Origin of the sequence: Streptomyces sp. SM18, assembly GCF_002910775.2 — a bacterium.
Classification (GTDB): domain Bacteria; phylum Actinomycetota; class Actinomycetes; order Streptomycetales; family Streptomycetaceae; genus Streptomyces; species Streptomyces halstedii.
The window spans coordinates 3376497-4281104 of sequence record NZ_CP029342.1; the positions used below are offsets into that span (position 1 = coordinate 3376497).

Annotated in this window: 839 protein-coding genes, 21 tRNA genes, 3 rRNA genes, 1 other RNA gene, 14 pseudogenes and 4 riboswitches (1 of these 882 cut by a window edge); of the genes and pseudogenes, 398 read left to right on the forward strand and 480 right to left on the reverse strand. The window is 71.5% G+C overall.

Features of this window, described 5'->3' with window-relative positions:
• Positions 1-84: 84 nt before the first annotated feature.
• Positions 85-420 carry a YbaB/EbfC family nucleoid-associated protein gene (locus B9S64_RS14990; RefSeq protein ID WP_103490562.1) on the reverse strand — a complete coding sequence of 112 codons (336 nt, stop codon included), beginning with the start codon at positions 418-420 and terminating at the stop codon, positions 85-87.
• A 371-nt stretch (positions 421-791) separates the two neighbouring features.
• On the opposite strand from B9S64_RS14990, the gene B9S64_RS14995 reads away from it, so the two are divergent.
• Positions 792-1580 carry an SLATT domain-containing protein gene (locus B9S64_RS14995; RefSeq protein WP_103490561.1) on the forward strand — a complete coding sequence of 263 codons (789 nt, stop codon included), beginning with the start codon at positions 792-794 and terminating at the stop codon, positions 1578-1580.
• Between the two features lie 102 nt (positions 1581-1682).
• Here B9S64_RS14995 and B9S64_RS15000 read toward each other — a convergent pair whose 3' ends face one another.
• The 3 genes from B9S64_RS15000 to B9S64_RS15010 form a co-directional block, all read right to left on the reverse strand.
• Positions 1683-2336 carry a hypothetical protein gene (locus tag B9S64_RS15000; protein ID WP_103490560.1) on the reverse strand — a complete coding sequence of 218 codons (654 nt, stop codon included), beginning with the start codon at positions 2334-2336 and terminating at the stop codon, positions 1683-1685.
• Between the two features lie 255 nt (positions 2337-2591).
• Positions 2592-3311: a GntR family transcriptional regulator gene (locus B9S64_RS15005; protein ID WP_103490559.1), complete on the reverse strand. Its 720-nt coding sequence runs from the start codon at positions 3309-3311 to the stop codon at positions 2592-2594.
• Positions 3312-3528: 217 nt separating this feature from the next.
• Positions 3529-4920, reverse strand: a complete 1392-nt coding sequence (locus B9S64_RS15010) for an aspartate aminotransferase family protein (RefSeq protein WP_103490558.1) — start codon at positions 4918-4920, stop codon at positions 3529-3531.
• Between the two features lie 221 nt (positions 4921-5141).
• On the opposite strand from B9S64_RS15010, the gene B9S64_RS15015 reads away from it, so the two are divergent.
• Positions 5142-7145: a serine/threonine-protein kinase gene (locus B9S64_RS15015; protein WP_103490557.1), complete on the forward strand. Its 2004-nt coding sequence runs from the start codon at positions 5142-5144 to the stop codon at positions 7143-7145.
• Between the two features lie 32 nt (positions 7146-7177).
• Here B9S64_RS15015 and B9S64_RS15020 read toward each other — a convergent pair whose 3' ends face one another.
• The 3 genes from B9S64_RS15020 to B9S64_RS15030 all read right to left on the reverse strand — a co-directional run bounded on the left by B9S64_RS15020 (position 7178) and on the right by B9S64_RS15030 (position 10458).
• Positions 7178-8662 (reverse strand): helix-turn-helix domain-containing protein, encoded by a 1485-nt coding sequence (locus B9S64_RS15020; protein WP_181012233.1) that lies wholly within the window; start codon positions 8660-8662, stop codon positions 7178-7180.
• Between the two features lie 313 nt (positions 8663-8975).
• Positions 8976-9470 (reverse strand): hypothetical protein, encoded by a 495-nt coding sequence (locus B9S64_RS15025; RefSeq protein ID WP_103490555.1) that lies wholly within the window; start codon positions 9468-9470, stop codon positions 8976-8978.
• A 97-nt stretch (positions 9471-9567) separates the two neighbouring features.
• Entirely contained in the window at positions 9568-10458 is an 891-nt protein-coding gene (locus tag B9S64_RS15030; RefSeq protein WP_103490554.1) for a glycoside hydrolase family 19 protein, read from the reverse strand.
• A 290-nt stretch (positions 10459-10748) separates the two neighbouring features.
• Between B9S64_RS15030 and B9S64_RS15035 the strand changes: the two genes are divergently transcribed.
• Complete coding sequence (locus B9S64_RS15035; RefSeq protein ID WP_103490553.1) at positions 10749-11189, forward strand: helix-turn-helix transcriptional regulator; 441 nt, start codon at positions 10749-10751, stop codon at positions 11187-11189.
• Between the two features lie 13 nt (positions 11190-11202).
• Positions 11203-11622 carry a VOC family protein gene (locus B9S64_RS15040; RefSeq protein WP_103490552.1) on the forward strand — a complete coding sequence of 140 codons (420 nt, stop codon included), beginning with the start codon at positions 11203-11205 and terminating at the stop codon, positions 11620-11622.
• 107 nt (positions 11623-11729) lie between these two features.
• Here the strand turns inward: B9S64_RS15040 and B9S64_RS15045 are convergent, their stop codons facing one another.
• Positions 11730-12617: a glycoside hydrolase family 19 protein gene (locus B9S64_RS15045; protein ID WP_374936059.1), complete on the reverse strand. Its 888-nt coding sequence runs from the start codon at positions 12615-12617 to the stop codon at positions 11730-11732.
• Between the two features lie 256 nt (positions 12618-12873).
• Here B9S64_RS15045 and B9S64_RS15050 point away from each other — a divergent pair, with 256 nt between their 5' ends.
• Positions 12874-15135, forward strand: coding sequence for a serine/threonine-protein kinase (locus B9S64_RS15050; RefSeq protein ID WP_109492057.1), 2262 nt, complete (start codon positions 12874-12876; stop codon positions 15133-15135).
• Between the two features lie 88 nt (positions 15136-15223).
• Here B9S64_RS15050 and B9S64_RS15055 read toward each other — a convergent pair whose 3' ends face one another.
• Complete coding sequence (locus B9S64_RS15055) at positions 15224-16507, reverse strand: adenylosuccinate synthase (RefSeq protein WP_103491826.1); 1284 nt, start codon at positions 16505-16507, stop codon at positions 15224-15226.
• A gap of 186 nt (positions 16508-16693) precedes the next feature.
• Here B9S64_RS15055 and B9S64_RS15060 point away from each other — a divergent pair, with 186 nt between their 5' ends.
• Both B9S64_RS15060 and B9S64_RS15070 read left to right on the forward strand, forming a co-directional pair.
• Positions 16694-17551 carry a diacylglycerol kinase gene (locus B9S64_RS15060; RefSeq protein ID WP_103505000.1) on the forward strand — a complete coding sequence of 286 codons (858 nt, stop codon included), beginning with the start codon at positions 16694-16696 and terminating at the stop codon, positions 17549-17551.
• 577 nt (positions 17552-18128) lie between these two features.
• Positions 18129-19856 carry a hypothetical protein gene (locus tag B9S64_RS15070; RefSeq protein ID WP_103505255.1) on the forward strand — a complete coding sequence of 576 codons (1728 nt, stop codon included), beginning with the start codon at positions 18129-18131 and terminating at the stop codon, positions 19854-19856.
• A gap of 133 nt (positions 19857-19989) precedes the next feature.
• On the opposite strand, the gene B9S64_RS15075 is transcribed toward B9S64_RS15070, so the two are convergent.
• Positions 19990-20532, reverse strand: coding sequence for a GbsR/MarR family transcriptional regulator (locus B9S64_RS15075; RefSeq protein WP_103492319.1), 543 nt, complete (start codon positions 20530-20532; stop codon positions 19990-19992).
• Positions 20533-20625: 93 nt separating this feature from the next.
• Between B9S64_RS15075 and B9S64_RS15080 the strand changes: the two genes are divergently transcribed.
• Both B9S64_RS15080 and B9S64_RS15085 read left to right on the forward strand, forming a co-directional pair.
• The gene (locus B9S64_RS15080; protein ID WP_103492320.1) at positions 20626-21591 is read left to right on the forward strand and encodes an ABC transporter ATP-binding protein; all 966 of its coding nucleotides are present in this window, start codon (positions 20626-20628) and stop codon (positions 21589-21591) included.
• A complete protein-coding gene (locus B9S64_RS15085; RefSeq protein WP_103492321.1) occupies positions 21588-23252 on the forward strand; it encodes an ABC transporter permease in 1665 nt (554 codons plus the stop codon). The genes B9S64_RS15080 and B9S64_RS15085 overlap by 4 nt, the downstream gene beginning before the upstream one ends.
• A gap of 35 nt (positions 23253-23287) precedes the next feature.
• Here B9S64_RS15085 and B9S64_RS15090 read toward each other — a convergent pair whose 3' ends face one another.
• The 16 genes from B9S64_RS15090 to B9S64_RS15165 form a co-directional block, all read right to left on the reverse strand.
• Entirely contained in the window at positions 23288-24493 is a 1206-nt protein-coding gene (locus tag B9S64_RS15090) for a cytochrome P450 (RefSeq protein WP_103492322.1), read from the reverse strand.
• 26 nt (positions 24494-24519) lie between these two features.
• Positions 24520-25191, reverse strand: a complete 672-nt coding sequence (locus tag B9S64_RS15095; RefSeq protein ID WP_103492323.1) for a response regulator transcription factor — start codon at positions 25189-25191, stop codon at positions 24520-24522.
• A complete protein-coding gene (locus tag B9S64_RS15100) occupies positions 25188-26510 on the reverse strand; it encodes a histidine kinase (protein ID WP_103492324.1) in 1323 nt (440 codons plus the stop codon). Before B9S64_RS15100 ends, B9S64_RS15095 begins: the two co-directional genes overlap by 4 nt.
• A 119-nt stretch (positions 26511-26629) precedes the next feature.
• Complete coding sequence (locus B9S64_RS15105; RefSeq protein ID WP_103492325.1) at positions 26630-27505, reverse strand: S9 family peptidase; 876 nt, start codon at positions 27503-27505, stop codon at positions 26630-26632.
• Between the two features lie 128 nt (positions 27506-27633).
• Positions 27634-28821 (reverse strand): kynureninase, encoded by a 1188-nt coding sequence (kynU, locus tag B9S64_RS15110; protein ID WP_103492326.1) that lies wholly within the window; start codon positions 28819-28821, stop codon positions 27634-27636.
• Positions 28814-29662, reverse strand: coding sequence for a tryptophan 2,3-dioxygenase family protein (locus tag B9S64_RS15115; protein WP_103492327.1), 849 nt, complete (start codon positions 29660-29662; stop codon positions 28814-28816). Before B9S64_RS15115 ends, kynU begins: the two co-directional genes overlap by 8 nt.
• Before the next feature lie 151 nt (positions 29663-29813).
• Positions 29814-30227, reverse strand: a complete 414-nt coding sequence (locus B9S64_RS15120) for a DUF3151 domain-containing protein (RefSeq protein WP_028442037.1) — start codon at positions 30225-30227, stop codon at positions 29814-29816.
• Between the two features lie 3 nt (positions 30228-30230).
• Positions 30231-31718 carry an MFS transporter gene (locus B9S64_RS15125; protein ID WP_103492328.1) on the reverse strand — a complete coding sequence of 496 codons (1488 nt, stop codon included), beginning with the start codon at positions 31716-31718 and terminating at the stop codon, positions 30231-30233.
• A 256-nt stretch (positions 31719-31974) separates the two neighbouring features.
• Positions 31975-33171, reverse strand: coding sequence for a MalY/PatB family protein (locus B9S64_RS15130; RefSeq protein WP_103492329.1), 1197 nt, complete (start codon positions 33169-33171; stop codon positions 31975-31977).
• 88 nt (positions 33172-33259) lie between these two features.
• Positions 33260-34282: a class II fructose-bisphosphate aldolase gene (fbaA, locus tag B9S64_RS15135; protein ID WP_031084011.1), complete on the reverse strand. Its 1023-nt coding sequence runs from the start codon at positions 34280-34282 to the stop codon at positions 33260-33262.
• Between the two features lie 190 nt (positions 34283-34472).
• Complete coding sequence (gene pyrE / locus B9S64_RS15140) at positions 34473-35012, reverse strand: orotate phosphoribosyltransferase (protein WP_093527235.1); 540 nt, start codon at positions 35010-35012, stop codon at positions 34473-34475.
• A gap of 87 nt (positions 35013-35099) precedes the next feature.
• On the reverse strand, positions 35100-35894 hold the full coding sequence (locus B9S64_RS15145; RefSeq protein ID WP_103492330.1) for an aldose epimerase: 795 nt from the start codon (positions 35892-35894) through the stop codon (positions 35100-35102).
• Positions 35895-35972: 78 nt separating this feature from the next.
• Positions 35973-37013, reverse strand: a complete 1041-nt coding sequence (locus B9S64_RS15150) for an SRPBCC domain-containing protein (RefSeq protein WP_181012358.1) — start codon at positions 37011-37013, stop codon at positions 35973-35975.
• A gap of 109 nt (positions 37014-37122) precedes the next feature.
• Positions 37123-38721 carry a polyamine aminopropyltransferase gene (locus B9S64_RS15155; RefSeq protein ID WP_103492331.1) on the reverse strand — a complete coding sequence of 533 codons (1599 nt, stop codon included), beginning with the start codon at positions 38719-38721 and terminating at the stop codon, positions 37123-37125.
• A 77-nt stretch (positions 38722-38798) separates the two neighbouring features.
• Positions 38799-39320 (reverse strand): DUF2617 family protein, encoded by a 522-nt coding sequence (locus B9S64_RS15160; RefSeq protein WP_103492332.1) that lies wholly within the window; start codon positions 39318-39320, stop codon positions 38799-38801.
• 333 nt (positions 39321-39653) lie between these two features.
• Entirely contained in the window at positions 39654-39950 is a 297-nt protein-coding gene (locus tag B9S64_RS15165) for a hypothetical protein (protein ID WP_103492333.1), read from the reverse strand.
• 127 nt (positions 39951-40077) lie between these two features.
• On the opposite strand from B9S64_RS15165, the gene B9S64_RS15170 reads away from it, so the two are divergent.
• Entirely contained in the window at positions 40078-41265 is a 1188-nt protein-coding gene (locus B9S64_RS15170; RefSeq protein ID WP_103492334.1) for a pyridoxal phosphate-dependent aminotransferase, read from the forward strand.
• A gap of 166 nt (positions 41266-41431) precedes the next feature.
• Here the strand turns inward: B9S64_RS15170 and B9S64_RS15175 are convergent, their stop codons facing one another.
• From B9S64_RS15175 to clpB, 3 genes are all read right to left on the reverse strand, one after another.
• The gene (locus B9S64_RS15175; protein ID WP_103492335.1) at positions 41432-41992 is read right to left on the reverse strand and encodes a YbjN domain-containing protein; all 561 of its coding nucleotides are present in this window, start codon (positions 41990-41992) and stop codon (positions 41432-41434) included.
• Positions 41993-42063: 71 nt separating this feature from the next.
• The gene (locus tag B9S64_RS15180; RefSeq protein WP_228867982.1) at positions 42064-43242 is read right to left on the reverse strand and encodes an MFS transporter; all 1179 of its coding nucleotides are present in this window, start codon (positions 43240-43242) and stop codon (positions 42064-42066) included.
• Between the two features lie 501 nt (positions 43243-43743).
• Complete coding sequence (gene clpB, locus B9S64_RS15185) at positions 43744-46392, reverse strand: ATP-dependent chaperone ClpB (RefSeq protein WP_103492337.1); 2649 nt, start codon at positions 46390-46392, stop codon at positions 43744-43746.
• Between the two features lie 143 nt (positions 46393-46535).
• Between clpB and B9S64_RS15190 the strand changes: the two genes are divergently transcribed.
• Positions 46536-46937, forward strand: a complete 402-nt coding sequence (locus tag B9S64_RS15190) for a pyridoxamine 5'-phosphate oxidase family protein (RefSeq protein WP_103492338.1) — start codon at positions 46536-46538, stop codon at positions 46935-46937.
• Positions 46938-47037: 100 nt separating this feature from the next.
• On the opposite strand, the gene B9S64_RS15195 is transcribed toward B9S64_RS15190, so the two are convergent.
• Positions 47038-47358 (reverse strand): hypothetical protein, encoded by a 321-nt coding sequence (locus B9S64_RS15195; RefSeq protein WP_028442023.1) that lies wholly within the window; start codon positions 47356-47358, stop codon positions 47038-47040.
• Positions 47355-47711, reverse strand: coding sequence for a 5'-nucleotidase (locus B9S64_RS15200; RefSeq protein ID WP_239085008.1), 357 nt, complete (start codon positions 47709-47711; stop codon positions 47355-47357). Before B9S64_RS15200 ends, B9S64_RS15195 begins: the two co-directional genes overlap by 4 nt.
• A gap of 141 nt (positions 47712-47852) precedes the next feature.
• Here B9S64_RS15200 and B9S64_RS15205 point away from each other — a divergent pair, with 141 nt between their 5' ends.
• Positions 47853-48833, forward strand: coding sequence for a helix-turn-helix transcriptional regulator (locus tag B9S64_RS15205; RefSeq protein ID WP_258037939.1), 981 nt, complete (start codon positions 47853-47855; stop codon positions 48831-48833).
• 304 nt (positions 48834-49137) lie between these two features.
• Positions 49138-50007 carry a helix-turn-helix transcriptional regulator gene (locus tag B9S64_RS15210; protein ID WP_258037940.1) on the forward strand — a complete coding sequence of 290 codons (870 nt, stop codon included), beginning with the start codon at positions 49138-49140 and terminating at the stop codon, positions 50005-50007.
• A 32-nt stretch (positions 50008-50039) separates the two neighbouring features.
• Here B9S64_RS15210 and B9S64_RS15215 read toward each other — a convergent pair whose 3' ends face one another.
• The 4 genes from B9S64_RS15215 to dnaK form a co-directional block, all read right to left on the reverse strand.
• A complete protein-coding gene (locus B9S64_RS15215) occupies positions 50040-50486 on the reverse strand; it encodes a heat shock protein transcriptional repressor HspR (RefSeq protein ID WP_028442019.1) in 447 nt (148 codons plus the stop codon).
• Between the two features lies 1 nt (position 50487).
• Positions 50488-51687 (reverse strand): molecular chaperone DnaJ, encoded by a 1200-nt coding sequence (gene dnaJ / locus B9S64_RS15220; RefSeq protein ID WP_103492341.1) that lies wholly within the window; start codon positions 51685-51687, stop codon positions 50488-50490.
• A 93-nt stretch (positions 51688-51780) separates the two neighbouring features.
• On the reverse strand, positions 51781-52431 hold the full coding sequence (gene grpE, locus B9S64_RS15225) for a nucleotide exchange factor GrpE (protein ID WP_103492342.1): 651 nt from the start codon (positions 52429-52431) through the stop codon (positions 51781-51783).
• Positions 52428-54281, reverse strand: a complete 1854-nt coding sequence (gene dnaK, locus B9S64_RS15230; RefSeq protein ID WP_103492343.1) for a molecular chaperone DnaK — start codon at positions 54279-54281, stop codon at positions 52428-52430. The genes grpE and dnaK overlap by 4 nt, the downstream gene beginning before the upstream one ends.
• A gap of 471 nt (positions 54282-54752) precedes the next feature.
• Between dnaK and B9S64_RS15235 the strand changes: the two genes are divergently transcribed.
• The 3 genes from B9S64_RS15235 to B9S64_RS15245 all read left to right on the forward strand — a co-directional run bounded on the left by B9S64_RS15235 (position 54753) and on the right by B9S64_RS15245 (position 58930).
• Complete coding sequence (locus B9S64_RS15235; RefSeq protein WP_374936088.1) at positions 54753-55394, forward strand: sugar transferase; 642 nt, start codon at positions 54753-54755, stop codon at positions 55392-55394.
• Positions 55395-55485: 91 nt separating this feature from the next.
• Complete coding sequence (locus B9S64_RS15240; RefSeq protein WP_103492344.1) at positions 55486-57753, forward strand: (Fe-S)-binding protein; 2268 nt, start codon at positions 55486-55488, stop codon at positions 57751-57753.
• 259 nt (positions 57754-58012) lie between these two features.
• Entirely contained in the window at positions 58013-58930 is a 918-nt protein-coding gene (locus tag B9S64_RS15245; protein WP_103492345.1) for a Yip1 family protein, read from the forward strand.
• Between the two features lie 126 nt (positions 58931-59056).
• On the opposite strand, the gene B9S64_RS15250 is transcribed toward B9S64_RS15245, so the two are convergent.
• Together B9S64_RS15250 and dcd are read right to left on the reverse strand one after the other, a co-directional pair.
• Positions 59057-59557 carry a phosphoribosyltransferase gene (locus tag B9S64_RS15250; protein ID WP_093678396.1) on the reverse strand — a complete coding sequence of 167 codons (501 nt, stop codon included), beginning with the start codon at positions 59555-59557 and terminating at the stop codon, positions 59057-59059.
• Positions 59558-59563: 6 nt separating this feature from the next.
• On the reverse strand, positions 59564-60139 hold the full coding sequence (gene dcd / locus B9S64_RS15255) for a dCTP deaminase (RefSeq protein ID WP_028442011.1): 576 nt from the start codon (positions 60137-60139) through the stop codon (positions 59564-59566).
• Positions 60140-60630: 491 nt separating this feature from the next.
• Here dcd and B9S64_RS15265 point away from each other — a divergent pair.
• Positions 60631-60704, forward strand: a tRNA-Gly gene (locus B9S64_RS15265).
• Between the two features lie 120 nt (positions 60705-60824).
• On the opposite strand, the gene B9S64_RS15270 is transcribed toward B9S64_RS15265, so the two are convergent.
• The 9 genes from B9S64_RS15270 to B9S64_RS15310 form a co-directional block, all read right to left on the reverse strand.
• Positions 60825-61880 (reverse strand): hypothetical protein, encoded by a 1056-nt coding sequence (locus tag B9S64_RS15270; RefSeq protein WP_103492346.1) that lies wholly within the window; start codon positions 61878-61880, stop codon positions 60825-60827.
• Between the two features lie 73 nt (positions 61881-61953).
• Positions 61954-62226, reverse strand: coding sequence for a hypothetical protein (locus B9S64_RS15275; protein ID WP_014046978.1), 273 nt, complete (start codon positions 62224-62226; stop codon positions 61954-61956).
• Positions 62223-62951, reverse strand: a complete 729-nt coding sequence (locus tag B9S64_RS15280) for a hypothetical protein (RefSeq protein WP_103492347.1) — start codon at positions 62949-62951, stop codon at positions 62223-62225. Before B9S64_RS15280 ends, B9S64_RS15275 begins: the two co-directional genes overlap by 4 nt.
• 12 nt (positions 62952-62963) lie before the next feature.
• A complete protein-coding gene (locus B9S64_RS15285; protein WP_103492348.1) occupies positions 62964-64985 on the reverse strand; it encodes a hypothetical protein in 2022 nt (673 codons plus the stop codon).
• A complete protein-coding gene (locus B9S64_RS15290; protein WP_219818796.1) occupies positions 64972-65217 on the reverse strand; it encodes an S-type pyocin domain-containing protein in 246 nt (81 codons plus the stop codon). Before B9S64_RS15290 ends, B9S64_RS15285 begins: the two co-directional genes overlap by 14 nt.
• 226 nt (positions 65218-65443) lie before the next feature.
• Complete coding sequence (locus tag B9S64_RS15295; protein WP_103492349.1) at positions 65444-66328, reverse strand: hypothetical protein; 885 nt, start codon at positions 66326-66328, stop codon at positions 65444-65446.
• Positions 66325-68502, reverse strand: coding sequence for a hypothetical protein (locus B9S64_RS15300; RefSeq protein WP_103492350.1), 2178 nt, complete (start codon positions 68500-68502; stop codon positions 66325-66327). The genes B9S64_RS15295 and B9S64_RS15300 overlap by 4 nt, the downstream gene beginning before the upstream one ends.
• A complete protein-coding gene (locus B9S64_RS15305) occupies positions 68499-69422 on the reverse strand; it encodes a hypothetical protein (protein ID WP_103492351.1) in 924 nt (307 codons plus the stop codon). The genes B9S64_RS15300 and B9S64_RS15305 overlap by 4 nt, the downstream gene beginning before the upstream one ends.
• Position 69423: 1 nt before the next feature.
• Entirely contained in the window at positions 69424-70215 is a 792-nt protein-coding gene (locus B9S64_RS15310) for a Crp/Fnr family transcriptional regulator (RefSeq protein WP_103492352.1), read from the reverse strand.
• Positions 70216-71041: 826 nt separating this feature from the next.
• Here B9S64_RS15310 and B9S64_RS15315 point away from each other — a divergent pair.
• From B9S64_RS15315 to B9S64_RS15335, 5 genes are all read left to right on the forward strand, one after another.
• Positions 71042-71236, forward strand: coding sequence for a type II toxin-antitoxin system Phd/YefM family antitoxin (locus B9S64_RS15315; protein ID WP_103492353.1), 195 nt, complete (start codon positions 71042-71044; stop codon positions 71234-71236).
• Positions 71237-71267: 31 nt separating this feature from the next.
• Positions 71268-71633, forward strand: coding sequence for a hypothetical protein (locus tag B9S64_RS15320; protein WP_103492354.1), 366 nt, complete (start codon positions 71268-71270; stop codon positions 71631-71633).
• Positions 71630-71953: a hypothetical protein gene (locus B9S64_RS15325; protein ID WP_258037942.1), complete on the forward strand. Its 324-nt coding sequence runs from the start codon at positions 71630-71632 to the stop codon at positions 71951-71953. Before B9S64_RS15320 ends, B9S64_RS15325 begins: the two co-directional genes overlap by 4 nt.
• A 401-nt stretch (positions 71954-72354) precedes the next feature.
• Positions 72355-72537: a DUF6243 family protein gene (locus B9S64_RS34755; protein WP_103492383.1), complete on the forward strand. Its 183-nt coding sequence runs from the start codon at positions 72355-72357 to the stop codon at positions 72535-72537.
• A 354-nt stretch (positions 72538-72891) separates the two neighbouring features.
• Positions 72892-74121 carry a helix-turn-helix domain-containing protein gene (locus B9S64_RS15335; protein WP_103492356.1) on the forward strand — a complete coding sequence of 410 codons (1230 nt, stop codon included), beginning with the start codon at positions 72892-72894 and terminating at the stop codon, positions 74119-74121.
• Positions 74122-74371: 250 nt separating this feature from the next.
• On the opposite strand, the gene B9S64_RS15340 is transcribed toward B9S64_RS15335, so the two are convergent.
• From B9S64_RS15340 to B9S64_RS15355, 5 genes are all read right to left on the reverse strand, one after another.
• Positions 74372-75265: a phosphotransferase gene (locus tag B9S64_RS15340; RefSeq protein ID WP_103492357.1), complete on the reverse strand. Its 894-nt coding sequence runs from the start codon at positions 75263-75265 to the stop codon at positions 74372-74374.
• Complete coding sequence (locus B9S64_RS15345; protein WP_103492358.1) at positions 75249-76148, reverse strand: aldo/keto reductase; 900 nt, start codon at positions 76146-76148, stop codon at positions 75249-75251. Before B9S64_RS15345 ends, B9S64_RS15340 begins: the two co-directional genes overlap by 17 nt.
• Entirely contained in the window at positions 76145-77329 is a 1185-nt protein-coding gene (locus tag B9S64_RS15350) for a cupin domain-containing protein (protein WP_103492359.1), read from the reverse strand. Before B9S64_RS15350 ends, B9S64_RS15345 begins: the two co-directional genes overlap by 4 nt.
• 14 nt (positions 77330-77343) lie before the next feature.
• Entirely contained in the window at positions 77344-77487 is a 144-nt protein-coding gene (locus B9S64_RS34475; protein WP_176724422.1) for a hypothetical protein, read from the reverse strand.
• A 124-nt stretch (positions 77488-77611) separates the two neighbouring features.
• Positions 77612-78136, reverse strand: coding sequence for an ATP-binding protein (locus B9S64_RS15355; protein ID WP_103492360.1), 525 nt, complete (start codon positions 78134-78136; stop codon positions 77612-77614).
• A 178-nt stretch (positions 78137-78314) separates the two neighbouring features.
• Here B9S64_RS15355 and B9S64_RS15360 point away from each other — a divergent pair, with 178 nt between their 5' ends.
• The 5 genes and pseudogenes from B9S64_RS15360 to B9S64_RS35045 form a co-directional block, all read left to right on the forward strand.
• Complete coding sequence (locus B9S64_RS15360; protein ID WP_103492361.1) at positions 78315-79481, forward strand: helix-turn-helix transcriptional regulator; 1167 nt, start codon at positions 78315-78317, stop codon at positions 79479-79481.
• A 19-nt stretch (positions 79482-79500) separates the two neighbouring features.
• Positions 79501-80226 carry a 5-formyltetrahydrofolate cyclo-ligase gene (locus B9S64_RS15365; RefSeq protein WP_103492362.1) on the forward strand — a complete coding sequence of 242 codons (726 nt, stop codon included), beginning with the start codon at positions 79501-79503 and terminating at the stop codon, positions 80224-80226.
• A gap of 549 nt (positions 80227-80775) precedes the next feature.
• A complete protein-coding gene (locus B9S64_RS15380; RefSeq protein ID WP_103492363.1) occupies positions 80776-81522 on the forward strand; it encodes a hypothetical protein in 747 nt (248 codons plus the stop codon).
• Between the two features lie 132 nt (positions 81523-81654).
• Positions 81655-81903 carry a hypothetical protein gene (locus tag B9S64_RS15385; protein WP_103492384.1) on the forward strand — a complete coding sequence of 83 codons (249 nt, stop codon included), beginning with the start codon at positions 81655-81657 and terminating at the stop codon, positions 81901-81903.
• Positions 81900-82078, forward strand: a pseudogene (locus tag B9S64_RS35045) (DNA-binding protein); the annotation flags it as partial. The gene B9S64_RS15385 and the pseudogene B9S64_RS35045, both read left to right, overlap by 4 nt.
• An 81-nt stretch (positions 82079-82159) precedes the next feature.
• Here the strand turns inward: B9S64_RS35045 and B9S64_RS15395 are convergent.
• Positions 82160-82588 (reverse strand): hypothetical protein, encoded by a 429-nt coding sequence (locus tag B9S64_RS15395; protein ID WP_258037943.1) that lies wholly within the window; start codon positions 82586-82588, stop codon positions 82160-82162.
• A gap of 86 nt (positions 82589-82674) precedes the next feature.
• A complete protein-coding gene (locus B9S64_RS15400) occupies positions 82675-82935 on the reverse strand; it encodes a hypothetical protein (RefSeq protein WP_181012360.1) in 261 nt (86 codons plus the stop codon).
• Between the two features lie 178 nt (positions 82936-83113).
• Between B9S64_RS15400 and B9S64_RS15405 the strand changes: the two genes are divergently transcribed.
• The 6 genes and pseudogenes from B9S64_RS15405 (at position 83114) to B9S64_RS15430 (ending at position 88861) form a co-directional block, all read left to right on the forward strand.
• Positions 83114-83647, forward strand: a complete 534-nt coding sequence (locus B9S64_RS15405; RefSeq protein ID WP_103492365.1) for a VOC family protein — start codon at positions 83114-83116, stop codon at positions 83645-83647.
• 749 nt (positions 83648-84396) lie between these two features.
• A complete protein-coding gene (locus tag B9S64_RS15410) occupies positions 84397-84744 on the forward strand; it encodes a transcriptional regulator (RefSeq protein ID WP_103492366.1) in 348 nt (115 codons plus the stop codon).
• Positions 84741-85416: pseudogene (locus B9S64_RS15415) on the forward strand (nucleotidyl transferase AbiEii/AbiGii toxin family protein). Before B9S64_RS15410 ends, B9S64_RS15415 begins: the two are co-directional and overlap by 4 nt.
• A 388-nt stretch (positions 85417-85804) precedes the next feature.
• Positions 85805-86020: a DUF6243 family protein gene (locus B9S64_RS15420; RefSeq protein ID WP_103492367.1), complete on the forward strand. Its 216-nt coding sequence runs from the start codon at positions 85805-85807 to the stop codon at positions 86018-86020.
• A gap of 424 nt (positions 86021-86444) precedes the next feature.
• Complete coding sequence (locus tag B9S64_RS15425; protein WP_103492368.1) at positions 86445-87674, forward strand: serine hydrolase; 1230 nt, start codon at positions 86445-86447, stop codon at positions 87672-87674.
• Positions 87675-88027: 353 nt separating this feature from the next.
• Positions 88028-88861 (forward strand): PIG-L family deacetylase, encoded by an 834-nt coding sequence (locus tag B9S64_RS15430; protein WP_103492369.1) that lies wholly within the window; start codon positions 88028-88030, stop codon positions 88859-88861.
• 79 nt (positions 88862-88940) lie between these two features.
• Here B9S64_RS15430 and B9S64_RS15435 read toward each other — a convergent pair whose 3' ends face one another.
• From B9S64_RS15435 to B9S64_RS15450, 4 genes are all read right to left on the reverse strand, one after another.
• A complete protein-coding gene (locus B9S64_RS15435) occupies positions 88941-89807 on the reverse strand; it encodes an alpha/beta fold hydrolase (RefSeq protein WP_103492370.1) in 867 nt (288 codons plus the stop codon).
• A gap of 165 nt (positions 89808-89972) precedes the next feature.
• On the reverse strand, positions 89973-90806 hold the full coding sequence (locus tag B9S64_RS15440) for an NAD(P)H-binding protein (protein ID WP_103492371.1): 834 nt from the start codon (positions 90804-90806) through the stop codon (positions 89973-89975).
• 286 nt (positions 90807-91092) lie between these two features.
• A complete protein-coding gene (locus B9S64_RS15445; RefSeq protein WP_103492372.1) occupies positions 91093-91869 on the reverse strand; it encodes a polysaccharide deacetylase family protein in 777 nt (258 codons plus the stop codon).
• A gap of 386 nt (positions 91870-92255) precedes the next feature.
• A complete protein-coding gene (locus B9S64_RS15450; RefSeq protein ID WP_103492373.1) occupies positions 92256-92852 on the reverse strand; it encodes a hypothetical protein in 597 nt (198 codons plus the stop codon).
• A gap of 1110 nt (positions 92853-93962) precedes the next feature.
• Between B9S64_RS15450 and B9S64_RS15455 the strand changes: the two genes are divergently transcribed.
• Positions 93963-94709, forward strand: coding sequence for a DUF1838 family protein (locus tag B9S64_RS15455; protein ID WP_103492374.1), 747 nt, complete (start codon positions 93963-93965; stop codon positions 94707-94709).
• A 103-nt stretch (positions 94710-94812) separates the two neighbouring features.
• Here B9S64_RS15455 and B9S64_RS15460 read toward each other — a convergent pair whose 3' ends face one another.
• From B9S64_RS15460 to B9S64_RS15475, 4 genes are all read right to left on the reverse strand, one after another.
• On the reverse strand, positions 94813-95334 hold the full coding sequence (locus B9S64_RS15460) for an IPT/TIG domain-containing protein (RefSeq protein WP_103492375.1): 522 nt from the start codon (positions 95332-95334) through the stop codon (positions 94813-94815).
• 592 nt (positions 95335-95926) lie between these two features.
• Positions 95927-97009, reverse strand: a complete 1083-nt coding sequence (locus B9S64_RS15465; RefSeq protein ID WP_103492376.1) for a lytic polysaccharide monooxygenase — start codon at positions 97007-97009, stop codon at positions 95927-95929.
• Positions 97010-97353: 344 nt separating this feature from the next.
• Positions 97354-97704 (reverse strand): transcriptional regulator, encoded by a 351-nt coding sequence (locus B9S64_RS15470; RefSeq protein WP_103492377.1) that lies wholly within the window; start codon positions 97702-97704, stop codon positions 97354-97356.
• A complete protein-coding gene (locus tag B9S64_RS15475) occupies positions 97701-98534 on the reverse strand; it encodes a hypothetical protein (protein ID WP_181012361.1) in 834 nt (277 codons plus the stop codon). The genes B9S64_RS15470 and B9S64_RS15475 overlap by 4 nt, the downstream gene beginning before the upstream one ends.
• A gap of 483 nt (positions 98535-99017) precedes the next feature.
• Here B9S64_RS15475 and B9S64_RS15480 point away from each other — a divergent pair, with 483 nt between their 5' ends.
• From B9S64_RS15480 to B9S64_RS15490, 3 genes are all read left to right on the forward strand, one after another.
• A complete protein-coding gene (locus B9S64_RS15480; RefSeq protein ID WP_103492378.1) occupies positions 99018-99221 on the forward strand; it encodes a cold-shock protein in 204 nt (67 codons plus the stop codon).
• A 405-nt stretch (positions 99222-99626) separates the two neighbouring features.
• Positions 99627-101111, forward strand: coding sequence for a DEAD/DEAH box helicase (locus B9S64_RS15485; RefSeq protein WP_109492058.1), 1485 nt, complete (start codon positions 99627-99629; stop codon positions 101109-101111).
• Positions 101112-101321: 210 nt separating this feature from the next.
• A complete protein-coding gene (locus B9S64_RS15490) occupies positions 101322-101627 on the forward strand; it encodes an SCO5918 family protein (protein WP_103489505.1) in 306 nt (101 codons plus the stop codon).
• Positions 101628-101755: 128 nt separating this feature from the next.
• On the opposite strand, the gene B9S64_RS15495 is transcribed toward B9S64_RS15490, so the two are convergent.
• On the reverse strand, positions 101756-102109 hold the full coding sequence (locus B9S64_RS15495) for a hypothetical protein (RefSeq protein WP_028441530.1): 354 nt from the start codon (positions 102107-102109) through the stop codon (positions 101756-101758).
• A gap of 255 nt (positions 102110-102364) precedes the next feature.
• Here B9S64_RS15495 and B9S64_RS15500 point away from each other — a divergent pair, with 255 nt between their 5' ends.
• The 3 genes from B9S64_RS15500 to B9S64_RS15510 all read left to right on the forward strand — a co-directional run bounded on the left by B9S64_RS15500 (position 102365) and on the right by B9S64_RS15510 (position 105560).
• Positions 102365-102742: a MerR family transcriptional regulator gene (locus B9S64_RS15500; RefSeq protein ID WP_103489504.1), complete on the forward strand. Its 378-nt coding sequence runs from the start codon at positions 102365-102367 to the stop codon at positions 102740-102742.
• A 389-nt stretch (positions 102743-103131) separates the two neighbouring features.
• Entirely contained in the window at positions 103132-104796 is a 1665-nt protein-coding gene (locus tag B9S64_RS15505) for an ABC-F family ATP-binding cassette domain-containing protein (RefSeq protein WP_103489503.1), read from the forward strand.
• An 80-nt stretch (positions 104797-104876) separates the two neighbouring features.
• Positions 104877-105560 (forward strand): class E sortase, encoded by a 684-nt coding sequence (locus B9S64_RS15510; protein WP_109492225.1) that lies wholly within the window; start codon positions 104877-104879, stop codon positions 105558-105560.
• Positions 105561-105609: 49 nt separating this feature from the next.
• Here B9S64_RS15510 and B9S64_RS15515 read toward each other — a convergent pair whose 3' ends face one another.
• From B9S64_RS15515 to B9S64_RS15535, 5 genes are all read right to left on the reverse strand, one after another.
• On the reverse strand, positions 105610-108033 hold the full coding sequence (locus B9S64_RS15515; protein ID WP_103490714.1) for a glycoside hydrolase family 65 protein: 2424 nt from the start codon (positions 108031-108033) through the stop codon (positions 105610-105612).
• Entirely contained in the window at positions 108033-108332 is a 300-nt protein-coding gene (locus tag B9S64_RS35415) for a hypothetical protein (protein ID WP_103490715.1), read from the reverse strand. The genes B9S64_RS15515 and B9S64_RS35415 overlap by 1 nt, the downstream gene beginning before the upstream one ends.
• 201 nt (positions 108333-108533) lie before the next feature.
• Positions 108534-109289, reverse strand: a complete 756-nt coding sequence (locus B9S64_RS15525; protein WP_103490716.1) for a transglycosylase family protein — start codon at positions 109287-109289, stop codon at positions 108534-108536.
• Between the two features lie 197 nt (positions 109290-109486).
• Positions 109487-110218, reverse strand: coding sequence for a peptidoglycan recognition protein (locus B9S64_RS15530; RefSeq protein WP_103490717.1), 732 nt, complete (start codon positions 110216-110218; stop codon positions 109487-109489).
• Between the two features lie 99 nt (positions 110219-110317).
• Positions 110318-110962, reverse strand: a complete 645-nt coding sequence (locus B9S64_RS15535; protein ID WP_028441536.1) for a ScbR family autoregulator-binding transcription factor — start codon at positions 110960-110962, stop codon at positions 110318-110320.
• 102 nt (positions 110963-111064) lie between these two features.
• Between B9S64_RS15535 and B9S64_RS15540 the strand changes: the two genes are divergently transcribed.
• Complete coding sequence (locus B9S64_RS15540) at positions 111065-112018, forward strand: ScbA/BarX family gamma-butyrolactone biosynthesis protein (protein WP_103490718.1); 954 nt, start codon at positions 111065-111067, stop codon at positions 112016-112018.
• Here the strand turns inward: B9S64_RS15540 and B9S64_RS15545 are convergent.
• Complete coding sequence (locus tag B9S64_RS15545; RefSeq protein ID WP_103490719.1) at positions 112012-112773, reverse strand: SDR family NAD(P)-dependent oxidoreductase; 762 nt, start codon at positions 112771-112773, stop codon at positions 112012-112014. The genes B9S64_RS15540 and B9S64_RS15545 overlap by 7 nt on opposite strands.
• 18 nt (positions 112774-112791) lie before the next feature.
• Positions 112792-113382 carry a ScbR family autoregulator-binding transcription factor gene (locus B9S64_RS15550; RefSeq protein ID WP_103490720.1) on the reverse strand — a complete coding sequence of 197 codons (591 nt, stop codon included), beginning with the start codon at positions 113380-113382 and terminating at the stop codon, positions 112792-112794.
• Positions 113383-113583: 201 nt separating this feature from the next.
• On the opposite strand from B9S64_RS15550, the gene B9S64_RS15555 reads away from it, so the two are divergent.
• Positions 113584-114492: a zinc-binding dehydrogenase gene (locus B9S64_RS15555; RefSeq protein WP_109492059.1), complete on the forward strand. Its 909-nt coding sequence runs from the start codon at positions 113584-113586 to the stop codon at positions 114490-114492.
• A gap of 168 nt (positions 114493-114660) precedes the next feature.
• Here B9S64_RS15555 and B9S64_RS15560 read toward each other — a convergent pair whose 3' ends face one another.
• Together B9S64_RS15560 and B9S64_RS15565 are read right to left on the reverse strand one after the other, a co-directional pair.
• Complete coding sequence (locus B9S64_RS15560) at positions 114661-116145, reverse strand: DEAD/DEAH box helicase (protein ID WP_109492060.1); 1485 nt, start codon at positions 116143-116145, stop codon at positions 114661-114663.
• Between the two features lie 243 nt (positions 116146-116388).
• Positions 116389-116592, reverse strand: coding sequence for a cold-shock protein (locus B9S64_RS15565; RefSeq protein ID WP_028441541.1), 204 nt, complete (start codon positions 116590-116592; stop codon positions 116389-116391).
• 568 nt (positions 116593-117160) lie between these two features.
• On the opposite strand from B9S64_RS15565, the gene B9S64_RS15570 reads away from it, so the two are divergent.
• The 4 genes from B9S64_RS15570 to B9S64_RS15585 all read left to right on the forward strand — a co-directional run bounded on the left by B9S64_RS15570 (position 117161) and on the right by B9S64_RS15585 (position 120492).
• Positions 117161-118225 (forward strand): NAD(P)-dependent oxidoreductase, encoded by a 1065-nt coding sequence (locus B9S64_RS15570; protein WP_103491898.1) that lies wholly within the window; start codon positions 117161-117163, stop codon positions 118223-118225.
• Between the two features lie 118 nt (positions 118226-118343).
• A complete protein-coding gene (locus B9S64_RS15575) occupies positions 118344-119075 on the forward strand; it encodes a glycosyltransferase family 2 protein (RefSeq protein ID WP_103491896.1) in 732 nt (243 codons plus the stop codon).
• Entirely contained in the window at positions 119072-119716 is a 645-nt protein-coding gene (locus B9S64_RS15580) for a DUF2064 domain-containing protein (RefSeq protein ID WP_103491895.1), read from the forward strand. The genes B9S64_RS15575 and B9S64_RS15580 overlap by 4 nt, the downstream gene beginning before the upstream one ends.
• Positions 119713-120492, forward strand: a complete 780-nt coding sequence (locus tag B9S64_RS15585; RefSeq protein ID WP_103491894.1) for a bifunctional 2-polyprenyl-6-hydroxyphenol methylase/3-demethylubiquinol 3-O-methyltransferase UbiG — start codon at positions 119713-119715, stop codon at positions 120490-120492. The genes B9S64_RS15580 and B9S64_RS15585 overlap by 4 nt, the downstream gene beginning before the upstream one ends.
• Positions 120493-120808: 316 nt before the next feature.
• Here the strand turns inward: B9S64_RS15585 and B9S64_RS15595 are convergent, their stop codons facing one another.
• Entirely contained in the window at positions 120809-122077 is a 1269-nt protein-coding gene (locus tag B9S64_RS15595; protein ID WP_103491892.1) for a molybdopterin-dependent oxidoreductase, read from the reverse strand.
• A gap of 227 nt (positions 122078-122304) precedes the next feature.
• On the opposite strand from B9S64_RS15595, the gene B9S64_RS15600 reads away from it, so the two are divergent.
• From B9S64_RS15600 to B9S64_RS15610, 3 genes are all read left to right on the forward strand, one after another.
• Entirely contained in the window at positions 122305-123723 is a 1419-nt protein-coding gene (locus B9S64_RS15600; protein ID WP_103491891.1) for a hypothetical protein, read from the forward strand.
• Between the two features lie 208 nt (positions 123724-123931).
• A complete protein-coding gene (locus B9S64_RS15605) occupies positions 123932-124150 on the forward strand; it encodes a hypothetical protein (protein WP_103491890.1) in 219 nt (72 codons plus the stop codon).
• 37 nt (positions 124151-124187) lie between these two features.
• Positions 124188-125036 (forward strand): GNAT family N-acetyltransferase, encoded by an 849-nt coding sequence (locus B9S64_RS15610; protein WP_103491889.1) that lies wholly within the window; start codon positions 124188-124190, stop codon positions 125034-125036.
• A 34-nt stretch (positions 125037-125070) separates the two neighbouring features.
• Here the strand turns inward: B9S64_RS15610 and B9S64_RS15615 are convergent, their stop codons facing one another.
• The 3 genes from B9S64_RS15615 to B9S64_RS15625 form a co-directional block, all read right to left on the reverse strand.
• Entirely contained in the window at positions 125071-125505 is a 435-nt protein-coding gene (locus B9S64_RS15615) for a hypothetical protein (protein WP_103491888.1), read from the reverse strand.
• Between the two features lie 58 nt (positions 125506-125563).
• Complete coding sequence (locus B9S64_RS15620) at positions 125564-127288, reverse strand: SpoIIE family protein phosphatase (RefSeq protein ID WP_103491887.1); 1725 nt, start codon at positions 127286-127288, stop codon at positions 125564-125566.
• Between the two features lie 102 nt (positions 127289-127390).
• On the reverse strand, positions 127391-128179 hold the full coding sequence (locus tag B9S64_RS15625; RefSeq protein WP_103491886.1) for an alpha/beta hydrolase: 789 nt from the start codon (positions 128177-128179) through the stop codon (positions 127391-127393).
• A 289-nt stretch (positions 128180-128468) separates the two neighbouring features.
• On the opposite strand from B9S64_RS15625, the gene B9S64_RS15630 reads away from it, so the two are divergent.
• From B9S64_RS15630 to B9S64_RS15640, 3 genes are all read left to right on the forward strand, one after another.
• Positions 128469-128954 (forward strand): peroxiredoxin, encoded by a 486-nt coding sequence (locus B9S64_RS15630; RefSeq protein WP_103491885.1) that lies wholly within the window; start codon positions 128469-128471, stop codon positions 128952-128954.
• Positions 128955-129059: 105 nt separating this feature from the next.
• Positions 129060-129581 carry an NfeD family protein gene (locus B9S64_RS15635; RefSeq protein ID WP_103491884.1) on the forward strand — a complete coding sequence of 174 codons (522 nt, stop codon included), beginning with the start codon at positions 129060-129062 and terminating at the stop codon, positions 129579-129581.
• A 165-nt stretch (positions 129582-129746) separates the two neighbouring features.
• Entirely contained in the window at positions 129747-131198 is a 1452-nt protein-coding gene (locus tag B9S64_RS15640; RefSeq protein ID WP_103491883.1) for a flotillin family protein, read from the forward strand.
• Positions 131199-131276: 78 nt separating this feature from the next.
• Here B9S64_RS15640 and B9S64_RS15645 read toward each other — a convergent pair whose 3' ends face one another.
• The 3 genes from B9S64_RS15645 to B9S64_RS15655 are packed head-to-tail and all read right to left on the reverse strand — an operon-like array spanning position 131277 to position 133920.
• A complete protein-coding gene (locus B9S64_RS15645) occupies positions 131277-131936 on the reverse strand; it encodes a response regulator transcription factor (protein ID WP_103491882.1) in 660 nt (219 codons plus the stop codon).
• Positions 131933-133090, reverse strand: a complete 1158-nt coding sequence (locus tag B9S64_RS15650; protein ID WP_103491881.1) for a sensor histidine kinase — start codon at positions 133088-133090, stop codon at positions 131933-131935. The genes B9S64_RS15645 and B9S64_RS15650 overlap by 4 nt, the downstream gene beginning before the upstream one ends.
• Entirely contained in the window at positions 133087-133920 is an 834-nt protein-coding gene (locus tag B9S64_RS15655) for a CPBP family intramembrane glutamic endopeptidase (RefSeq protein ID WP_103491880.1), read from the reverse strand. The genes B9S64_RS15650 and B9S64_RS15655 overlap by 4 nt, the downstream gene beginning before the upstream one ends.
• Before the next feature lie 627 nt (positions 133921-134547).
• Between B9S64_RS15655 and B9S64_RS15660 the strand changes: the two genes are divergently transcribed.
• The 4 genes from B9S64_RS15660 to B9S64_RS15675 all read left to right on the forward strand — a co-directional run bounded on the left by B9S64_RS15660 (position 134548) and on the right by B9S64_RS15675 (position 137732).
• Positions 134548-135018 carry a cation:proton antiporter regulatory subunit gene (locus tag B9S64_RS15660; protein ID WP_014047041.1) on the forward strand — a complete coding sequence of 157 codons (471 nt, stop codon included), beginning with the start codon at positions 134548-134550 and terminating at the stop codon, positions 135016-135018.
• Positions 135019-135020: 2 nt separating this feature from the next.
• A complete protein-coding gene (locus tag B9S64_RS15665; RefSeq protein WP_103491879.1) occupies positions 135021-136391 on the forward strand; it encodes a cation:proton antiporter in 1371 nt (456 codons plus the stop codon).
• A 235-nt stretch (positions 136392-136626) separates the two neighbouring features.
• Positions 136627-137133, forward strand: coding sequence for a nitroreductase family deazaflavin-dependent oxidoreductase (locus B9S64_RS15670; protein WP_103491878.1), 507 nt, complete (start codon positions 136627-136629; stop codon positions 137131-137133).
• Positions 137134-137276: 143 nt separating this feature from the next.
• Complete coding sequence (locus B9S64_RS15675) at positions 137277-137732, forward strand: tellurite resistance TerB family protein (RefSeq protein WP_028441562.1); 456 nt, start codon at positions 137277-137279, stop codon at positions 137730-137732.
• A gap of 159 nt (positions 137733-137891) precedes the next feature.
• Here B9S64_RS15675 and B9S64_RS15680 read toward each other — a convergent pair whose 3' ends face one another.
• Positions 137892-138965, reverse strand: coding sequence for a CdaR family transcriptional regulator (locus tag B9S64_RS15680; RefSeq protein ID WP_103491877.1), 1074 nt, complete (start codon positions 138963-138965; stop codon positions 137892-137894).
• Between the two features lie 307 nt (positions 138966-139272).
• Here B9S64_RS15680 and B9S64_RS15685 point away from each other — a divergent pair, with 307 nt between their 5' ends.
• The 4 genes from B9S64_RS15685 to B9S64_RS15705 all read left to right on the forward strand — a co-directional run bounded on the left by B9S64_RS15685 (position 139273) and on the right by B9S64_RS15705 (position 149396).
• On the forward strand, positions 139273-139911 hold the full coding sequence (locus tag B9S64_RS15685; protein ID WP_103491876.1) for a hypothetical protein: 639 nt from the start codon (positions 139273-139275) through the stop codon (positions 139909-139911).
• Positions 139912-140021: 110 nt separating this feature from the next.
• Positions 140022-142142: a hypothetical protein gene (locus B9S64_RS15690; protein ID WP_103491875.1), complete on the forward strand. Its 2121-nt coding sequence runs from the start codon at positions 140022-140024 to the stop codon at positions 142140-142142.
• 364 nt (positions 142143-142506) lie between these two features.
• On the forward strand, positions 142507-147372 hold the full coding sequence (locus B9S64_RS15700) for a DNA repair ATPase (protein WP_103491874.1): 4866 nt from the start codon (positions 142507-142509) through the stop codon (positions 147370-147372).
• Between the two features lie 20 nt (positions 147373-147392).
• Positions 147393-149396 carry an NAD(P)-binding protein gene (locus B9S64_RS15705; RefSeq protein WP_103491873.1) on the forward strand — a complete coding sequence of 668 codons (2004 nt, stop codon included), beginning with the start codon at positions 147393-147395 and terminating at the stop codon, positions 149394-149396.
• A gap of 116 nt (positions 149397-149512) precedes the next feature.
• Here the strand turns inward: B9S64_RS15705 and trpS are convergent, their stop codons facing one another.
• Entirely contained in the window at positions 149513-150571 is a 1059-nt protein-coding gene (trpS, locus tag B9S64_RS15715; protein WP_103491872.1) for a tryptophan--tRNA ligase, read from the reverse strand.
• A gap of 337 nt (positions 150572-150908) precedes the next feature.
• Positions 150909-151037, reverse strand: coding sequence for a DUF6126 family protein (locus tag B9S64_RS34760; RefSeq protein ID WP_219818790.1), 129 nt, complete (start codon positions 151035-151037; stop codon positions 150909-150911).
• Between the two features lie 222 nt (positions 151038-151259).
• Here B9S64_RS34760 and B9S64_RS15720 point away from each other — a divergent pair, with 222 nt between their 5' ends.
• The 3 genes from B9S64_RS15720 to B9S64_RS15730 all read left to right on the forward strand — a co-directional run bounded on the left by B9S64_RS15720 (position 151260) and on the right by B9S64_RS15730 (position 153623).
• Positions 151260-152354 (forward strand): LLM class flavin-dependent oxidoreductase, encoded by a 1095-nt coding sequence (locus tag B9S64_RS15720; RefSeq protein WP_103491897.1) that lies wholly within the window; start codon positions 151260-151262, stop codon positions 152352-152354.
• A 5-nt stretch (positions 152355-152359) separates the two neighbouring features.
• Positions 152360-153019 (forward strand): FMN reductase, encoded by a 660-nt coding sequence (locus B9S64_RS15725; protein ID WP_103491871.1) that lies wholly within the window; start codon positions 152360-152362, stop codon positions 153017-153019.
• A 181-nt stretch (positions 153020-153200) separates the two neighbouring features.
• Complete coding sequence (locus B9S64_RS15730) at positions 153201-153623, forward strand: universal stress protein (RefSeq protein WP_103491870.1); 423 nt, start codon at positions 153201-153203, stop codon at positions 153621-153623.
• A gap of 118 nt (positions 153624-153741) precedes the next feature.
• Here B9S64_RS15730 and B9S64_RS15735 read toward each other — a convergent pair whose 3' ends face one another.
• Positions 153742-154152, reverse strand: coding sequence for a hypothetical protein (locus B9S64_RS15735; protein WP_103491869.1), 411 nt, complete (start codon positions 154150-154152; stop codon positions 153742-153744).
• 128 nt (positions 154153-154280) lie between these two features.
• Between B9S64_RS15735 and B9S64_RS15740 the strand changes: the two genes are divergently transcribed.
• The 3 genes from B9S64_RS15740 to B9S64_RS15750 all read left to right on the forward strand — a co-directional run bounded on the left by B9S64_RS15740 (position 154281) and on the right by B9S64_RS15750 (position 156520).
• The gene (locus B9S64_RS15740; RefSeq protein WP_103505157.1) at positions 154281-155174 is read left to right on the forward strand and encodes a hypothetical protein; all 894 of its coding nucleotides are present in this window, start codon (positions 154281-154283) and stop codon (positions 155172-155174) included.
• A 130-nt stretch (positions 155175-155304) separates the two neighbouring features.
• Positions 155305-156255 carry an NADP-dependent oxidoreductase gene (locus tag B9S64_RS15745; protein WP_103488642.1) on the forward strand — a complete coding sequence of 317 codons (951 nt, stop codon included), beginning with the start codon at positions 155305-155307 and terminating at the stop codon, positions 156253-156255.
• 22 nt (positions 156256-156277) lie between these two features.
• A complete protein-coding gene (locus B9S64_RS15750; protein WP_103488641.1) occupies positions 156278-156520 on the forward strand; it encodes a DUF2630 family protein in 243 nt (80 codons plus the stop codon).
• Between the two features lie 383 nt (positions 156521-156903).
• Here B9S64_RS15750 and B9S64_RS15755 read toward each other — a convergent pair whose 3' ends face one another.
• Positions 156904-157347: an RNA-binding S4 domain-containing protein gene (locus B9S64_RS15755; protein WP_103488640.1), complete on the reverse strand. Its 444-nt coding sequence runs from the start codon at positions 157345-157347 to the stop codon at positions 156904-156906.
• A 133-nt stretch (positions 157348-157480) separates the two neighbouring features.
• Positions 157481-159541, reverse strand: coding sequence for a PhoX family phosphatase (locus tag B9S64_RS15760; protein ID WP_103488639.1), 2061 nt, complete (start codon positions 159539-159541; stop codon positions 157481-157483).
• Positions 159542-159834: 293 nt separating this feature from the next.
• Between B9S64_RS15760 and B9S64_RS15765 the strand changes: the two genes are divergently transcribed.
• Positions 159835-161751, forward strand: coding sequence for a VWA domain-containing protein (locus B9S64_RS15765; protein ID WP_109492061.1), 1917 nt, complete (start codon positions 159835-159837; stop codon positions 161749-161751).
• Here B9S64_RS15765 and B9S64_RS15770 read toward each other — a convergent pair.
• Together B9S64_RS15770 and B9S64_RS15775 are read right to left on the reverse strand one after the other, a co-directional pair.
• Positions 161676-162959: a cell wall metabolism sensor histidine kinase WalK gene (locus B9S64_RS15770; protein ID WP_103493029.1), complete on the reverse strand. Its 1284-nt coding sequence runs from the start codon at positions 162957-162959 to the stop codon at positions 161676-161678. The two genes, B9S64_RS15765 and B9S64_RS15770, sit on opposite strands and share 76 nt — an antisense overlap.
• The gene (locus B9S64_RS15775; RefSeq protein ID WP_037632668.1) at positions 162956-163609 is read right to left on the reverse strand and encodes a response regulator transcription factor; all 654 of its coding nucleotides are present in this window, start codon (positions 163607-163609) and stop codon (positions 162956-162958) included. The genes B9S64_RS15770 and B9S64_RS15775 overlap by 4 nt, the downstream gene beginning before the upstream one ends.
• Positions 163610-163756: 147 nt before the next feature.
• Here B9S64_RS15775 and metG point away from each other — a divergent pair, with 147 nt between their 5' ends.
• Positions 163757-165361: a methionine--tRNA ligase gene (metG, locus tag B9S64_RS15780; protein WP_103493028.1), complete on the forward strand. Its 1605-nt coding sequence runs from the start codon at positions 163757-163759 to the stop codon at positions 165359-165361.
• Between the two features lie 63 nt (positions 165362-165424).
• Here the strand turns inward: metG and B9S64_RS15785 are convergent, their stop codons facing one another.
• Both B9S64_RS15785 and aspS read right to left on the reverse strand, forming a co-directional pair.
• Positions 165425-166192, reverse strand: a complete 768-nt coding sequence (locus B9S64_RS15785) for a hypothetical protein (protein ID WP_103493027.1) — start codon at positions 166190-166192, stop codon at positions 165425-165427.
• Between the two features lie 283 nt (positions 166193-166475).
• Positions 166476-168293: an aspartate--tRNA ligase gene (gene aspS, locus B9S64_RS15790; protein WP_103493026.1), complete on the reverse strand. Its 1818-nt coding sequence runs from the start codon at positions 168291-168293 to the stop codon at positions 166476-166478.
• Positions 168294-168468: 175 nt separating this feature from the next.
• On the opposite strand from aspS, the gene B9S64_RS15795 reads away from it, so the two are divergent.
• Positions 168469-170592 carry a SpoIIE family protein phosphatase gene (locus B9S64_RS15795; protein ID WP_103493025.1) on the forward strand — a complete coding sequence of 708 codons (2124 nt, stop codon included), beginning with the start codon at positions 168469-168471 and terminating at the stop codon, positions 170590-170592.
• Here B9S64_RS15795 and B9S64_RS15800 read toward each other — a convergent pair.
• The 3 genes from B9S64_RS15800 to B9S64_RS15810 all read right to left on the reverse strand — a co-directional run bounded on the left by B9S64_RS15800 (position 170587) and on the right by B9S64_RS15810 (position 173292).
• Complete coding sequence (locus tag B9S64_RS15800; protein ID WP_103493024.1) at positions 170587-171648, reverse strand: AI-2E family transporter; 1062 nt, start codon at positions 171646-171648, stop codon at positions 170587-170589. The two genes, B9S64_RS15795 and B9S64_RS15800, sit on opposite strands and share 6 nt — an antisense overlap.
• Positions 171649-171734: 86 nt before the next feature.
• Complete coding sequence (locus B9S64_RS15805; protein WP_103493023.1) at positions 171735-172691, reverse strand: pirin family protein; 957 nt, start codon at positions 172689-172691, stop codon at positions 171735-171737.
• 160 nt (positions 172692-172851) lie between these two features.
• Positions 172852-173292 (reverse strand): SseB family protein, encoded by a 441-nt coding sequence (locus B9S64_RS15810; protein WP_103493022.1) that lies wholly within the window; start codon positions 173290-173292, stop codon positions 172852-172854.
• Between the two features lie 165 nt (positions 173293-173457).
• On the opposite strand from B9S64_RS15810, the gene B9S64_RS15815 reads away from it, so the two are divergent.
• From B9S64_RS15815 to B9S64_RS15830, 3 genes are all read left to right on the forward strand, one after another.
• Positions 173458-175284, forward strand: coding sequence for an acyl-CoA dehydrogenase (locus tag B9S64_RS15815; RefSeq protein WP_103493021.1), 1827 nt, complete (start codon positions 173458-173460; stop codon positions 175282-175284).
• A gap of 429 nt (positions 175285-175713) precedes the next feature.
• Positions 175714-177012, forward strand: coding sequence for a M18 family aminopeptidase (locus tag B9S64_RS15825; RefSeq protein ID WP_103493019.1), 1299 nt, complete (start codon positions 175714-175716; stop codon positions 177010-177012).
• Between the two features lie 104 nt (positions 177013-177116).
• Positions 177117-177338 carry a DUF6458 family protein gene (locus B9S64_RS15830; protein WP_028441589.1) on the forward strand — a complete coding sequence of 74 codons (222 nt, stop codon included), beginning with the start codon at positions 177117-177119 and terminating at the stop codon, positions 177336-177338.
• 30 nt (positions 177339-177368) lie between these two features.
• Here the strand turns inward: B9S64_RS15830 and B9S64_RS15835 are convergent, their stop codons facing one another.
• Positions 177369-179180 (reverse strand): NHL domain-containing thioredoxin family protein, encoded by a 1812-nt coding sequence (locus B9S64_RS15835; RefSeq protein ID WP_103493018.1) that lies wholly within the window; start codon positions 179178-179180, stop codon positions 177369-177371.
• Positions 179181-179244: 64 nt separating this feature from the next.
• Here B9S64_RS15835 and B9S64_RS15840 point away from each other — a divergent pair, with 64 nt between their 5' ends.
• Complete coding sequence (locus B9S64_RS15840; protein ID WP_103493017.1) at positions 179245-179736, forward strand: LURP-one-related/scramblase family protein; 492 nt, start codon at positions 179245-179247, stop codon at positions 179734-179736.
• Positions 179737-179814: 78 nt separating this feature from the next.
• Here the strand turns inward: B9S64_RS15840 and B9S64_RS15845 are convergent, their stop codons facing one another.
• Complete coding sequence (locus B9S64_RS15845) at positions 179815-180606, reverse strand: carbon-nitrogen family hydrolase (protein WP_103493016.1); 792 nt, start codon at positions 180604-180606, stop codon at positions 179815-179817.
• A gap of 190 nt (positions 180607-180796) precedes the next feature.
• On the opposite strand from B9S64_RS15845, the gene B9S64_RS15850 reads away from it, so the two are divergent.
• On the forward strand, positions 180797-181621 hold the full coding sequence (locus tag B9S64_RS15850; protein ID WP_103493015.1) for a maleylpyruvate isomerase family mycothiol-dependent enzyme: 825 nt from the start codon (positions 180797-180799) through the stop codon (positions 181619-181621).
• 109 nt (positions 181622-181730) lie between these two features.
• Here the strand turns inward: B9S64_RS15850 and B9S64_RS15855 are convergent, their stop codons facing one another.
• Both B9S64_RS15855 and B9S64_RS15860 read right to left on the reverse strand, forming a co-directional pair.
• Positions 181731-183038, reverse strand: coding sequence for a nitrate/nitrite transporter (locus B9S64_RS15855; RefSeq protein WP_103493014.1), 1308 nt, complete (start codon positions 183036-183038; stop codon positions 181731-181733).
• Positions 183035-183718 (reverse strand): GntR family transcriptional regulator, encoded by a 684-nt coding sequence (locus B9S64_RS15860; protein ID WP_103493013.1) that lies wholly within the window; start codon positions 183716-183718, stop codon positions 183035-183037. The genes B9S64_RS15855 and B9S64_RS15860 overlap by 4 nt, the downstream gene beginning before the upstream one ends.
• A gap of 122 nt (positions 183719-183840) precedes the next feature.
• Between B9S64_RS15860 and B9S64_RS15865 the strand changes: the two genes are divergently transcribed.
• From B9S64_RS15865 to B9S64_RS15875, 3 genes are all read left to right on the forward strand, one after another.
• Positions 183841-185151: an AAA family ATPase gene (locus B9S64_RS15865; RefSeq protein ID WP_103493012.1), complete on the forward strand. Its 1311-nt coding sequence runs from the start codon at positions 183841-183843 to the stop codon at positions 185149-185151.
• A gap of 16 nt (positions 185152-185167) precedes the next feature.
• Positions 185168-185629 (forward strand): hypothetical protein, encoded by a 462-nt coding sequence (locus B9S64_RS15870; protein ID WP_037841271.1) that lies wholly within the window; start codon positions 185168-185170, stop codon positions 185627-185629.
• Positions 185630-185803: 174 nt separating this feature from the next.
• Entirely contained in the window at positions 185804-186655 is an 852-nt protein-coding gene (locus tag B9S64_RS15875; protein ID WP_051673986.1) for a D-alanyl-D-alanine carboxypeptidase family protein, read from the forward strand.
• A gap of 66 nt (positions 186656-186721) precedes the next feature.
• Here the strand turns inward: B9S64_RS15875 and B9S64_RS15880 are convergent, their stop codons facing one another.
• Together B9S64_RS15880 and B9S64_RS15885 are read right to left on the reverse strand one after the other, a co-directional pair.
• The gene (locus B9S64_RS15880; protein WP_103493011.1) at positions 186722-186910 is read right to left on the reverse strand and encodes a DUF397 domain-containing protein; all 189 of its coding nucleotides are present in this window, start codon (positions 186908-186910) and stop codon (positions 186722-186724) included.
• A 5-nt stretch (positions 186911-186915) separates the two neighbouring features.
• Positions 186916-187797 (reverse strand): helix-turn-helix transcriptional regulator, encoded by an 882-nt coding sequence (locus tag B9S64_RS15885; RefSeq protein ID WP_103493034.1) that lies wholly within the window; start codon positions 187795-187797, stop codon positions 186916-186918.
• Between the two features lie 249 nt (positions 187798-188046).
• Here B9S64_RS15885 and B9S64_RS15890 point away from each other — a divergent pair, with 249 nt between their 5' ends.
• Positions 188047-188556, forward strand: coding sequence for an ATP-binding protein (locus tag B9S64_RS15890; protein ID WP_103493010.1), 510 nt, complete (start codon positions 188047-188049; stop codon positions 188554-188556).
• Here B9S64_RS15890 and B9S64_RS15895 read toward each other — a convergent pair.
• From B9S64_RS15895 to pdhA (B9S64_RS15905), 3 genes are read right to left on the reverse strand one after another with little or no spacing between them, the layout of a single operon-like run.
• On the reverse strand, positions 188543-189961 hold the full coding sequence (locus B9S64_RS15895) for a dihydrolipoamide acetyltransferase family protein (protein WP_103493009.1): 1419 nt from the start codon (positions 189959-189961) through the stop codon (positions 188543-188545). The two genes, B9S64_RS15890 and B9S64_RS15895, sit on opposite strands and share 14 nt — an antisense overlap.
• 10 nt (positions 189962-189971) lie before the next feature.
• Entirely contained in the window at positions 189972-190952 is a 981-nt protein-coding gene (locus tag B9S64_RS15900) for an alpha-ketoacid dehydrogenase subunit beta (RefSeq protein ID WP_028441605.1), read from the reverse strand.
• A 2-nt stretch (positions 190953-190954) separates the two neighbouring features.
• Positions 190955-192103 carry a pyruvate dehydrogenase (acetyl-transferring) E1 component subunit alpha gene (gene pdhA, locus B9S64_RS15905; protein WP_103493008.1) on the reverse strand — a complete coding sequence of 383 codons (1149 nt, stop codon included), beginning with the start codon at positions 192101-192103 and terminating at the stop codon, positions 190955-190957.
• Between the two features lie 346 nt (positions 192104-192449).
• Between pdhA (B9S64_RS15905) and B9S64_RS15910 the strand changes: the two genes are divergently transcribed.
• The 3 genes from B9S64_RS15910 to B9S64_RS15920 all read left to right on the forward strand — a co-directional run bounded on the left by B9S64_RS15910 (position 192450) and on the right by B9S64_RS15920 (position 194841).
• Positions 192450-193109 (forward strand): response regulator transcription factor, encoded by a 660-nt coding sequence (locus B9S64_RS15910; protein ID WP_028441607.1) that lies wholly within the window; start codon positions 192450-192452, stop codon positions 193107-193109.
• Between the two features lie 255 nt (positions 193110-193364).
• Complete coding sequence (locus tag B9S64_RS15915) at positions 193365-193754, forward strand: pyridoxamine 5'-phosphate oxidase family protein (RefSeq protein WP_258038000.1); 390 nt, start codon at positions 193365-193367, stop codon at positions 193752-193754.
• Positions 193755-193836: 82 nt separating this feature from the next.
• On the forward strand, positions 193837-194841 hold the full coding sequence (locus tag B9S64_RS15920) for a phosphotransferase (RefSeq protein WP_103493006.1): 1005 nt from the start codon (positions 193837-193839) through the stop codon (positions 194839-194841).
• Between the two features lie 15 nt (positions 194842-194856).
• On the opposite strand, the gene B9S64_RS15925 is transcribed toward B9S64_RS15920, so the two are convergent.
• A complete protein-coding gene (locus B9S64_RS15925) occupies positions 194857-196476 on the reverse strand; it encodes a protein kinase (protein WP_103493005.1) in 1620 nt (539 codons plus the stop codon).
• Positions 196477-196773: 297 nt separating this feature from the next.
• Here B9S64_RS15925 and B9S64_RS15930 point away from each other — a divergent pair, with 297 nt between their 5' ends.
• From B9S64_RS15930 to B9S64_RS15955, 6 genes are all read left to right on the forward strand, one after another.
• Positions 196774-198414 carry a protein kinase gene (locus B9S64_RS15930; RefSeq protein WP_103493004.1) on the forward strand — a complete coding sequence of 547 codons (1641 nt, stop codon included), beginning with the start codon at positions 196774-196776 and terminating at the stop codon, positions 198412-198414.
• A gap of 526 nt (positions 198415-198940) precedes the next feature.
• Complete coding sequence (locus tag B9S64_RS15935) at positions 198941-199321, forward strand: hypothetical protein (RefSeq protein ID WP_258037999.1); 381 nt, start codon at positions 198941-198943, stop codon at positions 199319-199321.
• Positions 199322-199440: 119 nt separating this feature from the next.
• Positions 199441-200073, forward strand: a complete 633-nt coding sequence (locus B9S64_RS15940; protein WP_103493003.1) for a PadR family transcriptional regulator — start codon at positions 199441-199443, stop codon at positions 200071-200073.
• A 150-nt stretch (positions 200074-200223) separates the two neighbouring features.
• Positions 200224-200991, forward strand: a complete 768-nt coding sequence (locus tag B9S64_RS15945) for an ABC transporter ATP-binding protein (RefSeq protein ID WP_103493002.1) — start codon at positions 200224-200226, stop codon at positions 200989-200991.
• The gene (locus B9S64_RS15950; RefSeq protein WP_103493001.1) at positions 200988-203846 is read left to right on the forward strand and encodes an FtsX-like permease family protein; all 2859 of its coding nucleotides are present in this window, start codon (positions 200988-200990) and stop codon (positions 203844-203846) included. The genes B9S64_RS15945 and B9S64_RS15950 overlap by 4 nt, the downstream gene beginning before the upstream one ends.
• A 172-nt stretch (positions 203847-204018) precedes the next feature.
• Positions 204019-204567, forward strand: a complete 549-nt coding sequence (locus B9S64_RS15955) for a bacterial proteasome activator family protein (RefSeq protein WP_103493000.1) — start codon at positions 204019-204021, stop codon at positions 204565-204567.
• A 195-nt stretch (positions 204568-204762) separates the two neighbouring features.
• Here the strand turns inward: B9S64_RS15955 and B9S64_RS15960 are convergent, their stop codons facing one another.
• The 7 genes from B9S64_RS15960 to pdhA (B9S64_RS15990) all read right to left on the reverse strand — a co-directional run bounded on the left by B9S64_RS15960 (position 204763) and on the right by pdhA (B9S64_RS15990) (position 213879).
• Entirely contained in the window at positions 204763-205752 is a 990-nt protein-coding gene (locus B9S64_RS15960; RefSeq protein WP_103492999.1) for an NAD(P)H-quinone oxidoreductase, read from the reverse strand.
• A gap of 80 nt (positions 205753-205832) precedes the next feature.
• On the reverse strand, positions 205833-206912 hold the full coding sequence (locus tag B9S64_RS15965) for a TrkA family potassium uptake protein (protein WP_202446088.1): 1080 nt from the start codon (positions 206910-206912) through the stop codon (positions 205833-205835).
• A gap of 20 nt (positions 206913-206932) precedes the next feature.
• On the reverse strand, positions 206933-208723 hold the full coding sequence (locus tag B9S64_RS15970) for a molybdopterin-binding protein (RefSeq protein ID WP_258037998.1): 1791 nt from the start codon (positions 208721-208723) through the stop codon (positions 206933-206935).
• Entirely contained in the window at positions 208720-209595 is an 876-nt protein-coding gene (locus B9S64_RS15975; protein WP_103492998.1) for an NTP transferase domain-containing protein, read from the reverse strand. Before B9S64_RS15975 ends, B9S64_RS15970 begins: the two co-directional genes overlap by 4 nt.
• 560 nt (positions 209596-210155) lie before the next feature.
• Positions 210156-211688 carry a dihydrolipoamide acetyltransferase family protein gene (locus B9S64_RS15980; RefSeq protein WP_103492997.1) on the reverse strand — a complete coding sequence of 511 codons (1533 nt, stop codon included), beginning with the start codon at positions 211686-211688 and terminating at the stop codon, positions 210156-210158.
• On the reverse strand, positions 211688-212722 hold the full coding sequence (locus B9S64_RS15985; protein ID WP_103492996.1) for an alpha-ketoacid dehydrogenase subunit beta: 1035 nt from the start codon (positions 212720-212722) through the stop codon (positions 211688-211690). The genes B9S64_RS15980 and B9S64_RS15985 overlap by 1 nt, the downstream gene beginning before the upstream one ends.
• Positions 212719-213879, reverse strand: coding sequence for a pyruvate dehydrogenase (acetyl-transferring) E1 component subunit alpha (pdhA, locus tag B9S64_RS15990; RefSeq protein WP_103492995.1), 1161 nt, complete (start codon positions 213877-213879; stop codon positions 212719-212721). Before pdhA (B9S64_RS15990) ends, B9S64_RS15985 begins: the two co-directional genes overlap by 4 nt.
• 211 nt (positions 213880-214090) lie before the next feature.
• On the opposite strand from pdhA (B9S64_RS15990), the gene B9S64_RS15995 reads away from it, so the two are divergent.
• Positions 214091-214612 carry an Lrp/AsnC family transcriptional regulator gene (locus tag B9S64_RS15995; protein WP_078552031.1) on the forward strand — a complete coding sequence of 174 codons (522 nt, stop codon included), beginning with the start codon at positions 214091-214093 and terminating at the stop codon, positions 214610-214612.
• Positions 214613-214658: 46 nt separating this feature from the next.
• Here the strand turns inward: B9S64_RS15995 and B9S64_RS16000 are convergent, their stop codons facing one another.
• Positions 214659-215252, reverse strand: a complete 594-nt coding sequence (locus tag B9S64_RS16000) for a TetR/AcrR family transcriptional regulator (protein WP_103492994.1) — start codon at positions 215250-215252, stop codon at positions 214659-214661.
• A gap of 122 nt (positions 215253-215374) precedes the next feature.
• Between B9S64_RS16000 and paaN the strand changes: the two genes are divergently transcribed.
• Positions 215375-217075, forward strand: a complete 1701-nt coding sequence (gene paaN, locus B9S64_RS16005) for a phenylacetic acid degradation protein PaaN (RefSeq protein WP_103492993.1) — start codon at positions 215375-215377, stop codon at positions 217073-217075.
• 92 nt (positions 217076-217167) lie between these two features.
• Here the strand turns inward: paaN and B9S64_RS16010 are convergent, their stop codons facing one another.
• The 3 genes from B9S64_RS16010 to B9S64_RS16020 are packed head-to-tail and all read right to left on the reverse strand — an operon-like array spanning position 217168 to position 220141.
• On the reverse strand, positions 217168-217890 hold the full coding sequence (locus B9S64_RS16010; protein ID WP_103492992.1) for a TrmH family RNA methyltransferase: 723 nt from the start codon (positions 217888-217890) through the stop codon (positions 217168-217170).
• Positions 217887-219248, reverse strand: coding sequence for an HTTM domain-containing protein (locus B9S64_RS16015; RefSeq protein ID WP_374936096.1), 1362 nt, complete (start codon positions 219246-219248; stop codon positions 217887-217889). Before B9S64_RS16015 ends, B9S64_RS16010 begins: the two co-directional genes overlap by 4 nt.
• Positions 219161-220141 (reverse strand): DUF5819 family protein, encoded by a 981-nt coding sequence (locus B9S64_RS16020; RefSeq protein ID WP_103493031.1) that lies wholly within the window; start codon positions 220139-220141, stop codon positions 219161-219163. Before B9S64_RS16020 ends, B9S64_RS16015 begins: the two co-directional genes overlap by 88 nt.
• A gap of 115 nt (positions 220142-220256) precedes the next feature.
• Between B9S64_RS16020 and paaA the strand changes: the two genes are divergently transcribed.
• The 5 genes from paaA to B9S64_RS16045 are packed head-to-tail and all read left to right on the forward strand — an operon-like array spanning position 220257 to position 223949.
• On the forward strand, positions 220257-221411 hold the full coding sequence (paaA, locus tag B9S64_RS16025; RefSeq protein WP_258037997.1) for a 1,2-phenylacetyl-CoA epoxidase subunit PaaA: 1155 nt from the start codon (positions 220257-220259) through the stop codon (positions 221409-221411).
• The gene (gene paaB, locus B9S64_RS16030; protein WP_028441630.1) at positions 221408-221698 is read left to right on the forward strand and encodes a 1,2-phenylacetyl-CoA epoxidase subunit PaaB; all 291 of its coding nucleotides are present in this window, start codon (positions 221408-221410) and stop codon (positions 221696-221698) included. Before paaA ends, paaB begins: the two co-directional genes overlap by 4 nt.
• On the forward strand, positions 221695-222396 hold the full coding sequence (paaC, locus tag B9S64_RS16035; RefSeq protein ID WP_103492990.1) for a 1,2-phenylacetyl-CoA epoxidase subunit PaaC: 702 nt from the start codon (positions 221695-221697) through the stop codon (positions 222394-222396). Before paaB ends, paaC begins: the two co-directional genes overlap by 4 nt.
• Positions 222390-222887, forward strand: coding sequence for a 1,2-phenylacetyl-CoA epoxidase subunit PaaD (gene paaD, locus B9S64_RS16040; protein WP_103492989.1), 498 nt, complete (start codon positions 222390-222392; stop codon positions 222885-222887). The genes paaC and paaD overlap by 7 nt, the downstream gene beginning before the upstream one ends.
• Positions 222888-223949, forward strand: coding sequence for a 2Fe-2S iron-sulfur cluster-binding protein (locus B9S64_RS16045; protein WP_103492988.1), 1062 nt, complete (start codon positions 222888-222890; stop codon positions 223947-223949).
• A gap of 159 nt (positions 223950-224108) precedes the next feature.
• Here the strand turns inward: B9S64_RS16045 and B9S64_RS16050 are convergent, their stop codons facing one another.
• The 4 genes from B9S64_RS16050 to B9S64_RS16065 form a co-directional block, all read right to left on the reverse strand.
• Positions 224109-224453 (reverse strand): rhodanese-like domain-containing protein, encoded by a 345-nt coding sequence (locus B9S64_RS16050; protein ID WP_028441634.1) that lies wholly within the window; start codon positions 224451-224453, stop codon positions 224109-224111.
• A 46-nt stretch (positions 224454-224499) separates the two neighbouring features.
• The gene (locus B9S64_RS16055) at positions 224500-225444 is read right to left on the reverse strand and encodes a J domain-containing protein (RefSeq protein WP_103492987.1); all 945 of its coding nucleotides are present in this window, start codon (positions 225442-225444) and stop codon (positions 224500-224502) included.
• Between the two features lie 58 nt (positions 225445-225502).
• The gene (locus B9S64_RS16060; RefSeq protein ID WP_103492986.1) at positions 225503-226981 is read right to left on the reverse strand and encodes a DUF2252 domain-containing protein; all 1479 of its coding nucleotides are present in this window, start codon (positions 226979-226981) and stop codon (positions 225503-225505) included.
• Between the two features lie 217 nt (positions 226982-227198).
• Entirely contained in the window at positions 227199-228434 is a 1236-nt protein-coding gene (locus B9S64_RS16065) for a hypothetical protein (protein ID WP_258037996.1), read from the reverse strand.
• Between the two features lie 84 nt (positions 228435-228518).
• On the opposite strand from B9S64_RS16065, the gene B9S64_RS16070 reads away from it, so the two are divergent.
• Positions 228519-228971 (forward strand): MarR family winged helix-turn-helix transcriptional regulator, encoded by a 453-nt coding sequence (locus tag B9S64_RS16070; RefSeq protein ID WP_103492985.1) that lies wholly within the window; start codon positions 228519-228521, stop codon positions 228969-228971.
• Between the two features lie 420 nt (positions 228972-229391).
• Here B9S64_RS16070 and B9S64_RS16075 read toward each other — a convergent pair.
• A tRNA-Leu gene (locus B9S64_RS16075) sits at positions 229392-229474 on the reverse strand.
• A 312-nt stretch (positions 229475-229786) separates the two neighbouring features.
• Between B9S64_RS16075 and B9S64_RS16080 the strand changes: the two genes are divergently transcribed.
• The 6 genes from B9S64_RS16080 to pknB all read left to right on the forward strand — a co-directional run bounded on the left by B9S64_RS16080 (position 229787) and on the right by pknB (position 237813).
• Entirely contained in the window at positions 229787-230647 is an 861-nt protein-coding gene (locus B9S64_RS16080) for a DUF3662 and FHA domain-containing protein (RefSeq protein WP_103492984.1), read from the forward strand.
• A 10-nt stretch (positions 230648-230657) separates the two neighbouring features.
• Positions 230658-231173 (forward strand): FHA domain-containing protein, encoded by a 516-nt coding sequence (locus tag B9S64_RS16085; RefSeq protein ID WP_028441640.1) that lies wholly within the window; start codon positions 230658-230660, stop codon positions 231171-231173.
• 129 nt (positions 231174-231302) lie between these two features.
• Positions 231303-232772, forward strand: coding sequence for a PP2C family serine/threonine-protein phosphatase (locus B9S64_RS16090; RefSeq protein ID WP_103493030.1), 1470 nt, complete (start codon positions 231303-231305; stop codon positions 232770-232772).
• A 23-nt stretch (positions 232773-232795) separates the two neighbouring features.
• Positions 232796-234196 carry an FtsW/RodA/SpoVE family cell cycle protein gene (locus B9S64_RS16095; RefSeq protein ID WP_103492983.1) on the forward strand — a complete coding sequence of 467 codons (1401 nt, stop codon included), beginning with the start codon at positions 232796-232798 and terminating at the stop codon, positions 234194-234196.
• Positions 234193-235650, forward strand: a complete 1458-nt coding sequence (locus B9S64_RS16100) for a penicillin-binding protein 2 (RefSeq protein ID WP_103492982.1) — start codon at positions 234193-234195, stop codon at positions 235648-235650. The genes B9S64_RS16095 and B9S64_RS16100 overlap by 4 nt, the downstream gene beginning before the upstream one ends.
• Before the next feature lie 168 nt (positions 235651-235818).
• On the forward strand, positions 235819-237813 hold the full coding sequence (pknB, locus tag B9S64_RS16105; RefSeq protein ID WP_103492981.1) for a Stk1 family PASTA domain-containing Ser/Thr kinase: 1995 nt from the start codon (positions 235819-235821) through the stop codon (positions 237811-237813).
• 148 nt (positions 237814-237961) lie between these two features.
• Here the strand turns inward: pknB and B9S64_RS16110 are convergent, their stop codons facing one another.
• The 5 genes from B9S64_RS16110 to B9S64_RS16130 all read right to left on the reverse strand — a co-directional run bounded on the left by B9S64_RS16110 (position 237962) and on the right by B9S64_RS16130 (position 241896).
• Positions 237962-238699 (reverse strand): class E sortase, encoded by a 738-nt coding sequence (locus tag B9S64_RS16110; protein ID WP_103492980.1) that lies wholly within the window; start codon positions 238697-238699, stop codon positions 237962-237964.
• Between the two features lie 36 nt (positions 238700-238735).
• A complete protein-coding gene (locus B9S64_RS16115; protein WP_109492062.1) occupies positions 238736-240244 on the reverse strand; it encodes a class E sortase in 1509 nt (502 codons plus the stop codon).
• Positions 240241-240879: an aminodeoxychorismate/anthranilate synthase component II gene (locus B9S64_RS16120; RefSeq protein WP_103489941.1), complete on the reverse strand. Its 639-nt coding sequence runs from the start codon at positions 240877-240879 to the stop codon at positions 240241-240243. Before B9S64_RS16120 ends, B9S64_RS16115 begins: the two co-directional genes overlap by 4 nt.
• A complete protein-coding gene (locus B9S64_RS16125) occupies positions 240876-241061 on the reverse strand; it encodes a hypothetical protein (protein WP_093531589.1) in 186 nt (61 codons plus the stop codon). The genes B9S64_RS16120 and B9S64_RS16125 overlap by 4 nt, the downstream gene beginning before the upstream one ends.
• Positions 241062-241128: 67 nt before the next feature.
• Positions 241129-241896 carry a DUF881 domain-containing protein gene (locus B9S64_RS16130; RefSeq protein ID WP_181012198.1) on the reverse strand — a complete coding sequence of 256 codons (768 nt, stop codon included), beginning with the start codon at positions 241894-241896 and terminating at the stop codon, positions 241129-241131.
• 136 nt (positions 241897-242032) lie between these two features.
• Between B9S64_RS16130 and crgA the strand changes: the two genes are divergently transcribed.
• A complete protein-coding gene (gene crgA / locus B9S64_RS16135) occupies positions 242033-242287 on the forward strand; it encodes a cell division protein CrgA (RefSeq protein ID WP_028441650.1) in 255 nt (84 codons plus the stop codon).
• A gap of 261 nt (positions 242288-242548) precedes the next feature.
• Here the strand turns inward: crgA and B9S64_RS16140 are convergent, their stop codons facing one another.
• Positions 242549-243448: a rhomboid family intramembrane serine protease gene (locus B9S64_RS16140; RefSeq protein WP_103489938.1), complete on the reverse strand. Its 900-nt coding sequence runs from the start codon at positions 243446-243448 to the stop codon at positions 242549-242551.
• Positions 243449-243650: 202 nt separating this feature from the next.
• Positions 243651-244178 carry a peptidylprolyl isomerase gene (locus tag B9S64_RS16145; RefSeq protein WP_103489936.1) on the reverse strand — a complete coding sequence of 176 codons (528 nt, stop codon included), beginning with the start codon at positions 244176-244178 and terminating at the stop codon, positions 243651-243653.
• A gap of 381 nt (positions 244179-244559) precedes the next feature.
• Here B9S64_RS16145 and B9S64_RS16150 point away from each other — a divergent pair, with 381 nt between their 5' ends.
• On the forward strand, positions 244560-245285 hold the full coding sequence (locus tag B9S64_RS16150) for a DUF5324 family protein (RefSeq protein ID WP_103489942.1): 726 nt from the start codon (positions 244560-244562) through the stop codon (positions 245283-245285).
• A 69-nt stretch (positions 245286-245354) separates the two neighbouring features.
• Here the strand turns inward: B9S64_RS16150 and B9S64_RS16155 are convergent.
• Positions 245355-245427: transfer RNA gene (locus B9S64_RS16155), tRNA-Ala, on the reverse strand.
• A 173-nt stretch (positions 245428-245600) separates the two neighbouring features.
• Here B9S64_RS16155 and B9S64_RS16160 point away from each other — a divergent pair.
• Together B9S64_RS16160 and B9S64_RS16165 are read left to right on the forward strand one after the other, a co-directional pair.
• A complete protein-coding gene (locus B9S64_RS16160) occupies positions 245601-246149 on the forward strand; it encodes a DNA-binding protein (RefSeq protein WP_103489934.1) in 549 nt (182 codons plus the stop codon).
• A gap of 107 nt (positions 246150-246256) precedes the next feature.
• Positions 246257-247618, forward strand: a complete 1362-nt coding sequence (locus B9S64_RS16165) for a serine/threonine-protein kinase (protein WP_103489933.1) — start codon at positions 246257-246259, stop codon at positions 247616-247618.
• Between the two features lie 16 nt (positions 247619-247634).
• On the opposite strand, the gene B9S64_RS16170 is transcribed toward B9S64_RS16165, so the two are convergent.
• Together B9S64_RS16170 and B9S64_RS16180 are read right to left on the reverse strand one after the other, a co-directional pair.
• Positions 247635-248978: a hypothetical protein gene (locus B9S64_RS16170; RefSeq protein ID WP_103489932.1), complete on the reverse strand. Its 1344-nt coding sequence runs from the start codon at positions 248976-248978 to the stop codon at positions 247635-247637.
• 290 nt (positions 248979-249268) lie between these two features.
• Entirely contained in the window at positions 249269-249403 is a 135-nt protein-coding gene (locus B9S64_RS16180) for a DLW-39 family protein (RefSeq protein WP_003958712.1), read from the reverse strand.
• A 284-nt stretch (positions 249404-249687) separates the two neighbouring features.
• Between B9S64_RS16180 and B9S64_RS16185 the strand changes: the two genes are divergently transcribed.
• Together B9S64_RS16185 and B9S64_RS16190 are read left to right on the forward strand one after the other, a co-directional pair.
• A complete protein-coding gene (locus tag B9S64_RS16185) occupies positions 249688-250053 on the forward strand; it encodes a DUF6344 domain-containing protein (protein ID WP_028441657.1) in 366 nt (121 codons plus the stop codon).
• A 218-nt stretch (positions 250054-250271) separates the two neighbouring features.
• Positions 250272-250673: a DUF732 domain-containing protein gene (locus tag B9S64_RS16190; RefSeq protein ID WP_103489930.1), complete on the forward strand. Its 402-nt coding sequence runs from the start codon at positions 250272-250274 to the stop codon at positions 250671-250673.
• 227 nt (positions 250674-250900) lie between these two features.
• Here B9S64_RS16190 and B9S64_RS16195 read toward each other — a convergent pair whose 3' ends face one another.
• The 10 genes from B9S64_RS16195 to dnaA form a co-directional block, all read right to left on the reverse strand.
• The gene (locus B9S64_RS16195; RefSeq protein WP_181012125.1) at positions 250901-251881 is read right to left on the reverse strand and encodes a hypothetical protein; all 981 of its coding nucleotides are present in this window, start codon (positions 251879-251881) and stop codon (positions 250901-250903) included.
• Between the two features lie 132 nt (positions 251882-252013).
• Positions 252014-252087, reverse strand: a tRNA-Ile gene (locus B9S64_RS16200).
• Positions 252088-252158: 71 nt separating this feature from the next.
• On the reverse strand, positions 252159-252755 hold the full coding sequence (locus B9S64_RS16205; RefSeq protein WP_103488873.1) for a DUF3566 domain-containing protein: 597 nt from the start codon (positions 252753-252755) through the stop codon (positions 252159-252161).
• A gap of 93 nt (positions 252756-252848) precedes the next feature.
• Complete coding sequence (gyrA, locus tag B9S64_RS16210) at positions 252849-255464, reverse strand: DNA gyrase subunit A (RefSeq protein ID WP_103488872.1); 2616 nt, start codon at positions 255462-255464, stop codon at positions 252849-252851.
• Between the two features lie 46 nt (positions 255465-255510).
• The gene (gene gyrB / locus B9S64_RS16215) at positions 255511-257580 is read right to left on the reverse strand and encodes a DNA topoisomerase (ATP-hydrolyzing) subunit B (RefSeq protein ID WP_103488871.1); all 2070 of its coding nucleotides are present in this window, start codon (positions 257578-257580) and stop codon (positions 255511-255513) included.
• 368 nt (positions 257581-257948) lie between these two features.
• Positions 257949-258452 (reverse strand): DUF721 domain-containing protein, encoded by a 504-nt coding sequence (locus tag B9S64_RS16220; RefSeq protein WP_103488870.1) that lies wholly within the window; start codon positions 258450-258452, stop codon positions 257949-257951.
• A 122-nt stretch (positions 258453-258574) separates the two neighbouring features.
• Positions 258575-259705, reverse strand: a complete 1131-nt coding sequence (gene recF, locus B9S64_RS16225; protein ID WP_103488869.1) for a DNA replication/repair protein RecF — start codon at positions 259703-259705, stop codon at positions 258575-258577.
• A 51-nt stretch (positions 259706-259756) separates the two neighbouring features.
• On the reverse strand, positions 259757-260635 hold the full coding sequence (gene gnd / locus B9S64_RS16230; protein ID WP_028441664.1) for a phosphogluconate dehydrogenase (NAD(+)-dependent, decarboxylating): 879 nt from the start codon (positions 260633-260635) through the stop codon (positions 259757-259759).
• A gap of 131 nt (positions 260636-260766) precedes the next feature.
• Positions 260767-261897: a DNA polymerase III subunit beta gene (gene dnaN / locus B9S64_RS16235; protein WP_028441665.1), complete on the reverse strand. Its 1131-nt coding sequence runs from the start codon at positions 261895-261897 to the stop codon at positions 260767-260769.
• An 873-nt stretch (positions 261898-262770) separates the two neighbouring features.
• Positions 262771-264546: a chromosomal replication initiator protein DnaA gene (gene dnaA, locus B9S64_RS16245; RefSeq protein ID WP_103488868.1), complete on the reverse strand. Its 1776-nt coding sequence runs from the start codon at positions 264544-264546 to the stop codon at positions 262771-262773.
• Positions 264547-264927: 381 nt separating this feature from the next.
• Here dnaA and rpmH point away from each other — a divergent pair, with 381 nt between their 5' ends.
• The 9 genes from rpmH (at position 264928) to B9S64_RS16290 (ending at position 271817) form a co-directional block, all read left to right on the forward strand.
• On the forward strand, positions 264928-265065 hold the full coding sequence (rpmH, locus tag B9S64_RS16250) for a 50S ribosomal protein L34 (protein WP_014047156.1): 138 nt from the start codon (positions 264928-264930) through the stop codon (positions 265063-265065).
• An 18-nt stretch (positions 265066-265083) separates the two neighbouring features.
• Entirely contained in the window at positions 265084-265455 is a 372-nt protein-coding gene (rnpA, locus tag B9S64_RS16255; protein ID WP_103488867.1) for a ribonuclease P protein component, read from the forward strand.
• Positions 265452-265811, forward strand: a complete 360-nt coding sequence (yidD, locus tag B9S64_RS16260) for a membrane protein insertion efficiency factor YidD (RefSeq protein ID WP_103488866.1) — start codon at positions 265452-265454, stop codon at positions 265809-265811. Before rnpA ends, yidD begins: the two co-directional genes overlap by 4 nt.
• Positions 265812-265814: 3 nt before the next feature.
• On the forward strand, positions 265815-267083 hold the full coding sequence (gene yidC / locus B9S64_RS16265; RefSeq protein WP_103488865.1) for a membrane protein insertase YidC: 1269 nt from the start codon (positions 265815-265817) through the stop codon (positions 267081-267083).
• A gap of 14 nt (positions 267084-267097) precedes the next feature.
• The gene (locus B9S64_RS16270) at positions 267098-267607 is read left to right on the forward strand and encodes a R3H domain-containing nucleic acid-binding protein (protein WP_103488864.1); all 510 of its coding nucleotides are present in this window, start codon (positions 267098-267100) and stop codon (positions 267605-267607) included.
• 108 nt (positions 267608-267715) lie between these two features.
• Positions 267716-268432, forward strand: a complete 717-nt coding sequence (gene rsmG / locus B9S64_RS16275; RefSeq protein ID WP_028441669.1) for a 16S rRNA (guanine(527)-N(7))-methyltransferase RsmG — start codon at positions 267716-267718, stop codon at positions 268430-268432.
• 294 nt (positions 268433-268726) lie between these two features.
• Complete coding sequence (locus B9S64_RS16280; RefSeq protein WP_078552045.1) at positions 268727-269803, forward strand: ParA family protein; 1077 nt, start codon at positions 268727-268729, stop codon at positions 269801-269803.
• Positions 269800-270897, forward strand: coding sequence for a ParB/RepB/Spo0J family partition protein (locus B9S64_RS16285; RefSeq protein WP_103488863.1), 1098 nt, complete (start codon positions 269800-269802; stop codon positions 270895-270897). The genes B9S64_RS16280 and B9S64_RS16285 overlap by 4 nt, the downstream gene beginning before the upstream one ends.
• Before the next feature lie 302 nt (positions 270898-271199).
• Positions 271200-271817 (forward strand): GNAT family N-acetyltransferase, encoded by a 618-nt coding sequence (locus B9S64_RS16290; RefSeq protein ID WP_030625998.1) that lies wholly within the window; start codon positions 271200-271202, stop codon positions 271815-271817.
• Between the two features lie 121 nt (positions 271818-271938).
• Here B9S64_RS16290 and trxA read toward each other — a convergent pair whose 3' ends face one another.
• The 7 genes from trxA to B9S64_RS16325 form a co-directional block, all read right to left on the reverse strand.
• Positions 271939-272274 (reverse strand): thioredoxin, encoded by a 336-nt coding sequence (gene trxA / locus B9S64_RS16295; protein WP_028441673.1) that lies wholly within the window; start codon positions 272272-272274, stop codon positions 271939-271941.
• Between the two features lie 42 nt (positions 272275-272316).
• Complete coding sequence (gene trxB / locus B9S64_RS16300) at positions 272317-273288, reverse strand: thioredoxin-disulfide reductase (protein WP_103488862.1); 972 nt, start codon at positions 273286-273288, stop codon at positions 272317-272319.
• 126 nt (positions 273289-273414) lie between these two features.
• Complete coding sequence (locus B9S64_RS35055) at positions 273415-273918, reverse strand: hypothetical protein (protein WP_258037687.1); 504 nt, start codon at positions 273916-273918, stop codon at positions 273415-273417.
• 440 nt (positions 273919-274358) lie between these two features.
• Positions 274359-275063: an RNA polymerase sigma factor SigM gene (sigM, locus tag B9S64_RS16310; protein ID WP_103488860.1), complete on the reverse strand. Its 705-nt coding sequence runs from the start codon at positions 275061-275063 to the stop codon at positions 274359-274361.
• Positions 275064-275089: 26 nt separating this feature from the next.
• The gene (locus tag B9S64_RS16315; protein WP_103488859.1) at positions 275090-276790 is read right to left on the reverse strand and encodes a protein kinase family protein; all 1701 of its coding nucleotides are present in this window, start codon (positions 276788-276790) and stop codon (positions 275090-275092) included.
• Positions 276791-276915: 125 nt separating this feature from the next.
• On the reverse strand, positions 276916-279072 hold the full coding sequence (murJ, locus tag B9S64_RS16320) for a murein biosynthesis integral membrane protein MurJ (RefSeq protein WP_103488858.1): 2157 nt from the start codon (positions 279070-279072) through the stop codon (positions 276916-276918).
• A 50-nt stretch (positions 279073-279122) separates the two neighbouring features.
• A complete protein-coding gene (locus B9S64_RS16325; protein ID WP_103488857.1) occupies positions 279123-281417 on the reverse strand; it encodes a DUF6049 family protein in 2295 nt (764 codons plus the stop codon).
• A 179-nt stretch (positions 281418-281596) separates the two neighbouring features.
• On the opposite strand from B9S64_RS16325, the gene B9S64_RS16330 reads away from it, so the two are divergent.
• Entirely contained in the window at positions 281597-283039 is a 1443-nt protein-coding gene (locus B9S64_RS16330; protein ID WP_103488856.1) for a CCA tRNA nucleotidyltransferase, read from the forward strand.
• A 133-nt stretch (positions 283040-283172) separates the two neighbouring features.
• On the opposite strand, the gene B9S64_RS16335 is transcribed toward B9S64_RS16330, so the two are convergent.
• The 3 genes from B9S64_RS16335 to B9S64_RS16345 form a co-directional block, all read right to left on the reverse strand.
• Complete coding sequence (locus B9S64_RS16335; protein WP_103488855.1) at positions 283173-284462, reverse strand: MFS transporter; 1290 nt, start codon at positions 284460-284462, stop codon at positions 283173-283175.
• A 132-nt stretch (positions 284463-284594) separates the two neighbouring features.
• A complete protein-coding gene (locus tag B9S64_RS16340; protein WP_103488854.1) occupies positions 284595-285677 on the reverse strand; it encodes an inositol-3-phosphate synthase in 1083 nt (360 codons plus the stop codon).
• Between the two features lie 62 nt (positions 285678-285739).
• Positions 285740-286441, reverse strand: a complete 702-nt coding sequence (locus B9S64_RS16345; RefSeq protein ID WP_103488853.1) for a PadR family transcriptional regulator — start codon at positions 286439-286441, stop codon at positions 285740-285742.
• Positions 286442-286827: 386 nt separating this feature from the next.
• Here B9S64_RS16345 and B9S64_RS16350 point away from each other — a divergent pair, with 386 nt between their 5' ends.
• Positions 286828-289500 (forward strand): transglycosylase domain-containing protein, encoded by a 2673-nt coding sequence (locus B9S64_RS16350; RefSeq protein WP_181012124.1) that lies wholly within the window; start codon positions 286828-286830, stop codon positions 289498-289500.
• A 141-nt stretch (positions 289501-289641) separates the two neighbouring features.
• Complete coding sequence (locus B9S64_RS16355; RefSeq protein ID WP_109492063.1) at positions 289642-291147, forward strand: glycosyltransferase family 87 protein; 1506 nt, start codon at positions 289642-289644, stop codon at positions 291145-291147.
• A 31-nt stretch (positions 291148-291178) separates the two neighbouring features.
• On the opposite strand, the gene B9S64_RS16360 is transcribed toward B9S64_RS16355, so the two are convergent.
• The 3 genes from B9S64_RS16360 to B9S64_RS16370 all read right to left on the reverse strand — a co-directional run bounded on the left by B9S64_RS16360 (position 291179) and on the right by B9S64_RS16370 (position 293951).
• A complete protein-coding gene (locus tag B9S64_RS16360) occupies positions 291179-292210 on the reverse strand; it encodes an alanine racemase (protein ID WP_037878142.1) in 1032 nt (343 codons plus the stop codon).
• An 80-nt stretch (positions 292211-292290) separates the two neighbouring features.
• Positions 292291-293409, reverse strand: coding sequence for a peptidoglycan bridge formation glycyltransferase FemA/FemB family protein (locus B9S64_RS16365; protein WP_103492275.1), 1119 nt, complete (start codon positions 293407-293409; stop codon positions 292291-292293).
• Between the two features lie 185 nt (positions 293410-293594).
• Positions 293595-293951, reverse strand: a complete 357-nt coding sequence (locus B9S64_RS16370) for a membrane protein (RefSeq protein ID WP_030626011.1) — start codon at positions 293949-293951, stop codon at positions 293595-293597.
• Positions 293952-294235: 284 nt separating this feature from the next.
• Here B9S64_RS16370 and rpsF point away from each other — a divergent pair, with 284 nt between their 5' ends.
• The 4 genes from rpsF (at position 294236) to rplI (ending at position 295948) form a co-directional block, all read left to right on the forward strand.
• The gene (rpsF, locus tag B9S64_RS16375; protein WP_028441690.1) at positions 294236-294526 is read left to right on the forward strand and encodes a 30S ribosomal protein S6; all 291 of its coding nucleotides are present in this window, start codon (positions 294236-294238) and stop codon (positions 294524-294526) included.
• Positions 294527-294597: 71 nt separating this feature from the next.
• Positions 294598-295203, forward strand: a complete 606-nt coding sequence (locus B9S64_RS16380) for a single-stranded DNA-binding protein (RefSeq protein ID WP_103492274.1) — start codon at positions 294598-294600, stop codon at positions 295201-295203.
• A gap of 43 nt (positions 295204-295246) precedes the next feature.
• The gene (gene rpsR / locus B9S64_RS16385) at positions 295247-295483 is read left to right on the forward strand and encodes a 30S ribosomal protein S18 (RefSeq protein WP_003967857.1); all 237 of its coding nucleotides are present in this window, start codon (positions 295247-295249) and stop codon (positions 295481-295483) included.
• Between the two features lie 18 nt (positions 295484-295501).
• A complete protein-coding gene (rplI, locus tag B9S64_RS16390) occupies positions 295502-295948 on the forward strand; it encodes a 50S ribosomal protein L9 (RefSeq protein WP_014155197.1) in 447 nt (148 codons plus the stop codon).
• 184 nt (positions 295949-296132) lie between these two features.
• Here the strand turns inward: rplI and B9S64_RS16395 are convergent, their stop codons facing one another.
• A complete protein-coding gene (locus B9S64_RS16395) occupies positions 296133-297470 on the reverse strand; it encodes an MATE family efflux transporter (RefSeq protein WP_103492273.1) in 1338 nt (445 codons plus the stop codon).
• A 476-nt stretch (positions 297471-297946) separates the two neighbouring features.
• Between B9S64_RS16395 and dnaB the strand changes: the two genes are divergently transcribed.
• The gene (dnaB, locus tag B9S64_RS16405; protein ID WP_181012354.1) at positions 297947-299404 is read left to right on the forward strand and encodes a replicative DNA helicase; all 1458 of its coding nucleotides are present in this window, start codon (positions 297947-297949) and stop codon (positions 299402-299404) included.
• A gap of 161 nt (positions 299405-299565) precedes the next feature.
• Here dnaB and B9S64_RS16410 read toward each other — a convergent pair.
• A pseudogene (locus B9S64_RS16410) lies at positions 299566-299856 on the reverse strand (integrase core domain-containing protein); the annotation flags it as partial.
• A gap of 81 nt (positions 299857-299937) precedes the next feature.
• Between B9S64_RS16410 and B9S64_RS16415 the strand changes: the two are divergent.
• A pseudogene (locus tag B9S64_RS16415) lies at positions 299938-300386 on the forward strand (transposase); the annotation flags it as partial.
• A gap of 152 nt (positions 300387-300538) precedes the next feature.
• On the opposite strand, the gene B9S64_RS16420 reads toward B9S64_RS16415, so the two are convergent.
• Positions 300539-301792 carry a hypothetical protein gene (locus B9S64_RS16420; protein ID WP_103492270.1) on the reverse strand — a complete coding sequence of 418 codons (1254 nt, stop codon included), beginning with the start codon at positions 301790-301792 and terminating at the stop codon, positions 300539-300541.
• A gap of 200 nt (positions 301793-301992) precedes the next feature.
• Between B9S64_RS16420 and B9S64_RS16425 the strand changes: the two genes are divergently transcribed.
• Complete coding sequence (locus B9S64_RS16425; protein ID WP_103492278.1) at positions 301993-302328, forward strand: hypothetical protein; 336 nt, start codon at positions 301993-301995, stop codon at positions 302326-302328.
• 23 nt (positions 302329-302351) lie between these two features.
• Positions 302352-302681, forward strand: coding sequence for a hypothetical protein (locus B9S64_RS16430; protein WP_258037933.1), 330 nt, complete (start codon positions 302352-302354; stop codon positions 302679-302681).
• Positions 302682-303134: 453 nt separating this feature from the next.
• Here B9S64_RS16430 and B9S64_RS16435 read toward each other — a convergent pair whose 3' ends face one another.
• The gene (locus B9S64_RS16435; protein ID WP_103492268.1) at positions 303135-303701 is read right to left on the reverse strand and encodes a dihydrofolate reductase family protein; all 567 of its coding nucleotides are present in this window, start codon (positions 303699-303701) and stop codon (positions 303135-303137) included.
• Positions 303702-303937: 236 nt separating this feature from the next.
• A complete protein-coding gene (gene def / locus B9S64_RS16440) occupies positions 303938-304600 on the reverse strand; it encodes a peptide deformylase (protein ID WP_103492267.1) in 663 nt (220 codons plus the stop codon).
• 112 nt (positions 304601-304712) lie between these two features.
• Here def and B9S64_RS16445 point away from each other — a divergent pair, with 112 nt between their 5' ends.
• A complete protein-coding gene (locus tag B9S64_RS16445) occupies positions 304713-305291 on the forward strand; it encodes a winged helix-turn-helix domain-containing protein (protein WP_103492266.1) in 579 nt (192 codons plus the stop codon).
• A 30-nt stretch (positions 305292-305321) separates the two neighbouring features.
• On the opposite strand, the gene B9S64_RS16450 is transcribed toward B9S64_RS16445, so the two are convergent.
• Entirely contained in the window at positions 305322-306047 is a 726-nt protein-coding gene (locus tag B9S64_RS16450; protein WP_103492265.1) for a dienelactone hydrolase family protein, read from the reverse strand.
• Between the two features lie 190 nt (positions 306048-306237).
• Here B9S64_RS16450 and B9S64_RS16455 point away from each other — a divergent pair, with 190 nt between their 5' ends.
• Together B9S64_RS16455 and B9S64_RS16460 are read left to right on the forward strand one after the other, a co-directional pair.
• Entirely contained in the window at positions 306238-306723 is a 486-nt protein-coding gene (locus tag B9S64_RS16455; RefSeq protein WP_103492264.1) for a MarR family winged helix-turn-helix transcriptional regulator, read from the forward strand.
• The gene (locus B9S64_RS16460) at positions 306720-308021 is read left to right on the forward strand and encodes an MFS transporter (protein WP_103492263.1); all 1302 of its coding nucleotides are present in this window, start codon (positions 306720-306722) and stop codon (positions 308019-308021) included. The genes B9S64_RS16455 and B9S64_RS16460 overlap by 4 nt, the downstream gene beginning before the upstream one ends.
• 59 nt (positions 308022-308080) lie before the next feature.
• Here B9S64_RS16460 and B9S64_RS16465 read toward each other — a convergent pair whose 3' ends face one another.
• Positions 308081-308521, reverse strand: a complete 441-nt coding sequence (locus B9S64_RS16465) for a MarR family winged helix-turn-helix transcriptional regulator (protein WP_103492262.1) — start codon at positions 308519-308521, stop codon at positions 308081-308083.
• Positions 308522-308747: 226 nt separating this feature from the next.
• On the opposite strand from B9S64_RS16465, the gene B9S64_RS16470 reads away from it, so the two are divergent.
• Complete coding sequence (locus tag B9S64_RS16470) at positions 308748-310127, forward strand: serine hydrolase (protein ID WP_103492261.1); 1380 nt, start codon at positions 308748-308750, stop codon at positions 310125-310127.
• A 97-nt stretch (positions 310128-310224) separates the two neighbouring features.
• Here B9S64_RS16470 and B9S64_RS16475 read toward each other — a convergent pair whose 3' ends face one another.
• The 3 genes from B9S64_RS16475 to B9S64_RS16485 all read right to left on the reverse strand — a co-directional run bounded on the left by B9S64_RS16475 (position 310225) and on the right by B9S64_RS16485 (position 312392).
• Positions 310225-311388 carry a winged helix DNA-binding domain-containing protein gene (locus tag B9S64_RS16475; RefSeq protein WP_103492260.1) on the reverse strand — a complete coding sequence of 388 codons (1164 nt, stop codon included), beginning with the start codon at positions 311386-311388 and terminating at the stop codon, positions 310225-310227.
• A 62-nt stretch (positions 311389-311450) separates the two neighbouring features.
• Positions 311451-311903, reverse strand: a complete 453-nt coding sequence (locus B9S64_RS16480) for a GNAT family N-acetyltransferase (RefSeq protein ID WP_028441703.1) — start codon at positions 311901-311903, stop codon at positions 311451-311453.
• 30 nt (positions 311904-311933) lie between these two features.
• Entirely contained in the window at positions 311934-312392 is a 459-nt protein-coding gene (locus B9S64_RS16485; RefSeq protein ID WP_028441704.1) for a MarR family winged helix-turn-helix transcriptional regulator, read from the reverse strand.
• Positions 312393-312532: 140 nt separating this feature from the next.
• Here B9S64_RS16485 and B9S64_RS16490 point away from each other — a divergent pair, with 140 nt between their 5' ends.
• On the forward strand, positions 312533-313750 hold the full coding sequence (locus tag B9S64_RS16490) for an MFS transporter (protein WP_103492259.1): 1218 nt from the start codon (positions 312533-312535) through the stop codon (positions 313748-313750).
• On the opposite strand, the gene B9S64_RS16495 is transcribed toward B9S64_RS16490, so the two are convergent.
• The 4 genes from B9S64_RS16495 to B9S64_RS16510 all read right to left on the reverse strand — a co-directional run bounded on the left by B9S64_RS16495 (position 313731) and on the right by B9S64_RS16510 (position 316548).
• Positions 313731-314219, reverse strand: coding sequence for a DUF2269 domain-containing protein (locus B9S64_RS16495; protein ID WP_103492258.1), 489 nt, complete (start codon positions 314217-314219; stop codon positions 313731-313733). The genes B9S64_RS16490 and B9S64_RS16495 overlap by 20 nt on opposite strands.
• A 119-nt stretch (positions 314220-314338) precedes the next feature.
• Positions 314339-314818 (reverse strand): NUDIX domain-containing protein, encoded by a 480-nt coding sequence (locus B9S64_RS16500; protein ID WP_103492257.1) that lies wholly within the window; start codon positions 314816-314818, stop codon positions 314339-314341.
• Between the two features lie 158 nt (positions 314819-314976).
• Positions 314977-316101: a cystathionine gamma-lyase gene (locus B9S64_RS16505; RefSeq protein WP_103492256.1), complete on the reverse strand. Its 1125-nt coding sequence runs from the start codon at positions 316099-316101 to the stop codon at positions 314977-314979.
• 69 nt (positions 316102-316170) lie between these two features.
• Entirely contained in the window at positions 316171-316548 is a 378-nt protein-coding gene (locus tag B9S64_RS16510; RefSeq protein WP_028441709.1) for a phage holin family protein, read from the reverse strand.
• Between the two features lie 79 nt (positions 316549-316627).
• Here B9S64_RS16510 and B9S64_RS16515 point away from each other — a divergent pair, with 79 nt between their 5' ends.
• From B9S64_RS16515 to B9S64_RS16530, 4 genes are all read left to right on the forward strand, one after another.
• Entirely contained in the window at positions 316628-316945 is a 318-nt protein-coding gene (locus B9S64_RS16515) for a cupin domain-containing protein (protein WP_103492255.1), read from the forward strand.
• Positions 316946-317073: 128 nt separating this feature from the next.
• Positions 317074-317280: a DUF5326 family protein gene (locus B9S64_RS16520; protein ID WP_028441711.1), complete on the forward strand. Its 207-nt coding sequence runs from the start codon at positions 317074-317076 to the stop codon at positions 317278-317280.
• 305 nt (positions 317281-317585) lie between these two features.
• Positions 317586-318356, forward strand: a complete 771-nt coding sequence (locus B9S64_RS16525; RefSeq protein WP_277816146.1) for an IclR family transcriptional regulator — start codon at positions 317586-317588, stop codon at positions 318354-318356.
• Between the two features lie 101 nt (positions 318357-318457).
• Entirely contained in the window at positions 318458-318895 is a 438-nt protein-coding gene (locus tag B9S64_RS16530) for an SsgA family sporulation/cell division regulator (protein WP_019992482.1), read from the forward strand.
• A gap of 38 nt (positions 318896-318933) precedes the next feature.
• Here B9S64_RS16530 and B9S64_RS16535 read toward each other — a convergent pair whose 3' ends face one another.
• Complete coding sequence (locus tag B9S64_RS16535) at positions 318934-320289, reverse strand: YibE/F family protein (RefSeq protein WP_093531653.1); 1356 nt, start codon at positions 320287-320289, stop codon at positions 318934-318936.
• A gap of 71 nt (positions 320290-320360) precedes the next feature.
• Positions 320361-320494: riboswitch (TPP riboswitch) on the forward strand.
• Between B9S64_RS16535 and thiC the strand changes: the two genes are divergently transcribed.
• Positions 320487-322355: a phosphomethylpyrimidine synthase ThiC gene (gene thiC, locus B9S64_RS16540; protein WP_103492254.1), complete on the forward strand. Its 1869-nt coding sequence runs from the start codon at positions 320487-320489 to the stop codon at positions 322353-322355. Its footprint overlaps the riboswitch before it by 8 nt.
• Positions 322356-322703: 348 nt before the next feature.
• Positions 322704-323891, forward strand: coding sequence for a DUF4241 domain-containing protein (locus B9S64_RS16545; protein WP_258037932.1), 1188 nt, complete (start codon positions 322704-322706; stop codon positions 323889-323891).
• A gap of 308 nt (positions 323892-324199) precedes the next feature.
• On the opposite strand, the gene B9S64_RS16550 is transcribed toward B9S64_RS16545, so the two are convergent.
• The 3 genes from B9S64_RS16550 to B9S64_RS16560 form a co-directional block, all read right to left on the reverse strand.
• Positions 324200-325021 carry a hypothetical protein gene (locus tag B9S64_RS16550; RefSeq protein WP_103492253.1) on the reverse strand — a complete coding sequence of 274 codons (822 nt, stop codon included), beginning with the start codon at positions 325019-325021 and terminating at the stop codon, positions 324200-324202.
• A gap of 181 nt (positions 325022-325202) precedes the next feature.
• Positions 325203-326276, reverse strand: a complete 1074-nt coding sequence (locus tag B9S64_RS16555) for a metallophosphoesterase (protein ID WP_258037934.1) — start codon at positions 326274-326276, stop codon at positions 325203-325205.
• 159 nt (positions 326277-326435) lie between these two features.
• Positions 326436-327548 carry a LacI family DNA-binding transcriptional regulator gene (locus B9S64_RS16560; RefSeq protein ID WP_037631854.1) on the reverse strand — a complete coding sequence of 371 codons (1113 nt, stop codon included), beginning with the start codon at positions 327546-327548 and terminating at the stop codon, positions 326436-326438.
• A 425-nt stretch (positions 327549-327973) separates the two neighbouring features.
• Between B9S64_RS16560 and hisC the strand changes: the two genes are divergently transcribed.
• From hisC to B9S64_RS16585, 5 genes are all read left to right on the forward strand, one after another.
• Complete coding sequence (gene hisC / locus B9S64_RS16565; RefSeq protein ID WP_103492251.1) at positions 327974-329053, forward strand: histidinol-phosphate transaminase; 1080 nt, start codon at positions 327974-327976, stop codon at positions 329051-329053.
• A 333-nt stretch (positions 329054-329386) separates the two neighbouring features.
• Positions 329387-330898, forward strand: a complete 1512-nt coding sequence (locus tag B9S64_RS16570; RefSeq protein WP_103492250.1) for a cytochrome ubiquinol oxidase subunit I — start codon at positions 329387-329389, stop codon at positions 330896-330898.
• A gap of 18 nt (positions 330899-330916) precedes the next feature.
• Positions 330917-331918 carry a cytochrome d ubiquinol oxidase subunit II gene (gene cydB, locus B9S64_RS16575; protein ID WP_103492249.1) on the forward strand — a complete coding sequence of 334 codons (1002 nt, stop codon included), beginning with the start codon at positions 330917-330919 and terminating at the stop codon, positions 331916-331918.
• Between the two features lie 48 nt (positions 331919-331966).
• Complete coding sequence (gene cydD, locus B9S64_RS16580; RefSeq protein ID WP_103505075.1) at positions 331967-335485, forward strand: thiol reductant ABC exporter subunit CydD; 3519 nt, start codon at positions 331967-331969, stop codon at positions 335483-335485.
• A gap of 72 nt (positions 335486-335557) precedes the next feature.
• Positions 335558-337267, forward strand: coding sequence for a GAF domain-containing protein (locus B9S64_RS16585; protein ID WP_103492814.1), 1710 nt, complete (start codon positions 335558-335560; stop codon positions 337265-337267).
• A gap of 107 nt (positions 337268-337374) precedes the next feature.
• Here B9S64_RS16585 and B9S64_RS16590 read toward each other — a convergent pair whose 3' ends face one another.
• The 4 genes and pseudogenes from B9S64_RS16590 to B9S64_RS16610 form a co-directional block, all read right to left on the reverse strand.
• Positions 337375-338220: a Cof-type HAD-IIB family hydrolase gene (locus B9S64_RS16590; protein ID WP_103492815.1), complete on the reverse strand. Its 846-nt coding sequence runs from the start codon at positions 338218-338220 to the stop codon at positions 337375-337377.
• A 142-nt stretch (positions 338221-338362) separates the two neighbouring features.
• The gene (locus B9S64_RS16595) at positions 338363-339274 is read right to left on the reverse strand and encodes an LLM class flavin-dependent oxidoreductase (RefSeq protein ID WP_103492816.1); all 912 of its coding nucleotides are present in this window, start codon (positions 339272-339274) and stop codon (positions 338363-338365) included.
• Positions 339275-339284: 10 nt separating this feature from the next.
• Positions 339285-339848 (reverse strand): RNA 2'-phosphotransferase, encoded by a 564-nt coding sequence (locus B9S64_RS16600; RefSeq protein ID WP_103492817.1) that lies wholly within the window; start codon positions 339846-339848, stop codon positions 339285-339287.
• Positions 339849-340165: 317 nt separating this feature from the next.
• A pseudogene (locus tag B9S64_RS16610) lies at positions 340166-341050 on the reverse strand (alpha/beta fold hydrolase); the annotation flags it as partial.
• A gap of 249 nt (positions 341051-341299) precedes the next feature.
• Here B9S64_RS16610 and B9S64_RS16615 point away from each other — a divergent pair.
• The 6 genes from B9S64_RS16615 to B9S64_RS16640 all read left to right on the forward strand — a co-directional run bounded on the left by B9S64_RS16615 (position 341300) and on the right by B9S64_RS16640 (position 346161).
• Entirely contained in the window at positions 341300-342289 is a 990-nt protein-coding gene (locus B9S64_RS16615) for an ABC transporter ATP-binding protein (RefSeq protein ID WP_103492842.1), read from the forward strand.
• Complete coding sequence (locus tag B9S64_RS16620) at positions 342279-343187, forward strand: ABC transporter permease (protein WP_103492820.1); 909 nt, start codon at positions 342279-342281, stop codon at positions 343185-343187. Before B9S64_RS16615 ends, B9S64_RS16620 begins: the two co-directional genes overlap by 11 nt.
• Positions 343184-344095 carry an ABC transporter ATP-binding protein gene (locus B9S64_RS16625; RefSeq protein ID WP_103492821.1) on the forward strand — a complete coding sequence of 304 codons (912 nt, stop codon included), beginning with the start codon at positions 343184-343186 and terminating at the stop codon, positions 344093-344095. The genes B9S64_RS16620 and B9S64_RS16625 overlap by 4 nt, the downstream gene beginning before the upstream one ends.
• Before the next feature lie 30 nt (positions 344096-344125).
• On the forward strand, positions 344126-344845 hold the full coding sequence (locus tag B9S64_RS16630; protein ID WP_103492822.1) for an ABC transporter permease: 720 nt from the start codon (positions 344126-344128) through the stop codon (positions 344843-344845).
• Between the two features lie 274 nt (positions 344846-345119).
• Positions 345120-345812, forward strand: a complete 693-nt coding sequence (locus tag B9S64_RS16635) for a hypothetical protein (RefSeq protein ID WP_103492843.1) — start codon at positions 345120-345122, stop codon at positions 345810-345812.
• 264 nt (positions 345813-346076) lie between these two features.
• Positions 346077-346161 (forward strand) — tRNA-Ser (locus B9S64_RS16640).
• A 179-nt stretch (positions 346162-346340) separates the two neighbouring features.
• Here the strand turns inward: B9S64_RS16640 and B9S64_RS16645 are convergent.
• From B9S64_RS16645 to B9S64_RS16685, 9 genes are all read right to left on the reverse strand, one after another.
• Positions 346341-347159, reverse strand: coding sequence for an HAD family hydrolase (locus B9S64_RS16645; RefSeq protein ID WP_103492823.1), 819 nt, complete (start codon positions 347157-347159; stop codon positions 346341-346343).
• Positions 347156-348433 carry a serine--tRNA ligase gene (gene serS, locus B9S64_RS16650; protein WP_103492824.1) on the reverse strand — a complete coding sequence of 426 codons (1278 nt, stop codon included), beginning with the start codon at positions 348431-348433 and terminating at the stop codon, positions 347156-347158. The genes B9S64_RS16645 and serS overlap by 4 nt, the downstream gene beginning before the upstream one ends.
• Before the next feature lie 571 nt (positions 348434-349004).
• Positions 349005-349940: a prephenate dehydratase gene (gene pheA, locus B9S64_RS16655; protein ID WP_103492825.1), complete on the reverse strand. Its 936-nt coding sequence runs from the start codon at positions 349938-349940 to the stop codon at positions 349005-349007.
• A 57-nt stretch (positions 349941-349997) separates the two neighbouring features.
• On the reverse strand, positions 349998-351230 hold the full coding sequence (efeB, locus tag B9S64_RS16660; RefSeq protein ID WP_103492844.1) for an iron uptake transporter deferrochelatase/peroxidase subunit: 1233 nt from the start codon (positions 351228-351230) through the stop codon (positions 349998-350000).
• 83 nt (positions 351231-351313) lie between these two features.
• The gene (locus B9S64_RS16665) at positions 351314-353464 is read right to left on the reverse strand and encodes a copper resistance CopC/CopD family protein (protein ID WP_103492826.1); all 2151 of its coding nucleotides are present in this window, start codon (positions 353462-353464) and stop codon (positions 351314-351316) included.
• 17 nt (positions 353465-353481) lie between these two features.
• Positions 353482-353922 (reverse strand): copper chaperone PCu(A)C, encoded by a 441-nt coding sequence (locus tag B9S64_RS16670; RefSeq protein ID WP_103492827.1) that lies wholly within the window; start codon positions 353920-353922, stop codon positions 353482-353484.
• Complete coding sequence (locus B9S64_RS16675) at positions 353919-354575, reverse strand: SCO family protein (protein WP_103492828.1); 657 nt, start codon at positions 354573-354575, stop codon at positions 353919-353921. Before B9S64_RS16675 ends, B9S64_RS16670 begins: the two co-directional genes overlap by 4 nt.
• A gap of 45 nt (positions 354576-354620) precedes the next feature.
• Positions 354621-355355 carry a YcnI family protein gene (locus B9S64_RS16680; protein ID WP_103492829.1) on the reverse strand — a complete coding sequence of 245 codons (735 nt, stop codon included), beginning with the start codon at positions 355353-355355 and terminating at the stop codon, positions 354621-354623.
• A 101-nt stretch (positions 355356-355456) separates the two neighbouring features.
• Positions 355457-356281 carry a hypothetical protein gene (locus B9S64_RS16685; RefSeq protein WP_103492830.1) on the reverse strand — a complete coding sequence of 275 codons (825 nt, stop codon included), beginning with the start codon at positions 356279-356281 and terminating at the stop codon, positions 355457-355459.
• A 311-nt stretch (positions 356282-356592) separates the two neighbouring features.
• On the opposite strand from B9S64_RS16685, the gene B9S64_RS16690 reads away from it, so the two are divergent.
• On the forward strand, positions 356593-357177 hold the full coding sequence (locus B9S64_RS16690; protein ID WP_103492831.1) for an ATP-binding protein: 585 nt from the start codon (positions 356593-356595) through the stop codon (positions 357175-357177).
• A gap of 90 nt (positions 357178-357267) precedes the next feature.
• Here the strand turns inward: B9S64_RS16690 and B9S64_RS16695 are convergent, their stop codons facing one another.
• Both B9S64_RS16695 and B9S64_RS16700 read right to left on the reverse strand, forming a co-directional pair.
• Positions 357268-358731, reverse strand: coding sequence for an aminopeptidase P family protein (locus B9S64_RS16695; RefSeq protein WP_103492832.1), 1464 nt, complete (start codon positions 358729-358731; stop codon positions 357268-357270).
• Between the two features lie 98 nt (positions 358732-358829).
• Complete coding sequence (locus B9S64_RS16700; RefSeq protein ID WP_103492833.1) at positions 358830-360254, reverse strand: PP2C family protein-serine/threonine phosphatase; 1425 nt, start codon at positions 360252-360254, stop codon at positions 358830-358832.
• Between the two features lie 595 nt (positions 360255-360849).
• On the opposite strand from B9S64_RS16700, the gene B9S64_RS16705 reads away from it, so the two are divergent.
• A complete protein-coding gene (locus B9S64_RS16705) occupies positions 360850-361530 on the forward strand; it encodes a bifunctional DNA primase/polymerase (RefSeq protein ID WP_103492834.1) in 681 nt (226 codons plus the stop codon).
• A 483-nt stretch (positions 361531-362013) separates the two neighbouring features.
• On the opposite strand, the gene B9S64_RS16710 is transcribed toward B9S64_RS16705, so the two are convergent.
• The 3 genes from B9S64_RS16710 to B9S64_RS16720 all read right to left on the reverse strand — a co-directional run bounded on the left by B9S64_RS16710 (position 362014) and on the right by B9S64_RS16720 (position 364753).
• Positions 362014-362979 (reverse strand): DUF5926 family protein, encoded by a 966-nt coding sequence (locus B9S64_RS16710; RefSeq protein ID WP_103492835.1) that lies wholly within the window; start codon positions 362977-362979, stop codon positions 362014-362016.
• 167 nt (positions 362980-363146) lie between these two features.
• Entirely contained in the window at positions 363147-363854 is a 708-nt protein-coding gene (locus B9S64_RS16715; RefSeq protein ID WP_103492836.1) for an ATP-binding protein, read from the reverse strand.
• Positions 363855-363925: 71 nt separating this feature from the next.
• Positions 363926-364753, reverse strand: coding sequence for a glycerophosphodiester phosphodiesterase (locus B9S64_RS16720; protein WP_103492837.1), 828 nt, complete (start codon positions 364751-364753; stop codon positions 363926-363928).
• 195 nt (positions 364754-364948) lie between these two features.
• On the opposite strand from B9S64_RS16720, the gene B9S64_RS16725 reads away from it, so the two are divergent.
• Both B9S64_RS16725 and B9S64_RS16730 read left to right on the forward strand, forming a co-directional pair.
• Entirely contained in the window at positions 364949-366439 is a 1491-nt protein-coding gene (locus B9S64_RS16725; protein WP_103492838.1) for a S1C family serine protease, read from the forward strand.
• Positions 366440-366499: 60 nt separating this feature from the next.
• Positions 366500-366584: transfer RNA gene (locus tag B9S64_RS16730), tRNA-Ser, on the forward strand.
• Between the two features lie 70 nt (positions 366585-366654).
• Here the strand turns inward: B9S64_RS16730 and B9S64_RS16735 are convergent.
• Complete coding sequence (locus B9S64_RS16735) at positions 366655-367134, reverse strand: hypothetical protein (protein WP_103492839.1); 480 nt, start codon at positions 367132-367134, stop codon at positions 366655-366657.
• A 226-nt stretch (positions 367135-367360) separates the two neighbouring features.
• Here B9S64_RS16735 and B9S64_RS16740 point away from each other — a divergent pair, with 226 nt between their 5' ends.
• From B9S64_RS16740 to B9S64_RS16755, 4 genes are all read left to right on the forward strand, one after another.
• Positions 367361-367726: a hypothetical protein gene (locus B9S64_RS16740; protein ID WP_028441751.1), complete on the forward strand. Its 366-nt coding sequence runs from the start codon at positions 367361-367363 to the stop codon at positions 367724-367726.
• 275 nt (positions 367727-368001) lie between these two features.
• Positions 368002-368316 carry a hypothetical protein gene (locus tag B9S64_RS16745; protein ID WP_093821525.1) on the forward strand — a complete coding sequence of 105 codons (315 nt, stop codon included), beginning with the start codon at positions 368002-368004 and terminating at the stop codon, positions 368314-368316.
• Positions 368317-368766: 450 nt separating this feature from the next.
• Positions 368767-369321: a SigE family RNA polymerase sigma factor gene (locus B9S64_RS16750; RefSeq protein WP_103492840.1), complete on the forward strand. Its 555-nt coding sequence runs from the start codon at positions 368767-368769 to the stop codon at positions 369319-369321.
• A gap of 241 nt (positions 369322-369562) precedes the next feature.
• The gene (locus tag B9S64_RS16755) at positions 369563-371209 is read left to right on the forward strand and encodes a long-chain fatty acid--CoA ligase (RefSeq protein WP_103492841.1); all 1647 of its coding nucleotides are present in this window, start codon (positions 369563-369565) and stop codon (positions 371207-371209) included.
• 145 nt (positions 371210-371354) lie between these two features.
• Here the strand turns inward: B9S64_RS16755 and B9S64_RS16760 are convergent, their stop codons facing one another.
• Positions 371355-375707 carry a PAS domain-containing protein gene (locus tag B9S64_RS16760; protein ID WP_109492064.1) on the reverse strand — a complete coding sequence of 1451 codons (4353 nt, stop codon included), beginning with the start codon at positions 375705-375707 and terminating at the stop codon, positions 371355-371357.
• A 276-nt stretch (positions 375708-375983) separates the two neighbouring features.
• Positions 375984-376460 carry an SSI family serine proteinase inhibitor gene (locus B9S64_RS16765; protein ID WP_103490384.1) on the reverse strand — a complete coding sequence of 159 codons (477 nt, stop codon included), beginning with the start codon at positions 376458-376460 and terminating at the stop codon, positions 375984-375986.
• 301 nt (positions 376461-376761) lie between these two features.
• Here B9S64_RS16765 and B9S64_RS16770 point away from each other — a divergent pair.
• A tRNA-Ser gene (locus B9S64_RS16770) sits at positions 376762-376852 on the forward strand.
• 227 nt (positions 376853-377079) lie between these two features.
• A tRNA-Arg gene (locus B9S64_RS16775) sits at positions 377080-377152 on the forward strand.
• An 84-nt stretch (positions 377153-377236) separates the two neighbouring features.
• Here B9S64_RS16775 and B9S64_RS16780 read toward each other — a convergent pair.
• The 6 genes and pseudogenes from B9S64_RS16780 to B9S64_RS16800 form a co-directional block, all read right to left on the reverse strand.
• Entirely contained in the window at positions 377237-378103 is an 867-nt protein-coding gene (locus tag B9S64_RS16780) for a GNAT family N-acetyltransferase (RefSeq protein WP_103490385.1), read from the reverse strand.
• A gap of 88 nt (positions 378104-378191) precedes the next feature.
• Positions 378192-378356: a hypothetical protein gene (locus tag B9S64_RS34480; RefSeq protein ID WP_181012221.1), complete on the reverse strand. Its 165-nt coding sequence runs from the start codon at positions 378354-378356 to the stop codon at positions 378192-378194.
• A pseudogene (locus B9S64_RS16785) lies at positions 378353-378808 on the reverse strand (radical SAM protein); the annotation flags it as partial. The pseudogene B9S64_RS16785 and the gene B9S64_RS34480, both read right to left, overlap by 4 nt.
• 66 nt (positions 378809-378874) lie before the next feature.
• Positions 378875-379711: a protein kinase gene (locus B9S64_RS16790; RefSeq protein WP_103490386.1), complete on the reverse strand. Its 837-nt coding sequence runs from the start codon at positions 379709-379711 to the stop codon at positions 378875-378877.
• A gap of 75 nt (positions 379712-379786) precedes the next feature.
• Positions 379787-380230 (reverse strand): hypothetical protein, encoded by a 444-nt coding sequence (locus tag B9S64_RS16795; protein ID WP_030626080.1) that lies wholly within the window; start codon positions 380228-380230, stop codon positions 379787-379789.
• Positions 380231-380481: 251 nt separating this feature from the next.
• A complete protein-coding gene (locus tag B9S64_RS16800; protein ID WP_103490387.1) occupies positions 380482-380736 on the reverse strand; it encodes a hypothetical protein in 255 nt (84 codons plus the stop codon).
• 93 nt (positions 380737-380829) lie between these two features.
• Here B9S64_RS16800 and B9S64_RS16805 point away from each other — a divergent pair, with 93 nt between their 5' ends.
• The gene (locus tag B9S64_RS16805; RefSeq protein WP_103490388.1) at positions 380830-381573 is read left to right on the forward strand and encodes a helix-turn-helix domain-containing protein; all 744 of its coding nucleotides are present in this window, start codon (positions 380830-380832) and stop codon (positions 381571-381573) included.
• A gap of 2 nt (positions 381574-381575) precedes the next feature.
• Positions 381576-382046 (forward strand): NUDIX domain-containing protein, encoded by a 471-nt coding sequence (locus B9S64_RS16810; RefSeq protein WP_103490403.1) that lies wholly within the window; start codon positions 381576-381578, stop codon positions 382044-382046.
• Positions 382047-382828: 782 nt separating this feature from the next.
• Here B9S64_RS16810 and B9S64_RS16815 read toward each other — a convergent pair.
• Positions 382829-383485 carry a DUF4232 domain-containing protein gene (locus B9S64_RS16815; RefSeq protein WP_103490389.1) on the reverse strand — a complete coding sequence of 219 codons (657 nt, stop codon included), beginning with the start codon at positions 383483-383485 and terminating at the stop codon, positions 382829-382831.
• Positions 383486-383708: 223 nt separating this feature from the next.
• On the opposite strand from B9S64_RS16815, the gene B9S64_RS16820 reads away from it, so the two are divergent.
• From B9S64_RS16820 to B9S64_RS16850, 7 genes are all read left to right on the forward strand, one after another.
• Positions 383709-384257, forward strand: coding sequence for a YciI family protein (locus B9S64_RS16820; protein WP_103490390.1), 549 nt, complete (start codon positions 383709-383711; stop codon positions 384255-384257).
• 159 nt (positions 384258-384416) lie between these two features.
• Positions 384417-385316 (forward strand): DUF2797 domain-containing protein, encoded by a 900-nt coding sequence (locus tag B9S64_RS16825; protein WP_103490404.1) that lies wholly within the window; start codon positions 384417-384419, stop codon positions 385314-385316.
• A 50-nt stretch (positions 385317-385366) separates the two neighbouring features.
• Positions 385367-386242, forward strand: coding sequence for an amidohydrolase family protein (locus tag B9S64_RS16830; protein WP_103490391.1), 876 nt, complete (start codon positions 385367-385369; stop codon positions 386240-386242).
• 199 nt (positions 386243-386441) lie between these two features.
• The gene (locus tag B9S64_RS16835; RefSeq protein ID WP_103490392.1) at positions 386442-387182 is read left to right on the forward strand and encodes a response regulator transcription factor; all 741 of its coding nucleotides are present in this window, start codon (positions 386442-386444) and stop codon (positions 387180-387182) included.
• 4 nt (positions 387183-387186) lie between these two features.
• Positions 387187-388947 (forward strand): cell wall metabolism sensor histidine kinase WalK, encoded by a 1761-nt coding sequence (locus B9S64_RS16840; protein WP_103490393.1) that lies wholly within the window; start codon positions 387187-387189, stop codon positions 388945-388947.
• 26 nt (positions 388948-388973) lie between these two features.
• Positions 388974-390278, forward strand: a complete 1305-nt coding sequence (locus tag B9S64_RS16845) for a bifunctional glycosyltransferase family 2/GtrA family protein (protein ID WP_103490394.1) — start codon at positions 388974-388976, stop codon at positions 390276-390278.
• Positions 390275-392482, forward strand: coding sequence for a glycosyltransferase family 39 protein (locus tag B9S64_RS16850; RefSeq protein WP_103490395.1), 2208 nt, complete (start codon positions 390275-390277; stop codon positions 392480-392482). The genes B9S64_RS16845 and B9S64_RS16850 overlap by 4 nt, the downstream gene beginning before the upstream one ends.
• Positions 392483-392511: 29 nt before the next feature.
• On the opposite strand, the gene B9S64_RS16855 is transcribed toward B9S64_RS16850, so the two are convergent.
• Positions 392512-393390 (reverse strand): endonuclease/exonuclease/phosphatase family protein, encoded by an 879-nt coding sequence (locus tag B9S64_RS16855; RefSeq protein ID WP_181012222.1) that lies wholly within the window; start codon positions 393388-393390, stop codon positions 392512-392514.
• A gap of 256 nt (positions 393391-393646) precedes the next feature.
• Between B9S64_RS16855 and B9S64_RS16860 the strand changes: the two genes are divergently transcribed.
• A complete protein-coding gene (locus B9S64_RS16860; protein ID WP_103490396.1) occupies positions 393647-395230 on the forward strand; it encodes a DHA2 family efflux MFS transporter permease subunit in 1584 nt (527 codons plus the stop codon).
• 107 nt (positions 395231-395337) lie between these two features.
• A complete protein-coding gene (locus tag B9S64_RS16865) occupies positions 395338-396111 on the forward strand; it encodes a TetR/AcrR family transcriptional regulator (protein WP_103490397.1) in 774 nt (257 codons plus the stop codon).
• Positions 396112-396174: 63 nt separating this feature from the next.
• Here B9S64_RS16865 and B9S64_RS16870 read toward each other — a convergent pair whose 3' ends face one another.
• The 5 genes from B9S64_RS16870 to B9S64_RS16890 all read right to left on the reverse strand — a co-directional run bounded on the left by B9S64_RS16870 (position 396175) and on the right by B9S64_RS16890 (position 401856).
• The gene (locus B9S64_RS16870) at positions 396175-397125 is read right to left on the reverse strand and encodes an NAD(P)-dependent oxidoreductase (protein ID WP_103490398.1); all 951 of its coding nucleotides are present in this window, start codon (positions 397123-397125) and stop codon (positions 396175-396177) included.
• Position 397126: 1 nt separating this feature from the next.
• Positions 397127-397597 carry a PPOX class F420-dependent oxidoreductase gene (locus B9S64_RS16875; RefSeq protein ID WP_103490399.1) on the reverse strand — a complete coding sequence of 157 codons (471 nt, stop codon included), beginning with the start codon at positions 397595-397597 and terminating at the stop codon, positions 397127-397129.
• 194 nt (positions 397598-397791) lie between these two features.
• Positions 397792-398607, reverse strand: coding sequence for a YceI family protein (locus B9S64_RS16880; RefSeq protein WP_103490400.1), 816 nt, complete (start codon positions 398605-398607; stop codon positions 397792-397794).
• 181 nt (positions 398608-398788) lie between these two features.
• Positions 398789-401320: an MFS transporter gene (locus tag B9S64_RS16885; protein WP_103490401.1), complete on the reverse strand. Its 2532-nt coding sequence runs from the start codon at positions 401318-401320 to the stop codon at positions 398789-398791.
• Between the two features lie 23 nt (positions 401321-401343).
• Positions 401344-401856, reverse strand: a complete 513-nt coding sequence (locus B9S64_RS16890) for a MarR family winged helix-turn-helix transcriptional regulator (RefSeq protein ID WP_103490402.1) — start codon at positions 401854-401856, stop codon at positions 401344-401346.
• Positions 401857-402633: 777 nt separating this feature from the next.
• On the opposite strand from B9S64_RS16890, the gene B9S64_RS16895 reads away from it, so the two are divergent.
• Positions 402634-402849 (forward strand): hypothetical protein, encoded by a 216-nt coding sequence (locus tag B9S64_RS16895; protein ID WP_103492298.1) that lies wholly within the window; start codon positions 402634-402636, stop codon positions 402847-402849.
• A 229-nt stretch (positions 402850-403078) separates the two neighbouring features.
• Here B9S64_RS16895 and B9S64_RS16900 read toward each other — a convergent pair whose 3' ends face one another.
• The 8 genes from B9S64_RS16900 to B9S64_RS35065 all read right to left on the reverse strand — a co-directional run bounded on the left by B9S64_RS16900 (position 403079) and on the right by B9S64_RS35065 (position 407872).
• The gene (locus B9S64_RS16900; protein ID WP_028441776.1) at positions 403079-403945 is read right to left on the reverse strand and encodes an RNA polymerase sigma factor SigF; all 867 of its coding nucleotides are present in this window, start codon (positions 403943-403945) and stop codon (positions 403079-403081) included.
• Between the two features lie 234 nt (positions 403946-404179).
• Positions 404180-405037: an RNA polymerase sigma factor SigF gene (locus tag B9S64_RS16905; protein WP_028441777.1), complete on the reverse strand. Its 858-nt coding sequence runs from the start codon at positions 405035-405037 to the stop codon at positions 404180-404182.
• A 186-nt stretch (positions 405038-405223) separates the two neighbouring features.
• A complete protein-coding gene (locus tag B9S64_RS16910; RefSeq protein WP_103492297.1) occupies positions 405224-405517 on the reverse strand; it encodes a Dabb family protein in 294 nt (97 codons plus the stop codon).
• A 10-nt stretch (positions 405518-405527) separates the two neighbouring features.
• Positions 405528-405692, reverse strand: coding sequence for a hypothetical protein (locus B9S64_RS34485; protein ID WP_167344453.1), 165 nt, complete (start codon positions 405690-405692; stop codon positions 405528-405530).
• A gap of 499 nt (positions 405693-406191) precedes the next feature.
• A tRNA-Ser gene (locus tag B9S64_RS16920) sits at positions 406192-406276 on the reverse strand.
• Positions 406277-406354: 78 nt separating this feature from the next.
• Entirely contained in the window at positions 406355-406783 is a 429-nt protein-coding gene (gene tadA, locus B9S64_RS16925; protein WP_103492296.1) for a tRNA adenosine(34) deaminase TadA, read from the reverse strand.
• 81 nt (positions 406784-406864) lie between these two features.
• On the reverse strand, positions 406865-407428 hold the full coding sequence (locus tag B9S64_RS16930) for a hypothetical protein (protein WP_103492295.1): 564 nt from the start codon (positions 407426-407428) through the stop codon (positions 406865-406867).
• 216 nt (positions 407429-407644) lie between these two features.
• Positions 407645-407872: a hypothetical protein gene (locus B9S64_RS35065; RefSeq protein WP_239085240.1), complete on the reverse strand. Its 228-nt coding sequence runs from the start codon at positions 407870-407872 to the stop codon at positions 407645-407647.
• A 117-nt stretch (positions 407873-407989) separates the two neighbouring features.
• Here B9S64_RS35065 and upp point away from each other — a divergent pair, with 117 nt between their 5' ends.
• Entirely contained in the window at positions 407990-408625 is a 636-nt protein-coding gene (upp, locus tag B9S64_RS16940; RefSeq protein ID WP_028441782.1) for a uracil phosphoribosyltransferase, read from the forward strand.
• An 81-nt stretch (positions 408626-408706) separates the two neighbouring features.
• Here the strand turns inward: upp and B9S64_RS16945 are convergent, their stop codons facing one another.
• The 4 genes from B9S64_RS16945 to B9S64_RS16960 form a co-directional block, all read right to left on the reverse strand.
• A complete protein-coding gene (locus B9S64_RS16945) occupies positions 408707-409306 on the reverse strand; it encodes a LytR C-terminal domain-containing protein (protein ID WP_103492293.1) in 600 nt (199 codons plus the stop codon).
• Between the two features lie 142 nt (positions 409307-409448).
• Positions 409449-409745 carry a type II toxin-antitoxin system VapB family antitoxin gene (locus tag B9S64_RS16950; RefSeq protein ID WP_003955420.1) on the reverse strand — a complete coding sequence of 99 codons (297 nt, stop codon included), beginning with the start codon at positions 409743-409745 and terminating at the stop codon, positions 409449-409451.
• A 211-nt stretch (positions 409746-409956) separates the two neighbouring features.
• Positions 409957-411504, reverse strand: coding sequence for a M28 family metallopeptidase (locus B9S64_RS16955; protein ID WP_103492292.1), 1548 nt, complete (start codon positions 411502-411504; stop codon positions 409957-409959).
• Positions 411505-411616: 112 nt separating this feature from the next.
• Positions 411617-412228 carry an HhH-GPD-type base excision DNA repair protein gene (locus tag B9S64_RS16960; RefSeq protein ID WP_103492291.1) on the reverse strand — a complete coding sequence of 204 codons (612 nt, stop codon included), beginning with the start codon at positions 412226-412228 and terminating at the stop codon, positions 411617-411619.
• A 107-nt stretch (positions 412229-412335) separates the two neighbouring features.
• Here B9S64_RS16960 and B9S64_RS16965 point away from each other — a divergent pair, with 107 nt between their 5' ends.
• The 4 genes from B9S64_RS16965 (at position 412336) to cobM (ending at position 417344) form a co-directional block, all read left to right on the forward strand.
• The gene (locus B9S64_RS16965; protein ID WP_103492290.1) at positions 412336-414246 is read left to right on the forward strand and encodes an SMI1/KNR4 family protein; all 1911 of its coding nucleotides are present in this window, start codon (positions 412336-412338) and stop codon (positions 414244-414246) included.
• 94 nt (positions 414247-414340) lie between these two features.
• Positions 414341-415078, forward strand: a complete 738-nt coding sequence (locus B9S64_RS16970) for an SDR family oxidoreductase (protein ID WP_258037935.1) — start codon at positions 414341-414343, stop codon at positions 415076-415078.
• 245 nt (positions 415079-415323) lie between these two features.
• Positions 415324-416595, forward strand: coding sequence for a precorrin-6y C5,15-methyltransferase (decarboxylating) subunit CbiE (gene cbiE / locus B9S64_RS16975; RefSeq protein ID WP_103492289.1), 1272 nt, complete (start codon positions 415324-415326; stop codon positions 416593-416595).
• The gene (cobM, locus tag B9S64_RS16980) at positions 416595-417344 is read left to right on the forward strand and encodes a precorrin-4 C(11)-methyltransferase (RefSeq protein ID WP_103492288.1); all 750 of its coding nucleotides are present in this window, start codon (positions 416595-416597) and stop codon (positions 417342-417344) included. Before cbiE ends, cobM begins: the two co-directional genes overlap by 1 nt.
• 70 nt (positions 417345-417414) lie before the next feature.
• On the opposite strand, the gene B9S64_RS16985 is transcribed toward cobM, so the two are convergent.
• A complete protein-coding gene (locus B9S64_RS16985) occupies positions 417415-418536 on the reverse strand; it encodes a cobalt-precorrin-5B (C(1))-methyltransferase (protein WP_103492287.1) in 1122 nt (373 codons plus the stop codon).
• A gap of 14 nt (positions 418537-418550) precedes the next feature.
• Here B9S64_RS16985 and B9S64_RS16990 point away from each other — a divergent pair, with 14 nt between their 5' ends.
• The gene (locus tag B9S64_RS16990; protein ID WP_103492286.1) at positions 418551-419312 is read left to right on the forward strand and encodes a cobalt-precorrin-6A reductase; all 762 of its coding nucleotides are present in this window, start codon (positions 418551-418553) and stop codon (positions 419310-419312) included.
• A gap of 6 nt (positions 419313-419318) precedes the next feature.
• Here B9S64_RS16990 and B9S64_RS16995 read toward each other — a convergent pair whose 3' ends face one another.
• The 3 genes from B9S64_RS16995 to B9S64_RS17005 form a co-directional block, all read right to left on the reverse strand.
• Complete coding sequence (locus tag B9S64_RS16995) at positions 419319-420893, reverse strand: precorrin-2 C(20)-methyltransferase (protein WP_103492285.1); 1575 nt, start codon at positions 420891-420893, stop codon at positions 419319-419321.
• 5 nt (positions 420894-420898) lie between these two features.
• Positions 420899-421525 carry a precorrin-8X methylmutase gene (locus B9S64_RS17000; protein ID WP_028441792.1) on the reverse strand — a complete coding sequence of 209 codons (627 nt, stop codon included), beginning with the start codon at positions 421523-421525 and terminating at the stop codon, positions 420899-420901.
• A gap of 74 nt (positions 421526-421599) precedes the next feature.
• The gene (locus B9S64_RS17005) at positions 421600-422904 is read right to left on the reverse strand and encodes a cobalamin biosynthesis protein CobG (protein ID WP_109492226.1); all 1305 of its coding nucleotides are present in this window, start codon (positions 422902-422904) and stop codon (positions 421600-421602) included.
• A gap of 360 nt (positions 422905-423264) precedes the next feature.
• Positions 423265-423337, forward strand: a riboswitch (cobalamin riboswitch).
• 88 nt (positions 423338-423425) lie between these two features.
• Between B9S64_RS17005 and cobN the strand changes: the two genes are divergently transcribed.
• Entirely contained in the window at positions 423426-427025 is a 3600-nt protein-coding gene (gene cobN, locus B9S64_RS17010; protein ID WP_103491027.1) for a cobaltochelatase subunit CobN, read from the forward strand.
• Positions 427026-427086: 61 nt separating this feature from the next.
• Here cobN and B9S64_RS17015 read toward each other — a convergent pair whose 3' ends face one another.
• The 3 genes from B9S64_RS17015 to B9S64_RS17025 all read right to left on the reverse strand — a co-directional run bounded on the left by B9S64_RS17015 (position 427087) and on the right by B9S64_RS17025 (position 428973).
• The gene (locus B9S64_RS17015) at positions 427087-427350 is read right to left on the reverse strand and encodes a hypothetical protein (RefSeq protein WP_103491026.1); all 264 of its coding nucleotides are present in this window, start codon (positions 427348-427350) and stop codon (positions 427087-427089) included.
• A gap of 178 nt (positions 427351-427528) precedes the next feature.
• Positions 427529-428323, reverse strand: a complete 795-nt coding sequence (locus B9S64_RS17020; RefSeq protein ID WP_258317570.1) for an adenylate/guanylate cyclase — start codon at positions 428321-428323, stop codon at positions 427529-427531.
• Entirely contained in the window at positions 428320-428973 is a 654-nt protein-coding gene (locus B9S64_RS17025) for a hypothetical protein (RefSeq protein ID WP_237520901.1), read from the reverse strand. Before B9S64_RS17025 ends, B9S64_RS17020 begins: the two co-directional genes overlap by 4 nt.
• Before the next feature lie 109 nt (positions 428974-429082).
• Here B9S64_RS17025 and B9S64_RS17030 point away from each other — a divergent pair, with 109 nt between their 5' ends.
• The 3 genes from B9S64_RS17030 (at position 429083) to B9S64_RS17040 (ending at position 432751) form a co-directional block, all read left to right on the forward strand.
• Positions 429083-429766, forward strand: a complete 684-nt coding sequence (locus B9S64_RS17030) for a Crp/Fnr family transcriptional regulator (protein WP_103492777.1) — start codon at positions 429083-429085, stop codon at positions 429764-429766.
• Positions 429767-430142: 376 nt separating this feature from the next.
• Positions 430143-431423, forward strand: a complete 1281-nt coding sequence (locus tag B9S64_RS17035) for an LPXTG cell wall anchor domain-containing protein (protein ID WP_103492778.1) — start codon at positions 430143-430145, stop codon at positions 431421-431423.
• A gap of 482 nt (positions 431424-431905) precedes the next feature.
• Complete coding sequence (locus tag B9S64_RS17040; RefSeq protein WP_103492779.1) at positions 431906-432751, forward strand: LLM class flavin-dependent oxidoreductase; 846 nt, start codon at positions 431906-431908, stop codon at positions 432749-432751.
• Positions 432752-432798: 47 nt separating this feature from the next.
• Here the strand turns inward: B9S64_RS17040 and B9S64_RS17045 are convergent, their stop codons facing one another.
• The gene (locus B9S64_RS17045; RefSeq protein ID WP_103492780.1) at positions 432799-433692 is read right to left on the reverse strand and encodes a phosphorothioated DNA-binding restriction endonuclease; all 894 of its coding nucleotides are present in this window, start codon (positions 433690-433692) and stop codon (positions 432799-432801) included.
• Positions 433693-434228: 536 nt separating this feature from the next.
• Here B9S64_RS17045 and B9S64_RS17050 point away from each other — a divergent pair.
• Positions 434229-434504 (forward strand): hypothetical protein, encoded by a 276-nt coding sequence (locus tag B9S64_RS17050; RefSeq protein ID WP_258037978.1) that lies wholly within the window; start codon positions 434229-434231, stop codon positions 434502-434504.
• Positions 434505-434643: 139 nt separating this feature from the next.
• Here B9S64_RS17050 and B9S64_RS35070 read toward each other — a convergent pair whose 3' ends face one another.
• The gene (locus tag B9S64_RS35070; RefSeq protein WP_258037979.1) at positions 434644-435231 is read right to left on the reverse strand and encodes a hypothetical protein; all 588 of its coding nucleotides are present in this window, start codon (positions 435229-435231) and stop codon (positions 434644-434646) included.
• 503 nt (positions 435232-435734) lie between these two features.
• A tRNA-OTHER gene (locus B9S64_RS34490) sits at positions 435735-435828 on the reverse strand.
• Between the two features lie 232 nt (positions 435829-436060).
• Here B9S64_RS34490 and B9S64_RS17060 point away from each other — a divergent pair.
• From B9S64_RS17060 to B9S64_RS17070, 3 genes and pseudogenes are all read left to right on the forward strand, one after another.
• On the forward strand, positions 436061-439084 hold the full coding sequence (locus B9S64_RS17060; protein WP_146060153.1) for a restriction endonuclease: 3024 nt from the start codon (positions 436061-436063) through the stop codon (positions 439082-439084).
• 93 nt (positions 439085-439177) lie between these two features.
• A complete protein-coding gene (locus tag B9S64_RS17065) occupies positions 439178-439672 on the forward strand; it encodes a GntR family transcriptional regulator (protein WP_308460772.1) in 495 nt (164 codons plus the stop codon).
• Positions 439669-440242 (forward strand): annotated as a pseudogene (locus tag B9S64_RS17070) (HD domain-containing protein). The gene B9S64_RS17065 and the pseudogene B9S64_RS17070 overlap by 4 nt, the downstream one beginning before the upstream one ends.
• Here B9S64_RS17070 and B9S64_RS17075 read toward each other — a convergent pair.
• Positions 440230-440701, reverse strand: a pseudogene (locus tag B9S64_RS17075) (NUDIX domain-containing protein). The pseudogenes B9S64_RS17070 and B9S64_RS17075 sit on opposite strands and share 13 nt — an antisense overlap.
• A gap of 259 nt (positions 440702-440960) precedes the next feature.
• On the opposite strand from B9S64_RS17075, the gene B9S64_RS17085 reads away from it, so the two are divergent.
• Complete coding sequence (locus B9S64_RS17085; RefSeq protein ID WP_375153031.1) at positions 440961-441257, forward strand: tyrosine-type recombinase/integrase; 297 nt, start codon at positions 440961-440963, stop codon at positions 441255-441257.
• Between the two features lie 68 nt (positions 441258-441325).
• On the opposite strand, the gene B9S64_RS17090 is transcribed toward B9S64_RS17085, so the two are convergent.
• A tRNA-Ser gene (locus B9S64_RS17090) sits at positions 441326-441413 on the reverse strand.
• Positions 441414-441567: 154 nt separating this feature from the next.
• On the opposite strand from B9S64_RS17090, the gene ffs reads away from it, so the two are divergent.
• The 6 genes from ffs to B9S64_RS17120 all read left to right on the forward strand — a co-directional run bounded on the left by ffs (position 441568) and on the right by B9S64_RS17120 (position 450745).
• Positions 441568-441664, forward strand: an RNA gene (gene ffs, locus B9S64_RS17095) — signal recognition particle sRNA small type.
• Positions 441665-441741: 77 nt separating this feature from the next.
• Positions 441742-444072: a DNA polymerase III subunit gamma and tau gene (locus B9S64_RS17100; RefSeq protein ID WP_109492065.1), complete on the forward strand. Its 2331-nt coding sequence runs from the start codon at positions 441742-441744 to the stop codon at positions 444070-444072.
• A gap of 207 nt (positions 444073-444279) precedes the next feature.
• Positions 444280-445533, forward strand: coding sequence for a phosphoribosylamine--glycine ligase (gene purD / locus B9S64_RS17105; RefSeq protein WP_103490975.1), 1254 nt, complete (start codon positions 444280-444282; stop codon positions 445531-445533).
• 450 nt (positions 445534-445983) lie between these two features.
• Entirely contained in the window at positions 445984-447747 is a 1764-nt protein-coding gene (locus B9S64_RS17110) for a hypothetical protein (RefSeq protein ID WP_103490976.1), read from the forward strand.
• 430 nt (positions 447748-448177) lie between these two features.
• Positions 448178-449641, forward strand: coding sequence for a N,N-dimethylformamidase beta subunit family domain-containing protein (locus tag B9S64_RS17115; RefSeq protein WP_103490977.1), 1464 nt, complete (start codon positions 448178-448180; stop codon positions 449639-449641).
• A gap of 177 nt (positions 449642-449818) precedes the next feature.
• On the forward strand, positions 449819-450745 hold the full coding sequence (locus B9S64_RS17120; protein ID WP_103490991.1) for a phosphoribosylaminoimidazolesuccinocarboxamide synthase: 927 nt from the start codon (positions 449819-449821) through the stop codon (positions 450743-450745).
• 44 nt (positions 450746-450789) lie between these two features.
• Here B9S64_RS17120 and B9S64_RS17125 read toward each other — a convergent pair.
• The 8 genes from B9S64_RS17125 to B9S64_RS17160 form a co-directional block, all read right to left on the reverse strand.
• A tRNA-Gly gene (locus tag B9S64_RS17125) sits at positions 450790-450862 on the reverse strand.
• A gap of 22 nt (positions 450863-450884) precedes the next feature.
• Entirely contained in the window at positions 450885-451508 is a 624-nt protein-coding gene (locus B9S64_RS17130; protein WP_103490978.1) for a response regulator transcription factor, read from the reverse strand.
• The gene (locus B9S64_RS17135) at positions 451505-452782 is read right to left on the reverse strand and encodes a sensor histidine kinase (RefSeq protein WP_103490979.1); all 1278 of its coding nucleotides are present in this window, start codon (positions 452780-452782) and stop codon (positions 451505-451507) included. The genes B9S64_RS17130 and B9S64_RS17135 overlap by 4 nt, the downstream gene beginning before the upstream one ends.
• Positions 452783-452854: 72 nt before the next feature.
• Entirely contained in the window at positions 452855-453667 is an 813-nt protein-coding gene (locus tag B9S64_RS17140; RefSeq protein WP_103490980.1) for an ABC transporter permease, read from the reverse strand.
• The gene (locus B9S64_RS17145) at positions 453664-454608 is read right to left on the reverse strand and encodes an ABC transporter ATP-binding protein (protein WP_103490981.1); all 945 of its coding nucleotides are present in this window, start codon (positions 454606-454608) and stop codon (positions 453664-453666) included. The genes B9S64_RS17140 and B9S64_RS17145 overlap by 4 nt, the downstream gene beginning before the upstream one ends.
• Before the next feature lie 163 nt (positions 454609-454771).
• Positions 454772-454844, reverse strand: a tRNA-Gly gene (locus B9S64_RS17150).
• 79 nt (positions 454845-454923) lie between these two features.
• A tRNA-Gly gene (locus B9S64_RS17155) sits at positions 454924-454995 on the reverse strand.
• 153 nt (positions 454996-455148) lie between these two features.
• Positions 455149-455484, reverse strand: coding sequence for an Lsr2 family protein (locus B9S64_RS17160; RefSeq protein WP_028443338.1), 336 nt, complete (start codon positions 455482-455484; stop codon positions 455149-455151).
• 371 nt (positions 455485-455855) lie between these two features.
• On the opposite strand from B9S64_RS17160, the gene purS reads away from it, so the two are divergent.
• From purS to purM, 9 genes are all read left to right on the forward strand, one after another.
• Positions 455856-456104 (forward strand): phosphoribosylformylglycinamidine synthase subunit PurS, encoded by a 249-nt coding sequence (gene purS / locus B9S64_RS17165; RefSeq protein WP_103490982.1) that lies wholly within the window; start codon positions 455856-455858, stop codon positions 456102-456104.
• The gene (gene purQ, locus B9S64_RS17170) at positions 456101-456781 is read left to right on the forward strand and encodes a phosphoribosylformylglycinamidine synthase subunit PurQ (protein WP_103490983.1); all 681 of its coding nucleotides are present in this window, start codon (positions 456101-456103) and stop codon (positions 456779-456781) included. Before purS ends, purQ begins: the two co-directional genes overlap by 4 nt.
• Entirely contained in the window at positions 456778-459027 is a 2250-nt protein-coding gene (gene purL / locus B9S64_RS17175) for a phosphoribosylformylglycinamidine synthase subunit PurL (protein ID WP_103490984.1), read from the forward strand. The genes purQ and purL overlap by 4 nt, the downstream gene beginning before the upstream one ends.
• A gap of 101 nt (positions 459028-459128) precedes the next feature.
• Positions 459129-459653 (forward strand): helix-turn-helix transcriptional regulator, encoded by a 525-nt coding sequence (locus B9S64_RS17180; protein WP_103490992.1) that lies wholly within the window; start codon positions 459129-459131, stop codon positions 459651-459653.
• Positions 459654-459678: 25 nt separating this feature from the next.
• Positions 459679-460551: a M23 family metallopeptidase gene (locus tag B9S64_RS17185; protein WP_103490985.1), complete on the forward strand. Its 873-nt coding sequence runs from the start codon at positions 459679-459681 to the stop codon at positions 460549-460551.
• Positions 460552-460706: 155 nt separating this feature from the next.
• Positions 460707-461507: a maleylpyruvate isomerase family mycothiol-dependent enzyme gene (locus tag B9S64_RS17190; protein WP_103490986.1), complete on the forward strand. Its 801-nt coding sequence runs from the start codon at positions 460707-460709 to the stop codon at positions 461505-461507.
• 36 nt (positions 461508-461543) lie between these two features.
• Entirely contained in the window at positions 461544-462359 is an 816-nt protein-coding gene (locus B9S64_RS17195) for an META domain-containing protein (protein WP_103490993.1), read from the forward strand.
• Between the two features lie 457 nt (positions 462360-462816).
• Positions 462817-464343, forward strand: a complete 1527-nt coding sequence (gene purF / locus B9S64_RS17200; RefSeq protein ID WP_103490987.1) for an amidophosphoribosyltransferase — start codon at positions 462817-462819, stop codon at positions 464341-464343.
• Between the two features lie 60 nt (positions 464344-464403).
• The gene (purM, locus tag B9S64_RS17205) at positions 464404-465477 is read left to right on the forward strand and encodes a phosphoribosylformylglycinamidine cyclo-ligase (protein WP_103490988.1); all 1074 of its coding nucleotides are present in this window, start codon (positions 464404-464406) and stop codon (positions 465475-465477) included.
• A 200-nt stretch (positions 465478-465677) separates the two neighbouring features.
• Here purM and B9S64_RS17210 read toward each other — a convergent pair whose 3' ends face one another.
• Positions 465678-465929: a DUF3073 domain-containing protein gene (locus B9S64_RS17210; RefSeq protein WP_028443348.1), complete on the reverse strand. Its 252-nt coding sequence runs from the start codon at positions 465927-465929 to the stop codon at positions 465678-465680.
• A gap of 322 nt (positions 465930-466251) precedes the next feature.
• Complete coding sequence (locus B9S64_RS17215; RefSeq protein ID WP_103490989.1) at positions 466252-467334, reverse strand: Glu/Leu/Phe/Val dehydrogenase dimerization domain-containing protein; 1083 nt, start codon at positions 467332-467334, stop codon at positions 466252-466254.
• A 176-nt stretch (positions 467335-467510) separates the two neighbouring features.
• Here B9S64_RS17215 and B9S64_RS17220 point away from each other — a divergent pair, with 176 nt between their 5' ends.
• Both B9S64_RS17220 and bldC read left to right on the forward strand, forming a co-directional pair.
• On the forward strand, positions 467511-468356 hold the full coding sequence (locus tag B9S64_RS17220) for a hypothetical protein (protein WP_093530834.1): 846 nt from the start codon (positions 467511-467513) through the stop codon (positions 468354-468356).
• Positions 468357-469046: 690 nt separating this feature from the next.
• The gene (gene bldC, locus B9S64_RS17230; RefSeq protein WP_003949541.1) at positions 469047-469253 is read left to right on the forward strand and encodes a developmental transcriptional regulator BldC; all 207 of its coding nucleotides are present in this window, start codon (positions 469047-469049) and stop codon (positions 469251-469253) included.
• 560 nt (positions 469254-469813) lie between these two features.
• Here bldC and B9S64_RS17235 read toward each other — a convergent pair.
• The 3 genes from B9S64_RS17235 to hrpA all read right to left on the reverse strand — a co-directional run bounded on the left by B9S64_RS17235 (position 469814) and on the right by hrpA (position 474369).
• On the reverse strand, positions 469814-470104 hold the full coding sequence (locus tag B9S64_RS17235) for a DUF6274 family protein (RefSeq protein ID WP_181012265.1): 291 nt from the start codon (positions 470102-470104) through the stop codon (positions 469814-469816).
• A gap of 142 nt (positions 470105-470246) precedes the next feature.
• A tRNA-Asp gene (locus B9S64_RS17240) sits at positions 470247-470321 on the reverse strand.
• A gap of 118 nt (positions 470322-470439) precedes the next feature.
• Complete coding sequence (hrpA, locus tag B9S64_RS17245; protein ID WP_103490990.1) at positions 470440-474369, reverse strand: ATP-dependent RNA helicase HrpA; 3930 nt, start codon at positions 474367-474369, stop codon at positions 470440-470442.
• Between the two features lie 415 nt (positions 474370-474784).
• On the opposite strand from hrpA, the gene B9S64_RS17250 reads away from it, so the two are divergent.
• The 3 genes from B9S64_RS17250 to B9S64_RS17260 all read left to right on the forward strand — a co-directional run bounded on the left by B9S64_RS17250 (position 474785) and on the right by B9S64_RS17260 (position 477072).
• On the forward strand, positions 474785-475321 hold the full coding sequence (locus B9S64_RS17250) for a hypothetical protein (RefSeq protein WP_103505067.1): 537 nt from the start codon (positions 474785-474787) through the stop codon (positions 475319-475321).
• A gap of 63 nt (positions 475322-475384) precedes the next feature.
• Positions 475385-476230, forward strand: a complete 846-nt coding sequence (locus tag B9S64_RS17255; RefSeq protein ID WP_103491625.1) for a DsbA family protein — start codon at positions 475385-475387, stop codon at positions 476228-476230.
• Positions 476227-477072: a cytochrome c biogenesis CcdA family protein gene (locus B9S64_RS17260; protein WP_103491626.1), complete on the forward strand. Its 846-nt coding sequence runs from the start codon at positions 476227-476229 to the stop codon at positions 477070-477072. The genes B9S64_RS17255 and B9S64_RS17260 overlap by 4 nt, the downstream gene beginning before the upstream one ends.
• 39 nt (positions 477073-477111) lie before the next feature.
• On the opposite strand, the gene B9S64_RS17265 is transcribed toward B9S64_RS17260, so the two are convergent.
• The 4 genes from B9S64_RS17265 to B9S64_RS17280 form a co-directional block, all read right to left on the reverse strand.
• Positions 477112-477188 (reverse strand) — tRNA-Phe (locus B9S64_RS17265).
• A gap of 22 nt (positions 477189-477210) precedes the next feature.
• Positions 477211-477285 (reverse strand) — tRNA-Asp (locus tag B9S64_RS17270).
• Positions 477286-477324: 39 nt separating this feature from the next.
• A tRNA-Glu gene (locus tag B9S64_RS17275) sits at positions 477325-477397 on the reverse strand.
• Between the two features lie 80 nt (positions 477398-477477).
• Complete coding sequence (locus tag B9S64_RS17280) at positions 477478-479004, reverse strand: metallophosphoesterase (RefSeq protein WP_103491627.1); 1527 nt, start codon at positions 479002-479004, stop codon at positions 477478-477480.
• 186 nt (positions 479005-479190) lie between these two features.
• Between B9S64_RS17280 and B9S64_RS17285 the strand changes: the two genes are divergently transcribed.
• From B9S64_RS17285 to B9S64_RS17305, 5 genes are all read left to right on the forward strand, one after another.
• Complete coding sequence (locus B9S64_RS17285) at positions 479191-479544, forward strand: metallopeptidase family protein (RefSeq protein ID WP_028443355.1); 354 nt, start codon at positions 479191-479193, stop codon at positions 479542-479544.
• A 294-nt stretch (positions 479545-479838) separates the two neighbouring features.
• On the forward strand, positions 479839-480402 hold the full coding sequence (locus B9S64_RS17290) for a hypothetical protein (RefSeq protein ID WP_103491628.1): 564 nt from the start codon (positions 479839-479841) through the stop codon (positions 480400-480402).
• Positions 480403-480640: 238 nt separating this feature from the next.
• Complete coding sequence (locus B9S64_RS17295; RefSeq protein WP_258317571.1) at positions 480641-482860, forward strand: DEAD/DEAH box helicase; 2220 nt, start codon at positions 480641-480643, stop codon at positions 482858-482860.
• Between the two features lie 310 nt (positions 482861-483170).
• Positions 483171-483244: transfer RNA gene (locus B9S64_RS17300), tRNA-Lys, on the forward strand.
• 422 nt (positions 483245-483666) lie between these two features.
• The gene (locus B9S64_RS17305; protein ID WP_258037866.1) at positions 483667-483906 is read left to right on the forward strand and encodes a helix-turn-helix domain-containing protein; all 240 of its coding nucleotides are present in this window, start codon (positions 483667-483669) and stop codon (positions 483904-483906) included.
• Between the two features lie 30 nt (positions 483907-483936).
• Here B9S64_RS17305 and B9S64_RS35075 read toward each other — a convergent pair whose 3' ends face one another.
• The 42 genes from B9S64_RS35075 to B9S64_RS35420 all read right to left on the reverse strand — a co-directional run bounded on the left by B9S64_RS35075 (position 483937) and on the right by B9S64_RS35420 (position 510573).
• Complete coding sequence (locus B9S64_RS35075; RefSeq protein ID WP_258038027.1) at positions 483937-484071, reverse strand: hypothetical protein; 135 nt, start codon at positions 484069-484071, stop codon at positions 483937-483939.
• Positions 484068-484205 carry a hypothetical protein gene (locus B9S64_RS34495; protein WP_181012427.1) on the reverse strand — a complete coding sequence of 46 codons (138 nt, stop codon included), beginning with the start codon at positions 484203-484205 and terminating at the stop codon, positions 484068-484070. The genes B9S64_RS35075 and B9S64_RS34495 overlap by 4 nt, the downstream gene beginning before the upstream one ends.
• Positions 484202-484369 carry a hypothetical protein gene (locus B9S64_RS17310; RefSeq protein WP_308460775.1) on the reverse strand — a complete coding sequence of 56 codons (168 nt, stop codon included), beginning with the start codon at positions 484367-484369 and terminating at the stop codon, positions 484202-484204. The genes B9S64_RS34495 and B9S64_RS17310 overlap by 4 nt, the downstream gene beginning before the upstream one ends.
• A 142-nt stretch (positions 484370-484511) precedes the next feature.
• A complete protein-coding gene (locus B9S64_RS17315; protein WP_103493397.1) occupies positions 484512-485762 on the reverse strand; it encodes a helix-turn-helix domain-containing protein in 1251 nt (416 codons plus the stop codon).
• Positions 485763-485903: 141 nt separating this feature from the next.
• On the reverse strand, positions 485904-486140 hold the full coding sequence (locus B9S64_RS17320) for a hypothetical protein (protein WP_374936099.1): 237 nt from the start codon (positions 486138-486140) through the stop codon (positions 485904-485906).
• A 24-nt stretch (positions 486141-486164) separates the two neighbouring features.
• The gene (locus B9S64_RS17325) at positions 486165-486395 is read right to left on the reverse strand and encodes a hypothetical protein (RefSeq protein WP_103493395.1); all 231 of its coding nucleotides are present in this window, start codon (positions 486393-486395) and stop codon (positions 486165-486167) included.
• Between the two features lie 6 nt (positions 486396-486401).
• Positions 486402-487427, reverse strand: coding sequence for an N-acetylmuramoyl-L-alanine amidase (locus B9S64_RS17330; protein ID WP_109492066.1), 1026 nt, complete (start codon positions 487425-487427; stop codon positions 486402-486404).
• Between the two features lie 65 nt (positions 487428-487492).
• The gene (locus B9S64_RS17335; protein WP_103493400.1) at positions 487493-487870 is read right to left on the reverse strand and encodes a hypothetical protein; all 378 of its coding nucleotides are present in this window, start codon (positions 487868-487870) and stop codon (positions 487493-487495) included.
• Positions 487871-488317, reverse strand: coding sequence for a hypothetical protein (locus B9S64_RS17340; protein WP_103493401.1), 447 nt, complete (start codon positions 488315-488317; stop codon positions 487871-487873).
• Between the two features lie 13 nt (positions 488318-488330).
• Positions 488331-491093: a hypothetical protein gene (locus B9S64_RS17345; RefSeq protein WP_103493402.1), complete on the reverse strand. Its 2763-nt coding sequence runs from the start codon at positions 491091-491093 to the stop codon at positions 488331-488333.
• 10 nt (positions 491094-491103) lie between these two features.
• Positions 491104-493068 carry a phage tail tape measure protein gene (locus B9S64_RS17350; RefSeq protein ID WP_146060178.1) on the reverse strand — a complete coding sequence of 655 codons (1965 nt, stop codon included), beginning with the start codon at positions 493066-493068 and terminating at the stop codon, positions 491104-491106.
• Positions 493068-493364: a hypothetical protein gene (locus B9S64_RS17355; protein WP_258038028.1), complete on the reverse strand. Its 297-nt coding sequence runs from the start codon at positions 493362-493364 to the stop codon at positions 493068-493070. The genes B9S64_RS17350 and B9S64_RS17355 overlap by 1 nt, the downstream gene beginning before the upstream one ends.
• 20 nt (positions 493365-493384) lie before the next feature.
• Complete coding sequence (locus B9S64_RS17360; protein ID WP_103493403.1) at positions 493385-493786, reverse strand: hypothetical protein; 402 nt, start codon at positions 493784-493786, stop codon at positions 493385-493387.
• Between the two features lie 13 nt (positions 493787-493799).
• Complete coding sequence (locus B9S64_RS17365) at positions 493800-494213, reverse strand: phage tail tube protein (protein WP_103493404.1); 414 nt, start codon at positions 494211-494213, stop codon at positions 493800-493802.
• Positions 494214-494276: 63 nt separating this feature from the next.
• Entirely contained in the window at positions 494277-494726 is a 450-nt protein-coding gene (locus B9S64_RS17370; RefSeq protein ID WP_258038029.1) for a DUF3168 domain-containing protein, read from the reverse strand.
• Complete coding sequence (locus B9S64_RS17375; protein ID WP_103493406.1) at positions 494723-495139, reverse strand: HK97-gp10 family putative phage morphogenesis protein; 417 nt, start codon at positions 495137-495139, stop codon at positions 494723-494725. The genes B9S64_RS17370 and B9S64_RS17375 overlap by 4 nt, the downstream gene beginning before the upstream one ends.
• Before the next feature lie 2 nt (positions 495140-495141).
• Positions 495142-495315: a hypothetical protein gene (locus B9S64_RS34500; RefSeq protein ID WP_181012428.1), complete on the reverse strand. Its 174-nt coding sequence runs from the start codon at positions 495313-495315 to the stop codon at positions 495142-495144.
• 2 nt (positions 495316-495317) lie between these two features.
• A complete protein-coding gene (locus tag B9S64_RS17380; RefSeq protein WP_103493407.1) occupies positions 495318-495668 on the reverse strand; it encodes a phage head closure protein in 351 nt (116 codons plus the stop codon).
• Positions 495665-496255, reverse strand: a complete 591-nt coding sequence (locus B9S64_RS17385; RefSeq protein WP_103493408.1) for a hypothetical protein — start codon at positions 496253-496255, stop codon at positions 495665-495667. The genes B9S64_RS17380 and B9S64_RS17385 overlap by 4 nt, the downstream gene beginning before the upstream one ends.
• Positions 496256-496271: 16 nt before the next feature.
• Complete coding sequence (locus B9S64_RS17390) at positions 496272-496862, reverse strand: hypothetical protein (protein ID WP_103505099.1); 591 nt, start codon at positions 496860-496862, stop codon at positions 496272-496274.
• Complete coding sequence (locus tag B9S64_RS17395; protein WP_103493410.1) at positions 496862-497194, reverse strand: hypothetical protein; 333 nt, start codon at positions 497192-497194, stop codon at positions 496862-496864. The genes B9S64_RS17390 and B9S64_RS17395 overlap by 1 nt, the downstream gene beginning before the upstream one ends.
• 1 nt (position 497195) lies before the next feature.
• Positions 497196-497564 (reverse strand): hypothetical protein, encoded by a 369-nt coding sequence (locus tag B9S64_RS17400; protein WP_103493411.1) that lies wholly within the window; start codon positions 497562-497564, stop codon positions 497196-497198.
• A gap of 12 nt (positions 497565-497576) precedes the next feature.
• The gene (locus tag B9S64_RS17405; RefSeq protein ID WP_103493412.1) at positions 497577-498440 is read right to left on the reverse strand and encodes a P22 phage major capsid protein family protein; all 864 of its coding nucleotides are present in this window, start codon (positions 498438-498440) and stop codon (positions 497577-497579) included.
• Between the two features lie 14 nt (positions 498441-498454).
• Positions 498455-499189, reverse strand: a complete 735-nt coding sequence (locus B9S64_RS17410; protein ID WP_103493413.1) for a hypothetical protein — start codon at positions 499187-499189, stop codon at positions 498455-498457.
• Between the two features lie 51 nt (positions 499190-499240).
• A complete protein-coding gene (locus tag B9S64_RS17415; protein WP_258038032.1) occupies positions 499241-500017 on the reverse strand; it encodes a hypothetical protein in 777 nt (258 codons plus the stop codon).
• Between the two features lie 149 nt (positions 500018-500166).
• Positions 500167-501639 carry a phage portal protein gene (locus B9S64_RS17420; protein WP_103493415.1) on the reverse strand — a complete coding sequence of 491 codons (1473 nt, stop codon included), beginning with the start codon at positions 501637-501639 and terminating at the stop codon, positions 500167-500169.
• A gap of 9 nt (positions 501640-501648) precedes the next feature.
• Positions 501649-503283, reverse strand: a complete 1635-nt coding sequence (locus B9S64_RS17425) for a hypothetical protein (RefSeq protein ID WP_103493416.1) — start codon at positions 503281-503283, stop codon at positions 501649-501651.
• On the reverse strand, positions 503267-503692 hold the full coding sequence (locus tag B9S64_RS17430) for a hypothetical protein (RefSeq protein WP_103493417.1): 426 nt from the start codon (positions 503690-503692) through the stop codon (positions 503267-503269). Before B9S64_RS17430 ends, B9S64_RS17425 begins: the two co-directional genes overlap by 17 nt.
• Positions 503693-504287: 595 nt before the next feature.
• Positions 504288-504440 carry a hypothetical protein gene (locus tag B9S64_RS34505; protein WP_181012429.1) on the reverse strand — a complete coding sequence of 51 codons (153 nt, stop codon included), beginning with the start codon at positions 504438-504440 and terminating at the stop codon, positions 504288-504290.
• Positions 504441-504538: 98 nt separating this feature from the next.
• Positions 504539-505012 (reverse strand): hypothetical protein, encoded by a 474-nt coding sequence (locus B9S64_RS17445; protein WP_103493419.1) that lies wholly within the window; start codon positions 505010-505012, stop codon positions 504539-504541.
• Positions 505013-505177: 165 nt separating this feature from the next.
• Positions 505178-505399, reverse strand: coding sequence for a MerR family transcriptional regulator (locus B9S64_RS17450; protein ID WP_103493420.1), 222 nt, complete (start codon positions 505397-505399; stop codon positions 505178-505180).
• A 14-nt stretch (positions 505400-505413) separates the two neighbouring features.
• The gene (locus B9S64_RS17455; protein ID WP_103493421.1) at positions 505414-505971 is read right to left on the reverse strand and encodes a GIY-YIG nuclease family protein; all 558 of its coding nucleotides are present in this window, start codon (positions 505969-505971) and stop codon (positions 505414-505416) included.
• A 227-nt stretch (positions 505972-506198) separates the two neighbouring features.
• Entirely contained in the window at positions 506199-506465 is a 267-nt protein-coding gene (locus B9S64_RS17460) for a hypothetical protein (protein WP_103493422.1), read from the reverse strand.
• A 193-nt stretch (positions 506466-506658) separates the two neighbouring features.
• A complete protein-coding gene (locus tag B9S64_RS17465; protein ID WP_103493423.1) occupies positions 506659-506871 on the reverse strand; it encodes a hypothetical protein in 213 nt (70 codons plus the stop codon).
• A gap of 95 nt (positions 506872-506966) precedes the next feature.
• A complete protein-coding gene (locus B9S64_RS17470; protein WP_103493424.1) occupies positions 506967-507548 on the reverse strand; it encodes a hypothetical protein in 582 nt (193 codons plus the stop codon).
• Complete coding sequence (locus tag B9S64_RS17475) at positions 507548-508054, reverse strand: hypothetical protein (protein WP_103493425.1); 507 nt, start codon at positions 508052-508054, stop codon at positions 507548-507550. The genes B9S64_RS17470 and B9S64_RS17475 overlap by 1 nt, the downstream gene beginning before the upstream one ends.
• On the reverse strand, positions 508051-508443 hold the full coding sequence (locus tag B9S64_RS17480) for a hypothetical protein (protein ID WP_181012430.1): 393 nt from the start codon (positions 508441-508443) through the stop codon (positions 508051-508053). The genes B9S64_RS17475 and B9S64_RS17480 overlap by 4 nt, the downstream gene beginning before the upstream one ends.
• Positions 508444-508624: 181 nt before the next feature.
• Complete coding sequence (locus tag B9S64_RS34510) at positions 508625-508774, reverse strand: hypothetical protein (RefSeq protein ID WP_181012431.1); 150 nt, start codon at positions 508772-508774, stop codon at positions 508625-508627.
• Entirely contained in the window at positions 508771-509685 is a 915-nt protein-coding gene (locus B9S64_RS17485; protein ID WP_103493427.1) for a winged helix-turn-helix domain-containing protein, read from the reverse strand. The genes B9S64_RS34510 and B9S64_RS17485 overlap by 4 nt, the downstream gene beginning before the upstream one ends.
• Complete coding sequence (locus tag B9S64_RS17490) at positions 509685-509984, reverse strand: hypothetical protein (RefSeq protein WP_103493428.1); 300 nt, start codon at positions 509982-509984, stop codon at positions 509685-509687. Before B9S64_RS17490 ends, B9S64_RS17485 begins: the two co-directional genes overlap by 1 nt.
• On the reverse strand, positions 509981-510205 hold the full coding sequence (locus B9S64_RS17495; protein WP_103493429.1) for a hypothetical protein: 225 nt from the start codon (positions 510203-510205) through the stop codon (positions 509981-509983). The genes B9S64_RS17490 and B9S64_RS17495 overlap by 4 nt, the downstream gene beginning before the upstream one ends.
• Positions 510202-510573, reverse strand: coding sequence for a hypothetical protein (locus B9S64_RS35420; RefSeq protein ID WP_308460776.1), 372 nt, complete (start codon positions 510571-510573; stop codon positions 510202-510204). Before B9S64_RS35420 ends, B9S64_RS17495 begins: the two co-directional genes overlap by 4 nt.
• Before the next feature lie 175 nt (positions 510574-510748).
• Between B9S64_RS35420 and B9S64_RS17505 the strand changes: the two genes are divergently transcribed.
• On the forward strand, positions 510749-510976 hold the full coding sequence (locus B9S64_RS17505; RefSeq protein ID WP_103493430.1) for a hypothetical protein: 228 nt from the start codon (positions 510749-510751) through the stop codon (positions 510974-510976).
• 54 nt (positions 510977-511030) lie between these two features.
• Here the strand turns inward: B9S64_RS17505 and B9S64_RS17510 are convergent, their stop codons facing one another.
• From B9S64_RS17510 to B9S64_RS17555, 11 genes are all read right to left on the reverse strand, one after another.
• Positions 511031-511678, reverse strand: a complete 648-nt coding sequence (locus B9S64_RS17510) for a hypothetical protein (protein ID WP_103493431.1) — start codon at positions 511676-511678, stop codon at positions 511031-511033.
• Positions 511679-511754: 76 nt separating this feature from the next.
• On the reverse strand, positions 511755-511916 hold the full coding sequence (locus B9S64_RS34515; protein ID WP_181012432.1) for a hypothetical protein: 162 nt from the start codon (positions 511914-511916) through the stop codon (positions 511755-511757).
• Positions 511917-511924: 8 nt separating this feature from the next.
• A complete protein-coding gene (locus tag B9S64_RS17515; protein WP_103493432.1) occupies positions 511925-512200 on the reverse strand; it encodes a hypothetical protein in 276 nt (91 codons plus the stop codon).
• The gene (locus B9S64_RS17520) at positions 512197-513189 is read right to left on the reverse strand and encodes a hypothetical protein (RefSeq protein ID WP_103493433.1); all 993 of its coding nucleotides are present in this window, start codon (positions 513187-513189) and stop codon (positions 512197-512199) included. Before B9S64_RS17520 ends, B9S64_RS17515 begins: the two co-directional genes overlap by 4 nt.
• Entirely contained in the window at positions 513186-513791 is a 606-nt protein-coding gene (locus tag B9S64_RS34520; protein WP_181012433.1) for a hypothetical protein, read from the reverse strand. Before B9S64_RS34520 ends, B9S64_RS17520 begins: the two co-directional genes overlap by 4 nt.
• Before the next feature lie 73 nt (positions 513792-513864).
• A complete protein-coding gene (locus B9S64_RS17530; protein ID WP_103493434.1) occupies positions 513865-514044 on the reverse strand; it encodes a hypothetical protein in 180 nt (59 codons plus the stop codon).
• A 59-nt stretch (positions 514045-514103) separates the two neighbouring features.
• Complete coding sequence (locus tag B9S64_RS17535; RefSeq protein ID WP_103493435.1) at positions 514104-515720, reverse strand: DEAD/DEAH box helicase; 1617 nt, start codon at positions 515718-515720, stop codon at positions 514104-514106.
• 359 nt (positions 515721-516079) lie between these two features.
• Complete coding sequence (locus tag B9S64_RS17540; protein ID WP_103493436.1) at positions 516080-518731, reverse strand: bifunctional DNA primase/polymerase; 2652 nt, start codon at positions 518729-518731, stop codon at positions 516080-516082.
• Positions 518728-518937, reverse strand: a complete 210-nt coding sequence (locus B9S64_RS17545) for a hypothetical protein (RefSeq protein WP_103493437.1) — start codon at positions 518935-518937, stop codon at positions 518728-518730. The genes B9S64_RS17540 and B9S64_RS17545 overlap by 4 nt, the downstream gene beginning before the upstream one ends.
• Positions 518930-519163, reverse strand: a complete 234-nt coding sequence (locus B9S64_RS17550) for an AlpA family transcriptional regulator (RefSeq protein WP_258038033.1) — start codon at positions 519161-519163, stop codon at positions 518930-518932. Before B9S64_RS17550 ends, B9S64_RS17545 begins: the two co-directional genes overlap by 8 nt.
• Positions 519160-519456 carry a hypothetical protein gene (locus B9S64_RS17555; protein ID WP_141707767.1) on the reverse strand — a complete coding sequence of 99 codons (297 nt, stop codon included), beginning with the start codon at positions 519454-519456 and terminating at the stop codon, positions 519160-519162. The genes B9S64_RS17550 and B9S64_RS17555 overlap by 4 nt, the downstream gene beginning before the upstream one ends.
• Positions 519457-519713: 257 nt before the next feature.
• On the opposite strand from B9S64_RS17555, the gene B9S64_RS17560 reads away from it, so the two are divergent.
• Together B9S64_RS17560 and xerC are read left to right on the forward strand one after the other, a co-directional pair.
• The gene (locus B9S64_RS17560; protein ID WP_146225111.1) at positions 519714-520130 is read left to right on the forward strand and encodes a helix-turn-helix domain-containing protein; all 417 of its coding nucleotides are present in this window, start codon (positions 519714-519716) and stop codon (positions 520128-520130) included.
• A gap of 371 nt (positions 520131-520501) precedes the next feature.
• Positions 520502-522061, forward strand: a complete 1560-nt coding sequence (gene xerC, locus B9S64_RS17565) for a tyrosine recombinase XerC (RefSeq protein ID WP_103493439.1) — start codon at positions 520502-520504, stop codon at positions 522059-522061.
• 663 nt (positions 522062-522724) lie between these two features.
• Here xerC and B9S64_RS17570 read toward each other — a convergent pair.
• The 3 genes from B9S64_RS17570 to B9S64_RS17580 are packed head-to-tail and all read right to left on the reverse strand — an operon-like array spanning position 522725 to position 525244.
• Positions 522725-523519 (reverse strand): WbqC family protein, encoded by a 795-nt coding sequence (locus B9S64_RS17570; RefSeq protein WP_103493440.1) that lies wholly within the window; start codon positions 523517-523519, stop codon positions 522725-522727.
• On the reverse strand, positions 523461-524129 hold the full coding sequence (locus tag B9S64_RS17575) for a YdcF family protein (RefSeq protein WP_103493441.1): 669 nt from the start codon (positions 524127-524129) through the stop codon (positions 523461-523463). Before B9S64_RS17575 ends, B9S64_RS17570 begins: the two co-directional genes overlap by 59 nt.
• A 14-nt stretch (positions 524130-524143) precedes the next feature.
• Positions 524144-525244 (reverse strand): helix-turn-helix domain-containing protein, encoded by a 1101-nt coding sequence (locus B9S64_RS17580; RefSeq protein ID WP_103493442.1) that lies wholly within the window; start codon positions 525242-525244, stop codon positions 524144-524146.
• A gap of 153 nt (positions 525245-525397) precedes the next feature.
• On the opposite strand from B9S64_RS17580, the gene B9S64_RS17585 reads away from it, so the two are divergent.
• From B9S64_RS17585 to B9S64_RS17605, 4 genes are all read left to right on the forward strand, one after another.
• The gene (locus B9S64_RS17585; RefSeq protein ID WP_103493457.1) at positions 525398-525826 is read left to right on the forward strand and encodes a hypothetical protein; all 429 of its coding nucleotides are present in this window, start codon (positions 525398-525400) and stop codon (positions 525824-525826) included.
• A gap of 8 nt (positions 525827-525834) precedes the next feature.
• Entirely contained in the window at positions 525835-526230 is a 396-nt protein-coding gene (locus B9S64_RS17590; RefSeq protein ID WP_103493443.1) for an ATP-binding protein, read from the forward strand.
• A gap of 520 nt (positions 526231-526750) precedes the next feature.
• Entirely contained in the window at positions 526751-527872 is a 1122-nt protein-coding gene (locus B9S64_RS17600) for an adenosylhomocysteinase (RefSeq protein ID WP_103493444.1), read from the forward strand.
• A gap of 5 nt (positions 527873-527877) precedes the next feature.
• The gene (locus B9S64_RS17605) at positions 527878-528420 is read left to right on the forward strand and encodes an NUDIX hydrolase (RefSeq protein ID WP_103493445.1); all 543 of its coding nucleotides are present in this window, start codon (positions 527878-527880) and stop codon (positions 528418-528420) included.
• 665 nt (positions 528421-529085) lie between these two features.
• On the opposite strand, the gene B9S64_RS17610 is transcribed toward B9S64_RS17605, so the two are convergent.
• The 5 genes from B9S64_RS17610 to B9S64_RS17630 all read right to left on the reverse strand — a co-directional run bounded on the left by B9S64_RS17610 (position 529086) and on the right by B9S64_RS17630 (position 533142).
• Positions 529086-530324: a mannosyltransferase family protein gene (locus B9S64_RS17610; protein WP_181012434.1), complete on the reverse strand. Its 1239-nt coding sequence runs from the start codon at positions 530322-530324 to the stop codon at positions 529086-529088.
• A 569-nt stretch (positions 530325-530893) separates the two neighbouring features.
• Positions 530894-531394, reverse strand: coding sequence for a SigE family RNA polymerase sigma factor (locus B9S64_RS17620; RefSeq protein ID WP_093532311.1), 501 nt, complete (start codon positions 531392-531394; stop codon positions 530894-530896).
• A gap of 421 nt (positions 531395-531815) precedes the next feature.
• On the reverse strand, positions 531816-532037 hold the full coding sequence (locus tag B9S64_RS17625) for a hypothetical protein (RefSeq protein ID WP_028443362.1): 222 nt from the start codon (positions 532035-532037) through the stop codon (positions 531816-531818).
• A 161-nt stretch (positions 532038-532198) separates the two neighbouring features.
• On the reverse strand, positions 532199-532354 hold the full coding sequence (locus tag B9S64_RS34525) for a hypothetical protein (protein ID WP_181012435.1): 156 nt from the start codon (positions 532352-532354) through the stop codon (positions 532199-532201).
• 473 nt (positions 532355-532827) lie between these two features.
• Positions 532828-533142: a hypothetical protein gene (locus tag B9S64_RS17630; protein ID WP_103493446.1), complete on the reverse strand. Its 315-nt coding sequence runs from the start codon at positions 533140-533142 to the stop codon at positions 532828-532830.
• A 214-nt stretch (positions 533143-533356) separates the two neighbouring features.
• Between B9S64_RS17630 and B9S64_RS17635 the strand changes: the two genes are divergently transcribed.
• From B9S64_RS17635 to B9S64_RS17655, 5 genes are all read left to right on the forward strand, one after another.
• Positions 533357-533430 (forward strand) — tRNA-Met (locus B9S64_RS17635).
• A gap of 206 nt (positions 533431-533636) precedes the next feature.
• Positions 533637-534383, forward strand: a complete 747-nt coding sequence (locus B9S64_RS17640) for a MerR family transcriptional regulator (protein ID WP_103493447.1) — start codon at positions 533637-533639, stop codon at positions 534381-534383.
• 42 nt (positions 534384-534425) lie between these two features.
• A complete protein-coding gene (locus B9S64_RS17645) occupies positions 534426-535649 on the forward strand; it encodes a PP2C family protein-serine/threonine phosphatase (protein ID WP_103493448.1) in 1224 nt (407 codons plus the stop codon).
• A 260-nt stretch (positions 535650-535909) separates the two neighbouring features.
• Positions 535910-536063, forward strand: a riboswitch (cyclic di-AMP (ydaO/yuaA leader).
• Between the two features lie 11 nt (positions 536064-536074).
• On the forward strand, positions 536075-537118 hold the full coding sequence (locus B9S64_RS17650; RefSeq protein ID WP_103493449.1) for a M23 family metallopeptidase: 1044 nt from the start codon (positions 536075-536077) through the stop codon (positions 537116-537118).
• A 285-nt stretch (positions 537119-537403) separates the two neighbouring features.
• Positions 537404-538348, forward strand: coding sequence for an aldo/keto reductase (locus tag B9S64_RS17655; RefSeq protein WP_103493450.1), 945 nt, complete (start codon positions 537404-537406; stop codon positions 538346-538348).
• Between the two features lie 71 nt (positions 538349-538419).
• Here the strand turns inward: B9S64_RS17655 and B9S64_RS17660 are convergent, their stop codons facing one another.
• The 4 genes from B9S64_RS17660 to B9S64_RS17675 all read right to left on the reverse strand — a co-directional run bounded on the left by B9S64_RS17660 (position 538420) and on the right by B9S64_RS17675 (position 543874).
• Positions 538420-539910: a PrsW family intramembrane metalloprotease gene (locus tag B9S64_RS17660; protein ID WP_103493451.1), complete on the reverse strand. Its 1491-nt coding sequence runs from the start codon at positions 539908-539910 to the stop codon at positions 538420-538422.
• A gap of 59 nt (positions 539911-539969) precedes the next feature.
• Positions 539970-540911 carry a tRNA (guanosine(46)-N7)-methyltransferase TrmB gene (gene trmB, locus B9S64_RS17665; RefSeq protein WP_374936100.1) on the reverse strand — a complete coding sequence of 314 codons (942 nt, stop codon included), beginning with the start codon at positions 540909-540911 and terminating at the stop codon, positions 539970-539972.
• Positions 540912-540915: 4 nt separating this feature from the next.
• Complete coding sequence (lhgO, locus tag B9S64_RS17670; RefSeq protein ID WP_103493453.1) at positions 540916-542169, reverse strand: L-2-hydroxyglutarate oxidase; 1254 nt, start codon at positions 542167-542169, stop codon at positions 540916-540918.
• 178 nt (positions 542170-542347) lie between these two features.
• Positions 542348-543874, reverse strand: coding sequence for a sporulation protein (locus B9S64_RS17675; protein WP_103493454.1), 1527 nt, complete (start codon positions 543872-543874; stop codon positions 542348-542350).
• Between the two features lie 958 nt (positions 543875-544832).
• Here B9S64_RS17675 and B9S64_RS17680 point away from each other — a divergent pair.
• Entirely contained in the window at positions 544833-546944 is a 2112-nt protein-coding gene (locus B9S64_RS17680) for an asparagine synthase-related protein (RefSeq protein ID WP_107498629.1), read from the forward strand.
• Between the two features lie 191 nt (positions 546945-547135).
• Positions 547136-550789 (forward strand): BTAD domain-containing putative transcriptional regulator, encoded by a 3654-nt coding sequence (locus B9S64_RS17685; protein WP_146225112.1) that lies wholly within the window; start codon positions 547136-547138, stop codon positions 550787-550789.
• Here B9S64_RS17685 and B9S64_RS17690 read toward each other — a convergent pair.
• Positions 550776-552902, reverse strand: coding sequence for a sigma-70 family RNA polymerase sigma factor (locus B9S64_RS17690; protein WP_258317572.1), 2127 nt, complete (start codon positions 552900-552902; stop codon positions 550776-550778). The genes B9S64_RS17685 and B9S64_RS17690 overlap by 14 nt on opposite strands.
• A 195-nt stretch (positions 552903-553097) precedes the next feature.
• Positions 553098-553904 carry a TetR/AcrR family transcriptional regulator gene (locus tag B9S64_RS17695; protein WP_103493214.1) on the reverse strand — a complete coding sequence of 269 codons (807 nt, stop codon included), beginning with the start codon at positions 553902-553904 and terminating at the stop codon, positions 553098-553100.
• Positions 553905-554235: 331 nt separating this feature from the next.
• On the opposite strand from B9S64_RS17695, the gene B9S64_RS17700 reads away from it, so the two are divergent.
• Together B9S64_RS17700 and B9S64_RS17705 are read left to right on the forward strand one after the other, a co-directional pair.
• The gene (locus tag B9S64_RS17700; RefSeq protein WP_103493215.1) at positions 554236-555717 is read left to right on the forward strand and encodes an NAD(P)/FAD-dependent oxidoreductase; all 1482 of its coding nucleotides are present in this window, start codon (positions 554236-554238) and stop codon (positions 555715-555717) included.
• Between the two features lie 347 nt (positions 555718-556064).
• Positions 556065-557732 carry a SpoIIE family protein phosphatase gene (locus B9S64_RS17705; RefSeq protein WP_103493216.1) on the forward strand — a complete coding sequence of 556 codons (1668 nt, stop codon included), beginning with the start codon at positions 556065-556067 and terminating at the stop codon, positions 557730-557732.
• 16 nt (positions 557733-557748) lie between these two features.
• Here the strand turns inward: B9S64_RS17705 and B9S64_RS17710 are convergent, their stop codons facing one another.
• A complete protein-coding gene (locus tag B9S64_RS17710; protein WP_103493217.1) occupies positions 557749-559038 on the reverse strand; it encodes an MFS transporter in 1290 nt (429 codons plus the stop codon).
• A 142-nt stretch (positions 559039-559180) separates the two neighbouring features.
• Here B9S64_RS17710 and B9S64_RS17715 point away from each other — a divergent pair, with 142 nt between their 5' ends.
• The 5 genes from B9S64_RS17715 to B9S64_RS17740 all read left to right on the forward strand — a co-directional run bounded on the left by B9S64_RS17715 (position 559181) and on the right by B9S64_RS17740 (position 566285).
• Positions 559181-559738 (forward strand): MarR family winged helix-turn-helix transcriptional regulator, encoded by a 558-nt coding sequence (locus B9S64_RS17715; RefSeq protein WP_103493218.1) that lies wholly within the window; start codon positions 559181-559183, stop codon positions 559736-559738.
• Between the two features lie 673 nt (positions 559739-560411).
• Positions 560412-561937, forward strand: a 16S ribosomal RNA gene (locus tag B9S64_RS17725).
• Between the two features lie 305 nt (positions 561938-562242).
• Positions 562243-565366: ribosomal RNA gene (locus B9S64_RS17730) — 23S ribosomal RNA — on the forward strand.
• Between the two features lie 96 nt (positions 565367-565462).
• Positions 565463-565579: ribosomal RNA gene (gene rrf / locus B9S64_RS17735) — 5S ribosomal RNA — on the forward strand.
• The 16S, 23S and 5S rRNA genes sit together here, the layout of an rRNA operon.
• A gap of 133 nt (positions 565580-565712) precedes the next feature.
• A complete protein-coding gene (locus B9S64_RS17740) occupies positions 565713-566285 on the forward strand; it encodes a GNAT family N-acetyltransferase (protein WP_103492084.1) in 573 nt (190 codons plus the stop codon).
• A 56-nt stretch (positions 566286-566341) separates the two neighbouring features.
• Here B9S64_RS17740 and B9S64_RS17745 read toward each other — a convergent pair whose 3' ends face one another.
• From B9S64_RS17745 to B9S64_RS17780, 8 genes are all read right to left on the reverse strand, one after another.
• Entirely contained in the window at positions 566342-567901 is a 1560-nt protein-coding gene (locus tag B9S64_RS17745) for a type IV secretory system conjugative DNA transfer family protein (protein ID WP_103492083.1), read from the reverse strand.
• Between the two features lies 1 nt (position 567902).
• Entirely contained in the window at positions 567903-569321 is a 1419-nt protein-coding gene (locus B9S64_RS17750; protein ID WP_103492082.1) for an ATP-binding protein, read from the reverse strand.
• A 58-nt stretch (positions 569322-569379) separates the two neighbouring features.
• Positions 569380-570930, reverse strand: a complete 1551-nt coding sequence (locus tag B9S64_RS17755) for an SCO6880 family protein (protein WP_103492081.1) — start codon at positions 570928-570930, stop codon at positions 569380-569382.
• Positions 570927-572258, reverse strand: a complete 1332-nt coding sequence (locus tag B9S64_RS17760) for a hypothetical protein (protein WP_103492080.1) — start codon at positions 572256-572258, stop codon at positions 570927-570929. Before B9S64_RS17760 ends, B9S64_RS17755 begins: the two co-directional genes overlap by 4 nt.
• Positions 572248-573114, reverse strand: coding sequence for a hypothetical protein (locus B9S64_RS17765; protein WP_103492079.1), 867 nt, complete (start codon positions 573112-573114; stop codon positions 572248-572250). Before B9S64_RS17765 ends, B9S64_RS17760 begins: the two co-directional genes overlap by 11 nt.
• A gap of 188 nt (positions 573115-573302) precedes the next feature.
• Complete coding sequence (locus tag B9S64_RS17770; protein WP_014047394.1) at positions 573303-573611, reverse strand: hypothetical protein; 309 nt, start codon at positions 573609-573611, stop codon at positions 573303-573305.
• Positions 573612-574120: 509 nt separating this feature from the next.
• Complete coding sequence (locus B9S64_RS17775; RefSeq protein WP_374936083.1) at positions 574121-575029, reverse strand: aldo/keto reductase; 909 nt, start codon at positions 575027-575029, stop codon at positions 574121-574123.
• A gap of 77 nt (positions 575030-575106) precedes the next feature.
• Entirely contained in the window at positions 575107-575958 is an 852-nt protein-coding gene (locus B9S64_RS17780; protein ID WP_103492078.1) for a helix-turn-helix transcriptional regulator, read from the reverse strand.
• A 208-nt stretch (positions 575959-576166) separates the two neighbouring features.
• On the opposite strand from B9S64_RS17780, the gene B9S64_RS17785 reads away from it, so the two are divergent.
• On the forward strand, positions 576167-576694 hold the full coding sequence (locus tag B9S64_RS17785; RefSeq protein WP_308460761.1) for an ATP-binding protein: 528 nt from the start codon (positions 576167-576169) through the stop codon (positions 576692-576694).
• Positions 576695-576842: 148 nt separating this feature from the next.
• On the opposite strand, the gene B9S64_RS17790 is transcribed toward B9S64_RS17785, so the two are convergent.
• On the reverse strand, positions 576843-578432 hold the full coding sequence (locus tag B9S64_RS17790; protein ID WP_181387629.1) for an adenosine deaminase: 1590 nt from the start codon (positions 578430-578432) through the stop codon (positions 576843-576845).
• A 169-nt stretch (positions 578433-578601) separates the two neighbouring features.
• On the reverse strand, positions 578602-579225 hold the full coding sequence (locus tag B9S64_RS17795) for a histidine phosphatase family protein (protein ID WP_103488447.1): 624 nt from the start codon (positions 579223-579225) through the stop codon (positions 578602-578604).
• Positions 579226-579542: 317 nt separating this feature from the next.
• Here B9S64_RS17795 and B9S64_RS17800 point away from each other — a divergent pair, with 317 nt between their 5' ends.
• The 5 genes from B9S64_RS17800 to B9S64_RS17820 all read left to right on the forward strand — a co-directional run bounded on the left by B9S64_RS17800 (position 579543) and on the right by B9S64_RS17820 (position 584406).
• A complete protein-coding gene (locus B9S64_RS17800) occupies positions 579543-579944 on the forward strand; it encodes a hypothetical protein (RefSeq protein WP_308460728.1) in 402 nt (133 codons plus the stop codon).
• Positions 579938-581713 carry an alpha/beta hydrolase gene (locus B9S64_RS17805; protein WP_103488446.1) on the forward strand — a complete coding sequence of 592 codons (1776 nt, stop codon included), beginning with the start codon at positions 579938-579940 and terminating at the stop codon, positions 581711-581713. The genes B9S64_RS17800 and B9S64_RS17805 overlap by 7 nt, the downstream gene beginning before the upstream one ends.
• A gap of 74 nt (positions 581714-581787) precedes the next feature.
• Positions 581788-582267 (forward strand): hypothetical protein, encoded by a 480-nt coding sequence (locus B9S64_RS17810; protein WP_374936015.1) that lies wholly within the window; start codon positions 581788-581790, stop codon positions 582265-582267.
• Between the two features lie 81 nt (positions 582268-582348).
• Positions 582349-583371: a bifunctional lytic transglycosylase/C40 family peptidase gene (locus tag B9S64_RS17815; RefSeq protein WP_103488445.1), complete on the forward strand. Its 1023-nt coding sequence runs from the start codon at positions 582349-582351 to the stop codon at positions 583369-583371.
• Positions 583372-583671: 300 nt separating this feature from the next.
• Positions 583672-584406 carry a phosphatase PAP2 family protein gene (locus B9S64_RS17820; protein WP_103488444.1) on the forward strand — a complete coding sequence of 245 codons (735 nt, stop codon included), beginning with the start codon at positions 583672-583674 and terminating at the stop codon, positions 584404-584406.
• A gap of 238 nt (positions 584407-584644) precedes the next feature.
• Here B9S64_RS17820 and B9S64_RS17825 read toward each other — a convergent pair whose 3' ends face one another.
• Complete coding sequence (locus B9S64_RS17825; protein WP_103488443.1) at positions 584645-584836, reverse strand: hypothetical protein; 192 nt, start codon at positions 584834-584836, stop codon at positions 584645-584647.
• 154 nt (positions 584837-584990) lie between these two features.
• On the opposite strand from B9S64_RS17825, the gene B9S64_RS17830 reads away from it, so the two are divergent.
• Both B9S64_RS17830 and B9S64_RS17835 read left to right on the forward strand, forming a co-directional pair.
• Complete coding sequence (locus B9S64_RS17830) at positions 584991-585881, forward strand: hypothetical protein (RefSeq protein WP_181012098.1); 891 nt, start codon at positions 584991-584993, stop codon at positions 585879-585881.
• A 98-nt stretch (positions 585882-585979) separates the two neighbouring features.
• Positions 585980-586192, forward strand: coding sequence for a hypothetical protein (locus tag B9S64_RS17835; protein WP_181012097.1), 213 nt, complete (start codon positions 585980-585982; stop codon positions 586190-586192).
• A 477-nt stretch (positions 586193-586669) separates the two neighbouring features.
• Here the strand turns inward: B9S64_RS17835 and B9S64_RS17840 are convergent, their stop codons facing one another.
• Positions 586670-587053: a metal-sensitive transcriptional regulator gene (locus B9S64_RS17840; protein WP_103488440.1), complete on the reverse strand. Its 384-nt coding sequence runs from the start codon at positions 587051-587053 to the stop codon at positions 586670-586672.
• A gap of 188 nt (positions 587054-587241) precedes the next feature.
• Here B9S64_RS17840 and B9S64_RS17845 point away from each other — a divergent pair, with 188 nt between their 5' ends.
• Positions 587242-587862, forward strand: a complete 621-nt coding sequence (locus tag B9S64_RS17845; RefSeq protein ID WP_093526302.1) for a DUF47 domain-containing protein — start codon at positions 587242-587244, stop codon at positions 587860-587862.
• Between the two features lie 5 nt (positions 587863-587867).
• A complete protein-coding gene (locus B9S64_RS17850) occupies positions 587868-588866 on the forward strand; it encodes an inorganic phosphate transporter (protein ID WP_103488439.1) in 999 nt (332 codons plus the stop codon).
• 198 nt (positions 588867-589064) lie between these two features.
• On the opposite strand, the gene pstB is transcribed toward B9S64_RS17850, so the two are convergent.
• The 11 genes from pstB to mshD all read right to left on the reverse strand — a co-directional run bounded on the left by pstB (position 589065) and on the right by mshD (position 601078).
• Entirely contained in the window at positions 589065-589841 is a 777-nt protein-coding gene (pstB, locus tag B9S64_RS17855; protein WP_028439573.1) for a phosphate ABC transporter ATP-binding protein PstB, read from the reverse strand.
• A gap of 72 nt (positions 589842-589913) precedes the next feature.
• Entirely contained in the window at positions 589914-590996 is a 1083-nt protein-coding gene (pstA, locus tag B9S64_RS17860) for a phosphate ABC transporter permease PstA (protein ID WP_103488438.1), read from the reverse strand.
• Positions 590993-591988, reverse strand: coding sequence for a phosphate ABC transporter permease subunit PstC (gene pstC, locus B9S64_RS17865; protein ID WP_103488437.1), 996 nt, complete (start codon positions 591986-591988; stop codon positions 590993-590995). The genes pstA and pstC overlap by 4 nt, the downstream gene beginning before the upstream one ends.
• Positions 591989-592158: 170 nt before the next feature.
• Positions 592159-593295 (reverse strand): phosphate ABC transporter substrate-binding protein PstS, encoded by a 1137-nt coding sequence (gene pstS, locus B9S64_RS17870; protein WP_103488436.1) that lies wholly within the window; start codon positions 593293-593295, stop codon positions 592159-592161.
• Positions 593296-593830: 535 nt separating this feature from the next.
• The gene (locus B9S64_RS17875) at positions 593831-594232 is read right to left on the reverse strand and encodes an NUDIX hydrolase (RefSeq protein WP_103488435.1); all 402 of its coding nucleotides are present in this window, start codon (positions 594230-594232) and stop codon (positions 593831-593833) included.
• On the reverse strand, positions 594229-595209 hold the full coding sequence (locus tag B9S64_RS17880; protein ID WP_103488434.1) for a CHAD domain-containing protein: 981 nt from the start codon (positions 595207-595209) through the stop codon (positions 594229-594231). The genes B9S64_RS17875 and B9S64_RS17880 overlap by 4 nt, the downstream gene beginning before the upstream one ends.
• On the reverse strand, positions 595196-597445 hold the full coding sequence (locus tag B9S64_RS17885) for an RNA degradosome polyphosphate kinase (RefSeq protein WP_103488433.1): 2250 nt from the start codon (positions 597443-597445) through the stop codon (positions 595196-595198). The genes B9S64_RS17880 and B9S64_RS17885 overlap by 14 nt, the downstream gene beginning before the upstream one ends.
• 287 nt (positions 597446-597732) lie before the next feature.
• Positions 597733-598746 (reverse strand): hypothetical protein, encoded by a 1014-nt coding sequence (locus B9S64_RS17890; RefSeq protein WP_103488432.1) that lies wholly within the window; start codon positions 598744-598746, stop codon positions 597733-597735.
• Complete coding sequence (locus B9S64_RS17895; protein ID WP_103488431.1) at positions 598743-599639, reverse strand: ATP-binding cassette domain-containing protein; 897 nt, start codon at positions 599637-599639, stop codon at positions 598743-598745. Before B9S64_RS17895 ends, B9S64_RS17890 begins: the two co-directional genes overlap by 4 nt.
• On the reverse strand, positions 599636-600046 hold the full coding sequence (locus tag B9S64_RS17900; protein WP_103488430.1) for a GntR family transcriptional regulator: 411 nt from the start codon (positions 600044-600046) through the stop codon (positions 599636-599638). Before B9S64_RS17900 ends, B9S64_RS17895 begins: the two co-directional genes overlap by 4 nt.
• 108 nt (positions 600047-600154) lie before the next feature.
• On the reverse strand, positions 600155-601078 hold the full coding sequence (gene mshD, locus B9S64_RS17905; RefSeq protein ID WP_103488429.1) for a mycothiol synthase: 924 nt from the start codon (positions 601076-601078) through the stop codon (positions 600155-600157).
• Positions 601079-601448: 370 nt separating this feature from the next.
• On the opposite strand from mshD, the gene B9S64_RS17910 reads away from it, so the two are divergent.
• Together B9S64_RS17910 and B9S64_RS17915 are read left to right on the forward strand one after the other, a co-directional pair.
• On the forward strand, positions 601449-603266 hold the full coding sequence (locus B9S64_RS17910) for a bifunctional UDP-sugar hydrolase/5'-nucleotidase (RefSeq protein WP_103488428.1): 1818 nt from the start codon (positions 601449-601451) through the stop codon (positions 603264-603266).
• Positions 603267-603437: 171 nt separating this feature from the next.
• Positions 603438-604337, forward strand: a complete 900-nt coding sequence (locus B9S64_RS17915) for a phosphatidylinositol-specific phospholipase C (protein ID WP_103488427.1) — start codon at positions 603438-603440, stop codon at positions 604335-604337.
• A gap of 8 nt (positions 604338-604345) precedes the next feature.
• On the opposite strand, the gene B9S64_RS17920 is transcribed toward B9S64_RS17915, so the two are convergent.
• The 6 genes from B9S64_RS17920 to B9S64_RS17940 all read right to left on the reverse strand — a co-directional run bounded on the left by B9S64_RS17920 (position 604346) and on the right by B9S64_RS17940 (position 609928).
• Positions 604346-605758 carry a HAMP domain-containing sensor histidine kinase gene (locus tag B9S64_RS17920; protein ID WP_103488426.1) on the reverse strand — a complete coding sequence of 471 codons (1413 nt, stop codon included), beginning with the start codon at positions 605756-605758 and terminating at the stop codon, positions 604346-604348.
• The gene (locus tag B9S64_RS17925) at positions 605755-606486 is read right to left on the reverse strand and encodes a response regulator transcription factor (RefSeq protein WP_103488425.1); all 732 of its coding nucleotides are present in this window, start codon (positions 606484-606486) and stop codon (positions 605755-605757) included. The genes B9S64_RS17920 and B9S64_RS17925 overlap by 4 nt, the downstream gene beginning before the upstream one ends.
• A 46-nt stretch (positions 606487-606532) precedes the next feature.
• Positions 606533-606703 (reverse strand): hypothetical protein, encoded by a 171-nt coding sequence (locus tag B9S64_RS34530; RefSeq protein WP_181387630.1) that lies wholly within the window; start codon positions 606701-606703, stop codon positions 606533-606535.
• A gap of 14 nt (positions 606704-606717) precedes the next feature.
• Positions 606718-607803 carry a S1C family serine protease gene (locus B9S64_RS17930; protein ID WP_103505187.1) on the reverse strand — a complete coding sequence of 362 codons (1086 nt, stop codon included), beginning with the start codon at positions 607801-607803 and terminating at the stop codon, positions 606718-606720.
• A gap of 247 nt (positions 607804-608050) precedes the next feature.
• Complete coding sequence (locus B9S64_RS17935; RefSeq protein WP_028439557.1) at positions 608051-609094, reverse strand: LacI family DNA-binding transcriptional regulator; 1044 nt, start codon at positions 609092-609094, stop codon at positions 608051-608053.
• A 24-nt stretch (positions 609095-609118) separates the two neighbouring features.
• Positions 609119-609928 (reverse strand): response regulator transcription factor, encoded by an 810-nt coding sequence (locus B9S64_RS17940; RefSeq protein ID WP_103488485.1) that lies wholly within the window; start codon positions 609926-609928, stop codon positions 609119-609121.
• 308 nt (positions 609929-610236) lie between these two features.
• Here B9S64_RS17940 and B9S64_RS17945 point away from each other — a divergent pair, with 308 nt between their 5' ends.
• From B9S64_RS17945 to B9S64_RS35550, 8 genes are all read left to right on the forward strand, one after another.
• Positions 610237-611151, forward strand: a complete 915-nt coding sequence (locus B9S64_RS17945; RefSeq protein WP_103488486.1) for an alpha/beta hydrolase — start codon at positions 610237-610239, stop codon at positions 611149-611151.
• A 53-nt stretch (positions 611152-611204) separates the two neighbouring features.
• The gene (locus B9S64_RS17950; protein ID WP_028439554.1) at positions 611205-611459 is read left to right on the forward strand and encodes a MoaD/ThiS family protein; all 255 of its coding nucleotides are present in this window, start codon (positions 611205-611207) and stop codon (positions 611457-611459) included.
• Between the two features lie 10 nt (positions 611460-611469).
• Positions 611470-613137, forward strand: a complete 1668-nt coding sequence (locus B9S64_RS17955) for a hypothetical protein (protein WP_103488487.1) — start codon at positions 611470-611472, stop codon at positions 613135-613137.
• 208 nt (positions 613138-613345) lie between these two features.
• Positions 613346-614056, forward strand: a complete 711-nt coding sequence (locus B9S64_RS17960) for a DUF2993 domain-containing protein (protein ID WP_103488488.1) — start codon at positions 613346-613348, stop codon at positions 614054-614056.
• Between the two features lie 365 nt (positions 614057-614421).
• Positions 614422-614502, forward strand: coding sequence for a putative leader peptide (locus tag B9S64_RS35545; protein WP_350310325.1), 81 nt, complete (start codon positions 614422-614424; stop codon positions 614500-614502).
• Between the two features lie 153 nt (positions 614503-614655).
• Positions 614656-615495, forward strand: a complete 840-nt coding sequence (locus B9S64_RS17965) for a sulfurtransferase (protein ID WP_028439551.1) — start codon at positions 614656-614658, stop codon at positions 615493-615495.
• A 48-nt stretch (positions 615496-615543) separates the two neighbouring features.
• On the forward strand, positions 615544-615831 hold the full coding sequence (locus tag B9S64_RS17970; RefSeq protein ID WP_028439550.1) for a DUF1416 domain-containing protein: 288 nt from the start codon (positions 615544-615546) through the stop codon (positions 615829-615831).
• A 148-nt stretch (positions 615832-615979) separates the two neighbouring features.
• The gene (locus B9S64_RS35550) at positions 615980-616510 is read left to right on the forward strand and encodes a DUF3099 domain-containing protein (RefSeq protein WP_258037659.1); all 531 of its coding nucleotides are present in this window, start codon (positions 615980-615982) and stop codon (positions 616508-616510) included.
• A 153-nt stretch (positions 616511-616663) separates the two neighbouring features.
• Here B9S64_RS35550 and B9S64_RS17985 read toward each other — a convergent pair whose 3' ends face one another.
• Positions 616664-617026: a DsrE family protein gene (locus B9S64_RS17985; protein WP_103488489.1), complete on the reverse strand. Its 363-nt coding sequence runs from the start codon at positions 617024-617026 to the stop codon at positions 616664-616666.
• 315 nt (positions 617027-617341) lie between these two features.
• On the opposite strand from B9S64_RS17985, the gene B9S64_RS17995 reads away from it, so the two are divergent.
• The 3 genes from B9S64_RS17995 to B9S64_RS18005 all read left to right on the forward strand — a co-directional run bounded on the left by B9S64_RS17995 (position 617342) and on the right by B9S64_RS18005 (position 619437).
• Complete coding sequence (locus tag B9S64_RS17995) at positions 617342-617914, forward strand: FABP family protein (RefSeq protein ID WP_103488490.1); 573 nt, start codon at positions 617342-617344, stop codon at positions 617912-617914.
• 76 nt (positions 617915-617990) lie between these two features.
• Positions 617991-618440: a Fur family transcriptional regulator gene (locus tag B9S64_RS18000; RefSeq protein WP_103488491.1), complete on the forward strand. Its 450-nt coding sequence runs from the start codon at positions 617991-617993 to the stop codon at positions 618438-618440.
• Between the two features lie 31 nt (positions 618441-618471).
• Positions 618472-619437: a folate-binding protein YgfZ gene (locus B9S64_RS18005; RefSeq protein WP_103488492.1), complete on the forward strand. Its 966-nt coding sequence runs from the start codon at positions 618472-618474 to the stop codon at positions 619435-619437.
• Positions 619438-619506: 69 nt separating this feature from the next.
• Here B9S64_RS18005 and dtd read toward each other — a convergent pair whose 3' ends face one another.
• Positions 619507-619956, reverse strand: coding sequence for a D-aminoacyl-tRNA deacylase (dtd, locus tag B9S64_RS18010; protein ID WP_103488493.1), 450 nt, complete (start codon positions 619954-619956; stop codon positions 619507-619509).
• A gap of 115 nt (positions 619957-620071) precedes the next feature.
• Here dtd and B9S64_RS18015 point away from each other — a divergent pair, with 115 nt between their 5' ends.
• The 3 genes from B9S64_RS18015 to B9S64_RS18025 all read left to right on the forward strand — a co-directional run bounded on the left by B9S64_RS18015 (position 620072) and on the right by B9S64_RS18025 (position 623169).
• Positions 620072-620758, forward strand: coding sequence for an ABC transporter substrate-binding protein (locus tag B9S64_RS18015; protein ID WP_103488494.1), 687 nt, complete (start codon positions 620072-620074; stop codon positions 620756-620758).
• 54 nt (positions 620759-620812) lie between these two features.
• Positions 620813-621781 carry an asparaginase gene (locus B9S64_RS18020; protein ID WP_103488495.1) on the forward strand — a complete coding sequence of 323 codons (969 nt, stop codon included), beginning with the start codon at positions 620813-620815 and terminating at the stop codon, positions 621779-621781.
• Between the two features lie 137 nt (positions 621782-621918).
• On the forward strand, positions 621919-623169 hold the full coding sequence (locus B9S64_RS18025; RefSeq protein WP_103488496.1) for a GNAT family N-acetyltransferase: 1251 nt from the start codon (positions 621919-621921) through the stop codon (positions 623167-623169).
• 187 nt (positions 623170-623356) lie between these two features.
• On the opposite strand, the gene B9S64_RS18030 is transcribed toward B9S64_RS18025, so the two are convergent.
• The gene (locus B9S64_RS18030; protein WP_103505188.1) at positions 623357-624130 is read right to left on the reverse strand and encodes an ABC transporter permease; all 774 of its coding nucleotides are present in this window, start codon (positions 624128-624130) and stop codon (positions 623357-623359) included.
• Positions 624123-625112, reverse strand: coding sequence for an ATP-binding cassette domain-containing protein (locus B9S64_RS18035; RefSeq protein ID WP_181012209.1), 990 nt, complete (start codon positions 625110-625112; stop codon positions 624123-624125). The genes B9S64_RS18030 and B9S64_RS18035 overlap by 8 nt, the downstream gene beginning before the upstream one ends.
• A gap of 81 nt (positions 625113-625193) precedes the next feature.
• Here B9S64_RS18035 and B9S64_RS18040 point away from each other — a divergent pair, with 81 nt between their 5' ends.
• The gene (locus B9S64_RS18040; protein ID WP_103490165.1) at positions 625194-626015 is read left to right on the forward strand and encodes a TetR/AcrR family transcriptional regulator C-terminal domain-containing protein; all 822 of its coding nucleotides are present in this window, start codon (positions 625194-625196) and stop codon (positions 626013-626015) included.
• 262 nt (positions 626016-626277) lie between these two features.
• On the opposite strand, the gene B9S64_RS18045 is transcribed toward B9S64_RS18040, so the two are convergent.
• From B9S64_RS18045 to B9S64_RS18065, 5 genes are all read right to left on the reverse strand, one after another.
• A complete protein-coding gene (locus B9S64_RS18045; RefSeq protein ID WP_103490164.1) occupies positions 626278-627006 on the reverse strand; it encodes an HAD family hydrolase in 729 nt (242 codons plus the stop codon).
• On the reverse strand, positions 627003-627335 hold the full coding sequence (locus tag B9S64_RS18050) for a hypothetical protein (protein ID WP_028439537.1): 333 nt from the start codon (positions 627333-627335) through the stop codon (positions 627003-627005). Before B9S64_RS18050 ends, B9S64_RS18045 begins: the two co-directional genes overlap by 4 nt.
• A gap of 317 nt (positions 627336-627652) precedes the next feature.
• Positions 627653-628732: a MerR family transcriptional regulator gene (locus B9S64_RS18055; protein WP_103490163.1), complete on the reverse strand. Its 1080-nt coding sequence runs from the start codon at positions 628730-628732 to the stop codon at positions 627653-627655.
• A gap of 164 nt (positions 628733-628896) precedes the next feature.
• Positions 628897-629418, reverse strand: coding sequence for an ATP-binding protein (locus B9S64_RS18060; protein WP_103490171.1), 522 nt, complete (start codon positions 629416-629418; stop codon positions 628897-628899).
• Between the two features lie 249 nt (positions 629419-629667).
• Positions 629668-630498, reverse strand: coding sequence for a class I SAM-dependent methyltransferase (locus B9S64_RS18065; RefSeq protein WP_181012208.1), 831 nt, complete (start codon positions 630496-630498; stop codon positions 629668-629670).
• A gap of 61 nt (positions 630499-630559) precedes the next feature.
• On the opposite strand from B9S64_RS18065, the gene B9S64_RS18070 reads away from it, so the two are divergent.
• The gene (locus B9S64_RS18070) at positions 630560-631159 is read left to right on the forward strand and encodes a TetR/AcrR family transcriptional regulator (RefSeq protein WP_103490162.1); all 600 of its coding nucleotides are present in this window, start codon (positions 630560-630562) and stop codon (positions 631157-631159) included.
• Positions 631160-631312: 153 nt separating this feature from the next.
• Here B9S64_RS18070 and B9S64_RS18075 read toward each other — a convergent pair whose 3' ends face one another.
• The gene (locus tag B9S64_RS18075; protein ID WP_181012207.1) at positions 631313-631735 is read right to left on the reverse strand and encodes a hypothetical protein; all 423 of its coding nucleotides are present in this window, start codon (positions 631733-631735) and stop codon (positions 631313-631315) included.
• A gap of 69 nt (positions 631736-631804) precedes the next feature.
• Here B9S64_RS18075 and B9S64_RS18080 point away from each other — a divergent pair, with 69 nt between their 5' ends.
• From B9S64_RS18080 to B9S64_RS18095, 4 genes are all read left to right on the forward strand, one after another.
• Positions 631805-632428 (forward strand): TetR/AcrR family transcriptional regulator, encoded by a 624-nt coding sequence (locus B9S64_RS18080; RefSeq protein WP_103490161.1) that lies wholly within the window; start codon positions 631805-631807, stop codon positions 632426-632428.
• 568 nt (positions 632429-632996) lie between these two features.
• Entirely contained in the window at positions 632997-633449 is a 453-nt protein-coding gene (locus B9S64_RS18085; protein ID WP_103490160.1) for a helix-turn-helix domain-containing protein, read from the forward strand.
• A gap of 30 nt (positions 633450-633479) precedes the next feature.
• Positions 633480-634193: a hypothetical protein gene (locus B9S64_RS18090; protein WP_103490159.1), complete on the forward strand. Its 714-nt coding sequence runs from the start codon at positions 633480-633482 to the stop codon at positions 634191-634193.
• Positions 634194-634541: 348 nt separating this feature from the next.
• On the forward strand, positions 634542-634877 hold the full coding sequence (locus tag B9S64_RS18095) for a DUF2516 family protein (RefSeq protein ID WP_103490168.1): 336 nt from the start codon (positions 634542-634544) through the stop codon (positions 634875-634877).
• Here B9S64_RS18095 and B9S64_RS18100 read toward each other — a convergent pair.
• The 4 genes from B9S64_RS18100 to B9S64_RS18115 all read right to left on the reverse strand — a co-directional run bounded on the left by B9S64_RS18100 (position 634859) and on the right by B9S64_RS18115 (position 639710).
• Positions 634859-636205, reverse strand: a complete 1347-nt coding sequence (locus B9S64_RS18100; RefSeq protein ID WP_103490158.1) for a PP2C family protein-serine/threonine phosphatase — start codon at positions 636203-636205, stop codon at positions 634859-634861. The genes B9S64_RS18095 and B9S64_RS18100 overlap by 19 nt on opposite strands.
• A gap of 281 nt (positions 636206-636486) precedes the next feature.
• Positions 636487-637548, reverse strand: a complete 1062-nt coding sequence (locus tag B9S64_RS18105) for a C40 family peptidase (protein WP_103490157.1) — start codon at positions 637546-637548, stop codon at positions 636487-636489.
• Positions 637549-637798: 250 nt separating this feature from the next.
• Entirely contained in the window at positions 637799-638590 is a 792-nt protein-coding gene (locus tag B9S64_RS18110) for a class I SAM-dependent methyltransferase (protein WP_103490156.1), read from the reverse strand.
• 277 nt (positions 638591-638867) lie between these two features.
• Positions 638868-639710, reverse strand: a complete 843-nt coding sequence (locus tag B9S64_RS18115) for an oxidoreductase (protein ID WP_103488562.1) — start codon at positions 639708-639710, stop codon at positions 638868-638870.
• 66 nt (positions 639711-639776) lie between these two features.
• On the opposite strand from B9S64_RS18115, the gene B9S64_RS18120 reads away from it, so the two are divergent.
• From B9S64_RS18120 to B9S64_RS18130, 3 genes are all read left to right on the forward strand, one after another.
• A complete protein-coding gene (locus tag B9S64_RS18120; RefSeq protein ID WP_103488563.1) occupies positions 639777-640442 on the forward strand; it encodes a LuxR family transcriptional regulator in 666 nt (221 codons plus the stop codon).
• A 234-nt stretch (positions 640443-640676) separates the two neighbouring features.
• On the forward strand, positions 640677-642062 hold the full coding sequence (mshA, locus tag B9S64_RS18125) for a D-inositol-3-phosphate glycosyltransferase (RefSeq protein ID WP_103488564.1): 1386 nt from the start codon (positions 640677-640679) through the stop codon (positions 642060-642062).
• Between the two features lie 78 nt (positions 642063-642140).
• Positions 642141-642650, forward strand: coding sequence for a YbjN domain-containing protein (locus tag B9S64_RS18130; RefSeq protein ID WP_103488565.1), 510 nt, complete (start codon positions 642141-642143; stop codon positions 642648-642650).
• Here the strand turns inward: B9S64_RS18130 and B9S64_RS18135 are convergent.
• Entirely contained in the window at positions 642628-643659 is a 1032-nt protein-coding gene (locus B9S64_RS18135; protein WP_103488566.1) for a phosphotransferase family protein, read from the reverse strand. The two genes, B9S64_RS18130 and B9S64_RS18135, sit on opposite strands and share 23 nt — an antisense overlap.
• A 165-nt stretch (positions 643660-643824) precedes the next feature.
• On the reverse strand, positions 643825-644841 hold the full coding sequence (locus B9S64_RS18140) for an EamA family transporter (RefSeq protein ID WP_219963721.1): 1017 nt from the start codon (positions 644839-644841) through the stop codon (positions 643825-643827).
• Between the two features lie 252 nt (positions 644842-645093).
• Between B9S64_RS18140 and B9S64_RS18145 the strand changes: the two genes are divergently transcribed.
• Complete coding sequence (locus tag B9S64_RS18145) at positions 645094-645606, forward strand: MarR family winged helix-turn-helix transcriptional regulator (protein WP_103491292.1); 513 nt, start codon at positions 645094-645096, stop codon at positions 645604-645606.
• Positions 645607-645640: 34 nt separating this feature from the next.
• Here B9S64_RS18145 and B9S64_RS18150 read toward each other — a convergent pair whose 3' ends face one another.
• Together B9S64_RS18150 and B9S64_RS18155 are read right to left on the reverse strand one after the other, a co-directional pair.
• Positions 645641-645883 carry a hypothetical protein gene (locus B9S64_RS18150; protein ID WP_028439517.1) on the reverse strand — a complete coding sequence of 81 codons (243 nt, stop codon included), beginning with the start codon at positions 645881-645883 and terminating at the stop codon, positions 645641-645643.
• The gene (locus B9S64_RS18155; RefSeq protein WP_030624998.1) at positions 645880-646128 is read right to left on the reverse strand and encodes a hypothetical protein; all 249 of its coding nucleotides are present in this window, start codon (positions 646126-646128) and stop codon (positions 645880-645882) included. Before B9S64_RS18155 ends, B9S64_RS18150 begins: the two co-directional genes overlap by 4 nt.
• Before the next feature lie 237 nt (positions 646129-646365).
• Here B9S64_RS18155 and B9S64_RS18160 point away from each other — a divergent pair, with 237 nt between their 5' ends.
• From B9S64_RS18160 to B9S64_RS18180, 5 genes are all read left to right on the forward strand, one after another.
• Positions 646366-647034 carry an O-methyltransferase gene (locus B9S64_RS18160; protein WP_103491291.1) on the forward strand — a complete coding sequence of 223 codons (669 nt, stop codon included), beginning with the start codon at positions 646366-646368 and terminating at the stop codon, positions 647032-647034.
• A 167-nt stretch (positions 647035-647201) separates the two neighbouring features.
• The gene (locus B9S64_RS18165) at positions 647202-648071 is read left to right on the forward strand and encodes an MOSC domain-containing protein (RefSeq protein WP_103491290.1); all 870 of its coding nucleotides are present in this window, start codon (positions 647202-647204) and stop codon (positions 648069-648071) included.
• Between the two features lie 67 nt (positions 648072-648138).
• The gene (locus tag B9S64_RS18170; RefSeq protein WP_093531756.1) at positions 648139-648405 is read left to right on the forward strand and encodes a CopG family transcriptional regulator; all 267 of its coding nucleotides are present in this window, start codon (positions 648139-648141) and stop codon (positions 648403-648405) included.
• Positions 648402-648845 (forward strand): PIN domain-containing protein, encoded by a 444-nt coding sequence (locus B9S64_RS18175; protein WP_103491289.1) that lies wholly within the window; start codon positions 648402-648404, stop codon positions 648843-648845. Before B9S64_RS18170 ends, B9S64_RS18175 begins: the two co-directional genes overlap by 4 nt.
• 353 nt (positions 648846-649198) lie before the next feature.
• Positions 649199-650079, forward strand: a protein-coding gene (locus B9S64_RS18180) for an IS5 family transposase (RefSeq protein ID WP_103490709.1) whose coding sequence is annotated in 2 segments (ribosomal slippage) — positions 649199-649559 and positions 649559-650079 — 882 coding nt in all. Because the reading frame shifts where the segments join, the coding sequence is not laid out codon by codon here.
• Positions 650080-650260: 181 nt separating this feature from the next.
• Here B9S64_RS18180 and B9S64_RS18185 read toward each other — a convergent pair.
• From B9S64_RS18185 to B9S64_RS18195, 3 genes are all read right to left on the reverse strand, one after another.
• Positions 650261-650704: a hypothetical protein gene (locus tag B9S64_RS18185; protein WP_103490708.1), complete on the reverse strand. Its 444-nt coding sequence runs from the start codon at positions 650702-650704 to the stop codon at positions 650261-650263.
• Between the two features lie 120 nt (positions 650705-650824).
• Complete coding sequence (locus B9S64_RS18190) at positions 650825-651580, reverse strand: GntR family transcriptional regulator (protein WP_103490707.1); 756 nt, start codon at positions 651578-651580, stop codon at positions 650825-650827.
• Between the two features lie 368 nt (positions 651581-651948).
• Entirely contained in the window at positions 651949-652338 is a 390-nt protein-coding gene (locus B9S64_RS18195; RefSeq protein WP_308460751.1) for an NUDIX domain-containing protein, read from the reverse strand.
• A gap of 94 nt (positions 652339-652432) precedes the next feature.
• Between B9S64_RS18195 and B9S64_RS18200 the strand changes: the two are divergent.
• Positions 652433-653203: pseudogene (locus tag B9S64_RS18200) on the forward strand (GntR family transcriptional regulator).
• Positions 653204-653427: 224 nt separating this feature from the next.
• On the opposite strand, the gene B9S64_RS18205 reads toward B9S64_RS18200, so the two are convergent.
• The gene (locus B9S64_RS18205; protein WP_103490706.1) at positions 653428-654189 is read right to left on the reverse strand and encodes a phosphoglyceromutase; all 762 of its coding nucleotides are present in this window, start codon (positions 654187-654189) and stop codon (positions 653428-653430) included.
• 240 nt (positions 654190-654429) lie between these two features.
• Between B9S64_RS18205 and B9S64_RS18210 the strand changes: the two genes are divergently transcribed.
• A complete protein-coding gene (locus tag B9S64_RS18210) occupies positions 654430-655746 on the forward strand; it encodes an MFS transporter (protein ID WP_103505175.1) in 1317 nt (438 codons plus the stop codon).
• 63 nt (positions 655747-655809) lie between these two features.
• Here the strand turns inward: B9S64_RS18210 and B9S64_RS34535 are convergent, their stop codons facing one another.
• Positions 655810-655956 (reverse strand): hypothetical protein, encoded by a 147-nt coding sequence (locus tag B9S64_RS34535; RefSeq protein WP_176712300.1) that lies wholly within the window; start codon positions 655954-655956, stop codon positions 655810-655812.
• Positions 655957-656154: 198 nt separating this feature from the next.
• Positions 656155-656832, reverse strand: coding sequence for a phosphate signaling complex protein PhoU (gene phoU, locus B9S64_RS18215; protein ID WP_103490705.1), 678 nt, complete (start codon positions 656830-656832; stop codon positions 656155-656157).
• A gap of 247 nt (positions 656833-657079) precedes the next feature.
• Here phoU and B9S64_RS18220 point away from each other — a divergent pair, with 247 nt between their 5' ends.
• On the forward strand, positions 657080-658348 hold the full coding sequence (locus B9S64_RS18220) for a cell wall metabolism sensor histidine kinase WalK (RefSeq protein ID WP_103490704.1): 1269 nt from the start codon (positions 657080-657082) through the stop codon (positions 658346-658348).
• The gene (locus B9S64_RS18225) at positions 658345-659025 is read left to right on the forward strand and encodes a response regulator transcription factor (RefSeq protein ID WP_028439509.1); all 681 of its coding nucleotides are present in this window, start codon (positions 658345-658347) and stop codon (positions 659023-659025) included. Before B9S64_RS18220 ends, B9S64_RS18225 begins: the two co-directional genes overlap by 4 nt.
• A gap of 140 nt (positions 659026-659165) precedes the next feature.
• Here B9S64_RS18225 and B9S64_RS18230 read toward each other — a convergent pair whose 3' ends face one another.
• Positions 659166-659798, reverse strand: coding sequence for a DUF461 domain-containing protein (locus B9S64_RS18230; protein WP_103490703.1), 633 nt, complete (start codon positions 659796-659798; stop codon positions 659166-659168).
• A gap of 636 nt (positions 659799-660434) precedes the next feature.
• Between B9S64_RS18230 and B9S64_RS18240 the strand changes: the two genes are divergently transcribed.
• From B9S64_RS18240 to B9S64_RS18285, 10 genes are all read left to right on the forward strand, one after another.
• The gene (locus B9S64_RS18240) at positions 660435-660917 is read left to right on the forward strand and encodes a CarD family transcriptional regulator (protein ID WP_003953493.1); all 483 of its coding nucleotides are present in this window, start codon (positions 660435-660437) and stop codon (positions 660915-660917) included.
• Between the two features lie 328 nt (positions 660918-661245).
• On the forward strand, positions 661246-662010 hold the full coding sequence (gene ispD / locus B9S64_RS18245; protein ID WP_103490710.1) for a 2-C-methyl-D-erythritol 4-phosphate cytidylyltransferase: 765 nt from the start codon (positions 661246-661248) through the stop codon (positions 662008-662010).
• On the forward strand, positions 662000-662509 hold the full coding sequence (ispF, locus tag B9S64_RS18250; RefSeq protein ID WP_103490702.1) for a 2-C-methyl-D-erythritol 2,4-cyclodiphosphate synthase: 510 nt from the start codon (positions 662000-662002) through the stop codon (positions 662507-662509). The genes ispD and ispF overlap by 11 nt, the downstream gene beginning before the upstream one ends.
• A 152-nt stretch (positions 662510-662661) precedes the next feature.
• Positions 662662-663279, forward strand: a complete 618-nt coding sequence (locus tag B9S64_RS18255; RefSeq protein WP_103490701.1) for a GNAT family N-acetyltransferase — start codon at positions 662662-662664, stop codon at positions 663277-663279.
• A 69-nt stretch (positions 663280-663348) separates the two neighbouring features.
• Entirely contained in the window at positions 663349-664860 is a 1512-nt protein-coding gene (locus B9S64_RS18260; protein ID WP_103490700.1) for an ABC transporter substrate-binding protein, read from the forward strand.
• A gap of 4 nt (positions 664861-664864) precedes the next feature.
• Entirely contained in the window at positions 664865-666577 is a 1713-nt protein-coding gene (locus B9S64_RS18265) for an ABC transporter permease subunit (RefSeq protein ID WP_109492067.1), read from the forward strand.
• 122 nt (positions 666578-666699) lie between these two features.
• Entirely contained in the window at positions 666700-667977 is a 1278-nt protein-coding gene (locus tag B9S64_RS18270) for an MFS transporter (RefSeq protein ID WP_258038014.1), read from the forward strand.
• 60 nt (positions 667978-668037) lie between these two features.
• Entirely contained in the window at positions 668038-669435 is a 1398-nt protein-coding gene (cysS, locus tag B9S64_RS18275; protein ID WP_103493176.1) for a cysteine--tRNA ligase, read from the forward strand.
• A gap of 107 nt (positions 669436-669542) precedes the next feature.
• The gene (gene rlmB, locus B9S64_RS18280; RefSeq protein ID WP_103493175.1) at positions 669543-670499 is read left to right on the forward strand and encodes a 23S rRNA (guanosine(2251)-2'-O)-methyltransferase RlmB; all 957 of its coding nucleotides are present in this window, start codon (positions 669543-669545) and stop codon (positions 670497-670499) included.
• Between the two features lie 551 nt (positions 670500-671050).
• Positions 671051-672649 (forward strand): DoxX family membrane protein, encoded by a 1599-nt coding sequence (locus B9S64_RS18285; protein WP_103491984.1) that lies wholly within the window; start codon positions 671051-671053, stop codon positions 672647-672649.
• Between the two features lie 151 nt (positions 672650-672800).
• On the opposite strand, the gene B9S64_RS18290 is transcribed toward B9S64_RS18285, so the two are convergent.
• The 3 genes from B9S64_RS18290 to B9S64_RS18300 all read right to left on the reverse strand — a co-directional run bounded on the left by B9S64_RS18290 (position 672801) and on the right by B9S64_RS18300 (position 675578).
• A complete protein-coding gene (locus B9S64_RS18290; protein WP_103491985.1) occupies positions 672801-673523 on the reverse strand; it encodes a nucleotidyltransferase family protein in 723 nt (240 codons plus the stop codon).
• A 49-nt stretch (positions 673524-673572) separates the two neighbouring features.
• On the reverse strand, positions 673573-673989 hold the full coding sequence (locus tag B9S64_RS18295; RefSeq protein ID WP_028439498.1) for a hypothetical protein: 417 nt from the start codon (positions 673987-673989) through the stop codon (positions 673573-673575).
• A 452-nt stretch (positions 673990-674441) separates the two neighbouring features.
• Positions 674442-675578 carry an ABC transporter ATP-binding protein gene (locus tag B9S64_RS18300; protein WP_103492016.1) on the reverse strand — a complete coding sequence of 379 codons (1137 nt, stop codon included), beginning with the start codon at positions 675576-675578 and terminating at the stop codon, positions 674442-674444.
• Positions 675579-675755: 177 nt separating this feature from the next.
• Here B9S64_RS18300 and B9S64_RS18305 point away from each other — a divergent pair.
• Positions 675756-675829, forward strand: a tRNA-Thr gene (locus B9S64_RS18305).
• 46 nt (positions 675830-675875) lie between these two features.
• Here B9S64_RS18305 and B9S64_RS18310 read toward each other — a convergent pair.
• The 15 genes from B9S64_RS18310 to B9S64_RS18380 form a co-directional block, all read right to left on the reverse strand.
• Positions 675876-677273 (reverse strand): tyrosine-type recombinase/integrase, encoded by a 1398-nt coding sequence (locus B9S64_RS18310; protein ID WP_103491986.1) that lies wholly within the window; start codon positions 677271-677273, stop codon positions 675876-675878.
• Positions 677274-677340: 67 nt separating this feature from the next.
• Complete coding sequence (locus B9S64_RS18315; protein WP_103491987.1) at positions 677341-677547, reverse strand: helix-turn-helix domain-containing protein; 207 nt, start codon at positions 677545-677547, stop codon at positions 677341-677343.
• A gap of 172 nt (positions 677548-677719) precedes the next feature.
• Positions 677720-678892 carry a DUF3631 domain-containing protein gene (locus B9S64_RS18320; protein ID WP_103491988.1) on the reverse strand — a complete coding sequence of 391 codons (1173 nt, stop codon included), beginning with the start codon at positions 678890-678892 and terminating at the stop codon, positions 677720-677722.
• On the reverse strand, positions 678889-679242 hold the full coding sequence (locus tag B9S64_RS35085; protein ID WP_103491989.1) for a hypothetical protein: 354 nt from the start codon (positions 679240-679242) through the stop codon (positions 678889-678891). The genes B9S64_RS18320 and B9S64_RS35085 overlap by 4 nt, the downstream gene beginning before the upstream one ends.
• Positions 679239-680138: a bifunctional DNA primase/polymerase gene (locus tag B9S64_RS18330; protein ID WP_103491990.1), complete on the reverse strand. Its 900-nt coding sequence runs from the start codon at positions 680136-680138 to the stop codon at positions 679239-679241. Before B9S64_RS18330 ends, B9S64_RS35085 begins: the two co-directional genes overlap by 4 nt.
• Positions 680139-680225: 87 nt before the next feature.
• Positions 680226-680618 (reverse strand): hypothetical protein, encoded by a 393-nt coding sequence (locus tag B9S64_RS18335; protein ID WP_103491991.1) that lies wholly within the window; start codon positions 680616-680618, stop codon positions 680226-680228.
• A 383-nt stretch (positions 680619-681001) separates the two neighbouring features.
• A complete protein-coding gene (locus B9S64_RS18340) occupies positions 681002-683137 on the reverse strand; it encodes an FtsK/SpoIIIE domain-containing protein (protein ID WP_103491992.1) in 2136 nt (711 codons plus the stop codon).
• Between the two features lie 176 nt (positions 683138-683313).
• Positions 683314-683637, reverse strand: coding sequence for a hypothetical protein (locus tag B9S64_RS18345; RefSeq protein ID WP_103491993.1), 324 nt, complete (start codon positions 683635-683637; stop codon positions 683314-683316).
• An 85-nt stretch (positions 683638-683722) separates the two neighbouring features.
• The gene (locus tag B9S64_RS18350) at positions 683723-684052 is read right to left on the reverse strand and encodes a hypothetical protein (RefSeq protein WP_103491994.1); all 330 of its coding nucleotides are present in this window, start codon (positions 684050-684052) and stop codon (positions 683723-683725) included.
• Between the two features lie 153 nt (positions 684053-684205).
• The gene (locus B9S64_RS18355; protein ID WP_103491995.1) at positions 684206-684583 is read right to left on the reverse strand and encodes a DUF6251 family protein; all 378 of its coding nucleotides are present in this window, start codon (positions 684581-684583) and stop codon (positions 684206-684208) included.
• A gap of 115 nt (positions 684584-684698) precedes the next feature.
• A complete protein-coding gene (locus B9S64_RS18360; RefSeq protein ID WP_103491996.1) occupies positions 684699-685097 on the reverse strand; it encodes a DUF3307 domain-containing protein in 399 nt (132 codons plus the stop codon).
• A gap of 19 nt (positions 685098-685116) precedes the next feature.
• A complete protein-coding gene (locus tag B9S64_RS18365) occupies positions 685117-685455 on the reverse strand; it encodes an RRQRL motif-containing zinc-binding protein (RefSeq protein ID WP_103491997.1) in 339 nt (112 codons plus the stop codon).
• Positions 685452-685745: a hypothetical protein gene (locus B9S64_RS18370; RefSeq protein ID WP_103491998.1), complete on the reverse strand. Its 294-nt coding sequence runs from the start codon at positions 685743-685745 to the stop codon at positions 685452-685454. Before B9S64_RS18370 ends, B9S64_RS18365 begins: the two co-directional genes overlap by 4 nt.
• On the reverse strand, positions 685745-686881 hold the full coding sequence (locus tag B9S64_RS18375; protein WP_103491999.1) for a hypothetical protein: 1137 nt from the start codon (positions 686879-686881) through the stop codon (positions 685745-685747). The genes B9S64_RS18370 and B9S64_RS18375 overlap by 1 nt, the downstream gene beginning before the upstream one ends.
• The gene (locus tag B9S64_RS18380; RefSeq protein WP_103492000.1) at positions 686881-687135 is read right to left on the reverse strand and encodes a DUF6284 family protein; all 255 of its coding nucleotides are present in this window, start codon (positions 687133-687135) and stop codon (positions 686881-686883) included. Before B9S64_RS18380 ends, B9S64_RS18375 begins: the two co-directional genes overlap by 1 nt.
• Positions 687136-687905: 770 nt before the next feature.
• On the opposite strand from B9S64_RS18380, the gene B9S64_RS18385 reads away from it, so the two are divergent.
• The gene (locus B9S64_RS18385; RefSeq protein WP_103492001.1) at positions 687906-689036 is read left to right on the forward strand and encodes a helix-turn-helix transcriptional regulator; all 1131 of its coding nucleotides are present in this window, start codon (positions 687906-687908) and stop codon (positions 689034-689036) included.
• Here B9S64_RS18385 and B9S64_RS18390 read toward each other — a convergent pair.
• The 12 genes from B9S64_RS18390 to mgtE form a co-directional block, all read right to left on the reverse strand.
• Positions 689020-689796: an NUDIX domain-containing protein gene (locus B9S64_RS18390; RefSeq protein WP_103492017.1), complete on the reverse strand. Its 777-nt coding sequence runs from the start codon at positions 689794-689796 to the stop codon at positions 689020-689022. The two genes, B9S64_RS18385 and B9S64_RS18390, sit on opposite strands and share 17 nt — an antisense overlap.
• A 593-nt stretch (positions 689797-690389) precedes the next feature.
• The gene (locus B9S64_RS18395; protein WP_103492002.1) at positions 690390-690671 is read right to left on the reverse strand and encodes a gas vesicle protein K; all 282 of its coding nucleotides are present in this window, start codon (positions 690669-690671) and stop codon (positions 690390-690392) included.
• Positions 690672-690712: 41 nt separating this feature from the next.
• A complete protein-coding gene (locus B9S64_RS18400) occupies positions 690713-690952 on the reverse strand; it encodes a gas vesicle protein (RefSeq protein ID WP_164347779.1) in 240 nt (79 codons plus the stop codon).
• Positions 690939-691853: a GvpL/GvpF family gas vesicle protein gene (locus B9S64_RS18405; RefSeq protein WP_181012338.1), complete on the reverse strand. Its 915-nt coding sequence runs from the start codon at positions 691851-691853 to the stop codon at positions 690939-690941. Before B9S64_RS18405 ends, B9S64_RS18400 begins: the two co-directional genes overlap by 14 nt.
• Positions 691850-692221: a gas vesicle protein gene (locus tag B9S64_RS18410; protein WP_093531710.1), complete on the reverse strand. Its 372-nt coding sequence runs from the start codon at positions 692219-692221 to the stop codon at positions 691850-691852. The genes B9S64_RS18405 and B9S64_RS18410 overlap by 4 nt, the downstream gene beginning before the upstream one ends.
• A gap of 12 nt (positions 692222-692233) precedes the next feature.
• On the reverse strand, positions 692234-693184 hold the full coding sequence (locus B9S64_RS18415) for an SRPBCC family protein (RefSeq protein ID WP_103492003.1): 951 nt from the start codon (positions 693182-693184) through the stop codon (positions 692234-692236).
• Positions 693185-693189: 5 nt separating this feature from the next.
• A complete protein-coding gene (locus B9S64_RS18420; protein WP_103492004.1) occupies positions 693190-693735 on the reverse strand; it encodes a hypothetical protein in 546 nt (181 codons plus the stop codon).
• Positions 693719-694054 (reverse strand): gas vesicle protein GvpG, encoded by a 336-nt coding sequence (locus B9S64_RS18425; RefSeq protein WP_103492020.1) that lies wholly within the window; start codon positions 694052-694054, stop codon positions 693719-693721. Before B9S64_RS18425 ends, B9S64_RS18420 begins: the two co-directional genes overlap by 17 nt.
• Before the next feature lies 1 nt (position 694055).
• Positions 694056-694838, reverse strand: a complete 783-nt coding sequence (locus tag B9S64_RS18430) for a GvpL/GvpF family gas vesicle protein (protein ID WP_103492005.1) — start codon at positions 694836-694838, stop codon at positions 694056-694058.
• Positions 694839-694841: 3 nt separating this feature from the next.
• A complete protein-coding gene (gene gvpJ, locus B9S64_RS18435) occupies positions 694842-695330 on the reverse strand; it encodes a gas vesicle protein GvpJ (RefSeq protein WP_103492006.1) in 489 nt (162 codons plus the stop codon).
• Between the two features lie 28 nt (positions 695331-695358).
• A complete protein-coding gene (gvpO, locus tag B9S64_RS18440) occupies positions 695359-695691 on the reverse strand; it encodes a gas vesicle protein GvpO (RefSeq protein WP_103492021.1) in 333 nt (110 codons plus the stop codon).
• Positions 695692-695924: 233 nt separating this feature from the next.
• Complete coding sequence (mgtE, locus tag B9S64_RS18445) at positions 695925-697292, reverse strand: magnesium transporter (protein ID WP_103492007.1); 1368 nt, start codon at positions 697290-697292, stop codon at positions 695925-695927.
• Positions 697293-697593: 301 nt separating this feature from the next.
• On the opposite strand from mgtE, the gene B9S64_RS18450 reads away from it, so the two are divergent.
• Together B9S64_RS18450 and B9S64_RS18455 are read left to right on the forward strand one after the other, a co-directional pair.
• Positions 697594-698502 carry an aminoglycoside phosphotransferase family protein gene (locus B9S64_RS18450; protein ID WP_103492008.1) on the forward strand — a complete coding sequence of 303 codons (909 nt, stop codon included), beginning with the start codon at positions 697594-697596 and terminating at the stop codon, positions 698500-698502.
• Between the two features lie 91 nt (positions 698503-698593).
• Positions 698594-699070 carry a GNAT family N-acetyltransferase gene (locus B9S64_RS18455; RefSeq protein ID WP_103492009.1) on the forward strand — a complete coding sequence of 159 codons (477 nt, stop codon included), beginning with the start codon at positions 698594-698596 and terminating at the stop codon, positions 699068-699070.
• A 42-nt stretch (positions 699071-699112) separates the two neighbouring features.
• Here the strand turns inward: B9S64_RS18455 and B9S64_RS18460 are convergent, their stop codons facing one another.
• Positions 699113-700315, reverse strand: coding sequence for an NAD(P)-binding protein (locus B9S64_RS18460; protein ID WP_103492010.1), 1203 nt, complete (start codon positions 700313-700315; stop codon positions 699113-699115).
• Positions 700316-700468: 153 nt separating this feature from the next.
• On the opposite strand from B9S64_RS18460, the gene B9S64_RS18465 reads away from it, so the two are divergent.
• Entirely contained in the window at positions 700469-701176 is a 708-nt protein-coding gene (locus B9S64_RS18465; protein ID WP_103492022.1) for a pentapeptide repeat-containing protein, read from the forward strand.
• Positions 701177-701294: 118 nt separating this feature from the next.
• Here B9S64_RS18465 and B9S64_RS18470 read toward each other — a convergent pair whose 3' ends face one another.
• Together B9S64_RS18470 and B9S64_RS18475 are read right to left on the reverse strand one after the other, a co-directional pair.
• Positions 701295-701792 (reverse strand): hypothetical protein, encoded by a 498-nt coding sequence (locus B9S64_RS18470; RefSeq protein ID WP_028439486.1) that lies wholly within the window; start codon positions 701790-701792, stop codon positions 701295-701297.
• A 341-nt stretch (positions 701793-702133) separates the two neighbouring features.
• On the reverse strand, positions 702134-702709 hold the full coding sequence (locus tag B9S64_RS18475) for a TerD family protein (protein ID WP_028439485.1): 576 nt from the start codon (positions 702707-702709) through the stop codon (positions 702134-702136).
• Positions 702710-702880: 171 nt separating this feature from the next.
• Here B9S64_RS18475 and arfB point away from each other — a divergent pair, with 171 nt between their 5' ends.
• Positions 702881-703315, forward strand: coding sequence for an alternative ribosome rescue aminoacyl-tRNA hydrolase ArfB (gene arfB, locus B9S64_RS18480; RefSeq protein ID WP_028439484.1), 435 nt, complete (start codon positions 702881-702883; stop codon positions 703313-703315).
• An 87-nt stretch (positions 703316-703402) separates the two neighbouring features.
• Here the strand turns inward: arfB and B9S64_RS18485 are convergent, their stop codons facing one another.
• On the reverse strand, positions 703403-703909 hold the full coding sequence (locus B9S64_RS18485; protein WP_103492011.1) for a flavin reductase family protein: 507 nt from the start codon (positions 703907-703909) through the stop codon (positions 703403-703405).
• Between the two features lie 425 nt (positions 703910-704334).
• On the opposite strand from B9S64_RS18485, the gene cdgB reads away from it, so the two are divergent.
• On the forward strand, positions 704335-706011 hold the full coding sequence (gene cdgB, locus B9S64_RS18490) for a diguanylate cyclase CdgB (protein ID WP_103492012.1): 1677 nt from the start codon (positions 704335-704337) through the stop codon (positions 706009-706011).
• Positions 706012-706143: 132 nt separating this feature from the next.
• Positions 706144-707109, forward strand: coding sequence for a carbohydrate-binding protein (locus B9S64_RS18495; RefSeq protein ID WP_103492013.1), 966 nt, complete (start codon positions 706144-706146; stop codon positions 707107-707109).
• Between the two features lie 149 nt (positions 707110-707258).
• On the opposite strand, the gene B9S64_RS18500 is transcribed toward B9S64_RS18495, so the two are convergent.
• The 3 genes from B9S64_RS18500 to B9S64_RS18510 form a co-directional block, all read right to left on the reverse strand.
• Positions 707259-708191: a 1-phosphofructokinase family hexose kinase gene (locus B9S64_RS18500; RefSeq protein ID WP_103492014.1), complete on the reverse strand. Its 933-nt coding sequence runs from the start codon at positions 708189-708191 to the stop codon at positions 707259-707261.
• 152 nt (positions 708192-708343) lie between these two features.
• A complete protein-coding gene (gene nagA / locus B9S64_RS18505) occupies positions 708344-709492 on the reverse strand; it encodes an N-acetylglucosamine-6-phosphate deacetylase (RefSeq protein ID WP_103492015.1) in 1149 nt (382 codons plus the stop codon).
• Positions 709492-710424, reverse strand: a complete 933-nt coding sequence (locus tag B9S64_RS18510; protein ID WP_103505111.1) for an ROK family protein — start codon at positions 710422-710424, stop codon at positions 709492-709494. Before B9S64_RS18510 ends, nagA begins: the two co-directional genes overlap by 1 nt.
• 174 nt (positions 710425-710598) lie before the next feature.
• On the opposite strand from B9S64_RS18510, the gene B9S64_RS18515 reads away from it, so the two are divergent.
• The 3 genes from B9S64_RS18515 (at position 710599) to otsB (ending at position 713179) form a co-directional block, all read left to right on the forward strand.
• The gene (locus B9S64_RS18515) at positions 710599-711864 is read left to right on the forward strand and encodes an extracellular solute-binding protein (RefSeq protein ID WP_103490250.1); all 1266 of its coding nucleotides are present in this window, start codon (positions 710599-710601) and stop codon (positions 711862-711864) included.
• A gap of 10 nt (positions 711865-711874) precedes the next feature.
• Positions 711875-712126: a DUF3263 domain-containing protein gene (locus B9S64_RS18520; RefSeq protein ID WP_103490251.1), complete on the forward strand. Its 252-nt coding sequence runs from the start codon at positions 711875-711877 to the stop codon at positions 712124-712126.
• Between the two features lie 168 nt (positions 712127-712294).
• Positions 712295-713179: a trehalose-phosphatase gene (gene otsB / locus B9S64_RS18525; RefSeq protein WP_103490252.1), complete on the forward strand. Its 885-nt coding sequence runs from the start codon at positions 712295-712297 to the stop codon at positions 713177-713179.
• A 70-nt stretch (positions 713180-713249) separates the two neighbouring features.
• Here the strand turns inward: otsB and B9S64_RS18530 are convergent, their stop codons facing one another.
• Positions 713250-714626: a trehalose-6-phosphate synthase gene (locus B9S64_RS18530; protein WP_103490253.1), complete on the reverse strand. Its 1377-nt coding sequence runs from the start codon at positions 714624-714626 to the stop codon at positions 713250-713252.
• 104 nt (positions 714627-714730) lie between these two features.
• Complete coding sequence (locus tag B9S64_RS18535) at positions 714731-715681, reverse strand: glucosyl-3-phosphoglycerate synthase (RefSeq protein ID WP_103490270.1); 951 nt, start codon at positions 715679-715681, stop codon at positions 714731-714733.
• A 154-nt stretch (positions 715682-715835) separates the two neighbouring features.
• Positions 715836-715964, forward strand: a riboswitch (SAM riboswitch).
• An 18-nt stretch (positions 715965-715982) separates the two neighbouring features.
• Here B9S64_RS18535 and thrC point away from each other — a divergent pair.
• The 12 genes and pseudogenes from thrC (at position 715983) to B9S64_RS35090 (ending at position 727772) form a co-directional block, all read left to right on the forward strand.
• Positions 715983-717278: a threonine synthase gene (thrC, locus tag B9S64_RS18540; RefSeq protein ID WP_103490254.1), complete on the forward strand. Its 1296-nt coding sequence runs from the start codon at positions 715983-715985 to the stop codon at positions 717276-717278.
• A 27-nt stretch (positions 717279-717305) separates the two neighbouring features.
• A complete protein-coding gene (locus B9S64_RS18545) occupies positions 717306-717581 on the forward strand; it encodes a MoaD/ThiS family protein (RefSeq protein ID WP_028439471.1) in 276 nt (91 codons plus the stop codon).
• Positions 717582-717996: 415 nt separating this feature from the next.
• On the forward strand, positions 717997-718203 hold the full coding sequence (locus tag B9S64_RS18550) for a cold-shock protein (protein ID WP_003967346.1): 207 nt from the start codon (positions 717997-717999) through the stop codon (positions 718201-718203).
• Between the two features lie 407 nt (positions 718204-718610).
• A complete protein-coding gene (gene groL, locus B9S64_RS18555) occupies positions 718611-720233 on the forward strand; it encodes a chaperonin GroEL (RefSeq protein ID WP_103490255.1) in 1623 nt (540 codons plus the stop codon).
• A 329-nt stretch (positions 720234-720562) separates the two neighbouring features.
• Positions 720563-723229 (forward strand): glycoside hydrolase family 9 protein, encoded by a 2667-nt coding sequence (locus B9S64_RS18560; protein ID WP_374936050.1) that lies wholly within the window; start codon positions 720563-720565, stop codon positions 723227-723229.
• A 145-nt stretch (positions 723230-723374) separates the two neighbouring features.
• Positions 723375-723764, forward strand: a complete 390-nt coding sequence (locus tag B9S64_RS18565; protein ID WP_103490256.1) for a PadR family transcriptional regulator — start codon at positions 723375-723377, stop codon at positions 723762-723764.
• The gene (locus tag B9S64_RS18570; protein WP_103490257.1) at positions 723761-724387 is read left to right on the forward strand and encodes a hypothetical protein; all 627 of its coding nucleotides are present in this window, start codon (positions 723761-723763) and stop codon (positions 724385-724387) included. Before B9S64_RS18565 ends, B9S64_RS18570 begins: the two co-directional genes overlap by 4 nt.
• A gap of 408 nt (positions 724388-724795) precedes the next feature.
• Positions 724796-725000, forward strand: a pseudogene (locus tag B9S64_RS18575) (zinc-binding dehydrogenase); the annotation flags it as partial.
• A gap of 94 nt (positions 725001-725094) precedes the next feature.
• Complete coding sequence (locus B9S64_RS18580) at positions 725095-725871, forward strand: helix-turn-helix transcriptional regulator (protein WP_258037779.1); 777 nt, start codon at positions 725095-725097, stop codon at positions 725869-725871.
• A complete protein-coding gene (locus B9S64_RS18585) occupies positions 725868-727184 on the forward strand; it encodes an MFS transporter (RefSeq protein WP_103490258.1) in 1317 nt (438 codons plus the stop codon). Before B9S64_RS18580 ends, B9S64_RS18585 begins: the two co-directional genes overlap by 4 nt.
• Before the next feature lie 101 nt (positions 727185-727285).
• Positions 727286-727546 carry a hypothetical protein gene (locus tag B9S64_RS18590; RefSeq protein WP_258037780.1) on the forward strand — a complete coding sequence of 87 codons (261 nt, stop codon included), beginning with the start codon at positions 727286-727288 and terminating at the stop codon, positions 727544-727546.
• Positions 727536-727772 carry a hypothetical protein gene (locus B9S64_RS35090; protein ID WP_103490259.1) on the forward strand — a complete coding sequence of 79 codons (237 nt, stop codon included), beginning with the start codon at positions 727536-727538 and terminating at the stop codon, positions 727770-727772. The genes B9S64_RS18590 and B9S64_RS35090 overlap by 11 nt, the downstream gene beginning before the upstream one ends.
• 156 nt (positions 727773-727928) lie before the next feature.
• On the opposite strand, the gene B9S64_RS18600 is transcribed toward B9S64_RS35090, so the two are convergent.
• The 5 genes from B9S64_RS18600 to B9S64_RS18620 form a co-directional block, all read right to left on the reverse strand.
• A complete protein-coding gene (locus tag B9S64_RS18600) occupies positions 727929-728282 on the reverse strand; it encodes a PRC-barrel domain-containing protein (protein WP_028439462.1) in 354 nt (117 codons plus the stop codon).
• A gap of 162 nt (positions 728283-728444) precedes the next feature.
• The gene (locus B9S64_RS18605) at positions 728445-728615 is read right to left on the reverse strand and encodes a hydrophobic protein (RefSeq protein WP_103490260.1); all 171 of its coding nucleotides are present in this window, start codon (positions 728613-728615) and stop codon (positions 728445-728447) included.
• Positions 728616-728731: 116 nt separating this feature from the next.
• Positions 728732-730303 (reverse strand): PTS transporter subunit EIIC, encoded by a 1572-nt coding sequence (locus B9S64_RS18610; RefSeq protein WP_103490261.1) that lies wholly within the window; start codon positions 730301-730303, stop codon positions 728732-728734.
• Positions 730304-730339: 36 nt separating this feature from the next.
• Entirely contained in the window at positions 730340-731302 is a 963-nt protein-coding gene (gene murQ, locus B9S64_RS18615) for an N-acetylmuramic acid 6-phosphate etherase (RefSeq protein WP_103490262.1), read from the reverse strand.
• Between the two features lie 92 nt (positions 731303-731394).
• Entirely contained in the window at positions 731395-732312 is a 918-nt protein-coding gene (locus B9S64_RS18620; RefSeq protein ID WP_103490263.1) for a MurR/RpiR family transcriptional regulator, read from the reverse strand.
• A 127-nt stretch (positions 732313-732439) separates the two neighbouring features.
• Between B9S64_RS18620 and B9S64_RS18625 the strand changes: the two genes are divergently transcribed.
• Both B9S64_RS18625 and B9S64_RS18630 read left to right on the forward strand, forming a co-directional pair.
• Positions 732440-732805 (forward strand): hypothetical protein, encoded by a 366-nt coding sequence (locus B9S64_RS18625; RefSeq protein ID WP_103490264.1) that lies wholly within the window; start codon positions 732440-732442, stop codon positions 732803-732805.
• Positions 732802-733068 (forward strand): annotated as a pseudogene (locus B9S64_RS18630) (DUF4031 domain-containing protein); the annotation flags it as partial. The gene B9S64_RS18625 and the pseudogene B9S64_RS18630, both read left to right, overlap by 4 nt.
• Positions 733069-733159: 91 nt before the next feature.
• Here the strand turns inward: B9S64_RS18630 and B9S64_RS18635 are convergent.
• Both B9S64_RS18635 and B9S64_RS18640 read right to left on the reverse strand, forming a co-directional pair.
• Positions 733160-734440, reverse strand: a complete 1281-nt coding sequence (locus B9S64_RS18635) for a Cmx/CmrA family chloramphenicol efflux MFS transporter (protein WP_103490273.1) — start codon at positions 734438-734440, stop codon at positions 733160-733162.
• Between the two features lie 72 nt (positions 734441-734512).
• Complete coding sequence (locus B9S64_RS18640) at positions 734513-735157, reverse strand: hypothetical protein (protein ID WP_103490265.1); 645 nt, start codon at positions 735155-735157, stop codon at positions 734513-734515.
• Between the two features lie 166 nt (positions 735158-735323).
• Between B9S64_RS18640 and B9S64_RS18645 the strand changes: the two genes are divergently transcribed.
• The 5 genes from B9S64_RS18645 (at position 735324) to B9S64_RS18665 (ending at position 740152) form a co-directional block, all read left to right on the forward strand.
• Positions 735324-736073, forward strand: a complete 750-nt coding sequence (locus tag B9S64_RS18645) for a LamB/YcsF family protein (RefSeq protein ID WP_103490274.1) — start codon at positions 735324-735326, stop codon at positions 736071-736073.
• On the forward strand, positions 736070-736714 hold the full coding sequence (locus B9S64_RS18650; protein WP_103490266.1) for an allophanate hydrolase subunit 1: 645 nt from the start codon (positions 736070-736072) through the stop codon (positions 736712-736714). The genes B9S64_RS18645 and B9S64_RS18650 overlap by 4 nt, the downstream gene beginning before the upstream one ends.
• Positions 736711-737724, forward strand: a complete 1014-nt coding sequence (locus B9S64_RS18655; RefSeq protein ID WP_103490267.1) for a biotin-dependent carboxyltransferase family protein — start codon at positions 736711-736713, stop codon at positions 737722-737724. Before B9S64_RS18650 ends, B9S64_RS18655 begins: the two co-directional genes overlap by 4 nt.
• A gap of 124 nt (positions 737725-737848) precedes the next feature.
• Positions 737849-739255 carry a lipase family protein gene (locus B9S64_RS18660; RefSeq protein ID WP_103490268.1) on the forward strand — a complete coding sequence of 469 codons (1407 nt, stop codon included), beginning with the start codon at positions 737849-737851 and terminating at the stop codon, positions 739253-739255.
• Between the two features lie 207 nt (positions 739256-739462).
• The gene (locus B9S64_RS18665; protein ID WP_103490269.1) at positions 739463-740152 is read left to right on the forward strand and encodes a copper homeostasis protein CutC; all 690 of its coding nucleotides are present in this window, start codon (positions 739463-739465) and stop codon (positions 740150-740152) included.
• A gap of 139 nt (positions 740153-740291) precedes the next feature.
• Here the strand turns inward: B9S64_RS18665 and B9S64_RS18670 are convergent, their stop codons facing one another.
• Both B9S64_RS18670 and B9S64_RS18675 read right to left on the reverse strand, forming a co-directional pair.
• Positions 740292-742388 (reverse strand): UvrD-helicase domain-containing protein, encoded by a 2097-nt coding sequence (locus B9S64_RS18670; RefSeq protein ID WP_103488766.1) that lies wholly within the window; start codon positions 742386-742388, stop codon positions 740292-740294.
• Between the two features lie 288 nt (positions 742389-742676).
• Positions 742677-743294, reverse strand: a complete 618-nt coding sequence (locus B9S64_RS18675) for an SMI1/KNR4 family protein (protein ID WP_103488765.1) — start codon at positions 743292-743294, stop codon at positions 742677-742679.
• A gap of 175 nt (positions 743295-743469) precedes the next feature.
• On the opposite strand from B9S64_RS18675, the gene B9S64_RS18680 reads away from it, so the two are divergent.
• Positions 743470-743655: a hypothetical protein gene (locus B9S64_RS18680; RefSeq protein WP_103488764.1), complete on the forward strand. Its 186-nt coding sequence runs from the start codon at positions 743470-743472 to the stop codon at positions 743653-743655.
• A 37-nt stretch (positions 743656-743692) separates the two neighbouring features.
• On the opposite strand, the gene B9S64_RS18685 is transcribed toward B9S64_RS18680, so the two are convergent.
• Positions 743693-745348 (reverse strand): DNA repair helicase XPB, encoded by a 1656-nt coding sequence (locus B9S64_RS18685; protein WP_103488763.1) that lies wholly within the window; start codon positions 745346-745348, stop codon positions 743693-743695.
• A 181-nt stretch (positions 745349-745529) separates the two neighbouring features.
• On the opposite strand from B9S64_RS18685, the gene B9S64_RS18690 reads away from it, so the two are divergent.
• From B9S64_RS18690 to B9S64_RS18705, 4 genes are all read left to right on the forward strand, one after another.
• Entirely contained in the window at positions 745530-746363 is an 834-nt protein-coding gene (locus B9S64_RS18690) for a uracil-DNA glycosylase (protein ID WP_103488762.1), read from the forward strand.
• Positions 746364-746456: 93 nt separating this feature from the next.
• On the forward strand, positions 746457-747818 hold the full coding sequence (locus tag B9S64_RS18695) for an ATP/GTP-binding protein (protein ID WP_103488761.1): 1362 nt from the start codon (positions 746457-746459) through the stop codon (positions 747816-747818).
• Positions 747763-748299: an RloB family protein gene (locus B9S64_RS18700; protein WP_103488760.1), complete on the forward strand. Its 537-nt coding sequence runs from the start codon at positions 747763-747765 to the stop codon at positions 748297-748299. The genes B9S64_RS18695 and B9S64_RS18700 overlap by 56 nt, the downstream gene beginning before the upstream one ends.
• A gap of 216 nt (positions 748300-748515) precedes the next feature.
• On the forward strand, positions 748516-749475 hold the full coding sequence (locus B9S64_RS18705) for a hypothetical protein (RefSeq protein WP_103488759.1): 960 nt from the start codon (positions 748516-748518) through the stop codon (positions 749473-749475).
• A gap of 31 nt (positions 749476-749506) precedes the next feature.
• On the opposite strand, the gene B9S64_RS18710 is transcribed toward B9S64_RS18705, so the two are convergent.
• Positions 749507-751990, reverse strand: a complete 2484-nt coding sequence (locus B9S64_RS18710) for a helicase C-terminal domain-containing protein (protein WP_109492068.1) — start codon at positions 751988-751990, stop codon at positions 749507-749509.
• A gap of 64 nt (positions 751991-752054) precedes the next feature.
• Here B9S64_RS18710 and B9S64_RS18715 point away from each other — a divergent pair, with 64 nt between their 5' ends.
• Positions 752055-753254: a hypothetical protein gene (locus tag B9S64_RS18715; protein WP_109492069.1), complete on the forward strand. Its 1200-nt coding sequence runs from the start codon at positions 752055-752057 to the stop codon at positions 753252-753254.
• Between the two features lie 118 nt (positions 753255-753372).
• Here B9S64_RS18715 and B9S64_RS18720 read toward each other — a convergent pair whose 3' ends face one another.
• From B9S64_RS18720 to B9S64_RS18750, 7 genes are all read right to left on the reverse strand, one after another.
• Complete coding sequence (locus B9S64_RS18720) at positions 753373-753582, reverse strand: hypothetical protein (RefSeq protein WP_103489056.1); 210 nt, start codon at positions 753580-753582, stop codon at positions 753373-753375.
• On the reverse strand, positions 753579-754001 hold the full coding sequence (locus tag B9S64_RS18725) for an ATP-binding protein (protein ID WP_103489057.1): 423 nt from the start codon (positions 753999-754001) through the stop codon (positions 753579-753581). The genes B9S64_RS18720 and B9S64_RS18725 overlap by 4 nt, the downstream gene beginning before the upstream one ends.
• A 124-nt stretch (positions 754002-754125) precedes the next feature.
• On the reverse strand, positions 754126-755337 hold the full coding sequence (locus B9S64_RS18730) for a helix-turn-helix domain-containing protein (protein WP_103489058.1): 1212 nt from the start codon (positions 755335-755337) through the stop codon (positions 754126-754128).
• A gap of 157 nt (positions 755338-755494) precedes the next feature.
• Positions 755495-756490: an ABC transporter substrate-binding protein gene (locus tag B9S64_RS18735; protein ID WP_103489059.1), complete on the reverse strand. Its 996-nt coding sequence runs from the start codon at positions 756488-756490 to the stop codon at positions 755495-755497.
• Between the two features lies 1 nt (position 756491).
• Positions 756492-757361, reverse strand: a complete 870-nt coding sequence (locus B9S64_RS18740) for an ABC transporter ATP-binding protein (RefSeq protein ID WP_103489060.1) — start codon at positions 757359-757361, stop codon at positions 756492-756494.
• The gene (locus tag B9S64_RS18745; protein ID WP_030624806.1) at positions 757358-758446 is read right to left on the reverse strand and encodes an iron chelate uptake ABC transporter family permease subunit; all 1089 of its coding nucleotides are present in this window, start codon (positions 758444-758446) and stop codon (positions 757358-757360) included. Before B9S64_RS18745 ends, B9S64_RS18740 begins: the two co-directional genes overlap by 4 nt.
• A complete protein-coding gene (locus B9S64_RS18750; protein ID WP_103489061.1) occupies positions 758443-759453 on the reverse strand; it encodes an iron ABC transporter permease in 1011 nt (336 codons plus the stop codon). The genes B9S64_RS18745 and B9S64_RS18750 overlap by 4 nt, the downstream gene beginning before the upstream one ends.
• A gap of 241 nt (positions 759454-759694) precedes the next feature.
• Here B9S64_RS18750 and B9S64_RS18755 point away from each other — a divergent pair, with 241 nt between their 5' ends.
• Positions 759695-760324 (forward strand): HAD family hydrolase, encoded by a 630-nt coding sequence (locus tag B9S64_RS18755; protein WP_103489062.1) that lies wholly within the window; start codon positions 759695-759697, stop codon positions 760322-760324.
• 10 nt (positions 760325-760334) lie between these two features.
• Here the strand turns inward: B9S64_RS18755 and B9S64_RS18760 are convergent, their stop codons facing one another.
• Positions 760335-760571: a hypothetical protein gene (locus B9S64_RS18760; RefSeq protein WP_103489063.1), complete on the reverse strand. Its 237-nt coding sequence runs from the start codon at positions 760569-760571 to the stop codon at positions 760335-760337.
• A 167-nt stretch (positions 760572-760738) separates the two neighbouring features.
• On the opposite strand from B9S64_RS18760, the gene B9S64_RS35430 reads away from it, so the two are divergent.
• Positions 760739-761122, forward strand: coding sequence for a cold-shock protein (locus B9S64_RS35430; RefSeq protein WP_028439436.1), 384 nt, complete (start codon positions 760739-760741; stop codon positions 761120-761122).
• Positions 761123-761293: 171 nt separating this feature from the next.
• Here B9S64_RS35430 and B9S64_RS18770 read toward each other — a convergent pair whose 3' ends face one another.
• The 4 genes from B9S64_RS18770 to B9S64_RS18785 all read right to left on the reverse strand — a co-directional run bounded on the left by B9S64_RS18770 (position 761294) and on the right by B9S64_RS18785 (position 764925).
• Positions 761294-762199: a 1,4-dihydroxy-6-naphthoate synthase gene (locus B9S64_RS18770; protein ID WP_103489064.1), complete on the reverse strand. Its 906-nt coding sequence runs from the start codon at positions 762197-762199 to the stop codon at positions 761294-761296.
• The gene (locus B9S64_RS18775; RefSeq protein WP_103489065.1) at positions 762159-762911 is read right to left on the reverse strand and encodes a futalosine hydrolase; all 753 of its coding nucleotides are present in this window, start codon (positions 762909-762911) and stop codon (positions 762159-762161) included. The genes B9S64_RS18770 and B9S64_RS18775 overlap by 41 nt, the downstream gene beginning before the upstream one ends.
• A 67-nt stretch (positions 762912-762978) precedes the next feature.
• Complete coding sequence (locus B9S64_RS18780) at positions 762979-763461, reverse strand: DUF2771 domain-containing protein (RefSeq protein ID WP_103489066.1); 483 nt, start codon at positions 763459-763461, stop codon at positions 762979-762981.
• A gap of 27 nt (positions 763462-763488) precedes the next feature.
• Positions 763489-764925, reverse strand: coding sequence for an MFS transporter (locus tag B9S64_RS18785; protein WP_103489098.1), 1437 nt, complete (start codon positions 764923-764925; stop codon positions 763489-763491).
• 462 nt (positions 764926-765387) lie between these two features.
• On the opposite strand from B9S64_RS18785, the gene B9S64_RS18790 reads away from it, so the two are divergent.
• The 3 genes from B9S64_RS18790 (at position 765388) to B9S64_RS18800 (ending at position 770761) form a co-directional block, all read left to right on the forward strand.
• Positions 765388-766323, forward strand: a complete 936-nt coding sequence (locus tag B9S64_RS18790; protein WP_103489067.1) for a DUF3027 domain-containing protein — start codon at positions 765388-765390, stop codon at positions 766321-766323.
• Between the two features lie 198 nt (positions 766324-766521).
• Complete coding sequence (locus B9S64_RS18795; protein ID WP_103489068.1) at positions 766522-769707, forward strand: sacsin N-terminal ATP-binding-like domain-containing protein; 3186 nt, start codon at positions 766522-766524, stop codon at positions 769705-769707.
• Positions 769708-769909: 202 nt separating this feature from the next.
• Positions 769910-770761, forward strand: a complete 852-nt coding sequence (locus B9S64_RS18800; RefSeq protein ID WP_103489069.1) for a DUF5707 domain-containing protein — start codon at positions 769910-769912, stop codon at positions 770759-770761.
• 85 nt (positions 770762-770846) lie between these two features.
• Here B9S64_RS18800 and B9S64_RS18805 read toward each other — a convergent pair whose 3' ends face one another.
• Together B9S64_RS18805 and B9S64_RS18810 are read right to left on the reverse strand one after the other, a co-directional pair.
• Positions 770847-773246 carry an HAD-IC family P-type ATPase gene (locus B9S64_RS18805; RefSeq protein ID WP_103489070.1) on the reverse strand — a complete coding sequence of 800 codons (2400 nt, stop codon included), beginning with the start codon at positions 773244-773246 and terminating at the stop codon, positions 770847-770849.
• Positions 773247-773378: 132 nt separating this feature from the next.
• Positions 773379-773669 (reverse strand): DUF2530 domain-containing protein, encoded by a 291-nt coding sequence (locus tag B9S64_RS18810; RefSeq protein ID WP_103489071.1) that lies wholly within the window; start codon positions 773667-773669, stop codon positions 773379-773381.
• A gap of 196 nt (positions 773670-773865) precedes the next feature.
• Here B9S64_RS18810 and B9S64_RS18815 point away from each other — a divergent pair, with 196 nt between their 5' ends.
• The gene (locus B9S64_RS18815) at positions 773866-775323 is read left to right on the forward strand and encodes an NCS2 family permease (RefSeq protein WP_103489072.1); all 1458 of its coding nucleotides are present in this window, start codon (positions 773866-773868) and stop codon (positions 775321-775323) included.
• A gap of 39 nt (positions 775324-775362) precedes the next feature.
• Here B9S64_RS18815 and B9S64_RS18820 read toward each other — a convergent pair whose 3' ends face one another.
• Positions 775363-775575: a hypothetical protein gene (locus B9S64_RS18820; RefSeq protein WP_176712302.1), complete on the reverse strand. Its 213-nt coding sequence runs from the start codon at positions 775573-775575 to the stop codon at positions 775363-775365.
• A gap of 134 nt (positions 775576-775709) precedes the next feature.
• On the opposite strand from B9S64_RS18820, the gene B9S64_RS18825 reads away from it, so the two are divergent.
• The gene (locus B9S64_RS18825; protein ID WP_103489099.1) at positions 775710-776150 is read left to right on the forward strand and encodes a MarR family winged helix-turn-helix transcriptional regulator; all 441 of its coding nucleotides are present in this window, start codon (positions 775710-775712) and stop codon (positions 776148-776150) included.
• An 86-nt stretch (positions 776151-776236) separates the two neighbouring features.
• Positions 776237-777568: an MFS transporter gene (locus tag B9S64_RS18830; protein ID WP_028439423.1), complete on the forward strand. Its 1332-nt coding sequence runs from the start codon at positions 776237-776239 to the stop codon at positions 777566-777568.
• A gap of 58 nt (positions 777569-777626) precedes the next feature.
• On the opposite strand, the gene B9S64_RS18835 is transcribed toward B9S64_RS18830, so the two are convergent.
• Complete coding sequence (locus tag B9S64_RS18835; RefSeq protein WP_103489073.1) at positions 777627-778802, reverse strand: DUF2776 family protein; 1176 nt, start codon at positions 778800-778802, stop codon at positions 777627-777629.
• A gap of 373 nt (positions 778803-779175) precedes the next feature.
• Positions 779176-780171, reverse strand: a complete 996-nt coding sequence (locus B9S64_RS18840) for an aldo/keto reductase (protein WP_103489074.1) — start codon at positions 780169-780171, stop codon at positions 779176-779178.
• 115 nt (positions 780172-780286) lie between these two features.
• On the opposite strand from B9S64_RS18840, the gene B9S64_RS18845 reads away from it, so the two are divergent.
• Positions 780287-780793, forward strand: a complete 507-nt coding sequence (locus tag B9S64_RS18845; RefSeq protein WP_103489075.1) for a zinc ribbon domain-containing protein — start codon at positions 780287-780289, stop codon at positions 780791-780793.
• An 85-nt stretch (positions 780794-780878) separates the two neighbouring features.
• Here B9S64_RS18845 and B9S64_RS18850 read toward each other — a convergent pair whose 3' ends face one another.
• Positions 780879-782072, reverse strand: a complete 1194-nt coding sequence (locus tag B9S64_RS18850; RefSeq protein ID WP_258037704.1) for an MFS transporter — start codon at positions 782070-782072, stop codon at positions 780879-780881.
• A 57-nt stretch (positions 782073-782129) separates the two neighbouring features.
• Positions 782130-782905, reverse strand: a pseudogene (locus B9S64_RS18855) (SDR family oxidoreductase).
• Positions 782906-783113: 208 nt separating this feature from the next.
• Between B9S64_RS18855 and B9S64_RS18860 the strand changes: the two are divergent.
• The 3 genes from B9S64_RS18860 (at position 783114) to B9S64_RS18870 (ending at position 785670) form a co-directional block, all read left to right on the forward strand.
• Positions 783114-784478, forward strand: a complete 1365-nt coding sequence (locus B9S64_RS18860; protein WP_103489076.1) for a rhodanese-like domain-containing protein — start codon at positions 783114-783116, stop codon at positions 784476-784478.
• An 89-nt stretch (positions 784479-784567) separates the two neighbouring features.
• Positions 784568-784933 carry a rhodanese-like domain-containing protein gene (locus tag B9S64_RS18865; protein WP_103489077.1) on the forward strand — a complete coding sequence of 122 codons (366 nt, stop codon included), beginning with the start codon at positions 784568-784570 and terminating at the stop codon, positions 784931-784933.
• A complete protein-coding gene (locus B9S64_RS18870; protein ID WP_103489078.1) occupies positions 784930-785670 on the forward strand; it encodes a sulfite exporter TauE/SafE family protein in 741 nt (246 codons plus the stop codon). Before B9S64_RS18865 ends, B9S64_RS18870 begins: the two co-directional genes overlap by 4 nt.
• Before the next feature lie 122 nt (positions 785671-785792).
• Here the strand turns inward: B9S64_RS18870 and B9S64_RS18875 are convergent, their stop codons facing one another.
• Complete coding sequence (locus B9S64_RS18875; protein ID WP_103489079.1) at positions 785793-786071, reverse strand: metal-sensitive transcriptional regulator; 279 nt, start codon at positions 786069-786071, stop codon at positions 785793-785795.
• 195 nt (positions 786072-786266) lie between these two features.
• Between B9S64_RS18875 and B9S64_RS18880 the strand changes: the two genes are divergently transcribed.
• Both B9S64_RS18880 and B9S64_RS18885 read left to right on the forward strand, forming a co-directional pair.
• A complete protein-coding gene (locus B9S64_RS18880; RefSeq protein ID WP_103489101.1) occupies positions 786267-787136 on the forward strand; it encodes an ABC transporter ATP-binding protein in 870 nt (289 codons plus the stop codon).
• Between the two features lie 3 nt (positions 787137-787139).
• Entirely contained in the window at positions 787140-788480 is a 1341-nt protein-coding gene (locus tag B9S64_RS18885; protein WP_103489080.1) for an FtsX-like permease family protein, read from the forward strand.
• A gap of 70 nt (positions 788481-788550) precedes the next feature.
• Here B9S64_RS18885 and B9S64_RS18890 read toward each other — a convergent pair whose 3' ends face one another.
• The 4 genes and pseudogenes from B9S64_RS18890 to B9S64_RS18905 all read right to left on the reverse strand — a co-directional run bounded on the left by B9S64_RS18890 (position 788551) and on the right by B9S64_RS18905 (position 790832).
• Positions 788551-789450 (reverse strand): hypothetical protein, encoded by a 900-nt coding sequence (locus tag B9S64_RS18890; RefSeq protein WP_103489081.1) that lies wholly within the window; start codon positions 789448-789450, stop codon positions 788551-788553.
• Complete coding sequence (locus tag B9S64_RS18895) at positions 789429-789611, reverse strand: hypothetical protein (RefSeq protein ID WP_093532033.1); 183 nt, start codon at positions 789609-789611, stop codon at positions 789429-789431. Before B9S64_RS18895 ends, B9S64_RS18890 begins: the two co-directional genes overlap by 22 nt.
• A gap of 207 nt (positions 789612-789818) precedes the next feature.
• Entirely contained in the window at positions 789819-790061 is a 243-nt protein-coding gene (locus tag B9S64_RS18900) for a DUF397 domain-containing protein (protein ID WP_093532034.1), read from the reverse strand.
• Positions 790058-790832, reverse strand: a pseudogene (locus B9S64_RS18905) (Scr1 family TA system antitoxin-like transcriptional regulator). Before B9S64_RS18905 ends, B9S64_RS18900 begins: the two are co-directional and overlap by 4 nt.
• Positions 790833-790950: 118 nt before the next feature.
• Here B9S64_RS18905 and B9S64_RS35100 point away from each other — a divergent pair.
• The 4 genes and pseudogenes from B9S64_RS35100 (at position 790951) to B9S64_RS18925 (ending at position 794896) form a co-directional block, all read left to right on the forward strand.
• Positions 790951-791366, forward strand: a pseudogene (locus B9S64_RS35100) (hypothetical protein).
• Between the two features lie 168 nt (positions 791367-791534).
• A complete protein-coding gene (locus tag B9S64_RS18915) occupies positions 791535-792578 on the forward strand; it encodes a hypothetical protein (protein ID WP_103489082.1) in 1044 nt (347 codons plus the stop codon).
• Between the two features lie 111 nt (positions 792579-792689).
• Positions 792690-793646, forward strand: a complete 957-nt coding sequence (locus B9S64_RS18920; protein WP_355973115.1) for a phosphotransferase — start codon at positions 792690-792692, stop codon at positions 793644-793646.
• Positions 793647-794254: 608 nt separating this feature from the next.
• Positions 794255-794896, forward strand: coding sequence for a TetR/AcrR family transcriptional regulator (locus B9S64_RS18925; protein ID WP_028439408.1), 642 nt, complete (start codon positions 794255-794257; stop codon positions 794894-794896).
• A gap of 77 nt (positions 794897-794973) precedes the next feature.
• Here B9S64_RS18925 and B9S64_RS18930 read toward each other — a convergent pair whose 3' ends face one another.
• Together B9S64_RS18930 and B9S64_RS18935 are read right to left on the reverse strand one after the other, a co-directional pair.
• Complete coding sequence (locus B9S64_RS18930; protein WP_103489083.1) at positions 794974-795927, reverse strand: endonuclease/exonuclease/phosphatase family protein; 954 nt, start codon at positions 795925-795927, stop codon at positions 794974-794976.
• Between the two features lie 264 nt (positions 795928-796191).
• Complete coding sequence (locus B9S64_RS18935; protein WP_093532037.1) at positions 796192-796890, reverse strand: GDSL-type esterase/lipase family protein; 699 nt, start codon at positions 796888-796890, stop codon at positions 796192-796194.
• A gap of 58 nt (positions 796891-796948) precedes the next feature.
• Here B9S64_RS18935 and B9S64_RS18940 point away from each other — a divergent pair, with 58 nt between their 5' ends.
• Positions 796949-797974, forward strand: a complete 1026-nt coding sequence (locus B9S64_RS18940; protein ID WP_103489084.1) for a hypothetical protein — start codon at positions 796949-796951, stop codon at positions 797972-797974.
• 157 nt (positions 797975-798131) lie between these two features.
• Here the strand turns inward: B9S64_RS18940 and B9S64_RS18950 are convergent, their stop codons facing one another.
• On the reverse strand, positions 798132-798533 hold the full coding sequence (locus B9S64_RS18950; protein ID WP_103489085.1) for a PPOX class F420-dependent oxidoreductase: 402 nt from the start codon (positions 798531-798533) through the stop codon (positions 798132-798134).
• A 134-nt stretch (positions 798534-798667) separates the two neighbouring features.
• Between B9S64_RS18950 and B9S64_RS18955 the strand changes: the two genes are divergently transcribed.
• From B9S64_RS18955 to B9S64_RS18970, 4 genes are all read left to right on the forward strand, one after another.
• Positions 798668-799219 carry a GNAT family N-acetyltransferase gene (locus B9S64_RS18955; protein ID WP_103489086.1) on the forward strand — a complete coding sequence of 184 codons (552 nt, stop codon included), beginning with the start codon at positions 798668-798670 and terminating at the stop codon, positions 799217-799219.
• 118 nt (positions 799220-799337) lie between these two features.
• Positions 799338-801164: a GAF domain-containing SpoIIE family protein phosphatase gene (locus B9S64_RS18960; RefSeq protein WP_103489087.1), complete on the forward strand. Its 1827-nt coding sequence runs from the start codon at positions 799338-799340 to the stop codon at positions 801162-801164.
• On the forward strand, positions 801161-801826 hold the full coding sequence (locus tag B9S64_RS18965) for a class I SAM-dependent methyltransferase (RefSeq protein WP_103489088.1): 666 nt from the start codon (positions 801161-801163) through the stop codon (positions 801824-801826). The genes B9S64_RS18960 and B9S64_RS18965 overlap by 4 nt, the downstream gene beginning before the upstream one ends.
• Before the next feature lie 89 nt (positions 801827-801915).
• Positions 801916-802341, forward strand: coding sequence for a DUF4259 domain-containing protein (locus B9S64_RS18970; protein ID WP_103489089.1), 426 nt, complete (start codon positions 801916-801918; stop codon positions 802339-802341).
• On the opposite strand, the gene B9S64_RS18975 is transcribed toward B9S64_RS18970, so the two are convergent.
• The 8 genes from B9S64_RS18975 to B9S64_RS19010 all read right to left on the reverse strand — a co-directional run bounded on the left by B9S64_RS18975 (position 802326) and on the right by B9S64_RS19010 (position 809675).
• The gene (locus tag B9S64_RS18975; protein ID WP_103489090.1) at positions 802326-802820 is read right to left on the reverse strand and encodes a DinB family protein; all 495 of its coding nucleotides are present in this window, start codon (positions 802818-802820) and stop codon (positions 802326-802328) included. The two genes, B9S64_RS18970 and B9S64_RS18975, sit on opposite strands and share 16 nt — an antisense overlap.
• Before the next feature lie 90 nt (positions 802821-802910).
• Positions 802911-804029, reverse strand: a complete 1119-nt coding sequence (gene serC, locus B9S64_RS18980; protein ID WP_103489091.1) for a phosphoserine transaminase — start codon at positions 804027-804029, stop codon at positions 802911-802913.
• A gap of 120 nt (positions 804030-804149) precedes the next feature.
• Positions 804150-805397, reverse strand: a complete 1248-nt coding sequence (locus tag B9S64_RS18985; protein ID WP_103489092.1) for a cytochrome P450 — start codon at positions 805395-805397, stop codon at positions 804150-804152.
• Positions 805394-806629, reverse strand: coding sequence for a cytochrome P450 (locus B9S64_RS18990; protein WP_103489093.1), 1236 nt, complete (start codon positions 806627-806629; stop codon positions 805394-805396). The genes B9S64_RS18985 and B9S64_RS18990 overlap by 4 nt, the downstream gene beginning before the upstream one ends.
• Complete coding sequence (locus B9S64_RS18995) at positions 806626-807291, reverse strand: ATP/GTP-binding protein (RefSeq protein ID WP_103489094.1); 666 nt, start codon at positions 807289-807291, stop codon at positions 806626-806628. The genes B9S64_RS18990 and B9S64_RS18995 overlap by 4 nt, the downstream gene beginning before the upstream one ends.
• On the reverse strand, positions 807272-807643 hold the full coding sequence (locus B9S64_RS19000; RefSeq protein WP_103489095.1) for a DUF742 domain-containing protein: 372 nt from the start codon (positions 807641-807643) through the stop codon (positions 807272-807274). Before B9S64_RS19000 ends, B9S64_RS18995 begins: the two co-directional genes overlap by 20 nt.
• The gene (locus B9S64_RS19005; protein ID WP_028439393.1) at positions 807640-808077 is read right to left on the reverse strand and encodes a roadblock/LC7 domain-containing protein; all 438 of its coding nucleotides are present in this window, start codon (positions 808075-808077) and stop codon (positions 807640-807642) included. The genes B9S64_RS19000 and B9S64_RS19005 overlap by 4 nt, the downstream gene beginning before the upstream one ends.
• A complete protein-coding gene (locus tag B9S64_RS19010) occupies positions 808074-809675 on the reverse strand; it encodes a sensor histidine kinase KdpD (RefSeq protein ID WP_103489096.1) in 1602 nt (533 codons plus the stop codon). Before B9S64_RS19010 ends, B9S64_RS19005 begins: the two co-directional genes overlap by 4 nt.
• A gap of 436 nt (positions 809676-810111) precedes the next feature.
• Between B9S64_RS19010 and B9S64_RS19015 the strand changes: the two genes are divergently transcribed.
• Together B9S64_RS19015 and B9S64_RS19020 are read left to right on the forward strand one after the other, a co-directional pair.
• Entirely contained in the window at positions 810112-811935 is a 1824-nt protein-coding gene (locus B9S64_RS19015) for an LCP family protein (RefSeq protein ID WP_109492070.1), read from the forward strand.
• Positions 811936-812106: 171 nt separating this feature from the next.
• A complete protein-coding gene (locus tag B9S64_RS19020; protein WP_103489495.1) occupies positions 812107-812964 on the forward strand; it encodes a hypothetical protein in 858 nt (285 codons plus the stop codon).
• On the opposite strand, the gene B9S64_RS19025 is transcribed toward B9S64_RS19020, so the two are convergent.
• The 3 genes from B9S64_RS19025 to B9S64_RS34545 form a co-directional block, all read right to left on the reverse strand.
• Positions 812952-813812 carry an aldo/keto reductase gene (locus tag B9S64_RS19025; protein WP_103489494.1) on the reverse strand — a complete coding sequence of 287 codons (861 nt, stop codon included), beginning with the start codon at positions 813810-813812 and terminating at the stop codon, positions 812952-812954. The genes B9S64_RS19020 and B9S64_RS19025 overlap by 13 nt on opposite strands.
• Positions 813746-814957: a JmjC domain-containing protein gene (locus B9S64_RS19030; RefSeq protein WP_103489493.1), complete on the reverse strand. Its 1212-nt coding sequence runs from the start codon at positions 814955-814957 to the stop codon at positions 813746-813748. Before B9S64_RS19030 ends, B9S64_RS19025 begins: the two co-directional genes overlap by 67 nt.
• Before the next feature lie 86 nt (positions 814958-815043).
• Positions 815044-815205 (reverse strand): hypothetical protein, encoded by a 162-nt coding sequence (locus B9S64_RS34545; protein WP_181012168.1) that lies wholly within the window; start codon positions 815203-815205, stop codon positions 815044-815046.
• A gap of 376 nt (positions 815206-815581) precedes the next feature.
• Here B9S64_RS34545 and B9S64_RS19035 point away from each other — a divergent pair, with 376 nt between their 5' ends.
• Positions 815582-816808 (forward strand): helix-turn-helix domain-containing protein, encoded by a 1227-nt coding sequence (locus B9S64_RS19035; RefSeq protein ID WP_103489492.1) that lies wholly within the window; start codon positions 815582-815584, stop codon positions 816806-816808.
• Positions 816809-816818: 10 nt separating this feature from the next.
• Positions 816819-817301, forward strand: a complete 483-nt coding sequence (locus tag B9S64_RS19040; RefSeq protein WP_103489491.1) for an NUDIX hydrolase — start codon at positions 816819-816821, stop codon at positions 817299-817301.
• A gap of 60 nt (positions 817302-817361) precedes the next feature.
• Here B9S64_RS19040 and B9S64_RS19045 read toward each other — a convergent pair whose 3' ends face one another.
• Positions 817362-818249: a LysR family transcriptional regulator gene (locus tag B9S64_RS19045; RefSeq protein WP_103489490.1), complete on the reverse strand. Its 888-nt coding sequence runs from the start codon at positions 818247-818249 to the stop codon at positions 817362-817364.
• A 115-nt stretch (positions 818250-818364) separates the two neighbouring features.
• On the opposite strand from B9S64_RS19045, the gene B9S64_RS19050 reads away from it, so the two are divergent.
• The 10 genes from B9S64_RS19050 (at position 818365) to B9S64_RS19090 (ending at position 830424) form a co-directional block, all read left to right on the forward strand.
• Positions 818365-819426 (forward strand): DMT family transporter, encoded by a 1062-nt coding sequence (locus B9S64_RS19050; protein WP_109492071.1) that lies wholly within the window; start codon positions 818365-818367, stop codon positions 819424-819426.
• A complete protein-coding gene (locus tag B9S64_RS34550) occupies positions 819404-819571 on the forward strand; it encodes a hypothetical protein (RefSeq protein ID WP_181012147.1) in 168 nt (55 codons plus the stop codon). The genes B9S64_RS19050 and B9S64_RS34550 overlap by 23 nt, the downstream gene beginning before the upstream one ends.
• A gap of 243 nt (positions 819572-819814) precedes the next feature.
• Entirely contained in the window at positions 819815-820621 is an 807-nt protein-coding gene (locus B9S64_RS19055) for a TIGR03084 family metal-binding protein (RefSeq protein ID WP_103489231.1), read from the forward strand.
• Positions 820618-822321: an acyclic terpene utilization AtuA family protein gene (locus B9S64_RS19060; RefSeq protein ID WP_103489232.1), complete on the forward strand. Its 1704-nt coding sequence runs from the start codon at positions 820618-820620 to the stop codon at positions 822319-822321. Before B9S64_RS19055 ends, B9S64_RS19060 begins: the two co-directional genes overlap by 4 nt.
• On the forward strand, positions 822318-823916 hold the full coding sequence (locus B9S64_RS19065) for an acyl-CoA carboxylase subunit beta (protein WP_103489233.1): 1599 nt from the start codon (positions 822318-822320) through the stop codon (positions 823914-823916). Before B9S64_RS19060 ends, B9S64_RS19065 begins: the two co-directional genes overlap by 4 nt.
• A gap of 8 nt (positions 823917-823924) precedes the next feature.
• Positions 823925-825937: a biotin carboxylase N-terminal domain-containing protein gene (locus B9S64_RS19070; RefSeq protein ID WP_109492072.1), complete on the forward strand. Its 2013-nt coding sequence runs from the start codon at positions 823925-823927 to the stop codon at positions 825935-825937.
• Positions 825934-827094, forward strand: coding sequence for an acyl-CoA dehydrogenase family protein (locus tag B9S64_RS19075; RefSeq protein ID WP_103493212.1), 1161 nt, complete (start codon positions 825934-825936; stop codon positions 827092-827094). The genes B9S64_RS19070 and B9S64_RS19075 overlap by 4 nt, the downstream gene beginning before the upstream one ends.
• A 258-nt stretch (positions 827095-827352) precedes the next feature.
• On the forward strand, positions 827353-828930 hold the full coding sequence (locus B9S64_RS19080; protein ID WP_103493211.1) for a 4-coumarate--CoA ligase family protein: 1578 nt from the start codon (positions 827353-827355) through the stop codon (positions 828928-828930).
• A gap of 157 nt (positions 828931-829087) precedes the next feature.
• Entirely contained in the window at positions 829088-829825 is a 738-nt protein-coding gene (locus B9S64_RS19085) for an enoyl-CoA hydratase family protein (protein WP_103493210.1), read from the forward strand.
• A complete protein-coding gene (locus tag B9S64_RS19090; protein ID WP_103493209.1) occupies positions 829813-830424 on the forward strand; it encodes a TetR/AcrR family transcriptional regulator in 612 nt (203 codons plus the stop codon). The genes B9S64_RS19085 and B9S64_RS19090 overlap by 13 nt, the downstream gene beginning before the upstream one ends.
• A 15-nt stretch (positions 830425-830439) precedes the next feature.
• Here B9S64_RS19090 and B9S64_RS19095 read toward each other — a convergent pair whose 3' ends face one another.
• Entirely contained in the window at positions 830440-831549 is a 1110-nt protein-coding gene (locus B9S64_RS19095) for a citrate synthase 2 (RefSeq protein WP_030624671.1), read from the reverse strand.
• 290 nt (positions 831550-831839) lie between these two features.
• Here B9S64_RS19095 and pdxH point away from each other — a divergent pair, with 290 nt between their 5' ends.
• Entirely contained in the window at positions 831840-832466 is a 627-nt protein-coding gene (gene pdxH / locus B9S64_RS19100) for a pyridoxamine 5'-phosphate oxidase (RefSeq protein WP_028439380.1), read from the forward strand.
• A gap of 382 nt (positions 832467-832848) precedes the next feature.
• Positions 832849-834222 (forward strand): PAS domain-containing protein, encoded by a 1374-nt coding sequence (locus B9S64_RS19105; protein WP_103493208.1) that lies wholly within the window; start codon positions 832849-832851, stop codon positions 834220-834222.
• 351 nt (positions 834223-834573) lie between these two features.
• On the opposite strand, the gene B9S64_RS19110 is transcribed toward B9S64_RS19105, so the two are convergent.
• Positions 834574-835329 (reverse strand): SIS domain-containing protein, encoded by a 756-nt coding sequence (locus B9S64_RS19110; RefSeq protein WP_103493207.1) that lies wholly within the window; start codon positions 835327-835329, stop codon positions 834574-834576.
• A 199-nt stretch (positions 835330-835528) separates the two neighbouring features.
• Between B9S64_RS19110 and B9S64_RS19115 the strand changes: the two genes are divergently transcribed.
• Positions 835529-836221 carry a metal-dependent transcriptional regulator gene (locus B9S64_RS19115; RefSeq protein ID WP_103493206.1) on the forward strand — a complete coding sequence of 231 codons (693 nt, stop codon included), beginning with the start codon at positions 835529-835531 and terminating at the stop codon, positions 836219-836221.
• An 854-nt stretch (positions 836222-837075) separates the two neighbouring features.
• A complete protein-coding gene (locus B9S64_RS19120) occupies positions 837076-837984 on the forward strand; it encodes an alpha/beta fold hydrolase (RefSeq protein WP_103493205.1) in 909 nt (302 codons plus the stop codon).
• A gap of 70 nt (positions 837985-838054) precedes the next feature.
• Here B9S64_RS19120 and B9S64_RS19125 read toward each other — a convergent pair whose 3' ends face one another.
• From B9S64_RS19125 to B9S64_RS19135, 3 genes are read right to left on the reverse strand one after another with little or no spacing between them, the layout of a single operon-like run.
• Positions 838055-839695, reverse strand: a complete 1641-nt coding sequence (locus B9S64_RS19125; RefSeq protein WP_103493204.1) for a transporter — start codon at positions 839693-839695, stop codon at positions 838055-838057.
• Positions 839692-840507: an ABC transporter ATP-binding protein gene (locus B9S64_RS19130; RefSeq protein ID WP_103493203.1), complete on the reverse strand. Its 816-nt coding sequence runs from the start codon at positions 840505-840507 to the stop codon at positions 839692-839694. The genes B9S64_RS19125 and B9S64_RS19130 overlap by 4 nt, the downstream gene beginning before the upstream one ends.
• Positions 840508-840544: 37 nt before the next feature.
• Positions 840545-841240, reverse strand: a complete 696-nt coding sequence (locus tag B9S64_RS19135; RefSeq protein WP_258038016.1) for a bifunctional DNA primase/polymerase — start codon at positions 841238-841240, stop codon at positions 840545-840547.
• A gap of 245 nt (positions 841241-841485) precedes the next feature.
• Here B9S64_RS19135 and B9S64_RS19140 point away from each other — a divergent pair, with 245 nt between their 5' ends.
• Both B9S64_RS19140 and B9S64_RS19145 read left to right on the forward strand, forming a co-directional pair.
• Positions 841486-842868: a transcriptional regulator gene (locus B9S64_RS19140; protein WP_103493202.1), complete on the forward strand. Its 1383-nt coding sequence runs from the start codon at positions 841486-841488 to the stop codon at positions 842866-842868.
• A 155-nt stretch (positions 842869-843023) separates the two neighbouring features.
• A complete protein-coding gene (locus B9S64_RS19145) occupies positions 843024-844469 on the forward strand; it encodes a hypothetical protein (protein ID WP_181012415.1) in 1446 nt (481 codons plus the stop codon).
• Positions 844470-844615: 146 nt separating this feature from the next.
• Here the strand turns inward: B9S64_RS19145 and B9S64_RS19150 are convergent, their stop codons facing one another.
• The gene (locus B9S64_RS19150; RefSeq protein WP_103491674.1) at positions 844616-845887 is read right to left on the reverse strand and encodes an ABC transporter substrate-binding protein; all 1272 of its coding nucleotides are present in this window, start codon (positions 845885-845887) and stop codon (positions 844616-844618) included.
• Between the two features lie 174 nt (positions 845888-846061).
• Here B9S64_RS19150 and B9S64_RS19155 point away from each other — a divergent pair, with 174 nt between their 5' ends.
• A complete protein-coding gene (locus B9S64_RS19155; protein ID WP_028439369.1) occupies positions 846062-846508 on the forward strand; it encodes a hypothetical protein in 447 nt (148 codons plus the stop codon).
• Positions 846509-846536: 28 nt separating this feature from the next.
• Positions 846537-847436 carry a formyltetrahydrofolate deformylase gene (gene purU, locus B9S64_RS19160; RefSeq protein ID WP_103491672.1) on the forward strand — a complete coding sequence of 300 codons (900 nt, stop codon included), beginning with the start codon at positions 846537-846539 and terminating at the stop codon, positions 847434-847436.
• A gap of 71 nt (positions 847437-847507) precedes the next feature.
• Here the strand turns inward: purU and B9S64_RS19165 are convergent, their stop codons facing one another.
• Positions 847508-848746 carry a zf-HC2 domain-containing protein gene (locus B9S64_RS19165; protein WP_103491671.1) on the reverse strand — a complete coding sequence of 413 codons (1239 nt, stop codon included), beginning with the start codon at positions 848744-848746 and terminating at the stop codon, positions 847508-847510.
• Positions 848743-849324 (reverse strand): RNA polymerase sigma factor, encoded by a 582-nt coding sequence (locus tag B9S64_RS19170; RefSeq protein ID WP_103491670.1) that lies wholly within the window; start codon positions 849322-849324, stop codon positions 848743-848745. The genes B9S64_RS19165 and B9S64_RS19170 overlap by 4 nt, the downstream gene beginning before the upstream one ends.
• A 291-nt stretch (positions 849325-849615) precedes the next feature.
• On the opposite strand from B9S64_RS19170, the gene B9S64_RS19175 reads away from it, so the two are divergent.
• From B9S64_RS19175 to B9S64_RS19185, 3 genes are all read left to right on the forward strand, one after another.
• Positions 849616-849990: an STAS domain-containing protein gene (locus B9S64_RS19175; RefSeq protein ID WP_028439365.1), complete on the forward strand. Its 375-nt coding sequence runs from the start codon at positions 849616-849618 to the stop codon at positions 849988-849990.
• A gap of 69 nt (positions 849991-850059) precedes the next feature.
• Positions 850060-850584, forward strand: coding sequence for an EF-hand domain-containing protein (locus B9S64_RS19180; protein WP_103491669.1), 525 nt, complete (start codon positions 850060-850062; stop codon positions 850582-850584).
• A gap of 448 nt (positions 850585-851032) precedes the next feature.
• Positions 851033-851515 (forward strand): ATP-binding protein, encoded by a 483-nt coding sequence (locus tag B9S64_RS19185; RefSeq protein ID WP_103491668.1) that lies wholly within the window; start codon positions 851033-851035, stop codon positions 851513-851515.
• Between the two features lie 114 nt (positions 851516-851629).
• Here the strand turns inward: B9S64_RS19185 and B9S64_RS19190 are convergent, their stop codons facing one another.
• Positions 851630-852625, reverse strand: coding sequence for a GlxA family transcriptional regulator (locus B9S64_RS19190; protein WP_103491667.1), 996 nt, complete (start codon positions 852623-852625; stop codon positions 851630-851632).
• 62 nt (positions 852626-852687) lie between these two features.
• Between B9S64_RS19190 and B9S64_RS19195 the strand changes: the two genes are divergently transcribed.
• Entirely contained in the window at positions 852688-853110 is a 423-nt protein-coding gene (locus B9S64_RS19195; RefSeq protein ID WP_103491666.1) for a DUF2809 domain-containing protein, read from the forward strand.
• A gap of 78 nt (positions 853111-853188) precedes the next feature.
• A complete protein-coding gene (locus tag B9S64_RS19200) occupies positions 853189-854511 on the forward strand; it encodes an MFS transporter (protein WP_103491665.1) in 1323 nt (440 codons plus the stop codon).
• A gap of 38 nt (positions 854512-854549) precedes the next feature.
• Here the strand turns inward: B9S64_RS19200 and B9S64_RS19205 are convergent, their stop codons facing one another.
• From B9S64_RS19205 to B9S64_RS19225, 5 genes are all read right to left on the reverse strand, one after another.
• A complete protein-coding gene (locus B9S64_RS19205; protein ID WP_103491673.1) occupies positions 854550-855734 on the reverse strand; it encodes an NAD(P)/FAD-dependent oxidoreductase in 1185 nt (394 codons plus the stop codon).
• Between the two features lie 93 nt (positions 855735-855827).
• On the reverse strand, positions 855828-856412 hold the full coding sequence (locus tag B9S64_RS19210; protein ID WP_103491664.1) for a hypothetical protein: 585 nt from the start codon (positions 856410-856412) through the stop codon (positions 855828-855830).
• Between the two features lie 9 nt (positions 856413-856421).
• Positions 856422-857333: a zinc metalloprotease HtpX gene (gene htpX / locus B9S64_RS19215; protein WP_103491663.1), complete on the reverse strand. Its 912-nt coding sequence runs from the start codon at positions 857331-857333 to the stop codon at positions 856422-856424.
• Between the two features lie 74 nt (positions 857334-857407).
• Entirely contained in the window at positions 857408-858076 is a 669-nt protein-coding gene (locus B9S64_RS19220; protein ID WP_103491662.1) for a pyridoxal 5'-phosphate synthase, read from the reverse strand.
• A gap of 191 nt (positions 858077-858267) precedes the next feature.
• Positions 858268-858915: a TetR family transcriptional regulator gene (locus B9S64_RS19225; protein WP_103491661.1), complete on the reverse strand. Its 648-nt coding sequence runs from the start codon at positions 858913-858915 to the stop codon at positions 858268-858270.
• A 345-nt stretch (positions 858916-859260) separates the two neighbouring features.
• Between B9S64_RS19225 and B9S64_RS19230 the strand changes: the two genes are divergently transcribed.
• Together B9S64_RS19230 and B9S64_RS19235 are read left to right on the forward strand one after the other, a co-directional pair.
• Positions 859261-860070, forward strand: a complete 810-nt coding sequence (locus B9S64_RS19230; RefSeq protein WP_103491660.1) for a VOC family protein — start codon at positions 859261-859263, stop codon at positions 860068-860070.
• A gap of 203 nt (positions 860071-860273) precedes the next feature.
• Positions 860274-862649 carry a PQQ-binding-like beta-propeller repeat protein gene (locus B9S64_RS19235; RefSeq protein ID WP_109492073.1) on the forward strand — a complete coding sequence of 792 codons (2376 nt, stop codon included), beginning with the start codon at positions 860274-860276 and terminating at the stop codon, positions 862647-862649.
• A gap of 70 nt (positions 862650-862719) precedes the next feature.
• Here the strand turns inward: B9S64_RS19235 and B9S64_RS19240 are convergent, their stop codons facing one another.
• Positions 862720-863499, reverse strand: a complete 780-nt coding sequence (locus tag B9S64_RS19240; protein WP_258037800.1) for a hypothetical protein — start codon at positions 863497-863499, stop codon at positions 862720-862722.
• 236 nt (positions 863500-863735) lie between these two features.
• On the opposite strand from B9S64_RS19240, the gene B9S64_RS19245 reads away from it, so the two are divergent.
• Positions 863736-864254, forward strand: coding sequence for a hypothetical protein (locus B9S64_RS19245; RefSeq protein WP_103490573.1), 519 nt, complete (start codon positions 863736-863738; stop codon positions 864252-864254).
• A gap of 119 nt (positions 864255-864373) precedes the next feature.
• On the opposite strand, the gene B9S64_RS19250 is transcribed toward B9S64_RS19245, so the two are convergent.
• From B9S64_RS19250 to B9S64_RS19265, 4 genes are all read right to left on the reverse strand, one after another.
• The gene (locus B9S64_RS19250) at positions 864374-864568 is read right to left on the reverse strand and encodes a sigma-like protein (RefSeq protein WP_103490574.1); all 195 of its coding nucleotides are present in this window, start codon (positions 864566-864568) and stop codon (positions 864374-864376) included.
• 227 nt (positions 864569-864795) lie between these two features.
• Positions 864796-867750 (reverse strand): BTAD domain-containing putative transcriptional regulator, encoded by a 2955-nt coding sequence (locus B9S64_RS19255; protein ID WP_103490575.1) that lies wholly within the window; start codon positions 867748-867750, stop codon positions 864796-864798.
• Positions 867751-867929: 179 nt separating this feature from the next.
• Positions 867930-868754: a MerR family transcriptional regulator gene (locus B9S64_RS19260; RefSeq protein WP_103490576.1), complete on the reverse strand. Its 825-nt coding sequence runs from the start codon at positions 868752-868754 to the stop codon at positions 867930-867932.
• A gap of 358 nt (positions 868755-869112) precedes the next feature.
• Complete coding sequence (locus tag B9S64_RS19265) at positions 869113-869316, reverse strand: cold-shock protein (RefSeq protein ID WP_003967102.1); 204 nt, start codon at positions 869314-869316, stop codon at positions 869113-869115.
• 285 nt (positions 869317-869601) lie between these two features.
• Here B9S64_RS19265 and B9S64_RS19270 point away from each other — a divergent pair, with 285 nt between their 5' ends.
• The 4 genes from B9S64_RS19270 (at position 869602) to B9S64_RS19285 (ending at position 874444) form a co-directional block, all read left to right on the forward strand.
• Positions 869602-870480, forward strand: coding sequence for a menaquinone biosynthetic enzyme MqnA/MqnD family protein (locus B9S64_RS19270; protein ID WP_103490577.1), 879 nt, complete (start codon positions 869602-869604; stop codon positions 870478-870480).
• A gap of 381 nt (positions 870481-870861) precedes the next feature.
• The gene (locus tag B9S64_RS19275; protein WP_103490578.1) at positions 870862-872544 is read left to right on the forward strand and encodes a serine/threonine-protein kinase; all 1683 of its coding nucleotides are present in this window, start codon (positions 870862-870864) and stop codon (positions 872542-872544) included.
• A gap of 72 nt (positions 872545-872616) precedes the next feature.
• Positions 872617-873816 carry a cyclic dehypoxanthinyl futalosine synthase gene (gene mqnC, locus B9S64_RS19280; protein WP_028439347.1) on the forward strand — a complete coding sequence of 400 codons (1200 nt, stop codon included), beginning with the start codon at positions 872617-872619 and terminating at the stop codon, positions 873814-873816.
• Between the two features lie 7 nt (positions 873817-873823).
• Positions 873824-874444: a hypothetical protein gene (locus tag B9S64_RS19285; protein ID WP_103490579.1), complete on the forward strand. Its 621-nt coding sequence runs from the start codon at positions 873824-873826 to the stop codon at positions 874442-874444.
• Positions 874445-874546: 102 nt separating this feature from the next.
• Here the strand turns inward: B9S64_RS19285 and B9S64_RS19290 are convergent, their stop codons facing one another.
• A complete protein-coding gene (locus B9S64_RS19290) occupies positions 874547-875470 on the reverse strand; it encodes a DUF3152 domain-containing protein (protein WP_103490580.1) in 924 nt (307 codons plus the stop codon).
• A 421-nt stretch (positions 875471-875891) separates the two neighbouring features.
• Between B9S64_RS19290 and B9S64_RS19295 the strand changes: the two genes are divergently transcribed.
• Positions 875892-876584 carry a demethylmenaquinone methyltransferase gene (locus tag B9S64_RS19295; RefSeq protein ID WP_103490581.1) on the forward strand — a complete coding sequence of 231 codons (693 nt, stop codon included), beginning with the start codon at positions 875892-875894 and terminating at the stop codon, positions 876582-876584.
• Positions 876585-876682: 98 nt separating this feature from the next.
• Here the strand turns inward: B9S64_RS19295 and B9S64_RS19300 are convergent, their stop codons facing one another.
• Positions 876683-877201 carry a GNAT family N-acetyltransferase gene (locus tag B9S64_RS19300; protein ID WP_028439342.1) on the reverse strand — a complete coding sequence of 173 codons (519 nt, stop codon included), beginning with the start codon at positions 877199-877201 and terminating at the stop codon, positions 876683-876685.
• A 96-nt stretch (positions 877202-877297) separates the two neighbouring features.
• Here B9S64_RS19300 and B9S64_RS19305 point away from each other — a divergent pair, with 96 nt between their 5' ends.
• Entirely contained in the window at positions 877298-878584 is a 1287-nt protein-coding gene (locus tag B9S64_RS19305; RefSeq protein ID WP_103490582.1) for a geranylgeranyl reductase family protein, read from the forward strand.
• Positions 878585-878632: 48 nt separating this feature from the next.
• On the forward strand, positions 878633-880159 hold the full coding sequence (gene mptB, locus B9S64_RS19310) for a polyprenol phosphomannose-dependent alpha 1,6 mannosyltransferase MptB (RefSeq protein ID WP_374936060.1): 1527 nt from the start codon (positions 878633-878635) through the stop codon (positions 880157-880159).
• A gap of 80 nt (positions 880160-880239) precedes the next feature.
• Here the strand turns inward: mptB and B9S64_RS19315 are convergent, their stop codons facing one another.
• Complete coding sequence (locus tag B9S64_RS19315) at positions 880240-881082, reverse strand: C40 family peptidase (protein WP_103490584.1); 843 nt, start codon at positions 881080-881082, stop codon at positions 880240-880242.
• A gap of 826 nt (positions 881083-881908) precedes the next feature.
• Between B9S64_RS19315 and B9S64_RS19320 the strand changes: the two genes are divergently transcribed.
• From B9S64_RS19320 to recQ, 15 genes are all read left to right on the forward strand, one after another.
• Positions 881909-882268, forward strand: coding sequence for an NADH-quinone oxidoreductase subunit A (locus B9S64_RS19320; protein WP_003992243.1), 360 nt, complete (start codon positions 881909-881911; stop codon positions 882266-882268).
• 18 nt (positions 882269-882286) lie between these two features.
• Positions 882287-882841, forward strand: a complete 555-nt coding sequence (locus B9S64_RS19325) for an NADH-quinone oxidoreductase subunit B family protein (protein ID WP_028439338.1) — start codon at positions 882287-882289, stop codon at positions 882839-882841.
• On the forward strand, positions 882838-883554 hold the full coding sequence (locus tag B9S64_RS19330; protein WP_103490585.1) for an NADH-quinone oxidoreductase subunit C: 717 nt from the start codon (positions 882838-882840) through the stop codon (positions 883552-883554). Before B9S64_RS19325 ends, B9S64_RS19330 begins: the two co-directional genes overlap by 4 nt.
• Positions 883554-884876, forward strand: a complete 1323-nt coding sequence (locus tag B9S64_RS19335) for an NADH-quinone oxidoreductase subunit D (RefSeq protein WP_103490586.1) — start codon at positions 883554-883556, stop codon at positions 884874-884876. The genes B9S64_RS19330 and B9S64_RS19335 overlap by 1 nt, the downstream gene beginning before the upstream one ends.
• 29 nt (positions 884877-884905) lie before the next feature.
• Entirely contained in the window at positions 884906-885730 is an 825-nt protein-coding gene (gene nuoE / locus B9S64_RS19340) for an NADH-quinone oxidoreductase subunit NuoE (RefSeq protein ID WP_103490587.1), read from the forward strand.
• Entirely contained in the window at positions 885730-887103 is a 1374-nt protein-coding gene (gene nuoF / locus B9S64_RS19345; RefSeq protein WP_103490588.1) for an NADH-quinone oxidoreductase subunit NuoF, read from the forward strand. Before nuoE ends, nuoF begins: the two co-directional genes overlap by 1 nt.
• A complete protein-coding gene (locus B9S64_RS19350) occupies positions 887100-889628 on the forward strand; it encodes an NADH-quinone oxidoreductase subunit G (RefSeq protein WP_103490589.1) in 2529 nt (842 codons plus the stop codon). The genes nuoF and B9S64_RS19350 overlap by 4 nt, the downstream gene beginning before the upstream one ends.
• Positions 889625-891028, forward strand: a complete 1404-nt coding sequence (gene nuoH / locus B9S64_RS19355; protein WP_103490590.1) for an NADH-quinone oxidoreductase subunit NuoH — start codon at positions 889625-889627, stop codon at positions 891026-891028. Before B9S64_RS19350 ends, nuoH begins: the two co-directional genes overlap by 4 nt.
• Positions 891029-891050: 22 nt before the next feature.
• A complete protein-coding gene (gene nuoI, locus B9S64_RS19360; protein ID WP_228872374.1) occupies positions 891051-891617 on the forward strand; it encodes an NADH-quinone oxidoreductase subunit NuoI in 567 nt (188 codons plus the stop codon).
• Positions 891614-892495 (forward strand): NADH-quinone oxidoreductase subunit J, encoded by an 882-nt coding sequence (locus B9S64_RS19365; RefSeq protein ID WP_103490592.1) that lies wholly within the window; start codon positions 891614-891616, stop codon positions 892493-892495. The genes nuoI and B9S64_RS19365 overlap by 4 nt, the downstream gene beginning before the upstream one ends.
• Positions 892492-892791 (forward strand): NADH-quinone oxidoreductase subunit NuoK, encoded by a 300-nt coding sequence (gene nuoK / locus B9S64_RS19370; protein WP_028439329.1) that lies wholly within the window; start codon positions 892492-892494, stop codon positions 892789-892791. The genes B9S64_RS19365 and nuoK overlap by 4 nt, the downstream gene beginning before the upstream one ends.
• A 12-nt stretch (positions 892792-892803) precedes the next feature.
• Positions 892804-894699 (forward strand): NADH-quinone oxidoreductase subunit L, encoded by a 1896-nt coding sequence (gene nuoL, locus B9S64_RS19375; protein WP_103490593.1) that lies wholly within the window; start codon positions 892804-892806, stop codon positions 894697-894699.
• Positions 894700-894703: 4 nt separating this feature from the next.
• Positions 894704-896314, forward strand: a complete 1611-nt coding sequence (locus B9S64_RS19380) for an NADH-quinone oxidoreductase subunit M (RefSeq protein ID WP_103490594.1) — start codon at positions 894704-894706, stop codon at positions 896312-896314.
• Positions 896311-897975: an NADH-quinone oxidoreductase subunit NuoN gene (gene nuoN / locus B9S64_RS19385; protein WP_181012235.1), complete on the forward strand. Its 1665-nt coding sequence runs from the start codon at positions 896311-896313 to the stop codon at positions 897973-897975. Before B9S64_RS19380 ends, nuoN begins: the two co-directional genes overlap by 4 nt.
• Before the next feature lie 117 nt (positions 897976-898092).
• Positions 898093-900096, forward strand: a complete 2004-nt coding sequence (recQ, locus tag B9S64_RS19390) for a DNA helicase RecQ (RefSeq protein ID WP_103490622.1) — start codon at positions 898093-898095, stop codon at positions 900094-900096.
• Positions 900097-900114: 18 nt separating this feature from the next.
• Here the strand turns inward: recQ and B9S64_RS19395 are convergent, their stop codons facing one another.
• The 4 genes from B9S64_RS19395 to B9S64_RS19410 all read right to left on the reverse strand — a co-directional run.
• Positions 900115-900732, reverse strand: coding sequence for a Uma2 family endonuclease (locus tag B9S64_RS19395; protein ID WP_103490623.1), 618 nt, complete (start codon positions 900730-900732; stop codon positions 900115-900117).
• A gap of 163 nt (positions 900733-900895) precedes the next feature.
• Positions 900896-902125: a fumarylacetoacetase gene (fahA, locus tag B9S64_RS19400; protein WP_103490596.1), complete on the reverse strand. Its 1230-nt coding sequence runs from the start codon at positions 902123-902125 to the stop codon at positions 900896-900898.
• Positions 902126-902241: 116 nt separating this feature from the next.
• Entirely contained in the window at positions 902242-904266 is a 2025-nt protein-coding gene (locus tag B9S64_RS19405; RefSeq protein WP_103490597.1) for a CocE/NonD family hydrolase, read from the reverse strand.
• Between the two features lie 9 nt (positions 904267-904275).
• Positions 904276-904608, reverse strand: partial view of a peptide MFS transporter gene (locus B9S64_RS19410; protein ID WP_103490598.1) — the final stretch only. Its footprint extends 1167 nt past the window's final position; only the last 333 of its 1500 coding nucleotides appear in the window; the start codon falls outside the window, past its right edge; it ends in the stop codon at positions 904276-904278.

Sequence of the window (904608 nt, forward strand, 5' to 3'; positions counted from 1 at the left end):
TAGCCGGTACGGGCGGGTAGCTACAGGGGCCCGGCCCGCCGGGACCGCCCCCGGTCAGGGACCCGGACAGGGACCGGCCGGGGGTCAGAAGGGGAGCCCCGGCATGCCGCCGAGGCCCTGGGCCAGCGGGCCCAGCTTCTGCTGCTGGAGCTGCTGCGCGTTCGCGTTCGCCGCCTGCACCGCGGCGACCACGAGGTCCGCGAGCGTCTCGGTGTCCTCCGGGTCCACCGCCTTGGGGTCGATCACCAGGCCGCGGAGCTCGCCGGACCCCGTCACGGTGGCCCGCACCAGGCCCCCGCCCGCCTGTCCCTCGACCTCGGTCCTGGCCAGCTCCTCCTGGGCCGCCGCGAGATCCTGCTGCATCTGCTGGGCCTGCTGGAGGAGCTGCTGCATGTTGGGCTGGCCACCACCGGGAATCACGGTCACTCCTGGCACATCGACGACGGATTGTTTCGGTACGCCGAGCCTACGTGTTCGCCGGACGGTCCGCCCCACCCGCCAGAGAGCAACTCTTTCGAGTGAGTTTCAAAAACGGGCTGTCGTGCTCCTATACCTGACCAGAGGCCGGGCCCAGGCGGGAATCCCGCGATTTCGACCCCGTGGCCCACCATTCGGCGGTAGGAAGGGCAGGCGTATCCGTACACATACGCACACCGCAGGTAACGCAGAGTTACGCGGGTGGGGCCCAGGTCATATGCCGTGATCCGTCCCTCCCGTGTCCGTCCAGCCGTGCCGGTCCGCGTCACCACGCGCCGGTACGCGCCGAACTCAGAGTGCAGAGGAGTGCCCCGGTGAGTCAGCCGGAGATGCAGCCCGAAGGGCCGCCCCGCAAGGAGTCCGGCGCGGGATCCAGCGCTGATACCGGAAGCGAACCCTCCGGTTCGCGTCACGGCTCGGGGCCGCGCGACCTGACCGCCCGTCCCTTCCCCCTCGGGGACTGGGGCGAGCCCGCCGAGCGGCTGGACGAGCTGTACCGCTGGGTCGAGGCGGGCGCTCTCCAGACCGCTGACTGGTATCTGCACGACCGGGTCCGCAAACGCCGTCTGGCCCGGCTGCTGCGCCTCGGCACGGCCGTCGGCGTGGTCGCGGGCGCCGCCCTTCCGCTGCTGGACCTGACCGGCGATCTGCGCGGGTCGGCCGGCTGGGGCTATCTGTCGCTGCTGCTGGGTGCCGCGTGCATGGCGTACGACCGGTACTTCGGCCTGACCTCGGGCTGGATAAGGGATCTGGCGACGGCGCAGGCCGTACAGCGGCGCCTCCAGACGCTCCAGTTCGACTGGTCGTCGGAGTCCGTACGGGAGGTGCTCGGCCCGACCGAGGGCACCGCCAGCGAGGCCGCGGAGCGGTGCCTGGGGGTGCTGCGGCGGTTCTCCGAGGACGTCACCGAGCTGGTCCGCATGGAGACGGCGGACTGGATGGTGGAGTTCCGGGCCGGTCCGGCGCCCATGGGCGTGCAGTCCCTGGTCTCGGGCGCGGCCGGTGGCCGCCCCGAGCAGGGCGGGCACCCCGGCCGTCTCACCATGCCCGCGGCGGTCCGGCCGAACATGCCGCGCCAGCGACCGCCGGAGCCGCCCCGGTAGGGGCCCGGCTGCCCGGACGCTCCGGTCCCCGGGTCCGGGGCCCGGACCCGGGCTTCACCGGAGCCGGCCTGGACCCAGGGTCCGGGGCGGCTCCGGTACCGGTCAGCTGAAGACGATCATCGAGCCCTGGGCGAGGCTCCGGGTGGCCGCGGCGTGCAGCCCCAGCCACACATGGCGCTCGCGGGCGAACGGGCCGTCGTCGTGCAGGATCGGTCCGGCCGGCTCTTCGAGCGTGGTCGGGCCGATGGGCGGGAGCGGGGCCATCGGCGGGTTGGCCGGGTCGATCCCGATGGACGGGGCGACGGACTCCAGGTCCCGCAGCAGGCCGTGCGAGGACCCCAGGGGACCGCCACCGCCCTCCAGCAGCCCGTCGTCGTAGAGCGGGACGGGGAAGTCCACCGGGACGTACGAGCCGGCGTGGTCGAAGTGCCAGACCAGGTGCGACTGCTGCGCCGCCTGCTCGAACATCTCCAGCAACTGCTCGTAGTCCCCGCCCAGCTCACCCACGGGGGTGACGGCGAGGCCGCTCAGCTGGAGCAGATGGGCTCGGCGCAGCAGGTGCAGGGCGTCGTAGTCGAAGCCGGCCACCGGGGCGACGTCCCCGGTGAGTCCGGGCATGTAGGCGTAGACGGGGACGGGGGGCAGCCCTGCCTCGCCCAACGCCTTGTCGTAGACGGCGATCTCTTCGGCGAAGGGGTTGTCGGGGCTGTGGCACAGCACATCGACGAGGGGGACCAGCCACAGGTCACAGGCCACGAAGTCTCGCTCTCCAACGGGTTCGTGCGGTGGTCGGGACAGCGTAATGCCGCCCGGACCCGGCGCACAGGGTGCGGGGGCCCCGGAGGTGCGCTCCGGTCGCCGCCCCGGCGCGACCACGGGGCCGGGCCGGGTCCGCCTCCGGGCCGCCGGAGCCGGGTTCGGGCCGCCGCGTCCGCCTCCGGGCCGCCGGAGCCGGGCCCCACCAGGGCCGCCGGGGTGACGGTTCCCGGTACGGCCCGGATGCGGGGGATGTCAGTTCCGGGGGTGGCCCGGGTGCGGGGGGTCGCCGGCGGCCAGCCGGTCCGCCCAGTTCAGCCCGTGCGCGTAGTAGGCGTCCAGCACCTCCCGTACGGCGTCGCCGTCGGCGGTGGTGATCGCCTCCACCAGCTCCGGGTGGCCGTTCCACAGCCAGTCGCGCACATCGGCGTCCCCGCGCAGGTAGGGGACGGCGAAGACCCATGCCTGCACCCGCAGCCGGTGGAGGAAGTCGGTGAGGTACGGGTTGGTGACGACCGCGCCCAGCTCGCGCCAGAACCGCAGGTCGTAGCCGATGAGGATGTCGAGGTCGCCGCCGCGGGCCGCGCGCGCGGCCTCCTCGGCCCGGCGGCGTACGGAGACCAGGGCGGTCTGGTGGGCGGCGAGCAGGCCGTGCACCGCGCCGGTCCCGTCGAAGAGGCCCCGGAAGACCGCGTCGATGACCAGCGCGCGGGCGTCCACCATCGACCGGTAGTCGGCGACGGTGAACTCCCGGACCCGGAAGCCGCGGTGCTGGTCGGACTCCAGCAGCCCTTGCGCGGAGAGGTCGAACAGCGCCTCGCGGACGGGGGTCGCGGACACCCCGTACTGCTCCGCGATCTGTTTGACGGTGAACTCCACGCGCGGCTGGAGACGCCCCGCGAGCACCTCGTCACGCAGTGCGTCGGCGATCTGCTCCCGCAGGGTGCTGCGGTTCACAGGTCCGCTCGCAGGCATGACGTGCCCCTCTCCCGTTTTCGGCTTGGGTCACCTTAAGCCAGGCGCCTGCCCGGATCCGGGCACGAGAACCGGGCGGGCACCCGGCACGGGGGCATCAGGCGCGGGCCGCGGCGCACGGGGGCACCGGGCGCTGATCACCCGGCACGGGCGGCCGCCCCGGCGGTGGGTTCGGCCGGGGCGTGCCGTGAGGGCGCCTACACGGTCCGGCGCCGCCTCACACCGCCTCCACGGTGTGCTCGTCGGCGGCGAAGAGCGCCGTGTCCAGGGCGGCCAGGCCCTCCTTCGCCTCCTCCTCGGTGATGTTGCAGGCGGGGACGACGTGGGTGCGGTTCATGTTGATGAAGGGCCACAGGCCGTTCTTCCTGCACGCCGCCCCGAAGGCCGCCATCGGCGCGTTGGCCTCGCCCGTCGCGTTGTACGGGACCAGGGGCTCGCGGGTCTCCCGGTCCCGGACCAGCTCCAGCGCCCAGAACGCCCCCAGGCCCCGGACCTCGCCGACCGACGGGTGGCGCTCGGCCAGCTCGCGCAGGCCGGGACCGAGCACGTGCTCGCCCAGGTGGGCGGCGGCCTCGACCGTCCTCTCCTCCTCCATGACGCGCAGGGTGGCGACGGCGGCGGCACAGGCCAGCGGGTGACCGGAGTAGGTGAGTCCGCCGGGGTAGGGGCGGGTCTCGAAGGTGGCGGCGATCTCCGCGTTGATGGCGACGCCACCGAGCGGCACGTAACCGGAGTTGACGCCCTTGGCGAAGGTCATCAGGTCCGGTACGACCTCGTCGTGGTCGGCGGCGAACCACCTGCCGGTGCGTCCGAAACCGGCCATCACCTCGTCGAGGACGAAGACGATCCCGTACCGGTCGCAGATCTCCCGGACGCCCGCGAGGTATCCGGGCGGCGGCGGCATGATGCCCGCGGTGCCCGGAACGGTCTCCAGGACGACGGCGGCGACGGTGGACGGGCCCTCGAAGGCGAGGGTGTCCTCCAGGTGCCGCAGCGCGCGGGCGCACTCCTCGGCCTCGGTGGAGGCATAGAAGGGCGAGCGGTAGAGGAACGGCGCCCAGAAGCGGACGACCCCCGCCGAGCCGGTGTCGGACGCCCAGCGGCGCGGGTCGCCGGTGAGGTTGATCGCGGTGGAGGTGGCGCCGTGGTACGAGCGGTAGGCGGAGAGCACCTTCGTACGCCCGGTGTGCACCCGGGCCATCCGGACGGCGTTCTCGACGGCCTCGGCACCGCCGTTGGTGAAGAAGATCTTGTCCAGGTCGCCGGGGGTGCGCTCGGCGATCATGCGGGCCGCCTCGGAGCGCGCCTCGATGGCGAACGCGGGCGCGAACGTGGTGAGTCTGCCCGCCTGCTCCTGGATCGCGGCGACGACGGCGGGGTGCTGGTAGCCGATGTTGGTGAAGACGAGCCCGCTGGTGAAGTCCAGATAGCGGTTGCCGTCGTAGTCCCAGAAATACGCCCCCTCGGCGCCGGCGACGGCGAGCGGGTCGATCAGACCCTGGGCGGACCAGGAGTGGAACACATGCGCGCGGTCGGTGGCCTTGACGGCCGCGCCCGCGGCGGGATCGGCGTACGGGGCACGGGGCGCGCGAGGGGCTTCAGGGGTCATGCGGTGAGCGTAGGCGGCCGGAGTGCCCGATCTCCAGGTCCGTGCGCGCGGCCTGAGGACGCGGGTCCGGCCAGGGTGCCGGAGCCGCGCCGCTCCGGGCGCGCCGGGCCACGGACGGGGGGTCGCGCACCGGTCCCCGGGCTGGGCGGGGGCGCGGGGCGCGCCGCTATTCTCGGGGCACTGCCGTGCGCACGGCGGCCGTACGGGGGAGGAAACGCGCCATGGAGAAGCTGGGCAACGGCGACCCGCAACGTATCGGCCGGTACCGCCTGTTGGGGCGCCTGGGCGCCGGAGGCATGGGCCAGGTGTTCCTGGCTCGCTCCGACCGGGGCCGTACGGTCGCGATCAAGGTGGTCCGCCCGGAGCTCGCGGAACAGCAGCAGTTCCGCGACCGTTTCCGGGCGGAGGTGCGGGCGGCCCGCCAGGTGGGGGGCGTCTGGACCGCGCCGGTGCTCGACGCGGACACCGACGCGCCCGTGCCGTGGGTGGCCACCGGTTACGTCGCGGGGCCCTCGCTCCACCGGATCGTCTCGGGCCGGCCGGGCGCCCCGGCCGGGTCGGGGGCGTACGGCCCGCTCCCCGAACGCTCCGTCCGGGTCCTGGGCTCCGGGCTCGCGGGCGCCCTCCAGGACATCCACCGCGCGGGAATCGTCCACCGCGACCTCAAGCCCTCCAACGTGCTGGTCACGATCGACGGCCCCCGGGTCATCGACTTCGGCATCGCCCGCGCGCTGGACACCGTCACCGAGGCGGGCCTGACCCGCACGGGGGCGCTGATCGGCTCGCCCGGATTCATGTCGCCCGAGCAGGTGCGGGGTGAGCGGGTGACGGCCGCGTGCGACGTGTTCTGCCTCGGTTCGCTGCTCGCGTACGCGGCCACCGGGCGGATGCCGTTCGGGGTGGCGGACAGCGGGGTGCACGCGCTGATGTTCCGTATCGCGCAGGAGGAACCGGACCTCACCGGCGTACCGGTGGACCTCGTCGAGCTGGTCCAGGACTGCCTGGCCAAGGATCCCGCCGCACGGCCTTCCACGGACGCGGTCCTGGACCAGCTGGGCGAGACGGAGACGGCGGAACCCTGGCTGCCCGGCGCGCTGATCGCCCAGCTCGGGCGGCACGCGGTCGGACTGCTGGACGCCGAGGACCCCGAGGACCCGCGGGACTCCCAGGACGCGCGGAACCCGCAGGATCCCCAGGACGCGCAGAACCCGCAGAGCCCCCCGGGCCACCAGGACCCGCAGAACCGTCCGGGCCACCAGGACCCGCAAGACCTCCAGGACCCGCTGCAGGACCCGGAGAAGACCCCGCCCGGCGGTCCGGCGGGCGCTCCCGCCGCGTCCGGTCACGCCCCTGGACCGGTCCGGCCCGCCGGTCCGGCCGAGGACCTTCCGCCCGTGGGCCCGCCGGTGCCACCGCACAGCACCCCCCACCACGCCCCGCACAGCCCCGAAGTGCCGCACCCGCACGCCGGGATACCGCCGGGGAACCCTCCGTACTCCGGGATACCGGCCCAGCAGCCGCCGCCCGCCGCCGGATACCCGGCCCCCACCCTGGTCGGCCCGGCCGGACCGCCCCCGGCCTACGGCTACCCCCGGCCGAACGCCCCGGCGTACGCCCACGGCCACGGGCAGGCGCCCGGGTACGCACCGCCCCCGCAGCGCCGCCGTACGGGACCGGCCGTCGCATTGGTCGTGGTGGCCGTGCTCGTCGCGATCGGGGCCGGCTGGACGGTCTTCGCCTTCATGAAGGACGGCGGCCACACCACGAACTCCCCGGCGCACACGTCCACCCGCTCCCCGTCGGCCGGTCCCTCCGCCGGCGTCCGGGGCGACGGGGAGGACAAGGGCGACGGCCAGGACGACGACGGGGCCGTCCCGTCCGGCTACCTCGGCACCTGGTCCGGCGCCATCGACGGCGGTGCCGGGCGCTCCACCCGCCGGCTCGTCATCCAGCAGGGCGAGGTCGGGGACACGGTCCTGTCCCTCACCGCCGAGGGCCCGCTCGACACCGGCGGTTCCTACCACTGCGTGTTCCAGGCCGCGTTGGAGGCCGAGCCCGCCTCCGGCTCCCCGGTCCGCGTCGGCCCGTCCGAGGTCACCTCCGGCGAACCGGCCACGTCCTGCACCCCGGGCAAGCCGACCGTGCTGACGCTGCTGCCCGACGGCAGCCTGCGCCGGGAGATCCCGGAGACCGGTGAGAGCCTGACGTACACCCGCTCGGACTGACGCCACTGCCGCTGGAGCGGGCTCCCCCGCGTCTACGCGAGGAGGTCCGCCGCCCGGAACGCCGTCCACAGGTCGTAGCGCGCACTCGGCGTCCGGAGCAGCGACCGGTGCAGCACCGCTTCGAGCCGGACGAGGCGCTTGCGCGTCCCCGGCACGGAGATGCCCAGCTCGGCCGCCGTGGGGGCGAGTTGGGCCTCGCAGCGCAGCCAGGTGCGCAACGTCTCCTCGGCGGTGGGGCCGGCCGGGGCGATCTGGCGCAGTTGCTGGGCCGCCCAGTCCTGGATGCCGGGGCCGGACAGCACCGCGTCGAGGTCGGGGGCCGCCGTGTGCTCCCGGCGGACGTCGGGGCGGTGCCGGGCGGGGGCGGCCCTGATGCAGAGGGCCAGGTCGAGGGCGGCCTGCCCGGCGAGCCGGTTCAGGTCCAGGCCGAGCAACTCCCCGATCAGCCTGAGGCGGGCGGCGAGGGTGTTGCGGTGGATCTTGAGGTGCTGGGTGGCGTGGGAGGAGAACGCCAGCCAGGACGCCAGGGTGGCCGCGAGTTCCTGGCTGCCCGGGTCCTGGGAGCGGCGGGGGAGGTGGGTGAGCAGCGGGGCGAGCAGCGCGTCCGCCCACCGGGCCCCGGCCGCTCCGGCGACCAGGGCCGGTTCCGGCGCGCTGCCGAACCGGGCGTGCCGGTCCGGGAGTCCGCGGGCCACGGCCAGGGCGTGGAAGGCCTGGCGGTAGGCGCCCGCGGTGTCGGAGAGCGGTACGGCCTCGCTGACGCCGACGACGCAGTCGTCCACCAGCTCGGCCACGGTCCGGTCGAGCGGGGCGCCGTCTCCCCGTCCGGCCCCCGCTCCCCGCCCGCCCGGCGTGGACACCGCGTCCGGCTCCACGGGCATGATCAGGATCAGATGGCGCGCGTACACCGGGCAGCGCACGATCCACGTCCGGCCGCCGGAGGCGTCGGCGCAGATCCGGGCCACCTCGTCCCGCTGTCCGCCCGTGCACTCGACCACGCACACCCGGACGGGGTCCGGGAGTCTCGGCCGCAGCGCGCCCGCGACCTGGTGGGCGATGGACAGCTGGCCCGTCATGAGCAGATGCAGGACCGCCTCGCGCCCCCGGAACTCCGCGAGATCGACGCGCCGCCGCTTGCGCTCCACGCTCTCCGACGACCAGGCCAGGCCGAGGGGCATCGTCGCGTCGGCGAGCAGGGTGGCCAGCCGGTCGGGCACCGGCCGGGGGGCGACGACGGCGAGGAGGGTGTCCCGGCCTTCGCCCGCGCCGTCGAGGGGCAGCAGCAGCGCCGTACGCCCGCCGGCCTCCAGGGAGTAGGCGCGGGCGCCCCGTACCGTCAGCTCCCGCACCGCCCGGGAGGCGAGTTTCGCGGCGTCCTGGCCCGGCCACCGTGCCGTACCGGCCACGGCCTGGAGGACCGTGCCGTCGCCGTCGAGGAGTCCGGCCCATCCGTCCGCCCGCCGGGCCAGCCAGCCCAGCAGCTCCGGCGATCCGCCCGTGCGGGCCAGCCGGTACATCCGCAGTACGTCGTCGGCCCGTTCCCGCGCGCGCACCCGTCCCCCGCTCTGCCGACCGAACCGAACCGGAGTGCAGGGTACCGGTTCGGCTGTGCGCTCTGATACCCCTCGGCCGCCCTCACCGTGCGACCTGAATCTCCCGGCCCGGGGCCCGGTCACCCTAGAGTCCCCAGGGGCCCGGGACTCTCCGGAAGGCGTCGGGGAATGCCCGGGGGCACGGCGGCAGCGGTCCACGGGGGTGGTCGCTGTCGTCGGCCGCCGGCCGGCGCGCGGACACCGTCCACGCCCCCGTCCGACGCGGGCCGGGGCGTCCTCAGACCGGCAGCGTGGACGCGTCACCGACCGCCGCCAGCAGCCAGATGGGGAACTCGGGGTCGGCCTGTCCCACGGTCAGCCCCAGCCACCGTCCGCCGGCCCCCGGCGCGTCGGCCGGCGGCCGCCAGAGCTGCATGCTCCCGGCCAGATTGCTGAGCTGGCCCAGGGGCTCCGGTACGGGAGAGGCCTCCTCCGCCAGATACGGCCAGAGGTCGACGGTCTCCGGTTCGCCCCACCGCTCGGTCAACGCCGTCGCCACCGCGCTGAACTCCGCCTCGATCGCGTCCTCCGACGCCTCCACCGTCTCCGTGGAGGCGTCGTCCCAGAAGTCCTGCCCGGCCCGCACGATCAGCAGATGGTGCCCGGGGCCGCTGCTGCGTACACCGCTGTCCTCGCTCTCCTCCCCGGCCGGGAAGGGCAGGGCGAGTACGTCGTCGATCAGGGCGAGCGAGGCCTTCGGGCCGGTCGGCGGTGTGCCGCTGTCCGTTGTCATGGTGGGTGATCCTGCCAACCGCCGTGCCCGGCCGACGAATCGGGGGCGCACCCGGCGGTCGCCGGGCACGCCCCCTTTCCTCGGGGTGGGGCCGAGGTCAGCAGCTCAGGTTCGAGCCGGGGGTGGTGCCGAGGATCTGGACGAACGACTGGTAGGTGTTGACCCGGCTCTGGACCTGGCCGGGGTTGCCGCCGTTGCACTCGATGCTGCCGTTGATGGACCGGATGGTCTCACCGAACCCGGCACCGTTGACCATGGCGTTGTGGGGGGTCATGGTGCCGGGGCCGGACTGGGTGTTCCAGTACCAGAGGCCGGTCTTCCAGGCCACGGCGGCGTCCTGCTCCACCAGCCAGGGGTTGCCCAGCAGGTCGATGCCGAGGGCGTCACCGGCGGCCTTGTAGTTGAAGTTCCAGCTGAGCTGGATGGGGCCGCGGCCGTAGTAGGCGGCCTGGCCGGCCGGGCAGCCGTAGGGCTGGTTGGTGTCGCAGTAGTGGGGGTAGTTGGAGGTGTCCTGCTCCACGATGTGGACCAGACCGCCCGTCTCGTGGCTGACGTTGGCGAGGAACGCCGCCGCCTCCTGCTTCTTGACGGTGTCGCTGCCGGTGTTCGCGAAGCCCGGGTAGGCGCTCAGCGCGGCGGTGAGGCCCTTGTACGTGTAGAAGGAGTTCCGGTTCGGGAACATCTGGTTGAACTGCGCCTCGCTGACGACGAATCCCGAGGGGTCCGGCTCCTCGGTACCGCCGCCGCCCGAACCGCAGACGCCCTGGTCGGCCCAGACGTCCGAGGCACCCGGACGCTCGTTCTGCGTCCACCACTTCGCCAGCCAGTTGTGCCCGTTGTACGAGGCCGTACCGCCGCCCGTGTACACGGACGAGGCGTTCCAGGCCGGGGCGCAGGTGGCCGCCGAGGCGCTGGTGGCGGGGAGGAAGACCAGCATCGCGACGACCGCACCGATCGCGGTGAGCAGGCTCATGACACGTTTGACCACGTGAACGACTCCTTCGGCGCGGCACAGCCGGGAGGTGTGCCGCCATGGGGGTGCGCCCAGCCAACCGTCGATGGTCTGAACCTGTCAAGGTCTAGACCAGCACCGGCGCATGATTCTCACCCGTTCGGCGGCACGGGGCCGTCCGGACCGAACGCGGCGCACAGAACCGGCCAGTCCCCCTTGCGGAACCAGCCACTCCCTCCACGCGGAACCCGCCGGTCCCCGTGCGCGGAACGGGAGTCGGGAGCCGTGGAGGCGGCCGGCCCGGCTCCGCGTGGCACGATCGCACGGTGACCAGCAGACCCGCCGAAGCCCAGCGCCTGCGCGACCTCGCACGGCTGCGCCGCGTCCGCGACCGGATCGACCGGGAGTACGCGCGGCCCCTGGACGTGGAGGCGCTCGCCCGCGACGCGGCCATGTCGGCCGGACACCTCAGCCGCCAGTTCCGGCTCGCCTACGGGGAATCGCCGTACTCCTACCTGATGACGCGGCGCATCGAGCGGGCGATGGCGCTGCTGCGCCGTGGCGACCTCAGCGTCACCGAGGTCTGCTTCGAGGTCGGCTGCTCCTCGCTCGGCACCTTCAGCACCCGTTTCACCGAACTGGTCGGTGTGCCGCCCAGCGTCTTCCGGCGGCAGGGGGCGAACGTGACGGCGGGGATGCCGCCGTGCGTGGCGAAACAGGTGACCCGACCCGTCAGGAATCGAGAAGCGCCACCCGCCGGGCCGTAGCTAGCGTGGCCTCATGGACACCACAAACCTCACCATTCACACCGCCGCCCTCCCGCACGACGACCCGGAGGCCTCCCTCGCCTTCTACCGCGACGCCCTCGGCTTCGAGGTACGCAGCGACGTCGGCAGCGGGAAGATGCGCTGGATCACGGTCGGCCCCGCCGGCCAGCCCGGCACCTCGATCCTGCTGGCACCCCCGGCCGCGGACTCCGGCGTCACCGAGGACGAGCGCCGCACCGTCACCGAGATGATGGCCAAGGGCACCTACGGCTGGATCATGCTGGCCACCACGGACCTCGACGGCGTCTTCGAGCGGGTGCAGGCCCGCGACGCCGAGGTCGTCCAGGAGCCGACCGAGCAGCCGTACGGAGTACGCGACTGCGCCTTCCGCGACCCGGCCGGCAACCAGGTCCGCATCCGCGAGGTGCGCTGAACCCGCCGCCCCGGCCCGCCCGCCCGGCAGCCCACGGGGACGGACCCATGGCACCCCGCCCACCGGGCCGGTGCCATGGGCCTCACGGGACGCGTCGGCGGGGTGCGTCAGCAGGTCAGCCCGGAGCCCGGGGCCGTGCCGATGATCCCGGTGATGCGCTCGTAGCGTTCGACCCGTGACGCCACCGACTCCGGGTTGCCGCCGTCGCACTCCAGCGCGCCGTTGAGCGAGCGGATGGTCTGGCCGAAGCCCGCGCCGCCCACCATCGCCTCGTGCGAGGTCATCACGCCGGGTCCGTTCTGGGTGTTCCAGTACCAGAGGGCGGTCTGCCAGGCCACGGACGGATCGCGCTCGACCAGCCACGGGTCGTTCAGCAGATCCAGGCCGAGGGCGTCACCGGCGGCCTTGTAGTTGAAGTTCCAGCTGAACATGATCGGGCCGCGGCCGTAGTACGCCTCCCGCCCCGCCGGACAGCCGTAGGGCTGGGTGTCGTCGCACTTGCGCCCGTAGTTGGCCTCGTTGATCTCCTTCACGTACCGCAGCCCGACCGACTCGAAGTCCGCGTGCGTCAGGAAGGCGGCGGCCTCCCGGGCCCGGGTCTGCGGGGTGCCGGTGTTGGCGAAGCCCGGGTAGGCGGCCAGCGCGTCCACCAGGCCCTGATACGTGTAGAAGGGGTCGCGGTCCGGGAAGATCGCGTCGAACTGCGCCTCGCTGACGACGAAGTCCGACTCCCCTCCCGTGCACGCCCCCCGGTCGGCCCAGACGGAGGCCGCGCCCGGATTCTCGTTCCGCGTCCACCACCGCGCGCTCCAGTTGCGCCCGTGGTGGGAGACGGTGCCCCCGGCGGCGTAGTCGGTGGTGGCGCTCCACAGCGGCGCGCAGGCCGAAGCGCCGTCGGCGGGCGCGGCGGTGGCGGTCCCCACGGCTCCGGGCAGGAGGACGGCCGTGGTGACGACGGCGCTCAGTGCGGTCAGGAACCTCTTGATGTGTTTCAGCGCTGCTCACTCCTTCGGGGCGGCGCGCCGAGCACCCCGGCGGGCCGACGTGACGTGCGGTCACTCAACGCCTACTGGTCTGGACCTGTCAAGGTCTAGACCAGCCGTACGGCGGACGGACGCGCGGACGGACGCGCGGACGAACACGCGGACGGACATGCGGACGAATCCGCTCCGGCGTCCGCCGCGTAACGGAACGGCACCAGCGGCGACGCTCCGCCCACCTGCGGCGCAGCCTCTGTGCGAGGATCCGAGGGTGGACCAGCTGACACATGACGACCCGTCACACATCGGCCCCTACCGCCTCCTTGCCCGTCTGGGCGCGGGCGGGATGGGTGAGGTGTACCTGGCGCGTTCCGGCGGCGGGCGGACCGTCGCCGTCAAGCTCGTACGCTCCGAGCTCGCGACCGAGCCCGAGTTCCGCAGGCGCTTCGCCCAGGAGATCGCGGCGGCCCGCCGGGTCGGCGGGAGGTGGACCGCGGCGGTGCTGGACGCGGACACCGACGCCGCCGCCCCCTGGGTCGCGACGGCGTACGTCCCCGGGCCCTCGCTGCACGCGGTGCTCGCCGGGCGCGCGGAGCCGCTGCCGGAGCGGTCGGTGCGCATCCTCGGCCACCGGCTGGCCCAGGCGCTCACGGCGGTCCACACCGCCGGGCTGATCCACCGCGACCTCAAACCGGCCAACGTCCTGGTCACCATCGACGGCCCGCGGGTCATCGACTTCGGGATCGCCCGCGCGCTGGACGCGGTGACCGCCGACGGCAAGCTGACCCGTACCGGAGCGGTGATCGGGTCGCCCGGATACATGTCGCCGGAGCAGGTGCGCGGCGAGACGCTCACCCCCGTCAGCGACGTCTTCTCGCTGGGCTCGGTCCTGGCATTCGCCGGTACGCGGCGGCATCCGTTCGGCTCCTCGGAGAGCGGCATGCACGCGGTGATGTACCGGATCGCCCAGGAGGAGCCGGACCTGACGGGTCTTCCCGAGGGCCTGACCGAGCTGGTCGGGGCCTGCCTGGCGAAGGACCCCGCTGAGCGGCCCTCGCCGGAGGAGGTGGTGGCCCGTACCGAGGAGGTGGCCGCGGACACCGAACCCTGGCTGCCGGCCGGCCTGATCGCGGAGCTGGGCCGCAAGGCCGCCGAGCTGCTGGACTCCGACGGCCCCGCGCACCGGGTGCCCGCCCGTCCCGCCGGGCCGCCGCCGGGCGCGACGCCCCCGCCGCCCACGACGGCGCCCACGACCGGGGTGACGCCGCCCCTCCCGGCCGCCCCGCCCACCCCGTTGCCGTCGTCCCCGGCACCCGTGCCGATGCCCGCCGCGGCGCCCACGCCGCCGCCCCCGAGCACACCGCCGGTCCCGTCGGCCGAGCCGACTCCGCCACCGGTGTCCGCGCCCGCCGCCGCGTCCCCGCTCTCCGCCCCGGACCCGACGCCGCCACCGGCCGGCGGGCAGGCAGGGGCGGCGGGGGTGCCGGCCGGAGCCCCGGCCCCTCCCGGTCCCGCACAACACGGCGCGCCCGCCCCGCCGCTCGGGGTCTTCGGCGCTCCGCTCACCACCCCCACCGACCTCGGCGGACCGGGGCCCGGCCCCGGAACCGTCCGCAAGCGGCGTACCGCGCTGATCGTCACCACGGCGGTCACCGTCGTCGCCCTGCTGGCCGGCGGCATCGTCTACGCGGCGATGAACAGCGGGTCGGACACGGACGACGGCAAGGGCGGGCAGGCGGCCCCGTCCGCCTCGCGGTCCCCGAGCACGACACCGTCCCCCGACACCACCACCGAGGACGCCTCCCCCTCGGAAGTGGCCGCCGATCCCTCCGGGGCGGTGGAGGGCGTCATCGCCGAGGAGTACCTGGGCGTCTGGGAGGGGCACGGCAAGGACAGCGAGCAGCGGCCCGTCTCCTTCCGCCGCCTCACCATCACCCAGGGCGGGGTGGGGGCCGACGTCGTCACGACGTTCAACTCGTTCGACAGCGCGCTGTGCAACGGCGCCGCCGAGCTGGTCTCCTTCGACAACCTGATGGTCGTCGAGTCCCGGGCGACCAGCTCCATCCCGGAGGACGCCTGCTCCGACGGGGGCCGGCAGACCATCCGCGCAGCCGGTGACGGCACGCTCATCTGGACCGACGACGACGGCGAGAGCGCGACCCTCACCAAGAGCACCGCGAACACCACCCCGGTCCCGGCCGAGTTCCTCGGCACCTGGGAGTACGTGGAGACCGGCGGTTCGCCGTCCCCGGACACCACCACCCTGGTGCTGAGCCAGGGCGCCTACGGCGAGGTGGTCGCCGAGTACACCAGCGACGGGCCCTCCTACCACTGCGAGCAGGAGAGCGTTCTCGTCTACGCGAACAGCAAGGAACTGCGGCTCGGCCCGCAGACCGTGACGGCGGCCGAACCCGAGGACAAGTGCGAGGGCGGCGGGACCCGCACGGTGCAGATGAAGGGCGCCGACGGGCTGTCCCTCACCTGGGTGGGCTCCGACGACGACGCCCCGGCCACCTACCGGCGCAAGGACTGACCCGCTCCACCGTCCGTACGGCACGGGCCCCCGGCGCGTGTGCGCCGGGGGCCCGTGCCGTGAACGACTCCTCGTACGTCAGCGACGGCTAGAGGAAGGAGTTGATCTCGATGGTCTCGGTCCGGCCGGGGCCGACGCCGATCGCGGAGATCGGGGCGCCGGACATCTCCTCCAGCGCCTTCACGTAGGCCTGCGCGTTCTTCGGCAGGTCGCCGAAGGTCTTGGCCTTCGTGATGTCCTCGGACCAGCCGGGCAGCATCTCGTAGACCGGCTTCGCGTGGTGGAAGTCGGTCTGGTTGTACGGGACTTCCTCGACGCGCTTGCCGTCGATCTCGTACGCCACGCACACCGGGATGCGCTCCCAGCCGGTCAGCACGTCCAGCTTGGTGAGGAAGAAGTCGGTGAGCCCGTTGACCCGGGTCGCGTACCGCGCGATCGGGGCGTCGAACCAGCCGCAGCGGCGGTCACGGCCGGTGGTGACACCGCGCTCGCCGCCGATGCGCCGCAGCGCCTCGCCGTCCTCGTCGTGCAGCTCCGTCGGGAACGGACCGGCACCGACACGCGTGGTGTACGCCTTGAGGATGCCGATGACCCGGCTGATCTTCGTCGGGCCCACACCGGAGCCCGTGCAGGCGCCGCCCGCGGTCGGGTTCGACGAGGTGACGAAGGGGTAGGTGCCGTGGTCCACGTCCAGCAGCGTGCCCTGGCCGCCCTCGAAGAGGACGACCTTGCCCTCGTCGATGGCGTTGTTGAGGATCAGCGTGGTGTCGGCGACGTACGGCTTGATCTGCTCCGCGTACTGGAGCATCTCCTCGACGATCCTCCCCGACTCGATCGCGCGCCGGTTGAAGACCTTGGCGAGGAGCTGGTTCTTCTGCTCCAGCGCCGCCTCGACCTTCTGCTCCAGGATCGACTCGTCGTAGAGGTCCTGGACGCGGACGCCCACACGGTTGATCTTGTCGGCATACGTCGGACCGATGCCGCGTCCCGTGGTGCCGATCTTGCGCTTCCCGAGGAAGCGTTCCGTCACCTTGTCGACCGTGACGTTGTACGGAGTGATCAAATGAGCGTTGCCACTGATCAGGAGCTTGGACGTATCGACGCCGCGCTCGTTCAGGCCGCTCAGCTCGGAGAGCAGGACCGCCGGGTCGACGACGACACCGTTACCGATGACCGGGGTACACCCCGGCGACAGGATTCCGGAGGGGAGGAGATGCAGTGCGTACTTCTGGTCGCCGACGACCACCGTGTGGCCGGCGTTGTTGCCCCCCTGGTAGCGCACCACATAGTCGACAGATCCACCGAGGAGATCGGTGGCCTTCCCCTTGCCCTCGTCACCCCACTGAGCACCGAGCAGCACAAGTGCGGGCACAGGCGTACACCCCTTCCGGGCGGGGCATGTCCAAGGTCAGGGGGCGTACGTAAAGGTCGTACCCACCGTACGACGATGTACGGCACAGCCTGAGCCGTCGAACCGGGTGCCCCGGAATAGACGAAGCCCCTGGCGCAATAGCGCAAGGGGCTCTTGCACCAAGATGCTACCCGAGGAAGGACCGAGGTGTCGGCTGCAGAGCCCCCCGGCGACGGCGAGCACCAGCTACTCGTACTCATCGACCCCCTGGCGCGCCGTAGCGACGGGGAGTCGGTCCGCATCGCGAAGGACGTGCTGAGCGCGGGTGCGGACGTGAAGATCTGCCTTCCGGACGGCGCGGAGGAGTTCGCCCGCGCCCTCGCCCGGAGGGGGGCCCGGCGGCCGGTGGTGGTCGGCGACGACCACGCCCTGCTCCGGGCGGTGACCCAGCTCCACCGCGAGCGGGAGCTGGCCGGAAGTGCGCTCTGCCTGGTCCCCGTGGGCGCCGCGCCGTCGCTGGAGCTGGCGCACGCGCTGGGCGTGCCCCGGGGCGCGGTGGCGGCGGCGCGCACGGCGCTCGACGGCACCGCGCGCCGGCTCGACCTGCTGGTGGACGACAGCGACGGCGTCGTCCTGGGCGACCTGCGCATCCCGGCCCCGGAACCGGACGACGGCCCGAACCATCCGGGGGTCACGGCGGTCCGGGACACCTGGCGCACCCTGATATCGGCCCTGGTGCGGCCTTCCCCGCAGCCGCCGTCCTCCGCCCTCCCGCCGCGCGCGCACCGGCTGCGGGTCGAGGCGGACGGGGTGCTGCTGAACGACCTGGACCGGACGGTCGACGCCCTCTCGGTGACGCCGGGGGGCGACGGCGGTCCGGCGCATGTGGTGATCCGCACGACGTGCGGCGACACGGTCACGGCGCGGGCCGAGGCGGTGACGGTCTCCGGCCCGGATTTCCGCTACCGCGCCGACATACAGTCCGCGGGCCCGGTCCGCACCCGCACCTGGACGGTGCTCCCCGGGGCCTGGGGGCTGGTGCTGCCGACGACGCCCGGGGGATGATCGGCACCGCGAGGACCGGGGCGGGCGGGGAGGCGGCACGGTGGGGGACACACCTGAACGGACAGGGCCCACGCGGCCCGGGACGACCGAGCCGTCCGGGACCGCCGGGCCGGCGGCGGACGGGACGGCGGGGCCGGGGGCACCCGGTACGCCGGGGACCATAGGGCCAAGGACACCCGGTACGCCGGGGGCGACGGGTCCGGGAGCGGCCGGTACACCGGGCGCCACGGGGCCGGGGGCACCCGGTACGGCAGGCGCGACGGGGCCGGAGGCGGCCGAGGCGTCCGCGACCGCACCCGGGCCGGACACGGCGACCGCCCCGGAAGCGCCCGAGCCACGGCCGCCGGCCCCCGAGCCCGGCCCGCCGGAACCGGCCCCCGCATCGGTACCCGCACCGGCTCCGGCACCCGGACCCGCATCGCCCGCCACCCCGCAGACCCCCACGGCCCCTGGCACCCCCGCGTCCCCCGCCCCACCTGACAGCCCCGAGTCCCCCGACGCCCCGGCCCGGACGGCGCTCGACCTGCCCGGGACGGCCGCGGCGCTGGGACGCGCGCGGCGCCGCGCCTCGTACTGCGTGAACGCGGGCCTCGCGCTGCTGGCCGCCGCCCTCACGGTCGTCGTGGCCTCCGCGTCCGCCTCCGCCGAGGAGCTGGCGGCCGTCCTGGGGCCCTGGTGCTTCTCGCTCGGCGCCGGTGCCCTGGGTCTCGGTCTCTGGCTGCGGGGGCGGGTCCGGCGCATGCGCCGGGTGCTCGGGTCGAGGCCCTGGACCGCTCATGCCTCGGTCGCCGTCCAGCGCGGTGGGAGCGGCGCCGCCGTCGTCCTGGCGGGCGGCCCGCGGGGAGACGAGCTGCTGGTGCTCGCGCCCCTCACCACCCAGTGGCGCTACCACCTGCTCACCGACACGGCCGGCGTGCTGTGGTGGTGCGGCGATCCGCGTTCCGGGGGCGTGCTGGCCCCGCCCGGCGGCGAGGAGCTGATCCGGGCCCGCCCGCTGGGCGCCCGCCGGGCGCGCAGGACACTGGACCTGCCGCAGGTACGGGCGCTGAGCCACCGCCCACCGCCCCGCCAGCCGCACGCGCCCGCCGACCGCCCCGGCTCCCTCTGGCTCACCGTTCCGCCGGAGAAACCGCCTCGCCGACGCCGGTGGCGGCCCGGCCTGACCTGGCTCGCCCTCCTCGTCGCGGGCCTAGTCGGTGTCGTGCTCGCGACCGTCTGGGCGGAGCAGTCGGAGAGCGACCCGCGGATCGACCTCACCGTGCTCAGCGAGCGGAGCGACGGCCACTGCGTGGTGCGGTGGAACGACCCCTTCGACCACCAGCGGCGCACCGGGACCTATCAGTGCGACCCGGACCGGGACCCGCTGCTGGACGACTGGGAGAGCGGCTTCGTCGTGTCGTACGGGCCCTGGAAGGGCGACCTGTACAACGCCGATCTGGAGGGGACGTCCGCCTTCACCGTCATGGACACCGTCGGGGTGGGCGGTCTGCTGTGTGCCCTGGTGGGGCTGGTCGGCGGCGCGGTCCATCTGATCAGGCGCAGGGGGCGGGCCGCCGCCGGCCCCCTTCCCGCCCCGGCGTACGCGGGCGTGGACCCGCTGTCCGGGCGGCCCTGGTCCGGCGGGCCCGCCGCACCACCGCTGACGTACGCCGTGTGCGCCGCCGCGGCCACCCGGCAGGCGGCCCTGCGCGGTTCCGACGCGCCCCCGGGCCGACCGGGTGCCGGGGTGCGGACCGGGCCGTGGTGGCGGGTGCCCGTCCTGCTGGAGGCGACCGGGCTCACCAGGGCCCTCTACCCGCTGGCCTACCTGGTCGGCATCGGCACCCTCACCCTGGTCCGGCCGGGAACCGTCTCCGGGCCGATGCAGGTGCTCGCGGTGGTCCTCGGCGCCTTCGGCCTGTACTCGCTCCTGCGCATCCTGCGTGAAGGCGTCCCGCTCGCCCGGCAGTTGACCCGCCAGGCCGACGGACCGGTCGCCGAGACCCCGCGCTACGTCCTGCTGGAGGAACCGTCCGGCACCGGGACCGACCCCGTGCTGCTGCTCTTCCCGGCCGACGCCGACGACTCCGCTCCCCCACGGGCCGTGCTGCGGCTGCTGGCCCCCGGCCCGCGCAAGCGCCCCTGGGCCGGGCTGCCCGCCCCGGTCGGCACGGCCGAGCTGCGCGGACGGCGGGAGGAGCCCTTCTGGGCCGTGCCCTGGATCGACGGCCGCCCCCACTGGCCCGCCGACGCGTACGAGGAGCTCGACCTGGCCGACCCGGAGACCGCGCGGTACCTGGAGGAGCTGGTACCGGCCCGCCGCTGACCGGCCCCTCCTCAGACCTCGACCAGGAGTTCCCGCAGCCCCCGGATCACGTATCCCGGCTTCCACTCCGGCTCCGCGGCCAGTCGCATCCCTGGCGGGCGGAAGGCGTCCCGGGACCGAGGCGGGTCTCACCTCACCGTGCGGCCCCGCTCCGCTCACTCCGGCTCGCGCGCCACCGCTCCATCACGCCGGTCATCTCCTCCTGGAGGAACGCGAAGAAGTCCGCGGTCTCCGCGATCCGCGCACCGGCGGGCGTGTCCTCGCCCAGGGAGCGCGCACCGTCCCTCAGCGTGCGCTCCCAGCGCGTCAGCACATGGTCGCGGTCGGCGAACGTCTCGTACCAGATCTCGTCGTGCAGCCGGTAGCGGTCGCGGCGGGAGCCCGGTTCGCGCTCCCGGCCGACCATGCTGACCTGGGTGAGATAACCGACCGCGCCGGAGACGGCCGCCGGGCTGATCCGCAGTTGTTCGCCGATCTCCGCGGAGGTCATGCATCCGTCGTCGTCCGCGAGGAGGGCCGCGAAGACGCGGGAGGCCATGCGCTGCATCCCCGCCTCCGTCATCTCCGCCGCGAAACGCTCGACGAAGCGCGAGACCGCCTCTTCGTCCCGGCCCGCCGTGTCTTCGGCCCCGCCGCCGGACCCCGTGGCCGCCGCCTCTCCGGTCCCGCTGGTCATCGCTCCGCCGCCTCCCGTGCCCTGGTCACCGGCCCCGACTTTATACGCTTCCTTAACTTCACAAGTTTGTGAATCTCACGTACGTTCAGAATCATGACGAAGGCAATCAGCGTCGCCGGACTGCACAAGTCGTTCGGGCCCACCCGCGCACTGGACGGCCTGGACCTCACCGTCGAGACCGGCGAGGTCCACGGCTTCCTGGGACCCAACGGCGCAGGGAAGTCGACGACCGTCCGGATCCTGCTGGGGCTGCTGCGCGCCGACTCGGGCGCCGCCCGGCTGCTGGGCATGGACCCGTGGCACGACGCGGTGGAGCTGCACCGGCGCCTGGCCTACGTCCCCGGCGACGTGGAGCTGTGGCCGGGGCTCACCGGCGGCGAGGCCATCGACCTGCTCGGGCGGCTGCGCGGGGGCTGCGACAAGCGGCGGCGGGACGAGCTGATCGAACGCTTCGGCCTCGACCCGACGAAGAAGGGCCGGGCCTACTCCAAGGGCAACCGTCAGAAGGTCGCCATCGTCGCCGCGCTGGCCTCCGACGCCGAGCTGCTGCTGCTCGACGAACCGACCTCGGGTCTGGACCCCCTGATGGAGGTGGTCTTCCAGGACGTGGTCCTCCAGGCGAAGGAGGCGGGCCGGACCGTGCTGCTGTCCAGCCATGTCCTGGCCCAGGTCGAGAAGCTGGCCGACCGGGTCAACATCATCCGCCGCGGCAGGACCGTGCAGTCCGGATCGCTGAGCGAGATGCGGCATCTGACGCGTACGACGATCGAGGCGGAGACTGCCCGCCCGGCCACCGGGCTCGACCGGCTGCCCGGGGTGCACGACCTGGTGCTCACCACCGAGGACGGGCCCCGGGTGCGGTTCACCGTGGACGGCGCCCATCTGGACGGCGTGGTCGGCCGGCTCGCCACCTACGGGGTCCGCGCCCTGGTCAGCCACCCACCGACCCTGGAGGAGCTCATGCTGCGGCACTACGGCGACGAGCTGGCCGCGGGCGGACACGGAGGCACGCACGACGGCGCCCACTCCACGGGCCAGGACGGAGGCGGCCCCCGATGAGTGCCACCGCCACAGACCGGCGCGCGGCCCCGGGGGCCCGCACCGCCACGCCCGCCGGTACCACGGCCGGCACCCGCGCCCTGCTCCGGTTCGCGCTGCGCCGGGACCGCGTCCGGCTCCCCGTGTGGATCCTCGCGCTGTCCCTCGGCACCGTCGCCACGGCCTCCAACTACGCCACCCTGTACGCCGGCCCGGAGGCCCGCGCCTCCCTCGCCGCCACGCTGGGCGGTCCGGCGGGCCTCGCCATGACAGGGCCTCGGCACTACCTGGACGACTACACCGCCGGGGCGATGACCGGCCATCAACTGCTCGGCTTCATGGCCGTCATGGTCGGCCTGATGAACGTGCTGACCGTCACCCGTCACACCCGCGACGAGGAGGAGACCGGCCGGGCCGAACTGGTCCGCTCCACCGCCGTCGGACACCACGCGCCTCTGGCCGCCGCACTCCTCGTCGCGGTACTGGCCGACCTCGCGCTCGCGGTGGTCACCGCCCTCGGACTCGGCGCCCTGGACCTCGGTCCCGGCGCCGGGCCGCTGCTCCTGGGCTGTGCGTACGCGGCGGTCGGCGCCGTCTTCGCCTGCGTCGCCGCCGTCACCGCGCAGATCACCGCCCACACCCGTGCCGCCTCGGGCATGGCCCTGGCCGTCGTCGGTCTCGCCTACGTCCTGCGGGCCGCCGGGGACTCCGGCGGCGGCGAGGCGCTCTCCTGGCTCTCCTGGCTCTCCCCGATCGGCTGGGTCCAGCGCACCTACGTCTACGTGGACGACCGCTGGTGGCCGCTGCTGCTCTGCCTCGCGCTCGGCGTCCTCTGCGCCGCCGCGGGGTTCGCCCTGTCCACCCGGAGGGACGTGGGTGCCGGACTGCGTGCCGTCCGCCCCGGCAGCCCGGTGGCGCCGGACGCCCTGCTGCGGCCGCTCGGCCTCGCCTGGCGGCTGCACCGCCCCCTGCTGGCCGGATTCGCCGCCGGGTTGTTCCTGATGGGCGCGATGTACGGATCGGTCCTCGGCCAGGCCGACACGATGCTGAAGGACATCGACGGCCTCCAGGACGCGCTGCGCGGGTCCGGCGGCGCGACGACGGCTGAGGCGTTCGCCTCGATGGTGACGGTCGTCCTCGCCGTCGTCGCCTCCGTGTACGCGGTCACCGCCGCCCTGCGGCCGCGTACCGAGGAGAAAGCGGGCCGCGCCGAACCCCTCCTCGCGACCGGGCTGTCCCGTACCCGCTGGCTGGGTGGCCATCTGGCCGTCGCGCTGACGGGCGGCACGTTCCTGCTGGTGCCGGCCGGGCTGGGCATCGGTGTCGCCGGAGCGATGGCGACCGGGGAGGCGGAGCTGGCACTCCGGCTGCCGGCCGCGGCCCTGGCGTACGCACCGGCGCTGTGGGTGAGTGTCGGGGTCGCCGCCGCCCTGTTCGGGTGGCTGCCCCGGGCGGTCGCCGCGGCCTGGGCCGTACCGGTGTACGCCTTCGTCTGCGGATACCTGGGTGAACTGCTGCGGTTCCCGGGCCTGTTGAACGCCCTGTCCCCCTTCGGCCAGATCCCGCGACTGCCGGCCGAGGGGATGGACTGGACGCCGCCGGCCGTTCTCACCGCTCTCGCGGCGGCCCTGCTGTGGCTCGGTGTGGAGGGCTTCCGGCGCCGCGACCTGGAGATGAGGTAGCCCGGGGACGGCCGTCCACGGCGGCCGGCCCCGCCTCAGACCTCGACCAGGAGTTCCCGCAGTCCCCGGATCACGTACCCCGGCTTCCACTCCGGCTCCGCGGCCAGTCGCATCCCCGGCGCCCGGCGCAGCAACTCACCGAAGGAAGCGGCCAGTTCCAGCCGGGCGAGCGGCGCCCCCAGGCAGTAGTGGATGCCCGCACCGAACGAGATGTGCGGGTTGTCCCGCCGGGCCAGGTCCAGCGTCCCGGCGTCCGGGAAGCGCTCCGGGTCCCGGTTGGCCGAGGCGAAGAGCAGGGCCACCTGGGAGCCGCGCGGGATGACGGTGCCGTCCACCTCGATGTCGTCCAGGACCCACCGCGCGAACATGGGTACCGGGGTGTCGTACCGCAGCAGTTCCTCCACGGCGGTCGGCAGCAGATCGTGGTCTCCGCGCAGCAGGGCCAGTTGCTCGGGGTGGCGGAAGAGCATCCACCAGCCGTTCACGGTGGCGTTGACCGTCGCCTCGTGGCCGGCGTTCAGCAGCAGCACACAGGTGGAGACGATCTCCTGCTCGCTCAGCCGGTCGTCCTCGTCGTGGGCGGCGATGAGCGCGCTGATCAGGTCCGGGCCGGGGTCGGTGCGCCGGGCGGCGATCAGGTCCGCCAGATACGCGGAGAACTCCACCGACGCCCGGACGGCGGCCCGCGCGGTCTCCTCCGGCGGGTTCAGCTCGAACATGCCGCAGATCGCCGCCGACCACGGGCGCAGCAGGTCCCGGTCGGACTCCGGGACACCCAGCATCTCAGCGATGACCGCCACCGGCAGCGGTTCGGCGACCGCCGTGAGCAGGTCGCCGCCGCCCGCCTCCACGAACCGCCCGACGAGTCCGGCGGCCAGCCGCTCCACGGTCGGGGCGAGCGCCTCCACCCGGCGCGGGGTGAACGCCTTGGCCACCAGCCGCCGGATCCGGGTGTGGTCGGGGGCCTCCAGGTCGAGGATCCCGTTCCCGTTGAGCGTGTGGAACGGCTCGTGGTCGGCGGGCGGCGGGGTGAGGCCGAACTCGTCGTGGGTGAAGCGGTGCAGATACGTCCGGCCGAGCCGCCGGTCGCGCAGCAGCCCGGACACGTCGGAGTAGTGCGGGATCAGCCACTGCCGGGTCGGCTCGAAGTAGTGCGCCCGGCCGGCGGCGCGCAGCGCGGCGTAGGCGGGGTACGGGTCGGCGACGAACGCCGGTGACCAGGGGTCGAAGGACACATGCATGGGCCGACGCTACCGGGGGCCCGGCGCTATCCGGGGGTGACCAGCCGCGCCTCGTACGCGAACACCGCCGCCTGGGTCCGGTCCCGCAGGCCCAGCTTCACCAGGATGCGGCTGACGTGCGTCTTGATCGTCGACTCGGCGACCACCAGGTGCGCGGCGATCTCCATGTTCGACAGGCCCTGGGCGATCAGCACGAGCACCTCCGTCTCCCGCTCGGTCAGGTCACCGATCCGGGCCATGGCGGGCGGCCTGGGTGCCTCGGCGCGCTTGGAGAACTCGGTGAGCAGTCGCCGGGTCACGGTGGGCGCGAGCAGCGCCTCCCCGGACGCCACCACCCTTACGCCGTCCGCGAGTTGGCGTGCCGAGGCGTCCTTCAGCAGGAAGCCGGAGGCGCCGGCCCGCAGCGCCTGGTAGACGTACTCGTCGAGGTCGAAGGTGGTCAGCACCAGCACCTTGGCGTCGGCGTCGGCCGCGACGATCTCCCGGGTCGCCTCGATGCCGTTGAGCTCGGGCATCCGGATGTCCATCAGCACCACGTCGGGGCGCAGGGCGGCGACCTGTGACACGGCCTGCCGGCCGTCGACGGCCTCTCCGACGACCTCGATGCCCGGCATCGCGTTGAGCAGGACGGAGAATCCCTCGCGGACCATCATCTGGTCGTCGACGATCAGCACCCGGATGGGGTCGGACCCGCTCATGCCGCCTCCTCCTGGCCCGTGTGGTCCCGCTCGGTCCGCACGGGCAGGAACACGGTGACCTCGTACCCGCCGTCGTCGGTCGCGGCGGCCGTCATCTCACCGTTCAGCATCGCCACCCGCTCCCGCATCCCCGTGAGCCCGTGTCCGGCCCCCGGCGAGGGCTTCACCAGGCCCCTGGCGGGCCCGTTGACGATACGCAGTCCCAGCCCGCCGAGCACGTACCCGACCTCCACCTTGGCCGACGCTCCGGGCGCGTGCCGCAGCGAGTTGCTCAGCGCCTCCTGGACGATCCGGTACGCCGACAGCTCGACGCCCTGCGGCAGTTCGCGTACCGCGCCGGTCACGGTCTTCTCCGTCTCCAGCCCCGTCTCACGGACGTTGTCCAGCAGCCGGTCGAGCTGCGCGAGGGTGGGCTGCGGGGCGTCCGGCGCCTCGTAGTCCTCCGACCGTACGACGCCCAGCACCCGGCGCAGCTCGGTGAGGGCGGCGACCGCGTTCTCCCGGATGGTGACGAAGGCCTGCTCCAGCTCGGGCGGCGGGTTCTCCACCCGGTACGGGGCGGCCTCGGCCTGGATCGCGACGACGGACATGTGGTGGGCGACGACGTCGTGCAGTTCCCGCGCGATGGTGGTGCGCTCCTCCAGCAGGGTGCGCCGGTCGCGCTCCACCGCGGTGACGGTGCGCTGCACGGTCACCTCCCGCTTCGCGTCCCGCCGGGCCTGCGCCAGGGTCACGATGAGCAGGGCCAGCCCGGAGACGAAGGCCATGGCGAAGGTGGTGGAAGAGGAGGAGGGGTGCCCGCCGATGTTCCCCAGGAAGGAACCGGTGACCAGGGTGATCAGCCATGTCCAGACGGCGGTACGCGGACGGGTGCGCGCCGCGACGACGATCAGCACCCCCAGGTGGCAGACGAACGTGGTCGGCGCCCAGGGCCAGCCCCCGCTGCCCACCACGGCCACCAGCGGCGTCAGGACGATCGACGCCCAGAACGCGAGGACGGGACGGACCAGGGTCATCAGCAGCGTGCCCGCCGGCAGGAACGCGGTGATGACGGTCGCGATCCCGAAGGGGGAGTACGTGTTCGCGTCGAAGACGCCCTGCGCCAGCGCGATCAGCACGACCAGACCCACCACCGCGTGCGGGAACCAGACGACGACCTTGCGCAGGGGCTCGGGCAGCCGCCGGATCACCGGTCCGTCGGCGCCCAGGGGGCCCAGGGGGCGGTAGTCGAGCACGTTCTGGAACAGGTCCTGCCGCAGGCCCGCTATCGCCCCTGCGGCCAGGAGGTGCTCCGGGCTTCTGGTCTTGGTCTCGGTCACGCTTCCACGGTAGGCGGCGGCCCGGCCGGGGTCGTCAGCAGTGATGTGGATCCTGTGCCGTCCGTCGCAAGGACTACCGGGCCCACACGCCACCCGCGCCGGGGCCGCCCGGCCCGGACCTACCAGGCCAGCTGGTCGATCTCCTCGGCGACCACCGCGCAGGCGTCCGCCGACGGGTCGATGAGCGGGAAGTGGCCGATCCCCTCCAGCAGCGTCAGCCCGGCCGGTTCCCCCGCCTTCGCCGTCGCGTCCACGAACGCCTCGGTCACCGCCTGCGGCACCGTGAGGTCCCAGGTGCCCTGTACGACGGCGGTCGCGATCCCGGTCGGCAGCAGCGCGGCCGGATCGACGTACGCCCGCCGCTCCTCGAACCGCTCTGCCCCGCCCAGGAGTTGACGCACCGCCCCGGAGCACACGTCCCGTTCGACCGCGCTGGTGAAGTCACCGATCGGCGCCAGCGCGACGACCCCCCGCCACCGCGGCGGCGCGGGCAGCCGCCACGGCGAGTCCCGCGGCAGTACGTGCCGGGCGGCGGCCCACAGCGCGAGCTGACCGCCCGCCGAGTGGCCGGTGACCACGGTCCTGCCGACGTCGGCGCCCGGCAGCTCCCGGGCGGCCAGCTCGGGCAGCGCGTCCATCGCCGCGGCCACGTCGTCGAACGTCTCGGGCCAGCGTCCGGCGACGGGCCCCTGGCCGCCCTGGCGCGGGATCTCGCCGCCGCGCCGGTACTCCACGGCGGCCACCGCGAGTCCGCGCCGCGCCAGGAAGTCCGCGAAGGGGGACAGGTGGCGCCGGTCGTACGGGGCCCGCCAGGCACCGCCGTGCAGCACCACGACGAGCGGCGCCCCGTCCCGGCCGTCACGCGGGGCGAAGAAGTCGATCACCTGGTCGGGGTGGCCGCCGTAGGCCGCGGTCCGGTCCGGGGCGACCTCGGGATGCGCGAACGCCGACTCGGTCTCCGCGGCGTCCCGATCACGCGCGGCAGAATCCGACATGCTGCTCCACCCGTCCTCCGCATATGCCCAACTGGGCCGAACTGCGGGGACGGTATCAGGACGGGCACGGGTCCGGTCACACCCCCGTGCGGGGAACGGGTGACCGGACCCGGCCCTTCACACGGCCGCTATGCCTCCAGCACCTCGGCCAGGGTCCGCGCCGCCCGCTCCGCGTCCGCGAAGCCGACGTACAGCGGGGTGAAACCGAAGCGCAGGATGTCCGGGCGGCGCAGGTCCCCGACCACCCCACGCCCGATGAGCGCGCCCATCACGGCCTCGGCGGTCTCGCACCGCAGCGACACCTGGCTGCCGCGCTCCGCGTGCGCGGCGGGGGTGAGGCGGCCGACCCGGCCCTCCGGGACGTACGCCTCGACGCACTCCAGGAAGAAGTCCGTCAGCGCCAGCGACTTGGCCCGCACGGCCTCCAAGGTGACGCCCTCCCACACGTCGAGCGACGCCTCCAGCGCCAGCATGGAGAGGATGTCCGGGGTGCCGACCCGGCCCCGTACGGACCCCTCGGCGGGCGTGTAGCCCGGCGTCATCCCGAACGGGTCGGCGTGCGAGGTCCAGCCGGGCAGCGGCGAGTCGAAGGCCTCCTGATGGCGCTCCGCGACGTACAGGAAGGCCGGCGAACCGGGGCCGCCGTTCAGGTACTTGTAGGTGCAGCCGACCGCCAGGTCCACGCCATGGGCGTCCAGCCCGACGGGCAGGGCCCCCGCGCTGTGGCACAGGTCCCAGACCGCCAGGGCCCCCGCCGCGTGGACGGCGGCGGTGAGCGCGGGCAGGTCCAGGAGCCTGCCCGTGCGGTAGTCCACGTGGTTGAGCAGGACCAGGGCCGTCCGTGGGCCGAGTGCCCCGGGGACGTCGAGCGGGTCGGCCACGACGAGCCGATGGCCCGTCATCCGGGCCGCCGACTCCGCGATGTACCCGTCCGTGGGGAACGTCGTCGCGTCGAGCACGATCTCGTCCCGGTCACCGGGCGCGAGGCGGCTCGCCGCGACGACCGCCTTGAAGACGTTCACGCTGGTGGAGTCACCGACCACGATCTGGCCGGGGGCCGCCCCGACGAGCGGGGCGATCCGGTCCCCGATCCGCTCGGGCGCGGTCCACCAGCCGCTCTCGTCCCAGGAGCGGATGCGCAGTTCGCCCCACTCGCGGGTGAGGACGTCCCGCACCCGGTCCGGGACGTGGGCGGGCAGCGCGCCCAGCGAGTTCCCGTCGAGGTAGACGGTGTCGTCGAGGGCGAACAGCTTCCGGCGGGAGGCGAGTTCGTCGGCGGAGTCGAGCGCCTGTGCGCGCTCCCTGAGGTCAGACATGGCTGCGCGCCGTCCACAGCTCGGGGAACACGCTCTTGGTGGCCCGCTTCTCCAGCCAGGCGACCCCGGCCGACCCGCCGGTACCGGTCTTGGAGCCCATCGCGCGGCGGGTGGCGGTGAGGTGGTCGTTGCGCCAGCGCCACACCAGTTCACCGACGTCGGTCAGCACCTCACCGAGCCGTACCAGCTCGGCGTTCTGGTCCGGGTCGGCGTAGATCTCCGCCCACACGGCCTCGACCGCGGGGGACGGCTCGTACTTCTGCGACAGGTCCCGGTCCAGCACCGACCGCGGCACGGGGTATCCGCGCCGGGCGAGCAGGGCGAGCGCCTCGTCGTACAGACCGGGCTCGTGGAGCGCCTTCTCCAGCTCGGCGTGGACCCGGGGCGCGCCCCGGTGCGGCACCAGCATGGACGCGGACTTGTCACCGAGCAGGAACTCCATCCGCCGGTACATGGCCGACTGGAATCCGGATCCCTCGCCGAGCGAGCCGCGGTAGGAGTTGAACTGGGCGGGGGTAAGGCCGGCCAACGGCTTCCAGGAGGCGTTCAGCGCCTCCAGCTCCCGCAGCGAGCGCTTCAGCGCGTCCCGGGCGGCGGGGACACGGTCCTCGCGCAGCGCGTGTGTGGCGGTCTCCCACTCGTGCACGATGACCGTGAACCACAGCTCCATGACCTGGGTGGTGACCAGGAAGACCATCTCGCCGGGATCGTCCGAGCGCAGGTGCTGGAGGTGGGTCAGGACGTCCGCCTGGACGTAGTCCTCGTACGGGGTCGTTCCCGCGAAGTCGAGGTGCGGGGTGTCCGCACCGGTGGCTTCGGGGTCGGGGTGAAACGTCGACATCGCTGTCTCCTCGACACAAGCTTCCGGGTAGCGGTCCGCCCCTTCCTGTGAGGTGGTGGAGCTCCGGTCCCCTGTCGGCATCCTAGACCCGGCCGGCCGAGGACGCCTCGGGCCCCGCAGGCGGTGCCCGCGGGGCCCGGCAGCCGTGAGATCAGCCGAGGGTGTTGGCGGCGGTCTCCGAGGACTCGCGCAGGAACGTCGAGCAGCGCTCGTACTCGGGCTGCTCGCCGATGGCCTGGGCGGCACGCGCGAGGGCGTGCAGCGCACGCAGGAAGCCGCGGTTGGGCTCGTGCTCGAACGGGACGGGACCGTGCCCCTTCCAGCCGGCCCGGCGCAGGGCGTCGAGCCCGCGGTGGTAGCCGGTGCGGGCGTACGCGTACGACTCGACGACCCGGCCGCCCTCGAACGCCTCGTCGGCGAGCTGCGCCCAGGCCAGGGAGGACGTGGGGTACTTCGCGGCGACGTCGGCGGGCGCCGTGCCGGCGGCGAGCAGCTCACGCGGCTCCGGGTCGTCGGGCAGATGGGTCGGGGGAGGGCCCCCGAGCAGGTTCTCGTGGATCGACATGGTTCAAGTGTGCCTGGATCCGCGTTCCGGCTCCAAGGGCGGGGCCGAGACCCCGCAGTGCGTGGCGCACGCGGGCCGGGGTTCCGGTGTCAGCGGCGCCCGTACGGTCCACCAGGCGATGACCGAGCCCGCGACGAGCAGCCCGGCGCACATGGGCATCGCCCGCCGGAACGTCGAGGCGAACTCCCCGGCGTCCCGGTACGCCTCCGGCCCCATCCCGGCCAGCAGCGGCAGCGCCGCCACCGCGAGCAGCCCGGCGGCACGGGCCGCCGCGTTGTTGATCCCGCTGGCGAGCCCGGCCCGCGCGGTGTCCACTGCGGCCAGCACGCTCGCGGTGAGCGGGGCCACCAGGATCACCATGCCGGTGCCCAGCACCAGCACGGCGGGCAGCACGTCCCGTACGTAGGAGGCGGCCGGGCCGACCCGCAGCATCAGCAGCATCCCGGTGGCGGCCAGCAGCGGCCCCACGGTCAGCGGGACACGGGGCCCGATGCGCCGGCCGAGGTCCCCGGCGGACGCGGAGAAGAGCAGCATCAGCACCGTCGTGGGCAGCAGGGCCGTGCCCGCGCCCAGCGCCGAGTAGCCGGCGACGACCTGGAGCTGGATCGCGGAGAGGAAGAAGAAGCCGCCGAGCGCCGCGTACACGCAGAAGGTGACGACGTTGACCGCGGTGAACTGCCGGGACGAGAAGATCGACGGCGGAACCATCGGATCGGCCAGCCGCCGCTCCAGCCGTACGAAGGCGGCGCCGAGCAGCACCCCGGCGACCACCGCCCCGACGACGACCGCCGACGCGCCCTGCGCCGGGATCTCGATCAGGGCGTAGGTGACCAGGGCGAGGGCGAGAGCGGCGAACACCGCCCCCCGCACGTCGAAGCGCCCGTGTGCCGCCGGGTCCCGGGACTCCGGTACGTGGTGCAGGGCGACGGGCACGCAGATCGCGGCGAGCGGCAGGTTGAGCAGGAACACCCACCGCCAGCCCGGCCCGTCCACGAGCCAGCCCCCGACGAACGGCCCGATCGCCGACCCGACCCCGCCGAGCCCCGACCAGAGTCCGACCGCGCGGGCCCGGTCGTCCTCGTGGAAGCTCGCCTGGATGAGCGCCAGCGAACCGGGGGTGAGCAGGGCCCCGCCCATGCCCTGGAGCGCGCGGGCCCCGACGAGGACGGCCGCGTTCGGCGCCAGCCCGCAGCACAGGGAGGCCACGGCGAACCAGACGATCCCGACGACGAACACCCGCCGCCGCCCGAACCGGTCCCCGAGCGCACCCCCAAGCAGGATCAGCCCGGCCAGGGTGAGCATGTAGGCGTTGACGGTCCACTGGAGCGCGGCGAGATCGGTACCGAGGTCCCGGCCGATCCGGGGCAGGGCGACGTTGACCACGGTGGAGTCGAGCATGGCCATGCTCGAGCCCAGCACGGTCGCCAGAATCACCCACCGCCCGGTGGCCGACCCGACCCGGATCCCGTCACCGTCCGCGACACCATCCATACGAGCAGCATCCCCGCCCCCCACCAACCCGGCATCCCCACCCAGGCCTGCCCCCTTCCCACCTGGCCAATTTCCGGCCCGGCCAATCCAGCCCCTCCGGCGCTTGAGGAGCGGGGGCGAGGGGCAGAGCCCCCAACCCCAGCCCGTCCGGCCAACCCCAGCCCGTCCGGCGCTTGAGGACAAAGGGGGCCCGGGGGCGAAGCCCACGGTTCCGGGAAGGGGCGGGGAGGGGAACAGCTAGCCGCAGGCGCCCCCCCTACCGCACCGCCCCCACCCCCCGCACCAACGCCTCCACCCCCGCCACCACCTTGCTCCGAGGACACCCCGCGTTCAGCCGCAGAAACCCCGGCGCCCCGTACACCGCCCCCGGCATGATCGCGACCTTCTCCCGCTCGATCAGCACCCGCTGCAACACCTCGTCGTCCACACCGCCCCCACCATCCGCACCGGCCCCCACGCCCACACCCAGCGGCCGCAGATCGATCCACGCCAGATAGCCCGCCTGCGGCGGCTCCCACGCCAGCTCCGGGAACGCCCCGTTCAGCCGCTCGGCGATCAGTGCAAGGTTCCCCGCGACGTACGACCGGGCCGCGTCCAGCCACGCCGCGCCCTCCCGGTACGCCGCGATGTGCGCGGTCAGCGACAGCACCGCAGGGGAGGCGAGCCCCTCGGCCGTCTCCATGCGGCGCAGGAACTCCGCCCGGTCCGCCGGGTCACCGATGAAGCCGTACGACCCCGTCAGCGCCGGGAAGTTGAACGCCTTCGACCCGGACGTGATCACCGCCCAGCGCCCGTCGCCCCCGATCCGCGTCCACGGCACGTGCCGGTACCCGTCGTGCACGAAGTCCGCGTGGATCTCGTCGCTGATCACCGCGACCCCGTGGCGCCGGGCGAGCGCGTCCATCTCCCGCAGTTCGTCCTCCGTCCACACCCGCCCCGTCGGGTTGTGCGGCGAGCACAGCACGAACACCTTGGCGTCCGCCCGCGCCAGCTCCCGTTCCAGAGCCTCGGTGTCCCCCAGCGGTACGCCGCGCAGCTCCCGCCCGAGCCCGGTGACCGCCTTGCGGAACCCGTCGTACGTGGGGGTGTGGACGACGACACCGTCCCCCTCGGCCGTCCACATCTGGAGCAGCTGTGAGAGCTGGCTGAGCACGGACGGCCCGTAGACCAGCCGGCCGGTGTCCACCTCGGTGGAGTACCGGGTCGCGTACCAGTGCGCGACGGCCGACCGGAAGTCGTCCTGCTGCCAGGTGGTGTAGCCGAGGACCCCGTGGTCGAGCCGGGCGCGCAGCGCGGTCAGCACCTCGGGCGCGGTCGCGAAGTCCATGTCGGAGATGGTGAACGGCAGCAGCCCGTCCACCCCGAACCGGTCGGCGACCCCGTCCCACTGGACGCACCAGGTGCCCCGGCGGTCGATGACGGTGTCGAAGTCGTAGCGCGCAGACGTACTCACAGCGGTTCCCTCAGGTCGTCCGGACGCACCACGGGCCCGGCTTCCCCACGAGGGGGGACACCGGGCCCGTGACGTCCTGCGTGGGTGCTTACTTCAGCTTGGTGCCCGTGGAGCGCAGGTTCGCGCACGCCTCGGTGACACGCGCGGCCATGCCCGCCTCGGCGGACTTGCCCCAGCTACGCGGGTCGTAGACCTTCTTGTTGCCGACCTCGCCGTCGACCTTCAGCACGCCGTCGTAGTTGCGGAACATGTGGTCCACGATCGGGCGGGTGAAGGCGTACTGGGTGTCGGTGTCGAGGTTCATCTTCACGACGCCGTTCTCCAACGCGGTGGCGATCTCCTCGGCCGTGGAGCCGGAGCCGCCGTGGAAGACGAAGTCGAACGGCGACGTCTTGCCGTACTTCGCGCCGACGCCCTCCTGGAGGTCCTTGAGGAGCTCCGGACGCAGGACGACGTTGCCCGGCTTGTAGACGCCGTGGACGTTGCCGAAGGACGCCGCCAGCAGGTAGCGGCCCTTCTCGCCCAGGCCGAGCGCCTCGGCGGTGCGCAGCGCGTCGTCGACGGTCGTGTACAGCTCGTCGTTGATCTCGTGGGTGACGCCGTCCTCCTCGCCGCCGGTCGGGGTGATCTCGACCTCAAGGATGATCTTGGCGGCGGCGGCCTTCGCGAGCAGCTCCTGGCCGATGGCCAGGTTGTCGGCGAGGGTCTCGGCCGAACCGTCCCACATGTGGGACTGGAACAGCGGGTTCTGGCCCTTGGCGACGCGCTCCGCGGAGACGTCGAGCAGCGGACGGACGTAACCGTCCAGCTTGTCCTTGGGGCAGTGGTCGGTGTGCAGGGCGACCGTGATGTCGTACTTGGCGGCGACGACGTGCGCGAACTCGGCCAGGGCGACCGCGCCCGTGACCATGTCCTTGTTGTACTGGCCGCCCAGGAACTCGGCCCCACCGGTGGAGATCTGGACGATGCCGTCGCTCTCCGCCTCCGCGAAGCCGCGCAGCGCAGCGTGCAGGGTCTGGGTCGACGTCACATTGATGGCCGGGTAGGCGAACTTGCCTGCCTTCGCCCGGTCGAGCATCTCGGCGTAGACCTCGGGGGTTGCGATGGGCATCTGTCCGCTCCTTGGGATGTGCGGGTGTGCGTGCTGGTCCCTGACCTGGGGGGCGACGTCATCGTCACCCCCCATCCTTCCAGACTCCCGCTCAGGCTCCACCCCGCCGTGGCCACCGGATGCGGGGCGAGCGCGCCCGAGGGGCGGAGGGTTTCACGTGAAACCCTCCGCCCCTCGGGAAACGCGCAGGTCAGGCCAGGCCGAGGTCGGCCACCGAGTACACCTGCACATAGGGCAGACCGGCCTCGGCGACGGCCGGCGCGGCTCCCCGCTCCACGATCACGGCGACCGCGACGACCTCTCCACCGGCCTCGCGCACCGCCTCGACCGCGGTCAGCGGCGATCCACCGGTCGTCGAGGTGTCCTCGACGACGAGGCAGCGGCGCCCCTTGACGTCGGTGCCCTCGATGCGGCGCTGCATCCCGTGGGCCTTCTGGGCCTTGCGGACGACGAACGCGTCCAGGCTCTTCCCGCGCGCCGCGGAGGCGTGCAGCATCGACGTGGCGACCGGGTCGGCGCCCAGGGTGAGACCGCCGACGCAGTCGTAGTCCAGCTCGGCGGTGGCGTCGAGCATCACCTGTCCGACCATCGGCGCGGCCTGGCCGTCCAGCGTGATCCGGCGCAGGTCGATGTACCAATCGGCTTCCAGCCCCGAGGAGAGGGTCACCTTGCCGTGCACCACGGCCTTGTCCTTGATCTGCTGGAGCAGCTCAGTACGTACGTCAGTCATGCTCACGAGGGTAAGCGCTGGCGGCACCGCCCCTTCCCCGCGGTCCCGCCGGACTCCATGGGTGCGGGGGCGCGGGGCGCGAGCGCTTCAGAGCCGGGTCCAGCTCCAGGTGGTCGCGATCTCCAGCGGTTCGATCGGGGTGACCAGCCGGGGGTCGGTGTTCAGCCCGTTCGGCGGCCCTGACTGGGGTTCCACACAGACGGCCTCGTCCTGCTCGTCGTAGATCACGACCCATTCGTTCCTGCTCTTCACCGTGAGCTCCAGCTGCTCGGGCCAGGTGAGCGTCACCGCGACGCCGTCCGGCATCCCGAAGCAGTCGTCCCAGGGGCCCGGCCGGGGTTCGATCCGGCGGCCGGTCGGCAGGTGGTCCTCGCCACGCTCCTCCTGCCACGCGGCCTCGAAGTCGATACGCACGTCCTGCCCACCGGTGTTACGGAGGAACCAGGGGTGCCACCCGGCCTGGGCCGGGAAGGAGTCCCCGTACGTCTCGACACCGAGGCGGAGCGTCAACGCGTCCTCGGTCAGCTCGAAGGTCTGGGTCACCCGGCCCTCGTACGGCCACGGGTCGGCCAGGTCGTAGAAGAAGGCCGCTTCCGCCTCGCCCTGCCGGGCGGGCTGCCAGGCGGTGTCGCGGCCGGTGCCGTGGATGGCGTGGGGCGGGGAGTTCAGCGGCATCTGGTGGAGCTCGTCACCGTTGCGGAACCGGCCGTTCTCGATGCGGCCGCACCACGGCACCATCGGGAAGCAGCCGTAGCGCTCGCCCTGGCGCAGCAGTTCGGTGCCGCCGATCCGGAAGCTGCTGATCCGGCAGCCGTGGACGGGGTCAACGGTCAACTCGGCGTCACCGGCGGTCAGCCGGACGCTCTTCGTAGCTCTGCTCACGCTATGACACTACTGGCGCGGAGAACGCCCTTCTCGCCGCCACCGGCCCTCGACGCCCCCGCGCCCCTGTCCTCACCGTCAACGGCGTCGCCGCAGGGCCCGGCCGACGACCACGGCCGAGGCGATCGCCAGAGCGGCCGCCGGAGCGATCCAGCGCAGGGTGATGCCCGCGACGCCCGATTCGGGCGACGGTACGGGGGCGTACCGGCCGCGCGGCGGGGCGTGGTCCACCTCCTCCGTGCTGCGGCCGATCATCGTGCGGCGGGCGTGCGCGGCCTCGGCCGGCGGCTCGTCCGGCACGGTGAAGTCCAGCTCCTCGGAGGGGTCGAGCGACGACGGCGGCACGGGTGCGTCGAACACGGATTCCGTGCCGGGCTTCCCGCCCGTGGTGCCCGAGTCACCGGACAGATCCGGATCGGCGGGCGGGGCGGGCTCGGAGGACGCCGCATCGCCGTCGCCAGGCGCGCTCTCGGACGAGGGCTCGGCCTCGTCCGACGCCGCAGTCCCTCCAGAACGCTCGGCGGGAGATCCGTCCTCGGACGAGGAGGCCGCGTCGTCGGGTACCGCGCCGGACGCCCCGGCCTCGGACGCCCCGGCCTCGGGCTGCCCGGACTCGGGCTGCCCGGCCGAGGAAGACGCCTGGTCGCCCGGAGACGGCTCCGCCGCCTCGCCCGCCTCCCCCGATGCCAGGGACTCCGTCACCAGTTGCCGCGTAAAGCGGTCCAGCAGCCGGTGGGACGCGGCGAGTGCCGCCGTCTGCTCCAGGTCCACGATGCGGCCGTCACCGCTCGCCGTCCCCGCGAACCCGATGGTCGTACCGCCGTCCGTCGGCACGAGGCTCATGATCAGGGCCAGCTTCGCCGAGCCGGTGCCCCGGGCCTCCACGCCGTCGCCCGCCACCGAGAACGTCTCGCCACCGTCGGTGGCCCGCAGGGTCAGCGCCCCCCGGTAGGTGATCGTGTGACTGCCGATCCGCACCTTCAGCCGGCCCGCCAGGGGGCTCGACGCGACGTCCGCGTCCTGCTGGAACCCCGGGACGCACCGGGCGACGCGGGCGGGATCACTCAGCGTCCGCCGAAGGGACGCGACCGGAACCGGAACGAACACCTCATGCTCCATACCCACCGAGCCTACTCAGCCGCAGCCGTCCCGTCAGCGCTTCCCCACCCCGCTTCCCGACAACCTCGACGCCCCGCCCCGTGCGGACACCGGGCACACGCCTCCCCGCTCACGGCTCCTCCCAGTACCGCGGGTGCACCAGCGTCGAGGGCAGGGGCTCCCGCTGCCGGACCCGCTCCGCCGAGCGCCCGGCCGCCAGCAGCTCCCGCTCCCCCAGCGACCGCAGTCCCGGGGAGCCCGGGTCCAGCCGCAGCCGCTCCACCGGATCACGGCCGGCCAGCACGAACCCCCAGTCCTGCGGGGACCTGGTGGCGTCCCTGGACCGGTCCGGGCCCGCGGCGAAGCCGTCGAGCCGCCCCTCGACGCTGTACGGGCGGGTGGAGAGGCCGCCCGCCCGCATCGACGCCTCCACCGTCCAGAACGTCGCGGGCCTGCTGCCGAGCGGTCCCGCGTGCACCACCAGCCGCCCGCCCGGCTCCAGGGCGGCCACGACCAGGCCGTAGAACTCCGCCGAGTACAGCTTGGTGCTGGCCGTGATCCCGGGGTCCGGCAGGTCCGAGACCACCACGTCGTACCGTCCGTGCGGGGCGCGCAGCCAGGTGAACGCGTCCCCGGTGACGGCCGTGAGCCGTGGGTCGTCGTAGACGTGCGCGTTGAGCCCGGACAGCGCCGGGTCCGTACGGGCCAACCGGGTGACGGCGGGATCGAGCTCCACGACCAGGACCGACTCGACGTCCGGATAGCGCAGCACCTCGCGCGCGGCCAGCCCGTCGCCCCCGCCCAGGATCAGCACCCGCGCGTGCCGGCCCGCCATGGCCGGATGCACCAGCGCCTCGTGGTAGCGGTGCTCGTCCCGCGAGCTGACCCGCAGCCGGCCGTCCAGATAGAGGTCGAGGGAGTCCCGGCCCGCCCCGGTGAGGACGACCTCCTGCACCCCGGTCTGCACGGCGACCCGCACGCCCTCGCCGTAGACCGCGCGCCGCGCCGCCCGCTCGAAGTCGTCGACCAGGACCGTCGCCGTGGCCAGCAGGGCGATCACCGTCACGTTGACCGTGATCAGCACCCAGCGGGAGCGGCGGTCCAGGTCGCGCCGGAACACCCACAGCACCAGCGCCCCGCCCGCCGCCGCGTTGACGGCGCCGGTGACCAGCGCGCCGGTGAGCTGGCCCATCACCGGCAGCAGCAGGAACGGGAAGGCGAGCCCGCCCACCAGCGCGCCCACGTAGTCGGCGGCGAAGAGATCGGCGACCGCACCACCCGCGTCCTGCCGGTCGACGCGCTGGATCAGCGTCATCAGCAGCGGGATCTCCGCGCCGATGAGGACACCGATGGCGAGCGAGAACCCGACCAGCGCGTACCGCGACTCCCCGAGCCAGGCGAACGAGGCGTACAGCACCAGCGCCGAGGTCCCGCCGATCAGGGCGAGAGCGGCTTCGAGCAGGCCGAATCCGACCGCCGCCCGGCCGCGTAAACGTTTCGCGAGAAGGGAGCCGATGCCCATCGCGAACACCATCACGGAGAGCACCACGGAGGCCTGGGTGACCGAGTCCCCGATCAGATAGGAGGCGAGCGCCACCAGCTCCAGCTCGTACACCAGACCGCAGGCGGCACAGACGAACACCACGGCCAACACCAGGAACCGGCCGGTCCGCGGCCGTACGGGCAGCCGCGCCGCGTCCCCTCGCAGCGACATCTGCTGGTCGATCATGAAAGAAACGCTACGTCACGACGCCGTCGCGGTTTGTCACCCACACGGGTGCAAGTGACGCACCGGCGCCGACACGGTCACGACACCGGCGCCGGCGTCCGGACACCGACCCGGGTCCGGGTCACGACCAACTGGCCCTCCTGCGGGTACGCGTGCCAGGTCCGCCACCGCACCTGCCCCTCCGTGCGCTGGGCCAGCATCGCGGTGAACGCGTGCGGACTGCCGGGGAACGTCCCGGCGAGGCCGTGCGGATGGTCGGCGACCAGGGCGAGCAACTCCTGGGCGCGCCCGGCGAACGAGCCCTCGGAGAGCGTCTCGACGCGCGCCGCGAACTCGTACTCCCAGTCACCGAGCCGCTTGGCGACCCCGAGGGGCAGAGGGGTGCTGCTGCCCGGCATGCAGGCGACCGTCTCGGAACAGGAGCCCCGCTCCTCCTCCAGCAGCACTTGGTGGGAGGCGCCCAGCAGCCTCATCTGAAGTGTGGCGCCCGCCAGTTGGAGATCGAGTACGGCGAGGGCGGGCAGTGGCTCACGGCCCAGCGCCCAGGCGAGGTCGGCGGCACGGGTGTCGGAATAGGAGGTCTGGAGGGTCGTGAGCATTGGATCGGCTCCGCACACACTGTGGAACATGGACAGGGGGTGCCCCCGGCGCCGCGCACGTGGGGGAATGGGAGACGCCCGAACCGGCCCAACTGGGCTCCGGGGGCTGAATGTTCTTTACAACGAGGAAATCATGAAGTAAGCGACACTCGCAGCTTTTTTGGCCAACTCACCACGGTTTCCATCCCCTCGGGGGCAGACCGGTTCATCTGTTCCCGAAGAGCCCCGACGGGGCGTGCGGAACCCGGCCCCGGCCAACAGAAAGGTGCCCGGCGGCAGTTGCGCCACCGGGCACCTCAGGGCCGTACCCCCGCGCCTTCCGAAGGCGCGCGGTCAGTCACCGCCTCCGCCACCGCATCCCCCGCCCCCGCAGGAGTGGCCGCCGCCTCCGCACGAGTGGCCCCCGTGATGCGAGCCGTCGTGCGATCCGCTGTCCCCGGCCCACCAACTGCCGCCGGAACCACCGGACCCGCCGTCGGAGCCACCCGCCCCGTCGAAGCCACCGCGCCCCCTGCGACGGCCGCCACGCCCGGCCGGGTACTTCGCCGGGCGGCGTGCCGCCCGTGAGGCGAACGTCGTGATCCCCAGGACCACGAGCGCGACGCACACGATGATGACGATCGGTTCCATCGGACCCCCCATCCTTCTTCTCCCCCGAAGCGAGGTCCCCGCTCCTGTGTGCCCGGCACATTCCCGCGGCCCCTGCGGACCAAAGCCCACTTGAGCAACTCCAGAGCTTCGGCCCAGGATGGCGCCCATGACACAGGGACGACCGCTGCTCAACCGCCGCCTCGCCGCGTTCGGCACGACGATCTTCGCCGAGATGTCGGCACTGGCCGTGCGGACCGGCTCCATCAACCTCGGCCAGGGCTTCCCCGACACCGACGGCCCCGAGGAGATCCGCGAGGCCGCCGTACGGGCCCTGCGGGCCGGCCACGGGAACCAGTACCCGCCCGGACCGGGGGTCCCGGAACTGCGCACCGCGATCGCCGGACACCAGCGGCGCCACTACGCGCTGACGTACGACCCGGACAGCGAGGTCCTGGTCACCGCGGGTGCGACGGAGGCCATCGCCGCCACCCTGCTGGCCCTCGTGGAGCCCGGGGACGAGGTCATCGCCCTGGAGCCCTACTACGACTCCTACGCCGCCTGCGTCGCCATGGCGGGCGGCACCCGGGTGCCCGTCACGCTCCGGCCCGACGGCGGCGCCTTCCGCCTCGACCTGGACGAACTCCGCGCCGCCGTGACCCCCCGCACCCGCCTGATCCTCCTGAACACCCCGCACAACCCCACCGGCACCGTCCTCACCCGCGAGGAGCTGGCCGCGATCGCCGAGCTGGCCCTCGAACGCGATCTGCTGGTGGTCACCGACGAGGTCTACGAGCACCTGGTGTTCGAAGGGGAGCACATCCCGCTCGCCTCCTTCCCGGGCATGCGCGAGCGCACGGTCACCATCAGCAGCGCCGGCAAGACGTTCTCGTTCACCGGCTGGAAGATCGGCTGGATCACCGCGAGCCCGGAGCTGGTGAACGCGGTGAAGTCCGCCAAGCAGTTCCTGACGTACGTCTCCGGCGGCCCGCTCCAGTACGCGGTCGCCGAGGCGCTGCGGCTGCCGGACTCCTTCTACGACGAGTTGCGCGACGGACTGCGCGCCAGGCGGGACCTGCTGAGCGACGGGCTCGCGGACGCCGGGTTCGGGGTGCACCGGCCCGCCGGGACGTACTTCGTCACCACCGACATCCGTCCGCTGGGGGGCGAGCGGGACGGGGTCGCGTTCTGCCGCGCGCTGCCGGAGCGGTGCGGGGTGGTCGCCGTCCCGAACGCGGTCTTCTACGACCACCACGAACAGGGCGCGCCCTTCGTGCGCTTCGCGTTCTGCAAGCGGATGGACGTCCTGGAGGAGGCGGTCGCCCGCCTGAAGACCCTGGCGGCCACCGGGCGGTGAGCCCGCGAGCCGCCCCGGTGAACGTACGCGCCGCCCCGTGCACGTACGCGCGCACCGGTGGGCCGGCCCCGCGCGCGCCAGGGTCCCGGACGGCGGCGAGCCCGGTCGGGGGCCGTGGTCCTGAGGACCACCGCCGCCCCGGCCGGGCTCGCGCCGCGGTGCCGGATCAGGCCTCCGGGGTCTGCTCCGTGCCCGCGTCGCCGGTCTCGGACTTCTTCTCCGCGGGCTCCAGCCCCAGGCGCTCCACGAGCCACTTGTCGAACTCGATCGAGGCGCGGACCCAGCTGACCGTCGAGGAGACGAAGTGCTCCAGGCTGACGCCGGTGCCGATGAGCATCTGCGCCTCACCGATCAGGCGGACGGAGGCGGCAGCGCCCTCCTCGCCCTCGTGGGAGTGCGTGTAGACCTTGGGCCACAGGGTGCGGCGGTTCCAGTCGTCGATCGCGTCCAGCAGGACGGCGCGCTGGTCCGCCGCGTGCGGGCGGTCGTAGAACGTACGGACCGAGAAGACCTGCTGCTCCGCCTCGCCGCGGAACATGAAGTACGTGCGGAACTCCTCCCACGGCGCGGCGAGGTCGCCCTCGTCATCGACGACGTACTTCAGCTCCATCTGCTCGAGAAGCTGCTTGACGAGGTCCTGGTCCGGGACGACGGGGCCCTCGGGTGCCGTCGGCTGCGGCTCGGGCTGGCCCCCGAAGCTGGGGATCGAGGACGGGTCGATAGACATCGCTGGGTACTCCTGTGGATCGCTCGTGGTTTCCTGCTCCCGACCCTAGCCGCGATCGGCGGTCGGCAGTCCTACGCCCTCAGGGGAATCGTCCCCGTGCCGGTGTCACGGGCCCGCGCCCAGCCGACCGCGACCAGGACCGCGCAGAGCGTACCCAGCAGTCCCGCCCCGGCGATGGTGGCCGCCGACGACCCGGAGAGCTCCGTGATCACCCCGCCCGAGGCGACCCCGATGCCCTGCATGGCGATCAGCCCCGATCGCGCCAGCCCCAGCGCCTGTCCGCGCTGGTCCACCGGCGTGAGGAGGACAAAGGTGGCTCCGGCGGTGATCTGGTACGCCGAGCACACGCCCGACAGCATCAGCAGCAGCACCGCCGCCCCGACGCCGGGACCCGCCCAGTAGAAGACCAGCGGCAGGTTCGCGCCGATCGCCAGCGGCCCCAGCAGCCTGCGCCGCCGGTCGTCCCCGACGCCCGTCCGGCCCAGCACGGCGGCGCCCACCACCATGCCCGCCGGGTGCGCGGCCAGCAGCAGTCCGACCGAGGCCCCGCCACCGCCGGCCTCCTCGGCGAAGGGGGCCGCCAGGCCCTCCGGAAGGACGATGAAACCGGCCAGCCAGCCCAGGGCGACCAGTGAACGCAGCCTCGGGTCCGCCCAGATGAGCGCGACCGCGCTGCGGACCTGGAGGTGCACCCGCTTCTGTCCGGTGGCCGCGCCCTCGACGGGCCGCGCCTTCACACCGAACCGGATGAGCGCCGCGGAGAGCAGGAAGGTCGCCGCGTTCAGTCCCAGGGAGACATGGCTGCCCAGCCACACGACCAGCACACCGCCACCGGCGAAGCCGACCAGCTGCCCGGCCTGATGGGTGATCAGCATGACCCGCTGGCCGCGCTCGTAGCGGTGCGCGCCGAGCACGCTGGGCAGCAGGGCTCCCTGGGCGGCGCCGAAGGGCGCCTCGGCGAGCTGCGCGAGCACCAGAAGACCGGCGAGCAGCGGGAGGGGCGTCCCGGGCAGGGCCATCAGGCCGACGATGACGGCACGCACCAGATCGCATCCGACCATGACCGTGCGCCGGGGGAACCGGTCCGCGAGTCCGGACAGGAGGACCCCGGACAGCAGGGCGGGCAGGGTCGTCAGGGCATAGGTCGCCGCGGTCCAGCCCGCCGACTCGGTGCGTTCGAAGACCAGCAGCGAGAGTGCCACTCGGGCCAGCTGGTCACCGAGGACCGACTGGGCATATGCCGTCCACAAGGTACGGAATTCACCGAGGCGAATGAGATTGTCTCTTTTGCAATCTTCCGAGTCGGGACTTATCTCATCAGGTTTCCGTTCCGTCATGCGCGCAGCCTACCGGCTGGCGAATTCGCCCTAAACCCTCGTGACATCTCCGGAAAGGGGGCCCGGAGTGTCCCGGTATTGAACGGAATTCGGCCGGTCCGAGGCGAGTCGGCACCCTTGAATGCGTGGGCACGGGTATGTATAGCTGCGATACAAATCGCGCCCGGAGCACCCGGCATTCAGCCACACAATGGAGATTTTCGGCGCGATTTCGCGGGCGCTCCCCCGGCCGGACCGCCAGACATCGGTGTCAGATGCACGCTTCGCCAGCCCCGGCGCGCGCCCCCGGCGCCCCGGGACGCCCACCTCCCGCCGTACACACAGCTGTCCCCGGCCCGGACGTCCAGCTTCCGGGCCGGGGACAGCACGGCGGACACACGGCCCGCCGACGGGCTACAGCGTCTTCGCCCCGGGCTACAGCGTCTTCGCCCCGGAGCCGGACGCGGCCGCCGTTCCTGACTCCGCCGACGACGAGGCCCCCGACGCCGACCCCACGATCAGGCCGTCCCCGGCGCGGTCCACCCGCACCGTGTCCCCGTCCTTGATCTCGCCCGCGAGGATCTCCTTGGCGAGCCGGTCACCGATCGCCGTCTGGATGAGCCGGCGCAGCGGCCGGGCGCCGTAGGCCGGGTCGTTGCCCTCCTCCGCCAGCCAGGCCAGCGCCTCCGGTGTGACGTCGAGGCTGATCCGCCGGTCGGCCAGGCGGTCGGCGAGGCGGTCCACCTGGAGGCCCGCGATGTGGGCCAGCTCGTCGCCGGACAGGGCCGAGAAGACGACCAGGTCGTCGAGCCGGTTGAGGAACTCCGGCTTGAACGAGGCCCGGACGACCTCCAGCACCCGTTCCTTCTTCACCTCCGGCTCCGTCAGCGGGTCCACCAGGAACTGGCTGCCGAGGTTCGACGTCAGCACCAGGATGGTGTTGCGGAAGTCCACCGTCCGTCCCTGCCCGTCGGTGAGCCGCCCGTCGTCGAGCACCTGGAGCAGGATGTCGAAGACCTCGGGGTGGGCCTTCTCCACCTCGTCCAGCAGGACGACGCTGTACGGGCGGCGGCGGACCGCCTCCGTGAGCTGGCCGCCCTCCTCGTAGCCGACGTATCCGGGCGGGGCGCCGACGAGGCGGGCGACGCTGTGCTTCTCGCCGTACTCGCTCATGTCGATGCGGATCATGGCCCGCTCGTCGTCGAACAGGAAGTCCGCCAGCGCCTTGGCCAGCTCGGTCTTGCCGACCCCGGTCGGGCCGAGGAAGAGGAAGGAACCGGTCGGCCGGTCCGGGTCGGCGATCCCGGCCCGGGTGCGCCGCACGGCGTCGGACACGGCCCGCACGGCCTCGGTCTGGCCGATCAGCCGCCGGCCCAGCTCCGTCTCCATCCGCAGCAGCTTCTGGGTCTCGCCCTCCAGGAGCCGTCCCGCGGGGATCCCGGTCCAGGCGCCCACGACGTCCGCGATGTCGTCCGGGCCGACCTCGTCCTTGACCATGGTGTCCCTGGCCGCTTCCTGCTCGGCCTCGTCGGCCTCGGCCAGCTCCCGTTCCAGCCCGGGGATCTCCCCGTACAAGAGCTTGGAGGCGGTGTCGAAGTCCCCGTCGCGCTGGGCGCGTTCGGCCTGGCCCCGCAGGTCGTCGAGGCGCTCCTTCAGCTCACCGACCCGGTTGAGGCCCTGCTTCTCCTTCTCCCAGCGGGCGGTGAGACCGCGCAGCTCCTCCTCCTTGTCGGCGAGGTCGCGGCGGATCTTCTCCAGGCGCTGCTTGGACCCTTCGTCGGTCTCGTTCTTGAGGGCCAGCTCCTCCATGTGCAGCCGGTCCACGGCACGCTGGAGCTCGTCGATCTCCAGCGGGGAGGAGTCGATCTCCATACGGAGCCGGGACGCCGCCTCGTCCACCAGGTCGATGGCCTTGTCGGGGAGGAAGCGCGAGGTGATGTAACGGTCGGAGAGCGTCGCCGCGGCCACCAGCGCGGAGTCCGCGATCTGGACCTTGTGGTGGGCCTCGTAGCGGCCCTTGAGTCCGCGCAGGATCGCGATGGTGTCCTCGACGGACGGCTCGGCGACCAGGACCTGCTGGAAGCGGCGTTCCAGCGCCGGGTCCTTCTCGATGCGCTCGCGGTACTCGTCGAGCGTGGTGGCGCCGACCATGCGCAGCTCACCGCGGGCGAGCATCGGCTTGAGCATGTTGCCCGCGTCCATCGCGGAGTCGCCGCCGGCGCCCGCCCCGACCACGGTGTGCAGCTCGTCGATGAAGGTGATGATCTGGCCGTCGCTCTCCTTGATCTCGGAGAGGACGGTCTTGAGCCGCTCCTCGAACTCACCGCGGTACTTGGCGCCCGCGACCATCGCGCCGAGGTCCAGCGAGACGAGCCGCTTGTTGCGCAGGGACTCCGGCACGTCGCCCTTGACGATGCGCTGGGCGAGGCCCTCCACCACGGCCGTCTTGCCGACGCCGGGCTCACCGATGAGCACGGGGTTGTTCTTCGTCCGGCGGGAGAGCACCTGCACCACGCGGCGGATCTCCTGGTCCCGGCCGATGACCGGGTCGAGCTTGCCCTCGCGCGCGGCGGCGGTGAAGTCGGTGCCGAACTTCTCCAGGGCCTTGTACTGCCCCTCGGGGTCGGGAGTGGTCACCCGGCGCCCTCCCCTGCTCTTCTCGAACGCGTCCAGCAGCTTCTCGGCACTGGCTCCCTGTGCCTGGAGGATCTCACCGGCGCGGCCGCCCCGCGCCGCGACGGCGATCAGCAGGTGCTCGGTGGAGAGGTAGTCGTCGCCCAGCTCCTTCGCGCGCTGGTCGGCGTCGGCGAGGACGGCGAGCAGGTCACGGCTGGGCTGGGGCGGCCCGACGGTCGACCCGGTGACGCTGGGCAGCGAGCCGAGGAACCGCTCCGTCTCCTCGCGTACGGCCACCTGGTCGGCCTCGACGGCGGCCAGCAGGTCGGTGACGTTCGCGTTGTCCTCGCCCGCGAGCAGCGCCAGCAGCAGATGGCCGGAGGTCAGGTCGGGGTGTCCGTCCTTGACGGCCCTGCTGGTGGCCGCGTTGAGGGCGTCCCTGCTCTTGTTGGTCAGCTCGGCGTCCACGGGCGCTGTCTCCTCCTTGTACGGGAACGGGTGCTCCGGAGAACTGTGACTCGGTCAACGGGTACAAAGTTGAGTCTAGTCCACTCAAGCTTGAAACGCCGCCACCCCGCGGTCGCCGGAGCCCCTCTCTCTAGGCTGACCCCATGCCTGACGTACGCAACCCCGGACCCGACTACCTCGCCTTCTGGCGGGAGCGCCATGTGTGCACCCTGACCACGCTCCGCCCGGACGGGACCCCGCACGTGGTGCCGGTCGGCGTGACCTACGACCCGGACACCCGGACGGCCCGGGTCATCACGAGCGGGAAGAGCAGGAAGGTGGCCCACGTCCTGGCGGCCGGCCCGGACGGGGCACGGGTCGCGGTCTGCCAGACGCAGGGGCGCCGCTGGGCGACGCTGGAGGGGCGCGCGGTGATCCGTACGGAGCCCGAGCAGGTCGAGGACGCGGTACGGCGCTACGCGGCGCGGTACGAACGCACTCCGGCGCACAACCCGCACCGGGTGGTCATCGAGATCGCCGTGGACCGGGCGCTCGGCAGGGGCTGAACCGCCCCGGGGCAGCACAACGGCGCCATCGTGTTCAGGTCACGATGGCGCCGTTGTGTGGGGGAAGCGCCTGAACGACATGGAACGACGGGGGAATCGTTCAGGCGCTGCGGGGGGTGGCGGAAATGGCTTCTTGTTCGAACAGCTCGTGGTCGCGCTGATCGAGATTGACGAAGATCATGCCGTACCTCACGGCACAGCGGACCGGTTGCGGGGCACCCCGGGGCCGACGGAGGCACCGGTAGGCGCGGATGTCGTCCTCGGCCTCCATCACGACGACGATCGGCTCTCCGAACAGGGTGACCATCAACGAATCGCCCTGACGCGTCAGCGCCGTGAGCAGATCGATGAAGTGCCACCCTGACCGGTACGCCGTCGCCATCTCGCGGCGGAAGGTACGGTCGTCCGGCGGGGTGGTCATGCGACCGAGCCGGCCGGAGTGGACCAGGCGATGTCACCGGACTGGGCACCCCAGGCGATGTCACCGGACTGCGCGCCCCATGCGATGTCACCGGACTTGGCGCCCCACGCGATGTCACCGGGCTTGGCGCTCCACGCGATGTCGTCCGACGCGGACACGGCGCGGACGTTCCAGGCGATGTCGCCGGACTGGGCGCCCCACGCGATGTCACCCGGCACACCTGCGGCCTCGGCACTCCAGGCGATGTCACCCGGTACCGCTGCGGCCTCCCCGCCCCAGGCGATGTCGCCCCCGCCCGCCAGTCCAATGCCCAGGGCTGCAACGAACGAGGCGGCAAGCGCCGAGCGAAGCATTCGCTTATACATAGTCGGCTTCGTCCTCACTTGTGGATTCTTCGTCCCCCGCACCAAAGACGATGTCTCACCCAGGCACTCGAACACCACCGAGTCGATGCATCATGTTCCTGAATGTTCAGGAACCTGGGGGGTGGAGATATGACCACAAGCTACATAAAGCCGACACATCCTCACGGGATCACCGAACTGTGTGACGAAGGGGGCCGTCTGTACGCCAGCGCGCTTCGCTCCGGCCGCATCGCCCGCTCCGAGGCGGCGACGGCTCCGTGCCTCATCGACTTCGCCCTGCTGCACCCCGATCCGGACGACGCGGAATGGCTCCGTCCGGTCCCGCCGTCCGCGGCGCTGGCCAAACACCTGCACCCGCTCGAACGGGAGATCCAGGACCGCCGGCGGCGATCCGTGCTGCTCACGGAGTCCTTCGAGCCGTTCATGGACATCAGCGCCCAGGACCCGCCGACCACCCACGCCATCACCGTCCTGGAAGGCGCCAACCGGATCAACGCCGCCCTGGACCTCGCCACGGCAGAGTGCCGGACCGAGGTGCTCACCGTCCAGCCCGGCGGCGGCCGCAGCGAGGACCGCCTCAGCGAGGCCCTGGAGCGCGGACTGTCGGTCGTGCACCGCGGAGTACGCCTCCGTACGCTCTATCAGCACACCGTGCGGCACAGCCCCGGCACACTCGCGTACGCGGAACGCATCGCCGACGAGAACGTGGAAATCCGCACACTCGAAGAACTCATCGAGCGCCTCATCATCTTCGACCGCACCGTCGCGTTCATTCCCGCCACGGACGACCGCCAAATCGCTCTGGAACTCCGCCATTCGGGCCTGGTCGAATATCTCGTCAAGGTATTCGAGCAGCTGTGGGCGCGCGCCGCGCCGCTGCTGGAGGAAGTGAAGTACCAACCGACTCCCCTCGGCATCAGCGGAGTTCAGCGCTCGATTGCCCAACTCCTCGTCGAAGGGCATGTGGACGACTCGATCGCACGCCGCCTCGGAATGAACGTCCGCACCTGCCGCGCGCACGTGGCCAAACTGAACGCGGCGCTCGGCAGCAACAGCCGGGCCCAACTCGGCTACCTGATCGCGCAGTCGGGAATCCTGAACCAGGAGTGACCGGGGTCCCGCCACCGGACGCCGCCGCGCCGGGGGAGGGACACGGCCTCGCCGTGGAAGCGCCGGAGGAGTTCCCCGCTCCCACGGCAGGCCCCACGATCCTCCCGCGGCTAGGCTTCCACCACCGTCATCTTGTTGCACTGCAAAAAGTGGGGGGTCCCAAATTCACGCGGACAGGGCAAAACCGGCGCACACACACAGCAACCGCGAGCTGTGCGACCCGGCGATCCGCCTGTACGAGGAGGCGCTGCGCGCGGGCCGTCTGCCCCGCGCCGCCCTGGCCTCGGCCCCGTGTCTGCTGGACATGGCCCTCGTCCAGCCCGACCCGGGCGACGCCGCGTGGCTGCGCCCGGTCCCGCCGTCCTCCGCGCTGGCCCACCTGCTGCAGCCCATCACCCGGGAGATAGACGAGCGGATACGGCTGACGGCCGCGCTGGCCGGGGCGCTGGCGCCACTGGCGAGGGTCGCGGACGAGGACCCCAACCTCGCGATCACCGTGCTCGAAGGGCGCTCGCTGATCATCTCCGTGCTCCGGGAGGCCTCCACCCACGCCAAGGAGGAGGTCCTGACCGCACAGCCGGGAGGCAACCGGCTCACCCACAACATGCGCCAGGGCCTGGAGAACGCCCGCACCGCGATCGCCTCGGGCGCCCGGCTGCGCCACCTCTACCAGCACCCGGCGCGCTACAGCCCCGGTCTGAAGGACTACCTGGCCCAGGTGCCCGCCGACCGCCTCCAGGTGCGGACTGTCGAGCAGACCGTCGACCGGCTCATCATCTTCGACCGTGCCGTCGCCTACGTCCCGGCGACCCCCTCACGGGACGCCGCCCTGGAGATCCGGCACCCGGCGCTCGTCGCCTATCTGACCCAGGTCTACGAGGTCCTCTGGGCGCAGGCCACCCCGCTCACCCGGCAGTTGCCGGCGACGGTCCCCGGCCTTCCGGTGACCGCCGTCCAGCAGAGCGTCGCCCGGCTCCTGGCCGAGGGCGACGTCGACGACGTGGTGGCCCGCAAGCTGGGCATCAGCGTCCGCACCTGCCGCGCGCACATCTCCAAGCTCATGCAGACCCTCGACGCCCGCAGCCGCACCCATCTGGGCGCGCTGCTCGTCCGGTCCGGTGTCGCGGGCACCGAAGCCGGGGAGACGACGCGAAGGCCCGCCGCCGGAGCCTGAACTCCGGGGCGGGCCCGAGGCGCCGAACGCGGTCAGTCCGCCTGCCGCTTGGGCCGCCAGACCACCAGGGCGCTCGTCTGCTGCACGTCCTGGTAGGGCACCAGGTCCCGGCGGTAGGAGGCGTGCACCTGGGCCTCGCGCTGCTGCATGGCCACGGCCGCGCCGTCCACCGCCGCCGAGAGCTCGGCGACGCGCTGCTGGAGCGCGGCGACCTGGTTCTCCAGCTCGATGATGCGCTTGATGCCCGCGAGGTTGATGCCCTCGTCCTGCGACAACTGCTGGACGGTGCGCAGCAGTTCGATGTCGCGGGCCGAGTAGCGCCGGCCGCGCCCGGCCGTGCGGTCCGGCGAGACCAGGCCGAGGCGGTCGTACTGGCGCAGGGTCTGCGGGTGCAGGCCGGAGAGCTGGGCCGCGATCGAGATCACGTACACCGGTGATTCGTCGGTCAGCTGGTACGGATTACGTCGACGGCCGTCCATCTCAAGCTCCCTTCGCCGCCTGGAACAGCTCCGCCCGCGGGTCCTCCCCCGCGGTCGCCTTGCGGAAGGCCTCCAGGGCGTCCTGTGCGTCCGCGCCGAGGTCCTTGGGTACGGACACCTCGACCGTGACCAGCAGGTCGCCCCGGGTGCCGTCCTTGCGCACGGCGCCCTTGCCGCGGGCCCGCATCGTACGCCCGTTCGGTGTGCCCGCGGGCAGTTTCAGGGTGACCGGCGGGCCGCCCAGGGTGGGCACCCGCACCTCGCCGCCGAGCGCCGCCTCCACGAAGGTGACGGGCACGGTGACCGTGAGGTTGTCGCCCCTGCGGCCGAAGACCGGGTGGGCGTCGACGTGGACGACGACGTAGAGGTCGCCGGCCGGGCCGCCGCGCTCGCCCGGACCGCCCTTGCCGCGCAGCCGGATCCGCTGCCCGTCGGTGACGCCGGCCGGGATCCTCACCTGCATCGTGCGGGCCGACTTGGCCCGGCCGCTGCCCTTGCAGACCTCGCAGGGGTCCTGGGCGATGAGCCCGCGGCCCTTGCAGTCCACACAGGGGTCGGTGAGCGAGAACCCGCCGCCGGTGCCGCGCGAGACCTGCCCCGTACCGACACAGGTCGGGCAGACCCTGGGGGTGCCGTTCTTGTCGCCGGTGCCCGAACAGGCCTTGCAGGGCGCCTGGCTGGACATCCGCAGCGGGACCGTGGCCCCGTCGACCGCCTCGGTGAAGCTGAGCGTCACCTCGGACTCGACGTCCTGGCCGCGCCGCGGCTGGACACGGGTGCCCGCGCCGCCGCGGTTGAACAGGCCGCCGAAGACGTCGCCCAGTCCACCGCCGCCGAAGCCGCCGGCACCGCCCTGGCCACCGCCGGGCGGGGCCCCGCCGCCTCCGAAGAGGTCACCCAGGTCGAAGTTGAAGTTGCCGCCCGCGCCGCCCCCGCCGCCGGGACCCGCCCGGAAGCCTCCGTTGCCGAAGAGGGCGCGCGCCTCGTCGTACTCCTTGCGCCTCTTGGGGTCGCCGAGGACGTCGTTGGCCTCGGAGATCTCCTTGAAGCGCTCCTCCGCCTTCGCGTCACCCTTGTTGGCGTCCGGGTGGTACTCGCGGGCGAGCTTCCGGTAGGCCTTCTTGACCTCGGCGTCGGTGGCGTCCTTGGGGACGCCGAGGACCTTGTAGTAGTCCTTCTCGACGAAGTCCTTCGTGCTCATCGACGTCCCTCCTTCCGGACGATCGGCCGTGCGGCCGGCCCTGTGGCCGGCCGCACGCCCTGTCGGTGTTCACCGCGGTGGTCGGACCTGATGTCAGACCTCCTCGGTGCCACCGCTCTCCTCGTCGTCCGCTTTCTCTTCCTTGGCCGCCGCGGGCGCGGCGCCCGGCTGCGGCTCGGCCACGGCCACCCGCGCGGGGCGGATGGTCCGTTCCCCGATGCGGTACCCAGGCTGCAGGATCGCCACGCAGGTCGTCTCGGTGACGTCCGGCGCGTAGCTGTGCATCAGGGCCTCGTGGATCGTCGGGTCGAAGGGCTCGCCCTCCTTGCCGAACTGCTGGAGGCCCAGCTTCGCGACCACCGTCTCCACGGACTCGGCCACCGACTTGAAGCCGCCGACGAGCTCGCCGTGTTCCCGTGCCCGGCCGATGTCGTCGAGCACGGGGAGCAGTTCGCTCAGGAGGCCCGCGACCGCGACCTCCTTGACCGCCACCCGGTCGCGCTCCACGCGCCGCCGGTAGTTCTGGTACTCGGCCTGCAGGCGCTGGAGGTCTGCCGTGCGCTCACCGAGCGCCGTACGGACCTGGTCCAGCTGAGCCGTCAGTGCCGCTGTCTGCTGCACGTCCCCGGCCGGGGCCGCCTCCTCCTTGTCGGAGGGGGTGGCGGCCTTCGGCTCGGCTTCGTCGGAGCCGGTGCCGGAGGGGACGTCGGGCTCCTCTTCGAAGCCCGGAGTCTCCTCGGTCACGCCGCACCGCCCTTCTGGTCCTTCTCGTCGTCCACGATCTCCGCGTCGACGACATCGTCGTCGGCCTTGCCCTGGGCGTCACCCGCGGCGTCCGCGCCGGGCGTGGCACCCTCGCCCTGGGCACCGGCGTACATCGCCTGGCCCAGCTTCTGGGAGACGGCCGCGACCTTCTCGGTGGCCGTGCGGATCTCGGCGGTGTCCTCGCCCTTGAGCTTCTCCTTCAGCTCGGTGAGCGCGGCCTCCACCTCCGTCTTCACGTCACCGGGGACCTTGTCCTCGTTGTCCTTGAGGAACTTCTCCGTCTGGTAGACGAGCTGCTCGCCCTGGTTGCGCGACTCGGCGGCCTCGCGGCGGCGGTGGTCCTCCTCCGCGTACTGCTCGGCCTCCTCACGCATCCGGTTGACCTCGTCCTTCGGCAGCGAGGAGCCGCCGGTGACGGTCATCTTCTGCTCCTTGCCGGTGCCGAGGTCCTTCGCGGCGACGTGCATGATGCCGTTGGCGTCGATGTCGAAGGCGACCTCGATCTGCGGCACACCGCGCGGGGCCGGCGGCAGACCGGTCAGCTCGAACATCCCGAGCTTCTTGTTGTACGCCGCGATCTCGCGCTCGCCCTGGTAGACCTGGATCTGCACGGACGGCTGGTTGTCCTCGGCCGTCGTGAAGATCTCGGAGCGCTTGGTCGGGATCGTGGTGTTGCGCTCGATGAGCTTCGTCATGATGCCGCCCTTGGTCTCGATACCGAGGGACAGCGGGGTGACGTCGAGGAGCAGGACGTCCTTGACCTCGCCCTTGAGGACACCCGCCTGGAGCGAGGCGCCGATGGCGACGACCTCGTCCGGGTTGACGCCCTTGTTGGCCTCGCGGCCGCCGGTCAGCTCCTTGACGAGCTCCGCGACGGCGGGCATACGGGTCGAGCCACCGACGAGGACGACGTGGTCGATCTCGGTGAGCTGGATGCCCGCGTCCTTGACCACGTTGTTGAACGGGGTCTTGCAGCGCTCCAGCAGGTCCGCGGTGAGCTGCTGGAACTGCGAGCGCGTGAGCTTCTCGTCCAGGTGCAGCGGGCCCTCGGCGGACGCCGTGATGTAGGGCAGGTTGATCGTGGTCTCGGTCGAGGACGACAGCTCGATCTTCGCCTTCTCCGCGGCCTCGCGGAGACGCTGGAGAGCCATCTTGTCCTTGGACAGGTCCACGCCGTGCCCGTTGGCGAACTGCTTCACCAGGTAGTCGACGACCCGCTGGTCCCAGTCGTCACCACCGAGGTGGTTGTCACCGTTGGTGGCCTTCACCTCGACGACGCCGTCACCGATCTCCAGGAGGGACACGTCGAAGGTGCCGCCACCGAGGTCGAAGACGAGGATCGTCTGGTCGTCCTTGTCGAGCCCGTACGCCAGCGCGGCGGCGGTCGGCTCGTTGACGATGCGCAGGACGTTCAGACCCGCGATCTCACCGGCCTCTTTGGTGGCCTGGCGCTCGGAGTCGTTGAAGTACGCCGGGACGGTGATCACCGCGTCGGTGACCTTCTCGCCCAGGTACGCCTCCGCGTCCCGCTTCAGCTTCTGCAGGATGAAGGCGCTCATCTGCTGCGGGTTGAAGTTCTTGCCGTCGAGCTCGATCTTCCAGTCCGTGCCCATGTGGCGCTTGACCGAACGGATCGTCCTGTCGACGTTGGTGACCGCCTGACGCTTGGCCACCTCGCCGACGAGCACCTCGCCGTTCTTCGCGAAGGCGACGACGGACGGCGTGGTCCTGGCGCCCTCGGCGTTGGTGATGACGGTGGGCTCGCCGCCTTCGAGAACGCTGACGACGGAGTTAGTCGTGCCCAGGTCGATGCCGACCGCACGTGCCATTTCGATTCCTCCAACTGACTACTTGAGTGGATCTGGCTCAAGGATGCATCACACCGGCGACAGAGTCAAAGGACTTGAGCGGGCAGGACTCAACTTAAATGCAGGTAACCGCATCCACCAGGCGTTTTCACGGAGAACCGCGCACACGGCCCGCTCCCGGCGCACGCTTCCCGCGACACCGGAGGGCGTCGCGCGTCACACACTCCCCACCCACCATCGCACCGTGGGATTGTTCTGTCACAAATTGCGGCGAGCCGGTCAAATACGGCACACCCATGGACCACCGGGCAGGTGCGGATGCGAAGCGCGAGGCGGACCACGGTACGGAGCACGAAGAGCCCCACCGCATACGCGACGGCGACAAGGGGCGGCGAGGGACACACCACGGCCGCACGGCAGGACCTCGGGCGGGAGGAGGCGCCGTGGCGCGCCCCGGGGCGCGCCACGGCCGTACGAGAGACCCTGGCACGCGTGACGGCGGCAGGGGTGACCCTGGGGCCGGCACGGGCGGCCCTGGAGCGCACGGCCGTCTCGCTGGCCGGGCGCGCGGCCTCGGTGACCAGGAAGCGGGCCCTGGACCTGGCGCTCGGCTCGGCCCTGCTCCTCCTGGCCGCGCCCGCCCTCGCGCTCACCGCCCTGACCCTGGCCGTACGCGCGCCCCACGGCCGGGGGTCGGTGCTCCTGCGCGAGGCCCGCGTCGGCATGGGCGGCCGCCCGTTCGAGCTGCGCTCGCTGCGCACCCGGCGGTTCCGCCTCGACCTGCTGTCCCGGCTGCCGCACGTCGTACGCGGCGACCTCTCCCTGGTCGGTCCGCCGCCCCTGCGCCCCGACGACCCTGCGCTGAACGCCCCGCGGACCGACCCCTGGCGGCGGGAACTGCGCCCCGGACTGACCGGCCTGGCCCAGGTCCGCGCCCGCTCCGGAATGCCCTGGGACGAACCCGCGCTCCTGGACGCGCACTACGCGGAGCATCATGGGACAGGTCTCGACCTGGCGATCCTCGTGCGGAGCGCGCGCATCCACCTGCGCACCGAACTGCGTGAAGCCCGCCGGGGCAAGGCACGCCTGAGCGACACAGATCACCGCCCGCCCGGCTACAGCGGGGTGGACTAAATGGATAGTGTCAGCACAGACTGATTAAGTTACTGCTTAGTAATCACTTGTACGTGCTGGATCCCACCTCGCAGGCCCGAGGAGCCCCCAAATGCAACTCGCCGCGATCATCGTGTCGCTGGTGCTGACGGTCGTCGGCGTTGCGCTCATCGCCCGAGCCGTCGCGCAGATCTACCGATTCGTCCGGATCGGACAGCCGGTACCGGCAGGCAGTCGCACCGACGACCCGAAGCAGCGCACGATCACCCTGGCCAAGGAGTTCCTCGGCCACACCCGGATGAACCGGTGGGGCATCGTCGGCTTCGCGCACTGGTTCGTCGCCATCGGCTTCCTGACCCTGCCGCCGACCCTGCTCCAGGCCTACGGGCAGCTCTTCCGGGCCGACTGGGTGCTGCCGGTCATCGGCGACTGGCTGCCGTTCGAGCTGTACATCGAGTTCATCGGCCTCATGACCGTGCTCGGCATCGTCACGCTGATGGCCATCCGGCTGCTCAACCTGCCGTCCCGGGCCGGCCGCAAGTCCCGCTTCGCCGGCTCCAAGGCCTGGCAGGCGTACTTCGTCGAGTACGTCATCCTCGTCATCGGCCTGGCGATCCTCACCCTGCGGGGCCTGGAAGGCGCGATCCACCACGTCGACGGCTACGGGGCCTCGTACTTCGTCTCGTACCCCCTGGTGCTGGCCTTCAAGGGCCTGGGCCTCGGCACCCTCCAGAACCTCATCTACTTCGTCGCGATGATCAAGATCGGCACCTCGCTGATCTGGATGATCACCGTCTCGCTCAACACCAACATGGGTGTCGCCTGGCACCGCTTCCTCGGCTTCCCGAACATCTGGTTCAAGCGGAACGCCGACGGCGAGGCCGCGCTCGGCGCGCTCCAGCCCATGACCTCGGGCGGCCAGGAGATCGACTGGGAGGACCCGGCCGAGGACGCCGTCTTCGGTGTCTCCCAGGTCGAGCAGTTCTCCTGGAAGGGCATCCTCGACTTCTCCACGTGCACCGAGTGCGGCCGCTGCCAGTCGCAGTGCCCCGCCTGGAACACCGGCAAGCCGCTCTCCCCCAAGCTCCTGATCATGTCCCTGCGCGACCACGCGCACGCCAAGGCGCCGTATCTGCTGGCAGGCGGCGGCAAGGACATGGAGGGCACCGAGAAGGCCACCGCGGAGCAGCTCAAGGACGTTCCCGCCACCGCCCTCGCGGAGGCCGAGCGCCCGCTGATCGGCACCGCCGAGGAGAACGGCGTCATCGACCCGGACGTGCTGTGGTCCTGCACCACCTGCGGTGCGTGCGTGGAACAGTGCCCGGTGGACATCGAGCACATCGACCACATCGTGGACATGCGCCGCTACCAGGTGATGATCGAGTCCTCGTTCCCGTCCGAGGCGGGCACGATGCTCAAGAACCTGGAGAAGAAGGGCAACCCCTGGGGGCTGGCCAAGAAGCAGCGCGTCGCGTGGACCAAGGAGGTCGACTTCGAGGTGCCGGTCGTCGGCAAGGACGTCGAGGACCTCAGCGAGATCGACTACCTGTACTGGGTCGGCTGCGCCGGTGCCCTGGAGGACCGCGCCAAGAAGACCACCAAGGCCTTCGCGGAGCTCCTGCACATCGCCGGGGTCAAGTTCGCGATCATGGGCGGCGACGAGAAGTGCACCGGTGACTCGGCCCGCCGCCTCGGCAACGAGCCGCTGTTCCAGCAGCTCGGCCAGGAGAACGTCGCGATGCTGAACATGGCGTTCGGCGAGGACGACGACGACCCGGAGACGAAGAAGCCGAAGGCGTCGAAGAAGATCGTCGCGACCTGCCCGCACTGCTTCAACACGATCGCGAACGAGTACCCGCAGCTCGGTGGCGAGTACGAGGTCATCCACCACACCCAGTTGCTCCAGCACCTGGTGGACGAGGGCAAGCTGATCCCGGTCACCCCGGTCGAGGGTCTGATCACGTACCACGACCCGTGCTACCTGGGCCGGCACAACAAGATCTACACGCCCCCGCGCGAGATCATCGCGAAGGTCCCGGGTCTGCGGAACGAGGAGATGCACCGCCACAAGGAGCGCGGCTTCTGCTGCGGCGCCGGCGGCGCGCGGATGTGGATGGAGGAGCGGATCGGCAAGCGCGTCAACAACGAGCGCGTCGACGAGGCCCTCTCGCTCAACCCCGACATCGTCTCCACGGCCTGCCCGTTCTGCCTCGTCATGCTGACCGACTCGGTCAACGGCAAGAAGAACGACGGCCAGGCGAAGGAATCGATCCAGGTGGTCGACGTCTCGCAGCTGCTCCTGGAATCGGTGAAGGCCCCCGCCGATCCGGCGGGCGAGGAGGAGCCGGCCGGCCAACCGGAGCCCGAGCCCGTGAAGTAGGGCGGCGCCCACCTCGACCGGAAGCGGCCGGACCTGCCTCGGGGGCAGGACCGGCCGCTTCCGTATGCCGGAGGCCTCCTGGGGGATGCCCGAGGCCCGCGCCCTGGCGCCTCCTGGATGCCCGAGGCCCGTCGGGGTGCCCGAGGCCCGTCGGGGAGCCCGCCCCCGGTCCCCTAGGGGATGTCACAGGTAGGACGCAAAGGCCGCCGGTTCCCCGGCCCCCGGTACCCCACACGCCCGGACCAGGTACGTTCGACGGGTGGCTGGATTCAGGATCGGACGCGGCCGGGACAACCGCACACCGCAACAACACCCGCGGCAGCAACAGCCGTACGGGCAGGCGCCGTCGCCGCCGTACGGCGGTCAGTCGTGGCCCCCGGCGGGCGGCGGGGCACCGTACGGCGGCCCCCAGGGCGCCGGGTACGGCGGCGGACACGGGGGCGGCTCGGCCCCGTACGGCGGGGGGAACGGCGGGCAAGGGGAGCCCGAGTACTTCGGCGACCCGTACCACCAGCCCCCGCAGCACGACCCGTACGCCAACGCCCCCGGACACACCCAGGCGTTCCGCCTCGACGAGGACCCGTACGGCGACGGCAGCACCTACCAGGCCGGCAGCGCCCCCGCCCCGCCCTCGGGCCCCCGGCTCGGCTGGAAGCAGCTGCTCAGCGGCATCGTGCTGCGCCCGGGACCGACGTTCTGGCAGATGCGCGACTACCCGGTGTGGGGACCCGCGCTGATCGTGACGTTCGTCTACGGTCTGCTCGCGCTGTTCGGCTTCGACCAGGCCCGGGACGAGGCGATCCACGCGGAGGTCTCCACCGCGGCCCCGTACGTGATCTTCACGGGCGTCGGCTTCGTCATCGGCGGCCTGGTGCTCGGCGCCGTCACACACACCCTGGCCCGCCAGCTCGGCGGCACCGGCTCCTGGCAGCCGACCGTGGGCCTCTCCATGCTGATCATGTCGATCACGGACGCGCCCCGGCTCGTCTTCGCCCTGTTCCTGGGCGGCGAGAACTCCCTGGTGCAGATCATCGGCTGGGTCACCTTGCTCGCGGCCGGCGCGCTGTTCACGTCGATGGTGAGCAAGTCGCACGACCTGCCGTGGCCGAAGGCCCTGGGCGCCTCCGCGATCCAGCTGATCGCGCTGCTGTCGATCATCAAGCTCGGCACGATCTGACGGCTCCGCGCGCGTGTGACGACGTGGCGATGTGACGAAGGGCCCGGTCACCCTGTGTGGTGACCGGGCCCTCCGTCATGAAGTCACGAGGTCACGCACTCCCCCGCTCCCCAGGCGTGCGCCCGCCTAGGCGTCGAGGACCTGTCCCCGACGGCGTACGACGGGCTTCTCCACACTCCACGGGAAGTTGATCCACCGGTCGGTCTTCTTCCACACGTACTCGCACTTCACGAGCGACTGCGGCTTCTCGTAGATGACCGCGCTGCGCACCTCGGCCACGTGATCGATACAGAAGTCGCGGACCAGCTTCAGCGTCTTCCCGGTGTCGGCGACGTCGTCGGCGATGAGGACCCTCTTGCGGGTGAAGTCGATGGCGTTCGGAACCGGCGCCAGCATCACGGGCATGTCCAGGGTGGTCCCCACGCCGGTGTAGAACTCCACGTTCACCAGGTGGATGTTCTTGCAGTCCAGCGCGTACGCCAGACCACCCGCGACGAACACCCCGCCCCGCGCGATGCTCAGCACGACGTCGGGCACGTACCCGTCGTCGGCGACCGTCTGCGCCAGCTCGCGTACGGCGTGCCCGAAGGCCTCGTACGTCAGGTTCTCCCGCTCCTCAGCAGCCATACCGCATCACACCTGGGTCCGATGGAAGTTCATGTACGAACGCGAGGCGGTCGGCCCCCGCTGCCCCTGATACCGCGACCCGTACCGCTCGGAGCCGTACGGGAACTCCGACGGCGTGCTCAGCCGGAACATGCACAGCTGCCCGATCTTCATACCGGGCCAGAGCTTGATCGGAAGGGTCGCCAGATTCGACAGCTCCAGCGTCACGTGGCCCGAGAACCCGGGGTCGATGAACCCGGCCGTGGAATGCGTCACCAGCCCGAGCCGCCCCAGCGAACTCTTGCCCTCCAGCCGCGAGGCGAGATCATCGGGGAGCGACACGACCTCGTACGTGGACGCCAGGACGAACTCCCCGGGGTGCAGGATGAACGCCTCGTCACCGTCCGGCTCGACCATGCGGGTCAGATCGACCTGCTCGACTGCGGGATCGATGTGCGGATAGCGGTGGTTCTCGAACACCCGGAAGTAGCGGTCGAGCCGCACGTCGATGCTCGAAGGCTGCACCATCGAAGCGTCGAACGGGTCAATGCGGACCCGCCCGGCGTCGATCTCGGCCCGGAGGTCCTTATCTGAGAGAAGCACGCACCGAGGATACGCAGAACGCGCGAGCCGCCCCCAACCGGACCACCCGCGCGCGTCTGCTCCCCTCACCTGCTACCGACCCGCTACCGGGCCGTCACCGCTGCTCGGCCCCCACGGGCACGGCCTGCCTCAACCGGGCACACCGCGGACACCGCAACAGCCGTCCGGGCCCGATCCGGCCGGACCCGAGCTGCTGCATCGGGAACGACGAGGTAGCGAAAACGTGCCCTTCGGCACAGCGGACGACGGTGCGCTCCATCGACTCCATCAAGTCCCTTCCCCAACCAGCCATGGACGAGACCGCCACATTAGGGGATGAACGGGACGCCACTCCACGCGGCACTCCGCCCACCCACGCTACGCCCCCAACTCCCGCCCCCGACAACCGCGTCCACCCCACGAACGCCACACAGACCCACCGGCGGAGACGCCGGGGGCCTGCGATGGGGTAGAGTGTGCGGCGATGCGGTGCCACTCATACGGCGCGCTTCGCGGGTGTAGTTTAATGGTAGAACATGAGCTTCCCAAGCTCAGAGCGCGAGTTCGATTCTCGTCACCCGCTCCATGAAGAAGCCCCCGGCCAGCGGCCGGGGGCTTCTTCATATCTAGACCTTTCAAAACCCTGCGGCATTTTTCGTGCCAGAACGACGAGCTCCCGAGCGCGGGCGGCGGGCCATGTAGGGGCTCAGGACTCCCTCAGCTCCATAGCCCGGCCCCTCAGTTCGTCGAGCACATCAACGCTCCGGAAAATGGTCTGAATGGATGTGTTGATCTGCCGGGAGGGGCGGCGCAGCTGACGGCTGGAGGAGCCAAACATGCTGATCACTGCCATGACCTCACGGAAGTTGCCCGCTGCACCCTGTGCTTCCTCGGCGGCCGTGCCGACCTGCTCCAGCACCTCCTCCGCGCCCTCAGGCCATTCTCGGCGCGGCGTGCTCGCCGCCCATTCGAGGAACGCCCGGAACGCTTCGACGTTGGTCCCCATACGCGCCGCGAAGCGCTCGGCCGCCGCCAAGAGGTCTTCGGCCGGCCCTTCGATGGCTTTGGCCAGGCGGTTGATCACAGCCATCCGCTTGTTCATCGAGGCCCCCGGGTGGCTAACACGGGCCATTTCCTCGCCGATCAGCTCCATCATCTCCCCGAGATCCGTCAGGGCGGACTCCACGTCGGCCATGTCACCGGAGATGGCTTCAAGCTGCGCTTCCGCCTCGACGACCAGATCAAACAAGCCGGGGGAGTCATCGTCGCCCCCTGCGGCAAGTTCCGGACGGGTCCCGGAAGACGCCTCTTTGGGAAGCGACAGGACGCTGTCCCCGCCGAGCGCCTGCGTCAGTACGCCCGTCAGTTGCCGCAGGGCGGTGGCGGTGTCGGCAGGTGGTGACGGGAACGGGACCCGAAGCGTCGTTCCGGGGCCCAGGGGCTGCTCAGTTCCGTCCGTGACATGGACCGTGCACCGCCCGAGGGCCTGTCGCGCCGCGAGGACGGAGGACAACTCCGTCCCGGATCCGCCGAGGTCGGCGACGACCACGTCTGCTTCGGTCAGCATGCGGTGCAGTTGGTCCATGGGCAGGCCAGCCTCCGTGAGCCTGTCCGCTCGTAGGAAGGTGATCCCGAGCTGAGCACACGCGGGACGCACGATGTCCTCGAAGAGGACGTTGTACCGAGGCTGTTCCGCCGGCGGGAATTGACCGGGAGGGTCGACGACAGCGGTGGTCCCGCAGATGGCGAGGCAGGTGGGCATGGCACGCTCCTTCACAGTGGTCGGGTGGCCCGGTCGGTGGCCGTACCAGGCACCGACCGGGTGGAGAGCGAGGTCAGTCGAAGAGAGTGAGCGCCACTCCGTCTGCGACCTCATCGGCGAAGACCGGGCGTTCCTCGATGCCCAGTGCGCTCAGGAGGTCCACGGTGAGCACGCGGTGGCGTCGGCCGACGCGCACAGTGGGGCACGGAAAGGACTCTTGGGCGACCAGCCGGTAGGCCGTACCCAGGCACATTCCGAAGGCGCTAGCCGCCGTTCGCAGATTGACGCTGACCGGGAGGTTGAAGATCTCGCGGAAGGTGAGGGGTGTCACGACGCGGTCGGTCATCCGTTCCTCCGTACTCGGCGCAGGGAGACAGTGGCAACCTGGCGGCCCCGGCCAGAGAATCCGACGCTCGTGGCGGTGTCGGCCGCTCCCCAGGCCCGAGCCAGGGCCCCTAGGCGTAAACCTTCGACCCGGTGAGCGGGAACGGTGATCCGCACCGTGGGCGAGAGCCCGGGACGGCGTCGGACCGGGTCGTAGTCCACCTGCCAGCAGTCCGCCGCCCCCGCTTCGACGGGAGCGCCGCCAGCCCGCTCCACGTCTTCCGCGGGCTTCTCAAGACGGGCGTGGCGCCATACGCCGTACACGCGTGAGCAGGCCGAACGCAGCACCGTACTGCCAGGGTCAGGGTCATCCGCCGCCAGACCGACCAGCGCTTCGAGGTAGCAGGTGATCAGTTCGGCCTCAACGTCGTCCCGTTCGGCGTGGAGGCGCCAGGTGATCTTGTAGGCGGTGCGCCGGAGCCCCGGGAGCCCCAACCAGACGACGGCCTCCGGCCAGTCGGCCCCGACGGTGTCGGAACGGACGCGCTCCGCGATCTGGTGCCACAGGCTCGCACGTGCCTCGGGGTGGACTGAGCGGTCGTAAAGCAGTTGACGGGCCCGTACCAGGGTCAGGGGCACGTCGGCCTGTTCCGAACCGTCGTGGAGTCGTAACGGGGGCGTCGGCTCGCTGTCGGCGCAGCGACGCTCAACGGCGGCGAAGATGCTGGGGTGCGGGGGAAGTGACATCGGTCCTCCTGATCAATCGGAGTTCGAGACAGGTGATTCGGCGCGCCACGCGGCCAGCGCACGGGCTGCCAGCTCCTTGCCAGGCAGCGCGTCCGGGCCCCGCTCGACGGCCAGGAGCCAGCGGAGGAAACCGGGTTGGCGGGCGCCCACCAGACCGTCGAGGAGCTCGCTCAGTGCCCGGGACGGGTGCTCCGCGCCGGCCGCCTCGGTGCACCAGTCGAGGAGGGCATCGCGCATAGCCGCGAAGGAGGCCGCCTCGTTGAGGGCATGTGCTGCCAGCTGAACTGTGCCGGATGCCGACTCGGCGTCGGCGAGCATCTGGTCGCTCCACCACGCGAGGTCCGTGTCCACCATCAGGGGAAAGCAGAGGGCCGTCAGCAGGCTGGGAACGTCCTCCGCCCGCGACCAGTCATGCATCCATCGCAGGACGGTTGTCCTGGCGTCGGAGTCCCCGGCTTCGAAACGCCGCACCAGCGTCTCCACGAGGAAGAGGACGGATGGGGCGTCCGTGTCGCCGTTCAGGGTTGTCATGAGCTGTTGCAGCAATCGCAGGGCTTGCTCTTCCGTCAGGTGGCCGCGGTCCAGGTGACAGGCGTGAAGCACTGTTTCGCGCAGCGGCGCCTCGGTGGCGACACTCCACTGTTCGAGCAGCTCAGCCGCTGCCCGCCCGACTGCCGGGTCCTGAACTGCCGTCCCCAGGCACCACCCCGCCACCTGAGGAGCCAGGCGTGACGGGGCCAGCGCCAGGTCGTGCAGGTGTTCCATGGACCGGCCTCCGGTCGCCACCGCCATGGCGGCGACCGCCCGCCCGGCCCGTTCGACCTGCTCCGCCTCGGGGCCGGGACAGGCGAGCCAGGAGTGCAGCAGGGGCACGAGATCCGTGTGATCACGGCACAGGACCTCCCACACGGCCTCGCTCACAGAGGGCCAGAAAAAGGACACCGCGTCTATGCTCGCCTCCACGTCGCCCCGGGCACAGTGGGCCCCGAGAAGCCGCAGAGTCTCAGGCCACCGGCGGGTCCCGGACGGCGCGCGACCGGGCGAAATCCGGACATCGGTCTCCTGCTCCCCTCCCGGTCCCGCCAGTCGGAGCAGATCCCGGGCCCGCTCCGTCACGACGCCGCGATGCAGCCCCCCGTAGACGGTGACCGCGAGCAGGTCGGCGCGCAGAGTGGGATCCGTCTGAGCCCGGGCGACAACTTCGGCGCCCTCGGTCCGGGCAACGTCGCGCACTACCTCGGCACCGCCCGCTCCGCCGGCGACACCCAGCCGGAGCACGGCCTCCGCCGCTCGTGCCGCGTAGCGGGGCGGAAGCCCTTCGGGCAACAACTCATCGAGCTGACCCGGTTCCAGGGCCCGCAACCACCCGGCAAGTTCTCCCTCGTTCGAGGAGCCGTCGGCTAGGTGGGCGCTGAAGACCTTGCGCGGGTCCGGTGGCAGGTGGTGCACCACTGGCATGCCCAGGTGGTCCGCCAAGGTACCGGCCAGCCCTGGGACATCTGCCAGCACGATGACCAGATGCGCCCCGGCCTCGGCCAGGGGGCTCTCCATGCGGGAGAGATCCCATGCCCGGAGCGCGAATGGGTCCGAGGGCTCTGTCACCAGGTATCCGTGCACTCCCTGGGCCCGAGGGCTCCACCGGGAGAAGTTGACGGCCCCGTCCACCTGGACAAGCACGGGGTTTTCATGCCCATGGGCCAGCAGGTTGAGGGCGTGGGTCTCACGTCCCGACCCCGGCTCTCCAAGAAGCACGGTGATGCCTGAGTCGAGCGCGGCAAGCGCGTCCTCGAAGCCGGGCGGCGGCACAAAGCGCCGTCTTGCGGTCTCCACGTGCTTGGCTCGTACGGGACCCTGCCGCATCGGCCCTGCTGCCGTGCCACCCTCGGCCGGGTGGGACACGGCGTGCCGCTGGCCGCCCGTCACCAGACCCGTGTTGACGGTGCTGTGCGGAGCGACGACGACCATCTCCCGGCCGGCCAGGGCTGCTACGAGGGCATCGAGGTCACTGCCTCGGGGAATCTCAGACGTGTCCATCGGTTCCACCGCCGACGTGGCCGGAAAGCTCGATGGCGGTGACGTGCTGGCCGCCGTGGACGGTGCCGGTGTTGATGATCCCGCGTTCAGCGTTCAGGACCGTCGCCACAGGGGCCTCCGTCGCGGCGCCGACGTCGGGGAGCGCGCGGCGGGCGGCCACCGACTCGGCGTTCTCCGCCGGCCGGGGGAACTCGATGATGTCGTCAGTACGTCGATTCTCTTCTGCTCGCATGTCGCCCTTCAATCCTCTGGACACCCGGAAATCGGATCGGGCACCCCTCTCCTGGACGCATCGAGAATCCCGCGTCTCGGTGCGCGCGTCCGCTCACGAGACCCAGAAATCAGGTGACCGCAGTCACAGAAAGGAACAAGCTGAACCTCGATACAAAAAGGGCGAGTGCGCTGCTCGAAGGCAGCGCACTCGCCCATTCATTCGATTGCCGAGAAGAACCTCTGACTCAGATGTCCCTGCCTGGAACGGGACGCCCGAGCGCGGAGATCCGGTCCCGGAGCACGTAGGAAATCTCTTTGCGCTCCTGATCCGTCAGCGTGCCCAGCAGTACGGCCAACTCCTCCTGCCAGTCACTGCGCGGAGGGCTCAGCAGACTCTGGTGGTCGACCGCCCAGTCCAGCACTTGACGCACCTGGTCAGGATGTCTGAGGAGCCAGAGCGCCGCCAGCGACGCCGGCCCGGCCTGCAGCGCCTGGAGGCAGAACTCGTACTCCCCACGACGGCTGGCTGTCCAGGAGTAGCGGACTCCCTCGTCCGCGTCCTGGCCGATGAGGAGTTCCTCACCGCTTTCACGGAGCCGTACGTCGAACACCCGGTAGCTCAGGCCGGCCTCGTCCAGCCGCTGTGGCCCGCCGAGGTACTGCATGATCTCCGGGGCCCCCAGCCCGCTGCCGGCCACTGCCTGCGCCTCGGCCAGGTGATGCAGGGCACCGGTGAGACGGGTACGCACGACATGCCAGCCGTGCGCGGTCCTCGTACGCACGACTCGTACGGGGTCATGGACCCACCACGACACCCAGAGATCCACCGATTCCGTTCCGTACACAGTGGGGAGGCCGGCCGCCTGCGAGTCCACGTGCTCGGTCGTGTCCACCCGGAAGACGTCGGTGTACCGTCCGCCCAGGCCGGGCGGAGCCGCCTCCGCCGACGCGGGCCCGTAGGCTCCGGCATCGTCAGGATCCCCACCGTGGCCAAGGAATCGGTAGTCCCCGGCATCGTCCCTGAGCACCAGGGACCAGTCCCTGGCCGTGGACCAGCGCTGGCGGAGGATTGCCTTCCAGGGCGGGCCGGCGACCCGGACATAGAGACGCTCGGTCGACTCGTCGTTCACGCTGCCTCTCCTCGCTCACCGGCGCGCCATCTGCTGAGCGAAGCCCGCGCCGTGTTCAGTCCGGGCCATCCGTCAGCGCCCGCCTCGTCCATTTCGACGAAAAGTCGGAATTCACCGAATTGCATGCCACGAGCCAATACGGTGAACAGGTTCTCCACCGCGCGGAACTGCGTTTGGTCCCATCGCGCCCAGTCGGCCCAACGCAGCAATGCCGCGCAGGTTGCATCGAACGAACTCTCCGTGTTCAGCGCGCGGCGGATGAATTCGACTGTCGCCTCCGCCTCCGGAGTTGCGTCCGCGAGTCCCCGCATGAACCATCCCGGGGACTGAAGCAACTGGCTGAACAGCAAAAGCACCTGTTCCACGTCCAATCGCTCTGCGCTCAGCCATTCCATGAGCCGGGCGAACACCTTCGCCTCGTTACCGGCCTGGAAAAGACTCATGATCGCTACCCGCACGGCCAGCAGGACCTTTCCATCGTCATCCTGATCCGTCCCGCCAGGACGGCTCCGCACGCCAAGGAGGAGATCGTGAAGAAGCCGCAGGGCCAGGTCCGGTCGGGCAAGCCCGAATCCCGCACCGCAGGTGTACGCCACTGTCGTCCTCAGGTGGACGCCAGTCGACAGGCTCCAGCGCTGAAGGCGATAGCGCACCTCCGCGACCAGCACCGGGTCCTCGGCCGCGATGCCCAGCGCGTTCGCCGCGATGAGTTGGCTGGTCGTGCGGTCCGACTCGGCGAGTGCCTGGATGTGCCGCAACGCACGTCGTCCACCTCCCCACCTCGCCGCCCTGCCCATGAACTGGCCGACTGGTCGGGTCAGTTCGGTGGAGCGCTCGACTGTGCGCAGCCACTCGACCAGAAGGTCCGACAACTGTCCGTACTCACGCCACACGTGTCTGAGCACTGCTTCGGCCTGCCGGTGCCTGACAAACACAACCCCCTGCACACTGTGCGCGTAGGCACCCTCTGTACTGATGGCGCGGTCCTGACGGACGGCGCGAACGCCGTGCAGCAGGTCGGTCAGGGACCGCCGGAAGACAAAGTCCGGGTTCGGCCGCTCGCCCTTTTCGGCTCCCGAGGAGTCCGTCGGCGGCAGTTCCTCCGTCAGACGCCCTTCGGACAGCTTCAGCAAGCGGGTGGCTTCGTCCCTGACGAGCCGGTGGTCCAGGCCCTCGTAGACGGAGGCGGCCAGGAGAAACGCCAGCGCGTCCGGGTCTCCGCGTAACTTCCGTAAAAGTTCCGGAACTTCCTGTTCTGCTCGGTAGCTCAGCCTATCTCCCAAGTCACCCAGCGCGTCCGGGTCGCCGTCAGCCGCCGTAATGGCCGTCACCAGCTCCACCACCTCGGCCGGCACCAACTCAGGCACCAGCAGGTCGCTCAGCTCATGGCTCCGGCTCAGTGCCGACAGCAGACGCTCCCGCTCCCGCTGGTCCGGGACCATTTCCTCGAAATAGCTGCCGAAGACAATGGCCGGCGGTGGTGGTACACACCGGATGGGCCGGACGTGCAACTGCTGTTCGAGGCGGCGCAGCAGCGCCGCGTCATCAGGCAGCGTGATCACCATGTGGGCCTTGGCCTGCTTGAGCTGTGAGCGCACATGCCCCAGTACACCGGGGCCGAGGGGGCGGGAGGGGAAGAGCCCGTCCATCAGGTATCCCCGGGCCGAGGGATCGGTGGGCCGCCAGCGGTCCAGTTCGGTCACGCTGTCCAACGCCCGCAGCTGGGCCCCGTCCCCGCAGCGTTCGCGCAGGAGGTTGAGCGCCGCGGTGCGGCGTCCCGACCCCGGACGCCCGGCCAGGAAGAGCGGTCCTTCCTTCAACTCCTTGAGTGCTTCCCCGAACCAGTCGGGGCGCGCGAACCCGAAGGCGGCGGCCTGCACCTCCGACTCCGGGACGGGCCCCTCGCGCAGCCTCCCTTCCCCCGGTCCCTTCCCTTCGTTCTCGGATCCGTTGTGCACGCGCTGGCCACCGTGGATGGCTCCGGAGTTGATGTTTCCCCGTGGGGCGTACACGAACGAGAGCGAACCTCTCCTGTCCGCGCCGATCGCGTCGAGCAGCTCGGGAATGTCAGGCTCGGCCTCGGTACGCGACGGTCCGTCGCCGGGGGGCGGCTTCGGGGCAGCCGGTTCCAAGCCGGGCAGCTCCGCAGGTTGCGGCTCTTCGTCCGGGGTCACTGCCGCCCCTGGTACTTGTTGCCGCGGACCTGGTCCCCTTGGAAGCCGCGGACACGCCCGGCCTTGTTGCCCTCGACGTGATCGCCGGCGACATGGTGGTTGGCCACGCTCTGTCCACCGTGGACCGTGCCGGTGTTGATGTTGCCGCTGGGGGCGCTGTTCCTCACCTGCGGAGTCGGCGTGTCGTCGTGCGGCGGCGGACCGACGACTTCCGCCGCAGGCTCCTCGGTGGCGGCGACATCCGAGGGATCCTCGTAGAGCGGCCCCGAAGGCTGGGGTACGTAGACCCAGGCCCGCTGGGAGAACGGCTTGCCCTCGACCGTCGCCGCCACCTCCACGAAGTGGTCGGGGTGGCGTCCGGTGTACCCGCTGGCGACAGCGTCCTCGTAGCAGCGGTCGGAGAGGATCGCCGCGACGTGGGTGATGTTCTCCTTGTGAGAAGCGAGCACTGCCTTGACAGGTCGGGAGTCGAGCAGGCGGTGCGTGTCATTACGCGCCTTGCCGTTGCCGCTGAACTCGTCGCCGGTATCGGGCAGCGGGCCGACGTGCACACTGGCGCGGAGCCTGATGGGCACCGCCCCGCAGGACAGGACGTTGTAGTCGGTGAGCACGTCCTGGAGCGTGAGCAGCAGCGGGTGGATCACGAAGGGCATCCGAGCAGGGTCAAATCCGAAGACGTAGCCGTCGCCGGTCGAGGCGGGGAAAACGCGCTCCTCCCAGAGGTCCCCCAGTTCAGCCCTGGACAGCGCGGCCTTGAGAAGGTCGGGCACAGCCCGGCTGACGGCTTCGTGCTCGATTGCGGGGCGGCCCGTGAAGTCCTTGGCGTCCACGGCCAGGATGCCCCGGTAGTCGGGCAGCAGCCGACTGTGGGTGTAAGGACGGACGATTCGCCCGGGCAATTCTCCGGTGAACTCGCGCATATCACTCCTCTGTGAAGCCCACCCGACCTCTCGGAGATCGGGCCGGGGCATTCATGCGTGCGGTGGCTCGCATTTCGAGCTTCACAGTGGGCGTGGAAACGGTCTGCGCCGCAGGACCGGATGAGGGGTGACGTGGAGCACACCGCGCTCCGGAGTCGACGATCTCTCGCAGCGCGTCCACGTCGATCACGTCGATCCGCCCTTTCCCAGCCTCCACCCGGTCCTGTCCAAGCTGTTCCAGCGCCTTGCTGACAGCCTTGCGGCCTACCCCTATGTGCAGTGCCAGGTCCTCCCTGGTGAGGTCGAAGGACCGCTCTCCGTCAGATGCCTCGACCAGTCGAAGCAGAGCCACGGCGAGCCGCTCGTGCACCGCCCCGTCATGGATCTCGGTCTGCTCCAACAGGCGACGGGAGGACATCACCGCGAGCGGATAGGCGAGTCGGCGATCGTCCACCAGGCGCCGAAAATCATCCCCAGAAACGATGGAAGCTTTGCAATCGCTCATTGCCCACACGCTGGCCATGCGCATGCCTGCACCTTGCAGCGCCATCTCACCAAGAATCTCACCAGGTCCACGGAAGGCGAGAAGCCTCTGCCGCCCGTCGCGGTCGGTGCGTACTACCTTCACCAGTCCACTGACCAGTGCAAGTACGTGGGTTCCCTTGTCGCCCTGACGTAGCAGCGCTCGACCGGCCAAGTAGGTCTGGGGCGGATACCGAGTCAGCTCTGCCCACTCCTCGCACGGCACTAGAGCACGAAGAGGCGACAGCGAGAGAGGGTGACCTTCGCTCATGCGATCACAGTAGAGGAGGAGCCCTCCGAGTGAGTGCCGAATTCTGCATTCCGTGCTCGCGGCAGGCTCAAGAGGCTGGAGCTCTTCCACTCGGCGAGCCTTCCGCCGGGAACGACCGAGCGCACCCCGCAGCACAGTCCCCTTGCTCGCAGCAACCACTCGAACGCGGCGAGCTGGGGGTATGACGTCGGCCTGCTCACTCCGGCGGGCAACGCCGCACCCTTCTCGTACAGAAGTGCCTTACCTGCGCCGCTGCCTGCCTGCCCGCCGCACGGGAACACTTCGGTGCACGCGGTGAGACCCCGCGTCTTGCTCTCCTTCGCCAACAGCGACGAGCGCTACCGTCGCCCTACGTCACCTCCTGCACAGCGCTGACTGACGCCCGCCCGTTCCACTCTGACCTTCTGAACATCACGGACGCAGTGGTCTCGGAGTTCTCCGCGGAGGACCGTTCCGCTGGGTATGAAAGGGCGAGGTCGCACCGGCGTCCGGCCGTGCCACAACATGACAGTATCGGTGGTAAGGCGCGGTCAGCACCGGTCCCGATACGGCACACGGATCCGAGGAGCATCAGCCTGTTCCTGGCATATCGCTCGCTTAGGTCCAGGTGACCCCCCCAAGCTCAGAGCGCGAGTTCGGTTCCGATTCTCGTCACCCGCTAATGAAAAAGCCCCAGGCCACCGGCTTGGGGCCTTGTTGTTGCTCAAGCCCGATCGAACACCCCGCGTGTACTCGTTCTGCACCCAACGCGTCCGTCCGCTTCTTCAGGTTGCCAGCACCTCGCAAGCACATAGGCAACTATGATAGTTGCTATACGCTTCAGCGTATGGAGACGAAGACGTACACGACCATCGACCTGCGCAAGGGGATGGGCGAGATCCTGGACCGGACCCGGATCGCCGGCGAGGCGGCCGCCATCACCCGCAAGGGAAAGACGGTCGCCTACCTGGTGCCGGCCGAGTGGTTCGAGCAGATGGCCCGTCGGCACCAGTCGCACGAGGACCGGCACGAGGCTGCCTGACCCACCCTCCATACCAAGGAGTTTGCACACTATGCCCGCCCATGCACTCCACTTCGATGGGTACGACGGGGAGCCCCTGCGGTTGCCACCCATGCCCGAACACACCTCCCAAGCACTTCGGTTGGCGATTCAGGAACACACTCCGCACCTCCTCCCGGACTTTGAGGCGCACTGGAAGCGCGTCATCGGCGATGCCTTCAACATCACGCCCGTGCCCGCTTTCATGCGCCTGTGGTGGACGCAGTACGCCATCGCGCGAAATCCGGTTCTCGACTCGCACCTTCGCGACCTCGAAGCCCGCGCCGCCAAGTCCGAGAACCCCGAGGAGTCCACTCGGCTTCTGGAGGAGTACAGCCGCCTCCGGCACGAAGCTGCCGAGAGGAAGCCCGGAGAGTGACCGACGAACCACCCCGTCCGCCTTGGCAAATGGACTGGACGAAGCAGGCGCAGCACGACTTCCAGAACATGCCCGCCGAAGGCAGTGACCTGGTCATGAGTGCCCGTGCGGAACTGAACACGGCCGAAGACCCGTACTTCTGGGGGATCGACGCCGATGCCTCGCTCCCGCACTGGATGACCGTCCGACCGCTGGCCTCTACAAGCCCCGGCGGCCCCCACATCGTGGACATGGCCGGCGGACGCGGCTGGCTCATCTACACCTTCATCCGGCGTCACGCCGACCCACAGATCGTCGTCACCGAAGCCTTCTGGGCCTGACGTCTGCGCCACCGGAGCGTCTGCAGCACAGGTGGCTCCCGTTCCGTATTCCGTCACCCGCTCCAGCACAGAACCTCAGACTGATGCCCCACAGTCGACGTGCCCATCCGTGCCCAGCAGAGCGGACAACAGCGGTCAGATACGGCTCTCAGAGACAGGGGCCCATCCACCTGCCCGCTGCAAAACCCCAGCTCAAGTCCCCTCTGGCAGCCCAAGCACCGTTGATTCCCAAGCTTAGAGCGCGAGTTCGATTCTCGTCACCCGCTCCATGAAAAAGCCCCAGGCCGGTGGTCGAGGGCTTCTTTGTTGTCCGGACTTCAACGCGTGCCGTTCGCGTGTCGTCACTGCCGACCCCACCTGAACCTCGTCCTCGGACCTCGAAGGGTGAACGCCCTGCCGGGATCCCCCGAGGCCGCCAGCGCAAGAGGCTGTCCCGCGCCGAACGGCAGAACAGCGGCCCGCACCGCAACCTCGACCGCAAGAGCGCCGCCGACCAGAAAGCAGAACTCGTACGCAAGATGCGCGAGAAGGCAGCCACAGCCGAGGCCACACGGCAGACGGGCAACGACACCACACAGAGCTGACACACCACTGCCGACTGATGATGTTCGGCGTCGATGGAGGCCCGCGGAAGGCTGTGCGGGGCGACCGCAGCTGCTGAGCCCCCCCCCAGAGGACGGACGAGAGAACGACAGCCCTACGCGACAGCGCTTCCGCGAACGAGTCGCCGGCCACGGCGCCGGCCTCCCCCGCAGCACCTTCCGGCCTGCCCTCGCCCGGCGAGCCGCTCACGGTGGCCAGGGAACACATCTGCGGTACCCACGCCGCGGCAACTCGCCCCCCGCGCGACCCGCGTCATGGGTACCGTGCTGATGACGAACTCTGTACGGGCGGAACGGCCATCGCGCCGGAACGTCCGGCGGCTGAGAGGTGTCCTCATGCTGGAGGAAGCCGAGGAGATCGGCAGGCGCGTTCACCGAGCGAGGCTGCGGTTGGGTATACCGCAGGCCGACCTGGCGACGGCCCTGGGAAAGTCGCAAGGCTGGGTGTCGAAGATGGAACGTGGCCTGATCGAGCTGGACAGGGCCGGGCTGCTCAACCAGGTGGCCGCGGAGCTGCACGTCCATCCGAACGACCTGATCGGGCGCCCGTACAGCACCTCTCCCGACGACAACCAGTGGCAGGTCGCCGCCTCATCGATTCTGCGCGAGCTGCGCGGCTACGACCTCATCCCTGTCTTCGACGGGGCTCCGCGGTCCGCATCACAGCTGTGGCGTGAGGTGACCCGACTGCACCGCCTGCGGGACACCGCTTCCAACGTGGCGATTCTCCGCGTTCTCCCGGACCTGTTCCGCGAGGCGCGCGCCCTGGCTGAGGAGTCGGAGGGGCACGAGCGGGAGGAGGCGTATGCCATCTACGCCGTGTGCTGCAAGTTCGCGCACACCGCCGCCCACTCCCTCGGGCACCCCGAGCTGGTGGCCATGGCCTGCGAGCGGGCCGCGTGGTCAGCCAGGTTGTCGGGAGATCCTGTGCTGCCCGCGGTCGCCGACTGGATGAGGGTCTGGGACATGTGGGCGACGGCTGACTGGGCCGACGCTCTGGCGCTCTCGGACAAGGCGATCGCCTCGGTGGAGCGGGAGTACGACCGTGGCGAGCCGCTGGCCGTTCGGGCCTGGGGCACGCTGCAGCTGCGGGCTGCGGTCTCCGCCGCCCAAGCCGGCCGCGCCTCGGAGGCCGAGGACCGGATCGGACATGCGAAGGACGCCGCAGAACGCATGGACGCGTATGTCGGGGCACCGGTGTACGACCGGCATTCGCTGACGTTCTCCGCCGGGAACGTGCAGATCCACGCGATCAGCGTGGCCCTGGAAACGGGCGAGCAGGGCAAGGCACTGGAGATGCACCGCCGTACCAGCCCGGAGCTGGTGGGATCGCTGCCCAACTCCCGCCAAGGGCACCACCACATGGACGTCGCGCGCGCCTGGCTGTGGGACGGGAACCGAGGAAAGGCCCTGGCCGAGTTGGAGACGGCTGAGCGGATCGCGCCTCAGCTCGTACGGAACCACCCCATCGCCCGCTCGACGCTTCGCAGCATCGTCTACGCGGAACGAGCAGCCACGCGGGAGAAGCTGCGGCGCATGTCCGACCGCTTCCACCTGGACGGATAGAGATCGTATTCCTCCGGCTCATACTGGGGATCGCCCTGTCCTGTCTTCGGGGCATGACGCGACGACATGCTGCCGGGTGCAACGGCTCACCGCAGCGGCCGGCATCCAGTGACCGCGCTCAAGCAGACCGGACGCGCTCGACTGTCGCGCGCACCCCCGGCATCTTCCGTCCGGAGACAGCCGTGCCGTCCACACGGCCGGCTCCGGGCCTGCCTACCGATCTCCACACCGGCCCGGCGGGGTGAACCGCTCAGCGCCCGGCCATCTCGCCGGGCGCCGCCCGCGGCCAGACCTCTTCGGCCCGCCGCCGCAGCGCCGGAACCAGTTCGAGGTTGTCCCCGCGCTCCGCGCTCTGGAGCAGTTCGGTGATCACCACCAGCTCTGCGAAACGCCCCGCGTCGCTGTCGAGGATGTCCGCGAACTCCCGCCGTACCCGTGCCGCCGTCTCCGGCTCCACAAGGCTGTAGGCGTGCAGCAGCGCCGCGTCGTAGCCGGCCGGGGCGATGCCCCAGCCTTCCCAGTCCAGTACACCCACTTCGGGACCCGCGAGATTGGCCCAGTGAAGGTCGCCGTGCGCGGTGGACCACGCGGGAGGAACCGTTGGCACCGGTCCGCCGAGAACAGCGAGGTACTTCGGCATGGCCCGGTCCAGGTATGCCTGACGTACGGCCGCGCGCTCGGTGCGTACGGCCGAGAGGCAGCCGAGGGCCGTACGCAGGTCGCTCCACCAGGCCGTCGTCAGACGGGGCCCGGTCGCGAGCACGGGGGCGGACGAAACGGTTTGGCCGACAATGTGGTCGTAGAGCTCTGCCTTGTACGCGTCCTTCCCCTCCGTCCACTGCCGTACGACGTGAAGGCGGGGACGCGGCACCTGCCGGGGCACCAGCCGTTCGGCGTCCTCCGGTCCGGTCCACAGCTTGCCGCTCGCGTGGTCCACCGGGCTGTGGACCACGCGCAGCCATCCGAGCCCGTACGCCCCGGTGACGGGCTTGCCCAGTGTGCGTCCGCGCCATCCCCATGCTTCGCGCGGTCCTTCCTCGGAACCCGCAGGGCGGCCAGGAACCACGCCGAGGGCGCCGCTCGCCACGGTATGAGCCGTGTGCATGCGGGCGACGACCTCGGGATCGTCAGGTTCCGAGAACATCGATGACCTTTCGCAGGTGCTCCGGTGACAGCCGCTCCCGGGCAACCGCGCACCAGGCGTCAGCCCAGTGTGCCGGGGTGCTCGCCGACAGGAGCACGCGTGACATCCCTGGAGCCGACAGAACAATCAGGAGAGCGGCCTGGACCGGGGTGGTCGAGGGGTCGATGAGGCGTACGAGGTCCGGCGTCATCAGGGCGGGCAGTGCACCGCCGTCGAGTGGTGCGGACGCGAACACGTCGAGACCGGCCTCTCGCGCCTGGTGCAGTGGGCCGACCCTCTCCAGCGCTGCCGCCACCGGGCCGAGGTGTACGAGGGAGACGGGCATCTGCACGGCGTGGAAGTGATGGTGCGGCCCGCCCACCCGTTGTGCCAGGGAGACGAGATCGGACACAGTGAACAGTCCGCTCGACAACCCCGTCCAGGTAGCCACGCCGTAGCCGCGGATCGTACCGGCGTCCGCCGTGCTCTCCATCTCCTCGAACACGGAGGCGAGCGATCGCAGCACCTCGTCCCGGCTCCCTGTGCCGTGTTCCGGATTGTGCGCGAAGACCAGCTCGGGCGCGCGGCCGAGACGGGCATGGCTGAGGGCGAGCTGCCAGGCGATGTACGGACGGCTGAGGCAGTGGTTCCGCTCACTCCGGCCCCCCGGCAGAACTCCGGCGCTGATCGCCGCCTGCCGGTCGGCGGCCGGTACGAAACCGACCTTGGTCGAGATTCCGACTTGCGGATGCCGGTCGAGCACCGGACGCAATGGCGTCTCGGCCACGCCCTGGGCATAGTTCGGGGCCGTATCGATCCACTTCACTCCGGCCGCCACCGCGGCGGACACCGCCGTGCTCACGTCGCGGCAGCGATAGGTGCCCAGGGCAAGGGCCCCGCTCACGCGGTCTTCTCCACGGCCGCCAACTCGCCGTCGATCAGCTGGCTCACCAGGAGTGCCGCCTGTCCGACGCGAATGCCGGCGGCTCGGGCGAGTACGTCGAGCCGATAGGCCCCGCCCCTGACGAGGAGGGACAGAAGTGGCTCGGTCCCCGAGGCGAAGGTCCATTCCTCTCCGCCCGCCACCAGGACCGCGTTGCCCTCGGCATCCCTGCTGAGGCGGGCCCGGGAGGTCACCAGGCGCACCGCAAGTCCTGGATCGGCGGGCACACCTTCGACATAGGGCAGGGATGGGGCGAGGCGGGAGCGTTCCGTGGCGTCCCGGACAGAGAGGTAGCGGTCGAGCAGCCCGTCGTCGCCGAACTCCTTCGTAAGAAGATCGCCCAGCGTCCTGACGAACTCCGCCTTCTCCTCCTCGGTCCCGAAGCGGGGGAGGTCGCTTCGCACGCAGATCTCCCGGCGCAGGTCTTCGGAGATCCACCGGAGCAGGTCCGCACCGGTCGTCGTCTGCATGCCGCAGGTGAGGTGCAGCGAGTGCACGCCTTCCGAGGCGGCGACCGCGTGCCACCAGCCGCGCGGCAGGTAGAGCATGTCGCCGGCGTTCAGGACGAGTTCGACGAGCGGCTCGTCCGGGGGTGGCTCCGGAACGTCGGTGTCACGGTGGAGCGGTGCTTGCCGGGTAGGCCCGTAGACCCGCCACCGCTTGGCTCCGTCGATCTGGAGGGCAATCACGTCGTGGTCGTCCCAGTGCACCCCGAAACCCTCCTCAGGCGTCCAGGAGGCGTACGCGTTGACCTGGATCCCTGTACGAAGGTGCCGTTCCAGTTGCTGTGCGAGTTCGCCGACACCAGGGTGCAGTTCGTCGACGGCGTCCAGAACGAGGGTGGCGCCGTCGGCGAGGTGCCGGTGGAGTTCCGAGGGCTTGAGCTGGTGCCACACGGTGTTGCGCCGAGTGGTGACCGGGACGGTGTAGGCGTGTTGGGGCAGCGCTTCGCCGCCCATGGACAGGCGCAAGCGGGGCGGTTCGAGGCGGTGGTGAGTGAGCAGGACGTTCAGGTCACCCCAGCCGAGCAGGCCGTCGAAGCGGCCGGGCTCGCCCGGGAAGTGGCGGTAGGTGCGGCCGTACACCTGGGTGAGGAAGTCCTCACCCAGGTGCGCGACCACCGGAGATACGACGGTGGTCATCGGTGCCGGCCTTTCTAGTCGTTGTTGTCGGAGCGGCCGGTGGAACCGCCGTCCGAGGGCTGCTCCGCCCTCGAACGCGCGGCGGCGATCCGGCGACGGGCGACCAGCAGGCCCTCGCCCTCCTGACCGTCGGTGGCGGTCACGCTGTGCTGGGACATGTCTGTCTCTCTTCCTGTGGGGTTGGGAGCGGGCCGTTACCAGCTCCCTGGACGACGCTCCCGTCGCGTGGGGTCCGTCTCGGACCGCCCAGGAGCGTCGTGGCCTGATTCCGGAACGCCGGAGTCAGGTGGTCTGCGGGAGGGAACCGGTGCGCGGGCCGCGCCCGGTGGCGGCCGCCCGGTGAGTTGCCCCGGGCAAGCACGTGCTTGCGTACGGCGGGTGCGAGGACTGAGGCGACGAAGACGAAGAAGCGCCGACTTCGAACCAGACGGACTTCCCGTACGTCGTCGGCCGCGAGCCCCATGCTTGCGCGAGCGCGGCGACCAACGGGAGCCCACGCCCGCCTTCGGCGTCAGGGCCGACCGGCGCCGGCATGGGGAGGAGATCCCGTCCCGAGTCCTCGACCTCCAGTCGCACGCGGGCCCCGTTCCAGCCCACCGATACCTGGCAGCCCTTCCGCGTGTGCGCCACGGCGTTCCCGATGACCTCGCCGGCCAGCAGTTCCAGCGTCTCGACGTCGTCTTCCGTGAGCGGCACACACCAACCGCGCACCAGCGCGACCACCCGACGACGGGCGCCGGGCACAGCAGCGATGTCCGAGGGGACACGAAAAGACGAAGGATTCAAGGCGGTTGTCAGGTACGGCATGGAGGGCGAACCTTCCTGGCTGCGTGCGTGGGAGTTCCACACAACCGCCCACAGCAGACGCTGCCCAGAGCACAATGGACGCACCAATGCGGCATCCGTGCGTCACACCCCTGCCTCACCTGGGCATCCGCACAGCCGCACGTCCGTTGCAGGGCAGGCGAACCGGGGAGAACGCATCATGGCGCAGCACCGCAACGGCTTAGCGGCGCGTCGCCGAACCGTTGGCCTCACTCAGGAGGGTCTCGCCGAACACATGGGGGTGGACCGCTCCACCGTCACCCGCTGGGAATCCGGCCGCACCGCCCCACAGCCCTGGATGCGGCCTCGCCTTGCCCGCCTCCTCCGCGTCGACGCCGACGGCCTCGACGATCTACTCACCGCCAGATCGGCGGGCGAAACCCGGGGAAGCGAGGCCCTCGACCACGCGATGCGTCACCCCGAGCGCATCTCTCTGCCCGCCGTCGCGACACTCCGCTCCCACTTCGACGACTGCGCCGAACGCTACGACCGTATGCCTTCCGCCGGCCTCATCGCGGAAGCAGCGAGACAGCTCAACCGCATCGCCCATCTCTCTTCCGCCGCGCCACGCGGACGTGTCCAAAGGGAACTTCACGTACTGCACGCCGACGCCTGCACCCTCATGGGCCAGCTTGTCTGGGATGCCTCCCAACGGCATGACCACGCCACCGCGAAGTCGTATTACGAGCAGAGCGCCGACCTCGCACGCCACCTGCGTGACGCGACGCTCGAAGCGCACGCCCTGCTGCGCACCTGCTACGTCGCCTTGTACGGCGCTCGCGACGCACACACCGGACTCGCTCTGGCCGAGCGCGCAGCGGAAGGCGCCGAACGGACGAGCCCCGCCCTGTCCGGGCTGGCGCTCCTGCATGTCGCCGAGGCCCACGCCATGCTGCGGTCCGCCTCCGCCTGCGAACGTGCTCTCTCCCGCGCCGAACGCCGACTCGCTCGTGCGGACGGAAGCGACGCCGCCGCCGAGCTGGTCTCACCGACCCAGTTCGGCCGCCTCGCGGGCTCCTGCTATCTCTCCCTCGGAGAACACGGACGCGCCGAGGCGCTGCTGTCCGATACGGCGGAAGAACTGCGGGACAGGCGGAAATCACGCGCGATCGTACTGGGGAACCTTACGCTCGCCCGCATCCGCCAAGGCGAGGTCGAAGCGGCGGTGGTCAGCCTCATCGAGGCGATCACCGAGTTGGAGGCCACTCGCGGCGGCGGAGGCATGAACATCGTCTTCGGAGCCGCACGCGAACTGCGTCCCTGGCGGCACGAACCCCTCGTCGCCGAGGCCCACGACCGCTTGCTCGGCTTGATGACGGCAGCGTAGAAGAACGAAGGAGACTCCGGTGGCAGCCAACCCCCTGGATCAGGCCAAGCAAGCGGTACGCACACAGGTCTGGGACGCCCTGACAGCCGCGGACGCCGTCCATGACGCCTCCGTCCACGGCCGCATCCCGAACTTCAAGGGCGCGGAAGAAGCCGCTGCTCGACTCGCAGCGCTCCCGGCCTGGCAGCGCGCGAGCGTGGTCAAAGCCGTACCCGACAAAGCCCAGCTCCCGGTCCGGGCAAAGGCGTTGGAGGCGGGCAAGACGGTCTACATGGCCGTACCGAAGCTGGCCGGCCTCAAGCCCTTCTATCTCCTCGACCCGGCCGCCCTCACCGTCCCACCCGCCGAGGCGGCAGCCAGCCGCACCGCCGCCTCCATCGCCCCGACCGTCGAGGTCGACGCGCTCCGTCCGCTCGACCTGATCATCCTTGGCAGCGTCGCCGTCAACCGTGACGGCGCCCGCGTCGGCAAGGGGGCCGGCTACTCCGACATCGAGTTCGCGCTGCTCACCGAGGCCGGCCTGGTGACGCCGGAGACCGTCGTCGTCACCACCGTCCACGCACTTCAGGTGACCGCCACTCCGATCCCCACCACGAAGCACGACGTCAGCGTCGACCTCATCGTCACCCCCGGTGAAACCATCATCTGCCCGAACCCACACCGCCCTTCCGGCGTCCACTGGTCCGACCTCACGGCGGAGAAGATCGCCTCGATCCCGGCACTGGCGGCGCGACACATGGTGTGACCCCCGAAACGAGGCGGCCCTGATCCGGCGCGGTAGAACTTCCCCGACCTCACCAAGGCGGCTCGCTCCGCGCGGCTGGGGCGGTCGGCTCCACGGCTTTAGCCACCTCCCCGGTTCGGGTCCCGCGTCGAGCAGGACCAGGGGGCCAGTCGTTCAAATTCCGGGCAGGATCACAGCCTGCCCGAGTTGCCGGCCAGCGTACGGCCCCCTGATCATGCTCGACCCCAAACCGGGCAGGACACCGACCAAACCCGCTCCGCCGACCTTATTGATCAGACACTCATGGGGTCCTCGTCCAGGACGTAGCGGACGCGTGGGCCACCGAAGTGGCTGCGAGGGATGTGCGGTTGGCGCTGGCGTCTGCGGAAGAAGCGACGGATCTCCGCGGCGAGTTCGGTCTCAGCCGGCAACAGGGGCGGAGGGCGTCGGTAAGCGCGTCGACCTGGTCGGCGGTGGCGACGGGTCGTTCGGCTGCGGTTTCCTTTCCCGCGCCCCGAATACGGCAGGGATTGCAGGAATTGCGTCCGAAGTCTGGTCTAGGTTTTGCCTGTGAACCACAGCCGTTCCAACGCCGACGCGCCCCGCGGGCCTGACTTGCCGCCGTATCAGGTAGTCCTGGCAGAGACTGATTGGAGTTCGCTCCAGACGGCTTTCGGGAGTGGTGAGGACCTTCCCAAGGTCCTTGCACGGCTGTTCACGCCCGATGCCAAGACCCAGGTCACCGCTTTGTCGGAGCTGGGTGAGATGGTCGGCCACCAGAACACCATCTACGAAGCCACTGCCCCCGTCGCCCTGTATGTCGCCGGCATCCTCACCCACCCGGCGGCTACCACCCCCCGGCCCTATCGCAACGTTCCCGTCCGCGCGGCCCTGTTGAACTGGTTGGCTTCCACGGCCTACGACGCCTCCGACGAGATTGTTGGCCGCACGGAGCAGTACTTCCCTGGCCACCTCACCCCCGGCACCATCGTGGCGTCCTTCCGGGACCTGCGCCCGATGCTTTATCGGGCCGTCTCGCCCTTCCTGCAGGACAGCCACGCGGACGTGCGCGAAGCCGCCGTTGTCGCCGCGCTCATCCTCGCCGAGCACCCCGCGCTCGCCGAGCACCGCGATCACCTCGCCGTGCACGCGCGCGCCATCCTGGACACCAGCAGCGACGACCCCAACCGGCGTGTTGCCTGGAAGGCACTCGAAGCATGGGGCCACGACGTCACCGACCCTGAGCCTTTTTTGGAGGAGCCCTGGGACTGGCGGTCATATAGCGATGGCCGCGGCGATCTCGAACCGCCCTTCTGACCGATACGCGCATGGCCTGCGGGCGGAGTACTCCCACGCCGGAAGCCACACCCTCCAGTCGCGAAGCCTTGACCGGAACGGTCGGTGCCGCAAACCCAAGACCTCTCGCGCATACTCCAGCATGCTTGGCGTATGTCCTCAACGACTCGCATTACCGTCACACTCCCCAGCGCTCAGGTGGCGGAGCTTCGCAAGCTCACGGACAACGTCTCCGGCTATGCAGCGGAAGCCGTAGCCCGCCAGATCCGGCACCAGCTTCTGGGCGACGACCTTCGCCGATACGAGGAAGAGCACGGAAGCTTCAGCGACGAGGAGCTCGCCGAGGCCCACTCGAAGATCTTTGGCGCCGTCGGTTCCACCAAGGGGTCGGACGCAGCGTGAGCGAGCGCATCGAGACCGTTGTCCTGGACTCGGAAGGGCTCTCCGCCTGGATCGCGCAGGACCGCAGGTTTCTCGCGATGTTGCAGGTCTTCCACGGCATGGGAGCTGACCTCGTGATCGGGCGAACACCATCGTGGAAGTCAGTCACTCCCGTACCGACATCCCCCGTCCGAACCCAAGCTCGGAGCGCGAGTTCGATTCTCGTCACCCGCTCTTGAAACGAAGAAGGCCCAGTCGCTGACCTGGGCCTTCTTCGTCACCGTTCCGGAGGAACCGGAGTTCGCGGATCGTCGATGTTCACTGTGATCTCGAACCCCGAGGTCGAGCTGAACGTAGCGATGTTGCCGGACAGCTGAATTCGATCAAACGGATTGGATTCAGCGAAGAACATCGCCCAGATCAGCGCACGGTCGGCAGTCAGACGTGCGATGAATCCCTCCGAACCGTACGAACCTTCTCCGCCCCACAGAAACCCCTCACCTCCCAGGTCCACAGCGACAAGCCCATCGACCGCAGACACCCAGGATGGATCGCCTTCCAGCATCTCGTCGAGCTCGAACGGGGAGCTCACCGAGAAGCCACTCGGCGCGGCAGAGTCGAAGGCAACGTCATAGGAGTGCCCGTCGACATAATGGAGTGCGTCCTTGATGGGAAGCTCAAAGTCTTCCCACAGGCGTTCGATCATAGTCATTTCTTATTCTTACACTTCCCAGTTGCGCACGCGCTGTGGCCTCTCCTTGAGTCCGGTCGGGGGAAACCGGCTCACCCAGTTCATTTCTTTTCCGCGCGGAATTCATGCGCCTTTGGGGATTGCTGTGCCCAGGTCCGTCCGGTCGTCGAATCAGGGTGAACCGCATTCGGGTCGACACGTTCGATGATGACCGGCCGCCCTACTTCACGTGCCGCATCAAGCCTTCGATTGTCGTACGACACCAGCTGGCCGTCCACCTCCATGACCTTCGACGCCGTACCGGGGCGTCGCCAGTCCCACTCCCCCGAGCGCATCTTCTCCACATAGTCGTTCAGGGACACAGTGAGCGTTTTTCAACCTCAGGCTGACGGGGTTGGGGTCAAAGGCGGGTCTGGAGCAGCACGAGCAGTCGTGAGGTAGTACCGGTTGCGCCCCAAGCACACTGCTGTCTAGGACAGAAGCTGACCTAGCTCACGCCTACCGTCGCTGCTGGCAACCAACATCAGCGAAAGGACCGTGATGCCCGAGCAGACCAGCCCCGCGCCGGAGGGTTACACCACCGTTGCTCCCTGGGTCGTCACCGACGACACGGGGGCCTTTCTCGACTTCGTCACCCAGGCGTTCGGGGGCGAGGAACTCGGGCGGGTGTCGACCGAGGATGGCTTGATCGGTCACGCTGAGATCCGAGTCGGCGACACCGTCGTGTTGGCTTTTGACCGTCACACGGAATGGCCCGCCATGCCGAGCCTGCTGCGCGTATGTGTCGCGGATGTGGACGAGGCGTTCTCACGGGCCGTCACAACTGGCGCCCATGTCGTCACTTCCCTGGCCGACGACGCCTTCGGACAGCGCGGAGGACGTATCAAGGACCCCTTCGGCAACATCTGGTGGGTGGTCAGCTGCGTTGAGGACATCCCTGAGGGCGAGATGTGGAAGCGGCTGCAGGACCCCGTATACGCCGAGGCCATGCGCGTGGCTCAGGAGACACTCGACGCCGAGCTCAGCGGTAAACGCCACGGGCGCAGCAGTGCACCCGTCAGGACAACCAGCTAGATCCACGACGTCGGGGTTGGCATGCGCCAGGCCGGTAGCCAAGCAGCGTTTTCATTCTGCTTCGGCAGCTTGCCAGTTGGCCTGACACAGGGGTGAAGCCCCTGGTAGATGAGTTTTCGACCAAAAATTCCATCTTTACCAGAGGCTTCAGGTGCTTGTTTACCCCTCCGGCTGGACGCGTCCAGTTCCCGCCTCCGGTGAGGTCAGCAAGCGAAGGGCCCGGCCCCCGTATCTCTTTCGCGGTCCTGCAATGGGAGCCGCTGGCCTCTGGGCCCGGTATGACTGTGTCCCCCTGTCGACTGGATGACCTGGGGGTGGTGTCGCCAGCCCCGGAGGCAGTCACAGACGCTGATGAGGGGTCCGGCCACCGTCCGGTCCCGCGTGATGCCGGACCCGACATGACGAAGCTGCGCGGCAACCAAATCCGCATCATCACCCTCTGACCAGCCGGCCCGCCCGGAGCACGCGTCGCACTGCCAACTCTCGTGTCCCATCCGTGCCCAGCAGGGCGGACAACAGTGGTCAGATACGGTCCCAAAGACCGGGAGCCGCCCACCTGCCCATCACGAAATCGCAGGTCAGGGCCTGCAACGGCCCAAGCACCGCTGATTCCCCAGCTCAGAGCGCGAGTTCGATTCTCGTCACCCGCTCCATAGGAAAGCCCCAGGCCGCGGCCCGGGGCTTCTTCGTATGCGGCACCTTGTCACTGTCCGGTCGGCCTCGGAGGCCTTTTCCTGGATAATCGGCGTATGGCATCACAGCCCAGCCTTTCCGATCTCCGCCGCACCACGTTCGCACGGCGCCTGCCCGCGGCGCTGTCCGAGCTTGCCGGCCCCGAGCACGGCACAGTGAGCCTGCCCCTTCACCTGGCGTGGTCGGGACTGACCACGTTCGACCTCGATCAGCCCCGGCTACGGATGAGCTGCTACCGCATCGTCCTGGCCGAGGGCCGGCACGACGACCTGGTCCGGTACCTCAATCGCGGCCTCCTCATCAGCCTGTGGCCGATACTGCGCACACTGATCAGCCGTGACGTCCGTGAGGTCTGGGAACGCTCCTTCGACGAACTCGTCCACAGCCCCCAGGCCGCTGCGTGAACCTCACCGACCTGCACCGTCGCCTGCTGACAGACGTACTCGCCGTAGGCGGCACCTACCCTCTGGCGCTCACCGGCGGCTACGCGGTTCAGGCACACGGCTTGGTCGACCGGCTCAGCCAGGACCTCGACGTCGCGACCGAGAACCCCGACCGCATGGAGGACATCGCCACTGCCGTACGAGCGGGTCTGGAACAACGCGGATGGCAGGTAGCCGCCACTCTGGAAACAGACCCGCTCTCCGCACGCCTGATCGTCACCGATCTCGTCAGCGGTGAAGAGTGCGAGGTCGACATCCTCAAAGAAGCTCTCTGGCGACCGCCCGTACATACCGAGTACGGCCTGGTGCTGTCCCTCGAAGATGTCGTCGGCACCAAGGTCCGCGCCCTGGCCGACCGCGGACTCGCCAGGGACCTGATCGACGTACAGGCCGCCGCAGACCGCTGGAGCCCACGTCGAACTCGAGGAACTCGGACGTCGCCACGCCCGCGACTCCTTCGACCTGAGCGAGCTTCAAGTGCACTTGGGCGGAGCCGACTGGATCGACGACACGGAGTTCGCCGCCTACGGACTCGACGAGCAAGCAATCGCCAGGTTGCGGCAGTGGGCACAGACATGGGGCGACGACATCGGCGAACGGCTCCAGGAGCTGGAAGCTCCGCACGAAGACTGATGGCCGCATAGAGCCGGATGCTTGGCAGGATACCCATCAGGCTACTCAGACCTCGGTGACCGAGCCGCTTTTGTGCCAGGTCAGAGCCGCTTCGGCCGTCCCAAGGCCGTTGATTCCCCAACTCGGAGCGCGAGTTCGGCTCTCGTCGCCCGCGCCACGAGAGAGCCCGGACCGGCGGTCGTGGCCTCTTTGTTGTCTCTGGAATTCGACGCGTGGTTGTCTGGACTTCGACGTGTGCCATGCGCGTGTCGTCACCGTCCCTGGCCTCGGCACGACCTCGCTCTCGATCTCGAAGACTGGGCACTGCCGGCGTCCCCGACATCGCCGCGCCCGTCCGCCACCGGCTAATCCGTAGACCAGATCACTTCAGACCCTTCCCGGAGAACCCATGACCGTGAGCAAGAACATCAACAACCCCGTGGGCATGGGCGGCGGCCAGCGCAAGAGGCTGTCCCGCGCCGAACGGCAGAACAACGGCCCGCACCGCAACCTCGACCGCAAGGGCGCCGCCGACCAGAAAGCGGAGCTCGTACGCAAGATGCGTGAGAAGGCAGCCGCAGCCGAGGCCACAGGGCAGACGGGCAACGACACCGCGCAGAGCTGAACACCTCACTACTGCCGCAAGGTGACCCAGGGCAGGGCTCGGACCGCAACGCACGGTCCGGGCCCTGTTGCCGTACCGGGGCCCGGTACGGGGCCCTGCTGCCGTACCGGGTGCGGTCGGCCCCGTTCAGCTCTCGGGTCACCACCGCGCCTCAGCATCCCTGCCCTGCGGGGTCACCGATGTCCTGCCTCCTGGTCCACGTCTGCTCGGCGCCCTGCGTCTCCGACCCTCCCTCCAACGCCGAGGACCACGTGCGGGTGGCGTACACAGGCGATGGGTCCACGGGCCGAACGCTGTGGAAGCCCTCACGGCCGGGGGTGGTGCTGGATGTACCCCGTTTCCGCAGGCTGGGGCCATCGAGCGGGCGGACGGTCCGCGACATGCTCAAGGGGTCGCCGAGGAAGCCCTGTTGGAAGGAAGTCCCGTGTCCGTTCGTCTTCACACCTCCGCCCGGAACAAGCCGAGCAGCCAGCCGAACAACCGGCGCGGCCGCCGCGTGTTGTCGGTGGTCGCCGCGCTGGCGGTCCTGGGTGGCGGTCTCGCTGTGGGCGGGTCCCTGGCCTATGGCGCCCAGGGCCGTGCCGGTCACCGCGACGCCGTGAGCGAGGGCGCGAAGGACCTGGTGCGCGAGGACGGTTTCCCCGCCGTGCTGGCCGCCGTCGAGGGCCGGGACGGACGGGTCCGTGACTACACGGCCGGCACCGGTGACCTGGAGACCGGCGCCACCGTGCCGGTGAACGGCCAGGTGCGGGCCGGTAGCAACACCAAGCCCTTCACGTCGGCGGTCGTGCTCCAGCTGGTCGGTGAGGGCACGGTGGACCTGGACGAACCGATCGAGACGTACCTGCCGGGTCTGGTGCACGGCGACGGCATCGACGGGTCGCGGATCACCGTACGGAACCTGCTCCAGCACACCAGCGGCCTGCCCGACTACACCCGGTCGCTGCCCCCGAACCCGTTCGAGATCCGCGACACGTACTACAACCCGCGCGAGATGCTCGACCTCGCCCTGGGTGAGAAGGCCGTGTTCGAGCCCGGCGCGAAGTGGCAGTACAGCAACACCAATTACGTCCTCGCCGGGCTCCTCGTCGAGAAGGTCACCGGCCGCCCCTTCGGTGAGGAGATCACGAACCGGATCATCCGTCCCCTCGGTCTGAAGGACACCTACTGGCCGGACGCGGGCGAGCGCGGCATCCGGGGCAGCCACCCCAAGGGCTACGGGGCTTCCACGCCCGGCAACCCGCTGGAGGACATCACCCGCCTCGACCCGTCCCAGGCGTGGGCCGCCGGACAGCTCGTCACCACGCCGCGCGACCTCAACCACTTCTTCTCCGCCCTGCTCGGCGGCGAGGTGCTGGACGCCGCCGAGCTGAAGGAGATGACGACCACGGTTCCGGCCACGGAGGGCTCTCCGACGCCCGGCACCGAATACGGCCTGGGCCTCTTCCGTACCCCCCTGTCCTGCGGTGCCGATCTGTGGGGCCACGGCGGTTCCATCCACGGTTACGAGACCTTCGGCGGCGTCACGGACGACGGCCGCGCGGCCACGGCGGCCGTCACGGCACTGTCGAGCGCGGTGGCCGCCGAGCCCGAAGAGATGATGGAGGCGCACCAGCACGTACAGGACCTGGTGGACACGGCCATCTGTCAGTAGCCGCCCCCAGCCACCACCCACCTGCCACCCACCGCGTCGCTGCCCGACGGTCCCGGGCGGCGACGCGGTCGCCGTTGCCCGGGAGCCCGGGAGCCCGGTACGAGACAGCGGCGCGGCCCCGGCCTCCTCGCGACGCCGACACCTGGAGGGCCGAGCGGCCGCGCCGGGAACAACCCGTCCGGTCGGCACGGTTGCAACCGAGGGACCGGCGCCGCACGGGCGGGGAACATGGAGACCACGCGGGGACACGGAGTCCACGAGGCCGTCCGCCCCACCAGGCCCCGGGCCCGCGAGCGCGGAACGACCGCCGCGCACCCGGACCGAGACGTAGTTCCGCAGGAGGACTGTTTTCCATGACCGACCGGCCCTTGACGCTCATGGCAGTACACGCCCACCCCGACGACGAGGCCACCAGCACCGGTGGGATCCTCGCGCGGTACGCGGCGGAAGGCATCCGCACGGTCCTCGTGACGTGTACCGACGGCGGTTGCGGTGACGGACCCGGGGGTGTCAAACCAGGCGACCCGCGACACGATCCCGCGGCCGTCGCCTCGATGCGCCGTCAGGAACTCCAGGCGAGCTGTGACGTCCTGAAGATCAGCGATCTGGAGATGCTGGACTACGCCGACTCCGGGATGATCGGCTGGCCGAGCAACGAGGCCCCCGAGTCCTTCTGGCAGACCCCGGTGGAGGAGGGCGCCGCCCGCCTCGCGGAACTCATGCGGCACTACCGGCCCGATGTGGTCGTCACCTACGACGAGAACGGCTTCTACGGCCACCCCGACCACATCCAGGCCCACCGCATCACCATGGCCGCGCTGGAGATGACCGCGCTGACCCCGAAGGTGTACTGGACGACGATGCCCCGCTCGCAGATGCAGCGGTTCGGGGAGACCATGCGCGAGTTCGGTGAGGACATGCCGGAGCCGGATCCCGCCGAGGCCGCCGCGCTGGCCGAGATCGGTCTCCCCGACGACGAGATCACCACATGGGTGGACGCCTCCGCATTCAGTGATCAGAAGTTCGACGCGCTGGCCGCCCACTCCAGCCAGGGCGAGAACATCTTCTTCCTCAAGATGGGCAAGGAGAGGTTCCGCGAGTGGATGGGCACGGAGACCTTCGTCCGTGTCAAGGACGCCACCGGAGCGGCCGTACCCGAGAACGACCTCTTCGCCGGACTGCGCTGATCCGTCCGGCCGGCCGGGGGCCCCTCTCCTCAGGGCCCCTTCTCGGGGCTGCCTCAGGGCCCCTCCTCAGGCAGCCTTCTCAGGTCGCCTCGGGGGAGGCCCGGGTCCCACCCGCGGTGGCGATGAGGGCAGCCACGTATGCGGGGGCTTCGTCAACCAGGAGATGACCCCCGCGGGGCACCACCTCAAGCTCGATGCCGAACGCCTTGCGCACGGCCGGGCCGAGGCGTCGAGGCGGCAGGAAGGTGTCGTGCTCACCCGCGATGACACAGCGGCGAAGCCGCGTCGGGGGCACATCCGCGACCCCTGGGGATCCGCTGGAGCGGACGTGCCGCCCGACGAGGGTCATCCATTCCACCAGCTCGGCGCGTGGCTGGTGGCCGGGTGCGTGCATGGTTCGCAGGAGCCGGGCACTGCGTTGCGGCGTCGGGCGCACATACCAGGCGGCTGATACGGCCATCACGCCGGGGCTGACGCGGAGCCTGGTCAGTCCGCCTGGACACACGAGTACCTGTCGTTCGACGCCCGGCGAGGCGCACGAGACGGCGACCGCCGCGCCGAAGGAGTGCCCCAGGACCGTCACGGGCCCGACCGACAACTCCTTCAACGTCTCGGCCAGCCAGGCGCCGTACCAGGAGAGTCTGCCGTCGGCCGGTCCGCGTTCGGTGGAACTGAGGCCCGGCTGCCCCGGTATGTCCACGAGGAGGACCCGGTGTCCGGCGGTGACCAGAGCGGTCGCCAACGGCAAGGAGGAAGCGGCGTTGAAATTGGTTCCGGGGAGAAAGACCACCGTCGTCGAGCCGGAGCCCGCAGCCACGATGTGCGTGGGCGCCCCCTTGGCGGTCACCTCCACCCGCTCGTGCGGAACCGTCCACCGTTCGAGCTGATCGGCGCACCAGTCCTGGACGGACCGACGGCCCCTCTCGTCACGGTAGATCGACCCCATCCCGCGAGTATGCCCTGCCTGGACCGGCACCAGGGAGGTCCTGCGCGGACGGCCCCTCCGGGCACCACCCCGCAGGCCCCCCACGGCCCCCACAGCCCGTCCGGCACCAACCGCTCACCCATCCCGCCCCATCCAACAGCCCACCCACCCAGACGAGATGACCTCTCAGGCGAAGGCGCCAGCATTCTCCGAGGCCCATTCCAGAAAGGCCCTGGCCGGGGAGCCGGTGATCCGGGAAACGGTGTCACGCACGGTGAGCAGCTCATCGTTGAGATCGCCGCCCGTCAGGTCGAGCACCGCGTCGGCGGCTTCGTCGCCGAGGAAGGCGGCCATCCCCCGATGGGCCTCCTCCCGGCTGATCTCGGCGAACGGCACCTCCCGCCCCAGTACCGCCGCGATAGCCTCGACCTGCTGACGAGCGGTGATCCGCTCCGGGCCGGTCAGGGCGTACGTCCGCTCCCGGTGGCCGGGCTCGGTCAGCGCGACCCGGGCCACCGACGCGATGTCCGCGGGGTGGATCGTGGGGAGGCCGACGTCCGCGTAGGGCACACGGACCGTTTCGTGCCCGCGGATCGCGTCCGCCCACCACAGCGCGTTCGAGGCGAACTGGGTCGGCCGCAGGATGGTCCACGCCATGCCGCTGTCCTTGAGCAGACGCTCGACGGCCGAGTTCTCGCCGGCGGGGCCGAGATGCGGATGCGTCTCGACGGTGATGGACGACACCAGCACCACGTGTTCCACGCCCGCTCGCCCCGCCGCATCGAGGATGTCCGCGTCCGCCCCCACCCGTGACACGTGGAACAGTGAACGCACGTCCTCCAGCGCCGAGTTCAGCGAGGCTGCCCGTGCGAGGTCGCCCTCGACCGCTTCGACCCTCTCCGGAAACACGGCCCTCGCGGGGTCACGTGTGAGCCCCCTCAACGGTCCGGCGTCGAGCGCGTGCAGCTCCTTCACGAGGGCTCGTCCAATATTTCCGGTGGCCCCGGTCACAAGTATCACGAGGTCTTCTCCCGTCGTCCGGCAGCGGCAGCGGCACCCGTAGTGGTCGGTGCCGGCCTGACGCTAAGACCTCAACCAAACTTGACGTCAAGGCGGTTCGGGTATCCGGCAGATGGGGGCAGATGGGGACCGCTCCAGGATCGGGGGTGAGACATCTCCGGGCGCTCACGGCATCTACAGAGGAGCGGGCGTTCCGGCGGCTCTCGTCAGGGGTGGGTTCTGCTGTTCGTGCCCGTCCGCCCGTACCCGGTGGGCGGGTTCGGACGCCCGTGCGGGCGATCCTCACTCACCGCACCGGGAAGCCGAAGGAGTAGCCCTCCTGCTTCAGCCAGGGCAGCACCTCGCGCAGGGCGGCCAGGGTCTGGGAGCGTTCCCCTCCCGCGTCGTGGAAGAGGACGGTCGGCCCGTTGGAGATCTCGCTCTTGACGGTGGCGACCATGGTGTCCACGCCGGGGTGCTCGAAGTCCTTGGTGTCGACGTTCCAGCCCAGCGGCCGCATGCCCCGGGACGCGGCGAGATGACGGCTGTACGGGGTGAAGGCACCGCCCGGGGCCCGGTAGTACTGCGGCCGGACGCCTCCGGATGCCTTGGTGATCATGCGTTCGGCGTCGAGGATCTGCTGGCGCTGGTAGGCCTCGGACTTGGTGTCCATGGCGGTGTCGTGCGAGACGGTGTGGTTGCACAGCCGGTGTCCGTCTGCCACAACGGCCTTGACCAGGTCCGGGTACGCCTCGGCCTGCGTGCCGACCATGCAGAACGTGGCCTTCACGCCGCTGTCCTTCAGCAGTTCCAGCACCTGCGGCGTCCAGACCGGGTCCGGTCCGTCGTCGATGGTGATGTTGACACCCTTGGCACCGCGGTCCGATGCGTGCGCGATGTCCTCCGCGACCTTGGCCACCTGGTCCTGCGGCTGGGCCTCCGGCGCCGAGGCGCTCGCTTGAGGCCTTCCTCCGGCGGGGTCGGCCTGGGCGGTCCACACCGAGGCGGCAGCGGCCACCGCCGTCACCCCGAGCGCCGCTGCGAGGAGCCGGCTGTGCCATGCCCTTCCCTTGTGCTTCGCCATGTCCGCCCGCCCCTTTGCTGCCTCCGCCGATGCCGTGCACCCATGAAGACACACGAACACCCCAGCAAGATCCCCCGGTTACCGTTCGCGGACGAACCTGCAGGGGGCCGGCGACAAACACAGGAGTTCCGCGACAGAGGAGGGCCCCCTTCCGCGGCCACGCCCCGTCCGGACACCGTCGCCGCGGAACCCGAGGCGCCCGACCACGCGGAACGCCCGCCCACGCGGAACGCCCGCCCACGCGGAACGCCCGGCTGGGAGGTACCAGCCGGGCGTTCTGGCTGAGCCGCTGACATCAGCCGCTTGACCAGCAGGTTGCTACGCCCTCTTGAATTCGCTACCGGGAAGGGGGCTCATGCCGCCGGCGTGGCTTCTAAGCCACCGGCTCAGATCGTCGGTGTGTCATCGACGATCTCCTTGTGCGGTTCGACAATGAACTTCCAGCCCTCGCTGGGCTCCAGGAACCGCACGCGGGTCGGGTAGATGTCCAGGGCGCGGCGGTCGCGGTTCTGGCTGTTGTTCTTCCGGCCCCGGACCGGCTCCTCGTAGAGGTCGATCTTGACGTCCGGGACGGCGACGACTTCCTCGCTCCAGCGCTGGACGACCCCCGCGCCGAACGCGTCCCGGGCGGCGGAGTAGAGGGCCCCGAGGGCCTCCGTGTTCCCGTTGGGCACGAAGAGAGCAAGGTTCAGGAGGACACCGGCGCTCTGGATGACCTCGATTTCCTCCCCCGCCGTGTCCGCGATCCAGATACCGCCTTCTTCGGCATTGTCCGGGAGGACGTGGACTTCCTCGCCGAAGACCGTCCTCGCCGCGAAGGACCCTCCCTCGAAGTTCTTACCCGGCTCCGTCAGGAAAGCCGGGGCGTAGCAGTCGAGAGGAAGGCCCTCCATCCCTGCCGAGACGAAGATGCCGTCCTGAAGGCCCAACTCCGAAATTTCTTCGGCCGTAAGACGTCGAGCCGTAACCTTCTCAGTGTGCACGCCATTCCCCTTTTAATCGTGGCGTCCGGTGAATTCATCAATACTCTACCACGAAAATGATCAACGACTTGCTGTCGTACATGTCTTCACGATCACGACACTACGGGCCAATCAGTCGGGTTAATCCCTTCCGGGAGAGAGGGCGGAAGGCTCCTCCCGCATCACCTCCGCACGGTGGTACACACAGAGCAATGCGGCGGCTCCATTCAGGAGGTGATCCCCTCGCTTCAGCGCTGCTTTCGACGACGAAGTCGGCCGCCAAGCAGCAGTCACCGGGAGTTCCCACGCGATGACCGCGCCGCCGACTACGAGCCGTGTGGACACGGCACGGGCGGCTCTCCGGCGGCCCGGCGGTCCGGCGAAGGCTGTCTTCGGAGCGACGGCGGAACCGACCGCGCCACCGGCCGGCCGGCACATCTGCGGAGCCGTATGCGTAAACAGCGAATCGGCAACAGCGAATCGGCAAGGTCGGCAGCGGTGGCGTCCTCCGAACAAAAGAGGAGGGCGGCAGGCCCGTCGCCCGACATGGGGCAGAAGCTCGGACCGTGGAACGCACAACACCGGAGCCGGAACGGATATCATCCGTCACGTCATCTCGCGGGAGCATTCCGGCTCCGAGTTCGCGGCAGCCGGTCGACGAACATCGCCCCACGCGATGCGCGCATGTACGAGTCCGACGCGAGCCGCAGCGTTCCCGATCCTCTCGGACTCCCCCTGGACAGAATACGCCGGCACTCCGACCAGTAGTGAAGAAACGACATCCGGATTCGTATATCACCGAGATGCGCACCCTCAATCCCAGAATGGGATGAATCGCCACGACGGAAAGTGAGAATCTTGTGCGAATTACGGAGATCGAGATCGTCACGGCGAAATGAAACGCCGTCCTCGACTCCCGAGACGACTCGCGCCACCTACCCGGTGCATCTCCCGCGTCGACTCGGAGTACGGACCTCCCCGCCTCTGTCCGTAGACATCGTTTGCCTGTGAACACGGTCGGCTCTTCCCCGGCCCGGTCACGCGGCGGGAGCGGCTTCTTCCGGACGCCTTCCGGACCGGCCGGGGTGTTCCAGGTCCCGGCGGGGGTCGCGGCCGCGCAGAGTGGTCCGTATGACGACACCCGCAGAGCTGCTCCGCTCCCTCGCCCGTACCCGCGCCTCGCTCGACGGCGAGGAGGTCACATACTGGTGGTCCGGAGACGTGTACTCCTGGGCCCCCGACCAGCCCTACCAGCGGCTCTTCGGTTTCGAAGGGCTCAACGTCGCCCGTCTGGCGCAGGACCCCGAGGCCGGCCCCGACTCCTACCAACTGCTCACCCGTGAGGCCGCCTTCTACCTGGACCCCGTCACCCGGGAGATCCTGGAGACCTGGCAGGACCTGCCGGTGGTCCACGTCTGGAACGACCCGGCGAACCAGAAGTGGCGCCCTTTCCCGGTTCCGACGACCGAACTCGGCGGACAGGTCTGCTTCAGCCTGGAGATCCCGCTCGCCTACCCCTCGCCGCTGCCGGTCGCCCAGTACCCCGTCCACTCGTCCGGTGACACGTACAAGGCCCTGGAGCTCTTCCAGTTCTTCGCCGACCGTACCGACCTGGCCGGTCCGGCCCCCGGTGTCCCGGCCACCATGTCGTGGACCCGGATGTCCCCGTGGCTCCCGTGGATGGCCCGCGGCCAGGCGCCCGGCGGCCTCACCTTCCACTGCCGGGGCCGCAAGCTGGGCTCGTACGCCGAGGTCCCCGAGCGCACCCGTGCCTACATCGCCGACCGTCACCCGGAGTTCGCCCACGCCCCGGAGGCGTGGAGCGAGCCGAACGAGACCAGTTGGACGTACTTCCGCAGGCTCCATCCACCGAGGTAGCCGCCGGGCTTCCCTTCACCACCGGCCCGTCCCGTCCCGGCCGACGCCCCGGCCTGGAGGGGACTTCCGCCGACGCCGGTCCCCACCAGGCCCAGCGACCCGGTCACTCGGTGACGGTGAAGGGTGTGTCCGCCCGCTTGTCGCTGTCCAGCCCCTTGACCTCGATCGACTTCTGCGAGCGGTCCGCGTAGGTCGGGGGAACCTTGATCTCCGCGACGAAGCCACCTTCGTCGGAGGCCGTGACGTCCCGGAGGTCCCAGCTCGCGGCGTAGGCGCCGTTGAACGTGATCCGTACGCGCTCGTCCGCCGCGAAGCCCGAGCCGGTGAGGGTGATCTTCGAACCCGCCGGGCCGCTGTCCGGGGTCGCCTCGATCCGGGCGTTCGCCGACACCTCCGGGGCCGGGCTCTCGACGGGCAGGGTCTGGACCGGCTGCGCCTCCGACGGTTCCTCGGACGGGGACTCCGAGGTGGACGTGGACGGGGAGGCCGAGCTGATCGACTCCTGGGTGGAGGTGACCGCGGCCGGGCCGGGTTGCGCGGCGGGCCTGTCGTCGCCGCCCACCGCCACAGCCGTGATGACCGCGGCCACGACGGTGGCCGCGGCAGTGACCAGTGCCGCCGTCACCGCGCCCCTGTTCGTCCCGCCGTGCGGGACGGCGGGCGCGTTGGCCGGCGGAGGCGGTACCGAGGGGAGCGGCGGGTGCGCCGGGGGCGGAGGCGGGGGATGTGCGCCGGGTGAGTGGCCCACGCCGCCGGGTTCGGACACCGTGCAACCTCCAGAGTCAGTGGCCTGATCGGCTGATAACTCTAGCGACTATGACGGGTCGTCAACTCACTAATTAACGCCCGCTATTGGTCTCCATGCACGTCCCGGCGTCGCGGCCGAGTCCGGGTCGCGGCAGAAGGGCTGCTTCGACCGGCGCCGCGGAAGCGCGCGAACCCCCACGGGCCCGCGACGGCCGGCTGAGCCGTGCGGTGTGCCGCCCGAGCACGGTCCGGGGCGGGCGGACCGGCCCGCGGGCGAGAGGCACACACCGCCCCTCGCCCGTGGGCGGGGCCCTCCACCGCCGGCCACCGGTCCGTGCGTGACCGACGGTGGCCGCCTCCCGCGCGCCTACCGCACTCCGGTCGGCGCGTGTCGGCACAGGTCACGGCCGCGACCTGCACGGATACCCCACGCCCCCCCCCAGGCCCCGGGGCCCGATCACGTCACGACGTCACGACGTCACACAGCCGATCGTCCCCGCCGGGAAGTTGTTGCCCGACGAATTGGCGGTGAATCCGAAGGTGACACTGCCGTCCGGGGCGATCACCCGGTTGTGGTCCACGTTGCGCACGGTCACGGTCCCGTCCGACCCGGTCGACAGCGTGCCGTTCCAGACGGAGTTGATCTGTGTGCCCGTACCGAGCTTCCACTGGACGGCCCAGCCGTTGCGAGGCTCCGTACCGTGGTTCATGACCTCGACGGACGCCTGGAAGCCACCGTTCCAGGAGCTCTCGACGTTGTACACGGCCATGCAGGAACCGGTGTGCTCAGGGTCCGTCGGCGTCGGGGTGGGAGTCGGGGTCGGCGTGCCGTTGCCGGAGTCGCCGATGCCGGTCACCTCGCCCTTGCCACCGTCGAAGACGATGTCCGAGCAGGAGAAGAAGTTCTCCTGGCTGTCCGAGCGCACCCACTGGATGAACATCAGCGCGTCACCGGAGCGGCCCGAGGGGAGCGTCAGGTCCCAGTAGTAGTGGCCGCCGTTGGCGCCCGGCGAGCCCTGCTGCGGCGGGTTGGAGACGGTCTGCACCAACTGGAGGTCGTTCCAGCCCAGCGCGGACGTGGGCGACCACGACGGCTTGGTGACGTACACCCGGAAGTCACCCGGGTGGGCGGCCCAGTTGCTGTACTGGAGCTGGATCCCGGCACCGGAGGTCAGGTGCGTCCTGGGCCAGTCGGCGCGTGCGGCGTTGTAGGCGGAGAAGTCGTACGGGGAGCGGTCACCGGCGCTGCACAGCGTGCCGTCCGGCACGTAACCGGCGCCACGCCCGCCCGCGTTGGAGTCGAGCACGGCGAACCAGTTGTACAGCGCGTTCGCGCCACTCTTGCTCAGTGCGTCCCGGCAGGCCGGGTTCGTCGGGTTCAGGGCGCCGGTACCGCTGAGGGCGTCCACCTGACACAGATAGGTGCGCGAGCCCGGCATCATCGCGACACCGTGGGCCTCCGCCTTGCCCTGCCAGAGGGCGGTGAGGCCTAAGGCGCCGAGCAGGGTGGCCAGCACCGCTGCCAGGGAGATGAGTCTGCTGCGTCCAGCCATGGAGGGAAGTCTCCTTTTCCGAAGAGGTGCGACGAGTCGTCGGAGGCATTGCGTAGCGGTGTGCCCGAGGTCCGGGAGCCTGGTCCGTTCGCGGGTGCGGGCGAGGTGTCGTCCGCGCCTTCGGAGTGGGAGCGCTCCCATCATTCGGCTTGGGACGGACTGTAGAAGCGAATCGTGTACCTGACAAGACTGTGCGCAGCGGACCCTCGAAGGAATTCCGGGACCCTCACGTGAGGCCCGGTCCCGGCCCGCCCCCCGGCCCCCTCACGCGCTTCCGCTTCCGCCTCCGCGCCCCGCCCCCGTCACCCGCCGGGGCCGCACGGCGCGGAGCCGGCTCCGGCGGCTCACGGGCGCACGTCCAGGCGGTCGACGAGTGCGCGCAGGGCCCGGAGTTCGGTGTCGAGCGCCTGCGCGCCGTCCCGGGTGAGGGTGATCCACGTACGGGGGCGGCGGCCCGCGTACCCCTTCTCCAGGGTGATCAGTCCCGAGTCCTCCAGCACCTTCAGATGCCGGGAGAGGTTGCCGTCGGTGACGGCCAACTGCTTCTTCAGGAAGCCGAAGTCGACGCGCTCCACCTCGCGGGCGACGGCGAGGACACCGAGCCGTACGCGCTGGTGGACGGTGTCGTCCAGCGCCCGGGTCGGATGCGGGTTCTCGTGATCGTCCCGCGCTGCCGGCGGGTCCTCGACGCTCATGGAACGACGGTACGCGGGACGTCGGCGACCGGTCCGGTCCGCCGCCGGGCCGCCGCCCGCAGGACCAGGCCGGGGACCAGCAGGACCGCTGCCAGCAGGAGCGCCTTGGTCCCCGGTCCGTCGAGCGCGCCCGGCTGCGCGGGATGGACCCAGGGGAGCCACCCCGTGCCCCAGGAGGCGCCCAGATACCCGGTGAGGAGCAGGGCGTGCGCCACCCCGGCCGCCGCCGTGGCCCAGCTGCGCTCGGTCAGACCGAGAGCGAGAAGGCCGATGCCGACCAGGTACCACGGAGTGGCGTACGTGGCCTCCAGCATTTCCACCTCCCAGGGCTGGTTCCGGCCGAACAGGAGCGCTCCCAGAGCCGCCGCGACCGCCACGGCGGCGACCGCGACGGCACCGGCCCATCCCCACAGCCGGGGGACGACGCCCCGCTTCTCGCCGCGCACCCGGTACCAGCGGGCACAGACGATCCACGCGAGGGGAAGCAGCGCGAACCAGACTCCCCACCCCGCGAAGCGCAGGACCGCCCCGTCGAACTCGCCCTGGAGGCACGGGGTTCCGGGCTCGTGGACCACACACAGCCCCGTCAACTCCGCGTAGGCGAAGGCCGGGTAGGAGGCGACGTAGCGGCCGTGCGCACCGAAGTTGTACGCGTACTCGGCGATCGGCGCGGCCGCCAGCGCCAGGAGACCGAACCCGAGCAGGGGAACCCACGAACCGTTCACCTGCGTACGGGTCCTGGCCCGCAGGCCTTCCGTCGCCGCCAGCAGACCGGCCGCACGCTCCCCGGCCCCGAACGCGTCCGGGCCGCTCGTCGCGGATGTCTCCATGGATGTCCCCCGGTGGTCGTTCTCCTACGTGGACACGCGGCCGGTACGTGGCCGGTACGCGGTAGGCCGCCGGACCGGCGGCACCACCAACTTTGCGTCACAAAGTACATGGCGGTCAAGAGCGAGCAGGGACCCGAGCGAGGACGCGGACGGGGGCGGGGAGCGAGGACGCGGGCGGGAAACACTCCACCCAGGGTGGATACATATCTGTGCCCGCCGGATGAGAAAGGGGAATGACGCGCGATGAAGATATTCGAAACGACGGACCAGGCATAATTCAGTACCACGCGGAGCCGATCTCACCGTGGTACTGTCGAAGTCAGTTGCAGTTGTGGTTCCCAAAAACTCCAAGTGCTTCTACGGCGGTTCCCATCGCCGAGGAGCGCTTTTGTATGTCCGGTCATCCACCGGTCGGGGCGATCATCACGCGACACGGATTCCGCACAGTGCGGATTCCGGGCACAGCCCCGAAGGAGATTTGACATGGCATCTGGCACCGTGAAGTGGTTCAACTCGGAAAAGGGTTTCGGTTTCATCGAGCAGGACGGTGGCGGCGCTGACGTGTTCGCCCACTACTCGAACATCGCCGCCCAGGGCTTCCGTGAGCTCCAGGAAGGCCAGAAGGTGAACTTCGACATCGCGCAGGGCCAGAAGGGCCCGACGGCGGAGAACATCGTTCCCGCCTGATCAGACGCGCAGCACGAGCTGGGGCCCGCACCTTGGGTGCGGGCCCCGGCTCGTTTCGTTCGAGGGCGCCTTCCGACCGCGTCCGCCCTCGCGCCCCGCCCCGCGGCGGCGGCCCCCGCCCGACCCGGCGGACCCCCACCCGGGCGGCCCGGCACCCTGTGTTCCGTACGAGATCGTGCTCCGGAACCAGGCCCCGCCCAGAGGACTTCACGCATCCGGACCGGGACGCCGATTCCTCCACCGGCCGGACCCGCTTTCTTTTTCGCCCAGGCTTTCGCTTCCGATTTTCTTCCGGCCCGCCTGGCTTCTGTTCTCACTTTCGTTCCGGCTCGTTCTCGCGATTCGCCGTGCTGCTCATTCGCTGCGGGAATACCTTGATACGTGCCTCGTCGAGGAAGGTTCCGCATGAACCGCACGCGTACGAACCGCAGCACCCGCACGAACAGTAATCGCACGGATGACCGCTCCTCCCGGACCCGTGGGGACGGCGGCCGTTCCGGCGCTTCCCGGCCGGGCGGCAACGGTCGCCGGTCCGCCCCGGTGCGGGGCGAGTTCGCGCTCCCGAAGACCGTCACCCCCGCACTGCCCGCCGTCGAGGCCTTCGCCGATCTCGGCATGCCCGAACAGCTTCTCGCCGCGCTCGGGGCCGAGGGCGTGACCGTACCGTTCCCGATCCAGGGGGCGACCCTGCCCAACACCCTCGCGGGCCGTGACGTCCTCGGCCGTGGCCGGACCGGCTCCGGCAAGACACTGGCCTTCGGGCTGGCGCTGCTCGCCCGTACCGCCGGGCGGCGCGCCGAGCCCCGGCAGCCGCTCGCCCTGGTTCTCGTCCCCACCCGCGAGCTGGCCCAGCAGGTGACCGACGCGCTCACGCCGTACGCCCGTTCCGTCCGGCTGCGGCTGGCCACCGTCGTCGGCGGGATGTCGATCGGCAGGCAGGCCGGTGCGCTGCGCACCGGTACGGAGATCGTCATCGCGACGCCCGGCCGGCTCAAGGACCTCATCGACCGTGGCGACTGCCGGCTGGACCAGGTGGACATCACCGTCCTGGACGAGGCCGACCAGATGGCCGACATGGGCTTCATGCCGCAGGTCACGGCGTTGCTCGACCAGGTCCGCCCGGGGGGCCAGCGCATGCTGTTCTCCGCGACCCTGGACCGCAACGTCGATCTGCTGGTCCGCCGCTACCTGACCGATCCGGTCGTGCACTCCGTCGACCCCTCGGCCGCCACGGTCACGACGATGGAACACCACGTCCTGCATGTGCACGGCTCCGACAAGCACGCCACGACGACCGAGATCGCGGCGCGCGAGGGCCGGGTGATCATGTTCCTGGACACCAAGCACGCCGTCGACCGGCTGACCCAGGACCTGCTGAACAGCGGGGTGCGGGCCGCCGCGCTGCACGGCGGCAAGTCACAGCCGCAGCGCACCCGCACCCTGACGCAGTTCAAGTCCGGGCACGTCACGGTGCTGGTCGCCACGAACGTTGCCGCACGCGGCATCCACGTCGACCACCTCGACCTGGTCGTCAACGTCGATCCGCCGACCGACCACAAGGACTACCTGCACCGGGGCGGCCGTACCGCCCGCGCCGGGGAGTCCGGCAGCGTCGTCACCCTGGTCACCCCCGGCCAGCGCCGGGCCGTGACCCGGCTCATGTCGGACGCCGGTATCCGGCCGCTGGTCACCCAGGTCCGTTCCGGCGAGGCCGAGTTGAGCCGGATCACCGGCGCCCAGGCACCTTCCGGTGTACCGGTCGTGATCGCCGCCCCGGTCACCGAGCGGCCCAGGCGCGCCGGCGCGTCACGCCCCCGGCGCGGGCGCCCCGCGCAGTCCGCGCGCCGCGCCGCGACGCCGCGGCGTCCCGCCTTCGACCCGGCGGCCTGAGACCGTGTCCCTGACGTCCGTCCCCGTAGGAGGCGCCTTGTGACATCGCTTCAGACGCGACCGCAGCCGGCGGGGTCCCGCTTCCCCGACGCATCGGGAGCGTGCCGTCCCGGAGGTCGGGGACGGCACGACCGTCGAGGTGGCCCTCGCGCCGTCACCGTCTGAACCGCGCTCCCGGCTCCGTACCCCCTCTACCCGCTGTGAGGCATCATGCGCTGTGTCATCGCCCGTTTCCCGTTCGATCTGACCAAGGGCGGCGTGCTGGAATCGATGCGGTCGGTCAAGCCCGAGCCGATCACCGGTGAGTCCGTGACCATCGGCCGCCGTCAGTACCCCGCCAAGCAGGTGGGCGAGGTCGTCACCCGCCAGGACCGCCGGGACTTCAGCGCCGGTGAGGTCATCCGGGCCATGACCCTCCTCGGGTTCACCTGCCACACGCTGCCCGCGGCCGCGCCGGCGCGGGCCCTCAGCCCGCTGGAGCGGGCCTCCGCAGACCTCGGCACGCCCACCGGCTGACCCCGCCCGCCCGGCGCGGCCGGGTGCCCGGCAGACGACGAGGGCCCGGCCACCTGGTGTGGCCGGGCCCTCGCGGTGTGCCGGAGCGCCGCCCGGCGGGCAGCGCTCCGGCGCTCGCGTCCGACAGGTCAGTGGTAGCTGAAGTCCCCCATGGTCCAGGCGCTCACGTCCTCGATCGAGACCCGGTACATCCCGCCCGTCTCGGGGATGCCCACCGTGCCCTGGAGGATGCGTGCGACGTGGAAGTGCAGATGTGTGGGCGGCCCTTCCGCGGGGCCGCGGGCGGTGAAGGCCTTCGCGAACTCGCCCAGCTGGGCCGAGTCCGTCAGCACCTCCGACACCCGCTGCCGCCAGACCGCTTCCGGGGCCAGCCGGCCGGTGATGACCGCGCCACCGGTGACGACGGTCAAGGACATCTGATTGCTTTGCCCGGACTCCACCATGGCGGCGACGTCGACGAGCAGTTCGTCAGGCTGTGACATGACAGCGGATTCTATCCGGCGGGTCCACCGGCGTCCGGGGCGCACCGGCCTCGCCCCCGCGCCGCTCGCCCTCCGGCGCACCGGACACCACCGCCGCCGCCGCGGCGCACCGGCCGCGCCCTGTCTTCCCTCCAGCGTGCGAAACCGGACGTCGGCCGGTCACCGGTACCGGGGGATGGTGTTGTATTCCTTTCGGGGCCCCGGTGCCGTACGGCGTCGAGGCCCCCGACACGCGTCCCCCACGAAGAGGTGCAGATGACAGCGGAAAGTCCGCTCGGCGGCAGGCTCGACGACGACGACTACCCCGCCTACACGATGGGCAGGGCGGTCGAGATGCTCGGCACCACCGCCGGTTTCCTCCGCGCCCTCGGGGAGGCCAGGCTCATCACCCCGCTCCGCTCCGAGGGCGGCCACCGGCGTTACTCCCGGTATCAGCTGCGGATCGCGGCCCGCGCCCGGGAACTCGTCGACCAGGGCACCCCGATCGAGGCCGCCTGCCGCATCATCATCCTTGAGGACCAGCTCGAAGAGGCCCAGCGCATCAACGCCGAGTACCGGGCGGCGGCGGGCGGAACGGACACCGGCACCGGCACGGACGCGGGCACCGGCACCGGCACCGGAACCACCGGCTGAGCACGGCCCCGTACCCCTCCCCGGCGGACCCCGCCACCCTCGCCGTCCTCGCCGCCCCGGCCCGGCGAGGGTCCGCCCCCGCCCGGAAAACCACCGCCCCGGCCGGGACCGCTGCGCTACAGTCGTAGGGTCCTGTCGTCTCCGATAGAGGTGGACGTTGCGCATCTGAGGTCCGCGATCATCGCGCGGTACGGCTCCTGCCGTGACCCGTCACGCCGCCGCCGGCTTTCCGGCCGCCCCGTGACCCCCGCGTGGATGCGACCTCGGTGCCCTGCCCGTCCCCGGCCTCCGGAGACCGGACGCACCCCCCGTTCCTCACCTGGCCCGGTCGCCGCGTGGTGCTCGCATACGAAGCCCCTGTTCACACGCTGACGCCTGCGAGGATCACCATGTCCCAGCCACTCGCCCCCGCCACCTCCCTCACCTGCTCCGCGCTGTCCTTCCGGTGGCCGGACGGCACCGAGGTCTTCGACGGCCTGTCCCTCACCGTGGGCCACGGCCGCACCGGCCTCGTCGGCACCAACGGCTCCGGGAAGTCCACCCTGCTGCGGCTGCTGGCCGGCCGGCTGCGGCCCTCGGCGGGATCGGTCACCGTCGGCGGCCGCCTCGCCTACCTGCCGCAGAACCTCACCCTGGACACCTCGCTCCGGGTGGACGCGGCCCTCGGCATCGCCGAGCGGCGGGCCGCGCTGCGCGCCATCGAGTCCGGGGACGCCGCCGTCGAGCACTTCGAGACGCTCGGCGACGACTGGGACGTCGAGGAGCGCGCGCTGGCGACGCTCGGCACGCTCGGCCTCGACGGCATCGGCCTGGACCGCACCGTCGGTCAGCTGTCCGGCGGCGAGAGCGTGCTGCTGCGCCTGGCCGCCCTGCTGCTGGAACGCCCCGACGTCCTGCTCCTCGACGAGCCGACCAACAACCTCGACGTGTTCGCGCGCCGCAGACTGTACGAGGCCGTCGACTCCTGGCGCTCCGGCATCCTCCTCGTGGTCAGCCACGACCGTGACCTGCTGGAACGCGTCGACCGCATCGCCGACCTGCGCGCCGGCTCGGTGAGCTGGTACGGCGGCGGCCACTCCGCGTACGAGGAGGCGCTGGCCACGCAGCAGGAGGCCGCCGGACGGATGCTGCGGGCCGCCGAGTCCGACGTGCGCCGGCAGAAGCGCGAGCTGGAGGAGGCCCGGACCAAGGTCGCCCGGCGGCAGCGCCACAACAAGAAGATGGACGCCCAGAACCGCGCCCCGAGGATCGTCGCGGGCGCGCACAAGCGGTCGTCGCAGGAGGCGGCGGGCAAGCTCAAGGGCCTGCACGAGGACCGCCTCCAGGAGGCACGGGAGCGGCTCGACGAGGCCTCCGACGCGATCCGCGACGACGCCGAGATCCGGGTGCGGCTCCCGCACACGGCCGTCCCGGCGGGCCGTACGGTCCTCACCGTGGAGGGGCTGCGGCCCCGCTTCGGCGCACTGCGCGAGGGCTCTCTCCAGGTACGGGGTCCCGAGCGCGTCGCGCTGATCGGCCGCAACGGCGCCGGCAAGACGACGCTGCTGCGCACGCTCACCGGGGAGCTGGCCCCACGGGAGGGCCAGGCGAGGACGTTCGTACCGCTGAGGTTCCTGCCCCAGCGTCTGGACGTGCTGGACGACGCCCTCGGCGTCGCGGCGAACGTCTCGCGGGCGGCGCCCGGGGTCCCCGACAACCAGATCCGTGCCCAGCTCGCCCGCTTCCTGTTCAAGGGGGCGCGCGCCGAGCAGCCGGCGGGGACCCTCTCCGGTGGCGAGCGCTTCCGCGCGGCCCTCGCCTCGGTACTGCTCGCCGAACCGGCTCCGCAACTGCTGATGCTGGACGAGCCGACCAACAATCTGGATCTGGCCAGTGTCCGGCAGCTGACGACTGCGCTGGAGGCTTACGAGGGCGCGCTCGTGATCGCCGGGCACGACCTCGGCTTCCTCGAATCGGTCGGCATCACCCGGTGGCTGCTCGTCGGCGAGGAGCTGACGGAGACCACGGCGGAGGAGGTGCGCGACCTGCTGGAATCCCCCAGCGCGCGCGACTGAGGGCGGGCCGGGTGTGTACTGGGAGGCGGAGGCGCGCACCACGGCCGTCCTCCCACCGGCAACGGATGCGGATCTTCCCCATGTATCCACGTCACGGACCGAAGAATCTTCCCCGGGCCTTCGCGGGCGCCGCCGTCCTCGTGCTGGCGGCGGCCGGCCCGGCCGCCGCCGGCGCCCCGCAGCCGCCCGCCCCGGTGGCCGCCGCCCCGGCCCCGTCGCCGACACCGGCCCCCGCGGACCGCACCGATCCACGCACCGCGACCGCGACCCTGGACATCCCGGCCATCGGCGTCGGCGGTCTGCGGGTCGTCCCGTACAAGGGCACCCCGGACGACCGGCCGGGCACCCGCGTCCAGGACCGCGGCGAGGCCGCCAGCCCGTACGGCGAGCGGGGCGGGGTAGGCCCGGGTGAGAAGGGCAACTACCTGGTGACCGCCCACCGGATCGTCGCCGGCGGCCCGCTGCGCGAGCTGCCCTCGCTGGACACGGGCGACTCCGTCTTCGTCACGCAGGGCGGCACGGTGTACGAGTACCGGATCACCGGGACCCGTACGACGTCCTTCCGCTCCGAACGCTCCCTGGCAGCCCAGCGGGCCGAGGTGCCGGGTGCTCCGGGCGAGAAGCCCACCAAGGCGATGATCACCGTGTCGACCTGCGCGACCCCGGAGGACGACGCGGCCGGGAACCACTGGCGCGACGGCAACGACAACCCGGAGCACCGGATCGACAAGATCGGCGTCCTGGTCGCCTCGAAGCCCTCCTGACCACGGCTCCCCCGGCCTGTCAGACCTCGTCCTGTCAGACCTCGTCCTGTCAGGCCTCGTCGGGCAGCTCCAGCCAGCGGGACGTGCCCGGTTCGACGACGTACGTCTGTCCGTCCAGCCGGACACGGACCGCGGGACGGCCCGAGTCCGGCACGGCGATCCTGAGCCGCTCGGTCCGCAGCCGCAGGTCCACGTCCCAGTGCCGCCGGAAGCGCAGGCGCACCCGGAACTTCGACAGCTGGGGCACCAGGGCCGGGCTGAGCCAGAGGGCGTCGTCGCGGATCTCCAGGCCCGTCAGCCCGCGCTGGACGAGGTCGAGGGTGCCGGCCATCGCACCGAGGTGGATGCCCTCCTCCGTCGTACCGCCCTGGAGGTCCGCCACGTCCCCGGTCAGCGCCTCCTCGCAGTGGCGCCACGCGTCGTCGCGGTTGACCCGGGCCAGTACCAGGGCGTGGACGAGGGAGCTGAGCGTGGATCCGTGGCTGGTGCGGGCCGCGTAGTAGTCGACGGTGTCCCGCCAGGTCGCGTCGTCGAGTTCGTACCCCAGGCCCTGGAAGAGGGAGGCGAGTTCGCGGGGCGAGAAGATGTAGCCGAGCATCAGCACGTCGGCCTGTTTGGACGCCTGGTAGCGGTTGACGGTGTCGCCCTCGGCCTCCAGGATCCGGTCCAGCCGCCGGATGTCCCCGTACCGGGCCCGGTAGCCGTCCCAGTCGAGTTCGGCCAGCTCCCCGTACCCGGCGAACTGGCTGATGACGCCGCGGTGCCAGGGCACGTGCAGCCGGCGGGAGATGTCCTCCCAGCGCTCCCGCTCGGCGGGGTCCGCCCCGACCTGCTCGAACAGCTGCCGGCATCTGTTCTCGGGCAGGTCGCGGCAGAGGTCACCCGCCCGTGCCAGCACCCAGGCCGCCATCACGTTGGTGTACGTGTTGTCGTCGAGGCCCGGCCGCTCGGCGTCCGGATAGGCGTCGTGGTATTCGTCGGGCCCCATCACGCCCCGGATGCGGTACCGCTCCAGGGACTCGTCCCACTCGGCGCTGTCGGCCCAGAAGCGGGCGACCTGGAGCAGGGTCTCCGCCCCGTTGCCGTACAGGTAGTCGGTGTCGCCGGTGGCCTGGCAGTACTGCCACACGTTGTAGGCGACGGCCGAGCCGACGTGGTGCTGGAGGTGCGAGTGGTCCGGCAGCCAGCGTCCCGAGTTCGGGTTGAGGTGGAGCTGCTGGGTCTCCTCGCGTCCCTCGTCGGCGCTCTGCCACGGGAACATGGCGCCGACCCGCCCCGCCGCACGCGCGGCCCGGCAGGCGGCGGGCAGCCGCCGGTGCCGGTAGTCGAGCAACGCCCGTGACACCTCCGGGAGATGGAGGTTCAGGAAGGGCAGGACGAACAGCTCGTCCCAGAACACATGGCCCCGGTACGCCTCCCCGTGCAGCCCCCGGGCCGGTACGCCGACGTCGAGTTCGGCGGTGTGCGGGGAGAGCGTCTGGAGCACGTGGAACAGGTGCAGCCGCAGGATGCGCCCCGGTTCGCCCGGCACCTCGAGACGGGCCTGCTGCCACAGGTCGGACCAGGCCGTGTGGTGCGAGGCCAGCAGCGGCGGGTACGCCGGGGCGCGGCCCACCGCGGAGACGGCGGCCCGCAGCGGGCTGCCGATGGCCGGGTCACGGGAGGTGTAGAGCGCGACGGTCTTGTCCACGACGGCCGGGGAGCCGGGGGCGATCGGCAGCAGGAGGGTCTGCCGGGTGCCCCGGGCCAGCAGTTCGGGGGCGGCCCGGTGCTCGCCGCCGTTCTGCCCCGGCCCGCAGGCAGCCACCGTACGGGCGGCCAGGGCGATGCCGATGTCCGACTCCACGGTGCGGCACCGCAGCCACACGGTGGAGCCGTGCTCCGTACCCGTCTCCCAGGCGGTCAGATGGCGGTCGGCCAGGTCCCGGTAGCGGGGCACCCCCCGGTTGCGTACGTCGCCGTCGAGTGCGGCCACCACCTCCAGCTCCCCCGACCAGCCCTCGGCGGTGAACACCGTGTGCAGCGCGGCGAGATGGGGGTCGCCCATGTGCACCAGGCGGTCCTGTTCCACGGTGAGCCGGCGGCCGAACGCGTCCTCGTAGACGGACCGGCGGCTCAGGGTGCCGCCCCGCAGGTCGAGCCACTGCCGGTGCTCGACGAGGGACGGGTGGTCGGGGTGCAGCCAGGGTCCGGGCGAGGTGTCGGCGGGCCGCAGGCGGTAGCGCAGCGGCAGCCAGTTGGGCAGGTTGACCAGGTCCTCGTTCTCCACGTCCCGGCCCTGGACGTCGGAGACCAGCCGGTTGTAGCAGCCCGCCACATAGGTGCCCGGGTAGTGCGACTCGCCCGCGTGCGTCTCGGGGGCTGCGCCCCGGGTCGCGAAGTAGCCGTTGCCCAGGGTGCACAACGCCTCGCGCAGACGTTCCTTCGCCGGTTCGTACCCCTCGTACGCCCAGGTCCAGTCCGGTCGTGCCATCAGCCGGCCTCCCAGCCGGGCAGCAGCTCCCCGGGGTCGGCCACGACGGCGTCCGCTCCGTGCCGCCGCAGGTCGTCGGCGCTGTCGTCCGTCTCCGTGCGGTCCGCTCCCACCACCTCCTGGGGTGAGCGGCCGTCCACAGGGCGCCGGTGGTCGTCTCTCCCGTCGGGGCGGGCGTCGGGTGCCTTCTTCCTGGCCGCAGCGCGTCTTGGGGTGGAATCGGTGATCACTCCGTCGGTGTCGAAGACGACGGCGCGAACGGTTCGCGGGGCGCCGACCGGGGACGATGAGGCTGCCATGGACCGGACCCCCGGGTGAGAAGTCGGAGTGGGGCGCTGTGCCGCGGTGCTGTCCACCCCGCCACGGAGCTTCCGGGCGCGGGGCCGGTACCGGGTGTCAGCGGTAAGGGCTTCGGTCGTGCGGGCTTCGGTCGTACGGGCGTCAGGCGTACGGGCTTCGGTCGTACGGGCGTCAGGTGAACCGCGTCAGGCGTACGGGCGTCAGGCGGTGAGCTGGAGGATCTGGCCGGGGTAGATGAGGTCCGGTCCCTCGTCCAGCAGTGAGCGGTTCAGCTCGTACAGGGCGTCGGTGCCGCCGTGGGTCTGGGCGCGCTCGGCGATCACGGAGAGGCAGTCGCCCGGTTCGACGACATAGGTCTCGTCACCGACGAGGTCGTGGGGGTAGGTGACCGCGGCGCTGCCGGAGTCGTCGGCGTGGCTCGTGGAGGCGTTCTCGGAACCGCCGGTCGCACCGGTCGAACCGTGCGAACCGCTCGTGCTGCCGGAGGACTGCTTCTCCGGAGTGGCCTGGACGGTGCCGCCGGACGAGGAGCCGCCGTTCGCCCCGAGCCGGCCGCAGGTCGGCCAGGCGCCCATGCCTTGCGAGCGGGCGACGCGTTCTCCGACGGCGATCTGTTCCGAGCGGGTCGCGAGGTCGGCGCGGGGTGCGTACTGTCCGCCGCCGTAGGCCCGCCAGGTGGAGGGCGAGAACTGGAGCCCGCCGTGGTAGCCGTTGCCGGTGTTGATGTTCCAGCGGCCGCCGCTCTCGCACTGGGCGATGCGGTCCCAGTCGGTGCCCGCCGTGACGGTGGGGAAGAGGACGGCGCGGGCGGGGGCCGCCTGCGAGACCTGCGAGGGCGCGGCCTGGGCCGGGACGGCGGCGGCGCTGCGGCCGGAGAGGCCCAGCACGCTCAGGAGGATGAGCAGAAGAGCGAGCGCGGCTTCGACGGGCCGCTTGGCGAGGGGTGATGCCGGCATGACGGTATTCCTCCGCTGTGCTCCAGAAGGTGTGCTCGGGCACGAACAGATAAGCCGCCAGTATGGTTTTCAGGTGGCTGCGACGCGTCCGCGGACCGTCATTTCACCCAGGTGGTGGCCCGGCCGGAACACGTCCCGGGCCCGTCCGGAGCCGTGCCGCGGGGCGGCCGTGGAGCGGGCCGGCGGGCGGCCGCGCGTCATCGACGGGGGGTCCGCAGTCTCGCCATCTCCTCCCGGATCGCCGGGAGTTGGGCGTACAGGGCGTCACCCGGGCAGTTGGTCTCAAAGGTGTCGCGGTGGCCGGAGACGACATGGAGGTGGACCACCTGGCCCCGGTGGAACAGGCTGTCGTCGTTCGATGACACCATGCGGACGGTGCCGCGCGGGTCGATGCCCGGACGCAGCTTCCACGCGGCCACCTTCGCGATCCCCTCGATGAGCGCCTTGGGCACCGGTACTCCGGGGGCGAAGTCGCCGATGGCCGCGATCCCCACGCTGTGTTCGTTGAAACCGGTGGTGTGGGCGCCCCGTACGGAGCGCCCGATGCCGCCGCCCCGCCCCTCGTAGACGGTCCCGCAGCGGTCGACGACGAAGTTGTAGCCGATGTCGTCCCAGCCCTCGCTCCGGACGTGGTCCTCCTCCATGGCCCGGAGCATCCTCGGGACGTCGGCGCAGTCGTAGTCGTTGCGGTGTCCGGTGTGGTGGACGAAGACCGCGTTGACCTCGCCCGTGTAGCTGGCGTGCTCCTTGACCAGGCTCTCGTCCGCGTGCCACTGGGCCCGGCCGACGATCGCGGGGCGCGGAGCCGCAGGTGCGGCCGGCTTCGCGGAGGCCCGCTCGGGCGCGAGGAACCGTACCGGCGCGTCCCGGAACACCAGGAGGGCCAGCGGCACGACCGCGGCGGCCAGGGCTGTTCGGCGAAGCCACATAGCCTCACACTGACCGCTGACCAGCCGTTTCGCAGGTGTGGGCCACCCGGACGGGTGATGTGGGGAGGGGCTCGGGCGTCGCCCGCGGCGGCCTCGCGGTCAGGAGGCGGCGGCCACCCTGTTCTCCTCCATGATGCGTTCCGCGCGGTGCGGGGAGGTGTCCAGCCGTGCCAGCACCCCGGGAACCACGGCGTTGGGAAGGATCAGTTCGAACAGGGCCGAGATCTCGGAGACCAGGTCCGGTGGTTCGCTCATCGACTCCGTGACCAGCTGGACGCCCGTCCAGGCCCCGACGAGGAGCCGAGAGGTCGCCTCGGGGTCCACGTGCGGGAGGAGTTCGCCCCGCTCCTTGGCCTCGACGAGCAGACCGGCGCCGAGGCTGATCCAGTCGGGCCAGCGGGTGCCGAACAGGGAGCGCGCCCGCGGGTCGATGGAGAGGCGTATCGAGGCGCTGAGCATCGGTTCGCGGGGCAGGCGGTAGGCGAGCAGAAGGGCTATGTCCACCCATTCCTGCAGCTTGAAGGTCTGCGGGGAGACTCCGTCGGAGGTCACCGCTTCCTGGAGCACCCCGCGCGCCAGCTCTTCCTTGGAGGTGAAGTGGAAGTACAGCGCACCCCGGGTCAGACCCGCCCGCTCAAGGATCGCGGCGATGGTGGCGGCGTCGTACCCGTGCTCGTCGAAGACCTCGGCGGCGGCTTCCAGGAAGATTCTGCGCGTCCGGATCGCCCGTTGCTGCCTTGCCAACCTGCGCTCCCCTTGATCGTGGATGTGCGCTTCAAAAAAAACCGGTGAGCCGGTATCCTACCAGCGCCCTTTCAATCGTTTTGCGCCACGTCCGGGGGGACTGTGTCCGAGGTTCCTGTTTTCCGCCCCGCTCCGCACCCCGACGCGAGGGGCACGGACGCGGTACCCAAGGAATACGCCCACCTCAGCCGCGATTCGGCGCTTCTCGTCACCGGTTGGCGCCGCCGGGAAGATGGCGTGTTCTCGCTCACCGTGCGCTGGCCTGCCCCCGAGGGGGAGATGCCGTACGACCCCCGTGTGCTGACCCAGACCGTCCGCCAGACCGGCCTGGTCATCGCGCACGCCGAGTACGGAGTGCCGCTCTCGCACCAAACCCTGCTGCACTCCTTCGACTTCACCGTCGTGCCCGGCTTCCGCGTCCCCTCGGACGAACCGGCGGCGCTGACCGTCGAGATCGCCCTCGCCGAGCCCAAGAAGCGGGGACGCGCGGTCGGTTCGCTCGGGATGGACATCCGCCTGTTCCACGACACCGTCATGGTGGCGAGAGCCGACTGCGACTTCGGCTGGATATCCCCGGCCGTCTTCCGCCGCCTCCGCGGTGAGCACCCGACGGCCGGCTGGAACACCTGGGAGCTTCCCGATCCGATCGACCCCCGCGCGGTCGGCCGCGTCACCGCTCACGATGTGGTCCTGGCACCCGGAGACGGCCCGCACCACTGGCAGTTGCGCAACGACGTGGACAACGTCCTGCTCTTCGACCACCCGGTCGACCATGTCCCCGGGCTGGTCCTGATGGAGGCCGCGCACCAGGCGGCCAACGCGTTCCTGCACCCTTCCCCCTTCGACATGACCGCCTTCTCCAGCAGCTTCGAGCGCTACGTCGAGTTCGACCGGCCCTGCTGGATCACGGCGGAGGCGGTCTCCGGCCCCGGCCGGACCACCGTACTGGTCACGGGGACGCAGGACGGCGATCCGGTGTTCCGGGGCCGGTTGACCGGATCAGTCACCGGACACCGCGACGACTACGGGCACACGGCCCCGGCTCCCGCTCACTGATTGACGAACCCGCCGTCCACCGGCATGACCGTGCCCGTGAGGAACGGGCAGCGGTCGCTCAGCATCCACGCGGCGGCGGCGCCGATCTCCGCGGGATCGGCCGTACGGCCTTGCGGGGTCATGCCGTTGACCATCTCCTCCAGACCGGGGTTGCGCCCGAACCAGTCCGCCGTGATCTCGCTGCGGGTGGTTCCGGGGGCGACGGCGTTGACCCGGACGCCCTGCTTCGCGTACTCGTCCGCGGCGGCCCGGGTGAGGCCGACGACCGCGTGCTTGGCCGCTATGTAGGCCGCGGCGGCCGGTATCGCCACCAGCCCGCCCACGCTGCTGTTGTTCACGATGGAGCCGCCGCCGCCCTCCAGCATGGCCGCTATCTCCGGGCGCAGGCAGTTCCAGACGCCGCGTACGTTGGTGTCCATGACCGCGTCGTAGACGTCGTCGCCCATGAGGTGCAGGGGCGTCCGGTCGCCGCCGAGCCCCGCGTTGTTGAACGCGCCGTCCAGGCGCCCGAAGGTCTCGACCGCGAACTCCACCGCGCGGACCGCGTCCTCGGCCACGGTGACGTCGCAGACGACGTACGCCGCCTCCGCGCCCTGGCCCTTCAACTCCTCGGTCAGCGCCGCCAGTCTGTCCTCTCTTCGCGCGGCCAGGACCACACGCGCGCCCTCCTGGGCGAACACGCGTGCCGCCGCCGCGCCGATTCCACTGCTCGCCCCGGTGACAAGGACGGATTTGCCGTTCAGAAGATCGCTCATGGGCGCAGTCTCGCAGCGTTATTCGGCCGGGACCATGGCGGATATCCGCGGAAGCATGAGATTCCAGAACTGGGTGAGGGCGTAGTCCGGCGACCACTCCACGTCGAAACGGCCGAGTGCCTGGACGCCCACCACCGCCGCCGTCACCGCCGACACGGCGTCCTCCAGCGGGACATCGGGGGACAGCGTGCCCTCGCGGCGGGCCCGGGTCAGCGTCGAGCGGACCCAACCGCGCCATGTCCGCCACAGTGTGACGTCCTCCATCCAGGTGGCGTCGGCGGCGAGGCCGAACCCGGCCCGCAGCACGACGTCTTCGGCGAGCCGGCAGGCCAGGAGGTGCGACGTGGAGACCAAGTGCCCCAGCGGCGGCGGCTGTTCACAGCGCGGCAAGGCGACGATGTCCCCGAGTGCCTGGGCCGCCGACTCCTCGACCGCCCGGCCGAGCGCCCGCTTGCTGCTGAAGTGGAAGTGCAGCGCCCCGCTGCTGACCCCCGCTCCGCGACTGATCTCGGTGAGGGACGAGAGCGCGTACCCGCTCCGGTCGAAGGCGACGGCGGCCGACCGGATGAGCTCCTGCCGGGTACGTACCGCACGGTCCTGCTTGGCCATCCTGCCGCTCCGGTGAGTACGGGGATCCGAGGACTACAGGGGTGCCCGCCCGGCTCTTCCCGGCGCGCGGACACTCAGAGTGACCACTCTAACAAACCGGACGGATTGTTTCGGCCGACTTCCATGAACCCGTTGTCCCCGTTGTCCACAGGCCACGGGCTCCCCCGGCCGCCCCGCAGCGGTCCGCGATACCGTGCGGCCATGCTCGCCATCCAGTTCGACCGCTTCGGCGGTCCCGAAGTGCTCCGGCCCGTCGAACTCCCCTCCCCCGCGGTGGGGGACGGTGAGGTGCTGCTCACCGTGGAGGCCGCCGGGGTGAACTTCGCGGACACCCACCAGGTGGACGGTTCCTACCTCGACGCCTCCGCGCTGCCGTACGTCCCGGGCAGTGAGGTCGTGGGGCGTACGCCGGACGGCCGGCGGGTGCTGGCCCGGGTCTCCGGGGGCTACGCGGAGCAGGTGGCCGCCAAGGAGTCCGCGCTCGTGGAGGTCCCCGAGGAGCTCGGTGCCGCCGAGGCCCTCGCCCTGCTCATGCAGGGGTTGACGGCCTGGCACCTGCTGCGGACCGCGGCCCGGCTCCGTGAGGGGGAGACCGTCGTCGTGCACTCCGCGGCGGGCGGGGTGGGCAGTCTCGCCGTCCAGCTGGCGAAGGAGTTCGGTGCGGGGCGGGTGCTCGCCCAGGCGTCCACCCCGGCCAAGGAGCGGCTCGCCCTGGAGCTCGGGGCGGACGCGGTGGCCGCCTATCCCCTGGCCGAGAAGGCGGACGTCGTCCTGGACGCGGTGGGCGGCGAGCTCTTCGACCGTGCACTGGAGTCGATGGCGCCCTTCGGCCGGCTCGTGACCTACGGCAACGCCGCCCGCGCCGGCTTCACCCCGGTCGATCCGGCCCGGCTGGGGCGGCTGCCCGCGTCGGTGGTGGGTTTCTGGCTGCGGCCCGCCCTGGCGGCTCCGGGTGGCGTCAGCGGGCCGCTCGGCGAGCTCTTCGAGCTGGTGGGCGCGGGGCGCCTCAAGCCGGTGACGGGGCCCGACTACCCGCTGGCCGAGGCCCGGCGCGCCCACGAGGACCTGCTGGCGCGCCGGACGGTCGGCAAGGTGGTACTGCGGCCATGAGGCGGCCGGGCCGGGCCCGTGGGTCCGCGCGGGCAGGTGCCGTGCGCGGGCGGGCCGCCTCCGGCTTCCGCCGCGGCCGGTTTCTGCCGCGATCCCGCCTCTGCCGCGCGGCCGGGCTTCTCCGTGGGCCGGCGTGTGCCGCGGCCCGGCCTTCGCGCCGCCCGGCGGCTACCCGGCCCGGTTCGCGCGGCGCTGGGCGGCTGCGGCCCGGGCCTCGGCGGTCGCCGTGCCCGCGTGGGAGCGGCGGCCCTGCGGGGGCTTGCTGCCGCGTCGCCGCTGCGGACCGGGAGCGCCCTTGGTGGACCGCTCGGTCGACGGGGCCGCGCCCGCCACGGGGACGCCCGAGGGCGCCCGCGCCCCCGTGATGCGGCTCAGCTCGGCCTCACCGGAGCGGACCCGCGCGGTGTGCGGGGTGATTCCGGCGTCGGCCATCAGACGGGCCACCTCGCGGCGCTGGTCGGGCAGCACCAGCGTGACAACCTGCCCGGACTCCCCGGCGCGGGCGGTACGGCCGCCCCGGTGCAGGTAGTCCTTGTGGTCGGCGGGCGGATCGACGTTGACGACCAGGTCGAGGTGGTCGACGTGGATGCCGCGTGCGGCCACGTTCGTGGCGACCAGCACGGTGATGTCACCGCTCCGGAACCGTTCCAGGGTGCGGGTGCGCTGCGGCTGCGACTTCCCGCTGTGCAGGGCGGCGGCCCGTACCCCGCTGCCGAGCAGATGGGCGGTGAGCCGGTCCACCGAGTGCCTGGTGTGCAGGAACATGATCACCCGGCCGTCGCGCGCCGCGATCTCGGTCGTCGTGGCGTACTTGTCGGCGCCCTCGACGTAGAGCACGTGATGCTCCATCGTCGTCACCGCACCGGCCGCCGGGTCGACGGAGTGCACCACCGGGTCGTGCAGGTACCGCTGGACCAGCTGGTCCACCTCGCGGTCCAGGGTGGCCGAGAACAGCATCCGCTGGCCGTCGGGCCGTACCAGGTCCAGCAGTTCGGTGACCTGGGGCAGGAAGCCCATGTCGGCCATCTGGTCGGCCTCGTCGAGGACGGTCACGGTGACCCGGTCGAGCCGGCAGTCGCCCCGGCCGACCAGGTCGGACAGCCGGCCCGGGGTGGCGACGACCACCTCGGCGCCGTCGCGCAGGGCGGCCGCCTGCCGGCTGAGGGACACACCGCCGACGACCGAGGCCGTCCGCAGCTTGAGGGAGCGCGCGTACGGGGCGAGGGCGTCGGTGACCTGCTGCGCCAGCTCCCGGGTGGGCACCAGGACCAGGGCCAGCGGACGGCGGGCGTCGGCGCGGCGGCCTGCGGTCCGGGCCAGCAGGGCGAGGCCGAAGGCGAGCGTCTTGCCCGATCCGGTGCGCCCGCGGCCCAGCACGTCGCGTCCGGCGAGCGCGTTCGGCAGGGTGGCCGCCTGGATCGGGAAGGGCTCCGTCACCCCCTCGGCCACGAGGGCCGCCAGCAGCGGCGCGGGCATGTCCAGGTCGCCGAACGCCTCCACGGGGGGCAGCGCCGGGACGACCGGTTCCGGTGCGGTGAATTCACCCGTTCCGGTGGGGGTGCGGCGGCTCCCGCCGGACGCGCCGGCGGATGATCCACCGGAACCCTTCCGGTCGGACCGGTCATGCGTGCGGGTTATGCGATCCCGGTTCACAGAGAACCTTCCCTCGAATGGCGCGTGCCGAGGGATTCCTTCCGGTCGGGCCGCACCCTTTTTCGGTGCGCGGCCCCGGGAATCGCCGGAAACGAGCCGGTGACAGAGACGAATGCGTACTGCGGGGCCCGCCCGGCGCCGACGACCCGGCATGTGCGGCGTCCGGGACCGGGCGGGCGGAAAAACGGGCTGGGACCCGTCACCCGGAGGTGCGGGTCCCAGCCGTGTCATACGCCTGAGCGATCAGACGAGGGTGATGTTCTCCGCCTGCGGGCCCTTCTGACCCTGCGTGACGTCGAAGCTGACCTTCTGGCCTTCCTGGAGCTCACGGAAGCCCTGGGCGAGGATGTTCGAGTAGTGGGCGAAGACGTCGGCGCCTCCACCTTCCTGCTCGATGAAGCCGAAACCCTTTTCCGAGTTGAACCACTTCACGGTTCCGGTTGCCATATTTTTCTCCTTCGGGGCGTTGCCCGTGGGTCCGCACTGTGCGTTCCCTACGTCGCCGCACATGATTACCCCGACCGGCAGGGACCGGAAATACAAAAGCGCACCCACCCGAGTGAAAAAGGGGCGGTGCACCTGAAGTCTTGGGAACCACAACTGCAACTCCGGCCCAGGGTAGCACGATTCCGTCGGAGCCGAGCCGAAAACTATATCACTCCGCCCGCACGTCCGCGCACGCCACCCTCCATAAATGGAGAGCCGCGCCCATCAATTCCGGTACCTTCGAAAAATTCCCCCGCCGGCGCGCGCGGCCGCACTCCCCCCGGACCTTCCCCGGACCTTCCCCGACCAGGGCGGGGACCCCGTTCAGCTGACCGACCGGTCAGTTGTCGCGTGACCCGCCGAAGGGCCATACTGCACGCGTAGCCCTTCACGCATCCCCCGTCGTGAAGGGCTACATTCACGCGCGGACCCATCCGGTGCGTAAGCGCCCTCGGCCGTGCGGCGCACCGCGTCCGACGCCGCGCGCTGATCCACCGGGCGCGGCCGCGCAGCCCTTAGCGTGGCGCTCATGCGTGTACTGGTCACCGGCGGAGCCGGGTTCATCGGGTCACAGATCGTCCAGGCCCTCGGCTCGGCGGGGCACGAGGCGGTGATGTTCGACGCGCTGCTGCCCTCGGCCCATCCGGCGGGTGCGCACCGGCCCCCCGCTCAGGGACTGACGGTCGGGGACCTGCGTGACCGGGAGGCGGTGGCCGGGGCGCTGGCCGGGATCGACGCCGTCTGTCACCAGGCGGCCATGGTCGGGCTGGGCAAGGACTTCGCCGACGCTCCGGAGTACGTCGGCCTCAACGACCTCGGTACCGCGGTGCTCCTCGCCGAGATGGCCTCGGCCGGGGTGCGCGACCTGGTGCTGGCCGGCTCGATGGTGGTCTACGGCGAGGGCCGTTACGACTGCGCCCGGCACGGCACCGTACGGCCGGGGCCGAGGGCGGCGGACGATCTGCGGGCGGGCCGGTTCGAGCCCCGCTGCCCGTCCTGCGGAGCGGAGTTGAGCCCCGGCCTCGTCACGGAGGACGCGCCCGCCGATCCGCGCAACGTCTACGCGGCCACCAAGCTCGCGCAGGAACACCTGGCGTCCGCCTGGGCGCGGGCGACGGGCGGGCGCGCGATCTCGCTGCGGTACCACAACGTGTACGGGCCCGGGATGCCGCGCGACACCCCGTACGCCGGTGTCGCCTCCTTCTTCCGCTCGGCGCTGGCCCGTGGGCAGTCCCCGCGGGTCTTCGAGGACGGCGCGCAGCGGCGCGACTTCGTGCATGTGCGGGACGTCGCGGCGGCCAACACCGTGGCGCTGACGGCCCTCGCGGAACGTGAGCCGGGCGCCTTCACCGCGTACAACACCGGAAGCGGTGAGCCGCACACCATCGGTGAGATGGCGTCCGCGCTGGCCTCGGCCCACCAGGGCCCCGCGCCGGTCGTCACGGGCGAGTACCGGCTCGGGGACGTACGGCATGTGACGGCGGACTCACGGCGGCTGCGGGACGAGCTGGGCTGGAAGCCGGAGGTCGGCTTCGCGGAGGGTATGGCGGAGTTCGCCACGGCCCGGCTACGGGCGGGGGCCGCCGGGGAGTGACCACACGTCAGGACAGGGCCGCCGCGACGGTCCCGTCCTGGCCGCCACCCGGTCGACGTCCCCGTTTCGCGGGAACCCGAAGCCCGAAATGCCGCTTTCGTCTCCGTAGGGTGAGCGCGTGACCGATACCTCCCTCACCGGTGCGCCCGCTCCCGCCGGCGCAGACATCGTCCTCCCCTGTCTGGACGAGGCGGACGCCCTGCCCTGGGTGCTCGGCCGCGTTCCGGACGGCTGGCGGGCCGTCGTGGTCGACAACGGATCCACCGACGGCTCCGCCGACCTCGCGCGTGCGCTCGGCGCGACCGTCGTGCACGAGCCGCGCCGGGGCTTCGGAGCCGCCTGCCACGCGGGCCTGCTCGCCGCCACCGCCCCGTACGTCTGCTTCTGCGACTGCGACGGCTCCCTGGACCCGGCCCTGCTGCCCGGCTTCGTCGACCGGATCGCCGCGGGCGAGAGCGATCTGGTCCTCGGCAGACGCCGCCCCCGAGGCCGTGGCGCCTGGCCCGCGCACGCCCGCCTGGGCAACGTCGCCCTCGCCCGGATGCTCCGCGACCGCACCGGGCTGCGGCTGCGCGACCTCGGGCCGATGCGGGCCGCCCGCCGCGAGGCGCTGCTGGAGCTGGGCCTGACCGACCGCCGCAGCGGCTACCCCCTCCAGATGGTGGTCCTCGCGGCGGACGCGGGGCTGCGCGTCACCGAGACCGACGTCCCCTACCTCCCCCGTACCGGCAGGTCCAAGGTCACCGGCACCTGGCGGGGCACCTGGCACGCGGTACGCGACATGCGCGAGGTGCTGCGCCGGCCCCCGGCGGCGACGGCGCACCCCGTACGGACGGGTGCCGCCCGGTGAACCCGGGGCCGACGACGGTGCTCGTCATCGCCAAGGAACCGGTGCCCGGCCGCGTCAAGACCCGGCTGACCCCGCCGTACAGCCCCGAGGAGGCGGCGCGGATCGCCGCCGCCTCGCTCACGGACACCCTGCGGACCGTGTCCGCGCTGCCCGCCCGCCGCCGCGTCCTCGTCCTGGAGGGACGGCCGGGCCCCTGGCTGCCGGAGGGCATCGAGGTGCGCCCGCAGGGGCCGGGCGGCCTGGACGCGCGCATCGCGGCCGCCTTCGCCCGGTGCGACGGCCCCACCCTCCTCATCGGCATGGACACACCCCAGCTGACCGCCGCCGACCTGGCCCCCGCCCTGTCCGACGACGGCTGGGACGGCTGCGACGCCTGGTTCGGACCGGCCGAGGACGGCGGCTTCTGGGCGCTCGGGCTGGCCGTGCCCCGCCCGGAACTGGTCCTCGGGGTGCCGATGTCGCTCCCCCGCACCGGGGCGCTCCAGCGCGCCCGGCTGACCGGTGCCGGGCTCACCGTGCGCGATCTGCCGCTCCTGCGTGACGTGGACGACGCCGAGGACGCGGCACACGTCGCCGCGGCGGCCCCGCACGGCGAGTTCGCCGCCGTCCTCGCCCGGTCGGCCGGGGCGGTGGCCGGATGAGCACCACCCTGCCGCCCCCCGGCCCCGGACGTTCCGCCGCCTGGGCCACCGACCCGTACGCGAACGCCCTGCGCACCGGCCGCGGCCCGCTCTTCCTGCGCCGTACGGACGGCTGGCTGCTGCCGCTGGACGTCGAGCGCTGGTGCGGCGCCGCCGACGCCACGGACCTCTCGGCGCTCCGCCGCTGCGAGGGACCCGTCATCGACATCGGCTGCGGCCCCGGGCGGCTCGTCTCGGCGCTCGCGGCCCGGGGGCACCGCGCGCTGGGCATCGACGTCAGCGAGGCGGCCGTCGACCACACCCAGCGGCTCGGCGGCTCGGCGCTGCACCGCAGTGTCTTCGATCCGCTGCCCGGCGAGGGCCGTTGGGGCACCGCCCTGCTCCTCGACGGCAACATCGGCATCGGCGGGGATCCCGGCGCGCTGCTGTGCCGGACCGCCGCCCTGCTCGCCCCGGGCGGCCTCCTCATCGCCGAGAACGCGTCGCAGGACGTCGACGAACACGTACGGGTCCGGCTGGACGACGGCCGCGCACCGGCCGCCGCCCCCTTCCCGTGGGCGCGTCTGGGCACGCCGGCCCTGCTCCGGCACGCGCGGCGGCAGGGGTGGCGGCCCGCCGATCAGTGGGAGTCCGGCGGCCGTGCCTTCGTCGCCCTGCGCCTGGACCGGGCGGTGCGCGCGGCGAGCCAGAGCGCCGACAGGACGAACAGCACCGCGGTGATCAGCAGCCAGTTGCCCAGGAACCTGTCGGGGGACATTCCGCTCGCCGGTTCGTAGCGGGTGGCCCGCCGGGTGATCAGGGGCCACCAGAGCAGCAGGAGCAGTCCCGACAGGAGGGCCGGCACCCGGACGAAGTTCACCAGGTCGTTCCGGCGGCCCGGCGGTCCGGCGAGGGCCCGGTCCGCCAGCGTGTACAGCGGCAGCAGCACCAGGTCGTGGACGAGCGCGGCGCCCACGAACCAGAGCACCACCAGGTAGGTCGGGCCGCCACCGTCCAGCAACCGCACCCCGGCGTACCCCGCCAGCGCGAACGACGCGGCCATCAGGACCAGGTGCGGCGGCCCCGCCCCGTACCAGCGGCGCGGCACGCGCATCACAGCCCTCCGAAGGTCATCCGGGTCACCCATTTCGTGTTCATCACCCCGGGCGCGGCGGGCACGATCACCCGCGCCGGGTACCCGTGGTCCAGGGACAGGTCCGCGCCGTTGACGCCGAGGGCCAGCAGCGAGCGGGGGTCGCGCACCTGGTTGTCCCGGAGCGCGACGGTACGGAACGGCCCGGCGCGCTGGACGGACTCCACCAGCACGTCGGCCGCCCCGTCCGGGTGTCCCGCGCGTACGGCCAGGTCGCGCAGCCGCACCCCGCGCCACCGCTGGTTGGAGGTCGACCAGCCCTCCACGCAGGCGATGGGCAGCGCGGCGTCGTACTGGTCCATGGCGAGCAGATGCGCCCGGGTGAGGCGGAACTCCCCGGCCGGTCCGACGAGGGTGAGCCGCCACCCGTCGCCGGTGTCCGCCGCCGTGACGCCCACCGACGCGGCCGTCTTGTTGATCTGGAAGCCGTCGGGGCCGCTGCCCGGCTCCGCGCCGCCGCGCGGGGTGAGCAGCGCGAGGCGCCGCGGCACTCCGTCGAAGCTGCGGCCCCCCGTGGTGATCAGCAGGAGCAGCGATCCGGCACCGACCACGGCGAGCGCCCCGCGCCGGGAGACGGTCGGCTCCGCCGGGGCCGGGGAGGCGAGTTCGTCCGTGTCCGGGCGGGTGACGCCGTGGCGCAGGACCCGCAGGGCGCGGGGCAGCTTCAGCCCGACGTGCGCGAGGAACGCGGCCATGAAGACCCACGCCCCGTAGAAGTGCAGCGGGTAAAACGACCCGGGGAACAGGTACTCCAGCTGGATGTTCAGCACGCCCGTCACGAGTTCGAAGAGCACCCCGCCCACCAGCAGGAGCAGCGAGATCCGCTCCAGGGCGCGCGCCGGGGACGCGGCCGGGGGCAGTGCGAAGAGCTTCGGGATCACCGACCAGAGCTTGGCCAGCACCACGGGGACGAGGACGACACCCACGGTGACGTGCAGCCCCTGGGTCAGCCGGTACAGCCAGCGGGGACCGGTGGGCCAGGCGAAGAGGTAGAAGCCCAGCCAGCCCTTCTCCGGGGTCTTGTCGTTGACCGCCGCGAGGTCGGGGTTGTACGCCGCGTAGGACAGCAGACCGGTCACGAACACCACCGTGATCCCGGCGAGGAGCACGAGTCCGAGGACCGCGGTGAACCTGACCCCGCGCACCGGGCTGCGCCAGAAAGCGGGGTTGGAGGGGATGGCTCGTGCGCGGAGCCGCGCACGGGCCGTCCGACGTGGTGGATCGCCCATGGGCCGACGTTATGCGGGGACCCGGTCGCGGAGGGCGTACGACTCCTGACCGGAGCCCGACGTCCCTCCGCAGGCCGTATCGCGGGCCGGGGATCCGGCGGCCGGGGGGTCTGGCGGCCGGGGGGATCCGGCGGCCGGGGCTTCCGGCGGCCCGGGGGATCCGGCGGCCGTGTGACACCCCGGCGTCGTACCGGCCTCGGCGCCCGCCGGGTGCATAGCCTGCCGGCGTGAAGACCGAGGAGCGCGGTGACCCCGTCCGTACCGCCGAGGAACCCGCCGGCCCCGACGAACCCGGCGGGCGGCGCCGGGACCTGACGGCGGCGGCCGCGGGGGTCCTGCTGGTGGTCGTGGCCGTGGTCGTGGGCCGGGCGGTCCAGGACGCGAACGGCAGCCTCCAGGTCCACTGGCCACCGCTGCTGGCCTCCTGGGACCCGCACGTGGGACCCGGCACCCCGGCCGCCGTGGCCGTCGCCGTCGCCGTCCTCGCGTACGGACCGGGGCTCGCGGCCCGTACGCCCTGGCGGCGGTTGCTGCTCGGCGCGTGGGCGACCGCCCTGGCCTGGATCTTCTCGCTGGCCCTGATCGAGGGCTGGGACCGGGGTGTGGCCCGCAGGCTCACCACCAAGCACGAGTACCTCCGCGTCATCGACCGCTTCGACGACGTCCCGGCCGCCCTGCGCGGCTTCACCGACCACATCGTGATCGGCCCCCCGGGCAACTGGCCCGCCCATGTCGCGGGCCATCCCCCGGGGGCCACGCTCACCTTCGTCGGCCTGGACCGGATCGGGCTCGGGGGCGGGGCGTGGGCCGGGGTCTGGTGCATCGTCCTCGGCGGCTCCGGCGTGGTGGCCGTGCTGATCGCCCTGCGCGCCCTGGCCGACGAGCGCCTCGCCCGCCGTGCCGCCCCGTTCCTCGCGCTGGCCCCGTTCGCCGTGTGGACGGGCACCTCGGCCGACGGCTACTTCGCGGGGGTGGCCGCCTGGTCCGTCGCCCTGCTCGCCCTGGCCGCGACCGGGACGGCCCGGCGCCCGGCGGCCGCCGCCCTGGGCTCCGGGCTGCTGTTCGGGGTGACGTGCTACCTCAGTTACGGTCTGACGCTCGTCGCGGTCATCCTCCTCGCCGTGCTCGTCCTCGCCCGGTCCGCGCGCCCGGTGCCGCCGTTCCTCCTCGGCGCGCTGGTGGTGCCCGCCGCCTTCACCCTGGCGGGTTTCAACTGGTGGGAGGGGTACCACCTGCTGGTCGAGCGCTACTACCAGGGCGCGGGCGGCGTCCGCCCGTACGCCTACTGGGTCTGGGGCAACCTGGCCTGCGCCACCCTCGCCGCCGGTCTCGCCACCGTCGCCGGGCTGCGCCGGGCGGCCTCCCGGGCTCCGGGAGCCCTGCGCGCCCTCGGCCCCGGCCGGGGCACCACCACGGCCACCGCCGAGCAGTGCGCGGCCCTACTGGTCCTGGCGGCGCTGCTGGCCCTCGCCCTCGCGGACCTCTCCGGGATGAGCAAGGCGGAGACCGAACGCATCTGGCAGCCCTTCGTGCTGTGGCTCCTGCCCGCGGCCGCGCTCCTGCCGGGGCGCGGGACACGCGGCTGGCTGGCCGCGCAGGCGGCCGTGGCCCTGCTGATCAACCATCTGCTGTGGACGGGGTGGTGAGAGGCGAGGGACGGGGTGGTGAGAGGCGAGGGACGGGGTGGTGAGGGGCGAGGGACGGGGTGGTGAGGGGCGGTGGACGGGGCGTGAGAGCGTCTGTCACACGCCCCCGCGCGCTTCCACGAGCCCCCCGATTGCGGACCCGTCCGGGAGCCGGTTACGTGGAGCGAGGGACCCCGCAGGCACATGCACGTACCAGGAGGTACGACAGATGCCCATGTCACCGAAGAACTCCAAGGCCGGACTGGCCCTGAACCTGGGCAGCAGCGCGCTCGCCATCGTCCGCACGGTCAAGCAGGTGCGGCGGGCCAGGGGCACCCAGGACGCCCTCACCGTCCTCAACACCCTGGCCGGACTCCTGCCCCTGATCACCTCGGCCCTGCTCGTGCTGCGCCGGCTGCGCGGGCGCTCCCAGGAGCCCGCGCGATGACCCCATGAACCGGCCGGGCGCGGGGTAATGCTGAGCCGTGCCGAACTTCGAGATCACCACCGCGAGCGCCGACGACATCACGATGCTGGGCGACTGGGCCCATGACGAGGGCTGGAACCCAGGGCTCGACGACGGCCACGCGTTCTTCGGCGCCGACCCGCACGGCTTCCTGATCGGCCGCCTCGACGGCGAGCCCGTCACCTCCGTCTCCGTGGTGCGCTACGGCGGCTCCTTCGGTTTCCTCGGCTTCTACCTGACCCGTCCGTCGCTGCGGGGCAGGGGGTACGGGCTGCGCACCTGGCAGGCCGGGACCGCCCGGCTGGCGGGGCGCGTCGTCGGCCTCGACGGGGTGCCCGCGCAGCAGGACAACTACCGCCGCTCCGGCTTCCGCAGGGCCTGGGGCAACGCGCGGTACGAGGGTGCGGTGCCCGCCGGGATCGCCCCGCCCGCGGGGGTGACCCTCACCGACGCCCGCACCCTGCCCTTCGTACGGCTGGCCGCCTACGACCGGCGGTTCTTCCCCGAGCCGCGCGACAGCTTCCTGGCCCCCTGGATCACCGCGCCCCGGCGCACCGCACTGGCCGCCCTCCGGGACGGAGAACTCGCCGGGTTCGCCGTGCTGCGCGCCTGCCGCGAGGCCTCCCGGATCGGGCCCGTGCACGCGGACTCCCCGGAGGTGGCCGCCGCGCTGGTGAGCGCGCTGGCGTCCGGAGCGCCGGACGTGCCGGTGGCGATCGACGTGCCGGACGTCAATCCGGCGGCCGTCCGCCTCGCGGAACAGCTCGGCCTCACCCCGTCGTTCGACACCGCGCGGATGTACACGGGGCCGGTCCCGGAGTTCGACCGGGCGGGCGTCTTCGGCATCACCAGCCTCGAACTGGGCTGAGCGCGCGGGCCGTGCCGCGCCCAGGCCGTGGCGCTCAGGCCGTACGGCCCGTGCCCGTGCCCGCCTCCGACTCCGCCGCCGCCGGTATGCGCCCCCGCAACCGCTCCAGCACCCGGTCGCGCAGCAGCTCGTACTCCTCGCGCAGGCGCGTGAACTCCGCCGGACGCTCGATCACCGTCCCGCCCACCACATGCTCGTGCGACGCGAACTGTTGCCGCGTCAGGTCGATGTCCACCCCCATGCCCAGGCGGTTCCACCAGTGGTAGTCCACCTGCTGGCCGTCGACCAGCACCTCACCCCGGATCAGCTGACCGCCCAGCAGGTCGTTGAGCACCATGGCGGTGACCCCGCAATGGTCCCGGGCCGGGTTGGCGGGGTCCCAGTGCGGCCGGTGCGCGGGGGTGGTGGTGTCGGCGTCCCAACTGCTGCGGACGGCCGCTTCGATGTCCGTGAGGAGAAGAGGTTCCATGCCGCCGATGCTCTCAGCCGCCATTGACAACGGGCCCCGGCGGAAGGCCGGGCCGCGGTCAGTCGTCGTCGCCGAGGGGCGGCACGCCTTCGTGGACCCGCGACGCGAGCACCGCGATGTCGTCCTCCGCGTCCTCCCCGAACCGGTCCAGGGCCTCGTCCAGGAGGTCTTCCAGCAGCCCGCTCGTGGGCATCGTGAGACCCGCCAGCCGCCCCACCGACACGTCGATGTCCTCCCCGCGCCGCTCCACCAGGCCGTCGGTGTACATGAAGAGCACGGTGCCCGGTCCGCACGGGACGGCCGTCGTGACGTACTCACCGAAGCCGGTGCCCAGCGGCGGCCCGACGGGCATGCTGATCACACGGGCGTGCGCGGCCCCCGGCTCGATGAAGACCGGTGGCAGATGTCCGGCGCTCGCCAGCCGGCACGTGCCGCCGAGCCGGTCGACCACCGCGAGCAGGCAGGTGGCCGCCCGGTCCACGCCGGAACGTCCCACCGCCTCGTCGAGGCGCGTCAGGATGCGGTGCGGCTCCATGTCGTCCTCGGCCACGGCACGCAGGATCGACCGGTAGTGGCTCATCGCCACCGCCGCCTCGACACCGTGTCCCATCACGTCGCCCATGGCCTTGAGGTGACGGCCGTCGCGCAGGGAGATGACGTCGAACCAGTCACCGCCCACCACCGCCCCCTCCTCCGCGGGCCGGTAGCGGCTCGCGACCTGCACATGGGGGTGGGGCCCCTGTGGTTCGGAGAGCAGCGAGCGCTGGAGTTCCTTGGCGATGGTGTGCTCGTGCGCGTAACGGCGGGCCTGGTCCAGGTCGACGGCGGCCCTGACGGCCAGTTCCCTGGCGATGACCACGTCCCCGCCCTCGGTGAAGACGGGCGAGTCCCCGGTCCGTGCCAGGGCGAGGACGCCCAGCGGCCGCCCCCGGGTGGTGAGCGGCACGACCACGGCCGAGTGCAGTCCGATGGCCCGGTAGGCCGCCACCCGGTGCGGGGTCGGTGCGGCACGGCCGAGCTGCTCGTCGCTGAAGAGGTTCTCGATCACCGGCCGGTTCGCCTCCAGGCAGCGCGGCACGGCGGCGTCCGCCTGGTAGTCGATGTACTCGCCCGGGTCCCCGAACTGGCCGGTGACGTCCGGGATCCCCGGGCCCGTGGCCATCGCCGCCCGGCGCAGCCTCAGCACCCCCTCCGGCGGCCGGCGAACCGCGTGGCCCACCTCCGGCGGGAAGACCTCGACCACGGCGGCGTCGGCGAGCGCGGGCACCACGAAGTCCGCGAGCTCCTGGCAGGTGGTGTCCATGTCCAGCGTCGTGCCGATGGAGACCGCCGCCGTGTCCAGGAGCGTCAGGTAGCGCCTGGCCCGCTCCAGCTCCTTCTGCTGGTGGCGCGCGACGCTGACCTCCAGCACGACCCCGACCAGTCCGCGTACCTCGCCCTCCTCCTCCAGGCGGTGGTACGCCCCCTGCCAGAAGCGCTCGCCCTCGGGGACGGTCGCCCAGGTGCGGCCGCTGGACATCGCCTCGCGTGACTTGCCGTCGGCCAGGACCGCCTTCATCACGTCCTCGTCCACATCCAGCTCGGGCAGCACGTCTTCGACGGTCCTGCCCAGGTGTGCGGCGGCGGGGAGCCCGTTGAGCCGTTCGAGTGCCGGGTTCACGTACAGGTAGCGCAGCTTCGTGTCGAACACGGCCATGCCCGCCGGACTGCCGTGCATCACGGCGGTCACCTTCGCCACGTCAAAGGGCGGGGGCGGGTCGGCGGCGGGCTGTTCGGCCGGCAACGGAGCCTCCAGGGTGTGCGGGTACCGGGCAGGACCGTCCCGGTGCGGCAGGTACCGGGCGGCCGGATCCGGACCGCCCGCCGTGCCGCCTTTCTCCGCCTTTCATCGTCCGCCGCCCTGTTCCACCTCGCATCCCCGCAGGCCCCGGCCGACCGCCCCGGGCCGGTCCTCCGCACCCCGCTCCGCCTTCTGTCCCCGGGTGTCCACGTCGGCCAGACACAGCGTGCCGTCGGCCGCCGAGGCGCCGGACGGCAGGCCGAACGCGGCCTCGACCGGCGCCGGTACCGGGGCCAGGCCCAGCAGTCCCGCCACGAGTGTCCGTGTCAGGTGGTGCCAGGCCGGCGCGCGCCGGAGCATCGCGTGGTCGCTGCCGGGGACGGTCACCAGGCAGGTACGGGCGCCGGCCCTGCGTGCGCGCGCCGTGAGCGACTGGGCGGCGAGCGGGCTGGTCACGCGGTCCCGGGTGCTGTGCAGCAGGACGACGTCACGCCCCGCGAGCTGCGTCACCGGGTCGCCGGGCGGACACCAGGAGGCGAGGCCCACCACCGCGCGGACCAGGGGGTGGCCGGCGGCGTGGAGCGCGGCGCGTGCGCCCATCGAGTGGCCGAGCAGGACCACCGGGACGTCTCCGGCCTCGCGCCGCAGCCGGTCCAGCGCCCGTACCGCGTCGTCCACCGGGTCCTGCCGGGTGCCGTTCCAGCCCCGGTGGGCGTAGCGGACGCGGCGTACCCGGACCTCGGGGCCGCCCCGCACCGCGCGGGTCACCCCGTGGAGGAACGGCAGCATCCGCAGGCCGGGCAGGTTCATGGGGCCGGGCGGGGGCGGTGCCAGACCCGTCTCGTAGCCGCCGTGGAGGATGAGCACCGCTGCCGACGGCGGACGCTGGATCACACAGACCTCCCGTTCGGGGCGCGGGGACCCCTGCCCCGCTCTCTCCTGTCCCATATTCGGCCCCGGAGAACCCGCGGATGGGTGGAACATGTCCATGTGCCGGAAGTGGCGTGCACTGTACGAGTCCCGTCCCCGGCCCCGTACGGGAATACCCGTACGGAAAGTCCCTTACGGCGCGTCCCGCACGAACAGTCCCGCACGAAGAATCCCGTACCGCGAGTCACGTACCGCGAGTCACGTACAGCGAGTCACGTTCGGCGAGTCCCGTACGGAAACAAGAGGAGCACCCATGGCATCAGGACCCGAGATCGGCCTTCCGGCACCCGACTTCACGCTGCCGGGCGGCACATGGACCGGGGACGCCTTCGAGCGGGGGGAGCACACGCTCTCCGACGCGCGCGGCCGGTCCGTCGTCCTCGCCTTCTATCCCGGCGACGACACGGCCGTCTGCACCAAGCAGCTCTGCGCCTATTCCTCCGGGTTCGAGACCTTCGAGGAGCTCGACGCCGAGGTCTGGGGGATCAGCCCACAGGGTGTGGACAGCCATGAGGCGTTCGCCCGCGCCCATGGGCTCCGCATGCCGCTCCTGGCCGACACCGGAAGGGACGTCGCCCGCGCGTACAAGGTGGCCGCGCCCGGTATCGGCGTGCGGCGCTCCGTGTTCCTGATCGGGCCGGACGGGGTGCTGCGGTGGAAGCACGTCGCGCTGCTCGGGGCCACGTTCCGGTCGGTCGACACGCTCGCGGCGCGACTCTCCGGCATCAAGAACGGATAAAGACTGCCGGGCTCCGGCAGTATCTCTTCACCAGGGTGTATGGGATCATTCAACCAGTTCGACGTAAATACTTCGGGGGAAGTCAGAAGTCGGGGGAGTGATCACATGACCGTCTTTCTCGGTCTCGGCATCGCGGGAATCGTTCTCCTCGTCCTGTCGTTGATCTTCGACGGAGTTCTCGAAGGGCTCGTGGGCGACGCGCTGGGCGGCCTGCTGAACGGCTTCTTCGACGGCCTGCTCTCCCTCCCCGTCATAGCCGGTTTCCTGTCCATGCTCGGCTTCGGCGGGGCGATCGTGCTCGGCACCACCGGGGTGGGCACGACCGGCGCCGTCGTGGTCGGCGCGGTCGCGGGCCTCGTGGCCGGCTGGCTGACCTGGAAGCTCAGCAAGGCGTTGATGCGTGACCAGACGGCCGCCACGCCACGCGGTGAGGACCTCGTCGGCACCTCCGGATCGGTCGTGACACCCATCCCGGCCGACGGCTACGGGGAAGTCCTGCTGCGTCTCGCGGGCCAGACGGTGAAGTACTCCGCGAAGAGCCCGCTGCCCATCGCGCGGGGCGCGGAGATCTGGGTCGAGGCCATCCTCTCGTCCACCTCGGTCACGGTCCGCCCGGTAGAGCGATGACCGTCGCCCGGCGCCGATTACCGTCGCGCGCCGAGCACCGCCCGGCGCGGAACCACCACCCGCGCACCGAGCGCGGAACGCCACGCCACCCACCCCTACGCACCTCCGCATTCCGAACAGTCCGAACAAACTGCCCCCCGTAGGGAGGCAGGGGGGACATCTCTCATGAGTCCAGTAGTGATCGCCATCATCGGCGTCGTCGTTCTCGTCGTGCTCCTGGCCCTGGCCGTGATCACCCGGTACAAGGTCGCGGGACCCAGCCAGGCCTTCATCATCACCGGCCGGCGCGGCAAGAAGTCCACCGACCCGGTGACCGGCCGCACCAGCATCGACAACAGCGGGCAGAAGGTCGTCGTCGGCGGCGGTGTCTTCGTCGTGCCGTTCGTCCAGCAGAAGTTCACGCTCGACCTCTCCAGCCGGCACATCCCCGTCGCCGTACGCGGCGCCGTCACCCTGCGCGGGGTGAAGTCCAACCTCGAAGGCGTCGCGATCGTCAAGGTCGGCGGCAGCGAGGACGCCATCCGGGCCGCCGCCCAGCGCTTCCTCCAGCAGCAGGACGGCATCGTCGGCTTCACCCAGGAAGTGCTCTCCGGCGCGCTGCGCGCCATCGTCGGCCGGATGTCCGTCGAGGACATCATCCGCGACCGTGCCGCGTTCGCCGGCCAGGTCGCCGAGGAGGCCGAGGCCAGCCTCTCCGGCCAGGGCCTCATCCTGGACGCCTTCCAGATCCAGGACATCACCACCGAGGGCTCCTACCTGGAGGACCTCGGCCGCCCGGAGGCCGCCCGCGCCAAGCAGGAGGCCGACATCGCGGAGGCGATCGCCCGCCGCGCCTCGGAGCAGGCCCGGCTGAAGGCGGCCGAGGAGATCGCCGTCGCCGAGCGGACGTTCTACCTCAAGCAGGCCGAGATCAAGGCGGAGACGGAAGCCGCCGCCGCCAAGGCCAACGCCGCCGGGCCGCTCGCCGAGGCCGCCCGCCAGCAGGAGGTCCTCAGCGAGCAGGAGAAGGTCGCCGAGCGCCAGGCCGCGCTGACCGACCGCGAGCTGGACACCAAGGTCCGCAAGCCCGCCGACGCCGCCCGCTACCAGGCTGAGCAGGAGGCCGAGGCCCGCCGTATCGCCCAGGTCAAGGAGGCCGAGGCCGAGGCCGAGCGCGCCCGCCTGACCGGTCAGGGTGAGAAGCTCCACCGCTCCGCGCTCGCCGACGCGGTACGCATCGAGGGTGAGGCGGAGGCCGCGGCCATCGCCGCGAAGGGCTCCGCCGAGGCCGAGGCCATGCAGAAGAAGGCCGACGCGTTCGCGCAGTACGGCGACGCGGCGGTCCTCCAGATGCTCGTCGAGGTGCTGCCCACCGTCGTCGCCAAGGCGTCCGAGCCGCTGGGCGCCATCGACAAGATGACGGTCATCTCCACGGACGGCGCCAGCCAGCTGTCGCGTACGGTCACGGACAACGTCGCCCAGGGGATGGAGCTGCTCAGCTCGACCACGGGCGTGGACCTGGGCGCGCTGCTCCAGGGCCTCAAGGGCAAGGTCGCCCAGGCGGCCGTGCCCGCGCCCGCGACGGCCTCCTCGTCCTCGGCCGCTTCCGACGGCGAGCCGATCGAGATCAAGGACTGACAAGCCACGCCCCGTCCCCACCCAGGGCCCGGCCGCGACACCGTGACGGTGTCGCGGCCGGGCCTGTGTGTGCGGCCGTCAGGTCACCAGACCTTGACGGTAGGCGTAGACGACCGCCTGGACCCGGTCGCGGAGCCCGAGCTTGGTGAGGATGCGCGAGACGAAGGTCTTGACGGTCTCCCGGCTGATCACGAGGGTCGCGGCGATCTCGTTGTTGGAGAGCCCGTTCGCGATGAGGCGGAGCACCTCCAGTTCGCGGGGGGTCAGCGGGAGGTCCTGCGGGGTGTCCTCGGTGGGCCGGATGCGGGCCGCGTACCTGCCCACGAGCTGACGGGTCACCTCCGGGTCCAGCAGGGCCGCGCCCATCGCCACGGTCCGGATGCCCTGGAGCAGTTGCACCGGCGGCGCGTCCTTGAGCAGGAACCCGCTGGCTCCGGCGCGCAGCGCCTCGTACACGTACTCGTCCAGGTTGAACGTCGTCACCACCAGCACCTTGACGGGGTGCGTCACCCCCGCCCCGGCCAGCAGACGGGTGGCCTCGATGCCGTCGAGCACCGGCATACGGATGTCCATCACCACGACGTCCGGGCGCAGTTGACGGGCGAGATCGACGGCACTCCGCCCGTCCCCGCACTCCCCCGCCACCTCCAGGTCGGGCTGCGCGTCGACGATCGTCACCAGGCCGGTGCGGATGAGCGCCTGGTCGTCGCAGATCAGGACCCGGATCGGGTCGGTCACGCCGAGCCTCCCACCGGTATGCGCGCCCGGACGACGAAGTCGCCGTCCTCCGCCCGCCGGCCTGCGCTGAACTCGCCGCCCAGGACGTCCACGCGTTCCCGGAGCCCGGCGAGGCCCTTGCCACTGCCGCCGGGTCCCTCGGTCCTGCCGCCGGAACCGTCGGTACCGACCTCCACGGTGATCTCCTTCTCGCCGTGGCGGACCTGGACCGAGGTGCGGCTGCCACGGGCGTACTTGAGTGCGTTGGTCAGAGCTTCCTGTACGACCCGGTAGGCCACGAGGTCGGCGCTGCCGGTGGAGACCGCCGGGGTCCCCTCCTCGGTGAACTCCACCGGCTGCCCGGCCCGCCGCGTCTGCTCCACGAGGGTGAGGACCCGGCCGGCGGCCGGCGTCCGGGTCTCGGAACCGTGGTCGGGGTTGAGCAGGTCGAGCAGGTGGCGCAGGTCCGTGATGGCCCGCCGGCCGGTGTCCGACACGGCGGCCAGGCTCTCGTCGAGACGCTCGGGCGCCGCGGTCAGATAGCGCGCCGCCTCGGCCTGCACCACCATCGCCGTCACATGGTGGGTCACGACGTCGTGCAGTTCGCGGGCGATACGGGTGCGCTCGGCGGTGCGGCTGTCCTCGGCGACCCGCACCCGGCGCTCCGCCTCCGCGGCCCTGGCGAACCGGAGCCAGGCCCCGATCCCCCAGGCGAGCGCCAGCGCCAGGTAGAACGTCACGAACTCTTCCACCGGGTCGCCCGGACCGATCCGGTGGAGCGCCACCGCCAGCGGGACGTACGCCACCGAGAAGAGCAGCACCGTGGGGCGCCGGTTCCGCTCCAGGTAGGACCCCACGGTCACCAGGGCGATGGGGAGCGCGGTGCCCGCGAGCGTGTGGTAGCCGCGCAGCTGGTCGAGGGAGAAGCCGGCCGCCACCAGGGCGAGACAGCTGACCGGCCACCGGCGCCGGGCGGCGAGCGGGAAGCACTGGAGGGCGATCGCCACGACGGCCAGCGCGTCGAAGGGGCGGGTCGGCAGGCCGCCGATCTCCGTACCGTTGCTGCGGAACGCCGGCAGGAACGAAGCGGCGAAGAGCACGACCGCGAGCGGGACATACCAGACCTTGACGCCCAACCGGCGCCCGAACTCCGGGACATGGCGCAGCACGGTCATCGGACGAGTGTAGGGGCGGCGGCGGCACGGTCGGCACGGCGGCGGGGCACCAGGTTGCCGCGCCGGTGGGCCAGCCACAGGAAGCCGATCGTCATCAGCGCACCGAACAGCACCGAGTACAGGCTGCCCTCGGGGCCGAACGCGCCACCGCTGATCAGCTTCGGCCCGGACGTCGTGGTGTCCAGCAGCCCTTGCGGGGTGTTGTTGCCGGAGACCTCGGTGCTGAAGATGCCGGCCGCCGCGAAGTTCCAGCCGAAGTGCAGGCCGATCGGCAGCCACAGGCTACGGGTGGCGATGTACGCGGCACCGAGCATGCCGCCGGCCTCGATCGCGATGGCGACGGCGCCCCACAGATCGGCGTGCGGGTTCATCAGGTGCACCAGGCCGAAGACCAGGCCGGACAGCGACAACGCGATCCAGGTACCGGTGCGCTCCTCGACGAGCCGGAACAGGACACCGCGGAACATCACCTCCTCGGTCGCCGCGGCGGCGGCCATGAAGCCGACCAGCCCCACCGCGCCCGTCACCGAGCCGAGTCCGTGGATCTCGTAGTGCCCCAGGAAGGCGATGTTGGCGATGACAACCCCGAACAGCGCGACCCCGATCAGCGTCCCCCGCCCGAGCGCGGACCCGGCGCCCTTCCGCGCCACCTCGGTGGACGGCCGGTGCTCGGTCCTGCGGACCACCCAGCCGTAGACGAGCACGGAGACCACGGCGACCAGGAGGCCGAGCCCGAAGGTGATCCACGGACTGCCGTCCAACGCGTTGACCGCGTTTCCACCGATCATCGAGACCGCCACCACGGCCAGGACCTGCCAGACCACCCTCATGAGAACCCCCTCGTCAGACCCACGGCCCAAGCGCCGCGACCGACGTGAACGCTACGGATCCGGCGCCCACGGGTCGTCACCTCACGGTGGACACCTGGGCGTAGCTCGGATGGGGGACGGGGCGGGTTCGGCCGTGCGCCGTCCGGCGGGGCGAAGGCATCCCCGCGCAGGCGGGGGGCAGCGCATGCGCGGACCGGAGAGCGAGCGCGGGAAGGGACCGTCCCCGTGTACGGGGCGGCGGACGGTACGCGCTTCGGTCTCGAAGCTGATGGGGTCATCCCCGCGTGCGCGGGAAGCAGGTCATCCCCACCCGGCTCACGATCGGGTACGAGGGGTCATCCCGCGTGCGCGGGGAACAGACTGCGTGGCCTGGAGGTTACCGCAGGCCTCGGCGGTGCCGGAGCGCTTCCGGTGATCGCGGCGGCGAACGGGGCCCAGCCCCTTCCTCTCCGGAGGGCCGGCCGGGTCAGCCCGTGCCGACCGGCGTCGGGTGGCGGTCTCGGCGGGGTGTTCCCGGAGCCTCGGGCCCGCGCCCCCCGGGGGCATTGACGTGGCCCGATAAGGTAATGGCCGACTAAAGAAATGATCAAATGCACCACCTTACCGCGCGCTCCTCAGGAGGAAGCCATGGGAACCCACCGCACATCTCTGCCCGGCGTCGGCGTGCAGTACGACTACACCACCGAATCGGGACAGCACATCTCCGTGGTCGTCCATCACGACGGACGGCGGTTCCTCGGGTTCTACGAGAAGGACGACCCTGATTCGTGCCGGCTGTCGGTACCCCTGACGACGGCCGAGGCCACCGGGCTCGCGCACCTCATCGACGCCGCGCCGATCGACGCCGTGCGCACCGAGGGGATCGACCTCGTCACCGAGCACATTCCGCTCGGGACCCGTTCGCCGTACGGCGGGCGGCTGCTCGGGGACACGAAGGCCCGTACCCGTACCGGGGCGTCCATCGTGGCTGTTCTGCGCACGCACAGTGCGCATCCGTCTCCGGGGCCGGACTTCCGGCTCGCCATCGGGGACACGCTTGTCGTTGTAGGAACGCGTGAGGGCGTGGACACGCTCTCCGAGATCATCGCGGAGGGCTGACCGTGCACGACACGACCGCACTGCTGGTGGAGCTGGGCTCCGTCATTCTGGGGCTCGGCATCATCGGACGCTTTGCCGGGCGGATAGGGCTTTCGCCCATTCCCCTGTACCTTCTGGCCGGACTGGCCTTCGGGGAAGGCGGGCTGCTACCGCTCGGCGCAAGTGAGGAGTTCACCGCCATCGGCGCCGAGATCGGCGTCATTCTTCTGCTTCTCCTGCTCGGACTGGAGTACAGCGCCTCCGAGCTCGTCACCAGTCTCAAGACGCAGTACCCGTCCGGAGCCGTCGACTTCGTGCTGAACGCGACGCCCGGCGCCATCGCCGGCCTGATGCTCGGATGGGGCCCCGTGGGCGCCGTCGCGCTCGCCGGTGTCACCTGGATCTCGTCCTCCGGTGTGATCGCCAAGGTGATGACGGACATGGGCCGTCTCGGTAACCGCGAGACCCCCGTCATCCTCGGTGTCCTCGTCATCGAGGACCTGGCCATGGCCGTCTACCTCCCGCTGCTCACCGCGATGCTGGCCGGTGTCGGTCTGGCCGGTGGCAGCATCGCCCTGCTGATCGCGCTCGGCACCGTCGGGTTCGTGCTCTACCTGGCGCTGCGCCATGGGCGGCTCATCAGCCGTGCCGTCTCCTCGGACAACCCCGAGATGCTGCTCCTCGTCGTGCTCGGGCTGACCGTCCTGGTCGCCGGTGTGGCACAGCAGCTCCAGGTCTCCGCCGCCGTGGGCGCCTTCCTCGTGGGTATCGCCCTGTCCGGTGAGGTCGCCGAGGGCGCCCGCAAACTGCTGACGCCGCTGCGCGACCTGTTCGCCGCCGTCTTCTTCGTCTTCTTCGGGCTGTCCACCAACCCGGCCGAGATCCCGCCGGTCCTGCTCCCGGCCGCCCTGCTCGCGGTCGTCACCATCTTCACCAAGATCGGCACCGGCTGGTACGCCTCGCGGCGCGCCGGCATCGGCCCCCGTGGCCGTTGGCGCGCGGGCGGCACGCTGGTCGCCCGTGGCGAGTTCTCGATCGTCATCGCCGGTCTGGCCGTGGCGACGGAGCCGAGGATCGGGCCCATCGCGACCGCGTATGTGCTGATCCTGGTGATCGTCGGGCCGCTCACGGCCCGTTGGACCGAGCCCGTCGCCTCCAAGCTCCAGGCGGTGCTCGCCGGTAAGGGGAAGGGCGCCGAGAAGGCCACGGCGGCCGAGGTGAAGGCCGTACCCGCTCCGGCGGGCGACGAGCCGAACCCCTCGCACGACAAACCGGCCCCGTCGCACGACGAACCGGCGCCCTCGCACGACGAGCCCGTCTCCGCGCGCGACAAGCCGAGGCCCTCGCACGACGACCTGACGCCCGAGCACGCCGGGCGCGACGCCGCCGACTGAACGACCGCGCCGGGCGGCCCGGCGTACAGCCCGGCTGGTCTCCGACCCCGCGGCTCTGCGTACGGCCCCGCGGCTCGGGCGTACGGCCGAGCGGGTAGACGGGCGGCGACGGAACTGACGCCGAGGTGATGTCGTTTCGGGACCCCCGATCCGTGGCAGGCACGCTTGGACTATGCAACGTTTGCATGGTCCAAGTGTCTTTTGACCGCCCTTCCACCGGATCGAGGTACCCCCTGTGACGCCCCCGCCCGCCGCCCCCGGTCCCCGCCATCCCGCGCCGCCGGCCGGCTGGAGGCGAACGGTGGCCCGGCTGCCCGTCCACCTCTTCCGCATGGGTCTCGGGCCGCTGTTCCGGAGGCGTCTGCTGCTGCTGGTGCACACCGGACGCGTCACGGGCGAGCAGCGCCGGACGGTGCTCGAAGTCGTGGCGGCGGAGCGGGTGGACGGGCGCAGGGCGTGGACCGTGGCGTCCGGATTCGGCGCGCGGGCGCACTGGTACCTCAACCTCCGGGCGGCCCCGCAGGCCGTGGCGCAGGTCGGGCGCGTCTACCACGCGGTGTCGGCCCGCTTCCTCACGCCCGAGGAGGGCGGGAGGTCGATGACCCGGTACGCGGAGCGGCATCCCCGTACCGCGCGCCGGCTCTGCGCGTACCTCGGGCACCCCGTGGACGGTGGCACCGAGGGCTACCGGCGGGCGGGCGAGGTCCTCCCGTTCGTCCTCCTGGTGGAGGACCACCCCTGAGGGCCGGACGGGCGGAGGATCACCCCGACACATTCCGGCCACAGCCCCTCACACGGTCGTGGGGGAGCGCGTCCGGCAACTTCTACACCGCTGTAGAGTTTCCCTGGTTCCGCACCACACATACCGCACCGTATGGAGACGTCATGGCCCTTTGGGATCGGATCAAGGAATCCGCGTCGTCGATGCAGCAGCAGTTGGAGGCGAAGAAGAACGACCTGAAGAGCGGGGCGTTCCGGGACGCGAGCATGGCCATCTGCGCCCTGGTCGCCGCCGCCGACGGTTCCATCGACCCGTCCGAGCGGCAGCGGGTCGCCGACCTGATCTCCGCCAACGACGTCCTGCGCAACTTCCCGGCGGAGGACCTCCAGCGGCGTTTCAACGGGTACGTGGACCAGCTCACCGCCGACTTCGCCTTCGGCAAGGTCAGTGTGCTCCAGGAGATCGCCAAGGCGAAGAAGAAGCCGGCCGAGGCGCGTGCCGTCATCCAGATCGGCATCGTCATCGGGGGCGCCGACGGCGACTTCGACGCGTCCGAGCGGGCCGTCGTGCGGGAGGCGTGCTTCGCGCTCGACCTGCCGCCGCACGAGTTCGACCTGTAGGCACCACCGTCAGGCACCGGGCGCGGTACGGGGTACGTCCCGCGCCCGCGCCCGTACGCCGGGCGCCTCTGGGCGGTCCACCCCACCGTCCGCGCCCGGCAGGCCGGGGGCGCCACCCCCCTGCGCGCCCCCGGCCGGCTCCCCGCCGCGCGTCCGCGCTCAGAGTTCCTTCGCCGGCCAGTCCAGCAGCCGGGCGCCGATCACCGCCGTCTGGAGCGAGTAGCGGTGGATCGGGTCGGACGGGTCGGACCCGGTCAACTGGTGGATGCGCTCCAGCCGGTACGTCAGCGCCCGCACGCTGAGCGCCAGCCGGCGGGCCGTCTCGGCGGCCACACAGCCCGCGTCGAAGTACACCGACAGCGTCTCCAGCAGGGGTTCCGCGCCGCCCCTCGCCTGCTGGAGCGGGCCGAGTTCGCTGCGCACCAGATCGGCCATCGCCTGCCGGTCCCGGGTCAGCACCGGGTAGACCAGCAGATCGGCGGAGTACAGCACCGGGTCGTCGAGCCCCATCCGCTCCGCCATGTCCAGCGCCTCCAGCGCCTCGTCGTACGAGTGGACGACACCGCCCGGACCCCGGTGCGGGCGGCCGACCGCGACCTGGCCGCCGTCCGTCGCCGCGTGCGCCTGCTTGGCGAAGTACCGCAGGACGTCGGGCTGACTGCCGGGCGCGATGCAGACGAGACGCCCGTCCTTCGTGGTCAGCAGGATCTTCCGGCCGCTGAACCGGGTGAGCAGGGCGGCTTCCACACTGCGCGACGCGGCGTCGCTCTCGGTGTACGCCTCCGGGCCCGCCGCCACCGCGACGGCGTGCGCCCGCGACAGCCGCAGCCCGAACCGGGTGGCGCGTTCCGCGAGCCGCCCCAGGTCACTGCGCCCGTACAGCAGGTCGTCGATGAACTCCCGGCGCGCGGCCTCCTCGCGGCGGACCGTCAGCCGCTGGGCCCGCTCGAAGCCTTCCGCGAAGGCGTCGACCGCCTGCTCCACGGCCGCCAGCACGGCGTCCGTGGCCGCCGCGTCCGTCCCCCTCGCCGTGGCGGGCCAGGACGCCCGGGTCTCCGCAAGATGGAGCCGTACCAGGGCCCGCAGTTGATGGCCGGCCTCCGCGGATTCGCGGCCCAGAGTCCGCCGGGACTCCAACTCCTCCCGGGTGAGCCGGCGGCCGGTGCCGGCGACCTCGCCCAGGATCTCGGCGTAGCCCCCCAGAAACCTGTCCGGGATCTCCGGTTCCGCCACGTCCCGCTCCTCCTTGTACGTAACAGCTATGTCATTGCGGCAACGCCCGGGAAGACGTGCCGATGCCCGGCAACCCGGTTCTGGCAAGTTTGCCGGAACCCGGCAATGCGCCGGAACGCGGCCCGATGGCACGATCAGCTCAGCAACACAACGGGGGAACCACGGGGGAACATCGGGGGACACGGGGGAAAAATCCCGGCCGTTGCGGGGTCGTTGACGCGATGCCGCAGCGCCGGGGCCCTCTCGCCCGCCACCGGACGGCCCCCGAATCGTACAAGGGTGCGCCACGGCGCAGGGGGTGGACCGGATGAACGAATTCCTTTCCGCGGCACTCGCCTTTCCCGCCGTCCTCTTCGGCGCCGCCCTGGTCGTCGTCATCTGTTTCTGGCTCCTGGTACTGGCAGGGGCCGCCGGGCACGACTCCTTCGACACCGACCTCGACGCCGACACGGTCGGTCTCGGTGGCGTGCCGGTCTCCGTCTCGCTCTCGCTGCTGGTCCTCGTCTCCTGGTTCGTCAGCCTGACGGGATCCGTTCTGGTGCTCCGCAGCGACGCCACGGGAACCACACGGGCCCTGCTCCACGTCTCCGTGCTCGTAGGGGCACTGTTCATCGCCTGGGGGGTGGTCCGTATGGTCCTGCGCCGGTTCCGCAGGTACTTCCCCGCGGAGCCTCCACCATCCCGGCAGGACTTCGTGGGGCAGATCTGCACGGTCCGCACGGGTACGGTCGGTGCCGACTTCGGGCAGGCGGAGGTCGCCGCGGCCGACGGCTCGACCGCGATCGTCCAGGTCCGGCAGCCCGAGCAGCCGAGTACACCGGGCGAGCCGCTGACCTACGGCAGCACGGGACTCCTCTACGCGTACGACGCCGAGGGTGAGTTCTTCTGGGTCTCGCCGTACGACGCCGCGCTCGCCCCACGCCCCGTGCCACGCGAAGCGGGCTGACGTCCCGCCCGCCGTCCGGGCCGGCCTCCGTGCCGGCTCCCGGCCCGGCATGCCCCGAAACCGGCGTGCCGCCCACTTCCTCCTCATCTCACCAGCCGTCAAGGACTGACATGGATGCCATCTCCTTGGGCGTCGGCGTGCTGATCGCCGTTGTCCTGCTCATCGTCATCACTCTGGTCTTCGTCGTCACCCGGCTCTTCCGCAAGGTCGAACAGGGCAAGGCGCTGATCATCTCCAAGACCAAGAAGGTGGACGTCACCTTCACCGGCGCGGTCGTCCTGCCGGTCCTCCACAAGGCCGAGACGATGGACATCTCGGTCAAGACGATCGAGATCCGTCGCACCGGACGTGAGGGGCTGATCTGCCAGGACAACATCCGCGCCGACATCCACATCACGTTCTTCGTCCGGGTCAACAAGACCGTCGAGGACGTCATCAAGGTCGCCCAGTCCATCGGTACCGAGCGGGCCAGCGACAAGATCGCCATCCAGGAGTTCTTCGTCGCGAAGTTCTCGGAGGCGGTCAAGACCGTCGGCAAGCAGCTCGACTTCGTCGATCTCTACACCAAGCGCGAGGAGTTCCGGGACCGGATCATCCGGGTCATCGGGACCGACCTGAACGGCTACCACCTCGACGACGCCGCGATCGACTTCCTCGAGCAGACGCCGATGGTCCAGCTCGACGGGGCCAACATCCTGGACGCGCAGGGCATCCGCAAGATCACCGAGCTGACGGCGATCGAGCACGTGCGGACCAACGAGTTCCAGCGCACCGAGCAGAAGGAGATCACCCGGCAGGACGTCGACGCCCGCGAGACCATCCTGGAGCTGGAGCGCCGGCAGGCCGAGGCGGAGATCAAGCAGCGCCGCGAGGTCGAGACGCTGCGGGCCCGTGAGGAGGCCGTCACGGCCCGGGTGCAGGAGGAGGAGCGGCTCGGTGCGCAGAGCGCGTTCATCCGTACCGAGGAGCAGCTCGGCATCCAGCGGGAGAACCAGGCCCGGGAGGTCGCGGTCGCGCAGAAGAACCGCGAGCGGGTCATCGCCGTGGAGAACGAGCGCATCGAGAAGGACCGGATGCTGGAGGTCATCGGGCGTGAGCGCGAGACCGAGCTGAACCGGATCGCCGCGACGAAGGAGGTCGAGGCCGAGCGCCGTGAGGTCGCGGACGTGATCCGGGAGCGGATCGCGGTGGACCGTACGGTCGCCGAGCAGGAGGAGTCGATCCGCACTCTGCGGGCCGTCGAGGAGTCGGAGCGCACCCGCAAGTCCGTGATCATCGCGGCGGAGGCGGAGGCCCAGGAGAAGCTGGTCAAGGACATCAAGGCGGCGGAGGCCGCGGAGGCGGCCGCGACGCACCTGGCGGCCGAGCAGCTGACGCTCGCCGAGGCCCGGCTGAAGACCGCCGACCTCGACGCGCAGGCGAAGCTGCGGCTGGCGGAGGGCATCCAGGCGGAGTCCGCCGCGCCGGGGCTGGCGGAGGTCCAGGTCCGGGACGCGCAGGCCGACGTCACCGAGAAGGCCGGCCTCGCGGAGGCCCAGGCGACCGAGGCACGGCTCAAGGCCGAGGCGGAGGGCGCGCGGCTCAAGGCGCTGGCGGCCGCGGAGGGTACGCAGGCCCAGGCGTCGGCGGACGCGGCGGTCATCGGCGAGAAGCTGAAGGCCGAGGCGGAGGGCCTCACGAAGAAGGCGGCGGCGATGGCCGCGCTGGACGAGGCCTCGCGCGGACACGAGGAGTACCGGCTGCGGCTGGCCGCGGAGAAGGAGATCCGGCTGGCGGAGTTCGACGTCCAGCGGCAGGTGGCCGAGGCGCAGGCGACGGTCCTGGCGACGGGGCTGGAGAACGCGGACATCGACATCGTCGGCGGGGACTCGGTCTTCTTCGACCGGCTCGTCTCGTCGATCTCGCTGGGGCGGAGCGTGGACGGCTTCGTCGAGAACTCCAAGACGGCCCAGACGCTCGCCGGGCCGTGGCTGGACGGCAGCGCGTCCTTCACGGACGACCTGACCCGGGTGCTGGGGTCCGTCTCCTCGGGAGACGTGCAGAACCTCACGGTGTCGGCGTTGCTGATGCGGCTGATGCGGGGGACGTCGGGGGCGGCCACGGGTCAGGTACGGCAGTTGCTGGCGGCGGCGGAGGAGCTGGGGCTGGCGGGGATGACGGTGTCGTCGCTGGCCGGGGGTACGGGGGCGGCTGTCGCCGCCGAGCCTTCGGTGAACGGGGCGGGGGTGTAGGCCTCCGGCCGGGTCCGGGGTCGCCCGGGGCGCCGGGTGGGCGTTCGGGCGGGGCCCGGACCGGGGGTGCGCCCTCACCGGCGCGGGGGTTCCGTCCTCAAGCGCCGGACGGGCTGGGATGGCGGGCCTCGACCAGGGGGCGCGCCCTCACCGGCGCCAGGGTTCCGTCCTCAAACGCCGGACGGGCTGGATGGTGGCCCTCGACCGGGGGGCGCGCCCGCGCCACCGCGAGGGTTCCGTCCTCAAACGCCGGACGGGCTGGATGGTGGCCCGGAGGGTGGTGGGTCGGAGCGTGGGGGCCCGGAGCGTGGTGGGCCGGTGGGTGTTGTCAGTGTGAGTGGAAATTTCGTAGGGAGCCGTACGCATGGAACGTGACACCACACTCACCGATGGCGGTGCCTACGACGTGCTCCGGCGGCGGCTGGCGGCGCGGGCCGATGAGCTCGTCCGGCGGGCCGAGGCGCTCAACGCGCGCCGGACCGAGGAGTTCGGGTCCACCGGGCTGCGGCTGCTGGCCACCGAGCAGGTGCACACCGAGCGGGCCTCGCTCGCCCGCGACCTGGTGGCGGTCGGCGGACGGCTGCTGTTCGGCTTCGAACGCGGCCCCGGGGTCGGCGGTGAGGCCCAGGTCGGTGACGTCCTCGTCCTCCGCGAGGCCGGCCTGGACGAGGTGGTGGGCGAAGGGCCGCTGGCCGACGAGGCGTTCGTACGGGAGTTCGCGGGCCTGCACCGCTACTTCCGGGACGCCCGGCTGCTGCGGCTGCGGCGGGTCAACGGGCGGCTGATCGCCGTCTTCCGTACCGGGGAGAACGCCGAGGACGTCCGGGTCCTGCGGTGGGCCCTGGGCCCGGACGGGACGCCCGGGGAGTTCCTGGACGCGCGCGGCGAGAAGGACCACGTCTTCCCGCCCTCGCACGACTTCGACTGGACCCCGGCCGGACGGGAGGCCCACCGGACCGGCCGGCACCCGCACATCGCGGTGGCCGAGGGGGCGCTCTTCGTCGACACCCTCGGCGGCACGCTCACCGTCAAGACCGAGGACGACACCGAGACCCCCGACGGCATCTACGAGGAGCCCGTCGACGAGCCCCTCCAGTCCCTCGCGGACGCCGACGTGGAGTACGCGCGGGCCGGGCCGCTGGTCCTGCTGCGGGTGCGCCCGTACAAGGAGGAGGCCTGGCGGTACCTGGTCTTCAACACCCTGCTCGGCCGGGTCCAGCGGCTCGACGCGATCGGGCCGTCGTGCCACCGGCTCCCCGAGGACCAGGGGATCATCTTCCCCGGCGGCACCTACCTCACCACCGGGGCCGCCAAGACGTTCGACACCGCCGAGGAGCTGACCGACCCCGTCTTCGAGGGCGCCGTCCGCTCGCCCAACGGCGAGGACGTGCTGTACGTCTTCCGGTCCCGCGACGAGAGCCGCACCCTGCTCCTGCCCTACAACCTGATCCGCCAGGAGGTCGCCACCCCGCTGCTCGGCCGGGGCCACGCCCTCCTCGACGACGGCACCCTCGTCCTGCTGAAGGGCGGCGAGGACGGTCCCGCCCGCGTCCACCCGACGCAGCGCTGGCAGACCCCGTTCGTCTCCGACACCTACGCCGCCGCGCACCCCGCCGGGACCGGCCCGCTCGCCCGGACCGGCAACGCCGACCTGGTGCGCGGGATCTCCGACTGCCTCGCCCTCGCGCACGGCGTACGCGACATGACGCCGACCGCCGCCGTGTACGCCCGGCTCGTCTCCGACTGCGCCCGCGCGGGCGACCGCTACCACTGGCTCACCGACCCCGAGCTGGGCGGGCTCGCCGAGCCCCTCGCGGAGATCGGGGCCACCGCGGGCCAGGTCCTCGCCGAGTTCGAGACGGTGCGGGAGCTCACCCGGCAGGCCGCCGACGCCCTCAACGAGACGGCGGCCCGGCTCACCGCCCTGGTCCGCCGCATCCGGGGCGAGGCCCCGCGCTCGGCCGCCGCCTGGGTCGAGCAGCTCACCGAACTACGGCGTACGCACGGCCACTTGTCCACCCTCGCGGAGATGCGGTACGCGGACACCGAGCGGATCGCCGAGCTGTCCGCCGAGGCCGAGGACGACCTGGAGTCGGCCGCCCGGCGGGCCGTCGCCTTCCTCTCCCGGGACGACGCCTTCGCCGGGTACCACGAGGAGCTGACCGCGCTCACCGCCACCGCCGAGGAGCTGGCGGCGGTCGCGGACGCCTCGGAGGTGGCCGACCGGCTCACGGAGATCACCGAGGGGCTGGGGACCGTCACGGACGTGGTGGCCGGGCTCGACATCGGGGACGCCACCGTCCGTACGTCGATCCTGGAGCGGATCGCCGGGGTCCTGGGGGACGCCAACCGGGCCCGTGCCACCCTCGACGCCCGCCGCCGGGAGCTGCTGTCACGGGAGGGGCGGGCCGAGTTCGCCGCCGAGTTCGCCCTGCTCGGGCAGGCCGTCACCGGGGCGCTGGCCGCCGCCGACTCCCCCGAGTCCTGCGACGAGCAGCTGGCGCGGCTGCTGCTCCAGCTGGAGAACCTGGAGTCCCGGTTCGCGGAGTCCGACGACTTCCTCGGCCGGCTGTCCGAGCGCCGGACCGAGGTGTACGAGGCGTTCTCGGCCCGCCGCCAGACCCTCCAGGACGCCCGCGCCCGCCGCGCCGAACGGCTCGCGGACTCGGCCGCCCGGGTGCTGGAGACGGTCACCCGGCGCCTCGCCGCCCTGGAGGACCTGGACGCGGTCCACACGTACTTCGCCTCCGACCCGATGGTCGCCAAGGTCCGGCGCACCGCCGACGAGCTGCGCGAGCTGGGCGACCCGGTGCGCGCCGAGGAGCTGGACGGGCGGCTGAAGGCGGCCCGCCAGGAGGCCGGGCGGGCGCTGCGGGACCGCGGTGAGCTGTACGCGGACGGCGGCACGGTGCTCAGGCTGGGCCGCCACCGGTTCGCGGTGAACACCCAGCCCTTCGACCTCACCCTGGTCCCGCACGGGGACCGGCTCGCCTTCGCGCTGACCGGCACCGACTACCGGGCCCCGGTCACGGACCCGGAGTTCGCCGCGACCCGCCCGTACTGGGACCGGCTGCTGCCCTCCGAGTCGCGGGAGGTCTACCGCGCCGAGTATCTGGCCGCCCGGCTGCTGGACGAGCACGGCGCCGCCGCCCTCGCGGGTACGGAGGACCTGGCCGCGCTCGTCCGGGAGGCGGCCGCCGCCGCGTACGACGAGGGCCACCAGCGGGGCGTGCACGACGAGGACGCCACCGCGATTCTGACCGTCCTGCTGCGGCTGCACGCCGGCGCGGGGCTGCTGCGGTTCACGCCCGCCGTGCGCGCCGCCGCGCAGCTCTTCTGGGCGCACGACGCGGACGAGGCGCTGCGGACGTCCTGGACGCGCCGGGCGGTGTCGCTGGCGCGGGCCCGCGACACCTTCGGGCTCGCCCCGGCGATCACGGTCCTCCAGGAGGAGTGGGCGGCGGTGATGGGGGCGGGGCAGGCGGCCGCCGTGTACCTCTTCGAGGAGCTGACGAGCGGTCCGGCCGGATTCGCCACCAGCGCCGCGACCCGTACCTTCCTGGAGAAGTTCCGCCGGGCGACGGGGACGTCGGCGTACGACGAGGACCTGGCCGCGCTCCACGACGACCTGCCGGCCCGGCGCCAGCTGGTCGAGGGCTGGCTCACCTCGTACGCCGCCGCGAGCGGTGCCGACGCGGACGCCGGTGACCTCGCGGAGGCCGCCGCCGTGGAGCTGTGCCCGAAGCTGGAACGGTACGACGTGGACGCCCCGCTCACCGCGACCGTGGAGGGGCTGCTCGGCGACCACCCCCGGATCGAGCGGGGCACCCTTCCCGTACGGCTCGACGAACTCCTCGCCCGCACCGCGGAGTTCCGGGCCGAGGCGGTCCCCGGGTTCCGGGCGTACCAACGGCTGCGCACCACCCTCGTGGAGAGCGAGCGCACCCGGCTGCGGCTGGACGACCACCGGCCGCGCGTGATGTCGGCGTTCGTCCGCAACCGGCTGCTGGACGAGGTGTACCTGCCACTGATCGGGGACAGCCTCGCCAAGCAGCTGGGCACCGCCGACGCGGACCGGCGCACCGACTCGCAGGGCCTTCTGCTGCTGGTCTCCCCGCCGGGTTACGGCAAGACGACGCTCATGGAGTACGTCGCCGACCGGCTCGGCATGGTCCTGGTGAAGGTCGGCGGGCCGAACCTCGGCCACGAGGTGACTTCCCTGGACCCGGCGCAGGCGCCCGGGGCGACGGCCCGCCGGGAGGTCGAGAAGATCAACTTCGCGCTGGAGTCGGGCAACAACACCCTGCTCTACCTGGACGACATCCAGCACACCTCGCCCGAGCTGCTCCAGAAGTTCATCCCGCTCTGCGACGCCACCCGCCGGGTGGAGGGGGTGCGGGACGGCGAGCCGCGCAGCTACGACCTGCGGGGGAAGCGCTTCGCCGTGGTCATGGCGGGCAACCCGTACACCGAGTCCGGGGAGCGGTTCCGGATCCCGGACATGCTCGCCAACCGGGCCGACGTGTGGAACCTCGGCGAGGTGCTGAGCGGCCGGGAGGACGTCTTCGCGCTGAGCTTCGTCGAGAACGCCCTCACCGCCAACCCGGTCCTCGCCCCGCTCGCCGGCCGTTCCCGCGACGACCTCGGGGTGCTCGTGCGCATGGCGTCCGGGTCGGACCTCGCGGCCCGCGCCGACCAGTTGGAGCACGCCTACGCCCCGGCGGAGCTGGAGCGGATCGTGGCGGTCCTGCGCCATCTGCTCACCGCCCGGGAGACCGTCCTCGCGGTGAACGCGGCCTACATCGCCTCGGCGGCGCGGACGGACGCGACGCGCACCGAACCGCCGTTCCGGTTGCAGGGTTCCTACCGCGACATGAACAAGATCGCCGAGCGGATCGAGCCGGTGATGAACGAGGAGGAGCTGGACGCCGTCGTCGACGACCACTACGCGGGCGAGGCCCAGACCCTCACCACCGGCGCCGAGGCGAACCTGCTGAAGCTGGCCGCCCTGCGGGGCCGGCTCACCGGCCGGCAGGCCGAGCGCTGGGCGGCGATCACCGCCTCGTACGTACGCGCGCAGGCGCTCGGCGGACCGGAGGAGGACCCGCTCACCCGGGCGGTCGCGGCCCTGGGGCTGCTCGCGGACCGGGTCGCGGCGGTGGAGACGGCCATCGACCGGGCGGCCGACCCCCGCCGTCTCCTGGCGGGCCCGGGGCCGGTCCACGACTGACAGGAGGAGGGTCACCAGGCATGCTGGGTTTCGTGTCCCCACTACCGCACCAGTCCCAATCCCCCGCAGGCGGCGGCCACATGCTGGTCTGCGGCGACGACGCGCTCGCCCGGCGGCTCGCCGTGGAGCTGCGCTACGTGTACGGCGAACGGGTCACGCTGCTCCTCCCGCCGGACCGCGACCTCTCCTCCCGGCCCGAGTTACCCCTCACCCAACGGGCCCGCGCCGCCGCCCTGTTCGGCCGGATGTCGGCGGCGATGAACCGCGCGGGCGCGGCGGGCGGGGCCGGTGACGGCGACACCAACGCCGGGGTCGAGGCCGTCCGCATCATGGAGGCGCACGAGCCCTCGGACGAGGTGCTGGAGGAGGCGGGCGTCGACCGGGCGGCCGCGCTCGCCCTGGTCTACGACGACGACGAGCTGAACATACGGGCCGCCCTGACGGCCCGTCGGCTCAACCCGCGTCTGCGGCTGGTCATCCGGCTCTACAACCGCAAACTGGGCCAGCACCTGGAGACCCTGCTCGACCAGGCCGCGGCCCTCGCCGTGCCCGGCCTGGACCCGGAGCTGCTGGACGCCTCCACCACCGTGCTGTCCGACGCCGACACCGCGGCCCCGGCGCTGGCCGCCACGGCGGTCACCGGCAGCAGCAAGGTCATCCAGGCCGAGGGCCTGCTCCTGCGCGCCGCCGAACGCACCCCGCCCCGGCAGGGCGAGCTGGCCGACCCCGGACTGTGCACCCTGGCGCTCCTGTCGTCCACCACCCATGACCCGGCGGGCGCCGAGGGCTCCGACAGCAGCGGCGACGAGGGCCCCCAACTCCTGCCCGACCAGGCGACGGTGGCCGCCGCCACCGGGCGGGGCACGGTGGTCCTGGAGGCCATCAGCCACGCGGGGCCCGACCGGGTCGCGGTCCGCATGGGCGGCCGTGGCGCGCCGCTGAGCCACATCTTCTCGCGCCGGCTGCGCTGGTCGGCGCTGGGCGTGATGGCCGCCGCCGTGGCGCTGGCCATCGCCTCCGTCGTCACCACCGGCGACAGCCCGCTGCACGCCACCTACCTCACCCTGCTCGACCTGCTCGCGATGGGCGATCCGGCCGAGGACGGGCCGGATGCCCGCCAGATCATCCAGCTGCTGTCCGGGATGGCCGGGCTGCTGCTCCTGCCGCTGCTGGTGGCCGCCGTCCTGGAGGCCTTCGGGTCCCTGCGCAACGCCTCCTCGCTGCGCCGGCCCCCGCGTGGTCTGTCCGGGCACGTGGTGCTGCTCGGCCTCGGCAAGATCGGCACCCGGGTGCTGGTACACCTGCGGGAGCTGGACATCCCCGTGGTGGTCGTCGAGGAGGACCCGGACGCGCGGGGCATCCCGCTGGCCCGGGGCATGCACGTGCCGACGGTCATCGGCGACGTCACCCAGGAAGGGGTCCTGGAGGCGGCCAAGATCCGCCGGGCGCGGGCCCTCCTCGCCCTGACCAGCGTGGACACGACCAACCTCGAAGCCGCGCTGTACGCCCGCCACGTCAAGCCCGACCTGCGGGTGGCCCTGCGCCTGTACGACGACGAGTTCGCCACCGCCGTCTACCGCACCCTGCGCACCGCCCACCCGCAGGCGCTCACCCGCTCCCGCTCGGTGTCCCACCTGGCCGCGCCGTCGTTCGCGGTCGCCATGATGGGCCGGCAGATCCTCGGGGCGGTCCCGGTCGAACGCAAGGTGATGCTGTTCGCCGCCCTGGAGGTGGGCGCCCACCCGCAGCTGGCGGGCCGCACCGTCGAGCAGGCCTTCCGGGCCGGCGCCTGGCGGGTCCTGGCGCTGGACGCCACCCCGCCGCGCGACCGCCAACCCGATCTGGCCGCGGTACCGCCGTACGACCCTTCGGAGCCGGAGGCGGCCGCCCGGCCCTCCGGGCTGGTCTGGAACCTCCACCCGGGCTATGTGCTGCGCCCGGAGGACCGGGTCGTCATCGCCGCGACCCGGCGCGGCCTGGCGGAGCTGCTGCGCGGGCAGCGGACGGCGACGGCGGGGCGGTAGGCGGAGCCCGGGGCGGGCGGTGGCGGTGGCGGAGGGCCCGGGGGGCGGGGTCCGGGGGCGGGGTCCGGGGGGGCCGGTTCCCGACCCGGGCCGGACTCCGCGCCCGGGTCCGGGCGTCAGCGGAACATGCCCATGGCCTCCCGTACCTCCGTCAGGGTCGCCTCGGCCACGGCGTTCGCGCGCTCGTTCCCGGCGCGCAGGATGTCCCGTACCTGGCCCATGTCCTGGGCGTACTCCGCCCGCCGGGCACGGATGGGGGCCATCTTCGCGTTGACCGCGTCCGTCACGGTCCGCTTCAGCGCGGCGGCCCCGCCGTCGCCGATCTCCTCGGCGACGGCGTGCGGGTCGCGGTCCAGGCAGAGCGCGGCCAGCAGCACCAGGCCGGCCACCCCGGGCCGCGTCGCGGGCTCGTAGGTGATGTGCCGGTCGGCGTCGGTGGTGGCGCCCTTGATCAGCCGGGCGGTCTCGTCCTCGCTCGCGCCCAGGGCGACGGAGTTGCCGCGGCTCTTGCTCATCTTGGTGCCGTCGGTACCCAGCAGCAGGGGCGTGGCGGAGAGCAGGGCGTCGGGTTCCGGGAAGACGGGACCGTACCGCTCGTTGAAGCGCCGGGCGACGGTACGGGTGATCTCCAGGTGCGGCAGCTGGTCCTGCCCCACGGGCACGAGGTTGCCCTTGCAGAAGAGGATGTCGGCGGCCTGGTGGACCGGGTAGGTGTACATGAGCCCGCTGACGGCCGCCTGCCGGGAGTGGGCGATCTCGTCCTTCACCGTGGGGTTGCGGCCCAGCTCGGCGACGGAGACGAGCGAGAGGAACGGCAGGAGCAGCTGGTTGAGGGCCGGTACCGCGCTGTGGTTGAAGACCGTCGTCCGGGCGGGGTCCACACCGATCGCCAGGTAGTCCAGCAGCAGGCCCTCCACGTACTCGCCGAGCCGCTCGGCGACGTCCCGGTCGGTGAGGACCTGGTAGTCGGCGATGAGGACGAACACCTCCGCGCCGAGGTCCTGGAGCCGCACCCGGTTGTGCAGGGTGCCGAAGTAGTGGCCGAGGTGCAGGGCGCCGGTCGGCCGGTCGCCGGTGAGGATCCGGAAGCGTCCGGGGTCCACGGCGATCTGCCGCTCCAGCTCGGCGCTGCGGAGCGCGGCGGGGGTCATGGGCTGGTCGGTGACGGTGGTCACAGGTCTCTCCTCGCGAGGTGGATGCGTGGAGGACGGCCCGCCCGAGGCGCCGGGCGACGAAGAAGGGCCGTCCATGTCGAACGGCCCTTGTTCCGTGCGTGCAGATGAGGTGGCCGCTCCTAGGAGGAGCGCCACCAGGTGCGGCACGGGACGGAGGTCATGGGGTGAGTGTAGCGGCCACGGGTCGGCGGGCGGGAGGAACGGCGCACGTGATCCCGCTCGCGTCGCGGAGGTGGCCGTACCGGGGCGATCCTGGAAGGGCGGCCGGGAAAGGCCGCCACGGGCCACGGGCCGCACCGGCCGGAGGGTGACCGGCCGCCCGCCGCCGTACGCGGGGCTACTTGTCGGCGCCGCCGCCGACGTAGAACAGCAGCATGACGAAACCGGCGAAGAGGTGCGTCGCGAAGACGTAGACGAAGACGCGCAGCATGACACCGCGCTCCTTCCAGCGTTCGCTCTCGCTCATCGGCGCTCCTCCTTCGACCCGCCCGCCCCGCCCCGGCCGGGCGGCCCGTCCAGCGTACGCAGCCCGGCCGCGCGGTCCCCGGGCGGTGGCCGCGCGGCCGGGAATAGGGGACGGGGGTGCCCCGTTGTAGGGTGTGTCGCATAGTTCAACGTTCAACCACTTATTCGTACGGACGCCACACGTACGGATGCCACACGTTCGGCACAGATGGAGGCGGGCGCCATGCAGTTCGGGATCTTCACCGTCGGGGACGTCACCCCGGACCCCACGACCGGCAGGACGCCGAGCGAGCACGAGCGGATCAAGGCGACCCTCGCGATCGCGCAGAAGGCGGAGGAGGTGGGCCTGGACGTCTTCGCGACCGGGGAACACCACAACCCGCCGTTCGTCCCGTCCTCACCGACGACGACGCTCGGCTACATCGCCGCCCGCACCGAGAAGCTCATCCTCTCGACCTCCACCACCCTGATCACCACCAACGACCCGGTGAAGATCGCGGAGGACTACGCCACGCTCCAGCACCTCGCCGACGGCCGCGTCGACCTGATGATGGGCCGCGGCAACACCGGGCCGGTCTACCCGTGGTTCGGCAAGGACATCCGTCAGGGCATCCCGCTCGCGATCGAGAACTACGCGCTGCTGCACAAGCTGTGGCGCGAGGACGTCGTGGACTGGGAGGGCACGTTCCGTACGCCGCTCCAGTCCTTCACGGCGACCCCGCGCCCGCTGGACGGCGTCCCGCCGTTCGTCTGGCACGGCTCCATCCGCTCCCCCGAGATCGCGGAGCAGGCCGCCTACTACGGCGACGGCTTCTTCCACAACAACATCTTCTGGCCCATGGAGCACACGAAGAAGATGGTGGACCTCTACCGGCGCCGCTACGCCCACTACGGCCACGGCACGGCCGAGCAGGCCATCGTGGGCCTCGGCGGCCAGGTGTTCATGCGGAAGAACTCGCAGGACGCGGTCAGGGAGTTCCGCCCGTACTTCGACAACGCGCCGGTCTACGGACACGGGCCCTCCCTGGAGGACTTCACCCGGGAGACCCCGCTGACCGTCGGTTCCCCGCAGGAGGTCGTCGAGCGCACCCTGACCTTCCGCGACGCCGTCGGCGACTACCAGCGCCAGCTGTTCCTGATGGACCACGCCGGGCTGCCGCTCAAGACCGTCCTGGAGCAGCTCGACCTGCTCGGCGAGGAGGTCGTCCCCGTGCTGCGCAAGGAATTCGCCGCCCTGCGCCCGGCCGGTGTGCCGGACGCCCCCGTCCACCCCGCGGTCACCGCGGCCCGCGCCGCGACCGCCCCGAAGGAGGTCTGAACACCGTGTTCGCCACCGCCCCGCTGCGCGTCGTGGCCGTCTCGGCCGGTCTGAGCAGCCCCTCGTCCACCCGGCTGCTGGCCGACCGGCTCGCCGAGGCCACCCGTGAACGGCTGGCCGCCGACCAGGACCGCGCCGTCGAGGTCCAGGTCGTCGAGCTGCGCGATCTGGCCGTCTCCATCGCCAACCACCTGGTCACCGGCTTCCCGCCGGCCGACCTGCGGGAGGCGATCGACGCGGTGACCGGCGCGGACGGCCTGATCGCCGTGTCGCCCGTCTTCACCGCCTCGTACAGCGGTCTGTTCAAGTCCTTCTTCGACCTGATCGAGAACACCGCGCTCACCGGCAAGCCCGTCCTGATCGCGGCGACCGGCGGCACGCCCCGGCACTCGCTGGTCCTGGACCACGCGATGCGCCCGCTCTTCGCCTACCTGCGGGCCGTCACCCTGCCGACCTCGGTGTACGCGGCGTCCGAGGACTGGGGGGCGCCGGGCGACGAGTACGCCGAGGGCCTGCCGTCCCGGATCCGCCGTGCGGGCGGCGAGCTGGCCTCGGCCGTCACCGGACGGACCGTCTCCGGGGCGACCCGGGCGGCCACGCTCGACGACGGCGAGGACGCGGTCGTTCCGTTCGCCCAGCAGCTCGCCGCACTGCGGGTGAACTGACCCGTCCGGCCCCGGCCGACACCGCCGGGGCGGCCGTCGAGACACACGGGAGCCGAGACACACGGGCACAGAGCAACGCAAGGGGCCTACGGGCCCTTTGTGCCCGGTTTGGCTCGTGTTATTACGGATACACGCAACATGGGGCACGTGCCGTACGGGTCCCGAGGAGCTGGAGGCGGACATGGGCAGGATCGTCGTCGGTGTGGACGGCTCGGAGCAGTCGATCAAGGCGCTGCGCTGGGCGGTGCGCCAGGCGGAGCTGACCGGGGACTCGATCGAGGCGGTCAACAGCTGGGAGTACCCCGCGACCAGTTGGGCGTCCATGATGCCGGGCCTGCCGGAGGACTTCGACCCGCAGGCGGTGGCGACCGTGGCGCTCAACGAGGCGCTGGAGGAGGCCCTCGGCGCCGAGGGCGCGGCGGAGGTGGAGAAGGTCGTCGTGATCGGCAACGCCGCCCAGTCCCTGCTGGAGCGGGCCAAGGGCGCCAACCTGCTGGTCGTCGGCGCACGCGGCTACAGCGGCTTCAAGGCCACCCTCCTGGGCTCGGTCAGCCTGCACGTCACCCAGCACGCCCGCTGCCCGGTCACCGTCGTCCACGAGTGACGCCCCGTCCCCGTGCGACGAGCGGGCCCCCACGCGATCACGCGTGGGGGCCCGCCGTCGTACCGGACGGCGCGTCACGAGCCCGGCCCGTCCGGCACCTTCGCCGGGCGCGCGGCCGTCACGGCGACCGCGTGTGGGCGAGGTAGAACGCGTAGACGGTCACCCCCGCGCCGACCCCCAGTCCGAGGACGGCCGAGGACAGCACGCTGTGGTGGTGCAGGCTGAAGAGGTAGCCGATCACGATCGCGGTGACGGCCCCGTAGGCCGCGGCCCGTGGCTCGGCCGGCAGCCTCCCCTGCACCCGTCCCAGGGCGAAGCACAGCACGGCGAAGGCCACACCGGAGGCGACGCCGAGCCAGATCAGCCCCCCGGTGGTCGGGCCGCCGTCCCGGTGGATGTAGAACGCCCAGAAACCGACGATCACGCCCAGCACCGCCGGCAGCCACCAGCCGATCGCGTGGTGCGGATGCCGGTCCGGCGTCCGGGCGCGGGTCCCTCCGCGCCGGGGCAGCGTTGCGTGTGTGGCCATGGCGGCAGCTCCCTCTCTCGCCCGTGGACCTCTCCGTCTCTCCAGGGCACACCCGGCCGCGCGCCCCGGCAACTCGAACGGCGTACGGCCCGGAGCGCGCGGCCGCCGCACGGGATTGGCTGGGGGCTGTGCGGACCTACCTCTCAGCGGCCCTGTCGGCGGTCCTGGTCGTCCTGCTCGCCCTGCTGGTCCCGTTCGGCGCCCTCGCCGCCTGGGTCGATCTGGAACTCGACGACACCGACCGCTACCTCGCCGCCGTCTCCCCGCTGGCCTCCGACCCCGGCGTACAGGACACCGTCGCCACGCTCGTCACCGACGCGGCGATGAAGAACATCGACGTGGGCCCGCTCCAGGACACCCTCGGGGACTTCCTGTACGACACGGCGCGGTCCTTCACCACGACCGAGGCGTTCCAGCGGGCCTGGGACGGTGCCAACCGGACCGCGCACCAGGCCGTGAAGGCCGACCTGCACGGCGACAACGGGCGGGCGGTGACCATCGACCTGGCGCCCGTGGTCGAACGCGTCCGGCAGGAGCTGATCGACGACGGGGTGCCGTTCGCCGACCTGATCCCCGTACGGCACACCACGATCACCCTGCTCCCCGCCGACCGCGCGGACGAGCTGCGGAGCACCTTCCGGTTCCTGCGGGACGCCGGCGTGTGGCCTGCCGTCGGCACGGCGGTCCTGCTCGTCCTCGTCGTGGGCCTCGCGTCCGTACGGCGCGGGCTCCGGGGCGCCCTGGGCGCCACCGCCGTCGCGGGCGCGGGCCTCGCGCTCGGCGCCGTACTGCTGCGTCTCGCGGTCGCGGCCGGCCGGAGCAGGGTGCTGGACCAGGTGCCGTCCGACGACCGGGACGGGGCCTCGGCGGTCTACGACGCGCTCACCGCGTCGCTGCGGACGACCGTGTGGGCGGTCCTGGCGGCGGGGCTGGTACTGGCGGTGGGCGGAGGGGCCGGACGGTTCCTGGCGGGGCGGAGGGCGAGGAGGGCGGAGAGGGCGGGACGGGCCGGGGGCCGGTAGGGGTGCGGGGCCGGTAGGGGTGCGGGGCCCGGTGGGGGCGCGGTGGGGCGTCGGGTTCCGACATGCGCGGGCGCGGGGGCCGGGCGAGAGTAGGAGGCGGGGCAGGGGGGCCGAGTGAGAGGTGGGCCGGATGCGAGCCGTCGCCGTCAGCGCGTGGGGCGCGGAACCCTCGCTCGTGGTGGTCCCCAAACCCGACCCCTCGGCCGGCGAGGTACGCGTGAAGGTCGAGTACGCCTCCCTCAACCCCCTGGACTGGCAGACGGCCGACCGAAGCCCGGACGGGACGGCTCCCCACAGCTTTCCGCTCCTCGTCGGGACGGACTTCGCGGGGCGGGTGGACATGATCGGCGGCGGTGACAACCTCTTCCGCGTCGGCGACCCGGTGTTCGGCCGGCTGACGGCACCCCCGGCGGGACGCTGCGGCGCGTACGGCGAGTACCTGTGCGTGGCGCAGGACGCGCCGATCGCCCTGGTCCCGGACGGGCTCCCGCTCCAGCACGCCGCGGCGCTCCCGTCCGCCGGGACGGCCGCCGCGCAGATCCTGGGGGGCACGGCCGTACGCGACGGGCGGAGCCTGCTGGTCATCGGCGCGGCGGGTGGGGTGGGCAGCTTCCTGACCCAGCTCGCCGCGGCCCGCTCCCTCGGGGTCGTCGCCGCCGTACGGGGTGACGAGAAGCGGCGGATGGCCGCGCTGGGCGCCGCCGCCACCGTGGACACGACCGCGGGCCCCGACGAGCTGGCCTCCGCGGTGGCGGACCTGTACCCGGAGGGGGTCGACGCGCTCGTGGACCTGGTCTCCACCGACCCGGCCGCCTTCGCCGCACACACCGCGCTGGTACGGGACGGCGGTGTCGCCGTCACCACCCGAGGCGTTCCGGGGCCGCCCGGCGTCGCCTGGGTGGACTTCCGGCTGGACCCGGCGGACTCCGGGGGAGAGCTGCTCGGCGCCCTGGCCGAGGGAGCCGCCCGAGGCGAGCTGCGCGTGCCCATCGAGGTGGAACTCCCCCTGGAGAAGGCCCCGCAGGCACTCGCCCAGAACCGGGCGGGCGGGGCACGCGGCAAGACCGTCTTCGTCGTCTGACTGTGTAAGGAGCGCCGCCGCCATGGGCGAACACGACATCATCGAGCACATCGACGGGCTGGTCGCCGAGGAGCGCGACCTACGGGCCCGCTCCACACTGGACGGCCTCTCCGACGAGGAGCGCTCCCGGCTGCGGGAGGTGGAGATCCGGCTCGACCAGTGCTGGGACCTGCTGCGGCAACGACGGGCCCTCAGCGAGTTCGGCGACGACCCCTCGAAGGCGACCCTGCGCCCCGCGGGCGAGGTGGAGGACTACCGGGGCTGACGGACGACGGACCGCGGACGCCGGACCGCGGACGGCGGACGGCGCACGCAAGCGGTGGCACCGGTCCGAGAGCGCTGAACCGCTGCGTGAGCACTGCTCGCCGCCGCGAGCACCGCGCCGCCGTGTGAGCACCGCTCTGTGCCGTGAGCACCGCACCGCCGCGCAAGTACCGCACCGCCGCGCGAGCACTGCACCGCCGCCTGAGCACAGCTCAGCGCCGCGAGCACCGCACCGCCGCGCTAACACCGCACCGCCGCGTGAGCACCGCTCAGCGCCGCGAGCACCGCACCGCCGTGTGAGCACCGCTCAGCGCCACGAGCACCGCACCGCCGCGCGAGCGTCGCACTGTGCCGCGAGCGGCCGCACCCGCGCCGGGCGCGCCGTCAGGTGGTGGTGTCGCGGCCCCGGCGTGCGGCGCGCTGGGGGTTCTGTGCGCCATGGAGGCCCTGGAGGCGTTCGATCTCGCGGCGGTCCCGCTTGGTCGGACGTCCGGCACCGCGATCGCGGACCGGCACCTGGATCGCCGTCTCGCGCGGCGGCGGGGGCGGGCTGTTGTCCACAAAACATTCCACGGCGACCGGTGGGCCGACCCGCTTCTTCACGATCTTGGACACGACCACGATCCGGTCCCGGCCCGCGTGCCGGAGCCGCACCTCGTCGCCCGCGCGGAGGTTCTGGGCCGGCTTGGCCCGCTCGCCGTTGACCCGGACATGGCCCGCCCGGCAGGCGGCGGCCGCCTGGGCGCGGGTCTTCGTCAGCCGGACCGACCAGATCCACACGTCGACCCGGACGCTGCCCGCCGCCTGTGGTGCCTCACCGGAAACCATGCACCCGACTCTAATGCGGTGAGGCACCCCGGCGGGGCCGGGAACCGAAGCCGGCCCCCGGCACGTCCACCGCACCCCCGCCACGTCCCCTCCGCGCCCCTCCGCGAGGACGGGACGGCCGGGTCCGGTGGGATCAGACGCCGATGTCCCCGCCGTCCTTGCGCCACACGGCCACGACCGACGGCCGGACGATCCGGCCCGGTCCGTCCGGCCACGTGCTGGCCGGCTTCTCCACGGACGCGCCGTCGATCTCGCCCGGGTGCTGGACCGCGACCAGGACCCTGCGGTCCTGGATCACCGGTCCACAGGTCTCCGCCCCGGTCGGCATGGTCAGGAACTGCTTCAGCTCGCCACGCCGCTCACCCGCCGTCGCCACCCCGAACAGCCCGTCGTGCGAGCCGAGCTGGTTGCCGTCCGTGGAGATCCACAGGTTGCCGTGGTCGTCGAAGGCCACGTTGTCCGGGCAGGAGATCGGGCTGACCCGCTCCTTCGGGAAGCCGGAGAAGTACGTCGACGGGTCCTTCGGGTCGCCCGCGACGAGGAAGAGCCGCCAGGCGAAGCCGTCACCCGCCGGATCGTCCCAGTTCTCCGCCAGTTCCAGGATCTGGCCGTGCTTGTTGGCGTCGCGCGGGTTGGCCTCGTCCGCGGCCGCCTTGCCCGCCTTGCCCCGGTCGGTGTTGTTGGTGAGGGCGATGTAGACCCGGCCCGTGCGCGGCGAGGGCTCGACGTCCTCGGGGCGGTCCATCTTGGTGGCCCCGACCTTGTCACCGGCCAGGCGCGTGAAGACGTACACCTCCTCCGCGGTCATCCCCGGCACGTGCGAGGTGTCACCGGTGGCGAGCGGGATCCACACACCGCTGCCGTCGAACTCACCGTCCGTGGGCAGCTTTCCGGTGCCGTCGATCTCCTCGGCCGGGGAGTCCCCGGTCAGCTTGGCGACGTACAGGGTGCCCTCGTCCAGCAGGGTCAGGTTGTGCGCGCGGGCCGCCCGGGAGGTGCCCTTCTTCATCTTCTTGCTGGAGACGAACTTGTAGAAGTAGTCGAACTTCTCGTCGTCGCCCATGTAGACGACGGGCCGGCCGTCCGAGGTCAGCCGGGGCTGGGCGGCCTCGTGCTTGAAACGGCCGAGCGCGGTCCGCTTACGGGGCGTGGAGTCCGGGTCGTACGGGTCGAGTTCGACGACCCAGCCGAAGCGGTGCGCCTCGTTGGGCTCGCGCGACAGGTCGAAGCGCTTGTCGAACCGTTCCCACTTGCGCTCGGTCTCGCCCGTGCCGATGCCGTAGCGCTTGTCGGTGTCGCTGGAGCCGTTGGCGAAGTACTGGTTGAAGTTCTCCTCGCCGTGCAGCGTGGTGCCCCACGGGGTGGTGCCGCCCGCGCAGTTGTTCAGCGTGCCCAGCACCTTCGTGCCGGTGCGGTCGGCGGAGGTACGCAGCAGCGGGCTGCCCGCGGCCGGGCCGGTGACCTGGAACACGCTGGTGGCGGTGAGCCGGCGGTTCAGCGGGTGGCGGTTGACCGGGGTGAGCTTGCCGCTGCGGTTCTCCTCCTGGACCACGACCACGGAGAGTCCGTGCGCCGCCCAGGCGATCTCCACCTGTTCACGGGTCGGACTGGCCGGATCGTAACCACGGAACATGAGGTTCTCGTCCGTGTACTCATGATTGGCGACCAGCACCTGGCGCCCCCGCTCGCCCTGGAGCGGCAGCAGGGACAGGAAGTCGTTGTTGTAGCCGAACTGGCCCGCCTGCGCCTTGGCGGTCTGCTTGTCCGGCTGGAAGGCGGGGGCCCCGCGCAGGATGGGTTCGCCCCAGCGGATCACCACGTTCTGGCCGTAGCCGTCCGGGACGCTCACCTGGTCTCGCGTGTTGGGCGCGACGGGCGAGAAGCGCAGGCCGCGTGCGCCGGACGCGGTGGGCTTCGGCTTCTTGCCGGGGTGCCCCGCGAGCGGTGCGGCCTCGGCCTCGGGGGCACCCCCGCCCACGAGCGTGGCGGTTCCGGCGGCGGCCGCGACGGTCACCACCGCGGCGGCGCGCATCATCGACCGGCGCGAGAGGGCACCGGCGATGACATCGCCGGCGTACTCGTTGTCGCTGGTGTTCGGTACTTCCTTGAAGCAGGCGTCCCCGCAGCGGTAGCGGCAGGTCAGCGCAGAGCGCCCGCCGGGGTGCGAGCCGATGAGCGGCAGCAAGTTCCGCACGTTTTCCGTCCCTCCGTCTGTGTGTCGTGCGTGACGCTAGGGGGGCGTTCACGCCACACGAGGGACGGCCGGTGAACGGGGGGTGAAGCCCCGGCCACCGCTGGCCTTCCCCGGCGGCCCCCGCGTCAACACCGGGGCGCCCGGTACCCGGTCGGAGGCCTGTGGGCACGGGTGCGGGCCGCGCCGCCGAACGGCCGGATCCGGCCGCTAACCTTACGTATCCGCCCTGGCCAGGGATCAATTCCCGCAGTACGGACATTTATCGCACCCAACTCATGCGAAAGGCCTCGCCCATGGGCATTCGGAGCTTGCTGCGCAAGGTGTTCGGCCGCACGGAGCAGGACGAGCCGACCACGGCCACCGTCCCGCCGCAGGCCGAGCGCACCCCGCCCACGGAGCCGGAGGCGGAGACGGCCTCTTCGGCCTCTTCGGCCTCCCCCGCGTCTTCGGCATCTTCGGCGTCTTCTGGGTCCGAGCCCACGAAGGCCTCGGTACCGGCCCCGGCCTCGCCCTCGGACCGGGCCACCACCCGTGCCGACGATGAGAAGGGCGAGCGGGCGGACGGAGACGGGGCGGCCGCGGACCTCGTGGCCGCCGCGTTCGACAAGCCGTCCACGCCGACGGTCCCGGCGCAGGCGTCGGGCCCTGACGGGCCACGGTCCGCCGCGACGACCGGGGCCACGGCCGAGGCGATCAGGATCGACTTTTCCCCGGAGGCGGAGCCGGAGAACGAGCCGGAGCCGGAGCCGGAGGGGCAGACCGAGTCGGAGTCGGAGCCGTTGCAGAAGTCGGAGCCGACGCCGGAGCGGGAGGCCGGGCCCGGTTCCCCTGCCGCGCCGGTGTCCCCGCCGGAGGCCGACGCGGAAGCGGTCGAGGTCATCGCGGTCGTGTCGGCCGAGACGGTCGTGTCGGCCCAGGTGCCGGAGGCGGCCGAGGTTGCGGAGACTACCGAGGTGGCAGAGGTCGCAGAGGTGGCCGCTGCGGCCGAGGTAGCCAAGCCGTCCGAACCGGCCGGTGAGCCGGAGGCGGCCCCCGAGACCGCCCCCGAGGCCGGAAAGCCCGACGCCCCGGAAGCCGTCCCCGCCGCTGCGGCCGTCGAGGACACCGCGCCCCCCGCACCCGGGGCCGCAGCCGAGCCCGTCGGAACGGACGAGCCCGCAGAACCGGCCGAGGCCGCCACGGATCGGACCACCGAGCCCGAGCCCGCCACCGCCCCGGCCGCCGAACCCGAGCCGCAGGCCACGGCCCGGCCCGCGGAGCCGACCGAAGTCACCGCCCCGGCCGCCGAGCCGGAGGCAGCACCCGAGCCTCAGGCCGCCCCCGTCGAAACCGACAAGCGCGAGCCGGTCCAGGCCGCCGAGCCCGAGGCAACACCCGAACCTCAGCCCGCCCCCGCCGAGGAGGCACCCGCCCAGGAGGCCCCCGCACCGCAAGCGCCCCCCGAGGAGGCCCCGGAGCCCACCGCCCCGGACCCTGCCCCCGCCGCCGCCCCCGCGAGCACCCCCGCCCACACCCCCGCCGTCGCCCTCGCCCAGGTCAAGGCCGCCGCGCCCGCCCTCGTCGATCCCTACAAGGCGGCGCAGGCCAAGCTCAAGGCGCTCGGGCTCACCGGGCTGCGGGCGACCGTCTACCTGGTGCTCGACCGGTCCGGGTCCATGCGGCCGTTCTACAAGGACGGCAGCGCCCAGCACCTGGGCGACCGGACCCTGGCCCTCGCCGCGCACCTGGACCAGGCCGCCACCGTGCCCGTCGTCTTCTTCTCGACCGACATCGACGGCACCGGCACCGTCGAACTCACCGCGCACGAGGGCCGGATCGACACCCTGCACGCGGGCCTCGGCCGGCTCGGCCGGACCCACTACCACCGGGCCGTCGAAGAGGTCGTCGCCCACTACGAGGCGTCCGGCGCCACCGGCCCGGCCGTCGTGATCTTCCAGACGGACGGCGCCCCGGACGCCAAGGTCGCCGCCAGGCAGGCGCTCGCGGACGCGGCACGGCTGCCGCTGTTCTTCCAGTTCGTCGCGTTCGGTGACGAGGACGCCAAGGCGTTCGACTTCCTGCGCAAGCTGGACGCCCCGAACGCCGGGTTCTTCCACGCGGGGCCCGCCCCGCGTGACGTGCCCGACGCGGTGTTCTACCGGGAGGTGCTCGCCGGACTGCCGGACTGGGCCGCCGACCGGGGTTTCCTCCCCGAGGACCCCGAGGACTGATCAGCCGGGGACTGATCCACCGGCAGCCGTACGGTCACGGCGAGCCCTCCCTCCGGGCAGGGTTCCGCCGTGGCCGTACCGCCGTGCGCCACCGCGATGGACCGTACGATCGACAGCCCGAGGCCCGAGCCCCGGCCCATCCGGTCCCGCCCCTCACCGCGCCGGAACGGCTGGAAGAACCCCGCGATGTCCGCCTCCGCGACCTCCGGACCGGTGTTGCGGACGACCAGCTCCCCGCGCGCCGACAACGAGACGTCCACCGAGCCGTCGGGCACGTTGTACCGGACGGCGTTGGACAGCAGGTTCGCCGTGAGCTGGGCGAGCAACTGCCGGTTCCCCCGCACCACACAGGGCTCGATGGCCACCGTGACCCGAGGGCACGGCCCCGGGCGCCCCGCCGCCGGCACCGGCTGCGCGGCCTCCTCCGCGACCACCCGCGCCAGATCGACGTCCTTGCGCTCGCTGTTCGCCAGCCCCCGTTCGCTGCGCGCCAGCACCAGCAGCCCCTCGATGAGCCGCTCGCTGCGCCGGTTGTTGTCCAGCAGCGTCTGCCGGGTCCGTACGAGGTCCTCCGGGGACGGGTCGTCGAGCCCGATCTGGATCGCGGCCCGCTGGGTGGCGAGCGGGGTCCGCAGCTCGTGCGAGGCGTTGGCGATGAACCGCCGCTGGCTGTCGAACGCCTTCTCCAGCCGGGCCAGCAAGGCGTCCAGGGTCTCGCCCAGCTCCTTCAGCTCGTCGTCGGGTCCGCCGGCCGCGATCCGCTGGTGCAGGGTGTGCTCGGAGAGCTCACGGGCCTTCGCCGTCATCGCGTGGACGGGCCGCAGCACCCTCCCCGCCGTCCACCAGCCGACGCCGACCGCGCACCCCGTCATGACGAGCAGCGCGGCGACCGACCAGTACAGCAGCTCACTGCTCGCGGCGTCGCTGACGTCGTCGGTGACGTCGTAGACCGTGGGCGGTCCCAGCCGGCCACGGCTGTGCAGCGGGCCGTTCACCGCGAAGCCCGGCTGGACGACCGCCGCCGAGGTCGCGATGGCGCGCGCCTGCGAGTCCGTGCCGGCGCGCGAGGCCAGGTTGACCGTGGCGAGCAGCGCCGTGCCGAGCACCAGGAACACCCCGCCGTACACCAGGGCGATCCGCGTCCGGATCGTGGAGTGGCGGCCCTGCCCGCCGTCCGTGCGCCGCGAGCGTCCCGGCAGCCGCCTCACAGGGCGTACCCCACGCCCTGCACCGTGCGGATGAGCTGCGGCTCCCCCAGCTTGGCCCGCAGCTTGCTCATGCAGACCCGGACCGCGCCGGTGAACGGGTCGGCGTTGGCGTCCCAGGCACGCTCCAGCAGCTCTTCCGCGCTGACGGCCGCGCCGTCCGCCTCCAGCAGCAGTTGCAGCACGGTGAACTCCTTCGGCGACAGGTCCAGGTCGCGCCCGTCCCGGGTGGCGGCGCGGCGCACGCTGTCGAGCCGGATGCCGTGCCGCTCCAGCTGGGGCGGTACGGGACGGGCACTGCGGCGGCGCAGCGCCCGCACCCTGGAGACCAGTTCGGGGAACTCGAAGGGTTTGCTCACATAGTCGTCGGCGCCCAGGTCGAGCCCCTCCACCCGGTCCTCCATGGTCCCCGAGGCGGTGAGCATCAGGATCCTCGTCCGGGAGCCGGACGCGACGAGTTTGCGGGCCACGTCGTCGCCGTGCACCCGGGGCAGGTCACGGTCGAGGACCACGACGTCGTAGTCGTGCAGTCCCAGGTAGGCGAGCGCCGCGTCCCCGCTGTAGACGGTGTCGACGGCGAAGCCCGCCCGCCGCAGTCCGGTGGCGACGAGCTCCGCCAGGATCTCCTCGTCCTCGGCGACCAGTACCCGCATGGTGTTGTCCCCTGCCTCGTGCACGCGTGCCCACTCCTCCCAGGATGCGTCTTTGGTACGGGAAATGATGTTTCGCAAAGCTCTCCTCGGCCGGGGCCGGGTTTATCGATGTGAGTGGATCTCCTGCGGGCCGTTAGGATTTCGACCATGGCGGCCACTGGATCCGAGAAGCAGGGGGCGAAGGCGTACTACGTCTCGACCCCCATCTACTACGTCAACGACGCTCCTCACCTGGGCCACGCCTACACGACCGTCGCAGGCGACGTGCTCACCCGCTGGCACCGCCAGCGTGGTGAGAAGGTGTGGTACCTCACCGGCACGGACGAGCACGGTCAGAAGATCATGCGCACGGCCGAGGCGAACGACGTCTCGCCCCAGGCCTGGTGCGACAAGCTCGTCGAGGAGGCGTGGAAGCCCCTCTGGGAGCACCTCGACATCGCGAACGACGACTTCATCCGTACGACGGAGAAGCGGCACACCGACCGTGTGCAGGAGTTCGTGCAGGACCTGTACGACAAGGACCAGATCTACAAGGGCGGGTACGAAGGCCCGTACTGCGTGGGCTGCGAGGAGTACAAGCTCCCCGGCGACCTCATCGAGGCCGAGGACGGCACCCCGCTGTGTCCGATCCACAAGAAGCCGGTGGAGATCCTCAAGGAGGAGAACTACTTCTTCAAGCTCAGCGAGTACGGCCCGAAGCTCCTGGAGTTCTACGCGGCCAACCCCGGCTTCATCCAGCCCGAGTCGGCGCGCAACGAGGTCGTGAACTTCGTCGAGCAGGGTCTTCAGGACCTTTCGATCTCGCGTTCCACGTTCGACTGGGGCGTCCCGGTGCCGTGGGACACCAAGCACGTCATCTACGTGTGGGTCGACGCGCTGCTCAACTACGCGACGGCGGTCGGCTACGGCGCCAACCAGGAGAAGTTCGACGCCACCTTCCCGGCGGACGTGCACCTGATCGGCAAGGACATCCTGCGCTTCCACTCGGTCATCTGGCCGGCGATGCTGATGGCGCAGGGGCTTCCGCTGCCCGGCAAGGTCGTCGCCAACGGCTGGCTGATGGTCGGCGGCGAGAAGATGTCCAAGTCGAACCTGACGGGCATCAAGCCCCAGGACCTCACCTCGCACTTCGGTGTGGACGCCTACCGCTGGTACTTCCTGCGGGCCATCGCCTACGGCAGCGACGGGTCGTTCTCCTGGGAGGACTTCGCCGCCCGCTACACCTCCGAGCTGGCCAACGACTACGGCAACCTGGCCTCGCGCGTCGCGGCCATGGTCGGCAAGTACTTCGGCGGCGCGCTCCCGGAGGCCACGGCCGCCGGTGACGCGGAGCAGGCGGTCCGGGACGGGCTCGCGCGGGCCGTCGCCACGGCCGACGAGAAGATCGGCGAGGAGCTGGACTTCCAGGGCGGCATCCTGGCGGTCTTCGACTTCGTGAAGCAGGTCAACGGCTACATCACCGAGCAGGAGCCCTGGAAGGTCGCCAAGGACGACTCGCCGGAGGGCAAGGCCCGGCTCGCGGCGATCCTGTACACGGCGGCCGAGTCCCTGCGCGGGGTCGCGGTCCTGCTCAACGCGGTGATGCCGGAGACCTCGCAGAAGCTGTGGGAGTCCCTCGGCGCGGAGGCCTCCCTCGGCGCTCTGCGCGACCAGCCGGTCCAGGACGCGGGCCGCTGGGGCCAGCTGCCCGCGGGCGCGACGGTGACCAAGGGCGCGGTGCTCTTCCCGCGCCTGGAGGAGAAGCCGGCGTAGGCACCGGTACGCACGACGCGGGCCCGGGACCGTCATCGGTCCCGGGCCCGCGCGCGTACGGGGTCACCGGCTCAGCGACGCGGCGTCCCCCATCACGATCACCGGGTGCTTCGCCGGGTCCAGGGTGCGCAGGAGTTCCGTCATCCGGTCCTCGGGGAGCGAGACGCACCCCTGGGTGGGCCCTCCGTGGTCGACATGGAGCCAGATCCCGCCGCCCCGCTCCTCCCCGAGCGGCCGGGTGCGGTCCAGCGGGCTGACCCCCGAGACCCGGTTGTAGTTGATGGCGACCACATAGTCGAAGGAGCCGTCGAGCGGCTCCCCGAAGAACCCCTCGCCGCTCACCGCGAACCGCGGATGCTCGTCGTACGGGAGCAGCGCCCCCGGGTCCGGGAGGCGGCCGCCCGCGTCGGTGAGGCCGAACACTCCCACGGGTGACCGGAGATCGTCCGCGAGATGGTGGTCGGACCAGCCCTTCATCCCGTTGTGGGCGGACCATGGGCCGGCCCCGGGTCTCCAGCCGATGTCGGGGCCGTCGCGGGTGTAGAGCACGACGGCCGAGCGGTTGGAGTCCACTCCGTCGCCGGTCACCACGACGGCCTGGTGGGCCTCGGCCGGAATCTGTGCCCGGGTCTGCGGCCCCAGCCCGGGGATCTCCGCGGGGCGGGCGGGGGCCACCGGGGCGGAGGCGGAGGGCGACACGGACGGCGCCGCCGAGGACTCGGGGCCGGCCGCGCCTCGGGGTGCGGAGGTCTCCGCCGCCCCGGCGGAGCAGCCGGCGACCAGCAGGAACAGGGCGACGAACAGGACGTACGGACGGCGTAGGACGGACACGGTGCGCGGCTCCTCGTGAGGGGGCGGTCGCTGTCTTTTCGGTGGCAGTCTTTGCCGGGCCCGGCTGGACCGAATCCGAACCGGGGCCATCCGGCTGTACCCGGTCCGTGTACCCGCCCTCCGCGACGTCCCACACCGCCGCGCAGCCCCGTCCGGGCCGCACATGGAACAGTCCCCGGCCGGTCGGCCGGGGACTGTTTCACGTGGAACCGAAGCGGAACCACTGACACCTACTTCGCGGCCTGGACCGCTGACACCTGCGCGCGGCCGGAACCGCTGACGCCTACTTCGCGCCGGTGTCCCTCGCCACCGAGTCCTTGGCCTCGGCCTTCTCCTTCGCCCCCGCCACCGGCTTGCGGAGCTGGATGTTCAGCTCGCGCAGCCGGGTCTCGTCGAGGACCGTGGGGGCGCCCATCATGAGGTCCTGGGCGTTGCCGTTGAGCGGGAAGGCGATGGTCTCGCGGATGTTGGGCTCGTCGGCCAGCAGCATGACGATGCGGTCGACGCCCGGCGCGATGCCACCGTGCGGCGGGGCGCCGAGGCGGAAGGCGCGCAGCATGCCCGCGAACTCCTGCTCGACGGTCTCGCGGTCGTACCCGGCGATCTCGAACGCCTTGATCATCAGCTCGGGCTCGTGGTTCCGGATGGCGCCGGAGGACAGCTCGATGCCGTTGCAGACGATGTCGTACTGCCAGGCGAGGATGTCCAGCGGGTCCTTCGTCTCCAGGTCCTCCAGGCCGCCCTGGGGCATCGAGAAGGGGTTGTGCGAGAAGTCGATCCGGCCGGTCTCCTCGTCCTTCTCGTACATCGGGAAGTCGACGACCCAGCAGAACCGGAAGACGCCCTCCTCGAAGTGGCCGGACCGCTTGGCGGCCTCGACCCGGACGGCCGACATGATCTTGGAGACCTCGTCGAACTCGCCCGCGCCGAAGAAGACCGCGTGGCCGGGGACGAGGGAGAGGCGCTCGGTGAGCGTCTTGACGTCCGCCTCGGTGAGGAACTTGGCGATCGGGCCCGCCAGGGTGCCGTCCTCGCCGACGCGCACCCAGGCCAGCCCCTTGGCGCCGTGCTCGACGGCGTACGCGCCTAGGCCGTCGAAGAACTTGCGGGACTGACCCGCGGTGTCCGGCACCGGCAGGGCGCGGACGTGCTTGCCGGCGAAGGCCTTGAAGCCGGAGTCCGCGAAGACGTCCGAGAGGTCCACCAGCTCCAGCTTGGCCCTCAGGTCCGGCTTGTCGTTGCCGTACTTCAGCATCGACTCGCGGAAGGGGATGCGCGGGAACGGCGAGGTGACGTGGCGGCCGTTGCCGAACTCCTCGAAGAGTTCGGTCATCAGCTTCTCGATCGGCTGGAAGACGTCTTCCTGCTCGACGAACGACATCTCGACGTCGAGCTGGTAGAACTCGCCCGGCGAGCGGTCGGCGCGGGCGTCCTCGTCGCGGAAGCAGGGCGCGATCTGGAAGTAGCGGTCGAAGCCCGAGATCATCAGCAGCTGCTTGAACTGCTGGGGCGCCTGCGGGAGCGCGTAGAACTTGCCCGGGTTCAGCCGGGAGGGGACCACGAAGTCACGGGCGCCCTCGGGGGAGGTCGCGGTGAGGATCGGGGTCGCCATCTCGTTGAAGCCGAGGGCCACCATCTTGGAGCGGATGGAGGCGATCACGGCCGAGCGCAGCATGATGTTGCGGTGCATGCGCTCGCGCCGCAGGTCCAGGAAGCGGTACTCCAGGCGCCGCTCCTCGTTGACCCCGTCCTCGGTGTTGATCGTGAAGGGCAGCGGGCCGGCCTCGCCCAGCACCTCGACCTCGCCGACCTCGATCTCGATCTCACCGGTCGGCAGCTCGGGGTTGACGTTGTCGGCGCCCCGCGCGGAGACCGTGCCGTCGATCCGGACAACGGTCTCCTTGGTCAGCTTGGACAGCGCCTCGTTGGCGGGGGTGCCGGGGCGTGCGACGAGCTGCACCAGACCGTAGTGGTCGCGCAGATCGATGAAGAGGATGCCGCCCAGGTCTCGGCGATTGTGCAGCCAGCCGCTCAGCCGGACGTCGGTGCCGACGTCAGAGGCGCGGAGCTCGCCGCAGGTGTGGGACCTGTACCGATGCATCGTCGTTCATCCAGTCTTCGCGGTCGGGGAGGAGTGACACCCCAGGCTACCGCCCGTAGGCGCACCCCTTCATAGCCATTACGGGCACGACGCCCTCCGGCGTGCCCGCCCGGGGTGTGTTCGGGCGGGGGCCCCTCGGTGGCGTGCCCGGAGCAGACCTCCATAAAGTGGGGCAATGCGCACCGAGGAGATCCTGGCTGCGATCGGGACCGGTCTGTGGAGCTGGGACAGCGCGCAGGAGACGGTCTCGCTCGACGCGGAAGCGGCCCGGCTGCTCGGTCTGCCCGCCGAGCCGGTCACCCGCTCCACCGAGGAGGTGCGCCGCCTCTTCCACCCGACGGACCTGGGCGAGATCGACGGGGTGGTGAACTTCGCGATCGCCGAGAGCACCGTGGCCGAGGCGCGGCTGCGGGTCGTGGACGAGCGCGGTGACGTCGTACGCACGGTACGCAGCAGGTCGAAACCGGTCACCATGGACTCGCACGGCGGCCCCCACCGGTACGTCCTGGCGGGCACCCTCCAGGAGGTGGCCCAGCCCTCCGCGTCCGGCTCCGCCGGCACCCCGGTCACCGGGGACTGGCGCCGCTCCCGCGAGGCCTTCCTCCTCGACGCGGGGCGAGCGCTGGCGGAGGCGGGCTCCACCGCCGAGGTGCTGCGGGTCGCCGGTTCGCTCTCCATGCCGGGCTTCTCGCTCGACGGCCTCGCGGTCTTCGGCGTCTCCGGCGACCATCTGACGGTCGTCGGACACCACGGGCACGAGGCGGGCGACGAGAAGCCGTTCACCGACATGCCCCTGGAGACCGCCTACCCGGCCGCCGAGGTGGTGCGCACCGGGCAGGCGATCTACCTCTCCTCGCCCGACGAGTACCGCCGCCGCTTTCCCGCCACCTGGCCCCTGGCCAGCAATTTCGGCCGCCGTTCCTGGGCGTTCCTGCCGCTCATCGCCTCCGGCCACACCATGGGCGCCTGGATGGCCGGATTCCGGCACAGCGTCTCCTTCACCCCCGACGAGCGCTCCGTGCTGTCCACGGTGGCCCGGATGCTGGCCCAGGCCCTGACCCGCGCCGGGGCGGCCGAGACCGAGCGCGAGCTGTCGCTGGGGCTCCAGAAGACGATGATGCCGACCCTGGGGCCCGGCGTGCCCGGCCTGTCGGTGGCGGCCCGCTATGTGCCGACCGGGGGCGGTCTCCAGATCGGCGGCGACTGGTACGACGTGATCCCGCTGCCCAACGGCCGTATCGCCCTGATCATCGGAGACGTCCAGGGGCACGACGTGCGGGCCGCCGGGCTGATGGGCCAACTGCGGATCGCCCTGCGCGCCTACGCCTCCGAGGGCCACCGCCCCGACGCCGTCCTCTCCCGCGCCTCCCGCTTCCTGTCCGGCCTCACCGACGCGTACGAGCCGTCCGCCGGAGAGGACGGGATCACCGCCGCCCGCTTCGCCACCTGCCTGTACGCCGAGGCCGATCCGGACAGCGGCACCCTCGACATCGCGCGGGCCGGCCACCCGGACCCGGTGGTGGTCAGCGCCGACGGGACCGCGGTGATCCGGCAGACCGCGGGAGGGCTGCCCCTGGGCGTCGAGGCGGACAGGGACTACCCGACGACCCAGATCGTCCTGAGCCCGGGTGAAACGATCATGCTGTGCACGGACGGGCTGATCGAGACGGGCGGCCATGACATGGCCACCGGCTGGGACCGGCTCCGGCCGATCCTGGAGCGGCCGGTGGACGATCTGGAGGAGCTGGCCGACGCGCTGGTCCAGGCCGTGCACGGCCCCGGCTCGCACTCCACGACGGGCCCGCTGGTGGACCGGCGCGAGGACGATATCGCGTTGCTGGTGCTGCGCCGGGACGCCGGGCGCACGCGCGAGCGCCCGGGGCGGCGCTCGGCCATGACCATCGCCCAGGCCGAGCCCGAGCGGGTCGCCGCCGCCCGGCAGCAGGTGCGCGAGATGCTGCACGACTGGGCGGACGCGGAGCAGGTGGACTCGGCGGAGCTGATGGTCTCCGAGATGTCCACGAACGTGCTGGTCCACACGGACGGCGACGCCCTGCTCGTCGCCGAGGTGAGCGGCGAGCGGGGCGGGCGGCGGCTGCGCGTCGAGGTGGCCGACGCCAGTGACGAACTGCCGCACACGCGACGGCCCGGCGAGATGGCGTCCAGCGGCCGGGGGCTGATGCTGATGGAGATGCTCGCCGACACCTGGGGGGTGGACCCGCAGGGGGCGGGCAAGTGCATCTGGTTCGAGCTGTACGAGTCGCCGGAGCCGGGGAAGTCCGGCGAGCGCGCGTCATGAACCGTGCGGGTCGCCGTTCCCGTTCCCGTTGCGCAGCTCCCCGATCACGCCGAACACCGCCGCGCAGAACGGCACCGCGAGCAGCATCCCCAGCAGGCCCGCCACGCTCGCGCCCGCGGTCAGGGCGATCAGGATCGCGGCCGGATGCATCTGGACCGTACGGCTCTGGATGACCGGCTGGAGCACGTGCCCCTCCAGCAGTTGCACGGCGAGCACCACCCCCAGCGCCCAGAGCGCGATCACGAACCCCCGGTCGGCGAGGGCCACCAGGACGGCGACGGTGCCGGAGACGAAGGCCCCGAGATACGGGATGTACGCCCCCACGAAGACCAGCGCCCCCAGCCCCACCGCGCCCGGGACCCGCAGGATCAGCAGGCCGACGGTGATGCACACCGCGTCGATGAGGGCGATGAGCGTGGTTCCGCGCATGAAGCCCTGGACGGCGCCGAAGGCCCTGCGCCCCATGGCCTCGACCAGGTCGCCGCTGCCGCGTGGGGCGACCCGGTGGGCGAGGCGGGCGGCCCGGTGGGAGTCCCGCAGGAAGAAGAAGGTCAGCAGAAGGGCCAGGACGGCGGTGGCCACCAGGGTGGTGAGGACGCTGAGCCCGGTGAGCAGCCCGCCCGCGGCGCTCGCGCCGAACTTCTCGACGAGGCCCTTGGCGTTGTCGGCGAGGTCGTCCGTGTTGGCGACGCCCGCGATGTCGAAGTGGTCGATGACCCACTGCGCCGCCTCTTTCAGCGACCTGACGATCCGGTCACCGCTGTCGACGACCGCGGTGACGACGATGTAGCCGGCGCCGCCGACCACCGCGACGAGCGCGGTGCAGGTGAGCACGGCGGCCAGCGACCGGTTCACCCGGCGCTCGGTCAGCCAGTGGTGGACCGGGCCCAGCAGCGCCGTACCGAGGAGGGCGAGCAGGACGGGGGTGACGGCGGTCTTGAGCTCGACGCACAGCCAGACGGCCACCGCCGCGACACCGGCGACCAGCAGCAGCACACCGCACCAGGCGGCGGTCCGCCGCGCGCTCTCGGGCAGGAGGGGCTTCCGGGGAGGCATCCCCCCACCTGATCACGGGGTGCGGACCGCGAGCCGGGGCACGGGCGTACGGGCGACACGCGGTCACCCGTACGCCGGACGGCCCGTCACATGCCGTGCACGGAGGGGACGGTGCCTAGGCGGCCCGCCTGGAAGTCCTCGAACGCCTGCCGCAGCTCGTCCTGGGTGTTCATCACGAACGGCCCGTAGTGCGCCATCGGCTCCCGGATCGGACGGCCGCCGAGCAGGACGACCTCCAGGTCGGGGGTGTTGCCGTCCTGGGTCTCGTCGGCCCGTACGGTCAGCGACGAGCCGGAGCCGAAGACCGCGGCCTGCCCGGTGTGCACGGGGCGGCGCTCCTGGCCGACGGATCCGCGTCCGGCGAGGACGTAGGCCAGGCCGTTGAACTCCTCCCGCCAGGGCAGCGTCACCTCGGCGCCGGGCCGGACCGTGGCGTGGATCATGGTGATCGGGGTGTGGGTGATGCCCGGTCCCTCGTGACCGTCGAGGTCACCGGCGATGACGCGCAGCAGCGCGCCGCCGTCCGGGGAGGTGAGGAGCTGCACCTGGCCGCCGCGGATGTCCTGGTAGCGCGGGGCCATCATCTTGTCGGCCTTCGGCAGGTTCACCCAGAGCTGGAGGCCGTGGAAGAGGCCGCCGGACATGACGAGGGCCTCGGGCGGCGTCTCGATGTGGAGGAGGCCCGAACCGGCCGTCATCCACTGGGTGTCGCCGTTCTCGATGGCTCCGCCGCCGCCGTGGCTGTCCTGGTGGATGAAGCTGCCGTCGATGATGTAGGTGACGGTCTCGAAGCCGCGGTGCGGGTGCCACGGCGTTCCCTTGGGCTCGCCGGCCGCGTACTCCACCTCACCCATCTGGTCCATCATGATGAACGGGTCGAGGTGCCGGTAGTTGATCCCTGCGAAGGCGCGCCGCACCGGGAAGCCCTCGCCCTCGAAGCCGGACGGCGCGGTCGTCACGGTCAGCACGGGACGGGCCACGGCGTCCGCGGGGGCGGCGACCTTGGGCAGGGTCAGCGGGTTTTCGACGGTCACTGCGGGCATGGAAGCCACCTCCGGAAGTCTTGCGTCCAATTTAGTTGAACGGTGAACATCCTGCAAGGCGGCCCTCATTCCCGGACGGCGCCCGGGGGCGCACACGGACACGGCGAGGGCCCGGACCGTCCACCCGGTCCGGGCCCTCGCCGACGCTCCGTCGCGCGTGTCAGCCGTACATGCGGCGCATGGCGAAGTCGACCATCTGCTCCACCGCCTTGGCGTCGAAGACCATGCGGTGGTCGCCCTCCATGTCCAGGACGAAGCCGTACCCGGTCGGCAGCAGGTCGATCACCTCGGCACCCGTGATCACGAAGTACTTGGACTCCTTGCCCGCGTACCGGCGCAGCTCCTTGAGCGTGGTGAACATCGGGATCACCGGCTGCTGGGTGTTGTGCAGGGCCAGGAAGCCGGGGTTGTCACCGCGCGGGCAGTAGACCTTGGACGTCGCGAAGATCTGCTGGAAGTCCTCCGCGGAGAGGGAACCGGTCGTGAAGGCCCGAACCGCGTCGGCCAGGGACGGTGGCGAGGGCTCGGGGTACAGCGGCTGTTCGCCGTAGCCGCCGCCCATCGGCTGCTGCGCGCCCTGGTTCTGGTCGTAGCCATACATGCGGCAAAGAGTAATCGGACACATCTCTGGCTTGAGGGGTTGCGTCTTATTACTGACGGGTAGCATCATCGTAGGGGCCGGCTGACACGTCCGGGCCGTCCCACCGCCCGATCCTCATCTCCCCGGGGCGCCGAGCGCCACTGCTATTGATTACGGAGCCTTGCCATGGGGCACTACAAGTCGAATCTCCGCGACATCGAGTTCAACCTCTTCGAGGTCCTCGGGCGGGACAAGGTGTACGGCACCGGTCCGTTCGCGGAGATGGACGTCGACACCGCCAAGTCGATCCTGGACGAGGTCAACCGCCTCGCGGAGAACGAGCTCGCCGACTCGTACGCCGACGCCGACCGCAACCCGCCGGTGTTCGACCCCGCGACCAGCACCGCGCCCGTCCCGGACTCCTTCAAGAAGTCCTACCAGGCGTTCATGGACTCCGAGTACTGGCGCCTGGGGCTCCCCGAGGAGATCGGCGGCACCACCTCGCCCCGCTCCCTGATCTGGGGTTACGCGGAGCTGCTGCTCGGCTCGAACCCGGCCGTGTGGATGTACTCCTCCGGCCCGGCCTTCGCGGGCATCCTCTTCGACGAGGGCAACGAGGCACAGAAGAAGATCGCCGAGATCGCCGTCGAGAAGCAGTGGGGCTCGACGATGGTGCTGACCGAGCCGGACGCCGGTTCGGACGTGGGCGCCGGCCGCACCAAGGCGGTCGAGCAGGAGGACGGCTCCTGGCACATCGAGGGCGTCAAGCGCTTCATCACCTCGGGCGAGCACGACATGTCCGAGAACATCCTCCACTACGTGCTGGCGCGTCCCGAGGGCGCGGGCCCGGGCACCAAGGGCCTCTCGCTCTTCCTGGTCCCGAAGTACCACTTCGACTGGACCACCGGCGAGCTGGGCGAGCGCAACGGCGTCTACGCGACGAACGTCGAGCACAAGATGGGCCTCAAGGCCTCCAACACCTGCGAGATGACCTTCGGCGACCAGCACCCCGCCAAGGGCTGGCTCATCGGCGACAAGCACGACGGCATCCGCCAGATGTTCCGCATCATCGAGTTCGCCCGCATGATGGTCGGCACGAAGGCCATCGCGGCGCTGTCCACGGGCTACCTCAACGCGCTGGAGTACGCCAAGGAGCGCGTCCAGGGCACCGACCTGTCGCAGTTCATGGACAAGACGGCCCCCAAGGTCACCATCACCCACCACCCCGACGTGCGCCGCGCGCTCATGACGCAGAAGGCGTACGCGGAGGGCATGCGCTCCCTGGTCATGTACACCGCCTCCGTGCAGGACGCGATCCAGGTGGCGGAGGCCGCGGGCGAGGACGCCAAGGCGCTGCACGGCCTCAACGACCTGCTGCTCCCGATCGTGAAGGGCTACGGCTCCGAGAAGTCCTACGAGCAGCTCGCGCAGTCGCTCCAGACCTTCGGCGGCTCCGGGTACCTCCAGGAGTACCCGATCGAGCAGTACATCCGCGACGCCAAGATCGACACCCTGTACGAGGGCACGACCGCGATCCAGGGCCAGGACTTCTTCTTCCGGAAGATCGTCCGCGACCAGGGCGTCTCGCTGAACGCGCTGTCCGAGGAGATCAAGAAGTTCCTCGCCGAGGCGCAGGGGCACGAGGAGCTGTCCGGCTCGCTGGACCGCCTCGCCAAGGCGGCCGGGGACCTGGAGGCGATCGTCGGCACGATGATCAACGACCTCACGGCGACCGGCGAGGACGTCAAGAACATCTACAAGGTCGGCCTCAACACCACCCGCCTGCTGATGGCGTCCGGTGACGTCGTCGTCGGCTACCTGCTGCTCAAGGGCGCGGCGGTCGCGGCCGAGAAGCTGCGGAACGCCTCCGCCAAGGACGTCCCCTTCTACCAGGGCAAGATCGCCGCGGCGAAGTTCTTCGCGGCGAACGTCCTGCCGGGCGTCTCGGCCGAGCGCGCGCTCGCCGAGTCCGTGGACCACACGCTGATGGACCTGGACGAGGCGGCGTTCTAGCCTCGCGCCACCCCACGCGGCGCACGCACGAAGACGGCCCGTCCCCGGCAGGGGGCGGGCCGTCCGTGTGCGGTGGGCGCGTGGCCCGTGCGGTGGCGCGCGGGGGTTCGCGTATGCGGCTCGGCCCACGGCCTGGCCCCTGCCCCGGACCGCCCCGTCACGCTTGCGCCCCGCCGTGACCGGCCAGATCCGGACGGTTACGGACCGGCGCCGAATCCCTGGTCGGGGCGGCCCGCCGAGCGGTCGGCCATCCCCCTCGCGGCACCGTCCGCCGACGGTATCCGGCCGACGCGGACCGGCCATGCCCCCTGGAGGAGGCCGTGAGCGCCGTCCAGGGGCTGAGCGGCGACGACACGTTCCGGACGATCACGGGCGGCGGTGACCGTCCGCCGTGAACCCTCCCGGTCGGCCGTCGTTAAAGTGAAGAACATGAGCTCTTCCCCCCGCTTCGACCGCGGGCACACCGACGATCTGATGTCCTTCCTGATGGCCGGCCCCTCCCCGTACCACGCCGTCGCCACCGCGGCGGCCCGGCTGGAGAAGGCCGGATTCCGGCAGGTCGAGGAGACCGCGGCCTGGGACGCCTCGGCGGGCGGGAAGTACGTGCTGCGCGGCGGCGCGCTCGTGGCCTGGTACGTGCCCGAGGGCGCCCGGCCCCACACCCCGTTCCGGATCGCGGGGGCCCACACCGACTCCCCGAACCTGCGGGTCAAGCCGCGCCCCGACACGGGTGCCTACGGCTGGCGCCAGGTCGCCGTCGAGATCTACGGCGGGACGCTCCTGAACACCTGGCTCGACCGGGACCTCGGCCTGGCGGGACGGCTGTCGCTGCGGGACGGTACGCACCGGCTGGTCGACATCGACCGGCCGCTGCTGCGGGTGCCGCAGCTCGCGGTCCACCTGGACCGGTCCGCCAACCCCGACGGCCTCAAGCTCGACCGCCAGCGGCACATGCAGCCGATCTGGGGTCTGGGCGAGGTCGAGGAGGGCGATCTCATCCGCTTCGTCGCCGGGGAGGCGGGCGTCGAGCCGGAGGACGTGACCGGCTGGGACCTGATGCCGCACCCCGTCGAGGCGCCCGCCTACCTGGGCCGGGACCGCGAGCTGCTCGCCGGGCCCCGGATGGACAACCTGCTCTCGGTGCACGCCGCGACGGCCGCACTGGCGGCCGTGGCCGGGCAGCCCGACGACGAGCTCCCGTACATCCCCGTGCTGGCCGCCTTCGACCACGAGGAGACCGGCTCGCAGTCCGACACCGGCGCGGACGGCCCGCTCCTCGGCACCGTCCTGGAGCGCTCAGTCTTCGCCCGTGGCGGCGGTTACGAGGACCGGGCGCGGGCCTTCGCCGGGACCGTCTGCCTCTCCTCCGACACGGGCCACGCGATCCACCCGAACTACGCGGAGCGCCACGACCCCACACACCAGCCGATGGTCAACGGCGGACCGATCCTGAAGGTCAACACCAACATGCGGTACGCGACCGACGGCAGCGGCCGGGCCGTGTTCGCGGCGGCGTGCGAGAAGGCCGGCGTGCCGTGGCAGACGTTCGTCTCCAACAACTCGATGCCCTGCGGCACGACGATCGGCCCGATCACCGCCGCCCGCCACGGCATCCAGACCGTCGACGTCGGCGTCGCGATCCTGTCCATGCACAGCGCCCGCGAGCTGTGCGGAGCGGACGACCCCCACCTCCTGGCGAACGCCCTCGCGGCGTTCCTGGCGGGCTGACACACCGCCAACTCCCTCCGGTCCGGCGCATGCACGGCACCGGGCCGGGTACGCGACGTCGTACACCGGCCCGGAGTCACCGGGCCGTCGAGGAGGCGGTATTCATGGGACTCGGAGGATGCATCGTCCTCATCGGTGCGGGGGCGATCCTGGCCTTCGCCACCGACTGGGAGATGGACACCGTGAACGTGGACCTGGTCGGCTGGATCATGATGATCGTCGGCGTCATCGGCGTCTTCGTCTACGCGAGCATCATGCGCCGCCGCCGCATGCTCGTGCCGCCGACCACCACGGTCGTACCGGACGACGAGCGGCGCCTGATGTAGGCCGCTCGTCCTGCCCGGCTCCCCCGTACGTCAGCCCCGGTCGTCCATCCCGGCCAGCACCAGCGGCAGCCGGGAGGCGCCGTCCGCGGTGACGTGGACGGGGACGCCCCAGTCCTGCTGGTGCACATGGCAGGCGGGGTACTCGTTCGCCGGGTCGTCGTCGCAGGACGCGGCCATCGCCGAGACGTGCAGGACGCCCTCGGTGACCCCCTCGGCGAGGACCAGGTCACGGCCCAGGTCGGTGCCCGGCCCCGAGCCCTCGGCCAGCAGCTCCGGCGGGGTCGAGGAGACCAGCAGCCGGGTCGAGGGTCCGTAGCGGGTGTCCAGCTTCTGTCCCGCCGGCGCCTGGAAGACGACGTCCAGGCGGAGCGTGCCCGGCGCGATCGCGGTGGCCGCCCGCTGGGTGCGGTGGGCCCGGTCCGCGACCCGGACGGCCTCCTCGGGGAGCCGTAGCCGGGTCAGCCGGTGCCGGGCGGACTCCACGACCACCAGATCACCCTCGACCAGCACGGCGTCGGACGGCTCGCGCAGGTCGGTGGCGAGCGTCGTGACCTCACCGCTCTCCGGGTCGAACCGCCGCAGGGCGTGGTTGTACGTGTCGCTGACGGCGACCGAGCCGTCGGGCAGCGCGGTGACTCCCAGCGGGTGCTGGAAGAGCGCCTGGCCGGCGGCGCCGTCCCGGTGGCCGAAGTCGAAGAGGCCGGTGCCCACGGCGGTGTGCACCGCGCCGTCCCGGTCCACGTACCGCAGCGCGGAGGTCTCCGAGTCCGCGACCCAGAGCCGGTCCTCGGTGGCGGCCAGCCCGGACGGCTGCGCAAACCACGCCTCGGGGCCCGGCCCGTCGACCAGCCCCTCGTTGGTCGTCCCCGCCGCGACCCGTACGGTGCCGCTCTCCGGGTCGTACGTCCACAGCTGGTGCACACCCGCCATGGCGATCCACAGCCGGTCGCCGAACCAGGCGATGTCCCACGGCGAGGAGAGGTCCACCTCGGTGGCGGGCCCTTCGGTGGCCGAGCCCTGCCACCACTGACAGCCGGTGCCCGCCAGCGTGGTGGTGGTGCCGGTGGCCGGGTCGAGGGCCCGGATCGCGTGGTTGACCGTGTCCGCGACGGCGATCCGGCCGTCCGGCAGCAGCGCGAGCCCCTGCGGCTCGCTGAAGCGGACCTTGTCCGGCCCGCCGTCGGCGAACCCGCGCTCGCCGGTACCGAAGTGCCCACGGACCGTCTCGCCGTCCGCGTCCAGCTCGACCAGCCGGTGCCGGGTGGTGTCGGAGACCAGGAAGCCGCCGTCCGCCAGGGCCAGCGCCTTGCCCGGGAAGCGCAGATGGGTCGCCACCGGCTCCGGGGCGACGTACGGGCCGTCGCCGCGCCGCAGGGTGCCCTTGGCCGCGTGCTCCGCCTCCAGCTCCTCGACCAGCTTCTCGATGGCGTGCGCGTGCCCCTCACCCGCGTGCTGGGCGACGACGTACCCCTCGGGGTCCACCACGACCAGCGTGGGCCAGGCCCGCACGGCGTACTGCTTCCAGGTGGCCAGCTCCGGGTCGTCCAGGACGGGGTGGTGCACCTCGTAGCGCTCCACGGCGTCCACGACCGCCTGGTGCTCCGCCTCGTGCACGAACTTGGGCGAGTGGACGCCGATGATCACCACGGTGTCGCGGTGCTTCTCCTCCAGCTCGCGCAACTCGTCCAGGACGTGCAGACAGTTCACACAGCAGAAGGTCCAGAAGTCCAGGATGACGATGCGTCCCCGCAGGTCGGCGAGGGTGTACGAGCGGTCTCCGGTGTTGAGCCAGCCGCCCTTGCCGATCAGTTCGGGGGCGCGGACGCGTGCACGTGCTGTCATGCCACCAGTCAACCTCACCGGGACCTGCCCGCATTCCGCCGGGGCATCCGGGAACCTGTGACACATGAGACTTCTCGTACGCGAGCGTATGTTCGCCATCGGTGACGACTACTGGATCGAGGACGCGGACGGGCGCAAGCTCTTCCTCGTCGACGGCAAGGCCATGCGGCTGCGGGACACCTTCGAGCTGAAGGACACCGAGGGCCGGGTCCTGGTGGAGATCCGCCAGAAGCTGATCAGCCTGCGCGACACGATGCTCATCGAGCGCGAGGGCGAGGAGCTCGCCAAGGTCAAGCGGAAGCGGCTCTCCCTGCTGCGCAACCACTACCGGGTCTCGCTGGTGGAAGGCACCGAACTCGACGTCAGCGGCAAAATCCTGGACCGTGAGTTCGCCATCGACTACGACGGTGAACTGCTGGCCCAGATCTCCCGGCGCTGGCTCACCGTCCGTGACACCTACGGCATCGACATCGTGCGCGAGGACGCCGATGTGCCGCTGCTGGTCGCGGTGGCCGTGTGCGTGATCGTCCTCGCCGACAAGGAACGCGAGGGCTGAACCCGAATGGCCCCTGTTTCACGTGAAACAGGGGCCAGGGGAAACAGGGGCCAGGGGATGAGGAACGCCCCCAGGCGCTCAGCGGCGCGCGGCGAGGCCCAGGCGGCGGTCCTTGAGGGCGGGGAACTGCTCACGGATCGTGCCGGTCCTCGCCGGGTCGAACTCCACGGTGAGCACCTCCTCGTCCGGTCCGGCCTCGGCGAGCACCTCGCCCCAGGGGTCCACGACGATGCTGTGCCCCGCCTGCTGGATGTCCGCGTGCGTGCCCGCCGAGCCCACGGCCAGGACGTACGCCTGGTTCTCCACGGCCCGCGCCTTCGCCAGCAGCGTCCAGTGCGTACGGCGGCGCTCCGGCCAGCCGGCCACCACCACCAGGGTCTCGGAGCCCGCGTCGATCAGGCCCCGGAACAGCTCGGGGAACCGCAGGTCGTAACAGGTGGCGAGGCCGATCACGGTCTCCGGGAGGGCGACGGAGACCAGTTCCTCGCCCGCGCCCATCATCACGGCCTCGCCCTTGTCGAAGCCGAAGCGGTGGATCTTGCGGTATGCGGCCGCCCGCTCCCCCTCGGGCGAGAAGACAAGGGAGGTGTTGTAGAGCGTGCCGTCCTCGGCCCGCTCGACGAACGAGCCCGCGTGCAGCCAGACACCGGCCTCGGCGGCGGCCTTCGCCATCACGTGGTGCGTGGGGCCGAGCAGCGGCTCTGACTCGGTCTCGAACGCGGTGTAGTTGAACGCGCCGACCGGCCACAGCTCGGGAAGGACGACCAGATCCACTCCCCGCTGGGCGACGACCAGTGAAGCCGCGCGTTCCCTACGGGAATTGACCGACTCGTCCGGGTTTACAGCGATCTGGATGAGGGAGGCGTGCACACTACCACCGTCCTGGCAGGGGAGAGGTCAACACCGGCCTACGATCGTCACACGAAAGCACTGCCGGGGTGCTCGCTCGCAGCGTAACTTAGCGAGCGAACCACCCACGCCACCCGCCGTCAGTACCGGCCAGCCCGCCGGAACTACCTGCTCTTCAGCCCATGCACCGCAGAACCGCACGAGGGGTCCCGTGACCGTCCATCCCAGCCTGCAAACCTACGCCGACGCCTGGACCCAGTCCATCGAGTCGATAGCCGAGCTGGTGAAGCCACTCACCGAGGGGGAGTGGAATCGCCGTACGCCCTGCCCGGGGTGGTCCGTGCGGGACATCGTCTCGCACGTCATCGGGATGGAGTGCGAGCAGCTCGGCGATCCGCGTCCGATCCACTCGCTGCCGCGCGACCTCTACCACGTGCAGAACGACCTCCAGCGGTACATGGAGATGCAGGTGGACGTCCGGCGCCATCACACGGCGCCGGAGATGACCTCGGAGCTGGAGTACGTACTCATCCGGCGCATGCGCCAGCTGCGCAACGAGTCGCGCGCCCCCGAGACCATGGTGCGGGCGCCCCTGGGCACCGAGCAGACGTTGGAACTGGCCCTCCACATGCGCGCCTTCGACGTCTGGGTGCACGAGCAGGACCTGCGGACGACGTTGGGGCAGCCGGGCGGCCTGGACTCCCCCGGTGCGCTGATCGCCCGGGACATCCTGCTGGACGCCCTGCCGAAGGTGGTCGCCAAGGACGCGGGCTCGCCGCCCCATTCGGCCGTGGTCTTCGATGTGAACGGGCCGGTGGAGTTCCTGCGCACGGTCCGGGTCGACGCCGAGGGCCGCGGTTCGGTCGACGGTTCGCCGTCGCTGGGTCCGGCGGCGACCCTGGCCATGGACTGGGAGACGTACTACCGGCTGGCCTGCGGGCGGGTGCGGCCGCAGGCGGTGGAGGACCGGATCAAGATCGAGGGCGATCAGGCTCTCGCGGCGGCGATCCTGGACAACTTCGCCGTGACGCCGTAGCCGGCCCCACCCTCCGCGTGCGGATGACCGCTGTCCCTTGTCCGTGCCCTCGGCAGGGCGCGGACAGGGGACCAGCGGTCCGCGGAGAGACCTCCCCGTACCCGGCGCCTCACACGGGCACGTGCACGGCCTCCACCCGGCTGACCACGTGGTGGTCGCGTTCGCGCCGCGTGGCGCGGGCGTGCAGGCGCAGGATCTGCGCCACTCCGAGCGCCTCCAGGACGAACACCGAGGCGAACGCCACGCGGTAGTTGTCCCCGGTCGCGTCCAGCAGGACGCCGACCGCGAAGAGCGTGGTCATCGAGGCGATGAAGCCGCCCATGTTGACGATCCCGGACGCGGTGCCCTGGCGCTCCGGCGGGTTGGCGGGCCGCCCGAAGTCGAAGCCGATCATCGACGCCGGACCGCAGGAGCCGAGCACCACGCAGAGCGTGATCAGCAGCCACATCGGCGCGTGGTCGCCCGGGTAGAAGATCGTGGACGCCCAGAGCAGTGCCGTCATCGCGACCGTCCCGAGGGCGAGCGGGGCGCGCGCCGCGTGGTGCCGGGCGATGACCTGCCCGTAGACCAGCCCCACCACCATGTTGGAGAGCACCACCAGGGTGAGCAGTTCACCGGCGGTCCCCCGGCTCAGCCCTTGTGCCTCCACCAGGAAGGGCATGCCCCACAGCAGCAGGAAGACCATGCCGGGGAACTGGGTCGTGAAGTGCACCCACATCCCCAGCCGGGTGCCCGGTTCACGCCAGGACGCCGCGATCTGCTTCCGCACGAACGCCGCCCCGGCGTGTTCGGCGGGCGGCGGCTCATGGCCTTCGGGGTGGTCCTTCAGGAAGAGCAGCAGCAACACCAGCACCACCACACCCGCCAGCGAACTGCCGACGAACGTGGTGGTCCAGCCGAACCCGTGCAGGGCGCGCGCGATGACCAGGGTCGAGACGAGGTTGCCCGCCATCCCGAAGAGCGCCGCGACCTGGCTGATCATCGGCCCGCGCCGGGCCGGGAACCACCGGGAGCCGAGCCGCAGGACGCTGATGAAGGTCATCGCGTCGCCGCAGCCAAGCAGGGCACGGGAGGCGAGCGCCATGCCGTACGAGGGGGAGAGCGCGAAGCCGAGCTGCCCCAGGGTGAACAGCACGGCGCCGAGGGCGAGCACCTTCTTGGTGCCGAGCCGGTCGACCATCAGGCCGACGGGTATCTGCATGCCCGCGTAGACGAGCAGTTGGAGGATCGAGAAGGTGGACAGCGCCGAGGCGTTGACGTCGAACCGGTCCGCCGCGTCGAGTCCGGCGACCCCCAGGCTCGTACGGAAGATGATGGCGACGAAGTAGACGGCGACGCCGATGCCCCAGATCCAGACGGCACGCCGGCCGCCGGGTGGGTCACCGGGCAGCGAGAGGGTGGGGGCGGCGGACGTCATCGGTCGTCACCCCGCACCAGCACCTTGACCCGGCTGACATGGCGGCGGACGACCAGCGCGGCGCCCTCCGCGTCACCGGCCCGGATGGCGTCCAGCAGCTCCCCGTGCTCGGTGATGTTGGCGGCGATCCTGTCCGGGTGCGCCTCCATCACCGCGACCCCCATCCGCAACTGCCGGTCGCGGAGCTGGTCGTAGAGGCGCGAGAGGATCTCGTTGCCCGCGTTGCGCACGATCTCGGCGTGGAAGCAGCGGTCCTTGACGGACACGGCGGCCAGATCACCGGCGTGGGCGAGCTGCCGCTGCTCCTCCAGGAGTTCCTCCAGCCGGGCCACGAGCTTCGGGGAGGCCGGGACCGCCTTGCGGGCGGCGAACTCCTCCACCAGCAGCCGGGTCTCCACGACGTCCGAGATCTCCTGGGCGGAGACGGCCAGCACCAGCGCACCCTTCTTCGGGTAGAGCTTGATCAGCCCTTCGACCTCCAGCCGGAGCAGCGCCTCCCGGACGGGCGTACGCGAGACCCCGACGGCCTCCGCGAGGTCGCCCTCGGTCAGGAGCGTGCCGCCCTCGTAGCGGCGGTCCAGGACGGCTTCCTTGATGTGGGTGTAGACCCGCTCGGCGGCGGGAGGGCGCTTGACGGGAGGCGACGACGGACGTACGGGGGCGGAGGGTGCGGCAGGCATGCACACAGCATAGATACAACAGGTACGCATCGGCTCCCGCGTCCGGATCCTGGACCGCCGCGGCCCGGCCCAGCGGTCCTGCGCCCCGCCCGCGCCCGCACGGCGTGCGCTACGTTGATGCGGTGACAGGCCACGCCATCGAAGAGGTACGTCTCACCGCGTTCAAGAGCTTCCGCGGCGCGGTGCTCCCGCTGGCACCCCTGACCGTCCTCATCGGACGCAACAGCAGCGGCAAGTCCAACGCCCTCGACGGTCTGGAAGTCCTCTCGCGACTGGCCCGTGGCGACGACATCAGCGAGGCGATCGACAGCCGGCGCAGCGCGGCGGGTCCGGTGCGCGGCGGGCTGAGCGGTTGCGTGCCGCACGGCTCGGACCGGTTCTCGCTCGGGTGCACGGTCACGACCGAGCGCGGCCCCGTCACGCTGGATGTGACGATCCAGGTGGAACCCGGGGTCCGGATCATCGAGGAACGGATCACCGGCCCCACTCCCGGTGGCATCCGCCCCCTTCTCACCAGCGGAGACGTGACACCGCTCCGCCCGGACATCCACGCCTCGTGGCACAACGGGAAGCCGGGCCGGAACCCACGTGCCCTGTTCCGGGGCACACGGCTGCTCACCTCACAACTGCCTCTGCGTCTCTCCGGCGACAGCGAGGGCGAGCGGGACACCGGCTGGGCGGCCGAGTCCTTGCTGACCGCGCTGACCGGGGCCTTCCACCTCGATCCCGTACCGCATCTGATGCGCCAGTACGTACAGGCCCGCGACTCCCGTCTCCGCAGGACGGCGGAGAACCTCTCGGCGGCGATCGGCGACATCAAACGTCATGACCAGGAGACCTTCACGAACCTCGTCGGCCTCCTCCGAGGCCTGGCCGATCACGACATCGAGCGACTCGTCGTCACCAGGTCCGAGCTGGGAGACGTCATGCTCGCGCTCGACGAGGGCCCTCTGGGGCTCACCCCCGCCCGCGAGATGAGCGACGGCATGCTCAGGTTCCTGGCGGTCACCACCTCGCTGCTGACCGGCGGTGAAGGGCTGGACCTGGGGCTCGTACCGGACGCCGGGTCCGAGCGCTCCCTCACCCTGGTCATCGAGGAGCTGGAGAACGGCCTCCACCCGTCCCAGGCCACGGAGGTGCTGCGCCTGGTACGGGAAGCGGCCGCCGAAAGCGCCACTCGGGTCCTGATCACCACCCACAGCCCCGCCCTGCTCTCCGCCCTGAGCGGCGACGACCACCAGGGGGTCATCGTCTGTTCGCGGGACCGCTCGACCGGCGCCAGCCTCCTGACCCGGCTCACCGAACTCGACGGCTACGCCTCGGCCATGGGCTCCGGGCCGCTGGGGGACGTGGTGACCCACGGCAGACTGGCCCGGGAGGACCGTGGCGAGCGGGACTACTCGGAGTTCGACCGGCTTCTCGGGATCGGGTGAACCAGTGGCTCGGGGGGTGGAGTTCGTCGACACGTCGATCCTGTGCAACCTGCTGGAGGTGCCCGGGAAGTGCCAGGACCGCAAGCGGGCGGTAGAGGAGCTGAAGAGCAAGCGCGAACGCCGGGAGACCGACCTTCTGTTGCCGGTCACAGCCGTTATCGAAACGGGTAACCACATCGCCCAGGTCTCCGACGGCCGATCGCGCCGTTCGTGCGCGGAACGGTTCTCCGGCGTCCTGGTCACGGTCATCGAGGGCAAGGCGCCCTGGGCGCTCAACGAGGTCGAATGGGACGGCGCCCATCTGCGGGCCCTGGTGGCCGGCGGCAGTACCGGCAGCAGTCTGATCGAGCACGCCTGCAACCGGCTCGGCTGCGGCGACCTGAACATCCTGATCGAGCGGGACCGGTATCTCGCCCGCACCTCCGGCGTCCGGGCCACCATCTGGACGCTGGACGAGTTGCTCAGCTCGTACAGCTGACCGCCGCCGCCCCCTCGGGCATATTCACCCGTCCGTGCGTACAGCCCCCGGGCCACCTCATGAGTCTCACCACTGAGCGCACCGCCTCCGTGCCGGTGCCCGGCAGAGACATTTGGAGCGTTGACCTTGATACACGGCATTACGGGCGCTCGTCGCGCATCGGTCGCGACCGTGATCGCCCTGACCACGGGCGCCCTCCTCGCGGGCGGGGCGTTCGCCTCCGGGGCCCAGGCCGCGGCCCCGCCGACGCCCTCGATCACCGCCAAGGGCGGTTTCGTGATGAACGACGGCACCGGAAAGACGCTGTACACCAAGGCCGCCGACACCCGGCGCCCGACCGGTTCCACCACCAAGATCATGACGGCCAAGGTGGTCCTGGCCCAGAAGAACCTGAATCTGGACTCCAAGGTCACGATCCAGAAGGCCTACAGCGACTACATCGTCTCCAAGAACGCCTCCTCGGCCCGGCTGATCGTCGGGGACAAGGTGACGGTGCGCCAGCTGCTGTACGGCCTGATGCTCCCCTCCGGCTGTGACGCGGCCTACGCGCTCGCGGACAAGTTCGGCTCCGGCAGCACCCGCGCGGCCCGGGTGAAGTCGTTCATCGGCAAGATGAACTCCAGCGCCAAGAGCCTGGGGCTGAAGAACACCCACTTCGACTCGTTCGACGGCATCGGCAGCGGCAAGAACTACTCGACGCCCCGCGACCTGACGAAGCTCGCGAGCAACGCGATGAAGAACTCCACGTTCCGCGCGATCGTGAAGACCAAGTCGACCAAGCAGAAGGTCACCACCAAGAGCGGCGGCTACCGCTACATGGAGTGGGCCAACACCAACCCGCTGCTGGGCGGGTACAGCGGCGCGATCGGCGTGAAGACCGGCTCGGGCCCGACCGCGAAGTACTGCCTGGTCTTCGCCGCGACCCGCAAGGGCAAGACGGTGATCGGGACGGTGCTGACGTCGTCCTCGGTGAGTACCCGGACGGCCGACGCGAAGAAGCTGCTGGACTACGGGTTCAAGAAGTAGCCGCGCCGCGGTGTGGAGAAGGGGTCCGGCCCGCGCGACGCGGGCCGGACCCCTTCGCCGTGTGCGCTACGGCTGCCGGCGCAGGTCCGCCGTGAAGGCGTCCCAGGCGGCGGCCGCGACGGTGACGACAGGCCCTTCGGCCCGCTTGGAGTCGCGGAGGGCGACGGTACGGGGGATGTTGCGGGCGACCTCGACGCATTCTTGCCCTGAGTTGCCGCCGCTGTAGCTGGACTTGACGAACTTGTACCCGAGCACGCGGTCTACAGCTCCTTGAGGATGTCGTTGATGAGTCCGACCGAGTTGTGCTGTGCGAGCGCCAGACGCGAGACCCGCCCGAAGAGGCTGCCGTGTCGGTGTGCATCAGTATCGCTCTCCAACCAGAGCGTGGTCGAGGTCGTATCCATGTGAACCACGTCCAATGCTCCCGGCTCGGCGAACGAAACGATGGTGAAGGCGCTCGTCATCCCAGGATGGGCGCCCGCCAGGTGCGGCAGGATCTGCAGCTTCACATTCGGTCGCCGCGCCATGTCGAGCAGTCGCCCCAACTGCTCCCTCATCACATCGCGCCCTCCGACTAGTTGGCGCAGAGCCCCCTCGTGCACCACCGCCCACAGCTCAAGTGGCTGTTCGCCGGTCAGCCGCGCCTGTCGAGACATCCGGCCCGCGACAAAGGGTTCGATTTCATCGGGGTCTTCCCAGGAACCGTTTCCCACTGCCAAGGCCCTGGCGTAATCAGGCGTCTGCAACAGGCCGGGAACGATGGCGAGCTGCCACGTACGCAGGCTGGTGGCGATGTCTTCCAGAGCCACGTACTCGACCATGGACTGGAGTCCGGGGTACTGGTTCCACCATCCGCTGGCCTTTCGACGCTCGCGATCGGTCTTGGCCAGGGCGAGAAGCCTGGCGACGACATCCTCGTCGGTCTCGCCGTAGAGATGACACAGGGCCCTGATGTCCGGGTCCCGTATCGGCACCAGGCCACGCTCGATCTTGGCCACCTTCGCGACCGAGGCCGTCAGCGCTTCCGCCGCGTGGGACTGGCGCAAGGAGCGCGCCTCCCGCAGCCGGAGCAACTCGCCGCCGAGACGACGTCCCAGCACCGTTGAAACCGTCCGGCCCCGATCAGGCCTGTTGCCTGCCACATCGCATCCCCTCGCCAAGTTCCCCAAGTCTGGGACGCATTCTCCTCGAACACCAACTAGGGCAGAGAACTTTCTGCCCGAACTTATTGCTGCACACTCGACCACACCGCTACTGTCGGTGTTCCACCGCTCGCACAGCGGAACCACCCAGCGGAAGTGCACCGCCCTGCCCTGCTCCGGGCCGCCCCGGCCCCCCGCACCGCAGGTACCGGCATCGCCACCGCCCGCACCCCACGGAGGCACGCGTCCATGACCGCAGCCCAGGAAGTCCCCGCGCCCGAACCCGTCCTCCGCCGGGACCGGCTCGACTACACCCCCACGTCCCGCAGCGTCTCCCTCTCCCGGCACCGCGTCACCCGGCTGGTGACCCAGTGGGGGTATCCGCACCTGGCCTGCGACGCGGCGTTGCTGGTCAGCGAGTTGGCGACGAACGCCCTGCTGCACGGCTCGCTCCGGGGCCGGCTCTTCCGGGTGGAGCTGACCCTCACCGCCGCCGCGCTCCGGATCGCGGTCAGCGACCCGCGCGGGGAACGGTTGCCGGGCCTGCGCGCGGCCGAGGACGACGAGTGCTACGGGCGGGGCCTCATGATCGTGGCGCGGCTCGCCGACGACTGGGGCGTCGAGCCGCGTGCCGTGGGCAAGACGGTCTACGCCGAACTCTCCGTGCGGCGACCGGTGCCGGACATGCCGATGGGCCCGCACGTACTCCGCGCGGGCCCATCCGTCACACGTACCGCAGGGGCCGTCAGGCCCAGGTGATCAGCCGCTTCGGCTGTTCCAGGATCGCCGCGACGTCCGCGAGGACCTTGGAGCCCAGCTCGCCGTCGACCAGCCGGTGGTCGAACGACAGGGCCAGCGTGGTCACCTGGCGGGGCTTCACCTTGCCCTTGTGGACCCACGGCTGGAGCTTGATGGCTCCGACCGCGAGGATCGCGGACTCACCCGGGTTGAGAATCGGGGTGCCCGTGTCCACGCCGAAGACGCCGACGTTGGTGATGGTCACCGTGCCGCCCGCCATCGCCGCCGGGGACGTACGGCCCTCGCGGGCCGTGGAGACCAGTTCGCCCAGCGCCTCCGCGAGCTGCGGCAGGGTCTTCTCGTGCGCGTCCTTGATGTTCGGCACGATCAGACCGCGCGGGGTGGCCGCGGCGATGCCCAGGTTGACGTAGTGCTTCTGGACGATCTCCTGGGCGGCCTCGTCCCAGGAGGCGTTGACGTCCGGGTTGCGCTTGATCGCGACCAGGAGGGCCTTGGCGATGATCAGGAGCGGGTTGACCCGCACCCCTGCCATCTCCTTGTCCTCCTTCAGCTCCGCCACCAGCTTCATCGTGCGCGTCACATCGACGGTGACGAACTCGGTGACGTGCGGGGCCGTGAAGGCGCTGCCGACCATGGCCTGGGCGATGGCCTTGCGCACCCCCTTGACCGGGACACGGGTCTCCCGGGCGCCCTGGACGGAGACCACGGTCTCCTCGGGGGCGGCCGGTGCCGGCTCGACGGCGGGTGCCGGCTGTACGGGCGCGGCCGGCTGGGCCGGAGCCGCCGCCGCGTGGACGTCCTCACGGGTGATGATGCCGCCCTCACCGGTCGGGGTGACCGTGGCGAGGTCGATCCCCAGATCCTTGGCGAGCTTGCGCACCGGCGGCTTGGCCAGCGGGCGGCCCTCCAAGACCGGTGCGGGGGCGGGCTCGGCGGCGCGGCCGTTCAGCTCGGCCTGGACGGCGGCGGCGGCCGGGCCGGGGACCGCGACGCCCTTGCGGGCCCGCCGCTTGGTGGAGCTCTCGGCCACGCCGTACCCGACGAGCACCGGCTGACGGCCCTTGGGGGCCTCCTCCGCCTCGGGTTCCGGTACGGCCTCCTGTACGGGTTCCGCTTGCGCCGGGGCGTCACCGCTGCCGGGGGCCACGTCCACGGCGATGATCACCTCGCCGACGTCCACGGTCGTGCCCTCGGGGAAGCGCAGCTCGTGCACCACCCCGTCGAACGGGACCGGCAGCTCGACAGCGGCCTTGGCGGTCTCGACCTCGCAGACCACCTGGCCGTCGGTGACGGTGTCGCCGGGCTGGACATACCACTTGAGGATTTCCGCCTCGGTCAGTCCCTCGCCCACATCGGGCATCTTGAACTCACGGAAGCGGGCAGACGTATCGGTCATCGTCGTCACGAACCTCTCCTCAGTACGCCAGCGAGCGGTCGACGGCGTCGAGCACCCGGTCCAGGCCCGGGAGGTACTCGTCCTCCAGCCGGGCCGGCGGGTACGGGGCGTGGTAGCCGCCGACCCGCAGAACGGGGGCTTCGAGGTGGTAGAAGCAGCGCTCGGTGATCCGGGCGGCGATCTCGGCCCCGGAGCCGTAGAACACCGGCGCCTCGTGGACCACCACGAGCCGGCCGGTCTTCTCGACGGACGCCTGGACGGCGTCGAAGTCGATCGGGGACATCGACCGCAGGTCCAGGACCTCGATCGACTTGCCCTCCTCCTGCGCGGCGGCGGCCGCCTCCAGGCAGACCTTCACCATCGGGCCGTACGCCACCAGGGTGAGGTCGGTGCCCTCGCGGACGGTGGCGGCGCTGTGCAGCGAGCCGGGGATGGCCTCGGTGTCCAGCTCGCCCTTGTCCCAGTACCGGCGCTTGGGCTCGAAGAAGATGACCGGGTCGTCGCTCTGCACGGCCTGCTGCATCATCCAGTAGGCGTCGCTCGCGTTGGACGGCGAGACGACCTTCAGGCCGGCGACGTGCGCGAACAGGGCCTCGGGCGATTCGCTGTGGTGCTCGACGGCGCCGATGCCGCCGCCGTACGGGATGCGGATGACGACCGGCATCTTGACCTTGCCGAGCGCGCGGGCGTGCATCTTGGCGAGCTGGGTGACGATCTGGTCGTACGCCGGGAAGACGAAGCCGTCGAACTGGATCTCGACGACCGGGCGGTATCCGCGCAGGGCCAGGCCGATCGCCGTACCGACGATGCCGGACTCCGCGAGGGGGGTGTCGATGACCCGGTCCTCGCCGAAGTCCTTCTGGAGGCCGTCGGTGATCCGGAAGACCCCGCCGAGCTTTCCGACGTCCTCGCCCATGATCAGGACCTTGGGGTCGGTCTCCAGGGCCTTGCGCAGCGACTCGTTGAGCGCCTTGGCGATGGACATTTTCTGGGCGGCCATGGCTAGTTGCCCTCCTCGGCGAACGATGCCTGGTAGGCGGCGAACTGGGCGCGCTCCTCGTCGACGAGCGGGTTGCCGTCGGCGTAGGTGTGGTCGAACATCGCCAGCGGCTCGGGGTCGGGCATGTTGCGCACGGCCTCGCGGACGCGCTTGCCGAGGGCCTCGCTCTCCTCGTCCAGCGCGGTGAAGTACGCGGCGTCGGCGATCTCCTGCTTCTCCAGGTACGTACGGAGCCGGAGGATCGGGTCCTTCGCCTCCCAGGCCGCCGTCTCCTCGTCCGCCCGGTACTTGGTCGGGTCGTCGGAGGTGGTGTGGGCGCCCATCCGGTAGGTGAACGCCTCGACGAGGGTGGGGCCCTCGCCCCGGCGGGCGCGCTCCAGCGCCGACCTGGTGACGGCCAGGCACGCCAGCACGTCGTTGCCGTCCACCCGGACGCCGGGGAAGCCGTAGCCCTGGGCGCGCTGGTAGAGCGGCACCCGGGTCTGCTTCTCGGTCGGCTCGGAGATGGCCCACTGGTTGTTCTGGCAGAAGAAGACCACCGGGGCGTTGTACACGGCGGAGAAGGTGAAGGACTCCGCGACGTCGCCCTGGCTGGAGGCACCGTCACCGAAGTACGCGATCACGGCCGAGTCCGCGCCGTCCTTGGCGACGCCCATGGCGTAGCCGGTGGCGTGCAGGGTCTGCGAGCCGATGACGATCGTGTACAGGTGGAAGTTGTTGCTGTTGGGGTCCCAGCCGCCGTGGTTCACACCGCGGAACATGCCGAGCAGGTTGGTGGGATCGACCCCGCGGCACCAGGCGACGCCGTGCTCGCGATAGGTCGGGAAGACGTAGTCGTCGTCGCGGAGCGCCCGGCCCGAACCGATCTGCGCGGCCTCCTGGCCCAGCAGCGAGGCCCACAGGCCCAGCTCGCCCTGCCGCTGGAGCGCGGTGGCCTCGGCGTCGAAGCGGCGGGTCAGGACCATGTCCCGGTACAGACCGCGCAGCTCGTCGCCGCTCAGATCGATCGCGTAGTCGGGGTGCTCGACCCGCTCACCCTCCGGCGTCAGCAGCTGTACCAGCTGCGGCTCGGCGTTCTGCGGCTTCTTCGCGGCGCTGGTCCGCTTGCTGCTGCGTCGCGGTTTGCGCGCGGCAGTGCTCTCCACGGTCACGTGCGTGCTCCTCCGTCGGTCCGGCCCCCGGGATGGCCGGGCAACCAGTGCGGCTCGCCCGCGTCCGTACCCGTGCACGGGGTGGGTGCACTCGGCCGGAAACAGGCGTGACAGGTGCCCCGGCGAGCGCCCTGCAACAAGCACGTTACCCAGTGCTTCGCATAACTGCGAAACACCCTGTGACCTGCGATTTTGCTTGGATTTCCAAGTAAATCGAAAAAATCGCGAAGCCCTGCTGGTCACAGCGCTGACAACAGGACCCGGGGCCGCCGGAACAACCGCACGGTATCCCGGCCGCAAGCGCCAGGGAAGGGCGGACGGGAAAGGAGTGTGTGAGACTTCGTTTGTGCGTGAAGACGGAAAAATCACTGTATTCCTTCTCGACGACCATGAAGTCGTCCGCCGGGGAGTCCATGAGCTGCTCTCCGTCGAGGAGGACATCGAGGTCGTCGGCGAGGCGGGCACCGCCGCCGACGCCCTGGCGCGCATCCCGGCGACGCGTCCGGACGTGGCCGTCCTGGACGTACGGCTGCCGGACGGCAGCGGGGTGGAGGTCTGCCGCGAGGTCCGCTCCGCCGACGAGAACATCAAGTGCCTGATGCTCACCTCCTACGCCGACGACGAGGCCCTCTTCGACGCGATCATGGCCGGGGCCTCCGGTTACGTCCTGAAGGCGATCCGCGGCACCGAGCTGCTGAACGCGGTGCGCGACGTCGCGGCCGGGAAGTCGCTGCTCGATCCGGCGGCGACCGCGCGGGTGCTGGAGCGGCTGCGCGAGGGACGCACCGGCAGGGGCGACGAGCGACTGGCCGGCCTGACGGACCAGGAGCGCAAGATCCTCGACCTCATCGGCGAGGGGCTGACCAACCGGGTCATCGGCGAGCGGCTGCACCTCGCCGAGAAGACGATCAAGAACTACGTCTCCAGCCTGCTCGCCAAGCTGGGCATGGAGCGCCGCTCGCAGGCGGCCGCGTACGTGGCCCGCCTCCAGGCCGAGAAGCGCTGAGTACCCCTGACGGCCGGGCCGGGACTTTGGTCCCGGTCGGCTCGGGGCCGCCGACTCTTACCCGGTTCCTACAGGTACCGGACAGTGGGAGCCATGCCTTCTCCCCGCCCCTTCGACACCGGTACCGGCCTCGGCCCGGCATCCGGCTCCGGACCCCTCACCGGCCCCCACCACGGTTCCGGTCCTGATTCCGTTTCCGGCTCCGGGACGGGTCCGGGTCCCGGTTCCTCCTCGGCTCCGGAGAGGCGGCGGGCCATGGAGCTGCTGGCCCGGGTCCGCTACGGACGGCTGGCCACGAGCATGCGGGCGCTGCCGCTGCTGGCCGTGGCCCGGCACCAGGTGGTCGAGGGCCGGGTGCTCCTGCGGATGCACCGGGGCCTGGGCTACCACGAGTCCTGCGACGGCAGCGTGATCGCCTACGGGGCGGACAACTTCGACTCGGCCCCGGCGCCGGGCGACCCCGACGGCCTGTGGTCCGTGCACTTCACGGGCCCCGCGGAGCTCACGGACCCCGCCCCCGGCGAGCGCGCCCTCTTCGGCGCGGAGCCGTCCCGGGTGAACGGCGAACCGTTCGATCCGGTGTACATCCGGCTGGAACCGCACGTGGTCCGCATGCACACTCTGAGATTCGGCGCAAGTCCGTAAAACCAGCCACTCAGGGTCACCTAACATGTGGCGAGTGCCGCGCTCATCTGTGACTTTTCCACCTGTTCCTCCGGTCGGCGAGGTGCTGCGCCGCTACCCCCGTGCCGGTGAGCCCCTCGCCTGCGAGCCGCTCACCAAGGGGCTGCTGAACCACGGTTACCGGGTCTCCACCACCCGGGGGACGTACTTCCTCAAGCACCATCTCGACAAGCACCACCTCGACGACGCAAGCGGCGACCACGCCACCATCGTCCGCCAGCACCGCGCCACCCAGCGGTTGCATTCGCTGGGCGTCCCCGTCGCCCCGCCCCTCGCGGACACGGACGGTGACACGGTGACCGTCATCGAGGGGCGCCGCTATGCCCTGCACCCGTGGGTGGAGGGCCTCCACCGGGACGGCGGCCAGCTCACGACCGACCAGTCCCGGCGCCTCGGGGCGCTCCTCGGCGCCGTGCACACCGGCCTCGAGCAAGTGATGGGAGCGGCCCCGCCACCGGCCGTACGGGGGCAGAGTCCGGACCCCACCGACACGTTCGCGCTGATCGACGACCTGCTGGCGTCCGCCTCCGCGCACGGTACGGGCCCCCGGGACGCCTTCGACGAGCTGGCCGTGCACCGCCTCGTGGAGCGCCGCGCCCTGCTCGAACGGCACGCCCACCGGCGCCCGCCCCCGCCCGGGGAACCCGCCCGGGGATGGGTGCACGGCGACTTCCACCCGCTGAACCTGCTCTACCGGGGCGCCGACCCGGTGGCGATCGTGGACTGGGACCGGCTCGGCGTCCAGCCCCGCGCGGAGGAGGCGGTCCGGGCCGCGGCGATCTTCTTCGTCCGGCCCGGCGGAGAACTGGCCCTGGAGAAGGTACGGGCCTACGCCCGCGCCTACCGGCGCTCGGCCGGTGCCTCGGCGGCCGAACTCGCGGCGGCGGTGCACCGGGTGTGGTGGGAGCGGCTGAACGACTTCTGGATACTGCGCTGGCGCTACCGCCTGCACGACCGCAGGGCCGACCCGCAGTTCCCTGCGGTGTCGGCCCTGGCGGTGTGGTGGACGCGCGAGTACGAGACGGTCAGCGAGGCCTTCACGGGGTGAGGCCCGGCCCCCGCCCTACGGGGCGGTGTTGCCGGTGGTGGTGTTGCCCGCGGCCGCGCCGGCCGCGGCCCCGGCCGCCGTACCGGAGTTCGCCCCTTCCGAGCCCCCCTGGTTGCCGGACTCGCCGCCGGCGCCCCCCTCGGAGTCGCCGGGCTCGCCGGACGACCCGTCGGAGTCACCGGAACCGCCCTCCGTCGCCGTGCCGCCGTCGCTCGTCCCCGGATCGGGGGAGGAGGTGGGCTCCGTCGGTTCCTCGGTCGCCTTGGTCGGGGTGTCGGACGGCTGCCAGGAGGGCTGCCGGGTACGCCAGTTCTGGTTGCCCGAGGAGTTCTCGGGCTCCTTCGTCGCCTCGTCCGTCGCCTCGTCGGACGGTTCCGCCGAGGATGCGTCGGGCGACGGGGAGGTGGTCGCGGTGGGGGTCGTCTGTGTCTCCGGCGCGTCGTTCCCGCTGTTCGCGGCGTTGACCGCGAACGCCACCCCGGCACCGATCGCGACCAGGGCGAGCACGACGAAGAGCCACATCTTGCTGCGGCCACCGCCGCCGTTGTGGCCCCCACCGGTGTACGCCCCGTCGTCGGGGTTCATCGGCGGCAGGATGGGGCCCTGCGAGGTGTCCCCGTGCATGGGGTGCGGCATGGCGGTCGTGTGGCCGCCCATGTTCATCGCCGCGGTGTGACCGCCGTCGGCGCCCATGACCGGGCCGGTGTTCCACGTACCCGTGTGCCCGCCCTGCACCTGGAGCATCTGCAAGGCGTACTGGACCAGGCCACGCATCTCCTCGGCGCTCTGGAACCGGTCGTCCGGCTCCTTCGCCAGGGAACGCATGACCATGCCGTCCAGCTCCGGCGGCACGGCCTCGTAGACGTCCGACGGCGGTACCGGGGTGTCCTGGACGTGCTGGTACACCACCGACAGCGGCGTCTCGCCGGTGAACGGAGGCCGCATGGCCAGGAGTTCGTAGAGAAGGCAGCCGGTGGCGTAGAGGTCGGACCGGTGGTCGACCGCCTTGCCGAGCGCCTGCTCCGGGGAGAGGTACTGGGGCGTGCCCATGACCATGCCGGTCTGCGTCATCGTCGACTGGGCGCCGTGCAGCGCACGGGCGATGCCGAAGTCCATGACCTTCACCGCACCGGAGTTGGTGATGATCACGTTGGCCGGCTTGATGTCGCGGTGCACGATGCCGTGCTGGTGCGAGTAGGCCAGCGCCTCCAGCACGCCCGAGACGATGATCAGCGCCTGCTCGGGCGGCGGGGCCTCGGCGCTGATCAGCAGGTCGCGGATGGTGCGCCCCTCGACCAGCTCCATCACGATGTAGGGCACGGTCGCGCCGCCCACGACGTCCTCGCCGGAGTCGTACACGGCGACGATCGCATGGTGGTTGAGCCCGGCGACCGACTGCGCCTCGCGGGTGAAGCGTGCCTTGGAGACGGGGTCCTCGGCGAGATCGGAGCGGAGCAGCTTCACCGCGACGGTGCGTCCCAGACGCACGTCCTCCGCGGCGAACACCTCCGCCATCCCGCCCCGGCCGAGCCGGTGGGACATGCGGTAACGCCCGTCTCCGACCACACCACCGACACCCCAGGAGTCGGTGCCATCCGAAACTCCGCCGCCGTTTGCTTCGGAATCGGGTGCCATCAGTCCTCGCCGTCGTATCTGTCCACGCGTCCGCGCGTTCTCACGGTGTGCTGCATTGCCACGTCACGCTACAGCCTTCGGCCCACGTGCCGATTCCGAGAGTGACCGGTCATCCAATCGGCTGGCGCGGCGCCCGCGCAAATCCGGTGGGTTTCCTGTAACGCTTCCGAGACGCTTCTTGTGCGGAGGGTCACGGAACGGGCACCCGGCTTGACGTGTCGGACCCCTCGGGCAGACTTGGCCCGTAACAGGGATCAGTATCACCGCGTCCGTGGGCGCCCAGGGGGATGGCAAGTCATGAGCCAGGACGGCGCGCACGGAACACACGGGCGGTACGCGGGCGGAGCCGTCGCCGGAGGACGCTACCAACTGCGCGACCTGCTCGGCGAGGGGGGCATGGCCTCCGTCTACCTGGCGTACGACACGGCGCTGGACCGCCAGGTCGCCATCAAGACGCTCCACACGGAGCTGGGGCGCGAGCAGTCGTTCCGCGAGCGGTTCCGCCGTGAGGCCCAGGCGGTGGCCAAGCTCCAGCACACCAACATCGTCTCGGTGTTCGACACGGGCGAGGACGAGCTCGGCGGCGCGCTGATGCCGTACATCGTCATGGAGTACGTCGAGGGGCAGCCGCTCGGCTCCGTGCTCCAGTCGGACATCCAGCAGCACGGGGCGATGCCGGCCGACAAGGCGCTCAAGGTGACGGCCGACGTCCTCGCCGCCCTGGAGACCAGCCACGAAATGGGCCTGGTCCACCGGGACATCAAGCCCGGCAACGTCATGATGACCAAGCGCGGTGTGGTCAAGGTCATGGACTTCGGCATCGCCCGCGCCATGCAGTCGGGCGTCACCTCGATGACCCAGACCGGCATGGTCGTCGGCACGCCGCAGTACCTCTCCCCCGAGCAGGCGCTCGGACGCGGGGTGGACGCGCGCTCCGACCTCTACTCGGTCGGCATCATGCTCTTCCAACTCCTCACCGGGCGTATCCCGTTCGACGCGGACTCGCCGCTCGCCATCGCGTACGCACATGTGCAGGAGGAACCGGTCGCGCCGTCCAGCATCAACCGGTCGGTCACCCCCGCGATGGACGCGCTGGTCGCCCGCGCACTCAAGAAGAACCCGAACGAGCGCTTCCCCAGCGCCGCGGCCATGCAGGACGAGGTCACGCGGGTGCTCAACGCGGGCACCCAGCCGGGCGCCCCGGTGATCATCGGCGGCAGCGGGCCGGTGAACAGCGGTTCGGGCGTGGGTTCGGCGGTCTTCCCGCCGGTCGACCAGTCCGGGCCGATCCCGCAGCACGGTGTGCAGACGCCGTACCAGCCGGGTCCGCACCAGCCGGGCCCGTACGCCCCGACGCCCACCCCGGGATACGGATACCCGCAGGCGCCCCAGCCCTACGGAACGCCCTCACCCCTCGCGCACCAGACCCCGCCGCCCTACACGATGTCCCCGCAGCCCGTGACGGGCGGCGTGGGCGGACCGGGCGGGTCGGGCGGCGGCTCGAAGCGGAACATGCCGGTCATCGTGGGGTCGGTCGTCGTCGCCCTGCTCGCCGTGGGCGCGCTCATCGGGGCGCTGGTGATGGACGGCGACAAGGACAACGGCAAGGACGGCGATCCGGGGACCAGCGATTCGGCGGCGGCCGGGGAGCACAAGCCGCCGGAGCGCAACCGCACGATGAAGCCCGAGAAGTGCACGGACGCGCAGGAGGACACGAACGACCCGGCGAAGGTCCAGGCGCCGAGCTTCATCTACAAGGACATCCTCTCGGCGAAGAGCTGCATCGACGCGGCCGGCTGGACGGTCAAGGTCATCGAGGTGCCGGGCAACACGTACGCCGAGGACCAGATCATCGACCAGTTCCCCACGGCGGGCGCCGCGGTGTCCGAACGGGGCGCGCACTTCGAGCTGCGCATCGCCACGGGGGACCCGGCCTGAGGGGCCCCTGTCCGGCCCCGGGCGGCCGGGCCGTTGGGGCGGGGCTGATGCCCGGCGGGTGCGGGTTGGTGTGAACGGGTGACGCCAGGATGCCGGACATATCGGCACATGTGACCCTGATTACATGCCTCCAGGACCCCTGGCCCCCTCACGCCCGTCCCGACGCGCGGCCTGCCTGGCGTTGGCAGCAGGGATGGCGCTCGGGCCGGTGACCCTGGCGCACGCGGACGGGGGGACCGCCGTCCGGGCCGGCCACGAGCGCGTGCCCGTGGCCGCCTCCGACGACACCGCCGCCCCTCAGCCGGGCCCGCCCCCTTCCGGGTCGCCCGCCCCTGAACCACCCCTTCCCGGCCCGTCGGCTTCCGGGGCGCCGGCTCCCGAACCGTCCGCTTCAGAGGCCCCGGTCTCCGGCGCCTCCCCTTCCGGATCACCCGCCGCCGGTCCGCCCGCGTCCGGCTCCTCGACCGGCTCGGCCTCTCGGTCGGGCCCCTCGACCGACCCGGGATCCGCGACCGACCCGGGATCCGTGAAGGGCTCGGGATCCGCGACCGGCTCGGACTCCACGGGCGAGAGCCCGCTGGCCGGCCGGTCCGCCGGGGAGGGCCGGGCGCGGCCCGGACGGACGTCGGCCCCGTCCGAAGTCGCCCCCACCGGCACCTCGGTGGACGAGGTGCCGCCCGAGGCCGATCCGGGCGACACGGACACCGGCGAGGCCGATCCGGGCGTGGTGCCCGCGTTCACGCCACCGCCCGAGGCGTTCCCGGAGCCGGGACAGACCGCGCGACAGCGGCAGGCGCTCGTCCACCTCGACACGCATCAGGTGAAGCAGGCCTTGCTGGGGACCGGAATCATCCTGGTCGGACTGGGGACCGGATTCCTGGGGCTCCGCATGCGCCGTACCCGCTGACACCGGCCGAAACGGCAACCGCCCGACGGCCCGAGCTGCTTGCGACGACGTTCCGGGCGGCTCGCGGCCACGCCCCGGGCGGCTTGCGGCGATGAGCATACTCGGTATACATACTCAGTATGTCGATCCGTCACGGGCTGCTGGCCCTCCTGGAGCGAGGGCCCCGATACGGCTCCCAGCTCCGCACCGAATTCGAGTCCCGTACGGGCTCCACCTGGCCGTTGAACGTCGGCCAGGTCTACACGACCCTCAGCCGGCTGGAACGTGACGGCCTGGTCGCGCAGGACGGTGAGGACGACGCGGGGCACGCGCTCTACTCGATCACCGACGAGGGCCGCGTCGAACTGCGCAGCTGGTTCGAGACCCCCGTCGACCGTGCCAACCCGCCCCGGGACGAGCTGGCCATCAAGCTCGCCATGGCCGTCGGGGCGCCCGGGGTCGACATCCGGGCCGTCATCCAGTCCCAGCGCGGTCACACGGTGAAGGCCATGCAGGACTACACCCGGCTGAAGGCGCGCGCGCTCGCCGACGTACCCACCAACCGCGACGAGGTGGCGTGGCTGCTCGTGGTGGAACAGCTGATCTTCCAGGCGGAGGCGGAGGCGCGGTGGCTGGACCACTGCGAGTCCCGCCTCGTGCGCCTCGCCGAAGCCGCCGCCACGGAGCCCGCCGCCCGTACGGGTACGCCCGCCGAGCGCCGGTCCGCGAAGGCCGGGGGCGCCGGGGGCGCCCGTACGGGCACTCGCCGCTGACGACCCGCCACCCGGCGTTCGGCCACCCGGCCACCGGCCACCGGCCACCGACCCGATCACTCGGCACGGATCGCCGCCCGCGTACCGCCGGCCGCGAACCACTGCCCGTATACCACCGTCCGTATGTTCGTCCTAGGGGGAACCACCCGCATGTCCTCGTCCGTCCCCGCCCCGTCCACCGGCCTGTCCGTGGACGAGCCGGTCCTCGAACTACGGGCGCTGACCCGTACGCACGGCTCCGGCGTCGCCGAGGTGCACGCCCTGCGCGGCGTCAACCTGTCCGTGCGCGCCGGAGAGCTCGTCGCCGTGATGGGCCCCTCGGGCTCCGGCAAGTCCACCCTGCTGACCCTGGCCGGCGGTCTCGACACCGCGAGCGGCGGGGAGGTCGTCATCGAGGGCCAGGCCCTCTCCTCGCTCAGCCGCAAGGGGCTCGCCGCCCTGCGCCGCCGCAGTGTGGGCTACGTCTTCCAGGACTACAACCTGATCCCCGCCCTCACCGCGGCGGAGAACATCGCCCTGCCCCGCGAGCTGGACGGCGTCTCCGTGCGCAAGGCACGCAAGGAGGCCATGGCCGCCCTGGAGGAGATGCGCCTCACGGAGATCGCCGACCGCTTCCCGGACGAGATGTCCGGCGGTCAGCAGCAGCGGGTCGCCATCGCCCGTGCCCTCGTCGGCGACCGGCGCCTGGTGCTCGCCGACGAGCCCACCGGGGCCCTCGACTCCGAGACCGGCGAGGCCGTCCTCGCCCTGCTCCGCAACCGCTGCGACCAGGGGGCGGCCGGAGTCATGGTGACGCACGAACCCCGGTACGCGGCCTGGGCGGACCGGGTCGTCTTCCTGCGGGACGGGTCGATCGTGGACCAGACGTCGTCGTCCGGCGGCGCCGAGACACTGCTCACCGCTGAGGGTGCCGAGTGAGGCTCCTGACCGGCTGGCGGGCGGCCCTTCGGATAGCCCGGCGCGACGCCCTGCGGTCGAAGGGCCGCAGCGCCCTCGTCGTCGCGATGATCGCCCTGCCCGTGCTCGGCGTCACCGCCATCGATGTCACCTACCGCAGCACCACGCCCACCAAGGCCGAACAGCTCACGTCGGAGATGGGCGCGGCGGACGCCGTGTTCAGCTCGTCGAACATCGGGCCCGCGCCCGTGGAGCAGATGCCCGACGCGATGAACTGGGCCCCCGTCGAGGAGAGCCCGGCGGTGCCGTACGCCGAGAGCCCCGTACCCGCCGACGTACCGGGCGCCATCCCGAAGGGCTCGCGGTACGTCACCGAGCAGAGCGTGCCCGCCACCGTCACCACCCGCCACGGCATCGCCCCCACCGAGATCGTCGAGCTGCGCACCTCCGACCCGGTCGTCCGGGGCAAGATCGACCTGGTCGAGGGGGCGTACCCGGACGGCAAGGGCGAGGCCGTCGCGACCACCGCCTTCCTGAAGTCCACCGGACTGGGCATCGGGTCCCGCACCACGCTGCGCGGCCCCGAGCAGACGTACACGATCACCGGATCCGTGGAGCTGCCCGCCGACCTCGCGAAGCAGGCGCTGTACGCCGACCCGGGGACGGTCATCGCGCCTTGGGAGGCGGCCGCCCGACGGGACAAGGAGGTGACACCGCCGCAGTCCGGCGACGTGGACTGGCTGGTCCGGGGACCCGCCGGGGTGGGTATCACCTGGTCCGACGTGCTGGCGGCCAACAAGAAGGGCGTCCTGGTGCTGTCCCGCCAGGTCGTCCTCGACCCGCCGCCCGACTCCGAGATCCCGAGGGCCGCGCACGCCGGACAGAGCTTCGAACCCGAGGAGCTGAAGATCAGCGCCGCCCTGGTGACCGTCATCGCCATGGCGGTCCTGGAGATCGTGCTGCTGGCCGGTCCCGCGTTCGCCGTCGGCGCCCGCCGCTCCCGCAGGCAGCTCGGCCTCGTCGGTACCTGCGGCGGCGACCGGAGCCACATTCGGGCGGTGGTACTGGCCGGCGGTGCGGTGCTCGGCGGAGTCGGCGCCGTCACCGGGGTCGCCGCGGGCGTCGGGCTGACTGCCGCCTTCCGGCCGCTGATCGAGGACTGGGCCTCCCAGCGCTTCGGCCACCTCGACATCCGTCCGTGGGAGCTGCTGGCCATCGCGGCGATCGGCCTCGTCACCGGTGTCCTGGCGGCGCTGGCGCCCGCGATCGTGGCCGGCCGGCAGTCCGTACTGGAATCGCTCACCGGCCGCCGCGGAACACGCCGGAGCTCCCGCGTCCTGCCGATGGTGGGCTGTGTGGCCCTGGTGGGCGGGGTCGCCGTCGCCGTCTTCGGTGGCACGACCGACACCACGGCCCTGGTCGCCGCGGGTTCCGTGGTCGCGGAGCTCGGACTGCTCGCCTGTGTCCCGGTCGTCGTGGGGTTCCTGGGCCGACTCGGTACCCGGCTGCCGCTCGCCCCCCGGATGGCCCTGCGCGACGCCGCCCGCAACCGTGGGCGTACGGCACCGGCGGTCGCGGCGGTGATGGCCGCGGTCGCGGGCACGATGGCCGTCGCCACGTACACCACCAGCGTCTCGGCGGAGCACGACTACGACTACGTCCCGGTGCTCACCCCCGGCACGGTCGCCCTGGTCACCTCGGGCCCGTCCGACGCCGACCAGCTCGCTCCGGCCCGTGCGGCGGTGGAACGGACCCTGGCGGTCACTGGGGAACGCGGCGACTTCGGCCGGGTCTGGGCCGGCTCCGACTGCTCCGTGTACTTCGAGAAGGAGAACGACTGCGGCACGCTCGAACTGATCAAGCCCAAGGGCGAGGGCCACGACTGTCCGTTGCAGGGGCCGGGCGCCAAGAAGCTCGCCGAGAGCCTCTCCGCCGACGCGCACAAGAAGCTGATGTCCTCCCCGGCCTGCACCGACGAGTACATCTCGGTGACCGCGCTCGACACGGGTGAGAGCAAGATCGTGGTGGGCGACGCCACGGTACTCACGTCGTACGTGAAGCTCGACGACCCCGCCGCGGCCGAGGCGCTGGAAGCCGGCACGCCCGTCCTCCTGAACTCGGCGTACGCGAAGGACGGCGAGGTGACCCTCAAGGCGGTCCGCACGTACAGCGAGCAGGACAAGGAGAACCGGAAGGCCCACCCGGGCAAGGCCGAGGTCACCACGGACCGGCTCAAGGCGTACGTCGCCCCCGCGCGGTACGCCGCCACCCCGGGGATCCGGATGATCCTGCCGCAGAAGGCCGCGGACCGGCTCGGACTGCACACGAAGTCCTACGGCACCTTCTACTCCGTGACGCGCCCGCCGACGGACGCCGAGACGCAGAGCCTGTGGTCCACGTTCGCCCAGAGCGGCGACCGTGTCTACCTCCAGGCGGAGAGCGGAAACTACGGCCGGGAGGACGTGGTCCTGCTGTTCCTCGCCCTGTTCGCGGGCATCGTGACGCTGGGCGCCGCGGCGATCACGACGGGCCTGGCCAAGGCCGACGCGGAAGCGGACCTGACGACGCTCAGCGCGGTGGGCGCGCCCCCACGGCTGCGGCGCGCACTCTCCGGGTTCCAGTGTGTGGTGGTCGCCCTCACCGGGGTCGTGCTCGGCACGCTGGCCGGTGCGGTTCCCGCGGTGGCCCTGCGCCTGATCGATCTGCGCAAGGCCATGGAGGCGATGCGGGACCAGCCCATGGACTCCGCCTATACGCCGATCGTGCTGCCGTGGGACACCATCGGGCTACTGGTCGTGGTCGTCCCCGTGCTGGCCGGGCTGCTCGCGGCCGCTCTGGCCGGGTCACGACTGGCCCTGACGCGGCGCGCGGGATGAGACGGGGACCGTCGGCGGCCGGCCGGTCCTCCGGCTGACCGGCCGCACCGGCTGGTTCAGGGTGTCCGTCGGTGCCCCGTGGGTGGCCCCTGGGTGCCCCCTGGAAAAGTGGATCATGCTTTTCCCGGGGGCACCACCGCGACGTACCACCGGTGTGGGAGACAATGGCGGCATGGAGATGCCGAGGAATGAACGGTCGCAGGAGCACCCCCAAGTCCTCGTGGTGGGGCAGGACGGAATGGCCATCGGCGGCGGTGGCGGTGACGAGGAATCGCGTGAGATTCCGGTGACGGAGATGGTCGAGCAGCCCGCGAAGGTCATGCGCATCGGCAGCATGATCAAGCAGCTCCTCGAAGAGGTCAGGGCGGCTCCTCTCGACGAGGCGAGCCGGGTCCGGCTGAAGGAGATCCACGCGGGCTCGGTGAAGGAGCTGGAGGACGGGCTGGCGCCCGAACTCGTGGAGGAGCTGGAACGCCTCTCGCTGCCGTTCACCGAGGACTCCGTCCCGTCCGAGGCGGAGCTGCGGATCGCGCAGGCCCAGCTGGTCGGCTGGCTGGAGGGCCTGTTCCACGGCATCCAGACGGCTCTGTTCGCCCAGCAGATGGCGGCCCGCGCGCAGCTGGAACAGATGCGGCGCGCCCTTCCTCCGGGTGCGATCCACGACGAGGAGAAGGACGGCCCGGACCCGCACGGCCCGGCGCGCTCCGGCCCGTACCTCTGATCCGTACTTCCTGTATGCGCGTATGCCGTATGCGCGTATGCCCGGTACGCCCAGTACACCCGTGCGTGACAGGACCCGGCACACATGCTGTGTGCCGGGTCCTGTCGCGTTGCCTGAGGCCGGGGGCCGCAGGTGTGGGGCCGCGGGCCGCGTGCGGGGTGGGGTCGAGCTGCGGGAGTCAGGTCGCAGCGGGAGTCAGGTCGCAGCGGGGGTCAGTAGGAGCACCTTGCCGATGTGGGTGCTCGACTCCAGCACGCGGTGTGCCTCCGCCGCGTTCGCCATCGGCACCGTGCGGTCCACGATCGGCCGGACGACGCCTTCGGTGATCAGCGGCCACACGTGCTCGCGTACCGCCGCGATGATCGCGGACTTCTCCGCGAGCGGCCGGCCCCGCAACGACGTGGCCGTGACGGCGGCACGCTTGGTCAGCAGCGCGCCCAGGTTCAGCTCGCCCTTGGCTCCGCCCTGGAGACCGATGATGGCCAGCCGGCCGTTGACCGCGAGAGCACGGACGTTCCGGTCCAGGTACGCGGCCCCGACGATGTCGAGGATGACGTCCGCACCCGCGCCGTCCGTCGCCTGGCGCAGCTCCTCGACGAAGTCCTGCTCGCGGTAGTCGATGAGGATGTCGGCGCCCAGCTCCTTGCACCGGGCCAGCTTCTCGGGGCCGCCCGCCGTCACCGCGACACGTGCGCCGACGGCCTTGGCGAGCTGGATCGCCATCGTGCCAATCCCACTGGAGCCGCCGTGGATCAACACGGTCTCACCGGGGCGCAGATGAGCCACCATGAAGACGTTGGACCAGACGGTCGCGGTCACCTCGGGCAGCGCCGCGGCGACCGCCAGATCGACGCCCGCGGGTACGGGCAGCAGCTGGCCGGACGGCACGGCGACCTTCTCCGCATAGCCGCCCCCCGCCAGCAGAGCGCACACCTCGTCGCCCACGGACCAGCCGGTCACTCCCGGACCGAGCGCGGCGACACGGCCCGCGCACTCCAGCCCGGGGTAGGGGGAGGCGCCGGGCGGCGGGTTGTAGAAGCCCTGCCGCTGGAGGACATCGGCCCGGTTGACGGCGCTGGACACGACCTCGACGAGGACTTCGCCCTCGCCGGGTACGGGATCAGGCACCTCGGCCCATACGAGCGCCTCGGGGCCACCGGGTTCGGGGATCGTGATCGCATGCATGGCCGCGAGGCTACTCCGTACCGCCCCGCATACCGTTCCGACCTGCCCTGTCCTGGTCCCCCGAGGCGCGGCCTCCGGCCTTACGGTCGTGGGTGGGGCTGCTGCGGGTGGGCCATGTGCGGGCCGGGGAGGGGCGAGGCACGCACGATCGTGATCAACCGGTCCGTGAGCTGGAGCGGGCTCGCCGCCGGATCGTCGTAACCCAGCAGTCGGTGACCACGGAGCACCGTCACCACCAGGTCGTCGGTCTCCCGGACGCTCTTGCCCACCTCGGCCTTTATCACCGGCCGTTCGACGAGGTCGAGGCCGCTGCCCTGCTGGATGAGGTCTTCCATCACCGTGCCCGCGCTGGGGCTCAGGACCGAGAGGCCGAGCAGACGGCCTGCCGCGCTCGCGCTGGTGATCACGGCGTCGGCACCGGACTGCCGCAGCAGCGGTGCGTTCTCCTCCTCACGCACGGCGGCCACAATCTTCGCGCCCCGGTTGAGTTGACGTGCGGTCAGGGTCACCAGCACGGCCGTGTCGTCGCGTTGGGTGGCGATGATGATCTGGCGCGCCTTCTGGACCTCCGCCCGCAGCAGCACATCGCTGCGCGTCGCATCGCCCAGTACACCGACGAACCCCTCCGCGTTGGCGGCCTCCAGCACCTTGCTCGCCGGGTCGACCACGACGATCTGTTCCTTCTTCAGGCCCGTCGCGCAGAGCGTCTGGATGGCCGAGCGGCCCTTCGTGCCGAAACCGACGACAACGGTGTGTTCACGCAAGTTCGTTCTCCAACGGTTCAGGCGGAAGTCCTCCCGGGTCCGTTCCGTCAGGACCTCCAGGGTGGTGCCGACCAGAATGATCAGGAAGAGCACACGCAGCGGTGTCACCAGCAGGACGTTGGCCAACCTGGCGGAGTCGCTGTACGGAGTGATGTCGCCGTAGCCGGTCGTCGACAGAGTCACCGTCGAGTAGTAGGCGGCATCAAGGAGATCGACCTTCTGGTCCGCGCTGTCGTGGTACCCGCCCCGGTCGGCCCAGACGATGAAGATCGTTATGGCCAGCACCGCCAAGGCCATCGCGAGCCGCTTGGCCACCTGCCGCAACGGCCTGTCCATCACACGCCGAGGCAGAAGCACACGCGTGGGCACCACGTGCTCGTCCGCACGCCTGGCCATCGCGTCCTGGCCGGGAAGTTTCACGTGAAACACCCTTCCGTCCACGGCTCAGCCGAGGTCCACGGTAGATCGAGAATCTCCACCTCGGCGCCGGACCGTACCCCGCCCGGAGGCACGACGGCCAATCCATCGGCAGCGGCGATCCCACGCAGCATGGCGGGTCCGCTGTAGTGCAGAGGCATGACGCTGTCCGCACGGTGCACCACGGGGATCAGCCGGGTGTCGAGCGGATGGCCCCGCACCTCTTCACGCACCGGCGGGTGGTACGAGTCCTGAGCCGGCCGCCCCGCGATCCCCCGCAACAGAGGCTCGGCCAGCGTCATCAGTCCGGCCACGGCGGCCAGCGGATTCCCGGGCAGCCCCACCACGTAGGGGCCCCCGTCCGCCAGCCGTGCCAGGAGCATCGGATGGCCGGGACGCACTGATACACCGTCCACGAGCAGTTCCGCACCGATCTCGGCGAGCACGGGGTGGACATGGTCGACGGGTCCGGCGGCGGTTCCGCCGGTCGTGAGCACGAGATCGGCATCCGAGGCGGTGAGGGCGCGCCGGAGCGCTTCCGCGTCGTCGCCGAGCCGCTGAGGAGCGCTGACCTCGGCGCCCAGTGAACGGAGCCAGGGGCCCAGCATGGGACCGAGAGCGTCCCGGATGCGCCCACCCTGGGGAAGCCCGGCCGTAAGCAGCTCGTCCCCGAGGACGAGCACGTCCACCCGGGGCAGCGGTACGGCCACGAGCGCGTCGTACCCGGCAGCGGCCGCCAGCCCGAGAACCGGTGGGGTCACCACGGTTCCGGCGGGCAGGAGCTGGTCGCCGGACCGGCACTCCTGACCGCGGGGACGGATGTCCTGCCCGGGGACGACGGCGCGGGTGGCATGGAGCAGGCCCTTCACCTCGTCGAACCGGGCGTGCTCGCTGCGGATGACGGCGGTCGCCTCGGCGGGGATACGGGCTCCGGTGGCGATGCGCACCGCCTGGCCGTCGAGGAGCGGCTCCCCCTTCCCACGCCCGGCGAGAAGTCCTTCGCCCATGCGTACGGCCCAGGGGCCGGGCCCGGCGACGGCCCAGCCGTCCATGGCCGAGGTGTCGAAGGACGGAAGATCCGTGAGGGCGACAACGCCCTCGGCCAGTACATGGCCGAGGGCACGCTCCAGGGGGAGCCGGTGGGCAGCGAGAGGCGCGGCCCGCCCCAGCCGCCTCGCCAGCGCCCGCGCGTCATGCCAGGAGGTGACAGAGGCGGCGGGGAGGGTGGAGCCCGGCGCGACCGGACTGCCGGGCACGGCCGGGCTGCCGGGCTCGGCCCGCTGGCTCAGCTCAGCTTGCTTGCCCGGCTCGGTTTGCCGGCCCGGGTGAGCTGGGCTGGTCTGCCCGCTCTCGGGGCCCGGATCGCCCGGATAAGAGTCGGCGCGGAAGGAGTTCCCGCCCGGATGGGAGTCGGTGCGGCAGGAGTTGGTGCCCGAGGGCGACGAGCCGAACGGTTCCGGGCGACGCGAAGCCGTGGTGCCGAGCCGCTCCGGAGCGGAGTGGGCGTGGGCCTCGTGGGGCTGTCGCCGTCCCACGAGTGCCAAGGCCTCCTCCACGGCCCGCTCTTCAGCGGCCCGCCTCTCTGCGGCCCGCTCCTCAGCCGTCAGTTCCTCGGTCGCACGGGCCTCGGCGGCCGGCTGATCGGCCGTGCAGGCCTCGGGCGGGGCGGCCTCGGTGGTGGCGGCCTCATCGGTACGGGCCCTGGTGGTGGCGGCCTCGGTGGCTCGCCCTTCGGGGGCCCGGTCCGCAGGCGACAGGGAGCTGCGGGGCTCGCCTCCACGCGGCGTCATGGAGTGCCGGTCTCTCTGCCGGCCTCCGTCTCTTCCGCCCAGCGGAGGGCGAGCGCGGCGGCCTTGTCGGCCGCCTCGGCCACCGCCTCGGCCGCGGCCTCCGGACTCTTGCCCTTGCTCGCCGCCGCCGCCGCGAACCCCACCAGGAAGGTGGTCAGCGGAGCGGCAGGCCGGGCTACGCCGTGGGCGGCGTCACGGGCGAGATCGAGCAGGACATCGGTATCGACGTCGAGCTCGATGCCCAGCTCGTTCTTGACTGCGGTGATCCATTCGTCCAGCACGGTCCCATGCTCCCTGATCCGCGCGCGGGCGGCGGCAAGGTCCTCCCAGGTGTCGCAGTCGAAGGAGGCGTGCGGACCGGCCTCGACTCGCGCCATCTCCATCTCGGCGGTGAGCAGACGCAGGGGGAGCCCGGCGAGGCTGCCGTGTTCGGTGGCGAGGAGCGCCAGTTCCCGGCGGAGCGGCTCGGCCCGGTAGGCGGCGACCAACGGCTGGTCCCTGCCCTCGGGATCGGTGCACATGGCTCCCTCCCAGGCGCCTGTCCCGGCTGCCGCCAGCAATGTGCGCACGGTCTCCTCGGCCAGGAACGGGAGGTCGGCGGAGAGCACCAGGACCATCTCGCCGTCCGTCTGCCGCACCCCGGCGTCCAGGGCCGCCAAAGGGCCACCGCCCTGGGGGACTTCGCGGGTCCATACGACCGGACGCCGGGTGGGCCTGCGGCCACCCACCACCACGGTGGTCCCGGCACCGACACAGACGGCGAGCACCCGGTCGAGCAGGGACCGGCCGCCCACCCTGAGCCCTGGCTTGTCGGCGCCACCGAGCCGCCTCGCGGCCCCGCCGGCGAGAACGATGGCGTCATACGCGGTCATGCCCCCGAGTATGCGTGCCTCTCACCTTCCGGAACCCGACCGGGGTCGGGAATCACGCCCGCCGTCACGGCAGCCCCGCCACTGACGCGCCACGGCCCCTCGGCAACCACCCTCACCTCCACAATCACCCCGCCCCTGCCCAACCGCCCGCCCACCCACCGGCCGGGAAGCAACCACCGGTGCTGACCGACCGGGAGCGCGCCCGACCCCGGGGGGTGCCTGACCCGGGGGTTGCCTGACCCAGGGGTTGCCTGATCAATGCTCGACCGGCCAGGAGCCGACTGAGCGCTGAAACCGACCGATCAGCGCGGCCCCGCCAGAGCCGCCCCCGCCAGAACCGAGTCGGCCCGGACCGCCCCGACCGGAAGCTCGCCCCTGACCTGAAGCTCGACTCCGCCCGGAAGCCGACCGGCCGGTGGCCGGCCCTCCCCGAGCCGACGAGTCCTCCCCCGAGCTGATCGGGCGAACTGACCGACCGGCAACGGTCCCGGACACCGGACCCGCGCCCCGGGCCCTCAGCCCTCAGCCCTCAGCCCTCAGCCCCCGGAAGCCTGGCGCAGTTACAACGCGCGAAGCAGCAGTGCCGGCTGCTCCACACAGTCCGCCACGTATCTCAGGAAACCACCCGCCGTCCCACCGTCGCAGACCCGGTGATCGAAGGTGAGCGAGAGCTGCACGACCTGGCGGACCGCCAGCTCCCCCTGATGCACCCAGGGCTTGGCAACGATCCGGCCGACCCCCAGCATCGCCGCCTCGGGGTGGTTGATGATCGGGGTCGATCCGTCGACACCGAACACCCCGTAGTTGTTCAGCGTGAAGGTCCCACCGGTGAGCTGCGCCGGAGTCAGCTTTCCGGCCCGTGCCGCCTCGGTCAGGCGGCCGATCTCCTCACTGATCGACTCGGCGTTCCGGGAATGGGCGTCCTTCACGACCGGGACGACCAGGCCCCGTTCCGTCTGGGCGGCGAAGCCGAGGTGGACCGCGGGCAGTCGAACGATCTCCCGTGCGTCCGTGTCCACGGTCGAGTTGAGTTCGGGGTAGCGCGACAGGGCCGCCGTGCAGATCCGGGCCAGCAGGGCAAGCACCGAGATCTTGGGAACCGCTCCTCCGGAACCCGTCCCCGCACCGTTCATCGCGGCTCTTGCCGCCATCAGCTCGGTGGCATCGGCATCCACCCAGCATGTGGCATCGGGGATCTCGCGCCGACTGCGCGACAGCTTGTCCGCGACCGCGCCCCGGACTCCGCGCAGAGCGATCCGCTCGCCCGCCGCCACCGGCTCCGATTCCGAAACCGAACGGACCTCGGAGGTGGCGGAGCGTTCGTCGTCGGCCCCCCTGATCGCGGATTCGACATCCGCGCGCAGGATCAGGCCGTCACGCCCCGAACCCGCGATGTGCCGAAGATCGAGACCGTGTTGCCGCGCCAGCCTGCGGACCAGCGGAGAGACGACCGCCACCGGCCCCCGGTCCTCGTCGGCCCCCTCCACATGCCCGGAATCCGCCGCCGAAGCGGGCACGGGTGCGGATGCCGAGGCGGGCGCGGATGCGGATGCCACAGTGGATGCGGCCGTCGGCGGCTCACCGGCACCGAGCCCCGCCGAAGAGGTAGGCGAAGACGAGGGCGTGGGCGCGGGCGCGGGCGAAGGCGGCGCCGTGAACGCGCTCGGCCTGACGCGCCGGCGGCGCGCTGCCGGGGCCGCCGTGCCGTAGCCCACCAGCACGTTCCCCGAGGACTCTCCTGCGGGTCCCGTACCGTCGCCGGACGGTCGGGTGCCCTCGCCAGATCCGTTGTTCCGGCCGGCGGACGGCCCGGAAGCCGAGGTCCCCCGTACCGCCGCGCCTTCCGCCGATTCCACCGCGACGGTCAGCAAGGGCGCCCCGACCGGGAGCTCGGCGCCTTCCTCACCGAACCGCGCCGTCACCACACCCCCGTACGGGCAGGGCACCTCGACCATCGCCTTGGCCGTCTCGACCTCGACGACCGGCTGGTCGATGGTGACGACATCGCCGACGTCCACCAGCCAGCGCACGATCTCGGCCTCGGTGAGCCCCTCTCCGAGGTCCGGCAGCTTGAATTCGAGCACCTGCGCCATCAGCTCTCGGCCTCCCACTGAAGACGGGCCACGGCGTCCAGCACCCGGTCCACGCCCGGAAGATGGTGCCGCTCCTGCATGGGCGGGGGGTACGGGACGTCGAAGCCCGCCACCCGCAGCACCGGGGCCTCCAGATGGTGGAAGCACCGCTCGGTGACCCGAGCCGCTATCTCACCACCGGGACCGCCGAAGCCGGAGGACTCGTGGACGACGACCGCCCGCCCCGTGCGCCGGACGGAAGCCGCGACGGTCTCGTCGTCGAACGGCACGAGCGACCGCAGGTCGACGACCTCCAGGTCCCAGCCCTCGGCCGTGGCGGCCTCCGCGGCCTCCAGGCACACCGGCAGGGACGGCCCGTACGTGATCAGGGTCGCGCTGCGTCCGGAGCGCCGGACGACGGCCCGCCCTATCGGCTCCACAGCCACGGGCGCGTCCGGTGACCAGGCCGTCTTCGACCAGTACAGCCGCTTCGGCTCCATGAAGACCACCGGGTCGTCGGAGGCGATCGACGCCCTCAGCAGCCCGTACGCGTCCTCGACCGTGGCCGGCGCGACGACGTGGAGACCGGGCGTCGCCATGTAGTACGCCTCCGAGGAGTCGCTGTGGTGCTCGACCCCACCGATCCCGCCGCCGTACGGAATCCGGACGGTGATCGGCAGGGGCATCGCGCCCCTGGTCCGGTTCCGCATCTTGGCGACATGGCTGACCAGCTGCTCGAACGCCGGATAGGCGAACGCGTCGAACTGCATCTCCACCACGGGCCGCAGCCCGTACATCGCCATACCGACCGCCGCGCCGAGAATCCCCGCCTCGGCGAGCGGCGTGTCCGTACAGCGGTCGTCGCCGAACTCCTTCGCCAGCCCGTCGGTGACCCGGAAGACCCCGCCGAGCGTGCCGACGTCCTCACCCAGGACGTGGACCGACGGATCCTCGGCCATCGCATCGCGCAGGGCCCGGCCGAGGGCCTGCGCCATGGTGGTCTGCGCGGCCCGCCCGGTCCGCTCGCCGGTCGCCGCCGTGGCGGTGGTCGTCATCGTCCGTCCTCCGGTTCGCTCCCGTGCGGGCCCTGCTCGGCCTCCAGCTCGTCCCGCAGCCGCCTCTCCTGCTCACGCAGCTGCGCCGTCCGCTCCTCGAAGACGTCGGAGAAGAGATCCATCGGGTCCAGCGGCGGATCGGCGTTCATCTGGTCCCGGAGATCCGCCGCCATCCGTTCCGCCGCTTCACGGACCGTCCCGGCGCTCTCCTCGTCCAGCAGCCCCCGTCCGGTGAGCTCCCGCTCCAGCAACCGGATCGGGTCGTGCGCCCGCCACGCCTCCACATCGGTGTCCTCGCGGTACCGCGAGGCGTCGTCGGCGTTCGTGTGGGCGTCCATCCGGTACGTCACCGCCTCGACCAGCGTCGGCCCCTCGCCGCGCCGGGCCCGCGCCACGGCCTCGCCGAGCACCTGGTGCACCGCCGCCGCGTCGTTGCCGTCGACCAGCCGGCCCGGCATCCCGTACCCGACGGCCTTGTGGGCCAGGGAGGGGGCGGCGGTCTGCTTGGCCAAGGGCACCGAGATCGCGAAGCCGTTGTTCTGCACGAAGAAGACGACCGGGGCACGCCAGACGGCGGCGAAGTTCAGTGCCTCGTGGAAGTCGCCCTCGCTCGTCCCGCCGTCGCCGACCATGGCGAGCGCCACCACGTCGTCGCCCTTGAGCCGGGCCGCGTGGGCGAGGCCCACCGCGTGCGGCAACTGGGTGGCCAGCGGGGTGCACAGCGGGGCGATGCGGTGTTCGCGGGGGTCGTACCCGGTGTGCCGGTCGCCCCGCAGCAGCGTCAGCGCCTCGACCGGGTCCAGGCCCCGTGTCACGGCGGCGAGCGTGTCGCGGTAGCTGGGGAAGAGCCAGTCCCGCTCCTCCAGCACGAGGGCCGCGGCCACCTCGCACGCCTCCTGCCCGGTGCTCGACGGGTACACCGCGAGCCTGCCCTGCTTGGTCAGGGCGGTGGCCTGGGCGTTGTACCGGCGGCCGCGCACCAGCTCGGTGTAGAGCCTGAGCAGCAGATCGGGATCCACGTCGGCCGCGGCGTCCGTACCGAGCACGCGGTACGGCTCGGGGTCCGGGAGCAGCGGCGCGGGATCGGTGAGCGGCTTCCACGCCGGGGGCGGCGTGGGGCGGTAGGCGGCTGCGCCGGCCAGCTCTTGGACCGTCATGACAAGCACCTCCTGGCATCGAGGTATATCGAGGGGTGGCGAAATCCGCAGAAATGTCGAGGCGTGGGAGAGACGCCGGTGTGGTGCGTCTCACCTACCGATTGTTCGGTCGCGCGCTCATTTTGGCTACAGGCACCCTCAGCCTGTGGACAAACGGTTCTCCACAGCCTGGGATAGGGGCAGGTCGTCCACAACAGGGAGGCACCGGCAGATGGCACCTGAACAAATGGCCGAGAGGGACGGAGATCCCGAGCCGGTGGCGCCCCCGCGTCCGCTGGATTCCGTCGACCGGGACATCCTCCGCATCCTGCGGACCGACGGGCGCGCCTCGATACGCGCCGTGGCCGAGCGGGTCCACGTGTCGCGGGCCAACGCCTACGCCCGGATCAACCGGCTCGTCGAGGACGGCGTGATCCGCGGATTCAGCGCGCGGGTGAACCACGAACGGGCCGGGCAGGCGGCCTCCGCGTACATCACGCTCAAGATCGTCCAGAACTCGTGGCGCACCGTGCGCGAACAGCTCCAGGCTCTGCCGGGTGCCACCCACATCGCTCTCGTCAGCGGCGATTTCGACGTACTGCTCCTGGTCCACACCCCGGACAACCGGGCCCTGCGCGAGCTGGTCCTGACCAAGATCCAGGCCATTCCCGAGGTGCTGTCCACCCGCACCCTGCTGGTGTTCGAGGAGACCGATCTGGGACCGCGCCCCGGCCGCCCGGCCGAGCTCGCATGACCCGCTCGGGCACGCGCAGGCGCGTGCCCCGTGCGGTGCGCGAGGGTCAGCGGCCGGCCCGCATGCCGTCGAACGCGAGCCGTACGACGGTGTCGGCGAGCTGCTCCCGTTCGGGGGACCCCTCCGGCTGCGGGCGGTACCACTCGACCAGCGAGTTCACCATCCCGAACAGCAGCCGGGTGGCCATCCGTATGTCCACGTCGGCGCGGAGATCGCCGTCCGCCACGGCGGCCTCCAGCAGCGCCGAGACCCGCTGATCGAACTCGCGCCGCCGGTCCAGGGCCCAGCGCTCGGTCTGCGTGTTGCCACGGACCCGCAGCAGCAGCGTGACGTAGGCAAGCTCGTCCATCAGCACCTCGACCGTGCGGCGCGTGACGTACTCGACCCGCTCGACGGCCCGCCCCCGCACCGCTCCGGGCTCGTCGAGGATGCCGAACAGTCCGTCCAGGGCCCGGGTCACCGCCCGGCGGAGCAGCTCTTCCTTGCCCGCCACGTGGTGGTAGATCGACGACTTGGAGATGCCCGCCGCCTGGGAGAGGTGCTCCATGGAGGTGCCGTCGTAGCCGCGCTCGTTGAAGACATGGACGGCGACGGCGAGGAGGGTCTCCGGTGTGTACGTGTCGCGCTTGGCCGTGGTCATGAACGCGATCCTCCCCCATGAGTTGTCCACAGGTTTCCCTGGCCCCTTGTCCCGACCGATCGTTCGGTTACTCTAACTCCGTCCGCACATCCCTGCCCGGCTCGACGAGGAGTTGGTCCGTCATGGCCGCCGCGCTTTCCCACGAGAAGCTGTCCGAGACCCACCGTCCGACGCTCGACCAGGCCCTCGACGCCATCCGCACGCGCGCGTACTGGTCCCCGCACCCCGAGCACCCGAAGGCCTACGGCGAGGGCGGCGTGCCCGGCAGCCTGGGCCCGGCGGAGGGCAAGGCCGCCTTCGACGCCGTGCTGCACACCCGGCTGGACCTCGGCCAGCCCGGCACCGACGGCTGGACCGGCGGCGAGGTCTCGCCGTACGGGCCGGAGCTCGGCGTCGAGTACCCGCACATCGACCCGGACGTCCTGCTCCCGGCGATGAGCGGCGCCATGGGCTCCTGGCGCGCGGCGGGTCCGGAGACCAGGGCCCTGGTCTGTCTGGAGATCCTCGCCCGGATCAACGCCCGTACCCATGAGCTGGCCCATGCCGTGATGCACACGAGCGGCCAGGCCTTCGTGATGGCGTTCCAGGCGGGTGGCCCGCACGCCCAGGACCGCGGCCTGGAGGCCGTGGCCTACGCGTACGCGGAGCAGACGCGTACGCCGGAGGCGGCCGACTGGTCGAAGCCGCAGGGCAAGCGCGACCCGCTCCGGCTGCACAAGTCGTACACGGCGGCCGGCCGCGGCGTCTCCCTGCTGATCGGCTGCAACACCTTCCCCACGTGGAACGGCTACTCCGGCCTCTTCGCGTCACTGGCGACCGGTAATCCGGTGCTGGTCAAGCCGCATCCGCGCGCGGTTCTGCCGCTCGCCCTGACCGTTCGCCTGGCCCGCGAGGTGCTGACCGAGGCGGGGTTCGACCCGAACCTCGTGGCGCTGGCCGCGGAGCGGCCGGGCGAGGGCATCGCCAAGTCCCTGGCTCTGCGCCCCGAGGTCAAGATCATCGACTACACCGGCTCCAGCTCCTTCGGGGACTGGCTGGAGGCCAACGCCGGGCAGGCGCAGGTCTACACGGAGAAGGCCGGCGTCAACACGGTCGTCATCGACTCCACCGACGACTACCGGGGCATGCTCTCCAACCTGGCCTTCTCGCTCTCCCTCTACAGCGGCCAGATGTGCACCACCCCGCAGAACCTCCTCATCCCCCGGGACGGGATCACGACCGACGCGGGTGCCAAGACCTACGACGAGGTCGTCACGGACATCGCGGAGGCCGTCGGCGGCCTCCTCGGTGACGACGCGCGGGCCAACGGCCTGCTCGGCGCCCTGGTGAACCCGGACGTGAAGGCCCGCCTCGAAGCGGCCGCGGGACTGGGGGAGGTGGCTCTCGCCTCGCGCGCCGTGGCCAACCCGGACTTCCCCGACGCCGTGGTGCGCACGCCGGTCGTCGTCAAGCTCGACGGCGCCAAGCCCGACGACGGCGCGGCCTTCCTGTCGGAGTGCTTCGGGCCGGTCTCGTTCGCGGTGGCCGTCGATTCGACCGCCGACGCGCTGACTCTGCTCCGCCGCACGATCCGGGAGAAGGGGGCGATGACGGTCGGCGCGTACACGACGTCGCCCGACGTGGAGCGCGCGGTGGAGGAGGTCTGCTTCGACGAGTCGGCCCAGCTCTCGCTGAACCTCACGGGCGGGGTGTACGTCAACCAGACCGCGGCGTTCTCCGACTTCCACGGTTCGGGCGGAAACCCGGCGGCCAACGCGGCGCTGTGCGACGGGGCCTTCGTGTCCAACCGGTTCCGGGTGGTGGAGGTGCGCCGCCAGGCCTGAAACCCGGCCCATCGGGTGACCGGGGGCGGAAGCCCCGGGTGGCCAGGTCATCCACCCGGCAATCCGGTCACCCGGTCATCCGGCAACCTCGGTCATCGGTCCTGCGGGCGCGGGATGTCCGCGTACCGCTGCACCCACGCGTGCATCGCGATGGCCGCCGCGGCACCGGCGTTGATCGACCGCGTCGAACCGAACTGCGCGATCGAGCAAACCATCGAGGCGTGGGCTCGCGCCTCCTCCGTGAGCCCCGGGCCCTCCTGGCCGAAGAGCAGCACACAGCGCCGGGGCAGCTCCGTCCGCTCCAGGGGCACGGCACCCGGCAGGTTGTCGATGCCGATGACGGGCAGCCCCTCGGCGTCCGCCCACGCGGTCAGATCCGCCGTGTCCGGGTGGTGGCGTACGTGCTGGTAGCGGTCGGTGACCATAGCTCCGCGCCGGTTCCAGCGCCGCCGGCCGACGATGTGGATCTCCTTCGCGAGGAAGGCGTTGGCGGTACGCACCACCGAGCCGATGTTGAAGTCATGGCTCCAGTTCTCCACCGCCACATGGAAGTCGTGGCGCCGCAGATCGAGGTCGGCGACGATCGCCTCCCGCGTCCAGTAGCGGTAGGCATCACCCACGTTGCGCCGGTCGCCGTGGGCGAGCAACTCCGGGTCGTAGCGCTCGCCCTCCGGCCAGGGCAGGGGGTGCGGCCCGACGCCGATCTCGGGGCCGTAGCCCTCGTCGTACTGGATCGGCTCCGCCGACGCCTCGGACACCACTGCCGCTCCGGTCACGTCGGGCTGGTCTTGTGTACTGCCGGTCTCGCTGGTCACCCGACGAGCGTATGGCCAGGGTCGGCGCCGGGCGGAAGGGCCTCCTGGCCGTCGCCGCCGCCGGGTCGTCGCGGTCGGGGAATCCGGGTACCGCTGCCGTCCGCACGGGAGAACAGCCTCCGCCGGCCGTGTGTCGCTCTGCCGCCGAGCCAGACCAGGAACACCGTGGGCAGGAAGACCGCGTCCGCGGCGATCATCGCCAGCGAGAAGAAGGGCAGTCCGAGTATGACGGCGATGCCCGCGTGCTCACCGATCATGAGGACGAGCAGGACGTTCTTGACCTTGCGGTTGAACAGGGTGAACGGGAAGGCGACCTGCACCACGACCGTCAGGTACGTCAGCGCCATGACCACCAGCGCGCTGGAGGCGAACACACCGGAGAGCCCCGGCCAGGGGGTGAAGTAGTCGAGGTTGAGCGGGTAGTAGAGCGCTGTGCCGTCCTGCCAGCGGGAGCCCTGGATCTTGTACCAGCCCGCCGTCGCGTAGATGAGGCACACCTCGGCCATGATCACGAGGAGCGCGGCATGGTGGGCGAGGTTCGCCAGGACGTCGAGGAGGAGGCGCGGCTCACGCGCCGACGGCAAGCGGTTCAGGCCCCACCAGGCACCGTTCCCCAGCCACAGGATCCACAGGAGGACGGGGAGCCACCAGGTGCCGCCCAGGCCGCCCATCAGCGTCGCCGGCAGCAGAACCACACCGAGTACGGTCCACAGGGCCGGGCCCACGCGGTCAGGAGCCGGGCGCCCGCCCTCCGCGACCCGTACGGCGTTCCGGGCCTCCCTGCGCGCGTCCAGGGACCAGACCCGCGCGCAGCGGGTCAGCACCAGGTAGATCGCCATCAGGTGGATGACGTTGTCGCCGCCGTCGCCCATGAAGATGCTGCGGTTCTGCAGGGACAGGACACCCGCCATGAACACCACGGACGTGGCACGCGTACGCCACCCCACCATCAGAAGTCCGGCCGAGACCAGGGTGACGGCATAGACGACCTCGAACCAGAGCGCGCTGTCCGACCACATGAGGACGGTGAAGGCCTCGTTGTCCGAGATCAGCTGCCGCGCCATGTCCCAGTGCCACGGGCTGTCGGGCCCGTACAGCTCACGCCGGTGCGGCAGCTCACGCAGCAGGAACAGCAGATACGTGGCGGACACACCGATCCGGAGCACGGCGCTCTGGTACGTGCCCAGCGGCGCGGCGGTGACCCGCTGCACCGCGCGGGCGAGCGAACGATCGACCCGCCGTACCACGCCGCCGGCCTGGGTGGACGCGCTCACTCCGCCCCCTCCGTGCCGACGGACGCCTGGCCCTGGCCCTGGCCAGAGCCTTCCGGGAGGTCGTCGTCGGTGACGTTCCACCATGGGAGCGCCCGGTAGACCGGCTCGGTACTGATCTTCTCGTCGCTCCACGCCGGTGCGCCGACCGCCGTCACGGCGGACCGGATCTGGATGCGCTCGATGCTGCCGCCGTACCCCTGCTGGGACAGACGCAGCATCACGATGCGGCGCATGTAGCGCTCGGACAGTTCCCCGCGCAGCCCGTTGGGGCGGTTCTCCTCGGTGTGGGAACCGGTGTAGAAGTCCCAGGCGCGACGCAGCTCGTTCTGGTGGACGTGGCTGGGAAGCAGGCTCCCCCGTATCGCCTCGCCGTCCTCACGCGAGAGGTTCACCCACCGCGTGGTGCGGCGGCCGTCCGCTCCCTCGACATCGGCCCGCGCCTCCACGGCGACGTTCTGCTGGAGCGGGTTCGGGGCGAACAGCTTCCAGTTCTGCTCGAACTCGGGGTAGATCCAGTCGTCGAACGCCTCGCCGTGCTGCTTCGTCAGCGTGTTGGAGGGAGCGACGTGCAGAAAGACCATGGCCAGTTGTCCACAGGCCAGCAACCCGAAGACGGACAGCGCCAACGCCGCGACGACCTGGTACGGAAGGGAGAGACCGGCTATCCCGGCCCCTTCGCGGGGTCCGGCGGACGGAGTGTCCGGCGGCTTGGCGTCCTCCGGAGACGCCGGGCCCCCCTTCGGGTTCTCCGGGTCTCCTCCGCCCGGTGCCGCGGCCTCTCCCGGACCCCGTGCCGTACCGGCCGCCACCCCTGTGCCCTGGGGGCGGACCGGTCCGGCGCCGGGCGGGCCCGCGCTCGGAGCTCCCGGCTCGGCCTCGTCACCGGAGCCCTGGAGGCCGACGTCAGGCGGGCTCGTCACCTCCGGCCAGGCCGGCTTCCTCTCGCCGTCGGCGCGCCCGCCGTGGTCCGCATCCATCCCGCCCCGCTCACCGCCGATCACCGGTCAGTTATCCACAGGGTTGACACCCTACGGGCCTCCGACTCACCATTGAAGCCAATGAACCGAACGATCGGTCGGTAGGGAGCCTGGCATGGTGGCAGTGACTGCGGGCCGGACGGCGCAGGGGGCAGCGGGCGTGAAGGAGGCCGCAGCCCCGCAGGAGGAGGCGGCCTTCGACGCAGCGGTGGCGGCCGACGAGCGGATCGAGCCGCGCGACTGGATGCCTGAGGCCTATCGCGCGACGCTGGTTCGCCAGATGGCCCAGCACGCCCACTCCGAGATCATCGGTATGCAGCCGGAGGCCAACTGGATCACCCGCGCGCCGTCACTCCGCCGTAAGGCCATCCTGATGGCCAAGGTGCAGGACGAGGCCGGCCACGGGCTCTACCTCTACAGCGCCGCCGAGACGCTCGGTACCAGCCGCGAGGAGTTGCTCGACAAGCTGCACGCGGGACGCCAGCGCTATTCATCGATCTTCAACTACCCGACCCTGACCTGGGCGGACGTGGGCGCGATCGGCTGGCTGGTGGACGGCGCCGCGATCACCAACCAGGTGCCGCTCTGCCGCTGTTCGTACGGCCCGTACGCACGGGCGATGGTGCGGATCTGCAAGGAGGAGTCGTTCCACCAGCGCCAGGGGTTCGAGCTGCTGCTCGCTCTCAGCCGGGGCACCCCGGCCCAGCACGAGATGGCCCAGGACGCGGTGAACCGCTGGTGGTGGCCGTCGCTGATGATGTTCGGGCCGCCCGATGACGCCTCGGCCCACTCGGCGCAGTCGATGGCCTGGAAGATCAAGCGGCACTCCAACGACGAGCTGCGCCGTCGCTTCGTGGACATCTGCGTCCCGCAGGCCCAGGCCCTGGGACTCACCCTCCCGGATCCCGACATCCGGTGGAACGAGGAGCGCGGGCAGCACGACTACGGCGAGATCGACTGGACGGAGTTCCAGGAGGTTCTCAAGGGCAACGGCCCGTGCAACGACCAGCGGCTCGCCCAGCGGCGCGAGGCCCACGAAGAAGGCGCTTGGGTCCGCCAGGCCGCGGCCGCGTACGCGGACAAGCACAGGGACAAGCACAAGGCACAGGGCGAAAGCCCGGGCGAGGGCCCCGGAGCGGTGAGGCCCTCCGACGGTTCCGCCACCGCCGCCACCCCGCCCGACCACCCCGGTGCGGGCGCACCGTCCACCGGCCCATTCCCGTCCACCGGCCCCGAAGCGACCGCACAGCCCATGGAGGCGACCACATGAGCAGCTCGACCGACTGGCCGCTGTGGGAGGTGTTCGTGCGCTCCCGGCGCGGACTGTCCCACACCCACGCCGGCAGCCTGCACGCCCCGGACGCCGAGATGGCCCTGCGTAACGCACGCGACCTCTACACCCGCCGCTCGGAGGGGGTCTCCGTCTGGGTGGTCCCCTCGACGGCGGTCACCGCTTCCTCCCCGGACGAGAAGGACTCCTTCTTCGAGCCCGCCGGGGACAAGCCCTACCGCCACCCCACGTTCTACGAGATCCCGGAAGGGGTGAAGCACCTGTGACCGCCGCCCTCGCCCTGGGCGACGACGCACTGGTGCTCTCGCACCGGCTGGGGGAGTGGGCAGGTCACGCTCCCGTGCTGGAGGAGGAGGTGGCACTGGCCAACATCGCCCTGGACCTTCTGGGTCAGGCCAGGACGCTGCTCTCCTTGGCGGGGGACGAGGACGAGTTGGCCTTCCTCCGTGAAGAACGCTCCTTCCGCAACGTCCAGTTGGTCGAGCAGCCGAACGGCGACTTCGCCCACACCATCGCGCGCCAGCTCTTCTTCTCCGTCTACCAGCACCTCCTGTACGAGCGACTGGCCGCCGGTGACGGCGCGTTCACCGACCTCGCGGCGAAGGCCGTCAAGGAGGTCGCCTACCACCGCGATCACGCCGAACAGTGGGTGCTGCGCCTCGGTGACGGCACGGCGGAAAGCCACGAGCGGATGCGGCGTGGCCTGGACGCCCTGTGGCGGTACACCGGAGAGCTGTTCGAGCCTGTCGAAGGCGTAGACATCGACTGGAGGGCGCTGGAAGGCGACTGGCTGTCCGCCGTCACCTCCGTCGTCGGCCGAGCCACCCTGGCCCTTCCCACGGGCCCCCGGGCGGGGTCCTGGACCGCGGGGGCGGGCAGGCAGGGACTCCACACCGAACCGTTCGGGCGGATGCTCGCGGAGATGCAGCATCTGCACCGCAGCCACCCGGGGGCGTCATGGTGACCGGGACCCGGCTGGAGGCGGAGGTCCGCCGGCTCGCCGGCTCCGTGCCGGACCCGGAGCTTCCGGTGCTGACGCTGGAGGAGCTGGGTGTGCTCCGGGACGTGCGGATGCAGGGACCGGACAGGGTCACCGTCCATCTCACCCCCACCTACACCGGCTGTCCGGCCATCGAGACCATGTCGGCCGACATCGAGCGGGTGCTGCACGAGCACGGGGTGCCCGAGGTCTCCGTGGTCACGGTGCTCGCCCCGGCCTGGTCCACGGACGACATCAGCGACGAGGGGCGGCGCAAGCTCGCGGAGTTCGGCATAGCGCCGCCCCGCCCGCACCGCGGCCCGGACGGGCCGGTGCCCGTGAGCTTGTCGGTGCGCTGCCCGCACTGCGGTTCCACCGACACGGAGCTGCTGAGCCGCTTCTCCTCCACGGCCTGCAAAGCGCTGCGCCGCTGTGTGGACTGCCGAGAGCCGTTCGACCACTTCAAGGAGTTGTAGATGTTCCATCCGCTCCGGGTCAGCGCGATCGAACGGATCACGGACGACGCGGTGGCCGTCACCTTCGCCGTGCCACCCGAACTGCGCGAGACCTTCCGCCACACTCCCGGCCAACACCTGAACGTGCGCTACCGCGTCGACGGCAAGGAGATACGCCGTTCGTACTCGATCTGTGCGCCGGCCGCCGAGGAGCCCGACGCACCGGTGGTCCAAGTGGGCATCCGCCTGGTCGACGGCGGTGCGTTCTCCACGTACGCCCTGAAGGAACTCGCGGTCGGCGACGAGGTGGAGGCGATGGCCCCTACGGGCCGCTTCGTCCTGGAGCCGCGCCCCGGGCACTTCGCCGCGATCGTCGGTGGAAGCGGCATCACACCGGTGCTGTCCATCGCCGCGACGCTGCTGGCACGCGAGCCGGCGGCCCGCTTCAGCCTGGTCCGGAGCGACCGGACCGCCGCGTCGACGATGTTCCTCGACGAGGTGGCCGACCTCAAGGACCGTTACCCGGGTCGCTTCCATCTGGTGACGGTGCTGTCCCGGGAGGACCAGGCGGCCGGGCTGCCGTCCGGGCGGCTGGACCACAAGCGGCTCAGGGGGCTGCTCCCCGCGCTGCTTCCGGTGCCGTCCGTGGACGAATGGTTCCTCTGCGGTCCGCTCGGCCTGGTCCGGCAGGCGGAGGGCGCGCTGCGCGAACTGGGCGTCGACCGGTCCCGTATCCGGCAAGAGATCTTCCACGTCGCCGAGGACGGTCCTGGGCGGTCGGCGGCGACCACCACGACGGCACCGACGGCGAGCACGCTCACCGCCACCCTGGACGGCCGCTCAGGGAGCTGGCCCGTCCAGGACGGTGAATCACTGCTGGAGACGGTGCTGAGAAGCCGTGCGGACGCCCCCTATGCCTGCAAGGGCGGTGTGTGCGGGACCTGCCGCGCCTTCCTGGTCTCGGGCGAGGTGCGGATGGACCGCAACTTCGCGCTGGAACCGGAGGAGACCGGGGCGGGCTTCGTACTGGCCTGCCAGTCGCACCCCGTCACCTCGGAAGTGGAGCTGGACTTCGACCGCTGACGGCCGGGCTGCGGCACGCCGCCGCGTGGGGCGCCTCCCGGGTGTGCCCCGCTGCGGTGAACGACGAGCGCGGGGGCAGGGCCCTGTCCCGGCCCTGCCCCTCCCGTCCGCGCGCGTCCAGCCGCGCGCGTGCCAGCCGGGGGCCTCGCAGTCACGCAGTCAGAGGACGAACGCCGAGTTGCCGGTGTCCGTGACCATCGGGCGGCCGGCGCCGTCCCACGCCAGCATCCCGCCCTCGACGTTCACCGCGTCAACACCCTGCTGCACGAGGTACTGGGTGACCTGGGCGGAACGGCCGCCGACCCGGCACATCACGTGCACGCGGCGACCGTCGTCGGCCGCCTCGGTCAGCTCGCCGAAGCGGCCCACGAAGTCACTCATGGGAATGTGCAGCGCACCCTCCACATGACCGGCCGCCCACTCGTCGGCCTCCCGGACGTCCAACACGAAGCCGTCCGACGGCACCGCCGCGACGTCCACCGAGGGCAGCGGGGCGAAATTCATGGGTCATGCCTTCTCTCGTACGTACGCGCCAGGGTCACCGGAAACGCTACTGCACCAGTTCCGCCAGCTCGGTCTCTCGCTGCGACACCTCGGCCAGAAGCTTCTCGCCAATCTCGTCGAGCAACCGGTCGGGGTCGTCCGGGGCCATCCGCAGCATCGACCCGATGGCGCTCTCCTCCAGCTCCTTGGCGAGAACCGTGAGCAGTTCCTTCCGGCGGCTCAGCCACTCCAGCCGCGCGTACAGCTCCTCGCTCTCGCTCAGCCGCCGCTCCGGTGCCACGGGCCCGGCGGCCCACTCGGCGGCCAGCTCCTTCAGCAGCTCCACATCGCCCCGGCCGTACGCCGCGTTGACCCTGGCGATGAACTCGTCCCGGCGGGTCTGCTCCGCCTCGTCCGGTGCCAGGTCGGGGTGGGCCTGGCGGGCCAGCTCCCGGTAGAGCTTGCGCGCCTCCTCGCCCGGCCGGACCCGCTTCGGCGGGCGGACCGGCTGCTCGGTGAGCATGGCCGCGGCCTCCGGCGAGAGACCCTCGGAGTCCATCCAGTCGTGGAAGAGTTCGTCGACACCCGGCATCGGCATGACGATGGCCCGTGCCTCCTGCGCCTTGCGCAGATCCTCGGGATCCCCGGTCTTCGCGGCGCGCGCCTCCGCGATCTGGGCGTCCAGCTCGTCCAGCCGCGCGTACATCGGGCCGAGCTTCTGGTGGTGCAGCCGGGAGAAGTTCTCGATCTCCACGCGGAAGGTCTCCACCGCGATCTCGAACTCGATCAGCGCCTGCTCCGCCGTGCGGACCGCCTTCGCGAGCCGCTCCTCGGGCCGCGGCTCACCGGTGCCGTCCGCCGTCGTGCCACCGGGTTCTCCCGCGGGCGTATCGGTGGCGCCGGGAGCCGTGCCGTCGGGCTCGCCCCCGGCCTCGTGCGGCTGCGGCCGGTCCTGGCCCTGCCGTTCTTCGTCGTTCTGGGTGGCCGGCACCCCGGCGGCTTCGTGGGTCACCCGTCCAGCGTATGGCCACCGGTCGTTGGCCAAGGACGCGCGGCGGCCCAGAGGCCGCTCATACGCCGGACTCGGCGGCTATCCGCCCCGCCCTGACGGCCCGGACGAGCTCGTCGTGGTCGGCCTCCGTCCGGTCCGCGTAGGCCACCGCGAAGCCGGCGATCGCCTCGTCCAGCTCGCAGTTCTTCCCGCAGTAGCCCGCGAGCAGCCGGGGGTCGGCGCTGTGCGCGTGCGCACGGGCCAGCAGGGCCCCCGTCATCCGCCCGTAGTCGTCGACCTGGCCGGCCGCCAGGGCTCCCGGGTCCACGCTGCCCTTGCGGTTCCTGAACTGCCGTACCTGGTAGGGCCTGCCGGCCACCTCCGCCCAGCCGAGCAGTATGTCGCTCACGACCTGCATCCGCTTCTGGCCGAGAACCACCCGGCGTCCTTCGTGCGGCACGTCCGGCACGTCGAATCCGGCCTGCGGAAGGTACGGCGAGAGCGCCGAGGGACGGGCCTCCTTCACCTGGAGGACCAGCGGCTCCCCCCGGTGGTCGAGCAGCAGCACCACGTACGACCTCGTCCCCACGCTGCCCGTACCGACCACGCGGAACGCCACGTCATGGATCGCGTAGCGGGCGAGCAGCGGGACGCGGTCCTGCGACACCGTGGCGAGATACCCCTCAAGTCCCGCCGCCACGGCCGCGGCCTCCTCGTCCGGCACCCGGCGCAGCACCGGCGGCGCGTCGACGAAACGGCGGCCCCCGTCCTCGGATTCCTCCGTGGACTTGGCGGCGAACCGCGCGCTGGTGTTGTTCCGGGCCTTGGCCGACACCCGCTCCAGCGTCCCCAGCAGGTCACGCGCGTCGGTGTGGGAGACCAGCTCCTCGTCCGCGATGGCGTTCCACGCGTCCAGCGCGGGCAGCCGGGCCAGCAGGCGCATCGTGCGCCGGTACGCGCCCACCGTGTCGTACGCGCCCCGGCGGCAGGTCTCCTCGTCCGCGCCCGCCTCCCGGCCGGCGAGCACCAGTGAGGCGGCCAGCCGCTTGAGGTCCCACTCCCATGGACCGAAGGCGGTCTCGTCGAAGTCGTTCAGGTCGATGACCAGGCTTCCGCGCGCGTCGCCGTACAGCCCGAAGTTGGCCGCGTGCGCGTCGCCACAGAGCTGGGCGCCCACGCCGGTGACCGGGGTGCCCGTCAGATCGTGGGCCATCAGTCCGGCCGAGCCGCGGAGAAAGGCGAACGGAGTCGCCGCCATCCGCCCCACCCGGATCGGCGTCAGGCCGGGAACCCTGCCCCGGTTGGACTCCTCGACCGCCCGTACGGCGTCCGGCCGGTCGGCGGGCGGGTCCAGACGGCTGTGCGCCGCACGCGGCACCCGGAGACGCAGCGCCTTGCCGGCCGCCTTCAGGGAGCCCGCACCGGATGCCCCCGGCCCCGCCCCTCCCCCGGCCGGACGTGGCGCGAATCCGGGCACGGCCGGAATACGCGGCCGCGTCCCCGTCCGTCGCTTCGGCACCGCTACCGGCACCGCCCCAGCCACATCGGTTCCGCTCATGGAGCGTCGCCTCCCCCGTCCTCGCCCGGCTGCGTTTCCCCTCGATCGCGATGACGGTACAGGCGCCCCGCGAACGCCGTCTTCCCCTGTGGACGACTCGGTCGGAAGCCTGTGGACAACCGCCGCCCGACTGCCCGGGAGACAGACCGCTCGACCATCTGAGAGACAGACCGCCCGTCACAGCCTGGACAACCCGGGGGTACGGCGTCGGAACCGCTCAGACCCCGACCGCCTCCTCCATTTCCTCCTCCGCCGATGCCTCCGCCGATGCCTCCGGCACAGCACCCGCCGGCAGTACGGAGGTGGCAGAGGTGGCAGAGGTGGCGGAAGCAGCAGGTGAGGCAGAGGCGGCAGAGGTGGCGGAGGAGCCACCGTCCGTCCCCGCCTGTGCCCGTAGGTCCGCGCCGCGACGGTCCGTGTCACGTCGATCCGCGTCGCCACGGTCCCCGACGCCACGGTCCGCAACGCGACGGCGCCCCGCCTCCGCCACGCCCGCGCCACCCACGAGGGCGAGGCCTGCCACGAACCAGAGCGCCAGCACCAGCACGTGCCCGCCCAGCCCGTACCCGTCGAAGTACACGTGGCTGCGCAGTCCCTCGACGAAGCCCGCGCCGTTCCAGAACGCGTGCAGGGCGCCGAAGAACCCCGGCTGGAGCTCCGGCCGGAAGATGCCGCCGGAGCTCGTGAAGTTGAGCATGACGAAGAGGGCCATCACACCGAGCGTGGTCCACCGCTTGAGGAAGGTGTGCAGCCCCACCCCGACCAGCAGGATGCCCGCCGAGTACAGCCACGCCAACGCCCAGAGCCCGGCGAGCCCGTGGTCCACGAGTCCGAACAGCGGCCCCGCGAACACCACGCCGATCAGGCTCACCACGAGCGAGGCACCGAGCGCCAGCGCCGCCCTGACACGCAGCGCCAGTACCGCTCCGGCGCCTCCGATCACGGCGACCGACGCGTACGAGCCGATGCTGACGGCCACCATCAGGAAGAAGAGGCCCTGTCCGGTCGGGTCTCCGTCCGCCGTCGGCGCCACATCGGTCACGTCGAGGGGCGCGCCCTGCCCGGACGCGACCTCGGTGAACACCTTCTGGACCACCGTGGCGCTCGTCTCCGACGAGGCGGTCGCCACCAGCAGCTCCGGACTCGCCCCCGGCAGATAGGCACCGTAACTCCGCTGTGTCATCAGGTGGTTCACCGCGGTGTCGCGGTCGGCTACCGTACGCACACTCAACGCACCGTCGCCTTTGTCCTGCAAGGTCTGTGCGAGCACCTGGGCGCTCGCTCCCGATCCGACGACGTCCACCCTCAGGTCGTGCGGCTCCGGAGCGTGGAAGGCACCCAGATAGGCAAGCCCCATACCGATGCACATCAACAGCGGCGTGACGAGATGGCTGAGCACATGACGCAGCGCCCCGGCATTCGCGCCGGGGGCCGCACTCGGACCTGTGGGCATTCGGCCGGCCCTTCCCATAGTTGGTTTTTACAACTCCAATATTCGTTGTACCATACATCTAATTGCAGGAGAAAAGGTGATCTTGTGACAGGCGCCCACCGGGAACGCGAAGAGTCGCTGGACGTCATTCAGCGCGAACTGACCGCCTTCGCGCGCCGTGCACGCGCGACCGCGGCACGGCTGCACCCGGACCTGCCTCTGGTCTCGTACACCCTGCTCGCCCACATCGACTACCGACAGGGCTGCCGCGCCACGGACCTGGCGGCTCACTACATGCTCGACAAGTCCACGGTCAGCCGACAGGTCGCAGCCCTGGAAAAGCTCGGCCTGGTGGAGCGGCACCCGGACCCGGACGACCATCGCATCCAGGTACTGCACCCGACCGCCAGCGGCACCCGGGCCCTCGCCTCGACCCAGGCCAGCCGACGCGCCGCCTACCGGGAGCGCCTCGGCTCATGGACGGCGGACGACCTCGCGCAGTTCGCCGACTACCTCTTGCGTTACAACTCGACCGGAGGCGGCGCCAACGCTTCCTAGGGACCTTCGCCCGACGACGGTCGCCACCCCCCACAGTTGGCCCTGACGCTCCGTGACAGTCTCGCCACACTCGGTGTTTCACGTGAAACCGTCTCGGCCAACTCGCGAGCGATCTCCGCCGCGGACAACCGGCCGCGCAGCGTCGACCGACACGTCAACACCACGACACGAAGGGCCTGTTCGAAGGCGTCGGCGCCGCAGACCGCCGACCGCAGGTGTAACTACCGTCACACTCTTGCCCCTCGGCCGCCCTGCCCACCTGCCCCACCCGCCGACCCGCCCGCACCGGGAGTCCCGGACACGCCGGACTCCGAACACCGACGAGCCCTGAGCACCAAGAGCCCCCGACACGACGAAGAGGGCCCATCGTTTTCACGATGGGCCCTCTTCGTCTACCGGACGCCTCACGGTGTCCTGCTGTGCGCGAGGGGGGATTTGAACCCCCACGTCCCTAAGGACACTGGCACCTGAAGCCAGCGCGTCTGCCGTTCCGCCACTCGCGCAAGTGGTGTTTCCGGGCTCTCCCACCGTGTGGTGCGAGCTCCTGGCGACATCCGAAGATTAGCACGTCGGCAGGGGCGGATTCACATCCGTTGTTTCGCCGGACCCGTGAAGGGAAGCGGGAACCCGGGGCGTCCACCCCCACTCCTTCTGAGTGCGCCCGGAGTGCGGGACACTGGCAGGAGGCCACCTCTACGATCCGTGTGAGAGGTGACACTCATCCACCGTGCGGACAAGGGGAACCAGCCGATTTCCCGGCGCGTGGATACGATCAGTAAGCAGTACAGGGACGACGACACCGGAGGAGGTGCCCCATGGGAGTCATGAAGCGTTTCGAGCAGCGTCTCGAAGGTCTGGTCAACGGCACCTTCGCCAAGGTCTTCAAGTCCGAGGTGCAGCCGGTCGAGATCGCCGGCGCCCTCCAGCGCGAGTGCGACAACAACGCGACGATCTGGAACCGCGAGCGGACCGTCGTGCCCAACGACTTCATCGTAGAGCTGAGCACCCCCGACTACGAGCGCCTCAGCCCGTACTCGGGCCAGCTCGGCGACGAACTCTCCGGCCTCGTCCGGGACTACGCGAAGCAGCAGCGGTACACCTTCATGGGCCCGATCAAGGTCCATCTGGAGAAGGCGGACGACCTCGACACCGGTCTCTACCGCGTCCGCAGCCGGACCCTGGCGTCGAGTTCGTCACAGCAGCAGGGCCCCTCCGGCGGCCCCGCCCCCTACGCCCAGCCGAACCCGCCGTCCACCCCGCAGGGACCGGGAGGGTACGGCTATCCGCCGGCCTCCCCTCCGCCCATGCCCGCGGCCCCGCCGCCGGGCGGCCGCCCCGGGGCACCGGCCGGCGACTGGCGCGCGCAGCCCGCGTCCGCACCAGCGCCCGACGCCCAGGTGCGGCGCTGGATCGAGATCAACGGCACCCGCCACCAGATCTCCCGCCCGACGTTGGTGATGGGACGAAGCACCGACGCCGACGTGCGGATCGACGACCCCGGCGTATCGCGCCGGCACTGTGAGATCCGGACCGGAACGCCCTCGACGATCCAGGATCTCGGGTCCACCAACGGCATCGTGGTGGACGGGCAGCACACCACCCGCGCTACGCTCCGCGACGGCTCGCGGATCGTCGTGGGCAGCACCACCATCGTTTACCGGCAAGCCGAAGGGTGAAGCGGGGGCAATGTCAGAGCTGACCCTGACGGTCATGCGGCTAGGTTTCCTGGCTGTTCTGTGGCTATTCGTGATCGTGGCCGTCCAGGTCATTCGCAGCGATCTGTTCGGAACGCGCGTCACGCAGCGCGGCTCACGCCGCACTGCCAACGACACGCGCCCGCAGCAGGCTCGCCAACAGCAGGCGGCGCCGCCCCAGCAGCGCCAGCAGTCCGGGCGCCAGCGGCGGGGCGCGCCCACCAAGCTGGTCGTCTCCGAGGGCACCCTGACCGGCACCACGGTCGCGCTCCAGGGCCAGACCATCACCCTGGGCCGGGCGCACGACTCAACGATCGTGCTGGACGACGACTACGCGTCCAGCAGGCATGCCAGGATCTACCCGGACCGTGACGGCCAGTGGATCGTCGAGGACCTCGGGTCCACCAACGGCACCTATCTCGACCGGACCCGGCTCACCACCCCGACACCTGTTCCGCTGGGCGCGCCGATCCGCATCGGCAAGACCGTCATCGAGCTGCGGAAGTAGTACGACAATGAGCGAGCGGAGCGAGCGAGCCGCGGCGGTCCTGAACCTGGACCCCGTCCGGCTCCCGACCGGAGGGTGGGCAGTGTGGCTCGAGACCGGCTGTACCCCGAGCCGACGGGCGAGGTGCGCATGAGCTTGTCGCTGCGCTTCGCCGCCGGATCGCACAAGGGCATGATCCGGGAAGGCAACGAGGACTCGGGTTACGCCGGCCCGCGCCTCCTCGCCATCGCCGACGGCATGGGCGGCCAGGCGGCCGGCGAGGTCGCCAGCTCCGAGGTGATCTCCACCCTCGTCCAGCTCGACGACGACGTACCGGGATCCGACCTCCTCACCTCGCTCGGCACGGCGGTCCAGCGGGCCAACGACCAGCTGCGCGTCATGGTCGAGGAGGACCCCCAGCTGGAGGGCATGGGCACCACGCTCACCGCCCTGCTCTGGACCGGCCAGCGCCTCGGCCTGGTACACGTCGGCGACTCCCGCGCCTACCTGCTGCGCGACGGCGTGCTGACACAGATCACCCAGGACCACACCTGGGTGCAGCGCCTCGTCGACGAGGGCAGGATCACCGAGGAGGAGGCCACCACCCATCCGCAGCGCTCGCTGCTGATGCGTGCGCTGGGCAGCGGCGACCACGTCGAGCCCGACCTCTCCATCCGCGAGGTCCGCGCCGGTGACCGCTACCTGATCTGCTCCGACGGCCTCTCCGGCGTCGTCTCGCACCAGACGATGGAAGAGACCCTGGCCAGCTACCAGGGCCCGCAGGAGACCATCCAGGACCTCATCCAGCTCGCCCTGCGCGGCGGCGGCCCGGACAACATCACCTGCATCGTGGCCGACGTCCTGGACGTCGACAGCGGCGACACCCTCGCCGCGCAGCTCAACGACACCCCGGTCGTGGTGGGCGCCGTCGCCGAGAACCAGGCGGCCCAACTGGCCGACGGCCGGGCCATGGAGACACCCGCCGGGCGCGCGGCCGGCCTCGGCCGCCCCGTCCCGCCGCCCTCCGGAGGCTTCGGCCCGCCCGGCAGCGGCGAGGACTACGGCTCCGGCCCGGACGGCGCCTTCGACGCCTACACCGACGACGACTTCGTCAAACCCCGCGGCGGCCGCAGGTGGCTGAAGCGCTCGGTCTACATCGTGCTCGCGCTGGCCGTCATCGGCGGCGGCGTCTACGGCGGCTACCGCTGGACGCAGAACCAGTTCTACGTGGGCGTCGAGGACGACAACGTCGCGCTGTACCGGGGCATCAGCCAGGACCTCGCCTGGCTCGACCTCTCGAAGGTCGAGGAGAGCACCGGCATCGAACTGAAGTACCTCCCGCCCTACCAGCGCAAGCAGGTCGAGGCGACCATCGCCGAGGGCAACCTCGCCGACGCGCGCGAGAAGGTCGACGAGCTCAAGCTGCAGGCCTCCGCCTGCGAGAAGGACGCCAAGCGCCGCGCGGCCGAGGCGGAGGCCGCCAAGAGCCAGGACGAAGACGCCGACAGCACGTCCGCCAAGTCCCCCACCGAGGGGTCCAAGAAGACCGCGACTCCCACTCCCGGCCCCAGCCTCTCGGAGGAAGAGAAGAAGCTGGTCCCGCAGTGCGGTAAGCAGTAAAGCCGTAGGGGGCCTTCAGCACCATGAGCGTTGTCACCAACACCACCACCATCGGCGCGATCGACGCGCCGAGCCGCCGCAACACCGAGTTGGCGCTGGTCGCCTTCGCCGTCCTGATCTCGGTGTTCGCGTACGCCAACGTGGGCCTCGCCCTCAACGGTGAACTGCCCGCCGGCATGCTCGGATACGGGCTGGGCCTCGCCCTGCTCGGCGGTGTGGCGCACCTGGCCGTACGGCGGTTCGCCCCGTACGCCGACCCGCTGCTGCTGCCGCTGGCGACCCTGCTGAACGGGCTGGGGCTGGCCATCATCTGGCGCCTGGACCAGTCGGAGCGCATGCAGGCGCTCAAGACCTACGCGCCCGCGGCGTCCAACCAGCTGATCTTCTCCGCGCTGGGCGTGGCCCTGCTCGTCGCCGTACTCGTCGCACTCAAGGACCACCGCATCCTCCAGCGCTACACCTACATCTCCATGGTGGTGGCGCTGGTCCTGCTGATCCTGCCGATGTTCTTCCCCGCCGTGAACGGCGCGAAGATCTGGATCAGGCTCCCCGGACTCGGCACGATCCAGCCCGGTGAGTTCGCCAAGATCGTCATCACCGTGTTCTTCGCCGGCTACCTCATGGTCAAGCGCGACGCGCTGGCCCTGGCCAGCCGCCGCTTCATGGGTATGTACCTCCCCCGTGGACGCGACCTCGGACCGATCCTGGTGATCTGGGCGCTGTCGATCCTCGTCCTGGTCTTCGAGACCGACCTGGGATCGTCCCTGCTGTTCTTCGGCATGTTCGTCGTCATGCTGTACGTCGCCACCGAACGCACCAGCTGGATCGTCTTCGGTCTGCTGATGTCCGCGGTGGGGGCCGTCGGTGTGGCCTCGTTCGAGCCGCACGTCCAGGACCGCGTCACCGCCTGGCTCGACCCGTTCGCGGGCTGGGGAAAGATCGCCGCCAGCGAGCAGATGGCCAAGTCCCTGATGGCCTTCGGGTCCGGCGGCACGCTCGGCACCGGCCTCGGCCAGGGCAACTCCGACCTGATCGGCTTCGCAGCCAACTCCGACTTCATCCTCGCCACGGTCGGCGAGGAGCTCGGCCTGGCGGGCATGATGGCCGTCCTGCTCGTCTACGGCCTGATCGTCGAGCGCGGTGTCCGCACGGCCCTCGCCGCCCGCGACCCGTTCGGCAAGCTGCTGGCGATCGGCCTCTCCGGTTCCTTCGCCATCCAGGTCTTCGTCGTCGCCGGCGGTGTCATGGGGCTCATCCCGCTGACCGGTATGACCATGCCGTTCCTCGCGCAGGGTGGTTCGTCCGTCATCGCCAACTGGGCCCTGGTGGGCATCCTGCTGAGAATCAGCGACACCGCCCGCCGTCCCGCGCCGGCCCCCGCGCCCTCGCCGGACGCCGAGATGACCCAGGTGGTCCGGCCGTGAACAAGCCGCTCCGGCGGATCGCCGTGTTCTGCGGAATCCTCGTCCTGGCCCTGCTCGTGCGCACCAACTACCTCCAGTACGTCCGTGCCGACGAGCTGAACACCAACGAGCACAACCGCCGGGTGCAGATCGAGCGGTACGCCCACGAGCGCGGCGACATCATCGTCGACGGCGAACCGGTCACCGGTTCCGTCGAGACGACGGGCAGCGACTTCAGGTACAAGCGGGTCTGGAAGGACGGCGCCATGTGGGCGCCCGTCACCGGATACTCCTCGCAGGCCTTCGACTCCTCGCAGTTGGAGAACCTCGAGGACGGCATCCTCAGCGGCAACGGCGACCAGTTGTTCTTCGACCGGACGCTGTCGATGTTCACTGGCGAGAAGCGGACCGGCGGCAACATCGTCACCACCCTCGACGCCGCCGCGCAGAAGGCCGCCTTCGAGGGGCTGGGGAAGAAGAAGGGCGCCGTCGCCGCGCTCGACCCGCAGACGGGGGCGATCCTGGCGCTGGCCAGCACCCCCTCGTACGACCCGTCCGTCTTCGCCGGCAACTCGCTCAAGGACGCCGAGGCCCGGCAGAAGCTCCTTGACGACAAGGACAAGCCGATGCTGAACCGGGCCCTGCGGGAGACCTACCCGCCCGGCTCGACGTTCAAGGTCGTCACCGCCTCCGCCGCCCTGGAGAACGGCCTCTACAGCGACATCGACGCCAAGACGGACTCCCCGCTGCCCTGGCGGCTGCCGCAGTCGACCAACCTGCTCCAGAACGAGGGCAGCATCCCCTGCGAGGACGCCTCCCTCCGGGACGCCCTGCGCTACTCCTGCAACACCGTCTTCGGCAAGATCAGCGACGACCTCGGCAACGAAAAGATGATCGAGCAGGCCGGCAAGTTCGGCTTCGGCGAAGAGGTGTTCACCCCGGTCCGCGCCGACGCCAGCGTCTACCCGAAGGACAACCGGCCACAGAACGCCATGGCGGGCATCGGCCAGGCGTCCAACCGCGCGACGCCCCTGCAGATGGCCATGGTGGCCTCCGCGATCGCCAACGACGGCAAGCTCATGGAGCCGTACATGGTCGCCCAGCGGCAGGCACCCAACCTGGACGTCATCTACACCCACGACAAGAAGCAGCTCAGCGAGCCCCTCTCGGCCGAGAACGCTCAGAAGGTCCAGCAGATGATGGAGACGGTCGTCGAGGAGGGCACGGGAACCAGTGCCCGCATCGACGGCGTCACTGTCGGTGGCAAGACCGGAACCGCCCAGCACGGCCTCAACAACAGCGAGAAGCCGTACGCCTGGTTCATCTCGTACGCCAAGACCGACAGCGGCTCACCGGTCGCCGTCGCGGTGGTCGTCGAGGACGGCGAGGCCAACCGGGACGACATCTCCGGAGGCGGCCTCGCCGCACCGATCGCCAAGAGCGTCATGAAGGCCGTACTCGACGGAAAGAAGTGACTCCCGTCACAAGTTCTGTCCGGTCCAGCACATTGGGATACCGGTCGGATATCAGCTGACGGGTGCGGGGCGATCACTCCGGGCAAGCCCGGTAGCGTAAGCGCGAACAGCGCACCGCCGGACCACACACGGGTGCGGTCGGGACTGACGGAGAGGGCTGGATCAGTTATGGAAGAGCCGCGTCGCCTCGGCGGCCGGTACGAGCTGGGCTCGGTGCTCGGCCGTGGTGGCATGGCCGAGGTCTACCTCGCGCACGACACCCGGCTCGGCCGCACCGTCGCCGTGAAGACGCTGCGGGCCGATCTCGCCCGTGACCCGTCCTTCCAGGCCCGGTTCCGCCGGGAGGCCCAGTCCGCCGCCTCGCTCAACCACCCGGCGATCGTCGCCGTCTACGACACCGGCGAGGACTACGTCGACGGGGTGTCCATCCCGTACATCGTCATGGAGTACGTCGACGGCTCCACGCTCAGAGAGCTGCTGCACTCCGGACGCCGTCTGCTGCCCGAGCGGACCCTGGAGATGACGGTCGGGATCCTCCAGGCGCTGGAGTACTCGCACCGCGCCGGGATCGTCCACCGCGACATCAAGCCGGCGAACGTCATGCTGACGCGCACCGGCCAGGTCAAGGTCATGGACTTCGGCATCGCCCGCGCCATGGGCGACTCCGGCATGACGATGACCCAGACCGCGGCCGTCATAGGAACCGCCCAGTACCTCTCGCCGGAACAGGCCAAGGGCGAGCAGGTCGACGCGCGCTCCGACCTGTACTCCACCGGCTGTCTGCTGTACGAACTCCTCGCGGTGCGGCCCCCGTTCGTCGGGGACTCACCCGTGGCGGTCGCCTACCAGCACGTGCGCGAGGAGCCTCAGCCGCCGAGCACCTTCGACCCCGAGATCACGCCCGCGATGGACGCGATCGTGCTGAAGGCGCTCACCAAGGACCCCGACTACCGCTACCAGTCGGCCGACGAGATGCGCGCCGACATCGAGGCCTGCCTCGACGGCCAGCCGGTCGCCGCCGCGGCGGGGATGGGCGCGGGCTACGGCGGTTACGACGGGTACGGCAACGACCAGCCCACCGCGGCCATGCACCCGGCGGACGCGGGCGGCGCCCCGACCTCCATGCTGCCCCCGGTCAACCCGGACGACGGCGGGTACGGCTACGACGACCGCGCGGGCCGCCGGCGCCAGCAGAAGAAGAGCAACACCTCGACGATCCTGCTGATCGCCGCCGGCGTCCTCGTCCTCGTCGGCGCCGTCCTGATCGGCCGCACCGTCTTCGGCGGCGGCAACAACGACGGGGACGGCATCGCCGCGCCGAGACTGGTCGGCACCACGGTCGAGAAGGCGAAGGCCCTCGCGCTCAACACCGGGGTGGAGCTGAAGGTCGGCTCGGAGGAACCGTGCGAGGACCAGCCCAAGGGCAAGATCTGCAGCCAGGACCCCGCCGTGGACGCCTCGATGAAGAAGGGCGAGACCGTCACCGTCGTCGTCTCCACCGGCGCGCCCAAGGTCGAGGTCCCGGACGTCCTGGAGAAGTCCGAGGCCAGCGCGCGGAAGATCCTGGAGGAGAAGGGCTTCTCGGTCAAGGTCGAATCGGTCGAGTCGGAGAGCACCCCCGACTCGGTCATCAAGCAGAGTCCGGAACCCGGTGACAAGGCCGAGAAGGAGTCCGAGGTCACCCTCACCGTGGCCAAGGAGAAGCTCCTGGACCTGCCGGTGCTCAACCGTTCGTACGACGAGGCGGTGTCCCAGCTCAACGGCATCGGTTTCAGCAACATCTCGTCGCAGGAAGTCGACTCGGAACAGCCGGCGGGCACGGTCGTGGGCCAGACTCCCGAGGGCCCGAGCAAGCAGGCCAAGGACGTCCAGATCGTCCTGAAGGTCTCCAAGGGGCCCGCGGAGCCGGAGCAGGTGACCATCCCCGGGGACCTCACCGGCAAGAGCTACCAGGACGCGAAGTCCCAGCTCGAAGGCATGGGTCTGGTGGTCGCCCTGGCCCCCAACTCGTCGGACAAGCCGAACGCCATGGTGGTGCGGTCCGACCCGGGCGGGAACAGCCAGATCGCCAAGGGCGAGACGGTCACCCTCACCACCATCGGCGGCGGGGGAGACCAGGGAGGCGCCAACTTCATCGGCGGCCTGTCCGGGCGGTCGCACTAGCCCCGCCCCGTCACACACGCGGGAGGGCCCCGGCCACCACCTCGGTGACCGGGGCCCTCCCACGTCCGGCGTCCGGCTCTTCCGGCGGCGCCGGGGCCGTCGCGTTCCGGGGCCCTTACGGCGGCGGGCCCCGGGGTGCCTCGACGCCCTAGCGCAGCTCCGCCGGCTTCGTGCGGTCGCTGTCCACCTTCTCCGTGCGGACCAGCTCGCCCCAGACGATGTAGCGGTACTTCGACGTGTAGACCGGCGTGCACGTGGTCAGCGTGATGTAGCGGCCCGGCTTCTTCACCCCGGACTCCTTCGGCACCGGCGCGATCGCGTCCACGTTGTACTTGGAGGTCTCCGGCAGCTCCGCGTAGACCTTGTAGACGTACCAGGTGTCCTTGGTCTCGAAGACGATCGCGTCGCCCTTCTTGACCTTGTCGATGTTGTGGAACCTGGCGCCGTGCCCGTCGCGGTGCGCGGCGAGCGTGAAGTTGCCCTCCTCGGCCGAGGGCAGGGCCGACTTCACCGGATCCGTGTAGTAGCCGGCGATGCCGTTGTTGAGGGTCGCGGTGTCGGTGCCCTTCTTGACCAGCACCTCGCCGTTCTTCATGGCGGGCACGTGCAGGAAGCCGATGCCGTCCTTGGTGTCCAGCTCACCGGGGCCCCGGCCCTCCGCCCAGTGGTCGCGGACGGTGTCGCCCTGCTTGCCGGCCTCGCGGTCGGCGAGCACGTTGGTCCACCACAGCGAGTAGACGACGAAGAGGCCGAGCACCAGGCCCGCGGTGATCAGCAGTTCACCGAAGAGGCTGACCGCCGCCGCGACGGGGTGGCGGCGTACGCGCCGCACCGGGGGCGCCGGTACCTCGGCACGCTCTTCCTGCTCGGTCGTCCTCGCTGCCACCGCACCCGCCCCTGTCGTGATGTCGCCCGGTCCGCTTCAGCCGACGAGCGCGTCGGGCTTCCCCTTGTCGCGCGGCCGTTCGTCGACCATCTTGCCCCACACGATCATTCGGTACGTACTCGTGAATTCCGGCGTACACGTCGTCAGGGTGATGTACCTGCCCGGAGCGGTGAACCCGGAACCTTCCGGTACTTCCTTGATCACCGAGATGTTGGACGGCGCCGTCTGGGGAAGGATGCTGGTCATCTCGTACGTGTAGTACGCGTCCTGGGTCTCGACCACGATGGGGTCGCCGGGCTTCAGCTTGTTGATGTAACGGAACGGCTCGCCGTGGGTGTTGCGGTGGCCGGCCACCGCGAAGTTGCCCTCCTCCGCGGAAGGCATCGCGGTCTTGAGCGTGCCCTCGGCGTAGTGCCCCACCATGCCGCGGTCGAGGACCTTCTCCTTGTCGATGCCCTCGGCGATCGGCGCGACGACGTCCAGCTTCGGGATGTGCATGATGGCGAACCCCTGGCCGGGCTCGAAGGCACCCGGCGTACGCGACCCCTTCGCCCACTCGTCCTGGATCTTGTGGGTCTCCCGGCCGGCGATCTGGTCGGCGCGGACGTTGGTCCACCACAACTGGTAGGTGACGAACAGCAGCATCAGCACGCCGAAGGTGATGAACACCTCTCCGGCCACCCGGCTGGCCACGACGGCCGGGCTGTCCTTGGCGGCGCGCGCCGCCCGCCGCGCCTCCAGGCGTGACATCGGCACCGGCGGCTTCCCGGCGGGCTCCCGCACGGCGGGGCGGGGTTCCGGCCGTCGCCGCCCACGCCCCTTCGCCGCCCGCCTGCGCTCGGCCCGGCCTCCGGTCGGCACGGCCTCCGGCACGGGAGCGTCGGCCGGGGAGCCGGGGTCACCGTCGCCGTCCGCGTCCCGGGGGCCGGCGGGGCGCGGGTCCACGGTCTCGTCGGGGACGGCGGGCACCACGGGCCGCCGCGCCTCGAACGGCTCGGAGCCGGGGACGATCACCGGCATCCGGGCGGTCACCGGGTCGGTCCGGGGCGCCGCGGCCGGCCGGTCGGCCCGGTGGCCCCGAGAAGGCCGCTCCGGCAGCGGAGGGGCCTGCCGGGCCTCCGGAACCTGCGGGGCCTGAGGGGTCTCGGGGGTCTCGCGCGGCTGGTGTGGTGGGTGGACGTCAGGTGCCCGATACGCCTGGTGGGGCTCGCGGGCGTGAGGAATGGCCTGAGAAGCGGCCCCAGGGGCCGATTCCGGCCCCTGCGGGCCGTACCAGTCCCGCTGGTACCCCTCGGGGTCGTACCACTCGCCAGCGGCCTCCAGCGGGTTCGCGGCCGCCGGCGGACCCTGCGGCGGCGCGGCGGGCCCGCCCTCCGGGGTGTCCTCCGCCCGGAACCAGGGCGGGGTGTGCTGCCCCGGGAGGGGGTCGTTCAGCGGGTCCGCGAGCTGGTCGACCGCCGCCTCGAACGTGCCGTCGGCCCCGTACGGCCCCCGCGCGTACGGGTCCTGGTGACCGGCGTCGGGTCCGGGGCGGGCCGGGGTCACGCGAGGGCCTTGCCCACCACCGGGGCCAGTCCCGCCGACCTGGCGACGGCCCCGGAGTCCCCGCAGCGCGCGAGCCAGTTGGCGAGCATCAGGTGGCCGTGCTCCGTGAGCACCGACTCCGGGTGGAACTGCACACCCTCCACCGGCAGTTCGCGGTGGCGCAGCCCCATGACGATGCCGTCGGCCGTACGGGCCGTGACCTCCAGCACCTCGGGCACGGTCGCCGGTTCGGCGGCCAGCGAGTGGTAGCGCGTCGCGGTGAACGGGGACGGCAGCCCGGCGAACACGCCCTCGCCCTCGTGGAAGACGGGGGAGGTCTTGCCGTGCAGCAGCTCCGGGGCCCGGCCCACCACTCCGCCGTACGCCACGGCCATCGACTGCATGCCCAGGCAGACCCCGAAGACCGGCACCCCGGCACCCGCGCAGTGGTGCACCATCTCGACGCAGACACCCGCCTGCTCCGGCGTACCGGGGCCGGGCGAGAGCAGGACGCCGTCGAACCCGTCCTCGGCGTGCGCGGTGGTCACCTCGTCGTTCCGCGTCACCTCGCACTCGGCGCCGAGCTGGTAGAGGTACTGGACGAGGTTGAAGACGAAGCTGTCGTAGTTGTCGACGACGAGGATGCGCGCGCTCACCGGGCGGCCCCCGCTCCGGCGCCCTGGCCGTCCACCGTCACGTCGCCGAACGGCAGCAGCGGCTCCGCCCAGGGGAAGACGTACTGGAACAGGGCGTAGACGACGGCCAGGACCAGGACGAGTGAGATCAGCCCGCGAACCCACACGTTGCCCGGAAGATGCCGCCAGATCCAGCCGTACATGCTGTCCCCTCCATTCGGTACGGCACCAGACTAAAGGGCCGGGGTGCGGGAGCGGGACGGATACGGGCTACTCCACAGGCCGCGCGTAGTGGAGGTCGACCGTGCCGGAGTAGCCGGGGAGGGTGGTCCTGTCCTTCTCCTCGACCTTCCAGCCGAGCCCGTAGGCCTTCACGTACAGCTGGTAGTTCTGGATGGACGGGGAGTCGTCGAGGGCGCGCCGGAGCGCACCCTGGTCGCCGACCGCGGTGATCCGGTACGGGGGTGAGTAGACCCGGCCCTGGAGGATCAGCGTGTTGCCGACGCACCGCACCGCGCTGGTGGAGATCAGCCGCTGGTCCATCACCTGGACGCCCCGGGCCCCGCCCTCCCAGAGCGCGTTGACGACGGCCTGGAGGTCCTGCTGGTGGATGACCAGGTCGTTCGGCTGCGGTTCGGGGTAGCCGGGGTTGGCGGTGGCGTCCGGCGGGGCGTCGTCCAGGGTGACGGTCAGCGCCGCCCCCGTGAGCTTGGTCGTGCCCGCCGCCTTCTCCAGCGCGTCGAGCTTCGCGTCCTCCGCCTCGGTGCTTCCGTCGTCGCGCCGGGCGAGGGCGTCGATGTCCGCCCGCACGGCGGCGGTCGAGGCGTCGAGCTCGGCGTTGTTCTCGCTGCGCTGCTGGATGAGGTCGGAGAGCTTCAGCAACGAGGAGTCGGTGCGGATGTCCGTCCCTTTCGCCGTGTTCGCACTAGTGACGAAGATCAGTCCGGCAAGGGCGAAAACGGCGGCCGTGAGCGTTTGGACCGGCCACCGGGACATGCGCCGGGCCGGGCCTTGAGGAGAGTCGGCGGAATTGCTCAACGTACCCTTATCTCCTTAGGCGCCACGGAAGCACTACGCTAACGGACGCCCCGGGGAGGCAGCATTCCCCCTCGCGCCCCGGCGCCAGCCACAGATCCCTGCGCGGTCACGCAGCGCATCGACAGGAGAGTCCCTCGTGCCGAAGTCACGTATCCGCAAGAAGGCCGACTTCACGCCCCCTCCGGCGAAGCAGTCGACCAACATAAAGCTGACCAATCGCAGTTGGGTGGCGCCGGTGATGCTGGCGCTCTTCCTGATCGGACTGGCCTGGATCGTGGTCTTCTACGTGACCGAGGGCGACATGCCGGTCGGCGCGCTGGGCAACTGGAACATCGTCGTGGGCTTCGGCTTCATCGCCGGCGGCTTCGGTGTCTCCACGCAGTGGAAGTAGTCGCCCCGCCCCTGCCCTGAAGTTACCCACAGAGTTATCCACAGGCGGGGGAAAAGGTCAGACGATCTGTGGATAACTTCCGCCCGGGTTGACGCCGATGTGACCGCACACCGCGCACTCTCTCGCACACCGGGCCGATACGCCCCTTGTCCTGCCTGGAAAAACCCAGCTCAGCGACAAGGGGCACATCTGTTCCCCACGTCATGCACAAGATCCGACACACTCTGTGGACAACTCTGATCAATGAGCGACCGATTCCGCTCAGATGAGGACAGAGGTACGAACGAGGACGGTCGCCACGACCGCCAGCAGCACCAGGGCGAAGGCGCCGAACTGCACGGCGTTCCGGTGGGCCCGGGGCGCGTGCACCAGGGCGACCGCCAGCACCGCACCGGCGAACAGGCCCCCCAGGTGCGCCTGCCAGGCGATCGAACCCCAGGGGTTGAAGGTGAAGATCAGGTTCACCACGAGCAGCACGATCACCGGCCGCATGTCGTAGTTCAGCCTGCGCATCAGGACAGCCGTGGCACCCAGCAGCCCGAAGACCGCGCCGGAGGCACCGAGCGATCCCTGCGCGGGGTCGGAGACCGCGTAGGTCAGCGCGCTGCCCGCGAGGCCCGAGACCAGGTAGAGCGCGAGGTACCGCACCCGGCCCAGGGCGGCTTCCAGGGGCCCGCCCAGCCACCACAGGCCCAGCATGTTGAACGCGATGTGCCACACCTCCTGGTGCAGGAACATCGCCGTGAACAGGCGGTACCACTGCCCCTCGGCCACGCCCTCGATCCCCGCCGACGGGTCGCCCAGGTAGGCCCGGCCGAACAGCAGCAGCTGGTCGACGAGGGACGTGTCGGCCAGGACGGCGACGAAGACCGCGAGATTGACACCGAGGAGGATCTTGGTGATCAGCCGCGGATCGGCGGCGACACTGCCGCCCGCCAGGGTGCGGGGTCTGCTCGCGGCCGGGTGGTGCCCCGTGCCCGAGCCCGTACGCACGCACTCCGGGCACTGGAATCCGACCGAGGCGTCGATCATGCAGTCCGCGCAGATCGGCCGGTCGCACCGCACGCAGCGCACGCCCGTCTCCCGGCCCGGATGCCGATAACAGGTGGGCGGAGCGCCCGCAGCCGCGGCCCCGTCCTGGTCGTCCGGCTGCTGCTCCATCGGTCACGGCCCCTTCGGTCCTCGTCCCGGCGATCGTCGCGACGCACGCCCCGGGAGGGAGCACAGCCGTGCCCGCCCCCGTTCGTCCGTCGTGTAGCAGTACGGACGAACAGGGCGATTGGTTCCCGAACCGGCCCCGCCCTCGGGCCCCCGGTCCGTCCTCAGGCCGCCGGTCCGTCCTCGGCCCGCCGGCCCGCCGGTGTCAGCGGGTCTCGATCACGACCGAGTCGAGCACCACGTCCCGCAGCGGACGCTGGGTGCGCGGATTGGTGGGCACGGCCGCGATGGCGTCCACGACCCGGCGGGCCGCCTCGGTCGTCACCTGGCCGAAGATGGTGTGCTTCCCGGTCAGCCAGGCCGTGGGGGACACGGTCACGAAGAACTGCGAACCGTTGGTGCCGGGCCCCGCGTTGGCCATCGCGAGCAGATACGGCCGCGTGAAGTCGAGGTCCGGGTGGAACTCGTCGGGGAACTCGTAGCCGGGGCCGCCCGTGCCGTTGCCCAGCGGATCCCCGCCCTGGATCATGAAGTCGCCGATGACCCGGTGGAAGACGGTGCCGTCGTAGAGCCGGTCCGTGGACCTCGTCCCGGTCGCCGGGTCGGTCCACTCCCGGCCTCCGGTGGCGAGCTCGACGAAGTTCCTGACCGTCCTGGGCGCGTGGTCCGGCAGGAGCCGGACCACGATGTCGCCCTGGCTGGTCCTCAAAGTGGCGTGAAGCTGCTCGGCCACGGCCCGCCTTCCGTACGTCTGCGCTGCGTCGACCGATCCTCGCACGCGCGGCGCCCGGCACCGCCCGCCTCGGCCGCCGCCCCTCCTTCCCCACGGCGCTCACGGACACACGGCCGGAACCGGACCCGCGGCACCCCCGGCACCGGCGCCCCCGGGCACGCGCGCCCGCACGACACGTACGGCCAAGTGCGCGCCCCGTCGGCGCGCACCGGCGCCCGCCGTGGCATGGTCGTCGGGACGCTCCCCTCGCACCCTCTTGACCGGGCCGTGCCGACCTTGACCCGGATGCCCGCCTCACCTGGCGCCCCGGGCCTCGGCGGGCATGATTTCGACATGGGTGGACAGGCGGAGTACCTACCCGCCACCAAGGAGGAGGATCTCGTGACCCGCATCGACAGCGTGCGCGCCGCTACCTACTCGGCGAAGGACAGCGCGCAGCACGCCGCGGACGTGGTGGCGCCCTACGCCGACACGGCCAAGGAGCAGGCCGCCCGCTACGCCCAGGAGGCCCGCGCCCGGCTCGCGCCCAAGGTGTCGAAGGCAGCCGCGCAAGCCCGTGTCCAGTACGACGCGCGCCTCGCCCCACGTATCGAACAGGCGCTGACCCATGTACCGCCCAAGGTCGACGAGGCGGCACAGCGCGCCGCGGCACGCACCCGCCAGGCGGCCCGGAGCGCCGCCGACTACACGGTGCCGCGCGTCGAGTCGGCGGTGGCGGCGAGCCGGCCCGTGGCCGAGGAGGCGACCGCCCGCAGCACGGCCGCGCTGGCCGCGCTGCGCGGCCAGGTGACGGCCAAGGAGATCCACAAGATCGTCCGCAGGCACGAGCGGCGTGCCCGGTGCGGCCGGTTCGCCAAGGGCGCCCTCCTGCTGGGCGTGCTGGCCGGTGGCGCGTTCGCCGCCTGGAAGTGGTGGGACAAGCAGGCCAACCCCGACTGGCTGGTCGAGCCCCCGGCGCCCACCGAGGTCTCCGAGAGCCGCGCCCCGCTCAGCTCGGTGGACGGCAGCGGGACGACGCCGGCCGCCCACGAGGCCCGGACCGGACGGGCCGGGGCCGACGCCGGCGAAGGCTCCCCGGACGGCGTCGACCGGGACGAGCGCTCCTGACCCGGCCGACGGGCACACACGAAGACGCCCTCCGAACTGCGTTTCAGCAGTTCGGAGGGCGTTTCTCTGTGGAGCCTAGGAGATTCGAACTCCTGACATCTGCCTTGCAAAGGCAGCGCTCTACCAACTGAGCTAAGGCCCCGGGGAAAGACCGACGGCACCGGACACCCGCGTGCCACGACGTCTGTCGCAGAACAGAGTACCGGGTCACCCCCTGGATCCTGCAAAAGCATGGGGGCTCCCCGTCCACAACCACTCTCCGTAAGATGCACGACGAGCTTCGCGGCAGCGAAGCCATGCGAAGGGGAGACGCACATGGACGCAGCGCAGCAAGAGGCGACGGCGAGAGCCCGGGAGCTCCAGCGCAGCTGGTACGGGGAGCCGTTGGGGGCGCTCTTCCGCAGGCTCATAGACGACCTGGGCCTCAACCAGGCCCGCCTCGCCGCGGTGCTCGGGCTGTCCGCCCCGATGCTCTCCCAGCTGATGAGCGGCCAGCGGGCCAAGATCGGCAACCCCGCGGTCGTCCAGCGCGTCCAGGCGCTCCAGGAGCTCGCCGGCCAGGTGGCGGACGGCAGCACCAGCGCCGGGGAGGCCGCCGAACGCATGGAGGAGATCAAGAAGTCCCAGGGCGGTTCGGTCCTCACCGGCTCCGGGCAGGCCACCACCGGCGGCGGGGCGCCCACCGTCCGGCGCGTGGTCCGGGAGATCCAGTCCCTCCTCCGGTCGGTCGCCGCGGCGGGCGACATCATCGAGGCCGCGGACTCCCTCGCCCCGACCCACCCCGAACTGGCAGAGTTCCTCCGGGTGTACGGAGCGGGGCGCACCGCCGACGCGGTCGCGCACTACGAGGGCAACCAGAGCTGAGAAGGCCCTGAGACCGTCGGCGCGGGGTTCTGTCACGACAGGGCCCTTCGCGGTATCCCGACGGCCGGGGACGGGGCGGGACATGGACGGGGAGCGGGCACAGCGCAATGGGTGAGGTCTTCGCCGGTCGGTACGAACTGATCGATCCGATCGGACGCGGGGGAGCCGGTGCCGTCTGGCGCGCCTGGGACCACCGGCGCCGCAGGTACGTGGCGGCCAAGGTCCTCCTGCAGAGCGACGCGCACACCCTGCTGCGCTTCGTCCGCGAGCAGGCCCTGCGGATCGAGCATCCACACGTCCTGGCCCCCGCCAGCTGGGCCGCCGACGACGACAAGGTCCTGTTCACGATGGACGTCGTCAGCGGGGGCTCGCTGGCCCACCTCGTCGGCGACTACGGGGCGCTCCCGCCGCGTTTCGTCTGCCTGTTGCTCGACCAGTTGCTGTCCGGCCTGTCCACCGTGCACGCCGAGGGTGTGGTGCACCGCGACATCAAGCCGGCCAACATCCTGCTGGAGGCCACCGGGACCGGCCGGCCGCACCTGCGCCTCTCCGACTTCGGTATCTCGATGCGCAAGGGCGAGCCGAGGCTGACCGAGACCAACTACGTGGTGGGCACGCCGGGTTACTTCGCGCCCGAGCAGATGATGGGAGCCGAACCCGACTTCCCCGCCGACCTGTTCGCGGTCGGCCTGGTCGCGCTCTACCTGCTCCAGGGCAAGAAACCCGACGCCCAGGCGCTCATCGAGCACTTCGCCGCGCACGGGACCTCCGGTGCGCCCCAGGGAATGCCGGAGCCCCTGTGGCAGGTCCTCGCGGGGCTGCTCCAGCCGGACCCCCACGCCCGTTTCCGTACGGCCACCGGAGCGCGCAAGGCGCTCGCCGCCGCGGTGGAGATGCTGCCGGAGCCCGGCCCGGACGACGAACCGGTGGAGGTCTTCGACCAGATCGGGCCGCTGCCGGCCGGATTCGGGCCCGACGGCCCCGTGAGCGCCCCCCGGACGTCCGTACCGAGCGCGCCCGGTGACGCGTCCGCCGCGACCGCCGGCCTGGTGTCACAGCAGCCCCACGGGGCCGGCGGCCGGCCGGAGGGCACGGCGCCGCCCGTCTCCATGTCCGAGACGGGCAGCTTCCACCTCGCACCGCCCCCGCCGCGGCCCGCGCCCCTTCCCGGCCACGCGCAGCCGCACACCCCGGCCCCCGTCCCCTCCTTCGCGGCACCGGACCACGCCGTCGCGCCGGGACCCGCCCCGGCCTCCCCGGCCCCGGCTCCCCCCGGTACGGCCTCCACCCACGCCTACACCGACCCGTACCCGCCGGCCGCCGCCCCGCCCCAGGCCCCGCACGCCGTGACGGCGCCCCAGGCGGCACCCCGGAGGAGGCCGGGACCGCCCCGTGCCGTGGCGGTCCCGGTCCTGGTCGTGGCTCTGATCTGTTTCGCGGTGGGCATCTGGGCGCTGACCCAGACCTGACCGGTCCGGACGGCGCCTACCGGGCCTGGGGCGACCGGCCGTCGTACGGCGGCCGCCCGTCCGCTCCCGGAGGCGTCGGACCGGCGACGGCCCGGCGCCTGGCCAGCAGCGTCCACACCCCCAGCCCGAGGACCAGCACGGAGCCCGCGCCGATCCCCCCGGCGGCCACCATCGTCATCCTGCCGCTCTTCTCGGCCTCCGGGGCGCTCTGCCCGGTCCTGGCCATGTCCCGGTCGGCGCCGCTGACCCCGAAGATCCCCGCGTCCCCCGCGTAGGGACTCGGAAGGGCCTTGCCCCGGACGGTGATCCGCAGCGTCAGCCCGATGGGGGTGTCCCCGTAGTGCTCGGCGACCGCGGGGTCGAGCGTCACCGACAGGTAGTACCAGCCGGCGAACCGCATGGCGGAGACGGCCGAAGCGGCGTCGTAGCGGTTCTGGTACGCCACCGGGGGCAGCGGGTCCAGGGCCACCGAGGCCGGCTTCCCGGAGTACGACGTGGTGGCCCCGCCGACGTGCCCGAGAGCCGGGTTGTCGAGCGCGACCGACAGCGCGTTGCCGTGGTACTCGGTGGACTGGTTGTTGTTGCTCAGCCCGGCCGTCGCGAAGATCTGCTGGCCCCAGTCCACCGGCACCCGGTAGAAGCGGGTCTGCCCCGGGGCGACGGTGTCCGCCCACTCGCCGGTCTCCAGGCTGGTCGCCTCGTAGAAGCCGCTGCCCCCGGACCGCTTCTGCCGGCCGGTGGGCGGGGTCGGCGAGGCCGAGGGCCACGTCTCCGGAGCCTCGGTCGGCAGCGCGTCGCCGGACTTCAGGCCCGGCTCCGTGACGTACCGCAGTTCCAGGTCCCATTCCACGGGGGACGAGGTCGCCTTGGACTGCCGCTCGATCAGGACGTTGTACGCGCCGGCGGCGGCACAGGGACCGGTGTCGTCCTTCTCCACCGTCCGGTACGCGTACGCGGCCACGGGGCGCGGGAACTCCGCCGACTTGAAGAGCCCGTCCCCGGAACCGCACCGGCTGTCGTCGAGGTCGCGGATGCTGACGGTGATGCCGTCGCCGTACGCGACCTGTCCGGCGCCCCTCGGCACGGCGACCGCGGAGACGTAGGCATCGGTCCGGTCGTCGAGGTCCACGCGGTAGTAGAGCTTCTCGCCCGGCTTGATCGAGCTCTTGTAGACCGACCCCGGCGTCAGCTCGGCCGCGTCGGCGTTGGTCTCCGTGCCGCGGACCGTCTTCGCCGCCGGATCGAAGGCGTACGCCCCGGGGCCGTCGGCCGCCTCCGCCTGCCCCGGCAGCACCGCCACCGCGCACACCGCCGCGACCGCCGCCGACCACACCCGGCCGCTGCTGCGCTGCCTGTTCACGCGCTTCCCCTCGTCGTCTGCGTACCCGACCGGCGACGGCCGCGTACGACGACGAGCCCCCCGGTCGGTGCGACCGCGGCGCCCGCTGCGCCGGCGGTCGCGCTGCCGGTCCATCCTGCCCCGGCCGTACCACCGCTGTCTGCGGCCCCGGCCGAAACGCCACTCCTGCCCCACCCTGGTCACGTGCCGAGGGGCCGAGAGCACGGCTGTCGCGGTCCCGCAACAGGAGCCGGACAGCACGAGGCCCCGGCCGCTGAGCGACCGGGGCCTCGGATCAGACTGTTCCCGTCTCACACACCCGAACCTGCGGGCACGGAGTCGGTCGCCTCCGTCCACAGATCCTGCTCGGCGCGATCCGCCTGGATCTGGCGGTACACGAGGAGCCCGCCGATGGCGGCCAGTGCGACCAGGAGAAGCTTCTTCACCGCGCGACCTCGTCTTTCCTTGACGTAAGGGACTTCTGCCGCCCGACTATACACACCGGCCGATACCGTTCGGTGACCTGCCCGGAAGCCTGTGACCGACCCGTATCAAGCGGTTCCGGGACGGCCCGGAAGCGGCCCCCGGACAGTTTTCCGGAGGCGGTTGCACCAGAAGAGTGGTGTTCATCGGAAGATCGGCGCAGCGCGGGCGTCGGTGCCCGGATTCGGGCCCCGGATCCACATCATCGGAAAGGTAAGCAAACCGGACCACCTGAAAGTGAGGGGCCATGAGCGCCTTCAAGGCCAAGAGCCTCTGGACCGCCTTCGTCACCGTCCTCTTCGCACTCCTCGCCTCGCTGGGCTTCGCCACCACCGCCCAGGCCACGGTCACGGAGCCCGCGGTCACGCCCCAGAAGCACACGGGTGCGGCCCCGGCAACCGTGACCACGCCCTCGGTGCGATGGACCCTTCCGCGTGACAGGGCGCTGCCGCCCACGATGAAGCAGCGTATCCGCGCCGAGGCGCACGGCTCCTCACCGGCCACCCGGCAGCTGTCCTCCACGGACTCCGCCGCCACCGCCCGCACGACGCACGGCGCCCTCACCGCCCTCGGCTCGTCCCCCGCCCGGGACTCGGCCCCACCGCCACCCTGAGCACGCCGTGGCGACACCGCGAGGCCCCTGGACCGGTTCACCCCGGCAGGGGCCTTCTTCATGCCCTCACACGCCCGCCGACGGGCTCCGCCCGGAGCGCACGGTCCGCGATGTGGACACAACACCCGTCCACAGCACGGGCCTTCGCGTTTTCCGCCCGCGGAGTTCATCGTTCCGCGATGCTGGTTCCTTCACCACGCCCGTCCTTGGGGGACTCCATGCGCACCCGCACCACCACGGCCGTCGTCGCGGCCGGTCTGCTCCTCGCCGCCCTCACCGCCTGCGGCACCGAGACCGCCGGGGCCGAGCCGGCCACCTCGCCCAGCCTCAGCGAGGAGGAGCTGACCGGCCTGCCCGACACCACACCGCAGCAGGAAGCCGCGTTCGTCGCGGCGCTCGACTCGATCGACAAGGACATCGCCCACGGCGACGCCGACAAGGCGGTCGGCCGAGGACGCAACCAGTGCCGCACCATCCACGACTGGCCGGACGACGAGGCGAAGCAGATCGACCAGGCCGCCCAGCGGTTCACCAGCCCGAAGCACCCCGACGCCCGCGCCCCCGAGACCGCGGGGAAGATCAACGCGGCGGCACACGCGCACCTCTGCCCCGCCTTCTGACGCGGGCCGCGCAGGCGACGGCCCCGACACCCGGAGCACGCCCCCCACCCGCTGCCGCCCCGCGCTCCGACGGCCGGGCCCACACGCCGGCCGGACCCACGCGGCCGGCGGCGGCGGGCGGGCAGCCACCCGGCACCTCCACGCCGAGCCGCCGCTCCCTCGCCGTCAGACGCGGGACGCCGGGCACAAGAGGTCCGGGGGCTCCGGCGCCCGCCCGCCGGGGCCGCTCACCGAGGCCGGTACATGTTCATCACGAGGTTCTCGTCGGTTCCCTCGTCCCCGGTGAACAACGCGTACGGATGGTCGTCCCCGTACGGAGGCCGCCGTCCCGCCTGCTCGGGACAGAAGTCCAGCAGGGACACCCCCAGGTCGATCTCCTCGGCGAACGGCTCCTTCAGCATCCTCAGCTCCTCCACCTCAAGGTGCAGGTCACATGCCGGGCAGTCGAAGACGAGGGGCGTCATCAGAACCGTGTCAGCCGTCTCGGAGACGTGCGTCTCGCCACCGAGCCATCCCCGCGACGAGCAGGCCGGACAGGTGGCGGGCTCGTCGTGCTCGATGTACCCGGGTGACGAGACGTTGGCGATCGCCGCCAGCACGAGCTCGCGGTCTTCCTCGCCGAAGTGCGCGTAACGGTCCGAGAAGACGTGCCGGGCCCTCGCGAGCTTCCCCTCCAGCCGCACCCGTGCCTCCGCGACCCGGATGTCGAGCAGCTTGTCGTGCAGCCCCTGGTACCGGCCCCAGAAGTCCCCGAGAGGCGGGAGTTCGGGAAGCAGCCTGTCGGCCAGCCGCAGACAGGTGGTGAAGACCGCGTTGACCTGGGACGCGTCGTGGAAGGCCGCGTGGGCGACTCCGTTACGGGCCTCCGCGACCGGCACCAGCTCCTGCCGGGAGACGGGCATGCTCCCCTTCAGGATCCCGGAGACCCGGACGTACGCCTCGACGAGGCCGATCGTCTTCGTCTGGCTTCGGGGCCCGGAGGCATGGACCCCGTGACCCGTCGCGTACAGCAGCGAGCTGAAGTCCCTGCCGTCCACGATCAGCGCCGGGTGGAGGGCGGCCAGATACGCCTTGAGGAGGTGTTCGGCCGCCACCCCCGCGTGATGGACCGCCATGTCCGAGACCAGGGGGCCGTCGGAGAAAGCCGTGAAGGCGGCGGCCATCCACTTCTGAGACGAGTACCAGAGCCGCTGGGCGTCCTTGTTCATGGTCGGGACAGTAGGGCCCCGGCCCCGCGCACGGGCTGTATTTTCCCCACCCGGGCGAACGGGCCCCGCACATGAAGAAGCCCGGTAGGTCCTGGGGACCTACCGGGCTTCTCACCTGGCGCTTCGCCACTGTGGGGCTAACAGGATTTGAACCTGTGGCCTCATCCTTATCAGGGATGCGCTCTAACCAACTGAGCTATAGCCCCGCCGCGCTGCTGCGCTGACTTCTGAAGATTAGCGCACGTCGGGGCCAGTCCCAAAATCGATACCCCGCGGCCTACTCGTCCTCGGCGAGCGTCAGCTCGACGCCGCCCACGAAGCCGGCCGACAGGTTGTAGATGAACGAGCCCAGCGTCGCCAGCGCGGTGGCCAGCACCACGTCGATCACCGCGATGACCGAGGTGAAGATGAGCACGCGCGGCAGCGAGAGGAACGACTGCAGATCGAAGCCGCTGCTCTCCGTCGAGCCGGTGGCCTCGCTGATCGTGCCGCCCACCGTCTCGAAGACGCCCATCGCGTCCATCACCATCCACAGCACGGCGGCCGCGACCACCGTGCAGATGCCCAGCGCGATGGACAGCAGGAAGCTGACCTTCATCACCGACCACGGATCGGCCTTGGACACCCGCAGACGGGCCTTACGGGTACGCGGAGTGGTCCGCGCCCCCGTCCGGGGCAGCCGGGTCGCCTGCGCGCCGTCCGCGCCCCGCGCTCCCCCATGGGTTCCGCCGCCCTGCGTACCGCCCCCGGGGGACGGGTACGCCTGCGGCGGGTGGTAGGGCCCCGCAGGACCCGATGCGGGCTCACGCTCGCCAGGCAACGGCCCGGTCGCGTACCCCTCGTACTGGGGCTGTGGCCCCCGAGTCTCCGTCACAGTGCCCCCTTGGGAGTCCGTGGCAGGGCCACGGGCACCGTTCGCTCCTGCTCCCGAAGCGGCCGGACCGGCGCCCGTGGCTCCACTCACGCTCTACTCCTCGTGCTCCCCGGCCGAAGGCTCCGTGCCCTCGGCCACGCTCTCGGCATGGGCCTCGACCGTGTCGCCTTCGGCCTCTTCGGTCCCTTCGACCTCTTCGGCCTCACGACCCGCCTCGGCGTTGCGCGCGATGCCGACGACGGCATCACGCTTGCCCAGATTGATCAGTTGGACGCCCATGGTGTCACGGCCCGTCTCCCTGACTTCACTGACTCGCGTACGGATCACACCACCGCCGAGCGTGATGGCGAGGATCTCGTCCGACTCCTCCACCACCAGCGCGCCCACGAGGGATCCCCGGTCCTCGACGATCTTCGCGGCCTTGATGCCCAGACCACCACGGCCCTGGACGCGGTACTCGTCCACGGCGGTCCGCTTCGCGTACCCGCCGTCGGTGGCCGTGAAGACGAACGTACCGGGCCGGACGACATTCATCGAGAGCAGTTCGTCGCCTTCGCGGAAACTCATGCCCTTCACCCCAGAAGTCGCGCGGCCCATCGGACGCAGCGCGTCGTCCGTCGCCGTGAACCGGATCGACTGGGCCTTCCTGCTGATGAGCAGCAGGTCGTCCTCCGCCGACACCAGCTCCGCGCCGATGAGTTCGTCGTCCGCGCCGCTCTCGGTCTCCCGGAGGTTGATCGCGATGACACCACCGGAGCGCGGCGAGTCGTAGTCCTTCAGCGACGTCTTCTTCACCAGACCGCCCTTGGTCGCCAGGACCAGGTACGGCACCGCCTCGTAGTCGCGTACGGCGAGGATCTGCGCGATCCGCTCGTCCGGCTGGAACGCCAGCAGGTTCGCGACGTGCTGACCCCGCGCGTCCCGGCCGGCGTCCGGCAGCTCGTAGGCCTTCGCCCGGTACACCCGGCCCTTGTTCGTGAAGAACAGCAGCCAGTGATGGGTCGTCGAGACGAAGAAGTGGTCGACGATGTCGTCTTCCCTGAGCTTCGTGCCCCGCACACCCTTGCCGCCCCGCTTCTGCGAGCGGTAGTCGTCCGTCTTGGTGCGCTTCACATAACCGCCACGGCTGATCGTGACGACGATGTCCTCCTCGGCGATCAGGTCCTCGATGGACATGTCGCCCTCGAAGGGCACCAGCTTGGAACGCCGGTCGTCGCCGAACTTGTCGACGATCGCGGCCAGTTCCTCGCTGACGATCTTCCGCTGGAGCTCCGGCGAGGCGAGGATCGCGTTGTACTGGTCGATCTTCGTCTGGAGTTCGTCGTGCTCGGCGGTGATCTTCTGGTGCTCCAGCGCGGCCAGCCGGCGCAGCTGCATCTCCAGGATCGCGTTCGCCTGGATCTCGTCGATCTCCAGCAGGCCCATCAGGCCCTCACGCGCGATCTCCACCGTGTTGCTGCGGCGGATGAGGGCGATGACCTCCTCGATCGCGTCGAGCGCCTTGAGCAGGCCGCGCAGGATGTGCGCCCGCTCCTCGGCCTTGCGCAGCCGGAAGCGGGTGCGCCGGACGATGACCTCGATCTGGTGCGTCACCCAGTGCCGGATGAACGCGTCGATCGACAGGGTGCGGGGCACACCGTCGACGAGCGCCAGCATGTTCGCGCCGAAGTTCGTCTGCAGGTCGGTGTGCTTGTACAGGTTGTTCAGCACGACCTTGGCGACCGCGTCACGCTTCAGCACGACCACCAGACGCTGGCCCGTGCGCGAGGACGTCTCGTCGCGGACGTCCGCGATCCCGCCGATCTTGCCGTCCTTCACCAGGTCGGCGATCTTCTGCGCGAGGTTGTCGGGGTTGGTCTGGTACGGAAGCTCCGTGACGACCAGGCACTGCCGGTTCTGGATCTCCTCGACCGCCACGACCGCCCGCATCGTGATCGAGCCACGGCCCGTGCGGTAGGCCTCCTCGATGCCCTTGCGGCCCACGACCAGGGCGCCCGTCGGGAAGTCCGGGCCCTTGATCCGCTCGATCAGGGCGTCCAGGAGGGCTTCCTGCGAGGCCTCCGGGTGCTCCAGGTACCACTGGGCGCCCGCCGCGACCTCACGCAGGTTGTGCGGGGGGATGTTGGTCGCCATACCGACCGCGATACCCGCCGAACCGTTCACCAGGAGGTTCGGGAACCGCGCCGGCAGCACCGTCGGCTCCTGGTTGCGGCCGTCGTAGTTGTCCTGGAAGTCGACGGTCTCCTCGTCGATGTCCCGGACCATCTCCATGGACAGCGGCATCATCTTGCACTCGGTGTACCGCATGGCGGCGGCCGGGTCGTTGCCCGGGGAACCGAAGTTGCCGTTGGAGTCCACCAGCGGCATCCGCATCGACCACGGCTGCGCCAGGCGCACCAGCGCGTCGTAGATCGAGGAGTCACCGTGGGGGTGGTACGTACCCATGACGTCACCGACGACGCGGGCGCACTTGTAGAAGCCCTTCTCGGGCCGGTAGCCGCCGTCGTACATCGCGTACAGCACCCGGCGGTGGACGGGCTTGAGGCCGTCCCGCACGTCGGGCAGCGCACGCGAGACGATGACGGACATCGCGTAGTCGAGGTAGGAGCGCTGCATCTCCGTCTCGAGCCCCACGGGCTCGACACGCATGCCCACGCCCTCGACGGCGGGCACCTCTTCGGGCGTCACGGGGGAATTCTCGTCGGCCATTGCTGGTCAAAGTCCTTTCGAGCTGCGGCTTGCTGGTACGGCCGACTCAGATGTCGAGGAAGCGGACGTCCTTGGCGTTGCGCTGGATGAACGAGCGCCGCGCCTCGACGTCCTCGCCCATCAGCACGGAGAACAGGTCGTCCGCCTGCGCCGCGTCGTCCAGCGTGACCTGGCCCAGCACACGGTGGTCGATGTCCATCGTGGTGACGCGCAGCTCCTCGGCGTTCATCTCGCCGAGGCCCTTGAAGCGCTGGATCGAGTCCTCCTTGATCCGCTTGCCGTTCTGCTTGCCGAGCGCCACCAGGGCGTCGCGCTCCCGGTCGGAGTAGGCGTACTCGAAGTCGTCGCGGCCCCACTTGATCTTGTAGAGCGGCGGACGCGAGAGGTACACGTGCCCCGCCTCGACCAGCGGACGCATGAAGCGGAAGAGGAAGGTCAGCAGCAGGGTGTTGATGTGCTGGCCGTCGACGTCGGCGTCCGCCATCAGAATGATCTTGTGATAGCGGAGCTTCTCGATGTCGAAGTCCTCGTGGACACCGGTGCCGAACGCCGAGATGAGCGCCTGGACCTCGGTGTTCTGGAGGATCTTGTCGACCCGGGCCTTCTCGACGTTCAGGATCTTGCCGCGGATCGGCAGGATGGCCTGGTACATCGGGTTGCGGCCGGACTTCGCCGAACCACCGGCGGAGTCACCCTCGACGATGAAGATCTCGCACTTCGTCGGGTCGTTGGACTGGCAGTCGCTCAGCTTCCCCGGCAGCGAGGCGCTCTCCAGGAGCCCCTTGCGGCGGGTCAGGTCGCGCGCCTTGCGGGCCGCCACGCGGGCGGTCGACGCCGCGATGCCCTTGCGGATGATGTCGGCGGCCTCGTTGGGGTTCCGGTCGAACCAGTCCGTCAGCTGCTCGTGGACGACCTTCTGCACGAAGGTCTTGGCCTCCGTGTTGCCCAGCTTGGTCTTCGTCTGGCCCTCGAACTGCGGCTCGCCCAGCTTCACCGAGATGATCGCCGTCAGGCCCTCGCGGACGTCCTCGCCGGTGAGGTTGTCGTCCTTCTCGCGCAGCAGCTTCTTGTCACGCGCGTACCGGTTGACCAGGGAGGTCAGCGCCGCACGGAAGCCCTCCTCGTGGGTGCCCCCCTCGTGCGTGTGGATCGCGTTGGCGAAGGAGTAGACGCCCTCGGTGTACTGCGCGTTCCACTGCATGGCGATCTCGACCGAGAGGAGGCGCTCCTTGTCCTCGGACTCGATGTCGATCACCGACTGGTGGATGACGTCGCCCTTGCGGGAGTTCAGGTACTTGACGAAGTCGACGATGCCGTCTTCGTAGTGGTACGTGACCGTACGGGTCGACTCCTCCTCGGACACCTCGACCGCTTCGGCGCTGTCCGCGCCCGCCGTCGCCTTGGCCGACTCGCGCTCGTCGGTGAGCTTGAGGGTGAGGCCCTTGTTCAGGAACGCCATCTCCTGGAAGCGGCGCGAGAGGGTCTCGAAGGAGTACTCGGTGGTCTCGAAGACGTCCGGGTCGGCCCAGAAGGTGACGATCGTGCCCGTCTCCTCGGTGGCCTCGTGACGGGCCAGCGGGGCCGTCGGGACACCGAGCCTGTAGTCCTGGGTCCAGCGGTAGCCGTCCGTCCTGACCTCCACGGACACCCGCGTGGACAGGGCGTTGACGACGGACACGCCCACACCGTGCAGACCGCCGGAGACGGCGTAACCGCCGCCGCCGAACTTGCCGCCCGCGTGCAGGACGGTCAGCACGACCTCGACGGCCGGCTTGCCTTCGGACGGCACGATGCCGACCGGGATACCGCGGCCGTTGTCGACCACGCGTACGCCGCCGTCGGCCAGGATCGTCACATCGATGGTGTCCGCGTGCCCGGCCATCGCCTCGTCGACCGAGTTGTCCACCACCTCCTGCACGAGGTGGTGGAGGCCGCGCTCACCGGTGGAACCGATGTACATGCCCGGTCGCTTGCGGACCGCGTCCAGGCCCTCGAGGACCGTGATCGCGCTGGCGTCGTACGAGGCGGGCGCCTCGCCGTGCTCACCGGCTGTGGACGGGATGTTCTCGTTGGGGTTGCCGGAATCGGCCACGAAGCGCCCTTTCTGGCACAGCACAGGCCGTTCTCCGGGCAGGCGGGAGCGGCTGCGTCGTTCGGCTTGTATCGACGACTCCCGCGCGAACGCGGGATTGTGTGCCCAGTCTACCGGTAGCGCCGACATGAATGGGGGTTTGCCGGTACCTGAGTACGCATGTGCCGCCCTGAATGAGCGGCTGACGACTCCCCATATTCAGGATGGGGGGCGGGGAGGCTCACGAGGGCGTTGAGCGCTTCGGGCTGTCAACCTCCGGCTACCGTGAGGGACGCCTCATCGACGTCGCCCGGTGCGAACCGTCACAGACCGCGCGTCCCGGCGGCCCGACAGGGTCCCCAGGGCCGGTACCCAGCGGGCACGACGGGCCGGGCGGGAGGGAAAAGGCCTGGTCAGCCGTAGGTGTCCCCGGGGCCACGGCTCCCGGGGGCGCGCAGCGGGCCGAAACCCCGCTGCGGGCCTCCCGGTCCCGTCACCTTGATCATCCGCACCGTGCCGTGGCCCAGATCGGTGTTCAGCCGTGCCACCAGCTGCGGCGCCAGCAGCCGGAGCTGCGTCGCCCACGCCGTGGAATCGCACCGCACCGTGAGAACCCGCTCCCGCGGATCGTCGTCGTACCGCAGCGGCACGCAGTGTTTGGCCAGATCGTCACCCACGATCTGCGGCCAGCGGCCCATCACACCGCCCACCGCGGCCGGCGTCTCCCAGCCGCGCTCGGTGATCAGCCGGTTGATCGCCGACCCCAGCGGCAGCGGATCACGGCCGTCGGAGCGCGCCCCCGACCGCAGTCCCCCGCCCCGCCTGGCCTGCCTGCGCTGCTGCGCCGCCGTGCCCCGGGCCCGCGCCTGCTCCTTCGCCGCCCGCAGCGCGACCCGCGCCAGATCGACGCCGGACATCTCGGGCTCCGTCGCCGCCCCGCGAGCCGCGCCCGGAGTCGGCCCGGACGGCCCGGCACCAGATCCGGATCCAGGTCCCGAGGCGGGCTCGGACGGCAGGCCGCCGGTCGCCGGTGATCCGCTCACAGCCGCTCCACCACACCCTCGGACACGGCGTAGCGCGCCCCCGCCAGCACCCCGGGGACGTCGTCGTCCACCGCCGCCGTCACCAGCACCTGCTCGCCGGGGGCCACCAGCTGGGCCAGCCGCTCACGGCGCCGCGTGTCCAGCTCGGCGAACACGTCGTCCAGGACCAGCACCGGCTCGTTGCCCTCGCCGCGCAGCAGCTCGTACGAGGCCAGCCGCAGCGCCAGCGCGTACGACCAGGACTCGCCGTGGCTCGCGTACCCCTTCGCGGGCATGCCCCGCAGCCCCAGCACCAGGTCGTCGCGGTGCGGGCCCACCAGGGTGACCCCCCGCTCGATCTCCTGCTTACGGGCCTGGGCGAGCGCCGCGATCACCTGCTCGTACAGCTCCTCGCGGGTACGGGAGAGCGCCACGTCGGCGCCGAGCGAGCTGCGGTACTCCAGGGTCACCGGTCCGCCGCCCGGCGCGACGTCGGCGTACGCCTTGTCGGCCAGCGGCTGGAGGGTGGCGATCAGGTCGAGCCGCTGGGCGAGCAGCTCCGCGCCGACCCGGGCCAGGTGCTGGTCCCACACGTCCAGGGTGGACAGGTCCATCGACCTGCCGCCGTGGCGGCGGGCCATCGCCGCGGACTTCAGCAGGGTGTTGCGCTGCTTCAGCACCCGCTCGTAGTCGGACCGGACCCCCGCCATCCGCGGGGAACGGGCCGTGACCAGCTCGTCGAGGAAGCGGCGGCGCTCCCCCGGGTCGCCCTTCACCAGCGCCAGGTCCTCCGGGGCGAACAGCACGGTCCTGACTATCCCCAGCACGTCGCGTGGTCTGACCTGGGACGACCGGTTGACGCGTGCCCGGTTGGCGCGGCCCGGGTTGAGCTCCAGCTCGATGAGCTGCGAGCGCTCGCCCTGGGTGACCGCGGCCCGGACGACGGCGCGCTCCGCGCCCATCCGCACCAGGGGGGCGTCGGACGAGACCCGGTGGCTGCCGAGCGTCGCCAGATAGCCGACCGCCTCGACCAGGTTGGTCTTGCCCTGGCCGTTGGCCCCGACGAACACGGTGACGCCCGGGTCGAGAGGGACCTCGACCCGGGCGTACGAGCGGAAGTCGGCCAGCGAGAGATGCGTGACGTGCATGGTCGCCGGCCTTCCGTTCCCGCTTCGTGCTGTGCTGTGTGCTGCCGCGTACTACTTCTTGTTCTCGACCGCGTGGCCGCCGAACTGGTTGCGCAGTGCGGCGATCATCTTCATCTGCGGGGAGTCGTCCTGCCGCGAGGCGAAGCGCGCGAAGAGGGACGCGGTGATCGCGGGCAGCGGCACCGCGTTGTCGATGGCGGCCTCGACCGTCCACCGGCCCTCGCCGGAGTCGGCGGCGAAACCGCGGAGCTTGTCCAGGTGCTCGTCGTCGTCCAGCGCGTTGACCGCCAGGTCGAGCAGCCAGGAACGGATGACCGTGCCCTCCTGCCAGGAGCGGAAGACCTCGCGCACGTCCGTGACGGAGTCGACCTTCTCCAGCAGCTCCCAGCCCTCGGCGTACGCCTGCATCATGGCGTACTCGATGCCGTTGTGGACCATCTTCGCGAAGTGGCCGGCGCCGACCTTGCCCGCGTGGACCGAGCCGAAGTCGCCCTCGGGCTTCAGCGCGTCGAAGACCGGCTGGACCTTCGCGACGTTCTCGTCGGTGCCGCCGTACATCAGGGCGTAGCCGTTCTCCAGGCCCCAGACGCCGCCGGAGACGCCGCAGTCGACGAAGCCGATGTCCTTGATGCCCAGCTCGACGGCGTGCTTCTCGTCGTCGGTCCAGCGGGAGTTCCCGCCGTCCACGACGACGTCGCCCGGGGAGAGCAGCTCGGCCAGCTCGTCGACGGTGGACTGGGTCGCGGCACCGGCCGGAACCATCACCCATACGACGCGCGGGCCCTTGAGCCTGCCCACCAGCTCTTCCAGGCTGTGGACATCGGCGACGTCCGGATTGCGGTCGTAACCGATGACGGTGTGGCCTGCGCGGCGGATGCGCTCGCGCATGTTGCCGCCCATCTTGCCGAGACCGACGAGACCGAGCTCCATCAGAGATTCCTTAAGCGTTGTGCCGATTCGTACCCGGCACCGAGCCTACGCCCGGCCGGAGGCGGCGCGGCGGGCGTGCTCAGCGCTGAACACGCCCGCCGGGGGCCGCCGTGACAGGAACGACCGCCGGGTCAGCCGGAGAGGCGGACCGGCATGATCAGGTACTTGTAGGCGTCGTCCGCCTCGGCGTCGACGGCCGGGCGGCCGCTGAGCAGCGCGGGCTTGGTCGACGTGGTGAAGGAGAGCTGGGCGACCGGGGAGTCGATCGCGCTGAGCCCGTCCAGCAGGAAGGTCGGGTTGAAGGCGATGGAGATGTCGTCGCCCTCCAGGACGGCGTCGACCCTTTCCACAGCCTGTGCGTCGTCGCTGGAACCGGCCTCCAGGATCAGCACCCCCTGCTCGAAGCTCAGCCGCACCGGGGTGTTCCGCTCGGCGACGAGGGCCACGCGCTTGACGGCCTCGACGAACGGCGCCGTCTCGATGACCGCGACCGAGTTGAACTCGGTGGGGAAGAGCGTGCGGTACTTCGGCAGGTCGCCTTCGAGCAGCCGCGTCGTCGTCCGGCGTCCGGCGCCCTCGAAACCGATGAGCCCTTCGCCCGCGCCCGATCCGGAGAGCGCCAGGGTGACCGTGTCACCGCTGGTGAGCGCCTTGGCGGTGTCCAGCAGAGTCTTGGCGGGCACCAGGGCGACCGCCGAGGCGTCCGCGTTCTCCGGCTTCCACAGGAACTCACGGACCGCGAAGCGGTAGCGGTCGGTCGACGCGAGGGTGACCGTGTCGCCCTCGATCTCGATCCGGACGCCCGTGAGCACCGGCAGGGTGTCGTCGCGACCCGCGGCGATGGCGACCTGGGCGGCGGCGGAGGCGAAGACCTCACCGGGGACGGTGCCGGTCGCCGTCGGCATCGTCGGCAGGGCCGGGTACTCCTCCACGGGCAGGGTGTGGAGGGTGAACCGCGAGGAGCCGCAGACCACGGTGGCCCGCACCCCGTCGGTGGAGATCTCCACCGGGCGGTTGGGCAGGGCGCGGCAGATGTCGGCGAGCAGCCGGCCGGAGACCAGGACCGTGCCGTCCTCCTCGATCTCGGCGTCCACCGAGACCCGGGCCGACACCTCGTAGTCGAAGCTGGAGAAGCTGAGCGCTCCGTCCTCGGCCTTCAGCAGAAGACCCGCGAGAACGGGCGCCGGCGGACGGGCCGGGAGGCTGCGGGCCACCCAGGCCACCGCCTCCGCGAGTACATCGCGCTCCACCCGGATCTTCACCGGAACCGCCTCCTGCTGTTGCTCGCTCGCCCTGCTGGCCTTCGTCGTCTGACGGGGCTCCCTGCCGAAGGGCCGGGGAGACCACCGGGGTCCAGTCTGACGCACGGCACCGACACTCGTCGCTGCTCGGGGTCAAGTCGCGACAAGAGGCTCGTGGCGCTCCACGGCCGAGTTGTGCACAGGCCCCACTTCGAAGCGGATTCCTGGCTAACTCTGAGTGGTAGTAGTAGTAGGCCCTGTGGAAACCGTGGATAACGGTGTTTGCGCAGGTCAGTCGCGGTTTTTTGTCCACCGCACCTGTGGGTGGGACCAGTGGACAACTAGGCGTCTCTGTGGACACGCGAAAGTTCTGCACACCCGATGCACAGGCGGGGCGTACTTCTCCCCAGGGCTGTCCCCAGCTTTACCCACGTTCCCCACAGCTCAATCGCCGGTCCCGGTGTGACGCCTTTCACTCTCGACGGTGAAAGCGGGTGTCGGGTTGCCGAACAGTGGACAGGCCTGTGGGGAACCTGGGGAAACCTGGGGACAACAGCGGTTTGCCTGTGGGCCGACGGTGGACAACCGAGGCGGGCCTCTGTGGAGCCGGAGTCTGTCCACAGGCTGTGGATCACTGTTGACCACAAATCCCCAGGCACATGACCTGGCCTGATGGAGTATCGGCAGAGCGCCCTGTGGACGCAATATGGACAACTTCCCGGTCCCCAGGCTGTGGACGCGGGTTTCGCCGTTTTCCTGTGGAGAAGACGCAGGTGGCGGCAGGTATTCGAACAGGACCGGGGCCCGAGACGGCGAAGGGCGCCCCGCGAGACCTCTGTACTCGGTCCTCGCGGGGCGCCCTCGGCGCGGTGTACGGCCTGTCCGGCGCTGCCGTCAGCCGTTCTTGATGCGGTTGGTCAGCTCGGTGACCTGGTTGTAGATGGAGCGGCGCTCGGCCATCAGCGCGCGGATCTTCCGGTCGGCGTGCATGACGGTCGTGTGGTCGCGGCCGCCGAACTGCGCGCCGATCTTGGGCAGGGAGAGATCGGTCAGCTCCCGGCACAGGTACATGGCGATCTGCCGGGCCGTCACCAGCACACGGCTGCGCGAGGATCCGCAGAGATCCTCCACGGTCAGCCCGAAGTAGTCGGCGGTGGACGCCATGATGGCCGGCGCGGTGATCTCGGGCGCCGTGTCCTCGCCCCCCGGGATGAGGTCCTTCAGCACGATCTCGGTCAGTCCCAGATCCACCGGCTGGCGGTTGAGACTCGCGAACGCCGTGACGCGGATGAGGGCGCCCTCCAGCTCGCGGATGTTGCGCGAGATCCGCGAGGCGATGAACTCCAGTACCTCCGGCGGCGCGTTGAGCTGCTCCTGCACCGCCTTCTTCCGCAGGATCGCGATGCGCGTCTCCAGCTCGGGCGGCTGCACATCGGTGGTGAGGCCCCACTCGAAGCGGTTGCGCAGCCGGTCCTCCAGGGTCACCAGCTGCTTCGGCGGCCGGTCCGAGGACAGCACGATCTGCTTGTTGGCGTTGTGCAGCGTGTTGAAGGTGTGGAAGAACTCCTCCTGCGTCGACTCCTTGCTCGCCAGGAACTGGATGTCGTCGACCAGGAGGATGTCCACGTCGCGGTACCGCTTGCGGAAGGTGTCGCCCTTGCCGTCGCGGATCGAGTTGATGAACTCGTTGGTGAACTCCTCCGAGCTCACGTACCGCACCCGGGTGCCCGGGTAGAGGCTGCGCGCGTAGTGCCCGATGGCGTGCAGCAGGTGCGTCTTGCCGAGCCCCGACTCCCCGTAGATGAACAGCGGGTTGTACGCCTTCGCGGGGGCCTCGGCCACCGCCACGGCCGCGGCGTGCGCGAAACGGTTGGACGCGCCGATGACGAAGGTGTCGAAGAGGTACTTCGGATTGAGCCGGGCATGGGGTTCGTTCGTCCCCGGGGCCGGCGCGGACTGCGAACCGGGCGGCCCGCCCGCCCGTCCGGGGCCGCCCTGGAGGTGCGGGGGCTGCTGCTCCTGCATGTCGTGGCGGTCGCGCCCGTCGCGCTGCGGCTCGTAGCCCTGGCGCTCGGGCGGCTGCGGCCGGTAGTCGTGCTGCGGCTGCTGGGGGCGCGGGCTCCCGTACGGGTCCCGGTCCTGATATCCGCCGTGCCGGGGCTGCCAGGACAGGTCCTCCTGGGCGCGCGGCCAGGCACCGGGGCGCTGCTGGTAGTCCGGGTAGGCGGGACGCGCCGTGGGCATGCCGTCGTCGGACGGGCGGTGCCCGTAACCGTCGTACACGTCGTCGTGCGGCGGCTCGTCCCGCGGCGGCGGTCCCTGGTAGTGGTGGGACTGCGGCCCCTGGGGCTGGTGCGGCTGGTGCATGGGGGGCGCGGGCGGGGAGGGGGGCTCGTTCGCGGAGTCGTCGACCGTGATCGCGATCCGGATCGGGCGGCCGCACTCACGGGTGAGCGTCTCGCTGATCAGCGGTGCGAGCCGGCCCTCCAGGACGCGCTTGCCCCACTCGTTGGGCACGGCCAGCAGCGCGGTGTCCGCCACCAGCGCGAGCGGCTGGCAGCGCTCGATCCACTGCTTGTCCTTCGGTTCGATGCCCTGCTGGCCCTCCCCGAGGAGTTGGTCCAGCACGCGTGGCCACACTGCGGCAAGATCGGCGGGTACATCAGCCACAAGGCACGCTCTCTCGCATGTCCCACGAATATGTGGTTCTCGGGACGGGATGGGTCGGGTCGGGTGAGGCCCGGCAGGGGGGAAGGAAAGGAACCGGAGTTCAGCCACGGTAGTCAGCCCGACCCGCGCGGTTCAAGTCGTTGTCCACAGGCTGTGTACAGAACGGGGTGGCGCGGAGCTGGTTTGACCGAACGGCGTGGCCGCACGTACCGTGACGAGGTCGAGTTGTCGATGGCTGCTGCCGCCTGCCTCCGATGGGCAAAGATCACGATCTGTGATTGTGAAGCGGTGCACTAAGGCGTTTACGCGAGTTCCTCGTGGGCGCACGGTGACAGCCAGGCGATGTCCCGCCAACACACGAATCATTTCTGGAGCCCCCGAGTGAGCAAGCGCACCTTCCAGCCGAACAACCGTCGTCGCGCCAAGACCCACGGCTTCCGGCTGCGTATGCGTACCCGTGCCGGCCGCGCGATTCTTGCGAACCGCCGTGGCAAGGGTCGCGCCAACCTGTCCGCCTGATCGCGGCCAGGTCATGACGTGCTGCCTACCGAGAATCGGCTGAGGCGGCGCGAGGACTTCGCGACCGCGGTACGCCGGGGACGTCGGGCCGGCCGCCCGTCGCTCGTCGTACATCTACGCAGCGGTGCCACGGACCCGCACGCGCCGGGGGAGAGTCTTCCCCCACCGCGTGCGGGTTTCGTCGTCAGCAAGGCGGTGGGCGGAGCGGTCGTCCGCACCGCGGTGAAGCGCAGGCTTCGCCACCTGGTGCGCGATCGGCTGGCTCAGCTGCCCCCCGGTAGCCTTGTTGTCGTACGAGCGTTGCCCGGGTCGGGCGACGCCGATCACGCTCAGCTGGCCCGAGACCTGGACGCCGCTCTGGAGCGGCTGCTGGGAGGGGGCGCGCGATGAAGTACCCGCTGCTGGCTCTCATCAAGCTGTATCAGTGGACGATCAGCCCGCTTCTCGGGCCTGTCTGCCGTTACTACCCGTCGTGTTCCCACTATGGATATACGGCGATCGACCGGCACGGTGCGATCAAAGGAACGGCGCTGACCGCATGGCGCATCCTGCGTTGCAATCCGTGGTCACCCGGCGGCGTGGATCACGTACCGCCACGCACACGCCCGCGTTGGCACGAACTGCTGCGCAGCCATGTGGGTCGCGGCAAGGGCGGGGAGTCCGCCGCCGCTGTGCCTGCCCGGGAGTCGGTGTCCGACTCCTCGAGCCCGGCCACAGAGACCTCGCCCAATGCTCAAGGAGCCTGATTAGTGGACACGATTGCCAGTCTGTTCAGCTTTATCACCTGGCCCGTCTCGTGGGTCATCGTCCAGTTCCACAAGTTCTACGGTTGGATCTTCGGTGACGACACCGGCTGGGCCTGGGGCCTGTCCATCGTGTCCCTGGTGGTCCTGATCCGGATCTGCCTGATCCCGCTCTTCGTGAAGCAGATCAAGTCGACCCGCAACATGCAGGTGCTCCAGCCGAAGATGAAGGCGATCCAGGAGCGCTACAAGAGCGACAAGCAGCGTCAGTCCGAAGAGATGATGAAGCTGTACAAGGAGACCGGGACCAACCCGCTCTCCTCGTGCCTTCCCATCCTGGCGCAGTCGCCGTTCTTCTTCGCCCTGTACCACGTGCTCTCGGCCATCGCCTCGGGCAAGACGATCGGTGTCATCGACCAGCCGCTGCTCGACAGCGCCCGGCAGGCACACATCTTCGGCGCTCCGCTGGCCGCGAAGTTCATGGACAGCCAGGACAAGGTCGCGGCGCTCGGCGCCTCCCTGACCGACGTCCGTGTCATCACCGCGATCATGATCGTGATGATGTCGGCGTCGCAGTTCTTCACCCAGCGCCAGCTGATGACCAAGAACGTCGACCTGACGGTCAAGACCCCGTACATGCAGCAGCAGAAGATGCTGATGTACGTCTTCCCCCTGATCTTCGCGGTCATGGGTATCAACTTCCCCGTCGGTGTCCTCGTCTACTGGCTGACCACCAACGTCTGGACCATGGGTCAGCAGATGTACGTGATCAACCAGAACCCGACCCCGGGCAGCAAGGCGCAGGAGCAGTACCTGAACCGGCTGCTGAAGAGCGTGACGGCACACGGCGAAGTGCGGGGCAGGACGCGGCGCAACACCGTCAAGCGGATCGTGGCCAAGGGCCCGGACCGCAACGACCTGGAGCGGAAGTTCATCACCGGTCTCGGCAAGCTGGGCCTCGCCGCCCAGGAGGACGGCACGGTGGAGAAGAGCGAGACGGCCCTCGCCGAGGCCGAGGGCGGCACCGCGCCGAAGCGGCAGCAGCCCAAGCGTCAGACCAAGGCGAAGCGCCAGACGGCCGTTGCCCAGACCGGGGCGGCCAAGGAGTCGGAAGAGCCCGGAACCGGCTCCAAGACCTCGCTGACGAAGCAGGACGCACCCCAGGACGACAAGCCGAAGTCGGCGGGCAAGTCCGCCGCGTCCGGCTCCTCACGGCAAGCCAAGTCCGGACAGCGCAAGGGCCCGCAGCGGCCCAAGCACCCGTCCAAGAAGTAAGAAGGAGTCCATCCGTGACGGAAGCCACCACCACCACAGCCGCTGAGGGCAGCGACACCCTGACCCGCCTCGAACAGGAAGGGGAGATCGCGGCCGACTACCTCGAGGGTCTGCTCGACATCGCCGACCTGGACGGCGACATCGACATGGATGTGGAGGCGGACAGGGCCGCTGTTTCGATCATCAGCGACTCGGCGCGCGACCTGCAGAAGCTTGTGGGGCGTGACGGCGAGGTGCTGGAGGCCCTTCAGGAGCTGACGCGCCTGGCCGTTCACCGTGAGACCGGTGACCGCAGCCGCCTCATGCTGGACATCGCCGGCTTCCGCGCCAAGAAGCGTGAAGTGCTCGCCGCACTGGGCGCCAAGGCCGCGGACGAGGTCAAGAGCTCGGGCGAGCCCGTGAAGCTGGAGCCGATGACGCCGTTCGAGCGCAAGGTCGTCCACGACGCGGTCGCCGCGGCGGGCCTGCGCAGTGAGTCCGAGGGCGAGGAGCCGCAGCGCTTCGTCGTCGTGCTTCCGGCCTGACCGGATCCTTGTACGCTCGGCCCCGTCTGTTCGCAGGCGGGGCCGATCTTTGTCAGCCTGTTTGTCACCACCCACAGTGCGCTAGTGCGGTATGGAAGGACGGTCCCCGTGACGGAGGAAGCAGAGCTCCCCGAGGCGCCCGAGGAGGCGCGGACGGTCTTCGGGGAGTTCTTCCCGGAGGCTGTCCGGTACGCGGAGCTCCTCGCGGACGCCGGGGTGAAGCGGGGCCTGATCGGTCCTCGTGAGGTGCCGCGGCTGTGGGGACGCCACCTGCTGAACTGCGCGGTGCTCTCCGAAGCCGTACCCGAAGGCGTCACCGTCTGCGATGTGGGGTCGGGGGCCGGGCTGCCGGGCATCCCCCTGGCGCTGGTGCGCCCCGACCTGAAGATCACCCTGCTTGAGCCCTTGCTGCGGCGGACGAACTTCCTTCAGGAGGTCGTCGAGCTGCTGGGCCTGGACCATGTGACGGTGGTGCGCGGCCGGGCCGAGGAGGTGCTTGGGACACTTCCGCCCGTCCACGTGGTGACGGCGCGCGCCGTGGCTCCGCTCGACCGGCTCGCGGGGTGGGGCGTTCCCCTGCTGCGGCCCTACGGGGAGATGCTGGCGCTGAAGGGTGGCACGGCCGAGGAGGAGATCCAGGGGGCACGGGCCGCTCTGAGCAAGCTCGGAGTGGTGGAGACCGAGGTGCTGCACGTCGGTGAAGGGGTCGTCGAGCCGGCGTCCACGGTGGTGCGGGTCGTGGTCGGAGAGAGCCCGGGCGGTGTGCGGTTCGCTGCGAAGCGGGCCAAGGCCGCGCGGGCCGGCCGCGTGCGTCGGCGGCGCTGAAGACGGCGACCGCTGCCACGGGGGCTTTATTCGATGCCCCTTTTGTGATTGTTCTGGTTGATGCTCCGTGAAAGCGGCGATATGCACTCCTTGCGGAGTGTCGAAACCGTGCGGCTCGGCGGCAGAGGCATCGTGTTTCACGTGAAACGTCGCTCTCTGCTGCAGGGAATTATCGGTCGCGGTCGTGCGGCTGCCGTACCGCGCGACCGCAAGCCCGTACGGGCTACGGAGTTGTCCACAGACGCGGATTCATCCACAGAAGAGTCGGCCTCGCTGGTTCGCCGCCCCGAAAGCATGGCAGGCTCTATTCATTGCGAGCCTGAAGTCGAGGAGAGTGAATCCTTGCGGTCCGACGCCGACACCGCGGGGCCGATGACCGATCCGGTCCCCGGTCCCCGTACCGAGTCCTCTGGGGACGGTGTTTCACGTGAAACACCGCCGCCGATGGACGACACACCCATCGGTCGGGCGGCCCAGCTGGCTGTCGAGGCCCTCGGCCGCGCCGGCGAGGGCCTGCCCCGCCCCGACCGTACCCGCGTCATGGTGGTCGCCAACCAGAAGGGCGGAGTGGGCAAGACGACCTCGACGGTCAACCTTGCGGCCTCCCTCGCGCTGCACGGTGCGCGCGTCCTGGTGGTGGACCTCGACCCGCAGGGGAACGCTTCCACCGCTCTGGGGATCGACCACCACGCGGAAGTCCCGTCCATCTATGACGTCCTGGTGGAGAGCATGCCTCTCTCCGAGGTGGTTCAGCCGGTCCCGGACGTCGAAGGCCTCTTCTGCGCCCCGGCCACCATCGATCTCGCCGGTGCGGAGATCGAGTTGGTGTCCCTGGTGGCGCGGGAGAGCCGGCTGCAGCGCGCGATTCAGGCGTACGACCAGCCGCTGGACTACATCCTCATCGACTGTCCGCCCTCGCTCGGCCTGCTGACGGTCAACGCGATGGTGGCGGGCGCCGAGGTGCTCATCCCGATCCAGTGCGAGTACTACGCCCTGGAGGGCCTCGGCCAGCTGCTGCGCAATGTCGACCTTGTGCGGGGGCACCTGAACCCGGACCTTCATGTGTCGACGATCCTGCTCACCATGTACGACGGCCGCACGAGGCTCGCCTCGCAGGTGGCGGAGGAGGTGCGCAGTCACTTCGGCAAGGAGGTGCTGCGGACGAGCATTCCCCGCTCGGTGCGTATCTCGGAGGCTCCGAGTTACGGGCAGACCGTCCTGACCTATGATCCTGGCTCCAGCGGGTCTCTCTCGTACCTTGAGGCGGCCCGCGAGATCGCCCTGAGGGGTGTCGGGATCCACTACGAGGCTCAGCATGCCCAGACGGGCGTTCAGAACCACCAGCAGAGCAATTCGGAGGGCATGCAGTGAGTGAGCGTCGTAGAGGGCTGGGGCGTGGGCTCGGCGCGCTGATCCCGGCAGCTCCCCAGGAGAAGCAGATGGCAGCTCCTGGAGCCGGTGTGGGCGCCGCTGGGGCGAGCACGGTCCGGTCCGCGGAGCGGGGAGTGGCCGCGGCCAAGGTGACGGGACTGGCACCGGGCCGGACCGTCCCCGAGCCGAGCGCTCCTGCGGGTCTGGAGAGTGTCGTGGGAGGGGCCGACTCGGCCGGGGCATACTTCGCCGAGATCCCGCTCGATCAGATCACGCCGAACCCGAAGCAGCCTCGTGTGGTCTTCGACCAGGACGCTCTCGCCGAGCTGGTCACCTCCATCAAGGAGGTCGGGCTTCTTCAGCCGGTGGTCGTGCGGAAGACGGCCGACGACCGCTATGAGCTCATCATGGGTGAGCGGCGCTGGCGCGCCTGCGGTGAAGCCGGGCTGGAGGACATCCCGGCGATCGTCCGTGCGACCGACGACGAGAAGCTGCTTCTCGACGCGCTCCTGGAAAACCTGCACCGGGCGCAGTTGAACCCTCTGGAAGAGGCTGCGGCGTACGACCAGCTGCTCAAGGACTTCAACTGCACGCATGACCAGCTGGCGGATCGCATCGGCCGGTCCCGCCCGCAGGTGTCCAACACGCTTCGGCTGCTTCGGCTCTCCCCGCCGGTGCAGCGCAGGGTTGCCGCCGGGGTGCTCTCGGCCGGACACGCACGGGCCCTGCTGTCCTTGGACGACTCCGAGGAGCAGGACCAGCTGGCGCACCGCATCGTGGCGGAGGGCCTCTCCGTGCGGGCGGTCGAGGAGATCGTGAACCTTCGTGGCTCCGAGCTCGCCGGTGCCGCGAAGCCGCGAGGCCCCCGGGCAGGAGGCCGTGTTTCGCCGGCGCTGACGGACCTGGCCTCCCGGCTCTCGGACCGGTTCGAGACGCGGGTGAAGGTCGACCTCGGGCAGAAGAAGGGCAAGATCGTCGTCGAGTTCGCTTCGATGGAGGACTTGGACCGTATTCTCGGCAGTCTCGCCCCGGGTGAGGGGCGCATCCTGGAGCGGAGCGCCGAAGAGGAAGAGACCGGCGAGGACGAGGGCTGATCAGCCCGAGTGGACGGGCGGGCTGTACTCCGGGGAACCCTGGAGCACGGCCCGCCCTTTGCTTTCTCTCGGTATCCGCATCACGTCTGGGTGGATACGATGCGTCCTGGTATGCCGTATCCACCACCGTGATCCACCTCAGAGGAGGCGGGGGCCGTGCGATCAGTGCATCGCAGCCACCTGATGACAGTTGGGTTGGGGATTGGGGCTGTCGGAGGCTTCGTCGGCAGTCTGTTCCGAGAACGGAATGCGCTGGCGGCCGCGCGTGACGCGGCGGGCGAAGGAAGCGAGGAACCGCCTACATGGGGCGTCGGCTTGTACCGCTCACCTTGGACAACCTGTCGGACCTTCCCCGGCGTTGCCGCTCGTGCGTCTTCTGGGAGCTTGATCCGGTCAGCGGGGAAGCCGCGGTAAAGGCCGGTCGGCCGGCGGCGGAGAAGGAGTCCTGGATCTCGGCCGTGCTGTTGGAGTGGGGCTCCTGCGGGCGCGTCGTCTATGTGGACGATGTCGCCGCCGGCTTCGTGCTCTACGCGCCACCCGCCTATGTGCCGCGGTCCACGGCGTTTCCCACCAGCCCGGTCTCCCCCGACGCCGTCCAGCTGATGACCGCGCTGATCCTTCCGGGATTCCGAGGACAGGGGCTGGGCCGCGTGATGGTGCAGACGGTGGCCAAGGACCTGCTGCGACGGAACTTCCGGGCAGTCGAGGCCTTCGGCGACGCCCGATGGAAGGAGCCCGCCTGTGTGCTACCCGCAGAACATCTGCTGGCGGTCGGCTTCAAGACGGTCCGCCCTCATCCGGCGTACCCGCGGTTGAGGCTGGAGCTGAGGACGACGCTGTCCTGGAAGGAAGACGTCGAACTGGCGCTGGACAGACTGCTGGGAGCCGTTCAGAAGGAACCCGCGCTGAGACCGCTCTGACCCGGCCCGGCGAGGGGCCCTGCGCAAGAGGGCCCGCTGCCGCTGAAGGTGGATGGGTACGCAGAACGGGTCCGCCCCGAAGGGCGGACCCGTTTCACGTGAAACATCGTTCCCGTAGCTTCTACTCGGTGACGATGAAGGGCTCAAGGTCGCGAAGGATCGCGGCCTTCGGCTTGGCGCCGACGATGGTCTTGGCGACCTCGCCGCCCTGGTAGACGTTGAGGGTGGGGATGGACATCACGCCGTACTTGGCGGCGATGGCCGGGTTCTCGTCGATGTTGAGCTTGACGATCTCGATCTGATCGCCGTGCTCAGCGGCGATGGCCTCCAGAGAGGGAGCGATCTGGCGGCACGGGCCGCACCAGGCAGCCCAGAAGTCCACCAGAACGGGCTTCTTGCTCTTCAGGACATCCTCGTCAAAGGAGTCGTCGGTTACGTTCTTCAGGGCGCCGGCCACGGCGTCCTCCTTAACTTCGTGGGGTGTGGGTGAGGAGAGGCTTCAGGCTGCGGGCGTCTTCTCCGGCTCGGCGGGCTCTTCGTCGGTGAGCGCGGCCAGGAAGCGCTCTGCGTCGAGAGCGGCGGAGCAGCCGGTGCCGGCAGCGGTGATGGCCTGCCGGTACGTGTGGTCGACGACGTCGCCCGCGCCGAAGACACCCTTGAGATTGGTCCGGGTCGAGGGAGCCTCGACCTTGAGGTAGCCCTCGTCGTCGAGCTCCAGCTGGCCCTTGAAGAGCTCCGTGCGCGGGTCATGGCCGACGGCGATGAACAGACCGGTCACCGGCAGCTCAGAGGTCTCACCGCTCGTGGTGTTGCGCAGGGTGAGGCCGGAGAGCTTCTGGTCGCCGTGCACCGTGGCGACCTCGCTGTTCCAGGCGAACGTGATTTTCGGGTCGGCGAAGGCACGCTCCTGCATGGCCTTGGAGGCACGCAGGGAGTCACGGCGGTGGACGATCGTGACGGACTTGGCGAACCTGGAGAGGAACGTCGCCTCTTCCATGGCCGTGTCGCCGCCACCGACCACCGCGATGTCCTGGTCCTTGAAGAAGAAGCCGTCACATGTGGCGCACCAGGACACACCGCGTCCGGACAGCGCGTCCTCGTTCGGCAGGCCCAGCTTGCGGTGCTGGGAACCGGTGGTGACGATCACTGCCTTGGCGCGGTGCACGGTGCCCGCGGTGTCCGTGACGGTCTTCACGTCGCCGGTGAGGTCCACGGACACCACGTCGTCGGGGATCAGCTCGGCGCCGAAGCGCTCGGCCTGGGCGCGCATGTTGTCCATGAGCTCAGGACCCAGGATGCCGTCCTGGAAGCCCGGGAAGTTCTCCACGTCGGTGGTGTTCATCAGCGCACCGCCGGCGGTGACGGCGCCCTCGAAGACCAGCGGCTTCAGCGACGCGCGAGCGGTATACAGGGCGGCGGTGTAACCGGCCGGCCCGGAGCCGATGATGATCACATTGCGGACGTCGCTCACGGGTTTCTTCCTCGTCTCTGCGGACTGCCTACTGCCTACTGGGGGCTGTACACGACTCTCACCCCACCCAACGGATCCTACGGGGCACACATTCCCGAAGTGCCGTACCGGCTTCTTGTGCGGCCCTCAGGAACGTGCGTAGGCGTGGGAGAGGAGGAGGTGGGCCTTGGGAGCCGGTGTGGCCCCGGTGCAGGCGGCGTCGACGACATAGGCCTGTACGCGGCTCGGGTCGGTCACATGAGGCAGCACCACCAGGAAGGCGGGCGTGCCCTCGTAGACGCCCTTTTCCAACGCCAGGGCGGGTGCCTCGCGCCCGGTGCCCTGCTGGACGCACGGTGGCACGTCCACGACGGAGGCGAGCAGCGGACTGCCTGAGATGCCGGTGTCGGGGAGCGTGTTCTGCGGAGACGACTTCGTGGCCATGGAGGGCTCACCCCTATCGAGGCCCGGCGTCTCGGCGCCCGAGGCATGGGAGGCCGACGCCTCCTCCAGGAGCGTGCGGACCTGGCCCTCCAGCGTGGAGTCGGCGAAGTCGTGGAGGGCGCCGGCCCTGGTCCCGGAGGCTTGGTCCGAGGCCTTCATCGCCGCGTTCTCGGACGTCTGCGCAGAGTGCAGCAAGAAGGCGCTCACGCCGACGACCGCCGCACCGAACGCGGTCCCGAGTATCAGAGTGCGGCGACGGCGTCGCGCCGGGCCTCGCCCAGGGCCGGTGGCCGCCGCAGGCCGCCCTGCGGGACGGGCGGTCGCTGGGCCGTCCATCGCCTGTCGGTGTGTTTCACGTGAAACCGAGTCTGTGACGACGGATGGCTTGGGAGCGGGACGTGACTCGGCAGCCAGAGCGGCATCGATGCGCTCGGCGATCTCTCCCGGCATGCGAGGAACAGCAGGCAGGTCTCCGAGGAGCGACCGGATCTCTTCCAGCGAGGCGTGGATGTCGCCGCACTCCGCGCAGGTGTCGATGTGACGCCGGAGCGCCGCGGCCCGCGGGGCGGGTACGAGACCCTCGGCCAGGTCGGAGAGCTCGGAGACGTCCGGGTGCTGGGTCGCGCCGGCTGTGTCAGCTGCGGATGTCATGCGTGACCACCTCCACCCTTCACCGCGGCAGGGTCACTGGTGCCTGCGTCTCGTGGTATCGACGGTGGTGGGACGGATGCTCCCCGCGTCCGGTTCCTCTCCATGGTGCTGTCTCCGCTCCCTTCTCCTCTGTTCCGCAGATGGGTGAGAAGGGGAACCAGTCTGGCCCGGCCTCGTGCGCAGCGGCTCTTCACCGTGCCGACCGGGACATCGAGGATCCGGGCGGCTTCCGCGACGGGATAGGCCTGCATGTCCACCAGGACGAGAGCGGCTCGCTGTTCGGCGGGGAGGGTGGCCAGGGCCCCGAGCAGCTCACGGTGCAGAGCGTGCCGTTCGGCGGGGGCCTCGGCGGACTCGTGCGGCTCCAGGAGCTGATCGAGCCGTTCGGCGTCGTCCACGGGCGCGGTCTTGCGTGAGGCAGCCTTGCGGGCCCGGTCCAGGCACGCGTTCACGGTGATCCGGTGCAGCCAGGTGGTGACGGCGGAACGGCCACGGAAGGTGTGTGCGGCACGGAAGGCGGAGACGAGAGCGTCCTGGACAGCGTCGGCCGCTTCCTCGCGGTCTCCGAGCGTGCGGAGGGCCACGGCCCAGAGGCGGTCACGATGGCGGCGCACGAGCTCACCGAAGGCGTCCGGTTCGCCCGCGACATGCTGGTCCAGGAGTTCCTGGTCGCTGGTGTCGGCGAATCTGGCGTCGTCCAACGGTGAGCCCCCTCCCCCGGGTGCCGTCAGCTGGTGATCTTGATGTCCGAGACCTTGCCGCGGTATTTGCCGTCATCGCTGCTGTACGGCACCTTGGTCAGCCAGACCAGAAGATAGCGCGCCTGCACCGGCTTGTCGGGTGTGAGGGAGACCTTCGTTCCCGACCCGTGGGCGACCTTGGTGAAGCCGCCCGGCAGCTGGGGGATCGAGGAGCTGTCCGTCGCCCTCAGCTCGACCGAGGTGTCGCCGCCGAGGAACGAGACGTCGACCTTGCCCACGCGCTGGACCTTGCCGAGGTCGAGGACGACACCGACGCCTTCCTTCAGCCTGCCGAAGTCCGCGGTGTAGTAGCCGTCGGTGGGCCAGTAGGACGTGGCGTCCCCGTCATAGAGGTTCTTGATCGAGTCCGGCTTCTCGGAGCCGTCACCCAACGGGTCGTAGTCCTGCGCTCCGGCGATGGCGACGGGCTTGCTGGGCTCGACGTCCTTGTGGTCGTCGTTGTCGTCCTCGGTGTTCTGCGTGGTGGTCGGCTCGGTGGCGTCCTTGCCGTGGTCCAGCACGGTCTCCGCCAGCTGCCAGCTGCCCAGTCCGAGCGCCGCGATGAGAAGGGCGGACACCGCCCACTTGAGCACTTTGCCGGTGCGACTCTGCAGCGGCGGCGGGGGCGCCTGCATGACGGGCTGTGTGGCGGCGGCGGGGCCGGCGGGAGGCCGTCCGTAGGTGCCCTGCTGGTAGGTGGTGCGCTGGTACTCGGGGGGCGCGGCGAAGACGGGCTCGGGCGGCAGGACGCGGGGCATGGCGGCGACGGCCTTGGCCAGCTCGTCGGGTGTCGTGCAGGGCTGTTCCTGCCGTGACGCAGTCGCTCCGTCGTTGGCGAGCGCGCGCATGGCGAGCTCCGAGAGGCCCCGGTGGACGCCCGCCCTGACCTGGTCCGGCGGGATCAGCCCCAGGTCCTTGGGGAGGCCGGTGAGACCGTAGGCGTCGCTCTCGTACGGCCAGCGGCGGGTGAGCGCCGCGTACAGAAGGGCGCCGATGGCCTCGGTGTCCGTCCGCAGCGGGTGCTGGGCGGTGACCCCACGCAGCGCGGCGTTCACCGCGAGGCCGCGGATGCGGTACTGCCCGGTGGAGCTGCGCAGCACGGCCCCCGGTGTGAGCCGCAGATGTGACAGGCCCTCCCGGTGGGCGGCTGCCATCGCCTGGGAGATCTGGCTCACGAGCTGGTACGCGTCGTGGGCCTCGAACGGTCCGGCGGCCAGCAGGGCGGTGAGCTCGGTGGCGTCCGGGAGCCATTCGTGGACGACGTAGACGAGATCGTCCTCCTCCACGGCGTCCAGGACCTGGACGAAGCGGGGGTCGCCCAGCAGGGCGGAGGACCGTGCGGCGGCCAGCACCGAGCGGGCGCGCGGATGGTCGGCGGGGAGCAGGTGAACGCCCACAGCACGGCGCAGCTTCTCGTCGACGGCCCGCCAGCTGCTGAATCCGTCCAGTCGGGTGACGCACTCCTCGAGGCGGTAGCGCCTGGCCAGCTTGTGGCCGCTGTGCAGGTCGGGGGCCGCCGGGACGGCCTCCGAGCTCGTCCGCCCGCCGCCTTCGCCGTCAGGGTCTGCGCCCTTGGTGTCCTGGGCTTCTGCCGTCCCGTCGGCCGTGGCCTCGTCCGCCTTGGCGGTCAGCGGCTTGTCGCCGCTGTTGTCGGCCACGTCGACGGCAGCCGTGCTACGTTCCGCCACCGTCGTTCCTGCCTCCCCATCCGTTGCGCGATGCAAGCCAGCTCTGCACAGGCCAATTGTGCCCACACTCCGGCGCTATGCACGACACGCGGCGTCCGGCGATGGTTGTGCGACGCGTCGGTACTTCAGCGTCCGAGCCGTCCCCGGACCATGCCGACCATGCCGTTGAGCTCCTCGATGCGCATCTTCCGCGCCGCGACGTAGAAGACGCCCAGCAGGACCACGCTGCCGCAGACCAGAGCCACCACCGAGCCGCCGGCACCCTCGCCGAGCACCTCCAGCAGGGCGAAGCCGACGGCGCCGCCGATCACCGCCGCCGGAACCGCGGCGAGGCAGAGACGGGCGTACGTGCGGATCACCCGGGCTCCGTCGAGATCGCCGCCGAGACGGTTGCGCAGGCGGCGCCAGGCGACCCCGACGCCGACCGCGTAGGCCAGGCCGTAGGCGGCGGCCATCCCGATGACGGCCCACCGGGCCGGAAGGACGACGTAGAACAGGGCGGAGACGGCGGCGTTGACCGCTGCCACGATGACGGTGTTGTAGAAGGGCGTGCGGGTGTCCTCGTACGCGTAGAAGCCACGCAGCACGACGTACTGCACGGAGTACGGGATGAGGCCGAGCCCGAACGCCATGAGGATGAAGCCCATGGACCGCGCCGCCTCGGTGCCGCTGGAGGCGTAGAGCAGGGTGCACATCGGCAGACCGAGTGCCAGGAAGGTGAACGCGACCGGCACGATCGCCACCGCCGAGTTCCGGAGCCCCTGCGAGATGTCGTCGCGGACGGCGCCGGGGTCGTTGTCGTGCGCGGCGCGGGAGATGCGGGGCAGCAGGGCGGCCATGACCGAGACGGTGATGATCGCCTGGGGCATGCCCCAGATCAGCTGGGCGTTGGAGTACGCGAGGAAGCCCGTGCCGTCCTTGCCGGAGAGCTTGCCGGCGGAGGTCGCCAGCTGGGTGACCACGATGACGCCGGCCTGGTTCGCCAGGACGAAGAGGACCGTCCACTTGGCGAGCCTGAACGTCTTGCCGAGCCCGTGGCCCTTCCAGTCGAAGCGCGGGCGGAAGCGGAACCCCGCCTCACGGAGGTACGGGATCATGGCCAGGGCCTGGACCACCAGGCCGAGCAGGGTGCCGATGCCGAGCAGGCGGACACCTTCCGGCGGGATGGTCTCGACGCCCATCCGGGACTCCGCCGACGAGCCGTAGACCCAGATGAAGAGTCCGAACGTGACGATCATGACGATGTTGTTGAGGACCGGGGTCCACATCATCGCGCCGAACCGGCCGCGGGCGTTGAGGATCTGCCCCATCACCACGTGGACGCCCATGAAGAAGATCGTCGGCAGGCAGTAGCGGGCGAAGGTGACGGCCACGCTGTTGGCGGCCGCGTCGTTCGCGATGGTCGGCGACATCATGTGGATGAGCCACGGGGAGGCGAAGACGGCCAGCGCCACGATCGCGCCGAGCGTGACCATCACCAGCGTGAGCAGCCGGTTGGCGTAGGCCTCGCCGCCGTCCGCGTCGTCCTTCATGGACCGGACGAGCTGGGGGACGAAGACCGAGTTGAGTCCGCCGCCCACGGTGAGGATGTAGATCATCGTCGGCAGGGTGTAGGCGATGGTGAAGCTGTCACCGAGCAGCGCCGCGCCGAGAGCGGCGGTGATCACCAGGCTGCGGACGAACCCGGTGAGCCGGGACACCAGGGTGCCGGCCGCCATCAGCGCGCTCGACTTCAGGATTCCGGAGGCGCGGCCGCCGGACTTCGGCGGCGTGGGAGCCGGAGCGGCCTCGGGCTCGACCGGTGGCGCGGGAGGCCGCCCCGACGCCTCCTGGTCGCGGAAGAGATGCGCGAAGGCATCCGGTTCGGCGGGAGAGTCGGAGGCCCGGGTGACCAGGTCGTCCACTCCCACGTACTGGGTGGCCGCGTCGTCCCCGTACGGAAGGTGCCGGGAGGGGCCTGCGGGCTCCGGTGGCGGTGTCTGGGCCCAGAGGCGGGGGTCCGGGGGGTACTGGGCCGCGGGAGGCTGCTGGTAGAGCGCCTGCGGCTCCTGGTAGGTCCCGGGGGGAGGCGGCGGGTGGGAGGCACGGTCGTAGAGGGCCTCGGCGACCGGGTCCTGTGCCACGAGATCCTGGGAGCGGTACGGATCGTGGTCGTACGCGTGCTGAAGGTACGGGTCGGGCACACCTCCGCCCTGGCCGGAGCCCGGAGGCACCGGCGGACCGCTGGACGACCCAGCTCCGCCCGCGCCCTGGCCGCGGTCACCGTCGTACGGCGCGTTCATCCGAAACCCCACCTCATTGTCCCCGGCCGACCGGCCCCGACCGACATCGCTCAAGGGTCCACTTTCTCACCCGTCCCCGACGGGTTCCCGCTTTCCGGACCGGTGTCCGGTGTCGGGTCACTCGGCTGCTCGGGTTCCCCACCGTCGTTCTCCGCCGTGTCGCCCGCCGCCGCGCGCTTGCGCTGGGTGTACATCCTGATCCCCGCGAGGACGAGCAGCAGCAGACCGCCCGCGATCACCAGGAGCACGGTCGGGGTGACCTCGGAGACCTTGACCGTGAAGGACATCTCCTCGCCGTAGGGCGTCCCGTCCTGGGTGAAGAGCCGCGCGGTGACCTGAGCCTGACCGTTGGCGTTGGCGGAGGCGTCGAACTTCACCGACTGGCTGTGCCCGCCCGCGATCCTGACCGGCTGCTCGGCCACCGCACCACCGTCGTTCAGCTTGAGGCGGGTGGCGTTGCTCGACGTCAGCCGGAGCACGAGGTGATCGATGCCCTGGACGAGCTTGTTCTGCACGGTGACCGGGATGGTCGCGCTGCGTCCGGACAGGGTGACGTCGGACTTGGTGATGAGCTGCACCTCGCTGGTGAGGCTCTGCAGATAGGTGCGGACCGCGTCACGGTACCGCTGGGCTTCCAGCGGGCTGCCGCGCCAGGACGTGGACACGGCGCGGTTGACGGCGTTCCCGAACGGGGTCACCACCCGGTCGGGCTGGGTGAGGATGACCTGGAAGCTGTTGAGCGAGTCCTGCGTCGTGCGGATGTCCTGGAACGCCTGGGTGGGCAGTTCCTGGCCGCGGAGCTTCTTCGGGTACGCGGAGGCCTTGGGCACCTTGGTGGTGGCGCGGGCGTCGGGCTTCTCCTCGGCCGCCGCCACCAGGTCCAGGGGCTGCGTCCAGCGCTCGTCCTTGAGGGCCTGCAGGGCTCGCGCCATCGTCTGCGCCTGGGCCGCCGTGGGCGTCCGTTGCGGGGCGACGAGGATACTGCGCTCCTTGTCGGGAGCCTGCTCGGTCAGAGCGAGCGTCTGGGCGAGGAACTTCTGCACGGCCAGCGTCGAACTGCCCGCCTTGGCCATGTCGCCCTGGAAGGCGGTGGAGAGACGGTGGTCGGCGACGACCGCCGTGGTGCCGCCTCCGACGGGCCGCGCCGCGGTCGGGGTGTAGGACAGGCCGCCGGACTCTTCGAGGCTGTCGCTCCTGGCGATCACCTTGTGCGCTCCGGCGGAGGTGGCCACGTCGACGACGGACGGATCGATCGCGCCGTCGACCGGCCAGGCGAAGTCCGTGGACGGCTTCACATGGAGGATCGTCTCCACCGTCGTGCCCGCCACCTCGGTCGCCGTCTGCAGGTGGCTGAGCGTGCCCGAGACGTTCTTGCCGCGGTGGGCGATGGACGCGAGATCCGGGTCGGCGAAGGGCAGCGCCACCACGGTGGCGTCCTTGACCGCCGACTGCAGCGAGGTGAGCCACTGCTTGGCGATGGCCTGGTTGGTCCCGGCGACCGTGGTGTCACCGGTCTTGACGCGGTAGTTCTTCGTCATCGCGTCGACGGAGGCCAGCAGGTCCGGATCGATCACCCATGTCGCGGGGAGCCCGCTGCCGAGCGAGACCATCTGCTCCAGCCGGCCACCGGGAGCGAGTTCGAGGGCGAGATCGTCGTCGGCGAAGACCGGGGTCTGCTGCTCGTCCGAGCCCGTCTCCGCGGTGACGTGCGCGGAAGCGATCAGCGGCCAGAGGAAGGTCAGCTTGGTCTTGCTCCCGGTGTCCTCGGGCTGCCACGGCAGGAAGGTCCGCTGGATGCCCAGCACCTGGTCGTAGCGGGCGTCGGAGGTCTGCCCGGTGAGGGACACCCCGAGCTGGTAGACGCCCTCCTCGTCCAGCCCCAGCTTGTCCACCGGGACCGCGAGGGTGAAGTCCTGGCTCACCCCGGAGGCGAGCTCGGGGACCTTCAGCGTGTACGGGTCGCCGAGCGGGGCGGGGTCGGTGCCGGGCAGATAGCCGGTGCGCGCGGCGCTGTCGTCGACCGCTGTCCGGCCGGACAGCCTCGGGCCGACGAGCAGATCGACCTCGGCGTCGGTGACCGTCTTCTTGCCCTTGTTGGTCAGCGTGCCCGAGACCGTCAGGGTGTCGCCGTCGGTCGGCGCGCTCGGGGACAGCGTGTCCAAGGACACGGCGACCGTTCGTGAGCCGCTGGGGGTCTTGTCCGTGACGGCCTGCGCCGGGAGGGCCGCCGGGCCCGTCAGCAGTCCCGCCAGGAGGGGCGCCCCGACGAGCAAGGTGGCCGTGCGCCGGAGCCACCGGCGGGCAGGGGAGGTAGTCGTCCCCTGAGAGTCTGCCGCCTCGGCCACGCGTACCCGTCCCTCGTCGTCGTCGGCTGGTGTCGGTCCCTGCCGGTCTCTGCGTCCACGCATGGTAACGATGCGGCCGAGGGCTGAGTGCCGCGGACCGTGTCCCATGATCGGGACAAGGACCCGGGGCCCGGAAACGATGCGGTCCGGGTCGGCCGGTGCACGTACCCTTTTCTGTTGTGCCGAACGCCAATGAAGACAACCTCAATGCACTCAGCCAGGTGCAGCACCGCGCGGTCAGCGAACTGCTGCGGGTGTCCCCGGTCGCCGACGACCTCGCCCGCCGGTTCGAGGAGGCCGGCTTCGGTCTCGCCCTGGTCGGAGGGTCGGTCCGGGACGCGTTGCTCGGCAGGCTCGGCAACGACCTGGACTTCACGACCGACGCCCGCCCGGACGACGTGCTCAAGATCGTGCGGCCGTGGGCCGACGCGGTGTGGGAGGTCGGGATCGCGTTCGGCACCGTCGGCTCGCAGAAGGACGGCTACCAGATCGAGATCACGACCTATCGGTCGGAGTCGTACGACCGGACCTCGCGGAAGCCGGAGGTGGCCTACGGGGACTCCATCGAGGAGGACCTGGTACGCCGCGACTTCACGGTCAACGCCATGGCCGTCGCTCTTCCGCAGAAGGAGTTCATCGACCCCCACGGCGGCCTGGAGGACCTGGCCGCGCGGGTGCTGCGCACTCCGGGCACACCCGAGGAATCCTTCTCCGACGACCCGCTGCGCATGCTGCGGGCCGCCCGCTTCGCGGCGCAGCTCGACTTCGAGGTGGCGCCCGACGTTCTCGCGGCGATGACGGACATGGCCGGACGTATCGAGATCGTTTCCGCCGAGCGTGTCCGGGAGGAGCTGAACAAGCTGCTGCTCTCGGCCCACCCCCGTAAGGGCCTGGGTCTGCTCGTGGACACCGGGCTGGCCGACCGCGTGCTGCCCGAACTCCCCGCGCTCCGGCTGGAACGTGACGAGCATCACCGCCACAAGGACGTCTACGAGCACTCGCTGACCGTGCTGGAGCAGGCGATCGATCTGGAGGAGGAGGGCCCGGACCTCGTGCTGCGGCTCGCCGCTCTGCTCCACGACATCGGTAAGCCGAAGACACGGCGCTTCGAGAAGGACGGCCGGGTCTCGTTCCATCACCACGAGGTGGTGGGGGCCAAGATGACCAGGAAGCGGATGGCGGAGCTCAAGTACTCCAACGACATGGTCAAGGACGTCTCGAAGCTCGTGGAGCTGCACCTGCGCTTCCACGGCTACGGGGACGGGGAGTGGACCGACTCCGCGGTGCGCCGGTATGTGCGGGACGCGGGACCGCTGCTGGACCGGCTGCACAAGCTGACACGCTCGGACTGCACGACACGGAACAAGCGCAAGGCGAATGCCCTGTCGCGTACCTACGACGGCCTTGAGGAGCGCATCGCGCAGCTGAAGGACCAGGAGGAACTGGACGCGATCCGCCCGGACCTGGACGGCAACGAGATCATGCAGATCCTGGGGGTGGGTCCTGGCCCCATGATCGGCAAGGCGTACTCCTTCCTCCTGGAGCTGCGGCTGGAGAACGGACCCATGGAACGTGACGCGGCGATCGCGGCGCTCAAGGAGTGGTGGGCCCAGCAGAACTGAGTCCGGTGGCGCATGTTTCACGTGAAACACGCGCCACCGGGCCGCCCGGCACGGTGCGCATCCGGGGCCCCGCCGCCCGGCCGGCCGGCACAGTGGCCGTACGGGGCCGTTGTTTCACGTGAAACAACGGCCCTCACTCCTTGAGGCGGGAGCTTCGCGAGGCTGTGACGGCGCGAAGCCGGTGCGCCATCGCCGCCGACACGGCGGCATAGAGCAGCGCCACGGTGACCACCACGGTGACCGACCGTCCATCGGCGGGAAGCGCCAGGGCCGCCACTCCGGCAGCCGCGACGAAGGCGACGTTGAACAGCACATCGTACAGCGAGAAGACCCTGCCGCGGAAGGCGTCGTCGACGGACGTCTGTACCTCGGTGTCGGTCGCGATCTTCGCCCCTTGGGTGACCAGGCCGAGGACGAATGCGGCCACCAGCATCGGAGCGGGTGCGAAGGGCAGTCCCAGCGCGGGTTCCAGGACAGCGGCCACGCCCGCGCATACCGCCATCCAGCCGTACCGGCCGAAGCGTCCGACGGCCCAGGGAGTCATCGTGGCGGCCACGAAGTAGCCCGCCGCGGAGAAGCCGAGTGCCAGGCCGAGCAGGGCGAGACCGTCGGACTCGGTGTCCGCCCAGGCGTACCGGCACAGCATCAGCAGCATCACGGTCAGGGCCCCGTAGCAGAACCGCATCACCGTCATCGCGGCGAGGACGCGAGCGGCGTCCCTGCGCTCCGCGAGGTGATGGAAGCCGGCGACGAGACCGCGCGCGGTGGTGGCGAGAGCCTCCACCATCCGGACGTGCGGCTGGTCTTGATCCGGACCCAGGAGGGTGCGGGGCAGCGTCATGGAGGCGAGCGCCGAGAGGAGATAGAGCCCGGCGCCCAGCAGGACCACCGCGGCGTCGGACCCGTCCGTCAGCAGCCGGATGGCCAGGGCCAGTCCCCCGCCCAGGGTGGCGGCCAGGGTGCCGGCCGTAGGGGAGAGGGAGTTGGCCACCACGAGCCGGTCGGCGTCCACCACGCGGGGGAGGGCGGCGGACAGCCCCGCCAGGACGAAGCGGTTGACGGCCGTCACGCAGAGGGCCGAGACGTAGAACGCCCAGTCCGGAACGGAGCTCAGGAGCAACAGGGCGGTACAGCACGCGAGTACGGCGCGCAGCAGGTTGCCGTACAGGAAGACCTGACGGCGTGGCCAGCGGTCCAGCAGGACGCCCGCGAACGGGCCGACGAGTGAGTACGGAAGCAGCAGGACCGCCATGGCCGAGGCGATGGCGCCGGGTGTCGTCTGGTTCTCGGGAGAGAAGACCACGTACGTGGCGAGGGCGACTTGGTAGACGCCGTCGGCCGACTGGGAGAGAAGCCGTACGGCCAGGAGACGACGGAAGTTCCTCAGGCGTAGGAGGACACCCAGATCACGCACGACAGGCATGTGGGCAAGGGTCACACACGCGAGGGGTCCCCGGGCGGTCGGACTGCCCGGGGACCCCTCGCACGTCGAGCGGGCGGAGTGCCGCCGCTCCTCATCCCGATCCGGGTGCGGCGGAAGCCCGCACCGCTGGAATCAGCGCTCGGCGTCGCCGTTGATGAACTTCTCGACGTTCTCGCGGGCCTCGTCGTCGAAGTACTGGACCGGCGGGGACTTCATGAAGTACGAGCTCGCGGAGAGGATGGGACCACCGATGCCGCGGTCCTTGGCGATCTTCGCGGCGCGCACGGCGTCGATGATGACACCGGCGGAGTTCGGGGAGTCCCAGACCTCCAGCTTGTACTCCAGGTTCAGCGGAACGTCACCGAAGGCACGGCCCTCAAGGCGCACGTACGCCCACTTGCGGTCGTCCAGCCAGGCCACGTAGTCCGAGGGGCCGATGTGGACGTTGTCCGCGCCCAGTTCACGGTCGCGGATCTGCGAGGTGACGGCCTGGGTCTTCGAGATCTTCTTGGACTCCAGACGCTCACGCTCGAGCATGTTCTTGAAGTCCATGTTCCCGCCGACGTTCAGCTGCATCGTGCGGTCGAGGATGACGCCCCGGTCCTCGAAGAGCTTCGCCATCACGCGGTGCGTGATGGTCGCGCCCACCTGGGACTTGATGTCGTCACCGACGATCGGGACACCGGCCTCGGTGAACTTGTCCGCCCACTCCTTGGTGCCGGCGATGAACACCGGGAGGGCGTTGACGAACGCGACCTTGGCGTCGATGGCGCACTGCGCGTAGAACTTCGCAGCCACCTCGGAACCGACGGGCAGGTAGCAGACGAGGACGTCGACCTGCTTGTTCTTGAGGATCTGGACGACGTCGACCGGCGCCTCGGCGGACTCCTCGATCGTCTCGCGGTAGTACTTGCCCAGGCCGTCGTGGGTGTGGCCACGCTGGACGGTCACGCCGGTGCTGGGCACGTCGGCGATCTTGATGGTGTTGTTCTCGCTGGCGCCGATGGCGTCCGCCAGGTCGAGGCCGACCTTCTTCGCGTCGACGTCGAAGGCGGCGACGAACTCGACGTCCCGCACGTGGTAGTCGCCGAACTGGACGTGCATCAGGCCGGGCACCTTGCCGGCCGGATCGGCGTCCTTGTAGTACTCGACGCCCTGCACCAGCGAGGCGGCGCAGTTGCCCACGCCGACGATGGCTACGCGAACCGAACCCATGCCGATTGCTCCCTGTGTGTTCTCTGTGGTCCCCGACGAAGCCGTGCGGTTCTGAGGGGGTGTCACTTGGTGTCGTCGGACGGATCCGGCCGGGTGTTGTCCCGGTGCCGGGGCAGGCCGCCCGTCTCTCCTGATGTGTCGTGCTGAGTGGAGCCCTCGGGCGAGGATCGGCGCTGATCCCGTCCCGATCGCTCGCTCTCGATGAGCTCGTTCAGCCAGCGCACTTCGCGCTCCACGGACTCCATGCCGTGCCGCTGCAGTTCAAGCGTGTAGTCATCGAGCCGTTCCCGGGTGCGGGCCAGCGAGGCGCGCATCTTCTCGAGGCGCTCCTCCAGCCTGCTGCGCCGGCCTTCGAGCACGCGCATCCGCACGTCGCGCTCCGTCTGCCCGAAGAAGGCGAAACGAGCCGCGAAGTGCTCGTCCTCCCAGGCGTCGGGGCCGGTGTGCGACAGCAACTCCTCGAAGTGCTCCTTACCTTCTGCCGTCAGCCGGTAGACGATCTTGGCGCGACGCCCCGTCAGCGAGGACGTGGGGGCGACCCCACGGACCGTGGCGGGCGGGGCAGCCGGATCGCTCCCGGTCTCCTCGATCAACCAGCCGTTGGCGACCAGCGTCTTGAGGCAGGGATAGAGCGTGCCGTAGCTGAACGCGCGGAAGATCCCCAACGAGGTGTTGAGGCGTTTGCGCAGCTCGTACCCGTGCATCGGGGACTCCCGGAGCAGGCCGAGCACCGCGAATTCGAGGATGCCGGAGCGTCTGCTCACCTTCGCGTCCTCCTTCGCCGGTGCTCCCGCGGAGCTCGTGAACCCACCGTATGCCGTGCTGATGTATCGAGTCGATACATCAGCACGATAGATCGGCCCGTGATGTTCGACAAGAGGGGGATTCGTGAGCGGCGTCACATTGGTGATTCGTAGGGAGCGACTTGCGTTGTTTGGGGTGAAGTTCGGTCCCAGGAGGTTTTTGACCGTGCGTAGTCTGTGCGGCATGCAGACCACCGGGAACCGCGCGGCGTCCTCGCGCGTCAATCAACGCGGACTGCCGGACGCACCGCGAAGGAGCCTTCCGCGGGAAGCGTCCGTCATGCGGGGGGACCGGATCTCAACTGCCGCTTCCAGGCGCTCTCGCCTGCCCGAGGAGTAGTCGTTCGATGAGCGAGCACCGTCGCAAAGCGCCGCAACCGCAAGGTGGCGGACGTGCCGCGGCCAGACGAGCCGCCCAGCAGCCCGCCGGACGCCGAGAGTCGTCACGCAGGGCGACCTCGGCGTCACCTTCCGACGCCCATGATGACGAACCGTCGTACGGCGGTCGCGCCGAGGCCCGCCGGGCCGCCCAGCGCGGCAGGCGCCGGGGCGGTGGAGACGCCGCCGGGCCCGAGGGCCGCCGGTCAGGCAAGAAGAAGCTGATCGACTACCCGCGGGCCGGCAAGCACGGCGTACGGCGATGGGTTCCGTCGTGGAAGCTGGTCTCCGGACTGTGCCTGGGCTTCCTCGGCCTCATGATGGGCGCGGCCGGCATCGCCTACGCCCTCGTGGTGCCCCCGCAGGTGAAGGACATCGCCACGGCCCAGAACAACGTCTACTACTGGGCCGACGACACGGAGATGGTCGCGACCGGTGGGTCCGTCAACCGCCAGGAGATCAGCTACGCGCAGATCCCCGAGGCCATGCGGAACGCCGTCATCTCGGCGGAGAACAAGTCGTTCGACGACGACAAGGGCATCGACCCCATGGGTATCGGCCGCGCCTTCTGGAACATGGCCAAGGGGGGTGACACCCAGGGTGGTTCGACGATCACCCAGCAGTACGTGAAGAACTCGATGCTCTCCCAGGAGCAGACCCTCAGCCGGAAGTTCAAGGAACTCTTCATCACCCTCAAGGTCGGCAAGACCGTCCCCAAGGAAACGGTGATGGCCGGCTACCTGAACGTCTCCTACTACGGCCGGGGCGCCTCGGGAATCCAGGCCGCCGCCCGCACGTACTTCGGCAAGGACGCCGTCGATCTCAACCCGAGCGAGTGCGCCTTCCTGGCGACCCTGCTCAAGGGCCCGAGCTACTTCGACCCCGCCGGGCACCCGGAGATCGACCCGGTCAACATGTCGGAGAAGGCCAACACCGAGAGGGCCACGAAGCGCTGGAAGTGGATCCTTGACGAGGAGGTCAAGGACAACAGGCTGAGCGCCGCGGAGCGCGCCAAGTACACGACGTTCCCGGAGCTCAAGGAGCCGAAGAAGGACGCCGTGCTCGGTGGCCAGACCGGTTACCTCGTCGATCTCGCCACCGACTACTTCCTCGCGCACAACAAGGAAGGCATCACCGAGCAGCAGCTGGCCCAGGGCGGATACGAGATCCACACGACCTTCGAGAAGAAGAAGGTCAAGGAGCTCGAAACGGCCATCAAGAGGGTCTACAAGGAAAAGATCGACGTGAAGAAGCGGCCCGACCTGGACTCGCACGTCCAGTTCGGCGCCGCCTCGGTGGACACCAAGACGGGTGCGATCCTCGCCACCTACGGCGGTCAGGACGCGACCAAGCACTACACCAACAACGCGGACACGACGGGCGCGCAGGTCGGTTCGACGTTCAAGCCGTTCGTCCTGGCCGCCGGCATGGAGTACGGGGTCCGCAATCCCGAAGGCGGCCGCGAGCAGGGGGCTTCCGAGCGCACGCCGGTCTCGCCGAAGAGCATCTACAACGGCAACAACAAGCTTGAGATCAAGGAATACGACGGCACGGTCTGGAAGAACGACGACGGCAACCCCTGGTACCAGACCAACGACGGCGACCACGACCACGGCGACATCACCCTGCGGGAGGCGATGGAGCAGTCCGCCAACTCCCCGTTCGTCCAGCTCGGTATGGACGTCGGCACCGACAAGGTGAAGCAGGTCGCGATCGCATCGGGGCTGCGGGACGACAACTACATGGCCGACGCGACCGTGCCCTCGTACTCGATCGGCACGTCCTCGCCCAGCGCCATCCGCATGGCCGGCGCCTACGCCACCTTCGCCACCAGCGGCAAGCAGAACGAGCCCTTCTCCGTCACCGAGGTCAAGCACAAGGGCGAGACCGTCTACCGGCACGAGAAGGCCACGAAGACCGCGATGGACAGTGCCATCGCCGACAACGTCACCGATGTGCTCAAGAGCGTCGTCGAGCGCGGCACCGGCCAGCCCGCCCAGCTCGCGGGCAGGGAAGCGGCCGGCAAGACGGGTACCACGGACGGCAACCTCTCCGCCTGGTTCGTCGGGTACACCCCGCAGCTGTCGACCGCCGTCAGCATGTTCCGCCTGGACGACGACGAGTCCGCGAAGGACCGCAAGTTCGAGAAGATGTTCGGCACCGGCGGCGAAGCGAAGATCCACGGTAACTCCTTCCCCGCCCAGATCTGGCACGACTACATGACCGGCGCCCTCAAGGGCGAGAAGGCCGTGAGCTTCCCGAAGCCGGAGCCCTGGGGCAAGCAGGTCTGGGGTGGCGGCGCCGTCAGCCCGAGCCCGACCCCGAGCCCGGACCCCTCGGAGTCGGAGCCCAGCGAGACCCCCGAGACGCCCCCGCCGTCCCCGTCGTCCCCGGCTCCTCCCTCGCCCAGCAACACGTGCGGGATGTGGGGCTGGGACTGCAACGAGGACGACGGCGGTACCAACAGCGGCAACGACAACGCCGGAACCACCGACGGGAACGCCAACAGCGGATCCGACGCCGGTGCCTCGGACGGAGGTGCCGACGCCGGGACCAGCGAGGGTACGGCCGAGGGTGCCAACAGCGGCGCCAACAGCGGGAACACCGGCCGACCAGGAGGAGGCCTCTTCGGAGGGGGATAGCGCCTCGCGCGGATCCCCGCCGGGAACCCGCGCGTACACGTGACGAGAGCCCGCCCGCACCCGCCAGGTGCCGGCGGGCTCTTCCGTGTCCCGGGCACGGTCCGCGCCCCGCGCACAGCGCCGTACGGCAGGATGTGCGGCATGCCAAGCCCAGAAGAGACGAGTGCGCACCAGGACAGGCCGGTCGTACGGCCGACGCGGCAGGACGAGGTCGCGGCGGCCGGCAGCGAGCTGATCGGCGGCCCTGTGGGCCGCTGGGCGCGTACCGGCGCCGGTCCGCTCACCCCGGTGCGCGTCATGGTGCTCGTCGCGATCGGGATGTTCGCCCTCGGCATGGTGCAGAAGGTCCCCTGCTACGACTGGGCGTGGTTCCGGGGCGCGAGCTCGCAGTACACGCACGCGTGCTACTCCGACATCCCGCACCTCTACGTGGGACGGGGCTTCGCCGACGGCCTGATCCCGTACGCCGACCGGCTCAACGGCGACATGGCCTACCTCGAATACCCGGTGCTCACCGGGCTGTTCATGCAGGTCGCGGCCTGGCTGACGCTGACGCCCGACTCCGACCCCATGCAGCAGCGCGAGCAGATGTACTGGATGGTCAACGCGGGCATGCTCATGGTCTGCGCCGTGGTCATCGTCGTCTGTGTCGCCCGGACGCACCGGAACCGCCCGTGGGACGGGCTCCTGGTGGCCCTCGCGCCGGCGTTCGCCCTGACCGCGACGATCAACTGGGACCTGTTCGCCGTCGCGCTGACCGCGGCCGCGATGCTCATGTGGTCCCGGGGCCGGGCCCTGGCCTTCGGCATCCTCATCGGCCTGGCGACGGCGGCCAAGCTCTACCCCGTGCTGCTGCTGGGTCCCCTGCTGGTGCTGTGCCTGCGGGCCGGGAGGCTGCGCGACTTCTCCAGAGCGCTGTTCGGGGCCGTGGCGGCGTGGCTGGTGGTGAACGTGCCGGTCATGCTGGCGGCCCCCGAGGGATGGAAGAAGTTCTACACCTTCAGCCAGGAACGGCAGATCGACTACGGCTCGTTCTGGCTGCTCATCACCCAGCGCACCGGGAAGCCCATCGACGTCTCCACCGTCAACACGGCCTCGGTGCTCCTGATGATCGTGCTGTGCGCGGGAATCGCCGGGCTGGCCCTCAGCGCCCGCCGCCGGCCGCGCTTCGCCCAGCTGGTCTTCCTCGTGGTGGCCGCGTTCGTCCTGACCAACAAGGTCTACTCACCGCAGTACGTGCTGTGGCTGATCCCGCTCGCCGCGCTGGCCCGGCCCCGCTGGCGGGACTTCCTGATCTGGCAGGCCTGCGAGGTCGCGTACTTTCTGGGGATCTGGATGTACCTCGCGTACACGACGAGCGGGGACAAGCACCAGGGCCTGCCGCAGGAGGGCTACCAGGTCGCGGTCGTCCTCCATCTGCTGGGGACGCTGTACCTGTGCGCCCTGGTCGTCCGGGACATCCTGATGCCCGAGCGGGACCCGGTACGGCGCGACGGCTCCGACGACCCGTCGGGCGGGGTGCTCGACGAGGCCCCGGACCGGATCGCCCTCGCCGGGCCCCCGCAGCCCTCCGCCGGGGACCGGGCGCCCGCGGCCGAGGGACAGCCGGTGGAGTGGGGCGCCGCGGGCGGGCCGCCCGCGCGCTGAGCGGGCGCGGGCCGCCGACGGCGCGGACGCCCTAGTGGTCCACCAGACGGTCGAACTGGGTGGTGGTGTGGCGCAGATGGGCCACCAGTTCGTCGCCGACCCTCGGCTCCTGCGCGTCCGACGGGACGAACAGGATCGACACCTGCATGTGCGGCGGCTCGGCGAACCAGCGCTGCTTGCCCGCCCAGACGAACGGCGACAGATTGCGGTTGACGGTGGCCAGACCGGCACGCGCGACGCCCTTGGCACGCGGCATCACCCCGTGCAGCGCCTTCGGAGCCTCCAGGCCGACACCGTGCGACGTGCCGCCCGCGACGACCACCAGCCAGCCGTCGGAGGCGGCCTTCTGCTGGCGGTAGCCGAAGCGGTCACCCTTGACCACGGGGGTGACGTCGAGCACCGCGCCGCGGTACTGCGTCGCCTCGTGGTCGCCGAGCCAGAGCCGCGTACCGATGCGGGCCCGGAAGCGGGTCTGCGGGAACTGCTGCTGCAACCGCGCCAGCTCCTCCGCCCGCAGGTGGCTGACGAACATGGTGTGCAGGGGCAGCCGGGCGGCGCGCAGGCGGTCCATCCAGGCGATGACCTCCTCGACGGCGTCCGAGCCGTCGGTGCGGTCCAGCGGCAGGTGCAGGGCGAACCCTTCGAGGCGTATGTCCTCGATCGCCGCGTGCAGCAGGCCGAGCTCCTCCTCCTTCACGCCGTGGCGCTTCATCGAGCTCATGCACTCGATGACGACCCGGGCACCCACCAGGGCGTGCACACCGTCCACCGAGGAGACCGAGCGGATGACGCGGTCGGGCAGCGGCACCGGCTCCTCGCCCCGCCGGAAGGGCGTGAGCACCAGCAGGTCGCCGCTGAACCAGTCCTTGATCCGGGCGGCCTCGTAGGTGGTGCCGACGGCCAGGGTGTCGGAGCTGAAGCGGATGGCCTCGTCGGCCAGCCGTTCGTGGCCGAAGCCGTATCCGTTGCCCTTGCAGACGGGCACGAGACCGGGGAACTGGTCGAGCACGGATTTCTGGTGCGCCCGCCAGCGCGCGGTGTCGACATAGAGGGAGAGCGCCATGGCCGGCCCGGAACCTTTCTGGTGGCTGCGAGGGAGTGGGGGGAAGGAGAAGCTGGGGTGGAGCGGGGTTGTGCGGGGGGTCAGCGGCGGGACATATACATGTCGAGCGCCTTGTGCAGCAGCTTGTTGAGGGGGAAGTCCCACTCACCGACGTACTCGACGGCTTCCCCGCCGGTGCCGACCTTGAACTGGATCAGGCCGAACAGATGGTCGGTCTCGTCCAGGGAGTCGCTGATGCCGCGCAGGTCGTAGACGGTCGCGCCCATCGCGTACGAGTCGCGCAGCATCCGCCACTGCATGGCGTTCGACGGCCTGACCTCGCGGCCGATGTTGTCGGAGGCGCCGTACGAGTACCAGACGTGCCCGCCGACGACGAGCATCGTGGCGGCAGAGAGGTTCACGCCGTTGTGCCGGGCGAAGTAGAGCCGCATGCGGTTCGGGTCCTCGGTGTTGAGGACCGTCCACATGCGCTGGAAGTAGGAGAGCGGGCGGGGGCGGAAGTGGTCGCGCACCGCGGTGATCTCGTACAGCCGCTGCCACTCGGCCAGGTCCTCGTACCCGCCCTGGACGACCTCGACGCCGGCCTTGTCGGCCTTCTTGATGTTGCGTCGCCAGAGCTGGTTGAAGCCCTTGAGCACGTCTTCGAGGGAGCGGTTGGCCAGCGGCACCTGGAAGACGTAGCGGGGCTGTACGTCACCGAATCCGGCGCCGCCGTCCTCGCCCTGCTGCCAGCCCATCTTCCGCAGCCGGTCCGAGACCTCGAAGGCCCGCGGTTCGATGTGGGTGGCCTCGACGTCGCGCAGCCGCTTGACCTCGGGGTCCTGGATGCCGGCCTTGATGGCCGCCGAGTCCCAGCGGCGGATGACCACGGGCGGGCCCATCTTCACCGAGAAGGCGCCCTGCTGCTTGAGGTGCGCGAGCATCGGCTGGAGCCAGTCGTCCAGGTTCGGGGCGTACCAGTTGATGACCGGGCCCTCGGGGAGGTACGCGAGGTAGCGCTTGATCTTGGGCAGCTGGCGGTAGAGCACCAGGCCCGCGCCGACCATCTCGCCGGTCTTGTCGAACCAGCCGAGGTTCTCCGAGCGCCATTCGGTCTTCACGTCCGCCCACGCCGGGACCTGGCAGTGACTGGCCGAGGGAAGACTCTGGATGTACGCCAGATGCTCTTCTCGGCTGATGGTCCTCAGGGTCAGGCTCATGCGGGGCGCTCCTCGGCAGGTGTGTCCCCATCGGTCAGGGGCTCCGGCTCTCGCGCCGAAGCCTACTGTGGCCGAGGGACGCCCGGCCCGGCCCCGTCGGGACCGGGCCGGGCGTCCGCGGTGGCGCACCGCCCGCCGGAGTGTCGCGCGAAGTGGCCGAGCGGCCCCGGCCACGGCTCTGCCGGTCAGGTGATCACGCCGCCGAAGAGACCGCCGTGCGCCATACCGAGGAGAAAGCCGACCCCGGAGGAGCCGATCGACATGATGAAGGCGAACCGCTGCCAGGTGGTCTTGGAGATGTACTGCCCGTAGGCCCCGACCAGGAGGCCGACCAGGCCCGCCCATGAGCTGAGCAGGTGCAGGTGGTGGAACATCCCCGCCACGAAGGCCAGGACACCGAGTGCCCCGGCCACCACCATCAGCACTTCCTGGAGCGGATGGGGCCTGCCGTCCGTCGCGAAGAGCGAACCGGTGGGCGGCCGGGGGTTCGCCACCCGGCTCGGAGCGGGACGGCTGCCGGCGGATCGGATCGTCTGTGCCATGGAGCACCTCCTGGCCGAAGGGGCGCGCAATGTAGCGCCTGTCACACCGCGTCTGTCTCGATTGTGCGCCCTGAACACCGGATTTCAACCGGAAGCCGGTCTGCGGGTAGTCTGTACGGTCTGCACCGGTGTCTGCCCGAAGCCGGCCCGGCGACCCCCTCGATCCATGAGAGGGGCGTTGTCAGTGGTGGCTGTTCCACTCGGGAAACACCGTTGCTCACGCATCACGACCCTCCTGCCACGGAACGACCGTGGCCGCTGAGTCCAAAGGAGGTGGGTTCCACATGCGTCACTACGAGGTGATGGTCATCCTCGACCCCGATCTCGAGGAGCGAGCTGTCTCCCCGCTGATCGAGAACTTCCTCTCCGTCGTCCGTGAGGGCGACGGAAAGGTTGAGAAGGTCGACACCTGGGGCCGTCGTCGTCTCTCTTACGAGATCAAGAAGAAGCCCGAGGGCATCTACTCGGTCATCGACCTCCAGGCCGAGCCTGCGGTCGTCAAGGAGCTCGACCGACAGATGAACCTGAACGAGTCGGTCCTCCGGACCAAGGTCCTCCGTCCCGAGATCCACTGAGCGTCTAGCTCAGCGTTCATCGGGTTCGAGTAGCAAGCAGCCAGAAGCAATCCCCGCCGAGAGGTTCATCCATGGCAGGCGAGACCGTCATCACGGTCGTCGGCAATCTCGTCGACGACCCCGAGCTGCGCTTCACCCCGTCCGGTGCGGCGGTCGCGAAGTTCCGTGTCGCGTCCACTCCCCGCATCTTCGACCGGCAGACCAATGAGTGGAAGGACGGCGAAGGCCTGTTCCTCACCTGCTCGGTCTGGCGTCAGGCGGCGGAGAACGTCGCCGAGTCGCTCACGCGCGGCATGCGTGTCGTCGTGCAGGGCCGGCTGAAGCAGCGGTCCTACGAGGACCGCGAGGGCGTCAAGCGCACGGTCTACGAGCTGGATGTCGAGGAAGTCGGCCCCAGCCTCAAGAACGCCACGGCCAAGGTCACCAAGACCACCGGTCGCGGTGGGCAGGGCGGCCAGGGTGGATACGGCGGCGGCCAGCAGGGCGGCGGCAACTGGGGCGGCGGTCCCGGTGGCGGCGGCCAGCAGGGCGGCGGCGCTCCGGCGGACGACCCCTGGGCCACCAGCGGCCCGTCCGGCGGCCAGCAGGGCGGCGGCGGTCAGCAGGGTGGCGGCGGGAGCTGGGGCGGAAGCTCCGGCGGTTCCGGCGGCGGCTACTCGGACGAGCCTCCCTTCTAGGGCTGCTCGTATCCCCACTTCTTGATCACACAGGAGAAACACCATGGCGAAGCCGCCTGTGCGCAAGCCTAAGAAGAAGGTCTGCGCTTTCTGCAAGGACAAGACCCAGTACGTGGACTACAAGGACACGAACATGCTGCGGAAGTTCATTTCCGACCGTGGCAAGATTCGTGCCCGCCGCGTCACCGGCAACTGCACGCAGCACCAGCGTGACGTCGCCACGGCAGTCAAGAACAGCCGTGAGATGGCGCTGCTGCCCTACACGTCCACCGCGCGATAAGGGAAGGGTGACCGAATCATGAAGATCATCCTCACCCACGAGGTCACTGGCCTCGGTGCCGCCGGCGACGTCGTGGACGTCAAGGACGGGTACGCCCGCAACTACCTGGTTCCGCGTGGCTTCGCCATCCGCTGGACCAAGGGTGGCGAGAAGGACGTGGCGCAGATCCGCCGCGCCCGCAAGATCCACGAGATCGCGACGATCGAGCAGGCCAACGAGATCAAGGCCAAGCTCGAAGCCGTGAAGGTCCGTCTGGCTGTTCGCTCCGGCGACGCCGGCCGCCTCTTCGGCTCCGTCACCCCGGCCGACATCGCCTCGGCGATCAAGTCCGCGGGTGGCCCGGACGTCGACAAGCGTCGCGTCGAGCTCGGTTCGCCGATCAAGACGCTGGGCGGGCACCAGGTGTCCGTCCGTCTGCACCCCGAGGTTGCCGCGAAGCTCGGTATCGAGGTCGTTGCCGCCTAAGGGCGCAGCTCGGCAGAGCTGAATGAAGGGCCGCACCCCCAGGGTGCGGCCCTTTGTCGTTCGGCAGGCGGCGCGGGGCGGTCCTCGCGTGTTTCACGTGAAACGTGTGCTCTGCGGCGGGGTGCTCGGGCGGGTATGCGTGAGCGTCTGGCCGCTCAGGGCGGCCGGGTGGCGCCTGTGTGGTTCAGCGGGTCGCGCCCGTCACGATCCAGCGGCCGGATCGCGTACGGAGCCAGAGCGTGACCAGCCGGATCGCCATCATGAGCGCCATCGTCCACCAGAGGGTGGTGAGGCCTCCACCGATGACGGGCACGAGAAGCGCGACGGGAGCGAAGACCGCGAGGGTCGGCAGCATGGCCCAGGCCAGATAGCGTCCGTCGCCCGCCCCCATCAGGACGCCGTCCAGGATGTAGACCACGCCGGCGATCGGCTGGGTGAGAGCGATCACGAGCAGGGCGGGCACCAGAGTGTCGCGTACGGCGGGATCGCTGGTGAAGAGCGGGATGAACAGGGGCCGGGCCACCACGATCAGCACCCCGATGGCCAGGCCGGAGACGATTCCCCACTGGACCATCCGCCGACAGGCCTCGCGGGCGCCGTCCGCGTCGTTGGCGCCCAGGTAGCGGCCGATGATCGCCTGACCGGCGATGGCGATGGCGTCCAGCGCGAAGGACGCCAGGCTCCAGAGCGAGAGGACGATCTGGTGCGCGGCGATGTCCGTGTCGCCGAGCCGGGCGGCGACGGCGGTGGCGATCATCAGGATCGAGCGCAGCGAGAGCGTACGGACCAGCAGGGGGACACCCGCGTGGGCACTGGTGCGGATGCCTGCGGCGTCGGGACGCAGCGAGGCTCCGTGGCGTCGGGCGCCGCGCACCACGACGACGAGGTAGACGAGTGCCATGGCGACCTGGGCGATCACCGTTCCCCAGGCGGATCCGGCGATCCCCAGGCCGGCTCCGTAGACGAGGGTCACGTTGAGGATGCCGTTGGCGGCGAATCCGCCGACCGCGACGTACAGGGGGGTCCGGGTGTCCTGGAGTCCGCGGAGTACTCCCGTTGCCGCGAGGACGACCAGCATCGCGGGGATACCGAGGCTGGAGATCCGCAGATAGGTCGTGGCGTAAGGGGCCGCGGTGTCGGACGCGCCGAATGCCTGGACCAGCCAGGGGGCGGTGGGAAGGGTGACGGCGACCACGGCGGCACCGAGCAGCAGGGCGAGCCAGATCCCGTCCATGCCCTGACGGATCGCGGCGGGGAGGTCGCCCGCGCCCACGCGACGGGCCACCGCTGCCGTGGTGGCGTAGGCGAGGAAGACGAAGATGCTCACCGCCGTGGTCAGCAGGGCGGCGGCGACGCCCAGGCCGGCCAGCTGGGGAGTACCGAGGTGGCCGACGACGGCGCTGTCGAACATGACGAAAAGCGGCTCGGCGACGAGTGCGCCGAAGGCCGGAACGGCGAGTGCGATGATCTCGCGGTCGTGCCGGCGACGGGACGGCGGTGGGGTCGTGGGGGCCTCGGTCATGAGGGCCAATCTAATCTTCCACAGGTAAGAGATGCAATGCTCTCCTGGCCCTTACGGGAGGCGGCCTCCACGGCTCCGTCGCACGGTGATTCCGATGATCTTGAGAAGTGGGGGAAAGTTTTTCTCCCCCACAGTCAGTGGACGGGGAAACCGCAGGTCAGATGGCTCGCGGGGGTGGTGCTATGAGTTTGTCCACAGTTCTGTCCCCCGGTCCGTGCACAGGATCGGGGGAGTTCTCCACAACATCTGGTCCGTCGTCCACATGGCCTGTGGATAACCAGATTGGCTGACGGTGCGGACAGGCCTACCGTGGTCCGGCGCCCGCACTTCGTTCCGGCCTGGAAATCCGCAGAACTTGACGCGCCGGAACCGGAGTCGGGCGTCTTGTTTGTCGGTGCCGTGCCGTAAGAAAGAGTGGCACGGCTAGGTCCGCGAAGCGGACGGGAGGAGGTGGCCGGGTGACCATTCCCGAGCCTTTGGACGATCCCTGGGCCGATGTCGGTCCCAGTGACCGTCTGCCTGTTTCCCGTCAGCGACGCGGTGAGGGCAAGGGACGCGAGGAGCAGCACGAACGGGGCCGGGACAGCGGCTGGGACGGTGGTCAGTCCGGCTTCGAGCGGGTCCCTCCGCAGGACCTCGACGCCGAGCAGTCCGTCCTGGGCGGGATGCTGCTCTCCAAGGACGCCATCGCGGACGTCGTGGAGATCATCAAGGGCCACGACTTCTACCGCCCGGCCCATGAGACCGTCTACACGGCGATTCTCGACCTCTACGCCAAGGGCGAACCGGCGGACCCGATCACCGTGGCCGCCGAGCTGGTCAAACGCGGTGAGATCACCAAGGTCGGCGGACCTCCCTATCTGCACACCCTGGTCCAGTCCGTGCCGACCGCGGCCAACGCCTCGTACTACGCGGAGATCGTCCACGAGCGGGCGGTCCTCCGCCGCCTGGTCGAGGCGGGCACCAAGATCACGCAGATGGGATACGCGGCCGACGGGGACGTCGACGAGATCGTCAACTCCGCGCAGGCCGAGATCTACGCCGTCACCGAGCAGCGCACCAGCGAGGACTACCTCCCGCTCGGCGACATCATGGAGGGTGCGCTCGACGAGATCGAGGCGATCGGCTCCCGCAGCGGTGAGATGACGGGTGTCCCCACCGGGTTCACCGACCTCGACGCCCTGACGAACGGCCTGCACCCGGGCCAGATGATCGTCATCGCGGCACGGCCCGCCATGGGTAAGTCGACCCTGGCACTGGACTTCGCCCGCGCGTGCTCGATCAAGAGCAATCTGCCGAGCGTGATCTTCTCCCTGGAGATGGGGCGCAACGAGATCGCCATGCGCCTGCTGTCCGCCGAGGCACGGGTGGCGCTGCACCACATGCGGTCCGGCACCATGACCGACGAGGACTGGACACGGCTGGCGCGCCGGATGCCGGACGTCTCCGCCGCTCCCCTGTACATCGACGACTCGCCGAACCTCTCGATGATGGAGATCCGCGCGAAGTGCCGTCGGCTCAAGCAGCGCAACGACCTCAAGCTCGTGGTCATCGACTACCTCCAGCTGATGCAGTCCGGCGGAGCCAAGCGCGCCGAGAGCCGGCAGCAGGAGGTCTCGGACATGTCCCGGAACCTCAAGCTCCTCGCCAAGGAGCTGGAAGTCCCCGTCATCGCGCTCTCCCAGCTGAACCGTGGCCCCGAACAGCGCACCGACAAGAAGCCGATGGTCTCCGACCTGCGAGAGTCGGGCTCCATCGAGCAGGACGCCGACATGGTGATCCTGCTGCACCGCGAGGACGCGTACGAGAAGGAGTCCCCCCGCGCGGGCGAGGCAGACCTGATCGTGGCCAAGCACCGTAACGGCCCCACGGCGACGATCACCGTGGCCTTCCAGGGCCACTACTCGCGCTTCGTGGACATGGCCCAGACCTGATTCCGCAGGTGTGGGTTCTCAAATCCCGTGTCATTTTCTCAGTCGCTATGTCATGTGACGGACCGATCTGACACGGGATTGAGAATCGCTGGCCAATCCCATCACTCGTTCGGGTGACCTTGCGGGCCTTGCCACCGAAGGGTGGACACCTGTTCGTGTCGTTATGCGGCAAGTGTCAGAGTGGCTGACTGTTGTTCGTATGCGATCGTTGCCTGTTGTCCGAGACGTGAGTGCTTGCGGCGGGTGTTGTAGCGGGTGGTCCAGCGGAAGACGGCCAGGCGGCAGGCGCGGACCCCGTCGAAGCGGCGGGCGCCACGAAGCGTTTCGCGTTTGAGGGCCGCGTTGAACGACTCGGCGAGTGCGTTGTCCGCGCTCGTGCCGACCGCGCCCATGGACTGCCTGACACCCAACTCAGCGCAGACGCCGGCGAAGTCGCGGGAGGCGTACTGGGCGGATCCAATCGGTCGTCGCAACACCTTCGTGAGCTAGGGGCTTGTGATGGGTGTGGGGAATCGGCAGCGGGCGGTGCGGGAATATCGCGGGCAGATGCCCTCGCCAGGGCGGCCGAGCGTTGCCTCTCGTTCACCGAGCGGGAGGAGATCGCTCTGCTGCGTGCGCGGGACTTCGGGGTCCGTGCGATCGCGCGGTGTCTGGGGCGTTCGCCGTCCACGATCTCGCGGGAGCTGAGGCGCAACGCCTCCACGCGGAGTTACCACCTGGAGTACCGGGCGTCGCTGGCGCAATGGCATGCCGAGCGGCGGGCCAAGCGGCCGAAGCCGGCGAAGCTGGTGGCCGATGAGCGACTGCGCGAGTACGTGCAGGACAGGCTGGCCGGGAACGTCGTCCACGCCCTGGACGGCCGGGTCGTCGAGGGTCCCCAGGTGCCGCCCTGGCAGGGAAGGAACAAGCCCCGCCGTCAGGACCGCCGCTGGGCAACCTCCTGGAGAGCCCGGAACAGATATCGCAGCGTCTCCCGGCTGATCCCCAGATCCTTGCCGATGCCCTCGAAGGTGTGGCGCGGGTCCGACAGGTACAGCGAAACGGCGTCCGCCTTGAACTCCGGCGGGTAGTTCTTCATGACCACGAGATGTCCGTTCTCAGATCCTCAGGATCCAGTGTCTCGTGTGTCCAACATCAGGGGTCAAGGCCCGACTCCGTTGCCAGCGGGATACCGCACCGCCAGCAGTCGTTCGCGTGGTCGTCCTGGCAGACGTAGCGGATGGCGCCATCCACGCACCATTCGGCGGCCTCCTCGGACAGCAGGTCGGGCCCGGCAAGAAGTAGCCGACGAAATTCCGTGGTGCCCGCAATGTCGGCCAGCCGGTTGGTGAACCACTCGTCGAACCAAGGCTTGTCCCGGTGTATGCGCCAGTGCGCATTCTCCCGGTCGTCGACAGCCGTAAGGAACCGATCGACGATGCGCCCCCAACTCGGTTCTCCGAACCAGCCGTTGTCGGACACGCAGAAGGATTCGATCAGGGTTCGCAGGCCGAACTCCTTCTCGCTAAGGCAGTACCTTCGCCCCCATGAGATCGCGACCTGTGCCATCCCCGCGAGTTCTACGCGCGGATCAACCTCGTGTGCCGGGTCGTCAGGGTTGTGGCAGGCCAGCCCGAGCTCGAGAACAGACTGCCCGGTCGGTAGAACCCGGGACGGGTTGACGATCGCGAGACCGAGACCGATCCAGTCGACATGATCGAACGACAGCATCGAGCGCACGAGTCGGGTGGTTGCCGTGTTGATCCGCATCATTGTGCCGTCGTGGAGCGGACTCTTCCCGGCATGCCAGTTCTCGACGGGTGTGTTGCGCCACAAGGCGAGCGTGATGCGGGTGGCAGCGAGCCACAGCAGGGCGTCGTCGTCGAGGTGCCCGAACCGCTTGGCGCACTCCTGGGCGCCGTAGGTGATCAACTCCTCCGGTTTCGGCCACCTGTGGCTGTCGGGCCCTTCAGGCCCTTCAGGCGCGTACTTGTAGTCGTCGGCGTACTCGTCGAGGATCGCGCTCAACTCGGCCGCGCTGTAAGCCTCGCTGTACTCGGAGCCGTCCGGCTCCTCGACGGTGTACATGTCGTGGTCCCAGGAGACGTACACGTCGCCCCAGAGCACGACGTCATCGCACTCGCTGGCATTGTCCGTCATAACCGGCCTGATGGTGATCGGGGCAGTACGCCCGTCGGTTCGCTCGCCGTCCTTCTCGGCGGCCCATGCGGTGATGACCCCGAGCGGCTTCGGAAGGAGAGGACCGACCTCGGTGATGCTGAACGGCTCGTCGTCGTCATCGGTGTCGAACCGGCTGTTGACGAACGCGACCGCCTCGGAGGGCGTGCTGACGATGGACTGGCTACCACTCTCGTTGTCAACTACACGCCACAACGCCCTGTTCTTCACGGTGCTCTCCGATCGCGGTGAGTGCACTCGGGGCGAGTGCGATGCGCCGGGTCGCTCGGCACTGACACCAACTTATGGGCTGATCAACCCATCCGTAGTCCCGAAGGTGCTTGTCGGCGATAACGTTCGGTACGTTCGCGTGCAACCTGCTTTTCGCGATCGCGGCGACACATCAGAGCCCAACGGCGCAGGAGGCGAAGATGGCGCTGAACAAGAAGGGTTCCCGGCGCATTACCGTTGACGGGATCGAGTACCGCTGGCGGATCCGCAGGAAGCCCTCCTACATGCAGGGACTCTGCTGGACACCATTGACCTATGCGGTTGAAGCAGCCGGCGGCAGCCAGCCTGGCGCGACCTTGATCGTCACCAGCGGTCAGGCCCATCCCAGCAACTGGGTGGGTGCCGAGGCAGTGCCCATCCGCCCAGCCCACGTTGCTGCCAGCATCAGAGAAGCACGGAACCGAGGCTGGGAACCAACCAAGGCCGGATCTCCTTTCCAGCTCGACCGATCCGCAGGGTTCATCGCCCAGCAATGAGACAAAGCGAAGAAGAGCAGCCCATGTCGGTCGAACTGCCGCAGAGGCTCCAGGCCTGGTTCGCCGAGCATGAGGAACGCCTGCAATCCCGCGGAATCACGGGTGCGGTCCAGCAGTCGCCCGAGGACGGCCGAACCAAGAACAGCACCTGGATGACGCTCGAAAACGATGACTTCGTCGCCGTGCTCATCGTCTGGAGCAGCGGGGAAGCCGAGCTTGAGTGCGCGGACTTGGCAACAGGCCAGGTCCGACAACAGCACCGGGATCTCTGCACCTTCCAGGACCTCCTCGACGCGATCGAGACCATCCACGAATGGATCCGCATAAAGGGCGAGCCGTCCGTGGAAGGGTGACCTCCGGCGAGTTCGAGAAAGCCTGGGCCGAGTTCCTTGACAGATTGCAACCCGACCTTGCCGACCTCTCGGTGTTCCGAGGGCTTCTTGGCATCATCGCGACATGCCCCCGACCCTTCCCCGCACCATCCGAGCCGTCGACACCGCTCAGCTCCTGGACCTGGCCCAGGAGGCCGCCATGCATGGCTGGGCAGTCTGAGGAAATGACATCGATCTGAGACAGCCGCTTGCCGACACGTCGTGAGACGGGAGGGGAACGTCCAGGTCATAGCGTCGGCGCCTGACACCGAAAGTGAGAACCTACACGGGTCCGGTGCAGGGCCTTCAGGGTTCGCGGCACCGTCTTGTCTTCGGTGGCACATCGTTGGCACGTGTGCGGGGGACACGAGGTGGGGTGGATCGCCGCGACGTGGGAGAAGCCCCCCTCCAAGCCGTCAGACAGCGGGAAGCCGCTCAGCGTGTCGTCTCGTACCTGGTCAGGACCACGCCGCCGGGAAACGTCCGCGTCTCCACCAGATTCAGGTTCACCCAACTGTCCAGAGCGGTGAAGAACGGCGTGCCGCCGCCCACCAGGACCGGGTGGGCGGCGATCACGTACTCGTCGATCAGCCCGGCGCGCATGGCGGCCCCGGCAAGGGTTGCGCCGCCGATGTTCATCGGGGCGCCGTCCTCGGCCTTGAGCCGGGTGATCTCGGCGATCGCGTCGCCGCTGACCAGGCGGGTATTCCAGTCGACCGTGTCGACCGTCGAGGAGAACACCACCTTCGGCGTGTCCCGCCAGTTCCGCGCGAACTCGATCTCCGCCGGGGTGGCGTCGGGCTGCTGGTCGCCGGTCGGCCAGTAGGAGCTCATCGCCTCCCACAGCTTGCGCCCGTACAACGACAGGCCACTCTCCCGCTCGTGGTCGAGCCACAACTGGAACAGCTCCTGGCTCGGCGGTCCGCTCCAGCCGATGTCGTCGCCGGCCGCGGCGATGTAGCCGTCCAGGGTCAGGTTCATGCCGTAGATCAGTTTCCGCATGGTCCGGCCTTCCCTCCGTTGGTGTTCTGCGTCCGTCGTACAGACCGGCGGGGCGCAGGAGACTCATCGGTGCGAGACCTGGATTCGCCGGTAGCCCTCGTGCTGACCTCGCCCTCGCGAGGAAAATGCCACGGATGTGACGCTGATCATGGATGACAAGGCCGTGGGGCGGCCAAGAACGCCCAGGGCACGCGAGATCGACACGTCACGAGCGGCGAGACCCCGCGTCCGGTGTCCTACCGGCCCAGGTCGGCGGCCCTGATGACGCGTCGGGCGAAGACGTCCTCACTGCGGTCCGACATCTGCCGCAGCGCGTCCTTGCGGTCCCGCGCGGAGAGCCGGTCGAGATACGTGTGGCCGACGAGGTGATCGGTCTCGTGTTGCAGACACCGGGCGAAGTAGCCGGTTCCCTCGATGACGAGGGGGTTGCCGTCCTTGTCGAGTCCACGGGCGACGGCACGATCGGTGCGGGGAACCACCATGCTCGCACCGGGTACGGACAGGCAGCCCTCGTAGTCGTCGACGAGCCGGCGGCTGCCCGGATCGGGCAGGTCCAGGACGGGGTTGATGATGTGGCCGACGTGCCGGACGCCGTAGTCGTCCGGACAGTCGTACACGAACAGCCGTAGGTCGACATCCACCTGGTTGGCTGCCAGGCCCGCACCGGCGGCCACGTACATCGTCAGGAACATGTCGTCGATCAGCGCTGACAGCTGAGGGGAGCCGAACTCGGTCACGTCCTGGCACGGACGGTTCAGAATCTCCTCACCGACCACGGTGACGCGGCGTACCGAACCCCGTTCCGCCTCCGGCGGCAGGGCCGGAAAGGAGTTGACGGGGCGGCCTTGCAGGCGGACGCGCCGGTCGGCGAGATGGGACCGCTCGTGACGAACAGACATGGGTGTTCCCCTTCGGTGCGCACCACGGATGCCGCGCACGGCTCACGCGGTCCGGTGCCTTCGGAACAAGCACTGCTTGCCAAGCGCTTTGCAAAGTAGCAGAGTTTGCAAAGTGACTGAAGGCGATGTCGAGACACCGAACAACCGGACACGCGGGACGGGCGAAGAGCTGCGCGAGCACGAGGTCCGCACCCACCTGCTGGACCTGCTTGCCGAAGTCGGCACCGTCACGGCGACCGAAGCCGCCTCCCGGCTGGGCTACAGCTCGGGTCTCTGCTCATTCCACCTACGGCAGCTCGCCCGCCACGGCTACATCGAAGAAGCGCCCCACAGCGGGGGCCGGGCCCGCCCCTGGCGGCTGAAGCGGCACAGCCCTGTGGTCGACGGGCCCGCAGACGATCAGTTCGGCGACCTGGCCCGAGGGCTGGAGGACGAGAGCTGGCAACGGTGGTTGACCCGGCGAGACGAGGCGCCGGCCGGTTGGCGCCACGACGAGGCCTTCAGCGCCGTCGCCTATCTGACACCTGAAGAGATGAACCGGGTCGCCGACGTGATCCGAGGGGCACTGGCCCCTTTCCATGACCGCGAACAACGCCCTCTGGCACGGCCCGAGGGTGCTCTGCCGGTGGCCCTCATCACCCGGCTGTTCCCCCTGCTTCCCCACGCGACGGACCACGCGGACGAGGTCTGAGAAGCCGTCTATTGTGCCTGCCCCTCCAGCTCATTCCGTCACGGGCACGCACTCGTCGAGCAGGGCGACGACGTCCCGCCAGGCTCGCCGCGCGTGCTGCGGGTGGTGGCCGACGCCGGGGAGCACGGTCTGGTCGACCGGTGGGTGGTGGAAGGCGTGCAGGGCTCCGCCGTAGACCACCAGGCGCCAGTCGACGCCCGCGGCCCGCATCTCGGCGGCGAAGGCGTCCCGTTGCGCGGCGGGCATGATCGGGTCCTCCGATCCGACCCCCGCCCACACGGGGCACCGGATGCGCGCCGCTTCGCCCGGGCGGCCCGTGGTCACTGCGTTGACCGTCCCGATCGCCCGCAGGTCGACCCCGTCGCGCCCGAGTTCCAGTGCGATCGCGCCCCCGGTGCCGTAGCCGATGGCGGCGATCCGGTCGGGGTCGGTTCGCGGTTCGGCGCGCAGCACATCGAGTGCCGCGTGGCCGATACCCCGCATCCGGTCGGGGTCGGCGAGCAGCGGGGTCACACGGGCCAGCATGTCCTGCGGGTCGGCGAACCACCGCCCGCCGTGGATGTCGAAGGACAGGGCGACGTAACCCAGTTCGGCGAGGGCGTCGGCCCGGCGGCGCTGGAAGTCGTTCAGACCCGTTCCCTCAGGTCCGATCAGCACTGCGGGCCGGGGGCCGACACCGGCGGGGAGCGCGAGGTGACCGACCATCGTGAGCCCGTCAGCCGGGTATTCGACCGTGTGTGTGGTGACCGTTGTCATGAGACCGGACGCTAGTGATGACCGAGCCCGGCCGGGCCGGACTTCACGGTCGGCAGAACAGCGCGGGTGCGGGGCCCGCGGGTGGCTGTTGTGGAGGGCTGGTCCAGGAAGTGCCGGGGTCGTGCCGGCGGCCACCCGTACGATCCGGCGATCCGGCCGGCATTTATAGCAGCACTGTTATGTTGGCGCGGTGACGACCCAGGACCCCACCGAGCTGCCCGATCCCTGGCAGTCGCTGCACACGCTGCTGGCCGCCATGGACGCCGAGATCGAACAGGTCTACATCGAGCGTGGCATCGAGGGGGTGCGGCCCCGGTTCGTCTGTCCGCTGATCCGGCTCGCCCACACCGGGCCGCTGACGGTCCGTGGACTCGCCGAGTCACTGGACCGCACGCACTCGGCGGTCAGCCAGACCGTCGCCGCCATGCGCAAGGAGGAGCTGGTCACCTCCGAGCCGGGGCCCGACGCCCGCACCCGGCGGATCGACCTGACCGAGCGTGGCCGGTCGCTGGTGCCGTTCCTGGAGGCCGAGTGGCGCGCCACCCACGCGGCGGTCGCGGAGCTGGACGGCGAGGTCCCGTATGCGCTGACCTCGGTCGTCGACGAGCTGCGGCGCTCGCTGGAACGCCGGTCGATGCGGCAGCGCGTCCTCGACCACCTCGTGCCACCGCGGTGAGGGCGCGCGGCCGGTTCCTCGACACCCGCCCGCTGCGCGGCAGCCGGCCGTTCCGCGATCTGTGGATCGGCTCCTCTGCCTCCCAACTCGGCGGGCAGATAGCCACGGTGGCGGTGCTGGCCCAGGTCTGGGACCTGACCGGCAGCCCGGTGGGTACCGGCGCCATCGGGCTGGCCACCGGGGTGCCGATGGTGTTGTTCGGGCTGCTCGGCGGCACGCTGGCCGACACCGTGGACCGCCGAGCGGTCGTACGGGCCACCACCGCGGGCCAACTGCTGGCCGCCGTGGGGCTGTGCGTCCAGGCAGCCGTGGGCAACCGGAGCGTGCTGGTGCTGCTCGGCCTGGTCGCCCTGGGGGCCGCCTGCGGTGCGCTCGGTGCTCCTGCCCGGCGCACGTTTCCGGTCCGGTTGCTGCCGGCCGACCAGGTCGCGGCCGGTCTCGCGCTGACCAATGTCTCCTTCCAGGCGGCCATGCTGGCCGGACCCGCGCTGGCCGGACTGGTCATCGCCCGCTGGGACTTCTCCGCCGCCTATGCCGCGCAGGCCGTCGCCGTCGCGGTGTCGGCGCTCGCGGTGACCCGCCTTCCGTCCATGAAGCCCGAGGGTACGGACGGCGGGGCTGGCAGCAGGCGGCGACCGGAGCGTGGCGGATGGCGCATCGTCCTGCGTCGGCCGACTTTGTGGGGATCGATGGCGACCGACCTGTCCGCGACACTGCTCGCCATGCCGATCGCGCTCTTCCCCCTGGTCAACGAGATCCGCTTCGACGGCGACCCGCAGACCCTCGGCCTGTTCCTCTCGGCCGTCGCGGTCGGAGGCATCACGGCCGGTCTGCTCTCCGGCACGGTGACGCGCCTGCGTCGTTCCGGACTCGTCCAGTTGACCGCGGCCGGTGTCTGGGGTCTGGCGCTGGCGGGCTTCGGCCTGGCCGGGCCCCTGTGGGTGGTCCTCGGCTGCCTGGCCGTGGCCGGGGCCGCCGACACCGTGTCGGTGGTGTCCCGTAGCGCCCTGGTCCAGTTGGAGACCCCGGACGCCTACCGGGGACGCGTCTCGTCCGTGGAACACGTCATCGGCGTCGCGGGTCCCGAACTCGGCAACTTCCGTGGAGGTCTGCTGGCGTCGGTCACGTCCGCACCCTTCGCCCTGGTCATCGGTGGCCTGTCCGCCACCGCGGCGGTCGCTGTGGTGGCGGCGACCAACTCCTCCCTCCGTGCCTACCGCACTTCGCGCGGTGCCGTCGAGTCGTCCCCGCCCTGGGCCGACGACGCCGCTCCGGCCCCGGCCACCGGACAGGCGTGAGCGCCCGGCCGCGCGACCGGCGAGGAGCGCGGCCGCCCACCGGACCGGAACGAGCAGGGCTACCGGGGCTCGACGATGCGGGTCAGGAGGCGAACGAGTTGTGTGCGCTCCTCGGGCGTCAGGGCGGCGGTCAGTTCGTCGTTCGCCGCGCGGCTCAGCTCCTCCGTGCGGAGCAGGAGACGCTTCCCGCCGGACGACAGGGCGATCACGTTCTTCCGGCGGTCCACGGTGTCCGGCGTACGTGTCACGAGGCCGTCGTTCTGGAGATCGTCGAGGATCGCGACCATGTCCTTGGGGTCGATTCCCAGGCTTCGGCCCAGCTCGGCCTGTGACAGGGAACCCATGTCGGCGACGGCCGCCAGAACGGCATGATGCGTCATCCGCATGCCCACCTCGGCGAGGGCCGCGCCGACGAGCCGGTGACCGCGGGCGGCGGCGCGGCCCAGGAGCCAGCTGGGCAGGGCGCGGATACGGGCGGGAGCGTGTCCGGTCTCGGCCATGGGAGGCAGGCTACGTCCAGGGGAGCGGGCTGCCCAGACAGCCGGCGGGCTCACCTCACCCCGTGCCTTCCGGCTGAGGACCGGAAATGCGGAGGCCGGAGGGCTCGTTTCGACGGGCGGGGCGGCCCGCACCCGCTGTCGTCCGAGCGGAGACAGGCCGGCCGGCCGTCATGCTGATCGCGAAAAGTACTGGCCGGGCGGCCGGGCGCGCGGGTAGTCCTTGACCATGACCTCATCCGAAACGCTGCTTGCCGGGACCCGGCGTGCTCTGCTCCACCGCATCGCCACCGCTCAGGCCGAGGGGCGAACTCCCTCGCTCGTGGCCGCTGTACAGCGCGAGGGCGCGATCGTCTGGACCGGTTCACGTAGTTGTGTGGACGGCCACGGACCCGACGACGACACCCAGTACAGGATCGGCTCCCTCACCAAGATCTTCACCGCCGTCATGGTGCTGCGCCTGCGCGACGAGGGTCTACTGGGCCTGGACGACCCACTGGAGAAGCATCTGCCCGGTACGGGGGTCGGGGGCGTGACCGTGTTCCAGTTGCTGGGCCACAGCGCCGGTCTGACCGCGGAGGCGCCCGCGCCCTGGTGGGAGCGGACCCCGGGCAGCATCAGGCCCGAACTGTCGGACGTGCTCGGGGAGCAAGCCCTGCCGCACCCCCCAGGCCACGTCCATCACTACTCCAACCCTGGGTACACCCTCCTCGGCGCACTCGTCGAGAAGATCCGAGGTGACACCTGGGCCGCAGTGTTGCGCCGAGAGGTCCTCGAACCGCTGGGAATGGACCGTACGACTGTTCAGCCGCAGGCTCCGCACGCGGGGGGATGGGCCGTGCACCCATGGGCCGATGTCATGCTTCCCGAGCCGGCCGAGGATCTGGGCCTCATGGCTTCGGCGGGTCAGCTCTGGTCGACCACCACCGACCTCCTCCGCTTCGCGCTGTTCCTGGCGCGGGGCGACGACCGTGTGCTGAACGCGTCCTCGGTCGAGCAGATGCGGGCCCCCGCGGCCCCGGCGGAGGCCCATGACTCCATCGGGAACTACGGTCTGGGCCTCCAGGTGCTGCGGCAGGGGAGCCGTAGGCTCCTCGGGCACACCGGATCACTTCCGGGGTTCCTGGCCGCTCTGTGGTTCAGCACCGAGGACGATGTCGCGGCCGTGGTCCTTACCAACGCCACCTCCGGTCCGGCGGTCGCCGCAGTCGCCGCAGACCTCGTCCGGATCGTCGCCGAGGCCGAACCGAGGATCCCGGAGCCCTGGCGCCCGCTGCCCGAGGTGGACGCGGACCTGTTGGCGCTGACCGGCACCTGGTACTGGGGAACGGGTGCGCACACCCTGAAGCTCCTCGCGGATCGGTGGCTGGAGCTGCGACCGTCGCAGGGGTCAGGGCGCGGAGCCCGCTTCCGCGCGCGCCCTGACGGGGCGTGGACCGGTCTCGACGGCTACTACGCGGGCGAGACGCTCCGCATCGTGCGTGCGGACAACGGCACCGTGGACCATCTCGATCTGGGTTCCTTCGTCTTCACGAGAGAGCCGTACGACACCGGAGCGGCCGTGCCCGGAGGCGTGGATGAGGGAGGCTGGCGCGGACTGCCCGGGTGAGGGCAGGGCCAGCCGACGCTGTTTCACGTGAAACGGTCTCTTACCAGGGCTGTTTCACGTGAAACAGCGACCGCGGGCGATGCCTTTCCCTTTTGGCTCAGGCCGTGAGTTCGCGCTCCAGCGGTGTGCGGAAGCGCGGGGTGACCCTGGTGTCGCCCACCCATGCCCTCAGTCGGGCCGCCTCCGCCTCGATCAGGGGCGAGGCGTCCTGGCCGACGTCGGACAACAGCCGCCACACGAGCTCGCCGTCGGCCCGCTGTGCCCAGCCGCCCACGATCCGGCCGTTCCACCAGACGGTCGGTCCGATGTTCCCGGCGCGGTCGAACAGCGTCGCCCGGTGGCCGGCCGGGAGGTGGAAGCCGCGGTCGGCCCAGCCCATCGCGCTCGGGTCGAGGGCGGGCAGCAGTGCGGCCCAGGGCTCCACGGCCGGCTCCGGGGCGAGATCCCCGGGGGCGACCCAGCCGGATGCCCCGTCGTCGAGCAGTACCTCCTCCGCGCCGACGGCGGCCAACGCCGTGCGTGTGTCGCGGAGACCCCAGCCGGTCCACCACTTCAGGTCCGCCTCGGTTCCGGGTCCGTACGAGAGGAGCCAGCGACGCGCCACCTCGGCCTGCGCCTCGGCCGTGGTCGACGTGGGCCATGGCTCGGTCACCGTCCACCGGAACTGGCTTGAGGTCCAGGAGCCGCGTGGCCTGTCCCGCCGGATGAGTCCGTCGGCGGCCATCAGCCGGATCACCCGGGAGGCGACTCCCTGCACGGTTTCCTGCCGGGTACCAGGGAAGACCGTGATCTTGGTGCGCAGGGCCGGTACGGCTGCGGAGAGCTGGCTACCGGTGGCCTGAACCTGTTCAGCCAGCGCGGCGAAGGCCTGCCGTTCGGTCTCGGCGAGCCAGCGCTCGTCCAGCCCCTTGCCGTCCTCCTTCAGATGCTTGAGGAAGGTGCGCCGCTCCTTGGCCGCGACGGCCCGAGCATTCGCGGCGTCGACAGACGGTGCGACCTCGCTGGAGACAGTGAAAAGGGTGTTCCGCAGCGAGAGGAGCCGCACCAGCGAGACATCCTCGTACAGCGCCCGTTCCACGGGGCCCACGCCCGGCTCGGCCAGCCGGGCACATACGGAGAGGTAGAGCGTGGCAGCGTCGGTGGAGTGCAGCGCCACCACCGCGTCGGCGACGGACGGGACGGACGAGGCCCGCGTCGAGGGGGCCAGCAGGTGCCTTCTGCCGAGTCTGACGCGGCGCTGTTCGTCATCGATGCGGTGCATGTGTCTCCTTGCGGACGGTCCGTTTCCGTGCGGAAGAGCCTCGGCGAGGGCGCGGCCGGGCGTCACAGGGCGAGCTTGAACCCCACGTGGCTCGCGGAGAAGCCGAGCCGTTCGTAGAAACGGTGGGCATCGGTCCGGCTGGCGTCGGACGTCAGCTGCACCAGACGGCAGCCCTGGCGCCGTGACTCGTCGACCGCCCACTGGATCAACTGGGTCCCGAGACCGGTTCCGCGTTCGTCGGCGTGGATACGGACCCCTTCGATGATCGAGCGGGTGGCGCCTCGCCGGGACAGACCGGGAACGATGGTCAGTTGCAGCGTTCCCACGACGCGTGCCTCGCGCACGGCGACGACCAGATGCTGGTTCGGGTCGTCCGCCAGCCGCCGGAACGCCGACCGGTACGGGGCGAGGTCGTCCGGCGACTCACGCTCGGCGCCGAGCGGGTCATCGGCCAGCATGGCCACGACGGCAGGGAGGTCGGTGAGTGCGGCGGGGCGTATGTCGAGATCGCTCATGATCGGCAGACTACGCAACAACAGGGCCGCTCAGGCAGGGACTTTGAGGGCTTCGACCGTCCTGACCAGAGGAGCGAGCTCCGGATTCTCCGCAGCCTCGTCGAGCGCTGCGCGCAGGGCGCGGTCATTGGTCGGCCTGGCCTCGTTCAGCAGTGTGAGGCCGGCGTCCGTGACGTCGGTGTAGATGCCCCGGCGGTCCGTGTCGCACAGATAGCGGGTCAGCAGGCCGCGGTCCTCAAGGCGGGTGACGAGCCGCGTGGTGGCGCTCTGGCTCAGCACCACGGCGTCCGCCACCTGCTTCATCTGCAGATGGCCGCCGGTGCCGCTGTGCTGGCGGCTCAGGACGTCGAGCAGCGAGTACTCGCGCGCGCTGAGGCCGTGGCCGGACTGGAGCGCCCGCTCGATCCGGGCCTCGATCTTTCCGTGGAGCAGGGAGAGGGCGCACCAGCTCTGAGCGAGGGCGGTGAGTGCGGGATCCGTCGCTGTCATGTCTCTCTCCTCGGGGCGCGGGAGCTGCTGCGTCCAGGATAGGACACCCGTGCAATAGTCCGCGCTTGCAATTAACCGGCGTATGCAATTATTGTGCACGCTCGTAAAGTGCATCCGCAATGATGAGTGAAAGGGAAGCCATGCCACTCGCCCTCCTGGCCCTGGCCGTCGGGGCCTTCGGGATCGGCACCACCGAGTTCGTGATCATGGGCTTGCTCCCCGATGTCGCGACGGACTTCCAGGTCTCGATCCCGACCGCGGGGTTCCTGGTCACGGGCTATGCCCTCGGAGTGGTCCTCGGCGCTCCGCTGATGACCGTCCTGGGCATCCGGACCACCCGTAAACGCATGCTCATGTTCCTCATGGGGCTGTTCGTCGTGGGCAACGTGGTGTCAGCCCTCGCCCCCGTCTTCGGCGTGATGCTGGCCGGACGGGTGATCGCCTCGCTCGCCCACGGAGCCTTCTTCGGCATCGGATCGGTCGTGGCCGCCGGGCTGGTCGCCCCCGAGAGGAGGGCCGGCGCCATCGCCCTGATGTTCACCGGGCTCACCGTCGCCAACGTCGTCGGTGTCCCGCTGGGCACGTTCATCGGCCAGGCCGTCGGGTGGCGGACCACCTTCTTCGTCGTCGCGGGGCTCGGCGTCCTCGGCTTCCTGGGCGTGGCGAAGCTCGTGCCCGAGCAGCCGAAGCCCGAGCACGTACGCATCCGCAGAGAGCTGGCCGCGTTCCGTGATGTCCAGGTGCTGCTGGCCATGGCGATGACCGTCCTGGGCTTCGGCGGCGTCTTCGCGGCGATCACCTACATCACGCCGATGATGACGGAGGTCGCCGGCTACGCCCCGGGCTCCGTCACCTGGCTGCTGGTCCTCTTCGGTCTCGGCATGGTCGGGGGCAACCTGCTCGGCGGCAGGTTCGCGGACCGCCATCTGATGCCGCTGCTGTACGTGTCGCTCGGCGCCCTCTCCCTGGTCCTCGCGCTGTTCACGCTGACCGCTCACCACAAGGTCTTCGCCGCCGTCACCGTCGTCCTCATCGGAGCCCTGGGCTTCGCGACCGTGCCCCCGCTCCAGAAGCGGGTGCTGGACCATGCGGCAGGGGCGCCGACGCTGGCCTCGGCCGTGAACATCGGGGCCTTCAATCTCGGCAACGCCCTGTCGGCGTGGCTCGGTGGTGTGGTCATCGCGGCCGGCCTCGGCTACACCGCACCCAACTGGGTGGGCGCGCTCCTGGCTGCCGCCGCGCTGCTGCTGGCCCTGCTCTCGGGAGCGATCGAGCGCCGTGCGCCCGGTTCCGGCACCAGCAGGCCCGTCGCCGGGCACACGCCGCGGCCGGCTTCCGTCACCGTGGGACGGCGCTGACCCCAAGGCGGCCGCGGCGAGTACGCCCCCAGGGCTTCAGGACCGAGATTGCGGTGATGAAGAGGTAGGTGGCGGAGGCCACGGCCGGGGCGATCACCAGATCGACATCGACTGAGCCTTGGGCGGCCGCCGCGTCGATGGCGGGGCGAAGGGAGAAGACGGAGAGGCCGACTGTGACGAGCGTCAGCCAGAACTTCGTCCAGACCCACCGGTGCCGGGCCAGTCCCCAGGGCGTGCCGAGTGCCAGTACCAGCCCGCTGATGAGCGAGGCCAGCGCGACCGGTACGACGAGCCAGTCACCGAAGACCTTCATGGCGCGCGTGGAAGCATGCGCCAGCGCGGGGTCGCCCGTGCGGAACGCGGTGAGGGACAGGGTCAGCAGGCCCACGGTCAGGCCCAGCCAGCTCACGGATACGGCGACATGGGCGACGAGGATGCTGCGGCGTACGCGACGCTTGAGTGGTTTCACGTGAAACACGGTGGCAAGCGCGGGGTGCGTGGTCGTCTGACGCGGGGAGTATCCGCGGCTACCGGCCTCGGCGTACCCGGTCTGTGAACGAGGTGGCGCATCGGGCCGTTGCGCTCGTGTCAGCCCAGGTCGGGGGCGTGCATCGCCCGTACTCCCTCGATGTTTCCGTCCAGGTAGTGGCGGAGCGAGAGCGGCACCAGATGAACCGCGGCGATCCCCATCCGGCTGAAGGGGACCCGCACGATCTCGTACTCACCGCAGGGCTCGTCGATCTCCGGGCCGTGCCGGCGGGTCGGGTCCATGGACGCCAGGCGGCAGACGAAGAAGTGCTGCACCTTCACGCCCTTGATGCCGCCGGCCTCGATGTGCTCGACCGTGTCGACGAAGCAGGGCACGACATCGACGACCTTGGCGCCCAGCTCCTCGGCGACTTCGCGGTGCAGGGCGTTGATGACGGTGTCGTCCTCGGGCTCGACGCCGCCTCCAGGCGTGACCCAGTACGGATCGACCCCGGGCTTGGTGCGCTTGATCAGGATGAGGTCATCGCCGTCGAGCAGAACGGCGCGTGCGGTGCGCTTGACCACAGGGCGTTCGGTCATGGCAAGAGAGTGGCCCAGGAAACCCGTTCTGAAACTCCCGCCGCTCCACGGAACGGCCGGCCGACCGAAGCACGCGGCGCCCACGGGAGCCGGGACGGCCCGAGCCATGAGGCTCGGGCCGCCTGCGACGACGGGGGCCGCACCGGGCCACCGCTCTGTCAGCGGGCAGCCTCGTCGAGCGCGTTCTCGACGTCCGCCAACAGGTCCTCCGGGTCCTCGGCGCCCACGGAGAGACGGATGAAACCCTCCGGCACCGCGTCCCCACCCCACCGCGCCCGGCGCTCGGCGGTCGACCGCACACTGCCGAAGCTCGTCGCGTCGTCGACTAGTCTCAGCCCGGCCAGGAAGCGTTCGGCGGTGTCCTTGTCCGCCAGCACGAAGGAGACCACCGAGCCGAAGCGGCGCATCTGCCGTACGGCGGTCGGGTACGACGGATCGGTGGGCAGCCCCGGGTAGCGCAGCCCCGCCACATCGGTGCGCCCGGACAGGAACTCCGCGAGAGCGAGCGCCGTGCCGCACTGCCGGTCGACCCGCAGCTGCAGCGTGGACAGCGAACGGTGTGCGAGCCAGGCCTCCATGGGACCGGGGATCGCGCCGACGACCTTGCGCCACCGCCGTACGCCCGCGGACAGTTCGGGGTCCTTGCAGGTCACATGGCCCAGGAGGAGGTCGCCGTGCCCGGTCATGGCCTTGGTGTCGCTGGCCACGGAGAAGTCCGCGCCCAGCTTCAGGGGCCGCTGGCCGAGCGGGGTGGCCAGTGTGTTGTCGACAGCGACCAGCGTGCCCGCCCCGTGCGCGGCCGCGACCAGCCGGCGCACGTCGCAGACGTCGAGTCCGGGGTTGCACGGGGTCTCCAGCCACAGCAGCTTCGCGCCGTCGAGGGCCCGCAGCTGGGCGTCGCCGCCGGTCGGCGCCGTGCGCACCTGGACGCCGTACGCCTCCAGCTGCTCCCTGACGAGGGGGAGCGCCTGGTAGCCGTCGTCCGGCAGGACCACGACGTCGCCCGCACGTGCCCCGGAGAGCAGGACGGCCGAGACGGCCGCCATCCCGGAGGCGAAGACCGTGGTCTCCACCTGCTCCCCCGGCGCCTCCAGCTCCCCGATCGCCTGCTCCAGGAGGGTCCACGTCGGGTTGGTGTCCCGGCCGTAGGTGTAGGGGCCGACCGGCTCACCGGACAGATGGAAGTGCGCGGCGAAGACCGGGCCGGGCAGGGTCGGTTCGTACTGCCGCGGCGCGGGCAGTCCCGCTCGTACGGCCCGGGTTCCGTCGCTCGTGGTGCTCATCTCTGCTTCCTCGTCTCTCTTCCGCCTCTTCGCCCGCCCGCTCCCCACCGTGCCAGGAGACGGCGCGGGTCAGTCCTCGTCGGGCAGGACGACGTTGAGGGCCCAGGAGACCACCGAGATGATCAGGCCGCCCAGGACGGCGGTCCAGAAGCCCTGGACATGGAAGCTCACGTCGAGGACCCCTGCCAGCCACGAGGTCAGCATCAGCATCAGGGCGTTGACGACCAGGGTGATCAGCCCGAGCGTCAGGATGAACAACGGCAGGGTCAGAAGCTTGACCACCGGCTTCACGACAAAGTTGACCAGGCCGAACAGGAGCGCGACCACGAGAAGGGTGAGCGCCTTACGGGCGGTGCTGTGGCCGGTCAGCGTGATGTCCTGGAGCAGCCAGGTGGCCACGGCCAGCGCACCCGCGTTGGCGATCGTCTTGACTACGAAATTCTTCATGTGTCTGATCGTGGCAGACACGATCGACGGTGGACACCGGCGGCGGGGTACGAGAAAAGGCACGAGGGGCGGACGGACGATGAAGGCATTCAGACTGGACGAACTGGAGGCGGAGCGTGCCGCCAACGACGGCGCCTACCTGCAGTTCGTGCGCGAACGCACCATGTCCGTCGGCCTGTACGCCCTGGACGCCGGGTCGCTCGATCCGCAGCAGCCGCACCAGCAGGACGAGGTCTACCTCGTGGTGAGCGGCCGCGCCTCGATCACGGTCGGCGCGGAGACCACCCAGGTGGGCCGGGGGAGCGTCGTGTACGTGCCCGCCGGCACCGCCCACAAGTTCCACCACATCACCGAGGACCTGCGGGTGATGGTGGTCTTCTCCCCGCCCGAGGGCTGAGTGCCGGAGCCCCGGGTTCCCTAGGGGACCGCTCAGGGGTCTTCAAGGGGTCCCACCCCTCCGCGGAGGGGTGGGACCGCTCTAGCATCGAGGCAGGAACTCACAGAGACGAGGTACGGACGATGGCGATGCGGGAGATTTTCGCGGGGATGCCCTGGTGGGTGAAGTGGGTCGCGGTGCCGCTCATCGCGCTCGTCGTGTTCGGCGGCCTGATCGCCAGCGTGGTCGGGTTCGTCATCGGCCTGCTCTTCAAGGTGCTGATCTTCGTCGTCCTGGTCGGCGGCCTGATCTTTGTCGTGCGCAAGTTCCTGTCGTCCTCCCGGAGCGACTGGTAAGGACGCCGGGGCGACCGGTGAGGACGATCGTGCGTCCCAGGGCCCGTGACACCCGGTGACGGGCCGGTGAGACGCTGATACGTCGATTAGGCCAGCTGAGCGAAGTCCGGGACGAAACGTTACCCGTGACGGAACGTGCCGATACAGTTGCGTTCCGCTGCCGCCAGCTGGGAAATGACTGTCCGTCACCATCCTGCCCAGTGATCTGCGTGACCGTCCGGTCCGGACCCCAGGCTCGCGGCGGGCTCGTGGGGGCGGCCCCCGCGGGAGGGCTGAGAGCCCGTCACCATGCCTGGGGGTGACCTGTGACCACGGCATCGAACACCGCTGTCCCGACATTGATCGGATCGGTTCAGCGGGCGCTGAGACTGATGGAGGCTGTGGGCACCCATCGGGAGGGCGCCCCCGCGAAGCAACTGGCGCGGGAGGCGGGACTTCCTCTTCCCACCGCCTATCACCTGCTGCGCACCTTGACCCACGAGGGCTATCTCCGCAGGGAGAACGGGGTGTTCCTGTTCGGCGCGGCCACCGAGAAGCTGGCCGGCGGCCGGGCCTCCGCCTCCCGGCCCGGCGTCATCGTGGACTCCCTCGCCCACTGGGCCGACGTGATCGGCGCCCCTGTGTACTGCGCCCTCTACCGGGACGGCGAGATCGAACTGGTCGCGGTGGCCGACAGCCCGGCTGTGCCCTCCGTGCGCGAGTGGGCCGCCTTCCGGGAGACCGGGCATGCCCACGCGCTCGGCCAGTGCCTGCTGGGGCAGCTCGACGAGCGGGGGCGCGAGGACCATCTCGACCGGTATCCGGTCCGGCAGCTGACGCGCTACTCCGTACGGGACCGCCGGACGTTCCTCGCGCGGCTGCGCTCGATGAAGCGGACGGAACCCGTCGTCGAGCGTCAGGAGTACGCGCTGGGGACGGTGTGCGCGGCCATCCCGATCACGGTGGGCCCCGCTGTCGCGGCGATGGCCGTTTCGCTCCCCCTGGAGCAAGAAGAACGGTTGCTCGCTGCGATCGAACAACTACGCTGCGAAGTAACCACGTTCTTGCGCTCGTTCGTGTTCTCTATCAGTATCTGAAAAATCACTCCTTGTGATCTGCTATCGCGTGCATCACGATGGCGTCAATAGGGCCATGGGGGATCATTCCTGGCCAGTTTCATCTACTGCGGGGTTGAACGATGCGCGAGTCGGTTCAAGCAGAGGTCATGATGAGCTTCCTCGTCTCGGAGGAACTCTCGTTCCGTATTCCGGTGGAGCTCCGGTACGAGGTCAGCGATCCGTATGCGATCCGCATGACCTTCCACCTGCCCGGTGACGCCCCCGTCACCTGGGCGTTCGGTCGTGAGTTGTTGCTGGACGGGCTCAACAGCCCGAGTGGCGACGGCGATGTGCACATTGCCCCGACCGAACCCGAGGGTCTCTCGGACGTACACATCCGGCTCCAGGTGGGCGCCGACCGTGCGCTCTTCCGGGCCGGCACAGCACCTCTTGTGGCATTTCTCGACCGGACGGACAAGTTGGTACCACTGGGACAGGAGCACACGCTGGGTGACTTCGACGGCAGTCTGGAAGAGGCCCTGGGCCGCATCCTCGCCAAGGAGCAGAACGCGGGCTGAACGGGCGAGGGCACCGCTGCGTCCGTGAGCCCGCGTGCTCACGTCTTGCGGCGTCGGCCCCTCCCGGTCCGTACGGGTGCAGGAGCTCCGGCTTCCGCGCCGAGCCCCGTGCGGTCCGCGGAGACCACCAGGGCGGCGAGCACGGTCGTCACCGGCACCGAGGCGACCAGCCCGATCGACCCGACGAGCGTCCGGACGATCTCCTCGGCGACCAGTTCGCTGTTGGCCACCACTCCGACGCTGCTCTGCGCGATGGAGAAGAGCAGCAGCAGGGGCAGCGCCGCGCCCGCGTACGCGAGCACGAGGGTGTTGACGACCGAGGCGATGTGGTCGCGGCCGATCCTGATACCGGCCTTGTACAGCCGCCGGACCCCCATGGTGGGGTCCGCCTGGTGCAGTTCCCAGACCGCCGACGTCTGGGTGACGGTCACGTCGTCGAGCACGCCGAGCGATCCGATGATGACACCGGCCAGCAGCAGGCCGCTCATGTCGATCTCCGGGTACAGCCCGTGGATCAGGCCGGTGTTGTCGTCGGTGTTGCCGGTCAGGCTCGCCCAGCCGATGAAGAGGGAGCCCAGGAGGCCGATCAGCACCAGTGAGATGAGTGTGCCGAGGACGGCGACGGAGGTACGGGCCGTCAGCCCGTGGCAGGTGTAGAGGGCGATCAGCATGATCGCGCTGGCCCCGACGACGGCCACGAGCAGCGGGTTCGAACCCTGCAGGATCGCCGGCAGGATGAACAGCGTGAGCACCGCGAACGAGACCGCGAGGGCGATCAGCGCCATGAGTCCGCGCAGTCTGCCCACGCCGACCACCGCCAGGGCGAAGATTCCGGCCAGCAGGGCCATCGGGAACGAACGGTCGACGTCCGTCACCGAGTACTGGAGGTCGCGGGGCGCGTCGGGCGCGTACGCCACGACCACCCCCTGACCCTGCTTCAGCTTCCGGGTCGCGTCGGGCTGGATGATCTCGACGAACGTGCGGCCCTTGTCCTTGCCGGTCGTCACCTCGACCGTGGCCTTCTTGCACGAGCCCGTCTGCTCGGCGACGGCCTCACGCCCGGACGGCGTCGAGGTGTCGCCGGTCGGCGGCACCTGCCCGGCGTTCACGTCGGCGCAGTCGACCGCGACGACCTTCACCACCCGGCCGTCCTGGGTCTGCCGGTCGAAGCCGACGCCCGTGCGTTCGTGGGCCGGGGCCCCGCCGGGCCAGAGCGCCACCATCCCGACGAGGACCGCGGTGGCGAAGGGGATGAGCACGGCCGCGATGACCTTGCGCAGATGTGTGGAGACCGGTGCGGCCGGACCGTGGCTGTGCGTGTGGGCATGCGCATGGCTCTGCGTGCTGCCCGGAGCGGGGTCGTGGGGGTCGGGTGCGCTGTGTGGGGACGTCACCCCGCGATCATCCCAAGAAGAGGGGAGGCCCTCTGGCCAGCACGCCAGACGGGAGGCTAGCGTGGAGACACCTTTGCACACGCGGGAGCTCGGAGCACCGGGCTGAGAGGGCGCTGACCTCCGTATATCCGTACGGGACACGCTGCGCCGACCGCCGAACCTGTTACCGGGTAATGCCGGCGTAGGGAGTAGGTCTCATGACCACAGCGGACGCACGCACGCCTGCCTCGAAGCAGAATGCGCAGAAGGCGCCTGACACACGGAAAGTGCCTGACGCGCGAAAGACCCCGGATGTGCGGAATGCTCCGGCGGGCGAGGACGGGAAGTCCATCGGCTGGCACAAGGGGTACGTCCAGGGCTCGCGCCCGGACCTCCGGGTGCCGGTCCGTCAGGTGCACCTCACCAACGGCAAGGACGTGACGCTCTACGACACGTCGGGGCCGTACACCGATCCCGCCACCGGGACCGATGTCCGCCGGGGGCTCGCGCCCCTGCGGGAGAACTGGATCGTCGCCCGCGGGGACACCGAGGAGTACGAGGGACGCCCCGCGCGCCCCGAGGACGACGGGCTCAAGCACACCTCGCCGCGCGGAGGTCTGCGCAACCTCGACGCGGTCTTCCCCGGACGGCCGCGCCGCCCCCGCCGCGGTCGCGACGGCCGGCCGGTCACCCAGCTCGCCTACGCCCGCCGCGGCGAGATCACCCCGGAGATGGAGTACGTCGCGATCCGGGAGGACGTCGCGCCCGACGTCGTCCGCGAGGAGATCGCGGCGGGCCGGGCGGTGCTGCCGGCCAACGTGAACCACCCGGAGATCGAGCCGATGATCATCGGCAAGCGGTTCCTGGTGAAGGTCAACGCCAACATCGGCAACTCCGCGGTCACCTCCTCCATCGAGGAGGAGGTGGACAAGATGACCTGGGCGACCCGGTGGGGCGCCGACACGGTGATGGACCTGTCCACCGGCCGCAACATCCACACCACCCGCGAGTGGGTCCTGCGCAACTCCCCCGTTCCGATCGGGACCGTCCCGCTCTACCAGGCGCTGGAGAAGGTGGACGGCCACGCCGAGGAGCTGACCTGGGAGATCTACAAGGACACCGTGATCGAGCAGGCGGAACAGGGCGTCGACTACATGACGGTGCACGCCGGCGTACGGCTGCCGTACGTCCCGCTGACCGCCCGCCGCAAGACGGGCATCGTCTCCCGGGGCGGGTCGATCATGGCGGCCTGGTGCCTCGCCCACCACCAGGAGTCCTTCCTGTACGAGCACTTCGAGGAGCTCTGCGAGATCCTCGCGGCCTACGACGTGACGTACTCCCTCGGCGACGGCCTGCGCCCCGGTTCCATCGCCGACGCGAACGACGAGGCGCAGTTCGCCGAGCTGCGGACGCTGGGTGAGCTCAACTCCGTGGCCAAGCGGTTCGGTGTGCAGACGATGATCGAGGGGCCGGGGCACGTCCCGATGCACAAGATCAAGGAGAACATCGACCTCCAGCAGGAGATCTGCGAGGAGGCGCCGTTCTACACGCTCGGCCCGCTGACCACCGATGTGGCACCCGCGTACGACCACATCACCTCGGGCATCGGGGCGGCGATGATCGCCTGGTGGGGGACGGCGATGCTCTGTTACGTCACGCCGAAGGAGCACCTGGGGCTGCCCAACCGGGACGACGTCAAGACGGGCGTCATCACCTACAAGATCGCCGCCCACGCGGCCGACCTCGCCAAGGGCCACCCCGGGGCGCAGGAGTGGGACGACGCGCTGTCCGACGCGCGGTTCGAGTTCCGCTGGGAGGACCAGTTCAACCTGGCGCTCGACCCGGACACGGCGCGGGAGTTCCACGACGAGACGCTGCCCGCGGAACCGGCGAAGACCGCGCACTTCTGCTCGATGTGCGGGCCGAAGTTCTGTTCGATGAAGATCTCGCACGACATCCGGCGTGAGCACGGGGCGGACCAGGCCGAGATCGAGGCGGGGATGGCCCGGAAGTCCGAGGAGTTCGCGGCGGCGGGCAACCGCGTCTATCTGCCGCTCGCGGAGACGGGCGGCGGGCCGGCCGACTGACCTGGCCGCCTCGCTGGAGGGGGCCCGCCAGGACACCGGTCCTGGCCGGCCCGCCTCCGCGAAACCCACCGCGAACGGCTTGCCGGCGTCGTCCGTCACCAGGTGGATGCTCCGTCACGCTGTCGCCCGGCTCAGCAGCCCGGCGCCGGGGATTGGGGCCGAGCGACCTCGCGCGCGGTTCGGCCCGGTGGTGCGTGCCTTCCGGCTGTCGGTCGCTCCCGTCGCTGTCAGTGCGCTTCGGTAACGTGCTCGGCACGGAGTCGGGGAGGCGTACAGGTGGGCGGTCCGGTGGTCGAGATGAGCCATGCCGAGGGGTGGGATTTCCGGGCGGGTGCTGAGGTCGGGCCGTTGAGCCCGCAGGAGGCATGGGCGCGGGACTCGGCGGGCCTGCCGTACGTCGTGGCGTACCGGGCCGCCGGGAGCGCGGGGCCGTTCGAGGTCCGTCTGGTGTCCTGGCGTGACCACTACGCCGGGGTGTGGGTGTACGACGAGCATGGACGGCGGGTGGAGCACCTGGAACTGCGGCTGCTGGACGAGGACCGCTTGTTGCGCAGGTACACCGAGCGCTGGGTCTACGCGGGTCCCGAGGTGCCGGAGTTCGAACGGTCCAGCGACCGGACGGTTCTGGAGCTGTTTCCGGGGGGAAGGGGCTCGCTGTCGCGCAGACCGGAAGGAGACACGGGGCCCATGACGGTGACGGTGCCGGACCTCGCTGAGGGCGAAAGGTGGCTGCGGCGGCCTGAGTTCGGCAGCTGGCCGCTGTTCTCTCCCGACAGGTGCGGTGTCGTCGGCTCGATACGGTGCGCGGCTGCGCCGTTCACCAAGACCGGCCCCGGACCGGCCGGGGATCCGTGGTCGCCGCCGCGACCGGGCGGTCCGGGCGGCCTCACCGCCCTGTTCTCGCCCGGCACCCGGATCACCACCGGCGACCACCGGGAGAACACGGTGGTCCTGGAGCCGGATGCCGGTCCGCGACTGCGGGTGCCCAGCGGCCGGCTGGCGGTGGACGACCCGCTCGGCGACGGACGGCCGAGGATCACGATCGAGATCCCGCCGGGCACCTATCCCTTGGAAACGGCGCAGATCGGCTCCGGGTACCACTGCGAGTTCGAGGACACGTGGGTCGAGCGCACCGATTCGCCGGCGGTCCGGCTGCGGGTGAGTGATGAGCCCGTCAAGTCCTGGGCGATGGCTCTGGGGGAAGGGGACGATCTCAGACTGCTGCGCGACGGCCACGCGTACGGGTTCGACACGGGCGGGGCGACCGGCTGTTTCGCGGATGCCGGAGCGTGGCCCGTCCTCCAGGACCGTTACCGACGAGCCATGGCGGACAACGATCCGGACGCGGGCGAGGATCTCGACCCCGACAGCGGCTTCTTCCTGCGGACCGTGGACGAGGAGGCGCGTGCGGACCTGCTCGCGTTCGCGACCGACGGTGACGGGACCCACTCGGTATGGGTGGGCCTGGATGCGTCGGGAGGCGTCGCCTGCGTGGTCGTCCAGGTGGCCTGGCTGCCCGGCTTGAAGGTGGTTTGACCATGCGCCCACTCGGCCTGCGGGTGAGATGTCCGCTCCCTGAAGCTCTCGCACGACGTCCGGCGTGAGCACGAGGGCGGACCGGACCGGGGCCGAGACGGGGAAGGCCCGGACGTCCGGGGAGTACGCGGCGGCGGGTGACCGCGTCCGTTTGCCGGTCATGGACTGAACCGGTCACCCGCACCGGCGCCGGGCGGCCCGTCTGCCGGGCCGCCCACCGGAGGAGTGAAGCCCGGCCGTTGCCTCTGAGAGCGGCGGGCCGCCGCCTGTGGAACTGTCCACGTCCGGGAGGCACCGCCGCGTCCGGATCACTCCGGCTGGTGCTCCGAGCCCCCGAAGTCCGGGCTGGTGAAGTCCGGGCTGGTGAACGTCGGGCGGGGCCCGGCCGAGGGACCGTCCTGCGGGCCCGAGAAGTCCGGCCTGCTGTAGCCGATCTTGGGGATGCGGTGTGCCGACCGGTGCGGGACACGGGCCGCGGGCCCTGCGGTCGGGTCGGCCAGGGCATCCCGCAGGAACGGCAGGATGCCGCGCTCCAGCAGGGCATGGCGCCAGGCCTCCCGGGCGCGGGCCACGTCCTCGGGCAGTTCCTCCTCGTCGTCCTCCATGGCGGGCAGCGCGGTCGAGCCGTTGCGCAACGCGGTGACGAGGAGGCCGATCGCGGCGGCCAGTGTCGCGGCCGCGGCGACCGCGGCGAAGAACCACCCGGCCGCGACCATGGTCCCGGCGAAGGACAGCGACGGGCTGAACGCCTTCAGCAGATAGCCGACCAGCAGGAATATCACGGCGGCGGTCCCCGCGAGCACCGGAGCCAGCGCGGCGATCACCGCGAGGGTGCCGGCCCCGGCCCCGTCGTCCTGGACGGATCCGAGGACCAGGTCCCTCTCCGACACCCCGTCCGGGCCGCGCAGTTCGCCCCGGACGCGCACGTAGTGCTCGTACTCGGGGGCGGCCGCGGCGGTGATCAGGGCGGTGGCGTCGAGCGCCATCGTCCGGAGCTGTTCCGCGTTGAGATGGTCCCCGACCCCGTCGAGGTCCGGGTGTTCACGAGCATGACGCAGTGCGTCGGCGAGGATCCGCTCGTATTCGGGCCGGTCCTCGCTCAGCAGGTGCGGAGCGCTGTTCATGTGCATCCCCCGATGCTCCGTCGGGCCTGATCCGGCCGGGCTGCCGGGCGGATCGGCGGAAACGGAGGAGAGCCTGCTACTGGTACGCCGATGGTAGAGCGATTACGGCAGGACGTGACAGGGGGTTTCCGGAAATAGGCCCGGCGGCCGGTGCGGTCAGGTCGTGAGGGAACTTCCCCGTCGAGCGTCAGTCATGCAGGGGGAGTTGGACGACCAGTAGCTTTCCGGCCATGGTGACGCCGCCGTCCATGGCGATGGCCAGCCCGTCCGCGTACACGTGCGGGCCGTCCACCACGGTGCGCGGGCTGTGCTCGCCGTCCTCCGTGCCGACCTCGCCGAGCAGATAGGGAATCGGGCTGTGACCATGGACGACGCGCTGCCCGCCGTAGGTCGCCATGAGCTCGCGTACGGCCTCCGCGCCGCCCTCGTCCCGGAAGGCGAACCGCTTGGTGAGCTTGCGGAACAGGTCCCAGCACTCGTCCGCGTCGTGGCGCGTGAGAATGGCGTGCACCGTGTCGTTGACGTCTTCGATGGTGGAGCCGTAGTCGAGGTAGGCGGTCGTGTCGGAGTGCATCAGCAGGTGCCCGTCCTCCTCGACGACCGCGTCGAGCCGGGCCATCCACTGGAGGTGGACCTCCTGGAGCCGCTCCATGTCGGTCTTCTGACCGCCGTTGAGCAGCCACGCCGCCTGGAAGGTGGCGGTGCCCGCGCCGGAGTTCACCGGGGTGTCGCCGAACCTCTTGGCGCCGATGAGGAGCAGCTCGTGATTGCCCATCAGGGCCTTGCAGTACCCGCCCGCCGCCGCGGCCTCCGCGGACAGCCGCATGACGAGGTCGATGACGCCGATTCCGTCCGGACCGCGGTCGGTGAAGTCGCCGAGGAACCAGAGCCGGGTGTTGCCGGCCGCCCAGCGGCCCTCGGCGTCGACCAGGCCCTGTTCGCGCAGGGCGGCGAGCAGCTCGTCCAGGTACCCGTGGACGTCACCGACGACGTACAGCGGACCACGGGCCGGGTCGGCTCCCTGGTGCGGCTCCGGCACGGCCCGCACCTGGGCGGTGCCGTCCCGGGTGATCACCGGCAGGTCACGCTCGGTGGGGGTGTACCCCTCCGGCGGGTCGTCGCCCACCGGGACGTTGCCGGGATGCGGCGGGGGCGGGGGCATCGGCGCCTGCGCATAGGGCGGCACGCGGAAGTCGCGCAACGTCGCTGTCCGCACCACGGGTTCCTGACCGGCCCCCTGAGTCATCGACCCCTCCACCACCGTCGCGCCGCCGTACACCTGACGGGCCCTGCCTGGTAGAGGTGGTCCGCGGTGTCGTGCGCCCATCATAGGAATGCGGATCGTGCTGTGTGACGCACCAGGGGTGGTGAATCCGGACGCACTCGGAGTTCACCGGTCAATTGGTCCGGAATGCACCGGTCAGTCCCCGGCGGGTGAGCGTGGCGCGCTGACCGTCGTCCGGGGCGGCCGGCGCTGCGAGGACGTCCGCACGATGAGCTCGGTCGGTATCACCCGCTCCAGCGGCCCGTCGTGTTCGACCCCCTCGATGGCGTCGATGAGGAGCTGGACGACCGCCGTGCCGATGCGGCGCGGTTTGAGCGAGAGCGTCGTGATGGGGGGTTCGGTCGTCGCGTACACCGTGGACTCGCTGCAGCACACCAACAGCAGGTCCTCGGGGACGCGCAGCCCGTAGCGGCGGGCGGCGGCCAGCAGATCCGTCCCGTTGGGGTCGAACAGGCCGTAGACGGCGTCCGGGCGGTCCGGGCGGGCCAGCAGGCGGTCGGCCGCGACCGCGCCCGCACAGGGGTCGTGGGCCGGGTAGGACTCGTAGACCGGGTCCTGGCCGACCCGCTCGCACCAGTGGAGGTAGGCGGTGGTGGACAGGCGGGTGTACGTGTCGGTCGTGGTGCCGGTCAGCAGCCCGATACGGCGGGCCCCCGCCGCGGCGAGATGGTCGAGGAGGTCGAGCACGGCCGCCCGGTGGTCGTTGTCGACCCAGGCGGTCACCGGCAGCGAACCGGCCGGCCTGCCGTCCGAGACGACGGGCAGGCCCTGCCGGACCAGCTCCGTGACCACGGGGTCCTGGTCGGACGGGTCGATCACCACCGTCCCGTCGAGTGCCACGTTGGACCAGACGTCGTGGCGGGAGGTGGCGGGGAGGATGACGAGCGCGTAACCGCGGGCCAGCGCCGCCGAGGTGGCGGCTCTGGCCATCTCCGCGAAGTACGCGAACTCGGTGAAGGTGAAAGGTTCATCCCCGTACGTGGTCACGGTCAGCCCGATGAGGCCTGACTTGCCCGTGCGGAGGGTGCGGGCCGCGGCCGACGGACGGTAGCCCAGGCGCTCGGCGACCTCGCGGACATGGCGACGGGTGGCGTCCGGCAGTCTGCCTTTGCCGTTGAGGGCGTCGGAGACCGTCGTGATCGAGACGCCGGCCGCCGCCGCGACGTCGCGGATGCCCGCCCGTCCCTGCCGGCCGCTGCGCCGGGGCGTCTCTGTCCGGCTCACCTGGTGCTTCCCTGCTGCTGTCATGGCGAGCCGATAGTAGGGCTCCGGAGGCGGGTAGGGCCGGTCGCATATGCCTACATCGACAGGCACGTTTCTGCATGATCGTTAAGTGCTAAATGCCTTGCAAGTGAAGGAAGTTGTGCCATTTCTGGATGAGGATTCACGCGCCGGGGAGTGAGTGCCTGTTGCATGGCCCCGGACGCGCAGCGGCCTCAACTCACCTCTTCGAGGGATGCGCACCACGGAGTGAGCCACCGGCGCGCGCCGGAACCGGATTGCGCCCCCTGCTCCGGCCCGGCGGCGGACGGCGCCGGACCCGAGCCGGACCGGTCCGCGGCCGGTACGGCCCCGCGCGCGAGGAGATTTCGGGCACGCACCATTCGCAGAGGCCTCCAATCCTCATAAGGTGAGCAGTATTCCTGTGTACGGACGGTCGAGGAGGACCTGCGGTGAGCGAGAAGAGCCCCAAGCTGCGCGCCGAGCTGGACGGCGTCCCCGCCTATGTGCCGGGCAAGCCGGCGGCGGCCGGTGGTCCGGCCGCCTTCAAGCTGTCCTCCAACGAGAACCCCTACCCGCCGCTGCCGGGCGTGATGGAGTCGGCTCTCGCGGCCGCCGCAGCCTTCAACCGCTACCCGGACATGGCCTGTACCGGTCTGATGGACGAGCTGTCGGAGCGGTTCGGCGTCCCGGTGTCCCACCTGGCCACCGGCACCGGTTCGGTCGGCGTGGCGCAGCAACTGCTCCAGGCCACCTCGGGCCCGGGTGACGAGGTCATCTACGCCTGGCGGTCCTTCGAGGCGTACCCGATCATCACGCAGGTCAGCGGGGCGACCTCGGTCAGGGTGCCGCTGACCGACGGCGAGGTGCACGATCTCGACGCGATGGCGGAGGCGATCACCGACCGCACCCGGATGATCTTCGTCTGCAACCCCAACAACCCGACCGGCACGGTGGTGCGCAGGGCCGAGCTGGAGCGGTTCCTGGACCGGGTGCCGGGCGATGTGCTGGTGGTGCTGGACGAGGCGTACAAGGAGTTCATCCGGGACGCCGATGTGCCGGACGGCATCGAGATCTACCGGGACCGGCCGAACGTGGCGGTGCTGCGGACCTTCTCCAAGGCGTACGGCCTGGCGGGTCTGCGGGTCGGTTTCGCCGTGGCGCACGAGCCGGTGGCGGCGGCGCTGCGCAAGACGGCCGTCCCGTTCGGGGTCAGCCAGGTCGCCCAGGACGCGGCGGTCGCCTCGCTGCGCGCCGAGGACGAGCTGCTGGGCCGGGTCGGCGCGCTGGTCGGGGAGCGGGCCCGGGTGCGCGAGGAGCTGGTGCGGCAGGGCTGGACCGTTCCCGAGTCGCAGGCCAACTTCGTGTGGCTGCGGCTGGGTGAGCGCACGCTCGACTTCGCCAGGGTCTGCGAGGCGGCCGGTGTGATGGTCCGGCCGTTCGCCGGCGAGGGCGTGCGGATCACGATCGGGGAGACCGAGGCCAACGAGATCTTCCTGAAGGTGGCGGAGGCGTACCGCGGGGAGCTCTGACCCCGCGGCGCCCGCTCCACACCGGCGGCCCCGGACCGTGTCGATGCTTTCGACCGGTCCGGGGCCGTCGTGCTGTGCTCCCGCGCCTCTGCGCGATCACTCCGCGCGGCGGTCGTCGCGATGCCTTCGACCGGGTGTTTCGGAGTGGTCCGGTTCGGGTGGTTCCGCCGGATCGGCCGGAACGCACCCCCGCGCGTCGTCCTCGAAACCATGTGCGCCATAATTGCTTGTGAATGTGAACGCGTTCACAAGCGTGTCCCGTTTCTCCCGTGATCGTCCGGATCAATGGGGACGATTCGAGGCCGTGATCGCGGCGATGCAAGGAGAAGAGGCGTGGATCTAGCTCTGGCACCGGAGACTCTGGCGCGATGGCAGTTCGGCATCACCACCGTCTACCACTTCCTGTTCGTCCCCTTGACGATCTCTCTCGCCGCGCTCACCGCGGGCCTGCAGACCGCCTGGGTGCGGACGGACAACGAGAAGTACCTCAGGGCCACCAAGTTCTGGGGAAAGCTGTTCCTGATCAACATCGCCATGGGCGTGGTCACCGGCATCGTCCAGGAGTTCCAGTTCGGTATGAACTGGTCCGACTACTCGCGGTTCGTCGGTGACGTGTTCGGGGCCCCGCTGGCCTTCGAGGCGCTCATCGCCTTCTTCTTCGAGTCCACCTTCATCGGGCTCTGGATCTTCGGCTGGGACAAGCTGCCCAAGAAGATCCACCTGGCCTGCATATGGATGGTCTCCCTCGGGACGATCCTCTCCACGTTCTTCATCCTGGCGGCCAACTCCTGGATGCAGCACCCGGTCGGCTACCGGATCAACGAGGAACGCGGGCGGGCCGAGCTCACCGACTTCCTCAAGGTGCTCACCCAGGACACCGCGCTCACCCAGTTCTTCCACACCATCACGGCGGCGTTCCTCGTGGGCGGGGCCTTCATGGTGGGCATCTCCGCCTTCCACCTGGCGCGCAAGCGGCACATCCGGGTGATGCGCACCTCACTGCGGGTCGGGCTGGTCACGGTGGTCGTCGCGGGAATGCTCACCGCGGTCAGCGGCGACACCCTCGGCAAGGTGATGTTCAAGCAGCAGCCCATGAAGATGGCCGCCGCGGAGGCCCTGTGGGAGGGCGAGGACGGCGCGCCCTTCTCGCTCTTCGCGGTCGGCGACGTCGCCAAGGGCCACAACGACGTGGAGATCTCCATCCCCGGAGTGCTCTCCTTCCTCGCGGACAACACCTTCACCTCGCACGTCCCCGGTATCAACGACATCAACGAACAGCTCCAGGAGACCTACGGGCCCGGTGACTACCGGCCCAACATCCCGGTCGCCTTCTGGAGCTTCCGGTGGATGATCGGCTTCGGCATGGCGTCCTTCGGACTCGGCCTGCTGGGACTGTGGCTGACCCGGAGGAAGTTCCTGCTGCCACCGGCCCTGCGCACCGGTGAGGACGAGGTGCCCCATCTGGTGCTCTTCAGGAACAAGGCGCTGAGCCCGAAGTTCACCCGGCTCTACTGGATCACCGCGCTGTGGACCATGCTCTTCCCGCTGATCGCCAACTCCTGGGGCTGGATCTTCACCGAGATGGGACGGCAGCCCTGGGTGGTGTTCGGGGTGTTCCAGACCCGGGACGCGGTCTCCCCCGGCGTCTCGCAGGGCGAGGTCCTCACCTCGATGATCGGCTTCACCGCGCTCTACGCGATCCTCGCCGTGATCGAGGTCAAGCTCCTCGTCAAGTACGTCAAGGCCGGCCCGCCGGAACTCACCGAGGCCGACCTGAATCCGCCCAAGAAGATCGGCGGTCACGACGAGGACGACGCCGACCGGCCGATGGCCTTCTCCTACTGAGAGCTGGGGAGCTGAGAGATGGAACTCCACGACGTCTGGTTCGTGCTCATAGCCGTCCTGTGGACCGGTTACTTCTTCCTGGAGGGGTTCGACTTCGGTATCGGGGTCCTCACCAAGCTGCTGGCCCGCGACCGCAAGGAACGCCGGGTCCTGATCAACACGATCGGCCCGGTCTGGGACGGGAACGAGGTGTGGCTGCTCAGCGCCGGCGGCGCGACCTTCGCCGCTTTCCCGGAGTGGTACGCCACCCTGTTCTCCGGGTTCTACCTGCCGCTGCTGATCATCCTGGTCTGTCTGATCGTGCGCGGGGTCGCGTTCGAGTACCGGGCGAAGCGGCCCGAGGAACGCTGGCAGACCAACTGGGAGCACGCGATCTTCTGGACCTCGCTGGTCCCCGCCGTGCTCTGGGGCGTGGCGTTCGGGAACATCGTCCGCGGGGTGAAGATCGACGCCGACATGGAGTACGTCGGCAACCTCTGGGACCTGCTCAACCCGTACGCGCTCCTGGGCGGTCTGGTCACCCTCTTCCTCTTCACCTTCCACGGCGCGGTGTTCGCCGCGCTCAAGACCGTCGGTGACATCCGGGGACGGGCGCGCGCCCTCGCGGTCAAGCTCGGCGTGGCCACCGCGGTGCTGGCGCTGGTCTTCCTCGTGCTGACGCAGCTCGACAACGGTGACGGCTGGAGCCTGGCCGCGCTGCTGGTCGCCGCGGTCTCCCTGGTCGCCGCGATCGGAGCCATCGCGGCCGGGCGTGAGGGCTGGTCGTTCGCGCTGTCCGGCCTGACCATCGCGGCCACGGTGACGATGCTCTTCCTGACGCTCTTCCCGAACGTCATGCCGTCCTCGCTGGACGACGCCTGGAACCTCACCGTCACCAACGCCTCGTCCAGCGGATACACCCTCACGATCATGACTTGGTGTGCGGGCATCGCGACCCCGCTCGTGCTGCTCTACCAGGGCTGGACGTACTGGGTGTTCCGTAAGCGCATCGGTACGCAGCACATCGCCGATCCGCACTGACCCCGTCGCACGACCGCACGACATGAGTTCACTGGGGAGCTGTTTCACGTGAAACCGATCGACCCGCGCCTGCTCAGGTACGCCCGCGCCACACGCTTCTTCCTGGCGGCCGTGGTGGGGCTCGGGCTGGCCGGAGCCGCCCTGGTGATCGCTCAGGCCATGCTGGTCGCCGAGGTGGTGGTGGGCGGATTCGAGGACGGCCTCACCGTTCACGGACTCCGCACACCCCTCCTCCTGCTCGTCGGGGTCGCGCTGGGCCGGGCTCTCGTCGCCTGGCTGACCGAGCGTGCCGCGTACCGGGCGAGCGCGGCGGTCAAGTCCGAGCTGCGCGGCCGGCTCATGGAACGCGCCGCCGACCTCGGGCCTGGCTGGCTGGGGGAACAGCGCACCGGCTCCCTGGTGGCGCTGGCCACCCGGGGGGTGGACGCGCTCGACGACTACTTCTCGCGCTATCTGCCGCAGCTCGGACTGGCCGTCGTCGTACCGGTGGCGGTCCTGGCCAGGATCGTCACCGAGGACTGGGTCTCCGCCGCGATCATCGTGGTCACCCTGCCTCTGATCCCTCTCTTCATGGCGCTGATCGGCTGGGCCACCCAGTCCCGGATGGACCGCCAGTGGCACCTGCTGTCGAGGCTCTCCGGTCACTTCCTCGACGTGGTCGCCGGGCTGCCGACGCTGAAGGTCTTCGGGCGTGCCAAGGCACAGGCCGAATCGATCCGCGCCATCACCTCGCAGTACCGCCGGGCCACCCTGCGGACGCTGCGTGTCGCCTTCCTTTCCTCGTTCGCCCTGGAGCTGCTGGCGACGCTCTCGGTGGCGCTGGTCGCCGTCACGATCGGGATGCGGCTCGTCCACGGCGAACTCGACCTCTACACCGGACTGGTCATCCTCATCCTCGCGCCCGAGGCGTATCTGCCGATCCGGCAGGTAGGGGCCCAGTACCACGCGGCGGCGGAGGGGCTCTCGGCCGCCGAGGAGATCTTCTCGGTCCTGGAGACCGAGCGTCCGACGGCCGGGACCTCGGCCGTCCCCGCGTCGCCGCGCATCGAGCTGGAGGGAGTGACCGTCCGGCACCCGGGACGCACCGCGCCTTCGCTGGACGCGGCCCACTTGGTGGTGGAACCGGGGGAGACCGTCGCCCTGGTCGGCCCGAGCGGAGTCGGCAAGTCCACGCTCCTCGACGTGGTGCTCGGCTTCACCCGTCCCGACGAGGGGCGGATACGCGTCGGTGGGACGGACCTCTCGACCCTGTCACCGGAGCGCTGGCGCGAGCAGATCGCCTGGGTGCCCCAGCGCCCCCATCTCTTCGCCGGGACGATCGCGGACAACGTACGGCTGGCGCGCCCCGAGGCCGACGACCGGGCGGTGGAGTCGGCTCTGCGGGAGGCAGGGGCGTACGACTTCGTGGCCGCTCTGCCGAACGGGACCCATACCGCGCTGGGAGAGGACGGAGCGGGGCTCTCCGCGGGGCAGCGGCAACGGCTCGCGCTGGCACGGGCGTTCCTGGCCGACCGGCCTCTGCTGCTCCTCGACGAGCCGACGGCGAGCCTGGACGGCGAGACCGAGGCCGGGATCGTGGACGCGGTGCGGAGGCTGGCCGAGGGGCGCACCGTGCTGCTGGTGGTCCACCGCCCGGCACTGCTCGCGGTCGCGGACCGGGTGGTGGCGCTGGAGCCGCGCGAGGACGGACAGCCGGACACCGGGCATCTGGCGCCGCAGCCGGGCCGGGAGCCCGGTGGGCGGGACGGATCGGTGACGGCCCTGCCTCCGGTACCGGAGGAGCGGGAGACACCGCGGGCCGCTCTCCCGGGCAGCGGCCGGGTGTTCGCGCGGATCAGGGAGACCGCCCGTGCCGAACGCGGGAAGCTGTCCCTGGCACTTCTGCTGGGCAGCCTCGCCGTGGGTTCGTCGGTGGGTCTGATGGCGGTCTCCGGCTGGCTGATCTCCCGCGCCTCGGAGCAGCCCCCCGTGCTGTACCTCATGGTGGCGGTCACCGCGACCAGGGCCTTCGGCCTGGGCCGGGCGGTCTTCCGGTACGCGGAGCGGCTGGTCTCGCACGACGCGGTGCTCCGGACGCTCGCCGAGCTCAGGGTCGCGGTGTACCGCGGGCTGGAGCGGGTGGCGCCCGCCGGTCTGCGTACGGCCCGGCGGGGCGACCTGCTCACCCGGCTCGTCTCCGATGTGGACGCCCTCCAGGACTACTGGCTGCGGTGGCTGCTGCCCGCCGGAACGGCGCTCCTCGTCGGGCTGGGGGCCGTGGGCTTCACCGGCTGGCTGCTTCCCGAGGCCGGGGCCGTGCTGGCGGCCGGGCTGGTTCTCGCCGGTGTGGGTGTGCCGCTGGTGAGCGGCGCCGCGGCCCGGCACGCGGAACGCATGCTGGCGCCCGCGCGGTCCCGGCTGGCGGTCCGGGTCGCCGATCTGCTCGGCGGCACGGCCGAGCTGACGGTCGCCGGCGCGCTGCCCCGGCGCAAGCGGGAGGCGCGGGCGGCCGACGCGGACCTCACCGCGATCGCCTCGCGCGCGGCGACCGCGACCGCGGTCGGCGCCGGGCTGTCCGCACTGCTCTGCGGCCTCACCGTCGTCGCGGCCGCGCTGGTCGCCCTTCCGGCGGTGCACGACGGACGCCTGGCCGGTGTGGCTCTCGCCGTCGTCGTCCTCACCCCGCTCGCCGCCTTCGAGGCGGTGAACGGACTGCCGCTCGCCGTGCAGTTCCGCCGCAGGATCGGGCGGAGCGCGGAACGGGTCTACGAGGTGCTCGACGCCCCGCTGCCCGTACGGGAACCCGCCGACCCGGCCGAGGCCCCCGCCTCTCCCTTCCCGCTCGTCCTGCGCGACCTGTCGGCCCGGTACGGGGGAGCGGACCGCGACGCCCTGGACTCCGTCGCCCTGACGCTCGTCCCGGGGCGGCGCGTGGCGGTGGTGGGGCCGTCCGGCTCGGGGAAGACCACCCTCGCCCAGGTGCTGCTCCGCTTCCTGGACGCCAGGGAGGGCATGTACAGCCTGGGCGGTGTGGAGGCGTCAGCACTGGACGGTGACACGGTCCGGACGTTCGTCGGGCTGTGCGCCCAGGACGCGCACGTCTTCGACAGCTCCATCCGGGAGAACCTGCGGCTCGCGCGGACGGACGCCACGGACGACGAACTGAGCGACGCCCTCGGCCGCGCCCGGCTGCTGGACTGGGTCCGGTCGCTGCCGGACGGCATCGACACCCTGGTGGGTGAACACGGCGCCCGGCTCTCGGGCGGCCAGCGGCAGCGGCTGGCGCTGGCGCGGGCCCTCCTGGCCGACTTCCCCGTACTGGTCCTGGACGAGCCGGCCGAGCACCTCGACCTGGCGACGGCGGACGCGCTGACCGCGGATCTGCTGGACGCCACCCGGGGACGGACGACTCTGCTGATCACCCATCGGCTGGCCGGTCTGGACGCCGTCGACGAGGTCCTGGTGCTCGACGAGGGCCGGATCGCGCAGCGCGGGGCGTACGCGGAACTGGCCGTGGCGGACGGGCCGCTGCGCGGGATGCTGGAACGCGAGCGGGCGGGTACGCCGGCCGGGGCCGTCGCCGCGTAGGGGGCGGCGCGGGCGGCCGCCGGGCCCTCTCCGCGAAACGCGGTACAGGCCCCGCGTGACTACGCTCGACGCATGGCCGAGCAGGAGCCGAAGGACCCGGACGACGCCGCGACGCGGCCCACCGGAAGTCTGCGAGGGCTCTCCGACGAGCTCACCGCCCGCGTCCCGGAGCTGCTGGAGGCCACCACCAGGTCCGTGGGTACCGGACTGGAACTGCGCTCCACCCTCGACCGGGTCTGCGCGACCGCCGCCGAACTCACCCACGCCCGTTACGCCGCCGTCGGCGTCCTGGACGAGTCGGGGGAGGGGCTCTCCGACTTCGTCACCCACGGCGTGCCCGAGGAGGTCGCCCACGCCGTCGGACACCGGCCCGACGGCCGCACCGGTCTGCTGGGCGCGCTCATCCGCGAGCCGGGCCCCATCAGCCTGGCCGACCTGACGGCCGATCCGAGGTTCGCCGGCTTCCCGACCGCCCACCCGCTGATGCGGACGTTCCTCGGGGTGCCGGTCCATGTCCAGGGCGAACTGTTCGGCAACCTCTACGTGGCGGAGAAGGACGGCGAGGAGCCCTTCGACGAGACCGACCTGCATCTGTTGCAGGTGCTCGCCACGGAGGCCGGGATCGCCGTCGCCCACGCGCGGGCGTACGAGGCGGCCCGGCAGCGTGAACGGTGGATCGACGGGTCCGTGGCCGTCACCACGGCGCTGCTGTCCGGCGGGGACGCCGACGAGGCGCTGACCGTCGTCGCCGAACAGGCCCGCCGCCTCGCCGACTCGGCCGCCGCCGTCGTACTGCTCCCGGCCGAGCAGGGCGGTCTGGAGGTCGTGGCCGTCGCGGACGGCGACCGGGGCGGGGCGCTGGGCAGGATCGTCCCGCACCGGAGCCCGGTGGTGGCCGCGCTGCTCAGGGGCGAAGCGGTCTTCATGGACGACGCGACGACCGACAGCCGTACGATCACGCGGCTCGCCGACGGCTTCGGGCCGCACATGCTGCTGCCGCTGAGCATCGGCGGACGGGTACTCGGCGCGCTCGCCATCCCCCGGGCGAGAGGGAGCCGCCCGTACAGCGAGGCGGAACGTCTGCTGGCCACCCAGTTCGCGGCGCAGGCCGCACTCGCGCTGATGATGGCGGAGGCGCAGCGCGACCGGGAGCGCCTCGCCGTCTACGAGGACCGGGACCGGATCGCGCGTGACCTGCACGACCTGGTCATCCAGCGCCTCTTCAGCACCGGGATGATGCTGGAACAGGCTCAGCAGCGGTCGGCGGTCCCGGAGGTGCGGGCGGGCGTCGGGCGCGCCGTCGACGAACTGGACGTGACCATCCAGGAGATCCGCACGGCGGTCTTCGCCCTCCAGCAGGAACACGCCGAGACGCCCGGCGGGCTGCGGGCCCGGGTGCTGCGGGAGATCGGCATGGCCGCGGTTCCCCTCGGTTTCAGACCGTCGCACCGCTTCCTGGGGCCGGTCGACTCGCTCGTGGGGGAACTCGCGGGCAAGAACCTGATCGCCGCGCTGCGCGAAGCACTGTCCAACGCCTTCCGGCACGCGGGGGCCTCGCGGGTCGACGTGGGCGTCGACGCCACCGCCACCCTGCCGGACGGGCGGGAGGCCGTACGGCTGTCGGTCGCCGACGACGGGGTGGGCATCCCGGAGGGCGGGCGGCGCAGCGGGCTGCGCAATCTCGCCCGCCGCGCGGAGTCACTGGGCGGGGCGAGCTGGTTCGGCCCGGGTACGGGGAAGGACGGCGGGGGGACGACGGTGTACTGGCAGGTCCCGCTCTGACGCCTGGGCGTGCGGGAGGTCCGGCCCTGGGTCCTCGGCGTACGTTGCCCGGCGCGCCGCAGGTCCACGCCGGGTCCGCGCCGGGCCCTCGCCGGTCGAGCCCGGTGTCAGTGCCCCGCGAGGATCCGCTCGATGACGATCGCGACGCCGTCCTCGTTGTTGGTGAGGGTGACCCCGGTCGCCGCCGCCAGCGCTGCCGGATGGGCGTTGCCCATCGCGAACGACGCGCCCGCCCAGCTGAGCATCTCCACGTCGTTCGGCATGTCGCCGAAGGCGACCACCTCGGCCGGGGCGATGCCGCGCTCGGCACAGCAGGCGGCGAGCGTCCCCGCCTTGGAGACTCCGAGCCCGCTGATCTCCAGCAGCGCGGTGGGGCTGGAACGGGTGAACGAGGCGATCTCGCCCGCCGCCTCACGCGCCAGTGTCAGAAACCCGTCCGGGGTCATCTCCGGGTGGTGGGCGAGCACCTTCAGGACCGGGGCGCCGGAACCCGGCTCCTCCTCCTGGAGCAGTTTCTCGGCAACGGCCACGGTGGCACCCGGGTCCAGGTGGAACGGCGGATAGGCGGGCTCGTAGTGGATGCCCGTGGTCAGTTCGACGGCGAACGACGTGCCCGGAGCGGCGTCCCGCAGGATCCGGACGACGTCCAGGGCCGCGCCCCGCTCCAGCGGACGGACCTCGACCAGCCGTCCGTCCGCGTGGAGGTCGGCGACGGCCGCGCCGTTCGCACAGATGGCCATGCCGTGGCCGTGCACGTGGGAGCTGACGACATCCATCCAGCGGGCCGGCCGCCCGGTGACGAAGAAGACCTCGATCCCCGCCTTCTCGGCTGCCGCGAGGGCCGCGATCGTGCGGTCCGACAGGGTCTTGTCGTCCCGCAGCAGAGTGCCGTCCAGGTCGGTGGCGATCAGCCGGGTGAGGGCGGGCAGAGGGGGGTCCATCGCTGAGGTCACCCCGCCATTCTCCCGTACCGGGTCGCACGGTCGTGCAGAGGGGCGCCCATCTGAGACCGCGAGCCGCTGAGCTGCGGTACGTGTCAATGGCATATGCCAAGGGCCGAGGGGGCTGCTTCGGGGTGCGATCAGGGCCGGAGGGTCAGTCGAGCTGGGACAGGCCTTCGGTGGTGATCCGTTCGAATACGGCCTCGTCCGCCGCGAAATCGGAGTCCGGGACCGGCCAGTGCAGGACGATCTCGGTGAATCCGAGCGCGAAGTGAGTACCGGCGAAATCCACGAACGCGTCGAACGACGTCAGCGGGCGGTCCGGTGTGAAACCGGTCAGAAGGATCTTGTCCAGATCCCGGGTGTCCCGGCCGACCGCCTCCCCGGCCTCGCCCAGCCGTTCGATCTGCCCCCGCAGGGCCGCCACGGACTGCTCAGGCGTTCCGGCCTCGAACAGCTTGGGGTCCCCGGTGGTCACCCACGCCTGCCCGTACCGGGCGGCCAGCTTCAGCCCGCGCGGCCCGGTCGCGGCGACCGCGAACGGCAGCCGGGGGCGCTGGACGCATCCGGGGATGTTCCGGGCCTCGTTCGCCACGTACAAGGGCCCCTCGTGTGTCACGGACGGCTCCCGGAGCAGCCGGTCCAGGAGGGGCACGAACGCGTCGAAGTGGTCGGCGCGCTCCCGTGGGGTCCAGGGCTCCTCGCCGGTCCCGCGCAGGGTCGTGGCGTCGAAGCCGTTCCCTCCGGCACCGATGCCGAGAGTGACGCGCCCGTCGGAGATGTCGTCGAGGGAGATGAGTTCCTTCGCGAGCGTCACCGGGTGCCGGAAGTTGGGCGAGGTGACCAGCGTGCCCAGGCGCATCCGCTCGGTGGCGGCGGCGGCCGCCGTCAGGGTGGGGATCGCGCCGAACCAGGGCCCGTCGCGGAAGGTACGCCAGGCGAGGTGGTCGTAGGTGTACGCGGCGTGGAAGCCCAGGTGTTCGGCTCGGGTCCACAGGGCGCGGCCACCGTCGTTCCACCGGTGGATGGGCAGGATCACGGTGCTCAGGCGGCGGGAGGAGGTCATGCGCCCGACTCTACGGTGACCGTCGCGGGGTCCGGGAGGGCAGGCGCAGGAAGCGCGGGGGGACGGAGCCGGTGAGCCAGACACCGTTGGCACTCACATGGAAGAGGTGGCCCGCGCGGTGCATGGCGCCCGCGTGTACGGCGAGGACGACCGGGACGCCGCGCCGGGCGCCGACGCGGGTGGCCGTCTCACGGTCGGGCGAGAGGTGGACGTGGTGGCGGGCCATGGGGCGCAGCCCCTCGGCGCGGATCGCGTCGAGGAACCGGCCGACCGTGCCGTGGTGGAGGTACTCGGGGGGCTCGGCCGGCGGCAGCGCGAGGTCGACCGGGACGCTGTGGCCCTGGTTGGCGCGGACGCGGTCGCCGGAGAGGGCGAAGCGCCGCTTGTCGTCGGCCGCCACCACCTGGTCGAGCTCGGCCCGGCTCACGGGGAACCCGTGACGGGCGCAGGCCCGCAGCAGCGCCTCCACGGGCACCCAGCCCTGGGCGTCGAGTGCGATCCCGATGCGCTCCGGTTGATGCCGGAGGTGCTTCGACAGGTACTTCGACACCTTCACGGTGCGTGGTGCGTTCATCCCGTCAGCGTGCCCGCGCCGGTGGTCTCGGCGCATCCGGAATTCACGCGCGGTTCGCGACACCGATGGCGCCCACCAGGTTTGATCCACAGCCAAGTCCGGTTATCCACAGGAAACTTGGTGAAACTGTGGACAACCAGTGGGTGATATGCGGCATTTGCCCAATCTTGGTGCTCTGTAGCCCTGTTCGGATCCCCAGGCGTAAGGACGGTTCTCCACACGGTGGTTGACGGTCGTGCCGCGAAAGCGCCCCGCACGCGGCACAGTTGCCCAAGTCGCGTGCCGGACAACGCCCTTCGCGTGTCTCAGGAGACATCGGTGACGAACTCCGCGATCCACCGGGACAACTGCTCCGGCCGGGTGCGCGGGACCCAGTGCTTCGCCGGCAGCGAGCGTCGCACCAACCGGGGCACCCAGTCGTCCAGTTCGTCGTAGAGCGAAGGCGACAGGAAGGCGTCACCGGTCGGCGTGATCAGCTGCACCGGCACATGCGCGTACGGGTCCGGTCGCGGTCTGCGCAGCCGCGTACGGATGTTGTCCCGGTACAACCAGGCGCCGTGGGAGGCGTCCCTGGGCAGTGAGGACGTCGGGTAGCCGTCCGCGGGCACCTTCTCCATCCGCCGCAGGATCCGCGGCCACTGGCGGCCGAGCGGCCCGCGCCAGGCCATCTCGGGCAGGACGGGGGTGTGCAGCGCGTACACGTACCAGGACTTGGCGCCCTGGCCCGCCAACTCCCCCATGCCGCGCCGGGTCCGCCGGGTCGTCCGGTGCCTGATCCAGTGGCCGAAGTGGTCGAGGCAGGGCCCGGAAAGGGACGTGAACGACGCCATCCGTCCCTTGGTGCGGTCCACCGTGGCGAACTCCCACGACTGCACCGATCCCCAGTCGTGCCCCACCACATGGACCGGACGGCCGGGGCTCACCGCGTCCACGACGGCCAGGAAGTCGTCGGTCAGCTTCTCCAGGGTGAAGCCGCCCCGCAGCGGGCGGGGAGCCGTCGAACGGCCGTGTCCCCGCACGTCGTACAGGACCACGTGCCACTTCTCCGCGAGCCGCTCCGCCACCCGCGACCAGACCTCCTTGCTGTCCGGATAGCCGTGGACGAGTACGATCGTCGGCCGTTCCGCGTTGCCCAACTCGGCCACGCACAGCTCGATCCCGCCCGTGCTCACCCAGCGCTCGCGCGCGCCCCGCAGCTTCACGCCGTCCCCTTGTCGATGTCGGCATCGCGCTACGTGTCCGTAACGTGACACCGCCGAATGTGGCAACCCGGCGCCGATGCGTCAAGGGACGGCCGCCACCTGTGGATGACGGATCATCCTTCACGGGGTCCCCTTACGGGTTCGTACGCCTCTGGTCGGACGCCGATACGACCGTCAGGGCTGACGACGCGCGGGGGGTGCGCCGCTACCTTCGTAGACGTGACTGTGATCGCGACCGAAAGCCTGACGATGCGGTTCCCCCGGGTGACCGCGCTTGACCGGCTCTCCTTGGACATCGGACCCGGTGTGACCGGCCTGGTGGGTTCCAACGGGGCCGGCAAGTCCACCTTGATCAAGATCCTGCTGGGTCTGTCCCCCGCCACCGAGGGCAGGGCCGCGGTGCTCGGGCTCGACGTCGCGACCGAAGGCGCCGCGATCCGGGAGCGGGTCGGGTACATGCCCGAGCACGACTGCCTGCCGCCCGACGTGTCGGCGACCGAGTTCGTCGTCCACATGGCGCGGATGTCGGGCCTGCCTCCGACGGCGGCGCGTGAGCGCACCGCCGACACCCTGCGGCACGTCGGCCTGTACGAGGAGCGCTACCGCCCCATCGGCGGCTACTCCACCGGCATGAAGCAGCGGGTCAAGCTGGCCCAGGCGCTGGTCCACGACCCGAAGCTGGTGCTCCTGGACGAGCCGACCAACGGGCTGGACCCGGTGGGCCGCGACGACATGCTCGCCCTGATCCGCCGGGTCCACACGGACTTCGGGATCTCCGTCCTGGTCACCTCGCACCTCCTCGGTGAACTGGAGCGCACCTGCGACCACGTCGTCGTCATCGACGGCGGCGCGCTGCTGCGTTCGAGCTCCACCAGCGACTTCACCCGGACGACCGCGACCCTGGCGGTCGAGGTCACGGACAGCGACGAGCACCCCGACGGGACGGACGCCCTGCGCCGCGCGCTGACCGCCGCCGGGGTCACGTTTCTGGGCCGCGACGGGCTCGACGGCGAAGGACTGCCGGGCGCCGGCCACATCCTCCTGCTGGAGGCGGCCGGCGAGGACACCTACGACCTGGTCCGCGACAGTGTCGCCGGGCTGGGACTCGGCCTGGTCCGCATGGAGCAGCGACGCCACCACATCGCCGAGGTCTTCCGGAACGGGGCGGCCCCGCAGGCGGCCGTGCCCGCGGCGGCCGGAGCAGGACAGCAGAAGGGGAGCGGCCGTGATGAGCGCTGACACCGGGACCGCGACCGGGAGCGAGGCCTCCCGGATCCACAACATCGGATACCGCTCGTACGACGGTGTCCGGCTGGGCCGTTCCTACGCCCGCCGCTCGCTCTACTCGCAGTCCCTGCGGGGTGCGTTCGGCCTGGGCCGGTCCGCCAAGTCCAAGGTGCTGCCGATGCTGCTGTGCGGGGTGATGTGCCTGGTGGCGCTGATCATCGTGGCCGTCGCCATGGCCGCGCCCACCATGACGAAACTCCCCGTCCGGTACACCTCGTTCGCGATCTACCTCCAGGCCGTGATCGGGCTGTTCGTCGCGTCCCAGGCGCCGCAGTCCGTGTCGAGGGACCTCCGCTTCAAGAGCGTGCCGCTGTACTTCTCCCGGCCGATCGAGCGCGTCGACTACGTGCTCGCCAAGTTCGGCGCGATGGCGTCGGCCCTGCTGGTCCTCACCGGGCTGCCGCTCGTCATCCTCTATGTGGGCGCGCTGCTGGCCAAGTTCGACTTCGCCGATCAGACCAAGTGGTTCGGACAGGGGATGGTCTCGGTGGCCCTGCTGTCGGTGCTGTTCGCGGGGCTCGGGCTCGTGGTCGCCGCGCTGACCCCGCGGCGCGGCTTCGGAGTCGCCGCCGTCATCGCCGTGCTGACCATCACCTACGGGGCCGTCTCCACGGTCCAGGGGATCGCCTGGACGACCGGGTCGACCGGTGCGGTCTCCTGGCTGGGCCTGTTCTCGCCGATCACGCTCATCGACGGGGTGCAGACCGCGTTCCTCGGGGCCACCTCCGCCTTCCCGGGCGGCGAGGGGCCGGGCGCCGCGGCCGGTGTGGTCTATCTGCTCGTTGTTCTCGCGCTCGTCGCCGGCTCGTACGCCGTCCTGATGCGCCGCTACCGGAGGGTCGGGCTGTGACCACCATCGAGATCGACCACACCTCGCGCTGGTTCGGCAACGTGGTCGCCGTCAACGACGTGAGCATGACCATCGGCCCCGGCGTCACGGGGCTGCTGGGTCCCAACGGCGCCGGCAAGTCCACGCTGATCAACATGATGGCCGGCTTCCTGGCCCCGTCCACCGGCAAGGTCACCCTCGACGGCAAGCAGATCTGGCGCAACGAGGCGGTCTACCGGGCGATCGGCATCGTGCCGGAGCGGGAGGGGATGTACGACTTCCTGACCGGTCGCGAGTTCGTCGTCGCCAACGCGGAACTGCACGGCCTGGACGCCGCCGCCGCGCAGCGGGCGCTCGCCACGGTCGAGATGGAGTACGCGCAGGACCGCAAGATCGCCACGTACAGCAAGGGCATGCGCCAGCGCGTGAAGATGGCGTCCGCCCTGGTGCACGACCCCTCCGTCCTGCTGCTCGACGAGCCGTTCAACGGCATGGACCCGCGTCAGCGGATGCAGCTGATGGAGTTGCTGCGGCGGATGGGGGCGGAGGGCCGTACGGTCCTGTTCTCCTCGCACATCCTGGAGGAGGTCGAGCAACTCGCCTCGCACATCGAGGTGATCGTGGCGGGACGGCACGCGGCCTCCGGCGACTTCCGCAGGATCCGCCGGCTGATGACCGACCGGCCGCACCGCTACACCGTGCGCTCCAGCGACGACCGGGCCCTGGCCGCCGCGCTGATCGCGGACCCCTCCACGGCGGGGATCGAGGTCGACGCCACCGAAGGCGCCCTGCTGATCCAGGCGGTCGACTTCGGGCGCTTCACGGCGCTGCTGCCCCAGGTGGCCCGTGCGCACGGGATCCGGCTGCTGACCGTCTCCCCGTCCGACGAGTCCCTCGAATCGGTCTTTTCCTATCTCGTAGCGGCCTGAGTAGTGGCCTGAAAGGAGCTGTGAAGCGTCATGTACGACCCCACAGTCGCCCGGCTCACCTACCGGGCCCTGCTCGGCCGGCGCCGGGCCGCCATCCTGTTCGTCCTGCCGGTGCTGCTGGTCGCCATCGCCGTGGCGGTACGGGCGTTCGCCGGGGCGGACGACGACGTCGCGTCCGGGGTGCTCGGCGGGTTCGCCATCGCGACGATGGTGCCGCTGATCGGCGTCATCGCCGGCACGGGTGCCATCGGACCGGAGATCGACGACGGCTCGATCGTCTATCTGCTGGCCAAGCCGGTGAAGCGGCCGACGATCATCTTCACCAAGCTCATCGTCGCCATCGGTGTGACGATGCTCTTCTCCGCGGTGCCGACCCTGGTCGCGGGCTTCGTCCTCAACGGCAACGGCGGGCAGATCGCGGTCGCGTACACGATCGCGGCGCTGGTCGCGTCGATCGCGTACAGCGCGCTGTTCCTGCTGCTCGGCACGGTCAGCCGGCACGCGGTGGTCTTCGGCCTGGTGTACGCGCTGGTGTGGGAGGCACTGTTCGGCAGCCTGGTGCCGGGCGCAAGGACGCTCAGCGTGCAGCAGTGGTCCCTCTCGGTCGCCGAGAAGGTCGCCGGGGAGGGCCTGGTCACCTCGGACGTGGGCCTGCCGCTGGCCACGGTCCTGCTGGTGGGCGTCACGGTCGTGGCCACCTGGTACGCGGGCCAGAAACTGCGGGCGCTGAAGCTCGCGGGCGAGGAGTGAGACCGGCTCCCGTCGAACGGCTCTGACGGCAACCCCCGCCCGGTGGGCGGGGGTTGCCGTATGTGCGGGGCCGGGCGCGTGACCGTACGCTTATCGGTTCGTTGGGCCGGGTGCGTGGAGGCAACTGGAATCTGTGGCGTCGAGCTTTCGTGACCTAGGGGAATGCCGGCCATCGGGCCGGTCATCGAGCAAGTGGCAACCGTGAGCGCCCTCCACCCCCGCAGCCCGGGGACTGGGCCGTCCATCGCCGTACCCCCGCACGAAAGGCATGCCCATGCCCACGGAAGTCGCCCTGCTCGAATCCCACGCGCTGCGTGCCGAGCGGATGGGGCGCGTCGACGCCCTCGACAAGATCAAGAGCCTTGTCATGCTCCCTGACGGAATTCACGTTCGCACAGAGGACGTGGCGCGGTACTTCGAAGTATCCACAGAGGTCGTCAAAAAGGTGACACAGCGCCATCGCGCCGAGCTTGAGGGGAACGGGCTGAGGCGGCTGCGCGGCTCTGACCTGCACAACTTCCATAGGGACATGTTGTCCCTATGGAAGGGGAACGAGGGGCCAGGTTATCCACAGGCAGCCACGCAGCTCACCCTCTACACCCGCAGGACCGTGCTCAACATCGCGATGCTTCTTCGCGACAGCGACATCGCCCGCTGCGTCCGTACCTATCTGCTCGACGCCGAGGAGGAGCTCCGGGTGGCCTACGCCTCGCTCGACCGTCGCGTCTCCCATGTGGAGGGCTGCCTGGCCGGGGTCGGGCGCGCGCTCCAGGAGCTGGGGCCCGTACTGGGCCGGATGTCGTACCGTCTCGACGTCCTCGACCGGAAGCTGGACCTCACCCACCAGGTCGTCGGCGCCATCAGCGTCCGGCTGACCGACGTGGCGCAGGACATCGGCCGGCTGGACGCGCGTCTGGACGAGGTGGCCCGGCGGGTCGAGGGCCTGGACCACCGCCGGAGCGGCTGACGCGCGCGGGCGGACAAGCGCTGTCGGGGGCCGGTAATTCGCTGGACCCCCGACAGCGCGTTCGGGCACAGTGGTTCCGACGGCGCCACGGGACGGCGCCGACCGGAACCGGGGAGGAGCGCGGCGATGGCCAGGAGTTGGAGTCCGCCGGGCTCCCCGCAGGGTGGTCCGCAGCAGGCACCGCGCTAGCCCCATCAGCTGAGCGCGACGCTGCCGCAGCAGGACCCCAGGTGGCCACTCGCGCGCATCGCGCGGCCACCTCCCGGAGGATTGGCCGAGTGGTAAGGCAGCGGCTTGCTAAGCCGTCGTCGGGGTACGCCCCGCGCGCGTTCGATCCGCGCATCCTCCGCGTCGAAGACGAGACGGACGAAGCCCGCCCCCGTACGGCAGCTGCCGTACGGGCGCGGGCTTCGTCAGGCGCGTGCCGCGGCCGAGGCGGGCGCCGCGTGGCCACGGGCCCACGGGCCGCGGGGCGCCGCCTGTTCGAGCCGTGTCACGGGCTGCGGGACACCGACCCTTCGAGCCGTGTCAGGGGCGGGGTGACGGCGTCCGGAGCAGGTCCTCCAGCACCACGGCGATGCCGTCGTCCTCGTTGGAGGCGGTGACCTGGTGGGCCACGGCCTTCAGCTCTTCGTGGGCGTTGGCCATGGCCACCCCGTGCCGGGCCCAGCCGAACATGGGTATGTCGTTCGGCATGTCACCGAAGGCCACCGTGTCCGACGCCGTCAGGCCCAGGCGCCGGGCGGCGAGGGAGAGGCCGGTCGCCTTGCTCAGGCCCAGGGGCAGGATCTCGACCACGCCCGGTCCGGCCATGACCACGTCCACCAGGCCGCCCACGGCCTGCCGGGCCGACTCGGCCAGGGCGTCGTCGTCCAGCTCCGGGTGCTGGATGTAGACCTTGTTCAGCGGGGCCGTCCACATCTCGGTGGAGTCCTCGACGAAGACGTACGGCAGCGGGCCGTCGTGCACCCGGTAGCCGGGCCCGACCAGCACCTCCCCGTCGAGGCCGTCACGGCTCACGGCCAGCGAAAGAGGACCGACCTCGGCCTCGATCTTGGACAGCGCCAGCCCGGCCAGCCGGCGGTCCAGCGTCAGGGAGGTCAGCAGCCGGTGTTCCCCGGCGTGGTAGACCTGCGCGCCCTGGCCGCACACCGCCAGCCCCTCGTAGCCCAGGTCGTCCAGTATGTAGCGGGTCCAGGGGACGGCCCGGCCGGTGACCACGATGTGTGCGGCACCGGCCGCGGTGACCTCGGCCAGCGCCTCGCGGGTGCGCTCGGAGACCGTGTCGTCGCCACGCAGCAGCGTGCCGTCGAGGTCGGTCGCGACGAGCTTGTACGGGAAGCTCACTTGGAGACCGGCTTCAGGACCTCGCGGCCGCCCAGGTACGGCCGGAGCACCTCCGGCACCCGCACCGAACCGTCGGGCAGCTGGTGGTTCTCCAGAATCGCCACGATCGTGCGCGGTACGGCGCACAGGGTGCCGTTCAGCGTGGCCAGCGGCTGGACCTTCTTCCCGTCCCGCATGCGGACCGAGAGCCGGCGTGCCTGGAAGCCGTCGCAGTTCGACGCGGACGTCAGCTCGCGGTACTTGCCCTGGGTGGGGATCCACGCCTCGCAGTCGAACTTCCGGGAGGCCGACGCGCCGAGGTCACCGGTGGCGACGTCGATCACCTGGAACGGCAGCTCCAGCCCGGTGAGCCACTGCTTCTCCCAGTCCAGGAGCCTGCGGTGCTCGGCCTCGGCGTCCGCCGGATCGACGTACGAGAACATCTCGACCTTGTCGAACTGGTGGACGCGGAAGATGCCCCGGGTGTCCTTGCCGTACGTACCCGCCTCGCGGCGGAAGCACGGCGAGAAGCCCGCGTACCGCAGCGGCAGCTTGTCCGCGTCGATGATCTCGTCCATGTGGTACGCCGCGAGCGGGACCTCGGAGGTGCCGACCAGGTAGTAGTCGTCCTTCTCCAGGTGGTACACGTTCTCCGCGGCCTGGCCCAGGAAGCCCGTGCCCTCCATGGCGCGGGGGCGCACCAGCGCGGGCGTCAGCATCGGGACGAAGCCCGCCTCGGTGGCCTGCGCGATGGCGGCGTTGACCAGGGCGAGCTCCAGGAGCGCGCCGACGCCCGTCAGATAGTAGAAGCGCGAGCCGGAGACCTTGGCGCCCCGCTCCATGTCGATGGCGCCGAGCGCCTCACCGAGCTCCAGGTGGTCCTTGGGCTCGAAGCCCTCCGCGCCGAAGTCGCGGACGGTGCCGTGCGTCTCCAGGACGACGAAGTCCTCCTCGCCGCCGACCGGCACGTCCTCGTGGACCACGTTGCCGAGCAGGAGGAGCAGTCGCTTGGCCTCGGCGTCGGCCTCGTCGCGGGCGACGTCGGCCGCCTTGACCTCGGCCTTCAGTCGGTCGGCCTTCCCGAGGAGTTCGGCGCGCTCCTCGGGGGTGGCCTTGGGGATCAGCTTTCCGAGCGACTTCTGCTCGGAGCGGAGTTCGTCGAAGCGGACGCCGGACGACCTGCGCAGCTCGTCGGCGGAGAGCAGTGCGTCGACGAGTGCGACGTCCTCTCCACGGGCGCGCTGGGAGGCGCGAACACGGTCGGGGTCCTCACGGAGCAGGCGAAGGTCAATCACCCCTCAAGGCTACCGGTGCGGACATCCCCCACTCGAACCGATATCGACGCGTGCGGCGTTTTGTCGGGATTGCCGGAATCGATATTCCCGTGGAGAGGTGCGCGGCGGTGGGGTCGGTGAAGATCTTCGGTAGAGGATCATCAATACATGGAAATGCGGGCAAATGCCCCCACTGTCGGGGCATCACGGTTTCCATGGGCGGGAGTTGGGGGGCGGGGAAGTGCGTGCTCTTGTCCACAGGGAGGGGGTGATCCGTTTAGTTATCCACAGGCTGTGAAGGAGATCTGTGGACATCGGAAGTGATCATTCCGAAAGCTGTGGGAGGGGCGCCTATTTACTGCTCAAACCCCGTTCAGGCACTCATTCGAGTGGGAATTCCTGCCCCTAAAGAGTTGATCAACGGAATTTAGGTGACAACGGCGGAGGTGTGGCCTTGCGGGTGATCATGAGAGTGTAGGGCGATTTGTCGACCATGCGGCTTCCCGGTGTCGACTTGTCCCCAGCCCACAGGGTGCCTGTGGATAACTTTCCGGCTCCGCCCACAGCCCGTGCCGCGTACCGGCGCCGGCCCTCAGGCCCGGCCGTCCTGGCTGCGGGCCAGCCAGTCGGAGGCCTCGGTGAAGTCCTTGTCCGACGTCCCGATCCGCAGCGGGCTCACCTCTTCGGGCGTCACTCCGGCCCGCGGATAGGAACCCAGGAACCGCACCTTCGGGCAGATCCGCTTCAGACCCATCAAGGCCTCACCGACCCGGCGGTCCGCGATGTGTCCTTCGGTGTCCACGGCGAAGCAGTAGTTCCCGATGCCCTCCCCGGTGGGCCGTGACTGGATCAGCATGAGGTTGACCCCGCGCACCGCGAACTCCTGGAGGAGTTCGAGCAGGGCGCCCGGGTGGTCCTCGCCGAGCCAGATGACCACGGAGGTCTTGTCCGCCCCCGTCGGTGCCGAGGGCCTGGCCGGGCGCCCCACCAGGACGAACCGGGTCTGCGCGTTCGCCGCGTCGTGGATCTCCGTCACGAGCGGTTCCAGCCCGTACGTCGCGGCGGCGAACTCACCGGCGAAGGCGGCGTCGTACCGGCCCTCCTGGACGAGCCTGGCCCCGTCCGCGTTCGAGGCGGAGGACTCCCACACCGCGTTCGGCAGATGGGCGGCCATCCAGTTGCGCACCTGGGGCTGGGCCGCCGGGTGCGCGGTGACGGTCTTGATGTCGGACAGCTCGGTACCGGGCCGCACCAGCAGCGCGAAGGTGATGGAGAGCAGCACCTCCCGGTAGATCATCAGCGGCGCGCCCGTGGTCAGCTCGTCGAGCGTCGCCGTGATACCGCCCTCCACGGAGTTCTCGATCGGGACGAGCGCCGCCGCCGCCTGCCCGTTGCGCACCGCGTCCAGCGCCGCCGGGACGGAGACCATCGGGACGAGTTCGCGGGTGGCGGCTTCCGGGAGCGTGCGGAGGGCCACCTCGGTGAAGGTGCCTTCGGGGCCGAGGTAGGCGTAACGCGTGGCTGACATACGGTCACTCTAATGGCCCGGCACGGACGTAGAGGACCGTCGCCGCATCCGCGCGGCTCAGGATTCGAGCAGCTGTTGACCCACGTACTCCCCGGGAGCCACGCCCCCCGGAACGGCGAACAGGCCGCTCGCCTCGTGCCGGATGAACGGGGAGAGCGCGTCCCCGCGGTCGAGCTTGCGCTGCACCGGAACGAAGCCCCGGAACGGGTCGGCCTGCCAGCAGATGAACAGCAGCCCCGCGTCCGGGGTGCCGTCCTCGGCCATGCCGTCGTGGTACGAGAAGGGCCGCCGCAGCATGGCGGCGCCCCCGTTCTTCTCGGGCGTGGAGATCCGGGCGTGGGCGTTGCCGGGAATCAGCGGCTTGCCGTCGGGGCCCGCTGCGTCCAGGTCCATCGTCGTCGTCTCGGTGCCGCCGCTCAGCGGGGCGCCGTCCGCCTTGCGGCGGCCGATGACGTGCTCCTGCCGCTCGACGCTGAGCTTCTCCCAGTCGTCCAGAAGCATCCTGATCCGCCGTACGACGGCGTACGAGCCGCCTTGCAGCCACGCGTGCTCCTCCGGGCCGCCGGCCTGTACGAAGATCCGCTGCTCGAAGTCGCCGTCCGCGGGCTTCGGGTTGCCGGTTCCGTCTACCTGGCCCATCAGGTTCCGGGCCGTCATCGGCCGGGCGGTGGCTCCCGGGGTGCGGTTGAAGCCGTTCATCTGCCAGCGCACCCGGGCCGCCGCCCCCGCCTCCTTCTGTACCGCGCGCAGCGCGTGGAACGCCACGAGCGCGTCGTCGGAGCCGATCTGCACCCAGAGATCGCCGTTGGACCGCTTGGCGTCGAGACGGTCCGAGGAGAAGGCCGGCAGCGGGTCCAGCCCGGCCGGGCGGCGGGCGACCAGATCCGTACGGTCGAAGAACGTGCGCCCGAATCCGAAGGTGACGGTCAGCGAGGACGGTCCGGCGTCCAGCGCCACCCCCGTGTCATGGTCCGCACCGGAGCCGGAGGGCCGGCCCGCCATCAGCCGCTCGGCCACCGCCGACCAGCGGCGCATCAGGGCTGCGGCTTCCTTCCGGTCGGCCCCGGGCGCCAGGTCGAAGGCGATCAGATGCCCGCGGGCCTGAAGCGGAGTGGTGATCCCCGCTTGATGTTTCCCGTGAAACATCTCCTCCGCCGAGCCGAGCGTGGTCAGCGCGGTCGGCGCTGCGTCACGGGTCGCGGCGTACCCCCCGGCACCGCCCGCCGCTCCGAGCACCAGACCGGCCGCGCCGGCGGCACCGGCACCGCCGATCAGCCCGCGCCGGGACATGCCCCCACCGGACCCCGCTGCCGCGCCGCCGACCCCGTTCTCGCTCCGCCGGGCGCTCTTCGTCTTCTTCGTGCTCACCTTGCTCAGCCGATCTTCACGTTCTCGTCGATGGTGGTCTGGTCGATGTCCGACGTACGGACGGTCACGGCGAGCTTCCAGTCGCCCGCCATCGGGATCTGTACGTCGCTCGCCGTCCAGTGCCCCGGGGCCAGACGGTCGGGAACGACCGGGAGCGGGCCGATGTCCTTGGACTCCAGGGTGAAGGCAAGCTTCACCTCGGGAACGTCCATCGGGCCGTCCGGTCCGTCGATCCAGAGGTGTACGTCGTTGGCGCCGGACCCGGCCGGTGAGAGGTCGAGCCGGACGGTCCCCTTGCCGTTCTGCCCGCCCGTGTCGAACGGCAGGCTCAGATTGACCTGCCCGCCCGCCACCGGGGCGGTCGCCGCCGTGTTGCCGCGGGCCGCTTCCTCCTCGGTCCGTCCGGGCTCGGTGTTCGTCAGCACCGTCGTGACCGCGAGGAGCACCACGGCGATACCGGCTTCGATCAGCACGGAGCGGCGCAGCCCGGAGCGTTCGGTGTCGGCGTCGCGGACGCGCTTGTTGCGGGTGGCCGTCAGGGCGGCGCGCTGCCGGGCGAGTTGGGCGGCTCGCTCCGGGTCGCTCGCGGCCGCGGCGGGTACTTCGGTGGCCCTGGGCACCTCGGCGGCTACCTCGGCCGCTTCGGTGACCTCGGTGGCTTCAGCGGTACCGGCGAGCGCAGGGACGTCCGTACTCTCGGTGCCGCGAGTCCCGACCGAGGCGTCCACGGGGGCGTTCACAGCGGTCTCCACCGAGGCGTCCACAGGGGCGTTCACAGCGGTCTCCACCGAGGCGCCCTCGTCCCGACCGGCCGGTCCGGCCGGGCCGCCGGAGGCCTCCGAACCGCCCGATCCCTCCGCCTCGCCGGATACGGACGCGCTCCGCTCCGCGCCGTCCACCAGCCGTCCGGTCCACCGCCGGGAGAACCAGGCGACGGCCAGGATCGCCGCCACCAGCCCCACCTTCACCAGCAGCAGTTGCCCGTACCAGGTGCCCGTCAGCGCGGACCACGACCCCACCTGCCGCCAGGACTGGTAGAGCCCCGTGGCGGCGAGGACGACCACACTGCCGAACGCCACACGGGAGAACCGCCGTACCGCGTCGGCCGTGATGTGCGGTGTCCGGTACAGGGCGACCAGCAGCGCGGCGAGCCCGCCCAGCCAGGCGGCGACGGCGAGCAGGTGGGCCACGTCGACCGGCATCGCGATGCCCGGCTGGAGGCCCGTGGAGGCGTGCTCGGCCAGCGCCCAGGTGCCCGCGATGCCGATGGCGAGCACCGCGCCGCCGACCGTCAGCCCGAAGGTGAGGTCCTGCTTCTCCTTCTCGTCCTCGCGCTTGGCGTACGCCCCGAAGAGGACGGCGACGAAGAGCGCGGAGGCCCCCAGGAGCAGCAGCCGGGAGACCAGCGCGGCCCCCGGTTTGGTGTCGAGGACGGCCTGGAGCCCGTCCAGGTCGAACGCGTCCGCCAGCTTGCCGGAGCCGGTGTACGGGGTGCGCAGGAGCAGCATGACCAGGGTGGCGGCGGTGAGCGTGATCCAGCCGCGTACGACGAGGCGCTGGAGCGGCCGTTCCCCCGCGCCGCGCCGCCAGCAGGCGAGCACGAAGGCCGAGCCGCCGGCGAGGAGGATGAAACCGGCGTACGCGGCGTAGCGCGCGATGCCGTAGAGGGTGCCGACGAGGCCGCCGCCGGCTTTGTCGGAGGGGAGCGCGACGGTGGTGTCCGACGGCGCTCCGATGGAGAAGGTGAAGGCGCCGGAGACCGGGTGGCTGTCCGCCGAGACGGCCTGCCAGGCGACGGTGTAGGTGCCGTCCGGCAGCCCGCTGTGGAGGGCGACGCCGTACCGTACCGGGCCCCCGTCCGTCAGTTCGCGGGGCGCGCCGGTGTCGGCCCGCTCCCCGCTCGGGTCGAGGACGCGGATGGAGTCGTCGCTCACGGCGATCTGCTCGGAGAAGGTGAGGGCGACCTCCTCGGGGGCGGTGGCGACCACCGCCCCGTCCTGCGGATCGCTCCCGGTGAGTGCGGCGTGCGCGGACGCCGGGCTCGCGCCGGCCAGCACCATGCCGAACAGCAGGCTGATCAGCACGGCGAGGAGCGCGGCCGCGGTGAGCGGCCGCCGTGTCGGGGAGGGTCCGAAGTGCGGGGCGGTGGCTGTCATGGAGTGTCAGTACCTCACTACTTCTTCGGGTTGTAGGTGGACTCCTTGACGGGCACGTCGACCGAGATCGCGCCCGCCTTCTCGAAGTGGAGCTTCACGGTGACCGTGTCCCCGGGCCGGGGCCGCTTCTTGAGGTCGGTGAACATGATGTGGTTGCCGCCCCGTTCGAGGTCGAGTTCGCCTCCCGCGGGCACCTCGAACGACGTGACCATCCGCATCGCCTGGTTCTTCGTCTCGTGGATCGTGACGTGGTCGGAGAGCGCACTGGTCACCGAGGTGAGCCGGTCCGCGCCGCCGGTGTTCTCCACGACGAGGAAACCGGCCGCCATGTCGCTCACGGGCTGCGGCATGAACGCCCCGGTCACCTTCAGTTCGGGTGCGCTGTCGGAGGAGCACCCCGTCAGCCCCAGCGCGGTGGTGAGAGCCACCGCGCCGAGGAGGGTTGTGCGGCGGTTCACGGGTTCTTCCCCTCGATGATCTCGGGGAGATCCTTGGTGTAGTCGTCGGCCGTGGTGTCCTCGCTGTAGAGCACGTACCCCTCGTCGGTCTTCGGGGAGAAGGCGATGACCTGGGACCCGTGCATGGAGACGACCGTGCCGTCCTTCTCCTTCTTCGGCGCGTCGATACCGATGCCGATCTGCCGCGCTCCCGCCTGGATGGTCGGGAAGTCGCCGGTGAGACCGGTGAAATCGGGGTCCTGGGCCTTGAGCCAGCTGCCCAGGGACGCAGGTGTGTCCCGTTCGGGATCCGTCGTGACGAAGACGACCTGGAGCTTGTCCTGGTCGGCGGCGGGCAGGGCCCGCTTGGCGAGCGCGATGTTGCTCATGGTCAGCGGGCAGACGTCGGGGCAGTTGGTGTAGCCGAAGTAGATGAGCGTCGGCTTGCCCTTGGTCTTCTCCCGCAGGTCGTACGTCTTGCCGTGGGTGTCGGTCAGGACGAGGTCCGGCTTCGTGAAGGGCTGGTCGAGTACCGTCGCGGCCTTGGTCCGCGTGTCGGCGGAGACGTCGGCGACCGGCGAATCCGCCGAGCTGCCGCTGTCACCGCAGGCGGAGAGGGTGAGTGCGGCCACGGCGGCGAACGCCGCGGCCAGCACCGTCTTCTTGTTGCGCATGGAGAGCTGATTCCTGGTCTGTGGTGCGGGTGGTCGAGCTATGGGTCAGGCGGTGCGGCGGCGGCCGGTGAGGACACCGAACGCGACGCCCGCGACACCGACGACGATGCCGACGACGCCCAGGACGCGGGCCGTGGTGTCACTGCCGTTCGACGAGGTGTCCTCGGCGGCCGCCGTGGTGTCCTTCGCCTGCTCCGTCTTACCGCCCTTGGCGTCGGCGTCGGCGGCACCGTGCGCGTCGTCCGCCGCGGCGGTCAGCTTGAGGACGGGCGCCGGGCTGTCGGGCTCTTCGCCGTTCGCGGCCGGCTCCTCGATCCAGCGCACGACTTCCTTGTTGCTGTACGTCTGGAGGGCCTTGAAGACCAACTGGTCGGAGTCCTCGGGGAGCTGCCCGACCGAGAGCGGGAACTGCTGGAAGAAGCCGGGCTCGATGCCCTTGCCGTCCGCGGTCCAGGTGACCTTGGAGACGGCCTCGTCGATCTTCTTGCCGTGCACTTCGAGCGGCGTGTCCAGCTTGCTCTTGGTGACCTCGATCTTCCAGCCGGCGAGGGGCTGCGGGCTGACGGAGGCCAGCGGGTGGTCGGTCGGGAAGCTGACCTCCAACTTGACGGTGGAGGCGTTGTCACGCTCGTTGGGGACCTTGAAGTTGACGGTGGCGTACCCGCCCTTGGCGGCCTCGCCCTGCGGCTGGACGGTGACGTGCGCGGCGGCGGGACCGGCGAGCAGCAGCACGGTGGACGCGGCGATGCCGCCGGCGAGGGCGATACGGGAAACGTTCATGACAGGGATCACTCCACAGTTCACGGAAGAAGGTGGTCCGGCGCGCGGGTGCGCGACGGCTCGCGACCGCCTCCGCACCGGAATCCGGCGGAGTGGCCGCGTCAGGCTGCGCGTACGTACACGGGCGGCGGGCCGCGCCTGATCACCAGATGCTGCAGAGGATCCCCGGTCGCGGGCGCCGGGGCGTCCACCGCGATCCGGATCGGGCGCGGCCCGGTCGTGGGCCGCCCCGGAAGCCCGGCGCGCAGCGCGCGCACCAGGGCCATGGCCGCGCGCAGCGCCCGGAGCCGGGCACCGGCGGCGAGCTGCCGTCCGCCGTGGGCCGAGAGCGAGGCCAGCCGGAAGACCGCGATCTCCCCGCGGCGCAGCAGCCAGCCGGTGGCCAGCGCGGCGAGGAGGTGCCCGAGGAACATGGGCAGGCTCGGCAGCAGGGCCGCCATGACCGCCGGGACGCCCGTGGAGGCGGCGTCGGAGGCGGTGGCCGCCGCGGACGCCAGGTGGGTGTGGCCCTGTGCGACGGCCGCCGGGTCGATGCCCGCGGTGGTGACGATGCGGTGCGCCTCACCGGCGCTCAGCTGCGCCGGTCCCGCACCGCACACCAGGCTCGCGGCGAACCGGACCAGCGGGTCGTCCCCGGACGCCGCCGCCGGGACCGGGGCGTGGCGGTCGAGCCCGAACAGCGCGTGCAGGGCGATCTGTCCGGCGGCCAGCGCGGCGACGATCGAGGGCAGGCGGCGCTCACGCCCGGCGAGCACCGCGACGGCGGCGAAGACTCCGAGGAATCCGACCACCAGCGTCCAGCCCGGGACACCGGCACCGGCGGCGAGGCTGTGTCCTGCCGCGGCCAGCGCGACGCAGACCGCGGTGAACACCGCGGTCCTCATGAGCCGCAGACCGGCTCCGGCGCGTGCGACAGGCATAGACATGGCCGGGACATCATCGCACTGCGCCCCTGGCTCCCGTACGGCAGGTCCGGAAGATTCCGTCTGTCCCCATCAGGGCCGATCCGGGGCACGCCGGGCCTGGTCAGAGGCGTGCGCGACGGCGGAACGGAGTCGAGGGGGACCGGAAACGGACGGGAATCGGACAGGCGCCACCGGAGAGCGGGACGCCCATACACCGGAACGCGGAGTATGCGCGTCCGCCGAATGAGCGCTGTCACAGCCCTCGGGTGCTTACCGGGCGCCACACCCGGCAATACGTAACCGTATGTCGAGCCGCAGCCAGGAGGCTGAGCATGAGCATGTGGTGGTCACTCCATTTGCGGCGCGAAGCTGCGAGCGTTCCGCTCGCCCGTCGTTTTCTCCTCGGCACCATGGAGACGGCGGGGGTGGATCCGGACATCTCCTTCGACCTGTCGGTCGCGCTCAGCGAAGCCTGTGCGAACGCCGTCGAGCACGGCGGACGGCCGGACACCGGGGACACCGGTGACACCGGACCCGGCCGCACCGTGGACGAGCGGCCCGGACAGGACAACGAGCAGTACCGGGTCACCGCCTATCTGGACGGCGAGAAATGCCGTATCGAAGTCGCCGACTCGGGCCCCGGTTTCCCGGTACGGCGCACGCTTCGCACCGCCGCACATCCGTCCGCCGGCCAACCGCCGGAACCGTACCCGCCGTCCGGGGGGTCCGGGAGCGTCGCTCTCGGTGTCGTCCCGGGGGAGCACCCGGGGGCCCTCGCCGAGAGCGGCCGGGGACTCTGCCTGATCGAGGAGCTCGCCGACCACGTCCACTTCGGGAACCGCCCGGGGCGGGGCGCCGTGGTGAGCTTCGACAAGGTCCTGAAATGGCGCGAGGGCGCGCTGCTCATGGTCTCCTGAGCAACGCGCCCCCGGCGTGCGGGCGGTGCGGTCGCCGCGCCGTCGGCCAGCCCTTCCGGGCGTGCCTCCGGACCGGCTTCCCGACCTTCCTCAGCCCTTGAGGCCGGCCATCCACGCCTCGACCTCGTCGGCCCGGCGCGGCAGCGTGTCCGAGAGGTTCCGGTTGCCGTCCTCGGTGACGAGGATGTCGTCCTCGATCCGTACGCCGATGCCCCGGTACTCCTCCGGCACGGTCAGGTCGTCCGCCTGGAAGTACAGTCCCGGCTCGACCGTGAGGCAGACACCGGGCTCCAGGATGCCGTCGACGTACGCCTCGGTGCGGGCGGCAGCGCAGTCGTGGACGTCCATGCCGAGCATGTGGCCGGTGCCGTGCAGCGTCCAGCGGCGCTGGAGGCCGAGCTCCAGGACCTTCTCCACGCTCAGGTCGCCCAGCAGGCCCCACTCGACCAGCTTCTCGGCGAGCACCCGCTGCGCCGCGTCGTGGAAGTCACGGAAGGCGGCACCGGGCTTCACGGCCGCGATGCCCGCCTCCTGCGCCTCGTACACGGCGTCGTAGATCTTCCGCTGGAGCGGGGTGAACGAACCGTTGATCGGCAGCGTGCGCGTCACGTCGGCGGTGTACAGCTCCTCGGTCTCCACCCCCGCGTCGAGCAGCAGCAGCTCCCCGGGGCGGACCGGGCCGTCGTTGCGCACCCAGTGCAGGGTGGTCGCGTGCGGTCCGGCGGCGCAGATCGAGCCGTAGCCGATGTCGTTGCCATCGACCCGGGCGCGCAGGAAGAAGGTGCCCTCGATGTAACGCTCGCTGGTGGCCTCGGCCTTGTCGAGGACCTTCACGACGTCCTCGAAGCCGCGCGCCGTGGCGTCGCAGGCCTTCCGCAGCTCGGAGATCTCGAAGGCGTCCTTGACCAGGCGGGCCTCGGAGAGGAAGACGCGCAGCTCCTCGTCGCGCTCCGCGGTGACCTTGTCGGTCAGCGCGGCCTCGACACCCGCGTCGTGCCCGCGGACCGCGCGCACCGGGCCGGTGGACTCGGCCAGGGCGGCCGGGAGTTCGCGGACGTCCTTCGCCGGGAGGCCGAGCAGCTGCTCGGCCTCGCCGAGGGAGTGGCGGCGGCCGACCCACAGCTCGCCCTGGCCGTCGAGCCAGAACTCGCCGTCCTCGCGGTTCGAGCGCGGCAGCAGGTAGATCGTCGCGTCGTGGCCGCCCTCGACCGGTTCGAGCACCAGGACGCCGTCCTGGGTCCGGTCGCCGGTGAGGTAGGCGTACTCGGTGGACGCGCGGAACGCGTACTCGGTGTCGTTCGAGCGGGTCCGCAGGTTGCCCGCGGGGATGACGAGGCGCTCGCCCGGGAAGCGCGCCGAAAGGGCGGCGCGACGTGCGGCGGTGTACCCGGCCTGGGCGATCGGCTCCAGGCCGTGCAGCTCGGTGTCGGCCCAGCCGGACTTCATGCTCGCGGCGAGCTCATCGGAAATGCCCGGGTACAGGCCGTTCTTCCGCTGCTTGATCGGCTCTGCTTCAGCTGTCTCCGGGTTCTCCGGGGTGAGCTCCTCAGACACGATTTGTCTCTCCTTATACGACACTGGGCCCTCCCCATCGTACGGGCGTACGGAAGGGGGCCCAGGGCCGGAAGACCCTTACCGGTCCGCGGGTGCCGTCAGTCGAAGCGCACGGCCAGGACGACGACGTCCTCAAGGCCGCCGCCCGCGTCGGGGGCGTCGGGCAGAACCGTCCGCAGGACGTGGTCGGCGACGGCCCCGGGGTCGTCGCGGAGGGCGCCGGGTACACCGGCCGCCGCCGTCAGGAGCCGGGCGAACGCCCCGTCCGTCGGCTCTCCGGTACGCCGCAGGAGCCCGTCCGTGTAGAGAAGCACCGTTTCGCCTGGCAGCGGGCTGAACTCCACACTCGGCGCCTCCCAGCGCGACAGCATGCCCAGCGGCGCGGAGAGCGAGGTCTCCACGAACTCGGTGCGCAGGTCGCCGGTGACCAGCGGCGGGGTGTGGCCCGCGCCGGCCAGCAGGATCGTGCGCTGGTCGGGCTCGCAGTAGGCGTAGAGGGCGGTGGCCGCACTCGCCGGTTCGGTCAGCCGCAGCAGCAGTTCGAGGTCGGACAGTACGGCGACGGGGTCCTCGCCCTCCATCACCGCGTACGCCCGCAGACCGGCGCGGAGCCGGCTCATGGCGGCCAGGGCGCGGGGCCCTGAACCGTTCACCGAGCCGACGGAGAGGCCCAGCGCGTTGTCCGGGAGCGGCAGGGCGTCGTACCAGTCGCCGCCGCCGCGACGGCCGGTCCGGTGGCGGGCGGCCAGCCGGACCCCGGGAGCCCGCGGGAGCCGGCCCGGCAGCAGTTCCTCGGAGAGTGCGGCGGCGTCCGCCCTGGCCCGCTCCAGTTCCAGCAGGCGGTCCAGGTGCTGGGCGGCGCAGCGCCCGTACAACGTGGCCAGGTGGCGTCGGCGTTCGAGGGGTTCCGCGGGTTCGTCGTAGAGCCAGACGGCCACTCCGAGCCGGCCGGTGGACGCGGTGGTGAGCGGCAGGGTGTAACTGGCGGCGTAGCCGACCCGTACGGCGACCTCGCGGGAGCGGGGGTCGAGGCCCGGGTCGCCGAGGATGTCGGGACTGGCCTGCGGACCGCCGGTGCCGGGGAGGCCGTCGAGGAACCGGCCGTGGTCGGTGGCGCCGCGCGGCACGGTCTCGATGTGTCCCAGTTCCGCGTGGGTGAGCCCCAGACCGACGGTACGGGAGGGGCCCACTCCGTCGCCCGGTTCGAGGATGAGGAGACCGCGGGGGGCGCCCACCAGGGACGCTCCGGCGTCCAGCAGTTCACGCAGGGCGCTGTCCAGGGTGCTGGTCCCGGACAGCGCCTCGGTGAGTTCGTGCAGGGTGGTCAGGTCGGAGACCCAGCCGGCCAGCCGGTCCTGGAGGAAGGTGTCGGGCGGGGCCGGAACATCCGGCAGAGGCGCGTGAGCATGCGTTGAAACAGGAATAGATGAATTGATTCCGGCCACTTTTGGCAGGTGCGGGGCGCTCATGGCATTCGGCTTTCCGACCGGTGCGTTCTGTCGAACAGCATCGCAAACCCCCATGTCGTGCTGCGCCGCTCTCCGTGCAACCACAGGTACACGCCACCACATCTACACGCAGAAGTAAGGTGATGTCCAGTATTGTCCCTGGGGTATCTGCGGTGTCCGGGAGGCGGCCAACTTGGCCGAAAAATGCACCCCCGTGCGGCTTTTTGGGGTCGACTGGGCGTGCTCGGTAGGGGGCATCCTCGGGACGGAGAGTCCGGGGGAGCGTCATCCCGGGCACATGGGGTACGTAATCGTGGATGGCCAGGGGCAGTTGTCGTTGCCCCGGAACCCGACAACGAGCCCGGGCGTCCTCACCCGTGACGGCCGCACCCCCGCCCCGTGAGGCGGGACTGCACGAGAGGCGGCACGCGCGAAGCGCACGCCGCCCGCGCGAAGTTTTGACTGGACTCGGCTCCGCACCATTCTGTTCGGTTCCACTCTGATCTGTTTTGGTTCCACTTCGATCGACTCGGCGCACGCTCGGCACCGATTACGTGTCCGTACCTCAGTTCCGACGGCCACGTACGCACAGTGAAGAGACACACGCGCGGTACGACGAGTGCGCGGTGCGAAGTGGTCCTCGGCGTTCAACGGAAAGGAACGAGCGCTCATGCGCGAGATCCTCGGAAGGCGACGCAGGCGCCGGCTCCGGCGCACGGCACGTTCCGCCCGTCTCGACGCGGCGCTGACCTGCGCCACCGTCTGGAGATGGCCCCTCGTCCCGGGGGTGGGGACGGCCACGACGGCACGCGGCGAACGCGGGCGCGGTTGTGCCTGCCCGGACCCCGAGTGCGCGGTACCCGGCGCGCACCCCTTCGATCCCGGTCTCCTCGCGGCGACCACCGACGCGCGCATGGTGCGCTGGTGGTGGACCAACCGGCCCACCGCCCCGCTCGTCCTGGCCACCGGAGGGCAGGCGCCGTGTGCGCTGAGCCTCCCGGCCGTGGCGGGGGCCCGGGCGCTGGTCGCGCTCGACGGCATGGGGCTGCGGCTCGGCCCCGTGGTGGCGACGCCCACCCGCTGGTCGCTGCTGGTCGCCCCGTACGGCCTGGAACGGCTCGGTGAACTCCTGCACGCCAAGGACTGGGTGCCCAGCTCCCTGCGGTTCCACGGAGAGGGCGGCTATCTCGTGCTGCCCCCCTCGGAGGTGGGGACCGGGCAGGTGCGCTGGGAGCGGGAGCCTTCGGCCGGACCCGGCGCGCCCTGGCTGCCGGACGTGGAGACGGTGCTGGACGCGCTGGTGGAGGCGAGCACCGGCGCTCCGGGCGGAGGCAGCAGGCTGGCGTACTGACCGCGTTCCGCGCGGCCACAGCGTGCGGACGCGTGGACCACGGGCGGTGCCCACCTCAGGGTGGGTGCCGCCCGTGGTGCGTGTGCCATCTCTGTCCGAAAGCGAACGGCGGGGGCGCCGGGGGACGGCGCAGGCCCGCACCGGAGTCCGGGGTACGCGGTGCGGGACCGGACCGGTGACCGGACGGAGGCGGGGCGGGGACGGAGACGGCGGGGCGCCGAGTCCGCCGCGAGCGGGTCCGGCGGGCACGGTCCGTGAGAGCGGCTCCACGGCCGCTGTGCCGGGCCGTGTGCTCGTCCGTCTCCGGGAACGCGGACGCCCGGTCGCTGGCGACGGGGGATGCACCAGCGACCGGGCTTCCAGAACCGTAACAAGAGATCTGCCGCTTGCAAATTCGATCTCGCCTATTCGGACAGTGATTTACCGGCGAGTACGAGTGCTGTGACAGGTGTCACCGGGGCGGCTCCGACCGACGGGCCGGTGTCAGCTGAGCGTCACCTGACGGTTCGTGAGGCCGCCGCGGGCGCGCCGCTCCTCGCCGGAGAGGGGCGCGTCGGACGCCAGGGCCTCGGCGAGCCGCTCCGCGAACCGGGCGGCGGGCTTCTCGCAGTCCTGGGCGCCCATGGAGCTCGGCAGGTCCCAGACCGGGACCATCAAACCGTGCGCCCGGAACGAACCGACGAGCCGGGTGTCGTCGCCCAGCGAGGAGGCGCCGGCCGCGTGCAGCCGGGCCAGAGCATCCAGAAGCTGCTCCTCGGGGTACGGCATCACCCAGCGCAGGTGGTTCTTCTCCGGTGTCTCGCACCAGTACGCGGCGTCCACGCCGGACAGCAGCGTGGTCGGGATGGCCGCCGCGTTGGCGCGTTCCAGGGAGGCGGAGACCTCGGGCGCGGCGTTCTCCGAGTCGGGCACCCAGAATTCGAAGCCCGGGTGGACCACCGGCTCGAACGGGGCCTTTGGGTCGAGGAGGTCCTGGAGGCGCGGCCCGTCGGCGGGTACGCGGCGGGCGGCGACAGGCGAACCGGGCTCCGCCTCCAGCGCCCGCTGGAGGGTGTCCGCGAGATCGCGGCTGAGGTCGCCCGACGGGGTGTCGTTCTGCAGGGCGAGCAGGACGGAACCGTCGTCACGGCGGAGGGCCGGCCACGCCATCGGCAGGACGGTCGCGAGGGTGACGGAGGGTACGCCTTCGGGCAGTCCGCCCTTGAGCGTCAGCTCGACCGTGGCGGCGGGGACCAGCTCACGGAGCGCGATCCAGTCGCACTCGCCGGACAGACCCTCGAACGGGCGGTGGACCAGCTCGGTCACGGCCTGGGCGGCGGCACGTCCGTGACAGGCCTTGTACCGGCGGCCCGAACCGCACGGGCAGGGCTCGCGGGCACCGACGACCGGGATCTCACCATCCTTGAGCTGCGGCTTCCCGGCCTTGGACTGAGGGCGCTTCTTGGCCATGGTGGGCGTTCTCCCGATTGCGACAGTGCGGTCTCGGCCGCGAGCCTAGCCGCCCCTGTCACCGCCGGGGCGCACATGCCGCCACCCCGTTGTGCGTACGGTCGGGGAGCGGGGCCCGCCCGTCGCACCGTCCGGCGGACGCGACCACTCTCGGCCCGCGTCGTTCCTCAGCCCGCGTCGTCGAAGGCGTCGAGCGCGTCGGCGAAACCCAGCCCGTCCAGAGGGCCGAGCCCTTCCAACGGCCCCAGCCCGCCCAGCGGGCCGAGCCCGTGCGCGCTGCCCACCGTGCTCAGACCGCGTGATCCGTGCCGCCCCGCGGCCGGGGCCCGGGGCGTGAACGCCTGCGAGGCGCGGCCGTGGCCCGAGGAGACCAGGGCCCAGACCGTGACCTCGCCCCGGGTGCCGTCCCGGACCCCCCACTCCCGCGCCAGAGCGCTGATGATGTTCAGCCCGCGGCCGCCCCGCGCGGTCACCGACGGTGTGGAAGGGACGGGCCTGGTCGGGCCCCCGCCGTCCGTGACCTCGACGGTCAGCTCTCCCGCCGGATCCACGCGCCATGCGGCCCGGACGCCGCCGTCACCCACACCCGCCTGGCGGTCCAGCGGCTCCAGCGGCCTGCCGTGCCGGCAGGCGTTGCTGAGCAGTTCGGAAAGGATCAGTACGGCGTCGTCGACCACCGTGTCCGGCACCCCGTTGCCGCGCAGTTGCTCGCGCATACGATGCCGCGCCTGCCCCACGCCCGCAGGACCGTGGGGTACGGCCATGCTCGACGACGTCGGCACTTCTCGTGCCATCACAAACGCCACCCCCGAGACCTCCTTTGCCCCACGCCACGGATTGGATGCCCCCCTGGGCCGAGCCGGAAACCGGCCCATGCCCTGTCAGTGATGCACTCGTAACGATCGAATGCGGAGTGAATGCGCCGGTGCACCCCCCGCAAATGATATTAAGAGCGGCCTAGTTGTGACAGAACCTGCTTCGGACGGTTGGTGATGATCGCGTCCACACCGAGGCGCACGCACAGCTCGACGTCCTCCGGTTCGTTCACCGTCCACACGTGCACCCGGTGCCCCGCGCTGCGCAGTCGTTCGATGTGCCCCGGGTGGTTGCGTACGATCCGCATCCCGGGACCGGCGATCCCCGCCCCGGCGGGCAGCCGTCCGTCGCGCACCCGGGGGGAGACGAACTGCATCAGGTAGACGGTGGGGATCGTGGGAGCCGCCGCCCGGACGCGGTAGAGGGAGCGTGAGGAGAAGCTCATGACCCGTACCGGGGACTCCCCCTCGTCCGGCGGGTCGGCCAGGCCGAAGCTCTTGAGCGTGTGGAGCAGGCGTTCCTCGACCTGCCCGGCCCAGCGGGTGGGGTGCTTGGTCTCGATGGCGAGTTCGAGCGGCCGCCCTTGCGCCCGCACCTCGCAGACGAGTTCGAGGAGCCGTTCCAGGGTCAGTACGGAGGTGAGCTCACCGGGCACCGGGTCCCAGTCCGGGGACTCCTCACGGTCCTTCCAGGAGCCGAAGTCAAGGGCGGCCAGATCGGCGAGCTCCAGTGCGGAGACGGCGCCCCGGCCGTTGGACGTCCGGTTCACCCTGCGGTCGTGGACACAGACCAGCTGTCCGTCGGCGGTGAGGCGTACGTCGCACTCCAGTGCGTCGGCACCGTCCTCGATCGCCTTCCGGTAGGCGGCCAGGGTGTGCTCGGGCGCGTCGTCGGAGGCTCCGCGGTGGGCGACGACCTGGATAGGGCGGGGCGTGGAGGGTAGGCGTGCGTGGGTCACGGCGCCATGGTGTCACCGAGGCGGCGGCCCCGGACACCTTCTCGGGGTGGACCGTTTTGCCTGATGTAAAGATTGGCGTGCGGATGCACAGGTCTTGCTTACAGTGGCCTGACGTGCTGTGGGAAAAGCTGACCGTAGACACGTGCACAGCGGATCTCTTGCCGAATGCCGAGTGGAACCGAGGAGTAAAGAGCTGTGAGCACCGAGAACGAGGGCAACGAGAACGACGCGGTTCCGGCCGCACCGTCTGTTCCGTCCGTACCTCCTGTGCCGGCTGCCGCTCCTGAGGGCACCCCGCCCGGAGGCGACCTGCCCGCGTCCGGCCCCGACTCCCGGGGGGACGAACCGACGGACCGGGTTCCCGCGGCACACCAGGAGGGCGGCCCGGCACCGTCCTCCGACCCGTACGGCCGGCCGGCCGGTCAGACGCCCGCACCGCCCCAGCAGCCCCCGGCCGCGTCGGCCGCCTGGCCGCCTCCGCCGCCTCCGGTCCCGTCGTACGCGGACGCCGGATCGCACCCCTGGGGCGCACCGGTTCACCCGGAGCCGAAGGCCCCGCGCAGATCCCGCGCGAGCGGCCTGGTCGCGGCCGTGGCCGTGGCGGCCCTGGTCGCGGGCGGCATCGGCGGGGCCCTCGGGTACTGGGCGGCCGACAGCAACGGCTCCGGATCCTCCGGTTCGACCACCGTCGCGGCGTCCAACAGCCCCAAGGACCTCAAGCGCGCCGACGGGACGGTCGCGGGGGTCGCGGCGAAGGCGCTGCCCAGCGTGGTCACCATCGAGGCCCAGTCGGGCGACGGCGAGGGCGGCACGGGCACGGGCTTCGTCTACGACAAGGAGGGCCACATCCTCACGAACAACCACGTGGTGGCCTCCGCGGCGCGCAGCGGTCAGCTGACGGCGACGTTCTCCGACGGCAAGAAGTACGGAGCGGAGGTCGTGGGCCGGGCCGAGGGCTACGACGTGGCGGTGCTGAAGCTGAAGGACGCCCCGGACGGACTGACCCCGCTGCCCCTCGGCGACTCGGACGAGGTCGCGGTGGGCGATTCCACCATCGCGATCGGCGCGCCGTTCGGCCTCTCCAACACGGTCACCACCGGCATCATCAGCGCGAAGAACCGCCCGGTCGCCTCCGGCGACGGTTCGAGCAGCGCGAACTCGTACATGAGCGCCCTCCAGACGGACGCCTCGATCAACCCGGGCAACTCCGGCGGACCGCTGCTGGACGCGGGCGGCGCGGTGATCGGCATCAACTCGGCCATCCAGTCCACCAGCGGGGGCGGCGGCATGGGCCAGTCCCAGGCGGGCTCCATCGGCCTGGGCTTCGCCATCCCCGTCAACCAGGCGAAGAACGTCGCCGAGCAACTGATCAAGACCGGCCAGCCGGTGTACCCGGTGATCGGCGCGACGGTGACGATGGAGGAGAAGTCCGGCGGCGCCGTCATCTCGGACAAGGGCGCGGACGGCACCCCGGCCGTCACCCCGGACGGCCCCGCGGCCAAGGCTGGGCTGAAGGCCGGAGACGTGATCACGAAGTTCAACGACACGGTGGTCGAGAGCGGGCCGACCCTGATCGGCGAGATCTGGACACACAAGCCCGGCGACAAGGTCACCCTCACGTACAAGCGCGGCAGCGAGACGTCGACGGTCGACGTCGTCCTGGGCGAGCGCAAGGGCGACAGCTGACCGGCTAGGCTGTCCTTCGCGTCGAGGCGGACCCGGATCACGGGATCGACGGCGACGCGGGGTGGGTTGCCCGAGCGGCCTAAGGGAACGGTCTTGAAAACCGTCGTGGCGCGAGTCACCGTGGGTTCAAATCCCACACCCACCGCAGTGCGAGAAGGCCCCTGACCAGGTGAGACGGTCGGGGGCCGCTGCGCGTCGTGGTGCGCAAGGGGCCATCACCGGACGGAGACAGCGCTCGATATCGTCAGGTCCGATCGCGCTGCCTCGTGGAGCACGTTGAGGGCCTCCACCAGGGGGATCGGGCGGAGTTCGGCTGTCCCGCTTGAGGGGGTGCGGGCCGTCCTCAGCAGCTCCCAGGTCCGCTGGTTGACTGTGTGAGCGGCGGTGGCGGCCTTCTCGTTGCTCAGCAGGACGAAGGTCTCGAAGAGGATCGATCTTCTGTTCTCGCTCTCCTCCATCGCTGCCAACGCTTCAGACGCGTCCACGCCCTGTTCACGAGCCCGCCCGGCAGCCATGGCTGCCCTCTGGATCTGCTTCACGCACGTCAGGTACTCGATATACGTGTCGAGCTTCCGCTCGTCCCAGCGTGTGGCCATCTCCCTCCGGAACTTGGCCCGTTCGGCGACCGTCGTGGCGAAGTAGGACGTCAGGGCGCCGATGAGGACGCCGACCAGGGTGAAGATCTGGGTGGCCATGACGGACAACGTACCTTCGCGGCCGGCGGCGGACCGGGGCCGCCGGCGAGGCGGGTCACCGGCTCAGCGGCACGGCAGTCGGCCGTCCGGGGCGTTCTGCCCGGGATGGCCATGTGGTTGGCCATCTGGACGGATTGAACGGGCCGTTCACCGGTTCTGGGCGGATCCAGGTGGCCCGCGGGGGCCTACCCTGAACCACAGCAGCACCGGGGGGAAGGGGAAAGCGATGAACTGGTTCTGGATCGTACTCATCATCTTCTGGACGGGCGGTTTCGCCTGGGTGGCCGACAACGTCCGTACCGCTCTGCGCAATCGGCACGAGCGGAAGATGGAGTTGCTGGAGGCGGCGAAGCAGGAACGGCTGGCTGTCGAGGCGGCGAACCAGTCGCCGGAGCCGGTGTGCGGGTGTACGCACCATCTCGCCAAGCACGACAAGCAGGGCCGGTGCCATGAGCAGGTCGAGACGCCGACGGCCTGGGACGAGAACAAGAAGCCGCTGCGGTACGAGGCCGCCCGGTGCAACTGCCAGCAGTACGTGGGTCCGCAGCCCTTGTCGCAGGTCTTCGCCGAGGAGCTGACCGACCGGGCCTGATCGATCGGGCCTGACCGACCGGGCCTGACCGAGGTTGTGCACCTGGTGACCGAGCCTGTGCGGTGGCGAGTTCGCGGTAGGTGTGAGGTTTATCGGGTGTTCGTCACGCTTGCGGGGGAATCGGGGGCCCCGCACGGTTCGCCGGGAGGCTCATGGGCACTTCTGGTTGCGCGACGTCGTGACCAGAAGGGCCCCACCGGCCCGACTACTCGAACCAGCCGGATCACGCGGTATCCACAGCCAAGCCAACTTCTCGCTTCTCGGAGGACATTGTTATGGCCCATACCCGTACTGCTCGCACCCTCGCCGCCGTTGCCGCCCTGCCCCTCGCCCTCGCGCTGTTCGGCGGTGTCGCGGTGGCCGACAACGGCTCGTTCGCGAACGACGGGTCGAACGCCGGGGTGGCGACGATCGGGGGCGGTGGCGTCGACGGGAACAACAACACGGGCAACTCCTCCACCTCGATCCAGCAGGCGACCGGCGCGGGGGCGTCGAACCACAGCAACACCGCCCAGGTGACCGGCTCCGCCTTCACGGCGATCGACCAGTCCACGAACATCGTCGCGGTGCTCTTCTCGCCACTCTGGTGATATCCGGCGAGGACGGGCCGGGCCCGGGGGAGGCGCCCCGTCCGCGCACCGGCGGCGGGTGAGGCCTGGGGACGGCCCGCCGCCGGTCCGCTTCGGCGGGGACCGAGGCCGATGGGCCGTCTCAGGGGTGAGGCCCTGAGACGGCCCATCCACCATGGAGCGTTCCCTGAGCCCGGGGCCAGGGAGGGCTGGGGTCCCTGAGTCCAGGGCCCCTGAGTCCAGGGCCATGGATGCCGGGGCGCCCGAGCTCAGGGGGGCGGAGGGCCGGGACGCCCGAGTCCAGGGCCTGTACTCCCGGGGCCCCGGTCCAGGGCCCCGGACCCTGAGACCGCTCGGTCGTCCTCCACCTTCAGGAGGTGGGGCCTGCCCCACCCCTACACCCTGAGGCGGACGCCGCTTCGGGACCTGGGGCCGATCCCCTCGCTGCCGCCCGCTCCTAGCGTGGGGGACATGACCACGCCAGTCTGCACCGGCGCCTCCACGGCCTACGCCGCTCCCGCCGGACACCGCACCTATGCGTCGTTCTCGTCGTACGTACGGGCGCGGGGGCCCGTACTGCTGCGCACCGCGCGTTCCCTCACCGCGAACCCGAGCGACGCCGAGGATCTGCTGCAGACCGCGCTGACCAAGACGTACGTCGCCTGGGAGCGGATCGAGGACCACCGGGCCCTCGACGGGTACGTCCGCCGTGCCCTCGTCAACACCCGCACCTCCCAGTGGCGCAAGCGCAAGGTCGACGAGTACGCCTGCGAGGAGGTGCCCGAGAAGGAGGCCGCCCCGGCACCCGATCCCGCCGAGCAGCAGTCGCTCCACGACGCGATGTGGCGTGCCGTCCTCAGGCTCCCGGACCGGCAGCGGGCCATGGTTGTCCTGCGGTACTACGAGGACCTGAGCGAGGCCCAGACGGCCGAGATCCTCGGGGTGTCCGTCGGTACGGTCAAGAGTGCCGTCTCCCGGGCGCTCGGGAAGCTCCGCGAGGACCCCGAGCTGTCGCTGGTGCGGTGAGCACGCGAGGACCCGGGGCTTTCGCTGGTGCGGTGACTCGAAGGATTCCCGGCCGCGTCGGCTCGGAGGCGGTCGGCCGACAGGTCCCGGCCCTCGGCCCGCCCCGCGCATCCCCCCGCGGCGGCGTTCCGAATTCGCCCGTTTCATCGATTCGTACGCCCGGAAGTAGTGACATACCGAGTGGTATGTGAGCAGAATCAGCGGAACCTTACTGCCGCGTAGCGCCCACCGGGAGGACGCCGTGCTGAGCACCATGCAGGACGTACCGCTGACTGTCACCCGCATCCTTGTGCATGGGATGACCATCCATGGGAAGTCGCAGGTGACGACCTGGACCGGTGAACCGGAGCCGCAGCGGCGTAGTTTCGCCGAGGTCGGCAGGCGTGCCGTCCAGCTGGCGAACGCCCTGCGCGACGAGCTGGGGGTCACGGGCGACCAGCGTGTGGCGACCCTGATGTGGAACAACTCCGAGCACGTCGAGACCTACCTCGCGGTCCCCTCCATGGGGGCCGTGCTGCACACCCTCAACCTGCGCCTCGCCCCCGAGCAGTTGATCTGGGTCGTCAACCACGCCGAGGACAAGATCGTCGTCGTCAACGGTTCCCTGCTGCCGCTGCTCGCCCCGCTGCTCCCCCACCTGCCGACGATCGAGCACGTGGTCGTCGCGGGCCCCGGTGACCGTTCCGTACTCGACGGCGCGGCGGCCCGGGTGCACGAGTACGAGGAGCTGCTCGCCGGCCGTCCCACCACCTACGACTGGCCCGAGCTGGACGAACGCCAGGCCGCCGCCATGTGCTACACCTCCGGCACCACCGGGGAGCCCAAGGGCGTCGTCTACTCCCACCGCTCCATCTACCTGCACTCCATGCAGGTCAACATGGCGGAGTCGATGGGCCTGACGGACAAGGACACGACCCTGGTGGTCGTCCCGCAGTTCCATGTGAACGCGTGGGGGCTGCCGCATTCGACGTTCATGACCGGCGTCAACATGCTGATGCCGGATCGTTTCCTCCAGCCCGCGCCGCTCGCCGAGATGATCGAGCGCGAACGCCCGACGCACGCCGCCGCCGTGCCCACCATCTGGCAGGGGCTGCTCGCCGAGGTCACGGCCCGCCCGCGCGACCTCAGCTCCATGGCCCGTGTGACCATCGGCGGCGCCGCCTGCCCGCCCTCCCTGATGGAGGCGTACGACAAGCTCGGCGTCCGCCTCTGTCACGCCTGGGGCATGACGGAGACCTCGCCGCTCGGCACCATGGCCAACCCGCCCGCCGGACTGACCGACGAGGAGGAGTGGCCCTACCGCATCACCCAGGGCCGCTTTCCTGCCGGGGTGGAGGCGCGCCTGGTCGGACCGGCCGGTGACCATCTGCCGTGGGACGGTGAGAGCGCGGGCGAGCTGGAGGTCCGCGGTCCCTGGATCGCCGGCGCGTACTACGGCGGGTCGGACGGCGAGAGCCTGCGCCCCGAGGACAAGTTCAGCGAGGACGGCTGGCTGAAGACCGGCGACGTGGGTGTGATCAGCGACGAGGGGTTCCTCACGCTCACTGACCGGGCCAAGGACGTCATCAAGTCCGGCGGCGAGTGGATCTCCAGCGTCGCCCTGGAGAACGCGATCATGGCGCACCCGGATGTGGCCGAGGCCGCCGTCGTCGCCGTCCCCGACGACAGGTGGGGCGAACGCCCCCTGGCGACCGTCGTCCTCAAGGAGGGCGCCACCGCCGACTACGCGGCGCTCAAGGCATTCCTGGCCCGGACCGTCGCCAAGTGGCAGCTGCCCGAACGCTGGACGGTCATCCCGGCGGTGCCGAAGACGAGCGTCGGCAAGTTCGACAAGAAGGTGATCCGCAAGCAGTACGCGGACGGCGAGCTGGACGTCACCCAGCTCTGAACCGCTCTGAACCGCTCTGAACCGCTCTGGACCCCTCCGACCGTGCTCCGGTCGGAGGGCCCGGTGTGAGGGGCCGGGGGCTATACGGCGAGGGCGGTACGGGTCTTCCGTACCGCCCTCGCCGCGTGCTCCGGGCGGTGGTGCCTCAGTTCGTCCCTATCTTCGCCAGCAGGTCGACGATCCGGGCCTGCACCTCGTCGCTCGTCGAGCGTTCGGCCAGGAAGAGGACGGTCTCGCCGGACGCCAGCCGTCCCAGCTCCGCCTCGTCCATCCCGGCCGAGGTGTAGACGACGAGGGGCGTGCGGTTCAGCGCCCCGTTCGCGCGCAGCCAGTCGATGATCCCGGCGCGCCGTCGGCGTACCTGCATCAGGTCCATCACGACCAGGTTCGGCCGTATCCGGGTGGCGAGGTCCACCGCCTCGCTGTCGCCGGATGCCCGCACCACCTGCATGCCCCGGCGTTCCAGCGTCTCGGTGAGCGCGAGCGCGATCTCCTCGTGCTCCTCGATCACCAGGACGCGCGGGGGGTGCTGGTCGCTGTCGCGTGGCGCGAGCGCCTTGAGGAGTACGGCGGGGTCGGCGCCGTACGCGGCCTCCCGGGTCGCCTGCCCCAGACCGGCCGTCACCAGTACGGGAACCTCGGCGGCCACGGCCGCCTGGCGGAGCGACTGCAACGCGGTACGGGTGATCGGGCCGGTCAGCGGGTCGACGAAGAGCGCGGCGGGGAACGCCGCGATCTGGGCGTCCACCTCCTCGCGGGAGTGGACGATCACCGGGCGGTAGCCGCGGTCGCTGAGCGCCTGCTGGGTCGAGACGTCCGGCGCGGGCCAGACGAGCAGCCGCCGCGGGTTGTCCAACGGCTCCGGGGGCAGCTCGTCGTCCACGGGCAGCGGTTGCGGGCGGTTGTCCACCTCGACCGCGCCTCCCGGCCCGTCCAGCGGCTCGGGACCCTCGGCACCCTCGTCCGGCGCGCCTATCGCGTACGCGCGCCCCTCGAAGGCCGGAGCGGACAGCAACTGCCCGGACCCCGGCGCCTGCGCCGTCCCCGGAGAGGGGCTCGCGGGCCCCGGTTGCGGCGGTACGGGCGCGGGGGCCTGCGGCCCGGGCGGGGGCGGCCCGGACGGCGCGCTCGGCGCCGCGGGCTCGGCGGCGGGCGGGGCGGCGAGCTTGCGGCGCCGGCCCGCACCGGCGGGCGTCTGGTTCTGCTGCTGCGCGAGGTGCTGCGCGAACGGCACCCCCTGCCCCAGCGTCCGCACGCTGAAGGCACGGCCCTGCGTCGAGTCCGGTGACGCGGACATCGGAGCCTCGGCGGGCAGCGGCTGGCGTTGTGCGTCCGGTACGGGAGCGGCGGCGTCGTCCGGACGCGGCGCGGTGCCGGGCCCGGTCGCCGGAGGAGCCGCGATGCTGCCCGTGGTGTGCGTGGTGCCGGCGGGAACCGCCCACGGCGTGTCGGCCGCCGGAGGGAGCGCGCCGGGCGCGTCGTCGGGGACCGCGAGCGAGGCCGGGCCCTGCCCTGGCGCGCCGGGCTGCGCCCAGTCGGGCTGCGGCGGGACGTCCGGCAGGGGTGCCCCCGGTACGGGGTGACCGGGCCGCGCGGCGGCGGGCTGGTCGGCCGCGTCCACGGGGCGCGCCCTGCGGCGGCCGGACGGTACGGGGTGCGCGTGCGGCGGGGTGTGGTCCGCGTCCGGCGCCGTGTGTACGGCGTCGTGGCGCTCGGCGGTGACACCGGCGGGCGCACCCGCCGCGGCCGGTCCGTCCTGCACACCGGCCCGGACCGGGGCGGGCACGGGGGCCCGGTCCGGAGCACCGGCCTGGGCCGGCGCCCCAGGGGCCCCGGACGGCACGGGAACGCCCGGCGTGCCGGGAAGCCCGGGGGCCGCCCCGGCGGGCGCCGTCGGCGGCACCCGGTCGGCGTCGGCGGGCGGCAGCGCGAAGGCCGTACGCGGTCCCGCCGACTCGGGCGCGGGGCGCTCCTGGGACACCGTGAGGGCTCTGCGTGCCCGGCGGCCGCCCGTCTGCCGCCCCGGCTGACCGGGCTGGCCCGGCTGTGCCGCGGGGTCGGGCGAGGCGACGGAGGGAAGGGCGGGCTGGTTCTCGCCACCCGGGGCGATCTGCCGGGCGGCCGCCTCGGGCGGGACACCCTGGGGCGGCACGGTCTGCCCGCGCTGCGGACGGCCGCCGCTGCCCTGCGCGCCCTCGGCGGCCGTCACCACGGACCCCTCGGACGGGGCGGCGGAGGGATCAGGTGCCTGGGCCGCGGGTGGGGACGGGGGTGCGGGCGGTGCGGGCAACTCCAGTGCCTGCCGGGGCTGTTCACCTGGCGCCCCGGTCGCCGCCTCCGCCTCGGCCGGGCTCGGCCGGCCGCGCCTGCGCCCGGAACCCTCGCTCTGCGGTGACGGGACGGCCCCCGCGCCCTGCGTCTCCTCGGCCACCGGGGCACGACGTGCCCTGCGCCGCCCGGTCGGCTCGGCCACCGGGACGTCCGCCGGGTCGGAGGGCCCGTCCACCGGGCTGTCCAGGAACGCGTCCGTGGACGACCTGCGCGCCCTGCGCCGACCGCCCGCCACGGGCTGCGCGGCGGCCTCCGGGCCTGCGGCATCGGCGGCCGCGGCAGGTGGCGCGACGGCTTCCGGTACGGGGGCGGCAGGCGCCTCGGCCACGGCAGGAGCCCCGACCACCGGGACGGATGCCTCCGCAGGCGCCTGGGACGCCTCCGGGAGGGGCCTCGGAGCAGTCCCGGGGACCGGTCCCGGATCGTCTGTCGGGACGGGCCCGGACGCGGGAGCCGGAACCGGCGCCGGTTCGGGCGCCGCGACGGGCGGGGGCTCGGCCGGAGGCGCGATCGTCCCCGCGCCCGCGCCGATCGGCACCTCCAGGACGTACGCGCTGCCGCTCATCCCCGGCATTTCGTGCGTCTGGAGCACGCCGCCGTGGGCCCGTACGATCCCGCGCACGATCGGCTCGTGCACCGGGTCTCCCCCGGCGAACGGGCCACGCACCTCGATCCGGACCACGTCACCGCGCTGGGCCGCGGCCACGACGACGGTGGAGTCGACGTATCCGCCACCCGGCACGGGCCTCGCCCGGCCCGTCGAGTCGACCCCGGCCACGTCCGCCACGAGGTGGGCGAGCGCCGTGACCAGCCGGCCCGCGTCCACCTCCGCCTCGATCGGCGGCGCGTGCACCGCGAACTGTGCCCGGCCGGGACCGATCAGCTCGACCGCGCCGTCGATACCGGCGGTCACCACCGAGTCGAGCAGGACCGGCTGCTTGACGAGGTCCTCGGCGCCGCTGTCCAGACGCTGGTAACCGAGGACGTTGTCGACGAGCGTCGCCATCCGGGCGTAGCCCGCGGCGAGGTGGTGCAGGATCTGGTTGGCCTCGGGCCAGAGCTGGCCGGCCGGGTCGGCGGCGAGCGCGGAGAGTTCGCCGCGCAGCTCCTCCAGCGGCCCGCGCAGCGACTCACCCAGGACGGCGGTCAGCTGGGTGTGCCGTGCTCCCAGGCCGGTGAGCCGCTCGGTCTTCTCGTCCAGCTCGGCGGTGTACCGCTCGGTCCGGTCGGCCAGTTCGGCCGTGTGCGCCTCGGTGAGGGCGGTCGTCTCGGCCTGGTGGCGCTCGGTGAGCCGGGCGATCTCCGCGGCGTGCCGTTCCGTGAGCTGTTCGAGCTCGGCCGTGTGCTGCTCGACCTGTTCCTCGTGCGGCCTGCGATCGGTGAACGTCATCACCGCGCCGACCAGTTGGTCGCCGTCGCGTACCGGCGCGGTGGTCAGGTCGACCGGCACCGCGGCGCCGCTCTTGGCCCAGAGCACCTGGCCGCGCACCCGGTGCTTGCGGCCCGACTTCAGCGTGTCGGCCAGCGGGGAACCGTCGTACGGGAAGGGCTCGCCGTCCGCCTTCGAATGCAGGACCAGGGTGTGCAGTTCCTTGCCGCCCAGGTCGCTGGCCCGGAAGCCGAGGATCTGCGCGGCGGCGGGGTTGACCAGGACGACCCTGCCGTCCATGTCCGTACCGACGACGCCCTCGGAGGCGGCCCGCAGGATCATCTCGGTCTGGCGCTGCGAACGGGCCAGCTCCGCCTCGGTGTCGACGGTGCCGGTGAGGTCCCGGATGACGAGCATGAGCAACTCGTCGCCGGTGTAGCTGGAGTGGATGTCGTTGTACGCGGCCTGGCCGCTGTCCAGGCTCGCGCTGGTGACCTCGACCGGGTACTCGGTGCCGTCGGTCCGGCGCGCGGTCATGCGCGTGGGCTTGGTCCTGCCCTGCTCGTCCGCAGCGTCCGGCCTGCGCATCGACCCCGGGATCAGCCGGGAGTCGAACTCCGGCAGCAGATCCAGCAGTCCGCGCCCCACGAGCGCGGTGCCCGGAGTCTCGAACATTTCGAGGGCGATGGTGTTGGCGTTGACGACCGTGCCGTTGCAGTTGACGAGCAGGAGCCCGTCCGGGAGGGCGTCGAGTATGGCTGCGAGGCGAGCAGCGCCTCGGGATGGCCTGCTGCTCACGAGACGCTTCCTCCCTGATTACCGCACCGTGCTGACAGCTGGCGCCATTTTGCCTCTGGAGCCTCGGACTGTCACGGAAGGAGTCTAAAGGCAGGGAGCGGCGGCGCGGCGGCGGATGAGGGGGAGCTCTCACCAAGGTTCTGTGCACACGGTGTACGCCGGTGGCTCATGACAGACGCCGCGCGCTCCCCATGGCCTGCGCGGACGCCCCTCGGCCCGGAGCTCGGACGGCCCTCGGCCCGCCCCTCGGACGACCTGCCCGAGGGGCGGCGCCGGCTACCGGGCGGAGGGGAGTACGGGCACGAGGTTGTTCCAGCGCGAGATCTCGCAGCCGTTGGCACGGCTGAACCGGGCGTCGACCGGCTGTCCCTCCCATGTGCCCTCGACCCGGGCGACGGCCGGGCCGCCGGCCTGCATGGTGCACATGGCGTTGCGGTCGGTCGGTACGAACGGGTTCTTGCCCGTCTCCACCGCCTCGTCCAGCAGATCGCAGGCGCGCTCGGCCTCCGGGTGGCTGCCACTGGCGGGCCCGCACTCCAGATCGAAGACTCCGTCGGCCGTGGGGTTGCCGGAGTCCGAGACGGTGACCGTGAGCCGGGTCTGCTCGGCGGGCTCGGCACGGGCGAGGAGCCGGTCGTGCTGGAGCACCGGAAGCGGAGGCAGCGGCAGCAGGGAGTCGGCGGTGGCGGCGGGCGCGGTCGCGGAGAGCGCGGCGAGGGACGCCACGGCGGTGAGGGTGAGGCGGCGCAGCATGTGGGGCTCCTGATGGTTCTGGCGCGCTGTCGGCGCGCCGGTACCGCTCCGGCGTGCGCCCCGTGGGCGGACGCGCGGGCGGGTGGGCGGTGTCGGACAGAGGGCGGAGCCCTCGCCTTCTCTAACGCTCCGCACGCCCGCACGTTGCGCAACTCATGGAGGGCCGACCGGAGACGCACCCGCCCGCCGGATGCTTTGCCTCGCCGCCGGTCCGCCTAGTACCGTAGGCAGCGATTGGTGACAGCACGCTCAACTGTGTCATCATCTGCACGCACCACTCGCGTCCGCGCGAAGGTGTGCTGGAGGCGTCGCCTAGTCCGGTCTATGGCGCCGCACTGCTAATGCGGTTTGGGTCTTAAAGCCCATCGAGGGTTCAAATCCCTCCGCCTCCGCAAGATCCCGAAGCCCCGTGCCCCAGGCACGGGGCTTCGGTCGTGAGGTGCGGGTCTTTGGCCGGCCCAGCCCTCCGGAGAGCGTCACTGTCCGGCGTTTTCGCAGGTCAGATGTGGTGCGGGCAATGGATTTCGCGTCACGGCGCAGGTCATGTAATGTTGTTCCCGCAACGCCGACCAGGCAGAAAAGCCCAGGGAGCGAAGCCGCCGGGTAAGACCGACGACAGGCACTCGTAGCTTAACGGATAGAGCATCTGACTACGGATCAGAAGGTTGCAGGTTCGAATCCTGCCGAGTGCACAGCAAGCGAGAGGCCCCCAGGAGAAATCCCGGGGGCCTCTCGCGTTGCCCGTACAGCAGCGAGGACAGAAACCGTGTCAGCGGCTACGGGTGAGTCGTGTGGCTGAAGCCGAGGGAGTTCAGCCCCTCGGACAGGCACAACTGGTCGGAGGGGCCGCCGACCTCGGTCTGGAGCAGTTGGTAGGCGGCGCCGTGGCGTTGGCCCCAGTGCATCGCGGCCTTCCACAGGAGACGGCCCAGTCCTTGGCCCCGGGCGTCGGGCAGGACGGCGAAGTACTGGGGGAGGAGCTGGGGGTGTCCGATGGCGTCAGGCTGGATCTCCATGGGGCCGATCGCGCCCACGATGTGGTTCTTGATGGCGGCGGCGAGGACCGGGCCGCACCGGCCGGCCCGCATCCGGGTGTGGAGGAAGGCCAGACCGTCGGCGGCCATCGTCTCGGCGAACGGCGCGAAGGTCTCCCGCACGGCGGCCGGCCAGTCGGTGACGGGGCGGACCGGGCCGTCCGGGGCGGGGCAGGGGCCGGTGATGAAGTCCTTCAGCTGGATGCGGGTGCCGCGCGGGTGTGTGGTTCGAGGGCCGAGGGGGCGTACGACCCGGGCACGGGCGACGTCATGTACGGAGGCGAGCTTGGCGGCCAGCTCGGCGGCCTCCTCCACGACGCTGTCGCGCACCCCGTAGGCGAAGACCTTGACGGTGCCGCGTCCGCGCCGGGTCAGGGTAGGAACGAGGGTGCGTCCGGGCTGGTGGACGACGTCCTCGAGGAGGGCTCTCTCGCCCTTCTCGCCGCCCCAGCGCCGGTCCTTGTCGTACGGCAGGAAACCCCCGGTATCGGCCGCTCGAAGGACGTCCTCGAAGAGGCCGACGGACAGTGTGTCGGGGTGGACGGGACCAAGGGTCGGCACGATAGGCGCGGTGAGCACGGGCCGCAGCCAGTCCCAGCGGAAGAGCATGAGCGGCACCCTAGCGGTGGGACGGGCAGGGCTCAGGCCCCGACGCGAGCGCGCCGGGGCCTGAACGGAGTTGATCGGATCGTGTCGGTCAGTGGGGGTTGTCGTCACCGGCGTCGCAGGAGCACTCTGCGCTCTCCACGATCGCGTCGAGGTCTTGGACGGCGGTGATCGACGCGGTCGCGACGGGCGGGGCCGTGCGGCGGGCCGAGGTGGGCGGGCCGGGGAGGATGGTCACGGGTACGGGTGGGGTCATGAGGCGTTCTCCTTGTCTCCGTGCTGGCAGTAGCTGTGCAGCGGCGCCTTCGCTTCCTGGTAGTGCTTGGCCAGGGGGCGGCAGACCCGGCAGGTGCCGGACAGGGCGCGGCCCTCGCACCCACCGGTGCGAAGCATGAGGCGGTCGGCGATGGCGCCGAGCCGGGTGAGGCCGTCGATGCCTTCGGCCAGCAGGTCGATCTGGTCGTCGCGGCCGACCTTGCAGATCGAGACCCTGGCGTGCGGGTCGGCGTGGAAGAAGGTGTGTCCCGCGTTGCAGCCGGCGAACGGCTTGCGCTGCCGCAGGTGGGCAGCGGACTGGGCGAGCAGCGGCTCACCGCCTCCGTAGATCGTGGGCGTCATGTTCGTGTACGCGTGGTTCTCGACGTTCCACTCGTCGGCGAGGGCGGCCATCTCGTCGGCCTCGGAGGCGTTGTCTTCGGTCACCAGAATTCCACGACCGGACCACCCGGGATGCTGTCCAGGCTGAGGGGTGGTCCGGTCTTTGGCTGTGGGGAGTCAGCTCAGGGCTTTGCCCACCTCGTAGATGGTCGGCCGATCCTCCGGGGCATGGCTGAGCATTGCGTCGATCAGCTCGCCCAGCGGACCGGGAGCCTTCACAGGCCGGCGCTTGCCGTTCGCCACTGCCTCTCTCTGGACGGGACGTGGAGCGTCATCCGGATACTCCACGGCTCGCCACCCAGTGGCAGAGATGAGGAGAGACGCGCCGAGTCCGTAGACGTCGGCTTCCTGTGTGGGTTCGGCCTCTCCGGTCGCGAGCACGCTGCGCGCGATCTCCGGCGCCTCGTAGTGGACGAGGCAGCCGCGGAACGGGAAGTCGTACCCCTCGGGTACGTGCCCGCCCCGGGCAAGAGCGAGGTCGATGAGGTGCGTCTGCTCCGGCCCGATGATGAAGTGGGCGGGCTGTACGTCACCGTGTGCCCAGCCCTTGGCGTGGAGTTCGGCCAGTGCCTCGACACAGCCCAGGGCGACGCTGGTGTGCGGTTCGGCGGGTGAGTCCTTCTCACGGCAAGGCTCCCACAGTCGGTAGAGATCCGGCCCTTCGTGCCACGGCTGGAGGTTCCACGTTCCGCGCTCCCACTCGCCGTACGCCAAGTCATCCGAGCCGAGGCGATGCAGCACGGCCCCCTCGCGTGCGGGTGCGAGCGCGGTCCAGGGCTGGGCGGGCCAGTCGGCTGTGGCCTCGATCGGATGACCGAGCTTCACGGCGTAGTGACCCCGATGGCTCTCCACGTCCCAGACCCTGGAGCCCCGGCGGTCCACCACCAGGCGCTGAGCCGTAGGCATGAGGGCGTCGAGCACCACGATCGGCAGTTCAGGGGATGACCCGGACAACGTCTCTTCTCCTTCCGGTTCCGGCGAACACGGCCGGCCACGACTCGTGGTCGGCCGCGTCGCTGCTGTCGTGTGCTACGCCTGACCGTACGGTCGGCCGCAGTCCGAGTCGCACTGCGCGAGGTTGGTGCCGTCCACGGTCCACAGCTCGTCGAAGACCATGAACCCGGCCGCCTTCATGGCACGCGCGGAGGCGGCGACCTTCTCCGAGTCACGGGCTCCGCCGCCCGGCGCCGGGTTGTGGTGCAGGAAGCGGCCCGCGTACCGCTCGCACAGGGCCGCGTACTCCTTCGTGTGCAGGATGAGCGCGTGCAGCCCGAGGTCCACGTCGTCCGACGGGACCATGGGAACGGTGGCGGTGGCAGCGGTGACCAAGAAGGCCACGGCCTGGTCCGCGATCTGCTGGGCACGCTCGGGCGACTGCCCGTTGTGGACGACCACGAAGTGGGCGAGGCTTTCGAACAACTCCTCACCAGCTACCGCGCGACCGGTCCTCTGATCGTTCGCCGTTGTCGTCATGCGACTACTCCTTGTGTGTGGCGGTGCGTGGCACTTACTTCCCGCCTCGGTCGCTGAGCCACGGCTCAAGGACGACCAGAAGGCGGGCTTGGAGGGCCGGCCCCGAACGGGGACGGGGAGCCGGGGAACTGGCACCCGTTCGGGGCGGCCGGTCTACTGGCCGACGGCGAGAGCCATGCCGATCACCAGGCCGTACGACCTGCTGATCATGACGATGAACAGGACTCCCGCATACCGGCTGATGGCGCGCATCACAGCCCATCCCGGGTGTTGGCGTTCCGGATGGCCAGACGTGCGCTCAGTTCCTCCCGCGCACTTGGCGGCACGACTTTGTCCGGCATGGCATCCCACTCCGTGCCGCCGCGGATCGGCCGTATCTGCACACGGCCGCCGACCTTGCCCATGACGACGCCGATACGTCCCCTGGTGGTGTCCTTCGCCAGTTCACCGATGCCTGGTCTGGTCTGCTGGTTGCTCGCCATGCGGATGAGGATCCTGCCGCTCATCAGGACGTCGGAACCTCCGACAAACCCCACTTCGGGACGTCCCGCGTCGGGTAGAACGTCCCTAGTGCCGTCCCCGGGTGTGAGGAGAGATTGATGCCGAACGAGAGGTTACGTGCTGCCATGGCGGTCGGCGGCTGGACATATGCCGCCCTTGCGGACAAGGTCGAAGTCGATCCCAAGTCCGTTGAACGATGGGTCAATCTAGGGCGTACGCCGCGCCGGACCACGGCCATGCTGGCAGCGGAAATACTAGGAGAAGACGTGCACGCTCTGTGGCCCGCGCTCCGGCAGGCACGCCCTGCCCGCGCTGTCAGTCCGGAACTTGTGGCTCTCTACGACCAGCGGGCGGACGTCCCCGTGTCCACCTTCGTGGACATGCTGACCCAGGCGCGCGAGCACATCGATGTGCTGGTGTACGCCGCCGTCTTCCTGCACGAGGCGTACCCGCGGCTCAACGACTTGTTGCGAGAGCGAGCGGACGACGGGTGTACGGTCCGTATCGCGATTGGCGACCCGGACAGTACGAATGTCCAACAGCGCGGCGCGGAGGAGAGGTTCGGCCACGGAATCGAGTCCCGTTGCCGACTTGCCCTCATGCACTACCGCCCCCTTACTGGGGTACCTGGCATCGAGGTGCGCACCCATGCCACCACGCTCTACAACTCGATCTATCGTGCGGATGACCAAGCGCTGGTCAATGCCCATGTCTGGGGCGTGAACGCCTACGGCGCTCCCGTGTGGCATCTCCGGCGCAGCGGGAAGGGTGGCATGTTCGACACCTACGCCAGCAGCTTTGACGCGGTGTGGGAAACCGCGACGCCGGTAAGCGAAGGGTGATCATGGCACGGACCGAGTACTACGACGACCCAGCGGCACCGGAGCCGAACAGTCTGGTGGTCGCCGCGTCCGCCGTGGTCACCGACGACGAAGGGCGTGTACTCCTTCAGCGCCGCAGGGATAACGATCTGTGGGCGCTGCCAGGTGGCGGCATGGAGATGACCGACTCACTCCCCGGAACAGCTGTCCGCGAGGTGAAGGAAGAAACCGGGTTGGACGTAGAGATCACCGGCCTCGTGGGCACGTACACCGACCCTCGCCACGTCATCGCCTACTCGGACGGTGAGGTGCGCAGACAGTTCAACGTCTGCTTCACCGCCCGTATGGTCGGGGGCCGGCTCGCGATCTCGGACGAGTCCACGGAGCTGCGGTTCGTTCAGCCGGAGGAGATCGATCAGCTGCCGATGCATCACACGCAGCGCCTCCGGATCTGCCACTTCCTGGAACACCGTGAGCGGCCCTATCTTGGCTGATCGCACCTGCGACGCCCGCTTCAGGAGTTCGGCCTGACCGCCTGTCCACCCGTGCTGCGCGGGGCGGCTGTGGCCGTGTCAGACCGTACCGCGCCGCCGCTGTCCGCTGTTGTTGACGTCAGCTATTGATGTCACTTCACGCTGGCTGGGGTCACTTGCGACGCTTGCGTGCCTTCGCCTTGCGTTCGGCTTCCTTGCGCTTCTCGATGGTGTACGACGACCACTCGCCACGGTGCAGGTTGCATCGCGACGCACCGACCATCGCCAGCCGCCGGCACCGAGTGCCCTTCTCTGTGAGCGCGCCACATCTGGACTGCGTACGAGCCACGTCTCCAACCCCCGGTCTCGACCGTCGTGCGGACCAGTGCAGGATTGCCGGGTACATGTCCTCTGCGGAAGGCGCGCTGCTCCGCGCAGTGGTGCGCGGCGGCCCAAGGAGGTTGCGCGGTGGCGCACGCTTCCCCACTGTGGTGGTCGTCGTACCGGGGACCTCGGACGGGGTCGTTCACCTGCGTTCATCGACGGACGGACCTGAGAGTTGCTACCGGCTTCGGTCCCGTCTGAACAACCGTGAACGGCGCTGAATGACGGAAACTGAGACGCGCTCGATCGGTCATGATGACGGACGAACGGCGCGCCTACTTGCGGAAGCGGTGGTGTTTCTGACAGGAGGACGAGCGCAAAAGAATGCTGCCCCTGACGGAATCTTTTTCCGCTCTTGGGGATTGAGTCTCAGGCCGAGCTGGCGGAGGCGCGCGCACGTCCAGACCCTTGGGGTCCGTTCAGTTGAAGGGGACGGCGTCCGTCGGGACCGTGTGCCAGTTGGTGACGATCGGGTCCTGGACGGTGATGGTGCCGACCCGCAGGGAGACCGGGTCGGGGTCGTCGTTGGCGACGGAGACGATGATGCTTTCCAGTTCCTTGCCACCGTCCGAGTTGGTGGTCTTCGGGTTCACCCCGGCGTACGCGGTGGTGCCCCCGCTCAGCGTGATCTGCTGGCCGACCGACTGTTCCGCGGGGCCCGCCTCGGTGCCGTCGGAGCCGAACGCCACCACCGGAAGCGCGGCCGGCAGGACGCAGGTGATCCCCGGCTTCGCCTTCGCCATGACCAGGATGTAGCCGCCGGCCTGGGTCTCGGACCTGCTGCTCCAGGAGATGTCGTTGGAGCCGCAGCTCTGCCCGACCGGCTCCCGCTTGCCGTTGCCGGTGTCGGCGCCCGAACCCGCGCCGTCCTCGGTCCCCTTGCCCGCCGTGTCGGAGCCCTTGTCGGCGCCCTCACCGCTGCCCGAACTCGACGGGCCGGCCGGAGTGGCGGACGGGGAACCCTGCGCGGCGCCGGTGTCCGTCGCCGTGTCCCCGTCCTCGCACGCCGTCATCAGCAGCATGCCGCCCACGAGTGCTGCGGAGACGAGGAAGGCCTTGCGACGGTTGCCGGACATGAAATCCCCTTGGTCATCAGTGGTTGAGGCCGACGCGGTCTCGGCTGCTCGGTGCTCGTTCGATCACTATGAGGGGGCGGCGGACCGAGGGGATACCGTCGCCGTCGTTCCAGGACAACGCTGTCGCAGACCGGTGACACGGTCACGTAGCGAGGGGCCCCGCCAGGACCGGCCTCCTCGGCGAGGACGGCCGACTGTCAGTCCCGTGGTGAAGACTGGGCGCATGGAGTTCTTCTGCTACCACCGTGACCGGCCCGGCTCGATGAAGCGGCGCGAGGAACTGCTGGAGGAGCACTGGGCCTATATGGACCGGTACGCCGAGCAGTTGATCGCCCGTGGGCCGACCTTCGTCGGAGAGATACCCACCGGCAGTGTGCACATCGTGGACCTCCCGGATCCCGCCGCCGCCCGCGCGTTCGCCTTCGACGAGCCCAACCACCAGGACGGCGTGTACCGGGACGTGCTGCTCCGCCGCTGGCGCAACACGCTGGGGCGCACCATGTGGGACTTCCCCGGCGGACGGAGCGGCGGCAACCGCTATCTGGTGATCGGGCTCGGGCTGGGGTCGGAAGAGGCGGCCGATCTGGCCGTGCCGGAGGACCGGGAGGGGTTGATCGCGTACGGGCCGCTGCTGTCGGACGACGGTGACCGCTGGCTGGGGACGGTGGCGCTGCTGTGCGCGCCGGACCCGGACGCGGCGCGCGCCGTCCTGACCGCGGACCGGTATGCCGACATCGAGGTCCACGACTGGGAGTTCGGCGGCCGGCGGTGAGGAGCGAACGGCTGCGGTGAGCAACTGCTGACGGTCGTGGGCGTGCGCCCGTGGTGGGCCCGCAGCGGTCGTGAACAGGGGGGCGTGAACGGGGGGTGGTCGTGAACGGCGGCCGTGGTGGACGGAAGGGCGGTACGCGTGGGCTGGCACTGCACCGGGATGAGCTGGCCCCGGGGCGGCCCTGACGGCGGCCCCGTGCTGGGCTGGCGACGGGACGAGAGGGTCGCCGGTTCGGCCGGCGCGCGGGAGCGGGTCAGCGTCCTGGGGTACGGGAGGGAGCTCGGGTTCCGGGCCGAGGGGGAGCGGCGTTGCGTGGGGGCGCGCGGCAACCCGTGCCCGGTCGCGGCCGTGGTGCCGGTACGGAGCACGGGGGCCAGGTGTCCGGAGTGCGCACGGCTGGACCGGGCGCATTCCGTGGCCGCCGACACGCTCGCCGACGACCCGCGCCCGTACCGCGTGTACCTCGCCTGGTTCGGGCCCGGGATGGTGAAGGTCGGGATCACCCGGGAGTCACGGGGCGGGGCACGGCTGCGAGAACAGGGGGCGGTGGTGTTCGGCTGGCTGGGGCGCGGGCCGTTGATGGCCGCCCGCCGCACGGAGGAGCTGCTGCGTGCGGCCCTCGGGGTGCCCGACCGGATCCCGTACGCCGGTAAACGGGCGGTGCGGGGCGGGCTGCCGGGGCCGGTGGAGCGGGCCGCCGAGGTCGAGGGCCTGTACCGGCGAGCGGTGGCGCTGGAGGGGGCCGGGTGGCCGGAGGCGCTGGAGCGGTTGCCGTTCGAGGCGGTGGACCACGGCGGTGTGTTCGGGCTGGAGGGGCTCGACGTCACGGCGGCGCCGGTACGGGCCGTGACCGGCCTTGTGGGCGGCGGTGTCGTGGCCGGGCGCCTGGTGGCGGCGGCCGGGCCCGATCTGTACCTGGAGACCCCGTCCGACGGGACCGTCGTCCTGGACACCCGGCTGATCACCGGCTGGGAGCTCGCCGCTGCCGACGCGCGCGCCGGGGTGGACGTGCCGCTCGTCGCCGTGGGGGCCGGTGGGGTGCAGGACGGGCTGTTCTGAGATCGTCGCGGGCAGGCGAGGCGAGACGAGGCGAGTGGAGGGCGGGACGGATGGACAAGGACGACCGTGACGACGTCGTGCGGTTCTGGGAGCGGCTCGGGCTGCCCGGGATCATCGACGTCCATACGCACTTCATGCCGGAGCGGGTGCTCAGCAAGGTGTGGGCGTACTTCGACTCGGCCGGGCCGCTGACCGGCATGGAGTGGCCGATCACCTACCGGCAGGACGAGGACGAACGCCTCGCCCTGCTGCGTTCGTTCGGGGTGCTGCGGTTCACCTCCATGCTCTACCCGCACAAGGCGGGGATGGCCGCCTGGCTGAACGACTGGGCGGCCGGGTTCGCCGCGCGGGTGCCGGACTGCCTGCACACCGCGACCTTCTTCCCGGAGGAGGGCGTGGACCGCTATGTGCGCCAGGCGGTCGAGGCCGGGGCGCGGGTCTTCAAGTCGCACCTCCAGGTCGGCGCGTACGACGCGAACGACCCGCTGCTGGAGCCCGTGTGGGGGCTGCTCGCCGAGGCCGGGATCCCGGTGGTCACGCACTGCGGGTCCGGGCCCGCCCCCGGGAAGTACACCGGTCCCGAACCGATAGGGCGGTTGCTGTCCCGCCATCCACGGCTGCGGCTGGTGGTGGCGCACATGGGGATGCCGGAGTACGCGGAGTTCCTGGCGCTGGCGGCGGCGTACCCCGAGGTGCGGCTGGACACGACGATGGCGTTCACCGACTTCACCGAGGAGTTCACGCCGTTCCCGGCCGACCGGCTGGGCCGGCTCGCGGATCTCGGGGACCGGATCCTGCTCGGTACGGACTTCCCCAACATCCCGTATCCGTACGCCCACCAGCTGCACGCCCTGGAGCGGCTGGGGCTGGGTGACGACTGGCTGCGGGCCGTGTGCCACGGGAACGCGAGCGCGCTGTTCGCCTGAACCCCCGAGCCCGTGAGTTCCCGAACCGTGAGCCCCGCCACCCCGAACCTGTGGTTTCCCGGCCCGCGAACCCCCGAACCCGTGGGTCTCCGGCCCCCGAACCCGGTCCCGGCGTGAGCGGAAGGCGGCGCACCGGATTCTCAGGAAATTCACAGGTGGGCCCAAGGTCTCTCTCACCGCCGTCTCACAGCCTTGAGGCATGACGACGACGACCTCGCCCCAGGGGCGTACCGAAATGCTCAGGCCGGACCGCAACCCCGTACGCGTCCTCATCGTGGACGACGAGGCATCTCTCGCCGAGCTGCTCTCCATGGCCCTGCGCTACGAGGGGTGGGAGGTGCGCAGCGCAGGGGACGGGGCCGGTGCCCTGAGTACGGCGCGTGACTTCCGCCCCGACGCGGTGATCCTGGACGTGATGCTGCCCGACATGGACGGGCTCACCGTGCTGGGACGGCTGCGGCGGGAGCTGCCGGACGTGCCGGTGCTGTTCCTGACCGCGCGGGACGCGGTGGAGGACCGTATCGCCGGGCTCACGGCGGGTGGGGACGACTACGTCACCAAGCCGTTCAGCCTGGAGGAGGTGGTGGCCCGGCTGCGCGGGCTGATCCGCCGCTCGGGGACGGCCACCGCCCGCAGCGAGTCGACCCTCGTCGTCGGCGACCTGGTCCTGGACGAGGACAGCCACGACGTCAGCCGCGGCGCCGACTCGATCCACCTCACGGCGACCGAGTTCGAGCTGCTGCGCTTCCTGATGCGCAATCCGCGCCGGGTGCTCAGCAAGGCACAGATCCTGGACCGGGTGTGGAACTACGACTTCGGCGGGCAGGCGAACGTCGTCGAGCTGTACATCTCGTATCTGCGCAAGAAGATCGACGCGGGGCGCAGCCCCATGATCCACACCCGGCGCGGGGCGGGATACCTGATCAAGCCCGGTGAGTGACCCGATGGCCGGTACACAGGCGCGGAGCCGGAGGCCGTGGACGCTGCGGACCCGGCTGGTGGTGTACGCGGTCACGCTCATCGCGGTCGTCGCCACCGTGATCGGTTCGGTCACCACGATCGCCTTCCAGAGCTATATGTACGGCAAGCTGGACAGCCAGCTGCACGACATCGTCGTACGCACCCAGGTGCACCCGCCGGGCGGCGGCAGCGGCAAGCCCGCACCCGGCGGGGCCGGGAACAGCGGGGCCGGGAGCGGCGGGGAGCCGCTGGACGTCATCGGGACGGGCGGCCAGCCGTTCAAGACGTTCGGCGCCGTCTCCGTGGACGGTTCCGTCACCGAGTCGAAGGTGATGAAGGCGGGCAGCTCACCGGCGCAGGACCGTACCGAACCGCTGACCGACGCGCAGCAGAGCGCCCTGGAGGCGGCCGCGCTCTCCCCGGACGGTGAGGTGCGGGGCGTGGACCTCCCCGGACTCGGCGGGTACCGCGTGGAGGCCGTCCGGGCGAGCAACGGTACGACCGTCCTCGTCGGCATCCCCACGGACGAGGTGAGCCGGGCGCTCACCACCCTGATCCTGGTCGAGGTCTGTGTCACCGGCGCCGGGCTGATCGCGGCCGGGATCGCGGGTGCCGCCATGGTCGGTGTCGCCTTGCGTCCGTTGCGCCGGGTGGCCGCCACCGCGACCCGCGTGTCCCAGCTCCCCCTGCACAGCGGTGAGGTCGCCCTCCTGGAACGGGTCCCCGACGCCGAGGCCGATCCGCGTACCGAGGTCGGTCAGGTCGGCGCGGCCCTCAACCGGATGCTGGGGCACGTCGGTTCGGCCCTGGACGTCCGGCAGAAGAGCGAGACGCGGGTCCGGCAGTTCGTCGCCGACGCCAGCCATGAGCTGCGCACACCGCTCGCCTCGATCCGCGGGTACGCCGAACTGACGCGGCGCGGCCGGGAGGACCCCGGTCCGGACACCCGGCACGCGCTGGGGCGGATCGAGTCCGAGGCGGAGCGGATGACCGGCATGGTCGAGGACCTGTTGCTCCTGGCCAGACTCGATGCCGGACGGCCGCTCTCCTACGAGAGCACTGATCTCTCACCGCTGGTCGTCGACGCGGTGAGCGACGCCCGCGTGGCCGGCCGGGCGCTCTCGGTCCGGGAGCCCGCGTCCGAAGGAGCGGGGCCCACGCACCGCTGGCGGCTGGAGTTGCCCGAGGTGCCGGCGACCGTACGCGCCGACCCGACCCGGATCCAGCAGGTCCTCGTCAACCTGCTGGCGAACGCCCGGACGCACACCCCGCCCGGGACGACGGTCACCGTCCGGGTGCGGGCGGCGCGCGGCGACCGGCCCTGGGTGACCCTGGAGGTCCAGGACGACGGGCCGGGCATCCCCGGCGCGCTGCTGCCGCACGTCTTCGAGCGGTTCGCACGCGGCGACGCCTCCCGCTCCCGGCAGGCCGGTTCGACCGGTCTCGGGCTGGCCATCGTGCGGGCCGTCGCCGCCGCGCACGGGGGGAGTGTGGAGGTGCGGTCGGTGCCCGGCGACACGGTGTTCGCGGTCCACCTGCCGGCGGACGCGGTGTACGAGGGCGAGCCCACGGCCGGACCGGACCACGTTCCGGCCCCGGCGCGGAGGCCGGAGGGCACGCCGGTCCCGGCAGCGGGCCCCGCTCCGGCAACGGGCCCTACCCCGGCAGCGGGCCCCGCTCCGGCAGTCGGCTTTGCCGCCGCACCGTACTCACAGCACGGCCACAGGCGCAGCACACGGGCGTGACAGCGGGGTTGGCGAATGTCGGTGTCATGCAAACCGACACCCCTTGGAGCACCTTGCCGGCCCGGGAACACCTCCTGGCCGCGGCGGTCGACACGGCCGGTGCTCCCGTACTCGACGTGGTCGTCCCCGTCTACAACGAGGAGAAGGACCTCGAACCCTGCGTGCTCCGGCTGCACGACCATCTGTCCAGCACCTTCCCCTACCGCTTCCGGATCACCGTCGCGGACAACGCGAGCACCGACCGCACGCCCCAGGTGGCGGCCCGGCTGGCGGCGGTGCTCCCGCAGGTGCGGTCCTACCGGCTGGAGGAGAAGGGCCGGGGGCGGGCCCTGCGCACGGTCTGGTCACACTCCGACGCCCCGGTCCTCGCCTACATGGACGTCGATCTCTCGACCGACCTCAACGCGCTCCTGCCCCTGGTCGCACCGCTGATCTCCGGACACTCGGACCTCGCCATCGGCTCGCGGCTGGCCCGTAGTTCGCGGGTGGTGCGGGGGTCGAAGCGGGAGTTCATCTCCCGGTCGTACAACCTCATCCTGCGCTCCTCGCTGGCCGCCCGGTTCAGCGACGCCCAGTGCGGGTTCAAGGCGATACGGCGGGAGGTCGCCGAGCGGCTGCTGCCGATGGTCGAGGACACCGGCTGGTTCTTCGACACCGAGATGCTGGTGCTCGCGGAGCGGGCCGGGCTGCGCATCCACGAGGTGCCGGTCGACTGGGTCGACGACCCCGACTCCACCGTGCACCTCGTGCGGACCGCCACGGACGACCTCAAGGGCGTCTGGCGGGTCGGCCGGGCCCTGGCCACCGGCGCGCTGCCGCTGGACCGGCTGGCACGGCCGTTCGGTGACGACCCGCGCGACCGTGCCGTACCGGGGGTGCCGGGCGGACTGGCCCGGCAGGTGGTCGGCTTCTGTGTGGTGGGCGTGCTCTCCACGCTCGTCTACCTCGCCCTGTACTCCCTCTTCCGGCTGGGCGCCGGTCCGCAGATCGCCAACGGCGCGGCCCTGCTGGTCTCCGCCGTCGCCAACACGGCGGCCAACCGGAGGCTCACCTTCGGGGTACGCGGGAGGGGCGGGTCCGTACGCCACCAGGCGCAGGGGCTCGTGGTCTTCGCCATCGGTCTCGCGCTCACCAGCGGTTCGCTCGCGGCGCTGGGGGCGGCCTCCGGGTCGCCGTCGCACGGGACGGAACTGGCCGTGCTGATCGCCGCGAACCTCGCGGCGACGGTGCTGCGGTTCCTGCTCTTCCGCGCCTGGGTCTTCCCCGACCGGCGCACCGGCCCCACCGGCGCCCGGCCGGGTGCCGCCACCGAACCGAGGGACGTGCGATGACCGCCGCCGCCACCCACTCCGATCCGCTCGCCGCACCACGGGCGAGGCACGGGCACGGCCGTTCCGCGCGGTCGCTGCCGCGACGCGTCTGGCGCGGCAGGCCCGAGGACCCGCGCTGGGCGCGGCCCGCGTTCCTCGCCCTGCTGCTGGTCATCGGACTCGCCTACCTGTGGAACCTCGGTGCCTCGGGGTACGCGAACTCCTTCTACTCCGCCGCCGTCCAGGCGGGCAGCCAGAGCTGGAAGGCCTTCTTCTTCGGCTCGCTGGACGCCGCGAACGCCATCACCGTGGACAAGCCCCCGGCCACGCTCTGGCCGATGGCCCTCTCGGTACGGATCTTCGGGCTGAGCTCCTGGGCGATCCTGGCCCCGCAGGTGGTGATGGGGGTCGCCACGGCCGGCGTCCTGTACGCGGCCGTACGCCGCCGCTTCGGCGCGGGCGCCGGGCTGATCGCCATGTCGGTCTTCGCGCTGACGCCGGTCGCCGCGCTGATGTTCCGGTTCAACAACCCGGACGCGCTCCTCGCCCTGCTGATGACGGTGACCGTCTACTGCGTGCTGCGGGCCCTGGAGGGCGGCCGGACGGCGTGGCTGGTGTGGGCGGGTGTCGCGGTGGGGCTCGCGTTCCTGTCGAAGACCTTGCAGGCGTTCCTGATCCTGCCGCCGCTGGCCCTGCTGTACGCGGTGTGCGCCCCGGTGTCCGTACGGAAGCGGTTGGGGCAGCTCGGGCTGTCCGCGCTGGCGGTGGTCGTCTCCGGCGGCTGGTGGGTGGCGCTCGTGGAGCTGTGGCCCGCGTCCTCCCGCCCGTACATCGGCGGCTCGCAGAACAACTCCTTCCTGGAACTCACCTTCGGCTACAACGGACTCGGCCGGATCAACGGTGAGGAGACCGGCAGCGTCGGTGGCGGTGGCGGTGGAGGCCAGGGGGGCGGCTGGGGCGAGACCGGCGTCGGCCGGATGTTCAACTCCGAGATCGGCGGCCAGATCTCCTGGCTGCTGCCCGCCGCGCTGCTGCTGCTCGTGGCCGGAATCCTCCTGACCTGGCGGGCGAAGCGGACCGACACCGCGCGGGCGGCGTTCCTCGCCTGGGGTGGTTCGCTGCTGATGACGGCCTTCGTCTTCAGCTTCATGGCGGGGATCTTCCACCAGTACTACACGGTGGCCCTGGCGCCCTACATCGCGGCGCTGATCGGCATGGGCGCCGCGGTCCTGTGGGAGGAGCGGTCCCGGTGGTGGGCGGGGGCCGCCCTCGGCGGGACGGTCGCGGTGACGGCCGTGTGGGCGTACGTCCTGCTGGGGCGCACCCCGGACTACCTCCCCTGGCTGCGCTGGGCCGTGCTGACCGGCGGGGCGGTGGCCGCGGTGGGGCTGCTGCTCGCCGCACGGCTTGGGCGGGCGTTGCTGCTGGGTGTGGTGGGGCTGGGGCTGGCCGCGTCGCTGGCCGGGCCGACGGCGTACACGCTCAGCACGCTGAACACCGGGCACCAGGGCTCCATCGTCACCGCCGGACCGTCCGGCGCGAGCATGGGCGGACCTGGTGGCGGCCGGGGCGGCGGGCCCGGTGGGGGAGGCGGGCAGCCGCCCGGCCAGGGCACCGGACAGGGCGGTCCGGGCCAGTCGCCGGGCAACGCCCAGGGCACCCCGCCCGGCGGCCAGGGCCAGACCGGCCAGGGCCAGGACGGGCGCGGCCAAGACGACCAGAGCCAGACCCAGCAAGGCCAGAACCAGCAAGGCCAGGCGCCCGGGGGCGGCACGCGGGGGACCGGTGGCATGCCCGGCGGTGGCATGGGCGAAGGCGGCCCCGGCGGGGGAGGCGGCGGAATGGCCGGCCTGCTCGGCGGTTCGTCCGTCAGCTCGGAGGCCACGACGCTGCTCGGCCAGGACGCCGACGCCTACACCTGGGTCGCCGCGGCCGTCGGCTCGCAGAACGCCGCGAGTTACCAACTCGCCACCGGTGACCCCGTGATGGCGATCGGCGGCTTCAACGGCAGCGACCCGTCACCCACGCTCGCCCAGTTCAAGCAGTACGTGACGGACGGGAAGATCCACTACTTCGTGTCGGGAGGCGGCATGGGCGGCGGTGGCGGCATGGGCTCCGACGGCACCTCGTCCCAGATCTCGGCCTGGGTGGAGGAGAACTTCACGGAGGTCACCGCGGGAAGCGCGACCTTCTACGACCTCACCCGGCCGGTGAGCGGCTCCTGAGGGCCGGCCCGCCGGGGAGGGGGCCGCCCTCAGGCACCGTTCCCACGCAGCAGTTCCAGATCGGCGACGAGCGGGCGGTGGTCCGAGGCGAGGGTCTCGGCCACCGCCGCTCCGCGTATCCGTACGGCTCCGGCCCCCGGCCCGCCCCCCTTCGACACCGCGACGAAGTCGATCCGGTTCACCGGGTCCTGGGCGGGGAACGTCGGCGCTGCGGGGTCGGCGTCCGCCAGCTCCCGCCAGAGCGGGGCCAGTTCGGGTGCGTCAGGGGTCGCGTTGAAGTCGCCCAGCAGGATCTTGTGACCCCGGTCCTCCCCCATGATCCGCCGGGTCTCGGCGACCTGGGCGATCCGTACGGACGGGTCGGAGCGGTAGTCCAGATGCGTCACGTACACACGCACCGGCAGCCCCCGCACCCGTAGCAGGACCTCCCCGAAGCCCGGAGCGGGCGCCGGTACCGGGTCCGGGTCCTGGGTGGACAGCCGGGTGATCTCGTGGTTCTCGGCGGCCAGGATCCGGTGGCGGGACAGCACCGCGACGCCGAACTCACGCCGGGGTTCGCCCACCGCCACCGGGTCGAGGCTGTAGATCGGCGCGAACGACACCCGCATGTGCAGCCGTTCGGCGAGCTCGGTGGCCAGGTCGCGCCACTCGCTGCGCGCGCCCCAGTGCGCGTCCACCTCCTGGAGCCCGATCACATCCGCGTGCAGCGCGCGGAGTTGGGCCACCTGCCGGTCCAGGTCGAAGACGTTGTCCATGCCCGCCCCGGCGTGGATGTTGTACGTGGCGACCCGGAGCGGCACGGAACGGCCCCGGCCCGCGCCCTCGACGGCCCCCGCCGGCGGCGCGAACGCCGTCGCCGTGAGACCCGCCGCGATCAGTACGCCCACCGTGCGACGCCGCAGAGACATGTCACTCCACTCATCCACCGGCCGCCGGACGGCCGCCCGGCGCGCGCCGGGAGAGCTACCCGCGACGGGCTCGCCGGTAAACGAGTTGTACGGCGTACACGGTTGCCATACGGTGTATGGGAATCTCTCGTACAGCGTACAGGAATACCTGGGGCCCCCGGAGCACCCAGGGCGTACGAGAGCGCCCGGGGCACCCGGACCGCCTGGGCGCCCAGCGTGTCGAAGGCGCCCAGCGCGCCCATGATCAGGAGCCGCCATGACAGCCACCGCCGCCGAGCGACACGACCTCGCCCCTGGGGGCGGCCATCCCCAGCGCTGGCTGATCCTCGGTGTCATCTGCCTCGCCCAGCTCACCGTGCTGCTGGACAACACCGTCCTCAACGTCGCGATCCCGTCGCTCACCAGGGAGTTGGGCGCCTCCACCGCCGATGTGCAGTGGATGATCAACGCCTATTCGCTCGTCCAGTCGGGTCTGCTGCTCACGGCGGGCAGCGCCTCCGACCGCTACGGCCGCAAGAAGATGCTGGTGATCGGGCTCGTCCTGTTCGGCATCGGTTCACTGGTGGCCGGACTCGCCCAGTCCTCCGGGCAGTTGATCGCCGCCCGCGCCGGCATGGGGGTCGGGGGCGCGCTGTTGCTGACGACGACCCTCGCCGTCGTGGTCCAGATCTTCGACGCCACCGAACGCGTCAAGGCGATCGGTATCTGGTCCACCGTCAGCTCGCTCGGTTTCGCGGCGGGCCCGCTGCTCGGCGGGGTGATGCTCGACCACTTCTGGTGGGGCGCGATCTTCCTGGTCAACATTCCCGTGGCGGTGATCGGCCTGGTCGCCGTGGTGCGCCTCGTCCCGGAGTTCAAGAACGCCCAGGGCGACCGGCCCGACCTGGTGGGTGCCCTGCTCTCCACCGTGGGGATGGCCGCGCTCGTCTACGCGATCATCTCCGGCCCCGGGCACGGCTGGACTTCCGTACACGTCCTGCTGACCGCCTTCACGGGGGTCGCCGTCCTGGCCGGATTCGTCCTGTGGGAGCTGCACATCCCGTACCCGATGCTGGACATGCGCTTCTTCCGGAACCAGACGTTCGTCGGCGCGGTCGCGGGCTCGATCCTCGTCGCCTTCGGCATGGGCGGCTCGCTCTTCCTGCTCACCCAGCATCTGCAGTTCGTGCTCGGATACGGCCCGCTGGAGGCGGGGCTGCGCACCGCCCCGCTGGCGCTCACCGTGATCGTGCTCAACCTCGCGGGGCTCGGTGCCCGCCTGGTACCGAAGCTGGGGACGCCCGTCACCATCGCCGCCGGGATGAGCCTGCTGGCCGCCGGACTCGCGGCCGTCGCCCTGCTCGGGCGGCACACGTACGGCGGCATGCTGTCCGGCCTGGTCGTCATGGGGGCGGGCATCGCCCTCGCCATGCCCGCCATGGCCAACGCGATCATGAGCGCCATCCCACCGGAGCGGGCGGGCACCGGCGCCGGGGTCAACGGCACGCTGGCCGAGTTCGGCAACGGCCTCGGCGTCGCCGTGCTCGGCGCCGTACTGAACTCGCGGTTCGCCACCCTCGTCCCCGCCGCCGTAGGGGCGGCCTCGCTGCCCGCCGCGCTCGCCGCCGCACGGGGCGAGGGGGAACGCCGGCGGATCACCGAGGCCTTCGCCGACGGGCTGGCGGCCAGTCAGCTGGTGGGGGCGGCGGCCGTCCTGGCGGGCGGACTGACGGCGGCCGTGCTGCTGCGCCGGGCGGAGCGCGCCCAGGCGACCGCGGCACCGGCACACGCACCGGCACCGGATCCGAATCCGGCACCGGCGGCGGCACCGACGGACCCGGGGCCTGAGCAGCGGGCATAGCATCGGAACCGGCACAGGGCCGTACGCCGGGTGCCCACCACGGCGTACGGCACCCGTGGAGACGGACGCCCGTCATGTCCGTACCGTCGGCAGGAGGAGAGCGCGCCATGGGATCCGCGGCAGACCGTGCGAAGAGCCCCGCGCGGGTCAGCGTGTGGCTGGACCGGCGCACGCCGACGCGTCACCGCAAGGCCGACCAGCCGGCCGGCCTCGACCGGGACAGGATCACCGCGGCGAGCGTCCGGCTGCTGGACGCCGAGGGGCTCACGAAGTTCTCCATGCGCCGCCTCGCTGCGGAACTGGACGTCACGGCGATGTCCCTCTACTGGTACGTGGACACCAAGGACGACCTGCTGGAACTGGCCCTCGACACGGTGTACGGCGAGATCCCGCCGCCCCGCGAGGACGCCGACTGGCGTGACCGGCTGCGCGAACTGGCCACCAGCTACCGCACCATGCTGGTCGCGCACGTCTGGGCGTCCGCGCTCGCCGGGAGGTACCTCAACGTCGGCCCCCACGCGATGCTGTTCTCCTACGCGGTCCAGGACGTCGTCCGGGCCACCGGACTGCCCCTGGAGAGCCAGACGGGCGCCATGTCCGCCGTCCTCCAGTTCGTGTACGGATTCGGCACCCAGGAAGGCCACCTCGTACGGCGTGCCAAGGACGCCGGTCTCAGCCAGGACGCGTTCTACCGGCAGGCGATCGACGCGGTCAGGGCGGATCCGCGGCTCAGGCGGATCGTCGAGCCCTCCGAGGCGATCATGGACGCCCGTGGCGGCACCACCGTGGAGGAGATGCGGGAGCGGGACTTCCTGTTCGCCCTCGACCTGCTCATCGCCGGCATCGAGGCCATGTGCGCCCGGGAGGCGGGCCGCCGGTAGGGGGGGGCTGTACGGCCGCGTGGGACCGCCCGTCGGAGCCGCCCCGCCGGCCCGCCCGCCGCGTCAGTAGCCGCGCCCGGTGTCCACCGCCAGCGCCGGGGTACGCCCCCGCGCCACCGCCTCCCAGCAGGCCCCGAAGTCCGTGACGACGTCCTCGTCGGTGGTGATGCCGGCGGAGTGCGACGTGACGACGGTGCGCGGCAGCCGCCAGACGCGGTCCTCCGGGCCCGGCGGCTCCTCGGGCAGCACGTCCAGGACGGCCCGGCGCACCCTTCCGTCGCGCAGCGCGGCCTCCAGCGCGTCCAGGTCCACCGAGGCGCCCCTGCCGACGTTGACGAACGAGGCCCCCCGCAGCGCGGCGAACCGCTCGGCGCCGAAGAACCCCTCGGTGGCCCCGGTCAGCGGCAGCGTGGAGACCACCCAGCGCGCGGCGGCCAGTTCCTCCGCCTCCTGGGTGCTCCCGGCCGCCACGACCCGGTCGAAGCCGGGCGCGTCCCCCGGGGTGCGGCGGACCCCCACCGTGCGCACCGAGCAGGCCCGCAGCAGTGCGGCGACCGCGGAGCCGATCCGTCCGGTGCCGTGCACGACGGCGGTCCCTCCGGCGACGAGCGAGGACGGGAGGCGCTGCCACACGGCACGGGCGTGCTGGGCGGTGTGCTCCGGGACCGACTGGCACTCGGCGAGCATCCAGCCCAGCACGTACTGCGCGATGCGCTCGCCCATCCGGCCCACGGTCCGTGTCAGCAGGGCCCCTTCGGGCCAGGGACCGGCGGCGAGGAGGGCGTCCGTGCCCGCGTTGACGCTGTGGAACCAGACCAGCCGCCCGGCCCGCGGTGCGTCGGGCAGGGTGCCCCCGACGTACACGAAGGGCCCGTCCGGCACGGTGCCGGACGCCTGCTCCACCGGGCGCCCGGTGATTCCCTCCAGCGCGCGGACCACGGACGCCTCGACGTCCGGGGCGGCCAGCACCCGGGCACGGGCGAGCACATCGGGCGCCGGTACCGCCCCGGTCACCTCAGCCGCCGTCGGTCAGCCGGGCGGGGAAGCCGCCGGTGGCGATCGGGCCCCAGCGTTCCGGGGTGACGCGGATGATCGACTTCCCTTGCCTGACCATGGCCGCCCGGTACTCGTCCCAGTCCGGGTGCTCCCCCGAGATGTTCCGGAAGTACGTGACGAGCGGCTCGACCGAGTCCGGTGCGTCGAGCACCTCGGCCGAGCCGTCGATCTGGACCCAGGGGCCGTCCCACTCGTCCGACAGGACGATCACGCTGACCCGCTCGTCCCGCCTGGCGTTGCGGGTCTTGGCGCGCTCGGGATACGTGGACACGACGATCCGGCCCGCGTCGTCCACGCCGCAGGTCAGCGGGGACCCCTGGGGCCGTCCGTCGGACCGGGTCGTCAGCAGGATCGCACGGTGCCGGGGACGGACGAAGTCCAGCAGCTCCCCGAGCTCGACGGTGGTGTTGGTCGCGGTGTTCGGTGCCATGGGGCCCACCCTAGGGGCTGCCCCGTGACCCCTGGCGGGCGCACGACGACAGCTACGGCACCTCGCCGCGTTGTCAGAACGTCCGCATACATCCAGTATGCGGACGTCCCTCCGCCTTGCGATGCACCGCATCTGACGCCGTGCGCTGATTCACCACGGATCACGGGGCAGCCCCCAGGGGCTGCCCCGGGCGGTCAGGCCGGGAACGAATCGCCCTGCACGGCCTGGATGTCCAGCTCCACCCGCAGCGTCGTGCCGATCGCGGAGATGCCCGCCTGCACGACCTGGTTGTAGTTCATGGCGAAGTCGTCCCGGCGCAGTTCGGCGGTGGCGTGGAAGGCCGCCCGCACACCGCCCCAGGGGTCCGGGCCGGTGCCCAGGTAGGTGAGGTCGAGATCGATGTCCCGGGCCACTCCGCGCATGGTGAGGACGCCGTGCACCGTCCAGCGGTCGGGCCCGGCCGGGGTCAGGGCGCGGGAGACGTAGGTGATCTCCGGGTACCGCTCCGCGTCCAGGAAGTCCGCCGACCGCAGGTGCTTGTCCCGCATCCCGTTGCCGGTGTCGATGCTGTCCGCGGCGATGGAGGCCTCCACCCGTGACCGCTGGACGTCCTCGGAGACGTCGATCCGGCCGCTGAACTCGGTGAACCGGCCGTGCACGCTGGAGATCCCCAGGTGCCGCGCGACCGCGGCCACCGTGGAGTGCGCCGGGTCCAGCGACCAGGCGCCCGGCGGCGGCAGCTCCACCCCGCCCTGCCGGGCCAGCACCACGGTGCCGGCCTCGACGCGGCCACTGGCCGTGACGAGGGCGGTGGAGGCGGCGGGGGCGTACCCGACCGCCGTGACGATCACCGTGTACGCGCCGGCCGGCAGGAGAGCGTCGGTACGCACGGCCCCGTCCTCGTCGGCGGCGGCCCGGACCACCTGGGTGCCCGTCATGTCGGTCACCGTCACGACCGCGTGCTGGACGGCCCAGCCGTCCCGCGTGCGTACGTGTGCTCGAAGTCCCATCCCGATCCTTCTCCTTGCTCACTCACTCGGTGACCCAACGGCTCCATGAGCCGGGCCCCGGGCGGGGACGGCAGGCCGTCCCCTGCCCGCCGTTCCCGCCACGGGGCCCGTTTCCACCGGCGGACACAGCCTCTCCGCTCGAAGCGCTGTGCCGCCAGGGGTCTGTGTGGATGTTCCGTGCCTACTCGCCCGGGTGGGCGAGCTCGATGTCGTGGCCGTCGATCCCGCCGCCGGTCACGGTCAGCGAGCCGGCCACCGGCGGATAACCGGTCGCGATCAGCGAGTACTCGCCGGCGTCCAGGTCGGTGAAGGCGTAGACGCCGTCCTCCCCGGTCGTCGAGGTGGCGACCACGTTGCCCGCCGCGTCGATCAGCGTGACGCGGGCGTCGGCCAGCGGAGCCGGGTCGGAACCGGCCCGGACGACACCGCGCACCAGAGCACCGGCCCGCAGGGCCACGTCGGCCCGGGTGACACCCTGGCCGCCGATCTCCACGGGCAGCGCCAGCGGGCGGAAGCCGGCGGCGGTCACGGCGACCGTCACCGCGCCGGGGACCAGCTCGCCGAAGGCGAACTCGCCCGCCCCGTCCGAGACGCCGGTGGCCAGGACGTCACCGCGCACGTCGGTCACCACGACCATCGCGCCCCCGACCGGCACCCCGCCCTCGGCGGTCCGCACGGTCCCGGCGAGCCCGCTCGTACCGGCGAGCAGGATGTCGTAGGCCAGCGGCTCCTCGCCGACGACCACGGTGGACGCCTGCGGCTGGAAGCCGTCCGCTGAGGCGATCAGGACGTAGCTGCCGGCGCCCGGGGCGTCCAGCACGTACGCGCCGTCTGCCTGCGCGACGGACCGGCCCAGCTGCCGGCCGTCCAGCGAGATCAGGGTGACGGCGGCCCGGGCGACGGCCGCGCCCTCCGCGCCGCGGACCACACCGCGCACCGGGGTGCCGCCCTGGAGCGCGGCGGGCGCGTCCAGGACCGGCAGGGACCGAGGGGCGTCCTGGACGACGTCGGCCGAGGGGAGCCCGGCCGACGCCTCGGCGAAGGCGGCGGCGGGCGCGCCGACGGTGACCTCGACCGGCCGGTCGGCGGGCACCTCGGCGGGCACCTCGGACGTGACCGGGGCCTTGTCGTTCCCGGCGCTGGTCTTCAGGGCGACCTCCTTGATGAAGAGGGTCAGCAGGAAGGCGAGGAGCGCGGCCGGTGCGGCGTACAGGAAGACGTCGGCGACACCGTGGCCGTACGCCGCCTCCATGACCGTGCGGAACGGTGCCGGGAGCTTGTCCAGGTCGGGGATGCCCCCGCCGCCGGTACCGCCGTGGCCGAAGGCCGCACCCTCGGGACCGAGATCGGCGAGGCCGTCCTTGACGTACCGGGTGACGCGGTTGCCCAGGACGGCGCCCAGCGCCGAGACGCCGATCGCACCACCGAGGGAACGGAAGAACGTGACGACCGAGCTGGCGGCGCCGAGGTCGGCCGGGGCCACCTGGTTCTGCGTGGCGAGGACCAGGTTCTGCATCATCATGCCGATGCCGAGACCCATCACGAACATGAAGACCGCGATGTGCCAGTACTCGGTGTCGTACCGGATGGTGCCGAGCATCCCGAGACCCGCGGTGAGCAGGAAACCACCGCTGACCAGCCAGGCCTTCCAGCGGCCCGTCTTGGTGATGATCTGGCCCGAGAGGGTCGAGGAGAGGAAGAGGCCGGCGATCATCGGGATGGTCATGACGCCGGACATCGTCGGTGACTTGCCCCGTGCCAGCTGGAAGTACTGGCTGAAGAAGACGGTGCCCGCGAACATCCCGATACCGACGAACAGCGAGGCCGCCGAGGCCAGGGTGATGGTGCGGTTCCGGAAGAGGCGCAGCGGGATGATCGGCTCACTGGCCCGGGACTCGACGAAGACGAAGATCAGCGCGAGCAGTGCGGCGCCCACGACCATGACGACCGTCTGCCAGGACATCCAGTCGTACTTGTCGCCCGCGAAGGTCACCCACAGGAGCAGCAGGGAGACGGCGGCGCTGATGAAGAACGCGCCCCACCAGTCGACCTTGACCTCACGCTTGACGACCGGGAGCTTCAGGGTCTTCTGGAGCACGATCAGGGCGATGACCGCGAACGGCACACCCACGTAGAAGCACCAGCGCCAGCCCATCCAGCTGGTGTCGGTGATGACGCCGCCGAGCAGCGGACCGCCGACGGTGGCGACGGCGAAGACCGCGCCGAGGTAACCGCTGTAGCGCCCGCGCTCGCGCGGGGAGATCATCGCGGCCATCACGATCTGGGCGAGGGCGGAGAGACCGCCGACGCCGATGCCCTGCACGACACGGCAGACGATGAGCATGCCGCTGCTGGTCGAGAGGCCGGCCACTATCGAGCCGGCCACGTAGATGATCAGGGCTATCTGGACCAGCAGCTTCTTGCTGAACAGGTCGGCGAGCTTGCCCCACAGGGGGGTGGTGGCGGTCATGGCCAGCAGCGAGGCCGTGACGACCCAGGTGTACGCGCTCTGGCCGCCGCCGAGGTCGGAGATGATCTCCGGCAGGGCGTTGGAAACGACCGTCGACGACAGGATCGCGACGAACATGCCGAGCAGCAGCCCGGTCAGTGCTTCCATGATCTGCCGGTGTGTCATCGGCGTGCCTGCGGGGGCTTCGGGGGCCCCGTGCTTGGCGTGGCCGCCCCGCACACCGGATGGTGTGGTCGTAGCCATGGAGTTCCTTGTCTTTGCTTCTGTTACACGGGTGTACGGGTGTACGAGTCGTCGGAGTGCCCGGCGCGGCAGTCGCCGCTGTGCCTCCCGGGGGCGCATCCACCGGGGCCTCGGCAGGCGAAACTGTCACGCAGCCGGGACAGCAACGTGTTGAGCCGGCCCACGTCTTCGTCGGACCAGTCGATGAGGTTCTGGGCGAACATCTCGGTCGTCCGCCGGCTCAGGTCGTCGAGGAGGTCCTCGCCCGCGGGGGTCAGTCGCAGGATGCGGGACCGTCTGTCACTCGGGTCCGCGAGCCGTTCAACCCAGCCGTTCTCCACGGCGTGAGCCACATGACGGCTGGTCACGGACATGTCCACGGCCAGGAGTTCGGTCAGTCGCGTGATGCGCATCTCGCCGTACCGGCTCAGCAGCGTCAGCACGGATGCCGAGCCACCGGGGCATTCGGCGGGCAGGATGCGGGCGAGTCCCCGCTTGACGGCTCCGACGGCGCTGAGCTGCCGGGCCAGTTCCTCGTACTGGCTCCGTGCGGCCACCGGCCCTCCAGAGATCTCACAGGTCATCTTGTTGCTTAGGGCAACGATAGAAGCCGTTGGTTGCCCCAGGCAAACGGAATGGGCCTTGCAGAAGTAAAGGAACGCAAAAGCCTCCGTAGGGTCCCGGTCAAGCCCCCAGCGCACAGCGGGCGCGTGGTCGTACGTGTGTTCCTCGGCACACGCGGGGCGCCCGCGCGGGGCGCGCGGAGCCCGCCCGTAGCGCGCGGGCGGACACGTGGCTCGGGCGCCGGTGCGCACACGGTCCTGGGGGCACGGGGTCCGGTGTGAACCGCGCTTCCGGCGCGCGCCGGGCGGGATCCGTGCCACCCGGGCCCGCCCGGCGCGTGGGTCCGTGCCTGCGGGGCGTACGGGCGATGCTCATCGGGAGCACTCCGGCAGCCGTCCTGTGCGCGGCCCGGCGCCTGTCGGGCGAGCGGTCGGTGCCCGTGCGCCAGGCGGGGAGGTCCGCCGACGGCTGCCCGTCGCCGCTCGCGCACGTGGTCGGCCCGGTCGGCCGGCACGCGCGTCCCGCGTCCGCCTGTACGTACGCCGGGGCGCGTGCTTCGGTTCCTCCGGGCAGGCGGCCCGCGGACCACCCCGCGCCCGTGGCCAGCACCCCGGCCCCGACCGCCGGCCCCGGAGCCCGGAAATCACTGCCGGAGGCCCCGCCCGGCGTACCCCCGGCGTTCCCGGGCGGGCCGTCCACCGCTTCGGGTCATCGCCCGGCGGAGACCCGGGGGTTGGGCGGTACCGCCGAGTTCGCTAGGGTCCTGGGCCATGGCACACAACCCCCACGCCCCGCAGCCGGGCCCCGAGGGCACTCACGACCCGGCGGGCAGCACGCAGATGTTCCGCGCGTTCGTCGACGAGGGCGAGCCGCAGCGCAGGCAGGAGACGGCCGCGGCCCCGTCAGGGCCGAAGACCGGTGTGATCGTGGCCGTCGTCGCGGTCATCGTCGTCCTCGGCGCGGTCGCCTGGCTCGCGCTCGGCTGACCGAGAGCACGTCCCCGTCACCCACCACCTACCGCGGTGGCGCCCCGGGTCGCGGCTCTCCCGCCGCCGGCCCCGGGGCCCCGCAGCACACAGCACGGCCCGCACGGCCCGCACGGCCCGCACGGCGCGGTACGGCCGTCCAGGCGCCCGTACCGGTGCCCGGTGGCCCCGGCGAGCCGTACGCCCGGCGCGAGGCCCCTCACGGGGCCCCGGCACCGGCCGGCCCGCGTCAGTCGGCGATGAGCCCTTCCCTGAGCTGGGTGAGGGTGCGGGTCAGCAGCCGCGAGACGTGCATCTGCGAGATGCCGACCTCCTCGCCGATCTGCGACTGGGTCATGTTGGCGAAGAAGCGCAGCATGATGATCTGCCGCTCACGGGGCGGCAGCTTGGCCAGCAGCGGCTTCAGCGACTCGCGGTACTCGACGCCCTCCAGGGCCGCGTCCTCGTACCCCAGGCGGTCCGCCAGCGAACCCTCGCCGCCGTCGTCCTCGGCGGACGGGGAGTCCAGCGAGGAGGCCGTGTAGGCGTTGCCCACGGCCAGCCCGTCGACCACGTCCTCCTCGGAGACCCCCAGCGCCTTGGCCAGCTCCGGCACCGTGGGCGAACGGTCCAGCTTCTGGGCGAGCTCGTCGCTCGCCTTCGTGAGCGCCAGGCGCAGCTCCTGGAGCCGGCGCGGCACCCGGACCGACCATGAGGTGTCCCGGAAGAAGCGTTTGATCTCACCCACGACGGTCGGCATCGCGAAGGTGGGGAACTCCACGCCCCGCTCGCAGTCGAAGCGGTCGATCGCCTTGATCAGGCCGATCGTGCCGACCTGGACGATGTCCTCCATGGGTTCGTTACGGCTGCGGAAACGTGCCGCCGCGTAGCGGACGAGCGGGAGGTTGAGCTCGATGAGTGTGTCCCGGACATAGGCCCGCTCCGGGCTGTCCGTTCCGTCGGGTCCCGATGCGGGTCCCAGCGCGGCGAGCCGCAGGAACAGGGAGCGGGACAGCGTGCGGGTGTCGATGGCTTCCGGCGAGCTGGTGAGCACGGCAGGCGCGGGCACGCTCTTCGTGAGCGTGAGCACCTTCGAGCTGCCCTGGTCTACGGACATGCCACCCCCTTGAGGTCGCGGACGGTCGCGGTGGCCACGACCATCGGAGGAACGCAGCCTCCACCTGAATACCGGAGGTAGGGCTGCGGCAAACGCGGTTCCAGCAGAATGTCACATGTCGGCAACACGCTGTAGTGACAAGTCGACAAGTCAGCGGTGGAACCGCGCAGGAAACAGGGGGTGTGCGGCATTTACGCCCCGGAAGACGGCTCCGGGACGGTCTACCCGTTCCGGCTACGCCTCGATCCTGTTTGCGGATCTCAGTCGGGCAAAACTTCTGGCCAAGAGCCTTGACACATGCATCTGGGAGACGCCGAGTTCGGCGCTGATCTGTGACTGCGTCAGGTTGTTGTAGTAGCGCAGCAGCAGGATCCGCTGCTCCCGCTCAGGGAGCTGGACGAGCAGATGCCGTACCAGGTCGCGGTGTTCGACCCCGGCCAGCGCCGGGTCCTCGTAGCCGAGCCGGTCCAGCAGGCCGGGCAGGCCGTCGCCCTCCTGTGCCGCCTCCAGGGAGGTCGCGTGGTACGAGCGCCCCGCCTCGATGCAGGCGAGCACCTCGTCCTCGGAGATCTTCAGCCGCTGGGCGATCTCGGCGGTCGTGGGGGAGCGCCCGTGAGCGGTCGTCAGGTCCTCGGTGGCGCCGGTGACCTGGACCCACAGCTCGTGCAGGCGGCGAGGGACGTGCACGGTGCGCACGTTGTCCCGGAAGTATCGTTTGATCTCGCCGACCACGGTGGGCATGGCGAACGTCGGGAACTGGACGCCGCGTTCCGGGTCGAACCGGTCGATGGCGTTGATCAGCCCAATGGTGCCGACCTGGACGACGTCCTCCATCGGCTCGTTACGGCTGCGGAAACGTGCCGCCGCGTAACGCACCAGGGGCAGGTTCGCCTCGATCAGGGCGGTACGCACCCGGTCGTGTTCCGGGGTGCCCGGTTCGAGGTCCTTGAGGCGGCCGAAGAGCACCTGGGTGAGCGCCCGGGTGTCCGCTCCCCGGCTTCTGCCGGGCTGGGGCGGTTCGGGCGTCTCGGTCTGGATGTCGTCCGTCTGGACGTTCTGGGGCGGGACTTGAGGCGCTGTACTGGCCGGCACGGTGTCGCCACCCCTTTGCGGTCAACTACGGTCAACTCATCCGTCAAAAGCGGTCATAGCATCACAAGACATGTCCACTGTGTGCAAGCACCGCATAGGGTCGTGTTGTGCCGAATATGGTTTAAAAATGCCGAAAAGCCCCTCTCCTGATCGGATGAGGGACCTGGGGGCCGACGCGCGGGTACGTCAGAACGGGTAGTCGGCGATCACCCAAGTGGCGAACTCGCGCCACAGGCCGGCCGCGGCCTGGTGGTCCGGGTGCTCGATGTAGCGCTTGAGGGATTCCTCGTCCGCCACCGCGGAGTTGATGGCGAAGTCGTAGGCGATCGGCCGGTCGGTGATGTTCCAGGCGCACTCCCAGAACTCCAGCTCGGGGATCGTCCCGCCGAGCACCCGGAAGGCCTCCGCCCCGGCGAGGACCCGGGGGTCGTCCCGCTCGACGCCGTCGTTCAGCTTGAACAGGACCAGGTGGCGGATCATGGGGCCACTCCTACTTCACGAGCTCGGACATGAAGTCCCCGACGCCCTGGGCGGCGCTCGATATGCCTTCGAAGCCCACCTGGACGAGGTCCGCGGCGCGTTCGGGGGACGTGATGATCGTGTACAGCACGAAGACCACAATCAAGTAGAGCGCGATCTTCTTCGCTTGCACCACAGCCCGCCCCCGCCTCTCCCCGTCGATCACGTGTGCAGTCGGGTGATTCTAGCCGCACGTATGGCCGGTTCCGGGGGACGTCTCCGATCACTGACGCGGCTTTTAGGGACCAAGGACCCGTGGTTTTAGGTCCTTTGCCCCCGGTCGTGGCTTCTGTCGGGGGGCACCATGGAAGACGGCCCGCTCATGGCATCCATGCGGCGGGCGGAGGGACGGGGCCCATGAGGCCACGCCGCGCGACTTCCCCCTGACCGCGGCGAGGACCGGACCCGTTCTCATCGGGGGAAGCGGCTTGTCCCCCCGATGCCGCTTCCCCCGACCTCCACGACGACGGCCCCGGCCCCCGGTTCCCCGACCGGCGGCCGGGGCCGTCTCCGTATCCCCCACACGGCCGCCACGCCGCGCCCCGGGCCGTTCCGTACGGCCCAGGAGACGCCCGGCAAGGTCCGGAGACGCTCGAAGGGCCCCGACGCGATGCGTCGGGGCCCTTCGTTCAGAGCGGTAGCGGTGGGATTTGAACCCACGGTGAGTTTCCCCACACTCGCTTTCGAGGCGAGCTCCTTCGGCCGCTCGGACACGCTACCGAGAGAGAGCTTAGACCATCCCGGGCGATGGTCGAAATCCGATTCCCGGACCGGTGGCCGAGGTCGCCGGGGGTGCCGTCAGCGCTCGCGGAAGAACGCCGTCAGCTGGGCCGCGCAGGTCTCCTCCAGGACGCCCTGGACCACTTCCGGGCGGTGGTTGAGCCGGCGGTCCCGCAGGACGTCCCAGAGCGAGCCCGCGGCCCCGGCCTTCTCGTCGCGCGCCCCGTAGACGACCCGGGCGATCCGGGACTGGACGAGTGCGCCCGCGCACATCGTGCACGGCTCCAGGGTCACCACCAGCGTGCAGCCGGTCAGCCGCCAGCCGCCGAGGGCCGCGGCGGCGCGGCGCAGGGCGAGGACCTCGGCGTGCGCGGTCGGGTCGCCGGTCGCCTCGCGCTCGTTGTGGCCGGTGGCGAGCAAGGCGCCGTGCGGGTCCAGCACAACGGCGCCGACCGGCACATCGCCGGCCGACGCCGCCTGCGCCGCCTCGTGCAGGGCCTGGCGCATGGATGCCTGCCACGGATCCCGTACGGGATCGGCGGGAGGGGGTGAGGGGGGCGTGGGTGGTGGTGCGGTCACCCGCGGACCCTAGCGGACGGCCTCCAGGACATCGGCCGCGCCCAGCGCGTCGGCGATCTCCGCCAGCGCGTCGGTGCGCAGGGTCAGCAGGTCCTTCTCGGACAGCCCCAGGTCGGACAGCAGACCCAGGTCGCCCAGCGGGCCCGCCGGCACGGTGTCGGGGTCCTGGTCCGGGTCGAGGCCCGCGGTACCGGCACGGGCGTCGCCGGTGTCTTCGGCCTCGTCCGGTTCGTCGTCCTCGTCGAGGCCGACGAGTTCCTCCAGGGCCGCGATCTCGTCCTCGGCCCCGGGTTCGCGGCCGAGCAGTTCGTCGGTGAGCAGGATCTCCCCGTACGAGGAGCGGGCGGCGGCGGACGCGTCCGAGACGTAGATACGCGGGTCCTCCTCACCGTCCACCCGGACGACGCCGAACCAGGCGTCCTCCTGCTCGATGTAGACCAGGACCGTGTCCTCGTCCACCGAGGCGTCCCGGGCCAGATCCGTCAGGTCGGACAGGGTTTCCACATCGTCGAGCTCCGTGTCGCTCGCTTCCCACCCGTCTTCGGTGCGCGCGAGCAGTGCGGCGAAGTACACCGTGACTCTCCCACTGTTCATAGGTGAATCGGTCCGACGGGAGGGCGGCCGGTCTTCCGGCCGCTCTGGACCCCGCCCAATCGGCATCGTGGCAGAAACGAGCGCGAAGCGAGAGGTCTTCGGCCGTTGCGTCGTCCATCAGTTCCGGGAGTCCGGGTGCCGGCCGTCCCCGTACCGGGCGGACCGGAGGCGCCGCCGCCCTCCGGCACCCGGGGTTCACCAGCGGAATGTCCGCATGCGCATCTGTTGCCGCATACGGGCCGCGCGGGCGCGCCGCGGCTGCACCCGGTCGCGGAGCTGCTTCGCTTCGTGGAGCTCGCGGAGGAACTGCGCCCGCCGCCTCCGGCGCGCGGCTTCACTCTCCTGCGCGGCTTCCGCGTCCTCCGGCGCGTCGGGCACGTCGCGCGCGCTCCGGCGTTCTCTCGGCTGCTCCCGGTCGGGCAATCGACACACCACCCCAAGGCCTGGGTCACGTATGTCCCCACCTTCCCTCCGAACAGGTGCTTGATGCCAGCGCAGGCTTGCGAGGAGGTGGTCCCCGGCCCGGCTACTGTTGACGGCATGCGGATCCACGTCGTCGACCACCCGCTGGTGGCGCACAAACTCACCACGCTGCGCGACAAGCGCACCGATTCCCCTACCTTCCGGCGGCTCGCCGACGAGCTGGTCACCCTTCTCGCGTACGAGGCCACCCGGGACGTGCGCACCGAGCAGGTCGACATCGAGACCCCGGTGACGAGCACGACCGGGGTGAAGCTGTCCCACCCGCGTCCCCTGGTCGTGCCGATCCTGCGCGCGGGCCTGGGCATGCTGGACGGCATGGTCCGGCTGCTCCCGACCGCCGAGGTCGGCTTCCTGGGCATGATCCGCAACGAGGAGACGCTCCAGGCCGAGACGTACGCGACGCGGATGCCCGAGGACCTCTCCGGACGCCAGGTCTACGTCCTCGACCCGATGCTGGCCACCGGCGGCACACTGGTCGCGGCTATCCGGGAGCTGATCAAGCGGGGCGCCGACGACGTCACCGCGGTGGTGCTGCTGGCGGCGCCCGAGGGTGTCGAGGTGATGGAGCGCGACCTGGCCGGCACCCCGGTCACCGTGGTCACGGCCTCGGTCGACGAGCGGCTCAACGAGAACGGCTACATCGTGCCCGGACTCGGTGACGCCGGTGACCGGATGTACGGCACCGCGGAGTGACGTGACACGGGCCGCGGACCGGGGCCCGCGCCCCGGCCGCCCGGTCCGACCGGTTCGACGGCCGGGGGAGGTCCGCCCGGCTCAGCAGCCGGGCGAGGGGGACGGAGCCGGCTTCGCCAGGGCGCCGAGGGCGGACGCCGCGGCGGCCGGTGTGCTGAACGCCTTGAACTTCGTCCCGATGATCAGATCGATGTCCGCCGTCTTGCGGGCGTCCGTCTTCTGCTCCGTCCCCGGAAGCTGGGTGGTGAGCACGGGGAACGCCCCGTCGGCCGCCGTGGGCGCGCCGAGCAGCAGCCCGGGACCGGGCACCTTCTTGTCGTAGGCGGCCGGGGCGTTGTCCACCTCGCCGATGACGAAGCCGCGCTTCTTCAGCTCGTCCGCCGCCGCCTTGGCGAGCCCGCTGCGGGGCGTCGCGTTGTAGACGTTGACCTTGATGGCGCCCGGCTTCGGCAGCGCCTTCGCGGGTGGGGCCGCCGCCGGGGAGGCGCAGGTCTTCGGCCGGCCGGCCGCGCTCGCCTGTTTGTCGCTTCCCGTGAAGACGTCGACGAGCTGGAGGGTGCCCCACCCGGCCATGCCGAGGGCCACCACGGCGGCGACCGCCGAAAGGACCAGTCGTCCGCGACGGCGCGGACGGCGCATGCGCGGGTACGCCTTACCCGTGACGCGGTACTTTCCGCCCAAGCCGGGAGGGGTCAACATGCTCATGGCCGAAGCGTAGTGCCGCTCGGAGACGATGCCTACTAAACGATCAACAGATGGCACCCGTATGAGCATAAAAGCACCCGAAAGGCCCGAAATGCTCCAAGGGTGGGAGTGGCGCGGCTCAGCCGAGTTCGAGGACCCGGGCGTGGAGCACCTGGCGCTGTTGCAGGGCGGCGCGCACGGCGCGGTGCAGTCCGTCCTCCAGATAGAGGTCGCCCTGCCACTTCACGACGTGGGCGAACAGGTCCCCGTAGAACGTGGAGTCCTCGGCGAGCAGGGTCTCCAGGTCCAGCTGGCCCTTGGTGGTCACCAGCTGGTCGAGGCGGACCGGGCGCGGCGCGACGTCCGCCCACTGTCGGGTGCTTTCCCGGCCGTGGTCGGGGTATGGCCGCCCATTTCCGATGCGCTTGAAGATCACACGGAAAGCCTACCGGGCAAGGGCCTCCGGGCGCAGCCATGGGCACCACCGCGATCCCGGGTGAAAGCGGGGCGAACCAGGCGGGAAGTCCAGGGGCGGGCCGGGAGGCCGGGCGGAAGGTGCCCGAAGCGCCGTCCTGCCGCGGGCGGAAGGCCCCCGAAGCGCCGCTTCGTCACGGGCGGAACGGCGCTTCGGGGCCGGGGAACCGTCGTCAGCGGGTGACGCCGTGCGCGTGGCCCTCGCGCGGTCCGCTGCCGGCGCTCCGCCCGGCGGTGGCCGCCGCGGCGGGGACCGGGCGGGTCAGCGAGCGGAGGTCGTAGGCGTAGGTGCCCACCGCGTGGGCGATCACGTCGATGTTGGTGTCGAAGTGCGCCATGTCGATGTTCTTCAGGTCGTCGCAGGCCGCGTGGTAGCAGGGGTCGTACGCGACCCCGGCCGTGCCGCCGAAGAGTTCGGCCTCGGCGGCGGTCTTGATGCCCTCGGCGCCGGTGTCCGTCCCGCCGGAGGGGATGCCGACCTCGATGAACGGCCCGTAGTCCGAGCGCCCGGTGAAGTCCGCCCCGATGTGCGGGGTGCCCCGGGAGTCCAGGAACGCGGTGATGTCGTGCTCCAGTTGGGCGGACCCCTCCGGCCCGGGGCCCTCGCCGACCCCGTCGGAGTCGTCGCCGTCGAAGACGAACTGGGCGCCGTTCGGTGAGGCGATCATGTCGAAGTTCAGATAGAGCGCGATCGTGTCGCGCTGGGCCTGGGAGAGCTTGGCGACGTACGCCTCCGAGCCCAGCAGGCCGTTCTCCTCGGCCGACCACCAGGCGAACCGGATCTTGTTGGCGGGCGTCTTGTGGGTCCTGGCCAGTTCCAGGGCGACTTCGAGGAGGCCGGCCGAGCCCGAGCCGTTGTCGTTGATGCCGGGGCCGTCGGTGACCGAGTCGAGGTGGGCGCCGAGCATGACCGTCCGGGACGCGTTCCCGCCGCGGGTCTCGGCGAGGACGTTGCGGGTGGTGCGCTCCTCCTGGAGTTCGCGGATCTCCAGGGAGACCGTCACCTCGCCCCGGGCCAGGTCGGCGACGAGCTTCTCGCCCTCCTCCTGGACGAGCCCGCCGGTGGGGATCCGGCCCGACCCGACGTCGCCGAGGGTCCCGGAGAGGACGCCCTCGGTGTTGTTGTAGATGACGGCGCCGACCGCGCCCGCGGCTCCGGCGGCCGCCTGCTTCTCGGCGAAGGAGCAGCCGCCGCGCTTGATCAGCGCGATCTTGCCGGTGAAGGTCCCGGAGGCGTAGTCGGACGCCACACAGCCCGCCGCGTCGCTGTCGGGAACGGCGGCGAGGGCCGCCCGCACCCCGCCGGGCGCGGTGGACGTCGTGTACGTCATCGCCTTGACGGGCACCTCGCGCGGGGTGGGCGAGACGACGGAGAGCTTCTCGGCGAGGGTCTCGGTGTAGACGAAGTCGAAGGACTGGTAGGAGACCTTGTAGCCGGCCTTGCGGAGCAGCTGGTGCACATAGGCGGCGGAGGCGTCGTGGCCGGGCGACCCGGCCGCCCGGTGGCCTCCCGACGCGTCGGCTATCGCCTGGAACGTCCGCAGGTGCCGGAAGGCGTCCTTCGCGGACGCCTCCCTGACCAGCTGCCGCGACAGCTTGGCCGCCTCCTTGGCGGGGTCGTGCGGCGGGTGGCCGTGATGCGGTGCCGCGCCGAGGAGCAGCGGTGCGGCCAGGGTGGTGGCGGCCACAACCGCGAGGGATCTGCGACGAGTCGCGTGCACAGGAGTCCTTCCGAAGCGGGTCGATGCGAACGGATGTGCAGGAAGGTAGCGAGGGGGCCGCCGTCCTGGAACAGGTGTGGCGGGTTGTGGCCGGTTGTGTGGCGTGTTCTGGTCATGTGGCGCGTCGTGCCGCCTTGGCCGCCGCCTTGATCCGCTGCTTGACGGCCCGTACCTCGGCGAGCGACTCGGGGCCGGTGATGTCCGCCACCGACCGGTACGAGCCCTCCTCGCCGTACGGGCCGGCCGCCTCGCGCCATCCCGCTGGGCGGACCCCGAACCGCTTGCCCAGCAGGGCCAGGAAGATCTGCGCCTTCTGGGTGCCGAACCCGGGGAGCGCCCTGAGCCGCTTCAGCAGCTCGGCGCCGGTCGCGGCGTCCGCCCAGACCGCGCTCGCCTCCCCGTCGTACTCGGCCACCAGGTACCGGCAGAGCTGCCGCACCCTGGTGGCCATGGCCCCCGGGTAGCGGTGCAGGGCCGGTTTGGCGGTGAACAGTTCCGTGAACGCCTCCGGGTCGTACGCGGCGATCTCCCGGGCGTCCAGGTCGTCCCCGCCCATCCGTCCGGCCAGCGTGTAGGGGCCGGTGAACGCCCACTCCATCGGTACCTGCTGGTCCAGCAGCATGCCGACGAGGGCGGCCAGCGGGCTGCGGCCGAGGAGCGCGTCCGCCTCCGGCTGCTGGGCGATCCGCAGCGTGATGTCCTTGCCCGTGCTGTTCTCGGTCATGCCTTCGATGATCGCCAGGGTGGCGGGCCCCGGCGAGTCCGGCGGCGCAGGCGGGGGCGGTCCGGGCGCGGCCGCGCTGTCAGTGGCGGGTGCGAGGATCGCCCACCGTGGACATCGACAACTGGCAGTGGTTCCTGGACCGTTGGAACGCGCAGTGGAGGGCCGTGCAGAAGCTGGCCGATCCCGAGGAGGCCGACGAGGAGGCCCTGGCCGCGGGCGGGCTGTGCTTCCCGCCGGCGGGCGAACGGCGGATGGCCGCTCTGGAACGGCGGCTGGGCACCGCGCTCCCGCCGTCCTACCGCGCCTTCCTCCAGGTCTCCGACGGCTGGCGGCACGCGGGCGGATCGGTGTACCTGCTCGCCGGCACCGGAGACGCGGACTGGCACCGGGACCCGATGGGCATGAAGGCGCTCTACGAGGAGCAGCTGGACGCACGGCCGACGCCGTCCGAGGTGCTGATGGCCGGGATGTGGGAGCGGGCGCTGCGACTCTCCGTCGACTCGGACATGACCGACGTGCTGCTCGATCCGGGGGACACCGACGAGAACGGCGAGTGGGCCCTCTACGTCTACAAGGGCTGGTCGGGGGAGTACCCCGAGCGGTACGGGTCGTTCGCCGCCTTCATGCGGGAGGGGCACCGGACGTTCGTCGCCGACCAGGGCGACGATCCGCGCTTCGAGGACGAGCTGACCCGGAAGCTCGACGCGTCCGTCGAGCGCGCCCGGGTCGCCTGCCTGGCGGGGGAGGACGTGGACGCCCAGGCGGCGGCCCTCGGCGAGGCCGGATCCTTCGGCAGGCCCCGGGCGCGGGTGCTGCGCGAGCAGATCGGCACGATGCTCGGCCGCGCCGGCCACCTCCCGGTGCCCCCGGACACGAACGATCCGCTGTACGTCCGGGAGGTGATGCCCGTCCTCGCCCTGGAGCACTGCCAAAGGGGCAGGGACGACGACTGGTTCCTGCGGCGGCACGGGGAGGAGGGCCGCGAGGCGGCGGAGGCGGCGTTGGCGGCGGCCCGGGGGCGCACGTTCCGGTACGTGTCCCCGGGGGCCTTCGGGCGGGCCGTCGACGAAGCGAGGGAGCAGGCCCGCTGGGGTGACACGGACACCGCGTGGCGGACCCTGGTGACCGCCGTGCCCGGCTGGGAGCCCTACGGCCCGGAGCACCTGGCGCCGATCGGGCTGACGGCCGACCCGCTCCTCGGACCGCTCGTCACCCCGGAGCGCGGGCGGCACATCCTGACCACGCCACGGGCCGGCCACGGCGGACGGACCGGTGCCCCCGTCGTGGGGCCGGAGCGGGACGGCGGATGGGGGCTCGGGTGGGTGGCCCAGGACGACCGGCCCGACCACTCCTACCGTTTCGTGGCGGTCCAGGGCGTCACCCCACGGGCCCTCGCCGAACGGCTCGGCGGCGGAGAGCCGCTGGCCCCGCACACCGAGCGGGAGCTGTGGCGGCTCCGGCACCGGGGCGGCGACACCCGGGGCCGGTGCCTGTACCGGGTGGGCTCCTGCGGTGGCGCGGGCGACTGGAGCTTCGCCTACGACCACGACCCGGAGACCTATCAGTACGGCCGGGTGGAGGGTCCCGGCGCCCTCGTCCCGCCCGGCGTCCGGTCGGTGGCGGTCTGGTGCGAGCGGAACGCCGTCCCGGGAAGGGGGTGCACCGACGTCTTCCACTTCTCGTACGCGGAGGACGGGGAGACCCGGTTCACCGCGGTGGCGCGCGCGGGTGCGGCCGAGGTCACCGGGACCGTGCCCGACGGGCTCGACCCGGCCCTCTTCGGCACGGCCCTCTTCGACGGCGCCCCGCCGGTCGCCGCCGAGGGGACGGGGCACGGCCTGGCGCGCGACGCGGAGACACGGGTGCTCGACGCGATCGGCGCGGCCTTCGGTATCGGTCTGCCCCGGTTCGCCCTGCGCCAGGGCGGCTTGCACGCGGCGTGGGGGCCTTCGTGGATCAGGCCGCCGGGGCCGGGCCAAGCGGTCCTCACCTTCGTCCGGCGGCGCTCGGCGGGATGACAGGGGCCGGTCGCCCCTCGCCGGGGCGCGGTGATGTCACATCCCTGTGCTCGTGATCCGTCCACGGGACATGGACGCACAAAGGAATCTGACCGTGGCCGTCGCCGGTGGCACCGGCACGCTGGGCAGCGCCGTCGCCGAGGAACTGCGGCGGCGCGGCCACCGGGTACGGGTGCTGAGCCGCCGCTCCCCCGACCATCCGGTGGACCTGACGACCGGACAGGGCCTGGCCGAGGCACTGGCCGGCTGCGACGTGGTGGTGGACGCCAGCAACAGCACCTCCCCGAAGAAGGCGAGGACCACCCTGGTCGACGGATCGCGGCTGCTGCTCGCGGCGGAGGAGAAGGCCGGGGTGGGCCATCACGTGGGCATCTCGATCGTCGGCTGCGAGAAGGTGCCGATCGGCTACTACCGCACGAAGGTGGCCCAGGAGCGGGTGGTGGAGTCGGGGCCGGTCGGCTGGTCGATGGTGCGGGCGACGCAGTTCCATGAGCTGGTGGCCGGGGCGCTGGCGCCACTGGCCCGGTGCGGTGTGCATCCGTTGCCGAAGGCGCGGCTCCAGACCGTCGCGGCGGTGGAGGTGGCGCACGCCGTCGCCGATGTCGCCGAGCGGCCCGCGCTGCGGGGACGGGTGGAGGTGGCGGGCCCCGAGATCACGGATCTGCGCGACCTGGGCCTCCAGTGGCGCGCCGCCCATCGCAGCCGGGTGCTGCCGGTGCCCGTGCCGCTGCCGGGCGCGGTGGGCCGGGCCCTGCGGGCGGGAGCGCTCACCACCGACCGGCCGGACGTACGGGGCACCACGACCTTCGCGCAGTGGCTGGCCGGGCGGTAGGACCGGCCGGGTGGTGGGCCGGACGGTAGGACCGGCCAGGTGGTGGGGCCGGTCCCTCGCGGGGCGGGGTCGTGGGGCGGTCTCTCGCGGGGCCGGGGAGCGGAGTCCAGGGGGTGTCGGAGCCGGTCCCGGTCCCCCGGCCCACGGCGGGGACCGGGTCCGTGTCACTCCGCCGCGTGGGTGCGCGCGTACCCCCCAGTAGAGTGCGGCTGCGTCGTCCACCGAACATCCGAGGTACCCGGCCCGTGTCCCCCGCATCGCCCCCGCCCCCCGTCCCGCCGCCCGCGACCCCCGTGAGCGTGGTCGGAATCGGGGCCGACGGATGGGCCGGACTGACCGGGCCCGCGCGTTCCGCGCTGCTGGGCGCCGAGGTCCTGATCGGCGCGGAGCGCCAGCTGCGGCTGCTGCCGACCGGGTGCGAGGGCCGGCGCGTGCCGTGGCCGTCGCCCCTGCGGCCCGCCGTACGAGGACTGCTCACCGCCCACGCCGGAAGCCGGATCGCCGTCCTGGCCAGCGGTGACCCGATGTTCTACGGGATCGGCCGGGCCCTCACCGAGGAACTGGGCGCCGGGGCGCTGCACGTGGTGCCGCATCCGTCCTCGGTGTCGTACGCCTGCGCGCGGCTCGGCTGGCCGCTGGAGGACACCGGCACGGTCACCCTGGTCGGCCGCCCCCTGGCCCGGCTGGCCGCCGCGCTGCACCACGGGCGGCGGCTGCTGGTGCTGAGCGCGGACGCGGCCACGCCCGCCGCCGTGGCCGCCCTGCTGCGGGACCGGGGCTTCGGGCCCAGCCGGATGCGGGTGCTCGAACAGCTCGGCGGCACGGACGAGGACTGCCTGGACGGGACCGCCGCCACCTGGGCGCACCCGCCCGGTGACCCGCTCAACATCGTTGCGGTGGACTGCCGGAGCGCCCCGGACACACCGCGCCTCGGCGCCGTACCGGGACTGCCGGACACGGCGTACGAGCACGACGGGCAGCTCACCAAACGCCATGTGCGGGCCACCACGCTCGGCGTCCTGGCGCCCGCGCCCGGTGAGCTGCTGTGGGACGTCGGCGGCGGCTCCGGTTCGATCGCCGTCGAGTGGCTGCGGACCCATCCGTCCTGCCGTGCGATCACCGTGGAACGCGACCCGGAGCGCGCGGAGCGCATCGCCCGCAACGCGGACCGGCTGGGGGTGCCCTCACTGCGGGTCGTCACCGGCGCGGCGCCGGACGCGCTGGCCGGACTGCCCGCACCCGACGCGGTGTTCATCGGCGGCGGCCTCACCGCCCCCGGTCTGCTGGACGCCTGCTGGGACGCGCTGCCCGCCGGGGGCCGGCTGGTCGCCAACACTGTCACGCTGGAGTCCGAGGCGCTGCTGGCCGACCGCTACCGGACGTCCGGCGGCGACCTGGTGCGCCTCGCGGTGGCCCACGCCGTGCCGGTCGGCGGATTCACGGGCTGGCGCCAGGCCATGCCCGTCACCCAGTGGTCCGTGCGCAAGCCCTTCCCGACCCACCCAGGAGACAACTGATGACCGTGTACTTCATCGGCGCGGGCCCCGGTGCCGCCGACCTGATCACGGTGCGCGGCGCCCGTGTCCTCGCCGCCAGTCCGGTCTGCCTGTACGCGGGCAGCCTGGTGCCGAGGGAACTCCTCGCCGAGTGCCCGCCGGACGCCCGGCTGATCGACACCGCCCAGCTCGACATCGACCGGATCACCGCCGAACTGGTCGCCGCCCACCGGGACGGCCATGACGTGGCCCGGCTGCACTCCGGGGACCCCTCGGTGTTCAGCGCGGTCAACGAGCAGATGCGGCGGCTCGACGAGGCGGGCGTGCCGTACGAGGTCGTGCCCGGGGTGCCCGCGTTCGCCGCGGCCGCCGCGTCGTTGAAGCGGGAGCTGACGGTACCCACGGTGGGTCAGACGGTGATCCTCACCCGGATCGCCCAGCAGGCCACCGCGATGCCCGAGGGCGAGGACCTGGCCACGCTGGGCCGCAGCGGCGCGCTGATCGTGCTGCACCTCGCGGCGCGGTACGTGGACCGGGTGGTCGCCGAACTCCTGCCGCACTACGGGTCCGCGTGCCCGGCGGCGGTGGTGGCGATGGCGTCCCGGCCGGACGAGATCGTGCTGCGCGGGACGCTGGACTCGATCGCGGAGCAGGTGAGGGCGGCGGAGGTGACCCGGACCGCGGTGATCATGGTGGGCCGGACCCTGGGCGCGGAGCAGTTCCACGACAGCCACCTCTACTCCCCGGCCCGCGACCGCCACACGTGCTGACCGGCTGACCCGGGGGCCGAGCGCCCTCACCGCGACCGCCCCGCGTCCCCACGGGCCGGGCGCGGCCGACTCACCGCACCGCGCTTCGCCCGACCACCGTTCCCGCGCGATCGACGCAGATCACGTCCACCGCGACCGGCGCCCCGCGCAGCACCGAGAGCGCCTGGTCCCGGGCGGCCACCGCCACCAGGTCACCCAGCGGCACACCGGCCGCCGCACACAACTGGAGGGCCGCCAGGCCCGTGTTGGCGACCTCGATCTCCGCGGTCAGCTCCTCGCTCGCCCCGCCCTGCCGCGCCAGCCGTGCCAGGTACGGCTTGTCGACCTGGGAGCGCCCCGAGTGCAGATCCAGATGGCCCGCGGCGAGCTTGGACAGCTTGGCGAACCCGCCGCAGATCGTCAGCCGCTCCACCGGATGGCGGCGTACGTACTTCAGGACGGCGCCCGCGAAGTCGCCCATGTCCAGCAGGGCGATCTCCGGCAGTCCGTACTCGGCGACCACCGTCTTCTCCGAGGTCGAGCCCGTGCATCCGGCCACATGCCGGTGCCCGGCCGCCAGGGCGACGTCCACGCCCCGGCGGATCGAGTCGATCCACGCCGAGCAGGAGTAGGGCACCACCACTCCGGTCGTCCCGAGGATTGACAGCCCGCCCAGGATGCCCAGACGAATGTTCCACGTGAAACGTGCGATCTCCTCGCCGTCGTCCACCGCGACCGTGATCTCGACATCGCCCGTACCGCCGTGCTCGGCAGCCACCCGCGCCATGTGCTCCCGCATCATCTGGCGGGGCACCGGGTTGATCGCGGGTTCCCCGACGTCGAGCGGCAGGCCGGGCAGCGTCACCGTCCCCACGCCGGGGCCGGCCCGGAACACCACTCCGGACCCCGGCGGGAGCAGCCGTACCGTGGCCCGTACCAGCGCCCCGTGCGTCACATCGGGGTCGTCCCCCGCGTCCTTGACCACTCCGGCCGTGGCGCGGCCGTCGGCCCGCTCCTCCACCGCCAGGGCGAAGGCCGGGGTCTGGCCCCGCGGCAGCGTGATGGTCACCGGGTCGGGGAACTCACCGGTCAGCAGCGCGGTGTACGCGGCCGTGGCGGCGGCCGTGGCGCAGGCGCCGGTGGTCCAGCCCGGCCGCAGACCGGTGTGCTTGAGTTGGGCGTCGCGCCCGCCCCGGGCCTGCTCACCGCTCATGGACGGACCGATCGATGACCCTGCACGTACTCGTCCTCGGCGGCACGACGGAGGCCCGCCGCCTGGCAGGGGCCCTGTCCATCGCGGACGGGTCCACCGCGGACGGGCCGCGGGTGACCAGCTCACTCGCCGGGCGGGTGGCCCACCCGAAACTGCCCCCGGGCGAGGTACGCGTCGGCGGCTTCGGCGGAGCCGACGGCATGGCGGAGTGGATCCGCGCACACCGCGTGAGTGCGGTCATCGACGCCACCCATCCCTTCGCCCGAACGATCAGTTTCCACGCGGCCTCGGCGGCCCGCGCCACCCATGTTCCTCTGCTGGCGCTGCGCAGGCCCGGCTGGGTACCCGTGGCGGGCGACCGATGGCACCCGGCCGACTCCCTGGAGGAGGCCGCCCGGCTGCTCCCCGGGCTGGGGCGGCGCGTCTTCCTCACGACGGGCCGTATGGGGCTGGCCGCCTTCGCCGGCCTGGACGCGCTGTGGTTCCTGGCGCGTTCGGTGGACGCCCCCGAGCCCCCGCTCCCGGCGCACACGGAGGTCCTGCTGGACCGGGGCCCGTTCTCGCTGGAGGGCGAGCGGGCACTGATCCACCGGCACCGCGTCGACGTCCTCGTCACCAAGGACAGCGGCGGCGAGGCGACCGCGCCGAAGCTCACCGCCGCCCGTGAGGCGGGCATCCCGGTGGTCGTGGTCCGGCGGCCGCCGGTCCCGGACGGCGTCCCGGTGGCCGCGACCCCCGAGGAGGCCGTCGCCTGGCTCCGCACCCTGGAGGGGTGACGCGGGTCAGGCCTCCGGATAGCGGCGCGGCGTCCAGACGATCTGCTCGCCGCCGCCCCGGCGTACCCACCGGGTCTGCGAGGACCCCACGATGAGCACGGTCCGCATGTCCACCCCCGCCGGGTCCAGATCGGCGAGCCGCACGGTGCGCACGCTCTCCGCCGGGCCGCCGACGTCCCGGCCGAGCACCACGGGTGTGTCCGGCGAGCGGTGCTCCAGCAGCAGGTCGCGGGCCTTGCCGACCTGCCAGGTCCGGCTGCGGGAGCCGGGGTTGTAGAGGGCGATCACCAGATCCGCCGAGGCCGCCGCGCGCAGCCGCTCCGCGATGACCTCCCACGGCTTGAGCCGGTCGGAGAGCGAGAGGGTGGCGTAGTCGTGCCCCAGCGGGGCCCCCGCCCGCGCGGCGGCCGCGTTGGCCGCGGTCACTCCGGGCAGCACCCGGACCGGGACGTCGGCGTACGCGTCCTGCGAGGCCACCTCCAGCACGGCCGTGGCCATGGCGAAGACCCCGGGGTCACCGCCCGACACCACGGCCACCCGGTGTCCCCGGCGTGCCAGGTCGAGGGCGAACTCGGCGCGTTCGGACTCGACCTTGTTGTCCGAGCCGTGGCGTCGCTGTCCCGGCCGGACGGGGACCCGGTCCAGGTAGGTGGTGTAGCCGACCAGGTCGTCGGCGGCGGCCAGCGCCCCGCGCGTCTCGGGCGTCAGCCAGAGCGGTCCGGCCGGACCGGTGCCGACCACGACGACCTCGCCGGGGCCGGTCCCGACGTCGGCGGCCGATGCGGCAGGGCCTGATGAGTCGGGGGCCGGTGAGGGGAGATCCGGTGCGGGGCGGGGTGCGTCGATCCGGCTCGGCAGCACCGCGACCGCGAAGTACGGGACCGAGCCGGGGTCCGTCCCGGCGAGGTCCCCGGTGCGCTCCCCGGCCATCGTGGCGCGTTCGACGTACCGCGCCTCGGGCAGCCGCCCCGACGCCTCGAACGCGCGGCGCACGGCCGGGAACGTACGGCCCAGCTTCATCACCACCGCGGAGTCCGTGGCGGCGAGCCGGGCCGTCAGCTCCTCCTCGGGCAGGGTGCCGGGCAGGATCGTCAGCACCTCCTCGCCCTCGACGAGCGGGGTGCCCAGCCGGGCGGCGGCGGCGCTGACCGAAGTGACGCCGGGGACGACCTCGGTGGGGTACCGGTCCGCGAGCCGCTTGTGCATGTGCATGTACGAGCCGTAGAAGAGCGGGTCGCCCTCGGCCAGGACGGCGACGGTGCGCCCGGCGTCGAGGTGCGCCGCGAGACGGGCGGCGGCCTCGGCGTAGAACTCCTCCAGCGCGCCCCGGTAGCCGCCCGGGTGGTCGGTGGTCTCCGTCGTGACCGGGTAGACCAGCGCCTCCTCGACGTGGTCGGGACGGATGTGCGCGGCCGCGATGGACCGGGCGATGGAGCGGCCGTGCCGGGCGGAGTGGTAGGCGACGACATCGGCCCCGGCGATGACCTCCACCGCCCGCACCGTCATCAGGGACGGGTCGCCGGGGCCCAGCCCGACCCCGTAGAGCCGTCCGGGGGTCCCGGCCCGCTGCTGTTCGCTCACGGCGCTCACTCCTGCTCGCTGGCGATCGCGTTGAGGGCGGCCGCGGCGATGGCGCTGCCGCCCCGCCGACCGCGTACGACGAGGTGTTCGAGCCCGGAGGGGTGGGCGGCCAGGGCGTCCTTGGACTCGGCGGCCCCGACGAAGCCGACCGGCACACCGATGACGGCGGCGGGGCGGGGAGCGCCCTCCTCGATCATCTCCAGCAGCCGGAAGAGCGCGGTGGGCGCGTTGCCGACGGCGACGACGGCCCCCTCCATGCGGTCCCGCCACAGCTCCAGCGCGGCGGCGCTGCGGGTGGTGCCGAGCCGCGCGGCCAGCTCGGGGACGGCCGGATCGGACAGGGTGCACACCACGTCGTTGTCCGCGGGCAGCCGCTTGCGGGTGACACCGCTGGCGACCATGGCCACGTCGCACAGGATGGGCGCGCCGGAGCGCAGCGCCGCACGGGCGTCGGCCACCACGTTCGGCGAGAAGCCCAGGTCACGTACGAGGTCGACCATGCCGCAGGCGTGGATCATGCGGACGGCGACCTGGCTCACGTCGGCGGGCAGCCCGGCCAGGTCCGCCTCCGCGCGGATGGTGGCGAAGGACTGGCGGTAGATCGCCGGTCCGTCCTTCTCGTACTGGTGCACAGTGCTGTCGCTTTCTTCCTGGGGTGGTGCGGATTCTTCCTGGGGTGGTGCGGACGCTGGTCGCCGATGTCCGGTCAGGCGGTACGGGTCCCGCGCGCGGACGCCACCGCCGAGGCGAGCGCGGCCGGATCGTCCCCGACCGCCGTGAGGACCTCCGCGCGGTCCCCGTGGACGCGGGAGATCCGGTGGCCGCCGTCCGGTGCGGCGACCACGTCGATCCACTCCCCGTGCGGGTGGCCGCAGCGGCGCTCGCACCCGGACCAGTACACGGGGAGCCGTCCGGGTTCCCCGACGGCGGCCGCCGCGTGGGCCCGTACGTCGGCCAGGGACTTGGCGCAGCCGGGCCGGCCGATACAGGCGCCGACCCCGGCCCACCCGGAGCCGGGACCGGTGATCAGACCGGCCGCCGCGAGGGAGGCGAGGTGTCCGGGCGCCTCGTCGGCCGGGACCCCAGTGACGACGGCACCGCGCCAGGGGGTGAGCCGGAGCCCGCCGCCCCCGGACAGCAGCCGCCACTGCGCGGCGCTCATCCGCCCGAGCGGTACGCCGACGGCGAGCGCGGTGGAGCCACGGCCGCCGGGAACCGGCCCGGGGGCGGGCGGCCGGGCCTCCGGCGGACGCGGGCGCCGGTGGGTCACGGCGTCGGTCCCGGCCCGGCGCAGCCGCCGCAGCACCGCGCCCGGCAGTGCGGCGGCCTCGGCACCGGCCAGGTCCCCCACCCGCCAGGCGCCGGTGTCACGGGCCGCGTCCAGGAACGTCTCGGCGGCGAGCAGGGCGGCGCGGGGGGCCTCGGCGGCCGGAACGGCGAGGACGGTGTCCGTCGCGCCGACGCGGAGCAGGGCGCCGCCGCCGTGGGCGATCAGGGTGACGTCGGCGCCGAGGGCGTCCACGTCCCCCCGGCCGTCGTCCAGCGCGAACAGGAAGCGGCCGGAGAGCGCCGTGGCCCTCTCGTCGGCGCAGATCAGCCGGTCCAGGGCGGTCAGCCACGGCCCGACGTCCCCGTCACCGAGACCGTCGAGCCCGGAGAGGGGGGAGGCGACGACGTTGCGTATCCGTTCATGGCGTGCGGAGGGCAGCAGGCCCGCCCCGGCCAGCAGCTCCGCCAGCCCTGGTCCGCCGTCCTCGGCGAGACCGCGCAGCTGCACGTTGCCCCGGGAGGTGAGATGCAACTCACCGTCACCGAGCCGCTCGGCCGCACGGCCCAGCACCTCGGCCTGAGGGGGTGTCAGCACCCCGCCGGGTATGCGGATCCGCGCCAGCGCGCCGTCGTCGGCCCGGTGCAGGCGCAGGGTCCCGGGGCAGGCGTCGCCGCTGCTCCGGGCACATGCGGCACCCGGGGACGGGGGCGGCGGAGGGGATGCGGACATGGCGGCGAGCATACCGACCGTGACCATCGCGCACCCTGGTCGTCACTGTGACGTACCGGACATCGCGCACGGCCGTGCCCGGACCGGGGCCGTGCGAGCGGAGCCGCCCCTCTCCGGGCCGGGGGCCGTCTGGTCAAAGCCCCCCACCTGCTGCCCAAGGGCTGTCCCGTCATCCCTGGTGGATCAGCGCGCGGCGTCAGATGCGGTGGATCGCAAGGCGGAGGGACGTCCGCATACGGGATGTATTCGGGCGTCCCGACGACGCGGCGAGGTGCCGTAGCTGTCGTCGTGCGCCCGCCAGGGATGACGGGACAGCCCTTAGTATGCCTAGCGGCGGTCCGCTCGGGCCGCCACCGCCAGACGGCGACATGGGAGGAAGCCCGGTGAGAATCCGGCGCGGTCCCGCCACTGTGAACCCGGTCCGCACCGGGTGAGCCAGGAACTCCCTTCCCCGAGCGCTCGGTCCCACCGGGCCGGGACCCGCATTCGACACCGCCCGGGGCGTGGACACCCCGAGGAAGGGCTGACGCCGCATGATCCTGCTCCTGTCGACGTCCGACACCGATCTGCTGAGTGCCCGCGCCTGCGGCGGCCCGGTCGGCTTCCGCTACGCCAACCCCTCCCGGCTCCCGCTCCAGGACCTCCCGGACCTGCTGGAGGGCACCGACCTCGTCGTCGTACGGCTCCTCGGCGGTGTCCGCGCCTGGCAGGAGGGCCTCGACCAGGTGCTGGCCACCGGCCGCCCCGTCGTCGTACTCACCGGTGAACAGGCCCCCGACGCCCAGCTGATGGCCGCTTCCACCGTCCCCATAGGCATCGCCGCCGAGGCGCACGCCTACCTCGCGCACGGCGGCCCCGCCAACCTGGAGCAGCTGGCCCGCTTCCTCTCGGACACCGTGCTGCTCACCGGGCACGGCTTCGAGCCGCCCGCCCCGGCCCCCGCCTGGGGCCCGCTGGAGCGCACCGCCCGCGAGGTCACCGGCCCGACCGTCGCCGTGCTCTACTACCGCGCCCACCACATGAGCGGCAACACCGCGTTCGTCGAGGCGCTCTGCACCGCCGTCGAGGACGCGGGCGCCCGCCCCCTCCCGCTGTACGTCGCCTCGCTGCGCACCCCCGAACCCGAACTGATCGACGAACTGCGGGCCGCCGACGCCGTCGTGACGACCGTCCTCGCGGCGGGCGGCACCAAGCCGGCCACGGCCTCGGCGGGCGGCGACGACGAGTCGTGGGACGCGGGGGCCCTCACCGGCCTCGACGTACCCGTCCTCCAGGCGCTCTGCCTCACCAGCCCGCGCGCCGCCTGGCAGGAGAACGACGAGGGCGTCTCCCCGCTGGATGCCGCGACCCAGATCGCCGTCCCCGAGTTCGACGGCCGTCTGATCACCGTCCCGTTCTCCTTCAAGGAGATCGACGAGGACGGCCTGCCCGCGTACGTCGCCGACCCGGAGCGGGCCGCCCGGGTCGCCGGGATCGCCGTACGCCACGCCCGGCTGCGCCACATCCCGGCCGCAGAGAAGCGGATCGCGCTCGTCCTGTCCGCGTACCCGACCAAGCACTCCCGCATCGGCAACGCGGTCGGCCTCGACACCCCCGCCAGCGCCGTCGCCCTGCTGCGCCGACTGCGCGCCGAGGGCTACGACTTCGGGCCCGAGGACGAGATCCCCGGCCTGGTCTCCGGCGACGGCGACGAGCTGATCTACGCGCTGATCGAGGCGGGCGGCCACGACCAGGAGTGGCTCACCGAGGAGCAGCTGGCCCGCAACCCGGTCCGCATCCCCGCCGCCGACTACCGGCGCTGGTTCGCCACCCTGCCCGCCGAGCTGCGCGAGGCCGTCGAGGAGCACTGGGGCCCGGCGCCCGGCGAGATGTTCCTCGACCGGTCCCGCAACCCGGAGGGCGACATCGTGCTGGCCGCCCTGCGCCGCGGCAACCTGCTGGTCCTCATCCAGCCGCCGCGCGGCTTCGGCGAGAACCCGATCGCGATCTACCACGACCCCGATCTGCCGCCCTCGCACCACTACCTGGCCGCCTACCGCTGGATAGCCGCCCCGGCCGAGGACAACGGCTTCGGCGCCGACGCGATGATCCACCTCGGCAAGCACGGCAACCTGGAGTGGCTGCCCGGCAAGAACGCCGGGCTGTCCGCCGCCTGCGGCCCCGACGCGGCCCTGGGCGACCTGCCGCTGGTCTACCCCTTCCTGGTGAACGACCCGGGCGAGGGCACCCAGGCCAAGCGCCGGGTGCACGCCACCCTGGTCGACCACCTGGTGCCGCCCATGGCCCGCGCCGACAGCTACGGCGACATCGCCCGCCTCGAACAACTCCTGGACGAGCACGCCCAGATCGCCGCGATGGACCCGGCGAAGCTGCCCGCGATCCGCGCCCAGATCTGGACGCTCATCCAGGCCGCGAAGCTCGACCACGACCTCGGACTCGAAGACCGGCCCGAGGACGAGGGCTTCGACGAGTTCATCATGCATCTCGACGGCTGGCTCTGTGAGATCAAGGACGTCCAGATCCGGGACGGTCTGCACGTCCTGGGCGGTGCCCCGGCCGGGAAGGACCGCGTCAACCTGGTCCTGGCCGTACTGCGCGCCCGCCAGATCTGGGGCGGGACGGCGTCGCTGCCCGGACTGCGCGAGGCGCTCGGCCTCGACGAGTCCGCGGCCACCCGCACCGCCGCCGACACCGTCGAGGAGCAGGCCCGCGCCCTGGTCCAGGCGATGGAGGACGCCGGCTGGGACCCTGCCGCCGTCGCCACCGTCGCCGGGGGACACCCCGCGGCCGTCGCGGACATCCTCGACTTCGCCGCCCGCGAGGTCGTGCCCCGCCTCGCCGCGACCACGGACGAACTCGCCCACACCGTCCACGCGTTGAACGGCGGCTTCGTCCCGGCGGGACCGTCCGGATCGCCGCTGCGCGGCCTGGTCAACGTGCTGCCGACCGGCCGTAACTTCTACTCCGTGGACCCCAAGGCCGTCCCCTCCCGGCTCGCCTGGGAGACCGGCCAGGCGCTCGCCGACTCGCTGCTGGAGCGCTACCGCGCCGACAACGGCGAGTGGCCCACCTCCGTCGGCCTGTCCCTGTGGGGCACCAGCGCCATGCGCACCGCAGGCGACGACATCGCCGAGGCCTTCGCCCTGCTCGGCGTCCGCCCCGTCTGGGACGACGCCTCGCGCCGCGTCACCGGCCTGGAGCCGATCCCGTACGAGGAGCTGGGGCGGCCCAGGATCGACGTCACCCTGCGGATCTCCGGCTTCTTCCGGGACGCCTTCCCGCACACGGTCGGTCTGCTGGACGACGCCGTACGGCTGGCCGCCTCCCTCGACGAGCCCGCCGAGCGGAACTTCGTACGCGCCCACACCCAGGCCGACCTGGCCGAACACGGCGACGAACGGCGCGCCACCACCCGTATCTTCGGCTCCCGGCCGGGAACCTACGGGGCGGGGCTGCTCCAGCTCATCGACTCCCGCGACTGGCGCACGGACGCCGACCTCGCCGAGGTGTACACGGTGTGGGGCGGCTACGCCTACGGCCGCGAGCTCGACGGGCGCCCGGCCCGGGAAGAGATGGAGAGCGCGTACAAGCGCATCGCCGTCGCCGCGAAGAACACCGACACCCGTGAGCACGACATCGCGGACTCGGACGACTACTTCCAGTACCACGGCGGCATGGTCGCGACCGTACGGGCGCTGAAGGGCACCGCCCCCGAGGCGTACATCGGGGACTCCACCCGCCCCGAGACGGTCCGCACCCGCACCCTGGTCGAGGAGACGTCCCGGGTCTTCCGCGCCCGCGTCGTCAACCCGAAGTGGATCGAGGCGATGCGGCGCCACGGCTACAAGGGCGCCTTCGAACTGGCCGCCACCGTCGACTACCTCTTCGGGTACGACGCGACGACGGGCGTGGTCGCGGACTGGATGTACGACAAGCTCACCGAGACGTACGTCCTGGACCCGACGAACCGCGAGTTCCTCCAGCAGGCCAACCCCTGGGCGCTGCACGGCATCGCGGAACGCCTCCTGGAGGCGGAGTCCCGGGGCATGTGGGAGAAGCCCGACCCGGCGGTCCTCGACGCGCTGCGTCAGGTCTTCCTGGAGACCGAGGGCGATCTGGAGGGCGAGGACTGAGCGGGCGGGAGGGGACGGGCCCCGTGGCCCCGTCCCCTCCCGCCTCCCGCGGCTCCCCGTCTCAGCCGGCCGACGAACCCCCGGCTCCGCCGAACAGCTTGTACAGCACGTAGAGCACCGCCACCGCCGGGATGACGAAGATGAAGACGGGGAACTCGTAGGTGCCGGACGTCTGGTTGGCGACGTAGAAGCCGTAGCCGGTGAAGAGCGCGCCGCCGAGCAGGGCGTAGACGCGGTCCTTCAGGGAGAGAACGGGGGCGAAGGCGGCCCCGATCAGGATGAGTCCGGAGATCACGGAGAAGATCTCGTACGCGGTCCACTGCATGGTGAAGTCCTTCCGGGGTGGTGGGGCGGGTGCCCCGTGACGAGGGGCGTGTGTCGGCGGCCGGAGCGGCCGTGGGCGGCTGTGGGTGGCCGTGGTGGGCAGCGGGCGGGTGGCGCGGGGGTGCGCCGGGTGGTGCGGGGGTGCGCCGGGTGTACGTGCGCGTGGGGCGGGAGCCCGCTCAGGGCCGCCACCAGCGCCGGGGGCGGGGCCGCTCGTCCACGCGCACGTCGCGGCCGGCGAAGTTGTTGCCGGGGCCGACGCGCAGATCGCCGCCCGCCGAGAACGAGAGACCGCCCTCGCGAGGCGCCTCCCGGTCGGCGGCGGTGGCGGCCGGGCCCGGGGACGCCTCGGCGGCGACCCGGCGGGCCGCGTCCTCGTCCCCCGGGACGTGCAGCCAGGCCCGTACCGCCGTCTCCTTGACGTGTACGTCCACCGCGTGGAAGGCCTGCGGGGCGATGCCCGGATAGCCGCCGCGCACCACGTCCTCGTGGATGGTCTCGGAGACCAGTACCGCGAGATCGCCGCGGGCCGCCGCGACGGCCTTCCGCAGCGGGTCGCTGTCGCACAGCCGGAACGCCCGGATCACCGCGTGGCCGCCGATGCCGTGCTCGTCGAGGTGGACGTCGCCCGCGTGGACGGCGACCCGCAGCCTCAGCAGCGGATCGCCGCGCCGCCGGCGTCCCAGCGCCGCGTCGAGGCGCGGCAGGACCTCGCCGAGGACCATCGACTTGGGGACCTGCCCCGGGACGACCACCAGCAGGCCGTCGCCACGGTCCTCGTGCGCGCAGGAGGACCAGAGGGGCTCGGTGAACGCGGCGCGGAACTCGTCGTACAACGCCTCACGGGTACGCATCTGGTCGGCGCCGTCACGCGTGCTGAACCGTTCGACGTCGGCGACCAGGAGGGTCGCGTGTGCGGGCGGGCCCATGGGGGCGGCCCCTTCGGGACGCGGCAGGCCGCGGTCGGGGCTCATGACGGGATCGGGATTCCGCCGAGCTTCAGATTGCCTTCCTTGGAGTCCACGAGGGAGAGGAAGACACCGCCGCCCAGCTTGACCAGGCCGTAGTCCGAGGCACCGAGCTGCCACCGGCCCCCGGACCATTCGAGCGGGATGGTGCCCTCCTTCTTCCCGTCCCAGCTCAGCGGCACCTGCGCGGCCGTGGCGCTCGCGGTGGCCTCGCCGATGGTGACGGCGTCCACCTTGCGGCGGTACTCCGGACTCCGCCCGGCGAACGCCCCCGAGAGGCTCTTCTCGCATCCGGCGTCTCCGGGCGCGACGAGCGTGCACCAGGAGGCGGCGTCACCGATCCGTTCCGCGACGCGGATCTCCTCGGCGGTGCGGACGGCCCCGGCCGCACCGGGTTCACCGACCACCGAGACGTCGACCCCGCTCTCCGCGGTCGCGTAGTGGACCCCGCCCCACGCGGCTCCCACGACGACCGCCACGGCGGCGGTCAGCGAGATCACGGGATGACTCCGCACGGACGTCTTGATCTTGGTGATGTTGATGTCGCCGAGCGCGAAGTTCGAACGTGTGGTGCGGATGTTGCCTTTGGCCTGAAAGGTGATGTTGCGATCACCCCTGGCGGTCTGATCGCCCCGTGGATCCGGCTGGTCTGTCACGTGTTTCTCCTGGGCCCGCTCCTGCAAGTGGGAAGCATGGAACCAGGTGGATTGCGAACAAAAAGCGTCACCTGACGCCTAGTTGGCCCGCAGGACCCATAGTTACTTCATGGCAATCTTATGTTTCTGGGACATGCTGGACGATACGGAAAAGGCGGCCCTGGGCGGTTTCGGCCGTACCCGTGCCTACCGGGCCGGACAGCGTCTCGTGGCCGAAACCGATGTGGACTGCTGGACGGGCGTCATAGCCGAGGGCACCTGTCGGGTCACGGGCGGCCGGGAGGACGGCAGTCGCTCCTATCTCGCCGCGCGGGGGCCCGGCGACATCATCGGGGAGATGGCCGCCGTGCGCGGTGCCCGGCGCACGGCCGAGGTGACGGCGGTGACCCGGGTGGTCGTGCACGTCCTTCCCGCGTCGAAGTTCCAGCGGCTCCTGGAGACGCATCCGTCCTTCACCCGTCATCTGCTGACCGTGGCGCTGGACCGGCTCCAGGAGGCGGACCGGCGCCGCTCCGAGCTCGCGGTGGCCGCGACCGAGGTGCGGCTGAACCGGATGCTGGTGCGGCTGGCCCGTACGGAGGGGGTCCCCGTCCCCGGCTCGCGGGGCGTGGTGCTGCACGGGGTCGCGCAGACGGACCTGGCGGAGTGGTGCGGGGTGAGCCGGGCCTCGGTGCAGCGGCAGCTCAGGCGCCTCGCGGCCGAGGGGCTGCTCCGGGCGGGGCCCCGGCGGCGGGAGCTGACTGTCCTGGACCCGGACGAACTGATGGCCTCGACCGCGCGGGCGAAGGCGTGAGGGAGGGCGGCGGGCACCCGGGGCCACGCCGCTCCCGCGCCCGCCCGGGTGTGACGGTCTGGCGGTCGTGACGGTCCGGCCGGTGTGACGGCGTGACGGTCGCGCGGTTTGGCGGGTGTGACGGTCTGGGGCGGGTGTGACGATCAGACACTCCTGAGGCGGGAGTGGCATTCCTCACAGCGATTGCACAGGGAGTGGGCGCAACTGCGCCCTTTCGCCCTTTCCATCCGCCCCCGTACCGAGTGGCCGACCTCAACGGCCGCAGAATTTCCGCTGGTTGAGGGCGAGGCCGGTCCTACGATCACAGCAGGCCGTATCGCGTGACCCATTCCGCCGCGGCCCCTTCTCGCTTTCTCCCGGACCCCGAAGGGCTCTTGTGAAGATTCGTCGGCTCCTTGCCACGGCTGTCGCGGCCGCCGTGACCGCCCCTGCCGTACTGCTCTCCGTCACCCCGGCGTTCGCCGACACCAAGCCGGCGGCCCAGACGCAGGACAAGCCCTCCGTCGCGGAGCTGGAAAAGGCCGCGGCCGCGGCGAAGAAGGTGTACGACAACGCGGTCGCCGCCGAGAAGGCCGCGTACGCGGCCGTGGAAGAGGCGATGTCCGACACCACGCCGCTCGCGGTGGCCTGGACCGCCGCCCGTACGGCCGCGGACGAGGCCGCCGCGGCGAAGACCACCGCCGACCAGGCCGTCGTGGACGCGAAGGCCGTGGTCGAGGACCTCCCGGAGACGGCCACCGAGGAGGAGAGGGACGCCGCGGCGGCAGCGGTCACCGAGGCCGAGGCCGCCGCCGCGACCGCCGCCGGGACCAGCACCGCCGCCGACGCGAAGGTGAAGGAGGCCGGGAAGGCCCTCGACGACTACCGGGTCGACGCCGCGCGGGCACTCTCCCTGGCGCGGGACGCCACGAAGGAGGCGCTCGCGGCCAAGACCGCCGCCGACGAGGCGCTGGCCAAGGCGAAGGAGGAAGAGGCCGAGGGCGGCGAGGACTGCGTTCCCGAGGCCAGGCTCACCACCGTGGTGACGGGCCTCCCGTCCACTGTCGTCGCCGGCACGAAGGTCGACTTCAAGCTCCGGGTGACCAACGGCACCGGCACGACGATGGACGAGGTGTACCCGTTCGTCTACGTCCACGCCACCGACAAGAGCGGGCTCAAGGACACCGAGGACCTGCTGCGCCTCCAGTGGTCCAGCGTCTCGTCCCCGAAGTGGCACACCGTCGACAACGAGCACTACATCGACGCCGTCAGCCCGCTGAAGGCCGGTGCCCACGCCGACGTCAAGCTGCGCCTCACGGTGGACGCCTCCGCCCCCGCGGGCCACGGCGTCACCTTCGTCGCCGGTGACTACTTCAACGAGGACGGGTCGTGCGGCGGGTCGCCGGACCTCCAGGAGTACGACTTCAAGATCGCCGCCGCGGGCAGCAAGCCCGGCAACGTGGACGACGCGAAGCCGGGCAAGACCCAGTCGAAGACTCCGGGCCACACCGCGCAGGGCAACGCCTCGGCCACCCCCGTGGGCACCTCGACCGGAACCCTCGCCGCGACGGGGACCTCCGCGACGTCGCAGATGGCCCTCGCGAGCGGCGCGGCCATGGTGATCGGCGCGGGCGCGGTCTTCGTCGTACGCCGCCGCAAGGCCGACACAGGCGCCTGACCGTACGAAACGGCGCCTGAGCGTAAGGACGCGGGCGCCTGACCGTACGGACGCAGGCGCCTGACCGTACGAAACGGGGGCGCCTGACGTACGGGCGGCGGGGCGACCGGCCGGACGTCCCCGCCGGCCGGTCGCCCCCGCCCCGGCCACCTCGGAGCCCGCCACCGGCAATCACCGCCGGCGGCGGGCTCCTGGCGTACGAGCCCGTCCACGGGGCACGACGCGTGCGGGCGTGGCCAGGGCCGGAGTAGGGGCCTTCCGGGGCTGAGGGGTCGAGGCCGAGGACGAGGGGCCACAGGTTGGGAGACCGGAGGACCGGGTCGAAAAACAGGTGGTGCCGCGGACCCCACGCCCCCTACCGTGAGGGCACTTCGACGAACGTTCCCCCGGAAGCACGCCGCAGAGCGGGAACGTCCCACCTCGCAGAGGTGCCGGAGGGGCGGCAGTGACTTTGTCGACCCTTCCTCTCGGAGGCCACCTTCATGAACGTGGGTATCGGTCTGCCCATCGGCGACCCCACCACCCTGCTCACCTGGGCCCGACGTGCCGACGCCGGGCCGTTCAGCACGCTCGGCCTGCTGGACCGGCTCGTCTACGACAACCCGGAACCCCTGGTCGCCCTCGCCGTCCTGGCCGGTGCGACCTCCCGTATCCGCGTCCAGACCGAGGTGCTCCTCGCTCCTCTGCGCGACACGGCCCTGCTGGCCAAGCAGGCGGCCACCGTGGACCGGATGACCGGGGGCCGCCTGGTCCTCGGCCTCGGCATCGGCGGCCGGGAGGACGACCACCGGGCCGCGGGCACCGATCTGCGGACCCGGGGCCGTCGCCTGGACGAGCAGATGGCGGTGATGCGCCGCCTCTGGTCCGGCGAAGCGTACGGCGACGGCGTCGGCCCGATCGGCCCGGCACCCGCCCGGCCCACGGGCCCCGAGGTGCTGTTCGGCGGCTTCCGGCCCGCCGCGCTCGAACGTGTCGCCCGCTGGGGCGACGGCTTCCTCGCCGCCGCGGCGCCCTCCTGGGCGGACGGCCTGTTCGAGACCGTCCGGGCGTACTGGAGCCAGTACGGCCGCGACGGCGAACCACGCCTCGTCGCACAGGTCAACGTCGCACTCGGCCCCCAGCCCGTGATCGACGAGGCCCGAGCCGCCCTGCACGCCTACTACGCCTTCACGGGCATGGCCGACCGGATGGTGGCCGGGCTGCTCACCACGCCCACCGGGATCCGCGACACGATCACCGCCTTCGCCGGCCTCGGCGCCGACGAGGTGATGCTCTACTGCTACGGCCTCGACTCGGCCCAGGTGGACCGCCTGGCCGACGCCCTCTGACCGTCCCGGCGCCCCACGTACCCGTTGACGCCCCGACGCCCCGACGCTCAGACGGTCGTGGCGGGACGTGGGGTGCCGTGGAAGACCTGGGCGGTGTGCCAGGAACGGTGGGCGTCGGCGACGGGGCCGGCGCCCGGCTGCGGGCCGATGAGCGCACGGCCGGAGAGCATGACGACGTGCTCGCGGGCGGCGGTGCTGTGGCCGACGAAGCTCTGCGAGACGAGGATGCGGTGGCCCTCTCCGAGACCGAGCACGCCCTTGTCGAACAGCTTGTGGTGCAGCGGGCACAGGCACAGCCCGTTCTCCACCTCGTCCGGTCCGTCGAACGCCCACCAGCGCACATGGGCGGCCTCCAGCCCGACCGGTACCGCGCCGATCCTGCCGTCGTACCCGCAGAAGGCACACCGGTACTCGTACGCCGTCAGGACCATCTCCCGCATCCGCCGGTCCCGTTGCCTGCGTACGGCAGAGAGCGGCGCCGTCTCGGCCACCTCCAGCTCCAGGCCGACGGCCTCGCACAGCTCGCCGTGGAGGGAGGGCGGGAAGTTCAGGTCGAGCAGCACCCGGGCGATCCGGGGGAGCAGCGACGGCTCCCGCCGCAGCGCCGCCCGCAGCTCCGGCGTCAGCCGCCCGGTGGCGCCGGTCGCGCGCAGTTCCCTGACCCCGGTCCCGGGGCTGCCCGGCCCGCGCTCGGTACACACCTCCCACACGCCGTCACTCACCAGGTGATGGAAGGGATAGGCGGGGGTCGTCCGGTTACCGGGACCGTATTCGGCGAGCAGCCCCCGCAGGTCGTCCTCCACGGCGCTGTACCGCACCTCGTCATCGGCGTCCTGCTGGAACCGGCTGAGCGTGTACAGGAACAGCAACGGCTTGTGCGGAGCCCGCGTCCCGCTCCTCGTCCACTGCCTCAACCGCGCGGCGCGCTCGACCCAGTCCATGGTCGGCGATCGTAGTGGCGGCTTGTCCCGGCGCTTGGTCCTGGGGTGACGCGGCGGCCGGCCGGACACCGGGCCACGACGCGGGTCCCCGAACGGCGCGTCACCCGGCGCTCCATCACCTCGGGCGGCCCGAGTGCGGAGGGGACGGGGATGGGACGGCATGTGCCGCCGAACTGCCTCCGCCACACCGAGCCAACGGCTCAGAAGACCGAGGCGACGACGCCAACGACCCAGGCGCCGTACACCTTCAAACGATGTGACGTGCGGCAGTACAGCCGTGGCTTGCGACGCCCCGCCTGATTGATGCGCGTGTCACACCACCGGCACGGCAGTTGGCCGTAATACCGGCCGTCTTCCCCCAACTCAGCCCCAGCCATGAACACGCATCCTATTCCAGCTTCCACACCTCACACCGGCCTGCCGACAAACGGGCCGGGGCGGGCGGGGAGGCGGGGGCCGGGCGGAGCGAGGTGCATCGTGGCACCCCGAGATTCCTGAGATCATCGCCGCAGAAGTGCTCAAGGGGGCGGATGTCCATGTTCTTTCTGATCGTCGGCATGGTGATGGCTCTGACGCTCGGTGTGGTGGGGACGGTGACCTTGGCCACGGGCCGGGTCGCCGTGCCCTGGCTTCGCAAGGGTGTGGGACGACCCGGTGTCTGGGGCGCCGGCGTCATGCTGCTGGCAGCAGGGATCGCGGCCGCGCGGGTCGTACCGTTCGAGGCCGATATGGCGCTCATGCTGGGTGGACTTGTCCTGGTAGGGCTGTCGCAGGTCTTTGGGCGTCAGAGGGCACAGCAGACGAAGGAGTAGCGCGCGGCGGGCGGCAGTCTCCGGTGACGGCCGGCGTCGTACCACCTGTCGCCATCGGTTGCCGTTCGTGGATCCCCGCAGTACTTCGCGGGCCCCGACGGGCTCTCCTTCCATCGCACCGTGTGCTTGCTCCTTGCCCCTACCGTTCGACAGTAAGGGCCCAGAGGACGGTCGAGGGGGCGGTCACCTGGATACTCCCCTCACTGCGTGCTCTCTTCAGCCGGATCTCGTTGTAGGTGCTGCTGACTTCCTCGTCGACGCATTCCAGCGGGAAGGAGAGCCCCACCGGCTTGACGGTTACGTGGAGTGTTCCCTCGCCCTGGCAGTTGACCTGGACGGCCAGACCCCCGATGCCGATCTCCTTGGTCAGAGGAAGCTCGGCATTTCCTTTCCTGGACGCGACGGAGAGCAGCACCTGTCCGTCGTTGACCGGCTTGGGAGCCTGGGAAACCGTCTCGCCCTCGATGTGCTCAGACCGCTCGCCGGTCTGCGACGGACTGACACGCCCGGACGGAGAGGCGGGCGGGCCGGCCGGTGCGGACTTCGCCTCGCCGCTGCATCCGGTCAGCGCCAGGGCGGCGACCACGGCAATCGCGGCGAGGCTGAAGGAAGGGCGGCGGGCGGGAGCCGGGGCGATCAGCTCTCCCACAGGTGCCACCCAGCCTTCATGGGCGCGTAGATGCGCCTGAGTCAGGCCGCAGTACTCGCCGTTCCTGATGATGCCCATGAGGCACCTTTCCCCCGTGCCGTCCCGTTGCTGGGACGACGGTGGACTCAGTAGGCCACACACGCAAGTGGGAACACAGAGTTACGCATACGGCCTGAGCGTAACTTGAGTATGGATGAACCGCAGCGGTCCGGCCCGGACGGTTCACTTGGTGCCGGTGCAACGGCGGATCGCCGACCGGACGCTCTGCACCGCTCGCTCGCCAACCTCGGTGCGGCGGCGGGAGCGGCCCGGAGGATCTGCTGCCGAACGGCGCGACGTTCGACGGGGCCTGGGCCGCCCGCGGCCGCAACTTCCCGGTCGGGCCGCTGCCTTCCACCCGCTCGTCCGCGTCCGCCCGGGAGCGGTCGGGCAGGTTGACGGGCTGCCCGGCAGACGTGGTCGCGAGCGGATGCAGGGGGTCGGCCCCCAGACCAGGCGCAGAAGGGCAACCGGGACCACCGACGTTGAAGGGCCCCACCGCAAGCGGTGGGGCCCTTCAACGTATTGCCCGGTGAGAGCAATGGCGGAGGATACGAGATTCGAACTCGTGAGGGGTTGCCCCCAACACGCTTTCCAACTCTGCATGGTCACGTTCATCCTGGTTCGCAATCGTCCGTGGGCCGGGCTTCTGGGCGCCTGACAGGCTGGTTGAACGGGTGCGAACCTCCACGGATGAGACTGTCGTTGAGACTGCCAGTTCGCTCGGCCGTGCCTCGGCCACCTTCGACAGCGAGCGTGCGACAGGGGAGACTCCCGGCGTCTCGTGCCAATACCGTGAAGCGCCAGACAGCAGGAGGTCCGGTAAGGAACAATGGATAAGCTGTGTACAGAAAAGGGGTAGAGGCGCGTGGCAATCTTTGTAGTAGCCGAAGACGATAATAAACGCGGAGATCTTTTCAACGAAAGAATGAAAGACCTTGTTCACGCCCTCGGGTATGAAGTGACGCGAACCAACATACATAAACCCGGGCGTGAACTAGATATCGTAGCCAAGCATTCCCTAGAAGACCGGCGGGCGGTTATCGAATGCAAGGCAAAAAAGGAAAAAATCGGGGGAGGCGATATTAACAAATTCGTTGGTGCAATGGATGTTGAGCGGCGCGAGGGTGAGTCACTCTCGGGGTATTTTATCTCCACATCCGGCTTCACTGACTCTGCAGTCGAGCAGGAATCTAGCCGTAGAAACCGAGTCGCGCTTCTGGGTCCGAAGGAGATACAGGCTCAACTTCAGCGCGGGCGCATCGTGGTGTCCCTTCGGACTGCGTGCTATAAGGCCGGGCGGCTTAACCTGGGCCCGCAGCCATGGAAGGTCGATGACGAAGCAGATCTGGTGGCACACAGCTCAGGTTGGCTTTGGAGGATTCATTTCAAGTGCGCAGGAGAGCGAAAAGCGTACACGCTAATTCATGCAGATGGTAGTTTTCCTTCACGCGCAGCAGGAAGGAGTATCGCAAAATATCTAGAGCACAATTCGAGCGCTCGCCTTGCGTACATCGAGGGCGAACCTGAAATGACCGACGATGACATCGCGGACGTGCGCGAATCTTATTTTGAGTATGTCTCTTCCGAATATGGCGAGTTTACACTGGAGGGATTCCCGGTTGATCAACATTTGGGGTCAAAAAGCATTGAGCTAGAAGAATTGTACATCCCTCAATTCTTGGAAAAGGTCGAGAAAATCGATCTTGATGCCGATAATGACGAAGATAAAAACAGTGCCCGCCGAGAACGTCATCCAGTGCGTAAGATTCTTGAGGATTACAAAGCAATCACCGTCCTTGGATCCCCGGGTTCGGGAAAGTCTACCCTTGTGAAGAGGCTGGCAACTAGTTACGCAAACGCTCGTCGACGTGATCGCATTTCTGATGGATTGCCCGATAATAATTGGCTGCCCCTCGTAATTAAGTGCCGTGAAATTAGGTCTGCCGCTGAGGCTACCATCATCGAGATGCTGGGCGACATTCCGCGGCGCGCCGAGATGTCCTCCGGTGGAGAGGCGTTCGGAAAGCTTATTTCCCAGGTTCTGCGGGACGGTTCCGCTCTGCTGCTTGTAGACGGACTTGATGAGTTCGCTGACACGTCCGGTAGAGCTGGATTTCTGCGCAAGCTAAAAACATTCATGAGTAGGTATCCGCTGTGCACCGTATTGGTTACGAGCCGCGAGACCGGATTTCGTGAGGTTGCTGGATTCGTAAGCGAACATTTTGTTCAGTACAGAGTGTCCGAACTAAGTAATGATGAGATTACCTCCCTGACCATCGCGTGGCATAGGCAAGCGCACGGGAGGAATGCCTCAGTTCTGAGCCGGGCTGAAACTCTAGCTGCCCGGATTATCGAGACTGACAGGGTGAGGCGGTTGGCTGTGAATCCTCTCCTGTTGACAACGCTCTTGCTCGTTCAACGTTGGGTCGGTGATCTCCCACGCAAGCGCTCAGTTTTGTACGAGAAGGCTATCGAGCTATTGCTCATGACCTGGAATGTCGAGGGATACGATCCACTCGATTTGGATGAAGCTAAACCGCACTTGGCGTATCTCGCGCATGCCATGACTAGTTCCGGGCAGCAGCAGGTCAGCCAGGACGAGATGCTATCTCTTTTCCAAGAAGCTCGGGATAATTTGCCAGAGGTACTCGGATACAGCAAACTGCGTCCACGAGATCTTCTGCAGCGGATTGAGCTCAGAAGCAGCCTAGTAGCGCAGATCGGTCACGCCGTCCACAACGGAAAACTTCAACCAACTTATGAATTTAAGCATCTGACTTTTCAGGAGTACTTGACAGCGACTGCCATTGCACAGGGTTGGCACGTCGGCGCTCCTGTAGATGGACAGCACCTTGACGCCATCAAGCAGCATGTACTCGACTCGCGTTGGCATGAAGTTATCGCGCTCTACGGAGTGCTGGCCGGGCGGCGAGGAAAACTCCTGATTGAATATTTGTGCGACAGTATTGACGAGATCCTGACTGATCTTGCATCTTCGGCGGCGGGTGATGAAAGGGAGCCGTACGATTTGCGCCTGGTGGACCTCACCTATCTCACCTATCAGTGCCTTGACGATGAGGTTCAAGCGCCACCCGAGCTTGCTGATAGGGCTCTCGATCTGCTGATTCCCACTCTTGAGGATACATACTTCGACGGAATTATCACCAGTCGATATGGGGAACAATTGCTCCAGAAGGCAAGGGAGGAAATTTTGCATGCGAGCTTTGGCGACTCGCCATGTATCCCTATCCTCACTCGTCTTTTCTTTGTCAGTCTGCCCCAAGTTGCTGACCCAACGGATGTCGTGAGTCGGTTGGAGGCGCTGCTTGATTCCGGCGATGTGACTGAGCGAGTTGGTGCGCTTGGTTCTATTATGAGTCTTGCCTACTGGAGGTTTGGCGGTTTCGAAGAATTCCGAAACGGAAACCTTGACGAAGTTGCGAGTGTGCAGATCGCGAAGGAATGCATTCCAGCTGTGCTTAAATGCATACATGACCCTCACGTCGTGGTGCGCTTCACTTCATTGTGGGCGCTTTCCTGGACTGCCCGGTCGGTAGTGTTCGAATCAACTCGACAGGTCGAGCTCTTGCCAACCCTCATGGAGATATTCTTCGATGATCCAGATGGGGGCGTTAGGAGGATGGCTGGTTGGGCGCTTGTTGAGATCATGGAATATGAAAATGCTTCGAACGTTGAAATTTCCCCGGACCGGGTGCCGATTCTTGAGGAGCATCTTCTTGCGCACGATTCCCATGAGCTGCGAGCTTCGCTCTTTTTGTGTGCAGTCTCCGATAATGGTGATCTGATGCGGATGGCGAAAAAGCGCGTTCAAGAAGAGAAGCATAAGGCAGAATTTGAGAATAAGTTGCTCGAGTTTCTGACGCGATAGCTCTCCATCTATATTGTCTCGGACCAGGTAGGTGGCGCTGTCGGTTGTGTGCGGCACGCTGTGGGCGGGCCGGAAGGAGGGGCGTGGCAAACTTTGAGAGACGACGAGAAGAGGGGCGAGGTGTCTCAACAGGTCAATCCGCGAGGAACCTTCCTCAAGATCGCCGACACAGTCAGGGCACAGATCGAGGGTGACACTGAGATATCTGAACTGCCCTCCGCCGCAGAGCTGATGCGCGACTACGGAGTCTCTCGTGGGGTTGCTCTACGGGTCTTCGCTGTTCTGAAGAAGGATGGCCTGGCGGAGGCCGTGCCGGGCGGACAGTGGAGGGTTGTACGTTCCGGGGAGGACAGCAAACGTCGACCCTTGGCGGAACTGCTGAAGGACGTCATGTTTGATGATGACCTGGTGGTTGGGGCACGCTTCCCCAGCACGAGCGAGCTGAGTACTCGGTTCGGCGTCTCGCGGCCTACTGTGAGCAAGGCTCTCGACAAGTTGGAAGCTGCCGGCCTGTTGTCCGAGGCGCGCCAAGGCAAGCAGCGCACTGTCCGGGCGCTGCCAAAGCAAACGGAGTCTCCGGAATCTTGAAGACCACAGGATTGACAGAGTGGGCATACCCCCTCGCGGAGAAGCTGCCCGCCGAGCCACTCCCACGTCGGTGGGCTCATTGCCAGGGTGTGGCCGAGCGTGCCCGAACCCTGGCCCCGATCCTCGGGAAGGATGCCGAGCTGCTGGAGGCCGCAGCCGTCCTGCATGACATCGGGTACGCGCCAGACCTGGCCAAGACCGGGTTTCACCCGCTCGACGGCGCCCGGTACCTCCGGGACGTCGCGCATGCGGACGAGCGCATCGTGCGCCTGGTCGCTCACCACTCCTGTGCGTGGATGGAGGCCGAGGCGCGTGGGATGCGCGACGAACTGGAAGCCGAGTTCCGGCGCGAGCACCCTGACCTTGCCGACGTTGCTCTGCTACTGCGACATCAACACGACGCCAGATGGCACGTCGACGAACCCCGTGGACCGGGTGAACGAGATCACCGGCCGGTACGGGCCCGACAGCCTCATCGGTACTTTCATCCGTCGTGCGGAGCCGGAGATCCTTGCCTGCACTGCGCGGGTCGTGCTGCGGCTGGCAGAGGTCAAGCGTCAGCCGATGTAGGGCGTCGGCCGCGCCTCGTCCATGGCGTGCTCGATTCGGAGCCGCATGGTCGAGTGGATGTCGTACGTGGACAGGTCCGCTGGGGCAACCCAGCGGACCTGAGTTGTTTCGTCGCTCGTTCGTACGTCACCACCGACAGGGCGCGCGGAAGCAGATGCTGAACTGCTGTCGTGCCTCTCCGTCGTCGTAGAGCATCACGTGCCCGGGGTTGGTGTAGATCCCGGACGCGTCCATGACTTCGGCCTTGATGCCGGTCTCTTCCCAGACCTCGCGCACCACGGTGTCACTGATGGACTCGCCGACGTCGTGGCCGCCACCGGGCAGTGCCCAACGGCCGTTGTCCGAGCGCTGAATGAGCAGCACGGCACCTTCGTCGTTCCGCACGAACGCCACGACGGAAGGCACCACCGAGTTGGCCGGCGGGGCGTCAGGGTCATGCAGGTAGTCGATGCGTCCCATGTTCAGGCTCCCACCATGTCGTCGTCGATGACCGGGCGTGCGCTACCCCAGGTCTGTTCGCCGCTACGGGCGTAGGTGTCGAAGAGGCCGCCGCCAGGCTGCAGCGCGTCCAGGGCCGCTTGGTCGTCCGGTCGATCTGCCGAAGGACTGGTGAAGCTGCTGGAGCTCCCACCGCCGAGAGCAGGCACGCGAACGGGCGATCGCGGGGGAGGACTGGCGGGAGTTCGGGTTCGTCTTCACCTCTCCCGTGGGGGAGCCGTTGGTCCCGAGTACGGACTACCACGCCTGGAAGCGGCTGCTGACCGATGCGAAGGTTCGGGACGGGCGCCTGCACGATGCCCGGCACACCGCGGCAACGGTGTTGCTCATCCTCGGTGTCCCCGAACGAGTCGTGATGCAGATCATGGGCTGGTCGTCCACGGCGATGGCGGCCCGGTACCAGCACGTGACGGGCGGCATCCTGGCCGACGTCGCGCAGCGGGTCGGAGGACTCATCTGGGAAGTGGCCAACGACGCTGACGACAGTGGCGCGGAGGGCTCCGAAGAGTCTCGTTGAGACTACGAACGTCGAAGGCCCCCGCAGCGAGCTGCGGGGGCCTTCAACGTATTGCCCGGTGAGAGCAATGGCGGAGGATACGAGATTCGAACTCGTGAGGGGTTGCCCCCAACACGCTTTCCAAGCGTGCGCCCTAGGCCACTAGGCGAATCCTCCGCCGCAAACAATACAAGACGTTTGAGGGTGCTCGCGAACACGTTCCCCGTAGATCGTCCCCGGGAGGGTCCGCGGGGGTCCGAGGGAGGGGTCGGGGCCGGGTGGGGGCGGTGGGTGGGTGGACGGCGGGGGGTCGGGATCGGCTAAGGTGGGCGTCAGCCCCTCACGTGGCGCTATCTGACTGAACTCCCCCAGGGCCGGAAGGCAGCAAGGGTAGGTCGGCTCTGGCGGGTGCGTGGGGGGCCCTTGCGTGTCCGGGGGTGTGCGCTCGCGTGATCGTCTCCGGGGGCGGGGCCGGTTGTCGGTGCGCCCCGATAACCTCGTAGATGTGTCGTCCCTTGCGCTGTACCGCCGCTATCGCCCCGAGTCCTTCGCCGAGGTCATCGGTCAGGAGCATGTCACTGACCCCTTGCAGCAGGCCCTGCGGAACAACCGGGTCAACCACGCGTACCTGTTCAGCGGGCCGCGCGGGTGTGGGAAGACGACCAGTGCCCGCATCCTCGCGCGCTGTCTGAACTGCGAGCAGGGACCGACGCCGACGCCGTGCGGGGAGTGCCGGTCCTGCCGTGACCTGGCGCGCAACGGGCCGGGTTCGATCGATGTGATCGAGATCGACGCCGCCTCGCACGGTGGTGTGGACGACGCCCGCGACCTGCGGGAGAAGGCGTTCTTCGGGCCCGCGTCGAGCCGGTACAAGATCTACATCATCGACGAGGCGCACATGGTCACCCCGGCGGGGTTCAACGCCCTGCTGAAGGTGGTCGAGGAGCCGCCGGAGCATCTGAAGTTCATCTTCGCGACCACCGAGCCCGAGAAGGTCATCGGCACGATCCGGTCGCGTACGCACCACTACCCGTTCCGGCTGGTGCCCCCCGGGACGCTGCGGAGCTACCTCGCCGAGGTGTGCGGCAAGGAGAACAGCCCGGTCGAGGACGGTGTGCTGCCGCTCGTCGTGCGGGCCGGTGCGGGTTCCGTCCGTGACTCGATGTCCGTGATGGACCAGTTGCTGGCCGGCGCGGGCGAGGACGGTGTGACCTATGCCATGGCGACCTCGCTCCTCGGGTACACGGACGGGTCCCTGCTCGACTCGGTCGTGGACGCCTTCGCGGCCGGTGACGGGGCGGCGGCCTTCGAGGTCGTGGACCGGGTGGTCGAGGGCGGTAACGACCCCCGTCGCTTTGTGGCCGATCTGCTGGAGCGGCTGCGTGACCTGGTGATCCTCGCCGCGGTGCCGGACGCCGGGGACAAGGGGCTCATCGACGCCCCCGCCGACGTGGTCGAGCGGATGCAGGCGCAGGCCGCCGTCTTCGGCGCCGCCGAGCTGAGCCGTGCCGCCGACCTGGTCAACGAGGGGCTCACGGAGATGCGTGGGGCGACCTCGCCGCGGCTTCAGGTCGAGCTGATCTGCGCCCGTGTGCTGCTGCCCGCCGCGTTCGACGACGAGCGTTCGCTCCAGGCCCGGCTGGACCGGCTGGAGCGCGGCGCCTCCTTCGCGACGCCCGGAGCCGGTCCCGCCGTGGGGTACGTACCCGGGCCGGAGGCCCACGCGGCCGGTGCGGCGCTGCCCGGCGGGGGGCCCGCCGCCGCGCGGGCCGCGGTGCGGGGAGAGGCGCCCAGTACCGCCCCCGCTCCCGCCGCAGCCCCCCCGGCGCCCCAGACAGCTGCCCAGGGTGCTCCCCCCGCCGCGCAGCCTTCGCCCGGCATGGCTCCGCCCGCCGCGCCCGCCGTGCCGACGGCTCAGCAGACGCCGCCGGTCCAGCACTCCCAGGCCCAGCAGCCCCAGGCCCAGGAGGCTCCCGCCGGGCCCGGTGGCGCGCGGCCCGGTGCCTGGCCGACCGCCGCTGCGGCCGGAGGCGGGCCAAGTGGTGCCGAGGCCGCGCGCCGGCCCGGCGGCTGGCCCACCGCGGCCGCTCCCGGCCGCGCCGCGCCCCCGCAGCCCCCGGCGCAGTCCCACGCCCCGGCCGCTCCGGCGCCCGGTCCCGCCGGGCCACCGGCCGGCGGCCCGGACATGGCCCAAGGCGCGGCCCAGGTACGGAACATGTGGCCCGACATCCTGGAGGCGGTGAAGAACCGCCGCCGTTTCACCTGGATCCTGCTCAGCCAGAACGCCCAGGTCAGCGGGTTCGACGGCAGTACGCTCCAGCTCGCCTTCCTCAACGCCGGAGCGCGGGACACCTTCGCGAGCAGTGGCAGCGAGGACGTGCTGAAGCAGGCGCTGGCCGAGCAGTTCAACGCCACCTGGCGCGTCGACGCCGTCGTCGACCCGTCGGGCGGTGGCGGCGCGCCCCCGCAGTCGGGCGGCGGTGGCGGTCGGCCCCCGGCCTCCGGCCCGTACCAGGGCGGTGCACCCGCCGGCGGCGGGTACCAGGCCGCACCGCCCGCCCCGCAGGCGCCGTCGTACGAATCCCGGCCCGCCCCCGCCCAGCAGCCCCCGGCACCGGCTCCGCAGTCCCCGCCCCCGCCGCAGCACTCCGGGCGGCCCGAGCCGTCGGGGTACGACCGTGCCCCGGCCCCCGAGCCGCCGCACGCGGTCGCGCCCGAGGACGACACCGCCGAGGCGGATGACCCGGACCTGGTCGACTCCGCGCTGTCCGGGCACGACCTGATCGTCCGTGAGCTCGGCGCCACGGTCATCGAGGAGTTCACCAACGAGCAGTGAGCGGGCCGTCCGCCGCCCGGCACCTGGGACGAGGCCTGGACGGGCGGCCCCGCCGTCCTACGGTGCTCAGTCCGTCCGGCCCCACGGGCCGGAGAGTCCGCCAGGTCCCAGGGCCGAGCCCGTCAGGCACCAGGACCGCGAGCCCCGCAGGTCCCACGGACTGGAGGCCGTCAAGGGCGTTCGGTCCCGGCGACTAGGCTGCACCCCGTGAAGGTCCTCGTCATCGGCGGCGGCGCCCGCGAACACGCCCTGTGCCGCTCTCTCTCCCTCGACCCCGTGGTCACCGATCTGTACTGCGCTCCCGGCAACGCCGGTATCGCGGAGGTGGCCGAACTGCACCCGGTCGACGCGCTCGACGGCGATGCCGTCGCGCGTCTCGCCACCGAACTGGGCGCCGGACTGGTGGTCGTCGGCCCGGAGGCACCGCTTGTCGCCGGTGTCGCCGACGCCGTGCGCGCGGCCGGCATCCCCTGCTTCGGCCCCTCGCGCGAGGCGGCACGGCTGGAGGGCTCCAAGGCGTTCGCCAAGGACGTCATGGCCGGCGCCAACGTGCCCACGGCCCGTAGTTACGTCTGCACGACGCCCGCGGAGATCGACGAGGCGCTCGACGCCTTCGGCGCCCCGTACGTCGTCAAGGACGACGGGCTCGCCGCGGGCAAGGGCGTCGTCGTCACCGACGACGTCGGTGCCGCCCGCGCCCACGCGCTGGCCTGCGACCGGGTGGTCATCGAGGAGTTCCTCGACGGCCCGGAGGTGAGCCTCTTCGCGATCACCGACGGTACGACGGTGCTGCCCCTCCAGCCCGCCCAGGACTTCAAGCGGGCCCTGGACGGCGACGAGGGCCCGAACACCGGGGGCATGGGGGCGTACTCCCCGCTGCCGTGGGCCGACCCGAAGCTGGTCGACGAGGTCCTGCGGACCGTGCTCCAGCCGACCGTCGACGAGCTGCGCCGCCGGGGCACCCCCTTCTCCGGACTGCTGTACGCGGGCCTGGCGATCACCTCGCGCGGTGTCCGGGTCATCGAGTTCAACGCCCGCTTCGGCGACCCGGAGACCCAGGTGGTCCTGGCCCGGCTGAAGACCCCGCTGGCCGGCGTCCTGCTCGGGGCGGCCGACGGCACCCTGGACACCGTGCCCCCGCTGACCTGGCACGACGACGCCGCCGTCACCGTCGTCATCGCCTCGCACAACTACCCCGGCACCCCGCGCACCGGAGACCCGGTCAAGGGACTGGACGAGGTGGCGGCACAGGATGCCCCGCACGCGTTCGTCCTGCACGCGGGTACCCGGAAGGACGGGGACGCGGTGCTCAGCGCCGGAGGGCGCGTGCTCTCGGTCACCGCGACCGGCAAGGACCTCTCCCAGGCCCGTGAGCGCGCCTACGCCGCCGTGGGCCGGGTCCGGCTCGACGGCTCCCAGCACCGCACGGACATCGCCCGCAAGGCCGCCGAGGAGGCCTGAGCGGGTGTCCCGGAGGCCGGCCGGTCACCGGCCTCCGGGACACGGCCTCGCCCGTACCGGCTGCCGTGGTCCGTACCCCGCACCGGGTGCCCCGTGTCCCGTGTCCCGTGTCCCGTACAGGCTGCCCCATGTCCCGTACCGCGCCTCCCGTGCCCGGCGCCTCCTCCGGAGGGGTCGGGCACGGGCGTGTCCGGAGTCGTGCCGGCGGGCCTGTGCGCGGGGGGCGCTCGTATCACCGGAGCGCTGTACGCTCGCGCGTCAGCAGCTTTGCCCAAAGCCATTCCATCGGGTGACGGCTCGGCCATCCGGATGACGGCCGCCGAGGCCCCAACTAGGGTGCGGCGCAAGCTTTCCGGCACTTGGCCCACCGGCATTGCGATGTCGGTGGGCGGTGCCACAGTGGGGGAGTGACCAACACCGTCGCGGGGGCAGAGGGGGTGACGTCCGGCCGTGTCCGCTACCGGTTCGGTTGAAGAGCTGGGCACGCGGTCCGCGCGCGCCCGTGCCCTCGCTCTGCTGCGCGTCCGCAGCAGAGCGACGGCCCTGGCGGTCCTGCCCGCCGCGGCAGCCGTCGTGCTGTTCGTCGTCGGTGCCCAGGGGTACATCGGCGGCGCGGCGTGGGAGACGGCACGCTGGGTGGTGACGGGCTGCGCCGTGGTGGTCCTGCTGGTCGCCGCCGGGGTCGCCGTCGCGGTGGCCCGTGCCAGGCCCGCGGTCAGCCCGACCGTGGCCCTCACCGAAGAGGCCGCCCCCGACCTCTACCGGCTCGTCCGGGAGCTCGCGGACCGGCTCGACGTCCCCGCGCCGTCCGCCGTGGAGCTGACCCCGGACTGCGACAGCTGGCTGGAGGACCGTACGCACCCGGCCGCCCGGCCCAAGGCGCTGGGCGGGCGCCGGGGCCGGCGCGCCCCGGACGCCCCCGTGCTGGTCATCGGCTCGCCGTTCCTGTGGTGGATGCGGGTCGCCGAGCTGCGCGCGGTGCTCGCCCCGGTCGTCGCGGGCACGGGGCCCTCGGCGCACCCGGACATAGCCGCCGCCCGGCGCTTCGTACGAGGGCTGGACGCCGCGGTCGCCGACGCGGCCGCGCCCGGCCGGGGAGCGTTCCGGGGGATCCCGGCGGCCTTCGTCGGACGGGTCGCCACCCTGCTGCTGCGCGGCTGCCGGTCCCACGCCGCCGAGATGGAACGCTCCGTGGCGGCCGCCGCGTCGGTCCGTGCACAGGGGGTGGACTACGGCCTCCGGATCGTCGCGCAGGAACAGGTCGGTCTCGCCTACGCGGGCTGGGACCGGCTGCTGACGCGGGTCGCGCTGCCGGCCTGGCGGATGGGCCGCTGGCCCTCCCGGCTGGACGCCGGAGTCGTTTCCGCGCTGACCGAGCTCTCCCGCCGCGACCGGCTGGCCGAGGGCTTCACGTCCCGGCTCGGGGAGCGCCCCGCCTGCGACCTGATCGAGGAGCCGGGCACCGCCGACGAGGCGGCCTCGCTGCTGGCCGCCCGGCTCTTCCACGGCGGACCGGCCCGGAGCGGGCCCGGCTGGTCCCCCGTCGACTGGCAGCAGTACCCGGACGAGGTCGTCGACCGGAAGTGGCGTACCGAGGCGGCCCGTCTGCACCGTGTGCTCGACTCCCTGGGGGTGGCCGCGAGCGTCTCCGTGGGGGCGCCGGGTACGCCGGCGGTCGGCGGGAGTGCCGGGCACACGCTGGCCCGCGTCATCGACCACCTGGCGCTGCCCGGACAGAACGCCGAGGAGCTCGCGGCGGGCATCGGCGCCGCCGTCGCCCGTGACGAGGCGGCGCCCCACGGCGTCCGCGGTGCGCAAGGGGCCCCGGGGACGCGGCCCGGCGAGCAGGGCGGCTCCGGCCCGTCCGGCGCACCGGCGCCGTCCGGCCCCAAGGACGGCACCGCTTCCGCAGACCCCCTGGAGCTGTGGGGCTCCGTCCCGCTGCCACTCTTCCCGCTCCAGCCGCCCCGTACGGGCACGGAGCTGCTGGCAGACCACGTCGTGGCCATGGTCTGCTGCGCGGCCGTGGACACCGCGGGCGCGGCCCCGGGGCTGGACTGGCTCGACGGGCCCGCGCTCCTGGTCGACGGCAGGCGCGGGGCGGACGTGGGCGGGCCCGTCCTCAGCCTGGTCGAGGACGGCGACGCGGAGCCGTTGCGGTCCTGGCTCTCCGCCGTGGGAGTCCGCGCGGACAAGCCCGTACGCCTCGTCTGAGCGGCGGGCCGGACGGCGGCCCCCGAGCCCCCCGTACGCGTCGTACCCCGTCGCGCCCCGTCGTGCCTCTCGCTCCCACCGTGAACGCCACCCCGTCCCCGCGTGCCCCGTCCGGGTGGCGCAGCCCCCGGAACGGCGCGCGGGGCGCTCGCGGCGGCGTGAAGGCACGCCCGCGCGTCGTCCCCGGCGTCGCGCACGCTCCCGGCGCACCGCAGGGCCTGGTACGGCCCGTCACGCCCTGTTCGCACGGTCGTGCGTTCATAAAAGACGCGAGATGTCATACATACGCCCCCCATACGCGGAAGAATGCGCTCCGCACGCGTCAATTCGCGACGAACGGTGACGGAGTGCATGCGGGATGTGATGTGCTGGAGTCGGCACCCGGCATCCGGGGCGACAGAGTGGTCGGGGGAAGAGGGAGGGGAGCGGCATGGGGGCTGAGCACATCAGGCGGTGGGAATCGGGGGCGCTGGCGCATGCCGTGAGCGATCCCTTCGGGCAGGGCCCGCTGCCCTGGCTGCGCGGCAGCGAGAACTACTTCGACGACACCGGCCACGTCGTCCCCTGGTACGCGGACCCCGATCTCGGCCGCGCGGGCAGCGGGGGCGGTACGCGTACCGCCGACGACGTGCACCAGCAGATCAAGGGGTTCGCGTCGCCGGGCGCGGCCGCCCCCGGCGAGGCCATCGACTTCCACATCACGGTGGACCCGCCGCAGCAGTTCTCCGTGGACGTCTACCGCATCGGCCACTACGCGGGCGACGGCGCCTCCAAGATCACCACGAGCCCCCGGCTCCCCGGCATCGTCCAGCCGGCCCCGCTCGCCGCCGAGCGGACGGTCTCCTGCCACCACTGGTGGCTCTCCTGGCGGCTCCAGATCCCCGGCTACTGGTCGGTCGGCGCGTACGTCGCCGTACTCACCACCGCCGACGGGCACCGCTCGCACGTCCCGTTCACCGTTCGCGACGACCACCCGGCCGACCTGCTGCTCCTGCTGCCGGACATCACCTGGCAGGCGTACAACCTCTACCCCGAGGACGGCCGCACGGGAGCCAGCCTCTACCACGCCTGGGACGAGCGGGGCAGGCTGCTGGGGGAGGAGGACGCGGCCGTCACCATCTCCTTCGACCGCCCCTACGCGGGCGCCGGACTGCCCCTGCACGTGGGCCACGCCTACGACTTCATCCGCTGGGCCGAGCGCTACGGCTACGACCTCGCGTACGCGGACGCCCGCGATCTGCACGCCGGCCGGGTCGATCCCGGCCGGTACCGCGGGTTGATCTTCCCGGGACACGACGAGTACTGGTCGGTCCCCATGCGCCGTACCGCGGAGCTGGCCCGGGACACCGGCACCTCGCTGGTCTTCCTGTCCGCCAACACCATGTACTGGCAGGTCGGTCTCTCGCCGTCCGCCTCCGGGGTGCCGGACCGGCTGCTGACCTGCCGCAAGCGTCGCGGGCCGGGGAAGTCCGCGCTCTGGCGCGAGGTGGACCGCCCCGAGCAGCAGTTGCTCGGCATCCAGTACGCGGGCCGGGTCCCCGACCCGCACCCCCTGGTCGTACGGAACGCCGGGCACTGGCTCTGGGAGGCCACCGGGGCGGGCGAGGGCGACGAGATCGACGGGCTGGTGGCGGGCGAGGCCGACCGCTACTTCCCGCGTACGACCCTGCCCGAGCACGAGAACCGCATACTGCTGGCCCACTCCCCCTACCAGGACAGCGAGGGCGCCACCCGGCACCAGGAGACCTCGCTGTACCGGGCCCCCTCGGGCGCGCTCGTCTTCGCCTCCGGCACCTTCGCCTGGTCCCCGGCCCTGGACCGCCCCGGCCACGTGGACCCCCGGATCCAGCGGGCCACGGCCAATCTGCTCGACCGGATCTGCAAGCGCGACTGAACTCCCGCGTCCGATCACCGGAAAGGCGGAGAGGCGGAGAGACGGGAAGACGGAGAGACGGGAAGACGGGAAGGTGTCCCGCGTCCTCCCTGGTCCCGGCGGAGACCCCTGGCGGCGGGCAGCCGGTCCATGCGGGACAATCGGAACGACTCCTGGATCAACCTACGCGGAGGCAGCGTGTCCGGTTTCGTAGAAAAGCCCGAGCCCGTGCGGGTGCCGGGCCTCACCCATCTGCACACCGGCAAGGTGCGCGACCTGTACCGGAACGAGGCGGGCGACCTCGTCATGGTCGCCAGCGACCGCATCTCCGCGTACGACTGGGTCCTGCCCACCGAGATCCCGGACAAGGGGCGGGTGCTCACCCAGCTGTCGCTGTGGTGGTTCGACCAGCTCGCCGACCTCGTCCCCAACCACGTGCTGTCCACCGAGCTCCCGCCCGGCGCGCCCGCCGACTGGGCCGGGCGGACGATGATCTGCCGGTCGCTGCGGATGGTGCCCGTCGAGTGCGTGGCGCGCGGCTACCTCACCGGCTCCGGGCTCACCGAGTACAACGCGACGCAGACCGTCTGCGGCCTCGGCCTGCCCGCGGGCCTGGTCGACGGGTCGGAGCTGCCGGGGCCGATCTTCACTCCGGCCACCAAGGCCGCCGTCGGTGACCACGACGAGAACGTGAGTTACGAGACGGTCGCCCACGAGGTCGGCACCGAGACGGCGGCGACGCTGCGGCAGACCACGCTGGCCGTCTACAGCCGGGCCCGCGACATCGCCCACGGGCGCGGCATCATCCTCGCGGACACCAAGTTCGAGTTCGGCTTCGCGCCCACCGAGGACGGCGGCGAGGAACTGGTCATCGCCGACGAGGTGCTGACCCCCGACTCCTCGCGCTTCTGGCCCGCGGCGAGCTGGAAGCCCGGCACGGCACAGCCCTCGTACGACAAGCAGTTCGTGCGCGACTGGCTGACCTCCCCGGCCTCCGGCTGGGACCGGCACGGCGAACAGCCGCCCCCGGCCCTGCCCCAGGAGATCGTGGACGCGACCCGGGCCAAGTACCTGGACGCCTACGAGCACCTGACCGGTCTCAGCTGGGCGGACCGCCTGCGGTGACGGCAGAAGGCCCCGGTCACCAGGACCGGGGCCTTCTTGTGCGGAGCGGACGACCAGGTTCGAACTGGCGACCTCAACCTTGGCAAGGTTGCGCTCTACCAACTGAGCTACGTCCGCATGCGCCGTGGCGCGGAGACCACTATACCCAACCCCGCTGCCGGGCGAGACGCACAGCCGCGTGACGGTTCTCCGCACCCGTCTTGGAGACCGCCGAGGAGAGGTAGTTGCGGACCGTCCCCTGCGACAGCGAGGCCCGTTCGGCGATCTCCGCGACGGGCGCCCCGTCCGCCGCCAGCTCCAGCACCTCGGCCTCCCGGGCGGTCAGCGGCGAGTCCCCGGCGGAGATCGCGTCGGCGGCCAACTCCGGGTCCACGTAACGGTGTCCGGCGTGGACGGTCCGGACGATCTCGGCCAGGCGCCGGGCGCTGACCGTCTTGGGCACGAAGGCCCGCACGCCCGCCGCCAGCGCCCGCTTGAGATGGCCGGGGCGGCCGTGGCTCGTCACGATCATGGTCCGGCAGCCGGGCAGCGCGGTGCGCAGCGATGTGGCGACGCTCACACCGTCCGCTCCGGGCATCTCCAGGTCCAGGACCGCCACGTCGGGCCGGTGGGCCAGGGCCATCGCGAGCGCCTCCGGCCCGGTGGCCGCCTCGGCGACCAGGACGATGTCGTCCTCCAGGGCGAGCAGGGCGGCCAGCGCGCCCCGGATCAGGTGCTCGTCGTCGGCCAGCAGGACCCGGACGGGCCGTGGCGCGGATGTCATCGTCGTTCCTCCAGCGGGGACGGTACGGCGGTCCGGGGCGAGGGCAGGGGCACGGTCGCCGTCAGCCGGAAGAGGCCGTCTCCCGCCGGACCCGCCTCCAGCCGGCCGTCCAGCGCGCCCAGCCGTTCGCGGAGCCCACGCAGCCCCGAACCCGCGCCGGGGGACGCCCCGGCCGCGTCCTGCGGTACGCCGTCGTTCTCCACCACCAGCCGTACCGAGTCCCGGTCCGTGTCGAGGTGGATGGAGCACCGCCGGGGGTCGCCGTGCCGCAGCACGTTGGTGGCGGCTTCCCGGACGACCCAGCCGAGCGCCGACCGGACATCACCGGGGAGGCGTTCGCCGGGGCGGAGCCCGCCGTCCCGTACCGCGCAGGTGATGCCGGCGGCCTCCAGCACGCCCCGGGCGCCCGCGAGTTCGGTGGGCAGGTCGATCTCCCGGTAGCCGCGGACCACATCGCGGAACTCCTGCTGGGAGTCGCGGGCGATCCGCTGCACCTCGGTCATCTGGTCCACGGCCGCGGGCTTCCCGCGCTGCGCCAGCTCCACGGCCAGTTCGCTCTTCAGCGCGATCACCGCCAGGTTCCGGCCCAGTACGTCGTGCATGTCCCGGCCGAACCGCAGCCGCTCCTCGGCGACCGCCAGCCGGGTCTCCACGTCCTTGGCCTCGCGGAGCTTGAGCATCACTCCCAGCGACCACGCGGACACCCGCACCGTGGCGGAGACCAGGGCGTTGCCGAGGGCCACCGAGACGAACGTGGCCAGGGCGAAGAGGGCGTTGCCCCCGGCCGCCCACACGCCGCCGCCCACCCCGGCCGCCACGGCCACCAGGCAGACCGTGGACGTCCACACCGGCACCACGAGGACGAGGGAGGTCATGAACGGCAGCACCACGGCCGCCAGCGCCATCTGGATCTCGGGGAACTCGTCGGGGCCGGCGTACGCGCCGAGCGCCAGCACCCCCGCCGCGTTGGCCGCCATCAGGACGGCCGCCAGGATCACCAGCCGCGGTTCGGTGGTCCGCCGGCCGACGTAGCTGTCGAGGGTGCGGCCGACCAGCCGTGCCGCGCAGACGCCCTGGGCGACCGCGGTCAGGACCGTACCCGCGATCAGGACGGCGGGCGCGTCCGAATGCCGCACGGGGCGGGTCACCGACAGGAGGCCCTCGCAGAGGATCGCCCCCCAGACCAGCGAGTGCAGGGTGCCCCGCGTGTAGAGGTCGATCTTGTCGAAGCCGTCGCGCTTCTGCCATCGGCGTACGCGCGTGCGTACCCACACGGTTCCGCTTCCTCTCGCTCTCCCGGGGCCTCGGCCTCGCGGGGTTCGTCCTCCTGGTCCCGGAGCGGGGCCTCAGCGTCGCGGGTCCCACCGGAACCAGCGCTGCCCAGCAAACACCGCGAGCGCCGTCCAGGCCAGCGCCGTGAGCGCCGCCCCGAGCACGTCATCACCCGGTACGCCCCCCAGCCAGCCGGCCCGGACGAGGGTCAGCACCCCGGTCAGCGGCAGGAGTTCGCACACGGACGCGGCGGGATCCGGGAGGAGGTCCAGCGGTACGAAGAGCCCGGAGCCCATCATCGAGACCAGGAACAGCGGCAGCGTGGTGAGCTGGGAGGTCTGCACCGTGCGGGTCAGGGCGGAGGTGGCCGCGGCGAGCGCGGTCAGCAGGACGCACCCGAGCAGCACGCCCAGCACCAGCAGTTCAGGCCGCCGCGGCGCCGAGAGGTCGAAGGCGAGGGTACCGACGGAGACGATCAGCGCGCTCTGGAGGAGTGCCAGGAGCACCGCCGGGAGAGCCGTCCCGACGAGGATCTCGCGGTCGGACACCTCCCCGGTGCGCAGCCGCTTCAGGACGAGCTCCTCGCGCCGGGCCACATAGGCCGAGACCAGGTTCATGTAGACGACCTGGAGCAGCACCATGCCGATGCCGCCGCTGAGGGACGCCCCGGCGACGGTCAGCCCGGACTTCTCCAGGCCGATCTCCTGGAGCGTGGACCTCATGACGAGGATCAGCAGCACCGGCATCATCAGGACGAGGAAGACGGTCGTCCGGTTGCGTACGAGAAGGGTCAGTTCGGCCCGGCCGAGCGCGTGCAGCCGGCCCGCAGTCGTGGTGCTCCGGCCCGCTGCCCCGATGTCCCGGCCCGCCGTCATGGTGTCCGTCATGCCGCCACCTTCTCCCGCTCCGTGTGCGTCTTCGCGATGTCGAGGAACGCCTCTTCCAGCGAGGCGGAACGGGCGTCGAGCCCGCGCAGCTCCACGCCCGACTCCCGGGCCCAGGACAGCAGGGTGTGCAGGGACTCCTGGAGCGTGTGCGTGCGGATGTCGACGCGCCTGCCGTCCGCGGCCGCCCGCAGCGCGAGCGGCAGCCGGGCCGGGGGCACGCCGGCCGGGAGCTCGAAGCGGATCCGGGAGGGGCGTTCGGCCGTCACGTCGGCGATGGTGCCCGAGGTGACGATCCGGCCCCGGTGCATGATCGCCAGCCGGTCGGCGAGCGACTCGGCCTCCTCCAGGTAGTGCGTGGTCAGCAGGACGGTCGTACCGGCCTCGCGCAGCTCCCGCACCAGCCGCCAGGTCTCGCGCCGCCCCTCGGCGTCGAGTCCGGTCGTCGGCTCGTCCAGGAACAGCACCTCGGGCCGGCCGAGCAGGGCCAGGGCCAGGTCGAGGCGGCGGCGCTCGCCGCCGGAGAGCTGCTTGACCCGCACCCCGGCGCGGGCACCCAGGCCCACGAGCTCCAGGACCTCCCCGGGCGGCCTGGCGCCACTGGTGCACCCCGCCCACATGCGCAGGGTCTCGGTGACGGTCAGGTCGGACGGGAAGCCGCCCTCCTGGAGCATCACGCCGACCCGGGGGCGGACGGCGGCGCGCTCGCGGTACGGATCGTGGCCGAGCACCCGCACCCTCCCGCCGTCCGGGCGGGCCAGGCCCTCCAGGAGCTCGACCGTCGAGGTCTTGCCCGCGCCGTTGGTCCCGAGCAGGGCGAAGAGTTCGCCGCGGGCCACGGAGAACGAGATACCGGTCACTGCCTCGAAGCCGCCCGCGTATCGCCGCCGGACCTCGTGCGCCTCGATGGCCGGGCGGTCGGAGGGAAAGTCGTCGCTGGTCATGGTCCAAGACTTCCGCCCGGCCGGGGCCGTGAGCAGTGCGCGCTGTCATCACTGCTCATGACAAACGTCATGGGCGGACCGGGGCGGCGGAGGCGGCCGGGAGTGACGGGCCATGAAAATGACAAAGGCTCCGGTCGAATATCGACCGGAGCCTTTGAACAAGAGCGGACGACCAGGTTCGAACTGGCGACCTCAACCTTGGCAAGGTTGCGCTCTACCAACTGAGCTACGTCCGCATGGCGACCACTCGGCTTTCACCGGTGGTGCTTCCACCACTCTACCTGATCCACGAAGTGGTCCGGTAAGGCGATGCAGAGCGGGTGACAGGAATTGCACACTGCGCCTTCCCCCTGGAAGGGGGATGTTCTACTACTGAACTACACCCGCACGCTGCTTGGGGCCCGGCTTTTCGGCCTTGCCCTTCGGCGTGCTCCAGACTCTAGCCGACCTGCGGGGGTGTTGTGCAAGTCGGCTCCCCGGGGCGCCGCCGAGGGCCCCCTCCCGGACCGGAAGCGGATGGGAACATTCCGGTCCCAGGGGTCAACTGGCGGCCTGGAACGCCTCGTAGACCTTCTTGGGGATCCGGCCGCGGGCCGGCACCTCCATCCGGTGCGAGCGCGCCCAGGCGCGCACGGCCGCGGGATCGGGGGCGACGGCCGTGTGGTGGTACGTGACCGGGGGCTTGCCGCGCTTGCCGGTATTTGTCTGCTTTCGGCCGGCCGCCACGTACGGAGCCAGGGCGTTGCGCAGTTTCTTCGCGTTGGCGGGATTGAGGTCGATCTCGTACGACTTCCCGTCCAGGGCGAAGGCGACCGTTTCCGCCGCTTCTCCTCCGTCGATGTCGTCGGAGAGTGTGACCACGACGCGCTGAGCCACGGATATCGTTCCTTTCCTGCGGCACCCTCGCGTCTGACATGCGCTGATGCCGGCCTTCCGGCGGCTGGGCGGATACGTATCGACGGCTGTCGACTGTTCCGGGGGTAATCCTGCTTTCCCCGGTAATCATTTGTACAGCGGTGGGAGCCGCATGGTGAAGCCCAGCCAATTACCTCCGCGTGTCCGCGTGCAATCCGGGTGAAGATTCTTTCCCGAGACTTTCCCTGCGTGTTGTCGCCTCCGATATCTCGGCATGATCCGGTACGCCCGATATCTACCCGCGTAGAATTTTGGGCCAGGTACGCTGAGTGGACCCGTGGGGATGGGGAACCCCTCGGAGACTCAGCCGCACCACACCACCGGGAGTGCCAGTGGCACGCGTCGTAGTCGACGTCATGCTCAAGCCCGAGATCCTCGACCCGCAGGGACAGGCCGTGCAGCGCGCGCTGCCCCGTCTCGGCTTCGACGGAATCGCGGACGTCCGCCAGGGAAAGCGTTTCGAACTCGAAGTCGAGGGGCCGGTCGACGACGCCGCCCTCGCCCGCATCCACGCGTTGGCGGAGACCTTCCTCGCCAACACCGTGATCGAGGACTTCGTCGTCACGGTGGAGGAGAAGTGACCTCCCGTATCGGCGTCGTCACCTTCCCCGGGACCCTGGACGACCAGGACGCCCTGCGGGCCGTCCGGGTGGCGGGCGCCGAGCCCGTCCCGCTCTGGCACCGCGACACGGACCTGCACCAGGTCGACGCGGTCGTGCTGGCCGGCGGCTTCTCGTACGGGGACTACCTCCGCGCCGGAGCCATCTCCCGCTTCTCGCCGGTGATGGAGACGGTCATCGAGCAGGCCCGCGCGGGCATGCCGGTCCTCGGCATCTGCAACGGCTTCCAGATCCTCACCGAGGCACATCTGCTGCCCGGCGCGATGCTCCGCAACAACCACCTGCACTTCGTCTGCCGCGACCAGAAGCTGCGGGTGGAGAACGCGGAGACCGCCTGGACCTCGGACTACACCCCGGGCCAGGAGATCTCCGTACCGCTGAAGAACATGGACGGCCGGTACACCGCCGACGAGCGCACGCTCGACGAGCTGGAGGCCGAGGGGCGCGTCGCGTTCCGCTACCTCGACGGCAACCCCAACGGCTCGCTGCGCGACATCGCCGGCATCACGAACGCCGCCGGGAACGTCGTCGGCCTGATGCCGCACCCGGAGCACGCCGTGGAGCCGCTCATCGGCACCGGCCGCACCGACGGCCTCGGGTTCTTCACCTCGATCATCAAGAAGCTGGTCAACGCATGAGCCTGGACACGGTCGAGCACGCGGCCGAAACCCCGGACACCGAGCAGCCCTGGAAGGAACTCGGCCTCAAGGAGGACGAGTACGCGCGGATCCGCGAGATCCTGGGCCGCCGTCCCACCGGCGCCGAGCTCGCCATGTACTCCGTGATGTGGTCCGAGCACTGCTCCTACAAGAGCAGCAAGGTCCACCTCAAGCAGTTCGGCGAGAAGGTCCCCGCCAACGACGCGATGCTCGTCGGCATCGGTGAGAACGCCGGTGTGGTCGACGTCGGCCAGGGGTACGCGGTGACCTTCAAGGTCGAGTCGCACAACCACCCCTCGTACATCGAGCCCTACCAGGGCGCGGCCACCGGCGTCGGCGGCATCGTCCGCGACATCCTCGCCATGGGCGCCCGCCCGGTCGCGGTCGTGGACCCGCTGCGCTTCGGCGCGGCCGACCACCCCGACACCCGGCGCGTGCTGCCCGGTGTGGTCGCGGGCATCGGCGGCTACGGCAACTGCCTGGGCCTGCCCAACATCGGCGGCGAGGTCGTCTTCGACGCCTGCTACCAGGGCAACCCGCTCGTCAACGCCGGCTGCATCGGTGTGATGAAGCACGAGGACATCCACCTGGCCAAGGCCTCCGGGCCGGGCAACAAGGTCATCCTGTACGGCGCCCGCACGGGCGGCGACGGCATCGGCGGGGTCTCCGTCCTGGCCTCCGAGACCTTCGAGTCCACCGGTCCGGCCAAGCGCCCGGCCGTCCAGGTCGGCGACCCGTTCCAGGAGAAGCTCCTCATCGAGTGCACCCTGGAGATCTTCCGGGAGAAGCTGGTCGCGGGCATCCAGGACCTCGGCGGTGCCGGGCTCTCCTGCGCCACCAGCGAGCTGGCGAGCGCCGGCTCCGGCGGGATGCGCGTCGAGCTGGACACCGTGCCGCTGCGCGACTCCTCGCTCTCGCCCGAGGAGATCCTCATGAGCGAGTCGCAGGAGCGCATGTGCGCGATCGTCGAGCCGCGGCACGTGGACCGCTTCCTGGAGATCTGCGAGAAGTGGGACGTCATCGCCACCGTCATCGGTGAGGTGACCGAGGGCTCCCAGCTGGAGATCTTCTGGCACGGCGAGCAGATCGTGGACGTGCCGCCGCGGTCCGTCGCGCACGAGGGCCCGACCTACCACCGGCCGTTCGCGCGGCCGTCCTGGCAGGACGCGCTCCAGGCCGACGACGCCGGGAAGCTCGCCCGCCCGGCGAACGGCGCCGAGCTGCGCGAGCAGGTCCTCCAGCTGGTCGCCTCCCCGAACCAGGCGTCCAAGTCCTGGATCACCGACCAGTACGACCGCTTCGTCCAGGGCAACACCGTGCTGGCGATGCCGGAGGACGCGGGCATGGTCCGGATCGACGAGAAGTCGAACCTGGGCGTGGCCATGGCGACCGACGGCAACGGCCGGTACGCCAAGCTCGACCCGTACACCGGGGCGCAGCTGGCGCTGGCGGAGTCCTACCGCAACGTGGCCGCCTCCGGTGCCAAGCCGCTCGCGATCTCCGACTGCCTGAACTTCGGTTCGCCCGAGGACCCGGACGTCATGTGGCAGTTCGCCGAGGCCACCCGCGGTCTGGCGGACGGCTGCCTGGAGCTGGGCACGCCGGTCACCGGCGGCAACGTCTCGCTGTACAACCAGACCGGTGAGACGGCGATCCACCCGACGCCGGTCGTGGCCGTGCTCGGGGTGATCGACGACGTCACCCGGCGTACGCCGGTCGCGTTCGCCGAGGAGGGCCAGCTGCTCTACCTGCTGGGCGACACCCGTGAGGAGTTCGGCGGCTCGGCCTGGTCCGAGGTCGTCCACCAGCACCTCGGCGGAATGCCGCCCGCGGTCGACCTGGGCCGCGAGAAGCTGCTCGGCGAGATCCTGATCTCGGGCTCCCGCGACGGCATGATCGACGCGGCCCACGACCTCTCCGACGGCGGTCTGATCCAGGCGGTCACCGAGTCCTGCCTGCGCGGCGGGAAGGGTGCCCGGCTGGTGGTGCCGGACGGTCTGGACGCGTTCACCTTCCTGTTCTCGGAGTCGGCCGGCCGGGCGGTCGTGTCGGTCCCGCGCAGCGAGGAGCTCCGCTTCACCGACATGTGCGGTGCGCGGGGTCTGCCCGCCACCCGCGTCGGTGTCGTGGACGGTGACGAGATCGAGGTCCAGGGCGAGTTCGGCATTCCGCTGGGTGAGCTGCGTACGGCCCACGAGGGGACCCTGAGGGACCTGTTCGCCTGATCCTTTTCCCGATCCATCCGAAGCCCCCGTCCGGGCCGACCGGTCGGGGGCTTCGGCGTTCCCTGTTGATTGAGATTACGTAATTACGTAAGGTTGTGGACATGGAGCTTGAGGAACGCGTCGCCGAGCTGGAGCGCCGCATCGCGGTGCTGGAGCAGGCGGCGGAGGGTGCGCCGCCGGTGCTCGACGACGGCGACTTCTGGGCGCTGGACGGGCTCAAGGACCAGTTCGACCGGCTCGGGGAGGCCGCGGCGGACGGCGGGGTGCTGTTCACCGGCACGGTCCGGCTGCCCGCCGGGGAGCGGTACGAGTGGCAGTACGGCGCGCTCACGATCGGGCTCCTGGGCACCGAGGAGTACCGCCCCGACTGGGCGGAGGCCGCCGAACCGCTGGCGGCGCTGGGCCACCCGGTGCGGCTGCGGCTCCTCCGCGAGATCCTCGCGGGCCGGCGCACCGCGGCCGAGCTGGCCGAGCTGGACGCGACCGGGACGACCGGTCAGATCTACCACCACCTGCGCCTGCTGACCGGCGCGGGCTGGCTGCACACCACCGGCCGCGGACGGTACGAGGTGCCCGGCACCCGGGTCGTGCCGCTGCTGGTGGTCCTCACGGCCGCCCGGCCCTGAGGGACCCGTGACGAGGGGGAGGACCGTGTCCGTACGCAAAGCCGCGATGATCCTGAGCCGTTGCTGCTGGATCGTCTTCGTCGTTCTGGTGCTGGTGGGGGTCTTCGCCGACCCGGTCCTCCCCTTCGGGCTGACGTTCGTGCCCGCGGCGGTCGCCGTCGCCGTCACCGTGGTGCTGGGCCGTCTCAGCGGGCGTGAGGTGGCGAGGACCCGGCCCGCCGTCGAGGTCGGTCCGCCGGTGTCCGGGCGGTGGCGGGCGCTCAACAGCCCGGCCGACCGGGTGCCCAGCCACGGTGTCCACGCCTACGGGCAGTCGTACGCGATCGACGTCGTCGCCGAACCGGAGGCGGAGGGAAGCCGTCCGCCCTTCCGGTGGCTGTGGCCCGTCGTCCGCCGCGCCTCGGACTTCCCGGCCTTCGGTGCCCCGCTGCTGGCGGTGGCGGACGGCACCGTCGTCCACGCGAGCGACGGCCAGCGCGACCACCTCAGCCGGAACTCGGGCCCGGCCCTGGCCTATCTGATGCTGGTCGAGGCGTCCGTGCGCGACATGGCGGGCGCGCGCCGGATCGTCGGCAACCACCTGGTGCTCGACCTCGGCGGCGGGACGTACGCCCTGTACGCGCACCTGCGGCGCGGCTCGCTCCGGGTGAGGGCGGGGGACACCGTGCGGGCCGGGGAGCAGCTCGCCCGGTGCGGCAACTCGGGCAACTCCACCGAGCCGCACGTGCACTTCCAGCTCATGGACCACCCGGATCCGGACGTGGCCCGGGGGGTGCCCTTCACCTGGCGGGGCATCGGCGTCCCGGCGAACGGCGAGACGTTCGTGGCCGAGACGTCCGTGGCCAAGACGTCCGAGGCTGGGGCGGACGTCACCGGGGCGGACGTCCGTACGGGCTGACGGTCCGGGAGCCGTCCGTACCGGCCGACGGACGGGGCACCGCGTGCGGACCGTGACCGGGCCCCGGTGCGGCGTGTGCGGGTCCGGGCCGCGCCGGGGGCCGCGCGCGGATCCGGGCCGGGGCCGTTGTCGTAGGGGCCGGTTAGTCTCGCCCCATGCCCCCGGCCAAGAAGCGCCCGCGCGCGTACGACCCCTCCCGGACCCGGACCGCCGTTCTCGCCCAGTTCGGCCATCTGAGCCAGGCCGTGCGCACCCTGACGGCCGAGCGGCTCGCCCGGCCGTCAGGGCTGGGGGAGTGGACCGTGCGGGAGCTGGCCGTCCATGTCACCGCCGGGCTCGCACGCGTCAGCCGCGAGCTGGAGCTGCCGGAGCCGGCCGGCCGCGAGCCCCGCCTCGGACTGCTGGAGTGGGCCTCGACCACCGCACCGCGCGGGCCGGGCATCGCACAGGACGCCCGGTCCCTGGCCGCCGGCCACCCGGACCTCGGCGCGCTGTACGACGAGACCGCCGACCGGTTCGCGCGGCTGGTCCCCGGCGCTCCGGCGGACCGGCTGCTGACGACCCGGGCGGGCACCATGCGGCTGGGCGACTTCCTCGTCACCCGTACCGTCGAACTCGTCGTGCACACCGACGACCTGAACCGCGCGGCCGGCCTCGACATCCCGTACGACCGGCAGGCGCTCGCGGCCTGCGTGCGTCTGCTGGCGGACACCCTCGCCGACCGGGTGCCGGGCGGCTCGGTCGAGGTGCGGATCCCGCCCTTCGCCGTCGTCCAGTGCGTCGGCGGCCCGAAGCACACCCGGGGCACCCCGCCCAACGTCGTGGAGACCGATCCGCTCACCTGGATCCGCCTGGCCACCGGGCGTACGACATGGGAGCGGGCGCTGGAGGCGGCGGAGGTCCGGGCGAGCGGCGAGCGGGCCGACCTGTCCGAGCCGCTGCCGCTCCTGGGCTGAGGGAACCCGATCCACCGGTCGGCCCGTCCCATGGCCATGCGCCAGCCTCGTACGCTCGTCGGAGTCCTGACCCTTCTCACGCTCGCCGCCTGCGGTACGGAACCGGGGCCCGGAGGCGGCGACGGCTCCGTGCGGGAGGAGGCGGCCGTCACCGGTGTCCACTGGAGCGTGACCTCCCTGACCGTGGGCGGAGAGAGAACGGCCGCCCCCGCCGGGGCCCATGTGGAGTTCGGCCCCTCGGGCACGGCCGAGGGGAGTTTCGGCTGCAACCGCTTCACCGCCGACGCCCGGATCGGCGCGGACAGCGTCACCCTGGGCCCGGCCACCACCACCGCCATGGGCTGCGAGCAGGACGTCCAGCGGTTCGAGACGGCGCTGGCCCGCGCCCTCGACGGCGAACTGAAGGCCTCGGTCACCGGGCGGGGCAGCGGACGGACCCTGACCCTGACCACGGCCGACGGCGACCGGATCACCCTCGCCGCTCAGCCTCCGGCCCCGCTGACCGGCACCACCTGGAAGGTCACCTCGCTGGTCACGGGAGAGAGCGCCACCAGCCTGCCCACCGGCGCGGAGGGGCGGGCCGTGCTCACCTTCGGCGAGGACGGCTCGGTGGAGGGGAACCTCGGCTGCAACTCCTTCCACGGCGAGGCGGCCGTCTCCGGCTCCACGATCACCTTCGGCGCGCTCGCCTCCACCCGGAAGATGTGCCCGCCCGAGCGGATGGAGGTGGAGCGCGCGCTGCTGGAGGTGCTGGACGGCAGGACGACGTACGAGCTGCGCCACCGCGACCTGTCCCTCACGGCGCCGAGCGGCAGGGGACTGGCGGCGACGGCTCAGGAGGTGCCGGGCTGACGGTGGCACGGGCCGGCGGGGGTGCCGGGGCGCGGGGCACGGACCGGCGGGAGGCGCCCCATGGCCCCGCCCCGTCCCGAAGTGCGGACACCCAGCGGCTCCACGGCGTCCGATCCCGGCCCCCGCAGTGTGAGGCTCGCCACGAAACGAGCGTTCGGCCAGCGTCCGCCGCGCCCGGTGCCCCGGTTCACCGAGCGCCACGAGCGACCGGCCCGCGCCGCCGCTCCCCGTACGGCCCGACCGGCCGGTAACCGCCCCTCATTCCGGGCGACGAAAGACCTCCGGGCGCTGAACGGCGCCGATCACCGCCCGGCGGTGGTCACTCCCGGTGACCGTCACGGGTGGCGTCGAACGCGTACGGGAATCCCCTCGTGGCCTTCCCCCACGCACCTTCCGAGGGCCGATGTGGGGGCCACCCAATTCGGACCGGTGGTCGATCTCCCCTACACTCGGTGCCGTGCCTCGTGGTGATGGACGACTCAACCACGACCTGCTCCCCGGAGAGAAAGGCCCCCAGGACGCTTGCGGCGTCTTCGGTGTCTGGGCTCCGGGCGAAGAGGTCGCCAAGCTCACCTATTTCGGACTGTATGCCCTGCAGCACCGTGGACAGGAGTCCGCGGGCATCGCAGTGAGCAACGGGTCCCAGATCCTCGTCTTCAAGGACATGGGACTGGTCTCGCAGGTCTTCGACGAAACGTCCCTGGGATCGCTCCAGGGCCATATCGCGGTCGGTCATGCCCGCTACTCCACCACCGGTGCCTCGGTGTGGGAGAACGCCCAGCCGACGTTCCGTGCCACCGCGCACGGATCGATCGCCCTGGGCCACAACGGCAACCTGGTCAACACGGCCCAGCTCGCGGAGATGGTCGCCGACCTCCCGCGCAGGGACGGCCGCGCGACGCAGGTCGCGGCGACCAACGACACCGATCTGGTGACCGCCCTGCTGGCCGGCCAGCGGGACGCCGACGACAAGCCGCTGACCGTCGAGGAGGCCGCAGCGACGGTCCTCCCCGAGGTCAAGGGGGCCTTCTCGCTCGTCTTCATGGACGAGCACACCCTCTACGCGGCCCGCGACCCGCAGGGCATCCGCCCGCTGGTCCTCGGCAGGCTGGAGCGCGGCTGGGTGGTCGCCTCCGAGTCCGCAGCCCTGGACATCTGCGGCGCCAGCTTCGTCCGCGAGATCGAACCGGGCGAGCTCGTCGCGATCGACGAGAACGGTCTGCGGACCTCTCGATTCGCGGAAGCGAAGCCCAAGGGCTGTGTCTTCGAGTACGTCTACCTGGCCCGGCCCGACACCGACATCGCGGGCCGGAACGTCTATCTCTCCCGCGTCGAGATGGGCCGCAGGCTCGCGGCGGAAGCCCCCGCCGAGGCGGACCTCGTCATAGCGACGCCGGAATCGGGGACCCCCGCGGCCATCGGCTACGCCGAGGCGAGCGGTATCCCGTTCGGCGCCGGACTGGTCAAGAACGCCTACGTCGGCCGGACCTTCATCCAGCCGTCGCAGACCATCCGCCAGCTCGGCATCCGCCTCAAGCTGAACCCGCTCAAGGAAGTCATCAAGGGCAAGCGCCTGGTGGTCGTGGACGACTCGATCGTCCGCGGCAACACCCAGCGCGCGCTGGTCCGGATGCTCCGGGAGGCCGGCGCCGCCGAGATCCACATCCGGATCTCCTCCCCGCCCGTGAAGTGGCCCTGCTTCTTCGGCATCGACTTCGCGACCCGCGCCGAGCTGATCGCCAACGGCATGTCCGTCGACGAGATCGCCACCTCCATGGGCGCCGACTCGCTCGCCTACATCTCGATCGACTCGATGATCGAGGCGACGACGATCGACAAGCCGGACCTGTGCCGCGCCTGCTTCGACGGCGAGTACCCGATGGAGCTCCCGGACCCGGAGCTGCTCGGCAAGCAGCTGCTGGAGACCGAGCTGGCGGCCGGCCCCGCCGCCACCGCGGCGGCCGACGCGCTGCGTCGTCCGTGACCCGGACCGACCGGCGTCCTCCCCACCAGCCCCGTATTCCGACACGAAAGATCCCGGGCAATGTCTGAGACAACAGGTGCTTCCTACGCGGCGGCCGGCGTCGACATCGAAGCCGGTGACCGCGCCGTCGAGCTGATGAAGGAGTGGGTGAAGAAGACCAGGCGTCCCGAGGTCGAGGGCCTCGGCGGCCTCGGCGGGTTCGCCGGCCTCTTCGACGCCTCGGCCCTCAAGCGCTACGAGCGCCCGCTGCTCGCCTCCGCCACCGACGGCGTCGGTACGAAGGTCGATCTGGCCCGCCGTATGGGGGTCTACGACACCATCGGCCGCGACCTCGTCGGCATGGTCGTCGACGACCTCGTCGTCTGCGGTGCCGAGCCGCTGTTCATGACCGACTACATCTGCGTCGGCAAGGTGCACCCGGAGCGCGTCGCGGCCCTCGTCAAGGGCATCGCCGAGGGCTGCGTCCTGGCGGGCTGCGCCCTCGTCGGCGGCGAGACCGCCGAGCACCCCGGGCTGCTGGGTCCCGACGACTTCGACGTCGCCGGCGCCGGGACGGGCGTGGTCGAGGCCGACCTGATGCTCGGCCCGGACCGTATCCGCAAGGGTGACGTGGTGATCGCGATGGCGTCGTCCGGTCTTCACTCGAACGGGTACTCGCTCGTGCGCCACGTGGTCTTCGACCGGGCCGGCTGGTCCCTGGACCGGCAGGTCGAGGAGTTCGGCAGGACCCTGGGCGAAGAGCTCCTGGAGCCCACCAGGATCTACTCCCTGGACTGCCTCGCCCTCACCCGCACCACCGAGGTCCACGGCTTCAGCCACGTCACGGGCGGCGGCCTGGCCAACAACCTGGCCCGCGTCGTGCCGGACTCCCTGCACGCCACGGTCGACCGGTCCACCTGGACGCCCGGCCCCGTCTTCGACGTGGTCGGCACGGCCGGCAAGGTCGAGCGCCTGGAGCTGGAGAAGACCCTCAACATGGGCGTCGGCATGATCGCGATCGTGCCCGCCGACTCGGTGGGCGCGGCACTCACAACGCTGGCGGACAGGGGCGTGGAGGCCTGGGTCGCCGGTGAGATCACCGACCGCGGTGCCCACACCACCGGTGCGGCACTGACGGGCGACTACGCACGGTAGAGGCCCCGCGACGGCATGTCGACGGGCCCGGTGCGCCACCGCCGGGCCCGTGGGCGCCGGGGCGCTGTGGACACGACGAAGCGGTTCCGGGCACGACGAAACCGCGCCGTGCCGGACGGGTCGGAGATCGTCCGCCCGGCCGGGACAGCACAGAACCCGGTCCGGGCGGACCCGGACCGGGCTGATGTGTCAGCGCGAGGTCAAGCGCCGCGACGCTGTGACGACGGACCGGACTGTTCGTCCTCGTCCGCGTCGTCGTTATACAGATCCGCGTACTGTGCGTACGGGTCATCTTCCTCGTCGTCGTCCTCGAACGGCTCGGCGTTCGGTGGTTGACTAGAAGTCGATGCGCCCAGCTCATTGGCCAGACGCGACAGGTCAGTCCCGCCGGTGCTGTACTTCAGCTGGCGGGCGACCTTTGTCTGCTTGGCCTTTGCCCGGCCGCGCCCCATGGCTCGACCCCCTCGGTGACGGGGCTCGACGGCCCCAGAGTCTTGACACGCGTTCATGTTTCGGGACGGACTCTCGGCTGAGAGACCGCGCCCGTGGCTTTAACCGTACCTGCTTCGTCGGGCATACGGTACGCCGCCCGCCTCACGCGCCTGTTCACGTGACCTTCGCGGAGCCTGTCCTCGCTGGTCAACGGCGATTTTAACCTCTTCCGGACGGCCGACCCGCCGACCGGAGTGAGTCTTGTCTCCCCGCTCGGCCGCCGGCCCCGCCACCCCGCCCGAGGCGGCCCGGTGGCGGGGCCGGCGGCCTGTGCGGACCGGTTCAGCGGCCGGCGGCCTCCGCCATCCGCTGCTCGGCGATCCGGTCGGCCGCGGCGGCCGGCGGAATCCCGTCCGCCTTCGCACGTGCGAATATGGCCAGCGTGGTGTCGAAGATCTTCGAGGCCTTCGCCTTGCACCGGTCGAAGTCGAAGCCCTGGAGCTCGTCGGCGACCTGGATCACCCCGCCGGCGTTGACCACGTAGTCCGGGGCGTACAGAACCGAACGGTCGGCAAGGTCCTTCTCCACCCCCGGGTGGGCGAGCTGGTTGTTGGCGGCCCCGCAGACCACCCGCGCGGTGAGCGCGGCGACGCTGGCGTCGTCGAGCGCGCCACCGAGCGCGCACGGAGCGTAGATGTCGAGCCCCTCGGTGCGGATCAGCGCGTCGGTGTCCACGGCCACGGTGACTCCGGGGTGCAGGTCCGTGATCCGGCGTACGGACTCCTCGCGGACGTCCGTCACGATCACCTCGGCCCCGTCGCTGAGCAGGTGCTCGACCAGGTGGTGACCCACCTTGCCGACACCGGCCACGCCGACCTTGCGGCCGCGCAGCGTGGGGTCGCCCCACAGGTGCTGGGCGCTGGCGCGCATGCCCTGGAACACGCCGTACGCGGTGAGCACCGAGGAGTCGCCGGCGCCGCCGTTCTCGGGGGAGCGTCCGGTGGTCCAGCGGCACTCGCGGGCGACGACGTCCATGTCGGCGACGTAGGTCCCGACGTCGCAGGCGGTCACGTAGCGGCCGCCGAGCGAGGCCACGAACCGGCCGTAGGCCAGCAGCAGTTCCTCGGACTTGATCAGCTCGGGGTCCCCGATGATCACGGCCTTGCCACCGCCGTGGCCGAGCCCGGCCATGGCGTTCTTGTACGACATGCCGCGGGACAGGTTGAGCGCGTCCGCGACGGCCGCCTCCTCGGAGGCGTACGGGTAGAAGCGGGTGCCGCCGAGGGCGGGGCCCAGGGCGGTGGAGTGGAGGGCGATGACGGCCTTGAGGCCGGTGGCACGGTCCTGGCAGACCACGACCTGCTCGTGGCCTCCCTGATCCGAGTGGAACAGGGTGTGCAGGACGCCGTCGGTCACATCGGTCACTGTGGTGACTCCCAAGTACGAAGCGGCGGAAGGCCCTCCTGGAGGTGGGGAGGACCCCGGGCCGACCGGCGCGGCCGGCCCGACTGGGCACGAGCGTAAGTCCTCCGGACACGCGGGTCCCTGCCGGTGCCCGGGATCACCCCCTGGCGGAGTACCGGCGTGACACGATCTGCTGCATGTCGGTGGTGTCTTCGGTGCTCGTCCCCTACGCGTCCTACCTGCGGGTGTACGAGCCGCTCGTCGCCTTCCAGGAGCCCGAGCGGAGCCACTGGGCCCGCTACGCGGGGCGTCCCGGCCGGCCCACGGCTCAGGACGAACTGCGCCGGTCCCTGGCGGACTTGGTGCCCACCCCGCCGGTGGCGGTCCCGGAGCGCGAGAGCGGGGACGCCTTCGTCGCGGAGATCGACGGGGTGGTGTGCGTCTGCCCGTGGCGGACCCGGATGCGCGGATGGCTGGCGCTGGAGGAACTAGAGGGTCTGTTTCCGGCCAATGTGCTGGACGTGGTCCTGCCTCCGGTGGTGCGTGCCCAGGCCGCCGCGGACCACGAACGCTGGGCGGAGCGGAACCCGGACGCCCGTCCTTGGATCCGCACCACGGTGTGGCACGTGCCGGTCCGCTGGTTCGTGCTCTTCACGGACGAGGAGCGGGAGTACGTGGCGGCCGGTGACGGCGACGGCCGCCCGCTGCTGCGGTACCGCACGCCGATGGTGCAGGCCCGGCGCCGGCTGGCGCGGGCGCTCAGGACGCTGCGGGAGACGGTCGACGAAGGGCCGCTGACCGAGGGGCTGGTGGACGTGGGCCGCTGGCTGGAGGAGTTCCACCCGAAGGCCCTGGTCGAGCTGGACTACGGCGGCCTGGTGCACGCGCTGAGCGGCGAGCTGCTGGCCGCGGACCGCTCGGCGGCGGACGTGGCCGAGGGCATCGCGGCGCTGAGGGACGGCGACGGCGACGCGGCGGGGGTGGCGTACGGGCGCCTCGTGGAGCGCTGGAGCGCGGTGCGGGAGCGGCGGTCCGCCAACTGAGGGGCAGAGGCCGGTTTCCGTCACAAGTGGCCACAACCACCGCATAGAGCGGTGATCGGGAGGGAAGAGACAACCTGTGAGGTGTCCGGCATCGAGGACACCGTGAGCCCCCGGGAGTGCCCGGCGGACCGGTGGAGGTGGGCGGAGATGGCCTGACGGGAACTGACGGGCCGTGAACCTGTGTCCTGTGTGACGCGTGTGAACTATGTGGCGACGGGACGCCGGTGGTGGTCCGGGACCTACGTCCCGAACCGGGGCCTTTGCCTCAAGCGTGACGGATAGCACTAACGGGGCCCTTGCGCCGTTCCCTACTCCTCATGCCAAAATAGGACAAGGAGTCCGGGGAGGGCTCTCTCCGTCCATGTATGGGCGGAATGCTCTGCATTGCTCGCTATGGGGGGTCTGATGACTTCTGGCGACTCCTGTTCGCCCCTGTGACTGATCGTTACTGGGGCGTGACTGTCCGCTATGGCATGGTCCATCGGCTTCCGTCGCTGATGAACACCTGGGAGGGCAATTCCATCGGTTTGGCCGACGTGGCTGGACGGATGGTGTAGTTGTAGTGCCGAGGACAAGCCGTTCGTCCTATAACCGACTCGGCCCGCGTCCGCCATTTCGGGCAACGCGGGTCAAGGTGCAGAATTTAGAGGAAAGAACCGAGATGGTTCGGTTCTCCCGAGGAGGCCGCTCATGACCGCTCGCACCCCTGATGCCGAGCCGCTGCTGACCCCGGCTGAGGTCGCCACGATGTTCCGCGTGGACCCGAAGACGGTCACCCGTTGGGCGAAGGCTGGCAAGCTCACGTCCATCCGCACGCTCGGTGGACATCGCCGGTACCGCGAGGCAGAGGTCCGCGCACTGCTTGCGGGTATTCCGCAGCAGCGCAGCGAGGCCTGACACACCCCTGTCGCCGCACAGCCACACCGCTCCATCCAGGGCGCCGAAAGGGTCCCCCAACCCGCTGGTGCCCCACTCATAGCTCCACACGACGGACGCCTGCCCCAACAGGCGTCATACCTGTGAGACGCAGGACACGTCGTTCGATCGCGCTGGACTCCGCCGGGTCCAGCGCGATCTTTTTTGTGTCCAGGGGCCTTGTCCCCGCCCCCTGCCTCCGCGGCCCCGGTGGTCCGTCGCTTCGCGCGGTCGGGCGGTCGCGCTGCGCGGTGGCGGCGAACAGGCCGACGGGTCGGTTTCCCGGGGGGTCGTGTGCGACTCGGAGCGAGCCTGTTCGGGACTGTTCGTGTGGGTCCCGGGCAGCGTGGGCCGGCTCCGACCGAACGGTCCGGGATGTGCCTGAAAGGGGAGTGCAATTGCACATATTAAATTCGTCAGTTGTAGGAAGTGAGTAAAGTCCCTCACGTCCAAAACTGTTTGAGTGACTCGCGTCACACGTGTGTGGTCCCGCTCGCCTACGAGACTGCCACGGTCCGCGGGCGGATCGCGGCGGCCTCCGGTCATGTCGTGCCGGGACTTTCGTCACCACCCGGCCCCTCGCGGACCGTTCCGGCCGGCTCCGGCCCCCGAGGCGCCCCGGCGGGCTTCTGCGGGGCTTCGGGGCCCCGGGGGGAGCTGCCGGACTCCCGTGCGCCGTACGGCGCCTGTGGGGCCGTCAGGGGCTCCATGGCGAGGCGTAACAGGCGATGGCAGACCGGGCACCGCCCGGTGAGGTGGCGGTAGCCGGACGCGGCCGCCAGATGGGCGCGCAGCAGCGCGCGGGTCTCGTGCCGTGCCGTGGACGCAGCCATGTGCGCGACCTCCCGGTCCCACCGGCCGCCCCGCGCCGAGGGAAACAGGGGCGGCCTCCGTCCTACGGAAGTACCCGTGAAGGGCGGCGGCGTCAAGACGCGCGAAAGCCCGGATCCGAGGGATCCGGGCTTTCGTCTACTGCGGTCCTGACGGGATTTGAACCCGCGGCCTCCACCTTGACAGGGTGGCGAGCACTCCAAACTGCTCCACAGGACCAGGCTGTTCCGCTGCCTTCCTCGCGTCCGGCTGCGAAGACAGACTCTACAGGAGGTGCCGGGGCCAGGTCGAACTCACCCACGGTGGCGGCCTGGTCACGCCTGCGCGGCGGCGCGGATCACGGCGCCGCCGCGTCGATCGCCTTGACGATCCGCTTGTCCGAGACCGGCTGGGCCGTGCCCAGAGCGTGGGCGAAGTAGCTCACCCGCAGCTCCTCGATCATCCAGCGGATGTCCAAGACCTCCTGCGGCACGGGACGCCCCCGCGGCAGCTGTTCGAGCAGCCAGGCGTACTCGTCCTGCATCTCGTGGACCTTCTCCATGCGCGTGGTGTCGCGCTGGACGTTCGTCGGCATCTGCTGGAGCCGGCGGTCCTCGGCGACCAGGTAGCGCATCAGGTCGGGCAGCCTGCGCAGCCCGGTCGCGGTGACGAACCCGGGTGGTACGAGACGGGCCAGGTGCTCCCGTACGTCCGTGACGTTGTTGATCAGCACCAGGCTGCTGGTCGTCTTCAGCCGGCGCTCGCAGGCCTGCCAGGCGGCCAGGATCTGCTGCACCTGGCCGATCGTGCGCACCGTCAGGTCCACCAGGTCGGCGCGCACCTTCTCGTACAGCGCCCGGAAGGACGCCTCGTCCCAGGCCGGACCGCCGTGGGCGGCGATCAGCCGGTCCGCCGCCGCCGTCGCGCAGTCGTCGAACAGGGCCTGGACGGAGCCGTGCGGATTACGGGACAGCGCCAGCTTCTGCTGGTTGGAGAGCGTGTCCGAGGCGAACTTGGAGGGATTCACCGGGATGTTGAGCAGGATCAGCCTCCGGGTGCCCCGCCACATCGCCTGCTGCTGCTCGGCCTGCGTGTCGAAGAGCCGTACGGCCACGCTCTCGCCCTGGTCGACGAGGGCCGGGTACGCCTTGACCGGCTGGCCGGCCCTGCGGGTCTCGAAGACGCGGTCCAGGGTGCCGATCGTCCAGTCGGTCAGCCCCGACCGCTCCACGGACTCGCCGGACGGCCCGGCGGTGGCCGCCGCGGCCTTGGAGAGCGCCTGGCGGGCCTTGGGGCGCAGCGTGAGCCTCAGCGCCTCCAGGTCCTTGTCCTCGGCGACCTTGCGGCGCCGTTCGTCGACGATCCGGAAGGTGATCTTCAGGTGGTCCGGGACGCGTGACAGGTCGAAGTCGTCGGCCGTCACCGGGACGCCGACCATCCGCTGGAGTTCACGGGCGAGCGTGAGCGGCAGCGGCTCCTGGAGCGGGACCGCGCGGTCCAGGAACTTCGTCGCGTAGTTCGGGGCCGGGACGTAGTGGCGGCGGACCGGCTTGGGCAGTGAGCGGATCAGCTCGGTGACGACCTCCTCGCGCAGGCCCGGGATCTGCCAGTCGAAGCCCTCGGGGGTGACCTGGTTGAGCACCTGGAGCGGGATGTGGACGGTCACGCCGTCCGCGTCCGCGCCCGGCTCGAACTGGTAGGTCACCCGGAACTTGAGCCCGCCCTGGCGCCAGGAGTCCGGGTAGTCGTCCTTGGTGACGGCCGAGGCCTTCTCGTTGATGAGCATGGACCGCTCGAAGTCGAGCGCGTCCGGCTCCTCACGGCGCTTGTGCTTCCACCAGGAGTCGAAGTGCGCCCCGGAGACCACGTGGTCCGGGATCCGCCGGTCGTAGAAGTCGAAGAGCGTCTCGTCGTCCACGAGGATGTCGCGGCGCCGGGCGCGGTGCTCCAACTCCTCGACCTCGCCGAGCAGTTTGCGGTTGTCGTGGAAGAACTGGTGGTGGGTGCGCCAGTCGCCCTCGACCAGGGCGTTACGGATGAACAGGTCGCGGGAGGCCTCCTGGTCGATCCGGCCGAAATTGATCTTGCGCTGGGCGACGATCGGCACCCCGTAGAGCGTGACCCGCTCGTACGCCATGACCGCTGCCTGGTCCTTCTCCCAGTGCGGTTCGCTGTACGTGCGCTTCAGGAGGTGCTGGGCGAGCGGCTCGATCCACTCGGGTTCGACCTTCGCGTTGACCCGCGCCCAGAGCCGTGAGGTCTCGACCAGTTCGGCCGACATCACGAAGCGCGGCTGCTTCTTGAACAGCGCGGACCCGGGGAAGATCGCGAACTTGGCGCTGCGGGCGCCCAGGTACTCGTTCTTCTCGGTGTCCTTCAGCCCGATGTGGGACAGCAGTCCCGCCAGCAGCGAGGTGTGCACCGACTGCTCCGGCGCGTCCTCGTCGTTGAGCTCGATGCCCATCTGCCTGGCCACCGTGCGCAACTGCGCGTAGATGTCCTGCCATTCGCGGATCCGCAGGAAGTTGAGGTACTCCTGCTTGCACATTCGCCGGAAGCTGGAGGAGCCGCGCTCCTTCTGCTGCTCGCGCACGTACCGCCAGAGGTTCAGATACGCCAGGAAGTCGGACGTCTCGTCCTTGAAGCGGGCGTGGTGCTGGTCGGCCTGGGTCTGCTTCTCCGCCGGGCGCTCGCGCGGGTCCTGGATGGAGAGCGCGGCGGCGATCACCATGACCTCGCGGACACAGCCGTTGCGGTCGGCCTCCACGACCATGCGGGCCAGGCGCGGGTCCACCGGCAGCTGGGAGAGCTTGCGGCCCAGCGGGGTGAGCCGCTTCTTCGGATCCTTCTCGGCCGGGTCGAGCGCGCCGAGTTCCTGGAGCAGTTGGACGCCGTCGCGGATGTTGCGGTGGTCCGGCGGGTCGATGAAGGGGAACCTCTCGATGTCGCCGAGGCCGGCCGCGGTCATCTGGAGGATGACGGAGGCGAGGTTGGTCCGCAGGATCTCGGGGTCGGTGAACTCGGGACGGGTCACGAAGTCGTCCTCGGAGTACAGCCGGATACAGACACCGTCCGACGTACGTCCGCAGCGGCCCTTGCGCTGGTTGGCGCTGGCCTGCGAGATCCGCTCGATCGGCAACCGCTGGACCTTCGTGCGGTGGCTGTAGCGGGAGATGCGGGCAGTGCCCGGGTCGATGACGTACTTGATGCCGGGGACGGTCAGCGACGTCTCCGCGACGTTGGTCGCCAGAACGATCCTGCGGACGATGCCCTGGGGACTCCGCTGGAACACCCGGTGCTGTTCGGCGTGCGAGAGGCGGGCGTAGAGGGGGAGCACCTCCGTGTGGCGGAGGTTCCGCTTGTTCAGCGCGTCCGCCGTGTCGCGGATCTCCCGCTCGCCGGAGAGGAAGACCAGGATGTCGCCCGGCGCCTCGTGGCCCAGCTCGTCGACGGCGTCGCAGATCGCGGTGATCTGGTCGCGGTCGGAGTCCTCGCCCTCCTCCTCCAGGAGGGGGCGGTAGCGCACCTCGACGGGATAAGTACGCCCGCTGACCTCCACGATCGGCGCGTCGCCGAAGTGCTTGGCGAAGCGCTCGGGGTCGATGGTCGCCGAGGTGACGACGACCTTCAGGTCGGGGCGTTGGGGCAGCAGCCGGGCCAGGTAGCCCAGCAGGAAGTCGATGTTCAGCGACCGCTCGTGGGCCTCGTCGATGATGATCGTGTCGTAGGCGAGCAGTTCGCGGTCCGTCTGGATCTCGGCCAGCAGGATGCCGTCCGTCATCAGCTTCACGAACGTCGCGTCCTGGTTCACCTGGTCGGTGAAGCGCACCTTCCAGCCGACGGCCTCGCCGAGCGGCGTCTTCAGCTCGTCCGCGATCCGCTCGGCGACCGTGCGGGCCGCGATCCGGCGGGGCTGGGTGTGCCCGATCATCCCCCGGACCCCGCGCCCGAGCTCCATACAGATCTTGGGGATCTGCGTGGTCTTGCCGGACCCGGTCTCCCCGGCGACGATCACGACCTGGTGGTCGCGTATCGCCTCCAGGATCTCGTCCTTCTTCTGGCTGACCGGGAGCTGGTCCGGGTACGACAGAGCGGGAACCCGCGCGGCCCGTGCGGCGATCCGGGCGGCCGCCTTCCCCGCCTGGGCGGAGATCTCGTCCAGCACGGACTGGCGGGCCTCGGGCTTACGGATGCGCCGGGCACCTTCGAGACGCCGGCCGAGCCGGTGCGCGTCGCGGAGCGAGAGCTGCCCGAGCTGGGACTGGAGATCGGCAAAGGAAGTAGACATACCGATCCCAGGATCTCACCCGGGCGCGAGGAGTGGCGAACCCATTTCACGCGGACTGCGTCACTCGGCCGGATCGGGGGTGGATCGAGGGCGGATCGGAGGCGGACCGGAGGCGGACCGGGGGCGGTCGTCGGCCGGCCGGAGTGGGGTTCCGGTGCGGTCCGGGGCCGGTCGGGGCGCGGTCGGGGCGAGGTCCCGGCGTGGCCACGGACCGGGCCCGGCCCCGCCCGGTCCCGCCCGGTCCCGGCGTGGCTTCGGCCGGGTCCGGCGTGGCTTCGGCCCGGTCCCGGACCGTTCGGCCGAGAGGACGCGCGGGCCGGGCCGGCGACCGGACGGGCTCGCGGAATCACAGCACGTACCATTTCGGGCAGCTGATCACCCGTCCGTACGTCCGTATCCGTGGAAGGCGGCGCTCGTGTCCCGTACGCAGTGGTGCTGCCTGGCGGCGGTACTGGCGGTCGTACTGGGACTCTTCGCCGCGCCGGTGACGGCGGGGGCCGGACGCGCCGTCGCCCGCGCCCCCGCTCCGGCCCCGGCCGTGGCGGGCCCCGTACCGGTGGCGGGCCCCCCTTCAGGGGCGGCCGTGGACGGCCCGGCCCCGGACGTGCGACAGGCCGGCCTCGCACCGGGCCGGACGGACTCCGCCGACTCCGCTCCCCTTCCCGCCACGGCCAAGGCGCCCGTGGGAGCCGTACCCGTCCGGGCCGGGGCCGACGACGGTTCCGGGGACCCCGGCGTGCCCGGTTGCGACCGCGACCGGGGCCATCCCGGCGCCGGCCCCGTCCTGCCCGCCCGTAACCGCGTCCCGCACGACCAGGCACCCGGCTGCGCCGTGTCCGGCCCGGTCGCCGCCACCGGACGCGGCCTGCTCCCGAGCCCCGCCCTGATCGCCATACGCGCGACCCGCCCGGCCGCGCCCACGCCCGTCGAACTCTCCGTGCTGAGGGTGTAGAGGCCGGGCCCTCCGCCCTCTCCTTCCACCCTTCCGATTCCCGCACCAGCACGGAGTGCCCGCATGCCCACGTCCACCCGCACCAAGTCCCGCAAACCGCTCGTCTTCGGTACGGCCGTCGTCCTCGCCGCCGGACTGCTCGGTTTCGCCTCCTACCGGGCGACCGCCCCGGACTCGTCCGGCTCCGACTCCCCGGCGGCGGTCAGCACCGCCACCGGCCAGGATGCCGGGGCCTATCCCGAACTCGCCGGACTGGCCCGCCGCGACACCGCCGACAAGCTGGCCCTGGGCCGCGCCGACGCCCCCGTCGTGCTCATCGAGTACGCCGACTTCAAGTGCGGTTACTGCGCCAAGTTCGCCCGTGACACCGAACCCGAACTGATCAAGAAGTACGTGGACGACGGCACCCTGCGCATCGAGTGGCGCAACTTCCCGATCTTCGGCAAGGAGTCCGAGGCGGCCGCCCGCGCCTCCTGGGCGGCCGGACAGCAGGGCCGCTTCTGGCAGTTCCACCGGGCCGCGTACGCCGAGGGCGCCAAGGAGAAGGGGTTCGGCAAGGACCACCTCCAGGCCCTCGCCGAGCAGGCCGGGGTCGAGGACCTGGACCGCTTCGCCCGCGACACCGAGAGCACGGCCGCGAACGACGCGGTCGCCCGTGACCAGGAGCAGGCCTACGGGATCGGCGCCACCTCCACCCCGTCCTTCCTCATCAACGGCCGCCCCGTCGCCGGGGCCCAGCCCATGTCGGTGTTCACCGAGGCCATCGAGGCGGCGGCCGACGCCGCGCGGGTGGGAAGCGCCGGTGAGGACGCCGAAGGCACCGGGACCGCCGGAGCAGGAGCGGGAGCCGGGGCCGGGGCCGCCGGGGGAGCCGGTACCGACGAAGGAGCCGGGGAGAAGGCCAAGTGACCTCCGGAATCGGTTACTTCGCGGCCCTGCTCGGCGGGCTGCTCGCCCTGGTCAGCCCGTGCAGCGCCCTGCTGCTCCCGGCGTTCTTCGCGTACTCGGTCGACACCACGTCCCGGCTGCTGGCCCGCACCGGCATCTTCTACGCCGGTCTCGCCACCACCCTCGTCCCGCTCGGCGCCGCCGGTTCCTTCGCCGGGCGGCTCTTCTACGGGCACCGCGACGCCCTCGTCCTCGGCGCGGGCTGGCTGATCATCGGGCTCGGCGTCGCCCAGATCGTCGGCCTGGGTTTCGCCTCCCGGAGGATCGCCGAGCTGAGCGGGCGGATCCGCCCCACCACCGCGCTCTCCGTCTACGCCCTGGGCGCGGTCTACGGGCTCGCCGGATTCTGCGCGGGCCCGATCCTCGGCAGCGTCCTGACCGTCGCCGCCGTCAGCGGCAGCCCGGTCTACGGCGGGCTGCTGCTCGCCGTCTACGCCCTCGGGATGGCCGTACCGCTCTTCGTGCTCGCCCTGCTCTGGGAACGCTTCGACCTGGGGCGCCGTCGCTGGCTGCGCGGCCGGACCCTGAGCCTCGGCCGGTTCCGGCTGCACACCACCTCGCTGCTGTCCGGCCTCTTCTTCATCGCGCTGGGAACCCTCTTCCTGGTGTACGACGGCACGACCGCGCTGCCCGGACTGCTCGACGTGGACGACTCGTTCGCCGTCGAGCGGTGGGCCCAGAACCTCGGCGAACGCGTCCCCGACGCCGTGGCCCTGGGCGCTGTGGTGGCGCTGGTCCTGCTCGTCCTCGCCGTGCGGGCGTGGCGGCGGCGCGGTGCGCGGGAGGAGGAAGAGGTGGCCTGACACGGCGAAGGCCCCGTCCATCGGACGGGGCCTTCGGGGTGGTGGCTGGGGCCGGGATCGAACCGGCGACCTATCGCTTTTCAGGCGATCGCTCGTACCAACTGAGCTACCCAGCCACGCGGCGCATCAGCGCCGCAGCGGTCCTGACGGGATTTGAACCCGCGGCCTCCACCTTGACAGGGTGGCGAGCACTCCAAACTGCTCCACAGGACCAAGCTCATGTGCGAGACGAGTCTCGCACACGGTTGAACGTGCCCCCAACGGGATTCGAACCCGTGCTACCGCCTTGAAAGGGCGGCGTCCTGGGCCACTAGACGATGAGGGCTAAGGGCCCACCTGCGCACCTTCCGGCGCGTCGGGGACGTGAGAAGCATATGGGATGCGGGGAGCTATCGCCAAAACCGTTTACGGAGAGGGTGTGGTGGCGCTCGGGGAGGGCGTGGACTTCACCAGGTTCTCCTCCGGCAGATGGCGGCTGACCTCGGCCGTCGTCAGACCGAGCCCGCCCAGGGTGATCTCGTCCCAGGCCTGGAGATGCCGGGTGGAGCGGTCCATGTAGAGCACCGAGGCGCGGACCTTCTCGGGCTTCTCGTTCTGTACGGCGCGCAGCCCGCCGCCGCCCGTGGAGCCCTCGACCTTCAGCCGGGTGCCCTGCGGCAGCAGTTCGTTCACCCGGTGGTGGACGTGGCCGGCGAGCACCAGCGGTACCGCCCCGTCCGTCTCCCGGGCCGCGGTCGGGTCGTGGGTCACCGCGATGTCCACCGGGGTGCCCGCGCGTTGCTGGGCACGCAGCGCCGAGGCGAGCTCCCGGCCCGCCCGCAGCTCGGCCGCCTCGCCGCCCCGGGGGCGTACGCGGTCCGGGGTGAACTGGGGGTCGCCGGTGCCGGCCACCCGTAGCCCGGCGACGTCCACCGCGCTCCCCTCGTCGAGGACGTGCACGTTCTTGAGCTTCTTCAGATAGTCCTGGGTGGCCTGGGAGTCGTGGTTGCCCCGCACCCACACGTAGGGGGCGCCGAGGTCGCGGGCCGGGTCCAGGAAGCCGTTCTCGGCGGCCGTGCCGTGGTCCATGGTGTCCCCGGAGTCGATGATCACGTCGATCTCGTACTGCTCCACCAGCGAGTGGACGATGTGCCAGGCGGCCGGGTTGAGGTGGATGTCGGAGACGTGCAGGACCCGGATGGTCGCCGGGTCGGGCTGGTAGACGGGGAGCGTGGAGGTGGCGTCGTACAGCTTGGTCACGTTGGTGACGAGACGGGCGAGTTCCTGCTGGTAGACGTCGAAGTCGGTGACGATCGAGCGGGCGTCACCGACGACCGAGGGGGCGCTGGAGAGCAGCCCGGAGAACTTCGGCTCCAGGACGGACTTCGGGTTCCAGGTGGCGTACGCGCTGACGCCCGAGGCCGCCAGCAGTGCCAGGGCGAGGCCCCCGGCGGCCAGGGCGCGGCGCGGCCGGCGGTAGACGACGAGGCCGAGCGCGGTGGCGCCGGTGACGACCGCCACGCAGGAGCGGACCGCCAGTTCACGGGTCCCGGCGGCGACGTCGCCGGTGACCTCGTCCTGGAGTCCGGAGAGGCGTTCGGGGTGTTTCACCAGGGCCTGGGAGCGTTCCGGGTCCAACTGGTCGACGTCCACGTCGAGACGGACCGGGGCGTGGTGGGAGTCCAGGCGCAGGGCGCCGAGCGGGGACACGTTGATCTTGGTGCCGCCGCTCACCGAGGGCCGCAGGGTCATGGTCGTGTCCATGGGCCCCACCGGCGCCCGCACACTGCCGACCGCCAGCAGCCCCAGCCACGCGCCCAGCACCACGACCGCGAGCAGACCGAGTGCGCGGATCCAGGGGCGCGGAGCGGCGCCGAGCGTGGCCAGGGGTGCGCGGGGGCGGCGGCGGGGCCGCAGTCGGGCGGCTGCTGCACGGAACGGAGGGCGGGCCATTGGGCCCGTATGCCCCACCCGGCGGGCGAACATGCGGCCGGACGCGGGCGGCGTGGGCCGGGCGGGTGGCCGCCCCGGAGGAACGCCCCGGAGGAATTCCCTGGAGGAACGCCCGGGAAGAACGCTCTGGAAGAACGGGGGAGCCGGGCCCGCCCCGTCCGGGCCGGCGTACGGGACAATGGCCGGGTGCTGGAGATGACGCGCGAGGAGTTCGAAGAGCTGGTGAGCCTGGCTCTTGACCGGGTCCCGCCGGAGCTGATGCGGCTGATGGACAACGTCGCGGTGTTCGTGGAGGACGAGCCGGAGGACCCGGAGGACCGGGAACTGCTCGGACTGTACGAGGGAACGCCGCTCACCGACCGGGGTGAGTGGTACGCGGGGGTGCTGCCGGACCGGATCACCATCTACCGCGGGCCGACGCTGCGCATGTGCGAGACGCGGGAGGACGTCGTCGCCGAGACGGAGATCACCGTGGTCCACGAGATCGCGCACCACTTCGGCATCGACGACGAGCGGCTGCACGAGCTCGGATATGGGTGAGCGGGTGGGTGCGGCGGCCGCGTACGTGAGCGGCTGAACGCCTCGGCGGCTGGAACTGGTGGCCCGGTGGCCCGTTACGGGTCGGGGCCGCGCCGGACCGGCCCCCGGGAGGACCGGCGGGGCGCCGGCGTCCGAGGGCGGCCCGCCGTGCGGCGGTGGCGCGCGGTGACGTGTGGGGGAGTTGTGTCCGGGCGTGTCCCCGGCGGGTGCGGGGGAGTTGGACAGGTCGCTCATCCGGCTCGGCGTGGCTCCTTCCCGCCGGCGCCCCGCCGTCCCCTGTTCCGGAGGTGCCTCGTGCGCCAGTTGTCCGCCCGCGTCCGCCGGGTAGCCGTCACCGCGCTGACGATCGCCGCGTCCACCGCCTGCATGAGCGTCGGTGAGGACTCCGCGGAACCGGCACCGGCGCAGCCGTCCGGCCGGAAGGAGCAGTCGGCCCACCAGCCGGACGGTGAGACGGTGAGTGGCACCGGACAGTCCGGCCACGCCGGCGGCCGCGCCCACGCGCAGAACGAGCCGGCCGGATCCTCGCGGGCACCGGAACCGGGTGCCTCCGTCGCCACCCCGTCGCCCACCCCGGACAGGGCCGCCCGTCCCGCACCGCGTCCCGGCACGCCGGAGCCGGGCCCCGGCGGTGCTCTGCCCACGCCCGAGCCCAGCACTCCGGCCCCCGAGGAGCCGTCGCCCCCGGAGGCCACTCCGGAACCCACCCCGCCCGCCCCGGAACCGGAGCCCTCGCAGCCGCCGGACGAGCCCTCCGCGTCTCCGGCCGCGCAATTCCGCAGCCGCGCAGCGCAGGCTCCCGGCTGGGCGGAGGCGATGGGGACGCCGATGGCATCACCGCAGGTCGCGCCGGTGTGAGCCGGGTCGCGAGGACGGCGGTTTGCATGAACCGGGGGAGAGTGCGTATGGTAGTAGATCGTTTGATCCATTGCCCGGCGCCGACACAGAAGAGCGCCGTGTGGCGCGTACTCTCCCTTGCCGTGGCTGGACCGCATTGAGGCGGTCGAAATTGCGAATCACGGAGTTACGGGCGCGTGCCGAGACTCCGGAAGGTTTCGCATTTCGCATGTCAATTTCCAGTTCTGACCGTACCGCCATGCCCGAGAACGACGCGATCGTCGACGGCGCCCACGAGGTCGTCGAGATCGCCGAGGCCGTAGTGGCCGCCGAGACCCCCCTTGACACCGCCTCCACCACGACGGCCGACGCCGCCGGTGAAGCCGCCGCCGAGGACGTCTCCGCCGAGGACCTCACCGACGAGGCCGCCTCCGCCGAGGACGCCGAGCCCACCGTCACGTTCGCCTCGCTCGGACTGCCCGAGGGCATCGTCCGCAAGCTCGCGCAGAACGGCGTGACCGCCCCCTTCCCGATCCAGGCCGCGACCATCCCGGACGCCCTGGCCGGCAAGGACATCCTGGGCCGCGGCCGTACCGGCTCCGGCAAGACGCTCTCCTTCGGCCTGCCGACCCTGTCCGCGCTGGCCGGCGGCCGCACCGAGAAGAAGAAGCCCCGCGCGATCATCCTCACGCCGACCCGTGAGCTCGCGATGCAGGTCGCGGACGCGCTCCAGCCCTACGGCGACGTGCTCGGCCTGAAGATGAAGGTCGTCTGCGGCGGTACGTCGATGGGCAACCAGATCTACGCCCTGGAGCGCGGTGTCGACATCCTCGTCGCCACGCCGGGCCGTCTGCGCGACATCATCAACCGCGGCGCCTGCTCCCTGGAGGACGTCCAGGTCGCGGTCCTCGACGAGGCCGACCAGATGTCCGACCTGGGCTTCCTGCCCGAGGTCACCGAACTGCTCGACCAGATCCCCGGCGGCGGCCAGCGCATGCTCTTCTCCGCCACCATGGAGAACGAGATCGGCACGCTGGTCAAGCGCTACCTGAGCAACCCGGTCACCCACGAGGTCGACAGCGCCCAGGGCAACGTCTCGACCATGTCGCACCACGTCCTCGTCGTGAAGCCGAAGGACAAGGCGCCCGTCACGGCCGCGATCGCCGCCCGCAAGGGCCGCACGATCATCTTCGTCCGCACCCAGCTGGGCGCCGACCGCATCGCCGAGCAGCTCATCGAGTCCGGCGTGAAGGCCGACGCGCTGCACGGCGGCATGACCCAGGGCGCCCGTACGCGGGTCCTGGAGGACTTCAAGAAGGGTTACGTCAACGCGCTCGTCGCGACCGACGTCGCCGCCCGCGGTATCCACGTGGACGGCATCGACCTGGTCCTGAACGTGGACCCGGCCGGCGACCACAAGGACTACCTGCACCGTTCGGGCCGTACCGCCCGAGCCGGCAAGTCCGGTGTCGTCGTCTCGCTGGCGCTGCCGCACCAGCGCCGCCAGATCTTCCGCCTCATGGAGGACGCGGGCGTCGACGCCTCGCGCCACATCGTGCAGGGCGCGGGCGTCTTCGAGCCGGAGGTCGCCGAGATCACCGGTGCCCGCTCGCTCACCGAGGTCCAGGCCGACTCCGCGAACAACGCGGCCAAGCAGGCCGAGCGCGAGGCCGCCGACCTCACCAAGCAGCTGGAGCGCGTCCAGCGCCGTGCCGTCGAGCTGCGCGAGGAGGCCGACCGCCTGGTCGCCCGCGCCGCCCGCGAGCGGGGCGAGGACCCGGAGGCGGCGGTGGCCGAGGTGGCCGCCGAGGCCGAGGCCGCGCTCGTGGCCGCCGTGTCCGTCCCGGAGCAGCCGGCCGCGCGCGACGACCGCCGCGACGACCGGGGCAACTTCAACCGCCGTGACGACCGCGGTGGTTACCGTGGCGGCAACGACCGCGGTGGCCGCTCCTCCGAGCGCCGTGACGACCGTGGTGGCCGTTCCTTCGAGCGTCGTGACAACGACCGCCCGGCGTTCCGCGAGCGCCGTGACGACCGTCCCTCGGGTGGCTTCCGCTCCGGCGGTGGTGACCGTCGTGACGACCGTGGTGGGCGTTCCTTCGAGCGTCGTGACAACGACCGTCCGTCGTTCAACCGCGACCGCCGCGACGACCGCCCCTCGGGCGGGTTCCGCTCCGGTGGCGGTGACCGTCGTGACGACCGTGGTGGCCGTTCCTTCGAGCGTCGTGACAACGACCGTCCGTCGTTCAACCGCGACCGCCGCGACGACCGCCCCTCCGGTGGCTTCCGCTCCGGTGGCAGCGACCGCCCCTTCAACCGCGACCGTCGTGACGACCGCCCCTCGGGCGGCTTCCGCTCCGGCGGCAACGACCGCCCGACCGGCCGCCGTGACGACCACCGCGGGGGCACCGGCACCGGCACGAGCACCGGCTCCTTCGGCCGCCGCGACGACAAGCCCCGCTGGAAGCGCAACGGCTGACCGTCGCCACCGCTGAACTGATCGACGCGCAGGGCCCGTACAGCACTCCGGTGCCGTACGGGCCCTGTGTCGTGAACGGGTTCGTGAACGGGGCGGCCCCCGGAGGCCCGGACGTCCCGGACCCGGCAGACGGGCCTCCGGGGGCCGTGCGGGGCGCCACGGGGCTGCGGGAGGCCCCCTGACGGGAGCCACGACGCGGGCGGTGGCTCCTGGAACCGTCCGGGCCCATGCCCGCCTCCACGCCCTGGCACCGGATACCCGATCGGCTGCCGAGCCGCGTGCCGCTATGCTTCGGGGGGTGATCCATCAGGGGCCGTTAGCTCAATTGGTCAGAGCAGCGGACTTTTAATCCGTTGGTTGTGGGTTCGAGTCCCACACGGCCTACCGCTGGACCCCAGCTCAGAGCATGTGCGAGCTGGGGTCCTCGCTCTTTCGGGCAGCATGCGTGAGCGCTGCTGGCCCGCTGCTGGCCCGAAAGGTCAGCGAGAACGCACAACGGCGCCCTGACCGCAGACCGCGGTCAGGGCGCCGTTGGTACGCCTACGGGTAGATGAACCCGGCCACTCCGGGCGGCGGATTCACCGCCTCCCACGCCGCCACAAGGCTCTCGTACCGAGCGTCTACCCACTCCCGCGTCGCGGGTGAAGGCGGGGCGCTCTGAGGTGCTGTGGGCGCCGGGGCCTGGGGAAGGAACAGCAGGGTTGGCATGTCGGCTCCGTTCGTGCAGTGGCCCCCAGCATTCATGATCGAAGAAAGCCGGGTCTACCCTGCATGCAAAAAGATCATGACCGGTCAGCGTGGAACCCGTGCCGCGCGTCATCCCGCCAGACCCTCGCCTCCTGGAGAGACGACGGCGGATCGCTGCCCAGATCCGGGCCGCCCGCCTGCACGCGAACCTGAGCCAGCAGGACGTCATCACCCGCACCGGTATGGACCGGTCCGCCTACCAGGACATCGAGCGCGGGCGGGCCAGCCCCCTTCTCGACAACCTGCTGCGCATCGCCGACGCGATTGGGGTCCCGCTCGCCGACCTCGTCCGGGAGTAGGGCCTGCCCGCACCCCAGGTGCGGGCAGGGTCAGCGGGCCTGCTGCGTTCGTGCCGCGGCCAGTCGTGCCTCGCGGGTCTGCTGAAGCCAGATCAGGTCCTCCATCACCGGGTCCCGCTCGGCCGGCTTCGGCGCGGGCGGCTTCGGCTTCGTGGTGCGGCTCATCGGCGGGCCTTTCGCCAGGCGCGGCCGAGCCGTATGGCGGTCACGCAGGGAGTGGTGCGGCAGGCGGTGCACTGGTAGGTGTGGCCGAGCCAGGTCTTGTACGCGGCTTCGGCGGCCGCCGTCTTCGTCGTCATGACCGTGCCTTCCAGCAGGTGCGGCAGCAGCGGGGGAACCAGAGGACCGAGACCCCGTGCGCGTCGAGCGGGCGGGCGCCCAGGTCGTGCGCCGCGGCGTTGGCCAGCGGGGCCGCGCACCAGACACAGTTCGCGCCGCGCTGCTGCTCGTCGGACAGCGTCACGGGATCGGGCAGAGGTAACGAACGCGCAGGAGGCGCAGGCACAGTCATGGTCGGCTCCAGGTCAAAGGCTGGTGTCTCGACCGTAGGAGCGCAGACAGCGAACGGGGGGCAGGATTCCTGCCCCCCGTTCATCCGTTCGACATCAGGCAGCGAGTAGCCCCAGCCGCTCCGCCAGGTCCGCCGCCCGCTGACGACGCTCCGGCACCTTCGACTCCGTCTCTTCGAGCACGATCCGCCTCGCGTAGCCGTTGTACCGGATCGTCTCCGGCGCGGCCTCGTGTGCCCGCTCCAGCGTCGCGAGCGCCGTCTCCTGCTGGCCGTTCAGCTGGTACGCCCGAGCCTCCTCGATCCGGTGACGGGCCAGCCGCGGGCGGGACGGAATCGCCTGGGCGTCTGCCGTGTTGACCTGGCGCACGGACTCGCCGCCGGCCCGAAGCTCCACCGCTACCGTGACCGCGTGCGCGCCCATGATGGCCTGCGAGAAGCTCGTCACCGGGTGGTAGTAGGCCGCGGGCAGGCGTCTCGCCGTGGTCTGCGCCTTGTCCCACCACCCCCACGCCGCCCCCTTCAGTCCCCGCCGGGCGGCGGTGTACCCGGCCTCGAACTGGAGCGCCCCGGCGATCGCACGCACCCGGTCATCAGCGTCCGGAAGGAACCGCTCAAGGTAGGCCAGCGCCTCCATGGTCATGCTGTCCGCCGCGTCGAAGTGCGTGGGGCCGGAGTCGCGGTGCGCCTGCGCGGCCAGCCACGCGGCAACCCCGATGGCGTGCGGGTCCTCGGACTCCTGTGCGGCGACCATGCCGCGCTCGGCAACTCGCCACAACAGGGCGCTCTCCGGCTGATAGGCGAGGAAGAACTGCGCGAGGCTGTACGTCTCGGAGAGGACCGCCTGCGCCGCGCGCCGGTCGGCTGCCGAGTCAGCCTGCCGCACAGCGAGCTGGGCGTCCCTGATCAGACCAGGCAGAAGCTCACCGAGGACCTCTCTGTGGTTCGCCGCCTGGTGCCGCGCGGCCCACGCCTTCGCCAGCCGGGCCGAGAGATGCGCAGCCGGTGGGGCTTTCCTGTCGCTGCTGAGCGACAGGGTGTTGACCGCGTCCCGCACCGCCTGGAGGCGGGGGTGGCCCGGCCCGATGAAGAGGTCAACCGGGGCCGACTGGTCCCCCGTCAGGTCGGCCAGGTCGCGCACGCGCAGCAGCTCGGCGATCCGCAGCACCACGGGCAGCTTCGGCATGCCGATCTCTCCTCGCTCCACCTGCTTCACCCAGGAGGGGGACCTGCCGAGCAGGCCGGCGGTGACCGGACGACTGAGCCCGCGTCGAGTCCGGAGGATCTGCATGCGTTGACCGAATGCCATCGGGTCGGCATACGGGTCCGGGGTAGCATCAACTGGCATGGCCTTGCCCCTCTCTGTCCAGCTCGTCACTGCCAGGGTATGGGGCAAGGCCCTTTCTGTGGGCCGCGTCACTGCCAGTTGACCCCCCAGGCATGACGAAGCGCCCCCCGCCCCGGCCGAAGCCAGGACAGGGGGCGCGGGTCAGCGGATGAGGGCGAGGACACCAGCAGCAGCACCAGCCACCCCGGTCAGGGCGCCGATCGTCGGCAGAGGCCACCGGGCACGCTCCAGAGCCCGGAGCCGGGTCTCGTGGTCGGCGACGTCCTTGCCAAGATCGGTGAGACCCTGCCCGATCCCGTCCAGCTTGGTCTCCACCCGGGTCAGGCTGTCGCTCAGGGATCTCAACTCCTGGTACATCTGCGCCGGAGGGATGTACACCCCCGGGTCCTGCGGCGTCACCACCTACACCCCCCGCGGGCGGGACGCCGGGTCGGCCGTCGCGGACAGGGTGGACGCAGTGCCCTTCCGGCCGAGTCGCCCGGCCACCCACCCCTTCGCGGAGGACAGGGCCAGGGCGACCGGGGCCGCCCACCACACCGGTATGTCGGCAAGCTCCACGACGACCAGGCCGAGCGCGGCCTGCGCCCCCGTCCAGCCCGCGCGCTCCGCCAGGTCCAGCAGCAGCTTCGTCATGGTGGCCTACTTCCAGTAGAGGAGCTGGGCCTGGCCGGAGACCAGGTCGTGGGTGTCGCCGCCGAAGACGATGTACTCGACGGCCAGTGCCGCTCCGGAGTCGCAGTGGCCGCCCGCGTTGGTGACCGCGATGAAGGTGTCGCCGCCGCTCCCGAGGTGCTCGGTGATCTGGCCGCTCTTCGACTTCTTGCCGCCCTTCGTCTCGTAGAAGCGGGACTGGATCGTCGCCCCGTCGGGGACGCCGGAGAGCCGGAGGTAGACGGTGCCCGAGTAGTCGGCGGGTCCGGTGACCAGGGCGCCGGACAGCGGGACGGACAGCCATTCGCCCTGCGGGCGGTTCTTCGTCTGCTTGACCTTCGGGTTGACGCGCGTCGGCATGTCGTCCTCCTTGCTCTGGTCGGTACCGGGGTTCCAGTCGGCCGGGTGCTCCAGCCGCTCGGCGACGTCGGCGCGAAGGTCCGGCATGCCGAACCCGCGCGGGTCGATCTTGTCGGCGCTCCACTCCAGGTGGCCGATCACGGACTTCGCGCTCCAGCCGTGCGCCCGGCACACGGCGGCCTGGACACGCACGATCGCGTCGTACTGCGCGGCCGGCCACGGATCCTTCCCGTCACCGAGGTTCTCGCACTCCCACCCGTAGAACCGCGCGTTGCCGTCGGTCCCGTTGGCGTTGCCCATGGCGGGAGCCATCGGCCGGGTGCCGTAGGACTCCGCGACAACCTGGGCGAGAACGCCCGGGTCCCCGCCCCCGGCATGGTTGGTGCGGCCGTAGCCGACGAGGTGGACGCGGCCGTCCTTGGCGATGACCCCGTGGCACAGCGGCCCCGGGAGGGTGCTGTGCCCGTCGCGGCACAGGGCCACCGTGGACGCCGTACCTCGGGTGACGGAGTGGTGGACCATGGTGCCGTTGACCGGGCCCCACAGCCCCTTCGCGTTCCTGTTGTGGGTCCGCCAGGCGCCGACCTCGGTGACGGCGACGCCCTCGTCGCGCAGCGCCTTGAGGAGCGCGGCGGCGGACAGTGGTTCGGGCATAGAAGTCTCCAGACATGCAGAAGCCCCGGGCCAGAGCGGCGCGGGGCGGGTGGGGGGGCGGTGCCTCAGCCGAGTTCGAGGAGTCCGGTGACCCAGAGGTTCCCGGACGAGGCGTACAGCGAGGCCGGGGCCACCGGGCTGGTCGACGCCCCGGAGTACAGGTAGATGCGGGACAGGTCCAGGCCCACCGACACCCCGCACCGCAGGGCACGCGCCGCGTAGTACTCATCGACGGTGACCTGCACCGACGACACCCGGACCGCACCAACCGGGTGCGTGATCTCCAGATGGTCCGGGTGCTGGATCAGCCCGTTCACACCAGAGGGGGCGTGGGCCGAGTCGGCCAGCACCTCCCACCCCGCGCCGGCTGCCTTCTGCCGGAGCACGCAGGACAGCAGGGCCAGCCGGGGCCCGCCCTCCGTCGCGAGGACGTGCGTTGTCATTCAGACCACCTCGTAGATCGTCACGGTGATGGAGGAGTACACGTTGACCTGCTGGCCTGCTGAGGGTGAGGCCACCAGCTTCAGGGTGTGGGTCCCGGGGGTGGGGATGGTGCCCCGGTAGGTGTGGCCGACGCTGTCGGTGAAGGAGGCACCGGAGCCGGCGTGGGAGTCGCGGAACACGGCGTACTCGCCCTGGATCGCCCCGTCCACGGCGACGTTGCCGGACCCGAGCGCGGTGCCGGAGGTGCTGGTCACCCGGTAGTCGAACCAGGCGTCCACCACATAGACCGCGTTGGCTGTCTCGGTGGTCAGGGTGATCGTGGCCCCGGGGACGTCGGCGTTCGTCGCGGCTCCGGACAGGGCGCTGGTGGCGACGGCCCGGTACGTCTTCGGCTGGAGCCGGTTGAGCTGCTGGGCGGTCACGACCTGGCCCGCGAGGATCGGCATGTGGGCGTCCTTCCTAGAGTGCGGCGCGCATCGGACGGGCGAGCCGGACCCGGGCCCCGGCGGCGTGCGGCTTGACGATGCCGTTGATGGAGCGGGTCACGGTGAACGTCTGAGCCAGGCCGGTGCCCGTACAGGAGGTGACCCGCATGACCTCCCCGCCGACCACCACGTCGAACGGGAACATGGAGCCGAACCCGGCGGTGTCGATCCACCGTGGGCCGGGCGACGAGGTGACCGCGACCGACGTGGCCGACGCGGTGACACCGCCGGTGAGGGTGCACCCGTCGGTGTCCGGCCGGCCGAGCACCGGGTCGCCCACCACGCCCACCGTCCACGGCCCCGCGGGGACGCAGTTCATGGCCAGCGACCACTCGTACAGGCCGAGGATCTCGGTGTACCCGTGCATGTGCTGGTCGATGGTGCCGGGCGGCAGCCACGGCGGCGGGTTGGCGATCTGGACCCGGTCGCCGATGTCCATCGCGAGGACCTGGGGGATGAGGTGGGGGGCGGCGTGCAGCCACACGGTGATCGTCGGGTAGCGGGCCTCGTCCCACGTGCCCAGGTGCATGCGCCACTGAGCATGGACAGGCGGCTGCGAGTCGGTGGCGAGCGACAGGGTGAGGGACTCGTCGTAGGGGCCGACACCGTCCGGCGGCGGCAGGACGGACAAGGCACCGGTCTCCAGGACCGCCCGCGCGGACGAGCCTCCCCGGCGGGTGACGGTGACGTCGTTCCGGAGGTGCTGGTCGTCCTCGACCGGCTCCAGCGGCGGCGGCACCTCCCCCCGCGCCCGGTAGTCCAGGGCCAGGGCCACCCGCTGGTTGTACAGCGTGGCCCGGTCCCGGTACACCAGCGCCGTCGCGTCACGCCGCTCGTACAGGATCCCGCCGTCGGTCTCCGCACACTCCTCCAGCAGGGCGAGGTAGGTGTCCGGGCGCTGCGGGCCCATGGCCTCCGACAGCTGGGTGGTGTCGCCGTCGATCCACGTCAACGCGACCTGGTCGGGCTCCTCGGCGGCCAGCCGCGCCAGACGGTTCAACGCGGTTTCGCCGGTGAAGCCGTCGTCGGCCCCGGCGAAGATGTTGCTGCCGGGCGGTGACGTGGTCAGTGCCCCGGTGGCCGGGACGTCGAACACCGCCAGGTGCCCGAGGACCATGTCCGCAGCACTCTGGCCGTAGGTTCCGCTGACGCCCACCACGGCTCCCTGCGCCCCGGTGAACACCGTGCGGGAGATCCAGCGGGAGTTCGTCGCGATGTCCCGCCAGCTGACGTACAGGTACGTCGACCCCCCGCTCGCCGCGGTGTAGAGCGCGAGCCGGTTCCACTTCCCGGTGAAGTCGGCCAGGGCGGGGGCGTTGGAGTAGACGAAGAACGCGATCACTTCGCCGGCCGAGTCCCTCGCCTCGATCCGCACCCCGGACGGTGACGCGTACACGGTCGCGGTCCGCATCACCGACCCGGCCACGTCGACGGAGAGCACCTCCGTCTGAAGGGTGGGCATCTGCGGCAGGTAGTAGACGGCCTCGACCTGCCAGCCCTGGGCGGTGCTGCGCGGGACCGTGGCCTGGAACGAGGACGGGGTGGTCGTCTTGGGCAGCGGACTGCTGCCGCCGAGCGAGTCGTCCGCGGCGAAGTCGAAGCCCGGCATCTGCGCCGGCGCGATGCCGGGCAGCGGGGAGTAGGCGGCTGTGGCGGTGTCGCCGTCCTCCATCGGCCAGTACGCGATCAGGTGCGGGTCGGAGGGGATCCGGCGCCGCAGCGTGGAGTCGAGGGCCTTCTTGCCCTGGCCCATGCGGCGGGTCACGCCGGACGCTTCGATCGGCACCCACACGTCGGCGCCGGACACGTCCCACCGCGACGGCCAGGACGACACCTCCCCGTGGAACCGGTACTCGCGGTCCGAGACGCGGGCCCCGACGCCGAGGGCCCAGGTGCGCCCGGCACTGTCCGCCCACGTGGTGGTGCCCTCGGCCAGGGCCCGCACGTCCAGGGCGGCCACGACCGTGCCGCCGATCCCGGACCGGACCTCGGCCCGGTGGACCCGCCCGGCAACCGGGGCGACCCCCGACGCGGCGATCGGTGCGACCTCCAGCGGGGTCGTCCCGGCGTAGATGCTCGTGACACCGGCCGCGCCGACCGGGTCCCCGATCTGCGTCCACGGCCCGGCCAGGGACGCCGCCCAGTAGAACGTCGCGGTGAAGCCCCCGCTGCCGTTGTTCACGTCGAGGACCGCACGGACAGCGGCCCGGCGCGGCAGAGCGGGCAGCACGACCTGCGCGAACAGGCTGTCCGCGCCGGTCGTTGACCAGTTGAGGATCAGGAACCCGTCGAGGATCCGCAGCAGGTAGCTACGCTGGTTGGTCGCAGAATTCCACCGGCCGAGCAGCGCCTGCGACGTTGACGACGTCCAGTCGGTGGTCGCCTCGACCCGGAGGTCGATGTCGCCGGTGATACGGAGCGGCGCGGCGTCCGGGGTACGGGCGTAGGAGGCGGTACTCCCGGCCAGCTGGAGGTAGGACTCCGGGCCCTTCACGGACACCCGGATCGGGGTGTTGCGGCCGATCAGCCCGTAGTACGGACTCATGGGGTTCCGTGGGGAGTACTTCCCCGCCCGGTTGTTGAGCTTGAGCGTCAGCCGGGAAGGGCCCGGCTTCGTCGACTCGCTTTTCGCGCCCCGCTCGATACGGATCGGCTCGGACTCCCGCACGTCGCCCGTGACGGTCGTCCACGTACCGCCGATCTGGAGCTCCGTGCGCCGGTCCAGGGGGAACGTCACGCCTGCCTCCTCACTGCCCGAAGGCGATCTGTACGTCGCCGCGCCCCTCGACGCGGACGATCTCCTGCAACGCAGTACGCAGGGCGCTGGTGCCGCCGCTCGCGTCGAGGGTCACGCGGATCTCGCCGTGGCTCTGGTCGCCGCCGGTGCGGCCGACGCCGGCGGCCGACCGCATCAGGCCTTCCAGCTTCGACAGGGGCAGCACCGCTTCCTGCTCGGCACCTTCACCGATCATGGCCAGCGTCGGACCGGTCGTGATTCCGCCGTCCGCGAGGTACGGGATGTTCGGGGTGTTCAGGGTCATGCTCGGGATGGACACGCCCATGATCGAGCCGCCGCCGATGGTGAAGCTGAGGTTGTTCCACATGCCGATCACCCGGTTCACGGCAGCCCGGAAGTTCGTGACGATGCTGTCCCACATGCCCGACGCGGCCCGGCCGATCTGCCCGGGGAGGCCCCGGATGAACGAGACGACCTGCCCGAACCAGCCCGCTACACGGCCGGGGACCGCGGCCAGCCAGCCGACCGCGGCGAGAACGGCGGAGACGGCGACCTCGGTCTTGTCCTCGACCCAGCCCCAGCCCTCGTCCCACTTCCCCTTCACCCAGTCGACGGCGGACCCGACCTTGTCCGAAACCCAGTCGGTGCCCTGGCCGACCTTCGTCTGGATCCAGTCCCAGGCCTTGCCCGTAGCCGCGGCGATCTCGTCCCAGTAGACGATCACCAGCACGATGATGGCGATCAGGGCGACGATTCCGGCGATGATCCAGGTGCCGGGGAACGCCCACAGGGCCGCGTTCCACGCCCACTGAGCGATCACGGCCAAGCCGATCGCCACCCCGAGGACGAGCAGTGCGCCCGCGAGGATCTTCACCAGGCCGGGGTTCTCCTGCATGAAGTCGGACAGGAACGACAGGGCAGGCTGGAGGATTTCGCCGAGCGTGACCGACATCGTCCGCCAGATCGCGTCCAACGACTTCGACGCCTCGATCGAACCTGCTGCCTTGTCCGCGGCGCCGGCGACGTCGTCCATGCCCCCTGCCGCAGCAGCGGTGGCCGGGTCCATCGCCCACAGGGCGTCCGCGCCTTCGCCCGCCATGTCACCGAACAGTTCCACCCCGAGTGCGGCCTGGTCGGCAGGATCCTTCACTCCTCGAAGCGCCTTCAACGTCTTGCTGATGGCTGCCTCGGCGCTGTCGCCACCCTTGCCGATGTCCGACAGCATCTGCCCCGAGTCGAGCCCCAGCTCCTTGAACGCGTCGGAGGCCCGGTCGGTCTCCTCGCTCGTGATGCGGGCGAACTCGTGCACCACGTCGGCGGCTTGGTCGATGTCGCGGCCGCCCGCCTGCACGTACTGCGACATCATCCCGAACGCGGTCTTGCCGTCGATGCCCATGCGCTGGAAGTGCTTGCCGTACTCCTCGATGACCTTGGGGATGTCGTCGCGCATCATCGCGGGGAGTTCTTGCGCGGCGGCGGTGAGGATGTCGAACGCCTCGGCGCCGTCCTTCGCCATCCCCATCTTGATCATCTTTCCGGCGGCGTTCGCGGACTCGGCGACGTCCAGCTCGAACGTCTCGCCGAGCATCAACGCCTTCTTCGTCATGTCGTCCATCTCGGCGTCGGTCAGCTCACCGACACCGCCCATGGCCTGCGCCACGACACCGAGGGCGTCACCGACTTCCTGCATGGACTCGCCCCACCCGGCCGCGTACACCCGGCCAGCCGCGTCACCCGCCCGTGCGGCCTCGGCCTCGTTCAGCCCGAGCTGGTTCTGGAGGCTGGTCTCCACGGCCTGCAAGTCCATCGCGGCGTTGAGGCCGGCCACGAACATCCCGCCGACGGCGGCCCCGGCCGCCGCGGTCTGGATGCCGCCGAGGCTGGACTCGACCTCGTCCGCGGCTCCCTGGGTACCTGACGTGAGTTCCTCGGTATCGATGCCGATCGCAACAAGCAGTTCTTCGAGGGTCGCCATCACGGTCTCCCTTCTCTGAGATCAGCGCCCCCGAGGCGGGCGTTCATCGCCTTGACCTGCGCGAGCATCTGCCGCCAGTCGCCGGGCTGCCGCTTCGCGCCCTGGTCCCACACCGGTACGAAGTCCTTCGGCTCGGCCTTGCGTCCGCCCTTGCCGCGGGCGGTGTTCGCAATGGTCGCGGCGAGGATGCCGTGCAGGACGTCCTGGCGCTCCGGGCCGAGAGGGCCGGCCACGTGCTCGTAGGCCATCCACTCGGCCAGCTCGTCCGACGTGCAGCGCGCCAGGAGCTCGGGCACGGTGCAGCGGAGTTCGAGGGCTAGTCGGTGGTAGAAGCGCCGCTCGGGGGCGCTTCGGAGTTTCCCGCCTTCGCCTCCACGTCCTCCTTGCGGAGCCCGGACAGGCGCTGGGCGACCTGCCCGACGCGTTCGAGGACGGCCCCGTTCTTCCGGCCGAGCGCGGCGATCTCCTTGTCGGTGAACAGGCGCTCGAAGTCCTCGCCGACCAGGCACTTGGCGCACAGCTTCGCGAGCTGGTCGGTCATGTTCATCCGCTGTACGGACCCGTTCGGGCCCAGGACGACGAGGCTCGACTGGTAGGCGTTGCGGTCGGTGCCGGACATGCCGAGGACCCGAACGGTTCCGCCCCACTCGGGAACCTCGACGTCCTCCCACTTCCGGTCGTCCGCCGCGCTGATCTGTTCCTTGCTGAGCAGTGCCATGAGCGTGATCCGTTCAGGAGATGGTGGGCTTGCCGGACACCTTGAAGGTCAGGGACGCGGCAGCCTTGTCGTCGTAGGGAGCCTCCGGCTCGAAGCCGGTGAGGATCGCGGGGAACGCCCACGTCGTGGCGTCCTCGTCGGGGAACACGATCTGGTAGTTCCGCGGCGCCTTGTCGTCGAAGTCCGCGACCAGCAGGTCGTGCAGGGCGGGCTGGTAGTTGATGTCCGCGGACACCTCGCCCGGGTCCTTGAGCCCGCCGAGGAACTCCATCCACCCGTCCGGGCTGCCGTGGCTGGTGACGTCGAGGGTCTCCCTCGTCAGGCCGGGCCCCGACAGGTTCGTAATGTCGGCGATCTCGGTGAAGACCTCGGGGGTCTCCCCGTCGCCGCGCTTGAGCTTCGTTCCGAAGCCGTCCATACCGGCCATGGCTGCCTCCTTGGGCAAGAAGAAAGCCCCGGCCGGGTGGCGCGGGGCGGGTGGTGGGCGGGGTCAGTGCTGCTCTGTGACGACCCGGTACCGCAGCACCAGGTGCCGGATGTCACCCGGTGGCTCCGGGTCGGTGAGCGTCTGGGAGAACTCGAACCGCGTCGCAACATGGGACAGCCCCGGAACGGCCAACGGCTGATGATCCAGAAGTTCGTTGACCCGGGTACCGATCCGCAGCACCCGGGCATACCCGCGGTACTGATCCCACACGTGCAGAGTCGGCACGGTCTGCCGGCCGAACCCACCGTGCCGGTTGTCCGGTGTCTCGATCGCCTCACCGATCACGATGAACGGGTAGGCGGCGGTCTCGGGGACGTAGTCGTACACCGTGCTGTCCGGCGTCGCCGTGGCCCCCCGCATGGCACCGACCATGGCCAGCAAGGTCGTGTCGCCACGCAGAAGACCAACCATGGCCCCCTGCACGCCGAGCATCGGGGACGGGCCAGTCGTCACGGCAGAGCCCTCCTCACCTCGTCCTGAATCCGGGCCCCGATCTTCGAGCGCTCCGCCGCAATCGCCGGGCCGAGCGACGGGCGGGCCCGGATCTTCCGAGTGCCGAACTCGTGGAGCACCGCGTAGAAGACATCGCGGTCCCACCACCCGATCTCGGCTCGCAGCTGGTTGTTGTGGAACCGCGCCTTCGCGCCCTTGCGCAGGTTCCCGGACTTGAACCGCACACCGGCGGCCGCATCCGCGCGCACCGCCTCCGCCGATTCCTTCAGCGCCTTGAACGCGGCAGCCCGGATCGTCGGCGTGAGGTCGTCCAGTTGCTCGCGTAGCCGATCCAGGCCCTGAACGTTGACTGTGATCCCGCTGCGCCGGGTACCGCCGCCTCGACCGCCCGCGCGGCCCCGTCTGCGCGCCATGGCTACTTCTGCTTCCGGCGGATCGCGGCGAGTTCACCGGCCACCGCGATCAGCCCCCAGGCGATGGCCCGGGAGACGTCCGTGTCGACGCCCCCGAGACCGAGGTAGTCCTCGGCCGTCCGCCGGGCTTCGTGCGGCTCGGTCTGCGGCAGCCGTGGCCGCTCTTGTCCCGTCATGCTCAGGCACCTTCCTTCTGGATCAGCTGGCACGGGGCCTTGCTGTAGATGGGGGTGGACGGCTGGACGGCGGCGAGCACCTTGAACACCTGCGCCTGCCCGAGCCGGTCGACGCCGCGTAGCTCGTCGCCGCGGCGGACGTCCGCGCGGGGCAGAACGAACACGGTGTGGTCGTGCTTGGACTGCGCCTGCGCGGCCAGCATCCGGTCCGCGTTCGACGGCTGATCGACCTTGGCCCGCACGGTGCCCGGCTGGCGGACCATCGTGGTGGTCTGCCCGCCGTACCCGTCGTCCACGGTGGCCGGCCGCCACACCTCCAGGCGCCGGTTGAAGAACCGGCCAGGCCCTCTCACCGCGACCGCACCAGCCCGGCCCCGCCACCAAAGCGGGCGGCCAGGCGCTCGCGCAGGTACGCGGGCAGCTCCATGTCGGTGGCCAGGCCGTCCCCGCCGTAGGTGACCGCGTAGTCTCCGATCCGCTCCGACGTGATGACCTGGGTGCCGAGGCTCGCCCCGTCGTCCTCAGCGCGGTACGAGGCCATGGCCCCGGCGACCAGGCGGCCGACCAGGTCGATGATGTCGTCCGGCACTGTGGGCAGGCCATGCGTGTAGGTGACCTCCACCTCGGACGGTTCGGCGCGAGTCCAGCCGCCGAACCTCCACAGCCTGTCCGAGCGGAGCCGCCAGTCCGTGACCGTGGCGCCGTCGATGGCGACCGTGTCCACGGACTGGATCGGCGAGCCGGGCAGCCGCAGCCGCTGGTCCGCCTCACCCTCCAGCATCACCGTCGATGTCACCTGGGAGATCGGGGACCCGGCCGCTTCCCGGACCGCAGCCGAGGCCACAGCGAGGTACCGCTCAGCGACTGCCGTCTCGTCGTCGTCAACGGTCAGGCCGAGGGCGGCAAGGTCAGCCAGAGTTGCAAGCGGGTCAAGCGCCACGGCGCGCCCCCTTCGGTCAGGCTCCGCTGATGATGCCGCGCAAGCGCAGCGCCGCCAGCAAGGCGTTGTAGGCGGTCGTCGCCTCGGCCAGATCAGCGAACTCCGCCGATTCGTTCACCGCGGTCGCCGACCCGATGAGGAGTCCGGCGTGGGTGTGATCGGACGCGGACGCTGTGGTGGCAGTTCCGCCCGCGAGCGCGCGCACGCTCGCTGTGCCCGCTGCCGCAGCGCTGAGCCGGGGGTCGTTGCCCGCGACTGCGGACGACGCCGTCGCCCCGATCGTCGGCGGGAAGGTCTCCGGCTTGTCCGCGATGTCGTCCCACGAAGGGGCGTCACCGCCACCGCCGGACGCGCCCGCGACCGGCACGTTGTGGACAGTCCGGCCATCCGGATACCGGAGGTCGTACAACCCGGCTTCCGCCACCGCAGACCACGCCCCGGACGCCAAGTCCGTGACGGCCGGGTTCCGGGCCGGAACGGTTCCGGCGTCGTCCTGCCACAGCTGGGCCAGATCGCCGGTGCCCGCGACGAGAACGGTGACCTCACCCGCACGAATGAGGTCACCGTTCGCCGCACGGGCCACCTCTGTGTAGCGGCCCAGCGCCATCACGACCACATTTCGATGAGGTCGGCCTTCGTGTAGTTCGCTGCGTCCTCGGCCGACACGTGCCCTTGGCCGACCACGAACGCGATCCACTCGGCCTTCGACGCGTTCACGGCGGGCCGCGGGACCCGCCCGGCAGTCAGGTCACTGCCACCCTGTCCCGGGCCGGCGTCGTCGCCCTCGACGGCAGCGGGCGCGCCCGCATACGGGGTGCCGTCGGCGTTCACGCGGGGCAACAGACCCCGCTCGTAGCGCTCAGCGATGCCCTCGGGCAGAGGAAGGTCCATCGTGAGGATGGCCCCGCCCTCCCCGCGGACGTGGATCGTCTCGGCCATGTCAGGTGTTCCTCGGGATCCGGAGTGCGGCGATCGTCGCGCCGGTCGTCTCGCACTCGATGAGCATCGACCCGTCGGCCTGGACGAAACGCCCGGACTCGAACGGGCCGATGAACTGGACGCCGGTCGTCGCGGCGACGGTCACGACCAGGTCGCCCTGCCCGGCCGCGAGCGCGGGCGGGTGGGCACCGGCCTTGATGGTGATGTCCTGCTCGGCCCCGGTGTTCGCGACGCGCAGCAGAGTCAGCTCCGGGAACGCGTTGCTGATCTGCATGTTGTTCGCCGGGGCGGCGACCGTGGTCGTTCCGGCGGGCTGCGCGAGGCCGCCGTTCGGCACGAGGTTGGTGTACGGGATCTGTGTGGTTGCCATGGGTCAGACCTCTCAGGCGGCGGGGTTGATGAACGCTGCGGCCATGTGGTCCGGACGGACCATCTTCGCCCCGTACAGGGCGAGGCCCTTCACGGCGTCGGAGAACGAGGACTCGGGGCGGTACGCCTCGGTCTTGTTGATCTGCTCGGCGAACGTGATCGCCGCGTTCGTGCCCGCGGTGACGACCTGCGTGTCCCCGGCCGGGGTCGGGATGTTGTTCGACTCGTAGATGTCGAACCCGGCCGCCCGGCCGACCATGCCGTTCCGCAGGCCGGCGTCGGTGCCTGCCTCGTTGACCTTGATGAACCGGGAGTCCAGGAGCAGCGATGCGTAGAACTCGGCGGACACGATCGCGTACCGGCCCGCCGTCGGGACGTTGGCCCGCGTCAGCCGGGTGCGCAGCGGGACGAGGACCTTGTCGTAGGCGTCGGTCGGTGTGCTGTACGTGTCGATCGGCGAGCCCTGGGCGTTCAGGAAGTTCGCCGTCTGGATCTGCGTGAACAGTCCGGCCACGTACTGGTCGACGGTGTCCGCGAGCGCGTAGGCCGCCTCAGACATCGCCTGGGGAACGAGGCCGCCCTTGGCCTGCCGTGCGTCCACGTCGTCGATGCTGAACGCCCAGTACTTCGACTGGTCCACGGTCAGCGTGCGCTGTCCGGTGGTCAGCTTCTCCGGCGTGATGACGGTCGAGCCCGGCACGTAGTTGCCGACGGCCGGCCGGGACACCGACGTGATGCGGACGGTGTCACCCGCCTCGCTGATGTCGCCCTCGTAGTCGCGGTTCACGACGGTCGGGCCCGCGTAGATGAGGTTCTTCCGGACCGCGACGAGCAGCCGCGAGGACCAGATTTCGGGAACGAAGTTCCGCACGGACATGGTGTTCTCCCTGGTTACTTGCCGCCCATGAGGTCGTCGAGCCGGCCGTCTTCACGGGCCTTGTCGATCGCCTCGGCGGACATGGACTTGAGGTCTGCTCGGGTGAGCTGCTTCGGTCGGCCCGCCTTGCGCGCTGCGCCGCCGTCGCCGGTGCCCTGGAACCTCTTCGCCGTTGCGGCAGCCAGGTAGGGCTTGGTCCTGATGAGCTCGTTGATGGCGTCGGTGACTTCTTCGGAGTCGAGGTCACCGTTCTCGTCGACCTCGAACTGGTCGAGGTCGAGGAACTTGTAGGCGTCCGCGGGGTCGGCCAGCACGCCCTTGGCGGCCGCCTTCACCTCGGCACGGATGATGCGGGCGTTGGCCTTCCCAAGCGCGGCCTGCTCGGCCTCGCGGCGGGCAGTCGCGGCCTCGTCGTCGGCGGCGGCCGCCGCCAGCTGGTCTTCGAGGGCCTTGCGCTTGTCGCGCTCGGTGCGCCACTTTCCCTTCATCGACGCCAGGGCCCGCTTGCCCTTGTCGCCGAGCGCGTCCGCCCCTTCGGCGTCGTCGGTCTCGTCGTCGCCCTGACCATCGCCGTCGACGTCCGAGGCGCCGTCGCCCTGGCCGTCGTCGTCGGTCTCGTCCTGGCCCTCGCCGTCGTCGGTTCCGTCGCCGCCGTCGGCGTAGAGGGTGAACGGGTCGGCGTAGGGGTGGGCCCAGCCGGGCGCGTGCGCGCGCGTGCGGGCGTGACGGGGCAGGGTGCTGCGGTTCATAGGTGTCTCCCGTTGCGGGGGTGGGCCCATGCGTTGCGCGCGGGCGGGGGATCAGAGGAGGTAGCCGTACCGGCGCAGCAACCTGACCTGGTGCTCCCGGTCGTCGGTCTGCCGGAAAATCTCCTCGGGCATCAGCCGGGGCCCTTTGCTGCGGGTGGCCTTCCGGGCGATGCCGCGTTTCGTGGTGCTCTCGGTCGTGGCCTGCACGGTCCGGCCGAATGCGACTGCGGTCGTCATGCCGCGGCGGGCGTTGACGACCATGCCGATGTCGGCCCCCTCGTCGATCGCCTTGACCGCGGCCTCGCCGAACGCAGCCTTCCGCTGCTTCTCGGACATCGAGTCGTAGACCTTCTTCGGGTCCTGCGCCTCCGGCTTGTGCTCAGCCGTGACGGGCTCCATGCCGCAGTGACAGCGCGGGTGCCGGGCGAACCCGGACGACGTCCCGTACTCGCGGCCGGCAAGCACGATGCACCGCGAGCACGCACCGGCCTCCACGACCCGGATGTACGACGTGACCGCGGGCCGGGCCACCATCGCGACCTGGTCGGCGGCCCGCCCGGCATCCGCGACAGCGGTGCGCACCATGAGGTTCAGCAGGGCCTGGCCTCGCGCCATGGCGTGCGCGATGGGCATGCCCTGACCGACCAGACGAAGCGTCGTCCGTATCGGGACCTGAAGAGCGTGGGCGAGGGGCGTGCCGTCCCCGGTGATCCCGGCCAGCGAGAAGGGGTCCAGCCGATCGGATTCGGCCTGGCCCGGGTCGCGGCCCAGGAGACGGAGCAGCCACGGCTCGGTGCCCTGCGCGGCGGCCAACTGGGCCCCGGCCACAGCTGCGATGACCGGCCCGAGAGCAACCGACCACGAAGCTGACAGGCTGTCCCGGTCTACACCCCGCCACGCCCCCTGCGCTGCCCGCGCCGCAGCCAGAGCCAGACGGACACGGGACAGAGCATGGGCCGTCGCGAGCACGCCGGGCACTACGCCGCCTCCTCGGAGTCGGAATCTTCCTCAGCCTCATCCTGCGGCGCCGGGCCGGCGCCGCCGGTGAGCTGCCGGGTGATCTCCGAGACGGGGTCCATCTCCAGTTCTCGTTCCCGCATCGCGACGACGTCGCCCACCTCGGTCGGGGTGAGCCCGTACCGCAGAGCCAGCCACTCGAAAGGAAATCCGAGCTGCTTCAGCTTCAGCAGTGCGTCGGCCATCTGCGCGTGAGACCGCGACTCCGAGTCGGCCCACAAGACGCGGCCGGAACGCATCGCCGCAGCCTTGCCGTCCTCGCCCTTCGCCAGAGCGATCAGCCGCGCGACTTCGCGCAGCCCCTGCCCGAACCACAACTTCTTCTCGTCGACTCGCTGCACCAGCCCGGTCTCCGCAGCTAGCAATGCGTCACCGGAGAGGTTCGCCATCTTCCCGATGAGGTAGTGCTGAGGGGTCCTCGTCTGGGCCGCGAGGTGGCCCACCGCAACCTCGATGATCCCGGTGTACGCGGCCAGGTTCGCGGCCTGCCACTCGGCGATCTTGGCGTCCTTGCCGGTGATCCACGCAACGCGGTCGATCTGGAACTTGTCGAGGTCAACGGGCTGCTTCCCGATGATCTCGCCCGCGCTGTTCAACTTCGGAATCATCGGGCGCTCGGCACCCATGACGACACGCTGCGGGAACGAGGCATAGTCCGACGCGGTGAACAACTGTGCCCACAGGAGGTTGATGGCGTCCTGCATGGACGTCACGCCATCCACGTCCGACATCGGCTCGTCGACGAGCATCGGTTTGTTCGGCAACTCCACCATCGGCACGACGCCCATGGGGTTCGGCTGCGGGTTCGGCTCGTCGCCCATGTCTCGCGGCTGCCAGCGCTTCAGCTCCTCGTCGACATCAGCCATCTGTGGAGACTTGTCCTGCTGAGCGAGCGGCCGGCAGAACTTCCACACCTCGTGCTTCAGGTACAGGGTGGCGTAGTCCTGGTTGCCGTCCTGCCACCGCTTCAGCGCAGCGCGACGCAGACGGCGCGAGCCGGGCTCGTAGGCGACGATCGACTGCGAGGCGTCCTCGAACGTGACCACCGGCATGTCGGGGTCATCGGGGTCGCCCCAGACGAGCACGAAGCAGCGGGCGCCCGTCACGGATCCGAGGAACCCAAGCTGGCTGTCCACGTCCAAGCCGTTGACCTGCCAGACCTTCCACAGCTCCCTATCCGCAGAGGTTTCGCCGTCGGCCTGGAAGCCGGTCACGGTCAGCCGCTCCACCGGGGAGTCGGCCACCACCTGTGTCCAGTTGTCGGAGAAGTCGCGGTACCGGTCCCCGTGGAACTTCGCGAACTCCGCGCTCGCGAACTTCAGCCGGTGATTTCCCCGGTAGTAGGCGTTGTGCCGGTCGATCGGGCCGCGCCGCCGGATCAGCTCGTTCTCCAGCAGCGCGACCAGCTGAAGGGCCTGCCCCTCCGTAGCCATGGGCCCTCCCTATCCGCCGTAGTAGTAGGACGTCTCCAGCTCGGCGAGGCCGGCCGCGATCACGTCACCCAGCGCTTCGTGCGCCAGGATGCTCGGAATGGTCGCGTCGATCTTCTGGCTCGGGCTGGCCTTCTTCAGCACGTACCGGTCCATCGGCCGCGCGGAAGCCCTTGTGTTCGCGATGTGGTCCGCGGTAATCGGGCAGTCGTCGTGCGAGAACGTCACCGTCCCGTTGGTCGCCCGAACCACATCGGTCTTCAACCGCTCCGCCGCAGAATGCATCTGCACGATCCGACGGGTGTACCAGCGGATCACGCGCTCCTCGCCGTACAGGTCCACCCACTGGTCAATTTCGGTACTCCAGTAGGGCGGATCGGCGTACATCCTGACCACGTCGTACCGGGCCATCAACTGCTCCACGGCTGCATGAACCTCAGCCGCCGGCACCTGCCCGTCGTAGTCCGCCGGGTTCCAGATCGTCGGCTCGTCGTTCGGCCCGTAAACCGGGGTGAACTGGTAGCCGTCCATCGTCTCGGCCCGGATCGCTGTCCAGTCGTCGTTCTCGGACCCGTCGAAGCCGAGCACGATGCGGGTCATGGGTCGGACGCGACGAGGCTTCGCCTTGGCCGCCCACTTCGCCGGATCCAGCCACGATGCCGCCCCTGCTACGCACCGGTTCCCGAAGAACCGTTCGGCCTGCGCCGGGTCCTTCTCCATGATCTCGGCCGCCTCGGCCTCGATCGCGTCCAGGTCGACGTGCGACGACCCGGCGTAGACGATCGTGTGAATCTTCCGACGGTCCCGCTTGTTGCTGTACGACAGCGTCTTCGGGGCCTGCGGGTGGTACCGGAAGATGTCCCGGCGCCTCGACTCGGACGTCGTCTGCGCCACCGAGTTCTCCGACGGGTCCCACCCGTTCGTCGTCTCCATCGACCGGCCACCCATGCCGGCGGTACCGCGGCGCTGGGTCTCAGCGACCCGGCGTAGCTTGTTCGCCGTGTTGTACAGCCCGGTCTCGTCCTGCAACGCGAAGATGATCGGGTTGCCGAGACGGCTGAGCGCGCTCGACGTGACGACGTCGATGCGGCCCTGGTCCCCGACCCGGGTGAACTCCTCACCCACACGCAGCTGCTCGGCCAACGGGCCACGCTTCACCATGGCCTGCAACGGCCGGTAGACGTTCGCGACCTGGTCCTCGGACGTGGCCGTCAACTGGATCAGCGGAGTAGGCCACGGCGTACCCATGGGCTCGCCCAGCTCGTAGTCGTACCACCAACCGCACCCGCACCCGTGCTCCGAGCACCGGTACCGCTCGCCGCCACACGCCCACCCGTTGAACACCACGGGTCCGGCAGCCTCGGCCAGAACCACCGCCGCCGACCACGGCCCCTTGCCGGTCTTCTGAGGCGCGACGATCTGGCTGCGGCGGTAGTGGAACGCCGGCGCGAGCTGGCCCACGGTCGCGGACGGCTTCACCCGGTAGTGGTTGACCGTGCACCAGAGCTGCCACGGGTACAGCTCCATGTCCTCACCCGCGCGGAAGCCGTCCGGGACCGGGCAGTGCCGTTCGATCCAGTCCGGGACGATCCACATGGTGGGGAAGTCGACGACGAACTCGGGCCCGGCGTCAGGTCCCTTCGCCACTGGGCACGACCTTCAGCCGGTCCCGGGCCGACGGGCGCCGGACGGGCGCCGCGGACACCGGGCCGTCGGTGACCGGCGCGTCTGCCGACGGGGCGATCTTCCACCGGTTGCGGTTCATGCCCGCCACGCTCAGCCCCAGAGAATCCAGGTACCCGCGGACCATCTTCTTCACGTCCACCCGGGCATCCACGCGCTCGGCCTCGGCCAACGTCCGAACGAACAGGGCCACCTCCAGCTCCTGGCCCATGTCTTCCCACGCGACAGCCTGCGGCTTTGCCCACAGGTCGTCCCACAGGTCCAGCTCACGGTCAGCAGCCTCGGTCAGCGGCCACTCCGGGGCATCGCCGGTCCGGCCTTCCGCCGGCAGCGTCCGCCACCCGCCCTTCTCCATGGACTTCGCACTGCGCATCGAGCGCGGGTCCGGGGGCGGCCCGGACACGGCGCGAGCTCCGCCACGGGGCATGACGATCACTCCTTCAACGGCTGCGTTGCGCAGCCCGTTTGCCGTCACATTGCGTGACGACTGGGGACCTTTGAACCCGGCTGACTTCCTGGCGCCCTCCCCCGCGTCTGGGCCCCCCTGGGCCGCTGGGGGTGTCCCCCTGGGGCGGGTCGCTGAGCGTGACGGCGTTGGTCAGTGTCCGAATGTTTCGCGTGCTGTTTTGCGCGAGTGATGACGCTTGGACATGGCTTGCCAGTTGGTGGGGTCGAAGCCTCTCGGTCCGAGGGGGCCGAGGCCGTCGATGTGGTCGACCTCGGTTGCGAGGTCGCGTTGGAGTGGGGGGAGGGGCGTGCACTCGTCGCACTCGCAGTACGGGTGGTCTTCGAGGTAGCGCGCGCTGGCGTTGCGCCATGCGGTGCCTCGTCCTGCGTTGCGGTGGGGGGGTCTGTCTCGGGTGGCCTGGGCCTGGCATGGGGGGCATCGGCCATGGGGGGTGAGGGTTGGGCAGCCTGGTGTTGGGCACACCTGCATGGCCTTGCGGGGGGACATGCTTACCTCGGCATCAGTTGTCAGCAGAGAGTTCGATGTCCGACGTGGCGCTGAAGCCGATCGGCGTGGCTGGCTTCTCGGCTGGTACGGCAGAGAGGAGTCGAAGGGCAGTTGCCTCGGCGGCTGCCAGCTTCTGTAGCGAGCTGCCCTCTATGTCGATGTCCACGCTCCGACCTTCACCGGACACGCTGATCCTCATGGCTACCTCCTGGCGTGCCGAGGCCCGGCGGTGCGGTGTGCACGGCCGGGCCTGGGTGGGGTCGGTCAGCTCTTGGGGTCGGGGCAGTTCGTGGTCAGGGCGGGCCAGTTGTCGCCCTTAACGCGGCCCCCGGTGTAGACCTGGGAGGCCTGCTCGTCCTTCACCCACTCGCCCATGCAGACGTACACCTTGTCGGTGTCGCTGCGGACGACGGTGACGCTGTAGTTGAGGAACCGGTCGCCGATGTGGTGCTGGGCGTAGTCCTCGACGGCGGCCTTGGCCTGGTCGACGGTGGCGTCGGGGATGACCAGGTCTACGCTGCCGGTCTTCTTCTTCTCGGTCTTGTTGGCGATGGTGTAGGCGGGTCTCACCTTGGCCTCCTCGTCCTTCAAGTCGGTGTCGTTGCTGCCTACGATGGCGGCGACGATGACGAGGATCAGGAGAACGGTGATGGGTAGGCAGCCGAAGCCGAGGATCTTCTTGTTCAGGCGGCGCCGGCGGTTGACCTGGTCCGGTGTCAGGGTCTTGCGGTTGCTCATGATCCCCCCAAGGTGGCGTGAGGTGGTCACGCTTCCATATGTGGGGGTGGGGTGAAGGCGGGGTGACTGTCCTGTGACATGACGAAGCCCCCGTGGTGGCGGGGGCTGTGCGTATGTCTGGACATACGGGTGGTGGGGAAATCGTGGCGCATGAAGCGCCGCAGGTCAAGCTGCTGTGGTTCCGCGCTGTCCGGCACGTGTCGGCTTGGCCGCATACCGGGCTGCCTGAACGTCAGCGACGCGGTAGATCGGGCGCTTGGGGCTGCCGCCGCAGCGGGTGAGGAGGCCACGGCGCACCCAGTCGCGGATGGTCGCGGGGGCGACGTCGGCGGACTGGGCGGCCATGGTGGTGGTGAGGGTGCCGATGGGCGGCAGGAGGTACTCCATGCAGCCAGTGTGGCTCAGCCGGGCAGCGTGGGCAGCGGTTGGTCTGGCACGCCGTGGGTGGCCCTCATGCGCAGCACGTGTTCCTGGAGAACGGGACCGGCGTGGAACCACTCGCGTTGGCCGGGGACACGGAGGGCGGAGAACTGGTGGTGGCGCTGGTTCTCGATGCCGATACTGCCGGGCTCCAGGGCCAGGAGCTCTTCGGGCAGAATCTCCCTCATGCGGCGGCGAAGTTCTGTGGTCGTACCGATCTTGATCAGGGCCCCGCGCCGGACGTAGTAGACCACTGCCTCGTGCTTACCTTCGGCGGGGATGCGCTCTGCCTTGAATGCGCTGCCATCAGCCATTACCCAACGCCGCTGTTCGGCGCGGCCCAGCTTGATGGCGGCAGTGACCATCTCCTCGGTGAGCTCAACCCCTGCTTCGGTGAAGCGTCCGACGGCCTGGACGATCTGAGTGAACGCCGGGTCGGCGCGGTCGATCAAGTCGGCCAGGTGGGCGTGTTGTGCGGCTTCTTTAACGTGCCCCACGCCTTCGTCGCTCCAGATGTGAAGGCGGTTATCCTCGTACATGTCGATCTCCTCGAAGGTCGGCCACGCCCCGGGGCTGTTACCGCAGCCGCCGGGGTTTCATGTGCTCATTGTCCCACGCAGGTAGGACAGTTGGGGGTGTCCAGACGTGGGTGAGGCCCCACCGGCGGGGCGGTGGGGCCTCGGTCCGTAGCGCGGCAGCCAGCTCGCGATCCGGGTGGGTGGTGCCTGATGCGGTCAGGTTACTGCGGGGGTGTGACAGCGGCCGTTCATCGTTCCTTCAGTTCGGCCGGGAGGTCGCCAGCCGCGTAGGCGGGGAGGTCGGGGCGCAAGGCCCGCAAGTCCTCTGCCGTGACCCCCAAGCGGCGTGTGGAGATGGCGACGAAGGGCTCGCCGCACGGCCGGTCGTGGGGGGCGGGGGTGCCCCAGCCTGAGAGCAGTCGGGTGTGGTGGGTGTCCTGGATGCGTGCTCCCTTTCCGCAGCGGCTGCACTTGGTGGTGTAGTCGTCGACGATGAGGATCGCTCGGCGTGCCATGTGGTCATCATCCCTTCTTCGGGGTGGTGTTGCTGGCCTTCTCGGCGGCTCGCTTCTGCTGCGAGGCCTCGTTGCGGCGGCGGAGTTCGTCGATGCTGATCGGTTGGAGTGCCATGATGCGGGTCCTGTCTCGTGGTTGGGGATGGGGCCCGGGGCGGCCGGTCGCCTGGCAGTGAGTCGGCCGCCCACGGGGTTAGGCGTGCTTCGGGGTCCAGGTGCCGTTGTCGAGGTCCGTCAGCTCGTCGATGTGCTCGTCGGCGGCGGCCCGCATGGTCTCGGCGAGTCGGTACTCCCCGGCCTGCATGAGGTCACGTTGGGCGCGGCGGGATGCGGCGATGTCGGCTTGGATCTCGGCGCGGGTCTCGTCGGCGGGCTGGTCGCCGGTGAAGTGGCGGCTGGCGCTCATGACGGGGTCCTTCCTGGGTAGACCGGCGGTAGGTCCGCCGGTAGATCGAGGTAGCTCAACTGGTAGAACCGCAGGTAGACGGGGGTGGTAGACGTCTACGCGGCGTCCGGGACGGCGTCGGCCGGGGAGGGGGTCGGAAGGTCGTCGCGGTGGACGCCGGACGCCACCTTCCCGGCCACCTTCACGGAGCGCCGGACGGGCACCTGGAGAGCGACCAGGTGGGCCCGGAGGTCGGCCACCTCGCGGTGCTCCCACTGGCCGTGGTCCTGGAGGTGCTTGAGGAGCACCGCGAGGTGGACGCCGGGGCGGTCGCCGATGAGGGTCCGGATGAGGTCGAGGAGTTGCTCGCGCTGGGCGGCGGTGTCCTCGGCGGGGAGCGGGCCCTCCTCGGCAGACTCGGGAGCGGCCGTCGGCAGGGCCCGGACGGCGGCCCAGCACCAGAGGGGCACGAGGACCCAGAGGGCGCTCGGCCAGCGGCGGAGCAGCAGCCACACCCCGTACGCCCCGGCGGCGAGGATGGCCAGGCGCAGGATGCATCCGAGGATCGCGGCGATGCCGTGGAGGTCGTCGCGGCGGCCGGCGCGGACCCAGTTGGCAGCGCGGGCGGTCAGGCGGTGGACGAGGATGCGCTGTCCGGCGGTGAGGGTGCGGGCGCCGCGGTGCGCCTTGGTGGTCATCAGGAGTGGCCTTCGAGGATGTTGCGGCCCTTGGCTCCGGCTTCGTTGATGAGGCCGGGGAGTCCGTCGAGGGCTCCGGCGACACCGGCGGTGGCGCAGAGGATCATTCCGGCGGCGAGGAACCCGATGAGGCGGCCCTTGTCGTCCTTGTTGGCGGCCTTGTAGGAGACGACGAGGATCACGAAGAGGAGGAAGGTGACGGCGCCGCCTTCGGGGGTGAGGCGGCCCATGGAGGCGGTGGCGAGGGTGTCTCCGGCGTCGGTGCCGGTGGTGGCGGTGATGGCGGTTCCTCCGGCGCCGCCGGTGGCGGTGCGGGTGCATCCGGCGAGCCATCCGGCGAGGCCGCCGACGCAGATGGTGGCGAGGGCACCGGTGAGGAAGCCCTGGAGCATGGGGATCAGGTCCTTGAGGGCCCGCCCACCGGTCCACCACTTGCGCAGGTAGATGGCCATGATGGCGATGGCGATGAGGCAGGCGGCGAGGGTGGCGCCGGTGCTGGTGTTCACGGTCGGACTCCGGTGATCCAGGTGATCGGGTCGTACAGGTGGATGGCGCCGGCCAGGCCGGTGAGGGAGACGGCGAGGAGCAGGAGGCGCTTGAGGGTGCCGCCGCTGGTGGTGATGCGGATGACGGCAATGGCGAGGGGGGTGAGGGCGAGGGCGTAGCCGGCCTCCTGGCCCCAGGTGTCGCGGGCGAGGGAGACGCACGAGGCCCAGGTCGTGGCGACGCTGTAGCCGATGCCCGGGATCGGCAGGACCGCCAGGGCGAGAGCCCCGCAGATCTGCCAGGGGCGGCCGATGGTGGTGATCCACGCCCAGAGGCGTTGCCACCGGGTCGGCTCGGGCGGCGGCTCGTAGGCCATGACGACGTGCACGTGGAACTGCGGTTCGGGCAAGGGCGGTGGGGCCGGTGCGGGAGCCGGGGGAACGAAGGCGGCCGGCGGCGGCGGAGGCGGGGGTGCCGCGGGGGCTTCGCGCCGCGGCGGGGCCTCCCCCGGGAGCGGCCCGCGGTTCGGAAGGGGGGCGCCGGCCGGGATGATCCGGGTCGGTGTGATCGGTTGGTCGGTCACGACGTCCTCAGTGTGGGATGGCCGCGGCGAGGGCGGCGAGGGTGAGTACGAGGGTGAGGGTGGCGAGGAGGCGGGGTACCTCGTGGGCGACGAGCGCGGTGAGGATGGCCCCGGCGCCGAGGGCGGCGACCGGGAACATCCAGACGACGGCAGTCATGTCTGCCGGGCCTCGCGGAGGTACCGCTTCGCTGTGGCGGCGCTGACGTTGAGCCGCTCAGCGACCTTGGCCGAGGTGAGCCCGGGGTCCTGAGCCAGGAGCTCAGCGACCTTCTCGACGGCCTGAGCCCGTTGAGCCTGCTGAGCGGTGAGCTGGGCGGAGAACCCGAACGACGGGGCCTGGGGCTCAGCCGCGCGGGCTGGGGGCTCAGGGGTCGCGACCTGCGTTGATGAGTGCAGGTAGTGCTGCGGCTCGGCCGGGGGCTCAGCGGGCTCAGGTGTGGGCTCAGCGCGGTGAGCCGTGGGCTCAGCCGGGCTGTATGCGGTGAGCTCCAGCGGCCGGCGGCGGGCGAGTTCGCGGCCCTTGTTCATGCGGGTGAGCTCGATCTCGAAGTCCGTGGACACCTCGGCGAGCTGGAGTTCGGCGTCCATCTCGCGGCGCCGCATTTCGACTCGGTGGCGGGCTTCCTCGAAGGCGAGCCCGCGTTCCATGCGGGCGAGGACGGCTTGTTCGTCGTCGGTGAGGGCGGTGGGGTCGCGCATGTCGGTGAGCGCGAGGAGCCAGACGACCTTGGCGCCGAGGGGGAGGAGGGGCCCGGCGACGGCCATGGGGAGGCTGTCGGCGCGGTGGCCGTGCCAGACGAGGAGTCCGGCGACGGCGAGGAGCGCGGCCCATCCGACGTACGGGACGAGGTTGCGGCCCTTGCCGGCCGGGGCGGGGATGCGGAGGCCGCGGGCTTCGGCGGCGATGACGGAGGCCCAGACGATGTCGGCTCCGACGGCGACGGTGAGGCCGATGCGGCCGGTGCCGAGGAGGTCGACGAGGGACCAGGTGGTCCAGGCGAGGGAGGCGCCGGAGAGGATCACGGCGGGGATGGTGAGGGGCGAGATGCCCTTCGGCCAGTTGGGCATCAGATTCCCTTCGCAGCATCGGTGGCGCGGATGGCGTAGGCGTCGGGTGTCTCGCCGGGGTGGATGGTCGGGAGGGCGGCGGCCGCCCGTTCGATGGCTTTGTCGGCGACGACGTCGGGGAGCCCGGCGGTGAGCGCGAGGGCGGTGCGGTGGAGTACCTCGTTGAGGACGTCGAGGGTCAGCGGAACGAACGGGTCTTCGTCGCGGAGTGCGGCGGCGACGCAGGTGAGGATGGTGTGGGCACGGGTCGGGGCGGCGAGGAGGGCCTGGAGGCCGTGGTCGAAGGCGTCGGTGCTCATCGGTTGGCCTCCTTGTCGAGGGCGGCGACGAGCTGGCGGAGACGCATGTCCAGGTGGACGGCGGCGCGGATCATGGCCTGGTGGTCGTGGATGTTCGCGGTGCTGCTCTCGGCGAGCTGCTCGCGGGCGGCGTCGATCGCCATGTCCAGCGGGAGGGCGTACGAGGCGTCGGTCTCCGGGGCGTACAGCGGGTCGTACAAGGTGGTGGGGTCGGTGCTCATGCGGTCACCGCCGGGCGGGGGAGGCCGATCGTCAGCCGGTCGCGGCGCCGCATCGAGGCACCGCGGGCGTCGGTGTTCGACGTCGGGGTGCCGCAGGTGCAGGTCCAGTCGCCGCAGAGGGGGCAGGCGTCGTCGCTGTCGTCGTCGAACGGCTGCATGACCGGGGCCGCGGGGAGGGTGCCGGTGCAGGTGCAGTCCTCGAAGGTGCGGCGGCAGACGGGGCAGCGGCGGTTGATGGTGCCGGTGACGCCGGTCTCGGTGGCGCGCACGGTGATGGTGCGGCCGTTGAGGTGGCGGATGGTGCCGACGGCGATGAGACGCCGGTCGGGCGGGATGTTGCTCGCGGTCGGGGTCTGGATACGATCCATGACGGACCTGCCTCTTCGTCGCTGTTGCGGGTGGGTCTGCCCCCGGTCCATGTGGCGTGTCAGCGCCGGGCCGGGGGCTTTCCCGTTTCCAGATACGACCGTAGCGACTTCCTTGCCATATGGCAATGAGGTCGGGGAAGATGGTGCCGTGGCCGACGAAGAAGGAGGGCCAGACATGGTGTCGTTCAGAGAGCTCGTCCGGCGGCTCGTGGCTGACGGGGTGGTGGAGCGGATGACGCACCAGCGCGTCTCGCAACTGTCGCGGGACGACCCGGCGTTCCCGCCGGTCGTTCAGATCGGCCGGTCGAAGGCTGTGGACTACCGGGTGGCACGCCCGTACTTCGCAGGCCGGAAGTCGCGCCAGGGGCAGCGCACGGACCTGCGCCCGCCGACGGCCGAGTAGCCCGCGCGCGAGGAAGCCCCCGACCGCGATCTGGTCGGGGGCTTCGTCATGCTGTCAGGCTGCGGCGCGGGCGTCGGCGTCGGCGTCGATGAGTGTCTTCAGCCCCGCCCACATGGCCGGTGGGTACGTGATGCCGCACCACGAGCACGTCACCACCCGCTCGCCGTGGCCGAGCCGGAGCACCGCGCCACAGATCGTCTCGTCCTCGTGCACGGCCGGGCAGGTTCCGACCCGGGTGCCGCGCACCTGGTCGACGGCGGGGGCGACGATCGTCTGGACGTTCCGGGTAAGGGCCCGGATCTCGGTGGCGAACTCCCCTGCCTGGGACCACTCGCGAACAATCCAGGGCATGTGCCCAGTGAGGGCTCTGACTGCCCGCGTGATGCGCTGCGCAACTCTGCCTGGGGTGACGGGCCGGGTCATGCCGCGTTCGGCCCTCACAGCCGCCTCCCAGTCCTCCAGGACTCCGACGATGCCCCCGGCGGCCCTCAGGTCGAGGACGTGCTCGCGTACGGGTAGGGGGGCGGGGCCGCCCTTGCTGCTGCGTCCGTGCCCGGCGGCCATGGACGGGGCAAGGTGGGCCCCCAGCTCCTCGTAGAGGGCGGGGAGGGCGGCCAGGTGCCGAAGGGTGCTTTTGGTGCAGGCGGAACACAGCATGCCGCTGATGGTGTCGGGCTGGTCGCAGAGCTGGCAGAGGTCCACGGATGGCTCCTGATCGTGCGGTGGGACGGGGCTGTGCGGGGTGGCCGCCCGGGTGGGGTCCGGGCGGCCGTGGCGGTCAGGCGGGGTGCTGCTCGCGGTAGAGCTCGGCGCGGCCCTGGTGGACGCCCTTCATGCGGTGGCCTCGGTCGGTGTAGCAGGCGGCGCCTCGGACACTGCCGCACTCGGGGCAGGCGACCATGAGTTCCTTCTTGTGCACGGTCGGTTCACGGCGGGTCATGTGGCTCCTCATGTGGTGGGCTGCTCGTCGTGGGTGCGGGTCAGGTGGTCGGCGAGGTCGTCGGCGACGTATCGCAGGTCGGGGTAGGCGGCAACGATGGCTGCCGCGTATCGGGCGCGGAGGGCTGCCCGTGTGGGTGCGGCGGCCTCCAGCTCGGCGACCTGCTGCTCCAGGGTGGTGATGAGCGACACGAGTTGGTCGGCTTCGGCGGGGAGGAGGGCGCCGCGTCGTGCCCGGTCGAGGAGGTGGTGGAGGCGGTCGTCGCGGTAGTAGGGCGTGGTCATCGTGTGGGCTCCTCGGGCGCGGCAGGGGCAGCGGGCTGCTCGTCGTCGGCCTCGCCCATCGCGGTGAGCAGCTGCTTGACGGTGACGGTGTGGTAGCCGGGGCGGCCGGAGCAGAGGAGTTCGACGGCGTGGAGGCGGCGGGCAAACCGGCGGACCGTGTCCTCGGGGCCCTCGGTCTGGTCGGTGCTCGTGGTGGGCGGCTGCACCCCGGCGGTGGCCAGCTCGTGCACGGCCTCCGGGTCTCCGCCCGCAGCCCGGACCTGGAGCGGCAGCTCCGCCCAGACGTCGCTCATCCACTCCATGGCCCACTCGTCGCCGCCGCGCCATGCCCGGTGCATGTCCTCGCGGATGTGGCGCAGGGCGTTGACGAGGGGCTGTTGGAGGGCCTGAAGGTCACGGATGGTGCCCATCAGCTCGGCCAGCACGCTGGGCGAGGGGGTCGCGGCCCGGTCGGCAGGCGCGGACGGGGCCGCGGGGCGCGCGTCCAGGCAGCGCGTCTCCGAGCCGGGACTGTGGATCCACCCGGACCCGTCGGAGTGGGTCATCCACTCGATGGGGTCTCCGCAGACGCAGCGCGCGCCCTCGGTCTCGGTGGTGCCGAGGAGCTGCCGGGCCACCGCCAGGGCAGCGGACAGGTCGCAGATCTCCGGGCTGCACCCGCGCTGACACTCCTCGTGGTCGGCCTCCCGGCTGGTGGACATCACCCCGTCCAGCAGCCGGGCCAGGGCGAGGCCGACCCCGGGGTGCATCAGGGCAATGTGTGCGCCGACTGCCGGGGAGACGCACGGAGTACCAGCCGCACGGTTCCCGTGGGCGGCGAGGCGGAAGAGGCTGTGCGTGGTCGCCGCCGGGCGGACGATCGTTCCCTCGGGGAAGTGGTCGGCGACCCAGGGCTCACCGCCTGCGGTGGTCGCGGTCTGGCGGAGCAGCTCGGCGGCGGCGCGCAGCAGGTCGGCGGGGCGGTCAGCGGCGGGGGTGGTGTCAGTCATCGGGCGGTCTCCTCGGTGGTGGCGAGCAGGGTCTTGATGTGGCGTCCTGCGACCTGTGACGGTTCGCTCATCTCGGGGCGGAGCCAGGCGCTCGCGGCGGCATCAATCACGTCGAGCCGGTCATGGGCCGCGTCCAGCTCGGCGGCCAGCTGCTCGGCTCGGGCTTCGGCCTGCTGCCGGAACTGGTGCGGGGTCGGGCACTCGCGGCGCTGGACGGTGACGGTGTAGCCCTGGCCGGTCTGGCCGTCTGTCATTTCCATCTCGACGTAGTTGGAGGCGCCGTGGCCGTCGAGGACGCCGCGCATCCCGGCGGCGAAGATCCGGACCATCTCGGTGGCTTCGGCGAGTTCGAGGGTGGCGACGCCGTCCTTGATGGTGAGGGCGCGCATCATCGTGCCGTCGACGAGGATCTCAGCGGCGAGGTCACCGAGGGCGTCAAGCGCGATGTCGGCGGCGAGCGGCAGGTTCGGCTTGCGGCCGGGACGCCGCCACGCCGCCCACGTCTCGGTAAGCCGCTCTTCGATGAGGTCGCGGGCCCGGGTACGGCGGGCCTCGCGCTGCTCCTCGGTCAGCTCGGCAGCGGCGGGGGTGGGTGTGGTCACAGGGTCCTCCAGGTGGGTGGGATGCTGGGGTGGGCGCCCCGCCGGATAGCCGCCGGCGGGGCGTCTTGGCGTGTCACGGGGTGGGCCGCTTCCGGTACGCGGCGGTGCGCGCCTGGTGCACGTCGTGCCGGCGGGTGCGGGTCCCGGAGTGGCTCGTGCACAGGTGGCCGGGCTGACTGCCGCAGGTCGGGCAAGCGACCCCGAGCTGCGGCAGGTCGTCTGCGGGGTTGGTGTCGGGGTGAGAGGTGGTCATGAGTGCCTCCGTGGTGTGATGGGTGGAGGTCCGGGCCTGACAGCAACAGGCCCGGACCGCTACGCGGCGGGAAGGATGAGCTGGCCGAGGACGCGGCCGACGCGGTCCTGGTCGATGAGGTCGGCGACGTCGCCCGCGGAGGCGCCGCGCGGCACGGGGAGGCCGAGACGGCGGCAGAGGCCGAGCTGCTTCGGGCTGGGCTTCCCCGCCCTCCACCGGGCGTGCTTCGACACGAACGCCCCCGGCGCGAGAACGCGGGCCTGCTGCTCCAGCCACGCCAGGGCCTCCGGCAGCGGCCGGGCGATGTCGTCCCTCGGCGGGTGCGCGCCGTGCGCCTGGGTCCAGCGGCGCATCCGGTACAGCCGGGTCCCCGGGTCACGGACGAGGAACAGGACCATGGCGGACGTGAGGCGGATGAACCACGTGCCGTCAGCCGTACGCAGCCAGCGAATCGCGCTGTTGCCAAAGAGATTGATCTCCTCGGCGTCGACGCGCGCGGCGAGCGCCCTGCGCTTCTCGGCGGCCGCGTGCTCCTCGGCGACCTCCCGCAGCGTCTTGTTCTCGGTGGCCTCCCCAACCTCCCGCGCAGTGAGGTCGACCATGGACGCCAGCTTGTGCCGGGTCGAGGCGCCCATGACGTCCAGCAGCAGCGCGTCCCGCTTCCCCGGCGCCGGGCGGAGAGCGCGGCCGGCCATCTGCACGTACAGGCCGGGCGACTTGGTGGGGCGGGCGATCACGGCGCAGCTGGTGTGCGGCGCGTCGAACCCCTCGGTGAGCACCATGCAGTTGGTGAGGACCTGGACGTCTCCGGCCGTGTAGCGGGCAAGCGTGGCGCGGCGGTCGTCGCGGCTCATGTCGCCCCACACCGGCGCTGCGTTGATCCCCGCAGCCTCCAGCGCGGAGGCCGCCGCCTGGGCGGTCGCCACGGTCGGGGTGAAGACGACGCCGGGCCGGTCGGCGGCGTGGTCGACGTACGCCTTCGCGATGGCGTCCAGCGCTCCGGAGTCCTCCAGGGCCTGGCCGAGCTGCCCGTCGACCAGGTCCCCGCCGCGCGTACGGACCTGGTCGAGGTCGAGGGTGTCCACGGTGATGCGTTTGCCGCGGACGTCGCACAGGAAGCCGTCGCTGATCATGTCGAGGATGTCCAGCCTGAAAACGACGTCCTCCCACACCTCGGCCAGGCCGCCGTCGGTGCGGGTCATCGTCGCGGTGAACCCCGCGACGGGCGTTCCGTCCCAGGCTCCGAAGTGACGCAGGACGTCCATGTAGGTGCGGGCGGCCGCGTGGTGGCACTCGTCGACGATGACGAGGCCGATGTCTCGGATGGCCTCGCGCCGGCGGGCGACCGCCAGGGTCTGGATGCTGGCCACGATCACGTCGGCGTCGTGGTGCTGGTCGCGCTCGGCCTTGACGATGCCGACGCGCAGCATCGGGTCGACGGCGAGCAGCTTGGCCGCGGCCTGCTCGATGAGCTCCTCCCGGTGCGCGATGACCAGGACGCGGCGGCCGCCGAGGCTGTCGAGCATCTGGTGGGCCAGGTGGGAGAAGACAACGGTCTTCCCGGCGCCGGTCGGAAGGACAACGGCGAGCCGGGTGGCTCCGGCTGCCCAGCCGGTTCGCAGGGCCTCGATGGCGTCGAGTTGGTACGGGCGAGGGGGGAACGTGGTTGTGGTCATGGGTCACCTCGGTTTCGGTTGCTGGGTGTTTGCGGGGAGTGCGGGGACTCGGCGGTCGCTATGCGGGGACTCCTGGCAAGACTTTGAGTGGTGCTGATCAGCGGTTTTGCGGGGATGCGGGGACTTGCGGGGACTTAGGAAGTCCACTGATGTCGAGGAGCTGTCGAACCGCTGTGTGTTGATCCACAGCGCATGCGATGCGCGATGCATGTGAGAGGCGCGCGGTATATGGGGAGCGGGGCGGGCTCCCGCAAGTCCCCGCGTCCCCGCATCAGCGCTGGTGGACCGCTGTGCGGGGACCTCTCCAAGTCCCCGCACAGGTCCCCGCAGAGTCCCCGCACTCCCCGCCGGACGGCTTCTCACTGCTCGTGCCGTCCGGTACCGCGGTCGGCGTGGACGTCGACCCGCCAGAGGTTCTGCTTCCGGTGGCTGTCGACGACCATCACGACCTTGTGGATGCCGAAGTAGCGGCCCTGCCGGGCCTTGAGCCAGATGCCGAGCTGGTTCGCCGAGGGCGGCTCGTCGCCCTTGCGTGGCACGTGGGTGGGCAGGCCCTTGATGACCGCGCCCGTTGCCAGCGGCTCGTTGCCGTAGGTCTCGCGCCACATCTCCAGGAAGAGCGACCACTCCTGCTGCTCGTCGTCCTGGTTCTCGGCGTCGGCGGTGTCGGCCATCCAGCCTTCTACGCCGAGGTAGTGGAGAAGGCCCGCCATCATGGAGGCCCATTCGCTGTAGTCGCCCTTGCGGACGCGGATGACGGGGGCCCCTGCGGCCAGCCAAGCCCGGACGAGGGTGACGAGCGCGGCGACCAGCGTGGAGGCGTTGGTGCGCAGCCAGGGGCGCAGGTCGCCGATGCGGAACCCGTCCCGCTGGTCAGGGTCGGGGCAGTCGGGGTCGAGGCGTACCCACAGGATGCGGCGCTTGTTGTCGCCTCCGGTCCGCAGCGCGTTGCCGGTGACCACCCACAGCCGGTCGTTCCGCATGGTGACCTTGCCAGTGGCTCCGAGGATGCGGTCGCCCCAGTGCTCGCCGGTGAGGAGAGCGGAGAGGATCGGCGTCTTGAGGACGAACCCGTTCGGCAGGTTGTCGAAGACGACGACGGGGGACCCGGTGCCGTACAACTGCGTCGTGATGCTCTTGCGTAGCTCGGTGTCGTTCTCGGGCCAGGCCGTGTCCGCCGTGCCGAAGCAGTACTTGAAGATGTCCTTCAGTAGGGTCTTGCCGCTGCCGGCCGCCGTCGCGGTGATGGCCACCATCTGAGTCGGCCCGTGGAAGTACGCGCGCAGGATCGGGGTGAGCAACGCGCCGAGGAAGTTCGCTCGGTCGCTCGGCTTCACCCACGGGAAGTCGTGCAGGACGTCGCCGAGCACGATGCCTTTTGCCCGCTCCAGGCTGTCCCTGGTCACCTGCGGCTGAAGACGGCGCAGCGGCACACGAGGCTCCAGGTAGAGGCCGGTGGCCCGGTCGTACCCGGGAGACTCCAACAGGCTGCCGTCGGGCCGGATCACGGGAGATGTGACGACCCCGCGCAGCGTCGGCAGAGGCCAGTCCTTCCGCCCGAGGACCGTGGCGCAGCTCTTCGGCATGAGGAGCTCTCGGTGTTCCTCCATCTGTTCGGTGACCGGGTTGCGCTTCACGACGTAGCTGGAGACGTGGTCGGCGAGGTACGCGCGGAGGTTGTCGGACGCGAGCTGCTGCACCACGGGGTCGTCGTTGTCGTCGCGGTACACCCAGCACGGCCCCCCGGACCGCTTGTAGAGGTCGGGCAGTCGGCCGTCCTTCATGAGGGCGAGGACACCGTCGATGCCGTCGGCCTCGTTCGTGATGTCCAGCTCGGGGCGGGCCGGGACGGCGCGAAGCTGCGGGCCGCCCTCGAACCCGTCCTGCGGGTCAGGTGCGTGGTCCGGGTCCAGCGCGGAGGACCCGTCGGCGAAGTGCTGCTGCTGCGCAGGTACGGAGGAGAGGCGGCGGCGCACGGGGGCGCTGCCGTACCCCTGTTCCCGAAGGGCGGAAGCAGCCGCCTTGTGGTTCCCGCCGTGGTGCAGCTGCGCGTACGCTCCGAACTTGCTGTAGGGCGTCTCGGCGGTGAACTCGCTGCTGGTGGTGAAGACGTACAGCCGGTCAGCGTCTCCGCGGCCCGTGGTGGCCTTGACCCCGCCCTTCCCGTCGGCCCACCCCCAGTAGGTAGTGGTGCCGCGCGTGGTCACCGGGACGAAGGTCCCGTTCAGGATCGTCGCCCAGTCCGCGCGCCGCTCGAAGTCGTCGCCGGGGCGGAGGCCGCCGTCGGGCAGCGGCGGCAGGGTCTTGCCGATCGCCTTCGGTGACTCGGGCTTGGGGAGGGTGTCGACCATCCGGCAGATCTCGTGGACGGCGTCCAGACGCTCGGCGCTGATGGTGGGAATGGTCGAGGGGTTTCCGCTGGTACGGAGGTAGGGTCGGCCGGTCGCGTGGACGGCCCCCCCGCTCGGCTCGACGAGCCCGTACCCGCCTTCGCCGCGCGTTTCGATCTGAACGCGGATGATCTGGCTTCCGGGCTTCTCGGCCAGGCGCTGCTTCTCCTCCGGCGTGTACTCCTCCGGGCGGGCCAACCGGGACGCCAGCTTCGTGTTGGGCCGGACAGGGCCGCCTTCGACGCGAACCCGGAAGTGCCGGCCGCCGGACGGGGACGTACTGGCCCACCCGGTGAGGATGGCGTGCCATTCCTCGCCGAGCCCGGAGGCCACCATGACCTCGGTGACCTCGTCGAGGAGTCCCTCCTCGATGGCGGCTCCCTCGAACTCGATGAGTTCCACGCCGCCGGACACGGCTCCGTAGACCACGGCGATACCTGCGGTCGTGCCCGCCGGGAACCACCGGTCGTGCTCGGCCGGGATCGAGCGGGTCACCTTGTACGGCGTCCACTTGACGGAGGCGGCCTTGCTGCCGTCGGCTTTGATGGGGAGTACGCACAGCCCGGCCTCGTCGTACTCGCGGGCTGCGGCCCGCATGTCGGGCGTCTGCGCGTCGGTCACTGGTGGTTCTCCTGGCGTGAGGGGCAGACCGTGCGGTGGATGTCGGAGGCAGTGGCGGTGAACGCGGCGACCGCGGCGGGCCCGGTGACGATGTCGCTGCGGTAGTCGCAGGGGATGCACTCGTACCGGGCGCGCGGGGGGCGGTCCCGGTCGCCGAAGTCGACGTGAAGCGCGCCAACGATGCGCCGGGGGGCCGGGCTACTCATGGGTGCCTCCGTCGTTCTCGGCCAGGCCGAGGAAGGCGAGGAGGTCGGCGCGACGGACGCGGACGATGCGGCCGAGCGGGACGACGGGGACGGGGAACTCGCCCTGGCGGATGAGCCGGTACCCGAGGTCGCGGCCGATACCGAGGGCGGCGAACGCGTCTTCCGCCTTGGCCATGGCCGGGAGGTTGAGGACCTCCTGGGCGCTGAGTGCGGTGGGAGTGCTCATGCGGGCACCGCCTCGGGACTCGGCGTGCTGGCGTCGACGAAGCTTCGTCCGGCGCGCTCGCACGGGACGAACAGGATGAGCAGGTCAACACCTATGACCTGCGCGATGCGCTCGGCCTTCTCGCGCGGCAGGAACCGCTGTTCTCCGGAGAGCAGCGCGCCGACGGTGCCGAGGGGAAGGGAGGTGAGCGAGGCGAGGTCGCGGGAGGTCAGGCGGGCGCCCGTCCCGCTGCGCTCCATCACCTTCGCGAGCAGCTGCCGGTCGTAGACCCGGCACATGGGTGCTTGGGGCATGTTCACCTCACGGAATGGTTCGTTCATTTTTCTGAACGCCCCCAGCATTCCATTGCCTGAACGGATTGTCCAGGCAGTTGAAGATCGAGGGTGTCGTGAGCCCCGTGCGCCCCCGTGGCGCTCTAGCGCTTCCGTGTCATTGCCTGAACAATCCGTTCAGGTCGCGTGACGCCCCAACCCTGCGACATGGTGAGATAGGGCCGCGCGCGAGTGATCACCCTGAACAGCCATCGCACTGGAGTGACAGGATGAACGTCATGATCGAGAACAGGCCGGATGCCGAGGCGGCCTCCGAGACGACCGAGTTCGCTGACCTCATCAGGGAGCGCCGGGCGGCCTTGGGGCTATCTCTGAATGCGTTCGAAAAGCTCGCGGTCGACCCGAAGACGGGCACGCGGGTGAAGTCGGGGTGGGTCTACCGCCTGGAGACCGGGGAGCCGGTGATCCCTCCCCGCCTCCCGCAGCTCAAGGCGCTGCGGGAGGCGACAGGTCTGCCGCTGTACCAATTGCAGGACGCGGCGGGGGCTCAGTTCTTCGGAATCGAACGAGTGTGGGCGGAGAGTGGCGAGGCGAGCGCCCTCGTTCGGCGCACAGCGAGGCTGACCGAAGATCAGCGCGAGCAACTCCTGCGCCTGATCGATGCGTTCGCGCCACCAGGCGAGGATGAGTGCTGACCTGCACCCTTAACCTTGACATTACCCAAAGTGATACCCCTCGAAAGGGTGTAGGCATCAACACTTTGTAGTGACATGATGTCGGCATGTGACGGAGCGCACACGAAGCGGGGGAGTGCGCTCCGGGAATCGAACATATGAACGAAGCGGGGGCGAGGATGGACATCGCAGCAGCATCGCAACCGGCGACCCTTGGGTATGCCGTGAGCGCCGACCTCCCCACAGGCCGACGAGTGGTACCCGTTACGACAGCGACCGGGGTCGTAATGGTTGTACGGGAGGGCAAAATTACTCCCGAGGTCGTCAAGGAGATCGTCGAGATGTACGACGCGCTGACCGCGCTCGGGCTGATCGTCCAGGAGGAGTGACCCGTGGTCGCATCGCGCAGAGCGGGGAGTATCACCAGGCGGTGTGAGTGCCGCGGCCCCGGTGGGCACCTGCTCGGTTCGACGTGCCCGAAGCTGACGAAGAAGGGCCACGGGTCCTACGCCGTCCGCCAGGAACTCCCGCTCGATGAGAACGGCAAACGCCGGCCGTTCCGCCGCGTCGGCTACGCGAAGGTGACAGAGGCGCAGGAGGACCTCGACAAGCTGCGCAGCATCCTCGACCTGGTCAGCGATGACGACGAGGACGCCGCACGACGTGTCGGCGACCTGCTCCAGGGCGTCATGCGTGACCGCCGCCCCATCCCCGACGCTGCCGAGGTCCGTAAGCGGCTTGGTGTTGGTGTGGACCTCGACGGCAAGATGACTATGAGCCAGCTGTTCGACTCCTGGCTCGGCTCGAAGAAGACGCGCTCTACGACGACGAAGGGCTACCGCTCCCACGTCCGCGTCCACCTGGACCCCAGGGTGGGCCACCACAGGGTGGACCGGTTCGGCGTCGGCCAGGCGCAGCAGATGTTCGACGATATCGTCGACCAGGCCGACGTGATCCGTGCGGAGAACGCCGCTCGCCGGGAGCAGGAGCAGCGGGCGAAGTGGGCCCGGGGCGGCCGCCCGCCGGCGACCGAGCGCCCGCGGCTGGAGGAGGAGCGCGCACGGCTGGCGGCAATGCCCCCGTATCGGCGCGTTACCGGGCCCGCCACCGTGCAGTCCATTCGTCGCACTCTGCGCGCTGCGTTGAACTACGCCATCAAGAAGCAGGTGACGACCTTCAACGCGGCGCAGCACGTAGAGCTGATCCCCGCCGCCCGGCCGAAGGGCCTGCTCTGGACGGACGAGCGCGTTGCCCGGTGGCGGGAAACCGGCCGCAAGCCGAGTCCCGTGATGGTGTGGACCCCCGCACAGCTCGGCGCCTTCCTGGACGCTGCCGAGGGGCACGAGCTGTATGCCTTCTTTCACCTCGTCGCTCATCACGGGTTCCGCCGAGGCGAGGGAGCGGGGCAGGACTGGGAGAACGTCAGCTTCGAGCGGCGGACCGTGACGGTCGCGACGGAACTGGTGGTCGACGGCTGGACGCCGATCGAGACCGACCCCAAGACGTCCGGCTCAGCGGGCACCGTGAAGATCGACGTGGGTACCGTCGCGGTGCTGCGCGAGCACAAGGCACGCCAAGAGGCTCAGCGCGAGAGGCGACTGAAGGCCGGGAAGAAATGGGCCGACACGGGCAAGGTCTTCACCCAGGCCGACGGCTCATGGGTCCACCCGGAGACGTTCAGCGACGCGTTCCGAGTGATCCTGGCGACAACGGACCTGCCGCCCATCAACCTGCGGGACCTGCGTCACGGCGCGGCCGCTCTCGTGAAGGCCGGCGGCGGCGACCTCCACGACGCAAAGGTGAAGCTGCGTCACTCCACGATCGTCCTGACGAGCGACACGTACATGGAACTGTTCGAGGACTACGAGGACGAGCTGACCGAGCGCGCGGCCGCCGTCGTGCCGAGGGCCAGGAGGGACACCGAGGGGCAGCCGCAGGATGCGTCGGAGTAGTATCCTGGACGTAGGACAACAAGGCTCCGTCACCGCAGGTGGCGGGGCCTTTCTGCTGGCCCGGTGCTGGCCCGAACGATCCGTAACAGCACCGCATGAGACCCCATGAGGCCGAGTGAACCGGCCGCGTCCAGCGGAAGGAAACTGCCGCTGACCAGTACTGGAACGCACAGTGTCGCCTCGGCCGTCATGATGTCGCACGAGGCCTCATGAGCGCGCCGCAGACTTTTAATCCGTTGGTTGTGGGTTCGAGTCCCACACGGCCTACCTGACGCAGGGCGAGGACATACCCTCTGACCTGCTGGTTAGTGCCCCGACTGGCTTCGGCCGGACGGGGCGCTTCGTCTTTCCCGGACTCTTGCGTGAGCGATGCGTGAGCGGACCTGCCCACACCAGTACGGCATTCGCCCGTGCCCAGCGGTCGCAGATCCGGGCCGAGGACCGTGTCACCCACGCCCTGCGGACCGCGACATCGCACACACCGCCACCGGCCCCGGCGGGCCCGCCCTCGCCACCGCCCTCGCCACCGTCCTCGCCGACGCCGAAGCCGGCGGACACCAGCGCTCTTCCTCCACCGGCCAGCCGTCGAAGCCAGCCGCGACTCCCACGAGCCGTCCGACCCGCCCACACCGCTGATCCGGACGACGCACGAACAGGCAGCGGTCAAGCGGCGGCCACCATCAGGCCGTGGTCGAAGGCGAGCCGCTGCATGCGGGCGGCCACCTCCTGCGGGCCGAGTGCCGCCAACGCCCACAGCGAGCTGAGACTTCGGCCGGAGGACCAGATGTGGGTCACCGGCGGATGGAACGGCAGGACGGCAATGCCTTCGGCGGCGAACAGTGCCGCGTCGAGATACGTCATGCCGCCGGTCCCGCACACGTACGCGCGGGCGCCGGTGACGGCAGATAGATCAGCAAGTCGCTGGGAGCGGCCCGGCCTGGCGGGAAGATCGCTGCTGGTCAGGATCCTGCCCTGCCAGCCGAGCAGACCGAGCAGAGCACGGGTGGAGATCTCGGCAACCATGGCGGTCCTGCCTGCGCCGAAGGCGTCCAGTACAGGGGCCAGAGCCTGTGCGAGCACAGGCCAGTAAGGGCTCGCACCGTAGTACTGCCGCAGCATCGCCGCAGTTTTCCGGCGGGCCCGGTCAGGATCGTCGATCAGCGCCTCCCGGATGAGAGTCGGCCGTCCGCGGGGAAGGCGTGTAGGGACGGTGAGCCACTGCCGACGATCCGGTTCGTCGAGGGCACCGAGGCGAGCTCGGTGCTGGTAGTCGCGGTGGGTGAACTGCACGTCGTCCAAGACGATCCAGTAGTTCGCCGCGAACAGCTTGGCCAGTGTGGTCAGTCTCGGGAACAGGTTGGGTTGGTGAATTGCGCACAATCCGCCCGACTCGGGCAGGTCAGGAAGAGATGAGACGGCTGATGAAGCCGTCATGGATAAGGGATTCATACGCTGCATGCACGTCCTCCGGGACCTCCTGCGTGATGGCGAATCCGAGCTTCGGATACTCGATGACCCGCTGGAGATCGCCGACGAGCATGTCCAGGACGAGTTTCTCGTCGCCGATGGACTTCACGTAGTCGTCGAACTCCAGCGGCTCCGACGCGCAGAGGATCTCGACGTCGGGCCACAGCTTGCGGGCGGTCGCGAACGACCGTCGTTCCATGTAGGGCTTGGAGACCAGCATCACCGTCGTCGGGGTGATGCCGGCGGCGGCGAGGACCTCTCGGGAGAAGGTGACGTTCTGCCCGGTGTTGCCGGCATACGGTTCCAGCAGGATCGCCTCGGCGGGGACGCCGAGGTCGATGGCGTGCTCGCGGAAGTGGACGGCCTCGCCGCGCGGGAAGACCTTGGCAGTGGTGGGGCTGTTGCCGCCGGTGAAGACCAGGGTCGGGAACAGCCCGGCGCGGTAGAGCTCGACGGAGTGAGTCGCGACACCGAGGTCGTGGCTGCCCAGCCCGATCGCCACGTCGACGGGCCGCAGCTGGTGGTGCATCTGGTGGTAGTCCCAGAGCAGCGCGGCCCGGTGCCACTGGTCCTCGGTAATGGCCTGCTGGTTGTCGCTCACGCGTTTCTCCCTGGTCACCGTCGCCGAGGGCCGGTCGGCCCCGCGCTTATGGCCTTGATGCCCTCGATACTGCGCAGTTGGTGCACGAGTCCGTACTGCGCGGCCGTGCGGGTGGCTTGATCGAGGACGTGGATTCCATCATCCCGGGTCGCCGCGTCGGAGAGCAGGATGTGGCCATGAGCGGTGTCCAGCCGTACACGTTGCATCGGAGAGTCCGCGGCCCCGCTGCTGCGTGCGATGTCGATGAAGTGCAGGGCCTGAGTGAGGTCGCCGGCGCCACGTCGGGCGAGGGCGAGTTTCTGGTGGGCGACCGACCAGTCGTCGGGTTCGGTGAGGTCCTCGAAGTCGCGGGTCGCGGCCTGCATGACACGGGTCGCGTAGTCGTGGCGACCGTTCTTGCTGAGCGCCGTACCCACCCACAGGCGGGCCCTGGCGCGGTCCCGGCGGGAGAGCCGGTCGTCGACGGCGAGGGTTTCGTAGTGGCGGGCGGCAGCCTCTAGCTTGCCGGACATTTCCGTGACCACCGCGAGGGAGAGGTCGAGCTGGGCGACACGACGCGGGATGTCGAGCTGGGCGAAAACCGCGCGAGCCCCGTCGTAGGAGTGCTGGGCGGAGAGTGGGCCGAGCACAGAGCCTTGGTCGCGTTTGAGGTCCCCGAGCAGCGCGGTCGAGCGGGCGAAAAGGTAAAGGCCCTTCTCATCCAGTTCTCGGGCGTTGAACCGCGTCAGCCAGCGGCTGAGCAGGCTGTCGGCGAAGGTGAAGTTCTGACGGGAGAGCGCGACCACGACGCGATCCAGGTCCTCGGCCCACGATTCGTACTCCCAAGCTCGCGGGCCGGCGGCGGTGACGCGCCGTCCGGCGCCTTGCACGGTGCTGGCCATCTCCGACAGGAGCGTCTCGAAGCGCAGGTGGGCGGCGGCGTCCGCGCGTCCGAGGGCGGTGTCGAGGATGGCCTGGGTGTCAGGTCTGGGCTCGGTCTCGGCGCGCTTGCTCTCCCACTTCGAGACCGTCGCGACGGCCACGCCGAGGTGCTCGGCAAAGGCCCGCACGCTCAAGCGCAGGGCGAGACGCAGTGCCCTCGCCTCCAGGCCGGTCCAGTGGTGCACGGTTGCCACGCCTCACTCCCTTCCACCGTCATCGAAGCAGATGCCTGTGGGCGGCGGGACGGAAGTGGAACGGAAGTAGAACGGCAGGTGATTGGCCAGGAGTTCGGGAACCTCCATGCTCAGGATCGTCACCACGTGTCGACCCTTTGGACGGTCCCCCGCATGGAACCCCTCACGGAACATCGCCTGGTCAGCGGGCCTGTCGTCTACGGCTTCCTGCGACTGGTGCGGGTCTCCGAAGCCCGGCAGGAGGCGCTGGCCGCCTCGCTCACCGAGTACTGCCGCAGGCACGAGTTGGAGCTGTCCGGCGTCTTCACTGATCGCGAGGGGAGTGCCGGCCCCGGTTCGGCGGCCTTCACCGGTCTGCTGGACGTGTTGGCCCTGCCGGACGTCTACGGCGTGCTCGCCCCGGCGGCGTCACACCTTGGCCCGAAGGCGATAGCAACTGAGCGCGGTCGACAGATTGAGGCAGCCGGCTCCAGGCTGCTGCTCGTTCGGCGCCCCCGCCCTGCGTCCCCGCCACGCGCCTCCGGGGGCGTGGCTCTCCGCCACGGCTGCGGACCCGCCCGCCTCCTGGACGCCGAGTCATGAGGACAACCATGATTGAAAAGCGCTTCTTCAAGGCCACCCCGAAATCCATCCAACAGGCGCGGGAATTCGCCACCGTAACCCTGGCCGGGTGGGGACGTGGTGAACGTATCGACGATGTCCGTCTCTGCATCTCTGAATTGGCGACGAATGCGCTCGTCCACGGCACCGTCTCCGACCACGGATTCCTGGTCCGCCTCGACGTCGAGGACGACATCGTACGCCTGGAGGTGCACGACAGCCGCCGCGAACAGCCCAAGACGCGTGAGGCCGCCGACACCGACCTGTCCGGACGCGGTCTGGTCCTGGTGGCTGCGCTCGCTGACGACTGGGGAGTGCAGGACCGCGCACCCCTCGGGAAGATCGTCTGGTCCTCCTTCAAGGGCGCGGGAGTGAACCGGGCGTGACCGCCGCCCATACTCCGGCCGGACCTGAGCCCGGACGACTCCTCTCACTCGGAGCTTGGAGCTGGCCGGGCACCGGTCCGGACGACCGCGAGATCGCCCACATCCTGATCGCGCACAGTCCTGCTCCGGCTTTCTCTGAACCCGCTGACGCGCCCGAATCCCGCATGCGGCGTCTCGCGGACAGCCTCGGCGGACTGGGCAGGGCAGAGGATGTGGTCCCGGACGTCGGCCGCTGCCTGCTCGTCATCGGCGACCACGTGTTTCTCCACTTTCCCGGCGCCTCCCGCAGGCTGCGCCTGCCAAGCCGTCCTGCCTGGACGGCCCAGGTTCGCCCGCACTGGCACAGCCGTTCTCCTGCTCGGCTTGGAATCGTTGTCGCAGTCCTCCGACGCGTCTCAGTTCGACACCTACCTGGATGCCGCAAGCCGGTCCGATCGGCTGCTGTCCGGGCTTGCCCGCAGCCGCTGACCCCCTGGGGCTCCCTGCACGGCCCCTGTTGTACGGATGAGAGGCAACTGCCGTGGAAACCTTCGAACGCGCCAGGCTGGACGCATACTTCGCCCGGATCGCCGTCCAGTTCGCCCCCGACGAGCAAACCTCGTCGTTCCTGATCACCCACCTACTGGCCGAGCGCCCCGCATTCGTCCGCGCCGTTGCCGCGATGACCCGGCTCACGGCGGTGCTGCCCAAGCCGAAGTCCGTCCACCCGGCTGCCCAGCGCGAGACCGAGCGGACCGTCGCCGTCGACACCCTGACCCGCGAACTGTTCACCGACCCGGACACCGCGCTGGATTACTTCGAATCCCGGGCCGCCGGGGAACCCGTCTCTCTCCTCGATGTCGGCGGCTACTTCGCCCCCACCCTCACCGACCTCCACAGCCGCTTCACCGGCCGCCTGGTCGGCGTCGTCGAGGACACCGAGAACGGCCACCGCCGCTACGAAACCCTCGACAAACTGCCCTGCCCCGTCATCTCGGTGGCCCGCTCCCCGCTCAAGGACCCCGAGGACTACCTCGTCGGCCAGTCCGTCGTGTTCTCCACCGAGGCCGTCATGCGCGGCCGCGGCGACATCCTCCATGGCCGCCCCGCCCTCGTGATCGGCTTCGGCAAGCTCGGCTCCTCCATCGCCCGGCTCCTGCACGCCAAGGGCGTACAGGTCACCGTCTTCGACATCGACCCAGTACGCCGCACCCAGGCCCTGTCCCAGGGGTTCACCGTCGCACGCGACCGCGAGACCGCGCTCACCGGCGCCGGCCTGGTGCTCTGCGCGACCGGCGCGGTCTCCCTGCGCGGCGAGGACTTCTCCCACCTGCGCAACGGCGCCTACGTCGCCACCGTCACCTCCAGCGAGGACGAGCTCGACCTTGCCGGCCTGCCGGACGTCTACACCCGCACGGTGGTCGGCGACCACGTCACCCGCTACCAGACCACCGGTCATTACTTCTATCTGGCGAACGGCGGCAATGCCGTCAACTTCATCCACGGTGCGAGCGTTGGACCGTTCATCTTCCTGATCCAGGCCGAGATCCTCGCCGCGATCAGGATTCTCACCCGCGGGGACCTCGCCCCTGGCATCCACGAGGTCCCCGCACCTGACCGCGAGGCCATCGCGGCGACCTGGCTCTCCTACTTCAACAGGTGATCACCATGCCCATCACGGTCCGGCACATCCGCACCACCATCACCGCATACCTCGACCAGCACCCTGAGGACAAGGGCGAGATCGCCGTCGTCCAGGGCCTCCTCGACGACGGCAACGACCTCACCAGCCGCAAGTCCCTGCCGGGACACGTCACCGCAGGTGCGATCCTCGTCGGCCGCGACGGCCGTGTCCTGCACATCCTCCACAACGCCACCGGCAAGTGGCTGCTGCCCGGCGGTCACATCGAGCCCTCGGACGACACGCTCCTTCAGGCCGCCGGCCGTGAGCTCGCCGAGGAGACCGGCATCCCGCCACACGCCGTCACCCCGCAGAGCGAGATCCCGCTGCACATCGACATCCACCCCATCGACGCCAACCCCGCCAAGGACGAGCCCGCCCACCAGCACTTCGACTTCCGGTTCCTGTTCCGTACCACCGCCGACATCGGCGAACTGCAGACCGATGAGGTCACGGATGCCGCGTGGCGCACGGTGGAGAGCCTCGTCGACGAGCAGCTGAGGCAACGGGTCGCCCGAGTGCTTCTCTGACCATCGCAGAGGCGCTGCGGAGGGCCAGTTCGAGCTTGCTCCGCAACGAGTACGGCTGCGACGAGAAATTCTTCGCGGGCATGCCCGCGTAGACCGCCTGCCGCCCCAGTTCACGGCGCGTCCGACGGCACGCTGGGACTTGGATCCGGCGGCAATCGGAGAGGCACCACTCGACAGGCAACCTCCAAACGGTCCTGGCTTTCGGTCTCAGTTCTGGTCTCGTTCGCTCTCGTCCGACGCCGTTCGAGGGCGACGCCATTACCGGCTCCGCACCAGGTCAGGACACAAGCGTCCTCCGACGAATCCCCGGGCGAACGTTTGGAAAGAGTGTTGGGCCGTGATGACGTCGTTCAGACCGGATGCGTGAGCGATGCGTGAGCGGACGTTCTAGCACGACGCGCTCAGATCTGGACCGGACGGCAAGAGCGATTCGCTGACCAGGGACTTTTGGATCCTCCAGAGTTCCCAACGTAGGTCCCGGCAGGAATTGGCCGGGACTTTAATTCGTTGGTTGTGGGTTCGAGTCCCACACGGCCTACCGATCAGAGGTGGGATTGCTGCCTCTCACCTGCTGTGCAGTGTACGAGCCAGTCTCAGCTGGCTGTACGCTGCGGCGGTTTCGGGCACCTGCGTGGGCGGACCCCGTAGGGAGATCGTCGGCCCCCTCACCCCGCCCACCGCCCCGTGAGGAACGCCAGGGCCACCAGTGCGCTCAGCGGCACCGTCACGCACAGGTACGCCGTTCTGAACCACGGGCGGCGCAGGCTCAGTGCCGCGAGGGCTGTCCACAGCGGCCACCACAGCAGGGTCGCGCGGGGGACGGACGTGTACCAGTACGAGGTTCCCAGGGCCCACAGGCTCAGCGCGACGTACACCGCCTCCGGCCAGCGGCGGTGTCGTACCAGCAGCCCGACCAGGGCCAGGCCCACCAGCATCGCCGCCAGTTCCGCCTGGAACATCGCCGCGTAGCCAGTCGTGTGCAGGCCGTCGAACGCCGCGTGCCACGTGTTGGTCCACGCCTCCCACGGCGTGTGGAACTCGCGGTACCAGCCGCGCTCCTGGGCGTGCTTCCACGCCATCCAGTCATCCGTGTACGCGTGTAGGTACCAGCTGTACGCGGCCGGCGGCAGCGCGGGTAGTGCCAGCCAGACCGACCCGCGCCAGTCCCGTCGGGTTTTCGCCGAGAGCGCGAAGAGTACGGCGATCGCGGCGGCCAGGAACAGGCCGCTTACCCGTACCGTCGTCGCCAGCGCCGTCAGCGCGCACGCCCACGCCCAGCGGTGGCGCTGGGCGGCCAGCCAGGCCGGGAGCGCGAACGCCAGGAACAGCGCCTCCGTGTAGCCGGCCGCCAGGAACACCGCGCACGGGGAGAGCAGGAAGAACAGGGCCGTGCGCCGGCCGTCGGTGTCCTCGGGAACGTAGGAGCGGGCTGTGCGGGAGAGGGCCACCACCGCTACGGCTCCCGCGATCAGTGAGATCAGCAGGCCCGCCGCCGTCCAGCTCGGGACGACGGTGTGCACCGCCCTGAGGAGCAGGGGGAAGCCGGGGAAGAACGCCTCCCTGTTGTCCCAACTCAGCGTCCAGGGGCCCGCGTCGGCCGGAAAGTAGCCGTCCCGCGCTATGTGGAGGTAGTGGTTCGCGTCCCAGTGCTGGAACGGCGCCAGGACGGGTCCCGCATCCCGTACGTCGGAGCCCTGGGGGAACAACCACCGTGCACCGTGGGCCGTGATCCACACGGATATGCGCGTCAGGAGGTAGAGCCACAGCACTCCGCGGTCCGCGGGGGTGAGCCAGGCCATCGCCCCGCCGAACCGGGCCGCCCAGGGCGGGCGCGGTACGGACCGGGGTTCGGGGCTCTCGGGCTGTGGCGGGGCGGGCCGCAGCTTGGGGGACAAGGTGGACACTCGGGAGCCTTTCGGGCATGTCGGGGCGCGCGGGATCGCCCGGTGGAGCCGCCGGGTCACAGGAGGGAGGGGGAAAGGGGGCGGGGCAGGTGGACGAGGGTGCGGCAGGCGGCGGTTACGGCGCCGACGTCGCCTGACGCGTCGATGTCGGCGACAGCGAAGTCGTCGGCGCCTCCGTCGTCGGCACGTACCCCGGGGACGAGGACCTGGTGACGGAATCCGGCGTTCCGGGCAGCGTGCTACTGGGCGACGGCGGCTGCGTCGGCGTGTCGAGCGGCGGTGGCGCGGGGGAGAGGGAGCTGGGCGACGGGCTCGTCGCCGGGGGCGCGGGAGCCGGTGTGGCCGGGAGCATGCCGACCGCCGCCGCGCCGCCCCCGCCGACGACCAGGCACACCCCTACCGCGAGCGCGGCCATTCGGCGTCGCCGGGCCCGCATGCCGCGTTCGGTGATGTGCGCGGCCGGGCCCGCCACGGAGCGGCCCTGCCCGAAGTCCCCGGCCTGCCGGAACAAGGACCGCAACGGATCGCGCGCGCCCTCCGATCTCCCCGGCTCCAAGGAATCCCGTGGTTCATACATCAGGAGCCTCCTCCATGCGGGGGTCCTGCAGACGGTGGGCGAGTGCCGCCCGTCCGCGGACCAGATGCGTCTTGATCGTGCTGGCGGAAAGCCCGGTCTCACCGGCGATCTGCTCCACCGTGAGGTCGCACAGGTAGTGCAGCGTCAGGGTCCGCCGCTGCTGCGCGGGCAACTCCCTGAGCGCGCCGACCAGTACCACGTGGTCCGGGTCCGGCGGCGCCACGTGCCCGGCCGTGTCGCTCCCCCGGTGCCAGGCGTCCGCCGAACGACGCCGGAAACGCCAGCGGCTCACCGCCAGGCGCCACGCGACCGTACGGATCCACGCCTCGGGCTGCCCGTCACGCTCCAGCCGCCCGCGCCGGACCCATGCCTTGACGAACGCCTCCTGGACGACGTCCTGCGCCTCCTGGAGGTCCCCAGTCATCACGTACAACTGGCCTGTGAGACGCGCGACCGCCTGGACGTAGAACGCTTCGAACTCCTCGACGGTCAACAGTCACTCCCGGATCTTTCGCTTCACCGGGTATACGCCCGCCGCCGGGCATCCGGTCGACATCACCCACGGAGAAAGGGCAGTGGCGGTCGTCACACGACCCAACAGGGCGATGCGGCCGCGTGGTTCCACGCCCGGTGCCCGGCGTCGCCCCTGTCACCGCCTCGAACGGCGAGCCCGATGTGTCCGGCGGCCGATCGGCCTCGGGCGGGACGCGGCGGTGGAAGACCCGGGCCGTCCGGCGTGGGTCAGGCAGGTCGAGATCACCTTCGACGGCGCGGAGCCCCAGCTCGGAGCAGAGGTGAGCTGGGGTCTGTGTCCACGCGTCCGTGTGTGCGGGGCGCCGGGGGCCGAGGGCGGGCCGCGTAGGTATACGGGGATACGGGTGTGCGTACGGGCAGGGCTACGGGGTGCTACGGGGTCAGTCCAGCCCCTCCGCCCGCAGTTCGTACATCAGGAGGAACGTACGGTACGTCTCCGCCGAGACGTCCCGGCAGACGTCGGGACGGTTCTCGGCGGTCGAGGTGTTGTCGAGGGCACGTCGGCAGGCCGCTTCCGTCTCGGCCTGGGACGGAATGTTCGAGACGAACGCGGCGAGCAGCAGGACCACGGCCAGGACGACCACGCCGATACGGGTGCGCATGGCCTCTCAACGACCGTACGCCCGGCCGGTCACTGGGCACGCGTCCCGCCGGCGGGTCACCGGGCGCCTGTCGCCCGGCCGCTCACCAGGTGCGTGTCACCCGGCCGCTCACCGGGTGCGTGTCACCGGCCGTTCCCTTCCTCGCCCCGGCCGTCCGGCTGTCAATCCGTGTCGTCGACCGGGAGCGGCGGCAGATCGGGCTCCACGAACAGGCCCGCGTACTGCGGGGAGGGCAGCGGGGCCGGCGCGCCCGGGTCCGTGGCCGCGGCCAGGCTGTCGGGGTGCCGCTGCGTGGAGCGTGCGGGCATGTCGGTCATCGAGTGTCCTGTACGTAGGTGTGCGGTGGGAGCCCCGTGACCCTGCCTGGCGGTGAGAACGGCTCGGCTGGTCGCGACCGGGGCGGCGACGAAGCGCCGCTCCCCGGTGCCGCACCGCTCCGGGGGCATCCGGATCAACACGCGGTGTATGCAGACTGTAGCCCTCTCGGCACGGCTTCCCGCTGAATTTGCGCTGTCCGGCACGACGTTCGGTGCGTGGCGGCGGGGGTGAGCCCCGCCCGGCGGCGCGGAACGGGGCAGAGGCGCCCCTCGCGCGACACGCCAGGGGCACGAGAGGCACGAGAGGCACGAGAGGCACGAGGGGCACGAGGGGCCCACACCGTGGGCAGCGGGCCCGAGACAGGCGCCAGGCGTACGTCCACACCTCCGGCACGACGGGCGCACCCCGCACGACGGGACATGCCTGGGGCGGGACGGGACACGCCTCGGGCGGGACGGGGCCCGCCCGCCGGTCAGGCGCTCCGGGAGGCCGCTCCGGTCTCCGCGCCGCTCTCGGGCGCCACGGGGGCGGCCGCCCCCGTGGCCGACGTCTTGCGGATGTGGATCATCAGGCCGAGGAACCCGGCGATGAAGCCGCTGACCAGACCGGAGACGCCGTGGTTCAGCGCGTTGATCCCGGCGCTGCCCGGCATACCGATGGCCAGGTAGTTGACGAGGGCGCTCATCACCGCCCCCGCCACCCCGCCGAAGACTCCACTGATGACCGAGGCACGGAGCGGCGACGGTGCGGTGGAAGGGACGTGGGCAGGTCTGAGCGGTGTGGACATCGTCGAGGGCCCTCCAGACAGGCTGTTGCGCGAGATCGGGGGTGCGCCCACATCCTTGGTCACCGGACCACGTGTGGCAACTACTCGGTAGCAAAGGGTGGTTGGAGGGTGATGCCGGTTCCGTGGACCTCCCGGTCGCCGGGTGGGCACGGGCGGTCGGCGGCGACGTGGTCATGAGGACCCCGCGGATGGCGTAGAGTTGGCATCACAACGGCGCGGGGTGGAGCAGCTCGGTAGCTCGCTGGGCTCATAACCCAGAGGTCGCAGGTTCAAATCCTGTCCCCGCTACTGAAGACGGTGGCCCGGATCCTTCCAAGGATCCGGGCCACCGTCGTATGCCCCCGTATGCCGCTTGTCCGGCCTCGTCCAGGCCTTCCCACCGGGCCCCACCGCGAGTGCACCGCCGTCCCCGGCCGGTCCTCCGCCGGTCCTCCTCCCGCCCGCCGCCGGAACGCCTTGACCTTGACGCGACGTAAAGATCTAGCGTCTCCGGCATGGAGTGGTCCATCCAGGAAATCGCCCGCCGCGCGGGCACCACGAGCCGCACGCTCCGGCACTACGGCGACATCGGGCTTCTGGCGCCCAGCCGGACCGGTGCCAACGGCTACCGCTACTACGACCAGGCCGCCCTCGTCCGGTTGCAGCGGATTCTGCTGCTGCGGGAGCTGGGCCTCTCGCTGTCCGCCGTCAAGGACGTACTGGAGGGCCAGCGGGACACCTCCGCGGCCCTGCGGGCGCACCTGGGCCTGCTGGAGCGGGAGCGGGAGCGGATCGGGCGGCAGATCGCCTCGGTACGGACCACCCTTCACCGGACCGAGAAGGGGCAGGAACTCATGGCCGAGGACATGTTCGACGGCTTCGATCACACCGTCTACGAGGAGGAGGTCACCGATCGCTGGGGGCGGGAGGCCTACGAGAAGGGCGACCGGTGGTGGCGCGGGCTGGGACCGGAGGAGCGTACGGCCTTCCTGGCCGAGCACGACACCCTCGCCCGGGACTACGGGCAGGCACGGGCCGGTGGTCTGGAGGCCGGCGGCGACGTGGTGCAGGACATCGCGCGACGGCACTGCGCGTGGCTCTCGACGACCGCGCCGGCCACCCGTTCGTACGTGATCGGGCTCGGCGCCATGTATGTCGCCGATCCACGCTTCGCGAAGAACTACGATCGGTACGGGGACGGCACCGCCGCCCTCATACGGGATGCACTGACGATCTACGCGCGGCACCGGCTCTCCGACTGACCTCCGGAGGGCGGCGCCCCGGCGCGCTCCCCCTTCCGGCCCATGCCGAGCCGCCGCGCGCGGCGCGGCTCCGGGCGGTGCGGGCGGGGCGCGGTACCGTCCGCAGCCGTGGGCGGACCGGGCAGGAGTACACAGGTGGGGAAGCGGGACGGACAGCGCGGCGGGCTCATGGAGGGCTCCCGGACGCGGCGGTTCGTGTGGGCGCTGCCCGCCCTGATGATCGTGGCCGGCGCGGCGGTCGACCTGACGACCTCGCCCAACTTCTCCGCCATCCCGCTCTTCGCCGCGGCGCCGCTGATCGCCGCTCCCTTCTTCTCGCTGGCCAGCACCGTCCGTACGGCGGGGGCCGCCTTCCTCGTCGTCCTGGCCATCCGGGCCGCGCACGGCACGCTCGGCCACGTCGTGCCGCTCACCGAACTGCTCACCCTGGTCACCGTCTCCGCGCTCGCCCTCGTCATCAACAGCGTCGTGCGGCACAGCAACGAGCAGTTGGCCTCGGCCCGGGTCATCGCGGAGACGGCGATGCGGGCGGTGCTGCCCACACCGGACGACCGGATCGGCGGCCTGATGGTCGCGGCCCGCTACGAGGCGGCGCAGGCCGACGAGTTCGTCGGCGGCGACCTCTTCGCCATCGTGGACACACCGCACGGGGTGCGGCTGGTCGTCGGGGACGTGCGGGGCAAGGGGCTGGAGGCCGTGGGGGCGGTGGCCGTGGTGATCGGGGCCTTCCGGGAGGCGGCCGAGCAGGAGTCCTCCCTGGAAGGGGTGGCGCAGCGGCTGGAACGGGCGCTGGCCCGTGAGGGGGTGCGGCGGGGCGGACTGGACTCCGTGGAGGGGTTCGTCACCGCCGTCCTCGCCGAGATCCCGGTCGGGTCGGACGTCCTGCGGATCGTCAACCGGGGGCACCCCGAGCCGATCCTGCTGCACGGCGGGGGAGAGCTCCAGGTGCTGGCACCGGCTGTGCCCGCGCTGCCGATCGGCATGGGCCTGGACATGTGGCCGGACCGGTCCGACGAGTGGCCGATGCCCGCCGGGGCGACGCTGCTCGTCTACACGGACGGCCTGTCGGAGGCGCGGAACGCGCGCGGTGTCTTCTACGACCCGGCGGGACGGCTGCGCGGCCGGACCTTCCCGGGGCCCGAGGAGTTGCTCTCCGCGCTGACCGACGACGTCCGGCTGCACACCGGGGGCCGGACGACGGACGACATGGCGCTGCTCGCCGTCGGACGGCCCGACACGGGCCGACAGGGCCCGCGGAGACCGTGAGCGTCGCGGGGCGGGACGGCGGATGAGCGGTCGCGACCGTCCGTGATCACGAGAACCCGCTCCGCATAACATTTGACGAACCGTCAGAAACTGACGACCGGGCACGAGGCGCTCCAGGCGCCCGCTTGACCCCGATTCCTGCTGATAAGTCCCGCCCGAAGTCGTGAACGATCAGTGGGAACGGCTTGGAATCGGACCCCGGTGTCTATTAACGTTCGATAACGCAGCGCGGTCGTCCCAGTCGTCGCAAGAGGCGGCACCGTGCGCGAGCGCCGAATTCCGCAAGGGAACCGGGGAACCACCTACATGGGGTGAATCGGACACCTGTGTCTCGTGAGAGACGTCAGGGGTCCGTAGGAGACCTTCCTGCTCCGAACCCGTCAGCTAACCCGGTAGGCGAGAAGGAAGGAAAGGAGTGCGCCCACGTGGCGTCGAATCAGCCTGCCCCCGAGACCTCGTCCCCCTTCAGGCCCGCGGCCTTCGGTGACGAGAACACGACGCGGGGAGAATGGAATCCCACCGAGGATTCCCTCCGGCCCGTTCGCGGCAGGCATCGCGTGGCCAAGCAGCGCGGTCTCGCCCGTAGCTCCACCGTCCTCGGTGTCGGCGTCATCGCGGCCGTCGGCGCGGGAGGCATGGCCACCGCGCAGGGCAAGCCGCCGGTCTCCATCTCCCTTCCCGATTCCGTCAAGGACAATCTTCCCGATCCCTCATCCCTTCCCGGTGTGGGCGCGTTCATGTCCGGCGGTTCCGACGCGGACGACACGACAGCCGTCACCGCGTCCGCCCCGCTGACCAGCGCCGGCATCACCGCCACGGAGGCCGAGCAGGGCGCCACCGACGCCGGTGAGGCGCTGCGCGCCCGCATCCTCCAGCAGGCCGAGCAGCAGCAGTCCGGTGCCGAGGCCGAGGCCAGGGCCGCGGAGGAGTCGGCGGCGGCCGAACAGGCCGCGAAGGAAGCCGCGAAGCAGCAGAGTGCGGCCGAGGCCAAGGCCGCGGCGGAGAAGAAGGCGGCGGAGGAAGCGGCGAAGGCGAAGGCGGAGGCCGAGCGCCTCGCCAAGCTGGCCGCCAGCTACTCCCTCCCCACCTCCTCGTACACGATCACCTCGACCTTCGGCCAGGCCGGATCGCTGTGGTCCTCCGGCCAGCACACCGGGCTCGACTTCGCCGCTCCCACCGGTACCCCGGTCAAGGCCGTGCACGGCGGGACGGTCAAGTCGGCCGGCTGGTCCGGTTCGTACGGCTACCGCACGGTGCTGGAGCTCGACGACGGCACCGAGATCTGGTACTGCCACCAGTCCTCGATGGACGTGACGGCGGGCCAGCGGGTCAACACCGGCGACACCATCGGCCGGGTCGGCGCCACGGGCAACGTGACGGGCCCTCACCTCCACCTGGAGGTCCACACCGCGGACGGCTCCGGCATCGACCCGATGAGCTGGCTCCGCAGCAAGGGCCTGACGGTCTGAGCCCCGACGCCGGTCCACCGGCGCGCGCCGCCCAGCCGCGACGGTGGACCGGCGTGCCGCGCCGTGCCGCGGCGGTCCAGCGGCGTACCCCGGGCACCCCTCCGGTGCTTCTGAAACCCCGGCAGCCCTGACGCTCACCCCCCGACGCCAGGGCTGCCGGTCCGCGCCGTCTCCGGTCCGGCCTTCCTGACACGGACGTCTGACACGGAAGGTCCGGCACAGACGTCTGACACGATCGGCGGTACGAGCGGAATAGTGACTTCCGCCGCCCTGTTGACCTCCGGCATGACGTCCTATCGCGCACTCGGCGCTTCGAGCCTCCAGGTCTTCCCGCTCGCCCTCGGCGGCAACGTCTTCGGCTGGACCGCCGACGAGGCCGCCTCCTTCGCCGTCCTCGACGCGTACACCGCGGCCGGCGGCAACTTCGTCGACACCGCCGACTCGTACTCCTCCTGGATCCCGGGCAACGAGGGCGGCGAGTCGGAGACCCTCATCGGCGCGTGGCTGAAGTCGCGCGGCCGCCGCGACGACGTGGTCGTCGCCACCAAGGTCGGGGGCCACCCCGCGTACAAGGGGCTCTCGCCCGACAACGTCAAGAAGGCGGCCGAGGCGTCGCTGCGGCGGCTCGGCACCGACCACATCGATCTCTACTACACGCACTTCGACGACGAGAGCGTCCCGGTCGAGGACATCGTCACCGCCCTCGACGAGCTGGTGAAGGCGGGACACGTCCGGGAGATCGCCGCTTCCAACATCAGCCCCGAGCGGCTGAAGGCCTCCCTGGACTTCTCCGAGCGCGAGGGCCTGGCCCGCTACGTGGCGCTCCAGCCGCACTACAACCTCGTCTCCCGCGACACCTACGAGGGCGCGCTGCTGGACACCGCGGCCGACGCCGGGCTCGCCGCCGTCCCGTACTTCGCCCTCGCCTCCGGCTTCCTGACCGGAAAGTACCGTCCGGGCACCGAGGTGGAGAGCGCGCGGGCGGGCAGCGCCGCCGCCCACCTGGAGACGGAGCGCGGGCGCGCGGTCCTCGCGGCGCTCGACGCGGTGGCGCGGGAGCAGGAGGCCGAGATCGCCACCGTCGCACTGGCCTGGCTCGCCGCCCGCCCCACGGTCGTCGCCCCGATCGCCTCCGCCCGCACGGTCGGGCAGCTGCCCGCGCTGCTGGCGGTCGCGAACCTGCGGCTGACGGACGACCAGATGACCCGGCTGACCGAGGCCTCCGCCTGAGACAGCCGGCCCGGAACGGGCCCGCGTCATCAACGCGGGCCCGCCCCGGCACCCGCCACGCGGTACGGCCCTCAGCCGGGCCGTGTACCGGTGGCGTCCGGGGCCGGGCCGTCCGGGTGCAGATACGGGTTGTGGCCGCCGTAGTGCCGGTGCGGCGCGGGGACGGGCCCGCCGGGCCGCACCGGCGCGGTGTGGCCGTACGGGAACTGCCGGGGCAGGTGCGGGGGTACGGGCGGTGGCGCCGGCGGTCCGGGGCGGCGGATCCGGCCCGTCACCTGGGCCGCGTACGTCAGGGCGGGGCCCGCGACGTCCCGGCGCTGCCACAGGTGGTGCAGCAACTCCCGTTCCCGCGCGGCGAAGTCCCCTTCCGCCCCGCCGTGGCGGGCCCGGCGGCGCAACACGGCCAGCGAGGTCGCGAACGACTCGTACTCGGCGACGGCACGTGCCGCCCAGGCGCCCCGGGCCGGGTCAGGGTGGCCGTTCCAGCGCCGGGCCACGTCACGGGCGGCGCTCCGGGCCCGCATGGACGCCAGGGCGAGCGGTTCCGCCGGAGTCAGCCAGCCGGCCGCCGCGTACACCGGGAGTTCGGCGGCGAGCGTACGCAGCTCGCGCTGCCGGGACCAGATCGCCAGCCAGGTCACCAGGACGAAGCACGGCACCATGAACGCCCCGTACACCGCGTAGAAGCCGAGGCCGCCGAGCGCCGACGCGCCGTTCCACGCGGCGTGCATGCCCATGGCGAGGACCAGGCCGAGCAGCGGGAGCAGGACCCGGCGCACCCGGTGGCGCCGCCCGCCGAGCGCGGCGAGACCGAAACCGATGCCGGTGAGCACCGTGAACAGCGGGTGGGCGAACGGGGACATCACGGCACGGACGAAGAACGTCCCGGCGGTCGCCGACGCGAGGCCCGTCGTCCCCAACTGCTGGTCCTCGCCGAAGGCGTTGCCCAGGTAGAGGATGTTCTCGGTGAAGGCGAAGCCGGTGGCGGTGAACCCGGCGACCACGACGCCGTGGACCAGGGAGCCGAACTCCCTCCCCCGGAACAGGAAGATCAGCAGGACGGCGGCGGCCTTCGCGCTCTCCTCGACGACCGGGGCGATCACCGTGGCCCCCAGAGTGTCGGCGCTCGCCGCGTCGGCGGTGGCCGTGGCTATCCAGCGGGTCGCGAAGGTGTTGGCGACGATCGCCACCAGCGCGGCGGCGCACGCGCCCCAGGCGAACGCGAACAGCAGGTTCCGCCAGGGGCCCGGATCGACCCGGTCGAGCCAGCGGAACGCCGCCATCAGCAGCGGCACCGGCAGCACGGCCAGGCCCAGCCCCACCAGGAAGCCCTCGGTGCCGGTCTGTTCGCGCACCAGGGCCAGGATCACCAGACCGCAGAGCGCGAGCGCGGTGACGACCGCGCCGGCCCGGAACGCCTTGCTGCGCCAGACCATGCCGAGGCCGCGGGGCCGGTAACGCCAGTGGCCCTGCCCGGGGACGGCGCCCAGGAACTCGTCGAGCCGCTGCTCCCCGAGGACCGGGACGGCCGGCTGCTGGTGTTGCGCGGACGCCTCGTACACCCGACGACCCTAGCGAGAGGGACCGACAACGGGCCACGGCGCGACGGCGGGAGCGGCGGTCAGTGGCCGGTCGGCGACGGTCCCGGTCCGTCCTCGACGCGGGTGAACAGCACGTCGTGGACGACATGCCCCTTGTCCAGTCCCTGCCCCTCGAAGCGGGTCAGCGGCCGGAACGCGGGACGCGGCGCGAAGCCGCCGTCCGGGCGGGTGTTCTCGAAGAGGGGGTGCGCGGTGAGGACGTCCAGCATCTGTTCCGCGTAGGGCTCCCAGTCCGTGGCGCAGTGGACCGTCGCGCCGGGCTTCAGCCGCCGCGCCACCAGGTCGAGGAACTCGGGCTGGATCAGCCGTCGCTTGTGGTGCCGGGTCTTGGGCCACGGGTCGGGGAAGTACACCCGGAGCCCGTCCAGCGCCGCGGGCTCCAGCATCTCGCGGAGCAGGATGATCGCGTCGCCGTTGGCCACCCGGACGTTGGTCACGCCCGCGCGCTCCGCGAGGGCGAGGAGGTTGCCCTGACCGGGGGTGTGCACGTCGACGGCGAGGATGCCGGTGGACGGGTCGTCGGCCGCCATCCGCGCGGTGGCCTCACCCATGCCGAAGCCGATCTCCAGGACCACCGGGAGACCGTCGAAGAGTGTGGGGAGGTCGAGGACGCGGCGGCCGTCGATGTCCAGGCCCCAGACGGGCCAGAGCCGCTGGAGGGCCTCCTCCTGCCCGGTGGTCACCCGGCTGCGGCGCGGCTGGAAGCTGCGGATGCGGCGCTCGTGGTGCGAGCCCGCCGGGTCGGCGGCCGGTCCGCCCGGGAAGCGCGGCTCCTGGCGGAGCCTGCGCTGCCGCTCGAAGGAGGCCTCGCGACGGGCCTCCTCGTCCGAGCGGAGCGCGGCGTCGGCCACGGCGGTGGTGACGTCGAGGGCCGGTCCGGCACCGGCTGCCGGCGCCCGCCCGGCGGCGAGGCCGGTCACCGGGCCGGTCGGGGCACCGGGCGTCGTGGGGGTGGGGTTCACAGGCTCAGACACAATGACCCGATTCTACGGCCGGCGGCTTCCACCCCGTCGCGTGTGCCCGCAGCAGGGCCCGCCGTGCCACCTCCCTCCCCAGGGGCAGCGAGGCGGTGGCGGCGGTCGGCGGGGCGTGCAGCACATGGACGGCGTGCGGGGCGTCCCGCAGCAGGAAGTCGTCCACCGGGGTGCCGTCCCGCAGGAGCGCCTGGGTCCGGACGCCGGAGGGGGACGGACGCAGGTCGTCCTCGCTCACCCCGGGCAGCAGCCTCGCGACGGCCCGCGCGACGGCCCTCCGGGACAGCGAACCGTGCGCCTCGTCCGCGTCGTGCCGCCGGTGCCGCAGGGCGGTCCGCCAGGAGCCGGGGCCGCCCAGGACGGAGGCCGGTTCGCGCAGGCGTGCGGCAGGGCGGGCGTATCCCGTGTCGGCCCGTGCGGGCACCGTGGCCGGGCCGACCCGGACGGTGCCGTCGAGGCCCCGGGTGAGCCGGGCCCCGGGGTGGCGCCAGGCCGGGTCCGGGACCTGGTGCACCAGGGCGCGCACCGGGTCGGGCGCCGCCAGCTCGTAGGACGCCTCGCGCAGCAGCACGGTCCGCACGCCCGGGGTGTCCCCGGTGAGGCGGGCGATCCGGTCGCTGGACGGCCCGGCGCAGTTGACCAGGGTGCGGGCCCGCACCACCCGGCCGTCCGACGTCCGCACCGCGATGCCCCAGGGGCGCCGGTCGACGGCGACGACCTCCGCGCCGTACCGGACGCGACCGCCGGCGGCGGTCACCTCGGCGGTGAGACGGGCGGTGACCGAGGCGAAGTCGCACACCCCGCCCGTGCCGACGCGGATCGCGGCCAGGCCGCGCACCCCCGGCTCGTACTCCGTGATCTGGGCGGGTCCCAGCTCCCGCACCGGCAGCCCGTGGGCCCGGCCGCGCTGCACCAGGCCGTGCAGCCGGGGCAGCTCGCCGCCGGCCGTCGCCACGATCAGCTTGCCGGTGACCCGGTGCGCGATGCCGTGCTCCGCGCAGAACGCGGCCAGCTCGGCGGCGCCCCGCACCGTCCAGCGCGCCTGGAGCGAGCCCGGGGCGTGCTGGATACCGGTGTGGACCACCCCGCCGCCGGGCCCGGTCCGGGCGGCCGGGCCGGGCTCCTTCTCCAGCACCGTGACCCGGGTGCCGGGCGCGGTGCGCGTGAGCGCGTACGCGCTCGACAGCCCGACGATCCCACCCCCGACCACCAGCACGTCGCAGTCGTACGCCGCGTGCGTCACCATCACGCCACCTCCCACCCCGATACTGCACCGACCCACTGACAACGCCCCCGCACCAGGGGCGCGCGGACGTGTGACGGTGGTGCGCCCGGCGCGCGGTCGGGACTGCCGCGCGCCCTGCCCCGGGCCACATCTTCCCCAGCGACGGCCCGGTTACTCCGGGCCACCGCGCCCCGGCCCGTCAGGCCGGGGCCACCAGAAGCGGACGGGCCCTCTCACGCAGCTCGGCGACGCGCGGCTCGTCCCCGTACGGTTCGAGGCGGTGCAGGAGATCGCGTACGTACTCCGTGGTGCGCGCCGAGGAGATACGTCCCGCCACCTCGACCGCCCGGGTGCCGGCGGCGCAGGCCGCGTCCAGGTTGCCCGACTCCAGTTCGGCGACCGCCGACACCACGAGCCGCAGACCGTGCGACCGGACGAACTCCTCCGTCGGTCTCGACAGGGCCTGCTCCGTGAAGCGCCGCACCTGCCGGGGCGCCTTCAGGTCGCGATAGCACTCGGCGGCGTCGGCGGCGAACCTGTCGTAGGAGTAGAAGCCGAGCCAGGAGGGGTCGCAGTCGCCGGCCCGGGAGCGCTCCAGCCAGCCCTCGGCGGCCCTGAGCGCCGCCCCAGCGGCCGGTGCGTCGCCCGCCTTGGCATGGGCACGCGCCTCCACCAGCCGGAAGAAGCTCATGGTCCGGGCGGTGGCCAGGCCCCGGTTGCGCTCGACGGCGGCCTGGGCCAGGTCCACGCCCTCGTCGGCGAAGCCCCGGTAGGTCGCCTGGAGGGACATCGACGCCAGGACGTATCCCCCCAGGGGCACGTCGGCGGCGGCACGGGCGAGGCGCAGGGCCTGGATGTAGTAGCGCTGGGCGGCCTCCTGCTGCCCGGTGTCGAAGGCCATCCACCCGGCCAGCCGCGTCAGTTCGGCGGACGCGCCGAACAGGGCACGGCCCACCTCGTCGCTGTACGAACCGAGCAGCAGCGGCGCGGCGTCGACGCGTAAGCACTCCGGGACCATGGAGGAACGCCAGTCCCCTCCGCCGTACTTGGAGTCCCAGCGGCGGGCGTCCTGGGCGGCCTCGCGCAGCTTGGCCACATCGCTGTGGCCGACCCGCAGCAGTGAGGCGGAGGCGTCGGGCGCCGTGTCCGGTCCGGGCTGCGCGGGAACTCCCGCGGACAGTCCGGCGGACGCCGCCGCACCGTGCGCCCCGGGTGCGCCCTGGGTGCCCAGGAGCGCGTCCCGGGCGGCGGTCGGGTCCCGTGCGACCGAGGGGTCGGCCGGTGTGATGAGCCACCGGGACGCCGGCGTCGCGTAGGCACTCACCGCGAACGAGCCCGCCAGCGACTGCCAGATCCCGCCACCCCGGCGCCCGGCCGGATCCAGCCGGTACAGATCGGTCGCCGAACGCACCGCCTCACCCACGTCACGCGGGAAGGCCAGCCCGATTTCGGGGGCCGGGTCGGCGTCGGCGAGCCCGATCTCGTGCAGCGGCACCGGTCGGCCGAGTTTGGCCCCTATCGCCGCCGCGATGAGATGGGGCGCGGCGCCCTGCGGCACCATCCCCTTGGCGACCCACCGGGCCACCGAGGTCTTGTCGTAACGAAGTGTCAGACCGCGCTGCGCTCCGAGGTCGTTGACCCGCCGGGCGAGCCCGGCGTTGCTGATTCCCGCGAGGGCGAGAACTGTGCCGAGCTTCTCGTTCGGCCCGCGTTGCTCCCTGGACATGCGCCACCCCTCGACACACAGACGGCCGCCGCGTCACCCGTCGGGCGCGCGGCATTCGTACCGTGTTCTCCCCAGGTGCGGTCCCGGTCACTCCGGTGCACACGCATATGGCCGAGCCCCGTGGAATATGCCGCCCTGCCGAGAACATCAGTAAACACAGCGTAGTTCGCCGCATCCCTACCGTTAAGGGGCAGTCGTCCGGATGGCGGGAAAGTTGCCCGCGCGCGTGGAACGGCGCGTCCCGGACGCCGTGCGCCCTCCTCCGCGCGGCGCCGTACGTCCCGCGCCGGGCGCGGAGGGCCGCGACAGGGCCCCGGACGTCGTGCTCCTGGTGTGTGGCCGTGCGCCCGGCCGTGCGCTCTGGCCCGGCCAGGACGCAAGCGCTTCGCTGGTCCTGCGTGGGTCGGCCCGCTGCACTGGACTCAGCGGGCTGGGGGAGACCGCCGCTCCAATCCCCGCGGGCGGCGAACCGGCCCGGGAGGTGACGCACACCTCCCGGGCCGTGCCGTGAGCGGTTCGACGGGGGACGAGTGGGCCGGCCGGCGCACCGGGGGGATGCGCCGGCCGGTACGCCGCAGGGCGTCCGGCGGCCTCCCGGACCGCGCGCGTCCGTGGCGCTCCGCCGCGAAACGCGCGGTTGTCGCGCGAGCGGAGAATGGCCGGATTTCGATGGTCGGTCGGGGCGGTGGGAGACGGTCCGAATCTGGCCGGATCACATCTGTTCCCCAGGGTGCCGTGCCCCGGTCCACGGAGGGGTGCGCGGCACAACTGCCGGAGGAGCCCGTTCCGTTAACGTCGGGCCGAACGGGTCCCGATCGGCCCTTGCCAGGGGCGCATGCGCGTGCGGTGTGCGCTGCCCGTACCCCCTCTCCGCCGCCGTTGTCGTGGCAGCATGTCCCGCAGCGGCGTTCCCCCGGTCCCGGTGCGCCGCTTTGTCCACAGCCTGTGGAGGCGGCGGGTGCGTTGGTTGGTGGGGTGGAGCAGTATCGCCGCGAGCTTCGGCACCGTGGGCGCGGTCGGCGGCCGGGGCGAGGGACGCACGGTCCACCCCGTGGGCTCCCAACTCCTGTGGGGCGACCCGGATCCGCTGTGGGCCGTGGGTGACTGGCGGCCCGACGAGGTCCGTGTGATCACGGTCACGGCCCCGGAAGGCGCCCCCGCCACCCGCCTCGCCGTACTGGGCTGTTGCGGCGCCACCGACGAGCAGTTGCGGGTGGGCCTGCTGGCCGCCCGGGGCGGCGCCCTGCGCCATCTCACGGCCTGGCCGGGCAGTTACACCGCCGTCGTCCAGATCGGCCGCCGCGTCACCGTCGCCGGAGACCTCGCCGGGGCCCGGCCCGTCTTCCACACGCCCTGGGCCAACGGCACCGCGTACGCCACCGCGGCCCTCCCGCTCGCGGACCTCATCGAGGCACAGCTGGACATCGGCCACCTGGCCGCGCTGCTCGCCTGCCCCGAGTCCCCCGAGGCGCTGGGCGACGGCACACCGTACGAAGGCGTGAAGCGGGTCCCACCGGGCCACGCGCTGATCCTGCGTGAGGGCTCGCGCGAGGTCACCGGGTACGAGGCGGTGGCCTCGCTCGCCGTCGCCGCCCCCCAGACCGACCCGGTGCGCGCGGTCGAGGGCGTACGGGACGCGCTGGTCGAAGCCGTACGGGCCCGGCTCACCGCCCCCCGCCACGCCCCCGGCACCCTGCCGCCGGACCCGGGGCCCGTCCCGGGGATGGGGCCCGCCGACCGCCGCGCGGCCCGGGGCGCGCCGGTCCCCGGTATCGGCGCGGACCTGTCCGGGGGCAGCGCCTCGGCCACCCTCGCCCTGCTCGCCGCCGGACTCCCCGGGCTGCCGGGAACCGTCCTCGGCCACGGCACGGGCGCGGGCGAACGGCTGCTCGCCGTCACGTTCAACGACCTGTCCACCCAGGGCCGCGAGGACGAGCTGGAGCGCGCCCGCGCCATCGCGGCCAACCCCCGCCTGCACCACGTCGTCGTCGCGGCGGGCGAGGAGGCGCTGCCGTACGCCGCCCTGGAGAGCGGGCCGCTCACCGACGAACCCGCCCCCTCCCTCGTCGTCGCCGAACGCCACCGCAGACGGCTGTCCGCGGGCAGCGCGGACCACTTCGTCGGACACGGCGCCCGGCAGGTCCTCGACGCCCACCCGGCCCGGCTGGCCGATCTGCTCATCGACCGCCGCAGACGCCATCTGATGAGACCGGTCGCCGCCCTGGCCAAGGCCGAAGGCCCCTGGCCGCACTCCCTCTTCGTCCCGCTGTCCGTCTACCGTGCCGCCCGCAGACTGGCCCGCACCTCCTACCGCACCGGACTGGAGGAGGCGGCCGGCCTGCTGCCCGACGCCAACCGCTTCGCCCCGGACCTCGAAACGCCCGCCGACGCCTCGCTGGCCTCCCTCGCCTGGTCCCGACCGGGCCCGGCCGCCCGCTGGCTCACCGGGGAGGCGCTCGCGGAAGTATCGGTTCGGCTCCAGGCCGCGGCGATCCGCCCCGCCTCGGTGCAGCGCCCCGGAGAGGCCAGGGCCCGCGCGGTCCTCGCCCGCGCCGCCGCCGACCAGCGGATCCTGGAACAGGCCGCGGAGGTCCGCAGCCAGCGACTGCACGCCCCCTTCCTGGACAACCAGGTCGTACGGGCGTCCCGCGCGCTGCCCGAGTCGCTGCGCGTCCAGCCGGGCGCGCGGGCCGCGATCCTGCGCCGGGTGCTGGCGGGGGCGGGCATCCACGACCTGCCTCCCGGCTGGGGCGCTCCCTCGCACGCCACGGCGAACGCGGCGGGCCACATCGGACTGCGCACCGCCCTGCCGGAACTGACCGCCCTCTTCGACGCCCCGCTGCTGGCGGACGCGGGCCTGATCGAGGCCCGCGTCGTACGCACGGCCCTGCGCGCGGCCGCCGAGGGCGAACCGGTCCCTCTGGACGGCCTGGCCGACCTGGTCTCCACGGAGCTGTGGCTCCGCCGCCTGGTGACCCGGCGGGGCACCTGCTGGACGGGCACGGCGGCGCCACGCCGCCGCGCGGTGGCCGGCGGAGTCGTCCCGGCCCGCCGGACGCTCCAGCCGTGATGGCCGCTCCAGCCGTGACTGGCGCGGCGCCGGTTCGGGCGCCGGGTCAGGCGCCGGGTTCCCGCGCCGGTTCCGGTTCCGGGTCCTCGGGACGGGCGGCGGGGCTCCGTTCCCGAGGCCGTCCCCAGCGCGTGGCCCTCCGTCACCGGGACCGTCACCGGGGCCCCCGGCACCCAGGACACAATGGGCGTGTGCGGTATCTGATCCTGGGCGTCACCGAGGCGCGTGACGAGTGCGGCTGCCCGCTGCCCGTCGGCGGCCCCCGGCTGCGCGCCCTCCTGGCCGCACTGGCGCTCAGGGCCGGCCGCCCCGCCGACACCGCCGCGCTCATCGAGGACGTGTGGGACGGCGACCGGCCGCACGACGCGCCCGCCGCACTCCAGGCACTCGTGGGCCGGCTGCGACGCGCCCTCGGCAAGGAGGCGGTCCCGGCCGCACCCGGCGGCTACCGGCTGGACGCCGGACCGGACGACATCGACCTGCACGTCTTCGAGCGCCTCACGCGCCAGGGCGCGGCCGAACTGGCGCAGGGCGACGCCGAGTCCGCCGCCGGCACCCTGCGCACCGCCCTCGGCCTGTGGCGCGGCCCGGCCCTCGCCGACCTTCCCGGGAGCGAGCGGAGCGAGGTGGTACGGGCCCGCGCCCACCGGCTCACCGCGCTCGGGCAACGCATCGAGGCCGACCTCCGGCGCGGTGAGCGTACGGGCCTCGTACCGGAGCTCAGAGAACTCACCGCGGCGCACCCGTACCACGAGCCCCTGCGTGCCCAGCTCGTCCGGGCCCTGCGCGCGGACGGCAGACAGGCCGATGCCCTGGTGGCGTACGAGGAGGCCCGCCGGGTCCTCTCCGAAGGCCTGGGGACCGGTCCGGGCCCGGAACTCACCGCACTCCACCGGGAACTCCTCGCCCCGGCCCCGCCGCCGCGCCCACCGCGGGCCCATGAGGCCCTGGACCGCCCGGCCCCGGACCGCCGGGACGCCTCCGTACCCCTGGAATCCCGCCCGTCGCGCACGGGACCGGCCACGGGACTGGCCATCGGACCGGCCAGGGCGGACGACGCCGCTCCGGGACCGTCGCGGCCTGGTCCCGGTCCTGGGCGTGGCCCTGGTTCCGGGACCGGTCCCGCCAGGCCGGGAGTCCCGCCCCCCGGCGATCGAGCGGGGGCTCCCGGGGCATCACGCCCGGCGGGCGCCCGCCGGGGTCCCGGGGCGCCACCGCCGGACGGCGCGCGAACAGCCCCCGGCGCGTCACCCCCGGACGGCTCGTCTCCGGCCCCGGGGACATCACGTCGGGGCAGCCCGCATCCGGGTCGCGGCTCGGCCGCCGACCCGTACCCCGCCGCCGCACCCCACCTCCCCGAGGGCAACATCCGCCCCCGGCTCACCTCCTTCGTCGGGCGGGCCGCCGAACTCCGGAACATCCGGGACGACCTGACCCGGGCCCGGCTGGTCACGCTCACCGGCCCCGGTGGATCCGGGAAGACCCGGCTGGCCGAGGAGGCCGCCGCGGGGAAGGGCGCCTGGATCGCCGAACTGGCCCCGCTCGACGACCCCGCCGACGTACCCGGAGCCGTACTCTCCGCGCTCGGCCTGCGCGAGACGGCCCTGCTGCGCGACACCGCCCGCGACGGTCCCGCCCCGGCCGCCGACCCCACCGGCCGACTGGTCGAGCACCTCTCCCACCGTTCCCGCGGCCGGCCGTTCCTCCTCGTGCTCGACAACTGCGAGCACGTCATCGGCGCCGCCGCGGCCCTCGCGGAGACCCTGCTCACGTACTGCCCGGGGTTGCGCGTCCTCGCCACCAGCCGCGAACCGCTCGGCGTCCCCGGTGAGGCCGTGCGCCCCGTGGACCCGCTGGCACCCGACACGGCCCACCGCCTCTTCGCCGAGCGCGCCCGCGCCGTACGGCCGGACTTCGCCCAGGAGACGGCGGCCGACGGGACCGGGCGGGCCGTGGCCGAGATCTGCCGCCGCCTCGACGGGCTGCCCCTCGCCATCGAACTGGCCGCCGCCCGGCTCCGGTCGCTCACGCCGCACCAGATCGCCGCCCGCCTCGACGACCGCTTCCGGCTGCTGACCGGCGGCAGCCGCACCGTGCTGCCCCGCCAGCAGACCCTCCGGGCCGTCGTGGACTGGTCCTGGGACCTGCTGGAGGAGGACGAACGGACCTTCCTGCGGCAGGTGTCCGTCTTCGCGGGCGGCTGGGACCTCGCCGCCGCCGAAGCGGTGACCACCGGCCCCGACGCCGCCGCCCTGCTCGGCGCCCTCGTCGACAAGTCACTCGTCGTCGCCACCCCGACCACCATCGGCGAGATGCGCTACCGCCTGCTGGAGACCATCCACGAATACGCCGCCGAACGCGCCACCGCGACCCCGGACGTCCTCGCGGACGCGGCCACCGCCCACACCGCCCACTTCACCGCCTTCGTGGAGGAGGCGGACCCGCTGCTCCGTTCCGAGGCCCAACTCGCCTGGATCGGGCGGCTGGAGACGGACCTCGACAACATACGGGGGGCTCTGCACCGCACCGTCGCCACCGCCCCCGACGAGTCGTCGGCGACGCGCCTGGTGCTCGGCATGGGCTGGTTCTGGTGGCTGCGCAACCTGCGCGCCGAGGGCCTGAACTGGGCGGACCGTACGGCCGCGCTGGGCGACGACCCGGAGGACCCCGACGACCCCCGCCACTGGCCACGGATGCGTCTGCACATGGTGCGGTTCTTCCTGGGCGCGGAGAGCCGGCCGATCGACAGCTTCCACGGAGACGAGGAGTTCCGGGCGCTGGTGGGGCGGGTGAGGGAGGCATTCCGCCGCCAACACGGCCCGGTGACCGCCCGGTTCCCCGGGCTGCTCTGGCCCATGACCGCCTACTTCCTCCACGAGCACGTCCCCGACCTGCGCGTCGACTTCGACGCGGCGGTCGCCAACGCCCGGACGTACGGCGGCGACTGGGAGTACGGCACCATCCTGGTGTTCCGCGTCCACATGCTGGTGGACCTGCCCCGAGGCGCGGACGGCGCGGCCGTCGACCAGGACCTCGCCGAACTACGGGTGCTCAGCCGCCGGGTCGGTGACCGCTATCTGCGCGCCCAGGTGGCGAGCGCGGTCGCCGAGGCGGGGATGACGCGCGGACGGTACGAGGACGCGCGGTCCGCCTACCAGGAGGCGCTGGACCTCGCCCGGGAGGTCGGCGCCTACGCGGAGGAGCCGTTCCTGCTGGGACGCCTCGCGGAACTCCACTACCAGGCCGGTGACCTGGAGGCGGCGGACGCGGGCCTGGACGAGGCGGAGGCCGCTGCCGAGCACCGGCAGGTGCTGGACGCCCACGCCTACGTCGGCTTCCTCCGGGCCGCCGTCGCCCTCGCCGCCGGGGACATCCCCCGGGCCCGGCACTTCACCGACACGGCACGCCGCACCCAGCTGTACGGCAGTCCGCCGCCGCAGTTCGCCTCGGCACTGGACGGGCTGTCGGCGCGGATCGCCGTGTTCGAACCGTCCGGTGGTCCGGTGGCCGGCCTGCGCGGGATGACCGACGCCCTGAACACGGCGGTGGCCGCCGGCTGCGCGGAGATCTTCACCGCGCATCTGGCGGAGGCGGCGGGCGTGACCCTGCCCCGGGTGGGGCTGTACGAGGCCGCTGCCCGGGTCCTCGCGGCGGCCGGCGCCTGGCGGGTGCACGGCCCCCGGTCCGCGGTCGAGGAGCGCGAGGTGGCGGCCGCGCTGGAACTCGTCCGGAACCGCCTCGAACCGGAGACGTACGAGGCTGAGGCCACCGAAGGACGGGCCATGACCCCCGAGGCCACCGTGGCCTTCCTGGCCGCCGTGACCGGAGAGCTCAGCGACAGCTGATCCGCGACTGCGCCCAGTCGGCCAGCGCCACCCCGCCGAACGGCCCGGCCGGCTCCACGACGAGCCGGATCGTCTCCTGGCCGTCGACGGCGACCCCCATCGGTACGGCGGCGTCACCGCCCCGCATCACCGGGGACTCCCAGAGCCGCGCCCCGTCGCCGCCCCATACGGAGAAGCGCACCGGGAAGCGCACGGGGAAGTGCGCGGAGTCGTTCCCCTTCGTCAGGTCGTCGACGCCGACCAGCGCCTCGTACCGCGTGCAGGGGCGGTTGAGCTGGATGACGACCGACGAGTGCGGGTGGACGGTCACCCCGTGCGCGTACGTCGTGCCGCCGATGGACAGGCCGGTGCGCTGCCAGACCGGGCCTCGCGTGCCGCCCAGCGAGATCTCCGGCGCGGTGTGGTCCCCGGCGACGGAGTACGCCAGCTCGTTGACCTGGAAGACCTCGGGTTCCGGGGCCGGAGGAGGCGTCGGGGTGGGGGTGGGGTCAGGGGCGGGCGGCGTGGGGGTGGGGGTGGGCGTGGGTTTCGCGGCCGGGGGTTCGGGTGTCGGGGTGGGTGTGGGGGCGGGCTTCGGCTCCCGCGTCGGCGCGGGTACGGGCGCCACGGGCGCCACGGGCGCCACGGGGGGCACCGGAGGGACCTGGGTCGGCTCGGGTGCCGCCGGAGGAGGAGGTGACGGTGCGGCGGGGGCCGCCACCGGAGGCTTCGCCACCGGCTCGGGCTCCTGGGCCGGGCCGTCGCCTCCGACCAGCGCCCATACGAGCCCCGCGGCGGCCGCCACGGCCACCGCCGCCGCGATCCCGGCCTTCGCCGGGGCACCGAGGCCTTCGGCGGCGGCCCCGCCCGCGGCGCCCCCCGAGGAGGCGCCACCGCCCGTCGCCGCCGCTGCCGCACCGGCACCCGCCGCGCCGACGGCCCCGCCCGCGACGACGCCCGCCGCCTTGACCGCGTAGCCCGCGGCGAACCAGCCGATGACCGCGACCGGAAGCAGTGCCGGGATACCGGCGTTCACGCTCTCCAGCTCACCGGCGGCGACCCGGCACTTCGCGCACTCCTCCAGATGCTTGCTCAGCCCGCGTTCCGCACGGACCCGCAGACCGCCCCGGGCGTGGGCGCCGAGCCGGTCGGCGTACCGGGCGCAGTCGCCGCCGGCCGTCAGGGCCTGGCTCACATGCGCCTGCAGATAGGCCTGCTTCAGCCCTTCGCGCGCCCTGACCGCCAGCACCGCCGTGGCGTTGGCCGTCAGACCGAACAGCGGGGCGACCTCGCTCGGTGACTCCTCCTCCACCGTGGTGTGCCAGAGCACCGCCTGCCAGCGCTCCGGCAGACTGCGGAAGGCCTGCATCGCCATCGACCGGTCCGCCTCGTGCATCGCCCGCACATCGGCGCCCAGATCGACGGTGTCGGTCTCCGACAGCTCCGCCGAACGCGTGGCCTGGGCCGCGAACACCGCGAAGTCGTCGACCAGTTGTTCCCGCTTGGCGCTCTTCGTCCAGGCCGCGGCGACATGACGGACCGCCGTCATGAGGTAGGCCCGGACCGCTTGCTCGGGCCCCTTGCCGCCGCGTACCGCCTGGAGCGTCCGGGCGAACACCTCGGCCGTCAGGTCGTCGGCGGTGTGGGCGTCGCGGCAGCACGTCCGGGCGTAGCGGCGCACCGCTTCCGAGTGGCGCCGGAACAGCTCTTCGTACGCCCGGTCGTCACCCGCGCGCATCCGCTGGAGCAACTGCGCGTCGGACACCCCGACATCGGGAGAACTGCCCCGGCCCTCACGCTGGAGGGGGACGGCGAACGCGGCCCCGCCGTCCGCCGCGGGTCCGGTGGGCGGGACGGCCTCGACGGGGGCCGACCAGGGCCCTGGCAGGACCGTGCCGCCCTCCGCGCTCTCGCCCGCCGCAGGCCCGCTTCCCGGGGACCGGCTGCCCGTGGGCCGGCTTCCCGTGGCGCCACGCCCCGTGTGACCGCCGTCGGCGGGACCGCCCCGGGGAGGACCGCTCGACGGTGCCGGTCCGGCCTGACCGGGCACCGGGCCGGTGGACGGCCCGCCGGTCTCCGCGTCCCCGCCCGTGTCAGCGACGGACCGCTCGTCCCGCTGCGCGTCACCGCTCATGGCGGAAACCCCCGTCTGCACCCTTGGACCCGTACTACCGGGCAAGCGTGCCACAGGCCTTCACCGCCACCGGCCCCCGGCCGAGGCAACCACTCGTCCGGGGTCACTTACCGCACACAGGCGCGAGGTCACTCCATCGGGGAGTGGTCCCGCGCCCGGTCCGGGCGCGGCCGGTGACGCGCCACGCACGCCGCACTACGCGGGCCGGGAGCGCAGGCCCTCCAGCAGGATGTCCAGCAACCGGGCGGAGGCGGCGGCCTGGTGGGCGGGGTCCGGCAGCGCCGGAGCCGCCGTGGCGATGACCAGCAGCACATCCGCCACCGTCACATCACCGCGCAGCTCACCCGACTCACGCGCTCGGGCGACCAGTCGGCCCACGACCTCCAGCAGCTCGGCCGCACCGGCGTCGTGAACGGGCTCCTCCTCGGCGGGCCTCGGCGGCACCACCACCCGGGGCTCGGACTGCTCCGCGCCCTGACGCTGATACGGGACCCGCTGCTCACCGTCGGCCGGAGCCGGTATCGCGGGGGCCTCGTCCTGGTCGACACCCACCCGCAGCACATGCGGCGGCAGCAGCCGGCCCGCACCGGAGTCCACGGAGGTCCGCAGGAACCGGGAGAGCGCCGACCACGGCTCCTCCTCCTGTCCCAGGGCGGAACGCGCCTGGTCGGTCAGCCGGGCGGTCTCCTCCTCCGCTATCCGGCGTACCAGCACGTCCTTGCTGGGGAACCGCCGGTAGACCGTGCCGACCCCGACCCTGGCGCGGCGCGCCACGTCCTCCATCGGCGCGCCGTACCCCAGCTCGCCGAACACCTCGCGCGCGGCGCGCAGGACGTGCTCCAGATTGCGCTGCGCGTCCACGCGGAGCGGCGTCGAACGGGCACCTCCTCCGCCGCCCGTGGCCACGGCCGCCGACCCGACCATCGCCACCGTGCTCAGCCGCCCGTGACCCTCCGCAGAGGAGGTGACAACACTCTGCCCATGCAAATCCTGAATGTGCATACTTCCCCCGGATATGACGTCTCCCCCCGGAGACTTCCCCGCCCTGTCAGTCGTGGTGCGGGTCCTGGTCCGAACCGACACCCCGACGGGGTACGAACATAGTTGAGCCCGAGTCAATTCAGAAGGGGCCAGTTCCGCACGGTGCGCCCCCCGATCGGAGCAAAGGCCCGGCGAACCCCGGTCCGGCCCCGCCCGTGGGTCCCCTCCGGCGCGTTTGACCTGCGTCGCACGGGAAGCCGGGAGCGGATACGCACCGCCGCGGGAGCCAAGAGCTCCGGTCACACAAATTGCCGGGCCTGTGGACAAACACCGGACTCCGGTGCGTCATGGGATGGTGATGGCTCCAGATTCCCGGGGAACGGCCCCCGGCACCCGGCCGGCCGTACGTGTTCTCGTCGTCGGTGGCGGCTACGTCGGGATGTACACGGCGCTGCGTCTCCAGCACAGGCTGCGCCGGAGACTGCGGAGCGGCGAGGCCGAGATCGTGGTGGTCACGCCCGAGCCCTACATGACCTACCAGCCGTTCCTCCCGGAGGCGGCGGCCGGTTCGATCTCGCCGCGCCACGTCGTCGTGCCCCTCCGCCGCGTCCTGCGCGACTGCCGCATCGTCATCGGTGAGGCCCGGCGGATCGACCACACCAAGCGCACCGCGACCGTCGTCACCCTCGCCACCGGGGAGGACGGGACCGGCGCCGTCGAGATCCCGTACGACGACCTGGTCCTCGCCCCCGGATCGGTCGCCCGCACCCTTCCGGTGCCGGGGCTGGCCGACTTCGGTATCGGTTTCAAGACCGTCGAGGAGGCCATCGGCCTGCGCAACCACGTGATCGAGCAGATGGACATCGCGTCCGCCACCCGCGACCCCGCCGTCCGGGACGCCGCCCTCACGTTCGTCTTCGTCGGCGGCGGCTACGCGGGCGTCGAGGCGCTCGCCGAACTGGAGGACATGGCCCGCTACACCTCGCGGTACTACCACAACATCACCCCCGACGACCTGCGGTGGATCCTCGTCGAGGCCACCGGCCGCATCCTCCCCGAGGTCGGCGAGGAACTGGGCCGGTACGCCGTCCGGGAGCTGCGCGGCCGCAACATCGACGTACGGCTCGACACCCGGCTGGACAGCTGCGAGGACCGGATCGCGGTCCTCAGCGACGGCTCCCGCTTCCCGACCCGCACGCTCGTGTGGACCGCGGGGGTCAAGCCCGCACCGATCCTCGCCGAGACCGACCTGCCGCTCACCGAGCACGGCCGGCTGCGCTGCACCGCCGCGCTGGCCGTCGAGGGCGTCGAGCACGCCTGGGCCGCCGGTGACGCGGCGGCCGTACCCGACCTCACCTCGCCCCACCAGGGCGCCGTGACCGCGCCGAACGCCCAGCACGCGGTGCGTCAGGCCAAGGTCCTCGCCGACAACGTGCTGGCGACGCTCGCCGGGCGGCCGCCCACGGACTACCGGCACTCCTCCGCCGGGTCGGTCGCCTCCCTGGGACTGCACAAGGGCGTCGCCCAGGTGTACGGGCGCAGACTCAAGGGCTATCCGGCCTGGCTCATCCACCGCGCGTACCACCTCAACCGGGTGCCGACGTTCAACCGGAAGGCACGGGTGCTCGCCGAATGGACACTGGCCGGGCTCTTCAAACGCGAGATCGTCTCCCTCGGCTCGCTCGAACACCCGCGCGCCGAATTCGCCCTCGCGGCCGGTGGCCACCCCTTCCCGGAGCAGCCCCGGGACGACGGGAACCGCCGGCGCCCCGGGAACGGCACCCCCCGGGGCGACACCTCCGAGGACGACGGCCCACCCGCGCCGACCGGCTGACCCGGGTGACCCGACGGCACGCCGTACCGCCGTACACCGATGAGCGGGAAAGGGCCGCAGCTCAGCCGCCCGAACAGCAGCCGCACGGCAACTGTCAGTACGGTCGGTCACACTTGGCGTGTGACCATAGGTGCGCCCACACCTGCGCAGAGTGACCCGGGCCGCAGTCACCTACAGTGACCGACGTCGAAGACCGACCACACGAAGAGGCCTGGCAGGCACCCTTCCGAGAGAGCCGGCACCAAAGCCCCGGCCCGGTGAGACACCGGCCGGGGACCGGCACAGGCACCAGCAGACGAAGCAGCTCGCCCGAGCGGACCAGACCGACACACGAGGCCAGAAATTCCGTGAACTTCACGCGCTGGAGCGCCCGCCTCCCCGGAACACAGCGTCGAGCCGCCGTGCGGGACGAGCAGGGTTCCGTCCCCGCCGCCCGCGCCGAGTCGGCCCGGCCGGCATCCGGCCCCACCCCGCAAGGAGACGCCCCGGTTCCGCCCGGCGCCCCTCTCGAAGCGCTCTCCGCGAGCGAGATCCTCGACAGCCTCCCCGCCCCGGTCGCCCTGCTCCACGGCCCCGACCTGCGCATCACCTACGTCAACGACGCCTACACGGCGGCCTTCGGCGAACGGCCCCTCGGGGCGCCGGCCGCCGAGGCGATGCCGGAGCTCACCGAACTCAGCCTGCTGCCCCTGATGGGCCAGGTCCTGCGCAGCGGCACACCGCGCACGGTCAAGTCCCGGAAGGTCCTCGACGGCCACTCGTACACCGTGACCTGCACCCCGGTCGCCGTCCGCGCCCCGGAAGGAGCCGACGGCGAGGAGGGCGTGCTCGTCTACGCCACCGACGTCACCGACCACGCCGAGGCGGCGGAGCGCCTCCGCACCAGCGAGCGCCGCCACCGGGACACGGCCGTCACCCTCCAGCGTTCCCTGCTGCCCCAGGACCTCGAACAGCCCGACGACCTCCGGATCGCGGCGACGTACCAGCCGGGCGGCACGGACGCCGCGGTCGGCGGCGACTGGTACGACGTGATCACCCTGGGGGCCGGACGCACCGCGCTCGTCATCGGCGACGTGATGGGACGGGGGGTGCGCGCGGCCGCCGTCATGGGCCAGCTGCGCACCGCGGTCCGGGCCTACGCGCGCCTGGACCTGCCGCCCCACGAGGTGCTCCAACTCCTGGACGTCCTCGCCGCCGAGATCGACGCCAGCCAGATCGCGACCTGCGTGTACGCCGTCCACGACCCCAACGAGGGGCAGCTCGTCTACGCCTCCGCCGGCCACCTCCCGGTCCTCGTCCGCCACGAGGACGGCACGGTCCACCGCGCGGAGGAACCTCCCGGGCCGCCCCTGGGCACCGGAGGTACCGGCGGCTGGACCCACACCTCCGGGACGATTCCCCTGCCGCCCGGATCGACGGCCGTGCTGTACACCGACGGTCTGGTCGAGCGCCGCAGCGAGGACATCGACGAAGGGGTCGCCTCCCTGGAGCGCGCCCTGTCCGGGGCGGTGGGCTCGCCCCAGGTGGTCTGCGACCGGCTCATCCGCTCCCTGGGGGTGACCGCGGACCACGACGACGACGTGGCGGTGCTCGTCGTCCAGCACCCCTCCCGTACGGGAGCGAGCGCCGAGCTCTTCCACAACGCCTCGCTCGACCTCCTCGGCGGTGTCGAGGCGGCCCCCAGGGCGCGCGCGTTCGCCACCGGGGTCCTGGCGTCCTGGCGGTTCCCCGTGGAACTCCGCGACCTGGGGGTGCTCGCCGCGAGTGAACTCGTGGCGAACTCCCTCCAGCACGGCACCCCGCCCATGCGGCTCGGCCTGAGACGTACCGACCGCAGGCTGATCATCGAGGTCACCGACGGCGACGAACACCTCCCGCGCAGGCGGCAGGCCGAACCGGCGGACGAGGCGGGGCGCGGCATCTCCATCATCGCGACGGTCGCGTCGTCCTGGGGCAGCCGCCGCACCCCCGGCGGGGGCAAGGCGGTGTGGTGCGAATTCGCCCTGCCCGGCTGATCCGGCCGGCTCGTGCTCAGTGAGCGGTGGCGGGAACCGTGGCCGGCTCGCCCTCCGGGAGGGAGACCGCCACCACCCGGGAGGGCACCGAGGCGAGTGACGGATTGTCCTGGACGGCGGTGAGCCGCCGGCCCAGCTTCAGCGCCAGCACGCTGATGCCCAGGGAGAACAGCACGAACGTCACGATGTACGGGCCGTGCAGCGACGCCCCCATGGGACCGCCCACGGCCGGACCGACGGCCAGCGCCAGCTGCTTCACCAGGGCGAACGCCGAGTTGTACTGGCCGACCATGGCCTCCGGAGCGAGGTCGGCGACGAGCGGGGCCACGGTCGGCGACAGCATCGCCTCACCGAGCCCGAACAGGGCGTACGTCGAGATCATCGCGGCCGTCGCCATGGTCTGGCTGCCGTGCCCGAGCCCCGCGTACCCGGCGACGATCCAGGCGAACGCCCAGATCAGGCCGACCCACGCGATGACGCGGCTGCGCCGCCGGCGCTCCACGAGCCGCAGCACGACGAACTGCGCCAGCACGATGACCGCCGTGTTGGCCGCCAGCGCGACACCCAGGGTCGAGGGGGCGATCCCGGCGGCCTCGGTGCCGTAGGCGGCCAGGCCGGACTCGAACTGTCCGTAGCAGGCGAAGAAGATCACGAAGCCCAGGACGCACAGCTGCACCATCGCCCGGTGCGAGAGCAGCACCCGCAGACCGCTCCGGGGGGCGGCGGTGCCGGCGGCGAGGGCGGTGGGCGCGTGCGGCATGCGTACGGTGGCGGCGACGACACCGAGGACGACGAACATGGCCGCCTCGATGAGGAAGAGCACCGTGAAACTGGACGGCCGGCCCACATCGACCAGCTGCCCTCCGACCAGCCCGCCGACGCCGAGCCCGAGGTTCTGCAGGAAGAACTGCATGGCGAAGACACGGGTGCGGGTCGAGGCGTCCGAGCACCGCACCAGCATCGTCGCGAGTGCGGGCTGCATCACGGCGGTACCCGCTCCGAGGACCGCCGCGGAGAGCACCGACGAGGTCACTCCGCCCGACAGCCCCAGCGCGACGGCGCCGACGGACGCGGTCCCCGAGGCCACCACCAGCACGGACAGCGGGCCGCGCCGGTCGATCACCCGCCCGGTGAACGGCAGGACGGCCAGAGCCGCCATCGCGAACACAGCCAGCACGACACCCGCCGTACCGGCCCCCAGATCCCGTACCTGCGCCACGTAGACGTACAGATACGGAACGGTGAACCCGAGCCCGAACGCGCTCAGCGCGCTTCCCACCTGGATCCGCCGCAGCGCCGCACCCATCTCCCTGGTCACACTCACCTACCTCAGAACATCGAAGAATCTTGAAGAACACAGACCAATAGACTTTACCACTAAAGTTTGAAGCTCAACACTTCACACTGAAGGACTTAGATGGGATCGGCAGGCGTGCAATACTCCCGCCATGTCTGACAACCCCGAGCAGCCCGGACTCCACGAGCCGAGCCTCGACGAGCAGATCGCCGCCTACCAGCGAGAGTTCCGGGACCTCGACCCCCAGGTCGAGCAGGTCGTCTCCGCCCTCGGTCGGCTGAACCGCCGGATGAACGTGGCGTACGGCAGACAGCTCGCCGACCTCGGCATCAGCAACGCCGAGTGGGAGGTCCTCAAGACCCTGGTGCTGGCCGGTGCGCCGTACCGCCTGGGCCCCGGGGAGCTCGCCAAGCGCCTCGGACTCACCCCGGCGGCGATGACGCACCGCATCGACCGCATGGCGGGCGAGGGGCTGGTGACCCGGGACAGGGACGAGAACAACCGGGTACGTGTGATCGTCGAGGTGACCGACGAGGGCCGCACGAAGTGGCTTGAGGCGATGCGGATGGCCACCACCTTCGAGGAGGACCTCCTCCAGGACCTGTCGGGTGACGAGCGCGGATCGCTGGGCGAGATCCTGATCCGCCTGCTGCGCCGGGTGGAGCACGAGCAGCCCGACGCGGGCGGCCGGCTCACCGACCTGGACTGACCGGGCCGGGAGCCGCAGATCGGGGTTGACACGCTGTTCTCCGGTCCGTAAGGTGCTTCGAGTTGTCACAGGGCCGGTACGGCACCATGACGACCGATCCCGCCGCTCACGCGGCAAACAAACTCAGCACGATCTCCCGTCGGGGAGAATTTCGGCATGCCGGAATTCAATACGAAGGCTCGATTATGAGCCGCCGGAAGAATCCGCTAGAGTTTGAGCGTCGGAACGGCCCAACGGCCGGGAAGACAAACCCCGCTGACTGGGAATCAGGCCCGAAAGGATCTGATAGAGTCGGACTCGCCGGAAAGGGAAACGCGAAAGCGAAGAACTGGAAAGCGGAAGACGCGGGACCCGCTTCGACCGGGAATCGGACACGAAAGAGTCTGATAGAGTCGGAAACGCAAGAACGAAGGGAAGCGCCCGGAGGGCCCCGGTGAAACGGGACCGAAGGAAGCGTCCGTTCCTTGAGAACTCAACAGCGTGCCAAAAGTCAACGCCAGATATGTTGATACCCCGGCCTGCTTCGGCAGGTTGGTGGTTCCTTTGAAAAGACCTGCCCGGTCCCTTCGGGGGTGCGGGTAGGCGAAACACAGCGAGGACGCTGTGAACGACCGGTCTTATTCCGACCTGGTCGTTCCGCTCTCGTGGTGTTCATCCCGATTACGGGAAAACATTCACGGAGAGTTTGATCCTGGCTCAGGACGAACGCTGGCGGCGTGCTTAACACATGCAAGTCGAACGATGAAGCCTTTCGGGGTGGATTAGTGGCGAACGGGTGAGTAACACGTGGGCAATCTGCCCTTCACTCTGGGACAAGCCCTGGAAACGGGGTCTAATACCGGATAACACTCTGTCCCGCATGGGACGGGGTTAAAAGCTCCGGCGGTGAAGGATGAGCCCGCGGCCTATCAGCTTGTTGGTGGGGTGATGGCCTACCAAGGCGACGACGGGTAGCCGGCCTGAGAGGGCGACCGGCCACACTGGGACTGAGACACGGCCCAGACTCCTACGGGAGGCAGCAGTGGGGAATATTGCACAATGGGCGAAAGCCTGATGCAGCGACGCCGCGTGAGGGATGACGGCCTTCGGGTTGTAAACCTCTTTCAGCAGGGAAGAAGCGAAAGTGACGGTACCTGCAGAAGAAGCGCCGGCTAACTACGTGCCAGCAGCCGCGGTAATACGTAGGGCGCAAGCGTTGTCCGGAATTATTGGGCGTAAAGAGCTCGTAGGCGGCTTGTCACGTCGGATGTGAAAGCCCGGGGCTTAACCCCGGGTCTGCATTCGATACGGGCTAGCTAGAGTGTGGTAGGGGAGATCGGAATTCCTGGTGTAGCGGTGAAATGCGCAGATATCAGGAGGAACACCGGTGGCGAAGGCGGATCTCTGGGCCATTACTGACGCTGAGGAGCGAAAGCGTGGGGAGCGAACAGGATTAGATACCCTGGTAGTCCACGCCGTAAACGTTGGGAACTAGGTGTTGGCGACATTCCACGTCGTCGGTGCCGCAGCTAACGCATTAAGTTCCCCGCCTGGGGAGTACGGCCGCAAGGCTAAAACTCAAAGGAATTGACGGGGGCCCGCACAAGCAGCGGAGCATGTGGCTTAATTCGACGCAACGCGAAGAACCTTACCAAGGCTTGACATATACCGGAAAGCATCAGAGATGGTGCCCCCCTTGTGGTCGGTATACAGGTGGTGCATGGCTGTCGTCAGCTCGTGTCGTGAGATGTTGGGTTAAGTCCCGCAACGAGCGCAACCCTTGTTCTGTGTTGCCAGCATGCCCTTCGGGGTGATGGGGACTCACAGGAGACTGCCGGGGTCAACTCGGAGGAAGGTGGGGACGACGTCAAGTCATCATGCCCCTTATGTCTTGGGCTGCACACGTGCTACAATGGCCGGTACAATGAGCTGCGATGTCGCAAGGCGGAGCGAATCTCAAAAAGCCGGTCTCAGTTCGGATTGGGGTCTGCAACTCGACCCCATGAAGTCGGAGTTGCTAGTAATCGCAGATCAGCATTGCTGCGGTGAATACGTTCCCGGGCCTTGTACACACCGCCCGTCACGTCACGAAAGTCGGTAACACCCGAAGCCGGTGGCCCAACCCCTTGTGGGAGGGAGCTGTCGAAGGTGGGACTGGCGATTGGGACGAAGTCGTAACAAGGTAGCCGTACCGGAAGGTGCGGCTGGATCACCTCCTTTCTAAGGAGCATTTCTTACCCGGCTTCGGTTGGGTCAGAGGCCAGTACACCGGCGAATGTTCGGTGCTGGTTGCTCATGGGTGGAACGTTGACTACTCGGCACGATGGACACGGTTTTGTGAGTACTGCTTCGGCGTGGAAAACGGGATCGGGTTGATCGGGTCGGGCACGCTGTTGGGTATCTGAAGGTACGGGCTCGTTGAGTCTGTTCCTTTGGTTGCCGGCCCCAGTGCACTCACCTGTAAGGGTGGGGTGATGGGTGGCTGGTCGTTGTTTGAGAACTGCACAGTGGACGCGAGCATCTGTGGCCAAGTTTTTAAGGGCGCACGGTGGATGCCTTGGCACCAGGAACCGATGAAGGACGTGGGAGGCCACGATAGTCCCCGGGGAGCTGTCAACCAAGCTTTGATCCGGGGGTTTCCGAATGGGGAAACCCGGCAGTCGTCATGGGCTGTCACCCGCTGCTGAACACATAGGCAGTGTGGAGGGAACGAGGGGAAGTGAAACATCTCAGTACCCTCAGGAAGAGAAAACAACCGTGATTCCGGGAGTAGTGGCGAGCGAAACTGGATGAGGCCAAACCGTATGCGTGTGATACCCGGCAGGGGTTGCGCATGCGGGGTTGTGGGATCTCTCTTTCACAGTCTGCCGGCTGTGAGGCGAGTCAGAAACCGTTGATGTAGGCGAAGGACATGCGAAAGGTCCGGCGTAGAGGGTAAGACCCCCGTAGCTGAAACATTGACGGCTCGTTTGAGAGACACCCAAGTAGCACGGGGCCCGAGAAATCCCGTGTGAATCTGGCGGGACCACCCGCTAAGCCTAAATATTCCCTGGTGACCGATAGCGGATAGTACCGTGAGGGAATGGTGAAAAGTACCGCGGGAGCGGAGTGAAATAGTACCTGAAACCGTGTGCCTACAAGCCGTGGGAGCGTCGCTGGCAGCACTTGTGCTGTCAGTCGTGACTGCGTGCCTTTTGAAGAATGAGCCTGCGAGTTAGCGGTGTGTAGCGAGGTTAACCCGTGTGGGGAAGCCGTAGCGAAAGCGAGTCCGAACAGGGCGTTTGAGTTGCACGCTCTAGACCCGAAGCGGAGTGATCTAGCCATGGGCAGGTTGAAGCGGAGGTAAGACTTCGTGGAGGACCGAACCCACCAGGGTTGAAAACCTGGGGGATGACCTGTGGTTAGGGGTGAAAGGCCAATCAAACTCCGTGATAGCTGGTTCTCCCCGAAATGCATTTAGGTGCAGCGTCGTGTGTTTCTTGCCGGAGGTAGAGCACTGGATAGGCGATGGGCCCTACCGGGTTACTGACCTTAGCCAAACTCCGAATGCCGGTAAGTGAGAGCGCGGCAGTGAGACTGTGGGGGATAAGCTCCATGGTCGAGAGGGAAACAGCCCAGAGCATCGACTAAGGCCCCTAAGCGTACGCTAAGTGGGAAAGGATGTGGAGTCGCAGAGACAACCAGGAGGTTGGCTTAGAAGCAGCCACCCTTGAAAGAGTGCGTAATAGCTCACTGGTCAAGTGATTCCGCGCCGACAATGTAGCGGGGCTCAAGCGTACCGCCGAAGTCGTGTCATTCCAGCATGAGGGCCAACGCCCGCTGGGATGGGTAGGGGAGCGTCGTGTGCCGGGTGAAGCAGCCGCGGAAGCGAGTTGTGGACGGTTCACGAGTGAGAATGCAGGCATGAGTAGCGATACACACGTGAGAAACGTGTGCGCCGATTGACTAAGGGTTCCTGGGTCAAGCTGATCTGCCCAGGGTAAGTCGGGACCTAAGGCGAGGCCGACAGGCGTAGTCGATGGACAACCGGTTGATATTCCGGTACCCGCTTTGAAACGCCCAGTACTGAATCAGGCGATGCTAAGTCCGTGAAGCCGGCCTGATCTCTTCGGAGTTGAGGGTAGTGGTGGAGCCGATGAACCAGACTTGTAGTAGGTAAGCGATGGGGTGACGCAGGAAGGTAGTCCAGCCCGGGCGGTGGTTGTCCCGGGGTAAGGGTGTAGGACGCACGGTAGGCAAATCCGTCGTGCATATAGTCTGAGACCTGATGCCGAGCCGATTGTGGTGAAGTGGATGATCCTATGCTGTCGAGAAAAGCCTCTAGCGAGTTTCATGGCGGCCCGTACCCTAAACCGACTCAGGTAGTCAGGTAGAGAATACCGAGGCGTTCGGGTGAACTATGGTTAAGGAACTCGGCAAAATGCCCCCGTAACTTCGGGAGAAGGGGGGCCATCTCTGGTGAGGGAACTTGCTTCCTGAGCTGGGGGTGGCCGCAGAGACCAGCGAGAAGCGACTGTTTACTAAAAACACAGGTCCGTGCGAAGCCGTAAGGCGATGTATACGGACTGACGCCTGCCCGGTGCTGGAACGTTAAGGGGACCGGTTAGTGCACTTTCGGGTGTGCGAAGCTGAGAACTTAAGCGCCAGTAAACGGCGGTGGTAACTATAACCATCCTAAGGTAGCGAAATTCCTTGTCGGGTAAGTTCCGACCTGCACGAATGGCGTAACGACTTCTCGACTGTCTCAACCATAGGCCCGGTGAAATTGCACTACGAGTAAAGATGCTCGTTTCGCGCAGCAGGACGGAAAGACCCCGGGACCTTTACTATAGTTTGATATTGGTGTTCGGTTCGGCTTGTGTAGGATAGGTGGGAGACTTTGAAGCGGCCACGCCAGTGGTTGTGGAGTCGTCGTTGAAATACCACTCTGGTCGTGCTGGATGTCTAACCTGGGTCCGTGATCCGGATCAGGGACAGTGTCTGATGGGTAGTTTAACTGGGGCGGTTGCCTCCTAAAGAGTAACGGAGGCGCCCAAAGGTTCCCTCAGCCTGGTTGGCAATCAGGTGTTGAGTGTAAGTGCACAAGGGAGCTTGACTGTGAGACCGACGGGTCGAGCAGGGACGAAAGTCGGGACTAGTGATCCGGCAGTGGCTTGTGGAAGCGCTGTCGCTCAACGGATAAAAGGTACCCCGGGGATAACAGGCTGATCTTCCCCAAGAGTCCATATCGACGGGATGGTTTGGCACCTCGATGTCGGCTCGTCGCATCCTGGGGCTGGAGTCGGTCCCAAGGGTTGGGCTGTTCGCCCATTAAAGCGGTACGCGAGCTGGGTTTAGAACGTCGTGAGACAGTTCGGTCCCTATCCGCTGTGCGCGTAGGAATATTGAGAAGGGCTGTCCCTAGTACGAGAGGACCGGGACGGACGAACCTCTGGTGTGCCAGTTGTTCTGCCAAGGGCATGGCTGGTTGGCTACGTTCGGAAAGGATAACCGCTGAAAGCATCTAAGCGGGAAGCCTGCTTCGAGATGAGTGTTCCCACCACCTTGAGTGGTTAAGGCTCCCAGTAGACGACTGGGTTGATAGGCCAGATGTGGAAGCCCGGTAACGGGTGGAGCTGACTGGTACTAATAGGCCGAGGGCTTGTCCTCAGTTGCTCGCGTCCACTGTGTTGGTTCTGAAATAACGAACTGCCGTGACTGTATTTGATTAGATACAGTGCCCGGTGTTGGTTAATTTCATAGTGTTTCGGTGGTCATTGCGTTAGGGAAACGCCCGGTTACATTCCGAACCCGGAAGCTAAGCCTTTCAGCGCCGATGGTACTGCAGGGGGGACCCTGTGGGAGAGTAGGACGCCGCCGAACTATTATTCCGGGAAAGCCCCGTGCCCTTGTGGCACGGGGCTTTTCTGCGTTTCAGGGGACATGCGGGGAGGGGCCCGGCACCCCCCGCCGGATTTCGGTTGCCCGGGACCGGGCTGCGGGGCACCATCGGCGGATGGACTACGTCATACGCGGGATACGGGCCGACGAGTGGGAGCGGGCCAGGGACATCCGGCTGGCGGCACTGCGCGACCCGGTGGCCCCCCTCGCCTTCCTGGAGTCGTACGAGCAGGCCTCGGCCAGGTCCGACGCGTTCTGGCGGGAGCGGACGGCGGACGCCGCGACGGGGCGGTACGTCCGGCAGTTCGTCGCCGAGGCCCCCGATGGGCGGTGGGCGGGCACGACGTCGGTGCTCGTGGAACGGCCGGCGGGCGAGGTGCGCTTCGGGGCGGCGGCCGACAGGGATCAGACCCACCTGGTCGGGGTGTTCGTCCGGCCCGAGCACCGGGGACGCGGAGTGGTGGACGCGCTGTTCCGTGCGGCGATCGACTGGTCGTGGGCACTGCCCGGCCCCCCGGTGGAACGCGTACGCCTGTACGTCCACGAGGACAACGTACGGGCCGCGGCCTCCTATCGGCGGATCGGCTTCGTCCCGTCAGGGGTGACGATTCCGATGGAAGGCGATCCGGCTGCTCGCGAGCTGGAGTTCGAGGTGCGCAGGGACCGGGCGGCCGACGTGCCCCGGTAATCCTCCCGGGGCCGGTGATCCACCCCAGGCCGGCCGACCGCCGGCGCGGGACGCCGTCAGGAGCGTTCCGGGGCGGTGAGGGGGTCCTGCCAGCGGGACCGGGCCTGTTCCTGGGAGCGGAGCAGGACCAGGGCGGGCATCCCCCGGTGCTGGCCGGTCCTCAGGAGTTCGGGGAGCTGGGGGAGCGGGGCCACGGCCGCGACGTCGTCGAGGACGAGGGCCATTGGTGGGTCGAGCCGACCGTCGGTTGACCGTGCGGCCATGCGGCGGCCGTGCTCGACCACGTGCGAGGCCAGCGCCGTGAGGAGGGGCATCGCGCCGGGGCGGTGACGGGGATCCTCGATGGGTTCACCCACCACGTACAGCGTTCCCCCTTCGGGGGCGAAAGATTCCAGCAGGATCGCGTCGCTTCGGTGGGGGGTGCAGGCCTCGCGGATGTGGACCGAGGAGAGCGCGGTGAAGGCACGGGCCGTCAGTTCCTGTGCGGCCTCACGGCGTTCGGGGTACGCGGTGAGCGCGGACTCCAGGAGCCCGGCGAGCCCGGACGCGGCCTTGGGGTGCGTACGCAGCAGGCGCACCGGTTCGTGGGCGCTGCCTCCGGAGGCCCAGCGGTGGATCTGGCGGAAGGGCCGGCCGTCCACGGCCGCCGCGTGCAGCCAGCACTGGAGGAGCGTCTGGGCGGTGTCGGCGACGGCCGCGTCGGCTCGGGCCCGGGGACGGACCGGGGTGAGGAGGGCCGCGGCCCGTGCGGACGCGGTGGCCGGGTCCTCGCAGCCGGCGGTGGGCGACCAGTGCAGGCGGTCCGGGGTGTCGCAGAGGTGGCCGGGATCGTAGACGAGGACGGGGCCGAGCTTGGCGCGGGCGTCCTTCGTCTCGGCCCAGAGCGTGGGGTCGGAGGTCACGACCAGGGCGGGGCCCTCGGCGTCCTGGACGGCCTGGACGGCGGTGGGGCGCCGGGTGGCGGCGGTGCCGTAGAGAAGGGCCGGCGCCCTGGGTGAGGGGACGGTCACCGCCGCACGTGTGGTCGCGGCCGCGGAAGGCACGGACAGGGGCACGGTCGGTGGCGCTTCGGACTCAGGCACGGGCACGGCCGTCGGCAGGGGTTCCGGTCGAGGGTGCGACTCGGGTACGGCGGCGGGTGTGCGGACGGACGGCTGGTGCTGCTCGTAGGCCGTCTCCGTGGCCGCCCCGGCCGGTGCGTGCGTCGCTTCCGCCGCCTCTGCGGCTTCTGCCGCGCGTCGGCGGCGGACCAGGCGCCAGCGGGTCACCACGCCGAGGACGAAGAAGGTCAGCACGGCCAGCACCATGAGCTCGCCGATGAACAGGCCCCAGAACAGCCCGTACCCGGAGAGGTCGCCCTCCGGGGTGTCGGGCCAGGCGGCGGGGAGGTCCTGCGGGGCGACGGCCAGGGCGCGCAGGGCCAGCGGGGTCCGGGTGAAGGTGACGCCGTCCGGCCAGGCGCCGTGGGAGAACAGCCCGGCCAGCCCGGTGGCCGTCCAGGCCAGGACGGTCAGGCCGAACAGGAAGATCAGGAGACCTATCAGCAGGCCGTCCGGGATGCCACCTGCCCGGCCCTCGCCGCCGCGCTCCGTACGGGACGGTGCCGGGCGTGCCATGTCAGGCCACCGTCGACTCGGAGGACTGGGCGAGCCGCTGCTGGCGCTCGGCCCTGGTCGCCCGCTCCTCCGCCTCCAGCTCCGCGGCCCGTACGTCGTCGGGGAGCAGGTCCGGTGCCGAGCCCTCGGTCATGGCGCGGTCGGTGAAGACCAGGGGGCGTTCGGCTTCGGTGATCAGGTGCTTGACGACCTGGACGTTGCCGTTGACGTCCCAGACGGCGATACCGGGGGTCAGTGTCGGGATGATCTCGACCGCCCACCGGGGCAGGCCGATGACCTTGCCGGTGGCTCTGGCCTCGTCCGCCTTCTGGGCGTAGATGGTGCGGGTGGACGCCATCTTCAGGATGGCCGCGGCCTCCTTGGCCGCCGCGCCGTCGACGACGTCACTGAGGTGGTGGACGACGGCGACGAAGGACAGGCCGAGCCGTCGGCCGAACTTCAGCAGACGCTGGAAGAGCTGGGCGACGAACGGGGAGTTGATGATGTGCCAGGCCTCCTCGACCAGGAAGATGCGCTTCTTCCGGTCGGGCCTGATCCAGGTGTGTTCCAGCCACACGCCGACGATGGCCATGAGGATGGGCATCGCGATGGAGTTGCGGTCGATGTGCGAGAGGTCGAACACGATCAGCGGTGCGTCGAGGTCGATGCCGATGGTCGTCGGGCCGTCGAACATGCCGCGCAGGTCACCGTCGACGAGGCGGTCCAGGACGAGGGCGACGTCCAGTCCCCAGGCCCGTACGTCGTCCAGATCGACGTTCATCGCCTCGGCGGACTCGGGCTTCGGGTGGCGGAGTTGTTCCACGATGTCCATCAGGACGGGCTGCCGGTCGGTGATGGTCTCGTTGACGTAGGCGTGGGCGACCTTGAGCGCGAAGCCGGAGCGCTCGTCGAGGCCGTGTCCCATCGCGACCTCGATGATCGTGCGGAGCAGGGCGAGCTGACCGGTGGTGGTGATCGTCGGGTCGAGGGGGTTGAGCCGGATCCCGTCGTTCAGCGCGGCGGTCGGGTCGAGGCGGATGGGGGTTATACCCAGTTCCTGGGCGATGAGGTTCCACTCGCCGACGCCGTCCTCACCCTGGGCGTCCAGGACGACGACCTGGCGGTCCCGGAAACGGAGCTGGCGCAGCACATAGGTCTTCTCCAGCGCGGACTTGCCGTTGCCGGACTCGCCGAGGACCAGCCAGTGCGGTGCGGGGAGCTGCTGGCCGTACAGCTGGAACGGGTCGTAGATGTAGCCCTTGCCGGAGTACACCTCGCGTCCGATGATCACGCCGGAGTCACCGAGGCCGGGCGCGGCGGTCGGCAGGTAGACGGCCTGGGCCTGGCCCGTCGACGTACGGACCGGCAGCCGGGTCGTCTCCACCTTCCCGAAGAGGAAGGCGGTGAAGGCGTCCGACAACGCGGACAGCGGGTCTCGCATGGCGTGACTGCCCTCCCTCTCGGTTTGGTCTGTGCGGTCGGTGCGCGCGGTCGGCGGGTCAGCGGCGGATGCCGGTGGCGAACGGCAGGGTGTTCACGAAGGCGCGGTGGTGCTCGCGGTCGCACCATTCGAGCTTGAGGTACGACTTGCCGGCGGAGGCCCGGATCGTCCGCTTGTCGCGGGCGAGGGCTTCGGGGGAGCGGGACGACACGGTGATGTACCCCACCAGGTTCACCCCGGCCGCTCCGCTGGCCAGATCTTCACCTCGCTGGTCGAGCCGGCCGTGGGCGGCGATGTCACGGGGGTCGATCGTACGGTTCATCTTGGCCTGGCGGCTGGCCTCGGCCTCGTCGTTGGTCTTCTCCGTCAGCATCCGCTCGATGGCGATCTCGGTGGGTTCGAGGTCCATGCAGACGGCGACCGTGCGGATCACGTCGGGGGTGTGGACGAGCAGCGGGGCCAGGAAGTTCACGCCGACGGGGGTCATCGGCCACTCCTTCACCCAGGCCGTGGCGTGGCACCAGGGGGCGCGGGTCGTCGACTCGCGGGTCTTGGCCTGGAGGAACGTCGGTTCGACGGCGTCGAGTTCGGCGGGCCAGGCGTTGCGCTTGGTCATCGCCTGGATGTGGTCGATGGGGTGGTCGGGGTCGTACATCGAGTGGACGAGGGAGGCCAGTCGGCTCTGTCCGAGCGGCTGGCGCACCCGGATGTCCGCCTCGGCGAGCCGTGCGCAGATGTCGGTGAGCTCACGGGCCATGACGACGGCGAGTCCGGCGTCGCGGTCGAGCTTGCGCCCGCTGCGGGGGCGGGCGGCGCGGGCCATGGCGTTGGCCTCGGCGGCCAGTTCACGGCTGTAGTGCATACAGGCGACGAGGTAGGCGCGGTGCTGCTCGCTGGAGGTGGAGACCATGGACTGCAACTGGTCGTAGGAGTCCCGCAGCCAGCCGGGTGCGCCCTGGTCGCCGCGCTGGGCGACGTCCTTGGCGTGGGCGTCGGGGTCGGCGGGGAGGGTGCGCGCCAGCATCTGGAGGCGGGTGACGAAGCCGTCGCCGTTGGCGACGTGCTTGAGCAGGGTGCCGAACCGGTCGACCAGGGCTTCCTGGTCCTCGCTGTCGCGCAGGCCGACTCCGGGGCCCTCGATCTCGATGGCGGCGGTCACCGTGCGCCGGTCGGCGTGCAGGAGTACGGCGATCTCGTCGGGTCCGAAGGGCGCGGCGAGCCAGCTGATCCGGCCGATGCCCGGCGGCGGCCCGATCTCGACCTCACGGCCGTCCGCCCCCACGCCCGCTTCCATGGCGGCGGAACGGTAGGCGGTGCCCCGGCGCAGGGAGCGTTTGAAGCTGCGGTTGATCTCGAACCACTTGTAGAAGGTGCGGCCCTTGTACGGGAAGTACACGACGGCCAGGGCCAGCATGGGGAAGCCGACGAGCGTCACGATCCGCAGGGAGAGGACGGGGACGAGGAGCCCGCTCATCATGCCGAGGAACGCCCCGCCGATGATCAGGGCGATCTCGCCCGTCTCGCGGTTCTTGCCGACGATCGCGTTCGGCCGGGCGCGGCCGATCAGATACGTACGGCGGGGTGCGATGGTGTGGGACTGGGTCGTCAACGCCCGCCACCTCCTGTGCTCGTGCTGCCTGTGCTGCCGGAACCGCCACCTCGGGATGAGCGGCTGCTGTGGGGGGTGCCGGAGGTGGGCCCGGACCCGCGGGGTGAGGGCGTGGCGCCGGATCCGCCGGTTCCGCGGGAGCTGTGGGCGGCCACACCGCCGCTGACCGGGTTGGCCGGTCGCCCGCCACCACCGCCACCGCCACCGCCGTCCCCGCCGCCGCGGCCGCTGTGGGTCTTGATGCCCTGGGAGACGAGCGCGGCGGGCGAACTGATCATCGCGGCCGCCTGGGAGCCGTCCGTGGCCTGCTTGCGGTTGGTACGGGCGCCCTGGATCTCGTCGCCGAAACCGGGCACGAAGCGGTAGATCATCGCCGAGGCGAAGATGGCCAGCAGGATGATGGCGAGCCCGGAGACGACGGCGGACATGGCGTTCGGCCCGTCGTCCTCGGCGAGCGCGCCGGCCAGTCCGAGCACGATGACGATGACCGGCTTCACCATGATCACGGCGATCATGATGCCCGCCCAGCGACGGACGTGGCCCCACATGTTCTTGTCGACCAGGCCCGCGTACACGATGACGCCGAGCAGGGCGCCCACGTACAACAGGGCGGCCCGGATGACCAGTTCGAGCCAGAGGATGCCGGCGGCGAGGACCGAGACCAGCGAGACGATGATCAGCATGATCGGGCCGCCGCCGATGTCGGTGCCCTTCTTGAGCGCCTCGGCGAAGGAACCGAAGAAGACGTCGCTGTCGGCCCCCGTGGCGGAGGAGATGACCGAGGTGACGCCGTCGGTGGCGGACACGACCACGTAGAGGATGAGCGGGGTGAAGGCGGAGGCGAGCACGGTCAGCCAGAGGAAGCCGACGGCCTCGGAGATCGCGGTGGTGAGCGGGACTCCGCGGATCGCCCGCTTGGCCACGGCGAAGAGCCACAGCACGAGGGTCAGGACGGTGGAGGCGGCGAAGACGATGGCGTACTGCTGGCGGAACGTGGGATTGGTGAAGTCGACGTTGGCGGTGCCCTCGACGGCCTCGCTGAGCTTCTTGACGGTCCAGGACGCGGCGTCGGCACAGCCGCGGGCGAGGGAGGAGAGGGGGTCCAGGGCGTCGTCGGTGGTGGGGACGGTACTGCGTGCGCTGCTGCCGCCCTCGCCTTCGCAGTAGTCCTTGGCGGGGCCGACGATGAGATCGCATTTGTCCGTGGCGGAGGGACTGGGTGTGGGTGACGGCGCCGCGGCAGCGCGACTGGCGAGGAGTACCGCAGACGCCTGGAGGCCGGCGAAGAAGGCCCCGACGCCAAGGAGCGGACGCAGACTAGCGGGCATACGTGAACCCTCCGTACTCCTCGACTGCCTTGGCGATCTCGTCGGCGTTGGAGGCTGTGCGGTCGGTGTTCACCGGAGCAGGGCCGTCCTTCTGGGAGAAGCTGTCGACCTTCCAGTCGCCGCCTGTCCATTGGAGTTGCAGCGTCATGGTGAACCAGTCGTTGCTCACCGGGTTGGTGGAACTGACGCCGGCCGTGCCGAAGACACCCGTGCACCACACTTCAACGGTGGCGGTGGTTTCCGAGTACGAGACCGTCTTGGTTCCTACCGGGGCGGTCCGTGAGACGTACGTGAGCCCGGCGGCGGCATTGCCGTTGCTGTCCAGCCCGATTTTGTCGAGGAACTCTTGGTCGTAGGCCTGGCTGAACTTGGCATCCAGTTCGTCAACTCGCTCGGCGACGAAGATCTGGCGGACAATTGCACTGCGGCTGTCCGGCTTGAGGATATCCGCGGACACCAGCGCCACCGCGTAGTTCGCAGCCGCGCTCTGGGCACCCTGCTCGTCGTGGGCGAAGCCCGCGGCGATCGTGCCGTTCTTGCCCTGGACCGGCTTCGTGCCCGTGGCGGCCGTGGGGCCCGTTCCGGCCGTGGCGGAGTCCTTGCCGCCGCCCGCTCCCGAGCCCTTGCCCTCGCCGCCGCCCAGGTTCGCGAGGGCGATGGCCGCGATCAGCAGGACGACGACGCCCACCACCATCGCCAGCGAGCGGGTGTTCCGTACGGGCCGGCGTCCGTAGCCGTCGTTGTCGTCGCCCGGGAGGCGGGTCCGTGTCTGGCGGGTACCGCCGATGGTGCTGTACGGGTCCTCCGTACGGGGTCCCGGTTCGCTCCTGTAGTCACGCTCGTCGCCGTGGCTCATGCCGCGTACGCCCCCTCAGCCGTGTGCGGTGCCGCCTGGTACGACGGTAGCCGTGCTGGTTCCCGCGCGGGCGCGGAGTGGTGACTCGACATCAGGGGACGCAACCTCTGCCGGTGGGCACTACGGACGGGTGGGTGGAGGCGGGCGGGGGACGGGGGCGGGCCCGGGGCGAGCGGGCTGACGGGCGATCAGACCGCCATCCCGTAGACGATGGTGAAGAGCGTCCCCAGCGACCCGATGATGAAGACGCCGGTCAGGCCCGCCACGATCAGGCCTTTGCCCTGTTCCGCGCTGAACGTGTCACGCAGGGCCGTCGCCCCGATGCGCTGCTTGGCCGCCCCCCAGATCGCGATGCCGAGGCAGAGCAGGATGGCTACCGCCATCACCACCTCGATCATGATGCGCGCTTCGTTGCCCAGGGTCCCGAACGGCCCCCAGTTCGGGGCGATTCCGCCGATGATGGTGGTGATGTCGCCCTTTTCAGCTGCCAGGATCATGTAAGTCACCGCCCCTGTTGGGTAGTTCGCCGCCCGCGCCGTACGGAACGGGTCGCCCTCTATCTTCGCTGATGAAACCGCCGTCGCACGACGCCTTCCGGGGTCTCTTTACCCGAATCTCGCACGTTTGACCGGTGCGACCGCTCTGACGTGCGGCTCACGTACGGATCTGTGTGCGTATGCATGGTTACTCTGTGTATCACGCTCCGTGACGGTTAGCAACGACAGTGGCCATGGATTGTGGGCTCGGTTGCGGCGTTGGGCAGGTGGCGGCTGTTCGTACGCGCTGTTCGGGAGCCGGGAGTGCGCCGGTGGCTCCTGGCCGACGCTCCGTCAGGGTGCGGGCTGGGGCCAGGCGGAGTGGCTCCGGAGCGGGCCCCCGCCGCCCCCTCCACCGGACTCGCCGGGGTGTGCCCGGTCTGCTCGGCGAACGACCGCTCGTCCTTCCTTCCCCGGCCGCCGATGTTCCCGGCCGCCGATGGAGGGAGTCCCGGCGCGGGCCCGGCCGGTCATGGGCCGAGCAGGGTCAGTTCGTCGGGCGTGAGCCGGACCGCTCCCGCGGCGATGTTCTCGGCGAGGTGGTCAGGGTTGCCGGTGCCGGGGATGGCCAGCACGTGCGGGCCCTGGTGGAGCGTCCAGGCGAGCCGCACCTGCGCGGGCGTCACACCGTGGTTCCGTGCGACGGCCAGCACCTCGTCGCTCTCGCCCTCGCCGCCGCTCGTCCCGGCCTCACCTCCGGCACCGGCTATGGCGTAGAACGGCACGAACGCGATGCCCTGCTCCCCGCACGAGCGGAGGAGCGCCCGGTCCTCAGGGGTCGACCCGATGCCGTACCTGTTCTGTACGCAGACCACGGGGGCGATGCCCTGAGCCTCGGCGAGCTGATCAGCCGTGGTGTTGGAGATGCCCAGGTGGCGGATGAGGCCCGCCTCCCGAAGCTCGGCCAGGGCGCCGACGTGGTCGGCGACCGATGCCGTCCGGTGGCTGCGCGCGATCCGGAGGTTCACCACGTCCAGGTGGTCGCGGCCGAGCTGGCGCAGGTTCTCCTCGACCTGGCCGCGCAACTGCTCAGGGGTGGCCCAGGTCCACACGCCGGAGGGGTCGCGTCCGGGGCCGACCTTGGTGGTGATCACCAGGTCGTCGGTGTACGGGGCCAGGGCGCTGTTGATGAGCTCGTTGGCCGACCGCAGGGGGGAGAAGTAGAAGGCGGCGGTGTCGATGTGGTTCACACCGAGTTCGATCGCCCGGCGCAGGACCGTCATGGATCTGCCCCGGTCGCTGGAGGGGCCCTTCGAGAACGCCGAGCCGGGCTGGGTGAGCCGCATGGCACCGAAGCCGACGCGGTTGACCGTCAGATCGCCGAGGGTCCAGGTGCCGGCCGCCGATGCGCCGATCGTTTCCGAGGATGAAGTCATCATCGGATGTTCGCATGGGCCGGCGGACGGGCCGTCGTATTTATCCGCCGCAGAGCGAGACCGGTCGGCGGCGTGTTCGCTCATGGCTCCCGTACGAGTGCCTGGATGAGGTCCCGTGACTCGGGACCGGGCAGTGCCACGGCTTCGAGGCGGTCGAACAACAGTCGGTACTGCTCCAGTTGGGCGGCCGACTCGACGAACGCCGGTCCGTGCGCCTGGTCGAGCTGTGCGGTGTCGAGGGCGGGCACGGATCCCTGGACGTAGGAGACGGACTGCCCCGACCCGGGATAGTCCGTGACCGTGAAGGGGACGACACGGATCGAGACGTGCGGGTACTCGCCCAGCTCCAGCAGGTGCCGGAGCTGGTTGCGGGCGGTCTCGGGGCCGCCGAACCTCATCCTCAGGGCCGCCTCGTGGACGACCGCGCGGTACGGGACGGCACCGTCGCGGTACAGGACGTCCTGACGCTTGATCCCGTACGACACACGGTGCTCGATCTCGGGCGGTGACATCGCGGGTACGGCCTGCCGGTGGACTTCGCGCGCGTGCTCGGCCGTCTGCAACAGGGCGGGGATGTGCAAGCCGGAGGCCGCGCGCAGGCTGACGCCGTGGTGCTCGATCTCCGCCAGGTCGAGGAGTCTCGCCGGGAGCCTGTCCCGGTACTCCTCCCACCATCCGCCTCTGCGCTCACCGGTCAGGGCGACCAGGGCCTCGATGAGCGCCTGGTCCGTACAGGAGTAGGCGCGGGCCGCGACGCGGACGCGTTCGGCGCTGACCCCGAACCGTGCGACCTCGATGTTGCTGAGCTGGCCCGAGCTCGTGCCCAGGAGCGCGGCCGCCTGGGTGGTGGTCATCCCGGCGCGCTCGCGCAGTTTGCGCAGCTCGGCGCCGAGTCGGACGCGGCGCGCTGTGGGGGCTGCCCGGCCTGCCATGTGAACCTTCCTCGGAGTCGTCTGCGGGGGCCCGCTCGCTCGTACGAGTGATTTAGGGCAAGGATTCCTGCCGTGTGGCGCAAGTATTCCTTGGATGACTCTAGTCTCTGACTCAGGCCACCCGCCCGGAAGAACCCCGCTCGACCGAGCGACCTGGTCACCGGGCACCGCAGACCACCCCAACCCTCCTCCGTGGACGGAGACTTCCATGCCCACTGCCACCGTATCGCCGCCCTGGGCCTACACCCTCCACCTTCCCCGAGATCCCCGCGCCCCAGGGGTGGCCCGTTCCACCTTGAAGGCGGCCCTGCGCGCACATGGCATGGCCGAACTCATCGACACCGCCGAGCTGCTGGCCAGTGAGCTGGTCACCCACGCGTATCTGCACTCCAAGGGCGTGTATTCGCTCCGGGTGCGCGGGGCCGGGCGGCAGCGCGTCAGGATCGGCGTCCGGGACACCGATCCGCACATCCCTGCGCCGTTCGGCCGGAGTGTGGGGACACCGGCGGCCATGGCCGAGCACGGTCGGGGCCTGCACCTGGTCACCCTCTGGGCGGAGAGGTGGGGCGCCTGCCCGGTGGGCGAGGGGCTGCCGGGGCAGGAGGGCAAGCTGCTGTGGGTCGAATGCGCCTGGAAGCCGGAGACGGAGGTGGAGAGGAAGTCGCCGGCGGGGTCGTCATCGGAGTCATCGGAGTCATCGGATTCGTCGGATTCGTCGGAGTCGTCGGCGGAGTGATCCGGAAGGCTCCGGCCCCGGGGCACCACTCCCGTACGTGACCGGGGGCGGCCAGGCCTCCGACAGGCCTGGCCGCCCCTTCTGGTCTGTCCTCCGGTCCGTCTTCCGGTCCGTCTTCGAGGCGCCTTCAGGTTCGCGTGACGGGCTGTCAGCCCGCGTACCGGGCCTCGAACGCCTGGAAGGCCCGTTCCTGGTGCCACTCCAGCCGGGCCTTCGGGCTTGCGGCCAGCAGGCGTTCACAGCGGTCCGACTGCGGCACCCGGCACTCCTCGACCGGCCGGAACCCCGTGCGCACCGGGGCGTCCCGCCACAGGCTGCGGCCCGGCAGGAAGGAGTACTCCAGCGAAGCCCGCGCCAGGTCCTTCAGCGTGGGGTAGTCGAGATCGTAGGTGCGTGCCGCGCGCTGGTACTCCTGGCCGATGTCGCCCCGTGAGACCCCCGGGTCGTCCGTGGACAGCACCACGGGGACCCCGTACGCCCGGTAGATCGGGAAGGGGTGCTCGGCGCCCTCCACCTGGAGGATCTGGGCGTTGCTGGTGAGGGGGACCTCCACCGCGATCTGGCGGCGGGCCATGTCGCGGGCCAGCCGGCGCCAGCCGTCCTCGTGGACCAGGTCGACACCGTGGCCGATCCGCTCCGCCTGACCGGTGCGTACGGCGTCATCGATGTGGAAGGTGAGGTCCTCCGGCTTGACCAACCCAGGGACGAGTTCGCCCGCGTGCAGGGTGATGTGGGCGCGCGGATAGACCCCGTGGAGGTAGTCCAGCATGCGCATCTGGAGGCGGTAGTCACGCAGGGAGATCTCGCCGTCCTCCGGCTGCACCAGGTTCACCGCGACGAACCGCTGGTCGCGTTCGGCCAGGCGCAGGCCCAGGGCGATCTGGGTGAAGACGCGCTCCGGGGCGCTGTTGCGGGAGACCTGGGAGATCCAGCGCACGGTGATCCGGCAGGCCGGGGAGGGGGTGGCGGTGGCGCAGCGCGCCGTCTCGCGGAACTCCGCGTCGGAGGCGTCCGCTTCCTTCTTGGCGTCGGTGATCAGCTGGTCGAGCCGGCCACCGGCGAGCAGCTTGTTGTGCAGGGTGGCGAAGTCCGGGTTCCACCCGACCTCGTCGGCGAGCTTCTTGGCGCCCGCCGAGGCCGGGCTGACCATCGTCTCCAGATAGCTCTGGTTCTGGACGGCCGCGGTGCCCGCCACGTCGGCCAGCATCTTCCCGCGGTGTGCGGTCGCCGCGCCGAACTTGCCGAAGGTGGCGAAGAAGTGGTCGTGCCCGGACTCGCCCTGCGGGAAGTCCTGCATGGACCAGGCCCGGACGATGCTCTGCCGGAACGCGGCATCGGTGAGAGCGTCGGCGGCGGGGCGCTTGCCGGGACCGCAGGGGGGCGCGACAGCGGTCATGGTGGCGTCGACGCACAGACCGTCGTCGGCGGCCAGCTTGATGAGGTACTCGGTGCGGACCGCACCCGAGAGGTGGTTGTGCAGGTCACCGCCCTTGGGCAGGTCCCGGAAGAAGCGGTCGGCCGCCCGCGCCTCGGCCCCGTGCGCGCCCAGCCAGGCGGCGGTGCGCTTCTCGGCGGTGGTCGTGGGGCGGTCCGGGGCGGGGGCCGCGACCGAGGCGGCCCGCGCCGGCGGTCCGGCGGGCAGCGAGGACACGAGGGCCGCGGCGGCGGCGAGCCCCGAGGCCAGCAGCAGCCGGCGGCCGCGCGATGAGGTGCGGTGTACAGAGATCACGCGTCGCATGATCACGAACTCCCGGGCGCATCACCCCGTACTGAGGGGTCGCCACTCCGTAAACCATCCGTCCGGGTGACGTTGAGGCCCGCGGCCGCGGTGCGTCCGCCTGGTTCATGCAGCTGCCCTGGTTCAGCTGCCCAGGTTCGTGCAGCCGCCCCGGTGTGGATGCTTCGGTTCAGATACGCGACTCCGGGGGGAAGCCGGTCCAGCGCAGTTCCGGCGGAAGGTGCCCCATGTCGTTGACCGTCATGACGTCGGCGGGCCGGTCGGGGGCGTACCGGATGACGGTGAGTGCCGCGTTGGCGTGGTTCAGGCCCATCCAGCGCCACGGGGGTGCGTCGAGGGCGTCCCGGACGAGCCAGGCGGCCAGGAAGGCATGGGTGACGACGAGTTCGTGGCGGGGTTCGTCGCCGTCCACGGGGCCGGTGAACCGCTCCGTCGCGGCCCGGGTCAGCTCCGGGCCGTGAGCCAACTCCTCCTCCGTGAACTGCTCCAGGAAGCCGAGCAAGCGCTCCGCCGCGTTCGGCGGGAACTCCTCGCGCCGCGGAACGTACGGGACGAAGTCCCCGGCCTCCTCCGCGACGTGCACGGGAACACCGTCCAGGCGCCCGCCGATCAGCTCGGCCGTCTCGGCGGCGCGGGGCAACGGCCCGTGGTGGACGGCGGCGAGGGAGGCGCTCCGGAGCCGTTCGCCGAGGAGTTCCGCCTGGCGTCGGCCGGTCTCCGTGAGCCCGGACTCGTCCGGCAGCGCCTCGGCGTGCCGGGCGAGGTAGAGGTAGCGGGTTGCGGTCCCGGCCATGGTCCGTCCTCGGTGGTGGTAGGGGGTGGCTGGTGTCGGTGGGGCTGGTGGGGATGACGCCCGGGGGTGGAGGGCGGTTCCGGCTGTTCCCGGCCGTCACCGGTCGGCGGACGGGCGGGCGTGCGGGGCCGGGGAGCCGATGGCCGGCGCCTGGACGAGAGGGCGCGATCGTGTCCGATCAGCCCGTCGCGCGTTCGGGTGAAGTGGGGGCGCGCCGAACCCTTGGGGTGGCGGGGGAGGCGAGCCCGGTGACGGATGTGCCGGGCGTGTCGGGTACGCCGGATTTGGCACAGTGCCGCTCCACGATCAGGAACGGGGTGAGCGGTGTGACCGGGGTGAGCGGTGTGACCGGGGTGCGGAGGCTGAGAGACCTCGCGGGGCCGGCCGGGGGCGACGACCGGACGGTGCTGCGGCACAGCGACGGACCGTGGGTGAGGGCGGCCGACGGCGCGGAGGCGCTCCGTACACACCTCGGGCCCGTGCCCGCCGAACTGGCCGTGGCGCACCAGGGGCTGACCGCCGGATCGGGCGCGCTGTCGGCTCTCACCGAACTCGGAACGGTACGCGCGTCCTGGGAGCGGCGCTTCGCGGCCGCCCAGGGCGAGTGCGCGAGCCTCACCGGGACGTTCAGGGCCGTGGCCCGGACCTTGGGCGGGACGGACGAGACCGTGCGGTCGTCCTTCACGTCGGTTGCCGGGAGGGCCGGGGCGCGATGGTGAGCGCGGGCGGTCTGACCTGGACGGCGTTACGTGACCTGGAATGCGCGGAACTTGAAGGCGCGGCCGACGGGTGGGGCCAGGTCGGCAACCGCGCCGACGCGGCACGGGACCGGGTGGGCACGCACCTGCTGAACGGTCTGCGTGACACCCAGCGGAGCGAGGCGGCGGAGTCGGCGGTCGCACGGCTGCACCAGTTGCACGGGAACTTCCAGTACGCGCACACCGAGTGCGGGCTGATCCGTACGGCCCTCAACAGCCTGGCCCATGAGCTGAAGGCCCAGCAGCGGGTGCTGGCGGAGGCCCTGGAGGACGCGGCGGCGCTGAAGTTCACGGTGCACGCGGACGGCTCGGTGGCGTACCCGGCGGCCGGCGAGGGCCTGCTCGACGGCCGGCCGCTCCAGGGCGGTACGGCGGCGTCGAGCGGCCCGCCGGGCCTGGTGGCCCCCTCGGGCCTGATCGCCCCGAACCCGAACGCCGCGAAGGCCCAGGACATCGCGGACCGGGTGGCGGGCGCGGTGCGGGCGGCGGCCGAGATCGACTGGCGCTACGCGGGGATCCTCCGGCGTCTGAAGGCCGAGGAGGGCCTGAAGGTCCCGACCTCGACGTGGAAGGACGCGGCGGCCGACGCGGCCGAGGTCCGGGCCGCGGCGAGGAACTACCTGCGGGACGGCATCCCCGAGGACGCGACCCCGGCGGAGCGGAACGCGTGGTGGGCGGGCCTCGGGCAGGAACAGCGCGAGGAGTACCTGGCGGTGTACCCGGACGTGATCGGCAACCTGGACGGCATCCCGGCGGCGGTCCGGGACGCGGCCAACCGGGACAACCTGCAACTGCTGATCGGGAAGCTGGACGGCCGGGACGACAGCAGGTCGGTCGCGCAACTGGCGGGCTTACGCGAGATCGACCGGCAGCTGAGGGCCGGGACCCACCCTCCGATGTTCCTGCTGGGCATCAGCGACGAGGGTAACGGCCGAGCGATCGTGTCCTACGGGAACCCCGACACGGCGCGGAACGTGGCGGCGTATGTGCCGGGACTGAACACCTCGCTGGACAAGGAGTTCGCGGAGGGGGACCTCAAGAGAGCTTGGGATACAGCGAAAGGCGCACAAAAATACGATCATTCGAGTGCGGCGATTGCGTGGCTGGGGTATGACGCTCCGCAGCTCCTTGACGGGTGGAGCAGTGCGGACGTGATGGGAGACGAGCGTGCCGAAGTGGGCGGCCGCGCATTGAGTTCCTTCATGGGGGGATTGGCAGTCACTAATGCGAACGACCATCCGCATATGACGGCTATTGGTCATTCATATGGGTCGCGGACCGTGGGGGCTGCGATGCAGGGCGGGCAGACGCCAGGCGTCGCTGAGGTTGTCTTCGTCGGTAGCCCTGGGGTCGGAGTTGACCGGGCCGAGGACCTGGGAGTGGGCGGGGACCACGTTTTCGTCGGTGCGGCGGAGAACGACGTGGTCACCAAAGTGCCGTCGAAGATGCAAGGGCGCTTGGCTGCCGCTGCGGGGCCGGTTGGATATGTGGTGGGAGGACTGCTCGACCGTGGGCACGACGATCTCTGGTTCGGCAAGGATCCGGCGAGCAGCGCCTTCGGTGCCAGACGATTCCACGCGGATGAAGGGCCGCCTCTGATCAGTGGGAGCTTTGCCGCGCACTCGCAATATTTTGATGTGGGGCCCGAAAAGGACAACGGCTCCGCGGATAGTATTGCGTTGATCATTGCTGGGCGTTCGGACGCGGTCAAGTTCGAGGAGCCGCGTTGAGGTCCCTGTGGCTGATTACGCTTTTCAGCTTGGTCTGTTGCCCCATCTTGGGGTGTGCGAGTGATGCCACCTCGATGAATGACGAGGGATACGAGGCTATGGATATGCAAGCGGCTGCCGGCCGTGCGGACAGAATCCTGGACGACGTGCTCAACGAGATCAAGCCGCCGCTGCAATGGGCGCATGGGCCGACCAGTCTCGGTGGGTGCGATGTTTCCAGAATGCGCGTAGTGATGACTGTTGTCTCGCTTGACCGGCGAGGGAGCTTTCTCGGAATCGTCGACCGGTACTGGCGAGACACCGGCTACCGGATCACATCCGTGAACAAGGATGTGGAGTTTCCCGCGATCTACGCGCGCACGGCGGACGGGTTCGGCGTCAGTCTGAGCTTCGGGGGCAAGGGGCAGGCGTTCTTCGAGGCCGACAGCCCCTGTGTCGAGAAGTCCGAGGTGGCGGAGTCGACCACTCCGCCGAACGGCCCGGCCTACGAGGGCGTCTATCCGCTTCCCCGCCCCAACATCCGCTCCCCCTTCTGGTCCGCCGGCGCCCCCTGACCTCCGTGGCCGCCCCTGACGCCCCCTCATGCACCCACCCATCCGTACACACCAGCGAATCGGCACGTGAACCCCGCCCGGATGGGGGATGGTTGTTGCGTGCGGAAATACTGGGTGTTCGTCGGCGGTGCGTTCGGGCTCGGCCTGTGCTTCATCGCCCTGCTCGTCGTAGGGACGTACTCCGCCGCCGCCGGCATGGCCGGGGCGAGCGGGGCGGTCGGGCTGGCCAAGGGGGCGGTGCCCGCTCAGTACAAGCCCATCGTGGAGAAGTGGGGCAACCTCTGCCCGGCCATCAACCCCGCCCTCCTCGCCGCACAGCTGTACCAGGAAAGTGGCTGGAACCCGCGTGCCCAGAGCGCCGCCGCCGCGCAGGGCATCGCACAGTTCATCCCCGGAACCTGGGCCGCGCACGGCATCGACGGGGACAACGACGGCAAGCGGGACGTATGGAACCCGGCGGACGCCATCCCGTCCGCGGCCTCGTACGACTGCGAACTCGCCGGGTACGTCAAGAAGGTGGCGGGCGATCCGACCGACAACATGCTCGCCGCCTACAACGCCGGGGCCTACCGGGTGATCAAGTCCGGCGGGGTCCCCGCGATCAGCGAGACCCAGAACTACGTCAAGATCATCCGCTCGCTGGAGAAGAGCTTCGCCGAGCCGGTCGGGCGGGTCTCGCCCTCCCGGCAGGCCGCGGGGGCCATCTACTTCGCGCAGAAGAAGCTGGGTACGCCCTATCTCTGGGGCGGGAACGGCACCGCGGACCAAGACGGCCGGTTCGACTGTTCCGGGCTGACGCAGGCCGCGTACCGGACCGTCGACATCGAGCTGCCCCGGGTGGCCAACGACCAGTACAACGCCGGGCCGCACCCCTCGCGGGACGAGCTGCTCCCGGGGGACCTGGTGTTCTTCTCCGACGATCTGACCAACTCCCGGACCATCAGGCACGTGGGCCTCTACGTCGGCGGCGGGTACATGATCAACGCGCCGTACACCGGTGCGGTCATCCGGTTCGACAAGATCGACACGCCCGACTACTTCGGCGCGACCAGGGTCACCGAGGACGGGGCGGCGGCGCTTCCGACCGCGCTGCCGCAGAGCTGACGGGGAGTCGGCCATGGCTGGAACTCTCCGTAAAACCCCGGCCCTGAGCTGCGACGACGAGTCTCTCTTCGATAACGTCATGGTGATCATTCGGTGGAGGGCGGAACGCAACGGGCCGCCGGACCGTTCCCTGGACTGGTACAGCATGCGCACTGACCATGCGGCACTGGCCAGAGCGGTCACGCGTCATGACACCACGGTGTCACGCGTGAGGGGATCCGCACCGATCACGGGGGTCCGACCAAGGCGACGCACGCCGCTGTGCGTCGCGGCAGCAGACAAGGCAAGGGGCCGCAGGAGATGGCTGGACTCGCACTCGATGGGTCGAACCCCGACGTCAGCCTGCTCTACGACATCAATGGGCTGGCGAAAGCCGCTCCTACCTGGTTCGACCGGGTCATGGAGTTCGTCGGTGAGTACGGGATCATGTTCGGCTTGGTCCTGGTCGGCCTGTGGTGCTGGTGGAGCGTACGCCGACGCGGGACGACCGAGGATTCGGTGACCGCGGTCGCCGGATTCGTGTGGGCGCCGCTCGCGGCCGGGATCGCGTTGATCATCAACATTCCGATCCGCGGGTTCGTCGAGAGGCCGCGCCCGTTCAACGACCACCAGGGGCTCGAAGTCCTGGTGCAGGGCAAGGAGGACTTCTCCTTCGTCAGCGACCACGCCACGATGGCGATGGCGATCGCGGTGGGGCTGTTCGTGGCCAACCGGAAGTTCGGCCTGATCGCGCTGGTGCTCGCGGTGCTGGAGGGCTTCTGCCGCATCTACATGGGTGTGCACTACCCGACCGACGTCATCGGAGGCTTCGCGCTCGGTACGGCGGTGGCCCTGCTCCTCGCACCGCTCGCGATGATGCTGCTGACGCCCCTGATGGGGGCGGTGGCACGCTCCGGTTCGGCCGGCTGGCTGGTCCGCTCGCGGCGGCCGGTCATGGAGACGGCCGACGGGCGCGGCGATGCGCGTGGCATTCCCGAGCCGCGGCCGGGAGCGGGCCGGGGCGGCGCGCCCGGCGAGAAGGATCTCGCGGCGTAGTCCGCGCGGACAGGGCGGGCCGGTGCGGGCCGCACGTCGTCCACCCAGGACGACGCCGACCGTCGGTGCCGCCGGGTGTGGTCGCACGCGTGTGAGCGTGTGACGTGTGAGCGTGTGTGTGCATGTGAGGGGGCGTCCCGTACGGGACGCCCCCTTCGGCGTACGGGTACGGGTACGGCTGGCCGGTCCAGGGCGCTCCTCCGGCGCGCGGCAGCCCGCCGCGCTTCTGAAGGCCGGATCAGCCCGGGACGGCCGCCGGGTGTCCGGCCGCGTCGGTGCGGGCCAGGTCGCGGGAGCGGCGGGCCGGGCCCGACCAGCCGCAGGTACAGCGGGCCAGGCAGAACGACCCCCGCTCGACGGTGGTGGCGGTGTGCGCCGGGGTGGCCGTCTCGGCGGCGGGATCCGGGGGAACCGGGGAGTCCTCGTACACCTGTCCACGGTACCCACGGCATCCTCCACGCGGGGACGGGTGGGCCGATCGGCTTGCGTGGGGGGTGGCGCGGCGTGACGGGGCGCCCCGGTGGTCGTTAGGCGAGACGGGCGGAAGCTCGGTCAGACGTACGGTCGTTGAGGGTTGGCAGGCGATGGTGGTGCGGCAGCACAGGTGCGGGGGCGCGGCACTGGCTGTGTGCGCCCTCGCCGTGGCGGGTGCGGTGGCGGTGTGCGCGGGGTGCTCGGGTCCGGCCGCGGGCGGTGAGAGCGGGACCGGTGGCCGGGCGGTGACCGGGGTGAGCGGGGCGGACGCCTCGGCCGCCGTGGTCCGTGCGGCGGCCGACGCGCTGTCGCGTGCGGGCAGCGCCGAGACACGTACGTCCATGGAGACCGCGGCCGGGGGTACCCGGGTGACGATCCGGGGCCAGGGGATCTACGACTTCCGCCGGCAGCTCGGCCGGATCAGGGTGGTGCTGCCGAAGGACGTCACCGGGTCACCGGACGGGCACCCGCCGATCACGGAGCTGCTGGCGCCGGGGGTGCTGTACATGAAGAACCGTGGCGCGGGGGTGCCCGAGGACAAGTGGGTGCGGATCGACACGACGGTCCTGGAGGACGGCAACCTGGTCACCGGCGGTGTCACCGACCCCATGGCCGCCGCCGAACTGCTGCGTGGGGCCGGGGAGGTGCGGTACGTGGGGCGGACGGAGCTGGCCGGGGTGGCGGTGCGGCACTACCGGGGGACGGCCGACCTGGGGCGCGCGGCGCGGGCGGCCTCGCCTGCGTCACGCGGGGCGATGGCCGCGGCGGCGAAAGGGTTCAGCTCGGACGCGGTGGCGTTCGACGTGTACCTCGACGACGACGGGCTGCTGCGCAAGGTGCGTCACCGGTTCAGTTTCGCGGCGCAGGGACCACCGGTCACGGTGGTCTCGACGATGCTGCTGTACGGGTTCGGGGCCACGGTCTCGGTGGAGCTGCCGCCGGAGGCGGACATCTACACCGGGAGCGTCCAGCAGGGTGCGGATGGTCCGGAAGCCCCGTAGGGAGGGGGCCGAAATGGTCCGTCCGTGCCATGCGCGGGCGTGGCTCGATCTCTACGCTGGGAAGTTGGTGCGCCCGGAGTCGGCGACGGCAGAGAGAGGTGACGCAGGTGGTGACGCTCAGCGCTCCGACCGCCCAGGACCGGGTGGCCCTTGCCGAGATCGAACTGTGCGGTGAGCTGATGATCGCGGCCTCGACGGCGCTGGAGGACCGGCTGAGCCCGGACCGGATCGACGAGGTGCTCAACGTCGGGGCGGACGGCTGCGAGCGGGCGGCCGCCGTGCCGCGGCAACAGCTCTACCACCGGCTGTGAGGCGGCGGCCGGCCGCGGTGCCGCCTCCTGCGGTCCCGGGCGGTTCCGGTGGCCGCAGCGTTGTCCCGGCGGCCGCACCGCGATCCGGGCGATCCCGGGCGGTTCCCGGCGGCCGCATCGCTGTCCCGGGCTGTTCCCCGTGGCCGTAGCTCTGTCCCGGGTGGCTTGGGTGGCGCCGGGCGGTGGTCCCGGGTGGTTCCCGGCGGGCCCTCCGTCCCCGGTGACGGCGCGACCCCGTCCGGTTCCCGGTGACGGCGCGACTTCGGCGGCCGGGTCCAGGCGCGACTCCGGCCGGCCTGGGTGACTCCTCGACTCCCGCCCGTCCCCTCCCCTGTGACCTCGGCGACTCCCACCACCAGGCTGTGACCGTCCGGTCACCCGGCGGCGACCGGTAGCGGTACCGGCGCGTGGCCGCCCCGCCGGGTGACGCGCGGCGGGGCGGAGGCGGGGCGGAGGCGGGGCGGAGCGCGGCGGGGCTCAGGTGCGCAGCAGCCGGGCGATCGCCTTGGTGGCCTCCTCGACCTTCGCGTCGATCTCCTCGCCGCCCTTGACGGCGGCGTCCGCGACGCAGTGGCGCAAATGCTCCTCCAGCAGTTGGAGCGCGAAGGACTGGAGGGCCTTGGTGGAGGCCGAGACCTGGGTCAGTATGTCGATGCAGTAGACGTCCTCGTCCACCATGCGCTGGAGGCCGCGGACCTGGCCTTCGATGCGGCGCAGGCGTTTGAGATGCTCGGCCTTCTGATGGTGGTAGCCGTGAATACCGCGGTCGTGATCGGTGACGATCACTTCCCCGCCGGATTCGCCACCGGGCTCGGTGGTGCTTTCCGCAGCCGTCGCGCCGGTGGCGTCTGTCGTGGTCATGGGGTCCTCCCGCTTTTCTCCTGTATACCCCTGCCGGGTATAGCGTAACGAATACATCCGAAACGTGACCGGGGGCCCGTGCTGATCGCCGCACCCGATGCGCGACACTGAAGAATGCCGGTTAGCCGTGGCCGGATGATGCGCCTAGCATCAGCCTGACCGAATCCAAAGCACCCCGAGGACCCCACGTGCGCTTTCGTCTGACCCCCAGGGAGACGAGCTTCTACGACATGTTTTCCGCGTCCGCGGACAACATCGTCACGGGCTCCAAGCTCCTGATGGAACTGCTCGGGGCGGATTCTGCCTCCCGGGTCGAGATCGCGGAGCGTATGCGGGCAGCGGAACACGCCGGGGACGACGCGACCCACGCGATCTTCCACCAGCTGAACTCCTCCTTCATCACACCGTTCGACCGCGAGGACATCTACAACCTCGCGTCCTCGCTCGACGACATCATGGACTTCATGGAGGAAGCGGTCGACCTGGTCGTCCTGTACCAGATCGAGGAGCTGCCCAAGGGGGTCGAGCAGCAGATCGAGGTGCTGGCACGCGCGGCCGAGCTCACCGCCGAGGCGATGCCGGGGCTGCGCACGATGGACAACCTCACCGAGTACTGGATCGAGGTCAACCGGCTGGAGAACCAGGCCGACCAGATCCACCGGAAGCTGCTGGCGCACCTGTTCAACGGCAAGTACGACGCCATGGACGTGCTGAAGCTCAAGCAGATCGTCGACGTGCTGGAAGAGGCGGCCGACGCGTTCGAGCACGTCGCCAACACCGTGGAGACCATCGCGGTCAAGGAGTCCTGAACCTCGTGGACACCTTTGCGCTGATCGTGACCATCGGCGTCGCGCTCGGCTTCACGTATACGAACGGCTTCCACGACTCGGCGAACGCCATCGCCACCTCGGTCTCCACCCGGGCGCTGACCCCGCGTGCGGCTCTGGCGATGGCCGCGGTGATGAACCTCGCCGGCGCCTTCCTGGGCCAGGGGGTCGCCAAGACCGTCAGCGAAGGCCTCATCGCGACGCCCGAGGGACAGAAGGGGATGGGGATCCTCTTCGCGGCGCTGGTCGGCGCGATCATCTGGAACCTCATCACCTGGTACTACGGCCTGCCGTCCTCGTCCTCGCACGCCTTGTTCGGCGGCATGGTCGGCGCGGCGCTGGCCGGCGGAACGATGGTGCACTGGGACGGCGTGCTGTCCAAGATCGTCATCCCGATGTTCCTGTCCCCGGTCATAGGTCTGGTCATCGGTTATCTGGTGATGGTCGCCATCATGTGGATGTTCCGGAAGTCCAACCCGCACAAGGCCAAGCGCGGCTTCCGTATCGCCCAGACGGTCTCGGCGGCGGCCATGGCCCTGGGCCACGGTCTGCAGGACGCCCAGAAGACCATGGGCATCGTGGTGATGGCCCTCGTCATCGCCGATGTGGAAGGCCCGAACGACCAGATTCCGGTCTGGGTGAAGATCGTCTGCGCGATGATGCTGTCGCTCGGGACGTACGCCGGTGGCTGGCGCATCATGCGCACGCTGGGGCGCAAGATCATCGAGCTGGACCCGCCGCAGGGGTTCGCGGCGGAGACGACCGGCGCGTCGATCATGTTCGGCTCGGCGTTCCTGTTCCACGCGCCGATCTCCACGACTCATGTGATCACCTCGGCGATCATGGGCGTGGGCGCCACGAAGCGGGTGAACGCGGTGCGCTGGGGCGTGGCCAAGAACATCATCCTCGGGTGGTTCATCACCATGCCGGCCGCGGCGATCGTCGCCGCGACGAGCTACGGTGTCGTGTTCCTGCTCTTCGGCTGACGCGGTTCGGCCCGCCCCTCACCGCTCTCTCCGGCCTACGCCGCCCGCCGCCCGTACCGCCTTCTCCGGTCCGTCCGGTACGCAGACGCCCCGACGCACATGGGTCCGCCCCTGCTCCCTGGAACGTGTCCGGGGAGCGGGGGCGGACCCTTCGCCTTGTGGTGGCACCGCCATGCAGCACCGCAAGGCCGTCTGGGGTTATCCGAAGCGGCCGGAGATGTAGTCCTCGGTCGCCTGCACGGACGGGTTGGAGAAGATCCGCTCCGTCTCGTCGATCTCGATCAGCCGGCCGGGCTTGCCGACCGCGGCGAGGTTGAAGAACGCCGTGCGGTCGGAGACACGCGCCGCCTGCTGCATGTTGTGCGTCACGATGACGATCGTGAAGCGCTCCTTCAGCTCGCCGATCAGGTCCTCGATGGCGAGGGTCGAGATCGGGTCGAGCGCCGAGCACGGCTCGTCCATCAGCAGCACGTCCGGCTCGACCGCGATCGCGCGGGCGATGCACAGGCGCTGCTGCTGGCCGCCGGAAAGGCCGGAGCCGGGCTTGTTCAGGCGGTCCTTGACCTCGTTCCAGAGGTTGGCGCCGCGGAGTGACTTCTCGACGATCTCGGCGAGCCGGCTCTTGCGGTACGAGCCGTTCAGGCGCAGGCCGGCCGCGACGTTGTCGAAGATCGACATGGTGGGGAACGGGTTCGGGCGCTGGAAGACCATCCCGACCGTCCTGCGCACGGTGACCGGGTCGACCCCGGCCCCGTACAGGTCTTCGTCGTCCAGCAGCACCTTGCCCTCGACGCGGCCGCCGGGGGTGACCTCGTGCATGCGGTTCAGGGTGCGCAGGAAGGTGGACTTGCCGCAGCCGGAGGGGCCGATGAAGGCGGTCACGGAGCGGGGTTCCACGGTCATCGAGATGTCCTCGATGGCCTTGTGGGAGCCGTAGTAGGCGGTGAGGCCGCCGACGTCGATGCGCTTGGCCATGGTGAGATCACTGCTTCTTTCGAAAAGTCGCTGGGGCCGCGTCAGCGGCGGGCGCGTGGCTGAGCCGCGTGGTCATCGCCGGGGGGCCTTCCAGCGGGCGATGCCGCGGGCCGCCAGGTTGAGGATCATGACGAAGGCGATCAGCACCAGGGCGGCGGCCCAGGCGCGGTCGTAGGACGCGGCCTCGCCGACCTTGTACTGCTCGTAGATGTAGAACGGCAGCGACGACTGGGCGCCCTCGAAGGGGTTCGTGTTGATCAGCTGGCTGCCGAAGACCAGCAGGATGATCGGGGCCGTCTCCCCGGCGATGCGGGCGATGGCCAGCATGACGCCGGTGGTGATCCCGCCGATCGCGGTGGGCAGGACCACCTTGAGGATGGTGCGCCACTTGGGGATGCCGAGGGCGAGGGAGGCCTCGCGCAGCTCGTTGGGGACGAGCTTGAGCATCTCCTCGGTGGAGCGGACCACGACCGGGACCATCAGGATGGTCAGGGCCAGCGCGCCCATCAGGCCGGACGGCTCGATCTTCGCCATCAGCATGATCGACAGGATGAAGAGACCGGCCACGATGGACGGGATGCCCGTCATCACGTCCACGAAGAAGGTGACGGCCTTGGCGAGCGCGCCCTTGCCGTACTCGACCAGGTAGACCGCGGTCAGCAGGCCCAGCGGCGCGGAGATCACCGTGGCGATGCCGACCTGCTCCAGGGTGCCGATCAGCGCGTGGTAGACGCCGCCGGTGTCCTCGGAGCCGAGGACCCCCGCCATGGAGTGGGTGAGGAAGTACCCGTCCAGGCGTGCCGCGCCGCGGCTGACCGTCGTCCACAGCAGGGAGGCGAGCGGGACGACGGCGACCAGGAAGCACACCCAGACGACGCTGGTGGCGAGGCGGTCCTTGGCCTGGCGCCGGTTCTCGACGGCCGTGGTCACGACGTACGAGATCACCAGGAAGAGCAGGGCGGCGATCAGGCCCCACTGGGTACGGCTGTGCCAGCCGGCGGCGAGGCCGGTACCGATGCCGAGCGCGAGGGCCACGGCGGCGAAGCCGAGGGGGGCCCAGCGGGGGAGGCTGCGGCTGCTGAGGCCGGTGCCGGGCGGCTTCGGGGCGGTCCGGGGACGGTCGTCCTGGACGTCGGTGGTGGTGGCGTTGCTCATGCGGTGGCCCCCGAGTACTCCTTGCGGCGGGCGATGATCAGCCGGGCCGCGCCGTTGACCAGCAGGGTCAGGACGAAGAGGACGAGGCCCGAGGCGATCAGGGCGTCGCGCCCGAACTCGTCGGCCTCGCCGAACTTGGCGGCGATGTTCTGCGCGAACGTTCCGCCACCGGGATTGAGCACGTGCAGGGAGATGAGGAAGCTCGGCGACAGGACCGTGGCGACGGCCATCGTCTCGCCGAGGGCGCGGCCCAGGCCCAGCATGGACGCCGAGATGATCCCGGAGCGGCCGAAGGGCAGGACCGAGAGCCGGACGACCTCCCAGCGGGTGGCGCCGAGGGCGAGCGCGGCCTCCTCGTTCATCTTGGGGACCTGGAGGAAGACCTCGCGGCTGACGCTGGTCACGATCGGCAGGATCATGATCGCGAGCAGGATGCCGACGGTGAAGAGCGAGCGGGCGATGCCGACCTCGGTCTTCTCGAAGACGTACGTCCAGCCGAAGAACTGGTCGAGCCAGAGGTTCAGGCCCTCCAGGTACGGCACCAGGACGAGGGCGCCCCAGATGCCGTAGACGATGCTCGGCACGGCGGCGAGCAGGTCGATCACGTACCCGAGGGGGGCGGCGAGCTTGCGCGGCGCGTAGTGCGAGATGAACAGGGCGATGCCGACGGCGACCGGGACCGCGATGACCATCGCGATGACCGAGCTGACGACGGTGCCGAAGAGCAGGACGGCGATGCCGAAGACCGGCGGGTCACCGGCCGGGTTCCAGTCGAGGGTGGTGAGGAAGTTGCCCTCGTCCTTGGATATCGCGAGGACGGCGCGGTAGCTGAGGAACACGGCGATCGACGCCATGATCACGAGCAGCAGGATGCCGGAGCCCCGGGAGAGTCCGATGAAGATCTTGTCGCCGACGCGCCCGGTGGACCGGGGCCGGCCGGGTGGGGCGGGCGGAGCCGGTGGGCTGTCGAGCGGTGTGGTGGTGGAAGCCATCGTCTTTCCGGTCTGTGTGGGGGAGCGGCTGGCTCCCCTGGCGGCGGTGCACCGGATGGTTCGGGGGCGGGGGCCGGTCCGGAGGGGTGCGCCGGACCGGCCGCCCGCGAGGTCGTGCGGGTTACGAGGTTCTGCGGGTTGCGGGGCCGCGGGTCGCGGGGCCGCGCGGGTTACGAGAGGGCGGCGACGGTCTCGCGGACCTTGGCGTTGATCGCCTCCGGGATCGGGGCGTAGCCGGCGTCCGTGAGGACCTTCTGGCCGTCCTCGGAGGAGGTGTAGGTCAGGAAGGACTTGACCGTGCCGAGGGTGTCGGCCTTGTTGCCGGTGTCGCAGACGACCTCGTACGTGACCAGGACCAGCGGGTAGGCGCCCTCGGCCTTGGTGGTGTAGTCGAGGTCGAGCGCCAGGTCCTTGCCGGTGCCCTTGATCTTGGCGGCGGCGATGGCCTTGGAGGCGTTCTCCGAGGTGGCCTCGACCGGGGCGGCGCCGCCGGTGTCGATGTCCACGGTGCTGATGTCCTGCGAGGCGGCGTAGGACAGCTCGAAGTAGCCGATCGAACCGTCGACGGCCTTCACCTGGGAGGCGACACCGGAGGAGCCGGACGCGGCCTGGCCACCGGGGGCGGGCCACTTCTTCTCGGCCTCGTACTTCCAGTCGCTCGGGGCCGCCGCGGCCAGGTACTTGCCGAGGTTCTGCGTGGTGCCGGAGTCCTCGGAGCGGTGGAAGGGCTGGATCGCCTTGTCCGGGAGCTTCGCGCCCTTGTTGAGCGCGGCGATCGCCGGGTCGTTCCACTTCTTGATCTTGGTGTCGAAGATCTTGGCGAGCGTGGGGGCGTCCAGCACGAGGTTGTCGACGCCTTCCAGGTGGAAGCCGATCGCGACCGGGCCGCCGACCATCGGGAGGTTGATGCCCTGGCCGGTCCCGCAGATCTTCTTCGACTCGGCGACCTCTTCGGGCTTCAGCGCCGAGTCGGAGCCGGCGAAGCCGACGGTGCCCTGGTTGAAGGCGACGATGCCCTCTCCGGACGAGGACGAGTTGTAGTTGACCTGCACGCCGGAACAGGCGGCCATGTAGTTCTTGACCCACAGGTCCATCGCGTTCTTCTGGGCGCTGGACCCGGAGGCGCGCAGCTGACCCTTGGCGCCGTCGCACGCGATGGTGGACGCGGCCGCCGTGGTCTTGCCGCCGGCGTCCGCGTCGGCGCCGCTGTTGTCGTCCGAACCGCACGCCGTGAGGACCAGGGCGCCGGAGACGGCGAGGGCACCGAGCGCGGTGGCACGAAGCCGGTTCTTGCGCTGAAGCTTCACTTTCGGGGTGTTCCTTCCAGGAGCCGCCGCGGCTGGGGTGCGAGGCGGCGTGCGATGAGGAGTGGTGCGGTGGCTTGGTGCCGTGCACCGGGTACGTCCGAAATTAGGCAGAACAGGTGAAGCGGCCCACGGGGCAGAGTGAACGGAGGGTGAACCGTGCCGGGCGGGCTGGTTCCGGGGGGTATGGGGGGTGGGTCCGTGGGTCCGTGGCGCGGTGGGCTGTGCGTCGGGGGTGCGTGCGGGGTCCCGGGTGCGGGGTTTTGTCCTCAAGCGCCGGACGGGCTGGGGTGGTCCCGGTCGGGGTTCGGGGTGCCGGGGTGCCCGGGTGCGTGGGGGTGGCCCGGGGGCCCTCCGGAGTGTCTCCTCGGGCGACGAACGTTTCCAGCTGCACGCCGGGGTGCCCGGGAATCCGTTCGTCACCCTGCGGGGACCCTCCTGCACGCCCCCGGACCGGCCGTCGGGCGGGTGCGGCCCGGCGCGTGCGTGTGGCCGGGACCGGGTGTGGGATGTGGGATGGGTGGGGCCCGGTGGTGGGTCAGTGGTGGGGCAGGGTGGTCAGGAAGGCGTCGAGTTGGACGCGGTCGCCGGGGCGGCTGAGCCGGGGGCGGGCGACGGACGGGGGGAGCCAGGCCAGGCGGTCCACCTCGGCGTTGGGCACGAAGCTGCCGTGCGTGGCCTCGGCCGCCCAGTAGCTGACCTCCTTGGGGCGGCCGTCGGTCAGGTACCTGGCTGTGGGCAGGACGGCCCCCGGGACGCAGTGGTGGCCCGTCTCCTCCAGGACCTCGCGCACGGCGCCTTCGAGCGCGGTCTCGCCCCGCTTCAGCTTGCCTTTTGGGAAGGACCAGTCGTCGTAGCGGGGGCGGTGGACCAGGCAGACCTCGATGTCCGGGGTGCGGCGCCACAGCACGCACCCGGCGGCGAGTACGGGGCCGCTCATGGCGCGGTCACGGCCGCGGCGTACGGCCAGGTCTCCCGGAACACCGCGCGGGCCGCTCCCACCTCGTGCCGCTGGTGGGCGTGGAGCACGCCCAGCGCGTACGCCGTCGCGGGCGCGATCCGCGGGGTACGGGCCGCGGCGGACGCCGCCGAGGCCGCCTCCGCCGCGTCCCGGTGCAGGTCGAGGGCGTGTCCGGCGCCCGTCAGGGCCGGGTCGGCGGCCGGGCGGACCACCTCGTGGGCGTACCGGTGCAGCCGCAGCAGCACCCGGGTCCGGTGCCAGGGGGCGTCCCGGGCCTCGTCGTACGGCTCCACCGCCTCGTCGGCCGGCAGCGAGGCGACCGCGGTGTGCACCCGCTGCTCGGCCAGTCCGGCCGGGGCGTACAGCACCTCGGTGGCCGGTCCGGCGGCGCAGGGGGCCAGTGGTACCTCCGAGGCCAGCAGCGCCACGGCGTCGGCGACCGCGTGGAAGCGGGAGGAGCCGAGTGCCTGGAGCGCCTCGGAGTGGGCGCGGGTCCGGGCGAGGGTCAGCCGGCGTTCCAGGAGGGCGCCGGCCCGTGCGGCGCCGATGCCGAGCGCGGCCCGTTCCCTGTCGCCGTCCCCGGGGGGCGGCGATGAGGTCCTGGCCGCCGGGAGCGAGGTCCCCGACAGCTGGTGCAGGGCCTCCAGCAGCCGTCCTAGCCGGTCGGCGTAGGCGCGTTCGCGGGCCAGGGTGCCGGAGAGCCAGACCAGTTCCGTACGGAGGTGGTCGGCCCAGGCCGGGTCGAGGGCGGTGCGGAAGGTGCGCAGGGTGCCGCTGATGCGGCGGGCCGCGTGGCGCAGAGCCGCGGCGGCCTCCTCGGCGCCGTGGGTACCGCCGTCCGCGGGGGCCTCGCGGTGCAGGCGCAGGCCGCGCAGGAAGCAGGCGGCCTGTTCGCGCAGGTAGGGGCCGAGCACGTCGGCCGCGGAGGGCGTCGTCGGGTGGTCAGGGTGTCGCACGCCGGCGCCTCCGGGCGTCGATGAGCATCTCCTGTACGTGCCGCAGCGGCTGGCCGTCCGCGTCCGTGGAGTGCCGGGTCCAGTCACCGTCGGGGCCGAGGTACCAGGAGGAGGTGGTGTCGGACATGCCGGTTTCCAGGAGCCGGGAGAGGGCGGCCCGGTGGGCGGGGTCGGTGACGCGCACCAGGGCCTCGATCCGGCGGTCGAGGTTGCGGTGCATCATGTCGGCGCTGCCGAACCAGACTTCGGGTTCACCGCCGTTGCCGAAGGCGAAGACCCGGGAGTGTTCCAGGAAGCGGCCGAGGACGGAGCGGACCCGGATGTTCTCGGAGAGCCCGGGGACGCCGGGGCGGATCGCGCAGATGCCGCGCACCCAGATGTCCACCGGCACTCCGGCCCGGGAGGCGCGGTAACAGGCGTCGATGATCGCCTCGTCCACCATGGAGTTGACCTTGATACGGACGTACGCGGGGCGTCCGGCGCGGTGGTGGCCGGCTTCCTTGTCGATCCGGGTGACCAGCCCGTCGCGCAGGGACTTCGGGGCGACCAGCAGTCGGCGGTAGGTCTCGCGGCGGGAGTAGCCGGAGAGCCGGTTGAAGAGGTCGGAGAGGTCCGCGCCGACCTGCGGGTCGGCGGTGAGCAGGCCGAGGTCCTCGTAGAGCCGGGCGGTCTTGGGGTGGTAGTTGCCGGTGCCGACGTGGGAGTAGCGGCGCAGGGTGTCGCCCTCCTGGCGGACGACGAGCGACAGCTTGCAGTGCGTCTTGAGGCCGACGAGCCCGTAGACGACGTGGCAGCCGGCCTCCTCCAGTTTGCGGGCCCACTTGATGTTGGCCTGCTCGTCGAAGCGGGCCTTGATCTCGACGAGGACGAGGACCTGCTTGCCGGACTCGGCGGCGTCGATCAGGGCGTCCACTATCGGGGAGTCGCCGGAGGTGCGGTAGAGCGTCTGCTTGATGGCGAGGACGTCCGGGTCGCCCGCGGCCTGTTCCAGGAAGGCCTGGACGGAGGTGGAGAACGAGTCGTACGGGTGGTGCAGCAGCACGTCGCGTTCGCGCAGGGCGGCGAAGATGTCGGGCGCGGAGGCGGACTCGACCTCGGCGAGGTCGCGGTGGGTGCCGGCGACGAACTTGGGGTACTTCAGCTCGGGCCGGTCCAGGGACGCTATGCCGAACAGCCCGGTGAGGTCGAGCGGTCCGGGCAGCGGGAACAGCTCGGTCTCGGAGATCTTCAGTTCGCGTACGAGGAGGTCCAGGACGTACGGGTCGATGGACTCCTCGACCTCCAGGCGGACCGGCGGGCCGAAGCGGCGCCGCATCAGCTCCTTCTCCAGGGCCTGGAGCAGGTTCTCGGCGTCGTCCTCCTCGACCTCCAGGTCCTCGTTCCTGGTGACCCGGAACATGTGGTGGGCGAGGACCTCCATGCCGGGGAAGAGCTCTTCGAGGTGGGCGGCGATGACGTCCTCTATCGGGACGTAGCGCTGCGGGGAGGCCTCCAGGAAGCGGGTGAGCAGCGGCGGCACCTTGACCCGGGCGAAGTGGCGGTGGCCGCTGACCGGGTTGCGTACGACGACGGCGAGGTTGAGCGAGAGGCCGGAGATGTACGGGAAGGGGTGCGCCGGGTCGACGGCGAGCGGGGTCAGTACGGGGAAGACCCGCTGCCGGAAGAAGGTGAAGAGGCGGGCCTGTTCCTTCTCGGTCAGCTCGGGCCAGCGGATCAGCTGGATGCCCTCGTCACTGAGCGCGGGGGCCACGTCCTGCTGGTAGCAGGCGGCGTGCCGGGCCATGAGTTCGCGCGAGCGGTTCCAGATCAGGTCGAGGACCTCGCGGGGCTGGAGCCCGGACGCGGAGCGGGTGGCGACCCCGGTGGCGATGCGGCGCTTGAGGCCGGCCACCCTGACCATGAAGAACTCGTCCAGGTTCGAGGCGAAGATCGCGAGGAAGTTGGCCCGTTCGAGGAGAGGGGTCGTGGGGTCTTCGGCGAGTTCCAGAACGCGTTCGTTGAACGCGAGCCAACTGCGTTCCCGGTCCAGGAACCGGCCCTCAGGGAGCTCGCCGCCGTCCCGTTCCGGCTCGTAGGTGTCCGGGTCGTTGTCCAGGTCGGGTTCCAGGTCGCCGGCCGTGGACAGACCGGAGGACACCGAGGAGCCGGCCACGGCGTGGGGCCGCTGGGCGGCGAGGGAGCCGACGGACGGTTGGGCGGGCGGGACCGGAACCTCGGAGCTGGGCTGCTGGCTCATGGACCTATTCTTCCGCGTGTTCGGCTCCTTGGGCGCGTCGGAGCCGTGGAAGAACGCGGAGGAGGCGGGAGCGGGCGGTGAACCCCGGTCTCTCGCCGTGCGGGGGGCGGGCAGAGCTGGCTGCATCCCGCGAGGGTCGCAAGGCCGTCTGAACGGTCGGTGACGGCGACATGACGTACGGGAAGCGGTGTGGCTGCGGGGTGGCCGTGTGGTCCGTACACGTTTCTCCGGTCCCCGCCCGGGTTCCGGGATCCCCCCGGAACCCGGAACCCGGACGGGCGGCCCGGTCAGCCGTGGCGGCGGCGCAGCAGCCGGAAGGCGAGCGTGAGGGCCAGGGCGGCGAGGACGAGCAGGATGCCGGTCTCGACGAGTTGCAGGGGCCAGAAGTGGGAGGCGGGGTGGTGGTCGAGGTAGCTGCCGACGACGGTCTTTCCGGCCAGGCAGGCGGGATGCTCGGACACCGGCTGCCCGCAGATGTCTATGGGCAGCCGCTCGCCGGTGTCGGTGACGCGGCCGGATTCGAGGATCCAGGAATTGTTGGGTATGCCGCCCGATTCCGGGTTCGCCGTCCTGAGAGGCCACAGGCCGGGGCGTACGGCGGCCAGAACGACGATCACCGCACCGGTGCTGAGCGCCGCGACGCCCGTCGCCGCTACCGTGCGGCGCACCAGGAGGCCGATGAGCGCCCCGGCCGACAGGGCGAGAAGGGTGTGGGCGAGGGGGGTGACGCCCGAGGCGCCGAAGACCGTCGGGGCGTACCACTGGGCGGGATAGGGCGTGTCCGCGTAGGAGCGTGCCCAGGCGAGTACGGCCGTCAGCGCGGCCACACCCGCCAGCAGCAGTACGGCGGGCACGGCGAGTTTGGCGGCCAGCCAGCGGGCGGGTGGGACGGACTGGGTCCAGGAGACCTTGAAGGTGCCGGTCTCCAGCTCCCTGGCGATCATCGGGCCCGCGACGAACGCGCCGACGAACACCGGCAGGGCGGTCAGGACCAGGGCGGCGTAGTCGAACACGCGGCTGAACTTGAGGGCGCTGTCCAGGTAGTTGCGGACGGGCTGGTAGCAACCGCGGCCCGGATCTCCCTCGGTCGTGCAGGGGCCCGAGGCGAAGGCGTCGACGACGTGGGACGACCACAGGGCGGTGGCGACCAGGGTGAGGACCATGGCCACGGCGAGCCCGCCCGTGATCCACAGGACCAGCCGGTGCTGCCGCACGACGACCCGGGCCGGTCCGCGCAGGCCGGTCGGGGAAGGGGACGGGGCCGGGGAAGGGGACGGGCGGGGCGGGGCGAGGGTGCTCATGCGGCGGCCACCGCCTCGCGGGCGTGCGCGCTCGGGGTGAGCAGCGGCGGGGCGTCCGGGGAGCGGAGGTGGGCGAGCAGCAGTTCCTCCAGGGACGGTTCGGCCACGTCCCAGGCGGCGGCATCCACCGGGCCGTCCGGCCTGATCAGGGCGGTGAGTTGACGGCCCGTCGTACGGGACTCGATGACGGTGTGCGGGGCGAGGTCACGGACCTGCCCGGTGACCAGGGCGTGCGCGGCGACGACGTCCTCGCTCTCCCCGCCGAGCCGGACCCGGCCGCCGTCGACGAGCAGGAGGTAGTCGCAGGCGCCCTCCAGCTCGGTGAGGATGTGTGAGGACATCACGATGGTGGTGGAGTGCTCGGCGGCCTCGGCCATCAGCAGGCCCATCAGCTGGTGCCGGGCGAGGGGGTCGAGGTCGGCCATCGGCTCGTCCAGCAGCATGAGTCCGGGCCGCTTGGCCAGGGCGAGGGCGAGGGCGAGCCGGGTGCGCTGACCGCCGGAGAGGGCGCGGACCTTGGCGTCCCGTGGGAGCGGGGCGGCGATCCGGTCGGCGGCGTCTCCGTCCCAGGTGGCCGGGTTGAGCTCCCGGCCCGCCCACAGGGTGTCGGCGACGGTGAGCTGGGGGTAGAGGGGCTTGTCCTGGGCGACGTACGCGATGCGGGGCCGGATCTCGGCCCGGTCCGTGGAGCCCAGCACCCGGACCGTGCCCTCGGTGGGCCTCAGCAGGCCCGCCGCGAGGGCGAGAAGGGTGGACTTCCCGGCACCGTTGGGCCCGACGAGGGCGCAGATCCGTCCGGCGGGCAGCCGGAACGAGCAGTCGCGCAGCGCCCACCCGCGCTTTCGCCCGTAGGTCATGCCGAGGCCGTTCGCCTCGATGGCGGCGCCTGTCATGTGCGCGTGTCCCCCTTGAAGGTGCTGTCCAGTACGGCGGTGAAGAGCGCGCTCACGTCGTCCCTGTCGAGTCCGGCCGCCCTGGCCCTGAGGGTCCAGGCGGCGAGCTCCTCGCGCAGCGGGGCGTCGGTGGTGACCGCCGCGCTGCCGAGCGTGCGGCGGACGAAGGTGCCGAGGCCCCGGCGGGCCTCGACGAGGCCTTCGCGTTCGAGCTCGCGGTAGGCCTTGAGCACGGTGTTCGGATTGATCGCGGTGGCCTCGACGACCTCGCGGGCGGTGGGCAGGCGGTCGCCCGGTTCCAGGACACCCAGTCGGAGCGCCTGCTTGGTCTGCTGCACGATCTGGAGGTAGGTGGCGACACCGCTGCGCCGGTCGATACGGAACTCGACCGCTGCGGACTCTGCCATGTGCACCACCCTTTCACTAGTGGAGTAGTGAAAGGGTGGCGTAAGGGAGGGGCGGCGTCAAGTGACGCCGCCCCTGGTGCTGCTGACGGCCTTTCAGGTGACCAGCGGTCAGGACTCCGTGCGGTACATCAGGTCGGTCTCGTACGTGGTGAAGCCCATCCGCTCGTACACCGACAGGGCCGCCGGGTTGTCGGCGTCCACGTAGAGCATCGCGGTCGGCAGGCCCTCGCCGGCCAGGTGGCGCAGGCCGATCGCGGTGAGCGCCTTGCCGAGGCCGCCGCCCTGGGCGTCCGGGCGGATGCCGACGACGTACACCTCCCCGAGCCGTTCGTCGGCGTGCACCTTCGTCCAGTGGAAGCCGATGAGCTCGCCGTCGCGCTCGGCGAGGAAGAAGCCCTTCGGGTCGAACCAGGGCTCGGCCTTGCGGTCGTCCAGGTCCCGCTGGGTGAGGGAGCCCTGCTCGGGGTGGTGGGCGAAGGCGGCGCTGTTGACCGCGAGCCAGGCGGCGTCGTCCTGTCCGGGGGCGAAGGTGCGCACGGACACGCCCGGCGGCAGCGCGGGTTCGGCGATGTCGAGCGAGTCCAACGGGCGCCGGAGCTGGCGCAGTTCGCGGAAGAGGGACAGGCCGAGGACCTGTGCGAGGTGCCGTGCGGCCGCCCGGCCGCCGTGCGCCCAGACCCGCAGCCGCTTCCCGGTCGCCGCGAGCAGGGCCGCCCCCAGGGCCCGGCCGTGTCCCCGGCCGCGGTGGGAGGGGTGCACGACGAGTTCGGCGGCGGGGGCCTCGACGGGGTCGGTGGCCTCCAGTTGCGCGTACCCGGCGAGGACGCCGTCGGCGGTGAGCAGGAAGTGCCGGACGCCTTCGCGGTGCCCGCCCCGGAGCTGGAGCCGCCCCTGCTCGGAGACCGCCTGCCGGCCGTCGGACGCGGCGGCCTCGCCGAGGAGGGCGAGGACGGCGTCGGCCTGCTCGGGGGTGAGCGCGTCGAGGGTCTCGATCTCGCGCCCGGGGGAGGGGAGGGGTGCGTCAGTCGTCATGGGTACGAGCGTACGGCGGCGGGGTCGGGGCGGGGGTGTGTCCGGGCGCGGTCGCTGTTGCCGGTCGCGTCGCGTCGAACGGTCGGGCGGTGCCCCGCGCGCGGCCCGCACCGCGTGGTCCGCCCGTCGTGTTCCGTGGCGCGCGGCGGTTTCCGGCCGTCCGGTCCGCCGTGCGGCCGGGCTCCGCGGCCTGCTGGGCCGCCCGCGGCGCGTCCGGACGATACGGGGGCATCTGCCGCTTTCCGACCCGGAAGCAATCAGCTCGTAACCTCGACACCCTGTCGCGCTACGCGCGTTGACCTTAGGCTGCGGCAGCAGGATCCAGACCTGTCACCACCTACCACCCTCCGCTGAACTCTCAAGGGGACCGATGTCAGCGACCTCGCATCCGCAGAAGAACCGCGCGCCCCGGCGGGTGCTCGCCGCGGCGGCCGGGCTGGCCACCGTCGGCGCGCTCGTCGCCGCGATGCCGGCCGACGCCCACGACCGGGGGCACGGCCACGGCCACCACCAGCCCGCCCGTACCGTCGATGTGCAACTGCTGTCCTTCAACGACCTGCACGGCAACCTGGAGCCGCCGGCCGGTTCGGCCGGCACGGTCAGCGAGAAGCAGGCGGACGGCACGGTGACCTCGGTCCCGGCCGGTGGCGTCGAGTACCTGGCGACCTCGCTGCGCAACGCGCGCAAGGGCCACGCGTACTCCGTCACGGCCGCGGGCGGCGACATGGTGGGCGCGAGCCCGCTGCTGTCGGGGCTCTTCCACGACGAGCCGACCATCGAGGCGCTCAACAAGATCGACCTCGACGTGACGGCGGTCGGCAACCACGAGTTCGACGAGGGCGCCACGGAGCTGGCCCGCCTCCAGAACGGCGGCTGTCACCCGGTCGAGGGGTGTTACGAGAAGGGCAAGAAGTTCAAGGGCGCCGACTTCCCGTACCTCGCGGCGAACGTGACGAGCGAGAAGACCGGCAAGCCGATCCTCAAGCCGTACACGGTCTGGAAGAAGAACGGCGTCAAGATCGGCTTCATCGGGGTGACCCTGGAGGGCACGCCGGACATCGTCACGGCCAACGGCGTCAAGGGCCTGAAGTTCCACGACGAGATCGAGACGGTCAACAAGTACGCCAAGGAGCTGGACCGGCAGGGCGTCAAGTCCATCGTCGCGCTCATCCACGAGGGCGGGGCCCCGGCGTCCACCTCGTACAACTACGACTGCGACAGCCCGGGTGCCGGTGACGGGATCTCCGGGCCCATCGTGGACATCGCCAAGGGCATCAGCCCGAAGGTGGACGCGCTGGTCACGGGCCACACCCACCAGGCGTACGTGTGCACGGTCCCGGACCCGTCCGGCAAGCCGCGCATGGTCACCTCGGCCGCGTCGTTCGGCAAGCTGTACACGGACACGACGCTCACCTACGACCTGCGCACCAAGGACATCGTGCGTACGTCGGTGAAGTCGGCGAACCACGTGGTCAGCCGCGACCAGGCCAAGGCCACCGACATGACGAAGCTGATCGCCCGCTGGAACAAGCTGGCGGCGCCCATCGCGGACAAGCCGCAGGGCTGGATCAGCGCCGACATCAACGGCCGGGGCGCCACCACCCCCGAACTGCCCCTCGGCGACCTCATCGCGGACGCGCAGCTGGAGGGACTGGCCCCGGCCGACAAGGGCGGCGCGGTCGTCGCGTTCATGAACCCCGGCGGTATCCGGGCGGATCTGGTGTACGCGGCCTCCGGCGGTGAGGGCGACGGGGTGGTGACGTACGGCGAGGCGTTCACCGTCCAGCCGTTCACCAACATGATGAACGTCGTCGACCTGACCGGCGCGCAGCTCGTGGCGGCGCTCCAGCAGCAGGTCAGCGGCTCCAACGAGGCCTCCCCGAAGATCCTCCAGATCTCGCAGGGCCTCACCTACACGCTGGACCTGACGAAGTCGGGCGCCGACCGGGTGGTGGCCGGCACCATCCGCCTGAACGGTGAGGCGATCGACCCGGCGAAGACGTACCGCGTCGCGATGAACGAGTTCCTCGCGGGCGGCGGCGACGGCTTCGCGGCCCTGGGCCAGGGCACGAACAAGCTGGTCGGCCCGTCCGACCTGGACGTGTTCAACGACTACCTGGCGGCCCACTCCACGGCCACGGCCCCGCTGGCCCCGCCGGCCGCGGACCGGATCACGGTCGTGCGGTAACCCTTCCGTAGGCGGACGAGCGGGGCGGCGGGCCGACGGGCCCACCGCCCCGCTCGGCTTTTCCGGCGCCACCTCTGAGGCGCGCGGCCCGTGCTCACGCCCCGTTCCGTAATTGTTGTGGACCCGTCATAATTCAGGCCCGCCCCCCACGGCCCACGGAGACGCGTCCGCATGAGTCCGTACACCGCCACCACCACACGCCGCACCTTCCTCACCGGTGCCCTGGCCGCCACTGCCACAGTCGCCCTCGGTGCGGCGCCCGCGTCCGCCCGTTCCGTGAGGGTCCTCGGGACCCAGGACTGGATGGGGGCCGTCCCCGACCCCACCCCGCTGCGGCACCTCACGATCCCCGGGACGCACAACTCGGGCGCGCGCCACGGCGGGCCCTGGACGGAGTGCCAGAACACCAGCGTCACCGAGCAGCTCGACAGCGGCATCCGCTTCCTCGACGTGCGCTGCCGCGTCACCGGTGACGCCTTCGCGATCCACCACGGTGCCTCGTACCAGAACATGATGTTCGGCGACGTCCTCATCGCCTGCCGGGACTTCCTGGCCCGCCGGCCCTCGGAGACCGTGCTGATGCGGGTCAAGCAGGAGTACTCCGAGGAGAGCGACGCCACGTTCCGGGGCATCTTCGACCTCTACCTGGACGGCAAGGGCTGGCGTTCGCTCTTCCACCTCGGCTCCGCGCTGCCCGACCTCGGCGGGGCCCGGGGCAGGGTCGTGCTGCTCGCGGACAACGGCGGGCTGCCCGGGGTCCGGTACGCGGATCCGGCGCTCTTCGACATCCAGGACGACTACATGGCCGAGCCGATCGGCAAGTACCCCAAGATCGAGGCGCAGTTCCGCAAGGCCGCCCAGCAGCCCGGCAAGCTGTTCATGAACTACGTGTCCACCGCGGCGCTGCTGCCGCCCCGCTGGAACGCCGACCGGCTCAACCCCCGCGTGCACGCCTTCCTCGACGGTTCGGAGGCGGCGGGCTGGAGCGGGCTCGGGATCGTCCCGCTGGACTACCCCGCGACCCGCTCCGGCCTGGTGGAGTCGCTCATCAGGCACAACCCGGGGGCCTGAGGCGGGGCTCAGTGCCCCGGCGGCGGCTGCGGCGCCCCCGGCAGCCGGACCGAGGCCACCGTGCCGTCCCCGTCGTCCGCCGGGCGCAGGGCGATCTCGCCGCCCGCCTGGTGGATCGTGCGGGCCACGATGGACAGGCCCAGGCCCGAGCCGGGGAGCTGCCGGGCGGACGGGGAGCGCCAGAAGCGTTCGAAGACGTGCGGCAGCTCCTCGGCGGGGATGCCGGGGCCGTGGTCCCGGACGGTCAGCTCGCCCCGGTGCAGGCGCACGTCGATCGTGGCGCGGGGCGGGCTGAACTTCACGGCGTTGTCCAGCACGTTGACCACCGCGCGCTCCAGCGCCGCCGGTTCGGCCCGTACGTACCAGGGGGCCAGCTCGGCGGTGATCGTCAGCTCGGGCCCGCGCAGCCGGGCGCGCCGCAGGGCGGTACGGGTGATGTCGTGCAGGGCGACCACCTGGAGCGGCCCCGGCTGGGCGGCATCGGGCCGGGAGAGCTCCTGGAGGTCGCCGATGAGGGCCGCCAGCTCGCTCATCTGCGCCGTGACGGACGCCAGCAGGGCCTTGCGGTCCTCGGGCGGGATGGCCCGGCCGGTCTCGTCGCTCCGGGCCAGCAGCTCGATGTTCGTACGCAGCGAGGTGAGCGGGGTCCGCAGCTCGTGCCCGGCGTCCGCGATGAGCTGCGCCTGGCGGTCGCGTGAGGTGGCCAGGGAGCTGGTCATGGAGTTGAACGAGCGGGAGAGCCGGGCGATCTCGTCCTCGCCCTCGGCGGGGATCCGGACCGTGAGGTCCTCGGTGCGGGCCACGTGTTCGACGGCGTGGGTGAGTTCGTCGACGGGGCGCAGGCCGGTACGGGCGATCCACAGCCCGGCCGCGCCCGCGCCGAGGACGCCGACACCGGAGACGAGGACCAGCACCCAGGCGAGGGTGGAGAGCGGGTCGGTGACCTCGCTCTCGGGGCGGGCCACCGACACGGCGTAGTGCTCGCCGGAGGGGCGCAGCTCCAGCCCGTAGGTGTAGACCCGCATCTTCTGGCCGTCGGCGTCGGTGGCGGAGTGCAGGACGTCGCGGCGGTTCCCGGCGGCCACCGTCAGGTCCGTACCGGTCGGCTCGATGCGGGTGGACCCGGGGGCCGCGCAGACCGTGCCGGAGGCGTCGATGATCTGGAGGGTGTACGAACCGGGCGACCGCACCGGTTCCCGTCCGGCCCCCCGGCAACTGGCGAGCAGGTCCCTGACCAGGGAGGCGTCCACCTCGGGGGAGTTGCGCAGGGAGCTGTCCAGCCGGCTCTCCAACTGCTCCTGGGTGACGAACCAGCACGCGGCGGCGACCGCCGCGACGGCGACCGCGACCGCGAGGGCGACCAGCAGGGCGAGCCGGGAGCGCAGCGGCAGGGCGCGCAGCGGGCGCGGCAGACCGGTCACCCGTCACCGCCGCCGGACCGCAGCGCGTACCCGACGCCCCGTACGGTGTGCACGAGGCGCGGTTCGCCGCCCGCCTCGGTCTTGCGGCGCAGGTACATCACGTACACGTCCAGGGAGTTGGAGCTGGGTTCGAAGTCGAAGCCCCAGACCGCCTTGAGGATCTGCTCCCGGGTCAGCACCTGCCGGGGGTGGGCCAGGAACATCTCCAGCAGGGTGAACTCGGTGCGGGTCAGCTCCACCCGGCGGGTGCCCCGGGTGACCTCCCGGGTGTTCAGGTCCATGCGCAGGTCCGCGAAGGACAGCACGTCGTCGTCGGGGTCCGTGGCGCCCGCCGCGACCGCGTAGGAGCTGCGGCGCAGCAGGGCCCGGATGCGGGCGAACAGCTCGTCCAGCTCGAAGGGCTTGACCAGGTAGTCGTCGGCGCCCGCGTCGAGACCGGTGACCCGGTCGCCCACGGTGTCGCGGGCGGTGAGCATCAGGATGGGTGTGGTGGACCCGGTGGACCGGATGCGGCGGGCGGCGGTGAGGCCGTCCATCCGGGGCATCTGGATGTCCAGGACGATCAGGTCGGGGGCGTACGCGTCCACCTTGGCCAGGGCGTCGTAGCCGTCCACGGCGACCTCGGTTCCGTAGCCCTCGAAGGCCAGGCTGCGTTGCAGCGCCTCGCGTACGGCGGGCTCGTCGTCGACGATCAGGACACGCTGGGGATCGTCTTCGGCGGGGCTCATCGCTTCCTGGTCCTCTTCTCGTCGTTCCGGTTCTCCGGGTGTGCCCTCAGCGTCCCACGCGGGCCGCGCGGCGTCGCGCGGCACGGCGGTTCCGGCCGCCGTCGCCGCCCCGGATCTCGGGCGGCCGGCGGACGGCGGGGGCCGAGGCGGCCAGTTCGGCCGCCAGGGCGAGGGGCAGGGCCAGGCCGGACGGCCCGGTGTCGGTCGCCGACTTCATGTGGTACCTCCCGGTCAGGAGCCGTTTCCGGCGCGCAGGGTGTCCAGGTCGGCCTTGACGGTGTCGACCGGGATGGCGAAGCCGAGGCCCACGCTGCCCGCCGCGGAGCTGCCGGAGGTGCTGGTCGAACTGGGCGAGTACATCGCGGAGTTGATGCCGATGATCTCGCCGTTCATGTTGATGAGCGCACCGCCGGAGTTGCCGGGGTTGAGCGAGGCGTCGGTCTGGATCGCCTTGTAGGTGGTCTTGGAGCTGCCGGTGTCGCCGTTGAACTGCTGCCCGCCGAACTCGAACGGCCAGTTTCCGCCGCCCTGTTGGCGCTGCTGCTGTCCCTGGTCCTCGTCCTTGGCGACCGTGACGTCCCGGTCCAGCGCGGAGACGATCCCGCTGGTGACCGTGCCGGTCAGGCCCTCGGGCGAACCGATCGCGACGACCTCGTCGCCGACCCGCAGCGAGGAGGAGTCGCCGAGGGTGGCCGTCTTCAGCCCGCTCGCGCCCTGGAGCTTGATGAGCGCCAGGTCCTTGTCGGCGTCGGTGCCGACCACGTCGGCGGTGTACGTCTTGCCGGTGCTCAGGGCCACCTCGATCTGCGAGGCGCCGGAGATCACGTGGTTGTTGGTGACGATCTCGCCGTCCGCGGTGATGACGACACCGGAGCCGGTGGCCTCGCCCGCCGAGGACGTCGCGCTGATCTCGACGATGGCCGGGGACACGGCCGCCGCGACACCGGAGACGGTGCCCGCGCTGCTCTGCGAGACGGTGGTGCCGCTGACGGCACCGCCGGACGCCGTGGGGGCCGAGCCGCCGTCGAGGTAGGAGCCGAGCAGGGTCGCGGTGCCGCCGCCGACCGCCGCGGCCGCGATGGCCACGGCCGCCAGCAGGGCGACCGGCCGCTTGACCCGGCGTTCCGGCTTCGGCGCCCCGGCCTCGGGACCGGTGGGCGGGGACTGCGGGGGCGGGGGCGGCCAGGCCCCCGCGCCGGGCGCCTCGCCGGCCGCCTGCTGGGGTTCGTACGCAGGCGGCGGCGGGTAGGCCCCCTCGCCGTTGCCGTACGAGGGGTACATCGGGTACGCGCCGCTCGGGCGGTGGCTGTCGGTCATGTCCACGAGACTGGTCGGCGAACATGAGAGCAGCCTGAGTACGTCCTGAGAAGCCCGACAGAACCGCGTATGCCCGATATAAAGGCCCGTGGGTGAAGGCCTCCGAGCTGTACGCCGGCGGCCTCCGAGCCGTACGTCAGAGGCCTTCGGGCCGTACGCGGAGGGCCTGCGGAGCCGTACGCCGGCGGCCTCCGGGCCGTGTGCCGGAGGGCCTCACGGCCGTGTGCCGCGCCTTCGGGGGGACCCGTTACACCGCCCCGACGGCGGGCTCCCCGCATCCGCACGAGCGCCGCACCACCAGGGCGGACGGGAACTGCTTCAGGCGCTCTCGCCGGGAGCTCGGCACCCGCAGCGAGTCGTCGAGGACCAGGTCCACGGCGGCCCGCGCCATCGCCGGGCGGTCCGAGGAGACCGTGGTCAGCGGCGGGTCGGTCAGACCCGCCTCCTTCACGTCGTCGAAGCCCGCGACCGCCAGCTCCCCGGGCACGTCGAGCCGCAGTTCGCGCGCCGCCCGCAGCACCCCGATGGCCTGGTCGTCGGTCGAGCAGAAGATCGCCGGGGGCCGCTCGGGCCCGGCCAGCAGCTTCAGCGCCACCTGGTAGGCGTCGTAGCGGTTGTACGGGGCGTGGAAGAGCCGGTCCTCGGTCGGCAGCCCCGCCTCCCGCATCGCCCGGCGCCAGCCCTCGATGTGGTCGGCGACGGGGTCACCGACCACCGGGGTGGACTCCGTGCCGCCCAGGCACGCCACGTAGGCGTTGCCGTGTTCCAGCAGGTGGCGGGTGGCGAGCTGGGCGCCGCCGATGTCGTCGGTGACCACCGCGACGTCGTCGATCGCCTCCGGCCGCTCGTGCAGCAGGACGACCCGGGCGTCCCAGGCCTCTATCTCGGCGGCGGCCCGCTCGCTGGGGCCCTGGCTGACCAGGATCAGCCCGGAGACGCGCATGCCGAGGAAGGCCCGCAGATAGTGGACCTCGCGCTCGTCGCGGTAGTCGGAGTTGCCGACGAGCACCATCTTTCCCCGCTCGGCGGCGGCCTGTTCGACCGCGTGCGCCATCTCCGCGAAGAACGGTTGCCGGGCGTCCGGCACGATCATCCCTATGAGGTCGGTCCGCCGTGAGGCCATCGCCTGGGCGACCCGGTCGGGGCGGTAACCCAGCTCCTTGATCGCGGCGAGCACCCGCTCGCGCGTGGCCGGGGCGACCGGCCTGGGTCCGTTGTTGATGACGTAGCTGACGACCGCTGTCGAGGTCCCCGCCAGTCTCGCCACATCGTCCCGCGTCACCTTGGCCACGCGCGGCAGTCTACGCGGATCGACCTATCGCTTGGCAGGCCGGACCGGGGCTTCTTCCGAAACACATGGGTGCGCGGACTGCTCCGGACGGGGGACGGGTCCTCCGGCTGTCCCTGGGGCCGTCTCGGCCGTGGCCTTCGCCTCCTCGGCGGGGCGTTCCGGTTTCTCGGGGGTGACGAAGCGGTAGCCGACGTTGCGGACGGTCCCGATCAGTGACTCGTGCTCGGGGCCGAGCTTGGCGCGAAGTCGCCGTACATGGACATCGACGGTCCGGGTGCCGCCGAAGTAGTCGTACCCCCAGACCTCCTGGAGGAGCTGGGCGCGGGTGAAGACCCTGCCGGGGTGCTGGGCGAGGTACTTGAGCAGCTCGAACTCCTTGAAGGTCAGGTCGAGGACCCGGCCCTTGAGCTTCGCGCTGTACGTCGCCTCGTCGACCGACAGGTCCCCGTTGCGGATCTCCATGGGGGAGTTGTCGGAGGTGAGCTGCCGGCGTCCGGTCGCCAGCCGCAGCCGGGCCTCGACCTCGGCGGGCCCGGCGGTGTCCAGCAGCACGTCGTCGATGCCCCAGTCGGCGGTGACGGCCGCGAGACCGCCCTCGGTGACGACGAGGATCAGCGGACAGCCGGGGCCGGTGGACCGCAGGAGCTGGCACAGCGAGCGCACCTGCGGGAGGTCGCGCCGCCCGTCGACGAGGATCACGTCGGCGCCGGGGGTGTCGATGAGGGCGGGCCCCTCGGCGGGGGCGACCCGCACGCTGTGGAGCAGGAGCCCCAGGGCCGGAAGCACCTCCGTCGACGGTTGGAGGGCATTCGTCAGCAGCAGCAGTGAACTCATCGCCGCCCACCTGCCTGGGTCGTCGGTCGATCGTGCACGGTTCGCTCGCCCATTACGTCGGTTCTCCTCGTTCCCTGCGAGAGGGGCACTCCCGGGCCGCGCCCGGGGGAGTATGCGGCACTGCTTCGTACGCCCGTTCAGTCCGTATACCTTTCGCCGCGCGGCGACGGCAATACGGCCTTTCCGGATGCGATCCCTGTTCGCGGGAGCGCTGAGCTTGTTGAAACGTCTCCGTAACAAGGCTCGGAAAGCACAAAAGGACCCGGGGGCTGCATTGCCCGGATCCTCTCCGCAGCACAATAGCCCACATGAGTTCTGCGTCCGAGGGCCGATTCCTGAGTTCTTCTGTTCCCTCGCTCACGCCGACGCCTCGTCGCACGACATTGCCGACGGGTGACGGAGTGCGCATCGAAGCGGTGTACACGCCGTGTACGGCGGGTTCCGCGCGGCCGGACGGCGCGGACGCGCGGGGCACGGCCGTCGTCCTCGCCCACGGCTTCACCGGCTCGGCGGACCGGCCGGCCGTGCGGCGGGCCGCCGAGGTGTTCGCCCAGCGTGCGGCCGTGATCACGTTCTCCTTCCGGGGCCACGGGCGGTCCGGCGGACGGTCCACGGTCGGGGACCGGGAGGTGCTCGACCTGGCCGCCGCCGTCGCCTGGGCGCGCTCCCTGGGACACCGGCGGGTCGTCACGGTGGGATTCTCGATGGGCGGTTCCGTGGTGCTCCGGCACGCCGCCCTGTATACGTCCCCGGACGGTTCCGGGGACGGTGAAAAGGATTCCGGGGACAGGGCCGGGGGAGTGGGGCGGCGCACCGAGGCGTGTGATGGGCGCGCGGGGGCGCATACGGATGCGGTGGTCGCTGTCAGCGCTCCGGCGCGCTGGTATTACCGGGGTACGGCTCCGATGCGCCGACTGCACTGGGTGGTCACCCGGCGGACCGGCCGGCTCGTCGGCCGCTACGGCTTCCGGACCCGTATCCACACCGAGGACTGGGATCCCGTCCCGCTCTCCCCGGTCGAGGCGGTGCCCCTGATCCGGGTGCCCCTGCTGATCGTGCACGGCGACCGCGACCCGTACTTCCCGCTCGACCACCCCCGGGCGCTGGCGGCGGCGGCGCGGGGCCACGCGGAGCTGTGGCTGGAGCGGGGGATGGGGCACGCGGAGAACGCGGCGGACGAGGACCTGCTCACCCGCGTCGCGGAGTGGACCGCGTCGGCGTGACGCGTGGCGTGCTCGATGATGGACAGCTGACGGACGAGGAAAGGGGTGCCGCCATGGCAGCGGGGACGATCCGCTACTGGGCCGCGGCGAAGGCGGCCGCGGGGACCGCGGAGGAGCCGTACGCGGCGGCGACGCTCAAGGAGGCGCTCGACGGGGTGCGCGAGCGGCACCCGGGTGAGCTGACGCGCGTCCTGCGCAGATGCTCGTTCCTGATCGACGGGGATCCCGTGGGGACCCGGGACCATGAGACCGTACGGCTTGCCGAGGGCGGCACGGTCGAGGTGCTCCCGCCGTTCGCAGGAGGGTGAACCGGAGACCATGAGCAACGACGACCAGCAGTACGGGCAGTACGGGCAGGCGCGGGGGCAGGGATACGACGCCCAGGGCCGCCCGTACGCCGCTGACCCGGCTCCGGGCGCGCCGGCCGGGGCGGAATGGCCCCAGGCCCACGGGCAGGACCCGGCGGGGAGCCAGGGGCGGCAGCCGGCGGCGTACGGCTACCCGGAAGCGGACGCGCAGCCGTATCCGCAGACCGATCCACAGCCGTATCCGCAGTCGGGGCCCTACGCGGAGCCGGTTCAGCCGCAGGGGCAGGCGGGTCCTGGGGTGGCGCAGACATGGGAGGGCCAGACCTGGGACACCCAGTACCAGCCCCCGATCCGGCCGCTCACCACCCCGCCCCCGGCCTCCGGGCCCGACGGCTCCCAGGGCGCCGGCGCTCCGTACGGGGGCGCCCCGCAGGACGCGTCGCGATACGGCGCGCGACCGGACACCGGCCCGCAGTACACGGGGGGCGGGCCGGACGCACCCCTGCGGCAGCCCGGGTACGCGGATCAGCGGCAGTCCGGTGCCGGGCAGGGCTTGTACGCGGATGCGCGGCAGGCCGATGCCGGGCAGCAGGCATGGTCCCGGCAGGCCGGACCGCAGCAGCCCTTCCACACGCCCCCGCACACAGGCGGGCGGCAGGAGCAGCCCGTTCCGCACACGGGCCAGGGCTACGGCGACCCGCAGCGGTTCGGCGCGGCCCAGCCTTCCGCCGGGCCAGGGGGAGCCGGAGCGGGCTCCGGGGCGTATCCACTGCCCCCCGAGGCGCCCGTGCGCCCCGCCGCCTCCGCACAGCCGGCGGCGGCCCCGCCCGTGCCTCCCGCCGGGCCGGTGGACGGCGCGGCCCCCGCACCGGCCGCCGGGAACGACGGATACGGACCCGCCACCACGGTGGGCAACAGCCGGATCACCGACGCCCAGCGGGCCAGGGCCGAGGGCCGGTCGCCGATCATCGCGCCGGGCATGCAGCCCGCCGCGATCACCGCCGCGCTCGGCCTGCTCCTCGCGGGCGGGGCGGCGCTCGGGCAGTACGCCCTGCTCGTACCGCTGGTCCTGCTCCAGGCGGTCACCGCCGCGGGCTGGTTCCGGCTGAACGGGATGTGGCCGGCCCGGCAGGGCATCGCGCTCGCGTTCGCGGGTGGCCTCGTCGCGGACGTCGTCCTGCTCGCGGCCGGCCGGGACAACGGACCGGCCGCCCTCCTCGGCACGCTCGGCGTCTGGGTGCTGCTCACCCTGGTGCTCCAGCTCCGCAGCCACGCGGGGGCCGACGAGCGGATGTACGGGCTGACCGCCACCGTCACCTCGGCGGCGCTCGCCGTCCTGGCGGGCGGTCATCTGGCCGCCACCGGGGACGCGGTGACCGTGGGCGCGCTCGCCGTCGCGGTGGCCGTGCTGGTACGGGCGCTCCCGCTGACCGGCCCCGCCTCCGTCGTCCTGGCGCTGGCCGCCGCGACCGCCGCCGGTGCCGGGGCGGGGACCCTGACCGACTTCGGGAGCCGGGCCGCGCTGCTCGGCCTCGCCGCCGGCGGCTGCGCGCTGATCGGCCTGCGGGTGGCGAGCTACGACTACCCGTCCCGGTTCGTGCACATGACGGCCGGGGTGGCGCTGCCGCTGACCGCGGCGGCGCCCGCCGTCTACCTGCTCGGGCAGGTCCTCGCCTGAGGTGACGCCCACGCGACCCGGCTGACCCGCCCCTCCGTTCGCCGCTCGCGTACGGAGGGGCGGCCCGCGTGCGGAGGGGACGAAGCCGGGTAGGAGCGCTGGGGAACCGGCCGTGGCCGGCACCCGTCGATCACTGAAGGGTGTGCCGGTCGGCGGCACGGGTCACGGGCGAAGCGGGTCCGGCCGGTCTGAGTGGGGAGCAACGAGGATGCGCGCACTGCGAATACTGCTGGTCCTGGCCGTGGTGCTGGGCGGGATCTTCGTCGTGGTCGACCGGGTCGCCCTGTACGTCGTGGAGTCGCAGGCCGAGGACAGGGTCCGGTTCACCGGGGTCGAGACCGGATCCGCCGAGGTCTCGATCAAGGGCTTTCCCTTCCTGACCCAACTGGCCGGGTCCCGGCTCGACCGGGTCGACGTCACGGTCAAGGACGTCACGGTCAAGGACGCCAAGGCCGACGCGGCCGGCCGGTCGCTCCGGATCAGCGAGATCCGGGCCCGGCTCCATCAGGTGGCGCTCGGCGCCGGATACACCAGTGCGACGGCCTCCCGGGCGACCGGGACGGCCGTCGTCTCGTACGCGGACCTCACCGCGGCCGCCGAGGACGGTGTCACCGTCGCCTACGGCGGCGACGGCAAGGTCAAGGTCACCGGCACGATCCGGGTCCCGCTGCTGGACAAGCAGCTCTCGCGCAGTGTGCTCTCCACCGTCACCCTGGCCGGTGACGACACCGTCAAGGTGCACGCCGACGAGGTGCCCGGTGAGGGCATCCCCGGGCTGGAGGGCCTGGTCCGCAAGAAGACCGACTTCGAACGGAAGATCGACGGGCTGCCTGAGGGCCTGGAACTGGAGAAGATCGCGGTGACGCCGGACGGCCTGGAGATCTCGGTCAGCGGCTCGGACATCGCACTCGCCCGATGACCCGGCGATGACCCGTCGATGACCCGTTGATGCCCCCAACGCCTCCGTCGATGGCCCACCGAAGCCCCCGAAGCCTCCTTCGATGACCCACCGAAGCCCCGCCGATGGCCCGTCCGGCAGCCCGCCCGACGACCCGCGTCCGGCCACCGGGCGTCACCGGGCGGCCTGCCCATGGGGACCGGCGGCCGGCGATCCGGATGCTGAGACGCGCCCGTCCGAGGCGTAGAAGCCTCCGCGGCCCCGACGCCCGGCCGCCGGGTCGCCACCCCGGGCGGCCGCGCTCGCGTATCGCATGGTGGACGATCGCGTCTCAGGATGCGACACGGCGGTGACATCTCCACCCGTACCTCCCTACGATCGGACCCATGAAGCGACAGGCGGACCTCACGAAGCGGCGGGCAGTAGACCTGTGCCGCGTCGCCGCCATGCTCTGTCGCACCTTCTGAGCGGGACCTTCTCCCGTTTTCCCCCGGCCCTTCGACGACGTCAGGGCCGAACCCCGTGCCTCCCGTACGCACCCGGTGCCGAGCGCCCGCGCGTACACCTCGTACCACGCACGCCGTACCACCCCGCCGCAGACTGCCCCGGAGGAGAAACACATGAGCCGCGCAGACGTCCTGGTCGACGCCGACTGGGTCGAGGCCCACATCGACGACCCGCAGGTGGCCATCGTCGAGGTCGACGAGGACACCTCGGCGTACGAGAAGAACCACATCAAGAACGCGATCCGGATCGACTGGACCAAGGACCTCCAGGACCCGGTCCGGCGCGACTTCGTGGACCAGGCCGGCTTCGAGAAGCTCCTGTCCGAGAAGGGCATCGCCAACGACACGCTGGTCGTCCTCTACGGCGGCAACAACAACTGGTTCGCCTCGTACGCGTACTGGTACTTCAAGCTGTACGGCCACGAGAACGTCAAGCTGCTCGACGGCGGCCGCAAGAAGTGGGAGCTGGACTCCCGCGACCTGACCGACGTCGTCCCGACGCGTCCGGCCACCGCGTACGTGGCCAAGCCGCAGGACGCCTCGATCCGCGCCTTCCGTGACGACGTCGTCGCCGCGATCGGCAACCAGAACATCGTCGACGTGCGCTCGCCCGACGAGTTCAGCGGCAAGCTGCTCGCCCCGGCGCACCTCCCGCAGGAGCAGTCGCAGCGCCCCGGCCACGTGCCGAGCTCCCGCAACATCCCGTGGTCGAAGAACGCCAACGACGACGGCACCTTCAAGTCGGACGAGGCGCTCAAGGCCCTCTACGAGGACGAGCAGGTCGATCTGTCGAAGGACACCATCGCGCTGTGCCGCATCGGTGAGCGCTCGGCCCTGACCTGGTTCGTGCTGCACGAGCTGCTCGGTGTCGAGAACGTCAAGAACTACGACGGCTCGTGGACCGAGTACGGCTCCCTCGTGGGTGTGCCGATCGAGCTCGGCTCCAACAAGTAAGTCCGTACGACCGGTTCAGCAGGACCCCGACCAGAAGGACAGAACACCATGTGTGGAGCACAGGCCGGCGGCCCCGACGCTTCGACGATCAAGCCCGGCGAGACGACCATCCAGGGCAGCGTGACCCGCGACGGCGAGCCCGTCACCGGCTACGTCCGTCTGCTGGACTCGACCGGTGAGTTCACCGCCGAGGTCCCGACCTCGGCGACCGGGCAGTTCCGCTTCTACGCGGCCGAGGGGACCTGGACGGTCCGCGCCCTGGTCCCGGGCGGCACCGCCGACCGCACGGTCGTGGCACAGACCGGTGGTCTGTCCGAGGTCGCCATCGCCGTGTAGCGCGTCTGCGCGGCGTGTGCGCGCGGATCCGGCCGGAGGGCCGCACCCCAGGGGGTTGGACGCCACCTGAGCGGGTGCGGCCCTTCGTGTTGCCCGGTCCCTCCCCGGCGGGCTGCCGGGGAGCGGATCCGGTCCTACGCTGGGAGACATGTACGCCCGACGAAGGCGCGCCTACTTCCTGATGATGGGCGGTTGCCTCGCACTCTTCGTCTCCGCCTGGGCCTTCGTGCGGCTCTGGTCGATTCCGGCGGCGGTGGCGATGTGCGTGGTGGCCATGGTCATCCCACCCGTCGCCGCGATGGTCGCCAACCGGCGCGGCCCGGACGACCGGTGGTGGGACGATCCGTCCCCGGCCTCCCGGCCCCGGCCAGGCGGCTCCCGGCCCCGCCGGGGCAAGAGACCGCGCCCCGGCGAGGACGCGGACCACCCCGGCGGGGACGCGCGGCGGCCTGGAGAGAGCGGGGAAGGCACCCGGGGAGAGGCCGAGCCGCCCCAGGGAGAAGCCGAGCCGCCCCAGGGGGCGGCAGGACCGCCCGAGGGGACGGCAGGGCCGCCCGGGAGCAAGACGGGACCGCCCCACGGGAAGGCCGGGTCGCGCGACGGGAGGTCCCAGCGCACCGGTGATCCGCAGTCCGACGCGTGGTGGGACGAACTCGACGGCAGGAAGCGCCCGCGCTGAGGGCCGCACCGGCGCCGGTTCCCGTGCGGCCGTCCTCGGCCTGTGCGGCGCCGGTCCTCGTACGGCCGTCCTCGGCGCGTGCGGTGCCGGTGCTCGTGCGGCCCGCGCGGCGCCGGACAGGGCCTCGGTGGACCTCCGCCGCTCCCGTCGGTGTCAGTAGACGAGGGCCTGGGTGCCGTCCGCCATGGCCTCCTGGACGAACACCTGGGCGCCGGCGATGCGCACGCCCTCCAGGACGTCCTTCTCCGTGATGTCGCGCCGGGCCGCGCACTGGGTGCAGAGGGTGATCCGGCCGCCCGCCTGGATCGCCTCGATCAGATCGGGCAGCGGCGCCGCGTGCGGCAGTTCGAACCCGGCCGCCCGCCCCGGCAGGGCGAACCAGGCGGACTCGCCGGTCAGCCAGAGTGAGACCTCGACCCCGCTGGCGACGGCCACGGCTGCCACGGTGAAGGCCTGCGAGCAGCGCTCGGCGGAATCGGCCCCGGCGGTCACCTTGATCACGAGCTTCTTGGACATGGACCGAACTGTAATCCTCCGGTGCCCGGTCTCCCCCCGCGACGGGTCGCGCTCCGACCGGGCCCGGGGGAAACCCCGGACCGCCACGGCCGGGCCCCACCCATTACGCTGGGGACCGGCCCTGTTTCCGCCGTCATGTCGTCCCGAGGAGCTCCCGTGCTTGAGGCTTTCTTCTCCGCTCTGCTGGTCCTGGTCTGCGTCGGCGTCCTCGCCTTCGCCGGTCTGACCGTGAAGAAGCTGTACCAGGGCCAGCGCTGACCCTCGCCGAACGCCTCCCGTGCTCCCGTACACCCTCACAGATCGTCTGAGCCGCTCATGATCGAGATTCCGTCCGACCTCCACCCGGACCTCGTACCGCTGGCCTTCCTCCTCGGGAACTGGGCCGGCGCCGGCGTCTTCGACTTCCCCGGCGACGAGAAGTGCAACTTCGGCCAGGAAGTCACCTTCAGCCACGACGGCCGTGACTTCCTCGAATACGTCTCGCACTCCTGGGTGCTGGACGCCGAGGGCAACAAGGTCGAGCCGCTGGAGAGCGAGTCCGGCTACTGGCGCGTCGACAAGGACCGCAAGGTCGAGATCGTCATGGTCCGGGACCAGGGCGTCGTCGAGGTCTGGTACGGCGAGCTGGCCAAGCAGAAGCCGCAGATCGACATCGCCACCGACGCGGTGGCCCGTACGGCGGCCTCCGGCCCGTACAGCGGCGGCAAGCGGCTCTACGGCTATGTGAACAGCGACCTGATGTGGGTCGGCGAGAAGGCCACCCCCGACGTGGAGCTGCGGCCGTACATGTCGGCGCACCTGAAGAAGGTCGTCACCCCCGAGGAGGTCGCCGAGATGGCGAAGAGCCTCGGTGACATGCCTGACGACGGCATCACCTTCTTCAAGTAGGCCCTCGTCGGTCTCCGGCAGGCCCTCCTGGGGCGCGGTCCGACGGCCACCACGTGTCCCGCCCTACACTGGGCGTGTGGTGAGCACCGACTGGAAGACCGATCTCCGGCAGCGCGGCTATCGGCTGACGCCCCAGCGCCAGCTCGTTCTGGAGGCCGTCGACACCCTGGAACACGCGACTCCCGACGACATCCTCGGCGAGGTGCGCAAGACCGCGTCGGGTGTGAACATCTCGACCGTCTACCGGACGCTGGAGCTCCTGGAGGAGCTGGGTCTGGTCAGCCACGCGCATCTGGGACACGGCGCCCCGACGTACCACCTGGCCGACCGCCACCACCACATCCACCTCGTCTGCCGCGACTGCTCCGACGTCATCGAGGCGGACGTCGAGGTGGTCGCGGACTTCACCGAGAAGCTGCGGGACACCTTCGGCTTCGAGACGGACATGAAGCACTTCGCGATCTTCGGCCGGTGTGCCGACTGCTCGGCCAAGGCGGCCGGGACCGGTCCGTCGGCCGCCTCGTAGGGGGCGTCGGCCCGAGTCGTACGCTGGTGGCATGAAGAGCCCCTTGCTGTCCCTGCCCGGCGCCGTCCCCGCCGAGGGCCGCGACGAAGGTGTCGCCGCGCACTACGGCGACCTGTTCCGTGAGCAACGCGCACTCGCCGACGGCAGCGGGTTCGTGGACCTGTCGCACCGGGGCGTCGTCACGGTCACCGGCGACGACCGGCTGGCGTGGCTGCACCTGCTGCTCACCCAGCACGTCAGCGATCTCGCCCCCCACCAGGCGACCGATGCGCTGGTCCTCACCGCCAACGGGCACATCGAGCACGCCCTCTACCTGGTGGACGACGGGACGACGGTGTGGGCGCACGTCGAGCCCGGCACCCAGGGCGAGTTGATCGCGTACCTGGAGTCGATGAAGTTCTTCTACCGGGTCGAGGTCGCCGACCGTACCGAGGACATCGCCGTCGTGCACCTGCCCGCCGGTTCCATCGCCGAGGTGCCGGAGGGCGTCACCGTACGGGAGACCCCGCACGGCCGTGACCTGTTCCTCCCCCGGGACGGCCTGGAGGCGTACGCGGCCGGGCACGGCCCGGCCGCCGGGATCCTGGCGTACGAGGCGCTGCGCGTCGAGGCGCACCGCCCGCGCCTCGGGTACGAGACCGACCACCGCACCATCCCGCACGAGCTGGGCCTGATCGGCAGTGCCGTCCACCTCCAGAAGGGGTGTTACCGGGGCCAGGAGACCGTCGCCCGCGTCCAGAACCTGGGGAAGCCGCCCCGCCGCCTGGTCTTCCTGCACCTGGACGGCAGCGAGGTGCACCTGCCCGGCCACGGGACCCCGGTGCGGCTCGCGGCCGACGGCCAGGAGGGCCGCCAGCTCGGCTTCGTCACCACGTCCGCCCGCCACCACGAGCTGGGCCCCATCGCCCTGGCCCTGGTGAAGCGGAACGTGCCCGTGGACGCCGAGCTGATCGCCGGTGACACGGCCGCCGCCCAGGAGACCGTCGTCGAGCCGTGAGGCGCGTGCCCGCCGCCCGGTGCGGCGGGCTGCCCGGTGTGGGCGGGTGGCCGACGTGCGGGGGTGCGGCTACACCTCCACGAGCACGGTGAACGGGCCGTGGTTGGTGAGCGAGACCCGCATCTCCGCCCCGAAGCGGCCCGTGGCCACCTGGGCGCCGAGCGCGCGCAGCGCCGTCACCACCTCGTCCACCAGCGGTTCCGCGACCGCACCGGGGGCGGCGGCGTTCCAGGTGGGCCTGCGGCCCTTCCTGGCGTCCCCGTAGAGGGTAAATTGCGAGATCACCAGGAGCGGCGCGTTCACGTCCGAGCAGGACTTCTCGCCCTCCAGGATCCGCAGGGTCCACAGCTTGCGGGCGAGCTGGGCCGCCTTCTCCGGGGTGTCCCCGTGGGTGACCCCCACCAGCACACACAGCCCCTCACCGACGATCTCGCCGACCGTCGCGGTACCCGGCCGGCCGTCCGTACCGCCTGCCACGGTGACGCTCGCACCGTCCACCCTCTGTATCACTGCACGCATACAGACCAACCTATCTTGGGCCGAACGGGTACAGAGCACCTGCGTGAACACCCTCCGTAGTGGCACCATGCACGGTGTCGGTGTGCCGACGCACCGGCCGAGGGGACGGAACAGCATGAGTACACAGGGAACCGGGTCATCTCCCGGCGCCGTACCGGTGACACGTACTGCCGGTACCTCGCGGCCACCTGTACAGCGGACAGGCGCTTCACCCGGCCCGGACCAGCTGCCGGAGCCCGTGCCGCAGGCCGTGCAGGCGGCCGGGCCGCTGCACGTGCCGGGGCAGGCGGCGGGAGGCTGCGGGGGCGAGGGGGCGGGCCGGGGGCACGCGGAGTTCGGCGGGCTGCGGATGCCGGACCTGCGGATCCGGCGCCGGGCCGCCCAGCGCGACGAGGCGGACCTGAGTTACGTACGCCGACTGGTGCAGGGCCGGATCGACATCCTGCGTGCGGAACTCGCCCGGCGGGCCGGACACCGGTCGCCGGTGGTGGACCGGCTCTCGGAGATCCTCGCCGACGCCCCGTCCGTGCACCGGTCCTCGGTGCGGCACGTCACCCTGACCACGCCGCGCAGCGACGAGTACCGCCGGCTGGCCGCCGACACCCTCGCCGAGGTGGAGCTCTCCGACCTGGGGGCGCGTACGGACGACGAACTGCTGGCCGCGATGGGCCGACTCGTGGGCTACGAGCAGCAGGTGTCCCGGCGCCGTCACCGGCTCCAGCGGACCGTGGACGATTGCAGTGCGGAGATCGCCCGCAGGTACCGTGACGGGGAAGCACAAGTAGACGACCTGCTCGCCTGAGGCGATCCCCCGGGGGGCGGGTTCCGCCCGCCGCCCGGAAGGCCAGCCGCCACCATGACCTCGCCGTACTCGCCCGCGTCCGCCCCGCACCCGGTTCTGGCCGAGGTCGTACGGTCCGGTTTCACGGAGGGCCACCACCGGGGTTCGCTGGTCCTGCTGGCGCCCGACGGGAGCGTCGATCTCGCCCTCGGCGACCCGGCCGCCCCGGTCTTCCCGCGCTCGTCCAACAAGCCGATGCAGGCCGCCGCGATCCTGCGGGCCGGTCTCGAACTGTCCGGGGAGCGGCTGGCGCTGGCCGCCGCGAGCCACTCCGGCGAGGGCTTCCACCTCGAACTGGTCCGCACGATGCTCGCGGAGCACGGGCTGACCGTGGACGACCTGCGGACCCCGCCGGACCTTCCGCTGGACCCGGTGGAGGCGGAGGCGTACCTCGCGGCCGGGCGGGTGCGGGAACCGATCACCATGAACTGCTCCGGCAAGCACGCGGCGATGCTCGCGGTCTGCGTACGCAACGGCTGGGACACCGCGACCTATCTCGACCCGGCCCATCCGTTGCAGGTGCTGGTCGGGCAGGTGGTCGCGGAGGCGGCGGGCGAGCCCGTCGCGGCGGTCGGTACGGACGGCTGCGGGGCGCCGCTGATGGCGATCGGGCTGGTGGGCCTGGCCCGTGCCTTCCGCGCCTTCGTCACCGCCGAGCCGGGGTCGGCGGAGCGCCGGGTCGCGGACGCGATGCGGGAGCACCCCCAGTACGTGGCGGGCACCCGGCGTCCGGACACCTGGCTGATGCGGGAGGTGCCGGGGACGCTGTCCAAGATGGGCGCCGAGGCGGTCCAGGCGGTGGCGCTGGCGGACGGCCGGGCGCTGGCCTTCAAGATCGACGACGGATCGACGCGCGCCCTGGGGCCGGTGCTGGCGCGCGCGCTCGAACTGCTGGGCGTGGACGCCCCGGTGGTCTCCCGGATCGGCCGGGCGCCGCTGCTCGGCGGGGCCGCGGAGGTCGGCGCGATCCGCGCGGCGTTCTGAGACAGGCCTGTGAGCGGGTCGGTGACCGGGCGGAGGCCGGGCCTGGGCGCCGGCCGGTGGCCGGGTCGCCGGGGGTGTACGTCGCCGGGGGTGTAAAGGGAGCGACAGTTGACTGGCCGGTGCATAGCGTGGGGCGTATGAGCCTCGACCCGCGTACCGTCACCGTCTCCGACTTCCCCGACTGGCTGCGCGCCGTGGACACCGGCTTCCTGCGGCCGCACGCGGCGACGCAGGAGGAGATCGCGTTGCGGTTGACCCACACCGATCTGGCCCGGGTCCAGGGCGTGTTCGACGCCGGCCGGTGCGTCGCCACCTTCCGATCGTTCGCACAGGAGCTGACCGTCGTCGGCGGCGCCACGGTACCGGCCGACGCGATCACCACGGTGACCGTCTCGCCCACGCACCGCCGGCGCGGACTGCTCGGCCGGATGATGGCGGTGGACCTGGCGGCGGCGAAGGAGCGCGGTGACGTGGTCGCCTCGCTGATCGCGGCCGAGTACCCGATCTACGGGCGGTACGGCTTCGGCCCGGCCGCCTGGACCACCGAGTGGGAGATCGACGTGCCCCGGGCCGGTCTGGACCCGCGCCGTCCGGTGCCCGACGAGGCGGACGGCGGCCGGATCGACCTGGTGGACGGGGACGCCGTACGCGCCCTGGGGCCGGAGCTGCACGACCGGCTGGCGGCCCGGCAGCACGGTGTCGTGAGCCGGGGCGAGCAGTGGTGGCTGCGGACCACCGGTGTCCATGTGCCGGCGTACGAGACGTGGACGGAGCCCTTCTACGCGGTCTACCGCGCGGCGGACGGCACGGTGGACGGGCTGGTGACCTACCGCGCCGACGCCCGCTGGGGCGACGGGAAGCAGCCGCTGAACACGGCGACGGTGAGCGACCTGATCGCCGCGACCCCGGCGGCGGAGCGGGTCCTGTGGCGGTTCGTCTGCTCGGTCGACTGGATCACCACCGTCCGCACCGGCCGCCGCGCCCCGGACGACCTGCTCCCCTTCTTCCTCCCGGACCCCCGGGCCGCCCGTGTCGTGACCCAGGCGGACTGGCTCTGGTTGCGCGTCCTGGACGTACCCAGGGCCCTCACGGCCCGCACCTGGGACACCGAGGCCGAGGTGGTCCTGGAGGTCCACGACGCGACGGGACTGACCGCGGGCCGCTTCCTTCTGGACGCCTCCCCGGCCGGGGCGTCCTGCGCGCCGACGACCCGGAGCGCCGACCTGGCGCTGGGTGCCGGGGAGTTGGCGACGCTCTGCCTGGGCGACGAGTCGGTGGCGCGGCTGGCCGCGCTGGGCCGGGTGGACGAGCTGCGGCCGGGTGCGGTGACGGCGGCGGACGCGCTGTTCCGTGCGCCGCGCCGGGCGTGGTGCCCGGACATGTTCTGACGCGGCCTGTTCTGACGCGGCTTGTCCTGACGGGGCCGGTCCTGGCGCGGCCCGTCCTGACGCGGCCGGTACTGACGCGGCGTCAGCGGCGTGCCCGGGCCGGGCCGGCCCGGCCTGGCCCGGCCTGGCTCCGGCCCCGGCCGCCGGCCCGGTGGCGTAAGGGGCCGCCGGGGCGTGCCGCACCGGCTCACGCGGTCCGTATCCGGAACAGCACGCCCGACAGGCCGATGGCCACCGTGAGGATCCCCGCCGCCCAGGCCAGCGCGATCCAGGGGGCGTTGCCCACCGGCTGGGCGAGCAGCAGGCCGCGCAGCGCCTCGATGGCCGGGGTGACGGGCTGATGGTCGGCGAACCCGTGGAGCCAGCCGGACATCGAGTCGACCGGGACGAACGCGCTGCTCGGGTACGGCAGGAAGGACATGAAGAAGGTGAAGCCGCCGGCCGCCTCCGGGGTGCGGGCCAGCAGCCCGATGGCCGCGGAGATCCAGGACAGCGCGACGATGTAGGCGAGGAGGACGCCCGCGACGGCGATCCAGCCGCCGAGGGAGGCGGCGGGGCGGAAGCCGATGAGCAGGGCGACGCCGAACACCAGCGTGGTGGAGACCAGGTTGCGTACGGTGCTCGCCACGACATGCCCGGCCAGGACAGGTGCGCCGCCGACGTCCAGGGACCGGAAACGGTCGATGATGCCGCCCTTCATGTCCTCGCTCACCGCCACCGCGGTGGTGGCCGAGCCGAAGCCGGCGCACAGGAGCAGGACGCCGGGGACGACGTACATGACGTACGAGTCGTAGGCGGTGCCCGTCTCGATCGCGCCGCCGAAGAAGTAGACGAAGATCAGCATCAGCATGATCGGCAGCATCATCGCGGTGATCATGGCGTCGAGGTTGCGGCGGCTGATGCGCAGGCTGCGGCCGGTCATGACGGCGGCGTGGGTGAGGACCCCGGGGGCGTCAGACATGGGTGGGTTCCTCCGTCGGCTCGGTGGTCTCGCCGGTGGTCTCGTCGGCTGTCTCTCCGGTGGTCTGTCCGGTCAGGGCCAGGAACACGTCGTCGAGGCTCGCGCTGTGCACCGAGAAGCGCTCGACGTCGGTGCGGTGCGGATCGATCTCGTCGAGCAGGGCGCGCGCGTGGGCCGCCGTGCCGTCGGTGGGCAGGCCCAGGGTGAGGGTGCCGGGGGAGTGGTGGACCGCGCGGGCGGCGAGGCGCAGGTAGGCCTCGCGGCCGGTGAGCACCAGATCGAGCCGGTGGCCGGGGAACCGGGCCTTCAGGGTCTCGGGACTGCCCTCGGCGACGGCCCGGCCGCCGTTCAGGACGGCGATCCGGTCGGCCAGCCGGTCGGCCTCCTCCAGGTACTGGGTGGTGAGCAGGACGGCCGCGCCTCCGTCGGCGAGGTCCCGGACGACCTGCCAGAGCTCACGGCGGCTGCGCGGGTCGAGGCCGGTGGTGGGCTCGTCCAGGAAGAAGACCCCGGGCTCGGGGGAGCCGACCAGCCCGGCCGCCAGGTCCAGACGGCGGCGCATGCCCCCGGAGTAGGTGCGCACCTGGCGGCGGGCCGCCTCGGTGAGGCCGAAGCGTTCCAGGAGTTCGGCGGCCCGGTGTTTCGCGTGGCTGCGGGACAGGCCGGTGAGCCGCGCGGTCATCCGCAGGTTCTCCTCGCCGGTCTGGGTCGCGTCGACGGCGGCGAACTGGCCGGTCAGGCTGATCGCGCGGCGCACCCGGTGCCGGTCGGCGACGACGTCGTACCCGGCGACGCGCGCGGTGCCGGAGTCGGCGGTGGTCAGGGTGGCGAGGATCCGGACGGTGGTGGTCTTGCCCGCGCCGTTGGGTCCGAGCAGGGCGAAGACACCGCCGCGTGGGACCTGGAGGCCGAGGTCGTCCAGGACGCGGACCGGGTCGGACGGTTTTCCGTAGGACTTGGTGAGGCCGTGTGCCTCGATCATCGTCTCCGGCACGGCGGAGACCCCCCTTCGACTTCTGCGTATGCCGTACGCGCTACTGCGTAAGCATTACGCACACTTAGGATGGCAGTCAAGACCACACGGGATGAGGGGCTTCAGGTGGCGGGGAACAACGGCGCGGACGGCGGGGACGGCACCGGACTTCCGGCGAGCGTCGAGGCCGCCTGGGGGCTGCGGGACCGCCCGGTCAAGGGGCCCAAGCCCGGCCTCTCGCTGGACCGCATCGTCGCCGCCGCCGTGGACGTGGCCGCGGCCGAAGGGCTCGGGGCCGTCTCGATGGGGCGCGTTGCCAAGGAGCTGGGCGCCTCGACGATGGCGCTCTACCGGTACGTCTCCGCGAAGGAGGAGCTGTACCTCCTGATGCAGGAGGCGGCCATGGGCGCCCCGGAGCCGCTGCCCGCGCTGGAGTCGGGGGCCGACTGGCGCGCGGCCCTGGGCGAGTGGGCGTGGGCCCAGCGGCGCATGTTCCACCGCAATCTGTGGGCGCTGCGCATACCGATCGGGGGCCCGCCCGCCAGCCCCCATTCGGTGGCTTGGTGGGAACAGGGGCTCCAGGCGCTGTCGGGGAGCGGACTTCCCGAGGGCGTCAAGATCTCGGTCATCATGCTGGTGTCCGGCTTCGTACGGAACGAGGCGCTGCTGATGAGCGACATCGCCGCCGCCGTCGAGGAGAAGGGCGTCCCGGCCGAGGAGGTCATGACGCGCTGGGAGCGCACGCTGAAGCGGCTCGTCGACCCCGTACGGCACCCGGCGCTGGTCAGTCTGCTGGAGACCGAGGACCTGGCCGAACCGGACCACCCGGACCACGAGTTCGTGTTCGGGCTGGAGCGGGTGCTCGACGGCGTCGAGGTGCTCGTCCGGAAGGAGGCGCGGGGGGCGGAGTAGGGCGGGGCGAGGGGCTTCGTGCCGGCCGGTACGGAGGGCCGGGTGTGGTCCGTCGTGCCGGTCGGTGACGCGGGCCGGACGCGGGCCGTTCTGCCTGACGGGGCGTCCGCTGTCAGCCATCCGCCGTCGAGGGATCAGCCGTCAGCCGTCAGCCGTCAGTCGTCGGGGAGACCGTCCGGGCGCTCGGCGGTGTCTCCCCCGTGTACGGCGGAGCCCGCGTCGTCCATGCCATCGTGCGGCACCGCCACGTCCGATCCGCCGCTCATCCGTCTTCCCGGGCGAAGCCGAACGGGCCGTACAGGTCGGCCGGTTCGCGGAAGAGCACGCCGGTCATGCCGAGTGCCTCGGCGGTGTCGATGTTCTCCTGCCGGTCGTCGACGAACAGGCAGCGCTCGGGGCGCACGCCGGCGCGTCCGGCCGCGATCCGGTACAGGGCCGGATCGGGTTTGGCTGCCCCTTCCAAGGCGCTGGAGACCACATGGTCGGCCAGGTCCGTGAGGCCCGACGCGGCCAGGTCGTCGTGGAGTCGGAGGGTGGCGTTGGTGACGAGGACGAGCGGCACCCGCCCGCGTACCCGGCGCAGCAGGGCGACCACCGTCCCGTCCACCCGGAACGGCGCCTCGGCCATCGCCCGTCCCAGCGTCCGGGCCCGCTCCACGCCCACTCGGGCGGACAGCCCCCGGGCGATGGCCTCCGCCCACTCGTCGGGAGTGACATGGCCCAGCAGGACGGGCAGATCGACCTCGGGGGCGTACGCAAGGTCGGCGGTGGTCCCCTCGGGGAGGCCGAATTCCCGTTCGAGCGCCGCGAGACGGGACAGGTCGTAGTACCGGATGACGTTGTCCAGGTCGCACAGCACGGCGTCGTACGGCGAGGTGTCCGTCACCGCCCCTGCCCCCGCCGCGTCCACGACGGGACCGAGGCGGTGGCGTACGGCCTCGGCGCGCGGGGCCCCGGACGCTCCCGAGGGCGGCGCGTCGGCGGACGTCATGCCACCTCGGCCCGGACGAGCGCACGCGCGTACGGCTCGCCGGTGGCCTCGGCGTACGCCATCCGCTCCTTCACCTCGCGCGGGGAACGGGGCCGGTAACCGGGCCCGCCGCAGCAGCTCTTGTGGAAGCGGACGCCCGCGTGCAACAGCACCGACAGGGCGCGCCACCCGGCCGCGTCCCGCCGCCGGGGCGGTGCGAAGGCGGACCCGACGTGGATCAGCGCCCCGGCACACCGGGGGCAGACGCGATCCGGCCGGTCCCGGTCGTAGGGCTGCTTGTACGAGGCGCGGCAGGGCAGGCAGACGAACGCGGTCTTCCCATGGGACATACCGGCCAGCGTAGAGGGGAGGTCCGGGGGCGGCCGAACGGTTTTCGGCCGCCCCCGGCGGTCCTCACCGACGTACGGGCGCCGTGCCCCGCCCGGCGCCGGGCACATGGCGGGGCGGATGAGGCCGCGGCGGGGCGGGGCTCATCGACGGAGCCGGGCCGGCGGGCGGCGCGGGGTGGGCCGGTGAGGGGCCGGTGGTCGTGGCCCCGGGGCCGGTTCGGGTCTCGCGGCTTGCCGGGCGAGCCGGTAGGCGTCGGCTTCGCGGACGAGCTCCCGGGAACGGACCCGGTGCGGCTCCAGGTGCATGCCGCCCGCCCCTACGGCCGGAGCTCCACGACATCGGCGACCACGCAACTGGTGTTGTCGGGACCGCCGGACGCGTTGGCCAGGGTGATGAGTGCGCGGGCGGCCTGTTCGGGCTCGGCGGTGCCGGCGAGTACCCGGTGGATCTCCTCCGTCGGCACGACGGCGGACAGGCCGTCGGAGCAGAGCAGGTAGCGGTCTCCCCGCCGGGCGTCGTGGAGGCGCGTGTCGGGGGTGCCGTCGGCTCCCCGGCCCAGGGCGCGTACCAGCAGCGAGCGCTGGGGATGGGTGGCGGCCTCTTCCGGGGTGAGGCGTCCGTCCTCGACCATCGACCGCACCAGCGTGTGGTCCTGTGTGATCTGGAACAGCTCGCCGTCGCGCAGGAGGTGGACGCGGGAGTCGCCGATGTGGACGAGGGCCAGCCGCGATCCGGTCCAGAGCAGGGCGGTGAGGGTCGTGCCGTAGTCCTCGGAGGTCGGGGCGGCCCCGGCGACGCCGAGTACGGCCTGTTCGGCCCGGCCGACCGCGGCTTGGAGGACGTTGAGGAGGTCGCCCGCCGGGATGCCGTCCGTTTCGAGACGCTTGAGGGCCTCGACGGCGGCCGCTCCGGCGGGGCCGCCCCGGGAGCCGTATCCGTCGGCGACGGCGAGCAGGCGGGAGTCGGCGTAGGCGGTGTCCTGGTTGCTTTTGCGGACCAGGCCCTGGTCGGAGAGGGCGGCGTAGCGGAGTCCCAGGGGTTCGGCGGTCATGGGCATGGCGGGGTCCTTCCAGGACAGATGGTCGACGAGGAAGGAAGCGAGATCCCGCCGCGCGGCGGTGTCCGCCTCGACCTGAGCCCAGAACGCGCGGATCTCCCGGGCGGCTTCGGGGCCTTCCAACGCGCAGACGCCCTGGATGCGCGCCAGCGGCATGCCCAGGCGCCGGAGCCAGGCGACGAGCCGGGCTCGCTCCAGTTGTTCCGGGGCGTAGAAGCGGTAGCCGGTCGCGGGATCGACACGGGCGGGGGCCAGCAGACCGAGTTCGTCGTAGAGGCGCAGTGCCTTCGGCGACAGCCGGGACGCCCTCGCGAACGCCCCGATGGTCAGCAGCCCCATGCCCGCTCCTCCTCGTACCGGGCACATCGCCCGGCCCCACCGATGCTGTGGCTTCCCCCAGGGTGAAGGTCAACCGGCGGCGGTACGGGAGTGCGTGGCGGCCTCGCGTGACGTCCCCGGGAGCGCCCCACCCCCGCGAGCCACCCTGGCCGAAGGGGCGGACCTCAGCTCTTGACCGCCTCCGCGATCCGCAGGGCGGCCTCGGCGGGCGTGAGGCGCGTGGTGTCGATGACCTCGGCCTCGCCGTGCAGCCAGGTGCGGGCCGCCTCGGCGTAGGGCTCCAGGTACCGGAGACGGAAGGGGGACGGCCCGAGGAGGGTGTCTCCCTCGATGCGTCCCCGGAGGGTCTCCTGGTCTGCGTGGAGGACGAAGTGCCGTACGGGGATGGCGTGGTGGGCGAGGCCCGCGCTGATCTCCCGCCAGTACTGCTCGACCAGCACGGTCATGGGCACCACCAGGGTGCCGCCGGTGTAGTCGAGCACATGACGGGCGGTCTCGACCACGAGCCGCCGCCACGGAGGCCAGTGCTGGAAGTTGTCCGTCACGGGCAGCCCCGGCGAGATGTCCATGAGCGTCTCGCCGACCTTCTCGGCGTCGAACACCCGGGAATCCGGGATCAGTCGCTGCACGAGCGGGCTGGTCGTCGTCTTGCCCGCGCCGTGGGTGCCGTTGAGCCATACGATCATGGCGCCCCAGGCTAGCGCGGTGTGCCCGGTGTGCCCGGTGTACGCGGTGGGAACGGGCACGGTGGGACAGGCCGGCGCCTGATGTACCGCTCAGCCGCAGGACGCCAGGCCCGCCGATGCCCGGCGCGTAAGAGGTCGGGGGAGCCTTCCCCGCGCGCACGTCTTCGTCCTCGCCTCCCCGGGGCGTCGCCGAGCTCACCGGTCTGCTCGTGCCCGGCGACGCCCGGCGACGCCCGACGTGTGCGGCGGTCAGGCCGTACGCGAGCGGGTCGAGGTGATCACGACGGATGTGTAGGGCATGGCGGCGTGGCCGCCGAGCACGTCGACCGCGGTCCCGGCGCTGTCCAGGACCTCCGCCAGCTTGTCCGCGGGGAGTTGGGTGAGGCCGCCGAAGGTGGGGAGGTGGTCGAGCCACTCCGCTCGGGAGTAGGTGCGCTCCCAGGCGAAGCGCCACTGTTCCGGCTCGCTGAACACGCCCGTCTGCCGGATCCCGTCGGCGATCCTCGCGAACAGTGGCTGGTACGCGTCCACGGCCGACCCTCTCAGCAGGCCGGGGTTGAACGGGGAGTCGGGGGCGACCCGTTGGAGTGCTTCGGCGAGGGCGTCGATCACCTCGGCCGGGAGCTGGGGAACGTGGTGGAAGGGGGCGAGCAGGCCGCCGGGCCGGAGCACCTGGGCCGCCTTGGCCGCGCCGGCGACGGGATCCACCCAGTGCCAGGCGGTGCCGGCGATGACCGCGTCGAACTGCCGCCCGGCCGGCTGCCAGTCCTCGAACCTGGCGACCTCGACCTCGACACGGCTGCGTCGCGCGAAGGCGGCCATTCGTTCGTCGGGCTCGACGGCGAGCACTGTGCACCCGGCCGCCTGGAATTGCCGGGCCTCGATGCCGGTTCCGGCTCCGACGTCGAGGACGTGCCGACCGGGGCTTGCCGCGACGACTCTGTCCACCAAGGCCTCGGGATATGGCGGTCGGGCGCGGTCGTAGCGTTCGGCGTCCACACCGAACGACTCGGCCGTCTGCCGGTGGCGGTGGGGCTCGGGTCCGGGCTTGTCCGGCTGTCCCTGCGATAGAGTGGGCATGCGCCCACATTAATGGGCGGTTGCCCACTTGTTGAGGCGGGGCGGCGCGGAAAGGGAGACCATGCCGTCAGGGGTACACATCCACAACGTGCGCGGCCAGTTGTTCCAAGCCGCCGAGCGCGTCCTGCTGCGGGACGGGCCCGACGCGTTGACCAGCCGGGCGGTCACGGAGGAGGCGAGCTGCGCCAAGGGCGTGCTGCACCGGCACTTCACCGACTTCGACGCCTTCCTGGCGGAACTGGTCCTCGACCGCGTCCGCGGCATCGAGGACCGAACCACGACTCTGCGCGCGGCAGCCGGCACCGGGAGCGTGGTGGACAACCTCGTCGACGCCCTGCGGGACCTGTTCGGGCCGGTCACGGTGGCGATCGTCGCGCTCATCACCTTCCGCGACGGCCTCCGCGCCCGGCTGCGCGAGGCCGGCCTGACCGGTATCCCGCTGGCGGTGCAAGGCGCCGCGATGATCGCCGCGTACCTCACGGCCGAGCGGGAGTCGGGGCGCCTGGCCGATGACGCCGACATCGACACACTCGCCCCCACCCTCGTCGGGGCCGGGCACCTGCTGTTCGCCGACCGGACAAGCGCCCCGCCGCAGCCCGCCGCCGTCCGTAAGATGGTGACCACCGTCGTCGCCGGCGCATTGCGAACACCCCATGGGTGACCTGAGCACCCAGGTCGCGCGTCGCTCCGCCCCCGGCCCCGGATCTTCTCCAGCACGTGCCCACACACGACCGGGAGCCAGTCGCACACGCCTACAGAAGAGTGGGACTGCCCACACATCACAGGGGGCAGTGGACGTCGTGCCCTGTCTCGCTCAATCCGAGGCGTCGCGCTGAGTGGCCGAGGTCATCTGCACAGGGGCGGAGGCGATCAGCAGCGCGGCGAACACGACGGGGGCTGCTGTCTGGTACCCCATCCAGACTTCACCCCCGGCGCTGCCGCCCTGCCGGGCCATCAGGAGGCCGGTCAAGGCTGCCAGCACCCAGCCACTGTCGTAGGCGATCATGAGCCGCGTGTAGGTGCGCATCGACCGGTCGCGCGTGTACCGGATCTCGATGCCGCCGCCGATCAGCAGGGCCACGCCTGAGACGGCCATCAGCCAGGCAGGCGTGCCGAGTAACCGGCCGAGCGGGGCAGCGCAGACGATGTAGACGGCGGCGAGCAACACCTTGAAGGCGCCATCGGCGAGGGCCCCCACCGTCTGGCGGGTCACCCTCGATGCCACGATCTGGGCCATGAGCGTCCTCCTTGCAGCTCGTTCCAGCTGGTCTCATAACGAGATTACGGCAATAATCAAGTTATGAGAATGACGAGAGCGGAGGCCAAGGAACGCAACCGCCGCGCCTTGCTGGACGCTGCGTTTCAGATCGTCTCCCGGGACGGATACCGGGCCAGGCTCGACGAGATCGCCGCACGCGCCGACCTGACCACCGGTGCCGTCTACTCGCTGTTCGGGAGCAAGAGCGGCCTGGTGGTCGCCCTGGTCGCCGACTGCCTGCGGCCGTACTACGAGGAGGTCGAGCGGGCGGTTCCCGCTGGACTTGATCTGCTGGAAGCGGTCGACGCCTTCGCCCGGTACTACCGGCGCAGTTGTGACGCGCCGGACGCGTTGTCTCGCCTGTCACTCCAGATCACCTTGCTGGACATGGCCCTGCATGACCCCGAGCTGGGATCCCAGCTCGCCACGTCCGTCCGGTCGCAGGAGAACCATCTGATCGCGCTGTTCACCGGAAGGTCGCACCACGGAGGCGTCGTGACGTCGCAACAGGCGCATCGCCTGACCACCGCGCTCAGGGCGGTGTTCGTCGGCCTCAGTCAGGGCGTCCCCCTCGGTCTCGCCGCTGGCGCCGACGAGCAGTACTTCGCCGACGTTGCCCGCGCTCTGGCGTCGGGCGTGTCCCTCATCGATCACGATGGGGATGCTCCGTGATGACCAGTCAGGACGAGGCGTCTTCGAGCCCACGGTCGTGAGTCAAGGTCCGCGACGGCTTCCACCAAGCCGACACGACCGTTGCGGAGCCACGGGAGTGTGATGCCTCGGGGGCGGGTGTCCGGTAGCTCGGCCGGCGCTGATGGCGGATGCGGACATGGTCATGGAACCCTCGGATGCGGACGTGGATGGGTTGGCCGTTGCCGCCGGAGCGCCAGGCGCAGAGATCGCAGGCGGGCCGGTGGCCGACGGTGAAGGTCTCGGGGGGAGGGACGCGGGTCGCGCACGGTGCCGGAACCCGGTCCGGTTCGCGGCGGCGAGGGCGACGGCTGTGTGGAGCGCGGCCTCCGTCGTTTGCCACCAGCGCCTCCTGCTCGGAGTCGACAGTGCGCCGGATGCCCGAGGTTGAGCGAGACGTGTGACTGGATGCTCACCAGGACTGGGACTCCCTCAACCGCACGGAGACGGGTCACATCGGATACGGCTACGGCCTCAGCCCCGCCGCCACGCGAACACTTTTGCAAGCAGGCGCTTGCAAAAGTTAGCAAGGGTGGGGCACCATCGGCGTATGGCATCACTGAACGTCGGCAATCTCGGCGAGTACCTGCGTGAGCAGCGGCGTACTGCGCAGCTCTCGTTGCGGCAGCTCGCCGACGCCGCCGGGGTGTCCAATCCGTATCTCAGCCAGATCGAGCGCGGCCTGCGCAAGCCGAGCGCCGAGGTGTTGCAGCAGGTCGCCAAGGCCCTGCGGATCTCCGCCGAAACGCTGTACGTGCGGGCCGGGATCCTCGACGAGCGGGAGCGCGAGGAACTGGAGACGCGGGCGGTCATCCTGGCCGACCCGTCGATCAACGAGCAGCAGAAGAACGTGCTGCTCCAGATCTACGACTCCTTCCGCAAGGAGAACGGCTTCGACGCCGGGACGGAGAGCGCCGCCGGCGCCCCGGACGGCGCCGGTACGAAGACCCGCGGCCCGCACACGGCCGACGGCAGTGACGCAGAGACACCGCCCCTGAACTGACACATCTGATGATCCGGGAGGACCACAGTCATGGCCATCACCGATGACCTGCGCAAGACCCTCACCGACCCCACGCCCCTCTACTTCGCCGCCGGCACGGCCGACATCGCCGTGGAGCAGGCGCGCAAGGTCCCGGCGCTGATCGAGCAGCTGCGGGCCGAGGCGCCCGAGCGGATCGAGGCCGTACGCAACACCGACCCGAAGGCCGCGCGGGAGAGGGTCGGCACGCAGGCCAGGGAGGCGCAGGCCACCGTGCAGGCGAAGGTGACCGAGGTCCTGGGGTCGCTGGACACCGACCTGAAGAAGCTGGGCGAGACAGCGCAGGACCTTGCCCTGCGGAGCGTGGGCGTGGCCGCCGAGTACGCCGTCCGGGCCCGCGAGACGTACGAGAAGGTCGCCGAGCGCGGCGAGCGGAGCGTGCGGACCTGGCGCGGTGAGACGGCCGAGGAGGTCGTCGAGATCACCACCGTCGTCGAGGCGGAGCCCAGCCCGGCTGCGACCCCGAAGTCCGAGACGGTAGTGGCTGCGGCGCCGACCCCGAAGTCCGAGACGGTGGCCCCGGCGCCGGAGCCCCGGACAGTGGCCGCGGCCCCGGCCCCGGCGGAGAAGCCCGCGGTGAAGCCGGCTCCGAAGGCCGCGCCGAAGACCGCCGAGGCGAAGACGGCCCCCGCCGCCCCCGCGCGGAAGGCGGCCACCCGGAAGCCGGCGGCCAAGAAGGCCACCCCGCCGCCGTCCGCGAAGTAACCCGGCAAGCGGACGCCCCCGGAACAGCGGCCCGCTCCGGGACGTTACGTCACCCCCGGAACAGTGGCCCGCCCCGGCAAGCGGACGCCCCCGGAACAGTGGCCCGCCCCGGGACGTTACGTCACCCCCGGAACAGTGGCCCGCCCCGGCAAGCGGACGCCCCCGGAACAGCGGCCCGCTCCGGGACGTTGACGGACCTGGAACCGCGGCCGGGCCCGGGAAGCGGGCGCGCACCCCGAAGACGGCGGGCGGCCGAAGGACGGGCGGGCACTTTTCGGGGTGTTCCGGTCGTTGTCCCGGGTACCTTGGCCGCGAGGCGCTCTTTCCCCTGATTAGGCGGTGCTCACCGTGTTGCTCGAAGCTTTCGGCTCGTTTCTCCAGCTGATCTATCTGGCCATGCTCGTCCTGGCCGTGGTCGCGCTGGCCTTCGCCGCCACGGCGCGCGAGGACGCCTACCGGGCCGCGGACAAGCAGAAGAAGTCCTTCTGGCTGATCATCCTCGGCATCGCCGTGGCCGTGAACCTCTTCATCCCGATCCTGTTCCTGCAGATCGCCGGGGTGATCGCCTCCATCGTCTTCATGGTGGACGTGCGACCGGCGATCAAGGCGGTGTCGGGCGGCAGCGGCCGGCGCGGCGGTTCCTCCAGCGACGGACCGTACGGCCCCTACAACGGCGGGCGCTGACCGCCCGGGGACGGGTCAGGACCACCGGGGCGGGAGCGCGAGGCGCTCCGGCCCCGTCGCCGTATCCGGGCCTCGTCGCGTTCCAGCAGCAGCACGGCGACATCGTCCGTCAGCTCGCCGCCGTTCAGCTCCCGTACCCGGGTGACCGCCGCGTCCAGCAGTTCCTCGCCGCCCAGTCCCCGCTCCAGCTGGCCGTTGACCATCGCCACCATGCCGTCCTGGCCGAGCCGCTGGGACCCCTCCGCCGAGACGCGCCCCTCGATCAGCCCGTCGGTGTACATCACCAGGCTCCACGAGCCACCCAGCTGCACCTGCCGGCGCGGCCAGCGGGCGCGCGGGAGCAGCCCGAGCGCGGGGCCGCCGTCCTGGTACGGGAGCAGGTGCGCCGCCCGGCCCGAGCGGGCGATCAGCGGCGCGGGGTGGCCCGCGAGGCAGAGTCCGGCGTTACGGCCGTCGGGGGCGATGTCCACGGTGCACAGGGTCGCGAAGATCTCCTCGCTCTGCCGTTCGTGCTCCAGGACCTCCTGGAGCGTGGCGAGCAACTGGTCGCCGCAGAGCCCGGCCAGGGTCAGCGCCCGCCAGGCGATCCGCAGTTCGACGCCGAGCGCCGCCTCGTCCGGGCCGTGGCCGCAGACGTCGCCGATCATGGCGTGCACGGTGCCGTCGGGGGTGCGGACCGTGTCGTAGAAGTCACCGCCGAGCAGGGCGCGGCTGCGGCCGGGCCGGTAGCGGGCGGCGAAGCCCAGGTCGGAGCCCTCCAGGAGCGGTGTGGGCAGCAGTCCGCGTTCCAGCCGGGCGTTCTCCTGCGCCCGCAGCCGGGACTCGGTCAGCTGGTGCTGGGCGATGTCGGCGCGTTTGCGTTCCACGGCGTACCGGATGGCGCGGCTGAGGAGGCGTCCGTCGAGCTCCCCCCGGTAGAGGTAGTCCTGGGCCCCCACGCGTACGGCTTCGGCGGCGCGCTCGGCGTCGTCCTCGGCGGTGAGGGCGAGGACGGCGTGGCGCGGTGCGATGCGCAGGACGTGCTGGAGGGTGGCCAGCTCGTCGCGGGCCTGGGTGTCGCCGTCCGGACGGCTGTCGGCGCGGGTCCCGGTGGGCGGTGCCAGGTCGAGGTCGAGCAGGACGCAGTCGACGTGGTCCGTGAGCAGCCGGTCCGCCTCGGTGAGGTTGCGGGCGGTACGGACGCGGACCCTGGTGCCGCCCTCGGAGGACAGCTCGGGGACGGTGAAGGTGCCCGCAGCGTCGTCCGAGATCACCAGCAGGGTGAGGTCGGGGCCGTGGGTGGTCTCCGCAGCGGAAACGGCACGTTGCCGCGGTACGGGTACGGGCATGGGTTCGGGCTTCCTTCCCTCCCCCCGAGGGCGCGGCGGACCGACGATCGACGACCCGCCAGACGGGGACCATAGCGTTCCGCGGCGGGGGAACGGAATGGCGCCTGGAGGCCGACGCCCCGTGTGGGCGCGGCCATAAGCCGCTTCCCGCCACGGATCCGGCGGGACGTGAGCGGAGGAAACGGACACGGGTGCCATGACGAACATCACGTACGGGCCCACCCGGGAGAGGGATCGCTCACGCCCCGCGCCTCCGTCCGGTGGCCACGGGGCGGTCAGGGCTACTTGTCGGGGCGGACCACGCCGAGGATCTCCATCGAACCGGCGCCCGCCAGCGTGATGTCGCGGCCGGGCCGGGGCGCGTGCACGATCGAGCCGCCGCCGACGTACATGCCGACATGGCTGGCGTCGCCGTAGTAGATGATCAGGTCGCCGGGGCGCATGTCCTGGACGGCGACGCGGGGCAGCTGCCGCCACTGCTCCTGGGACGTCCGGGGTATCGGCCGCTTCGCCGCCGCCCAGGCCTGGGAGGTCAGTCCGGAGCAGTCGTACGAGGCGGGGCCCGCAGCGCCCCACACGTACGGCTTGCCTATCTGGGCGGTCGCGAAGGCCACGGCCGCCTTGCCGCTCGCGCTGGCCTCGCGGTCGATGTCCTTGAGGGCGCCGGAGGAGAGCCAGGCCTTCTGCGCCGTGGACGCCGCCTCGCGCTCCAGTGTCCGGAGGCGGGCCCGCTCCTCTTCCTCCAGCTCCGCTTCGAGCTTCTTCGCCGCCTCGATCCGGGCGTTGATGCTCTTCTTGGCCTTCGCCTGCTTGAGGCGGTTGGCCTCCAGCTTTTTCCAGTTGAGGTTGGCGTCCTGGGTGTAGGTCTCCAAGTCCTCCTGGGCCTGCTCCAGTTCGCCGAGCATCCCCTTGGTGGCCTGCTGGCCCTGACGGACCTGGTTCATCCCGTCGAGGAAGAGGTTGGGGTCGCCGCTGAGCATCAGCTGCGCGCCCATCGGCAGGCCGCCGTTGCGGTACTGCTCGCGGGCCTGGGCGCCCGCCCTGTTCTTCAGCTCCGCGATCCGCTCCTGGCCTTCGGTGATCTCCTCGGTGAGCTGGGCGATCTCCTTGGACTGCCGCTTCGCCTCCTCCTTGGCGAGGTTGTACGCGTCGGTCGAGGCGCCCGCCTGGCGGTAGAGGGTGTCGATCTCGTCCCGTACCTCTTCGAGGGTCTTCCTGGCCGGGGACGTGGAGGAGGGGGCGGGATCGGGTACCGGGGCCGCCAGGGCCTGGACCGGCGCGGTCAGCAGGGCCAGTGCGCAGACCAGGGTGATCGCAGCAGAGGCACAGTGGCGTCGGTTCACTGGCTCCCCCTCCGGGAGTGAGGCAACATATGCCATATCGCGGCCATCTGACTTACCGTCAGTAACTTTTCGGTGACGACGTGATCGTGCCATGTCGTCCCGTAAAGCAACAGGGGCCCGCGCCGCGTGACGCGTCACACAGGACGCGTCACACAGGGGGACGATCGGGGGCACGCGCGCGTTCCCGGACCGGGCGGTCCGGGCCCCGGTTCACGTCCGGCACCGCCGGATCACCCGCCGGATCCTCCCCTCAGCCCGCGTCCGTGCCGGGCCGCAGCGCGGACCACCGCACGGTCACCTCGCCCTGCCGCCACCTGCGTACGTCGTCCGTCAGGGGCCAGTCGGCGGACACCGCCCGCACCGCCGCGATCCAGCGCTGGCGCGCGCCGAGCGACGCGTAGGGGGCGGCCGTGGCCCAGGCCCGGTCGAGGTCGCGCAGGAAGGCGTGCACCGGCTCACCGGGCACATTGCGGTGGATCAGTGCCTTCGGCAGGCGCTCCGCCAGGTCCGAGGGGCGCTCCAGCGAACCCAGCCGGGTCGCGAAGGTCACCGTACGGGGGCCCTCCGGTCCGAGCGCGACCCAGACGTGCCGCCGGCCGATCTCGTCGCAGGTGCCCTCGACGAGCAGCCCGCCCGGCGCGAGCCGGGCGCACAACCGCGCCCAGACCGCCGCGACCTCGTCCTCGTCGTACTGGCGGAGCACGTTCGCCGCCCGGATGAGGGTGGGGCGCGCGTCCAGCGGGATCTCGAAGCCGCCGTGGACGAAGGCGAGGCCCTCACGCTCGTACGGCTTCGCGGCGGCGACGCGGTCCGGGTCGATCTCGATGCCGACGACCGTGGTGCGCGGTTCGGCGGTGCGCAGCCGGCGCAGCAGTTCGAGGGGGGTCCAGGGGGCCGCGCCGTAGCCGAGATCGACCGCGACGGGCTGGTCGCTGCGGCGCAGGGTGGCGCCGTGGACGGCGGTGATCCAGCGGTCCATACGGCGCAGCCGGTTGGGGTTGGTGGTCCCGCGGGTCGCGGTGCCGATGGGGCGCTGGCGCATGACAGCGAGCCTAAGGGGGCGCGGGGCGGACGGTGACCGGGGTTCGGGCGGGAGGCGTCCCGGGTCCCGGACACCCTCCCGGCGGCCGGTCGCTCGGTACCCGTACGCGGTCGTGGGGGCCTGCCGTGCCCGCGCGCCGCTCGTCCGGGGCGCGCTCCGGCGCGGTCGCGCTCCCTGGCGGCGCCGGGCCGTCAGCCCCGCCGCCAGGCCCCGTCACTCCCGCCGCCAGGCCCCGTCACCCCCGCCGCCCGGCGCGACCCGGCGGTTGCCGGCCCCGTCAGCCGCGCAGTACCGCCAGGTCCTCGGCGGTGAGGTCGAGGTCGCCCGCCGCCATGTTCTCCTCCAGATGGTCGAGGGACCCGGTGCCCGGGATCGCCAGCAGTGACGGTGAGAAGGCCAGCAGCGAGGCGAGCTGCACCTGGGCGGTGGTCGCGCCCAGGCGGGCCGCGACCTTGCCGAGGCGTTCCGCGTCGAGCGGGTTGCCGCCTCCGCCGAGCGGGAAGTACGGCACGTACGCGATGCCCGCCTCCTCGCACTCCGCGAGCATCGCCATGTCGTCGGCGTGCTGGTTCTGCACCGCCGCGACGGGCGCGATCGAACGCGCTTCGGCGAACTGGCCCGCATCGACGTTGCTGACGCCCAGGTGCCGGATCAGCCCCTCCTCCCGCAGCCCGGCCAGGACCTCGAACCGCTCGGCGATCGACTCGCCCCCCGGCCCGGTCATCCCGCCCACCCGCAGATAGGCCAGGTCGAGCCGGTCCAGCCCGAGCGCGCGCAGATCCGCCTCGACCAGTCCACGCAGTCGGTCAGGTGTCGCCTGCTCGCTCGGCATGCCGTCCGCCCCGAGCAGCGGGCCCACCTTGGTGGCGATCACCAGGTCCTCCGGGTAGGGGGCCAGCGCCGTCCGGATCTGCTCGTTGGCCCAGACGCCGCCCCTGCCGTAGAAGCCGGCCGTGTCGATGTGGTTCACGCCGAGTTCCACGGCGCGGCGCAATACTGCGACGCCGGTCTCCGGGGCTCGTGTCGGACCGTCGAAGGTGCCGGTCGCCAGGCGCATCGCGCCGAAGCCGAGCCGGTTGATGGTCAGGTCTCCGCCGAGGGAGAACGTGTGGTTCGTCATGAGCCCATCGTGGGCGCCGCCACCGTGGGCGGCGAGCGCGCGGCCACTTGCTGCCAGACTGGCGGGGTGCGGAATGAACAGGTGTTCTCGGTCCAGGGGGACGCGGAGCTGCTCGCGCGTGCGGGCCATCTCTTCGAGTCGTTGAACTCCGAGTTCCTGTGTGCCGCCCGTGACCTGCGGACCTGGTCCCAGCCGGAGGCCAGGGCGGCGGTCGTGAACCGGATGCGGGCCGTGGGCTCTTCGGACCTCACCACCCGCAAGCTGCTCAGCCCGGCGGCGCTCGTCGAGGAGGAGTCCCGGGCCCATCTGCGGCTGCTGCGGAGCCAGGGGGCGCTCGTCCGGATCAGCGTCTCCCCGCTGCCGCACGAGACGATCGTCATCGACCGGCGGGTGATGATCCTCGCCGGCCAGGAGGCCGCCGCCGGCCGTGAGTACACCGTGACGACCTCCCGGACCCTGGTCGAGGGCGTCCTGTCGCTGTTCTCGGCGGTCTGGGAGACCTCCCTCGACCTCGACGCGTACCTGCGCAGGGACGTCCCCCACCTCGACGCCGACGGCCACCGGATCCTGAAGGCCCTCGGTTCCGGGCTCACCGACGCGTCGGCGGCCAGGCGGCTCGGCGTGTCGCTGCGCACCTACCGGCGGCGCGTGGCCGAACTGATGGCCTCGCTCGACGCCGGATCCCGCTTCCAGGCCGGTCTGCGCGCGGGCGAGCTGGGGCTGCCCCGCTGATCCGCGCGCCGCTGATCCGTGGTGTGCGCCTGATCGCGTCCGATCTCGCCTGATCCGTGGTGCGCGCCGTCGTGCGCCGGGCGCCCGGCAGGAGGGTGACACGCCCCGGCGGGCGCGAGGCGGAGCGTAATGATTTGGTAAAGCGGAAATGAAAGCTTTCGTTCCGCTGTTCTGCGTTTCCGTGGGGACGTGTGCCCCCGATCGTCATGCCCCGAGCGAGGAGGAGCGGACCAGGTGAGCCAGTACATCTCCCGGCTCGGCGGCACCCGTGTGGCGCCGCGTATCCGCTTTCCCGGCGGTTTCGCCGGCGGGCACCGCAAGCCGCGCCGTATCGCGATGCTGTCCGTGCACACCTCACCCCTGCACCAGCCGGGCACCGGGGACGCCGGCGGCATGAACGTCTACATCGTCGAGCTGGCCCGCCGCCTCGCCGCGATCGGCATCGAGGTGGAGATATTCACCCGGGCCACCACCGGAGCGCTGCCCCCCTCGGTGGAACTGGCGCCCGGTGTCCTCGTCCGCCATGTGGACGCGGGACCGTACGAGGGTCTGGCCAAGGAGGAACTGCCCGCCCAGCTCTGCGCCTTCACCCACGGGGTGATGCAGGCGTGGGCCGGCCAGCGCCCCGGCTACTACGACCTCGTCCACTCCCACTACTGGCTCTCCGGCCAGGTCGGCTGGCTCGCCGCCCAGCGGTGGGGCGTCCCCCTGGTCCACGCCATGCACACCATGGCGAAGGTCAAGAACGCCTCGCTCGCCGAGGGCGACACCCCCGAGCCCGCCGCGCGGGTCATCGGCGAGACACAGATCGTCCGCGCCTCCGACCGCCTCATCGCGAACACCGCCGAGGAGGCCGACGAGCTCGTCCGCTTCTACGACGCCGACCCCGAGTCCGTGGCCGTCGTCCACCCCGGGGTCAACCTCGAACGCTTCCGCCCCGTCCCGGAGGGCTCCGACGCGCTCCCCGCCCGTGGGGCCGCGCGTGCCGCGGCCCGTGCCCGGCTCGGGCTGCCGCAGGAGGCGCTGATCCCGCTCTTCGCCGGACGTATCCAGCCGTTGAAGGCGCCGGACGTCCTGCTGCGCGCCGTCGCCGCCCTCCTGGACCGCGCCCCCTCGCTCCGCTCCCGCATCCTCGTCCCGGTGGTCGGCGGCCCGAGCGGCAGCGGGCTCGCCAAGCCGGAGGGCCTGCAGAAGCTCGCCGCGCGGCTGGGCATCGCGGACGTCGTACGGTTCCACCCGCCGGTCGGGCAGGAACAGCTCGCCGACTGGTTCCGGGCCGCGTCCGTGCTGGTCATGCCGTCGTACAGCGAGTCCTTCGGGCTGGTCGCCATCGAGGCCCAGGCCTCCGGCACACCGGTGGTCGCGGCCTCGGTGGGCGGCCTGCCGGTGGCGGTGCGCGACGGGGTGAGCGGTTTCCTGATCCCGGGCCACGACCCCGAGGCCTACGCGGAGGCGCTGGGCCGCTTCGCGGACAACCCGGAGCTGACCGACCGGATGGGCGAGGCGGCCGCCGCGCACGCGCAGTCCTTCGGCTGGGACACGGCGGCCTCGGCCACGGCCGACGTGTACACGGCCGCGCTGTACGACCACCGGCGCCGCGCCCGGCTCTCCCACGGCTGATCCGCCCCGCCGCCGCCACGGGCCCCGGGGGCGTGGTCACCCAGGGACGGCACAGGCCCGCTGCCGTACGCTCGCACCATGGCTGACGTACCCGACGAAGCAGCAGCGGCCCAGGTCATCGAGGCGACGCTGAACGACGCGGAGCTGGCATGGGAGAGCCCCGAGCCCGGCACCTACGTCGTGACGCTGCCCGGCACCCGGAAGCTGTCCACGACGTGCTCCCTGATCGTCGGCCGGCACTCCCTCTCCCTCAACGCGTTCGTCATCCGTCACCCCGACGAGAACGACGCCGCCGTACACCGCTGGCTGCTGGAGCGCAACCTGCGGCTGTTCGGGGTGAGTTACGCCGTCGATCCGCTCGGCGACATCTATCTCGTCGGACGGCTGCCACTCCGCGTCGTCACGCCCGAGGAGCTGGACCGGCTGCTGGGCGTGGTGCTGGAGGCGGCGGACGGCGCCTTCAACACCCTGCTGGAGCTGGGTTTCGCGAGCGCGATCCGCAAGGAGTACGCCTGGCGCGTGGAGCGCGGCGAGTCCACCCGGAACCTCGACGCCTTCAGCCATCTCACCCGGCGTTCCGAGGGCTGACGGCCCGGCCCACCTCGTCCAGCGCGGCGTCGAGCCGTGGCGCCACCCGCGTCCACACCCACTCCACGGCGTCCTGGGGCGCCTGCCGGGGCACGGTCTCGACCAGCATGATCAGGTACAGATAGCTGCGGTACAGCGCGAGGCGGAGCCGCAGGGACGCGGTGAACACGACGGGGGTACCGGTCGCGGACGCGTACCCGGCGAGGAAGTCCTCGTCCTCCTCGATGTCTCCGAGCAACGCCGCCGAGACGAAGTCGGCGGCCGGATCGCCCCAGAACATCCGCTCGCCGTCGATGATCCCGCCGATCGACCGCGCGCCCGGTCCGCCGGTCAGCAGGACGTTGCCCTCCCAGAGGTCGAAGTGGACGAGGACGGGCCGGACCACCTCGTCCAGTACGTACGCGGCGGAGTCGAGCAGCGCGCGGATCTCGGTGACCGGGCGCGGCAGCCGTGCGGCGTAGGACTCCGCGTCGTCGAGCACGGCCCCGGTCATACGGGTGAACGCCTCGCGCCAGGTGGGGGCGAGCGGTCCCAGGGGCTCGCCCGGGTACCCGAACCCGCCCGTGCCGGTCACGGTGTGGAGCCGTCCGACGAGCGCTCCGAACTCAGCGCGTAGGACAAGTCTTTCACTGCCCGTCAGCTCGTCGGCGAGGTCGCTCCAGGGCCGCCCGGGGCAGGCGGTCATCACCACGTACGCGCCCGTGGGCGCCGCGGGATCCGGTTCGGCGTGCACGACCGCCGGGACCACACCGCCGCCGACCACGGCCGCGGCGGCCTCGTAGAACGCCACCTCGCCCTCCAGCAGGCGCTGTTCGTAGCGGAGGCCGGTGCTGTGACGCGGCGGGATCTTCACCACCCAGGCCCGGCCTTCCTCGAAGGTCATCCGGATGACCGTGTTGTACGTGCCGCCGGTGAGGATCTCGCAGGTCGGGGGCGCGCCGCCCGGCGCGGCGGCGGCGCCGAGCTCTCGGACCGCGGCGAGCGCGGCTTCGACGGGTAGGACGGGCACGGCGGACTTCTCGGGCTCGGCTGCGGCCCCGCGACCGCCCCGGAGGCGGCCTTCCGGGCGGGCCCGTTGCCGTGGCGATCACGACCGGTGACCGGCGGGGCGATCGCCGGACGGGTGTCCGATCGTAGGGGCGCCGTCGCACAACGGCGCGTGCAATCGGGAGGGTTACGTGTCCGGGCAGTTGTCATGATGTCTGGCGGCCGGGACCGGGGACGCGGCGCGGGTTGGGGCCGGGACCGGGGATGAGGCACGGGCCGGGGGCGGTACGGGCGCGGGCCCCGGGGACGCGCCGGGCGGCTTCCGGCGCCGCCGCCGCGCGTTCCCCGCCGGCCGGGGCCGGGCGAGCACCACGGCCGCGACCACCGTCAGCGCCCCGGCGAGCTGGGCCGGGGACAGGGTCTCGTGCAGGACGAGATAGCCGAGGGCCGTCGCGGCGAGCGGTGAGGCGAAACCGAGCATGGAGACGGTCAGCGCGGGCAGCCGTTCCACGCCACGGAACCAGATCGCGTAGGCGAACAGCGCCCCGATGATGCCCAGGTAGGCGAATCCGGCGAGGTTGCGCCCGCTGACCGCACCCGGCAGCCCTTCGCCGATCAGGGTGACCGGCAGCAGGAGCAGGCCGCCGAAACTCAACTGCCACCCCGTGAACGTCAGCAGGCCCACCCCCTGGGGCCGCCCCCAGCGCTTGGTGAGCACGATGCCGCTCGCCATGCTCAGCGCGCCCAGCAGCCCCGCACCCACCCCCACCGGGTCCAGGCCCGCACGGGGTGTCAGGGCGAGGAGACCGACCCCGGCGATCCCCAGGGCGCAGGCGGTGGCGTGGAGGCCGGTGATCCGCTCCTTCAGCAGCAGGGCCGACAGGACGAGTACGACCGTGGGCTGTACGGCCATCACCAACGCGGCGACCCCGCCGGGCAGATGGTAGGCGGCGACGAAGAGCAGATAGAGGAACGCCCCTATGTTCAGTGCCCCGAGGACGGCGGCCCGCCACCACCAGGAGCCGCGTGGCAGCGTCCGGCCGATGGCGAGAAGGATCAGCCCCGCGGGCAGGGCTCGCACGGTGGCCGCCAGCAGGGGCCTGCCGGGGGGCAGCATCCCGGTGGTGACGAGGTAGGTGGAGCCCCAGACCAGCGGGGCCAGCGCGGTGAGCGCGGAGTCGGCCGCGATCCGGTCGGGCTTCACCGGACACCACCCCGGACGGCACCAGCGAGGCCACCGCCGACAGCACCGGGGACGGGACTGCCGAGGCGCGCCTGCGGAGTCCCATGGGAAGGCGCGGCCGGCTGGTGGTGGATGCCGCGGCGCGTACGGATCGTCTGTGCCTGCGGCAGCGGCAGGGCACCTGAGTCCTGGGTCATGGCCAAGACCGTACAGCGTTCACTTAGCGCTAAGCAACCAGCTGTCTCAGTGCTAAGACATTGCTAGGATGGGCTCATGAGCGACCATGTGGACCGCGTACTGGCGCAGTGGGCCGAGCAGGTCCCCGGGCTCGACACCTCGTCGATGGGGGTGTTCGGGCGGGTCAAGCGGCTGGCGCGGATCATCGAGGCGGAGCAGCGCGCCGCCTTCGGCGCGCATGACCTGGACGCGGCCGCGTTCGACGTGCTGGCGACGCTCCGCCGCAGCCCCGCGCCGCACCGGCTGACCCCGGCCGACCTGATGCGGTCCGCGATGGTCACGTCCGGGGCGATCACCCAGCGGCTGGACCGGCTTGAGGCCCGCGAACTCGTCGTCCGTACACGCAGGGAGGGCGACGGCCGCAGCGTGTACGTGTCCCTCACCGAGGCGGGCCGGGAGCTGATCGACCGGGCGCTGGTGGACCATGTGGACAACCAGAACCGACTGCTCTCCGGCCTGACCCACGAACAGCGCGACCGGGTCGCGGACGACCTGCGGGGCCTGTTGGAGTCCCTGGGCGACACGGACCGTCACGCCAGGCGGAGTTGAGCGGCGGCGCGAGGCGGGCGGCGCCCCTCCCGGTTCACGGCAGGGGGACGAGCCTGACGACGGTGACGGTGAGGACCGTCCCGGAGACGTAGTAGAGGACGATGGCGCCGGCCACGGTGGCCTCGCGCCGGTCGCGTTCGCGTTTCACGGCGGTCGAGGCGTATCCGTACGGATCGAGGCCCAGGGTGCGCGCCATCTCGCGCCGGAACGAGTCGCCGTTCCGCATCTTGGCCAGGGTGTCGTCGGCGGGCGGTGCGAAGGAGATACGGAAGCTCAAGCCACGCTCCGCCTCTCGGCCTCGTCCTGGGCCAGTCTGTCCAGGATCTGTTCGGCCTCGGGGTCGGGTACGGACTCCAGCATCCAGTGCCGCATGACGGCCTGGATCTCGTGCACCCCCGCCTCGTTGATCGCCCGGTCGAACTCCTCGCGTCTCTCCTCGGGCAACGCGGCGCGGATCGCCGGGATGCTGTTGGGGACGTCGACCTCGGTCCCCCCGACGAAGGTCTTCAGAGACTCGCCCATGATCGCTCTCCCCGATCTCCTTGCCCTCTGCGCTCTGTACCCGTTCCGCACCGTGTGCGCACATGCCGAACGGGACGGCGTACAGGCCACGTTATCCGGTTCCCTTCGCTGAGTGACCGTCACGGGACCTTGACTCCGGTCATCCGGCCCGGACCCACGGCGATCACCGCGATCGCCGACAGGCGCCGTGTGCCCGCAGTAGGTTCGGGACCGAAGCCGGTACCGAAGGGAACGCATATGCCGCAACAGCTCTGGACATCCGTCGACGACTACTTCAACGGCCTGCTGGTGGAGGAGGACGACGCCCTGCGCGCGGTCGCCGCGCACAGCGGCGCCTCCCACCTCCCGGAGCACCAGGTCGCCCCCAACCAGGGCAAGTTGCTGCACCTGCTGGCCCGGATCCAGGGCGCCCGTACGATCCTGGAGATCGGCACCCTGGGCGGCTACAGCACCGTCTGGCTCGCCCGAGCCCTGCCGGCGGACGGCCGGCTGGTCACCCTGGAGGCCGACGAGGGGCACGCGGCCGTGGCCGCCGCCAACATCGCGGGTGCCGGACTGGACGGCACGGTGGACCTCCGGGTGGGCCCGGCCCTGGACTCCCTGCCCACACTGGCGGACGAGGGAGAGGGCCCGTTCGACCTGGTCTTCATCAACGCCGACAAACCGTCCAACCCGGCCTATCTGGACTGGGCCCTGCGCCTGACCCGCCCCGGCAGCGTCATCGTCGGCGACAACGTCGTCCGCGACGGCGCGGTCATCGACCCGGCGAGCACCGACCCCCGGGTCCAGGGCGTGCGCCGCTTCACGGAACTGATCGCGGCGCACCCCAGGCTCACGGCCACGACGATCCAGACGGTCGGCTCCAAGGGGTACGACGGTTTCACGCTGGCGCTGGTCACCGACTAGTTTCGGGACGGCCGGGACGGCCGGGACCGAAGAGGCGGCCGGGACGGCCGAGCCGGACACGACGGCCGGACCCGCCGAGACCGGAGCAGCCGCCGAAACCGCCGAAACCGACGAACCACCGAAGCCGACGAACCGATGCAACCGATGAGACGGACTGAGAGCACGCCATGGCCGCCCACGTCGCGGAGTTGACGTACTACCCCGTCAAGGGATGTGCCGGGGCGACGCCCGCCGAGGCATGGATGACACCCGCGGGGCTGGCACACGACCGCAGCTTCATGGTGGTCGACGACGAGGGCGTCTTCCGCACCCAGCGCCGCGACCCCCGACTGGCGGTCATCCGGCCCGCCGTCGGCGAAGACGGCACCCGGCTCACCCTCGGCGCCCCGGACACGGAGCCCCTGACCCTGCCCGTGGACACCTCGGGAGCCCGCCGCCGGGTCGAACTGTTCGGCACCGCGTTCCGGGGCATCGACCAGGGGGACGCGGTGGCGGAGTGGCTCTCGGAGGTGCTCGGCGCCCCCAGCCGGCTGGTCCGGGTACCGCCGGAGCACGACCGGGTGACCGACGGCCGCGTCCCGGGCACCTCCGGGTACGCCGACAGCAGCGCCGTACACGTCATCTCCCGCTCCACCCTCGCCCACCTCGACCGGAGGCTGACTGAGACCGGCACACCCCCGATCCCCATGAGCCGCTTCCGCCCGAACGTGGTGATCAGCGGCTGGCCCGAGCCGCACACCGAGGACCGCGCCCACCGGCTCACGATCGGCACGACGGATCTGGCCTACGCCAAGGTGGCGATCCGCTGCGCGGTGGTCCTGGTCGACCAGCGGACGGGCCACCGGCCGGGCCCGGAACCCCTGCGCACCCTCGCCCGCTACCGCCGGGCACCCGGCGGCGGCGTCGCCTTCGGCACCAAGTACGCCGTGCTCCGGCCGGGGCGCCTGGCGGTGGGAGACGCCGTGACGGTCACGGCATGGGGCGAGCCGGAGGTGGAGGCGCCGGAACGCGTGCCGGGGGGCCGACAGGGCGCGTAGCGACGGGCTGAGCGGCAGGGGACAGCTGACCATGGGGTGCGCCAGGTACATGGACTACCCTTGGTACATGGCCATGAAGCGCACGAACGTCTATGCCGATCCTGAGGACCTCGCGATCATCAAGGAAGCCGCCTCGCGCCGCGGCATAAGCGAGGCCGAGATCATCCGCCAGGGAATCCATCTCGCGGCCATGGCGAACCGGGTCTGGGACGAACCGCTGTTCTCGCGGACGTTCTCCGGAGCGGGCAGGACACCGTCCAAGGAGGACGTCCGTGACGCGGTCGCGGACGCGGTCCGACGCGAGACCGACACGGATCCCGGTGCCGCTGCGTGATTATCGTCATCGCCGACACGACCGGTCTGCTGGCGGCCCTCGACACGGCTCACCCCGAACACGGTGCGTCGAACGAGGCGATCAGAGCTGCGGGACTCCTGATCATGTCCCCACTCCTGCTGGCGGAACTCGACCACGTGGCGACACGCGAGCTCGGTCGAGAAGCCGCTTACAGTGCCGTCGAAGACATCCGGCGCTGGATGCGCAGCGGTCGCATCCTCGCCCCGGAAGTAACGGAAGCCCACCTGGCCGCCGCCCAGTCGCTCCGCCTCCGCTACCGCGCCCTTGACCTCGACCTCGCCGACTCGGTGAACGTGGCTCTGGCCGCCGACTACGACACGGACGCGATCCTCACCCTCGACAGACGCGACTTCCGTGCGGTACGCCCCCTGGGCAGGCACAAGGCGTTCCGGGTACTGCCCGACGACCTCCCGCTCTGAGGAGGGACGCACCGCCGTGCACGTGAGCACGCCGGCGTGACCGAGAGCACCGGACACATTTTGAGTCCCGGCAAGGGCCCTGGCACACCGAAAAGCCCCCACACCGCGACAGAGCGCGGGCCGGGGGCTTTTGGAGAGCCGGCTACTTCTTCTTGCCCTGGGTCTTGCGGGGAATCTCGCCGACCAGGGTTTTCGCAGGTGCGGGCGCTGATTGACTTGGGGGGAGCGGTCGCCATTGGTCGTCATCGGGTGCTGTTGAGCAACCTCGGACGGCCCAGAGACGGCCCAGGAACGGCCTAGGCCCTGTCCGGCGGATCATGTGACCTTCTGACCGGTCGTTCGTTGGTTCGGGCATGGGTCGGGGGGATCTGACGAACCGCGAGTGGTCATCGCTGGAGCCGCATCTGCCACCTCTTGGTGGTCGGGGCGGCCGGTGGAATGACCACCGCACCGTGCTCAACGGGATCCTCTTTCGGGTCCGGACCGGTGTCCCGTGGCGTGACCTGCCGGAACGCTATGGCTCGTGGAAGACTGTCTATGAACGGCATCGCCGCTGGTCGGCGGACGGTACCTGGGACCGGATCCTGCACGCGGTCCAGGCTGACGCCGACCTGGCCGGGAGGATCGACTGGTCGATGGTGGGCGTCGACTCGACGTCCTGCCGGGCCCATCAGCACGCGGCCGGCGCCCGCACAGTCCGTCCGCGGATCCCGAAAAAAGGACGACGCCCCGGCACCACCGCCCCGACGAGGGACTCGGACGGTCCCGGGGCGGCCTGACCTGCAAGATCCACCTCGCCGGCGAAGGCGGTTGCCGTCCCATGGCGTTCCTGCTCACGCCGGGTCAGTGGGGCGATGCCCCGCAGATGGTCGAGGTCCTGGACCGGATACGGGTTCCCCGGCCACTGGGCGGACGGCCCCGCACCCGGCCGGATCACGTCAGTGGCGACAAGGCTTACAGCTCACGCCGAAACCGCCGCTACCTGCGAAGACGCCACATCCGGCACACGATCCCGGAACCGAAGGACCAGCGGGCCAACCGCCGACGCAGAGGCAGCAGCGGTGGCAGGCCCGCCAGCTTCGACCGCGACCTCTACCGGCGCCGCAACGAGGTCGAGCGGACCATCAACCGGCTCAAGAACTCCCGCGCGGTCGCGACCCGTTACGACAAGCGGGCCTACGTCTTCCACGGCACCGTTACCGCCGCCGCGATCCGACTCTGGCTCCGCCAGTGATCCGCCGGACACGACCTAGAGGGAGGCGCCCGAACACGCTTCAGGAGCTCACGAAAGCGCTATCGATCCCGCGTGACGCGTACTCGTTCTGCCACCCGCATTGCCTGCACCCCTTGTCGTTCGAGGCGGCATTCGAACGGCACGTTACGCCGCCACAGGACAAACACTGTCTGATGTGGCACTAGATCGCGAACTCGTGCGTAATCCCGACACACAGTTCGCCTTCGAATAGCAGCGCAATGTGGTACACGTCGCTTTGCCACTGCAGTAGCACCTGATGGGGGCCAGCCACGCTGAAGCTGGAGTAGGGGCCGACCACAGTGACGATCTCGTCCTTACTGCGGCCGACCAGGTTGCCAAGCGCCGCAAAGCCTCGTGCTATTGCGGGTCCGCCGGGCAACAGTCCTGAATCTTCGCTCGTGATGCCTGCGAACTGGCCCTGCTCGAAGAGAATTCCGATGTGGTAGCTGCCGCTCTGCCACTGAAGCAGGGTTTGACCAGGGCCCATCATGCTCTGACTGATTGGCGCACCGACCGAAACGATGATTTCTTCGGCCGTGCGGCCTGTGAGATCCCCTAGTTCAGCGAACCCCCGTTGTAGCCTCTGCCCCGACAAGCCAAACATGACCCCTCCCCCATGTGGTGACGGCTGCACTCTACGACCTCAGGGAGTCGGGCGGCAGGCAAAGGGCGATAGTCCGTGCTTGCGTAGTTCGGTCATCGGTAGCGCATGCAACGGCATGCGCTACCGATGGATCGGGATCTCGTAGACGATCTCGCAGTGCGTTGCGGGTACCTCGATGTCTGCCGTCTCTACAGGGCGGCCTTGGTTGCTGTAGTACGTCCGCCGGATGTGCGTCACGAGTGCGGCCTTCTGGACACCGAGCAGCGAGGCCTCCTTGGCGGTCGCATGCTGTGGCTCCGGCTGCTCCACTGCATGGCTGACCATCACTCCGATCACTGCCATACGATTCACGACTCCCGCCCCGGCATGCGGCCCTCTCTCGGGGAGGACGACGAGTGTGCCGGCGGTGAGGTCGTATGGCTCCCGCCTCGTGGACAGCTGCACCGGCCTGCCGTCTGCCAGGAACTCGTAGGTCGTCCGCACGCACTGTCCACCTTCGGCGATCCCGAGCCGCGTCGCGATCTCCGCCGGGGCCGGAACTTTCGCGTCGGTCCGGCTCTCCCAATCGCTCTGTCGGCGAAGGGCCTTCATGTCCTCGTGAAACGGGGACTCGCTGGACTGCTCACGCGCCGATGACCGGACGACTCTCACTTGCTGGCGGGGTTCGGCGACGTACGTGCCCGATCCGGCTCGGCCCTCCAGCACTCCGTGGGAGATCAGCAACTCTTGTGCCCGACGCACCACGTTCTCGCCCACGCCGCACTCTTGGCCGATCTGGGCGCGAGAGGGGAGGCGGTCGCCCGGTTCCCAGACGTGCTCCGCGATGCGCTGCCGGAGTTCGTTGGCGATGCGGAGATACGGCGGTTGCTCAGACATATGGAAAATCTAGTCCACTCTAATCTGATTAATTAGCATCACTGAAAGTGATCACTGGTGACGGAGGCTGCCCTGTGTCCGCTTCGGGTGTGAGCGCGGCTGCCCTTGCCGCTCGGCTGTCCGTGGTCGGTGTCCTGCCCGGTTTGGGGTCGAGCATGATCAGGGGGCCGTACGCTGGCTGGCAACTCGGGCAGGCTGTGATCCTGCCCGGAATTTGAACGAGTGGCCCCCTGGTCTTGCTCGACGCGGGACCCGAACCGGGGAGGTGGCTAAAGCCGTGGAGCCGACCGCCCCAGCCACAGCGGGTTTCTCCCCACCATGGTGCTCGCTCCAGCCGCGCGAGCCGCCTTGATGAAGTAAGGAAAGTTCTATCGCATCGGCGTTAGGTGCTTGCCGTCATGGCTCCGCACGTGGGGCCCGTTCCCGTCGAGTGCGTCCAGCAGCCGGATCGCGTAGACCTCGGACATCCACTCGGTGACCTCGTCCGGCGTGAGCCAGTCGACCGCGATCGATTCGCTGGACGTGCGCTCGCTTCCGCTGGCGGGCTTGCACCGGAGGACCAGGGCAACGATGCCTCGCGTGGTGTTCTTGTAGACCCCGGTGAGCTCGTCCACCTTGACGTGGATGCCTGTCTCCTCCAGGACCTCGCGCTGAACGCCCGCCTCGGGAGCTTCGGCGAGTTCGAGTACGCCGCCGGGGAGCTCCCAAGTGCCGTTGTCGGCTCGGCGGATCGCCAGGAGTCGCCCGTCCTCGCGCACGACCACTCCGGCTACGGACACGGAGGAGCGGCGTTGACGTGCCTTCCTGCGCACTGTTACTCAGGTACAGGAGCATAGGAGGAAGAGAAGGACTATGGAAACAGCGGTAGGAGGTGGGAGGTCCGTACCTCAGTACGTGCAGATCGCCGAGGAGATCGTTCAGCAGATCCGCGCCGGAATTCCGAAGCCCGGTGACATGGTGCCCAGCGAATCGGAGCTCGTGGAGCGCTCCGGCGTCTCCGGCGGCACATCCGCAAGGCCATGGTGGAGGTCCGCGCTAGTGATCTCGTGGAGACCCGGCAGGGCAAGGGATCCATGGTGAAGGCCCGGCCTCCGGTACGGCACCGTTCCTCGGACCGCTTCAAGCACTCCCACCGGCAGGGCTGAGTACCTCGCCGAGTCGGAGCAGTCCGGGGCCAAGGCTGGCGTCAGAGTTCTCTACATCAGTCCGACGGATGCACCGAACGACATCGCGGAGCGGCTCGGCGTCCCGGCCGGCACTCAGGTGCTCGCCAGGCATCGCCTCTACTTCCGCAACGAGACCCCCGTGGAGACGGCCACGTCCTACCTCCCGTGGGACGTTGCGAAGGACATCCCCGAGCTGTTCGCGAAGAACCCCGGCGGTGGTGGCATCTATGCCCGCTTCGAAGACCACGGGCACGACTTCGCGGAGTTCGTCGAGACGCTGCAAGCCCGGCTGGCGACCAAGGCTGAGGCCTCCGAACTGGCCCTGAGTCTCGGCGCTTCGGTGGTTCACCTGGTTCGTGAGGCACGAACGACGGAGGATCGCGTCGTGGAGGTGTGCGACACGCTCATGGCCGCTGACCAGTTCGTCTTCAGCTACCGGATCCCCGCCTCCGGCTGACGCCCGCTCAACTCAGCGCAGCCCGCGCGGGGCGACGGTACTGCCTATCTGGGTCGACATCCCGCTGGGCACGGCCGCACTCGCGGGCTTCTTCATCGCGTTCCGTGTACGCATGCGCCTGGCCCGCTGCCCTTCCCAGGGCTGACGGCCCCGGACGGCCGAGCGGACCGAAAAGCCCCCCACCACGCGGAGAACGCGCAGATGGGGGGCTTCCTCAGCTCTGCTTACTTCTTCTTGCCCTGGTTCTTCACGGCCTCGATCGCGGCCTTCGCCGCGTCCGGGTCGAGGTACGTGCCGCCCGGGTTCAGCGGGCGGAAGTCGGCGTCCAGTTCGTAGGAGAGCGGGATGCCGGTCGGGATGTTGAGGCCCGCGATGTCCGCGTCGGAGATGCCGTCCAGGTGCTTGACCAGGGCGCGCAGGCTGTTGCCGTGGGCGGCGACCAGGACCGTGCGGCCGGTGAGGAGGTCCGGGACGATGTCGTCGTACCAGTACGGCATCATGCGGATGACGACGTCCTTGAGGCACTCGGTGCGCGGGCGCAGCTCCGGCGGGATCGTCGCGTAGCGGGCGTCGTTGCTCTGCGAGAACTCGGTGCCGTCCTCGAGAGCCGGCGGCGGGGTGTCGTACGAGCGGCGCCAGAGCATGAACTGCTCCTCGCCGAACTCGGCGAGCGTCTGCGCCTTGTCCTTGCCCTGGAGGGCGCCGTAGTGGCGCTCGTTCAGACGCCAGGAGCGGTGTACGGGGATCCAGTGGCGGTCGGCCGCCTCCAGCGAGAGCTGGGCGGTGCGGATCGCGCGCTTCTGGAGGGAGGTGTGCACGACGTCCGGGAGCAGGCCGGCGTCCTTGAGCAGCTCACCGCCGCGGACCGCCTCCTTCTCTCCCTTGTCGGTGAGGTTGACGTCCACCCATCCGGTGAACAGGTTCTTCGCGTTCCATTCGCTCTCGCCGTGGCGGAGGAGGATCAGCTTGTACGGTGCGTCGGCCATGTGTCCGAGCGTAATCGAAGCGGATCGGCCCCGGCGCGCCCGGCCACAGGGCGGACAGGGCGGACAGAGCCGTCGCGTACGGCTGCCTCGATGTGACGTTTGACGGTCGGCGTCAATTGGGTGGCGGTCCGGGATTCCGGGTTCGTAATGTTCGGACAGCTGTCGGGCCACTTACCGCGCGCATCCGTGGCACCCGCCCGCCGCACCCATCCGTTCTGTACGTCCCTGGGGGGAAGTCCTATGTCCGTCGCCGGTCTCAGAAAGGCGGCACGCGAGACGGTCGCCGGTCTCCCCAGGGAGTTCTGGTGGCTGTGGACCAGCACGCTGGTCAACCGCCTCGGAGGGTTCGTCGCCACCTTCATGGCGCTCTACCTGACCATGGGCCGGGGCTACTCCGCCTCGTACGCCGGTCTCGTCGTGGCTCTCCACGGGCTCGGCGGAGTCGTCTCCGCGCTGGGGGCCGGGGTGATGACGGACCGGCTGGGGCGGCGGCCCACGATGCTGATCGCCCAGCTGTCCACCGCTGTGTCCGTGGCGGTGCTCGGCTTCATGGTGCATCCGCTGGCCATCGCGGGGGTGGCCTTCCTGGTGGGGATGGCCTCCAACGCGTCCCGGCCGGCCGTGCAGGCGATGATGGCCGACATCGTGCCGCCCGCCGACCGGGTGCGGGCCTTCTCGCTCAACTACTGGGCGATCAACCTGGGGTTCGCCGTCTCGGCGGCCGGGGCCGGGTTCGTCGCCGAGTACAGCTATCTGGCCGGTTTCCTGGGCGAGGCCGCGCTCACGCTGGTCTGCGCCGTCCTCGTCTTCCTGAAGGTGCCGGAGTCCCGGCCCGAGCGGGTGCGGACCCCGGCCGGTAGCCGTGCCCCCGACGACGTGCGGCTGACCACCGTCCTGCGGGACGGGCGCTTCATGGGCGTCGTGGGGCTGTCGTTCCTCGTCGCGCTGATCTTCCAGCAGGGGTACGTGGGCCTGCCCGTCGCCATGGGCGCGGACGGGCTGTCCAGCTCCGACTTCGGTACGGCCATCGCCGTGAACGGCGTGCTGATCGTGGTCATGCAGATCCCGGTGACGCGCTTCATCCAGCACCGCGACCCCCGCCGCCTGCTGATCCTCTCGTCGGTGATCGCGGGGTACGGCTTCGGGCTGACCGCTTTCGCCGGGTCGGTCGGGGTGTACGCGCTGACGGTGTGTGTCTGGACGCTGGCCGAGATCGTCAACGCCCCGACGCAGACGGGCATCGTCGTCCAGTTGTCGCCGGCGCACGGCCGGGGGCGGTACCAGGGCATGTACACGATGTCCTGGTCGGCGGCGGCCCTCGTCGCCCCGCTGATGTCCGGCTTCGTGATCGACCACTACGGGGCGGACTGGCTCTGGGGGACCTGCGCGGTCCTGGGCACGGTGGCGGCGGCCGGATACTGGCTGCTGATGCGGAAGCTGCCCCGGCCGGCCGAGCCCGCACCCGTACCGGCCGACACGGCACCCGTACCGGCCGAGCCCGCGCCCGCACCGGCCGGCACGGCGGCGCCCGACCGGGCCGACGCCGTCCGGCCGTAGACGTGGCGGTGCCCCGCGACGGACTCCTCGTCCCTCGCGGGGCACCGCCTCACGGGTGTCCCGTCAGCAGCCGCCGCCGCACTGGCACGGGGAGCCGGACTGGCAGCCGCATCCGCAGCCCGAGCCGCAGCCGCAGGCGCCGAGCACGGGCAGTCGCACCACTTCGGTCGGGATCTCCTGCTGGGGTTCGGTCATGGGCGAATCGGCCATGGTCCCTCCTCAAGGGTCCTCACGGGTCCTCAGGGGTACGACTCGGCGGTGTACGGCACTACGGCACAGCCGTACCCGCCGGGTGGCGCGGCGGGGTCCGCCGCCGTACCCGCCCCCATTGGATGCCCACGCCCCTGGGCGCATCAACGGCGCACGCGTGCTTGGACGCATGTGCGACCCCTGGGAGCGTGTGCGCCCCTACGCTCCCTCCACCGCGGCCGGTGTCTGGATCTCGTCGGCGTGCTCGCCCGTGACGAGGTAGACGACCCGCTTGGCCACCGACACCGCGTGGTCGGCGAAGCGCTCGTAGTAGCGGCCGAGCAGGGTGACGTCGACGGCCGTCTCGATGCCGTGCTTCCAGCGGTCGTCCATCAGGTGCTGGAACAGTGTGCGGTGCAGCAGGTCCATCTCGTCGTCGTCCTGCTCCAGCTGGAGCGCCAGTTCGACGTCCTTGGTGATGATCACCTCGGCGGCCTTGGCCATCAGCCGCTGGGCGAGCTGCCCCATCTCCAGGATGGTGGCGTGCAGGTCGTGCGGCACCGCCGCCTGCGGGAAGCGCAGACGGGCCAGCTTGGCCACGTGCTGGGCCAGGTCGCCGGAGCGCTCCAGGTCGGCGCTCATCCGCAGCGAGGTGACCACGATCCGCAGATCGGTGGCGACCGGCTGCTGGCGGGCCAGCAGCGCGATGGCGCGCGCCTCCAGGTCGTGCTGGAGGTCGTCCACCTTCTGGTCCGCGGCGATCACGCTCTCGGCGAGCTTGAGATCGGCGTCCAGCATGGACGTGGTGGCCCGTCCGATCGCCGAGCCGACGAGCCGGGCCATCTCGACCAGGTCCTCGCCGATCGAATCGAGTTCCTCGTGGTAGGCGTCGCGCATGGAAGTCCCTCTCCAGATCCGAAGTCCCTCTCCGGATCCTCTGGCCCGTCCTCGTATGCCGGCCGGGCCCGCTGAGGCCGGGACCTTGGCACCGGCCGTCCGCGTTCCACGGTGCGGTCCGAACGCGTCGGGATCCGGCCGCGTAAGTGAACCGGCCCCATCCCCTCGGTGAACTCTGGGCGACGAGTGTTCGAGATGGCACCCGGATGGCTGGGAGAGTGTCGGCGCACCCGCATAACCTGGAGGCATGGACGTGAACGCGGCGGTCGCCGCAGCTGCCGCGATAGCCGGGTTGTGCACCGGCGTCATCGCGATGCTGGCGTTCCGCTGGAGCGAGCGCGAGCAGAAGCGCCCCACGCGTACGTCCCTGCGGCCCGACCGCGGCGCGTCGCTGCCGCCGGGGGTGGACACCGTCCTCTCCGTGCTCAGCTCCTCGGCCGTGGTGCTCGACGAGAGCGACAGCGTGGTCAAGGCCAGCTCCGCCGCGTACGCGCTGGGTCTGGTCAGGGGCGGGCGCCTGGCGGTCGAGCCGATGCTCCACCTGGCCAGGGACACCCGGCGGGACGGGGAGATACGCCAGGTCGAGCTGGACCTGCCCCGGCGCGGCACGGGACGCGGAGAGGCGCTCGCCGTCTCGGCCCGCGTCGCCCCGCTGGGCTCCCGGCTGGTGCTCCTGCTGGTCGAGGACCTGACGGAGGCCCGCCGCATCGAGGCGGTGCGCCGTGACTTCGTGGCCAACGTCAGCCATGAGCTGAAGACGCCGGTCGGCGCCCTGTCGCTGCTGTCCGAGGCCGTCATGGACGCCTCGGACGACCCGGAGGCGGTGGAGCGGTTCGCCGGCCGCATGGAGATCGAGGCGACCCGGCTGACCAACCTCGTCCAGGAGCTCATCGACCTCTCCCGGGTGCAGAACGACGACCCGCTGGAGGACGCCGAGCCGGTACGGGTGGACGAGCTGATCGCCGAGGCCATCGACCGGTGCCGTCAGCAGGCGGCCTCCAAGCAGATCACCATGGCCTCGGGCGGCACCTCGGACCTCTGCGTCTGGGGCAACCGGGGCCAGCTCGTGGGCGCGCTCGGCAACCTCGTCGAGAACGCCGTCAACTACAGCCCCGCCCGTACGCGCGTCGGCATCGCGGCCCAGCGGATGACCGCGTCCGGCGGGGACCTCGTCGAGATAGCCGTGACCGACCAGGGCTTCGGCATCCCCGAGAAGGACCGCGAGCGGGTCTTCGAGCGGTTCTACCGCGTGGACCCGGCCCGCTCACGGGCCACCGGAGGTACCGGCCTCGGTCTCGCCATCGTCAAGCACGTGGCCGCCTCGCACGGCGGGGAGGTCACCGTGTGGAGCTCCGAGGGACAGGGCTCCACCTTCACCCTGCGACTGCCCGAGTCGGGCGTCGTACGGGGCCGCAGCCGAGGGCCCCTCATTGTCAGCGGCCGTTCCGTCGACGACGACGGTCCGTACGCGACCGACTCCTTCGAACCGTTTCCTGCCCCGGAGGCTCTTCCGTGACCCGAGTGCTTGTCGTCGAGGATGAGGAATCCTTCAGCGACGCCCTGTCCTACATGCTGCGCAAGGAAGGCTTCGAGGTGGCCGTCGCGGCCACCGGTCCCGACGGCCTCGACGAGTTCGAGCGCAACGGCGCGGACCTCGTCCTGCTCGACCTGATGCTGCCCGGCCTGCCGGGTACGGAGGTCTGCCGTCAGCTGCGCGTACGGTCGAACGTCCCGGTGATCATGGTCACCGCGAAGGACAGCGAGATCGACAAGGTGGTCGGCCTGGAAATAGGAGCCGACGACTACGTGACCAAGCCCTTCTCCTCGCGGGAGCTGGTGGCCCGTATCCGCGCCGTCCTGCGCCGCCGCGGTGAGCCGGAGGAGGTCACTCCGGCGGCCCTGGAGGCCGGACCGGTCCGGATGGACGTGGACCGCCACGTCGTCACGGTCTCGGGCGCCAAGGTGGACCTGCCGCTGAAGGAGTTCGACCTGCTGGAGATGCTGCTGCGCAACGCGGGCCGTGTCCTCACGCGTATGCAGCTGATCGACCGGGTCTGGGGCGCGGACTACGTCGGCGACACCAAGACCCTCGACGTCCACGTCAAGCGCCTGCGCGCCAAGATCGAGCCGGACCCGGGGGCCCCGCGGTACCTGGTGACGGTGCGGGGGCTGGGCTACAAGTTCGAGCCGTAGGCAGGCCGCGCGCCACGTGGCGCGCCGGTCGCCCGAAGGGGGCGCCCTCCGTCCGGAGAGCGTCCCCTTCGGGCGTGGACCGCGTCAGGTGTGCGGTACCCGGGTCACTCGCGGCACCCGGGTCGCACAGGTCACTCGCGTTACTCGGAGGCCGTGTCCTCGTCGTTCGCAGTGTCCTGCGATCCCTGCTCCGACGCGTCCTCGGACGGCGTCCCGGGGGCGCTCTCCGACGCGGTGGGGCTCGCCTTCGGCGACGGCAGGGAGCTCGGCCCGAAGTCCTTGAAGACGCTGTTCGCCGGGACGACCGTCGCGCCCAGGGAGACCTCGCCCGTCTCGCTCAGGGAGAAGGCGACGGTCTGGACGCTGCCGTCCTGCGCGGCCTCGCGGCCGCTCTCGATCACGGCGGAGGCGTTGCCCTTGCCGCCCAGGATCAGTCGGCCGCCGGCCGGGATCACCAGCGGGCCGTCGCCCTCGGCGGGCGTCAGCTTCACCGTGGTGCCGGAACCGGGCAGCGTCACCGATTCCAGGGTCTCCGGCTTCGTGCCGTCGTTGAACAGCGTGGCGGCGACCACGGCCGGGCCCTCGGTGTCGCGGTCGGGCTGGGTGATGACGTTCACGTTCTGGATCTTCACGTGGTCGACCGAGGTCGCCGCGTTGTCGGGCCTGACCTTGAGCGTCGGCGCGTCGTTGCCCGCGGCGCACGCGGACAGCGAGGCGATCGAGAACACGATGGCAGTGGCGGCGAGAGCGCCGTGTCGAAGGCTGCGGCTCACGGCGGCGGCAACTCCTTGAACGTTTCGGACAGCGGACGTCGGACTCTGCGGACAGGAAGGCCGAGCGGCGTAAAGCCGCCCTAAGTGTGTGTCAGCGGGCTCAGGCTACCGAGCCGTCGTACCGCGCCCGCACCCGACCCGCCCCTCCCTGCCATCTGTCGCGACGGGGCGGCCGCGGCCCGGCCGACAGTGTGTCGGCACCGAGTGGATTCACGGCGCGTTCACATAACGTGCGTGATCGTGGCGTGATCAGTGACTGATCGGATATCCGGAAGTGGCGCATTCCCTGCGCATAATCGGCCCGGCGGTCGGCCGTTGATCAAATTCAATGGACACGGCGACTATGGCCCGTACGAGTGATCGATCTCCGAACGGAGTACGGAAAGTTCGCCATCCAGAATCCGGCAAAACGGGACGTTCGGCATCTTCTGAGTGGCTTCCGGTCGGTGTGACGCATGTGTTTCGCCGGAGCCGTACGCCCGCTCCGACCTGCGAATATCGCCTCCGCGTGACCCTCCGCAGCACGTCCGTGTTGTTGTTGTCAAGCCCCGAGATATGCCCTGACCTGCGAAAACGCCATTCAGGAGAAGCGATTCTCGTGTTACTCTGGATAGCCACGGAAGGGGTACCTGTCACATGACGTTCAAGGTTGGCGACACCGTGGTCTATCCCCATCACGGGGCCGCGCTGATCGAGGCTATCGAAACTCGCCAGATCAAAGGCGTGGACAAGACCTACTTGGTGCTCAAGGTCGCCCAGGGCGACCTGACGGTTCGCGTGCCGGCGGACAACGCGGAGTTCGTGGGTGTGCGCGACGTGGTCGGGCAGGACGGACTGGACCGGGTCTTCGAGGTGCTGCGCGCACCGTACGCCGAAGAGCCGACGAACTGGTCCCGACGCTACAAGGCAAATCTCGAGAAGCTCGCCTCCGGCGATGTCATCAAGGTCGCCGAAGTGGTACGCGACCTGTGGCGCCGCGAGCGCGAGCGCGGACTCTCCGCAGGTGAGAAGCGCATGCTCGCCAAGGCCCGCCAGATCCTGGTGAGTGAGCTGGCTCTCGCGGAGAACACCAACGAGGACAAGGCCGAGGCTCTGCTCGACGAGGTTCTCGCGTCCTGAACCGGTGCCACACCGGCTGTACGAATCTGCCGCGGTGCCCGCTGACCGACCGTGTTCCACGGTATGTCGTCGGGCGCTGCGGCATGTTCGGTTCTCGTGGGTCCGTCCGGATCCAGTGAATCCGCCCCGCGGTGCCGGCCGGCCACACCTCTCGGCCGTCCCGGCCGGGTCTCCCGCGTGACTCCGCCCGACCGGGGGTCACGGAAGGGTCCCGGTCAGGCCGAGGCGTCGGGCCCGGCTCTCCCCCGGCCTGCGGCCTGGGGGGCACCCCCAGGCCATACCCATGTCGGCCGCGGGCAAACCCGCCGACGTCTCGGAGTGCGACCCGATGTCATCGATGTCCCCGACGCCCGAACGGCCCCGCCCGTCCCGTACCGCCGCGGTGATCCCCGCGGCGGGCCGCGGTGTACGGCTCGGCCCCGGAACGCCCAAGGCGCTGCGCGCGCTCGGCGGCACCCCCATGCTGATCCACGCCGTACGGGCCATGGCCGCCTCGCGCGCTGTCGGCCTGGTCGTCGTGGTGGCGCCCCCGGACGGCGCGCCCGAGGTCAAGAACCTCGTCGACGCCCATGTCCTGCCCGCCCACACCGACTACCTCGTCGTGCCGGGCGGCACGACCCGCCAGGAATCCGTGGGGCTCGGCCTGGCCGCGCTGCCCGAGGACGTCTCCGTCGTCCTCGTCCACGACGCCGCCCGGCCGCTGGTCCCCGTCGACACGGTGGACGCGGTCGTCGAGGCCGTGCGGGGCGGGGCCCCGGCGGTCGTCCCCGCGCTGCCCCTCGCGGACACGGTCAAGGAGGTCGGGCCGGGAGGGCCGGGCGAGCCCGAGCCGGTCCTGTCCACCCCGGAGCGCTCCCGGCTGCGTGCCGTGCAGACACCGCAGGGATTCGACCGGGACACGCTCGTCCGGGCCCATGCCGAGGTGGCCGTCGACGGCGAGGGGGCCACGGACGACGCCGGCATGGTGGAGCGGCTCGGTTCGCCCGTCGTCGTCGTACCCGGACACGAAGAGGCATTCAAGGTGACCCGGCCGCTGGATCTGGTCCTGGCCGAGGCCGTACTCGCACGCCGGAGGGCGAACGATGGATTCTGAGGCGGTACGCCGACCGGCGCCCGTGATCCCCCAGGTCGGTATCGGCACCGACATCCACGCCTTCGAGGAGGGCCGGGAGCTGTGGTGCGCCGGGCTGCTCTGGGAGGGCGAGGGACCCGGACTGGCCGGCCACTCGGACGCCGACGTGGTCGCGCACGCCGCGTGCAACGCCCTGTTCTCGGCCGCCGGCCTCGGTGACCTGGGGCAGCACTTCGGTACCGGCCGTCCGGAGTGGTCCGGCGCCCCCGGCGTGAGGTTGCTCACCGAGGCGGCCCGGATCGTCCGCGCCGAGGGCTTCTCCATCGGCAACGTCGCCGTCCAGGTCGTCGGGGCCCGCCCGAAGATCGGCAAGCGGCGCGAGGAGGCCCAGAAGGTGCTGTCGGAGGCCGTCGGCGCCCCCGTCTCGCTCTCCGCCGCCACCTCCGACGGCCTCGGGTTCACCGGCCGGGGAGAGGGCGTGGCGGGGATCGCCACCGCGCTGGTGTACCGCACCGGCTGACCCCGGGAGCGCGTCCCGGCCCGCCCGCCGCCGCGGTCCGTCCCACCCGTCGCCTTGTTGCGCATCAGTTGCACGTACGCTGAAAGGGCACATGTCCGCAGGTGGCGCTGGTGACGCGCCCCGCGGCGGCCGGGAAGCGAGGGTGAGGGTCAGTGGTGGGTGGGACGGCCGGGGCGACGGTGACCGAGGCGCGGGGCGCGTCCCCCACGGCGGATCCGACGACCGGACGGCCGGGGTACGCCCTGCGTACCGCCACCACCGAGGACATCGGCGGGGCTCGGGCCGTGATGCTGGACACCGTCTACCACGACCTGCGGTCCGGCTACGTGCCCCGCTGGCACGCGGACATCATCGATCTCGAAGGCGCCTATCTGCGCCCCGAGCGCTGCACCCTGCTGGTCGTACGGCACGGGGGCGAGGTCGTCGCGACCGGCGCGGTCCGGGACCGGGGCCCCCAGGCGCCGCCCAACCCCCGGTGGGTCGCCGACCGCTTCCCGTCCGGCTCGACCGCCCAGCTGTGCCGGATCTACGTACGCCCGGAGCACCGCAGGCACGGGCTGGCCCGGCTGCTGGTACGGGAGCTGGGGGCGTTCGCCGCGAGCGCGGGGGGATACACCTCGCTCTACCTGCACACCGATCCGGCCGTGCCGGGCGCCGAGCCGTTCTGGCGGTCGATGGCGCACGAGGTCTGCGACGAGCGGAGGCTGCCCGGGGGCGGCCAGGGCATCATCCACTTCGAACTGCCGCTGCCCGCCCCGGCGGGGCCGTGATCCCCGCTCTCCCAGGGCACCACCAGATCCACTATCAGATGATAATCGTTTTCACATAGGGTTACCCTCATGCCTACGCTCCGAAGCCGCCGTTCACCCCTGCCGGTGATAGCCGCCGCCCTGCTCCTCCCCCTCGCCGCCTGCTCCTCCTCCGACGGCGACACGGCGTCCGACGGCGGCGGTCGGCTGCGGGTCGTCATGGCCTTCCCGCCCGCCCAGGCCATGTCCCCGTACGGCGACGACGCGGTGACCCTCAGCCGGCTCGCCGTCATCGAGGGCCTCACCTCCCTCGACCGTGACGGCGCGCCGCAGCCCGCCCTCGCCACGTCCTGGAAGCGGGACAACGCCACCACCTGGACCTTCACGCTCCGGAACGCCGTCTTCCAGGACGGTACGAAGGTGGACGCCGACGCCGTGGTCCGCTCCCTCACGGCCGCCGGCAAGGCCTCCCCGCTGCCCCGGGTGCTCTCCGACGTCCGGCTGACGGCGAAGGCCCAGGGCGCGGACACCGTACGCATCACCACCAAGGAAGCCGACCCGCTCCTCCCGCAGCGCCTCGCCAACCCCTCCCTCACCGTCCTGTCCGCCGACGCCTACCAGGGCGGCACGGTCGACCCCGCCGGGCACGCCACCGGACCCTTCACCCTGACCGACGTCAAGGGCGCGGTCGCCGCCACCCTCACCCGGAACGCCGACTACTGGGGCGACAAGGCGAAGGCGCCGGGCGTCGACGTCACGTTCGTCGCCGACGGCACCGCCCGCGCCAACGCCCTGCGCACGAAGGCCGTGGACGTCGCCGAGTACGTGCCGATCTCCCAGGCCTCCCTGCTGGGCGACGGCTTCGTCCACGAGTTCCCCTCCGCCCGGACCAACGGGCTCTCGCTCAACACCGAGCGGGGCGTCTTCGCCGACCCGGCCATGCGCGCCGCCGCCCGCGAGGCCATCGACTCCCAGGCCCTCGTCGACGGGGTCTACGAAGGCCGCGCCGACACCGCCCAGGGCCTCCTCGGCCCCGGCGTCCCGTGGGCCGCGAAGGACCGCACCGCCCCCACCGGCCGCGCGAAGGCGGCCGGGCGGGCCGAGGTGGCGAAGACGAAGGAGATCGTCCTCGCCACCTACACCAACCGGCCCGAACTCCCCGAGGTCGCCACGATCGTCCAGCAGCAGCTGACGAAGCGCGGCTTCACCGTCAAGCAGGTCGTGCGCGAGTACGCGCAACTGGAGGCCGACGCGCTGGCCGGGAAGTACGACGCGTTCATCCAGGCCCGCAACACCCTCCTGGACACCGCCGACCCGGTCTCCTACCTGGCCTCCGACTTCACCTGCGACGGCAGCGCCAACATCTCCCAGCTCTGCGACCCCCGCGTGGACGCCGCCGTCGCCAAGGCGGCCTCCCTGGCGGGCACCGAGGAGCGCCACCGGGCCGAGATGACCGCCGAGGCGACCGTGCTCGGCGCCGACGCGCTCGTACCGCTCGTCCACGAACGGTTCGTCCAGGGCTACGACGGCGACCGGGTCGAAGGCGTCGTGCTCGACCCCATGGAGCGCACCCTCATCACCGCCGACACGCACATCGGCTGACCGGATGCGGTACCTGGGGCGGCGGCTGGTCGTCCTCGCCGCCGTCCTCGCGGTCATCGGCCTGCTGCCCTGGCTGACCCGTACCGACCCGGCCCTCACGATCCTGCACGCCCGCTACGCGGACCGGCCGCCGACCCCCGCCGTCCTCGACGCCATCCGCGCCGAGACCGGGCTCGACGGCGGCCCGGCGCACGTGCTGGCCGACTGGGCGGGCGGACTGCTCCGGGGCGACCTGGGGCGGTCCTGGGTGTCCGGCGAACCGGTCGGCCCGGACGCCGTGTCCGCCCTCGGTGTCTCCCTCGCCCTCATGGGCTGCTCGCTCGTCGTCGCCCTGCTCCTCGCGCTCGCCCTCGCCGCCCCGACCCTGCGGCGGGGCGCCCGCCGCCGGCTGGCCACCACCCGGGCCGGGGTCGGCGCCGCCATCCTGGCCGCCCTGCCGGAATTCCTCCTCGCCGCGGTCCTGGCCACCGTCGTCGCCGTACAGCTCGGCTGGTTCCCCGCGCTGGGGTGGGGGAGCGCCGAGCAGGCCGTCCTGCCCGCCCTCGCGATGGGCGTCCCGGCCGGTGCGCTGCTCGGACGGCTGCTGGACGACGCCCTGCCCGCCGCGTTCGCCGAACCCTGGGCCCGCGCCGCCACCGCGGGCGGACTGCCCCCGCGCCGCATCGCGGTCCACGCCCTGCGCCGCACCACACCCGCCCTGCTGCCGCAGCTCGCCCTGATGGTCGTCGGGCTCACCGGCGGCGCGGTCGCCGTCGAGGCGCTGTACGCGATCCCCGGGCTCGGCGGGACCGCGCTGGCCGCCGCCCTCGCCCAGGACCTGCCCGTCCTCCAGGCCTGTGTCCTCCTGCTGCTCCTGCTGGGGCTCGCCGCCGGGCTCGCGGCCCGGCTCGGCTCCCGTGTCCTGCTCGGCCCCGCCCGTACGGCCGGGGCGCTGCCCGCGCTCGCCGCGCCGCCGCTGCCCGTACGCCGTGTGGTCACCGCCGGGGCCGTGGGCCTCGCCGTGCTCCTGGCCGCGGTCGCCGTCGCGGGTCTGCTGCGCGACCCCCTGACCGTCGACACCGCCGCCCGCCTCGCCTCCCCGTCCACCGCCCACCCGCTGGGCACCGACGCGCTCGGCCGCGACGTGCTGGCACGGCTCGGCCACGGTGCCGCGCGGACCGTCCTCGTCGCGCTCGCCGTCGGCGCCGTCACCCTGCTCCTCGGCCTGGTCATCGGGGCCCTGCGGGCGGGAGCCCTGACCGAGACCGCCAACGCCCTGCCCGCCGTCCTGGCGGGACTCGTCGTCGCGGGCATCGCGGGTCCCGGCCCCTGGGGCGCCGCGGCGGCCGTCGCCGCCGTCGCCTGGGCGCCCCTCGCCGCCCACACCTCCGCGCTGTACGCCCAGGAGAAGGCGGCACCGCATCTCGCCGTCTCCCGCGCGCTCGGCGCCGGACGGGTCCACCTGCTGCGCCGCCACCTGCTGCCGGGCGTGGTCCCGCCGGTCGTCCGCCACGCCGTCCTGCGGATCCCCGCCGTCGCCCTGGCGCTGGCCTCGCTGGGCTTCCTGGGCCTCGGCGCCCAGCCCCCGGCACCGGAGTGGGGCCGCATGCTCTCCGAGAACATGCCGTACGCCGAGCGGGCGCCCTGGGCGGTCCTGGCCCCCGCCGCCGCGCTCGCCGCCCTGGGCGCGCTCGCGGTGCTCACCTCGGCGGCCGTGCGCGGGAGGAGGCGGGCGTGACCCTGCGGCGGGAGGACACGGGGCGTGCGGGCACCGGGCCCGGGGTCTCGGCGGTGGGTCCCGGGACAGCGGCTGAGGTTCCCGTGCCGGAGGAGGCTCCCAGAACCGGGCGTGAGGTTCCGGTGCCGGGGGACCCCGTACCGGAGGACCCCGGAACCGCACCCCGCCCGTCGGCCCCCGGTACCCCACCGCGCCCCCCGGACCCCCAGGCGTACATCCGGCTGCTGACCGCCACCCAGTTCGCCTTCAACATCGGCTTCTACGCCGTCCTGCCCTACCTCGCCGGCCATCTCGGCGAGGGCCTCGGCATGGCGGGCTGGCTCGTCGGGCTCGTCCTCGGTCTGCGCACCTTCAGCCAGCAGGGGCTCTTCGTCGTCGGCGGCGCCCTCACCGACCGCTACGGGCCCCGCCCGGTCGTCCTGGCCGGGTGTGTCCTGCGCATCGCCGGATTCTGCTGGCTGGCCCAGGCCGGCTCCACCGCCACCGTCGTCGGGGCCGTCCTGCTCATCGGCTTCGCCGCCGCGCTGTTCTCGCCCGCCGTCGAGTCCGAGACCGCTCGCGCCGCTGTCGCCCACGAGCGGGCCACCGGCGCCCCGCGTGCCCAGGTGCTCGCCGTGTTCTCCGCGGCGGGCCAGGCCGGTGCCTTCCTCGGACCGCTGCTGGGCACCCTGCTGCTGTTCCTCGGCGGGGGGTTCCGGGCCGCCTGCCTCGCCGGGGCCGTCGTGTTCGTCGGCGTCCTGGCCGGGCACGCCCGGCTCATGCCGCGCCGGCCGCGCGCCCCTCGCGGGCCCCACACGCGCGCCGTGTTCTCCCGCGAGGTCTTCGCCAACCGGCCCTTCCTCCTGCTCTGCCTCGCCTACAGCACCTACCTCGTCTCCTACAACCAGCTCTATCTGGCGCTCCCCGCCGAGGTGGAGCGCGCCACCGGGTCACAGGGCGCGCTCGGCGCACTCTTCGCGCTCTCCTCCCTGCTCGTCGTCGCCGCCCAGCTCCCCCTGACCCGCTGGTCCGCCCGCCGTATCGCCCCCAGGACCGCCCTGGTCGCGGGCCTCGGCACCGTCGCGGCGGGTTTCGCCGCCGTCCCGCTGGCCCCGGACGGCCCGGCGGGTCTGCTCCCCGGGGCCACGCTCGTCGTGCTGCTCACCCTCGGCCAGATGCTCCTGGTCCCGGCCGCCCGGGGCCTCGTGCCGGACCTGGTCGATGACCACCGGCTGGGTCTCGCCACCGGCGCCCTGTCCTCCGTCTCCGGGCTGGCCGTCCTGCTGGGCAGCGCCGCCTCCGGCACGCTCCTCGGCGCCCCGGGACCCGTCCTGTGGACCGTGCTCGCCGCGGTTCCGCTGGCCGGAGCCGGGGTCGCGCTGACCCTGCCCCGGGCGGGCGCGCGGGCCCCCGGGCACTGAAACCGACCGCGATCCCCCGGGGGGCTTCGGGCACGGGTGCGGGCCCACTACCCTTGAGGGGTGACTCTTCGCCTGTACGACACCGACGCCCGGCAGATCCGTGACTTCGTCCCGCTCACCGCGGGCTGTGTCTCGATCTACCTCTGTGGCGCGACTGTCCAGGCCGCCCCGCACATCGGGCACATCCGGTCCGGGCTGAACTTCGACATCATGCGCCGCTGGTTCACCTACCGCGGCTACGACGTGACGTTCATCCGGAATGTCACCGACATCGACGACAAGATCATCAGGAAGTCGGCCGAGCAGAACCGCCCGTGGTGGTCCATCGGCTACGAGAACGAGCGCGCCTTCAACGACGGCTACGACGCCCTCGGCTGCCTCCCGCCCACCTACGAACCGCGTGCCACCGGCCACATCACCGAGATGGTCGAGATGATGCGCGGCCTGATCGCGCGCGGCCACGCCTACGAGGCGGACGGCAACGTCTACTTCGACGTGCGCTCGTACGAGGGATACCTGGAGCTCTCCAACCAGGACCTGGACGACCTGCGCCAGCCCTCGGGCGAGGGCGAGACCGGCAAGCGCGACCCCCGCGACTTCGCGATGTGGAAGGCGGCCAAGCCGGGGGAGCCCAGCTGGGAGACCCCGTGGGGCCGCGGCCGGCCCGGCTGGCACCTGGAGTGCTCCGCGATGGCGCACAAGTACCTGGGCAGCGCCTTCGACATCCACGGCGGCGGCATCGACCTGATCTTCCCCCACCACGAGAACGAGATCGCCCAGGCCAAGGCCTTCGGCGACACGTTCGCGAAGTACTGGGTGCACAACGGCTGGGTCACCATGGCCGGCGAGAAGATGTCGAAGTCCCTCGGCAACTCCGTCCTCGTCAGCGAGATGGTCAAGCGGTGGCGCCCCATCGTGCTGCGCTACTACCTCGGCACCCCGCACTACCGGTCCATGATCGAGTACAGCGAGGAGGCCCTGCGCGAGGCCGAGTCCGCCTTCGCGCGGATCGAGGGCTTCGTCCAGCGGGTCATCGAGCTGGCCGGGGGCGAGGTCGCCCCGGCGGCCGAGGTGCCGCCCGCCTTCGCCGAGGCGATGGACGACGACCTGGGCGTCCCGCAGGCGCTCGCGGTCGTCCACACCACCGTCCGGCAGGGCAACTCCGCCCTCGCGGCCGACGACAAGGAAGCCGCGGTCGCCCGCCTCGCCGAGGTGCGTGCGATGCTCGGTGTCCTGGGGCTCGATCCGCTCGACCCGCACTGGGTGGGCGAGAGCCGGGGCGAGGACCTGCACGGAGTCGTGGACACGCTCGTACGCCTCGTACTGGACCAGCGCCAGGCGGCGCGCGAGCGCAAGGACTGGGCCACCGCCGACGCCATCCGCGACCAGCTGGGCCAGGCGGGCCTCGTCATCGAGGACAGCTCCGGTGGCCCCCGGTGGACCCTCGGACCGCGCTGAGCGCACCGCCGCACCCCGCGCGACCAGCGCACCTGTGCCGCCCGGCCGTCCGGGCGGCACACTTTCACTTGACGACATCTTCTCTGAAGCAACGAAACAGGTAGGTCATGGCCGGGAACAGCCAGCGCAGGAACCGCCGCACGTCCAACAAGAAGGGCATGCAGGTCGGCAGCGGTGGCCAGCGACGCCGTGGTCTCGAAGGCAAGGGACCCACGCCGCCCGCCTCCGCCCGCAAGGGTCACAAGAAGAACCGGGTCGCCAACGCCCAGGCCAGGCAGGCCGCGGCCCGCCGCCCCGCCCCCCGGCGCGGCGGTGTCAAGGGCACCTCGGAGATGGTCGTCGGCCGCAACCCCGTGTACGAGGCCCTGCGCGACGGCGTCCCCGCGACGACGCTCTACGTCCAGCAGTACATCGACAACGACGAGCGGGTCCGTGAGTGCCTCCAGCTCGCCGGTGAGCGCGGCAACATCAACCTCATGGAGGCGCCGCGTCCCGAGCTGGACCGGATGACCAAGGGCCTGAACCACCAGGGCCTCGTCCTCCAGGTCCCGCCGTACGAGTACGCGCACCCCGAGGACCTCACCGCCGCCGCGTACGACAACGACGAGGACCCGCTCATCGTCGCCCTGGACGGTGTCACCGACCCCCGCAACCTGGGGGCGATCGTCCGCTCGGTCTCCGCGTTCGGCGGCCACGGCGTGGTCGTGCCCGAGCGCCGTGCCGCCGGGATGACCGCCGGGGCGTGGAAGTCCTCGGCCGGTACCGCCGCCCGCACCCCGGTCTCCCGGGTCACCAACCTGACCCGCGCCCTGGAGGGCTACCAGAAGGCGGGCCTCACCGTCGTCGGCCTCGCCGCCGACGGCGAACACACGGTCGAGGACCTGGAGGCGCTGGCGGGTCCGGTCGTCATCGTCATCGGCAGCGAGGGCAAGGGCCTCGGGCGCCTCGTCGGTGAGACGTGCGACTACCGCGTCCGGATCTCCATGCCGGGCGGCGCCGAATCGCTCAACGCGGGGGTCGCCGCCGGCATCGTCCTGTACGAGGTGGCGCGCCGCCGCGCCTGAGCGGGGACCGGGTGCCTGGGCGGCGCCTGGGGCGAGCGTGAGCGGCGTCTGTGTGTGCCGGGGCGCGGCGGGTCACGGGTCAGCCGGGGGCGTAGAGGCCCCGGCCGGCTTTTCCCGGGCGCCGGGGTGCACGGCGCCCGGACCGGCGCGCGCTGTGGCTGGACCAGCGCGTCCGCGAGCCGTCCACACCCGGCGCCGCCGGGCTGCGCGCCCCGTCCACACCCGGCGCCGCCTCCGCGCGGCAGCCGTCCACACCCCGCGCCGCCCCGCTGCGCGCCCCGTCTACGTACCGCGTCCACCCGCCGGTCCACCGGATGCGGGGCACCCCGGACACGAACGGTGACCGGGCAGGGATGGACCGGCCTGGACCGGGGGCGGGCACCCCACCGCTCCGGAGCGTGAACGAGGGCCGGTCCAGGGGCGATACGGGGCGTTCCGGGACGATCCGGAGCCGAGGCGCGGTGAAGTACGGGACGGTCACCGGCTGTTGACGGGTCTCGGACACTTCCGACGCGTCAAGGCAGTGTCCTAACGTCACGTCACTCGGTTAGATGAGTGTGGACACCAGAACGCCTCGGTTCGACGACCAACCCGCCCTGAGCATGACAAAGGTGGACAGCGACCCCGCCCAGGTCATCGTCAGCCACGCCAGCTTCCGGGTGCAGCTCGCACCGGGCCAGCGCACACGTCTGCGCCCCGTGGCCCCCGCCGGACCGGTCAGGATCCCCGCGATGAGCGGCGCGCCCGGCCGCAGGCGGGCCCCCGTGGTCTGGAGCGGCAGGTCCGCGCCGGGCGACACCGGGGCGACCGGGCTCCTGCAAGCCGTGCGGAACTCCACCGCGGGCCGCCTCGACCGCGCGCCCGCCGATGACTACGGCGACGCCACGGGCGGCGGCACCCAGGTCATCCCGCTGCTGGAGGAGACCCAGCCCAACCCCGTACTCATCGCGCCCCGGCGGCCCGGTGGGGAGCACACCGGACCGCTGCTGCCTCCGATGCGGCGGGCCGTCGGCGCCTACGACAGCGCCGAGCCCACCTCCGGCGACCTGTACGACGAGGGTCCCCCGGCCGACGACGACAGCGCAGGGGAGCGCAGGCAGAGCGGCGACAGCGTCCGGCACGCGTACTACCCCGGGCGCCGGATGAACCTCGGTGTCGTCCTGCTGCCGTTGCGCGTCCTCATCGGTTTCATCTCCATCTACGCAGGCATGGGCAAGCTCTGCGACCCCGTCTACTTCGACGACGGCGACCGCGGCTCGATGGTGAAGTGGCTGACCTCGCTGCACCCCTGGACCGTCGCCGAGCCCGTCCGCGACTTCGCGCTGACCCACCCCGTGGGCACCGGGCTCTCCGTCGCCTTCCTCCAGGTCGTCGTCGGCGTCCTGACCGTCCTCGGCCTCTGGCAGCGGGTCGCCGCGGCCTTCGGTCTGCTGCTCGCCGCGACCGTCCTCGTCACAGTCGGCTGGCGCGACGCCGCGTCCTACGACGCCTCGGACATCATCTTCCTGGCCGCCTGGAGCCCGCTCGTCATCGCCGGGGCGCCCGTCTACTCCCTCGACGGACGCCTCGCCGGCGAGGCCTGGCGCACGCTCGGACCGCGCTCGGAGATCTGGGACCTGCGCCGCCGGGTGCTGCGCCGGGGCGCGGCCGTCGCCACCGTGGTCGTCGGACTGACGCTGCTGGTCGGCTCGATGCTCGGCGGGGCGGTCCGCTCCACCGAGGTCGTCACCGTGCCCGGACCCAACGGCAACCCGACCAACCAGCTGCCCGGTTCGCCGCTGCCGGACGAGTCGTCCGGCAAGGAGAAGAAGCCCTCGCGTTCCCCGGAGCAGCGGAGCCCCGAGGTCACCCCGTCCACCGTCCCCACCACGCCCTCCGCCGAGACCACCACCCCGGGGTCCGACACCGTCCGCGAGTCCGGCGGGGCCCCTGGGGCGAGCGCCGGGCAGCCCAGCATGACCCAGGGCACCGGCCAGGAACCCCCGCAGGAGGCCACCCCGCAGGAGCCCCCGGCCGGCAGCGCGGGCCCGACGTCCTCGGGCGGCACGGGCGCCGGCGGTGGTACCGGTGGTTCCGACGAGGGAGGCGCCCCGGAGGAGGGCTCGACCGGCGGCGCCGGCCAGAACCCGATCGGCGGCCTCCTCGGCTGACCCACCCGTCGTACAGGCCCGCACAAGACCGCGAGGGCGGTCACCGGACGGATCCGGTGACCGCCCTCGCGGTCGTACGCGGTGCGGGCGGTCGCGGGGTGCTGCGGGCGCACGCCGTCCGTAGGGGGGGTGCCGCGTTGCTGTCGTTCCCTCACATGCCCGAGGCGCGGGCGCCGAGCTCCTTCGCGGCCTCGGTGAGGTCCTTCGCGGTGTCGATGGCCCGCCAGTACGCCCCGTGCGGCAGCGGATATCCGGCGAGCCGGCGCTCGCGGGCCAGGCCCGGGAAGGTCGTCCGCTCATGGTCACCGCGGTCCGGCAGCAGCGACGTGAACGCGGGCGCGAAGACGTACACCCCCGCGTTGATCAGATACGGCGAGGGCGGCGACTCGATGAAGTCGGTGATGTGCCCGAAGGCGTCCGTCTCCACCGCACCCCACGGGATGCGGGGGCGGGCGAGGGCGAGCGTCGCGGTGGCGTCCCGCTCGGCGTGGAAGGCGGCCATCTCACGCAGGGAGAACCGGGTCCAGATGTCACCGTTGGTCGCGTACCAGGGTTCGGCCGGGTCGGGAAGCCGCGTCGCGGCATACTTCAGACCGCCGCCCCGGCCCAGAGGCTCGGTCTCGACGACGGTCGTGACGCGCAACGGAAGGTCGGCCGACGCCAGCCACTCCTGAAGCACGTCGGCGAGATGGCCGCACGAGACCACGGCGTCGGTGACGCCCTCGGCGGCCAGCCAGGACAACTGATGGCCGATGATCGGGGTCCCGGTGCCCGGGATCTCGACCATCGGCTTGGGGCGGTCGTCGGTGTACGGGCGCAGCCGCGAACCCTGGCCACCCGCCAGGATCACGGCCTGCGTCGGATACGTATGCATGCCAGGCACGATATGCCGTGCCCGGCGGCCCGCCCGGCCGAGCCCGCGCTCAGCTGAACTGCGCGACGCCTGAGGCGAACGAGGTGTCGCAGACGGGACGGGAGAAGCGGTGGGCGCGGGTCGGGCCGTACTGCTCGACGGCGGCCTTGCCCAGGGCCTTCGCGATGGACATGCAGTGCCGGGCCAGCGAGGGACGCCCCTCGACGGCGCGCTGCAACTCGGTGAGCGCGACGCCCGGGTCCTTCTCGCGCATCTCCAGGAGGAGCTTGTCGCGGAGGACGTCCTGCGGGGCGGGTGCCACGGCCTGCTTGGACAGGCTGGTCTCCGAGGCCGCGGTCAGCAGCTGGGACTCACTGCCCTGCGCCGACCACGACACGCGGGTGACCGCGAGGGTCCCGGACAGGACCATGACGACGGGCAGTACGAGAGCGAGGGATCGGCCGATTCGGCGCGCGGTGTGGGTCACGCAGGTGAGCGTAGCGGCAGGTGATGACATGGCGACATTCCGTCACCCTTCCGGGGGATGGTTCGACGCGCCTTTTCGAATGGGGTGTTGACGTGAGCGGCGGAACGGCGCCGAATTCCGGGGTTTCGCGGCCCTCGGCGGGCGAAACCCGTCAGCGCCTCCGCCACGCGAACGGCCCGCCACACCTTGGCGGACCCACGCACGGCGATGCCGTTTCGGCCACGCGGGGCCTGGCACGGGGGGCCGGGGGGAGGGCCTGGCACGAGGGCACACGGGGGGCCGGGGGAGGCGCGTCGTGAAGGCCCCACGCGAACGGCCCCCGTACGGGGCTCGGACGAGCCGGGTACGGGGGCCGTTCACAGGGTGGGGCGGTGCCTGCCGAGCGATCCGCTCGGGGCCGACAGGCGGTGAACCGGATCAGGCGGATCAGGCGGCGAACCGGATGGACCGGATCAGGCGGTGAGGCGCTCGCCGGTCGAGGTCGCGAAGACGTGCAGCTCGTCCGGGCGCGGCACGACGTGCAGATCGGTGCCCTTCTCCGGGACGGCGCGGCCGCCGACGCGGACGACGAGGTCCTTGTGCTCGCCACCGACCTGCGCGGCACCGTAGACGTAACCGTCGGCGCCGAGTTCCTCGACGACGTTGACGGAGACGGCGAGACCGGCCGGCGCGGCGGCGGAGTCCTTGGAGAGACCCTGGGCGGCGGCGCCACCGTGCTCGACGATGTCGAAGTGCTCCGGGCGGATGCCGACGGTGACCGTACGGTCGCCACGGTCGGCGGCGGCGGAGAGCGCGGCGCGGGAGACCGGGACGACGCTGTTGCCGAACTTCACGCCGCCGTCGGTGATCGGCACCTCGACGAGGTTCATGGCGGGCGAGCCGATGAAGCCGGCGACGAAGAGGTTCGCGGGGCGGTCGTACATGTTGCGCGGCGAGTCGACCTGCTGGAGCAGACCGTCCTTGAGGACCGCGACCCGGTCGCCCATGGTGAGGGCCTCGACCTGGTCGTGGGTGACGTACACGGTGGTGATGCCGAGGCGGCGCTGCAGGGAGGCGATCTGCGTACGGGTCGAGACACGGAGCTTCGCGTCGAGGTTCGACAGCGGCTCGTCCATGAGGAAGACCTGCGGCTCACGCACGATGGCACGGCCCATCGCCACACGCTGGCGCTGACCACCGGAGAGCGCCTTCGGCTTGCGGTCCAGGTAGTCGGTGAGGTCCAGCATCTTGGCGGCCTCTTCGACCTTCGCCCGGATGTCGGTCTTGTTCACACCGGCGATCTTGAGCGCGAAGCCCATGTTGTCCGCGACGGTCATGTGCGGGTAGAGCGCGTAGTTCTGGAACACCATGGCGATGTCCCGGTCCTTCGGCGGCAGGTGCGTGACGTCGCGGTCACCGATGCGGATCGCACCGCCGTTGACGTCCTCAAGACCCGCGAGCATGCGCAGGGAGGTCGACTTGCCGCAACCGGAGGGACCGACGAGGACGAGGAACTCGCCGTCCGCTATGTCGATCTCCAGCTGGTCCACGGCCGGCTTCGTGGAGCCGGGGTAGACGCGGGACGCCTTGTCGAACGTGACACTGGCCATGCTGATCTTCTCCTCCACCGGCAGGAACGTGCCGGACGATCCGAGTAAGGGAGTGGTGTGGTCCACTGGAGTGAACCTGAGGTGACGCTACCTGGCGTTTTCGTTTCTGTCAGCAGTCCGAGGTCCCGAATATTCCGCACGGCCGGGCCCGCGACGTTGGTTACACTGCTCCGGCACGCCTCCTTAGCTCAGCTGGCCAGAGCAACGCACTTGTAATGCGTAGGTCGTCGGTTCGAATCCGACAGGGGGCTCACCGCTAGGCCCAGCTCAGATGCGCTCTGAGCTGGGCCTTTGTCGTCAGCGGATACGGCGGCGACGCTGTGAGCGGGCCGCGCGGGTGCCCGTAGTCTCAGTTCCAGTCTCAGTAGTGGCCTCGGGGGCGGCTGCGGGCGGCGGCACGAAGAACTCGCCCATGCGCCGCATCGCGTCCTTCGACAGGTGGGACCGGCCCTTCACGTAGCGCCGGGTCTGGCTGATCTGGGTATGGCGGAGGATCTCCATGATGGTCGGCATGTCCACGCCGAGTTCGTTGAGGATGGTGCCGGCGGTGTGGCGGCTCCCGTCGTACAGGCGGCGGTCGTCAATCCCGGCCTCGGCGAGCAACTCCTTGAACTCGGCGTAGTCGGCGCGGGGGTCGAGCGGCCGGCCGTCCGGGCGCGAGAACACGACCTTGAGGTCCTGCCACAGGTCGCCGGCCGCGGTTCGCGTCTCGTCCTGTTGGGCCCGGTGGTCGCGGAGGAACGGGATGAAGACCGGCGGGATCGGTACGGGGTTCTGGCTCTTCTTGGTCTTGGGGCGGGTGAAGACGAGGCCGCCCCCGTCGCGCTGGGGGCAGACGCTCGCGTGCTTGGTGCACCCCTTGGGGCAGGGCTTCGGGCAGCCGCGCGTGTATCCCTGGTGGGTGGGGCAGTTCGGCGGGCAGGGCTCGAAGCGGTGGAGGCGCGCTCCGCAGGTGTGCGGGTCGTCGCATCCATGGCGCCAGGTGAGGCGCTGGAGCTGCCACTTCGGGTGAAACAGTTCGGCGTCCAGGTCCACGTACGGCCACCGGAGTCCGAGGGTCTCGCCCTGGCGAAATCCCATGCCGACGCCGACGATCCAGCGCATGAACGTGGGGCGCCTCGCTGCGGCTTCGAGGAACCTCTTCGCTTCCTCCTGGGTGAAGGGGTTCGCCTCGGTCTCGTCCGCAGACGGCGGGTCCACGAGGGTGGCCACGTTCTCCGTGATGAGCCGGCGGCGGTGCGCGATCTTCAGGGCGCGCGACAGGATGCGGTGGACCTTCAGCACGTGGGACGGGGCGTGTCCGGCCCGCAGCATGTCGGCGTACATCCGCTCCAGGTGTTCCGGGGCGACCTTGTCGATCCGGTGCTGTCCCACGCCCGGGATGATGTCGTTGCGGGTCTTCGACCAGTAGTCGTCCAGCGACCTGGGCTTCAGCTTCAGACTGGCGATGGTCTCCAGGTAGGTGGTCATCCACTGCTCGACCGTGGGCTTGCGCCCGGCCTTGGTGACCCGGCCCTCGTCCCGGATCTTCTCCAGCTCCTTGACCCTGCGCCGTACCTCGGGCTCGGTGCGGGCCATGCGGTGGCGGCGGTCGGGGCTTCCGTCCGGCTTGACGCCGACCGTGACGCGGCCGTGCCACCAGCCGTCCGTACCGAGGTAGACGGACGACTCAAGGTTGGCCTTGCGGGGGCTCATGGTGCTCCTCAACGCCGAAGCGCGGCCCGGGAGTTCGTTCGTCCGGGCCGCGCTTCGAGGGTGGTTGTCAGTGAGAGGTGTTCTGGGCGGGCATTCCGGCGACGTACGCCTTCAGGGCAGTCACCCTGATCCGGCGGGCGCGGCCCTGCTTGACGTACTCCAGGGCGCCGTCGGCCATCAGCTCGTAGATGGTGGACCGGCCGAGCCGCAGGGCTTCTGCGGCCTCTTCCGGGGTGTAGAGAAGGGGCTCGATGACTCGGGTGACGGTGTTCAACGAACTGCCTCCAGTGGGATGAAGGGGCTTTGACCCCTCTCTGGAAGTCCGCTACATCCGCTACGCCGCTACATCGCAGGTCAGCGGCGTGTTCTGTGTAGCGGATAGAGCGGATGTAGCGGCTACGCCTCGGCGCGGGGGTCGGGCGTAGCCGCTACATCTGGGAGTGCCGCTACAGCGGCAGGGGCTCTGAGCTGGGGTGTAGCGGTGTAGCGGATGTAGCGGCCGTGGGGGGAGGGCAATAGCGGGCCCACGCGTCTTCGAGGTCTTTCGCGAAGAAGCCCTTGAGAACTCCGCCGGCCGTGCGGATGTTGCGGGAGGCGACGGGTTCGTTGTCGGCGGTCATGTACTCGCTGAGCATCTTGGACAGGCGCCGGTTGTCGAGGGGCTTGCCGTTCAGGTCGGCCCACGGGGAGTCGTCGAGCGCGTTGAGGCGGTCGAGGATGGCGACGGTGGGCAGGCGGTCCATGCCGATCAGGACGTGGTCGCGCAGGTCGAGCAGCAGCCGGATGCCGATGCTCCCTTTGTCGTTGGACCGGGAGGCGGTGACCAGGTCGACGCACGCTTCGCGGGCCCGGCGGGGCCAGTCGCCCCCGGCGGCTTCCGCGACGGCGAGAAGGGGTTCCCACACGTCGGCCGGACGGTCGGTGACGCCGTCCGGGATCTCGGGGCAGGACTCGGCCACCTGTTCCTGTACCTGCTCGGCCCATGCCGCGAGCTGGTCGCGGAGCGCGTTGCCCTCCTTGACGTGGATGCGAGTGCGGAACGCTTCGGCCTCCTCGTTCCGGGCCCGTCGGCGCATGCGGATGATGACCGAGCGGGTGAGGATCGTGTCGGGCAGGGAGCCGAGACCGGCGACCGCGACCGCGCAGAAGCTGGGGAAGCCCTGCACCTGCTGATTGGAGCCGTCTCCCACGCACCGGTACATCAACCGGCCGCGCGTGTGACCGGCGTTGATGAAGCCCCGAAGCTGTTCGTTGTCTCCCGCCTTGGGGCCGAAGATCGTGTCGATCTCGTCGAACAGGATCGTCGGGCGCCCCCCGTCGAGACCGGACACGGACCGGAACAGCGCGGCGGCAGAGGCGTCCACGGCGGCCATGGATCGAGGAACGAGGGTCTCCACCACTTCCAACGCCCGGGATTTCCCGGAGCCCGGCTCGGGGGAGAGGAATGCCAGGCGCGGGGTGCTGTCGAAGGAATCGAGCATGTGCGCGTGCGCGTCCCACAGGGCGACGGCGACGTACGCGGCCTCCGTAGGGAACACGTTGAAGCGGCGGTGGAACGCCTCCACCGCATCGAGGAGGGCGGCGCCGTCGATGGGCGGTGTGGTCGGTGTCGCGTTCATGCGGCGGTGCCTTCCTGGTCGATGCGCAGCGGGCAGTGGGTGCGGTGGTCGGTGTGGTCTTCGATCAGGGCGAGGGCCTTGTGGTGGCCTGCGGCGAAGAGGTTGCGGCCGCACTGGCAGACGCTGGTCACGGTCGGGACTGCGCCGCGGGGTGCGGTGATGGTGAGCCAGGCGATGGGGTAGCGGCCGTCTCCGGTCTGCGGGGCAGGGCGAACAGCAGTGGGGACGGCCTTGCGGCCGACGACCTTCGGCGCACCACTGCCGGACGTGGCCGGGGCGGGTCCGGCGAGGCGGGGGCCGGTGGGTGTGGCAGGCAGGCTCTTAAGGTGTGGGTTCGGGGCCGCGCTCATGCCGGCCGCCCGGGGTTGTTGGCGATGGACCAGTTCAGAGCGCTGGTGATGGCGGCGCGGCACTCGTTCTCGTGGAGTCCGGCCCGCAATCCCGCCGAATTAAGAGCCTGCTCTACCTCGTGGCGGGCGAGGTCGCCGGACGGGATGAACCGCCCCAGGGCTCGGGCGGCCCGTACGAGCGTCCAGTTCCGCGCACCTTCCCCGGCGCCTGCTACGGCCGCCGTTTCTGCCTTGAGGGCCGCTGAGGCGTACTGGGAGGCCCGTACCGGCGCAGGTGCAGCCATCAATGCCTGGGAAGGGTGACGGGGCGTCAGGAGGGCGTACAGCCATCCCGGAAGTGGTACGGAGGTGGTGGGGTCGATTACCTCGTACGTACCGTGCGGGAGGTTGCTCCCGGCGCCCACGACGTATCCGCCGTGGGCGCGGGTGTCGATGTGGGTGCCGAGCCTGCCCGCGCTGTTGCCGAGCCGGACCCCGTTCGGGGCGGTGAAATAGAGGTGGTGTCCGCCGCTCGCGGTCCGGGTCCGGTAGGTGGCGGGGACGGGGTGCCCGGCGCGCTCGCAGAGCGCTTGCAAGGAAGTGACGCCGTCAGGCGTTCCTTTCGGGTCCTTCGCCTTGACCGCGTCCAGGTCCACCACGACCAGCCCGGAAGGACCCGTGGCCAGACCGATGTTGAACGCCCCCGCCGACCACGCCCGGCGGATGCGGTCGGGGTCGGTGGTGGCCCGATGCTCCCACTTCCGGTGCCCGCCGGCGCAGTCGCCGGTACGGGGGCAGGCGGTTTCGCCGTGGAGGGCGGGGCGCTTGTCGCGGGAGCGGAGGGGGAAGACGTGCCAGCCGCGTTCGGCGGCTTGTAACGCTGCGGAGAGCAGCGCGGTGTTGCGGTCATGAGTCATGCTGGGTGTCTCCAGTTCTCTTGTCTGAGCGGCTGGACGACGGCGGCCCCGATTCATTGGCGTGAGAGGGGGCCGCCGTCGGCGTACCTAGAGGTCGTCGTCGTCCTCGGGCATCGGGCCGCAGTAGCCGAGCGGCCCGGCCGAGTTGTGTGCGCGTTCCAGCGCCTCGGTCAGTGCGACGGCGAGGTGTTCGGCCTCCCGGAGCGCGGTCACGGCGGTGGTGGTGTGCTGGGTGGGGGTGCCGTGGTCGGCGGTGAGGTGTCCGGCCTTGTGGAGGTCGGTCAGGGCGAGGGCGATGTGGTCGAGGGCCTGGGGCAGCCGGTGGGCGAGCGTGGCCATGGCGCCGATCGTGTTGTAGACGGTGCCGGGGTAGGCGATGGCGGGCCCGGTGCGGGTGGGCAGGGTCGCGTGGTTGAAGGCCCGGATCGCGTCGGCGGCCTTGGCCGGGTGCCGGGCGGGGTCGGTGGTGCGTGCGGTCATCGGGAGGGTTCCTCTCGGGTCAGCAGTCGGAGTTGTCGGTGTTCTGGAGGCAGTCCCAGCAGCGGGGGCAGTCGCATCCGCAGGCGCAGTCGGCGTGTCCGGCGCTGCTGCAGTAGCAGCCGGACTCTCCGCACGGCCCGGCCATGCTTCTCACCCTTAATCACTCTGCGTAGCTGTCAGGTGGATTGGGGGATGGTTGTGGAGAGGCTGTTTCCGGGGGGTTCCGGGGTGCGGGGTGTGCTGCTTCCCTAGCCTCCCCATGCTCCCCAACTGGGGTGTTGTTGCTGATCAGCGTGGGTGGGGCGGGTTGGGGAGGCGGTTGGGGAGAACTCCCCAGGATGTGCGGGACTCCCCAACCTCCCTCCCCGTCACAGTGCGTGGCTCTACCCGGCGTTCTCGGTGCGCTCGGTCTCGTCGGCGCGGGTCTCGATGGCGGCGAGGACGCGGGCGCGGGAGATCATCTGGTTGCCGTTGTACTTGCGCGGCTCCGCGCCGAACGGCTTGAGGGCCTGCACCAGGTCGGAGGCGGACCAGGTCCGGTAGACCTCGGGCCACCGCTGGGCCAGGTGCTGGCGGACTTCGTCGGACTTCATCCGCTCCTCGCTGCCGAGGACCGCGGCCACGTCGGCGAGGTGGTCAGCCTCACGCGGCGCCGACTCCGGCCCCGCGGACGTCTTCACGCCGGCGCGCAGGGTCTTGGCCCGCTCCGCGATGGCGTCGGCGTCCTCGGGGCCGATGTAGTGGGTCCGGGCCGTGACGGAGGGCTGGCCGGGGGCGAGTTTGACTCCGTCGCCGGCCACCACGAGGGTGCCCTTGTCCAGCCCCTGGCGCAGCTTGTGCGGGGCGGCGCCGGCGTCGACCGCGGAGTCGCCCACGGCCATGCGGGCCTGGGACTCGGTGCCCAGGACGAGGGAGGCGCGGATGTGGTTGCCTTCCCGGGAGCGCTTGGGCAGGTTCTCGTTGGTCGGGTCCTGGGTGCCCTCCCAGGTGGTGACGTTCACCGCGCGTCCCTGGTCGTGGATCTTCTTCACGGCCTGGAAGTAGCGGCTGTCCGCCTTCGACCCCCCGAACGGGGCGCCTTTGCGGACGGCGCCCTTCTCGGTGACGAACGTCTCCTGAGCGCCGGAGCCGTAGGCCACCTGTGCCTCATCGACCACGAGGACCAGGGGGTTGAAGCGCGGGTCGGCCAGGATTTTCTCCTGACTCCAGCCCTTGGCGGTCAGCTCCCGCATCACGGCGATGCGCTTGGCCATCTCCGTGACGCCGTCTTCGATCATCTCGGTGGCTTCGATGACGTGGTCGTCGGTGGGGCCCTGGATGAGGACGGTGGCGATGCCGTCGAACATCTGCCAGTCCCCGACGCCCTTGAGGTCGGCGATACGGAATTCGACCCGGGCATCGAGGGCGAGCCACAGGGCCAATGCCCGCAGGCTGGCGGTTTTGCCCTGGTTGGACAGGCCGGTGATGAGCATGTGCTTCTGCCACAGGGAGACCAGCACCGCGTCGCCGCGCAGGTCGACACCCCACGGGGCCCGCCCGCGGTGCATGTCGGCGGTGGCGTCCGGGTCGGTGAGCAGCGGGGAGGGGCCGATGGGCTGGTCCAGGGCGCCGGAGTCGGCGATCCACATGCGCACCGTGCGGGGGGCCGGGGGGAGCGTCATGTGCAGCTCGTGTTCGTGGCGGGACAGGTTCTCCGCGAGCTTGCGCCGCTTGCCCAGCACCTCCTCGGTGCTCACTCCGGACGGGAGGGTGACGTCGACTTCGACGCCGCACCCGGCCAGGGTGATGGGTCCGAGCATGCCGGCCGCACCGTCGGCCATCTCCTTGATGGCCTTACGCAGCGAGGAAATCCCCAGGTCGGACAGGGCCTTGACGACCACCGAGGGGGTGACCGGGACATCGTCCACCCCGCTGGTGGCGGGGCGGGCCCAGGCGGGTGCGGTCTGCTGCTGCTGACCGGCCCGCCACAGGTGGGACAGTCCGGCCAGCAGCGCGAGCGCGAGCACGGGCCCCCAGGCCACGCCGACGAACCAGCACAGGGCCCGGACCGCATCGACCGCGGCCAGCGTCGGCGCGATCACGTCGTGCACGTCGCGGTCGTGGACGGCCATGCAGGCACCGAGCAGCAGCAACGCACCCTCCGTGCCGGCGACGCCGATCGCCGCGGACTTGGCCATCTGCGGAACGCCGCTGATCAGCTCCATCCGGCGGCGGTGCCGGTCGGTGCGGAAGCGGTCCGCCTTCTCCTGCCACTCGGCGGCGAGTTCCTGGTTTCCCGCGGCCACCGCGGCGGCCCTCATCTGGTGGTGGACCGCCACCGTCCGGCCCTGCCACGTCCGCCGGGCAACCACACCCGCCCCACCGGCGACGTAGAGGGAGTGCCGGACCGCGGCACGGGCCCCAGCCCGGGTGCGCTCGTGCGTGACGGCGCCCCTTATAGCGCGGCCGGAGCGCACCCACAACGGCACAGGCGCCGCCCCGGCGCCCGGCACCGCGACACCAGGCGGAACATCCGGCATGGGCGGAACATCCGGGCCGGGGTGGTCTTTCACGAGCGTGAGAGGCGGGCGGGTGCCACCTACCGGGTCGGCAAGAATCTCAGTCATGATGGGTACTCCTGCTGCTCTGTTGGGTGGTCAGGGGCACGGGGCGGCCGGTCTGCCTGGCCGGGTATTGCGGCCGCCCCGTGGCGGAACTACGAGCGCTCGGCGCGGTAGACGACCCGCTCGGTGGTGCGGAGCTGCTTCTCGGCCGCCTTCAACGCGTCGCGGGCGGCCTGCCGGTCGGTGCCGCGCGCGGTGCGGGCGGTCGCCTTCGCCGCGGCGACGGCCTGCCGGTCGGCTTCCTGCTTGTCGCGGAGTGCCTGGAGTTCGCGGGCGCCGCGCTCCTCGGCGGCCTGGTCGATGCGCTGAATCTTCGCTTCGAGGCGGGGGTCGACGGAGTCGCTGACGGCCTGCCAGGCGCCCTTGCGGAACAGGCGGCCACGCTCGCGCTTCTCAGCCGGGGTGTAGCTACGCATATGGGGGTCCTCCCAGGTGACGGGCCGGACTGTCCGGCTCCCTGCCCGCCCCGGGCCCGGTGGGTCCGGGGCGGGCAGGGAGCTGTCAGGCAGGCCGTTCCTCCTCGTAGAGGCCGTAGAGGGAGGGGTCAAGCACGGGTTGTCCGGGGGAGTCGTGGTGCTGGTTGTCGTACTCGATCAGCGCGTCGCAGAGGTAGTACTCGGCTTCGGCCGCGCGCATCGGGTCGGTGGTGTCGGCCACGGCCGCGAACGTCCAGTCGCCGAAGTACGAGCGGGCCCTGGGCTCGTCGCGCAGCAGCTCCCGCAGCCGGACGTCTGCGGCGGTGACGTGGGCGGCGAAGGCGTCGGCGGGGACACCGGCGGCGTTGGTCCAGTACATCAGCCGTTGCAGCCGGTGGGGGACCTGCTCGGCCAAGTGCTGCCGGATATCCAGTGGCAGAGCGGCCCACGCCGGTAAGGGGTTGCCGTCATGCCGGGAGTACGAGGTCATGCTCAGCCTTTCGTTGATACGGGCCGGTCTGTCCGGTCCTCTGTCCGCCCGGTACGAGACCGGACGGACAGAGGGCTGTCAGCCCCGGCGGGTCTTGCGGAGCGAGGACGGGGTGGCTTTGCCGTCCGGGCCGCCGACCGACTTCACGACGGTGACGACACCCCAGGTCAGGGCGACGGCGAGGAACGCGAGGATCGCCAGGTTCGCGGCGATGGCGGTCAGGGCCCCGACCAGCAGCGGACCGAAGTAGACCCCGGCCGCGACCGTGCCGGCGCCGATACCGGAGCCGAGCGCGAGACGCTGCACGGTCCGGTCCGGCGGCGCCTGGTGGATGTGCTGCACCACCTGGGGCGGCACCGGCTGTGCGGGCAGGTGGGCCGGGTCGGTGTAGGTGTAGGTGCCGTCGGGGAGCTGGACGACGGTGAGTGCCCGGGGGGCGGGCAGGTGCGGGTCCATACGATTCCTTCCACAGGCAGAAGAGCGTGCGTGGGAGTGCCCCGGGCCGGATTCGATCCGGCACCCTCACGGCGACTGCCGGGGCTGTTGTGTGGCGAGCGGACCGGGGGTCAGGTCAGGCGGTGACGAGTGCGAGTGCGGCGAGGACCAGAGCCAGGACGTGGGCGGTCTGGTCTACGTGCGCGGCGCCACCGTTCGCGGCCCACGAGGTCTGGCCGGCGTGGGTCATCCACCACTGGACGGGCCACCGGCGGTCGATGAACGCGTGACTCGCCCCGATCCAGGCCAGCGCCAGCGCGGCCACCGGAGCGGAGAGGTCCACGTCGTCCAGGACAGCCGACCCGATGGCCAGGGCCAGGCCGCAGGTCAGCACATGCGTTGAGGCATGGCGAAGGTTCGCGAACCACCCGTCACGGCCGCAGTCGGCCTTGTGGGCGGCCTGGTGGTCGGTCTGGAGCGGATAGTCGGCCAGGAGGTGGCCGAGGTAAAGCAGGATGAAGAGTGAAGCGAACACGACGGTCGGTCCTTCCAGGTCAGGCAACCGAGGACGAGAGGTCGGTGCAGGGCACGCACATGCCGAGTGAGCGCGGGATGCAGTACCCGGCGTCACGGCGGCAGTTGGGGCAGGTGCGCCGGGCCCGCATCGCCGCCGCGAGCGCGGCCTGGCGGGCGGGGGTCATGGGGCGTACGGGTTTGGCCTGGTCGATGCGGTAGAGGTAGGCGACCAGCGGACCCCGCCGGCGGCGGGGCCGCTGGAGTTCGGCGGCGACGTCTTGGCCGCCGGGTCGCAGCCCGAGGGCGCGGAGCTGGCGGCGGGTGGCGTAGCCGTCCGGGGCCAGGCGCCACCGGTAGACGGGGAGTGTGGCCGTCACGACCCACCGCCCCCACGCGCCTGCTGGTAGGTGGCGGGGCGGGGCTTCATGGGCCGGATCTCCCACACCGACGGGTCCGGGGTGGTCGCGGCGAGGGCGGCCTTCTGGTGGGTGGCGTGGACGCTGTGCAGCTCCCCGTGATGCAGCAGCACGTAGTACGGGAGCGGGTCCACGACGGGGGTCTCGATACCGGCGAGCATCTGCCGGATGTACTCGTCGGCTTCGGCCGCCCGGACGGTCGCGGCGGCGGCTTCCATGGTGAAGAGGCGGCGGCGGTCCGCGTCGCTCATCACGTGTCCGCTCCTACCTGTGCGGTGACCGTGGCGCGGCGGGCGGTGTCGGCTGCGGCGACCCGTGCGGCGGAGCTGTAGCGGGGGGTGTCGCCCTTACGCCGACGCGGCGGGGAAGGGCGCTTCGCGGGCGCCTTGCGACCCTTGCCCGGGGCGGGGGGCATTTGGGCGGCGACCTGCGACGATGCGCGCCGGATCGGGATCACGTTCGTGTCCGTGGGCAGCACCCAGTCCACGTCACGCAGACCACCGCTGATGCGCTCCTGAAGGTCCTTCTCGGACGGGCGTCGGGCGGCGACGAGCGAGGTTGCCGAACGCACCGCGTGCTGGTGCAGTCGCGGTGTCATGCCGGGTTCAGCGGTGCCGTGCACGATCTCCCACGCCCGCCTCCACGCATCCTCGACGGGCAGGCTTCCCAGGGGTGCGGCCGACAGCAGCCGGTCCGCCACCTTCGCCACCGCCCCGTGATGACGACGACGGCTCCGCGCGTGACGACGCCGCTCCTTCTGCTCCCCGCCGCCCGCCGTCGCGGACAGGGAGGACACCCACTGCCGGACCTCGAACAAGAAAGGACCCAGCAGCGTCACCGCGGCCAGCCCGATACCGGCCGTCCGCGCATCCGCCTCCGACAGGTGCTCAAGACTGGTGCCATACCCGTAGTTGACGGTCGCGGCGAACCCGGCGGCAGCCACCACCAGACCACGCAGCAGCCACCGCACCCACCCCGGCAACTGCCGCTCGTCCGCGAACGCGACACCGGCCGCCATCACCCACGCCGCACCCTCAATCGCGAGCGGCAACGGCAACAGCATCGGGCTGATGTGCACGAAATGCAGCACCTGCGCCGGCAACGACCCGAGCGCCGACGCGGCGACCAAGGCCAAGGTGCCCTTGCGGTAGACGTTCCCCGCCGTCAGCGCCGCACCCCGACGCGCCCGCTTCCGCTCCAGCTCAGCCCGCTGCTCCTCACGAAGCTGCTGCTGCTCCTGGCGGTGCTGCTCCCGCAGACGGGCGGCCCGCTCGTCCGCGGCCCGTTCCCTCTCCGCCCTGCGCTGGTCAGCCGCAGCCCGATCGATCCGCCGCTGCTCGGCGGCGGCGGCCTGGTCGGCACGCCGGTTCTCAGCGAGCGAACCCATCACGCCACCTCCCCAGAAGCCCGGTTGGCCAGGTCCCGGCGCGCGGCCAGAACCCGGTTACGGGCCCGGCGCACACGGCGTTCGTCCAGCTCGGCCGCCGGCCGGTCCAGGGTGATGATCTGCGCGTCCAGCAACTCGACCTCCGCCCGGATCAGCGGCATCTCCGCCTCGATCGCGTCCAACTCGGCCGCCGACGGCTCACCGTCCAACGGGGCGGCCGTAACAACGGCCCGAAGTGCAGCGATGATGTTCATGAGTCGTTCTCTCCCTGTGAAGGTGGTGCGGCTCGACAGCGGCCCCGGGGTGCATCCCGGGGCCGCGCTGCGTTGATGGGGCAAGGCCAGACGGCCCCGGCTCCCCTCGGCCCCACCCGTACAGCCCTGGCGCGAGGCACCGGACTGGACGGGTGAGGGAGGCAACCGGCCTGCGATAGCCGCAGGTGAACGGTCGAACGTGCGGCCTGTGCTGCTTGGCCGCTGACACCGAGGGCGTTGTCACCCGCGCCGGTCCAGCGCGGGTGACGCCCTGCGTATTCGCTTACTCATGGGCCTTCCTCGGTTGAAGATCAGGAGATGGGCGGATGCTCGGTTCTCGTCTTCGCTCGGCGCTGCTCGGTCCGGGGAGATCCGAAGTCCCGGACGTCTGAGGTGGCAGCTTCAAGGTGTGCCGTAGCGGTTCTTTCGAGTCGGTGGCGTGTCCCCCATCCGGGGTGTTGGGCCCCGGTGTGACGGGGGCCCCTTCTCGGCCGACTGGTCTCCACTCGCCTCGGCCGGAACGGTCACGGCCGCCGTACTGCGGTGGATCACGCTGTTGAGTTGTGAACGCACCGAACTTGGCCTTTCGAGGGCTTTTTGGTGCGCACCAGAAGCATGGCATCTGGTGCGCACCAGATGCAACCCCTGGAGTCGACCTGGTGTCGGTGCGTGCCTTTAGAGAACCCGCAAAGACGAGTGCCTCGGTAGCCAACTGGGGTTAACCTCAGGGGTGTTAACCAGCTCTCACCTGGGGCTTTAGGGGAGGCGGCATGGCTAGGGGATTGAAGGCAGCGAGGGCAGCGCGAGGTTGGTCCCAGGACCGATTGGTCTACGAAATGCGGCGGGTCGCAGAGCAGCGACTACTCGACATCGCTTCGGCAGCCAGCCTCAAGACCTACATCTCGGAGTGGGAGAACGGCCGACGCGTCATGTCGGACCGGTACGCCTCGCTCCTACGGCCGCTCTTGGGCGTCACTGACGACGAGCTGCGGGGTACCGGCAGTGCACTGGAGCTGCACACGGATGGCTACGCGGACTTGCTGACCCGGATCGACGCGGCGGGCAGTCTCAGTGAGTCCATGGTCCCGTCGTTCCTGGCCCAGACCGAGCTACTCCGGTCCATGGATCGCCAGATGGGCGCGACCGGCCTGGTCGACCAGATGAACGGCCACCTTGAGGCCATGGAAGAGGCGCTCACCTTCGCCGTACTGCCTGGCATGCGCAGGCCTATCGCGACCGCGCTTGCGGGAGCGTCCACGCTCGCCGCGTGGCAGGCCTTGGACGCCGGCGCCGTGGACAGAGCATGGCGAAGGTACGAGCTGGCCAAAAAGGCCGCCCAGGATGCCGAGTCCCCCCTCTATCTTGCTCACGCCATGGGTGAGCAGGCGTATGTACTGGCGGACGCGGGCCGACCTCAGCTTGCGATCGAGCTGGTGCGGGACGCTCAGCGCGCACCCGAGCGTCAGTCGCTCCGACTGCGGGCGTGGCTCGCCGCTGCCGAGGCCGAACTCTGCGCAGGGGCTGGGGTGGGCAGAGAATCGGAGGCGCGGGCGGCCCTTGACCGAGCGACGGCCCTGCTCCCCGACGATGGGGAAGTGCGGGATGTCGACATGCTGAGCATCTTCCTCGACACGGGCCACCTCGCGCGGTGGCGTGGGAACGTCCTTGCCAAGCTCGGGGACCCCTCAGCCATGGAAGAGTTGTACGCCTCTCTGGCCAGCGCGGACGCGTCCTTCGTACGCGCGACCTCCGGTCTGCACTGCGACCTCACCCAGGCTCATCTGGCCCGGGGGGAGCTGGAAGAGGCGCGCTCGCATCTCCAGCAAGCCAGATTGCTGGCGAACCGCACGGGCTCCGTGCGGTATCGCCGTCGCGTGGAAATGCTTACCGGTCGCCTCTAGTCCGGGCGGCGAGGATGTGGAGCAACGCCACGAGGGTGCCCGACCCCATCAGCTTGCCCTCGGACATCAGCCGGGGGACATCGTCAAGGGGGATCCACGCGACCTCTCCGGCCTCTTCCGCGTCCGTGGGTTCGCCCACCTTCTCCGCTCCGCGCGCTACGAAGATCTCGTGCGGCGAGTCGACCATGCCGATCATCGGCTGGTAGCTCACGACGTGCTCAAGGGGGCCGGGACGCCAGCCCGTCTCCTCCTCGGTCTCGCGCACGGCTGTAGCCGCTGCGTCCTCGCCGGGATCCAGGATCCCTCCGGGGAGTTCCCAGCCCCATTGCTGCGGCACGAAGCGGTACCGCCACAGCATGAGCACGCGGTCCTGCTCGTCGACCACAGCGGTGACAGCCACGGGGAAGAGCCGCACCACGTGGTGCTCGAAGCGGTCCACGCCGGGAGGCTCTACGTCGACCAGGTCCAGATGGACCCAGCGGTTCTCGTAGACAGGGCGGGCGCCGTGAATCTTCCAAGGCGCCCCCTCCGCTGGCGTCGGGGCGCTCTCGCCACCGAGAATTCGGTAGGAGCTACGGTCATGGGCCTTGATGAAGTGCTCCCCCACAAGGCGCGCGAGCACCTGACGCAGTGCAGTGCGGCCGATCTCCAGCTCAGCACTCAACGCCCGCTCGGACGGCAGCTTGTCGCCGGGGCTGAATCGGCCCGACTCGATCCAGGATCGAATCGTCTCGTAGACCCTCTGAGTCTTGGGTCCCATCCTCGGCACACACTCCCGGTTCGTCGGCTGGTGCTGGCCAGCGTATCGGGGGAGCAGAACGTATGACTCGGTCATTCGAACCTCTCTTCCAGGGATTCCCTACCTCGGACGACGGCCGTAGGCGGGCCAAGGGCGCATGTTTGCGAAGGGTTGTTCCGGGATCTTGCGGCCAGTGATGATCTCCGTGGGACCGTCAACGGGGCGCTGGCAACGAACGGGTCGGGTTTCCTGAGTTCGAGGATGCGACCTCCGCGCTGAACATCCGGCGGCGAGGAAGTGAGGCAGCGGTTGGTCAGTCTCAGTTGCAGTCTCATTCGCGGGTTGATCCATGCATGTCCGCAGGCGTCCAAGGCGGTCCGTCTCGCGTGTTGAGCTGCGAAAACGCCGGAATGGCAGACGGACCCAGACGTTCATGGAACAAGATCCGACAACTTGTAATGCGTAGGTCGTCGGTTCGAATCCGACAGGGGGCTCGGCAAAACCCCAGGTCACGTGGTTCGTGACCTGGGGTTTCTCACGTTCGGGGCGCGACGGCCGCATGGCAGGGGCGTCGGCGACGCCGCACCGCCCGGGGCCGGCGACGCATGGCCGTCTCAGCGTTCCAGCAGCGTGCCCAGGGGGCCGAGGTCGAGGTTGAGGTCGTCCCGTGTCAGCCCGTGCTGCTCGCACAGTTCGTCCATGCGCTGGTCCAGCAGCATCAGCGTCGTACCGATCCGTTCCACCTGGTCGTCGGTGACGTCACCCTGGTCGCAGCGGCGGAGCGCCTGGCGCTCCATCAGCTGCCGCAGCAACTCGACGACCGTCAGCACGAGGGAGACCAGGTCGCGCCCGACCTGGTCCGGGTCCAGGTTCAGGGTGCCGTTGCCCTTCCGCACCGGATCGCGGACCGGATCGCTCGTTTCGGTAGGCGCGGGCGTCACAGCGGGCCCCCGTCCGCCCACGGGGCGGCGACTCGTTCGTTGACCGAGGACAGCAGCGCGTGCAGCGAGAGCCGGACCAGCGGGACCTCCGCGATCGCCAGCACCAGGTCTCCGCTGACCACCACGCCGGTGGCCAGTACCCGGTCCAGCAGGTCCACCAGCGGTACCCCCAGTGGTGCGCCGCTGTCGGGTCCCTCCCAGGGCACCACCTCGCCCACGTGGTCACTGATCGGCATCTAGATCACCGCCGTCCACGAACGAGTACGGAACCCAGGGGCCGGTCACTTCCAGCTCGACGCGTTCGCACCCGGGGCTCGTGCGGAGCTGCTCGACGGCACGGGTCAGGTCCGCCTCCCGGCCTTCGTCCACCAGATAGGCCGCGTTCAGCAGTTGCACCCGGCCCGCGCCGGTGACGCCCGTGTCGTGCGAGCGAAGCCGACGGCCCGCCACGGCGATGTCACGCAGGGCCCGGTCCACCGACGCCGCCGCGTTGAGCCCGGCTTCCTGCCGCTCTTCGCGCGCGCGTCGTGCGCCGCGCGCCCGGTCGAGGTAGGCGTGTCCGGGGCGGGTGGTCGTACGTGCCGCGCTCGCGGTTTCCGGTGGCGCGGCCGCGGTCAGGGTGGTCGTCGTCGGGGCCGTGGCCGGGGCCGTGGCCGTAGCCCTCGGGCCGGGCCGCTCCGGCCGGCCCGGCGCCGCATAGACCTTGACGCCCCACTCGACCCGCCCGGCGATGCGTCCCATGACCGAACGGAAGCGGCCCTCGTCCTCGCAGAGTGCCGCTCTCGCCCGCTCGTCGCTCAGGTAGAGCGTGGCCAGCGGCAGCGGGAGGGTCGGCGCGCGGCCGGCCGCCGCCGCGACCACCGCGTGGTGGGCGCGCGCGCAGTGTTCGAGCTCCGCGCGGTTCGCCAGCCGCTCCCGCAGGGCCTCTTCGCCGAACATCTCCGCGGGCACGTCCTGGACCACCGCCTCCAGCGATCCGAACCGCAGCAGCCGTACGGGGGCTCCCGCCGTCTGCCCGGCCAGCCCGGTGAGCGCGGCGGGGTCGCAGCCCTGGCAGACGGCGAAGACGTAGGTGGCGGTGGTGGCGGCCGGGAGGCCGCCCGGGGTGACGGCGGCTCCGGGCAGCGGTCGCGTCATCGGCTCCGCACCTCCTCCGCACGCTCCCCGCCCGCGTCCTCGCGTCCGGCCCGGCCGGTGTCCTCGCCCGACTCCAGCTCGGCGATCCGTTTCCGCAGCCGTGTGTTCTCCTCGTCCACGGCGGCGCGGTGTGCCCTGGTGGACAGAGCGGGGTCGGTCTCCCACCAGTCGATGCCCGCCTTCTTCGCCGTCTCGACGGACGAGACGAACAGCCGGAGACGGATGGTCAGCAACTCGATGTCGAGCAGATCGATCTTGATGTCACCGGCGATCACGATGCCCTTGTCCAGGACACGTTCGAGGATGTCGGCGAGGTTGGCGGGACCGGAGGGCATCGAGGGTACGTGGGTGATGGTCCGTTCCGTCATGGCCGGCCCTCCTCACCGCTGGTCGTCCTCATCCTCGTCCTCCTCGTACGCGTCGTCGTCCTCGCCGTCTTCGTCCTCGTCTTCCTCGTCGTCCTCGGGCTCCTCGTCCTCGTCGTCCGGCGCCTGGTCGTCCTGGTCCTCCTGCTCCTCCTCTTCCTCCTGCTGGACCACCTCCTCATGGCTGCGGACGACCTCGCCGTCGCGGATCTCGCCGCGCCAGCCCTCCACCTCCTCCGCCTGGAGCGTGACGTAGCGCTGGAAGTGCTTGAGGTCGAGGCGGAGCCGCCTGCCCTGGGCGCGCCAGATGTTGCCGAGCTTCTCGAAGAAGCCGGACGGGTAGTACTCCACGACCACCGCGACGCGGGTCAGGCTCTCGTCGAGGTAGTGAAAGCTGACCGCACCGTGCGTGGTGCCCTTCGAGCCCTCGGACGTCCACACGATCCGCTCGTCCGGGACCATCTCCTGGGTGGTGGCGTCCCAGCTGCGGCTCGACGGCCAGACCCTGACCTTCCAGTTGGTCTTGGTCTCGTCCTCGTCGTCCTTGGACACGCTGCTGACACCGTTGGTGAACGTGCCGAAGTCCTCGAACTGCGAGAAGTGGTTGTAGACCACCCGCAGCGGGCGGCCGATGTCCACGTGCTCGATGATGTTGATCGCCTTGATGTCCCCCGCCTCGCCGCCACCGTCCCCCATGCCGACCGCCTCCTTGGCCGAGCCGACCACCTTGTCCTTGGCGCCCTTCACCTTGTCCTTGGCGATCGCCTTCATCGGGTTCTCGCCCTTGCCCACCGCTGCCGCGGCGCTCGCGATGTCGCCGCCGCCCGACATGCCGTTGAGCTTGTCGGTCACCTTCCCGACCGCGTGCTTGCCCAGCGTGGACGCGTATTCCAGGACCTGGTCGCGCAACTGGTCCAGGGGTGAAGGGCCTTCACCCGAGGCCGCGTTTTTCGCCTGCTCAGCCATGGGGGTCACCTCCCGCGCCCGGAGTGGGTGGCGGGCTTCCTGCTCGTACCGCCGGGGGACGACTTCCTGACCGGCCGGCCGGCGGAGGGCCTCGACTTCGGCGGTGCCGGCTTCCGTGATCGGTCGGTCTCGGCGCCGGACTTCCTACGCGACGGTGCCGGCTCCTCGTCCTCCGGCTCCTCGTCCCGTCCGCGCTCCTCCTCTTCGCCTTCCTCGTCCTCGTCCTTCGCCTCTCCCGGGCCGCGCAGGCCCTCCGTACGCTCGCGCAGAGAGTCGACGAGGCCTTCGATGCGGCGGTTCGCCATCGCCGTGGCAGCGGTGCGGGCCGCCGTCAGGAGCTGACCTTTGACCTCCACGCTCAGTTCCTGGAACTGCGGCAGCTCGGTGACCTTCTTGAATCCCTGGGTGAGCAGGTCCTGCGGATTCAGGCCGAGACGGCGGCCGGCGACCAGCGACCCGAGGGCGAGGGCCAGCTTCGCCTTCTTGGTACGGCCGAGGACGTAGCCGCCCGCGACAGCGAGGGCAACGGCCTTCTTACAACTGTCTTCCATGGCTCGTTCCTTGCGATAGGTCCGACTCGGACGGGGAACTCGGCTCATCTGCGGGGAGTTCGGAGCGGGTGGGGGTGTGCGTCACCACGGCCGGCGTCCGGTGTTCGAGAAGGTCCAGCAGATGTTCTTCTTCGCGCTCGAACTCCTCCTCGCTGATCTCCCCCTCCTCATAGGCCCGGTTGAGTTCACCGAGGCGGGCCCGGAGCATCGGGGGGTCGCGGAATTCGCCTTCCGCGGTGTCGAGGAGGCGCCCGGCCACCCACTCGACGCCCCGTAGCGGCGCCAGGGGCAGGAGCAGCACGGCGCTGAACAGTCCCATGTCAGCCCGCGACCGCCGCACGTTCGGCCCTCGTGGGGTCGCCCGTCCGGCCGGCTGGGAGAGGCTCCGGGGTGACGAAGCTGTAGCAGGGCAGCGGGCCGGTCAGCCGCAGCTCGACGTGGTCGCTCCGAGCGGCGGTGAAGCGCTCGACCACCGCCCGGAAGCGCTCACTCCGGCCTTCCGGCACGAGGAAGGACGCGTTGAACACGCACCCGGGCACCTCGGGTCCGTGCACGAACGCGTCGGACAGGGCCCGGAGTTCGGGCAGCACCTCTTCGACGGCGGCAGTGGCGCGGCGGGCCAGGCCGCCCGCGACCGCCTCACCGAGCCGGACGTTGCCCTCGTAGGAGGGGTTGTTCCGTACGTCGGCGAGGAGCCGTCGCAGGCCCGCGTCGCCCCGGACGAGGGACTCCACGTGGTCCTGGGCCGGCATCGCCTTCACGTTCATCTCGGTGCGGCCGCCGATGCGTTCGAGCGCCTCGTGATGGCCCACGGCGGCCCTGTCGACCGCCCGTGCGACTGTCACCGCGTCGTCGGCCACCATGCCGAACCGCATCGGCAGCACGGGTGTCTCCGATCCGACTCTCAGCAACACATCCTGATGGGCCATCAGGTCACGGCGCCGGGGGCGCAGATCGTCCGGTACGTCGCTCACGACGGCGGCGAGGTCGCCCACGGGCAGCAGGCGGACCGCCGTCGCGGGCCTGCCCACGCCGGTGAGTTCCGGGGGCAGTGCCCGGTCGGCGTGGACGATGCCGTAGACGTAGACACGGGAGGTTTCCATGGCTCACGCCGTCCGGGACCGGGTGCGTCGGCCGGCGCGCGAGCTCTCGCTGTCCGAGCTGCGGGAACGGGTGCGTGACGCGCCGCGCTCGGGCGCCGGTTCCCGTTCCTCGTGCTCGCCGTCCTCGCCGTCCTCGTCCTCGCCCAGGCCGACGGCGTCCTTGAGCTTGCCGCCCACGGTCTTGGCCGTGCTCCTCGCACCGCTCTTGGCCACGCCTCCCGCCATACCGCTGAAGAGCTCCGGTACGGTCCTGGAGCTCGGGTCGTTGGCGAGGTCGAGCCGGTTGCAGATCTCCGCGAAGCGCAGATAGGTGTCCACGCTGGCGACGACGATGCGCGCGTCTATCTTGAGGATCTCGATGCCGACGAGGGACACGCGGACGAAGATGTCGATGACCATGCCGCGATCGAGGATCAGTTCGAGCACGTCGTAGAGGGTCCCTGTGCGCGGCGCACAGGCGACGGCTTCGGTGTAGGTGGCGTTGGTCGTCATGGGGGCTCTTCCTTTCGGGCGTGCAGCCTCAGTCGTCGCTCTCACCACGCCGGTAACGCCGGATCCTTCGGTACTGCGTCAGCTCGCCGTGGGGGTCCAGATCGACCTCGTAGGTGGCGAGCAGGCTGGTCGTATCCGGAATGCGGAGCACTTCCACCACATCGACGTGCACGCGCCAGCCCTGCTCGGCCCGCCGTACGGCCGACACCCCCTCCGCGTCGTGGCCGATCAGGCGGCCGAGACCGCGGCAGGCGTGCCGCGCGGCGACCTCCGGCCCGATCGTGGAGGTGGCGGTGGATTTCTTCGAGGAAGCGGCGGACTTCTTTCCGGTACGCGTAACTCGTTCGCGTTGCTCCGTCATGACTGCATTCTGAGTACCGGTACTCAGAATCCGCCTGCGGACCTGGTCCGTGCGGATGACGGAGCCCATGGCCTGCCGACGGACCTCCGGCCGCTGTTCGTGGTGCGTACGGCATCGCCCCGTGGCCGGTCGCCCCGGGCATCAGCCCAGGTCACCGCGTCCGGCGTACGACGCTTCGACGTAGTCCGGCGCGCCCTGGTCGGTCCACGGTCCGCGAGGCGGCTCGGGCGGGGTCAGACGCCGAGGACCGCCTTCGCCGTCAGGAAGTAGATGATCAGACCGGTGGCGTCCACCAGGGTGGTGACCATCGGGGCGGAGACGACCGCCGGGTCGATGCGCAGCCGTTTGGCGAGCAGGGGCATCGTGCCGCCGATGGTCGCGGCCCAGCCGCAGATCAGTACGAGGGTGATCCCGACCACCACGGCGATCTTCAGGCTGACGAAGAGCGAGCCCACCAGCAGACCGAGGGCCGCCAGGAGCGAGCCGAGGACCAGGCCGACCCGGCACTCCCGCCAGATGACCTTCAGCAGGTCCGAGCCGCGTACCTCGCCGACCGCGAGCGCGCGCACGCACGCGGTGGCGGCCTGGGCGCCGGCGTTGCCGCCCGCGCCGATCAGCATGGGGATGAACAGGGCGAGCTGGGCGACCTGCTCCAGCGTGGCCTCGAACGCCTGGGTCACGCCGATCGTCAGGGTCGCGGCGACCAGCAGCAGCATCAGCCACAGGGCGCGGTACCGGGCCAACTGCCATACCGAGGCGGCCATGTAGTGGCCGGCCCAGGGGGCGGCGCCGGCCTGCCGGGCCACGTCCTCGGAGTCGGCGGCCTCGATGACCTCCACCGCGTCGTCGATCGTGAACAGTCCGACGAGCCGGTCCTCGCTGTCGACGACGGGCAGGTTCAGGTCGTTGGTCTCCCGCATCAGTCGGGCGGCCCGCTCGGCGGAGGCGGTGGCGTACGCGGAGGTCGGCTCGGTGACCACCAGCTCCGACATCATCATGTCCGGCGGGTTGAGCACCAGTTCGCGTAGTTCCACGATTCCGGTCAGCCGCCGCCCGGAGTCCACCACGGGCAGCGTGTACACCGTCTCCGCGTCGGCCCCCTTGGCCCGCACGGTCCGCAGCGCCTGTTCCACCGTCAGGTCCTGCGGGAGCGCCACCACTTCGGGGGTCATGTAGCGCCCGACCGAGCCCTCCGGGTAGCCGAGCAGGGCGGAGGTCATCCGGCGTTCGTTCGGGCTCAGCCCGGCCAGGACCCGTTTGGCGACCTTGGCCGGAGCCTCGTTCAGCATCCGGACGCGGTCGTCGGGCTCCATGTTCTCGACCAGGTCCAGGAACGCGCGGTCGCGCAGTCCTTCGAGGATCTGCTGCTGGTTGACCGGCTCCAGTTCCTCGAAGGCCGCCAGGGCCCGGTCCTTGTCCAGCAGACGGAAGGCCACTCCGGCGTCGACCGCGTTCATCCGGGCCAGCGCGTCGGCGATCACATGGGGCTGATGGGTGCCCAGCCACTGCTGGGCGGCGAGCAGCCGGTGGTCCTTGACGAGGTCCTCGAGCGACTCGGTGGGCTCGGGGTCCGGCTCGTGGGGCAGGCGGGAGTGCGACATGGAAGGTCCTCAGCACAACGGTGAGATCGGAGATCGGGCGTCCGGAGGCCACCGCGGGCACCGTTCCATGTCCTGCTCCCGCAGGAGCGGAAAGGCGGGTGCTACGCGGTGTACGGACTACGAGGCTCACTGCGCATCGCAGGACCACCCCCGCTCTCACATCGACTGCCGGTCCATCGCGCCGCACGTCTTCAGGCGTGCTTGCAGGATACGTGCGCGCTCCGGTGGAGGCGGCGGACCCCCTCCGCGTCGGGGCTCCGCGCGTGTTCCGACGGCCGCCGCGGACTCGTAGGCTCGGGGCGTGATCGAGGTTCCTGAGGAGTTCGTGTCCGGGCAGGCGCGGTTCAACGGGGCGGCGGGCCGGGCGTTCACCGCGGCGCTGCCGGGGCTGGCCGCGCGGTTCCTGGCGGAGTGGGGGCTGCGGCGGGACGGCGCGGTGATGTACGGGATGTGCGCGCTGGTGCTGCCGGTGGTGCGGGAGGACGGCCGGCCGGCGGCGCTGAAGTTGCAGCTGGTGGACGACGAGACGGTGGGGGAGCCGGTCGCGCTGCGGGCGTGGGGTGCGGCGGGCGCGGGGGCGGTCGGTCTGCTGGAGCACGACGCGGGGACCGGGGCGATGCTGCTGGAGCGGCTGGACGAACGCCGTCCGCTGGCCGGGATGGCGGACGGGCGGGCGGCGACGGAGGTGCTGGCGCGGTCGCTGGCCCGGCTGGTGTCCGTACCGGCGCCCGAGGGGATACGGCGGCTGGCCGACGTCGCGGTACGCGTGATCGGGGCGGCGGCGGGGGCGGCCGCGGCGCTGGTGGACGAGGAGGAGCGGCGGTTGCTGGGGGACTGCGCCGCGGCCGTACGGGAGGTGGCGGGGGAGCCGGGGGACCGGCTGCTGCACTGGGACCTGCACTACGGCAACGTCCTGGCGGGGCGCGCCGAGGAGGGGCGGGCGGACCGGTGGGTGGCGCTGGACCCGAAGCCGCTCGCGGGGGACCCGGGGTTCGAACTGCTTCCCGCGCTGGACAACCGGTTCGAGGGCGACGAGGTGATGTGGCGGTTCGATCTGCTGACCGAGGTGCTGGGGCTCGACCGGGAGCGGGCGCGTGCGTGGACGCTCGCCCGGGTGCTCCAGAACGCGGTCTGGTCGACGGGCGACGGGGCGCGGCGGCTGCCGCCCGGTCACCTGGAGATCGCCCGGCGGTTGCTGCGGCGGCGTTGAGGGGTGGCCGTACGGCCCGCGTGTGCACGGGCTGTTCCGCGATCCGCCGTGCGCCCGCCGGGGATGACGGGGCAGCCCTTAGGCTGCCGCCATGATTCGTGCCGCCACTGTCGAAGACGTCCCCGCGATCCACTCCATGATCCGTGAACTCGCCGAGTACGAGAAGGCGCTCCACGAGGCGAAGGCCACCGAGGAGCAACTGCGGGAGGCGCTGTTCGGGGAGCGTCCGGCGGCGTACGCGCACCTCGCGGTCTCGGACGAGGACGGCGAGGTGGTCGGGTTCGCGCTGTGGTTCCTCAACTTCTCGACGTGGCGCGGGGTGCACGGCGTGTATCTGGAGGATCTGTACGTGCGCCCGGAGCGGCGCGGCGGCGGGCACGGGAAGGCGCTGCTCGCCCGGTTGGCGCGGATCTGTGTGGAGCGTGGGTACGGGCGCCTGGAGTGGTCGGTGCTGAACTGGAACGCCCCGTCCATCGCGTTCTACGAGTCGCTGGGCGCGCGTCCGCAGGACGAGTGGACGGTGTACCGGCTGACGGACGGGGCGCTGGCGGAGCTGGGCGGGGCCTGAGGGTTCCGGGGCGGTGCGCGGGCGTCAGGGCTGAGGTCGGGCTCATGTCCGCTTGTGGCCGAGCCCGGTGGCCGGGCGCCGGCCGGGCCCGGAGAGCTGGGCCAGGGCCAGCAGTGCCGCCTCGATGCCGCTGTTGAAGGCGACCTCGCAGAGGAGCCCGGGGGCGGCGACCTGGTCGCCCGCCAGCAGGATGCCGTCGCCCCGGTCGATCGCGGGCCGGTCGCGCCAGGTGGTACCGGGCCGGTCGACGGCCCCCGTACGGCCTGCGGCGAGGGCGTCGCGCCGCCAGGTGGTGCGGTCGCGCCAGCCGGGGAAGCCGAGGTCGAGGAGCTCCTCGGCGCGCCGGGTGGCGTCGGCGCGCGGGGCGTCGGGGGCCAGTGGGATCTGCCCCTGGACGAGCTGCTCCCCGGCGGGGGCAAGGGTGGGGTCCTGCGCGGTGAAGCGCTCGATCCAGCCGGGGGCGTCCAGGTCGGAGATGATGTACGGGTCGCCGCGCCGGCTCCGTACGGCCAGGTCGATCAGGGCGGTCCGGCCGCTGTCCCAGACCAGGGTGGGGTCGTCGAGGAGGGTGCGGGCGGCGGCGAGATGGGTGGCGACCACGACCGGGCCGGTGCGGGCGAGGTCGCGCAGGGCGGCGGAGTCGACGCGTGCGGACGTCTCGGTCCGTACGCCGAGGGCGTGCGCCCGGTCGGCCATCCGGCCGACGATCCCGGCCCAGCCCCCGACCGGGAAGTGCGCCTCGGGCGGCAGGGCGGTGGCGCGGCGGAGCCGTTCCTGGACGAAGGCGGCGGAGAGGGAGCCGGGGTCGTGGTGGAAGAGGGCCACCCCTGAGTAGTGGGCGGCCTCGCGGGCGCCTTCCTCGCCCACCTGCCGGGTCGCCCAGCTGAGGAAGTCGTGGTCCACGGGGGCGGTACGGGCCGGGCGGCGGGCGAGCCGGAACAGCGAGAGGGGCGGGGTCCGGCGCAGGACGCCGCCGCGGTGGAACCGGAAGCGCGCGCCTTCGAGGAGCGGTACGGAGGCCATCGGACCGAGAAGCCCGCGCTGCCGGAGCCACGCCCAGTGGGGTCCCCGGTGGTACAGGGCGTGGGGGCCCTCGTTGGTCAGGTAGGGGCCGTTCGCGGTCCTGGCCCGTCCGCCGAGGGTGTGGTGGGCCTCGTACAGGGTGACGGGGGCCTCGGATTCGGCGGCGGTGAGGGCCGCGGCGAGTCCGGCGAGGCCGCCGCCGACGACATGGATGCGCTGCATGACCGGGTCTCCTCGTGGGGTCGGACGGTGGGCACTTCGGTAAGGAGACGGATCGGTGGGGGCGGTCTGTGACACGGTCTGGCACGGCCCGGCTCGGCCCGGGACTCGGGACGGGCGGGGGGACTGTCAGTGGTGTACGTCACGATGGGGGGCATGGCAGAGCGAGGCAGCAGGAGCGGTGGACGCGGTGGGCGTGCGGGCGCGAAGGGCGCGGTGGCCGCGGCGCGGCGGCCGGAGATCCGGTTGCCGCCGCTCGTGGCGTACGAGGGGGAGGGGCTGGAGCCGGACGGGGACTACGACGGTGTGCGGTTCGAGGAGGTGGACCTGGCGGACGAGGCGGGCCCCGGGTCCCGTTTCATGGACTGCGAGCTGCGCGGCTGCGCCCTGGACCGCACGGAGCTGCCCCGGGCGAGGTTCCTGGACTCGGTCCTGACGGACGTGCGGGGCGTGGGCACGAACCTCGCGGGGGCGTCACTGCGTGATGTGGAGATCGTGGACGCGCGGCTCGGCGGGACGCAGTTGCACGGTGCGGTGCTCGAACGGGTCGTGGTGCGGGGCGGGAAGATCGACTACCTGAATCTGCGTACGGCGAAGCTGAAGGACGTCGTGTTCGAGGGCTGCGTGCTCTCGGAACCGGACTTCGGGGAGGCCCAGCTGACCCGGGTGGAGTTCCGGGACTGCGTGGTGCGGCGGGCCGACTTCCACGCCGTACGGATGGAGTCGGTCGATCTGCGGACGGTGGCGGAGCTCGACATCGCGCGCGGTGTGGACCGACTGGCGGGAGCGGTGATCAGCCCGGCTCAGCTGATGGAGCTGGCACCGGCGTTCGCGGCCCAGATCGGGGTGCGGGTGGAGGCGTAGGAGGGAGGGGGCTCGTTCGGGGTGCGGCCGTCGGGGGCGGGGCGCGTGCGGCTGTCGCGCGCGTTTGGGGTCGCGCGGATCCGGGTCGCGCGCGTCCGAGGCGGGCGGGGCGGCGGGTTCAGACGCGGGGGAAGCGGGCCTGGAGGTCCCAGACGGCCGGGTTGTCGGCGAGGCCCTCGTGGAGGTCGGCCAGGTCGGCGATCAGGTCGTGCAGGAAGTCGCGGGCTTCGCGGCGCAGCAGGGAGTGGCTGAAGGTGAGCGGCGGTTCCTCGCCGGGCATCCAGTCCGCCTCGACGTCCACCCAGCCGAAGCGGCGCTCGAAGAGCATGCGGTCGGAGGACTCGGTGAAGTCCAGCTCGGCGAACTGCCGGCGGTGGGAGCGGTTGCCGCGCGGGTCCTGGTCGATCTGCTCGACGATGTCGCACAGGGCCCAGGCGAAGTCGAGCACCGGAACCCATCCCCAGGCTGTGGACAGCTCGCGGTCCGCCTTGGTGTCGGCGAGGTAGACGTCGCCGGAGAACAGGTCGTGCCGTAGGGCACGGACGTCCGCGCGGCGGTAGTCGGTCTGCGGGGGGTCCGGGAAGCGCCGGGAGAGGGAGTAGCCGATGTCGAGCACGGTCCGATGGTGTCATGCCCACCGAGTGTCCCGCGCCGACCGGGGGCGGGCCCGCAGTCGGCGCGGGTGGCTCGACCGGGGCCGGGCCCGCGCGGCTCCGAGCCCGGACCGGCCCGAGCCTGGCCAGCCCGGGGCCGAGCCGATCCAGCCCGGTCCGAGCCGAGCTGGTCCGAGCCGAGCCGTCCCGTACTGGCCCGTCCGTCCCCCCGTCCGTACCGGGCCCAGCCGCAAGGCGTGGAGTGCGGTCCCGCCTCCGTACCGCCCCGCCCCGTCCCCGTCCGGACGCGCGGGAGCCCCCGGGGCGCCGAAGCGGTGGGCCGGGGGCTCTCGGTGACGTTACGTCAGAGGTTGACGCCGAAGTCCTGGGCGATGCCGCGCAGGCCCGAGGCGTAACCCTGGCCCACCGCGCGGAACTTCCACTCGGCGCCGTTGCGGTAGAGCTCGCCGAAGACCATGGCGGTCTCGGTGGCGGCGTCCTCGCTCAGGTCGTAGCGGGCGATCTCGGTGCCGCCGGCCTGGTTGATGATGCGGATGAAGGCGTTGCGCACCTGGCCGAAGTTCTGGCTGCGGGCCTCGGCGTCGTAGATGGAGACCGGGAAGACGATCTTGTCGATGTCCGCCGGGAGGCCCGCCAGGTTGACGTTGATCTGCTCGTCGTCGCCCTCGCCCTCGCCCGTGACGTTGTCACCGGTGTGGACGATGGTCTGGTCCGCCGTCGCCTTGTTGTTGAAGAAGACGAAGTGGCCGTCGGAGTAGACCTTGCCGGCCGTGTTGACCGCGATCGCCGAGGCGTCGAGGTCGAAGTCGGTGCCGGTGGTGGTGCGGACGTCCCAGCCGAGGCCGACCGTGACGGCGGTCAGGCCCGGTGCCTCCTTGGTGAGCGAGACGTTGCCGCCCTTGGACAGGCTTACTGCCATGGGAAGTCCCTTTCCTCGTCGTGTGCGGGCTTCGTGCCATCACGAAGCTACCGTCACTGGTCCTAACGCAGGCAGTGGACCATGAGGTTCCTGCTCCCTTTACTTTCTTTGCCGAACTTCTTGTCGAACGCGGGCAAAAGAAGGTGACGAACAGGTGCCGGGGCGGGGACCATGGGTGTCATGTCCGGGCCCTATGTCATCCGCGGTTCGGTCTCCCTGCCGGAGGCCGAGCTCATGTGGCGTTTCTCCCGCTCGTCGGGACCCGGCGGGCAGCACGTCAACACCAGCGACTCCCAGGTGGAACTCCGGTTCGACCTGGCGGCGACCGAGGCGCTGCCCGAGGTGTGGAAGGCCCGTGCGCTCGAACGTCTGGCGGGCCGGCTGGTGGGCGGCGTGGTCTCCGTACGCGCCTCGGACCACCGTTCGCAGTGGCGTAACCGCGAGACGGCCGCCGTGCGACTCGCGGCGCTGCTCGCCGAGGCCACGGCCCCGCCGCCGAAACCGCGCCGCAAGAAGCGCGTCCCGCGTGGGATCAACGAGCGCCGCCTGCGCGAGAAGAAGCAGCGCGGCGAGACCAAGCGCGGCCGCTCCGGCCGCGATTGGTGACACCGGCGCCGGCACATGCTCCCCGTAAGGCCGGGAGGGCTCTGCGGCCCGGAGGGCTCTACGGCCGGGAGGTACGGGCCGTGGGCCTCAGTCCAGCCGGCGGTAGCGCCCCTTGAAGTACGTCAGGGGTTCACCTTCGGCGCTCGGCAGTTCGGCGGTCAGCACCCGTCCGATCACCAGGGTGTGGTCGCCCGCCCGCACCCGCTGCTCCGTACGGCACTCCAGCGTCGCCAAGGCGCCGCCGACCAGCGGTGCGCCCGTCATCTCGCCCCGGAGGTAGGGGACACCCTCGAAGAGCAGGCGGTCGCTGATCCGGCCCTTCATGGCGAACATCGCCGCGATCTTCCGCTGGTCCTCCGCGAGCACCGAGACCGCCCACAGCGGCTGCTCCGCCAGCAGGTCGTCCATCCGTGAGTCGTTGCGTAGGCTGACCATGACCAGCGGGGGGTCGAGGGACACCGAGACGAAGGCGGTCGCCGTCATCCCGACGTCCTCGCCCCGGCCGTGGGCGTCGAGGGGTGGTTCCTCGGCCGTGATCAGCACCACCCCCGCGGCCAGGCGGGCCAGGGCGGCACGGAATGCGTCGTTGCTCACCCCTTCAGCATGCGGTATGGGCGCGGGGGGCGGGGTGGAGGAAGTCGTCTGCGGCACATCAGGCACGCTAGTGGCCCCGGATGTGCCGCCGCATCGGGCCAGGGGACCAGCCGGGTCCTAGGACTCCGGCCGGAACGACGCGCCGCGACCGCACCCGGCACGCGCCCCACGCACCGCACCCACCCCACCGCCGCGCACGCCCACCCGGACTTTGCGTTCGGGAAACAACGGAACGGGGCAGAAGGCGGCTTGTCGGGTAGCCGTCACTCCTGCGACGCTTGTTGTGACTTGGGACACAGAGGCCACTATTTGTTGACCCTGTGTACCGGGTGCGCAGCGCACTGTGATTCAGTGACCGTGACACTGCGACAAGTACGTCGATATGAAATCTGGAGTTGCTGTCGAGGTCTCGGGGAGTGCGAGCGATGGAGGCCGAGTCGGAGCCGTATGTCCGCCTTGCGACCATGCGGCAGCTGCACCAGGCCGTCGCTGATCTCAACAGGGCGCGGAGTCTGGCCGACACCTTGCAGGCCGTGGCCGACGGCATCGTCACCGGGCTCGGCTACGAACTGGGCTGCGTCAACCTGGTACGCCCCGACGGCGATCTCGTCGTCGCCGCCTTCGCCGGGAACTCCGCCGCGGAGGCGCTGATCACCGGCCGTGTGGGCTCCCGCGAGTCCTGGGAGCGCCGGCTGTCCATGGGCGAACCCTGGGACGAGCTCCGGTTCATCCCGCACACCGACGGCTGGGTCCTCCTCGACGACGACGTGCCCCAGTGGCACACCGACGGACCCGAGCCCCGCTTCGAGGACGAGTGGCACCCCCTGGACCGGCTGTACGCCCCCATGTACGCCTCCGGCGGAGGTATGGACCTCTTGGGCGTCCTCTCCGTCGACCGGCCGCGTAACGGCCGCCGGCCCGGTGCCTGGGGCCGGGAGGCCCTCCAGATGTACGCCTCCCAGGCGGCGATTGCGATCAGTAACGCTCGCCTGCGAGCAAACATGCAGCGCGCCCTGGTCCGTCTGGAGCGCGAGCAGCAGGCGCTGCGGGCCAGCGAGGAATCCTTCCGCCAGGCCTTCGAGTACGCCCCCAGCGGGATGGCCATCGCCGAGATGGGCGGCGACCAGCACGGCAGGCTGCTGCGGACCAACGACGCGCTCTGCCGTCTGATGGGCCGCCCCGCCTCCGTGCTGCGGCGGTACTCCTTCGCGGACCTCGTCCACCCCGAGGACATCGGCACCCTGCTGCGGACGTCCGCCGAGGGAGGCCGGGCGGAGCTGCGGCTCGGCCGCCGGGACGGCACCTACCTCTGGGTCTCGCTGCGCAACTCCGTGGTCGCGGACACCGCCGACGGCCCGCGCTTCCTGCTCACCCACGTCGAGGACATCGAGGAGCGCAAGCGCAACGAGCTGAACCTCGCCCACCGGGCCTCCCACGACGCGCTCACCGGCCTGCCCAACAGCGCCGAGCTGCGCTCCCGGCTCAGCGCCCGGCTGTGTGAGAGGCCTCACTCGGTGGCCGCCTCCGCCGCTTCCTCCGCCTCCACGGCGATCGAGGCGCTGGACGCCGCGTACGGGGACACGGGCCCCTCGCCCGCGCACGGCTACCGCGCGGACGGCCTCGAGGGGGACGCGGCCCCCGACGGCGGGCCGTACGACCACCATGTGCACACCGTCGCCCCGCACGAGGAACGCGACGACGGCTCGAAGGGCCTGGCGGTCCTCTTCTGCGACCTCGACGGCTTCAAGTCCATCAACGACCGTTTCGGACATCACACGGGTGACGCGGTTCTCATCGAGGTCGCCAGGCGGCTGACCACCTGCGTACGGGACGGGGACACCGTCGCCCGGCTCGGGGGTGACGAATTCGTCGTCCTCGCGGACGGGCTCGCGGCGGCGGATGCCGCAGATCTGGCCGTACGCTTGCGTAACGCCATCATTCCGCCCATCAGGGTGGACGGCCGGGCCGTCAGGGTCGGCGCGAGTTTCGGCATCGGCTGGGCCGAGTGCGGCATGACGGTGGAAGAGGTCCTGAGCTCCGCCGACCAGCGGATGTACGTGGAGAAGCGGTCCCGGTCGAAGGTTCACCGCAGAGCCGGCTGACGTTCACGCCCCTGTCCTTCCCGTACCACGCCCGGTTTCCGGGGCGGCCGAGGGCAATTCGAGGTCTGCTCCGTTCGGGGTAGGCTCGGCCGGTCGGCGACGGCTGGCGACATGGTGAGGAGTGACCCAGGGATGACGGCCGGGAACAACGGCGCGAGCAAACCCGAGGACGACGATCCGTTCGGCTATCTGTACGCGGACGGGCAGGCGGCGGGTGCCCAGCCGCCGGGACAGGGCGGCTACGGCTACCCCGGCCCGGCCGCGCAGCAGCCCGGCGTGCCCAGAACCTCGTACAACCAGGTGCGGACCGTCGGCGAGCGCCAGTACGGGCAGGTCCCTCCGCAGCAGGCCTACGGCCAGCAGCCCCCGCCGCAGTACGGCGGGCCGAACCCGCAGTACGCGGCCCCGGAGACCTACCCGGGCGGTGCGCCGACCGCTCCGCACGGCGGCGGCCGGGGCGGCGGTCCCGGGCGTGGCGGCCCCAACACGAAGGTGCTGCTGATCATCGCGGTCGCCGTGGTCGCGGTGGTGCTCATCGGTATCGGCGCCGCGCTGATGACGGACGACGACTCCGACAAGAAGAAGCAGGAGGCCGGTTCGTCGGCGGGCCCCGCCGGTGAGGCCGAGGAGTCCCCGGAGCCGACGAAGTCGGCCGAGGAGGACGACCCGGAGCCGGTCGAGCTGCCCAAGCAGGACGCGGCGACGCTGACGCTCGGCGGTACGGCGGCCCTGGACAGCTCGGTCAAGGGCGCCAAGGGCGCGAACGGCCAGTACATCAGCCTCAACGAGGTGGGCCGGTCGGCGACCTGGACGGTGGACGTGCCGGAGGACGGGCCGTACACCCTCTACGTGACCTACGGAGTGCCCGGCAAGGACGCCAAGACGTCCCTGACGGTCAACGACGAGGACCCCCGCTCCATCAACATGAAGAACTACGCGCAGGCCGCGGAGGGTGACCTGGAGAAGGGCTGGACCAACACGTACGCGTGGGTGCAGCTGAAGAAGGGCTCCAACACGCTGATGCTGTCGTGCCGTGAGGGCGACTCGTGCGACGCCAACCTCGACCAGCTGGAGCTGAAGTCGGGCCACACCAAGTAGCCCGTTCGTCCCGGGGAAGCACGCGGAACACACCCGCGGAACACCTCCCCGGACCGCCGGACACCACCCCGCGCCCCGGTTCTCGCCCGAGAGCCGGGGCGCGGTCGTACGACGGCCCGCCCCGTGGTGTTCCGGAAGGTTCGCGCGGCTCAGGTGGCCGGGCTGTGGCGCTCGACCGTGACGCGGGGCAGCAGCTCCTCGTAGACGGTGGGGTCGAACTCACCCGCCGTGGGGGCCAGTACGGTCGCCGTCGCCAGGGACACCGCCCGCGCCAGCCGGCCGGGCCAGTCCAGCCCCTCCGTGAGCCCGGAGAGCAGCCCGGCCACCGCGGAGTCACCCGCGCCCGTCGGATTGCCCCGGACCGGGGCGGGGGGAGCGGCCCGCCAGATGCCGTCCGGGGTGACGGCGAGCAGCCCGTCCGCGCCCAGCGAGGCGACCACGCTGTGCGCGCCCCGGCGGCGGGCGTCACGGGTGGCGCGCAGCGGTTCGCGGGCACCGGTGAGCTGGGCCAGCTCGTCGGCGTTCGGCTTGACGAGGTCGGGGCGGGCGGCGATGCCGCGGCGCAGGGGTTCGCCGCTGGTGTCCAGCAGGGCGGGCACCCCGGCGGAGCGGGCGATCCGGACCAGGTCCGCGTACGCGCCGACGTGGATGCCGGGCGGCAGGCTGCCGCAGAGGGCGACCGCGTCGGCCCCGTCGAGGAGTTCGCGGTACGTGCGCAGGAACGTGTCCCACTCGTCGGGGCCGATGTGCGGTCCGGGCTCGTTGAGCTGGGTGGTGTCCCCGGTGGCCCGGTCCACGACGGCGACGGTGCGCCGGGTGCTGCCCGCCACCTCGACGAGGGCGTCGGCGGGGCGGTGGGGGAGCGCGGCGAGCAGGTCGCGCAGGACGGCTCCGGTGGCGCCCCCGGCGAAGCCCGTGACCACGGTGTCGTGGCCCAGCAGGCGCAGCACCCGGGCCACGTTGACGCCCTTGCCGCCGGGGCGTTCGGACATCTCGCCGACCCGGTGGCTGGTGTGCGGGACGAGGGCGGGGACGCTGTAGGTCAGGTCGAGCGCGGTGTTCAGCGTGACGGTCAGTATCACCCGCACCGGCTCCCGGTTCGTTCGTAGGACGGCCCCCGCGCCGTCTCCTCCGTATGGCGCGTCGTTGGTGATCATGCCAAAGAGGCGGCGGCGGTCCCAGTCCCCCGGGACAACCGCCGTCTCTTCGTTACGTGTTCAATCTGTTGCCCGGCTCAGGTGGGATCGACGATCCACGCGCCGCGGCGCATGACGCCCTTGAGCGTGAAGTCCTCGTCCAGGACCACGAGGTCGGCGTCCTTGCCCGGTTCGAGGGAGCCGACCCGGTCGGCCAGGCCGAGCAGTCGCGCCGGGTTGGCGGAGATGGACCGGACGACGTCCTCGACGGGGATTTTGTCGACGGTGACGGCCCTGCGGAACGCGGTGTCCAGGGTCAGGGTCGAGCCGGCGATCGAGCCGCCGTCCACGAGCCGGGCGACGCCGTCCCTGACCTCGACGCCGAGCGGGCCGAGGAGGTAGTCGCCGTCGGCGGACCCGGCGGCGTCCATGGCGTCGGTGATGAGCGCGACCCGGCCGGCGCCCGCGTGGTGGTAGGCCAGTTCGAGGGCGGCGGGGTGCAGGTGCGTCCCGTCGTTGATCAGCTCGACGGTGACGCGCTCGTCCTCCAGGAGGGCCGCGATGGGTCCGGGCGCGCGGTGGCCGAGGGCGGGCATCGCGTTGAAGAGGTGGGTGGCGACGGTGGCGCCGGCCTCGATCGCCGCGACGGTCTGCTCGTAGGTGGCGTCCGTGTGCCCGACGGCGGCGATCACGCCGTGCTCGGCGAGCAGCCGTACAGACTCGATGCCGCCCGGGAGTTCGGTGGCCAGGGTGACCATCTTCGCCGTACCGCGGGCGGCGTCGACCAGCTTGCGGACCTCGGCGGGGTCGGGGTCGCGCAGCAGCGCCTCGCTGTGGGCGCCTTTGCGGCAGGGGGAGATGAAGGGGCCCTCGAAGTGGATCCCGGCGAGTTCGCCCTGCTCCACCAGTTCGGAGAGCATCCCGGCCTGCCGGGCGAGGAAGTCCAGGTCGCCGGTGACGGTGGAGGCGACGACGGTGGTCGAGCCGTGGGCGCGGTGCGTCCGGACGCCGGTCAGGACGTCCTCGGCGGTGCCGGTGGCGAAGGAGGCGCCGCCGCCGCCGTGGTTGTGCATGTCCACGAAGCCGGGGACCACCCAGTGGCCCCCCAGGTCGACGGTCCGGGCGCCGTCCGGCGTGCTGCCGGCGATCCGGGTGCCCTCGACGATCACCCGGCCGTTCTCGACGGTCCCGGTGGGAAGTACCACCCGGGCACCTGCGAGAACTGTGCTGTCTGCGCGTCCGGCCATCAGGCGGTTACCTCCGTGGAGAGTAGATCCCAGGCGAGCAGCCCCGCGCCCAGGCATCCGGCGGTGTCCCCGAGGGCCGCCGGGACGATGTGGGGCAGCTTCTGGAACGTGACGCGTTCCTCGACGGCCGCACGCAGTGGTGTGAACAACGTTTCCCCCGCCTCGGCCAGACCGCCACCGATGATCAGCGTGCGGGGGTCCAGCAGGGTGAGGGCGGTGACCAGCCCGGCGGCCAGCGCGTCCACGGCGTCCTGCCAGACGCGCAGGGCGGCGGGGTCGCCGGAGGCCACGGCCTTGGCGCAGTCCGCCGCGTCGGCGTCCGGGTCGCCGGACGCCTGGGCCCAGGCCCGGGAGACGGCGGAGGCGGAGGCCAGCGTCTCCAGGCAGCCGCGCTGTCCGCAGCCGCACGCGGGGCCGTCCGGGCGCACGACGACATGGCCGATCTCGCCCGCGTAGCCGTGGGCGCCCGCCTCGATGGTGCCCGCGATGCCGATGGCCCCGGCGATGCCGGTGCCCAGCGGCACGAACAGGAAGCGGTCGGCGCCCCGGCCCGCGCCGATCCGGCCCTCGGCGAGGCCCCCCGTCCTGACGTCGTGGCCGAGCGCGACGGGGATGCCGCCGAGCCGCTCGCCGAGCAGGGCCCGCAGCGGGACGTCGCGCCAGCCGAGGTTGGCGGCGTAGACGGCGATGCCCTGGTCGGCGTCGACGATCCCCGGTACGGCCACCCCGGCGGCGACCGCGCCCGCGCCGAACCGCTCCGCCCCGTGCGCGTACAGCTCCGCCGCGAAGTCGAGGATGCCGTCCACGACGGCCTCGGCGCCGCGCTCCCTGCCGGTGGCGCGGCGCGCCTCGTGGAGCAGGGTGCCGTCTTCCCCGACCAGTGCGGCCTTCATTCCTGTGCCGCCCACATCGAGGGCGATGACATGTCTCACGGGAGACAGTTTCGCCCGTGGACCCCCAAAAGGTCTAGTCCACTAGCGCAGTTTGTTGCGTACGCATACAAACGACCCGGCCCCGCCCCCTGCTACATTGCCGAATCGATACCGCGTTGGTGTAGACCACCACGCGCGGACCACACGCGGGCATGAAGAGGGACGGGCGAGACGGTGCAGCGGCGCTATACGGGTGTGACCGCGGCGGTGGCCGCCCTCGGTCTGACGGCAACGTTGTCGGGGTGCGGGACGGACGGCGGCTCCGGAGGTGTCACCCTGAAGCTGGTCGCCGCGGACTACGGCACCGGCGCGGAGAACAGCTCGAAGAAGTACTGGGACGACCTCGTCACCACGTTCGAGAAGACCCACCCCGGCATCAAGGTCGACGTCACCGTCCACTCCTGGAAGGACGTCGACCGCGAGGTCGCCGACATGGTCAAGCGCGACGAGGCCCCGGACATCGCGCAGATCGGCGCGTACGCCGACTACGCCAAGGCCGGCAAGCTCTACCGCGCCAACGAGATGCTCGCCATCCGGACCGAGTCCAACTTCCTCCCCTCGCTCAGCGAGGCGGGCAAGGTCGGCAGCGCCCTGTACGGCCTCCCGTTCGTGGCGAGCACCCGGCTGCTCTTCTACAACAAGGGGCTGTTCGCACAGGCCGGCATCGACGCCCCCCAGACCTGGGACGACATCGGCGCCGACGCCGAGAAGCTCAAGAAGAGCGGGGTGACCTATCCCTTCGCGCTGCCCCTCGGCCAGGAGGAGTCCCAGGCCGAGACCCTGATGTGGCTGCTCAGCGGGGGTGGCGGCTACACCGACGACTCCGGTACGTACGCCATCGACTCCGCGGCCAACGTCGAGACCTTCCAGTGGCTGAGGGACGACCTCGTCGGCAAGGGGCTCACCGGGCCGGTCGCCCCCGGCAAGCTCGACCGGGCGAAGGCGTTCGAGGCGTTCACCAAGGGCGAGGTGGGCATGCTCAACGGCCATCCGACGCTCATGCAGGACGCCGAGAAGAAGGGCGTCGAGGTCGGCATGGTCCCGCTGCCGGGGCCCGACGGTCCGACCGAGGGTTCGATGGGCGTGGCCGACTGGATGATGGGCTTCAAGCAGAACGGCCACCGCAAGGAGATAGGCACCTTCCTCGACTTCGCGTACGAGGACACGAACGTCCTGGCCTTCGCCGACGCCTACGACCTGCTGCCGGTGACCGGGAGCGCGTCGGCGCGGATGGAGGCCGACCGCAAGCAGAAGAAGCTGCACGACTTCGTGGCGGCGCTGCCCAACTCCCAGCTCTACCCGTTCGGCAAGACGTCATGGGCGCAGGTCAGCGAGGCGGTCAAGGAGAAGATCGGCTCCGCGGTCGAGCCGGGCGGCAACCCGGAGACCGTGCTCGGGAACATCGCCTCCGTGGCGCGTGAGGCGGAGAGCGCGGAGTAGGTTGGGCGATATGACCGCCGCCGACCAGGGCCCCGATGCCGCGCTCTCCGACCAGGAGCGCGCGGTGCTGGCGGTGGAACGGCAGTCCTGGCCGGGTCCGGGCGCCAAGGAACGCGCGATCCGGGAGCGGCTGGGCATCTCCCCGGTCCGCTACTACCAGCTCCTCAACGCCCTCCTGGACGACCGCCGCGCCCTGGCGGAGGACCCGGTCACGGTCAACCGCCTGCGCCGGATCCGCGACACCCGGCGCCGGAGCCGCTGACCCGCGCGGCCCCTTCCCGCCTCCCGGTCCCTTCCCGCCTCCCGGTCCCGGAGCGGCTGACCCGCGCGGCCCCTTCCCGCCTCCCGGCCCCGGCCGGGGCCCCGACGCCCGCCCGTCCACCGGCCGATCCACCCCGCACCCCCGGCCCGGCCCCGATACGCTCGCCCCATGGCCACCCCGGACCCCCTCCGCCCCCTGCCGGCCCCGTCCACCGAGGCCGGCCGCGACGGGCTCGCCGCGCTTCTCGCCCGCCCCGCCCGTGCCGTCGTCGCGCTGGACTTCGACGGCACACTCGCCGACATCGTCCCGGACCCCGAGCAGTCCCGCGCCCACGCCGACGCCGTCCCTGCCCTCTCCGCGCTCGCCCCGCGGGTCGCCTCGGTGGCCGTGATCACCGGCCGCCCGGCCGACGTCGCCGTCCGGTACGGCGGTTTCGCCGGGGCACCCGGCCTGGACCACCTCGTCGTGCTCGGCCACTACGGCGCCGAGCGGTGGGACGCCGCCACGGACACCGTCCACGCCCCCGAACCGTCCCCGGGCGTCGAGGCCGTCCGCGCCGAACTCGCCGCCGTCCTGGAGCGGACCGCCGCCGAGGGCGCACGGGTCGAGGACAAGGGCCACGCCCTCGCCGTCCACACCCGCCGGGCGACCGACCCCCAGGCCGCCTTCGAAGCCCTGCGCGGCCCGCTGACCGACCTCGCCGGACGGCACGGCCTGATCGTCGAACCCGGCCGTCTCGTCCTGGAGTTGCGCCCGCCGGGCATGGACAAGGGTGTGGCGCTGGCGGAGTACGTACGGGAGACGGGCGCCGAGGCCGTGCTGTACGCCGGGGACGACCTCGGGGACCTCGCCGCGTACGCCACCGTGGAGGCGCTCCGCGCCCAGGGCGTCTACGGCCTGCTGGTGTGCAGCGGCACCGAGGTCCCCGAACTCGCGGCACGGGCCGACCTGCTGCTGTCCGGCCCGGCGGAGGTGGCGGACCTGCTGGCGTCGCTCGCCCGCCACCTGGAGCTGGACGGGACGGTCCCGGCCGACTGGCCCCGGGCCGACTGATCCGGACGGCCGGTCGCGACCGGCCGGTCCCGCCCGACCCGGCCCGGCCCGGCCCGCAGGTCCCGGCCGGCTAGGCGCGCAGCGCGTCCAGCTGGTCCAGGAACCACCGCTGCGGCGGCAGCGCCGTCGCCGCGTCCGCAAGACGGCCGGTGCGGGCCGACCGCTCGTCGTCGTCCAGGGTCAGCGCCTCGTGCAGGGCCGCCGCCGTGGCCGACACGTCGTACGGATTGACCACGATCGCGTCCTCGCCCAGCTCCTCGTAGGCACCCGCCTCCCGGGAGAGCACCAGGGCACAGCCGTCGTCGGAGACGACCGGGACCTCCTTGGCGACCAGGTTCATGCCGTCGCGGATCGGGTTGACCAGGGCCACGTCCGCCAGCCGGTAGGCGGCGAGGGAGCGGGCGAAGTCGTCGTCGACGTGGAGCAGGACGGGGGTCCAGTCCGCGGTGCCGTACGTCGCGTTGATGTCCTCGGCGACCCGCCGGACCTCCGCCGTGTAGTCGCGGTAAACCGCGAGATCCTGCCGTGAGGGGTAGGCGAACGCCACGTGCACCACGCGCTCCCGCCACTCGGGGCGCTCCTCCAGCAGCGCCCGGTAGGCGTGCAGCCCGCGCACGATGTTCTTGGAGAGTTCCGTGCGGTCCACCCGGACGATCGTCTTCCGGCCGGCGCCCACCTGCTCCCGCAGGGTCGCCATCCGCCCGTCCACGTCCGCCTCGTGCGAGCGGCGGCGCAGGAAGTCCGCGTCGGCGCCGAGGCCGTGCACACCGATGCGGGTCCCGCCGGTGCCGCCCAGGATCTCCGTGCAGCAGCCGATGAACGCGTCCGCCCAGCGGCGGGTCAGGAACGCGGCCCGGTCGGCGCCCAGGATGCCGTGCAGCACCTGCTCGCCGATGTCGTCGGGCAGCAGCCGGAAGTAGTCGACGGGCGCCCACGGGGTGTGCGAGAAGTGCCCGATCCGCAGGTCGGGGCGGAGGTCGCGCAGCATGCCGGGGACGAGCGTCAGGTGGTAGTCCTGCACGAGGACCGCCGAACCGGGGTCGGCCTCCTCCGCGAGCGCCTCGGCGAAGGACCGGTTGTACGCCTCGTAGGACGCCCACCGCCGCCGGAACTCCGCGTCGAAGACGGGCTCCACCGGCGTCTGGTACAGCATGTGGTGGACGAACCAGAGCACCGAGTTCGCGATGCCGTTGTACGCGTCGGTGTGCACGGAGGGGTCGATGTCGAGCATCCGCACACCGGGCTCGGACACCCCGCGCCGCACCGCCTCGCGGTCGCCGTCACTCAGGGCCGCGCACACCCACACCTTGTCCTCGACGGCGCTCAGCCCGGAGACGAGCCCGCCCCCGCCCCTTTTCGAGTCGAGCGAGCCGTCCTCCCGCGGGGTGTACGACACGGGGCCGCGGTTGGACGCGACGAGGACCTTGGCAGCGTGCTCGGAGACCATGTACCCGAACCTAGCCCGAAGCGGAAGCCGCCAAACGTGACAAGGCCCGAGGGCCTGGGAACCCGGCCGTCCGGGCCCCGGCCCGACGGCCTGAGGGCCGGCCCTCAGGCCGCCCGGCGGGAGGCGTACTCGGCGATCCGGGCCATCGGCGGCCGCTCCTCGGTGTCCACCGGGTAGGTGCGCGGTTCGAAGCCGTGCTCGCCCCGCTCGAACTGGGTGATCTCGGGCCGCACCAGATGGCCCCGGGACAGCCGTAGCTGCGCGGTGCGGTAGATCGCGGCGGCCATGCGGCCCAGCGCCCGGCCGTCCTGGTGGCGGTGTTTGCGTACGCCGACGTCCACCTGGCCGAGCGCGTCCAGACCCACCGTGTGCAGGGCGTCCACGAGCAGGCCCAGCTCCACCCCGTAACCGACGGGGAAGGGGAGCTGTTCGAGCAGGGAACGGCGGACCGCGTACTCCCCGCCCAGCGGCTGGACGAAGCCCGCCAGCAGGGGCCAGTGCAGGTTGAGCAGCGGGCGGGCCACCAGCTCGGTGACCCGGCCGCCCTGGCCGGTGCTCTCGCCCAGCGGCCGGTCGTACATGGCCTTGACGAACTGCACCGAGGGGTCGGTCAGCAGCGGGCCGACGGTTCCGGAGACGAAGTCCGCCGAAAAGTCCTTGAGGTCGGCGTCGATGAAGCAGACGATCTCACCGGTGGTCACCAGCAGGGAGCGCCACAGCACCTCGCCCTTGCCGGGGACGGCCGGTATCCGGGGCAGGACCGCGTCCCGGTGCACGACCCGCGCCCCCGCCGCGCGGGCGACCTCGGCGGTGGCGTCGGAGGAGCCGGAGTCGATGACCACCAGCTCGTCGACCAGCCGGACCTTCTCCATCAGCTCGCGCCGGATCTCCGCGACGATCGCGCCGACCGTCGCCTCCTCGTCCAGCGCCGGCAGCACGACGCTCACGCTCGCGCGGTGCGGGTCCTTCTCCCTGGCCGCCGTGAGGCGGTCGAGCGGACGGTCGGCGGCCGACCAGGAACGCCTGGTCAGCCAGCGTTCGACCTCTTCCAGCACGGTCGGTACTCCCTGCATGTGATCCATCTCGCGGTTCGGACGACTACCTCCATCGTCCGGGGCTTCGGTTACAGTCTTGAACAACGCGGATGGCCCTCGCATGTCGGGGTCGGTCCGCCGATAAACGCCCGGATCCACGGATCCGGTGCCATAGCGCTCATCCAGAGGGACAGAGGGAACGGCCCGTTGAAGTCCCGGCAACCCCCCCGCCGCACCGAGAGGTCAGGGCGGGGAAGGTGCCAATTCCGTCTTGTGGCGAAATCCGTCACGAGGAAGATGAGGAGAAAGGGCCTCCGCCATCATGGCTGTGCAGACAGTTGCCGCGAACGACCCCGCTTCCACCGTGGACCTCGGTCCCGCCGCGGCGCTTTCCTGCCGCGAATGCGGTGAGCGATTCCCCCTCGGCCCCCTTTTCGCCTGCGCGTCCTGTTTCGGGCCGCTCGAAGTGGCGTACGACCTGCCGAGCGGCTCGCCCGAGGAGCTGAAGAAGCGCATCGCCGAGGGCCCGGCCAACATCTGGCGCTACGCGCCGCTGCTGCCCGTGCCGTCCGACGTCGCGGACAAGCCCAACATCAACCCCGGCTTCACCAAGCTGGTCAAGGCCGACAACCTCGCCCGTGAACTGGGCGTCACCGGCGGCCTGTACGTCAAGGACGACTCCGGCAACCCCACGCACTCCTTCAAGGACCGTGTCGTCGCCATCGCCGTCGAGGCCGCCCGCGCCTTCGGGTTCACCACCCTCTCCTGCTCCTCGACGGGCAACCTCGCCGGCGCGGTGGGCGCCGCCGCCGCCCGCGCCGGTTTCCGCTCCTGCGTCTTCATCCCGCACGACCTGGAGCAGGGCAAGGTCGTCATGGCCGCCGTCTACGGCGGTGAGCTGGTCGGCATCGAGGGCAACTACGACGACGTCAACCGCTTCTGCTCGGAGCTCATCGGCGACCCGCTCGGTGAGGGCTGGGGCTTCGTCAACGTCAACCTGCGCCCGTACTACGGCGAGGGCTCCAAGACCCTGGCGTACGAGATCTGCGAGCAGCTCGGCTGGCGGCTGCCCGACCAGATCGTCATCCCGATCGCGTCCGGGTCGCAGCTCACGAAGATCGACAAGGGCCTCCAGGAGCTGATCAGGCTCGGCCTGGTCGAGGACAAGCCGTACAAGATCTTCGGTGCCCAGGCCGAGGGCTGCTCCCCGGTCTCCGCCGCCTTCAAGGGCGGTCACGACGTGGTGCGCCCGCAGAAGCCGAACACCATCGCCAAGTCCCTGGCGATCGGCAACCCGGCGGACGGGCCGTACGTCCTGGACATCGCCCGGCGCACCGGCGGCGCCGTGGAGGACGTCGACGACGAGCAGGTCGTGGACGCGATCAAGCTGCTGGCCCGCACCGAGGGCATCTTCGCGGAGACCGCGGGCGGTGTGACGGTCGGCGTGACGAAGAAGCTGATCGAGGCGGGGCTGATCGACCCGGCGCTGACCACCGTCGTCCTGAACACCGGCGACGGGCTGAAGACGCTCGACGCGGTCGCCCCGACGACCGGCCTGTCGGCGACGATCCGGCCCAGCCTCGAGGCGTTCCGCGACGCGGGCCTCGCCGCCAACTGACCACCCGAGAACGAGGAAGGCACCCACATGAGCGTCAAGGTCCGTATCCCCACCATCCTCCGCACCTACACGGGCGGTCTGTCCGAGGTCGAGGCGGAGGGCTCGGTCCTCTCCGAGGTCATCGAGTCCCTGGAGAAGAACCACCCCGGCATCGCCGCCCGCGTCCTGGACGACGAGGGCAAGCTGCGCCGCTTCGTGAACGTGTACGTCAACGACGACGACGTGCGCTTCGAGGAGGGCCTGCGGACGGCCACCCCGGACGGCGCCGGTATCTCCATCATCCCGGCCGTCGCCGGAGGCTGACCCGTCCGGCCGCGCCATCCCATGATTGCCCCCTCCGGGAGAAACGGAGGGGGCAATTCTGCATGGTTGAGCGGGGTACAGTTGGGGAAGTCCCCTCCGCTGCCCGTGCCACGCGCATATGAGAATGCGCCCCGTCACGACAAGAAGCAGCCAAAGTGCGTGTACTACTTGCGGCATAAGCGGCCTTTGTCAGGCCCGACTTGCCCAGGAATCTCCCCCGATTTCTCCATCCGGGTGTTCCGGCGTGCCCAGAATTCTCGTCCGATTGACCTGTTGCAGAGGGCAGTTGGACAGATACATTCAGCGGCGGTCGACGCGTTCCGACGCACACCACCCTCTCCTGACGGAGGGTGAGTTCTGACCCGGGCCCGCGAAGTGCGGGCTCGTGCAAGGGCCAGTAATAGGGGAGTTAGGCATGGCTCAGGGCACCGTCAAGTGGTTCAACGCGGAGAAGGGGTACGGCTTCATCGCGGTCGACGGTGGTGCGGATGTTTTCGTCCACTACAGCGCGATCCAGATGGACGGGTACCGCACCCTCGAAGAGGGTCAGCGAGTTGAGTTCGAGATCTCGCAGGGCCAGAAGGGGCCCCAGGCGGACATGGTCAAGCTCGCCGTCGGCTGAGCTCGGCGCGGTCGGTCGAACGACACTACTCACGCACGCAGGGCCCGTACCTCCGTAAAGGGGGGACGGGCCCTGCGCGCGTGTCCGCGTGCCGGCCGGCCGGGAACCTCGCGACACCCCCGGGGTGACGCCCTCGGTGGCGCCCTCGGTGGCGCCCTCGGGGGAGCGAAGACGCCCGCGCCCGACCGCCGCCCCGCGGTGGGTGTTCCTCGAAGGCGCTTGCACTCGCGGGGGTCGAGTGCTAATCATTGGCGTTAGCACTCTCCAGGTGAGAGTGACAGAACTTGGACCGGGCCGGTGAGGCCCGCAGGCCCAGTGGGGCAAGGAACCACTGAGCACGCAGGCCGTCCGTCGCGGGCGCCTCTCGGTCCGGAGAAATCCACCCCTGTCCGGGAGGACCACTTCACATGGCCAAGATCATCGCGTTCGACGAGGAGGCACGGCGCGGTCTCGAGCGCGGGATGAACCAGCTCGCCGACGCCGTCAAGGTCACCCTCGGCCCCAAGGGCCGTAACGTCGTCCTCGAGAAGAAGTGGGGCGCGCCCACGATCACCAACGATGGTGTGTCCATCGCCAAGGAGATCGAGCTCGAGGACCCGTACGAGAAGATCGGTGCGGAGCTGGTCAAGGAGGTCGCCAAGAAGACGGACGACGTCGCCGGCGACGGTACGACCACCGCCACCGTTCTCGCCCAGGCGCTCGTCCGCGAGGGCCTGCGCAACGTCGCCGCGGGTGCCAACCCGATGGCTCTCAAGCGTGGCATCGAGAAGGCCGTCGAGGCCGTCTCCGCCGCCCTGCTGGAGCAGGCGAAGGACGTGGAGACCAAGGAGCAGATCGCTTCGACCGCCTCCATCTCCGCCGCCGACACCGAGATCGGCGCCAAGATCGCCGAGGCGATGGACAAGGTCGGCAAGGAAGGCGTCATCACCGTCGAGGAGTCCCAGACCTTCGGTCTGGAGCTGGAACTCACCGAGGGTATGCGCTTCGACAAGGGCTACATCTCGGCGTACTTTGCCACCGACATGGAGCGTATGGAGACGTCGTTCGACGACCCGTACATCCTGATCGTCAACTCCAAGATCAGCAACGTGAAGGACCTCCTTCCGCTGCTGGAGAAGGTCATGCAGTCGGGCAAGCCCCTGCTGATCATCGCGGAGGACGTCGAGGGCGAGGCCCTGTCCACCCTGGTCGTCAACAAGATCCGTGGCACCTTCAAGTCCGTCGCCGTCAAGGCTCCGGGCTTCGGTGACCGCCGCAAGGCCATGCTCGGCGACATCGCCATCCTCACCGGTGGCACCGTCATCTCCGAGGAGGTCGGTCTCAAGCTGGAGAACGCCGGCCTGGACCTGCTCGGCAGCGCCCGCAAGGTCGTCATCACCAAGGACGAGACCACGATCGTGGACGGGGCGGGTGACAGCGAGCAGGTTCAGGGCCGCGTCAACCAGATCCGCGCCGAGATCGAGAACTCCGACTCGGACTACGACCGCGAGAAGCTCCAGGAGCGCCTCGCGAAGCTGGCCGGCGGCGTGGCCGTCATCAAGGCCGGTGCCGCGACCGAGGTGGAGCTCAAGGAGCGCAAGCACCGCATCGAGGACGCGGTGCGCAACGCCAAGGCCGCCGTCGAGGAGGGCATCGTCGCCGGTGGTGGCGTGGCTCTGCTCCAGGCCTCGGCCGTCTTCGAGAAGCTCGACCTCACGGGCGACGAGGCGACCGGCGCCAACGCCGTGAAGCTCGCGCTGGAGGCCCCGCTCAAGCAGATCGCCGTCAACGGTGGTCTGGAGGGTGGCGTCATCGTCGAGAAGGTGCGCAACCTGCCGATCGGTCACGGCCTCAACGCCGCGAGCGGCGAGTACGTGGACATGATCGCCGAGGGCATCATCGACCCGGCGAAGGTCACGCGTTCCGCCCTGCAGAACGCCGCGTCGATCGCCGCGCTGTTCCTCACCACCGAGGCCGTCATCGCCGACAAGCCGGAGAAGGCCGCCGCGGCCGCTCCGGGCGGCATGCCGGGCGGTGACATGGACTTCTGATCCTCCGGGATCAGGGTTCCAGCGGTACCCCGTAGTACCTGTGCGACCGCCGGCCCCGGGATTCGTCCCGGGGCCGGCGTCGTGCCGTGTGGCGCGGGTGTGCGGTGGCGCCGGTACCGCACCCGGCGGGAGCCGCTGTCCGGGCCGGGCTCCGGACCACTTCTGTCATGACCCTGGCGTAACGCCCGCCTCAGGCCGCACAATGGCCGCGTCCCATGGAACCGCTCCCACTCGCCGTGGCCCTGTCGTGCCGCAGCAGAATGGGAGCGCTCCCATGTGTCGTCATACCCGCACCCCCGCCCCGTACGTCCGGACGAAAGGTCTCATCGGTGAACGCCTTACCACCCCCCGCCCGGCCCGCACCCGTCCGTTCACGGTCCCGGTACGGGAGGCGCGCGCTCGGGATCGCGGCCGCCGCCCTGCTGTGCGCGGGTGCCCTGGCGGTTCCCGGCACGGCCCTGGCCGACGACGCCGCGCCCGGCCCCGAGCAGATCACCAACGGCGACTTCGCCGCCGGCACCGCCCCGTGGTGGTGGACGCCGAACGCCTCGGCGGCCGTGACCGAGGGGCGGCTGTGCGTCGAGGTCCCCGGCGGTACGGCCGAGGCCTGGGACGTCATCGTCGGCCAGAACGACATCCCGATCGTCGCGGGCGAGAGCTACGAGCTGTCCTACACGGCCCGTTCGACGGTGCCCCTGACCGTCCAGACACGGGTGCAGGAGGCCGTCGAGCCGTACGGCACGGTGCTCGCCACCGCTGACCCGGTGGGTACGGAGGACACCCAGGTCACCCGTACGTTCACGGCGTCGGTGGACCAGCCGGCCGCGTCGGTGCAGTTGCAGATCGGCGGCGGCGAGCGCGCCACGACCTTCTGCCTGGACGACGTGTCGCTGCGCGGCGGGGCCGAGCCTCCGGTGTACGTACCGGACACCGGCTCGCCGGTCCGTGTCAACCAGGTCGGCTACCTGCCCCGGGGCGTCAAGAGCGGCACCGTGGTCACCGACGCCGAGGCGCCGCTGACCTGGACCGTGAAGGCCGGGGACGGCTCGACGGCCGCCACGGGTACGACCGTTCCGCAGGGGGAGGACGCCAGCTCGCGCCAGCGGGTCCACACCTTCGACTTCGGCGGTCTCACCACGCCGGGCGACGGCTACACGGTGGAGATCGACGGCGAGGTGAGCGAGCCGTTCTCGATCCGCGGGGACCTCTACGACGGTCTGCGCTCCGACGCGCTGGCGTACTTCTACCACAACCGCAGCGGCATCGAGATCGACGCGGACCTCGTCGGTGAACCGTACGCGCGCCCGGCCGGGCACATCGGTGTCGCGCCCAACAAGGGGGACACGGACGTCCCGTGCAAGCCGGGGGTCTGCGACTACCGGCTGGACGCGTCGGGCGGCTGGTACGACGCGGGCGACCACGGAAAGTACGTGGTCAACGGCGGGATCTCGGTGGCCCAACTGATGTCCACGTACGAGCGGACGCTGACCGCCGACAACGCCGAGTCGGCCCAGCTCGGTGACGGCGCGCTGCGGGTGCCGGAGCGGGACAACGGGGTGCCGGACATCCTGGACGAGGCGCGCTGGGAGATGGACTTCCTGATCAAGATGCAGGTCCCGGCCGGCGAACCGCTGGCGGGGATGGTCCACCACAAGATGCACGACGCCGAGTGGACCGGGCTGCCGATGAAGCCGCATCTGGACCCGCAGCAGCGTGAGTTGCACGCCCCGTCCACGGCCGCCACGCTCAACCTCGCCGCCACGGCCGCCCAGTGCGCCCGGCTCTACGCCCCTTACGACGAGGACTTCGCGGACCGCTGCCTGCGGGCCGCCGAGACCGCGTGGGACGCGGCGAAGCGGCACCCGGACGTGTTCGCCGACCCGAACGACGGCGTCGGAGGCGGCACGTACGACGACAACGACGTCTCCGACGAGTTCTACTGGGCGGCGGCGGAGCTGTTCACCACCACGGGCAAGGACACCTACCGCCAGGCGGTGCTCTCCTCCGACCTGCACGGCGACGCGGACGCGGTCTTCCCGGCGGGCGGCGGTCTCTCCTGGGGCGCCACCGCCGGGCTCGGCGCGCTGACCCTGGCGACCGTGCCCAACAACCTGACGGACGGGCAACTCACGGGTGTACGGGCCATGGTGACCACCGCGGCCGACCGCTACGCCGCCCAGTCCCGTGCGCAGGCGTACGGGCTGCCGTCCTCGCCCCGGGGCGAGGACTACGTCTGGGGGTCCAACAGTCAGGTGCTCAACAACATGGTGGTGCTGGCCGTCGCCCACGACCTGACCGGTGAGGCCGCCTACCAGGACGCCGTGCTGCGCGGCGCCGACTACCTGTTCGGCCGCAACCCGCTGAACCAGTCGTACGTCACCGGCTACGGCGCGCGGGACTCGCACAACCAGCACCACCGCTTCTGGGCGCACCAGTACGACTCCAACCTGCCGAACCCGGCGCCCGGTTCGGTCGCGGGCGGCCCCAACCGCACCGCCGCCGGCTCCGGTGACCCGGTGGCGGCGGAAAAGCTGAACGGCTGCGCTCCCGCGATGTGCTACATCGACGACATCGGCTCCTGGTCGACCAACGAGATCACCGTCAACTGGAACGCCCCCCTCGCCTTCATCGCCTCCTACCTGGACGACGCGGGCGACGGCGGGCAGACCACCGCGGCCCGCACCTGCAAGGTGGCGTACTCCTCGCACCCCTGGAGCGGTGGTTCGACCGTGTCGGTGAGGGTCGAGAACACCGGCTCGTCGCCGGTCGAGCCGTGGGCGCTGACCTGGCTGCTGCCCGGTGAGCAGAAGCTCAGCCACACGTGGAGCGCGGAGTTCGAGCAGCACGGGCGCACGGTCAGTGCCCGGCCGCTGGCGTGGAACCGGACGCTGGCACCCGGTGCGGCGGTCGACTTCGGCTTCAACACCTCGGCCACGGGGGCGGCCGCGGACCCGGGCACGTTCAAGCTGAACGGCCGGGCCTGCGCGGCGGGCTGACCCGGAGAGCCACCGGGCCCGGACGCGGTCACCCCTCGCGGGTGCGCCGCCTCCGGGCCCTTTGCATGGGCGGGTGCGGGGCCGGTGTGGTGGACGGGCCTCCCCGCGGGTCCGGAACCTGTGGCCGCAAGGTACTGTGCATTGCATGGAACCGACCGGGCCGACGCATCGCACTCCGAGCAAGGCCGTCAGCCAGCTCCGTAAGGGCGTCCTGGAGTACTGCGTGCTCGCCCTGATGCGCGACGGGCCGAGGTACGGGGTGGAGCTGCTCCGGGAGCTGGAGGAGACGGGGGCGCTGGCGACGAGCCAGGGCACGGTCTACCCGTTGCTGTCACGGCTGCGACGGGACGAACTCGTCGTCACCAGTTGGCGGGAGTCCACCTCCGGACCGCCCCGCCGCTACTACGAGTTGACCGAGGCCGGACACGCGGCACTCGCGGAGTTCACGGGGACGTGGCCCGGCTTCCGGGACGCGGTGGACCGCCTGCTCACGCCGACGGCGTGTGCGCAGCCATCTGGAAAGGCAGAGGAATGAAGGCCGAGAACGCGGGCGACACCGAGCGTGCGCTGGTGGAGCAGTACCTCGCGGCAGTCGGGCGTGAGGCGTCGGCGCTCCCGCCGGAGCGGCGGCAGGAGCTCGTCTCCGACCTCGCCGAGCACATCGAGATCGCCCTGGCCGAGCGGCCGGGCGGGACGCGGGAGATCCTGAGCGAGCTGGGCGACCCGCGCACGATCGCGGCCACCGCGCTCCAGGAGTCGGGGGTCGGCACCGGCTCCGGGGCGCCGGTCGCGGGGCCCGCGGTGGTGCCGGTGGCCGTGGAACCGGTGGGCGGGTCCGGCAGGCGCCGTACGCCCGCCTGGGTCGTGGTCGCGCTGCCGGTCGTCGCGATGCTGGCGGGGATCCTCGTGGGCGTCCTCGGCCTGGTGCTGAGGATCGTCGGAGTGGTGGTGCTGTGCAGGTCCCGGCACTGGGACTGGAACCAGAAATGGGTGGGCGTCGCGGTGACCGCCTTCCTCCCGACGGTCATCGCCCTCGGCTACAACTTCGGTGTCTCCTCCAGCGAGGTGCCGACCTTCGTGCCGTGGTTGCTGACGGGAGCGATGCTGGTCATGGTGGCCGTGGGCGCGGGCTGGCTCTGGAAGGTGCGCAAGGCCTGAGGGTCCGGAGGGTCGGGGGGCTGGCGGTCCGGCGGGTCGGCGGGGCGGCGGTCTGACGGCCCGGCGGCGCAGGTGGCCGGCTTGACGGCGGGGCGGGGCGGTGGTCCGGCCGCAACTGCCCGGCCTCCTGGGCGCGCCGAATCAGCCGGGCCGGCCTCTCCTCGGCGGGGCGCGCTTCCCCGGCGTACCCGGCGTGGTCGGGGGACTTGCCGAGGAGGGCCTGTGTGGAGCCGCGCTCCGGCGCCTGCATGCGACACACCCTCTTGATGACCGAGTCAGAACCTCTCGGGGAAGTCCGTCGAGGGGTCGAGGGCGCCGGTGCCGAAGCGGCAGCCGATGCGCGGCGCGAGGGGCCCGCGGCGAGCCGGGCTGCCGATTCCCCGAGCGTCACCGGGCGACCGGGTGATCTCCGCGGTCCATGGCTCACGTCGGCTCCGCTTCTTCAGCGGGAACCCCGGCCCACGACCTGTTCGTCCGCCTGGCCCGTTATGGGGAGACGGGCGCGATCCACCCCCTGGTGCACACGGTCCACCCGCTCGGCGACATCGCCACCGCCCATCGTGCGCTGGAAGCAGGGGGGGTCCGGGGGAAGCGCGTGATCCGGGTGGCGTGAGGGGCGGGAGGGCCAGTGGACGAGCGTGTCCGCCGCGCACCGGGCGGGATCTGAGAGTTGACTCTCACGAATTGTGAGAGGACACTCTCACGTCATGGAGACCCCTAACCGCTTGGGCGACATCGAAATCACCGATCCGCAGGCCATGCGGGCGCTGGCGCATCCGGTGCGGCTGGCGATCCTCGACCACCTGCGGCGGCACGGACCCGCGACCGCCACCCAGCTCGCGCCCGACGTGGGAGCGACGCCCTCGGTGACCAGCTGGCATCTGCGCCATCTGGCCGGTTTCGGGCTGGTCCGTGACAGCGAGCCCGGACCGGACCGCCGCCAGCGGAGGTGGGAGGCGGCGGCACGCGGCTTCCGGTTCGAGGCGCCGCTGGACCCGGCCGACGAGGAGGGTCAGGCCGCCGCGCGGGTGCTGTCACAGCAGATGTTCCGGCGCTACGCCGACCTCCCGAGCCGATGGGCCGAGGAGGTCGGACCCGCACTCGACCCGACCTGGCTCAGGCTGGCCGGGCTGGCCAACACCCGGGTCGTCGTGTCCGCCGAGGAACTCGCGGCGATCGAGGACGGGATCGAGCGGGTTCTCGCGCCGTACGTCACCCGTGACCCGGCCGAGCGGCCCGACGACGGCCGTGGCGTCCTGCTGATGCGGTACGTACTGCCGGAAGGCTCCGGGGAGCCGGGGAAGCCCGGGGGGCCTGGGGAGCCGGAGCAGGCCGAGCAGCCCGAGCGGTCCGGCCGGTCCGGCCGGTCCGGGGGTTCCGGGGGTTCCGGCGAGTCCGGGCAGACCGGGCAGACCGGGCGGTCCGGCGGGTCCGGGCTGGCGGGGCAGCCGCAGGAGACGCGGGAGACGCGGGAGACGTCGTGAGTGGCCCGGAGCCGGTCGCGGCGATATCCCTGTGGCGGGACCGGCGGTTCCGCCGCTTCTGGGCCGGTCAGTCGGTCTCGCAGTTCGGCGACCGGATCACCGAACTCGCCCTGCCCCTGATCGCCGTCAGCGCCCTGAACGCCTCGGCCAACCAGGTCGCGTGGCTGACCGCTGCCATCTGGACCCCGAACCTCCTCGCGATCATTCTGGGGGCCTGGGTCGACCAACGCGCCCGTAAGCGCCGCCTGATGGTCCTCGCCGACCTGGTGCGCGCCGTGGTGCTGCTCAGCGTCCCGGTGGCCTACCTGCTGGGGGCGGTGACGCTGGGGCAGTTGTACGCCGTGGCCCTGCTGACGGGCGCCGCCGGGGTGCTGTTCAACACCGCCTATCCGCCCTTCTTCGTGCGCCTGGTGCCGCGCGCCTCCTACGTCGACGCGAACAGCAAGCTCAGCGCCGCCCGGTCCGCGTCGTACGTCGTCGGCCCGGCCGTCGGCGGTGCTCTGATTCAGGTGCTGACCGCACCCGTCACCCTGGTCGTGGACGCCCTGACCTTTCTGGCGTCAGCGATCCTGGTGGGCCGGGTGCGGGTCGACGAACCGCCCGCCGCCCCCGGGGACCCGGCGGCGCCCCCGTTGTGGCGACGCGCCCGGGAGGGGCTGACGTTCGTCGTTCGCCACCCGGTGCTGCGGGCCGCCCTCAGCTGCGCGGCGACCGTCAACTTCTTCTCCTTCGTCGCGGGCAGCGGGCTGCTCGTGCTGTTCGCCAACCGGACCCTGGGACTCTCGGCGGGAGCGATCGGCATCGCGTTCGGGGTCGGCGCGACCGGATCCCTCCTCGGCGCGGTGTTCGCCCCGAAGATCTCGCGGCGGATCGGTGTGGGGCGCAGCATCTGCGTGGGCGCGGTCCTGTTTCCCGCGCCGACCGCCCTCGTCGCCGCTGCGGACGGCCCGCTCTGGCTCCGCGCCGGAGCCCTGGCCGCGGCCGAGTTCCTGGCCGGCTTCGGCGTCATGCTGTTCGACGTCAACCTCAACTCCCTCCAGGCCGCGGTGATCCCCGACGGCATGCGCAGTCGCGTGGCCGGCGCGTACGGCACGATCAACTACGGCATACGCCCACTCGGTGCCGTCGTCGGAGGGCTCCTCGCCACCTTCGTCGGTCTGCGGCCGACCCTCCTCCTCGCCGCTGTCGGCGGGGCCCTGTCGCTGCTCTGGCTCCTGCCGTCGCCGATACCCGGCATCCGTTCCCTGGCTGCCGGCGACGTCGTGGGCGCCGCCGACGACACGGACGACGACAGCCGCCCGGTGCCGTGTTGACCCCCTCGACGCGGGCACGTGCGGCCGCGGGGACCGCTTCTCTTCCTCCGCGTCGAGGAATTGACCACGCTGTGTAGGCATACCCGCTACTCAGCGTGGAAATGGGAAAGATCATGATGACGGCTACGGAACGGCGCGATGAAGCAGGGAACAGGGACAGAGTGCGGGCGGCGGATGAGGCGGTGGCACGGTTGCGGGCCGGGCTCGCTTCGGTCGGCGTGAAACTGCCGTCGCTGGGCGTCGACCCGGTGTCGTGCGCGGGCGGTGAGCCGGTTCCGCTGGTCGATCTCGGCCGGTGCTCGATCGAGACGGCGCTGCGCCTGAGCGCCCAGCTCGAAGCGAAGGCGCCCCATGACAGTTGAAGGACATGAGCCGTGTACGCCCGAGCTCGGCACCTTCGCGGTGGACGGCCGTGACGGCCGGGTCGGCCGGGTGATGAGGCGCGTAGGACCGTACGTACGACTGCGGCCGCCGGGGGGCGGCGCGGAGTGGGACTGCCCGCGGGAGTCCGTGCGCCCGGCGCCGCCGGGGGTGGCGCTGCGGGCCCGGGTGAGGGAGATCAACCGGGAGGGGCAGTTGCCGCGATGACCGTCGCGCCGGCCGGAAGCGCCCCGTGCGGAAGCGTGTGCCGGCCGGAAGCGCCCCGTGCTCCCGCCGGCGTCCCGACCCGCGCGCCGACAGGCAGGGGCAGGCCCGTGTGTCCGGGCCCGCCCCCGCCTGTGTCCGGCGGTGGCCGCGTCGTGCCTACCGCAGGCGGTGGCCGACGTAGTAGCTCTCGACCTGCGCGTGGTAGGCCGGGTCGCCGGTGTGCTTGTGCTTGTCGAACTCCGGCGAGTCCTTGATCTGTTCCTTGGTCAGGTCGACGAAGATCGTCCGGTGCTCGGTGTCGATGCCCTTGACGGTGCCGGCGGGCAGGAGCACCTCCTTGCCGAAGATCCAGACGCCGGTGTCGACCACGAGATAGGCCGAGCCCACGTCGTCCGAGTGCTTGTCCACCTTTCCGATACTTCCATCGGTCGCCTCGACCGTGTAACCGGTCAGGTCGGCGCCCGCGGTATGACCGCTTGTCGGCTGGTAACCCCACAGGTGGTCGCTCATCATCGGCTCCTTTCGTGACGGTCCATTCGGTCTCGACAAGGCGGGTGCCCCCGATCATCGAAGACACACACGCGTCAAGAAAGAAATGAAAATGCGGGTGGGCCGGAAATCTCTTTCCGGCCCACCCGCGTCATCGGTCCTGGTGAAGCGCTGTCGCACCGCCTACCAGCGGTACCAGCGGCCACGTCGGCCGCCACTCGCGGCGGGCCGGACGAAGAATCCGATCAGCCAGACGATGAGGACGATCACCGCGATCCACCACAGTGCCTTGAGTGCAAAACCGGCACCGAAAAGAATCAGGGCGAGCAGAAGAACGAGAAGCAGGGGACCCATAGTTATCAACCTCCGACACGTCTGGTGCCCCTTGAACAATTCGATACACCGGTCGCTTGCGGATTCTTTTCCTGGTTGCCCGGCCGCAGGTTCCGGCGCGGGTGCCCGGCCCGGCGTCAGACCCCCGCCGGTTCCTTCGCCGTGGGGTCTCCGGAGTCGCCCGAGTCGCGGTCTCCGGAGGCGGACGCCGGTGTCCCGGGGCGGCCGGTGGGTGTGGCCGTGGGTCCGGCCGCCGCCGGTTTCTGGGAGACGTTGAACTCCTCCAGCAGCGACGCGCTGAAGCCGAAGAAGTACGTGGCGGCGAACCCGGCGACGTAGCCGACGAGCAGGCCGCCCGCGTAGATCGCGACCGTCGTGCCCAGGCCGTGGTTGCCGTCCAGGAGCGGGAACAGGGCCCAGCCGGACGGGCCGATGGCCGTGGAGCCCACCGAGTCGCCGAGCTGGTTGAACAGGCCCACGAAGCCGCCGCCGAACGCGCCGCCCACACAGGCCGTGACGAACGGACGGCCCAGCGGGAGCGAGACGCCGTAGATCAGGGGTTCGCCGACACCCAGCAGGCCCGCGGGCAGGGCCGACTTGATGGTCGTGCGGATCGACTCGTTACGGGGGAGGCGCAGATAGACCGCGGCCGCCGCGCCGACCTGGCCGGCCCCGGCCATCGCGAGGATCGGGAGCAGGACCGTGAAGCCCTGCTGCTCGATCAGCGTGGTGTGGATCGGGATGAGGGCCTGGTGCAGGCCCAGCATCACCAGCGGCAGGAAGAAGCCGCCGAGCAGGAAGCCCGCGCCCGCGCCGCCCGTGGACAGCAGCCAGTCCGCGAACGTGCCGATCGCGGAGGAGACCTCACCGGCCACGAACATCAGGCCGAAGATCGTGACGAGGCCGGAGACCAGGACGGTGAGGGTCGGGGTGACCAGGACGTCCAGGGCCTCCGGCACCCAGCGGCGGCACCACTTCTCGACGTACACCGCGAGGACGGCCGCGCCGAGGGCACCGAGGACACCGCCCTGGCCCGGGGCCAGGGTCTGGCCGAAGGCGTCGATGTTCGCGACGCCCGGGAAGACGATGATCGCGGCGACCGCGCCGCCCAGGATCGGTGTGCCGCCGAACTCCTTCGCCGTGTTGTAGCCGACGAAGACCGCGATCAGCGCCATGAAACCGGAGGCCATCGCGGCGAGCGCGGGGGTGACGGACGGCAGCCAGCCGAGGTTCACCAGCAGGCCGTTGAGGCCGGCGATGATGCCGCAGCCGATCAGGGCGGGGATCAGCGGTACGAAGATGTTCGCGATGCGGCGCAGGAACAGCTTGAACGGGGTGGCGTTCTTCGCCTTCCGCTGCGCCTTGATGGCCGCGCCCTGGGCGGCCAGCTCCTCCGCCGAGACCGGGGCGGGGGTGCCGCCGGCCGGCTCGGCGGGGGCCGGGGCCCGGCCTTCCTCGACCAGGCGCTCGAACTCGGGGGTGACCCGGGCGACGGTGCCCGGACCGAGCACGATCTGGTACGTGTCGTCCTCGACCACGCCCATCACGGCGGGGACGGCCTTCAGGGCCTCGTCGTCGACGAGGGAGCGGTCGTGCAGGCCGAGCCGGAGCCGGGTCATGCAGTGGGCGATCGAGCTGACGTTCGCCGCGCCACCGACGAGCGGAAGGATCGCGGCGGCTGTCGCGCGGTTCTTGTCTTCAGTAGCCATGGTGCGTCGTGCCTTGCTGTGCGGGGGAGTGGTGCGTCAGGTGGTGCGGACGGCCGCGAGTGCGGCGCGGAGGTGGCCGTGCGAGTCGGCGAGGAGACGGGAGGCCGTGGGTCCGTCGACGTCGCCCAGGATGGTGAGGACGGCGTTCTTCACCTCGCCGTCGGTGGCGGCGAGCGCCGCCTCGATCTCCTGGTCGGTGGCGCCGGTGGCGAGCGAGACGATCCGGCGGGAGCGGGCGCGCAGCTTCTCGTTGGAGGCGCGCACGTCCACCATCAGGTTCCCGTACGTCTTGCCCAGCCGGATCATCGTGATCGTCGAGATCATGTTGAGCACGAGCTTCTGGGCCGTACCGGCCTTGAGGCGGGTGGAGCCGGTCAGCAGCTCGGGGCCGACGACGACCTCCAGGCCGTGTTCGGCCGCCGCCCCGAGCGCGGAGTCGGCGTTGCAGGAGAGGCCGAGGGTGAGCGCGCCCCGGGAGCGGGCGTGCTCGACGGCGCCGACGGCGTACGGGGTGCGGCCGGAGGCGGAGATCCCGACCACGGTGTCGTCGGCGGTCAGACCCAGCCCGTCCAGGTCGGCGGCGGCCAGCTCCTTGCTGTCCTCGGCGCCCTCGACGGCGGTGACCATGGCGGACGGGCCGCCCGCGATCAGGCCGATGACCTCGGACGGGTCGGTGTTGAAGGTGGGCGGGCACTCGCTGGCGTCGAGGACGCCGAGGCGGCCCGCGGTGCCGGCGCCCGCGTAGATCAGCCGGCCGCCGCGCGCCATACGCTCGGCGGTGGCGTCGATCGCGGCCGCGATCAGCGGGAGCACCCGGGAGACGGCGGCGGGGACGGTGCTGTCCTCGCCGTTCATGATGGCGGCTATGTCGGCCGTGGGGAGCTGGTCGATCTCGGCCAGCTCGGGGCGGAACGCCTCGGTGGTCAGGGTGGCGAGCTGGGCGCGCAGGGCGTCGTAGCCGTCGGGGGTGGCGGCGTCGGCGTCGGTGGTGGAGGTCATGGACGGCGGCTCTGCTTTCTCGTTCATCATCACGTGCGGGTGCGGGTGCGGGTGCGGGTGCGGGTGCGGGCGACGGCGTCGGCGGGGCGCCGTCAGCGGCTGCGGGGGGCGTGGCGGTGGGCCAGTGCCTCGTACGAGGCGGACAGCGCGGGCGCGGCCGTCTCGTACGTGCGCTGCGCGACGCCTATGAACAGGCAGTCCACGACCAGTAGTTGGCTCGTCCGGCTGGACATTGCCGCAGGCCGCAGCTCGCTCTCCCGGGCGGTCGAGGTGGTCAGGATGTGGTCGGCGTACTGGGTGACCGGCCCGTCCGGGCGTCCGGTGATCGCGATCGTCGTCGCGCCGCGGTCGAAGGCGACCCGCAGCGGCTCTATGACGTCGCCGGTGGAGCCGGAGTGGGTGATGGCGATGGCCACGTCCCCCGAGCGCAGCTGCACCGCGTTGGTCACGGCGAGGTGCGGGTCCGTGTGGGCGTGCGCTATCAGGCCGATCCGCAGGAGCTTCTGCGCGAGGTCCTGGCCGACGAGGGAGGAGGCGCCCACGCCGTAGACGTCGATACGGCGGGCGGTCGCGGCGGCGGACACGGCGGCGCCGAGCTGGACGGTGTCGAGCCCGGCGGCCGTGTCCGCGAGGGTCTGCTGCTCGTCGTAGGCCAGCTTGGCGACGACGTCGGCGATCGGGTCGTCGACGGCGATGTCCGCGGTGACGGCGGGCGCCCGGCCGGACTGCTGATGGGCGGCGAGCCCGGCCAGTGCCAGGCGCAGGTCGCGGTAGCCCGGATAGCCGAGGAGACGGGCGGTGCGGACCACCGTGGCCTCGCTGGTGCCGGTGAGCTCGGCGAGACCGGTGACGGTGAGGGCGGCGCACCCCGCGGGGTCGCCCGCGACGGCTTCGGCCACCCGCTGCATGGAGCGGGTCATGGACGGGGCGAGGGTCCGCACCTTGGCCGCGAGTGCGGCGGGTGCGGGCGGGGAATCGGCGCTGAAACTTTCCTTCACGTCATGGGTCACGTTTGAAAGATATTTTCAACGCGGTGTCCCGTCAACCCCCTTTGGTCCGACCTGTGGAAAACCCTTCCGGACCACCGTCGCGGGCCGGGAGGACGAGCGGGAAGGCCGGCAGGAGGACAATGGAGGCATGGAGTTGAACACCCTGGAACGGGCCCTGCACACCGCACGCGCGCTGGTGATGGCCGATCTCGTCGCGGGCGACGTCGCCGAGGCCCAGATCGTCTCGCTGGTGGAGGACGCGGTCACCCACCGCCGGTGGTGGGTCGAGCAGTGGCCCGAAGGCGTGTCCTACGTCACCGGCCTGATCGCGCAGGACGTCCAGGACGCCCTGCTGGAGCGTTACGGCCGCTGGCCGCTCTGCCCGGTGTGCACGGAGGGACCGCACGCGCTCGACGTCGAACCGGAGCTCGGCGCCGACCCGCACTGGGTCTGCACCGAGACCGCGGTGTCCGTCGCCCCCGTGGGCGGGCTGGCCGGTGTGCTGCGCCGGTGACCGTCTACATCGATCCGCCGACCTGGCCGGGCCACGGCCGCCTCTGGTCGCATCTGGTCAGCGACGTGTCGTTCGAGGAGCTGCACGCCTTCGCCGCCGCCATCGGCTGCCCGCCGCGTGCCTTCGAGCGCGACCACTACGACGTCCCCGAGGCGCACTACGCCGACGCGGTGCGCGCCGGGGCGAGGGAGGTCGGGTCGAAGGAGATCGTGCGCCGGCTCACGGCCGCCGGGCTACGGCGACCGAAGGGCCGCCCGGCGCCGCCCGTTCCGACGACGGCTCCCACCCGGACGACGCCCCTCACTCCGACGCCGCCGCGCCCTCAGACAACGGCGCCCACACAGGGGCCGCCGCTCACTCCGACGACGACGCCGCCCGCTCCGACGACGCGGACCCCGTGACGGGCGCCGTCCCGCTGACGGCCGCCGGGGAGACCGTGGTGCGCGGCCCGGAACCGGCATTCGCGCCCGCCACCCGCAGGGACGGCGTCCCGGCGCCGCCCAGCCGCAGCGAGACCCCCACGGCCGCCAGGCCGACCACCAGCATGGCCGCACCCGCCCACGCGGTCGCCTGGAAGCCGAAGTCCGCGTCGATCACCGTGCCGCCCAGCCAGGGGCCGCTGGTGTTGCCCAGGTTGAACGCGGCGGTCGTCGTCGCGCCCGCCAGCGTCGGGGCGGCGCCCGCCACGTTGAACATCCGGGCGTTGAGCGCCGGGGCGGTGAAGAACGCGGACAGCCCCAGCAGGAACGCCAGCACGACCACCGCCACCTGGCTGGACGCGAACAAGGCCAGCGCCACCAGGAAGACCGTCGACGCGCTGATACCGCTCAGCAGCACACCGAAGAGGTGCGCGTCCGCGACCCGGCCACCGATCATCGTGCCGATGAGGGCGCCCAGGCCGAACAGCCCCAGCACCCAGGGCACCCACCCCGAACCGAGCCCCGCGACATCCGTCAGCAGCGGTGCCAGATAGCTGAACGCGCAGAACACCCCGCCCGCGGCGAGCGCCGTGATGACGATCGACAGCCACACCTGACGGTCCCGGTAGATCGCCACCTCGCGCCTCAGCTGCGGCTTCTTCTCCGGCAGCGGGATGCGCGGGATCCGGGTGACGACCCCGGCCAGGGCGACCGCGGAGGCGGCGCCGACCGCCCAGAACGCCGAGCGCCAGCCGAAGTGCTCACCGAGGAACGCGCCCAGCGGCACCCCCAGCACATTGGCGATCGACAGTCCGCCGATCATCACGGCCATCGCCCTGGCCCGCGCGTTCACCGGGACCATCGCGATGGCGACCGCCGCCCCGACCGCCCAGAAGCCCGCGCAGGCCAGCGCGCTCACCACCCGGGAGACGAACAGCACCTCGTACGTCGGTGCCAGCGCACCCGCGATCTGGCCCACCCCGAAGACCGAGATGAGGGCGATGAGCGTCGTACGGCGGGGCAGCCGCAGGGTGGCCACGGCCAGCAGCGGGGCGCCCACCACCATGCCGATCGCGAACGCGGATATCAGGAGCCCCGCCTGCGGTATCGACACGTCCATGTCGTCGGCGATCGGCGGCAGCAGCCCGGAGAGCATGAACTCACTGGTACCGAGAGCGAAGACCGAGAGGCCGAGGATGTACACGGCCAGGGGCATACGGGCGCGGCGGGACGCGGAGTCAGGCATGACACACAGCAACAGCGATCCGGTGCCCGCCATTCCCCTGTCTCAGCCGGTGAGCAGCTCCAGTTCCGTCGTGACGTTCTGCCGGGCCCTCGGCTCCCACACGGCGGCCCCGTGGGGCGTACGGAACAGCCGGGGTAGCCCCAGCAGATGACGCAGGACGTCGGCCCGTCCCGCGCGGAAGAGGTCGTCGGGGACGAAGCCGTACTCCTCGCGCACCTGGGCCGCGTACGCCGCGTACTCCCTGGGGGCCGACGCCAGGATCGCCAGGTCCGCGTCGCACAGCACCTCGCCGTCCCGGTCGCCGTCCGCCGGATCGTGGGTGACGGTGAGCCGGACCAGCCGGGCCACCTCGGCCGTCGCCGCGTCGGGCACCCCCGCCTCGGGCAGCGCCCGTTCGGCCAGCGCGGCGCTGCGCTCCTCGTTCTCGGAGCGGTCGGGGCGGTAGACCGCGTCGTGGAACCAGACGGCCAGCCGCACCACGTCCGGGTCGGCGGCATGACCGGCCAGGGTGTCCACGTGGTCCAGGACCTGGGCGAGGTGGGCCGTGGTGTGGTAGCGCCGCTGGGGCTCGCCCCAGCGTTCCAGGAGGTGGTCGGCGTACGGCAGGGGGTCGGGGCCGGAGGCCGTGCCCCGTACGGCGACGAGGGCGTCCTGCCAGCGGCGGCGGAGTGTGGAGGCGTCGGTCATACGGCGAGGGTAGAGCGACCGGGGCCGGGGATCTGGACGGGCGGGCGCGGAGGCCGGGACCTTGTCGGGCGGGCCGGCCACTGGTTACGTTGCGGCGGTGACAGAAGCGGCGCTCCCGGCGTACCGGGCGGACCACGGCGCGGCCCCCGCCGCCGCCTCATACGCGATGGACCTCAACGCCGATCTCGGCGAGGGGTTCGGGCGCTGGACCCTCACCGAGGACGAGGCGCTGCTGACCTGTGTCACCAGCGCCAACGTGGCCTGTGGCTTCCACGCCGGCGACGCCTCCGTGATGCGGCGGGTCTGCGACACGGCGGCGGCCCGGGGGGTACGGATCGGGGCACAGGTCTCCTACCGGGACCTGGCCGGATTCGGGCGCCGCGCCATGGACGTACCGGCGGCCGAACTCACCGCCGAGACCGCCTACCAGATCGGCGCGCTCCGGGTGTTCGCCGAGGCGGCCGGCTCCGCGGTCACCTACGTCAAACCGCACGGCGCCCTGTACAACCGCACCGTCCACGACGACGGGCAGGCGGCCGCCGTCGTCGCCGGGGTGCTGCTCGCCGGGGGCCGTCCCGCCGTCCTGGGCCTGCCCGGCTCCCGGCTGCTCGCCCACGCCCGGGAGGCCGGACTGACCGCCGTCGAGGAGGCCTTCGCCGACCGCGCCTACACCCCCCGGGGCACGCTCGTCCCCCGGGGCGAGGAGGGCGCGGTGGTGCACGACGCGGACGAAGTCGTACGCCGGAGCGTCGGCATGGCCGTCGAGCGCGCCGTGACCGGAGTGGACGGCAGCCGGATACCGGTCGGCGCGAGGTCGCTGTGCGTCCACGGGGACACCCCCGGGGCGGCGGCGCTCGCCCGGCGCGTCCGGACCGCCCTGGAGGACGCGGGCGTGACGGTGCGGGCGTTCGTATGAGCGCGGTACGGGTGCTCCCGGCCGGACCGGGCGCCCTCCTGGTCGAGCTGTCCTGCGGTGAGGCGGCCGAAGCCTTCCACGCGGAGCTGCTGCGCCGCCGGTCCCAGGGCGCGCTGCCCGCCGTCCGCGAGATCGTCCCGGGAGCCACCACCGTGCTGCTGGACGGGATCGAACCCGGGGCGGCCGCCGTGCTGGCCCGGGGGCTGACGTCCTGGGAGGTGCCGCCCCTGCGGCGGGGCGGCGGAGAGGCCGTCGAGATCCCGGTGGTCTACGACGGTCCGGACCTCGCCGATGTCGCCGCCGCGTGGGGCGTGCCCGTGGCGGAGGTGCCGCGTATCCACGCGCGGACCGAATTCCGGGTGGCGTTCTGCGGGTTCGCGCCCGGATTCGGCTACCTCACGGGGCTGCCCGGCCATCTGCGGGTGCCGCGCCGGGCCACACCGCGCACCCGGGTGCCCGCCGGCGCGCTGGCCCTCGCCGGGCCGTACACCGGGCTCTACCCGCGCCCCTCGCCCGGCGGCTGGCAGCTCATCGGCCGGACACCCGAACCGGAGGCCCTGTGGGACCCGGGACGTGAACCGGCCGCGCTGCTCGGTCCGGGGTCCCGGGTGCGCTTCGTGCTCGCGGGGGACGCCGGATGACCCGGGGGCCCGGCACGGCCCGGGACGCGCCGCGGGTCCCGCCCCCGGGGCGCGGAGAAGCGAGTGCCGCCGGGCGGGGAGAAGCGAGTGTCCCCGGGCGGCGGGAAGCGAGTGCCGCCGGGCGCGGAGGGGTGGCGTCCGCCGGTGCCCGCCTGGAGGTCGTACGGGCCGGGGCGCTGACGACGGTGCAGGACGCGGGGCGGACCGGCCTGGCGCATCTCGGCGTGCCCCGCGCGGGGGCGCTGGACGGCCCGGCACGGGACCTGGCCAACCGGCTCGTCGGCAACCCTCCGGACGCGGCCGTGCTGGAGACCACCCTCACGGGCTGCGCGGTCCGCGTCACCGGCCCCCGCCCGGTCACCGCCGTGGTCGGCGGGGCGGTGTGCCGGGTGACGGTGGACGGGAGGCCGGCGGCCTGGGGCGCGCCCGTGCGCGTGCCGTCGGGGGCGGTGCTGGAGGCCGGGCCCGCGCTGTCCGGACTCCGCGCCTATCTGGCGTTCGACGGCGGCCTGGTGCCCGAACCGGTGCTGGGCAGCCGGTCGGCAGACCTGCTCTCGGGGCTCGGCCCGCCGGTCCTGCGTGACGGCGACGCCCTGCCCCTGGGCGCGGGCGTTCCGGCTCACGGCTGCCCGGCCGCCGGTCCCGTGCCCTGGCCGGGCGCGCCCGCCGAGCTGGTCCTGCCGGTCCATCAGGGGCCGCGCCACGACTGGTTCACGTCCGCCGCGCTGCGTACGTTCACCACCGCCGTGTACCGGGTCTCGGAGCGGAGCAACCGGATCGGCCTGCGTACCGAGGGACCCGCCCTGGAGCGTGTCCGGGGCGGTGAACTTCCCAGCGAGGGCGTGGTGCTGGGCGCGGTCCAGGTGCCGCCGGACGGGCGGCCGGTGGTGTTCCTCAACGATCATCCGACGACCGGTGGTTACCCGGTCGTGGGCGTGGTCGCCGCGTCCGCGCTCGCCGCGGCGGCGCAGGCGGTCCCCGGGACACCGGTGCGGTTCACGGCGGTCTGAGCGCCGTCGTCAGGAGGCCCCGCCGCCACGTTACCGAAGCGTAACTTACCGGCCGGTTACTTGAGGTAACACCTCGGTGCTAGCTTGCGCTCACCCTGCATCCGACGTGTGCGAGGAGTGAGCCGTGCATCCCCCTCAGACCGCCCGTTCCAGCTCGACCACGCGTACCCCCCACCCAGGTCTCCGCCCCGCCACCCGCCGCCGTACCGGCCGGACGGCGCTGGCGGTCCTCGCCGCGGCGGCCTGCCTCGGCGCCCTCGCCGTACCCGCCGCCTCCGCCGCGACGGATACCGAGCCGGTGGTGTCCCGGGGCGTCACCATCCCCGCCTTCTACACCCCGCCCGCCGGACTGCCCGCCGCCGACGGCGCCCTCGTGCGTAGCGAACCCCTTCCGCTGGGGCTGAGCCTGCCCGGACTGGACGGCAAGCCGATGCCGGGCACGGCGACCCGGCTGATGTACAAGTCCACGGACTCCGCCGGACAGCCCGTCGCCGTCACCGGCGCCTACATCGAACCCTCGGCCCGCTGGAAGGGCTCCGGCCCCCGCCCGCTGGTCGCGCTGGCCTCGGGAACGATGGGCCAGGGCGACCAGTGCGCCCCCTCGCTCGCCCTCCAGTACCCCCTGACCATCGGTGAGGGAACGCTGTCCATCGGCTACGACAACCTGGCCGTCTACCGCTTCCTGGCCCAGGGTGCGGCGGTCGTCGTCACCGACTACGTGGGTCTCGGCACGACCGACCGGCTGCACACCTACGTCAACCGCGTCGACGAGGGGCACGCCCTGCTGGACGCGGTCCGCGCCGCGCGCGGAGTCGCCGGGGCGTCGGTCACCGAGGACTCGCGCGTCGGCCTGTACGGCTACAGCCAGGGCGGCGGCGCCACCGCCGCGGCCGCCGAACTCCAGCCCGCCTACGCCCCGGAGATCGCTCTGGCCGGGACCTACGCCGGTGCGCCGCCCGCCGATCTCACCGAGGTCATGAAGGGCATAGACGGCAGTGCCCTGGCGGGCGCCCTGGGCTGGTCGATCAACGGCTTCGTCCAGTCCGAACCCTTCCTGCGGGCCGTCGTCGACGCCCACACCAACGCGGCCGGCAAGGCCGCCCTCCAGGACACGTCCACCATGTGCGTCGGCGACGCGATCCTCGGCCACGGCTTCACCAAGAGCACCAAGTGGACGGCCGACGGCCGGTCCCTGGCCGACATCATCGCGGCCGAACTCCAGCTCCGGGCGGTGCTCGACCACCAGCGCATCGGCACCCTGAAGCCGACCGGACCGGTGCGGCTGGCGACCGGGATCCACGACGACATCGTGCCGCACGGACAGGCCCGTCAACTGGCGGTGGACTGGTGCCGCAAGGGCGGTGACGTGACGTACGACGCGCTCGTCCTGCCCAACCTCGGAGACAAGATACTCACCAACCACCTCGCGCCCCTCCTCACCGACCAGGGCAAGGCCGTGTCCTGGCTGACCGACCGTCTCGAAGGCAGGCGCACCACCTCCAACTGCTGGTCGATGCCGCTCCAGCCCTGACGCACCCCCGCCCGTGACCGTGCGAGGCCGCGGCGCGTCCGCCCCCACGGACGCCGCCGCGGCCTCGCGTCGTCGCCGGGCCGCGCCGCCGTACGTTCACAGAGGGAGCCGCCGTACGTTCACATAGGGAGCTGCGCTGTCAGGTGGCTGACCCGTAGGCTGGTCAATGGACTAGACCTATAGCCGCTTCCGAAGAATTGGAATCCCATGAGCAACCGTGCACTACTGGAGGTGATCGCACTCGACGCGGAGGACGCGGTCGCGGCCCAGGCGGGTGGTGCGGACCGCCTCGAAGTCGTCACCGACATGGCCGCCGACGGCCTGACGCCCTCCGCGAAGACCGTCGCGGAGATCCGGTCCGCCGTGGACATCCCCATGCGGGTCATGCTCAGGGTGGCGGACGGATTCGCGGCCGGTGACATCGATGTACTGGTCGACAAGGCGCGCGAGATGCGGGCCGAGGGCGCCGAGGAGTTCGTCCTCGGCTTCCTGGACCAGGACGGCCACGCCGACCTGGTGGCCGTCGAGCGCCTCGTCGCCGAACTGGACGGCTGCCGGTGGACCTTCCACCGGGCGATCGACCGCGCCGTGGACCGCGACGTCCTGCGCAAGCACCTCGCCGACATGCCGGGACTGGACACCTATCTGACGGCCGGGGCCGCGACCGGGGTGGACGACGGCATCCCGACCCTGCTGGCCGAGGCGGCCCGCTCGGGACAGCCCGGCTACGAGGCCCGGATCCTGGTGGGCGGCGGCCTCCGCCTGGACCACCTGCCCCGTCTGAAGGGTGCCGGCGTCGACGCCTTCCACATCGGCGGAGCGGCCCGCCCCGGCGGCTGGTCCGGCCCGGTGGACGTGGCGGCCGTACGGGAGTGGCGCGCGGCGATCGACGGGTGACCGAGCCCGGGGACGCCCGCGTGGCCGGACCGCACTCACCCGCCGGGCGACGCCGGGCCGCGCCCGGCGGGTGAGCGCTTCCGGACCCCCGCCCGGTCGCCCCGACCCGGCCCGGTCCCGCCCGGTCGCCACGCCCGGATCAGGCGGCGAGCCGCTCCGGCAGGGGCGCCGCGTGCAGCACGGTCAGTCCTGACACGGCTCGGGTCAGCGCCACGTACAGACGGCGCAGGCCCGTTCGCTCGTCGGGCTCCCCGTCGACCACGGCGGCCGGTTCGTCCAGCACCACGTAGTCGTACTCCAGGCCCTTCGCCAGGGAGGCCGGGACGAGGGTCAGCCGGGAGGCGGCTGTCGTCTCCTCGCCGGGGGAGAGGTGGCCGTGACCGGCCGCGGCGAGCGCGGCGGCCAGGGCCGGGACGCGCGCGTCGGCCGCGATCAGGCCGATCGAGCCCTCCTGGCGCAGCGACTCCTCGCACGCCGCGACCACCGCCGCGTCCAGGGATTCCGGATCCGCCACCTCCCGTACGGCCAGTGAGCCCGGAGCCTCACGCACCGACTCCACCGGGGCCAGACCGGGCGAGATCGCGGGGAGCAGCCGGGAGGCGTACGCGATCACCTCGCGCGGCACACGGAAACCGGCCGTCAGCTCCTCCACCACCGCCTCCGGCTTGCCCAGGTGGAACAGCGCCCGCTCCCAGCTCGCCGTCGACCACGGGGTCGTGCCCTGCGCCAGGTCGCCGAGCACGGTCGCCGAGCCCGTGGAACAGCGCCGGCCGACCGCCCGGTACTGCATCGGCGACAGGTCCTGGGCCTCGTCGACCACCACATGCCCCAGCGAGTGCGTACGCTCCACCAGGTCGGCCGCCTCGTCGATCAGCACCGCGTCGGCCGCCGTCCACCGCGCGGACTTCACACCGCGCGCCGGTTTCGCCGCCAGGAGGTGCTTGCGCTCGTCCTCGGTGAGCAGCCCCTCCGCGTGCGTGCCGAGGAACTCCGCGTCCGTCAGCAGCCGCAGTACGAGCTTCGCCGGGTCCACCGCCGGCCAGATCGCCTTCACCGCCGCCTTCACCGCGGGGTTGCGGGCCACCGCGTTCTGCACCCGGTCGTCGGGCGCCTCACCGGCCTCCTCCATCCGTACGAGCACGGCGTGCGCGATCCGCTGCGGCAGCGCCTCGTGGGCCGCGCCGTACCGCATGTCGCGGGCGAGCAGCTCGCCGACCATCTCCTCGATCTCGTACGCCGGTACCCGCCAGCGCCGCGAGCCGCGCACCACCACGACCGGCTCGGTCGGCGGGGTGACGTGGGAGCGGATCGCCCGGCGCAGCACCTCGGCCATCCGGGCGTCGCCCTTGATCACGGCGGCGGCCGCCTCGTCGGTGCCGCGCACCTCGACCCGGGCCGCCACCAGGTCCTCGACGGTGGCCTGCTTCACCTCCAGCTCGCCGAGCGCCGGGAGCACCTGCTCGATGTAGTGCAGGAAGGAGCGGTTCGGGCCGATGACGAGGGTGCCGGTACGGGCCAGCCGCTCCCGGTGCGCGTACAGGAGGTAGGCGACCCGGTGCAGGCCCACGGCCGTCTTGCCGGTCCCGGGGCCTCCCTGGACGCACACCGTCCCGCCGAGCCCGCTGCGGACGATCTCGTCCTGCTCCGGCTGGATCGTCGCCACGATGTCGCGCATCGGCCCGACACGCGGCCGCTCGATCTCCGCCTGGAGGAGCTTGCTGGTCTGCTCGGCCTCCGCCGGGTCGGTGAGATGCTCGTCCTCGTACGCGGTCAGCTCGCCGCCGGTGTAGCCGAAACGGCGCCGCCGGTCGACGTCCAGGGGGTTGTTCCTGGAGGCCTGGTAGAATGGCTGGGACACCGGGGCGCGCCAGTCGATGACCATCGGGTCGCCGTGCGCGTCGTGGACGTGGCGGCGGCCGATGTAGAACTGCTCGCCCTCGGCCCCTTCGGCCGCCTCGCCGCCCACCGGACGCAGATAGTCCAGGCGGCCGAAGAAGAGCGGGGTGTGCGCCAGATCGGCCAGCGCCTTGATCCGGTCATCCATCTGGGACTGGAGGACCGCGGCGTTGACCCAGTTCGCGGTGACGTCGCGGATGTCCAGGGCCTGCACGTCCTCACGCATGGCGCGCAGGGCGGCACGGGACGCGGCCAGATGGGCGCGTTCGCTCGCGAGCGGATCACCGGACGTACCGGCGGCCGCTGTCTCGGGTGGGGTGGTCGCTTCGTGCGCGGGCACGGTGTTGCCTCCGGCTTTCGACACAGGACGGCGGACCGCGCTCACGGCACGGCCCGCTGAGGACTCTCACGGATGCGCACACGGTGGCCGTGTACGGCTGGTGTCGGCCGGTTTCCGTCCGGTCGGCGGCGCTCCCCCGGCTGCCGGCCGCTACGTCGGCGGGCCGGTACCACGGTGCGGGAGGCGGGCAGACCGGCGAGTGTATCGATCGCGGTGGGTCAGGTCGAACGTATTACGGCGCGTGGCCGTGGCGGACGGGCGCCTGCCCGACGCGGCGCCCGCCGGTGCTCAGCTCCAGTCCTCAGGGCTCGACAACGCCCACGGCCGGCCCGTGTCGGGGTCCACCTCGGCCAGCCGGCGGCGCTGCTCCTCCAGCCAGTGCATGTAGCGGTGCGATCCTCCGCGGATGTCGACGCTGAGCGGGTACGTGTCGTGCTCGTCGGCGACCAGCCTGCGGAGGAACTCGACCATGCCGCAGTCGAAGAGGGTGAAGACGTCGTCCGTGTGCCGGCCGCAGACCAGGACGGGCCACCTGTCGGGCTCGGGATCGGCGGTCAGCCAGCACAGGATGTCGGGGCCGGAGGTGACGCCCCACGCGAGGATGTGCTCCGGGTCGATGCCGGGACCCGCCTGGCCATCCCGCACCTCCATCTCCCAGGTGTACCGCGCGTTCGCCGTCTCCTCCTCGAAGGTCCCGGGACACCACAGGGGGTACTCCCGCGGGGGCAGCGGCATCAGGACGCCGACCTCGGAGAAGGAGCCGGCTCCGTACACGGACATGAAGGCCGTGTAGTCACGGGGGAGCCGGGTGCCCCACCGCGCCTCGGCCGCCCGCCGGTCGATCCTCTCGTCCGCGCCGAGGTCCGGGGGCAGGATCTCGGCCAGCGCGGCCAAGGACGCGTCCATCAGCTTCTCCCTGTTCGTCGTTCGTTCCGCCACCGATGTCGTCACATGCCGGGGGAGGAGGCGGCGGGTCCGTCCCGTAGGGGACGGCATGGCACCTGGGGTCTACCCGCGCCGCCGCCCACTTCAGCCCCCGGGCCGATGCCCGGACGGGTGGGCGCGACGCACCATGGGACACATGACCAGCGCCTACCTGAACCCCAGCAGCACCGGCCCCGCGCACCGCGCGAACGCCGGTCACCCCCGCAGCCACCGCCTCGGGGACGCGGTGCGCGCCGTCGCCGTCTTCGCGCGCACCGCCTTCGGGGTGGCCGTCCTCGGAGAGTTCGCCGAAGAGGCGGGCGTCGTCCGCCGCCACCACTGAGCCCACCGGCCGCTTCAGCCACTTCCGAGGCTTCGGCTCAGCTCTCCGGGTCGGGCTCCGCGAGCAGTTCGTCCGCGTCGACGATCCGGTACGCGTACCCCTGCTCGGCCAGGAACCGCTGCCGGTGCGCGGCGAAGTCCTGGTCGACCGTGTCGCGGGCGACCACCGAGTAGAAGCGGGCCTCGTGCCCGTCCGCCTTCGGCCGCAGCACCCGGCCGAGCCGCTGCGCCTCCTCCTGGCGCGACCCGAACGTCCCCGATACCTGGATGGCGACCGTCGCCTCCGGCAGGTCGATGGAGAAGTTCGCGACCTTCGACACCACCAGCACGCTGATCTCGCCCTGCCGGAACGCCTCGAACAGCTTCTCGCGCTGGGCGTTGCTGGTCTCCCCCTTGATCACGGGGGCGTCCAGATGCTCACCGAGCTCGTCGAGCTGGTCGATGTACTGCCCGATGACGAGGGTCTGCTCGCCCCGGTGCTTGCGTACGAGCGCCTCGGTGACCTTCCGCTTTGTCGCGGTCGTGGCGCAGAACCGGTACTTCTCCTCGGTCTCGGCGGTCGCGTACGCGAGCCGCTCCGAGTCGGTGAGGTTGACGCGGACCTCGACGCAGTCGGCGGGCGCGATGTACCCCTGCGCCTCGATCTCCTTCCACGGCGCGTCGAACCGCTTGGGCCCGATGAGCGAGAAGACGTCCGACTCGCGGCCGTCCTCGCGCACCAGCGTCGCCGTGAGCCCGAGGCGCCGCCGGGCCTGGAGGTCGGCGGTGAACTTGAAGACGGGGGCGGGCAGCAGGTGCACCTCGTCGTAGATCACCAGACCCCAGTCGCGGGAGTCGAACAGTTCCAGGTGCGGGTAGACGCCCTTACGGCGGGTGGTCAGCACCTGGTACGTGGCGATGGTGACCGGGCGGATCTCCTTGCGCGTACCGCTGTACTCGCCGATCTCGTCCTCGGTGAGCGAGGTCCGCCTCACCAGCTCGTGCTTCCACTGCCGGGCCGAGACGGTGTTGGTGACCAGGATCAGCGTCGTCGCCTTGGCCTCGGCCATCGCACCGGCCCCGACCAGCGTCTTGCCCGCGCCGCAGGGGAGGACGACGACACCGGAGCCGCCGTGCCAGAACCCGTCCACGGCCTGCTTCTGGTACGGGCGCAGCGACCAGCCGTCCTGGGCGAGCTCGATCGGGTGTGCCTCGCCGTCGACGTACCCGGCGAGGTCCTCCGCCGGCCAGCCGAGCTTCAGCAGCGTCTGCTTGATCTGCCCGCGCTCGGAGGGGTGCACGGCCACGGTGTCCGGGTCGAGGCGGGCGCCGACCAGCGGCTGGACCTTCTTCGAGCGGAGGATCTCCTCCAGCACCGGCCGGTCGTTGGTGGTCAGCACCAGCCCGTGCACCGGGTGCTTGGAGAGGGTGAGCCGGCCGTACCGCGCCATCGTCTCGGCGATGTCGACGAGCAGTGCGTGCGGCACGGGGTAGCGCGAGTACTCCACGAGCGCGTCGACGACCTGCTCCGCGTCGTGGCCCGCGGCGCGGGCGTTCCACAGGCCGAGGGGGGTGACCCGGTAGGTGTGGATGTGCTCGGGCGCACGCTCCAGCTCCGCGAAGGGGGCGATGGCACGACGGCAGGCCTCGGCCTGGTCGTGGTCGACTTCGAGGAGCAGCGTCTTGTCACTCTGGACGATGAGGGGTCCGGTCACGCGCGTCGGCCCTTTCTGGTCTGCCTGTGCCCTGCTGCTGGGGTCCGCCGCCGGGCGGCCGCGAACGGCCAAACGTCCAGTGTGCCGCATCGGGGCCGCGACCGGGTGGGCGCGCGGGACCGCGATCACGGCGTCCGCCCGGCTCGTGGGCCGCGCGGCGGAACGGTCATAGCGTGGAGGGATGGACGAAGCGGAAGCGGAAGATCCGGCGCCGGGCGCCGACGACCCGGGCTTTCCGGCCTACCACGCGCCCCGGTGCTCCGGCCTTGGCGAGCTGGACAGCCTGCTCACCGGGTGCCGTGCCTGCCCCCGGCTGGTGGCCTGGCGGGAGGAGGTGGCCCAGGTCAGACGGGCGGCCTTCCAGGACTGGGACTACTGGGCCCGGCCCGTGCCCGGCTTCGGGCCCCCGGACGCGACGGTGGCCGTCGTGGGGCTCGCGCCCGCCGCGCACGGAGGCAACCGGACGGGCCGGATGTTCACGGGCGACGCCACCGGCGACTTCCTCTTCGAGGCCCTGCACACCCTGGGCCTGGCCTCGCAGCCCACCTCCGACCACGCCGGGGACGGCCTCACCCTGCACGGCGTACGGCTGACCTCCCCGGTGCACTGCGCGCCCCCGGCGAACCGGCCCACCCCGCTGGAACGCGACACCTGCCGGTCGTGGCTGGCGGCCGAGCTGGACCTGCTGAGCCCGGGGCTGCGCGCGGTGGTCGTCCTCGGCGGCTTCGGCTGGCAGGCGCTCCTCCCGGTCCTCGCCGAGGCGGGCTGGCGACTGCCCCGCCCCCGCCCCGCCTTCGGCCACGGCGCACACGTGGTCCTGCCCGCCACGGAACGCCGACAGGAAATGCACCTGCTGGGCAGCTACCACCCCAGCCAGCGCAACACGTTCACCGGCCGGCTCACGATGCCGATGCTCGTCGACGTGCTCCGGGAGGCGGCGGGGATCGGGGGGCTGGGGCAGCCCTCCGGGCACACCTGCCGACCGGAGAGGCCGGTGCGTCCCCCTGAAGGGTGAAAACGCTGGCTGATGTCGTTGGACGGGCGGTATCGTCAGTTCTTGACGATACCGCCCGCCCAACGACATCGTCCGATGCGTGGAGGAGGCGCCATGCTGCTTCGGTTCCAGGTCACGAATCACGCGTCGCTCCGGGAGGAGCAAGAGCTTTCCCTGGTGGCCGCAGACCGTCACGCCGAACGGGCGGAGGCGCGGACACCCAACGGTGACGTCCGCGCGGTCCCGGTATGCGCTGTCTACGGCACCAACGCATCCGGCAAGTCGAACGTCATCGACGCCGTCGGCTGGATGAGACGGGCCGTGCTGTCGTCGTTCCGGCATTGGGACCCCAGCGGCGGAGTGCCGCGTCGCCCGTTCGTCCTGCGCGACGACGCCGCCGCGCATCCCAGTTCGTTCGCGGTCGATTTCGTACTGGGCGGGGTGCACCACCAGTTCGGTTTCTCGGTGAACGACGACCGGGTGACGGAGGAATGGCTCTACTACTACCCCGAGGGCCGGCAGCGCAGGCTCTACGAGCGGGGAGACGACGGCGCTGTGACGTTCGGGCGCTGGCTCACGGGGAGACGCAAGCTCATCGCCGAACTGCTGCGCCCCAACAGCCTGTATCTCTCGGTGGCGGCGGCGCAGGGCCACGAGCAGTTGGGAGAGGTGTACCGGTGGTTCCGTTCCGGTCTGCGCATGGCGACGGATCGGGACTTCTCACAGCGACTCGACCACACCGTCCAGCTGTGTCAGGCCGACGGGGGCCGACAGGGCACTCCTGTCATGGCCATGTTGCGCTTCGCCGATCTCGGAGTATCGGGTCTGGACATCAAGGAGTGGGACGAGGCCGTCCTGGAGGACCACAAGCGCATCACCGAGGCACTGCGCGAGGCCCTGGGTGACAAGGTCAGGGTGCAGGAGGAGAGCAAACGGAGAGTCAGGGTCGAGCACCGGACGGACGAAGGAGTGTTCCCGCTGGACCTCAGGGAAGAGTCGAGCGGGACCCGCACCTGGATCGGACTCGTCGGTCCGGTCGTGACGACACTCGCCGACGGCGGAGTGCTCTGCGTGGACGAACTCGACGCACGACTGCACCCGTACCTGGTCGACGCTCTGGTCGGCATGTTCCAGTCCCGCGACATCAACCGGACCGGAGCGCAGTTGGTCTTCAGCACGCATGAGGCGGCGCTGCTGGGACGGAACGTGCGTACCGAACTCTTCCGCGACCAGGTGTGGTTCACCGAGAAGGACCCGCGCACACTCGCCACCCGGCTGTTCCCCATGACGGAGTTCTCGGTCCGGGATTCGACCGACAACCTGGAGAAGCGTTACCTGGGCGGACGGTACGGAGCGGTGCCGTACTTGGATGACGAACTGCTGCGGGACATGGTCGCGGCGTTCCGGCATGGGGGTGTCAATGAAGCGGGGAAAGCCGCTGAGGCGGCCGAAGGGCGTGCGTCAGGAGCAGCGTAGGTTCCTCATCTACTGCGAGGGGGAGTGCACGGAGAACCAGTACTTCCGTGGTCTGAGGTCGGACTTACGCGCCCTTCCCGTCCAGATCTGCATGGGCGGGGAACACGGTGAGCCGAAATCCGTCGTCCGTGCGGCGATCGAGCACAAGAAGCGGGCCGCGCGTTCGCCGCAGGACCGCTGGACGGAATACGACGAGGTCTGGTGCGTGCTCGACGTCGAGGCGCCGACCCCGCACGCCGGCCTGAGCGATGCGCTACGACTGGCGGAACGGCACGGCATCGAAGTGGCGCTCACCAACCCCTGCTTCGAGTTGTGGATCATGTTGCACTTCACCGAGGTGTCGGGCTACCAGACGTCCACGCCGCCCAGAAGGCGTTGGAGAGGCTTGGGTCCTGTGGCTACTCGACCACGCGCAAGCACCTGGACTACGAGAGCCTGCGCGAGGGGCATGCGTATGCCGAGCAGCGCGCGAGCGCGTTGAGGAAGCGTGGGTCGAACGGGTACGCGTCCAATCCGTGGACGGATGTGGACAGGCTTGTCGGGTTGTTGAGAAGGGCGCGGCACACCTCGACGTGAGCGGGCGGCATGCGGGGGCACGCCGCCACTGCCGACAAGGGAGGCGCCCGGGGCGCTCAGGAGCGGCTGGTAGAAAGGGATTTCGCGCCGACAGGCCGTCGGCCGCGGGGGAGGAAAAGCCATGACACAGCCGCCGCCCTGGCCGCAGCAGCCGGACGGGCCGCAGCCGCAACAGCCCCAGCAGATGGACGGGCCGCAGCCCCAGCAACAACCGGTACAGCAACCGCCTCAGCAGCCCCAGTCGCCGTACGATGCGTCCCGGCCGGGATACGGGTACCCGCAGGGCGGGCAACCCGTGGCGGACAACCCGTATGCGCAGCAGGCACCCCAGCCCCAGCCGCAACAGCCCTCGCACGCCCCGCAGCCTTCCCAGCCCCCGCAGGCTCAGCAATACCAGCCGTACCAGCAGCCCCCGCACCATGCCTCGCCGTACGGCGGGTACCCGTCCCCGCCGCCTCCGCCCCCCGGGCCCCCGGTCCCGGTCCCGGTACCGGCGTCCGGTGCCGGGAAGCGGCGGGCCGGGCTGGTCGCCGGGGGTGCGCTGGTGGCTCTCGTGCTGGTCGGCGGTGGGGTGTGGTTCGCGCTCGGTGACGGGGGCGATGACGCCAAGGCGCCCACGGCGCACGGGAGTCCGGGTGTCTCCGAGACCGGTCCGGGTGTGACGGACGAGCCCACCGCATCGGAGCCGCTTGTGGAGGGGCCGTCCGCCGAAGGGTCGGCGGGGGAGGAGTCGTCCTCGGTCCCGGAGCTGCCGACGCCCACCGGAACCGGGCTCCAGGCCGTGTGGCGGGCCCCCGACTCCACCATGCTGGCCCTGGGTGACGCGTACGAGGACGAGCCCCGACGTGTGAACGCGGTCCTCAGCGACGGGAACGGCTTCGAGTGCAAGGGCCGGTGGCAGAAGGACGACGGTGGCGGCCTGGTGGTGGCGCTGCTCTGCGAGCAGGACGGGACCAAGGTCGAGGACAAGGACCGGCTCGGTGAGATCGAGCAGAGCGGGGACACCCTGACCGTGACGTGGAAGAAGGGGACCACCGGCACGGAGTCCTTCGAGCGGTTCCGGGACATGGATCCCGCCTGATCGAACCTGTGCGGGCTGTCCTGACGGCCCGTCAGTCACCCTGCTCGTCGGCGAGTTCGGCGACGCCCGTGATCCGGTGCAGCGGATAGGTGCGGACCTCGTCGGCCGTGTGGTCGTACGCCGTGACGAAGCCGCCCTCGACCTTGACGGGGGCGATCACGCGCTGACTGGCCGCCCCGTCCGCGTTGACGTAGCCGATCCATACCGTGGACCCGGTCATCGCGGCCGCCTGGACGGTGGCCAGGGTCTCCGCCGCCGTCGTACGCGGCAGGGTGCCGGCCGATGACGGGGCGGGGTCGTCCCCGGCGTCCCCGGCGCCGGCCTGGACGGCCCGTGCGGCCGTGTCACCGGCGCGGACCGCCCGTACCGCGGCGGACAGCAGGGTCGCGTCCGGGACCGGCGGGCCCTCGGGCACGGGGGCCGGGGCCGTGCGCGGCGGGGTGCGGCGGGCGCCGGCGCGGGTGATCAAGACATCGCCCTCGGCGGACTCGGCGGCCGGGGCGTACCCCATCTCGCGCAGCGCCTCCAGCAGCGACGCCGGGTCGGTCCGCGCGGACAGCACGGTCGGCGCGAGGCGGCGCAGCCGCAGTCCGGCGGAGCGCTTGTCGGCCAGGATCTCGTTCAGGACGGCCTCGTCGTCGCAGCGGACGTAGGCCGAGGCGGCGCCGATCCGCAGATGGCCGTGGCGGCGCGCCACGTCGTCGATGAGGTAGCTCAGCGGCTGCGGCACCGGCGTACGGCTGTGCGTGGCGAGGAAGGCGTGCAGGTCGGAGGCGGCCTGCCCGGCGTCCAGGGCGCGGCGTACGGAGCCGGGGGTGAAGCGGTAGACCGTCGCCCCGCCCTTGGACTCGACGTCCGCGAGCACCGACAGCGTCTCCGCGAGCGGGCGTTCCAGCGGTCCGGGTGCCACCGCAGTCAGGTCGGCCTGGAGCAGCACGTGGTCCAGGGGTTCGGGGATCAGCGGGGCGAGCCGGGCGGAGGCCTCGCGGGGGCCCTCGTCGAGCAGGGCGCGGGCCTGCGACGAGAGCGCGCCGCGGCCGGTGACGCCGAGCAGTTCCGCCTCGTTCACCGTCCACAGGGCGATCCTGGACCGCAGGTCCAGGGTCTCGCCGGACGCCGCCGACGTGCCGGGCGCGGGCGTGCGCAGCGGGCGTTCCCACCGCAGCCGGGTGAGGAGGGCCTGCGGGTCGGGGGCGGTGCCCGCCGGGAGCGCCGCGAACAGGGCCAGCACCCGGCGGCGTACCTCGGGTGCGGCCGACCGGTCCAGGTCGGGGCCGAGCGCGGAGAGCGCCCGTCCCTTGGCGTCCTGGCCGCCGACCAGCCCCGCGGTACGGGTGGCGGCGAGCCAGGCGGTGGCGAGGTGGGTCCAGCGGTCCTGGGCCGGGCGCTCCAGCCACTCGTCGTACGCCGGTGTCGCCGCGTACCGCTCGTCGGTCTCTCCATCGGGGGCCAACAGCCCGGCGGTGTAGGCGAGTTCGACCCAGAAGGCGGCGATCGGCTCGGAGACGTCCAGGGCGTTCGCGGTCCGCTTGAGCTCGCGCACGCTCAGGCCGCCCGCGCGCAGGATGGCCGGTCCGCCGTTGTTCCAGAGCTTCAGCAGTTCCTCGATCGTGGACAGCGCGGTGAAGGCCTGACCGGCCGCCGCCCTGTCCACAGCCTGGGGATCGCGTTCGGCCGCCGCCGTGACGGCCGGGGCCACGGGTTCCGGTACGCGGTGGGCGCGGCCGGCCCGCAGGTGCAGCGCGGCCTCCCGCGGCAGGACGACGGTACGGGTCGAGACCGGCAGCAGCAGCCCCCGGTCGCGCAGCCACCGCACCGGCGGCGCGGGGTTGGCGGTGACCTCCCCGTACGGCGGGCCCCACACCAGGCGGTCCAGCACCGCCAGGGCCTCGACCGGGGCGGTGTCCAGCAGGGCGGCCATCCGCGTGCGGTCGGTGAACAGGTCCGTCAGCGCGGCGACGGCCGAGACCGGGTCGTGCGTGGCCGGCAGCCCGGCGGCGGCCAGGATCTCCTGGAGCCGGCCCGGTGACATGCCGGGGGTGGCCTCGGCGACGGTCGGACCGAGACCGGTGGCGGAGGGGTGCTGGGGGGACGGGGCGAGCAGCTCGCGTGCCGTGCGGACCAGGTGCAGGGCCTCGTCCTCGCCCCAGACGAGGGCCTGTTCGCGCAGGGCGTCGAGGGCCCCGGGCAGTGCGGCGGTGATCGCCGCCCCGGTGCCGTCGCGCCCCTCGCCGTCGTCCTGGCCGTCACCCGTCAGGAGCGCGAGCAACGTGGCGTACGGAGCCGGGTCCGGCGCCACCGCCAGGGCCTGCGCCGTCTGGAGGGCGAACCGGTCCAGGTGCTCCAGCGCCCGTACGACGGAGGCCCGCGTCCCGGCCCGTGTGGCGAGTTGCGTGATGTCGTTCGGCACGGGACTCAGCAGGTCGGGGCGGGCACGGAGCAGCCCTGCCAGCGATGCGTCGCCCCGGGCGCGCAGAGCCTCGGCGAGCGTGCGCGGTGGTGTGGTCGTCCCCATCCGTCCCACGGTAGCCGCTGGAACGCTACCGTCGGGGCAGGGCGGGTGGAGGGAGAGCCAACGCGTGGGGATCGAGAGCGACCAGCTTGTCTACGACTATCTGAGCCGGGTCGGTGACCTGGCCCAGCAGCAACAGCTGTCCTCGGGCACCCGGATGAGACTCGTCTCGACGCTCCGGGGCGAGATCGACCGGCAGCGCGGCGGGGAGGCCGCGGACTCGCTCGCCACGGTCCGGCGCATCCTCGGCCGGCTCGGCGCGCCGGACGAACTGGTCGCCGCGGCGGCGGAGTCGGGCGACGGGACGGTGGTGACGCCGTCGCCCCGGACGGCCGCCGCCGACCCCGAACCGGCACGGTCGCGCGGGGTGCCCCGGCCCCGGCTCGGGATGTTCAGGAAGGATCCGGGGCGCGCGGACCGGGCCGACGGGGACGCGGGGCGTGCCCGTCCGGCGCCCTGGACCGTGGGGGCGGGCGACGGTACCGCCAGGGCACCGGCGGGCGCGGCGGACGGCACTTCCGCCGCGCCGGACGGGGTGTCCGCCGGGCCGGACAAGGCTTCCGCCGCCCCGGACACGGAAGAGGCCGGGGCCCCCTGGCCGTCGGCGTCGGCACCGCACATGCTCGGCCTGGGGCAGTCGGGCGTGTCGGAGGGTGAGCCGGAGTGGTGGCGGATCGAACCCGGGCCCTTCGGCGAGAACGCGGGCCCGGCGGGCGTGTCGGGCGCTCCGGAGATGAGCGTCCCGGGGTTCGTGGGCGGGCTCACCCCGGAACTGCTGAGGCCGCCCCGTCCGCCGAAGGAACCGGTGGAGGCGCCGGACGCCGCCGAGGCGGAGGAGCCCGCCGCGGAGGCGGCCCCCGCTCCCGCGCGGAAGTGGCCGAGGCTGCGCCGCCGTACCCCGGGAGCCGACGCCCCCGCCCGCAGGCTCCGGCTCTCCCACCCGCTCCTGCTGCTGGCGGCGGCCCTGCTGGTGGCCGGGGCGGTCATGGGGTCCTGGCTGGCGCTCGCGGGCGGCTGGGTGCTGGCGTACAGCTCCCGCAAGTTCTCCCGCACGGAGGCGAAGTGGGTGGCGCTGGGCCTGCCGGGTGTGGTGGTGGCCGGTGCGGTCGTCTGGCTCTGGGGCCGCATGGACGGCCGCTGGGGCGCCCCGATCGCGGAGGGCGCGCTGGGGGACGCGATGGCGGACGTATGGCCGGGAGTGGTCCGTACGGCGGCGGTGGCGTCGGCGGTGTACCTGGTGTGGCGCTCGCGGCGACTGCCGGGGTGAGGAGCGGGAACCCCGGCCGAGGCGGGGCGGCGGGGGCGGGTTCCGGGCCCCGCGCGCCTCGTTCCCCGCGCCTGGTTCCGCCCGGTTCCGGGCCCCCGCGTGCCCGGCTTCATCCGCGTCAGATGTCCTGGGCCCGCAGCCGCTCCTCACGGGTCCTGACGACCCGTAACCGATCCGGTCGCCGCGACGTCCACCGGTCCGGTCCGTACTCCGGCCGCAGCACCCACGTGGTGCCACCGCGTACGTCCGCGACGATGCCGCGCCGGTCGGCGTCTTCGTCGTGGATCAGGTCGCCCACCCACGCGCGCTGTTCCTGTTCGTCGGTCATCCGGATTCCCCTCCGCGCAGCTCGGCCCACACCTGTTTCCCCCACGGCAGCGGTTCGGTGCCCCAGGCTTCGGCCAGCTCTCCCACGAGCGCGAGGCCACGACCGCTCTCGCCTTCCAGGACCGGCTCCCCGCGCACCGGCCGGGCTTTGGAGAAGTCCACGACACCGATGCGGACGCGTACCGCCTCCGGGCGATCGACGACGATCCGGATGGATCCCCGCCGCGCGTGCTGCACCGCGTTGGAGACCAGTTCGGAGACGATCAGCGCGCCGTCCTCGGCCAAGTCGTCCAGGTCCCAGGCGGCCAGTGCCACACGGACCAGGCGCCGGGCGGTCGCGGCGCTTTCCGGCAGGCGCGGCAGGGTCTCGCTGTACCCGGGGTGCCCGGTCGGGCGGGCTCGCGCCACAGGTTGCGGCATATCGGTCTGCTTTCTCGGATCGGCCGAGCCCCGAGGCGGTCGCACGGCCGCCGGGGCGCTGTCCGCTCATGAAATCGACATGCCGGGGGCGCTGACAGGGGCGCAACGTCCTACTTTCACCACGCTATTCGCTGACACCCAAAAACTCGGCCAAGGCCCGCAGGCCCGGTGGGTGGTTGGGCAGGGCCCAGAGGTCACGCACGACGGCCACGGCCAGCGTGTGGTGCCGCATCCACGTCGGTGCCACACGGCGCAGCGACTCCAGGGTCTTCACCGCTCCGGCCGCGTCGCCGGTGTCCGTGTGGGCGCGTGCCACGTCCAGCAGGAGCCATGTCCGCCAGGACGGCGGTGTGTCCTTGCTCAGCCGCATTCCCTTGGCCAGAGCCAGAGCGTCGTGCGGATGCCCGTACTGGACCGCGAGCCGGACACGTTCGATGCGGACCGACGAGGGGCTGAAGACGCTGACCATACGGTTGTCGCCACCGGCGGGCAGCTTCGCGACGCGGGCGGCTTCCTTCTCCGCCGTTTCCATCATCGCCGCCGCGCGCTCGTAGTCGCCGCTCCGCGCGGCGGACGTGGCGGCGCTCATGGTCAGTGCGCCCCACACCTTCAGGTCGTCGGCCGTGTCGGTACGGCCCGCGTCCGCCATGGCGTCGGCGGTACGGAGCGCGATGTCCAGCGCGTCTTCCAGGCGTCCCTGCCGCTGGTACGTCCACGCCGTGGAGTTGACGATCATCGGCAGGAGCAGCGGATCGGAGGACCGTCCCGCCGCGTCTGCCGCGCGCTCCAGGCTGATGAGGGCGAGGTCCGTCTTTCCCATCCGCACGGCGACATGCCCCGCGAGCTGAAGTGCCTTGCCCAGAGCCGCGAAACCGGCCCTGCGGTCGTCGTCGCTTCCCGAGGTCGTGGCGGAACGCGCGTCCGAGATCACGTCCGGCAGCGCTTTCATCACCGTGTCGAACTCGGCGGAGTGGTATTGGGTCCAGCCCTCCGCGATCTGCTCGCGCAGCCGCTCCGCGGAGAAGCCGGGGCCTGGAGGCCGAGGCTCCGGACCCGGAGCGGGCATGATCGCACGGCGTACGGCCACGAAGCGCGGTCCGTCGTTCTCGCCGGAGGAGGCGACCGCGGGCGGGTCACCGAGAAGCGTGGTCAGCTCCACGCCGAGACCGTCCGCCAGCGCGTGCAGTGTGGGGAGGCGTGCCGAGTGCTTCCGTCCCTGTTCGAGCTGACGGATCACATCGACGGACACGCCGGACCGCTCGGCCAGTTCCTCTTGCGTCAGGGAGGCCAGGCGGCGCAAGCGGCGCAGGGTCCGTCCCAGGTCTTCGTTTGCCACGTCGCCAAGGTACGCCCGCCACCACGAGCGGGGAGAATGCCGAGCGCGTCGGCCGCAGTTGGGCGCGCGGGCCGGAGCCCGCCAAAGAGACAGCCCCCCGGCCACCCGGCCCGGCCGACCCGCGTTCGTTCGCGGGGCGGCCCGGCCACAGGTGGTGTCACTTCGTCAGGTCCGCCTGGAGTTCGTCCAGGATCTTGTCCGCCGCCGTGTAGCCGATGCCCTGGATCCACAGTTCGTCGTCCACCGCGAACACCCTGCCGTTCTTCACCGCGGACATGTTCTTCCACAGCCCGCTGCCCACGGTCCGCGTCTCCTTGGACTTCTTCGCGTCCCCGTACGTCGAGTGGAAGACGACGTCCGCGTCCGCCAGGTCGATCTTCTCCGGGCTGACGTCGTACGAGAAGCCGTCCTTGGCCTTGTCCACGATCGCCGGCCGGCCGAGGCCCACGTCCGCGAGGATCGTCGCGATGTAGTTCTGCCTGCCGTAGACGCGGATGTCCGCGCCTTCGACGAAGCGCACCATGTTGACCTCGGTGCCCGCCGCCTTCTCCTTGCCGCCGAGGGCCTCGGTGACCTTCGCCGTGTGGTCGGCGTAGGCCGCGATGACCTTCTCGGCCTCCGGTACCTTGCCGAGCGCGTTGGCGTGGGTCTGGAAGTTCTCCTTCCAGGTGAAACCGGTGTTCTCCGTCATCACCGTCGGCGCGATCTTCTTCAGCTCGTCGTACACGTCGCCGTGGCGGACCTTGCTGGTGAGGATCAGGTCGGGCTTGAGGGCGGCGATCGACTCCAGGCTGGGTGTCATCATCGCGCCGACGTCCTTGATGCCCGCGACCTGGTCCTGGGGCAGGTAGTTCAGGAAGCCCGAGTCGACGTCCGCGTGCGTCGCCCCGACCGGCTTCACCCCCAGGGTGAGCGCCGAGTCCAGCTCGGCCGTGTCCAGGACGACGACCCGCTTCGGGGCGACGGGGACCGCCACGTTGCCCATCGCCGTGGCGACCATGTGCGTCGTGCCGCCCGTGGAGCCGCCGCCCGACACGGGGCCGGTGCCGGAGTCGTCGGAGTCCGACGATCCGCAGGCGGAGAGCGCCAGGGCGGTCGTCACGGCGAAACAGACGGCGGCGAGGGAGCGGCGGTTGCGGAGGTGACCGGTCATGTCAGGGTGCCTTTCGGGGAGAGGGGGCGGAGGGCTTCCAGGGCGCGCCCGGCACGACGAGCGGCGAGCCCGTCACCGGATCGGGGACGACCACCGCCTCCAGGCCGAACACCTCGCGTACGAGGCCGGCGGTGACGACGTCCTCGGGGCGGCCCTCCGCCACGATCCGGCCGGCCTTCATGGCGACCAGGTGGTCGGCGTACCGGGCCGCCTGGTTGAGGTCGTGGAGCACCGTCACGACGGTCCGCCCCCGGGTGCCGTCGGCCGCCGGGGCGGCGAGCTTGCGCACCAGGTCCAGGACCTCCACCTGGTGCGCGATGTCCAGATACGTCGTCGGCTCGTCCAGGAGCAGCAGATCGGTGTCCTGGGCGAGGGCCATGGCGATCCACACCCGCTGGCGCTGACCGCCGGAGAGCTCGTCCACCGACCGCTCGGCGAGCGCGGTGACGTCCGTCCGTTCCATGGCCTCGGTCACCGCCCGCTCGTCCGCGTCCGACCACTGCTGCCACCAGTGCTGGTGCGGCTGGCGGCCGCGGGCGACCAGGTCGGAGACGGTGATCGCCTCGGGCGCCACCGGGGTCTGCGGCAGCAGTCCGACCGACTGGGCGATCTTCCGCGTGGGTATCCGGGAGAGTTCGGTGCCGTCCAGGAGGACCGATCCACCCGCCGGTTTCAGCAGCCGGCCGAGCGCCCGCAGGGTGGTCGACTTGCCGCAGGCGTTCGGGCCGACGATGACCGTCACCCGTCCGTCCGGGACGGCGAGGTCCAGCTCGTGGACGACGGTGCGGTCCTCGTAGGCGAGGGTCAGCCCACGGGCGGTGAGCCGGCTGGTCACGGTGTCCGTGGCGGTGCCGGGGCCGGTCGTCTTCATGCGTTGCCTCCACTGCGGCCGCCGTGACCGCGGATGATCAGCCAGATCAGGTACGGGGCGCCGACCGCCGCCGTCAGCACGCCCACCGGCAGTTCGGTCGGCGAGAAGAGCCTGCGGGCCAGCAGGTCGCCGAGGACGACGACGACCGCCCCCAGCAGCGCCGAGGACAGCAGGGGGATCTGCGCCGTACGCGTCATCCGGCGGGCGATCTGCGGGGCGAGCAGCGCCACGAAGTCCACCGGCCCGGCCGTCCCCGTCGCCACCGAGGCCAGGACCACGCCGAGGGCGACGAGCCCCAGCCGTACACGGCCGAGCCGCACGCCGAGCGCGGTCGCCGTGTCGTCGTCCATCGAGACGGTGCGCTGCGCCCGCGCCGCCCACAGCACGGCGGGGAGCAGGACGAGCAGGGTCCAGCCGATCGGTGCGGCCTCGTTCCAGCCGCGGCCGTTGAGCGAGCCCGTCATCCAGATCTGGGCCTGCTGGGCGACCAGGTAGTCGCCCTTGGTCAGGAAGAGGGTGGTCACCGACCGCAGGGCGACCGCGAAGCCGATCCCGATCAGGACGAAGCGGGTGGCGTGCAGCCCGCCGCGCCACGCGAACACGTACACCAGCACCGCCGCGAGGATCCCGCCGAGGACGGAGAGGTACGGCAGGACGGTGTACGAGGTGACGCCGAAGGTCATCGCGCCGACCGTGAGCGCGCCCGCGCCCTGGCTGACGCCGATGATGTCGGGGCTGGCCAGCGGGTTGCGGGCGACGGTCTGGATCAGCGCCCCGGCGACACCGAAGGCGAGGCCCACGAGCAGCCCGACGACCATGCGCGGCAGCCGCAGGGTGCCCACGACCAGCTCGTCGGGCGACGGCTGCCCCAGGACGACCTTCACGACCTCCGTGGGTGCCACGAAGCTCTCGCCGACGCAGAGGTAGGCGACGCAGAGGGCGGCCAGCAGCGCCGCGAGCCCCAGCGAGACGAGGGCCGAGCGCCGGTGGAGCAGGAAGCGGGCCCGTGCCCCGATCCGTACGACGCCGTAACCGGCGGGGCGGACCGGGACCTTCCGTGCGGGTACCGCCGTGTCCGTGCTCACGCGGGCACCGCCTTCCGGCGTACGAGGGCGACGAGGAACGGCACCCCGATCAGGGCCGTCATCACCCCTGCCGGTACCTCGCCCGGCGGGAGGACGATCCGGCCCACGACGTCGGAGACGAGGAGCATCACGGGTCCGATCAGGGCCGCCATCGGCAGCACCCAGCGGTGGTCCCCGCCGACGATCGCGCGGGCGATGTGCGGGACCGCGAGGCCGACGAAGGCGATCGGCCCGGCCGCGGCGACCCCGGCGCCGGTCAGCACCGTGGCCCCGATCCCGCCGACGATCCGTACGGCCGCGACGTTCTGGCCGAGGCCCTTCGCCACGTCCTCGCCCAGCGCCAGGGCGTCGAGACCGCGCGCCACGGACAGCACGAGCACGGCCCCGACCAGCAGGAACGGCCAGATCTGCTGGGCGACCTGGGTCTCGCGCCCGGCGATGGACCCGACCTGCCAGAAGCGGAACTCGTCGAGTGCGGACGCCTTGGTGGTGAGCACCCCCATGGTCACCGACACCAGCAGCGCGTTGATCGCCGCGCCGCCCAGCGCCAGCTTGACCGGGGTGGCACCGCCGCGCCCCCGGGCGGCGACGGCGTACACGGCGACGGCCGCGACGGCGGCCCCGGCGAACGCGAACCAGACGTACCCGCTGAGGGTGTGGATCCCGGCGTAGGCGATGGCCAGGACGACGGCGACCGAGGCGCCCTGGCTGATGCCGAGGATGCCGGGGTCGGCGATGGGGTTGCGGGTGATGCCCTGGAGCGCCGTACCGGCGAGGGCGAGGCCCGCGCCGACCATCAGCCCGATCAGGGTCCGGGGCACCCGCATCTGGCGGATCACCTCGGCGGCGTCCGAGTGCCCGCCGTGCAGCAGGGCGTCGAGGACGGCGGACGGGGCGATGGTCCGGGCGCCCACGGCCAGACTGAGCAGGACGGCCAGGACCAGCGCGAGGGCTGCCGCCGTTGTCGCGAGTGCGCGTCTGGAGAGGCGGGGTGCGGCGGGGGCCATCGGAACCAATCGGGTGTGCGAGGACGAGCAAGGTAAGGCTTGGCTGAGTCTATGCGCGGCCTGTCCGGGGGCCTCCTCTGCCCCGCGACCGCACCGCCGGGCCGCGCTCACGGGGGACCGGCCGCGCTCACGGGGACCGAGCGCCGGGCTCACGGGGACCCGGCTGCGCTCACGGGGGACCGAGCGCCGGGCGCCCGTACGGCCCGTCCCGCATCAGACCGGGGCTCGGCACAATGGCCGTATGCCCTCACACCCTCTGACGGTCGGTTTCGACCTGGACATGACGCTCATCGACTCCCGTCCCGGCATCAAGGCGGCCTATCTGACCCTGGCGGAGGTGACGGGGGTGACGATCGACGCCGACCTGGTCGTGACCCGGCTCGGCCCGCCGCTGGAGGACGAGCTGGCCAACTGGTACCCGCCCGAGAGGGTCGCCGAGGTCGCCGACCTGTACCGGGGCATCTACCCGGAGCGGGCGATCACCCCGACGACCGCCCTGCGTGGTGCGCGGAAGGCCGTCGAAGCCGTCCAGGCGCTCGGCGGGAGGGCGCTCGTCGTCACCGCCAAGTACGAGCCGAACGCCAAGCTCCACCTCGACCACCTCGGCCTCGCACCGGACGTCCTGATCGGCGGCCTCTGGGCCGAGGGCAAGGCGGAGGCGCTCCTGGAACACGGCGCGCGCATATACGTCGGCGACCACACCGGGGACGTACGCGGAGCCCGCGCGGCGGACGCCCTGTCGGTCGGCGTCACCACGGGACCGTGCGACGAGGCGGAGCTGCGGACCGCCGGCGCCGACGTGATCCTGCCAAATCTCACCCGGTTCCCGGCCTGGCTGAAGCGCTGGCACGCACGCGGCGCGGCGGTCTGACGGGCCTCCGTCAGCGGGTGGCGGCGCGCTTCGGTGAGCTCTTCCAGACCGAGCGCACCACCCCCGCGGCGGCGATGAGGAAGCCCAGTCCCATCAGCATGCACACCGCATAAGCCGCGGACGGGAACGGATCGGTGCCCAGGAACAGCGGGGCGACGGTCACCAGGGTGGCCAGCGCGCCGATGAAGAAGACGATCGCGCCGACCTGGACGAGCCGGTCGCCGGCGCCGGAAGGAGTAGTACTCACCCGGCCAGGGTAGTTCCCAGCTCGGCGGAGCCGTTCGGCGACGTCTTGTCTCCGGCCCCTGGGCCACTAGCCTTGGACGTGGCGGGTCACGGGACCCGCTGTACTGCTATCCGGAGCCGGTTCGCGGCTCTCCCGCCCCACCGACGAGTACGAGGACGAGGACAGACGTGCCCACGGGTAAGGTCAAATGGTTCAATTCGGAAAAGGGCTTCGGCTTTCTTTCGCGCGACGACGGCGGCGACGTCTTCGTCCACTCGTCCGTACTCCCGGCCGGTGTCGACGCCCTCAAGCCCGGCCAGCGCGTCGAGTTCGGCGTGGTGGCGGGGCAGCGCGGTGACCAGGCCCTCTCCGTCACCGTCCTGGACCCCACCCCGTCGGTGGCCGCGGCGCAGCGGCGCAAGCCGGACGAGCTGGCCTCGATCGTGCAGGACCTGACGACGGTGCTGGAGAACATCACGCCGCTGCTGGAGCGGGGCCGCTACCCGGACAAGGCCGCTGGCGCCAAGATCGCGGGCCTTTTGAGGGCGGTCGCGGACCAGCTCGACGTCTGACGCGCGCCGGACGGACGTGGCCCGGCCACCGGACGTACGGCCCCGCCGGGGAGGACACCGACACGGGCGATCCCCCCGACGGGGTGACGTCCCGGCGGGGCGTACGGCCTCGTCGGAGTGACGGCCCGCCCGGACACGGCCCGCACGAGGCGCGCCCGCACGAGGCGCCCGTCAGCGGCCGGTGACCGTCAGCGCGTCCGGGGCCAGCGGCGGGACGAGGCCCTCGGCGGCCGCCCGCGTCAGCAGGCCCCGGACCGCCGCGTAGCCGCTCTCGCCGAGGTCGGCGGTGAACTCGTTGACGTACAGCCCGATGTGCTGGTCGGCCACGGCCGGGTCCATCTCCTGGGCGTGCTCCAGGACGTACGGGCGCGAGCGCTCCGGGTCGTCCCAGGCCATCCGTACCGAGGCGCGGATCGTCTCCGTCAGCCGCTTCAGCGTCTCCTCGCCCAGGGACCGCTTGGCGATGATCGCGCCGAGCGGGATCGGCAGCCCGGTGGTGGACTCCCAGTGCTCGCCCATGTCGGCCAGGCTGTGCAGGCCGTAGTCCTGATACGTGAAGCGGGCCTCGTGGATCACCAGACCGGCGTCCACCAGGCCGTCCCGCACGGCGGGCATGATTCGGTCGAACGGCATGACGACGACCTCGCCCACGCCGCCGGGCACCACCTCGGCCGCCCAGAGCCGGAACAGCAGGTAGGCGGTGGAGCGCTCGCTGGGTACCGCCACGGTCTTCCCGGTCAGGTCCGCGCCCGGCTCCCGGGTGAGGACGAGCGGCCCGCAGCCCCGGCCCAGCGCCCCGCCGCACGGCAGCAGCGCGTACTCGTCGAGGACCCACGGCAGGACGGCGTAGGAGACCTTCAGCACGTCGAACTCGCCGCGCTCGGCCATGCCGTTGGTGAGGTCGATGTCCGCGAAGGTGACCTCGGGGGCGGGCGCGCCGGGGACCCTTCCGTGCGCCCAGGCGTCGAAGACGAAGGTGTCGTTGGGGCACGGCGAGAAGGCGATCCGCAGCTCGGGCGGTATGCCGTCGGCGGTCTCAGTCACGGTGCGGGGCGCGGTGTCGGTCGAGTCGGTCATGGGTCCAGCCTTCCACTACGGGTACGAGCTTCCCGAACGCCCCGGTGAGCGCGGCCAGCGCCTCGCCGATGCGCCAGGCGTCCCGGTCGCGGGGCCCCACGGCGTTCGAGACGGCCCGGAACTCCAGCACCGGCACACCGAGCCGGGCGGCGGCCTCCGCGACGCCGAAGCCCTCCATGGCCTCGGCGACGGCTCCGGGGTGTGCGGCCAGCAGCGCGGCGGTGCGGGCGGCGCTCCCGGTCACGGTCGAGACGGTGAGCACCTGGCCCGGCACGGCCCCGGTGGCCTCCGCGACCTCCCGTACGAGCGGGGCGGGCGGCACGAACCGGTCCCTGCCGAAGCCGAGAGAGGTGACGGGCACGAAGCCGTCCGGGGTCTCGGCGCCCAGGTCGGCGGCGGCGATCACGTCCGCGACGACGAGGGAGCCGACCGGTGCGGCGGGGGCGAAACCGCCCCCGATGCCGGCGGAGACGACCAGGCCGTACGGCTCGTCGGCGGCTGCCGGGCCGGTGGGCGAGGAGGGGGCCGAGGCGAGGGCGAACGCGGTGGCCGCCGCGGCGGCGGCCGGTCCCGCACCGCCCGCGACCACGTCGAAGGGGCCCGCCCGGTGCAGTTCGGCACCGGGCACCGCGCGGACGCGCGGCGTCCCCGCGACGGCGCGTGCGACCGCGTCCCGTTCGGCCGGGACGGCGGTCACGACGAGCACCCGCACGGCGACGCTCCTGGTGGATCGGTGGTTCAGATCGGTGGTTCAGGAGGAGACGGTCAGGACGAGACGGTCAGGAGGTCTTCTTGAGCTCGAAGTGCCAGATGCCCGTGAGCTTCTGACCCTTCGTCTCGACGATGCTGACCTGGGTCTTGTCCGCGGTGGTCTCGCCGGTCTGGCTGGCGAAGAAGGCGCTGCCCGGGATCGACCGGTAGGTCTTCTTGTACGGCTCCTGCTCGGCCTGCTGGCCGTTGATGAACAGCGTCCAGCCGTGGTCGGCGATCTCGGGGTCCACACCGAAGCGGACCTTGTCGTCCATCGAGACGTCGACGACCTTGTCCGCCTTCTTGTTCAGGCAGCCCTCGATCGTGGATTCCTTGAGCGCGTTGCCGTCGTTGTAGCAGGCGGCCTCGGTGTTCACCGAGGTGTCGCCGACCGTCACGGTGGCGAGCGGCGTCGGCTTGTCGCAGGCGGACAGGACAAGGAGTCCCGCGGACACGGCACCGAGAGCGACGCCGATTCGACGGCCCTTACCGGAGAAGAACGCAACGGTCATGCGCCGAAGGTTATCGGTCGGCGGCGTTCACGCCACGCGGGGGTGTGGTGAGCCGCGCCGCGCGGCGCCCAGGAGGCCCCGTACGGAGGCGGTCGCGCCGAGCGCGAGGATCCCCGCGGCGACCGACATGCCGAGCACGCCGTTGAGCGGCAGGGCGATCCCGATGGCGCCCCCGAAGACCCAGGACATCTGGAGCAGCGTCTCGGACCGGGCGAAGGCCGATGTCCGCACCTCCTCCGGCACGTCCCGCTGGATCATGGCGTCCAGGGACAGCTTCGAGAGGGCCTGGGTGAATCCGGCCACCCCGGCCAGCGCGGCGACCAGCACGGTGCTGAAGAAGACGGCGGCGAGCACCGCGACCCCCAGGGCGAGCCCCAGCACGGTCGCGACGATCGCCTCGGGGCCGCGTGTCCGCAGCCAGGACCCCACCGCCGTACCGATGGCGTTGCCCGCCCCCGCCGCGACGCCGACGATGCCGAGCGACACGGCGGCGCTCTGCCCGCCGAGCGGATGCTCGCGCAGCAGGAACGCCAGGAAGAAGATCAGGAAGCCGGAGAGCGCGCGGTGCGCGGCGTTGGCCTGGAGGCCGTGCAGGACCGACGGCCCCACGGACCGCAGCCCCGGCGGCTTGCCCCGGGTACCGTCCCGGCGCCCGCGCCACCGCCCGCTCCACAGATCGCCGCGGGTGCTCCCCGGGCCGGGGGAGGCCGGCCGTACGTCGTCGCCGCGCGGGACCAGCCGGGCCCGGTGCTCGCCCTTCGCGGAGTCGACCGTGCGGGGCAGCGTGAAGGCCAGGACCGTGCCGCCGATGAAGATCACGCAGGCGCCGTAGAGCGGCCAGGGGGACCCGACGGATTGCAGCCCCGCCCCGATGGGGGCGGCCACACCCGTCGCCAGGAGTCCGGCCAGCGTCACCCGGGAGTTGGCCTTCACCAGGGAGAACCGTGGGGGCAGCAGCCGGGGTACGACGGCGCTGCGCACCACTCCGTACGCCTTGGAGCAGACGAGCACGCCCAGGGCGGCCGGATACAGTTCGAGCCCGCCGGTGGCGACGGCGCCCGACATGGCGAGCGCGAGCACCGCGCGGGCCAGCATCGCGCCCGCCATCGCGGCCCGCCGGCCGTGCGGAAGCCGGTCCAGCAGCGGGCCGATCACCGGGGCGAGCAGGGTGAAGGGCGCCATGGTGACGGCGAGGTAGAGAGCGACGCGCCCGCGTGCCTCGTCGGTCGGCACGGAGAAGAAGACCGTGGAGGCGAGCGCGACGGTGATCATGACGTCGCCCGCGCCGTTGACCGCGTGCAGTTCGATCAGCTTGCCGAGACCGGACTCCCCGGCGCCGTGGGCGTGCGTCGCCTTCCGGATGCCCTTCGCGGTGCCGGTGAACGGGGCGCGCAGGGCGCGGCCGACCGTCCGGCCCGCCCTGCTGAGGGGACCGGATCCGTCGGAGGACCTGGCGGCAGCCACGTCAGTCATAGTGCCCCACCCCCCGCCCTCACGAACCCATGATCGTGCCGGACGCGGCGGCGGACGCTCTGTCGGGTGAGCGCCGCGAAGCCGTTCCGGCGCCCGGCGGCCCGCGCGGAGCCGGGGCCGCACACCCGCCGCGGCGTGCTCCCGCACGGGTTCCGGTTCCCCGTCGCGGTGGTCGGCCGTCCCGGTTCCGGTTCTCTTACGGACGGGCAGGTGGGCGCGGGGCGGCGGAGAGGGTAGCGTGCACTCACGCGCCACCGGCGATGGTTCTTGGCCGCGCGCCTCCTCGCGATCCCGCAGAATGGGTGGCAGAAGGCGCGCCCGAGGCAGGCACCACGGGTGTGGACGTCGACGCGGCCCCCAGGTCCGCTCCGCCCGCACCTGTGACAGCCGAAATCGGACATCGATGGGCTGCTGGCGCACTCGTGAGACGGCGTATGGAGAGAAGCGAGACCTGTGAGTGCTGCGACGACGCGAAGCCGTACGGCCCGTACCCCCGCCCCCGACCGCCTGTGCGCCGAGGCGGTAGACCTCGCCCGCGCGGCGGCCGAGGAGGCTGCCGCGCCCGGTGTGGTCGGCGACCATGTGTCCCTCGTCTCCGAGGGTGACCGGGTCGTCACGCACTACTTCGCGTGCGAGGACCCCGGCTACCGGGGCTGGCGCTGGGCGGTGACGGTCGCCCGCGCGTCGCGGGCCAAGAAGGTCACCCTTGACGAAACGGTGCTGCTGCCGGGCCCCGACGCGCTCCTCGCCCCGGAGTGGGTGCCGTGGAGCGAGCGGCTGCGGCCCGGCGACATGGGCCCCGGCGACCTGCTGCCCACCGAGGCGGAGGACCCCCGCCTGGAGCCGGGCTACACCGGTGAGGACGAGCCGCCGCCGAACTCCGTGATCGCCGAGATGTCCGACGAGATCTCGGACCTCGTGGACGTGGAGGACGCCGAGCTGACGAACCGGCCCACGGAGGTCAACCGTGGAGCCATCGCCTCGGTCGCCGAGGAGCTGGGGGCGCGGCGGGCGCGTGTGCTCTCCCGGTACGGGCTGCGGCAGGCGGCGGAGCGGTGGGACGAGGCGTTCGGACCCCGGACACCGATGGCGCAGGCGGCGCCGGCGTCCTGCGTGACCTGTGCGTTCCTGCTGCCGATGGCGGGCTCGCTGCGGCAGGCGTTCGGGGTGTGCGCCAACGAGTTCGCCCCGGCGGACGGGCGGGTCGTCTCGCTGGCGTACGGCTGCGGGGGGCATTCCGAGGCCGCGGTGATGCCGAAGCCGCCGAAGCCGGTGCCGCACGCGATGGACACGATGCGGGTGGACGAGTACTCCTTGCGGCCGGCGGACGACTCCGGCTCGGTCCCGGTCCTGGCGGACGCCCCCACGGAGGACCTCGGCCACTCCTGACCGGACCCGGCCCCACCCGGAGCCTGCCCTGAACCGCCGGGCGGGCTCGGGGCGGTCATCCGTGCGCGCGGGGCACCCCCGGCCGTCCGGGGTGCGAGGACGGAACCCCTCGGCCGGATGGGCGGCGCCACGCGCGGTACCTTCGGGCGCACACTGGGCGTCACGGGTCACCGGAAGAGTGGAGTTACGAGCGTGAGCATGAAGGCGACCGAGGGGGCCGATCCGTTCGGGACCGCACGGCTGCGGCGCGGCGTGCTCGACGCGTGGGGGGCCGGGCCCGCCCGGTTCCGGGAGGACGCCAACGCCGAGGAGGACCTCGTGCTCGGCGGCTACCGCGACCGCCTCGTGGTCGAGCTGGCCCAGAACGCCGCCGACGCCGCCGCCCGCGCCGGTGTCCCTGGCCGGCTCCGCCTCACCCTGCACGAGGACCGGGACGGCCGCGCCGTGCTGGCCGCCGCGAACACCGGCGCGCCCCTGGACGCCACCGGCGTCGAGTCCCTGAGCACCCTGCGGGCCTCCGCCAAGCGCGAGGGCCACGAGCAGGCCGTGGGCCGGTTCGGTGTCGGCTTCGCCGCCGTCCTCGCGGTCAGCGACGAACCCGCCCTCGTCGGCCGGCACGGCGGCGTCCGCTGGTCGCTCGCCGAGGCCCGCGAACTCGCCCGGCAGGCGGCCGCGGGCAGCCCCGGCCTCGGGGACGAACTGCGCCGCCGCGACGGCCACGTACCGCTGCTCCGCCTGCCGCTGCCCGCCGAGGGCACCGCGCCCGACGGCTACGACACCGTGGTCGTGCTGCCCCTGCGCGACGGCGTCGCGGAGGACCTGGTGGCCCGGCTGCTCGCCGCGGTGGACGACGCGCTGCTGCTCACCCTGCCCGGCCTCGCCGAGGTCGTCGTCGAGACGCCGGACGGCGTACGGACGCTCGGCCGGTCGCAGCACGGGCCGTACACCCACGTCGAGGACTCCGCGAGCGGGACCCACCGCTGGCGCACCGTCGTGCGCCACGGATCCGTCGAGCGGGCGTTGCTCGCGGACCGGCCCGTGGAGGAACGGCTGCGTCCGCACTGGTCGGTGACCTGGGCCGTGCCGGTGGACGAGGACGGCGCGCCCCGAACCCCCCGTACGGCACCGGTCGTGCACGCGCCGACCCCCACCGAGGAGCCGCTCGGCGTCCCCGCGCTGCTGATCGCCTCGCTGCCGCTGGACACCACCCGCAGGCACCCCGCGCCCGGTCCGCTGACCGACTTCCTGGTGGAGCGGGCCGCCGACGCCTACGCGGAGTTGCTGGCCGCGTGGGAGCCGGTCTCCACCGCCACCATCGCGCTCGTGCCCGGCCCGCTCGGCAAGGGGCACCTGGACGGCGAGCTGCGGGCGGCGATCCTGGAGCGGCTGCCCAAGGTCGCGTTCCTGGAGGCGGCGGCCCCCCGCGACCCGGCCGAGGACGACCGCTGGGACGACTGGGAGGGCGGCGCCGACGGGACGCCCCGCACGGCGACCACCGCGCTGCGCCCCCTGGAGGCCGAGGTGGTCGAGGGGGTGGGCGCCGAGACCGTACGGGTCCTCGCCGAGGTGCTGCCGTGTCTGCTGCCCGCCGGGCTGGAACGCCGTACCGAGCTGCGTACGCTCGGCGTCGCCCGGGTGCCGCTGACCGAGGCCGTCGACCGACTGGCCGGACTGGAGCGTGCCCCGGAGTGGTGGCGCCGGCTCTACGACAGCCTCGCCGGGGTCGATCCGGACCGGCTCTCCGGGCTGCCCGTCCCGCTCGCGGGCGAGGGCGCGGCGGGTGAGGTGCCCCGTACCACCATCGGCCCCCGGCAGGTGCTCCTGCCGCTGCCCGACGCGCTGACCGGCCCGGTCCTCGCCCGGCTGGCCCGGCTCGGGCTGAAGGTGGCCCACCCGGACGCCGCCCATCCGCTGCTGGAGAAGCTCGGCGCCCTGCCCGCGACCCCGCGCGCGGTGCTGACGACCCCTCAGGTGCGGGCGGCGGTCGCCGGGTCGCTGGACGCGGGCGAGATCTGGGACGAGGACGCGCCGAGCGGCGAAGAACTGGCCGAGACCGTCCTCACCCTGGTCCGGGACGCCGACCTGGAGCCCGGGGACGAACCCTGGCTGGGCGCCCTGGCCCTGCCCGACGAGGACGGCGAGCTCGCGCCCGCCGGTGAACTCGTGCTGCCGGGAAGCCCGTTCGCCCAGGTGATGCGCGAGGACGAACTCGCCCTGTGCGACGAGGAGCTGGCCGGACGCTGGGGCGAACGCCCGCTGACCGCCTGCGGGGTGCTGGCCGGCTTCACCCTCGTACGCGCCGACGACGTCGTGCTGGATCCGGACGAACTGGAGCCCCGCGACGGCGACTTCGCCGAACCCGACGACGCCGGACTGCTGGACGCCGTGGACGTCTGGTGCGAGGACGTCCTGGACCGGCTGCCCGACACCCCGGTGCCGCCGGTCGCCACCGAGATCGTCGCCGTACGCGATCTGGACCTGGTGGACGACGACGCCTGGCCGCAGGCGCTCGCCCTGCTGGCCCGGCCGCCGCTGCGCGACGCGCTGACCCAGCCGGTGCGGGTCCTGCTCCCCGACGGCACCACGCGGTCGGTACGCCCGTACACCGCCTGGTGGCTGCGCGACCACCCGGTGCTCGACGGGCGCCGGCCCGCGGGACTGCGCTCCGCGAGCGGTGACCCTCTGCTGGCGGGCCTGTACGACGCCGTCGACGCGAGCGGGTTCGAGGACGCCGAGGTGTTGCGCGCCCTCGGGGTGCGCACCTCGGTGGCCGCCCTGCTGGACGAGCCGGGCGGCGCGGCCGAGCTGCTGGGCAGGCTCGCGGACGAGGACCGTCCCGTCAGCCCCGTACAGCTGCACGCGCTGTACACCGCCCTCGCCGACCTGGACCCCGAACAGGTCACGCTCCCCGACGAGTTGCGGGCCGTCGTGGACGGCGAGGTGCGGGTGGTGGACGCGGCGGACGCGGTGGTCGCGGACGCCCCCGACGTGCTGCCGCTCACCGGGGGGATGCCCCTGCTGCCGGTGGCGCCCGCCCGCGCGGCCGAGCTGGCGGAGCTGCTCCAGGTGCCGCGGCTCGGCGAGAGGGTCGAGGCGGAGGTGACGACCGAGGGCGAGGAGCACCAGGTGCCCGAGCCGGTACGGGCGCTGCTCGGCGCCGGGACGCCCGCCACCTACCTCGAACACGGTGAACTCCGCGCCGGTGGCGTCGAACTGGACTGGCGCCGCACCCCGGACGGGGTGGTCCACGCCTCGACGCTGGAGGGCGTGGCGGCGGGTCTGGCCTGGGCGGCCGGTCAGTGGCCGCGCCGTTTCGAGGTGGCGGCCCTGCTGGAGGACCCGTCCCGTACCCGGGAGCTGGCCCGCGACCGCTGGTTCGACTGAGGGTGCCGGGGGCCGTTCCCGGTGGCCGCCGGGTGGCCGCCGGGGCCGCCCGCCTCCTGTGATCTTCACGGGAAAGTCATGAGTGTGTACAACCATTCACATCGGGGACCCGTCTGGTCTGTCGAGTCAGCAGACTCATCGACCAGACGGGCCCCGCCGGCCGAACCACATGCCGCGGGCCCCCTCTCCATCAGGGGAACACATGCGTATGCGTGCCACTGTGGCCGCCGTCTCCGGCGCCCTGGTTCTTTCCGCTCTCGCGCTTCCGGCCGCCCAGGCCGACGAAGGGCGCTCGTGGACGCACGACTTCTCGCTCCAGGCGCCGCAGAAGGCCCAGGAGCGGATGGCCGCCCGGTCCCTCACCTCGGACACCGATCTCAAGATCACCAAGGCGGTCGTGAACGGCGGCAAGCCGATCGCGGTCGGCACCAAGTCGAAGAAGAAGGTGACCGTCGCCGTCACCGCCACCGACGACTCGGGGATCGCCGGGGCCGGTGCCGCGCTGTGGATCGGCAGCGACATCGAGTCCGAGGACAGCTTCGGCTTCTCGCAGAACGAGGACAACGCCAAGTGCAAGGCGGCGAGTGCCACCACCTCCACCTGCACCCTGACCATCACGGTCGACCCGGCCTGGCTGATCAACAGTGACGCGGCCTCCTGGCACCTGGCGGTCGCCGTGGCCGCGAAGGACGGCCAGCTCGTCGAGAAGACGAAGTTCGCCAAGGTGAAGCTCCAGCGCTTCTCCAAGCTGACCGCCAACGCCGGTCCGGAGCCCGTGAAGAAGGGCAAGACCCTCACGATCACCGGCAAGCTCACGCGCGCCAACTGGGAGACCGGCACCTACAAGGGCTACACCAAGCAGCCCGTCAAGCTGCAGTTCCGCAAGAAGGGCAGCAGCACCTACACGACCGTCAAGACCGTCAAGTCGAACAGCACGGGCGCGCTGAAGACCACGGTCAAGGCCTCGGTGGACGGCTACTGGCGCTACTCCTTCGCCGGTACGTCGACCACCCCGGCGGTCACCGCCGCGGGCGACTTCGTGGACGTGAAGTAGCCGGCACCCGACGCACGTGAGACGGCGGGTCCCGGAGTACGTGAAGTGACCGGGACCCGCCGTCGCGGACGTGTGAGGGACCGCGTCACGAGGGGAAGCGGCGGCCGACCAGCCTCCAGGCCAGCTCCAGGGCGGCCGCCGCCACCAGCGAGATCGCCACCGCGGTCCACGGCATGACCGACCCCACCAGCTTCAGCGCGAAGAAGTGCTGGAGCGTCGGCACGGCTAGGACGACCAGGAAGCACAGGCCCATGGACGCCACCAGGACGACCCGCCACCAGGTGTAGGGGCGGGCGATGATCGCCAGGACCCACATCGACACCAGGAACAGGGTGAGCGTGGCCACGCTCGTCTCGGCGTCCAGCGCGCCGGGACCGGTGTAGTGGTGACGGGCCAGCAGGTACGTGGCGAAGGTGGCCGCCCCCGCGATGACCCCCGAGGGGATCGAGTACCGCATGACCCGGTGCACGAAGTGCGGGCGGGCCCGTTCCCTGTTCGGGGCGAGGGCCAGGAAGAACGCCGGCACCCCGATCGTCAGGGTGGACAGCAGCGTGAGGTGGCGCGGCAGGAACGGGTACTCCACCTGGAAGCAGACCACCAGGACCGCCAGCAGTACCGAGTAGACGGTCTTGGTGAGGAACAGGGTGGCGACCCGGGTGATGTTGCCGATGACCCGGCGGCCCTCGGCCACCACCGAGGGCAGGGTGGCGAAGCTGTTGTCCATCAGCACGATCTGGGCCACCGCGCGGGTCGCCTCCGAGCCCGACCCCATCGCGACCCCGATGTCGGCGTCCTTCAGCGCCAGGACGTCGTTGACGCCGTCACCGGTCATCGCGACGGTGTGGCCGCGTGACTGGAGGGCCGCCACCATGTCCCGCTTCTGTTGCGGGGCGACCCGGCCGAACACGGCGTTCCGCTCGATCGCCGAGGCCATCTCGTCGCGGTCTGCGGGCAGCCGGCGGGCGTCCAGGGTGTTCTCGGCGCCCGGCATCCCGAGCTTCTGGGCGACCGCGCCGACCGAGACGGCGTTGTCCCCCGAGATGATCTTCGCCGAGACGTGCTCGTCCTCGAAGTAGGCCAGGGTCTGCCCGGCGTCCGGCCGCAACCGCTGTTCCAGGACGATCAGCGCGGCGGGCTTCGCGCCCGTGGCGGCGTCCGGGGCGTCGAGCGCGTCCCGGGCGCGGGCGAGGAGCAGCACCCGGAGCCCCTGCTCGTTGAGGTGGCCGGTCTCGGCGAGGGCGGGGTCGTCGGTGTCCAGCAGCACGTCGGGGGCGCCCAGCAGCCAGGCGGAGGCGGTGCCCTCGGCGTCGGTGAAGGCGGCGCCGCTGTACTTGCGGGCCGAGGAGAACGGCAGCGTCTGGGTGACGGTCCACCGCCCGTCGTCCGGACAGGCGTCGATGATCGCCTGGAGGCTGGTGTTGGGCCGGGGGTCGGAGCCGCCCAGGGCGCCCAGTACGCGGTGGACCTCGTCCTCGTCCCAGCCGTTCAGCGGCCGGACCTCGGTGACGTCCATGCCGCCCTCGGTCAGCGTGCCGGTCTTGTCCAGGCAGACGACGTCCACCCGGGCCAGGCCCTCGATGGCGGGAAGCTCCTGTACGAGGCACTGCTTGCGGCCGAGCCGGATGACACCGATCGCGAAGGCCATCGAGGTGAGCAGGACCAGGCCCTCGGGGATCATCGGGACGATGCCGCCGATGGTCCGGGCGACGGACTCCTTGAAGGCGTGCTGCTTGACGACCAGCTGGCTGATGATCAGACCGAGCGCGGTCGGCACCATCATCCACGTCACGTACTTGAGGATGGTGCTGATGCCGCTGCGCAGTTCGGACTGGACGAGGGTGAAGCGGGAGGCCTCCTCCGCGAGTTGTGCCGCGTAGGCCTCGCGGCCGACCCTGGTCGCGGTGAACGCCCCGCCCCCGGCGACCACGAAGCTGCCCGACATCACCGGGTCGCCCGGACGCTTGATCACCGGGTCCGCCTCACCGGTCAGCAGCGACTCGTCGATCTCCAGGGTGTCGGCCTCGACGACCGTGCCGTCCACCACCACCTTGTCCCCGGGCCCCAGCTCCACCAGGTCGCCCAGGACGATCGCGGAGACGGACACCTCGGCGGCCTTCCCGTCCCGCCGCACGGTGGGCTTCGCCTCACCGATGACCGCGAGGCCGTCCAGGGTCTTCTTGGCGCGCCACTCCTGGACGACGCCGATCCCGGTGTTGGCGATGATCACGAAGCCGAAGAGGCTGTCCTGGATCGGTGCGACGAGCAGCACGATCACCCAGAGCACGCCGATGATCAGGTTGAACCGGGTCAGTACGTTCGCGCGGATGATCTCGCTGACGGAGCGGGAGGAGCGTACGGGCACGTCGTTGACCTCGCCACGCGCGACCCGTTCGGCGACCTCGGCGCCGCTCAGCCCGCCGGCCGACCCGGGAGGCCGTACCGGGTCCGGTCGCTCTCCGGGGGAGTCGAGTGCCCGCTGCGTCATGGCTCCGACCGTACGGGCCGCCGGAGCGCTTCACCCGCCGGGGGTCCCCAGATCCGGCCGTGGGAGGAGGGAAACGGTCCCGGGGGCGTACACGGTGCCCCGCGCCGGTCCGTCATGAGCCGCCCCGGTCCGTCAGTGTCCGGCGCCCGGCGCGGCTTGTCCGGAGGTCCCGGCCGTCCGCGCGGCGTCCCGCTTGATCGCCGCGTCCCGCGCCCGTACGTACCAGACGCCGATGAGGCCGAGACCGCCACCGGCCAGACAGGCCCAGATCCACCAGGTGTGGCCGTGGTCGGCGTACCAGCCGTAGAAGGGGAGCTGCACGAGGAAGAGGACGAACCAGATGACCGTGCCGCCGGTGATCGTGGCGACGACCGGGCCCTCCAGGGGCTCCGGTGCCTCGTGCTTCGGTGTCCACTTCTCCATGCGCCCAGTCTAGGTCGTGGCCGAACGGGGGCGGACAGGGGCGGACAGGGTAGTCGCCACCAGGGTCTACGCGCGGAGATAGCGATCTTCGCCTTATGTATTCATACTGAATCTGCTTCCGGTTGTCTCGAATTATTGGTACGAACATCCAAAGCTGACCACTTTTACTCCCCCGATGCCCGACTGAAGGTCCTACATGTCCCCCTCGGCCACCGCTCCGGTCGACGCCACTCCGCCCCCGGCCCCTCAGCAGCCTTCCGGCGGCTTGGACCGCTTCTTCAAGATCTCCGAGCGGGGGTCGTCCGTCGCGCGCGAGATCCGCGGCGGATTCGCCACGTTCTTTGCGATGGCGTACATCATCGTGCTCAACCCGATCATTCTCGGTAGCGCGCACGACATGTACGGGCACCAGCTCAACGGCGGCCAGCTGGTCACCGCCACCGTGCTGTCGGCCGCCTTCTCCACCCTGCTGATGGGCGTCATCGGCAACGTGCCGATCGCGCTGGCCGCCGGGCTCGGCGTCAACACCGTCGTCGCCCTCCAGCTCGCCCCCCGGATGACCTGGCCGGACGCGATGGGCATGGTCGTCCTCGCGGGCATCGTCGTGATGCTCCTCGTCGCGACCGGGCTGCGCGAACGCGTGATGAACGCCGTACCGAAGTCGCTCCGCAAGGGCATCGCGATCGGGATCGGCCTGTTCATCCTGCTGATCGGCCTGGTCGACTCCGGGTTCGTCTCCCGCATCCCGGACGCCGCGCACACCACCGTGCCGCTCCAGCTCGGCAACGACGGCCACCTCAACGGCTGGCCGGTCCTGGTCTTCGTCCTCGGCACCCTGCTCACCCTGGCGCTGCTCGTCCGCAAGGTGCCGGGCGCGATCCTGATCTCCATCGTGGCCATGACCGCGGTGGCGCTGATCATCAACGCCGTGGCCGGGCTGCCCGCCGAGGCGTGGGGGCTGACCGTCCCCGAGTGGCCGGGCAACCCGGTCGCCTCCCCGGACTTCGGGCTCATCGGTGAGGTCAGCCTGCTCGGCGGCTTCGAGAAGGTCGGGCTGCTGACCGGCGTCCTGTTCGTCTTCACCGTGCTGCTGTCCTGCTTCTTCGACGCGATGGGCACCATCCTGGGCGTCGGTGACGAGGCGAAGCTGATGGACAAGGACGGCAACTTCCCCGGGATCAACAAGGTCCTGTTCATCGACGGTGTCGCCGTCGCCGCCGGTGGGGCCAGCTCCTCCTCGGCGACGACCTGCTTCGTGGAGTCCACGGCCGGCGTCGGTGAGGGTGCCCGCACCGGTCTGGCGAGCGTGGTGAGCGGGCTGCTCTTCACGGTGGCGCTGTTCCTGACGCCGCTGGCGACGATGGTCCCCTCGCAGGCCGCCACCCCCGCGCTGGTCGCGGTCGGGTTCATGATCCTCGCGGGCTCCGTGCGGGACATCGACTGGAGCGACTACACGCTCGCGATCCCGGCGTTCCTGGCGATGCTGATGATGCCGCTCACCTACTCGATCACCAACGGCATCGGCATCGGCTTCATCGCCTTCTGCGTGCTGCGCCTGGTGGCGGGCCGCGGCCGGGAGGTCCCGGTGGCGATGTACGCGGTCTCGGCGGTCTTCGTCTTCTACTACGCGATGCCGGCGCTCGGCCTCACGTAACCACCGCCGCGCACGTCCACCCCTACGGGGCGGACCTCCTCAGGTGACCCGGTCGGCCGGGTCCTGCGGGAGGTCCGCCCCGTAGAACTTCTCGGTCTCGTCGACGGCCGCGCTGAACCGTTCGTCGAAGTCGTCGCGGACGAGCGTCTGGACCACGTAGTCCTGGACGCTCATGCCGCGTCTGGCCGCGTGCCGGCGGAGCCGGTCGAGCAGCTCACCGTCTATCCGCAGGCTGAGCACTGTCGATCCCATGCTCAGCAGGGTCTCGGCACATGTAGCCGTTTCGCGCGTCTTTCCGGCTCTTACTCACTCGTTCGGGTGATCAGTTTCTCGCGCGTGTACCACCGAGTGGTCTTTAGTGAAGCTAATGAGTTACGCTAATGAACATGCCTGACCTGATCCACGACGGCGAGAGTGCCGCCGCCGTGAGCTCCCTTCGCTCCGCGGTGATGCTGCTGGGCCGTCGCCTGAAGCACCAGCGCGTCGACGAGTCGCTGAGTCCGACCGAGATGTCGGTGCTCGGGACACTCGCCCGCTGCGGCTCCGCCACCCCGGGTGAGCTGGCCCGCAAGGAGCACGTGCAGCCGCCGTCGATGACCCGCATCGTCGCGCTGCTGGAAGCCAAGGGCCTGGTCAGACTGGAACCGCACCCCGAAGACCGTCGGCAGAAGATGGTCAGCCGGACCGAGCAGGCGGAAGCCATGCTCGCCGAGAGCCGCTCCAAGCGGAACGCCTGGCTGGCCGGCCTCGCCGAGGGCCTGGACGAGGACGAGTGGGACACGCTGCGGGCCGCCGCGCCCGTGCTGGAGAAGCTGGCCCACCTGTGACCCCGGGCGCGGCGGACACCGTCCGCGGCGCCCGCGCCACGTCCTCGTCAGCACGTACGCCGTAGACGCCGAGGAGGCGAACCCCTTTGAGTACGGGATCCGGAGCAGACTCCGCCCCCGCACCGACTTCCACCCACGAGAGCACGACCGGCGGGACCTTCTCGTCGCTGAAGATCCGTAACTACCGCCTGTTCGCCACGGGCGCCGTGATCTCCAACACCGGTACCTGGATGTCCCGCATCACGCAGGACTGGCTCGTCCTGAGCCTCACCGGGTCCGCCGCCGCCGTAGGTATCACCACGGCCCTCCAGTTCCTCCCGATGCTGCTCTTCGGCCTGTACGGCGGCGTCATCGCCGACCGCCTCCCGAAGCGGCGTCTGCTCCTCATCAGCCAGGCAGCGCTCGGTCTGTGCGGCATCGCACTGGCCGTGCTGACTCTCTCCGGCGTCGTCGAGGTCTGGCATGTCTATCTGATCGCGTTCCTGCTCGGCATGGTGACCGTCGTGGACAACCCGGCGCGCCAGTCGTTCGTCTCGGAGATGGTCGGCCCCGCCCAGCTGCGGAACGCCGTCAGCCTGAACTCCGCGAACTTCCAGTCCGCCCGCCTCATCGGCCCCGCCGTCGCGGGTGTCCTGATCACCACGGTCGGCAGCGGCTGGGCCTTCATGCTCAACGGCCTGTCCTTCGCGGCCCCGCTGGTCGGCCTGCTGATGATGCGGACGAACGAGCTGCACGCGTCCGTGACCGTCAAGCGTGCCAAGGGCCAGCTGCGCGAGGGGCTGCGCTACGTGTCCGGCAGACCTGACCTGGTCTGGCCGATCGTCCTGGTCGGCTTCGTCGGCACCTTCGGCTTCAACTTCCCGATCTTCCTGACGGCCTTCGCGGACGAGATCTTCGACGGCGGTGCCGGGATGTACTCGTTCTTCAACATCCTGATGGCGGCCGGTTCCCTGGCCGGAGCCCTGCTGGCCGCCCGCCGCCGTTCCTCGCGGCTGCGGATGGTGGTCGCCGCGGGCACGGTGTTCGGTCTGCTGGAGGTCGTCGCGGCGCTCTCGCCGGCCGTCTGGCTCTTCGCGCTGCTGCTGCTCCCGATCGGCATGATCGGCATGACGACCAACATCAGCGCCAACACGAGCGTCCAGATGGCCGCGGACCCCGCGATGCGGGGCCGGGTGATGAGCCTGTACATGATGGTCTTCGCCGGCGGTACGCCGGTGGGCGCCCCGATCGTCGGCTGGATCAGCGACACCTACGGCGCCCGGACGGGCATGGCCGTCGGTGGCGCCATCTCGATGGTCGCCGCGGTCGCCGTCGGCTTCATGCTGACCCGCGTCGGCAACCTGCGCGTCAAGGTGGACCTGCGCCCTGGCCGCCCGCACGTGCGGATAGTCCCGCGCGAGCTGGCCGCGGCGGCCTGACCGCCGTACCGACGGACCGCACACGGCCGCCCTCCCCCGCCGGGGAGGGCGGCCGTTCTCAGGTCGCGGGGCGGTCGCCGGGCGGTTCCCGCCCGCCGGTGGCGCGGTCGGTGCCGCCCGTCGCCGGGGTCCCGGTCTCCGGCGCCGCCGGGGTCGTCCCGTCCTCCGGGTCGTCGTCTCCGCCGCCGGTCCCGCTCTCCAGGATGGAGACGATGGAGAACAGCGAGAAGCAGACGCAGCCGAGGCCGATCAGGACGCGGGCCGCGACCAGGACCGCGGAGTCGGCCGACTCGAAGAGGAACGACGCGAGGAACAGGCAGAGCAGGGCCGTGCCGACCGGGATCAGCGGCACCCGGTTCGCCAGGGGGGCCTTCCGCCGCCAGACGAGCGCGAGGAGCAGCACCTTGCTGAGGATGCTCCAGCAGATGAGGCCGAGACCGATGACGACGTATCCGGCCGACAGCTGGGTGGACCGGTCGTGGAGGGCGAGGACGAGCAGGCCCCACACGATGCCGACGGCGCCGAGGCAGGCGGCGGCCGCGGGCCACAGGACGCGCTCCCGGCGTGTGTAGGTGTTCTGGATCTGCCGCAGGATGCTGGCCACCAGCCCGATGAGGCAGGTGCAGACGAGCGCCAGGCCCGCCATCACGTGCCCGGCGGTGAAACGTCCCGCCGCGGCGCCGCCGCCCCCGCCCGCCAGCAGGACGACGGCCCACACCCAGGTCACCAGGGCGGCCAGGGCCGGGAGCGCCAGCAGGACGCGTACGGTGAGCGGGCCGAACGGTGCGGGCGAGCGCGGGGGCGACCCTTCGGGCAGCGCCGAGTTCTCGGTGATCATGACGAACCGGGTGGAGGCCGTGGCCACGGCGGAGACGCACACGCAGATCATGCCGACGCCGAAGACGACGTGCCCGGCGACGAAGTCGGGCGGCGGGCGCGGGGTCTCCGTGAGCAGGGAGAGCCCGTACCCCACGGTGACGCCGCTGACCGCGAAGCCGAGTGCCGGGTAGAGCACCCGGTCCAGCGCCGAGAAGCGGCCGATGAGCTGCCGGATGATCGTGGCCGCGGTGGAGAAGAGGCAGAGGCAGATGGCTGCCAGGAAGATGAGCACCAGGCCCGCGACCCGGGCGCTCGGCCCGGAGGCGTGCGCGAGTACGTACCCGCCCAACGCGGCCGAGACGGCGCCCATGAGAACGGGTATCGCGCGGAACAGGACGCTGACCTTGTAGTTCATCGGGCCTCCTGGAGCTGGAGTCCCGCACCATCATCCTTTTCGCGCCCTTCGGCTGCCACCGGACGACGCCTCGGCCACGGCCCTCGCGGCCGTCCCGCCACCCGAGCACCCCCGGTGAGCCGGACCCGGGGGAGGGGGCGCTCCCGGTACGCGGTCGTGCGGGCCTGGCCGCCGGGACGGGGAGGCGGGCGGTTACGCTCGTCGGGTGGACCCGAAGACCAGAAACCGCATCATGGCGGCCGTGCTCGTGCTGATGTTCCTCGTCGTCGCGGCAGCGGCCGCCCTCGGGGGCTGAGCCCGCGAGGACGGCCGCGACCGGCGCGGTGGCCCCCGGGGTGGTCAGCCGCGAGGACGGCCGTGACCGGCGCGCCGGCTACCAGGCGAAGTTCTCCGGCGACGGACCCGGGCCCGGGAAGATCTCGTCCAGGGCGGCCAGCACCTCGTCCGACAGCTCCAGCTCCACCGCCCGCAGGGCGGAGTCGAGCTGTTCCCGCGTGCGCGGACCGGAGATCGGGCCGGTGATCCCGGGCCGGGTCAGCAGCCAGGCCAGACCCGCCTCGCCGGGCTCCAGGCCGTGCTTCTCCAGCAGGTCCTCGTAGGCCTGGATCCGCGCCCGCAGCTTCGGGTCGGCGAGCGCGTCGCCGGACCGGCCGGAGGTGGAGCGGGCGCCGCCGCCCTCGCGCTCCTTGCGGATCGCGCCCCCGAGCAGCCCGCCGTGCAACGGCGACCACGGGATGACCCCGAGGCCGTACTCCTGGGCGGCCGGGATGACCTCCATCTCGGCGTCGCGCTGCATCAGGTTGTAGATGCACTGCTCACTGACCAGCCCGTAGCTGCCCCGCTGCCGGGCCCGCTCGTTGGCCTGGGCGATCTTGTAGCCGGAGAAGTTGGACGACCCGGCGTAGAGGATCTTGCCCTGCTGGATCAGTACGTCGATGGCCTGCCAGATCTCCTCGATCGGGGTGGACCGGTCGACGTGGTGGAACTGGTACAGGTCGATATGGTCCGTCTGGAGCCGCTTGAGGCTGGCGTCGACGGCCCGGCGGATGTTCAGGGCGGACAGCTTGTCGTGGTTGGGCCACGCCTCGCCGTCGGCGCCCATGTTGCCGTAGACCTTGGTGGCGAGGACCACCTTGTCGCGGCGGTCGCCGCCCTGGGCGAACCAGGTGCCGAGGATCTCCTCCGTGCGGCCCTTGTTCTCGCCCCAGCCGTAGACGTTCGCGGTGTCGAAGAAGTTGACGCCCGCGTCCAGCGCGGCGTCCATGAGCGCGTGGCTGTCGCTCTCGTTGGTCTGCGGGCCGAAGTTCATCGTCCCCAGGACGAGGCGGCTGACTTTGAGTCCGGTGCGTCCGAGCTGCGTGTACTTCATGAGACCCAAGCCAACGCCTTCGAGCGCGCTCGAAGCAAGTACGTACGGAAGCGGCCCCGACGGATTCCGGCCGCGCCCACCCCGGGCGCCGGGCCCCCGGCGTAGCCTGGGCGCCGTGAACGCGACTCCTCGGATCCTCGCCCTGCTGGACGACCTGCTCGCCGGGGCCGCCCCGGGTGAACGTGGGGCGTTGTGGCACCTCGCCGAACAGGGGCGGGAGCTGGACGCCAACGTCGTCCGGCTGCCCCCGCACGCGGCGGTCGGGGAGCACCAGGAGGACACCCTGGACGTGCTGCTGGTCGTCCTCGCGGGCGGCGGCACCCTGCGTACGGGCGACGGGGACGTCCTGGGGCTCGTGCCGACGACCGTGACCTGGCTGCCGCGCACCTCGCGCCGTGCCCTGGAGGCCGGACCCGAGGGGCTGGCGTACTTCACGGTGCACCGCCGCCGTCCCGGCCTCACGATCAGGCCGGCCGCCGGTGCGCCGGTGCGGTCCGAGGGCGGCGAGGCCCCCTGCATGCTGGACCTGGTCTGCCCGGAGTGCGGCCGGCTGTCGGCGGACCGGGCGCCGAGGTTCTGCAGCGCCTGCGGTGAGCCGTTCCCGGAGCGTCAGCCGCACTGAGCGCGGGTGGCGGTACGCCTCGCGTTGGGGTGACGGTACGTCAGTTGCGTGAAGGCGCCCGTGCGGGGCCGTGCCTGACGGTACGTCAGCTGTGTACGGGCGTCCGCACGGCGCCGTGCGGCAGCAGGCGTTCGACGAGCAGCACCGCGCACGCCCCGACGGCCAGCAGACCGCCCGCCAGGAAGGTGCCGCGTACCTCCACGCGGGGCAGGAGCAGCGCACCGATCGCGGCCCCGGCCGCGATTCCCGCGTTGTAGCCCCCGGAGTTGGCCGCGAGCGCCATGTCCGTACGGCCAGGGGCGCAGCGCAGCATCTCGTTCTGCGTGGCCATGAAGACCGGTCCGAGGGCGCAGCCCATGACGGTCAGGAACACCGCGGCCGCCACCGGGTCGGAGCCCGTCGCGTACAGGCCGAGCGTGCCCACCGCCTGGGTGGCCACCGCCGTGCCCAGGACGGCGCGCGGGAAGCGGTCCAGCAGCGCCCCGGTGACGCCCACCCCGGCCAGGCACGCGATGCCGAAGGCCACGAGCAGGAGGTTGATCGTGCCCGTGGAGAAGCCGCTCACGTCGCCCAGGAACGTCACGATGTACGTGAACCCCGCGAACGCCCCCGTGGCGGACAGGATTCCGACGGCCAGCACGGTCGCGAACCTGCGGGTGTCGGGAGCGGTCCCGTAGGCGGCGTGTCCTTCCTCCGGGCGTGAGGTGGGCAGCAGGGTGGCGATCGTCACGAGGGAGAGGAGCCCCAGGCCCCCGAGCGCCGCCAACGGCACCGGCCAGTCGCTGTGGTGGCCCAGCCAGGTCCCGGTGGGCACGCCGAGGACGAGGGCGAGCGAACCGGCCACGGACAGCACCCCGATCACCCGGCCGCGCACCTCGGCCGGGAACAGGCCCACCGCGACCGGCCCCATCACGGCCCAGAACAACGCCTGGGCGAGCGCCGTCAGCAGCCGCGCCCCGAGCAGCACCCCGTAGGACGTGGCCAGGGCCGCGACCAGGCTGGAGACGACGAGGGCGGCCAGCACCCCGGAGAGCACCTGGCGGCGGGGCACGGTCCGTGTGGCGTGGGCCAGGGGCAGGGAGGCCACGGCCACCGTCACGCCGTAGCCGGTGACCAGGTAGCCGACCGAGGGCACCGAGACCCGCAGCCCCTCGGAGATGAGCTCCAGGAGGCCGATGGGGAGGTTCTCCGCCGTGTTGAAGGTGAACGCGGCCAGCATGAGGGCGACGAGCACCGCCACACGACGCCAGGAAGCCGGTTGTGCCGTGGCCGTGTCCATGGGCCTCATCCCGTTGTCGTCCGTCGTGGCCGTGCGGCCGAGTCCGCCGTAAGGGGCTTACGCCAGGCCCCCGTTGCTCATCAGCAGTTGGGGATCCAGGCACCCTCGGGCGAGCACAGGAAGTCCACCAGATGGGCCGTGTCCCGGGGGGTGCTGAGGCGGCCGAGCGGGGTGGCGGCGGTCAGGCTCTCCTTCACCTCCGGGGTCATCCATCCCGTGTCCACCGGGCCGGGGTTGACGGCGTTCGCGGTCACCCCGAGGTGCGCGAGTTCGCGGGCGGCGGCCAGGGTGATCCGGTCCAGGGCGCCCTTGCTGGCGCCGTAGGGCAGGTTACCGACCGTGTGGTCGCTGGTCAGGGCGACGATCCGGCCCGAGCCCGGGGCGCCCCGGAAGCGCAGTCCGTACGCGCGGATCAGCAGCCAGGAGGCCCGCGTGTTGACCGCGAAGTGCCGGTCGAAGCTCTCCAGGGACGTGTCGAGCAGCCCTGAGTCGACCGACTCGGCGTGGCACATCACCAGGGCGGTGACCGGGCCGAGCCGGCTCTCGGCCTCGTCGAGGACGCGGCCGGGGGTGTCCGGGTCGGTCAGGTCCGCCTCGATGGCCACGGAGGCGGCGCCGAGCTCGGTCAGCGCGGCGGTGATCGCCTCGGTGGCTCCCTGCTCGACGCCCCAGTCCATGCGGTGGTCGTACGGCGTCCAGTAGGTGAAGGCGATGTCCCAGCCGGAGGCCGCCAGGCGCCGGGCGATTCCGGCACCGATGCCGACGGTGCGGCCGACGCCGGTGATCAGCGCCAGCGGTCGGCGGGCGGGCTCGTGTGCGTGTGTCGTCGTCACAGGCAGGAATGTTCCGTGGCCGGGCACGGGAAGGGCAAGCGCTTTTGCCGAAGGCCCGGGGGTGGCCGGGGTCCGGGGGACGGGAGTGGCGGGGGCCCTGGGATGAGGGTGGCGGGGCCCGGGGAAATACCCCCTGGGGTATTGCTGTTACAGTCGATGTATACCCCGGGGGGTAATTTTCAGCCCGCACAGGAGAAGGAGACCGTCCGTGTTCTTCGTCGACACCCTTGAAACCGAAGGCCTGGGCAACCGCAGCTATCTGGCCGGCGGCCCGGAGGCGGCCGTGGTCGTCGATCCGCCGCGCGACGCCGACCGGGTGCTGGCGGCCGCCGCCGCGCGTGGGGTGCGCGTCGCGTACGTGGTGGAGACCCACATCCACAACGACTACGTGACCGGTGGCCCCGAGCTGGCCCGGCTGACCGGCGCCCGCTATCTGGTGCCCGCCGCCGCCCGGGTCGCCTTCGAGCGGATACCCGTGGCCGACGGCGACACCGTCACCGTGGACGCGGGGCTCGTGCTCCGCGCGCTGGCCACCCCCGGCCACACCCCGCACCACACCTCCTACGTCCTGGCCGAGGACGGCCGCGAGGTCGCCGCCTTCACCGGTGGGTCCCTGCTGATCGGCAGCGTGGGCCGCCCCGACCTGGTGGAACCGCGCCTCACCGAGGAGCTGGCACGGGCCCAGCACGCCTCCGCCCACCGGTTGGCCGCCGAACTGGACGACGCCGTCGAGGTCCTGCCCACCCACGGATTCGGCAGCTTCTGTTCCTCCTCGCAGGCGGAAGGGGACGCCACCACGATCGGCGCGGAGCGGCGGAGCAACGAGGCGCTGACGCTGGACGCCGACACGTTCGTGGCGCGGGTGCTGGCGGGGCTGGAGGACGTACCCGCGTACTACGCCCACATGGGGCCGGTCAACGCGTCCGGTCCCGCGCCGGTGGACCTCACGCCGCCCCGGATCGCCGATCCCGCCGAGATCGCGGACCGGCTCGCGGCGGGGGAGTGGGTCGTCGATCTGCGCAACCGTGCCGCCTTCTCCCGGGGCCATGTGGCCGGGACCCTCAACTTCGAGGCCGAGGGCAAGCTCGCCACGTACCTGGCCTGGCTGATCCCGTGGGGCAAGCCCGTGAGCCTGCTCGCCGACAGCCCGGAGCAACTCGCCGCGGCCCAGCGGGAGCTGGTCCGGGTCGGCATCGACCGCCCCGCCTCGGCGGCCACCGGCGACCCGGCGTCCTGGGTGCGCGCCGGGGACACCCTGCGTTCCTTCCCCCGCGCCGACTTCGCCGCCCTCGCGGAGCGGGCCGACGAGGTGGTGGTGCTGGACGTGCGCCGGGACTCCGAGCGCGCCCAGGGGTATGTCCGCGACTCCGTCCACATCCCCGTCCACACCCTGCGCGGACGCCTGGACGAAGTCCCCGCCGGGACGGTGTGGGTGCACTGCGCGGGCGGGATGCGGGCCGCCATTGCCGCGTCCCTGCTGGACGCCGCCGGACGTGAGGTCGTCGCCGTGGACGACGGCTTCGAGGCCGCCCGCGCCGCCGGACTCACCGTGGAGACGGCTGACGGCGGCTGACGGCCGACCGTGGCACGAAGGCCGCGAGGCGGCCCGGCCACCGTAACGAAACGCACCGTAACGTAACGTAAAGAACCAAGGAAACGATCATGCGCAACCCCTTCCGGCGCGGCCCCGGCCGGCTCACCCCCGCCGAGGCCCGTACCCGCACCGGCACCCCGGGCGGTGCCGTCCTGCTGGACGTACGTGAGGTCTCCGAGTGGAACGCGGGCCACGCCCCCGGCGCGGTCCACCTGCCGCTGACCCGTCTGCTGGCCGGCGCGGCTCTCCCCGGCGCCGTCGAGGGCCGTCCCGTCGTGGCGGTCTGCCGCTCCGGGCACCGCTCCCGGCAGGCCGCGAAGCTCCTGGCCGGACGAGGGGTGGACGCCCTCGACGTGGAGGGCGGCATGATCGCCTGGGAGCGGGCGGGCCTTCCCGTCACCGGCGGGCGCGGCCGGAGCGGTTCGACGGCGTGAGCGTGCTCGTCCTGGCCCTGGTCGCGGGGACCGTGGTCGGTCTGGCGCTCGGTGCGCTCGGTGGCGGCGGCAGCGTCCTGGCCGTGCCCGCCCTGATCTATCTGCTCGGCTTCACCCCGGCCGCGGCGACCACCGCGAGCCTGCTGATCGTCGCGGCCACCACCGCCACCTCCCTGTACGCGCACGCCCGCGCCGGGCACGTGCGCTGGAGGGCCGGAGCGGCCTTCGCCGCCGCCGGACTTCTGCCGGCGGCCCTGGCAGGGGCGGCCGCGACCCGGCTGCCGCAGCCCGTGCTCACGGCCGCGTTCGCCGCCGTCGCCGCGCTCGCCGCGGTCCGGATGCTCCGCCCGGCGACCGCCGCGCCGAAGGAGGTGCGGCCGCTCAAGGCGGCCGGTACGGGCGCCGGGCTCGGCGCCCTGACCGGGCTGCTGGGCGTGGGGGGAGGGTTCCTCGCCGTACCCGCCCTGGTCACGGTGCTGGCGTTCGAGATGCAGGCCGCGGTGGGGACGAGCCTGCTGGTGATCACCACCAACTCCCTGGCCTCGCTCATGACCCGTACCGGCGGGGCCGCCGGCCTGGACTGGGCAGTGGTCGCGCCCTTCGCCGGTGCCGCGATCCTGGGCGCGTGGGACGGCAGGCGCCTCGCGGCCAAGGTCTCGGGGGCCCGGCTGCAACAGGTCTTCGCCGTCCTGTTGTTGGGCGTCGCGGCCGTCATGCTGGTGGACGCCGTCGTCTGACGCGCCGGACCCCTGGCGTGGCACCGGGCCTCGGGCCTCCGGCCGGAAGTCTCCAGCCGGGCGCCTCAGGCCAGGCGCCTCAAGCCAGGAACGGCAGGCCAGGGCACCTCACACCGGGCGCCTCAGGCCAGGGAGAGGAACAGCTTCTCCAGCCGGGCGCGCATCCGGTCCTTGTCGGCGACGGTCTGCCCCTCCTCGGTGAGGCACTGCTCCAGACCCGTCGCGATGATCGAGAAACCCGCCCGGTCCAGGGCGCGGGAAGCGGCGGAGAGCTGGGTGATGACCTCCTCGCAGTCCCGGCCCTCCTCGATCATCCTGATGACCCCGGCGATCTGTCCCTGGGCCCGGCGCAGCCGGTTGAGGACCGACTTCAGCTCGTCGGCCGCCAGCTCCAGTTGCATGGTTCCTCCCGTGTCGAATACATACCCCTAGGGGTATCTTACCGTGCCCGCTCCCGAGCGGGAGGCGGTGTCCGGCCGGGGTGCACCCAGCACCACCCCGCACTCGGGTGTGTACGCCCCGTGTACCGGAGGAGTCCTCTCCGTAGCGTCGTCACCGTGGCGCACCAGGCGTCGGACGAGGGGAAGGTGACGGTCATGTTCGCTCGCAGACGGCGACCTCCGCGGCGGTCGGCCGAGGCACTGCGGCTGGTGTCGGTGAGCAAGGTGTACGGAACAGGGGGCGGCGCCGTGACCGCTTTGGACGAGGTGAGCCTGAGCCTGCGCGCCGGGACGTTCACGGCGGTCATGGGCCCCTCGGGTTCCGGGAAGTCCACGCTCCTCCAGTGTGCCGCCGGGCTGGACCGCCCCGACCGGGGGCAGATCGTGGTGGACGGCGAGGAGATGACGGGCGGCGGCGAGGCGGCGCTCACGAAGTTCCGCCGGGACCGCATCGGCTTCGTCTTCCAGCAGTACAACCTGCTGCCGACCCTCACCGTGGCGGAGAACACCACCCTGCCGCTGCGGCTGGCCGGCCGCCCCGTCGACCAGGAACGCGCCCGGACGATCCTCACCCAGGTGGGGCTCGGCGAACGCCTCACCCACCGCCCCGACGAACTCTCCGGCGGACAGCGCCAGCGCGTCGCCATCGCCCGCGCCCTGGTCACCGAGCCGAGCGTGATCTTCGCCGACGAGCCGACCGGCGCGCTGGACACCCGCAGCGCCCGCGAGGTGCTGACCCTGCTCCGGGAGACCGTACGGCTGCACGGCCGCACCGTCGTCCTGGTCACCCACGACCCGGTGGCCGCCGCCTACGCCGACTCCGTGGTGTTCCTCGCGGACGGCCGACCGGCGGGAGAACTGCGCGCGCCCACCGCCGAGGCGGTCGCGGAACGCATGACCCACCTGGGGGACCGGGCCGCGGAACGCCTGGCCCACCTCGGGGACCGGGCTGGGCAAGGCGTGAACCCCCTCGGGGACCGGGCCGCCGACCGGCATCCGCAGGGCGACCCGCTGACGGGGGTGTGAGCCGTGTTCTTCCTGGCCCTGCGTTCGGTCCGGCAGCGCCCGGGGCGCTTCGCCGCCACGCTGCTCTCCGCGTTCCTCGGCGCCGTGATCATCATGACGTTCAGCTCGCTGCTCGACACGGCCGCCGCCCCCGGGACCGACGACGTCAGCGCGGAGTCGCTGACGCTCTCGGCGAGCGTGGTCGGCGGCTACGGCTCCCTCCTCGTCTTCTTCGCCATCGCCTCCACCCTCACCGTCAACGTCCGCCAACGAGCGGCGGAGACGCACCTGTTGCGCTGCACCGGCGCCACCCCCGCCCAGATCACGCGCATGGTCGTCGGAGAGGCGGTCGTCGTCGCCACGGTCGCCACCCTGGCGGCCGTGGGCCCCGCCGTACTCGGCGGACGGGTCCTGGTCGGCCTGTTCCAGGACAGCGGCCAGGTCTCCGAACGGGTCGATCCGGTCTTCGGTCCGGTCGCCCTGGGCTCCGGGGCCGGCATCGTGCTGCTGGCCACGGCGGGCGCCGCGTTCCTCGCCGTACGCCGTGCCACCAGGGCGGCCGCCGGGGCCCGCACCCGGCGGGGCGGCCGGGGTCGCGCCCTCTCGGGCACCGCCGCCCTGGTCGCGGGAGCCGCCGGCATCTCGGCCACGTACGCCATGGACGGCACCGAGGAAACGCTGATGGCCTTCCCCGCCTACGGGGCCATCCTGCTGTCCGTGGGCTTCGCCGTCCTCGCCCCGTCCCTGCTCGGCCGGGTCCTGGGACGGCTCCAGGGCCCGGTGGACCGGATCGGCGGAGCGAGCGGCTACCTGACCACACGCCACCTGCGCCGACGCGGGGCGGAACTCTCCGGAGTGCTCATGCCGATGATCATCTTCACCGGCATCGCGACCGCGACCCTCTACATCCAGGCCGTCGAGAGCGACTGGGTCACGGCGTCGGGCCTGGCCAAGACCGTGGACGACAAGAACGTGGAGACCCTTAACCTCGTCGTCGTCGGCATCGTCGTCGTCTTCTCCTGCGTAATGCTCGTCAACAGCCTGTACGCGGCCACCTCCTACCGGGGCGGCGAGTTCGGCCGGCAACGCCTCGCCGGGGCCACCCCGCGCCAGGTCCTGGGCACGGTCGGCTGCGAAGCGGTGGTCCTCACCCTGACCGGGCTGTTCCTGGGCACGGTGGCGGGGGTCGCGGGCATCATCCCCTTCACCATGGTCCGCACCGGCCAGGTGCTGCCGGACCAGGGACCGGGCACCTGGCTGGCCGTCGTCGCGGTCGCCACCGCCGCGACCCTCGGCACGACGCTGGCAACCGCCCGCACGACCCTGCGCACCCCGGCCGTGGACGCGGTCGCCGTGGGCGCGTGAGGGCCGGGGCGACGCGTGGCCGGGTGGGCTGTTACGGCGTACCGCCTGGGAGGCAGGAGCGCGAGCGTGATCACAAGGCACCGAGAAGCGCGGCCAGTTCCGCGCCGGAGGGCCGGTCCTGGGGGGAAGGGGCCAGACAGGCGGTGACGGCTTCCTCGAACTCGGGGAACCGCCAGGGCCGCACATCGCTCAGAGGAGTCGTCCCGGCCTTCGCGATGACCTTGAGCATCTCCTCACGCGGGGTGTCGTCCTCGTAGGCGAAGGGCCGGTTTCCCGTCCAGCACCAGAAGAGCGAGGCCCCCAGCCCCCAGATGTCGGCCGGCCACTCGGCCTGGACATGCGTATCCGGTGCGGTGCGCAGGAGACGGTCCGCGATCTCGGGGGCGGTGGTGTGGGTGAGTGCTCCCCGGTACGGCAGGCGGTCTACGGGCGTGGGGCCGCAGGCGAGGGTGTAGTCGATCAGGTGGGCGGTGCCCGCGTCGACGAGGGTGTTGGTGGGCTGGACATCGGCGTGCGTCCACCCTGCGGCGTGTAGGAGGGCGAGGCGTTCGGCCCAGGTGCGGGCGATACCGAGGAGCCAGGGGCGCACGGCAGGACTGTCTCCTTCAGGACCGCGCGTGGTCGAGAGGGCGCGCCAGAGTTGTTGCCCACCGATCCAGCGCACGGCGAGCCAGTGTCCGCCTTCCCAGGCACCGGCCGCGACCCGGTACGTGGGATCCAGCGCGCCGACGCCGATGAGAGTGGTCAAGACAGCGTCTTCCCGGCCGACTTCGCTCACCGTGCCACGGGCGGCGCCGCCTCCGGGCGCATCGGCCTTGAGAGCCAGGCGCACATGGTCGCCCGTCAGCCGCCAGACCTGGGAGCCGCGCCGACGGCTGACGGGCTCCGCGACGAGAGGGCAGCCGAAGCGGCCTTCGAGGACGCCGACGGCTTCGGCCGGAGGCGGGATCACAGCAGGCTCCGTGCCCATGTCCGGATGTCCTTCCAGTCGCGTGGCAGGTGAGCGAACACGTCCCGCCCGTCGTCTTCGCCCACGGCGAGTGCTTCACGGGCAGCCTGGGCGCCGGAGGAGGGGGAAGCGGGCATGAGCTGTTCGTACGGCTTCCAGAAGGTGTACTTCTCGTGCGGCACGGCTCGTTGCCCCACAGCTTCGAACGCGGCTGCGCGGAGAGCTACGGTCTCGGGCGCCCGGTGTTGGGATCGATCCCGACGAACCGTAATGCCATGGCTGCCTCCACTGCCGAGTCGGTTGCGCACCGTTGCGCGCAATGACCGTGGCGTGTCCGGTGGGCAACCGTCAATCCCCCGAGACGGTCATGAATGCTCCCGTTCCGGAGGTCAGTGGTTCCACCCTCCGGCCACGAATGCGCTCCAGGCGTCGGGGGAGACCGTGAGGGCCGGGACGGTCAGGTCCTTGGAGTCCCGTACGTGGACGGCGTGCGGGCAGGTGGCGACCTCTACGCAGTCGCCGCCCTCGTTGCCGCTGTACGTGGACTTGGTCCAGGCGACGGCGATCTCCAGGCAAGCTCCCCCTTGGTCGCCGCTGTAGCTGCTCTTGAACCACTTGAGTTCGGTATTCATAGCTCTGCCGCCACCGTTTCGATCAGTTTTGCGGACTCTTCTGGGCTGAGTGCTTGAGCTCGCAGAATGCCATACCGAGCAAACAGATCGCCCACGTCAGGCTGGTCGTCCACGAAGTAACTGCCGCTCTGGCCTTCGATGTAGGCAAGCTGCCGACGTTCGTCCGTGTCCAGGAGGATCATCGGTCCGTTCAAGGCCGCGTGGGTCTCGCGGTCGGGTGGCATGACCTGGATCTCCACGTTGCGTTTCCTGCCAACTTCAAGGACGCGATGCAGCTGTTCCTTCAGCACGGCTCTGCCGCCGAGCGGCCTCGTGAGCGTGATCATCTCCAGCACGAAGCTGATGACCGGCGCCGGCTTTCGTTGGAGCAGACACTGCCGCTCCATGCGTGTCCACGCGCGCATCGACTTCCTCGTCCTCCAGCGGCGGGCAATGGCAGTTGAAGACTGCCCGCGCGTAGGCGGGTGTCTGGAGCAAGCCGGGGATCAGGTGGTTCTCGTACCAGTGGACGGCGGCAGCCTTGGCCTCCTCGTCGGCGAACGCACGGAACCACGAGGGCATATGGCTGAAACGCAGCTCAGTTGCGGTGGTGATCAGTGCACCTTGTGCACCCAGGGTCGCGTCCGCGAGGGATACGAAGTTACCCCTGGGCGGACGCAGTCCCCGTTCCACCATCGCCACCTGCGACTTGGAGAAACCGATCTTCACGCCCAAGGCCTCCTGGGACAGCCCGGCCCGTTCGCGGTAGAAACGGAGGAGCGTGCCGAACATCTCCGCGTTGCTGCTTCTCTGCTCACCGGAGTGCACAGCTCCACCTCCCGAGTACACGACAGTGCACAGACGCCCTGTGACTCTGGTCACCGTATGTGTCGGCGCTCACGCTGTCCGTATGGAACAGAAAAGTTCACCGGAGTCGGTGCCGTCCTGGATTCCCGCGAGCGGGCACGCCCTCCGGCATACGGGGGTGCACTTCGACGCCGTGCGGATGGTCGGCGTGCTGGGCGAGCAAGTGGCGTACGAGATCATGCAGTTCACGAACTTCCAGGCCGGGCCGATCGTGCGGTCCTGGGTCGGGGAGCGGAACGTGTACTTCCTGCTGCCGCCACGGTCCGCCGCCGCGTATCCGTGGCCGGCGGGTGCGCGCCTCATGGGGCGGGACGCGCGGTGTGACGCCTTCTGGGGGTTCCGGCGCTCGACGGGCGTACCTGGCCGCTGGACTGGCGCTCGAAACCGACGCGTGAGGTGCCGTACGTCGATCCGGGGCTGTTGCACGAACTGACGCTCGGTGTTCTGGAGAGTGCCTGATCGAAGGAGTGTTCCCCTGCCCTGTGGGTGCTGGGAGCCCCTCCGGTGCGATAGCGTGATCGCCTCATTACGCTCTGTGCGCACGCGTGCGCAGGGCGGCCCCCGGGGGTGCTACCAACACCCGGCCGAGGGCCTTCACCCGCTAGTGGAACCAGGAGTCCACCAGGAATGCTTCGGCATGCTATCGCGCCCTCTCGGCGCTACACGAAGGCTTCGCACGATGTCGTGCGCCATCCGCGTCTCACCAGTGACGCGAAGATTCTCCTGCTGTATGTGCAGGGGCTCACCACCGAGTCGGCGGACAAACCGCTCAGTGAACACGCGCGGAAGCTCGGCATCACCGGACGGGCGTACCAGAAGGCCAAGGAACTCCTCGTGGTGAACGGGTTCCTGCACGAGCGGCGCCAGCAGGGCGTGCGTGGGCTCTGGGCTACGGCGCAACTGCTCTCGAACGTCTCCCTGACGCCCGCCGAGGCCGCCACGGTCTGCCTGGGGCGTGCCTCGGAGGGCTCGGAGGCCCCCGAGACCGCGATGTGTCCGGGTGCGCCGGATCCGGCTGTCGGTGAACCGGCCATCGGTGAGCCGGTGGACCGGGTGGTCGGTGGTCAACTACCGGTAGACGAAGAACGGGAGAAGAACTCTCCCCACCCACCCTCCGAAGCGAAGCCGGACCCGGACCCGGACCCGGCCCCGGAGGTAAAGCCGGAGCCGGGGGCAGCCCCGGACGCGCCGTTGCCGCCGGATGTCGCCGAGGGTGAGCGCGTGTTGCTGTCGTTGCGGCACGCGTGCCGGGAGTTGTACCTCGGTGCCAAGGAGGCCCGGACCCTCGCCGCCCTGGCCGCCGAATGGCTGCGGCGGGGCATCACGGCGGCCCAGTTGCGGCGGGTGCTGACCAGTGAACTGCCGGACGGTGGCGTACGGTCGGCGGTCGGGTTCCTGCGGTACCGGCTCGTGCACAAGCTGCCGGAGGAACCACGGCCGGAGGTGCCCGCGCCGAAGCCGGTGGTGGCCGCGATGATCCCCTGTGCGGGACCGGGCGAGGAACACCTCTTCCGGCCGGCGCGCGGCGAGGAGCTGTGCGGCCCGTGCGGACGGGCGGAAGCCCGGCGCTTCTGGCTCCGACAGCGGGAGTTGGCCGAGGGGCAGCCTGCCCCGCTGCCGTGGCGGGAGCGGTTCGCGGCCGTCAACGGGCCCCGTGTCGAGCCATGCTGAGACACAGAGGCCGGGCCGTGCGTGGCGGCTCGGCGGGGAAGGGGGCTCGGAGTGGACACGAGGAGCACGGCGCGGGCGGCGTCCAAGGGTGCGAGCGAAGGCGCCGAGCGCGTGGTCGAGGCCTTCGACGGTCAGGGCCGGTACGCGACGCGCGCCTGGGTGGAGAAGAGGCTGCGGGCGTCGGAGCGCATCGACGACGCGGTGCGCCTGTACGGAGGGTGGACGTCGGAGATGCTCCGGCTGGACGTCTCCGGACCCGGAGGCCGACGCTCGCTGGTGCTCCGGTCGTTCACCAAGTCCTTCTACGTCCGGCATGCCGAGGGGCTGCTGACACGGGAGGCGGACGTCCAGCGGTTGCTCGAAGACACCGATGTGCCCGCCGCCCGGCTCGTCGCCGTTGATGCCACGGCGGAGTACTGCGACCATCCCTCGTTGCTCATGACCCTGCTGCCGGGCACCGTGCGCCTGACCGACGAGGGGGCGGACCGGCGTGCCGACCTGCTGGCTCGCCGGCTCCTGAGCATTCACCAGCTGCGGGTGGGTGAGGCGGACCGGCCCCGGGTCTACCAGGCGTGGACCGGGCCTGAGCGGGTGAACGTCCCCCCGGACACCGGGCGTCCGGAGCTGTGGCAGCGAGCCGTGGACGTCATCCGCCGTGAACCGCCCGAGCACACGGCCCGCTTTCTGCACCGGGACTTCCACCCCGGCAACGTCCTGTTCGTCGGGGAGGGTGAGGACCTGCGCATCAGCGGTGTCGTCGACTGGGTGGAGACCTCCTGGGGGCCGGCCGACCTGGACGTCGCCCACTGCTCGACGGCCCTGGCCCTGCTGCACGGAGTTCCCGCCGGTATGCGCTTCGCCGACCGCTACGTCGCGGCGGGTGGCGTACTGAGCCGGGACCGCGCCGCGCATCTGTACTGGCGTCTGCTGGACGCCCTGGCCTACGCGCCGGACGCCGAGAAAGTCGCCGTGCCCTGGCGGGAACTGGGCCGCGCCGACCTCGATCCCGCTCTGCTGACCGGCAGGCTGGAGGGCTACCTCCAGGCACTCCTGGACCGTTACGCGTGAGGCCGGAACCGGCTTGCGAGCGGGTGCGGGAGGACCCGCCGCACGGCGCCCTGAAGAGTGCCTGGTCGAAAGACTGTGCGCTTGTCATATGCCTACAGGGGGCGCGGCTCACTGCGGTACCGTGAGCGCGCTCTCACGCTCCGTGCGCGAGGAGCGACAGCCCCCGGCGGTGCCACCCGCGCCGGTCCGAGGGTCATCACCGGCCTGTGGAGCAGGAGTCCACCAGGACTGCTCCGGCACGTCGGCGCGGCTTCCCGGCACCCCGCGAAGGCCGCGTGCGATGTCATGGCCCGTCCGCCCGTGTGGGCGCCGGGAGTTGTGGCGCTCCAGCGGCGAGGAGCGGTTGGCGGGGCGCGAGTTGGCAGCGGCTCGGGGCGCCTCGGTGTCGTGCCGGATGCGGCGCGCCGTCGGCGACAGGCCGTACGGGGTGCGGTGCGGGGACATGCGTTCGTACCCGGTGCTGCGGCGCGGCGGAGAAGGGGTTCGGGGGCGGAGGCGAGGAGAATGGCGCAGGCGCCATGCAGAGGTGACGAATCCTCTCCCGCGCTCGCGACACCGCTCGGCCGCCGCGAACGGACGGAGATGTGGCAGACGAAGGAGGGACCGTCGTGGATGTCTCGGTGGATCAGGTGACCGGCACGGTCGACCTGGCTCGTACCCGGGCCCGTGGGCAGCTTCTCGAAGCGGGGCTGGAGCTGTTCGGGGTCTACGGCTACGCACAGACGTCGGAGCAGGCGTTGTGCGAGGTGGCCGGGGTGCCGGAGGAAGTGCTGTGGGAGGAGTTCGGCTCCCGTGAGGGTGTGCTGATGGCCATCCACAACCGCGTGACGACCAAGGGGCTGCGGGCGTCCGAACAGGCCCTGCTCTCGGAGGGGATGGACGACTGCCCGCTGGGCATGCGCTTCCGGCGCCTCTTCGACGCGTATGTGTACGCGGTGACCAAGGATCTCCGCGAGGCCCGGGTGACGTTCGTGGAGGTGCTGGGGGTCAGCCCGGCCGTGGACGAGCACTGCAAGCGGTGGAAGGACCTGTGGGCGGACTTCCTGACGGGTGAGGCCGAACGCGCCGCCGTACGCGGGGAGGTGGAGGAGCGGGACCACCGCGTGGTGGTGATGGTGATGGTGGGTACGGTGCACGAGCTGATGGCCCATCACAGCCGCCGGGCCCGCCGCGCCAGGCCCGAGGAGGTCTCGCAGGAACTCACCACGCTGGGCCTGGAGATGATGGGCATCGCCTCCCCCGTGGAGTAGACCGCGCGGCGACCGGGGGCGCGACGGGCCGAGTCGGAACGTCACGTGTGCCGCGACCGGGGGCGCGGCGGGCCGGGTCATAGCGTGACGTGTGCCGCGACCGGCAGGTGGTCGCTTCCCGTCGCCGGGAGGGACCAGAGGTGGGTGACCGTTGCCGAGCGGGTCAGTATCTGGTCGATCCGGGCCAGGGGCAGCTTCGCCGGCCAGCTGAAGGCGGCGTCCGTGTCCGGCCGGGTCATGCGGGAGGTGACGGGGGACAGGCCCCGGTCGTCCAGCGTGCTGTTCAGGTCGCCGAGCAGGATCACCCGGTCCAGCGGTTCGGCGGCGAGCGCTTCACCGAGCAGGGCCGCGCTCTCGTTCCGCCACGCGGCCCGGAAGCCGGTGACGCCCATCCGCACGGAGGGAAGGTGCGCCACGTACACGGCGACATCGCCGTGCGGTGTCCTGGCCGTCGCCCGCATGCCCCGGTCCCAGCCGTACGCGATCCCCTGCGGCTTGATGTCGGTCTTCCGGACGTCGGAGAGCGGGTACCTGGACCACAGCCCGACCGTGCCCTGGGCGGCGTGGTACGGGTAGTCGGCCCCCAGCACCCCCTGGTACACCGGGATCGCGGCGGGCATCAGCTCCTCCATGGCGATGAGGTCGGCGCCCGTGGCACGCAGCGCGCGGGCGGTGCCGGAGGGGTCCGGGTTCACGTCGCTGACGTTGTGCTGGACGACCGTGAGGTCCCCGTCCGAGCCGCCGGGGAGCAGCAGCCCGCCGAAGAGCGCGGACCACGCCACCACCGGCAGCAGCAGTGCGCACAGGGCGGTGTACGAGCGGCGCAGCAGGCCCTGGACCAGCAGTACGGGCACGGCGAGACCCAGCCAGGGCAGGAACGTCTCCAGCAGGCTGCCGAGGTGGGCGGGGGTGTCCGGGACGGCGGAGTGGAAGACCAGCAGCAGGGCCGTGAGCACGGCGACCGACGCGAGGACCCGCCCCCGCCCCCAACTCCACCGAGCCGAGCCGCCGCTGCCCCCGGTCTTCCCCATGCCGTGCCCCGTGTCCTGTCCTGTCCGCGCCGTCGTGCCCCGTACGGCGACCGTGCCTGTACGGCGACCGTGCCCCGCTCCCGCGTGAACCGTGCCCCGTTCCCGCGTACGGCCAAGGGGCCGGAGTCCGCTTCCGTGCGGGCGGCTTCCCGTGGAGGACGACGCCGGGGGTGCCGGTACGGTTCCGCTGCCCCCGGCCGTGAGCCGCTTCGGGGCCGGGATGCGCGCCGCCATGACGCCGACGCGGCAAGGGGGCGACGGGCCTCAGACCGTGGCCAGGGCTCCCGCGTACGGGCCGCCGACGCCCCACGCCTGGTGCATGGCGTCGGCGAACGCGGCGGCCAGGCGGTGTTCACCGCTGGGGCCCGGGTGGGTGCCGTCGTAGGTGTCCGTGTGGATGTCGTATCCCTGCGGGCGGGAGGCCAGCAGCAGCGGGGACGGCCCGGTGTCCAGGTCGGCCACCGCCTTCGCGAGGAGGGTGTTGAAGCGGTCGCACTCGGCGGCGAAGGGGGCGTCGGACTCCGCCCGTATGTTCGGTATCACGGGCAGCAGGACCATCCGGACACCCGGGTTCGCCGTGCGCGCCGCGGTGATGAACTCCCGTACGTTCAGGGCGGTCTGGCCGCTGTCCGTGTAGAAGCCGAGGTCTATCAGGCCGAGTGAGACCAGCAGTACGTCCGCGCGGGCGGCGGTGACCGCGTCCGCGACGACCGGGGCCATGTGCAGCCAGCCCTCGCCCCATCCCGCCAGGTGCCGACGGGCGTGGGCGGGGAAGGACGGATCGCCGTACGCGTGGGAGAGCGGGGCGCCCGCCTCGGTGTCGTACAGCTCGGTGCGCGGGCCGGTGATCGCGTAACCGCCCTCGCCGAGCGTCGCTTCGAGGTGCTGCCACATGCGGTAGCGCCAGGTGAAGTCGCCGGCGCTGCCCACGGTCATGCTGTCACCGACGAAGAGAAAACGCATGGCCACATCATGGCCGATCGCCGCTACGCGCCGGTACGTGACAGTGGACACTTGGGGCATGAGACCGTCGCTGCCCCTCTCCGCCGCCGCTGCCGCCCTTCTGCTGTGCGTGGGGGCGGCGCCCGCCGTGGCGGACGACGGCAAGGCCGACCAGAACTTCACGATCAAGGACCCCCGGATCACCGAGTCCAGCGGTCTCGCCGCGAGCCGTATCCATCCCGGCGTCTACTGGACGCACAACGACAGCGACGACGGGCCCTTCGTCTTCGCGGTGGATTCGCGGACGGGCGAGACGGTGGCGACGATCACCATGCGGGGGATCGGTGAACCCCGCGACGTGGAGGCGATCTCGCTCGGGCCGGACGGGAACCTGTACGTCGGGGACATCGGTGACAACCTCGACGGTTCCTGGGACCACGTGTGGATCTACCGCTTCCCCGAACCCAAGCGGCTCGCGGACGCCACCGTGCAGGCCACCCAGTTCGACGTGACGTACGCCGACGGGCCCCGCAACGCCGAGGCGCTGATGGTCCATCCGAAGACCGGCCGGGTCTACATCGCCTCCAAGAAGGAGGACGGAGGCGGGCTCTACGAGGGCCCCAAGGAGCTGGCCACCGGGCGGAACAACGTCTTCCGGCGGGTGGGCGAGGTGCCGTGGGTGACGGACGGGGCGTTCTCCCCGGACGGCCGGCACCTGGTGCTGCGCTCCTACTTCAGCGCCCGGGGGTACGAGTTCGAGAACGGCCGGCTCGGCGCGGACCACGCGGTGGTCGTGCCCTTCCAGCGGCAGTCGGAGTCGGTGACCTACACGGCGGACGGCTCGGCCATGATGTTCGGCTCCGAGGGGAAGAACAGCCGCGTGGTCCGGGTGGAGGCCAAGGCCGAGGACGGGTACGACGGGAAGGACGGGACGAAGGAGGGCGGCGGGAGCGGCGGCACCGCGCCCTCCGGGACGGCCTCGGGCACGGGGAGCGGGGAGGACGGGGACGGGGACGGTGCCGAGAAGGGCACGGTGACCGGGGGCGCGGTGCTGCTCGCCGTCATCGCCCTGGCCGTCTTCGGCTTCCGGAAGCGGCGCGGGTGAGACCGGGGCGGGGCCCCGGCCCGGACCGGTGGCCGGACCCGGCCCCGGCCTCGGCCCCGGCCCCGGCCTCGGCCCCGGCCTCGGCCCCGGAGCCGGACCGGTGGCCGGTCCGGTCCCGTACCCGGCCCCGGACCCGGCAGTCGGCCCCTCGGCCCGTTCAGCTCTCGTCGGTGAAGGGCCGCAGTTCGTAGTGCAGCGTCCGGTCGCGCTTCAGCCGGTGGGCGAGGGGCACGGCCACGCCCTGGAGCGCCGGGTACTTCCGGGACAGCGTCCGGGCGGCATGCGTGTTCTCCTTCGAGTCCTGCGGCAGGAGCCGCGCCCAGGCCTTCACCGGCGGCCCGGTCGGCGCGCCCCGCACGGTGCAGGGAGCGATCTCCACCACGGGGTGGTTGCGCATCCTGTCGACCTTCCAGGCCGAGGAGAACGTACGGATGTACGCGTGATCGCCCTCGACGGCGATGCTGACGGGGGTACGGGCAGCGGATCCGTCCGGCCTGCGGCTGCTGAGCAGGACGGTGTACTGCTTCACAAAAGGCTCTAGCTCACGGATCGTCTCCATATGTCCCATGGTGCACGAAAGAGGGTGACCCGCTCGGCCGGTCCTCGGCCGGTCCGCGTTCGGTCCTCGGTCAGGCCTCCGGGAGTCGAGGGCCCCGGCGGGCGGAGCCCGGGACCGGCGTAAGGTCGCCGTCCATGACGACGCCCGCCGGGCCACAGCCCTTCGCGACCGGCCGCCTCGACGCCGTACCGCTCGACCCCGCGCACGCGGACGAGATGGCCGCCGTCCTCGCGGACCATGCCCTCTACACGTACACCGGAGGCGGCCCGGAGGACGCGCGCGCCCTGCGGGCCCGCTACGAGCGGCAGACCGCCGGTTCGCCCGACCCGGCCGAACGGTGGTGGAACTGGGTGCTCCGGGTCCGCGCCGAAGGCCGCCTGGCCGGCTATGTGCAGGCGACCGTGCGCGAGGGGCGGGCGGAGGTGGCCTGGGTGGTGGGCGCCGGGTGGCAGGGCCGGGGGTACGCCAAGGAGGCCGCGACGGGCCTGGTGCGCCACCTGCTGGGCCGTCCGCCGGGCGGGGAGGAGATCCGTACGGTCGTCGCCCACATCCATCCCGGTCACACGGCCTCCGCCGCCGTGGCCGCCGCCGCGGGTCTTGAGGCGACCCCGGAGTGGGAGGACGGGGAGGTGCGGTGGCGGCGGAATGCGCCGTGGAGCGCGGACACCGGCCACGACAGGGAGTGAAATGTCCTCTATCTTCGTTATGCGCGTTCCTGTGTGCGTGCCGTGACGAGTGAGGCGCGGCACGGGGGACGTGTGTGGAGGACGTGACTCCCGCCGAGCGATCGACGAAGGACCTTCCGTGGACGAACTGGGAAGGCTGGAGGCCCTGCGGCTCGCGGGGCTCAGCGCGGCGGCCGACCCCGGCATGGACCGCTTCGCCCGGCTGGTCGCCCGGCTCGTGCGCGTCCCCGTCTCGCTGGTGTCGCTGCTGGAGGCCGACCGCCAGGTCTTCCCCGGCATGACAGGGCTGGAAGAGCCCTGGGCGGGACAGCGCCAGACCTCCCTGAGCCATTCGTTCTGCCAGCACGTCGTGGCGAGCGGCGAACCGCTGGTCCTCGACGACTCACGGCTGTACCGGCTCACCTGCGCCAGCCTGGCCATCCCCGACCTGCGGGTCATCGCGTACGCCGGGATGCCGCTGACCGACGCGGACGGCCACGTCCTCGGCTCGCTCTGCGCCATCGACCACGAGCCCCGGAAGTGGGCCGAGGACGAGCTGCGGGACCTCCGGGACCTCGCCGAAGCCTGTTCGGTCGAGCTGCGCCTGCGGATCGCCACCCAGCAGATCCGTCGCGACCGGGACCAGGCCGACGTACTGCTGCGCGCCTCGGTCGAGCTGGCCCGCTCTCGTGAGCTCTCGGACCTGGTCCGCAGGCTGCACCGTCTCTTCGGCGGCCCCGTCGAACCCTCCTACGTGACCCTGCTGCTCGCCGACGAGCGAGGGCTGTCCCGGGTGGCCCACCCGGACGACGCGCGGCCCGCGGAGGGCGCCGTCGACCATGTGGAGCGGGACGCGGACTTGCCCTGCGCCCAGGCGATGCGGGAGCAGCGCACCGTCTTCGTCCCCGACCGAACCGCGCTCGCCGACGGGTATGGGCCCGAGGCCGCGCACGGGTTCGACTCGCTGGGCCTCAGCTCCGTCCTGTGCGTCCCGCTGGCGCGCGGTCGCGGGGTGCTGATGTGGCGCTGGGCCGAGGCGCGCGTCCTGACGGTCACCGAGGAGGCGTTCTTCACCGCCGTGGCCGGATACGTCAGCCAGGCCGTGGAGCGCACGCTCTTCGTGGAGAACCGGCTCAGTACCGCCGAACAGTTGCAGTCGGCCATGCTCACCGCGCTGCCCGCCGTACCGGGCCTGGAGATGGCCGCGCTCTACCTGCCCGCCGCCGACCAGGACATGGTCGGCGGGGACTGGTACGACGCCTACCCCGTCCCGGCGGAACCGTGCGGGACGGCGGAACCGTGCGGAACGGACGTGCGGCAGCCCGCGCTGATCCTGTCCATCGGAGACATCATCGGCCACGACATCGGGGCCGCCGCGGTCATGGGCCAGGTCCGCAGCATGCTGCGCCAGGCCACCCTCGGGGACCCCGGGCACTCGCCCGCCGCCGCCCTGGCCGCCGTCGACAGCACCTTCGCCGTCCTTCCGCTGGGCCCCGGCGGCACGGCCGTGCACGCCCGTCTGGATCCGCTCGGCGACCGCTGGCGGCTGACCTGGTCCAACGCCGGCCACACACCGCCCCTGCTCCGGCTGCCCGGCGGGCGCGTGTCGGTCCTGGAGGAACACGACCTGCTTCTGCTCGGCTCTTCGGCCGGGCTCTCGCGCCGCGACCACGCACGCGAACTCCCGCAGGGCAGCGTGCTGATGCTCTACACCGACGGACTGGTCGAGCACCGCGACAGCGACATCGACGACGGCATCGCACAAGCGGTGTCCCTGCTGTCCACGTACGGGGACGGGCCCCTGCCCCAGTTCCTGGAGGTGCTGTCGCGCAGCCTGGAGGGCTTCCAGCGCTCCGACGACGTGGCCGTGCTCGCGCTCCGAGTCACGGGGCCCCCGGAGAATCAGGGGCCCCCGGAGAATCCGGTACCGCGGCCACCTGGGCGCCACTACAGTGCACGGCTGTGACCTCATCCGGCTTCCTCCACACCACCCGGGCCTCCTACGACGCCCTCGCCTCCGACTACGCCACCCGGTTCCGGGACGAACTGGCCGCCAAGCCCCTCGACCGGGCGATGCTGACCGGCTTCGCCGAACTCGTGGCGGCGGGCGGCGGCGGGCCGGTGGCCGACGTCGGCTGCGGTACCGGGCGGGTCACGGGGTTCCTGCACGCGCTGGGCGCCGACGTGTTCGGCATCGACCTGTCGCCGGGCATGCTGGCCGAGGCGCGGGCGCACCACCCCGGACTGCGGTTCGAGGAGGGGTCGATGCTCGCCCTCGACCTGCCGGACGGCTCCCTGGGCGGACTGCTCGCCTGGTACTCCACGATCCATGTGCCGGACGGCCAACTCCCCGTGGCGTTCGGGGAGTTCCACCGGGTGCTGGCGCCGGGTGGGCACCTTCTGCTGGGATTCCAGGCCGGTGAGGAGACCCTCCACCTCACGGAGGGCTTCGGCCGGGACATCGCGCTCGACTTCCGGCGCCGCCGCCCCGAGCAGGTGGAGGAGGTGCTCCGGGACGCCGGGCTGGAGCCGCGGGCCCGGATGCTGCGCGAGAGGGACACCGGGGGCGCCTTCCCGGAGAAGACGCCGCAGGCGTTCCTGATCGCCCGGAAGCCGCTCGCCGCGTGACCCCGCGCCCCGTGGCCCCGGAACCCGCCTGAGGGCCGATTGTCAGTGGTGGGCGGCAGGATGGGGCCACCGACTGAGGAGGGGGTTCCATGGGGACCTGGGGGATGGGCCATTTCGACAGTGACACCGCCGCGGACTTCGCGGGACGGCTTGACGACACGCCGCCCGCCGAGCGGGAGGCCGTCGTCAAGGAGGCGCTGGCCGTGACCGCCGGCACCGGGGCGGGGGAGTACCTCGACGCCGACGACGGGGTGGTGGCGGTGGCCGCCGCCGCCCTGCTCGCCGCCCAGCGCCCCGGCGGGACCCCGGTGGACTCGGCGTACGCCCCGGACGAACCGGTGCCCCCGCTCGCCCCGGAGCTGCGGGAGCTGGCCGTGCGGGCACTGGACCGGGTGGTCGCCGACGCGTCCGAACTGCTGGAGTTGTGGGCGGACGTGGGCGAGGGCGAGGAGTGGAGCGCCGGTGTCCGGTCCCTGCGCGCGGCCCTGGCGGCGGGGGGTCAGGAGGCCGGGTGAGACCCGGTGGAGCCGTCGATCAGCTCCCGGACGATGTCCATGTGACCGGCGTGCCGCAGGACGTCCTCCAGCATGTGGATGAGCACCCACCGCATCGACACCGTGGTGCCGTTCCACGACGTGCCGGTGTCGTCCAGACCGGTCTCCTGGATCGCCCGGTCGGCGGCGGCGCGGGCCCGTGCGTAGAAGGCGAGGATCTGCTCGGTCGTCTCGTCCGGGGCGATCGTCATGTCCTCGGTGTACGGATCGAACCAGAAGTCCTCCGCCTCCCGTCCGAACGTGGTGCAGAACCAGCCGTATTCGACGGTGGCCAGATGCTTGACCAGGCCCAGCAGATTCGTGCCCGTGGGGGTCATGGGGCGGCGCAGACGCTCGTCGTCCAGCCCGTCCAGCTTCCACAGGACCACGTCCCGGTGGCGGTCGAGGCTCGCGTGCAGGGATTCCTTCTCGGCGCCGGTGTACGGCACGGCTGTCGTCATGCCGGGAGCCTAGTGACCGGCACTGACAGGGCGTACGCGGAACGGCCCCGCACACGGGGTGTGCGGGGCCGTCGGGGCGTCCGGTCGCCGTTACAGCTGGTCGATCACGTAATCGATGCACGCCGTCAGCGCCTGGACGTCCGCCGGGTCGATCGCCGGGAACATCGCCACGCGCAGCTGGTTGCGGCCCAGCTTGCGGTACGGCTCGGTGTCGACGACACCGTTGGCGCGGAGCACCTTGGCGACGGCCGCCGCGTCGATGCCGTCCTCGAAGTCGATCGTGCCGATGACCCGCGAGCGCTTCGCCGGGTCGGTGACGAACGGGGTGGCGTACTTGGAGTCCTCGGCCCAGCCGTACAGGGCCTGCGAGGACGCGGCCGTGCGGCCGGTCGCGAAGTCCAGGCCGCCCTGGGTGTTCAGCCACTTCAGCTGCTCGTTCAGCAGGAAGAGGGTGGCCAGCGCCGGGGTGTTGTACGTCTGGTTCTTCAGGGAGTTGTCGATCGCCGTGGGCAGCGAGAAGAACTCCGGGACGTGCCGGCCGGAGGCGTGGACCCGCGCGGCGCGCTCCAGGGCGGCCGGGGAGAACACACCGATCCACAGGCCGCCGTCGGAGGCGAAGGACTTCTGCGGGGCGAAGTAGTAGACGTCCGTCTCGGTGATGTCCACCGGCAGGCCGCCCGCGCCGGAGGTGGCGTCCACCAGGACGAGCGCGCCCTCGTCGGCGCCCGCGACCCGCCTGATCGGCGCGGCGACCCCGGTGGAGGTCTCGTTGTGCGTGAGGGCGTAGACGTCGACGCCCGCCTCGGCCGCCGGGTCCGGGTGGGTGCCCGGGTCGGAGGCGATCACGGTCGGGTCGGCCAGCCACGGGGCGAGCTTCGCCGCCTTCGCGAACTTGGACGAGAACTCACCGAAGTTGAGGTGCTGCGACTTGTTCTCGATGAGCCCGTGCGTCGCGATGTCCCAGAAGGCGGTGGAGCCGCCGTTGCCCAGGATCACCTCGTACCCCTCGGGAAGGGAGAAGAGGCTGCGCACACCGTCACGTACCTCGCCGACCAGGTTCTTGACCGGGGCCTGGCGGTGGGACGTACCGAGGAGAGAGGTGCCCGTGGCGGCCAGCGCGTCGAGCGCCTCCGTCCGCACCTTGGAGGGTCCGGCGCCGAAACGTCCGTCGGCGGGCTTGATGTCAGCGGGAATCTGGATATCGGCCACGAGCCGGAGCGTAGTCCCTCCGTGACGCGGCGCGGGAACGGTGTCCGTCCGATGAGACGCGCGCTCCCGTACACGGACGCCCCCGGGAGGTGCCCGGAAGGACACCCCCCCGGAGCCGTGTCAGCCCAGGGTGACCGGGAGCTCGTACAGGTCGTTCTGGGTCACGATCGGCTTGTTCCGCAGCTCGGAGGGGGCGACGGCCAGTGCCAGGTCCGGGAACCGCTCGTAGAGCGCGGGCAGCGCGACCGCGGCCTCCAGACGGGACAGGGCGGCACCCGGGCAGACGTGCGGACCGTGCCCGAAAGAGATGTGCCGGTTGGGAGAGCGGGTGACGTCGAAGTCCGCCGCCGTCGGGCCCCACTGCCGCTCGTCGCGGGCCATGGCGGCGAACGAGATCATCGTGCCCTCGCCCTTCGGCAGGATCCGGTCACCGACCTCGATGTCCTGGGTGGCGAACCGGATCAGGATGTGCGACGTCGGCGCCTTCCAGCGCAGCGTCTCCTCGACCGCGCTGTCCCAGCCCACCTCGCCGGACAGCACCGCCCGGCGCTGCTCGGGGTGGCTCTCCAGGGCCACGACGGTGTTCACGATCAGACTGATCGTGGTCTCGTGCCCGGCCGCGATGATCAGCTTCAGGGTGTTGAGGATCTCGTCGTCGGTGAGGTGGTCGCCGTCCTCCGAGGCGTTGAGCAGCGCCCAGGTGAGGTCGTCGGCCGGCGACTGCTTCTTCTCGTCGAGGATCCGCGTGAACAGCGTGTGGATGCCCGCCATGGTCCGCGGGACCTCGGCCGGCGGGGTCTGGTTGGAGAAGAACTTGTCGAAGAGGCGCTTCATCTCGGGCAGGTCGGCGGAGTCGATGCCCATCAGCTCGCTGATGACGTTCATCGGCAGCGGGTAGGCGAACTCGGCCTTGAGGTCCACCGTCTCGCCCGCCGGGCGTGCCGCGAGGCGGTCCAGCAGCACGTGCGTACGGGCCTCGATCCCCGCCCGCAGGCGTTCCACCCGGCGGGCCGTCAACGCCTGGGCGACCAGGCCCCGCAGCCTCCGGTGTTCCGGGCCGTCCGCGGTGAGCATGGTGCGGCCGGGGTTGACCAGTCCGATCAGCGGCCAGTCCAGGGGGATCTCACCGCGCCGCCAGGCGTTCCAGACGTTGATGTCCTTCACCAGACGGCTGTCGGTGAGCAGTGCCTTCGCCTCGGCGTAGTGGGTGATCGCGTAGACCGGTACGCCGCCCGGCAGTTCGACCTCGGCGAGCGGGCCCGCCGCGTGCAGCCGGGCGCTCTCCCCGGCGAGGTCCGTGACGAACGGGTCCAGGACGATGCGTTCCCGCTCGGCGGTACCGGTCGGTTCTGCGGTGGGCGCGGTCATCTCTGGCCTCCAAGGGCGGGGGTGGGAGTGAAGTGCACCGGCAGGTCCTTCAGGCCGCGCAGCCACGGGGAGGGCCGCCGGGTGAGCTGTTCGGCGGGGACGGCGAGATCCACGTCCGGCAGCCGGTCGAGGATGACCTCGATGGCCGTACGGGCGACGGTCTCGGCGATCTCCTGGGCGGGGAAGGGACAGCGGTGGTCGCCGTGCCCGAAGGAGAAGAAGGCGTTGTTGCCGCCGGTGAGGACCGTGCCGTCGGTGCGTACCCGCGGATCGGAGTTGGCCCCGGCGAGGCTGAGGACGAGGAGGTCACCGGCCTTGATGTGGCAGCCGCCGAGATGGGTGTCCCGGGTGGCCCAGCGGCCGGCGATGTTCTGGGAGGGCGTGTCCTCCCAGAGCACCTCGTTCATGGCCTCGGCGACGCTGTGCCGGCCGCCGGAGAGCGAGGCGGTGAACCGGTCGTCGGTGAGCATGAGGCGCAGCGAGTTGCCGATCCAGTCGGCCGTCGGCTGGTGCCCGGCGGCCATCATGACCATCAGGTCGCGGGCGACCTCCTCGTCGGTGAAGCCGGAGGTGTTGGCGAGCATGCGGCTGGCCACGTCGTCGCCGGGGTCGGCCCGCCGCTCGGCCAGCAGCTGGAACACGGAGGTGGCGATGTGGCGCTGGCCGGCGAGGGCGTCCGGGCCGCCGTTGATCATGTCGTTCATCGCGGTGACGAGGGCGGGGCCCTTGTCGTTGTCGAACCCGAAGAGCCTCGCCAGCACGCGGACGGGCAGCATCATGGCGTACGAGGCGACGAGGTCGGTGGCGCCGGTCGTGCAGAAACCGTCGATCAGCTCGTCGGCGAACGCCTCGGTGTGCTGCTTGAGCGCGAAGGGGTCCTCGGCCTCCAGCGCGCCGCTGATCACGGCCGAGCGGTGGCTGTGCCGTTCCCCGACGGTGTAGAGGATCGACGGCTGGTCCCGGCTGATCATCGGCATCAGCGGCCAGTCGTCGGGGATGTCGGGCCACTGGTTCCACAGGTGCGAGTCGCGGCTGAAGAGCGCCGGATCGCTGGTGAGCTGGTGCAGTTCGCGGTAGCCGACGACGAGCCAGGCCGGGATGCCACCGGGCAGGACGATCGGCGCGACCGCTCCGTGGTCGCGTCTGATCGACCGGTACAGCTCGCCCGGGTCGGCCTGGAACCGGGGGCTGGAGAGATCGACGGCACCTGCGGCGTGCGGGCACTGGGTCACGGGTTGTGCTCCGGGGTCAGGGCGGCCAGGGGCTGGTCACCGTCCAGGGAAGCGGCGGACGCCCCGCCGCTCTCGGCGCGGGCGACGGACAGCGCGTGGAGGTGTTCGACGAGGGTGATCAGGACGTACTTGCTGGAGGAGCGGTCCCGGGCGTCGCACTCGACCAGCGGGACGTCCGGGGAGAGGTCCAGCGCCTCCCGTATCTGCTGTTCGGTGTGGAGCGGGCCGCCGAAGTCGTTGCACGCCACGATGAACGGCGTGCCGTGGTGCTCCAGCCGGTCGATCGCGTACCAGGAGTCGGCGAGCCGCCGGGTGTCCACGAGGACGACGGCGCCCAGGGTTCCGGAGAAGAGGCGGTCCCACAGAAACCAGAAGCGTTCCTGGCCGGGTGCGCCGAAGAGGTACAGCACCGAGCGCGCGTCGAGGGTGATGCGGCCGAAGTCGAAGGCGACCGTGGTGGACGTCTTGGAGTGCACACCGCCGAGGTCGTCCACGTCCTCGCCCGCGCGGGTCATGGTCTCCTCCGTGTTGAGCGGGCGTATCTCGCTCACGGAACGGACCATGGTGGTCTTGCCGACCCCGAAGCCGCCGACCACGACGATCTTCAGTCCGTTGTCGGCCGTCGCCTGCAGGGCGGCACGGTCAGAGATTGCGGAGTCCAACGAGCACCTGTTCCAGGGTGTCGGTGTCGGGGAGCCGGTCCGCGACACGGGCAGTACGGGGATGGCGGGCGCTGATCCGGCCGGTGTCGAGCAGGTCGCACAGCATGATGCGGACGATGCCGACGGGCAGGTTCAGGATGGCCGAGATCTCGACGACGGCGGTGGGCAGTGCGCACATCCGCAGGATCGCGGCGTGCTCCGACTGCATCCCGGGTGCCGGATCGCACTCGGCGACGACCAGGGTGACCAGGTCGAACACGTCCGAGTCGGACCGGCTGCGGCCACCCGTGAGGGTGTACAGCCGGTCCGGGGCGTCGTCGCGTCCGGGGCGGGGCCGGGGCGCCGACGTCATACGTCCGCGGTTTCCGTGGCCGGGGCCACCGCGCCGGGGCCGCGCGGCGGGGCCACCAGGTGCTCGCCGAGCTGCTCGACGAGTTCGCTCATGTTGTGACCGACGAGGCCGACGTCGGAGTCCTCCGCGGCGACCACCGCCAGATGGGCGCCCGCACCCGCCTCGACGATGAACAGCACCCCGCCGTAGAACTCGGCCATCGCCGACCGTACGCCGCCGCTGCCGTCACCGAACTCCACGGACGCCCCGTGCGACAGGCTCTGGATGCCGGCGGAGATCGCGGCGAGCTGGTCGGCCTGGTCGACGGAGAGCTCGGGGGTACGGCACAGCTTCAGGCCGTCCCGGGAGAGGACCAGGGCGTGCCGGGCGCCGGGAGTGCGGTCCAGCAGGCCCTCCAGCAGCCAGTTGAGCTTCTCGTCGGTCGTCGCGGTCATCGGGTGTTGCCTTCCGGGTTCGGGGTGTTGGCCCGGACCGCCTGACTGAAGGTGCTGAAGCGTGCCGCCTGCACCTTCGCGTCGGTGGTACGGGGCCGGGGGGAATCGGCACCGCCGGGTGCGGCATTGCCGTTACGGGCTTCGGCGGCGGCCAGGGTGCGACCGCGGCGGCGCTTGGGCAGGCCGCTCTCGCCGAACTGCGGGACGGATCCGGTCGATTCGGAGGCGTTCTCGCGAGCGTGCGTGGGGGTGGTGCCGGGGGTGTTGCCGGAGGTGTCGCCGAGGTCGTCGCCGGGGGAGCCGCCGGGCGCGGTTCCGGGCGCGTTCTCGGAGGCCTCGCGGGGGGCGTGCGCGGGGGCGTCCTGGCGCGGGGTGCCCTGCGCGGGCGCGGAGTCCACGGGGCGGGCCGAGGCGTGGACCGGCTCCGGTTCCGGGCGGGCCGCGGGGGCCGGGACGGGCGGACCGGGCGGGAGAGCGCCCCGGGAGATCAGCTCCTGGGGCAGCATCATCAGCGCACCGGTGCCGCCGCGCGCCGACGGCCGGAAGGAGACGGTCAGCCCGTGCTTACGGGCCAGCCGGCCGACCACCGCCAGCCCGAGCCGGGTCCCGGAGAGACCGGCGAGGTCCTGGTTGCGGCCCGACACGGAGCGGTCGGCGCGGCGCAGTTGCACCTCGCTCATCACCAGGCCGCTGTCCTCGACGGTGATGACCACCCCCGCCGGGACCTCCTCGACGTACACATGCACTTCGGCGGTGGGCGGCGAGAAGTTGGCCGCGTTGTCGAGCAGCTCCGCGAGGGCGTGCATGACGCCTTCGGCGGCGTGCCCGGCGATCGCCACGTCGCTGGTGGAGTGCAGGCGGATGCGCTGGTAGCCGCCGATGCGGCCCATCGCGCCGCGCAGGATCGACTCCATCACGATCGGCTTCGCCCAGCGGCGCCCGGAGCGCGCACCGGTCAGCACCGCGACGGAGTCGGCGAGCCGGCCCGCCTGGGCGGTGCGGTGGTCCAGGTGCAGGAGGTCGGCCAGGACCTCCTCGGAGGTGTGCCGGTGCTCCATCTCCCGCAGGTCGGCGAGCATGCCGGTGGCCAGCGCCTGCATACGGCCGGCGGCGTTGGCACAGGCGGCGACGGCGGCGGAGCGTTCGGTCTCGCTGCGCCGGGCGCGCTCGGCGAGCCGGGCGTTCTCCGCCGTGAGGCGGGCGTGCTCGGCCTCGGCCCCGGCCGTCGTGGCGGCGACCCGTTCGGCGGCCTCGGCGGTGACCCGGGCGGTCTCCGCGGCGGCGGCCGCCCGGATACGGGCCGTCTCCGCGGTGAAGCGCTGGGCCTCGGCGGCGGAGGACGAGACGAGACGCGAGGTCTCGGCGGTGAAGCGTTCGGCGTCCGCGGCCCGCAGGGCCCGCAGCGCGCGCGCCTTGGCCAGGGTGTGGACGGTGACGGCCACGGAGACGCTCAGCACGAGGGCCGCGGCGCCCGCTCCCCAGGACAGGGGCGTCCGTACCGAGGCGGGCGCCGAAGCGACCGCCCACAGACACAGGGAACCGGTGACGGCTGCCGAGATCAGCAGGGCGAATGCGGTCGGCCGGGGTGAAGGGCGCAATCGGAGTCCTCGGAGGGCGGACGGTTCGGGGTCGGTGATGATCCAGGTGCTTCGGTGCGGTCGCGGTGAATGATCCGCAACTGGAGCTGATTTTTCCTGATCAAGTAACGGCAACTATAGGAGAATTGACGTCTCGTTTGGGGATCTCATGTGGCCACTTCTATTTGAAATCTGTCTCAAAGAGGGCGGTGATGGGGATTTCTGAGGGGTGCGGCGGGTCGGGGCGGCGGAGGCGCGTGGTGAAGCAGTAGCGAATATGGCGATATGTCGTCTGTGCGGAGCTGGATTTGTCACGATCGTCGCCTGAGGGCGGGTGGGCGACTAGTCTGAGCGCTCCGGTGCAGCCGACCCCCAGGTCGCGGCACTGCCGTAAGACACACCGCGGGCGCCTTGAGGGGGAGGCGCCGGGTGGCCCCGACGGAGGACGCAGGCAACCGTGGACGCGCAAGGCCGTGGGCGGGACGAGGGCATCGACCCCGCAGACCAGTGGGTACTCAATCCGGACACCGGCGATTACGAACTGCGACTGACCCCCTCCGCAGGGCGAGCGCCGTCGCCGTCCGGTTCCCCCTCCGCCGCACCGTCCTCGTCCGGCGCGTCCGCGACCAGGGCCCCGGCGCCGTCCTCCCGCCGCAAGGAGGCTCCCGGCACCCCGCCCGCGGACGAGCGCGCCGCCGTACCGGGGCAGCGCGGCGGCCGCAGGGGCGGCGGGCGGAGTGAGTCGCAGTCCGAGCGCGGGCCGGGCGGCCGGGCGGGAGCCCGGGGCGCCGGCGCGGCGACGGGGCGGCGCGGCACGAGGTCCAGGAAGTCCGGGAAGCCCGGCCGGTCCGGGAAGAAGAAGGCCCTGGTCTGGACGGGAGGCGTGCTGGCGTTCCTGCTGGTGGGCACCGCCACGGCGGGCTATCTGGCGTACCGGCACTTCAACGGCAACATCACCGCCGTCTCCAGCGACGGCGCCGGGACCGGCGGCTTCAGCAAGGACCGGGCCATCAACGTCCTGGTGATCGGGACCGACAAGCGGACCGGCAAGGGCAACGAGGGCTACGGCGACAAGGACAGCGTCGGCCACGCCGACACCACGATCCTCTTCCACGTCTCCAAGGACCGTACGAACGCCACCGCGCTGAGCATTCCACGCGACCTGATAGCGACCGTCCCGGACTGTCCGACCGCGCAGGACGACGGTTCGACCAAGACCATCCCGGGCACCGAGGGCCAGCGCTTCAACACCAGCCTCGGACAGTTCGACCGGACGCCCAGCTGCACGATGCGTACCGTCACCGAGCTCACCGGCCTGGAGGTCGACCACTTCATGGTGGCCGACTTCAACGCGGTCAAGACCCTGTCCACCGCCGTCGGCGGGGTGGACGTCTGCCTGGCCAAGGACATCAACGACTCCAAGTCCCATCTGAACCTCAAGAAGGGCGAGCACAACCTCCAGGGCGAGGAGGCGCTGTCGTTCCTGCGCACGCGTTACTCCGTCGGATTCGGCAGCGACCTGAGCCGTATCGAACTCCAGCAGCAGTTCCTGAGTTCGCTGATGCGCAAGCTCAAGTCCAACGACACCCTGACCAGCCCCACCAAGATGTGGACGCTGGCGGAGGCGGGCACCAAGGCGCTCACGGTCGACGACAAGATCGGTGACATCAACGAGTTGCGCAAACTGGGCATGGAACTGGCCTCGGTCGACTCGAAGAACATCACGTTCACCACGGTGCCGGTGCTGGACAACCCGGAGGACAAGGCGTCCGTCGTCCTCGACAGGAACAAGGCCCCCCAGGTCTTCTCGATGATGCGCGAGGACGTCTCCTTCACCGAGGTCGCCGCCCAGAAGAAGGCCGCCGCCAAGGAGAAGGAAGCCGCCAAGCTCAAGGGCGAGATGGCGGAGCCCGCGGACGTGCGGGTGGACGTCTACAACGGCGGCGCCCCGTCCGGCTCCGCGCAGAACGCCCTGGACTGGCTCCAGAACAAGCAGGGCGTACTGAAGTCCACGAACAAGTCGAACGCCCCGGAGAACGTCAAGAAGACCCAGCTCGTCTACGCCCCCAACCAGGCCGACCAGGCGCGCCGACTGGCCGACATGATGGGCCTGTCGGCATCGGCACTGAAGCCGACGACGACGGACGCGGGCGAGCGGGACCCGATGGTCCTGACCCTGGGCCCCGACTTCGTGGAAGCGGGCACCCCGCTGAGCGCCCCGCAGAAGGCACCGGACGAGATCCAGCGCGTCGAGGGAGACAAGCAGGTCTGCGCGCAGTAGCGGGACGGGGGCGGGGCGGCCCCTTCCCCCATGCCCGGTCCGCCGGCTGTCGGCCCGGACACGGGCGCCCGAGGCGGCACGAGGACAGTGGACGTCAGGGTTGCTTCGCCTCCTTCCAGGGCCTCGTGTGTCCGTTTCTTGCTAGCGTCGTTCCGTCGCAAGGGAGGTCCGGTGCCGTCTTCGCCGTCCGCTGTGCCCGACGTCGACCTCCGAGTCGCGCAGATCGATGACGTACTTGAGCAGGTCGAACATGGCTTCCGCACGTCACTGGACCGTAGGACGCTGGTGCGTAAACGGCGCTCGCTCGGCGCGCGAACGGACCGAGACACATGGGTACGTATCGAACGGCGTCGGCTCGACAGGATCGACGGCCAGGGCTGGAACGGAACCGAGTGTGCCGCTCTGCTGAAAGGGGTGGTCAGGCCTGAGTGGCACCGGGGCATGTCCTGGCGGGGGCCCGACGGTGCCGCGATGTGGCGGGCCGACGAGACGGAACTTCTGCCAGGGTCCCCGATCGGTGGCAGCGTCCTGGCCGCCGATCCCCACCTGCCGGACGCATGGTGGCAGGCGCTGAACACGTCGCTGGCGGCGCTGGCTGCCCAGCACACGACGCGCGTCGCCACTCCTGACACCGTCACGATGACCCAGAGCGGAGTTACGGAGGCGGTCATGAGGTTCGTGCCTCGGGACACCGACACGGCGTTGACCCGCTGGCGCCCGGCGCACGCGGACCTCAACTGGGCCAACATGACCGGGCCGCGGTTCTGCCTGTTCGACTGGGAGGACTGGGGCATGGCCCCTCGGGGCCTGGACGCGGCGTCGCTGTGGGGGAACTCCCTGGCGGTCCCGGGCCTGGCCGAGCGGGTCCGCCACGAACGACGCGACGACCTGGAGAGCCGGGACGGTCGACTGATGACCTTGTTCGTCTGCGCGAAGATCCTGGCGCCGGACGCTCATCCCGAAGACCCTCGCCTTGAACCGGCGCGTGACATGGCCGCACGGGTGGCGGACGGCCTTCAGAGGCGCTGACGGCCGGCTCGCTCCCGGAGTAGCTGCCGGTACGTGTGGATGTTCCTGGTTTCGGCCTCGTACCGAAGGGCGTCGACCAGTTCCCGTAAGTGGGAGGGGTTATCCGTACCGACCGCGACTCTCCCGACGCGCGGTAGCCAGTACGCGGCGCGGAACGCTGCCTGTAGTGCCGAGAGGCCGTCGTCAGGGGCCCGGATGAACACCTGCGGGTCGAGCTTGCCCCACAAAGGATCCCTGGGCCGGCCGCCGAAGGGACTCATGCCCCATAGCTGGGTTGCTCCGAGGCGCCATTGGTCCGAGAGGGCCTCGGAGGCTTCCAGGACGTCGGCACCGGCGAGGAGGCCCCCACGGACCATGAGCACGTCGGGCCTGGGGACGGTGCCGACACCGAGTTCGGGCAGCGGACGAGGGTCCCAGGAGGCGATGCCCCAGCCGCCGCACAGCCCCTCTGCCGCAGCGGTCTCCAGGGCAGCGCACGCCATACCCAGAGCATCCCGCGCGGTGCCCGGCGAGCGGGTCAGAGAGCGCTCGGGGTTGTGCAGGAACACCAGGTCGGGAGCGCGCCCCAAGTCGCGATTCGTCTGTTCCAGGGCTCCTCGGAGCCGACCTGGATCCAGGGAGTGCTCTGCTTGCCCGACAGCAGGGAAGAAGCCGACCTTGGTGGAGAGCCGGAAGCGAGCCAGGAGGTGGCTTCCCACATCGGCCAAGGCCGAGTGGGCTGAGAAACCCAGGTAGTTGAAGCTGGTGTCGATCGTGTCAATCCCGAGTTCCAGCGCGCTCGTCAGGATCCGACGCTCGTGACGAGACCGGTGTAGCCCGAGAACAATGCGGGGGTCAGGGTCGCGCACAGTTCCTCCTCCACCAGGATCTTCGCCAGCGCCTTGATTCCGGTGCCCGCCGCATGGGTGGCCTCGTCCAACCGCACGGGATGACCGCTCAGGAGTGTGCGGAGCCCCGGCAGGGCCTTGTCCGCGAACGTCAGTTCCTTGCCCGCTGCCGCCACGAGGACAGTGCCCTCGCCCTCCCTGATCAGCGGCGGGAACTCGCTGATACAGGCCACGGCCTCCAGGGGGCCGAAGATGTCCAGGAAGGGAACGTGCCGACCGGAAGGAGCCTCCTGCTCGCGGCGTCGGAGGAATTCCGCCGGACCACGGGCTTCGACGAGGCGTGCGGCAGCGGCGCCCAGCATCCGCTGGCGGGACCGCTGCTCTTCGGGTCCGGACCATCGGTCGAGGTCGTGGCGGAACACCTCCTCGTGGCGAGACCAGTCAGCGAGCCAGGTCAGCCAGCTCACAGCAGTGCGTTTGGCGAAGCCGAACGTCACATGGGTGCTGTGTCCACCGCCCCGGCCCGCGCGGGTGGCCGCGTGCCAGTAGCCGCGTGGGATGTGCAGCACGTCACCGGGCTGCACGGTTCCGGTCCACACGACCTCCTCGCTGGGGGTGTTGTTCCTCTCCGCGTCCCGGAACATGGGCACGGGCCGGGAGACACCTCGTACCTCCCACTGTTTCTCGCCGGCCAACTGCACGATGAGGACGTCGTGGTCGTCCCAATGGAGGTCGAAGCCGGACGCGTCGTTGGTGGTCAGGTAGACGTTCGCCTGGACGTGTTCCCGAGCCCACCACTGCATGGCACGGCAGGCTGTCTCCATCGTGGGGTCGAAGACGTTCGACTGGTCCAGGACCAGCGTGGCGCCCTCGCGCAGGAGGGCGCCCAGGCGGCGCATGTCCGCCATGGGTACGGCCTGCCCCCGGGGCGTGACCTGACGGTCCAGATACATGTCGGGGTGCAGCTCCGCACCACCTTTGAAGAGACGGAACTGCGGATTGGCGAGGCTCCGGCGCATGATCAGGTCGAGGAGGCGTGGCGGTGTGAGCAGGCGTGTCACCACATCGAGGTCGCTGATGGTTCCCCGGGCGAAGCCCTTACCGAGAGGGCCTGGCCCTTCCCAGCCGAGCGCCATCTCCACAGCACGGACCAATCGGTGTTGCATGAGCTGATTCCTTCCTTGTGTCGGACTGACTGGCGGGTGGGGGCGGTGAGGTCGCGTGCGCAGCCCCACCGCCGACGTCCCGGCGGCTACGCCGCATGGTTCAGCCCGTCACCCCCGGGCCAGGGGCCGTCACCCGAGCCGCCCTGCCCCGGGTCGGACGCGTTGCTGTCGTGCCGGTCGTGGATGCTCGCGAGGACTTCCACGGCGATCAGAAGGCCCTCCTCGTCGGAGGGGGTCTCGATTCCCACTTCGTGCTCCTTCCTGTGTCCGTCTCCCGCCGCCCGGCGGGAGCTTGGTGGATGCCGAACGAACGAGGTAGAAGGCCCCTAAGAGGTGCCGTGAAGCCGACGGGGGGCGTTCGTGCGTGCGCCGAAGCCGTCGTAGGGGGCTTCCGTTCGCTCGGCGGTCAGGGGCGGATGTGTCCGGTGGTGCGTCGCGGAGCCACGGTCGGGCTCCGACGTCCGAGTCGGTCGACCGTGCGTCGCCGGTCCCGTACACGATTGAATGCGTTGCCCAGCGGTGTTCCAGGCCTGCTGCGACCGTAGGCGAGGCTTCGTGCGGCACCCCGGAAAAACCTTCCGGGGTCTTCCCCACCCGTGAGGTGATGCTCAGACCATGCGAGGAATGACGGAGCACCTGACCATCGGCGAGCGCGTCGCCTGGTACCGGCGTCGGCGTGGCCTCTCCCAGCAGGTCTTGGCGGGCCTTGTGGGACGCACAGCGGACTGGCTGAGCAAGGCGGAGAACAATCGCATCGAGCTCGATCGGCTCTCGGTTGTCACCGCTCTTGCCGAGGCGCTCGGCGTCTCTCTCGGAGACCTGCTGGCCGAGCCGACGCTCATGGAGGGGACAGACAACAGCGGCTACCGGGGAGCCTCGACACTGTGCGAAGTGCTCGTGGACTACACGTGGTTCACGTCTCTTCCGACGCCTCTCCACCATGACGACGATCCACCGGCCTTACAGGACCTCCGCGCCGATGTCGAGGTTGTCCTCGACGCCTACCAGACGTCCCGGTACGGCTTCGCCACCCGCCGTCTGCCGCTCCTTCTTGCCGAGGGTCTTGCCGCGTCCCGCGCCTACTCGGGAGACGACCAGGAGGAGGCCCATGCTCTGCTCGCCCTCGCTTATCAAGGGGCAGCCATGGTGCTGGGCAAGGTCGGAGAGCCCGAACTGGCGTGGATGGCCGCCGACCGTGGCCTGGCAGCCGCGCAGCACAGCGGCCGGAGCGCGGTCACGGGTTCCCTCGTACGAGCGGTCACTCACTGCCTCCTGTCCACCGGGCGCTTCGGCGCGGCGGTCGAGTTGGTGAACCACGCGGCTGCCGCGATGCAGCCGGAGCTGAGCGACGCCGACGACACCTACCTTTCGGTGTACGGCACACTCTTCCTCGCCGGGGCGATGGCAGCCGCGCGAGCAGGGGACCGGCAATCCACGCGGACCTTTCTCCATGAAGCCGATGAAGCCGCACAACGACTCGGCGCAGACGCCAACCACTTGTGGACAGCCTTCGGCCCGACCAACGTGTCCGTCCACCGAGCGGCCGCCGCAGGCGAACTCGGCGACATCCAGATCGCCACGGACCTGGGCATGCGTATCGACACCAGTGGTATGCCGGTGGAGCGGCGTGTACGGCACGGTCTCGAAGTCGCGAGGTCGCTCAGCGCCTGGAATCGGACCGATGAGGCCGTGGCCGTCCTGCTGGAAGCCGAGCGGAACGCGCCCGAGCAGGTGCGTCACCACCGTCTGAGCCAGGAACTGGTCACCGGCTGGATCCGGGGCACCCGAGGCCGGCCGTCCCGTCCCTTGGCAGATCTGGCCCGTAGGCTCCGTATCGTCTCAAGCGGCTAGAGTTCGACGCGTGAGCGACGACGAGCACGAGGCGAGGGCGGCTCGCCCCCATATGGCAGCCGGCGCCCTCTTCTTCGACGCGACCGCTCGCGTCCTGCTCGTGGAGCCGTCCTACAAGGACTACCGTGACGTCCCCGGTGGGTACGTCGAACAGGGTGAGTCGCCCCGGCAGGCCTGCGTGCGCGAGGTCCGTGAAGAGCTGGGTATCGAGCCCCCTGTCGGCCGCCTCCTGGTCGTCGACTGGGCGCCCAGCCCCGAGGAGGGGGACAAGGTCCTCTACCTCTTCGACGGCGGGTGTCTCGGCGGGGACCACCTCCGGCGGATCGTGCTCCAGGCGGACGAGCTTCGTGGCTACGGCTTCCACAGCGCCGAGCTTGTGCCGGGACTCACCATCCCCCGCCTCGCCCGCCGCATCGCTGCCGGGATCCGGGCCCGGGAAGAGGGCCTGACCGTCTACCTGGAGTACGGAAAGCCGCCGGCAGAGCAGACTTGACCGGCCCCGCCCGGCATGTCCTGTCCCGCCCGGCCGCCACGCGGCCCGTACGGAACGCTCTCACGCCCCGTCCCAGGTGACGATCTCCCGGATGAGCCCCAGCAGTTCGGGCAGGGCCGGGTGGGCCGGGCCGTCGCGGCGGGCCAGCAGGACGGGCAGCGGTGGGGCGTCCTCCAGGGGCCGGTAGACGACTCCGGCGTGCGGATGTGTCCCGGCGGTGGAACTGCCCGAGACGCCGACGCCCCGGCCGGCCGCGATGGCGGTCAGCCAGTCGTCGGTGTTGGCGACGGTGAGCGTGGCGGTGGGCCGGGCGTCCGGGGGCCAGAGGTCCAGGGTGGTGGTGCCGGACACGGTGTTCAGGACGACCGCCTCGCCGGTGAGGTCGGCGAGGCGCAGTGAGGTGTGCGCGGTGAGCGGCCCGTCGGCGGCGACGGCGGCCACCCGGCCCTCGGTGTACAGCACCTCGGTGACGACCCCCGGGGTCTCCACCGGCCCGCGCAGCACCGCCGCGTCCACCTCGCCGCGCGTGAGGCCGGCCGTACGGTCGTCGATGCGCCGTAGCTCCAGCGGGGTCTGCGGGCACCGTCGCTGCCAGGTGCGCAACAGGGGAGTGGTGTACGGGCCGAGCGCCGACCAGGCGTGCCCGAGCCGCAGCGGGCGGGGGCTCGGACGGCCGGGTTCGACGGCCTCGTCGAACGCCGCGACCGCGAGGGCGGCCTTGTCCCGGAAGGCCGTGCCCTCGGGTGTGAGCTCCAGATGGTGGGTGGACCGGTCGACCAGCCGGACACCGAGGCGGTCCTCCAGCGCGGCGAGCGTACGGGAGACGACGGGCTGGCTCAGGCCCAGCCGGGCGGCGGCCCGGGTGACGTTGCCCTCGTCGGCGACGGCCAGGAACGCCCGCAGGTGTCTGAGTTCGACGCCGCGTCCTGAGGTGTGGGGGGAGTTCATGCGTGAGGAGCATAATGCGAGCACATCAGGCATTTCACTTGGCACGCGCCGGTCTCTACCGTGTGACCTGGGTGTTCCCCGCCTCCAGCCGACGTCCCGAAAGGTCCAGGTTCCCGTGAACGACTCGCGCAGTGCCGCACCGGCGGCGGCCGTCGGCGTACCCGAGGCGGTGGCCGCGCTCGACGGGACGGGCCACGGCGACCCGGGGCGCGGCGGGCCCGGACGCGGCGACGCGCGCCGGACGACACTCGGGCCGGTCGCCCTGGTGGTCGCGGGCGGGCTCTCCGTCCAGTTCGGGGCGGCCGTCGCGGTCCTGCTGATGCCGAGGGCGGGCGCGCTGGGCGTGGTGACGCTGCGGCTGGCCGCAGCGGCACTCGTGCTCCTGGTCGTCTGCCGCCCGTCCTTGCGCGGCCACTCGCGCGCGGACTGGGGCACCGTGCTCGCGTTCGGCGTGGCGATGGGCGGCATGAACACGCTCTTCTACCAGGCCGCCGACCGTATCCCGCTGGGCGCCGCCGTCACCCTGGAGGTGCTGGGCCCGCTCGTCCTGTCCGTCGTGGCGTCCCGTCGCCTCCTCAACCTGGTCTGGGCGGGGCTGGCGCTCTGCGGGGTCGTCCTCCTCAGCGGGATGGGGCCTTCGCTGTTCGGGCGGGGCCGGGAAGCCGGGGCGGGCTTCGACGGGCTGGACCCGGTCGGGGCGGCGTACGCCCTGGCGGCGGGCGCGATGTGGGCGGCGTACATCGTCTTCAGCGCCCGCACCGGCCGCCGCTTCCCGCAGGCGGACGGGCTGGCCCTCGCCATGGCGGTGGCGGCGGTCCTCTCGCTGCCGCTGGGCGTCCTGGAGTCCGGCTCGAAACTGCTGGTCCCCTCCACCCTGGGCCTGGGCGCGGCGGTGGCGCTGCTCAGCTCGGTCCTCCCGTACACCCTGGAACTCATGGCCCTGCGCCGGCTCCCCGCCCCCACCTTCGCGGTCCTGATGAGCCTGGAGCCGGCCATCGCCGCCATGGCGGGCTTCCTCATCCTCGACCAGGCGCTCTCCACGACGGACGCCCTGGCCATCGCCCTGGTCGTCGGCGCGAGCATGGGCGCGGTGCGGGCCACGGCCCGGAGGGGCAGGATGGAGAAGGGGACGAAGAGCGGAAGGAGGCCTGTCCGTGGGAACCGAGAAGGCCACTGACGGATACGACGGGCTGTACGCGCACACCCCCTCGCAGGCCGAGGGTGAACGCGACGAGCCCGCGGAGCGCGGCCGGGCGCCCGAGGTCCACCCCGACACCCCGAGGACCCAGCCGTCCCAGGCGGAGGGCGAACGCGGGGACTGACCCCTCTGTGGGGACCGGCCGGGCCTCTCGGGATCGGCCGGGCTTGCGGGGCTGACCGGCCGGACCTGTGGCGCTGACCGGCCGGGCTTGCGGGGACTGGCCGAACCGGCCTCCGGGCCTCCGGGCCCCGGACCTCAGGGCCCCGGCCCGGGTCCGTAAAAAAATCATGCAAGCACGCTTGCTTGTTTTTCGGGGCGCTGGCATGCTCCGGGGCACACCGCCACGCCCCGAGGGGAGCGCACCGTGTCCGACGCTTCGGCCGTGACCGCCGCCGTGCTCGACGACCTGCGTCAGGAGAGCGAGGAACTGGACCTGCTGGTCGCCGGCGCGAGCGCGGACGAGTGGGCCGTACCGACCCCGGCCGACGGCTGGACCGTCGCCCATCAGATCGCCCATCTGAACTGGACCGACGAGGTCGCGCTGACCGCCGTCACCAACCCCGGCGCCTTCCCGGCCGAGGTGGAGAAGGCGCTCGCGCGCCCGGAGGCGTTCGTCGACGAGGCGGCCCGGGAGATCGTGGAGCTGCTGCCCGCCGAGGATCTGCTCCTGCGGTGGCGAGAGGGCCGGGCCCGGCTGCGCGAGGCCTTGCGGGCGGCACCGCCCGGGGCCAGGTTCCCCTGGTACGGGCCGCCCATGGGCGTCGCCTCGATGGCGACCGCACGGCTCATGGAGACCTGGGCGCACGGCCAGGACGTGGCCGACGCGTTCGGCGTGCGCCGGCGGCCCACCGTGCGGCTGCGGCACGTCGCCCGCATCGGGGTGCGGGCCCGGGACTACGCCTACGCCGTACGCGGACAGCAGCCGCCCGGTGAGCCGTTCCGGGTCGAACTCAAGGGCCTGGAGGGCGAGACGGTCGTGTACGGGCCCGAGGACGCCGGCCAGCGGGTCAGCGGTCCGCTGCTCGACTTCTGCCTCCTGGTCACCCAGCGCGCCCACCGCGACGACCTCGCCCTGCACGCCGTGGGACCGGACGCCGACCGGTGGCTGGACATCGCGCAGGCCTTCGCCGGACCGGCCGGAGCGGGGCGCCCCCCGAAGGGGGAGCGATGACGGAGCCGCTGCGGATCGGCAACGCGTCCGGCTTCTACGGCGACCGCTTCGACGCCGTACGCGAGATGCTCACCGGCGGCCCGCTGGACGTCCTCACCGGGGACTACCTCGCCGAACTGACCATGCTGATCCTCGGCCGCGGCCGCCTCAAGGACCCCCGGCGCGGCTACGCCTCCACGTTCCTGCGGCAGTGGGAGGAGAACGTCCACCTCGCCCGGGAACGCGGCGTCAGGATCGTCACCAACGCCGGGGGCCTCAATCCGGCCGGGCTCGCCGACGCGGTGCGGGAGGTCGCTCAGCGGGCCGGGCTGCCCGTGCGCGTCGCCCATGTCGAGGGCGACGCCCTCCCCGTGCCGGACGGCTGTCTCACCGCCAACGCCTACCTCGGCGGCGCCGGGATCGCCGCCTGCCTGCGCGCCGGGGCCGACATCGTGGTCACCGGCCGGGTCACCGACGCCGCCCTGGTCACCGGGCCCGCCGCCGCCCACTTCGGCTGGGGCCCCGACGACCTGGACGCGCTGGCCGGGGCCGTCGTCGCGGGCCATGTGCTGGAGTGCGGCACCCAGGCCACCGGGGGGAACTACGCGTTCTTCGGCGAACACGACGTGCGCCGCCCCGGCTTCCCGCTCGCGGAGATCCACCCGGACGGGTCGAGCGTCGTCACCAAGCACCCCGGCACGGGCGGGGTCGTGGACATCGGCACCGTCACCGCCCAGTTGGTGTACGAGACCGCCGGGGCCCGGTACGCGGGACCCGACGTCACCGCCCGGCTCGACACGGTGACCCTCACCCAGGACGGCCCGGACCGGGTGCGGATCGACGGCGTACGGGGAGAGGCCCCGCCGGCCACGCTGAAGACCGGGCTCACCCGGCTCGGCGGCTGGCGCAACGAGGTCGTCTTCGTGCTGACCGGCCTCGACGTGGAGGCCAAGGCCCGGCTCGTGGAAGAGCAGTTCGCCGACGCCCTCGGCCGGGCCGGACGCGTACCCGCCGAGGTGCGGTGGGAGCTGGCCCGCACCGACCGGCCCGACGCGCCCACCGAGGAGACGGCGAGCGCCCTGCTCCGGCTCGTCGTCCGCGACCAGGACGCCGAGGCGGTCGGCCGGGCCGTCTCCGGGGCCGCCGTCGAACTGGCCCTCGGCAGCTACCCGGGCTTCCATGTCACCGCCCCGCCCGGAAAGGGCTCCCCCTACGGGGTGTTCGAGGCCGGGACCGTACCGGCGGACGAGGTCGCGCACACGGCGGTCCTGCCCGACGGGCGGCGCGAGCGCGTCCCGGCCGCCGGGCGCCACCGGGAGCTGAGCCCCGTCGCCCCGCCGCCCTTGCCCGCGCCCCTGCCCGCCGGACCCACCCGTACCGTGCCGCTCGGTCTGGTCGCCGGGGCCCGCAGCGGCGACAAGGGCGGCGACGCCAACGTGGGGGTCTGGGTGCGGACCGACGACGCCTGGCGGTGGCTGGCCCATGAACTGACCGTCGAGCGCTTCACCGAGCTGCTGCCCGAGACCGCGCCGCTCACCGTCGTACGCCATGTGCTGCCCAACCTGCGGGCGTTGAACTTCGTCGTGCGCGGGCTGCTCGGCGAGGGCGTCGCCGCACAGGCCCGCTTCGACCCGCAGGCCAAGGCCCTGGGGGAGTGGCTGCGCTCGCGGCACCTCCCCGTGCCGGTGGAGCTGCTGGACCCCACGGAGGTGCCCGTATGACCGTCCTGCCCACCGCGCTCGACACCGCCGGACCCGAGTACGAGGACCACCGAGCGGCCATGCTGGCCAAACTTGACGAGCTGAACGCGGAGCACGCCAGGGCGCTCGCCGGGGGCGGTGAGAAGTACGTGAACCGGCACCGGGCGCGCGGCAAACTGCTCGCCCGGGAGCGCGTCGAGCTGCTGGTCGATCCGGACACCCCGTTCCTGGAGCTGTCCCCGCTCGCCGCCTGGGGCAGCGACTGGACGGTGGGGGCTTCCCTGGTCACCGGGATCGGTGTGATCGAGGGCGTCGAATGCCTGATCACCGCCAACGACCCGACCGTACGCGGCGGCGCCTCCAACCCCTGGACGCTGAAGAAGGCCCTGCGCGCCAACGAGATCGCCTTCGCCAACCGGCTGCCCTGCGTCAGCCTGGTCGAGTCCGGCGGCGCCGACCTGCCCTCCCAGAAGGAGATATTCATCCCGGGCGGGGCGCTGTTCCGCGACATCACCCGGCTGTCGGCGGCCGGCATCCCGACCGTGGCCGTCGTCTTCGGGAACTCGACGGCGGGCGGGGCGTACGTCCCAGGGATGTCCGACCACACCGTGATGATCAAGGAGCGCTCCAAGGTCTTCCTCGGCGGACCGCCCCTGGTGAAGATGGCCACCGGCGAGGAGAGCGACGACGAGTCGCTCGGCGGCGCCGAGATGCACGCCCGCACCTCCGGCCTCGCCGACCACTTCGCGGTGGACGAGCACGACGCGATCCGCCAGGCCCGCCGGATCGTCGCCCGCCTCAACTGGCGCAAGGCGCACGCCGACCCGCCGGCCGCCGAACCTCCGCTGTACGACGAGGACGAACTGCTCGGGATCGTCCCCGGCGACCTCAAGGTGCCCTTCGACCCGCGCGAGGTCATCGCCCGGCTGGTGGACGGGTCGGACTTCGACGCCTTCAAGCCGCTGTACGGGAGCAGCCTCGTCACCGGATGGGCGCGGCTGCACGGCTACCCGGTCGGTATCCTCGCCAACGCGCGGGGCGTGCTGTTCAGCGAGGAGTCCCAGAAGGCCGCCCAGTTCATCCAGCTCGCCAACCAGCGGGACGTCCCCCTGCTCTTCCTGCACAACACCACCGGGTACATGGTCGGCAAGGAGTACGAGCAGGGCGGCATCATCAAACACGGCGCCATGATGATCAACGCGGTCGCCAACTCCCGTGTCCCCCACCTGTCCGTGCTGATGGGCGCCTCCTACGGCGCCGGGCACTACGGCATGTGCGGCCGCGCCTACGACCCGCGCTTCCTGTTCGCCTGGCCGAGCGGCAAGTCCGCCGTCATGGGCCCCCAGCAGCTCGCCGGCGTCCTGTCGATCGTCGCCCGCGCCTCCTCCGCCGCCAAGGGCCTGCCCTACGACGACGAGGCCGACGCCGGGCTGCGCGCCATGGTCGAGCAGCAGATCGAGTCGGAGTCGCTGCCGGTGTTCCTCTCGGGGCGGCTGTACGACGACGGGGTCATCGACCCGCGCGACACCAGGACCGTCCTCGGGATGTGCCTGTCCGCGATCCACACGGCACCGGTCGAGGGCGCACGCGGCGGCTTCGGCGTCTTCCGGATGTGAGGACCCACATGACCATCAGCACGCTCCTCGTCGCCAACCGGGGCGAGATCGCCTGCCGCGTCTTCCGCACCTGCCGGGCCCTGGGCATCGCCACCGTGGCCGTGTACTCCGACGCGGACGCCGACGCCCTGCACGTACGGGAGGCCGACACCGCCGTACGCCTGCCGGGGGCCGCCCCAGCCGAGACGTATCTGCGCGGCGACCTCGTCGTGCGGGCCGCGCTGGCGGCCGGGGCCGACGCCGTGCACCCGGGGTACGGGTTCCTCTCCGAGAACGCCTCCTTCGCCCGCGCCGTGCGGGACGCCGGGCTCGTCTGGGTCGGGCCGCCCGCCGAGGCGATCGGGCTGATGGCGTCCAAGACCCGCGCCAAGGAGTTGATGGCCGCGGCCGGTGTGCCGCTGCTGGCCCCCGTCGACCCGGCCGCCGCCACCGCCGGGGACCTGCCGCTGCTGCTGAAGGCGGCGGCCGGCGGCGGCGGACGCGGGATGCGGATCGTACGCGAACTGGCCGAGCTGCCCGGGGAGCTGACGGCGGCGGCGGCCGAGGCCACCGCGGCTTTCGGCGACGCGGAGGTGTTCGCCGAGCCGTACGTCGAACGCGGCCGGCACGTCGAGGTCCAGGTCATGGCCGACGACCGGGGCACGGTCTGGGCGCTGGGCACCCGGGACTGCTCGCTCCAGCGCCGCCACCAGAAGGTGATCGAGGAGGCGCCCGCGCCCGGCCTGGACCAGGCGCTGCGGGAGCGGCTGCGCGAGGCGGCCGTCACCGCCGCGCGGGCGGTCGGCTACCGGGGCGCGGGCACCGTCGAATTCCTCGTGTCGGCCGAGGGCCGCCCGTACTTCCTGGAGATGAACACCCGCCTCCAGGTCGAACACCCCGTCACCGAGGCCGTGTTCGGGCTCGATCTGGTCGCCCTGCAACTGGGCGTCGCGGAGGGCGCCCCCCTCCCGGCCGAGGCGCCGCCCGAGCCCCGGGGGCACGCGGTGGAGGCCCGGCTGTACGCCGAGGACCCGGCCCGTGACTGGCGGCCGCAGACCGGAGCACTGCTCACGTTCGAGCTGCCCGACGAGCCCGGCCTGCGCCTGGACACCGGATACACCGGGGGCGACACCATCGGCGTGCACTACGACCCGATGCTCGCCAAGGTCGTCGCCCACGCCCCCACCCGCCCCGAGGCCGTACGCCTCCTCGCCCGCGCCCTCGAACGAGCCCGCGTGCACGGCCCGGTCACCAACCGGGACCTGCTCGTACGGTCCCTGCGCCACCCGGACTTCACCGGCGCGCGCCTGGACACCGGGTTCTTCGACCGCCATCTGGCCGCCCTGACCGCGCCCGCCGGTGAGGGCGCCGTCCGGCTCGCCGCCACCGCCGCCGCGCTCGCTCGCGCCGCCGACCGCCCCGCGAGGGGACCGGCCCGCTTCGGCGCCTGGCGCAACCTGGCCTCCGGGCCGCAGCGGCGGAGCCTGCGCGCCGAACCCGACGGCGCCACCTACGAGATCGCCTACCGCACCGCGCGGGGCGCGCTCCTGCCCGAGACCGGCGAACGCGTCCTGGCCGCCGCCCCGGACCGCGTCACCCTCGAAACGGACGGTGTCACCCACCACTTCACCGTCACCGCGCACGGCTCCCGGGTGTACGTGGACGGGGCGTCGGGGGCGTACACCTTCACCGTCCTGCCCCGCTTCACCGACCCCGACGAGCGCACCGAACCCGGCTCCCTGCTCGCCCCCATGCCCGGCACCGTGGTCCGTCTCGCGGACGGCCTCGCGCCGGGGGCGGCCGTCGAGGCCGGGCAGCCGCTGGTCTGGCTGGAGGCGATGAAGATGGAACACCGCGTCCTCGCCCCGGCCTCCGGCACCCTCACCGCACTGCACGCGGCGCCCGGCCTCCAGGTGGAGGTCGGCGCCCTGCTCGCCGTCGTCACCGACGCCGACGCGCCGCCCGGCCCCGTATCCGCACCGCCTGCCCCCGCACCGCCCGCCCCCGCACCATCGGCCCCCGCACCGGAGGAGAACGCATGAGCACCGTCCTCGAAACCGAAGAGCACCGGGCACTGCGCGACGCCGTCGCCGCCCTCGGGAAGCGCTACGGCCGCGCCTACATGACCGGCGTGATCCGCGAGGGCTCCCACCCCCGCGAGCTCTGGTCCGAGGCCGCGAAGCTCGGCTACCTCGGTGTCAACCTCCCCGAGGAGTACGGCGGCGGAGGCGGTGGCATGGCCGAACTGTCCATCGTCCTGGAGGAGTTGGGGGCCGCCGGATCACCCCTGCTGATGATGGTCGTCTCACCCGCCATCTGCGGGACCGTCATCGCCCGCTTCGGCACCGAGGACCAGAAACGGCGATGGCTGCCCGGACTCGCCGACGGCAGCGTCACCATGGCCTTCGGCATCACCGAACCCGACGCCGGGTCCAACTCCCACCGCATCACCACCACCGCCCGCCGCGACGGGGAGGAGTGGCTGCTCACCGGCCGCAAGGTCTTCGTCTCGGGTGTGGACATCGCGGACGCCACCCTCGTCGTCGGCCGCACCGAGGACGCCCGCACCGGCAAGCTGAAGCCCTGCCTCTTCATCGTCCCCCGGGAGACACCCGGCTTCGGTCGCACCCCCATCGACATGGAACTCCAGGCCCCGGAGAAGCAGTTCGAGCTGGTCCTGGACGATGTCCGGCTGCCCGCCGAGGCGCTGGTGGGCGACGAGGACGCCGGGCTGCTCCAGCTGTTCGCCGGGCTCAACCCTGAGCGGATCATGACGGCCGCGTTCGGCATCGGGATGGGGCGGTACGCGCTCGGCAAGGCCGTCGAGTACGCGCGCACCCGCCAGGTGTGGAAGACCCCCATTGGTGCCCACCAGGCCATCGCGCACCCGCTCGCCACCGCCCACATCGACCTCGAACTGGCCCGCCTCATGATGCAGAAGGCCGCCCAGCTGTACGACCACGGCGACGACGTCGGCGCGGGCGAGGCCGCCAACATGGCGAAGTACGCGGCCGGCGAAGCCTGTGTGAGCGCCGTCGACCAGGCCGTGCACACCCTCGGCGGCAACGGCCTCACCCGCGAGTACGGGCTCGCCTCCCTGGTCACGGCCGCCCGCGTGGCCCGGATCGCCCCGGTCAGCCGGGAGATGATCCTGAACTACGTCTCCCACCAGTCGCTCGGCCTGCCCAAGTCGTACTGAGCGGCGGTACCGGCCCGGCCGCGTCGAGCCCGGGTCGCACCGAACCGGGTCGTACCCAGCCTGCCCGCGCCCAGCCCGCCCATCCGGGCCCGCCCGCACCGAGCCCGGTGTACGACGCACCCGTATCCCTCCGGTCCGAGGTCTCCCCATTCCGCACCCGCGGGGAGATTCTGACGCTCCACACCCGCACGGCCGACGCCCCGCACCCACCACACGGGGCCCGCCGTGCCCGCCGCACCGCTATGACAGGGGACCGCCATGGTGTTCCACAGCGAGTACGCAGACGTCCCGGCCCTGGACACGCCCATCCACGACGCCGTCCTCGGCGGGGCCACCGAGCAGTACGGCGACACCGTCGCCCTGATCGACGGCACCGACGGCACCGACGGCATGAGCGTCACCTACGCCCAGCTCGACCACGTCCACCGGCGCATCGCCGCCCACCTCGCCGAAGCCGGTCTGCGCAAGGGTGACGTGCTCGCCCTGCACAGCCCCAACACCGTCGCGTATCCCGCCGTCTTCTACGGCGCCACCCGTGCCGGGGCCGCCGTCACGACCGTCCACCCGCTGGCCACCGCCGAGGAGTTCGCCAAGCAGCTGACGGACTCCTCGGCCCGCTGGATCGTCACGGTCTCCCCGCTGCTGGACACGGCCCGGCGGGCGGCCGGTCTCGCGGGCGGCATCGAGGAGATCTTCGTCTGCGACCGGGCCGAGGGGCACACGTCCGTCCTGGACATGCTGGGCTCCACCGCCGCCGAGCCCTCGATCGCCTTCGACCCGGGCGAGGACATCGCGGCCCTGCCGTACTCCTCCGGGACCACCGGCGCGCCCAAGGGCGTCATGCTCACCCACCGCTCCATCGGCACCAACCTGGAGCAACTGCGCCCCTTCGTCCCGATGGGACCGGGCCACCGGATCCTGGCGGTTCTGCCGTTCTTCCACATCTACGGGCTGACGGCTCTGATGAACGCCCCCCTGCGGTACGGCGCCACGGTGATCGTGCTGCCCCGCTTCGACCTGGAGCAGTTCCTCGGGGCGATCCAGGAACACCGCGTCACCGGCCTCTACGTGGCCCCGCCGATCGTCCTGGCCCTGGCCAAGCACCCGGCCGTGGGGCGGTACGACCTGTCCTCGCTCACCTACCTGGTCTCCGCCGCCGCCCCGCTGGACGCCGACCTCGCCACGGCCTGCTCCACCCGCCTCGGCCTGCCCCCGGTCCGCCAGGCGTACGGCATGACGGAACTCTCGCCCGGCACCCATGTCGTCCCCCTGGACGCGGAGAACCCGCCGCCGGGCGCGGTCGGCAAGCTCCTGCCCTCCACCCGGATGCGCATCGTCCCCCTCGACGGCGGCCCCGACCTCGGCCCCGGCGCCGACGGCGAGATCCTGATCCGGGGCCCGCAGACGATGAAGGGCTACCTGGGCCGCCCGGAGGCCACCGCCGCGATGATCGACCCGGACGGCTGGGTCCACACCGGCGACGTGGGCCGCGTCGACGACGACGGCTGGCTGTACGTGGTGGACCGGGTGAAGGAACTGATCAAATACAAGGGCTACCAGGTCGCCCCCGCCGAACTGGAGGCCCTGCTGCTGACCCACGACGCCGTCGCGGACGCGGCGGTCATCGGCGTACGCGACGAGGACGGCAACGAGATCCCCAAGGCCTACGTGGTCCGCCACTCCACGGCCCCGCACCTCACGGCCGAGGAGGTGACGGCGTACGTCGCCGAACGCGTCGCCCCGTACAAGAAGGTGAGACAGGTGGAATTCATCGAAACCGTCCCGCGCGGCGCCTCGGGCAAGATCCTCCGCCGCGAACTACGGGACCGGGCGTGAGCGGTGGGCGTTCCGGGAGGCGGGAGCGTCGTGTACGTGCCCGGCCCCGACGAGAACCGGCGGTCCGGGCACGCCGGAACCCATGAGCGCGCCGGACCGTCCTCGCCCCCGCCACCATCAGCTCGACCGGACGCCCGGCAGAAGGAGAGCACCCCTGATGAGTCTGCTCGCCCCACCCGCCCATGAGCGCGGTATCGCCACCCTCACGCTCGACTCCCCGGCCAACCGCAACGCCCTGAGTGCCCGGCTCGTGGGGGAGTTGGCCGATGCCCTCGACGTGTGCGCGGCCGACGGGACCGTACGGGCCGTCCTGCTCACCCACACCGGGAACACCTTCTGCGCCGGGGCCGACCTCACCGCACCGCCCGACCCGCACGCCCTCGTCGCGCTGATGCGCCGGATCGTGGCCCTGCCCAAGCCCGTCGTCGCCCGGGTCACCGGGCACGTCCGGGCCGGTGGGCTCGGGCTGCTGGCGGCCTGTGACGTCTCCGCCGCCGGGCCCGGGGCGACCTTCGCCCTCACCGAGTCCCGGCTCGGCCTCGCCCCCGCCGTGATCTCCCTGCCCCTGCTGCCCCGTACCGACCCGCGCGCCGCCGCCCGCTACTACCTCACCGGGGAACGCTTCGACGCGGCCGAGGCCGCCCGGATCGGGCTCGTCTCCGTCGCGGCCGAGGACGTGGACGCGGCGCTCGCCCCGGTGCTCGACGGACTGCGCCGGGCCTCGCCCCAGGGGCTGGCCGCGTCCAAGGAGCTGGTCGCGGCTAGGGTGCTGCGGAGCTTCGACCAGCACTCCGAAGACCTCATCGCCCGCTCGGCGGCCCTGTTCGCGTCCGACGACGCCCGGGAGGGGATGACGGCCTTCCTCGAACGACGGGACCCGGCATGGCGGCTGTGACACCCCCCAAGCAGGACCGCAGCCGCGCCACCCGCCAGGGACTCCTGGAAGCGGCGGTCGCCTGCCTGGCCGAACACGGCTGGGCGGGCTCCACCGTCTCCGTCGTCGCCGAACGCGCCGGGGTCTCGCGGGGCGCCGCCCAGCACCACTTCCCGACCCGCGAGGACCTGTTCACCGGCGCCGTCGAGTACGTCGCCGAGCAGCGCTCCGCCGCCCTGCGCGCGCTGCCCGTCCAGGGCCGCGCCGAGGTCGTCGCCGCGCTCGTGGACCTCTACACCGGCCCCCTGTTCCGCGCGGCGCTCCAGCTCTGGGTCGCCGCCTCCAACGAGGAACAGCTCCGCCCCCGCGTCACCGAACTCGAAGCCCGCGTCGGCCGCGAGACCCACCGCATCGCCGTCGAACTCCTCGGCGCCGACGAGGAACGCCCCGGGGTCCGCGAAACGGTCCAGGGCCTCCTCGACATGGCCCGCGGCCTCGGCCTCGCCAACCTGCTGACCGACGACACCGCCCGGCGGCGCCGGGTCGTCGCGCAGTGGACGGCGCTGCTCGACGGCGCACTCGGCGGGACCGGGCCGGGCGACGTCCGGCCCGAGGCCTGATCGGGGCGGGGCCCGTCAGCCGCCCTGGCCCGCGAGCTGGTCGTAGCCCGCGATCTCCCTGGGGTCACGCGGCCCCGGACCGACGTACCGTGCCGTGGGGCGCACCAGCCGGCCCGTCCGCTTCTGCTCCAGGATGTGCGCCGACCAGCCCGCCGTACGGGCACAGCTGAACATCGACGTGAACATGGGGGCCGGGACCTCGGCGAAGTCCAGCACGATCGCCGCCCAGAACTCGACGTTCGTCGCCAGCACCCGGTCCGGGCGACGGGCGTGCAGCTCCTCCAGCGCCGCCCGCTCCAGGGCCTCGGCCACCTCGAAGCGCGGGGCCGCCAGCTCCCGTGCGGTACGCCGCAGGACGCGCGCCCGGGGGTCCTCGGCCCGGTAGACCCGGTGGCCGAAACCCATCAGGCGCTCGCCCTTGTCCAGGGCCCGCTTCACGTACGCCGTGGCGTCGCCGGTCCGCTCGATCTCCTCGATCATGCCGAGGACCCGGGACGGGGCTCCGCCGTGCAGCGGGCCCGACATCGCGCCGACCGCCCCGGAGAGCGCGGCGGCCACGTCCGCCCCGGTCGAGGCGATGACCCGCGCGGTGAAGGTCGAGGCGTTCATGCCGTGCTCGGCGGCGGAGGTCCAGTACGCGTCGACGGCCTTGACGTGCTTGGGGTCGGGCTCCCCGCGCCAGCGGATCATGAACCGCTCGACCACCGACCGCGCCTTGTCGATCTCGCTCTGCGGAACCATCGGCAGCGCCTGGCCGCGCGCCGACTGCGCGACGTACGAGAGCGCCATGACGGCGGCCCGCGCCAGGTCGTCGCGCGCGGTCTCCTCGTCGATGTCCAGGAGCGGTTTCAGGCCCCACACCGGTGCCAGCATCGCCAGCGCCGACTGCACGTCCACCCGGACGTCACCGGAGTGGACGGGGATGGGGAAGGGTTCGGCGGGCGGCAGCCCGGGGCTGAACGCCCCGTCCACCAGCAGACCCCAGACATGGCCGAACGACACCTGGCCGACGAGGTCCTCGATGTCGACGCCGCGGTAGCGGAGCGCGCCGCCCTCCTTGTCGGGTTCGGCGATCTCCGTCTCGAACGCGACGACTCCTTCAAGTCCGGGTACGAAATCGGACATCAGGCGGCTCCCTCGGCTCGGCGGCTGTGTGCGGGCCCTTCGGACCCTCGGGCCTGCCCACGATACTGGCGGGTACGCACGATGGGGGGAAGGGTGACCTCAGGCACAGGTCGCGGGATTCCGGCCGGTTCGAGGCGGGCCGCCGGCCAGTCTGTCGGCGGCCGGGGCCCCTCACCGGCTGCCGTGCGCACCGCTGGGGCAGGATGGCCTCCGTGCCCACAGCTGACGCCACTCCGTCTTCCGCCTCCTCGCGCGCCTCTGCTTCCGATTGCACCACCGATCCCGCCGCGATGCGCGAGCAGTACCGATCCCAGGACTTCACCGAGAAGGACCTGGCCGCCGGCCCCATGGACCAGTTCGCCCGCTGGTTCCGTCAGGTCGCCGCCGGAGGGATGCTCCACGAGCCGAACGCGATGGTGGTCTCCACGGCCACCCCCGAGGGCCGGCCGTCCTCCCGCACGGTGCTGCTCAAGCACTACGACGACCGCGGTTTCGTCTTCTTCACGAACTACGGCTCCCGCAAGGGCCGCGAACTGACCGCGAATCCGTACGCCTCGCTCCTCTTCCCCTGGCACCCGCTGGCCCGCCAGGTGATCGTCACCGGCTCCGCCGCGCGCGTCGGCCGGGACGAGACCGTCGCGTACTTCCGCACCCGGCCGCACGGCTCCCAGCTGGGGGCCTGGGCGAGTGAGCAGTCGTCGGTCGTCGGCTCCCGCGAGGAGCTGGTCGGCCGCTACGAGGAGCTGGACGCCCGCTATCCGGAGGGCGAGAAGGTCCCGGCTCCCCCGCAGTGGGGCGGTTTCCGGGTCGTCCCGGAGACCGTCGAATTCTGGCAGGGCCGCGAGAACCGGCTGCACGACCGGCTGCGGTACGTCCGGGAGGGCACCGGCTGGCGGGTCGAGCGACTCTGCCCCTGAGGCGTGCGGGGCCCACCGGCCCCCGACACACGGAAACCCGCAGGCCCTGGTCCCTCCGTGAGGAGGGGCCGGCCGGATCTACCGGCGGGCCTGCGGGTCGGTGACTGCGTGGGTTTCGGCAGACAGCCTGCCGAGGCGCACTGTGTGCGACGACGGGCTGTCAGCCCGCAGCCACCTCACGAATCCGATAAGAACACACTTTTCGGATCACCTCCTTTCAACGTGTGACCACAGCCTAGGCACCGCCTCCCGAGGGACACAAGAGAATTACCGGGGAGCGGGTGGACACCGGATTTCCGGGAAGTGGCTGTGGGGTGGCTCACGTTCGAGTTCAATGGTCTGACGTGCACAAAGGCTGGATCCGCTTTGCGGGAGGTGCGGAGTGAGTGCTTCCAGGAGCAGTGGGATCGCCGACGCGATCGGGCCCGAGGAGGGTCCCGGTCCGCGTGAGGGCGCCGGGCCCGAGGGCGCGGTACTGCTCGCGGCGCTTCTCGACGGGATGGACGCCGCGCTCTGCGCCTTCGACGCGCACGGGATCGTCACCCACTGGAACCGTGAGGCCGAACGCGTCCTCGGCTGGAGCGCCGAGGAGGCCGTCGGGCGACGGGGCTTCGCCGGGTGGGCGGTGCGCAGCGAGGACGCGGAGGACGTACGGCGCCGGCTGATGGGCGCCATGGACGCACCGGGCCGGCGCGTCCACGAGTTCGCGCTGCTGCGCAAGGACGGCGGCCGGGTTCTCGTACGGACCCAGTCCTCCGGTGTACGCGGCGCGGACGGCACGCCCGCCGGGGTCTACTGCGCGTTCAGCGAGGTGCACGCGCAGATCGACCTGGAGCGTTCCATCGCGCTGAGCGAGGCCCTGCTCGACGACGCGTCCTGGGGCGTGGTCCTGGTCGACGCCGATCTGCGGCCCGCCGTCGTCAACTCCTACGCGGCCCGGGCGTGGGGCGTGGGGCGTACGGGCCCGCTGGGACGGCCACTGGGCGAGCTGCTGGCCCAGGGCGCGGAGGAGCTCCAGGGCGCGCTCCAGCACGTGCTGGCCGAGGGCTCACCGCCCGCCCCGGCCGAGCTCTGGGTGACGCTGCGGACCCCCGAGGGCGAACGGCGGCGGTGCTGGCGCAGCGGCTTCCTGCGGCTGGTCTCGCCGCTGGCAGAGGAACCGGTTCCTCTGGGGGTGGGCTGGCTGTTCCGGGACGTGACGGAGGCCAAGCTCGCGGAGCAGGAGGCGGACCGGCTGCGCTTCCGCTCCAACCAGTTGCACCGGGCCGCCCGGCAGGCGGCCGAGTGCGAGGACCCGATGGAGGCGGCGACCACGACCCTGGACTACGCCCTGGCCGGATTCGCCGACCATGTGCTGGTGGACCTGGTCTCCGGCGAGCGGCTGGTACGCGCCGCGGCGACACCGTCCGACGCGCCGGGCCCCTGCCTGCCGGTGTCGGGCGGCTCGATCCCGGTGCGGTACGAGGCGGGGCACCCGGCGCTCCAGGCGGTGGAGCGTACGGGGACGGTCCGCACCAGCGCGCGGACCGGGGCGGGCCAGGCGTGGGCGGTGGAGCGCCAGTGGCCCCCGGACGCGGTGCACGCGCTGTGCGCGGTGCTGCGGAGCCGGGGCCGGACACTGGGCGTGGTGACGTTCCTGCGCGCCGCGAACCGCAGCGCCTTCGAGCGGCCGGACGCGATGTACGCGGAGAGCGTGGCGGTCCGCGTCGCCTCGGCCCTGGACCTGGCCCGCCTCACCACCCCACCACCCCACTGACACGCTCAGCCGGTTCGGCGTGTGCGGGGCACTGTCAGCCCGTCCGGCGTTTGAGGACGGACCCTGGTGTGGTCAGGGCCGCACCTCTCTGGGGCCGGTGCGGCATCTCCGGCCGGTCCGGCGTGTGCGGGGCGCTGTCAGCCTGTCCGGCGTTTGAGGACGGACCCTGGTGTGGTCACGGCCGCACCCCTCCAGGGCCGGTGCGGCAATTCCAGCCCGTCCGGCGTTTGAGGACGGAACCCCGCGCGCCGTCCGGGTCGCACCCACGCGAACGGCACCCCAGCCGGCGCCCCGCCCGTCCGGCACCCGAGGACAGGACCGGGGACAAGGCCGCGCGGACCGGGGCGCGGCTCAGTGCCGGTAGAAGATCCGGTCCCCGTACTCCCGCATCACACGCCCGTTCCACTCGTGCCCGCCGTCCACGTTCCCCGAGCGCAGCAGCGGCGGCTCGACGCCCCGGGCGACCAGCTCCTCCGCGGCGGTGGCCATCATCGCCTGCATCAGCGCGCTCGTGACGACCGTGGAGGCGGGCGCGAACGGCGCCTCCACCCCGGCGGCCGTCAGCTCCGCGTCGCCGATGGAGATCTTGCTGTCGAGCACGATGTCGCAGTGGTCCCGCAGGAAGCCCCCCGAGGCGTGCCGCGACCGGGTGCCCGTCGCGTACGCGACCGAGGTCACCCCGACGACGGTCAGCCCGAGCGCCCGCGCGTTCTGCGCCATCTCCACGGGCAGCGCGTTGCGCCCCGACAGGGAGATGATCACCAGGAGGTCGCCCGACCTGGCGGGGCTGGAGTCGAGCACCGCCCCGGCCAGCCCGTCCACCCGCTCCAGCGCCGAGCCCAGGGTGGCCGGCATGACGTCGACGCCGACGGTGCCCGGCACGGCGAGCAGGTTCATCAGGGCGAGTCCGCCCGCGCGGTAGACGACGTCCTGTGCCGCGAGTGAGGAGTGACCGGCCCCGAAGGCGAAGAGCCGCCCGCCCGCGGCGACCGTGTCCGCGATCGCCGCCCCCGCCGCCGCGATCGCCCCGGCCTCCTCGTCGCGCACACGCTCCAGCAGGCCGATCGCTGCGTCGAAGAACTGACCGGCGAGCTTGGTGTCGCTCATCGAGGAACCCTTTCCACGGGGGCCGGAGGTGTCGTGCCGCCGATCACGTTGCGGGCCGGACCGGTGGCCTGTCAATACCGGGCGGGCCCCGCGCCTGTCCGGTATCCGACGGGGGCGGCACGGTTGTCAGCGGCATGGGTCAGAATTGGTGAAGGGCCATCGCACGACGATTTTCATGTCACAGCATCGAGGGGCACTTATGTCCGGACTGATCGACACAACGGAGATGTACCTCCGCACCATCCTCGAGCTCGAAGAGGAAGGCGTGGTCCCGATGCGCGCCCGGATCGCCGAACGGCTGGACCAGAGCGGTCCGACGGTCAGCCAGACGGTGGCGCGCATGGAGCGGGACGGGCTGGTCCGGATCGCCGGGGACCGGCATCTGGAGCTGACCGAGGAGGGGCGCCGCCTTGCGACACGGGTGATGCGCAAGCACCGGCTCGCCGAGTGCCTGCTCGTCGACGTGATCGGCCTGGAGTGGGAGCAGGTCCACGCCGAGGCGTGCCGCTGGGAGCACGTGATGAGCGAGGCCGTGGAGCGCCGGGTGCTGGAGCTGCTGCGCCACCCGACGGAGTCTCCGTACGGCAACCCGATCCCGGGTCTGGAGGAGTTGGGCGAGCAGACCGAGGCCGATCCGTTCCTGGACGCCAGTATGGTCAGCCTGGCCGATCTCGACCCGGGCGCGGAGGGCAAGTCCGTGGTGGTGCGGCGGATCGGTGAGCCGATCCAGACCGACGCCCAGCTGATGTACACGCTGCGGCGGGCGGGCGTGCGGCCCGGCGCGGTGGTCAGCGTGACGGAGTCGTCGGGCGGTGTGCTGGTCGGTTCCAGTGGTGAGGTGGCGGAGCTGGAGGCCGGTGTGGCCTCCCACGTCTTCGTCGCCCGGCGCTGAGCGCGCGGCCGCCCCGCGCCGACCGGTGCGGGCGGCCGCGAACGACGACCGGTCCGCGTGAGGCCGAGGTGGTTCCTCACCTCGGTCCGTTTCCGCGGTCGGCCGTCCGGCCCCATGGGCCGGGGCGCCCGTACCCTTTGCCATCTGCGCGTCCGCCTCCGGGACCCTCCCGGAGGCCGGGCGCGTGCAGGTGCGGATGCACGTGCAGAAGTGCGCGGGTACAGCCCGCTTTCTGTTTTCCGCCCGGAATCGCAGCGCGCGGGCGAAACGCGTGCCAGGCTGTGGCCAGGCATATGACCTGAGGGTGCCGGCAAGGCCCGCCGGGCGGTCGGGGAGGGAGCGGGAAATGCGCCCGATGTACTGGCATGTGCACCGCACGGTGCCCGCCGCGCTCCCGGGCGCGACCCGAGGCGTGCCCCGCCCGCGCCACCTCTCCCCGGACGGTGCGCTCCCCGCTGTACGGAGCGGCGCACGGCACACCCGCGGGACCGGTCCGCACGCCCGGGGGGCCCGTCCGCACGCCCACGGGACCGGTCCGCGCCGCGCCTTACGAGCCGGCACACGTCCCCCCTTCCGGAACGACGGAGGGCCCCGGCGCCCGAGGGTGCCGGGGCCCGTCCTCCCCTGCGCTGACCTGGAGCCCCGAGCTCTCAAGGTCAGTGACCGCGGATCCCTGTCCCCGAGTGATCCGCTGCCCGGAGAAGATCTCCCCCCGGCACCGGCCGCCAATCCTGGAGCGGTGTCACTCGATGGTGGGGTGTTGCGCGCCGGAACCCGGTTTTCGAATAAAGGTTCGATAGCCTGGCGGCGGCGACCATGCGGTGAGCGAGAACCAGAAGGGGGTGCCAGGACCTATGGTGCGGCGCGTTGATGTGGCCGGTTCCGACGGGCTACGCCTGTCGGCCTGGGAATTCGCGGATCCGCCCAAGCAGGAGGCGGAGGGCGAGCGGGCCCCCGGTGTCCTGCTGCTCCACGGTCTGATGGGACGGGCCGCCCACTGGACGTCCACCGCCCGCTGGCTCTCCGAACGCCACCGGCCCGTCGGCCTCGACCAGCGGGGGCACGGCCGCAGCGAAAAGCCGGCCGGGGGCCCCTTCACCCGTGACGCGTACGTCTGTGACGTCGAGGCCGCGATCGAACAGCTCGGCCTCGCGCCCGTCACCCTCGTCGGACACGCGATGGGCGCCCTCACCGCCTGGCAGCTGGCCGCGAAACGCCCCGACCTCGTGGCGGGCCTCGTCATCTGCGACATGCGCGCCTCCGCGCCCGGCGCCGCCTCCCAGCGGGAGTGGGAGGACTGGTTCGAGGCCTGGCCCCTGCCCTTCGCCACCCTCGCCGACGTACGGAAGTGGTTCGGTGAGGACGACCCCTGGGTGGAGCGGCCGAACCCGGCCCGAGGCGAGTTCTTCGCCGAGGTGATGGCCGAGAGTCCGGACGGCTGGCGCCCGGTCTTCTCCCGGCGGCAGATGCTGGAGTCCCGGGCCACCTGGGTCTACGACGCCCACTGGGAGGAGCTGGCGCAGGTGCGCTGCCCCACCCTGGTGCTGCGCGGGATCGACGGCCAGCTGGGCAGGGCCGAGGCCCAGGAGATGGTCCGGGTCCTGCCGCGCGGGGAGTACGCGGAGGTCGCCGACGCCGGACACCTGGTCCACTACGACCGGCCGGAAGGCTGGCGCGCGGCGGTGGAACCCTTCCTCGACCGGCTCGCGGAGGAGCGCCGCGAGGACGACCGGGAGGTGACCGGCCCCCCGGCCACCCCCTGACCGGGCCCCCGGCCGGCCGCCGACCGCCCCGACCCTCACCGTCTCCTGACCGCCGCCCCGGCCTGTCCCCTCAGCCCTTGCTCACCGCGGCCAGGATCTCCGGCAACCGCTGCGCGGTGCGCGGCGCGGCCAGCCGTATGCCCAGCCACCCGACGAACGTCCCGTACACCGCGCCCACCGGCAGCAGCGCCCACAACCAGCCCTGGTGACCGGCCAGATGCAGCCAGACCGTCAGGGCGATCACGGGCGCGCTCAGCAGCGCGGACGTCAGCATCCCGCCGAGGATGGAGATCCAGGCGAGACCGGCCTGCCCCGGCACCACGTTCTTGAACGCGCCGTCCTGCGGGATCGAGTACGGGAACAGCGCCGACGCCAGCGCACCCGTCGCCAGCATCGCGCCCAGCAGCGCGAACGACAGCCCCACCACCCCCGGCAGGGCAGCCCAGTCACCGAGCACGGCCGCCGTCACCACGGCCACCAGGACCGTGTACGGCAAGGTGATCAGCAGCAGGGCCAGGGCACGCGCCCGCAGCTCCGCATAGGCGTCCCGGGCCGAGGAGAGCGTCGTCGCCACCATCCAGAACGCGGAGGTGTCCTGCCCGAACTGGTTGTACATCTGCATGCCGAGCATCCCGGCCGCGAAGCACGCGAAGTAGACCGAACCGACGCCCTGCACCGCGTTGAGCACCGGCACGATCAGCCCGATGGCCAGCGCCGTCACCCAGGCCGCCTTGGTCTTCGGGTCCCGGACGACGTACCGCAGGCTCCGCTCCATCACCGTGCCCGTACGGCCCTCGGGCAGCAGCCCGAAGAGCCCGGAGCGCTCCGTCCCGGCCCGGCGGCGGGTGGGTTCCGCCGCCGCGATCGTCGAGCCGTCCGGGGACGACATCAGCTTCTCCAGGCTCCGGTGCCACAGCCACAGCAGGGCGCCCAGGGCGAGGACCGAGACCGCCAGCTGGCCGGCGGCCGCACCGTACGACCCGTCGGAGGCCGACCCCACCGCGCCGATCGCCGAGGCCGCGGGCAGCCAGCGCACCACGGCGGCGGCCGGTTCCAGCGAGGACAGCCCGCCCGCCTGACCCAGGCGCTGGGCGCCGAAGTTGACGAACTGGATGCCCACCGCGATCACCAGCCCGCTGAGCACCGCCAGGTCACGGCCCTTGCGCGAGGTCAGCAGCCGGACGTTGGCCGTGGCCACCCACCGTGACAGCGCCACACAGACCAGCAGCGACAGCGGGGCCGCGACCACTCCGGCGACCACCGCCACCGCCCCGTGCGCCACGGCGACCACCGACCCGACGGCCAGCGCCAGGGTGAAGAGCGGCCCCATCCCGACCAGCGAGGACACCAGCAGCGCGCCGATCAGCGGACGCGCCCTGAGCGGCAGCATCACCAGCCGGCTGGGGTCCAGGGTCTCGTCGCCGCTCGGGAAGAACAGCGGCAGCACCGCCCAGCCGAGCGCCACCACCCCCACCAGCAGCACCGCCAGGGTCTCGGCCTGCGCGTGCCCGCGCAGCAGCACCAGACCCGCCACCTGCCCGGCCGCCAGCAGCAGGGTGACGACGAGGGAGCTGACGTACGCCGCCTTGCGCCCCGACGACCGGCGCAGCCCGTTGCGCAGCAGTGAGAGCTTGAGCCGTACGAACACGGGGACGAGGGAGGAGGCCCCGGCCACCGGGACGGCGGGCCCCGCGGGGGTGAGTACGGTCATCGGGTGCCGCCCAGCCAGTCCAGGGAGCCGCTGGTCTCCCGGCCGCCCGCCCCGACCAGTTCCAGGAAGGCGCTCTGGAGCGAGGGCGCCTCGCCGCGCACCTCGGCGAGCGTGCCCTGCGCCCGGATACGGCCCGCCGCCATGACGGCCACCCAGTCACAGAGCGACTCCACCAGCTCCATCACATGGCTGGAGAAGACCACCGTCGCGCCGGAGCGGGTGTAGCGCACCAGCACCTCGCGGATGGTCTGCGCCGACACGGGGTCCACCCCCTCGAACGGCTCGTCGAGGAAGAGCACTTCGGGGTTGTGCAGCAGCGCCGCCGCGAGCCCGATCTTCTTCCGCATCCCGGTCGAGTAGTCCACGACCAGCTTGTGCTGGGCCCCCGCGAGATCGAGTACGTCCAGCAGCTGAGTGGCCCGCTTGTCCACCTCCGCGCCCGGCAGCCCCCGCAACCGCCCGGTGTACGCCAGCAGCTCGCGTCCCGACAGCCGCTCGAAGAGCCGCAGCCCCTCCGGAAGCACCCCGATACGGGACTTCACCTCGACCGGATCCCGCCACACGTCGTGACCGCCGACCTCGATGCGCCCCATGTCCGGCCTGAGCAGCCCGGTCACCATGGACAGCGTGGTCGTCTTGCCCGCGCCGTTGGGTCCCACCAGGCCGATGAACTTGCCCGCGGGCAGCTCCAGGTCGATCCCGGCGACCGCGATCTGGTCACCGAACCGCTTCCACAGCCCCTCGACCCGCACGGCCGGCACCGCCGTGGCCGTCCCGTCCGTGCTTTCCGTGTGCTCCATGTGTTCCGGCATGGCACTGCCTTTCGAAGTCCCCGTCATGGGGACCAGCCTACGAAAGGCGTGTGCGGGCGTCGGCGGCCTCCCTGGCGCAGGCGTAGGCGAGCGGGCTGATCAGCTCCTCGGCGTCCGGCAGCCAGCGGTTGGCCTGGTTCGGCCGGCGCGCCCACTGCACGGCGCCGCGCCCGCCGACCCGGGTCGGCGGGCCCACCACGTAATGGCCCTCGCCCCGGCCCACCAGGTCGAGCGCCCCGGCGTCCCAGCCGAGCCGGCTCACCAGGGCGGGCGCCTTGGCGGCGGCGCCGGGCAGCACGAGGAACAGCATCCTGCGGTCCGGGGTGCGGGTGACCGGGCCGAGGGCCAGTCCCATCCGCTCCATCCGCGCCAGGGCCAGGAAGCCGGCCGACTCCGGGACGTCGAGCGCGTCGAAGGCCCGTCCGGCCGGGAGCAGCACCGAGGACCCCGGCTGCCTCGACCACATCCGGCGGGCGGCCGCCGCGCTGCCGGTGGCCTGGCCCGCCCAGTCGGACCGGGTGGGATGGGCCCCGGGGGCGGCACAGCCCGCCTCCCCGCACGAACAGCGCTCGGCGCCCTCCACCGCGTCCAGCCAGGTGCCGGGCACCACGTCCCAGTGCCGTTCCTCCGCGTACCACGCCGCGGCCTGGAGCAGTTGCTCACCTCGCTGCTCGGGGACCCGTACCACCCGCGCGGCTTCCATCACTCCGATGCGCTCTTCCACGAACAGCACAACTGACGGCACCATCCGGAGTTACGGGCGCACGGCCGCCGGTGACGGCGCACCGGACCCTCACACAGGGCGCACGGGTGCATCGACGGGGGCGCGCGTGAGGCGGTGCCCCCAAGTGCGGGTAGCCACATGCACGACTGCGCACCGAACTCGAGGTTGTACCCAATGAAGATGAATATGCGCATTTCTTGCGCCAACGCCGGGCAGTGATCCCTTCCTTGATCACTGCGCTCCCAGGGGGAAACATGGCAGCCAGGCCTCTCGTCGCACGCCAGCCGAACGAACGGCTCCAGACGCTGATCCAGGAGGCGGGGTGCTCCAACGCGGGCCTCGCCCGACGCGTCAACATGGTCGGGACCGAACGGGGGCTCGACCTCCGTTACGACAAGACCTCCGTGGCACGGTGGCTGCGCGGACAGCAACCACGGGGCAGGGCCCCGGGCATCATCGCCGAGGCACTCGGCCGCAAGCTCGGACGTACGGTCACGATCGACGAGATCGGCATGGCCAACGGCAAGAGCCTGGCCTCGGGCGTGGGGCTCCAGTTCGCCCCCACGGTCCTCGGCGCGATCGAGCAGGTCTGCGAGTTGTGGCGCAGCGACGTGGGCCGCCGCGATCTGCTGTCGGGTTCGGCGGTGGCCGCCTCCGCGCTGGTCGAGCCCAGCCGCGACTGGCTGATCTCGGGCGCCGACCCGCAGGTGGCGCGGACGGCCGGGGGCCGGGTCGGACCGGCGGACGTGGCGGCCGTGCGCGCGATGACCGCCGCGCTCGTCGACCTCGACCACCGCTTCGGCAGCGGCCATGTCCGGCCCGTCCTGGTGCACTACCTCAACAGCGTGGTGTCCGGGCTGCTTTCGGGGGCGTACCGCGAATCGACCGGCCGCGAGCTGTTCGGCGCGGCCGCCCGGCTCACCGAACTCGCCGGGTACATGGCGGTGGACACCGGCCAGCCCGGCCTGGCCCAGCGGTACTACATCCAGGCGCTGCGCCTGGCCCAGGCGGCGGGCGACCGGGCGTACGGCGGCTATGTGCTGGCCGCGTCGATGAGCCACCTCGCCGCGCAACTGGGCAATCCCCGGGAGATCGCGCAGCTGGCGCGGGCGGCGCAGGAGGGGGCGCGGGGCAGGGTGACCCCGCGGGCCGAGGCGATGTTCCACGCGGCGGAGGCCCGGGGGCACGCGCTGATGGGGGACGCCCGGACCTGCCAGGCCGTGGCGGGCCGGGCCGTGGACGCGCTGGAGCGGGCCGAGCCGGACACCGGCGACGACCCGTCCTGGATCGCCCACTTCGACGAGGGCTACCTCGCGGACGAACTGGCCCACTGCCACCGCGACCTGGGGCAGGGCGAACCGGCCGCGCGCCGGGCGAAGGAGGCCCTGGCGGCGCTGCCCGAGTCCCGGATCCGGCGCCGGGGCATCGGCCTGGTCCTGCTGGCCACGGCACAGGTCCAGCAGAACGAGGTGGAGCAGGCCTGCCACACGGGGCTGCGGGCGGTGGAACTGCTGGGGACGGTGCGTTCCAGCCGGGGCGCGGAGTACCTCGACGACCTCCAGCAGCGCCTCGCGCCCTACGGTGACCAGCCCGCGGTCCGGGAGTTCGACGCCCGCCTCGAACTGCAGGCCGCCTGAACGGCCGCGCGCGTCCCCGTGATCAGCGTCGTGAGGGCCCCGCGTGTTACCCCCGGTGTGAAGGGCCGGTGAGCGCACCTGGGCGCTTGGCGCGGGGCGCCGTTCACCCGGTAGCGTGAGCCGACGATTCCGTAGGTTGACACGTAGGAGTCCCGGTGACGCAGAGCGGACAGGGCGACGAGCAGCAACCCCCTGCTGGACGGCCCGCGCACGAAGGGCTCGTGCTGCCCGCAGACGGTAGCGCTCCCTGGCCGGCAGGGGGGCAGGCGGCCGTCCCGCCCGCCGAACCCGCCGCTCCCGCGGGCGGTCAGCCGTGGGGCCAGTCCTGGGGCCCGCAGTCCGCGCCCCAGGACGGCCTTCCGCCGGGACAGCTGCCGCCGGAGCAGCCCCAGCAGGGCGGGTACGCCCCGCAGCACGGGGGCTACCAGGCCCCGCAGGACCCGTACGGGCAGCCGGTGTACGGGTCCCCGCAGGACCCGTACCAGCAGCATCAGCCCCAGCACCACCAGCCCCAGCACCACCAGCCCCAGCCGTACGCCCAGCCGTTGCCCCCGGAGGCCGTGCCCGGCGGCGGGGACGCGGACGCCACGCAGTACATCCCGCCGGTGCCGGGCTCTCCCGGCCCGGTCGGTCAGCCGCCCGCCCCGGCGGGGGACGCCGACGCGACCCAGTACATCCCGCCGGTGCCCGGCGGCGCCCCGTACGGCATCCGGCCGGGGACGCCGGACGAGCGGCAGCCGCCCGCCGAGTTCGACAACCTGTTCCGCGCCGCCGAACCGGCGCCCGGCACCCAGCAGATGCCCCACATCGCTCCCGGGCAGCAGCACCAGCGGCCGGGACCGGCGCAGCCGTTCCCCGGGGCGCACGGGCAGCAGGGTCCGCCGCAGCCCGCCGAGCCGTACCACTCGGGCCTCCAGGGCATCCGGTCCGAACCGGACCCCGAGCCGGAGCGGCACACCCACGGCGAACAGCGCAGACGCTCGCCGCACATCCCCCTGATCGCGGCGGTCGTCATCGGGTGCGCGGTGGTCGGACTCGGCGCCGGTGCCCTGATGAGCGGCGGCGGTGACACCAAGGACGACAAGCAGCCGGTCGCCGCGCAGAGTTCGTCCGCGGGCGAGCCCGAGGCCCCGGCCGCCGACCCGGTGAAGGCGCAGGCGGAGGCGCTCGACAAGCTCCTCGCCGACAGCAACAACAGCCGCGCGGCGGTGATCGGCGCCGTGGAGAAGATCAAGGGCTGCCACGATCTGGACCAGGCGGCCGCCGACCTCAAGGACGCCGCCGGACAGCGCCGCGACCTGGTGACCCGCCTCGAAGGGATCAGCGTCGACCAGCTGCCCTCCCACGAGGAGCTGACCTCCTCGCTGACGGACGCCTGGCAGGCCTCCGCCGAGGCGGACGACCACTACGCGGCGTGGGCCGGCCAGGCGAAGAACGGCAAGAAGGTCTGCAAGGGCGGCACGGCCCGGTCGACCGACGAGACGGGCAAGGCCAACCACTCCAGCGGACAGGCCACCCAGGCCAAGCAGAAGGCCTCCGGGCTCTGGAACTCCATCGCGCGGGAGTACGGACTGACCGAGCGCGACCCCACGCAGCTCTGAGGCACGACGCGCGCCCCGGCCGCGCGCCCTGCGGCCCCGGCGCCCGGCCGCGCGGCCCGGACCGGCCGCGCGGCCCGGACCGGCCGCACGGCCCGGACCGGCCGCACGGCCCGGACCGGCCGCACGCCCGGCCGCGCGCCCTGGGATCAGCCGCGCAGGCGGGCGTCCACCAGGGTCTCCGAGACGTCCACGAAGCCCTTCCGGTCGGTGACCAGACGTCCGTCCCGCACCACCTGGAACGTCACCCGCCCGTTGGAGATCCGGGAGTACGCGGCCGAGCCCACCATGTCCGCGAACCGCCAGCGCAGCACCGGGGTGAGCCCCCCGGTGTCCACCCGGGCGCCCCGGTTGAGGGCGACGCCGACGCCTCCGGCGGTGATCTCCGGCCGGTCCATCGCCTCGACGACCGTCCTGAGCACCGTGTAGGCGATCCAGGTGGTCTGCACCCCGGTGTCCTCCGGGTCGATCCGGTTGTCCCCGAAGGCGTACGAGCGGATCACCCGGCGCATCTCGTCCCAGCGGGCGTCGTTCGGCTCCGGGTACCAGCCGGTGACGTACGCCCCCTCGAACGGGCTGTTCCGGCCGCCCGTGCGGTCGATGAGCGGCTGCCCGACGCTGCCGAGCACCGACGAGATCCGCACGGCGGTGTCCTCGGGGCCGAGCCGCCGCAGGGAGTCGAAGAAGGTCTCCGTGCCCTGGCCGAGCACCGCCGTCACACAGCCGCCGTCCGCCTCCCGGAGCGCCTCGGCCGCCTGCGCGTCGTACGAGGTGGCGCCCTCCGGGGCCGGTATGTCATGGGCGGCGGGGCGGCCCGCGCCGGTGAGGCTCACGTCCACCAGGGCGGGCATGGTGTCGCCGACCAGGGTGTCCGGCCGTACCAGGGAGACCCGTTCGCAGGCGCCCGCCAACTGCCTGCCGTTGCCCGCGACGAGCGCCGACTGGCCGCCGTTGACCGGGTAGGAGAGATAGCTGGTGAACTCCTCGGGCGACGCCCCGTACCCGCCGATGTAGGGGATGCCGGCCGCCTCCAGCGGGGCCAGGAAGGAGCGCCCGTGGCGGCTGTACGAGCCGACGACCGCCGCCACGTCCTCGTCCACCGCCCGCCGGGCGCACTTCGACGCGCCGAGCGCGGTGTCGCCCTCGTTGCAGGTCAGCACCCGCAGTTCGTGCCCGCCGATGCCGCCCTGGTCGTTGACCCAGGCCGCGTAGGTCCGCGCCATGGCCGGCATGCCCGCCATGTTCACGGTCTCGGGCTCCGTGGTGTCGGGGGCCCAGGTCATCACGGTGACGGGGTCCCTGGAGCCCCCCGACGTCCCGGGGAGCACGCCGCAGCCGGAGACGAGCAGCGCCCCGGCCACCGCCGTACGCACGAGGAGCCCGCGGGGGCCGGGGGAGGAGGAGCGTCGCCGTACGGTCATGGTCACGGACTGTTCCGCCCGACGGGTAACGCCGCGCCGCGTCAGGGGTGACCCCGGGTGGCGGCCCGGTGAATTACGGGGGGCGGTGCGGGCGCCGGCGGACGGAACGTACGATCGACAACCGTGCAGCAAGGTTCGGAGAACACTTCCCGTCGCGGCCGTCGCTCCTCCACCATGGGCGGTATGCCGCTCAACGACATGCCGTGGTGGCGCTGGCGCAGCAATGTGCGCTCGGCGCTGCACATGCTCTCCGACCCCGTCTTCCACCAGGAGTGCTGGCTCGCCGGCCTGGAAGGGTACGGCGACGTGACCGACGCCGTGTACCGCCTGGTCGAGGACACCTGGCTGGACAACTGGTCCGCCGAGAAGTACGTCGGGACGATCTTCCGGGACTCCGCCGAGGCCGCCCTGGTGGACGTCGCGGCCCTGCGGGTGCTGCGCATCATGCACCAGATAGGCGCGGACGCCCCGGTCTCCGCCTACCTGGAGCACCCCGGCTGGCCGGAGGCCGTCGTGGCCGCCCGCGAGGCCCATGTGATGCTCGCCACCAACGACGCGGAGGACCCGGACAGCCCGCCGCACTCGCTGGACGTGCTCCGCATCATGACCGGATCGGCCTGATGGGCGGAGGGTGTGGCACCCTACGGGGATGACCGCGCCGCAGCCTGCCGACTCCGTTACCGCCGCTTCGGACACCGCCGCCGAGCAGTACGTCCTCACGCTCTCGTGCCCCGACAAACAGGGCATCGTGCACGCCGTGTCGAGCTATCTCTTCATGACGGGCTGCAACATCGAGGACAGCCAGCAGTTCGGCGACCACGACACCGGTCTCTTCTTCATGCGCGTCCACTTCACGGCGGACGCCCATGTGGACGTGGCGAAGCTGCGGGCCAGCTTCGCCGCCATCGGTGAGTCGTTCCGGATGGAGTGGCAGATCCACCGCGCCTCGGAGCGGATGCGGGTGGTGCTGATGGTCAGCAAGTTCGGTCACTGCCTCAACGACCTGCTGTTCCGCTCGGGTACGGGCGCGCTGCCCGTGGAGATCGTGGCCGTCGTCTCCAACCACACGGACTTCGCCGAACTGGCCGCCTCGTACGGTGTGCCCTTCCGGCACATCCCGGTGACCCGGGACACCAAGCCGGAGGCGGAGGCCCAACTGCTGGAGCTGGTGCGGGGCGAGAACGTCGAACTGGTCGTCCTGGCCCGTTACATGCAGGTGCTCTCCGACGACCTCTGCAAGCAGTTGAGCGGGCGGATCATCAACATCCACCACTCCTTCCTGCCGAGCTTCAAGGGCGCGAAGCCGTACCACCAGGCGCACGCGCGCGGGGTGAAACTGATCGGCGCGACGGCCCACTACGTGACCGCCGACCTCGACGAGGGCCCGATCATCGAGCAGGAGGTCGCGCGGGTGGGGCACGGCGTCACCCCGGACCAGTTGGTGGCCGTCGGGCGGGACGTCGAGTGCCGCGCGCTCGCCCACGCCGTCACCTGGCACGCCGAGCGGCGCATCCTGCTCAACGGCCGCCGTACGGTGATCTTCCCCTGAGACGCCGGGCCCGACGCCTGACATCGGGGCCCGGCGGTCGGCCGGGCTTCGACGCCTCCGGGCCCGGCCGGTCAGAGGCGGCTGAGGGACGCCGCCGCGGACAGCACGTCGTCGATCGCCTCCCGGTCGCCCTCCTGCCCGGCCGCCGCCTCCACCGGTGGTACGTGTCCGGCGACCAGCCGGCAGAACTCCACGCCGTCCAGGGCGACCCGTGCCACCGTGTGGTCCGGCGAGCCCACGGCCGCCGGTGAGTCCAGCGCGATGTACCAGTCACCGCCGCCCTTGCCCTCGACCTCCAGATGGAGCGAGCGCCCCGGCGAACCCGCCGCGACCAGCTCGCGGGCCGGTGCGGCCAGCCCCGCGCGGCGGCGCCCGGCCAGGGTGGCGGGCAGCAGCCGGGCCGCCAGGTCGATCAGACGGTGCAGATGCGGTGCCGAGGGCGGTTCGTAGGGGTAGTCCACCGCCTTCGCGATGTCGCCGCCGTGCACCCAGCACTCGAAGGCCCGCTCCAGCAGCGCGTCCCGCAAGGGGAGCGCGAAGCCGCCGTAGGGCACCGAGATCTCACCGACGCCCCGTCCGGCGAACGACACCGTCCGGACGAGCGTGTGGCCCTGGTCGCGCCAGGGTTCACGGACGGCACGGGTCGGTGGCTGATAAGCGGCCGCCCAGTACGTTTCGGTCCGCTCGGTCGGCGAGAGCGGCTTCACGCCGCTCCCCAGGGGATCGTCCAGACCGAGGGCGGCGGAGACGAGGCCGTCGACCGCCGTCAGATGGCGGATCACCCCGGCCACCGTCGTCCTGCGCTGGGACGACCGCTCGTCCTCGTACCACCGCAGCCGCACCGGCGCGTGCCACTCCGCGGCACCGAAGTCCCGCAGCAGGGCGTCGAGCCGGGCGGTCTCCGCGTCGTACGGGGCGGCCCAGGACGGTACCGGGATACGCGCCGGACGACGGCCGAGGCAGCCCTCCAGCACCCGGGAGCGGAGCATCGGATCCAGGTCCAGGCTGCGGCCGGAGTGCAGGAGGCCCACGGCGTCGCGCAGCCGCAGCGCCTCCTCGGCGCAGCGGGCGCACCCGGTGAGGTGCTCCTCCACCGCGGCGGTCTCCTCCGCCGAGCAGGCCGACAGCGCCCACGCGCCGAGCAGCGACTTGAGGACCTGGTGGCTCAGCACCGTGCCGCCCGGACCGTCCCCGTCGCCCCCGGCGGGCGTCCGGAGCGCGTGTTCCTCCACGGCGGCCCGGGGCCGCGGTATGCGCCCGGCGTCCAGATCCTCGTTCTCGCGGCCTGTGCCACCGGTCTCCCAGCTCATGGTGTCGGTCCGTGTCCGGGCGGCCCCGACCCGTCGGACGGGCCGGGGTTCGCGGTGGAGAGCAACTGGAGCCCGAGCCGCAGCCGGCGCCGGGCCTCGTCCCCGGTGACGCCCAGGTCGGCGGCGGCCTGGCGGTAGTCGCGGCGCTGGATGTACGCGAGCTCCAGGGCCGCCCGCAGCGAGGCGGGCATGGAGGCGACGATGTAGTCGGCGCGGGCCGCGGCCGTGGCCCTGCGCACCCGCTGCTCCAGCTCCTGGCGGTGCGCCCCGGCGTCGGGCCCGTCCGCCTCGCCGTGCGTCGCGCGGAGCCGCTCCACACAGCGGCGGTGGGTGAGCCGGGCCACCCAGGACCGCATCGGCCCCTGCGCGGGGTCGTAGGCGTCCGGGTTCTCCCAGATGTGGCCGAAGACCTCCCGGGTCACCAGGTCCGCGGCCTCCTCGTCGTCGAGCATGCGATGGGCCTGGCTGTGCACGAGCGGGGCGAAGCGGTCGTACAGCTCACCGAGGGCCGCCGCCTCGCCACGCGTCAGCCGCTGCTGCATGCGGCGGTCCCAGCGTGGTGGTGCGTCCTTCGCCATCCGGCCCCCAGCCCTGTGCCCCTCGTCACGTCGAATGTAGTAGGCAGCCTCTCGGGTCCACGTACCTTTGCACCAAGTGCGTCCCCCGAGAGGCGCCAGATGATAGGGAATACGTCACGTCTTGCCGCGTAGTCGCCGGACAAACGATCAGTAAGTGATCATTTGTGGATGGAGCATGAGCCGGGCCGATGAGCGCACCGGTGTTTCGCGGACGCCCGGCGCGGGCAGCCGCGAGGGGGAACGGAAACTTCCGGATCCTCCGGAACCACCCGGAACGAGAGGTCCAGTGGCGTGGCGCTGAAGGTGGACGAGAGCGAGCAGGGCGCGTGGACCGTGCTGCGGATCCGCGGCGAGCTCGACATCGCGTCCGCCACCGCGGTGCGCCAGTCCGTCCACGGGGCCGTGGCCGACGGCCGGCACGACCTGGTCCTGGACCTCGCGGGCGTCTTCTTCTGCGACTCCAGCGGCGTCAACGTCCTGATCGCCACCCGCCGCCTGATGAAGTCCTGCGGCGGACGGCTGCGGCTGATACTCCCGGCCCGGGGCGCGGAGGACGGCTCCCACGTCAACAAGGTGCTCGGCGCCCTCGGGGTGCGCCGGCTCTTCGAGGTCTACCCCGACGCCGGCGCCGCCACCGACGGGGTCTCACGGCCGCTCGGGGCGTGAGACGGCGGCCGGTGGCGGCGCCGGCGGACGGGGTGACACGTGAGGTGCCGGACGTCGTACGCTCCCGGCATGGACAGCGCAGAGTACGAGCGCAAGATCGCTCATCGTTTCGCAGCCTTCGACCAGGACGGCAACGGGTACATCGACCGCGCGGACTTCGACGCCGCGGCGGCCCGGCTGCTCGCGGAGTTCGGCACGAGGGCCCGCTGCGACAAGGGGCAGGCGCTCTACTCGGGTGCCGAGGCCTTCTGGCAGGGCATGGCGGGGATCGCGGACGTGGACGGCGACCAGCGCGTCAACCGCGCGGAGTTCGTGGGCGGCGCGGTGAAGCGGCTGCGGGACAACCCGGAGCGGTTCGCGGAGATCGCCCGGCCCTTCCTGCGGGCCGCGCTCGACGTGGCGGGCGGCGACGGCTCCGCGGGCTCGGCCCCGGTCGAGGCCGTCGAGCGGGCCCTGCGGGTGCTGGGCGCCGCGGACGACATCGCGGGCGTGGCGGCCCGGAGCCTGGACGGCGACCAGGACGGCCGTGTCGCGGAGGCGGACGCGGTCGCCGCGTTCTCGGCCTACTTCACGGTGGTGGCACCGGACATGTGAGAGGCGGCCGCCCCGGTCGCCCGGCGCAGGCCGGAGGGTGACGCAGCGCGACCGGTGCCGGTCCGAACTTTCGTCCGGGCCGGTCACCGGGCGGAGTCGGCCCGTCCGCTCGGGTACGCTCCGTGGGATGCGAGTGGTTGTGGAACCAGGGACTCCGGGTGTGGCCCGCGCGGCCGCCCCGGTCCGGGGCCCGCGATCCGCTCGCGGATCGAGGAGCTGTGCCGGAGCAGCCGGGGAACGGATCCCCCAGGCGTCGGCGCGCTTCTGTTCGACTCTCCGCAGCGCGCGTCGCACAGTATGCACCACGGGTACTCCTTCACGCTGGAATATGCCCGAAGCGCTTGTTGCGGTGACTGTACGTCAACCATGCTGTCTCGTAGGGGAGTCACGTTCCGTGATCCCGAGGAGACGCGAGGCGATGTGTCCGCCGGTTCGGATGGTGTGAGCGGTGCAGGTGCTTCAGGTTCAACTGGAGGTCGGGGCGGATCCCGCGGAGGTGGGACGGGCCCGCAGATGGGCGCGGTCGCGGCTGGCCGGGTCCGGGATGGACGACGACTCGCTCGCCGAGACGCTCGTCCTGCTCATCTCGGAGCTGGTCACCAACGCGGTGGTCCACACGGGCTGTCCGGCCGTGCTGCGGATGCTGTTCGGCTCGGCGGAGTCGGCCGGGACGGTCCGGGTCGAGGTGGCGGACACCAGTTGCCGCCCGCCCCGGCCGCGGCACGCGGAGGGTGAGGACACCGGTGGCCGGGGCCTGGAGCTGGTGGACGGCCTGGCCGACCGCTGGGGCTGGCAGCCCGAAGGCGCCGGGAAGCGGATCTGGTGCGAGATCGACCGGGGCGTCCCGGTGCAGCCGCCGGCCGCCCTGGGTGAGCGTTCGGGATCCCTGGGTGAGCAGCAGCCGGGTGCCCTCGGCGGCGCACGGCTCTGAGGGCCCGGCGCGCGGTTCCGGGGGCCCGGCGCACGGCTCCGAGGACGCGGGGACCGAGTCCGGGGGTTCAGGAAGGGCTCCGAGGGCTCAGGGACCGGGCCGGTCCCGTCGGGCTCAGCTCCCCGGTGCCATAGCCTTCGTCCGGAACGTCCGCCGGTAGGCCGTCGGGGACACGCCCAGCGCGGCCCGCACATGCTGGCGCAGGGAGGCCGCCGTACCGAACCCCGCGTCGCGTGCCACCTGGTCGATCGACAGGGCCGTGGACTCCAGCAGATGCCGCGCCCGCTCCACCCGCTGCCGCGTCAGCCACTGCCCCGGACTGACACCGGCCTCCTCGCGGAAGCGGCGGGTGAACGTCCGTACGCTCATGGACTCCTGGGCCGCCATCTCCCGCAGCGAGACCGGCCCATCCAGCCGCCCGAGCGCCCAGGCCCGCGCCGCCGCCGTCGAGGCGAGACCCGTCTCCGGCAGCGGCCGCCGGACGAACTGCGCCTGGCCGCCGTCGCGGTGGGGCGGTACGACGCTGCGCCGGGCCACGTCGTTGGCGACGGCGGTGCCGTGGTCGCGGCGCACGATGTGCAGGCAGAGGTCGATGCCGGCGGCCACTCCGGCCGAGGTCAGCACGTCCCCGTCGTCGATGAACAGCACGTCCGGATCGACGCGGACCTTGGGGAAGAGCCGCTGGAAGTGGTCCGCGGAGGCCCAGTGCGTGGTGGCGGGGCGCCCGTCGAGGTATCCGGCGGCGGCGAGGACGTAGGCGCCCGTGCAGATGGACACCAGCCGGGTCCCCGGCCTGATGTGGGCCAGGGCGGCGGCCAGTTCACCGGTGAGCCTGCCCTCCCGGTGGACCGGCCCCAGCGCGTACGAGGCGGGTACGACGACGGTGTCGGCGGTCGCCAGGGCCTCGGGGCCGTGCTCCACGACGATGTGGAAGTCGGCGTCGGTGGGGACAGGGCCCGGCGGCCGGACGGAACAGGTCACGACCTCGTACAGCTTCTCGCCCCGGCCGAGCGGATCGGGCTCCCGGGGCAGACCGAAGATCCGCTGGGGGATGCCCAGTTCGAAGGGGATCAGCCCGTCGAGGGCGAGGACCACCACACGGTGCGGCACACGGACTCCTGTTCTTCCACGGATTGGGCTCTTCCGGCCTCGGCCTGATAGACGTCACTGCCATGACGGAGAAGTCCCCCGGCCCCGCGTCCATTCCCGCCGCCGCCGTCCGCACGGCGGCCGCGGCCGCCGCCGTCCTGACCGTGGCCGCGGGGCTCGGCGTCCGCGCGGTGTCCGGCGGCGAGGTCGCGAAGTACGCGGGGGACGCCCTGTACACCGTACTGATTCACACCCTGGTGGTCCTCCTGGTGCCCCGGGTGCGGCCGCTCACCGCCGCCGGGACCGCGCTGGCGGTGAGCTGGGCGGTGGAGCTGGTCCAGCTGACGGACCTGCCCGCGGAGCTGTCCCGGCACAGCACGGCGGCCCGGCTGGTGCTCGGCTCGACGTTCAACGCCCCCGACCTGTTCTGGTACGCGGTGGGCGCGGCCCTGGCGTGGGCCGTCCACACCCGCCTCACCGCCCGGCGGGCCCCCGCCCTCCTCTGAGCCCGGTGGCCCGATCCTTGCGAAGAGTGGCATCCAGGCCACTCGTGGGGGACCGGCCGGACCCCGACGCTGGGGGACGTGAACCGGATCACCGACAGCGCGACGGCCCAGGCCGCCCCGCCCCGCCGCCCCTCCCGTACCGCGCGGCTCCGCGACCCCTCCCGTCCGCGGATCCACCGGGCGTGGATCGTCGCCGCCGTCACCTTCGTGACGATCATCGGCGGCGCGGCCTTCAACTCCCTGCCCGGCCTGCTCATCGACCCGCTCCACACGGAGTTCGGCTGGTCCCGTGGCGAGATCGGGCTGGCGGTCTCCATCGACATGGCCCTGTACGGGCTGACCGCGCCGTTCGCCGCGGCGCTGATGGACCGGTTCGGCATCCGCCGGGTGGTGGCCGTGGCGCTGAGCGCGGTCGCCGCCGGGGCGCTGGCCAGTGTCTGGATGACCGCCGCCTGGCAGCTGATGCTCTACTGGGGCCTGCTGGTGGGCCTGGGCACCGGGTCGATGGCGATGGCGTTCTCGGCGACCGTCACCCACCGCTGGTTCGTCGCCCGCCGGGGCCTGGTCACCGGCATCCTGACCGCGGCCGGGGCCTCCGGCCAGCTCGTCTTCCTGCCCCTGTGCGCCTGGATCGTCGACGGCCACGGCTGGCGCCCGGCCTCGGTGACGGTGGCCCTGGCCGCGCTCGTCGTCGTTCCGTTCGTCTGGCTGCTGATGCGGGACCACCCGGCGGACGTGGGACTGGCCCCCTACGGCGGCGCGTACGTGGAGAAGCCCGCCCCCGCGAAGGGCGCCGCCCGCCGCGCGGTGCGGGTGCTGACCGACGCGGCCCGTACCGGCCCCTTCTGGCTGCTGGCCGGCACGTTCGCGATCTGCGGGGCCTCCACCAACGGCCTGATCCGCACCCACTTCGTGCCCTCGGCGCACGACCACGGCATGCCCATCACCGCTGCGGCCTCGCTGCTGGCGGTCGTCGGGGTCTTCGACGTCATCGGCACGATCTTCAGCGGATGGCTCACGGACCGCTTCGACGCCCGCAGACTGCTGGCCCTGTACTACGCGCTGCGCGGCGTCTCGCTGCTCTTCCTGCCCATGCTGCTGGCCCCGGCCGTGCATCCGCCGATGGTCTTCTTCATCGTCTTCTACGGCCTGGACTGGGTCGCCACCGTCCCCCCGACGCTGGCCCTGTGCCGTGAGCAGTACGGCGAGGACAGCGCGATCGTCTTCGGCTGGGTGCTGGCCTCCCACCAGGTGGGCGCCGCCCTGGTCGCGTTCCTGGGCGGTGTGGCCCGTGACGCGTTCGGCTCGTACGACGTCGTCTGGTACGCGGCGGGAGCCATGTGCGCCACGGCGGCCCTGATGGCCCTGGTCATCCGCCGTCCCCGCGCGGTCGCGGCCTGACAGGGCCAGGCTCCGGCGGGCGAGGGGGACCTGTCCCGTCAGCCCTTCGCGGCCAGCTTCGCCGCCGTCCTGCGGGCGTCCCGGGCTATCTCGCGCAGCATCCCGCTGATCGGGTTGGTGAAGCCGGTGAAGTAGAGCCCGGGTGCCTGCTTGGGGGAGCGGGCACCGCGTACGACGGGGCGGCCCCGGTCGTCCAGGACACCGAGGTGGCCCACCAGCCCCTCCAGCGAGCGCGTGTACCCGGTCGCGGCGATCACCGTGTCCGGGGTCGCCCTGGTCCCGTCGGCGAGCACCACCGCGTCCCCGTCGAAGGACTCGACGGCCGCCACCGGGACCACCCGGCCGCTCTTCACCGCGGCGACCAGACCGACGTCCTGGACCGGGATCGCGCCCTGGCGCACCCGGGAGTAGAGGCCCTTGCGCGGCCGGGGCAGCCCGTGCGCGGACAGGTCAGGTACGGAGATCCGGCACATCAGCCGCCCGGCCGCGTCGACCAGCGGAACCGGCAGCCGGCGGACCAGGACGGCGGTGGCCTGCGCGGGCCAGCCCGCCGTGGAGCGGCGCACGATGTGCGGAGGCGTGCGCACGGCTATCCGCACCCGGGCGGCGCCGCCCTCGACCAGGTCCACGGCGATCTCGGCCCCGGTGTTGCCGATGCCGGCCACCAGCACGTCCTGGCCCGCGTACGGGCCGGGCTCCCGGTAGTCGGCGGCGTGCAGCAGCGTGCCGGTGAAGTCCTGGCGGCCGGGCCACTCGGGGATCAGCGGGGTGTGGTTGAAGCCGGTCGCCACGACCACCGCGCGGCCGGTCAGCACCCGCCCGCCGGTGGCGCTCAGCCGCCACCCCGTACCGTCGGCGGCCCGGTCTATCCGGGACACCTCGACACCGGTCACCACCTCCAGGTCGTGGTGCTCGGCGTACTTCTCCAGGTAGCGCACCATGTCCGCGCGGGAGACCCAGCGGCCGAACCGGCGCGGCATCGCCAGCCCCGGCAGGGACGACCACCGCCGTGTGGTGTGCAGGTGCAGCCGCTCGTAGTGGCGGCGCCAGGAGGCGCCCACGTCCCCGGCCTTCTCCAGCACCACCGCCCGGACGCCCCGCTCCCGCAGGGCCGCGGCGGTGGCGAGGCCGCCGGGGCCGCCGCCGACCACGTAGACCGGCCGGTGGTCGGTGCGGTCGGTGGAGGCGGACAGGGCGGCAGGGGCGGCAGAGCTGTCGGGCATGACCGGAGCGTAACCGGACAGGCCTACCGACATGCACATGATAGGTCTCACTCCAGGCCGGAATCGGTTGCGAAATGATCACGGCCCGTCGGCTCACAGCCCCGGCGCGCCCCACACCGGGAACCAGCGGGCCAGATCCTCCTCCACCCGGAGGTCGTCGCCCAGCAGGGCTCTCACCTGGAGTTCCAGTTGGTTGTCACGCCGCTCCCCGCCGTCCGCGGCCGGGGCGAACGGATAGAACGTGCCGCGCTTGTAGAGGTAGACCAGCGCCAGCCGCCGCCCGTCCGCGTGGCGGAACCCGATCAGCGAGCAGAGCAGATGCGGCCCGAATCCGCCGTCCTGGAGCAGTGTGTTCACCGCGTGCAGGTCGTTGACCAGACCCGCCGTGTCGTCGGCGGGCTGCCGGGCGAGCAGCCATGTGTAGCCGTAGGTGTCCCGGCTGAACTCCACCGGGACCCCGCCCCGGTCGGTGTCCGCGTCCAGCAGCTCCCGTACGTCCTGCTGGATACGGGCGAAGGTGCCGCCCTCCACCCCCGCGAAACACACCGACCCCAGCCCGGTCGGGGTGAAACCCGTACCGGCCTGGAGGGTCAGGGCCGCGGAGGGGACGGCGAAGAGCTGGTCGAGGTCGGGCCGGACCGGTTTGCTGCGGCCCAGGATGGTGTCGAGCAGGCCCACGGAGGCTCCTTACGGACGGGACAGGCCGGCGGAGATGCGGGCCAGCTGGTCGAGGCGCTGTTCGAGCGTCGGGTGCGAGGAGAGGAGCCGGCCGAGGCTCTCCTTCGAGGAGAAGGCCGGCACGAAGTAGAAGGCGTTGTACGGCTCCGCCTTGCGCAGGTCCTCCGTCGGGATCCTGGCCATCTGGCCGCTGACCTTGGTGAGCGCGGAGGCCAGCGAGGAGGGCCGGCCGGTGAGCAGGGCCGCGGTGCGGTCGGCCGACAGCTCACGGTAGCGGGAGAGCAGCCGGGTCAGCAGGAAGCTCAGGGCGTACACCACCGCGCTGATCAGCGGAATGAGCATGATGATCATGCCGGCCGGGTCGTTGCCCCGGCTGTTGCGCGCCAGGCCGCCCCACAGGGCGACGCGGGTGATGATCCCGGCGAGGACCCCGAGGAAGGAGGCGATGGTCATGACCGCGACGTCGCGGTGGGCGACGTGCGACATCTCGTGCGCGAGGACCCCCTCCAGCTCGTCGGGTTCCAGTCTGCGCAGCAGCCCGGTCGTGGCGCAGACCAGGGCCGTCTTCTCGCTGCGCCCGGTGGCGAACGCGTTCGGTACGTCGCTCTGGGCGATCGCGACCCTGGGTTTCGGCATGTCCGCCAGGGCGCAGATGCGGTCGACGGCCCCGTGCAGTTCGGGCGCCTCCTGCGGGGTGACCTCGCGCGCGCCCATGCCGAACGCGGCGATGCGGTCGCTGAACCAGAACTGGGCGATGAACAGACCGCCCACGATGATCAGGATGAACGGCCAGGCTCCGTGCAGAACGGCGAGGAGGATCCCCACCAGGACGACGTAGAGCAGACCGATGAAGAACATGGTGCCGACCATGCGGGTGGTCAGCCCCCGGTCAGGGGCGTAGCGGGAACGTACTCGTGCCATGGGTGCCTCCAAGAGCTCACCTGTCTCCCATAGTGCCCCTTTCTCCGTGCGAACCGGATAAATGTCCTACGGCGTCAGGGCCAGAGGAGCTCCCGGGTCCAGGGTCCGCCGGTCTCCCGGCGGTAGCGCAGGCGGACGTGGCGGCGTTCCGCGTCCCCCTGGAAGAACTCGGCCTCGTGCGGTTCGACCACGTAGCGCGTCCAGGTCTCCACCTCGGTGTCCGGCTCCGCCCGCGCGCGCTCCCAGGCGGCCTCGGAGGCCCGCAGGAGGTCGTCACGGGAGCGCAGCACCTCGCTCTGCGTCCCGGTGAGCGCCGCCGCCAGGGCCCCGGTGGACCGGGCGCGCAGATCCGCCCGGCTCTCGGCGCGGCCCACCGGGGTCACCGTCCCCCGTACCCGGACCTGGCGCCCCTGGACGGGCCAGTAGAAGGTGAGGGCCGCGTGCGGGCGGGCCGCGAGCTGGCGGCCCTTCTCGCTGGTGGTGTGCGTGCCGAAGTGCCATCCCCGCTCGTCGGCGTCGTGCAGGGTCAGGATCCGGGCGTCGGGCCGGCCCTCGGCGTCCACGGTGGACAGCGTCATGGCGTGCGGCTCGCTCTGGCCGGCGCCGGCCGCCTCGGCGAACCAGGTGCGGAAGAGGGCGAGGGGGTCCGCGGGGGCGGTGGAGGCCTCGAAGCGGGGGAGGGTGACGTCCCAGACGCGCTGGGCGTGGAGCAGGTCGCGGAAGGCCTTCTGTGTATCGCTCATGGACCCATTCCACCGCGCCGCCGACGCGTCCGCCCGGTGCGGGGGGCGGCCGGACGCGGGAACACCGACTGCCTGGCGCGGGAACACCGACGGCGGACCGCCTGAGGTGGTCCGCCGTCGGTGAGACAGGACGGGGCCGCGGGATGTCCGCGCGGCGCCCGGTGGTGTATGCGGTGGGTCCTGGCCGGCGCCTACCTGGCCGGCTTCTTGCCGGTGATGCCCAGGTGTACCAACAGGGCTAGGTTCGGGCGGAGTTCGGCCTGCTTCACGCCCCAGGTGGTGAACCCCTTCTGGTGCGAGGCGACGGCCGAGAGCATCATGACGAGCGAGCCCGCCACGGCCGCGGGGCTGACGTCCTTGTCGACCCGCCCCTTGGCCTGGAGGTCCTTGACGGCGCCCGTCAGGGAGCCGGTGACCGAGTTCAGGACCTTCATGCGGATCTTGTAGAACCGTTTGTCCCCTTCGGCGGCGCCGAGGTCCACCACGCGCAGGATCGCGTCATGGCGCCGCCAGAAGTCGAGGAACCCGTCGACGAGTTCCTCGGCGGTCTGCCGTCCCGCCTTGCCGACCCAGGAGCGGTCGGCGGCCAGTTCGGTCAGTCCGGCGCTCTCGCGGGCCATCTCTTCGGCGAGTTCGAGAACGGCGCCTTCGACGTCGGGGAAATACTGGTAGAAGGTCGCGGGTGAAGTCCCGGCCCTCCGGGCGACGTCGATGACTTTGACGTCCCGGTACGGCGAGGAGCTGAGCATCTCGCTGAGACAGTCGAGCAGCTTCTGCCGCGTCGCCTGACCTCGCCGACCAGCCACGCGGCCGTCGACGGTGCGCACTTGTCCTGTCATGCCGTCAGCTTACCGACGGGGGGTCGGAGCGCGATCTGACCGACTGCAAATGGGGAACAGCCCGCCGGGGACCGGGCGGAGGGCACGATTCCGGGGTGCCGGGGGCGGGGGAACGGGGAGGCCGGAGGGGCGGAACGAGGCGTTCCGGTCAGATTTTGTTATCAACAGCCTGTGGATAACTTCGGTGGACAACGTGTGTCCACCCTGCGCCCACGCCTTCACGGTTCGGGCAGAAGTTCTATTGAACGGGGGCCCTGATGCCGGAGAGCGGCCTCGGGGCGCGCCGCGCGCCACCCGACGCTACGTTGAGTATGACGGGCGTCACCATCGAGGAGGGACGGGCCCATGGCCGCATTCGCGCAGTCCGCGCCGTGCTGGGTCGATGTGCAGCTCTCCGACCTCGAAGCGGGCAAGCGCTTCTACGGCGGGCTCTTCGGCTGGACCTTCCGGGCCGGTGACGGCATGCCGTTCGCCGACGCGTACAGCGACGGGGCGCTCGTCGCGGCCCTCGCCGCCAAGCGGGACGGCCGCATGCCGACCGCCTGGGGCGTCTACTTCGCCACCGAGGACATCCTCGCCACCGTCGCCCTGATCCGGAAGTCCGGCGGCCAGGTGATCACCGATCCGGTCCGCGCGGGCAGGGCCGGGGTCCTCGCGCAGGCCGTCGACCCCGGCGGCGCCGTCTTCGGCCTCTGGCAGGCGGGCGAACGCGCCGGGTTCGAGAAGCGGAACGCCCCCGGTGCCTTCTGCTGGACCGAGGTGTACACCCGGCAGCCCGAGCGGGTGGACGCCTTCTACGAGGAGGTCTTCGGCTTCCGGGGCACCGACCTGGCCGTCCCCGGCGAGCCGGGGAGGCCGGGGCCCGCCGCCGGCACCGGTCTGCGGACGTGGTCCCCGCCCGGGACCGAACCGGGCGAGGAGACCGCGGTCGCCGGGCGTGCCGTGCTCACGGACGCGTACCCCGAGATGATGCCCAGCTACTTCCTCAGCTATTTCGCCGTGACCGACTGCGACCGGGCGGCCGGGACCGCCGTCCACCTCGGTGGCCGGATCTGGGCACCGCCCTTCGACGTCCCGCGCGGGCGGATCGCGGTGCTCCAGGACGACCAGGGTGCCGTCTTCGCGGTGCTGGAGCCGGCCGGGCCGCGGCCGTAGCCGTACCGCCGCCGGGGTCGTGGTGTCCTGAAACGGGTGGACTGACACAAGACACCCCGATCCGCCCCCGGGTTCGCAACCGGACGGCGAGCCAGGAACAATCGGGGGCGCACCGCCGGTGGTGCTCAGTGGTGAGACGCTGCACAGGGCGGTATTTCGCGGGCCTTGGTTGCCTGAGGTCCGTACGGGGAGGTGGCAGGCAAGTGGAGCAGCTGACGCGGCACGATCCGAGGCGGATCGGCCCGTTCGAGGTGCTGGGGCGGCTCGGGGCCGGCGGCATGGGGCTGGTCTATCTCGCACGCTCGGCGTCGGGCCGGCGGGTGGCGATCAAGACGGTTCGCACGGAACTGGCCGAGGATCAGCTGTTCCGGGTCCGTTTCACGCGTGAGGTGGAGGCCGCCCGCGCCGTCAGCGGGTTCTACACGGCCGCCGTGGTCGACGCCGACCCGCGCGCGGCCGTCCCCTGGCTGGCCACCGCCTACGTCCCGGCCCCCTCTCTTGAGGAGATAGTGAACGAGTGCGGTCCGATGCCGACGCAGGCCGTGCGCTGGCTGGCCGCCGGGATCGCCGAGGCCCTCCAGTCGATCCACGGCGCCGGGCTCGTCCACCGTGATCTGAAGCCGTCCAACGTCCTGGTGGTCGAGGACGGGCCGCGGGTGATCGACTTCGGTATCGCCTCGGGTGTCTCGAACACCCGGCTGACCATGACGAACGTCGCGGTGGGCACCCCCGCCTACATGTCTCCGGAGCAGGCCCGTGACTCGCGGAGCGTGACGGGCGCCAGTGATGTGTTCTCGCTCGGCTCCACGCTGGTCTTCGCGGCGACCGGGCACGCGCCGTTCCACGGGGCGAACCCCGTGGAGACCGTGTTCATGCTGCTGCGGGAGGGCCCGGACACCGAGGGGCTGCCCGACGACCTGCGCCCGCTGATCCAGTCCTGTATGCAGATGGACGCGACGAGGCGGCCCAGCCCCGCCGATCTCCAGTCCCAGCTGGCACCGCACCTGTTCGCCTCCGGCGGCGACGACAGCGGCACCGCGTCGGCCTGGCTGCCGACCCCGGCCACCGCGATGATCGAGCAGCGGCGCGGCGGCGGCCGCGCCCTCGCCGCGCCGCCCGCCCCGGTGGCGGTACCGCCGCCCCCGCGGCAGCCGCCGCCGGGCGCCGACCGGGACACGGCCTGGCGGGGTGACGGTGACGTCCGTCCCGCGCCGGTCCCCGCCCCGCTTCCGTCCCCGCAGCCCGAGGGCGGTCCGGTGCGGCTGCCCGGCGCCCAGGTGCCGATCGGCCCTGGCCCGCGTCCCGTGGACGTGCGCGGCGCGGCCGCCGCGCACGCCGATCCGGCGACCGGCTGGGTGCGTCCGCCCGCCGGGACGGCGGTCCCGGCCCCGCACCCGGCGGCCCCGTCCGCGCCCGCCCCGGACGCGGTGCCCGCGGGCCCCGAACGCTGGCGGCCCTGGCGCTTTCGCATGTCGAACGATGTGTGGGGGACCCCCGTCGTGGTGGGGGACCTGCTCTATGTGACCTCCTTCGAGGTGCACGCGCTGGACGTGGGCAACGGGCGCCGCCAGTTCAAGACCCGGGACGTCGCCTGGTCGATGGCCGTCGACGGCGGCCGGATCCACGCGTCGGACGGCCCCTCGCTGTACGCGCTGGACGCGACGACCGGCGCCGAGCGGTGGCGGCTGCGGACGGACGCCTGGGTGTACGCCCTGAAGGCGGACCGGGGCACCGTGCTGACCGCCACGCGCGGCGGGGGCGTCCAGGCGTGGGAGGCGTCCAGCGGCGAGAAGCTGTGGGAGGCCCGGGGGGTGCAGACCGACTTCGAGACACCGGAGGCCGGACCCGTCCTCCACGACGGCACGGTCTACCTCTGGCAGGACGCGCGGCTGCGGGCCGTGGACGCGCGCACCGGCCTGGAGCGCTGGTCGTACCCGGTCGGTGACGCGGCCTCGTGCGGCGGGGTGCCGGTGCGGGTGACCCCGGCGGAGGACGGCTTCGTGTACGTCGCCGCCGGGACCCGCGTGCTGGCCGTGGACACGGTCTCGGGCCGGGTGCGCTGGCACTTCGAGTCACCGGCCGCCTTCCTCTCGCCGCCCGCCTTCGCCCCGGGTCCTGCGGTCACCGGGGGCGGTGTGTACCTCGCCGACTACCTCGGCACCGTCTACGCGCTGGACGCCTCGACCGGCAAGGACCGGTGGCGGATCGCGACCGAGGCGCGGCAGTCCGTCGAACCGGTGCTGGTCACGGGCGGGAACGTGCATGTGGGCAGCGGAAGCGCGCTGTACACCCTGGACGCGGTGACCGGGACGCCGAAGTGGCGGTTCGCGGCGGGCGGCGAGGTGGTGGGCGCCCCGGTGGTCGCGGACGGCCGGGTCCACTTCGGTTCGGCGGACCATGTGCTCTACACGCTGGACGCCGCCGGCGGTCAGCTCCGCTGGAAGCTGGCCACCGGCGGCGAGATCACCGGCTCACCGGTCGCACAGGCGGGTGTGGTGTACGCGTGCAGCAAGGACCGCTGTGTGTACGCGCTGGACGCGGTGAAGGGCACGGGCACGGGGCACAGGGCGCGGACCTGACCCCGGTGCCCGTGCGGCGCGCCATGTGTGTCGTGCGTCAGGCGCCGCGGTGCCCGTGCGGGGCCGTGTGTCAGGGGTGCGGAGGGCGGTAGCTGCCGGGGTCCTCGTCCGGGCCGTCCTCGCCGCGCGCCTCGTGAGCCCCGTGCGTCCCCTGGGTTCCCTGCGTCTCCTGGGTTCCCGGCATCTCCTGCGTGTCCTGCGTCTCCGGGGCCCCTTGGGTCCCGTACGTCCCCTGGGCCTCCCGGGCCGGGAACCCGGCCGTGTCCTGGTCGCCCGAAGGTCCCCGGTGCCGGCCCGGCCCGGTGTAGGGGTCCGCCTCCGGCTCGGGACCCGGCGAGGTCTGCACGGACGGGCCGGGCTCGCGGGTCGGGGGCCAGGTGTCGGGCCGGTCGTCCGCAGGCGCGGGATACGGGTCGGGAGCGCGCCGCCGCCGTACGCCCCCGGTCCGCCCCGACATCAGCAGCGCGCCCAGCAGGAGCAGCACACCGCCGCCCAGGGCCTCGGCGACGCCGTACCGCAGTCCCGTCCCGCCGCCGACGCTCAGACTGCCCGCCGCCAGCCCCTGCCGGACCATCCACAGCACGGTGAAGGCCAGCACGATCAGCCCGGCTGCCGTCACCAGCCAGCGCGAGCGGAGGACGACTCCGGCCAGGGTCACCAGCGCGGCGAAGAGGAACGGCAGCAGGATCGAGAGCATCACGGCGGACGAGGTGCCGGTGATGCCGCCGAAGAGGTCCTGAACGCGGTAGTCCCGGCCCAGCCGGTGGTTGTACCAGCTGTTGAACGGGCTCTGGACGGCGGCCGCCGCTCCGAGAAGGGCGAGGACCGAGCCGAGTACGTTGCGAATCATGGACGGCCTCCCGGGCCTGCGCGCACGGAACTGCACGACACCCCTTCGCCCGACGCTACGCCGGACCCGTGCGTCCTGCCATCCGGAATTCATGACCCGACCATGACCAGACCGTGACGAGGGCATGACCGAGTCGTGGGACGGGGGAGGGAGGCTGTGCGGTGCGGTCGCGCGGCCGCGCGACCGGAGGGGAGCCGGCACCGGGCCGGCTCACGACAGCAAGGGGGGCCGCATCGATGATGGGGCGACGGATCAGGTTCGCGGCGGTACTGGCCGTGGTGGTGCTCGCGCTCACCGGCTTCCAGACCTCTGGCCACGGTGGCACGAGCGGAGGGAAGAGCCGCGGCGGAAGCAGCGGATCAAGTGGCGGCGGGTGCTCCAACTCCAAGAAGAGCAACGGCGGTTACAGCAACCACTCCGGTAATCGCAGCAACGGCTCGTCGGGCTCCACGGCGACCGCCACGACCGGCTCCCGGCCCCCGGAGGTCCGGGTCCTGCGCTGCGCCGAGCCCGCGCGGGGCGAGCGCAAGGCCGTGACGGCGGCCACGGTCCAGATCCGCTCGACCGCCACCACCTCGCACACGTACGCCGTGTCCGTGACGTTCACCGACGCCGCCGGCACCACGGTGGACACCGGAAGGGCGGCGGTCACCCTCGCCGCCGGCGCGTCCAGGACCGTGAGCGTCCGCATGGACGACCCCCAGGCGGTCTCCCGGGTGGAGCGCTGCCAGGTCAGGGCGGAACAGCGCTACTGACCCGGCGGACGGGCGGCGGGAACACGGATGTCCGCGTACGGCACGGCCGTACGCGGACACGCGGCGGCCGCGACGGCTCCCCCTCCGCGCCGCCGCGGCCGTTCCCCGTCGAGTGAGGTCTACTTGGGCGTCGGAGCCGACGCGTGGTTGTCCATCGTCGTGATCTCTTCACCCGACGCGTGGTTGTCCAGGGTCGTGACACCGCCGCCCGAGGCGTGGTTGTCCTGCGGGGTGGCCGTACCCGTGTCGGCGCCGGACGCGTGGTTGTCCTGCGGCTTGAGCAGGTCGTCCTTGACCTTCTTCTTGTCACTCATCGTCAGCTCCCGTTCGTCGATCCGTGCAAGGTCGGCGATGCCCGCCCGGCGATTCCCCCGTGGATCTCCGAGCGGACATCTCAGGGCCGTTCAGCCTACTGGGACGGCCCCACCCTCGATCCGCCTGCCCCCCGACGCGACGGCTCGATGACGTACAGACTCGCGCCCCGCGATAAACGAACGATGAACGGCCGGGCGGACCCGGCAGACCGGGTGCGGGACGGCGCTCAGGCCGCTGCCATCGGCGCCAGCAGCAGACGAGCCTCCTCGGCCTCGGGCGCGCCCAACCGGTCGTAGATGGACAGGGCTTCGTGCCAGCAGGCCCGTGCGCGGTCGGGCTGGCCGATGCTGTCGAGCGCCTTGCCGAGCACCGTCAGCACCGTCCCCCGGCGCCACTCGCCGCCGATACCGCGCAGCGCGATCGCCTGTTCCGCGTGGGCGGCGGCCAGGGTGGGGCGCTGCGCGGCGAGATGGGCCTCCGCCAGCCGGAAGTGCGTGACGCCCTCCCACAGCGGCTGGCGGTTGTCCTGGAAGAGCGCCAGGGCCTCGGTGAGCTGGTTCAGCGCCTCGGGCAGCCGGCCCGCCCGGGTCAGGGCGATACCCAGGGCGTACCGGCCGTTCGCCAGCCGGAGGCTGAGGCCCATCCGGTCGTAGATGTCGATGCCCTGCTGCGCGAGCTCGATCGCGCTGGAGATCCGGCCGAGGGAGACGTGGATCCGGGAGAGGTTGCACAGGGCGCTCGCCTGGCCGACGTCGTTGCTGTCGGCCCGGAAGTTCTCGATGGCCTGGAGGAGGTACTGCTCGCCCTCCTCGTGGCGCCCCTGGTAGATGGCGATGACACCCCGGTCGTTGGGCGCCCAGCAGTTGGGCACCGGGTCGTCGGCCGACCGCGCCAGCTGCATCGCCCGCTGCGCCTCGGCGTCCGCCTCGTCGAACCGGCCCGCCACGATGTGGACGTTGGTGATGGTGGTCCGGGCGCGCCCCTCCGCGTGGGCGTCGCCGCACGCCTGGGCGGCGTCCCGCGTCGTCAGCGCCGCCGACTCGTACTGCTTCGAGTTCGCCCCCGACTCCGCCAGGTCCTTCGACGCCCACAGGAGATCGACCGCCCTGCGGAGCATCTGGGAGCCCGTCGACTGCTGGGCGCAGGCCAGGAGGCAGTTGGCCTCGGAGTAGAGCCAGTCCAGGGCCGCGTGGCGGTCGCCGAAGGTGAGCCCCGGGTACCGCGTCGTCTGGAGGTGGGCGACCAGCCGATCGCCCGGCCGCTCCAGCGCGTACACCTCCGCCGCGGTCGCCAGATAGAAGTCCAGCAGCCGCGACAGCGCCCTCTCCCGCTCCCGGGCGGGCTCCTCGTCGCGTTCGGCGCAGGCACGGGCGTACAGCCGGACCAGGTCGTGGTAGCGGTAGCGGCCGGGGGCCGCCGACTCCAGGAGGCTGGTGTCCACCAGGGACTCCAGGAGGTCCTCCGTCGTGTGGCTCTCCAGGTCCAGCACGGCGGCGGCCGCCGCGAGGGAGATGTCCGGCCCGTCCGCGAGACCCAGGAGGCGGAAGGCGCGCGCCTGGGCGGGCTCCAACTGGCCGTAGCCCAGCTCGAAGGTGGCCTTCACCGCGAGGTCGCCCGCCTGGAGTTCGTCCAGCCGGCGGCGCTCGTCGGCGAGCTTCGCGGCCAGCACGGAGACCGTCCAGGTGCGGCGGGCGGCCAGCCGGGAGGCGGCGATACGGATGGCCAGCGGCAGGAAGCCGCACGCGGCCACCACGTCCAGGGCCGCCTCGCGTTCGGAGGTGACGCGCTCCTCGCCGACGATGCGGGTGAACAGCTGGAGCGCTTCCTCGGGGGACATCACGTCGAGGTCCACCAGATGCGCGCCGGCCAGGTCCAGCATGCGGACCCGGCTGGTGACCAGCGTCGCGCAGCCGGTGGTGCCGGGTATCAGGGGCCGGATCTGGGCCGCGTCGTGGGCGTTGTCCAGCAGGACCAGGATGCGGCGGCCGTCGAGCGTCGAGCGGTAGAGGGCGGCCCGCTCGTCCAGGGAGTCGGGTATCGCGGAGTCGGGCGTCCCCAGGGCGCGCAGGAACGAACCGAGCACGGTCTCGGGTTCGGCGGCCCTGGCGCCCGCGCCCTGGAGGTCCACGTACAACTGGCCGTCCGGGAAGTGCGGGCGGGCCTGGTGGGCGACGTGCACCGCCAGCGTCGTCTTGCCGACCCCGCCGATTCCGGCGAGCGCGGAGACCGCCATCACCGAACCCTCGGCGGTGACGAGCCGGTCACCCAGCTCGCGTACGAACGTGGCGCGCCCCGTGAAGTCCGGGACGGTGGCGGGGAGCTGGGCGGGGCGGACCGGTGCGGGGGCCGGTGACGGGTCGTCGGCCGGGCGTGCCAGGTCCTCGTCGGCCTGGAGGATGCGCTGCTGGAGCCGGGCCAGCTCGGGGCGCGGATCGACGCCCAGCTCCTCCGCGAGCAGCCGCCGGGTGTCGGCGTACACCGCGAGCGCCTCGGCCTGCCGGCCGCTGCGGTACAGGGCGAGCATCAGCAGCTCGCGCAGCCGTTCGCGCAGCGGGTGCGCCGCGGTGAGCGCGGTCAGTTCGGAGACGGCCTCCGCGTGGCAGCCGGCCTCCAGGTCCAGGTCGAGCCGGGTCTCGGTGAGCTGGAGGCGCCACTCCTCCAGACGGGCGCGCTGGTTCTCCGCGTACGGGCCGGGGAGCGAGGCGAGCGCTTCGCCGTCCCACAGGCCGAGGAGTTCGCGGAGCAGCGCGCGGGCCTGGCCGCGGTCCCCGGCGGCGCGGGCCTTCTCCGCCTCGGCCGCGCGGTCCTGGGCGAGGGTGAGGTCGAGGGTGTCGCGCGGTATCCGTACCGCGTAGCCCCCGGACTCGCTGACCAGGGTGTCCTGGCCGAGGGACTTGCGGAGCCGGGAGGCGTAGGTCCGTACGGTCGCGAGCGCCTGCGACGGGGGGTCCTCGCCCCAGAGGGCGTCGATGAGTTCGGACGCGGTGGCCGTGCGGCCGTCGCGCAGGAGCAGGGCGGCCAGCAGGGCCCGTTGCTGCGGGGACCCGGACGGCAGGGGCTCGCCGTCACGCCAGGAACGCACGGGGCCGAGCACCGCGAAGCGCAGGGCGGTCTCCACCGCCCGCTCCCGCGGAGCGCGCCGCTCCGGAACCTGCACACCAGGTCCGTTGTCGCGATCCATCGATGCCCCCTGTCCTGCTCGCCCCGCCGGTCCCGCTGGTGCCGCGTTGCTCCGTACCACTCGTACCGCGCTCAACAGTCTGCCTTGTCCTGGGCGGACTCGTCAGCATCAGGTGGCGCTCCGCACAGGACCGTGACGGTGTCAGGGGGCCGGTCCTGTGCGAAGGAGGTGACGTGGTGTCAGCCGGCAAGCGGTTGCTGGAGTTCCGTCACCCACCCGGCGTGGTCCGGCGGGCACTCCAGCGTGACCTCACGGGCGTACCCGGCGGTCCGGCGTCCGTGGGCGTCGAGCCAGCGGCCGAGGATCTGCTCGGTGGCCAGCACCCCGTCCATGGAGCCCCGGTGGACGATGGCCGCCGCCTCGAACGCGGGCAGCTCCACGACCGTGACGCCGGTGTCGCCGAGCGGCCCGGCCGGGGCCTCGACGGTCACTCCCGCGTGCACGGTGATCGCCCCGTCGCCGTCCGGGGCGTCCTCGTACCGCGCGATGCCCGGCCCGGACGGGCTGACGCCCGCCTTCGCCAGCAGCGGGAGCAGCCGGTCGTACAGGGGGCCGACGACCGGGCCGATCTCCTCCGGCTGGTAGCCGGCGGCCGTGCCGGTCAGCTCGGCGACCCGTACCGCCGGGATGTCCTTGACGATGACGTCGTTGTCGGGCATGTGTCCCTCGCTCTCGATGGACCGGAGCCTCGCCTCGACCCGCGTCAGCCGGGAGGCGGCCGCGTTCATGGCCTCCTCCAGCTCCGCCCGGCGCAGCCGCAGCATCCCCCGCAGCTCCTCCGTGTCCACCCGCTCGTCCAGGACGGCCCGCACCTGCTGGAGCGTGAAGCCGAGGTCCTTGAGCGCGATGACGCGGTTGAGGCGGGCGAGCTGGGCGGCGCCGTAGTAGCGGTAGCCGGTGACGGGGTCGGTACGGTCCGGGCACAGCAGGCCGAGGGCGTCGTAGTGGCGCAGCATCCGGGCCGATACCCGGCCGTACCGGGCGAAGTCTCCGATGGTGAACATGATGCTCCCAGTGCACGGCCTCACACGGTGTGAAGGTCAAGGGCCGAGGGGACGGGGCTTCGGCGCGTGCCGCGAAGAGGCCGGACGAGCCCTCCGGACGGCCCCGGGCAAGGCAGGAGCCCCGCTCCTCCGCCGGGGCGGGGGAGCGGGGCTCCTTGGGTACTGCGTGCCGGCCGCGATCGGCCGACCCGGGCAACACAAGGCCCTTCGTTCGGATCAGACCGGGCTCACGGGGCCTGGCACCGCACCTCGCGGCGTTGTCGTCGGTCGCCATGGCTCCGCCATGACTCCCTCCTCCGCCTTGCGATGCACGGCACCGGGCCCCGCTCCCTGATCCGGCCCGATCCGAACGAACGACCTAGGCCGGGGTGACGTTCTCAGCCTGCGGGCCCTTCGGACCCTGAGTGACGTCGAAGTTCACGACCTGGTTCTCCTCGAGGGAGCGGAACCCGGACGCGTTGATCGCGGAATAGTGGACGAAGACATCCGGGCCGCCGCCGTCCTGGGCGATGAAGCCGAAGCCCTTTTCAGCGTTGAACCACTTGACGGTTCCGGTAGCCATAAGCCCTCCTTGGGCCAAAGGGTTGCCCTGCTCCAGAACCTGCAAACAAGTCTGAAAACTACAAAAGCCTGCGGGTTACATGCTCCGCAGGCTCTGTACTGCAAGGGAAACCAAACTGCAACTTGCGGCGAGCCTAGCACGCAGTCCGCGGGGAGCGGTAGAGGGAAAGATCACTTCACCCGGATGTTTGATTGAGCCGCCGAACGGCTGACGGACAGGCCCTCCCGGGAGGCGCCGGGGCGCCCCGATGACACCTGCCCACGGGTACGGGTCTAGCCTCGCGATGTGGACAATTCAACCGTCTCTCCCGTAGAAGGCGACGACCGTCGCAGCAGGCCGCGGGTCGGCCACATCCAGTTCCTGAACTGCCTCCCCCTCTACTGGGGGCTCGCGCGGACCGGGACACTGCTCGACCTGGAGCTCTCGAAGGACACCCCGGAGAGACTCAGCGAGCAACTGGTCAGGGGGGACCTCGACATCGGGCCCGTCACCCTGGTCGAGTTCCTCCGTCACGCCGACGACCTGGTCGCCCTCCCCGACATCGCCGTCGGCTGCGACGGCCCCGTCATGTCGTGCGTGATCGTGTCGCAGGTGCCCCTGGAGCAGTTGCACGGCGCCCGGGTGGCGCTGGGCTCGACCTCCCGCACCTCCGTACGCCTGGCCCAACTGCTCCTGGCCGAGCGCTACGGGGTCACGCCCGACTACTACACCTGCCCCCCCGACCTCGGCGTGATGATGCAGGAGGCCGACGCGGCCGTGCTGATCGGCGACGCCGCGCTGCGCGCCAACCTGCACGACGCGCCCCGGCTCGGGCTCCAGGTCCACGACCTGGGCAGCATGTGGAAGGAGTGGACGGGGCTGCCGTTCGTCTTCGCGGTCTGGGCGGCCCGCAAGGACTACCTGGCCTCGCACCCCCTGTACGTGGAGAAGGTGCACGAGGCGTTCCTGGCCTCCCGCGACCTCTCCCTGGAGGAGGTCACCAAGGTGGCCGAGCAGGCCGCCCGCTGGGAGGCCTTCGACGCCGAGGTGCTGGAGCGGTACTTCACCACCCTGGACTTCCGCTTCGGCCCCGACCAGCTGGCCGGGGTGCGCGAGTTCGCCCGCAGGACCGGCCCCGGAACCGGATACCCGGCCGATGTGACGGTCGAACTGCTGGGCGGCTGACACCGGCGGACGGGAAAGGCGGGGAAGTGGATGAATCCCGTACCTTCTCGTCCATCCCTTTACCCCGGACGCCGGAGGGCTCCATTTCGTTCCCGGGAATGCGCGGGAATGGCCGGGCCCTCCCGTGCGGACGTATGTCGCATAGAGGGGGGAGCTGAATAGCGCGCCCACGGGGGAACACTCCCGGTGTGCCGTTCGGTATCGCGCCGGTGAACGCCGGCGCGGGCGCGCGGCGAACGGCGTATTCGCGCCTTTCGGCATGGCGAAATCCCTGGCTTCGTTCCCTTAGGGGCCGAAATCGGCGGAAGGGGTCCCTGTGACCGGGGACCCCGGCCGCCTAGGCTGCGGGCGGAGGTCTTGGGGTTCACAGGGGGAGACCATATGCAGCCGCTCGAAGCCGGCGAACCACGCGCGATCGGCGGCTACCGGCTGATCGGCCGGCTCGGCGTGGGCGGGATGGGCCGTGTCTATCTGGGACGCAGCGCGGGCGGCCGCACCGTCGCGGTCAAGGTCGTCCATCCCCACTTCGCCCTCGACGAGCAGTTCCGCGCCCGCTTCCGCCGCGAGGTGGAGGCCGCGCGCCGGGTCGGCGCGCGGTGGACCGCCCCCGTCCTGGACGCCGACCCGGACGCGCCGGTGCCCTGGGTGGCGACCGGATACGTCGCCGGGCCGCCGCTCTCCCAAGCGGTCACCGAGCACGGGCCGCTGCCCGAGCACGCGGTGCGGGTGCTCGGCGCGGGCCTCGGCGAGGCGCTCGACGCCGTCCACGCCTACGGGCTCGTCCACCGCGACGTGAAGCCGTCCAACGTCCTGCTGGCCCTCGACGGCCCCCGGCTGATCGACTTCGGCATCGCCCGCGCGCTGGGCGCGACCGTCTCCCTCACCTCCACCGGCGTCTCCGTCGGCTCCCCCGGCTACATGGCGCCGGAGCAGATCCGGGGGCTGGACGTCTCGGGCGCGGCCGACGTCTTCTCGCTGGGCGCGGTCCTGGCGTACGCGGCGTGCGGCAGCGCCCCCTTCCTGGGCGACTCCTCCGCCGTACTCCTCTACAAGGTGGTGCACGAGGAACCCGAACTGGGCGATCTGGAGGGCGAGCTGCGGGAGCTGATCGCGGCCTGCCTCGCCAAGTGGCCCGAGGAGCGGCCCGCCCCCGCCGAGCTGGCCCGGCGGCTGGCGCCGGAGGGGGCCGCCGCGCTGGTGGGCGCCGGGTGGCTGCCGGACCCGATGGTGCGCCAGGTCAGCCGTACGGCGGTGGCCCTGCTGGACCTGGAGCCGCAGGACGACCCGGCGCGGTCGGGACCGGTGCCCTTCAGCAACGCCTCGCTGGAGAGCGGGCCGCTCGGCGCGTTCGGCCCGCCGCTGCCCGAACCGCCGTCCGCGCCGCCGTCCGTGGGACCAGGGACGGGGCCCGGTCCGTCGTCGGGTCTCTCCGGTCCCTGGGGGCCCGAGGGACCGGGGGAGCCGTTCGTCGGCGCCCCAGGCACCGGCGGGGTACGGCGCGGGCGGCGGGTCAGCTGCACCGTCGCGCTCGCCGTGGCCGGGGCGCTCGCCGCCGTCACGGTCGGGGCGGCGCTGCTGGGCGACCTGATCCCGTTCGGCGACGACGACCGGCACGGGAACGAGGGGGCGGCGCGGCCCTCGGCCACCGGGTCCGAGGCGCCGGGGGCGTCCGACGCCGGGACGGCGCCGGTGAGCGCGCTGCCCGAGCCCTTCGTCGGGACCTGGCAGGGCGCCGCCACCGAGCGCACCGGACTGCCGCACGGCACGGTCACCGCCGTGTTCACCGAGGGAGCCAAGGGCGAGGACGTGGTCCGGCTGACGCACCGTCTCGACGTACTGGGGACGAGCGTCGTCTGCGAGAGCGTCGGCAGGCTCGTCTCCGGCACGGCCACCGAGCTGAAGATCCGCGAACGCCCTGACCCCGGGAAGACGGACGGCGCCCTGTGCACCGGCGGCGACGCGGACCTCGACTTCACCCTCAACGACGACGGCACCCTCCGCTACCGCTCCCACGAAGAGGCCGCGGGCACGCCGAAGGGCACGCTCACCCGGTCCGGCCGCTGAGGCGACACAGGGCTGGCGTAGGCTGGATCGGTCCGCGGATCCGTAGAAAAACCGCCGAAAGGTGACAGCCCGGTGACCGAGAAGGCCGACCTTCAGCCCGTCCTCGACCGTGCCGCCGCAGGCGGGAGGATCACCCCGCAGGAGGCGCTCGACCTCTACCGGTCGGCCCCGCTGCACGCGCTGGGCGCGGCCGCCGACGCCGTGCGCCGCCGCCGGTACGCCGGTACGGAGCACATCGCGACGTACATCATCGAACGCAACATCAACTACACCAACGTCTGCGTCACCGCCTGCCGGTTCTGCGCCTTCTACGCCGCGCCGAAGGACACCGCCAAGGGCTGGTCCCGCGACCTCGACGACATCCTGCGCCGCTGCGCGGAGACGGTCGAACTGGGCGGCACGCAGATCATGTTCCAGGGCGGACACCACCCGGACTACGGCGTGGAGTACTACGAGGAGCACTTTTCCGCGATCAAGAAGGCCTTCCCCCAGCTGGTCATCCACTCGCTGGGCGCCTCCGAGATCGAGCACATGGCCCGTATCTCCGGTGTCCCGGCCGAGGAGGCGATCTCCCGGATCCACGCCGCGGGCCTGGACTCCTTCGCCGGTGCCGGTGCCGAGCTGCTGCCGGCCCGGCCGCGCAAGGCCATCGCCCCGCTCAAGGAGAGCGGCGAACGCTGGCTGGAGATCATGGAGATCGCCCACAAGCTGGGTGTCGAGTCCACCTCCACCATGCTGATGGGCACCGGCGAGACCAACGCCGAGCGCATCGAGCACCTGCGGATGATCCGTGACGTGCAGGACCGGACGGGTGGCTTCCGGGCCTTCATCCCGTACACCTACCAGCCGGAGAACAACCACCTCAAGGGCCGGACGCAGGCCACCCTCTTCGAGTACCTGCGGATGATCGCCATCGCCCGGCTCTTCCTCGACAACGTCGCCCACATCCAGGGCTCGTGGCTGACCACCGGCAAGGAGGTCGGCCAGCTCTCCCTGCACTACGGCGCGGACGACCTCGGCTCGATCATGCTGGAGGAGAACGTCGTCTCCTCGGCCGGGGCCAAGCACCGCTCCAACCGGCTGGAGATCATCGACCTGATCCGCAAGGCGGGCCGGGTCCCCGCGCAGCGTGCCACCACCTACGAGCACCTGGTCGTCCACGAGGACCCGGCGCTGGACCCGGTCGACGAGCGGGTGGTCTCGCACATCTCGTCCACCGCCATCGCGGGCGGCACCGCGCACCCCGAGCTGAAGCTCCTCGACGCCAACTGACGCCCCCGTGCTGACGATCCACACCGCCGACGCGGTCCTCGGCGCCCCCGACGGGGCGGACTCCGTGGCCGTGGACGGCGGGCTCGTCGTCGCGGTCGGCCCGTTCGAGCGGGTGTCGGCGGCCTTTCCGGCGGCCCGGGTGCGGCGCTGGTCCGGGCTGATCGGCCGGGGGCTGGTGAACGTCACGGCGCCGGAGCTGCTGGAGGCGGTCTACCACCCCGACCCGCGCGAGGCCGGCACGCTCGGCACCGAACCGCTCTCCGGCGCGGCGCTCGCCCCGCTCGCCATGGACGACGCCCGGTGGGGCGCCAGCGCCCGGCGCGGGCTGCAACGGATGCTGCGGCACGGCACGACCGCCGTCGCCGGGACGTTCACCCGGCCCGCCGTGCGTACGGCGGTGGCCCGTTCGGGCCTGCGCCTCCTGCCACCGGTGGACCGGGACGCCTGGCCGCCGGTCTCCCTCGACCCGCTGGCCGGCCCCGGCGCCCCGGTCGGCCCGCCGGCCGTGGAAGGCCCGGCGGACCTGGCGGTGTTCGACGTACGGGACGCCGGGGAGCTGGCCGCGCGGGGCGCGGGCCGGTGCGTCGCCACCGTGCTCGGCGGGCGCCTCCTGTTCCGCGCGAGCTGATCCCCGGCGGGGCGGGTCTCCGTACGGGCCGGGGGCCGACACGAGCCAGGACCGGCCCCCAGGCCCGGCGCCGCACGGAGGCCGGGCCCCGGGCCGGGTGCCTCACGGCACCGCCGGGCCTCCCAGATAGGTGCCGTCCGCGGTGTACGGCCAGGCGTTGGACACGCAGCCCTTCAGGCCCTTGATCTGCTGCATCATCGCGGGGGCGGGCTTGCCCGGACCGGGGCAGGTCTCGTGGCCGTGGCCCAGCCAGTGGCCGACCTCGTGGTTGATGATCAGTGCCCGGTACTCGGCCGGGGAGCCGTCGAACGTCGGTGAACCCAGTTGCCAGCGGCGGAGGTTGACCATGACGTTCTTCCCGCCGCGGCAGTTCACCTCGCCGCCCGTGTCCAGGTCGTACTGCCCGCACAGCTTGTCGGTGGTGGCCGGGGTCCCGATGCGGATCACCAGCCCGGCGGAGTCGTCGGCGACCTGGCGGAAGCTGCGGGTGCCCTGCTCGTTCCAGCCGCGCGGGTCGTCGAGGATCGCGGCCACGTCCTCGGCGGCGCTGTCCGGGTCCACGCCGATGCCGTCCTCCACCTCGACCCGGTAGGCGAGGCCGCCGCCGGAGGTGGTGACGGCCGCGCGGGCCACCGTGAAGGTGCCGGACCCCTTCTCGGGTACGGAGTCCGGGTCCACCTCCGTCTCGCCGGGTGAGGCCTTGGGGGACGCCGGGGCCTTCGGGCTCGCCGACGCCTTCGGGGGCGGAGGCGACGCGGTGGTCGAGGCGGGGCCGGTGGGCGCCCGGTCGGCGGCGACCGCGTCGTCGTCGTGCTGCCAGGGAGGATCGACCAGGAGGAACGCGGCGGCGGCGACCGCGAAGACCGCCCCGGCGAAGACCGCCCGGCGTCTCCGCCGCTGTTTACGGCGCCGCAGGGACAGCTTCCTCGGCCGCGCGCGCGAGGGACCGCGCCCCCCGGGAGTGGCCCCCTGCCTCCGGCGCGAGCCGGAGGCGCCGCGTATTCGACGTGTGCTTTCACTGTGCATGTTCTGGTGAGTATCCGTGGTGTCGATGTGATCGTCCAAAGTTGATCTGCAACGGGGCGCGCCCTGGGCCGGGACCGGGTGCCCGTCCGCCTCCCGTGCCACCTGACACGGGTCCTCCTCCCGGGCCGGGAGTGGGAGTTGACCGGTCGTCACCGACGCGGACGCGTCCCTCCCCTCGTCCGGGGAGACCGTCGGCGGGCCGGCGCCCGTCCCGTACCGGAAGGCGGCCGGCGCGGGGCGTGCCCCGCGCGCGACGACGGCCGCGCTCCCGTGCGTGACGCGCATCGGCCCCCTCTTCCTCCGGCTCTTCTTCCGGTCCCCGGTGGTTCTCCCCCCTGTATGAGTGGTGTCGGCATCAAAAGGTTGAAGGCCGTTCCACACCGGCGAGGGCGAGAGGGGGGCGGGCTGCTTGAATGGGAGGGTGACCCGAGCATCCCTGGAAAAGCAGCCGCACGAAGTCGCCTCGATGTTCGACGACGTGGCGGCGAACTACGACCTGACCAACGATGTGATCTCCCTCGGGCAGGCAAGGCGCTGGCGCAAGGAGGTCGCCAGGGCGGTGGACGCCCGCCCGGCGCAGAAGATCCTCGACCTCGCGGCCGGTACGGCGACCTCCTCGCAGCCGTTCGCGCGGGCCGGTGCCTATGTGGTGCCCTGCGACTTCTCGATCGGCATGCTGAGGGTCGGCAAGCGGCGCCACCCGTGGATGCCGTTCACGGCGGGCGACGGCACGAAGCTCCCGTTCAAGGACGAGACCTTCGACGCGGTCACCATCTCCTTCGGGCTGCGCAACATCCAGGACACCGACCAGGCACTGCGTGAGCTGTACCGGGTGACGAAGCCCGGCGGACGGGTCGTGATCTGTGAGTTCTCCCAGCCGACCTGGGCGCCGTTCCGCCGGGTCTACACCGAGTACCTGATGCGCGCCCTGCCGCCGGTCGCCCGCACGGTGTGCAGCAACCCGGACGCCTACGTCTACCTCGCCGAGTCGATCCGCGCCTGGCCCGACCAGGCGGGCCTGGCCGGGCTGCTGAAGAAGGCGGGCTGGTCGCGGGTCGCCTGGCGCGACCTCACGGGCGGGGTCGTCGCCCTGCACCGGGGCGTCCGCGCCTGAGACCGGGGCGGCGGCCCGCTCCGCCGCCGCGCCCGGCAGGGCGGGCCCAAAAAGCTGCCCGGACCCGCCCGGTACGGACCCGGGGCCTCAGACCCCGGTCAGAGCTCCAGCCGGAAGCAGTACGCCTCCTGCTGGGACACCGGCGTCGTGTACGTCTCGGCCTGCCGCATGCCGAGCCGCCGGGCGACCGCGATCGAGCGTTCGTTGCGCGCGTTGACCATCGCCACGACCTCCGACACGCCCCTGGCGCGTGCCCGTTCCAGCGTGGTCCGGGCCGCGGCGGTCGCGTAACCGCGCCCCCACGCCGGGCGGGCCAGCCGCCAGCCGATCTCGATCTCGCCGACCGGGCCGAACGACGGGTGCGGCCACGGCTGGGCGCCCGTGAAGCCGAGCACCTGACCGGTGTCGTCCAGCAGGGTCCACAGGCACAGGCCGTGCTCCGCGTCGTGCCGCCGCTGGCGGGCGGTCAGCTCCTCGTAGACCGAGAGCTCCGCCGCCCGGCCGCCGTGGAATTCCATCACTTCCGGGTCGTCGAAGACCCGGTGCCAGGCGAGGGCGTCCTCGTCGGTGGGGACACGAAGGCGGACCAAGGGAGCGGCGGGAGGCGCGAGCGACATCTGGGAGCCCTTCGGAGTCGGAACGGCAAGCCCCCATAGACTGCACGCGACAGGTGCCGCGCGGCACGCGATTTCGAGTCTTCGGGAGATCCGGACGTGACCGAGCAGCCCTTGTCCGAACACAGCGCGGACGTCATCGTCGTCGGTGCGGGCCCCGCCGGCTCCACGACCGCGTACTACCTCGCCAAGTCCGGGCTCGACGTCCTCCTCCTGGAGAAGACCGCCTTCCCCCGGGAGAAGGTGTGCGGCGACGGCCTCACCCCCCGCGCCACCAAGCAGCTCGTCTCCATGGGCATCGACATCTCCGAAGAGGCCGGCTGGCTGCGCAACAAGGGCCTGCGCATCATCGGCGGCGGTGTCCGCCTCCAGCTGGACTGGCCCGAGCTGGCCTCGTACCCGGACTACGGACTGGTCCGCAAGCGCGACGACTTCGACGAGCAGCTGGCCCGGCAGGCGCAGAAGGCCGGCGCCCGCCTCCACGAGCGGTGCAACGTCGGCGCCCCGGTCCTCGACGCCCGTACCGGCCGCATCACCGGCGTGCACGCCAAGCTCGGCGAGGAGAAGACCCCGGTCACCTTCCACGCCCCGCTGGTCGTCGCCGCCGACGGCAACTCCACCCGGCTCTCCCTGGCCATGGGGCTGCACCGCCGCGAGGACCGTCCGATGGGTGTCGCGGTCCGGACGTACTTCACCTCGCCCCGGCACGACGACGACTACCTCGAATCCTGGCTGGAGCTGTGGGACCGGCGCGGCGCCGAGGACCGGCTGCTGCCCGGCTACGGCTGGGTCTTCGGCATGGGCGACGGCACCTCCAACGTCGGCCTCGGCATCCTCAACTCCTCGTCCGCCTTCCGCGAGCTGGACTGGCGCGAGGTGCTGAAGGCCTGGTGCGCCTCGATGCCCGAGGACTGGGGTTTCACCCCCGACAACATGACGACGCCGATCCGGGGCGCCGCGCTGCCCATGGCCTTCAACCGGCAGCCGCACTACACCAAGGGGCTGCTGCTGGTCGGTGACGCGGGCGGCCTGGTCAACCCGTTCAACGGCGAGGGCATCGCGTACGCCATGGAGTCGGGGCAGCTCGCCGCCGACGTCATCACGCAGGCCCAGGCCCGCGCGACGGCGGCCCAGCGCGAACTGGCCCTCCAGCACTACCCGAAGGTCCTCAAGGACACCTACGGCGGTTACTACACGCTGGGCCGCGCCTTCGTGAAGATGATCGGCAACCCCAAGGTCATGAAGATCGCGACCCAGCGGGGCCTGACCCACCCGCTGCTGATGAAGTTCACGCTGAAGATGCTCGCCAACCTGACCGACCCCACGGGCGGCGACGCCATGGACCGTGTCATCAACGGGCTCTCCAAGGTCGCCCCGAAGGCCTGAGCGAAGCGGCCGGGGGCGCCGGCCGACCCTGCGGTAGGTTTGCGGACCATGCGGGCAATGGGGGCGTGGAGCGCCGGCGGCTGCCGTCGGCTGGGTGCGGCGGGCGCGGCGGCGGCCGTCCTGGGCGGCTGGGCGGTCGGAGCTCTGCCGGCCCACGATCCGTGGGGCCTGTGGGTCCCGCACGGCACGGCGGTGCGGGCGGCGGGATACGCGCTGGCCTACGCCGGACTGACCGCGCTCGTCGTCGCCTGGTGGCTGTACGGCAGGGCGGGCGCCGGTGTCCGTCACAGCCTGGTCACCCTGGTCTGGTGGACCGCGCCGTTCGTCCTGGCACCGCCGCTCTACAGCGCCGACGTCTACAGCTATCTCGCCCAGGGCACGATGGTCCTCGAAGGGCACGACGTCTACAGCGTGGGCCCGTCCGTCCTGGACCCCGCGGGGCCGGGCGGCGACGCGGCGGCGAGCGTCGGAGGGCACTGGACCGACACCCCGGCGCCGTACGGCCCGTTCTTCCTGATCCTCGCCCGGGGCACCGCCTGGCTGACCGGCGGCACGATCGTCCCGGGTGTCCTGCTGATGCGGCTCATCGCCCTCGGGGCCCTGGCCCTGATCGCCTGGGCGCTGCTGCGGCTGGCCCGCGAGCACGGCCGCGACGGCGGCGCCGCGCTCTGGCTGGGCGCCTTGAACCCGCTGCTGCTCATGCACGTGGTGGGCGGGCTGCACAACGACGGGCTGATGGCCGGACTCATGCTGGCGGGCGCGGTGTTCGCGCTGCGCGGGAGGTGGGTCACCGGCTCGGCGCTCATCGGGCTCGCCATGATGGTCAAGTCGCCCGCCGCGGTGGCGCTGCTGTTCGTCGGCGTCGTGGTGGGCCGGGCGGCCGCCGGTCCGCTCGTCCGCCGGGTCGCCAAGGGGCTGCTGGGCCCCGGAGCGGTCGCGGGGGCGGTCGTGGTCGCGGTGACGCTGCTGGGCGGCACCGGCTTCGGCTGGCTGGGCACCCAGGGCGTCGCGGGCCGTATCCACACCGCGCTCTCGGCCAGCAGCGACCTGGGACTCGGCCTCGGGGAGCTGGGGCGGCTGCTGTTCGGCACCGACCCGGACCCGGTCAAGTCGGCCGTGCAGAACGCCGGCCTGGCGGCGGCCCTGGTGCTGATCGCCGTGCTGGCCCACCGCTCCGCCACCGGCCGTACGCGGCCGGTCCACGCGCTGGGGCTCGCGCTGGTGGCGCTGGTGGCCCTCTCCCCGATGGTGCAGCCGTGGTACCTGCTGTGGGGCACGGTGGTGCTCGCCGCCACCGCGGGCACGGGCCGGGTCCGCGACACGGTCGCGGTGCTGTCGGCGGCGCTGGTCTACGAGACGCAGCCCTCGGGGTCCACCCCGGTCTACGGGTTCGTGCTGGCCGGGCTCACCTGCGCGCTGGGCGTGCTGCTCGTACGCCGTGGCGCGGCCGGGGAGGGGCGCGGGCCGGCACGGGAGGTCTCCGGGGACGACCGGCCCGGACGCGACGGCCCCACGGCGGCCCGGGACACCACGGCCCCGGACGCGGCAGCCCCGGACGCGACGGCCCGCGCATGACGAAGGCCCGCGCATGACGAAGGGCCGTCACTCCCGAGCGGGGGAGCGACGGCCCGAAGCGGTGCGCGACCGCTTGTGAATCAGAGAACGCGGACCGCGCCCGACGGCGGGTCGTAGTCCAGGGAGCGCTGCACCACACCGGTGCTGGAGTTCTGCGCGCCGACGAACTGGCCGCCGCCCACGTAGACGCCCACGTGGTACGCGCTGCCCGCGCCACCCCAGTACAGGATGTCGCCCGGCTGAAGGTTGCTCAGCGAGACCTGCGTGCCGGCCGTCGACTGGCTCTGCGAGACACGCGGCAGGTCGACGCCCACCGTGCGGAACGCGGCCTGGACGAGCCCGGAGCAGTCCCACGAGTTGGGGCCGGTGCCGCCGGAGACGTACGCGTCGCCGACGTGGGACTGGACGAACGCGACGACAGAGGCCGCGGAGCCCGTGGCGCTGGAGGAGTACGACACCGTCGAGGCGGACGCCGCCGTCGAACCGGAGGAGGAGGACGAGCCGGAGGGGGCGCTGAGCGTGGTGCGCGCGGCGGTACGGGAGGCGCGCTCGGCGGCCTCCGCCTTGGCCTTGGCCTCGGCCTCCGCCTTCTTCTTCGCCTCCGCCTTGCGGACGGCCTCCGCCTTGGCCTTCTTGGCCTTCTTGGCCGCGTCGGTCGCCGCGGCCTCCTCGTTCGCCCGGGTCTCCAGGTCCAGGGCGACCTGCTGCGTCGCCTGGGCGGACGCGGCGACGGTGGTGGAGAGCCCGGCGGTGATGGTGGGCATCTCAAGGGTCTGGGTCACCGGCTCGGCCTGGGCCGGACCGGCGGCACCCGCGACCGCGATGGTGCTGAGGACGCCACCGGCAACTCCTGCCCGCAGGGCCGTCTTCGAGGCACTCTGGCGGGGTTTCCGGTGGCTGGGTATGTGAGCGGTGTGGGACATGGGTACTAGCGCTATCAGGGCTGTAGGGGTCCCATCAAGAAACGTGGGCTGCGACACAGTTGCGTACGGAATCTGTGAATCCGCTTGTCGGGGGCCCTTATTGACGCCGTAAGGGGCATACCGGGCGTTGGTGATCATGGCCGTGATCACGGGTTTTCGGCAATACGCCCGAATTGCCCGCCACTTACCATCCGTTCGCGTGGTTGGCCAAGCCCTCTTTCCGGGGAACCGCTCGGCTTGTGGCGCAGGTCACAGGGTGGTGCGCGCCTAGGAGGCGCCCTCGCGCCCGCGCCCCGAGGGTGTCCGGGTGGGGCGGTCACTTGTCATGGCATGCCCTGTTGGTGAGTCATGTCCGTTTCCCGGGCGGCTCGTCGGCCGCCGTCGCGGGGGCCTGTCCGGAAGCTCGTGAATGCGCGCGCATTGTCCACATCGGTACCCCGGCCCCCCTCGTCCGGGTGGTCGAGGCGTGCGGTCGCTTCATATATCACCCCGCACGCGTCCAGCACCAATTTGCTTGTACCGTCCGTCGATTGATAGAGCGCGACGCCTTTGACCTGCCATGACGCACTCGAATGTCACGTCTCGTGATCACTCGGCCGCTTCGCGTGCGAAGATCACCGCTCATCCGACTTCATGATCGTTCGTCAGGTGGTGGAGATCACAAAGACGTTGGCGCACCCCGTGTCGCAGATCACAGGACGGCGGGCATAGGATGCGGGGCAGTCGGGCTTGTGAACTGCCTCACATGTGCACGATCTTGATGAGGTGGCGAGCCGGTCGCCCGATGCGGTCCAACGGTCAAGGACGACTGGAAGGAGCGAGGAGCGTGAATGCCTACGCGCCCATCCTCGTGCTCGGCGCCCTGGGGGCAGGGTTTGCGATCTTCTCCGTGGTCATGGCCACGCTTATCGGCCCCAAGCGGTACAACCGGGCAAAGCTCGAAGCGTACGAGTGCGGTATCGAACCCACACCCACGCCGGCCGGAGGCGGCCGCTTCCCCATCAAGTACTACCTGACGGCGATGCTGTTCATCGTCTTCGACATCGAGATCGTCTTCCTCTATCCCTGGGCGGTCACCTTCGACGCCCTGGGGATCTTCGGGCTCGTGGAGATGCTGCTCTTCGTGCTCACCGTCTTCGTCGCCTACGCGTATGTGTGGCGCCGGGGCGGCCTGGAATGGGACTGAGGGGCTGAGGGGCACACCATGGGACTCGAAGAGAAGCTGCCGAGCGGCTTCGTTCTGACCACTGTCGAACAGGCCGCCGGGTGGGTGCGGAAGTCCTCCGTCTTCCCCGCCACCTTCGGCCTCGCCTGTTGCGCCATCGAGATGATGACCACCGGGGCCGGGCGCTACGACCTGGCCCGCTTCGGCATGGAGGTCTTCCGCGGCTCGCCGCGGCAGGCGGACCTGATGATCGTCGCGGGGCGGGTGAGCCAGAAGATGGCCCCCGTCCTGAGGCAGGTCTACGACCAGATGCCGAGCCCCAAGTGGGTCATCTCCATGGGGGTTTGCGCGTCATCAGGCGGAATGTTCAACAATTACGCCATTGTTCAGGGTGTTGATCATATTGTCCCGGTCGATATCTATCTGCCCGGATGCCCGCCGCGCCCCGAGATGCTGATGGACGCCATCCTCAAGCTCCACCAGAAGATCCAGGGCACCAAGCTCGGGGTCAACGCGGAGGAGGCCGCCCGCGAGGCGGAGGAGGCGGCCCTCAAGGCGCTCCCCCTGATCGAGATGAAGGGGCTGCTGCGGTGAGCGACGAACTCAACACCAACAGCGGCCAGGTGCCCGCGCCCAACGACCGCTCCGGCGAGGTCATCGGCGTACGCAAGGGCATGTTCGGCGCGAACAACGGCGGCGACACCTCCGGATACGGCGGCCTCGTCCGGAGCGTGACCCTGCCGGGCGCCTCCTCCAGGCCGTACGGCGGCTGGTTCGACGAGGTGGCCGACGAGCTGGAGGGAGCCCTGGAGGAACAGGGCCTGCTGCCCGCCGAGGTCATCACGAAGACCGTCGTCGACCGGGCCGAACTCACCTTCCACATCGCCCGCGAGCACCTGCTCCAGGTCGCCCGCACCCTGCGCGACGACCCCGCCCTGCGCTTCGAGCTCTGCACCGGGGTGAGCGGCGTGCACTACCTGGGGGACACGGGCCGTGAGCTGCACGCGGTCTACCACCTGCGGTCGCTGACCCACGGGCGGCTGATCCGCCTGGAGGTGTCCGCCCCGGACAGCGACCCGCACATCCCGTCCCTGGTCGAGGTCTACCCGACCAACGACTGGCACGAGCGCGAGACCTACGACTTCTTCGGGCTGGTCTTCGACGGGCACCCCGCCCTCACCCGGATCATGATGCCGGACGACTGGCAGGGCTTCCCGCAGCGCAAGGACTACCCACTGGGCGGCATCGCCGTCGAGTACAAGGGCGCCAAGATCCCGGCTCCGGACCAGCGGAGGTCGTACAGCTGATGACCACTCCCCGAGCAACGCCCCGCACCACCACCGAGGGGACCGTGTACACGGTCACCGGCGGCGACTGGGACGAGGTCGTCGAGTCCGCCGCCAAGGCCGACGACGAACGCATCATCGTCAACATGGGTCCCCAGCACCCGTCCACACACGGCGTGCTGCGGCTGATCCTGGAGATCGACGGCGAGACCGTCCAGGAGGCCCGCTGCGGTATCGGCTACCTCCACACCGGTATCGAGAAGAACCTCGAATTCCGCAGCTGGACCCAGGGCACCACCTTCGTCACCCGCATGGACTACCTCACCCCCTTCTTCAACGAGGCGGCCTACTGCCTCGGGGTCGAGAAGCTCCTCGGCATCGAGGACCAGGTCCCCGACCGGGCGACCGTCCTGCGCGTGCTGCTGATGGAGCTCAACCGGATCTCTTCGCACCTGGTGTGCGTCGCCACCGGCGGCATGGAGCTGGGCGCCACGACGATCATGATCTACGGCTTCCGCGACCGTGAACTCGTCCTCGACCTCTTCGAGCTGATCACCGGTCTGCGGATGAACCACGCGTTCATCCGGCCCGGCGGCCTGGCCCAGGACCTCCCGCCCGGCGCGGTGGACCGGATCCGCGAGACGATCGGGACCCTGAAGAAGAACCTGCCGGAGTACGACAAGCTCGCCACCGGCAACCCCATCTTCAAGGCCCGGATGCGCGACGTCGGCTACCTCGACCTGGCCGGCTGCATGGCGCTCGGCGCCACCGGCCCGGTGCTCAGGTCCGCCGGCCTCCCGCACGACCTGCGCAGGACCGACCCGTACTGCGGTTACGAGACGTACGACTTCGAGGTGCCCACCGCGGACACCTGCGACGCCTACGGCCGCTTCCTCATCCGGCTGGAGGAGATGCGGCAGTCGCTCCGGATCGTCGAGCAGTGCCTGGACCGGCTGGAGCCGGGCCCGGTCATGGTCGCCGACAAGAAGATCGCCTGGCCCGCGCAGCTCGCGCTCGGCCCCGACGGTCTCGGCAACTCGCTCGACCACATCAAGAACATCATGGGCACCTCCATGGAGGCCCTGATCCACCACTTCAAGCTGGTGACCGAGGGCTTCCGGGTCCCGGCCGGGCAGACGTACACCGCCATGGAGTCCCCCAAGGGCGAACTGGGCGTGCACGTCGTCTCGGACGGCGGCACCCGCCCCTTCCGGGTCCACTTCCGCGACCCGTCCTTCACCAACCTCCAGGCCATGGCGGCGATGTGCGAGGGCGGCCAGGTGGCCGACGTCATCGTCGCCGTCGCGTCCATCGACCCCGTGATGGGAGGCGTCGACCGGTGACCGCGTCCGAGCGAGAAGTCAGTCTGGGGATGCCGCAGCTCCCCGCCCCCGCCTACCCGGCCGACGTGCTGGCCCGGCTCGAAGCGGACGCGAAGGAGGTGATCGCCCGCTACCCCGACAGCCGCTCGGCCCTGCTGCCGCTGCTCCACCTGACGCAGTCCGAGGAGGGCTTCGTCTCCCGTACGGGCATGGCCTTCTGCGCCGAGCGGCTCGGCCTCACCACCGCCGAGGTGACCGCCGTCGCCACCTTCTACTCGATGTACCGGCGCAAGCCGAGCGGTGACTACCAGGTGGGGGTCTGCACCAACACCCTGTGCGCGGTCATGGGCGGCGACGCCATCTACGACCGGCTCAAGGAGCACCTCGGCGTCGGCAAGAACGAGACCACCGAGGACGGCAAGGTCACCCTGGAGAACATCGAGTGCAACGCGGCCTGCGACTTCGCGCCCGTGGTGATGGTCAACTGGGAGTTCTTCGACAACCAGACCCCGGAGAGCGCCACCCGGCTCGTGGACGACCTGATCGCCGGGCGGACCGTCGAACCCACCCGCGGCGCCCCCCTGTGCACCTACAAGGAGACGGCCCGGATCCTGGCCGGCTTCCCCGACACCCGCCCCGGCGCCGTCGAGGCGACCGGCGGGGCGGGCCCCGCCTCCCTGGTCGGGCTGAAGCTCGCCAAGGGTGAGGCCGCCCCGCAGGCACGGGTCGTCGGCCCGCGGGGCGAGGCACCCCGCGACACCCCGGCGCACGAACCGTCGCCGACCGAGCACCTCAGCTCGCACGACGCACCGCAGCAGACATCGGCCTCCGACCCGGCGAACCCGGCCGGGCCCGCAGCCGAGGAGGGGGAGTGATGACCTTGGCCGCCGAGATCGACCAGAACGGGACCAGCCCCGAGAAGCTCCTGTCCCCGGTCCTGTCCGCCTTCTGGGACGAGCCGGAGCCCTGGACGCTGGAGACCTACCGCCGACACGACGGCTACGAGGGCCTGCGCAAGGCCCTGGCCATGCCGCCCGACGACCTCATCGCGTACGTCAAGGACTCCGGTCTGCGCGGACGCGGCGGTGCCGGCTTCCCCACCGGGATGAAGTGGCAGTTCATCCCGCAGGGCGACGGCAAGCCGCACTACCTGGTGGTCAACGCCGACGAGTCGGAACCCGGGACCTGCAAGGACATCCCGCTCCTCTTCGCCAACCCGCACAGCCTCATCGAGGGCATCGTGATCGCCTGCTACGCGATCCGCTCCTCGCACGCCTTCATCTATCTGCGGGGCGAGGTCGTCCCCGTACTGCGGCGGCTGCACGAGGCGGTCCGCGAGGCGTACGCGGCGGGCTACCTCGGCACGGACATCATGGGCTCGGGACTCGATCTCGAACTCACCGTCCACGCGGGCGCGGGCGCCTACATCTGCGGCGAGGAGACGGCGCTGCTCGACTCGCTCGAAGGACGGCGCGGCCAGCCCCGGCTGCGTCCCCCCTTCCCCGCGGTCGCCGGTCTGTACGCCTGCCCCACCGTGGTGAACAACGTCGAGTCCATCGCCTCGGTTCCCGCGATCCTGAACCGGGGCAAGGACTGGTTCAGGTCGATGGGCAGCGAGAAGTCCCCGGGCTTCACCCTCTACTCCCTCAGCGGCCACGTCACCAGCCCCGGCCAGTACGAGGCGCCGCTCGGCATCACCCTGCGCCAACTGCTCGACATGAGCGGCGGGATGCGGGCCGGGCACCGGCTGAAGTTCTGGACCCCCGGCGGCTCCTCCACCCCGATGTTCACCGACGAACACCTCGACGTCCCGCTGGACTACGAGGGCGTCGGCGCCGCCGGGTCCATGCTCGGCACCAAGGCCCTCCAGTGCTTCGACGAGACCACCTGTGTGGTCCGGGCCGTCACCCGGTGGACCGAGTTCTACGCCCACGAGTCCTGCGGCAAGTGCACACCCTGCCGTGAAGGCACCTACTGGCTCGTCCAGTTGCTCCGTGACATCGAGGCCGGCAAGGGAGAGGCGGCCGACCTCGACAAGCTGAACGACATCGCCGACAACATAAACGGCAAGTCGTTCTGCGCCCTCGGCGACGGCGCCGCCTCACCGATCTTCTCCTCGCTGAAGTACTTCCGCGAGGAGTACGAGCAGCACATCACCGGCAAGGGCTGCCCCTTCGATCCGGCCAGGTCGACCCTCTGGGCCGACGACACCGACGACACGACCGCTCACCGGGGGGTGAACGCATGACAGTCACCACGAGTGCGCCCTCCGGGGGCGGCGAGGCGGCCGTCCCGCCCGAGGACCTCGTCACGCTGACCATCGACGGCATCGAGATCAGCGTCCCCAAGGGGACCCTGGTCATCCGGGCCGCCGAACTCCTCGGCATCGAGATCCCGCGCTTCTGCGACCATCCGCTGCTCGACCCGGCCGGTGCCTGCCGGCAGTGCATCGTGGAGGTGGAGGGCCAGCGCAAGCCGATGGCCTCCTGCACCATCACCTGCACCGACGGCATGGTCGTCAAGTCGCAGATCACCTCGCCCGTCGCGGAGAAGGCCCAGAAGGGGGTGATGGAGCTCCTGCTCATCAACCACCCGCTGGACTGCCCGGTCTGCGACAAGGGCGGCGAATGCCCCCTCCAGAACCAGGCGATGTCGCACGGCGGGACCGACTCCCGCTTCGACGGCAAGAAGCGCACCTTCGAGAAGCCGGTGCCGATCTCCACCCAGGTGCTGCTGGACCGCGAGCGGTGCGTCCTCTGCGCCCGCTGCACCCGCTTCTCCAACCAGGTGGCCGGCGACCCGATGATCGAGCTGATCGAACGCGGGGCGCTCCAGCAGGTCGGTACGGGCGAGGGCGACCCCTTCGAGTCGTACTTCTCCGGCAACACCATCCAGATCTGCCCGGTCGGGGCACTCACCTCGGCCGCGTACCGGTTCCGCTCCCGCCCCTTCGACCTGGTCTCCACGCCCTCGGTCTGCGAGCACTGCGCGGGCGGCTGCGCCACCCGCACCGACCACCGGCGCGGCAAGGTCATGCGGCGGCTCGCCGCCAACGAGCCCGAGGTCAACGAGGAGTGGCTCTGCGACAAGGGCCGCTTCGGCTTCCGCTACGCCCAGCAGCGCGACCGGCTCACCACCCCGCTGGTCCGCAACGCGGACGGCGTGCTGGAGAAGGCGAGCTGGCCCGAGGCGCTGCGGGTTGCGGCGGATGGGCTCTCGGCCGCACACGGCCGGGCCGGTGTCCTCACCGGCGGCCGGCTGACCGTCGAGGACGCCTACGCGTACAGCAAGTTCGCCCGCGTCGCCCTCGGCACCAACGACATCGACTTCCGGGCCCGGACGCACAGCGCCGAGGAGGCCGACTTCCTCGCCGCCCGGGTGGCCGGACGAGGCCGTGACCTGGACGGCGGCGGGATCACCTACACCGCGCTGGAGAAGGCCCCGGCGGTCCTGCTGGTGGGCTTCGAGTCCGAGGAGGAGGCCCCCGGCGTCTTCCTGCGGCTGCGCAAGGCCCACCGCAAGCGCGGCCAGCGGACGTTCGCGCTCGCCTCGCACGCCAGCCGCGGCCTCGCCAAGGCGGGCGGCACCCTGCTCGCCGCCGCGCCCGGCACCGAGACCGAGTGGCTGGACGCGCTGGCGGGCGGGGTCGGCCTGGAGGCCGACGGCACCGCCGCCGCCGAGGCACTGCGCGGGGAAGGCGCCGTGATCGTGATCGGGGAGCGGCTCGCCACCGTGCCCGGCGCGCTGACCGCCGTACTGCGCACCGCCGCGGCCACCGGTGCCACACCGGTGTGGATCCCGCGGCGGGCCGGTGAGCGCGGCGCGCTGGAGGCGGGGGCCATCCCGACCCTGCTGCCCGGAGGCCGTCCGGCCACCGACCCGCGAGCCCGCGCGGAGGTCGCGGCGCTCTGGGGCGTCGCCCAGCTCCCCACCGGCCACGGCCGCGACACCGGCCAGATCGTGGAGGCCGCGGCCACCGGCGAGCTGGCGGCGCTGCTGGTCGCGGGCGTGGACCCGGAGGATCTGCCCGACCCGGCACGCGCCCTGCGGGCGCTGGACGAGGTCGGCTTCCTGGTCTCGCTGGAGCTGCGGCCGGGCGCGGTCACCGAGCGCGCCGACGTGGTGCTGCCCGTCGCGGCCGTCGCGGAGAAGGCCGGGACCTTCCTCAACTGGGAGGGCAGGGCGCGGATGTTCGAGGCCGCGCTCAAGCCCGAGCAGCTGCCCCGGACGCTCTGCCCGTCCGACGCCCGGGTGCTGCACATGCTGGCCGACGCCCTCGACGTCCACCTGGCCCTGCCCGACCTGGGGGCCGCCCGGCGCGAGCTCGACCGGCTCGCCGGCTGGCAGGGATCCCGCGCGGAGGACCCCCGGGAGTCCTCCCGGCCGCTGCCCCGGCCCGGCGACGGCGAGGCGGTCCTCGCGGGCCACCGGATGCTGCTCGACCGGGGCCGGCTCCAGGAGGGCGACGAGGCCCTGGCCGGGACGCGGCACGCGGCCGTCGCCCGGCTCTCCGCCGCCACCGCCGCCGAGACCGGGGTGAAGGACGGCGACCTGCTCGCCGTCACCGGCCCCGTCGGCACCACCGAACTCCCGCTGGTCGTCACCGAGATGCCGGACCGCGTCGTCTGGGTGCCGCTCGACTCCGTCGGCCGGGGCGTTCCGGCCGACACCGGCGCCCAGCCGGGCGGACTGGTCCGGATCCATCCGGCCGCAGCCCCCGCTTCCCGCGCCGTGACCCCCCAGGACGCCGTGACATCGGAGGTAGGAGAGTGACCGGCCTCGCCCGACTCGCCGCGGCCCCCCAGGACGCCGTCCTGGCCGCCGAGGACCTCTCGCTGTTCGGTACGGACCCGTGGTGGCTCGTCGTCGTCAAGGCGGTGTTCTGCTTCGCGTTCCTGATGGTGACGGTGCTCTTCGCCATCGTGTGGGAGCGCAAGGTCGTCGCCTGGATGCAGCTGCGCATCGGACCCAACCGGCACGGCCCCTGGGGCTTGCTCCAGTCGCTCGCCGACGGTGTGAAGCTGATGCTGAAGGAAGACGTCGTCGTCAAGCGCGCCGACAAGGTCGTCTACGTCCTGGCCCCGATCGTGGCCGCCGCACCGGCGTTCATGGCGATCGCGGTCATCCCGTTCGGCCCGGCCGGCAACGAGGTGTCGATCTTCGGCCACCGTACGACGATGCAGCTGACCGACCTGCCGATCGCGATGCTGTACATCCTCGCGGTCGCCTCCGTCGGCATCTACGGCATCGTGCTGGCCGGCTGGTCCTCCGGATCGACGTACCCGCTGCTCGGCGGATTGCGCTCGTGCGCCCAGATGATCAGCTACGAGATCGCCATGGGCGCCGCGTTCGCCTCGGTGTTCCTCTACTCCGGGTCGATGTCCACCTCGCAGATCGTCGAGGCGCAGCAGGACCGCTGGTTCGTCATCCTGCTGCCGGTCTCCTTCATCATCTACATCGTCACCATGGTCGGGGAGACCAACCGCGCCCCGTTCGACATGCCCGAGTCCGAGGGCGACCTCGTCGGCGGCTTCAACACCGAGTACTCGTCCATCAAGTTCGCGATGTTCATGCTCGCCGAGTACGTCAACATGGTCACCGTCTCCGCGGTCTCCGTGACGCTGTTCCTCGGCGGCTGGCGGGCCCCGTACCCGGTCAGCACCTTCTGGGAGGGCGCGAACCACGGCTGGTGGCCGATGCTCTGGTTCGTCCTCAAGGTGCAGCTGCTCCTCTTCTTCTTCATCTGGCTGCGCGGCACCCTGCCCCGCGTCCGCTACGACCAGTTGATGAAGCTCGGCTGGAAGGTCCTGATCCCGGTCGCCGTGGTCTGGCTGATGATGGTCGCCACGGTCAGGGCCCTGAGCAACGAGGGCTACGACTTCTCCAGGATCGTGCTGTACGTCGTCGGGGCCGTGATCGCGATCCTGCTGATCTCCTTCGTCGCCGACGTCTTCCGCGACCGCAAGGCCAAGGCCGCCGAGGAGGCGGCCGGACCCGAGCCGGCGTTCGACCCGATGGCGGGCGGGTTCCCGGTGCCGCCGCTGCCCGGCCAGACCCTGCCGCCGGTGCCGCGCCGCGGGCCGCGACACGAGCGGCAGCTCGTTGTCAGTGGCGGGCCGGATACTCAGAGTGACGATCTCGCGGGTAACGGAAAGGAGGCCGACGGTGTCTGAGCCATCGGAGCCCTCAGGGGACATGTTCATGAATCCGGTCGCCGGCTTCAGCGTGACCTTCAAGGCCATGTTCAAGAAGCGGCTGACCGAGCAGTACCCGGAGACGCCGAAGGTGACGGCGCCGCGCTTCCACGGCCGGCACCAGCTCAACCGGCACCCCGACGGCCTGGAGAAGTGCATCGGCTGCGAGCTGTGCGCCTGGGCCTGTCCCGCCGACGCGATCTACGTGGAGGGCGCGGACAACACCGACGAGGAGCGCTACTCCCCGGGCGAGCGCTACGGCCGCGTCTACCAGATCAACTACGCCCGCTGCATCCTGTGCGGGCTGTGCATCGAGGCGTGCCCGACCCGGGCGCTGACCATGACCAACGACTTCGAGCTCGCCAACACCACCCGGGCGAGCCTCATCTACACCAAGGACGAACTCCTCGCCGGACTGGAGGAGGGCATGGTCGACAGCCCGCACGCGATCTTCCCCGGCATGGACGAACAGGACTACTACCGGGGCCTGGTGAGCGAGGCCGCCCCCGGGACCGAGCGGCAGAAGGCCGTCTCCAAGGGCGAGGCCGACAAGGGGGTGGACGCATGACCTCCGCACTGGCCGCGGCCGCCTCCGCCACCTCGACCGGCGAGGCCGTCCAGTTCTGGCTGCTGGGCACCGTCGCCGTCGTCGGGGCGCTCTCCACGGTCCTGATGAAGAGGGCGGTGCACAGCGCGCTGTCACTCGCCGCCACGATGATCGTGCTGGCGGTCTTCTACCTCGCCAACGGCGCCTATTTCCTGGGGATCGTCCAGATCGTCGTCTACACCGGCGCGATCATGATGCTGTTCCTCTTCGTCGTCATGCTCGTCGGCGTGACGGCGGCGGACTCCCTGAAGGAGACCATCAAGGGCCAGCGCTGGCTGGCCGCCGGCTGCGGGCTCGGCTTCGGCGTCCTGCTGATCGCCGGGATCGGCCAGGCCTCGCTGCGTACCTTCACCGGTCTCGGCGCGGCCAACGCCCTGCACGGCGGGAACGTCGAGGGGCTGGCCAACCTCATCTTCACCAAGTACGTCTTCGCGTTCGAGATCACCGGCGCTCTGCTGATCACGGCGACCGTCGGCGCGATGCTGCTCACCCACCGGGAGCGCACCGAACGCGCCAAGACCCAGCGGGAGCTGTCCCAGGAGCGGGTGCGCAGCGGTCAGGTACCGCCGCTGCCGGCCCCCGGCGTCTACGCCCGGCACAACGCCGTGGACATCGCCGGACTGCTCCCGGACGGCACCCCGTCCGAGCTGACCGTCATGCAGACACTGCGCCGTCGCGGCCAGATCCGGGACGTCTCCGACGAGGCGCTCGCCGACCTCAAGGCGCTGGAGCAGCGCTCCGGCGAGCGGCTGGGCCGCGCGCCCGCGGACCGGGCCGAGGCGTCCGAGGGCGGCGCTCCGAAGAACCACGCGGAAGAAGGAGAGGAGGTCGCCAAGTGAATCCGGTCAACTACCTCTACCTCGCGGCCCTTTTGTTCACGATCGGCGCCTCCGGGGTGCTGATCAGGCGGAACGCGATCGTGGTGTTCATGTGCATCGAGCTGATGCTCAACGCCTGCAACCTCACGCTCGTCACGTTCTCCCGGATGCACGGCAACCTCGACGGCCAGATCCTCGCCTTCTTCACGATGGTCGTCGCCGCCGCGGAGGTCGTGGTCGGGCTCGCGATCATCGTGTCGCTGTTCCGCTCCCGCCACTCGGCCTCGGTCGACGACGCCAGCCTGATGAAGCTGTAAGGGGTCGCTGTCGTGGAAAACCTGATCGCGCTGCTGGTCGCGGCGCCCCTGCTCGGAGCGGCGGTCCTGCTCTGCGGCGGCCGCCGGCTCGACCGGTCCGGACACTGGATCGGTACGCTGCTCGCCGCCGCGTCCTTCGTCATCGGCGCCGTACTCTTCACCGACATGCTGGGCAAGGGCGCCGACGACCGCGCCCTGCACCAGAAGCTCTTCAGCTGGATCCCCGTCGAGGGCTTCCAGGCCGACGTGGCCTTCCAGCTCGACCAGCTGTCGATGACGTTCGTCCTGCTGATCACGGGTGTGGGCACCCTGATCCACATCTACTCCATCGGTTACATGGAGCACGACGAACGCCGCCGCCGCTTCTTCGGCTTCCTGAACCTGTTCCTCGCGGCGATGCTCCTGTTGGTCCTCGCCGACAACTACCTGCTGCTGTACGCCGGGTGGGAGGGTGTCGGCCTGGCGTCGTACCTGCTCATCGGCTTCTGGCAGCACAAGCCCACCGCGGCCACCGCCGCGAAGAAGGCCTTCCTGGTCAACCGGGTCGGTGACATCGGGCTGTCCATCGCGATCATGCTGATGTTCACCACCTTCGGCACCTTCGCCTTCGGGCCGGTGCTGGGGTCGGCCGGGGACGCGAGCGAGGGCAAGCTCACCGCGATCGGCCTGATGCTGCTGCTCGCGGCCTGCGGCAAGTCCGCCCAGGTGCCGTTGCAGTCCTGGCTGGGCGACGCGATGGAGGGCCCGACCCCGGTCTCGGCCCTCATCCACGCCGCCACCATGGTGACCGCGGGCGTCTATCTGATCGTCCGCTCCGGCGTGATCTTCAACGCCGCCCCGGACGCCCAGCTGGTCGTCGCGATCGTCGGCGCGGTCACGCTGCTCTTCGGTGCGATCGTCGGTTGCGCCAAGGACGACATCAAGAAGGCCCTCGCCGGCTCGACGATGTCGCAGATCGGCTACATGGTCCTCGCCGCCGGCCTCGGCCCCATCGGCTACGTCTTCGCGATCATGCACCTGGTGACGCACGGCTTCTTCAAGGCCGGGCTCTTCCTCGGCGCCGGTTCGGTCATGCACGGCATGAACGACGAGGTGGACATGCGGAGGTACGGCGGCCTGCGAAAGTACATGCCGGTCACCTTCGTCACCTTCGGCCTCGGCTACCTCGCGATCATCGGCTTCCCCGGCCTGTCCGGCTTCTTCTCCAAGGACAAGATCATCGAGGCGGCGTTCGCCAAGGGCGGCACCGAGGGCTGGATCCTCGGCTCCGTGGCCCTGCTGGGCGCCGCGATCACCGCGTTCTACATGACGCGCGTGATGCTGATGACGTTCTTCGGCCAGAAGCGCTGGCAGCCGGACGCCGAGGGCCGTGAGCCGCACCCGCACGAGTCACCGAGGTCGATGACGATCCCCATGATCGTGCTCGCCTTCGGATCGGTCTTCGCCGGAGGGTTCTTCTCCATCGGCGACCGGTTCCTGCACTGGCTGGAGCCCGTCACCGGACACGACCACGGCGACGCGCCGATCAGCGCGACCACGGTCACGGCGGCCACCATGGTGGTCCTCGTCGTCGGGGTCGCCGTCGCCTGGTCCCTGTACGGACGCAAGCCGGTCCCGGCCGTCGCCCCGCGCGGTTCCCTGCTCACCCGGGCGGCCCGCCGCGACCTGCTCCAGGACGACTTCAACCACGTGGTCCTGGTCCGGGGGGGCGAACACCTCACCCGGTCCCTGGTCTACGTGGACCACACCCTGGTCGACGGCGTCGTCAACGGTACGGCCGCCTCGATGGGCGGGCTCTCCGGCCGGCTGCGCAAGCTGCAGAACGGCTACGCCCGCACCTACGCGGTCTCGATGTTCGGCGGTACGGCGGTACTCATCGCCGCGACCCTGCTGATGAGGGCGGTCTGATCCCATGTCCTTTCCCCTCCTGACAGCGACGGCGGCCCTCCCGGCGATCGGCGCGGTCGTCACCGCCGCGGTTCCGGCCGGGCGCCGCACGGCCGCCAAATGGACGGCGCTGCTCTTCTCGCTGGGCACCCTCGTCCTGGCGGGCATCGTCTTCGCCCGCTTCGAACCCGGCGGTGACCGCTACCAGCTCACCGAGTCCCACGCCTGGATCAAGGACTTCGGCGTCCGGTACGACCTGGGGGTCGACGGCATCGGGGTGGCGCTCCTCGGGCTCACCGCGCTGCTGATGCCCTTCATCCTGCTGGCCGGCTGGCACGACGCCGACCCCTCCCCGGACGCCCGTCCCGAGTCGGGCGGGGGAGGCACCGGGGGAGCCAAGCCGTACCGCTGGCGCCCCACCCAGGGCTTCTTCGCGCTGATCCTGATGGTGGAGGCGATGGTGATCCTCTCCTTCGAGGCCACCGACGTCTTCCTCTTCTACATCCTCTTCGAAGCCATGCTCATTCCGATGTACTTCCTCATCGGCGGCTTCGGGGACCGGGCCCACGCGGGCAGCGACGACAACGCGGCGGCCCAGCGCAGCTACGCGGCCGTCAAGTTCCTCCTCTACAACCTGGCCGGCGGGCTCATCATGCTGGCCGCCGTCATCGGCCTCTACGTGGTCGCGGGCAGCTTCTCGCTCGCGGAGATCGCCGAGGCGCGGGCCAACGGCTCGCTGGAGATGGCGGGCTCCACGGAGAAGTGGCTGTTCCTCGGCTTCTTCTTCGCCTTCGCGGTGAAGGCCCCGCTCTGGCCGCTGCACACCTGGCTGCCCAACGCCATGGGGGAGGCGACCGCCCCGGTCGCCGTCCTGATCACCGCGATCGTCGACAAGGTCGGCACCTTCGCGATGCTCCGCTACTGCCTCCAGCTCTTCCCGGACGCCAGCAAGTGGGCGACGCCGGTGATCGTGGTGCTGGCGCTGGTCTCCATCATCTACGGGGCGCTGCTCGCGGTGGGCCAGCGCGACATCAAGCGGCTCATCGCCTACGCGTCGATCTCGCACTTCGGCTTCATCGTGCTCGGCATCTTCGCGATGACCAGCCAGGGCCAGTCCGGCGCCACGCTCTACATGGTCAACCACGGGATCTCGACGGCCGCGCTGATGCTCGTCGCCGGATTCCTGATCACCCGTCGGGGATCGCGTCTGATCTCCGACTACGGCGGGGTGCAGAAGGTGGCACCGGTGCTGGCCGGGACCTTCCTGATCGGCGGTCTGGCGACGCTCTCGCTGCCCGGACTCGCCCCGTTCGTCAGTGAGTTCCTGGTCCTGGTCGGCGCGTTCAGCGCGTATCCGGCGGCCGGGATCATCGCCACCGTCGGCATCGTGCTCGCCGCGCTCTACGTCCTGGTCCTCTACCAGCGGACCATGACCGGACCGGTCAAGGAGAGCGTGCGGGCCATGCCCGACCTCCGGGTGCGTGAACTGGCGGTGGTCGTGCCGCTGATCGCCCTGCTGCTCTTCCTGGGCGTCTTCCCGAAGCCGGTGGCCGACGTCGTCAACCCGGCGGTGCAGCACACCATGCAGGACGTACAGAAGAAGGACCCCCAGCCCGAGGTGGAGGCCGCCAAGTGAGCGCAACAGCTGTCCACAGCCTGTGGACGACGGCGGGCGAGGTGACGTCGGCGGCGCCGGGAGACCGCTTCACCGCTCCGACCATCGAGTACGCCCAACTGGCGCCCGTCCTGATCGTGGTGGGGGTCGCCGTCCTCGGCGTCCTGGTCGAGGCCTTCGTGCCGCGCCGCCACCGGTACACCACCCAGGTGTTCCTGACGGTCGTCGCCCTCGCGGCCTCGTTCGCGGCGGTCGTCGGACTCGCGGCCGACGGGTACGCCACCAAGAGCGCCCACATCGCCGCCATGGGGGCCATCGCCGTCGACGGTCCGGCGCTCTTCCTGCAAGGCACCATCCTGCTCGTCTCGATGGTGTCCGTCTTCACCTTCGCCGAGCGGCGGCTGGACCCGGCCTCGCACGGCAACCGGGTGGACTCCTTCGCGGCCCAGGCCGGTTCGGTCCCGGGCAGCGACGGTGAGAAGGCCGCGGTCAAGGCCGGGTTCACCACCACCGAGGTCTTCCCGCTGGTGCTGTTCTCGGTGGCCGGGATGCTGGTCTTCCCGGCGGCCAACGACCTGCTGACCCTCTTCGTCGCGCTGGAGGTCTTCTCCCTCCCGCTCTACCTCCTGTGCGCCGTCGCCCGCCGCAAGCGGCTGATGTCGCAGGAGTCCGCGGTGAAGTACTTCCTGCTCGGCTCCTTCTCCTCGGCGTTCCTCCTCTTCGGGATCGCCCTGCTCTACGGATACGCCGGCACCGTCTCCTACGCGGGCATCGCCGCCGTGGTGGACGGCGGGGTCCAGGACATCGACCCGGCGCTCGCCGACACCATGGGCAACGACGCGCTGCTGCTGATCGGCGGCGCGCTGGTCCTCATGGGCCTGCTCTTCAAGGTCGGCGCCGTGCCGTTCCACATGTGGACCCCGGACGTCTACCAGGGCGCCCCCACCCCGGTCACCGGCTTCATGGCCGCGGCCACCAAGGTCGCCGCGTTCGGCGCGCTGCTGCGTCTGCTGTACGTGGTGCTGCCGGGCCTCACCTGGGACCTGCGCCCGGTCATGTGGGGCGTCGCGATCGTCACGATGGTGGGCGGGGCGGTCGTCGCGATCACCCAGACCGACATCAAGCGGCTGCTGGCCTATTCCTCGATCGCGCACGCCGGGTTCATCCTGGCCGGTGTCATCGCGGCCAGCCCGGAGGGCATCTCGTCCGTCCTCTTCTACCTGGGCGTGTACTCCTTCGTGACTGTCGGCGCCTTCGCCGTCGTGACGCTGGTGCGCGACGCGGGCGGGGAGGCGACCCATCTGTCGAAGTGGGCCGGGCTCGGCCGCCGCTCCCCGCTGACCGCCGCGGTCTTCGCGGTCTTCCTGCTGTCCTTCGCGGGCATCCCGCTCACCTCGGGCTTCTCCGGCAAGTTCGCCGTCTTCAAGGCGGCGGCGGACGGCGGGGCGGCCGGACTGGTCGTGGTCGGTGTGATCTCCTCGGCCGTCGCCGCGTTCTTCTACGTCCGGGTCATCGTCCTGATGTTCTTCAGCGAGCCGAAGGCGGACGGCCCCACGGTCGCCGTCCCGTCCCCGCTGACGATGACCACGATCGCGGTCGGGGTCGCCGTCACGCTGGTGCTGGGCCTGGCCCCGCAGTACTTCCTGGACCTGGCGAGCCAGGCCGGTGTGTTCGTGCGGTAACGGCGGGAACACTCCGGGACGCCGGACGGGCCTGACGGAAGTCAAGCCCGTCCGGCGTTGTCGTACCGGGCGCCTATGGTTGCCGGTGACGGTGAAGACGGACGGACGGGCGCGACCATGAGTGTGACGACCGAGAGCGCTGCGCGGCAGACGCTGCACCGGGTGTTCGGGTACGAGGCGTTCCGCGGCGAGCAGGCCGCGGTGATCGATCATGTGGTCGCCGGCGGCGACGCGGTCGTGCTCATGCCCACCGGCGGCGGCAAGTCCCTGTGCTACCAGATCCCGGCCCTGGTCAGGCCCGGCACCGGTGTCGTGATCTCCCCGCTGATCGCCCTCATGCAGGACCAGGTGGACGCCCTGCGGGCGCTCGGCGTCCGCGCCGGCTTCATGAACTCCACGCAGGACTTCGACGAGCGCCGCTCGATGGAGGCCCAGTTCCTCGCGGGCGAGCTCGACCTTCTCTACCTGGCCCCCGAGCGGCTGCGCCTGGACTCCACCCTCGCCCTGCTCGCCCGGGGCGAGATCTCCGTGTTCGCCATCGACGAGGCGCACTGTGTCGCCCAGTGGGGTCACGACTTCCGCCCCGACTACCTGGCCCTGTCGGTGCTGGGGGAGCGCTGGCCGGACGTACCGCGCATCGCGCTGACCGCCACCGCGACCGACGCCACGCACCGCGAGATCACCCAGCGTCTCGGGATGCCCGAGGCGAAGCACTTCGTGGCCAGCTTCGACCGGCCGAACATCCAGTACCGGATCGTGGGCAAGGCCGACCCCAGGAAGCAGCTGCTCACCTTCCTCAAGGAGGAGCACGCCGGGGACGCGGGCATCGTCTACTGCCTCTCGCGCAACGCGACGGAGAAGACCGCCGAGTACCTCTGCCGCAACGGCATCGAGGCCGTCCCCTACCACGCGGGCCTGGACGCCGGGACGCGCGCCGCCCACCAGTCGCGCTTCCTGCGCGAGGAGGGCCTGGTCGTCGTCGCGACGATCGCCTTCGGCATGGGCATCGACAAGCCGGACGTCCGCTTCGTCGCCCACCTCGACCTGCCCAAGTCCGTCGAGGGGTACTACCAGGAGACCGGCCGCGCCGGCCGCGACGGGGCACCGTCCACGGCCTGGATGGCGTACGGCCTCCAGGACGTCGTCCAGCAGCGCAAGCTGATCCAGGGCGGTGACGGCGACGAGGCGTTCCGCCGCAGGGCGGCCGCGCACCTCGACTCGATGCTGGCGCTCTGCGAGACGGTGCGGTGCCGCCGGGCCCAGCTCCTCACCTACTTCGGCCAGGAGCCCGGCGAGCAGTCCTGCGGCAACTGCGACACCTGCCTCACCCCGCCGGAGACCTGGGACGGCACGGTCGCCGCCCAGAAGGCGCTGTCCACCGTCGTCCGGCTGAAGCGGGAGCGGAACCAGAAGTTCGGGGCCGGGCAGATCATCGACATCCTGCTGGGCCGCAAGACCGCCAAGGTCATCCAGTTCGACCACGACCAGCTCTCGGTCTTCGGCATCGGTGAGGAGCTGGCCGAGGCGGAGTGGCGGGGCGTGGTGCGCCAACTGCTGGCGCAGGGGCTGCTTGCGGTCGAGGGGGAGTACGGCACGCTGGTGCTGACCGAGGCGAGCGCCACGGTGCTCGGCCGGGAGCGTGAGGTGCTGCTCCGCAAGGAGCCGAAGCAGCCGACGTCCCGGACCTCGGCCAAGGGCGACCGCAAGGCGAAGCAGGCCCCCGTGGACCTGCCGGCCGAGGCCGTCCCGGTCTTCGAGGCGCTGCGCGCCTGGCGCGCGGCCCAGGCGAAGGAGCTGGGCCTCCCGGCGTACGTGATCTTCCATGACGCGACGCTGCGGGAGATCGCCGTCCTGCGCCCTGGTTCCCTGGCGGAGCTGGGCGGGGTCAGCGGCCTGGGCGAGAAGAAGCTCGCGACGTACGGCGAGGGTGTCCTGGAGGTGCTGGCCGGGCTGGGCGACGCCCCGGCCCCGGCCCCCGCACCGGTCCCGCACCAGGCCCCGGCCGCCGCCCCGGACCGGGCACCGGCCCCGGCGGCACAGCAACGGCCCCAGGCCCCCCGTGCGGCGGCCGACCCGGACCAGCACTTCGGCTGGGACGAGGAGCCGCCCGAGTTCGACTGAGCCGGGCCCGGCCGCCCCCTACTCCGGGGACTCCGGGGCGGCCGCCCGGCGGCGGGAGACGATCGCGGTCAGATCGAGATCGACGGTGAAGGGGGTGGACACCTTCATCCGGTCGTGGAAGATCCCGGTGGAGGTGTAGGCACCGGTGGCGGGCTCCAGCTCGAAGACGTAGACGACGGCCCGGCCGTCCTGGTTCTCCACCCGCCAGTAGTGCGGGATCCTCGCCCGCGCGTACTTCACGGGCTTGGTCTCCCGGTCCCGGGTGACGGATTCGTCGGACACCACCTCGACGGCCAGCAGCACGCTCTCGGCGGGGAACCGCGTCTGCCGCAGACTCTCGACCGCGTCCGCGCGGACGACGACGACATCGGGTTCGGGCCGGTTCTGGAAATCGACGTCGATGGTGAATTCGCGAAAGACCTCCAGATCGAGTGGAGCGAGTGACTGCAACTGCCATTTCAGGTAGTCGATCGCACGCTCGTGGAATACGGTCTGCGGACTCATGAAGACGAGGCTCCCGTCGATCAGCTCCGTGTGCGGAGGCAGATTCGGGAGTGTGTCCAGGTCATCGGCGGTCCAGCCGCCCACGGGCGGAACCGCCCACCGCGGCTCGGGTGCCTCGGGTTCGACGCTCATCAGTGCTCCCATAGGAAGGAGTCTCGCGGGTTCGTCCAGCGTATCCGCCGACAACCGGATCAGGCCCACCCGCACGTGTGCACGAGTCACGCGTCGTTGACCGGGCCCGGACGGCGGCCGGGCCCGGTCACCCCGGGGCCGGGCCGCCGCGCCCGGAGCGCGCTCACCCCGCCGGAACGATCCGCCCGGTCACCTCGCCCAGACCCACCCGCGTCCCGTGCGGTCCCGGGGCCCAGGCCGTCAGGGTGACCGTGTCGCCGTCCTCCAGGAACGTCCGCTTGCCGTCCGGCAGGTCCAGCGGATCGCGCCCGTTCCAGGTCAGTTCGAGCAGGGAGCCGCGCTGGCCGGCCTCCGCGCCGCTGACCGTGCCGGAGCCGTAGAGGTCGCCGGTGCGCAGCGAGGCGCCGTTCACCGTCATCTGCGCCATCTGCTGGGCCGCCGTCCAGTACATGGAGGCGAACGGCGGCTCCGCGACCGTCTGTCCGTTGACCGCGACCGAGATCCGGATGTCGAAGCCGCCCGGCTCCTCCTCGTCCGCGTCCTCCAGGTACGGCAGCAGCGGGAAGTCCCGGGCCGGAGGGGCCGTGCGGGCCGCGTCCAGGGCCTCCAGCGGAGTCACCCACGCCGACACGGAGGTGGCGAAGGACTTGCCGAGGAAGGGGCCCAGCGGTACGTACTCCCACGCCTGGATGTCCCGGGCCGACCAGTCGTTGAGCAGGGAGAGTCCGAAGACGTGCTCCCGGAAGTCGCCCAGCGCGACGGGCGAGCCCTGGGCGGAGGGGACGCCGACGACGAAGCCGACCTCCGCCTCGATGTCCAGCTTCACCGACGGCCCGAACACCGGGGCCGGGTCCGTGGGCGCCTTGCGCTGGCCCGAGGGGCGCACCACGTCGGTCCCCGAGACGACGACCGTGCCGGAGCGGCCGTGGTAACCGATCGGCAGATGCTTCCAGTTGGGGGTGAGAGCCGCGCCGTCCGGCCGGAAGATCCTCCCCACGTTGGTGGCGTGGTGCTCGCTGGCGTAGAAGTCGACGTAGTCGGCGACCTCGTACGGCAGGTGCAGCGTCACCGAGTCCACCGGGTACAGCAGCGGTTCTATGTCCGGGCGGTGGGCCGGGACGGTCACCCAGGCGGTCAGCGCCCGCCGGACGTCGCGCCAGGCGGTGCGCCCGGCGGACAGCAGCGGCGTCAGGCTCGGCTGCGCCAGGAGCCGGGCGTAGGGCGAACCGAGCGCGTGCGCGGCCGCCCCCGCGTCCAGCACATGGTCGCCGACGCGGACACCGACCCTGCGGTCCGCCGGGTGTCCAGGGGTGGAGAACACGCCGTACGGAAGGTTGTGCGGACCGAAGGGGTCGCCCTCGGCCAGATCGAGCGGACTGCTCTGCTCGGGCATCTGTCGCTGCCTCGCTTTCCAGGTCGCTTGAGGGACACACGTTACGTCGGGGCCGCCGGCCGGCGGCACCGCCTCAAGGACGCGTCATGCCCGCGAAGCCGGGCGGTAACCGCCGTTCACCCGGCGGTCCGGGGGATCCTCTTCTCCCAGGTTCGGTGGAACACCACCTCGTCACCGTCCCGGCACACGACCTCGTTGGAGGTGAGGAAGTCGTGCGCGTCGGCGGAGGTCTCCGAGCGCGTCTCGACCCGCACGTCCCATCCCATCTCCGGGCGGTGCAGCCGGACCGTCCAGTCGGAGCGCGCCCGCGCCGACAGGGGGTCGTCCTCCTGGACGGTGTACGCCTCGGCGGCGTCCTCGGTGAATTCCAGCCCGTCCGGGTAGACCCGTGTGCCGCCGTAGCGCGGGTCCACCTCCAGGCGCCATTCGCCCTTGGCCACGTCCCGGACCACCAGCCGCTCGGGGCGCTGCTCGTCCAGGGTGGCGGGGTACACGACGTTCAGCGGCTCGGCCTGCTCGGGTTCGCCGAAGGTGATGCCCGGGTCCTCGGTGTACCGGCGTACGGGGAGTTCGACGAGGCTGCCGTCGGCCTCCAGGGTGAAGCCCTCCGAGCCCGCCTGCGGCCAGATCCACGGCCAGTAGGAGGAGGAGACGGCGATGCGGATGCGGTTGCCGCGCGGGAAGGTGTGCCCGATGCCGTTCAGCTCGAACGTCACGTCCTCGGTCTCCCCGACGGGCCAGTCCTCCGTACGGTCGCGTCCGTGCCGGGCCGCCAGGTTCAGGGCTCCCCGGGTCACCAGGGTGGAGGCGCCGTCCGGGGCCACGTCGCAGAGCCGGGCGACGACCTGCCCGCGTGGCACGTCCATCCGGATCCGCAGCCGTACCCGGGGGCGGCCCAGGATCTCGACGGGGCCGTCCTCGACGGGGAACTCGAAGCACACCGACTTGGCGTCCTCGTCACGCTGGTCGGGCGGCAGGTCGGCGGCGTTGCCGAACGGGAAGAAGCGGCCGGCGTCCAGCCCGGTCTGCTGCGGTGAGCGGACGATCCGCGAGCCCCCCGTCAGGGCGTACTCCACCGGGGCCACGTTCGAGGAGGGCCAGGCCGCGTCGCCCACCCAGCGGCCCGGCAGGGTCTCGTAGACGGTGGCCGGGCGGTGTGAGCCGCTGATCCAGGACCGCAGCAGGGGCTCGTTCATCACCCCGGTGTCCTCGCCCTTGAGGTGCTGGTCCCACCAGCGCAGCGTCTCCTGGAGGAAACCGATGGCCGGTCCCGGCGGCAGGCCCCGGTCCGGGTACTGGTGCGACCAGGGGCCGATGATCCCGCGTACCTGCCCGGGGTCCAGGTGCTCCACGAGCCGCAGGACGGTGTCGCGGTAGGGGTCGTGCCAGCCGCCGACGGCCAGCACCTTCGCCTTGACCGCCCCGTAGTCCTCGCAGACGCTTCCGTGCGTCCAGTAGGCGTCGCGGCTCTGGTGGGCCAGCCAGGTGTGGATGAGGGGTTCGACCGCCTCCAGGCGGTCCAGCCACATCTGCCGCCAGTCGTCGCCGACGTCCGCCGGGTCCGGCGGGCGGCAGACGAAGGCGAGCATGGTCGCCGCCCAGGCGTGCATGTCCACACCGAGGACCGAGCCGCCCATGTAGTGGACGTCGTTGTCGTAGCGGTCGTCGGCCGAGCAGACGGTGACGATCGCCTTCAGCGGTTCGGGGGCGAGCGCGGCGATCTGGAGCGAGTTGAAGCCGCCCCAGGAGATGCCGAACATGCCGACCTTGCCCGAGCACCACTCCTGCCGCGCCAGCCACTCCACGACGGCCACCCCGTCGGCCAGCTCGGTCGCGTCGTACTCGTCGCCCGGCATCCCCTCGCTGTTGCCGTGCCCGCGTACGTCCACGCGTACGGAGGCGTAGCCGTGGCCCGCGTACCAGGGGTGGCGCTGCCAGTCGCGCGGGGCGGTCCAGTCGCTCAGCCGGTAGGGCAGGTACTCCAGCAGCGCGGGCACGGGCTCGTCGGTGACCGGGCGCCAGATCCGGGCGTACAGCTGGGGGCCCGACCCGGAGCCTTCGGCCTGGGAGGTGTCCCCGGGCAGGGGGATGTAGAGGTCCTCGTAGGTGGTCTCGTACGGGAACGCGGTGCGGATCTGCATGGTGGTACCTCAGTGGACGGGGTGCATGGTGCGCTTGAGCCAGGGAGCGGCGGCGATGACGGCCACACCGGCCAGCACCGCGACGGCGCCATTGACACCGAAGTAGGCGGGGTTGGACACCTCGCCGTAGAGCTTCACGATCTGTGCCTGAATGCCGTTGGCGAGGGCCAGCGACAGGAACCACAGCGCCATCGTCTGGCTCGCGAACGCCCGGGGCGCGAGCTTGGTCGTGGCGGACATGCCGGAGGTCTCCAGCAGGACGTCGCCGAGCCCGAGCAGCAGGTAGGAGCCGACGATCCACCAGGCGGCCATCTTGTACGTGTCGTCGGCGTGGCCCGAGGT

Bases quoted from the DNA above. Each gene is read 5' to 3' on its own strand.
- B9S64_RS16615 (WP_103492842.1), top strand. From the start codon at position 341,300: ATGCGGTTCCCCCGGGTGACCGCGCTTGACCGGCTCTCCTTGGACATC.
- B9S64_RS15155 (WP_103492331.1), bottom strand. From the start codon at position 38,721: ATGATCGACCAGCAGATGTCGCTGCGAGGGGACGCGGCGCGGCTGCCC.
- B9S64_RS17465 (WP_103493423.1), bottom strand. From the start codon at position 506,871: ATGAGCGCCAGCCGCCACTTCACCGGCGACCAGCCCGCCGACGAGACC.
- B9S64_RS16350 (WP_181012124.1), top strand. From the start codon at position 286,828: ATGAGCGAGCACCGTCGCAAAGCGCCGCAACCGCAAGGTGGCGGACGT.
- B9S64_RS15165 (WP_103492333.1), bottom strand. From the start codon at position 39,950: ATGGAACCGATCGTCATCATCGTGTGCGTCGCGCTCGTGGTCCTGGGG.
- B9S64_RS15495 (WP_028441530.1), bottom strand. From the start codon at position 102,109: ATGTCACAGCCTGACGAACTGCTCGTCGACGTCGCCGCCATGGTGGAG.
- B9S64_RS18040 (WP_103490165.1), top strand. From the start codon at position 625,194: ATGGCAGTCAAGACCACACGGGATGAGGGGCTTCAGGTGGCGGGGAAC.
- otsB (WP_103490252.1), top strand. From the start codon at position 712,295: ATGGCCACCCCGGACCCCCTCCGCCCCCTGCCGGCCCCGTCCACCGAG.
- B9S64_RS35070 (WP_258037979.1), bottom strand. From the start codon at position 435,231: ATGGGCATCATCAGGAACGGCGAGTACTGCGGCCTGACTCAGGCGCAT.
- B9S64_RS18890 (WP_103489081.1), bottom strand. From the start codon at position 789,450: ATGGGCACGGAGCCTGCTGTGATCCCGCCTCCGGCCGAAGCCGTCGGC.
- B9S64_RS15705 (WP_103491873.1), top strand. From the start codon at position 147,393: ATGCTGGGTTTCGTGTCCCCACTACCGCACCAGTCCCAATCCCCCGCA.
- B9S64_RS19090 (WP_103493209.1), top strand. From the start codon at position 829,813: ATGGCGGCTGTGACACCCCCCAAGCAGGACCGCAGCCGCGCCACCCGC.
- B9S64_RS16825 (WP_103490404.1), top strand. From the start codon at position 384,417: ATGAGCTGGCCCCGGGGCGGCCCTGACGGCGGCCCCGTGCTGGGCTGG.
- B9S64_RS17940 (WP_103488485.1), bottom strand. From the start codon at position 609,928: ATGAGTTCACTGCTGCTGCTGACGAATGCCCTCCAACCGTCGACGGAG.
- B9S64_RS15120 (WP_028442037.1), bottom strand. From the start codon at position 30,227: ATGTCGATCCACGAGAACCTGCTCGGGGGCCCTCCCCCGACCCATCTG.
- B9S64_RS15635 (WP_103491884.1), top strand. From the start codon at position 129,060: ATGACCGTCTTTCTCGGTCTCGGCATCGCGGGAATCGTTCTCCTCGTC.
- B9S64_RS15835 (WP_103493018.1), bottom strand. From the start codon at position 179,180: ATGACAGCACGTGCACGCGTCCGCGCCCCCGAACTGATCGGCAAGGGC.
- B9S64_RS17590 (WP_103493443.1), top strand. From the start codon at position 525,835: ATGATTGAAAAGCGCTTCTTCAAGGCCACCCCGAAATCCATCCAACAG.
- B9S64_RS34525 (WP_181012435.1), bottom strand. From the start codon at position 532,354: ATGACCGACATGCCCGCACGCTCCACGCAGCGGCACCCCGACAGCCTG.
- B9S64_RS15005 (WP_103490559.1), bottom strand. From the start codon at position 3,311: ATGCCTGCGAGCGGACCTGTGAACCGCAGCACCCTGCGGGAGCAGATC.
- B9S64_RS17700 (WP_103493215.1), top strand. From the start codon at position 554,236: ATGGTGATGGCTCCAGATTCCCGGGGAACGGCCCCCGGCACCCGGCCG.
- B9S64_RS17420 (WP_103493415.1), bottom strand. From the start codon at position 501,639: ATGGCTACGGAGGGGCAGGCCCTTCAGCTGGTCGCGCTGCTGGAGAAC.
- B9S64_RS18640 (WP_103490265.1), bottom strand. From the start codon at position 735,157: ATGACCGACGCCTCCACACTCCGCCGCCGCTGGCAGGACGCCCTCGTC.
- B9S64_RS34510 (WP_181012431.1), bottom strand. From the start codon at position 508,774: ATGACTGCCGTCGTCTGGATGTTCCCGGTCGCCGCCCTCGGCGCCGGG.
- B9S64_RS19085 (WP_103493210.1), top strand. From the start codon at position 829,088: ATGAGTCTGCTCGCCCCACCCGCCCATGAGCGCGGTATCGCCACCCTC.
- B9S64_RS16380 (WP_103492274.1), top strand. From the start codon at position 294,598: ATGGCAGGCGAGACCGTCATCACGGTCGTCGGCAATCTCGTCGACGAC.
- pheA (WP_103492825.1), bottom strand. From the start codon at position 349,940: ATGTCAGCCACGCGTTACGCCTACCTCGGCCCCGAAGGCACCTTCACC.
- B9S64_RS16810 (WP_103490403.1), top strand. From the start codon at position 381,576: ATGGCACGGACCGAGTACTACGACGACCCAGCGGCACCGGAGCCGAAC.
- purL (WP_103490984.1), top strand. From the start codon at position 456,778: ATGAGCCTGGACACGGTCGAGCACGCGGCCGAAACCCCGGACACCGAG.
- B9S64_RS16465 (WP_103492262.1), bottom strand. From the start codon at position 308,521: ATGGCCGAGACCGGACACGCTCCCGCCCGTATCCGCGCCCTGCCCAGC.
- B9S64_RS18900 (WP_093532034.1), bottom strand. From the start codon at position 790,061: ATGAATACCGAACTCAAGTGGTTCAAGAGCAGCTACAGCGGCGACCAA.
- B9S64_RS17145 (WP_103490981.1), bottom strand. From the start codon at position 454,608: ATGACCAGCGACGACTTTCCCTCCGACCGCCCGGCCATCGAGGCGCAC.
- fbaA (WP_031084011.1), bottom strand. From the start codon at position 34,282: ATGCCCATCGCAACCCCCGAGGTCTACGCCGAGATGCTCGACCGGGCG.
- B9S64_RS17965 (WP_028439551.1), top strand. From the start codon at position 614,656: ATGAGCCGCGCAGACGTCCTGGTCGACGCCGACTGGGTCGAGGCCCAC.
- yidD (WP_103488866.1), top strand. From the start codon at position 265,452: ATGAAGTACCCGCTGCTGGCTCTCATCAAGCTGTATCAGTGGACGATC.
- B9S64_RS19125 (WP_103493204.1), bottom strand. From the start codon at position 839,695: ATGACCGTACTCACCCCCGCGGGGCCCGCCGTCCCGGTGGCCGGGGCC.
- B9S64_RS19115 (WP_103493206.1), top strand. From the start codon at position 835,529: ATGTCCGGACTGATCGACACAACGGAGATGTACCTCCGCACCATCCTC.
- B9S64_RS19205 (WP_103491673.1), bottom strand. From the start codon at position 855,734: ATGCCCGACAGCTCTGCCGCCCCTGCCGCCCTGTCCGCCTCCACCGAC.
- B9S64_RS16475 (WP_103492260.1), bottom strand. From the start codon at position 311,388: ATGCACCGCATCGATGACGAACAGCGCCGCGTCAGACTCGGCAGAAGG.
- gyrA (WP_103488872.1), bottom strand. From the start codon at position 255,464: ATGGCCGACGAGAATTCCCCCGTGACGCCCGAAGAGGTGCCCGCCGTC.
- B9S64_RS15205 (WP_258037939.1), top strand. From the start codon at position 47,853: ATGACCACAAGCTACATAAAGCCGACACATCCTCACGGGATCACCGAA.
- B9S64_RS18390 (WP_103492017.1), bottom strand. From the start codon at position 689,796: ATGGGACCCAAGACTCAGAGGGTCTACGAGACGATTCGATCCTGGATC.
- B9S64_RS16020 (WP_103493031.1), bottom strand. From the start codon at position 220,141: ATGGATGCGGACCACGGCGGGCGCGCCGACGGCGAGAGGAAGCCGGCC.
- B9S64_RS16395 (WP_103492273.1), bottom strand. From the start codon at position 297,470: ATGACCGAGGCCCCCACGACCCCACCGCCGTCCCGTCGCCGGCACGAC.
- B9S64_RS18075 (WP_181012207.1), bottom strand. From the start codon at position 631,735: ATGGCCCAGATCGTGGCATCGAGGGTGACCCGCCAGACGGTGGGGGCC.
- purU (WP_103491672.1), top strand. From the start codon at position 846,537: ATGACCGCGCCGCAGCCTGCCGACTCCGTTACCGCCGCTTCGGACACC.
- B9S64_RS18970 (WP_103489089.1), top strand. From the start codon at position 801,916: ATGGGGACCTGGGGGATGGGCCATTTCGACAGTGACACCGCCGCGGAC.
- B9S64_RS18210 (WP_103505175.1), top strand. From the start codon at position 654,430: ATGTCCGTCGCCGGTCTCAGAAAGGCGGCACGCGAGACGGTCGCCGGT.
- B9S64_RS16875 (WP_103490399.1), bottom strand. From the start codon at position 397,597: ATGGCACCGAACACCGCGACCAACACCACCGTCGAGCTCGGGGAGCTG.
- B9S64_RS16520 (WP_028441711.1), top strand. From the start codon at position 317,074: ATGCGGGAGATTTTCGCGGGGATGCCCTGGTGGGTGAAGTGGGTCGCG.
- purM (WP_103490988.1), top strand. From the start codon at position 464,404: ATGTCTGAGACAACAGGTGCTTCCTACGCGGCGGCCGGCGTCGACATC.
- B9S64_RS18355 (WP_103491995.1), bottom strand. From the start codon at position 684,583: ATGGACCCGCACCTGCCCGCCCCCCGGGCACTCACCGTCGTCCAGCTC.
- B9S64_RS15075 (WP_103492319.1), bottom strand. From the start codon at position 20,532: ATGACCAGCGGGACCGGAGAGGCGGCGGCCACGGGGTCCGGCGGCGGG.
- B9S64_RS16700 (WP_103492833.1), bottom strand. From the start codon at position 360,254: ATGGGGGTTTGCGATGCTGTTCGACAGAACGCACCGGTCGGAAAGCCG.
- B9S64_RS16850 (WP_103490395.1), top strand. From the start codon at position 390,275: ATGACCGCCGCCGCCACCCACTCCGATCCGCTCGCCGCACCACGGGCG.
- B9S64_RS17330 (WP_109492066.1), bottom strand. From the start codon at position 487,427: ATGCCCGAACCACTGTCCGCCGCCGCGCTCCTCAAGGCGCTGCGCGAC.
- B9S64_RS15270 (WP_103492346.1), bottom strand. From the start codon at position 61,880: ATGCCCACCTGCCTCGCCATCTGCGGGACCACCGCTGTCGTCGACCCT.
- B9S64_RS18260 (WP_103490700.1), top strand. From the start codon at position 663,349: ATGCCTACGCTCCGAAGCCGCCGTTCACCCCTGCCGGTGATAGCCGCC.
- B9S64_RS16490 (WP_103492259.1), top strand. From the start codon at position 312,533: ATGCCACTCGCCCTCCTGGCCCTGGCCGTCGGGGCCTTCGGGATCGGC.
- B9S64_RS18165 (WP_103491290.1), top strand. From the start codon at position 647,202: ATGGCCGCCCACGTCGCGGAGTTGACGTACTACCCCGTCAAGGGATGT.
- B9S64_RS18820 (WP_176712302.1), bottom strand. From the start codon at position 775,575: ATGGGATCGACAGTGCTCAGCCTGCGGATAGACGGTGAGCTGCTCGAC.
- B9S64_RS18050 (WP_028439537.1), bottom strand. From the start codon at position 627,335: ATGTCCCATGGGAAGACCGCGTTCGTCTGCCTGCCCTGCCGCGCCTCG.
- B9S64_RS17745 (WP_103492083.1), bottom strand. From the start codon at position 567,901: ATGGCACGCCCGGCACCGTCCCGTACGGAGCGCGGCGGCGAGGGCCGG.
- B9S64_RS17190 (WP_103490986.1), top strand. From the start codon at position 460,707: ATGCCCCCGGCCAAGAAGCGCCCGCGCGCGTACGACCCCTCCCGGACC.
- B9S64_RS17930 (WP_103505187.1), bottom strand. From the start codon at position 607,803: ATGACCGACAGCCACCGCCCGAGCGGCGCGTACCCGATGTACCCCTCG.
- B9S64_RS16470 (WP_103492261.1), top strand. From the start codon at position 308,748: ATGACCTCATCCGAAACGCTGCTTGCCGGGACCCGGCGTGCTCTGCTC.
- B9S64_RS18800 (WP_103489069.1), top strand. From the start codon at position 769,910: ATGCGTATGCGTGCCACTGTGGCCGCCGTCTCCGGCGCCCTGGTTCTT.
- B9S64_RS15320 (WP_103492354.1), top strand. From the start codon at position 71,268: ATGCCCGCCCATGCACTCCACTTCGATGGGTACGACGGGGAGCCCCTG.
- B9S64_RS15795 (WP_103493025.1), top strand. From the start codon at position 168,469: ATGCGCACCGAGGAGATCCTGGCTGCGATCGGGACCGGTCTGTGGAGC.
- B9S64_RS18850 (WP_258037704.1), bottom strand. From the start codon at position 782,072: ATGGACACGGCCACGGCACAACCGGCTTCCTGGCGTCGTGTGGCGGTG.
- B9S64_RS15335 (WP_103492356.1), top strand. From the start codon at position 72,892: ATGCTGGAGGAAGCCGAGGAGATCGGCAGGCGCGTTCACCGAGCGAGG.
- groL (WP_103490255.1), top strand. From the start codon at position 718,611: ATGGCCAAGATCATCGCGTTCGACGAGGAGGCACGGCGCGGTCTCGAG.
- B9S64_RS18565 (WP_103490256.1), top strand. From the start codon at position 723,375: ATGGAACCGACCGGGCCGACGCATCGCACTCCGAGCAAGGCCGTCAGC.
- B9S64_RS15490 (WP_103489505.1), top strand. From the start codon at position 101,322: ATGCGCTGTGTCATCGCCCGTTTCCCGTTCGATCTGACCAAGGGCGGC.
- B9S64_RS18495 (WP_103492013.1), top strand. From the start codon at position 706,144: ATGACGGCCGGGAACAACGGCGCGAGCAAACCCGAGGACGACGATCCG.
- B9S64_RS17910 (WP_103488428.1), top strand. From the start codon at position 601,449: ATGTCAGCGACCTCGCATCCGCAGAAGAACCGCGCGCCCCGGCGGGTG.
- B9S64_RS16860 (WP_103490396.1), top strand. From the start codon at position 393,647: ATGACAGCCACCGCCGCCGAGCGACACGACCTCGCCCCTGGGGGCGGC.
- B9S64_RS16185 (WP_028441657.1), top strand. From the start codon at position 249,688: ATGAGCGCCTTCAAGGCCAAGAGCCTCTGGACCGCCTTCGTCACCGTC.
- B9S64_RS17325 (WP_103493395.1), bottom strand. From the start codon at position 486,395: ATGACGAAGCTGCTGCTGGACCTGGCGGAGCGCGCGGGCTGGACGGGG.
- B9S64_RS15405 (WP_103492365.1), top strand. From the start codon at position 83,114: ATGCCCGAGCAGACCAGCCCCGCGCCGGAGGGTTACACCACCGTTGCT.
- B9S64_RS34535 (WP_176712300.1), bottom strand. From the start codon at position 655,956: ATGGCCGATTCGCCCATGACCGAACCCCAGCAGGAGATCCCGACCGAA.
- B9S64_RS15480 (WP_103492378.1), top strand. From the start codon at position 99,018: ATGGCATCTGGCACCGTGAAGTGGTTCAACTCGGAAAAGGGTTTCGGT.
- B9S64_RS18915 (WP_103489082.1), top strand. From the start codon at position 791,535: ATGCTTCGGCATGCTATCGCGCCCTCTCGGCGCTACACGAAGGCTTCG.
- B9S64_RS18985 (WP_103489092.1), bottom strand. From the start codon at position 805,397: ATGACCGCGCCCACCGCAGAACCGACCGGTACCGCCGAGCGGGAACGC.
- B9S64_RS17390 (WP_103505099.1), bottom strand. From the start codon at position 496,862: ATGGCGCTGGGCCGCTACACAGAGGTGGCCCGTGCGGCGAACGGTGAC.
- B9S64_RS17400 (WP_103493411.1), bottom strand. From the start codon at position 497,564: ATGGCAACCACACAGATCCCGTACACCAACCTCGTGCCGAACGGCGGC.
- paaN (WP_103492993.1), top strand. From the start codon at position 215,375: ATGGCCGCCGCGCTTTCCCACGAGAAGCTGTCCGAGACCCACCGTCCG.
- B9S64_RS18005 (WP_103488492.1), top strand. From the start codon at position 618,472: ATGAAGAGCCCCTTGCTGTCCCTGCCCGGCGCCGTCCCCGCCGAGGGC.
- B9S64_RS17900 (WP_103488430.1), bottom strand. From the start codon at position 600,046: ATGGCAGAGTCCGCAGCGGTCGAGTTCCGTATCGACCGGCGCAGCGGT.
- B9S64_RS16425 (WP_103492278.1), top strand. From the start codon at position 301,993: ATGGCGCTGAACAAGAAGGGTTCCCGGCGCATTACCGTTGACGGGATC.
- B9S64_RS16360 (WP_037878142.1), bottom strand. From the start codon at position 292,210: ATGGCGCTCTCCCTCTATGTCGACACCGCGCGCTGGCGGGCGCACCAG.
- nuoI (WP_228872374.1), top strand. From the start codon at position 891,051: ATGTTCATGAATCCGGTCGCCGGCTTCAGCGTGACCTTCAAGGCCATG.
- B9S64_RS17115 (WP_103490977.1), top strand. From the start codon at position 448,178: ATGGGGGCTGAGCACATCAGGCGGTGGGAATCGGGGGCGCTGGCGCAT.
- B9S64_RS15290 (WP_219818796.1), bottom strand. From the start codon at position 65,217: ATGCGAGCAGAAGAGAATCGACGTACTGACGACATCATCGAGTTCCCC.
- B9S64_RS16815 (WP_103490389.1), bottom strand. From the start codon at position 383,485: ATGTCCGGCAACCGTCGCAAGGCCTTCCTCGTCTCCGCAGCACTCGTG.
- rpsF (WP_028441690.1), top strand. From the start codon at position 294,236: ATGCGTCACTACGAGGTGATGGTCATCCTCGACCCCGATCTCGAGGAG.
- B9S64_RS17430 (WP_103493417.1), bottom strand. From the start codon at position 503,692: ATGCGCAGTGCGAAGTCCATGGAGAAGGGCGGGTGGCGGACGCTGCCG.
- B9S64_RS16280 (WP_078552045.1), top strand. From the start codon at position 268,727: ATGGCAGGCTCTATTCATTGCGAGCCTGAAGTCGAGGAGAGTGAATCC.
- B9S64_RS15530 (WP_103490717.1), bottom strand. From the start codon at position 110,218: ATGTGGCTTCGCCGAACAGCCCTGGCCGCCGCGGTCGTGCCGCTGGCC.
- B9S64_RS16530 (WP_019992482.1), top strand. From the start codon at position 318,458: ATGCGCGAGTCGGTTCAAGCAGAGGTCATGATGAGCTTCCTCGTCTCG.
- B9S64_RS18635 (WP_103490273.1), bottom strand. From the start codon at position 734,440: ATGCCCCTGGCCGTGTACATCCTCGGCCTCTCGGTCTTCGCTCTCGGT.
- B9S64_RS17515 (WP_103493432.1), bottom strand. From the start codon at position 512,200: ATGACCACGCCCTACTACCGCGACGACCGCCTCCACCACCTCCTCGAC.
- B9S64_RS18465 (WP_103492022.1), top strand. From the start codon at position 700,469: ATGGCAGAGCGAGGCAGCAGGAGCGGTGGACGCGGTGGGCGTGCGGGC.
- B9S64_RS15115 (WP_103492327.1), bottom strand. From the start codon at position 29,662: ATGTCGACGTTTCACCCCGACCCCGAAGCCACCGGTGCGGACACCCCG.
- B9S64_RS17235 (WP_181012265.1), bottom strand. From the start codon at position 470,104: ATGGCTGCGTCCACGGCACGGCACGAGACCCGCGCGCTGCTGCGCGCC.
- pstB (WP_028439573.1), bottom strand. From the start codon at position 589,841: ATGGCCAAGCGCATCGACGTCGGCGGCCTCACCGCCTACTACGGCTCC.
- B9S64_RS34480 (WP_181012221.1), bottom strand. From the start codon at position 378,356: ATGACCCCACCCGTACCCGTGACCATCCTCCCCGGCCCGCCCACCTCG.
- B9S64_RS17505 (WP_103493430.1), top strand. From the start codon at position 510,749: ATGGTGTCGTTCAGAGAGCTCGTCCGGCGGCTCGTGGCTGACGGGGTG.
- B9S64_RS18675 (WP_103488765.1), bottom strand. From the start codon at position 743,294: ATGGACGCGTCCTTGGCCGCGCTGGCCGAGATCCTGCCCCCGGACCTC.
- B9S64_RS17715 (WP_103493218.1), top strand. From the start codon at position 559,181: ATGTCTGACAACCCCGAGCAGCCCGGACTCCACGAGCCGAGCCTCGAC.
- B9S64_RS15630 (WP_103491885.1), top strand. From the start codon at position 128,469: ATGGCATCAGGACCCGAGATCGGCCTTCCGGCACCCGACTTCACGCTG.
- B9S64_RS34500 (WP_181012428.1), bottom strand. From the start codon at position 495,315: ATGACGGGACAAGAGCGGCCACGGCTGCCGCAGACCGAGCCGCACGAA.
- recF (WP_103488869.1), bottom strand. From the start codon at position 259,705: ATGCACGTCACGCATCTCTCGCTGGCCGACTTCCGCTCGTACGCCCGG.
- B9S64_RS17220 (WP_093530834.1), top strand. From the start codon at position 467,511: ATGTCGGTGGTGTCTTCGGTGCTCGTCCCCTACGCGTCCTACCTGCGG.
- ispF (WP_103490702.1), top strand. From the start codon at position 662,000: ATGGATTCTGAGGCGGTACGCCGACCGGCGCCCGTGATCCCCCAGGTC.
- hrpA (WP_103490990.1), bottom strand. From the start codon at position 474,369: ATGTCTACTTCCTTTGCCGATCTCCAGTCCCAGCTCGGGCAGCTCTCG.
- B9S64_RS17895 (WP_103488431.1), bottom strand. From the start codon at position 599,639: ATGACAGGCGCCGCCATCGAGGCGAACGGCCTCGGCATGACCTACGGG.
- B9S64_RS15025 (WP_103490555.1), bottom strand. From the start codon at position 9,470: ATGACAACGGACAGCGGCACACCGCCGACCGGCCCGAAGGCCTCGCTC.
- B9S64_RS16680 (WP_103492829.1), bottom strand. From the start codon at position 355,355: ATGAACGTTTCCCGTATCGCCCTCGCCGGCGGCATCGCCGCGTCCACC.
- B9S64_RS16780 (WP_103490385.1), bottom strand. From the start codon at position 378,103: ATGCTCTTCCGCTGGGACTGGCTGCGGCCCGTGCTCACCGCGCCTATC.
- B9S64_RS17820 (WP_103488444.1), top strand. From the start codon at position 583,672: ATGGCTGGACTCGCACTCGATGGGTCGAACCCCGACGTCAGCCTGCTC.
- B9S64_RS18600 (WP_028439462.1), bottom strand. From the start codon at position 728,282: ATGAGCGACCACCTGTGGGGTTACCAGCCGACAAGCGGTCATACCGCG.
- B9S64_RS16515 (WP_103492255.1), top strand. From the start codon at position 316,628: ATGAAGGCATTCAGACTGGACGAACTGGAGGCGGAGCGTGCCGCCAAC.
- B9S64_RS18400 (WP_164347779.1), bottom strand. From the start codon at position 690,952: ATGCCGATCAGTGACCACGTGGGCGAGGTGGTGCCCTGGGAGGGACCC.
- B9S64_RS17030 (WP_103492777.1), top strand. From the start codon at position 429,083: ATGGCAATCTTATGTTTCTGGGACATGCTGGACGATACGGAAAAGGCG.
- B9S64_RS18805 (WP_103489070.1), bottom strand. From the start codon at position 773,246: ATGACGCAGCGGGCACTCGACTCCCCCGGAGAGCGACCGGACCCGGTA.
- B9S64_RS17050 (WP_258037978.1), top strand. From the start codon at position 434,229: ATGTTCTTTCTGATCGTCGGCATGGTGATGGCTCTGACGCTCGGTGTG.
- def (WP_103492267.1), bottom strand. From the start codon at position 304,600: ATGTCTGTTCGTCACGAGCGGTCCCATCTCGCCGACCGGCGCGTCCGC.
- B9S64_RS15550 (WP_103490720.1), bottom strand. From the start codon at position 113,382: ATGGCCAAGCAGGACCGTGCGGTACGTACCCGGCAGGAGCTCATCCGG.
- B9S64_RS35415 (WP_103490715.1), bottom strand. From the start codon at position 108,332: ATGGCAGCCTCATCGTCCCCGGTCGGCGCCCCGCGAACCGTTCGCGCC.
- B9S64_RS19070 (WP_109492072.1), top strand. From the start codon at position 823,925: ATGACCATCAGCACGCTCCTCGTCGCCAACCGGGGCGAGATCGCCTGC.
- B9S64_RS15805 (WP_103493023.1), bottom strand. From the start codon at position 172,691: ATGCCCGCAGTGACCGTCGAAAACCCGCTGACCCTGCCCAAGGTCGCC.
- B9S64_RS19405 (WP_103490597.1), bottom strand. From the start codon at position 904,266: ATGCAGATCCGCACCGCGTTCCCGTACGAGACCACCTACGAGGACCTC.
- recQ (WP_103490622.1), top strand. From the start codon at position 898,093: ATGAGTGTGACGACCGAGAGCGCTGCGCGGCAGACGCTGCACCGGGTG.
- B9S64_RS17955 (WP_103488487.1), top strand. From the start codon at position 611,470: ATGAGCAACGACGACCAGCAGTACGGGCAGTACGGGCAGGCGCGGGGG.
- pknB (WP_103492981.1), top strand. From the start codon at position 235,819: ATGGAAGAGCCGCGTCGCCTCGGCGGCCGGTACGAGCTGGGCTCGGTG.
- B9S64_RS17795 (WP_103488447.1), bottom strand. From the start codon at position 579,225: ATGGCCGGGACCGCAACCCGCTACCTCTACCTCGCCCGGCACGCCGAG.
- B9S64_RS15500 (WP_103489504.1), top strand. From the start codon at position 102,365: ATGACAGCGGAAAGTCCGCTCGGCGGCAGGCTCGACGACGACGACTAC.
- B9S64_RS18100 (WP_103490158.1), bottom strand. From the start codon at position 636,205: ATGCCCGTACCCGTACCGCGGCAACGTGCCGTTTCCGCTGCGGAGACC.
- B9S64_RS15410 (WP_103492366.1), top strand. From the start codon at position 84,397: ATGGCATCACAGCCCAGCCTTTCCGATCTCCGCCGCACCACGTTCGCA.
- B9S64_RS17045 (WP_103492780.1), bottom strand. From the start codon at position 433,692: ATGGACTGGGTCGAGCGCGCCGCGCGGTTGAGGCAGTGGACGAGGAGC.
- B9S64_RS16835 (WP_103490392.1), top strand. From the start codon at position 386,442: ATGACGACGACGACCTCGCCCCAGGGGCGTACCGAAATGCTCAGGCCG.
- B9S64_RS17790 (WP_181387629.1), bottom strand. From the start codon at position 578,432: ATGCGACGCGTGATCTCTGTACACCGCACCTCATCGCGCGGCCGCCGG.
- B9S64_RS15170 (WP_103492334.1), top strand. From the start codon at position 40,078: ATGACACAGGGACGACCGCTGCTCAACCGCCGCCTCGCCGCGTTCGGC.
- B9S64_RS15195 (WP_028442023.1), bottom strand. From the start codon at position 47,358: ATGACCACCCCGCCGGACGACCGTACCTTCCGCCGCGAGATGGCGACG.
- B9S64_RS16065 (WP_258037996.1), bottom strand. From the start codon at position 228,434: ATGCCCACAGGTCCGAGTGCGGCCCCCGGCGCGAATGCCGGGGCGCTG.
- B9S64_RS19110 (WP_103493207.1), bottom strand. From the start codon at position 835,329: ATGAGCGACACCAAGCTCGCCGGTCAGTTCTTCGACGCAGCGATCGGC.
- B9S64_RS18045 (WP_103490164.1), bottom strand. From the start codon at position 627,006: ATGACGTCCGCCGACGCGCCGCCCTCGGGAGCGTCCGGGGCCCCGCGC.
- B9S64_RS16745 (WP_093821525.1), top strand. From the start codon at position 368,002: ATGGCCCATACCCGTACTGCTCGCACCCTCGCCGCCGTTGCCGCCCTG.
- B9S64_RS19180 (WP_103491669.1), top strand. From the start codon at position 850,060: ATGGACAGCGCAGAGTACGAGCGCAAGATCGCTCATCGTTTCGCAGCC.
- B9S64_RS15215 (WP_028442019.1), bottom strand. From the start codon at position 50,486: ATGGACGGCCGTCGACGTAATCCGTACCAGCTGACCGACGAATCACCG.
- B9S64_RS17995 (WP_103488490.1), top strand. From the start codon at position 617,342: ATGATCGAGATTCCGTCCGACCTCCACCCGGACCTCGTACCGCTGGCC.
- B9S64_RS17395 (WP_103493410.1), bottom strand. From the start codon at position 497,194: ATGGCCGAGACGATCCACGTCCGCGGGGAGGGCGGGGCCATCCTCACG.
- B9S64_RS15945 (WP_103493002.1), top strand. From the start codon at position 200,224: ATGTCCTCGTCCGTCCCCGCCCCGTCCACCGGCCTGTCCGTGGACGAG.
- B9S64_RS16015 (WP_374936096.1), bottom strand. From the start codon at position 219,248: ATGGTGGAACGTCACCGACGACGACCTCCCGGAAGGCTCTGGCCAGGG.
- B9S64_RS17560 (WP_146225111.1), top strand. From the start codon at position 519,714: ATGATCGAGAACAGGCCGGATGCCGAGGCGGCCTCCGAGACGACCGAG.
- B9S64_RS16960 (WP_103492291.1), bottom strand. From the start codon at position 412,228: ATGACCGAGAACAGCACGGGCAAGGACATCACGCTGCGGATCGCCCAG.
- aspS (WP_103493026.1), bottom strand. From the start codon at position 168,293: ATGCATCGGTACAGGTCCCACACCTGCGGCGAGCTCCGCGCCTCTGAC.
- B9S64_RS19300 (WP_028439342.1), bottom strand. From the start codon at position 877,201: ATGTCGCTCGCGCCTCCCGCCGCTCCCTTGGTCCGCCTTCGTGTCCCC.
- B9S64_RS15755 (WP_103488640.1), bottom strand. From the start codon at position 157,347: ATGGTTTCCGGTGAGGCACCACAGGCGGCGGGCAGCGTCCGGGTCGAC.
- mgtE (WP_103492007.1), bottom strand. From the start codon at position 697,292: ATGTCGCACTCCCGCCTGCCCCACGAGCCGGACCCCGAGCCCACCGAG.
- B9S64_RS15275 (WP_014046978.1), bottom strand. From the start codon at position 62,226: ATGACCGACCGCGTCGTGACACCCCTCACCTTCCGCGAGATCTTCAAC.
- B9S64_RS19350 (WP_103490589.1), top strand. From the start codon at position 887,100: ATGACAGTCACCACGAGTGCGCCCTCCGGGGGCGGCGAGGCGGCCGTC.
- B9S64_RS17885 (WP_103488433.1), bottom strand. From the start codon at position 597,445: ATGAGCCAGCAGCCCAGCTCCGAGGTTCCGGTCCCGCCCGCCCAACCG.
- B9S64_RS18410 (WP_093531710.1), bottom strand. From the start codon at position 692,221: ATGACGGAACGGACCATCACCCACGTACCCTCGATGCCCTCCGGTCCC.
- B9S64_RS17875 (WP_103488435.1), bottom strand. From the start codon at position 594,232: ATGAGCGGCCCCGTACTCGCCGCCGGGTGCGTGCTGTGGCGCCGCACC.
- B9S64_RS16595 (WP_103492816.1), bottom strand. From the start codon at position 339,274: ATGACCTCCTCCCGCCGCCTGAGCACCGTGATCCTGCCCATCCACCGG.
- B9S64_RS15565 (WP_028441541.1), bottom strand. From the start codon at position 116,592: ATGGCAACCGGAACCGTGAAGTGGTTCAACTCGGAAAAGGGTTTCGGC.
- metG (WP_103493028.1), top strand. From the start codon at position 163,757: ATGGCGGCCACTGGATCCGAGAAGCAGGGGGCGAAGGCGTACTACGTC.
- B9S64_RS17550 (WP_258038033.1), bottom strand. From the start codon at position 519,163: ATGAGCACTCCCACCGCACTCAGCGCCCAGGAGGTCCTCAACCTCCCG.
- B9S64_RS17490 (WP_103493428.1), bottom strand. From the start codon at position 509,984: ATGAGCACCGACGCCTTCGACCACGGCCTCCAGGCCCTCCTCGCCGCC.
- B9S64_RS16450 (WP_103492265.1), bottom strand. From the start codon at position 306,047: ATGACAACGGTCACCACACACACGGTCGAATACCCGGCTGACGGGCTC.
- B9S64_RS17760 (WP_103492080.1), bottom strand. From the start codon at position 572,258: ATGCCCGCTAGTCTGCGTCCGCTCCTTGGCGTCGGGGCCTTCTTCGCC.
- B9S64_RS15985 (WP_103492996.1), bottom strand. From the start codon at position 212,722: ATGACGACCACCGCCACGGCGGCGACCGGCGAGCGGACCGGGCGGGCC.
- B9S64_RS18875 (WP_103489079.1), bottom strand. From the start codon at position 786,071: ATGCAACTGGAGCTGGCGGCCGACGAGCTGAAGTCGGTCCTCAACCGG.
- B9S64_RS18550 (WP_003967346.1), top strand. From the start codon at position 717,997: ATGGCTCAGGGCACCGTCAAGTGGTTCAACGCGGAGAAGGGGTACGGC.
- B9S64_RS18060 (WP_103490171.1), bottom strand. From the start codon at position 629,418: ATGATCGTATGGCTCAACGGCACCCACGGCGCGGGCAAGACGACGACC.
- B9S64_RS17970 (WP_028439550.1), top strand. From the start codon at position 615,544: ATGTGTGGAGCACAGGCCGGCGGCCCCGACGCTTCGACGATCAAGCCC.
- B9S64_RS19045 (WP_103489490.1), bottom strand. From the start codon at position 818,249: ATGAACTCCCCCCACACCTCAGGACGCGGCGTCGAACTCAGACACCTG.
- B9S64_RS35085 (WP_103491989.1), bottom strand. From the start codon at position 679,242: ATGAGCGCGGCCCCGAACCCACACCTTAAGAGCCTGCCTGCCACACCC.
- B9S64_RS18420 (WP_103492004.1), bottom strand. From the start codon at position 693,735: ATGGAAGACAGTTGTAAGAAGGCCGTTGCCCTCGCTGTCGCGGGCGGC.
- B9S64_RS17405 (WP_103493412.1), bottom strand. From the start codon at position 498,440: ATGTCCGTGCGGAACTTCGTTCCCGAAATCTGGTCCTCGCGGCTGCTC.
- B9S64_RS17130 (WP_103490978.1), bottom strand. From the start codon at position 451,508: ATGACATCCGCGCCACGGCCCGTCCGGGTCCTGCTGGCCGACGACGAG.
- B9S64_RS35545 (WP_350310325.1), top strand. From the start codon at position 614,422: ATGAAGCGACAGGCGGACCTCACGAAGCGGCGGGCAGTAGACCTGTGC.
- thrC (WP_103490254.1), top strand. From the start codon at position 715,983: ATGGCTGTGCAGACAGTTGCCGCGAACGACCCCGCTTCCACCGTGGAC.
- B9S64_RS15280 (WP_103492347.1), bottom strand. From the start codon at position 62,951: ATGTCACTTCCCCCGCACCCCAGCATCTTCGCCGCCGTTGAGCGTCGC.
- B9S64_RS18265 (WP_109492067.1), top strand. From the start codon at position 664,865: ATGCGGTACCTGGGGCGGCGGCTGGTCGTCCTCGCCGCCGTCCTCGCG.
- B9S64_RS15350 (WP_103492359.1), bottom strand. From the start codon at position 77,329: ATGACCACCGTCGTATCTCCGGTGGTCGCGCACCTGGGTGAGGACTTC.
- B9S64_RS17740 (WP_103492084.1), top strand. From the start codon at position 565,713: ATGGACTACGTCATACGCGGGATACGGGCCGACGAGTGGGAGCGGGCC.
- B9S64_RS17450 (WP_103493420.1), bottom strand. From the start codon at position 505,399: ATGGAGTACCTCCTGCCGCCCATCGGCACCCTCACCACCACCATGGCC.
- pdxH (WP_028439380.1), top strand. From the start codon at position 831,840: ATGCGCGAGCAGTACCGATCCCAGGACTTCACCGAGAAGGACCTGGCC.
- dnaJ (WP_103492341.1), bottom strand. From the start codon at position 51,687: ATGAGCACGAAGGACTTCGTCGAGAAGGACTACTACAAGGTCCTCGGC.
- B9S64_RS18370 (WP_103491998.1), bottom strand. From the start codon at position 685,745: ATGAGCGACGCGGACCGCCGCCGCCTCTTCACCATGGAAGCCGCCGCC.
- B9S64_RS18130 (WP_103488565.1), top strand. From the start codon at position 642,141: ATGGCTGACGTACCCGACGAAGCAGCAGCGGCCCAGGTCATCGAGGCG.
- B9S64_RS17655 (WP_103493450.1), top strand. From the start codon at position 537,404: ATGACGTCCTATCGCGCACTCGGCGCTTCGAGCCTCCAGGTCTTCCCG.
- B9S64_RS17585 (WP_103493457.1), top strand. From the start codon at position 525,398: ATGGAACCCCTCACGGAACATCGCCTGGTCAGCGGGCCTGTCGTCTAC.
- B9S64_RS15685 (WP_103491876.1), top strand. From the start codon at position 139,273: ATGAACGAATTCCTTTCCGCGGCACTCGCCTTTCCCGCCGTCCTCTTC.
- B9S64_RS35420 (WP_308460776.1), bottom strand. From the start codon at position 510,573: ATGGATCGTATCCAGACCCCGACCGCGAGCAACATCCCGCCCGACCGG.
- B9S64_RS18070 (WP_103490162.1), top strand. From the start codon at position 630,560: ATGCCGTCAGGGGTACACATCCACAACGTGCGCGGCCAGTTGTTCCAA.
- B9S64_RS19255 (WP_103490575.1), bottom strand. From the start codon at position 867,750: ATGGATCGCGACAACGGACCTGGTGTGCAGGTTCCGGAGCGGCGCGCT.
- B9S64_RS17295 (WP_258317571.1), top strand. From the start codon at position 480,641: ATGCCCGAGAACGACGCGATCGTCGACGGCGCCCACGAGGTCGTCGAG.
- B9S64_RS15455 (WP_103492374.1), top strand. From the start codon at position 93,963: ATGACGACACCCGCAGAGCTGCTCCGCTCCCTCGCCCGTACCCGCGCC.
- B9S64_RS18605 (WP_103490260.1), bottom strand. From the start codon at position 728,615: ATGGGTCCCCTGCTTCTCGTTCTTCTGCTCGCCCTGATTCTTTTCGGT.
- B9S64_RS15890 (WP_103493010.1), top strand. From the start codon at position 188,047: ATGACCGCAGCCCAGGAAGTCCCCGCGCCCGAACCCGTCCTCCGCCGG.
- B9S64_RS16900 (WP_028441776.1), bottom strand. From the start codon at position 403,945: ATGTCCGTAGACCAGGGCAGCTCGAAGGTGCTCACGCTCACGAAGAGC.
- B9S64_RS17985 (WP_103488489.1), bottom strand. From the start codon at position 617,026: ATGTCCAAGAAGCTCGTGATCAAGGTGACCGCCGGGGCCGATTCCGCC.
- B9S64_RS16125 (WP_093531589.1), bottom strand. From the start codon at position 241,061: ATGTACGGCTGGATCTGGCGGCATCTTCCGGGCAACGTGTGGGTTCGC.
- B9S64_RS15810 (WP_103493022.1), bottom strand. From the start codon at position 173,292: ATGTATGGCTACGACCAGAACCAGGGCGCGCAGCAGCCGATGGGCGGC.
- B9S64_RS15015 (WP_103490557.1), top strand. From the start codon at position 5,142: ATGGAGAAGCTGGGCAACGGCGACCCGCAACGTATCGGCCGGTACCGC.
- B9S64_RS15605 (WP_103491890.1), top strand. From the start codon at position 123,932: ATGCCCATGTCACCGAAGAACTCCAAGGCCGGACTGGCCCTGAACCTG.
- B9S64_RS15825 (WP_103493019.1), top strand. From the start codon at position 175,714: ATGAGCTCTTCCCCCCGCTTCGACCGCGGGCACACCGACGATCTGATG.
- B9S64_RS18330 (WP_103491990.1), bottom strand. From the start codon at position 680,138: ATGACTCATGACCGCAACACCGCGCTGCTCTCCGCAGCGTTACAAGCC.
- efeB (WP_103492844.1), bottom strand. From the start codon at position 351,230: ATGTCCCGGCGCGGGCTGATCGGCGGTGCCGGTGCCGCCGGCGCGGCC.
- B9S64_RS17775 (WP_374936083.1), bottom strand. From the start codon at position 575,029: ATGATGACTTCATCCTCGGAAACGATCGGCGCATCGGCGGCCGGCACC.
- B9S64_RS17280 (WP_103491627.1), bottom strand. From the start codon at position 479,004: ATGGCCCGCCCTCCGTTCCGTGCAGCAGCCGCCCGACTGCGGCCCCGC.
- gvpO (WP_103492021.1), bottom strand. From the start codon at position 695,691: ATGACGGAGCAACGCGAACGAGTTACGCGTACCGGAAAGAAGTCCGCC.
- B9S64_RS15545 (WP_103490719.1), bottom strand. From the start codon at position 112,773: ATGAGCGATCTTCTGAACGGCAAATCCGTCCTTGTCACCGGGGCGAGC.
- B9S64_RS17495 (WP_103493429.1), bottom strand. From the start codon at position 510,205: ATGAGCACCGACCCCACCACCTTGTACGACCCGCTGTACGCCCCGGAG.
- B9S64_RS16090 (WP_103493030.1), top strand. From the start codon at position 231,303: ATGAGCTTGTCGCTGCGCTTCGCCGCCGGATCGCACAAGGGCATGATC.
- B9S64_RS15965 (WP_202446088.1), bottom strand. From the start codon at position 206,912: ATGGCCAGGCGTGCGGACGAGCACGTGGTGCCCACGCGTGTGCTTCTG.
- B9S64_RS15150 (WP_181012358.1), bottom strand. From the start codon at position 37,013: ATGGAGCATGAGGTGTTCGTTCCGGTTCCGGTCGCGTCCCTTCGGCGG.
- B9S64_RS16985 (WP_103492287.1), bottom strand. From the start codon at position 418,536: ATGAGCGGTGAGCAGGCCCGGGGCGGGCGCGACGCCCAACTCAAGCAC.
- B9S64_RS16430 (WP_258037933.1), top strand. From the start codon at position 302,352: ATGTCGGTCGAACTGCCGCAGAGGCTCCAGGCCTGGTTCGCCGAGCAT.
- B9S64_RS15085 (WP_103492321.1), top strand. From the start codon at position 21,588: ATGAGTGCCACCGCCACAGACCGGCGCGCGGCCCCGGGGGCCCGCACC.
- B9S64_RS19035 (WP_103489492.1), top strand. From the start codon at position 815,582: ATGACGGAGCACCTGACCATCGGCGAGCGCGTCGCCTGGTACCGGCGT.
- B9S64_RS16845 (WP_103490394.1), top strand. From the start codon at position 388,974: ATGCAAACCGACACCCCTTGGAGCACCTTGCCGGCCCGGGAACACCTC.
- B9S64_RS17780 (WP_103492078.1), bottom strand. From the start codon at position 575,958: ATGGCAGGCCGGGCAGCCCCCACAGCGCGCCGCGTCCGACTCGGCGCC.
- B9S64_RS18425 (WP_103492020.1), bottom strand. From the start codon at position 694,054: ATGGGACTGTTCAGCGCCGTGCTGCTCCTGCCCCTGGCGCCGCTACGG.
- B9S64_RS18205 (WP_103490706.1), bottom strand. From the start codon at position 654,189: ATGGCCGACGCACCGTACAAGCTGATCCTCCTCCGCCACGGCGAGAGC.
- B9S64_RS17445 (WP_103493419.1), bottom strand. From the start codon at position 505,012: ATGAGCAACCGCAAGACCCTGACACCGGACCAGGTCAACCGCCGGCGC.
- B9S64_RS17805 (WP_103488446.1), top strand. From the start codon at position 579,938: ATGGTGAGCGCGGGCGGTCTGACCTGGACGGCGTTACGTGACCTGGAA.
- bldC (WP_003949541.1), top strand. From the start codon at position 469,047: ATGACCGCTCGCACCCCTGATGCCGAGCCGCTGCTGACCCCGGCTGAG.
- B9S64_RS15360 (WP_103492361.1), top strand. From the start codon at position 78,315: ATGGCGCAGCACCGCAACGGCTTAGCGGCGCGTCGCCGAACCGTTGGC.
- B9S64_RS18650 (WP_103490266.1), top strand. From the start codon at position 736,070: ATGAGCGCGGTACGGGTGCTCCCGGCCGGACCGGGCGCCCTCCTGGTC.
- B9S64_RS18035 (WP_181012209.1), bottom strand. From the start codon at position 625,112: ATGATCGAGGCACACGGCCTCACCAAGTCCTACGGAAAACCGTCCGAC.
- B9S64_RS17535 (WP_103493435.1), bottom strand. From the start codon at position 515,720: ATGACCACAACCACGTTCCCCCCTCGCCCGTACCAACTCGACGCCATC.
- B9S64_RS15655 (WP_103491880.1), bottom strand. From the start codon at position 133,920: ATGAGGGTGGTCTGGCAGGTCCTGGCCGTGGTGGCGGTCTCGATGATC.
- B9S64_RS15040 (WP_103490552.1), top strand. From the start codon at position 11,203: ATGGACACCACAAACCTCACCATTCACACCGCCGCCCTCCCGCACGAC.
- B9S64_RS15930 (WP_103493004.1), top strand. From the start codon at position 196,774: ATGAGCCAGGACGGCGCGCACGGAACACACGGGCGGTACGCGGGCGGA.
- B9S64_RS34475 (WP_176724422.1), bottom strand. From the start codon at position 77,487: ATGTCCCAGCACAGCGTGACCGCCACCGACGGTCAGGAGGGCGAGGGC.
- B9S64_RS16060 (WP_103492986.1), bottom strand. From the start codon at position 226,981: ATGAGCGGAACCGATGTGGCTGGGGCGGTGCCGGTAGCGGTGCCGAAG.
- B9S64_RS15925 (WP_103493005.1), bottom strand. From the start codon at position 196,476: ATGGCACCCGATTCCGAAGCAAACGGCGGCGGAGTTTCGGATGGCACC.
- B9S64_RS19165 (WP_103491671.1), bottom strand. From the start codon at position 848,746: ATGAGCTGGGAGACCGGTGGCACAGGCCGCGAGAACGAGGATCTGGAC.
- B9S64_RS18740 (WP_103489060.1), bottom strand. From the start codon at position 757,361: ATGAAGACGACCGGCCCCGGCACCGCCACGGACACCGTGACCAGCCGG.
- B9S64_RS17840 (WP_103488440.1), bottom strand. From the start codon at position 587,053: ATGACCACGACAGACGCCACCGGCGCGACGGCTGCGGAAAGCACCACC.
- B9S64_RS15175 (WP_103492335.1), bottom strand. From the start codon at position 41,992: ATGTCTATCGACCCGTCCTCGATCCCCAGCTTCGGGGGCCAGCCCGAG.
- B9S64_RS18645 (WP_103490274.1), top strand. From the start codon at position 735,324: ATGGACCTCAACGCCGATCTCGGCGAGGGGTTCGGGCGCTGGACCCTC.
- B9S64_RS19265 (WP_003967102.1), bottom strand. From the start codon at position 869,316: ATGGCTACCGGAACCGTCAAGTGGTTCAACGCTGAAAAGGGCTTCGGC.
- B9S64_RS19275 (WP_103490578.1), top strand. From the start codon at position 870,862: ATGCAGCCGCTCGAAGCCGGCGAACCACGCGCGATCGGCGGCTACCGG.
- B9S64_RS16365 (WP_103492275.1), bottom strand. From the start codon at position 293,409: ATGAGCCTGACCCTGAGGACCATCAGCCGAGAAGAGCATCTGGCGTAC.
- nagA (WP_103492015.1), bottom strand. From the start codon at position 709,492: ATGGCCGGACGCGCAGACAGCACAGTTCTCGCAGGTGCCCGGGTGGTA.
- B9S64_RS15210 (WP_258037940.1), top strand. From the start codon at position 49,138: ATGGCCCTCGTCCAGCCCGACCCGGGCGACGCCGCGTGGCTGCGCCCG.
- phoU (WP_103490705.1), bottom strand. From the start codon at position 656,832: ATGCGCGACGCCTACCACGAGGAACTCGATTCGATCGGCGAGGACCTG.
- B9S64_RS18590 (WP_258037780.1), top strand. From the start codon at position 727,286: ATGGGAAAGATCATGATGACGGCTACGGAACGGCGCGATGAAGCAGGG.
- B9S64_RS18405 (WP_181012338.1), bottom strand. From the start codon at position 691,853: ATGACGCGACCGCTGCCCGGAGCCGCCGTCACCCCGGGCGGCCTCCCG.
- B9S64_RS15800 (WP_103493024.1), bottom strand. From the start codon at position 171,648: ATGCCTCCCCGGAAGCCCCTCCTGCCCGAGAGCGCGCGGCGGACCGCC.
- B9S64_RS15775 (WP_037632668.1), bottom strand. From the start codon at position 163,609: ATGCGGGTACTGGTCGCCGAGGACGAGGAGATCCTGGCGGAGCTCGTC.
- B9S64_RS17360 (WP_103493403.1), bottom strand. From the start codon at position 493,786: ATGGCACTGCTCAGCAAGGAACAGATCAGCGCGGCGGACGACCGGAAG.
- B9S64_RS16910 (WP_103492297.1), bottom strand. From the start codon at position 405,517: ATGATCCGCCACCTGGTCCTGTTCAAGCTGAACGACGGCGTCGAGCGG.
- B9S64_RS19150 (WP_103491674.1), bottom strand. From the start codon at position 845,887: ATGACCGTACGGCGACGCTCCTCCTCCCCCGGCCCCCGCGGGCTCCTC.
- B9S64_RS17950 (WP_028439554.1), top strand. From the start codon at position 611,205: ATGGCAGCGGGGACGATCCGCTACTGGGCCGCGGCGAAGGCGGCCGCG.
- B9S64_RS18975 (WP_103489090.1), bottom strand. From the start codon at position 802,820: ATGACGACAGCCGTGCCGTACACCGGCGCCGAGAAGGAATCCCTGCAC.
- B9S64_RS18795 (WP_103489068.1), top strand. From the start codon at position 766,522: ATGAAGGCGACCGAGGGGGCCGATCCGTTCGGGACCGCACGGCTGCGG.
- B9S64_RS18155 (WP_030624998.1), bottom strand. From the start codon at position 646,128: ATGGGCGAGTCTCTGAAGACCTTCGTCGGGGGGACCGAGGTCGACGTC.
- B9S64_RS19005 (WP_028439393.1), bottom strand. From the start codon at position 808,077: ATGACCGCGACGACCGACGAGAAGCTCAACTGGCTGCTGGAGGGCCTG.
- B9S64_RS17675 (WP_103493454.1), bottom strand. From the start codon at position 543,874: ATGTCCAGGGAGCAACGCGGGCCGAACGAGAAGCTCGGCACAGTTCTC.
- B9S64_RS16000 (WP_103492994.1), bottom strand. From the start codon at position 215,252: ATGACCACGGCCAAGCGCGACACGTACACACCGGAGACCCTCCTCGCC.
- B9S64_RS18335 (WP_103491991.1), bottom strand. From the start codon at position 680,618: ATGACCGCACGCACCACCGACCCCGCCCGGCACCCGGCCAAGGCCGCC.
- B9S64_RS17520 (WP_103493433.1), bottom strand. From the start codon at position 513,189: ATGACTGACACCACCCCCGCCGCTGACCGCCCCGCCGACCTGCTGCGC.
- B9S64_RS17750 (WP_103492082.1), bottom strand. From the start codon at position 569,321: ATGCGAGACCCGCTGTCCGCGTTGTCGGACGCCTTCACCGCCTTCCTC.
- B9S64_RS16895 (WP_103492298.1), top strand. From the start codon at position 402,634: ATGGCACACAACCCCCACGCCCCGCAGCCGGGCCCCGAGGGCACTCAC.
- B9S64_RS18690 (WP_103488762.1), top strand. From the start codon at position 745,530: ATGGACGAAGCGGAAGCGGAAGATCCGGCGCCGGGCGCCGACGACCCG.
- B9S64_RS18530 (WP_103490253.1), bottom strand. From the start codon at position 714,626: ATGGTCTCCGAGCACGCTGCCAAGGTCCTCGTCGCGTCCAACCGCGGC.
- B9S64_RS18835 (WP_103489073.1), bottom strand. From the start codon at position 778,802: ATGAACTACAAGGTCAGCGTCCTGTTCCGCGCGATACCCGTTCTCATG.
- pstC (WP_103488437.1), bottom strand. From the start codon at position 591,988: ATGGCTTCCACCACCACACCGCTCGACAGCCCACCGGCTCCGCCCGCC.
- B9S64_RS34530 (WP_181387630.1), bottom strand. From the start codon at position 606,703: ATGAAGTCGGCGACCGACACCGGGCCGTCCGGCCTGGCCCTGCCCCTC.
- B9S64_RS18580 (WP_258037779.1), top strand. From the start codon at position 725,095: ATGGAGACCCCTAACCGCTTGGGCGACATCGAAATCACCGATCCGCAG.
- B9S64_RS18385 (WP_103492001.1), top strand. From the start codon at position 687,906: ATGGCTAGGGGATTGAAGGCAGCGAGGGCAGCGCGAGGTTGGTCCCAG.
- rlmB (WP_103493175.1), top strand. From the start codon at position 669,543: ATGGCCGGGAACAGCCAGCGCAGGAACCGCCGCACGTCCAACAAGAAG.
- B9S64_RS15840 (WP_103493017.1), top strand. From the start codon at position 179,245: ATGAGACTTCTCGTACGCGAGCGTATGTTCGCCATCGGTGACGACTAC.
- B9S64_RS19380 (WP_103490594.1), top strand. From the start codon at position 894,704: ATGTCCTTTCCCCTCCTGACAGCGACGGCGGCCCTCCCGGCGATCGGC.
- B9S64_RS18710 (WP_109492068.1), bottom strand. From the start codon at position 751,990: ATGGGGACGACCACACCACCGCGCACGCTCGCCGAGGCTCTGCGCGCC.
- B9S64_RS19245 (WP_103490573.1), top strand. From the start codon at position 863,736: ATGATGGGGCGACGGATCAGGTTCGCGGCGGTACTGGCCGTGGTGGTG.
- kynU (WP_103492326.1), bottom strand. From the start codon at position 28,821: ATGTCTGACCTCAGGGAGCGCGCACAGGCGCTCGACTCCGCCGACGAA.
- B9S64_RS16085 (WP_028441640.1), top strand. From the start codon at position 230,658: ATGTCAGAGCTGACCCTGACGGTCATGCGGCTAGGTTTCCTGGCTGTT.
- B9S64_RS16800 (WP_103490387.1), bottom strand. From the start codon at position 380,736: ATGAGCGGCAGGATCCTCATCCGCATGGCGAGCAACCAGCAGACCAGA.
- B9S64_RS18090 (WP_103490159.1), top strand. From the start codon at position 633,480: ATGGCCATCACCGATGACCTGCGCAAGACCCTCACCGACCCCACGCCC.
- B9S64_RS18750 (WP_103489061.1), bottom strand. From the start codon at position 759,453: ATGGCCCCCGCCGCACCCCGCCTCTCCAGACGCGCACTCGCGACAACG.
- B9S64_RS15690 (WP_103491875.1), top strand. From the start codon at position 140,022: ATGGATGCCATCTCCTTGGGCGTCGGCGTGCTGATCGCCGTTGTCCTG.
- B9S64_RS15745 (WP_103488642.1), top strand. From the start codon at position 155,305: ATGCGAGCCGTCGCCGTCAGCGCGTGGGGCGCGGAACCCTCGCTCGTG.
- paaD (WP_103492989.1), top strand. From the start codon at position 222,390: ATGGTGACCGGGACCCGGCTGGAGGCGGAGGTCCGCCGGCTCGCCGGC.
- B9S64_RS17765 (WP_103492079.1), bottom strand. From the start codon at position 573,114: ATGAGCCACGGCGACGAGCGTGACTACAGGAGCGAACCGGGACCCCGT.
- B9S64_RS17555 (WP_141707767.1), bottom strand. From the start codon at position 519,456: ATGCCCCAAGCACCCATGTGCCGGGTCTACGACCGGCAGCTGCTCGCG.
- B9S64_RS15315 (WP_103492353.1), top strand. From the start codon at position 71,042: ATGGAGACGAAGACGTACACGACCATCGACCTGCGCAAGGGGATGGGC.
- B9S64_RS16855 (WP_181012222.1), bottom strand. From the start codon at position 393,390: ATGTCTCTGCGGCGTCGCACGGTGGGCGTACTGATCGCGGCGGGTCTC.
- B9S64_RS15505 (WP_103489503.1), top strand. From the start codon at position 103,132: ATGTCCCAGCCACTCGCCCCCGCCACCTCCCTCACCTGCTCCGCGCTG.
- B9S64_RS15595 (WP_103491892.1), bottom strand. From the start codon at position 122,077: ATGGGCGATCCACCACGTCGGACGGCCCGTGCGCGGCTCCGCGCACGA.
- cydB (WP_103492249.1), top strand. From the start codon at position 330,917: ATGGAACTCCACGACGTCTGGTTCGTGCTCATAGCCGTCCTGTGGACC.
- B9S64_RS19240 (WP_258037800.1), bottom strand. From the start codon at position 863,499: ATGATTCGCAACGTACTCGGCTCGGTCCTCGCCCTTCTCGGAGCGGCG.
- B9S64_RS16505 (WP_103492256.1), bottom strand. From the start codon at position 316,101: ATGAGCACCACGAGCGACGGAACCCGGGCCGTACGAGCGGGACTGCCC.
- B9S64_RS15615 (WP_103491888.1), bottom strand. From the start codon at position 125,505: ATGGAACCTCTTCTCCTCACGGACATCGAAGCGGCCGTCCGCAGCAGT.
- B9S64_RS18375 (WP_103491999.1), bottom strand. From the start codon at position 686,881: ATGGGTTCGCTCGCTGAGAACCGGCGTGCCGACCAGGCCGCCGCCGCC.
- pyrE (WP_093527235.1), bottom strand. From the start codon at position 35,012: ATGACTGACGTACGTACTGAGCTGCTCCAGCAGATCAAGGACAAGGCC.
- B9S64_RS17340 (WP_103493401.1), bottom strand. From the start codon at position 488,317: ATGCCGATCCTCGCGGGCCAGGTCGTGACCGCCCAGCAGCTCAACCGG.
- B9S64_RS16990 (WP_103492286.1), top strand. From the start codon at position 418,551: ATGACCCTGCACGTACTCGTCCTCGGCGGCACGACGGAGGCCCGCCGC.
- B9S64_RS18310 (WP_103491986.1), bottom strand. From the start codon at position 677,273: ATGAGCCCCCGCAAGGCCAACCTTGAGTCGTCCGTCTACCTCGGTACG.
- B9S64_RS18320 (WP_103491988.1), bottom strand. From the start codon at position 678,892: ATGAACGCGACACCGACCACACCGCCCATCGACGGCGCCGCCCTCCTC.
- B9S64_RS15090 (WP_103492322.1), bottom strand. From the start codon at position 24,493: ATGCATGTGTCCTTCGACCCCTGGTCACCGGCGTTCGTCGCCGACCCG.
- B9S64_RS17645 (WP_103493448.1), top strand. From the start codon at position 534,426: ATGCCGAGCCGCCGCGCGCGGCGCGGCTCCGGGCGGTGCGGGCGGGGC.
- B9S64_RS16095 (WP_103492983.1), top strand. From the start codon at position 232,796: ATGAGCGTTGTCACCAACACCACCACCATCGGCGCGATCGACGCGCCG.
- B9S64_RS18340 (WP_103491992.1), bottom strand. From the start codon at position 683,137: ATGCCGGATGTTCCGCCTGGTGTCGCGGTGCCGGGCGCCGGGGCGGCG.
- B9S64_RS19080 (WP_103493211.1), top strand. From the start codon at position 827,353: ATGGTGTTCCACAGCGAGTACGCAGACGTCCCGGCCCTGGACACGCCC.
- B9S64_RS15430 (WP_103492369.1), top strand. From the start codon at position 88,028: ATGACCGACCGGCCCTTGACGCTCATGGCAGTACACGCCCACCCCGAC.
- B9S64_RS18220 (WP_103490704.1), top strand. From the start codon at position 657,080: ATGGACGTGAACGCGGCGGTCGCCGCAGCTGCCGCGATAGCCGGGTTG.
- B9S64_RS17630 (WP_103493446.1), bottom strand. From the start codon at position 533,142: ATGTCCACACCGCTCAGACCTGCCCACGTCCCTTCCACCGCACCGTCG.
- arfB (WP_028439484.1), top strand. From the start codon at position 702,881: ATGGGTGTCATGTCCGGGCCCTATGTCATCCGCGGTTCGGTCTCCCTG.
- B9S64_RS18935 (WP_093532037.1), bottom strand. From the start codon at position 796,890: ATGCGTTTTCTCTTCGTCGGTGACAGCATGACCGTGGGCAGCGCCGGC.
- lhgO (WP_103493453.1), bottom strand. From the start codon at position 542,169: ATGGTGACGCACGCGGCGTACGACTGCGACGTGCTGGTGGTCGGGGGT.
- B9S64_RS18815 (WP_103489072.1), top strand. From the start codon at position 773,866: ATGTCCCCCTCGGCCACCGCTCCGGTCGACGCCACTCCGCCCCCGGCC.
- B9S64_RS19120 (WP_103493205.1), top strand. From the start codon at position 837,076: ATGGTGCGGCGCGTTGATGTGGCCGGTTCCGACGGGCTACGCCTGTCG.
- B9S64_RS19325 (WP_028439338.1), top strand. From the start codon at position 882,287: ATGGGACTCGAAGAGAAGCTGCCGAGCGGCTTCGTTCTGACCACTGTC.
- B9S64_RS15095 (WP_103492323.1), bottom strand. From the start codon at position 25,191: ATGAGCGGGTCCGACCCCATCCGGGTGCTGATCGTCGACGACCAGATG.
- B9S64_RS16355 (WP_109492063.1), top strand. From the start codon at position 289,642: ATGCCAAGCCCAGAAGAGACGAGTGCGCACCAGGACAGGCCGGTCGTA.
- B9S64_RS15200 (WP_239085008.1), bottom strand. From the start codon at position 47,711: ATGCTTCGCTCGGCGCTTGCCGCCTCGTTCGTTGCAGCCCTGGGCATT.
- B9S64_RS19030 (WP_103489493.1), bottom strand. From the start codon at position 814,957: ATGCAACACCGATTGGTCCGTGCTGTGGAGATGGCGCTCGGCTGGGAA.
- B9S64_RS34515 (WP_181012432.1), bottom strand. From the start codon at position 511,916: ATGACCCGCCGTGAACCGACCGTGCACAAGAAGGAACTCATGGTCGCC.
- B9S64_RS16045 (WP_103492988.1), top strand. From the start codon at position 222,888: ATGTTCCATCCGCTCCGGGTCAGCGCGATCGAACGGATCACGGACGAC.
- B9S64_RS15675 (WP_028441562.1), top strand. From the start codon at position 137,277: ATGGCCCTTTGGGATCGGATCAAGGAATCCGCGTCGTCGATGCAGCAG.
- B9S64_RS17005 (WP_109492226.1), bottom strand. From the start codon at position 422,904: ATGCTCGCCGCCATGTCCGCATCCCCTCCGCCGCCCCCGTCCCCGGGT.
- B9S64_RS18455 (WP_103492009.1), top strand. From the start codon at position 698,594: ATGATTCGTGCCGCCACTGTCGAAGACGTCCCCGCGATCCACTCCATG.
- B9S64_RS15305 (WP_103492351.1), bottom strand. From the start codon at position 69,422: ATGCGCGAGTTCACCGGAGAATTGCCCGGGCGAATCGTCCGTCCTTAC.
- B9S64_RS19195 (WP_103491666.1), top strand. From the start codon at position 852,688: ATGACGGAGAAGTCCCCCGGCCCCGCGTCCATTCCCGCCGCCGCCGTC.
- B9S64_RS15995 (WP_078552031.1), top strand. From the start codon at position 214,091: ATGGCACCTGAACAAATGGCCGAGAGGGACGGAGATCCCGAGCCGGTG.
- B9S64_RS16740 (WP_028441751.1), top strand. From the start codon at position 367,361: ATGAACTGGTTCTGGATCGTACTCATCATCTTCTGGACGGGCGGTTTC.
- B9S64_RS15660 (WP_014047041.1), top strand. From the start codon at position 134,548: ATGGGAACCCACCGCACATCTCTGCCCGGCGTCGGCGTGCAGTACGAC.
- B9S64_RS18160 (WP_103491291.1), top strand. From the start codon at position 646,366: ATGCCGCAACAGCTCTGGACATCCGTCGACGACTACTTCAACGGCCTG.
- B9S64_RS16710 (WP_103492835.1), bottom strand. From the start codon at position 362,979: ATGGCCAAGAAGCGCCCTCAGTCCAAGGCCGGGAAGCCGCAGCTCAAG.
- B9S64_RS17925 (WP_103488425.1), bottom strand. From the start codon at position 606,486: ATGAGCCCCGCCGAAGACGATCCCCAGCGTGTCCTGATCGTCGACGAC.
- upp (WP_028441782.1), top strand. From the start codon at position 407,990: ATGCGGATCCACGTCGTCGACCACCCGCTGGTGGCGCACAAACTCACC.
- B9S64_RS16820 (WP_103490390.1), top strand. From the start codon at position 383,709: ATGGAGTTCTTCTGCTACCACCGTGACCGGCCCGGCTCGATGAAGCGG.
- B9S64_RS16340 (WP_103488854.1), bottom strand. From the start codon at position 285,677: ATGGGTTCGGTTCGCGTAGCCATCGTCGGCGTGGGCAACTGCGCCGCC.
- B9S64_RS17830 (WP_181012098.1), top strand. From the start codon at position 584,991: ATGGTGGTGCGGCAGCACAGGTGCGGGGGCGCGGCACTGGCTGTGTGC.
- B9S64_RS18735 (WP_103489059.1), bottom strand. From the start codon at position 756,490: ATGACCGGTCACCTCCGCAACCGCCGCTCCCTCGCCGCCGTCTGTTTC.
- B9S64_RS15435 (WP_103492370.1), bottom strand. From the start codon at position 89,807: ATGGGGTCGATCTACCGTGACGAGAGGGGCCGTCGGTCCGTCCAGGAC.
- B9S64_RS16480 (WP_028441703.1), bottom strand. From the start codon at position 311,903: ATGAGCGATCTCGACATACGCCCCGCCGCACTCACCGACCTCCCTGCC.
- rplI (WP_014155197.1), top strand. From the start codon at position 295,502: ATGAAGATCATCCTCACCCACGAGGTCACTGGCCTCGGTGCCGCCGGC.
- B9S64_RS18955 (WP_103489086.1), top strand. From the start codon at position 798,668: ATGACGACGCCCGCCGGGCCACAGCCCTTCGCGACCGGCCGCCTCGAC.
- B9S64_RS16190 (WP_103489930.1), top strand. From the start codon at position 250,272: ATGCGCACCCGCACCACCACGGCCGTCGTCGCGGCCGGTCTGCTCCTC.
- B9S64_RS15340 (WP_103492357.1), bottom strand. From the start codon at position 75,265: ATGTTCTCGGAACCTGACGATCCCGAGGTCGTCGCCCGCATGCACACG.
- B9S64_RS18725 (WP_103489057.1), bottom strand. From the start codon at position 754,001: ATGCCGCAACCTGTGGCGCGAGCCCGCCCGACCGGGCACCCCGGGTAC.
- B9S64_RS15570 (WP_103491898.1), top strand. From the start codon at position 117,161: ATGCGTGTACTGGTCACCGGCGGAGCCGGGTTCATCGGGTCACAGATC.
- B9S64_RS19075 (WP_103493212.1), top strand. From the start codon at position 825,934: ATGAGCACCGTCCTCGAAACCGAAGAGCACCGGGCACTGCGCGACGCC.
- rpsR (WP_003967857.1), top strand. From the start codon at position 295,247: ATGGCGAAGCCGCCTGTGCGCAAGCCTAAGAAGAAGGTCTGCGCTTTC.
- B9S64_RS18570 (WP_103490257.1), top strand. From the start codon at position 723,761: ATGAAGGCCGAGAACGCGGGCGACACCGAGCGTGCGCTGGTGGAGCAG.
- B9S64_RS17945 (WP_103488486.1), top strand. From the start codon at position 610,237: ATGAGTTCTGCGTCCGAGGGCCGATTCCTGAGTTCTTCTGTTCCCTCG.
- B9S64_RS15010 (WP_103490558.1), bottom strand. From the start codon at position 4,920: ATGACCCCTGAAGCCCCTCGCGCGCCCCGTGCCCCGTACGCCGATCCC.
- B9S64_RS18430 (WP_103492005.1), bottom strand. From the start codon at position 694,838: ATGGAAACCTCCCGTGTCTACGTCTACGGCATCGTCCACGCCGACCGG.
- B9S64_RS17640 (WP_103493447.1), top strand. From the start codon at position 533,637: ATGGAGTGGTCCATCCAGGAAATCGCCCGCCGCGCGGGCACCACGAGC.
- B9S64_RS35075 (WP_258038027.1), bottom strand. From the start codon at position 484,071: ATGAGCCGCACCACGAAGCCGAAGCCGCCCGCGCCGAAGCCGGCCGAG.
- B9S64_RS17335 (WP_103493400.1), bottom strand. From the start codon at position 487,870: ATGACAACGCACGTCCTCGCGACGGAGGGCGGGCCCCGGCTGGCCCTG.
- B9S64_RS16550 (WP_103492253.1), bottom strand. From the start codon at position 325,021: ATGCACATGAACAGCGCTCCGCACCTGCTGAGCGAGGACCGGCCCGAA.
- B9S64_RS16290 (WP_030625998.1), top strand. From the start codon at position 271,200: ATGGGGCGTCGGCTTGTACCGCTCACCTTGGACAACCTGTCGGACCTT.
- B9S64_RS19290 (WP_103490580.1), bottom strand. From the start codon at position 875,470: ATGCACAGTGAAAGCACACGTCGAATACGCGGCGCCTCCGGCTCGCGC.
- B9S64_RS15515 (WP_103490714.1), bottom strand. From the start codon at position 108,033: ATGGCACGACCGGACTGGACCTGGGCGTACGAGGGGTACGAACCGGCG.
- B9S64_RS18705 (WP_103488759.1), top strand. From the start codon at position 748,516: ATGACACAGCCGCCGCCCTGGCCGCAGCAGCCGGACGGGCCGCAGCCG.
- B9S64_RS17605 (WP_103493445.1), top strand. From the start codon at position 527,878: ATGCCCATCACGGTCCGGCACATCCGCACCACCATCACCGCATACCTC.
- B9S64_RS16795 (WP_030626080.1), bottom strand. From the start codon at position 380,230: ATGACGACAACGGCGAACGATCAGAGGACCGGTCGCGCGGTAGCTGGT.
- B9S64_RS18185 (WP_103490708.1), bottom strand. From the start codon at position 650,704: ATGTTTGGCTTGTCGGGGCAGAGGCTACAACGGGGGTTCGCTGAACTA.
- B9S64_RS18475 (WP_028439485.1), bottom strand. From the start codon at position 702,709: ATGGCAGTAAGCCTGTCCAAGGGCGGCAACGTCTCGCTCACCAAGGAG.
- B9S64_RS18290 (WP_103491985.1), bottom strand. From the start codon at position 673,523: ATGCATACGTATCCGACGCAGGCCGTGATCCTGGCGGGTGGCCAGGGT.
- B9S64_RS18940 (WP_103489084.1), top strand. From the start codon at position 796,949: ATGAGACCGTCGCTGCCCCTCTCCGCCGCCGCTGCCGCCCTTCTGCTG.
- B9S64_RS19365 (WP_103490592.1), top strand. From the start codon at position 891,614: ATGACCTCCGCACTGGCCGCGGCCGCCTCCGCCACCTCGACCGGCGAG.
- B9S64_RS16765 (WP_103490384.1), bottom strand. From the start codon at position 376,460: ATGCTGCGCCGCCTCACCCTCACCGCCGTGGCGTCCCTCGCCGCGCTC.
- B9S64_RS19225 (WP_103491661.1), bottom strand. From the start codon at position 858,915: ATGACAGGACAAGTGCGCACCGTCGACGGCCGCGTGGCTGGTCGGCGA.
- B9S64_RS16885 (WP_103490401.1), bottom strand. From the start codon at position 401,320: ATGGCTACGACCACACCATCCGGTGTGCGGGGCGGCCACGCCAAGCAC.
- B9S64_RS19000 (WP_103489095.1), bottom strand. From the start codon at position 807,643: ATGACGTCGGCGCCCCGGCCCCGCCCCGGACGCGACGACGCCCCGGAC.
- B9S64_RS18610 (WP_103490261.1), bottom strand. From the start codon at position 730,303: ATGGCTACTGAAGACAAGAACCGCGCGACAGCCGCCGCGATCCTTCCG.
- B9S64_RS16485 (WP_028441704.1), bottom strand. From the start codon at position 312,392: ATGACAGCGACGGATCCCGCACTCACCGCCCTCGCTCAGAGCTGGTGC.
- B9S64_RS17810 (WP_374936015.1), top strand. From the start codon at position 581,788: ATGAATGACGAGGGATACGAGGCTATGGATATGCAAGCGGCTGCCGGC.
- B9S64_RS16705 (WP_103492834.1), top strand. From the start codon at position 360,850: ATGCGCGAGATCCTCGGAAGGCGACGCAGGCGCCGGCTCCGGCGCACG.
- B9S64_RS18380 (WP_103492000.1), bottom strand. From the start codon at position 687,135: ATGAACATCATCGCTGCACTTCGGGCCGTTGTTACGGCCGCCCCGTTG.
- B9S64_RS15105 (WP_103492325.1), bottom strand. From the start codon at position 27,505: ATGTCGGATTCTGCCGCGCGTGATCGGGACGCCGCGGAGACCGAGTCG.
- B9S64_RS16585 (WP_103492814.1), top strand. From the start codon at position 335,558: ATGGCCGAGCAGGAGCCGAAGGACCCGGACGACGCCGCGACGCGGCCC.
- B9S64_RS18840 (WP_103489074.1), bottom strand. From the start codon at position 780,171: ATGAAGTACACGCAGCTCGGACGCACCGGACTCAAAGTCAGCCGCCTC.
- B9S64_RS15980 (WP_103492997.1), bottom strand. From the start codon at position 211,688: ATGGCGCAGGTGCTCGAATTCAAGCTGCCGGACCTCGGAGAGGGGCTC.
- B9S64_RS19095 (WP_030624671.1), bottom strand. From the start codon at position 831,549: ATGTCCGATTTCGTACCCGGACTTGAAGGAGTCGTCGCGTTCGAGACG.
- B9S64_RS16220 (WP_103488870.1), bottom strand. From the start codon at position 258,452: ATGTCCGGCGTCGATCTGGCGCGGGTCGCGCTGCGGGCGGCGAAGGAG.
- B9S64_RS16735 (WP_103492839.1), bottom strand. From the start codon at position 367,134: ATGGCCACCCAGATCTTCACCCTGGTCGGCGTCCTCATCGGCGCCCTG.
- B9S64_RS18780 (WP_103489066.1), bottom strand. From the start codon at position 763,461: ATGACCGTTGCGTTCTTCTCCGGTAAGGGCCGTCGAATCGGCGTCGCT.
- B9S64_RS17710 (WP_103493217.1), bottom strand. From the start codon at position 559,038: ATGGGTGCGGCGCTGCGGCGGATCCAGGTGGGAAGCGCGCTGAGCGCG.
- B9S64_RS16500 (WP_103492257.1), bottom strand. From the start codon at position 314,818: ATGACCGAACGCCCTGTGGTCAAGCGCACCGCACGCGCCGTTCTGCTC.
- B9S64_RS17485 (WP_103493427.1), bottom strand. From the start codon at position 509,685: ATGCCCAACTGGCCGAAGGGCATCTCGCCCCTCACCATCCCCGCCGTG.
- B9S64_RS17915 (WP_103488427.1), top strand. From the start codon at position 603,438: ATGAGTCCGTACACCGCCACCACCACACGCCGCACCTTCCTCACCGGT.
- B9S64_RS17545 (WP_103493437.1), bottom strand. From the start codon at position 518,937: ATGAGTAGCCCGGCCCCCCGGCGCATCGTTGGCGCGCTTCACGTCGAC.
- B9S64_RS18055 (WP_103490163.1), bottom strand. From the start codon at position 628,732: ATGGGGCTGCTGACCATCGGGGCGTTCGCGAGGGCGTCCCGGCTGTCG.
- B9S64_RS16160 (WP_103489934.1), top strand. From the start codon at position 245,601: ATGGACGCAGCGCAGCAAGAGGCGACGGCGAGAGCCCGGGAGCTCCAG.
- B9S64_RS16805 (WP_103490388.1), top strand. From the start codon at position 380,830: ATGCCGAACGAGAGGTTACGTGCTGCCATGGCGGTCGGCGGCTGGACA.
- ispD (WP_103490710.1), top strand. From the start codon at position 661,246: ATGTCATCGATGTCCCCGACGCCCGAACGGCCCCGCCCGTCCCGTACC.
- B9S64_RS19155 (WP_028439369.1), top strand. From the start codon at position 846,062: ATGGGCGGTATGCCGCTCAACGACATGCCGTGGTGGCGCTGGCGCAGC.
- B9S64_RS15355 (WP_103492360.1), bottom strand. From the start codon at position 78,136: ATGCCGTACCTGACAACCGCCTTGAATCCTTCGTCTTTTCGTGTCCCC.
- B9S64_RS17350 (WP_146060178.1), bottom strand. From the start codon at position 493,068: ATGGCGACCCTCGAAGAACTGCTTGTTGCGATCGGCATCGATACCGAG.
- B9S64_RS18110 (WP_103490156.1), bottom strand. From the start codon at position 638,590: ATGCGCCAGCGCCCCATCGGCACCGCGACCCGCGGGACCACCAACCCC.
- B9S64_RS15160 (WP_103492332.1), bottom strand. From the start codon at position 39,320: ATGCTCACGACCCTCCAGACCTCCTATTCCGACACCCGTGCCGCCGAC.
- dnaK (WP_103492343.1), bottom strand. From the start codon at position 54,281: ATGGCACGTGCGGTCGGCATCGACCTGGGCACGACTAACTCCGTCGTC.
- B9S64_RS16675 (WP_103492828.1), bottom strand. From the start codon at position 354,575: ATGCGCAACAAGAAGACGGTGCTGGCCGCGGCGTTCGCCGCCGTGGCC.
- B9S64_RS19230 (WP_103491660.1), top strand. From the start codon at position 859,261: ATGGCCGCATTCGCGCAGTCCGCGCCGTGCTGGGTCGATGTGCAGCTC.
- murJ (WP_103488858.1), bottom strand. From the start codon at position 279,072: ATGAACGCGCCGTACGACGGTGACCGCGGCCAGGGCGCGGGCGGAGCT.
- B9S64_RS18825 (WP_103489099.1), top strand. From the start codon at position 775,710: ATGCCTGACCTGATCCACGACGGCGAGAGTGCCGCCGCCGTGAGCTCC.
- B9S64_RS18770 (WP_103489064.1), bottom strand. From the start codon at position 762,199: ATGACCGACTCGACCGACACCGCGCCCCGCACCGTGACTGAGACCGCC.
- B9S64_RS17365 (WP_103493404.1), bottom strand. From the start codon at position 494,213: ATGGCCGGTATGGACGGCTTCGGAACGAAGCTCAAGCGCGGCGACGGG.
- gvpJ (WP_103492006.1), bottom strand. From the start codon at position 695,330: ATGACGACCAACGCCACCTACACCGAAGCCGTCGCCTGTGCGCCGCGC.
- B9S64_RS18880 (WP_103489101.1), top strand. From the start codon at position 786,267: ATGTTCGCTCGCAGACGGCGACCTCCGCGGCGGTCGGCCGAGGCACTG.
- B9S64_RS15250 (WP_093678396.1), bottom strand. From the start codon at position 59,557: ATGGCTGCTGAGGAGCGGGAGAACCTGACGTACGAGGCCTTCGGGCAC.
- pdhA (WP_103492995.1), bottom strand. From the start codon at position 213,879: ATGACGGTCCAAGAGCTGGCCGGCGCAGCCGCCTACCGCCCCACGCCG.
- B9S64_RS18190 (WP_103490707.1), bottom strand. From the start codon at position 651,580: ATGTCTGAGCAACCGCCGTATCTCCGCATCGCCAACGAACTCCGGCAG.
- B9S64_RS16050 (WP_028441634.1), bottom strand. From the start codon at position 224,453: ATGAATTTCGCCCCGCTGCCCTCGGTGGACGTCGCGGCGGTGCCGTCG.
- B9S64_RS16830 (WP_103490391.1), top strand. From the start codon at position 385,367: ATGGACAAGGACGACCGTGACGACGTCGTGCGGTTCTGGGAGCGGCTC.
- fahA (WP_103490596.1), bottom strand. From the start codon at position 902,125: ATGCCCGAGCAGAGCAGTCCGCTCGATCTGGCCGAGGGCGACCCCTTC.
- B9S64_RS19220 (WP_103491662.1), bottom strand. From the start codon at position 858,076: ATGAGCGATACACAGAAGGCCTTCCGCGACCTGCTCCACGCCCAGCGC.
- B9S64_RS16630 (WP_103492822.1), top strand. From the start codon at position 344,126: ATGTACGACCCCACAGTCGCCCGGCTCACCTACCGGGCCCTGCTCGGC.
- B9S64_RS16750 (WP_103492840.1), top strand. From the start codon at position 368,767: ATGACCACGCCAGTCTGCACCGGCGCCTCCACGGCCTACGCCGCTCCC.
- B9S64_RS18625 (WP_103490264.1), top strand. From the start codon at position 732,440: ATGGAGTTGAACACCCTGGAACGGGCCCTGCACACCGCACGCGCGCTG.
- nuoE (WP_103490587.1), top strand. From the start codon at position 884,906: ATGCCGCAGCTCCCCGCCCCCGCCTACCCGGCCGACGTGCTGGCCCGG.
- B9S64_RS18680 (WP_103488764.1), top strand. From the start codon at position 743,470: ATGACCAGCGCCTACCTGAACCCCAGCAGCACCGGCCCCGCGCACCGC.
- B9S64_RS17315 (WP_103493397.1), bottom strand. From the start codon at position 485,762: ATGCCAGTTGATGCTACCCCGGACCCGTATGCCGACCCGATGGCATTC.
- B9S64_RS15730 (WP_103491870.1), top strand. From the start codon at position 153,201: ATGGGCAGGATCGTCGTCGGTGTGGACGGCTCGGAGCAGTCGATCAAG.
- pstA (WP_103488438.1), bottom strand. From the start codon at position 590,996: ATGAGCAACGCCACCACCACCGACGTCCAGGACGACCGTCCCCGGACC.
- B9S64_RS17690 (WP_258317572.1), bottom strand. From the start codon at position 552,902: ATGAGCGGTGACGCGCAGCGGGACGAGCGGTCCGTCGCTGACACGGGC.
- B9S64_RS15970 (WP_258037998.1), bottom strand. From the start codon at position 208,723: ATGACGCCGCGTGGAGGCGAGCCCCGCAGCTCCCTGTCGCCTGCGGAC.
- B9S64_RS15640 (WP_103491883.1), top strand. From the start codon at position 129,747: ATGAGTCCAGTAGTGATCGCCATCATCGGCGTCGTCGTTCTCGTCGTG.
- B9S64_RS15815 (WP_103493021.1), top strand. From the start codon at position 173,458: ATGGGGCACTACAAGTCGAATCTCCGCGACATCGAGTTCAACCTCTTC.
- B9S64_RS15650 (WP_103491881.1), bottom strand. From the start codon at position 133,090: ATGACCGTGCTGCGCCATGTCCCGGAGTTCGGGCGCCGGTTGGGCGTC.
- B9S64_RS18810 (WP_103489071.1), bottom strand. From the start codon at position 773,669: ATGGAGAAGTGGACACCGAAGCACGAGGCACCGGAGCCCCTGGAGGGC.
- B9S64_RS17375 (WP_103493406.1), bottom strand. From the start codon at position 495,139: ATGGCGCGCAGACGGGGCCGCGCGGGCGGTCGAGGCGGCGGTACCCGG.
- B9S64_RS17890 (WP_103488432.1), bottom strand. From the start codon at position 598,746: ATGAGCACCCTCGCCCCGCCCCGCCCGTCCCCTTCCCCGGCCCCGTCC.
- B9S64_RS18720 (WP_103489056.1), bottom strand. From the start codon at position 753,582: ATGACCGACGAACAGGAACAGCGCGCGTGGGTGGGCGACCTGATCCAC.
- B9S64_RS15735 (WP_103491869.1), bottom strand. From the start codon at position 154,152: ATGGCCACACACGCAACGCTGCCCCGGCGCGGAGGGACCCGCGCCCGG.
- B9S64_RS18020 (WP_103488495.1), top strand. From the start codon at position 620,813: ATGACCTCGCCGTACTCGCCCGCGTCCGCCCCGCACCCGGTTCTGGCC.
- B9S64_RS17625 (WP_028443362.1), bottom strand. From the start codon at position 532,037: ATGCGCACCCGTATCGGCGTGGTCGTCCTGGCCGTGGTCCTGCTGCTC.
- B9S64_RS34495 (WP_181012427.1), bottom strand. From the start codon at position 484,205: ATGACGACGAAGACGGCGGCCGCCGAAGCCGCGTACAAGACCTGGCTC.
- B9S64_RS16370 (WP_030626011.1), bottom strand. From the start codon at position 293,951: ATGGCACAGACGATCCGATCCGCCGGCAGCCGTCCCGCTCCGAGCCGG.
- B9S64_RS18545 (WP_028439471.1), top strand. From the start codon at position 717,306: ATGAGCGTCAAGGTCCGTATCCCCACCATCCTCCGCACCTACACGGGC.
- B9S64_RS15470 (WP_103492377.1), bottom strand. From the start codon at position 97,704: ATGAGCGTCGAGGACCCGCCGGCAGCGCGGGACGATCACGAGAACCCG.
- tadA (WP_103492296.1), bottom strand. From the start codon at position 406,783: ATGCGCCAGGCCCTGCACGAGGCGGCGCAGGCGGCGTCGGCCGGCGAT.
- B9S64_RS15475 (WP_181012361.1), bottom strand. From the start codon at position 98,534: ATGGAGACATCCGCGACGAGCGGCCCGGACGCGTTCGGGGCCGGGGAG.
- B9S64_RS15080 (WP_103492320.1), top strand. From the start codon at position 20,626: ATGACGAAGGCAATCAGCGTCGCCGGACTGCACAAGTCGTTCGGGCCC.
- nuoF (WP_103490588.1), top strand. From the start codon at position 885,730: ATGACCTTGGCCGCCGAGATCGACCAGAACGGGACCAGCCCCGAGAAG.
- B9S64_RS19260 (WP_103490576.1), bottom strand. From the start codon at position 868,754: ATGTTCACCATCGGAGACTTCGCCCGGTACGGCCGGGTATCGGCCCGG.
- B9S64_RS18080 (WP_103490161.1), top strand. From the start codon at position 631,805: ATGACGAGAGCGGAGGCCAAGGAACGCAACCGCCGCGCCTTGCTGGAC.
- B9S64_RS15955 (WP_103493000.1), top strand. From the start codon at position 204,019: ATGGAGATGCCGAGGAATGAACGGTCGCAGGAGCACCCCCAAGTCCTC.
- B9S64_RS18145 (WP_103491292.1), top strand. From the start codon at position 645,094: ATGAGCGACCATGTGGACCGCGTACTGGCGCAGTGGGCCGAGCAGGTC.
- B9S64_RS18285 (WP_103491984.1), top strand. From the start codon at position 671,051: ATGAGTGTGGACACCAGAACGCCTCGGTTCGACGACCAACCCGCCCTG.
- B9S64_RS18085 (WP_103490160.1), top strand. From the start codon at position 632,997: ATGGCATCACTGAACGTCGGCAATCTCGGCGAGTACCTGCGTGAGCAG.
- B9S64_RS16165 (WP_103489933.1), top strand. From the start codon at position 246,257: ATGGGTGAGGTCTTCGCCGGTCGGTACGAACTGATCGATCCGATCGGA.
- B9S64_RS16635 (WP_103492843.1), top strand. From the start codon at position 345,120: ATGCCCACGGAAGTCGCCCTGCTCGAATCCCACGCGCTGCGTGCCGAG.
- B9S64_RS15750 (WP_103488641.1), top strand. From the start codon at position 156,278: ATGGGCGAACACGACATCATCGAGCACATCGACGGGCTGGTCGCCGAG.
- B9S64_RS17470 (WP_103493424.1), bottom strand. From the start codon at position 507,548: ATGACCACCAAGGCGCACCGCGGCGCCCGCACCCTCACCGCCGGACAG.
- B9S64_RS17410 (WP_103493413.1), bottom strand. From the start codon at position 499,189: ATGAACCGCAGCACCCTGCCCCGTCACGCCCGCACGCGCGCGCACGCG.
- B9S64_RS18930 (WP_103489083.1), bottom strand. From the start codon at position 795,927: ATGGGGAAGACCGGGGGCAGCGGCGGCTCGGCTCGGTGGAGTTGGGGG.
- B9S64_RS16080 (WP_103492984.1), top strand. From the start codon at position 229,787: ATGGGAGTCATGAAGCGTTTCGAGCAGCGTCTCGAAGGTCTGGTCAAC.
- cobM (WP_103492288.1), top strand. From the start codon at position 416,595: ATGACCGTGTACTTCATCGGCGCGGGCCCCGGTGCCGCCGACCTGATC.
- B9S64_RS16620 (WP_103492820.1), top strand. From the start codon at position 342,279: ATGAGCGCTGACACCGGGACCGCGACCGGGAGCGAGGCCTCCCGGATC.
- B9S64_RS18665 (WP_103490269.1), top strand. From the start codon at position 739,463: ATGAGCAACCGTGCACTACTGGAGGTGATCGCACTCGACGCGGAGGAC.
- B9S64_RS15585 (WP_103491894.1), top strand. From the start codon at position 119,713: ATGAGCACCACCCTGCCGCCCCCCGGCCCCGGACGTTCCGCCGCCTGG.
- cdgB (WP_103492012.1), top strand. From the start codon at position 704,335: ATGGAGGCCGAGTCGGAGCCGTATGTCCGCCTTGCGACCATGCGGCAG.
- B9S64_RS15395 (WP_258037943.1), bottom strand. From the start codon at position 82,588: ATGATCGAACGCCTGTGGGAAGACTTTGAGCTTCCCATCAAGGACGCA.
- B9S64_RS15020 (WP_181012233.1), bottom strand. From the start codon at position 8,662: ATGTACCGGCTGGCCCGCACGGGCGGATCGCCGGAGCTGCTGGGCTGG.
- B9S64_RS18700 (WP_103488760.1), top strand. From the start codon at position 747,763: ATGAAGCGGGGAAAGCCGCTGAGGCGGCCGAAGGGCGTGCGTCAGGAG.
- B9S64_RS17015 (WP_103491026.1), bottom strand. From the start codon at position 427,350: ATGCAGTGGACCGCGTACGAGATCTTCTCCGTGATCTCCGGACTCATC.
- B9S64_RS15445 (WP_103492372.1), bottom strand. From the start codon at position 91,869: ATGGCGAAGCACAAGGGAAGGGCATGGCACAGCCGGCTCCTCGCAGCG.
- B9S64_RS19315 (WP_103490584.1), bottom strand. From the start codon at position 881,082: ATGTCCCACACCGCTCACATACCCAGCCACCGGAAACCCCGCCAGAGT.
- B9S64_RS17460 (WP_103493422.1), bottom strand. From the start codon at position 506,465: ATGGCACGCCGAGCGATCCTCATCGTCGACGACTACACCACCAAGTGC.
- B9S64_RS15720 (WP_103491897.1), top strand. From the start codon at position 151,260: ATGCAGTTCGGGATCTTCACCGTCGGGGACGTCACCCCGGACCCCACG.
- paaB (WP_028441630.1), top strand. From the start codon at position 221,408: ATGAGCAGCTCGACCGACTGGCCGCTGTGGGAGGTGTTCGTGCGCTCC.
- B9S64_RS18240 (WP_003953493.1), top strand. From the start codon at position 660,435: ATGACGTTCAAGGTTGGCGACACCGTGGTCTATCCCCATCACGGGGCC.
- B9S64_RS17570 (WP_103493440.1), bottom strand. From the start codon at position 523,519: ATGCAGCGTATGAATCCCTTATCCATGACGGCTTCATCAGCCGTCTCA.
- B9S64_RS15555 (WP_109492059.1), top strand. From the start codon at position 113,584: ATGCTCGCCATCCAGTTCGACCGCTTCGGCGGTCCCGAAGTGCTCCGG.
- htpX (WP_103491663.1), bottom strand. From the start codon at position 857,333: ATGGCACGAGTACGTTCCCGCTACGCCCCTGACCGGGGGCTGACCACC.
- B9S64_RS15860 (WP_103493013.1), bottom strand. From the start codon at position 183,718: ATGCCTGCCGCACCCTCCGCCCCCGTACGTCCGTCGTCGCCTCCCGTC.
- B9S64_RS17530 (WP_103493434.1), bottom strand. From the start codon at position 514,044: ATGACCACCTCTCACCCCGACACCAACCCCGCAGACGACCTGCCGCAG.
- B9S64_RS35090 (WP_103490259.1), top strand. From the start codon at position 727,536: ATGACAGTTGAAGGACATGAGCCGTGTACGCCCGAGCTCGGCACCTTC.
- B9S64_RS15855 (WP_103493014.1), bottom strand. From the start codon at position 183,038: ATGACGTCCGCCGCCCCCACCCTCTCGCTGCCCGGTGACCCACCCGGC.
- B9S64_RS15285 (WP_103492348.1), bottom strand. From the start codon at position 64,985: ATGGACACGTCTGAGATTCCCCGAGGCAGTGACCTCGATGCCCTCGTA.
- B9S64_RS17785 (WP_308460761.1), top strand. From the start codon at position 576,167: ATGCCCACTGCCACCGTATCGCCGCCCTGGGCCTACACCCTCCACCTT.
- B9S64_RS19130 (WP_103493203.1), bottom strand. From the start codon at position 840,507: ATGCCGGAACACATGGAGCACACGGAAAGCACGGACGGGACGGCCACG.
- B9S64_RS15385 (WP_103492384.1), top strand. From the start codon at position 81,655: ATGTCCTCAACGACTCGCATTACCGTCACACTCCCCAGCGCTCAGGTG.
- B9S64_RS18520 (WP_103490251.1), top strand. From the start codon at position 711,875: ATGACCGCCGCCGACCAGGGCCCCGATGCCGCGCTCTCCGACCAGGAG.
- B9S64_RS17140 (WP_103490980.1), bottom strand. From the start codon at position 453,667: ATGACGGACACCATGACGGCGGGCCGGGACATCGGGGCAGCGGGCCGG.
- B9S64_RS16195 (WP_181012125.1), bottom strand. From the start codon at position 251,881: ATGAACAAGGACGCCCAGCGGCTCTGGTACTCGTCTCAGAAGTGGATG.
- B9S64_RS15960 (WP_103492999.1), bottom strand. From the start codon at position 205,752: ATGCATGCGATCACGATCCCCGAACCCGGTGGCCCCGAGGCGCTCGTA.
- B9S64_RS16510 (WP_028441709.1), bottom strand. From the start codon at position 316,548: ATGAAGAATTTCGTAGTCAAGACGATCGCCAACGCGGGTGCGCTGGCC.
- B9S64_RS19140 (WP_103493202.1), top strand. From the start codon at position 841,486: ATGGCAGCCAGGCCTCTCGTCGCACGCCAGCCGAACGAACGGCTCCAG.
- B9S64_RS17695 (WP_103493214.1), bottom strand. From the start codon at position 553,904: ATGCACATTCAGGATTTGCATGGGCAGAGTGTTGTCACCTCCTCTGCG.
- B9S64_RS16715 (WP_103492836.1), bottom strand. From the start codon at position 363,854: ATGGGCCGGTTTCCGGCTCGGCCCAGGGGGGCATCCAATCCGTGGCGT.
- B9S64_RS19395 (WP_103490623.1), bottom strand. From the start codon at position 900,732: ATGAGCGTCGAACCCGAGGCACCCGAGCCGCGGTGGGCGGTTCCGCCC.
- B9S64_RS18065 (WP_181012208.1), bottom strand. From the start codon at position 630,498: ATGCCCACTCTATCGCAGGGACAGCCGGACAAGCCCGGACCCGAGCCC.
- B9S64_RS15125 (WP_103492328.1), bottom strand. From the start codon at position 31,718: ATGGATGGTGTCGCGGACGGTGACGGGATCCGGGTCGGGTCGGCCACC.
- B9S64_RS18345 (WP_103491993.1), bottom strand. From the start codon at position 683,637: ATGCGTAGCTACACCCCGGCTGAGAAGCGCGAGCGTGGCCGCCTGTTC.
- B9S64_RS15940 (WP_103493003.1), top strand. From the start codon at position 199,441: ATGTCGATCCGTCACGGGCTGCTGGCCCTCCTGGAGCGAGGGCCCCGA.
- mshD (WP_103488429.1), bottom strand. From the start codon at position 601,078: ATGACGACTGACGCACCCCTCCCCTCCCCCGGGCGCGAGATCGAGACC.
- B9S64_RS17455 (WP_103493421.1), bottom strand. From the start codon at position 505,971: ATGTACGAGGATAACCGCCTTCACATCTGGAGCGACGAAGGCGTGGGG.
- B9S64_RS17040 (WP_103492779.1), top strand. From the start codon at position 431,906: ATGAACGTGGGTATCGGTCTGCCCATCGGCGACCCCACCACCCTGCTC.
- B9S64_RS18695 (WP_103488761.1), top strand. From the start codon at position 746,457: ATGCTGCTTCGGTTCCAGGTCACGAATCACGCGTCGCTCCGGGAGGAG.
- B9S64_RS18460 (WP_103492010.1), bottom strand. From the start codon at position 700,315: ATGCAGCGCATCCATGTCGTCGGCGGCGGCCTCGCCGGACTCGCCGCG.
- B9S64_RS18415 (WP_103492003.1), bottom strand. From the start codon at position 693,184: ATGGCTGAGCAGGCGAAAAACGCGGCCTCGGGTGAAGGCCCTTCACCC.
- B9S64_RS16685 (WP_103492830.1), bottom strand. From the start codon at position 356,281: ATGTCTATGCCTGTCGCACGCGCCGGAGCCGGTCTGCGGCTCATGAGG.
- B9S64_RS18170 (WP_093531756.1), top strand. From the start codon at position 648,139: ATGGCCATGAAGCGCACGAACGTCTATGCCGATCCTGAGGACCTCGCG.
- B9S64_RS18015 (WP_103488494.1), top strand. From the start codon at position 620,072: ATGAGTACACAGGGAACCGGGTCATCTCCCGGCGCCGTACCGGTGACA.
- B9S64_RS16335 (WP_103488855.1), bottom strand. From the start codon at position 284,462: ATGCCTGTCGTGCGTGATCTGGGTGTCCTCCTACGCCTGAGGAACTTC.
- B9S64_RS17210 (WP_028443348.1), bottom strand. From the start codon at position 465,929: ATGGGGCGCGGCCGGGCAAAGGCCAAGCAGACAAAGGTCGCCCGCCAG.
- B9S64_RS17180 (WP_103490992.1), top strand. From the start codon at position 459,129: ATGGAGCTTGAGGAACGCGTCGCCGAGCTGGAGCGCCGCATCGCGGTG.
- B9S64_RS15915 (WP_258038000.1), top strand. From the start codon at position 193,365: ATGGAGCTGCTGGCCCGGGTCCGCTACGGACGGCTGGCCACGAGCATG.
- B9S64_RS19335 (WP_103490586.1), top strand. From the start codon at position 883,554: ATGACCACTCCCCGAGCAACGCCCCGCACCACCACCGAGGGGACCGTG.
- B9S64_RS16140 (WP_103489938.1), bottom strand. From the start codon at position 243,448: ATGGAGCAGCAGCCGGACGACCAGGACGGGGCCGCGGCTGCGGGCGCT.
- cobN (WP_103491027.1), top strand. From the start codon at position 423,426: ATGATCCTGCTCCTGTCGACGTCCGACACCGATCTGCTGAGTGCCCGC.
- B9S64_RS17960 (WP_103488488.1), top strand. From the start codon at position 613,346: ATGCGCGCACTGCGAATACTGCTGGTCCTGGCCGTGGTGCTGGGCGGG.
- B9S64_RS19060 (WP_103489232.1), top strand. From the start codon at position 820,618: ATGACGGAGCCGCTGCGGATCGGCAACGCGTCCGGCTTCTACGGCGAC.
- B9S64_RS18865 (WP_103489077.1), top strand. From the start codon at position 784,568: ATGCGCAACCCCTTCCGGCGCGGCCCCGGCCGGCTCACCCCCGCCGAG.
- B9S64_RS16560 (WP_037631854.1), bottom strand. From the start codon at position 327,548: ATGACAGCAGCAGGGAAGCACCAGGTGAGCCGGACAGAGACGCCCCGG.
- thiC (WP_103492254.1), top strand. From the start codon at position 320,487: ATGACCACAGCGGACGCACGCACGCCTGCCTCGAAGCAGAATGCGCAG.
- B9S64_RS15190 (WP_103492338.1), top strand. From the start codon at position 46,536: ATGCCTGACGTACGCAACCCCGGACCCGACTACCTCGCCTTCTGGCGG.
- B9S64_RS19170 (WP_103491670.1), bottom strand. From the start codon at position 849,324: ATGGCGAAGGACGCACCACCACGCTGGGACCGCCGCATGCAGCAGCGG.
- gnd (WP_028441664.1), bottom strand. From the start codon at position 260,635: ATGGAGCTCGGTCTCGTCGGTCTCGGCAAGATGGGCGGCAACATGCGC.
- B9S64_RS15485 (WP_109492058.1), top strand. From the start codon at position 99,627: ATGAACCGCACGCGTACGAACCGCAGCACCCGCACGAACAGTAATCGC.
- dtd (WP_103488493.1), bottom strand. From the start codon at position 619,956: ATGCGTGCAGTGATACAGAGGGTGGACGGTGCGAGCGTCACCGTGGCA.
- B9S64_RS15830 (WP_028441589.1), top strand. From the start codon at position 177,117: ATGGGACTCGGAGGATGCATCGTCCTCATCGGTGCGGGGGCGATCCTG.
- B9S64_RS18950 (WP_103489085.1), bottom strand. From the start codon at position 798,533: ATGGAGACGATCCGTGAGCTAGAGCCTTTTGTGAAGCAGTACACCGTC.
- B9S64_RS18300 (WP_103492016.1), bottom strand. From the start codon at position 675,578: ATGGCCAGTGTCACGTTCGACAAGGCGTCCCGCGTCTACCCCGGCTCC.
- B9S64_RS16840 (WP_103490393.1), top strand. From the start codon at position 387,187: ATGGCCGGTACACAGGCGCGGAGCCGGAGGCCGTGGACGCTGCGGACC.
- B9S64_RS17815 (WP_103488445.1), top strand. From the start codon at position 582,349: ATGGGGGATGGTTGTTGCGTGCGGAAATACTGGGTGTTCGTCGGCGGT.
- B9S64_RS15310 (WP_103492352.1), bottom strand. From the start codon at position 70,215: ATGAGCGAAGGTCACCCTCTCTCGCTGTCGCCTCTTCGTGCTCTAGTG.
- paaA (WP_258037997.1), top strand. From the start codon at position 220,257: ATGGTGGCAGTGACTGCGGGCCGGACGGCGCAGGGGGCAGCGGGCGTG.
- B9S64_RS18115 (WP_103488562.1), bottom strand. From the start codon at position 639,710: ATGACGAACCACACGTTCTCCCTCGGCGGAGACCTGACCATCAACCGG.
- B9S64_RS16665 (WP_103492826.1), bottom strand. From the start codon at position 353,464: ATGACAGCCACCGCCCCGCACTTCGGACCCTCCCCGACACGGCGGCCG.
- B9S64_RS15465 (WP_103492376.1), bottom strand. From the start codon at position 97,009: ATGGCTGGACGCAGCAGACTCATCTCCCTGGCAGCGGTGCTGGCCACC.
- B9S64_RS16865 (WP_103490397.1), top strand. From the start codon at position 395,338: ATGGGATCCGCGGCAGACCGTGCGAAGAGCCCCGCGCGGGTCAGCGTG.
- B9S64_RS19250 (WP_103490574.1), bottom strand. From the start codon at position 864,568: ATGAGTGACAAGAAGAAGGTCAAGGACGACCTGCTCAAGCCGCAGGAC.
- B9S64_RS16690 (WP_103492831.1), top strand. From the start codon at position 356,593: ATGAGCATGTGGTGGTCACTCCATTTGCGGCGCGAAGCTGCGAGCGTT.
- B9S64_RS15765 (WP_109492061.1), top strand. From the start codon at position 159,835: ATGGGCATTCGGAGCTTGCTGCGCAAGGTGTTCGGCCGCACGGAGCAG.
- B9S64_RS16600 (WP_103492817.1), bottom strand. From the start codon at position 339,848: ATGAACGCACCACGCACCGTGAAGGTGTCGAAGTACCTGTCGAAGCAC.
- B9S64_RS15525 (WP_103490716.1), bottom strand. From the start codon at position 109,289: ATGCCGGCATCACCCCTCGCCAAGCGGCCCGTCGAAGCCGCGCTCGCT.
- B9S64_RS15240 (WP_103492344.1), top strand. From the start codon at position 55,486: ATGCAACTCGCCGCGATCATCGTGTCGCTGGTGCTGACGGTCGTCGGC.
- B9S64_RS15420 (WP_103492367.1), top strand. From the start codon at position 85,805: ATGACCGTGAGCAAGAACATCAACAACCCCGTGGGCATGGGCGGCGGC.
- B9S64_RS15975 (WP_103492998.1), bottom strand. From the start codon at position 209,595: ATGACCGCGTATGACGCCATCGTTCTCGCCGGCGGGGCCGCGAGGCGG.
- mptB (WP_374936060.1), top strand. From the start codon at position 878,633: ATGCGGGCAATGGGGGCGTGGAGCGCCGGCGGCTGCCGTCGGCTGGGT.
- B9S64_RS15900 (WP_028441605.1), bottom strand. From the start codon at position 190,952: ATGGCCGCCCAGAAAATGTCCATCGCCAAGGCGCTCAACGAGTCGCTG.
- B9S64_RS18755 (WP_103489062.1), top strand. From the start codon at position 759,695: ATGCCCTCACACCCTCTGACGGTCGGTTTCGACCTGGACATGACGCTC.
- B9S64_RS15700 (WP_103491874.1), top strand. From the start codon at position 142,507: ATGGAACGTGACACCACACTCACCGATGGCGGTGCCTACGACGTGCTC.
- B9S64_RS35550 (WP_258037659.1), top strand. From the start codon at position 615,980: ATGTACGCCCGACGAAGGCGCGCCTACTTCCTGATGATGGGCGGTTGC.
- B9S64_RS17020 (WP_258317570.1), bottom strand. From the start codon at position 428,323: ATGAGCCCCGACCGCGGCCTGCCGCGTCCCGAAGGGGCCGCCCCCATG.
- B9S64_RS16880 (WP_103490400.1), bottom strand. From the start codon at position 398,607: ATGGGACTTCGAGCACACGTACGCACGCGGGACGGCTGGGCCGTCCAG.
- B9S64_RS18030 (WP_103505188.1), bottom strand. From the start codon at position 624,130: ATGTCTGACGCCCCCGGGGTCCTCACCCACGCCGCCGTCATGACCGGC.
- B9S64_RS17195 (WP_103490993.1), top strand. From the start codon at position 461,544: ATGCGCCAGCCTCGTACGCTCGTCGGAGTCCTGACCCTTCTCACGCTC.
- B9S64_RS19065 (WP_103489233.1), top strand. From the start codon at position 822,318: ATGACCGTCCTGCCCACCGCGCTCGACACCGCCGGACCCGAGTACGAG.
- B9S64_RS17770 (WP_014047394.1), bottom strand. From the start codon at position 573,611: ATGATCCTGGCAGCTGAAAAGGGCGACATCACCACCATCATCGGCGGA.
- B9S64_RS18655 (WP_103490267.1), top strand. From the start codon at position 736,711: ATGACCCGGGGGCCCGGCACGGCCCGGGACGCGCCGCGGGTCCCGCCC.
- B9S64_RS15510 (WP_109492225.1), top strand. From the start codon at position 104,877: ATGTATCCACGTCACGGACCGAAGAATCTTCCCCGGGCCTTCGCGGGC.
- B9S64_RS18025 (WP_103488496.1), top strand. From the start codon at position 621,919: ATGAGCCTCGACCCGCGTACCGTCACCGTCTCCGACTTCCCCGACTGG.
- murQ (WP_103490262.1), bottom strand. From the start codon at position 731,302: ATGACCTCCACCACCGACGCCGACGCCGCCACCCCCGACGGCTACGAC.
- B9S64_RS34760 (WP_219818790.1), bottom strand. From the start codon at position 151,037: ATGAGCGAGAGCGAACGCTGGAAGGAGCGCGGTGTCATGCTGCGCGTC.
- B9S64_RS16435 (WP_103492268.1), bottom strand. From the start codon at position 303,701: ATGCGGAAACTGATCTACGGCATGAACCTGACCCTGGACGGCTACATC.
- B9S64_RS17255 (WP_103491625.1), top strand. From the start codon at position 475,385: ATGCCCACGTCCACCCGCACCAAGTCCCGCAAACCGCTCGTCTTCGGT.